The sequence below is a fragment of the Streptomyces coacervatus genome (genome assembly GCF_029223485.1).
GTDB lineage: Bacteria > Actinomycetota > Actinomycetes > Streptomycetales > Streptomycetaceae > Streptomyces > Streptomyces coacervatus.
Genome location: NZ_JARHTP010000002.1, coordinates 1 through 854669, shown reverse-complemented (window position 1 = coordinate 854669; position 854669 = coordinate 1). Strand labels below are relative to the sequence as shown.

Annotated in this window: 716 protein-coding genes, 22 pseudogenes and 2 riboswitches; of the genes and pseudogenes, 401 read left to right on the top strand and 337 right to left on the bottom strand. The window is 71.0% G+C overall.

The window, feature by feature from the left end:
• Positions 1 to 128: 128 nt before the first annotated feature.
• The 6 genes from P2Q00_RS07495 to P2Q00_RS07470 form a co-directional block, all read right to left on the bottom strand.
• Positions 129 to 2405, bottom strand: a complete 2277-nt coding sequence (locus P2Q00_RS07495; RefSeq protein ID WP_275770716.1) for a glycosyl hydrolase family 95 catalytic domain-containing protein — start codon at positions 2403 to 2405, stop codon at positions 129 to 131.
• A 48-nt stretch (positions 2406 to 2453) separates the two neighbouring features.
• The gene (locus P2Q00_RS50730) at positions 2454 to 2774 is read right to left on the bottom strand and encodes a class I SAM-dependent methyltransferase (RefSeq protein WP_338059299.1); all 321 of its coding nucleotides are present in this window, start codon (positions 2772 to 2774) and stop codon (positions 2454 to 2456) included.
• A gap of 126 nt (positions 2775 to 2900) precedes the next feature.
• Positions 2901 to 5282 carry an ATP-binding cassette domain-containing protein gene (locus P2Q00_RS07485; RefSeq protein ID WP_275770715.1) on the bottom strand — a complete coding sequence of 794 codons (2382 nt, stop codon included), beginning with the start codon at positions 5280 to 5282 and terminating at the stop codon, positions 2901 to 2903.
• Between the two features lie 175 nt (positions 5283 to 5457).
• The gene (locus P2Q00_RS07480; RefSeq protein ID WP_275770756.1) at positions 5458 to 6741 is read right to left on the bottom strand and encodes an MFS transporter; all 1284 of its coding nucleotides are present in this window, start codon (positions 6739 to 6741) and stop codon (positions 5458 to 5460) included.
• A 150-nt stretch (positions 6742 to 6891) separates the two neighbouring features.
• Entirely contained in the window at positions 6892 to 7650 is a 759-nt protein-coding gene (locus P2Q00_RS07475; protein ID WP_275770714.1) for a YqjF family protein, read from the bottom strand.
• Between the two features lie 79 nt (positions 7651 to 7729).
• The gene (locus P2Q00_RS07470; RefSeq protein WP_275770713.1) at positions 7730 to 8785 is read right to left on the bottom strand and encodes a LacI family DNA-binding transcriptional regulator; all 1056 of its coding nucleotides are present in this window, start codon (positions 8783 to 8785) and stop codon (positions 7730 to 7732) included.
• Positions 8786 to 8977: 192 nt separating this feature from the next.
• Between P2Q00_RS07470 and P2Q00_RS07465 the strand changes: the two genes are divergently transcribed.
• Entirely contained in the window at positions 8978 to 10030 is a 1053-nt protein-coding gene (locus tag P2Q00_RS07465; protein WP_275770712.1) for a glycoside hydrolase family 5 protein, read from the top strand.
• A gap of 77 nt (positions 10031 to 10107) precedes the next feature.
• Here the strand turns inward: P2Q00_RS07465 and P2Q00_RS07460 are convergent, their stop codons facing one another.
• From P2Q00_RS07460 to P2Q00_RS07450, 3 genes are read right to left on the bottom strand one after another with little or no spacing between them, the layout of a single operon-like run.
• Positions 10108 to 10926, bottom strand: a complete 819-nt coding sequence (locus P2Q00_RS07460; protein WP_275770710.1) for an SAM-dependent methyltransferase — start codon at positions 10924 to 10926, stop codon at positions 10108 to 10110.
• Positions 10927 to 10968: 42 nt separating this feature from the next.
• Positions 10969 to 11229, bottom strand: coding sequence for a DUF397 domain-containing protein (locus P2Q00_RS07455; RefSeq protein ID WP_275770709.1), 261 nt, complete (start codon positions 11227 to 11229; stop codon positions 10969 to 10971).
• The gene (locus P2Q00_RS07450) at positions 11226 to 12104 is read right to left on the bottom strand and encodes a Sco1979 family transcriptional regulator (protein ID WP_275770708.1); all 879 of its coding nucleotides are present in this window, start codon (positions 12102 to 12104) and stop codon (positions 11226 to 11228) included. Before P2Q00_RS07450 ends, P2Q00_RS07455 begins: the two co-directional genes overlap by 4 nt.
• A gap of 188 nt (positions 12105 to 12292) precedes the next feature.
• Here P2Q00_RS07450 and P2Q00_RS07445 point away from each other — a divergent pair, with 188 nt between their 5' ends.
• Positions 12293 to 12733, top strand: a complete 441-nt coding sequence (locus P2Q00_RS07445) for an ATP-binding protein (protein ID WP_275770706.1) — start codon at positions 12293 to 12295, stop codon at positions 12731 to 12733.
• A 23-nt stretch (positions 12734 to 12756) separates the two neighbouring features.
• On the opposite strand, the gene P2Q00_RS07440 is transcribed toward P2Q00_RS07445, so the two are convergent.
• Positions 12757 to 13998 carry a PP2C family protein-serine/threonine phosphatase gene (locus tag P2Q00_RS07440; protein ID WP_275770704.1) on the bottom strand — a complete coding sequence of 414 codons (1242 nt, stop codon included), beginning with the start codon at positions 13996 to 13998 and terminating at the stop codon, positions 12757 to 12759.
• 243 nt (positions 13999 to 14241) lie between these two features.
• Here P2Q00_RS07440 and P2Q00_RS07435 point away from each other — a divergent pair, with 243 nt between their 5' ends.
• Both P2Q00_RS07435 and P2Q00_RS07430 read left to right on the top strand, forming a co-directional pair.
• Positions 14242 to 15054: an SAM-dependent methyltransferase gene (locus P2Q00_RS07435; protein ID WP_275770703.1), complete on the top strand. Its 813-nt coding sequence runs from the start codon at positions 14242 to 14244 to the stop codon at positions 15052 to 15054.
• Between the two features lie 239 nt (positions 15055 to 15293).
• A complete protein-coding gene (locus tag P2Q00_RS07430; protein ID WP_275770701.1) occupies positions 15294 to 16142 on the top strand; it encodes an SMP-30/gluconolactonase/LRE family protein in 849 nt (282 codons plus the stop codon).
• A 27-nt stretch (positions 16143 to 16169) separates the two neighbouring features.
• Here the strand turns inward: P2Q00_RS07430 and P2Q00_RS07425 are convergent, their stop codons facing one another.
• Positions 16170 to 17342, bottom strand: coding sequence for an acyl-CoA dehydrogenase family protein (locus P2Q00_RS07425; protein ID WP_275770700.1), 1173 nt, complete (start codon positions 17340 to 17342; stop codon positions 16170 to 16172).
• Between the two features lie 105 nt (positions 17343 to 17447).
• The gene (locus P2Q00_RS07420; protein ID WP_275770699.1) at positions 17448 to 18626 is read right to left on the bottom strand and encodes a CdaR family transcriptional regulator; all 1179 of its coding nucleotides are present in this window, start codon (positions 18624 to 18626) and stop codon (positions 17448 to 17450) included.
• A gap of 213 nt (positions 18627 to 18839) precedes the next feature.
• Between P2Q00_RS07420 and P2Q00_RS07415 the strand changes: the two genes are divergently transcribed.
• The 6 genes from P2Q00_RS07415 to P2Q00_RS07390 are packed head-to-tail and all read left to right on the top strand — an operon-like array spanning position 18840 to position 23537.
• Entirely contained in the window at positions 18840 to 19778 is a 939-nt protein-coding gene (locus P2Q00_RS07415) for a substrate-binding periplasmic protein (RefSeq protein WP_275770697.1), read from the top strand.
• 13 nt (positions 19779 to 19791) lie between these two features.
• Entirely contained in the window at positions 19792 to 20547 is a 756-nt protein-coding gene (locus P2Q00_RS07410) for an amino acid ABC transporter permease (protein ID WP_275770695.1), read from the top strand.
• The gene (locus tag P2Q00_RS07405; protein ID WP_275770693.1) at positions 20544 to 21341 is read left to right on the top strand and encodes an amino acid ABC transporter ATP-binding protein; all 798 of its coding nucleotides are present in this window, start codon (positions 20544 to 20546) and stop codon (positions 21339 to 21341) included. Before P2Q00_RS07410 ends, P2Q00_RS07405 begins: the two co-directional genes overlap by 4 nt.
• The gene (locus P2Q00_RS07400; RefSeq protein ID WP_275770692.1) at positions 21338 to 22603 is read left to right on the top strand and encodes an NAD(P)/FAD-dependent oxidoreductase; all 1266 of its coding nucleotides are present in this window, start codon (positions 21338 to 21340) and stop codon (positions 22601 to 22603) included. Before P2Q00_RS07405 ends, P2Q00_RS07400 begins: the two co-directional genes overlap by 4 nt.
• A gap of 57 nt (positions 22604 to 22660) precedes the next feature.
• Positions 22661 to 23236 (top strand): GNAT family N-acetyltransferase, encoded by a 576-nt coding sequence (locus P2Q00_RS07395; protein ID WP_275770690.1) that lies wholly within the window; start codon positions 22661 to 22663, stop codon positions 23234 to 23236.
• Positions 23187 to 23537 (top strand): hypothetical protein, encoded by a 351-nt coding sequence (locus P2Q00_RS07390; protein WP_275770688.1) that lies wholly within the window; start codon positions 23187 to 23189, stop codon positions 23535 to 23537. Before P2Q00_RS07395 ends, P2Q00_RS07390 begins: the two co-directional genes overlap by 50 nt.
• A 9-nt stretch (positions 23538 to 23546) precedes the next feature.
• Here P2Q00_RS07390 and P2Q00_RS07385 read toward each other — a convergent pair whose 3' ends face one another.
• Positions 23547 to 24926 (bottom strand): Tat pathway signal sequence domain protein, encoded by a 1380-nt coding sequence (locus tag P2Q00_RS07385; RefSeq protein WP_275770685.1) that lies wholly within the window; start codon positions 24924 to 24926, stop codon positions 23547 to 23549.
• Between the two features lie 322 nt (positions 24927 to 25248).
• Here P2Q00_RS07385 and P2Q00_RS07380 point away from each other — a divergent pair.
• Both P2Q00_RS07380 and P2Q00_RS07375 read left to right on the top strand, forming a co-directional pair.
• Positions 25249 to 26202, top strand: a pseudogene (locus P2Q00_RS07380) (glycoside hydrolase family 16 protein); the annotation flags it as partial.
• Between the two features lie 75 nt (positions 26203 to 26277).
• Positions 26278 to 26828, top strand: a pseudogene (locus P2Q00_RS07375) (HAD-IA family hydrolase).
• Positions 26829 to 26885: 57 nt separating this feature from the next.
• Here the strand turns inward: P2Q00_RS07375 and P2Q00_RS07370 are convergent.
• From P2Q00_RS07370 to P2Q00_RS07350, 5 genes are all read right to left on the bottom strand, one after another.
• A complete protein-coding gene (locus P2Q00_RS07370; protein WP_275770683.1) occupies positions 26886 to 27458 on the bottom strand; it encodes a MarR family winged helix-turn-helix transcriptional regulator in 573 nt (190 codons plus the stop codon).
• Positions 27459 to 27524: 66 nt separating this feature from the next.
• Positions 27525 to 29222: an amidohydrolase gene (locus P2Q00_RS07365; protein ID WP_275770681.1), complete on the bottom strand. Its 1698-nt coding sequence runs from the start codon at positions 29220 to 29222 to the stop codon at positions 27525 to 27527.
• Positions 29223 to 29269: 47 nt separating this feature from the next.
• Positions 29270 to 30268, bottom strand: coding sequence for an ABC transporter permease (locus tag P2Q00_RS07360; protein WP_275770679.1), 999 nt, complete (start codon positions 30266 to 30268; stop codon positions 29270 to 29272).
• A complete protein-coding gene (locus tag P2Q00_RS07355; protein WP_275770677.1) occupies positions 30265 to 31836 on the bottom strand; it encodes a sugar ABC transporter ATP-binding protein in 1572 nt (523 codons plus the stop codon). Before P2Q00_RS07355 ends, P2Q00_RS07360 begins: the two co-directional genes overlap by 4 nt.
• A 9-nt stretch (positions 31837 to 31845) precedes the next feature.
• Positions 31846 to 32895, bottom strand: coding sequence for a sugar ABC transporter substrate-binding protein (locus tag P2Q00_RS07350; RefSeq protein ID WP_275770676.1), 1050 nt, complete (start codon positions 32893 to 32895; stop codon positions 31846 to 31848).
• Between the two features lie 232 nt (positions 32896 to 33127).
• On the opposite strand from P2Q00_RS07350, the gene P2Q00_RS07345 reads away from it, so the two are divergent.
• Genes P2Q00_RS07345 through P2Q00_RS07335 form a run of 3 tightly spaced genes read left to right on the top strand, consistent with a single transcriptional unit; the run spans position 33128 to position 36122 of the window.
• Entirely contained in the window at positions 33128 to 34180 is a 1053-nt protein-coding gene (locus P2Q00_RS07345) for a helix-turn-helix transcriptional regulator (protein WP_275770675.1), read from the top strand.
• The gene (locus P2Q00_RS07340; RefSeq protein ID WP_275770673.1) at positions 34177 to 35118 is read left to right on the top strand and encodes an LLM class flavin-dependent oxidoreductase; all 942 of its coding nucleotides are present in this window, start codon (positions 34177 to 34179) and stop codon (positions 35116 to 35118) included. Before P2Q00_RS07345 ends, P2Q00_RS07340 begins: the two co-directional genes overlap by 4 nt.
• Before the next feature lie 44 nt (positions 35119 to 35162).
• The gene (locus P2Q00_RS07335; RefSeq protein WP_275770671.1) at positions 35163 to 36122 is read left to right on the top strand and encodes a nitronate monooxygenase; all 960 of its coding nucleotides are present in this window, start codon (positions 35163 to 35165) and stop codon (positions 36120 to 36122) included.
• Positions 36123 to 36385: 263 nt separating this feature from the next.
• On the opposite strand, the gene P2Q00_RS07325 is transcribed toward P2Q00_RS07335, so the two are convergent.
• From P2Q00_RS07325 to P2Q00_RS07295, 7 genes are all read right to left on the bottom strand, one after another.
• On the bottom strand, positions 36386 to 36817 hold the full coding sequence (locus P2Q00_RS07325) for an SHOCT-like domain-containing protein (RefSeq protein WP_275770669.1): 432 nt from the start codon (positions 36815 to 36817) through the stop codon (positions 36386 to 36388).
• Positions 36818 to 36839: 22 nt separating this feature from the next.
• A complete protein-coding gene (locus tag P2Q00_RS07320; protein ID WP_275770667.1) occupies positions 36840 to 37100 on the bottom strand; it encodes a hypothetical protein in 261 nt (86 codons plus the stop codon).
• Positions 37097 to 37417: a DUF2089 domain-containing protein gene (locus tag P2Q00_RS07315; protein ID WP_275770665.1), complete on the bottom strand. Its 321-nt coding sequence runs from the start codon at positions 37415 to 37417 to the stop codon at positions 37097 to 37099. Before P2Q00_RS07315 ends, P2Q00_RS07320 begins: the two co-directional genes overlap by 4 nt.
• Before the next feature lie 70 nt (positions 37418 to 37487).
• A complete protein-coding gene (locus P2Q00_RS07310) occupies positions 37488 to 38720 on the bottom strand; it encodes a cytochrome P450 (RefSeq protein WP_275770663.1) in 1233 nt (410 codons plus the stop codon).
• A 186-nt stretch (positions 38721 to 38906) separates the two neighbouring features.
• Positions 38907 to 40052, bottom strand: coding sequence for an RNA polymerase sigma factor (locus tag P2Q00_RS07305; RefSeq protein WP_275770661.1), 1146 nt, complete (start codon positions 40050 to 40052; stop codon positions 38907 to 38909).
• Positions 40045 to 40467, bottom strand: coding sequence for a YciI family protein (locus P2Q00_RS07300; RefSeq protein ID WP_275770659.1), 423 nt, complete (start codon positions 40465 to 40467; stop codon positions 40045 to 40047). The genes P2Q00_RS07305 and P2Q00_RS07300 overlap by 8 nt, the downstream gene beginning before the upstream one ends.
• Positions 40468 to 40595: 128 nt before the next feature.
• Entirely contained in the window at positions 40596 to 41267 is a 672-nt protein-coding gene (locus tag P2Q00_RS07295) for a TetR/AcrR family transcriptional regulator (RefSeq protein ID WP_275770658.1), read from the bottom strand.
• A gap of 112 nt (positions 41268 to 41379) precedes the next feature.
• Here P2Q00_RS07295 and P2Q00_RS07290 point away from each other — a divergent pair, with 112 nt between their 5' ends.
• From P2Q00_RS07290 to P2Q00_RS07280, 3 genes are all read left to right on the top strand, one after another.
• Positions 41380 to 42591: a cytochrome P450 gene (locus P2Q00_RS07290; RefSeq protein ID WP_275770656.1), complete on the top strand. Its 1212-nt coding sequence runs from the start codon at positions 41380 to 41382 to the stop codon at positions 42589 to 42591.
• A gap of 100 nt (positions 42592 to 42691) precedes the next feature.
• On the top strand, positions 42692 to 43486 hold the full coding sequence (locus tag P2Q00_RS07285; protein ID WP_275770655.1) for a transglutaminase domain-containing protein: 795 nt from the start codon (positions 42692 to 42694) through the stop codon (positions 43484 to 43486).
• 50 nt (positions 43487 to 43536) lie between these two features.
• Positions 43537 to 44652, top strand: coding sequence for an acyl-CoA dehydrogenase family protein (locus P2Q00_RS07280; protein ID WP_275770653.1), 1116 nt, complete (start codon positions 43537 to 43539; stop codon positions 44650 to 44652).
• Positions 44653 to 44697: 45 nt separating this feature from the next.
• Here the strand turns inward: P2Q00_RS07280 and P2Q00_RS07275 are convergent, their stop codons facing one another.
• Positions 44698 to 45801, bottom strand: a complete 1104-nt coding sequence (locus tag P2Q00_RS07275) for a polymorphic toxin type 44 domain-containing protein (RefSeq protein WP_275770652.1) — start codon at positions 45799 to 45801, stop codon at positions 44698 to 44700.
• 510 nt (positions 45802 to 46311) lie between these two features.
• Between P2Q00_RS07275 and P2Q00_RS07270 the strand changes: the two are divergent.
• The 4 genes and pseudogenes from P2Q00_RS07270 to P2Q00_RS07255 all read left to right on the top strand — a co-directional run.
• Positions 46312 to 46998, top strand: a pseudogene (locus P2Q00_RS07270) (M24 family metallopeptidase); the annotation flags it as partial.
• Positions 46999 to 47026: 28 nt separating this feature from the next.
• Complete coding sequence (locus P2Q00_RS07265) at positions 47027 to 47959, top strand: LysR family transcriptional regulator (protein ID WP_275770650.1); 933 nt, start codon at positions 47027 to 47029, stop codon at positions 47957 to 47959.
• A 105-nt stretch (positions 47960 to 48064) separates the two neighbouring features.
• Positions 48065 to 49225 carry an NAD-dependent formate dehydrogenase gene (locus tag P2Q00_RS07260; RefSeq protein WP_275770649.1) on the top strand — a complete coding sequence of 387 codons (1161 nt, stop codon included), beginning with the start codon at positions 48065 to 48067 and terminating at the stop codon, positions 49223 to 49225.
• Positions 49226 to 49364: 139 nt separating this feature from the next.
• On the top strand, positions 49365 to 50090 hold the full coding sequence (locus tag P2Q00_RS07255; RefSeq protein ID WP_275770646.1) for a VOC family protein: 726 nt from the start codon (positions 49365 to 49367) through the stop codon (positions 50088 to 50090).
• 50 nt (positions 50091 to 50140) lie between these two features.
• Here the strand turns inward: P2Q00_RS07255 and P2Q00_RS07250 are convergent.
• Together P2Q00_RS07250 and P2Q00_RS07245 are read right to left on the bottom strand one after the other, a co-directional pair.
• Positions 50141 to 50281, bottom strand: a pseudogene (locus P2Q00_RS07250) (helix-turn-helix domain-containing protein); the annotation flags it as partial.
• Between the two features lie 230 nt (positions 50282 to 50511).
• Positions 50512 to 50805, bottom strand: a pseudogene (locus tag P2Q00_RS07245) (AraC family ligand binding domain-containing protein); the annotation flags it as partial.
• Between the two features lie 124 nt (positions 50806 to 50929).
• On the opposite strand from P2Q00_RS07245, the gene merB reads away from it, so the two are divergent.
• The gene (merB, locus tag P2Q00_RS07240; RefSeq protein ID WP_275770645.1) at positions 50930 to 51535 is read left to right on the top strand and encodes an organomercurial lyase; all 606 of its coding nucleotides are present in this window, start codon (positions 50930 to 50932) and stop codon (positions 51533 to 51535) included.
• A 101-nt stretch (positions 51536 to 51636) separates the two neighbouring features.
• Here the strand turns inward: merB and P2Q00_RS07235 are convergent, their stop codons facing one another.
• From P2Q00_RS07235 to P2Q00_RS07210, 6 genes are all read right to left on the bottom strand, one after another.
• Entirely contained in the window at positions 51637 to 53265 is a 1629-nt protein-coding gene (locus P2Q00_RS07235) for a S53 family peptidase (RefSeq protein WP_275770643.1), read from the bottom strand.
• Positions 53266 to 53451: 186 nt separating this feature from the next.
• Entirely contained in the window at positions 53452 to 56349 is a 2898-nt protein-coding gene (locus P2Q00_RS07230) for an AAA family ATPase (RefSeq protein ID WP_275770642.1), read from the bottom strand.
• Positions 56350 to 56490: 141 nt separating this feature from the next.
• Positions 56491 to 57936, bottom strand: a complete 1446-nt coding sequence (locus P2Q00_RS07225) for a DUF2079 domain-containing protein (protein ID WP_439145898.1) — start codon at positions 57934 to 57936, stop codon at positions 56491 to 56493.
• A gap of 14 nt (positions 57937 to 57950) precedes the next feature.
• Positions 57951 to 58478 carry a hypothetical protein gene (locus tag P2Q00_RS07220; RefSeq protein WP_275770639.1) on the bottom strand — a complete coding sequence of 176 codons (528 nt, stop codon included), beginning with the start codon at positions 58476 to 58478 and terminating at the stop codon, positions 57951 to 57953.
• Positions 58471 to 58974 (bottom strand): SigE family RNA polymerase sigma factor, encoded by a 504-nt coding sequence (locus P2Q00_RS07215; RefSeq protein ID WP_275770637.1) that lies wholly within the window; start codon positions 58972 to 58974, stop codon positions 58471 to 58473. The genes P2Q00_RS07220 and P2Q00_RS07215 overlap by 8 nt, the downstream gene beginning before the upstream one ends.
• A 551-nt stretch (positions 58975 to 59525) precedes the next feature.
• On the bottom strand, positions 59526 to 60593 hold the full coding sequence (locus tag P2Q00_RS07210; RefSeq protein ID WP_275770635.1) for a glycerophosphodiester phosphodiesterase family protein: 1068 nt from the start codon (positions 60591 to 60593) through the stop codon (positions 59526 to 59528).
• Positions 60594 to 61048: 455 nt separating this feature from the next.
• Between P2Q00_RS07210 and P2Q00_RS07205 the strand changes: the two genes are divergently transcribed.
• The 3 genes and pseudogenes from P2Q00_RS07205 to P2Q00_RS07195 form a co-directional block, all read left to right on the top strand.
• The gene (locus P2Q00_RS07205) at positions 61049 to 62164 is read left to right on the top strand and encodes a GNAT family N-acetyltransferase (protein WP_275770633.1); all 1116 of its coding nucleotides are present in this window, start codon (positions 61049 to 61051) and stop codon (positions 62162 to 62164) included.
• 135 nt (positions 62165 to 62299) lie between these two features.
• Positions 62300 to 63283 carry a S1C family serine protease gene (locus P2Q00_RS07200; RefSeq protein WP_275770632.1) on the top strand — a complete coding sequence of 328 codons (984 nt, stop codon included), beginning with the start codon at positions 62300 to 62302 and terminating at the stop codon, positions 63281 to 63283.
• A 324-nt stretch (positions 63284 to 63607) separates the two neighbouring features.
• Positions 63608 to 63806, top strand: a pseudogene (locus tag P2Q00_RS07195) (alpha/beta hydrolase); the annotation flags it as partial.
• A gap of 33 nt (positions 63807 to 63839) precedes the next feature.
• On the opposite strand, the gene P2Q00_RS07190 reads toward P2Q00_RS07195, so the two are convergent.
• The 5 genes from P2Q00_RS07190 to P2Q00_RS07170 form a co-directional block, all read right to left on the bottom strand.
• Entirely contained in the window at positions 63840 to 64436 is a 597-nt protein-coding gene (locus tag P2Q00_RS07190) for an AMIN-like domain-containing (lipo)protein (protein ID WP_439145897.1), read from the bottom strand.
• A gap of 115 nt (positions 64437 to 64551) precedes the next feature.
• Positions 64552 to 66066, bottom strand: a complete 1515-nt coding sequence (locus P2Q00_RS07185; RefSeq protein ID WP_275770629.1) for an amidohydrolase — start codon at positions 66064 to 66066, stop codon at positions 64552 to 64554.
• A gap of 82 nt (positions 66067 to 66148) precedes the next feature.
• Positions 66149 to 66802 (bottom strand): hypothetical protein, encoded by a 654-nt coding sequence (locus P2Q00_RS07180; protein WP_275770628.1) that lies wholly within the window; start codon positions 66800 to 66802, stop codon positions 66149 to 66151.
• A gap of 142 nt (positions 66803 to 66944) precedes the next feature.
• Complete coding sequence (locus P2Q00_RS07175; protein ID WP_275770627.1) at positions 66945 to 68786, bottom strand: glycoside hydrolase family 15 protein; 1842 nt, start codon at positions 68784 to 68786, stop codon at positions 66945 to 66947.
• Between the two features lie 100 nt (positions 68787 to 68886).
• Positions 68887 to 69666 (bottom strand): DeoR/GlpR family DNA-binding transcription regulator, encoded by a 780-nt coding sequence (locus tag P2Q00_RS07170; protein ID WP_275770625.1) that lies wholly within the window; start codon positions 69664 to 69666, stop codon positions 68887 to 68889.
• Between the two features lie 152 nt (positions 69667 to 69818).
• On the opposite strand from P2Q00_RS07170, the gene P2Q00_RS07165 reads away from it, so the two are divergent.
• On the top strand, positions 69819 to 70700 hold the full coding sequence (locus P2Q00_RS07165; RefSeq protein WP_275770623.1) for an SIS domain-containing protein: 882 nt from the start codon (positions 69819 to 69821) through the stop codon (positions 70698 to 70700).
• Positions 70701 to 70741: 41 nt separating this feature from the next.
• Entirely contained in the window at positions 70742 to 71602 is an 861-nt protein-coding gene (locus tag P2Q00_RS07160) for a class II fructose-bisphosphate aldolase (protein WP_275770621.1), read from the top strand.
• Here P2Q00_RS07160 and P2Q00_RS07155 read toward each other — a convergent pair whose 3' ends face one another.
• Positions 71603 to 72736 carry a methyltransferase gene (locus P2Q00_RS07155; RefSeq protein ID WP_439145899.1) on the bottom strand — a complete coding sequence of 378 codons (1134 nt, stop codon included), beginning with the start codon at positions 72734 to 72736 and terminating at the stop codon, positions 71603 to 71605.
• Positions 72737 to 72817: 81 nt separating this feature from the next.
• Between P2Q00_RS07155 and P2Q00_RS07150 the strand changes: the two genes are divergently transcribed.
• The 6 genes from P2Q00_RS07150 to P2Q00_RS07125 all read left to right on the top strand — a co-directional run bounded on the left by P2Q00_RS07150 (position 72818) and on the right by P2Q00_RS07125 (position 78307).
• Positions 72818 to 73465 carry an alpha-ketoglutarate-dependent dioxygenase AlkB family protein gene (locus P2Q00_RS07150; protein WP_275770617.1) on the top strand — a complete coding sequence of 216 codons (648 nt, stop codon included), beginning with the start codon at positions 72818 to 72820 and terminating at the stop codon, positions 73463 to 73465.
• Between the two features lie 36 nt (positions 73466 to 73501).
• A complete protein-coding gene (locus P2Q00_RS07145; protein WP_275770616.1) occupies positions 73502 to 74743 on the top strand; it encodes an ROK family protein in 1242 nt (413 codons plus the stop codon).
• A gap of 65 nt (positions 74744 to 74808) precedes the next feature.
• The gene (locus P2Q00_RS07140) at positions 74809 to 75264 is read left to right on the top strand and encodes an RpiB/LacA/LacB family sugar-phosphate isomerase (RefSeq protein ID WP_275770614.1); all 456 of its coding nucleotides are present in this window, start codon (positions 74809 to 74811) and stop codon (positions 75262 to 75264) included.
• A 41-nt stretch (positions 75265 to 75305) separates the two neighbouring features.
• The gene (locus tag P2Q00_RS07135; RefSeq protein WP_275770612.1) at positions 75306 to 76493 is read left to right on the top strand and encodes a carbohydrate kinase; all 1188 of its coding nucleotides are present in this window, start codon (positions 75306 to 75308) and stop codon (positions 76491 to 76493) included.
• A gap of 75 nt (positions 76494 to 76568) precedes the next feature.
• A complete protein-coding gene (locus P2Q00_RS07130; protein WP_275770610.1) occupies positions 76569 to 77525 on the top strand; it encodes a pseudouridine-5'-phosphate glycosidase in 957 nt (318 codons plus the stop codon).
• Positions 77526 to 77779: 254 nt separating this feature from the next.
• The gene (locus P2Q00_RS07125; RefSeq protein WP_275770608.1) at positions 77780 to 78307 is read left to right on the top strand and encodes an SMI1/KNR4 family protein; all 528 of its coding nucleotides are present in this window, start codon (positions 77780 to 77782) and stop codon (positions 78305 to 78307) included.
• A gap of 9 nt (positions 78308 to 78316) precedes the next feature.
• On the opposite strand, the gene P2Q00_RS07120 is transcribed toward P2Q00_RS07125, so the two are convergent.
• From P2Q00_RS07120 to P2Q00_RS07100, 5 genes are read right to left on the bottom strand one after another with little or no spacing between them, the layout of a single operon-like run.
• Entirely contained in the window at positions 78317 to 78712 is a 396-nt protein-coding gene (locus P2Q00_RS07120) for a tautomerase family protein (protein WP_275770606.1), read from the bottom strand.
• A 22-nt stretch (positions 78713 to 78734) separates the two neighbouring features.
• Positions 78735 to 79646, bottom strand: a complete 912-nt coding sequence (locus P2Q00_RS07115; RefSeq protein WP_275770605.1) for a phosphotriesterase family protein — start codon at positions 79644 to 79646, stop codon at positions 78735 to 78737.
• Positions 79640 to 80224, bottom strand: a complete 585-nt coding sequence (locus tag P2Q00_RS07110) for a DUF4865 family protein (RefSeq protein ID WP_275770603.1) — start codon at positions 80222 to 80224, stop codon at positions 79640 to 79642. The genes P2Q00_RS07115 and P2Q00_RS07110 overlap by 7 nt, the downstream gene beginning before the upstream one ends.
• A gap of 11 nt (positions 80225 to 80235) precedes the next feature.
• Positions 80236 to 80655, bottom strand: coding sequence for a (R)-mandelonitrile lyase (locus tag P2Q00_RS07105; protein WP_275770602.1), 420 nt, complete (start codon positions 80653 to 80655; stop codon positions 80236 to 80238).
• A gap of 12 nt (positions 80656 to 80667) precedes the next feature.
• Positions 80668 to 81252, bottom strand: a complete 585-nt coding sequence (locus tag P2Q00_RS07100) for a TetR/AcrR family transcriptional regulator (RefSeq protein WP_275770600.1) — start codon at positions 81250 to 81252, stop codon at positions 80668 to 80670.
• Positions 81253 to 81435: 183 nt separating this feature from the next.
• On the opposite strand from P2Q00_RS07100, the gene P2Q00_RS07095 reads away from it, so the two are divergent.
• Genes P2Q00_RS07095 through P2Q00_RS07085 form a run of 3 tightly spaced genes read left to right on the top strand, consistent with a single transcriptional unit; the run spans position 81436 to position 85027 of the window.
• Complete coding sequence (locus P2Q00_RS07095) at positions 81436 to 81723, top strand: SHOCT domain-containing protein (protein ID WP_275770599.1); 288 nt, start codon at positions 81436 to 81438, stop codon at positions 81721 to 81723.
• Entirely contained in the window at positions 81720 to 82469 is a 750-nt protein-coding gene (locus P2Q00_RS07090) for an ABC transporter ATP-binding protein (RefSeq protein WP_275770597.1), read from the top strand. Before P2Q00_RS07095 ends, P2Q00_RS07090 begins: the two co-directional genes overlap by 4 nt.
• A complete protein-coding gene (locus P2Q00_RS07085; protein ID WP_275770595.1) occupies positions 82466 to 85027 on the top strand; it encodes an ABC transporter permease in 2562 nt (853 codons plus the stop codon). Before P2Q00_RS07090 ends, P2Q00_RS07085 begins: the two co-directional genes overlap by 4 nt.
• A gap of 249 nt (positions 85028 to 85276) precedes the next feature.
• Here P2Q00_RS07085 and P2Q00_RS07080 read toward each other — a convergent pair whose 3' ends face one another.
• Together P2Q00_RS07080 and P2Q00_RS07075 are read right to left on the bottom strand one after the other, a co-directional pair.
• Complete coding sequence (locus tag P2Q00_RS07080) at positions 85277 to 85807, bottom strand: ATP-binding protein (RefSeq protein WP_275770593.1); 531 nt, start codon at positions 85805 to 85807, stop codon at positions 85277 to 85279.
• Positions 85808 to 86041: 234 nt separating this feature from the next.
• On the bottom strand, positions 86042 to 86365 hold the full coding sequence (locus tag P2Q00_RS07075; protein ID WP_266963703.1) for a hypothetical protein: 324 nt from the start codon (positions 86363 to 86365) through the stop codon (positions 86042 to 86044).
• Positions 86366 to 86711: 346 nt separating this feature from the next.
• On the opposite strand from P2Q00_RS07075, the gene P2Q00_RS07070 reads away from it, so the two are divergent.
• Positions 86712 to 87836, top strand: coding sequence for a PLP-dependent cysteine synthase family protein (locus tag P2Q00_RS07070; protein ID WP_275770591.1), 1125 nt, complete (start codon positions 86712 to 86714; stop codon positions 87834 to 87836).
• Positions 87837 to 87971: 135 nt separating this feature from the next.
• Here P2Q00_RS07070 and P2Q00_RS07065 read toward each other — a convergent pair whose 3' ends face one another.
• Positions 87972 to 88442, bottom strand: a complete 471-nt coding sequence (locus tag P2Q00_RS07065) for an SRPBCC family protein (protein ID WP_275770590.1) — start codon at positions 88440 to 88442, stop codon at positions 87972 to 87974.
• 93 nt (positions 88443 to 88535) lie between these two features.
• Positions 88536 to 89354 carry a DeoR/GlpR family DNA-binding transcription regulator gene (locus P2Q00_RS07060; protein ID WP_275770588.1) on the bottom strand — a complete coding sequence of 273 codons (819 nt, stop codon included), beginning with the start codon at positions 89352 to 89354 and terminating at the stop codon, positions 88536 to 88538.
• Between the two features lie 324 nt (positions 89355 to 89678).
• Between P2Q00_RS07060 and P2Q00_RS07055 the strand changes: the two genes are divergently transcribed.
• On the top strand, positions 89679 to 92042 hold the full coding sequence (locus P2Q00_RS07055) for a hypothetical protein (protein WP_275770586.1): 2364 nt from the start codon (positions 89679 to 89681) through the stop codon (positions 92040 to 92042).
• On the opposite strand, the gene P2Q00_RS07050 is transcribed toward P2Q00_RS07055, so the two are convergent.
• The 4 genes from P2Q00_RS07050 to P2Q00_RS07035 form a co-directional block, all read right to left on the bottom strand.
• Positions 92012 to 94456: a right-handed parallel beta-helix repeat-containing protein gene (locus P2Q00_RS07050; protein ID WP_275770584.1), complete on the bottom strand. Its 2445-nt coding sequence runs from the start codon at positions 94454 to 94456 to the stop codon at positions 92012 to 92014. The genes P2Q00_RS07055 and P2Q00_RS07050 overlap by 31 nt on opposite strands.
• Before the next feature lie 108 nt (positions 94457 to 94564).
• Positions 94565 to 95170, bottom strand: coding sequence for an Rv1733c family protein (locus P2Q00_RS07045; RefSeq protein ID WP_275770582.1), 606 nt, complete (start codon positions 95168 to 95170; stop codon positions 94565 to 94567).
• Positions 95171 to 95408: 238 nt separating this feature from the next.
• Positions 95409 to 96236 carry an MOSC domain-containing protein gene (locus P2Q00_RS07040; protein WP_275770580.1) on the bottom strand — a complete coding sequence of 276 codons (828 nt, stop codon included), beginning with the start codon at positions 96234 to 96236 and terminating at the stop codon, positions 95409 to 95411.
• 43 nt (positions 96237 to 96279) lie between these two features.
• Positions 96280 to 96714: a DUF6643 family protein gene (locus tag P2Q00_RS07035; RefSeq protein WP_275770579.1), complete on the bottom strand. Its 435-nt coding sequence runs from the start codon at positions 96712 to 96714 to the stop codon at positions 96280 to 96282.
• A gap of 297 nt (positions 96715 to 97011) precedes the next feature.
• Here P2Q00_RS07035 and P2Q00_RS07030 point away from each other — a divergent pair, with 297 nt between their 5' ends.
• Positions 97012 to 98337 carry a TerD family protein gene (locus P2Q00_RS07030; RefSeq protein ID WP_275770754.1) on the top strand — a complete coding sequence of 442 codons (1326 nt, stop codon included), beginning with the start codon at positions 97012 to 97014 and terminating at the stop codon, positions 98335 to 98337.
• 5 nt (positions 98338 to 98342) lie between these two features.
• Here P2Q00_RS07030 and P2Q00_RS07025 read toward each other — a convergent pair whose 3' ends face one another.
• Entirely contained in the window at positions 98343 to 99542 is a 1200-nt protein-coding gene (locus P2Q00_RS07025) for a glycosyltransferase (RefSeq protein WP_275770577.1), read from the bottom strand.
• A gap of 39 nt (positions 99543 to 99581) precedes the next feature.
• Between P2Q00_RS07025 and P2Q00_RS07020 the strand changes: the two genes are divergently transcribed.
• The gene (locus P2Q00_RS07020; RefSeq protein WP_275770575.1) at positions 99582 to 100367 is read left to right on the top strand and encodes a glutamate racemase; all 786 of its coding nucleotides are present in this window, start codon (positions 99582 to 99584) and stop codon (positions 100365 to 100367) included.
• A 106-nt stretch (positions 100368 to 100473) separates the two neighbouring features.
• Positions 100474 to 101019, top strand: a complete 546-nt coding sequence (locus P2Q00_RS07015) for a hypothetical protein (protein ID WP_275770572.1) — start codon at positions 100474 to 100476, stop codon at positions 101017 to 101019.
• 9 nt (positions 101020 to 101028) lie between these two features.
• Here P2Q00_RS07015 and P2Q00_RS07010 read toward each other — a convergent pair whose 3' ends face one another.
• Positions 101029 to 102096 (bottom strand): O-antigen ligase family protein, encoded by a 1068-nt coding sequence (locus P2Q00_RS07010; protein WP_439145896.1) that lies wholly within the window; start codon positions 102094 to 102096, stop codon positions 101029 to 101031.
• Positions 102097 to 102342: 246 nt separating this feature from the next.
• Between P2Q00_RS07010 and lnt the strand changes: the two genes are divergently transcribed.
• The 4 genes from lnt (at position 102343) to P2Q00_RS06990 (ending at position 107385) form a co-directional block, all read left to right on the top strand.
• Positions 102343 to 103953, top strand: a complete 1611-nt coding sequence (lnt, locus tag P2Q00_RS07005) for an apolipoprotein N-acyltransferase (RefSeq protein ID WP_275770570.1) — start codon at positions 102343 to 102345, stop codon at positions 103951 to 103953.
• Positions 103954 to 104021: 68 nt separating this feature from the next.
• Positions 104022 to 104501: an NUDIX hydrolase gene (locus P2Q00_RS07000; RefSeq protein WP_275770569.1), complete on the top strand. Its 480-nt coding sequence runs from the start codon at positions 104022 to 104024 to the stop codon at positions 104499 to 104501.
• A 54-nt stretch (positions 104502 to 104555) separates the two neighbouring features.
• A complete protein-coding gene (locus P2Q00_RS06995) occupies positions 104556 to 105356 on the top strand; it encodes a 3-hydroxybutyrate dehydrogenase (RefSeq protein WP_275770566.1) in 801 nt (266 codons plus the stop codon).
• A gap of 76 nt (positions 105357 to 105432) precedes the next feature.
• Positions 105433 to 107385 (top strand): helix-turn-helix domain-containing protein, encoded by a 1953-nt coding sequence (locus P2Q00_RS06990; protein WP_275770564.1) that lies wholly within the window; start codon positions 105433 to 105435, stop codon positions 107383 to 107385.
• 40 nt (positions 107386 to 107425) lie between these two features.
• On the opposite strand, the gene P2Q00_RS06985 is transcribed toward P2Q00_RS06990, so the two are convergent.
• Positions 107426 to 108811 carry an MFS transporter gene (locus P2Q00_RS06985; RefSeq protein WP_275770563.1) on the bottom strand — a complete coding sequence of 462 codons (1386 nt, stop codon included), beginning with the start codon at positions 108809 to 108811 and terminating at the stop codon, positions 107426 to 107428.
• A 176-nt stretch (positions 108812 to 108987) separates the two neighbouring features.
• On the opposite strand from P2Q00_RS06985, the gene lpdA reads away from it, so the two are divergent.
• Positions 108988 to 110400 carry a dihydrolipoyl dehydrogenase gene (lpdA, locus tag P2Q00_RS06980; RefSeq protein ID WP_275770560.1) on the top strand — a complete coding sequence of 471 codons (1413 nt, stop codon included), beginning with the start codon at positions 108988 to 108990 and terminating at the stop codon, positions 110398 to 110400.
• A 51-nt stretch (positions 110401 to 110451) separates the two neighbouring features.
• Entirely contained in the window at positions 110452 to 112341 is a 1890-nt protein-coding gene (locus tag P2Q00_RS06975; protein ID WP_275770558.1) for an AMP-binding protein, read from the top strand.
• On the opposite strand, the gene P2Q00_RS06970 is transcribed toward P2Q00_RS06975, so the two are convergent.
• The 3 genes from P2Q00_RS06970 to P2Q00_RS06960 form a co-directional block, all read right to left on the bottom strand.
• On the bottom strand, positions 112292 to 112810 hold the full coding sequence (locus tag P2Q00_RS06970) for an EVE domain-containing protein (RefSeq protein ID WP_275770556.1): 519 nt from the start codon (positions 112808 to 112810) through the stop codon (positions 112292 to 112294). The genes P2Q00_RS06975 and P2Q00_RS06970 overlap by 50 nt on opposite strands.
• Positions 112811 to 113006: 196 nt before the next feature.
• Entirely contained in the window at positions 113007 to 114065 is a 1059-nt protein-coding gene (locus P2Q00_RS06965; protein ID WP_275770750.1) for an endonuclease/exonuclease/phosphatase family protein, read from the bottom strand.
• A gap of 23 nt (positions 114066 to 114088) precedes the next feature.
• The gene (locus P2Q00_RS06960) at positions 114089 to 114694 is read right to left on the bottom strand and encodes a M15 family metallopeptidase (RefSeq protein ID WP_275770554.1); all 606 of its coding nucleotides are present in this window, start codon (positions 114692 to 114694) and stop codon (positions 114089 to 114091) included.
• Positions 114695 to 114780: 86 nt separating this feature from the next.
• On the opposite strand from P2Q00_RS06960, the gene P2Q00_RS06955 reads away from it, so the two are divergent.
• From P2Q00_RS06955 to P2Q00_RS50725, 3 genes are all read left to right on the top strand, one after another.
• Positions 114781 to 115476 (top strand): response regulator transcription factor, encoded by a 696-nt coding sequence (locus P2Q00_RS06955; RefSeq protein WP_275770552.1) that lies wholly within the window; start codon positions 114781 to 114783, stop codon positions 115474 to 115476.
• The gene (locus P2Q00_RS06950; protein ID WP_275770761.1) at positions 115469 to 115660 is read left to right on the top strand and encodes a hypothetical protein; all 192 of its coding nucleotides are present in this window, start codon (positions 115469 to 115471) and stop codon (positions 115658 to 115660) included. The genes P2Q00_RS06955 and P2Q00_RS06950 overlap by 8 nt, the downstream gene beginning before the upstream one ends.
• Positions 115661 to 115733: 73 nt before the next feature.
• A complete protein-coding gene (locus P2Q00_RS50725; protein WP_338059301.1) occupies positions 115734 to 116591 on the top strand; it encodes a WD40 repeat domain-containing protein in 858 nt (285 codons plus the stop codon).
• Positions 116592 to 116789: 198 nt separating this feature from the next.
• Here P2Q00_RS50725 and P2Q00_RS06940 read toward each other — a convergent pair whose 3' ends face one another.
• Both P2Q00_RS06940 and P2Q00_RS06935 read right to left on the bottom strand, forming a co-directional pair.
• Complete coding sequence (locus P2Q00_RS06940) at positions 116790 to 117770, bottom strand: NADPH:quinone reductase (RefSeq protein WP_275770550.1); 981 nt, start codon at positions 117768 to 117770, stop codon at positions 116790 to 116792.
• 20 nt (positions 117771 to 117790) lie between these two features.
• A complete protein-coding gene (locus P2Q00_RS06935; RefSeq protein WP_275770548.1) occupies positions 117791 to 118321 on the bottom strand; it encodes a PadR family transcriptional regulator in 531 nt (176 codons plus the stop codon).
• A gap of 135 nt (positions 118322 to 118456) precedes the next feature.
• Here P2Q00_RS06935 and P2Q00_RS06930 point away from each other — a divergent pair, with 135 nt between their 5' ends.
• From P2Q00_RS06930 to P2Q00_RS06825, 22 genes are all read left to right on the top strand, one after another.
• Positions 118457 to 119977 (top strand): carboxylesterase/lipase family protein, encoded by a 1521-nt coding sequence (locus P2Q00_RS06930; RefSeq protein ID WP_275770546.1) that lies wholly within the window; start codon positions 118457 to 118459, stop codon positions 119975 to 119977.
• 1023 nt (positions 119978 to 121000) lie between these two features.
• Positions 121001 to 122479 (top strand): sugar transferase, encoded by a 1479-nt coding sequence (locus P2Q00_RS06925; protein WP_275770544.1) that lies wholly within the window; start codon positions 121001 to 121003, stop codon positions 122477 to 122479.
• Positions 122480 to 122549: 70 nt separating this feature from the next.
• Complete coding sequence (locus P2Q00_RS06920) at positions 122550 to 123875, top strand: nucleotide sugar dehydrogenase (protein WP_275770541.1); 1326 nt, start codon at positions 122550 to 122552, stop codon at positions 123873 to 123875.
• Positions 123865 to 125130, top strand: a complete 1266-nt coding sequence (locus tag P2Q00_RS06915) for a glycosyltransferase family 4 protein (RefSeq protein ID WP_275770538.1) — start codon at positions 123865 to 123867, stop codon at positions 125128 to 125130. Before P2Q00_RS06920 ends, P2Q00_RS06915 begins: the two co-directional genes overlap by 11 nt.
• On the top strand, positions 125127 to 126524 hold the full coding sequence (locus P2Q00_RS06910; RefSeq protein WP_275770535.1) for a Wzz/FepE/Etk N-terminal domain-containing protein: 1398 nt from the start codon (positions 125127 to 125129) through the stop codon (positions 126522 to 126524). Before P2Q00_RS06915 ends, P2Q00_RS06910 begins: the two co-directional genes overlap by 4 nt.
• Complete coding sequence (locus P2Q00_RS06905) at positions 126521 to 128041, top strand: Wzz/FepE/Etk N-terminal domain-containing protein (RefSeq protein WP_275770533.1); 1521 nt, start codon at positions 126521 to 126523, stop codon at positions 128039 to 128041. Before P2Q00_RS06910 ends, P2Q00_RS06905 begins: the two co-directional genes overlap by 4 nt.
• Positions 128042 to 128044: 3 nt before the next feature.
• Positions 128045 to 129979, top strand: coding sequence for an asparagine synthase (glutamine-hydrolyzing) (gene asnB, locus P2Q00_RS06900; RefSeq protein ID WP_275770531.1), 1935 nt, complete (start codon positions 128045 to 128047; stop codon positions 129977 to 129979).
• A gap of 28 nt (positions 129980 to 130007) precedes the next feature.
• Entirely contained in the window at positions 130008 to 132188 is a 2181-nt protein-coding gene (locus P2Q00_RS06895) for a bi-domain-containing oxidoreductase (RefSeq protein WP_275770530.1), read from the top strand.
• Positions 132185 to 134143 carry a heparinase II/III family protein gene (locus P2Q00_RS06890; RefSeq protein WP_275770528.1) on the top strand — a complete coding sequence of 653 codons (1959 nt, stop codon included), beginning with the start codon at positions 132185 to 132187 and terminating at the stop codon, positions 134141 to 134143. Before P2Q00_RS06895 ends, P2Q00_RS06890 begins: the two co-directional genes overlap by 4 nt.
• Before the next feature lie 8 nt (positions 134144 to 134151).
• A complete protein-coding gene (locus tag P2Q00_RS06885; protein ID WP_275770526.1) occupies positions 134152 to 135690 on the top strand; it encodes a right-handed parallel beta-helix repeat-containing protein in 1539 nt (512 codons plus the stop codon).
• 1 nt (position 135691) lies between these two features.
• Positions 135692 to 136996, top strand: coding sequence for an O-antigen ligase domain-containing protein (locus P2Q00_RS06880; RefSeq protein ID WP_275770524.1), 1305 nt, complete (start codon positions 135692 to 135694; stop codon positions 136994 to 136996).
• A gap of 2 nt (positions 136997 to 136998) precedes the next feature.
• Complete coding sequence (locus P2Q00_RS06875; protein WP_275770522.1) at positions 136999 to 138240, top strand: glycosyltransferase; 1242 nt, start codon at positions 136999 to 137001, stop codon at positions 138238 to 138240.
• Positions 138237 to 139472, top strand: coding sequence for a class I SAM-dependent methyltransferase (locus P2Q00_RS06870; protein ID WP_275770520.1), 1236 nt, complete (start codon positions 138237 to 138239; stop codon positions 139470 to 139472). The genes P2Q00_RS06875 and P2Q00_RS06870 overlap by 4 nt, the downstream gene beginning before the upstream one ends.
• Entirely contained in the window at positions 139469 to 140269 is an 801-nt protein-coding gene (locus P2Q00_RS06865; RefSeq protein ID WP_275770518.1) for a sugar phosphate nucleotidyltransferase, read from the top strand. The genes P2Q00_RS06870 and P2Q00_RS06865 overlap by 4 nt, the downstream gene beginning before the upstream one ends.
• Positions 140266 to 140913, top strand: coding sequence for a PIG-L deacetylase family protein (locus P2Q00_RS06860; protein ID WP_275770516.1), 648 nt, complete (start codon positions 140266 to 140268; stop codon positions 140911 to 140913). The genes P2Q00_RS06865 and P2Q00_RS06860 overlap by 4 nt, the downstream gene beginning before the upstream one ends.
• Positions 140914 to 140916: 3 nt before the next feature.
• On the top strand, positions 140917 to 141942 hold the full coding sequence (locus P2Q00_RS06855; protein ID WP_275770514.1) for an NAD-dependent epimerase/dehydratase family protein: 1026 nt from the start codon (positions 140917 to 140919) through the stop codon (positions 141940 to 141942).
• Positions 141939 to 143213, top strand: coding sequence for a DUF4910 domain-containing protein (locus P2Q00_RS06850; protein WP_439145895.1), 1275 nt, complete (start codon positions 141939 to 141941; stop codon positions 143211 to 143213). Before P2Q00_RS06855 ends, P2Q00_RS06850 begins: the two co-directional genes overlap by 4 nt.
• Positions 143210 to 144508, top strand: a complete 1299-nt coding sequence (locus tag P2Q00_RS06845) for an MATE family efflux transporter (protein WP_439145894.1) — start codon at positions 143210 to 143212, stop codon at positions 144506 to 144508. Before P2Q00_RS06850 ends, P2Q00_RS06845 begins: the two co-directional genes overlap by 4 nt.
• Positions 144505 to 145452 carry a glycosyltransferase family 2 protein gene (locus tag P2Q00_RS06840; protein ID WP_275770508.1) on the top strand — a complete coding sequence of 316 codons (948 nt, stop codon included), beginning with the start codon at positions 144505 to 144507 and terminating at the stop codon, positions 145450 to 145452. Before P2Q00_RS06845 ends, P2Q00_RS06840 begins: the two co-directional genes overlap by 4 nt.
• Entirely contained in the window at positions 145449 to 146681 is a 1233-nt protein-coding gene (locus P2Q00_RS06835) for a polysaccharide pyruvyl transferase family protein (protein WP_275770506.1), read from the top strand. Before P2Q00_RS06840 ends, P2Q00_RS06835 begins: the two co-directional genes overlap by 4 nt.
• The gene (rfbC, locus tag P2Q00_RS06830; RefSeq protein WP_275770504.1) at positions 146678 to 147229 is read left to right on the top strand and encodes a dTDP-4-dehydrorhamnose 3,5-epimerase; all 552 of its coding nucleotides are present in this window, start codon (positions 146678 to 146680) and stop codon (positions 147227 to 147229) included. The genes P2Q00_RS06835 and rfbC overlap by 4 nt, the downstream gene beginning before the upstream one ends.
• Positions 147230 to 147236: 7 nt before the next feature.
• Entirely contained in the window at positions 147237 to 148562 is a 1326-nt protein-coding gene (locus P2Q00_RS06825) for a glutamate-1-semialdehyde 2,1-aminomutase (RefSeq protein WP_275770502.1), read from the top strand.
• A 7-nt stretch (positions 148563 to 148569) separates the two neighbouring features.
• On the opposite strand, the gene P2Q00_RS06820 is transcribed toward P2Q00_RS06825, so the two are convergent.
• Entirely contained in the window at positions 148570 to 149256 is a 687-nt protein-coding gene (locus P2Q00_RS06820) for a phosphatase PAP2 family protein (protein ID WP_275770501.1), read from the bottom strand.
• The gene (locus tag P2Q00_RS06815) at positions 149253 to 149438 is read right to left on the bottom strand and encodes a hypothetical protein (protein ID WP_275770499.1); all 186 of its coding nucleotides are present in this window, start codon (positions 149436 to 149438) and stop codon (positions 149253 to 149255) included. Before P2Q00_RS06815 ends, P2Q00_RS06820 begins: the two co-directional genes overlap by 4 nt.
• Positions 149439 to 149702: 264 nt before the next feature.
• On the opposite strand from P2Q00_RS06815, the gene P2Q00_RS06810 reads away from it, so the two are divergent.
• From P2Q00_RS06810 to P2Q00_RS06795, 4 genes are all read left to right on the top strand, one after another.
• On the top strand, positions 149703 to 150647 hold the full coding sequence (locus P2Q00_RS06810; protein ID WP_275770497.1) for a heavy metal-binding domain-containing protein: 945 nt from the start codon (positions 149703 to 149705) through the stop codon (positions 150645 to 150647).
• Between the two features lie 13 nt (positions 150648 to 150660).
• Entirely contained in the window at positions 150661 to 151521 is an 861-nt protein-coding gene (locus P2Q00_RS06805) for a heavy metal-binding domain-containing protein (protein ID WP_275770496.1), read from the top strand.
• A 51-nt stretch (positions 151522 to 151572) separates the two neighbouring features.
• Positions 151573 to 152010 (top strand): hypothetical protein, encoded by a 438-nt coding sequence (locus tag P2Q00_RS06800; RefSeq protein WP_275770495.1) that lies wholly within the window; start codon positions 151573 to 151575, stop codon positions 152008 to 152010.
• 111 nt (positions 152011 to 152121) lie between these two features.
• Positions 152122 to 153135: a GNAT family N-acetyltransferase gene (locus P2Q00_RS06795; protein WP_275770493.1), complete on the top strand. Its 1014-nt coding sequence runs from the start codon at positions 152122 to 152124 to the stop codon at positions 153133 to 153135.
• A 365-nt stretch (positions 153136 to 153500) separates the two neighbouring features.
• Here P2Q00_RS06795 and P2Q00_RS06790 read toward each other — a convergent pair.
• From P2Q00_RS06790 to P2Q00_RS06755, 8 genes and pseudogenes are all read right to left on the bottom strand, one after another.
• Positions 153501 to 153982, bottom strand: a pseudogene (locus tag P2Q00_RS06790) (helix-turn-helix domain-containing protein); the annotation flags it as partial.
• Between the two features lie 320 nt (positions 153983 to 154302).
• Entirely contained in the window at positions 154303 to 155430 is a 1128-nt protein-coding gene (locus P2Q00_RS06785) for an SDR family oxidoreductase (RefSeq protein WP_275770491.1), read from the bottom strand.
• Between the two features lie 115 nt (positions 155431 to 155545).
• A complete protein-coding gene (locus tag P2Q00_RS06780; protein WP_275770489.1) occupies positions 155546 to 156772 on the bottom strand; it encodes a beta-ketoacyl-[acyl-carrier-protein] synthase family protein in 1227 nt (408 codons plus the stop codon).
• Positions 156769 to 157008: an acyl carrier protein gene (locus tag P2Q00_RS06775; RefSeq protein ID WP_275770487.1), complete on the bottom strand. Its 240-nt coding sequence runs from the start codon at positions 157006 to 157008 to the stop codon at positions 156769 to 156771. Before P2Q00_RS06775 ends, P2Q00_RS06780 begins: the two co-directional genes overlap by 4 nt.
• Entirely contained in the window at positions 156944 to 158059 is a 1116-nt protein-coding gene (locus P2Q00_RS06770) for a beta-ketoacyl-ACP synthase III (RefSeq protein WP_275770485.1), read from the bottom strand. Before P2Q00_RS06770 ends, P2Q00_RS06775 begins: the two co-directional genes overlap by 65 nt.
• A 361-nt stretch (positions 158060 to 158420) precedes the next feature.
• Positions 158421 to 159788 (bottom strand): NsdA family TPR-like regulatory protein, encoded by a 1368-nt coding sequence (locus P2Q00_RS06765; RefSeq protein ID WP_275770484.1) that lies wholly within the window; start codon positions 159786 to 159788, stop codon positions 158421 to 158423.
• A 106-nt stretch (positions 159789 to 159894) separates the two neighbouring features.
• On the bottom strand, positions 159895 to 160263 hold the full coding sequence (locus P2Q00_RS06760) for a hypothetical protein (RefSeq protein ID WP_275770483.1): 369 nt from the start codon (positions 160261 to 160263) through the stop codon (positions 159895 to 159897).
• 469 nt (positions 160264 to 160732) lie between these two features.
• Positions 160733 to 161413, bottom strand: a complete 681-nt coding sequence (locus tag P2Q00_RS06755; RefSeq protein ID WP_275770481.1) for a TetR/AcrR family transcriptional regulator — start codon at positions 161411 to 161413, stop codon at positions 160733 to 160735.
• 91 nt (positions 161414 to 161504) lie between these two features.
• Between P2Q00_RS06755 and P2Q00_RS06750 the strand changes: the two genes are divergently transcribed.
• The 6 genes from P2Q00_RS06750 to P2Q00_RS06725 all read left to right on the top strand — a co-directional run bounded on the left by P2Q00_RS06750 (position 161505) and on the right by P2Q00_RS06725 (position 169172).
• The gene (locus P2Q00_RS06750) at positions 161505 to 162566 is read left to right on the top strand and encodes an oxygenase MpaB family protein (protein ID WP_275770479.1); all 1062 of its coding nucleotides are present in this window, start codon (positions 161505 to 161507) and stop codon (positions 162564 to 162566) included.
• A gap of 165 nt (positions 162567 to 162731) precedes the next feature.
• Positions 162732 to 165098: a hypothetical protein gene (locus P2Q00_RS06745; protein ID WP_275770476.1), complete on the top strand. Its 2367-nt coding sequence runs from the start codon at positions 162732 to 162734 to the stop codon at positions 165096 to 165098.
• Positions 165095 to 166357 carry a CHAT domain-containing protein gene (locus P2Q00_RS06740; RefSeq protein ID WP_275770475.1) on the top strand — a complete coding sequence of 421 codons (1263 nt, stop codon included), beginning with the start codon at positions 165095 to 165097 and terminating at the stop codon, positions 166355 to 166357. The genes P2Q00_RS06745 and P2Q00_RS06740 overlap by 4 nt, the downstream gene beginning before the upstream one ends.
• Positions 166338 to 166688, top strand: a complete 351-nt coding sequence (locus P2Q00_RS06735; protein WP_275770474.1) for a Pepco domain-containing protein — start codon at positions 166338 to 166340, stop codon at positions 166686 to 166688. Before P2Q00_RS06740 ends, P2Q00_RS06735 begins: the two co-directional genes overlap by 20 nt.
• Positions 166689 to 166881: 193 nt before the next feature.
• On the top strand, positions 166882 to 167412 hold the full coding sequence (locus P2Q00_RS06730; protein ID WP_275770472.1) for a GNAT family N-acetyltransferase: 531 nt from the start codon (positions 166882 to 166884) through the stop codon (positions 167410 to 167412).
• 104 nt (positions 167413 to 167516) lie between these two features.
• A complete protein-coding gene (locus tag P2Q00_RS06725; RefSeq protein ID WP_275770470.1) occupies positions 167517 to 169172 on the top strand; it encodes a sigma-70 family RNA polymerase sigma factor in 1656 nt (551 codons plus the stop codon).
• A 29-nt stretch (positions 169173 to 169201) separates the two neighbouring features.
• On the opposite strand, the gene P2Q00_RS06720 is transcribed toward P2Q00_RS06725, so the two are convergent.
• Positions 169202 to 169984 (bottom strand): polysaccharide deacetylase family protein, encoded by a 783-nt coding sequence (locus P2Q00_RS06720; RefSeq protein ID WP_275770468.1) that lies wholly within the window; start codon positions 169982 to 169984, stop codon positions 169202 to 169204.
• 400 nt (positions 169985 to 170384) lie between these two features.
• On the opposite strand from P2Q00_RS06720, the gene P2Q00_RS06715 reads away from it, so the two are divergent.
• Positions 170385 to 172043 carry a DUF8823 domain-containing protein gene (locus P2Q00_RS06715; RefSeq protein ID WP_275770465.1) on the top strand — a complete coding sequence of 553 codons (1659 nt, stop codon included), beginning with the start codon at positions 170385 to 170387 and terminating at the stop codon, positions 172041 to 172043.
• A gap of 70 nt (positions 172044 to 172113) precedes the next feature.
• On the opposite strand, the gene P2Q00_RS06710 is transcribed toward P2Q00_RS06715, so the two are convergent.
• The 12 genes and pseudogenes from P2Q00_RS06710 to P2Q00_RS06655 form a co-directional block, all read right to left on the bottom strand.
• The gene (locus P2Q00_RS06710) at positions 172114 to 173112 is read right to left on the bottom strand and encodes a sugar phosphate isomerase/epimerase family protein (protein ID WP_275770464.1); all 999 of its coding nucleotides are present in this window, start codon (positions 173110 to 173112) and stop codon (positions 172114 to 172116) included.
• Positions 173113 to 173170: 58 nt separating this feature from the next.
• Complete coding sequence (locus tag P2Q00_RS06705) at positions 173171 to 174367, bottom strand: Gfo/Idh/MocA family protein (protein WP_275770461.1); 1197 nt, start codon at positions 174365 to 174367, stop codon at positions 173171 to 173173.
• A 28-nt stretch (positions 174368 to 174395) separates the two neighbouring features.
• Positions 174396 to 175563 (bottom strand): annotated as a pseudogene (locus tag P2Q00_RS06700) (MFS transporter).
• A gap of 34 nt (positions 175564 to 175597) precedes the next feature.
• On the bottom strand, positions 175598 to 177094 hold the full coding sequence (locus P2Q00_RS06695; protein WP_275770460.1) for a CoA-acylating methylmalonate-semialdehyde dehydrogenase: 1497 nt from the start codon (positions 177092 to 177094) through the stop codon (positions 175598 to 175600).
• Between the two features lie 30 nt (positions 177095 to 177124).
• On the bottom strand, positions 177125 to 179008 hold the full coding sequence (gene iolD / locus P2Q00_RS06690; RefSeq protein ID WP_275770458.1) for a 3D-(3,5/4)-trihydroxycyclohexane-1,2-dione acylhydrolase (decyclizing): 1884 nt from the start codon (positions 179006 to 179008) through the stop codon (positions 177125 to 177127).
• Positions 179008 to 179889 carry a 5-deoxy-glucuronate isomerase gene (gene iolB, locus P2Q00_RS06685; RefSeq protein WP_275770456.1) on the bottom strand — a complete coding sequence of 294 codons (882 nt, stop codon included), beginning with the start codon at positions 179887 to 179889 and terminating at the stop codon, positions 179008 to 179010. Before iolB ends, iolD begins: the two co-directional genes overlap by 1 nt.
• Positions 179886 to 180758 carry a Cgl0159 family (beta/alpha)8-fold protein gene (locus tag P2Q00_RS06680; RefSeq protein WP_275770454.1) on the bottom strand — a complete coding sequence of 291 codons (873 nt, stop codon included), beginning with the start codon at positions 180756 to 180758 and terminating at the stop codon, positions 179886 to 179888. Before P2Q00_RS06680 ends, iolB begins: the two co-directional genes overlap by 4 nt.
• A 4-nt stretch (positions 180759 to 180762) precedes the next feature.
• Positions 180763 to 181734, bottom strand: coding sequence for a 5-dehydro-2-deoxygluconokinase (gene iolC, locus P2Q00_RS06675; RefSeq protein WP_275770453.1), 972 nt, complete (start codon positions 181732 to 181734; stop codon positions 180763 to 180765).
• Between the two features lie 230 nt (positions 181735 to 181964).
• Positions 181965 to 182822: a sugar phosphate isomerase/epimerase family protein gene (locus tag P2Q00_RS06670; protein ID WP_275770452.1), complete on the bottom strand. Its 858-nt coding sequence runs from the start codon at positions 182820 to 182822 to the stop codon at positions 181965 to 181967.
• 60 nt (positions 182823 to 182882) lie between these two features.
• A complete protein-coding gene (locus P2Q00_RS06665; RefSeq protein ID WP_275770450.1) occupies positions 182883 to 183794 on the bottom strand; it encodes an ATP-binding cassette domain-containing protein in 912 nt (303 codons plus the stop codon).
• A 5-nt stretch (positions 183795 to 183799) separates the two neighbouring features.
• Complete coding sequence (locus P2Q00_RS06660) at positions 183800 to 184876, bottom strand: ABC transporter permease (protein ID WP_275770449.1); 1077 nt, start codon at positions 184874 to 184876, stop codon at positions 183800 to 183802.
• Positions 184876 to 185895 (bottom strand): sugar ABC transporter substrate-binding protein, encoded by a 1020-nt coding sequence (locus tag P2Q00_RS06655; protein WP_275770447.1) that lies wholly within the window; start codon positions 185893 to 185895, stop codon positions 184876 to 184878. Before P2Q00_RS06655 ends, P2Q00_RS06660 begins: the two co-directional genes overlap by 1 nt.
• 287 nt (positions 185896 to 186182) lie before the next feature.
• Between P2Q00_RS06655 and P2Q00_RS06650 the strand changes: the two genes are divergently transcribed.
• On the top strand, positions 186183 to 187214 hold the full coding sequence (locus tag P2Q00_RS06650) for a LacI family DNA-binding transcriptional regulator (protein ID WP_275770446.1): 1032 nt from the start codon (positions 186183 to 186185) through the stop codon (positions 187212 to 187214).
• Positions 187215 to 187262: 48 nt separating this feature from the next.
• On the opposite strand, the gene P2Q00_RS06645 is transcribed toward P2Q00_RS06650, so the two are convergent.
• Positions 187263 to 187961: a LuxR C-terminal-related transcriptional regulator gene (locus tag P2Q00_RS06645; protein WP_275770445.1), complete on the bottom strand. Its 699-nt coding sequence runs from the start codon at positions 187959 to 187961 to the stop codon at positions 187263 to 187265.
• Positions 187962 to 188194: 233 nt separating this feature from the next.
• Between P2Q00_RS06645 and P2Q00_RS06640 the strand changes: the two genes are divergently transcribed.
• Positions 188195 to 189925: a hypothetical protein gene (locus tag P2Q00_RS06640; protein WP_275770444.1), complete on the top strand. Its 1731-nt coding sequence runs from the start codon at positions 188195 to 188197 to the stop codon at positions 189923 to 189925.
• Positions 189926 to 189990: 65 nt separating this feature from the next.
• On the opposite strand, the gene P2Q00_RS06635 is transcribed toward P2Q00_RS06640, so the two are convergent.
• The 8 genes from P2Q00_RS06635 to P2Q00_RS06600 all read right to left on the bottom strand — a co-directional run bounded on the left by P2Q00_RS06635 (position 189991) and on the right by P2Q00_RS06600 (position 203600).
• Entirely contained in the window at positions 189991 to 190635 is a 645-nt protein-coding gene (locus tag P2Q00_RS06635) for a cutinase family protein (protein ID WP_275770443.1), read from the bottom strand.
• Positions 190636 to 190740: 105 nt separating this feature from the next.
• Entirely contained in the window at positions 190741 to 192027 is a 1287-nt protein-coding gene (locus P2Q00_RS06630) for a PucR family transcriptional regulator (RefSeq protein WP_275770442.1), read from the bottom strand.
• A 122-nt stretch (positions 192028 to 192149) separates the two neighbouring features.
• Positions 192150 to 193094 carry an alpha/beta hydrolase gene (locus P2Q00_RS06625; RefSeq protein ID WP_275770441.1) on the bottom strand — a complete coding sequence of 315 codons (945 nt, stop codon included), beginning with the start codon at positions 193092 to 193094 and terminating at the stop codon, positions 192150 to 192152.
• A gap of 20 nt (positions 193095 to 193114) precedes the next feature.
• Positions 193115 to 197086, bottom strand: coding sequence for an acyltransferase domain-containing protein (locus P2Q00_RS06620; RefSeq protein WP_275770440.1), 3972 nt, complete (start codon positions 197084 to 197086; stop codon positions 193115 to 193117).
• Positions 197083 to 198822 carry a fatty acyl-AMP ligase gene (locus P2Q00_RS06615; RefSeq protein WP_275770439.1) on the bottom strand — a complete coding sequence of 580 codons (1740 nt, stop codon included), beginning with the start codon at positions 198820 to 198822 and terminating at the stop codon, positions 197083 to 197085. The genes P2Q00_RS06620 and P2Q00_RS06615 overlap by 4 nt, the downstream gene beginning before the upstream one ends.
• A gap of 64 nt (positions 198823 to 198886) precedes the next feature.
• A complete protein-coding gene (locus P2Q00_RS06610) occupies positions 198887 to 200458 on the bottom strand; it encodes an acyl-CoA carboxylase subunit beta (RefSeq protein ID WP_275770438.1) in 1572 nt (523 codons plus the stop codon).
• Positions 200459 to 200600: 142 nt separating this feature from the next.
• Entirely contained in the window at positions 200601 to 202052 is a 1452-nt protein-coding gene (locus P2Q00_RS06605) for a purine-cytosine permease family protein (RefSeq protein WP_275770437.1), read from the bottom strand.
• A gap of 102 nt (positions 202053 to 202154) precedes the next feature.
• Complete coding sequence (locus P2Q00_RS06600) at positions 202155 to 203600, bottom strand: glyceraldehyde-3-phosphate dehydrogenase (RefSeq protein ID WP_275770436.1); 1446 nt, start codon at positions 203598 to 203600, stop codon at positions 202155 to 202157.
• Positions 203601 to 203785: 185 nt separating this feature from the next.
• Between P2Q00_RS06600 and gnd the strand changes: the two genes are divergently transcribed.
• A complete protein-coding gene (gene gnd, locus P2Q00_RS06595) occupies positions 203786 to 205225 on the top strand; it encodes an NADP-dependent phosphogluconate dehydrogenase (RefSeq protein ID WP_275770434.1) in 1440 nt (479 codons plus the stop codon).
• A gap of 17 nt (positions 205226 to 205242) precedes the next feature.
• Here gnd and P2Q00_RS06590 read toward each other — a convergent pair whose 3' ends face one another.
• Positions 205243 to 205437 (bottom strand): hypothetical protein, encoded by a 195-nt coding sequence (locus P2Q00_RS06590; protein ID WP_275770433.1) that lies wholly within the window; start codon positions 205435 to 205437, stop codon positions 205243 to 205245.
• 211 nt (positions 205438 to 205648) lie between these two features.
• Between P2Q00_RS06590 and P2Q00_RS06585 the strand changes: the two genes are divergently transcribed.
• From P2Q00_RS06585 to P2Q00_RS06545, 9 genes and pseudogenes are all read left to right on the top strand, one after another.
• Positions 205649 to 207148: a purine-cytosine permease family protein gene (locus P2Q00_RS06585; protein ID WP_275770432.1), complete on the top strand. Its 1500-nt coding sequence runs from the start codon at positions 205649 to 205651 to the stop codon at positions 207146 to 207148.
• Positions 207145 to 207693 (top strand): cysteine hydrolase family protein, encoded by a 549-nt coding sequence (locus P2Q00_RS06580; RefSeq protein ID WP_275770431.1) that lies wholly within the window; start codon positions 207145 to 207147, stop codon positions 207691 to 207693. Before P2Q00_RS06585 ends, P2Q00_RS06580 begins: the two co-directional genes overlap by 4 nt.
• A gap of 14 nt (positions 207694 to 207707) precedes the next feature.
• Positions 207708 to 208079, top strand: a pseudogene (locus P2Q00_RS06575) (Type 1 glutamine amidotransferase-like domain-containing protein); the annotation flags it as partial.
• 209 nt (positions 208080 to 208288) lie between these two features.
• Positions 208289 to 209530, top strand: a complete 1242-nt coding sequence (locus tag P2Q00_RS06570; RefSeq protein WP_275770429.1) for an acyl-CoA dehydrogenase family protein — start codon at positions 208289 to 208291, stop codon at positions 209528 to 209530.
• Positions 209531 to 209676: 146 nt separating this feature from the next.
• A complete protein-coding gene (locus tag P2Q00_RS06565; protein WP_275770428.1) occupies positions 209677 to 210078 on the top strand; it encodes an SseB family protein in 402 nt (133 codons plus the stop codon).
• Positions 210079 to 210284: 206 nt separating this feature from the next.
• Entirely contained in the window at positions 210285 to 210602 is a 318-nt protein-coding gene (locus P2Q00_RS06560; RefSeq protein WP_275770759.1) for a hypothetical protein, read from the top strand.
• 26 nt (positions 210603 to 210628) lie between these two features.
• Positions 210629 to 210790: pseudogene (locus tag P2Q00_RS06555) on the top strand (VOC family protein); the annotation flags it as partial.
• Positions 210791 to 210877: 87 nt separating this feature from the next.
• Positions 210878 to 211162, top strand: coding sequence for a hypothetical protein (locus P2Q00_RS06550; RefSeq protein WP_275770758.1), 285 nt, complete (start codon positions 210878 to 210880; stop codon positions 211160 to 211162).
• Between the two features lie 73 nt (positions 211163 to 211235).
• Positions 211236 to 212357, top strand: coding sequence for a hypothetical protein (locus tag P2Q00_RS06545; protein ID WP_275770427.1), 1122 nt, complete (start codon positions 211236 to 211238; stop codon positions 212355 to 212357).
• 93 nt (positions 212358 to 212450) lie between these two features.
• Here P2Q00_RS06545 and P2Q00_RS06540 read toward each other — a convergent pair whose 3' ends face one another.
• Positions 212451 to 213368, bottom strand: coding sequence for an oxidoreductase (locus tag P2Q00_RS06540; RefSeq protein ID WP_275770426.1), 918 nt, complete (start codon positions 213366 to 213368; stop codon positions 212451 to 212453).
• Between the two features lie 100 nt (positions 213369 to 213468).
• On the opposite strand from P2Q00_RS06540, the gene P2Q00_RS06535 reads away from it, so the two are divergent.
• On the top strand, positions 213469 to 214065 hold the full coding sequence (locus tag P2Q00_RS06535) for a TetR/AcrR family transcriptional regulator (RefSeq protein WP_275770424.1): 597 nt from the start codon (positions 213469 to 213471) through the stop codon (positions 214063 to 214065).
• Between the two features lie 35 nt (positions 214066 to 214100).
• Here the strand turns inward: P2Q00_RS06535 and P2Q00_RS06530 are convergent, their stop codons facing one another.
• The 8 genes from P2Q00_RS06530 to P2Q00_RS06495 all read right to left on the bottom strand — a co-directional run bounded on the left by P2Q00_RS06530 (position 214101) and on the right by P2Q00_RS06495 (position 220588).
• Positions 214101 to 214805: a haloacid dehalogenase type II gene (locus P2Q00_RS06530; protein ID WP_275770423.1), complete on the bottom strand. Its 705-nt coding sequence runs from the start codon at positions 214803 to 214805 to the stop codon at positions 214101 to 214103.
• Positions 214806 to 214899: 94 nt separating this feature from the next.
• Entirely contained in the window at positions 214900 to 215325 is a 426-nt protein-coding gene (locus P2Q00_RS06525; RefSeq protein WP_275770422.1) for a hypothetical protein, read from the bottom strand.
• A gap of 51 nt (positions 215326 to 215376) precedes the next feature.
• Positions 215377 to 215796, bottom strand: a complete 420-nt coding sequence (locus P2Q00_RS06520) for a MarR family winged helix-turn-helix transcriptional regulator (RefSeq protein ID WP_275770421.1) — start codon at positions 215794 to 215796, stop codon at positions 215377 to 215379.
• Positions 215797 to 215869: 73 nt separating this feature from the next.
• Positions 215870 to 216220, bottom strand: coding sequence for a VOC family protein (locus tag P2Q00_RS06515; RefSeq protein ID WP_275770420.1), 351 nt, complete (start codon positions 216218 to 216220; stop codon positions 215870 to 215872).
• 198 nt (positions 216221 to 216418) lie between these two features.
• Positions 216419 to 217450 (bottom strand): LacI family DNA-binding transcriptional regulator, encoded by a 1032-nt coding sequence (locus P2Q00_RS06510; protein WP_275770419.1) that lies wholly within the window; start codon positions 217448 to 217450, stop codon positions 216419 to 216421.
• The gene (locus P2Q00_RS06505; RefSeq protein ID WP_275770418.1) at positions 217447 to 218352 is read right to left on the bottom strand and encodes a carbohydrate ABC transporter permease; all 906 of its coding nucleotides are present in this window, start codon (positions 218350 to 218352) and stop codon (positions 217447 to 217449) included. The genes P2Q00_RS06510 and P2Q00_RS06505 overlap by 4 nt, the downstream gene beginning before the upstream one ends.
• Positions 218349 to 219272 (bottom strand): carbohydrate ABC transporter permease, encoded by a 924-nt coding sequence (locus P2Q00_RS06500; RefSeq protein WP_275770417.1) that lies wholly within the window; start codon positions 219270 to 219272, stop codon positions 218349 to 218351. Before P2Q00_RS06500 ends, P2Q00_RS06505 begins: the two co-directional genes overlap by 4 nt.
• Positions 219269 to 220588: an ABC transporter substrate-binding protein gene (locus P2Q00_RS06495; RefSeq protein WP_275770416.1), complete on the bottom strand. Its 1320-nt coding sequence runs from the start codon at positions 220586 to 220588 to the stop codon at positions 219269 to 219271. The genes P2Q00_RS06500 and P2Q00_RS06495 overlap by 4 nt, the downstream gene beginning before the upstream one ends.
• Before the next feature lie 229 nt (positions 220589 to 220817).
• On the opposite strand from P2Q00_RS06495, the gene P2Q00_RS06490 reads away from it, so the two are divergent.
• Positions 220818 to 222839: a beta-galactosidase gene (locus tag P2Q00_RS06490; protein WP_275770414.1), complete on the top strand. Its 2022-nt coding sequence runs from the start codon at positions 220818 to 220820 to the stop codon at positions 222837 to 222839.
• A 132-nt stretch (positions 222840 to 222971) separates the two neighbouring features.
• A complete protein-coding gene (locus P2Q00_RS06485) occupies positions 222972 to 224540 on the top strand; it encodes a glycosyl hydrolase 53 family protein (RefSeq protein WP_275770413.1) in 1569 nt (522 codons plus the stop codon).
• Here the strand turns inward: P2Q00_RS06485 and P2Q00_RS06480 are convergent.
• Genes P2Q00_RS06480 through P2Q00_RS06470 form a run of 3 tightly spaced genes read right to left on the bottom strand, consistent with a single transcriptional unit; the run spans position 224527 to position 229109 of the window.
• Positions 224527 to 225777: a lipase family protein gene (locus tag P2Q00_RS06480; protein ID WP_275770410.1), complete on the bottom strand. Its 1251-nt coding sequence runs from the start codon at positions 225775 to 225777 to the stop codon at positions 224527 to 224529. The genes P2Q00_RS06485 and P2Q00_RS06480 overlap by 14 nt on opposite strands.
• Positions 225774 to 228203, bottom strand: coding sequence for an SCO5717 family growth-regulating ATPase (locus P2Q00_RS06475; RefSeq protein WP_275770409.1), 2430 nt, complete (start codon positions 228201 to 228203; stop codon positions 225774 to 225776). Before P2Q00_RS06475 ends, P2Q00_RS06480 begins: the two co-directional genes overlap by 4 nt.
• Before the next feature lie 54 nt (positions 228204 to 228257).
• Positions 228258 to 229109, bottom strand: coding sequence for a ribonuclease BN (locus P2Q00_RS06470; RefSeq protein ID WP_275770408.1), 852 nt, complete (start codon positions 229107 to 229109; stop codon positions 228258 to 228260).
• 162 nt (positions 229110 to 229271) lie between these two features.
• Between P2Q00_RS06470 and P2Q00_RS06465 the strand changes: the two genes are divergently transcribed.
• The 13 genes from P2Q00_RS06465 to P2Q00_RS06405 all read left to right on the top strand — a co-directional run bounded on the left by P2Q00_RS06465 (position 229272) and on the right by P2Q00_RS06405 (position 242730).
• Positions 229272 to 230234, top strand: a complete 963-nt coding sequence (locus tag P2Q00_RS06465; RefSeq protein WP_275770746.1) for an SMP-30/gluconolactonase/LRE family protein — start codon at positions 229272 to 229274, stop codon at positions 230232 to 230234.
• A 170-nt stretch (positions 230235 to 230404) separates the two neighbouring features.
• Positions 230405 to 230866 carry a fluoride efflux transporter CrcB gene (gene crcB, locus P2Q00_RS06460; RefSeq protein ID WP_275770406.1) on the top strand — a complete coding sequence of 154 codons (462 nt, stop codon included), beginning with the start codon at positions 230405 to 230407 and terminating at the stop codon, positions 230864 to 230866.
• On the top strand, positions 230863 to 231258 hold the full coding sequence (locus P2Q00_RS06455) for a DUF190 domain-containing protein (protein ID WP_275770404.1): 396 nt from the start codon (positions 230863 to 230865) through the stop codon (positions 231256 to 231258). Before crcB (P2Q00_RS06460) ends, P2Q00_RS06455 begins: the two co-directional genes overlap by 4 nt.
• Positions 231255 to 231629: a fluoride efflux transporter CrcB gene (gene crcB / locus P2Q00_RS06450; protein WP_275770402.1), complete on the top strand. Its 375-nt coding sequence runs from the start codon at positions 231255 to 231257 to the stop codon at positions 231627 to 231629. Before P2Q00_RS06455 ends, crcB (P2Q00_RS06450) begins: the two co-directional genes overlap by 4 nt.
• 73 nt (positions 231630 to 231702) lie before the next feature.
• Complete coding sequence (locus P2Q00_RS06445) at positions 231703 to 232539, top strand: undecaprenyl-diphosphate phosphatase (RefSeq protein ID WP_275770401.1); 837 nt, start codon at positions 231703 to 231705, stop codon at positions 232537 to 232539.
• Positions 232540 to 233253: 714 nt separating this feature from the next.
• Positions 233254 to 233910 carry an ATP-dependent endonuclease gene (locus P2Q00_RS06440; RefSeq protein ID WP_275770398.1) on the top strand — a complete coding sequence of 219 codons (657 nt, stop codon included), beginning with the start codon at positions 233254 to 233256 and terminating at the stop codon, positions 233908 to 233910.
• Between the two features lie 186 nt (positions 233911 to 234096).
• Positions 234097 to 234774, top strand: a complete 678-nt coding sequence (locus P2Q00_RS06435) for a FadR/GntR family transcriptional regulator (RefSeq protein WP_275770744.1) — start codon at positions 234097 to 234099, stop codon at positions 234772 to 234774.
• Entirely contained in the window at positions 234771 to 236225 is a 1455-nt protein-coding gene (locus tag P2Q00_RS06430; protein ID WP_275770397.1) for an amino acid permease, read from the top strand. The genes P2Q00_RS06435 and P2Q00_RS06430 overlap by 4 nt, the downstream gene beginning before the upstream one ends.
• Before the next feature lie 31 nt (positions 236226 to 236256).
• Positions 236257 to 237273, top strand: coding sequence for an asparaginase (locus P2Q00_RS06425; RefSeq protein WP_275770395.1), 1017 nt, complete (start codon positions 236257 to 236259; stop codon positions 237271 to 237273).
• Positions 237274 to 237393: 120 nt separating this feature from the next.
• Positions 237394 to 238806 (top strand): aspartate ammonia-lyase, encoded by a 1413-nt coding sequence (gene aspA, locus P2Q00_RS06420; RefSeq protein ID WP_275770392.1) that lies wholly within the window; start codon positions 237394 to 237396, stop codon positions 238804 to 238806.
• Positions 238807 to 238842: 36 nt separating this feature from the next.
• Positions 238843 to 239781, top strand: coding sequence for a glutaminase (locus P2Q00_RS06415; protein WP_275770391.1), 939 nt, complete (start codon positions 238843 to 238845; stop codon positions 239779 to 239781).
• A 211-nt stretch (positions 239782 to 239992) separates the two neighbouring features.
• On the top strand, positions 239993 to 241387 hold the full coding sequence (mptB, locus tag P2Q00_RS06410; RefSeq protein WP_275770389.1) for a polyprenol phosphomannose-dependent alpha 1,6 mannosyltransferase MptB: 1395 nt from the start codon (positions 239993 to 239995) through the stop codon (positions 241385 to 241387).
• A complete protein-coding gene (locus P2Q00_RS06405; protein ID WP_338059298.1) occupies positions 241384 to 242730 on the top strand; it encodes a glycosyltransferase 87 family protein in 1347 nt (448 codons plus the stop codon). The genes mptB and P2Q00_RS06405 overlap by 4 nt, the downstream gene beginning before the upstream one ends.
• 83 nt (positions 242731 to 242813) lie before the next feature.
• Here P2Q00_RS06405 and P2Q00_RS06400 read toward each other — a convergent pair.
• Both P2Q00_RS06400 and P2Q00_RS06395 read right to left on the bottom strand, forming a co-directional pair.
• A pseudogene (locus P2Q00_RS06400) lies at positions 242814 to 243644 on the bottom strand (D-alanyl-D-alanine carboxypeptidase family protein); the annotation flags it as partial.
• A 366-nt stretch (positions 243645 to 244010) separates the two neighbouring features.
• Positions 244011 to 244745: a flavodoxin family protein gene (locus P2Q00_RS06395; RefSeq protein ID WP_275770386.1), complete on the bottom strand. Its 735-nt coding sequence runs from the start codon at positions 244743 to 244745 to the stop codon at positions 244011 to 244013.
• Between the two features lie 144 nt (positions 244746 to 244889).
• Here P2Q00_RS06395 and P2Q00_RS06390 point away from each other — a divergent pair, with 144 nt between their 5' ends.
• Positions 244890 to 245786 (top strand): LysR family transcriptional regulator, encoded by an 897-nt coding sequence (locus P2Q00_RS06390; RefSeq protein ID WP_275770743.1) that lies wholly within the window; start codon positions 244890 to 244892, stop codon positions 245784 to 245786.
• Positions 245787 to 245996: 210 nt separating this feature from the next.
• Here the strand turns inward: P2Q00_RS06390 and metE are convergent, their stop codons facing one another.
• On the bottom strand, positions 245997 to 248309 hold the full coding sequence (metE, locus tag P2Q00_RS06385) for a 5-methyltetrahydropteroyltriglutamate--homocysteine S-methyltransferase (RefSeq protein ID WP_275770383.1): 2313 nt from the start codon (positions 248307 to 248309) through the stop codon (positions 245997 to 245999).
• 154 nt (positions 248310 to 248463) lie between these two features.
• Positions 248464 to 248687, bottom strand: a riboswitch (cobalamin riboswitch).
• 184 nt (positions 248688 to 248871) lie between these two features.
• Here metE and P2Q00_RS06380 point away from each other — a divergent pair.
• From P2Q00_RS06380 to P2Q00_RS06320, 13 genes are all read left to right on the top strand, one after another.
• Positions 248872 to 249297 (top strand): polysaccharide deacetylase family protein, encoded by a 426-nt coding sequence (locus tag P2Q00_RS06380; RefSeq protein ID WP_275770382.1) that lies wholly within the window; start codon positions 248872 to 248874, stop codon positions 249295 to 249297.
• Positions 249298 to 249851: 554 nt separating this feature from the next.
• Positions 249852 to 250067: an MbtH family protein gene (locus tag P2Q00_RS06375; protein WP_275770380.1), complete on the top strand. Its 216-nt coding sequence runs from the start codon at positions 249852 to 249854 to the stop codon at positions 250065 to 250067.
• Positions 250068 to 250115: 48 nt separating this feature from the next.
• Positions 250116 to 251699, top strand: coding sequence for a tryptophan halogenase family protein (locus P2Q00_RS06370; protein WP_275770742.1), 1584 nt, complete (start codon positions 250116 to 250118; stop codon positions 251697 to 251699).
• Positions 251689 to 252186 (top strand): flavin reductase family protein, encoded by a 498-nt coding sequence (locus P2Q00_RS06365; protein ID WP_338059297.1) that lies wholly within the window; start codon positions 251689 to 251691, stop codon positions 252184 to 252186. Before P2Q00_RS06370 ends, P2Q00_RS06365 begins: the two co-directional genes overlap by 11 nt.
• 81 nt (positions 252187 to 252267) lie before the next feature.
• Positions 252268 to 253350: a prephenate dehydrogenase gene (locus P2Q00_RS06360; protein ID WP_275770379.1), complete on the top strand. Its 1083-nt coding sequence runs from the start codon at positions 252268 to 252270 to the stop codon at positions 253348 to 253350.
• Positions 253351 to 253395: 45 nt separating this feature from the next.
• Positions 253396 to 253806, top strand: coding sequence for a cold-shock protein (locus tag P2Q00_RS06355; protein WP_275770738.1), 411 nt, complete (start codon positions 253396 to 253398; stop codon positions 253804 to 253806).
• 413 nt (positions 253807 to 254219) lie between these two features.
• The gene (locus P2Q00_RS06350; protein ID WP_275770378.1) at positions 254220 to 255242 is read left to right on the top strand and encodes a ParB/RepB/Spo0J family partition protein; all 1023 of its coding nucleotides are present in this window, start codon (positions 254220 to 254222) and stop codon (positions 255240 to 255242) included.
• Between the two features lie 102 nt (positions 255243 to 255344).
• Positions 255345 to 256373 carry a 4-hydroxyphenylpyruvate dioxygenase gene (gene hppD / locus P2Q00_RS06345; protein WP_275770376.1) on the top strand — a complete coding sequence of 343 codons (1029 nt, stop codon included), beginning with the start codon at positions 255345 to 255347 and terminating at the stop codon, positions 256371 to 256373.
• Positions 256370 to 258805, top strand: a complete 2436-nt coding sequence (locus P2Q00_RS06340; protein WP_275770374.1) for an aminotransferase class I/II-fold pyridoxal phosphate-dependent enzyme — start codon at positions 256370 to 256372, stop codon at positions 258803 to 258805. The genes hppD and P2Q00_RS06340 overlap by 4 nt, the downstream gene beginning before the upstream one ends.
• An 86-nt stretch (positions 258806 to 258891) precedes the next feature.
• Positions 258892 to 260052, top strand: coding sequence for a 3,5-dihydroxyphenylacetyl-CoA synthase DpgA (dpgA, locus tag P2Q00_RS06335; protein WP_425579488.1), 1161 nt, complete (start codon positions 258892 to 258894; stop codon positions 260050 to 260052).
• An 11-nt stretch (positions 260053 to 260063) separates the two neighbouring features.
• Positions 260064 to 260729 carry an enoyl-CoA-hydratase DpgB gene (gene dpgB / locus P2Q00_RS06330; protein WP_275770372.1) on the top strand — a complete coding sequence of 222 codons (666 nt, stop codon included), beginning with the start codon at positions 260064 to 260066 and terminating at the stop codon, positions 260727 to 260729.
• On the top strand, positions 260726 to 261982 hold the full coding sequence (dpgC, locus tag P2Q00_RS06325) for a (3,5-dihydroxyphenyl)acetyl-CoA 1,2-dioxygenase DpgC (RefSeq protein WP_275770370.1): 1257 nt from the start codon (positions 260726 to 260728) through the stop codon (positions 261980 to 261982). Before dpgB ends, dpgC begins: the two co-directional genes overlap by 4 nt.
• 33 nt (positions 261983 to 262015) lie before the next feature.
• Entirely contained in the window at positions 262016 to 263365 is a 1350-nt protein-coding gene (locus tag P2Q00_RS06320) for a cation:proton antiporter (RefSeq protein ID WP_275770368.1), read from the top strand.
• Here P2Q00_RS06320 and P2Q00_RS06315 read toward each other — a convergent pair.
• The 4 genes from P2Q00_RS06315 to P2Q00_RS06300 are packed head-to-tail and all read right to left on the bottom strand — an operon-like array spanning position 263359 to position 268248.
• Complete coding sequence (locus P2Q00_RS06315; RefSeq protein WP_439145893.1) at positions 263359 to 265260, bottom strand: ABC transporter ATP-binding protein; 1902 nt, start codon at positions 265258 to 265260, stop codon at positions 263359 to 263361. The genes P2Q00_RS06320 and P2Q00_RS06315 overlap by 7 nt on opposite strands.
• 53 nt (positions 265261 to 265313) lie before the next feature.
• Positions 265314 to 266867 (bottom strand): amino acid adenylation domain-containing protein, encoded by a 1554-nt coding sequence (locus tag P2Q00_RS06310; RefSeq protein WP_275770366.1) that lies wholly within the window; start codon positions 266865 to 266867, stop codon positions 265314 to 265316.
• Positions 266867 to 267124: a phosphopantetheine-binding protein gene (locus tag P2Q00_RS06305; protein WP_275770365.1), complete on the bottom strand. Its 258-nt coding sequence runs from the start codon at positions 267122 to 267124 to the stop codon at positions 266867 to 266869. Before P2Q00_RS06305 ends, P2Q00_RS06310 begins: the two co-directional genes overlap by 1 nt.
• Positions 267124 to 268248, bottom strand: coding sequence for an acyl-CoA dehydrogenase family protein (locus tag P2Q00_RS06300; protein ID WP_275770364.1), 1125 nt, complete (start codon positions 268246 to 268248; stop codon positions 267124 to 267126). Before P2Q00_RS06300 ends, P2Q00_RS06305 begins: the two co-directional genes overlap by 1 nt.
• A gap of 445 nt (positions 268249 to 268693) precedes the next feature.
• On the opposite strand from P2Q00_RS06300, the gene P2Q00_RS06295 reads away from it, so the two are divergent.
• The 5 genes and pseudogenes from P2Q00_RS06295 to P2Q00_RS06275 all read left to right on the top strand — a co-directional run bounded on the left by P2Q00_RS06295 (position 268694) and on the right by P2Q00_RS06275 (position 319824).
• The gene (locus tag P2Q00_RS06295) at positions 268694 to 278230 is read left to right on the top strand and encodes a non-ribosomal peptide synthetase (protein WP_275770362.1); all 9537 of its coding nucleotides are present in this window, start codon (positions 268694 to 268696) and stop codon (positions 278228 to 278230) included.
• Positions 278227 to 287934, top strand: a pseudogene (locus P2Q00_RS06290) (non-ribosomal peptide synthetase); the annotation flags it as partial. The gene P2Q00_RS06295 and the pseudogene P2Q00_RS06290, both read left to right, overlap by 4 nt.
• Complete coding sequence (locus P2Q00_RS06285; RefSeq protein WP_275770359.1) at positions 287931 to 297587, top strand: non-ribosomal peptide synthetase; 9657 nt, start codon at positions 287931 to 287933, stop codon at positions 297585 to 297587. The pseudogene P2Q00_RS06290 and the gene P2Q00_RS06285, both read left to right, overlap by 4 nt.
• Positions 297587 to 299914 (top strand): non-ribosomal peptide synthetase, encoded by a 2328-nt coding sequence (locus P2Q00_RS06280; protein ID WP_275770358.1) that lies wholly within the window; start codon positions 297587 to 297589, stop codon positions 299912 to 299914. Before P2Q00_RS06285 ends, P2Q00_RS06280 begins: the two co-directional genes overlap by 1 nt.
• Complete coding sequence (locus P2Q00_RS06275) at positions 299911 to 319824, top strand: non-ribosomal peptide synthase/polyketide synthase (protein WP_275770356.1); 19914 nt, start codon at positions 299911 to 299913, stop codon at positions 319822 to 319824. The genes P2Q00_RS06280 and P2Q00_RS06275 overlap by 4 nt, the downstream gene beginning before the upstream one ends.
• Before the next feature lie 100 nt (positions 319825 to 319924).
• Here P2Q00_RS06275 and P2Q00_RS06270 read toward each other — a convergent pair whose 3' ends face one another.
• On the bottom strand, positions 319925 to 320605 hold the full coding sequence (locus tag P2Q00_RS06270) for a response regulator (RefSeq protein ID WP_275770354.1): 681 nt from the start codon (positions 320603 to 320605) through the stop codon (positions 319925 to 319927).
• A complete protein-coding gene (locus P2Q00_RS06265; protein ID WP_275770352.1) occupies positions 320602 to 321912 on the bottom strand; it encodes a sensor histidine kinase in 1311 nt (436 codons plus the stop codon). The genes P2Q00_RS06270 and P2Q00_RS06265 overlap by 4 nt, the downstream gene beginning before the upstream one ends.
• A gap of 209 nt (positions 321913 to 322121) precedes the next feature.
• Between P2Q00_RS06265 and P2Q00_RS06260 the strand changes: the two genes are divergently transcribed.
• From P2Q00_RS06260 to P2Q00_RS06250, 3 genes are read left to right on the top strand one after another with little or no spacing between them, the layout of a single operon-like run.
• Positions 322122 to 322811 carry an ABC transporter ATP-binding protein gene (locus P2Q00_RS06260; protein WP_275770350.1) on the top strand — a complete coding sequence of 230 codons (690 nt, stop codon included), beginning with the start codon at positions 322122 to 322124 and terminating at the stop codon, positions 322809 to 322811.
• Positions 322808 to 325180: an ABC transporter permease gene (locus tag P2Q00_RS06255; protein WP_275770349.1), complete on the top strand. Its 2373-nt coding sequence runs from the start codon at positions 322808 to 322810 to the stop codon at positions 325178 to 325180. Before P2Q00_RS06260 ends, P2Q00_RS06255 begins: the two co-directional genes overlap by 4 nt.
• A 33-nt stretch (positions 325181 to 325213) precedes the next feature.
• The gene (locus P2Q00_RS06250; RefSeq protein WP_275770348.1) at positions 325214 to 325516 is read left to right on the top strand and encodes a transposase; all 303 of its coding nucleotides are present in this window, start codon (positions 325214 to 325216) and stop codon (positions 325514 to 325516) included.
• 141 nt (positions 325517 to 325657) lie between these two features.
• Here P2Q00_RS06250 and P2Q00_RS06245 read toward each other — a convergent pair whose 3' ends face one another.
• Positions 325658 to 327529 (bottom strand): ABC transporter ATP-binding protein, encoded by a 1872-nt coding sequence (locus tag P2Q00_RS06245; RefSeq protein WP_338059296.1) that lies wholly within the window; start codon positions 327527 to 327529, stop codon positions 325658 to 325660.
• A 444-nt stretch (positions 327530 to 327973) separates the two neighbouring features.
• Here P2Q00_RS06245 and P2Q00_RS06240 point away from each other — a divergent pair, with 444 nt between their 5' ends.
• Both P2Q00_RS06240 and P2Q00_RS06235 read left to right on the top strand, forming a co-directional pair.
• Complete coding sequence (locus P2Q00_RS06240; protein ID WP_275770345.1) at positions 327974 to 329557, top strand: MBL fold metallo-hydrolase; 1584 nt, start codon at positions 327974 to 327976, stop codon at positions 329555 to 329557.
• A gap of 241 nt (positions 329558 to 329798) precedes the next feature.
• Entirely contained in the window at positions 329799 to 330533 is a 735-nt protein-coding gene (locus P2Q00_RS06235) for an alpha/beta fold hydrolase (protein ID WP_338059295.1), read from the top strand.
• A 199-nt stretch (positions 330534 to 330732) separates the two neighbouring features.
• Here the strand turns inward: P2Q00_RS06235 and P2Q00_RS06230 are convergent, their stop codons facing one another.
• Positions 330733 to 331059 (bottom strand): carboxymuconolactone decarboxylase family protein, encoded by a 327-nt coding sequence (locus P2Q00_RS06230; RefSeq protein WP_275770341.1) that lies wholly within the window; start codon positions 331057 to 331059, stop codon positions 330733 to 330735.
• A 141-nt stretch (positions 331060 to 331200) separates the two neighbouring features.
• On the opposite strand from P2Q00_RS06230, the gene P2Q00_RS06225 reads away from it, so the two are divergent.
• The gene (locus P2Q00_RS06225; protein ID WP_275770736.1) at positions 331201 to 331536 is read left to right on the top strand and encodes an amphi-Trp domain-containing protein; all 336 of its coding nucleotides are present in this window, start codon (positions 331201 to 331203) and stop codon (positions 331534 to 331536) included.
• Positions 331537 to 331686: 150 nt separating this feature from the next.
• On the opposite strand, the gene P2Q00_RS06220 is transcribed toward P2Q00_RS06225, so the two are convergent.
• Positions 331687 to 332028, bottom strand: a complete 342-nt coding sequence (locus P2Q00_RS06220; RefSeq protein WP_275770757.1) for a hypothetical protein — start codon at positions 332026 to 332028, stop codon at positions 331687 to 331689.
• On the opposite strand from P2Q00_RS06220, the pseudogene P2Q00_RS06215 reads away from it, so the two are divergent.
• A pseudogene (locus P2Q00_RS06215) lies at positions 331964 to 332191 on the top strand (hypothetical protein); the annotation flags it as partial. The gene P2Q00_RS06220 and the pseudogene P2Q00_RS06215 sit on opposite strands and share 65 nt — an antisense overlap.
• Before the next feature lie 17 nt (positions 332192 to 332208).
• Here P2Q00_RS06215 and P2Q00_RS06210 read toward each other — a convergent pair.
• Positions 332209 to 333114, bottom strand: coding sequence for an aminoglycoside phosphotransferase family protein (locus P2Q00_RS06210; protein WP_275770339.1), 906 nt, complete (start codon positions 333112 to 333114; stop codon positions 332209 to 332211).
• 142 nt (positions 333115 to 333256) lie between these two features.
• Positions 333257 to 333976 (bottom strand): SDR family NAD(P)-dependent oxidoreductase, encoded by a 720-nt coding sequence (locus P2Q00_RS06205; protein WP_275770337.1) that lies wholly within the window; start codon positions 333974 to 333976, stop codon positions 333257 to 333259.
• 109 nt (positions 333977 to 334085) lie between these two features.
• On the opposite strand from P2Q00_RS06205, the gene P2Q00_RS06200 reads away from it, so the two are divergent.
• The gene (locus tag P2Q00_RS06200) at positions 334086 to 334784 is read left to right on the top strand and encodes a TetR/AcrR family transcriptional regulator (protein ID WP_275770335.1); all 699 of its coding nucleotides are present in this window, start codon (positions 334086 to 334088) and stop codon (positions 334782 to 334784) included.
• A gap of 162 nt (positions 334785 to 334946) precedes the next feature.
• On the opposite strand, the gene P2Q00_RS06195 is transcribed toward P2Q00_RS06200, so the two are convergent.
• The gene (locus P2Q00_RS06195; RefSeq protein ID WP_275770333.1) at positions 334947 to 335525 is read right to left on the bottom strand and encodes a YceI family protein; all 579 of its coding nucleotides are present in this window, start codon (positions 335523 to 335525) and stop codon (positions 334947 to 334949) included.
• Positions 335526 to 335626: 101 nt separating this feature from the next.
• Between P2Q00_RS06195 and P2Q00_RS06190 the strand changes: the two genes are divergently transcribed.
• From P2Q00_RS06190 to P2Q00_RS06165, 6 genes are all read left to right on the top strand, one after another.
• On the top strand, positions 335627 to 336484 hold the full coding sequence (locus P2Q00_RS06190; RefSeq protein WP_275770331.1) for a helix-turn-helix domain-containing protein: 858 nt from the start codon (positions 335627 to 335629) through the stop codon (positions 336482 to 336484).
• Positions 336485 to 336784: 300 nt separating this feature from the next.
• Entirely contained in the window at positions 336785 to 339388 is a 2604-nt protein-coding gene (rph, locus tag P2Q00_RS06185) for a rifamycin-inactivating phosphotransferase (protein WP_275770329.1), read from the top strand.
• Positions 339389 to 339612: 224 nt separating this feature from the next.
• Positions 339613 to 340551, top strand: a complete 939-nt coding sequence (locus tag P2Q00_RS06180) for an ABC transporter ATP-binding protein (RefSeq protein WP_275770327.1) — start codon at positions 339613 to 339615, stop codon at positions 340549 to 340551.
• Positions 340548 to 341387 (top strand): ABC transporter permease, encoded by an 840-nt coding sequence (locus P2Q00_RS06175; RefSeq protein WP_275770325.1) that lies wholly within the window; start codon positions 340548 to 340550, stop codon positions 341385 to 341387. Before P2Q00_RS06180 ends, P2Q00_RS06175 begins: the two co-directional genes overlap by 4 nt.
• A 52-nt stretch (positions 341388 to 341439) precedes the next feature.
• Positions 341440 to 342693: a sensor histidine kinase gene (locus P2Q00_RS06170; protein ID WP_425579495.1), complete on the top strand. Its 1254-nt coding sequence runs from the start codon at positions 341440 to 341442 to the stop codon at positions 342691 to 342693.
• Positions 342690 to 343358, top strand: coding sequence for a response regulator (locus tag P2Q00_RS06165; protein ID WP_275770321.1), 669 nt, complete (start codon positions 342690 to 342692; stop codon positions 343356 to 343358). Before P2Q00_RS06170 ends, P2Q00_RS06165 begins: the two co-directional genes overlap by 4 nt.
• Positions 343359 to 343463: 105 nt before the next feature.
• Here P2Q00_RS06165 and P2Q00_RS06160 read toward each other — a convergent pair whose 3' ends face one another.
• The 4 genes from P2Q00_RS06160 to P2Q00_RS06145 all read right to left on the bottom strand — a co-directional run bounded on the left by P2Q00_RS06160 (position 343464) and on the right by P2Q00_RS06145 (position 347091).
• Positions 343464 to 343889 carry a hypothetical protein gene (locus tag P2Q00_RS06160; protein WP_275770319.1) on the bottom strand — a complete coding sequence of 142 codons (426 nt, stop codon included), beginning with the start codon at positions 343887 to 343889 and terminating at the stop codon, positions 343464 to 343466.
• Between the two features lie 309 nt (positions 343890 to 344198).
• The gene (locus tag P2Q00_RS06155) at positions 344199 to 345290 is read right to left on the bottom strand and encodes an ABC transporter substrate-binding protein (RefSeq protein WP_275770317.1); all 1092 of its coding nucleotides are present in this window, start codon (positions 345288 to 345290) and stop codon (positions 344199 to 344201) included.
• Between the two features lie 65 nt (positions 345291 to 345355).
• The gene (locus P2Q00_RS06150) at positions 345356 to 346234 is read right to left on the bottom strand and encodes an ABC transporter permease (RefSeq protein ID WP_275770315.1); all 879 of its coding nucleotides are present in this window, start codon (positions 346232 to 346234) and stop codon (positions 345356 to 345358) included.
• Positions 346231 to 347091, bottom strand: coding sequence for an ABC transporter ATP-binding protein (locus P2Q00_RS06145; RefSeq protein WP_275770313.1), 861 nt, complete (start codon positions 347089 to 347091; stop codon positions 346231 to 346233). The genes P2Q00_RS06150 and P2Q00_RS06145 overlap by 4 nt, the downstream gene beginning before the upstream one ends.
• A 234-nt stretch (positions 347092 to 347325) precedes the next feature.
• Between P2Q00_RS06145 and P2Q00_RS06140 the strand changes: the two genes are divergently transcribed.
• Positions 347326 to 348990 carry an ATP-binding protein gene (locus P2Q00_RS06140; protein WP_275770311.1) on the top strand — a complete coding sequence of 555 codons (1665 nt, stop codon included), beginning with the start codon at positions 347326 to 347328 and terminating at the stop codon, positions 348988 to 348990.
• Complete coding sequence (locus P2Q00_RS06135; RefSeq protein ID WP_275770310.1) at positions 348987 to 349676, top strand: response regulator; 690 nt, start codon at positions 348987 to 348989, stop codon at positions 349674 to 349676. Before P2Q00_RS06140 ends, P2Q00_RS06135 begins: the two co-directional genes overlap by 4 nt.
• A 21-nt stretch (positions 349677 to 349697) precedes the next feature.
• Here the strand turns inward: P2Q00_RS06135 and P2Q00_RS06130 are convergent.
• Positions 349698 to 350219: pseudogene (locus P2Q00_RS06130) on the bottom strand (thioesterase family protein); the annotation flags it as partial.
• Between P2Q00_RS06130 and P2Q00_RS06125 the strand changes: the two are divergent.
• The gene (locus P2Q00_RS06125) at positions 350116 to 350400 is read left to right on the top strand and encodes an Lrp/AsnC ligand binding domain-containing protein (RefSeq protein ID WP_275770735.1); all 285 of its coding nucleotides are present in this window, start codon (positions 350116 to 350118) and stop codon (positions 350398 to 350400) included. The pseudogene P2Q00_RS06130 and the gene P2Q00_RS06125 sit on opposite strands and share 104 nt — an antisense overlap.
• Before the next feature lie 50 nt (positions 350401 to 350450).
• Here P2Q00_RS06125 and P2Q00_RS06120 read toward each other — a convergent pair whose 3' ends face one another.
• Positions 350451 to 350930 (bottom strand): nuclear transport factor 2 family protein, encoded by a 480-nt coding sequence (locus tag P2Q00_RS06120; protein WP_275770308.1) that lies wholly within the window; start codon positions 350928 to 350930, stop codon positions 350451 to 350453.
• 702 nt (positions 350931 to 351632) lie between these two features.
• Between P2Q00_RS06120 and P2Q00_RS06115 the strand changes: the two genes are divergently transcribed.
• The 3 genes from P2Q00_RS06115 to P2Q00_RS06105 are packed head-to-tail and all read left to right on the top strand — an operon-like array spanning position 351633 to position 355198.
• A complete protein-coding gene (locus tag P2Q00_RS06115) occupies positions 351633 to 351947 on the top strand; it encodes a hypothetical protein (RefSeq protein WP_275770306.1) in 315 nt (104 codons plus the stop codon).
• 2 nt (positions 351948 to 351949) lie between these two features.
• Positions 351950 to 354271, top strand: a complete 2322-nt coding sequence (locus P2Q00_RS06110) for a caspase, EACC1-associated type (protein WP_275770305.1) — start codon at positions 351950 to 351952, stop codon at positions 354269 to 354271.
• A 27-nt stretch (positions 354272 to 354298) separates the two neighbouring features.
• A complete protein-coding gene (locus P2Q00_RS06105) occupies positions 354299 to 355198 on the top strand; it encodes a phosphotransferase (protein ID WP_338059294.1) in 900 nt (299 codons plus the stop codon).
• A gap of 56 nt (positions 355199 to 355254) precedes the next feature.
• On the opposite strand, the gene P2Q00_RS06100 is transcribed toward P2Q00_RS06105, so the two are convergent.
• Both P2Q00_RS06100 and P2Q00_RS06095 read right to left on the bottom strand, forming a co-directional pair.
• Positions 355255 to 356121, bottom strand: a complete 867-nt coding sequence (locus P2Q00_RS06100; protein WP_275770304.1) for an NAD(P)H-binding protein — start codon at positions 356119 to 356121, stop codon at positions 355255 to 355257.
• Positions 356118 to 356564, bottom strand: a complete 447-nt coding sequence (locus P2Q00_RS06095; RefSeq protein ID WP_275770733.1) for a nuclear transport factor 2 family protein — start codon at positions 356562 to 356564, stop codon at positions 356118 to 356120. The genes P2Q00_RS06100 and P2Q00_RS06095 overlap by 4 nt, the downstream gene beginning before the upstream one ends.
• Positions 356565 to 356659: 95 nt before the next feature.
• Between P2Q00_RS06095 and P2Q00_RS06090 the strand changes: the two genes are divergently transcribed.
• Positions 356660 to 357268, top strand: a complete 609-nt coding sequence (locus P2Q00_RS06090; RefSeq protein ID WP_275770303.1) for a TetR/AcrR family transcriptional regulator — start codon at positions 356660 to 356662, stop codon at positions 357266 to 357268.
• A 37-nt stretch (positions 357269 to 357305) separates the two neighbouring features.
• Here P2Q00_RS06090 and P2Q00_RS06085 read toward each other — a convergent pair whose 3' ends face one another.
• Positions 357306 to 358205 carry an MBL fold metallo-hydrolase gene (locus P2Q00_RS06085; RefSeq protein ID WP_275770302.1) on the bottom strand — a complete coding sequence of 300 codons (900 nt, stop codon included), beginning with the start codon at positions 358203 to 358205 and terminating at the stop codon, positions 357306 to 357308.
• An 82-nt stretch (positions 358206 to 358287) separates the two neighbouring features.
• Between P2Q00_RS06085 and P2Q00_RS06080 the strand changes: the two genes are divergently transcribed.
• A complete protein-coding gene (locus P2Q00_RS06080; protein ID WP_275770301.1) occupies positions 358288 to 359139 on the top strand; it encodes a LysR family transcriptional regulator in 852 nt (283 codons plus the stop codon).
• A 15-nt stretch (positions 359140 to 359154) separates the two neighbouring features.
• Here the strand turns inward: P2Q00_RS06080 and P2Q00_RS06075 are convergent, their stop codons facing one another.
• Positions 359155 to 360135 (bottom strand): helix-turn-helix domain-containing protein, encoded by a 981-nt coding sequence (locus P2Q00_RS06075; RefSeq protein ID WP_275770300.1) that lies wholly within the window; start codon positions 360133 to 360135, stop codon positions 359155 to 359157.
• A 142-nt stretch (positions 360136 to 360277) separates the two neighbouring features.
• On the opposite strand from P2Q00_RS06075, the gene budC reads away from it, so the two are divergent.
• The 10 genes from budC (at position 360278) to P2Q00_RS06025 (ending at position 366874) form a co-directional block, all read left to right on the top strand.
• Entirely contained in the window at positions 360278 to 361048 is a 771-nt protein-coding gene (gene budC, locus P2Q00_RS06070; RefSeq protein ID WP_275770299.1) for a meso-2,3-butanediol dehydrogenase, read from the top strand.
• A 67-nt stretch (positions 361049 to 361115) separates the two neighbouring features.
• Positions 361116 to 361931, top strand: a complete 816-nt coding sequence (locus P2Q00_RS06065; protein ID WP_275770298.1) for an SDR family NAD(P)-dependent oxidoreductase — start codon at positions 361116 to 361118, stop codon at positions 361929 to 361931.
• Between the two features lie 141 nt (positions 361932 to 362072).
• Positions 362073 to 362390 (top strand): hypothetical protein, encoded by a 318-nt coding sequence (locus P2Q00_RS06060; protein WP_275770297.1) that lies wholly within the window; start codon positions 362073 to 362075, stop codon positions 362388 to 362390.
• 59 nt (positions 362391 to 362449) lie between these two features.
• A complete protein-coding gene (locus P2Q00_RS06055; RefSeq protein ID WP_275770295.1) occupies positions 362450 to 362809 on the top strand; it encodes a zinc ribbon domain-containing protein YjdM in 360 nt (119 codons plus the stop codon).
• A gap of 170 nt (positions 362810 to 362979) precedes the next feature.
• Positions 362980 to 363321 (top strand): ArsR/SmtB family transcription factor, encoded by a 342-nt coding sequence (locus P2Q00_RS06050; RefSeq protein WP_275770293.1) that lies wholly within the window; start codon positions 362980 to 362982, stop codon positions 363319 to 363321.
• Positions 363318 to 365042 (top strand): SulP family inorganic anion transporter, encoded by a 1725-nt coding sequence (locus P2Q00_RS06045; RefSeq protein WP_275770291.1) that lies wholly within the window; start codon positions 363318 to 363320, stop codon positions 365040 to 365042. The genes P2Q00_RS06050 and P2Q00_RS06045 overlap by 4 nt, the downstream gene beginning before the upstream one ends.
• The gene (locus tag P2Q00_RS06040; RefSeq protein WP_275770289.1) at positions 365039 to 365446 is read left to right on the top strand and encodes a pyridoxamine 5'-phosphate oxidase family protein; all 408 of its coding nucleotides are present in this window, start codon (positions 365039 to 365041) and stop codon (positions 365444 to 365446) included. Before P2Q00_RS06045 ends, P2Q00_RS06040 begins: the two co-directional genes overlap by 4 nt.
• Positions 365446 to 365871: an ATP-binding protein gene (locus P2Q00_RS06035; protein WP_275770287.1), complete on the top strand. Its 426-nt coding sequence runs from the start codon at positions 365446 to 365448 to the stop codon at positions 365869 to 365871. Before P2Q00_RS06040 ends, P2Q00_RS06035 begins: the two co-directional genes overlap by 1 nt.
• A 57-nt stretch (positions 365872 to 365928) precedes the next feature.
• Positions 365929 to 366303, top strand: a complete 375-nt coding sequence (locus P2Q00_RS06030) for an STAS domain-containing protein (RefSeq protein ID WP_275770286.1) — start codon at positions 365929 to 365931, stop codon at positions 366301 to 366303.
• A 220-nt stretch (positions 366304 to 366523) separates the two neighbouring features.
• Positions 366524 to 366874, top strand: coding sequence for an ArsR/SmtB family transcription factor (locus P2Q00_RS06025; RefSeq protein ID WP_275770284.1), 351 nt, complete (start codon positions 366524 to 366526; stop codon positions 366872 to 366874).
• Positions 366875 to 367075: 201 nt separating this feature from the next.
• On the opposite strand, the gene P2Q00_RS06020 is transcribed toward P2Q00_RS06025, so the two are convergent.
• From P2Q00_RS06020 to P2Q00_RS05980, 9 genes and pseudogenes are all read right to left on the bottom strand, one after another.
• On the bottom strand, positions 367076 to 367513 hold the full coding sequence (locus P2Q00_RS06020) for a pyridoxamine 5'-phosphate oxidase family protein (RefSeq protein WP_275770282.1): 438 nt from the start codon (positions 367511 to 367513) through the stop codon (positions 367076 to 367078).
• On the bottom strand, positions 367510 to 368007 hold the full coding sequence (locus P2Q00_RS06015) for a hypothetical protein (protein ID WP_275770280.1): 498 nt from the start codon (positions 368005 to 368007) through the stop codon (positions 367510 to 367512). The genes P2Q00_RS06020 and P2Q00_RS06015 overlap by 4 nt, the downstream gene beginning before the upstream one ends.
• 220 nt (positions 368008 to 368227) lie before the next feature.
• Entirely contained in the window at positions 368228 to 368419 is a 192-nt protein-coding gene (locus tag P2Q00_RS06010; protein WP_275770278.1) for a DUF6126 family protein, read from the bottom strand.
• 220 nt (positions 368420 to 368639) lie between these two features.
• Entirely contained in the window at positions 368640 to 368978 is a 339-nt protein-coding gene (locus tag P2Q00_RS06005) for an ArsR/SmtB family transcription factor (RefSeq protein WP_275770277.1), read from the bottom strand.
• Positions 368979 to 368983: 5 nt separating this feature from the next.
• A complete protein-coding gene (locus tag P2Q00_RS06000; RefSeq protein WP_275770276.1) occupies positions 368984 to 369166 on the bottom strand; it encodes a hypothetical protein in 183 nt (60 codons plus the stop codon).
• Between the two features lie 40 nt (positions 369167 to 369206).
• Positions 369207 to 369891 (bottom strand): annotated as a pseudogene (locus tag P2Q00_RS05995) (HNH endonuclease).
• Between the two features lie 26 nt (positions 369892 to 369917).
• The gene (locus tag P2Q00_RS05990; protein WP_275770275.1) at positions 369918 to 370895 is read right to left on the bottom strand and encodes an NAD-dependent epimerase/dehydratase family protein; all 978 of its coding nucleotides are present in this window, start codon (positions 370893 to 370895) and stop codon (positions 369918 to 369920) included.
• On the bottom strand, positions 370892 to 372523 hold the full coding sequence (locus P2Q00_RS05985) for a fatty acid CoA ligase family protein (RefSeq protein ID WP_275770273.1): 1632 nt from the start codon (positions 372521 to 372523) through the stop codon (positions 370892 to 370894). The genes P2Q00_RS05990 and P2Q00_RS05985 overlap by 4 nt, the downstream gene beginning before the upstream one ends.
• A gap of 24 nt (positions 372524 to 372547) precedes the next feature.
• The gene (locus P2Q00_RS05980) at positions 372548 to 373474 is read right to left on the bottom strand and encodes an alpha/beta fold hydrolase (protein WP_275770271.1); all 927 of its coding nucleotides are present in this window, start codon (positions 373472 to 373474) and stop codon (positions 372548 to 372550) included.
• A gap of 206 nt (positions 373475 to 373680) precedes the next feature.
• Between P2Q00_RS05980 and P2Q00_RS05975 the strand changes: the two genes are divergently transcribed.
• From P2Q00_RS05975 to P2Q00_RS05945, 7 genes are all read left to right on the top strand, one after another.
• Positions 373681 to 374700 carry a 3-oxoacyl-ACP synthase III family protein gene (locus tag P2Q00_RS05975; protein ID WP_275770270.1) on the top strand — a complete coding sequence of 340 codons (1020 nt, stop codon included), beginning with the start codon at positions 373681 to 373683 and terminating at the stop codon, positions 374698 to 374700.
• A gap of 47 nt (positions 374701 to 374747) precedes the next feature.
• Positions 374748 to 375005: an acyl carrier protein gene (locus P2Q00_RS05970; RefSeq protein WP_275770268.1), complete on the top strand. Its 258-nt coding sequence runs from the start codon at positions 374748 to 374750 to the stop codon at positions 375003 to 375005.
• Positions 375002 to 376234 (top strand): beta-ketoacyl-[acyl-carrier-protein] synthase family protein, encoded by a 1233-nt coding sequence (locus P2Q00_RS05965; protein WP_275770267.1) that lies wholly within the window; start codon positions 375002 to 375004, stop codon positions 376232 to 376234. Before P2Q00_RS05970 ends, P2Q00_RS05965 begins: the two co-directional genes overlap by 4 nt.
• 76 nt (positions 376235 to 376310) lie before the next feature.
• Positions 376311 to 377921: a TIGR02677 family protein gene (locus tag P2Q00_RS05960; RefSeq protein WP_275770265.1), complete on the top strand. Its 1611-nt coding sequence runs from the start codon at positions 376311 to 376313 to the stop codon at positions 377919 to 377921.
• The gene (locus P2Q00_RS05955; protein ID WP_275770263.1) at positions 377921 to 379273 is read left to right on the top strand and encodes a TIGR02678 family protein; all 1353 of its coding nucleotides are present in this window, start codon (positions 377921 to 377923) and stop codon (positions 379271 to 379273) included. The genes P2Q00_RS05960 and P2Q00_RS05955 overlap by 1 nt, the downstream gene beginning before the upstream one ends.
• Positions 379270 to 383436 carry a TIGR02680 family protein gene (locus tag P2Q00_RS05950; RefSeq protein ID WP_275770261.1) on the top strand — a complete coding sequence of 1389 codons (4167 nt, stop codon included), beginning with the start codon at positions 379270 to 379272 and terminating at the stop codon, positions 383434 to 383436. The genes P2Q00_RS05955 and P2Q00_RS05950 overlap by 4 nt, the downstream gene beginning before the upstream one ends.
• Positions 383433 to 384734: a TIGR02679 family protein gene (locus tag P2Q00_RS05945; RefSeq protein WP_275770260.1), complete on the top strand. Its 1302-nt coding sequence runs from the start codon at positions 383433 to 383435 to the stop codon at positions 384732 to 384734. The genes P2Q00_RS05950 and P2Q00_RS05945 overlap by 4 nt, the downstream gene beginning before the upstream one ends.
• 40 nt (positions 384735 to 384774) lie before the next feature.
• Here P2Q00_RS05945 and P2Q00_RS05940 read toward each other — a convergent pair whose 3' ends face one another.
• On the bottom strand, positions 384775 to 384996 hold the full coding sequence (locus P2Q00_RS05940) for a hypothetical protein (protein ID WP_275770259.1): 222 nt from the start codon (positions 384994 to 384996) through the stop codon (positions 384775 to 384777).
• 325 nt (positions 384997 to 385321) lie between these two features.
• Positions 385322 to 385978 (bottom strand): DUF2218 domain-containing protein, encoded by a 657-nt coding sequence (locus P2Q00_RS05935; RefSeq protein ID WP_275770258.1) that lies wholly within the window; start codon positions 385976 to 385978, stop codon positions 385322 to 385324.
• Between the two features lie 107 nt (positions 385979 to 386085).
• Here P2Q00_RS05935 and P2Q00_RS05930 point away from each other — a divergent pair, with 107 nt between their 5' ends.
• The gene (locus P2Q00_RS05930) at positions 386086 to 386664 is read left to right on the top strand and encodes a TetR/AcrR family transcriptional regulator (protein WP_275770257.1); all 579 of its coding nucleotides are present in this window, start codon (positions 386086 to 386088) and stop codon (positions 386662 to 386664) included.
• 5 nt (positions 386665 to 386669) lie between these two features.
• On the opposite strand, the gene P2Q00_RS05925 is transcribed toward P2Q00_RS05930, so the two are convergent.
• Together P2Q00_RS05925 and P2Q00_RS05920 are read right to left on the bottom strand one after the other, a co-directional pair.
• The gene (locus tag P2Q00_RS05925) at positions 386670 to 387353 is read right to left on the bottom strand and encodes a DUF305 domain-containing protein (protein WP_275770256.1); all 684 of its coding nucleotides are present in this window, start codon (positions 387351 to 387353) and stop codon (positions 386670 to 386672) included.
• Between the two features lie 82 nt (positions 387354 to 387435).
• A complete protein-coding gene (locus P2Q00_RS05920) occupies positions 387436 to 387828 on the bottom strand; it encodes a DUF6153 family protein (protein ID WP_275770255.1) in 393 nt (130 codons plus the stop codon).
• Between the two features lie 258 nt (positions 387829 to 388086).
• Between P2Q00_RS05920 and P2Q00_RS05915 the strand changes: the two genes are divergently transcribed.
• The 5 genes from P2Q00_RS05915 (at position 388087) to P2Q00_RS05895 (ending at position 392452) form a co-directional block, all read left to right on the top strand.
• A complete protein-coding gene (locus tag P2Q00_RS05915; protein WP_275770732.1) occupies positions 388087 to 388377 on the top strand; it encodes an SHOCT domain-containing protein in 291 nt (96 codons plus the stop codon).
• Between the two features lie 177 nt (positions 388378 to 388554).
• Positions 388555 to 388983, top strand: a complete 429-nt coding sequence (locus P2Q00_RS05910; protein WP_275770254.1) for a hypothetical protein — start codon at positions 388555 to 388557, stop codon at positions 388981 to 388983.
• Positions 388984 to 389112: 129 nt separating this feature from the next.
• On the top strand, positions 389113 to 390249 hold the full coding sequence (locus P2Q00_RS05905) for a PLP-dependent cysteine synthase family protein (protein ID WP_275770253.1): 1137 nt from the start codon (positions 389113 to 389115) through the stop codon (positions 390247 to 390249).
• Positions 390246 to 391487, top strand: a complete 1242-nt coding sequence (locus P2Q00_RS05900) for an MFS transporter (RefSeq protein WP_275770251.1) — start codon at positions 390246 to 390248, stop codon at positions 391485 to 391487. The genes P2Q00_RS05905 and P2Q00_RS05900 overlap by 4 nt, the downstream gene beginning before the upstream one ends.
• A 344-nt stretch (positions 391488 to 391831) precedes the next feature.
• Complete coding sequence (locus P2Q00_RS05895; RefSeq protein ID WP_275770249.1) at positions 391832 to 392452, top strand: cytochrome P450; 621 nt, start codon at positions 391832 to 391834, stop codon at positions 392450 to 392452.
• 33 nt (positions 392453 to 392485) lie between these two features.
• Here the strand turns inward: P2Q00_RS05895 and P2Q00_RS05890 are convergent, their stop codons facing one another.
• Together P2Q00_RS05890 and P2Q00_RS05885 are read right to left on the bottom strand one after the other, a co-directional pair.
• Positions 392486 to 393256, bottom strand: coding sequence for a class II aldolase/adducin family protein (locus P2Q00_RS05890; RefSeq protein ID WP_275770247.1), 771 nt, complete (start codon positions 393254 to 393256; stop codon positions 392486 to 392488).
• 62 nt (positions 393257 to 393318) lie between these two features.
• The gene (locus tag P2Q00_RS05885; RefSeq protein ID WP_275770245.1) at positions 393319 to 394779 is read right to left on the bottom strand and encodes a sodium:solute symporter family protein; all 1461 of its coding nucleotides are present in this window, start codon (positions 394777 to 394779) and stop codon (positions 393319 to 393321) included.
• Positions 394780 to 394893: 114 nt separating this feature from the next.
• Here P2Q00_RS05885 and P2Q00_RS05880 point away from each other — a divergent pair, with 114 nt between their 5' ends.
• From P2Q00_RS05880 to P2Q00_RS05865, 4 genes and pseudogenes are all read left to right on the top strand, one after another.
• Positions 394894 to 396555: a PucR family transcriptional regulator ligand-binding domain-containing protein gene (locus tag P2Q00_RS05880; protein ID WP_275770243.1), complete on the top strand. Its 1662-nt coding sequence runs from the start codon at positions 394894 to 394896 to the stop codon at positions 396553 to 396555.
• A 23-nt stretch (positions 396556 to 396578) separates the two neighbouring features.
• Positions 396579 to 396818, top strand: a complete 240-nt coding sequence (locus tag P2Q00_RS51080; RefSeq protein ID WP_275770241.1) for a sensor histidine kinase — start codon at positions 396579 to 396581, stop codon at positions 396816 to 396818.
• Positions 396815 to 397470: pseudogene (locus tag P2Q00_RS05870) on the top strand (response regulator). The gene P2Q00_RS51080 and the pseudogene P2Q00_RS05870 overlap by 4 nt, the downstream one beginning before the upstream one ends.
• Before the next feature lie 216 nt (positions 397471 to 397686).
• Complete coding sequence (locus P2Q00_RS05865) at positions 397687 to 398127, top strand: VOC family protein (RefSeq protein ID WP_275770240.1); 441 nt, start codon at positions 397687 to 397689, stop codon at positions 398125 to 398127.
• Between the two features lie 25 nt (positions 398128 to 398152).
• Here P2Q00_RS05865 and P2Q00_RS05860 read toward each other — a convergent pair.
• The 7 genes and pseudogenes from P2Q00_RS05860 to rho form a co-directional block, all read right to left on the bottom strand.
• Positions 398153 to 398278 (bottom strand): annotated as a pseudogene (locus tag P2Q00_RS05860) (oxidoreductase); the annotation flags it as partial.
• Between the two features lie 40 nt (positions 398279 to 398318).
• Complete coding sequence (locus P2Q00_RS05855) at positions 398319 to 399308, bottom strand: zinc-dependent alcohol dehydrogenase family protein (RefSeq protein ID WP_275770238.1); 990 nt, start codon at positions 399306 to 399308, stop codon at positions 398319 to 398321.
• Positions 399305 to 400117: a carbohydrate ABC transporter permease gene (locus P2Q00_RS05850; RefSeq protein WP_275770237.1), complete on the bottom strand. Its 813-nt coding sequence runs from the start codon at positions 400115 to 400117 to the stop codon at positions 399305 to 399307. The genes P2Q00_RS05855 and P2Q00_RS05850 overlap by 4 nt, the downstream gene beginning before the upstream one ends.
• Positions 400114 to 401073 carry a carbohydrate ABC transporter permease gene (locus P2Q00_RS05845; RefSeq protein WP_275770236.1) on the bottom strand — a complete coding sequence of 320 codons (960 nt, stop codon included), beginning with the start codon at positions 401071 to 401073 and terminating at the stop codon, positions 400114 to 400116. Before P2Q00_RS05845 ends, P2Q00_RS05850 begins: the two co-directional genes overlap by 4 nt.
• 77 nt (positions 401074 to 401150) lie before the next feature.
• On the bottom strand, positions 401151 to 402509 hold the full coding sequence (locus P2Q00_RS05840) for an ABC transporter substrate-binding protein (RefSeq protein ID WP_275770235.1): 1359 nt from the start codon (positions 402507 to 402509) through the stop codon (positions 401151 to 401153).
• Between the two features lie 82 nt (positions 402510 to 402591).
• On the bottom strand, positions 402592 to 403353 hold the full coding sequence (locus P2Q00_RS05835; protein ID WP_275770234.1) for a DeoR/GlpR family DNA-binding transcription regulator: 762 nt from the start codon (positions 403351 to 403353) through the stop codon (positions 402592 to 402594).
• A 294-nt stretch (positions 403354 to 403647) separates the two neighbouring features.
• Positions 403648 to 404790 (bottom strand): transcription termination factor Rho, encoded by a 1143-nt coding sequence (rho, locus tag P2Q00_RS05830; RefSeq protein WP_275770232.1) that lies wholly within the window; start codon positions 404788 to 404790, stop codon positions 403648 to 403650.
• 503 nt (positions 404791 to 405293) lie between these two features.
• Between rho and P2Q00_RS05825 the strand changes: the two genes are divergently transcribed.
• From P2Q00_RS05825 to P2Q00_RS05770, 12 genes are all read left to right on the top strand, one after another.
• Positions 405294 to 406217, top strand: coding sequence for a zinc-binding dehydrogenase (locus P2Q00_RS05825; RefSeq protein ID WP_275770231.1), 924 nt, complete (start codon positions 405294 to 405296; stop codon positions 406215 to 406217).
• Positions 406218 to 406354: 137 nt separating this feature from the next.
• Entirely contained in the window at positions 406355 to 407125 is a 771-nt protein-coding gene (locus tag P2Q00_RS05820) for an SDR family NAD(P)-dependent oxidoreductase (RefSeq protein ID WP_275770229.1), read from the top strand.
• Between the two features lie 6 nt (positions 407126 to 407131).
• Complete coding sequence (locus P2Q00_RS05815; RefSeq protein WP_275770227.1) at positions 407132 to 407545, top strand: VOC family protein; 414 nt, start codon at positions 407132 to 407134, stop codon at positions 407543 to 407545.
• An 11-nt stretch (positions 407546 to 407556) separates the two neighbouring features.
• Complete coding sequence (locus tag P2Q00_RS05810) at positions 407557 to 409089, top strand: MFS transporter (RefSeq protein WP_275770225.1); 1533 nt, start codon at positions 407557 to 407559, stop codon at positions 409087 to 409089.
• Positions 409090 to 409212: 123 nt separating this feature from the next.
• Complete coding sequence (locus P2Q00_RS05805; protein WP_275770223.1) at positions 409213 to 409713, top strand: winged helix-turn-helix transcriptional regulator; 501 nt, start codon at positions 409213 to 409215, stop codon at positions 409711 to 409713.
• 96 nt (positions 409714 to 409809) lie between these two features.
• Complete coding sequence (locus tag P2Q00_RS05800) at positions 409810 to 410319, top strand: SRPBCC family protein (RefSeq protein ID WP_275770221.1); 510 nt, start codon at positions 409810 to 409812, stop codon at positions 410317 to 410319.
• A complete protein-coding gene (locus P2Q00_RS05795; RefSeq protein WP_275770220.1) occupies positions 410319 to 411377 on the top strand; it encodes an LLM class flavin-dependent oxidoreductase in 1059 nt (352 codons plus the stop codon). Before P2Q00_RS05800 ends, P2Q00_RS05795 begins: the two co-directional genes overlap by 1 nt.
• A 93-nt stretch (positions 411378 to 411470) precedes the next feature.
• The gene (locus P2Q00_RS05790) at positions 411471 to 412190 is read left to right on the top strand and encodes a YciI family protein (protein ID WP_275770219.1); all 720 of its coding nucleotides are present in this window, start codon (positions 411471 to 411473) and stop codon (positions 412188 to 412190) included.
• Positions 412190 to 412528 (top strand): YciI family protein, encoded by a 339-nt coding sequence (locus P2Q00_RS05785; protein ID WP_275770217.1) that lies wholly within the window; start codon positions 412190 to 412192, stop codon positions 412526 to 412528. Before P2Q00_RS05790 ends, P2Q00_RS05785 begins: the two co-directional genes overlap by 1 nt.
• The gene (locus P2Q00_RS05780) at positions 412525 to 413781 is read left to right on the top strand and encodes an RNA polymerase sigma factor (protein WP_275770215.1); all 1257 of its coding nucleotides are present in this window, start codon (positions 412525 to 412527) and stop codon (positions 413779 to 413781) included. The genes P2Q00_RS05785 and P2Q00_RS05780 overlap by 4 nt, the downstream gene beginning before the upstream one ends.
• A 45-nt stretch (positions 413782 to 413826) precedes the next feature.
• Positions 413827 to 415281, top strand: coding sequence for an MFS transporter (locus P2Q00_RS05775; protein WP_275770214.1), 1455 nt, complete (start codon positions 413827 to 413829; stop codon positions 415279 to 415281).
• 31 nt (positions 415282 to 415312) lie between these two features.
• A complete protein-coding gene (locus P2Q00_RS05770) occupies positions 415313 to 415996 on the top strand; it encodes a ribonuclease FAU-1 family protein (RefSeq protein ID WP_275770213.1) in 684 nt (227 codons plus the stop codon).
• A gap of 84 nt (positions 415997 to 416080) precedes the next feature.
• On the opposite strand, the gene P2Q00_RS05765 is transcribed toward P2Q00_RS05770, so the two are convergent.
• The 8 genes from P2Q00_RS05765 to P2Q00_RS05730 form a co-directional block, all read right to left on the bottom strand.
• Positions 416081 to 416848, bottom strand: a complete 768-nt coding sequence (locus P2Q00_RS05765) for an SDR family NAD(P)-dependent oxidoreductase (protein ID WP_275770211.1) — start codon at positions 416846 to 416848, stop codon at positions 416081 to 416083.
• A 39-nt stretch (positions 416849 to 416887) separates the two neighbouring features.
• Positions 416888 to 417877, bottom strand: a complete 990-nt coding sequence (locus P2Q00_RS05760) for a LysR family transcriptional regulator (protein WP_275770208.1) — start codon at positions 417875 to 417877, stop codon at positions 416888 to 416890.
• Between the two features lie 152 nt (positions 417878 to 418029).
• Entirely contained in the window at positions 418030 to 418986 is a 957-nt protein-coding gene (locus P2Q00_RS05755; protein WP_275770206.1) for a fumarylacetoacetate hydrolase family protein, read from the bottom strand.
• Between the two features lie 3 nt (positions 418987 to 418989).
• Positions 418990 to 420360, bottom strand: a complete 1371-nt coding sequence (locus P2Q00_RS05750) for an FAD-binding oxidoreductase (RefSeq protein WP_275770204.1) — start codon at positions 420358 to 420360, stop codon at positions 418990 to 418992.
• 8 nt (positions 420361 to 420368) lie between these two features.
• Positions 420369 to 421346, bottom strand: a complete 978-nt coding sequence (locus P2Q00_RS05745; RefSeq protein ID WP_275770202.1) for a cyclase family protein — start codon at positions 421344 to 421346, stop codon at positions 420369 to 420371.
• Positions 421343 to 422347 carry an amidohydrolase family protein gene (locus P2Q00_RS05740; protein ID WP_275770199.1) on the bottom strand — a complete coding sequence of 335 codons (1005 nt, stop codon included), beginning with the start codon at positions 422345 to 422347 and terminating at the stop codon, positions 421343 to 421345. Before P2Q00_RS05740 ends, P2Q00_RS05745 begins: the two co-directional genes overlap by 4 nt.
• Complete coding sequence (locus tag P2Q00_RS05735) at positions 422344 to 423468, bottom strand: FAD-dependent monooxygenase (protein WP_275770197.1); 1125 nt, start codon at positions 423466 to 423468, stop codon at positions 422344 to 422346. The genes P2Q00_RS05740 and P2Q00_RS05735 overlap by 4 nt, the downstream gene beginning before the upstream one ends.
• A gap of 30 nt (positions 423469 to 423498) precedes the next feature.
• Positions 423499 to 423804 carry an antibiotic biosynthesis monooxygenase family protein gene (locus tag P2Q00_RS05730; protein ID WP_275770195.1) on the bottom strand — a complete coding sequence of 102 codons (306 nt, stop codon included), beginning with the start codon at positions 423802 to 423804 and terminating at the stop codon, positions 423499 to 423501.
• Positions 423805 to 424049: 245 nt separating this feature from the next.
• Between P2Q00_RS05730 and P2Q00_RS05725 the strand changes: the two genes are divergently transcribed.
• The 5 genes from P2Q00_RS05725 (at position 424050) to P2Q00_RS05705 (ending at position 430257) form a co-directional block, all read left to right on the top strand.
• Complete coding sequence (locus P2Q00_RS05725) at positions 424050 to 425015, top strand: fumarylacetoacetate hydrolase family protein (protein WP_275770193.1); 966 nt, start codon at positions 424050 to 424052, stop codon at positions 425013 to 425015.
• On the top strand, positions 425012 to 425947 hold the full coding sequence (locus tag P2Q00_RS05720) for a VOC family protein (RefSeq protein WP_275770191.1): 936 nt from the start codon (positions 425012 to 425014) through the stop codon (positions 425945 to 425947). The genes P2Q00_RS05725 and P2Q00_RS05720 overlap by 4 nt, the downstream gene beginning before the upstream one ends.
• Positions 425948 to 425974: 27 nt before the next feature.
• On the top strand, positions 425975 to 427276 hold the full coding sequence (gene hisD / locus P2Q00_RS05715) for a histidinol dehydrogenase (protein WP_275770189.1): 1302 nt from the start codon (positions 425975 to 425977) through the stop codon (positions 427274 to 427276).
• Complete coding sequence (locus P2Q00_RS05710) at positions 427273 to 428043, top strand: SDR family NAD(P)-dependent oxidoreductase (RefSeq protein WP_275770188.1); 771 nt, start codon at positions 427273 to 427275, stop codon at positions 428041 to 428043. The genes hisD and P2Q00_RS05710 overlap by 4 nt, the downstream gene beginning before the upstream one ends.
• Before the next feature lie 312 nt (positions 428044 to 428355).
• A complete protein-coding gene (locus P2Q00_RS05705; RefSeq protein WP_275770187.1) occupies positions 428356 to 430257 on the top strand; it encodes a hypothetical protein in 1902 nt (633 codons plus the stop codon).
• A 2-nt stretch (positions 430258 to 430259) separates the two neighbouring features.
• Here the strand turns inward: P2Q00_RS05705 and P2Q00_RS05700 are convergent, their stop codons facing one another.
• Positions 430260 to 430667 (bottom strand): nuclear transport factor 2 family protein, encoded by a 408-nt coding sequence (locus tag P2Q00_RS05700; protein ID WP_275770185.1) that lies wholly within the window; start codon positions 430665 to 430667, stop codon positions 430260 to 430262.
• A gap of 104 nt (positions 430668 to 430771) precedes the next feature.
• Between P2Q00_RS05700 and P2Q00_RS05695 the strand changes: the two genes are divergently transcribed.
• Positions 430772 to 431497: a class I SAM-dependent methyltransferase gene (locus P2Q00_RS05695; protein ID WP_275770183.1), complete on the top strand. Its 726-nt coding sequence runs from the start codon at positions 430772 to 430774 to the stop codon at positions 431495 to 431497.
• A 17-nt stretch (positions 431498 to 431514) separates the two neighbouring features.
• On the opposite strand, the gene P2Q00_RS05690 is transcribed toward P2Q00_RS05695, so the two are convergent.
• Positions 431515 to 433590: an ATP-binding protein gene (locus P2Q00_RS05690; protein ID WP_275770181.1), complete on the bottom strand. Its 2076-nt coding sequence runs from the start codon at positions 433588 to 433590 to the stop codon at positions 431515 to 431517.
• A 103-nt stretch (positions 433591 to 433693) separates the two neighbouring features.
• Here P2Q00_RS05690 and P2Q00_RS05685 point away from each other — a divergent pair, with 103 nt between their 5' ends.
• Both P2Q00_RS05685 and P2Q00_RS05680 read left to right on the top strand, forming a co-directional pair.
• Complete coding sequence (locus P2Q00_RS05685; protein ID WP_275770179.1) at positions 433694 to 434587, top strand: MEDS domain-containing protein; 894 nt, start codon at positions 433694 to 433696, stop codon at positions 434585 to 434587.
• Complete coding sequence (locus P2Q00_RS05680) at positions 434584 to 434874, top strand: MEDS domain-containing protein (RefSeq protein WP_275770177.1); 291 nt, start codon at positions 434584 to 434586, stop codon at positions 434872 to 434874. The genes P2Q00_RS05685 and P2Q00_RS05680 overlap by 4 nt, the downstream gene beginning before the upstream one ends.
• On the opposite strand, the gene P2Q00_RS05675 is transcribed toward P2Q00_RS05680, so the two are convergent.
• From P2Q00_RS05675 to P2Q00_RS05660, 4 genes are all read right to left on the bottom strand, one after another.
• Complete coding sequence (locus P2Q00_RS05675) at positions 434844 to 435587, bottom strand: GntR family transcriptional regulator (protein ID WP_275770175.1); 744 nt, start codon at positions 435585 to 435587, stop codon at positions 434844 to 434846. The genes P2Q00_RS05680 and P2Q00_RS05675 overlap by 31 nt on opposite strands.
• 132 nt (positions 435588 to 435719) lie before the next feature.
• Positions 435720 to 436889: a serine hydrolase domain-containing protein gene (locus P2Q00_RS05670; protein ID WP_275770173.1), complete on the bottom strand. Its 1170-nt coding sequence runs from the start codon at positions 436887 to 436889 to the stop codon at positions 435720 to 435722.
• Between the two features lie 208 nt (positions 436890 to 437097).
• Positions 437098 to 437289: a hypothetical protein gene (locus tag P2Q00_RS05665; protein WP_338059293.1), complete on the bottom strand. Its 192-nt coding sequence runs from the start codon at positions 437287 to 437289 to the stop codon at positions 437098 to 437100.
• A 12-nt stretch (positions 437290 to 437301) separates the two neighbouring features.
• The gene (locus tag P2Q00_RS05660) at positions 437302 to 438270 is read right to left on the bottom strand and encodes an acetylxylan esterase (RefSeq protein WP_275770172.1); all 969 of its coding nucleotides are present in this window, start codon (positions 438268 to 438270) and stop codon (positions 437302 to 437304) included.
• 127 nt (positions 438271 to 438397) lie between these two features.
• Between P2Q00_RS05660 and P2Q00_RS05655 the strand changes: the two genes are divergently transcribed.
• The 4 genes from P2Q00_RS05655 to P2Q00_RS05640 all read left to right on the top strand — a co-directional run bounded on the left by P2Q00_RS05655 (position 438398) and on the right by P2Q00_RS05640 (position 442008).
• Entirely contained in the window at positions 438398 to 439756 is a 1359-nt protein-coding gene (locus P2Q00_RS05655) for an 8-oxoguanine deaminase (RefSeq protein WP_275770170.1), read from the top strand.
• Between the two features lie 142 nt (positions 439757 to 439898).
• The gene (locus P2Q00_RS05650; RefSeq protein ID WP_275770169.1) at positions 439899 to 440384 is read left to right on the top strand and encodes a MarR family winged helix-turn-helix transcriptional regulator; all 486 of its coding nucleotides are present in this window, start codon (positions 439899 to 439901) and stop codon (positions 440382 to 440384) included.
• 124 nt (positions 440385 to 440508) lie between these two features.
• On the top strand, positions 440509 to 441177 hold the full coding sequence (locus P2Q00_RS05645; RefSeq protein WP_275770167.1) for a nitroreductase: 669 nt from the start codon (positions 440509 to 440511) through the stop codon (positions 441175 to 441177).
• Between the two features lie 99 nt (positions 441178 to 441276).
• Positions 441277 to 442008, top strand: coding sequence for an SDR family oxidoreductase (locus P2Q00_RS05640; RefSeq protein ID WP_275770166.1), 732 nt, complete (start codon positions 441277 to 441279; stop codon positions 442006 to 442008).
• Between the two features lie 34 nt (positions 442009 to 442042).
• On the opposite strand, the gene P2Q00_RS05635 is transcribed toward P2Q00_RS05640, so the two are convergent.
• The gene (locus P2Q00_RS05635; RefSeq protein WP_275770165.1) at positions 442043 to 442627 is read right to left on the bottom strand and encodes an Rv1733c family protein; all 585 of its coding nucleotides are present in this window, start codon (positions 442625 to 442627) and stop codon (positions 442043 to 442045) included.
• Between the two features lie 121 nt (positions 442628 to 442748).
• On the opposite strand from P2Q00_RS05635, the gene P2Q00_RS05630 reads away from it, so the two are divergent.
• The gene (locus tag P2Q00_RS05630) at positions 442749 to 443024 is read left to right on the top strand and encodes a hypothetical protein (RefSeq protein WP_275770164.1); all 276 of its coding nucleotides are present in this window, start codon (positions 442749 to 442751) and stop codon (positions 443022 to 443024) included.
• A 200-nt stretch (positions 443025 to 443224) separates the two neighbouring features.
• On the opposite strand, the gene P2Q00_RS05625 is transcribed toward P2Q00_RS05630, so the two are convergent.
• A complete protein-coding gene (locus tag P2Q00_RS05625; protein WP_275770163.1) occupies positions 443225 to 443803 on the bottom strand; it encodes a TetR/AcrR family transcriptional regulator in 579 nt (192 codons plus the stop codon).
• Positions 443804 to 443894: 91 nt separating this feature from the next.
• Here P2Q00_RS05625 and P2Q00_RS05620 point away from each other — a divergent pair, with 91 nt between their 5' ends.
• The 3 genes from P2Q00_RS05620 to P2Q00_RS05610 all read left to right on the top strand — a co-directional run bounded on the left by P2Q00_RS05620 (position 443895) and on the right by P2Q00_RS05610 (position 445562).
• Positions 443895 to 444341 carry an anthrone oxygenase family protein gene (locus tag P2Q00_RS05620; protein WP_275770161.1) on the top strand — a complete coding sequence of 149 codons (447 nt, stop codon included), beginning with the start codon at positions 443895 to 443897 and terminating at the stop codon, positions 444339 to 444341.
• A 256-nt stretch (positions 444342 to 444597) separates the two neighbouring features.
• Positions 444598 to 444984, top strand: a complete 387-nt coding sequence (locus tag P2Q00_RS05615) for a VOC family protein (protein ID WP_275770159.1) — start codon at positions 444598 to 444600, stop codon at positions 444982 to 444984.
• Positions 444985 to 445136: 152 nt separating this feature from the next.
• On the top strand, positions 445137 to 445562 hold the full coding sequence (locus P2Q00_RS05610; protein ID WP_275770157.1) for a DUF4267 domain-containing protein: 426 nt from the start codon (positions 445137 to 445139) through the stop codon (positions 445560 to 445562).
• 220 nt (positions 445563 to 445782) lie between these two features.
• Here the strand turns inward: P2Q00_RS05610 and P2Q00_RS05605 are convergent, their stop codons facing one another.
• The gene (locus P2Q00_RS05605; protein WP_275770156.1) at positions 445783 to 446505 is read right to left on the bottom strand and encodes a TetR/AcrR family transcriptional regulator; all 723 of its coding nucleotides are present in this window, start codon (positions 446503 to 446505) and stop codon (positions 445783 to 445785) included.
• A gap of 50 nt (positions 446506 to 446555) precedes the next feature.
• On the opposite strand from P2Q00_RS05605, the gene P2Q00_RS05600 reads away from it, so the two are divergent.
• Complete coding sequence (locus P2Q00_RS05600; protein ID WP_275770154.1) at positions 446556 to 448136, top strand: FAD-dependent oxidoreductase; 1581 nt, start codon at positions 446556 to 446558, stop codon at positions 448134 to 448136.
• A gap of 146 nt (positions 448137 to 448282) precedes the next feature.
• Here P2Q00_RS05600 and P2Q00_RS05595 read toward each other — a convergent pair whose 3' ends face one another.
• Entirely contained in the window at positions 448283 to 449065 is a 783-nt protein-coding gene (locus P2Q00_RS05595; protein WP_275770152.1) for a ferredoxin reductase, read from the bottom strand.
• Positions 449058 to 449663: a sulfite oxidase-like oxidoreductase gene (locus P2Q00_RS05590; RefSeq protein WP_275770150.1), complete on the bottom strand. Its 606-nt coding sequence runs from the start codon at positions 449661 to 449663 to the stop codon at positions 449058 to 449060. Before P2Q00_RS05590 ends, P2Q00_RS05595 begins: the two co-directional genes overlap by 8 nt.
• 214 nt (positions 449664 to 449877) lie before the next feature.
• Here P2Q00_RS05590 and P2Q00_RS05585 point away from each other — a divergent pair, with 214 nt between their 5' ends.
• Together P2Q00_RS05585 and P2Q00_RS05580 are read left to right on the top strand one after the other, a co-directional pair.
• Complete coding sequence (locus P2Q00_RS05585) at positions 449878 to 450792, top strand: NADP-dependent oxidoreductase (RefSeq protein ID WP_275770149.1); 915 nt, start codon at positions 449878 to 449880, stop codon at positions 450790 to 450792.
• Positions 450789 to 451499 (top strand): GNAT family N-acetyltransferase, encoded by a 711-nt coding sequence (locus P2Q00_RS05580; protein ID WP_275770148.1) that lies wholly within the window; start codon positions 450789 to 450791, stop codon positions 451497 to 451499. The genes P2Q00_RS05585 and P2Q00_RS05580 overlap by 4 nt, the downstream gene beginning before the upstream one ends.
• Here the strand turns inward: P2Q00_RS05580 and P2Q00_RS05575 are convergent.
• Positions 451496 to 451948, bottom strand: a complete 453-nt coding sequence (locus P2Q00_RS05575) for a MarR family winged helix-turn-helix transcriptional regulator (RefSeq protein ID WP_275770147.1) — start codon at positions 451946 to 451948, stop codon at positions 451496 to 451498. The two genes, P2Q00_RS05580 and P2Q00_RS05575, sit on opposite strands and share 4 nt — an antisense overlap.
• A gap of 104 nt (positions 451949 to 452052) precedes the next feature.
• On the opposite strand from P2Q00_RS05575, the gene P2Q00_RS05570 reads away from it, so the two are divergent.
• Positions 452053 to 453114, top strand: a complete 1062-nt coding sequence (locus tag P2Q00_RS05570) for a hypothetical protein (RefSeq protein WP_275770146.1) — start codon at positions 452053 to 452055, stop codon at positions 453112 to 453114.
• Between the two features lie 176 nt (positions 453115 to 453290).
• The gene (locus P2Q00_RS05565; RefSeq protein ID WP_275770145.1) at positions 453291 to 454094 is read left to right on the top strand and encodes a putative protein N(5)-glutamine methyltransferase; all 804 of its coding nucleotides are present in this window, start codon (positions 453291 to 453293) and stop codon (positions 454092 to 454094) included.
• 196 nt (positions 454095 to 454290) lie between these two features.
• Here P2Q00_RS05565 and P2Q00_RS05560 read toward each other — a convergent pair whose 3' ends face one another.
• Positions 454291 to 455019, bottom strand: coding sequence for a hypothetical protein (locus P2Q00_RS05560; RefSeq protein ID WP_275770144.1), 729 nt, complete (start codon positions 455017 to 455019; stop codon positions 454291 to 454293).
• 126 nt (positions 455020 to 455145) lie between these two features.
• On the bottom strand, positions 455146 to 457212 hold the full coding sequence (locus tag P2Q00_RS05555) for a SpoIIE family protein phosphatase (RefSeq protein WP_275770130.1): 2067 nt from the start codon (positions 457210 to 457212) through the stop codon (positions 455146 to 455148).
• 275 nt (positions 457213 to 457487) lie between these two features.
• Here P2Q00_RS05555 and P2Q00_RS05550 point away from each other — a divergent pair, with 275 nt between their 5' ends.
• Complete coding sequence (locus P2Q00_RS05550; RefSeq protein ID WP_275770128.1) at positions 457488 to 458363, top strand: hypothetical protein; 876 nt, start codon at positions 457488 to 457490, stop codon at positions 458361 to 458363.
• 104 nt (positions 458364 to 458467) lie between these two features.
• Positions 458468 to 458836, top strand: a complete 369-nt coding sequence (locus tag P2Q00_RS05545; protein WP_275770127.1) for a hypothetical protein — start codon at positions 458468 to 458470, stop codon at positions 458834 to 458836.
• 51 nt (positions 458837 to 458887) lie between these two features.
• Here the strand turns inward: P2Q00_RS05545 and P2Q00_RS05540 are convergent, their stop codons facing one another.
• Positions 458888 to 460063, bottom strand: coding sequence for a M20 family metallopeptidase (locus P2Q00_RS05540; RefSeq protein ID WP_275770125.1), 1176 nt, complete (start codon positions 460061 to 460063; stop codon positions 458888 to 458890).
• A 116-nt stretch (positions 460064 to 460179) separates the two neighbouring features.
• On the opposite strand from P2Q00_RS05540, the gene P2Q00_RS05535 reads away from it, so the two are divergent.
• Entirely contained in the window at positions 460180 to 462195 is a 2016-nt protein-coding gene (locus P2Q00_RS05535; RefSeq protein ID WP_275770124.1) for an NADPH-dependent 2,4-dienoyl-CoA reductase, read from the top strand.
• Positions 462196 to 462226: 31 nt separating this feature from the next.
• Positions 462227 to 462778, top strand: coding sequence for a PadR family transcriptional regulator (locus tag P2Q00_RS05530; RefSeq protein ID WP_275770122.1), 552 nt, complete (start codon positions 462227 to 462229; stop codon positions 462776 to 462778).
• A gap of 12 nt (positions 462779 to 462790) precedes the next feature.
• On the opposite strand, the gene P2Q00_RS05525 is transcribed toward P2Q00_RS05530, so the two are convergent.
• Together P2Q00_RS05525 and P2Q00_RS05520 are read right to left on the bottom strand one after the other, a co-directional pair.
• Positions 462791 to 463351, bottom strand: coding sequence for a hypothetical protein (locus P2Q00_RS05525; RefSeq protein WP_275770120.1), 561 nt, complete (start codon positions 463349 to 463351; stop codon positions 462791 to 462793).
• Positions 463352 to 463520: 169 nt separating this feature from the next.
• Entirely contained in the window at positions 463521 to 464516 is a 996-nt protein-coding gene (locus P2Q00_RS05520; RefSeq protein WP_275770118.1) for a fibronectin type III domain-containing protein, read from the bottom strand.
• A 408-nt stretch (positions 464517 to 464924) separates the two neighbouring features.
• On the opposite strand from P2Q00_RS05520, the gene P2Q00_RS05515 reads away from it, so the two are divergent.
• Positions 464925 to 465620, top strand: a complete 696-nt coding sequence (locus tag P2Q00_RS05515) for a glycoside hydrolase family 75 protein (RefSeq protein ID WP_275770116.1) — start codon at positions 464925 to 464927, stop codon at positions 465618 to 465620.
• Between the two features lie 106 nt (positions 465621 to 465726).
• Here the strand turns inward: P2Q00_RS05515 and P2Q00_RS05510 are convergent, their stop codons facing one another.
• Complete coding sequence (locus P2Q00_RS05510) at positions 465727 to 466488, bottom strand: SDR family NAD(P)-dependent oxidoreductase (RefSeq protein ID WP_275770114.1); 762 nt, start codon at positions 466486 to 466488, stop codon at positions 465727 to 465729.
• A gap of 119 nt (positions 466489 to 466607) precedes the next feature.
• Between P2Q00_RS05510 and P2Q00_RS05505 the strand changes: the two genes are divergently transcribed.
• The gene (locus P2Q00_RS05505) at positions 466608 to 467246 is read left to right on the top strand and encodes a TetR/AcrR family transcriptional regulator (RefSeq protein WP_275770112.1); all 639 of its coding nucleotides are present in this window, start codon (positions 466608 to 466610) and stop codon (positions 467244 to 467246) included.
• 14 nt (positions 467247 to 467260) lie between these two features.
• Here the strand turns inward: P2Q00_RS05505 and P2Q00_RS05500 are convergent, their stop codons facing one another.
• The 4 genes from P2Q00_RS05500 to P2Q00_RS05485 all read right to left on the bottom strand — a co-directional run bounded on the left by P2Q00_RS05500 (position 467261) and on the right by P2Q00_RS05485 (position 470100).
• On the bottom strand, positions 467261 to 467671 hold the full coding sequence (locus tag P2Q00_RS05500; protein WP_275770110.1) for a PTS-dependent dihydroxyacetone kinase phosphotransferase subunit DhaM: 411 nt from the start codon (positions 467669 to 467671) through the stop codon (positions 467261 to 467263).
• A complete protein-coding gene (dhaL, locus tag P2Q00_RS05495) occupies positions 467664 to 468266 on the bottom strand; it encodes a dihydroxyacetone kinase subunit DhaL (RefSeq protein ID WP_275770108.1) in 603 nt (200 codons plus the stop codon). Before dhaL ends, P2Q00_RS05500 begins: the two co-directional genes overlap by 8 nt.
• A gap of 46 nt (positions 468267 to 468312) precedes the next feature.
• Positions 468313 to 469305: a dihydroxyacetone kinase subunit DhaK gene (gene dhaK, locus P2Q00_RS05490; protein ID WP_275770106.1), complete on the bottom strand. Its 993-nt coding sequence runs from the start codon at positions 469303 to 469305 to the stop codon at positions 468313 to 468315.
• Between the two features lie 225 nt (positions 469306 to 469530).
• Positions 469531 to 470100, bottom strand: coding sequence for an Rv1733c family protein (locus P2Q00_RS05485; RefSeq protein ID WP_275770104.1), 570 nt, complete (start codon positions 470098 to 470100; stop codon positions 469531 to 469533).
• Positions 470101 to 470422: 322 nt separating this feature from the next.
• Here P2Q00_RS05485 and P2Q00_RS05480 point away from each other — a divergent pair, with 322 nt between their 5' ends.
• Positions 470423 to 471424: an Acg family FMN-binding oxidoreductase gene (locus tag P2Q00_RS05480; protein ID WP_275770102.1), complete on the top strand. Its 1002-nt coding sequence runs from the start codon at positions 470423 to 470425 to the stop codon at positions 471422 to 471424.
• Positions 471425 to 471451: 27 nt separating this feature from the next.
• Here P2Q00_RS05480 and P2Q00_RS05475 read toward each other — a convergent pair whose 3' ends face one another.
• Positions 471452 to 472720 carry a diacylglycerol/lipid kinase family protein gene (locus P2Q00_RS05475; protein WP_275770101.1) on the bottom strand — a complete coding sequence of 423 codons (1269 nt, stop codon included), beginning with the start codon at positions 472718 to 472720 and terminating at the stop codon, positions 471452 to 471454.
• 192 nt (positions 472721 to 472912) lie between these two features.
• On the opposite strand from P2Q00_RS05475, the gene P2Q00_RS05470 reads away from it, so the two are divergent.
• The gene (locus P2Q00_RS05470) at positions 472913 to 474325 is read left to right on the top strand and encodes a DUF2252 domain-containing protein (protein ID WP_275770100.1); all 1413 of its coding nucleotides are present in this window, start codon (positions 472913 to 472915) and stop codon (positions 474323 to 474325) included.
• Here P2Q00_RS05470 and P2Q00_RS05465 read toward each other — a convergent pair.
• Complete coding sequence (locus P2Q00_RS05465; RefSeq protein WP_275770099.1) at positions 474315 to 475634, bottom strand: cation:proton antiporter; 1320 nt, start codon at positions 475632 to 475634, stop codon at positions 474315 to 474317. The genes P2Q00_RS05470 and P2Q00_RS05465 overlap by 11 nt on opposite strands.
• Before the next feature lie 135 nt (positions 475635 to 475769).
• Entirely contained in the window at positions 475770 to 478121 is a 2352-nt protein-coding gene (locus P2Q00_RS05460) for an arylsulfatase (protein WP_275770098.1), read from the bottom strand.
• 158 nt (positions 478122 to 478279) lie between these two features.
• On the opposite strand from P2Q00_RS05460, the gene P2Q00_RS05455 reads away from it, so the two are divergent.
• From P2Q00_RS05455 to P2Q00_RS05420, 8 genes are all read left to right on the top strand, one after another.
• Positions 478280 to 478708 (top strand): DUF7144 family membrane protein, encoded by a 429-nt coding sequence (locus P2Q00_RS05455; RefSeq protein ID WP_275770097.1) that lies wholly within the window; start codon positions 478280 to 478282, stop codon positions 478706 to 478708.
• A gap of 64 nt (positions 478709 to 478772) precedes the next feature.
• Entirely contained in the window at positions 478773 to 479384 is a 612-nt protein-coding gene (locus P2Q00_RS05450; RefSeq protein ID WP_275770096.1) for an HdeD family acid-resistance protein, read from the top strand.
• A gap of 147 nt (positions 479385 to 479531) precedes the next feature.
• Positions 479532 to 480791: a hypothetical protein gene (locus P2Q00_RS05445; protein ID WP_275770095.1), complete on the top strand. Its 1260-nt coding sequence runs from the start codon at positions 479532 to 479534 to the stop codon at positions 480789 to 480791.
• A 141-nt stretch (positions 480792 to 480932) separates the two neighbouring features.
• The gene (locus tag P2Q00_RS05440; protein ID WP_275770094.1) at positions 480933 to 481334 is read left to right on the top strand and encodes an SHOCT domain-containing protein; all 402 of its coding nucleotides are present in this window, start codon (positions 480933 to 480935) and stop codon (positions 481332 to 481334) included.
• Positions 481335 to 481418: 84 nt separating this feature from the next.
• Positions 481419 to 482804, top strand: coding sequence for an anaerobic sulfatase maturase (locus P2Q00_RS05435; protein ID WP_275770093.1), 1386 nt, complete (start codon positions 481419 to 481421; stop codon positions 482802 to 482804).
• Positions 482805 to 482875: 71 nt separating this feature from the next.
• Positions 482876 to 483304 (top strand): SHOCT domain-containing protein, encoded by a 429-nt coding sequence (locus P2Q00_RS05430; protein WP_425579494.1) that lies wholly within the window; start codon positions 482876 to 482878, stop codon positions 483302 to 483304.
• A 41-nt stretch (positions 483305 to 483345) separates the two neighbouring features.
• Entirely contained in the window at positions 483346 to 483795 is a 450-nt protein-coding gene (locus tag P2Q00_RS05425) for a DUF6325 family protein (protein WP_275770092.1), read from the top strand.
• A 49-nt stretch (positions 483796 to 483844) separates the two neighbouring features.
• A complete protein-coding gene (locus P2Q00_RS05420; protein ID WP_275770091.1) occupies positions 483845 to 484147 on the top strand; it encodes an SHOCT domain-containing protein in 303 nt (100 codons plus the stop codon).
• Positions 484148 to 484237: 90 nt separating this feature from the next.
• Here the strand turns inward: P2Q00_RS05420 and P2Q00_RS05415 are convergent, their stop codons facing one another.
• The 3 genes from P2Q00_RS05415 to P2Q00_RS05405 all read right to left on the bottom strand — a co-directional run bounded on the left by P2Q00_RS05415 (position 484238) and on the right by P2Q00_RS05405 (position 487775).
• Entirely contained in the window at positions 484238 to 484435 is a 198-nt protein-coding gene (locus P2Q00_RS05415) for a DUF8691 family protein (RefSeq protein WP_275770089.1), read from the bottom strand.
• Positions 484436 to 484571: 136 nt separating this feature from the next.
• A complete protein-coding gene (locus tag P2Q00_RS05410; RefSeq protein ID WP_275770087.1) occupies positions 484572 to 487274 on the bottom strand; it encodes a winged helix-turn-helix domain-containing protein in 2703 nt (900 codons plus the stop codon).
• A gap of 108 nt (positions 487275 to 487382) precedes the next feature.
• Complete coding sequence (locus P2Q00_RS05405) at positions 487383 to 487775, bottom strand: STAS domain-containing protein (protein WP_275770085.1); 393 nt, start codon at positions 487773 to 487775, stop codon at positions 487383 to 487385.
• 204 nt (positions 487776 to 487979) lie between these two features.
• On the opposite strand from P2Q00_RS05405, the gene P2Q00_RS05400 reads away from it, so the two are divergent.
• The 9 genes from P2Q00_RS05400 (at position 487980) to P2Q00_RS05360 (ending at position 495112) form a co-directional block, all read left to right on the top strand.
• Positions 487980 to 488810, top strand: coding sequence for a universal stress protein (locus P2Q00_RS05400; RefSeq protein WP_275770083.1), 831 nt, complete (start codon positions 487980 to 487982; stop codon positions 488808 to 488810).
• 160 nt (positions 488811 to 488970) lie between these two features.
• A complete protein-coding gene (locus P2Q00_RS05395; protein WP_275770081.1) occupies positions 488971 to 489597 on the top strand; it encodes a hypothetical protein in 627 nt (208 codons plus the stop codon).
• 131 nt (positions 489598 to 489728) lie between these two features.
• Positions 489729 to 490970: a type III sulfide quinone reductase, selenoprotein subtype gene (gene sqr / locus P2Q00_RS05390; RefSeq protein ID WP_275770079.1), complete on the top strand. Its 1242-nt coding sequence runs from the start codon at positions 489729 to 489731 to the stop codon at positions 490968 to 490970.
• Between the two features lie 15 nt (positions 490971 to 490985).
• Positions 490986 to 491303, top strand: coding sequence for a TusE/DsrC/DsvC family sulfur relay protein (locus P2Q00_RS05385; protein ID WP_275770077.1), 318 nt, complete (start codon positions 490986 to 490988; stop codon positions 491301 to 491303).
• A gap of 95 nt (positions 491304 to 491398) precedes the next feature.
• Entirely contained in the window at positions 491399 to 491791 is a 393-nt protein-coding gene (locus P2Q00_RS05380) for a DsrE/DsrF/DrsH-like family protein (RefSeq protein ID WP_275770075.1), read from the top strand.
• 147 nt (positions 491792 to 491938) lie between these two features.
• The gene (locus tag P2Q00_RS05375; protein ID WP_275770072.1) at positions 491939 to 492613 is read left to right on the top strand and encodes a helix-turn-helix domain-containing protein; all 675 of its coding nucleotides are present in this window, start codon (positions 491939 to 491941) and stop codon (positions 492611 to 492613) included.
• Positions 492614 to 492728: 115 nt separating this feature from the next.
• On the top strand, positions 492729 to 493169 hold the full coding sequence (locus P2Q00_RS05370) for a pyridoxamine 5'-phosphate oxidase family protein (protein ID WP_275770070.1): 441 nt from the start codon (positions 492729 to 492731) through the stop codon (positions 493167 to 493169).
• A gap of 186 nt (positions 493170 to 493355) precedes the next feature.
• Positions 493356 to 494597, top strand: a complete 1242-nt coding sequence (locus P2Q00_RS05365) for an MFS transporter (RefSeq protein WP_275770069.1) — start codon at positions 493356 to 493358, stop codon at positions 494595 to 494597.
• A gap of 35 nt (positions 494598 to 494632) precedes the next feature.
• Positions 494633 to 495112: a hemerythrin domain-containing protein gene (locus P2Q00_RS05360; protein WP_275770067.1), complete on the top strand. Its 480-nt coding sequence runs from the start codon at positions 494633 to 494635 to the stop codon at positions 495110 to 495112.
• A gap of 75 nt (positions 495113 to 495187) precedes the next feature.
• Here the strand turns inward: P2Q00_RS05360 and P2Q00_RS05355 are convergent, their stop codons facing one another.
• Together P2Q00_RS05355 and P2Q00_RS05350 are read right to left on the bottom strand one after the other, a co-directional pair.
• A complete protein-coding gene (locus P2Q00_RS05355; RefSeq protein ID WP_275770065.1) occupies positions 495188 to 495697 on the bottom strand; it encodes a flavodoxin domain-containing protein in 510 nt (169 codons plus the stop codon).
• A 59-nt stretch (positions 495698 to 495756) separates the two neighbouring features.
• Positions 495757 to 496275: a universal stress protein gene (locus tag P2Q00_RS05350; RefSeq protein WP_275770063.1), complete on the bottom strand. Its 519-nt coding sequence runs from the start codon at positions 496273 to 496275 to the stop codon at positions 495757 to 495759.
• 325 nt (positions 496276 to 496600) lie between these two features.
• On the opposite strand from P2Q00_RS05350, the gene P2Q00_RS05345 reads away from it, so the two are divergent.
• Entirely contained in the window at positions 496601 to 497200 is a 600-nt protein-coding gene (locus P2Q00_RS05345) for an Rv1733c family protein (protein WP_275770061.1), read from the top strand.
• A 37-nt stretch (positions 497201 to 497237) separates the two neighbouring features.
• On the opposite strand, the gene P2Q00_RS05340 is transcribed toward P2Q00_RS05345, so the two are convergent.
• From P2Q00_RS05340 to P2Q00_RS05320, 5 genes are all read right to left on the bottom strand, one after another.
• Positions 497238 to 498809, bottom strand: a complete 1572-nt coding sequence (locus P2Q00_RS05340; protein ID WP_275770059.1) for an oleate hydratase — start codon at positions 498807 to 498809, stop codon at positions 497238 to 497240.
• Between the two features lie 185 nt (positions 498810 to 498994).
• Complete coding sequence (locus P2Q00_RS05335) at positions 498995 to 499372, bottom strand: hypothetical protein (protein ID WP_275770058.1); 378 nt, start codon at positions 499370 to 499372, stop codon at positions 498995 to 498997.
• A gap of 41 nt (positions 499373 to 499413) precedes the next feature.
• Entirely contained in the window at positions 499414 to 500628 is a 1215-nt protein-coding gene (locus P2Q00_RS05330; RefSeq protein WP_275770057.1) for a globin domain-containing protein, read from the bottom strand.
• A 928-nt stretch (positions 500629 to 501556) separates the two neighbouring features.
• Complete coding sequence (locus P2Q00_RS05325; protein WP_275770055.1) at positions 501557 to 502054, bottom strand: TetR/AcrR family transcriptional regulator; 498 nt, start codon at positions 502052 to 502054, stop codon at positions 501557 to 501559.
• Between the two features lie 76 nt (positions 502055 to 502130).
• Positions 502131 to 502604 carry a nuclear transport factor 2 family protein gene (locus tag P2Q00_RS05320; protein ID WP_275770054.1) on the bottom strand — a complete coding sequence of 158 codons (474 nt, stop codon included), beginning with the start codon at positions 502602 to 502604 and terminating at the stop codon, positions 502131 to 502133.
• Positions 502605 to 503351: 747 nt separating this feature from the next.
• Here P2Q00_RS05320 and P2Q00_RS05315 point away from each other — a divergent pair.
• The 4 genes and pseudogenes from P2Q00_RS05315 to P2Q00_RS05300 form a co-directional block, all read left to right on the top strand.
• Positions 503352 to 504017, top strand: a pseudogene (locus tag P2Q00_RS05315) (arginine deiminase family protein); the annotation flags it as partial.
• Positions 504018 to 504040: 23 nt separating this feature from the next.
• On the top strand, positions 504041 to 505042 hold the full coding sequence (gene argF, locus P2Q00_RS05310) for an ornithine carbamoyltransferase (protein ID WP_275770053.1): 1002 nt from the start codon (positions 504041 to 504043) through the stop codon (positions 505040 to 505042).
• A 3-nt stretch (positions 505043 to 505045) separates the two neighbouring features.
• The gene (locus tag P2Q00_RS05305) at positions 505046 to 505969 is read left to right on the top strand and encodes a carbamate kinase (protein WP_275770051.1); all 924 of its coding nucleotides are present in this window, start codon (positions 505046 to 505048) and stop codon (positions 505967 to 505969) included.
• Positions 505970 to 506107: 138 nt separating this feature from the next.
• Positions 506108 to 507022 (top strand): universal stress protein, encoded by a 915-nt coding sequence (locus P2Q00_RS05300; protein ID WP_275770049.1) that lies wholly within the window; start codon positions 506108 to 506110, stop codon positions 507020 to 507022.
• Between the two features lie 49 nt (positions 507023 to 507071).
• Here the strand turns inward: P2Q00_RS05300 and P2Q00_RS05295 are convergent, their stop codons facing one another.
• The 3 genes from P2Q00_RS05295 to P2Q00_RS05285 all read right to left on the bottom strand — a co-directional run bounded on the left by P2Q00_RS05295 (position 507072) and on the right by P2Q00_RS05285 (position 508557).
• Positions 507072 to 507263 (bottom strand): hypothetical protein, encoded by a 192-nt coding sequence (locus P2Q00_RS05295; protein WP_275770048.1) that lies wholly within the window; start codon positions 507261 to 507263, stop codon positions 507072 to 507074.
• Positions 507264 to 507284: 21 nt separating this feature from the next.
• Entirely contained in the window at positions 507285 to 507950 is a 666-nt protein-coding gene (locus P2Q00_RS05290; RefSeq protein WP_275770046.1) for a DUF4389 domain-containing protein, read from the bottom strand.
• A gap of 136 nt (positions 507951 to 508086) precedes the next feature.
• Entirely contained in the window at positions 508087 to 508557 is a 471-nt protein-coding gene (locus P2Q00_RS05285; RefSeq protein ID WP_275770044.1) for a pyridoxamine 5'-phosphate oxidase family protein, read from the bottom strand.
• 305 nt (positions 508558 to 508862) lie between these two features.
• Between P2Q00_RS05285 and P2Q00_RS05280 the strand changes: the two genes are divergently transcribed.
• From P2Q00_RS05280 to P2Q00_RS05235, 10 genes are all read left to right on the top strand, one after another.
• Positions 508863 to 509555 carry a response regulator gene (locus tag P2Q00_RS05280; RefSeq protein ID WP_275770042.1) on the top strand — a complete coding sequence of 231 codons (693 nt, stop codon included), beginning with the start codon at positions 508863 to 508865 and terminating at the stop codon, positions 509553 to 509555.
• Between the two features lie 118 nt (positions 509556 to 509673).
• Positions 509674 to 510702: a type I glyceraldehyde-3-phosphate dehydrogenase gene (gap, locus tag P2Q00_RS05275; protein WP_275770040.1), complete on the top strand. Its 1029-nt coding sequence runs from the start codon at positions 509674 to 509676 to the stop codon at positions 510700 to 510702.
• 121 nt (positions 510703 to 510823) lie between these two features.
• Entirely contained in the window at positions 510824 to 512551 is a 1728-nt protein-coding gene (locus P2Q00_RS05270) for a GAF domain-containing sensor histidine kinase (RefSeq protein ID WP_275770038.1), read from the top strand.
• Positions 512552 to 512695: 144 nt separating this feature from the next.
• Positions 512696 to 513991, top strand: coding sequence for a GAF domain-containing protein (locus tag P2Q00_RS05265; protein WP_275770036.1), 1296 nt, complete (start codon positions 512696 to 512698; stop codon positions 513989 to 513991).
• Between the two features lie 90 nt (positions 513992 to 514081).
• Positions 514082 to 515602, top strand: coding sequence for an aldehyde dehydrogenase family protein (locus tag P2Q00_RS05260; protein ID WP_275770034.1), 1521 nt, complete (start codon positions 514082 to 514084; stop codon positions 515600 to 515602).
• 15 nt (positions 515603 to 515617) lie between these two features.
• Positions 515618 to 515986: a DUF779 domain-containing protein gene (locus P2Q00_RS05255; RefSeq protein ID WP_275770032.1), complete on the top strand. Its 369-nt coding sequence runs from the start codon at positions 515618 to 515620 to the stop codon at positions 515984 to 515986.
• A gap of 11 nt (positions 515987 to 515997) precedes the next feature.
• Entirely contained in the window at positions 515998 to 517011 is a 1014-nt protein-coding gene (locus P2Q00_RS05250) for a zinc-dependent alcohol dehydrogenase (protein WP_275770030.1), read from the top strand.
• 42 nt (positions 517012 to 517053) lie between these two features.
• Positions 517054 to 518169 carry an NAD(P) transhydrogenase subunit alpha gene (locus tag P2Q00_RS05245; protein ID WP_275770028.1) on the top strand — a complete coding sequence of 372 codons (1116 nt, stop codon included), beginning with the start codon at positions 517054 to 517056 and terminating at the stop codon, positions 518167 to 518169.
• Entirely contained in the window at positions 518166 to 518498 is a 333-nt protein-coding gene (locus P2Q00_RS05240; RefSeq protein ID WP_275770026.1) for an NAD(P) transhydrogenase subunit alpha part 2, read from the top strand. Before P2Q00_RS05245 ends, P2Q00_RS05240 begins: the two co-directional genes overlap by 4 nt.
• A 5-nt stretch (positions 518499 to 518503) precedes the next feature.
• Positions 518504 to 519916 carry an NAD(P)(+) transhydrogenase (Re/Si-specific) subunit beta gene (locus tag P2Q00_RS05235; protein ID WP_275770024.1) on the top strand — a complete coding sequence of 471 codons (1413 nt, stop codon included), beginning with the start codon at positions 518504 to 518506 and terminating at the stop codon, positions 519914 to 519916.
• Positions 519917 to 519962: 46 nt separating this feature from the next.
• Here the strand turns inward: P2Q00_RS05235 and P2Q00_RS05230 are convergent, their stop codons facing one another.
• Complete coding sequence (locus P2Q00_RS05230) at positions 519963 to 520940, bottom strand: LLM class flavin-dependent oxidoreductase (RefSeq protein WP_275770022.1); 978 nt, start codon at positions 520938 to 520940, stop codon at positions 519963 to 519965.
• Between the two features lie 85 nt (positions 520941 to 521025).
• Between P2Q00_RS05230 and P2Q00_RS05225 the strand changes: the two genes are divergently transcribed.
• Positions 521026 to 521799: a helix-turn-helix domain-containing protein gene (locus P2Q00_RS05225; RefSeq protein WP_275770020.1), complete on the top strand. Its 774-nt coding sequence runs from the start codon at positions 521026 to 521028 to the stop codon at positions 521797 to 521799.
• Here the strand turns inward: P2Q00_RS05225 and P2Q00_RS05220 are convergent.
• The 6 genes from P2Q00_RS05220 to P2Q00_RS05195 form a co-directional block, all read right to left on the bottom strand.
• Complete coding sequence (locus P2Q00_RS05220) at positions 521778 to 522200, bottom strand: hypothetical protein (protein ID WP_275770018.1); 423 nt, start codon at positions 522198 to 522200, stop codon at positions 521778 to 521780. The two genes, P2Q00_RS05225 and P2Q00_RS05220, sit on opposite strands and share 22 nt — an antisense overlap.
• 95 nt (positions 522201 to 522295) lie before the next feature.
• Positions 522296 to 523921 carry an NAD(P)-binding protein gene (locus P2Q00_RS05215; protein ID WP_275770016.1) on the bottom strand — a complete coding sequence of 542 codons (1626 nt, stop codon included), beginning with the start codon at positions 523919 to 523921 and terminating at the stop codon, positions 522296 to 522298.
• On the bottom strand, positions 523918 to 524928 hold the full coding sequence (locus P2Q00_RS05210; protein ID WP_275770014.1) for a thiamine pyrophosphate-dependent enzyme: 1011 nt from the start codon (positions 524926 to 524928) through the stop codon (positions 523918 to 523920). The genes P2Q00_RS05215 and P2Q00_RS05210 overlap by 4 nt, the downstream gene beginning before the upstream one ends.
• Positions 524925 to 526166, bottom strand: a complete 1242-nt coding sequence (porA, locus tag P2Q00_RS05205) for a pyruvate ferredoxin oxidoreductase (RefSeq protein ID WP_275770012.1) — start codon at positions 526164 to 526166, stop codon at positions 524925 to 524927. Before porA ends, P2Q00_RS05210 begins: the two co-directional genes overlap by 4 nt.
• Positions 526150 to 526728, bottom strand: a complete 579-nt coding sequence (locus tag P2Q00_RS05200) for a 2-oxoacid:acceptor oxidoreductase family protein (protein ID WP_275770011.1) — start codon at positions 526726 to 526728, stop codon at positions 526150 to 526152. Before P2Q00_RS05200 ends, porA begins: the two co-directional genes overlap by 17 nt.
• 43 nt (positions 526729 to 526771) lie before the next feature.
• On the bottom strand, positions 526772 to 527662 hold the full coding sequence (locus P2Q00_RS05195; protein WP_275770009.1) for a universal stress protein: 891 nt from the start codon (positions 527660 to 527662) through the stop codon (positions 526772 to 526774).
• Between the two features lie 205 nt (positions 527663 to 527867).
• Here P2Q00_RS05195 and P2Q00_RS05190 point away from each other — a divergent pair, with 205 nt between their 5' ends.
• The 8 genes from P2Q00_RS05190 (at position 527868) to P2Q00_RS05155 (ending at position 536880) form a co-directional block, all read left to right on the top strand.
• A complete protein-coding gene (locus P2Q00_RS05190) occupies positions 527868 to 528590 on the top strand; it encodes a CBS domain-containing protein (protein WP_275770007.1) in 723 nt (240 codons plus the stop codon).
• A 142-nt stretch (positions 528591 to 528732) separates the two neighbouring features.
• Entirely contained in the window at positions 528733 to 529155 is a 423-nt protein-coding gene (locus P2Q00_RS05185) for an Hsp20/alpha crystallin family protein (protein WP_275770005.1), read from the top strand.
• A 395-nt stretch (positions 529156 to 529550) separates the two neighbouring features.
• The gene (locus tag P2Q00_RS05180; RefSeq protein WP_275770003.1) at positions 529551 to 530621 is read left to right on the top strand and encodes a zinc-dependent alcohol dehydrogenase family protein; all 1071 of its coding nucleotides are present in this window, start codon (positions 529551 to 529553) and stop codon (positions 530619 to 530621) included.
• 152 nt (positions 530622 to 530773) lie between these two features.
• On the top strand, positions 530774 to 531649 hold the full coding sequence (locus P2Q00_RS05175) for a universal stress protein (protein ID WP_275770000.1): 876 nt from the start codon (positions 530774 to 530776) through the stop codon (positions 531647 to 531649).
• A 2-nt stretch (positions 531650 to 531651) separates the two neighbouring features.
• Positions 531652 to 532425: an HAD family hydrolase gene (locus tag P2Q00_RS05170; protein WP_275769998.1), complete on the top strand. Its 774-nt coding sequence runs from the start codon at positions 531652 to 531654 to the stop codon at positions 532423 to 532425.
• Positions 532422 to 534791: a glycoside hydrolase family 65 protein gene (locus tag P2Q00_RS05165; protein ID WP_275769996.1), complete on the top strand. Its 2370-nt coding sequence runs from the start codon at positions 532422 to 532424 to the stop codon at positions 534789 to 534791. Before P2Q00_RS05170 ends, P2Q00_RS05165 begins: the two co-directional genes overlap by 4 nt.
• Before the next feature lie 149 nt (positions 534792 to 534940).
• Positions 534941 to 535930, top strand: coding sequence for an Acg family FMN-binding oxidoreductase (locus tag P2Q00_RS05160; protein ID WP_275769995.1), 990 nt, complete (start codon positions 534941 to 534943; stop codon positions 535928 to 535930).
• A 158-nt stretch (positions 535931 to 536088) separates the two neighbouring features.
• Complete coding sequence (locus P2Q00_RS05155) at positions 536089 to 536880, top strand: universal stress protein (protein ID WP_275769994.1); 792 nt, start codon at positions 536089 to 536091, stop codon at positions 536878 to 536880.
• On the opposite strand, the gene P2Q00_RS05150 is transcribed toward P2Q00_RS05155, so the two are convergent.
• Positions 536881 to 537582, bottom strand: a complete 702-nt coding sequence (locus P2Q00_RS05150) for a response regulator (protein ID WP_275769993.1) — start codon at positions 537580 to 537582, stop codon at positions 536881 to 536883. It lies immediately after the preceding gene.
• A gap of 228 nt (positions 537583 to 537810) precedes the next feature.
• On the opposite strand from P2Q00_RS05150, the gene P2Q00_RS05145 reads away from it, so the two are divergent.
• A complete protein-coding gene (locus P2Q00_RS05145) occupies positions 537811 to 538407 on the top strand; it encodes an Rv1733c family protein (RefSeq protein ID WP_275769992.1) in 597 nt (198 codons plus the stop codon).
• A gap of 53 nt (positions 538408 to 538460) precedes the next feature.
• On the opposite strand, the gene P2Q00_RS05140 is transcribed toward P2Q00_RS05145, so the two are convergent.
• Together P2Q00_RS05140 and P2Q00_RS05135 are read right to left on the bottom strand one after the other, a co-directional pair.
• Positions 538461 to 539174, bottom strand: coding sequence for a CBS domain-containing protein (locus P2Q00_RS05140; protein ID WP_275769990.1), 714 nt, complete (start codon positions 539172 to 539174; stop codon positions 538461 to 538463).
• A 23-nt stretch (positions 539175 to 539197) separates the two neighbouring features.
• Positions 539198 to 539662 carry a cyclic nucleotide-binding domain-containing protein gene (locus tag P2Q00_RS05135; RefSeq protein WP_275769988.1) on the bottom strand — a complete coding sequence of 155 codons (465 nt, stop codon included), beginning with the start codon at positions 539660 to 539662 and terminating at the stop codon, positions 539198 to 539200.
• 207 nt (positions 539663 to 539869) lie between these two features.
• On the opposite strand from P2Q00_RS05135, the gene P2Q00_RS05130 reads away from it, so the two are divergent.
• The 4 genes from P2Q00_RS05130 to P2Q00_RS05115 all read left to right on the top strand — a co-directional run bounded on the left by P2Q00_RS05130 (position 539870) and on the right by P2Q00_RS05115 (position 542233).
• Entirely contained in the window at positions 539870 to 540088 is a 219-nt protein-coding gene (locus tag P2Q00_RS05130) for a hypothetical protein (RefSeq protein ID WP_275769986.1), read from the top strand.
• 57 nt (positions 540089 to 540145) lie between these two features.
• Positions 540146 to 540787 (top strand): MOSC N-terminal beta barrel domain-containing protein, encoded by a 642-nt coding sequence (locus tag P2Q00_RS05125; protein ID WP_275769984.1) that lies wholly within the window; start codon positions 540146 to 540148, stop codon positions 540785 to 540787.
• 70 nt (positions 540788 to 540857) lie between these two features.
• Positions 540858 to 541823, top strand: a complete 966-nt coding sequence (locus P2Q00_RS05120; RefSeq protein WP_275769982.1) for an NADP-dependent oxidoreductase — start codon at positions 540858 to 540860, stop codon at positions 541821 to 541823.
• Positions 541820 to 542233: a carboxymuconolactone decarboxylase family protein gene (locus P2Q00_RS05115; protein ID WP_275769980.1), complete on the top strand. Its 414-nt coding sequence runs from the start codon at positions 541820 to 541822 to the stop codon at positions 542231 to 542233. The genes P2Q00_RS05120 and P2Q00_RS05115 overlap by 4 nt, the downstream gene beginning before the upstream one ends.
• A 34-nt stretch (positions 542234 to 542267) precedes the next feature.
• On the opposite strand, the gene P2Q00_RS05110 is transcribed toward P2Q00_RS05115, so the two are convergent.
• On the bottom strand, positions 542268 to 544016 hold the full coding sequence (locus P2Q00_RS05110) for a SulP family inorganic anion transporter (RefSeq protein WP_275769978.1): 1749 nt from the start codon (positions 544014 to 544016) through the stop codon (positions 542268 to 542270).
• A 169-nt stretch (positions 544017 to 544185) separates the two neighbouring features.
• On the opposite strand from P2Q00_RS05110, the gene P2Q00_RS05105 reads away from it, so the two are divergent.
• The 3 genes and pseudogenes from P2Q00_RS05105 to P2Q00_RS05095 form a co-directional block, all read left to right on the top strand.
• The gene (locus P2Q00_RS05105) at positions 544186 to 545091 is read left to right on the top strand and encodes a universal stress protein (protein ID WP_275770730.1); all 906 of its coding nucleotides are present in this window, start codon (positions 544186 to 544188) and stop codon (positions 545089 to 545091) included.
• Positions 545092 to 545125: 34 nt separating this feature from the next.
• Entirely contained in the window at positions 545126 to 546148 is a 1023-nt protein-coding gene (adhP, locus tag P2Q00_RS05100; protein WP_275769976.1) for an alcohol dehydrogenase AdhP, read from the top strand.
• A 5-nt stretch (positions 546149 to 546153) separates the two neighbouring features.
• A pseudogene (locus P2Q00_RS05095) lies at positions 546154 to 546864 on the top strand (universal stress protein); the annotation flags it as partial.
• 2 nt (positions 546865 to 546866) lie between these two features.
• Here the strand turns inward: P2Q00_RS05095 and P2Q00_RS05090 are convergent.
• A pseudogene (locus P2Q00_RS05090) lies at positions 546867 to 547031 on the bottom strand (polyphosphate kinase 2); the annotation flags it as partial.
• 50 nt (positions 547032 to 547081) lie between these two features.
• Between P2Q00_RS05090 and P2Q00_RS05085 the strand changes: the two are divergent.
• The 3 genes from P2Q00_RS05085 to P2Q00_RS05075 all read left to right on the top strand — a co-directional run bounded on the left by P2Q00_RS05085 (position 547082) and on the right by P2Q00_RS05075 (position 550744).
• Positions 547082 to 549466 (top strand): phosphoketolase family protein, encoded by a 2385-nt coding sequence (locus P2Q00_RS05085; RefSeq protein WP_275769974.1) that lies wholly within the window; start codon positions 547082 to 547084, stop codon positions 549464 to 549466.
• Between the two features lie 204 nt (positions 549467 to 549670).
• Positions 549671 to 550135, top strand: a complete 465-nt coding sequence (locus P2Q00_RS05080; protein WP_275769973.1) for a cyclic nucleotide-binding domain-containing protein — start codon at positions 549671 to 549673, stop codon at positions 550133 to 550135.
• A 15-nt stretch (positions 550136 to 550150) separates the two neighbouring features.
• A complete protein-coding gene (locus P2Q00_RS05075; RefSeq protein WP_275769971.1) occupies positions 550151 to 550744 on the top strand; it encodes an Rv1733c family protein in 594 nt (197 codons plus the stop codon).
• A gap of 22 nt (positions 550745 to 550766) precedes the next feature.
• On the opposite strand, the gene P2Q00_RS05070 is transcribed toward P2Q00_RS05075, so the two are convergent.
• The 3 genes from P2Q00_RS05070 to P2Q00_RS05060 all read right to left on the bottom strand — a co-directional run bounded on the left by P2Q00_RS05070 (position 550767) and on the right by P2Q00_RS05060 (position 554437).
• Positions 550767 to 552110 (bottom strand): phosphoribosyltransferase, encoded by a 1344-nt coding sequence (locus P2Q00_RS05070; protein ID WP_275769969.1) that lies wholly within the window; start codon positions 552108 to 552110, stop codon positions 550767 to 550769.
• A gap of 145 nt (positions 552111 to 552255) precedes the next feature.
• On the bottom strand, positions 552256 to 553881 hold the full coding sequence (locus tag P2Q00_RS05065) for a multicopper oxidase family protein (RefSeq protein ID WP_275769967.1): 1626 nt from the start codon (positions 553879 to 553881) through the stop codon (positions 552256 to 552258).
• A 91-nt stretch (positions 553882 to 553972) separates the two neighbouring features.
• Complete coding sequence (locus P2Q00_RS05060) at positions 553973 to 554437, bottom strand: hypothetical protein (RefSeq protein WP_275769965.1); 465 nt, start codon at positions 554435 to 554437, stop codon at positions 553973 to 553975.
• A gap of 198 nt (positions 554438 to 554635) precedes the next feature.
• Here P2Q00_RS05060 and P2Q00_RS05055 point away from each other — a divergent pair, with 198 nt between their 5' ends.
• Entirely contained in the window at positions 554636 to 555526 is an 891-nt protein-coding gene (locus P2Q00_RS05055) for a universal stress protein (protein WP_275769963.1), read from the top strand.
• Between the two features lie 12 nt (positions 555527 to 555538).
• On the opposite strand, the gene P2Q00_RS05050 is transcribed toward P2Q00_RS05055, so the two are convergent.
• The 6 genes from P2Q00_RS05050 to P2Q00_RS05025 form a co-directional block, all read right to left on the bottom strand.
• A complete protein-coding gene (locus tag P2Q00_RS05050; protein ID WP_275770729.1) occupies positions 555539 to 556564 on the bottom strand; it encodes a 6-phosphofructokinase in 1026 nt (341 codons plus the stop codon).
• Positions 556565 to 557133: 569 nt separating this feature from the next.
• A complete protein-coding gene (gene narI / locus P2Q00_RS05045; RefSeq protein ID WP_275769961.1) occupies positions 557134 to 557859 on the bottom strand; it encodes a respiratory nitrate reductase subunit gamma in 726 nt (241 codons plus the stop codon).
• Entirely contained in the window at positions 557856 to 558635 is a 780-nt protein-coding gene (gene narJ / locus P2Q00_RS05040) for a nitrate reductase molybdenum cofactor assembly chaperone (protein ID WP_275769960.1), read from the bottom strand. The genes narI and narJ overlap by 4 nt, the downstream gene beginning before the upstream one ends.
• The gene (narH, locus tag P2Q00_RS05035) at positions 558632 to 560200 is read right to left on the bottom strand and encodes a nitrate reductase subunit beta (protein WP_275769959.1); all 1569 of its coding nucleotides are present in this window, start codon (positions 560198 to 560200) and stop codon (positions 558632 to 558634) included. The genes narJ and narH overlap by 4 nt, the downstream gene beginning before the upstream one ends.
• 1 nt (position 560201) lies before the next feature.
• Positions 560202 to 563906: a nitrate reductase subunit alpha gene (locus tag P2Q00_RS05030; RefSeq protein ID WP_275769958.1), complete on the bottom strand. Its 3705-nt coding sequence runs from the start codon at positions 563904 to 563906 to the stop codon at positions 560202 to 560204.
• Between the two features lie 142 nt (positions 563907 to 564048).
• Positions 564049 to 564468: a hypothetical protein gene (locus P2Q00_RS05025; RefSeq protein ID WP_275769957.1), complete on the bottom strand. Its 420-nt coding sequence runs from the start codon at positions 564466 to 564468 to the stop codon at positions 564049 to 564051.
• A 545-nt stretch (positions 564469 to 565013) separates the two neighbouring features.
• Here P2Q00_RS05025 and P2Q00_RS05020 point away from each other — a divergent pair.
• The 5 genes from P2Q00_RS05020 to P2Q00_RS05000 all read left to right on the top strand — a co-directional run bounded on the left by P2Q00_RS05020 (position 565014) and on the right by P2Q00_RS05000 (position 571893).
• Entirely contained in the window at positions 565014 to 567704 is a 2691-nt protein-coding gene (locus P2Q00_RS05020; RefSeq protein ID WP_275769956.1) for a bifunctional acetate--CoA ligase family protein/GNAT family N-acetyltransferase, read from the top strand.
• Between the two features lie 12 nt (positions 567705 to 567716).
• Positions 567717 to 568448, top strand: coding sequence for a CBS domain-containing protein (locus tag P2Q00_RS05015; RefSeq protein WP_275769955.1), 732 nt, complete (start codon positions 567717 to 567719; stop codon positions 568446 to 568448).
• A gap of 21 nt (positions 568449 to 568469) precedes the next feature.
• A complete protein-coding gene (locus P2Q00_RS05010; RefSeq protein ID WP_275769954.1) occupies positions 568470 to 568979 on the top strand; it encodes a flavodoxin domain-containing protein in 510 nt (169 codons plus the stop codon).
• A 217-nt stretch (positions 568980 to 569196) separates the two neighbouring features.
• Positions 569197 to 571257, top strand: coding sequence for a galactose-binding domain-containing protein (locus P2Q00_RS05005; protein WP_275769952.1), 2061 nt, complete (start codon positions 569197 to 569199; stop codon positions 571255 to 571257).
• Between the two features lie 27 nt (positions 571258 to 571284).
• On the top strand, positions 571285 to 571893 hold the full coding sequence (locus P2Q00_RS05000; RefSeq protein WP_275769950.1) for a TetR/AcrR family transcriptional regulator: 609 nt from the start codon (positions 571285 to 571287) through the stop codon (positions 571891 to 571893).
• Position 571894: 1 nt separating this feature from the next.
• Here P2Q00_RS05000 and hypE read toward each other — a convergent pair whose 3' ends face one another.
• From hypE to P2Q00_RS04935, 13 genes are all read right to left on the bottom strand, one after another.
• The gene (gene hypE / locus P2Q00_RS04995; protein WP_275769948.1) at positions 571895 to 572929 is read right to left on the bottom strand and encodes a hydrogenase expression/formation protein HypE; all 1035 of its coding nucleotides are present in this window, start codon (positions 572927 to 572929) and stop codon (positions 571895 to 571897) included.
• The gene (gene hypD / locus P2Q00_RS04990) at positions 572926 to 574029 is read right to left on the bottom strand and encodes a hydrogenase formation protein HypD (RefSeq protein WP_275769946.1); all 1104 of its coding nucleotides are present in this window, start codon (positions 574027 to 574029) and stop codon (positions 572926 to 572928) included. Before hypD ends, hypE begins: the two co-directional genes overlap by 4 nt.
• A gap of 16 nt (positions 574030 to 574045) precedes the next feature.
• A complete protein-coding gene (locus tag P2Q00_RS04985) occupies positions 574046 to 574666 on the bottom strand; it encodes a CBS domain-containing protein (protein WP_275769944.1) in 621 nt (206 codons plus the stop codon).
• Positions 574659 to 576032: a Ni/Fe hydrogenase subunit alpha gene (locus tag P2Q00_RS04980; RefSeq protein WP_275769942.1), complete on the bottom strand. Its 1374-nt coding sequence runs from the start codon at positions 576030 to 576032 to the stop codon at positions 574659 to 574661. The genes P2Q00_RS04985 and P2Q00_RS04980 overlap by 8 nt, the downstream gene beginning before the upstream one ends.
• The gene (locus P2Q00_RS04975) at positions 576029 to 576796 is read right to left on the bottom strand and encodes an NADH-quinone oxidoreductase subunit B family protein (RefSeq protein ID WP_275769940.1); all 768 of its coding nucleotides are present in this window, start codon (positions 576794 to 576796) and stop codon (positions 576029 to 576031) included. Before P2Q00_RS04975 ends, P2Q00_RS04980 begins: the two co-directional genes overlap by 4 nt.
• A gap of 1 nt (position 576797) precedes the next feature.
• Complete coding sequence (locus tag P2Q00_RS04970; protein WP_275769938.1) at positions 576798 to 577604, bottom strand: FAD/NAD(P)-binding protein; 807 nt, start codon at positions 577602 to 577604, stop codon at positions 576798 to 576800.
• Positions 577601 to 578065 carry a Crp/Fnr family transcriptional regulator gene (locus P2Q00_RS04965; RefSeq protein ID WP_275769936.1) on the bottom strand — a complete coding sequence of 155 codons (465 nt, stop codon included), beginning with the start codon at positions 578063 to 578065 and terminating at the stop codon, positions 577601 to 577603. Before P2Q00_RS04965 ends, P2Q00_RS04970 begins: the two co-directional genes overlap by 4 nt.
• Complete coding sequence (locus tag P2Q00_RS04960; protein WP_275769934.1) at positions 578065 to 579195, bottom strand: 4Fe-4S dicluster domain-containing protein; 1131 nt, start codon at positions 579193 to 579195, stop codon at positions 578065 to 578067. Before P2Q00_RS04960 ends, P2Q00_RS04965 begins: the two co-directional genes overlap by 1 nt.
• A 206-nt stretch (positions 579196 to 579401) precedes the next feature.
• Entirely contained in the window at positions 579402 to 579659 is a 258-nt protein-coding gene (locus P2Q00_RS04955) for a HypC/HybG/HupF family hydrogenase formation chaperone (protein WP_275769932.1), read from the bottom strand.
• A 6-nt stretch (positions 579660 to 579665) separates the two neighbouring features.
• Positions 579666 to 581954 (bottom strand): carbamoyltransferase HypF, encoded by a 2289-nt coding sequence (hypF, locus tag P2Q00_RS04950; protein ID WP_275769930.1) that lies wholly within the window; start codon positions 581952 to 581954, stop codon positions 579666 to 579668.
• The gene (locus tag P2Q00_RS04945; RefSeq protein ID WP_275769928.1) at positions 581951 to 582118 is read right to left on the bottom strand and encodes a hypothetical protein; all 168 of its coding nucleotides are present in this window, start codon (positions 582116 to 582118) and stop codon (positions 581951 to 581953) included. The genes hypF and P2Q00_RS04945 overlap by 4 nt, the downstream gene beginning before the upstream one ends.
• Positions 582115 to 582621, bottom strand: a complete 507-nt coding sequence (locus P2Q00_RS04940; RefSeq protein WP_275769926.1) for a hydrogenase maturation protease — start codon at positions 582619 to 582621, stop codon at positions 582115 to 582117. Before P2Q00_RS04940 ends, P2Q00_RS04945 begins: the two co-directional genes overlap by 4 nt.
• 220 nt (positions 582622 to 582841) lie before the next feature.
• On the bottom strand, positions 582842 to 583672 hold the full coding sequence (locus P2Q00_RS04935; protein WP_275769925.1) for a universal stress protein: 831 nt from the start codon (positions 583670 to 583672) through the stop codon (positions 582842 to 582844).
• Positions 583673 to 583835: 163 nt separating this feature from the next.
• Between P2Q00_RS04935 and P2Q00_RS04930 the strand changes: the two genes are divergently transcribed.
• The 3 genes from P2Q00_RS04930 (at position 583836) to P2Q00_RS04920 (ending at position 587906) form a co-directional block, all read left to right on the top strand.
• Positions 583836 to 584738 carry a universal stress protein gene (locus tag P2Q00_RS04930; protein ID WP_275769924.1) on the top strand — a complete coding sequence of 301 codons (903 nt, stop codon included), beginning with the start codon at positions 583836 to 583838 and terminating at the stop codon, positions 584736 to 584738.
• 24 nt (positions 584739 to 584762) lie between these two features.
• Complete coding sequence (gene ppdK / locus P2Q00_RS04925) at positions 584763 to 587435, top strand: pyruvate, phosphate dikinase (RefSeq protein WP_275769922.1); 2673 nt, start codon at positions 584763 to 584765, stop codon at positions 587433 to 587435.
• Positions 587436 to 587534: 99 nt separating this feature from the next.
• Positions 587535 to 587906: a four-helix bundle copper-binding protein gene (locus P2Q00_RS04920; RefSeq protein ID WP_275769921.1), complete on the top strand. Its 372-nt coding sequence runs from the start codon at positions 587535 to 587537 to the stop codon at positions 587904 to 587906.
• A 3-nt stretch (positions 587907 to 587909) separates the two neighbouring features.
• On the opposite strand, the gene P2Q00_RS04915 is transcribed toward P2Q00_RS04920, so the two are convergent.
• Entirely contained in the window at positions 587910 to 588485 is a 576-nt protein-coding gene (locus P2Q00_RS04915; protein WP_275769919.1) for a histidine phosphatase family protein, read from the bottom strand.
• A gap of 95 nt (positions 588486 to 588580) precedes the next feature.
• A riboswitch (cobalamin riboswitch) is annotated at positions 588581 to 588733 on the top strand.
• Between the two features lie 38 nt (positions 588734 to 588771).
• On the opposite strand from P2Q00_RS04915, the gene P2Q00_RS04910 reads away from it, so the two are divergent.
• The 8 genes from P2Q00_RS04910 to P2Q00_RS04875 all read left to right on the top strand — a co-directional run bounded on the left by P2Q00_RS04910 (position 588772) and on the right by P2Q00_RS04875 (position 598057).
• Positions 588772 to 588993, top strand: coding sequence for a CbtB domain-containing protein (locus tag P2Q00_RS04910; protein ID WP_275769918.1), 222 nt, complete (start codon positions 588772 to 588774; stop codon positions 588991 to 588993).
• 22 nt (positions 588994 to 589015) lie between these two features.
• Positions 589016 to 589780: a CbtA family protein gene (locus P2Q00_RS04905; RefSeq protein ID WP_275769916.1), complete on the top strand. Its 765-nt coding sequence runs from the start codon at positions 589016 to 589018 to the stop codon at positions 589778 to 589780.
• Positions 589781 to 589908: 128 nt separating this feature from the next.
• Positions 589909 to 591087, top strand: coding sequence for an acyl-CoA dehydrogenase family protein (locus P2Q00_RS04900; RefSeq protein ID WP_275769914.1), 1179 nt, complete (start codon positions 589909 to 589911; stop codon positions 591085 to 591087).
• A gap of 69 nt (positions 591088 to 591156) precedes the next feature.
• On the top strand, positions 591157 to 591954 hold the full coding sequence (locus P2Q00_RS04895) for an oxygenase MpaB family protein (protein WP_275770728.1): 798 nt from the start codon (positions 591157 to 591159) through the stop codon (positions 591952 to 591954).
• 62 nt (positions 591955 to 592016) lie between these two features.
• Positions 592017 to 594257: a serine/threonine-protein kinase gene (locus tag P2Q00_RS04890; RefSeq protein ID WP_275769912.1), complete on the top strand. Its 2241-nt coding sequence runs from the start codon at positions 592017 to 592019 to the stop codon at positions 594255 to 594257.
• A 54-nt stretch (positions 594258 to 594311) separates the two neighbouring features.
• Positions 594312 to 595880, top strand: coding sequence for a phytoene desaturase family protein (locus P2Q00_RS04885; RefSeq protein ID WP_275769911.1), 1569 nt, complete (start codon positions 594312 to 594314; stop codon positions 595878 to 595880).
• Complete coding sequence (locus P2Q00_RS04880) at positions 595877 to 596644, top strand: class I SAM-dependent methyltransferase (RefSeq protein WP_275769909.1); 768 nt, start codon at positions 595877 to 595879, stop codon at positions 596642 to 596644. The genes P2Q00_RS04885 and P2Q00_RS04880 overlap by 4 nt, the downstream gene beginning before the upstream one ends.
• Positions 596645 to 596935: 291 nt before the next feature.
• The gene (locus tag P2Q00_RS04875; RefSeq protein ID WP_275769907.1) at positions 596936 to 598057 is read left to right on the top strand and encodes a glycoside hydrolase family 16 protein; all 1122 of its coding nucleotides are present in this window, start codon (positions 596936 to 596938) and stop codon (positions 598055 to 598057) included.
• Here the strand turns inward: P2Q00_RS04875 and P2Q00_RS04870 are convergent, their stop codons facing one another.
• Together P2Q00_RS04870 and P2Q00_RS04865 are read right to left on the bottom strand one after the other, a co-directional pair.
• A complete protein-coding gene (locus tag P2Q00_RS04870) occupies positions 598058 to 598519 on the bottom strand; it encodes a hypothetical protein (protein ID WP_275769905.1) in 462 nt (153 codons plus the stop codon).
• Between the two features lie 75 nt (positions 598520 to 598594).
• Positions 598595 to 600376 (bottom strand): serine hydrolase domain-containing protein, encoded by a 1782-nt coding sequence (locus tag P2Q00_RS04865; RefSeq protein ID WP_275769903.1) that lies wholly within the window; start codon positions 600374 to 600376, stop codon positions 598595 to 598597.
• Positions 600377 to 600492: 116 nt separating this feature from the next.
• On the opposite strand from P2Q00_RS04865, the gene P2Q00_RS04860 reads away from it, so the two are divergent.
• The 3 genes from P2Q00_RS04860 to P2Q00_RS04850 all read left to right on the top strand — a co-directional run bounded on the left by P2Q00_RS04860 (position 600493) and on the right by P2Q00_RS04850 (position 604758).
• The gene (locus tag P2Q00_RS04860; protein ID WP_275769901.1) at positions 600493 to 601602 is read left to right on the top strand and encodes an NAD(P)H-dependent flavin oxidoreductase; all 1110 of its coding nucleotides are present in this window, start codon (positions 600493 to 600495) and stop codon (positions 601600 to 601602) included.
• On the top strand, positions 601599 to 603152 hold the full coding sequence (locus P2Q00_RS04855) for an acyl-CoA synthetase (protein WP_275769899.1): 1554 nt from the start codon (positions 601599 to 601601) through the stop codon (positions 603150 to 603152). The genes P2Q00_RS04860 and P2Q00_RS04855 overlap by 4 nt, the downstream gene beginning before the upstream one ends.
• 109 nt (positions 603153 to 603261) lie before the next feature.
• A complete protein-coding gene (locus P2Q00_RS04850) occupies positions 603262 to 604758 on the top strand; it encodes an acyl-CoA synthetase (RefSeq protein WP_275769898.1) in 1497 nt (498 codons plus the stop codon).
• Here P2Q00_RS04850 and paaK read toward each other — a convergent pair whose 3' ends face one another.
• The 3 genes from paaK to P2Q00_RS04835 form a co-directional block, all read right to left on the bottom strand.
• Positions 604759 to 606054: a phenylacetate--CoA ligase PaaK gene (gene paaK, locus P2Q00_RS04845; RefSeq protein ID WP_275769896.1), complete on the bottom strand. Its 1296-nt coding sequence runs from the start codon at positions 606052 to 606054 to the stop codon at positions 604759 to 604761. It lies immediately after the preceding gene.
• A gap of 780 nt (positions 606055 to 606834) precedes the next feature.
• Positions 606835 to 608730 (bottom strand): alkaline phosphatase family protein, encoded by a 1896-nt coding sequence (locus P2Q00_RS04840; protein ID WP_275769894.1) that lies wholly within the window; start codon positions 608728 to 608730, stop codon positions 606835 to 606837.
• Between the two features lie 177 nt (positions 608731 to 608907).
• Positions 608908 to 610518, bottom strand: a complete 1611-nt coding sequence (locus P2Q00_RS04835; protein WP_275769892.1) for an acyl-CoA synthetase — start codon at positions 610516 to 610518, stop codon at positions 608908 to 608910.
• 197 nt (positions 610519 to 610715) lie between these two features.
• On the opposite strand from P2Q00_RS04835, the gene P2Q00_RS04830 reads away from it, so the two are divergent.
• From P2Q00_RS04830 to P2Q00_RS04805, 6 genes are all read left to right on the top strand, one after another.
• The gene (locus tag P2Q00_RS04830; protein ID WP_275769890.1) at positions 610716 to 611516 is read left to right on the top strand and encodes a crotonase/enoyl-CoA hydratase family protein; all 801 of its coding nucleotides are present in this window, start codon (positions 610716 to 610718) and stop codon (positions 611514 to 611516) included.
• Between the two features lie 55 nt (positions 611517 to 611571).
• Entirely contained in the window at positions 611572 to 612513 is a 942-nt protein-coding gene (locus P2Q00_RS04825) for a Zn-ribbon domain-containing OB-fold protein (protein WP_275769889.1), read from the top strand.
• Positions 612510 to 613559 (top strand): thiolase family protein, encoded by a 1050-nt coding sequence (locus P2Q00_RS04820; protein ID WP_275769886.1) that lies wholly within the window; start codon positions 612510 to 612512, stop codon positions 613557 to 613559. Before P2Q00_RS04825 ends, P2Q00_RS04820 begins: the two co-directional genes overlap by 4 nt.
• A complete protein-coding gene (locus P2Q00_RS04815; RefSeq protein WP_275769884.1) occupies positions 613556 to 614719 on the top strand; it encodes a thiolase family protein in 1164 nt (387 codons plus the stop codon). Before P2Q00_RS04820 ends, P2Q00_RS04815 begins: the two co-directional genes overlap by 4 nt.
• 96 nt (positions 614720 to 614815) lie before the next feature.
• A complete protein-coding gene (locus tag P2Q00_RS04810; RefSeq protein WP_037740657.1) occupies positions 614816 to 615058 on the top strand; it encodes a DUF397 domain-containing protein in 243 nt (80 codons plus the stop codon).
• 257 nt (positions 615059 to 615315) lie between these two features.
• Positions 615316 to 615921 carry a CGNR zinc finger domain-containing protein gene (locus tag P2Q00_RS04805; RefSeq protein ID WP_275769879.1) on the top strand — a complete coding sequence of 202 codons (606 nt, stop codon included), beginning with the start codon at positions 615316 to 615318 and terminating at the stop codon, positions 615919 to 615921.
• Positions 615922 to 615925: 4 nt separating this feature from the next.
• Here P2Q00_RS04805 and P2Q00_RS04800 read toward each other — a convergent pair whose 3' ends face one another.
• Positions 615926 to 616363, bottom strand: a complete 438-nt coding sequence (locus P2Q00_RS04800) for a plastocyanin/azurin family copper-binding protein (protein ID WP_275769877.1) — start codon at positions 616361 to 616363, stop codon at positions 615926 to 615928.
• Positions 616364 to 616629: 266 nt separating this feature from the next.
• On the opposite strand from P2Q00_RS04800, the gene P2Q00_RS04795 reads away from it, so the two are divergent.
• A complete protein-coding gene (locus P2Q00_RS04795; RefSeq protein ID WP_275769876.1) occupies positions 616630 to 619512 on the top strand; it encodes a helix-turn-helix transcriptional regulator in 2883 nt (960 codons plus the stop codon).
• A 151-nt stretch (positions 619513 to 619663) separates the two neighbouring features.
• Entirely contained in the window at positions 619664 to 620161 is a 498-nt protein-coding gene (locus tag P2Q00_RS04790) for a hypothetical protein (protein ID WP_275769875.1), read from the top strand.
• Positions 620162 to 620167: 6 nt separating this feature from the next.
• Here P2Q00_RS04790 and P2Q00_RS04785 read toward each other — a convergent pair whose 3' ends face one another.
• Together P2Q00_RS04785 and P2Q00_RS04780 are read right to left on the bottom strand one after the other, a co-directional pair.
• Positions 620168 to 622138 carry an N-acetylmuramoyl-L-alanine amidase gene (locus P2Q00_RS04785; RefSeq protein WP_275769874.1) on the bottom strand — a complete coding sequence of 657 codons (1971 nt, stop codon included), beginning with the start codon at positions 622136 to 622138 and terminating at the stop codon, positions 620168 to 620170.
• A 289-nt stretch (positions 622139 to 622427) separates the two neighbouring features.
• Positions 622428 to 623570 carry an aminoglycoside phosphotransferase family protein gene (locus P2Q00_RS04780; RefSeq protein ID WP_275769872.1) on the bottom strand — a complete coding sequence of 381 codons (1143 nt, stop codon included), beginning with the start codon at positions 623568 to 623570 and terminating at the stop codon, positions 622428 to 622430.
• A gap of 233 nt (positions 623571 to 623803) precedes the next feature.
• Between P2Q00_RS04780 and P2Q00_RS04775 the strand changes: the two genes are divergently transcribed.
• Positions 623804 to 625294, top strand: coding sequence for a DNA-binding protein NsdB (locus P2Q00_RS04775; RefSeq protein WP_275769871.1), 1491 nt, complete (start codon positions 623804 to 623806; stop codon positions 625292 to 625294).
• Between the two features lie 39 nt (positions 625295 to 625333).
• Here P2Q00_RS04775 and P2Q00_RS04770 read toward each other — a convergent pair whose 3' ends face one another.
• The gene (locus P2Q00_RS04770) at positions 625334 to 626761 is read right to left on the bottom strand and encodes a PP2C family protein-serine/threonine phosphatase (protein ID WP_275769870.1); all 1428 of its coding nucleotides are present in this window, start codon (positions 626759 to 626761) and stop codon (positions 625334 to 625336) included.
• A 397-nt stretch (positions 626762 to 627158) separates the two neighbouring features.
• Here P2Q00_RS04770 and P2Q00_RS04765 point away from each other — a divergent pair, with 397 nt between their 5' ends.
• The gene (locus tag P2Q00_RS04765; RefSeq protein WP_275769868.1) at positions 627159 to 627572 is read left to right on the top strand and encodes an SsgA family sporulation/cell division regulator; all 414 of its coding nucleotides are present in this window, start codon (positions 627159 to 627161) and stop codon (positions 627570 to 627572) included.
• A 16-nt stretch (positions 627573 to 627588) separates the two neighbouring features.
• Here the strand turns inward: P2Q00_RS04765 and P2Q00_RS04760 are convergent, their stop codons facing one another.
• From P2Q00_RS04760 to P2Q00_RS04750, 3 genes are all read right to left on the bottom strand, one after another.
• Complete coding sequence (locus P2Q00_RS04760) at positions 627589 to 628197, bottom strand: DJ-1/PfpI family protein (protein ID WP_275769867.1); 609 nt, start codon at positions 628195 to 628197, stop codon at positions 627589 to 627591.
• A 104-nt stretch (positions 628198 to 628301) separates the two neighbouring features.
• Positions 628302 to 629399, bottom strand: a complete 1098-nt coding sequence (locus P2Q00_RS04755; protein WP_275769865.1) for a baeRF3 domain-containing protein — start codon at positions 629397 to 629399, stop codon at positions 628302 to 628304.
• Between the two features lie 116 nt (positions 629400 to 629515).
• A complete protein-coding gene (locus tag P2Q00_RS04750) occupies positions 629516 to 629938 on the bottom strand; it encodes a PaaI family thioesterase (protein WP_275770727.1) in 423 nt (140 codons plus the stop codon).
• 79 nt (positions 629939 to 630017) lie between these two features.
• Here P2Q00_RS04750 and P2Q00_RS04745 point away from each other — a divergent pair, with 79 nt between their 5' ends.
• The gene (locus P2Q00_RS04745; RefSeq protein ID WP_275769863.1) at positions 630018 to 630443 is read left to right on the top strand and encodes a MarR family winged helix-turn-helix transcriptional regulator; all 426 of its coding nucleotides are present in this window, start codon (positions 630018 to 630020) and stop codon (positions 630441 to 630443) included.
• Positions 630444 to 630447: 4 nt separating this feature from the next.
• Here the strand turns inward: P2Q00_RS04745 and P2Q00_RS04740 are convergent, their stop codons facing one another.
• Complete coding sequence (locus P2Q00_RS04740; protein WP_275769861.1) at positions 630448 to 632034, bottom strand: alpha/beta hydrolase; 1587 nt, start codon at positions 632032 to 632034, stop codon at positions 630448 to 630450.
• Between the two features lie 297 nt (positions 632035 to 632331).
• On the opposite strand from P2Q00_RS04740, the gene P2Q00_RS04735 reads away from it, so the two are divergent.
• Together P2Q00_RS04735 and P2Q00_RS04730 are read left to right on the top strand one after the other, a co-directional pair.
• Positions 632332 to 632982 (top strand): chaplin, encoded by a 651-nt coding sequence (locus P2Q00_RS04735; protein WP_275769859.1) that lies wholly within the window; start codon positions 632332 to 632334, stop codon positions 632980 to 632982.
• 122 nt (positions 632983 to 633104) lie between these two features.
• Entirely contained in the window at positions 633105 to 633959 is an 855-nt protein-coding gene (locus P2Q00_RS04730) for a GNAT family N-acetyltransferase (protein ID WP_275769857.1), read from the top strand.
• On the opposite strand, the gene P2Q00_RS04725 is transcribed toward P2Q00_RS04730, so the two are convergent.
• Together P2Q00_RS04725 and P2Q00_RS04720 are read right to left on the bottom strand one after the other, a co-directional pair.
• On the bottom strand, positions 633956 to 634684 hold the full coding sequence (locus tag P2Q00_RS04725) for a class I SAM-dependent methyltransferase (RefSeq protein WP_275769855.1): 729 nt from the start codon (positions 634682 to 634684) through the stop codon (positions 633956 to 633958). The two genes, P2Q00_RS04730 and P2Q00_RS04725, sit on opposite strands and share 4 nt — an antisense overlap.
• A gap of 7 nt (positions 634685 to 634691) precedes the next feature.
• Entirely contained in the window at positions 634692 to 638987 is a 4296-nt protein-coding gene (locus tag P2Q00_RS04720) for an aminotransferase class I/II-fold pyridoxal phosphate-dependent enzyme (protein WP_275770726.1), read from the bottom strand.
• A 276-nt stretch (positions 638988 to 639263) separates the two neighbouring features.
• On the opposite strand from P2Q00_RS04720, the gene P2Q00_RS04715 reads away from it, so the two are divergent.
• Positions 639264 to 640040: a GNAT family N-acetyltransferase gene (locus P2Q00_RS04715; RefSeq protein WP_275769853.1), complete on the top strand. Its 777-nt coding sequence runs from the start codon at positions 639264 to 639266 to the stop codon at positions 640038 to 640040.
• 65 nt (positions 640041 to 640105) lie between these two features.
• Positions 640106 to 641026, top strand: coding sequence for an NAD-dependent epimerase/dehydratase family protein (locus P2Q00_RS04710; protein WP_275769852.1), 921 nt, complete (start codon positions 640106 to 640108; stop codon positions 641024 to 641026).
• A gap of 366 nt (positions 641027 to 641392) precedes the next feature.
• On the opposite strand, the gene P2Q00_RS04705 is transcribed toward P2Q00_RS04710, so the two are convergent.
• Positions 641393 to 641656: a GlsB/YeaQ/YmgE family stress response membrane protein gene (locus P2Q00_RS04705; RefSeq protein ID WP_275769850.1), complete on the bottom strand. Its 264-nt coding sequence runs from the start codon at positions 641654 to 641656 to the stop codon at positions 641393 to 641395.
• A gap of 284 nt (positions 641657 to 641940) precedes the next feature.
• Here P2Q00_RS04705 and P2Q00_RS04700 point away from each other — a divergent pair, with 284 nt between their 5' ends.
• Positions 641941 to 643389 (top strand): hydrolase, encoded by a 1449-nt coding sequence (locus tag P2Q00_RS04700; protein ID WP_275769848.1) that lies wholly within the window; start codon positions 641941 to 641943, stop codon positions 643387 to 643389.
• Positions 643390 to 643428: 39 nt separating this feature from the next.
• Here the strand turns inward: P2Q00_RS04700 and P2Q00_RS04695 are convergent, their stop codons facing one another.
• Positions 643429 to 646131: a glycoside hydrolase family 2 protein gene (locus P2Q00_RS04695; RefSeq protein ID WP_275769847.1), complete on the bottom strand. Its 2703-nt coding sequence runs from the start codon at positions 646129 to 646131 to the stop codon at positions 643429 to 643431.
• Between the two features lie 103 nt (positions 646132 to 646234).
• Positions 646235 to 647419: an ROK family transcriptional regulator gene (locus P2Q00_RS04690; protein ID WP_275769846.1), complete on the bottom strand. Its 1185-nt coding sequence runs from the start codon at positions 647417 to 647419 to the stop codon at positions 646235 to 646237.
• Between the two features lie 157 nt (positions 647420 to 647576).
• Between P2Q00_RS04690 and P2Q00_RS04685 the strand changes: the two genes are divergently transcribed.
• The gene (locus tag P2Q00_RS04685; protein ID WP_275769845.1) at positions 647577 to 649031 is read left to right on the top strand and encodes an APC family permease; all 1455 of its coding nucleotides are present in this window, start codon (positions 647577 to 647579) and stop codon (positions 649029 to 649031) included.
• Positions 649032 to 649132: 101 nt separating this feature from the next.
• Here the strand turns inward: P2Q00_RS04685 and P2Q00_RS04680 are convergent, their stop codons facing one another.
• From P2Q00_RS04680 to P2Q00_RS04675, 3 genes and pseudogenes are all read right to left on the bottom strand, one after another.
• A complete protein-coding gene (locus tag P2Q00_RS04680; protein ID WP_275769844.1) occupies positions 649133 to 650017 on the bottom strand; it encodes a terpene synthase family protein in 885 nt (294 codons plus the stop codon).
• A 110-nt stretch (positions 650018 to 650127) separates the two neighbouring features.
• Positions 650128 to 650238 (bottom strand): annotated as a pseudogene (locus P2Q00_RS50920) (undecaprenyl diphosphate synthase family protein); the annotation flags it as partial.
• Positions 650239 to 650961 carry a hypothetical protein gene (locus tag P2Q00_RS04675; protein WP_275769843.1) on the bottom strand — a complete coding sequence of 241 codons (723 nt, stop codon included), beginning with the start codon at positions 650959 to 650961 and terminating at the stop codon, positions 650239 to 650241.
• 234 nt (positions 650962 to 651195) lie between these two features.
• Between P2Q00_RS04675 and P2Q00_RS04670 the strand changes: the two genes are divergently transcribed.
• A complete protein-coding gene (locus tag P2Q00_RS04670) occupies positions 651196 to 651966 on the top strand; it encodes an ArsR/SmtB family transcription factor (protein WP_275769841.1) in 771 nt (256 codons plus the stop codon).
• Positions 651967 to 652053: 87 nt separating this feature from the next.
• On the opposite strand, the gene P2Q00_RS04665 is transcribed toward P2Q00_RS04670, so the two are convergent.
• The gene (locus tag P2Q00_RS04665; RefSeq protein WP_275769838.1) at positions 652054 to 652497 is read right to left on the bottom strand and encodes an SPW repeat protein; all 444 of its coding nucleotides are present in this window, start codon (positions 652495 to 652497) and stop codon (positions 652054 to 652056) included.
• 236 nt (positions 652498 to 652733) lie between these two features.
• Between P2Q00_RS04665 and P2Q00_RS04660 the strand changes: the two genes are divergently transcribed.
• The gene (locus P2Q00_RS04660) at positions 652734 to 652898 is read left to right on the top strand and encodes a DUF8839 family protein (RefSeq protein ID WP_500691999.1); all 165 of its coding nucleotides are present in this window, start codon (positions 652734 to 652736) and stop codon (positions 652896 to 652898) included.
• Positions 652899 to 652910: 12 nt separating this feature from the next.
• On the opposite strand, the gene P2Q00_RS04655 is transcribed toward P2Q00_RS04660, so the two are convergent.
• Positions 652911 to 653822 (bottom strand): LysR family transcriptional regulator, encoded by a 912-nt coding sequence (locus P2Q00_RS04655; RefSeq protein ID WP_275769834.1) that lies wholly within the window; start codon positions 653820 to 653822, stop codon positions 652911 to 652913.
• Between the two features lie 138 nt (positions 653823 to 653960).
• On the opposite strand from P2Q00_RS04655, the gene P2Q00_RS50915 reads away from it, so the two are divergent.
• The 6 genes from P2Q00_RS50915 to P2Q00_RS04630 all read left to right on the top strand — a co-directional run bounded on the left by P2Q00_RS50915 (position 653961) and on the right by P2Q00_RS04630 (position 659528).
• The gene (locus P2Q00_RS50915) at positions 653961 to 654044 is read left to right on the top strand and encodes a putative leader peptide (protein ID WP_356352894.1); all 84 of its coding nucleotides are present in this window, start codon (positions 653961 to 653963) and stop codon (positions 654042 to 654044) included.
• Positions 654045 to 654153: 109 nt separating this feature from the next.
• Positions 654154 to 655281: a dimethylsulfone monooxygenase SfnG gene (gene sfnG, locus P2Q00_RS04650; protein WP_275769832.1), complete on the top strand. Its 1128-nt coding sequence runs from the start codon at positions 654154 to 654156 to the stop codon at positions 655279 to 655281.
• A gap of 30 nt (positions 655282 to 655311) precedes the next feature.
• Complete coding sequence (locus P2Q00_RS04645) at positions 655312 to 656529, top strand: acyl-CoA dehydrogenase family protein (RefSeq protein WP_275769830.1); 1218 nt, start codon at positions 655312 to 655314, stop codon at positions 656527 to 656529.
• Between the two features lie 74 nt (positions 656530 to 656603).
• Positions 656604 to 657158, top strand: a complete 555-nt coding sequence (gene ssuE / locus P2Q00_RS04640; protein ID WP_275769829.1) for an NADPH-dependent FMN reductase — start codon at positions 656604 to 656606, stop codon at positions 657156 to 657158.
• Positions 657159 to 657163: 5 nt separating this feature from the next.
• Positions 657164 to 658348: an SfnB family sulfur acquisition oxidoreductase gene (locus tag P2Q00_RS04635; protein WP_275769828.1), complete on the top strand. Its 1185-nt coding sequence runs from the start codon at positions 657164 to 657166 to the stop codon at positions 658346 to 658348.
• 34 nt (positions 658349 to 658382) lie between these two features.
• Positions 658383 to 659528, top strand: coding sequence for an LLM class flavin-dependent oxidoreductase (locus tag P2Q00_RS04630; RefSeq protein WP_275769827.1), 1146 nt, complete (start codon positions 658383 to 658385; stop codon positions 659526 to 659528).
• Here P2Q00_RS04630 and P2Q00_RS04625 read toward each other — a convergent pair.
• Positions 659525 to 660568 carry an acyl-CoA dehydrogenase family protein gene (locus P2Q00_RS04625; protein ID WP_275769826.1) on the bottom strand — a complete coding sequence of 348 codons (1044 nt, stop codon included), beginning with the start codon at positions 660566 to 660568 and terminating at the stop codon, positions 659525 to 659527. The two genes, P2Q00_RS04630 and P2Q00_RS04625, sit on opposite strands and share 4 nt — an antisense overlap.
• 98 nt (positions 660569 to 660666) lie before the next feature.
• On the opposite strand from P2Q00_RS04625, the gene P2Q00_RS04620 reads away from it, so the two are divergent.
• The 5 genes from P2Q00_RS04620 to P2Q00_RS04600 all read left to right on the top strand — a co-directional run bounded on the left by P2Q00_RS04620 (position 660667) and on the right by P2Q00_RS04600 (position 665612).
• Complete coding sequence (locus tag P2Q00_RS04620) at positions 660667 to 661023, top strand: YciI family protein (RefSeq protein ID WP_275770724.1); 357 nt, start codon at positions 660667 to 660669, stop codon at positions 661021 to 661023.
• Positions 661023 to 662219 (top strand): RNA polymerase sigma factor, encoded by a 1197-nt coding sequence (locus tag P2Q00_RS04615; RefSeq protein ID WP_275769825.1) that lies wholly within the window; start codon positions 661023 to 661025, stop codon positions 662217 to 662219. Before P2Q00_RS04620 ends, P2Q00_RS04615 begins: the two co-directional genes overlap by 1 nt.
• A gap of 121 nt (positions 662220 to 662340) precedes the next feature.
• Positions 662341 to 663663: an aldehyde dehydrogenase family protein gene (locus P2Q00_RS04610; RefSeq protein ID WP_275769822.1), complete on the top strand. Its 1323-nt coding sequence runs from the start codon at positions 662341 to 662343 to the stop codon at positions 663661 to 663663.
• 240 nt (positions 663664 to 663903) lie between these two features.
• The gene (locus P2Q00_RS04605) at positions 663904 to 664614 is read left to right on the top strand and encodes a chitinase (RefSeq protein WP_425579493.1); all 711 of its coding nucleotides are present in this window, start codon (positions 663904 to 663906) and stop codon (positions 664612 to 664614) included.
• Between the two features lie 92 nt (positions 664615 to 664706).
• The gene (locus P2Q00_RS04600) at positions 664707 to 665612 is read left to right on the top strand and encodes an aldo/keto reductase (protein WP_275769818.1); all 906 of its coding nucleotides are present in this window, start codon (positions 664707 to 664709) and stop codon (positions 665610 to 665612) included.
• A gap of 46 nt (positions 665613 to 665658) precedes the next feature.
• Here the strand turns inward: P2Q00_RS04600 and P2Q00_RS04595 are convergent, their stop codons facing one another.
• Positions 665659 to 666117, bottom strand: coding sequence for a pyridoxamine 5'-phosphate oxidase family protein (locus P2Q00_RS04595; RefSeq protein ID WP_275769816.1), 459 nt, complete (start codon positions 666115 to 666117; stop codon positions 665659 to 665661).
• Positions 666118 to 666165: 48 nt separating this feature from the next.
• On the bottom strand, positions 666166 to 667281 hold the full coding sequence (locus P2Q00_RS04590) for a bile acid:sodium symporter family protein (RefSeq protein ID WP_275769815.1): 1116 nt from the start codon (positions 667279 to 667281) through the stop codon (positions 666166 to 666168).
• Between the two features lie 289 nt (positions 667282 to 667570).
• Between P2Q00_RS04590 and P2Q00_RS04585 the strand changes: the two genes are divergently transcribed.
• Positions 667571 to 667963 carry a VOC family protein gene (locus tag P2Q00_RS04585; RefSeq protein WP_275769813.1) on the top strand — a complete coding sequence of 131 codons (393 nt, stop codon included), beginning with the start codon at positions 667571 to 667573 and terminating at the stop codon, positions 667961 to 667963.
• 62 nt (positions 667964 to 668025) lie between these two features.
• A complete protein-coding gene (locus tag P2Q00_RS04580; RefSeq protein WP_275769811.1) occupies positions 668026 to 669096 on the top strand; it encodes an adenosine deaminase in 1071 nt (356 codons plus the stop codon).
• Here P2Q00_RS04580 and P2Q00_RS04575 read toward each other — a convergent pair.
• Positions 669078 to 669593 carry a mycothiol transferase gene (locus tag P2Q00_RS04575; protein WP_275769808.1) on the bottom strand — a complete coding sequence of 172 codons (516 nt, stop codon included), beginning with the start codon at positions 669591 to 669593 and terminating at the stop codon, positions 669078 to 669080. The two genes, P2Q00_RS04580 and P2Q00_RS04575, sit on opposite strands and share 19 nt — an antisense overlap.
• Positions 669594 to 669610: 17 nt before the next feature.
• A complete protein-coding gene (locus tag P2Q00_RS04570; protein WP_275769806.1) occupies positions 669611 to 670504 on the bottom strand; it encodes a LysR family transcriptional regulator in 894 nt (297 codons plus the stop codon).
• A 135-nt stretch (positions 670505 to 670639) separates the two neighbouring features.
• On the opposite strand from P2Q00_RS04570, the gene mgrA reads away from it, so the two are divergent.
• Positions 670640 to 671632, top strand: coding sequence for an L-glyceraldehyde 3-phosphate reductase (gene mgrA, locus P2Q00_RS04565; protein WP_275769805.1), 993 nt, complete (start codon positions 670640 to 670642; stop codon positions 671630 to 671632).
• Positions 671633 to 671766: 134 nt separating this feature from the next.
• On the opposite strand, the gene P2Q00_RS04560 is transcribed toward mgrA, so the two are convergent.
• Together P2Q00_RS04560 and P2Q00_RS04555 are read right to left on the bottom strand one after the other, a co-directional pair.
• On the bottom strand, positions 671767 to 672054 hold the full coding sequence (locus tag P2Q00_RS04560) for a DUF1905 domain-containing protein (RefSeq protein ID WP_275769802.1): 288 nt from the start codon (positions 672052 to 672054) through the stop codon (positions 671767 to 671769).
• Between the two features lie 71 nt (positions 672055 to 672125).
• Positions 672126 to 672509, bottom strand: a complete 384-nt coding sequence (locus tag P2Q00_RS04555; RefSeq protein ID WP_275769800.1) for a nuclear transport factor 2 family protein — start codon at positions 672507 to 672509, stop codon at positions 672126 to 672128.
• A 324-nt stretch (positions 672510 to 672833) separates the two neighbouring features.
• Here P2Q00_RS04555 and P2Q00_RS04550 point away from each other — a divergent pair, with 324 nt between their 5' ends.
• From P2Q00_RS04550 to P2Q00_RS04535, 4 genes are read left to right on the top strand one after another with little or no spacing between them, the layout of a single operon-like run.
• Positions 672834 to 673244 (top strand): hypothetical protein, encoded by a 411-nt coding sequence (locus tag P2Q00_RS04550; protein ID WP_275769797.1) that lies wholly within the window; start codon positions 672834 to 672836, stop codon positions 673242 to 673244.
• Positions 673245 to 673303: 59 nt separating this feature from the next.
• Positions 673304 to 675646 carry an FHA domain-containing protein gene (locus P2Q00_RS04545; protein WP_275769795.1) on the top strand — a complete coding sequence of 781 codons (2343 nt, stop codon included), beginning with the start codon at positions 673304 to 673306 and terminating at the stop codon, positions 675644 to 675646.
• Positions 675646 to 676191, top strand: coding sequence for a hypothetical protein (locus P2Q00_RS04540; RefSeq protein ID WP_275769793.1), 546 nt, complete (start codon positions 675646 to 675648; stop codon positions 676189 to 676191). The genes P2Q00_RS04545 and P2Q00_RS04540 overlap by 1 nt, the downstream gene beginning before the upstream one ends.
• Positions 676181 to 677176, top strand: coding sequence for a serine/threonine-protein kinase (locus P2Q00_RS04535; RefSeq protein ID WP_275769791.1), 996 nt, complete (start codon positions 676181 to 676183; stop codon positions 677174 to 677176). The genes P2Q00_RS04540 and P2Q00_RS04535 overlap by 11 nt, the downstream gene beginning before the upstream one ends.
• Positions 677177 to 677415: 239 nt before the next feature.
• On the opposite strand, the gene P2Q00_RS04530 is transcribed toward P2Q00_RS04535, so the two are convergent.
• On the bottom strand, positions 677416 to 678681 hold the full coding sequence (locus P2Q00_RS04530) for a streptophobe family protein (RefSeq protein ID WP_275769789.1): 1266 nt from the start codon (positions 678679 to 678681) through the stop codon (positions 677416 to 677418).
• Between the two features lie 159 nt (positions 678682 to 678840).
• Here P2Q00_RS04530 and P2Q00_RS04525 point away from each other — a divergent pair, with 159 nt between their 5' ends.
• Positions 678841 to 680055 carry a DUF6777 domain-containing protein gene (locus P2Q00_RS04525; RefSeq protein ID WP_275769787.1) on the top strand — a complete coding sequence of 405 codons (1215 nt, stop codon included), beginning with the start codon at positions 678841 to 678843 and terminating at the stop codon, positions 680053 to 680055.
• A gap of 117 nt (positions 680056 to 680172) precedes the next feature.
• On the top strand, positions 680173 to 680628 hold the full coding sequence (locus P2Q00_RS04520) for an ATP-binding protein (RefSeq protein WP_275769785.1): 456 nt from the start codon (positions 680173 to 680175) through the stop codon (positions 680626 to 680628).
• 57 nt (positions 680629 to 680685) lie between these two features.
• Here the strand turns inward: P2Q00_RS04520 and P2Q00_RS04515 are convergent, their stop codons facing one another.
• A complete protein-coding gene (locus tag P2Q00_RS04515) occupies positions 680686 to 681573 on the bottom strand; it encodes an RNA polymerase sigma factor SigF (protein WP_275769783.1) in 888 nt (295 codons plus the stop codon).
• A 105-nt stretch (positions 681574 to 681678) separates the two neighbouring features.
• The gene (locus P2Q00_RS04510) at positions 681679 to 682458 is read right to left on the bottom strand and encodes a class I SAM-dependent methyltransferase (protein WP_275770722.1); all 780 of its coding nucleotides are present in this window, start codon (positions 682456 to 682458) and stop codon (positions 681679 to 681681) included.
• Positions 682459 to 682545: 87 nt separating this feature from the next.
• Here P2Q00_RS04510 and P2Q00_RS04505 point away from each other — a divergent pair, with 87 nt between their 5' ends.
• Positions 682546 to 682938: a helix-turn-helix domain-containing protein gene (locus P2Q00_RS04505; protein ID WP_275769780.1), complete on the top strand. Its 393-nt coding sequence runs from the start codon at positions 682546 to 682548 to the stop codon at positions 682936 to 682938.
• A 21-nt stretch (positions 682939 to 682959) separates the two neighbouring features.
• Here P2Q00_RS04505 and P2Q00_RS04500 read toward each other — a convergent pair whose 3' ends face one another.
• The 3 genes from P2Q00_RS04500 to P2Q00_RS04490 all read right to left on the bottom strand — a co-directional run bounded on the left by P2Q00_RS04500 (position 682960) and on the right by P2Q00_RS04490 (position 685516).
• Positions 682960 to 683562: a ClpP family protease gene (locus P2Q00_RS04500; RefSeq protein WP_275769779.1), complete on the bottom strand. Its 603-nt coding sequence runs from the start codon at positions 683560 to 683562 to the stop codon at positions 682960 to 682962.
• Between the two features lies 1 nt (position 683563).
• Positions 683564 to 684202: a ClpP family protease gene (locus P2Q00_RS04495; protein ID WP_275769778.1), complete on the bottom strand. Its 639-nt coding sequence runs from the start codon at positions 684200 to 684202 to the stop codon at positions 683564 to 683566.
• A gap of 108 nt (positions 684203 to 684310) precedes the next feature.
• Positions 684311 to 685516: an epoxide hydrolase family protein gene (locus tag P2Q00_RS04490; RefSeq protein WP_275769777.1), complete on the bottom strand. Its 1206-nt coding sequence runs from the start codon at positions 685514 to 685516 to the stop codon at positions 684311 to 684313.
• A 123-nt stretch (positions 685517 to 685639) separates the two neighbouring features.
• Here P2Q00_RS04490 and P2Q00_RS04485 point away from each other — a divergent pair, with 123 nt between their 5' ends.
• Positions 685640 to 686122 (top strand): VOC family protein, encoded by a 483-nt coding sequence (locus tag P2Q00_RS04485; RefSeq protein ID WP_275769776.1) that lies wholly within the window; start codon positions 685640 to 685642, stop codon positions 686120 to 686122.
• A gap of 69 nt (positions 686123 to 686191) precedes the next feature.
• Here P2Q00_RS04485 and P2Q00_RS04480 read toward each other — a convergent pair whose 3' ends face one another.
• The gene (locus P2Q00_RS04480) at positions 686192 to 688720 is read right to left on the bottom strand and encodes a glycoside hydrolase family 127 protein (RefSeq protein ID WP_275769775.1); all 2529 of its coding nucleotides are present in this window, start codon (positions 688718 to 688720) and stop codon (positions 686192 to 686194) included.
• Positions 688721 to 688887: 167 nt separating this feature from the next.
• Positions 688888 to 689352 (bottom strand): ATP-binding cassette domain-containing protein, encoded by a 465-nt coding sequence (locus P2Q00_RS04475; protein WP_425579492.1) that lies wholly within the window; start codon positions 689350 to 689352, stop codon positions 688888 to 688890.
• Between P2Q00_RS04475 and P2Q00_RS04470 the strand changes: the two genes are divergently transcribed.
• Entirely contained in the window at positions 689301 to 689891 is a 591-nt protein-coding gene (locus tag P2Q00_RS04470) for an ABC transporter permease (RefSeq protein ID WP_275769773.1), read from the top strand. The genes P2Q00_RS04475 and P2Q00_RS04470 overlap by 52 nt on opposite strands.
• Positions 689892 to 689965: 74 nt before the next feature.
• Positions 689966 to 690262, top strand: a pseudogene (locus P2Q00_RS04465) (TetR family transcriptional regulator C-terminal domain-containing protein); the annotation flags it as partial.
• A 92-nt stretch (positions 690263 to 690354) separates the two neighbouring features.
• Here P2Q00_RS04465 and P2Q00_RS04460 read toward each other — a convergent pair.
• The 7 genes from P2Q00_RS04460 to P2Q00_RS04430 all read right to left on the bottom strand — a co-directional run bounded on the left by P2Q00_RS04460 (position 690355) and on the right by P2Q00_RS04430 (position 698649).
• Entirely contained in the window at positions 690355 to 691269 is a 915-nt protein-coding gene (locus P2Q00_RS04460) for an SGNH/GDSL hydrolase family protein (RefSeq protein WP_275769771.1), read from the bottom strand.
• Between the two features lie 82 nt (positions 691270 to 691351).
• Positions 691352 to 693022 (bottom strand): hybrid sensor histidine kinase/response regulator, encoded by a 1671-nt coding sequence (locus tag P2Q00_RS04455; RefSeq protein ID WP_275769769.1) that lies wholly within the window; start codon positions 693020 to 693022, stop codon positions 691352 to 691354.
• A gap of 29 nt (positions 693023 to 693051) precedes the next feature.
• On the bottom strand, positions 693052 to 693726 hold the full coding sequence (locus P2Q00_RS04450; RefSeq protein WP_275769766.1) for a response regulator transcription factor: 675 nt from the start codon (positions 693724 to 693726) through the stop codon (positions 693052 to 693054).
• A 233-nt stretch (positions 693727 to 693959) separates the two neighbouring features.
• Positions 693960 to 694838: a geranyl diphosphate 2-C-methyltransferase gene (locus P2Q00_RS04445; RefSeq protein WP_275769764.1), complete on the bottom strand. Its 879-nt coding sequence runs from the start codon at positions 694836 to 694838 to the stop codon at positions 693960 to 693962.
• 47 nt (positions 694839 to 694885) lie between these two features.
• Positions 694886 to 695935 carry a family 2 encapsulin nanocompartment cargo protein terpene cyclase gene (locus tag P2Q00_RS04440; protein ID WP_275769762.1) on the bottom strand — a complete coding sequence of 350 codons (1050 nt, stop codon included), beginning with the start codon at positions 695933 to 695935 and terminating at the stop codon, positions 694886 to 694888.
• A 14-nt stretch (positions 695936 to 695949) separates the two neighbouring features.
• On the bottom strand, positions 695950 to 697392 hold the full coding sequence (locus P2Q00_RS04435) for a family 2B encapsulin nanocompartment shell protein (protein ID WP_275769758.1): 1443 nt from the start codon (positions 697390 to 697392) through the stop codon (positions 695950 to 695952).
• 252 nt (positions 697393 to 697644) lie between these two features.
• Entirely contained in the window at positions 697645 to 698649 is a 1005-nt protein-coding gene (locus P2Q00_RS04430; protein WP_275770721.1) for a zinc-binding alcohol dehydrogenase family protein, read from the bottom strand.
• Between the two features lie 152 nt (positions 698650 to 698801).
• On the opposite strand from P2Q00_RS04430, the gene P2Q00_RS04425 reads away from it, so the two are divergent.
• Positions 698802 to 699596, top strand: a complete 795-nt coding sequence (locus tag P2Q00_RS04425; RefSeq protein WP_275769755.1) for a VOC family protein — start codon at positions 698802 to 698804, stop codon at positions 699594 to 699596.
• A 44-nt stretch (positions 699597 to 699640) separates the two neighbouring features.
• Positions 699641 to 700339, top strand: coding sequence for a ribonuclease H family protein (locus tag P2Q00_RS04420; RefSeq protein WP_275769754.1), 699 nt, complete (start codon positions 699641 to 699643; stop codon positions 700337 to 700339).
• A 10-nt stretch (positions 700340 to 700349) separates the two neighbouring features.
• On the opposite strand, the gene melC2 is transcribed toward P2Q00_RS04420, so the two are convergent.
• A complete protein-coding gene (gene melC2, locus P2Q00_RS04415) occupies positions 700350 to 701174 on the bottom strand; it encodes a tyrosinase MelC2 (protein WP_275769752.1) in 825 nt (274 codons plus the stop codon).
• A gap of 34 nt (positions 701175 to 701208) precedes the next feature.
• Complete coding sequence (melC1, locus tag P2Q00_RS04410; protein ID WP_275769749.1) at positions 701209 to 701580, bottom strand: apotyrosinase chaperone MelC1; 372 nt, start codon at positions 701578 to 701580, stop codon at positions 701209 to 701211.
• A gap of 404 nt (positions 701581 to 701984) precedes the next feature.
• Here melC1 and P2Q00_RS04405 point away from each other — a divergent pair, with 404 nt between their 5' ends.
• On the top strand, positions 701985 to 703466 hold the full coding sequence (locus P2Q00_RS04405) for an MFS transporter (protein WP_275769747.1): 1482 nt from the start codon (positions 701985 to 701987) through the stop codon (positions 703464 to 703466).
• Positions 703463 to 704068, top strand: a complete 606-nt coding sequence (locus P2Q00_RS04400) for a TetR/AcrR family transcriptional regulator (protein WP_275769745.1) — start codon at positions 703463 to 703465, stop codon at positions 704066 to 704068. Before P2Q00_RS04405 ends, P2Q00_RS04400 begins: the two co-directional genes overlap by 4 nt.
• Before the next feature lie 360 nt (positions 704069 to 704428).
• On the opposite strand, the gene P2Q00_RS04390 is transcribed toward P2Q00_RS04400, so the two are convergent.
• A complete protein-coding gene (locus P2Q00_RS04390; RefSeq protein WP_275769744.1) occupies positions 704429 to 706162 on the bottom strand; it encodes a cholesterol oxidase substrate-binding domain-containing protein in 1734 nt (577 codons plus the stop codon).
• Between the two features lie 136 nt (positions 706163 to 706298).
• On the opposite strand from P2Q00_RS04390, the gene P2Q00_RS04385 reads away from it, so the two are divergent.
• Positions 706299 to 707282, top strand: coding sequence for an aldo/keto reductase (locus tag P2Q00_RS04385; protein ID WP_275769742.1), 984 nt, complete (start codon positions 706299 to 706301; stop codon positions 707280 to 707282).
• 135 nt (positions 707283 to 707417) lie between these two features.
• Here P2Q00_RS04385 and P2Q00_RS04380 read toward each other — a convergent pair whose 3' ends face one another.
• Positions 707418 to 708128: a DUF2238 domain-containing protein gene (locus P2Q00_RS04380; RefSeq protein ID WP_275769740.1), complete on the bottom strand. Its 711-nt coding sequence runs from the start codon at positions 708126 to 708128 to the stop codon at positions 707418 to 707420.
• Positions 708129 to 708218: 90 nt separating this feature from the next.
• Positions 708219 to 709235 carry a hypothetical protein gene (locus tag P2Q00_RS04375; protein ID WP_275769737.1) on the bottom strand — a complete coding sequence of 339 codons (1017 nt, stop codon included), beginning with the start codon at positions 709233 to 709235 and terminating at the stop codon, positions 708219 to 708221.
• A 113-nt stretch (positions 709236 to 709348) separates the two neighbouring features.
• On the opposite strand from P2Q00_RS04375, the gene P2Q00_RS04370 reads away from it, so the two are divergent.
• On the top strand, positions 709349 to 710794 hold the full coding sequence (locus P2Q00_RS04370; protein WP_275769735.1) for a serine hydrolase domain-containing protein: 1446 nt from the start codon (positions 709349 to 709351) through the stop codon (positions 710792 to 710794).
• Here P2Q00_RS04370 and P2Q00_RS04365 read toward each other — a convergent pair.
• The 7 genes from P2Q00_RS04365 to P2Q00_RS04335 form a co-directional block, all read right to left on the bottom strand.
• Complete coding sequence (locus P2Q00_RS04365; RefSeq protein ID WP_275769733.1) at positions 710786 to 712417, bottom strand: serine/threonine protein kinase; 1632 nt, start codon at positions 712415 to 712417, stop codon at positions 710786 to 710788. The two genes, P2Q00_RS04370 and P2Q00_RS04365, sit on opposite strands and share 9 nt — an antisense overlap.
• Before the next feature lie 185 nt (positions 712418 to 712602).
• A complete protein-coding gene (locus tag P2Q00_RS04360) occupies positions 712603 to 713562 on the bottom strand; it encodes a threonine/serine dehydratase family protein (RefSeq protein ID WP_275769730.1) in 960 nt (319 codons plus the stop codon).
• A gap of 89 nt (positions 713563 to 713651) precedes the next feature.
• On the bottom strand, positions 713652 to 714689 hold the full coding sequence (locus P2Q00_RS04355) for a polyprenyl synthetase family protein (protein ID WP_275769729.1): 1038 nt from the start codon (positions 714687 to 714689) through the stop codon (positions 713652 to 713654).
• Entirely contained in the window at positions 714686 to 715726 is a 1041-nt protein-coding gene (locus tag P2Q00_RS04350) for a tetratricopeptide repeat protein (RefSeq protein WP_275769728.1), read from the bottom strand. The genes P2Q00_RS04355 and P2Q00_RS04350 overlap by 4 nt, the downstream gene beginning before the upstream one ends.
• Positions 715727 to 715920: 194 nt before the next feature.
• Positions 715921 to 716598 (bottom strand): AIM24 family protein, encoded by a 678-nt coding sequence (locus P2Q00_RS04345; protein WP_275769727.1) that lies wholly within the window; start codon positions 716596 to 716598, stop codon positions 715921 to 715923.
• 64 nt (positions 716599 to 716662) lie between these two features.
• On the bottom strand, positions 716663 to 718195 hold the full coding sequence (locus P2Q00_RS04340) for a CAP domain-containing protein (protein ID WP_275769724.1): 1533 nt from the start codon (positions 718193 to 718195) through the stop codon (positions 716663 to 716665).
• An 82-nt stretch (positions 718196 to 718277) separates the two neighbouring features.
• Positions 718278 to 719480, bottom strand: coding sequence for a serine hydrolase domain-containing protein (locus tag P2Q00_RS04335; protein ID WP_425579491.1), 1203 nt, complete (start codon positions 719478 to 719480; stop codon positions 718278 to 718280).
• A 256-nt stretch (positions 719481 to 719736) separates the two neighbouring features.
• Between P2Q00_RS04335 and P2Q00_RS04330 the strand changes: the two genes are divergently transcribed.
• From P2Q00_RS04330 to P2Q00_RS04310, 5 genes are all read left to right on the top strand, one after another.
• On the top strand, positions 719737 to 721527 hold the full coding sequence (locus P2Q00_RS04330) for a M4 family metallopeptidase (RefSeq protein ID WP_275769721.1): 1791 nt from the start codon (positions 719737 to 719739) through the stop codon (positions 721525 to 721527).
• Between the two features lie 472 nt (positions 721528 to 721999).
• Positions 722000 to 723187, top strand: coding sequence for an ROK family transcriptional regulator (locus P2Q00_RS04325; RefSeq protein WP_275769719.1), 1188 nt, complete (start codon positions 722000 to 722002; stop codon positions 723185 to 723187).
• A gap of 26 nt (positions 723188 to 723213) precedes the next feature.
• Positions 723214 to 725028, top strand: coding sequence for an alpha-galactosidase D (locus P2Q00_RS04320; protein WP_275769717.1), 1815 nt, complete (start codon positions 723214 to 723216; stop codon positions 725026 to 725028).
• Between the two features lie 20 nt (positions 725029 to 725048).
• Positions 725049 to 727415, top strand: coding sequence for a glycosyl hydrolase family 95 catalytic domain-containing protein (locus P2Q00_RS04315; protein WP_275769715.1), 2367 nt, complete (start codon positions 725049 to 725051; stop codon positions 727413 to 727415).
• Positions 727412 to 728659, top strand: coding sequence for an SGNH/GDSL hydrolase family protein (locus P2Q00_RS04310; RefSeq protein WP_275769713.1), 1248 nt, complete (start codon positions 727412 to 727414; stop codon positions 728657 to 728659). Before P2Q00_RS04315 ends, P2Q00_RS04310 begins: the two co-directional genes overlap by 4 nt.
• Positions 728660 to 728661: 2 nt before the next feature.
• Here P2Q00_RS04310 and P2Q00_RS04305 read toward each other — a convergent pair whose 3' ends face one another.
• From P2Q00_RS04305 to P2Q00_RS04285, 5 genes are all read right to left on the bottom strand, one after another.
• Positions 728662 to 731628, bottom strand: coding sequence for a helix-turn-helix transcriptional regulator (locus tag P2Q00_RS04305; protein WP_275769711.1), 2967 nt, complete (start codon positions 731626 to 731628; stop codon positions 728662 to 728664).
• 143 nt (positions 731629 to 731771) lie between these two features.
• Positions 731772 to 732125, bottom strand: coding sequence for a UBP-type zinc finger domain-containing protein (locus P2Q00_RS04300; protein WP_275769710.1), 354 nt, complete (start codon positions 732123 to 732125; stop codon positions 731772 to 731774).
• Entirely contained in the window at positions 732122 to 733579 is a 1458-nt protein-coding gene (locus P2Q00_RS04295) for an ATP-binding protein (RefSeq protein WP_275769708.1), read from the bottom strand. The genes P2Q00_RS04300 and P2Q00_RS04295 overlap by 4 nt, the downstream gene beginning before the upstream one ends.
• A complete protein-coding gene (locus P2Q00_RS04290) occupies positions 733576 to 735252 on the bottom strand; it encodes an NAD(P)/FAD-dependent oxidoreductase (protein ID WP_275769707.1) in 1677 nt (558 codons plus the stop codon). The genes P2Q00_RS04295 and P2Q00_RS04290 overlap by 4 nt, the downstream gene beginning before the upstream one ends.
• Positions 735253 to 735380: 128 nt before the next feature.
• Positions 735381 to 735734 carry a VOC family protein gene (locus P2Q00_RS04285; protein ID WP_275769705.1) on the bottom strand — a complete coding sequence of 118 codons (354 nt, stop codon included), beginning with the start codon at positions 735732 to 735734 and terminating at the stop codon, positions 735381 to 735383.
• 61 nt (positions 735735 to 735795) lie between these two features.
• Here P2Q00_RS04285 and P2Q00_RS04280 point away from each other — a divergent pair, with 61 nt between their 5' ends.
• Complete coding sequence (locus P2Q00_RS04280) at positions 735796 to 736668, top strand: universal stress protein (protein ID WP_275769703.1); 873 nt, start codon at positions 735796 to 735798, stop codon at positions 736666 to 736668.
• 1 nt (position 736669) lies between these two features.
• Here the strand turns inward: P2Q00_RS04280 and P2Q00_RS04275 are convergent, their stop codons facing one another.
• The 3 genes from P2Q00_RS04275 to P2Q00_RS04265 form a co-directional block, all read right to left on the bottom strand.
• Positions 736670 to 737905 carry a DUF4032 domain-containing protein gene (locus P2Q00_RS04275; RefSeq protein ID WP_275769701.1) on the bottom strand — a complete coding sequence of 412 codons (1236 nt, stop codon included), beginning with the start codon at positions 737903 to 737905 and terminating at the stop codon, positions 736670 to 736672.
• A 41-nt stretch (positions 737906 to 737946) separates the two neighbouring features.
• Positions 737947 to 738690, bottom strand: a complete 744-nt coding sequence (locus P2Q00_RS04270) for an MBL fold metallo-hydrolase (protein WP_275769699.1) — start codon at positions 738688 to 738690, stop codon at positions 737947 to 737949.
• Between the two features lie 221 nt (positions 738691 to 738911).
• Entirely contained in the window at positions 738912 to 739538 is a 627-nt protein-coding gene (locus tag P2Q00_RS04265; RefSeq protein ID WP_275769698.1) for an alpha-ketoglutarate-dependent dioxygenase AlkB, read from the bottom strand.
• A 131-nt stretch (positions 739539 to 739669) separates the two neighbouring features.
• Here P2Q00_RS04265 and P2Q00_RS04260 point away from each other — a divergent pair, with 131 nt between their 5' ends.
• From P2Q00_RS04260 to P2Q00_RS04235, 6 genes are all read left to right on the top strand, one after another.
• Positions 739670 to 740131, top strand: coding sequence for a PaaI family thioesterase (locus P2Q00_RS04260; RefSeq protein ID WP_275769697.1), 462 nt, complete (start codon positions 739670 to 739672; stop codon positions 740129 to 740131).
• Between the two features lie 257 nt (positions 740132 to 740388).
• Positions 740389 to 741027, top strand: coding sequence for a TetR/AcrR family transcriptional regulator (locus P2Q00_RS04255; RefSeq protein ID WP_275769696.1), 639 nt, complete (start codon positions 740389 to 740391; stop codon positions 741025 to 741027).
• Positions 741028 to 741053: 26 nt separating this feature from the next.
• Complete coding sequence (locus P2Q00_RS04250) at positions 741054 to 742727, top strand: FAD-binding dehydrogenase (protein WP_275769694.1); 1674 nt, start codon at positions 741054 to 741056, stop codon at positions 742725 to 742727.
• Positions 742728 to 742895: 168 nt separating this feature from the next.
• Positions 742896 to 743582, top strand: a complete 687-nt coding sequence (locus P2Q00_RS04245; protein WP_275769692.1) for a FadR/GntR family transcriptional regulator — start codon at positions 742896 to 742898, stop codon at positions 743580 to 743582.
• Positions 743579 to 744961: a tocopherol cyclase family protein gene (locus P2Q00_RS04240; protein WP_275769690.1), complete on the top strand. Its 1383-nt coding sequence runs from the start codon at positions 743579 to 743581 to the stop codon at positions 744959 to 744961. Before P2Q00_RS04245 ends, P2Q00_RS04240 begins: the two co-directional genes overlap by 4 nt.
• A complete protein-coding gene (locus P2Q00_RS04235) occupies positions 744958 to 746814 on the top strand; it encodes a GMC family oxidoreductase (protein WP_275769689.1) in 1857 nt (618 codons plus the stop codon). Before P2Q00_RS04240 ends, P2Q00_RS04235 begins: the two co-directional genes overlap by 4 nt.
• Here the strand turns inward: P2Q00_RS04235 and P2Q00_RS04230 are convergent.
• Positions 746769 to 747128 carry a DUF488 domain-containing protein gene (locus tag P2Q00_RS04230; protein WP_275769687.1) on the bottom strand — a complete coding sequence of 120 codons (360 nt, stop codon included), beginning with the start codon at positions 747126 to 747128 and terminating at the stop codon, positions 746769 to 746771. The two genes, P2Q00_RS04235 and P2Q00_RS04230, sit on opposite strands and share 46 nt — an antisense overlap.
• Before the next feature lie 151 nt (positions 747129 to 747279).
• Between P2Q00_RS04230 and P2Q00_RS04225 the strand changes: the two genes are divergently transcribed.
• The 4 genes from P2Q00_RS04225 to P2Q00_RS04210 are packed head-to-tail and all read left to right on the top strand — an operon-like array spanning position 747280 to position 752044.
• Entirely contained in the window at positions 747280 to 748704 is a 1425-nt protein-coding gene (locus tag P2Q00_RS04225; protein ID WP_275769686.1) for a M1 family metallopeptidase, read from the top strand.
• A gap of 41 nt (positions 748705 to 748745) precedes the next feature.
• Positions 748746 to 749513 (top strand): L,D-transpeptidase family protein, encoded by a 768-nt coding sequence (locus tag P2Q00_RS04220; RefSeq protein WP_275769683.1) that lies wholly within the window; start codon positions 748746 to 748748, stop codon positions 749511 to 749513.
• Between the two features lie 18 nt (positions 749514 to 749531).
• The gene (locus P2Q00_RS04215) at positions 749532 to 750230 is read left to right on the top strand and encodes a response regulator transcription factor (protein WP_275769682.1); all 699 of its coding nucleotides are present in this window, start codon (positions 749532 to 749534) and stop codon (positions 750228 to 750230) included.
• Positions 750227 to 752044, top strand: a complete 1818-nt coding sequence (locus tag P2Q00_RS04210) for a sensor histidine kinase (protein ID WP_275769680.1) — start codon at positions 750227 to 750229, stop codon at positions 752042 to 752044. The genes P2Q00_RS04215 and P2Q00_RS04210 overlap by 4 nt, the downstream gene beginning before the upstream one ends.
• Positions 752045 to 752110: 66 nt before the next feature.
• On the opposite strand, the gene P2Q00_RS04205 is transcribed toward P2Q00_RS04210, so the two are convergent.
• Together P2Q00_RS04205 and P2Q00_RS04200 are read right to left on the bottom strand one after the other, a co-directional pair.
• A complete protein-coding gene (locus P2Q00_RS04205; protein WP_275769678.1) occupies positions 752111 to 752362 on the bottom strand; it encodes a WhiB family transcriptional regulator in 252 nt (83 codons plus the stop codon).
• Between the two features lie 107 nt (positions 752363 to 752469).
• Positions 752470 to 753684, bottom strand: a complete 1215-nt coding sequence (locus P2Q00_RS04200) for a saccharopine dehydrogenase family protein (RefSeq protein WP_275769676.1) — start codon at positions 753682 to 753684, stop codon at positions 752470 to 752472.
• 109 nt (positions 753685 to 753793) lie between these two features.
• On the opposite strand from P2Q00_RS04200, the gene P2Q00_RS04195 reads away from it, so the two are divergent.
• From P2Q00_RS04195 to P2Q00_RS04185, 3 genes are all read left to right on the top strand, one after another.
• Positions 753794 to 754501: a TetR/AcrR family transcriptional regulator gene (locus P2Q00_RS04195; RefSeq protein ID WP_275769674.1), complete on the top strand. Its 708-nt coding sequence runs from the start codon at positions 753794 to 753796 to the stop codon at positions 754499 to 754501.
• 99 nt (positions 754502 to 754600) lie between these two features.
• Positions 754601 to 756016, top strand: coding sequence for an MFS transporter (locus P2Q00_RS04190; protein WP_275769672.1), 1416 nt, complete (start codon positions 754601 to 754603; stop codon positions 756014 to 756016).
• Positions 756017 to 756035: 19 nt separating this feature from the next.
• The gene (locus P2Q00_RS04185; protein ID WP_275769670.1) at positions 756036 to 757715 is read left to right on the top strand and encodes an MBL fold metallo-hydrolase; all 1680 of its coding nucleotides are present in this window, start codon (positions 756036 to 756038) and stop codon (positions 757713 to 757715) included.
• On the opposite strand, the gene P2Q00_RS04180 is transcribed toward P2Q00_RS04185, so the two are convergent.
• Together P2Q00_RS04180 and P2Q00_RS04175 are read right to left on the bottom strand one after the other, a co-directional pair.
• Positions 757673 to 758158, bottom strand: coding sequence for a winged helix-turn-helix transcriptional regulator (locus P2Q00_RS04180; protein WP_275769668.1), 486 nt, complete (start codon positions 758156 to 758158; stop codon positions 757673 to 757675). The two genes, P2Q00_RS04185 and P2Q00_RS04180, sit on opposite strands and share 43 nt — an antisense overlap.
• 32 nt (positions 758159 to 758190) lie before the next feature.
• On the bottom strand, positions 758191 to 759117 hold the full coding sequence (locus P2Q00_RS04175; RefSeq protein ID WP_275769666.1) for a LysR family transcriptional regulator ArgP: 927 nt from the start codon (positions 759115 to 759117) through the stop codon (positions 758191 to 758193).
• Between the two features lie 66 nt (positions 759118 to 759183).
• Between P2Q00_RS04175 and P2Q00_RS04170 the strand changes: the two genes are divergently transcribed.
• Positions 759184 to 759798 carry a LysE/ArgO family amino acid transporter gene (locus P2Q00_RS04170; RefSeq protein WP_275769664.1) on the top strand — a complete coding sequence of 205 codons (615 nt, stop codon included), beginning with the start codon at positions 759184 to 759186 and terminating at the stop codon, positions 759796 to 759798.
• Positions 759799 to 759918: 120 nt separating this feature from the next.
• Positions 759919 to 761226, top strand: a complete 1308-nt coding sequence (locus P2Q00_RS04165; protein WP_275769661.1) for an MFS transporter — start codon at positions 759919 to 759921, stop codon at positions 761224 to 761226.
• Between the two features lie 159 nt (positions 761227 to 761385).
• Here P2Q00_RS04165 and P2Q00_RS04160 read toward each other — a convergent pair whose 3' ends face one another.
• Together P2Q00_RS04160 and P2Q00_RS04155 are read right to left on the bottom strand one after the other, a co-directional pair.
• Complete coding sequence (locus P2Q00_RS04160; protein ID WP_275769660.1) at positions 761386 to 761841, bottom strand: cyclic nucleotide-binding domain-containing protein; 456 nt, start codon at positions 761839 to 761841, stop codon at positions 761386 to 761388.
• Between the two features lie 254 nt (positions 761842 to 762095).
• Positions 762096 to 762338, bottom strand: coding sequence for a hypothetical protein (locus P2Q00_RS04155; protein ID WP_275769658.1), 243 nt, complete (start codon positions 762336 to 762338; stop codon positions 762096 to 762098).
• A gap of 232 nt (positions 762339 to 762570) precedes the next feature.
• On the opposite strand from P2Q00_RS04155, the gene P2Q00_RS04150 reads away from it, so the two are divergent.
• Positions 762571 to 763014 carry an ATP-binding protein gene (locus P2Q00_RS04150; RefSeq protein WP_275769657.1) on the top strand — a complete coding sequence of 148 codons (444 nt, stop codon included), beginning with the start codon at positions 762571 to 762573 and terminating at the stop codon, positions 763012 to 763014.
• Between the two features lie 93 nt (positions 763015 to 763107).
• On the top strand, positions 763108 to 763539 hold the full coding sequence (locus tag P2Q00_RS04145; RefSeq protein ID WP_275769655.1) for a hypothetical protein: 432 nt from the start codon (positions 763108 to 763110) through the stop codon (positions 763537 to 763539).
• A 6-nt stretch (positions 763540 to 763545) separates the two neighbouring features.
• Here the strand turns inward: P2Q00_RS04145 and P2Q00_RS04140 are convergent, their stop codons facing one another.
• The 8 genes from P2Q00_RS04140 to P2Q00_RS04105 all read right to left on the bottom strand — a co-directional run bounded on the left by P2Q00_RS04140 (position 763546) and on the right by P2Q00_RS04105 (position 777244).
• Complete coding sequence (locus tag P2Q00_RS04140) at positions 763546 to 765786, bottom strand: FUSC family protein (protein ID WP_275769654.1); 2241 nt, start codon at positions 765784 to 765786, stop codon at positions 763546 to 763548.
• Between the two features lie 78 nt (positions 765787 to 765864).
• Positions 765865 to 767241: an NAD(P)/FAD-dependent oxidoreductase gene (locus tag P2Q00_RS04135; RefSeq protein ID WP_275769652.1), complete on the bottom strand. Its 1377-nt coding sequence runs from the start codon at positions 767239 to 767241 to the stop codon at positions 765865 to 765867.
• 232 nt (positions 767242 to 767473) lie between these two features.
• Positions 767474 to 769381: an AMP-dependent synthetase/ligase gene (locus P2Q00_RS04130; protein ID WP_275769650.1), complete on the bottom strand. Its 1908-nt coding sequence runs from the start codon at positions 769379 to 769381 to the stop codon at positions 767474 to 767476.
• A 158-nt stretch (positions 769382 to 769539) separates the two neighbouring features.
• On the bottom strand, positions 769540 to 771750 hold the full coding sequence (gene glgB / locus P2Q00_RS04125; RefSeq protein ID WP_275769648.1) for a 1,4-alpha-glucan branching enzyme: 2211 nt from the start codon (positions 771748 to 771750) through the stop codon (positions 769540 to 769542).
• Between the two features lie 4 nt (positions 771751 to 771754).
• Positions 771755 to 773116 (bottom strand): maltokinase N-terminal cap-like domain-containing protein, encoded by a 1362-nt coding sequence (locus P2Q00_RS04120; RefSeq protein WP_275769647.1) that lies wholly within the window; start codon positions 773114 to 773116, stop codon positions 771755 to 771757.
• Positions 773117 to 773144: 28 nt separating this feature from the next.
• Entirely contained in the window at positions 773145 to 774863 is a 1719-nt protein-coding gene (treS, locus tag P2Q00_RS04115) for a maltose alpha-D-glucosyltransferase (protein ID WP_275769646.1), read from the bottom strand.
• A gap of 25 nt (positions 774864 to 774888) precedes the next feature.
• A complete protein-coding gene (locus P2Q00_RS04110; RefSeq protein WP_275769644.1) occupies positions 774889 to 776856 on the bottom strand; it encodes an alpha-1,4-glucan--maltose-1-phosphate maltosyltransferase in 1968 nt (655 codons plus the stop codon).
• 88 nt (positions 776857 to 776944) lie between these two features.
• A complete protein-coding gene (locus P2Q00_RS04105) occupies positions 776945 to 777244 on the bottom strand; it encodes a DUF5133 domain-containing protein (RefSeq protein ID WP_275769641.1) in 300 nt (99 codons plus the stop codon).
• A 320-nt stretch (positions 777245 to 777564) separates the two neighbouring features.
• On the opposite strand from P2Q00_RS04105, the gene P2Q00_RS04100 reads away from it, so the two are divergent.
• Complete coding sequence (locus P2Q00_RS04100) at positions 777565 to 778077, top strand: pep a2 (protein ID WP_275769639.1); 513 nt, start codon at positions 777565 to 777567, stop codon at positions 778075 to 778077.
• Positions 778074 to 780299 carry a glycogen debranching protein GlgX gene (glgX, locus tag P2Q00_RS04095; RefSeq protein WP_275769637.1) on the top strand — a complete coding sequence of 742 codons (2226 nt, stop codon included), beginning with the start codon at positions 778074 to 778076 and terminating at the stop codon, positions 780297 to 780299. Before P2Q00_RS04100 ends, glgX begins: the two co-directional genes overlap by 4 nt.
• Positions 780300 to 780311: 12 nt before the next feature.
• Here glgX and P2Q00_RS04090 read toward each other — a convergent pair whose 3' ends face one another.
• On the bottom strand, positions 780312 to 781118 hold the full coding sequence (locus P2Q00_RS04090) for a VOC family protein (protein ID WP_275769635.1): 807 nt from the start codon (positions 781116 to 781118) through the stop codon (positions 780312 to 780314).
• 167 nt (positions 781119 to 781285) lie between these two features.
• Here P2Q00_RS04090 and P2Q00_RS04085 point away from each other — a divergent pair, with 167 nt between their 5' ends.
• Positions 781286 to 781621, top strand: a complete 336-nt coding sequence (locus tag P2Q00_RS04085; RefSeq protein ID WP_275769634.1) for an ANTAR domain-containing protein — start codon at positions 781286 to 781288, stop codon at positions 781619 to 781621.
• A gap of 37 nt (positions 781622 to 781658) precedes the next feature.
• Here the strand turns inward: P2Q00_RS04085 and P2Q00_RS04080 are convergent, their stop codons facing one another.
• Positions 781659 to 782453, bottom strand: a complete 795-nt coding sequence (locus tag P2Q00_RS04080; protein ID WP_275769633.1) for a SigB/SigF/SigG family RNA polymerase sigma factor — start codon at positions 782451 to 782453, stop codon at positions 781659 to 781661.
• Between the two features lie 238 nt (positions 782454 to 782691).
• Between P2Q00_RS04080 and P2Q00_RS04075 the strand changes: the two genes are divergently transcribed.
• The 4 genes from P2Q00_RS04075 (at position 782692) to P2Q00_RS04060 (ending at position 785537) form a co-directional block, all read left to right on the top strand.
• Positions 782692 to 783144: a MarR family winged helix-turn-helix transcriptional regulator gene (locus tag P2Q00_RS04075; RefSeq protein WP_275769632.1), complete on the top strand. Its 453-nt coding sequence runs from the start codon at positions 782692 to 782694 to the stop codon at positions 783142 to 783144.
• Positions 783141 to 784001 (top strand): ABC transporter ATP-binding protein, encoded by an 861-nt coding sequence (locus tag P2Q00_RS04070; RefSeq protein WP_275769631.1) that lies wholly within the window; start codon positions 783141 to 783143, stop codon positions 783999 to 784001. Before P2Q00_RS04075 ends, P2Q00_RS04070 begins: the two co-directional genes overlap by 4 nt.
• Positions 783961 to 784821, top strand: coding sequence for an ABC transporter permease (locus P2Q00_RS04065; RefSeq protein WP_275769630.1), 861 nt, complete (start codon positions 783961 to 783963; stop codon positions 784819 to 784821). The genes P2Q00_RS04070 and P2Q00_RS04065 overlap by 41 nt, the downstream gene beginning before the upstream one ends.
• A 191-nt stretch (positions 784822 to 785012) precedes the next feature.
• Positions 785013 to 785537: a hypothetical protein gene (locus tag P2Q00_RS04060; protein WP_275770720.1), complete on the top strand. Its 525-nt coding sequence runs from the start codon at positions 785013 to 785015 to the stop codon at positions 785535 to 785537.
• Positions 785538 to 785549: 12 nt separating this feature from the next.
• Here P2Q00_RS04060 and hemC read toward each other — a convergent pair whose 3' ends face one another.
• The 3 genes from hemC to P2Q00_RS04045 form a co-directional block, all read right to left on the bottom strand.
• Complete coding sequence (gene hemC / locus P2Q00_RS04055) at positions 785550 to 786485, bottom strand: hydroxymethylbilane synthase (protein ID WP_275769628.1); 936 nt, start codon at positions 786483 to 786485, stop codon at positions 785550 to 785552.
• 62 nt (positions 786486 to 786547) lie between these two features.
• A complete protein-coding gene (locus tag P2Q00_RS04050; protein ID WP_275769627.1) occupies positions 786548 to 787414 on the bottom strand; it encodes a hypothetical protein in 867 nt (288 codons plus the stop codon).
• 41 nt (positions 787415 to 787455) lie between these two features.
• On the bottom strand, positions 787456 to 788640 hold the full coding sequence (locus tag P2Q00_RS04045) for an MFS transporter (protein WP_275769626.1): 1185 nt from the start codon (positions 788638 to 788640) through the stop codon (positions 787456 to 787458).
• Between the two features lie 120 nt (positions 788641 to 788760).
• Between P2Q00_RS04045 and P2Q00_RS04040 the strand changes: the two genes are divergently transcribed.
• Positions 788761 to 789750, top strand: coding sequence for an ArsR/SmtB family transcription factor (locus tag P2Q00_RS04040; protein ID WP_275769624.1), 990 nt, complete (start codon positions 788761 to 788763; stop codon positions 789748 to 789750).
• 379 nt (positions 789751 to 790129) lie between these two features.
• Here the strand turns inward: P2Q00_RS04040 and ligD are convergent, their stop codons facing one another.
• The 3 genes from ligD to P2Q00_RS04025 all read right to left on the bottom strand — a co-directional run bounded on the left by ligD (position 790130) and on the right by P2Q00_RS04025 (position 792897).
• Complete coding sequence (gene ligD / locus P2Q00_RS04035) at positions 790130 to 791110, bottom strand: non-homologous end-joining DNA ligase (RefSeq protein ID WP_275769622.1); 981 nt, start codon at positions 791108 to 791110, stop codon at positions 790130 to 790132.
• 70 nt (positions 791111 to 791180) lie between these two features.
• Positions 791181 to 792083, bottom strand: coding sequence for an SDR family NAD(P)-dependent oxidoreductase (locus P2Q00_RS04030; RefSeq protein ID WP_275769619.1), 903 nt, complete (start codon positions 792081 to 792083; stop codon positions 791181 to 791183).
• Positions 792084 to 792147: 64 nt separating this feature from the next.
• Entirely contained in the window at positions 792148 to 792897 is a 750-nt protein-coding gene (locus P2Q00_RS04025) for an SDR family oxidoreductase (RefSeq protein ID WP_275769617.1), read from the bottom strand.
• A 119-nt stretch (positions 792898 to 793016) separates the two neighbouring features.
• On the opposite strand from P2Q00_RS04025, the gene P2Q00_RS04020 reads away from it, so the two are divergent.
• Complete coding sequence (locus tag P2Q00_RS04020; protein ID WP_275769616.1) at positions 793017 to 793709, top strand: TetR/AcrR family transcriptional regulator; 693 nt, start codon at positions 793017 to 793019, stop codon at positions 793707 to 793709.
• 26 nt (positions 793710 to 793735) lie between these two features.
• On the opposite strand, the gene P2Q00_RS04015 is transcribed toward P2Q00_RS04020, so the two are convergent.
• Entirely contained in the window at positions 793736 to 794419 is a 684-nt protein-coding gene (locus tag P2Q00_RS04015) for a response regulator transcription factor (protein ID WP_275769614.1), read from the bottom strand.
• Between the two features lie 57 nt (positions 794420 to 794476).
• Positions 794477 to 795568 carry a sensor histidine kinase gene (locus P2Q00_RS04010; protein ID WP_275769612.1) on the bottom strand — a complete coding sequence of 364 codons (1092 nt, stop codon included), beginning with the start codon at positions 795566 to 795568 and terminating at the stop codon, positions 794477 to 794479.
• Between the two features lie 379 nt (positions 795569 to 795947).
• Between P2Q00_RS04010 and P2Q00_RS04005 the strand changes: the two genes are divergently transcribed.
• From P2Q00_RS04005 to P2Q00_RS03990, 4 genes are all read left to right on the top strand, one after another.
• Positions 795948 to 796688 (top strand): response regulator transcription factor, encoded by a 741-nt coding sequence (locus P2Q00_RS04005; RefSeq protein WP_275769609.1) that lies wholly within the window; start codon positions 795948 to 795950, stop codon positions 796686 to 796688.
• Positions 796689 to 797042: 354 nt separating this feature from the next.
• Positions 797043 to 798275 (top strand): cytochrome P450, encoded by a 1233-nt coding sequence (locus P2Q00_RS04000; protein ID WP_275769606.1) that lies wholly within the window; start codon positions 797043 to 797045, stop codon positions 798273 to 798275.
• 76 nt (positions 798276 to 798351) lie between these two features.
• Complete coding sequence (locus tag P2Q00_RS03995; protein ID WP_275770719.1) at positions 798352 to 798546, top strand: ferredoxin; 195 nt, start codon at positions 798352 to 798354, stop codon at positions 798544 to 798546.
• Entirely contained in the window at positions 798543 to 799727 is a 1185-nt protein-coding gene (locus P2Q00_RS03990; RefSeq protein WP_275769603.1) for an NAD(P)/FAD-dependent oxidoreductase, read from the top strand. Before P2Q00_RS03995 ends, P2Q00_RS03990 begins: the two co-directional genes overlap by 4 nt.
• Before the next feature lie 3 nt (positions 799728 to 799730).
• Here P2Q00_RS03990 and P2Q00_RS03985 read toward each other — a convergent pair whose 3' ends face one another.
• A complete protein-coding gene (locus P2Q00_RS03985) occupies positions 799731 to 800585 on the bottom strand; it encodes a DUF3152 domain-containing protein (RefSeq protein ID WP_275769601.1) in 855 nt (284 codons plus the stop codon).
• Between the two features lie 140 nt (positions 800586 to 800725).
• Here P2Q00_RS03985 and P2Q00_RS03980 point away from each other — a divergent pair, with 140 nt between their 5' ends.
• The 7 genes from P2Q00_RS03980 (at position 800726) to P2Q00_RS03945 (ending at position 807827) form a co-directional block, all read left to right on the top strand.
• Entirely contained in the window at positions 800726 to 801406 is a 681-nt protein-coding gene (locus tag P2Q00_RS03980) for a response regulator transcription factor (RefSeq protein WP_275769599.1), read from the top strand.
• Positions 801407 to 801435: 29 nt separating this feature from the next.
• Entirely contained in the window at positions 801436 to 802947 is a 1512-nt protein-coding gene (locus P2Q00_RS03975) for a sensor histidine kinase (protein ID WP_275770718.1), read from the top strand.
• The gene (locus P2Q00_RS03970; protein ID WP_275769597.1) at positions 802944 to 803510 is read left to right on the top strand and encodes a hypothetical protein; all 567 of its coding nucleotides are present in this window, start codon (positions 802944 to 802946) and stop codon (positions 803508 to 803510) included. The genes P2Q00_RS03975 and P2Q00_RS03970 overlap by 4 nt, the downstream gene beginning before the upstream one ends.
• A 39-nt stretch (positions 803511 to 803549) precedes the next feature.
• On the top strand, positions 803550 to 804080 hold the full coding sequence (locus P2Q00_RS03965; RefSeq protein ID WP_275769595.1) for a MarR family winged helix-turn-helix transcriptional regulator: 531 nt from the start codon (positions 803550 to 803552) through the stop codon (positions 804078 to 804080).
• Between the two features lie 482 nt (positions 804081 to 804562).
• The gene (locus P2Q00_RS03955; RefSeq protein WP_275770717.1) at positions 804563 to 804940 is read left to right on the top strand and encodes a DoxX family protein; all 378 of its coding nucleotides are present in this window, start codon (positions 804563 to 804565) and stop codon (positions 804938 to 804940) included.
• Positions 804941 to 805408 carry a peroxiredoxin gene (locus P2Q00_RS03950; protein ID WP_275769592.1) on the top strand — a complete coding sequence of 156 codons (468 nt, stop codon included), beginning with the start codon at positions 804941 to 804943 and terminating at the stop codon, positions 805406 to 805408. It abuts the gene before it with no gap.
• A 76-nt stretch (positions 805409 to 805484) separates the two neighbouring features.
• A complete protein-coding gene (locus P2Q00_RS03945; RefSeq protein WP_275769590.1) occupies positions 805485 to 807827 on the top strand; it encodes an ATP-binding SpoIIE family protein phosphatase in 2343 nt (780 codons plus the stop codon).
• Here P2Q00_RS03945 and P2Q00_RS03940 read toward each other — a convergent pair whose 3' ends face one another.
• Both P2Q00_RS03940 and P2Q00_RS03935 read right to left on the bottom strand, forming a co-directional pair.
• Entirely contained in the window at positions 807828 to 808262 is a 435-nt protein-coding gene (locus tag P2Q00_RS03940) for a cupin domain-containing protein (RefSeq protein ID WP_275769588.1), read from the bottom strand.
• Between the two features lie 166 nt (positions 808263 to 808428).
• Positions 808429 to 809259: an aldo/keto reductase gene (locus P2Q00_RS03935; RefSeq protein ID WP_275769586.1), complete on the bottom strand. Its 831-nt coding sequence runs from the start codon at positions 809257 to 809259 to the stop codon at positions 808429 to 808431.
• Between the two features lie 137 nt (positions 809260 to 809396).
• Here P2Q00_RS03935 and P2Q00_RS03930 point away from each other — a divergent pair, with 137 nt between their 5' ends.
• Positions 809397 to 810371: a TauD/TfdA dioxygenase family protein gene (locus P2Q00_RS03930; protein ID WP_275769583.1), complete on the top strand. Its 975-nt coding sequence runs from the start codon at positions 809397 to 809399 to the stop codon at positions 810369 to 810371.
• A gap of 2 nt (positions 810372 to 810373) precedes the next feature.
• On the opposite strand, the gene P2Q00_RS03925 is transcribed toward P2Q00_RS03930, so the two are convergent.
• Both P2Q00_RS03925 and P2Q00_RS03920 read right to left on the bottom strand, forming a co-directional pair.
• On the bottom strand, positions 810374 to 811408 hold the full coding sequence (locus tag P2Q00_RS03925) for an LLM class flavin-dependent oxidoreductase (RefSeq protein ID WP_275769581.1): 1035 nt from the start codon (positions 811406 to 811408) through the stop codon (positions 810374 to 810376).
• 74 nt (positions 811409 to 811482) lie between these two features.
• The gene (locus P2Q00_RS03920; RefSeq protein ID WP_275769578.1) at positions 811483 to 812988 is read right to left on the bottom strand and encodes a metallophosphoesterase family protein; all 1506 of its coding nucleotides are present in this window, start codon (positions 812986 to 812988) and stop codon (positions 811483 to 811485) included.
• A 139-nt stretch (positions 812989 to 813127) separates the two neighbouring features.
• Between P2Q00_RS03920 and P2Q00_RS03915 the strand changes: the two genes are divergently transcribed.
• A complete protein-coding gene (locus P2Q00_RS03915; protein WP_275769575.1) occupies positions 813128 to 815434 on the top strand; it encodes a zinc-dependent metalloprotease in 2307 nt (768 codons plus the stop codon).
• Positions 815435 to 815503: 69 nt separating this feature from the next.
• Here P2Q00_RS03915 and P2Q00_RS03910 read toward each other — a convergent pair whose 3' ends face one another.
• Positions 815504 to 816418 (bottom strand): MHYT domain-containing protein, encoded by a 915-nt coding sequence (locus tag P2Q00_RS03910; RefSeq protein ID WP_275769573.1) that lies wholly within the window; start codon positions 816416 to 816418, stop codon positions 815504 to 815506.
• Between the two features lie 177 nt (positions 816419 to 816595).
• Here P2Q00_RS03910 and P2Q00_RS03905 point away from each other — a divergent pair, with 177 nt between their 5' ends.
• The 4 genes from P2Q00_RS03905 (at position 816596) to P2Q00_RS03890 (ending at position 822632) form a co-directional block, all read left to right on the top strand.
• A complete protein-coding gene (locus tag P2Q00_RS03905) occupies positions 816596 to 817123 on the top strand; it encodes an AAA family ATPase (RefSeq protein ID WP_275769570.1) in 528 nt (175 codons plus the stop codon).
• Between the two features lie 78 nt (positions 817124 to 817201).
• Positions 817202 to 819256 carry a S9 family peptidase gene (locus P2Q00_RS03900; RefSeq protein ID WP_275769568.1) on the top strand — a complete coding sequence of 685 codons (2055 nt, stop codon included), beginning with the start codon at positions 817202 to 817204 and terminating at the stop codon, positions 819254 to 819256.
• Positions 819257 to 819447: 191 nt separating this feature from the next.
• Positions 819448 to 819972: a hypothetical protein gene (locus P2Q00_RS03895; RefSeq protein WP_275769565.1), complete on the top strand. Its 525-nt coding sequence runs from the start codon at positions 819448 to 819450 to the stop codon at positions 819970 to 819972.
• 266 nt (positions 819973 to 820238) lie between these two features.
• The gene (locus tag P2Q00_RS03890) at positions 820239 to 822632 is read left to right on the top strand and encodes a M4 family metallopeptidase (RefSeq protein WP_275769562.1); all 2394 of its coding nucleotides are present in this window, start codon (positions 820239 to 820241) and stop codon (positions 822630 to 822632) included.
• Between the two features lie 51 nt (positions 822633 to 822683).
• Here the strand turns inward: P2Q00_RS03890 and P2Q00_RS03885 are convergent, their stop codons facing one another.
• From P2Q00_RS03885 to P2Q00_RS03870, 4 genes are all read right to left on the bottom strand, one after another.
• Complete coding sequence (locus P2Q00_RS03885) at positions 822684 to 823883, bottom strand: glycoside hydrolase family 64 protein (RefSeq protein ID WP_275769559.1); 1200 nt, start codon at positions 823881 to 823883, stop codon at positions 822684 to 822686.
• Between the two features lie 164 nt (positions 823884 to 824047).
• Complete coding sequence (locus P2Q00_RS03880; protein ID WP_275769556.1) at positions 824048 to 824803, bottom strand: dienelactone hydrolase family protein; 756 nt, start codon at positions 824801 to 824803, stop codon at positions 824048 to 824050.
• Between the two features lie 127 nt (positions 824804 to 824930).
• Positions 824931 to 825551, bottom strand: coding sequence for an L-threonylcarbamoyladenylate synthase (locus P2Q00_RS03875; protein ID WP_275769553.1), 621 nt, complete (start codon positions 825549 to 825551; stop codon positions 824931 to 824933).
• A gap of 9 nt (positions 825552 to 825560) precedes the next feature.
• On the bottom strand, positions 825561 to 826058 hold the full coding sequence (locus P2Q00_RS03870) for an FBP domain-containing protein (RefSeq protein WP_275769551.1): 498 nt from the start codon (positions 826056 to 826058) through the stop codon (positions 825561 to 825563).
• A 93-nt stretch (positions 826059 to 826151) separates the two neighbouring features.
• Between P2Q00_RS03870 and P2Q00_RS03865 the strand changes: the two genes are divergently transcribed.
• The 3 genes from P2Q00_RS03865 to P2Q00_RS03855 all read left to right on the top strand — a co-directional run bounded on the left by P2Q00_RS03865 (position 826152) and on the right by P2Q00_RS03855 (position 829586).
• Positions 826152 to 826730 carry a TetR/AcrR family transcriptional regulator gene (locus P2Q00_RS03865; RefSeq protein ID WP_275769548.1) on the top strand — a complete coding sequence of 193 codons (579 nt, stop codon included), beginning with the start codon at positions 826152 to 826154 and terminating at the stop codon, positions 826728 to 826730.
• Between the two features lie 16 nt (positions 826731 to 826746).
• Positions 826747 to 827931: a GDSL-type esterase/lipase family protein gene (locus P2Q00_RS03860; protein ID WP_275769545.1), complete on the top strand. Its 1185-nt coding sequence runs from the start codon at positions 826747 to 826749 to the stop codon at positions 827929 to 827931.
• 122 nt (positions 827932 to 828053) lie between these two features.
• Positions 828054 to 829586, top strand: a complete 1533-nt coding sequence (locus P2Q00_RS03855; protein WP_275769544.1) for a helix-turn-helix domain-containing protein — start codon at positions 828054 to 828056, stop codon at positions 829584 to 829586.
• Positions 829587 to 829701: 115 nt separating this feature from the next.
• Here P2Q00_RS03855 and P2Q00_RS03850 read toward each other — a convergent pair whose 3' ends face one another.
• Entirely contained in the window at positions 829702 to 830934 is a 1233-nt protein-coding gene (locus P2Q00_RS03850) for a cytochrome P450 family protein (protein ID WP_275769543.1), read from the bottom strand.
• Positions 830935 to 831273: 339 nt separating this feature from the next.
• Between P2Q00_RS03850 and P2Q00_RS03845 the strand changes: the two genes are divergently transcribed.
• From P2Q00_RS03845 to P2Q00_RS03820, 6 genes are all read left to right on the top strand, one after another.
• Positions 831274 to 831492 (top strand): hypothetical protein, encoded by a 219-nt coding sequence (locus P2Q00_RS03845; RefSeq protein WP_275769541.1) that lies wholly within the window; start codon positions 831274 to 831276, stop codon positions 831490 to 831492.
• Between the two features lie 347 nt (positions 831493 to 831839).
• Positions 831840 to 833570 (top strand): fatty acyl-AMP ligase, encoded by a 1731-nt coding sequence (locus P2Q00_RS03840; protein WP_275769540.1) that lies wholly within the window; start codon positions 831840 to 831842, stop codon positions 833568 to 833570.
• A 157-nt stretch (positions 833571 to 833727) separates the two neighbouring features.
• Entirely contained in the window at positions 833728 to 847908 is a 14181-nt protein-coding gene (locus P2Q00_RS03835; protein WP_275769537.1) for a type I polyketide synthase, read from the top strand.
• A gap of 39 nt (positions 847909 to 847947) precedes the next feature.
• Positions 847948 to 850338 carry a thioester reductase domain-containing protein gene (locus tag P2Q00_RS03830; protein ID WP_275769535.1) on the top strand — a complete coding sequence of 797 codons (2391 nt, stop codon included), beginning with the start codon at positions 847948 to 847950 and terminating at the stop codon, positions 850336 to 850338.
• Entirely contained in the window at positions 850335 to 851474 is a 1140-nt protein-coding gene (locus P2Q00_RS03825; protein ID WP_275769533.1) for an alpha/beta hydrolase, read from the top strand. Before P2Q00_RS03830 ends, P2Q00_RS03825 begins: the two co-directional genes overlap by 4 nt.
• 62 nt (positions 851475 to 851536) lie before the next feature.
• Positions 851537 to 852319: an alpha/beta fold hydrolase gene (locus tag P2Q00_RS03820; protein WP_275769531.1), complete on the top strand. Its 783-nt coding sequence runs from the start codon at positions 851537 to 851539 to the stop codon at positions 852317 to 852319.
• A gap of 3 nt (positions 852320 to 852322) precedes the next feature.
• On the opposite strand, the gene P2Q00_RS03815 is transcribed toward P2Q00_RS03820, so the two are convergent.
• Together P2Q00_RS03815 and P2Q00_RS03810 are read right to left on the bottom strand one after the other, a co-directional pair.
• Positions 852323 to 852544, bottom strand: coding sequence for a hypothetical protein (locus P2Q00_RS03815; RefSeq protein ID WP_275769528.1), 222 nt, complete (start codon positions 852542 to 852544; stop codon positions 852323 to 852325).
• A gap of 192 nt (positions 852545 to 852736) precedes the next feature.
• A complete protein-coding gene (locus P2Q00_RS03810) occupies positions 852737 to 853624 on the bottom strand; it encodes an SDR family NAD(P)-dependent oxidoreductase (RefSeq protein WP_275769525.1) in 888 nt (295 codons plus the stop codon).
• Positions 853625 to 853695: 71 nt separating this feature from the next.
• Here P2Q00_RS03810 and P2Q00_RS03805 point away from each other — a divergent pair, with 71 nt between their 5' ends.
• Positions 853696 to 854634, top strand: coding sequence for a LysR family transcriptional regulator (locus P2Q00_RS03805; protein WP_275769523.1), 939 nt, complete (start codon positions 853696 to 853698; stop codon positions 854632 to 854634).
• The last annotated feature ends 35 nt before the right edge of the window (positions 854635 to 854669 follow it).

The following is an 854669-nucleotide window of genomic DNA, read 5'->3' as shown; positions in this document are numbered from 1 at the left end:
CGGTGGGGCAAGAGGGCCTCTCTGGTCGCCGGTGCAGATGTCGCAATCCACACCAGGCCAGAAGGCCCTCACTCAATTCAAGATCCCTCAGCCGAGACCTGTGTCACCAACCTCCGTGGACAGAACACCTAGGGCAGCCCCCACGCCTCGCCCGGCTCGCTCACGCCCACCGGAGCGATGACGAGGTCGGGCCGTTCGCCGGTGTACAGCAGGACCTCGCGGCCCTTGGGGAGGTCGATGGCGAGGGTGCCCTCGGAGGTGGTGCGGGTGTGCGCCGGGAGGCCGTCGTCGAGGACGGCGGTCAGCCGGCCGGCGGGCAGACCGTGGCGCACTTCGAGCGGCTCGCCCGCCAGGCTGCGTACGCGCACGAAGCGGGTGACCCCCTCGGCGCGGACCGCGCTGACCAGGAAGGCGCCCTGGGTGCGGAAGTCGTGGAGGGTGACGTCCGACCAGGAGGACGGGACGGCGGGGAAGACCCGGACCACACCGCCCCAGCTCTGGCACAGCATGTCGTGCAGGGACTGCGATGCCGACAGCGGAGTCTCGATGACCGGGCCGGCCTCGGTGTAGTGGGTGTTGGCCCGGCACGGGTAGCGCGTGGTGGGGTCGAAGAACTTCTTCAGATACGTCAGCGCCGTGTCACCGCGGCCCATCATCGCGTACATGGACGCGGCGCCCGTGTAGCTGTAGCCGCGGTGCGCACCGGTCAGCGCATGCCAGCGCACGACCGTCTTCTCGATCAGCTCCCGCTGCTCGGGCTGGTCCCAGTTCACGAGGTAGAGCGGATAGACCATCAGCAGATGCGAGTAGTGGCGGTGGGACTGGGCGTACGGAGTCTGCGCGCCGATCATGAAGCCGTTCTCGTCGACCGGATACGGCGTGAGTCTGGCCAGGACTTCCTGCCAGCACTGCTTCAGCGGGTCGTCGACTCCGAGGCGCTGGGTGACGTCCAGGAGCGTGGTGCAGCCCCAACGGATCAGCGCCAGGTCGTAGTTGGTGTCCTGCGGGGGGATCACCGGATACTCCGGCGAGAGGGTCGAGGGCAGGTGCAACCTGCCGTCGTCGCCGGGCTGGAGGAAGTGCCAGTAGTAGTTGATCGTGCGGCGCAGCAGCGGGTACACCGTGTCGCGCAGCAGGGCCTCGTCCATGGTGTGCCGGTAGCTCAGCCACGCGTTGTGCAACGCCCAGGTCAGGTCGCCGACTTCGGCGCCGGTGCCGGGCGTGCCGACGGTGCGGTCGGCGAACATGTCGGAGCTGCGGCCGATTCCGGCGCTGTCCGGGCGGTATGCGGAGGGAACGTTGGCGACCAGCTGTTCCTGACTCTGCCTCAACGTGCTGACCAGCGAGTCGAGTTCGGGGTGGTTGGAGCCGTGGGTGAGCCAGTACTCGAGCTGGACGTTGAGGTTCCACCACACGGCGGGCCAGGGCGTCGGTTCCAGCCACGGCCCGGAGGTGGCCATCACGGGGCCGCCCGCACGGCTCGCCGACGCGACCTTGTACAGCTGGATCCAGTGGAAGCTCTGCAGCCGCTCGTCGGGGATGGAGACGAAGCTCTTGCGGTAGAAGGCGTGCCACCAACGGGTGTGCCGGGAGCGGAGGCTGCCGTAGGAACCGGCGCGCTGGACCTTCTTGAGCGAGACCTCCCCGGCCCGGGTGTCGGAGGGGTGACTGTGGGCCACGCCGAGCAGGAGGGTGTCGCCCAAGTGGCGGCGGGCCGTCGCGGTCTGGCCGCCGCCGACGAGCGGCTGCAGGACCTGTTCGACGTCGCCGGTGGTCTGTGTGGTCCAGGGCGGGTTGGCGACGTAGCCGGCCGGTGGCGCCTCCTGGATCTTGCGGGGGCTGATGGCCTCCTCGGGGTGGAAGGTCCAGCGGACCTGCTCCTCGCCGTCGGCCGTCGTGCGTGCGGCGAGGATCCCGTCGTGGATGAGGGCGGAGAGCGTCAAAGTGCCCCTGTCCGTGGTGACCGTGCCGGTGAGCTCGGCATTCCACAGGCTCAGGCGCCAGTCGACGGAGGTGATGGTGCCGACCGGGTCGAGGGTCAGATGTCCCACGGGCAGCCGGGCGGTGCCCCATCCGCTGCCGAACTCGGGCCGGTGGTCCTGCACTTCGCCGTGCTGCACGGTGAAGCGGATGCTGTTCGAGTCCGGCTCCCGGTACACCATGCTGCCCAGGCGCCCGTCGCCCAGGAACGGGCCCTCGTACCAGACCGTGGGCAGCCGATGCCACACCAGATCCTGCCCGCGCAGGAAGTCGGCCCACGCGCCGTCGGAGTCCATACGGTTGCGCAGCTGCCAGCGAGTGTCGGGCGCGGCGTCTTTGGGGGTAGCGGCAAGGGCTGTGTGAGGTAAGGCGGCGGCGGTCGTACCGCCGAGCACTGAGCCGAGCACGGCTCGTCTAGAGGTCATTGCGGGGTGCCTCCACGATGCGACGACAGTTCCTGCGATTCATCGGATCTATCTGCTCGCGCAGCGTAGGAGCGGCCTCCAGAATGCGTCAACGGTCTCAACATGCCGAAGATTGATCCGATGAACCTGCGTCACGTCTGACCGTCGGCGGTTCTGCGATGCCGACGAAGTTCCCGGCCGCCGGCCGGATCCGCGTCTGGGCTGCTGCCACGCGAACAGGTCGGCCTCGACGAACTCGACGCAGGCGGCCGCGGTACGCGCGCGTGCGAGCGCCGGCATTTCGGCTGCCGCATCGACGGCCGTCACCGATTCGGCGCACGCGGCGAGCAGCCTGGTCCACTGGCCCGTACCGCAGGCCGGCTCCAGCACTTGCCGGCCGCCCCCGCCCGGTAGTACGGCAACTGCTCGGCAAGAAGAGCGTCGTCATCCATGCGGACACGGTCGGCCTTGACCTTCGGGCAGGGTCAAGACCGACCGGGGCACGGGCCGCAGAGGTCAGGCGCCGACGTACGCCGCGAGATGTTCGCCGGTGAGGGTCGAGCGGGCGGCGACCAGGTCGGCCGGTGTGCCCTCGAAGACGATCCGGCCGCCGTCGTGACCGGCGCCGGGGCCGAGGTCGATGATCCAGTCGGCGTGGGCCATCACCGCCTGGTGGTGCTCGATGACGATCACGGACTTGCCGGAGTCGACCAACCGGTCCAGCAGGCCGAGGAGTTGCTCGACATCGGCGAGGTGGAGGCCGGTGGTCGGCTCGTCGAGGACGTAGACACCGCCCTTGTCCGCCATGTGCGTGGCGAGCTTCAGGCGCTGCCGCTCGCCGCCGGAGAGCGTGGTGAGCGGTTGGCCGAGGGTGAGATAGCCGAGCCCGACGTCCGCGAGACGCTCCAGGACCTTGTGCGCGGCCGGGGTGCGCGCCTCCCCCTCGGCGAAGAACTCCAGGGCCTCCGACACCGGCATCGCGAGCACCTCGGAGATGTCCCGGCCGCCGAGGCGGTATTCGAGGACCGACGCGTCGAACCGCTTGCCCTCGCAGTCCTCGCAGGTGCTGGCGACCCCGGCCATCATGCCCAGGTCGGTGTAGATGACGCCGGCGCCGTTGCAGGTGGGGCAGGCGCCCTCGGAGTTGGCGCTGAACAGGGCGGGCTTGACGCCGTTGGCCTTGGCGAACGCCTTGCGGATCGGTTCGAGCAGACCGGTGTACGTCGCCGGGTTGCTGCGCCGCGAACCCCGGATCGGGCTCTGGTCGACCGAGATCACCCCGAGCTCCTCGGGGATCGACCCGTGCACGAGCGAGCTCTTGCCGGAGCCCGCCACGCCGGTGATCACGGTGAGCACGCCGAGCGGGACGTCCACGTCGACGTCCTGCAGGTTGTTCGCCGTGGCGCCGCGGATCTCCAGGGTGCTGGTGGACTCGCGCACCTCGTCCTTGAGCGACGCCCGGTCGTCGAGGTGGCGTCCGGTGACGGTGTCGCTGCCGCGCAGCCCGGCGACGGTGCCCTCGAAGCAGACCGTGCCGCCCGCCGTGCCGGCGCCGGGGCCGAGGTCGACGACATGGTCGCCTATCTCGATGACCTCCGGCTTGTGCTCCACGACGAGCACCGTGTTGCCCTTGTCCCGCAGCCGCAGGAGCAGGTCGTTCATCCGCTGGATGTCATGCGGGTGCAGCCCCGCGGTCGGCTCGTCGAAGACGTACGTGACGTCGGTGAGCGAGGAGCCGAGGTGGCGGATCATCTTGACGCGCTGCGCCTCGCCGCCGGAAAGCGTGCCCGCGGACCGGTCGAGCGAGAGATAGCCGAGGCCGATCTCGACGAACGAGTCGAGGGTCTGCTGCAGCGCGGTGAGCAGCGGCGCCACCGACGGCTCGGCGAGTGCGCGCACCCAGTCGGCCAGGTCCCTGATCTCCATCGTGCAGGCGTCCGCGATCGAGATCTTCTTGATCTTCGAGGAGCGGGCGTGCTCGGCGAGCCGGGTGCCCTCGCACTCCGGGCAGGTGGTGAAGGTGACCGCGCGCTCCACGAAGGCCCGGATGTGCGGCTGCATCGCCTCCTTGTCCTTGGCCAGCAGCGACTTCTGGATCCGCGGGACCAGACCTTCGTAGGTCATGTTGATGCCCGCGATCTTCATCCGGGTCGGCTCTCGGTGCAGCAGGTCGTGCAGTTCCTTCTTGGTGAACTTCCGGATCGGTTTGTCCGGGTCGAAGAAGCCGGACTCCGCGTACAGCCGGGAGTTCCAGCCGCCGCCGGTGTAGCCGGGGATGGTGAAGGCGCCCTCGTTGATCGACTTGGTGTCGTCGTAGAGCTGGGTCAGGTCCAGGTCGGAGACCGATCCCCGGCCCTCGCACTGCGGGCACATGCCGCCGACCCTGTTGAAGGTGACCTTCTCCCTGGCGCCGGTTCCCACCTTGATCGCGCCGGACGCCGAGACCGAGGGCACGTTGAAGGCGAAGGCTCCGGGCGGCCCGACGTAGGGCTTGCCCAGTCGGCTGAACAGGATCCGCAGCATCGCGTTGGCGTCGGTGGCGGTACCGACCGTGGAGCGCGGGTCGGCGCCCATCCGCTGCTGGTCGACGCTGATCGCCGTGGTCAGACCGTCGAGGACGTCGACCTCGGGCCGCGACAGGTTCGGCATGAAGCCCTGCACGAAGGCGCTGTAGGTCTCGTTGATCAGACGCTGCGACTCGGCGGCGATCGTGTCGAACACCAGCGAGCTCTTGCCCGAACCGGAGACGCCGGTGAACACCGTCAGCCGGCGCTTCGGGATCTCGATGCTGACGTCCTTGAGGTTGTTCTCGCGCGCGCCGTGCACGCGGATCAGATCGTGGCTGTCGGCGGCATGCAGGGCGGGCGACTGCGAGTGCGTCCTCTTGGCCGTCGTCATCGTCTCTCCATCTGTCGGGCAGGGCGGGCGCGGGAGGTGGTCGGTACGCGGCGGTCCGTGGGACTCAGCATCCGGCAGCACGGCCTCGATGCCGGACACGTGCCAGTACGTGACCGGCGGGGTGGGTGGATGTGCCGGTCATGGTCACTCCCGAGGTCGTGGTTCTGCGGTCACGTTAGCTCCGGCTCGCGGACCGGCGCTTCTTCATTCCTGACGGGTTCCCCGACCCCTCCTGCCACCGGTTCCTGCGCCGGGCCGACAGCAGGACGCAGGCCAGGGCGCCGAGTGCCACGGTGGCCAGTCCCGAGCCGCCGAGCGTCGCCCGCGGCCCCAGCGCCGTGGTGAGCGGTCCGCCGAGCGCCGTGCCGAGCGGCGACGCGGTGAGCAGCACCGCGCTGCGGGCCGCGAACATCGCGGCCAGGTGCTGCGGGGGCGACTTCGCCTGCATGAGCGTGACCGAGAGCGCCACGAACGGTCCGTAGATCGCGCCGCCGAGCGTGAAGCACGCGACGGTGACAGCCGTCGGCGCACCCGCCCCGAACGGCAGCAGCGCAAGCCCCCAGACGACCACGATGCCGACCGTCACCGGCCACAGCGGCAGCTGCCGCAGCGCGCCGACCGCCAGCGAGCCGAGCACCGCGCCGACGCCGAACATCATCCAGTACAGGCCGAGCAGCGTGCCCGGTGCGTGCAGCTCCTCGGTCACATGCAGCGGCAGGGCGACCTCGACCGGGCCGTACAGAAAATTGAAGAACCAGGTGAGCGTCAGCAGCCCGAGCAGCTCGGGACGGGACCGCAGCAACGCGAGCCCGCCGCGGGCGGCCGCCCCGTCGACCGGGGAGACATGCCCGGACTCCGGCAGCCGGGTACGCACGACGAGCACGGCGAGGAACACGTAGGTCAGCGCGTCCAGGCCGAGCACGAGCGCGGAACTCGCGTAGGTCACCAGCACACCGGCGACGGCGGGCCCGGCGATCGTGGCAGCGAAGTCGAGTGAGCCGACGAGGGTGTTCCCGGCGAGCCGCTGATCCTCCGGCAGCAGTTCGGCGAGCAGCGTGTACTTGCCCGCGCTGCCCCAGGCGTGCAGCAGTGACGACACCGCCAGCAGCACGACGTACAGCGGCGGTGAGAGCAGCCCCGCGAGCCAGGCCAGCGGTACGGCGCCGATGAACACACCGCGCACCACGTTGTCGGCGATCAGCAGCCGCCGGGCCGGTACTCGGCGCAGCCGGCGCCCGAACACCAGCGCGCCGACCACACCGGGCAGGGTGTACGCGGCGACCGCGCCGCCGACCCACAGCCCCGCACTCTGCTGCGGGGCGAGCTCGATGGCGAGCCACGCCACCGCGACGAAGCTCATGCCGTCGCCCAGACAGGAGACGGCGAAGCCGAGGATCAGCCGCCGGAACAGCCGGTCGGCGAGGACCGGCCGGTACGCGGAGGGAAGGAGGCGTCGCATCACCGAGGTCACGCTAGGCGGGGCCGGCGGGCCGGCGCTTCTCGATTCCTGATCGTTGCGGATACGGCGGCCGGTGAACAGCCGTCGGTGTCCACTCTTGGCCCTGCGGTACGCCCGTCCGGGGCGAGGCGAGTTCGTCGTGACGTCGGCTCAGACCCGGCCCTGCGGCAGCCGCCGCACGGTGGACGGCATCCCGAACCGGACGGAAACACCAGGGGAGTAGAGCACGCTGACCGGCGGCGCGTCCGTCATGTGCGGCAGCCCGGCCGCCGTGACCAAGTCGTCGTCCAGATCGAGCAGTTCGGCCCGGTGCAGCGGCCAGGGTGCGTGCTCGTTCGGCAGGTGCACCGTGCGGCCGTGCCAGGCGAAGTGCATGCCCCAGCGGGCGCTGAGGAACAGCTCCAGCGGCGTCGGCTGCGCTATGGGAGCGCCGGGACGCACCACGACCCGGCTGGTGCGTCCGCGGCCTGCGGACCGTCGGCGGCGGCAGGTGTAGGTGATCACACCGTTCTCGCGGTGCAGACGCATCGCCGACCACACATAGGGCAGCCGTACGCCGAGCCGCCCCGCCAGCACGGGCAGCAGACGGGTCGCGTCCAGGGACCGGAACACGACACCGCGGCGGCCCTGCTCGTCCACCGAGTACAGCCGTACGTTCGTCTCGCAGAACGTCCCGAGATACGGCAGCCCGGGCCCCGGGCCGAGGCCCACGTCGCGCATCAGGAACGGCACCAGACCGACGTAGGTGACCCCGTCGAGAGTGTCGGGCCGGGTTCCGGCGGGCAGCAGCCCGGCCACCCGCTCCGGCTCCACCGGCCAGTGCAGGAAGGTCAGTTGATGCCAGCCCTGCACCAGCGTCGGCCTGCGCACGGGCCGCGGGGTGGACGGGGTGACCGGTTCGATCTCCATGCCCTGCCTTGTAGCACGCGAGCAGCGGCCGTCTGTTCGAACGGGCCGGGGTTTCCCGGCGGTGTGCGCAACAGCACACTCACATACGTCGCCCGGCCGGTGCCGCGGTGCTGTGTCTGACCACCAGGCTGGTCGGGACGAGATCGGTGCCGGGCTGCGAGCCGCCGCGGGTGCGGATCTGCTGCAGGGCGCCCCGGACGCAGCGGCGGCCGACCTCGGCGAAGTCCTGGTGGACGGTGGTGAGGGGCGGGACGAAGAAGGCGGCGTCGGGGATGTCGTCGAAGCCGACGACGCTGATGTCCTCGGGCACGGTCAGGCCTCGTTCGTGGAAGGCGCGCAGCAGGCCCAGCGCCATCTGGTCGTTGGAGGCGAACACCGCCGTGCAGTCGGGCTGTTCGGCGAGTGCGAGGCCGGCCGCATAGCCGGACTCGGCCGACCAGTCGCCGTGCAGCGGCGGCGGCACCGGGCGGCCCGCCTCCTCAAGCACCGTGCGCCAGGCCTGAGTTCGGCGCTGGCCGGCGAAGGATGTCTCCGGGCCGGTCACATGCCATACGGTGCGGTGGCCCAGGTCGAGCAGGTGGCTGACGGCCTTGCGGGCGCCGTCGGCCTGGTCGGTGTCGACCACGCTGTAGCGGTCGCCGGCGTCGGAGTCCACGACGACGACGTGCACACCGGGCGGCAGCTGGACCGTGCCGGTGTCGAGCAGATGGATCTCCATGATGACGATCACGGCGTCGACGGCCAGCTCGCCCATGCGTGTGAAGGCCCCCAGGACGTTGTCCTGGGTCGGGACGTCGATGGGGATCAGGGTGATCGCGTACCCCTCGGCCGCGGCATGCGTGGCGATCGCCTCCACGGTGCGGCTGTTGCCCGTCGAGGACAGGCTGAAGAGGATCACGCCGATGGTGTTGAACTGCCCGTAGCGCAGGGCGCGCGCCGCGCTGTTGGGCCGATAACCCAGTTCCCGCATCGCCGCGAGCACCTGCTCCCGGGTCGAACTGATCACCCCGGGATAGCCGTTGGAGACCCGCGAGACCGTCTGGGACGAGACGCCCGCGCGCTGGGCGACATCGGCCATGGAGACCCGCTGCTTGCGGCGCCCGCCCGGAACGCCGGAGCTGCCCCGTTCCACCACTCGTGCCTCCCTCGGTACCCCGACCTGTTGCGCAACGCACCGGATGTTACGCGTGAGGAGCCTTGACGGCCGCTGGGGCGGATGCCACGATTCCGGCGCCGCCGAGTTTACGTAAACATCCCTTGCCACGACAGTGCATGTTTACGTAAACATGCGAGGCGCCGAGCCGCCACCTCCCGAAAGGCCACGCCGATGCGCAAGACCCCCGCCACCAACCGCCTCGCCCCCCGGCTGCGTGCCGCCTGTGCGGCGGTCGCCATCGCCGCGGTCGGCGGCGCGACCCTCACCGGCAGCCCCGCCGCCGCGGCGCCGGCCGGCACCACCCAGTTCAAGGGCGTCAACTGGGCCGACCCCCGCGACAACTACGCCAACGACCCCGTCGTCCTGTCCGGCCTGTCGCTCTCCGACACCTACGCCCAGACCTACACCAAGGCCAGTCGCGTCATCTCGGCCTTCCGCGCCAACCTCGGTGCCAACACCGTCCGGCTGCCCATCAACCCGTACACGGTCAACGGCTCCTACTGGAAGTCGTATCGCGGCGTCATCGACGCGGCGACGGACAAGGGCTTCAAGGTGATCCTGTCCTACTGGGAGGGCACGGGCGCCCAGAAGGACGGCTTCATCGACGACGAGGCCACCTACTGGCCGATGTGGAACACCGTCGTCAAGGCCTACCAGGGCAACTCGAAGGTCTACTTCGAGCCGATGAACGAGCCGCACGGCTACACCGACACCCAGTGGGCCGACATCGCCGCCAAGTGGCTCGCGACCTACCCGTCCGTCCCCCGCGACCGCGTCTTCGTCAGCGGCGCCGGCTACAACGACCACGTCACCTCGGTCTGCGCCGACCCGCGGCTCAAGGGCACCTATCTCTCCCTGCACCACTACGGCTTCTGGAAGGACTACGCCACCTACGACCAGTGGGTGTCCGACCTCAAGGAGCGCATCGGCGACTGCGCGAGCCGCACCGTCGCCGACGAGTTCGGCGCCCCGATGACCACGGGCCTGGACTACGACAAGCCGGACGCCACCAACAATTCGATCAACTTCATCCAGGCCGACACGGACACCTTCCGCAAGCTCGGGATGGGATCCGTCTACTGGCCCGGCCTGCGCACCGACGACACGTACTCGATCCAGAAGCTGACCGGCGACGCCGCCCGGCCCTGGCTGGCCACCACCAACCAGTCCGGCGCCGACCGCCTCGCCTGGGCCTGGGGACACGGCAGGCCCGTCCAGCCCTGACCGGCGCACGCCGCAACCGCCGGACGGCCCCGGACCCGCTCGGGCCCGGGGCCGTCCGGCCCCCCATCACCCCCCGGCTATGGCTTGATGCCCACCCCGGTCCAGAGGCTGACCTCGGTGTCGGTGGGCTCCGTCGCCCCCTCCTGCCGCGGCTCGGGACGCCAGCGGTGACCCACCTCGATGCCAGGCTCCAGCAGGTCGAGCCCCTCGAAGAAGCGGCCGACCTCGTCGCGGGAACGGACCTGGGCGGGCGTCCCGGCGGCGACGTAGATGCCGACCAGCGTCTGCCACGTCACCGGGTCGAAGTCGGGTGTGCAGTGGCTGATGGCGAGCGCGCTGCCCGAGGGCAGCGCCTCCATGAGGCGGGCCACGATGCCGTACGGGTCGAGGTCGTCCGGCACGAAGTGCAGCAGCGCGTTCAGGGACAGCGCCACCGGCTGCGTCAGGTCGAGTGCCTCGTGCAGTTCGGGGGCGGCAAGAATCGCCTCCGGGTCGGTGAAGTCGGCCTGGATGTACGTCGTGCGGCCCTCGGCGGTGGAGCGCATCAGGCGTTCGGCGTACTTGAGGACGAGCGGGTCGTTGTCGGCGTACACCACCCGGGCATCGGGCACCGCGGACTGCGCCACCTGGTGCAGGTTCGGCTCGGTGGGGATGCCGGTGCCGATGTCCAGCCACTGACGGATGCCGTGCTCCCGGGCCAGCACACGGGTGGCGCGGTGCATGAACGCGCGGTTCTCCCCGGCGCAGACGAAGATGGCCGGGAACACGCCCGCGACCTTCTCCGCGGCCTGCTTGTCGACCTCGAAGTGGTCCTTGCCGCCGAGGTAGTAGTCGTACAGCCGGGCGGAGTGGGGCCTGCTGGTGTCGATGTCCCGCGCGGCGTGCGAGTTGGTCATGCCGTCCCTTTCGGTGGTGTGCGTGGGGGTGTGCCGGAAAGGTCAGCCGGCCGTCAGATGGTCGGCGAGGCCCCGTTTGACCCCCGCGACGAACGCGGTGATCTCCTCCGGGGTGTAGATCAGCGCGGGACCGGCGGGATCGGTCGACTGCCGCAGGGCCACGCGGCCGTCGGCGAGCTGCTTCGTCTGCACGCACTGGCCCCCGTTGGGACCGCTCCACGGAGACTCCCAGCCCTGTTCACCGAGGTCCGACGCCGGCATTCCGTTGTAGACGTCGCGGACAGTGCCGTCGACGCTGGTCATGAGTACTCCTTTCGCAAGCGGTTCAGGAGCGCCCTGCTGTCCGCGTCCGAGGTCAGCAGGGACATGCGGTTGTGCGCCTCCAGATGGGCCGCGACGTCCGAGCGCTGGTCCAGGTACATGGCACCGGAGAGGATCTCGCTGTAGACGATGTCGGGCAGCTCCGGCTCCTTGAACCGGAAGTAGGTGAAGGGGGCGCACGCGCCGACGTGGGCGCCCGCGGTGAACGGGACGACGTCGACGCTGACGTGCTTCAGCTCCGAGACCTCCAGAAGCCGGTCGATCTGCTCCCGCATCACTTCGGGACCGCCCACCACCCGGTGCAGCACCGCCTCTTCGAGCACCACCCACAGCGTGGGCGCGTCGGGTCTCTCCAGCAGGCCCTGGCGGCGCAGCCGCAGATCCACCCGCCGCTCCAGGTCCTCCTCGCTGCCGTTCGGGAAGCCACCGCGCAGGACCGCGCGCGCATACGGCCGGGTCTGCAGCAGCCCCGTCACATAGTGCGGCTCATAGGTGCGCAGCGTCGTGGCCCCGGTCTCCAGGCTCACATAGCCGCTGAACCAGCTCGGCAGCACATCGCGGTACACATGCCACCAGCCGGGCTCGTTGGCCCGCTCGGCGAGGTCTACGAACTCGTCGATCTCCTGCCGGTCGGCCCCGTACGTCTCCAGCAGCTTGTCCACGTAGACGGGCTTGAGACCGACCTCCGCCTTCTCCAGGCGGCGGATGGTCAGCGACGTCACCCGCAGGGCCTTGGCCGCGTCGTCCAGCGTCAGGCCCGCATCCTGGCGCCGCTCCTGCAGCCGCCGGCCGAGGATCATGCGCAGCACGGTGGGTGCACTGGGGCTGCTGCCGGCGCCCGACCGACCTTCGTTCACGCCCAACCTCCTGAGTGACCGTCACCGGACCGGAACCGGCGGCGACTTGACGAAGTCTCCAGACCGATACCGACCCCATGAAATTATCAGGCAGCTGGTTGCAGCTTGAACCGCCCTGTGAGCATAGTTACTTGTGTGAATCGTTTCGGCGATTCACTGCGCGCCCGCTCCCCACGGAAGGCAACTGCGTGTCCCCCCACACGACTTCCTCCCCGCAGCTGTTAGACGCCCCGAACCCGGAACGCACCCACTGGCTCGAACTGCCGCCGCACCGCTCCAGCATCCGGGTCGCCCGCCGCTCCATCGGCGCCCGCCTCGGCGCATGGCGCCTGCCGGGCGAGCTGTGCGCGGACGCCGTCCTGCTCGTGTCCGAACTGGCCACCAACGCCGTACGGCACACACTCAGCGCCCGGATCCTGTGCGGCATCGGGCTCATCACCGACGGGTGCCTGCGCCTGGAGGTGCACGACCACGACCGCACGGACCGCGGCCTGCCCCGCTGTGAGCCGTCCCCCGACGACGAGAGCGGCCGCGGACTGCTCATCGTGGAGCAGATCGCGGACAGCTGGGGAGTCGACCGGTCCAGACTCACCGGCGGCAATGCCGTGTGGGCGCACCTGACGGCCTGAACACCCTCGCAGGGGAAGGGTGTTCAGCTTTTCCCTGGCGTCAGCTCGGCGAGCAGCAGGGTGCGGTCGTCGGCGGCGGCCGTGGCGGAAGGGGTGTGCAGCAGCCGCCGGCACATGGACTGCAGCCGGTCCTGTTCGCCGGCGGCCGCGGACTCGACGGCCGCCTCATCCAGGGCGCGGGCGAGGCGGATGATCTCCTGGTCGATGTCGGCGTCCCGGGACTCGACCAGACCGTCGCTGTAGAGCCCGAGCAGGGCCGGTTCGTCCACGGTCAGTACGGTCGCCTCGTAGCTGCCCGTGCCCAGCCCCAGGGGCAGGCCCGGGCCGGCCAGCGTGACCGGTGCGGTCCGGCCGTCGGGGCCGCGCAGCAGTGGCGGCGGGTGGCCCGCTCCCACGAGGGTGCAGGTGCGCTGCCGGGGGTCCCACTCGGCGTAGATGCAGGTCGCGAAGGAGGCGCCCGGGGTGTCGCTGGCGAGTGCGTCCAGGCGTCGTATGAGATCGGCCGGAGGGATGTCGAGGGTGGCCAGGGTGCGGACGGCGGTGCGCAGCTGGATCATTGCGACGGCCGACTCGGGGCCGTGCCCCATGGCGTCCCCGACGACAAGACTGACCCGGTCACCCGGCCGTTTCAGCACGTCGAACCAGTCACCGCCGATGATGTTGCCCTGCCCGGCGGGCAGGCAGCCGTGGGCGATGCGGCAGCCCTCGACCTCCTGTGCCGTGCCGGGCAGCAGGCTGCCCCGGATGGCCAGGGCGGTGCGCCGCTCACGCGCGTAGCGGCGCGCGTTGTCCAGGGCGATGGCGGCCCGTGCGGCCAGGGACTCCGCGGCCGCGATGTCTCCCGGCCGGAAGGTGCCCAGGGCCTTGCCGCGCGAGCAGACGACGAAACCGACCGCGGTGCCCCGCAGTTGAAGCGGGACGACGAGGAAGGACGCCACCCGCAGGAGGTCCTGGATCCGTGCGTCGCCGCCCCCGGAGGCGATCAGCCGCTCGGACGTGTGCGGGTCGACCGAGTCGAGCAGCTGCGCGTGCCCGTCGGCGAGAGCACGTGCGTACGGTGTCTCGCGCGGGAGGACGATCACCTCGCCGACCGGCAGCACACCCTCCCAGTCCTCCAGGGCGTCCCTGCCGACGCGCAGGGCCAGGCGGCGCGCCTCGATCTGGGGCGGGTCGGTGACGGCGTATGCGTGTTCGTCGCGCAGCCAGCGCTCCAGCAGGTAGACCGATGCGGCGTCGCAGAATCCGGGGGTCAGCGCGTGTACCACATGGCTGCCGGTCAGCCACAGGTCGAGTTCCGAGCCGATGGCGTCCGCGGCGGGAGAGAAGGCCGACCGACGGGGTGAGGGCAGGGCAGCAGGCGTCGCGTCGGTGCGGCTGCGCGGGTTGTTGCGCAGGGTCGTGCCTTTCCGGGTGGGGGTCCGGCGATACGGCGGGACGGGCGGCTCGCCGTGCGCCGTCGGTAACTATATGATGACGTGTCAAGGCCCCTGGTGAAAGAGGGAGTTGCGGTGCCCGACAGTGAAGGTGTCCCGCCGGGGAGCGATCCGGACAAGGCGAGCGTCGCCCGGGTGTACGACGCCCTGCTGGGCGGGGAGCACCATTTCGCCATCGACCGGGAGGCGGTGGCGGCCATCACGGCCATCGAGCCCCAGGCGCGCATCCTGGCCCGGGCCAACCGCGCCTTCCTGGGACGGGCCGTGCGCTTCCTGACCGGGTCCGGGGTGCGGCAGTTCATCGACCTCGGCTCCGGCATCCCGACCCAGGGCAACGTCCACGAGGTGGCGCAGGCGGCCAGCCCCGGAGCCCGGGTGGTCTACGTCGACAACGACCCCGTGGCCGTGGCCCACAGCACCTCCCTGCTCGCCGACAACCCCGACGCGGACATCGTCGACGCCGATATCCGCCGGCCCGCCGACATCCTCTCCTCCCCGCAGGTGCGCAAGCTGATCGACTTCGACCAGCCGGTCGCCCTCCTGATGAACGCGATCCTGCACTTCGTCACGCCGGAGGAGGACCCCGTCGGCCTGGTGGCCGCCTTCCGGGACGTCCTGCCGGAGGGCAGCTTCCTGGCCATGTCCCACGGCACGAACCAGGACCGCCCGGACAAGGCCGCCGCGGTGAGCAAGCTGTACCGGTCCAGGGCCACCTCGCCGGTCACCACCCGCTCCCACGACGAGATCCTCGAACTCTTCACCGGCTTCGACCTCGTGGAACCAGGCCTGGTCCACCTCCCCCTGTGGCGCCCGGACCCCGACGACCGGATCCCGGACAACCCGAAGGAGTACTGGGTGTACGGGGGAGTCGGCCGCAAGGGTCCGTAGCCGGGCGCCGCGGGCCTCCGGTGTCCAGGTACCAGCCGTTGACGTAGCCGCTCGCGCAGTTGCCGAACTGGGCCACCGCCACGGTACCGGGGCACGGGCGCGGATTGGCGTGCGCGGGTGCGGCCGTGCTGCGTCCGGGCCGTGGAGCCGTCCTGGCACTCGTGTCTGTCGAATCGGCGCACCGCTCTTCGTGTAGAGGGTGAGAGGCCGGCACCGGGCCGGCGGAGCGAAGGGCTGTGATGACGATGACCCAGGTGTCCACGCTGCTCACCGGCCGAGGCCTGGTCGAGTCACCCCGCTGGCACGGCGGCCGGCTGTATTTCTCCGACTGGACGGCCGGCGAGGTCGTCGCCGTCGCCCCGGACGGCCGCAGTGAGGTCGTCGCACGGGTGCCGTCGCTGCCCCTGTGCACCGCGTGGCTTCCCGACGGCCGACTGCTGGTCGTCTCGTCCGCGCAGGGGCGGCTGCTGCGCCGCGAGGGCGACGGCAGCCTGGTCGAGTACGCGGATCTCGGCATCCCGGGCTGGAACGACATCGTGGTGGACGGCCGCGGCAACGCCTATGTCAACCGTGCCCACTTCGACCCGATGGCGGGAGAGGACGTCACACCCGGTTCCGTCCATCTGGCCGCCCCCGACGGCTCGGTGCGCGAGGTGGCCGACGACATCGCCTTCCCCAACGGCATGGCGGTGACCGCCGACGACGCCACCCTGATCGTCGCGGACTCCTACCGCCACCAGCTGCTCGGCTTCGACATCGAGGCCGGCGGCACCCTGACCCGGCGACGCGTCTGGGCCGACCTGGGCGAGGGCACCCCGGACGGCATCTGTACCGACGCGGAGAACGCCGTCTGGTACGCGGATGTGCCGAACCGTCGCTGCGTGCGCGTCGCGGAAGGTGGCACCGTCCTGCAGACCGTGGCGCTGGACCGCGGAGCCTTCGCCTGCGTGCTCGGCGGTCCCGACCGCAGGACCCTGTTCATCACCGCGGCACGCTGGCAGGGCATGACGGAGACCGAGATGGTGGCGCCCGGAAGCGGTCAGGTGCTCGCCGTTCAGGTCGAGGTGCCGGGAGCAGGCCGGCCGTAGGACAGTGCCTCGCCGTAGGACTCGGCCTCACAGGAACGGGGTGCCCGCATCGAGCCCCGACAGGACCCGGCCGTAAAGCTCCAGATTGGTCGCGGGATTGACGAAGGAGTGCAGATTCAGGGCCTGCACATCGCGCACGGCCCGCTGAATGGGCACCTCCCGGTGCAGCGAGGACGCCCCGGAGGCGGAGGCGATCAGGTCGACGGCCTCCTTGCACAGGCGTGCCACATAGCCGCTCTGCGCCCGGATCCTGGCGCGCTCCTGAAGCGTGTACGGCTCGCCTGCCTCGATACGGGCGACGAAGTCGCCGGTCAGCAGCTCGGCGCAGGAGATCTTCATGGCCGCCTCGGCCGCCTGGAGATGGGTGACGGTCGCCTCGTTCTGCCGCTGGTGGAACGTGTAGGTGATGCTCCGCCGATGGATCCGCTCGGTGAACTCCTCCAGCGCGCCCCGCGCCAGCCCGAGCGCGTTCGGTGCCGTCCAGGCGCAGAACAGCAGCAGGACGGGCATCCGGTAGAAGGGGTCGTCGGCGTTGGTCTTGGAGGGGAACTCGCCGTTCAGGAGGGGTCCGACGGGCAGTACCCGGTGCGCGGGCACGAAGACGTCACGGGCGACGACGCTGTTGCTGCCGCTGCCCGCAAGGCCGGAGACATGCCAGTCGTCGAGGATCTCCAACTCGGCCATGGGTACGGCGGTCCACAGCACCTCGGACGGACCGTCACCGGACTCGACGCGGGCCGTCAGCAGATGCCAGTCGGCGTGCCGGCAGCCGGTGGCGAAGCCCGAGGTGCCGTTCACGACGTAGCCGTCGGCCGTGGCGACCGCGGTGGCGTCCGGGATGAGGGTGCCGCCGACCCGTACGTCGGGACTGGTGAAGATCTCGTCCTGCGCCTCGTCGGGGAAGAGCGCCGCGATGAACGCGCAGCCGGCCTGGATCAGGGCCGTGAAGGCGGTCGAACCGCACGCCGCGGCGATCTCGGTCAGCGCCTCGACCTGGACGCTCGGCCGGGTCTGGTAACCGCCGTACCGCCGGGGGACGTTCATCCGGTAGATCCCCGCGTCCGTCAGCGCCGCGACGACCTCGCGCGGCACGCTGCGCTCCTGCTCGGTACGGAGTGCGTGCTCGCGGACGAACGGACGGATCGCCGCTGCGCGTTCGACGATGCCGGCGTCGGAAGGCGGCGCTGACGACGGAGCCATGGATGACCTCCGGGCACGACGGGCACGACGAGCCCTCACCGTGACGCGGATCGCACTCAGTGTCAACGTCCCGTACAACGGCGGGAGTTGAAACAGAAGAGCTCGTCAGCCACTGCCCATCCGATCCGCCAGACAGGCGAGGTAGAGAGCCATGGTGGTGCGGTGTTCACGCAGCGGCCGGCCGGTGATCTGCTCGATCTTGTTCATGCGGTAGACGACGGTGTTGCGGTGGATGTGCAGGGCGGCGGAGGCCCGTACGAGGTTGAATCCGCTCTCGCACCAGGCGGTGATCGTGTCGCGCAGCGTCGGCCAGTCCGGCTGGGCGCGCAGATCGGCGGTGGTGAGGTCGAGCAGACGGTTGCGGGCGGACTGGTTGACCGCGGCCAGGACCTGGTGGACCCGCAGATCGGCGATCAGCCGGACGGGGGAGTCCCCTGCCGAACGCCCGCCCAGGCGCAGCGCGTCGCATGCGTCCTGGTACGACTCGTGCAGACCGCCGACGGAGGCGGCAGGCTCGCCGATGCCCACGCGGGCGGTGAGACCGTCCTGTGCGGCGATGACGTCGACGACCCGCCGGCAGTCGGCGACCGGCGACTCCGTCCGGCGCCGGGCCGGAAGGCGGTGCAGCACACCGATCCGTCCCGGCGCCGTACCCGCGACGATGTCCTGAGGGTCGGCGAAGACCTCGCGGACGGTGCGCAGCAGCTCCGTGCGGACCAGCGCGACGTCCTGGGCGGGAGCGCCCCGGCGTCGCGCCGCCCCCTCTGGCACGGTCACCTCGATGGCCACCGCGACCCGTGGCAGCCGCAGGTCGAAGCCGAGTTCGGCGGCCCGGAACACGACGAAGTCGCCCTCGACGACCTGGGGATCGTACGCAGCGATGTCGGCGAGCAGCTTCTCGGCCGCCCGCTCCGAGAGCAGCCGGGAGCGCAGCATCACGGACTCTCTCAGCAGGATCTCCGTCTGCCGCTTCACCAGCAGTCCGAAGCGGCGCACCTGGGCGGGCGTGCCGGTGATCCCGACGGTGCCGACCGCCTGCCCGCCCGCGACCAACGGCAGGGTGACGCCGGGTCGCACCCCGCGCAGCTGCTGGGCCTGCGAGGCGTTGTGCGTGGCCGGTTCCTTTGTACGGATGACCTCGACCGAGGCCTCGTGGAAGGAGCCGACCCGGCTGCTGTCACCGCTGCCGATGACCATGCCCTCCGCATCGGTGATCAGCACGTTGAAGCCGATGACGGCGGAGGTGTCCCCGGCGATCTCCTGCGCGAGTGACGGGCTGAGCACGGCTGTTCCTCCCATACCAGGGGAGCGGTCCGAGGTTGGACGCACCGTACAGGGAGCCGCATGATTCCGGCCACAAGTTCATACGAAGTGAACGGTGACGTCCGGTCGGGCCGATCTCTACCGTATGGGCCCAATCAACCTCCCCGCCGAGGGCACAGCGCGGTGAACGGCGGGCTCCTTCAGTGCAGATACCAGTGCCGATACGGAAGGCCCATGCCGATGATCCGTGTGCGCTCGCTCGCCGTCGCCCTGTCCGCGATGCTGATGACGTCCACGCTCGCCGCCTGCAGTTCGGGCGGCGACGACTCCCCGAAGAACGTGTCCGCCAAGACCGCCGCCCTGGGCACGCTCACGCCCGGCGTCATCAAGGTCGCCGTCCAGCCGTACGCGCCCTACACCACCGTCCAGGGCGGCAAGATCGTCGGCCTGGACGGCGACATTCTCGCCCACGTGGCCAAGAAGCTCGGTCTCCAAGTCAAGCCTCAGGTGACCGACTTCGCCGGCATGCTCGCCGGAGTGCAGTCCCGTCGGGTGGACATCACCATCGGTGGTGTCGCCTGGTCCGCCGACCGCCAGAAACAGGGGCTGTTCACCGACCCGCCGTACTACTCGCCCCCGGCGATGGCCGTCCGCAGCGGCAAGACGTACAAGACCGTCGACGACCTCAAGGGCCTCAACCTCGGCACGGTCGAGGGCTACGTCTGGGTCAAGTCCATCCAGTCCGTGCCCGGCGCCAAGCTGCACGCCTACCCGGACGCCACCGGCGTCTTCGACGACCTCGGCGCGGGCCGCGTCGACGTCGGCTTCCTCGACCCGCTGATCATCATCGCGGCGCATAAGCAGCGACCCGAGCTGAAGATCAGGACGGAGTACCTGACCCCGCCGACCGCCGCCGAGGTCAAGGCCAAGCCCGCCTACCAGTACTTCCAGCCGTACCAGACCGGCTTCTATCTCCCCAAGCAGGCAACCAAGTTGGAGAAGGCGATCTCCGCACAGATCGACGCCATGTACACCGACGGCGAGATGGCGAACCTCGTGAAGAATTACGGCGGCGACCCCGAGCAGTTCCTCAAGCCCGCCGCCGACGTCGCCACCGCACGCCGAGGCGTGGACCGCCCGCAGTCCTGGACGCCGCCGTCCATCGGACAGTGAGGGGAGCGCGAACATGTCCGGCCTCTTTCAAGTCCCCTGGTCCGACTACCGGTCCGACCTCCTCGACGCGCTCTGGCGCACCGTCTCCTACACACTGGCCGGCTTCGTCGGCGCGGTGCTGCTCGGCCTGGCCGTGGCGCTGCTGCGGCTGAGCAGGGCGTGGCTCGCACGGGCCGTCGCCGCCGTCTACACCGAGGTGTTCAAGAACGTCCCGCTGCTGGCCATCATCTTCCTGACCTACTTCGGCCTGGCCTCGGCCGGCATCCGGCTCGACGTGTTCACCGCCGGCTGCCTCAGCCTGATCGTCTTCTACGCCGCCTACCTGTCCGAGATCTTCCGCGCCGCGATCAGCGGAGTGCACACCGGACAGACCGAGGCGGGCGAGGCGCTGGGCCTCGGCAGGGCGGGCATCTTCACCCACATCGTGCTGCCGCAGGCCGTACGGCAGGCCCTGCCCGGCACCAACACCATGCTGGTCGACCTGCTCAAGTCCACCTCGCTGCTGGTCACCGTCTCCGCCGCCGAGCTGATGTCGGAGGGCCGGCTCATCACCTCCGCCACGTTCCGGGCGCTGGAGGTGTACCTGGTCATCTCGGCCATCTACTTCGCCCTCTGCTACCCGCTCTCCCAGCTCCTTCTGCTGTTGGAGCGGAAGGTACGCGCCGGTGTCCCGCTGTCGCCCTGGCGACGCCGCCGCGTGCGGGCCGCTCGTGCGCTGCTCGCCGCCGACCTCGGCGTGGCGGCCGACCTGAAGGAGACGACCGTATGACCGAGCCCGTGACCACGGCGAAGACCGCCGGTCCAGCGGACCGTACCGAGGCGGTCGTACGGATCGAGGGCCTGAGCAAGTCCTTCGAGGGCCGACTGGTGCTCGACGACGTGAACCTGGAGGTCGACCGCGGCCGAATCGTCAGCGTCATCGGACAGAGCGGCGGCGGCAAGACGACCCTGATGCGCTGCGTCAACCTCCTCGAACGCCCCGACCGGGGAACGGTGGAGGTGGCCGGCGAGGTGGTGCACCGCGGCGGGCGCACGGTCTGCCGGGACCTGCCACGGCTGCGCCGTACCGTCGGCATGGTCTTCCAGCGCTTCAACCTCTTCCCGCACTTGACCGCCGTGGAAAATGTGGTCCTGGCACAGCGCAGGGCGGGAGTCCCGGAGGCGGAGGCGCTGGAGCGTGCCGTCACTCTGCTCCGCCGGGTCGGCGTGGCCCACCGCGGCCTCGCCCAGCCGGAACAGCTCTCCGGCGGAGAACAGCAACGCGTCGCCATCGCCCGGGCGTTGGCGCTCCGCCCCGAGGTGCTGCTCTTCGACGAGCCCACCTCCTCCCTCGACCCGGAGGCCACCCGCGAGGTGCTCGGTGTGATGCGCGAACTGGCCACCGACGGCATGACGATGCTGCTGGTCACCCACGAACTGCCCTTCGCCCGCGAGGTGTCCGACCATGTCGTCTTCGTCGACGGCGGCCGCATCGTGGAGGAGGGCGCACCGCGGGACGTCCTCGACCGCCCGGCCCACGCCCGCACCCGCGAATTCCTCGCCGCCTACGAGTCGGCGTCATGACCGCCCCCGTGGTGGTTCTCGGCGGCGGCGTGGTGGGACTGTGCACCGCGTACTACCTGGCCGAGGCGGGCCTCGACGTGGAGGTCGTCGAACGGCGCGGCCTGGGCTCCGGAGTCTCCCGGGGCAACGCGGGCTGGATCTGCCTCAGCCACTCAACACCCGTACCGGCACCGGGGGTTGTCCGGTACGCACTGCGCTCGCTCGGCCGACCGGACTCGCCCCTGTACCTACGCCCGCTGCCCGACCCGGCGTTCGTCCGTTGGCTGTGGCGCTTCTGGCGCAGCAGCACACCGGCCGTCTTCCGGCGCGGCTACGCGGCGATCGCCGAGCTCAACCGCACCACCTTCGACCTCTTCGACGGCCTGCGCGAGGCCGGTGTCGACACCACGCTGACCCGCCCCGGCATGGTCCACGCGTTCCTCTCCCCGGCCGAGGCCCGCCACCACCTCGCCGTGCAGCGCGAGATGGCGGACGGCCGCTACCCGCTGCCCGACGACGTCACCACCGGGGCGGAGGCGCGGCTGCTGGACGATGCCCTGTCGCCCGGGGTGCGCGCGGCGTATCTCGTGGAGGGAGAGGGCGTGGTCGACCCGGAGGCGTTCGCCCACGGGCTCGGGCAGGCGCTGGCCGCGGCCGGGGTGAAGGTCCACGAGAACACGGAGGCGGTGGGCTTCCGGAATGCGGGCGGCCAAGTCACCGCGATACGAACGGACTTGGGCGAGATTCCCTGCTCGTCCGTGGTGATCGCGGCCGGCATGCGCTCCATGCGCCTGCTGGGCGCGCTGGGCCACCCGCTGCCGCTCCAGGCCGGCAAGGGCTACAGCTTCTCGGTGGACCTGGACCCCGCCCCCCGGCACACCCTGTACTTCGGCGAACGCCGGGCCGTCGCCTCGCCGATCGGCGGCACGACACGGATCGGCGGCACGATGGAGCTGAGCGGCAACAACAACCGTCTCGACTGGCGCCGAGTCGTCGCCGTCGCCCTCGCCAGCCGCCACTACCTGGGCCGCTGGTTCGACGACCCGGACGACCTGGTCGGCCTGATCCGCGACCCCTGGGTCGGCGGCCGCCCCTTCCTCCCCGACGGCCTCCCGGTCATCGACCGCGTCCCCGGCCACACCAACGCCTACGTGGCCACCGGTCACGGCATGCTCGGCGTCACCCTGGGCCCGGTCACCGGCCACCGGCTCACCGAGTACGTCGTGACGGGCCGCCGCCCCGCCACTCTGGAGCCGTTCCGCTTCGACCGACTGCGCCGATGAAGTCCGGTGCGCGGGAATGCAGTTGTACGCCGGCCGCGCCTGCGATATCCATGCCGAGTGCTGCGAGGCGACAGAGCCGGGCTGCGGGCCCGGCAAGAGGACGACGTTCCGGTGCTCCACCGCGAACTCTACGAGGACGTGGCCACCCGCTCCCGCGCGGACTCGCGAGCCTGGCGGCCCATCCCGGAGGGCTCGCCGGAGTCCCCCTACGGGGTGAAGGCGTCGTCCGACACGCTCGCCTGTTTCTCGGTGGTCGAACTGGAGTCGCAGGAGCTGGCAGGCGAGGCCCTCCTCTGGAACATCGACGCCCACAACCGCAACGCCCACCTGGGCATCTCCCTGCGCCCCTCCTTCCGCGGACGCGGACTCGGGCGAGACGTGGTCCAACTCCTCTGCCACTACGGCTTCGTCGTACGCGGCCTGCAACGCCTGCAGGTCGAGACGCTCGCCGACAACACCGCGATGATCGCGGCGGCGACCGGCGCGGGCTTCACGGTCGAGGGCACACTGCGCTCGGCCGCCTGGGTGTACGGCACGTTCGCGGACGAGGTCGTGCTCGGGCTGCTGGCCCGAGAATGGAGGCGTGACGAATCCTCTGACTCCGGACGAACGCTTCGACGACCTGGTGACTGAGCTGCTCGGCCTCCCGGGAGTCACACCCCCCGGCGGCTCCGGCTTCGGCAGGAGCGCACTGCGGGTGCACAACAAGATCTTCGCGATGCTCGTGCGCGGGCGGCTGGTGGTGAAGCTGCCCGCAGCGCGGGTGGACGCGCTGGTCGATGCTGAGGAGGGGGACCACTTCGACGCGAACAAGGGCACGCCCATGAAGGAGTGGTTCAGTCTGTCTCCGGAGTCGGCCCTCGACTGGTCACCCCTCGCTCGGGAGGCTCTGGCTTTCGTCGGCGGACAGCACAAGGGCTCCGGCGGCGGTTGAGGAGGCGGCTCAGCGCCCGCGCAGCGGATTGGCGCGGGCTGCCGCGAGCAGGTACCAGGCCGTCGCGCCGGTGTGCCGGTACGGGTAGTAGCCGAACCCGAACCCGGTGTCCAGCGGACTGCTGGCCGACACCACACCCGAGCGCTCGGGAAGGGCCTTGTTCCCCACGGTCTGACCCGCGCCGAGCCGGTCCTGGGCTCGCTCGATGGAGGCGATGAGACGGGCAGCACGCCGTTCGTCGCCGGACGCGCCGCGATCGCGCAGGGCCAGGGCGAGATGGGCGGTGCCCTCGAACCACACGCCGCTGCGGTCGGGTTTGGGCTGCGAGGGCGCGATGGGCGAGTCCTCGTCCGCCACGAGGGAGGCCGAACTGAAGGTGACACCTTCGTAGGACTGCCCGGCAGGAACCGTGCTGTTGGGCCGGTCCACGGTGTCCACCACCGACAGGTTGCCCGCCGCCCAGTCCACCGACCGGGCACGGCTGCGGTCGTGGAGCGACAGATGGCTCCAGGTCTGGGTGTCCTCGGGAATCGGCGAGGTGTTGACGGTGACGCCGTCGTTGGTGCCGGTGTAGAAGAACCCGTCGGCGTCGTTCCACATCTTGTCGAGGAACGCCTCGGCCCGGGCGCGCCGCTCCAGCCAGACGGCCTCTCCGGTGAGCCGGGCGAGGCGCCCGAACAGGCACGTCAGATCGATGTTGTGCTCGGTGGAGGTGAAGGGGAGTTTCTTGTCGGCGCCGTCGACACCGAACTTGTAGCCACCGAGCGGCTCCTCGGTCCGGGCGTGCGCCTCCACCCATTCACCGATCCGTACGGCACCTGCGAGGAAGCGGCCGGCTCTCGTACGGCCGGCCAGCGCAGCCAGCGCGATGCCCGCCCAGGCCATGTCGCCGACTGCCGTACCGGTGAAGCCGAATTGGGTGCCGACGTTCACGGTGCTGTCAGGGCGGACAAAGCCGTCCGGCTGCGCTGAACCGTCGTAGAAGACGTACGGCCCCACGTTGTAGGCCTGCCGAAGCCTGCCGTCCGTGTACTGGGGGTCGTGGGCCTGTGCGTACAGCAGCGCATCGCCGAGAGCAACGGCTCTGGACCACGAGTCGGGGGCGGGGTGGGCGAGGTGGGCCAGAATCGCCAGCGCGTTGTCGTACGTGAACGCCGTGCTGAAGAGGCCCGCCTGATCGCTGTAGCTCTGGGCCAGACGGATACTGCCGTGCTCCGGGTAACCGTCCATGGCCGCGGCGAGGAAGGCGTAGCCGCGGGTCCGGGCATCTCCCGTCCCGGAGGCGGGAGTCGAGACGTCTGCTGCACGAGCCGCGCCACTGCCGAAGGCTGTCAGGGCGGCAGCGGCGGTACCAGCCCCGAGGAGCGTCCGACGGGCGATCTCGGGCATGACTGCTCTCCTTGGGTCGGTGACGCTGCTCCGTCTGATGTCTGAGAGCGCTCTCAAGTGGCCATATTCTGCTGGCGTGGACGGGGGCGGTCAAGGCGATGCGCGGGGGAGGAGGTGTCCGAGTGCCGAATGTGGCGGCGGATCGCCTCACGCACCAACTCCCGTTGCTCCGCCCGGCCTTCACCGACTGGTCACTTTCGTGTAGGTGAGAGCGCTCTCAGTGATATCCATTGACGGCCCTCACGGTGAGCACCACAGTGACGGACGCGGTTTCTGTTGAAGCCGCTACCTCCTGCTCCCCCCACCTCGTGGAGGTCATCCCGTGTTGCGCAACAAGCATGCAAGGAAGACGCGTCGGCCGCTGCGGGCGGCGATCGGCGTGCTGGGCGGGCTCGCCCTGCTCGGCGGCGGCCTGTACGGCCTCGCCAGTGCCGACGTTCCGCCGACCCCGGGCGGCTGGAGCCTGGTCTGGAGCGACGACTTCACCGGCTCTGCGGGCGCCCAGCCCTCCAGCGACAACTGGATCACCGACACCGGGACCAGTTACCCGGGCGGTGCCGCGCACTGGGGCACCGGCGAGGTGCAGACCTACACCTCGGACCCGGCCAACCTGCAGCAGGACGGCGCCGGGCATCTGAAGATCACCCCGATCAAGGACGCGGCCGGCAACTGGACCTCCGCCCGGATCGAGACCCGGCGCAGCGACTTCGAACCGCCGGCCGGAGGCAGGCTGCGCATCGAAAGCCGCATCCAGGTCCCCGACGTCACCGGCGACGCGGCCGACGGCTACTGGCCCGCCTTCTGGACCCTGGGCGCGCCGTTCCGCGGCAACTACCAGAACTGGCCCGCCATCGGCGAGTTCGACATCATGGAGAACGCCAACGGCACCAACAAGGTCTTCGGCACCCTCCATTGCGGCACCGACCCCGGCGGCCCCTGCAACGAGACCAACGGTCTGGGCGCCAACCGGGCCTGCCCCGACACCGCCTGCCCCGGCAACTTCCACACCTACGCCTTCGAGTGGGACCGCAGCGTCTCCCCGCAGCAACTGCGCTGGTACGTCGACGGCGTCCAGTACCACTCCGTGAACGCCTCCCAGATGGATGCGTCCACCTGGAACGCCGCCACGGGCCACGCCCACTTCATCCTGCTGAACCTGGCCATGGGCGGCGCCTTCCCCGACCCGCTGGCCGGTCACGCCACACCCAGCGCGGCCACTCGGTCCGGCGTTCCGATGCTTGTGGACTACGTGGCCGTCTACAGCTCGGCGGGCGGTTGATACTCCCAGCACGGTGGCGAGGTTGTACCCGCGCTCCCTGCGCCGGGCGTCGGCCGGTCCCGGCTCGGTCATGTGGTCGTGCTGGACGCGGCCGAGGTCCATCAGGTGGCGCTGCGGATGCGGCCGATGGAGACCTTCGCGGAGGTGGCTCCGGACCAGGATCCGAGGGAGTGCCTGGCGGCGCTGCACGAGCCGGAGGACGACGACGTCCGGTCCGGCGTCCATGCGGCCTTCGACGGAGCGTCGGAGCTGCTGGGAGCTCTGCCGTCGGGGGCGTGGGCGCTGGTGACTTCCCACTACGAGCACCGGGTGCGCGGGCGCTTTGCCCGGACGGGCCTGCCGGTCCCGCGCGTCATTGCGGACGCCGCCGCAGTGGCCGAAGGCAAACCCTCTCCCGTGCCCTGCCTGCCGGCTGCCGAGCAGCTGGGTGCCCGGCCCGAGGACTGTCTGGTCGTCGAGGACGCCCCGTCCGGAGTCGAGGCAGGGCTGCGGGCCGGAACGACGGTGTGGGGGTCAACTCCGCTGCCGTGGCCGGCGTGCACCGTCACTTTGCGAGCCTGCGCGCAGCGGTTCCCGAGATCCTCGCATTTGCCGCAGACGGGGGCTGCAGCGGAAGAGGGTGACGTTGGACCGGGCCCGGTCGGCAATGCTCCGAGCCCGCACGGCGCGCCCTCCCGACCTCAGCCCTTCGCCCGCCGCCCGCTCCGCCGCGGCGCCGGCTCCGCCCCGTTGAGCAGGGACTGCCGGCGTTCCTCGCCGTTCTCCTCCACCTGGAGGACCACGCGGCGCAGACCCTCCGCCAGGGTCCGGCACTCCTCGTCCGTCAACTGGCCGGTGACGAAGGCCTCTTCCTCGTTGAACGCCGGGAACAGGCGCTGCATCAGCTGCTCGCCCTCCTCGGTGAGGCTGAGCAGGACCAGTCGGCCGTCCGACGGGTGGCCGGCCCGCCGGATGAGGCCGCGGGACTCCAGGGTGCGCGACACGCCGGTGAGCGTCCCCTTGGAGATGCCCGCCTCCTCGGCCACGTGCCGGGTCTCCGACTCGCCCCACACCCATACGACCCACAGCACGACGAACGCCGTCCACGTCAGGTCGGAGCCGCGCAGCACCGAGTTCTCCACGTGCTGGCGCACCGCGGAGGCGGCCCGGTAGATGTTGGCCACGGCCGCCATCTGGTCCCGGCGGATCGGGAAGCCGCCGAGTTTCGCCGCGGCGAGCTTCTCGGCTTCGGTGATGGAACGCTGGCCGGGCACGGGTGCTCCCTCGCTCTTCTTTGAACGTCTTCTTTGACCGTTCGGGATCAAATTGTACGAGGCGAGCTAGCGCTCGTGGACGATGCGTCCGTCGAAGACCGTCAGGTCCACCTCCGCGTCCGTGATCTCGTGCGGGTCCAGATCCAGCAGCGGACGGTCCAGTACGCACAGGTCCGCGACCTTCCCGGTCTCGATCGACCCCTTCCACTCCTCCGCGAAGTCCTGCCGGGCCGCATTGATCGTGTACGCCCGCAGGGCCTCGGCCAGGCCCACACACTGCTCCGGACCGCTCCTGCGGCCGCTCGCCTTGGACTCCCGCAGCATCATCGCGGCCACGCCCTGCCGCCAGTCGGGCTCGGTGATCGGTGCGTCGGAACTGGCGCACACCGCGACCCCGGCCTCGACGGCGGACCGCACGGGCCACTGGTACGCGGAGCGCTCGGGCCCCACGACCTCGTCCATCAGGTCGGAGATGGTCCACTTGATGGCGGGGTTCATGTTGATGCCGTATCCGTGCGCGGCGAGCTTGGCGAGGCTGCCGGCGCCGACGAAGTCGCCGTGGATGACGTAGTGCCGGGCGTCGGGCCGCGGGGCGGCCTCGTTCGCGGCGACGAAGGCGTTCACGACGGTGTCGATGGCGCGGTCGCCGGTGACGTGCACGCCGAGCTGGAAGCCCGCCTCGTGGGCGGTGCGGATCATCTCGCGCACCTCCTCGACCTGGAGCGCCGGGGTGTCGCCGTGCACGCACAGCGCGCCGCGGCCGCCGTCGGCGTACGGCTCGTTCATCCAGGCCGTGCGGTTCGGCGGTACCCCGTCGGCGAAGATCTTGACACCTATGGCGCGCAGCAGGCGCGGTTCGGCGGACTGCGGGCGGCGCAGCTCGGCCAGCCCCTTGCGCAGGTCGTCGGCGGAGCCGCCCATGGGCGCCGGCAGCAGCAGGACGCTGACCCGGGCCTGCAGTTCGCCGGTGGCGGCGAGGTCGGCGTAGGCGGTCCAGTTGTCGGTGCTCAGGCCGCCGAAGAGGGTGGTGGTGCCGCCGGGGCCGAGACCGGGCTCCGTATAGCTGGTGATGCCGCGGGAGTGGAGCTCGGCGATGACGTTCTGGATGGCGTGGCGGCGCTGGGCGACCGTGGGGGAGGGGAGTGCCGCCTGGACCAGGCCCTGGGCGGCCTCGCGCAGGATGCCGGTCGGCTCGCCGTCCGGGCCCAGATCGATGACGCCGCCCGCCGGGGGCGCGCTCGCCGCGTCGATGCCGCACTGGCGCAGCGCCGCGCCGTTGACCCACACCATGTGCGAGGAGAAGTCGGTCAGACAGACCGGGTTGTGCGGCGCGACGGCGTCCAGGTCGCGGCGGTGCGGAAAGCGGCGCGGATCGGCGAGACACTCCGCGAGGTAACCGGGATCCCAGCCCAGCCCCACGATCCACTCGCCGGGCCGGGAGGCCGTCACCGCACGCTCCACGGCGGCCGCGACGTCGGCGATCGAACCCACCGCCGGGTATCCGACGGCGATGGCGAAAGGCGGCTTCGTCATGCCGTACGCCGCCCCGTGCAGATGGGAGTCGTTGATGCCGGGCAGGACGGTCCGGCCGTTCAGTTCGACGACGCGTGTGCCGGGCCCGGCCAGGGCGCGGATTTCGGCGTCGCTGCCGACGGCGACGATGTTACGGCCGCGCACGGCCACGCCCTCGGCCACGGTGAAGCCGTCGTCGACGGTCAGGACCTGGCCGCCGGTCAGGATGAGGGTGGGGGTGCTGTCGCTCACGCGATGCCTCTCTGCTCTGATCTGAGAAACGTAGGTCGAGGGACGGGTCACCGCGTCAGCCGCGGACCGAAGTAGGCGAGGGCCGCACCGGCCACGAGGGCGACCCCCTGGGCCATCTGCTGCCAGAAGGCGGGCACGTTCAGCAGGGTGAGTCCGTTCTGCAGGCAACCGAGGAAGAGCACGCCGAGCAGCACCCCGAAGACCGAGCCCGAGCCGCCGGTCAGCGCGACTCCGCCGAGCAACACGGCGGTGAGCACGGTCAGTTCGAACCCGGCCCCCGAGGTTCCGGCGACGACACTGTCCAGCACCGACGCCTTGATGGCCCCGGCCAGAGCTGCCGCGACGCCCGTGACGACGAACAGTGCGAAGGGCGTACGGCGCACGCCGATGCCGGAGAGGTAGGCGGCCTCCCGGTTGACGCCGATGGCGAAGACATGCCGCCCGGCCGGGGTCAGCGCCAGAAACAGGGCGCCCGTCACAAGAACCAGTGCGGCGATGACGACCGGCGCGTCGATCCCGGCCATACGCGCCCCGCCGAGCCAGGCGAACCCCGACCCGAAGCTGCTCAGCGGCAGCGGAAAGAGCTGCTGTGCCAGCCCGCGCACGGCGGTCAGCATGCCCAGCGTCACGATGAAGGCGGACAGCCCGAGGCAACAGCACAGGATGCCGTTCACGACGCCGACCGCCGCGCCGACGACGAGCGCGCCGAGCACCGCGACGACCGGCGACTGGTGCTGCTGCCCGGCGAGCCAGCCGGCCACCAGCCCGCCCAGTGCGAGTGTGGAGCCGACCGACAGGTCCAGGTAGCCGCTGATGACCAGCAGCGCGAGCGGCACGGCAACGATGGTGAGTGTGGCCGCGTCGGTGGCGATCCCGCGCAGATTCCCCGAGTCGAGGAAGCTCCCGGTCGTCAGCTGGAACACCAGCACCATCAGGGCGAGCACGACGAGCAGCGGATGCCGCCGCACGGCGGTCAGCCCACCGCCGGCCAGAGCGCGCGGCCCCGGAACGAGACGGTCGGCGGATGAGGTGGTCGCGGTGGTCATACCGCTCCTTCCGAGGTCGCGAGCTTGTCCGGGTTGTGCATGTCCACGTCTGCGTCGTGTACGGCCGACAGCAGCGCCGCCTCGGTGAGTTCGGCCCCGCTCAGCTCGCCCACGATCCGTCCCGCGGCGACGATCAGGCAGCGGTCGGCCAGCGCGACGACTTCCTCCGGGTCGCTGGAAGCGAACAGCACGGCCGTGCCCCGCTGTTCGGCGAGTGCGGAGACGACCTGGTAGATCTCTTGCCGGGCACCCACGTCGACGCCCTGCGTGGGCTCGTCCAGCAGCAGGACGTCCACGCTGCGGGCTTCGTTGATCCAGCGTCCCAGGACGAGCTTCTGCTGGTTCCCGCCGGAGAAGGCGGCGGCCGGCAGCCGCGGTCGGGCGGGGCGCAGCCCGACCGTCTCGGACAGTGCGTCGAAGATCCGCCGCTCGCGGGCCAGCCGCCGCACGCCCCGCCGTGCGAGCGGACGGATCGACGGCAGCAGCGCGTTGTCCTGCGCGCTCAGCCCCGGGAACAGCCCCTGCTGGCGCCGGTCCGCCGGAACGAGTGCGATCCCCGCGGCCAGCGCCTCGGCCGGGCGAGTGGCCGCGACGGCACGGTCACCGACGCACACCGTTCCGCCGGACGCGCGGCGCCTGCCGTACAGCGTCTCCAGAATGCGCGTACGGCCGGAGCCGATGAGCCCGTGCAGGCCGACGATCTCACCGTCGGCGACCCGGAGGTCGACGGGCCCGAATCCGGGGCCGCGCAGCCCTTCCACCGTGAGCCGGGCCGGACGCATGGCCTCCGCGGGGCGCGCCCGCCCCCTGCCGGCGGGCACGGCACCGCTGCCGGCCGCCGGACCGGCGATCGCGGCGACCAACTCCCGCCGCGTCCACCCCGACACGTCCGACTGATGGGTCACCCGCCCGTCCCGCAACACGGTCACGGCGTCCGCGAGCCGCTCCACCTCGGCCAGCAGATGGGTGACGTACACGATGGCCAGTCCCTGGCCGCGCAGATCCTCCACCCGCTCGGCCAGGGCGTCGCTCTCGGCCCCCGACAGCGCGGCGGTCGGCTCGTCCAGGACCAGCACCGAGGCGCTGCGGCTGAGCGCCTTGGCGATCTCCACCAACTGCCGCTGCCCTGTGGGGAGTTCGCCCACCCGGTCGCGCGGCGAGCAGTGCGCCGCGACACGCTCCAGCAGCCCGGCGGCCACCTCCTCCTGGGCGCGCCGGTCGATCCGCCCGTAGCGGGTCCACTCCTGGCCGAGGAAGATGTTCTCGGCGACCGTCAGGGAGTCGACGACGCTGAGCGTCTGGAAGATGATCGCGACGCCCGCGGCGATCGACTCGCGCGGACTCAGCCGTGTGCAACTGCTCCCGCCCACCTCGATGGTGCCCGCGTCCGGCGGGAAGGCCCCGCCGAGGCACTTGATCAGGGTGGACTTGCCGGCGCCGTTGTGCCCGAGCAGGGCGTGCACCTGGCCCCCGGGGACGCTGAGATCCACGCCGTCCAACGCCCGTACGCCGCCGAAGGACTTGCTCAGCCCACGCACACGAAGGTTCGGCAGTTTCGGTTCGGACATGACCGGCGCCTACGAGTTCTGGGCGAGCAGCGCGTCGATCCGCGCGGTGTCGCCGTGCCGGACGAGCGTGATCGGCACCTGCACGCCGGGGTTCTTCTTCCCGGCGGCGACCGCGAGCGGCACATCGACGACGGCGGAGGCGATGTCCTGCGGCGCCAGGGCGGCCGAGGCCCGGTAGAACGTGCCCTGCTTGACGGCGAGCAGCGAGGGAGCGGCACCGTCCTGCCCGCCGACGAAGGTCTTGGCGTCGTCTTTAGCCCGCCCCGTCTGCTGCAGCGCCTTGAAGCCTCCGTAGGCCGCGGCGTCCGTGACCCCGAGGATGATGTTCAGGTCGGGATGCTTGGCCAGGATGGCCCGGGACTTCGACAGTCCCGTGTCCGGATCGATCGCCTGCTCCTTCGCCACGACGTCGACACCGGGCGCGTGCTTGGTGAATGCGTCGACCATGCCCTTGGTCCGCTCGCGGCCCAGCTGGATCGTGCTGTCCGTGAGGAAGGCGACCTTGCCCTTGCCGCCGAGCTGCTCGTGGGCCCACTTCGCGGCGGCCTCCCCGAGCAGCGTGCCGCCCTTGAGGAAGCTGAACTGGATGTCCGCGCTCTGGTGCTCCAGCGTTCCGCCGTACGTCACCCAGATCAGCCCGGCGTCCAGCGCCCGTTTCGCGATGGCCTCGGTGGCCTCGAAGACCATCGGGAACGACACGACGGCCGGGACCTTCTGCGCGACCCAGGCACCCAGGTTGGTGGCCTGTGTGTCGGCGTTGCTCGCGTCGCTCGTGGTCAGCAGGGAGACGTGGTGCTTCTTCGCGGCGGCGGTGGAGAGCTTCACCAGCGTTGCGTAGAGCGGGAGTTGGGTGAACGGATAGTCCAGGCCGATCCTGCCGAGAGCCTTCGCGCCCGACGACGATCCGGCCGCCGCGTTCGCGGCCTTCGCCGAGCCCGCGCCGTCGTCCGGCGCCGAACAGCCCGCCGCGGCCAGTGCGGTGGCCGCCGCCACACCACTCGACCACGCGAGGAACTGCCGGCGTGAGGCCGGGGGAACGGCCTGCGGGAATCTGGTCATGGCGGTGCTCTCCCAGGGAAACGGGCCCGTCACGGCGGGCGTCCGGCTGTGCCGAACAGAAAAGCCCCGGGCCTGCTGCCTCGCCATCCGTACAAATACCGACTCTTCGAGCCACCGGCGTCGACCAGGAGGAACCCCTCACTGGAGTGGCGAACGGCTTGCCCGGCGCCAAGGACGCCCCTATCGTTAGGGCCCAAACAATCGGCAGCCACGGGTTCCTCGGGAGGCTCGCATGCTCAGCCACCAGCAGCTCGCCGCCGCGACCCGCATCGGCATGCTCACCCGCGAACGCGACACCGCCACGGCCTGCGGCCAGGCCCTGCAGGAGCTCGGCCGGGCCCTGCCGTTCGACGCCGTGACCCTGCTCGGCATCGACCCCGTCTCCGGCACGCATGTGCAGATCGCCGGGGTCGGCTACACCGCCGCGACCTCCCAGGCCCTGGCCGCCGAGTTCGTCTCGACCCCCTGGTACGCCAACGTCGTACGACAGGAGCTGCCGCGCTCCATCTCCGAGGATGCCGACGATCCCGGGCCCCGCTTCCGGCACGGCTGGTTCTACGCAGAGCGGGTCCGCCCGGCCGGCTTCCGTGACGGGCTGACCGGGGCGCTGCGCCACGACGGCCGCCTGGTCGGCCTGGTCCACCTGTCCACCGAAGGGGCGGACACCTACGACACCGAGGCGCGGCAGCTGCTCGCCTCGATCCTCCCGGCGCTGGGTGTCCTCACCGACCCCACGGCCCATGCCGAACGCCTCGACGATCTGCCGCCCGGGGCGGGCGCGAACCTCGTCACCGCCGAGGGCGTCGTCCGCGTGCCGGGCCGGGCGCCCGCCGGGGCCTTGCAGGACGAGGACTTCGCCCGGCTCGTCGAGGTGTTCGCCCACTGCGGTGGCCTGCGCCTGCGGGCCCTGTGGCCGGTCGGATCCGAGTGGCACCGTGTGGTGCTGCGCCGCTGCGCGCTCGGGCCGGGGGTGGGACGGACGGCGGTGCTGGTGCACCAGGAGCGCGCCGAGCTGCCGTACGGACTGAGTCCGCGGGAGCTGGAGGTGCTCACGCGGGCGGCCAGGGGGCAGACCAACCGGGCCATCGCGCAGGCGCTGTTCCTGTCGCCGCGGACCGTGCACAGCCATATCGAGCACCTGCTCCGCAAGACCGGCTGCGCCTCGCGCGCCGAGGCCACCGCGCTCGCCGTACGGGACGGCGTACTGCGGCCCGGACCGGAAGACCTCGACCACTTCGTGGAACGGGCGCCCGCCGCCCGGGAACAAGGAGCACGCCGACGATGACCCGCACACCCCGCATGCTGCTCGTCCTCAGCGAGAACTGGACCCTCACCGGCGGCCGCGCCGATCTGCCCGCGGCCGTACGGTGGGCCCGCGAGGAGGAGGACGCCGGCTTCGACTCGGTCATGGTCAGCGAACACATCGTGCTCGGCCCCGACGCGGGCGCCGACGGCATCATGGGCAACCCCCGCGACTACGCCCTCCCGGGCAACCAGGATCCGTACACCCCCTGGCCCAACTCGCTGCTCCTGCTCGCCTCGATCGCCTCCGTCACCGAGCGGCTGCGCCTTGCCGCCGCGGCCGTCCTCGCCCCGCTGCGCCATCCGCTGCTCATGGCAAGGGAGTTGGGCACCCTCGACCTGCTCAGCGAGGGCCGGCTGCTGGTGCAGCCCACGGTCAGCTGGAGCCGGGACGAGTACGACGCCCTCGGTGTGCCCTTCGGCAAGCGGGGCCGTCTGCTCGACGAACACCTGGAGGTGTGGGCGAAGGCCTGGGCCCCGTCCCCGATCTCGCACGAGAGCGAGCACTACCCCTTCCGGGACGTCTACTTCGAGCCCAAGGCCCACCGCCCCGAAGGCCCCCGGCTGTGGTTCGGGGGCCAGCGCCTGCACGGCCCCGTCCTGCGCCGACTCGTCCGATACGGCCACGGGTTCCATCCGCTGGGCAGGCCCGCACCGCAGGACCTCCAGCTGCTCAAGGACGCCATGGCCGCCGCCGGCCGGGACGTCACCGACCTGGAGATGATCGGCGGCACCCAGGCCGTCTTCCCCGACGACCACTCGCCCGCGGACCTCGGCGCGGCCCTCGCGTCGATTCCGGAACAGCTGGAACAGGGCTTCACGACGTTCTGTATCAAGCCGAACCAGTTCATCGACGACCCGGACGGGGTCGGGGCGTTCTGCCGCGAAGTGATGCGCCGGGTCGAGGCGTTGACCGCGTAGGGGCGGCGGCCCGACGCCCCGATCGCGGTGTGATGATGGCCGTCATGGCGTTGTCTACGGCGTTCACGAAGATGTTCGGAGTACGGCACCCGATCGCGCTGGCCCCGATGGGCGGTTCGGCCGGTGGCGCGCTGGCCGCGGCCGTCTCACGCGGCGGCGGACTCGGGTTCCTGGGGGCCGGGGGAGGGGACCGGGAGTGGCTGGCCCGTGAGGTGCCGATCGTGGCAGGTGCCGAACTGCCCTGGGGCGTAGGGTTCTTGACCTGGGGGGTCGACATCGGCGCCGTCGAAGCGGCACTGGAGCACGGGCCCGAGGCGGTGATGCTGTCCTTCGGCGATCCGAGCCCGTTCGTCGAACGTGTCCGCGCGGCCGGGGCGAAGCTGATCATCCAGGTCACCGATCTGGAGGAGGCCCGGCAGGCGGTCGATCTCGGCGCCGACGTGATCGTGGCGCAGGGCAGCGAGAGCGGCGGGCACGGTGCCCGGCACGGGCGGTCCACGCTGCCGTTCGTACCGGTCGTGGTCGATCTCGTGGCACCGGTGCCGGTGCTGGCGGCCGGAGGGATCGCCGACGGCCGGGGCGTGGCCGCCGCCCTGGTGCTGGGAGCGGCCGGGGCGCTCGTCGGCACCCGCTTCCAGGCCACGGCCGAGGCGCTGGTCGACCCTTCCATCGCCAAGGCGATCGTCGAGGGGAGCGGGGAGGACACGGAGCGCAACCGTGCCCTGGACATCGCCCGCGGGTCCGACTGGCCGTCGCGGTACACGGCGCGCACGCTCGGCCATCCGTATCTCGACCAGTGGCGGGGCCGGGAGGCGGAACTCGCCGCCAACCCGCAGGTGCAGCAGGCGTATTGGGCCGACGTGGAGCGAGGCGAGATACCACCGTTGCCGGTATGGGCGAGCGAGGCCATCGACCTCATCACCGACCTGCCGCCCGCGGCCGACCTCGTCGCCGCTCTGGCGGCGCAGGCCGAGGAGGCCCTGGGCCGGGCGGGCAGACGCTGACGCCGGACAGGAGGGTGCGAGATGCTTTGACGTGTACTCGGCATAGTGCCCCCGCCTCCTACACCTCCACCTTTCCCGCCGGCGGCTCGGTCACCGTGGGCTTCATCGCCGGTAAGGGGAGCACGAATACCGCCCCGACGGCCTTCACGCTCAACGGCACTGTGTGCAGCGCGAGTTGAGCTCCGCGTGGATCTGCAGTGGGCGCGCCCGGGCCGCAGGTGTCGGTCCGGGCGCATCTGCGTCTGCGTCCGGCGGAAGACGTGTCACTCGCAGAACACCTGCATTTTGGTGTCGGGGTCGTCCATGTCGATGTTCACTTCGTCGAGCTGCTCGATGAGGTCCTCCAGGTGCTGCGGCCTGAGCTCGGCGAGGTCGATCGGCACCCCTGACTTGTCCAGCTGCTGGTTGATCTTGGTGAGCGCCTGAGGGGGGATCAGGCTCGTGAGCCGGACCCCGGCGCGCAGCAGTTGCAGGGGGATCCGGACGTTGATCCGGGTGGGTCCGTCACCGCCGGAGGTCTCGGCCGAGTTCAGCACCACGCGCAGGTACTTGGGCCGGGATTTCGTAGGGGAGGTGACTCCTGGCGGCGACCCGGGCCGGTCCCGTTCGAGGGCGTCGATCAGCCGCTCGGCCTCGTCCGCGGTGATCTTTCCTTCGGCCAGCATCTCCAGGATCTGGCGGCGCTGCTCGTTCATTGCTGCTCCTCGCTGCTCTCGCTCATCGGACGCTGACCTGTACCGCCGTGCGGTCGTACTCGAGCTCGAACCGGGTGCCGGGCAGCGCCCACAGCAGCTGCCCGGCACCGCGAAGCGCGCCCACGGGGCTCACCCCGGTGACGAGGCAGGCGACGACTCCGCCCAGCACGGCGAGCAGCAGCAGTGGTGACAGCACCAGCAGTACCAGCAGGACCGGGATGTACAGCCGCCACCGGCGCCCGTCGGGACGTCGACAGCCCACCGTCACCAGGTACGGGATCATCCGGACTCCTCCAGCTCGGCCAGCGCCTCCTGGGCGCTGATCTCCCCCCGCCGCAGGCGGTCGACTACGTCGGCCGCGCCGGTGGGGGCCGGGTCGGTGTCGACGAAGTCGAGTAGCTCGGCGATCCGGTTCAGCCGGGACTTGACCGTCGGGTAGCTCACCCCGAAGGTCCGCTCCATCTCCTTGATCGAACCGTGCGACCGTACGAACGCGGCCACGAACACCTGGTCGTCGATGCTGAGCTGTGCCAGCTGCGGCGGCTCGAACTGCCCCTCGATCGCGATGCCGCTGCCGGTGAGGCGGACCCGCTCGACCACGAACGGCTGTCCTTGCGTCAGGTCCGTCAGCTCCTGCCGGTCCGCCCTCGGCTCGCTGGCTCTGATGCTGCTACCAGCTCACCGGCAGCTCGTAGACGCCGTAGACGACGCCGTCGTCCTTGAACGGGATCTTCTCCAGGTCGGTGGCCCGGCGCAGGGTGGGGACGCGGCGGAACAACGTGCCGTAGACGACCTGGAGTTCGAGGCGGGCGAGCGGCTGGCCCAGGCACTGGTGGATGCCGAAGCCGAAGGCCATGTGGCGGCGGGCGTCGCGCCGGAGGTCGAGGCGTTCGGGGTCGGGGAAGCGGTCGGGCTCCCAGTTGCCGGTGGCGCCCGGGATGATGACGCCCTCCCCGGCGCGGATGAGCCGTCCGCCGATCTCGATGTCGTCCAGGGCGACGCGGCGCTGGCCGTTGTGGACGACGGTGAGGTAGCGCAGCATCTCCTCCACCGCGCCCGCGAGGACCTTCGGGTCGTCCGTGTCGCGGACGACGGCGAGCTGGTCGGGGTGCTCCAGCAGGGCGAGCACGCCCAGGGCGATCATGTTGGCGGTCGTCTCGTGCCCGGCGCCGAGCAGCAACAGGCCCAGCATCGCGGCCTCTTGGCGGGTGAGGTCGCCGGCCTGCATCCGGGCGGCCAGGTCCGAGAGCAGGTCGTCGGCGGGGTCGGCGAGTTTGGCCCGTAGCTGCTCGTCCAGGTACGCGAGGAGCGCGCCGGAGGCGGCCCGTGAATCGTCGAGCGAGGCGTCCCGACGGACCCCCACCTTGCTCTTGCTCTGGAAGAACTCGTGGTCGTCGTACGGGACTCCGAGCAGTTCGCAGATCACCAGTGACGGCAGCGGCAGGGCGAGAGCCTCCACCAGGTCGACGGGTTTGGGGCCGTCCAGCATGGCGTCGATGAAGTCGTCGGTCATCCGCTGGACCGCCGGACGCATGGCCTCGATGCGCTTGATGGTGAACGGAGCCGTGACCATCCGGCGGATACGGGCGTGGTCCGGGTCGTCCATGTTGAGAAAGGACGGCGGCATCTGGGAGTAGGCCTGCTGGAAGGCCGCGCTGAAGTGGGGGAAACCGGCCCGCCTCGGATCGACGCTGAGCCGGTTGTCGCCGTACAGCGCCCGCTGGTCGTCGTAGCGGGTGATGAGCCAGGGCGTGGTGCCGTCCCACAACCGCACCTGGGAGACGGGCCGTTCGGCATGCAGTCGCATCAGCTCCGGGGGCGGGGTGAACGGGCAGCCGGCGGCCCGGGGCATCGGGAACCCGGGGATCGTCTCGTCCGCGGTGTCGGCAGGGGCGTGGGTCATGTCACTCCTTCATGGTGGGGGGACCGCCTTCACGATGAGGGACCTTCAAGGTGGGGGACCTTCGAGGCCGGGTGAAGGGAGCCGTCGCCATGCAAGCCCACGAACCTGACAACTTCCGGTCAGCGGGCTGACAGGAGATCGATCTGGCCGGATCTCGGCTGCCTGGCGGGTGGTCCGCCGGTGCCGTCAGCGGCGTCGAAGGGCGTTGAGCCGGGCGGCCCGGCGGGTCAGGTGGTCGCGCTCGGCGAGGTTGGGCGCCTTCTGGGCCGCCTCGGCGTACAGCCGTGCCGCCGTCGCCAGGTCGCCGTCGCGCTCGTGGAGGTAGGCCGCCACCGCGGTGCGGCGGGGCAGCGAGTCGTCCAGTGCGGCGAGCGCGGCCAGGCCGGCGCGTGGTCCGTCGGCCTCGCCTACGGCGACTGCGCGGTTGAGCCGGACGACGGGGCTGTCGGTCAGACGCGCGAGCTCGTCGTACCACTCGACGATCTGCACCCAGTCGGTCTCCTCGGCGGTGGGCGCATCCGCGTGGAGGGCCGCGACGGCGGCCTGGGCCTGGAACTCGCCGAGTCGGTCGCGGGCGAGAGCCCCCTGAAGGAACTCGACACCCTCGGCGATCGAGGCGGTGTCCCACCGGCCGCGGTCCTGCTCGGCGAGCGGTACCAGGCTGCCGTCGGGCGCGGTCCGGGCGGCGCGCCGCGCGTGGTGCAGCAGCATCAGCGCGAGCAGCCCGGCCACCTCGGGGTGGTCGATCGCGGCCGCGAGCTGCCGGGTGAGCCGGATGGCCTCGGCGGCGAGGTCGACATCGCCGGAGTAGCCCTCGTTGAAGACCAGGTAGAGCACACGCAGCACGGTGGCGACATCGCCGGGCTGGTCGAACCGCACGCCGGACACGGTGCGCTTGGCCCGGCTGATCCGCTGCGCCATGGTCGCCTCGGGCACCAGGTAGGCCTGGGCGATCTGCCGGGTGGTGAGCCCGCCGACGGCGCGCAGCGTGAGCGCGACCGCGGACGACGGCGTCAGCGACGGGTGGGCGCACAGGAAGTAGAGCTGGAGCGTGTCGTCCACGGGGGATGCGGGACCGGGTGCCGGCTCCTCCTCCACGAGGTCCTCACGTCGGCGGCGCGCGGCGTCCGACCGGGTCGCGTCGAGGAACTTGCGCCAGGCCACGGTGACCAGCCAGCCCTTCGCATCCCGCGGCGGGTCGGCGGGCCACACGCGAACCGCCTCGATGAGTGCATCCTGTACGGCGTCCTCGGCCGCCGCGAAGTCGGCTCCGCGGCGGACGAGGACGGCGAGCACGCTCGGTGTGAGGCTCCTGAGGAGTGCCTCATCCATGGATGAGGCACTCCGTGACGGTGGGCGTCGCGTGCAGGAACGGGCGCAGCTCCAGCCACTCGTGGATCGGCTTCCCACCCGCCCCGGGGGCGGCCGACAGCTCCCCGGCCAGCTCGACGGCGCGCTCGTAGCTGTCGACGTCGATGATCATCCAGCCGGCGATGACGTCCTTGGTCTCGGCGAACGGGCCGTCGGTGACCGGCGGGCGCCCCTCGCCGTCGTACCGGACGAACGTCCCCTCGGGAGCGAGCGCCTGACTGTCGACGAACTCGCCGGTCTTCTCCAGCCGTGCCGCGAAGTCGTTCATGTACTGCACATGCGCCGAGATCTCCTCCGGCGTCCACTGGGCCATGGGTACGTCGTTGACCGCAGCCGGGGCGCCGCGGTAATGCTTGAGCAGCAGGTACTTGGCCATCGTCGTTCTCCTCGGTGTTCGTGCGACCCATTGTGGTCGCCTTCATCTCGGGGACGGAGCCGGGCGCACGTTCTCGACATCGCCGTCCGAAATTCTTTTGGCGAGATGCAGCGCGGCTTTTCAACGGGTCAGTCGCCCCATCTGTTGTCCGAGAGCCCCCGGGTGACGAGGCTGAGCGCGCCCGCGAGTTGTTCGCGGTGCCGGCGCAGGGTTTCGGGGGTGATGCCGGTTGCGGCGGTGTCGTCGGCGAAGTGGTCGGCCGCCACTTTGAGTACGGCGTTCATGGCGGCGGCCTGTGCGCGGACCTCGAACGCGTCGGCCGGCATGCCCATGCGTGCGGCGAGCACCTCGGCGAAGGTGTCCTCCGCGCGCTCCCGGAGCATGAGGTAGGCGGCACGCAGCGCGGGCTCGTCACGGGTCAGCCGGACCACGGTGTGCACCGCCTCGATGTCCGTGCCGGACGAGGATTCGAGGACGGGCCGGTAGGCGGCTCGCAGGTGCTCTGTGAGGTCTGTGTCGGCCGGCCGGGCGTGCAGGACCGCCCGGAAGGCGTCGATCGTCTTCGTGAGCAGTGGCTCCACGCAGCTTTCCTTGGTGCGGAAATGGCGCCACAGCGTGCGCTCGGAGACTCCCGCCGCCCCTGCGATCTGCTCGCCCGAGGTGGCGGCCACGCCCTGTTCTGCGAAGAGCCGGACCGCGTGGCGGGAGATGAAGAGGCGCTGCCGCTCGCGTTGCTCGTCGCTCACCGGCGGCCGCCCCCGGCGTGGTACACGGCCCGCGCTCACTCTGAAGTCCTCCATCGGCCGATCCTAGGCACCTCTGTCGGGGCGGCCGATTGGCGCAAACATTATTGGCGGCGACTGACAATAAAGCGCTACGGTCGAACCACCGGAAGATCACCGGAGGAGAGCCATGAGCGTTGCCGCCCAGCGTCCGCAGCTGCCCTTCACCCGTCCCAACGTCCTCGATCTCGCGCCGCTGTACGAGGTGCTGCGCCGGGAGGCCCCGGTCACGCCGGTCACCACACCGGCCGGGGATCCGGCCTGGCTGGTCACCCGCTTCGACGAGGTCCGCGACCTGCTCGGCGACAAGCGGCTCGGCCGCTCCCACCCCGAGCCGGAACGGGCGTCACGCATCACCTCCGCCGCGGTACTCGAGGGGCCCTCGGGCAACTACGACACCGAGGAGGCCGACCACACCCGGATGCGCCGGCTGCTGACCCCGGCGTTCTCGGCCAAGCGGATGCAGATGCTCTCCGACCATGTGCAGCAGCTGGTCGACGACTGCATCGACCAGCTGCTCACCGAGCATGCCGCCGCCCCCGACGGAGTCGTCGACCTGCATGCCGGGCTGGCCTTCCCGCTGCCCGTCGCGGTCATCTGCCGGCTGCTCGGGGTGGCCCAGGACGACCACGAGTACTTCGCCTCACTGTCGGAACGCATGGCCAACTACGCCATCGGTGACGCGGCCCACCGGGCACGGGACGAGTTCAGCGCCTACATGACCGGCCTCGCCGAGACCAAGCGCGCGCAGCCCGGCGAGGACGTGATCTCCGACATCGTCCGCGCCCAGAGCGCCGACCCGGACTACGACTACGACGAGATGATCCGCCTCTGTGTCGGGCTGCTGTTCGCCGGGCACGAGACCACGGTCAACCGCATCGGCCTGGGCACGCTCCTCCTGCTCACCCACCGCGACCAGTGGCAGGCGCTGACCGCCGACCCCGCCGGCCGGGTCAACGCCACCGTCGAGGAGATCATGCGCATGGGCGCGCCCGGTGACCTGGGTCTGCTCCGGTACGCCCACACCGACCTCGATGTCGCCGGTGTCACCATCCGGCGCGGTGACGCCGTGATCCTTTCGGTCAACTCCGCCAACCGCGACGCGTCCGTCTACGCGGACGCCGAGACCTTCGACCCCGACCGCCCGGAACGCGGCCACCTCGGCTTCGGCCACGGCGTGCACTTCTGCATCGGAGCAAGCCTGGCCCGCGTCGAACTCCGGGTCGTCTTCGCCACCCTGGCCCGCCGCCTGCCCGCTCTCCGGCTCGCCAAGGCCCTCGACGAGCTGGAGGTGCGCACCACCCTCACCGGTGGGGTGACCGGGCTTCCCGTGACCTGGTGAACACTCCCTGAACGTCACCGAACGTCACAGTTGAACGTGTTCAATTTCTCCGGCATGATGCCTCTGGTTGCCTGGGGCGCTGGACGAGAGGGACACGGTCATGACGAGTTCGCTGCTCGCACCACGAGGCCGTCCCCGCGTCGGCGCGACCGGCGGGGGAACAGCGGCGGGGAGCACGGCCCCGACGCCGATCCTCGACTGGCGGCATCCGCTTGTTGCCTCATTGCATCGGCAGATCGGCATGGCAGCGGGCCCGGGAGCCGGACCGGAACCCGCCGACCGGACAGCGGCCCTGCGCCGCGCCCATCGACGGATCGCCGCAGCCGTGCGGCCGGTGTATTCGGTGCAGGACGAGCGGCCGGTGTCCGAGGTGCTGCGCCGTGGTCGCGGCTCGTGCAGCCAGCGGCTGGCCGTGCTGGAGGCGGTGGCGCGGGCGTCAGGGGTGGCCACGCGGGTGCGCGGGCTGCTGGTGGACGGGAGTTTCTGGTATCCGCGATTTCCCCGGTTGCATCGGCTCGTCCCGGATCAGGTGCTGCTGGCGTGGCCGGAATTCCGGATCGAGGGACTGTCGCCGACCGCCCACCCCGGCGCGCCCTGGCTGGCGGTCTCGGAACTCTTCGGCAGCCTGGGCGAGTTGAGCGACGGTCACGGTGGCGGCTTCACCAATGCCGACGCGGAGACCCTCTTCGAGGCCTTGTCCAGAACGGCGATCGACTGGGACGGTGCGACGACCCTCTGCCCGGCCGCGGGCCCCGCATGCGATCTCTCGGCCTACGTCCTGGCCGACCTCGGCCGCTTCGACTCACGCGACGAACTCTTCGCCCGGCACGGCCAGACCCTGTGCCGGACCGCGAGGATGCTGGCCGAGCCCGTGCTTGGCCGTCGCGGCCCGTAGGGTGAGCAAATAATCGAAAAGCGCCCGGCACACGCCAGAGGACAACTCTCATGACCCAGGCGGCATTTGAGCATGTATTGGCCCTGGTGGCCGCCCGACGGGATGAATTCGACGAGAAGCGGCATGTGCCGCGTGATGTCGTCGCCGAATTCAAGAAGGCGGGTCTCTACCGTGCCAGTGCGCCGCGACGCTTCGGCGGCGAGCCGCTGGCGCCGGCCGAATTCCTGCGGCGGATCGAGCGGATATCCGAGATCGACGGCTCCGCGGGCTGGGTCGCCAGCTTCGGCTCCTCCCTGATCTACCTGGCCGCACTGCCGCTCGAAACGCAGGCCCAGTTGTATGCGGACGGCCCCGATGTCGCCTTCGCCGGGGGCCTGTTCCCCGTCCAGCCCGCCGAGCGGGTCGGTAACGGCTACCGGGTCCACGGCCGCTGGAAGTTCGCCAGCGGCTGCAAGGGAGCGGACCTCCTCGGCGTCGGCATCAAGGCCGGCGAGGACCGGGCAGGCCGGCCGCTGACCGCCGTACTGCGGCCCGAGCAGGTCGAGATCGTCGAGAACTGGGACGTCATCGGACTGCGCGGCACCGGCAGCCACGACCTCGCCGTCGACGGCATCGTCGTACCGCAGGAGTGGACCTTCGTCCGTGGCGGCGCGCCCACCGTCGACGAGCCGCTGTACCGCTACCCGGCCGTCGCCTACGCCGCACAGGTGCTGGCCGTCGTCGGCCTCGGAGTCGCCCGCGCCGCACTCGACCACGTCATCGCCGAGGGCGGGCGCTCCGGCTTCACCGGCGCGCCCAGGCCTGCCGACCGTCCGACGTTCCGCATCGGCGTGGGCCGGGCAGAGGCCCAACTCCGTTCCGCGCGCGCCTTCTTCTACGAGGCGACGCAGGAGGTCTGGGACACGGTGGAGCGCGGCGACCCGGCCACCGCACACCAGGCCAGCCTGCTGCGACTGGCCTCCGTCCACCTCGCCCAGACCTCCTTCGACGTCGTCCGGTCCGCGTACCAGCTCGCCGGCATCCCGGCCATCGCGGAGGCCGGCCCCCTGCAGCGTTACCTGCGGGATGCCTCCGTGGTCCCGCAGCACGCCTTCCTCCAGGAGGGCATCTACGACGGCGCGGGCGCCGTCCTCACCGGCGTGCAGCCCTTCCCCGGCTACCCGTAGACGGACTATCGAACCGGGTCACCGGGTCACCGGGTCATCTGGGGGTCACTTGATCGTCCTTGCGAGGACCTCCGGGGAGTAGTGCCACACTCGCAGCTGCGTGACCTTCGTCCCCTGGTCCTGGAGCCGCTGGAACGTGTCGACCAGGCCCAGTACCCCGGCGTGGAGTTCGTCGAAAGGCAGCGCCTCGCCGAACCTGTTCCACAGTTGCACGCCGACGTCGACCGAGGCGACGTCGGCCTCGTCGTTGGTGCCCGCGCCCGGGGCCGCGGCGGCGCCGAACTGCAGCCAACCGCGGGTGAAACCCCAGGCCCGGCCCACGTATCCGTAGTGGATGTTGGACCAGATGTCGTAGTAGACCTCCCGGCCCCGCGCGTCGCTCGGGACCTTGAAGTAGAAGTCGACGCTGCTGTCCAGCCCGACCTCGTTCTCGATCTTCGGTTTGTGGTCCCACGGCCCGCCCGACTTGACGTTCTCGTACCAGGCCGCGAGCACCACGCCGATCTCCGTCAGGTCGCCCGAGGCCAGGATCTCCCTGGCCTTGTCGGCGTTCGGAGTGTGGATGTTGCGCTGCATCTCCCCGAAGATGTACCGCTCGGCGGCCGGGAACCGTTCCTCGCTCTTGGCGGCCTCGGCCTCCTTGAGCGTGGCGACCTGCGGCCAGTCGTAGCCCGGGGGTTCGCGCTTCACGTCCCGGCCGATCACCCGGGCCGCGTTCTCGTCGGCCTCCCGCACGAGATCGCACGCCTTGTTGATCTCGTCCTGGAACACCACCCTCTGCACGCCGGCGGTCACCGGTTCCAGGATGCCGCCCAGGGCCGGGGGGTTGATGATGCCCGTTGCGGGGTCGATGGTCAGGCCGGCTCCGGGGATGTCGACCACCGTGGTGTAGTGCGCCCGTTGCTGCCCCTGCCGGAACAGCGCCAGCGCCTCCGCCAACGCGTCGCGGATGGCGGTGGATTCGCGTACGGCCATGGCGAACTGGTTGGCGGCCGCCCCGACGGCGACGGCCTCCGGGGTGTCGACCAGCCCCTGGTCCAGCTTGAACTTGGCGTGCGACAGGCCGGTGGCGGCCTCGCCGGTGGCGGGCAGGGCGTTGCGGCCGACCACGTCGAACTGCCGGGCGATGTCACCGACCGCGCGGGCCACCTCCCGCAGCACCTCCGCCGACGCCGGCGGCGTCTGCGGGGGCCCGGGGGCGGGGCGGGCTGCTGCGGCGGACCCGGGGGCGTACGTACGGCGTCCTCGGTCTGCTTCAGCAGCGTCGCGGCCGCCCCCTCACGCTGGTCGTAGCGGTCCGGGAAGGCCGACACCTGGACCCGCTGGGCGAGCTGGCCTGCGGTCAGCGTCGGCTCCTCCCGGTCGATCGGGACGGCCTTCTCGAAGAACTTGTGCGCGGCGTAGTTGACGTTCATCCGTTGTACGGCCGGCCCCCAGCTCGCGCGCTGCTGGAAGACTCCCAGCGAGTCCCGGTCGCCGTAATTGAGGTTCTGCATTCCGGACTCGACCAGCCCCGCCTCGAACGCGGTGAGCAGGACCTTGTCCGAGGCGCCGAGCTCTCTGCCGACGAGCAGGACCACCTCGAATAGCCCTGGCAGGGGCGGCGGTGCCGCGGGAATCCCGTTGTCGCAGACGATCAGGCTGGCTAGGTTCGGCCCCATGACGGATGACGAACCCACGCGCGCCGCGCGACTGCTGGATGCCCAGGCCAAGGCCGAACGGCTCTTCACGGAGATCGAAGCACGTGGGCTCGTCGCACCCGGCCAGGGGGAGCGGGCGGTCAGCGACCGCGTACGGGACCTGGCGAACGAGCTGTTCGGCACCACCCGGCACTGGCACAAGCGGATCGTCCGGTCGGGACCGAACACGCTGATGCCCTACCGGGAGAACCCGCCGGACCGGATCATCGGCGCGGACGACATCGTGTTCGCCGACTTCGGACCCGTCTTCGAGGAGTACGAGGCCGACTTCGGCCGGACCTTCGTCCTGGGCGACGACCCGGTCAAGCATCGGCTGCGGGACGACCTGCCGAAGGTCTTCGCCGCCGGCAAGCGGTACTTCGAGAGCGATCCGGACATCACCGGGAAGCGGCTGTACGCCGAGGTGGAGCGGCTGGCCGCCGACGCCGGCTGGGAGCTGGGCGGCTGGCACGCCGGGCACCTGGTCGGCGAGTTCCCGCACGAGTGGATCGACGGGGCCGACGTGGAGTCGTACATCACCCCGGCCAACGACACACCACTGCGCCGCACCGACAAGGCCGGGCGCGGCTGTCACTGGATCCTGGAGATCCATCTTGTCGACCGGGAGCGGGAGTTCGGCGGTTTCCACGAGGAGCTGCTCACCCTCGGCACACCGAAACCCCAGGGGGCCGTGCATGCTGCTGCGTCAGCTGGAATACCTGGTCGCACTCGCCCGTGAGCGGCACTTCGTCCGCGCGGCGGCCGCCTGCTATGTCTCCCAGCCGTCGCTGTCCGCCGCGATACGGCGGCTCGAACACGAGCTGGGTGTGCCGATCGTGCGGCGCGGCAGAAGGTACGAGGGGCTGACTCCGGAGGGCGAGGTGGTCCTGGCGTGGGCGCACCGCATCCTCGCCGAACGCGACGGGCTGCGGCAGGAGTTGTCGACGTTGGGCGATGGGCTGACCGGCACCCTCCGCCTCGGGGTGGTTCCCACCGCGCTGCCCATTGCGTCCTTGCTGACGAACCCGTTCTGCGAGCGCCACCCCCGGGCCCGGGTGAGCATCGAGTCACTGTCCTCCACCGAGATCACGCGCGGGCTGACCGAGTTCGAGCTGGACGCGGCGCTGACGTACCTCGACGACGAAGCACTGGCCGGCCTGGGCCGGCTGCCCCTGTACGAGGAGCGGTACGTCCTCCTCACCCCGGTCGGCGGCCCGCTTGCCGGGGCGTCGACGGTCCGCTGGGCACAGGCCGCCGCGCTCCCGCTCTGTCTGCTGGGCCCGCGGATGCGCAACCGCCGCATCATCGACGAGTGTTTCGCCGCGGACGGCGCCAAGGCGATCCCCGCGATCGAGTCGGACACTGTCGCCGGGCTCTACGCGCACCTGCCCGGCGGGCGCTGGTCCAGCGTGATCTCGCACGCGTGGCTGCACATGTTCGGAGTGCCGGAGGGGATGCGGGTGGTGCCACTGGACGGTCCCGCGCACGGTCCCCGGGTGGGACTGGTGGTCGGCCCCGACGACCCGCCGTCCGTCCTCGCCGGCGCGCTGCTGACCGTGGCCAGGGAGGCGAACGTACGACAGGCCCTCGACGAACTCCTGCGCACCCACCTCGACGGACGCGGGTGATAGCCGCCGCCTATACGGACATAGCAAGGATCGCTTTGACCAGGGCGAACAGCGGCGAGGATCGTGAACTGCACCTTCCCGCAACGCCAGTTGAGGAGCCGCGACATGGCCAAGGTGCTCTGCGTTCTGTACGACGACCCCACCGACGGATACCCGACCACGTACGCCCGTGACGACCTCCCCGCCATCGGCCGCTACCCCGGCGGCCAGACCGCCCCGACCCCCGAGGCGATCGACTTCACCCCGGGCCACCTGCTGGGCAGCGTCTCCGGCGAACTCGGCCTGCGTTCCTTCCTGGAGAAGGCCGGGCACACCCTGGTCGTCACCTCCGACAAGGACGGCGACGGCTCGGTCTTCGACCGTGAGCTGCCCGATGCGGACGTCGTGATCTCGCAGCCGTTCTGGCCGGCGTACCTGACCGCGGAGCGGATCGCCGCCGCCGGGAACCTCAAGCTCGCCGTCACGGCGGGCATCGGCTCCGACCACGTCGACCTCGACGCGGCGATCGCGCATGGGGTGACGGTCGCCGCGGTGACGTACTGCAACAGCATCAGCGTCGCCGAGCACGTGGTGATGATGACGCTGTCCCTGGTGCGCAACTACCTGCCCTCCCACCAGGTCGTCCTGGACGGCGGCTGGAACATCGGGGACTGCGTGGCCCGTTCGTACGACCTGGAGGGCATGCACGTCGGCACGGTCGCCGCCGGGCGCATCGGCCTCGCCGTACTGCGTCGGCTCGCGCCCTTCGACGTGAAGCTGCACTACACCGACCGCCACCGGCTGCCCGAGGCGGTCGAGCGCGAGCTGGGGCTGGTCTTCCACGCCTCGGCCGCCGAGATGGTCCCGCACTGCGACGTCGTCACCGTCAACGCGCCCCTCCACCCGGAGACCGAGGGCCTGTTCGGCGACGAACTCCTCGCCACGATGAAGCGGGGCGCCTACCTCATCAACACCGCCCGGGCGAAGATCGTCGACGGGGATGCCGTCGAACGTGCCCTGTGCAGCGGGCAGTTGGCGGGGTACGCGGGTGACGTCTGGTACCCACAGCCGGCCCCCGCCGACCACCCCTGGCGCACCATGCCGCACCACGGCATGACCCCGCACATTTCCGGCTCCTGCCTCTCCGCGCAGGCCCGCTATGCGGCCGGCACCCGGGAGATCCTGGAGGCATGGCTGGCCGGGCGGCCGATCCGGGACGAGTACCTGATCGTCGACGGCGGCGCGCTGGCCGGCACCGGCGCCCACTCCTACTCGGTCACCAAGTGAAGCATCCTGCAGGGTTCCGGCGGCCGTCGAACAACTCGGGTGCGGATGGGCCGACTTGCCCCTATGGTTCCGTGCGAAGGACGGCTGTGGCGCCCTGCCGACAGCGGTCAACGGCGGACGGATCGGAGATGCGCGGGGAATGGCTTGTCGACTGTTCGCGCTCTGCTTCGATGCGAATCACCCGCTGCGTCTTGGGGAGTTCTGGTCCGGGCTCCTGGGGTGGGAGACGGCCGACGATCCGCACGACGGCGTCGCGCTTCTGCCCGGTGACGACACCGGGTTCCGCATCCGTTTCGCTCCGACCCAGCAGCAGAAGGCCGGCCAGAATCGGATGCATTTCGATCTGACGAGCACATCCCTGGAAGGCCAGCGGCAGACGGTGGCCAGGGCGCTGGAACTCGGCGGACGGCACATCGACGTCGGCCAGCGCCCGGAGGAAAGTCATGTGGTGCTGGCCGACCCCGAGGGCAACGAGTTCTGCGTCATCGAGCCGGGTAACACATTCCTCGCCGACTGTGGCTTCATCGGGGCGCTGGCCTGCGACGGTTCGCAGCAAGTCGGCTATTTCTGGAACGAAGCGCTGGGGTTTCCGTTGGTCTGGGACCAGGACCAGGAGACCGCGATCCGTTCACCGCACGGCGGTCCGAAGATCACCTGGGGTGGTCCGCCGGTGGCGCCGAAGACCGGGAGGAACCGGCTGCGTTTCGACCTCGCCCCACCTGCCGACGGCGATCAGAAAACGGAGGTCGACCGTCTCGTCTCCCTCGGGGCGACCCTCGTCGACACCGGTCCGGACGAGGCCGGTCGGGTGGAGATGGCCGATCCCGACGGCAACGAGTTCTGTGTGTTGACGCCCGCGCGATAGGCGGCCGGGGTGACGCCGTAGGTGCGGGTGAACCATCGGGTGAGATGGGCCTGGTCCGCGAAGCCTGCCTCGGCGGCCGTCGTCGACGGTGCCGAGCCCCCGGCCAGGAGCGCACGGGCTCGGCGCAACCGCAGATCGCGTTGGTAGTCACTGGGCGCGAAGCCGTACGCCGCACGGAATCCCCGGTACAGCGCGAAGCGACTGCAGCCGGCCGCCCGGGCCAGATCGTCGGCGGTGATGTTCTCGGCGAATCGCTGCCGCAGCAGACCGCGCGCCCGCCCATGGCGGCCAGGTCCACCCGGCCCTGCGGGTCCGGCAGACGAGCCGGACGGGTGGCGGCGCTGCGCGACAGGGCCAGTAGGGCGGCGGTGAGGCGTTCCTCGACGGCCAGGCGGGGCGCGTTCGCGACGGCCGCGGTGTGGAGGCGTGCCACGGCTCGGGCCAGGGCCGGGTCGTCCACCACCGGGGTGTCGAAGAGCGGCAGCCCGGCGCTGCGGGGAGCCGCGTCGTCCAGGACATCCCGGACCAGATCCTCGCCGAGGTGCAGCATCCGGTAGCGGTATCCGTGGTGGACGGCCGAGCGTCCGTCGTGCGGCTCGTCCGGATTGAACGCCATGACCAGGCCGGCCGCGCTGACGTGCCGCTCTCCTCGGCACACGAACGACTGGGCGCCGTCGTCGGTGACTCCGAAGGAGTACGTGTCGTGGGCGTGCATCGGATAGGCGTAGTGCTCGAAGCGGGCGTGTGCCCCGACGAGCCTGCACGGAACGCAGAACGGGACGGAGCGGGTCCGCCGGGCCGTCTACCGCGGATTCGCCCGCAGCGGTCGCGCACCGGGCGTGCCGGAACTCGCCGCCCTCACCGCACTCGCCCCGGACCAGGTACGTCAGGAGCTGCGCACCCTTCACGCAAGCCATGACGTGGTCCTGGACCCGCAGGACAACGACCACGTCGTGATGGCCCACCCCTTCACGTCCGTGCCGCTCGGCTTCTCCGTCATGGGGACGCACACGCTGTGGTGGGGCGGCTGCGGCTGGGACTCGTTCGCCATCCCCTACCTGCTCCACGCCGAGCCCGACGTCCTGGTCGCCACCCGCTGTCCGGCCTGCGACACCCCGCACGCCTGGGTGGTCGGCCGGGACGCACCCCCGCCCGGCGACCAGGTGGCCCATTTCCTCACCCCCATGCACCGGGCCTGGGACGATGTCGTGCACACATACGGCAACCAGCGCCTGTTCTGCTCCACCGGCTGCGTCGACACCTGGCTGCAGCGGACGGGCCAGCAGCGCGGCTACGTCATGGACCTGCCCACCCTGTGGTGCCTCGCCCGCGACTGGTACACCGGACGCCTGGAACCCGGCTACACCCACCGCGACCCGGTCGCCGCCGGCGCCTATTTCGCCGAGGTCGGGCTGCACGGATCATTCTGGGGACTGCCCGACTGAAGTCCCGGACCGTCCGTCCCGGCCAGGAACCGGCACACCGAAGCGCGGGCCGGAAGTGATCCCGGCCCGCGCCTTGTTCGTCAGTTTTCAGCGACCGACGGTCAGCCGAGCAGCTTGCTCGCCAGGGTCGCCGCGTTGTACGAGCCCCAGCCCGTGGTGAAGTCCCAGCCGGTGGCCGCGGAGTAGGCGCCGTTGCTGCCGCTGGTGATGTCGTGGAAGCCGGTGCCGCTCGCCGTGTAGAGGGCGGGGTTGGCGAAGCCGAGGTTGGCCTTGCCGGCCGCCGCGGCCTGCTGGTTGTACAGGGCCGCGAACGCCGCCCACTCGGGCGCCGCCGCGCTGGTGCCGCCCACCGAGGACCAGGAGCCCTGCGAGTAGATCGAGACGCCGGGGCTGGGGTTGGCGTGCGCCGAGACGTCCGGGACCTGGCGGAAGCCGCCGCCCGCGCTCTTCTGGACGGCCGTCTGCCAGCTCGGGATCTTGAAGACGGAGGACTTGCCGCCACCGCCGCCGGACCAGGCCACCTCCTTGCTGAAGGCGTTGGACGAGGTGACCGTCAGCTTGGTGCCGCCGACACCGGTGACGTACGGGTCGCTGGCCGGGTAGTCGACGGAGGTGCCGCCGTCGCCCGCGTCGTCGGAGCCGTCGTCGCCGGAGGCCGCGTAGAAGCCGAGGCCCTCGGCGGCGCCCGCCTTGAAGACCGCGTCCACGGCGTTGATGCCGGAGGTGGTGCGGGCGCTCTCGGCGGCGCCCCAGCTGATCGAGGTGGTCGGGATGCCGCTGTCGACGATGGCCTGGTAGGTGTCGACCTCGCCCGCGTCGGAGTTGGGGCCCTCGAAGACGGTGACGTTCGCCGTGGGGGCGATCGCGTGCAGGACCTCGATGTCCAGCTCGACCTCGACCTGTCCGTCACCGAGCGCGCCGGAGCCGCCGTCGACCTTGGACACGGTCGGGGTGGGGGAGCCCAGGCTGTAGTTGTTGTCGTATGTCGTGATGTTGGACTGCTGGAAGCCGTCGAACTCCAGCAGCGCGATCTTCTGGCCGCTGCCGGTGTACGTGCCGGAGACGTTGTAGCCGCCCTTGAGCTGGGCCGGGGTGTAGCCGCCGCCAGGGCCGTTGTGCGGGTTGACGGTGGAGGGCGCCTGGTGGTGCAGGGTGAGGCGGTTGTTGAGGCCGGCCACGTCGCTGACGAGGGAGGCGACGGAGGCCGGCAGGGTCGGCGCGGCCTCGTTGGCGTAGAACGAGCGGCCCGACGCCGTGTCCTTGAAGGTCGACAGCTTGGTGCCGAACGCCTTCTGCAGCTGGGCGGCGGTGCCGCTGGCGTCGACCAGCAGGTTGCCCGAGTGGACCTTGCCGATGGTGAGCCCCTGCGCCCGCAGGTAGTCCTTGAGCTGCTTGACCTCTGCGTCGGTCCGGCCGAAGCGGGCCGCGAACTGGCGCTTCGTCAGATAGTGGCCGTAGGAACTCGACCGCGGGTTGCTGACCTTGGCGACGAAGGTGTCGAGTGCCTTGTCGTCTCTCGGAGTCAGGCTGATCGCCACCGATATCCGCTTCCCGGCGGCGACGGTGCCGGTGCGGGTCGCGTTCTTGTTCAGGCCCTTGAGGACATCTCCGGTGATGGCGGCGCGAGTTGCGTGCGGCTGGGCGGTGCCGGCGGCGTACGCGGCGGGAACGGCGGCGGCGAGCAGGGCCGGCACGGTGACCAGACCGAGCAGTTTCAGGCGTGACTTCACTGAGGTCCTCCGGAGGAGTGGGGGGTGGTGTCCCGGAAGCGGAACCGAACGGAACGGAACGGCTTCAACGTAGGAACATCAGCCCCACCCGCATAAGCGGGGGAACCCTTGCTTCACGTGTTAACAACTGATGTCACGTGAACGGCGGATGTCGCGTCAGCGGTCACGTCAGCGGCACGTGATACGTCAGCGACGCGTGTCGAGCGTGCGGGCAGTCCGGACCCGGCTGGGCTGACTGACCGTCACTGCCTGTGCTGTGGGCCTGACTTGGTCGTCGTCGCCGGGATTTACGGCCGCCGCCCCGGATGCGATGACGGCGACCGCCATCGCATGGGCGAGCGCGGTGCGCGAGCGGACACCGACCTTGCGGTAGACGCGTGACAGGGCACCCTCCACCGTTTTGACGCTGATGAAGAGCTCCGCTGCGACTTCCCGGTTGGTGGCCCCGCCGCCGACCAGTTCGGCGATCCTGGCTTCCGTGGGGGTGAGTTCGGGTCTGCCGGCGCCCGCCTCACCGCTGCGGTCCCCGGCTTCGAGCCGCGCCAGCTCGTCCCCGGCCCGCGCCGCCAGCGGTGCGGCGCCGATCCGTGTCGCGGTCTGCAGCGCCTCGCCGAGGGCCGCTCGTGCCGCGGTCCTGCGGCGTGAGCGGCGCTCGACCGCGCCGAGGGCGATCAGGGTGCGGATCAGCTCCACGGGCAAGGGGAGTTGGCGCAGGCGGTCCACCGCGGCACGCAGCCGTACCGCCCCTTCCTTCGCCCGGCCGAGCCCCGCCTCACGCAACCCCTCGGCCCTATCCAGAGCCGCCAGTACGCTCCCGGGCGTATCGCCCGACAGCCGGGTGCGGGCCTCGCCGAGCACCGCCCCGGCGGCATCCGTCTCGCCCAGGATCACCAGGGCTTCGGCCAGGTCGCCGTACCAGTGCAGCAATGGCGGATCGGCGGCGCACATCGCCTCGCCGAGCTCCTTGACGCGGTGCAGCGCCTCGACCGCGGCCGCCGCTCCCCGCGGGTCGCCGCCGAGCAGCTCGGCCTGCCCGAGCACCGCCAGCGCGCGCAGCAGGAACAACCGGTCGCCGTCCGCCTCCGAGGCCCTTACCGCCTGCCCGGCCAGCCGCCGGGCCTCGTCGGCGGTGCCACCCGCGGTCGCCGCGAGCGCCGCCGCATACAGCGCCGGAGCCGCCTGTACGCCCGTCTCGGCCAGGGCGCGCGAGCAGCGGGCCGCGGTGCGCAGCGCTTCCCGGCAGTCCCCGGCGCGCACCTGGATACGGGTCAGTGCCACCAAGGTCGCCATGACCTCCTCGACCCCGGCGAACTCGCCGATGTCCGCGAGGAGTTCGCCGACCTGCTGCCCGGCCTCGGTGACCTGGTCGGAGTCCAGGGCGAGGATGGCCCGCATCCGGATCAGCCCCCAGCTCTCCGGGCCCGCGCCGGCGCCGCCGACCAGCGCGAGCGCCTCGTCGAGCGCGGCGCCGGCGGCGACCGGTTCCCCGGTGAGGGACCGCACCCGGGCGAGAGTGGCGAGCGCCCCGATCCGGGTGTCCGTATCGCCCGCCCGCTCCGCCTGTCGCGCAGCGTGCCGGGCGTGCCGGGCCGCGTCGGCCAACTCCCCGCACAGCAGGCCGCGTACGGCCGCCCAGTGGTGCAGCCAGGCCTCGGCCTCCGGGTCACCGTCCGCGTCGCGCAGGCCTTCCTCGATCAGGTCACGGGCTGCGCCCAGTGCCTGCCCGGCGTTGCGCAGCAGGATCAGCCGGGCCCGCACCCGCTGCCGTGCCGAGCCCGCCCCGGCGAGGACGGTCTCGGCCGCCTGCCCCGCCTCCTCCAACTGCCCAGCGTCGCAGGCGTATTCGGCCGCGGCCAGCAGCCGGTCGGCGCGGTCCGCGGGGCGGCCGCCGGGAGTGCGCCGGGCGGCGAGCCCGGCCAGTTCGAAGGCGGCCTCGGGTGCGCCGTCGCGGCGGGCGGACTCCGCGGCGGACAGCAGCGTGCGAGCGGTGGCCTCGTCCTCGTACGGGTGCGCGAGGGCCAGGTGGCGGGCCTGCTCCACGGGCTCGGTGACCGCGCGGGCCAGCAGGGCGTGCGCCTGCCGGCGGCTGTACTCGGCGGCGTCGGCACAGACGGCGGCCCGGATCAGCGGATGAGCGAAATGTACGGTTCCGTCGGCGTCGGTGGTCGCGACACCGAGCCGCTCGGCCTCCGCCAGGTCCGCGGCGGGGTCGGGGAGCCCGGCGGCACGCAGCACGGTGAGACTGGGGCGGGCGGCGGTGCCGGCGACGAGGAGGGTGTGCCGCGCTGCGTCCGGCAGCGCACGCACCTGGCCCAGCAGCAGAGTGCGCAGTCTCGGGGGTACGGGTAGGGCCAGGCCGAAGCCGACGGACCCTGCCTCGCGCGGGGCCGCCCGCCCCAACTCCAGTGCGTACGACGGGTTTCCGGCGGCGGTTTGCTGGATCGCCCGCAGTACCGCCGGAGGCGGATCGGCACCGATGGCCGTGCGCACGAGGTGGGCCACCTCGCCGTCCGCCATGGGCGGCACCGCGAGCTCGACGGTGCCCGGCGGGCAGCAGCGCAGCCGTCCGGGCTGCTCGCCCTCGGCCACCCGCTCGGCGGCCACCACCCGGATGTCGAGGCCCCCGACCCGTCGTACGGCGAAGGCGAGTACCTCGGCGCTCGGCTCGTCGAGCCACTGCAGGTCGTCGACGGCCAGCAGGACGGGGCCGGTGGCGGCGAGGATGTGCAGCGCTTCGAGAACGGCGACGCGCACCGCGAGACGGGCCTGGCCGCCGACCGGTTCCGGACCGCGCAGCAACGCCGCCCTCAGCGCCGCCCGCGGCTGGGGCGCCAGGGCCTCAAGGCAGCTCTCCGGCACCCGCGCGAACAGGTCGACGAGCCCGGCGAACGGGAGCCGGGCGTCCTCCTGCGCGGGCGAGCAGTGCAACACCGTGCCGCCCGGCCGGTCTTGCCCGGCCGACGACGCCAACAGGGCAGCCAGGAGTGTGGACTTGCCGATCCCCGCAGGACCGTGCAAGAGCACTCCGGGACGGACCGCCAACTCGGCCCGGGCGGCGTCGAGCAGCGCGCGGCGCCCGGTCAATGACGGTTTCCGCACGGCAGCCGCACGCCTTCTGCCCCGGCGGCAGCAGCGGTCTTCGTCCCAAGGCATCGCAGCATGTGCACATGACAACCTTCGCGGATCACGGTTGTCAATGCGCTCCGGCGGTCCCGCGCCTGCCGGTCACGAGGTGCGTCTGAGGACGACGTAGCCGTAGGCGGCGCCGTCGATCGTGTAACGGGCGTTCGGGTGGAGCTGGCTGGCGTACGCCTGGGCGTCGCCGACGAACTTGCTGGAGTTGTTCAGGGCGATGTAGTCGGGGGTGACACCCCGGGTGCTGCCGAGCCAGAAGACGCGGCAGCGGGAGGTGAGGCGGCTGATGGGGCCTATGTTGGCCTCGACGGTCGCGTCGTCCGGGATGCGGTCCAGGGCGCGTTCGATGCGGGGGACACCCTCGGGCGTGTCGTAGGTGACGGACTCCGCCAGTGCGGACAGCGGGAGCGTGGTCGTGAGCGCCAGCGCGGCCCCCGCGACGGCCGCGGGCACGTGCTGGGCGTACGAACGCAGGCAGGGCCGGGAGCTCACACGCGACCGGGCGAGCGCATCGACGAGAGCCAGTGCGACGACCGGCATCAGGACCGCGCTGTAGTGCCAGTCGGTGCCCCAGTAGTGGTCGTCGGCGGACAGGAAGCGCCAGCCCAGGGTGGGCAGGGCCACGGCGAGCAGCGGTGAACGCAGGGCGAGCAGACCGCTGGTCGGCAGCAACAGCCAGGCCAGCGTGCGGAGTTTGGTGCCCGTGCCGTCGAAGAGGGAGAAGCCGGTGTCGACCTTGGTCCAGTAGGCGTAGCCGCCGCCCGCGTTGAAGGCGGGTATGACGACGGTGAGGGTGACGAGGGTGGCGGTGATGCCCAGGACCGCCACGGCGAGGGCGTACAGAAGGGTGCGCGGGGAGGAGCGGTGCGAGCGCAGGGCGACGACCAGCGCGATGGCCGCCACCGTCAGGCCCAGGTCCTCCTTGACCAGCACCAGCGGCAGCGCCCACAGCAGCGCGGGCCACCAGCGGCGGAACACAACCGCCTCCAGGCTGAAGGCGATCAGCGGTACGGCGAAGCAGATCTCGTGGAAGTCGAAGTCGACGGCCCGCTGCAGGCCCCAGGACAGTCCGTACGCGATCCCGAGGACGAGCCCGCGCGGTCGCCCCAGCAGCCCGGCGGCCGCGCGGGTCACCGGCACGGCCGACAGCGCGAACAGGGCGGCCTGGGCCACGAGCAGCGTGAGCGGGGAGGGGAAGAGCCGGTAGACGGGGGCGAGGAGGGCCAGGACCGGGCTGAAGTGGTCGCCCAGGATGTTGAATCCCGGCCCCTTCAGATCGGCGACCGGAGCCTGCAGATGGGCGTACGCGCGGACCACCTGCTCGAATATGCCCAGGTCCCAGGAGCGGGTCGCCAGATGCTGGTACCGGCTGATCGACAGGATCGCGTACGCGGCGAACAGGACGGCCGCCAGGAGCCAGGGGTCGCGTCGGTGAGGCGGACGGGGGCGCCGGTCACGCGGTGGAGGCGTGACCGGCGCCGGTATCCGGGGCCCTGGGAGAAGTGAAGTGGGGGCGTCCTGCTGGGTGTTGGGCACAGTGGGGGGTGTCCTTAGGAGCCGGGATTCGGTACGACCACGGCGGCGGACTGGTCCGCGGAGCCGGTGGGGGTGGTGGTGACGTCGGGGGCGGAGCTGTCGCTGCCGTGTGCGGACGGCGTGCCCGTCGCCCGCCCCGAGGGCCGTGTCGCGGTGGCCGAGGTGCTGCTCGCTGCCGGGCGCGTGGGGGTCGAGCTGATCGTGGGAGCGGAGGCGGCGGGCGACTGCACCGCGGAGGAGGCCGAGGCGGGAACGGACGGCGAGGACGTCAGGCTGGGCGTCGGCGTGGGCGGGACCACCGGCGCGGCGGGCCGCGGATCCGGCCTGAGGTGCACGGCGGCCAGGGCGCCGGCCCCGCCCAGCACGCACACCGCGCACGCGGCGGCGGTGGCCAGGACCCGGCGCCTGCGACGGCTGCCCAGGGCCTCGATACGGGCCACCGGCACGGGCACCAGCCGGCCGTGCACATCGGCGGCCCGCTTGAGGGCGGAGGCCAGCGCGACGTCCTGTCCCCGTTCGCGGGGCTCGGTGGGCTCAGACACCGTGGTCCTCCTTGAACGCGGCATCGGACAGCTGGGGGGCGAGCGCGGCACGGGCCCGGGAGAGATGGGTCTTGACCGTGCCGGTGGCGATGCCCGTCTCGGCGGCGACCTGCTCGACGGTGAGGTCGCAGACGTAGTGCAGGACGGCGATACGGCGCTGTCGTTCGGACAGCTGCCGCAGCGCCGCCACCAGGGCGACCGTGCCGGGATCGGGGCCCGCGGCAGTGCCCGTCCCACCGCCCGCATGGCGCCGCCAGGCCTCCAGGGAGCGGCCCCGCCTGCGCCACCTGCTCACGGCGAGCCGCCAGGCGACGGTCCGGATCCACGCCTCGGGCCCGGCGTCCCGCTCGAGCCGCCCCCGCCTGGTCCAGGCCCGCACGAACGCCTCCTGCACCACGTCCTGCGCCTCATGGAGGTCACCGGTCATCAGGTAGAGCTGACCGACCAGGGACTGCCGGGAGTGCGCGTAGAACTCCTCGAACTCCTCGACGGTCATGGGGCTCCCCGATGGTGATCACCTTGCACGGTCTGTACGCCTGGGGGCGGGGACCCGGTTGACAGCGCACCGGAATTTTTTTCCGCATCACGCGATACGGCCCAGGAGTCGCGGCACGGCCCGGGAAGCGCAGGTGACGGCAGAAGCACGGCGATCACCAGTCGGCGCGGCTCGGATCGCACAGCGCCAGGCCGTGAGCGTGCGGGCACCGTACCAGGAGCCGAAGAGACAGGCACAGCGGAGGACGGCCGAGAGGGAGGACGATCACGCTGAAACCGTAAACGATCAACGGTGGCCGACTCCGTCCGCCCACGGCGGCGACCGCGGCCATGACCAGGCCGAGGACGAGCACGGCGGTGCCGACGGCAACCCGGCCGTCGGCCCGCACCGGGGCGCAGCCGAGGAGATCGGCGGACGACCGTCCGAAGTCCCCGTGCGCGCCCCGCCCCGCGATCAGGCCCGCATCGGCATCCGCAGACCCCGCTCGGCGGCCCGGGACCTCCGCCGCCTCCGCCAGGTCCGCGAAGGGATTCGCGGTGGTGCCCCGATCGTCAGCGGGGCTCGTACGGCTTGGGCAGGGGCATGCCCCGGTCGGCCATGATCTGCCGCACGTGGTTGGGGTAGTTGGTGATGATGCCGTCGACGCCCATGTCCATCAGCGCCTCCACCGTCGCCGGATCGTCGCAGGTCCACGGGATGACCTTCAGGCCCCTGGCGTGTGCCTCCTCGACCATCGTCCGGTCGGAGTAGAAGCGGAAGTCCGGGTCGCCGACCTTGCCGCTCTGCGGGAAGCCGTAGTTGGGGGACAGGGCCCTGACGCCGGGGATGGTGGCGGCCGCCTTCACGAAGTCGCCGCCGTAGTCGTCGGCGTCGATCCCGCCGAGCCACGGCGAGGCGCCGGGTTGGCCGACCTGGAGGAAGTCGTAGTTCGTGAGCGCGACGAGGGGCCACTTCGGGGCCAGTTCGTGCATCGCCTTCAGCGCGCCCCAGTCGAAGGACTCGATGGTGACCTGGCGCTCGATGCCCGAGCGGTGGATCTCCTCGTAGACCCGGCGCACGAACAGCGCGCGCGGCGCCGTCTGTTCGGGGGCGCCCGCCTCGACCTTGGTCTCGATGTTCAGCTTGAGCTGCCTGGCGTGGTAGCTCTTGACCAGGTTCAGGACATCCTTCAGCTCGGCCATCCGGAAACCCTTGACCACCTCCTGCTCGGGGAATCCGGGCAGCTGCTGGTAACCGCAGTCCATGGTCTTGATCTGGGCCAGCGTCAGGTCCTTGATGTACTTCCCGACGTACGGGTACATCGGGTCGCCCGGCGTGACGGGCGCCGTGTCGCGGCACTTCACCGAGCTGATCTGCCGGTCGTGGTTGACGACCACCTTCTCGTCCTTGGTGATCTGGGTGTCCAGTTCCAGGGTGGACACACCGAGGCGCATTGCCTTGCCGAATCCTTCGAGGGACTCCTCGGTCGTCATGCCGATGCCGCCGCGGTGGGCCTGCAGGTCGAAGTGCGTCTTTTGGGGCGGCACGCGGGAGCCGTCGTACGCCGTCGCATGGGCCGCTGCCGGGAAGGCGAGCACCGGAGCCAGCGCCAGAGCGGCGAGGGTGTGTCTTGCGGACATCGAAACCTCACTCGGGTCGGTTCGGGCCACGGAAAGACGCTAGTCGGACCCCGGCCCGGCTCAACGGCCCGCACATGAGGACGGCGTGAAATGTGCGTGCGGCCGCGGCCATGACTGGCGGTTCGGCGGGCGGCCGGCGGCCTGGAGTCCGGGTCCGGCATCTCGCGGTCTTTTGTTGCGGCTGGCACTCTTGACAACATGCGTACTGTTTCGCGACGTTTGATCCTCGGCGGACACTTCGGAACCTGAGGATCAACCGCGGAACGACCGTGTACACGGCGTGGAATCGGCTGATACTCAAAGAAGTGGTAGGACGCGGACAGTGCGCCGCGGGGGGACGTCACGGGGGGAGCGGTCGCCGATGCGATCAATGAACTGGGGTCCACACGCTCTACCGGCCTGTGCCGCGGTCGGGTCGTCCCTCGCGGAGCCCGTTGAAGGGCGGTTGATCTGACGTGGACGTCACGATCCACAGAGTCGACGAACTGAGCGCCCCGCTGCGTGCGGCGTGGCACGGGGCGATGGACGAGTCCCCCGAATACGCCAACCCCTTCCTGGCCCCGGAGTTCGCGCTCGGCATCGGCAGATACCGCACCGGCACAAGAGTCGCCGTCCTGCGTGAGGGCGGGGCACCGGTCGGCTTCTTCCCCTACGAGCGCAACGCCTTCGGCGTGGGTCGGGCCATCGGTCTGGGCCTCTCCGACTGCCAGGCGCTGGTGCACCGCCCCGGAGTCACCTGGGACGCCCAGGACCTGCTGAAGGCCTGCGGGCTGTCCATCTTCGAGTTCGACCATCTCGTGGCGGAACAGAAGCCGTTCGGTCGGCACGTCACGGGGATGTTCGCCTCCCCGGTCGTCGATCTGAAACCCGACGAGAGCGGCTATGCGCCGTGGCTGCGCGGCGCGTACCCCGGGCTGGCCAAGACGACGCTGAAGAAGGAACGCCGTCTCGGGCGCGACGCGGGCGAGGTGCGGTTCGAGTTCGACGAGCGCGATCCGCAGATGCTGCGCCGGCTCATGCAGTGGAAGTCCGCCCAGTACCGCAGGACCGGACGGATGGACCGCTTCGCGCGGCCGTGGATAGTGGACCTGGTGGACCATCTCTTCCAGGTCCGCGAGGAGCACTTCACCGGTGTGCTGTCCGTGCTGTACGCCGGCGACCGGCCGGTGGCGGCGCACTTCGGACCCAGGTCGCGCACCGTGCTGGCCGCCTGGTTCACCGCGTACGACCCCGACCTGCACTACTACTCGCCCGGGCTGATGATGCATCTGCGCACCGCCGAGGCGGCCGCCCGGCACGGGGTGACGCTCATGGACCTGGGGCGCGGCGACAAGGAGTACAAGGACTGGCTCAAGACCCGCGAGCTGCGCGTGGCGGAAGGGTTCGCCAGCCGCCCCCACCCGGTCGCGGCGGCCCACCGGCTGTGGCGCAGACCCGTGCGGGGCCTGCGGAACACGGTCAACGCCCATCCCGAGCTGCGCGCACCTGCCGACCGTCTGCTGAAGACGGTCGGCACCCTGCGCACATCCAGACGGATGGACTCCGGCACCGCGAGGCCCCGCACCCGCTGAACAGACCGCGGCGGGGACCTTCCGGCGCCGGGCCGGTCAGCCCTGGCGTCAGCCCGCAGCGAAGTCCGGTCCGCCTGCCGAAGCAAGGGTGTAAGCATGTAATGCACGCCCTTGGGCCAGCGGAAAGGTCGACTCGTGGCCGAGACACTTTCCGAGCCCGACCGCTCCCGTGAGGAGCAGGCCGCGCTCGACTCCTACTCGCAGATCATCACCTCCGTCGCCGCCGAACTCACACCGAAGGTGGCGGCACTGAACGTCGCGCACCGCCGCCCCAGAGGCCGATTCGTCATGGGGACCGGCTCCGCGGTGGTCTTCACCGACGACGGCTTCCTGCTCACCAACGCCCATGTCGTCGGGCGCTCCGACGCCGGTACGGCCTCCTTCGCCGACGGCACGACCACCCCCTTCCACGTCATCGGAGCCGACCCGCTCTCCGATCTCGCAGTGGTACGCGCCGACGGACCGACCCCGCCCCCGGCCAGGCTCGGCGAGGCCGACGCACTGCGGGTGGGGCAGCTGGTCGTGGCGGTCGGCAACCCGCTCGGGCTGACCGGCAGCGTCACCGCCGGAGTGGTCAGCGCGCTGGGCCGGTCGCTGCCGGCGAGCGCGGGCCGGGCGACCCGCGTCATCGACGACGTCGTCCAGACCGACGCCACCCTCCACCCCGGCAGCTCGGGCGGGGCACTCGCCACGGCCGACGGCGCCGTCGTCGGCATCAACACCGCCATCGCCGACGTCGGCCTGGGCCTGGCCATCCCGGTGAACGGCACCAGCCGGCAGATCATCGCGACCCTGCTCTCCGTGGGCAGAGTCCGCCGCGCCTATCTCGGCCTCGCCGGCATCCCCGCTCCGCTGCCGCCACCGCTGCGGGCCCGCACCGGCCGGCCCACCGGTCTGCGGATCGTCGAGGTCGTACCCGCTTCCCCCGCCGCCCGGGCCGGTCTGCGGGACGGCGACCTGCTCCTCACCGCCCACGGCGAACCGGTGACCAGCGCCCAGACACTGCAGCGCCTGATGCTCGAGGACGCCATAGGCCGGCCCCTCGCCCTGACCGCCCTGCGCGGCGATGCCCTCGTGGACGTCATCGCCACACCGGTGGAGCTGGTCGCGGACGACTGAGCGACGGCCTCCGCGCCCCGGCCGGACGCCTGCCGGCTGGGACGCGGGTCTGTCGTCGGGCGCGCCGGCTTGCTGTGGGGCGCGCGGGCTCGCCGTCCGGCACGCGCCCGCCACCCGGCGCCCGCCCTCGGCGCGTGGCAGCGAGCTTGTCGTCAGATGCCTGGCCTCACGGCCTGGCAGGGGCCAGGCACCCGGTGCCCGAGGCGCCCGGGCTCGTGGCCCGGCAATGCGCCCGCCGTCCCGCACCGACCCGCCGCCCCGCGCCCCCGCTCAGGACGGGGCGTGCGAGCTTGCGGCCCGGCGCCCGGGCTTGCCGTCCAACACGTCTACGCCGGGGAGTTCGAACGGACCGGCCTGATCGGTGCCCTCAACCGCTACCGGAACATGGACACTGCCTGGGAGCACCTGGCAGCCCACCACGGAGCCCCCACTGGGCAACCTTCACTGTTTCCTGGGCGGCTCCCTCGACGCGTCCGCCATCTGGCCGGCGGACGCGATCAAGGCGTACTCCATCACCCTTCCCTGTCCGGCCTCCTCTCTCGACGTCCGATGCGCGTCAGGGTGTGCCGTTCCAGCTGTGGGCAACGTCCACGATCACGTGGCCGTCCAGCCGCAGCACGCGGAACGGCAGCCGGGCCCGGACGCCGAGTCCGAGCTGGGTGTCGCCCTCGAAACTGCCGCCGAACCGGGTGTCCCTGAAGGAGCGGTACCCGGTGAGGTCGACGCCCGGCAGCGGACGGCCCGCCCGGGCGGGATAGGTGAGTGCCCCGGTGTTGGGGTCATAGCTGGGCGCATGCACCCGTACCTCCAGGACGGCGCCGCCGCCGACGGGTATGAGTCGACCCGATCCGTCCTGGTAGAGGTGGCTGACGTACCTGACGGAGTAGCCGAGGCTGCTCCGGCCCGCGCCGGGGATGTCGATGACCATCCGGTCGTAGCAGGTGTGGCGGCCGGTCCGGACATTCCTCACCGGCGTCGTCGTGGATGCTGCGCGTGTCTTGGCGAGGCTGCCCCAGCCGGTGGGGCAGGTGACGGTCTGGGCGGTGGTGGCCGGCGCGGCGTCGGCCGGGATCGCGGTCGCTCCCATTGCGGTGCCCAGGAGCACGAGCGCTGCCCATGCGGTTCTGTTGCGTGTTGATCTGCTTCGTCTCATCACGTCCCCCGAAGCATGTTTCGTACTGGTATTTGATGAGACATACAGGATGGCTGAAAGGTTGCGGTTCCTGGCTGGTTATCTTCGAGGGTCTGCTGATGAGGCCCGTCTGCCGTCAGCGGGGGCCGTACGTCCAGCGCCCGCCCAGCATGGTGGCGTGCACCGGCATCTCCCGCAGCGTGCGCGCGTCCGCCTCCAGCGGATCCACGTCGACGACCACCAGATCGGCCGCGTCACCCACCCGGAGCCGCGTACGTCCCTGCGCCGACGCGGCGAGTGCCACCGCCACCGGGACCCGCTGCTCCGGATGCCAGGCGGGCCGCCCGTCGTCCGTCCGGTGCACGGCCGCCGCGATGCCCAGCCATGGGTCGAGCGGTGAGACGGGGGCGTCGGAGCCGAACTCCAGCCGGGCGCCGGACGCCAGCAGGTCGGCATAGGCGAAGGCGCGCCCGGTGCGCCCGGCCCAGTGCCGGTCCGCGACATCACGGTCGTCGGTGGCATGCGCGGGCTGCACCCCCGCGGTGACGCCCAGCTCCGCGAACCGCGGCACATCGGCGGCCGTCAGTAGCTGGGCGTGCTCGATGCGCCCCGGGCAGCCGACGGCCGCGAACGCGTCGAGCGCGAGGGTGTTGGCCCGGTCACCGATCGCGTGCACGGCGGGCAGGACGCCATGACCGACGGCATGCCGCATCAGGCGCACCAGCTCCTCGTACGGTGTCTCCTCGATGCCGTACGCCTCCTGTGTGCCTTCGAGCCCGGGGTAGGGGTCGCAGCACAGCGCGGTGCGCGTGTTGAGGGAGCCGTCCGTGAACAGTTTGAGCGGGCCGACCTGGACCAGGCCCCCGGTGCCGGGCAGTACGTCACCCGTTCTGAGCCCGCGCTCGACTGCTGCGTCCAGGTGCCGGGGATAGATGGCCGCCTGTACCCGCACGGCGAGCGGCGAACTCGCCGCCCGTCGGCTCCAGTCGGCGAGGTTGTCGGAGAAGTGGAAGTCGATGACGCCCGTCACGCCCCGCGCGGCCGCATCCCGGCAGGCATCCGCCACCCACTGGTCGAGGACCTCGGCAGACACCTCGGGCAGCGCCTGCATCGCCTCGAAGCACTCGTGCTCGCGCAGCAGGCCCGTCGGGTGATCACCCCGGCCGACCGACGCCAGACAGGCCGAGTTCAGCCACGCGGTATGCAGATCGGCGCTGATCAACGCGACCGGCCGGTCCGGGCACACCGCGTCGAGCAACGCCTTGTGGGGCACGTCCGGCCACAATCCGTCCCGGAAGCCCTGCCCCATCAGCACCTCGCTCCCGGACCGGCCGGCCGAGTGCAGTCGCACGGCTTCGGCGACCTCCCGCGCGGAGTGCAGGCCGGAGAGATCCACCCGGTGACGGTTGCCGGCCCACTGTGCGGCATGCACATGGGCGTCCCACAGGCCCGGCAGTACGGTCCGCCCGTCCATGTCGAGCACCGGGCCCGGGTGGTCGTCCGCCTCCCTCGCGACGGCGCCGACCTTGCCATCGGCGATGTGCACGCTGCCCAGCGGCCCGCCCGCACCCAATCGCACCCGGGCGAGCGTCAGCGCAGGTGTGCCGAGTTCGTCCGGCGAAGGGGCGGGTATGCCGTCGAGGCTCGTCATCAGGGCTCCAGTCACGAGGTCACATACGGCAGGGCGGGACAGCTGGTCGCTGTCCCGCCCCCTTGGTGAGCTGCTCCCCAGGCTACGCGGCGATCGAACTGCGCAGGCGTGTGGAGCTTCGGTAGGTGGAGATGCCCACGGCCAGCAGCCAGTAGCTGAGAATCGCCCCCATCAGCGCGGTCGTGCCCCAGCCGTTCGCCGCGTAGAAGTGCGCGGGTGTGTTGCCGAAGAACAGGGACGGCACGAAGGCCAGGTTGATTGCGGCGAGGAGGTAGGCGGAGCGGCCGATCCAGCGCGGCAGCAGTTCGGTGCGTGCGACGGTGTAGCCGACCGCGGTGAGGAAGAGGCCGAGCATCAGCCGGGAGATCGACCCGTAGAGGATGTACGTGCCGTTGACCGTGATGGTCGGATCGATCGGATGGTCGGTGGCGATGACCGCGCCTGCCTCCAGTCCCATGGAGACCAGGGTGACGGTCGCGTAGACCAGCCCGGTGGCGAAGGCCATCGAGCCCGCCCACTCGTAGTCGGGACGCGTGTGCTTGACCAGTTCACGGAACGCTGTCACGAACACGACCAGGCACGCGAGGGCGACGATCCCGAGGAGCAGCCTGGTGAGCACGTTCGCGTCCGGCGGCGAGCCCGAGTAGACGAAGTACAGGGGCACTTCGACGATGAGCGCGGCCGCGGCGGCGATGCCGGCTCCGCCGGTCAGACGCCTGGCGAAGGTTTCGTTCATGGGAGTTCCCCCGAGTCCGTGAGGTGGATTCCGAGTCGGTCCGTTTGTCCGACGTCATGAATCCTTCCGGCCGCGGGGCCTCTCGTCCCTGGGCCTGAGTGGCGGATGCGGGGTGGTGCTGCCGACACCTCCCGTCGGGGCCTCAGCCCAGCGCCCGGTCCAGGTTGAACGCCGCGCTGATGAGCGCGAGATGGGTGAACGCCTGCGGGAAGTTGCCCTGTTGCTCGCCGGTGTGGCTGATCTCCTCGGCGTACAGCCCCAGATGGTTGGCGTAGGTGAGCATCTTCTCGAAGGCAAGACGTGCCTCGTCGATGCGCCCTGCGTGGACCATGGCCTCGACGTACCAGAACGAGCAGATGGAGAAGGTGCCTTCGTCGCCGCGCAGTCCGTCGGGGCTGGCCATCGGGTCGTAGCGGTAGACGAGGGAGTCGGACACCAGGTCGTGGGTGAGGGCGTCGAGGGTGGACAGCCACTTGGGGTCGGTGGGGGCGATGAACTTCGTCAGCGGCATCATCAGGACGGCCGCGTCGAGTACGTCGTCGCCGTCCTCGTGCTGGACGAACGCCTGCCGGGTCTCGGACCAGCCCCGCTTCATGATCCGCCGGTAGATCGTGTCGCGGCACTCGCGCCAGCGCGGCAGATCGGCGGGCAGGCCGCGCCGGTTGGCCATGCGGATGGCCCGCTCGATCGCCACCCAGCACATCAGGCGGGAGTAGAGGAAGTTCTTGCGGCCACCGCGGGTCTCCCAGATCCCCTCGTCGGGCTGGTCCCAGTGCTCGCACACCCAGTCCACCAGTGCGCACACGTCGTCCCACTGGGCGCTGGAGATGGGCTTGGCCCACTTGTCGTAGAGATAGATCGAGTCGATGAGGGCGCCGTAGATGTCCAGCTGGAGCTGGTCGGCGGCCGCATTGCCGATCCGTACCGGTGCGGAGCCCCGATGTCCTTCCAGATGGTCGAGTTCGAACTCGGTGAGGTCGGTGCGGCCGTCGATGCCGTACATGATCTGCAGGGGCGCGGACTGCCCGTCGGCGCTCGGACTGACGTGCCGGGTGAGGAACTTCATGAACGCCTCGGCCTCTTCGGTGAAGCCGAGCCTCAGCAGCGCGTACACGGCGAAGGCGGCGTCGCGGACCCACACGTACCGGTAGTCCCAGTTGCGTTCGCCGCCCAGCTGCTCGGGCAGGCTCGTGGTCGGCGCGGCCACGATCGCGCCGGTGGGCGCGTAGGTGAGTAGCTTCAGGGTGAGGGCGGAGCGGTGCACCATCTCCCGCCAGCGGCCACGGTACTTGGAGGCGGACAGCCAGCGCCGCCAGTACGCCACCGTCGTGCCGAACTGCTCCTCCGCCTCCAGCTTCGCGCAGCGGCGCGGCTCCACTTCGCCGCCGACCTGGTCCAGCGCGAAGACGGCCGTCTCGCCCTCGGAGAGCTTGAAGTCGGCGCGCGCGTCCTGCCCGTCGGCCTCCAGCGGCACGGTCGCCGTCAGCGCCAGCGACAACCCCTCGGACTCGAACACCGCAACCTCGCCGGCCAGGCGCACGGTGTGCGGCCGGGCGCCGTAGTCGAAGCGCGGGGCGACCCGGGTACGGAACGGGATGGAGCCGCGCACGCACACCACCCGCCGGATCAGCCGGTGCCGCTCGGTCTCGACGGCGCCGCCGTTGAGCGGCATGAAGTCCTGCACCTCTCCGACGCCGTCCTCGGTGAAGAACCGGGTGATCAGGACGTTGGTGTCGGGGAAGTAGAACTGCTTCGTCTTCGCCGGGACGGACGCGGCCAGTTCGAAGGATCCGCCGCGGTCCGCGTCCAGGATCGCCGCGAAGACGCTCGGCGCGTCGAAGGCCGGGCAGCAGTACCAGTCGATGGTGCCGTCGGTGCCCACGAGGGCCACGCTGCGCAGGTCGCCGATCAGACCGTGCTCGGCGATCGGCAGATACCGGGGAGCGTCCCCCCGGACGTCCCGGTCGATCGCTTCTGAGCCCATCGCAGCCTCCCTGCCCCGACACGCATCCCGCGCTCCCAGCCTAGGCGGAATCAGCCACCCGGGCGTGTGGATCGCGGCGGCCGAGCCGCACTGTCGTGAGTCAGACCGCCACGACCGCGATCCCCGCCTCCTCGAAGCCGCGCACCGTCTCCGCGCTCGCCGCCGCGTCCGTGACCAGGGTGTCCACCGACTCGGCCGAGCAGATCCGCGCGAACGCCCGCCGGCCCAGCTTGCTGGAGTCCGCGGCGACGATCACCCGCTCGGCCCGCTCGCACAGCAGCCGGTTGATCGCGGCCTCCGCCTCGTCGTGCGCGGCGGCGCCGTGCGTGACGTCGAACGCGACGACACCGAGCACGGCCACATCGAGGGTGATCTGCCCGAGCACACCGTCCGCGAGCGGCCCGATGAGCTCGTACGACTGCGGGCGCGCCACCCCGCCGGTCACCACGATCTTGAACTGGGGGCGCACGGCAAGCTCGTTGGCGATGTTGAGCGCGTTCGTGACGATGGTGAGCGCGGGGGAACCGGAGGCGAGATCACTGCGCACGGCCAGGGCGCGCGCCACCTCGGTGGTGGTGGTGCCGCCGGTCAGCCCCACTGCCTCGCCGGGCGCGACGAGGTCGGCCACCGCCTTCGCGATCCGCTGCTTCTCGGAGGCGTGCCGGGCCGTCTTGTAGCGCAGCGGCAGCTCGTACGACACCCCGTGCACGACGGCGCCGCCCCGGGTGCGCACGAGCATCTGCTGCTCGGCGAGCTGGTCGAAGTCGCGCCGGATCGTCGCGGCCGAGACCTCCAGCTCGGCGGCCGCCTCCTCGACGTCCAGCCGGCCGCGCTCGACGAGCAGCTCCAGTAGCGCCTTCCAGCGGGCGTCCCGCGACATGACCCACCCTCCGTTCCTCGATCTCCCGGCGACCCTAGCGCACCCCCTCTGCGCTCGAATGCTTGATTCTGCTCGAAAGCGCGCTGTATCTTGCAGGAACAATCAAACGGCGCGCAGTAGGCCAGGGGATCACACCAGGGGAGGGGTCCGGCATGACCCATGTCGAGGACGAGCTGACCAGCCAGCCCGAGTGCTGGATACGGGCCGCATCGCAGGCGGACCGGTACCGCGGGGTGCTCCCGGCGCCGGGCGAGCGGGTCGCCATCGTCGGGTGCGGCACCTCGTACTTCATGGCGCAGGCGGCGGCCGCACTGCGCGAGGGCGCCGGGCAGGGCGAGACGGACGCCTTCGCCGCCTCCGAGTTCCCGTACGGCCGCCCGTACGACCGTGTCGTGGCCCTGACCCGCTCCGGCACCACCACCGAAGTCCTCGGCCTGCTCGGCAAGTTGAGGGGACATACGCGGACGACGGCGATCACCGCCGACCCGGACACGCCGGTCATGGCGGCCGCCGACGATGTCGTCGTGCTCGACTACGCGGACGAACGGTCCGTCGTGCAGACGCGGTTCGCCACGACCGCGCTGACCCTGCTCCGTGCCCATCTGGGCCTGCACACCGACACTGTCGTCACCGACGCCCGCACCGCCCTGGCGACCCCGCTGCCCGAAGGTCTCGTCGCCTGCACGCAGTTCACCTTCCTGGGCCGGGGCTGGACGGTGGGCCTGGCCAACGAGGCCGGGCTGAAGATGCGCGAGGCCTCACTCGCCTGGACCGAGGCCTACCCGGCGATGGAGTACCGGCACGGCCCGATCAGCATCACCACCCACGGCACGGCGGCCTGGATGCTCGGCGACGCCCCCGAGGGCCTGGCCGAACAGGTGCGCGCCACCGGCGGGTTGTGGATCGCGGGCACGCTCGACCCGCTCGCCGAACTGGTCCGCGCCCAGCGCCTCGCGGTCGCCGTCGCCGCGGCCCGCGGATTCGACCCGGACCAGCCCCGTCACCTCACCCGCTCGGTGATCCTCGCGCCCTGACCGTTCGGTAGGAAGCCTTGACCCTTCGGTAAGGAGAAGCCGTGCCCCTCGTCACCACCGGCCACCTCGTCACCCGGGCCGCCGCCGAGCACTCAGCCGTCGCCGCCTTCAACATCATCACCCTGGAACATGTCGAGGCCGTCGTCGCCGGCGCCGAGGTCGCGCAGGCCCCCGTAGTCCTCCAAGTCAGCGAGAACGCGGTCAAGTTCCGCTATGGACGGCTGCTCCCGCTCGCCCGCGCGGCCGTCGCCGCCGCCGAACGCGCCTCCGTTCCCGTCGCGTTGCACCTCGACCACGTCCAGAGCGACGACCTGCTGCGCCAGGCCGCGGACGCCGGATTCAGCTCCGTGATGTACGACGCGGCTCGTCTTCCCTACGAGCAGAACCTCGCCGCGACCCGGGCCGCCGTCGACTGGGCGCACGCCCAAGGGCTGTGGATCGAGGCCGAGTTGGGGCAGGTCGCGGGCAAGGCGGGCGAGCCGCCGCTGGACGCCCACGCGCCCGGCGCCCGCACCGATCCCGCCGAGGCGCGCACGTTCGTCGCCGACTCCGGCGTGGACGCCCTTGCCGTCGCCATCGGCAGCACACACGCCATGACCACCCGCACCGCCACGCTCGACCACGAGCTCCTCAAACGGCTCTCCGCCGCCCTGGACGTGCCCCTCGTCCTGCACGGCTCCTCGGGCCTACCGGACGACGAGCTCACCGCGGCGGTCGCGGGCGGCATCGCCAAGGTGAACGTCGGCACCGCCCTCAACATCGCCATGACGGGCGCCATCCGTGACTTCCTGGCCGCCCACCCCGAGGCGGTCGACTCGCGCAAGTACCTGAGTGTGGGAAGGGAGGCGATGGTGCGGGCGGTGACCGGAATTATTCGCACTGTCGGCCGACGCGCCGCCTGATCACTTCTTGACCGCCTTCAGCACCACGAACTTCGGGTCTCCGGCGACCAGTTGACTGTTGCCGAACACCTTGCGCAACTTCACGTGGTACCCCAGATGCCGGTTGCCGACCACCCACATCTCGCCGCCGGGACGCAGCACACGCCGCGCCCCGGTGAACATCCGCCACGCCGTCATGTCGGTCGTCGCCTGGTGCGAGTGGAACGGCGGATTGCTCAGCACGAGGTCGACACTCCCGTCCGGCACCCCCGCCAGCCCGTCCCCGACCCGGAACTCCGCGTGCCCCGGCACCCCGTTCGCCTTGTACGTCGCCTCCGCCGAGGCCACGGCCTGGAACGACTCGTCCACGAACAGCACCTCGGCCGCCGGATCGGCCACCGCCACCGCCGTACCGACCACCCCGTTGCCGCAGCCCAGGTCCACCACCCGCCGGGCGCCGAGCGCGGTGGGCAGATGCTGCAGGAAGAAGCGGGTGCCGATGTCGAGGCGGTCGGCGCAGAACACGCCCGCGTGGTTGACCACGGTGCGCCCCGAGACCGAGCCGATGCCGTCGGGCAGCGCATAGCTGTACGGCCACGGGTTCGCGGCTCGCCCCGGCGACGCATCGGGCGTGCAGAAGATCAGCCGGGCCTTCCGCTCGGCCAGGGAGGTCCTGGTCGGCCCCAGGATCCGCTCGAACAGCTGCAGCGTCGAGGTGTGGATCTCCTTGACCATCCCGGTGCCGACGACGACCGTCCCCTCGTGCACCGCGGGCGCCAGCCGGAGCAGCTGGTCCTCCAGCAGCGCAAGACTCTTCGGCACCCTGACCAGCAGGACGTCGACGCGCTCGGGCGGCGGATCCTGGGTGGTGAGCAGCCGTACGGCACCGGTCTCGACGCCGGCCCGGTCCAGGTTCGCCCGGGTCGCCTCCTGCGCGAGGAACGAGTCGGTGATCTGCACGGGCCCGTGCGCCGCGAGCGCGGTGACCAGGGCGCCCCAGCGGTCGCCGAGAACCACGACCGTGCCGGACAGCGGGACCTTCTCGGCCGCGAGGTGCCTCAGCAGGTACTCGTCGGAGGCGTCCCAGGCACGCAGCCTCTCGCGCGGGTCCTCGGGGAAACGGGCCAGCGCGAGCTCGCCCCACGGCGTCGTCATACGGTCGTTCATCGTGCGTCAAGGCTAGCCGAGCCGCAGCTCAGACCCGGTCGGCCGGGCGCTTCGGGCAGGATGGAGACCATGGAAGCCGAGCTGTTTCCCCGAGCGCGTACGGAGGTCGCGCCGGGCGCGGTGCATGTGCCGGACTGGCTGGACACGGTGCAGCAACGGGAACTGCTGGAGGCCTGCCGCGCCTGGGCCCGACCTCCGGCCGGGCTGCGCACGGTCCGCACACCCGGCGGCGGCACGATGACCGCCCGGCAGGTCTGCCTGGGCCGGCACTGGTATCCGTACGGCTACGCCCGCACGGTCGTCGACGGTGACGGTGCTCCGGTGAAGCCGTTTCCCGGGTGGCTCGACGAGCTGGGGCGACAGGCGGTCACCGATGCCCTGGGGACGCCGACGCACTCGTACTCGTACGACATCGCACTGATCAACTTCTACGACGCGGACGCCCGCATGGGCATGCACCGCGACAGCGACGAGAAGGCGGACGCGCCAGTGGTGTCGCTGAGCCTCGGCGACACCTGCGTCTTCCGCTTCGGGAACACCGGGACCCGGGCCAAGCCGTACACGGACGTCGAGCTGCGCAGCGGCGATCTCTTCGTGTTCGGCGGGCCGTCGCGGCTCGCCTACCACGGGGTGCCGCGCGTCTACGCGGGCACCGCGCCCCCGGAGTTGGGGCTGTCCGGACGTCTGAACATCACGCTTCGGGTCAGCGGCCTGTAGCTCGACGTAACTGCGGATCATGGGAGACTCGCCCTCATGAGCGGCAACGCGGACCCCCGGCCGACGGGGGAAGGGACCACCTCGAGAACGCGGTTGGACCGGGGGCGCGGTGCGCTCGGGCCCGCGTTGGAGCTCGTGCACACCGGACGCGCACCCACCCGGGCCGTGCTCACCGCCGAACTCGGCGTCACGCGGGCCACGGCCGGTGCGGTCGCCGCCGAACTGGAGGCGCTCGGGCTGATCCGCGTCGATGCGCGGCCCGGCGCGGCGGCCGGCTCGCAGGGCCGGCCCTCGCACCGGCTCGCGGTCGCCGACGACGGCCCGGTCGTCCTCGCGGCGCAGGTGCACGCCGACGGGTTCCGGGCCGCGCTGGTCGGACTGGGCGGCCGGATCGTCGCCACCGCGCCCGGCTGCGAGACCGTCGACGCCGACCCGGCGAAGGTCCTCGGCTCGGTCGTGGAAGCGGGCGCCGAACTGCTGCGCTCGACGGGACGGCGCTGCGTCGGCGCCGGACTCGCCGTACCGTCCGCGGTCGCCGAACCGGACGGGCTCGCCCTCAACCCCCTGCACCTGGCCTGGCCCGCGGGCGCGCCGGTCCGGCGGATCTTCGCGGAATGCGTGCGCGAGGCCGGCCTCACCGGACCCGCCTTCGCAGGCAACGACGTCAACCTCGCCGCCCTCGCCGAGCACCGGCACGGCGCGGGCCGCGGCTCCCGGGACCTGCTGTGCGTGGCCACCGGCCACCGGGGCGTGGGCGGCGCCCTGGTGCTCGACGGCCGCCTCCACACGGGCAGTTCGGGCCTGGCCCTGGAGGTCGGCCACCTCACCGTCAACCCCGAGGGCCGCCCCTGCCACTGCGGCAGCCGCGGCTGCCTCGACGTCGAGGCCGACCCGCTGGCCCTGCTCACGGCGGCCGGCCGCGACCCCGGCCCCGAGGTCTCCCTCCTCCAGCAGGCCATCGACCTGATCAGCAATCACTACGACGACCCGTCCATCCGCACCGCCACCGAGGCCCTCATCGACCGCCTCGGCCTCGGCCTCGCGGGCCTGGTCAACATCCTCAACCCCGACCGCATCATCCTCGGCGGCCTGCACCGCACCCTCCTCGACGCCGACCCCGAGCGCCTGCGCGCGGTCGTCGCCGACCGCAGCCTGTGGGGGCAGAGCGGCGGCGTCCCCATCCTGGCCTGCACCCTCGACCACAACAGCCTGGTCGGAGCTGCCGAGTTGGCGTGGCAGCCGGTGCTGGACGATCCGCTCGGGGCGCTGGCGCCGTAGCCCTCACTCAGACCTGCTCACCCGTGCACTGGGGGCGTGAGCCCCGCGGCGTTAGGCTCCGGGACATGCGGATCTCCGTCTCCTCCGACATGGACGAACCCGTGGCGCGCTCCCTCGTCGCGGAACTGGGCAGGCGCGGCCACGAGGTCGTGCCCCACGGGGCGCTGAGCTCCGGGGACGACCCTCAGTGGGCCGCGTGCTCGGAGGCCGCGGCGCGCGACGTCGCCGCGGGGAGCGCGGACCAGGCGGTCGTGTGCTGCTGGACCGGCACGGGCGCATCCATCGCCGCGAACAAGGTGCCCGGCGTACGGGCGGCCCTGTGCACCGACGCGTACACGGCGGACGGCGCCCGCCGCTGGAACGACGCCAATGTGCTGGCGCTCAGCCTGCGACTGACCTCCGAGCCGCTGCTCAAGGAGATCCTCGACGCCTGGTTCGCCGCCGAAGCCAGCGAGGACGCCGAGGACCGGGCGAACGTCGAGCGGGTGGGACGGCTCGACGCCGGCAGAAGCACCGGCTGACCCCTTGCTTACATCGATAAAGGCGCTTTAGCTTGGTCAGTATGATGTTGACCCAGCGGGAGCGCGAGATCATCGCGCTGCTGCGCCGCGACCCCCTTGCAGGGCCGCAGGCGATCGCCGACGCCCTCGGCAGCACCCGGGCAGCGGTGAACGTGCACCTGTCCAACCTGGGCAAGAAAGGCGCCATCCTCGGCCGCGGCTACATCCTCCGCGAGGAGAACGCGGTCGTCGTCGTCGGCGGCGCCAACGTCGACGTGAAGGTGCGCAGCCTCGCGCCCGTACGGCAGCGGACCAGCAATCCGGGGCGGGCCGGGACCACCGCGGGCGGCGTGGGCCGCAACATCGCGGAGAACCTGGCGCGGCTGGGCACCCCGACACACCTGATCGCCGCCGTCGGCCGCGACCCGGCGGGCGAGCGGCTCCTCGCGGAGACCGCGGCGGCCGGGGTGCGCCTCGACCACGTGCACCGCAGCGCACACCCGACGGGGACGTACACGGCGGTCCTCGACGCCGACGGGGACCTGGTCGTGGCGGTCGCCGACATGGCGGCCACCGAAGCACTGGCGCCCGAAGACCTGCACCCCGCCCGCGAGCTGATCGCCCACGCCGACATGCTGGTCCTGGACGGCAATCTGCCGGCGTCGGTGCTGGCCCACGCGATGGACGTCGCGCAGCCCGCCGCCGTACCGGTGGTGATCGACCCGGTCAGCGCCCCCAAGGCGGCCCTGCTCGCGCCGCTGCTCACCGCCCGCCGCCCGGTCTTCGCACTGACCCCGAACCTCGACGAACTGTGCGCCCTCCTCGGCCACCACATCGGCGACAGCGAGTCCGCGGTGACGGCCGCCGCCGGCACGCTGCACGCCCGCGGAGTGCGCCACGTCTGGGTACGGCTCGGCGCGCGCGGCAGCGTGCTGAGCACCTCGGACGAGGACGCGACATTCCTGGCCGCGCCGTCCGCCGAGGTCGCCGACGTCACCGGCGCCGGGGACGCCATGCTCGCCGCGTTCGTCCACGCCCTGCTGGCCGGCGGCGACCCGGTGGACGCCGCCCGCTACGGGCACGCGGCCGCGGCCCTGACGGTCGAGAGCCCGGCGACGGTGCGCCCCGACCTGACCCCGCGTCTGGTCGAGGACGTGCTGAGCGGCCCGAACGGCCGGACGGAACGGATCGGCCCGAACGACGTAGACGAACAGGACGACGTGAGCGCCCCGAACGACGCACTGGCCTGACCGACCGACCCCCGGCCGACAGAACCCCGACCCCTGAACGCCTGAACGCCTGAACAACCCGATCCGGAGCCAGAGATGACCACGCCCACCCCCGCCCCGACCCCCGCGACCCCCGTCCCGCATCCGAGCCTCGTGCTGACCGACGAGGTCCGTGAGGCGCTGCGCGACGGGCGTCCCGTCGTGGCGCTGGAGTCGACGATCATCAGCCACGGCATGCCGTACCCGCAGAACGTGGAGATGGCCGTGGAGGTCGAGCAGATCATCCGCGACGGCGGTGCCGTCCCCGCGACGATCGCCGTTCTGCACGGCAAACCCTGCATCGGCCTGACGCCCGCGGACCTGGAGCTCCTCGCGACCGCCCCGGACGTCACCAAGGCCAGCGTCCGCGACCTCGCATACGTCGTCGCGCGCGGCGCCCACGGCGCGACGACCGTCGCGGCGACCATGCGGCTGGCCGCGCTGGCCGGCATCCGTACCTTCGTCACCGGCGGCATCGGCGGCGTGCACCGCGGCGCGCCCACGACGTTCGACATCAGCGCCGACCTCACCGAACTGGCCGCGACCGGCGTCGCGGTGATCAGCGCGGGCGTCAAGAGCATCCTCGACATCGGCCTGACCCTGGAGACCCTGGAGACCCTCGGCGTGCCGGTCCTGACCTACGGCACCGACGAGTTCCCGGCGTTCTACTCCCGCCGCAGCGGCTTCACCTCGCCCATGCGCGTGGACTCGCCGGCCGAGATCGCCGCCGTGATGCACGCCCGCTGGGACCTCGGCATCCCCGGCGGCCTCAGCATCGCCAACCCCGTGCCGGAGGCCGAGGAGGTCCCGGCCGAGCGCATGGACGGCGTCATCGCCCAGGCCCTCGCCGAGATGGACAAGGCCGGCATCACCGGCAAGGACACCACCCCATACCTCCTCGGCCGGATCGTCGAGCTCACCGGCGGCGAGAGCCTGCGCACCAACATCGCGCTGGTGAAGAACAACGCCCGACTCGGAGCACGGATCGCCGTCGAGTACGCCAAGCTCGCCTGAGACCACTCCCGCGGAGTCTCACAGGCTCCACAGCGCCGCCACCAGCGGCCGCCGCAGATCCGCTGACATGACAGTCGAGGCTCGTCCGCCCGAAGTTCAGCGTCGAGCAGATCGCCTACCCGTCCGCCGAACACCCGGCGGACCCGGCCCTGTTGACGGCCTTCGACACCCACCCCGTGCACGAGGCCCTGGCCACGGCGGCGAAACTGCGGACGGCCAGGGCCGTTGTCAGTGGCGGCGGCTAGCCTGCGGGCATGATCGAGACGACCGGCGAGGACCGCCGCTTTCCGCCCGCCCTGGCCGACCTGGCCCGGGTGGAGTTCGACTACGACGAGGACGGGGGCGTCGACTTCGAGCCGTACGACGCCTTCGACTCCGCCGAGGAGACCACGGACTGGATCCGCCACTGGACGGGCAACCACGAGCTCGACGGCGGCGTCTACCGGGTCTTCGGGCAGGACGGCACCGGCGGTCTGGCCGCCTTCTGGTGCGTGCGGCCGGGTCTGCCTCTCGCCGAGCAGCCCGTGGTGTTCCTGGGCTCGGAGGGCGAGCGCGGTGTGGTGGCGGCGAACCTGTCGGACTTCCTGTGGGTCCTGGCGGACGGCGTGGGGCCGCTGGAGATCGTGGAGTTCGGGCGGTACGAGGGACGCCCGAACCCGGCCCTGACCGAGATCGCCGAGCAGTACGCGAGCACTCCGCGCCGAGCCGCCCGGGAGATCGTCACCGGCGCGCAGGCCGAGTTCCCCGCCTTCTCCCAGGACTTGGACGAGCTCTGTCGCTGACGCGGCCGGTCAGGTGCCGGACGCGTCGAGGTACTGCGCCACCCCGTGACCCAGCGACCAGTCGGCCGACTCGTTCTCGGTCACGGTGACGAACACATTGCGCGGCTCTGTCCCCGCGTACGCGTGGGCGAGTTCGGCGATGCGCCGGTACAGCGCCTGCTTCTGTACGGATGTGCGTCCGGACCGCATCGTGATCGCCACGTAGACGATGCCGTCGTCCCGGCGCACGCCGAGGTAACTGCCGTACCGCAGTGTGCTGTTGGTGCCGTCGTGCCCGACCAGGATCTGGAAGTGGTCGTCGGCGGGGATGCCGAGTGCCTCCACCAAAGCCTCGTGCACGGCTCTGCCGAGCGCGTCGAGGCGCGAGGGGCCGGCTCCCAGTGCGTCGATACGGACCAAGGGCATCGGAGGTGGTCCTCCCTTCCGCTCAGCGCCACTCGACGGCGAACGCCCGGCCGGGGTTCTCCGTGAGGATGCGGTTCGTCAGTTCTTCGCCCAGCTCCCACGCGAGCCGTGGCCGGACCCTGCGCAGCAGATACGGCATCCCGGGCCCGCCGTCGACCGACCGTGCCCCGGCGACCACGGTGTCCCCGCCGAGCAGCAGCCGATGCCCGAAACCCGCCTCGGCGAGGGCCCGTACGGCGTCCGGCATGCGCCAGTCGGTGGCGTGGTGGGCGCGGGACGGGCCGTCGAAGGCCAGCCAGCAGCCCGCTTCCGCGGCCTGGCGCTGGACCACGAAGTCGGGGCAGCGGTTGAGGTGGCCGAGAATCACGCCCTGCGGCGGGACACCCAACTCGCCGCACAGCAGGTCCAGTACATCGAGTGCGCCCGTGCCCATCTCGAGGTGCACGGCGATCGGGGCGCCCGTCGCGCGGTGGGCCTCGGCCGCGGCCGTCATGGTCCAGCGGGCATGCGCGTCGAGAGCGTGGAAGCCGCCCGCCACCTTGACGAGCCCGGCGCGGACACCCGACGTGCCGATGCCTTCGGTGAGTTCGGAGACGAACACCTCGGCGAGCCTGCCGCGCAGCTCGGCCAGCAACTCCGGTGCGTAGTGGGCCGCTTGGTGCAGCCCGGTCGCGCAGACCACGTGCACACCGGCTGCCCGGGACAGCAAGGGCAGGTCCGCGGCCCGCCGCCCCATCCCCCAAGGCGTCCACTGGACCACGCTCGCCCCGCCCGCCGCACGGAACGCCTCCAACTCGGCGCGCGCACCGGCGGCGTCGCTCAACTCCTGGCCGGGCAGTTGCGGGCTGCGGATGAAGAGGTGGTCGTGCGCGTCGCACACACCCAGGTCCTCGGGCCGCAGATCGCCCAGCACCGTACGGACGCTGCTCACCACTGCCGCCCGCGCGGCAGCCTGTCCCGCCCGGGCGCCGACATGTGCAGCACCTCGAAGACGTCGCCGTCGGCCTTCGGCGTGTCGTGCTCCCACAGCGAGAAGTGGACCAGCTCCCAGCAGCTGGAGTCCACGGCCGCCGCCGCGAGCACCGCACCGTCCTCGCCGGCCAGCCGTTCGGTCTCCCGCGCCGCATCCGCCATGACTGCGGCCAACTCCACACCCTCCGGGACCGGTTGGCGCCGTCGTACGGCGTACCGCGCGGGTGAGCCTCCGGCGCCGCCCTCCTCGTACGCCAGCCCCGTCCACTGTCGGACCGACGGTCGCCCGAAGTCGTTGCTGAGCCCCTGGAAGGCGCCGCCCCACAGGAACGCGTTCATGCCCTCCATGGTGTTCCACAGGTAGAACGGCGCGTACTGGTTGACGGGCGAGCCGTTCACCCCGCGCTCGCGCAGGAGGTACGTCTTGAGGCCGAGGCCCTCCCAGTCGTCCAGCAGATGCCCGATGCGGGCGACGCGGCCACGGATGATGCCCGTGTCGTAGTCGGCGGGCAGCGTCAACTCGTACTGCATGGCGTGCATCGGATGCCTCCTCAGGCAGTGGTGTCCCGCGAATCGCCGATGGGGTAGTCCTCGGGGCCGACGTGCACGTCCCACTCCGTGGTGGTGCCGTCCTCGGCGGCCTCGACGACCGCGAGATGCGTCATGAAGGTGCGCGGCCCGGCGCCGTGCCAGTGCCACTCGTCCGGCTCGATCCACACGGTGTCGCCCGCGCCGATCGACTCCGGCGCACCGCCCTTGCGCTGCACCAGCCCCTCGCCCTCCAGGACGTGCAGCACCTGACCATGCGGATGGCGGTGCCAGGCGGTATGGGCGCCGGGCGCGAAGTGGACGTTGAACATCCGCAGTCGGGACGGGGCCGCGGGCGCGGCTATCTCGTCGAGCCACACCGGGCCCGTGAAGTTCTCCGCCGGGCCCTGCCGGGTGTCGGGACGCTTCCTGGTGATGTGCACAGACCTGAACTCCTAACGCGGGGCGAGAAGGGAGAGCAGCCCCCGGACACCGGCGTCGAAGGCGGTGGGGGAGCCGGAGGCGCGGGCGAGGACATAACCGCCCTGGACGGTCGCAAGGACGGTCGCGGCGATCTCCTCGCCGTCCAGTGAGGGCGCGAACTGCCCCTGCTCCTTGCCCTCTTCGACAATTCCGGCGATCAGCTCGCGGATCGCGTCGAGCGTCTCGTCGACCGGTGCACGCAGCTCGTCGCTGGCGATGACGTCCGGATCCATCGTCAGCCGCCCGACGGGGCAGCCGCGCAACACGTCACGCTCGCGCAGCAGATACGCCTCGATGCGCTCGTACGGCGTCCCCGGCCCGCCGAGTACTCCCTCGGCGGTAGCCCTCAACTCCTCGGCCGTCCGCCGGATCGCCGCCAGTGCGAGATCGGGCTTGCCCTTGAAGTGGTGGTACATGCTGCCCTGCCCGGCGCCCGAGCGCTCCAGGATCGCCTTGGGGCTGGTGCCCACGTAACCGCGCTCCCACAGCAGCTCACGGGTGGACTCGATCAGCCGGTCCGAGGTGCTCTCCGAGGTGCTCATACCGTCACTGTACATACTAGTAGTTACAGAAGTCGAGCCCTCAAGGGAGCCGCCAGGAGCAGCGGAGACGATCCGGCGTACTCCCCGGGAGGTACGCGCAGTGCCGCTGGCCGTACGACGACCCGAGCCCCTCCCCGGCGGGAGTCTCGAGGCATCACCACCGGACACACACCGGACCCACTCAGGAGATGACTCGAGATGCAGACCCTCGCAGACTGGAACGGCGGCCCCGGCCCGTGGATCCTCTTCTTCCCGCTGATCTGGGCGGCCGTCGTGATCGGCGTCGTGAACGTCCTGCGCCGCACCGCGTGGCGCGGCCGCGGCGGCCCGTGGCGGGCCATGGGGGACCCCCGTCCCTCCGGCGACTCGCCCCTTGCAGTGCTCGGCCGCCGCTTCGCCTCCGGCGAGATCGACGAGGACGAGTACTGGCGCCGACTGTCCGTGCTGGACGAGCAGTTCGGCCGTACCAAGGGCGGTGCGGCGTGACGGCCACCACCGCGATCCGCACGGCGGCCCGGGTCGTCGACGCCGTGAAGGTGTACGGCCGTGGCGACACCGAGGTGAGGGCCCTGGACGGGGTGAGCGTCGACTTCCCGGTCGGCCGCTTCACCGCGATCATGGGGCCCTCGGGCTCCGGCAAGTCCACCCTGATGCACTGCGCGGCCGGCCTCGACACGCTCACCTCGGGCACCGCATACATCGGCGACACCCACCTCGGCGGCCTCGACGACCGCCGCCTGACCCTGCTGCGCCGCGACCGCGTCGGCTTCGTCTTCCAGGCGTTCAACCTGGTGCCGACGCTGAGCGTCGCCGAGAACATCACGCTGCCGCTGGACCTCGCCGGCGGCCAGGGGGACACGGAGTGGATCGACGCGCTGATCGACGTCGTCGGCCTGCGCGACCGCCTCCACCACCGGCCGTCCGAGCTCTCCGGCGGCCAGCAGCAACGCGTCGCCGTGGCAAGGGCGTTCGCCGGGCAGCCGGACGTCGTCTTCGCCGACGAGCCGACCGGAAACCTCGACTCGCGCTCCGGCGATGAGGTGCTCGGCCTGCTCGGCCGCGCCGTGCGCCAGACCTCCCGCACCGTCGTCATGGTCACCCACGACCCGGTCGCCGCCGCCCACGCCGACGAGGTCGTCTTCCTCGCCGACGGACGCCTGGTCGACCGCATGGAATCCCCGACCGCCGACAAGGTCCTGGACCGTATGAAAGCCTTCGAGGTGTCCTCATGAGCGCCGCCGTACGTCTGAGCGCGTCCTCCCTGCGCGCCCACAAACGGCGCTTCACCGGCACCTTTCTCGCCGTGTTCCTGGGCGTCGCCTTCCTGGCCGGCACCCTTGTCATGGGCGACACGCTGCGCGCCGGCTTCGACTCGATGTTCGGCAACGCGACCAGCGGCACGGACGCCGTCGTCCGCAGCGCCGACGCCATCACCACCCCCGGCGAGAGTCAGGGTGTGCGCGAGCCCGTCGGCACGGCCCTGGTGCACACCATCGAGCAGGTGCCTGGGGTCGCGGCCGCCGCACCCGACATCGAGGGCGCCGGCCAACTCGTCGGCAAGAACGGCAAGCCCATCGGCGGCAAGGGCCCGCCCACCCTCGCCGGTAACTGGATCACCGACTCCCGGCTCAACCCCTACCAGCTCGCCGAGGGCCGCGCCCCGCAGAAGCCCGGAGAGGTCGTCATCAACCGTGGCACCGCAAAGAAGGGCGACCTGAAGATCGGCGATACGACCACCCTCCGCACCCCGGACCCGGTCAAGGTCACGATCGTCGGTCTCGCGACGTTCGGCGGCGAGGACGGCATGGCACAGGTCACCTTCACCGGCATGACCCGCGCCGACGCAGAGAAGTACCTCACCGCCCGCCCCGGCGAGGCGGCGAGCATCAAGGTGCGAGCGGGCCCCGGCGTCAGCGAGAAGGAACTCGTCGACCGGCTGACTCCCGTACTCCCCAAGGGAGTTGAGGCGATCACCGGTCAGGCGTCGGCCCAGGAGAACACCGACATGATCTCCAGCCAGTTCCTGACCGTCTTCACCACCTTCCTCCTCGTCTTCTCCGGCATCGCCCTGCTGGTCGCGACCTTCTCCATCCACAACACCTTCGCGATCGTCGTCGCCCAACGCACCCGCGAGAACGCCCTGTTGCGTGCCCTCGGCGCCTCCCGCCGCCAGGTCACCGCCACGACCCTCATCGAGGCCACCACCGTCGCCGTGACCGCCTCGGCGGCCGGCCTCGCGGGCGGCATCGGAGTCGCAGCCGGCCTCCAGGCGCTGTTCCCGGCGATCGGATTCCCCTTCCCCGACGGCAACCTGGTCATCAGCGCCCTGTCCATGGCGCTGCCGCTCGCGGTCGGCATTCTGGTCTGCCTGGGCTCCGCACTCCTGCCTGCCGCACGCGCCGGTCGCACCGCCCCGCTGGCCGCCCTGCGGGAGACGGCCGTCGACACCTCCGGCGCCTCCCGTACGCGTGCCGTCACCGGCATGGGCCTCGCCGCCCTCGCCGTCGCCACCACGCTCAGCGGTGTCCTGGTGTCACCGTCCATCTGGATGGCGGGACTTGGCGCCGTACTCGCCCTGGTCGCGTTCGTGGTGCTCGGCCCGGTCGCCTCGACGACAGCCGTACGCATCCTCGGCGGCCCCCTCGGCAAGCTCCGCGGCGTCACCGGCGGCCTCGCCCGGCGCAACGCCCTGCGCAGCCCCAAGCGGACGGCCGCCACCGCGAGCGCGCTGATGATCGGCGTGGCCGTAGTCTCTCTCTTCACCGTGTTCGGCGCCTCGCTGAAGGCGACCATGGACCAGACCGTGTCCCGTTCCTTCGCCGGCGACGTCGCCGTCAGCACACCGTCCTTCGGCGCAGGCGGCAGCGGTCTGAGCCCCCGGCTCGCCGGGGCGATCCAGCAGCTGCCCGAGGTCGACACGGCCGTGGGCCTGGGCCGCGGAGTCGCGAAAGTCGACGGCAAGGGACGGGCGTTGACGGTCACCGACCCCGTCGCCCTGGAGCGCACCTTCGACCTCGGCAAGGTGAACGGCTCCCTGCGCGACCTCGGCACCGACGGCCTGGCCATCACCAGGGCGGAGGCCGACAAGCAGCACCTCACCACGGGTGACAAGGCCCAACTCACCTTCACCGACGGCAAGAAGCAGACCTTCACCGTCCGCGCGGTCTACGGCCGGTCCGAACTCGCCGGCGACTACGTCATCACCCGCGCCGCCTGGGCCCCGCACCGCACCCAGGACTCCGACACCCTCGTCGCCGTCTCCTTCAAGGACGGCGTGAGCACGGCCGCGGGCAAGACGGCCGTGCGGCAGGTCGCCGACCGGTACGGCAACCCCGAGGTGCAGACCCGCGACGAATACGCCCAGTCCTCGGCCGGCGGCATCGACATGATGTTGACCCTCGTCTACGCCCTGCTCGCCCTCGCGGTCCTCATCGCGCTGCTGGGCATCGCCAACACCCTGACGCTGGCGATCCACGAACGCACCCGCGAACTGGGCCTGCTCAGGGCCGTCGGCCAGACCCGTGCCCAACTGCGGGCCATGGTCCGCTGGGAGTCGGTGCTCGTCGCCGCCTTCGGCACGGTCGGCGGGCTCGGCCTCGGCGCCTTCCTCGGCTGGGTGCTGGTCGAGGCCTCGGACGGCGCCGGCGACAGCGCCTTCGCCTTCGCGATCCCGCCGGTGCAACTCGCCGTCGTGGCCCTGGTGGGTCTCGCGGCAGGCGCCCTCGCGGGCCTGCGCCCGGCCCGGCGGGCGGCACGCCTGGACGTCCTGCGCGCCATCGCCACCGAGTGACCACGCCCAGCAACGAGGCCGTCAAGCCGCCATGCCCAACGGCACCCCGACGGCCAACCAGCCCAACGGGACGGGCCCTCCAACGCTCACTGCACCACCGGACACCGGCCGGGAGGGAGCCGTAGGGGGCGCGTCGGTGTCGAGACGGCGAACGCGCGGAGGCGCGAAGCGCTGAGCACGATCGCCGTCTCGACACCGACTGAGGCGCCCCCGAAGGCGACCGACCCATCCAATGCAATCACCGCCCGGTCAGCCGGCAACGGCGGACCGGGCGGGAGCGTGCGTGGACCGGCAGCCGTCGACCGCGTGCTCGACCTCCACGAGTCGGCGGGCCGGCGTGTCGGCCGTACGGCGCGGAGGGCGGGCCGGCGCCGCCACCGGAGCCGGCGTGGTGGGCAGCGCGAACCAGACGACCTTGCCCGACTCGCCGTCCGGGCGCGCCCCCCAGCTCTCGCTCACCGCGGCCACCATGGCCAGCCCGCGCCCGGTGGTGGCGCAGGGTTCCACGTCCCGCACCTCGGGCAGGCGGGGGTCGTGGTCGCGCACGGAGACCATGAGCCGGTCCAGCACCAGCTCTATCTCCACGGTGCACAGTTTGTCGGGCTGGGCGTGCAGGTGGACGTTGGTCAAAAGCTCCGTCACACCGAGCGCGGCCCGGTCGATGAGAGGGTCCAGATGCCAGTAGCGCAACTGCGCAGAGACGATTCTGCGGACCTGGCCGATCCGCGACGGCAGGGCTTGCAGCTCTACCGTGCAGTGCCTGCTTGGGTGACTGATCACGGCTGCGACTCCCCGACTTAAGAGGTCCGGAAGAACACGGAGTACGGATCCAGCAGGTGCCTTGAGGGAAATGGCCACCTGCCGTCGTGCCCGGCGGGCTGGTTCGCAGCGTTATCGCCGGTAAACCCAGAGTGACGTGAGAACAGCGTGACCCAGGGGGCGCGGTACCGCAACTCGCGATCGGTTCCGCCGACCGCGAGGGTGCAGCCCGTCGCCGTCGTCCCGTGGGGTCCTTCAGCCGCCGCGCCCCGCCGCTTTCCGTACGGCCTCGATGAACCGGCGAGCCGCGGGCGGTCCCGGCTCGCCCGGTGCCGGGTCGTGATCGCCCAGGGTCAGCAGATACCGCTTGCCGTTGAGGTCCGCGAGCGCCCGGTCCTCAGCGGCGAACCAGGGCTTGGAGGCGCGCACCGCCTGCACCGGTGCGCTGTCGATCTCGGTGCCGTAACTGGTGAGCAACGCCAGCCTGCCGTCGCTGATCCGGACCTGCCCGGCCCGGGTGAGCGAACGCAGCCGTTTCCCGATCCGCACGCCCGTCGCCGTGAACTCCGGCTCCGCCATGCCGCCCGCCCCCTTGTGCGCGTCCGGTGCGCTGGACCGTGATCCCGCGTGGGCAGTGATCCAGCTCGTGTCGTGATCCAGTTCGTGTCGTGATCCAGTGTGCGCCCCCGTTCGGTGCAGTCTGCCCGCACCCGGCGTCGAGCACCAGTACGCACGGCACCTCGGGCCGAACGCCCGGAGCACTCGTACGAATGCGCCCCCACCCTTGCCCGCCCCCTGGCCCCAGGGTGTTCTTTGGGGCGCTCAAAGGTGCGTTTATGCAGGTGAGAAGCGTGCGGAAGGTGTTTATGATCGGTGCGTCGGCCGCGCGACGCGCCGCTGGCGCAGAGCCTAAGGAGCACCCGCCGTGAGCACCCCCCAGCAGACCCGGACCGGCAAGACCCTCGACGTCGACCACAGCGACGCCGCCTACCGCGACTGGCTGAAAGAAGCCGTCCGCAAGGTCCAGGCCGATGCCAACCGCTCGGCCGACACGCATCTGCTCCGCTTCCCGCTGCCCGAGAAGTGGGGCATCGACCTGTACCTCAAGGACGAGTCGACCCACCCGACCGGCAGCCTCAAGCACCGGCTCGCCCGCTCGCTCTTCCTCTACGGGCTGTGCAACGGCTGGATCCGGCCGGGCCGCCCGGTGATCGAGGCATCCAGCGGCTCGACGGCCGTGTCCGAGGCGTACTTCGCGAAGCTGATCGGAGTGCCCTTCATCGCCGTCATGCCGCGCACGACGAGCGCGGAGAAGTGCCGCCTCATCGAGTTCCACGGCGGGCAGTGCCATTTCGTGGACGACTCGCGCAAAATGTACGAGGAGTCGGCCGGTCTTGCGGTGGAGACCGGCGGCCACTACATGGACCAGTTCACCTACGCCGAACGGGCCACGGACTGGCGCGGCAACAACAACATCGCCGAATCCATCTTCCGCCAGCTGGAGTTGGAGCGGTTCCCGGAGCCCGCCTGGATCGTGGCGACGGCCGGCACCGGCGGCACCTCGGCGACCCTTGCGCGCTACGTCCACTACACCCAGCGCGACACCCGCATCTGTGTGGCCGATCCGGACAACTCCTGTTTCTTCGAGGGCTGGACCACCGGCGATCCGGATGTCACCAGCGACAGCGGCTCCCGCATCGAGGGCATCGGCCGCCCCCGCATGGAACCGAGCTTCGTGCCCGGCGCCATCGACCGGATGATGAAGGTTCCCGACGCGGCCAGCGTCGCCGCCGTACGGGCGCTGGAGCGGGCCATCGGCCGCAAGGCGGGCGGTTCTACGGGCACCGGACTGTGGAGCGCGCTGAAGATCGTCGCCGAGATGGTGGCAGAGGGGCGGAAGGGCAGCGTGGTGACGCTCCTGTGCGACCCGGGCGACCGCTACCTCGACAAGTACTACTCGAACGCATGGCTCGCCGAGCAGGGCCTGGACATCGAGCCGTACACGGCAGCGATCGACGCGCTGCTGGAGACTGGCGTCTGGCCCTGCTGAGTGCCTGTCCCCAAGCGGCCTCGCCGAAGTACTGCGGGTGGGTCAGCGCCCTAAAGGGGCGCGGGGAACTGCGCGACAAGCCACAGCGATGCCGCAGACGAAAGACGACCCATCCCCGCCCATCCCGCGGAGCGGTCAGCGCGCGAGCCGCCGGTCCAGCGACATCACCGCATCGCGGAAGGCCCGCCCCAGCCCCGCCCGTGCCGCCTTCACCACCAGCCGGAACGGCGCCGTCCCGTCCGCGGCGAAGGTCCACTGCACGCGTGTGCCGGTCCCGGCCGGTACCAGCCGCCACTCCTCGGCCAGGGCACGGGCGCCCGGCGCGTTGGTGACGTCGACCCGGTAGGCGTACACCTCCGCCTCCTTCGCCGCGATGACCGTCTCCCGGAAGCGCCCGCCGCCCCTGAGCCGGATGTCGCGCCCGGCACCCTCGTCGAGCGACCGTGCGTGCGTCACGGCCGCGAACCACTCCGCCCACCCCGGCACATCGTCGTTGAGGGCGTGGAAGACCGACTCGGGTGCCGCGGAGATCTCCTGCGCGAAGACCAGACGTACGGGCGCGGTGTCGACGAAGTCGAGCCCGACGGGACGCAGACGGTGGGCCATGGACGCGAACCCCCTTGGCGGAGAAGGGAAGTTGACCGGGGCAACGTCACGATAACTGGCGATCCGTCAGATGTCTGCACCGCCCCGAGGGGATCAGCTCTCCGGCTCGCCCACCACGACCAGCCGGCGCAGATGCTCGGAGATCTCCTCGCGCGCCTCGCCCGCGAGGCCCGCGTCCGTCACCAGCGTGTCGACCTGCTCCAGCGCCGCGAACGAACTCAGGCCCACCACGCCCCACTTGGTGTGGTCGGCAACCACCACGACCCGCCGCGCCGACTGCACCAGGCGCCGGTTCGTCTCGGCCTCCGCGAGGTTCGGCGTCGACAGTCCGGCCTCGACCGATATGCCGTGCACACCGAGGAACAGCACGTCGAAGTGGAGCGCCGCGATCGCCTGGTCGGCCACCGGCCCCACCAGCGAGTCGGAGGGCGTGCGCACCCCGCCGGTCAGCACCACCGTGGCCGCACCCTGCCGGGGGCCGGAGGTGCGCTGCGCGGCATGGAAGACGTCGGCCACCCGCACCGAGTTCGTCACGACGGTCAGGTCCGGCACGTCGAGGAGATGGTGGGCCAGCGCATACGTCGTCGTACCGCCCGACAGCGCGATCGCGGTACCCGGCGCCACCAGCTCGGCCGCCGAACGCGCGATGTCCTCCTTGGCCGTCAGCTCCAGGCCCGACTTGGCCTCGAAGCCCGGCTCGTGCGTGCTCGCCTCCACGACCGGCACCGCGCCGCCGTGCACCTTCTCCAGCACGCCCTGGCGGGCCAGCGCGTCCAGATCGCGGCGCACCGTCATGTCCGACACGCCGAGCTTGCGGGTCAGCTCGTTCACCCGGACCCCGCCCCGGCGCCGGACCTCGTCCAGGATCAGGGCCCGCCGCTGCTCCGCGAGGAGGTTCTGATTCTCACTCACGTACGCTCCGGTCCTTTCGCCTCAAGCCGTCCGACATGCCCCGCGCACCTTCCCCCAAGCTCTCGACTTCGCTCGAGCCCGGGGAGACCCCCATCGACCAGGACATTCTCCCCTGTCCGGGTGCGCGGACGTCCCATACTCGCACGGGTCGCCACCCACGGTGCCACCGGCCCGACGCGCACATGTCACCAACGCCCCATCTGTTCCCCGCATGTCACCCGGATCGGGGAGATTCCGTGTTCGCGGGTGTACGCCCCGGCCCGAGAGGAGATCCTTGTGCCCGCACGGACAAGCCGACGGCGCGTCACGGGGGAAGTGCGAACAGTGGAACGTGCGCAGGAACGTGTCTCGACAGGCGGTCCCGTCGCGGGGCCCGAGGGATCTGCAACCGCCCTGGAACTGCTGGTCCACGGCGTGGGCGGCACCACGCCCCAGGAGATGCTCAATGATCCACGCACGGTGCGGATCACCGGCGACGACACGGCGGCCGTCTTCCGGCGCGCCGAGGACGTCGACGCGGAGAGCAGACCCGAGGACTATCGCGGCAGGCCGGTGCCGGAGGCGTACGTCTGGTGCAATCTCACCTCCGGCAACAGCGCGCGGGCCCTGTGGCTGCTGCTCCTGCCGTTCATGGTGGCCAACCTCGCCCACTGGATGCGGCCCGCCGCACGCGGCCACCAGCGGGCGGTACGGCTGTACGGGCTGCTGGTGCGGCTGGCGGGCCTGACCTTGACGGTGCTGCTGGTCGCGGCCGCCTGCGAGGTCGCCCTGGACCTGGCGGCCTGGCAGTGCGCGGGCACGCGCGCGTGTGCCGAGCGGCATTCCTGGCTCGGCTTCCTGTCGCCCGGCGTGTCGCACGACGGCTGGTGGAGCAGGCCCGGCCGGCGGCTCGCCGTGGCGGCCCTGGTGCCCGCCGCGCTCACCGGTCTGCTGTGGTACCTCTCCCACCGCACCTGGAGCGCGTACGAGTCCGCCCAGCCGATCGACCGCCGGCCCGAACCCGACGAGGACACCGACCGCACCGGCCTGGGCCGGCCCGGCTTCTGGTACGGCCGCCGGCTGGTCGCCCGGCTGCGCGCCGCCCACACCGCGGCGGGCCTGCTGACAGTCGTGGCGGCGGTCACGGCCTCCGCGGCACGCTTCGACCGGGGGCCCGGCGGCCCCGCGGCGCTCGACATCGCGGGCCGGCTCCTGGACGTGGCACTCCTCGCGACCGCCGCCGTCGTCGTGTGGGTGGTCTGCCGCCGGGGACGCAGCGAGAACCGCCTCGACCAGGAACTCGACGAGCACCTCGTACGACGCCTCCCGCTCACCGCCCTCGTCCTGCTGCTGCTTTCCGCGGTGTACGCCGGCTGGGAGCGCCCGGGGTGGCGGTCGTCCGGCCTGCTGCCCGGCGGCGGCACCACATTCGGCGCCATCGCCCTGGTCCAGGGCTTACTGGTGATCGCCCTCGCGGTCGTCGCCCACCTGCTCTACGGCAGCCACCCCGACTCGCGGGCCGTGCTGCGCGGCATGGGCGGACCCGCCGTCGCGATGCTGGCCTGCGCCCTGGGCGGGGTGATGTCCGGCGGCGTCTCCCAGCGAGTGTCCGACTGGCTGGACGGCACCGGCACCTCCATCGACGGCCCGCCGGTCCTGCTGACCTGGCAGGCGTCCGTGATCCCCGTACTGCTCCTCGTCCTGCTCGTGTTCTGCGGCGGGCTCGGCCGGCGGGCCTGGCTGCTGCGCCGCACCGAACTGGGCACCGTCGAGCTCGACTACCCGGGCGAGCGCAAGGACACCGCACGCACCCGCCGCATCGCCATGACGCGGGCGCTGGCCACGCTCACCGACCGCGCCCCTCTCGTCGTCGCCGTCACCGCCGTCACCACGCTGATCCTGGGTGCCGGGGCCCTCGCCGGCGCAAAGTTCACCGAAGAAGCGCCCGACGAGGCCGCACAGCACGCCTACGCCTTCGTGCACGGCGCCGCACAGACCGCCCAGGCCATGGGCTCCTGGCTGATCGGCCTGGGCTTCATACTGTTCGTCACCTGGGGCAGGCGCGCCTACAAGGACGCCTCCGCCCGGCGCACCATCGGCATCCTGTGGGACGTCGGCACCTTCTGGCCCCGCGCCGCCCACCCCTTCGCCCCGCCCTGCTACGCCGAGCGCGCGGTGCCCGACCTCACCTGGCGGATGGCCACCTGGACGCGCGCCACCGGCGGCCGCCTCGTCATCTCCGGGCACTCCCAGGGCAGCGTCCTCGCGGCCGCCGCGGCCTGGCAGCTGAAGCCGTCCGTCCGCAGACGGGTCGCCCTGCTGACCTACGGCTCCCCGCTCGAGCGCCTCTACGGCCGCTGGTTCCCGGCCCACTTCGGCCCCGCCGCGCTCAGCTCCCTGCACCACGACGTCGACTGCTGGCGCAACCTCTACCGGCTCACCGACCCCATCGGCGGCCCGGTCCGCCTGTCCGGCGACTGCGGCCCCGAGGTGGACCGTGCCCCGCTGAAGGACCCCCTTGCGTACGGCCGCACCGCCCAGCACCCGCTGCCCGCCCCGATCCTGGGCCACGGCGACTACCAGGCCGACCCGGCCTTCGCCGAGGAGCGGGAACGGCTGCTGACCCGTCTGCGCACGGAGGTGCCTGCCCCACGACCGGAGCGACCGGAGGAAGGACCTCAGGGCGACTCGGGCAGATCCTCGGCATAGAGCAGGGTCAGATCGTCCGTGCTCGGCTCCTCGAACTGGGCTACCCGGCCCGCATGCCGCTCCACCATCGCCTCGAAGGTCTGGCGGGCGGTCCGGCCGTTGCCGAATGCCGGGCCCTTGGGGATGGCCGTGAAGTACTTCAGCAGGGCCTCCGCGGTGCCCGGAGCCAGCCGGTACTCGTGCTCGTCGGCCTGCTGCTCGACGATCCGCAGCAGTTCGTCGGGTTCGTAGTCGCTGAAGGTGATGGTCCGTGAGAAGCGGGACGCCACACCGGGGTTGACCGAAAGGAACCGTTCCATCTCGGCCGTGTAGCCCGCGACGATCACCACCACCGCGTCGCGGTGGTCCTCCATCAGCTTCACCAGCGTGTCGATGGCCTCCTTGCCGAAGTCCCGGCCCGAGTCCTCCGGCGACAGCGCGTACGCCTCGTCGATGAACAGCACACCCCCGCGCGCCCTGTCGAAGGCCTCCTGGGTGCGGATCGCCGTCGAGCCGATGTGCTCGCCGACCAGGTCGACCCGGGACACCTCGACGAGATGCCCCTTCTCCAGCACGCCGAGCGAGGCGAGGATCTCCCCGTAGAGCCGGGCCACGGTCGTCTTGCCGGTGCCGGGGGAGCCGGTGAAGACCAGATGCCGCTTGACCGAGGCCGCCTTGAGTCCGGCCTGCTGCCGGCGCCGGCCCACCTCGATCATGTCGGTCAGCGCCCGCACCTCGCGCTTGACGCTCTCCAGGCCCACCAGCGCGTCGAGTTCACCCAGCACGGCCTTCGACGTCCGCGCCGACGGCTCGGGCTGCTGGGGCTGCGCGGCCGCGAGCAGCGGCTCCTGCTCGGTGGTGCGCTGCCCGGGGATCGCGCCCAGCAGACCCGGTGACTGACCGGCCGGCTGTACGGCGGTCTCCCGAGCCGCGGGCGGCCTGAGGCCCGCGCTCTCGTCGCTGGTGCAGTCCTCGACGACGGGGCCCGTGCCGGGGACCGCGTCGCCGCCCTCCGCGAACTCGTACCCACCGCGCGCGCAGCGCTCCGTGCGGCACTTCTTGAGCGTCGTACGGCTGCCGTCGATCACATGGAAGCCGTAGCCGCCGCTGCCCGTCACCCGGCAGCCCAGGAAGTTGCCGCGGCCGCCCGCCGACACATAGAAGCCCGCCTCGGCGGGGGAGTCGACCGTGCAGCGCTCGATGGTGGGGTCGGCGCCCTTGGTGACGATCACGCCGGTCTGGGTGGCGTCGATGGTGCAGTTGCTCAGGGTGCCGCCGCTGCCGTGGTCGCGGAACCAGGCGCCCGTCGCGGCATCCCGGATGCGGCAGTCGTCGAGCTGCGCGGTCGCGCCGTCGCTCACCGACACGGCCGTGTTGCGCACCTGGGACAGGTCGCTGTCGACGACGTCCGCGCGCGAGCCGCGGTCCAGGACGAACAGGGCGTCCGGTACGTCGTGCACCCGGCAGGAGTCGAGCACCGCCGTGGCGCCGTCGCTGACCCACACCGCCGGGTAGTCGCCGGTGCTGTCGAAGATCTCGCACTGGTTGGCGTCCACGCGGGTGCCCGGATCCCACACCGACAGGCCGTTGCGCCCGAACTGACGCACCGTCGTCCGAGTCAGGGTGAGCACCGAGCGCGAGCGCAGGTCGACCGCGTTCTCCGGGATGTCGTGGATACGGCAGTCGGCCAGGGTGAGCACCGCGTCCGTGTCGAGCGTGACACCGTCCGCGGTGGTGCGGTGCACATCGCAGTCGGTGAGGTGAGCCGTGGCCCGGCCGGTGACCTGGACCCCGCTGCCCCGGACCTCGTACACCTCGCAACCCACCGCTTCCAGCGCGGAGTTCTCACCGGTCGCCGACAGACCCGCCCCCGAGGCGTGATGGACCCGGCACCGCTCCAGGCGCGGGTGCGCACCGCCGCGGACCGCGACCCCCGACTGACCGGCGGCCACGACCTCGCACTCCTCGAACACCCCGCCCCCGCCGTCGAGTACGGCGATACCGATGCCGGCCGGATTGTCGACGGTGCATCGCCGCACCGTCGGACGCGCGCCCCCGCGCACCTCGATGCCGGCCGCGGACCGGGTGATGATGCGCACGTCCAGCAGCTCCGGCGTGCCCTCCTCGACCAGCAGGGCGGGCGCCGCCGCGTCCTGCCCCTCCACATGCAGGTCCTGGACCACCGCCGAGGCACGCACGGTCAGCGGCACCCCGTCCACGGGCGCGATCCGCACCGAACCGGGGGAACCCTCCGGCCCGCGCAGGGTCACCGACCGCTGCACGACGAGGTTTTCCCGGTAGGTGCCGGGCGCGACGGTGAGGACGTCACCGTCGGCGGCGGCCTCCAGGGCGGCGGCGAGCGATGCGTACTCACCCGTGCGGCGTCGCCACCGCGATGTGCCGGTGTGCGTCACCTGGACCGTGCCCTGTGCCATGACGTTTTTCTGCCCCCACCTCGTGGTACGCGGGTTGATGCCGATTGCGTTCGGCCGGTCCACCGTAGCGTGCGCGCGGGCGGTGGGTTGACCAGAGCCGGAAGGCCGTCAACTGCCGGTGCCGGTCCTGCCCCAGTCCGGGCCCGCCCGGTCCCAGGCCTGGTCCCAACGGGCGTACCGGCGACGGACCATGCGCCAGACGATCAGCCGCCGGCCGCCCTCGACGGCACCCGCGGCGAGCAGGGCGGCACCGAACCCGGCGAGCACCGCGTGCGTCGTCGCCGTCGTGGCGTCCAGCGGCCGGGCCACTATCTGGCCGTGCAGGTCCGTCCATATCTTGAAGTGGTCGCCGTGGCGCGGGGACTTGAGGTCCGCCAGGGCCGCGCCGTGGTGGCCGGAGCCGTCCGGCGCGGTCCAGTCGGCGAGGACGCGGCTGCGCAGGTCCCGCGACCCTGACGTCTCGGGGTCGGTGTCCAGCGGGGAGCGGTCCAGTTTGCGCACCACGGTGGCGGTCACCTGGTGGCGGGCCGCGCGCTGGTCCCGGACGGACTGCTGCAGGGCGCCCTGGGCGAGGCCGCCGACGAGGGAGCCGATCACGGGGGCCACGGCCAGGATCAGCAGCAGCGCCACCAGCGCCACCCAGGCCTCGACCAGATCGCTCGCGCGCCGCAGCGGATTGTGCCTCCAGCGCCAGAGTCCGCCGATTGCTCGCACCGTCCGCACCCCCTTCCCGCTCCGTGATAACCCCCGCTGGAGCCGTTCACCCGCGGGCCCGGTCAAAGAGAGATCGAAATCACCTGCTCCCGGGGCCTCTCATGAACTTCTCACGAGGACTCAACGCGCAGGCCCCCGGCCCCGGTTCCCGCGCACCGGACGTTGTCCGGATCTTTCTTCGCGGGCCGCCGCGCCGCGTATTTCAGAGCCGCCGGAGGGCCGTCCAGCTGAGAGCCGTCTAAGCGAGGACCGTCACCGGATCGCCGACGCGGATCGTGCCGGGGGAGAGGGGCACCAGGTTCTGGCCGAACGCCAGCCTGCCGTCGATGCGGCGGTGGCGTCCCAGCGTGGCCAGGGGTTCCTTGCCCCGCGCGGCGGTGCCCTGGTCGGTGGTGGTCACCACGCACCGCCCGCACATCTTGGCAACGCGGAAGGTGACCTCGCCGATCGCGATGCGGGACCAGCCGTCCTCGGCCCAGGCGGCGGTGCCGGCCACGACCACGTTCGGCCGGAAGCGGTTCATCGGAAGCGGGCCCTCGGCCGGGTGAGCGCCTTGGGCGATCAGGGAGTTGAGGGCGCCGAGAGAGGCGACTGTGGTGAGCAGCAGCGGGAAGCCGTCGGCGAAGCTGACCGTCTCGCCCGGCCGTGCGTACTCCGGGTCGACGGGCCGGCGCGTGGCCGGATCATCCATGTGCACGAGGCGCACCCGGGTGCCGAGATAGTCGCTGCACCAGGTGTGCGCGGCCGCGTCCTCGGCGAGGACCCCCTCGACCTTGTCGCCGAAGATCTCCACCGGCACCGTGCCGACCGGCCGGGGCACCGGCGCGGTCAGCGGGTCCATGCCCGGTGCGGACAGACGAACGCCGCCGCCGGGCACGAGCTCGGCGGCGGCCAGCGCAAGGCGCGGCTGCTGACGTTGTGTGACGACCTTTCCCCCGTCGTCGATCAGCACCCAGCGCCGGTCTCCGGCCAGCCCCCAGGGCTCCACGACGGCTTCCCGGGGCGCAAGGCCCCGGAGCGCCTTCACCGGATGGACGTGAATCGACTGCAGCAGCGCGTTCCCCATCAGGCCATCGTGCCAGGCGGCGGCGACAACCAGGGAGGACCGCTCAGTAGCCGCGGTACTGCTGCTGGTTGTTGTACGGGTCCTGATAGGGAGCCGGAGCGGGTCGGGCGGCTGCGGGGCGCATCGCCTCGTAGCCCGTGCCGGTCGCCATCGGCCGTTGTGGCTGTGGCTGCTGCGGACCGGGATAACCACGCGGCGCCATGGCCTGCTGAGGGATGTAGGCCGCCGGCGCCTGCTGCAGCGGAGCCGGCTGCTGCGCCTGCGGATAGCCGTAGGAGGGCTGGGAGGGACCCGCCGGAAGGGCGGGCAGAGCCGACGGCAGGGCCGGCAGATAGCTGCCCGGCGCGTCGTACGCAGCGGGCACCCGGATCGGAGCGATTTGCGGGGTGCCCCGCTCGGCGACGAGCCTGTCGTAGATGGGGGTGTCCGGGAAGGCGGAGTAGTAGCCGCCGCCAAAGGTGGAGCGGGGGGAGGTCATGGCACATAAGTTAAGCCCTCGATGTGCTAGTTGGGGAGACCGATAAGAGGGTTGTTTTCAGTGTCGGCAGTGACGCGGGATCCCCAATGCGAGCGAACTTGGCAAAAAAGGGCGTCGAACGAGGTACAGGTCCTGTAAAGGCCGAGTTCCGGGCGGGTTACCTGCGGTTGGCCATCGGACTTCCAGCGCTCCTCGTGGGAGTTCGCCGTCCCGGGGAATAGGTTGGGCGGGTAGAGAACGGAAGAGCCGCCGGGACACGGACTGGCGCGGTGACACGTGATGGGGGCGGACATGTCAATGCCGAAAGGATCGAATACGCCGGTGCCGACGACGGCACTGCGGGTGGAATTGGGCTGGCGTTCCGGACCCGGTGTGCCGGACGCGGACGCCTCGGCACTTCTGCTCGTGGGCGGCAAGGTCCGCTCCGACGGCGACTTCGTCTTCTACAACCAGCCCGGGCACTCCTCCGGTGCGGTCCGGCACGAGGGCAAGAGGGACGGCGGCGGCCGTATCGTCGACACCCTCCTTGTCGACCTCGCGCGCGTGGAGCCCGCGATCGAGACGGTCGTCCTTGCCGCCTCCGCGGACGGCGGCACGTTCGGACAGGTCCCCGACCTCTACATCGAGGTCCGCGACGCCGCCCAGGGCGGTGTGGTGGCACGCTTCGACAGCACGGGCGCGAGCGTGGAAACCGCTTTCGTACTAGGTGAGTTCTACCGTCGCCAGGGCGCCTGGAAATTCCGCGCCGTCGGCCAGGGCTACAGCAGCGGACTCGAGGGCCTGGCTACCGACTTCGGGATCACGGTGGACGAACCGCAGCATGCCGCTCCCGTCCCGCCGCCTTCGGTGACCATGCCCCCGCCCGTCGCGCCGCCGGTGACCATGCCGCCCCCCGCCGCACCGCCCGTCCATCACATGCCCCCGCCGGTCGCACCCCCGGCCGCCGTGCAGCCGCCCCCGCCGCCGGCACCGCCCACTCAGCCGGTCCGCCTGAGCAAGGTGACGCTCACCAAGGCGGCCCCCGCGGTCTCGCTGGCCAAGCAGGGCGGCACCTCGGGTGCCATGCGTGTGAACCTCAACTGGCAGGTGCACAAGCAGTTCTCCGGATGGGGCAGCAAACGCGGCCGCGCCGTCGCCATGCATGCGGACCTCGACCTCGACCTGTGCGCCCTGTACGAACTCACCGACGGCAGCAAGGGTGTCGTACAGGCCCTCGGCAATGCCTTCGGGGCCCTGCAGCGGCCGCCGTACATCCACCTCGACGGCGACGACCGCACCGGCGCCGTGGCGAGCGGCGAGAACCTCACCATCAACCTCGACCACAAGCAGTCCTTCAGGCGGATCCTCGTCTTCGTCACCATCTACGAGGGCGCGCGGTCCTTCGCCGACCTGCACGCCACGGTCACCCTCCAGCCGCAGTTCGGCGCCGCGATCGACTTCTCGCTCGACGAGTGCACGGTCCCCTCGACGGTGTGCGCCCTCGCCCTGATCACCAACACGGGCGGTGACCTGATGGTCCAGCGCGAGGCCCGCTACCTGGTGCCCGAGCGCGGGGTGAGCCCCCAGCGGACCGTCGACTACGCCTACGGGTGGGGCATGAACTGGACTCCTGGCAGGAAGTGAGCGCTCTAGAGAGGGCGCTCGTCCGCGACGGCGTCCGGGCGCGCATAGGTGCGGCCCTTCCAGGCCGCACCGCGTCCCCGGTAGTGCTGCACCGCGGAATCGACCGTCATGAGGAGATAGAGGAAGGCGGTGAACGGCAGCAGCGGAGCGGGCCACAGCGGCTGGCGGTAGTAGCGGAGCATCGGGATGTACGTCCCTGTCATCACCAGCCAGGCGAGACCGCCGACCAGAGCCGCCGCCGTGTCGCCGGTACCCAGACCTGCGACCAGGGCCACGGGCGGCACCAAGTAGACCAGGGCCAGCCCGAGGACCGTCCCGAGCAGCAGCAGCGGATTGTGCCGCAGCTGCGCGTACGCGCTGCGTGACACCATCCGCCAGAGGTCGTGCAGCCGCGGATAGGGCCGCACGCTGTCCACCCGGTCGGCCAGCCCGAGCCAGATGCGGCCGCCGCTGCCCTTGACCGCGCGCGCCAGCGCCACGTCGTCGATCACGGCGTGTCGGATGGCGTCCGGGATCCGCGCCCGCTCGGCGGCGTCGGTGCGCAGCAGCACGCAGCCGCCCGCGGCGGCCGCCGTCCGCGTTCCCCTTCTCCCGATGCGGCGGAACGGGTACAGCTGCGCGAAGAAATAGACGAAGGCCGGTACCACGAGCCGCTCCCAGCGGCTCTCCACCCGCAGCCGGGCCATCTGTGAGACGACGTCGAAGCCGCCGCTGCGCGCGGCGGCCACCAGTTCCCGCAGGCTGTCCGGCGCGTGCGCGATGTCCGCGTCCGTCAGCAGCAGATATTCGGGCTCACGCGCGCGTGCCAGGCCGATGCCGTGCCGCACGGCCCACAGCTTGCCGGTCCAGCCGGCCGGCGGTTCGCCGGGGGAGGCGACGGTCAGGGGCAGTCTGTTGTGTGCGTCCGCCAGTTCGCGGGCCAGTGCTCCGGTGCCGTCCGAGCTGCCGTCGTCGACGAGGAAGATCTCCGCCCGGCCCGGATACTCCTGGGCCAGCAGCGACGGCAGACTCGCGGGCAGCACAGCGGCCTCGTCGCGCGCCGGGACGACGACGCACACCGACGGCCACTCGTCGGGATCCTGGCGGGGCGGCAGTCTGACGTCCGTGCGCCAGAAGAAGCCCTGACAGAGCAGCAACCACAGCCAGGCGGCGAGTGATACGGCGGCGATCCACACGATGGCGCTCACTTGCGCAGTCTGCCCCACCCGACCGGTCCGCAAGGGCCCATCGACTATCGTGGCCGGGTGAAGATCGCGCTCATGGACTCCGGAATCGGTCTGCTTCCCGCCGCCGCCGTGGCGCGCCGTCTGCGGCCCGACGCGGATCTCGTCCTGTCCTGGGACCCCGACGGGATGCCCTGGGGACCGCGCACACCGGAAGACATCACGCGGCGCGCCCTGGATGTCGCCGGCGCTGCCGCGGCGCACAAGCCCGACGTTCTGATCGTCGCCTGCAACACCGCGTCCGTGCACTCCCTTCCGGCGCTGCGCGCCCGTTTCGAGCCGGAGCTGCCGATCATCGGCACCGTGCCCGCGATCAAGCCCGCCGCCGCGGGTGGCGGCCCCGTCGCGATCTGGGCGACCCCCGCCACCACGGGCAGCCCCTACCAGCGCGGTCTCATCGCCGAGTTCGCCGCGGGTGTGGACGTCGCCGAAGTGCCCTGTCCCGGGCTTGCGGACGCCGTGCACCACGCCGACGAGGCGGCGGTCGAGGCCGCCATCGCCGCGGCCGCCGCACGCACCCCCGACGACATCACGACCCTCGTCCTGGGCTGCACCAACTACGAACTGGTCGCCGAGCGCATTCGAGCCGCCGTGCAGCAGCCCGGCCGGCCGCCGCTGATCCTGCACGGCACCGCCGGCGCGGTCGTCGCCCAGGGCCTGCGCAGGATCGGGGAGCAGCCCGCCCCCGAGGCGCCCGCCGACGGCACTCTCACGGTGCTGCTCAGCGGCCGTGAGGCCGAGCTGCCCGAGACCGCGCTGACCTATGAAGAGGGACGTTTCCTCAAGGCGGTCAGCCCCGCACGGTGACCGAAAGCCACGAAACGGACGCCCGCGGTCCGCGGTCGGCCCGGTCCACGCGCTCACCCTCCGCGACTCGGTGCCCGCGCAGGGAAACCTGAGTAACCTCATAACCATGAGGGACCACCCCCACGGCGAGAACGCCAAGCTCCCCGACGTCTGGACCGGACGTGCCACCAAGCGCGTCCAGTGGCTGCCGGCGCTGGCCGGTGCGGCCGTCATGGCGCTGGGCATCGAGCTGGCCGTCGACTCCGCCTGGACGTCGGGCATCGCCCCGCTCGTCATGGCCGTGGTCGGCTGCATCGCCGCCGGGCTGCTGGTCCTCTTCGGAACGCTGGCCTTCCTGCACGTCGATCTCAAGCTCGACAAGGAGTGCCTCGAGGTGCGCTGCGGCCACATCGGTGTGCCGCGCCGCCGCATTCCCCTCTCGCATGTCGCCGGTGCCGAGTTCGACGCACACGTCAACCCGCGCCAGTGGGGCGGGTGGGGCTACCGCTGGCGGCCAGAGAAGGGCACCGCCGTCGTCGTGCGGCGTGGCGAGGGCGTTGTCCTGCGGCTGTGGGACGGCCACACGTTCACGGTCACCGTGGACAACGCCGAGGCTGCGGTACGGGTCATCAGGGACCGCCTGCGGCCGGGCACGACCGGCTCGCTGCACTGATCAGCCACGTCACGGCGTCAGCCGGTCACCGCGAGGGCGTGCGTCCACCTCCGGCTGCGGTGACTCGTCGGCGAGCGGCCGGGCCGTGGCCAGGCCCGCAAGGAGGCCCGCGCCGACCGACACCGCGGTGAAGCTCAGCGCATTGCCGACCGCGGCGATTGCCGCGATCGCCGTCAGCGCCGCCCCCGCGGTGAGCACCACCGGCGTGGGGCGCGGAGAACGCCACAGTGCATGCAGCACCCAGCAGAAGGACGCCCCCAGCAGGCCCACGCCGACGACGCCCTGTTCCGCCGCCTGCTGCAGCAGCGCCGAATGCGGCTTGCCGTCCGAGAGCAGGGTCCGGGCGGCCGTCGTGCTCAGTTCACCGAAACGCTCCGGCCCCACGCCCAGGGCGGCGTTGCGGTGCGCCAGGTGCAGGGCGTCCTGCCACAGCTGGATCCGGTGCGGGGTGAGCTGACCTTCCAGGGACGCGGTGAGCCCCTCGGGCAGCGCGTTTCCGGCGACGGCCCAGGTCAGACAGGTCACCAGGGCCGCGGTCAGGGCGAGGCCGGCGATGCCCGCGCCGCGGCTGCGCATGCGGCCGGCGGCCAGGGAGCACAGCACGACAACCGTACAGGTGAAGAAACCGCTGGTCGAGCCCAGGACGGCCGCTGCCACGGTGATGCCGGCCGCCAGCGCGCCCATGGCGAACCGTCCCGCCGAGGACTCGGCCGCCCAGGCCGCGCAGCACGCCGCGCCCGCGCACAGGGTCAGCAGTGCGGCAGTGGCGCCGGCGTGTCCGAGCGGTGCGACGATCTGGGGCCCCGGGGCGAGGTGCGGCACGGCCACCGCAAGGCCCAGCCCGGCCAGCGCCCCGGCACACGGCGCGGCCACCGGCAGCAACGCCCCGCAGATCCGCCCCACGGCATAACCGGCGGCCACCGCCAGCACCGCGAGCAGCACGCCCTCCGGGCGGCCCTCATGCACGGTCGCCGTGATCAGCGACCAGGTGGCACACGCCCCGAGCACCACAACGCCCACCGCGTCAGAAACGTTTCGTCTCTCGCCGACCTCCCCAGGACCGGCCTCAGACGTCATCCCTGTGGAACCCACCCCGCCCCCCGAACCGGAACCGAAGCCCCCCGACCTCGCACGACCCAGGCCGCCGAGGCCGTGACCGGCCAGGCGACTGTGGCTGGGCACACCGTAACGGCTGAGGGACGTTTTGTGGATGAGTTGGGCCGAGTTACGCAGGAACGATGCGGCCCCTGCGCCGCGCAGCGACCCGTGCTGCCATACGGACCGCGCTGTCCGTGTCAAGGTCACCCGCCGTACACTCCCGGAGTGACCGTCACCGCTACCTCCGTGGACGAGTCGGAACAGTTGCAGCCGCAGGGCGCACCCGCATCGCGCGCGGCGAGCCTCGTACGCTTCGTTCCGGCCCTCGCCGCCGCGCTCTCCGGAGTGCTGCTCTACGTCAGTTTCCCGCCGCGCACCGTGTGGTGGCTGGCCGTTCCGGCCTTCGCCGTCTTCGGCTGGGTGCTGCGCGGGCGCAGCTGGAAGGCGGGCCTCGGCCTCGGCTACCTCTTCGGCCTCGGCTTCCTGCTGCCGCTGCTGGTGTGGACCGGGGTGGAGGTCGGCTCCGTGCCCTGGCTGGCACTGGTGGCGATCGAGGCGATCTTCGTCGCGCTGGTCGGTGCGGGAGTCGCCGTCGTGTCGAAGCTGCCCGCGTGGCCCATCTGGGCGGCCGCGGTGTGGATAGCGGGCGAGGCGGCACGCGCGCGCGTGCCGTTCAACGGCTTCCCCTGGGGCAAGATCGCATTCGGTCAGGCCGACGGCGTCTTCCTGCCGCTGGCCGCGCTCGGCGGCACGCCAGTGCTCGGCTTCGCGGTCGTCCTGTGCGGCTTCGGCCTCTACGAGCTCGTACGCCTGGCCCTGGATGCGCGGCGCATCCGAGCCGTCCAGCGGTCGGCCGCGGCGGTCGCCCTTCTCAGTGTGGCCGTCCCGGTGGCCGGCGCGGTGGCCGCCCGCTCGCTGGTCAGCGACAAGGCCGAGAACGGCTATGCGACCGTGGCACTCATCCAGGGCAATGTGCCCCGCTCCGGGCTGGAGTTCAACGCCCAGCGGCGTGCCGTGCTCGACTACCACGCGCGCGAGACGAAGCGCCTGGCCGCCGAGGTCAAGGCCGGCAAGACGCCCAAGCCCGACCTCGTGCTGTGGCCGGAGAACTCCTCCGACGTCGACCCGTTCGCCAATGCCGACGCGTACGCGGTCATCGACAGCGCGGCCAAGGCGATCGGTGTGCCCGTCTCGGTCGGCGGCGTGGTCGAGCGGGACGGCAAGCTGTGGAACGAGCAGATCCTGTGGGACCCCAAGAAGGGCCCCGTCGACAGCTACGACAAGCGGCAGATCCAGCCGTTCGGCGAATATCTGCCGCTGCGCTCCCTCATCGGCGCGATCAACAGCAACTGGACGTCGATGGTCCGCCAGGACTTCAGCCGGGGCACCAAGCCGGGAGTGTTCACCATGGCCGACGCCAAGGTCGGCCTGGTCACCTGCTACGAGGCCGCCTTCGACTGGGCCGTACGCTCCGAGGTCACCGACGGCGCGCAGCTGATCTCCGTGCCGAGCAACAACGCGACCTTCGACCGCAGCGAGATGACCTACCAGCAGCTCGCCATGTCCCGCGTCCGTGCCGTCGAGCACAGCCGGACCGTGACGGTGCCGGTCACCAGCGGCGTCAGCGCGATCATCATGCCGGACGGGAAGATCACCCAGAAGACCGGCATGTTCGTGCCCGCCCACCTGGTGCAGAAGGTGCCGCTGCGGTCGTCCGAGACACCTGCCACCCGGGTGGGCATCCTGCCGGAGATCGCCCTGGTGCTGGTCGCCGCGGGCGGACTCGGCTGGGCGATCGGCGCCGGGGTGCGCGGGCGGCGCGCCCGGGACGTGTAGCCGTACGCCCGGCGCACGCCCCGTGAAGTGCGCCGGGACCGTGACACCGGCCCCTTAGGGTCGGTGTCATGCCAACTCCTGAGTTCATTCGCGAGATCCGGGCCTCCGCGGGCCACCAGTTGCTCTGGCTTCCCGGCGTGAGCGCCGTCGTCTTCGACGGTGAGGGCAGAGTCCTGCTCGGGCAGCGTGCGGACAACCACCGGTGGGCGCTGATCTCCGGCATCCCGGACCCCGGTGAGCAGCCCGCCGCCGCCGTCGTGCGCGAGGTGCGGGAGGAGACGGGCGTCCGGGTCGCCGTCGAGCGGCTGATCGCAGTGCGGTCCGGACGGGAGGTCACCTACCCCAACGGCGACACCTGCCAGTTCATGGATCTGTGCTTCCGCTGCCGCGTCATCGACGGCGAGGCCCGGGTGAACGACGACGAGTCCTTGGCGGTCGGCTGGTTCGCGCTGGATGAGCTGCCCGAGATGACCGACTTCCATCACTTCCGGATCAAGCAGGCGCTGATCGACGAACCCACATGGTTCGAGCCCACGAGTTCCGAGTGAAGTATGGGTGGTGAGCACATGTGGGGTGGCGGGAGTGCTGCCTAGGGTCGACACATGACCCCGCCCAGCGCCCTCCCGGCCCCCCACGCCCCCTCCCTCGACCTCGGCGGCCGCACCGCCCTCGTCACCGGCGCCGCCGGCGGCATCGGCCGCGCCTGTGCGCTGCGCCTGGCGGCCGCCGGGGCCAAGGTGAGGGCGGTCGACCGGGACGCCACGGGCCTGGAGTCCCTTGCAGAGCAGTCCCAGGGCCTCGCGGGCACCATCGAACCGCACGTCCTCGACCTCACCGACCTCGACGCTGCCGAACTCGCCGCCGCGGGCACCGACGTCCTGGTCAACAACGCCGGGCTGCAGCTGGTGCGCCCCATCGAGGAGTTCCCGCCCGAGGTCTTCCACACCGTGCTCACCGTGATGCTGGAGGCTCCTTTCCGCCTCATCCGTGGAGCGCTGCCCCACATGTACGGCCAGGGGTGGGGCCGCATCGTCAATGTGTCCTCCGTCCACGGGCTGCGCGCCTCGGCCTACAAGTCGGCCTATGTGGCCGCCAAACACGGCCTGGAGGGCCTGTCCAAGACCGCCGCCCTCGAAGGCGCCCCCCACGGCGTCACCTCGAACTGTGTGAACCCCGCCTATGTGCGCACCCCTCTGGTCGAGAAGCAGCTCGCCGACCAGGCCCAGGCGCACGGCATCCCCGCAGAGCGCGTCCTGGCGGAGGTGCTGCTGCAGGACAGCGCCGTCAAACGGCTCATCGAACCGGAGGAGGTCGCCGAGGCCGTGGCCTATCTCTGCAGCCCGCAGGCCTCCTTCGTGACCGGCACCTCGCTCGTCCTCGACGGCGGCTGGACGGCGCACTGACCAGGCCCGCGCCCGGGCAGGTACGAGTTGTCCACAGGGCTGACGGGGCGACGGTGCGATGAGGAATCCTGTGAGCATGTCCCGCGATCACGTGCAGTCCGCCGAGCGCACCGATGCCGAATCGGCCGGAGCGGCGCTCGGCGACGCCGAGGCGCCGTTCCTTGAGCTGCTGGCCAGGGGTGCGTCCGCCGACGCCTATGAGCAGCCGGTGCTGCTGGCCCGCGCCGAGGCACAGCCCGCCGAGGCGATAGCCGCGCTCGAGCGCGCCAAGCTGCTCGCGCTGCGCGTGCGCGCGGAACTGGAGGGGCGTCGCCGCCGGGAGGCCGAGCTGTCCGCGCTCTTCGAGACCGCCCACGACCTGGCGGGCCTGCGCGACCTGGACGCCGTACTGCAGGCGATCGTGCAGCGCGCCCGCTCACTGCTCGGCACGGACGTCGCCTACCTCAGCCTGAACGACCCGGACCGCGGCGACACCTATATGCGGGTCACCGAGGGCTCGGTCGCCGCCCGCTTCCAGCAGCTGCGGCTCGGCATGGGGGAGGGCCTCGGCGGCCTCGTGGCCCAGACGGCCCGCCCGTATGTCACCGACGACTACTTCAAGGACGACCGCTTCCAGCACACCAACGCCATCGACACCGGCGTACGGGACGAGGGCCTGGTCGCCATCCTCGGCGTGCCACTGATGCTGGGGCACCACGTCATCGGCGTCCTGTTCGCGGCCGACCGGCGCGCCCGGGTCTTCGAACGGGAGCAGATCGCGCTGCTCGGCTCGTTCGCCGCCCTGGCCGCGGCCGCCATCGACAGCGCGAATCTCCTCGCCGAGACCCGCTCGGCCCTCGCCGGCCTGGAGCGCGCCAACGAGATCATCCGGGATCGCAGCGCCGTCATCGAGCGTGCTTCCGACGTCCACGACCGGCTCGCGGAGCTCGTGCTGCGCGGCGGCGGGGTCCACGACGTGGCCGCGGCGGTCTCCCAAGTCCTCGACGGCACGGTCGAGTTCACCGAGGCCGTCGACGCACCGACGGCACCCCTGGAGGCCTCCCGGGCCGAAGGACACGCCGTACGCCACGACGACGACTGGGTCGCCGCCGTGGCCGCCGGCGGCGAACTGCTCGGCGCGCTGGTCCTGCACGGCCACCCCGGCCTCGACCCCGTGGACCAGCTCACCCTGGAACGCGCCGCGATGGTCACCTCGCTGCTGCTGCTCGCCAGACGCTCGGCCGCCGAGGCCGAACAGCGCGTCCGCGGCGAGCTGTTGGACGATCTCCTCGACGCCCGCGACCGCGACCCGCGCCTGCTGCGCGAGCGCGCGTCCCGGCTCCATGCCGACCTCGACGCCACCCATGTGGTGCTCGCCGCCCGACTCGACGGCGCCGCCCCCGACGCCGACCAGGAGGCGGCCGCCCGCCGGCGCCTGTGGTCCGCCGCCTCGCACCTCGCCGCGACCCGGCACGGCCTGGCCGCCGCGCGCGACGGCGGCACCGTCCTGCTGCTGCCGCTGGCCGCCGGCGACACCGCCACCGACCTGGCCCGCCGTACCGCCCACCAGCTGGGCACGGCGGTCCACGAGGCGGTCACCGTCGGCGCCTCCGCCCCCGTCCAGGACCTCGCCGCCCACCCCGACACCGCGGCCGCCGCCTACGCGGAGGGCCGACGCTGCCTGGACGCCCTGCGGCTGCTCGGCCGCCCCGGCGACGGAGCCGCAGCCGAGGACTTCGGCTTCCTCGGCCTGCTGCTAGCCGGGGACCGGGACATCGCCGGCTTCGTCGACCGCACGATCGGACACGTCGTCGCCTACGACGAACGACGCGGCACCGACCTCGTACGCACCCTCGACGCCTACTTCACCTGCGGCATGAGCCCGGCCCGCACCAAGGACGAACTCCACGTCCACGTCAACACAGTTGCGCAGCGCCTGGAGCGCGTCGCCCGCCTCCTGGGTGACGACTGGCAGGACCCCGCCCGCACCCTGGAGATCCAACTCGCCCTGCGCCTGCACCGGTTGTCGGCCCGCGCAGCAACGCACTGACCCCCGTACGCGAGGCGTACGGGGGTCGGGCTCCCGGAGGTCACACGGTGCGCGCGTCCGCCGCCGTGGCCCTCGCCTGCTCCTCGCCCACGGACGGTTCGACCGCGGCCAGGTCCCGGTGCCGGGTCTCCTTGGCCGCGCCCACGGCGACGACGGTCACGAGCGCCGCGGCGATGACATACAGGGCGATCGGGGTGGAGCTGTCGTAGTCGGCCAGCAGCGCGGTGGCGATGAGCGGCGCCGGCGCGCCCGCGGCGACGGAGGCGAACTGGGCGCCGATGGAGGCACCGGAGTAGCGCATCCGGGTCGCGAACATCTCGGAGAAGAAGGCGGCTTGAGGCGCGTACATCGCACCGTGCAGCACCAGGCCCACCGTGACCGCGAGGACCAGGTTGCCGAAGCCGCCGGTGTCGATGAGGGAGAAGAAGGGGAACATCCACAGCCCGACGCCGACCGCGCCCAGCAGATACACCGGACGGCGTCCGACCCGGTCCGACAAGGCGCCCCAGGCCGGGATGACCGCGAAGTGCACCGCCGACGCGATCAGCACCGCGTTGAGCGCGGTCTGCTTGGAGACACCCGCCGACGTGGTGGCGTAGACGAGGATGAAGGCGGTGATGACGTAGTAGCTGATGTTCTCCGCCATACGTGCGCCCATGGCCACCAGCACGTCCCGCCAGTGGTGGCGCAGCACTGACACGAGCGGCAGCTTCTCCGCCTCCGCGGTCCGGTCGGCCTTGCGGGCCTCGGCCTGCGCCAACGCCTGCTGGAACACGGGCGATTCATCGACAGAAAGACGAATCCACAAACCGACGATCACCAGTACGCCGGAGAGCAGGAACGGGATCCGCCAGCCCCACGACGCGAAGGCGTCGTCCGACAGCGCGGCCGTCAGCAGGGACAGCACCCCCGTCGCGAGCAACTGCCCGGCGGGCGCACCGGTCTGCGGCCACGACGCCCAGAAGCCGCGCCGTCGGGCATCCCCGTGCTCGGACACCAGCAACACGGCCCCGCCCCACTCGCCGCCCAGCGCGAAGCCCTGGATCAGGCGCAGGGCGGTCAGCAGCACGGGCGCGGCGGCGCCGACCGTCGCATGCGTCGGCAGCAACCCGATCGCGAACGTCGCCCCGCCCATCAGCAGCAGACTCAGCACCAGCAGCTTCTTGCGGCCGATCCGGTCGCCGTAGTGCCCGAAGACCAGTGCGCCCAGCGGACGGGCGGCGAATCCGACGGCGTACGTCAGGAAGGAGAGGAGGGTGCCGACCAGGGGATCCGAGTCCGGGAAGAACAGCTTGTTGAAGACGAGCGCCGCGGCGGAACCGTAGAGGAAGAAGTCGTACCACTCGATGGTCGTGCCGATGAGGCTGGCGGCGACGATGCGACGGAGGTTCGCGGGTGGTGGGGGAGCGGTGGTTCCGGAGGCCATGTGCGCCACTTCCTCGTGTGCAGTGGGGACGGGTTCGTGTCGGAACACCGTAGGAATCCGCAGGTCAGGCGCACATGTGGTGGGACAACATAGTTCGGGGCCGGAGTGTAAGTGCGGCCTCTACGTCTGCCTTGGATGATGGTCAGGGTCTCCCGGTCCCGCAGAGAGGAAGCGTCATGGACGAGCAGGGCGAGTACTTCGATGTCGTCGTCCTCGGAGCCGGCCCCGGCGGCTATGTCGCCGCCGTCCGCGCCGCCCAGCTGGGCAGACGCGTGGCTGTCGTCGAGGAGAAGTACTGGGGCGGTGTCTGTCTGAACGTGGGGTGCATCCCCAGCAAGGCCCTGCTGCGCAACGCGGAGCTGGCGCACATCTTCACGCGCGAGGCGAAGACCTTCGGCATCAAGGTGGAGGGTCAGGTCACCTTCGACTACGGGGAGGCGTTCCGCCGTAGCCGCAAGGTGGCGGACGGCCGGGTCAAGGGCGTGCACTACCTGATGAAGAAGAACAAGATCACGGAATTCGACGGCCGTGGCACCTTCCTCGACCCGCACACCCTGCAGGTGGCCGGCTATGACGGCGAGACCCGCACCATCGGCTTCGAGCACTGCATCATCGCCACCGGCGCCACGCCGAAGCTGCTGCCGGGCACCAAGCGCAGCGCGCGCGTGGTGACGTTCGAGGAGCAGATCCTCGCCGAGGACCTCCCGCAGTCGATCGTCATCGCGGGTGCCGGAGCGATCGGTGTGGAGTTCGCCTATGTGCTGCACAACTACGGCGTGAAGGTGACGATCGTCGAGTTCCTGGACCGCGTCGCTCCGCTGGAGGACGCCGAGGTCTCCGCCGAGCTCGCCAAGCAGTACCGCAGGCTCGGCGTCGACGTGCTCACCTCCACCCGGGTCGACGCCATCGACGAGTCCGGCCCCCAGGTCCGGGTCACCGTCACCGCCCAGGACGGCTCGCAGCAGGTGCTGGAGGCGGACAAGGTCCTCCAGGCGATCGGCTTCCAGCCCAACGTCACCGGCTACGGCCTGGAGAACACCGGCGTGCAGGTCAACGGGCGCGGGGCGATCGAGGTCGACGGTCGGTGCCGTACCTCAGTGCCTCACCTCTACGCGATCGGCGACGTGACCGCCAAGCTGATGCTCGCGCACGCCGCGGAGGCGATGGGCATCATCGCCGCCGAGACCCTCGCGGACGCGGAGACCATGGAGCTCGACTACGTGATGATCCCGCGAGCCACCTACTGCCAGCCTCAGATCGCCAGTTTCGGCTACACCGAGGCTCAGGCCCGTGACCTGGGGTACGACGTCAAGGTGGCGAAGTTCCCCTTCACCGCCAACGGCAAGTCGCACGGCCTGGGCGATGTCACCGGTTTCGTGAAGCTGATCAGCGATGCGACGCACGGAGAGCTCATCGGCGGCCACCTGATCGGCCCCGACGTCACGGAGCTGCTGCCCGAGCTGACCTTGGCCCAGCAGTGGGACCTGACCGTCCACGAGGTCGCCCGCAATGTGCATGCACACCCCACCCTGGGCGAGGCGGTCAAGGAGGCCGTACACGGCTTGGCCGGTCATATGATCAACATGTGAGATGGGGGCGGGAGCAGGCAGGCCACCACAACTCTGGTCAAGGAGAGCGCGATGGGAATGTACGAGGACGTCTTCCGGGCCAGCCTCGAAGACCCGGAGGGCTTCTGGCTGGGGGCGGCGGAAGGCGTCGACTGGGAGGTGGCGCCGTCCCGTGCCCTGGACTCCTCGGGCGCACCCTTCTACCGCTGGTTTCCGGACGGCCGGCTCAACGTCTGCTTCAACGCACTGGACCGGCATGTCGAAGCCGGCCGGGGCGAACAGCCCGCGCTCATCCACGACTCCCCGGTGACCGGCACCCGGCGCACCTACACCTACGCCGAGTTGAGGGACGAGGTGGCGGCCTTCGCCGGGGCCCTCGCCGGGCTCGGTGTGGGGCACGGCGACCGGGTGGTCATCTATATGCCGATGGTCCCCGAGGCCGCCATCGCGATGCTGGCCTGCGCACGCATCGGCGCCGTCCACTCAGTGGTCTTCGGCGGGTTCGCCCCACCCGAACTCGCCGTCCGCATCGACGACGCCACCCCCAAGGTGGTCGTCTCCGCCTCCTGCGGCATCGAGGGCAAGCGCGTCATCCCCTACAAGCCGCTGCTGGACCGCGCGATCGAACTCGCCGCGCACAAGCCACAGAAGCGGGTGATCCTGCAACGGCCCCAGGAGCAGGCCGAGTTGGGGCCGGACGACCTCGACTGGGCCGACCTGGTCGCCGCCGCGCCGCCCGCCGCCTGTCTTCCCGTGGCGGCGACCGACCCCCTCTACATCCTCTACACGTCCGGAACGACCGGGAAACCCAAGGGAGTTGTCCGCGACTGCGGCGGTTGTGCCGTGGCTCTGCACTGGTCGATGGGTGCCGTGTACGACATCGGTCCGGGCGAGACGATGTTCACCGGGTCCGATGTCGGCTGGGTCGTCGGGCACTCGTACATCGTCTACGGGCCGCTGCTGGCCGGTGCCACGACCGTGCTGTACGAGGGCAAGCCGGTCGGCACCCCGGATGCGGGCCAGTTCTGGCGGGTCGCCGCCGAGCACGGCGTCAAGACCATGTTCACGGCGCCCACCGCCTTCCGCGCCATCAGGAAGGAGGACCCGAAGGGCGTCCTCACCGCGGACTACGACCTCTCCCGGCTGCGCTACCTCTTCCTCGCCGGTGAACGCCTCGACCCCGAGACCTACCACTGGGCGAGCGCCCTCCTGGACATCCCGGTGATCGACCACTGGTGGCAGACGGAGACCGGCTGGCCGATCGTCGCCAACCCGGTCGGCATCGAGGCCGCCCCCGTCAAACCCGGCTCGCCCACCCGTCCACTGCCGGGCTGGGACGTGCGCGTCCTCGACCCCTCGGGGCGGCCCGTGCCGGCCGGGGTCGACGGCGCGATCGTCGTGAAGCTGCCCCTGCCGCCCGGTTCGCTGCCCACCCTCTGGAACGACGACGCCCGCTTCGTCGCCTCCTACCTCTCCGCCTACGACGGCTACTACCTCACCGGCGACGGCGGGCACATTGACGAGGACGGCTACGTGTACGTCATGGGCCGCACCGACGACGTCATCAACGTCGCCGGACACCGGCTGTCCACCGGCAGCATGGAAGAAGCCCTGGCCGCTCACCCCGATGTCGCCGAGTGCGCCGTGATCGGCGTCGCGGACGCACTCAAGGGGCAGGTACCACGCGGCTTCGTCGTCCTGAAGGCGGGCACCGCCCGCGACCCGAGGGAGGTCGAGGCCGAACTGGTCCGGCTCGTACGCGAACGCATCGGTGCCGTCGCCTCCCTCAAGGAGGTCGCCGTCGTGGCCGCCCTGCCCAAGACGCGCTCGGGGAAGATCCTGCGCAAGACGATGCGCGGCATCGCCGACGGCCTCGACGAACCCATCCCGTCCACGGTGGACGACCCGACCGTCATCGAGAACCTGCGCCCGCTGCTCCACCGCCCCGATCACACTGTTTGAGCACGCTGCCGTCGGGCCGCCGCCGGGCCGGTGCCGTGGCCATGGCGTCGTGCAGGACCTCGAAGTCCTCCACCGCCAGCGGGATGCAGCCCAGGCGCAGCCGGTATCCCCAGTTGCGGTCCTGCGTCAGGTGCAGTTGGTGGGTGACGTCCCGCAGTTCCACGGGCCGGACGTCGAGGTAGTCGATGCGGCGGCGCCAGGGCCGCAGGATTCCGTGGGAGCCCATGTGGGTGACCTCGTCGGCGAGGTAGGGCTCGTCGTCGGCGATCATGCCGAGCGCGGTGAAGGCGCGCAGTGGGGTCTTGGAGCCGTAGATCTGGGTGGGGGAGTAGTAGACGAAGCCGTCGCCGCGGCGCATGCGGGCCAGGTTGTGCCGCTTGCCGTGGTTGACCTGGATGAATCCGTGGTCGACGGCGTAGCGGACGTGGTCGCCGGACACGACCCCGAGCCAGGTGTTGTGGGAAGCCATGGGCAACATCCTCCGAGCAATACATGACACCTGGCGTCAGGTAATCCGGGGCGATCGCTCGGCACGGGTGGCCGGTCACGCTTTCTCACTCATCCCTGCGGTCCGGTGCCGTGGACCAGCCGATGAGGGCGCCGCGCAGTGCGGCCACTGACCGGGGAGACGGCGAGCAGGCCGAGGAGTACGGGAAGTTCGGTGTTCACCAGCTGATACCGGCCGCCACCGGCAGGTGGTCGCTGCCGGTGGCCGGCAGTACCCATGAGCTCTCCGGCTGCACGCCGCGGACCAGGATCTGGTCGATCCGTGCCACCGGGAACGTCGCCGGCCAGCTGAAGCCGAAGCCGTCCCCGGCCGCGTCCTGGACCGAGTGCAGCTCCGAGGTGAGGCCGGCGAACGCTCGGTCGTCCGTGGTGCCGTTCAGGTCGCCGAGCAGCACCACCCGCTTGTTCTTCTCGGCGGCGACGGCTTTGGCGAGCGCCTGCGCGTTTCTGTCCCGGGTGGCCGTCGAGAAGCCCGCCCTGGGATTCACCCGTACGGATCCCAGGTGGGCCAGGTACACGGCGAGGGGCCCGTGGTCCGTGGCCACCGTGGTGCGCAGGGCCCGGTTGTAGGACAGCTTGGTGTCGGCCGGTTTGGTGGCGGCCAACGGACCGTAGTCGATCTCGGTGTCGACCGGCCGGGTGTCCGACAGCGGCAGCTTGCTCCACAGCCCGACCGTGCCCTGCACCGTGTGGTAGGGGTACGCCTTCGCCAGCCCCTTCTCGTACGTGCCCCGGGCCTGCGCGGTGATCTCCTCCAGCGCCAGCACGTCCGCCCCGGAAGCAGCCAGGTCGCGCGCGGTGCCGGCCGGGTCGGGATTGTCGGCGCTGACGTTGTGACTGGCCACGGTGAGGTCGCCGCCCGCGTGGGACTTGTCGCTGAGCAGCCCGCCGAAGAGGTTCAGCCACACGGCGACCGGCAGTAGCAGCGCGACCACCGCGGAGGCGGAGCGGCGCCACAGCGCCCCGGCAAGGAGCGCCGGGATGAACAGGCCGAACCACGGCAGGAGGTTCTCCACCAGGCTGCCGATGCCCCCGATCCCGTTCGGGATCTTCGCGTGCAGCAGCATGAGCAGGCCGAGCAGCAGTGCCAGTGCGGCGAGTACCGGGCCGCGCTTCCAGGGTTCCGGCCGGGAGGCGCTGCGGATCGCCCGGCGGATGCCCGCGCGCCAGGTTCCTGCGCCGCCCTGTCCGGTCTCCGCCGTGTCGACCTGCGCCATCGTCTCTCCGCGTTCACTGACGGTCACTGCTGCATCCTCGGGTCATGGGTGGGGTCGGCATACATGTGCGGGCAGCCACGAACGGTCGCTTCGGGGCGCAGTTCGTAGTGCCAGGGTTCGTTCCGGTAGATCTGGCACAGCCCGTACTCGGCACTGTGCCCGGACAGCCACGCCGTCGCGTCGGAGCGGCCGAGGTCGACCGCGTCCCCCGACACATGAGGGGACGTCGCCGCGGTGGCCACCCAGCGCTCGGCCTCGGCTTCGGATCCGTACTTGGCGATCGCCTCGCGAAGCAGCTGGTTCTGGTAGGCCGCGGAGCGCCAGCCGCTGTTGACGTAGAAGGTGACCTTGTCGTGCGCGGCGGCCGTCGCGGCCTGGCGGAGGGCCTTGAGCAGGCCTGGATCGAGCTTGGCCACGCCCGGGACGGAGTCGTCGAAGACCGTCACGCCATCCGGGACGGCACCGTCGGCCTCGCCGAGTCCACCATGGTGCCCACTGTGGAGATCATTCAAAGGCGATGCGGTCGAGAAGGACGAGGACTTCGGTAACTCGTAGCAGAGTGCTGCGGTGATCACTGCCAGGACGGCCGTCAGACCGACGACAAGCAGCCACCGCGGGGTTCGCGTCATACCGCCAGTCAAGGCAGCACGGTGTTGCCGGCACGTATGCGGTTTTCGATATGCCGACGATATGCGCCGGCTCGTAGCCTCGGAGCATGCGTGTGCTGATTGTCGAGGACGAGCCCTATCTGGCCGAGGCCATCCGTGATGGCCTGCGCCTGGAAGCCATCGCGGCCGACATCGCAGGTGACGGCGACACCGCTCTGGAACTGCTGAGCATCAACGCCTACGACATCGCCGTCCTCGACCGCGACATCCCCGGACCGTCCGGTGACGAGATCGCGAAACGCATCGTCTCCTCCGGCAGCGGCATGCCGATCCTCATGCTCACCGCGGCCGACCGTCTCGACGACAAGGCCTCCGGGTTCGAACTCGGCGCCGACGACTACCTCACGAAACCCTTCGAACTCCAGGAACTCGCGCTCAGGGTCAGAGCACTCGACCGCAGGCGTGCGCACAACAGGCCGCCCGTGCGAGAGATCGCAGGTCTGCGGCTGGATCCGTTCCGCAGAGAGGTGTACCGGGACGGTCGCTATGTCGCGCTGACCAGGAAGCAGTTCGCGGTGCTCGAAGTCCTCGTCGCTGCCGAAGGCGGTGTCGTCAGCACCGAGGAACTCCTGGAACGCGCGTGGGACGAGAACGCCGACCCGTTCACCAACGCCGTGCGTATCACCGTCTCGGCACTGCGCAAACGGCTCGGCGAACCCTGGATCATCGCCACCGTGCCGGGCGTCGGCTACCGCATCGACACACAACCGGAGGCCGGACGCGAGGGAGGCGAGCGTGGATAGGGCACCCGGGTTGAGCGTTCGCCTCAAACTCACCCTCAGCTATGCCGGATTCCTCATGGTTGCCGGCTTTCTGCTGCTCGCGGCGGTGTGGCTGTTGATCACCGCATGGCGGCCGGTGCGGCGCAGATACTCCTCGTCGAACGCGGCGATCCAGCGGACCGTCTCACCGGGAGTGACCCCGTAGCAGGCGGCCAGGTCCGGCGTGGCCTCGATGTCCAGGACACCGGGCAGGGTCCTGCCGTCGGGCCGGAGGCCGACTGCTGGCGAGCCTCGGCGGTGACGGCGCCACCGTACGGCTGTGGGACGTCTCCGACCCCCGCCGTCCCCGGCCGGTCGGCACGGCCCGTACCGGCGGCACCGGTCAAGGCGATGCGCTGGCCTTCACGCCCGACGGGCACATTCTGGTCACCGGCGGCCCCCGGCACGGCCTGCGGCTGTGGAACGTCACCGACCCCGCACACCCCGCCCGCCTCGGCAGCCTGCTGACCGGCCACATCAGCTTCGTCCACTGGGCGGGCGTCAGCCCCGATGGCCGTACGCTGGCCAGCACCAGCGAGGACGACAAGGTCCGGCTGTGGGACATTCGCGATCCGGTACGGCCCCGGGCCCTGCCGGACATCCGCACGGGCGACACCGGTGGCACCTACTGGGGCGCGTTCAGCCCCGACGGCAGGCTGCTCGCCACCGCCGGTGCCGGCCACGACGTGCGCGTGTGGAACGTCTCCGCCCCCGCGCACGCCTCAGCCCTCGGAAGATCGCTGACCGGTCACACGGGTGTGGTGACCTGGGCGGGGTTCAGCCCCGACGGCCGCACGCTGGCCGCCGCCGGCGACGACCGGACCGTCCTGCTGTGGGACATGACCGATCCGGCCCGGCCGGCCTCGTGGGGCAAGGGGCTGACGGCAGGACACACCGCGGCGATCGAGACAGCCGCGTACCGCCCGGACGGCCGCCTCCTGGCCACGGCGGGAACCGACGGCTCGATCCGGCTCACGCCCCTCGGACTCGACCAGGCGATCCGGCGGATCTGCACCAGCACCGCCGGTCTGCTCACCCCGGCGCAGTGGTCGGACGACATACCGGAACTCGCGTACGCCTCGCCGTGTCACGACTGAGGAGGCCCCCCTCGCCGCACGCCAGTCAGCGAGGAGTCATTTCGCCCAGCGGAACCGCTGCACGCGTGTGTGATCTCGTACGACAGGCCGGGTTCCGCGCCCGCCTCGCGGTCCGGCACACCATCCTGTTCGAATCGTTTCTCATCTACGAGCTGTGCTCCACCATGGGAGACCCGACGGCCTGACGGAGACGGGCCATCAGCGCGGGACGGTCACCAGGACGCGGCCGCGCCCGCCCGTATCGACCCGCTCGTGGGCCTTGGCGATGTCGTCGAGCGGGAAGCGGTCGCCGATGTCGACGGTCAGAGCACCGACGGCGGCCGCCGCTGTGAGGTCCCGCGCGGCTTGTCGTTTGGCCTCGGCGGGGAAGTCGTCGCTGCCGAGCAGGCGCAGGGTGACGTTGTTGAACAGCAGCGGCCAGAAGGGGAGTTCGGTGCGGTCGGCATGGGTGCCGTAGGCGGCGATGACGGCGTCGAGGGCGGCGACGGCGTTGTCGAGGTCGGCGTTGGCCGACAGGGACACCTCGACGATGCGGTGCACACCGTCGGGCGCGTACGCGCGGATCGCGGCCGCCGGGTCGTCGGCGTCCAGGGCGACGGCGTGGGAGACGACGGCCGGGTCGACGCGGTCCAGATCGCGGCTGTGGCGCACGGTGCCGAGGACGGTGGCGCCGCCCCAGCACGCGAGCTGCGCGGCCAGTGAGCCGACGCCGCCGAGCACTCCGTGCACCAGCACGAGCCTTCCGTCGACCGGCCCGTCGGCGAACACGGCCCGGTGCGCGGTGATGCCGGGGATGCCCAGACTCGCGCCCAGTTCGTCGCTGAGGTGGTCGGGCAGCGGAACGGCCTGGTGGTCGGGTACGACGGTGTACTGGGCGGCGGTGCCGAAGGCCCGGTAGGACTGCGCGCCGTACACCCACACCCGCTGCCCGATCCGGTGGGTGTCGACCCCGTCCCCGACGGCGTCGACGACCCCGGCGGCGTCACTGTGCGGGATCACGCGGGGGTAGGGCATCGACGAGCCGAGCCAGCCGCGCCGCTTCTTGGTGTCGCCGGGGTTGACGCCGGAAACGGTCACGCGGACGCGGACCTCGCCGGGGCCGGGCCGGGGGTCGGGCAGTTCACCGACGTGCAACACGTCGGCGGCCGGGCCCTGTTGGTCGTACCAGGACGCGAGCATGGACGTACCTCCGCGGTCTGTCAGGGGTTTTCGGGTGTTTGCTGGTCCAGGATCTCGTGGAGCCAGGCGCGTTCGGCTCCGCTGGTGGCGCGGGCGGTCAGGAGCAGGCCGCGCCGGTAGGGGTCGGCGACCTCCTCGGCGCGCAGGGGCCGGTCACCGTCGTAGAAGAAGCTGGCCGGTGTCTCCAGGAACGTGAGGCGCCGGCGCAGCACCGCGTGCTGTTCGGCGACGTGGGGGAGAAGGGAGAGGAACGACAGGATCGTGGCGAACCGCGTCTGGTCGGTGATCTCGTGGTCGGCGGGCGCGCGCAGGCGTTTCAGCAGTTCGGTGCGTCCGGCCTCGGTGAGGCTGAGGATGTAGCGGGCGGCGCCTGCGCTCGGATCGGCCTGTCGTTGCAGGAGGCCCGCCTTGGAGAGGCGGTTGATGGCGGGGTAGAGGCTGCCGTCGCTGACCGGTCGGATGTAGCCGGTCAGGCGGGAGACACGGCGGCGCAGGTCATGGCCCGCCAGGGGGCCTTCGGCGAGGAACCCGAGGATCGCCAGCTCCAGCATGCCTCCATCGTCACACACTTGCATCGATTCGATGTGTGCATCGAATCGACCTTCGTTCGTATAGTGAAATTGGCTTCACTATTTCCATTTGTGCGGACCGGAGGTCGCCGAGCGGTGGCCGCCTGAGGAGTCATCATGAGCAGTGACGAGTTTCCTGAGGTCACGACGGTGGCGGGCGCGGTGCGCGGCCGCCGTGAGGAGGGCCTGGCGGTCTTCCGCGGTATCCCGTATGGGCAGCCGCCCGTCGGCGAGGCGCGCTTCGCGGCGCCACGACCGGTGCGGCGCTGGGATGGCGTACGAGAGGCGATGACGTTCGGTCCGCCGCCCCCGCAGGAGCCGCTCGGGCCCGCCGCCGAGCCGGTCGGCGGCGCACCGGCCGGTGACGACTGGCTGACGGTCAACGTCTGGACGCCGGACGCGGATCCGGCGGCGCGACGACCGGTGATGGTGTGGATCTACGGCGGCGCCTACAAGTTCGGCTCCGCCGACGACCCGGCCTACGACGGCAGCCGTCTCTCCCGTGACGGCGAGCTGGTCGTGGTGACCCTCAACTACCGTGTAGGCATCGAGGGGTTCGCGCGGATCGAGGGCGCCCCGGCGAACCGGGGACTGCTCGACCAGGTCGCCGCCCTGGAGTGGGTGCGGGAGAACATCACCGCCTTCGGCGGCGACCCCGACCAGGTCACCGTCTTCGGTGAGTCGGCCGGTGCCGGATCCATTGCCGCGCTGATGGCCATGGAGCGGGCCCGGGGCCTGTTCCGGCGGGCCATCGCGCAGAGCGTGCCGGGCACGTTCTTCTCCGACGCGCTGGCCGCGGACATCGCACACGCCATCGCGGGGGAGCTGGGCCTGCGTCCGACGGTGGCCGACCTGTCCGGTGTGGACCCGCGCAAACTGACCGCGGCTGGGGCCGCGTTGAGCGCCCGGATGCGCGAGTACGTGCCCCGATGGGGCCCGGTCGCGCTCACCCCGACCCCGTACTCGCCCGTCGTCGACGGCGAGATCCTGCCCGCCACGCCGTGGGAGGCGCTGGCGAGTGGCGCCGCACGGGACATCGAGCTGATCGCCGGACACAACCGGGACGAGTACCGGCTGTTCCTCCTGCTCGGCGGGCTGCTCGGCCAAGTGGACGACAGCCTCGCGTCGATGGCGCTGGGGCTGTTCGGTCCTGCACCGGACGCCGGGCAGGCCTACCGGGCCGCGTTCCCGGAGGCCTCCGCGGAGTACCTGTTCGAACTCGTCCAGTCCGACTGGCTGTTTCGCATGCCCTCGCTGCACCTCGCTCAGGCACACGCGGCGGGCGGCGGCCGGGCGCACCTGTACGAACTCACCTGGTCCGCGCCGGCGAACGGTGGCGCCCTGGGTGCCTGCCACGGCCTGGACGTGCCCCTGACCTTCGGCGTGTACGGCGGCCTGGGCGCCATGCTGATCGGACCGACGCCCTCACCGGAGACCGAGGCGCTCTCCGCCCGCTTCCGTTCGGCCTGGACCTCCTTCGCCCGGACCGGCGACCCGGGGTGGCCCGCCCACGACACCGGACAGCGCCTCGTCCAACTCCTCGCTGCCGAACCCACGGTGGCCGCCTATCCCGAAGAAGCCTCCCGCCGAATCTGGGAACGGCACACGTTCGCTCCGCTGGCCCTGGCGACCCCGTGAGCACACGGCCCGGGCCGCCTGCGTGAACTGCGCGGGCGGCCCGGGCTCGGAAAGGCCGTGCAAGCCACGGACCGGAGCTGTACGGCTTCCTCAACGCCGCGGGCATCTCCGGCCTGTCTGGCGGGCGAGCGGGCGGCAACGGCCGTCGGCCGGCAGGTGGATCTTCGTGGTCGGTCCGACGTGGGAGCTTCCGAGGGTGTGGTCGTGCGGCTCGCCGGCCGGGGGCCGTCGGGCGGGCCCCGGTGGCGTGCTGGTGAGCGCGCGCGATTGTGGAGTCGACGGTGGCGACCCGGTCGAGGTCGCCCTTGGTGTCTGCCCGCGCGAGCAGAGTCGTGAAGATCCGTTCCTACGTGCCGTCGACCGCCCGCCCCCGCAACCGCCGCCCCGTGCTCACCGATGAAAATCCGCCGAAATAGCCCTGAGTGCGGCCCAGTTGGCGGCGCCGGGACGCCTCCGGATTGTCGGTCCGGCAGCCCGGAGAACTCCCGTCATCACAGGTCACAGGGCGCGCCTCCGTCGCCACGGCACCGGCAGGCGGTCGGCGATCCGTGGCCACATCTTCAAAACGTAGGCACAAATTCCACACATCCCTCTCTCCAGACGGGCCGCGATGGTCTAGATTGACCGTGCTTCACATGGTGGGACACGAGCCGACAAATGGTGTTCTATGGGTCCGCTGCTGCGGACAGCCAGTACTTGCGTCTTCGGGGACAGACGTGGGGGTGATCAATTCTTGGTGCCTGTGAGGGGCTGAGGGTGCGTTGAGCATCCGAGGTTTCGACGGGTTTCCGCGCACCTCAAGAGCCGGACAGGACATGCGAATCTGCTGCTGCCGGGTGAGGTGCTCACACAGCTCTGAAAGAGCCGCATGCACGGGAGGCGGGGGCCTCCCGAGGGGGGAACAGCGGGGCGGGAGGCGGGGGCCTCCCGAGGGGAGGAAGTGCGGGAGGCGGGGGCCTTCCGCAGGGGGCGAATCAGTGTTGGGCGAACACGTCGAACCACTGGGGACCTTGGGGGGTTCTTGTGCGGCAGGGGGGAATAGTCGGCCCTTTTCCGTCGGCGCGCGGGCGTCTGGCGAACGGGGCAATCAGCCAGCCCGCGATCGAGTGGGAGCAGCGGTACCGCCGTACCGTGATCATCAGTGACACCGTGGCCACCGCCTTCGTGGTGGCGGCGATCGGCGACTTCTTCGGGGCCCGGGACGCGGCCAACTGGCACGAGAAGTGGGGAATACTCGCCTTCGGCACCCACCTGCTGGTGCTGGGAGCGCTCGCGGTGAGCCGGTCGTGGTCTCCGGCCGTGCTCGGCCAGGGCGCCGAGGAATTCCGCCGGCTCGGCCGCTCCCTGTTCACGGCGACCGTCGTCCTGGCGCTCGGCGGGATCGCCCTGACCTCGCGCAACATCAAGCTCTGGATATTCGTCGCGGTCCCCGCGATCGCACTCGTCACCATGACCGCGCGGTATCTGCTCCGCCTGTGGCTGCACAAGCAGCGCAAGGAAGGGCGGTGTCTTAGACCGGTGCTTGCTGCCGGGAGCCTGGACACCGTGAGCGACCTGATCACCCGGACCCGTAAGTTCCCGCACATCGGCTGGCGGGTGGAGGCGGTGTGCACGACGGACGGTCGCGGGCTCGACGGTGACGAACTGGACGGAGTGCCGGTCGTCGGCCAGCTGTCGGACGTCGCCAAGCACGTCCGCCACGACGGCTACCGTGTCGTCGCGGTCACACCGGACCCGCACTGGTCACCGGACCGACTGCAGCGGCTGGCCTGGAACCTCGAAGGCAGCGATGCCGAGATGGTCGTGGCCCCCGTGCTGATGGAGGTGGCCGGCCCGCGGCTGCACGTCGACGCGGTGCTCGGGATACCGCTGCTGCGGGTCAGCATGCCGACCTTCACCGGGGGCCGCCGGGCGATCAAAGAGGTCGTCGACCGGGTGGGCGCAGCGGTCCTGCTGGTGGTGTTCGCGCCGCTGATGGTGTTCGTCGCGCTGCTCGTGCTGGTGGACAGCCGGGGCGGGGCGTTCTACCGCCAGCGCAGGGTCGGCAAGGACGGCCGAGAGTTCACCATTCTCAAGTTCCGCACCATGGTCACCGGGGCTCACGGGGCACGTGCCCAGCTGGCCGACCGCAACGAGGGCGCAGGCCTGCTGTTCAAGGTCCGCCGGGATCCGCGGGTGACCCGCGTGGGAACAGTGCTGCGCCGGTACTCGCTCGACGAACTCCCGCAGCTCTTCAACGTGCTCTCCGGATCGATGTCGCTCGTCGGACCACGGCCTCCGCTGCCGGAGGAGTCCGCCGCGTACGGCCCGGACATCCGGCGGCGGCTGCTGGTCAAGCCCGGGCTCACCGGCCTGTGGCAGATAAGCGGACGCAGCGACCTTCCGTGGGAGGAGGCGGTCCGCCTCGACCTGCGGTACGTGGAGGACTGGTCGCTCGCCCTGGACACAGTGATCTTGTGGAAGACGCTGCGTGCAGTGCTCCACGGGCAGGGGGCGTATTGATGCGCGGGGGTCGTCCGACCGGCGCGTGGATCGCAGGCCGCAGGGGCCTGCCTGGGGGGAGAGACGGGGCATGAGAGTCAGCGTTTTCGGGCTCGGCTACGTGGGCTGCGTATCGGCCGCGTGCCTGGCCAGCATGGGACACGAGGTCATCGGGGTGGACGTCAACCAGGTGAAGGTCGACCTGGTCAACGACGGCAAGGCCCCGGTGGTCGAGGAGCGGATCGGCGAGCTCATCGCCGACGTCGTGCGGACCGGGGCGTTGCGCGCCACCGGCGACGTCCGCGAGGCGATCATGGACAGCGAGATATCGCTGGTCTGCGTGGGCACGCCGTCGGAGCCCAACGGCAGTCTGTGCACGACGTACTTGGAGCGGGTCACCGAGGAGATCGGCGCCGTGCTGGCCGAGGGGGCCAAGCAGGGGGGCCGGCACACCGTCGTGTTCCGCAGCACCATGCTCCCGGGCACCTGCCTGAACCTGTTGGTGCCGATCCTGGAGAAGTACGTCGGCGGCACGGCCGGGGTCGACATCGGGGTCGCGGTCAACCCGGAGTTCCTGCGCGAGGGCACAAGCGTGCGGGACTTCTTCGACCCGCCCAAGACCGTCATCGGCGAGCTCGACCCGGCAAGCGGCGACGCGGTGTTGGCGCTGTACGACGGCCTGCCCGGCGAGGTGTTCCGGGTGCCGGTCCCGACCGCCGAGGCGATCAAGTACGCGGACAACGCGTTCCACGGCCTCAAGATCGGCTTCGCGAACGAGCTGGGCGCGGTGTGCCAGGCGCTCGGGGTGGACTCGCACCAGGTGATGGACGTGTTCCTGGCCGACCGCAAGCTGAACATCAGCCCCGCCTATCTGCGGCCCGGCTTCGCCTTCGGCGGCTCCTGCCTGCCCAAGGACCTGCGCAGCCTGGTCCACGCGGCGCAGCGGGCCGACGTCTCGGTGCCCATCCTCTCTCACGTGCTGCCCTCCAACTCCGACCATCTGCAGCGCGCGGTGGACCTGGTCGAGCGCACCGGCAAGCGCCGGGTGGGAATGTTCGGGCTGTCCTTCAAACCCGGCACCGACGACCTCCGCGAGAGCCCGCTCGTAGAGCTGGCGGAGAGGCTTTTCGGCAAGGGCTACGACATCAAGATCTACGACGCCAATGTGAGCCTCTCCCGGCTGCTCGGCGCGAACCGCGAGTACATCGAGAGCCGGCTGCCGCATCTCGCGCAGCTGCTCGCGGACTCCGTCGACGAGGTGCTCGAGCACGCCGAGGTGTGCCTGGTCGGGACCAAGGACCCGGCCGTGGTGTCGTCGCTGCCCCATGCGGACGGCCCGGTGATCGTCGACCTCATCCGCCTTCCCGACGCCGAGGCGCGTCGGGCCGAACCGGGGTACATGGGCCTTGCCTGGTAACGCAACGAGAGGCGACGGGCCGGCCCGTCGCGCGCTGATTCTGGTGGAGAACCTGTCGGTGCCCTTCGACCGGCGGGTGTGGCAGGAGTGCACGACGCTGCGCGACGCGGGCTGGGAGGTCCACGTCATCTGCCCCCGCGGGGAGAAGCGGGACACGGAGGCGGAGGCGGTCATCGACGGGGTGCGGATTCACCGCTACCCGTTGCGCGCGGCCACCGGAGGGCCGGCCGGCTATCTGCGGGAGTACGGATCGGCCTTGTGGCACACCCTCAGGCTGGCCCGCAAGGTCGGCCCGGTCGACGTGGTCCACGCCTGCAACCCGCCCGACCTGCTGTTCCTGCCCGCACTGTGGCTGAAGCGGCGCGGCGCGAGGTTCGTCTTCGACCAGCACGACCTGGTACCCGAGCTGTACCTCTCCCGGTTCGACCGCGGCAAGGACATGCTCTACCGCGCCGTGTGCGCGCTGGAACGGCGGACCTACCGGGCCGCGGACATCGTGCTCGCCACGAACGAGAGCTACCGGGACGTCGCGCTGCTCCGTGGCGGCAAGCGGCCGGAGGACGTGTTCGTGGTGCGCAGCGCTCCCGCGATCGAACGGTTCCAACCGGTGCCGCCCGAGCCGGAGTTGAAGCGCGGCAAGCCTCATCTGCTGTGCTACCTCGGCGTCATGGGCCCTCAGGACGGCGTCGACTATGCCTTGCGGGCCCTTGCGAAGCTGCGCGACGAGTTCGGGCGGACCGACTGGCATGCGGTGTTCGTCGGCTCCGGCGACGCCTTCGACGCGATGGTTGAGCTGTCCGGGCGGCTCGGTCTCGCCGACCACGTGCAGTTCACCGGGCGCATTCCGGACGCCGACCTGGTGCGCTACCTGTCCACCGCGGACGTATGCCTTTCCCCCGACCCGCGCAATCCGCTCAACGACGTGTCGACCATGAACAAGGTCCTGGAATACATGGCGATGGGCCGGCCGATGGTCTCGTTCGACCTCCGGGAGGCGCGCGTCTCCGCCGGTGACGCCGCCGTCTACGCGCCCGCCAACGACGAGGCCGAATTCGCCAAGCTGATCGCGCTGCTCCTCGACGATCCGGAGAAGCGGGCCCGGATGGGCAAGATCGGCCAGGAGCGGATCAGCGGCCCGCTTTCCTGGCAGAACTCGCAAGCGTCGCTGCTCGCCGCCTACGCCGCTGCCTGCCGGGACCATGCTCCGGTGTCGGCGGGTGGGCCGGTCCGTACGGGGAAGAGGCTGCTCCATTGAGTGATGACACGATCCGTCTGGCCATGATCGGACGGATACTCCGTCGGCGGTGGCGGCTTCTCGCCGTACTCGCCGTGGTGGGTGCGCTCTTCGGCTACGGCAGCTCGGTGCTGGTGTTTCCGCCGCGATACACGGCGTCGGCATCCGTACTGCTGCCGGGGCTGTGGGAGGAGCGCGAACTACTGACCCAGGTGGACATCGCCACCAGTTCGGCGGTGGTCGACCGTGCGGCCGACGCCCTCGGGTGGAAGGGCGTCAGCGGCACCGAACTGCAGGATCAGGTGACCGCCAAGGCCGCCGACGGGAACATCATCAAGATCTCGGGCACGGCCGACACCCCGGAGCGCGCGCAGCACCTCTCCGACCAGGTGGCCCAGCAGTTCGTCACCTTCGCCGCGCGGATCGCGGGCGGCAGTGCCGACCCCGCAGTGGCCACGGGGACCGAGGCGCTGCGGAAGAAGGTGGCGGAGACCAACCGCCGCATCACCGACCTGGCCAATGCGGCCAACCCCGGGCAGACCGTGGAGAGCGTGCAGGCCCGCACCGAGCTGGAGAAGCTGCGCACCTCGCTGCAGGACGCCATGAAGCAGCTGGAGCAGGCCGACCCGGCCACCAACAAGGCCAGCATGGTCGTCATGGGGCCGGCGCCCCGGCCGACCGGCGCGGCAGCGCCGACGAGGATGCAGCTCATCGTCGGCGGGGCGCTGCTGTTCTTCCTGTTCGCGGTCATCGGCCATCTCGCCGCCGCACGGGTGAGCCGCCGGCTGCGCACCGAACCGGAGATCGCCGCGGCGCTGGGCTCGGCGCTGCTCGGCACCGTCGACGTGCCCGGTGAACGGGGCGCGGACCGGCCGGAGAACGGTGGCAGCCGGGCCAGGATCCGCCGACTTCTCGGCGTCGACACCCGGTGGGACCTACCGACCCCGCAGAGATCCGGCGACGAGGCCGACCGGCGGATCCGCTACCGGCGGGTGTGTGCTCGCCTCCGGGAGCAACTGCCGGCCCCCCGGCGGCTGCTGGTCGTCGTACCGGAAGGCGACGAGGTCGCCCGCCGGGCCGCCGGGCAGCTCGTGGCCGAGGCCAAGAACGATCTGCTGCTGCGGGTGGTGGAGGTCTCGGTGGACCGGCCGATCGTGCCGGACCGCGGCACGGAATCCGGTGTCCTGGTCGTCCTCAGCGCGGGCAGCTGGACCGCGGAGGAGCTTGTCGGCATCGCCGAGGCGTGTGCGGACGGCAGGCATGAGGTCGTCGGCATCGTCGTCGCCGCCGCGGTCCACGGCGCTCCGACGCGGACCGCCGACCTTCCCTCGGGCGGGCGGACTCCCGACCTTCCTTCGGACGAGGCCACTTTGACGTTTGCGATTCCGGGCCATGCGACGGGAGGTTCAGCGTGACGACAAGCACGACTTCGGAGTCGTCGGCCGCCACTCCGCTCATCGACCTGCAGGCGCTGGTGGTCGCGGTCCGCAGGCGCCGCCGTCTCTGGACCGCCATGGCGCTGCTCGGACTGCTGATCGGCGGGGCGGTGGCGGTCCTGCTGCCACCCGCGCCGGCCGCGGTGACCAAGGTGCTGGTCGCGCATCAGGAGGACCAGCCGAACGACACCGGAACGCTGATCCGCACCGACGTCCAGCTGCTGGGGACCACGCGGATCGCCGACCAGGCCCTGCGGTCCCTCAAGTCCCCGGAAAAACCGGAGGACTTCATGAAGGACTACCGGGGCACCGGACTGTCCAACAACGTGCTCCAGATCGATGTGACCGGTGCCACCGAGGCAGAGGCGGTCGCCCGGGCCAAGGCGCTGGCCGAGGCGTTCGTCGCGGACCATGCGAAGCGGGTACGGGACATCGCGGACGCCGAGGCCAAGGGCCTGATCGCCCAGCGCGACCGCATGCAGGCCGAGCTCGCCGACGTCAACAAGCAGATCGGCGGCCGATCGCCGGACAGCGACCCGAAAGCGTCGGCGAGCACCGAGTCGCTCTTCGCCCGCCGGGCCGAACTCACCTCGCGGATCGCCGATTTCAGTCAGCGCTCCGAGGAGGCGCGCATCGGCACGCCCCAGCTCATCGCCGGCACGCAGATCGTGGACGGCCCTCGTGCGGTGCGGCAGTCCCTGCCCAAGGCCGCGGTCACCAACGCCGTGATCGGATGCGTCCTCGGGCTCTTCCTCGGGCTCGCGCTGGCCGCGGTCGGCGTGGTGGTGGCTGACCGCCCCGTGCTGCGCCGGGACATCGCGGAGAACCTCGGCGCCTCGGTCATCGCGGAGCTGCCCCGCCGGTCGGGCAGGCCGTGGCAGCGCCGACGGATCCGGGTGGCACGCGAACGGCTCACCACGAGCCTCGCCCGCACCGTGCGCGGCTCCGCGGAACCGCTGTCGCTGCTGGAACTGGGCTGTGCACGCAGCACGAGCGTGATCGCCCTGAGCCTTGCCCGGGCAGTGGCGGCGGATGGGCCAGTGGCCGTCATCGACGGTCTGCCCGGCCCGCAGCTGGCCAAGCACCGCCCGAAGCCGGGAGACCCCACCGTGGTCAGCGGCGAGCGTGCCGCGACCCTGTCGCCCGAGGAGCGCCGGATCGGCGTCGGCTCGGTGGCGCCCGGCACGGCGTGGACCGACCTCCAGTACCTCGGCACCCAGACCGTGCTCGTCGTGCGCGCCGGGCACGGCAACGCCGCATGGCTGCACACCGTGGCGCGGCAGCTCGCGGACCAGCGCATTCCGGTGATCGGTGTGGTGCTGATCGACCCCGATCCGCGGGACCGGACCGACGGCACGCTGTGGGACGGGCTGCACACCGCGCTGCGCGGCCGCAGCGAGACACCGGCCCGGCACAACGGGACGAGCGGGCGGCGGATGGAACGGCTGCCGGTGTGGGCCGCACAGGGTCCGGACAACGACCAGGAAGCGCGGTAGGACATGTGTGGCATCGCAGGCACTTACCGATGGCCCGACGGAAAGGTCGTGACCGACCGGCTCACCGACACCCTCGCCCACCGCGGCCCGGACGGCGCGGGGCGCTACGGCCACCCAGTCGGTGACGGCGAAGTCCAGCTCGGGCACCGCCGGCTGGCCATCATCGACCTGTCCGAGACCGGCGCCCAGCCGATGGTCTCGGACGGCCTCGCCCTGACGTACAACGGCGAGCTGTACAACGCGCCCGAGCTACGGGCCGAGCTGGCAGCCGCCGGGGTGCGCTTCCGCGGCACCTCCGACACCGAGGTGCTCCTCGAGGCCTGGCGGCGCTGGGGCACGGACTGCCTGCCCCGGCTGCGCGGCATGTTCGCGTTCGGCATCTTCGACGAGCGAACCGGTGAACTGGTGCTCGCCCGCGACCAGTTGGGCATCAAGCCGCTGTTCCTGCTCCGGCGCGGCGAGGGCCTGGTGTTCGCCTCCGAGCTCAAGGCGCTCGCCGCCGCCACCGGCGGGTCGCTGGAGGTGGACCAGGCGGCGCTGGTGGCTTCCCTCCTCTATTACTGGGTGCCGGACTCGCGTTGCGCGTTCCGCGAGGCGGAGAAGCTGCCGCCGGGGAGCTGGCTGAGGATCCGGCCCGACGGCCGGGTGGAGCGCGGCCAGTACTGGAACCTGAAGGACGTCGCCGCCGAGGGCCGGGAGCGGGCCCGCAGTGGCGAGCAGCCGGACCTGGCCGCCATTGTCGAGGAGTCGACCCGGCGCCACCTGCTCTCCGACGTGCCCGTGGCCACCTTCCTCTCCGGCGGCCTCGACTCCAGCTATCTGACCGCGCTCGCGGCCCGCCACCAACCCGGGATCTCCGCCTACACGATCGGATTCCGCGCCGAGGACGCCAAGTTCGAAGCGATGCCGGACGACCTGCGCTATGCCCGGCAGGTGGCCGAGCAATTCGGCGTCGACCTGCACGAGATCGAGATCGCCCCGAACGTGCTCGACCTGTTGCCGCAGATGACGTACAGCCTGGACGAGCCGATCGGCGACCCCGCCGCGATCAACACCTTCCTGATCTGCTCGGCCGCCCGGGAGGCCGGGGTCAAGGTGATGCTCTCGGGGATGGGCGCCGACGAGCTGTTCGCCGGCTACCGCAAGCACTTGGCCAACCTGCTCGCGCTGCGCTACCAGCGCGTCCCGCGGCCACTGCGCCGCGGGGTGTCCGGGGTGGTGGACCGGCTGCCGGTCGCCACGTCCCGCCGGGGGTACCGGTCGGTGCGCTTCGCCAAGCGGTTCCTCTCCTTCGCCGATCTGCCGGAGGAGACCGCGTTCCGGCGCAGCTACACCATGTACGACCAGGACGAGCTGCTCGCCCTGCTCGATCCGGACCTGGCCGGGACGGTCGAGGACGTGCTGACCGAACATGCGGACGTCTACCAGGACAACGACCTCGACGACTTCGTCAACCGCATGTGCCTGACCGACGCCCGGATGTTCCTGCCGGGCCTGAACCTCACCTACACGGACCGCTCCAGCATGGCTGCGTCGACCGAGGTACGGGTGCCCTATGTGGACGTCGAGGTGGTCAAGGCGGCGTTCGCCGTGCCCGGCAATCGCAAGATCGCCGGACGGCAGGGCAAGGCCGTCCTCAAGGAGGCGGCCACCTCGGTCCTGCCCCGGGAGATCGTGTACCGGCCCAAGGGCCTGTTCAGCGCCCCGCTGCGGGCCTGGATGAGCCGGGACCTGGCACCGCTGGTGCGCGAGGTGGTCAACGACGGCGAGCTGGTGCGCTCCGGGTTCCTGCGCCGCGACGCGCTGGCGCGGATGGTCGCCGAGGACGCCGCCGGGCAGCAGGACTTCTCCAAGCATCTCTGGCATGTGCTGACCCTCGAGTACTGGTACCGCGACGCGACCTCCGGGTCCGGCCAGGGCACTCGCTCGGCGGCGTAGAAGACGGCGTAGAAACAAGGGGACTTCGGTGAAACAGGTTGTTCAGAACTACAAGAGCGGCGAGCTGGCGGTGCTCGACGTGCCGGTGCCGGGGTGCAAGCCGGGCGGTGTGCTGGTCCGCAGCGCCTTCTCGCTGATCTCCACCGGGACCGAGCTCATGAAGGTGTCCGAGGCCGGCATGTCGATGCTGGGCAAGGCCCGTTCCCGGCCGGACCAGGTGGCCAAGGTCATGCAGAGTGTGGCCACCAACGGGCTGCCCGCCACCTACCGCAAGGTGATGGGCAAGCTGGACTCCTACACACCCCTTGGCTACTCGCTGTGCGGGGTGGTCGAGCAGGTCGGCGCCGGGATCGACGACGTGAAGGTCGGCGACCTCGTGGCCTGCGCCGGCAACGAGCACGCGCTGCACGCCGAGCTCAACTGGGTGCCGAAGAACCTCTACGCCCCGGTGCCGGACGGCCTCGCGCCCAGGCACGCGGCCTTCGGCACCGTCGGATCGATCGCGATGCAGGGCGTCCGCCAGGGCGAGCCGCAGCTCGGCGAGGTGGCGCTGGTGATCGGCCTCGGCCTGATCGGGCAGCTGGTGGTGCAGCTCCTCGTCGCCTCGGGAGTCCGCGTCGTCGGGGCCGACCCCGACCCGGTGCGCTGCGAACTCGCCGAGCGGCTGGGCGCCGCGGCCTGCGGCGACCCCGCGTCCGCGGCCGTGGAAGCCGCCGTCGCCGAACTCACCGACGGTCACGGCGTGGACCAGGTGTATCTGGCCGCCGGCGGCGGCAGCAACCAGCCCGTCGAGCTGGCCGCGCGGCTGTGCCGGGATCGCGGCCGGGTCGTCGACATCGGCAAGTGCCGCCTGGACCTGCCGTGGAACGCGTACTACGAGAAGGAACTCGACGTCCGGTTCTCCCGGTCGTACGGCCCCGGGCGCTACGACCCGGAGTACGAGCTCGAGGGCCGCGACTACCCGATCGGCTACGTGCGCTGGACCGAGCGCCGCAATCTGGCGTGCTTCCTCGACCTCGTAGCCCGCGGCGGCGTCGACGTGGAGCCCCTGATCTCCCACGTCGCAGACTTCGACGACGCCGTGGAGACGTACCAGAGCCTGAAAGACGGCGACTTGAAGGCCGTGGCGGTGCTGTTCCGGTACCCCGAACACGCGGGGGAAGCGGCGGAAGCGGCGGCTCCGGCAGTGGCCGTGCCCACGGTGAATGTGAAGCCGAGTCCGGCCCGGGCCGCCAAGACACCGGTGCGCCTCGCGTTCGTCGGCGCGGGAAACTACGCGACGTCGATGCTGCTGCCGCACCTGGCACAGCGCGAGGGTGTCGAGCTGTCGACAGTCGTCACCACGACGGCGCTGTCCGCGGCCAACGCGCAGCGGAAGTTCGGCTTCGCCGAGGCGACCACCGATCTCGACGCCGTGCTCGGCGACAAGTCCATCGACGCGGTGTTCGTGGTCACCCGGCACAGCACGCACGCCGAACTGACCCGCAAGGCCCTGCTGGCCGGCAAGACCGTGTTCGTGGAGAAGCCCCTGGCCCTCACCGAGGAGGAGCTGGCCGGCGTACTCGCGGCGGTGGAGGAGTCCGGCAACGACCGGCTCCAGGTGGGCTTCAACCGCCGGTTCGCACCGCTGCTGCAGGAGGCCAGGAAGCGGTTCGGCGCCCGGACCGGTCCGGCGAGCCTGCGCTACCTGGTCAATGCGGGCCGGCTGCAGCACGGCAGCTGGTATCTCCAACAGGGCACCGAGGGCTCGCGGTTCGCCGGCGAGGGCGGACACTTCATCGACACGGCGAGCTGGCTGCTGGAGGCCGACCCGGTCTCGGTGTACGCGGTCGCTCCGTCCGGCAACGAGGACCTGCAGGTCGTGCTGCGTTACGAGGACGGGTCCACGGCCACCATCAGCTACGTCACGACCGGCGCGCCCGGCTTCCCCAAGGAGACGCTGGACCTGGTCGCGGACGGCAAGGTGCTGCGGCTCGACGACTTCGTCCGGGCCTCGGTGTACGGCCGTAAGAAGTGGGTCAGTTCGCGGCTGCCCAAGGCCCGGGACAAGGGCCAGAACGCCGAGCTGGCCGCGTTCATCAAGGCCGTGCGGACCGGTGGGCCGATGCCGGTGCCGCTGGAGTCGCTGGTCGCCACCACGGCGGCCACCCTCGCCGTGCAGACCGGCCTGGCCGGCGGCGCGCCGGTGACGCTGGAGCGGGCGCGATGACCATGAGCGCGGGCTGGTACCTGCGGCGGCTGTCCCGGATGGGACCGCAGGAGGTCGCGGGCCGGGTGGGTGACACGGTGCGCAGGCGGCGATGGCGGTCGGCACGGCCGGACTGCCCGAACGTCACCGACGCCCGGTTCACCGCGGTCCTGCCCGCCGGCACGATCGCCGCAGTACCTCCGGACGCCGCGAAACGCCTCATCGCCGAGGCGGACCGGCTGATGTACGGACACGCCGAGTTCTTCGGGGTGGTCCGCGACGACATGGACGACCCGGACTGGTGGTGCGACCCGAAGACCGGGCGCCGGGCACCCTGGGGCTACGCCTTCGACGTGCCGTACCGCAACGAGGACGCGGTCGGCGACATCAAGCAGATCTGGGAGCCGTCCCGGCACCAGTACCTCACCGTGCTCGCCGCCGCCTACGCGATCACCGGGGACGAGCGCTACGCCGAGCGCGTGGCCGAGCACCTGCGGTCGTGGTGGGCGGCCAACCCACCGCTGCGGGGTGTGCACTGGATCAGCGGTATCGAGCTGGGCATCCGGCTGCTGTCCTGGGTGTGGATCCGCCGGCTGCTCGACGGCTGGCCGGGCGCGGCCGACCTGTTCGAGGACAACCCGGTGGCGCTGAACCAGATCTGGCACCACCAGCGCTGGCTGGCCGCCTTCCCCAGCCGGGGGTCCTCGGCGAACAACCACATCATCGCCGAGACCGCCGGGCAGTTCGCCGCGGCGTGCGCGTTCGACTGGTTCCCCTCCTCGGCGCGTTGGCGAGCCGACGCGCTGCGGTCGCTGGAGCGGCATCTGCGCAGCAACACCTTCGGCTCCGGGCTCAACCGTGAGCTGGCCTCCGAGTACCACGGTCTGGTGCTGGAGCTCGGTCTGGCCGCGGTGGCCGAGGCGGACGCCGCGGGCGTGCCGGTCCCCGCGACCGTCCGCCTGGTGCTGCTGCGGATGACCGACGCGCTCGCGGCCGTCATGGACAACCGGCTGCGGCCGCCGCGCCAGGGCGACGCGGACGACGGGCACGGTCTGATCCTGGACGGCGCGGGCACCGACCGCTGGGGCTCGCTGCTGGCCACCGGCGACGCCGTGTTCGGCCGGCTCGACTGGTGGCCGGCCGTGACCGGCACCGATGTGCGCACCCCGCTGCTGGCCGCGCTCATCAAGCCGTACTCGAAGAATGGAACCGCACCGGCTGTGACCCGCCCGGCCAGCCGACCGGCCCACTTCGCCGACGCAGGCATGACCATCCTGCGCGGCCCGGAGGAGATCTGGGTCCGCTGCGACGGTGGTCCGCACGGCTTCCTGTCCATCGCCGCGCACGCCCACGCGGACGCGCTGTCCGTGGAGGTCCGGCACGACGGGGTCGACGTGCTCGCCGACCCGGGGACGTACTGCTACCACGGGCAGCCCGAGTGGCGGCAGTACTTCCGGTCGACCCTCGGCCACAACACCCTGCAACTGGACGGCAGTGACCAGTCCGTCTCCGGCGGCCCGTTCCTGTGGACCCGGCATGCCGACACCCGCGTCCTGGCCGCCGACACATCCGGCGAGGAGGTGGCCCGCTGGAGTGCCGAGCACGACGGCTACCAGGGCTCCGTGCACCGCCGCCGGGTGGAACTGACGGCCGAAAGCCAGGAGTTGCGGGTGCTCGACGAGGTGCGCGGCCCGCGCCGGGCCGTGCAGCTGGCGTTCCACCTCGGCCCGGCGATCGCCGCGGACCTCACGGGGAACCGGGCCGAGCTCACCTGGACCCGGGACGGCGAGGGGCGCTCCGCGGTGCTCGACCTGCCCGGGCAGCTGTCCTGGCGGGCGCATCGCGGCGAGACCGACCCGCCGCTGGGCTGGTACTCCGCCGGCTTCGGGCGCAAGGAACCCGCCACCACGCTGGTCGGCACCGGCTTCACCGACGGCACGGAGGGCTTCACCACCGTGCTTGGGTTCCGCGGCTAGGGGGGCGCGTGCAGAGCAAGATGCGACACTGGGCGTTGGCGGCGGCACCGCTGGCGCTGGCCCTGCTGGCGACCGGCTGTGAGAGCGCGTCGGGCGCCGGGGCGGAGCCGAAGGCCACGTCCACCACGTCCGCCACGTCCACGGACCGATCCGTGGCCCGGGTGTGCGCCAAGCCCGCGGCCGGGCCGGCGAAGGCACCGGCGGGCGCGGTGACGGTCGACCCCGCGAAGGTCGGTGACCTGGCGGCGAAGACCAAGAGCAGCCCCCCGAACACCACGTTCTGGCTTCGGCCAGGCAGGCACAGGCTCGACCCGGACCGCTACGCCCAGGTCATCCCCAAGAAGGGGGACCGCTACATCGGTGCGCCCGGCGCGGTGCTCGACGGCCGGAAGAAGAACCAGTACGCGTTCGCCGGTACCGCCGGCGACGTCACCATCGGCTATCTGACCGTGCAGGGTTTCGTCGCGCCGCCGGACGAGGGCGTGGTCAACCATGACTCGGCCGACGGATGGGTGATCGAGCACACGACGATCCAGGACAACTCCGGCGCCGGGCTGATGGCCGGCGCCCGCCAGCAGGTCCGCGCCAACTGCCTGCGCGACAACGGCCAGTACGGCATGAACGCCTACAAGGCCACCGGCCGTATCAGCGGCCTGGTGGTCGAGGGCAACGAGATCGTGGGCAACAACACCGGCGACTGGGAGCGGAAGCGGAAGGGCTGCGGCTGCACCGGAGGCATCAAGTTCTGGGCCGTCAACGGCGCCGATGTACGAGGCAACTGGGTGCACGACAACCGCGGAACCGGGTTGTGGGCGGACACCAACAACAATGACTTCCTCATCGAGAACAACGTGATCGAGGCCAACGACGGTGCCGCGCTGATCTACGAGATCAGCTACAACGCGATCATCCGGAACAACACGATCCGGCGGAACAACTGGGTCGAGGGCCGCAAGGCGGCCAAGAGCGGCGACAGCTTCCCGTTCGCGACCGTCTATCTGTCCGAGTCCGGCGGCGAACCACGGATCCGAGCCCGCACGAACAAGATCGAGATCTACGGGAACGAGCTGCAGAACAACTGGTCAGGGATCACCCTGTGGGAAAACGCCGACCGGTTCTGCAACAGCCCGGCCAACACCTCGTCCGGTGACTGCACTTTGCTGGTGAAGAACACCAAGCGCTGCGCGAAGCCGGCGATCACCAAGGCACCGCTCTACTCCGACTGCCGGTGGAAGACCCAGCGGGTGGACATCCACGACAACCGCTTCGTGCTCGACAAGTCCGTCCTCAAGTGCACGGAGAAGTGCGACCGCATGGCGCTCCTCGCCAACTACGGAACCTATCCGGACTGGTCGCCGTACAAGGGCGAACAGGTAGCCGACGCGATCACCATCAAGCAGCACAACCGTTGGCACAACAACGTCTACGTCGGACCGTGGAAATTCGTGGCCGAGGACACGAGCCGGGTGCTCGACTTCGGACAGTGGCAGACCACGCCGTACCGGCAGGACACGGGCAGCACCCTCGACCTACGGGCCGGTGGTTGAGATGGGCGTGGACCTGACGCGCGGCGGGCTGCCGGGCGGACCGGACACCGCGGCAACGCAGCCCGGCGCCGCCCCGCGCCCCGCCGGCACACCGAGGATCGTCGGGATCGTCTGGGGGCTGCTGATCCTCAACACACTCGGCTCCGCCGGGGCGAAGACCATCGTCCCGCTGCCCCGCTCCCTCATCCAGATGGTCACCATGGGTGCGCTGGTCTCCGCGTTCGCGCTGGCGCTGGCGGTCAATCTCCGACTGCGCATCCGAGCCAGCGCCTACGTGTTCCTGCTCACCCTGCTGCTGGTGGCGAGCGTGATCTCCAGCGCGAACCTGGAGTCCGGGTTCGGCGCGCTGTTCCGCTGCTTCCGGCTGACTCTCTTCGTCGGCACGCTGTGGCTGCTCAGCCGCTGGTGGGACGGCAGCGTGACGTTCGTCCGGCACCACATCCGGATGTACTTCGCGGTGCTCGGATCGGTGGCCGTCGGCCTGGCCGTCTCACCGGGCGCGGCCCTGCCCGACCTCTACGGCGGACGCCTCGTAGGCGCGTTGTGGCCGCTCACCCCGCCGCAGATCGGGCAGTACGCCGCGGTGATCATCGGGCTCACCGTACTGCTCCTACTGGGGCGCCGGACCGACGGGACGAGCGCCGCGGTGGTCATCGTGCCTTCGCTCGTGCTGCTCGCGCTGACCCATACCCGGACGGCCACGCTCGGCCTGCTCCTGGGGCTGGCGTTGGCGATCTGCTCACTCATCCTGACCAGCGCCGCCGCCCGCCGTTTCTTCACCTGGACGGTGCTGTGCGTCGTGGTGGCCGCGGTGGGGTTCGCCTCCGCGCTGCAGTCGTGGTTCCTGCGCGGACAGAGCAAGGAGAACTTCTCCAGTCTCACCGGCCGGGCCAAGGTCTGGGACGCCCTGCTGGCGGCGCCCCGGTCGACCACGGAGCAGCTGTTCGGCGTGGGCCTGGGCGACAAGTCGTACGGCGGGCTGCCGATCGACAACAGCTGGCTGGCCGTCTACAACGAGCAGGGTCTGATCGGCGTCACCCTCGTCGCGTTGATCATCGTCGTGCTGGGCGGCGTCGCGTTGCTGCGGCCACCGTCGCTGCAGAGGGCCTGCGCGATCTTCCTGATCAGCTACTGCGCGATCGCGTCGTACACCGAGGCCGGTCTTGGCGACGCCTCGCCGTATCTGCTGCATCTGGCCCTGGCCGCCTCGCTGTTGGCGGCCCCCGCGGAGGCCGCTCCCCTCTCGACGCCCGACGTCCCTCGACGACACATCCCGCGCTGGGCCCGTAGATCGGAGGTGATCTGAGCATGCACGTCCTCGTGGTGCACAACCGCTACAACTCGGCGCAGCCGAGCGGGGAGAACAAGGTCGTCGACCAGGAGGTGGAGCTGCTGCGCTCGGCCGGCCACCGGGTCGAGGTGTTCGAGCGGCGCAGCGACACCATCGCCGACCGGTCCCTGCCCGGAAAGGTCGCGGTGCCGCTCCTTGTGCCGTGGAACCCGGCGGTCCGCAAGGAGCTCGCCGCCCGGCTGCGCGCCGAGCGGCCGGACGTGGTCCACGTCCACAACGTCTTCCCGCTCCTGTCGCCCGCGGTGCTCGCCGCCTGCGCCGACGCCGGTGTGCCCGCCGTCGCCACGCTGCACAACTACACCCAGGTCTGCCCGCCCGGCACACTGCAGCGGGACGGCCGGCCATGCACCGAGTGCGTCGGCTCTGCACCGCTGCCCGCCGTCCGGCACGGCTGCTACCGGGGCTCCCGCCTGGCGACGGTGCCGCTCGCCGTCAGCCTGTCGGTCAACCGGCGGCGGTGGTGGTCCGGCGTGGAGCGGTTCTTCTGCATCTCCGCGGCGCAGCGCGACGTCCTGGTGCGGTCCGGCATGCCGGCCGAGCGGCTGGCGGTGAAGCACAACTTCGTGCCGGAGCCGGGCAGTTGCCGAGCGGGTGACGGCGAGCATGTGCTCTATCTCGGCCGGCTCGCGGAAGCCAAGGGCGTACGGCTGCTCATGGCGGCGTGGGACGAGATCGCGGCGAGCGGCGGTGTGGGCGTGCCGCTCGTGATCGCCGGCGCGGGGCCGCTGGAGGGCGAGGTGACCGCCTGGGCAGCGGGACGGGACGACGTGCGCTACGTCGGCCTGTACGACACGGCGGAGTGCCAGAAGGCCATCGCGCGATCGGTCGCCGTGGTGGCTCCCTCGACGTGGCTGGAGGCGTTCGGCCTGGTGGTCGTGGAGGCGATGGCGGCCGGGGTGCCGACCGTCGCCGCCGGTCACGGCGCCTTCGTCGAACTCGTCGAGGACGGGGTGACCGGGTTGCTGCACCGGCCGGGCGAGACAGCCTCGCTCGCGTCCTGCATACGCCGGATCACGGCAGATCCGGACCGCAACCAGGAGATGGGCCGGGCGGCCCGGCTCCGTTACGAACAGGGTTTCAGCCCGGCGGTCGGTCTTGACCGCTTGGTTGATGAGTACCGCACCGCGATCGCGGGTCGGTCAGCACTGGCTCGCGGCGGGGACACCCGCGCGAGCAGGGGGGATGGGGACAGCAGATGACACGATGCCGACTTTGCGGCTCGGCGACGCTGGCGAGCGTCGTCGACCTGGGGGCGACGCCACCATGTGAGAGCTTTCTCGCCGCGGACCAACTGGACCAGCCGGAGCCCGCGTACCCGCTGCATCTGCGGGTCTGCACCGACTGCTGGCTGGCGCAGATCCCTCCGCTGATCACGCCGGAGGAGACGTTCAAGGAGTACGCGTACTTCTCCTCGTACTCGACCTCCTGGGTGGAGCACGCGCGCACGTTCGTCGCCGGCGCCGAGGAGCGTCTTGCTCTCGGCCCGGACGCCTTCGTGGTCGAGGTCGCGAGCAACGACGGGTACCTGCTGAGGCACGTGGTGGACCGGGGGATCCGCTGCCTCGGCATCGAGCCCTCGGTGAACGTCGGCGCCGCGGCGCGTGACGCGGGCGTGCCCACGCTCACGGAGTTCCTGAGCCCGGAGACCGGGGCCGCCGTCCGCGAAGAGCACGGGCCGGCCGACCTGGTCGTGGCCAACAACGTGTACGCGCACATCCCCGACGTCGTCGGGTTCACCCAGGGACTGCGCGCCCTGGTCGCCGACGACGGCTGGGTCTCCATCGAGGTGCAGCACCTGCTGACCCTGATCGAGGAGAACCAGTACGACACGATCTACCACGAGCACTTCCAGTACTACACGGTCGCGTCCGCGATCCGAGCCCTGGCGAGCGGCGGACTCACGCTCGTGGACGGCGAGTTGCTGCCCACGCACGGCGGCTCCATCAGGCTGTGGGCCCGGCCGAACGAGGTGGCCGGCGAGCCGACGCAGCGGGTGACCGATGTGCTGGCCCGGGAGAAGGCCGCCGGGCTGCAGGAGCTGTCCGGGTACACCGAGTTCTCCGCCCGGGTGGCCAAGGTGCGCCGGGACCTGCTGCGGTTCCTCATCGAGGCGGCCGAGCGCGGCGAGACGGTTGTCGGCTACGGCGCCCCGGGCAAGGGCAACACCCTGCTCAACCACTGCGGCATCCGGTCCGACCTGCTCGCGTACACGGTCGACCGCAACCCCTACAAGCACGGCAGGTTCACCCCGGGCACCCGCATCCCGATCCTGCCGCCCGAGCAGATAGCCGCCGACAAGCCGGACTACGTCCTCGTCCTCCCGTGGAACCTGCGGGCCGAGCTGGTCGAGCAGCTGTCCTTCGTGCACGACTGGGGCGGCCGCCTTGTCTTTCCCATCCCGGAACTGAGCATTGTCGAGGTCAAGCGATGAAGGTCGTACTGTTCTGCGGCGGTTACGGGATGCGGATGCGCAGCGGCGCCGCAGACGACGTACCCAAGCCGATGGCGATGGTCGGCCCGCGCCCGCTGATCTGGCATGTCATGCGCTACTACGCGCACTTCGGGCACACGGAGTTCATCCTGTGCCTCGGCTACGGGGCGCACCACATCAAGAACTTCTTCCTCAACTACGAGGAGACGACGTCCAACGACTTCGTGCTCCGGGGCGGGAAGACCGAGCTGCTGTCCACCGACATCGCCGACTGGACGATCACGTTCGCGCAGACCGGCATCGAGTCGCCGATCGGGGAGCGGCTGCGCCGGGTGCGGCACCACCTCGACGGCGACGAGATGTTCCTCGCCAACTACGCCGACGTGCTCACCGACGCGCCGCTGCCGGAGATGATCGACCGGTTCGCCCGGCGCGACGCCGGTGCGTCGATGATGGTGGTGCCGCCGCAGTCCTCGTTCCACTGCGTGGAGCTGGGCGAGGACGGCCTGGTGGGGGGCATCACCGCGGTGAGCGAACTGCCGCTGTGGGAGAACGGCGGCTACTTCGTGCTCCGCCAGGAGGTCTTCGACCACATACCCGAGAACGGGGACCTGGTCGCCGACGGATGTGCCCAACTGGCCAAGCAGGGACGGCTGGTGGCCCATCAGCACCGCGGCTTCTGGAAGCCGACCGACACCGTGAAGGAGCGGGCCGCGCTCGACGAGGCCTACGCCCGGGGCGACCGGCCGTGGGCCGTGTGGGAGCGCGACGGCGCGAGTGCCGGAGCGAGAGCGTGATCGGGCTCGGGGCCGGACCCCTGGACCGGATCGTCGCCGTGGGCGCGCACTGCGACGACATCGCCATCGGCGCCGGCGGCACCCTGCTGACGCTGTGCCTCGCGCGACCGGGCATCCGCGTCGACGCGCTGGTGCTCTCCGGCGGCGGCACCGACCGTGAGCAGGAGGAGAAGGCCGCGCTCGCCGCCTTCTGCCCGGGCGCCGACCTGCGGCTGACCGTGCTCAAGCTGCCGGACGGCCGGATGCCCGTGCACTGGGACGAGGCCAAGGCCGCGGTCGAGGAGCTGCGCGGGCAGACCGAGCCGGACCTGATCCTCGCCCCGCGCACCGATGACGCGCACCAGGACCACCGCGGCCTGGCGCAACTGATACCCACCGCGTTCCGCGACCACATGGTCCTCGGCTACGAGATCGTCAAGTGGGACGGCGATCTCGGCCGTCCGGCGGCGTACCAGCCGCTGACGCCGGAGACCGCCGAACAGAAGGTGCAACTGCTGCAGGAGCACTACCCCTCGCAGCGGCACCGGCCCTGGTACGACCGGGAGGCCTTCCTCGGCCTCGCCCGGATCCGCGGCATCGAATGCCACGCCCGCTACGCCGAGGCGTTCGCCGTCACCAAACTCACGCTCAACCTGGGGAACTGAACTATGCGCGTACTACTGACCGGACACCAGGGCTACCTGGGCACGGTGATGGCCCCGGTCCTCACGGCCGCCGGGCACGAGGTCGTCGGCCTCGACGCCGGCCTGTTCGCCGACTGCGTGCTGGGCGAGCCGCCCGCGGACCCGTCCGGGCACCGGGTGGACCTGCGCGACGTCACGGCCGAGCACGTGGCCGGGGTGGACGCCGTGATCCACCTGGCCGCGCTCTCCAACGACCCCCTGGGATCGCTGGCGCCGGAGCTCACCTACGACATCAACCACCACGCGTCCGTACGACTGGCCCGACTGGCCCGCGACGCCGGAGTGCGGCGCTTCCTGTACGCGTCCACCTGCTCGGTCTACGGCGCCGCCGGCGGTGACGAGCTGGTGACCGAGGACGCCCCGCTGCGCCCGGTGACCCCGTACGCCGAGTCCAAGGTGCGCGTGGAGGACGACCTGCACGCGCTGGCCGACGACGACTTCACCCCGGTGTTCATGCGCAACGCCACCGCCTTCGGCTACTCGCCCCGGCTGCGCGCCGACATCGTGCTGAACAACCTGGTGGGCCACGCCCTCCTGTCCGGCGAGGTGCTGGTGCTCTCCGACGGCACCCCCTGGCGCCCGCTGGTGCACGCCGCCGACATCGCACGCGCCTTCGCGGCCGCGCTCGTCGCACCGCAAGAAGCGGTCCACGACCGGGCGTTCAACATCGGCAGCGAGACCAACAACGTCACGGTCGCCGAGATCGCGGAGCAGGTCGCCGAGGCGGTGTCCGGCGCGAAGGTGAGGATCACCGGGGAGAACGGTGCCGATCCGCGGTCGTACCGGGTGGACTTCTCCCGGTTCCGTGCCGCGATCCCCGGCTTCGACTGCGAGTGGTCGGTGAAGCAGGGCGCGCTCGAACTCGCCGACGCCTACCGGAAGTTCGACCTGACCCGGGAGAACTTCGAGCAGCGCTTCACCCGCCTCGCCGTGCTGCGCGCGGCGTCCGACGCCGGCACCGTCGACGACACCCTGCGGTGGCGCCGATGACCGCAGTCGGCGAAGAGATGCACGCCCTGGTGGAGCGGCTCTACCCGCTGTGCCGGAGCATCACCGGCGACGGTGTGCGCGCCACCCTGGACATCGTCGGCGAGTACGTCCCGCTGCAGGTGCACGAGGTGCCGACCGGGACGCAGGTCCTCGACTGGACGGTGCCGCAGGAGTGGAACATCCGCGACGCCTACATCGCCGACACCACCGGCCACCGGGTCGTCGACTTCGCCGCTTCCAGCCTGCACGTGCTCGGCTACAGCGTGCCGGTGTCGGCGACCATGCCGCTGGCCGAGCTGCGCGAGCACCTGCACACGCTGCCGGACCACCCGTCCTGGGTGCCGTACCGCACGAGTTACTACAAGCCGGAATGGGGGTTCTGCCTGGCCCAGGAGACCCTGGACGCGCTGCCGGACGGCGACTACGAGGTACACATCGACTCCACCCTCGCCGATGGCCACCTCACCTACGCCGAGCATGTGGTCCCCGGGCAGGTCCCGGACGAGGTGATCGTCTCCTGCCACGTCTGCCACCCGTCGCTGGCCAACGACAACCTGGCCGGCATCGCGGTGGCGACGTTCCTGGCCCGGGCACTGGCCGAGCAGACGCCGTACTACACCTACCGGTTCATCTACGCGCCCGGCACCATCGGGGCGATCACCTGGCTGGCCCGCAACGCGGAGCGGGTGGAACGGGTCAAGCACGGCCTCGTGCTGGCCTGCGCCGGGGACCGGGGCCAGTTGACGTACAAGCAGAGCAGACGCGGCGACGCGGAGATCGACCGGGTGATGCGGCATGTGCTGACTGCATCCGAACGCCCGCACCACGTCGACGAGTTCACTCCGTACGGCTACGACGAGCGGCAGTACTGCTCGCCCGGGTTCAATCTCGGCGTGGGCTCGCTCAGCCGGACCCCGTACGCCGGGTACCCCGAGTACCACACCTCGGCGGACAACCCGGACTTCGTCTCCCCGGAGGCGATGGCGGACACCCTTGCCGTCTGCCGCGAGGCGTTCGCCGTGCTCGACCGCAACCGCAGGTACCTCAACCTCAGCCCTTACGGCGAACCACAGCTGGGACGGCGCGGGTTGTACGACGCGCTGGGCGGCCGAAGCGACACCAAGCAGGCGCAGATGGCCATGCTCTGGGTGCTCAACCTCTCCGACGGCGAGCACAGTCTGCTGGACGTCGCCGAGCGGTCCGAGCTGCCGTTCGACACCGTCGCCGTCGCGGCCGACGCCCTGCACGGCGCCGGACTGATCAAGGCATGACGCCGATGACCACCCAGGGGGAGAAGACGACGACACCGGCCGGGTCCGCCAAGCGGGCCCTCGTCGGCCGGCTGTCCTGGGGACTGGCCGACCAGGCGGCCTCCAGTATCAGCAACTTCGCGGTGGGCATCTACGTGGCCCGCTCGCTGGGGGTGACCGCGTTCGGCGTGTTCAGCCTCGCCTGGGTGACCTACGGCGTGGTGCTCAACGTCTCGCGCGGCCTTGCCACCGATCCGCTCGTGGTGCGCTTCAGCGGTGTGCCGGACGCGTCCTGGCGCGGGGCGGTGGCTCGGTCGTCGGGTACCGCGCTCGGCGTCGGTGGTGCCCTCGGCGCGGCGTCCGTGGTGGCGGGCCTTGCTCTGGGTGGCCGCGTGGGGCCCGCGTTCGCCTGCCTCGGTGTGATGCTGCCGGGGCTGCTGCTGCAGGACGCCTGGCGGTTCTCGTTCTTCGCCGCCGGCACCGGGCGCAAGGCGTTCGTCAACGACGTCGTGTGGGGCGTCGCGCTCATCCCCGCCATGGCGGTGGCCGCCCGTGTCGGCAGCGTGGCCGCCTTCGTGCTCGCCTGGGGCGCATCCGCCACCGTGGCCGCCGGGTACGGCTACCTCCAGTCCGGCATCCGGCCGCGGATGACCGAGGCGCGCGGGTGGCTGCGCGAGCAGCGCGATCTCGGCTACCGCTACCTGGTCGAGAACGTCAGCCTCAGCGGCGCCAGCCAGTTGCGGGCCTACGGGCTCGGCGCGATCGTCGGGCTCGGCGCGGTGGGCGCGGTGCGCGGCGCCGAACTCCTGATGGGGCCGTTCCTCGCCGTGCTGATGGGCCTGTCGCTGGTCACCGTCCCGGAGGCGGCACGGGTGCTGCGACAGGCCCCGCATCGCCTCGGCAAGTTCTGCCTCCTGCTGGGCGGCGGGCAGGCCGCCGCCGCGCTGCTCTGGGGCGGGTCGCTGCTGCTGATGCCGGACCGGCTCGGCCGGCTGGTGCTCGGCAGCGTCTGGCACTCCGCCTCGCAGCTCATCGCTGCGATCACCCTCGGCGTTGCGGGCGCCGGCCTCGGCACCGGCGCGGCCGCCGGGCTGCGCGCGCTCGGCGCGGCCCGGCGCAGCCTGCGCTGCCAGCTGTTCGCCTCCGCCTGCTACGTCAGCGGCGGGCTCGGTGGCGCGGCGTTGGCCGGCACGGTCGGCTCGGCCTGGGGCGTCGCCACCGCGACCGTCAGTGGCTCGGCCGTGTGGTGGCTGCAGCTGCGGTCCGCCCTGCGCGAGCACCACCACACCACCGTCCCCGAAGTGAGGACCTCATGACCGCCCAACCCAGGCTGAGCATCGGCCTGCCCGTGTACAACGGCGAGGAGTACCTCGCCGAGTCGCTCGACGCCCTCCTCGGCCAGACCTACGAGGATTTCGAGCTGGTCGTCTCCGACAACGCCTCGACCGACGGGACCGAGGACATCTGCCGCAAGTACGCCGCGCAGGACTCGCGCATCCGGTACCTCCGGCTGCCCCGGAACGTCGGCGCCACGCCGAACCACAACTACGTGTTCACCGAGTGCCGCGGCGAGCTGTTCAAGTGGGCCTCGCACGACGACCTCTACGCCCGCGACCTGCTGCAGCGCTGCATTCAGGCGCTGGACGAGCGGCCCGACGTGATCCTCGCCCACGCCGACCAGGCGGTCATCGACGGCGACGGCCAGGTGAAGGTGCCCTACGAGTACACGCTCGCCACCGACTCGCCGCACGCGCCCGAGCGATTCCGCAGCATGCTGTTCGAGCCCGGCGGTGACGACTTCTACGGGGTGATCCGGGCCGACGCGCTGCGCCGGGTGAAGCCGATGGACAGCTACCACCACGCGGACCGCACGTTTGTCGCCGAGATCGCCCTGCACGGGCGCTTCCACCAGGTGCCGGAGCTGCTGTACTTCCGCCGCGACCACCCCAACCGCGCCGAGCGGGCAAACCCGTCCAAGCGCTCCCGGTGCGTCAACCTGGACCCGCGCCGGGCGGGCCTGCTGCACCCGACGCCCCGGCTGCTCGCCGAGTACATCTGGGGCTTCGCCTCGGCGATCCGGCGGGCGCCGTTGTCCCCGGCCGACCGGCGCGCGTGCTACCGCCACCTGGCCGCGTGGATGACCAGCCGGGTCCGGCCGGGCGCCGGCGAGCGGGTCGAGGACCGCGCCCCGGTCGACCCGGCCAAGCTGACCGTCTCCGTCGACGCCCTCGTCGCGGGGCGTGAAGGGAGGCGGGCATGACGTCCGCGGACGAAACTCCGGTGCGCGTCGGGGTGTTCGGCCTGCTCGGCTCCGGCAACCTCGGCAACGACGGGTCGCTCGAGGCCGTCCTCGGATACCTCCGCGCCGAGCACCCGGATGCGGTCGTGGACGCGTTGTGCGGTGGTCCCGAGGCCGTGACGACCCGGTTCGGGATCCCCGCCACGCGGCTGCACTGGAACCGCGCGGAGTACCGGACCGCGTCACGTGCGGGCGCGATCGTGTCCAAGGGTCTGGGCAAACTCGTCGACGTCTTCCGCACCGCAGCCTGGGTGCGCCGGCACGACGTGGTGATCGTGCCGGGCATGGGCGTCCTGGAGGCCACGCTGCCGCTGCGGCCGTGGGGCTTCCCGTACTCGCTGTTCCTGCTCTGCGTGAGCGGCCGGCTGCTGGGCACCCGGGTCGCGCTGGTCAGCGTCGGTGCCGCCGAGATCCGCAACCGCCCGACCCGGGCCCTGGTGCGCTGGTCGGCGCGGCTGGCCGCGTACCGGTCCTACCGGGACGCCCAGTCCCGTGACGCGATGCGGGCGATGGGCGTGGACACCGCGCGCGACGAGGTCTACCCGGACCTCGCCTTCTCCTTGCCCACGCCGCAGGCGAGCGCCCCCTCGGACTCGCCCGGCACGGTCTGCGTCGGCGTCATGGACTTCCACGGCGGCAACGACGACCGCGCCCGGGCCGAGGAGATATACCGGCGCTACCTCGACGGGACGATCCGGTTCGTCCGCACGCTGGTCGAGGAGGGCAGACCGGTCCGGCTGCTCACCGGCGACCAGTGCGACGTGTCGGTGGTCGCCGCGATCCTCGACGCGGTGGACTCACCGCTGGTCACCGCTGCCGAACCGGCCTCGCTGGCCGACCTGATGAAGGAGATGGCGGCCGCCGATACGGTGGTGGCGGTCCGTTACCACAACCTGATCTGCGCGCTGAAGACCGGCACTCCGGTGCTCGCTCTCTGCTACGCGGCCAAGAGCGACGCGCTCATGACGGAGATGGGCCTCGGTGCGTACTGCCACCCGGCGCGCGAGGTCGACGCCGACCGGCTGCTGGAGCAGTTCCGGGCGCTGGAGAAGCAATCGCCCGAGCTGCGGCAGACGCTCATCGAGCGGAACCGGGCCGCCGCCCGGCGACTCGACCACCAGTTCAACTCCTTGACCACGGCCCTGTTCCCTCCGGCGGACCACGCCCCCACCTCGCGGAAGGCTCCATGAAAGCGACCGAAGTCCCGGAGATCGCCGGCGCCCACCTGTTCGAGCCGACGCCGTACGCCGACGAACGCGGCTTCTTCTGCCGCACCTTCGACGCCGACGTGGTCCGCTCGGTGGGCCTCGACCCGAACGCCTTCATCCAGGACAGCGTCTCCCGCTCGGTCCGCGGCGTGCTGCGCGGCCTGCACCTGCGCTCCGGCGCCGGCGAGGCCAAGCTGGTGCGGTGCTCATACGGGAGCATCTTCGACGTCGTCGTGGACCTGCGGCCGGACTCGCCGACGTACCGCAACGTGGCCACCTTCGAGCTGTCCGGCGAGACGCAGGTGACCCTGTACATCCCGGCGGGGTGCGCGCACGGCTTCCAGGCGCTGACCGAGACCGCCGACACCTCGTACCGGATCGACCGCCCGCACGATCCGGCCGAGGACGTGACGATTCGCTTCGACGACCCGGAGCTCGCCATTCCCTGGCCGCTGCCGGTCACATCGATGTCCCAGCGGGACCGGGAGGCGCCGAGCCTCGCCGAGGTCCTGAAGCAGAAGGAGAGCTGAAGTCAGCGTGGACACCGAAGAGTTCCTCCTGCCCCGGTCGCGGACGGCGAACGAGCGGCTGCACGCCATGATCCCCGGGGGCGCGCACACCTACGCCAAGGGCGACGACCAGTACCCCGAGAACCTGGCCCCGGTCATCAGCCACGGCCGCGGTGCCCATGTGTGGGACATCGACGGCAACCGCTACATCGAGTACGGCTCCGGCCTGCGGTCGGTCAGCCTCGGCCACGCCCACCCACGCGTGAACGAGGCGGTGCGGCGGGAGATCGACCGCGGCAGCAACTTCGTACGGCCGTCCATCATGGAGGTCGAGGCCGCGGAACGCTTCCTGGCCACGGTGCCGACCGCCGAGATGGTGAAGTTCGCGAAGAACGGCTCCGACGTCACCACCGCCGCGGTGCGACTCGCCCGCGCCGTCACCGGTCGCCCGCGGGTGGCGATCTGCGGCGACCATCCGTTCTTCTCCGTCGACGACTGGTTCATCGGCACCACGCCGATGTCCGCCGGTATCCCGGAGGCGACCAACGAGCTCACCGTGGCGTTCCCTTACGGGGACCTGGCCGCCACGGAGGAGCTGCTCACCCGGTACCAGGACGAGGTCGCCTGTCTGATCCTCGAACCCGCCACCTACACCGAGCCGCCGCCCGGATACCTTGCCGGCCTGCGCGAACTGGCCGACCGGCACGGCTGTGTACTGATCTTCGACGAGATGATCACCGGATTGCGCTGGTCCGAGGCGGGCGCCCAGGGCCTGTACGGCGTCGTCCCCGACCTCTCCACGTTCGGCAAGGCGCTGGGCAACGGGTTCGCCGTCTCCGCGCTGGCCGGGCGCCGCGCGCTGATGGAGCGGGGCGGGCTGCGTCACTCCGGCGACCGGGTGTTCCTGCTGTCCACCACCCACGGTGCGGAGACGCACTCCCTGGCAGCCGCGATGGCCGTGCAGGCCACCTACGTCGAGGAGGGCATCACGGCGCGGCTGCACGCCCTCGGCGAGAGGCTGGCCGCCGGTGTCCGCGACGCCGCGGCGAGCATGGGCGTCGGCGACCACATCGTCGTCAAGGGCCGGGCCAGCAACCTGGTCTTCGCCACCCTGGACGAGAACGGGCAGCCGTCGCAGGAGTACCGCACCCTGTTCCTGCGCCGACTCCTCGCGGGCGGGGTGCTGGCACCGTCGTTCGTGGTGAGCAGCGCGCTCGACGACGCCGACATCGACCAGACCGTCGACGTGGTGGCCCAGGCATGCGCGGTGTACCGGAAGGCACTGGACGCCGCCGACCCCACCCCCTGGGTGGGCGGGCGACCGGTGAAGCCCGTGTTCCGCCGCTTGGCGTGACGTGACGTCAGCGACGCTCCAGCCGACCGGCATCGGCCATCCCATCGACCAGCCGGTCGGCTGTCCGGTCGACCAGCCATGCGGTCGCCGGAATCACCGCCAGCGCGGTGCACCAGCCGCCGAGGACGTCGGTCGGATAGTGCGCGCCCAGGGCGACCTGCGCCCAGCCCATGGCGGCGCCGGCCACCAGCCCCGCGCCGAGCACGAGTGACGTGCCGGCCGTCCTGCCGAGGCCCAACCGGCCGGTCGCGAGCATCGCCACCATGAGGGCGAGCGCGGTGAGGAAGGCGGTGTGCCCGCTCGGGTAGGACAGGTTGCCGGGGCCGTGGATGGTCCGCCCCACCAGGTGTTTGAGCAGCGTCGCCGTCCCCACGGTCACCACGACGCCGGCAACGACGAGCACCGCCGCGCGAGGACGCCGGAGCAGCAGGCAGCCGCCCACGAGGGCCACGACCAACATCACCGAACCGGCGGGATTCCCCAAGAAGTCCAAGAACAGAGCGACGCGCCGCCACGGAGGCCGCACACTGTCCGCCGTCGGCGAGACGAACCACCTGTCCACCCTGCCGGGCTCGCTGTGGCCTGCGTACAGAACCCCGATCACGACGACCACCAGCGCGGCGAGGGCCGCGATCAGCCCGAGCCACGGGCGCAGCGACGGGGGCAGCACCGCGGGCGCCGGCCGGCGGGTCACACGCCCACCGCGTCCGGTCGACCTGCGGTGGTGACCTTCTTGTCTGCCGTGCGCAGCGTCGGGCGTTGCCGGATCGTGTCGTCCTGTACGGGTTGCGCGGCTGGATCGAGCAAGATGATGAACTCGTCAAACACGAACTGGGCCGGGCCGACTTCCAGGTCCGCTCCTGCCAGACGATCCAACGCGAGCCCCTCCGTCGTGTCCGACCCACCCTCCGGCAACCATAACCGACCTGCGGACACCCGTTCCTGCCCTGCACGGCTCGCGGCAAACCGCCGTCCTCGTCGAGGACTTCATCGCCGGCCACCTCGCCGGGCTGAGTGGGACCAGCAGGTACGACCTCAGCAACCACGACTCCTACGCCGCCGACCGTACGCATAGACTCGAACGGGCTGTGCCCTCGGTCAGGGCGCGAAGGGGGAGTTGGTGTCCATGAGCGGGGATTCATGAGCGGGGAATGGACCGGTTCCGGGCTGCCCCCGGTGGCAGCCGCACGCATCGCCGAGGTGCGGAGCAGCGGGACGTGGTCCTCGGCGCTGTCCACCGGTGAATTCGCGGCACTGCGCGCCGTGGGGTTCGAGCCGGTGGGCCAGGTCATGGGCTCGGCCGTTTACCACGTGGGCCGCAGCGGCCGGTACTGGGGCTATCACGACTGTCTTTACGACGGTTTCGCCCGCTATGCCTTCGGCAGCGCCTACGCCGGCGTCGCGCTCTCCGGAGCCGGCGCCCCGTCCGCCGCGCTCGTCCAGGTGCTCGACCAGGCGCGTCGCTCGGCCCTCGACCGGATGACCGCGGAGTGCTCGGCCCTCGGCGGCGACGGCGTCGTCGCCGCACAGTTGACGGTGGCGCCCTTCGCGGCGCAGCCCAACTGCCTGGAGTTCAAGGTGATCGGAACAGCGGTGCGCGCGGCCGGGACGGTACGGGCGCCGCAGCCGTTCACCTGTCACCTCGACGGCCAGGGGTTCGCGAAGCTGGTGACCGCGGGATGGGTCCCGGTGGAGCTGCTGTACGGGATGTCCATCGGCGTACGCCATGACGATTACGGCACCCGCGCACAGTCGCGCTCGTGGAACAACACCGAGGTCAGCGGTTGGAGCGAGCTCGTGCAGGCGGTGCGCTCCGACGCCCGTGCGCACCTGAGGGCGCAGACCGGGCGGCGGGGCGGCGACGGCGTGATCCTCTCGGCCGGCGGCCTGCGCATCTGGGGCGAGTCCTGCATCCGCAGCGGCAACAACGAGCAGGAGGACCATGTGGCCGAGGCGACGCTGGTGGGCACCACCGTCGCCCACTTCACGGCACGCCGGCAGCCGCCCCGCACACTCACCGTGATGCCGCTCGACCCGCAACGACGTCGGCGGACCATGCACCGTACTGCCACCGATTTGCGATGAGGGGAACCCGTTCATGACCGTCTTCAACCCCGCCGACGGCACTCCTGACGGAGTATCCGCCCAGGGCGTGCCGGCCGATGCGATGCGGCGGCTGGCCGAGCTGCAGCCGGGCAAGCCGGGTTCGATCTTCACCAGCGACCTGTCGGTCAATGAGTTCCTGCTGGTGCGCGAGGCGGGCTTCAGGCCCATCGGCCTCGTACTGGGCAGCTCGATCTACCACGTGGGCATCCAGCTGGGCCGCTGGGGCAAGAACCAGGAGCTGACCACGCTCAGCCAGGCGATGTACCACGCACGCGAGCTGGCGATGACCCGCATGGAGGCGGAGGCGGCCCAGCTGGGCGCGGACGGCATCGTCGGCGTCCGGCTCAGCGTCGAGGCCCGTGAATTCGGCAGCGACATAGCGGAGTTCATCGCCATCGGCACCGCCGTCAAGGCCGACCACCCGGCGCCGGGCGGCAACGGCGGCAGCTGGCGCAACCTCAAGGGCCAGCCGTTCACCTCCGATCTCAACGGCCAGGACTTCTGGACGCTCATCCGCGCCGGCTACGCCCCGCTGGGCATGGTGATGGGCACCTGCGTCTACCACATCGCGCATCAGCGGATGGGACAGGTGTTCTCCAACTTCGGCAAGAACGTGGAGATCGAACAGTTCACGCAGGCGCTGTACGACGCGCGGGAGCTGGCCATGGCGCGGATGCAGCACGAGGCGGAGGAGCTGCACGCGGAGGGCGTCGTCGGCGTGCAGCTCAATGCCCACAACCACCGCTGGGGCGGCCACACCACCGAGTTCTTCGCCATCGGCACAGCCGTGCGGCCGCTGCGCGAGGACCACGTCATCGAGCGCCCGACGATCGTGCTCAGCCTGGACGGCTGAGCGCCCGGCCCAGCAGACTTGGAGCAACCACACACCACGAGAGGCCCCGCGATGACCTCGCCACACGACCCCGTCCCGTTCGAGCCCGGCGGGGAAACAGACTCCATCGACCTGCTGACGGCCGCGCTGCGCAGGGACGCCGCCGACCTGGAAGTCTACGCCCAGGTGCTCACCGGGACACTCTCCGAGGCGTTGCCGGCCGGTTCCGTCGTCGTCGAGCGAAAGCGGGGCATGGCCGACCGGCTCGCGGGGCGCGAGGGCCGCGTGGAGCGGGTCGAGGTCTTCCTCGGCGAGCAGCGTCTCGTGCTCGACCTGGCGGGCGGGCACCCCAAGGGCGAGGTGTGCAAGGAGGTCCGCGGCGTGGTGCTTTCACGGCGGCCGGTGGCGCTCGACGAGTGGGTGCGGGAGCTCGCGGGCGCGATCGCGGCCCGTGCACAATCCGACGCGCGGGCACGGGCGGCTCTGGAGCGGCTGGTGATCGGGGAGTAGGGATTCCGCCGCCTCCCGATGCGCTTCGGGCGTTGTGCCACCGGCCGCTGCGGTCCCCGCCCCCTGGAAACCGGTTCGACGACTTCGTGGGTCCTGGCACAGTGGCGCACCATGGCAGACTCCGGTCTCGTGACCGCTGCGGACGTACAGCTCATGCAGGGCCTGGCACAGCGGGTCACGGCCGTCCGTCCCGACCTGGCGAACAGCGACGCCTCGTTCGGAGAACCGGCCTGGACCTGGGGCAAAGGGCACGCATGCGACGGCGAGAGCCGGCGGCGCCGACTGTGGTTCTCCGGCGACGAGTTGGTGGCGTGGGGCTGGGCCTGTCTGCCGCACCGGGTGAGGCGGAGCGACGGGTCGGTGAAGGACGTCACCAGCGCCTATCTGGCGGATCAGGTGCATCCCGACCACAGCGAGCTGGTGGACGAGGTGATCGACTGGTACGACGGTGTGACCGTCGGCATCGAGCGCACGGTGGTGGCCCAGGCCGCCGATGAGTTCGCCCTGAAGCGATGGGCGGCGCACGGCTACGAGACCGATCCGGCCTCGCTCGGCGACACCGGCTCCTGGATTCAACTCAATGAGCGGGACCTCGACGACGTCGAACGACCGGTGCTGCCGGACGGGTTCCGATTCCGCACCGCCGACGAGGCCGGGCCGCGGGCGGCGGGCCAGGCCCATGTGGACGCCCGGGCTCCGTCAACATATACGGCCGAGGGCTACGAGGGCGTCCGGCGGACACCGCCGTACCGCGGTGACCTGCACGTCCTGGTGGAGGCGCCGGACGGAACGATGGCCGCATCGACGATCATGTGGCTCGACGAGGCGAACAAGACCGCCCAGTTCGAGCCGGTCGGAACGCATCCGGACTACCGACGGCTCGGCCTGGGCCCATCAATGAACGGAACTTGCGGCAGCGGTGATCAGTTACGAACTAGGCATGCCCGAACCAACTGCCGCCCCACACCGCTCGTGTTCCCGCAGGGCACGTCAGGCGGAAGTCCCATCGGCCGGAGTAGGAGCGCCGGAACTCGTGGCGGCCGTCGGTGCAGTCCACGTACACCGGGTATGTGTGACTGTCACAGGTCAGGTAGAAGTTTCGGCTGCCGTCGGTGCGCCCATTGAAGCAAGCCGTCCCCAATTCGCTCTCATCGGGGGACGAGGCGCGCTGGACAAAGTCGAGCAGTGAATCCTCCAGTGGGCCGCTCTCCTGGATGGTCCGCCCGTCGATGTTGGTGGCCTGGGCTTGGGCATCGTCGGATGTGCCTGCTGCACCGGCCGTCGCGGAGGCGCAGGCCAGCGCAGTAGCAACGATCGCCGCGGTGGCTGCAACGTTCCTCATGGACGTCAAGTTCTCCTCCATGCAAGGGGCAATTTGCTACAGATGCAACGGAAGGTAGCGAATTGCGCTCGGCACCTCCAGCGAGACATCCACTTGCGCGACACTCGTCACCGTGTCAATGGAGAAGGACGGTCAGTCAGAAAGCCGGTCAGCCGGTGGACGTCGCCTGCAGGGCGGGGATGAGCTCCAGCCGCGTGCCGGGGGCGCAGAGGGTGTCGCCGAAGAGTTTCTCCAGCTGTCGCGGCCGGTAGCGGACGGTCTGCGGATGTACGTGCAGACGGGCGGCTGTGTCGGGGACGTTGCTCCCGCCGAGCAGCCAGGCCAGCAGGGGGTTCACGGAGCCGGGCGCGCTGCGTCTCCGGCACCGCCTGCAGCGGTCCGAGGGCGCGGGTCTCGAGGTGGGTCAGGAGTGGTTCGTCGCTGTACAGCAGCAGCGTCGCGAGGTGGTCGGCGCACCGCAGCAGCCCCCTGCCGCGGCAGGATGCCGCGTTCCGCGAGGCGAAGGGCGCGCGTCGCCCAGCGCAGCGACTGCGCGGCCTCGGCGAGCGGCACGGTCGGGCCGAGCGCAGCCGGACAGCACATGCCGCGGCGGCGAAGCCCCACGGGTACAGGTACGCGGAGTCGGAGTGGATCCCTCCGGCCAGTACCCCGAGGACGACCCACCCCAGAACACCGGCCGCCCCGCAGGCCAATGGTGCCCAGCGGTGCTTCCAGGCACGGGCCGAGGGAACGGCGAGTGCGAGCGCGGCGCCGAGCAGAAGACCGAAGGCGTGGGTGTCGGTGCCGAAGTAGACCCGTGAGGAGTCCTCACCGGGCTGGTGCATCAGCGCCATCGCGGTGAGGGACGCGATCGCCGCCGCCCGGGCGACGGCCACCCGGACCTTGCTGCGCGGGCGGGAACGGGTCGTCCGCAGCAGGACCATGATCACCAGCGGCCAGGCGAGTGCCGTTCAGCTTTGCAGCAGCGCCTCGTAACAGTGGTCGAGGTGTCGCGCGTGATGTCCGAAGAAGGCGTGCAGCACGGCTGTCTCCATCGGGAAGGCCGCCTGGTGCGGGGCGGTGAGGACGGCGTCGGTGCGGGTGCGGTCGAAGTGCGGGTGGGTGAGCAGGTACGGCGTGTAGAACGCGAGCAGGTCGTCCAGGCGCCGGTCGGCTGCCGACAGATCGGTCGGTTCGGTGGTCAACTGCGGTTCTGGGAGCCGAAGTTCGCCGAACATGGTGCGGAGCATGGCTCCGGCCGTGGGCGGGTTCGGGTTGGTCAGGTGGAAGACGCCGTGAGCGGGCCCGCGCAGGCTGATCTCCACTGCCTGCCGTACGACGTGGTCGACGGGGACGAGGTTGAAGGGGACGTTCTCGGCGGCTCGGAGGCGGATGGGTCCGAGCCGACGGGAGGGGCCGTGGGCGCGCAGTCGGGCGTGGGCGGCGATGCGCTGCTGGATGCCGTATGCACCGGTGTAGTGGATGGGGCAGGCGTGGGTGCGGCTGTGGCCGATGACGACGCTGGGCCGCAGGATGCGGGTCGGGAAGGCGTCTGCGCGCAGTACGGCGCGCTCGGCGGCGATCTTGCTGGCTTCGTAGTGGTTGCGGGGGCTCGGCTCGTGGACGGGGGTCTCCGGGACGAGGCCGGTCGCGCGGCCGGCGACGTAGGCCGTGCTGATGTGGTTGAAGACGTCCGCGTCGGCCCTGCGGGCCAGTTCGAGCAGGCGCCGGGTTCCCGCCGTGTTGGTGGCGAAGATCCGGCGACGGTATGGGTCTCCGTGGGCGAGGAGGGCGGCGGAGTGCCAGAACTCCAGTCGGCCGGCGCGGCGTAGTCGGACGGGATCGGTGCCGCAGCCGTCGACGGTGAGGTCGGCGGGGATCGGTCGGGCGTGGCGCAGGGCGGTTTGCAGCAGGGGCGGCGGGTGGTCGAAGGCGGTCGCGGCTTCGGTGAGTGCCTGGTGCAGACGGTGTTCGGGCCGGGTGCGGCCGGGCCGGACCAGGCAGAGGATCTCGGCGTCGGTGGTGGCGGCGAGTTCGAGGACGAGGGCCGCGGCCAGGAATCCGGTGGCTCCCGTCACGACATGGGTGGTGGTGGGCACTTGGGCCTCCGGCGGGGTGGGACAGGGTGGAAAAGCGGGCGGGGAGTGGACTCGGGCCCGAGCCCGCGGCTCTTGCGGGGCGATCTTCGGGATGCCGGACGGGGGACGCAGCGCGTCACCCGACGGGCCGGAAGGCCAGGACGGCGTTGTGTCCTCCGAAGCCGAAGGAGTTGCTAAGGGCCAGGCCGATCTGCTGCGGTCGTGCCCGGCATCCGGTGACGAAGTCCAGTCCGGGCAGCGGCCGTTGAAGGTTGGCGGTGGGCGGGACCGCGCCCCGCGCCACCGTCAGGGCGGTGAGCGCGGCCTCGACGGCGCCGGCCGCGCCCATCAGATGACCGGTCGTGCCTTTGACGGAGGTCACGCTGGGCCGGTCGCCGAGCACCCGGAGCAGCGTGGCGGCCTCGGCGGAGTCGTTCAAGGGGGTGCCGGTGCCGTGGGCGTTGACGTGGTCGACCTCGTCAGGCCGGGCGTGCGCGGCGGCCAGCGCCCGGCGCAGCGCGAGTTCCGCCCCTGCGCCGTGCGGATCGGGAGCCACCGCCTGATGGGCGTCGGCCGAGGCGCCGTAGCCGGCGAGGACGGCGTGCCCGTGCACGCCCCGGGCGCGGGCGTCGGCCGCTCGCTCCAGCACCAGTACGCCCGCGCCCTCGGCGAGCACGAAGCCGTCGCGGTCGGCGTCGAACGGGCGGGAGGCCGTCTGCGGATCGCAACTGCGCGACAGGGCCCCCATCTTGGCGAACCCGGCGGCGCACAGCCTGGTCACCATGGCGTCCGAGCCGCCCGCCACGGCGATGTCACAGGCGTCCTGGGCCAGCAGCCCGCACGCGGTGCCGATGGCGGTGGCCCCGGACGCACAGGCGGTGCTGGTGTGCAGGTTGGGGCCGCGGGCCCGCAGGTCGATGCCGAGCTGTCCGGCGGCCATGTTGGGCAGGAACATCGGCAGGAACAGCGGGGAGACCATCCCGGGGCCGCGGCTGGTGAGCCTGCCGTGCTGTTCCTCGAATGTGCCGGCCCCGCCCGCGGCCGAACCGAGCACCACCGCAACCCGGTCGCCCTCCCATGACTGGGGGGAGAGCCCCGCGTCGGCCACCGCCTCCCGAGCGGCGACGAGGGCGTACTGGGTGTAGCGGTCGTACTGCCAGGGGCGTCGGCCTCCGACCTGCTCCCGGGCGTCGAACCCGGGCACCCGGCAGGCGAAGTCGACGGGCAGACCCGCCAGTTCAGGGTCACGCGCGGCGGTGGGACGCCCGGCGCAGACGTGTTCCCAGGTGGCCTCCCGGCCGATGCCGGCAGGTGTGACGAGGCCGATTCCGGTGATGACCACGTCGTCCGCCGCGGCATTCACGCCGCCTGCCGTTTGCTGTCGACCAGCTGCGCGGTGTCGAGGACGCTGAGCGTGCCGACGGCCTCGCTCTCGTCGAGCGGGATGTCCCAGTGCTCCTGGAGGGTGACGAACAGCTCCACCACCGCCAGTGAATCCAGGCCCAGTTCGTCGTAGGTGGCTTCGGGTCGCAGCTCATCCGGGGGCACGTCGAACTTCTGGGTGAGCAGTGCCGCCAGATGCTGATACGTCGGGGTCATGGGTTCCTCTTTCGTCGGCGGCCCTGTCGGCCGGTTCGCTGTGTAAGGGGACTGCGTCGGGCCAGGTCAGGGCGACCGAGCCCCAGGTGAGCCCACCGCCGAACGCGGTGAGCAGCGTGCGTGCGCCGGGCCGGACCCGGGAGGCCGCGTCCGCCATGGCGAGGGGAATGGAGGCGGCGGCGGTGTTGCCGACATCGGCGATGTTGCCGAAGCGCCGGCCGGCGCCGATACCGAGCCGGTCGGCCACCGCGTCGAGGATGCGCTGGTTGGCCTGATGGCCCACGAACGCCTCGACCTCGCCGGACGCCCAACCCGCCTGCTCCAGGACCGAGTTCGAGGATGCCGTCATCCGCCGTACCGCCTGCCCGTACACCTCACGGCCTCGCATCCGGAAGTACCGCAGTCGTCGTTCCTGTACGGCAGCGGGATCGGGCAGCCGCGAACCGCCGGCCTCGATCGCGATCAGGTCCGCCCCGGAGCCGTCGCTGTGCAGGTCCACCGCCGTGATCGCCCCCGGCTCGTCCGCACCGCCACGGCGCAGCAGCACTGCCCCCGCGCCGTCACCGAAGATCACCGCCGAGTCCCGGTCCAGCGGGTCGATGATCGTCGAGTACGTCTCCGCGCCGATCAGCAGCGGACGGCGGTACAGCCCGGAGGACACCAGCGCGGCCGTGACCGCGAGCCCGTAGAGGAAGCCGGAGCAGACCGCGCCCAGATCGAAGGCGGGTACGTCGCCGAGTCCGAGACGCGCCGCCACCTCGGGTGCGGTGGCCGGGCAACGCCGGTCGGGCGTGGTGGTCGCCACCAGCACGAGATCGGCGTCCCAGGAGCCTGCCGACCGCATGGCGGCCCGCCCCGCGGCGACGGCGAGGTCGGAGGTACTGGTCCCGGCGGTGACCCAACGGCGACGGGCGATACCCGTACGCGAGCGGATCCACTCGTCGGAGGTGTCGAGCCCGCCCGCCACCAGATCGTCGTTGCTGACGATCCGCGGTGGCAGGCTGACACCCAGCCCGGCCAGGATCACCGGGGCACGGGGGGACACAAGCACGAGGCACGCTCCAAGGTGCCGGAGGCGTGCCGGGTGGCAACACCTGCTGCATCAAGTGAAGTCAGTGCCTGATTGACGGTTCAACCCATGACGGCTTCAACCATGTTGAACATGATGAATTTCGGACGAGGGGACTCCGTCAGTGCCTCTTGGACGCGGTCTGCCGGCTGTCCCGGGCGATGGCTGCGGGCCCGGCCCCGGCCGACGGCCCGGGCTCCGGACAGCTCGCAGGCTCCGGCCAGGAACCGGACATTGCCGCGGCGGAGATCCACGGCACGGCAGTGGGAGATGCGTTGGCAGCGAGCAGCGCAGCCATGAGGAAAGGATCCATCATGCAGCCAAGGCAAGCATTCACCCTGGCTCAGTGCGTTTTTTGATGATCTGTTCGAGTGGAGAACTCGATGGCCCGAGCCAGCAGATCGCCGACGACCGGGCTGCGCCGGAGGGGCTGGAGTTCCTGGCGCATGTGCGCGAGCCGGCTCTGGACCTGCTGCGAGTTGAGTTGTGCGGCTTCGTCCAGGAGGGTGTGCCAGTGAGCGACGGCTGCCTCCAGGTTGCCGCACAGCAGGTGGAGTTCGGCGAGCCGGGCCCTGGTCAGTGCCCGCGAGCGGGAGCGCGTGGGGCCGCGGCTGCGCAGCGAGGTCTGCAGGGCTCTGAGGGCCGGACCGCGCTCGCCCAGGGCGGTGAGTGCCATCGCCTTCTGATACGTGAAGTCGGCCGGCGCGTAAGCACTGAAGGGGCTGTCGTCGTTGCCGTCGCTGTGACCGCACCCGTTCTCGACGTTCCGCTCGGCCTCCGTCAGGGCGGCCACCGCTGCCTTGCGGGCCCCGGTCCGGGCGAGGCACACCGCGGACTGCGCATGCAGATAGGCGCGCAGCGCGGGAGAGGCGTCCGGGGGCGCCGCGTCGATCGCGGACCGGGCGAGGCTCTCGGCCGGCCCGGGATGCCCGGTGCGCAGCGCCTGAGCACTGAGCGCGCGCAGACTCACCGCGTACATGGCCCGGTCGTCGACCTCAGCGGCGAGTTGCATCGCGGTCTGGTGGTACCCCTGCGCCTGTCCTTCCGCCCCCATGTCGGCGGCTGCGAGGGCGAGCAGATGGGTCAGCTGGGCGGCCCCGGCGAAGAGTGCGCGGGGGCCCGCACTGTCCGTGCGCAGCCACTGCGACACGTCCTGGGCCAGGTAGGAGGCGAGTCCGGAGCGGGCATGGCCGCCGCCGAACGCCTCCAGGTGGAAGACGTACAGGCGTCCCATCTCCTGCATCGCCTGCCCCCGCGGGCTCGGGTCCTCGTCGGCCGCCCCTCCGTCGACGGCGGGTGACGTCCACTGGGGCGCGAGTACGGAGGGGCTGTAGTGCAGTGCACGGACTGCGGCGCGGTGTACTGGGTCGCCCTCGGCTCCGGTCAGCGTGGCGAGACGTACCACCGCGTCGTCCTGGGCCGACGCGAACCAGAAGGCGGCCAGGTCGCCGTGGTCCGCGATACCCGTGTCGAGTGAGGTCACGGTCCGTCCGAGCCGGCGCGTGAACGCCTCCCTGATCAGTTCCGGCATCGGAGGGCGGGGGCGGGATCCCGCGAGCCAGTGGGAAACGGAGGTCCGGTCGTAGTGCGTGCGCAGACCCTGCTGTGCCGCGAGGGCGTTGACCGATCGGGCCAGTGCGTCCTGGCTCCATCGGGCCTCGGCGAGGAGGGCGCGCAGGCGGAGGTTGGAGGTGCGCCGCTGCAACGGCATCGTCGGCCTCTCCTGCGGAAGCGGACCTGGGGGACATCCGCAGAACCCATTTTTCTGTAACGGCGAACCGCCTTGCAGGGCTTACGGCCGTCGCACAGGAGCACTCTCAACCGGCCTGCTGCGCGCCGACAGGAAGTTCACGCCGGGGGGCGGCGCCCTCGGTTCGGGTGATGGCGCTGCCGGAGACGAGCGAGTGGAGGGAGCCGGCGTCGGCGTAGGGGTGCAGGCGGGGCACGTCGGCGGATTTGAGGCCGCCCATCGCGACGAGTCGGGCGCCGGTGCCCTGCAGGGCGGGGTGGGCCTGGTCGAGGAGGGCGTCGGGGGTCTTGCCGGCGGCCTGTTCGTTCCATCCGGTGTGGCAGCTGATCAACTCGGCCCCGAGGCGGGAGTGGAAATCCTCGGCGATCGGGACCCCGGCGAGGACGGCGTTGAGGAGGGCGGCCGATCTCGTTGGTCGGGGTCGCTCATCTTTCACTCCATGTGCCGCACGCCGGCCGAGGACACTGGCGTGGTCCCTCGGCCGAACGGGCGCTCATTGGTTGGTGCGGACGGACCGCGGGAGGAGACGACTCTCCATCGGCCGGTCATGGCACCGCTCGCCGGAGAGGCAGGGTCAGCGGTACGTGCGGGCCGCGTCCGGCAGCGGGCCCCGGCCCGGTGTCACGGTGGCCAGGGCAGGAGGAAGAGCACGGAGTCCCCCCACTGGCTCGGCCTGCCCAGTGCGGTCACGGTGCAGGCCGTCACGCGCACCGCGACTCCCAGATCGCGCAGGGCCTCGGCCGGCGTGCCGGCCGCCGGACAGCTGAGGATCCGGCCGTCGGACGTGGATGAACCGTCATCTGAGTGCAACAGATACGGATCACCGGCTACCAGGGCTGACGGTGCTCGGCTTCTTGAACGGGTTGAAGCGTTTCCGCACGGGCTGCCACGGCGCAGCTCATCAGTCAGGCGCAGTCTTCCGACGGTGGCCAGACGGCGCCGAGGATCACCCGCACTTGGCCGATCAGGCGTGGCGGATCGAATCTGCCGGGATCGGTGAGGGCGAGGCGGCCGAAGTGTTCCGCGCAGGCGACGAGTGCGTGGGCGAGCACCTGCGGGTCGAGGTCAGGGTCGCGTTTCGGGCCGCTCCGATTGGCCAGGGCGAGGGAGATCCATGCTTCGACCCGCTGCCGGAACCGCTCTCTGTCCACCTCGATGCGGTCGCGGACGACCGTGGGCATGTTGCCCGGAGGCAGCAGGATCAGCCGCCAGGTGTCCGGGTCCTGGTGGAGCATCCCGGACATCCGGTGCACGGTCTCGGCGGCGAAGGCGGCCGGGTCGTGCGGGCGGTCCGGGTCGTGCGGGTCGGGAATCGTCTGGAGCAGTCGCTCGAAGGCGCGTGCCTGCTGCCGGTCGAGCAGGGCGGTCAGCAGGGCGTCGAGGTTCTCGTAGGCGCCGTAGACCACCGACCGGGCGACATGGGCGCGCTTCGCGATGGCGTCGATGGAGACCCGGTCGTAGCCGTCGTTCACGATCACGGCGAGGGCGGCGTCGAGCAGCTGCTCGCGGCGTTGCTCGATCGGGACGCGGGGGGCGTAGGGGCGCCGCCTGCGTGGCCTGTCTTCCGAAGCTGTGGGCGTCGACACCTTGGCAGTTTACGACAGCCGTGTCTAAATTTAAGACAGCAGTGTCGTAATTGGGTGCGGCGTACGCCGCGCACGCACAAGGAGCGGTTCCATGGCGAAGCTGAAGCGCGACGAGGTCGAACCGCACGAGGACTACGGCTTCTTCGGCCCGGGCTCGGTGGTCTGGAAGGTCTGGAGCTACCCGACGGCGCCGACGGTGGGTTTCCAGCGGGCCGTGGTGGTGGAGGAACTCGACCCGCCGCTGGTGGCCGCCGTCCACGCGACCCAGGGCATCTACCGGCGCTCCCGCACCCGCTACGACCGGACCCTGCGTTACTTCGCGATGGTGGCCTTCGCCGGTTCACGGGAGGTCTGCAAGGCCGCGGACGTCCTGGTCAAGGTCCATTCCAAGGCGATCGGCGAGCTGCCGTACGGCGGCGGGACCTACGACGCCAATGACCCCGCCTCGCAGCTGTGGATCCAGCTCACCGGCTGGCACTCGATCCTTTACGCGTACGAGAAATACGGACCCGGCAAACTCACCGCGCAGGAGGAGAAGGAGTACTGGGAGGCGTGCGCCGTCGCCGCGGAACTGCAGACGTGTTCCCCCGACGACATCCCCCGCGACCGTGACGGCGTCCGGGCATACTTCGAAAGGATGCGCCCGCACCTGTCCGCCAGCCCGATCGCCCGCCAGGCCATGAACCACCTGCTCAGGAGCGAGCTCGTACTGCCGCCGACACCGCGCTGGGCGAAGCCGGCCGGCCTGGCGGTCGCGAGGGCACAGCGGATCGCCACGATCGCCACCATGCCGCGCTGGATGCGCGAGCTGGCCGGGATCCGGCAGTCACGCCTCCTCGACACCCTCATCGTGCCCGTCATGAAGACGGCCTTCGCGCTCGCCCACCTCAACCCCAAGGTCGAACTACGCCTGTTGGGAAGGCTCTCGCCCTCGACGGTCGCGGTGATCGCGCCGGTCAAGCTCGGCATTCCTCCCCGCACGGAGGAAGTACTGACGCCTGAAGAGGCCCGCGCCCGCTACGGCTATGCCAAGCCCGCCGAGGCCCATCTCGAATTCCGGGCCCGTCAGGCCACACGCGTCTTCGGCGACGGGGAAGCCCCCAGCGAGCAGGGGCTCATCGAGTCCCAGGAGATCTTGGGGCCGCTTGCTTGACGGGATGTTAGGGAACACCATGGACATCCGGCACGCTCGACAAAGCCGTGCCCTCGGCAGTTGTGAAAGAGTCGCGCCAGCCTTCTGCATCCTCCCGGTCCGCACCCGAACTGGTCGTACTCTTCAGTGAATTGCGGTAGGCGTTGAACGGCCGACGGGGACGCGATGACAGCGAACACAGGTAGGGCGCGGGGCGGCGCTCTCTTAGCCACCGCTGCCGCGGTCGCGGTCGTGGCGGGGGGCGCGGGGGCCGTGTTGGTTCCCGTGCGCGACGCCGCGCCGGGGGGACTGTGGCTCCTCGTGGGCTGGCTGGCGCTTGCCGGGGTCGCCGGCGGGTGTACCGAACTGGCTCTTGGACGGAGCAGCGCGTCCACCGGCGATACGAAAGACTTCCGGGTGCTGCGGTTGGTCTGGATCGCCGCGTTGGCGACGGCCCTCGTGGCCGAACTGACCCTGATCGGAGCTCGGCTGGCCCGCGATCACGAGTACGCGACGGCCTGGGCGTCCGGTGGCGTACTCCTCGCGCTGGTCGCCGGCGTCTCCTGGCGCATCTCCTCCGTCAGCGACAGCAGCAGTGGCCACACGCCGTCCGACAGCCTCCCCTGCGCCGTCGCCTTCGCCCTGGCCGAGGCGTGCGGCGGCTGGCTCACCGCCCGCTTCGCCGTGGAGGGGCCGCTGTGGGCGGCTTGGCTGCTGGGCTGCGCCATGGTGGTGCTGGCGGCGGGCTTCTGGCTGTCCGACTCCCAGTTCTGGAAGGTCGAGTCGACGTACCTGAAGGTGTTCGGTTCCGCTGCGTTGCTGGGTGTGGCCGGTGTGGTGGCGCGTTCGGCGGTGCGGGGCGAGACGGCGGCCGCTTGGTGGGTGGGCGGAGTCGCGGTGGGGGGCCCGCTGCTCGTCATCATTGCGTGGGCGCTACGGCGACCCTGGGCCGACGATGGTGCGACGGCTCCGCCGGGTGCACAACTGGCCGGGATTCTCGTCCCGTTGGGCAGCCTGGCGTGGGCGATGTGGAGCGGGAAGCCGTGGAGCGGGCCGGACTCGGGCGATCGGCTGCCGGAGGCCGGTTGGCTGGCGGTGGCGGGGGCCGTGCTGCTGATGGCGCAGTACGGAGTGCTGGTCTGGATGAACACGGCGCCGACGGCGGCCTGGGCGTCCCGATTGGCCCGCACGACACGTGAATACAACAGTCGGGCGATGGACGATTTTACCCAGCTCACCGTCCTGCAGCGCTTCATGAGCCCCCTCCAGTCCACCGCCTTGGATGCCCTCCACCGACGTACCGCCACGGTCACCGGACTCGCTGTCGACGACATCTGGCCCCGGATCGAACTGGTCGTGCCCGACGAGGTCAATCGCCGGGTATGGCGCAAGGAACGGGGCGTGCTCGTCTGCCGTATCACCGTCGCGAGCGCTGTGTGCACGACCGGCGTCTGGCTGCTCGTCGCGCTCACCGGCCTCGGCGGCCTCTCCGTCGAGCAGGGGGTGGCCGTACTGCCCGTCCTGGGACCGCTGGCGGCGGCTGCCCTGGCGTTGGTGCAGGCGCGCAAGTTGCTGGTCGAGGCGTACGCGGCCAAGGCGGACGCGGTCGACGTGTACCGGTACGACCTGGCGAAGAGGATGCACCTCTCCGTACCGGAGAATCCCTCGGCCATGGACATGAGGCGGCTGGCCGCCGAGTTGAGCGACGAGCGGGCTCCCGATCCGTACGCGGAACGATGGAGGGCCGAGCCCGGAGCCGCTGATCGCGCCAGGCGCGAGGAGCTCGCTGCCGCCGTCGCGAGCATGGTGAGGCGGGACATCAGGGCCACGGTGCGTGAGGCGATCCGGGACGAGCGCCCGTCTCCGGCAGCGCCGACCACCGTCCGCGTCACCCTCTCGGAAAGCCAACTGACCCTGCTCGCCCAGGAGATGGTCCGCTCGACGACGGGTCCGGTCAGCGCCCGCTTGGAGAGTCGTCTGTCGGATCTCCAACGGAAGTTCCACGAGGACTTGCGGTCGGTGATCCGAACCTCCCTGACGGAGGCCGTGACCGGCCCTGAACTGACGAACTTCGTCGGCTACTTCGCGATCGAAATCGAAGACAGCGACGCACACGACGTACGAGCCGAGGGCGGAACCATCAGGGCACCTGCGGGGCGGCGCCTGCGACTGCTCGTATCCGTCGTGCGCGACGAGCTCATGGTGGGCTTCCCCTCGGTGGCGGCGAGCCGGCCGGGCAGCAACTTCTTCGTCCTGGAGCCGGTCCGTGTGGAGGGCGGCAGGGACGCCGGCAGCGCGTCGTTCGACGTGATGGCCGACAGCTCCACGCTCACTCCGCTGCCCCAACGCAAGAACCTCCACGTCGTGAACAAGCAGCAGACGGCCTTCGTGGTCCAGGTGCCGGAGGAGGGCCATCACGAGATCTGGCTGCAGCTCTATCAGGCCGGTCACCTCGTCCAGGTCGTCGCCCTGAAGATCGAGGCAACAGAGGCAACAGAGGCAACAGAGGCAACAGAGGCAACAGAGGCGACACAGGCGACGGACGACGTATGAACGAGGCACGGCCGCCGGACGTCTCCGTCCGGGCCCTGGCCACCGATGCGGGCACCCAACTGGAGTTCACCGCCCTCCGAAGAGGAGTCGCGCCGCTGCGCGTCACCCTCGTCGGCGGCAACGCGCTGATCCAGGCCCGCGAGGCACTGGACAAGGGGCTGACCCGTCTCAAGGACGAACTCACCGGGTTCGACATCGAGGACGGGGACCTCGACCCGGTCTTCCAGAGTCTGCACCGCCTCGGCCGCACCCTGCTCTTCACCCTGTTCGGCCTGGAACAGTCCGTCCTGCAGGGGCTTCAGACATTCTGGAACAGGGCCCTGCCATACGGCATGAACCCCTCGCTGCCTCCTCCGCTCGTCGAATGCATCGGCGGCCAGGAGGGCTTCCTGCCCCTGGAGTTCCTGCCGCTGTTCCGGATGTTCCCGGGCGAACCCGTCGAGACCCGGGGCGGCTTCACCGCCGCCTGCCGCACCCTCGTCGGCTTCTCCTGCGTGGTGCGCCGCGCCCTGCTCCCCGCCCCTGTGCAGGGCAGGCTTGCCGTGCACACCGGACCGCAGGGCCGTGTCCCCGCCCGTTATCTCTACTACGAGCACCTCCAGGGAGCCGTCGAGGAACTGGCGTGGTTCGCCGACGACGGAAAACACCACATCGAGCTCGAAGGTCCATACCCCGACGGTGCGGATCGCGCACCGGGCCTCGCCGAGCAGATCTTCGACCCCCGGCTCCTCCTCGACGGCACCCGTCGTGAACTCCCGGACCAGATCCAGCACTTCGCGTGCCACTGCTACACCCGCTCCGACGACCCGTTCGCCGCCGAGATCGAACTCAGCGGTGCCGGCCAGCACTCCCGCACCACACTCGGCGACCTCGGAGCGGATCTCCTCGCCCTCGCCGCCGAGCGGGAGCTGCGCACCTTCGAGCTGCCGCTGGTGGTGATGAACGCCTGCGGCTCGGGCCGGATGCGCGCACCAGGGGCGCCGTCGTTCCCGTACGTCTTCCTCAAGAACGGCAACCGCGGGTTCATCGGCACGGAAACCGAGATTCCCGACGACATCGCCGCGGCCTTCTCCACGGCACTCTACGAACGCTTCCTCATCCGTCGAATACCCCTGGGCAGAGCACTCCTCGAGTCGCGCCTGCACCTCCTGCACACACTCCGCAATCCGCTCGGCCTGACCTACGCCGCGTACGCCGACCCCGGCCTGCACGTCTGCCCCACCCCTGAGGAGAGACCCCATGCCCAAGCCCACCTCTGACGCCGACGCGACGATCAGCGTCCTCGGACTGGAGGACACCGACCAGGGCCGCACCGATCGCCTGTCCTTCCGCCGCCTGGAGGAGTGGAGGGCCGCCCGCACGGAGATCCCCGCCGAGGAACTCCGCATCCGCCTCGACGCCTTCGTGAGCACGATGCAGGGCCTGATCGACTCCCTCCCGCAGCGAGCGGGCGAGTTCCACCTCAACGAGGTCACCTTCAGTGCCGAGGTGAGCGCCAAGGGCACGGTGTCGTTGCTCGGCTCCGGGGGCGAACTGGCCGGTCAGGCGGGGATCACCTTCACGTTCACCCGGGCCGGCACTCCCGAGTAGGCAGTCCCGGCCTTCGTAACCGGACTGAGTCCGGTGGCCGTCGTCGCGTACGAGAGCGGCGATGGTGTGGATGTGATCGTCGGCGCGGGGGCACGGACCGGTCTGCGCCGTGATCGTGTGCGCTCAGCCGCTCACGGACCGATCGCGCCATATACCCTTCGCCCTCGCTGCACTACCTGGGTAAGGTCGGGCAATGCCCGAGCTGAAGCGGCTGCAGGCCACCCATGCCCCGGCGGTTCTGGCCTTCGAGCTGGCGAACCGCGCCTACTTCGCTGCCTCGATCTCCGACCGGGGCGATGACTTCTTCGACCAGTTCGCCGACCGGTACAACGCCTTGCTGTCCGAGCAGGAGGCCGGCATCTGCGCCTTCTACCTGCTCGTCGCCGAGGACGGCTCGGTACTCGGCAGGTTCAATCTGGTCGACATCGAGGACCAGACCGCGGAACTCGGCTACCGGGTCGCGCAGCGCGTCGCAGGCCGCGGCGTGGCGACCGCGACCGTCCGGGAGCTGTGTCGGCTGGCGACGGCCCGGCATGGGCTGCGCACACTGCGGGCGGCGGCCACCCACCAGAACGTTGCGTCCCGGAAGGTGCTGGCCAAAGCCGGGTTCGTCCCCGTCGGGCCCGCCGACCCGGCCCACCTCGGCGGTAAGCCAGGCACCTGGTATCAGCGCGACCTGATGCTCCAGCCGCTTGAGAGCGGATGTCCTGTCGCGGTGCTGTGAACGTCTCGTGGAGCGTGTGTCCGAAGAACTGTTATCCGAGACTTGTCGACCGGTCTCCCAGGTATCGGGCACGATCGTTCGACGTCGAGGACGGGAAGCTTTTCATGAGTACACAGCGCACGGTGGAGCCGGTGGCATTGGTGGCCGCTGCCCGAGGGGGCGATCCGGTGGCTCAGGATGCCCTGGTCAGTGCGTACCTTCCGCTGGTCTACAACATCGTGGGGCGGGCGCTGAACGGCTCGGTCGATGTCGACGATGTGGTGCAGGAGACCATGCTCAGGGCCCTGGACGGGCTGGGTGGTCTGCGTACTCCTGAGAGTTTCCGGTCCTGGCTCGTGGCGATCGCGATGAACGAGATCCGCAAGCACTGGCAGGACCGGCAGCTCGCTCCGGGCGCCGTGGAGGAGGCCGAGGAACTCGCGGATCCCGGTGCCGACTTCGTGGACCTGACCCTCGTGCAGCTTCAGCTCTCCGGGCAGCGTCAGGAGACCGCGCGCGCCACTCGTTGGCTGGAGCCGGACGATCGGGGACTGCTGTCGCTGTGGTGGCTGGAGTGCGCCGGTGAGCTGACCCGTGCCGAGGTCGCCGCCGCCCTGGAGCTGTCGCCGCAGCACACCGCGGTACGGGTGCAGCGGATGAAGGCGCAGCTGGAGGCGGCCCGTGTGGTGGTGCGGGCGCTCGACGCGCAGCCGCCCTGCTTCGAACTGCGCGGCATGCTGGGCACCTGGGACGGCCGGCCCTCGGCGCTGTGGCGCAAACGAATAGCCCGGCACGCCCGCGGCTGCGGGCGCTGCTCCGGGCTGTGGAGCGGGCTGATGCCCGTGGAGGGACTGCTGGCCGGGCTGGCGCTGGTTGCCGCGGCGCCTTCACTGCTGGCGGGCGTGCGCGCCGCCTGCGGAGGAATGGTTGAGGCCGGGATGGCCGTGGCCGGCGCGGAGACCCGGGCGTCCGGCGGCTCCGGAGGCCGTACCGGATCAGGTCCGGGCGCCGGACACCGTGCCGCGCGCGGCCGGACGGCCTCCCGGAGCGAGGCGCGCCGACGTCGGCGCAACCGGCGCCGGGCCGTCGGCGGTGCGGTCGTGGCGGCCTGTGTGGCGGGCGGCGGCCTCTGGTACTTCGGCACGGACTCGGGGACCGGCACCGAAGGGACGAGTGCCGAGCGGGCCGCGGGCGCCCCCGTACCGGACCTGTCGGAATCCGGTGTCGTCGAGACCCCTTCGTCGGCCTCCACGTCTCCGTCTCCGTCCGCGTCAGCGACGAAAAAGGCGAGCGCTTCCAAGACACCGCATCCCGCGAAGAAGGCCGCGCCGGCTCCCCGGCCAACCGCTTCCGCGGCCCGGACTCCGACCAGCAGGCCCGAGGCGTCGTCGACGCCGTCGGACGCCGTCACGCAGGTGGTGGCGCTGGTGAACAAGGAGCGGGCGGCCGCCGGTTGCGGTGCGCTCACCGAGGACCCGCAACTGGAGAAGGCCGCGCAGGGCCACTCCGACGACATGGCCGCCCGTAACTTCTTCGACCACACCAACCCGGACGGCGCCGACCCCGGGCAGCGCATCACCGCCGCGGGCTACAAGTGGTCCACGTACGGGGAGAACATCGCCCAGGGGCAGCAGACTCCACAGGCGGTGATGGAGTCCTGGATGAACAGTCCCGGTCATCGCGCCAACATCCTCAACTGCTCGTTCAAGGACATCGGCGTGGGCATCCACAACGGGTCGGGCGGGCCGTGGTGGACGCAGGACTTCGGCGCCAAGCTCTGACGCGCGAGAGGCCGCCGCCTCGCCGGCGCTCAGCGCACCGGGAAGCCGAACGAATACCCCTGCTGCTTCAGCCACGGCAGGATCTCGCGCAGCGCCGCCACGGTCTGGGAACGGTCCCCGCCGGCATCGTGGAAGAGGATCGTCGGGCCATTGGGCACCTCGCCCTTGACGGTGGCGATGATGGCGGCGATGCCGGGGCGCTCGAAGTCCTTGGAGTCCACGTTCCAGCCCAGCGGCCGCATCCCCTGCGAGGCGGCGAGGTGCCTGCTGTACGGCGTGAACGCACCGCCCGGCGCCCGGTAGTACATCGGCCGGACGCCACCGGACGCCTTGGTGATCATGCCGGCGGCGTCCAGGATCTCCTTGGACTGGTAGGAGTCGGGCTTCTTGTCCATGGTGGTGTCGTGCGACACCGTGTGGTCACAGAGCCGGTGCCCGGCCGCCACCACCGCCTTGACCAGGTCCGGGTGCGCCTCGGCCTGAGTGCCGACCATGCAGAAGGTGGCCTTCACGCCGTTGTCCTTCAGCACCTGCAGAACCTGCGGTGTCCAGACTGGGTCCGGCCCGTCATCGATGGTGATGTTGACGCCCCGGGCGCCCTTGTCCGAGGCATGGACGATGCTCACGGCCACCGGGGCCCGGCCGGCACCGGCAGCCGGTGAGGAGGCGTGCGCCGAGGCCCCCGCTCCCGCGTGCCCGCTGAAGGGGCCGGCCTGCGCGGTCCATGCGGAGGTGGCTGCCGCCACCGCCGTCACCCCGACCGCCGCCGCGAATACCCGGCCGTGCCATCCCCGCCCGCCATGCCGCGCCATGTCTGCCCCGCCCTTGTCATCCTGGTGGTTCCTGTGCACCTGTCAGGACGGAGAAGGGGTGCCGCCGGATCCGCCTGTTACTGATCACGGACAATTCCGCGGAGATTCCGAGACGCACGAGCGTCACCCGGCAGCGGAACAGCGGCGGAATAGCGGCGGAACAGGGGCGATGCCTCCGCCGGACAGCCGGTTCTGCAACGCCCCCGGGGCGGTCGACTCGGCCGAACGGCCGATGTGGCGGGCGACGGCCCCGGCCAAGAATTCAGAGATCAGCCGGTGCGGCCAGTGAAGCCCTGACCAGCGCGGATGCATGTTCCGTGGGTCGGTCGGCCCGCCGTGCGTCGAGGCAGGCCCGGAGTCCGGTCGGGCCGGCCCATCCCTGAACGGAGTCGTCGCCCCCATGACCGCTGCTGTCGAACTGGTCGCCGCGCCCGAGGAGGACGTTCCCTCGCAGCGGAACGGAGCACGCCGCCGGGCCCCTGCCCGTTTCCGAAGCTGTCGTGTGCCGCTGCCGGCCACCGTGGCGATGCTCCCGCTGTATCTCGTGTGGGCGTTCTTCCGCGCCAATGGCGGCGGTGACCTCGCGGCCCAGGAGACATGGGCGCGCTTCGCCGCCGAGCACGGCGACTCGGCGTACGGGCTGTTCTGGTTCGGCGGGGTCCACACGGTGAACTACAGCGTGATCTCGCCCTACTTGATGGGCGCCTTCGGGGTCCGTACGGTCGCCGTCGCCTCCGGGCTGGCCGCCGGCTGGCTGGCCGCGGTGCTGCTGGAACGCTCCGGGATCCGGCGCCCGCTGTGGCCCGCGCTGCTGGCCGCGTTCGGGCTGTGGACCAATGTCGCGGCAGGGCGGGTGACGTTCGCGCTCGGTGTCGCCTTCGCCCTCGCGGCCTGTGTGGCGCTGGTGGGCCGGCGCCGTGTGGTGCCGGCGGCAGGGTTCGCGCTGCTCGCGACGGCGGCGAGCCCGGTGGCCGGGCTGTTCCTGGTGGCGGCGGGCGCGGCCTGCTGGCTGGTCCGCGACTGGGCACGGGGCGCCGCGCTGATACTGCCGCCGTTCGCGGTGGTGGGGGCGACCACCTTGCTGTTCCCGTTCCATGGTCAGCAGCCGATGCCGGCGGCGCGGATCTGGTGGCCCGCGCTGCTCGGGGTGGCAGTGGCGGTCCTCGCGCCGCGCCGCCGGCGGGTGGTGCGGTGGAGCGGGGCCGTGTACGCGGCGGGCGTCCTGCTCTGCTACCTGATCCCTTCGCCGATCGGCACCAACGTGGAGCGGCTGGCGCTGCTGTTCGCGCCCGCCGTGCTCCTCGCGGCCTTGCTGGAGACGCCCCGCCGCCCGTGGCCCCGGCGCGGTGCACTCGCCGTGGCGCTCGCCGCATCCCTGCTGTGGCTGGGTTCCGGCACGCCCACCTCCTTCCTGCGCGGCTCGGCGCAGGTCCCGGCGTGGGCCACCGACACACACGGTGTCGTACGAGCCCTGGACCGACTCGGCGCGAACCACGCGCGCGTGGAGGCCGTTCCGGCCCACGATCACCGCGAGGCCGCCGTACTGGCCCCGCACATCAATCTGGCGCGGGGCTGGAACACGCAGGTGGACATGGAGCGCGGCCGCCTCTTCTACGACGGGACGTTCTCGGCGACGACATACCGGGCCTGGCTGGACCGGTGGGCCGTGGGCTTCGTGGTGCTGCCGGACGCCGAGCCCGACCGGTACGGCGAGGCCGAGGCAAGCCTGGTGCGCAGTCGGCCGGCGTGGCTGGAGCCGGTGTGGAGCGATGCGCACTGGAGGGTGTACCGGGTGCGGGACGCGATGCCGCTGGTGTCGGCGCCGGCCACCGTGGTCCGTACCTCGGACGCCGAGCTTGAGATACGGATGCCGAAGCGCGGCTCGGTGAGAGTGAAGGTGGAGTACTCACCATGGCTGCACACCGAGCGCGGCTGCCTGCAAAAGCAGGGCGAGTTCACACGCCTCACCGTCAACGAGCCGGGTGTGTACCGGATTTCCTCCGAATACCTCTCCGCCGCCGACGCTCCATGGTCTGCCCCGCCCCGACCCCGCTGCTGACGGCCGGTATGGCATACAGGCAGTGGCCCCGTGCCCGGCAGGCGGGAACGGGGCCACGTATGGGGAGCCGTCAGAGAGCAGAGGCGGCGCTGTGCAGGTTCTTGGCCGCCAGGGCGAGGCCTTCGGTCTGGGAGTAGGCGGCGTCCTCGTGCTCGATGTTCACGGCCATGTCCGGGTCGATCTCGGCGAGGGCGCGCAGGAACTCGGTCCAGAACGGGACGTCGTTGCCGAGGCCGACGGCGACGAACTTCCACGCCGGGTTCTCCGGCCAGGCATTGCACCAGAAGCCGTAGCCGGTGGGGACCTTGCCCGGCGCGTCGGCGGGCACGCGCGTGAACGAGGTGTCCAGGACACCGCGGATGTCGGCCCCCGGACAGAGCGTCGCGTCCTTCGCGGCGGCGTGGAACACCAGCGGGCCCAGCCACTTGATGGAGGCGATGACGTCCATGCCCTGCCACATCAGATGGGAAGGGTCCATCTCGGCGCCGACGTTCGTCAGGCCACCCTCGTCGACCAGCCGCTTCAGAGTGACCGGGGAGAAGACGAGGTTGTGCGGATGCATCTCGATGGCGACCCGGACGTCGTTCTCCCTGGCCAGCGCATCGATCTCCTTCCAGAACTCGACAGCCACGCCCCACTGGTAGTCCAGGACGTCCATGTAGACGCCGTCCCATGGATTGACCACCCAGGAGGGGTATTTGGCGTCGGGGTCCGAGCCCGGCGTACCGGACATGGTGACCACGTGCTTCACGCCGAGCAGGCCCGCGAGTCGGATCGTACGGCGCAGGTCGTCGGCGTGCTTCGGGCCGACCCCCGGTAGCGGATTGAGCGGGTTGCCGTTGCAGTTGAGGCCGGTCAGCTCCATCCCGCGGTCCGCGAAGACCGCCAGGTACTCCTCGCGCGCGGCGGCCGAGGACAGCAGCAGGTCGACCGGGCAGTGCGGGGAGGGGATGAAGCCGCCGGTGTTGACCTCCACCGAGGTCAGACCGTTCTCCTTCAGGATGTCGAGGGCCTCGGGAAGGGTCCGGTCGTGCAGACAGGCGGTGTAGGCGCCGAGCTTGAGAGCCATGTGTTTTTTCCTTGCCTATGGGTCTGTACGTCTATGGGGCTACGGGTCTACGGAGAGGTCAGGCGACGGGCGGAACCGCGGTGACCGCGCCGCCGTTGCGGGAGGAGTCGACGACCGCCTGGATGATCTCCATGGTCCGCAGTGCGTCGGCGAAGGTGGCGCAGGCCGGCAGCGGCTCGGCGACGCCGGCGACCTGGTCCAGGAAGGCCCGGGCCTGGTAGGTGAAGTTGTCGGCGTTGCTGGCACCCACGCCCGGCGCCTCCATCGGGACCCCGCCCGCGAAGTACGGCAGGTTCGGGCCGGCGATGATCTGCCGGGCACCGCGGGTACGGGCGTCGGGCTGGGCGTCGTCGAAGAGGTACTCGGCAGGCCGGTGCTGGTCGAACGCGGCCCGGCCGCCGACGCCCAGCACGTCGAAGGAGAGCCCGTTGGGCAGGCCGAAGCCGGTACGCGTCACCGAGAAGGTGCCGACGAGGCCGGACTCGAAGCGGGCGGTGAAGGACGCGGTGTCCTCGTTCTCGACCTCGCCGAACTCGTCGGAGACCGGCGCCGCGTTGTGCCCGACGACCGCGCCCAGCGGCAGCGGCCGCTTGGCGATCTGCGTCGACAGCGCGGCACCGGAGACCGAGGCGATGGGACCTGCGACGTACTCGGCGGCGTCGATGACGTGCGAGCCGATGTCCCCGAGCGCACCGGAACCGAGGCCGCCCTTGAACCGCCAGCTCAGCGGACCCTTCGGGTCGGTCGCGTAGTCGCACCAGTAACGCCCGCTGAACAGCGTCAGATCACCCAGCTCGCCCCGCTGGACGTGCTCGCGGATCGCGGAGATGCCGGGGGAGCGGCGGAAGGTGTAGCCGACGGCGGTCACGACCTCGGCACCACGCTCCAACTCGGCCATCGCACGGGCGTCTTCGAGCGACCCGGCCAGCGGCTTCTCGCACAGCACATGCTTGCCCGCGGCGACCAGGGCCTGAGCGATCGGGCGGTGCAGCGCATTGCCCACGACGATGCTGACGGCGTCGATCGTCGGGTCCTCGACAACGGCCTCCCAGCTCGGGAGCGCCTTCTCGTAGCCGTAGCGGCGGGCGGCGTCCTCGCCGAGCTCGACATTGGCGTCGGCGATCGCGGCCAGCCTGACCGGCGGCAGACCGGCCCCGAAGACCGTGTTGACATTGCGGTATCCGGCAGCGTGGCTGCGGCCGGCCATACCGGCTCCGATCACCGCGACGGAGAGGGGTTTGGCGGACGTGGTCATGGCGGTGCCTTTCAGAAAGAAGGAGTGATCAAGCGGCGAACTGCCGGCGGAAGTGGGACTCGATGTCTTCCATCGAGCGGCCCCGGGTCTCGGGAACAGTGCGGACGTAGAACACGAACGTCGCGACATTGACCGCGGCGAAGAGCAGGAACGTGGTCCCGCCGACGGCGTCGATCAGCGGCGGGAAGACCAGCGTGACCAGGAAGTTGGCCATCCAGGTGCCGAAGACGGCCGTGCCCATGGCGAAGCCGCGCAGGCGGAGCGGGAAGATCTCCGCGAGCATCAGCCAGAACACGGTCGCAATGCAGCCCTGCATGAACAGCAGGAAGATCAGCATGGACGCGAGTACGAGATAGCTGCGGGCGGCCGATGCGCCGCACCCACGGCGTGCCCAGATCCCGCCAACCCGCCCCCGGCTCAAGGGCATCCGCGGTCACACGCTGCTTGATCTCGGCGAACTCGGCCTCGACGTCCCGTGCACCCCGGATCCTGCCCAGGGTGCTGAGGGCCTCGTCGAACCGGCCGCGGGAAGCCAGCCAGCGCGGCGACTCGGGCACGAACAGCATCCCGAACCACAGCAGCACGGCGGGGACCGTGGCGATCGCGAGCATCCAGCGCCACACACCCCCCTCGCCCACGGTGCGGGCGATGACCGCGTTCGAGGTGTACGCCAGCAACTGGCCCGTCACGATCATGAGTTCGTTCTGGGTCACCAGCCGGCCACGGCGCCCGGCGGGAGCCAGCTCGGCGATGAACACCGGCACTGTCGCGGAAGCACCACCCACGGCGAGACCCAGCAGCACACGGAACAGCACCATCACCCAGAGATCCGGGGCGAGCGAGGTGCCCAGCGCGCTGGCGAGGAACAGCAGAGCGAGCCCGAGGATGGTCCGCCTGCGCCCGTGCCGGTCGCACAGCCGGCCACCCAGCAGAGCCCCGAACGCCGCACCCAGCACGAGCGACGAGGCGACGATCCCCTCGGTGAGAGGGGTGAGCCCCAGTCCGCCGTCCTTGGGCGAAAGAGACATGAAGGGCAGAGCACCGGAGATGACACCGGTGTCGTAGCCGAAGAGAAGTCCGCCGAACGTGGCGATGACGGTGATGACCCGCAGCCGTCGGTAGACCTTGGAAGACCCATCGCCCGCGGCGGCCGTGCTCGGTGCGGGAGCCTGGGAAGCGTCGTCCCTGACGTTCATGGCCACCTCCTAGCGGTTGGCGTATGGGCGGATCTCAGCTGGAGGTGGGGAAGTTGAAGCCCGCGGTGATGTTGTGGGTCTGCTGGGGCCAGCGGGTGGTGACGACTTTGGGGCGGGTGTAGAAGCGGATGCCTTCGGGGCCGTGGATGGGGTTGTCGCCGATGAGGGAGTCCTTCCAGCCGCCGAAGGAGTAGTACGACATGGGGACGGGGACGGGGACGTTGATGCCGATCATGCCGACGTGGATGTTGCGCTGGAAGCGGCGGGCGGCTTCGCCGGAGGCGGTGAAGAGGGCGGTGCCGTTGCCGTAGGGGTTGGCGTTGATGAGGTCGATGGCCTGGTCGAGGGTGTCGGTGCGGATGATGGCGAGGACGGGGCCGAACAGTTCCTCCTTGTAGGCGTCCATGGCGGTGGTGACGTGGTCGAGGAGGGAGGGGCCGGTGAAGAAGCCTTCTTCGTGGCCGTCGATCTTCAGTCCGCGGCCGTCGACGACGATGGTGGCGCCCTGGGTGGCGGCGACACCGACGGCGTTCTCGATGCGTTCCTGGGCGGTCTTGGTGACGAGGGGGCCCATGTCGGTGCCGGGCTGGTTGCCGGGGCCGACCTTGACCTCGCGGGCCTTGCGCTCCAGGACCTTGACGAGGGCGTCGGCCGCCGAACCGACGGCCACTGCCACGGAGACGGCCATGCAGCGTTCGCCGGCGGAGCCGTAGGCGCCGGCGGTGATGTGGTTGGCGGCGAATTCGAGGTCGGCGTCGGGGAGGACGACGGCGTGGTTCTTGGCGCCGCCGAGGGCCTGGACGCGCTTGCCGTGTGAAGTGGCCTGCTCGTGGACGTATTTGGCGATGGGGGTGGAGCCGACGAAGGAGACGGCCTGGATGCCGGGGTGGGTGAGGATGGCGTCGACGGCGTTCTTGCCGCCGTGGACGACGTTGAAGACGCCGTCGGGGAGGCCGGCCTGGCGGTAGAGGTCGGCGACGAAGTTGGCGGCGGAGGGGTCGCGTTCGGACGGTTTGAGGATGAAGGTGTTGCCGGTGGCGATGGCGATGGGGTGCATCCACAGGGGCACCATGGCGGGGAAGTTGAAGGGGGTGATGCCGGCGACGACGCCGAGGGGCTGGCGGAAGTTGTGCACGTCGACGCCGCGGGAGACCTGGTCGGAGAAGGAGCCCTTGAGGACGTCGCCGAGGCCGCAGGCGTATTCGACGACCTCGCGGCCGCGGGTGATTTCGCCGCGGGCGTCGTCGACGGTCTTGCCGTGTTCGGCGGAGATGATCCGGCCGAGTTCCTCCTCGTGCTCCACGAGCAGCTGGCGGAAGTTGAACATGACCTGGGTGCGCTGGGTCAGGGAGGACTCCGACCAGGTCTCGAACGCGGCGGAGGCGGCTGCGACGGCGGCGTCCACGTCGGTGGCTCCGCCCAGGACGACCTGGGCCTGCTCGGCACCGGTGGCCGGGTTGAACACCGGCTGGCTGTCGGCGGCGGAGCCCGGGGTGGGGCTGCCGTTGATCCAGTGCTGGATGGTCTTCACGGTGCGGGTTTCCTTTGCGGGGACGGGGTTTTACAGGTAGTGCCGCTGGTTGCGCTTGTTCGCGGCGTACGTCTCGTACGCGGCCTGGGTGGTCTCCAGGGCGGAGGCCTCACTGACGGGGACGTCCCACCAGCCGTGGCCGGGCGGGTTGGGCCCGTAGAGGTCGGTCTCCACGTGCACGACGGTGGTGCGGGTGGCGGCCCTGGCCTTCTCCATCGCCGAGCGGAACTCCTCGACACTGGTGGCGTGCAGGACGTCCGCGCCCAGGCTTGACGCGTTCGCTGCGAGGTCGACGGGCAGGACGTCGCCGTCGAGCTGGCCGGAATTTCCGTCCCGGTAGCGGTACTTGGTGCCGAAGCGCTGCGAGCCGAGGGACTCGGACAGAGCGCCGATGGAGGCGAAGCCGTGGTTCTGGACCAGGACGATGATGACCTTCAGTCCCTCGGAGACCATGGTCACGATCTCCTGCGCCATCATCAGGTACGAGCCGTCGCCGACCAGGACGATGACCTCCCGCGACGGGTCCGCCATCTTGGTGCCGACGCCTGCGGCGACCTCGTAGCCCATACAGGAGTACGCGTATTCCACGTGGTAGGCCTTGGGATCCCGGGCTCGCCATAGTTGCTGCAGGTCGCCCGGCATGGAACCGGCCGCGTTGATGACCACGTCCCGGTCACCGAGGACGTCGTTGAGAGCGCCGAGGATCTGCGTCTGCGCGGGCAGGGTGCCGGTGCTGCGGCCGTCGGCGAAGCACTTGTCCTCGATCTCCCTTGTGCGGGCGATGAGTTGGCGTGTGCGGTCCCGGTACGCCGGTGAGACCTCCCAGTCCGTCAGCGCCCCGGCCAGGGCCTGGATGCCCAGGCGGGCGTCGGCGACGAGAGGTTCGGCGGAGTGTTTGACGGCGTCGAGGCGGGCGACGTTGAGGTTGACGAAGGTGATGTCGGGGTTAGCGAAGACGGTGTGGCTGGCGGTGGTGAAGTCCGAGTAGCGGGTGCCGATACCGAGCACGACGTCGGCCTCACGCGCGAGTTCGTTGGCCGCGTAGGAGCCGGTGGAGCCGATGCCTCCCACCGCATACGGGTGGTCCCAGGGGACGGCGCCCTTGCCGGCGTGGGTGTCGGCGACCGGGATTCCGGTGGCCTCGGCGAAGGCGCGCAGCGCGGTCTCGGCACCCGAGTACACGGCACCGCCCCCGGCGACGATGAGCGGCTTCCGCGCTCCGCGCAGCAGGCGCGCGGCCCGCTCCACCGCGGCCGGTTCGGGCACCGGGCGGCCCACGTGCCAGACCCGGCGGCGGAAGAAGGAGACGGGCCAGTCGTAGGCCTCGGCCTGGACGTCCTGCGGCAGTGCCAGGGTGACGGCGCCGGTCTCCACCGGGTCGGTGAGCACCCGCATCGCGGCCAGTGCGGCGGGGATGAGCTGCTCGGGGCGCGAGATCCGGTCGAAGTACTTCGACACCGCCCGGAAGGCGTCGTTGACGGTGACGTCGCCGCCGCGGGTGTCCTCCAGTTGTTGGAGTACCGGGTCGGCGGCGCGGGTGGCGAACATGTCGGAGGGCAGCAGCAGGACCGGCAGCCGGTTCGTGGTCGCCAGCGCCGCACCCGTGATCATGTTGGTCGAGCCCGGGCCGGTCGACGCCGTACAGGCGAAGGTGGCCAGCCGGTCCCGCATCTTCGCGTACGCCACCGACGCATGGACCATGCCCTGCTCGTTGCGCGCCAAGTAGTAAGGCAGATCGGCCTCTTGAGTCACTGCGGCCTGGAGGAGGGCCTGGCCGATGCCGGCCACATTGCCGTGCCCGAAGATTCCCCACACTCCCGGGATCAGCCGCTGCTCCTGGCCGTCGCGCTCGCTGTACTGGTTGGCCAGGAACCGCACCAAGGCCTGAGCGGTGGTGAGCCTGATCGTTTCCATTAGTCGTTCTCCTCGGCCCCGAACGGCAGCCGGTCGTCGATGTCTTGCGAGTCCCACGTCGTACGCACCCAGCCGTGGGCGGCGTCGTCGCAGATCAGCCAGGCGCGGTCCTGGCCGGGACCGGCCATGACGTTGAGGTAGTACAGGTCGTAGCCGGGGGCGGCGATCGAGGGGCCGTGCCAGCCGTGCGGGATCAGTACTGCGTCCCCGGAACGCACCTCGGCCAGCACGTCGATCGGCCGATCCGGAGTGCCGTAGACCCGCTGGTAGCCGAAGCCGTTGCCGTCGCCGGAGATTTCGAAGTAGTAGATCTCCTCCAGCTCGGATTCGATCCCCGGGCGGGCCTCGTCGTGCTTGTGCGGCGGGTACGAGGACCAGTTGCCGCCGGGGGTGAGGACCTCGCACACCAGCAGCTGTTCGGCGTCGAACGTGCCCGGCAGGCAGTAGTTGTTGACCTGCCGCGAGCATGCCCCCGCGCCCCGCAGCTCCACGGGCACGTTCTCCTTGGACCCGTACCGGGCGGAGAGTGAGCTCCGCCCGGTACGGGCGCTGGGCAGTGCGAACCGGCCACCGGCCGCACTGCTGATCAGAGCCTCCGACTCGCGGGGGAGGTATGCGAAGTCGGTGGCCGAGGCGAACACGCCTGTCCGGCCGGTGAGTTCGAAGGCCGTGCCGTCCGTGGTGACGGTGCAGGAGCCCGTCAGCGGCAGGACCAGGAACTCGGACTCCCCGGTGGACAGGGCGTGTGCCTCGCCCGGCTTCAGGGTCAGGATCCTGAGGCCGGAGTATCCCCAGCCCGCCGACTCGGGCGTGACCAGGAGGTCGTAGTCGCCGCTGGCCGAACTGCCCTTCGGCAGGTAGTACTTGCTCGTCTCGGTCACAGCAGGCTCACCGCCTTGTCGACGGCGCCGGCGACGTCGCCGCCTGCGGGGTAGAGGAGGGAGCGGCCGACGACCAGGCCCTGTGCGGTGGGCTGCTTGAGGGCCTTGCCCCAGGAGGCGAAGGCGGCCTGGGGGTCTGTGACTTCGCCGCCGAGCAGGAGCGCGGGGAGGGTGGAGGCGGCCAGGACACGTTCCATGTCGGGGACGACGGGGAGCTTGAGCCAGGTGTAGGCGGTGCGGCGGCCGAGTCCCGAGGCGATGGTGATGGACTTGACGACGGCGTCGGTGGAGAGGTCGTTGCGGATTTTGCCGTCCTGCCATACCGAGAGGAACGGCTCGACCATGGCGATGAGTTGACGGTCGTTGAGCTCGTCGATCGCGCGGGCGGTGTTTTCCAGCGCCGACGGCGTGGCGGGGTCGCCCAGGGCGATGCGGGTGAGCATTTTGCCGCCGTCGAAGCCCGTGGCGGCGATGGTTTCGGCGTCGTAGCCGGTGAACCGGTCGTCGATCTCGAAGACGGAGCCTGCCAGGCCGGCGCGGTTCATGGAGCCGAAGACGCTCTTGCCGTCCAGGACGCCGAGCAGGAGCAGGTCTTCCAGGATGTCGGCGGTGGCCAGTACACCGGTGACGCCCGGCCGTTCCAGGGCGGTGCACAGGCGGTCGAGCAATCGGGCGCGGTCGGCCATGGCAGTTGGGTCGCCGCCGACGGCGTTGGCGCCGCGTGCCGGATGGTCGGCGGCGATGATCATCGCCTTGCCGTGTTCGCCGAGCAGCGAGGCGGCCTTGACGCGGCGGGCGGCGGCGGCCGTGATGGCGCCGGGGTCGCCCACCCGGGCGGCCACGATCCGGCTGAGGTTGTCGGACGGCACGTCGTCACGCCTTTCGTTCGGTGGGGGCGAGGGAGGCCTCGCGGAGCTTGGTGTCGACCTCGGCCTCGGTGGGCATGGCGTCGGAGCAGGACAGTCGGCCGGCGACGATGGCCCCGGCGGCGTTGGCGAAGGACACGGTCCGGCGGGTGTCCCAGCCCGACAGCAGGCCGTGGCACAGCGCACCGCCGAAGGCGTCACCCGCGCCCAGCCCGTTGACCACGTCCACCGGCACCGGCGGGATCTCGGCGACCGTCCCGTCCCGGCCCATCGCCAGCACGCCCTCGGGGCCCTGCTTCACCACCGCCAGCTCCACGCCGGCGGCCAGCAGCGCCTTCGCCGCCGCAGACGGCTCACGCTCGCCGGTGGCCACCTCGCACTCGTCGAGGTTGCCCACCGCCACCGTCGTATGGCGCAGGGCCTCGGCGTAGTACGCGCGTGCCTCGTCCGGGCCGGCACTCCAGAACATCGGCCGCCAGTCCAGGTCGAAGACCGTCGTGCCCGCCTTGGCCCGGTGGGCGAGGGCGGCCAGGGTGGCCGAGCGGCTCGGCTCCTCGCTCAGCCCGGTGCCCGTGAACCAGAAGATCCCGGCCGCCCGCACCGCGTCCAAATCCAGCTCGCCCGCGCTGATGTCCAGGTCGGGGGCCTTGGGCAGCCGGTAGAAGTACAGCGGGAAGTCGTCCGGCGGAAAGATCTCGCAGAACGTCACCGGCGTCGGCGCGATCTGCGACGTACCCACGAAACCGGCATCGACGCCATACCCCTCCAGCGCGGCGCGCACGAAGTCACCGAACGGATCCCGGCCCGTCTTCGTGATCACAGCCGACGACCGGCCGTAACGGGCCGCGGCCACCGCCACATTCGTCGGGCTGCCGCCCAGGTACTTGCCGAACGAGGTGACCTCCGCCAGCCCCACACCCGTCTGGAGCGGATACACATCCACTCCCACGCGGCCCATGGTCAGCACTTCGAACGGCATAACGCTGGTTTCCCTTCGCCCCGGATTCCCGGGGAGTGATGGCGATGGAGTGGAGACTTAAAGCGCTTTAAAAGCGCCTTGAGAAGTACGATGCCCCGCAGGTATATGTCATGTCAATAGGTTGTTAGTGCAACATCTCGCGAGCTGGTCGGAACCACCCCCGAAGAGCGGTTGTCGGGGGCCTCGGGTCCCGTCGGCGGCGCGCTCGCCGCCGACGGGACCACGGTCCGTCACTGCCAGGCAGCCAGGTACTCGTTGATCTTGTCGCGCATGAACAACGACGACTCCTTGGCCCGTTCCTCCCACGCGAACACGCACGCGGTCAGCGTGCCGTCGAAGCCGTTCGCCCGCAGTTCACGGAAGAGCTCGTCGAAGTCGACCTCGCCCTGACCCATGTCCAGATGCTGGTGGATGCGCGCCGGAGTGCCGGGCGGATTGAGGATGTAGCGGTTGCCGGACGAGGCGGTGTGGTCGAGGGCGTCCGCCAGGTGAACATGGGTGAGCAGGTCGCCTGCGTACTTGATGATGCCGGGGGCGTCGTTGCCGATGTGGAAGGTGTGCGGAGCGCAGTACAGGAACGTGACGCCCGGGTGGTTGATGCCCCGGATCAGGTTGATCGCGTCGTAGCCGTTCTCGATGAAGTCGTCCGGGTGCGGCTCCAGCGCGAGCTTGATGCCCTCCCGTTCGAACACCGGCAGCAGTTCGTCCAGCGACTTCCAGAACTGCGCCTCGCTGCGGTCGGAATCCTCCGGCCGGCCGTTGAACTCGGAGATCATGCTGTCCACGCCGAGGTCCGAGGCGATCTGGATGGACCGCTTCCAGTACCGTACGGCGGCCTGCCGGGCGTCCTCGTCCGGGCCGGACCAGCGGAACAGCGGCAGGAGCGAGGAGATGCCGACACCGGCCGAGTCCAGCGCCTTGCGGAACCTGCGGACCGTTGCGTCGTCCACGCGCGGGTGCCGGAAGAACGGGATGAAATCCTCCCGGGGGGAGAGCTCGATCCACTCGTAGCCCAACTCGGCGACCACGGCGGGGAGTTCGAGCAACGGGACATTGCGGATCATGTACGGGTCGAGGGCGATCTTCATGAGGGAGTGCCTTCTGGTCAGTGTGAGACGGTGCAGCGTGGGGTCAGGACGGAGTCGCCGTCAGGGGGTTCCTTCCGGGGCCGCAGCGACGGGTGCGGTGAGGTCCTCCTGCTCGGGAAGCTCCTCGACGTCGACGCCGCTGACCTGCGCCAACTCGTGCTTGAGCGCGGCGAGTTCGGCGCCACCGGCCATATGGTTGGTCAGTTCTTCGAGGCTGACCTGGTCGCGGGAGGCGGTCAGTTCCATGGTGCCCAGGCGGAGCACGCTGAAGTGGTCGCCGACCATGTAGGCGTGGTGCGGGTTGTGGGTGATGAAGATGACGCCCAGGCCGCGGTCGCGGGCGGCGGCGATGTATTTGAGCACCACGCCGGACTGCTTGACACCGAGGGCGGCGGTGGGCTCGTCCAGGATCAGCACGCGGGCGCCGAAGTAGACGGCGCGGGCGATGGCGACGCACTGGCGCTGGCCGCCGGAGAGGGTGCCGATGGGCTGTTCCAGGTTGTCCAGGATGATGCCCATGTTGCGGAGTTCCTCGTCCGCGGTCTTCTTCATCTTCTCGATGTCGAGACGGCGGACGGGCCAGGGGCCCTTGGTCATCTCGGAGCCGAGGAAGAAGTTGCGCCATACCGGCATCAGCGGGACCGTCGCCAGGTCCTGGTAGACGGTGGCGATGCCCTTGTCGAGGGCGTCACGCGGGGTGGAGAAGCGCACCGGAGCGCCGTCGACGAGGAATTCGCCCTCGGTGTGCTGGTGCAGCCCGGAGATGATTTTGATCAGGGTGGACTTGCCGGCGCCGTTGTCGCCCAGCACGCAGGTGACCTGGCTGGGGCGGACCTGCAGGCTGACGCCGTGCAGGGCGCGGATGTTGCCGTACGCCTTGCCCGCGTTGCGCAGTTCGACGATCACGCCGTCCTTCTCCGGTGCGGCGTCCTGGAGGATGGCTCCGTGAGTTCCGCTGTTCTTGTCTGTCATCGGATTCACCTCCGGGTCATGGTGCGCTGGACCCACAGATTGATCAGGACGGCGCCGAGGAGCATGACGCCGAGGAAGGCCTTGAACCAGTCGGGGTTCCAGCCGGCGTAGACGATGCCCTGCTGCACCATGCCGAACATGAAGGCGCCGAAGACCGGGCCGATCGCCGAGCCGTAGCCGCCGGTCAGCAGGCAGCCGCCGATCACCGCTCCGGAGATGTAGATCAGCTCGATGCCGACGCCCTCGCCGGACTGCACCGTGTTGAAGGAGAACAGCTGGTGCATGCCGACGAACCAGGCGCCGAAGCCGACCAGCATGAACAGCGAGATCTTCGTGAAGGCGACGGGCACGCCGACGGCGCGGGCGCTGTCCTTGTTGCCGCCGACCGCGAAGGTCCAGTTGCCGTACTTGGTGCGCAGCAGCACCCAGGTGGCGATCGCCGCGAACAGCAGCCACCAGAACACGGTGATCTTCACCTGCACGCCGCCGATGTCGAACGACGACGCGAAGACCTTCTTGGCCTGGTTGAAGCCGTCCATGTTGCTGATGTCGTCGGTGGCGACGTTGCCGGTGACCAGCTTGGTCACCGCGAGGTTGACGCCCTGGAGGATCAGGAAGGTGCCGAGCGTGACCAGGAAGCTGGGCAGGCCGGTCTTGACCACCATCCAGCCGTTGAAGAAGCCGATCCCCAGCGACACCAGGAGTGCGACGAACACTCCCACCCACACGTTCATGCTCAGCTGGTAGGCGATCATGCTGGCGGTGAGCGCCGAGGTGATCACCCCGACACCGGCGGACAGGTCGAACTCGCCGCCGATCATCAGCAGGGCGACCGGGATGGTCACAATGCCGAGGGTCGAGGACTGGTAGAGGATGTTCGCCATCGAACCGGCGTCGCGCACCGGCGGAGCGGCGATCAGGAAGAACACGTACACCGCTACCGCACCGAGGAAGACACCCACCTCGGGACGGGCCAACAGCCTGACCACCAGCGGCCGTTCGGCTGTGCGCCCGTCGGTCTGCTTGGGGCCGGAGGCCGGCGGTGAGGTCACCGCCGGATCGGCATGCTGGGTCACGCTCATCACCGAGTGCCCTTCGCGGCGAACTTGGAGACGGCTTCGACGTTGCTCTTGTCGACGAAGGCAGGACCGGTCAGCACCGGCTGCTCACCGCCTCCGCTGAAGTTGCCGTTGGTCTTGTACAGCCAGAGGGAGTCGACCGCCAGGTAGCCCTGCAGATAGGGCTGCTGGTCGACGGCGAACTGGATGGAGCCCTTCTGGATGGCGGAGACGAGATCCTTGTTGAGGTCGAAGGTGGCGATCTTCGCCTTGCTGCCGCCCTCGGACACGGCCTGCACCGCGGTCAGTGCGATCGGGGCGCCGAGGGTGACCACCTGGTCGATGGAGGAGTCCTGCTTGAGCTTCGCGGTGATCGTCGACTTCACCGAGGGCATGTCGGTGCCGTTGACGTAGAGGATGTCCGTCTTGCCGCTGAAGGTCTTCTTCACGCCGGCGCAGCGCTCTTCGAGGTTGACGTCGCCCTGGGCCTGGATGACACAGAGGGCGTGCTTGGCGCCGGTGCCGTTGAGCTTGCTGCCGAGGGCCTGGCCGGAGACGGCCTCGTCCTGTCCGAAGAACGACAGCAGGCCCTGCTGCTTCCAGACGCTCAGGCCCGCGTTGAGGCCGACGACGGGGATGCCCGCCTTCTCGGCCTTGGCGACCACCGACTTCAGGGCGTCCGGCTTGGCCAGGGTGATCGCGATGCCGTCGACCTTCTGATCGATCGCGTTCTGCACCAGGTTGGCCTGGTTGCCCGCGTTCTCGTCGTTGGAGTAGATGAGCTTGATGTTGTCCTTGGCCGCGGCGGCCTCGGCGCCCTTGCGGATGGTGTCCCAGAAGGTGTCGCCGGAGGGCGCGTGGGTGACCATCGCGATCGTCAAGCGGGGCGTGTTGGCCTTGCCGGCGGAGACATTGCCGGCGTCCTCTTCGGCCTTCTTGCCCCCGGAGCTGCTGGAACAGCCCGCCAGTGTCAGGGCGGCTGCTGCCGCGACGGCGACGACGGGGGTGATTCTGCGGAGGCCGGGTGTGGATGTGCGGTTCATGGGGCGTGCACCTCGCTGTGCGACTCGTTGGAGGAAGAGGAGGAAATCGGAGGTGGAAGAGGAAGAAAGGGGGCGGTGACCGCTGGGTGGGGCGGGTGGTCCTCGAGTGCGACCTGCACGGCCGTGTCGCGGGCGAGCGCCTTGTGGGCCTCGTCGACGGCGACGGTGCAGATGACTTCGTTGGAACATCAGGACAATTTAAAGCGCTTTAAGTGCTGGTACTATCGGCCTTGTTTCGCGAGCGTGTCAAGGGTGTTGCACGAGGAGATTTGCCCGGGGAGGCACAGGTGGAGGATGTCGGTTCCGCAGGTCACCGGAACGGCACGCACAAGCGCCCCCGACTGGAGGACGTCGCCGCGCGGGTGGGTCTGTCCACGGCGTCGGTGTCCCTGGTGCTGCGCGGTGCGCCGGGCCCCAGTGAGCGGACCCGTCAGCGTGTTCTCAAGGCGGCGGCCGATCTCGGCTACCAGGTCGACCGCACCGCCAGCACCCTCGCCAGCAGGCGCAGCCGGCTGCTCGGCGTCATGGTCGACATCCACAGCCCGTTCCACGCGGAGCTGGTCGAGCATCTGCACACGGCCGCCGAGGAGGTCGGCTACGACCTGGTCCTGAGCACTCTGACCCGCACGCGCGACGAGAACACCGCCGTGGACACGCTGCTCGCCTTCCGTAGCGAGGCGCTGATCCTGCTCGGCCCCACGGCCCCGGCCGACATGCTGGCCGCCCTCGACAACAAGGCCCCCGTCATCGCGGTCGGCCGTCGGATCACCGACGCCGGCCTGGACGTCGTACGCAGCGCGGACGACGACGGCGTCGGGCAGGTCATCGACCACTTGGTCGGACTCGGCCATCGCGAGATCGTGCACGTCGACGGCGGCAAGGGTGTCATCGCCACCGACCGGCGTCGCGGTTACCGTTCCGCCATGCGCCGCCACGGCCTGGGCGACCACATCCGGGTCCTGACCGGCGACCACACCGAAGCGGCCGGCGAACGCGCCGCGCGCCACCTCCTCGACGGCGACGCACTGCCCACCGCGGTCGTCACCTACAACGACCAGTCCGCCATCGGTGTCCTGGCCGCCCTGGCCCGGGCCGGCGTCTCCGTCCCGGGCGAGATCTCCGTGGCCGGCTACGACGACGACACGCTCTCCCGACTGAGCTGCTTCAACCTGACCACCGTCAGCCAGAACGCCGAGGAGCAGGCCCGGTACGCGGTGAGCGCCGCCGTCGAGCGCCTCGACCAGGGCCGCACCGAGCCCCGAGAGGTCGTCCTCACCCCGCACCTGGTCGTCCGAGGCACCACCGCCGAACCCGCCTGAGGAGCAGCGCGTGCGGGACGCGTCGGCCGCCCGCGCGGTCTTCGGGCGTCAGGCTGCCGGCCGTATCAGCCCGGACTCGTAGGCGAAGGCCACCGCCTGGACGCGGGCCCGGACGCCGATCTTGGCGAGGATGTGGCTGACGTGCGACTTGACGGTGGTCGGGGCGATGGACAGCCGGACGGCGATCTCGGTGTTGGACCAGCCGGAGGCCACGGCCGTCAGGACGTCGCGTTCACGTTCGGTGAGGGTGGCCAGTCCGGCTTCCCGCTCGACGGGCCGGACGGCCGGCTGTGCGCGGACGGCGTCGATGAGTGCGCGGGTCAGGGCCGGGGTGATCACCGCGTCCCCGGCGGCCACGACCCGGATGGCTGCGGTCAGTTCCTCCGGAGCGGCGTTGGTGAGCAGGAAGCCGCCTGCTCCGGCGCGCAGGGCGGCGTGCGCGTGCCGGTCGTCGCTGCTCGATGTCAGCACCAGTACGCGAGGAGGGGTTCCGGCGGCCATGGCGGACTCGGCGGCCGGGAGGAAGCGCGGGGGCCGTGCGATGCGTCGGATGGCATCGATGTCGTCGGCCTGGGCCAGGCGGCTGTCCATCAGGACGACGTCCGGACGGAGCGTGGCGCAGAGGCCGACCGCCTCGCCCCCGCTCGCCGCTTCGCCGATCACGGTCAGGTCGGGCTCGGCGGCCAGGAGCATGCGCAGGCCGACGCGTTGCAGGGACTGGTCGTTGACGATGAGTACGGAGACCATGTCCGTCCTCCCTCATCCTCTAAACGAAACTGTTTCGTTCACTTGATGCTCAGAATAGCCCTCGCCGCAATCGAAACGGCACCGTTTTCATCGTGGTCTGGGTCACATCTCGGATCAGTCGGATTGCGGCGCGGAACGGGCGCCTCGGCTCCTGGTGACAAAGGCTTCACCAGGAGCTGAGTCTTTGTGAGCACTGCCCGATGGCGTGGTTCCCGCGGCCCTACGGTCCGGCTATGGACACGAGCCGCAGCAGAGGAACAACCGCGAAGACCCTGCGCAGCGCCGCGCTGGCCGTGCTGCTGACCGCCGGGGCGATCACCGTGACCGCCCCCGAGGCCCGAGGGGAGAGTGCGCGGACCGAGACGCCCGTGGCGTCGACGAGCCCGGTCGCCGGAGTGGCCGAGTCGGTGGTGCGGGTGAAGGTCCCGCTGCCGGCGTCCTTCGGCGACCGGCCGGCGGCCTGCGACTGGCTGTCGTATCTGCGCTACCGCTCCACCGACGGGCCTGCGGCCTCGGCCGACGCCGACCGGATCCTCGTCGCCCAGCCGGGCATCCTGGAGGGGGCCGGAGCCTTCGACAGCGTCGCCCGCAACACCGTGGCGCGCGCCGCCGAGCAGGGGCGGCACATCGAGTTCTGGGCGCTGGACCGGCGCTCCAACTGCCTTGAGGATCACGCCGGTATCGCCTCCGGCGACGAGCACACGGCCGTCGACTACTACTACCGGGGCAAGCAGGTCGACGGCCGCACTTTCGCCGGCTATGTCGGCAACGACCGGCTGGGCTGGATGGCGAAGCTCGGCATCGAGCAGACCGTGCGCGACCAGTACGACCTGCTCGCCGCCGAGTTGCCCGACCAGGGGCTGCGCAAGCGCAAGGTGCTGTGCGGCGGACACTCGCTCGGCGGTGTGATCACCGGCTACTTCGCGGCCGCCGACTTCGACGGCGACCCCGCCACCACCACCGACGCCGGATACAACCAGTGCGCCGGCTACTTCGCCCTCGACACGACTGTCTCCACCACGCTGGGCGACCTGAGCGGCAGCATGCCGGGCGACACCAATCTGCCCGACGTGGGCCTTGGTTACGGCGTCGTGCAGGCCGGACTCGACAGCGGAGTGCTGCCGCGCTCGCTGTCCGCGCCGGTCCTGCTCAACCCCGAGACCATGACCCTGCTGGCCATCGCCGGCGTGGGCGCCGTACAGGATCCGGGCGGTGAGGCCGACCTGCCGAGCTATCTGCCCGTCAACACCAACAATGAGGCCACCAACCGCTTCCTGTTCTCCAAGGACACCGCCACCTTCCTCACCGGCTCTCCCGCGGTGAAGGACTTCCGGCTCACCAACGCGGCCGTGCTCGGAGCGCTGCTGGACGACAACTCCGTACCGCTGGCTTTCCTGCAGAGCAGCGTGGGCTTCTTCGACGGAGGGCCGATCACCGACAAGAACTTCCCTGCGGCCAACGGCAGTTCACAGCAGCCGGGGCTGTTCGGCGTCGAGTACAAGGCCATCCCGGCCCAGCCGCACGGACCGCTCTACACATGGCGCAATTACGACCGTGTCGGCGCCGCCGACGACTCCGGCTACAAGTCGGCCGACGGCACGCCCTTCACCAACGCCGGCAAAGAGGTCACCGACATAGGGGAGTTGGCCCGCAGCCTCGCCCAGCAGCCGCTGGACTTCACCGAGCAGTACTTCCCCACCAAACTGGTCACCGACCTCGAACTGGCCACCTCCCCACAGGTCAAGCGGCTGGTCGTGCATCCCGACGGGCTCACCGTCAACCCCACGCTCACGGTGCTCGCGGGCGACGGACTGCTGGCGGGCCGCATCCCGCCCGATCTGCACCCGGTGGTCGCCGACGGCTACCAGCACCTCGACGTGCTGACCGCGGCGCCCGTGCAGAACAACGGGCGGCCCGAGCCCACCTCCACCAACCTCGCGCGATTCGCCGCGGAGCCCAAGTAGCCCTACCCGCACAGCCGTTGGGCCCGGGAGATCCTCCCGGGCCCAACGATCGTGACCTGCCGCGCTCAGACCTTGCCCGCGGCGAAGGCGGCCGCCGTGTCGGCGTTCGCGGTGTAGCCGAGGTGCGCGAGGACGTCGCCGCCGCCGTTCTCGCAGATGGGGTCGCCCTTGGCGCAGAAGTCGATGGTGCGGCTCTGGTAGGTGCCGGTGACGCTCTTGCCGAGGGCCCGGATCGGGTTGCCGAACAGCAGTACCGCGGTGACCCGCGGTTCGAGTGCGGTGGGAATGGTCGCCACGATGGGGCTGCCGACCACCGCGCCGTCGCTGCTGATTCCGATGGAGTTGTCGACGACGTTCGCGCCCTGCGAATAGCCGACGAGAATGAAACGCTGATTCGGACACGCGGCCGCCTGGCTGTTGACGTGGTTCACCAGATCGGCGTTTCCCTGTGCGGCGGAGGTCAGGGAAAGGTCCGCGGGGTAGTCCACCTTGTAGCTGGTGAGGTTTTTGCCCGTCAGTTTCTTCTGCAGGGCCGAATACACCGGGTCGCCGACGAGCGCGCCGAGGGTGCCCGGCTCGAAGGTGCCACGGGCCGCGACGACGTCGATGTCCGAGCAGGTGGCGGCCGATGCCGCGGGTGTCGAGACGGTGGCCAGTCCGGCCGCCCCGCCGGCCAACGAGAGCGCGGCGAGGCACAAGCGAATACGCATGGGGATCCTTTGAGGGTGGGGCGCTTTGCGCGCGCCTGCGGAAAAGGACGTCCCGAACGTATTCGCTCTGTCTGACGGGGTGTTATGTACGGGAATTCAGAAGTTCTACGATTTCTTGAGCTGAGGTGAGCCGGGGGAAATCCCTTGCGCGGAAGGCGTTTCCTGGTCCGCACGCACTTGATCCGCCCGCAGTTCCTCGGCGCGCAGGGCCAGGATGAGGTCCAGGCGGGTGCCGGGGTCGTGCAGGGCGTCGCCGAAGAGCTTCTCCAGCTGGCGCAGGCGGTAGCGGACCGTCTGCGGGTGGATGTGCAGGCGGGCGGCGACGTCGGGCACATTGCTGCCGCCGAGCAGCCAGGCCAGCAACGTCTCGGCGAGCCGGGCCCGTTGCCCCTCGGAGGCCGTGTCCAACGGAGCCAGTACGCGCGTCTCCAACTGGGCGAGCAGCGGCTCGTCGCCGTGCAGCAGCAGGGTCGACAGATGGTCGGCGCAGCGCACGACGCCCTGCCGGGGCAGGATCCCGCGGCCCATCAGCCCCAGCGCCCGGGCGGCCCAGCGCAGCGACTGCACGGCTTCGGCCAGCGGCACCGTCGGGCCGATCGCCGCCGGCCGGCCGCGCAACGCGAGGGTGAACGCCCGCCCGCCGAAGCGGCCCGAGCCGTCCGGATCAGGCACCAGCATCCGCGGCGGCCGGGACTCCATGTCCACCAGGGCCCCGGCGGCCACCAGCGGCCGCTCCTCCTCGGGCTGGTCCGGGCAGATTGCGAGCGCGATCACCGCGACCTGCCGCGGCACCGACCACCGTGCACCGTGTGCCAGATCCTGCACCGCTTCCAATGGCACCGGCCCCTCGCTCAGCAGCAGTTCGAGCAGACGTCTGCGCCGCCGCTCCAACTCGTCCGTGCTGCGCAGCCGGCCCTCCGCATAGCCTGCCGCGGCTGCCTCGGCCACCTCGTGCACGGTCCGGAACGCGAGCTCGCCCAGCGCGGCCACCACCGCGGAGTCCAGCCCCAGCTCCTCTGCCGTACGGCCCATCAGCCGCCAGGCATGCATCCCGCCGATCCGCAGCGCGGACTGCAGCGCGTCCAGGCTGCGGTCCTCCAGGGCCACGCCGCGCCCGAGTTCGTAGTACGTCGAGGCGATCGCGTCGCCCCGGCCGCGCGGGTCGGCGATGTGGTCGACGAACAGGGTCAGCGCCTGCACCACCCCGGCCCGCAGGTTCCTGGCGTACATCCCGTCCGCAGGGCCCGCGTACTCGGGCACCTGGCTGCGGACCTCGTCCTCGACCTCGTTGGCGACCGCCTCCAGCTGGGCACGGAGCAACTCGGCGAGGTCGGGCGGCATAGAGGGGGATGCCGGACCGGCCGGCCCGCCGTGCGGGGTGGGGACGGCCATCGCGGACACTCCTTTCAACCGGAGCAGGCTCACCCGCGGGCTGCTTCCCGTGGGACGAGGGACAAGTCCAGTGTTGGACGAACGTCCCCTGCGCTCCGTTCCGTGCCCCGACGGCACCGACATCACTCCGGCAGTCCCAGTGCACCGGCGAGCATCGGCCAGGACGCGGCGAACTCCGGCTTCCAGTACTCCCAGCTGTGTCCTCCTCCGCTGTAGAAGTGGGTGGTGACCGTGATGCCCAGCCGGTTCAGGGCGCTGGTGAAGCTGTGCGCGGAGGGCCACAGCGCGCTCTCCAGCGCCTCGGGGAGCCAGTCGCCGGTCCCGCCGACCACGCCGCTGCCGCTGGAGACGTACAGCGGCGTGCCGCGCAGCCCCTCGGCGCGGGCCCGCGGATTGAAGTTCCGCCAGGTCAGGAGGTTCAGCACCGGGTTGCCCCACAGCGACAGGGGCGACAGGTTCTCGCGGGCCACGATGGCGTCGACGAGGGTGGGCACGCCGAGCGCGGTGGTGTCGAGGATGCCGCTGTAGGAGGCCGCCGCGGTGAACGCGCCCGGATGGCGGGCCGTGTGCGCCATCGCGCCGTAACCGCCGGTCGAGACTCCGGCGACCGCCCGCACCCCCGAGGCCCGGTAGTCGCGCGCGAGCATCGCCGGGACCTCGGTGAGCTGGAAGGTCTCGTAGTCGGGGCCGCTGAGCCAGGTGGTGGGAATGCCGGTGGGGCCCCCGTCCGGCATCGCCACGATCAGGTCCCGGCCCTCGGTGAAGGCCTCGATGTCGGTCTCCCGGGTCCAGGAGGTGTAGTCGTCATGGGCGCCGTGCAGCAGATACAGCACCGGGTAGGTCCGGCCGGTCTGCGTGGCGAAGCCGGACGGCAGGATCAGCCGCACCGGGGCGCTGCGGCCCAGTGCGGCGGAGCCCACGGACACGTCGAAGGTGCGCGGCCCGATCCGGGTCGCGGCCTGCGCGGTACCGGCGGCGGCGCCGAACAGGGCGGCCAGACCGGCGACCGCCGTGGCCTTGGTGACGGTACGTCGGGACGGGGCGGTGGTGCGGTGGCGGTGGGGCATGGCGGCTCCTCGGGGTGGGTTCAGCGGGTCTGCGCGGCGAGCTCCCGCCGCAGATGGGCGGCGATCTCCTCGACGTACGGCGGGTCGAGAAGCGACAGGTGGTGACCGCCGACCCGCACGACCGTGAGGCGCGGGCACACCTCGTCCCAGCCGAGCGCCTCGTCGTCCCGCTCGTACGCCGGGTCGCGCACGGTGTGCGGAGCGGCCTCGGAGGCCCGGTACAGCACCACGGGCCCGTCATGACGGCCCGGCCGGTGCGCCTCGCCGATCCTCAGGTCCAGGTAGGAGGAACGCTGATGCTCCAGGACGGCGGCAGGCACGTCGGCGGCCTCGCGCAGCGTCCGCAGCACGGTGTCGATGCGCTCGCCGTCGTCCTCCATCGCCACGAGTTCGTCGTACGGCAATTCCAGCCGCACCCCGTAGGTGTCGGCGACGTGCCGGGCAAAGCCCGTGAAGTGCGCTCGGACCCGGTCCTCCGGTGTCTGCCCGGACAGGGGGAGGGGCCGTACGGAGTCGATGAGCGCGACCAGCTGCACCTCCCGCCCGGCGGCGGTGAGTTGCCGCGCGGTCTCCTGCGCGATGAAGCCTCCGAAGGACCAACCACCCAGCAGACAGGGCCCGTTGGGGTGGGCTGCCTGAACCGCCTCGGTGTACCGGCGTGCCTTCTCGGTCACCGTGTCCGCCTCCTCGATCCGCTCCAGCCCGTACACCGGCCGGTCGTCCCCGAGCCGGTCCGCCAGCGCCCGGTAGACGTCGGTCGTCCCGCCGGCGGCATGGATCAGGAAGAGCGGCGGGCGGGAGCCGTTGGCGCGCAGGGTGCGCAGCGGCGAGCCACCGTCGGCCGGGAGCGTCGCCTGCCCGATGCGCTCGGCGAGTTGCTCGACCGTGGGGGTGCCGAGCAGCTCGCGCAGGTGCAGTTCGATGCCGAACTCGCGCTCCAGGGCGGTGCGGATGCGCACGGCCATCAGGGAGTCCAGGCCGAGGTCGGCCAGGGCGGTGGCGGGGGTGATCCGGCTCGGGGAGTGGCCGGTGACGGCGGCGATGTGGTGGGACAGACGGGCGGTGACGGAGGTGTCCTGCGGCGCGGCGACCGGTTGCGCCGGTACGACGGTGGTCGTCGTACGCCCGTCCGTCCACCAGTGCCGTACGTGCCGCCAGCGCGGTGCGGGCAGGTCGATGACGAGACCGGACGGCAACGGCAGCCGCAGCCCCGCCGTGTACAGGGCCCCCAACTCGCCGAGGAACGCGGCCAGGTCGTCGCCGTCGCGACGCAGCGTGCCGACGGTGAGGGCACCCGGGGCGGTGTCGGCGACGGCCCGCAGCAGCACCGGGTGGGGCGAGATCTCGACGAACGCGGTGTGGCCGTCGGCCGCGGCGGCCGCGACGGCTCGCTCCAGCTGCACCGGCCGCCGCAGGTTCGCGGCCCAGTGGGCGGCGTCGAAGGAGGAGTCACCGCGAGGGTCGTCCAGGACGGTGGAGTAGACGGGGACGCGAGGCCGACCGCCTTCGACATCGGCCAAGGCCTCGGTCAACTCCGGTATGAGTGCGTCGACTTGGGGTGAGTGTCCGGCACCGACGACCCGCATGGCGCGGGCGGTCCGCCCTTCCTCCTCCAGCCGTCGCACCAGCCGTGCCACCGCGGCCTCCTCGCCGGTGACCACCTTCTGGCCGGGGGAGGAGTGGACGGCTACATGAACATGGGGGAAGTCCCTTTCCAGCGCGGCGAGTTCGGCGTCGTCGACGTCGACGACCGCCATGGCGCCACCCCGCAGCCCGGCGAGCAGCCGGGCCCGTACGGCGACGACCCGCGCCGCGTCCGCCACCCCCAGTGCTCCCGCGCACACCGTGGCGGCGACCTCGCCCATCGAGTGGCCGATGACCGCGGCGGGTTCGACGCCGTAGGAGCGCCACAGCTCGGCGAGCGCGACCTGCAGTCCGAACAGGACGGGCTGGGCCACCTCCAGCCGGTCGAGGTCGTCGCCGGAGGCCAGGTGGTCGTACAGGGACAGCCCGCACTCCGGGGCGAGTTGGGCGTCGAGCTTTTCGACGGCGGAGGCGAAGGCGGGCTCCTCGGCCAGCAGCCGGCGGCCCATGCCCGTCCACTGGCTGCCGTATCCGGAGAACACCCACACCGGGCCGCGCCCGACGAGATCACGCTCCCCGGTCAGGACCCGGACGTGCGGTCGGCCCTGCGCCAACGCGCCCAGCCCGTCGGCGAGTTCGGCACAGTCGCGCGCGGCGACGGCGGCCCGGACCGACCCGCGGCCGCCACGCCCCGCGAGCGTGCGGGCCACCTCGGCGGGACGCGCGGCACCACCCTCGGGTGTGCGCAGCCAGTCCGCGAGCCGGGCCGCGGTGTCCCGCAGGCGTTCGCCGTCGACGTCGGAGAGCAGATGCAGGCGGGCGACCGGTTCCGCGGCGGGCGGCGGCGACAGGACGGCGGTCCGCCATTCCTCCAGCACCGCATGGGCGTTGGTGCCGCCGAAGCCGAACCCGGAGACCCCGGCGGTGGCCGTGCCGCCGTACCGCGGCCAGGGCTCGGGCTCGCTCACCACCCGCAGCCGTACGTCGTCAAGGGCGCTGCCCTCCGCGCAGTGCAGGGACGGCGGAACGACGTCGTGGTGCAGCGCCAGCACCGTCTTCACCAGCCCTGCGATACCCGCGGCCGACTCCAGATGGCCCAGATTCCCCTTCACCGAGCCCAGCAGCAGCGGCTGATCGGGATCCCGGCCCGCACCGAGGACCGCGCCGAGCGCGCCCGCCTCGATCGGATCGCCGAGCGGAGTACCGGTGCCGTGCGCCTCGACGTAGTCGATGCCGGCCGGGTCGAGTCCGGCCCGTGCGTAGGCGGTCGTCAACAGGGCTTGCTGACTTGCGGGGTTGGGTGCCAGGAGACCGTTGGAGCGGCCGTCGGAGTTGACCGCGGTGGCGCGGATGACGGCCAGGATCCGGTCGCCGTCCCGTTCGGCGTCGGACAGCCGTTTCAGGAGTACGGCCGCGCAGCCCTCGCCGCGCCCGATGCCGTCGGCCACCGCCGAGAACGGCTTGCACCGCCCGTCCGGCGCGAGCGCCCCCGCCCGCCCGAACGCCACCCCGATCGTGGGGGAGAGCAGCACGTTGACGCCCGCGGCGATCCCCAGTTCGCTCTCGCCCGTGCGCAGGCTGACGCACGCGTGGTGCACCGCGACCAGCGAGGAGGAACACGCGGTGTCCACGGCCATGCTCGGCCCACGGGTGTCCAGCACATACGCCACCCGGCCCGCGGCGACACTCAGCGCGGCACCCGCCGGGGCCCAGGGGTCGACAACGCCCGCATCGGCACCGGTGAGTTGGCCGTACTCGGGGGCCGAGACACCGACGAACACACCGGTGGTGCTGCCGGCCAGCGAGGCGGCCGGCACGGCGGCATGGCCGAGCGCCTCGTGGACGACCTCCAGAAGGATCCGCTGCTGCGGGTCCATCACCGCGGCCTCGCGCGGGGTGATGCGGAAGAACTCCGCGTCGAACCCGGCGATGTCGTCGAGATAGCCGCCGTGCGTAGGCGCGTCGGCGGGCGGAAAGGCGGTGAAGTCCCGCCACCGGTCCTCGGGGACCCGCCGGATCGCGTCGACGCCCTCGCTCAGCATCCGCCAGTAGTCGCCCGGGCCGTGCACACCACCGGGCAACCGGCAGCCGACCCCGATGACGGCGACGGGCTCGCCGAAGTCCGCAGGGGCAGGGCCCGGGAGCGTGGTCGTTGTGGGCTCCGCCCCGCCGCGGCACAGGCGCGCCACCAGCGCATCGCCGGTCGGAGCCTCCCACAGCAGCGTCGCCGGCAGCTCATGCCCCGTCAGCACGGACAGCTCCCCGGCCAGGATCACCGCGTCCCGCGAGGACATGCCCAGGTCGGCCAGCGGCCGGTCCATCGGGACCGTCTCGGCCGCGGACCCGCTCCACGCGGCAACCCGCTCCGCGATCAGCCCGCGTATCGCACCCTCGTCGACCGCTCTCACCGCGCATCCTCCGCCGCGTACGCGCCCTGCAGATACCGCTCCCGGGTCAGGGACCGCGACACCTTGCCGCTGGACGTACGGGCGACGACGCCCGGCGCGACCAGGACGACCTCGGCCAGCCGCAGCCCGTGCCGTCCGGAAACGGCGGCACGCACGGCCCGTATGACGGCCGGCACGTCGATATCGGCCAGGCTCATGGTCCGCAGGTGCTCGGCCACGACGACCACCCGCTCGCCCGCGCCGCCCGGCACACCGAAGGCGGCCAGCCGGTCGCGACGCACCGCCGGGTGCGCGTCCTGGGCCGTGGCCTCCACGTCCTGCGGATAGTGATTGCGTCCGTCGACGACGATGAGGTCCTTCAGCCGGCCGGTGACGATCAACTGCCCCTCCAGCACGGTCCCCAGATCACCGGTACGCAGCCAGCCGCCCGGACCGGCGTCCGTCTCGGCGCCGAAGACGAGCCGGGTCTGACGCTCCCGCCCCCAGTAGCCGCGGCCGATGTTGGGCCCCTGTACCCGGATCTCCCCGACCTCGCCCTCCGGCAGGGCGGCCCCGGACACCGGATCGACGATGCGCACCCGCTGGCCCACCGGAGTGCCGCAGCCCGCCAGCAGCACGGCCCGGGGATCGTCCGGCCGCGCGGGCAGGGCCTTCCCGGTGGCGAGGGCGTCACGGTCGAGGGCGAACCGGCGCAGCGGCTGCCCCGGCCGGGTCGCGCTGACGAAGACGGTGGCCTCGGCCAGCCCGTACGACGGACAGTGCACCTCCGGCGACAACCCCTGCGCGGCGAACGCGGCGTGGAAGCCGTCGACCGTGCCGGGACGGACCGGTTCGCTGCCGTTGATCAGCGCGGCGATCCGGTCGAGCCGCAGATCCGCCTTCTGCGCGTCGGTGACGGCCGAAGTGCAGAAGTCGTACGCGAAGTTGGGCGCGGCCGTCAGCGCGCGCGGATGCGCCGCGAGCAGCCGCAGCCAGCGCACGGGCTCGTGCAGGAATGCGACAGGATCCATCAGCACCGACAGCAGACCGCGCACCACCGGGGCGGCGACGCTCAGCACCAGCCCCATGTCGTGGTAGAGCGGCAACCAGCCCACACAGGTCACCGGATGGGCATCGGCACCATAGGCGGTCAGCGCCTGACGGGCGTTGGCGACCACGTTCGCGTGCGTGATCTCCACACCCGCCGGGGTGCGGGTGGAGCCCGAGGTGTACTGCAGATACGCGATCGCTCCGGGGTCCGGCGCGGCGGGCTGCCACTCCCCGGCGGCGGAGTCCGGCACCTGGTCGGCGGCGACGATCCGCACCGATGTGCCGCCGCAGAAGTCCCGCACCTCCTCCAGCGCGCGGCTCGTCGTCACCACGGCCGTCGGACCCGCGTCGGCGAACACCGCCGAGAGCCGGTCACCTTGCCCGGGCAGACCGGGCGGATACAGGGGTACGGCGACCAGGCCGGCGGCGAGCGTCGCCAGGAACGCGGTGACGTACTCCGTCCCCTGCGGGCACAGCAGCGCCACCCGCGCCCCGGGCTCGGCCTCCTCCGCGAGCCGCGCGGCCAGCGCCCGCACCCGCAGTTCCAGGCGCCGCCACGTCAGGGTGCGGTGGACCCCGCGCGAACCCGGCGCGGGATGGTCGACGAAGGTGAACGCCCGGCGGTCGGGGGTGACTTGGGCCCAGTGCCGCACATACTCCGGCAGTGTGGGGTGGGCGGGCGCGATCGGGGGACGGCGGCTGTCCATCGGGCAGGGCTCCTCAGGTCACGTAATCGGCTTGCGGGGCACGGCAGTTGGAGCGGCGGGCAGGTCAGAGCGGGATGTTTCCGTGCCTGCGCTCCGGCATCGGGGCACGCTTGCCGCGCAGCGCGCGCAGGGCACGGCAGACCTGGGCGCGGGTGTCGCGCGGGGCGATGACGTCGTCGACGTAGCCGCGCTCGGCGGCAAGATAGGGCGTGCCGTGGGTGCGCTCGTACGCGGCGACCAGGTCGGCGCGCAGCGCCTCCGGGTCGGCGGCGGCCGCGAGTTCACGCCGGTGCAGCACGCCCACCGCGCCCTCGGCGCCCATCACGGCGATGCGGGCGGTCGGCCAGGCGAGGTTGATGTCGGCACCGAGATGCTTGGAGCCCATCACCGCGTACCCGCCGCCGTACGCCTTGCGCACCACCACCGTCACCTTCGGCACGGTCGCCTCCGCGTAGGCGTACAGCAGTTTGGCGCCGCGGCGGATGATCCCGGCCTGCTCCTGACGGACCCCCGAGAGATACCCCGGCACGTCGGCGAAGGTCAGCAGCGGGATGCCGAACGCGTCGCAGAACCGCACGAACCGCGCCGCCTTCTCCGAGGCGTCGATGTCGAGGACACCGGCGAAGTGCAGCGGCTGGTTGGCGACGACACCGACCGACCGGCCCTCGACCCGGGCCAGCGCACAGATGATGTTGGGTGCGAACAGCTCCTGGACGTCGAGGAGTTCACCGTCGTCGACGACCGCACGCAGGATGTCGCGCATGTCGTAGGCCTGCCCCAGCCGGTCCGGCACGACCTCGTCCAGCCACGCCCCGCCGGGCACGTCCCCCGGCGCGTACTCCGGCGGCCGCTCCAGGTTGTTGGCGGGTAAGTACGACAGCAGATCTCGTACGGTGTCGAAGGCGTCCTGCTCGTCGGTGGCGAGGAAGTGCGCGTTGCCGTTGACGGTGTTGCTGGTGCGGGCGCCGCCCAGGTCCTCGGCGCTGGTGCGCTCGCCGGTGACCGCCTCGATGACGTCGGGTCCGGTGACGAACATGTGCGAGGCGCCGTCCACCATGACCGTGAAGTCGGTGATGGCGGGGGAGTAGGCGGCCCCGCCGGCGCACGGCCCGAGGACGACGGAGATCTGGGGGATCACCCCGGACGCCTGTACGTTGCGGCGCACCAGCTCGGCGTAGAGGGCCAGCGAGGCGACGCCCTCCTGGATACGGGCGCCGCCCCCGTCATTGAGACCGATGACCGGACGGCCGGTCTTCAGGGCGAGGTCCATCAGCGCGACGGTCTTCTCACCGAAAGCCTCGCCCATGCTGCCGCCGAAGACCGTGGAGTCCTGCGCGAACACGCAGACGTCGCGGCCGTCCACCGTGCCGAGCCCGGTCACCACCCCGTCGCCGTACGGGCGTTGTGCACCGTCGCCGGTGGTCCGTGCCCGGACGAACAGGCCGGTCTCGGTGAAGGAGCCCGCGTCCAGCAGCCGTTCGATCCGCTCCCGCGCCCCGAACTCCCCACGCCTCCTCGGCCCGTCCGACGCCGCCTGTGCCCGACGGCCCGCCAGCTCGGCGATGCGCACGACGGTGCGGTCGGGAACACACGTCGCCGTCTCCCCGACACGGGATGTTGTCGCCTCACGCGTCACAGCCACCTCCGAAGTGGCTTTCGAATATGGCAGCGACACGGAGGCGAAATAGGGGAATCACTGTTCTATTTGCGGGAGATGAGTCCGCCGGGCCCGCTGTTAGTCCTGGCGTGACAACGGCTCGGTGAAGATGACGGAACCCTCAGGGTTCCCGGTGCTCGTGCGCCGCCTGTTCCAGCGCCTCGGCCTCGGCCTCGGCGATCCGCTGCTCGGCGGCCACGTCGATCGAGCGGGTCAGCAGCCAGTACAGCGCCGCGGCGACCGGCAGCCCGATGAACAGGGAGATGTCGGCTCCGTCGAGTGCGTGGGCGACGGGGCCGACGTAGAGGGTGCCGACGGAGAAGAAGGGGATCATGACGGCGAAGCCCACCAGGTAGGCGATGATGCCGTGCCAGCCCCAACGGCCGTAGATTCCACGGGGGTTGAAGATCTCGGCGATGGCGTAGTGGCCGCGGCGCACGACGTAGTAGTCCATCAGGTTGACCGCGGTCCACGGGATGAACAGGTAGAGCACCAGCAGCAGGAAGTTGTTGAAGTTCTCAAGGAAGTTGGAGGTCGCGGCCAGCGCGCCGATGAGGGAGAGCGCCGCGGTCAGGCCGATGGTCACCAGCCGTACGCCGAGCGTCGGCGTCACCCGCCTGATCGAGTCGATGGCGCTGATGAGCGTCAGCGAGCCGCCGTACATGTTCAGCGCGGTGACGGAGACCAGGCCCAGCACGGCGAAGAGCAGCACGATCGCGCCGAACCCGCTGAACACCTTGTCGCCGGCCGCATTGATCGACTTGATCGTCTCGAAGTCCTTGCCCGCCCACGCGGCGAGCAGCGCGCCGAGGACCATCAGCCAGATGCCGCCGAGCGCCGAGCCGAAGTAGGTCCAGTAGAAGGTCTTGCGGACGGTCACGCCCGGCGGGAGGTAGCGCGAGTAGTCGGAGACGTAGATGGCCCAGCTGATCTGGTAGCCGGCGACCACGCCGAACTGGGCGAGGAACGGCGTGGCCTTGAACGCGCCGAGGTCGAAGGAGCCCGCCGGGTAGTGCAGCGTGACCAGGACACCCACGGTGAAGATCCCGAAGACGACCAGGAAGGAGTACGTCAGGAACTGCTCGGCCTTGTGGATGACGTCGTAGCCCACCAGCGCGATGACGAGGGCGACCACGGTGACCACGACCACCCACAGCTTCACGCCCCCGTGCACCGTGGTGTGCATCGCCTCGCCGGCGAGGATGGTGTTGAAGACGTTGAAGCCCGCGTACTGGACGTAGGCGAACAGCCACACCAACAGGGCGCCGACGTAGCCGAACTGGGGCCGGGACTGGATCATCTGGGGCAGCCCGAGCTGTGGGCCCTGGGCCGAGTGGAAGGCCATGAAGAAGGTGCCGAGGACGGTGCCAGCCACGATCGCGATCAGCGACCAGATGAGGTTGCCGCCCTCGGTGATGCTGATCAGGCCCACCGCGAGGGTGGCGATCTGTGCGTTCGACATGAACCACAGCGGGCCCAGGTGCCACAGCTTGCCGTGGCGCTCGTCCAGCGGGACGTAGTCGATGGAGCGGATCTCCAGGCCCGACACTCGTGGCTCTGATGACGTGGTCATGGCACCTCCGGAGTGATGATCCGCCCTTGTGGCCGAATTCATTCCCTCCGGGCGCCCGGTCAAGCGGTCATTGCCGACCCTTGACCGGGCGATGCGCCGCCGTCAGACCGCCGGGCTCGGGAAGGTCGGGTACTCCACCCCGGAGACGTGCTGGACGACGCGGATGACCTGGCAGGAGTAGCCGAACTCGTTGTCGTACCAGAGGTAGAGGATGGCGTTGTCGCCGTCCACCTTGGTGGCGCCCGCATCGACGATCGAGGAGTGGCGCGAGCCGATGAAGTCGCTGGAGACCGCGTCGGGGGCGGTGGTGAAGTCGATCTGGCGCTTGAGCGGCGAGGTCAGCGACACATTGCGGAGGTAGTCGAGGACCTCCTCGCGGTCGGTCTCGCGGCCGAGCCGCAGGCTGAGGATCGCGATCGAGACATCCGGCACCGGGACGCGGATCGAGCTGCCGGTGATGGGCGCCTTGAGGTCCGGCAGCGCCTTGGCGACGGCGGAGGCGGCGCCGGTCTCGGTGATGACCATGTTCAGCGGCGCGGAACGGCCGCGGCGGTCGGCCTTGTGGTAGTTGTCCAGCAGGTTCTGGTCGTTGGTGAACGAGTGGACGGTCTCCACATGGCCGCGCAGCACGCCGTACTCGTCCGCCATCGCCTTCAGCGGCGGCACGATCGCGTTGGTGGTGCAGGAGGCGCAGGACAGGATCTGCTCGTCCGGCTTGATCGTGTCGTGGTTGACGCCGTGCACGATGTTGGGGACGTCGCCCTTGCCCGGCGCGGTCAGCACGACCTTGTCGATGCCGGGGCGCAGATGCTGCGAAAGACCCTCGCGGTCACGCCACTTGCCGGTGTTGTCGATGAGGATGGCGTTGCTGATGCCGTACGCGGTGTAGTCGACCTCGGACGGGTCGTTAGCGTAGATCACCTTGATCGCGTTGCCGTTGGCGAAGATCGTGCTGCTCGCCTCGTCCACCGTGATCGTGCCCTGGAACTGGCCGTGGATGGAGTCCCGGCGCAGCAGCGAGGCCCGCTTCACGATGTCCTGCTCACCGCCGCCGCGCACCACGATCGCGCGCAGCCTGAGGCCGTTGCCGGAGCCGGCCTTCTCGATCAGCAGCCGGGCCACCAGGCGGCCGATGCGGCCGAAACCGTAGAGGACGACGTCGCGGCCCTCGCCGCGCTCGATCTTGTTCGCGCCCGTGGCGCCCGCGACCGCCTCCGCGGTGAACGCCTCCACCGACAGACCGCGGTCGTCGCTCCGGTACGTCGCGGCGAGCATGCCGATGTCGATCTGCGAGGGACCGAGGTCGAGCGCGGTGAGCGCCTGCAGGAACGGCAGGGTCTCGGTCACCGAGAGCTCCTCGCCGGCGATCTGCCGGGCGAAGCGGTGCGTCTTGAGGATGCTGACCACCGACTTGTTCACCAAGGAGCGGCTGTGCAGCAGGACCGTCACGTCCCGCTCGCGGTGCAGCTTCCCGATGATCGGGATCATCGACTCCGCGATCTCCTCGCGGGTCTTCCAGTTGGTGAACGAGTCGTCGTTGACAGTCACAGATCCATCTTTCGAGCTAGGCAGCGCTCAGATGATAAACCCCAGGTGTTTCGTTTGATCGATCGGGGGTGACGGAGTGGTGAACGCCACCTCGATCGAGACGATCCGGCCGCCCGTCCGTACCTGACGGGCATGGGGCACGCCCGCCCCGCGACCGTCACCGGATCGACCGAGGGACGTACACCATGAACGCAACCGCAGCCATCGGCGTGACCGGCCTGGGCGTGATGGGCCGCAACCTGGCGCGGAACTTCGCCCGCAACGGCTGCACCGTCGCCGTCCACAACCGCACGGCGGGCCGCACGCGCGCGCTCATCGAGGTGTACGGCGACGAGGGCACGTTCGTCCCCGCCGAGTCGCCCGAGGAGTTCGTGGCCGCTCTCGAACGCCCCCGCCGCCTGATGATCATGGTGCAGGCGGGGGAGGCCACCGACGCGGTCATCGACGAGTTCGCCCCGCTCCTCGAACCCGGCGACATCATCATCGACGGGGGCAACGCCCACTTCGCCGACACCCGCCGCCGCGAGGCCGCCCTGCGCGAACGCGGCATCCACTTCGTCGGCACCGGCGTCTCCGGCGGCGAGGAGGGCGCCCTCGAAGGCCCGTCGATCATGGTCGGCGGCTCGGCGGAGGCCTACGACGTCCTCGGCCCGATGTTCGAGACCATCAGCGCCAAGGTCGGCGGCGAGCCGTGCGCCGCCCACATCGGCAGCGACGGCGCCGGGCACTTCGTCAAGATGGTCCACAACGGCATCGAGTACGCCGACATGCAACTCATCGCCGAGGCCTACGACCTGCTGCGCCAGGTCGCCGGCTACACCCCGGCCGAGATCGCCGACGTCTTCCGCCGCTGGAACGAGGGCCGGCTCGGCTCCTATCTGATCGAGATCACCGCCGAGGTGCTGGCCCACACCGACCCTGAAACCGGCGGCCCGTTCGTCGACATCGTCGCGGACGCCGCGGGTCAGAAGGGCACCGGCCGCTGGACCGTGCAGACCGCACTGGACCTGGCCTCCCCGGTCACCGCCATCGCCCAGGCCACCTTCGCCCGCGCCGCCTCCGGCCAGCGCGACCTGCGCGCCGCCTACGCGGGCCTGCCCGGCGGCACCCGGCCCCCGCTCAGCCGCACCGAGGCCGAGCGCTTCACCTCCCAGGTCGAGCACGCCCTGTACGCGTCGAAGGTCATCGCCTACGACCAGGGCTGGAAGATGATCCAGGACGCGGCCGCCGAGTACGGCTGGAAGATCGACCTCGGCACCGTCGCCCGGATCTGGCGCGGCGGCTGCATCATCCGCGCCTCCTTCCTCGACCGTATCCGCGCCGCCTACGCCTTCGACCGCGACCTGGTCAGCCTGCTCGGCGAGATGGAGTTCGCCATGGAGATCACCGACGCGCAGGTCCCCTGGCGGGAGATCATCGCCTCCGCCGCCCGCCGCGGCATCCCCGTCCCCGCCTTCTCCGCCGCCCTCGCCCACTACGACACCCTGCGCGCCGACCGCCTGCCCGCCGCCCTCCTCCAGGGCCAGCGCGACTACTTCGGCGCCCACACGTACCAGCGTGTCGACCGGCCCGGCACCTTCCACACCGTCTGGACGGCACCGGGGCGTCCCGAAACGACGACCTGACCGGCGTGGTCCGTTCCTTACCGGGCGGGCCCCTTGCCCAGGTTGCGCCAGGCGATGCCGCCCAGTACCGGGGCCATCCACATCAGCAGCAGCCAGACCGGCTTGGGCAGGTGGCGGACCCGTGCGGCCGGCGTCCTGACGCAGTCCACGAAGGCGTGCAGGCACAGCACGACCACCAGGGCGTACAAGGCGAAGGCGAGATAGGCGGTCATGGATCCGGTTCCTTCCTGAGGGTCCCGGTGCCCGAACGGGCGCCGGGATCTTGCCTGTTCGCCCCTTCATCGGACGAGGCCGCCCCTGCGGTTCACGGAATCGCGCCCTTCTGCGCAGCCGCGTCCGGCGCGCCCGTCCTGTGCAGCCTTGACGCCCCGACCTGCGCCGACAAGGCTTCGGGCAACACCCGCCCGGACAGGTAGGACGACGATGGCAGACCCCCAGGACACTCCCGACAACAGAGCCGCGGCCCGGCAGCTCCAGGTGGAGACGCACGGCCTCGACGTCATCGCCGACGCCGAGCGCAAAGGCACCCCGCGGACCCTGTTCTGGCCCTGGTTCGGTGCCAACGTGTCCATTCTCGGGCTGAGTTACGGCGCCTTCGCGCTCGGCTTCAAGATCTCGTTCTGGCAGGCGCTGATCTCCGGCGTCATCGGAATCGTCTTCTCGTTCCTCCTGTGCGGCTTCATCGCGGTCGCCGGAAAGCGCGGCTCCGCCCCGACGATGGTCCTCAGCCGCGCCGCGTACGGCGTGCGCGGCAACCGCCTGCCCTCGGTGATCTCCTGGGTGCTCACCGTCGGCTGGGAGACCGTGCTGTGCGCGCTCGCCACCATGGCCACCGCGACGGTGTTCGGACGGCTCGGCTGGGGTGGCGGCACCGGGACCAAGGTGGTCGCGCTCGTCCTGGTCGGCGCGCTGACCGTCGTCGGCGGCGTGATGGGTTTCGACCTGATCATGCGGCTGCAGACCGTGATCACCGTCGTCACGGGCGTCCTGACCGTCGTCTACGTCGCCCTCGTCGCCGACCACGTCCACTGGAGCACCGTCAGCGCGATCCCGTCGGGCTCCGCCCAGCAGTTCATCGGCGCGCTGGTGTTCATGATGACCGGATTCGGCCTCGGCTGGGTGAACGCCGCCGCCGACTACTCCCGCTATCTGCCGCGCAGTTCGTCCAGTCGCGGGGTGATCGGCTGGACGGCCTTCGGTGCCTCGGTGGCCCCGCTGCTCCTGCTGGTCTTCGGCCTGCTGCTGGCCGGCTCCTCCACAGACCTCGCCGTGGGCGTGGCCGCCGACCCCATCGGCGCCCTCGCCGTCATCCTGCCCACCTGGTTCCTGGTCCCGTTCGCCGTCGTCGCCGTGCTGGGCCTGGTCGGCGGCGCCGTCCTCGACATCTACTCCTCCGGCCTCGCCCTGCTGTCGGCGGGCATCCGCATCCCGCGCTATGCGGCCGCCTTCGTCGACGGCGTCCTGATGATCGCCGGCTCCATCTACATCGTCTTCTTCGCCGACGACTTCCTCGGCCAGTTCATGGGCTTCCTCACCACCCTGGGCGTCCCCATCGCCGCCTGGTGCGGCATCATGCTCGCCGACCTCCTCCTGCGCCGCCGCGACTACGACGAAGGCGACCTCTACCGCCCCACCGGCCGCTACGGCGACGTGCCCCTCGTCCCCGTCCTGCTCACCCTCGCGGCCACCGCCCTCGGCTGGGGCCTGGTCACCAACTCGGCCGCCGGCTGGCTCACTTGGCAGGGCTACCTCCTCGCCCCCTTCGGCCTCGGCGGCAAGTCCGGCGCCTGGGCCTACGCCAACCTCGGCGTCCTCGCCGCCCTCGCCCTCGCCTTCCTCGGCACCCTGGCCCTGGGGCGCGCCCGCGTCCGCGCACAGGAGGTCCAGGCGCCGAGCCCGACGGACGCGGGAGCGGTCGTATGACCTCCGGCCTGCTCGCCGTCATCGACATGCAGCGCGTCTTCGCCGAACCCGACAGCCCCTGGGCCGCCCCCCGCTTCGCCGAGGCCGCGGCAGGAGTACGACGCCTGCTGCCGGCCTACGGCGAGCGGGTCGCCTTCACCCGCTTCCTGGCGCCCGCAAAGCCGGACGGCGCCTGGCAGGCCTACTACGAGCAGTGGCCCTTCGCCCTCCAGCCGTCGGACGCCGAACTCTGGGAGCTGGCCGACGAGTTCACCCCCCACACAGACCAGGTCGTCGACGCCACGACCTTCGGCAAGTGGACCCCGGAGCTCGCCCGGCACCTCGGCCCCGAAGGCCGCCTCATCCTGGCCGGCGTCAGCACCGACTGCTGCGTCCTGTCCACCGCGCTCGCCGCCGCCGACGCCGGCGTGGAGGTACTGGTCGCCGCCGACGCCTGCGCGGGCGCCGACGACGACTCGCACGCCAAGGCGCTGCACATCATGGACCTGTACCGCCCACTGATCCACGTGACCACCGTCGCCGAACTGCTCGGGGAGACGGGGTGACAGGAGGCGCTTCCGTGGCTGCCCCACCCGAGCGACAACGCCGACTGGCCCTCCTCGGCGGAGGCTTCAGTCTCGACGACGACGGTGTGCTGGACGACTGGGTGCTCAGCCATGCGCGCACCTCACGCCCGCGCGTCTGCTTCCTGCCCACCGCCAGCGGAGACGCCGTCGCCCATGTCGAGAGATTCTTCGCCGCGTTCCGGTCGCGCGGGGACTGCGAGGCTGCTGTACTGCCCTTGTTCCAAAGGGAGTTGGACGACGAAGGCCTGCGCTCGTTCCTGCTGGCGCAGGACGTCGTGTACGTGGGCGGCGGCAACACGGCGAACATGCCGGCCATATGGCGCGTGCACGGTGTGGACCGGCTGCTGGAAGAGACGGTGAGCAGAGTGCCGGGGGCCAGGGTGTACCGGGTGGAGCCGGACGGGCGGGGCGGAGTCGACGAGCGGCCGCTGCCGTGCCGCTCGATCGAGTGAGAGGCGCCGTGGCTCGGGGCGGCGGACCTTGGCCTTATCCGGTCGGTACCGCAAGGCACTTGCCGTGTTCAATCACTCGTATCGCGTCACGAAACCGACGGCCCCACCCGTCAGGAGGCACCGTGCTCGCCGCTCCCGAACCCGACCTCACCGAACACGACATCATCGAGCGCGCCGCCGCGCTCCGGCCCGCACTGCTCGAACGCCAGCCGGAGACCGAGCGGTTGACGCACTATCCCAAGGACACCCACGACGACTTCCTCAGGTCCGGCTTCTACCGGATCCTCCAGCCGCGGCGCTACGGCGGCTACGAGTTCGGCCTGCCGGTCTTCTACCGCGTGGTCACCGAGATCGCACGCGGCTGCCCCTCCACCGGGTGGGCGTTCTCGCTCACCGCCGCCCATGTGCTCCAGGTCGCCACACTCTTCGACGAGCAGGCACAGGACGACATCTTCGGCGCCGACGGCGACTTCCGAGCCGCGTCCACCGTCGTACCCGTCGGCGTCGCACAACCCGATGGAAACGGCCACATCGTCCTCGACGGAACTTGGCCGTACTCCTCGGGCGCCCCCTACTCCACGCACTACGTCGGCCAGACACTGCGCGCCCCGGCCACACCGGGCGACCCGCCCGGACCGCCCGTGCTGTTCGTCGCGCCGCGCTCGGTGTGGACCGTGCTCGACGACTGGCACGGCGTCCTCGGCCTGCGCGGCAGCGGCTCCAACAGCATCCACATGGAGCACGCCCGGATTCCCGAGCACTTCACGCGCGAGGCGTTCCTGCTCGACCTCCCCGTCGAGGGCGGCAGCGTCGGCTCGAAGCTGCACGGCAACGCGATGTACGCGGGGCGGGCACCGAGCTTCTTCCACGGCGAGCTGGCCGCCATCATGATCGGCACCGCGTACGCCGCCGCCGACGAGTACGCCCGGATCGTCGCCGCCCGCCCCCTCACCCTGGAACCCGACCGCACCCGGGCCGACCTGCACGACTACCAGCGCCACCTCGGCGAGGCGCTCGGCATCATCGACATGGTCGAGGCGGCGCTGCGGCAGACCGCGCAGGACTGGATGGAGACCTGCCGGCGCAACGTCGCCGGAGAGGCCCCCTTCACCGTCGTCGAGGACAACCGGCTCGCGCTGATGTTCCTGAACGCCGGGCGCGCGGCCTGGGACGTGCTGCAGGGCATCCTCTTCCGCACCGCCGGCTCCCGGCACGCCCGCGACGGCGAGCGGATGCAGCGCTACTTCCGGGACGCGGCCACGTACTGGACCCATGTGGGAGCGAGCATGGCGGAACCGTTGACCCGCCGGGTGGGCTGCGACCGCCTGGGACTGCCCTCGCAGGACATACCGCTGATTCCCTGAGGCGACTACGTGAGGCGACCACCTGAGGTGAATTCCTCGGGAACGGATGAATGGGCTCGTCCGGATCGGGTACGCGAGCAGGACCGTGCCCGGGGCCGATCTTGTCCCGGACGGGCCGTACGACCGCCGCTACCAGGGGATCTGCCATGGAGATACCTGCCAACGACCACACCGCCACACCGGCCCGGCAGGCGCTGGACGCGCTGGCCGTGAACACCGAGGACACGGCGGCGCTGGACACGCTCGCCGGCAGCGAGGTGCTCGTTCCCGTGCCCGACGACGCAAGCCAGGAGGACGCCGGAGACCCGGGCGCGGTGGCCCTGCCGGTTCTGGAGCAGCCGGGCGGCGACCCGGTGGTGCCCGTGTTCACCTCGGAAGGGGAGATGGCCGGGCTGCTGCCGTTCGTCTCCCACTACCGTCTGGTGCCCCTCGGCGCGCTCGCCTCGCAGTGGCCCGCCGACGATCTGTCGCTCACCATCGACGCCGGTTCCGAGCATCCGCTGACGCTCACCTCCGAGGGCGTACGCACCCTGCTGGCCCGGCCCTGACGGACACCGACCGACGCGGGGGAGGCGCCGGGCCCGGGAGATGAACGGCGCCGACCCCGTTCATGCCCGGGCGCCCGCGGTCGCCGTGGCAGACGATACGACTGCCGCGGTCGCCGCGTCGCTCCCTGGCACGTGGCGGCCACCCGCAGAAGACGGCGGATTGTGGCATTTCAGCGAGTGCCCGTTTCATGGAGAGCCGGAGGCTCTTGCCCGGGTTGAACACGTCCTTCAGCCGCCGCTGCAACGCATGGGTCGACCGCTCCGCCCGCCTCGTCGAGGCCGTGGAGCGCGGCAGCGTCGACGTCGCGGTGTATGTCACCGAGGCGGCCGCCACCGAGGGCACCCGCGTCGGCGGCCTCCCGCTGACCTGGCACGCCGTCCCCGGCTGGGAGCGCCCGGTCGCCCCCGGTCCGATCCCCATGAGCGCCCTGGCTCGCCCCAGCGCCGACCCGGCAACCCGAGGCCGCCTTCGCCGCCGTACGGGATCTGCTGCGTCAGGAGTGAGACCTGTGCTGCCGCAGTAACGCTGGGAGTCTCCGATCTCGCCCGCGCCCGGGACTGCGCCCTTGAGCCCGCACCTGCAAGGGGTTTCGGCGGGATCGCCCTCGCGCACCACGTCCGGTCCGAGGCGGACGGCCACGCCTGGGAGATCGCCTGCAACCCCGGCTTTCCGCCGGCCGAGGACGGGTCGGTCACGCTTCCCGATTTCGGCGGCGCACAGGGCCTGCTGAACGGCGCGTACACGGTGCAGGATCCAAGGTGCGGCAGGGGAATCCGACGATCGGACGATCAATCGGGAGTGGACACCGATGAAGGACCGCGCCTACCTCAAACCGCCCTGGATGCAACGGCACGTCGGGAACCGCCTGGCGCCCTGAACCTGCGCGCCTCACCCGACTGCCGGCTGGCCGTCCGCGGCTGCACCGACGAGCGCACCACGGAGGAGGTGCCCGAGGCCGAGCGTCCGCCCCTGCCGGCGGCCTACCGCGAGAAGTACGGCAGCATGCCCACGGTCTCCGTGGTCCTGACCGCGCTGCCCGACCCTGCCGACCACCCGGTCTTCCGCCTCCGCGAGCGACCCTGACCGTCGTACCCCGTCGCTGCTCCTGATCGCCGTATCCGATCGCCGTGCCTGGAGGCGGTCCACAATGGGCCGCATGGAATGGATCTCCGGCGTGGCCGGCGGGCTGCTGCTGGCGGTCCTGTTCGCCAACGTCCTGCGCACCCTCGTGGTGCCGCGCGGCCTCTACTCGGCGCTGGTGTTCCGGCTGTGGTGGCTGCTGCGCCGTGTGCTGCGGCTCGGCGCACCCCGCGGCGGTTACGAGGCCATCGACCGTGTGCAGACCTGGCTCGCCCCGCTGATTCTGATCGGCATGCTGGCGACCTGGCTCGGCGGAGCCCTGTGCGGCTACGGTCTGCTGCTGCACGCCGTGTCCGGGCTGACCTGGGGCAACTCCTTCCGGGAAGCGGGCTCCAGTCTGCTCACCCTCGGCTTCGCCAGCGGCGACCGGCTGCGCCTGTCCGCGCTCGACTTCGTCGCCGCGGCCACCGGGCCGGTCCTCATCGCCCTGCAGATCGCCTACCTGCCCACGCTGTACGCCGCCTACAACCGCCGCGAACTGGAGGTGACCCTGCTGCAGTCACGGGCCGGCGAACCCGCCTGGGGCCCGGAGATCCTGGCCCGGCAGTGGCTGGTCGACACCGAGACCGCACTGCCCGAGCTGTACCGGTCCTGGGAACGGCTGGCCTCCGACATGGGGGAGAGCCATTCCACGTACCCGGTCCTGATGGCGTTCCGCTCGCCCCGCCCCTACCGCCACTGGCTGGTCGGCCTGGTCGCCGTCATGGACGCGGCGGCCATACAGCTCGCACTCACCCCGGGCACCGCCCCGCCGGAGGCACGCCTGGTGCTGCGGGCCGGCTTCACTGCCCTGCGCGACATCGCCCGCGCGCTGCGCCTTCCCTACGACCCCGACCCCACCCCGGACACATCCATCCAGCTCACCTACGTCGAGTTCGACGCGGCGGTCGCCATGCTGGAGGCGGCCGGCTTCAACGCCGAACGCACCACCGCTCAGGCATGGCCGCACCTCCACGGCTGGCGGGTCAACTACGAGGCGATCGCCTACGAGTTGTGCCGCCGCTGCGACGCGGTACCCGCCCTGTGGACCGGGCCGCGCGACTTCGCCTCGACCCCGGTTCCACCACGGCGGCCGGCGGACCGCAGACCGGGCGAAGGCCGGCCGGAACTGCCGCCGCCGTCGGGGCAGACCGGCTGATCCCGTTGCCGGTCACGGCTCAGCCCGGTGCGACCGCGGCGACCAGGCAGACAACGGCGACAGCAAGCACCGCGGCGATGAGGAGACCCACGGTCACGCCCCGGTGAGCGCTGAGGACTGCGAGAAGGTGACGCCGGTCAGTTCCTCGGAGACGGTCCACAGACGGCGGGCGGTGGCCGGGTCGCTGGCCGCAGCCGAGCGGCCGACCAGAGTCGGGGCGCCGCGCATCTCGCCGAGGCCGTCCGGGCCGACGTAACTCGCGCCGGGCAGGTCCTGGACGGCGGCGTACAGCGTCGGCAGCGCGCCTGCCTTGCTGTCCTGGGCCATGAAGCGGTTCCCCGCCCACATGAAGGCGCGCCGCAGCGCACTTGCGTCATGGCTCTGCAGGTTCGTGGCGGCGTAACCGGGGTGGGCGGCGAGGGCACGTACGGACGAGCCCGACTCGGCCAGCCGGCGCTGCAGTTCGAGGGTGAAGAGCAGGTTGGCCAGCTTGGACTGGCTGTACGCCGTGACGGGTGCGTACTCGCCGGTGAGGTTGAGGTTGTCGAAGTGGATGCGCGGGCTGCCCGGCGTCTTGTGCATGCCGGACGACACGGTCACCACCCGGTCGGTGATGTGCGGCAGCAGCAGGTTCGTCAGAGCGAAGTGCCCCAGGTGATTGGTGCCGAACTGCATCTCGAAGCCGTCCTTGGTGCTGGACTCCGGGACGTTCATGACACCCGCGTTGTTGACGAGCAGATCCAGGCCGCCGCGCCAGCCGGCGGCGAACTCGCGCACGGAGGCGAGATCGGCGAGGTCGAGCCGGCGCACCTCCACGCTCCCGTGTACACCCGCGGCGGCGGCCTCGCCGCGCTTCACGTCCCGCACGGCGAGCACCACATGCGCACCCGCCCCGGCCAGTGCCTCGACGGTGGCGATGCCGAGCCCGCTGTTGGCGCCGGTCACGACGGCGGTGCGGCCGCTCTGGTCGGGGATGTCGGTCACGTTCCACTTGCTGCGTTCAGTAGTCATGCCCGCCAATGTAGGCGGTGCCAACAATGCTGTCAATGACAACAATAGTGACGCTGTCAACAATGTAGGCGGCGAAAACATGACCGGTACACTGACACCCATGCACACCCGCCATCGCCGCTATCACCACGGAGACCTCCGCGCCGCCCTGCTGAGCCGCGCCGAGGAGACGCTCCGGGAGAAGGGGCCCGCCGCGCTGTCGCTGCGCGAACTCGCCCGCGACCTCGGCGTCAGCCATGCCGCACCGAGCCGCCACTTCAAGGACAAGCAGGCGCTGCTGGACGCCATGGCGCTGACCGGCTTCGAGCGCCTGACCGGCGTCCTTGCGGCGTCACAGGACGGCGCCGGAGAGACGTTCTCGAAGCGGGTCGACGCGATGGTCCGTGCGTATGTGGGTTTCGCCCGGGACAACGCCGAACTGCTCGACCTGATGTACTCGATCAAGCACGACCCGGGGGCGTCCGACGCGCTGCTCGAGGCCACCCAGCACTGGTCGGACCTGGTCGTCCGGCTGATCGGCGAGGGCCAGGCCCGAGGCGACGTGCGGGAGGGGCCGATGGAGCGCGTCGGCCTCCCGGTCTTCGCAACCCTGCACGGCTACGCCGACCTCGCGGTGACCGGCATGCTGCCCCCGGAGGCGGACGAGCACGGGCTGGACGATGTGATCGCGTTCATTCTGCGGGGGTGTGCGCCCTAGGTTTGCTGCTCGACCCGCCCCGCCGCAACGCATGTTCAGCCGAACAGACCTTGCGTCCTGTCCAGTTGATCGGCCAGGTCGGCCAGGTCCTCGGCGTGCAGGTCGAACCGGTCCGAGGGGGTGGGCGGGTCGCCGACGGGGCGGGCGACGTAGGCGGTGCGCAGGCCGAGGCCCTGCGCTCCGCGCAGGTCCCAGGCGTGGGCGGCGACCATCAGCAGCCGCTGCGGCGGTCGCCCGGACACGGTGACGGCCAGCCGGTAGACCGCAGGGTCCGGCTTGTAGGTGCGGGCGTCCTCGGCGGACAGCGCCTGGTGCCAGCGCAGTCCGGCGTGGGCGTTGAGTCCCAGCAGCGCCGTCCGGCTCGCATTGGAGAGTCCGATGAGCGGGAACCGCTCGGCGAGTCGGGCGAGCCCTGCCACGGTGTCGGCCCACGGCGGCAGCCGGCGGCCCGACAGAGCCAGCGCCTCCACGGCCGCCGGGTCGTCGACTCCGGCGGCGTCGGCGACCATCCGGGCGGCCTCCCGGTCGAGGGTGTCGCTGGTGACGTAGGGCCGGACGCCGTCGAGGATGCGTCGCTGCTCGCGGTCGATGTGCTGCTGCCACCGCGAGAAGAGCCGCGCGATGTGGGGTTCGTCGAGCGAGGGGTCGAGTGCACGAATGCCGGCGCGGATACCGGCGGGTTCGTCGACGAGAGTGCCGAGCACGTCGAGGACGACGGCATCGATCTCTGGTACGGCCATGGGGCAGGTCTCCTGGACGAAGCAGGGGCGCAAGGACGGCTGTTGGTCGAACGCGGTCAGAAGCCGCCGTCATTCCCGGCCCGTAACCCGCCCCCTATAGATCTCCAGAGGGCAGCAGGTGCGAGGCGCGGATGCGGAGGATGCCGAAGACTTCGTTCTTCGCAGGGCCCCGTAGCTCCGTCATGAAGGCGGGGTCCACCCGGCCGGTGGCGGCCCAGATCGCACCGAGGGACTCCGCACAGTGCTGGGCCAGTACGCTGCTGAAATCCTCGGCGCGAACGATCCGGATCAGGCACGTTTCGACGAGCGGGCCGGAGAAGAACTCCAGCTCCGTCGCCGCGTCGTACTTCTCGTCCTCGCGCGCCGTGGGGGCATCGAGGATCCCGACGAGCAGGGCCGCGCGCTCCTCGGGCGAGATCTCCGCACCGCTCTCCACCGCATCCTTGGGCGAGGTCTCATCCGCGATGCGCGGCCGTCCCTTTCCGAACAGCCCCTCCAGCCAGGTTTTCATCCTCGCCACCGACGCCGGACACCCTCCCGCATCCGTGAACCTCGGACACGGACGACGCGGCTATCCCTCGGACGAACCGCGGGCCGCACCCCGCCCACCCAGCAGCCGAGCCAGCACCTCACGCTGCAGCGGCAGCACCTCGGTGTGCAGGCCTCGGCCCTTGCCGGTCAGGGCGACGTACACACCGCGCCGGTCCTCCGCACAGACCGATCGCTCCACCAGACCGTCCTTCTCCAGCCGGCCGATGAGCCGGGACAGTGCGCTCTGGCTGAGATGGACCCGTCCCGCCAGGTTCTGCACCCGGCACTGGTCGCCCTCGCCGGGCGCCTCGGACGCGAGGATGTCCAGCACCTCGAAGTCGCTTGCGCCCAGGCCGTGCGGGTGCAGGACCCGGTCGATCTCGCACATCGTGCGCGCATGCACGGAGAGGATGTCCCGCCACTTCTCCTCGAGCCGGGCGTCGGCCGTGTTCACTGCCATACCCGCACGGTAACACCGAATCAGCCATTCGTTGACTGTGCAATGAATGCGGGTGCATGCAGCTTGGCGGTCCTCAGGCGGGCGGGTCCTGCAGCAGCCCGACCAGATTGCCGTCGGCGTCCTTGAGCGAGGCGATCAGTCGGCCATTTCCGACGTCCTGGACGTCCTGCACCACCTCCGCACCCGCTTCCACCAGCGCGGCGAGCCGCCCCCGGATGTCGTCGACGTGCCAGTACGGCACCGGACCGGTCAGGCCCTTCGCGTGTCCGTTGGGGTCGAGGCCGACGTCCTGCCCGGCGTCCTTGAAGCCGACGTAGTACGGCGCGTCCGCATACGGCTCCACCTCCAGCAGCGCGCTGAACAGGGACTTCGCCCGGGCGAGATCCTTGACGGGGTAGATGATCGTCTTGAGACCGGCGGTCATGGCGTGCTCCTCCGCAGTGGGTGGGCCGACGGATTTCGTCGGTGCTTTCACGCTAGAGCGGGGGAGGGGGAATCGGCTTCTCCGATCCTGACCGGCTGCACGGCGGCGGTGCAGCGACAGGCCGGGCCAAGACCGAGGGCGCGCCGACGGCCGGATCGCCGATCAGCGCGCCCTCGACGGGGTGCCTGCGAAGGGCCCTTACGTCGACTCCCGCTGCACCAGCTCCGTCGGCAGAATCACCGCCGCCGGGTCCTCGCCCCCTATCTGCGCCAGCAGCACCCGTACCATCTCGGAGCTGATGCGGTCGTAGGGCTGGCGGATCGTGGTGAGGGCGGGGGTGGCCTCCGTCGCCGCGATGGAGTCGTCGAAGCCGCCCACGGACACGTCCTCGGGGACCCGGCGGCCCGCCCGGCGCAGCGCCGTCAGGGCGCCCTGCGCCATCAGGTCGGAGGCGACGAAGACGGCGTCCATGTCCGGGGCCTGGGCCAGCAGCCGCTCGCAGCCCGCCTCGCCGCTGGCCCGGCTGTAGTCGCCGGAGACGACGAGCCGCTCGTCGATCTCGATGCCCGCTTCCGTGAGCACTTCCTTGTAGCCGGCGAGGCGGTCGACACCGCCCGGGGTGTCCAGTGGGCCGCTCACCATGCCGATCCGGCGGCGGCCCCGCGACAGCAGATGGCGCACCATGTCACGGGCGCCGTCCCGGTCGTCCGCGGCCACATAGCTCACCTTGGAGCCGAGCCCCATGGGCTTGCCGCACTGGACGAGGGGCACCCCCGCCTCGCGTAGTTGCTCCGCGACCGGGTCCCCGGAGTGGCTGGAGACCAGCAGCACCCCGTCGACATGCCCGGCCGTGATGTACCGCGTTATCCGCCGCCGTTCGTCCTCGGTGCCCGCCAGCATCAGCAGCAGCGGGATGTCGTGCGCGGCCAGCGCCTGGGTGCAGGCGCTCAGCAGGACGTTGAAGTTGGGGTCCTCGAAGAACCGCTCCTGAGGCTCCGTCAGCAGGAAGCCGACGGAATCCGAACGCCCGGTGATCAGCGAACGGGCGTGTCGGTTCACGACGTAACCCGTCCTGCGGATGGCGGCGTTCACCGCCTCCTGGGCGGCCGGGCTGACGTAGTGCCCGCCGTTGAGCACCCGCGAGACGGTGCCCCGTGAGACACCCGCCTCGCGGGCCACGTCGTGGATCGTCGGCGGTCTGCGTCGGCCCCCCGTGTTGCTCATGGTCATGACTTTACGGCCCCGGACAGCAGATCGAGGCTCCAGAAGCGCTGGATGACCAGGAACAGAGCGATCAGCGGGATCACCGCGAGGAACGCACCTGTGATCACCAGGGTGTACAGCGCCGGCGTGTTGGCGCCCTGTTCCAGGAGCGTGTACAGACCCAGCGTGATCGGGAACTTCTCGTCGTCGCTGAGCATGATGTACGGCAGCAGGAAGTTGTTCCACACGGCCACGAACTGGAACAGGAAGACGGTCACCAGTCCGGGGATCATCATCGGCAACGCGACCCGGGTGAAGATCCGCCACTCGCTCGCCCCGTCCATCCGCCCGGCCTCCACCACGTCGGCGGGTACGGCCGCGGACGCGTAGATCCGCGCGAGGTAGACGCCGTACGGCGAGAGGATCTGCGGCAGCAGCACGGACAGATAGGAGTCCGTGAGGTCCGCCTTCGCCAGCAGCAGGTACTGCGGGACGGCGAGGATGATCGGGGGCATCAGGACGCCCGCGAGCAGGATGTTGAACATCGCCTCGCGGCCTCGGAAGCGGTACATCGCGAGCGCGTAGCCGCTGAACGCCGATACACATGTCGACAGCAGGGCGCCGAGACCCGCGTAGAGGGCGGAATTGCCCATCCACTTCCAGTACACGCCGTCGCGGTAGGCGTTGAGGTCCTTGAGGTTGTCGGCGAAGCCGGTGCCGGGCAGGAACGTGAACGTGGAGAACAGCTCGTGCCCGGACTTGGTGGACGCGATGACCACCCACGCCACCGGCAGCAGTGTGTAGATCGCGCCGATCACCAATGTCAGCGTCGGGACGAGTGCGATACGGCGGCGCAGTGGGGGCCGGCCCTGGGCGGCACCGGTCGTGCCGGCCGCCGACGGGGCCTTCTGGACGGCAAGAGAACTCATCGTGCTGCCTCCTGCTTCTGGCGACGGTTCGCGGCCCGCAGGAACCCGAAGGACAGGACCAGCGTGGCCACGGCGATGATCACGGCCTCGGCGGCCGCCTGGTAGATGTCCCCCTTGCGGAACGCGTCCTGGTACACGTTCATCAGCGGACTCCACGTCAGCGGCAGGGAGTTGGTGAGCGGCTTGAGCGTCATCGGCTCGTTGAACACCTGGAGCGTTGCGATGATCGAGAAGAAGAACGTCAGCACCAGCGAGGGCGCCACCATCGGGATCTTGATCTTCAGGGCGATCTGCAGCGGGGTGGCCCCGTCCAGCTTCGCCGCTTCGTACACCTCGGCCGGGATCGACCGCAGCGAGGTGTAGATGACGATCATGTTGAAGCCGGTGCCGCCCCAGACCGCGATGTTCGACATCGCGAGATAGAGCGGACCGCCGTCGAGAAGGTCGGGCTGCGGCATGTGCAGCTTTTCGAGCACGTAATAGAAGGGGCTGACATCGGGGAGGTACAGGAAGCCCCACATCAGCGCCGCCACCACACCCGGGATGGCGTACGGCAGGAAGATCGCGAGCCGGGTGAAGGGGGTGAAGCGGACCTTGTCGGAGTCGAGCATCAGCGCGAACAGCAGGGCGAGGCCGAGCATCACCGGGACGACGATGCAGCCGTAGCCGAGGACGCGCAGCGCCCCGTGGGCCAGTTCGCTGTCGGTGAGTGCGCCGGTGTAGTTCTCCAGACCGGCCCAGACCTCCTTGCGGGCGCCGGAGCCCAGGCCGAGGCCGGAGACGTGCACCTTGCGGAAGCTGAGATAGACGGCGTAGCCGATGGGCAGCGCGAAGAACAGGGCGAAGAGGATCGTTGCGGGGAGAAGGAAGGCGTACGGGGCCCCCTTGACCCCGTACGACCTCCGGCGTGCAGTGGTCACTGGGAGACCCCGAAGCCCTGCTTCTTGAGGTCGGCCACCGTGTCCGCCTGCATCTTGTCCAGGGCGGCGGCGAAGTCCGACTTGTTCTTCGCGGCGGCCCCGAAGGCGTCGTTGAAGGTCGCGTAGGCGACGTTCACGTTCGGGCCCCAGGCCGAGGGCGCGGTGGTCTTCGCGATCGCGGCGGCCTTGGTGTAGAAGTCCGACTGGTTGGAGAAGTAGGCCGGAGGCTGGGTGAAGGCGCCGCTGGTCTGGGCGTTGGTGGCGGCCGGGTAGATGCCGCTGTCCTTGGCCAGCGCCTGCAGCGCTCCGCCGTCGGTGTTCAGCCAGGCGGCGAACTTGGCGGCGGCGGCCTGGTGCGCGGAGTCGGTGGTGACGGCGGTGGAGGAGCCGCCCCAACTGCCGGTGACGCTCTGGCCCGCGGACCACTGGGGGAGCGGGGCCATGGCCCACTTGCCCTTGGTGTCGGGTGCGGCCGTGGTGAGCGTGCCCGGCGCCCAGACGGCGGAGACCCAGGCGATCTGCTTGCCGGTGTTGAGCGCCTTGTTCCAGGACGGGGTGTACATCGGCTGGTTGTCGATGGCGCCCTCCTTGACCAGGCCGCCCCAGAAGTCGGCGACCTTCTTGGTGGCCGCGTCGTTGATGCCGACCTTCCACTTGTCGCCGGAGGTCGTCCACCACTTGGCGCCGGCCTGCTGGGCGAGGCCCGCGAAGAGGCCGGAGTCGTTGGCGGAGAAGGTGGTCAGGTCCTTGTCCGGGGCCTTCTTCTTCAGCGCGCGGGCGGTCTGGGCGAACTGCTCCCAGGTCGTGGGGACCGTCAGGCCGTACTTCTTGAAGAGATCCTGGCGGTAGTAGAACATCATCGGGCCGATGTCCTGCGGCACCGCGTAGACCGCGTCCGTGCCCAGCGTCGTCTGCTGCCACACGCCCTCGGCGAACTTGCTCTTGGCGTCGCCGACGTCCTTCGCTATGTCGGCCAGCGCGTCATTGCTGACCAGCGTCGGCAGCGCCTGGTACTCGGCCTGCACCAGGTCCGGCGCCTTCTTCGCCTTGTGCGCGGTGAGGATCTTGGTGACCAGCGTGTCGCCGGACGCCTGCTTCTTCACCGTGACCGTGATCTGGTCCTTCTTGCCCGGACCCTTGTTCCACAGGTCCACGACCTTGTCCATGCCGGGCGTCCAGGTCCAGTACGTCAGCGAGACCGGACCGGACTCGGTCTTGCTGTCGCTGTCGGACGAGCCGCAGGCGGCGAGGGCGGTGGCGCCGAGGGCGACGGCGATGGTGGATGCCACGAGGCGGGTGCGCTTCGTGTTGGGCATGGATCTCTCCCCTGACCTGGGTTCCCGCCTGGTGCGGAAACCTGCCATGCGAATCACAGGAGCCGGATCCCCGCCCGTCGCGAGGACCTGTGACGCTCTCTGTGAGCGTTCACAGTAGAGAAACATCCTGGACACTTGTCAATGGTTGTTGCTGTGCGGTTATGTTGGGCTCGCACCGCCGCCGCCGTGTGTGCACGTTCCCAAATGATCGATAAAACGGGAGAGATCCATGCCGGAGACCAACCCCAGGGGCCTCACCAGGCTCGCCTTCGGTGGGGACTACAACCCCGAGCAGTGGCCGGAAAGCGTCTGGCAGGAGGACGTCCGGCTGATGCGGGAGGCCGGCGTCACGATGGTGAGTGTCGGAATCTTCTCCTGGGCGCTGCTGGAGCCCTTTCCCGGGGTGTACGACTTCGGCTGGCTGGACCGCCTGCTCGACCTGCTGCACGAGAACGGCATACGCGCCGACCTGGGCACCCCCACCGTGTGCCCGCCGATCTGGTTCTACCGGGCCCACCCCGAGGCCCTCCCCGTGACCCCCGAGGGCGTGCGCCACGAGTTCGGCTCCCGCGCCGCCATCTGTCACAGCAACGCCGACTACCGCGCGGCCGCCGCCGGCATCACCACCCGCCTCGCCGAGCGCTACGGCAACCACCCGGCCCTCGCGTTGTGGCATGTGCACAACGAGTACGGCGTCCCCGTCTCGGCCTGCTACTGCGACTCCTGCGCCGCCCACTTCCGCCGCTGGCTGCAGACGGCGTACGAGACGATCGAAGGCGTCAACGAGGCCTGGGGCACGGCCTTCTGGGGCCAGCGCTACACGGACTTCGAGCAGATCAACCCGCCGCGCGCCACCCCGACGGCCGTCAACCCGGCCCAGGCACTGGACTACAAGCGCTTCGCCGACGCCACCATGCGCGAGAACTTCATGGCGGAGCGGGACATTCTGCACCGCCTCTCGCCGGGCATCCCGGTCACGACGAACTTCATGACCGCCCTCAGCCAGTGCGACTCCGTCGACTACTGGGCCTGGGGCCGCGAGGTCGACCTCGTCACCAACGACCACTACCTGATCACCGACGGCCGCCGCACCCACGTCAACCTGGCGATGGCCGCCGACCTCACCCGCTCTGTCGCCGGCGGCGCCCCTTGGCTGCTTCTCGAACACTCCACCTCGGGCGTCAACTGGCAGCCCCGCAACCCCGCCAAGGCCCCCGGCCAGATGGCCCGCAACTCCCTCGCCCATGTGGCCCGCGGCTCCGACGGCGCCATGTTCTTCCAGTGGCGCCAGTCCCGGCGCGGCGCCGAGAAGTTCCACTCGGCGATGCTCCCGCACGGCGGCACTCAGACCCGGGTGTGGCGCGAGGTAGTCGAACTGGGCGCCGCCCTCGACTCGTTGAGCCAGATCCGCGGCACCCGCACCGAGGCAGACGTGGCCGTCCTGTGGGACTGGCACTCCTGGTGGGCGCAGAACCTTCAATGGCGCCCCAGCGAGGACCACGACCCGCGTGAGCGCGCCGACGCCTTCTACGAAGCCCTCTACGACCGCCACCTCACGGTCGACTTCGCCCACCCGGAAGCCGACTTGTCGGCCTATCCCCTTGTCGTCGTGCCCGCCCTGTATCTGATGACGGAGGCGGCCGGCAACAACCTCAGGGAGTACGTCGAGGGCGGCGGCACCCTCGTCGTGTCGTACTTCTCCGGCATCGTCGACGAGCACGACGCCGTCCACGAGGGCGCCTACCCGGGCGCGCTCAGGGACGTGCTCGGCCTGACCGTCGAGGAGTTCTCGCCGCTGCTGCAGGGCCAGTCGGTGCGCATCAGCGGCCCGGACGGCTCCGAACTGAGCGGCGACGTGTGGACGGAGTTCGTCGTCCCGCGCGGCGCCGAGACCGTGTGGACGTACGCCGACGGACTGACCGCCGACCGGCCCGCCGTCACCCGCCACCGCCTCGGCGAGGGCACCGCCTGGTACGTCTCCACCCGCCTAGGCGCCGAGGGCCTCGACGCCCTGCTGGGCTGGGCGATCGAGGATGCGCGCGTCGCTCCGCGCGCCGATCTGCCCCGGGATGTCGAAGTGGTGCGCCGCACGGGGGAGTCGGGCAGCTACCTGTTCGCGATCAACCACACCGCGTCGGACGCCAAGGTGCCGCTGGAGCTGCACGGCACCGAGCTGCTGACCGGCGAACGCGCCGCGGGCCGCCTCGAGGTCCCCGCGGGAGCCGTCCGGGTCGTACGACTCGACGGCTGAGCCGACTCCCCTCCGCCCGCGTGTGCCACGAGAGCCGCGGGCGGAGGGGCTCTCCCTCCGGCGCCACCGGAGGGACACCCCCATCAAAGGGGATCCCCCATCCCCATCACGTCGAAGGGACGACGGACGACGATGTTCCATCCCAGACGCACCCTCAGGGCCCTGCTGCTGCCGCTGGTGGCCGGGCTCGCCCTGATCGCCCTGCCCGCATCCAGCGCGCAGGCGGCAAGCACGCTCACCAACGGCGGATTCGAGTCCGACGGCACCGGCACCGCGACGCCGGCCGGCTGGTCGACATACTCGGCTGCCGGCCAGAACTCCGCCTCGTTCACCGAGTCCGGTGGCCACAGCGGCAGTTACCGCCTGACCCACTATTCCGCCTCCGCCTACAAGGTGGAGACGTACCAGTACCTGTCGGGGCTGACCAACGGCAACTACACGCTCACCGCCTGGGTCCGCTCCAGCGGTGGGCAGAACTCCGCCTACATATCCCTGAAGAACTGCGGCAGTTCGGACCAGAAGACCGACCTTCCGGTGTCCACCAGCAGCTGGGTCCGCATCGTCACGTCGATCAATGTGACCGGCAACCAGTGCACCATCAGCATCAACAGTGACGCGAACGCCGGCAACTGGATCAATGTTGACGACCTGACCTTCGCATCCGGATCAACCGGCTTGTCCATCAAGGGTGCCGACATCTCCTCACTCGCCAAGAGCGAGGCCCTCGGCGGCGTCTACAGGACCAGCTCCGGCACCACCGGCGACGCGGTCACCATCCTGAAGAACGCCGGCATGAACTATGCGCGCCTGAAGGTCTGGGTGAACCCCGCCGACGGCTACAACAACAAGACGCGCGTGCTGGCCATGGCCAAGCGCATCAAGGCGGCCGGCATGAAGCTGCTGGTCGACTTCCACTACTCGGACAAGTGGGCCGACCCCGGTGCCCAGAGCAAGCCCGCCGCCTGGTCCGGCCACACCTACAGCCAGCTGAAGACCGACGTCTACAACCACACCTACGACGTCCTCAACGCGCTGAAGTCCCAGGGCACCACCGCCGACATGGTCCAGGTCGGCAACGAGATCAACGCCGGAATGCTGTGGAACGAGGGCTCCACGGACAACTGGTCGCAGCTCGCGGGCCTGCTCAACTCCGGCTACAGCGCGGTCAAGGCGGTCTCCTCCGGCACCCAGGTCGCCCTGCACCTGGCCAACGCCGGTGACGACGCCGCCGTCCGCACGTGGTTCGACAACGCCAAGACCAACGGCGTCAACTACGACGTCATCGGCCTGTCCTACTACGGCTACTGGCACGGCTCACTGGCCGCCGCGCAGACCACCCTGGACGACGTGGTCTCCCGCTACGGCAAGCCGGTGTTCGTCGCCGAGACGGCCTACCCGTTCCGGCTGGACAGCAAGGACTCGCTCACCAACCAGATCGACACCACCGGCGAACTGGTCGCCGGCTACCCGGCCACCCAGGCGGGCCAGCTGGCCTGGATGAACGCCGTCGCGAACATCGTGGAGGCCGTCCCGGGCAACAAGGGCCTCGGCGTCTTCTACTGGGAGGCCACCTGGACCGCGGTCACCGGCAACGGCTGGGACCCGACCGATTCCACCTCCGGCAACGGCTGGGAGAACCAGGCCCTGTTCGACTACGACAACAAGGCCACCTCGGCCACGAGCTGGTTCAGCCACCGCTGAACCTGTGTGGCGAGGGCCCGGTCGCAGGGGAGCGGCCGGGCCCTCGCCCATGTTCTTGCTGATCCCGGCCCATGACGTCGCCGATGACCGAGGCAACAGCAGGAAGGTTCCAGTACGCCGAGTGGGTCCACATGCCGGTGCCGGGCTGATGGTCGACGAGGACGTCAACCGGCGCGGTTCCGTCATGAAGCCGGAACACCTTGGCGGCCGCGAAGGCCAGCACGTCCAGCGGCTCCCAGAGGTTGGTCCAGCGATTCAGGGAGGCCGGCAGCTCCACGGGCAGGCTGCCCCCGTACGGAGTCAGTTGTCCTCCTCTGGGATCGCACACATGGAAAAAGGCCGCCTGCGAGCCGAACGTGACCAGGGACTCGGTCCACAGCGGCACGGTGGCGGTCGCCATGTCGACGGCGATGACACCGCCCAGGCTGTGGGCGACGATGCGCACCGGACGGGCGGGGGTGCGGCCGAGACCGGGGTCCACTTCGTCGATGATCTCGCGCACGCGCGCGTGGACGGCATCCCGGTGGCGCTGGTAGACGAGCACGTCGCCCAGGAAGCGCGTGGTACCGGGCCCGAACCGGCTGCGCACGGCGTGGTTCAGCCGCGCGCCCATGGCCTGGACGGCTGCGCCCGCGACCCGGTCGAGGTCGTCCAGCCGCCGCCGCACAAGAGAACGGAGCCGGCTGTCACTGTCGGCTTCCCCGCCGCGCAGTCCGCCGTACGGGTCGTCCGAGCCCGGAGTGGTTTCGTCCAGGAGTGCATGGGCCAGCGCACGCCCGGCCTCACGCAGCAGCTGCGCGTCGGCGGTGCGGGAAAGCCACTCGGTGTCGGCCCACGCCTCCCGTACGAACTCGACAACGAGATCGGGATCGAGCCCCTGGCCGGCACCGTCCCTCAGCCCCTCGTCCTCTGCGTCGTTCGCTGCGGCCAGCTGCGCCCGCAGAGCCGCATCGACCTGCGACAACTGCCGGCCCTCGTCGATCGTTTCGCCGAGCAGGGCCGCGGTGAAGGGTCCGGCCGGGAGGGGCTGTGGCGCCTCGCCGTCCCGCAGGCCGTCCGGGCCGGTTTGGTGGACGGGCAGCGCGGCGTCGATGAACCGGTCCTGTGCACCCAGGTCGCCCCAGTGGACCGGCACCATGTCCACTCCGGCCGCCGCGGCGAGCACCGACACGGCTGCGGTGAACTCTTCGCGGTCACGGTTGGCGACGCCGTGGACGACGAAGACCGGATCCTTCACGCACTGACTCCCTCGTATGCGGTGGTGTGCGCAGTGGCGGCGGGGCTGCCGTACACCGCGTAGGCCAGCCAGGTCGGATCGCCGCCGTGCAGGTCGCGGACGGTCTGCCGGGCTGCGAGCGAAGCCTGGCCCAGCGGCTGCCTGTGGGTGATCAACCGGTCGTAGAAGGCCTCGGCGAACTGCAGGGCGGAACGTGACCGCACAGGCCACAGTGTGCCGACGAACGCGCCCGCGCCTGCGTTGAGGAACTGAGGGGCCCATCCGAGGCTCTCGCCGAACCAGTCGATCTCACCGGCGCTTCGGCAGGCGTTGAAGAACACCAGAGGGCGATGCGGGCGCAGGGTGCGCAGCTGTGCCGCCGAGGCCAGGTCGATGGGGTCGAAGGGGCCGTCGGCCATGGTCACGCACGAGCCGCTGCCGGTGAAGGCGTTGTGGCAGGCGAAGTGGAGCAGGCCCGCATGTCCGCCCTCGATCAGCGCGGTCAGCGCCACCCGCTCGGTCAGTACGCCGGCGTCGGCCACCGTCGCGCCCAGCCGGGCCCGCAGAGACGTCACTTCCTCGCCGGCGTCGGCGGGGGAGCCGGGCGGCACCACGAACGCCGCGCCCGGCAGACCGATACTGCGGACTCTGTCCTGCCCGAAGACCCGGCGCACCACGGGCAGCCACTCGGCCAGAAAACCCCGGTCCTGGCGCCCTTCGTTCAACGGATAAAGCAGTTCCCAGGGGACGATGTCGTGCTCCCCGAGGACGGTGAAGGCCGTCACCTGGTCGACCTCGTGCCAGAACTGGCTCTGCACGGCCTGCGGAACCGCGGCGGTCCACAGCTGGACGCCGTGATTGCGCAGGCGTCCGCGCAAACGCTCCGCGTCCGCGTCGCCGCCGCGGGTCGCGTCCTTCGCGGCTCTGCGCAGCTCGGCGTAGAGCTGCTCGGTGGCCAGGCGGGGATCGCCGCCCCGGAAACGAAAGATCTCCGGTGCATAGAACCTCTCGCTGATCAGCTGAAAGCTGTAGGTGCCGGCCGCCTCGTCCTTCAGCACCTGGAGCGTGACCTCCCCGGGATCGAACGCCATGGAGGGCAATGACGCCTGGCGCCGGGGACCGTCTCTCGTGATACCGCCGGGCTCCACCGACATCTGGCACCTGACCTCCCCGAGGAAGGTGCCTCCCCGGAAGGCCCGCACGGTCACCTGGTGCAGGCCGGGTGCGGCGGCCCGCAACCGGAAGAGGAGCACGTCCGAGTCCCGGCCGGGCTTGACGTGCAGTTCCTGCTGCAGCTCATCGACGGCCACCAGACCAGGGGCATGGATGGTGATCAGGACGTGGGCACCCTTGCGCGGGACGAAGAAGGAGGCCAGCTGCACACCCCGCCCGCCGCCCCGGACGATCTGCACATGCAGCGGCACCTCGCGGCCGGGCGAGGTCTGCTCGGCCAGCTCCGCAACCAGCCGCCGCGGCTCCGTCGAACCGCCTTCGGCGTCGGGGCCGACGCCCGGACCGGCAGCGGGGGCCTCGGGTCGCCACCTCGCCGACTTCGGCTTCGTGGTCCTCAACAGCCGGTCCGGCGAAAGTTCCACCGCGGCGGTGTAACCGAGCGGCCCGGCATACGGGTCGGCCTGCTGCTGGTCGTGCAGGTCGCCTTGCGCAGGCTGGGGCCAGGTGGGGGCGTTCGGTGGGGACGGGGGGAAGCCGTAGCCGCCCTGTTGCGGGGGTGGTGGGGCCGCGGGTTCGGGGGCGGAATCGCTGCCGGGCCAGGGGTAGCCGTAGCCGGCCGGGGGCTGCTGGTTTTGCTGGGGTGGAACCGGAGGCTGGGGCGCCTGGGCGGCATACGGCTGCTCAGGCGCGGGGCTGACCGGCTGCGGCTGCGCGGGCCCCGCTGCCGGGTCGGGAGCCTGGGGGAAGGACGGCGGCAGCGGTGGGAGGCCGCTCTGCGGGATCGGCCGAGGCGCCGGCGCGGCGGGCTCAGCGAGCGCACTGCCCTCCGCGCTCTCGCGAGCCCAAGGGGACGAGAACCGCGTGGTCGCGCCGCTCTCGAGGTCGCCGTTGCCGCCGTCGCGCTCTTCCTCGTCCTCGTCCAGAGGCACGGGGGGAGTGGTCGGCTCCGCGCTCAGCGTGTACCAGGCGGGCGGCGCGTAGTTGATGGTGAAGTCGCCCGTGAGGTCTGTGGCAGACGCGTCCGGCGGTGGGCCGCTCTCGATGACAAGCAACCGAAGCGCCGCGGCGAACGACATGTCCCGTTCCAGGAGACGGAGCAGATCGGCGACCAACTCGTGTTCGTACGGCTCGTACAGCCGTAACTGGCTGGCCAGCGGTCCGCCCCCGGGGATGGACTCGAGAAGGCTCAGGATCCTGGCCCTGTCGCCTTCCGTCGGCGCCTGTAACAGGATCCGTGCGGCCCAGACCGCCAATCTCTCCAGCTCCGCGTCCATCAGTTCCCCCTGGTCACCCGACTCCAGGGGACAACGGTACTCAGGGCCGGCTCACTAGGAACGCAGGGCCGACGGTCCCTGCCCGCTGTCCGTCGGTTGCCGGGCCGGGCGGTCCGGAGGAGGCGGCGGAGGCGGCGGCTCGTCGAGGTGTCCGAGCCACTCGCATATGAGCCGGCCCAGCAGCGCACCGCCGTAGACGACGAATCCCACGCCGACGAGCCAGGACTCCACCACCAGGACGGTGCCGACCGGGCCGTAGCTGATCGCGTTGGTGACCAGGAGCGGGGTGAACACCAGATACGAGAAGGCGCGCAGGCCCACCAGGCCCGCCATCGTGGCCAGCGCACCGGGCAGCAGATACCGCCAGGGCACCTGGCGGCTGAGCAGGAAGTGCGGCCCCCACCAGAAGAACAGCACGCCGACCCCCATGCTGAGCAGGATCCGGGGCGGACCCTCCAGCACGCTCCGGGTCTGCACCTGGGCGTACAGGTATCCCATGAGCATGACCAGCCAGACCGCGTGCCGCCAGATCCGGTGCCATGGGGCGGCGGCCGTCTTCCAGATCCGTTCGTAGCCGTTCTGCACGCTCGATGCGAAGGACATGCCGAACAGTGCGAGCAGTGCCACGCTCAGCGCGCTGGTGGTGCTGATCACCTTGCGGGTCGGGCCGAAGACATGCGCGAGTGCGTCGGCGGACCGGCCGTTCAGGGCCATGCCGTCCACCAGCCACAGTGCGAAGCCTTCGTGCCCCAGCGGATCTGCCGCGGCCACCAGGATCAGCAGCGGCGCCAGCGTGACCAGGGCCAGTGTCGCGAACCCCATGGCGCGGTGCATCAACTCCAGCTCCGTGCCGCGCCGGTGCAACTCGGCGAGCCCCAGCCGGTGCCAGGCGGCCAGCCGTGACATGGGGACCACCCCTTCCTCCGGCCCGGAGCTACCGGTGGTGGTGTCCTGAGTGGCCAGGAACGCGTCCCGGTAAACCTGATCGGGTGACGCGGCACCCGGCGGGCATCCAGCATCCCTACACATGCCAGCATGAACTGTCCCGACCTCGACGAGGAGGTTTTCATGGACCGTCCCAGTGAACTCGTCCCGCTCCGGTACGTCGCCATCGGCGGCCGCGGCCCCGAGGACGTCGTCGCCGACGCCCGCGGCCGAGTGCTGACCGGAGTGGAGGACGGCCGCATCCTGCGCATCGACGGACTGACGGAGCCCGCGGCCCCCCGCGTGGAGGTGCTCGCCGAAACCGGCGGCCGCCCGCTCGGCCTCGAACTCCTCCCGGACGACGCCCTGTTGGTGTGCGACGCCGAGCTCGGACTGCTGCGCGTCGACCTCGGCGAGGGCATCGTGCGCATCCTCGCGGACTCGGTGGCCGGGGAGCGGCTGCGGTTCTGCAGCAATGCGGTCGCCCTGTCCGACGGCAGCGTCTGCTTCACCGTCTCCAGCCGCCGCTACCCCCTGGACCAGTGGATCGGCGACCTCGTCGAACACACCGGAACCGGCCGCCTGCTGCGCCTCGCCCCCGGCAGCGAGAGTCCCGAAGTGCTGCTGGAGGGGCTCCAGTTCGCCAACGGGCTGGCGCTGAGCGCTGATGAATCGTTCCTGGTCGTCGCCGAGACCGGCGCCCGCCGGCTGACCCGCTACTGGCTCACCGGCAGCCGGGCCGGACACGGCGAACCCTTCGCTGAAAACCTCCCCGGCATGCCCGACAACCTCTGGCGCGGCACACCCGACGGCCCGATCTGGGTGTCTTTGGCCGGCCCTCGCGTCCCCCCGCTCGACCTGCTGCACCGCACCGCCCCCGCCGTCCGCGGCGCCGCGGCTCGCATCGCCGTCCGCGCCCCCTTCCGCCCCACCGGCACCATCGGCGCCCTCGCCGTCGACGACCAGGGGACGATCGTCCACCACCTGGCCCGCCGGCACTCCGGCTACCGCATGGTGACCAGCGTCTGCGAGGCTGCCGGCCACCTGGTGCTGGGCAGCCTGTGGGAGCGGGGCATCGCGGTGTGCGAGCGACCGGCCCCGAAATGACCCGGGTCCCGGCCGGGCGCTACCCTGTTGCCCGGCCGCGACCACACTTCGCGGCGCGGCGGTGGGGCCCGCCGTACCCGAACCGCGGCAGTGCCGCCGCCAACGGTCCCTACTTGCGAAGGAGCGGCGCCCGCATGCCCGGGGCCCCGGCGAGTAGGAGACGTACGACCATGACAGCCCCGGAAGCCGAGAGCGTCCGCGCCCGTCCCCGCATCCCGCGACGGCCCGCCTGGCGCACCCAGGCCCCCGTCGTCGCCGTGGTCGCGCTCGGCGGAGCCGTCGGCGCCACCGCCCGCTACGCGGTCTCCCTGTGGTGGCCCACCCAGGCCGGCGGATTTCCCTGGGCGACCTTCTGGACCAACGTCGTCGGCTGCGCCGTCATCGGCGTGTTCATGGTCGTCATCACCGACGTATGGGCAGCTCACCGCCTGGTACGCCCCTTCTTCGGCACCGGCGTGCTCGGCGGCTTCACCACCTTCTCGACCTACGCCGTCGACATCCAGAAGCTGGTCGACGCCGGCCACCCCCGCACCGGGCTGGCCTACCTCGCCGCGACCCTGCTCGCGGCGCTCACAGCGGTGTGGCTCGCGGTGACCGTGGCCCGCCGTGTCCTGAAGTGGAGGCAGCCATGACGAGGCTGACCGGCAGCGCGCTGCGCGTGACCGTCTTCATCGGCGAGAACGACACCTGGCACCACAAACCGCTCTACTCGGAGATCGTGCACCGCGCCCATGCGGCGGGCCTCGCCGGTGCCAGCGTCTTCCGCGGCATCGAGGGCTTCGGCGCCTCCTCCCTGATCCACACCTCGCGACTGCTGTCGCTGAGCGAGGACCTGCCGGTCGCGATCGTCGTCGTCGACACCGAGGAACGCGTCCGCGCCTTTCTGCCGCAGCTCGACGAACTCGTCGGCGAGGGCCTCGTCATCCTCGACGACTGCGAGGTCATCCGGTACGTGGGCCGCGAGGACAACCCGGGCAAAGGTAAATCCGACAAAACGGATATGAAGGGTAAGAGGTCGTTGTGAACTGGCTGCTGGTCGTCGCGGGCGCCACGGTCGGCGCCCCGTTGCGTTACCTCACCGACCGCGCAGTGCAGTCCCGGCACGACTCGGTCTTCCCCTGGGGCACCTTTGCCGTGAACGTCACCGGCTGCCTGATCCTGGGCGTGCTGACCGGTGCGGTGGCCGAGGGGGCCGCCGGTTCGCATCTGCAGCTGCTCCTCGGTACCGGCCTGTGCGGGGCCCTGACGACGTACTCGACCTTCTCCTACGAGACCCTTCGGCTGACCGAGACCGGGGCGGGGCTCTACGCTGCCGCCAACGTCGTCGGAAGTGTGGCGGCGGGCCTCGGTGCGGCATTCGTCGGGGTGTCGATCGCCCAGGCCCTGTGGGGGTAGGCGACCGGCCTCCCTCCCGCGCGTAGTAAGACTGTCTACAGCATTGTCGACCAACTCCTCAGAACTGGATCCCATGAGCGTCATCAACGTCGGTCAGGCCGCCGTCCTCGGAGTCGTGGAAGGGGTGACCGAGTTCCTTCCCGTCTCCTCCACCGGGCATCTGAAGATCACCGAAGGGCTCATGGGCATCCCGGTCGACGACAACGCCGTTGTCGGGTTCTCGGCCGTCATCCAGGTCGGCGCGATCGCCGCCGTGCTCCTGTACTTCTTCAAGGACATCGTGCGGATCGTCTCCGCCTGGGGACGTGGCGTGGTCAACAAGGAGGAGCGGTACCACCACGACTACAAGTTCGCCTGGTGGGTGATCTACGCGACCATCCCGATCGTGGTTGTGGGCCTGGCCGCCAAGAAGCTCGTCGAGGGGCCGCTGGGCTCGCTGTGGGTGGTCGCCGCCTCGCTGATCGTCGGCAGTGGTGTGATGTGGGCGGCGGACCAGATGGGCCGGCACAAGCGCGGTGAGGACGACACCACCTTCAAGGACGCGATGCTGGTCGGCAGCTCGCAGATCCTCGCCCTGCTCTTCCCTGGCTTCTCCCGCTCCGGCGCCACCATGTCCACGGCCCTGATCCTCGACCTGGACCGCGTCGCCGCCACCCGCCTCTCCTTCTTCCTCGGCATTCCCGCCCTGACCGGCGCCGGCCTGTACGAGCTCAAGGACGCCCTGGGCACCGGGGTGGGCGCCGCCCCGCTGGCCGTCGGCACGATCGTCTCCTTCGTCGTCGCCTACGCCTCCATCGCCTGGCTGCTGAAGTACGTCGCCAAGCACTCCTTCAACGCCTTCGTCGTCTACCGGATCATCGTCGGCGTGCTGCTGCTGGGGCTGCTCAGCATGGGCGCCCTCAGCAGCTGACGGCGGCCGCGGAGACGGGCGCCTCTCGGGGGAAGGCGCCACGGGCCGCGGCGCCCCATGGGGTCTGAGTCCCCGCAGGACGGAAAGCGGCGCTTCCCGCCCGCCAGCGACGACGCCAGGGCACGCCCCGCCCCGGCAACGCTCAAGTCGGCCTGCAGGTCGCCGCGACGGCAGGGTCGGAGAAGAAGGCCCCCGACGCCTCAGGCAGGCCAGGCAGGATGCCGAGGAAGCCGAGCGCGATCTCAAGGCCCGGCAGGAGGAGGCCGCAGCCGCCGAGCGGCAGGCGGACGAAGCGCAAGCACGGGCGAAGGCGCTCGAGCGGCACATCAGCGAGCTGACCGACGAACTGCAGCGCCTCCAGGATGACCGGCGCCAGGCCCGGACGGCCGCGCGGAAGGCGTTCGAGCAGTCCCGCGGCGCCGAGCGGCGCTTGCGGCAGGCCCAGCGTCGCGCCGAGACTGCCGTGGTCCAGGTCGGACGGCTGAGCGCGTAGCAGTGTCGACGTGTTCGAGCGGTGTTCTTGGTGGGCCTCGGCCAGGCGGTCCGGCGTGAGAGGCGGCCGCCGTAGGGGCCGACGACGGCGGTGGAGCCTCCGCGTGCGGAGATGCCGAGAAGGCGCCCTCTCCTCCGATTTCTTGAGGCATTGACCCCGGGAAAACGCGCGTGCGTGCGGGATCTCTGCCGTGCCACGATGGCGTCGGGAAGCGAGGTCTCGTGGACGAGATGGGGCGATTCCGGCAGGCGCTGGTCACCTGGGTGGCCGGCGGGGCGGGGGCGAGTGCGGCCGCCGGGGAGGCGCGGGAGCTGACCGGCGGCGGTGTGCGGACGGTCGTGCTCGTCGAGGGGAGCAGTGACCAGGTCGCGCTCGAAGCGCTGGCCACGCGCCACGGCCGCGACCTTGGTGCGCAGGGCGTCGCGGTGGTGCCGCTCGGGGGAGCGACGAACATCGGGCGTTTCCTGGACGTGTGCGGTCCTGCGGGGCTCGGCCTCCCGCTGGCAGGTCTCTGCGACATCGGCGAGGAGCGGCATTTCCGGCGGCATCTGGAGCGGGTCGGGCTCGGTTCCGGTCTCACATGCGCCGGACTGGAGACACTCGGGTTCCATCTGTGCGTCGCCGACCTGGAGGACGAGCTGATCCGCGCGCTCGGGGCCGAGGGTGTGCAGCAGGTGATCGAGGCCCAGGGCGAGATGCGACCCTTCCGTACCTTTCAGGGCCAGCCGGCACAGCGGGACCGGCCCGTGGAGCACCAGCTGCGGCGCTTCCTGGGCACGCACAGCGGCCGCAAGGCGCTCTACGCGCAAGCCCTGGTCGAGCACCTGGACCTGGAGCGTGTCCCGCGGCCCCTGGAGCGCCTCCTCGACCACGTATGAGGCGGCCGGCCCGTGCCGCAGTGCCGGTGGACAACGGGGGCGAGGTGAAGTCTGCATGCAGGGTTCACACCCCATGAATTTCACTTTTCGCATCCCTTGACAGCTCCCACCCGTCACCCGCAGGATCACACCGTGAACCTGTCAGACAGCCAGACAGCCAGTCAGGGCCCGCGGCGCGTCAGCGCCATGGAAGCGGTGCTCGGGCATCTGCGTGCCGCCATCGAGCGCGGCGAGTACGCGGTGGGGGACAAGCTTCCCTCCGAGGCGGAACTCTGCCGCACCCTCGAGGTCAGCCGCCCCGTGCTGCGCGAGGCCCTCAGGGCCCTGCAGACTATGGGCCTGACCGTCTCCAAGACCGGCAAGGGCACCTTCGTCGTCGCCAGCACCGTCGAGGACCCCACCTTCGGCGACTACGCGGCCAGCGATCTGCTGGAGGTGCGCCGGCACGTCGAGATCCCGGTGGCGGGCTACGCGGCCGTGCGCCGCACCCCCGAGGACCTCGACCATCTGACGCACCTGCTGGAGCGCATGGAGCGGGAGACCGACACCACCTCGTGGGTCGCCCTCGACACGCTGTTCCACCTGGCCGTCGCCCAGGCCGCCCAGAACCCGGTCTTCCGCCGGGTCATCGAGGAGATCCGGGACGCACTGGCGCGTCAGTCGGCCTTCCTCAACGAACTGGGCGGCCGCCGCGAGCAGTCCAACCGCGAGCACCGGGCCATCGTCGAGGCGCTGATGGACGGTTCCGAACTCGACGCGGTGGACGCCATGGCGCACCACCTCGACCGCGTCGAGACGACCCTCACCGACATCGTGCGCCCCGCGCGCACGGACATCCCCACGGAAGGCGGACCCGAGGCGTGAGCGAGCACCTCAAAGAAGAGACGCGCACACCGGCCGCACATGTCGACGCAGGCGACGCGGGCTACAGCAAGTCCCTGAAGTCCCGGCACGTCAACATGATCGCCATCGGCGGCGCGATCGGCACCGGTCTCTTCCTCGGCGCGGGCGGCCGTCTCGCCGACGCCGGCCCGTCCCTGTTCATCGCCTACGCGGTCTGTGGCATCTTCGCCTTCCTGGTCGTGCGCGCCCTCGGTGAACTCGTCCTGTACCGGCCCTCGTCCGGCGCCTTCGTGTCGTACGCCCGTGAATTCCTGGGCGAGAAGGGCGCGTACACCGCGGGCTGGATGTACTTCCTCAACTGGGCCACCACCGGCATCGCCGACATCACCGCGGTGGCCACCTACACGCACTACTGGGGCATGTTCTCCGACATCCCTCAATGGTTGATCGCATTGATCGCCCTGGCCGTCGTCCTGACAGTCAACCTGATCTCGGTCAAGATCTTCGGCGAGCTGGAGTTCTGGTTCGCCATCGTCAAGGTCAGCGCGCTGGTGATCTTCATGTGCATCGGCATCTTCCTGCTGGTCACCCAGCACCCCGTCGACGGCGCCCACCCCGGCCCGGCCCTGATCACCGACAACGGCGGCGTCTTCCCCAACGGCCTGCTGCCCATGCTGCTGATCATCCAGGGCGTCGTCTTCGCCTACGCCTCTGTCGAACTGGTCGGCGTCGCAGCGGGCGAGACCCAGAACCCCGAGAAGATCATGCCGAAGGCGATCAACTCGATCATGTGGCGCGTCGGCCTCTTCTACGTCGGCTCGGTCGTCCTGCTGTCGATGCTGCTGCCCTGGAACAAGTACAGCGCCGCCGAGAGCCCCTTCGTGACCGTGCTGTCCCACGTCGGCATCCCGGCGGCCGGCGGTGTGATGAACCTTGTCGTCCTCACCGCGGCCATGTCCTCGCTCAACTCCGGCCTGTACTCCACCGGCCGCATCCTGCGGTCCATGGCGATGTCCGGCTCCGCCCCCAGGTTCACCGGCGTGATGAGCCGCAGCCAGGTCCCCTACGGCGGCATCCTGCTCACCAGCGGCATCTGCGTCCTCGGCGTCGGCCTCAACTTCGTGGTCCCCGCCGACGCGTTCGAGATCGTGCTGAACTTCGCCGCGATCGGCATCCTGTCCACCTGGGGCATGATCATGATCTGTCACCTGCTCTTCTGGCAGAAGACCCAGAAGGGCGAGCTGACCCGCCCCGGCTACCAACTCCCGGGCTCCCCCTGGACCGAACTCGTGACGCTGGCCTTCCTCGCCTCCGTCCTGGTCCTCATGTACGCCGACGGAGGCGCCGGCCGCACCACCGTGCTGTGCCTGCCGCTGATCGTCGGGGCCCTGGTCGGCGGATGGTTCGGCATCCGCCGACGGGTCGCACGCAAGTCCAACCGGACACAACCCACCACCGGCGCCGACGCGTAACCCACGCGCCGCTCCACGACAAGAGGCAGTGATGTACAGCAGTTCCGTCGCGGACCCACCCCTGATCCGCGAGCCCCTCCACGCCCCCGTCGCCCACCTGATACGCGGCGGGGTCGTGGAGGGCATCCACTACGGCTCCGTCGTCGTCCTCGGCGCCGACGGGCAGGTCCAGCTCCAGCTCGGAGACATCGAGGCCGCCTTCTACCCGCGCTCGGCGCTCAAGCCCGTCCAGGCGGTCGCCCTGGTGCGGGCCGGGCTCCCGCTCGACGGCGAGCTCCTCTCGCTCACCGCGGCCAGCCACTCCGGCGAGGAACGCCACCTCGCCGGCACCCGGACCATCCTGGAGCTCGCCGGGCTCACCGAGGACCATCTGCGCAATGTGACGGACATGCCTTTCGACCCGGTCGTCCGGGACGAGTGGATCCGCACGGGCCGGCTGCCCTCCCGGCTCGCCCAGAACTGCTCCGGCAAGCACGCGGCCATGCTCTACACCTGCAAGCTCAACGGCTGGTCGCTGGAGGACTACCTCGACCCCGGCCACCCCCTCCAGCAGGCGATCGCGGAGATCGTCGAGGACCTCACCGGGCAGCGCATCGCCCGGACGACCGTCGACGGCTGCGGCGCCCCGCTGTTCTCCGTGTCCCTGCACGGCCTCGCCCGCGCCGCCGCCCGTATCACCTCGGCGGTCCAGGGCACGCCCGAAGCGCGCGTCGCCGACGCGATGCGCGAGCACGCCGAGATGGCCTCCGGCTCCGGCCGGGATGTGGCCGCACTGATGCGGGCCGTGCCCGGGCTGCTCGCCAAGGACGGCTTCGAGGGTGTCCAGGTCGCCGCGCTCCCGGACGGCCGGGCCGTCGCCGTGAAGATCGCCGACGGGGCGAACCGGGCGCGTGTGCCCGTCGCTGCGGCTGGACTTGCCCGGGCGGGCGTGGATCCTGCGCTGCTTGCCGAGTTTGCGGGGGAGGCGCTGCTCGGGGGCGGGGAGCCGGTCGGTTGCGTCCGGCCCGTGCGCGCTCTGGATCCGGTCCCGCTGACTGCTTGTGCGTAGCACTTCGCCGGATCGGTTGTTCTTGATCTGCGGGCCGGTTGTGGCTGGTCGCGCAGTTCCCCGCGCCCCCAAAAGCAGGGGCGCTCACCCTGACCTTGTTGAAAGAGGATCCGCACCCTCATGACGACCGCCGCCACCCGCAGTGAACACGATCTGCTCGGAGACCGCGACGTTCCCGCCGACGCGTACTGGGGCGTGCACACGCTGCGCGCCACGGAGAACTTCCCCATCACGGGCACCCCGATCTCCGCCTACCCGCACCTGATCGACGCCCTCGCCGCCGTCAAGGAGGCCGCCGCCCTCGCCAACGAGGAACTCGGTCTGCTGGAGCCGAGGAAGGCCGCCGCCATCGTCGAGGCCTGCCGCGAGATCCGCGACGGCAAGCTGCACGACCAGTTCGTCGTCGACGTCATCCAGGGCGGCGCCGGCACCTCGACCAACATGAACGCCAACGAGGTCGTCGCCAACCGGGCGCTGGAGCTGCTGGGGTTCGAGAAGGGCCAGTACCAGCACCTGCACCCCAACGAGGACGTCAACCTCGGCCAGTCGACCAATGACGTCTACCCGACCGCAGTCAAGATAGCGACGGTCTTCGCGGTCCGTGGACTGCTCAAGGCGATGTCCGTACTGCAGGACGCCTTCGCCCGCAAGGCCGTCGAGTTCCGCAATGTGCTCAAGATGGGCCGTACACAGTTGCAGGACGCGGTGCCGATGACGCTCGGTCAAGAGTTCTCTGCATACGCCGTCATGATTGACGAGGACCGCAACCGTCTTGACGAGGCTGTCCAGTTGATCCATGAGATCAACCTGGGCGCCACGGCCATCGGCACCGCACTCAACGCCCCCGCCGGATACGCCGAGTCGGCCCGCCGCCACCTCTCCGACATCACCGGGCTGCCCCTGGTCACCGCCGCCAACCTGGTCGAGGCCACCCAGGACTGCGGCGCGTTCGTGCAGATGTCCGGCGTGCTCAAGCGGATCGCCGTAAAGCTCTCCAAGAGCTGCAACGACCTGCGGCTGCTGTCTTCTGGGCCGCGCGCGGGCCTCGGCGAGATCAACCTGCCGCCGGTACAGGCCGGTTCGAGCATCATGCCCGGCAAGGTCAACCCGGTGATCCCCGAGGTCGTCAACCAGGTCGCCTTCGAGGTGATCGGCAACGACGTCACCATCACCATGGCCGCCGAGGCCGGACAGCTCCAGCTCAACGCCTTCGAGCCGATCATCCTGCACTCCCTGTCGGAGTCCATCACGCATCTGCAGAGCGCCTGTCTGACGCTCGCCGAGCGGTGCGTCGACGGCATCACCGCCAACACCGAGGCCCTGCGCAGAAGCGTGGAGAACTCCATCGGCCTGGTGACCGCCCTCAACCCGCACATCGGGTACACGGCCGCCACCGACATCGCCAAGGAGGCCCTCGCCACCGGCCGAGGCGTTGCCGAACTCGTCCTGGAGAAGGGCCTGTTGCCCGCCGAGCGGCTCGCCGACCTGCTGCGGCCCGAGGTCGTCGCGGGCAGCGGCTCCGCCATCGCCTGAGCCACGGCCGCGCGCCAGGACCGACCCGGAGGCACAATGGTGATCATGACAACGACGTCGTCCTTCGCCTTCCAACCGGTCCTGGAGCGCATCGCCGAGGAGATCGAGCGCACCCCCGGCCGCGGCCGCCCCGCCGACTACATCCCGGCACTCGCCGCCTGCGACCCCCGCCGCTTCGGCATGGCGGTCGCGGAACTGGACGGCACGGTGTACGGCGTGGGGGACTGGCGCCGGCCGTTCTCCACGCAGTCCCTCACCAAGGTCTTCACCCTCGCCCTCGACCTGGCCCGCGAGGGCGACGAGCTGTGGGAGCACGTGGGCCGCGAACCCTCCGGCAACCCGTTCAACTCCCTGATCCAGCTGGAGTACGAGAACGGCATCCCGCGCAACCCGTTCATCAACGCGGGCGCCCTCGTCGTCACCGACCGCCTGCAGACCCGTACCTCAGACGCGGCGGGCGAACTGCTGACCTTCCTGCGCACCGAGAGCGGCAACCCGGCCCTGGACTTCGACAAGGACGTCGCCGCCTCCGAGTCCGCCCACGGCGACCGCAATGCCGCGCTCGCCCATTTCATGGCGTCCTACGGCAACATCGACAACCCGATCCCGGTACTCCTCGACCAGTACTTCCGCCAGTGCTCCCTCACCGCGTCCTGCGCCGACCTCGCCCTCGCCACCGGCTTCCTGGCCCGCCACGGCATCCGCGCCGACGGCAGCCGGCTGCTCACCCAGAGCCAGGCCAAGCAGGTCAACGCGGTGATGCTGACCTGCGGGACGTATGACGCGGCGGGCGAGTTCGCCTACCGCGTCGGCCTGCCCGGCAAGAGCGGCGTCGGCGGCGGCATCATCGCGGTCGTCCCCGGCCGCTGCACGCTGTGCGTGTGGAGCCCGGGGCTCGACGAGCGCGGCAACTCGGTGGCGGGCGTCGCGGCGCTGGACCGCTTCACGACCCTGACCGGCCTGTCGGTGTTCTGAACCGGGGGCTCGGTGCGGGGCCTGGGCGGGCCGCGACGGAGCCGTGGACTTCGTAGGACATCGCCCAGTACATCTCCATGCTGTGGACCCTGGCGAGGAAATCACCGCTGCGGCCGTGCGATCACGCGCCGGTCACATGAGGGCCCCCGCCCGTAAGGCGGCGCGTCAATTTCCGGCCACCCGGCGTTGACACGCTTCCCGAGTGTTGGCCATGGCTTTCCCCGTCGATCTCCGCCGCTGTCAGGCCCTCGGCCTGGCCGGCACCGCCTTCCTCGCGCTGGGAGGTGAGACGGCCGGTGCCCTGCCCGTACGGGATCTTCTGGCCCCGGCAGGCGCCCGCGCGGCCCTGGGTCTGGTCGGCGTGTACTTCGGCGTCGTACTGCTGATAGCCGCCTGGGTGCTGCTCGGGCGGCTGGTGCGCAGCGCCGATGCGCCGACCCCGCGCGAGCTGCTGCTGGTGCTCGCCGTCTGGGCGGCCCCCCTGCTCCTGGCCCCGCCGCTGTTCAGCCGGGACGTCTACAGCTACCTCGCCCAGGGCGCCATGGTCGACGCCCACATGGACGTCTACGCACACGGGCCGGACCAGCTCGGCGGCCCCCTTGCAGACGAGGTCGCCCCGCTGTGGCAGCACACCGGCGCCCCGTACGGGCCGGTGTTCCTCGCCGTGGCCTCCGCGCTGTCCGGCCTGACTCGCGGCGAACTCCCCGCCGGACTGGTCGGGATGCGGCTGGTCGCGCTGCTCGGCGTGGCGCTGATGGCGGCCGCGCTGCCCCGGCTCGCCCGGCACAGTGGCGCCGACCCGGCCGCCGCGCTCTGGCTCGGTGCCCTCAACCCGCTCGTCCTGCTCCACCTGGTCGCCGGCGCCCACAACGACGCCATCATGCTCGGCCTGCTCGGTGTCGGCCTGGTGGCGGCGCTGGGCCGGTGGCCGGTCCTGGGCGCCGTACTGGTCACACTCGCCGCGCTGGTCAAGGCGCCCGCCGTGCTCGGGCTCGCCGCGGTCGTCGTCCTCCAGGTACGCGCCGGGCGCCGTCCGGCGAAGGCCGTACTGTCCACCGCCGCGGCCGCCGCGGCCACCACCGTCGCCGCAACGGCCCTCGCCGGCACCGGATACGGCTGGATCGGCGCCCTCGACACCCCCGTCTCGCCGCACAACTGGGCGCTGACCAGCCTCCTCGGCCGCGCCACCGGAGCCATGCTGGAACACATCGGCAGCGACCTCGCGCCTTTCGCTCTCCCCGCGTGGCACCTGCTCGGCCTTGCGATCACAGCGCTCGTCATAGCGGCCATATGGTGGCGGCTGCGCCCCCGCCCGGTCTACGCACTGGGCCTGAGCCTCGCCGCCGTGGCCGCCTTCGGCCCGGCGATCCGCCCCTGGTACGCCCTGTGGGGCCTGTTCCTCATCGCCGCCGCGGCACCCACCACCTCGGTACGCCACCGGGTGGCCGCCGTGACAGGAGTGCTCGCGCTCGCCACGCTGCCGAGCGGCGGCCCCGTCGACAGCGGGCAGTTGATGCTGGCCGTCTCCGGCGGCGCACTGGCCGTGGTCGTCCTGTGGCAGGTCCACCAGGCGGCCCACGCACCCGCGCTGGGAGAAACCGCATGACCCTGCCCCGCACCGACCGCGGCCGACTGCTCCTGGTCCTCGCCCTCGCCGCAGCCGTCACCGCCTTCACTGCGACCGTGCCGCTGCTGCGCGACTGGTTCGACCTGCGCGTCTACTACGGCGCCGTCAACAGCTGGATCCACCACGGCGGACGGATCTACGACTACCAGGTGCCTGGCACGGCCTACGGCTTCACCTACCCGCCGTTCGCCGCCGTCAGCATGCTGCCCATGGCCCTCGTCGGCCTGCGCACCGCGATCGCCGGCTCCCTGCTGCTCAACCTGGCGGCCCTGGCGTGGATCCTGCACATCCTGACCGAGGGCGCATGGCGCCGCTACGGCTGGTTCGGCTGCGCCCTGGGTGCGTGCCTGCTCGCCCTGTTCGAACCGCTCCGCGACACCTTCAGCTTCGGCCAGGTCAACCTCCTGCTGCTGGCGCTCGTGCTCACCGACGCACGGCTGCTGACCACCGGACGGGAGCGCCGGGCGGGCGTCGGCATCGGCCTGGCCGCCGCGATCAAACTGACCCCGGCGGTCTTTATCGGCCTGCTCCTGCTCGCCCGCCGATGGCGCGCCGCCGCCGTCGCGACGGCGGTCACCGCCGGGGCGACTGCGTTCGCCGCCTGGGTGGACCCGGGCGCCTCACGCTTCTACTGGACCGAGGCCCTGTGGGACACGAGCCGGGTGGGCCGCCTCGACTACGTCTCCAACCAGTCGCTGCAGGGCATCCTGGCCAGGCTCGGCGACTCCGACCGTAAAGTCTGGGCCTTGGCGGTTCTGGTGGTCCTCGGCATCTGGACGTGGCGGACCCTCCAGGCGGTCGCGGCGGCGGACTGGCCGGCCGCCTTCGCCCTCACCGGCCTGACCGCCTGCCTCGTCAGCCCCATCACCTGGGTGCACCACCTGGTATGGCTGCTGCCGTCCTTCGCCGTACTGATCCGCGCCGGGCACCCGCGCGTGGCGGGTGCCCTCTACACGGTGCTGTGCACCAGCGTGGTGTGGCTCTGGTTCCACGACGCGTCCGGCGTGGACGGCTTCCTTGGCAGCAACATCTACACCTGGATCACCCTGGGGCTGCTGCTGTGGCTGCCGGTGGGTCAACTCCGCGCCGACAGCCCTCCCTTGCCGCGCAGCACCAGTGCCACCGCCCCCACGCCGAGCACGACGGCACCCGAGATGACGCCCGCCGTCGGCCACCCCGACCCGCCGTCCGGCGCGACGGCCACGGGCGTGGCGTGCGGCCCCGGCCGCGGCCCGGCCCGCAGCCCGTCCAGCGAGCCCACCGGCTCGACCCGCCCGGCGGCCTCGAACCCCCAGTCGAGCAGTTCGCGCGCCTCCTCGTAGACGGCGAATCCACCGCCCGCCTGAGGGTTCATCACCGTGACCACCAGCGTGCGCCCGCCCCGCCGGGCGGCGGCGACGAGCGTGTTGCCGGCGTTGCTGGTGTAGCCGTTCTTGACACCGATCAGCCCCGGGTACGGCTCCACACCGTCCGCCCCCGTCAGCAGCCGATTGGTGTTCCGGATGCCGTACGACCAGCCGCCCCCGCCCGGGAACCTCGCCACGGCCGTACCGCAGTACCGCGCGAAATCCGGGTTGCGCAGCCCCGCCCGGCCGAACACCGCCAGGTCGTACGCCGAGGACACCTGGCCCGGCGTGTCGTACCCATCGGGCGACCGCACCTGCGTGTCGAGGGCGCCGAGCGAGCGGGCCCTGGCCTGCATCTGCTCGGCCGTCGCCTGCCAGCCGCCGTTCAGCGAGGCCAGCACATGCACGGCGTCGTTGCCGGAGTTGAGGAAGACCCCGCGCCACAGATCGGCAATCCGGTACGTCCTGCCCTCGGCGACCCCGACCAGGCTGCTGCCGTCGGCGACGTCCGCCAACTCCTCCTCCGTCACCGTGTGCCGGATGCCCGCCGGCAGGGCGGGCAGCACGGTCAGCGCGAACAGCGTCTTGAGCGTGCTGGCGGGCGGCAGCCGGCGATGCGCGTCGTGCGCGGCCAGCACATCGCCGCTCCGGGCGTCGGCCACCAGCCAGGACAACGCGGACAGGTCCGGAACCCGGGGCACCCCGCGACGGTCCCGCACCTGAGTCCCCTCGCGATACAGAAACGACGGCTCCGGCACCACCGCCCGCGGCACACCGGGCGGGGTGGGCTCCGCGTCGGCGGCGACGGCGATCGGCGTGAACGCCAGGACGCCGGCCGCACAGAGCGCGCAGGTGGTGACGACTGTCCGGAATGAGAAGTGGGTGATCATACGATCAACGTAGGAATCGACCTGGCGTACGGGACGGTGACCGGGCCGGAGACGGGGCGGTAGCACCCGGATGCCGCAGTGCCGGGGGGACTGATCCCGCAGGACAGTCGTTTGTGGCGGTGGCGGCCTGGGTGTACACACGGAGCGTCGCTCACGATCTTCTCCCCGCGGAGACGAACGGAGCTCTGAATGGTGCGGCCGGGATGAAACGGGTGGCACGACCGTCCGAACTCGGCCCGGTTTCACCGGCAGTCCGGGGCCGGCCTTGGAGGAACGCGACCAGTCGGTACTCTCCTTCGTGCTTCGTACGGACCTCACGGCTTGCCTGGCCGGGCAGCTGACGCCGGTGCCGGGCGATCTGCGAGGTCAGGCGCCGGTCAGGGCCGGCGGTGCGTCGTCCGTCTTCCTGAGGGAGGCCGACAGGGCGCGGGCCTCGTGTTCGGTCATCCGGGAGGTGCCGTACGGCACGGCGTTGACCCAGCGCTGAGTCAGCCGGGCGATCCGTTCGCCGTACCGCTCCGCGGTGATCCGGTCGCCGTGCGATCCGGCGTGCTCCGGCCCCTGGTCGGCGTGGCTCTGGCTCATGAGGCCCAGCCACGAGCCCAGTCGGTTCACATCGTCGCGGGCGCCGCCGCTCCAGTTGTTGCCCGGCATGTCGCCCACGCCGATCCACTGCATGCCCATCTGCGCGGCGAAGACCGCCAGCTGCTCCAGGACCGCCAGCTTGTCGCCGCTCTGCGAGGCGGACATGGTGAATCCGCCGGCCAGTTTGTCCTTCCATGCCTGTGTAGTGAACGGCGTGAACGCCGCCTCCATGAACGCCTTGAACACCGCCGAAACGCTGCCCATCAGCGTCGGGCAGCCGAGGACGATCGCATCGGAGCGCTCGAGCAGCGCCAGCACCTCCGCCTCGTGCCAGCGGCCCGCGGTGACGTCCTCGGGTCGGATCTCGACGAGATGCACCTGGGCGCCCGGCACCAGCCGCGCCCCGTCGGCGAGGTGCTCGGCCAGGATCCGGGTGTGCCCGTGCACCGAGTGGTAGACCACCGTCACCGTGACCGTCGGTGCATCGTGCTCACGTTCAACTTCAATGACATTCATGCGTACTTCACTGCTTCCCGTCGTGGGGTGATCCCTGCTTGCCCAGCCATCACAACCTGCGTACGGCACGGCATCAACGCCGAACTTCGGCACGCAGCGATCGGTCACGCCGATCGATCGCGTTAGCCTGGCCCGGTGGACAGGATGGAACTGGAAGCATTCGTCGCGGTCGCGGAAGAGCTTCACTTCGGCCGCGCCGCCGCGCGCCTGCACCGGGGACAGCCCACCGTCAGTGACGCCGTCAGACGGCTGGAGAACACCCTGGGCGGGCGGCTTTTCCACCGCACCAGCCGCAAGGTGTCACTCACCGAGCTCGGCGAAGCGCTGCTGCCCGACGCCCGCGCCACCCTGGCCCAGCTGCGCCGCTTCCAGCAGCGCGGACGCTCCCTGGCCGCCGGCGACCAGGCCCGCACCACCCTCGTCGTCGCCCATGCCGAATACACCGGCCACCAGCTGCTGTTGCGCTGCCTGCCGCAACTGCGCGAGCGTTTCCCCGACGTGACGATCGTGCCGGAGGCCATGCCGACCACAGCCCAGCTCCCCGCCCTGCGGGCGGAGACGATCGGGCTGGGCATCGGCTGGGCGACCGACGGCATCAGCGGTGTGACGGCGCGGGTGCTGTCCACCGAGCGGTTCATGGCGCTGGTCCCCGAGGCCCACCCTCTCGCCGGTCACGCCGAGCTGACCGCCTCCGAACTGTCCACGACCGCCCTGCTCACCTGGCCCCACCAGATCAACAGCGGTCTCTGCGACCGGCTCCTGGCCGCCTTCCACATCGGCGGAGCCGATCTGCGCATCATCAGAACCGCCGACAGCGTGCACGCCATCGCCGCTCATGTCGCTGCGGGAACGGGGATCGGCATCACCGTCGAATCCGCACTCGACCATCAGCCGCCCGGTCTGCGCATCATCCCCCTCACCGGCCCTTCCACCACCGCCGACCAGGTCGTCCTCACCCCCACCGAGCCGTCGGACACTGCCACGGCACTGCGCGACCTGCTGCTGAACGCCTCGGCAGAGCTGCTCTCCACCGATCACTGAGCGGTGTGCATCGTGAAGTGGTCGAACTCGGCCTGTCATGGCCGGCGACGGAGACGCGGAGACCGGGCGCCGGGCAGGCCGTGACCGATCCGCAACAACATGATCCTCAGCGTCAACCGCCCTGTCCCGGCAGGAGCATGTGGTGATGCTCGATGCCAGGCCGGGGGAGGACGGCAAGGTGCTTCCTCCCCCGGCCGACGGGGCCTGCCGTCAGGACGTGGAGAGTTCCTCACGGATCGTGCGGGCGGCGGCTACCAGATTCTCCACAGAGGCGCGGGTCTCGGGCCAGCCGCGGGTCTTCAGCCCGCAGTCGGGGTTGACCCACAGCCGCTCGGCGGGGATGGCCTTGAGGCCGGTACGGAGCAGGTCGGCGGCCTCCTCTGTGCTCGGCACACGCGGGGAGTGGATGTCGTACACGCCCGGTCCCGCCTCGCGGGGGTAGCCGTGGGACGCGAGTTCGCGGGCGACCTGCATGTGGGAGCGGGCTGCCTCCAGGCTGATGACGTCCGCGTCGAGGTCGTCGATCGCCTGAACGATGTCGCCGAACTCGGCGTAGCACATGTGCGTGTGGATCTGGGTGTCCGGTCGTACGGCGGACGTGGTGAGCCGGAACGCCTCGGTGGCCCAGGCCAGGTACGTGGACCGGTCGGCGTCGCGCAGCGGCAGTGTCTCGCGCAGCGCGGGTTCATCGACCTGGATGACCGAAGCCCCCGTCGCCTCCAGGTCGTCGACCTCGTCCCGCAGGGCGAGGGCGACCTGCCGGGCGGTGTCCGCGAGCGGCTGGTCGTTGCGGACGAAGGACCAGGCGAGCATGGTGACCGGCCCTGTGAGCATGCCCTTGACCGGGCGTGGAGTGAGGGACTGGGCGTATGTCGTCCAGCGCACCGTCATCGGTTCGGGCCGGGAGATGTCGCCGGCCAGGATCGGCGGGCGGACGTAACGGGTGCCGTAGGACTGCACCCAGCCGTGCCGCGTGGCCAGGTAGCCCGTCAGCTGCTCGGCGAAGTACTGCACCATGTCGCTGCGTTCGGCCTCGCCGTGCACCAGGACATCCAGTCCGGCCTTCTCCTGGAAGGCGATCACTTCCTGGATCTCGGCCCTGATGCGCTCCTCGTAGCGGGCTGTGTCGATGCGTCCCGCCCTCAAGTCGGCGCGGGCGGTGCGCAGTTCGCCGGTCTGCGGGAAGGATCCGATGGTGGTGGTCGGCAGCAACGGCAGCTGCAGATGGGCGCGTTGGGCGGTGGCCCGTTCGGCGTACGGCTGCGAGCGGCAGGCATCGGCCTGTGTCACGGCGGCGGCGCGGGCGCGCACGGCGCGGTCGTGCGTGATCGGAGAGCTCGCGCGGGAAGCCAGGTCGGCGCGGTTGGCGGAGAGTTCGGCACTGATGGTGTCGGTGCCCTGGGCCAGTCCCTTGGCGAGGGTGACGATCTCGGCCGTCTTCTGCCGGGCGAAGGCGAGCCAGCGCAGGATCTGCGGTTCGATGTCGCGCTCGGCGGTGGAGTCGAGGGGCACATGGAGCAGGGAGCAGGAGGCGGCCACGTCGACGCGGTCGGCCAGTCCCAGCAGGGTGCCGAGCGTTGCGAGGGAGGCCGACAGGTCGTTCACCCAGATATTGCGGCCGTTGACCACGCCCGCGACCAGGCGTTTGCCGGGCAGTCCGCCCACGGCGGCGAGCGCGTCCAGGTTGGCGGCCGCTGCCTCCGTGAAGTCCAGGGCGAGACCGTCGACGGGGGCCTTGGCCAGCACCGGCAGCGCGTCGCCGAGCCGGCCGAAATACGAGGCGATCAATAGCTTCGGCCGGTCGGCGAGGGCGCCGAGGCCGCGGTAGGCACGTGCGGTCGCACTGAGCTCGGCCGGGGTCCGGTCCTGGACCAGAGCGGGCTCGTCCAGCTGCACCCATTCCGCGCCCGCCGCGCTCAGGTCGGCGAGGACCTCGGCGTACACCGGCAGCAGCCGGTCGAGGAGGGTGAGCGGGTCGAAGTCGTCGGGCACGCCCAGGGCGGGCTTGGCGAGCAGGAGGTAGGTGACCGGGCCGACGAGGACGGGGCGTGCGGTCAGGCCCAGGGCGAGCGCCTCCTTCAGCTCGGCTACCTGCTTGGTCGAGTCGGCCGTGAAGACGATGTCCGGGCCCAACTCGGGTACGAGGTAGTGGTAGTTGGTGTCGAACCACTTGGTCATCTCCAGCGGCGCCACGTCCTGCGTACCGCGCGCCATGGCGAAGTAGCCGTCCAGGGCGTCCGCTTCGACTGCGTCACGGTGGCGCGCGGGGATCGCGCCGACCATGACGGTGGTGTCGAGGACATGGTCGTAGAACGAGAAGTCGCCGCTGGGCACTTCGTGGATGCCGGCCTCGGCGAGCTGCTTCCAGTTGGCGTGGCGCAGTTCGGCGGCGGTGGTGCGGAGGGCGGCGGCGCTGACGCGGCCCTTCCAGTAGGCCTCGATCGCCTTCTTCAGATCACGGTTCGGGCCCTGGCGCGGGTAGCCGTACACGGTCGCCCGTGCTGCCGCGGTCCTGGTGGTCACGGAGATCTCCTTCGCGAGATGAATCCCTGAGATCCCGGGACGGGACGAGAGCGCGAAGGGTGACGGATCGGACGGGAGAGGTCGTACGCGACCACCCGTCCGATGTGTACGCCGACCCGCCCTCGAGGTCACCGGGATGTCCGCGCACGAGTCGTCCGCACGCGGGCAGTTGGCAGGTCTTCGGACTCGCGGGCACACCCTCCTGACCGGAGGACACCTACTGGCCGTCGCTTCCCGGACCCTGATCGTCGGGTCCAGTGCGTATGACGGCGGTCGTTCCCGCTCACCGCTGCGGGGCAGTCCCGGATTTCCACCGGGTTCCCTCTTGCGACGCATCCCGCCTGGCGGACGGGGCGAACCAGCTGCACCGGTCAGCTTATGGGAACAGGCGGCAGGGCGCGGGGTTCCGCGTGATATTCGGACGTTGTGGGCCACGGGCCACGCTGCCGTGTGAGGCGCTGGCAGGCGACCGGCAAGCCACCACCGATGCCAGCACCCATGGCACGCACCGAGCGTCTTGTGGGGCGTCTCACAGCTGGGCCGGATTGTCGGGACCTACCTGGTGACCCTCGCCAAGAAGACGGTCGGCCTGTGGCTGTCCGCGTTCGGCAAGCGCGTCCAGCAGCAGACCGTGACGCCCGGCGGCTCGCTCGACCTGGGCGCGACGCAGATCCCCACGCCGGTCGTCCCCACCCACACCGCCTCCGGCGACGACGACACCGACTGTAAACGGGTGCGGTGCATCGCGCTGACCTTCGACGACGGACCGGCCGCGCCGGCCCGCACCACCGCCGCAATCAAGGCCGCCACCGGCGAGGCGCCCACCCTTTTCGCCCAGACCGTCATCGACAAGGCGAAGCGCAACGACGTCGTCCTCATGCACGACATCCACCCGACCTCGGTCGCGGCCGTCCCGCAGATCCCGCGCACGCTGACCGCCCGCGGATTCCACTTCGTCACCGTCAGCCATCTGCGCGCCACTCTCTGACCGGCCGCCACGCCGACCGACACCCCCAACAGCGAAGCCCGGCAGGGATCTTTGCTGAGGACATGGCCGCTCCAGCATCTGGTGCACCGGCCGGTTGACCGCAATGTCGGCGGCCCGCGAAACTGTCGGGGGCGTTTGCCGGCAGAGGCTGTGGTTGAGAGCCGCGCGTTCCTTCTCGGAGTGGCAGGTGACCGGGGTCGCGTCGATTTCCAGGAGCACGCCTGGCAGTTCGTGTCCGCATGCCCGGGGAGCCGGTATCCGGCGCGACTGACCACCCCCCAACCGTCGGCCGATACGACGGCCTTGCGACGCAACAACTGCCGTCCTGCCGTTCAACTGCTGCGCTGCGCCGGTTGAACGGCACCGGCCCGCAGAGGTGCGCTCTGTCTTGAGAGTGCCGGCCGGCACATCGGATCCGAACCCGAAGCGAATGCGTTAACGGCCCTCCCTGCTCGACGATTTATCGCGAAGAGCGGCCTTGTTGGACAGTTCCAGTGAGAAGTTGCGATGCTTCGGCAGGTCTGGGTGCTCAATCCTGGAAAGGACTACAGGCCATGAACCCGTTCGAAGATCCCGACAGCAACTATCTGGTCCTTGTCAATGATGAGGGTCAGCACTCGCTCTGGCCGGTCTTCGCCGATGTGCCCGAGGGATGGGAAACCGTATTCGGCGAGGCAGGGCGCCAGGAATGCCTCGACTACATCGAGACGAACTGGACCGACCTGCGGCCGAAGAGCCTGATTCGTGCCATGGAGCAGAATCGGACCTGAGTGCGCCCCGACCTGCCGGTGTCTGTGGATTGGAGTGGGGAAGCGATGATGTCTGCTTCAAGTGGGCAGGGTGGCACAACCGCAGTGGAGAATATCGTCATCGTCGGTGGTGGTACGGCGGGTTGGATGACGGCTGCGTACCTGACCGCCGCTTTCGGTGACCGGGTGAAGATCACGTTGGTGGAATCCGCAGACGTCGGCACGATCGGCGTGGGAGAAGCCACGTTCAGCGATATCAGGCATTTCTTCGAGTTCCTCGGCCTGGCCGAACGCGACTGGATGCCTGCGTGCAACGCCACGTACAAGCTGGCCGTCCGATTCGAGAACTGGCGCGAGCCGGGTCACCATTTCTACCACCCGTTCGAGCAGCTGCAGTCGGTCAAGGGATTTCCCCTCACCGACTGGTGGCTGCGCTATCCCACAACCAGTCGCTTCGACGTCGACTGCTTCGTCATGGCCTCGCTGTGCGACGCCGGGCGCAGCCCGCGGTATCTCAACGGCGGGCTGCTGGAGCAGGAATTCGTGGAGCAGGAGGAAAACCCGTCCACGATCGCCGAGTATCAAGGCGCGCAGTTTCCGTACGCGTACCACTTCGAGGCGCACCTGCTGGCCAAGTATCTGACGAAGTACGCCACGCTCCGCGGTGTCAGGCACGTGGTCGACAATGTGCTGGACGTCGGGCTCGACGAACGTGGCTGGGTGTCGCACGTCGAGACCGCCGAGCACGGCCGGCTCGGCGGCGACCTCTTCATCGACTGCACCGGGTTCCGGGCGCTGCTGCTCAACAAGGCGCTGGGCGAGCCGTTCGAGTCCTACCAGGACACCCTGCCCAACGACAGCGCGGTCGCGCTGCAAGTACCGCTCGACATGGACAAGGAACCGATCCGGCCCTGCACCACGGCCACGGCCCAGGACGCCGGATGGATCTGGACCATTCCGCTGATCAGCCGAATAGGCACCGGGTACGTCTACTCAAGCGAGTACCTCGAGCCGGAAGACGCCGAGCGCACTCTCCGTGAGTTTGTGGGCCCCGCAGCGGACGACGCGACCGCCAACCACATCAGGATGCGGATCGGACGCAGCCGACGGTCCTGGGTGAACAACTGCGTGGCCATCGGACTCTCCAGCGGCTTCGTCGAACCGCTCGAGTCGACCGGAATCTTCTTCATCCACTACGCGATCGAGCAGCTCGTCAAGTACTACCCCGCGGCGGACTGGGACTCCTCGCTGCGCGAGCAGTACAACAACGCGGTCATGAACGTCATGGACGGGGTGCGGGAGTTCCTCGTCCTGCACTACCGCGGGGCGAAGCGGCAGGACAACCAGTACTGGCGGGACACCAACACCAGGGTCGTCCCCGACACGCTGGCCGAACGCCTCGAACTGTGGGAGAGCAAGGTTCCGGACAGCGGCACGGTGTACCCGCGCTATCACGGTCTGCCGCCCTACTCGTACAACTGCATCCTGCTCGGCACGGGCGGAATCAAGGTCAAGCCCTCGCCTGCTCTCGACCTGGTCGACGAGAAGGCTGCGCTGGCCGAATTCCAGTCGATCCGGGACAAGGCTCGCACGCTGGTGCAGAAACTGCCGACGCAAAACGAGTACTTCAAGAAGATGAGAGATGGACAGTGACTTTCGCGACATGATGTCGTCGTTCCCGACGGGTGTATCAGTGGTCACGGCCCAGGAACGCGGTATGTCGCCCTGTGGCATGACGTGTTCCGCACTCTGCAGCCTCAGCGTGAATCCGCCGTCCCTGCTCATCTGCCTTCGTACCGAGAGCCCGACTCTGCGGGCGGTCGTCGACAGCGGTGCATTCGCGGTGAATCTGCTGCACGGTGAGGCGGAGTGGGTGGCCGCGCTGTTCGCCTCGGGGGCGCCGGACCGGTTCGACCGGGTGACGTGGCGGCCGTCCCGCCACACACGCAGTCCGGCCCTCGTCGACGCGGCACACGCCATCGCGGAGTGCACCGTCGACCGTGCCCATCCTGCCGGGGACCATGTGATCGTCGTCGGGGCGGTGCGCTCCGTCGAGCGCTTCCGGCGGGAAAGTGCCCTGCTGTACGGCTTCCGGCGCTACAACGAGTGGTCGCAGACGGCGCCGGCAGCACGTCGATGACCGAACGCCGGGTGCCTGCTCGTCCCTGGTGTGCCTCTGCACCGTCCGCCAGGCGCCCTCACGGAATGGATGTCGCCCGTTATGCACACGGCCGTTGTGATCGGCACAGGGCTGATCGGCACATCTGTGGCGCTGGCGCTCAGCGCGCGAGACGTGGAGGTGTACCTCCGGGACAGCGACCCGGCCGCTGTGCGCACCGCGGCGGCCCTGGGCGCCGGAACCATGGCGCAGCCGGCGGGCACGGTGGATCTGGCGATCGTGGCCGTCCCGCCGGGGTTGGTCGGACCCGTGCTGGCCGATGCCCAGAAAGAGGGGACGGCGCGGCACTACACCGACGTCGCCAGCGTGAAAGGAGGGCCGCTGCACGACATCATCGCCCTCGACTGCGACACCCGGCGTTACATCGGCGGCCATCCGATGGCCGGAGCGGAACGCGCGGGCCCGCTGGCAGCGCGGGCGGATCTTTTCGAAGGACGTGTCTGGGCGCTCACCCCGACCGCTGACACGGACACGGACACGCTCAACATGGCGCTCGAACTCGTCGCGTTGTGCAATGCCGTGCCGACCGTGATCGAGGCCGGCGTGCACGACAGGGCGGTGGGGCTCGTGTCGCACATGCCCCATCTCGTGGCGAGCCTGGTGGCGATGCGGTTGGAGCACGCCGACGAACGGGCCGTCCGGCTGGCCGGGCCGGGCATCCGTGACGTCACACGGATCGCAGCCGCCGAGACACAGCTGTGGGTGGACATTCTGAGCGCCAACGCCGCAGTGGTGGCGGACCTGCTCGACGAACTGGCGGCGGACCTCGACCACGCGGTCGCGGGCCTGCGCGCGATGGCCGCGACGGACGAGCACAAGCGCAGCGGCGGCGCACGCACCGTCGAGAGCCTGCTGCGGAGAGGGAGGACGGGACGTGCCCGTATCCCTGGTAAACACGGGTCCCGCCCGACGAGGTACGAAGAGGTCGGGGTACTGATCGGTGATCAACCCGGAGAACTGGCCAAGCTGTTCATGGATGCCAGTCGCGCCGGCGTGAACATAGAGGACGTACATCTGGAGCATTCGACCGGCCAGCCGACAGGTGTGGTGAGAGTGAGTGTGTCCCAGGGCGGTTCCGCCGCTCTGGGGGAGACGCTCCGGGGGCGGGGCTGGCGGTTACAGTGACGGTCGATTGTTGGTGTTGATGGTTCGACGATGCTGGGGGTTGGTGTGGCTGTCGGTCGTGTGGTGAGGTTCGACGGAGTTCGGGGTTATGGGTTCATCGCCCCTGAATCCGGTGGGGAAGACGTTTTTCTGCATGTGAACGACCTTTTGATTCCTGAGTCATATGTGCGTGCAGGGCTCGGGGTCGAATTCGACGTCGAGGAAGGAGACCGGGGCCTCAAGGCGTCGGGTGTCCGGCTGGCTCCCGGAGTGGAGGCGCCCCCGGTGGTGCCGGCCCAGCCGCGTCCGGCTGAGGGGGGCGACGGCATGTGCGATGTGCTCAGCGCGGAGGAGTACTCCAGGGAGATGACAGAAGTTCTCCTGGAGTCCGTGCAGTCCCTGACGGCACAGCAGATCCTCCAAGTCCGCAGTGCCCTGGTCCAGTTCGGAAAGAGCCACGGCTGGGTCGAAGGCTGAGCCCGCGCTCCTCTTGGCCGGAACGCCATCGCCGGAGGATTGCGCCGACACGGCCGCGGTGTGGCCTGATCAGCAATGTCTTATCGGGGCTCGCGTGATCATCTCAGGTGAATCGCTTGAGCGGCGGAGTTCCGCTTTCGCCTGGTCAGAGATCCAGGACGCGGTCCGGGTCATATCCTCGCAATGAACTTCTTGGGGCGGCCTTTACCGGCGGCACAACGACAGTTCGAACGCGAGCGACAAGAATAGGACACCTGGTGCTGGTGAGAACGCTGGCAGCGGGGTGTTCGTGGTGTCGCACGCGAGGTAACTGAGCAGTAACTGCGGATGGAACGAAGATCTTGGAACCGCTGGCTCGAGTCGCGTGCCGGCGGTTCCAAATCCAGTACGAATCCAATCCGGCGGGGGATGGAATGAGTCTGCTGTACGCCGAATCGCGCGAGCATGAAAACAACGGCAAGGTCGCGGATGTTGTGGCAGTTCCGATTGCATTGTTGCTGCCCGGTGAATCTCCGCGCTTAGAAGGGCAGGACAGAGAGCACGTCGCACGGTTGGCCGAGATTGAGACGCCGTTACCGGCTGTCCTGGTCAATCGGGGCACCATGCAGGTCATCGATGGAATGCACCGTATTCTTGCCGCCCTGTCGAGGGGGCAGGAGACGATCGACGTCCAGTTCTTCGACGGCACCGCGGAGGACGCGTTCCTTCGGGCGGTCGAAGCCAATGTGACGCACGGACTACCGCTGTCGCTGGTCGAGCGACGAGCCGCGGCCGCGAGGATCATCCAGTCGCACCCGCACATGTCCGACCGGGCGATCGCGCGGGCCGCAGGACTGGGAGCCAAGGCGGTGGCGGCCGTGCGTCGCCGTTCAAGTGACGCGACGCCGCAGTTGAACGCCCGCATCGGCAGGGACGGCAAAGTCCGGCCGCTGAACAGCGTCGAAGGCCGACGCCGGGCAGCCGACGTGCTGGCGGAGCGACCGCAGGCGTCACTGCGCGAGGTGGCACGCCTCGCGGGGATATCGCCGGCGACGGTCAGTGACGTCCGTAGGCGGCTGGTGTCCGGCGAGTCGCCGCTGCCGGCGGCGCTCAGCGCGGCCGAGGACAGCGAGGACGCCGGGCCGTCGCCCGAACACGCCCGCGCCCGCGGCGCCGTCCAGGTGCGGCTGGGCCAACCGAACCCCGATTCGGTCCTCGAAAAACTGCTGCGAGATCCGTCCCTGCGGCACAAGCAGGACGGCCGGCAGCTCCTGCGCCTTCTGCAACAGAATGCGATCGGTATGCGGGCGTGCTCTGAATTGGCTGCGGTGGTTCCGCCGCATTGCGGAGAACTGGTCGTGCATCTCGCCCGGCAATATGCCGAGACATGGCGGGGATTCGCGCAGGAACTGGATGAACGTGTGCAGTCCGCAACTCGTGGACCAGTGAGCGGCTGAACGTCCGCTGCTGGAGCGTGCAACGCAGAATCTTGTTGGACTGCAGGGCGCCGCGGCATAGTGAATTACATATCCGCTGGCCGTTCTGCAGGAGGTATCTCCATGGCTGTGCGAGAAATCGAGTACGTCGAGTTGTATGCACGGGACAAGCAGGCCATGGCCGACTATTTCGTGTCCTCTCTGGGATTCGCGCGGGTAGCGGATTCCGTGGGCGCGGACAGGAGTTCCGTTCTGCTGCGTCAGGGCGATGTGCAGCTTCTTGTCACCTCGGGTCCAGGCACATGGAAATTTCTGGACCAGCACGGGGACGGGGTCGCTGACATCGCCCTGACTTGTGACGACGTCACCAAGACATGCAATGCCGTGGAGGCGGCGGGTGGCCGGCTGGCAGGGACGATTCAGGGAAATCCGATCGTGCAGGGATTCGGCGGTGTCTCCCATACGCTGCTGCCCGACGGCGGTGGCGACGGTCCGGGGGCGAGGCTGCCGGGCGGCCGTACCTGGGCCGCCCTCCCGGGAGCGTCGACCCGGCCGGCCGGCCGGATCCGCCTGCTCGACCACGTCGCCGTCTGTCTGGAGGGCGGCAGTCTGTCGGAGTATGCGGACTACTACGGCGACGCCTTCGGGCTCTCCCGCTACTCGTCCGAATATGTCGACACCGGCGAGCAGGGCATGGATTCGATCGTCGTCCGCAGCGCATCCGGGCGCATCACCTTCACCCTGGTTGCTCCGGACCCCGCGAAGAGCCCGGGCCAACTCGACGCCTTCCTCGACAGGAACGGCGGTCCGGGCGTACAGCACCTGGCGTTCCTGGTCGACGACATCATCCCGGCAGTGAGCGAACTCCGGGGCCGCGGTGTGGAGTTCCTGAGCACCCCCTCGACGTACTACGACATGCTCGCCGAGAGGTTCGCCGACATGCGGGAGGAGATCACGGGGCTGCGGGCGGCGCACGTGCTCGCCGATCGCGACGAATGGGGTTACCTTCTGCAGCTGTTCAGCCGGTCCCCGTACGAGCGCAACACGCTCTTCTACGAGCTCATCCAGCGCCAGGGCTCCCGAGGATTCGGCAGCGCGAACATCAGGGCGCTGTACGAAGCGGTGGAGCGCGACCGGCTGGCCGCCACGTGAGCGGCGGCGGCTCTCGCGCCGCGCGGGCCGCACTCACCCTTGCCGACTACGCATCCCTGGCGCGCGCCGGTATGGCGGCCGACATCTGGGACTTCCTGGCCGGGGGTGCGGGTGAGGAGCGGACGCTCCAGGCGAACCTGGCGGCCTTCGACCGGGCCTGGCTGCGGCCGCGCGTTCTCGCCGGTGCCGTCCGGCCGTCCACCGACACCTCGATCCTCGGCCGCACCTGGGCGGCGCCGGTGGCCGTCGCGCCGATGGCCTACCACGGCCTGGCCCACCCGGACGGCGAGGTCGCCACAGCACGGGGCGCGGGGTCGGCCGGTGTCCCGCTCGTGGTGAGCACCTTCGCCGGGCGGGCCTTCGAGGACATCGCCGCGGCCGCCTCTTCGCCGCTGTGGCTTCAGGTGTACTGCTTCCGGGACCGGTCGGTGACCCGGGATCTGATCGCCCGCGCGGAGTCGGCCGGCTTCGAGGCACTGGTACTGACGGTGGACGCCCCCGTCCTGGGTCGCCGACTGCGCGATCTGCGCAACGACTTCCGGTTGCCCCCGGGGATCAGCCCCGCCAACCTCCCCTTCGCCGACTTCTCCTCTCCCGGCGCTCACGCCCGGGCGGAGTTCGATCCCGCCCTCGACTGGTCGGTGGTCGAGTGGCTGCGCTCGGTCAGCTCCCTGCCGATCCTGCTCAAGGGAGTCCTGACCGGCACGGACGCCGAAAGGGCCGTCGAGTCGGGGGTGGACGGGCTCGTCGTGTCCAACCACGGCGGCCGGCAGCTGGACGGCGCGACGGCCAGCCTGGAGGCCCTGCCGGAGATCGCGGCGGCAGTTGCGGGCGCCTGCCCGGTGCTCCTCGACGGAGGGATCCGCCGTGGGCGGGACGTGCTGGCCTCGCTGGCCCTGGGTGCCGACGCCGTCCTCGTGGGGCGTCCGGTGCTGCACGGGCTGGCCGTGGAGGGGACGGAGGGTGTGGCCCGCGTACTGGGCATCCTCATCGGCGAGTTGGCGGACGCCATGACGCTCAGCGGCACCCGCTCGGCCGCGGACACGGGACCCGATCTGGTGCATACGGGCGAACGGCCTCCGGCGCCTTCGGAACGCCCCGCGACGGCCGCGATCCCCGCAGCCGCAGGCCCCTGCGAGGTGCGGAAGGAGGAACTGCACGGCAGTGTCTCCGATCCCGTACTCGACACGATGACCTTCCTCAACGAGATCACCCACCGCTACCCGAAGGCGATCTCCTTCGCTCCGGGCCGCCCCTACGACGGCTTCTTCGAAACCGAGCAGATCTTCACCCACATACGCCGCTACCTCGATCACCTGGCCGAGTCGGGAAGCACGCCCGAGCAGATCCGCGACGCGCTCTTCCAGTACGGACCGACCAGCGGCCGGATCCGGGAGCTGATCGCCGACTCGCTGCGCAAGGACGAGGACATCCAAGTGCCGCCGGAAGCCATCGTGGTCACCGTCGGCTGCCAGGAGGCGATGTTCCTGGCGCTCCGGGCGCTGATCCCCGGACCCGACGACGTCCTGCTCGTCTCCAGCCCCTGCTATGTGGGCATCACGGGTGCCGCCAGGCTGCTCGACATCGAACCGACCGCGGTCGAGGAGCGGGAAGACGGGTTCGACTGCGCCGATCTCGAGGCGGCGATCCGGGCGGAACGGCTGCGGGGGCGCCGCCCCCGTGTGTTCTACACGGTGCCCGACCATGCGAACCCCTCGGGGGCGACCATGCCCCTCCAGGCACGCCACGCGCTGCTCGAACTGGCGGCCCGTGAGGACATCCTGATCCTGGAGGACAGCCCCTACCGGCTGGTCAGCCCCGGACGGCAGCTGCCGACGCTCAAGTCCCTCGACACCCGGCGTCGCGTCGTTCACCTCGGCTCCTTCTCCAAGTCCCTCTTCCCCGGCGCCCGCGTCGGCTTCGCCGTCGCGGACCAGCAGGTCGTCGACGGGACGGGTGCCACCGGCCTGCTGGCCGACGAACTCACCAAGATCAAGAGCATGGTGACGGTGAACACCTCACCCCTGAGCCAGGCCGCCGTGGCCGGCATGCTGCTCGCGTCCGGGGGACACACCTCCGAACTCAACAAAGAGACGGCGGCGTACTACGGGCGGGCGATGCAGGCCACCCTCGAGCAACTCGAGAAGTGCTTCCCGCCCGAGGACCCGACGGCCGCATCTGTTCGCTGGAACAAGCCCACCGGCGGCTTCTTCCTGACCCTGAACGTTCCCTTCCGCGCGGACAACGCGGCGCTCACACGCTCGGCGGAGGAGTTCGGCGTCATCTGGACGCCGATGTCCTACTTCTATCCGCAGGGCGGCGGAGAGCACACGCTCCGGCTGTCCGTCAGTTATCTGACCCAGGACGAGATCGCGGAGGGAATCGCGCGGCTCGCGCAGTTCGTCATCTCCGAGTCAGGGCCCCGGCACTGACCACTACGCACCGGAAGGTGGATCGGCATGCTCACAGCAGTGCCCCTTGTCCGCAGTAAGTGCCGTATGTGGGGGTGGACTTTCCGATGACCGTCAGTCTGAGCCCGGTACGCCCCCTGCTGATCGAACCGCCGGTGTCCCAGCGCAGGGACACCCCGAACGTCCCCAGGATCATGGGCGTCGGCACGGCCGTCACCGAGCATTCGTACACCCAGCGAGAACTGCTCGACACCTTCCGGATCACCGACCACAGGGTCCGGTCGCTCTTCCTCAACAGCGCGATAGAGCGGCGCTTCCTCTCGCTGCCCCCTCGGGACGAGGACGGCACCCGCGTCCAGGAGACGCAGGGAGAACTGCTCGCCAAACACAAGAAGGTCGCCCTCGACATGGGCGCGCGGGCGGTACGCAGCTGCCTGCGGAACGCCGGGATCGAACTCGCCGACATCGCCTATCTGTGCTGCGTGACCACCACCGGATTCCTCACCCCCGGCCTGAGTGCGCTGCTCATCCGGGAGATGGGCATCGACCCCGGCTGCAGCCGCGTGGACGTCGTGGGCATGGGCTGCAACGCGGGCCTCAACGCCCTCAATCCGGTCGCCGGCTGGGCCGCGGCACACCCGGGACAGGTCGCGGTCATGCTGTGCGCGGAGGCCTGCTCGGCGGCGTACGTCATGGACGCGTCGATGCGCACCGCGGTGGTGAACAGTCTCTTCGGCGACGGTGCCGCCGCCGTCGCGCTGGTGGCCGAAGCACCCGCCGCCACCGACGGGCCGTACGGCCGCGACGGCAGGCCGGCCGTGGCGAGCGGCCCGCGCGTGCTGTCGTTCGCCAGCCACCTCATCACCGACGCGGTGGGCGCCATGCGTTACGACTGGGACGACGCGCAGGGCAAGTTCAGCTTCTACCTCGATCCGGACATCCCCTACGTGGTCGGGGCGCACGCGGAGTCGGTCGTCGGCCGCCTGCTGGCCGCCACGGGCCTGCGGCGCAGCGACATCAGGCACTGGCTGGTGCATTCCGGCGGCAAGAAGGTCATCGACGCGGTCCGGGTGAACCTGGGCCTCACCAGGCACGATGTGCGCCACACCAGCGGGGTGCTGCGCGACTTCGGCAACCTGTCCAGCGGCTCGTTCCTGTTCTCCTACGAGCGGCTGCTGCAGGAACGGGTCGCCGTCCCCGGCGACTACGGCGTTCTGATGACGATGGGACCCGGCTCGACCATCGAGACGGCGCTGGTCCAATGGTGACGGGGGAGCGGATGAACGACGAGCTGGTCCTGCGGATAGACGGAACCCGCCCCCTGTCGGCCGAGACCGTCGCGGCGGTCGTCGCCGTCTGCGACACGGCCGAGGACCTGGGCGGGCACGGCAGGGTGATCGTGCACGTGTCCGGTGCCCCCCAGGCGCCGGGCGCCGGCGGGCTGACCGTGTCTCTGGTCAGTAAGTGGGAAAGGGCGCTGCGCCGGCTGGAACGCCTTCCGTCGAGCACGGTCGCCGTCGCCGAGGGCGATTGCGGAGGCGTCGCCCTGGAGGCGCTGCTGACCACGGACTACCGGATCGCGACCGCCTCGGTACGCCTCATGGTGCCGCTGGCGGCAGGTGCCACCTGGCCGGGCATGGCGCTGTACCGGCTGGCCCGCCAGGCGGCGCGCGCCGCCGCGGTACGCCGGGCGGCGCTCTTCGGCACCCCGATCGAGGCGCAGGAGGCGCTGCAGCTGCACCTCGTCGACGAGTTGACGGACGACACGGCCAAAGCGCTGACCGCGGCAGCCGAACGGGGCGGCGCGCTGGACGGTCCGGAGCTGGCCATCCGACGGCAGCTGCTGATCGAGGCGCACACCACGAGCTTCGAGGAGGCCCTGGGCGTGCATCTGGCGGCCTGCGACCGGGTGTTGCGCCACACGTCGGCCGGTACGGCGTCATGACCGTACGCATGCCGGTGGAGCTGGCGCAGGCCCGGCTGACGCTCGCCGAGGTCGCCCGGCACGGCGGCGGCGTGGCGGCCACCGAAGACGCACGGGCGCTGCGCTCGGCCTTCATGGCGGCCCACACGGATGCCGTCTACGACGAACTCACCGCAGGCCGTTCCCGTGGCCTGCGGCTGGCAGAGCTGGCGCAAGCTGCCGCCACGGCGTTTCCCGGGCTCGTACCCACCCGCGAGCAACTCGCCCGCGAACGGGCCCTGCCACAGGCGGACAAGGACGGCCACGAGATCGACCAGGGCATCTTCTTCCGCCACGTGCTGCGGTCACCGTCGGCGGGACCTCATCTGCTCGATGCGATGCTGCGGCCGACTCCGAGGGCCCTGAGCCTGCTGCCCGACTTCCTCGCGACCGGAGACGTCGACCTCGGTTCCGTGCGGCTGGAGCGGCGCGGCGGTGCGGCGCGGCTCACCATGTGCCGCGACGACTGCCTGAACGCCGAGGACGACCGGCAGGTGGACGACATGGAGACCGCGGTCGACCTGGCACTCCTCGACCCGGGCGTGGAGGTCGGACTGCTGCGCGGGGGTGTGATGACCCATCCCCGGTACCGGGGAAAACGGGTGTTCAGCGCAGGCATCAATCTCAAGGCCCTGCACGCCGGCGGCATCTCCCTGGTCGACTTCCTGCTGCGCCGCGAACTCGGCTACATCCACAAGCTCCAGCGGGGAGTGCTCGTCGAGGACGGCGCGAGCTGGCGCACCCCTACGCTCGCAAAACCCTGGGTGGCCGCCGTGGACACGTTCGCCATCGGCGGCGGCGCCCAGCTGCTGCTCGTCTTCGACCATGTGCTGGCCGCCTCCGACGCCTACTTCAGCCTCCCGGCCGCAGCGGAGGGAATCGTTCCCGGCGCCGCCAACCTCCGGCTCACCCGGCACGCCGGGCCCCGCCTCGCCCGGCAGATCATCCTCGGGGGCCGCCGGATCCGGGCGGACGAGCCGGCCGCCGCGCTGCTGGTCGACGAGGTCCACGAGCCGGACCGGCTGGACCGTGCCGTCGAGCGGAGCCTGGAGCGCATGCGGGGGCCGGCGGTGACCGCCAACCGGCACATGCTGAACCTGGCCGAGGAGTCCCCGGACGAGTTCCGCCGCTACCTGGCCGAATTCGCGCTGCAACAGGCACTGAGGATGTACAGCACGGATGTGCTCGACAAGGTCGGCCGTTTCTCAGCCGAGAAGCGGGTCCAGCCGCGCTGAACGCGGCGAGAAGAAACCCAAGGAGCCCAGGTGTTGACTGCTGCCCCGGTACCGCCGATACCCGCCCACCAGCTACTGGTCTTCCTGCTCCAGGTCGGCCTGCTGCTGCTCCTGGCCATCCTGCTGGGCCGGGCGGCAACGAGGGTCGGACTGCCCGCCATCGTCGGCGAACTGAGCGCGGGCGTCCTCCTCGGCCCGTCACTGTTCGGCTGGCTGGCGCCGAGCGTCACCGGGTGGCTGCTGCCGTCCCGGCCCGACCAGATGCATCTGCTCGACGCGGTCGGCCAGCTCGGCGTACTGCTGCTGGTGGGACTCACCGGCATCGAGATGGACCTGCGCATGCTGCGCCGCCGCCGCGCCACCGCGGTGCGGATCAGTCTCGCGGGACTGATCATCCCCTTCCTCGCCGGGGTCGGCCTCGGCTATCCGCTGACCAGGCTGCTGCACACCGGCACAGCCGACGGTGCCGTGTTCGCACTGTTCATGGGCGTCGCGATGTGCGTCAGCGCCATCCCCGTCATCGCCAAGACCCTGATCGACATGAACCTGATCCACCGCAACATCGGTCAGTTGACCCTGGCCGCGGGCACCTTCGATGACGCCATCGGGTGGTTCCTGCTGTCGGTCGTCTCAGCGATGGCCGTCGGCGGACTGACCGCCCACAAGGTCGTGGTGTCGATCGGCGCCCTGCTGCTCGTCGTCCTGGCCGCGGTGGTGGTGGGCCGTCCCCTGGTGCGGCAGGCGCTGCGGCTGAGCGGGGGGTCCGCGATCCACACGGTCGCCGCCGCGGTCGCGATGATCCTCCTCGCCGCCGCCGGCACCCAGGCACTCGGTCTCGAGGCGGTCTTCGGCGCCTTCGTCTGCGGTGCCCTCATCGGGTCCAGCGGAGAGTTCGAGCGCTCGCGCACCGCCTCCCTGCGCACGGTCGTGGTGGCCTTCCTCGCCCCGGTCTTCTTCGCCACCGCCGGGCTGCGGATCGATCTGCGGGCACTGGCGGAGCCGGCGGTCCTCGCGGCGGCCCTGATCGTCCTCACCGTAGCGATCCTGGGCAAGTTCGCCGGCGCCTACCTCGGCGCCCGGCTGAGCCGGCTCAGCCGGTGGGAAGCTCTGGCCCTGGGGGCCGGAATGAACGCCCGGGGCGTCATCGAGGTCATCGTGGCCTCGGTCGGCCTGCGGGTGGGGGTCCTGGACACCGACACGTACACCATCGTCGTCCTGGTCGCCGTGGTGACCTCGGTGATGGCGCCGCCGCTGCTGCGGCTCGCCATGAAGCGGGTCGAGTGCACCGCCGAGGAGGAACTGCGGCTGACCGCGGGCCTAGAGGCCGGCGCGCGGCACGACGAGGAGCCGCAGCCACGGGCGGGCGAGGCCTCCCGCTACTGAGGGACCTGGGTGACGGGCTCCGCGCCGGAGGCCTGCCGCGCGAACTGGGTGCGGTACAGCTCGGCGTAGAGCCCCTGCCCGGCCAGCAGCTCTTCGTGGGTTCCGCGCTCGGTGATCCGGCCCGCGTCCACCACCAGGATCTGGTCGGCCTCGCGGATGGTGGAGAGCCGATGCGCGATCACCAGCGACGTCCGGTCGGCCAGAGCCGTCTTGAGGGCACGTTGGACGGCAGCCTCCGACTCGGAGTCGAGATGCGCCGTGGCCTCGTCCAGCACGACGACGGCCGGAGCCTTCAACAGCAGCCTGGCCAGGGCGATCCGCTGCCTTTCACCGCCCGAGAGGCGGTACCCGCGATCTCCTACGACGGTGTCGAGACCGTCGGGCAGGCCGGCGAGCGCATCCCAGATCTGCGCGCCCCTGCAGGCCTCCTCCAGGTCGCGCTCACTCGCGTCGGGGCGTGCGTAGAGGAGGTTCGCCCGGATCGTGTCGTGGAAGAGGTGCGCGTCCTGGGTGACGACGCCGACGGTCGTCCGCAGCGACTCCAGGGTGACGTCGCGCAGGTCCTGCCCCGCGATGCGCACCTCACCGGAGTTCGGGTCGTAGAGCCGCGACACCAGCTGGGAGATCGTCGTCTTGCCGGCGCCCGAGGGTCCGACCAGAGCGGTGAGCGTGCCCGCGGGAACGGTGAAACTCAGGGACTGCAGCGTCCACGCCTCCTGGGCCCGCTCGGGCATACGGCGCGCGATCGACTCGAGGGAGCCGAGGGAGACCTCCTCGGCGGCGGGGTAGCGGAAGCAGACCCGGTCGAACTCGATGGCCGGCGTGGGGTCGTCCGCCGAACCCGGACGAGGCAGCGCGGTCGCTCCCGGGCGTTCGGTGATGAGCGGCTCGAGGTCGAGGATCTCGAACACCCTGCTGAAGCTGACCAGTGCCTTGGTGACGTTCACCGACAGGCTCGACAGCTGGTTGACCGGGCCGTACAGGCGCAGCAGGAGGGTGACCATCGCCACCAGGGTGCCGATCTCCAGGGAGCCGTCGATGGCGAGATGGCCGCCCAGGCCGTAGACCGCGGCCGTGGTCAGCGTGGTGAGCAGGGTGGCGATGATGAAGAGCAGCCGTCCGTGGACGGCGGTGGTGACCGAGACGTCCCGCACCTGGCCGGCCCGGGCGGCGAACGCGTCCGCCTCGGTGTCGGGTTGTCCGTAGAGCTTGGTGAGCATGGCCCCGGAGGCGTTGAACCGTTCGTTCATCATGGAGCTCATCTCCGCGTTGAGCTGCATGACCTCCCTGGTGAGCTGCTTCAGCCTGCGGCCGACGAACCTCGCCGGAACCACGATGAACAGCGGGATCGTCACCACCGAGACGACGGCGATCTGCCAGGACAGCAGGAACATCGAGGTCAGGACGAAGGTCACGGTCAGGACAGTGGTGAAGGTCTGGGTCAGCACGGTGGTGAGCGCCTGCTGAGCGCCGACGATGTCGGAGTTGAGGCGGCTTATCAGCGCACCGGTCTGGGCACGGGCGAAGAAGGCCAGCGGCTGCTGCTGGACATGGCCGTAGACCTTGGTGCGCAGGTCGTAGACGAGTCCCTCGCCTATCCGGCCGGAGAACCAGGTCTGGACGTAGACGACCAGTGTGTCGACGAGCGCCAGTGCCGCGATGACCAGGGAGAGCGTCACCACGACGGACAGCCGCCGGGGCACGATGCCCTCGTCGATCACCGACTTGAGGATCATCGGGCTCGCCGCTGCGATGGCGGCGTCCACCGCGGTGGTGAGCAGCATCAGGGCCATGGGCCCGCGATATCGGCGGGCGTAGGGGAGGATGCGCCTCAGCGTTCCGCGTTCAACGCGCGGGCGGGTCGGTTTCGGTGCCGTGCGCCCAGTCATCGCCATGCTCGTGTCCCTGTCCCTGCCTAGTGGTGTCCCGGTCCGTGCCGTGCCGCCTGTTAGCCCTGGCCCTCGGACGACGAGGCCAGCACCTCCGCTTCCGCGGTCAGGGCGATCCGGTCGACCTTGCCGTTGGTGAGCCGGGGGAGAGGCCGCCCGGTCACGAAGATGCGATCGGGGACCATGTAGCCGGGCAGCAGGCGGCGCAGCGCCATGCGCAGGCCCGCTTCGTCCGTGCCGCCGTCCTCGCTCACGGCGAACGCGAGGATCCGCCGGCCGGCCGCGCCGTCGGGAATCGCCACGACGGCGCACTCCGCGACAGCGGGCAGGGACCCCAACGCGTGGTCGATCTCGACCAGTTCGATCCGGTAGCCCCGGGATTTGATCTGCGTGTCGTTCCTGCCGAGGTAGTCCAGGCAACCTCCGGACCCGGAACGAACCTGGTCCCCGGTCGCGTACCACTCCTTGCCGTCAGGTGTGGTGACGAAGGGGAGCAGCTTCTCGGCGGAGCCCTTCCAGTAGCCGGTCATCAAGGTGCTGCCGCGTACCAGCAGTTCTCCGGTCCGACCCTCGCCGACGGGCTGGAGCCGGTCGTCGACCACGGTGATCTCCACACCGGGCAGCGGCCGCCCGATCGGGATCGCCTGGTGGGCGGGCGGCCGTTCGACGATCTCGTGGTAGGTGCAGACGTTGGTCTCCGTCGGGCCGTAGAGATTGAAGACACGGGCCGCCGGATGGGCGTCCATCAGCTTCCCGACGTCGTCCGGGCGCAGGACCTCGCCGGCGAGGGCCGCGATCCGCAACGACGTGAAGGTCCGCAGCAGCGAGTCCCCCCGCTGGACCAGGCGGGAGAGGGCAGATGGCACCGTGTACCAGACGCTGCCGCCGACGCGGGCCACGAAGTCCGCGTAACTCGCCGGGAAACGGGAGTCCTCGCGGCTCATGACCGCGACCGCGGCGCCGGTGAACGCGGCGCCGAACAGGTCGAGCGTGGACAGATCGAAGTGCAAGGGCGCCGTGTTGACCAGGACATCGGCCTCGGTGAGGGCCAACTCCTCCGCGGCCCAGCAGACGAAGGCGGCGGCGCTGCGGTGCGTGTGGACGACTCCCTTGGGCGAGCCGCTGCTGCCGGATGTGTGCAGGACGTACGAGACGCCGGGATGGCCGCTGGGCCGGGACCCGCTCAACGCGGCGAGCCAGAGCTCATCCACCGTGCCCGCGAAAGGCTTGAGCGGCTCCCAGCAAAGGCCCAGACCCGCCGCTTCCCACTGGCGGCGGGTGGCGGTGTCGGTCAGGACGGCGCTCGGCCGACCGTTGGCGACGATCCGGTGATTGCGCGCGAACGGGGCCTCCGGATCCAGCGGAACATACGCCGCGCCCGCCTCGAGAATGCCGTGAACGGCGGTGACGGCCGCCGCGTTCTTCCGGCCGTGCCAGGCGACGCAGTCGCCGGACCGGACCCCCGCCGACAACAGCTGATCCGCCACGTCCCGCGCCGCGGCCGCCAGTTGGGCGTACGTCAGCTCGACGGCGTCGTCGATGACCGCCCGGCGGCCGCCCCAGCGATCGGCCGCTGTCCGGAGATGGTCGCGCAGCAGCAACTCCTCGGCCATCAGCGACCTTTCCCGGCCAGCAGGGCGTGGATCGAGCGGATGCTCCCGAAATTCCGCGCCACGAGCTCCGAATCGTCGACCCAGATGCCGAGTCGTGCATTCACCGCGGCCACCATCTCCATCAAGGAGAGCGAGTCGACGATGCCCAGCTCGATGATGTCGTCGTCATCGCCGAGATCATCGGGAGGCGTTGCGGAAGCGCAGTCGGTGACGATGGCACGGATCTCACGCAGCAGCTTTTCGTCCAACGCAGTCATCACAGTCCCAATCCCTGGGCGACGATCTTCCTGTTCATGTCGGAGGTGCCGGAATAGAAGCGGCTTGCCACCGCGTCGTCCAGCAGCAGGCCGGCGCCGGTCTCCGGCAGGAGGGCGTAACCGCCGTAGACATCGACCAGGTTGTTGCAGAACTCGTTGAAGCAGCGGCTGACATGAACCTTCGTCAGGGCCGATCTGGCATGGTCGAGACGGCCGGAATCCGCTTGGCGCGCCGTTGCCTGCAGCATTTCCCGGGCACTCACCAGATTGATCTTCATGGTGACCAGGCGGTCCCGGACGGAGTCGAAGTCCGCCAGCCGCTGCCCGAACTGCCTGCGCATTCGGGCGTGTTCGACGGCCGATTGAAGAGCACGCTCCATCAGCCCCAGCGTCGGCGCCAGAATCAAAGCGCGTTCAATTCGCATCGTGTGTGTCAGCACCGCGTAGCCGGCGCCCGCCCCGCCGAGACAGGCGCTGTCCGGGAGTTCGCACTCGTCGAGTCGCAGCGTGGCCAGTGAGGACCCTTGCAGCCCGGCCTTCTCGATGGGCGGCCCGACGCTCAGACCGGGGGTCCCGCGCGGAACGAGAAAGGAGGTCAGGCCTGCCAGCGGACTTCCCGGCGCGGTCCTGGCCAATACCAGGAAGACGTCGGCGATCGGCCCGTTGGTCACAAAGGTCTTGCTGCCGTTCAGCGTCCAGGCGCCCTCCGCGGCACGCGTGGCGGCGGTGCGGACGGACAGCACGTCGGAACCGGCCTCGTACTCCGTGCTGGCATGCGCGCCGATCACGTCGCCGGTCATCATGCCCGGAAGGAACCGCTGTTGCTGCTCGCTGTCGCCGAATGCGACAAGGGGCTCCTGACAGGCCAGCAGATGTGCGCAGACCGCGAACCACAGCCCCCCGGGCCCACAGCCGGCGGCAGCCGTCTCCAGCGCGGTCGACACCGCTTCGAAGCCGACACCGGCACCGCCGAGATGTTCCGGAACGGTCAGCGAGAGCAGCCCGGTTCCGGCGACATCCCGCCATTCGACAGTGCCGTCCCGATGTTTTCGAGCCCAGTCGGCCAAAGTGCCCAGCCATTGGGAGAAACCCTCGGCGATTTCCGCCCTCGGGAGCCCATTCACAGGATCTCCTATCGTGCGTGCGAGTAATTGCCGCATATCCTGGCCGAGGGGCGCTGCTGAGAACAGCCGGGAACACTATGACGCAGAACTCGGCGGCCCATCAACACACGCCGGTCTGCCGGCGGTGGAGTGTTCAACCGTGTCCCGTCATCAGGTGAACCACCAGGTGTGTGCCGAACTGTCGCCTCTCCACTGGTCAGGCCGTTCACACGTGTTCAACTGCCGCGGCGCACCGGTTGAACGGCCTCTGAACCCGGGGCGTTCGTTGATCGGCCGCCCGCTGCTGGGGCATAGTGCGGCAGAGGATCGTCACTCCCCGGCGTATGTGAAATTGAATTCCGGCGCATGTGAGATACGGCGGACAAGCGCCAACTACCAGTCACAGCTTCAGTCACGATTGGAGTGGGCGCATATGCCCGCAGGCGAGGGTGGACTTCAGGACCTGATGGCAGCACAGCTGGGCGTCTGGCATGCCCAGCAAATGGCCCCGGAGAATCCGGCCTTCAACGCCGCCGAGTACCTTGAAATCCACGGCGATCTGGACGTGGAACTCTTCGTTGCGGTGCTGCGTCATTCCCTCGACGAGGCGGACTCCTATCGTCTGCGCTTTCACATGGACGGCGAGACACCTCGGCAGTGTGTGACCGAATCCCGCGACTACCCGATCCACGTCCTCGACGTCAGCGGTGATCCGGAACCGCGCGCAGCGGCCGAGGACTGGATGCGCGCGGACCTGGCCGGACCGGTCGACCTCATGGACGGGCCGCTGTTCGCCTTCGCCGTGTTCACGCTCGGAGCCGGCCACTTCATCTGGTACCACCGCGTCCACCACATCGCGGCGGACGGCCACAGCCTCTCGGTGATGGCCGCCCGCGTCGCCCGGATCTACACCGCGCTACGGGCGGGACAGGCCCCCGCGGACACCGCCATGGAACCGCTGTCCACCCTGATCGAGGCCGACCGCGCCTACCGGACCTCACCGTCCTTCGAACGCGACCGCACATTCTGGCTCGACACACTCTCGGGGCTCTCGGACGGCGAAGGAGCCCGGGCAGGCGCGAGCCGTCGGCCGCTTCGCGTACCGCAGCGAACCGCGGCGGACATCGGCCCTGAAGCGACCGCCGACCTGCGAGCGGACGTCCGGCGACTGGGGACAAGTCTGGCCGTCCTCTCGATCGCCGCCGGTGCGCTCCACCACCACCGCGCAACCGGTGAGCGGGAGGTCGTCGTCGGGGTCCCGGTGCGCGCCAGGGCCGGGGAGCACGAGCTCGCGACACCCGGCATGATGAGCAACAACGTGCCCGTACGGCTCGGTCTCGCCCCCGGGACGAGCGTCGCGGAACTCCTACGGCAGACCTCGGCAGCCGTCCGTGAGGCGCTGCGCCACCAGCGCTACCGCTACGAGGACATCCTCCGGGATCTGAAGCTCCTCGACCGCGGACCGCTCTGCGATCTGTTCGTCAATCTCATGAGCTTCGACTACTCGATGCCGTTCGGCGACTGCGTGGCCACCGCCCACAACCTCGCCAACGGTCCGGCCGACGGTGTGCGCATCGACATCTTCGACCGCTCGGCCGACACCGGCCTTCGGATCGACGTGGTGACGAACCCGCCGGAGCCGACCGACACCACGACCGGTGTCACACCGGGAGCCGAGATCTCCCGGCGCTTTCTGCGGACGCTCAACTGGCTGGCGACGGCCGCCCCGACAGACACGATCGGCCGGGCCGACCTCCTCGACGACGCGGAGCGCCGCCGGGTCCTGGTCGAGTGGAACGACACCGGGCTCGAGGTGGCACCCGCCACCGTGCCCGGACTCTTCGAGGCGCAGGCGGCCCGCACACCCGACGCGGTCGCGGTGGCCGGCGACGACATCGAGATGTCGTACGCCCAACTCGACGCCCGCGCCGACCGGTTGGCGCGGCTGCTCGTGCGCCGCGGCGTGGGACCCGAGTCGGTGGTCGGCGTACTGATGGAGCGGGGCGTCGATCTGGTGGTGGCGCTGCTCGCGGTGTGGAAGGCGGGGGCGGCATATCTGCCCATCGACCCGGACTATCTCGCCGAACGGGTGGCCTTCACGCTCCAGGACGCGGATGCGGTCTGCGTGGTGACGTCGATGGCCTGCGCCTCGCGAGTGCCCGTCAGTGGTGCGGTGCTGATCGTCGACGAGCCTTCCGTGGTGGCCGAGTCGGCGGCTGCGGATGTCGGCACACCGGAGGGAGAGCAGGGCAGGAACGCTGCGCTGCCGGAGCACGCGGCGTACGTGATCTACACCTCGGGGTCCACCGGGACACCCAAGGGCGTGGTGGTCTCGCACGCGGCCGCGGTGAACCTGGTGGCCGCGCAGAGGGAGCGCCTCGGGGTGGCCGAAGACAGCCGGATGCTGCAGTTCTCGTCGATCGGATTCGACGCGGCGACTTTCGAGCTGCTGGTGCTGTGCTCGGGCGGACGCCTGGTGGTGGCGCCCGCGGCGCGGCTGCTGCCGGGCGCGGGGCTGGCGGAGGTCGTGGCCCGCCATGGAGTGACGCACGCGACGCTGCCGCCGGCCGTCCTGGAGGTGCTGGGACCGGAGGATCTCGCCCCGGTGACGACGCTGGTGTCCGTGGGCGAGGCCATGGGCGCGGAGCTGGTGGCCCGGTGGGCGCCGGGACGGCGCTTCATCAACGGCTACGGGCCGACCGAGAACACCGTCGCCTCCACGGCGACCCGTCCGCTGCAGCCCGGCGACGAGCCGCACATCGGCCGTCCCATGGTCAACGTGCGCGCCTATGTGCTCGATGACGCCTTGTTGCCGGTGGCGCCAGGCGTGGTGGGCGAGTTGTACGTCGCGGGCGCGGGGCTGGCCCGCGGATACCTCGGCCGCCCGGGGCTGAGCGCGCGGCGGTTCGTGGCGGACCCGTTCGCCGCAGACGGGTCGCGGATGTACCAGACCGGCGACCGTGCCAGGTGGACCGAGGACGGTCAGCTGGCCTATGTCGGCCGTGCGGACGAGCAGGTCAAGGTGCGCGGCTTCCGCATCGAACCGGGCGAGATACGGGCGGCACTCCTGGCCCACCCGCAGGTGGCGCAGACCGCGGTGGTCGTACGGGAGGACACGCCCCGTGACCGGCGTCTGGTCGCCTACGCGGTCCCGGTCGCCGGCAGCGAACCGCTCACGCAGGTCAGGGAGTTCCTCGCGGAACGTCTCCCCGCGTACATGGTCCCGACCGCCGTGGTGGTCCTGGATGCGCTGCCGCTCACGGTCAACGGAAAACTGGACCGCGAGGCGCTGCCCGCGCCGCACTACGAGTCGGGCGCGGGCATGGGCCGCGCCCCCGCGACGGCACAGGAGGAGATCCTGCGGGCCGCCTTCGCCGAAGTCCTGGGAGTACCGGGCCTCGGCGTCGAGGACGACTTCTTCGCCCTGGGCGGACACTCGCTGCTGGCGACGCGCCTGGTGAGCCGGATACGCACCTTGCTGGGCCTGGAGATCCAGATCGCGGACGTCTTCGAGGCACCGACCGTGGCCGGCCTCGCGGCCCGGCTGACCGACGCGGGCGCCGCCAAGGCGGCGCTGGTGGTCGGGGAACGGCCCGAACGGGTGCCGTTGTCGTTTGCACAGCAGCGGTTGTGGTTCCTGGGCCAGCTCGAGGGTCCGAGCGCCACCTACAACGCCCCCTTCGTCCTCCGGCTGTCTGGTGATCTTGACCGGGCGGCGCTGTTGGCTGCGTTGCGGGATGTGGTGGTGCGGCATGAGGCGCTGCGGACGGTGTTTCCGGTGGTGGGTGGTGAGCCCTATCAGCGGGTGGTGGGTGCGGATGAGTTGGTGTGGGACTTGGTGGTGGTGGAGGTGGAGCCTGAGGGGTTGTCGGGTGCTGTGGCTGGGGCGGCGGGGTGTGGGTTCGATCTGTCGGTGGAGGTGCCGGTTCGGGCGACGTTGTTCGTGGTGGGGCCGGGCGAATGTGTGCTGGTGCTGGTGGTGCATCACATTGCGGGGGACGGCTGGTCGATGGGGCCGTTGGCCAGGGATGTCTCTGCGGCCTATGTGGCGAGGTCGCAGGGGTCTGTGCCTGTCTGGGGGCCGTTGCCGGTGCAGTACGCGGATTATGCGTTGTGGCAGCGGGAGTTGTTGGGGGATGCGGGTGATCCGTCGAGTGTGATGGCTCGTCAGGTGGCTTATTGGCGGGGTGAGTTGGCGGGTGTGCCGGTGGAGTTGGGGTTGCCGTTCGATCGGGTGCGGCCGGCGGTGGCGAGTCATCGTGGGCATGGGGTGCCGTTTGAGGTGTCGGCGGGGGTGCATGCGCGGCTTGTGGAGTTGGCGCGGGCCGAGGGTGTGACGGTGTTCATGGTGTTGCAGGCGGGGTTGGCGGTGGTGTTGTCGCGGTTGGGGGCGGGGGAGGACGTTCCGATCGGGTCTGCGGTGGCGGGGCGTGTGGATGAGGCGCTCAACGATCTCATCGGGTGCTTTGTGAACACGTTGGTGGTGCGTACGGATCTGTCGGGGGATCCGTCGTTTGTTGAGGTGTTGGGGCGGGTGCGGGAGCGGTCGTTGGGGGCGTTCGCGCATCAGGATGTGCCGTTCGAGCGGTTGGTGGAGGAGCTGGCGCCGACGCGATCGCTGGCCCGCCACCCCCTGTTCCAGGTCGTACTGACCATGGACGACACCACCGACACCGTGCCGGAGCTGCCCGGGCTGGCGGTCGAGCGGCTGGAGACGGTCCGACCTGCGGCGAAGTTCGACGTGGATGTGCTGGTGGGTGAGGTGTTTGACGGTGGGGGTGGGGCTGGTGGTTTGCGTGGTGTGGTGACGGTTGCTGCGGATTTGTTTGATGTGGGGTCGGCGTCGCGGTTTGCGGGTTGTCTGGTGCGGGTGTTGGAGGTGGTGGCGGGGGATCCGGGTGTGCGGGTGCGTGGTGTGGATGTGCTCGGTGCGGGTGAGCGTGGGCGGGTGGTGGAGGAGTGGAACGACACCGCCGCTGATCTGCCGGGGGTGATGGTGCCGGGGTTGTTCGAGGCGCAGGTGGCGCGGACTCCGGATGCGGTTGCTGTGGTGGCGGGTGAAGAGCGGGTGTTGTACGCGCAGTTGGATGCGCGGGCGAACCAGCTGGCGCGCTTCCTGGTGGGGCAGGGCGTGGGCGCGGAATCCGTCGTGGCGCTGTGCTTGCCGCGCGGGGTGGAGACGGTCGCGGCGATTTTGGGGGTGTGGAAGGCGGGGGCTGCGTATCTGCCGGTCGATCCGGGGCAGCCGGTCGAGCGGATCGCGTTCATGCTGCGGGACAGCCGGGCGGTGTTGACGCTGACGACGGGTGAGCTGGTGGGGGAGTTGCCGGCGGGCCGGTCGCGGCTGGTGGCACTGGACGACGCGCTGGCGGCAGGCGAGTCGGGGATGCCGGTGTGGAGTGCGGTGGAGCCGCATGGGCTGGCGTATGTGATCTATACGTCGGGGTCGTCGGGGCGGCCCAAGGGTGTGGCGGTGACGCATGGCGGGCTGAGCAACTATGTGGCGTGTGCGCCGGGTCGGTTGGGGTGGGGTGTGCCGGGGGGCCGGTATGCGTTGTTGCAGGCGCAGGCGACGGATCTGGGGAACACGGTGGTGTTCGCGAGCCTGGCGACCGGGGGTGAGCTGCACGTCCTGGCCGAAGAGGCCGTGACCGATCCGGCGCTGGTGGCCGGGTATCTGGAGCGGCACGGCATCGATTTTGTGAAGGTGGTGCCGTCGCATCTGGCGGCGTTGGGTGCGGCGGGCGGGCTGGCGCGGCTGGTGCCGTCTCGGTCGCTGGTGGTGGGTGGGGAGGCGGCGTCGCCGGAGCTGGTGGGGGAGTTGTTGGCGGCGGCCGGCGGCCGGGGGGTGTTCAACCATTACGGGCCGACCGAGACGACGGTCGGCGTCGCCTGCGGGCCTTTGACAGCCGATGTGGTCACGGTCGGCCGTCCACTCGCCAACACCCGGCTTTACGTGCTGGATGGGGCGTTGTTGCCGGTGGCGCCGGGTGTGGTGGGCGAGTTGTATGTCGCGGGTGCTCAGTTGGCGCGCGGCTATGTGGGGCGGGCGGGGTTGACCGGGGAGCGGTTTGTGGCGTGCCCGTTCGCCGTGGGTGAGCGGATGTATCGGACCGGGGACCGGGTGCGGTGGACGGCTGACGGCCGGTTGGTGTTCGCGGGGCGTGCGGACGGGCAGGTGAAGATCCGGGGGTTCCGGATCGAGCCGGGTGAGGTGCGCACCGTCATCGCGGCGCATCCCGGTGTGCTGCAGGCGGCCGTGATCGCCCGCGAGGACACCCCGGGTGATCGGCGTCTGGTGGGCTATGTGGTGCCGGTCGACGAGGACGCGGATGCGGCCGGGTTGTCGGCGGCGGTGCGGGCGCATGCGGCGCAGAAGCTGCCGGAGCACATGGTGCCGTCCGCGGTGGTGGTGCTGGAGGCGCTGCCGCTGACCGGCAACGGCAAGCTCGACCGCCACGCCCTGCCCGCCCCCGACCACACCGGCACGGCGGGTGCGAGCCGGGGGCCGGCCACGCCCGCGGAAGAGATCCTCTGCGCGGCGTTCGCCGAGATCCTCGGCCTGCCTGCCGTCGGCGTCCACGACGACTTCTTCGACCTCGGCGGACACTCGCTGCTGGCGACGCGCCTGGTGAGCCGCATTCGCGTAGTGCTGGGCGTGGAGGTCGAGATCCGGGCGTTGTTCGAGACGCCGACCGTGGCCGGTCTCGCGGCCCGGCTGACGGATGCGGACGAAGTGCGTACCGCTCTGGTCCCTCGTCCGCGGCCGGAGCGAGTGCCGTTGTCGTTCGGGCAGCAGCGGTTGTGGTTCCTGGGTCAGCTCGAGGGTCCGAGCGCTACGTACAACAGCCCGATCGTGCTGCGGTTGTCAGGTGATTTGGATCAGGGGGCGCTGGCAGCTGCGCTACGGGATGTGCTGCTGCGGCATGAGGCGCTGCGGACGCTTTTCCCGGTTGCTGAGGGCGAGCCGTACCAGCAGGTGCTGGATGTCGATGAGTTGGTGTGGGACTTGGCGGTGGTGGAGGTGGAGCCTGAGGGGTTGTCGGGTGCTGTGGCTGGGGCGGCGGGGTGTGGGTTCGATCTGTCGGTGGAGGTGCCGGTTCGGGCGACGTTGTTCGTGGTGGGGCCGGGCGAATGTGTGCTGGTGCTGGTGGTGCATCACATTGCGGGGGACGGCTGGTCGATGGGGCCGTTGGCCAGGGATGTCTCTGCGGCCTATGTGGCGAGGTCGCAGGGGTCTGTGCCTGTCTGGGGGCCGTTGCCGGTGCAGTACGCGGATTATGCGTTGTGGCAGCGGGAGTTGTTGGGGGATGCGGGTGATCCGTCGAGTGTGATGGCTCGTCAGGTGGCTTATTGGCGGGGTGAGTTGGCGGGTGTGCCGGTGGAGTTGGGGTTGCCGTTCGATCGGGTGCGGCCGGCGGTGGCGAGTCATCGTGGGCATGGGGTGCCGTTTGAGGTGTCGGCGGGGGTGCATGCGCGGCTTGTGGAGTTGGCGCGGGCCGAGGGTGTGACGGTGTTCATGGTGTTGCAGGCGGGGTTGGCGGTGGTGTTGTCGCGGTTGGGGGCGGGGGAGGACGTTCCGATCGGGTCTGCGGTGGCGGGGCGTGTGGATGAGGCGCTGGATGATCTGGTCGGGTGCTTTGTGAACACGTTGGTGGTGCGTACGGATCTGTCGGGGGATCCGTCGTTTGTTGAGGTGTTGGGGCGGGTGCGGGAGCGGTCGTTGGGGGCGTTCGCGCATCAGGATGTGCCGTTCGAGCGGTTGGTGGAGGAGCTGGCGCCGACGCGATCGCTGGCCCGCCACCCGCTGTTCCAGGTCGTACTGACGATGCTGAACTCCATGTCCGAGTCGTCGGATTCCTTCGGGCTGTCGCTGGAGCTGCCGGGTGTGCGGAGCGAGCCGCTGTTTCTGGGGCGGTCTGCGGCGAAGTTCGACGTGGATGTGCTGGTGGGTGAGGTGTTTGACGGTGGGGGTAGGGCTGGTGGTTTGCGTGGTGTGGTGACGGTTGCTGCGGATTTGTTTGATGTGGGGTCGGCGGCGCGGTTTGCGGGTTGTCTGGTGCGGGTGTTGGAGGTGGTGGCGGGGGATCCGGGTGTGCGGGTGAGCGCGGTGCCGGTGCTCGACGAGGCCGAGCGGCGTCAGGTGCTCGAGACCTGGAATGACACGGCGGTTGATCTGCCGGGGGTGATGGTGCCGGGGTTGTTTGAGGCGCAGGTGGCGCGGACTCCGGATGCGGTTGCTGTGGTGGTGGGTGCGGAGCGGGTGTCGTATGCGGAGTTGGATGCGCGGGCGAACCGGCTGGCGCGGCGGTTGCGTGATCTCGGGGTGGGTCCGGAGAGCGTGGTCGGTCTGTGTCTGCCGCGGGGTGTCGATGTGGTGACGTCGATTCTGGCGGTGTGGAAGGCCGGTGGGGCCTATCTGCCGGTGGATCCGGGGCTGCCGGTGGAGCGGATTGCGTTCATGCTGCGGGACAGCGGGATGGGGCTGCTGGTGGTGTCGGCGGTGGTGCTGGACGATTTGCCGGCGATCCGTATGCGGACGGTCGTGGTGGATGCCCCGGCGGTGGCGGCGGCGATCGCCGCGGAGTCCCCGGACGCCCTGGATGTTGCGGTCGAGCCTGCAACGGCGGCGTATGTGATTTATACGTCGGGGTCGTCGGGGCGGCCGAAGGGTGTGGCGGTGACGCATGGCGGGCTGAGCAACTATGTGGCGTGTGTGCCGGGTCGGTTGGGGTGGGGTGTGCCGGGGGGCCGGTATGCGTTGTTGCAGGCGCAGGCGACGGATCTGGGGAACACGGTGGTGTTCGCGAGCCTGGCGACCGGGGGTGAGCTGCATGTTCTGGATGAGGATGCGGCGATGGATCCGGCGGTGGTGGCGGGGTATCTGGAGCGGCACGGCATCGATTTTGTGAAGGTGGTGCCGTCGCATCTGGCGGCGTTGGGTGCGGTGGGCGGGCTGGCGCGGCTGGTGCCGGGGCGGTCGCTGGTTGTGGGTGGGGAGGCGGCGTCGCCGGAGCTGGTGGGGGAGTTGTTGGCGGCGGCCGGCGGGCGGGGGGTGTTCAACCATTACGGGCCGACCGAGACGACGGTCGGCGTCGCCTGCGGGCCTTTGACAGCTGATGTGGTCACGGTGGGCCGTCCGCTCGCCAACACCCGGCTCTACGTGCTGGATGGGGCGTTGTTGCCGGTGGCGCCGGGTGTGGTGGGCGAGTTGTATGTCGCGGGTGCTCAGCTGGCACGGGGGTATGTGGGCCGTCCGGGGTTGACCGGGGAGCGGTTTGTGGCCTGCCCGTTCGGCGTGGGTGAGCGGATGTATCGGACCGGGGACTGGGTGCGGTGGACGGCTGATGGGCGGTTGGTGTTCGCGGGGCGTGCGGACGGGCAGGTGAAGATCCGGGGGTTCCGGATCGAGCCGGGTGAGGTGCGCACCGTCATCGCGGCGCATCCCGGTGTGCTGCAGGCGGCCGTGATCGCCCGGGAGGACACCCCGGGTGACCGGCGTCTGGTGGGCTATGTGGTGCCGGTCGACGAGGACGCGGATGCGGCCGGGTTGTCGGCGGCGGTGCGGGCGCATGCGGCGCAGAAGCTGCCGGAGCACATGGTGCCGTCCGCGGTGGTGGTGCTGGAGGCGCTGCCGCTGACCGGCAACGGCAAGCTCGACCAGCACGCCCTGCCCGCCCCCGACCACACCACGAGTCTGACAGTGAGCCGGGACCCCGCGAATGACCGGGAGCGGGCCCTCTGCCAGACCTTCGCCGAAACCCTCGGGCTGCCGACGGTCGGCGTCGATGACGACTTTTTCACCCTGGGCGGACATTCCCTGCTGGCGATCCGACTGGTGAACCGCGTGCGGGCCGTCACGGGTGAGGAACTTCCGATCCAGGAAGTGTTCGAGACACCCACGCCGGCCGGGCTAGCGGCCTGGCTCCTGGATCACGTCGGTGATGAACAGACAGTCAGGCCCGTGTTGCGGCCGATGCGTCAGCAGGAGGAGTCCCGATGATTCCCATGTCGTTCGCGCAGCGCCGGCAGTGGTTGCTGTGGCAGATGGAGGGGTCCAGCGCCACCTACAACAGCCCGATGATCGTCCGGCTGACCGGGCAGCTGGATCGTGCCGCGCTCAACGCCGCGCTGCGGGATGTCATAGCGAGGCATGAGGTGCTGCGCACGGTGTTCCCCGCCGTGGAGGGCGTACCGCATCAGCGGATCCTGGACATGGCGGACCTTGACTGGGAGCTCTCGCTGGTACAGGTGCTCCGGCCGGAGGGGCAGCCCGGTCAGCAGCTCCTTGAGATCGGTGAACTGCCCTGGGATCAACCGGTGGTGGACCTGCCGACCATCGAGATGGCCAAGGAACTGCCGGGAGCCGAGGTGGCCGCCGGAGAACTGGCCGCAGCGGTGGCGCGTACGACGGGCTACGAGTTCGACCTGGCCGCCGAGGTACCCGTACGAGCGTGGCTGTTCGCCGTAAACCCGGACGAGCACATCCTGGTGGTGGTCATCCACCACATCGCGGGGGACGGCTGGTCGAACGGCCCGCTGGGACGTGACCTGTCGACGGCGTACGAGGCCAGGTCGCAGGGGCGCGCGCCCACCTGGGAGCCGCTGTCGGTCCAGTACGCGGACTACGCGCTGTGGCAGCGGGAGCTGCTGGGCGACGAGGACGATCCGAAGAGTGTCATGTCCCGCCAGGTGGACTACTGGCGCGAGGCGCTGGCGGATCTGCCGGAGGAACTGTCGCTGCCGGCCGAGCGCCCTCGCCCGGCGGTGGCCAGCCACCGTGGGCACATGGTCGGAGTGAGCGTGCCGGCCGAGGTGCACCGGAGGCTGCTCCATCTGGCCCGCGAGCGCAGGATGACTCTGTTCATGGTCATCCAGGCCGGACTTGCGGTGGCGTTGTCGCGGTTGGGGGCCGGAGACGACGTTCCGATCGGGTCTGCGGTCGCCGGGCGTACGGATGAGGCGCTCAACGATCTCATCGGGTGCTTCGTGAACACGCTGGTGGTGCGCACGGATCTGTCGGGGGATCCGACGTTCTCCGAGGTGTTGGAGCGGGTGCGCGAGCGGTCGCTCGGAGCGTTCGCGCATCAGGATGTGCCGTTCGACCGGCTGGTGGAGGAGCTGGCGCCGAGGCGCGCGCCGTCCCGCCACCCGCTGTTCCAGGTCGTACTGACCATGCAGGACATGGGTTCGCGGATGACGCTGGCCGGTCTGCGCGCTGATGCGCTGTCGATCGGAAGGCCGACTGCGAAGTTCGACCTGGACGTGATGATCGGCGAGGCATTTGACGGCGAGGGCGAGCCTGGTGGTTTGCGTGGTGTGGTGACGGTTGCTGCGGATTTGTTTGATGTGGGGTCGGCGTCGCGGTTTGCGGGTTGTCTGGTGCGGATGTTGGAGGTGGTGGCGGGGGATCCGGGTGTGCGGGTGCGTGGTGTGGATGTGCTTGGTGCGGGTGAGCGTGGGCGGGTGGTGGAGGAGTGGAACGACACCGCCGCTGACCTTCCGAAGGTGATGGTGCCGGGGTTGTTTGAGGCGCAGGTGGCGCGGACTCCGGATGCGGTTGCTGTGGTGGTGGGTGAAGAGCGGGTGTCGTACGCGGAGTTGGATGCGCGGGCGAACCGGCTGGCGCGGCGGTTGCGTGATCTCGGGGTGGGTCCGGAGAGCGTGGTCGGCCTGTGTCTGCCGCGGGGTGTCGATGTGGTGACCTCGATTCTGGCGGTGTGGAAGGCCGGTGGGGCCTATCTGCCGGTGGATCCGGGGCTGCCGGTGGAGCGGATTGCGTTCATGCTGCGGGACAGCGGGATGGGGCTGCTGGTGGTGTCGGCGGGGGTGCTGGATGACCTGCCGGCGATCCGTATGCGCACCCTCGTGGTGGATGCCCCGGCGGTGGTGGCGGCGATCGCCGCGGAGTCCCCGGACGCCCTGGATGTTCCGGTGGAGCCGCATGGGGTGGCGTATGTGATCTATACGTCGGGGTCGTCGGGGCGGCCGAAGGGTGTGGCGGTGACGCATGGGGCGTTGGCGAACTATGTGTCTTCGGTGCCGGGTCGGTTGGGGTGGGGTGTGCCGGGGGGCCGGTATGCGTTGTTGCAGGCGCAGGCGACGGATCTGGGGAACACGGTGGTGTTCGCGAGCCTGGCGACCGGGGGTGAGCTGCACGTCCTGGCCGAAGAGGCCGTGACCGATCCGGCGCTGGTGGCCGGGTATCTGGAGCGGCACGGCATCGACTTTGTGAAGGTGGTGCCGTCGCATCTGGCGGCGTTGGGTGCGGTGGGCGGGCTGGCGCGGCTGGTGCCGGGGCGGTCGCTGGTTGTGGGTGGGGAGGCGGCGTCGCCGGAGCTGGTGGGGGAGTTGTTGGCGGCGGCCGGCGGCCGGGGGGTGTTCAACCATTACGGGCCGACCGAGACGACCATCGGCGTCGCCTGCGGGCCTTTGACAGCCGATGTGGTCACGGTCGGCCGTCCACTCGCCAACACCCGGCTCTACGTGCTGGATGGGGCGTTGTTGCCGGTGGCGCCGGGTGTGGTGGGCGAGTTGTATGTCGCGGGCGCTCAGCTGGCGCGCGGCTATGTGGGGCGGGCGGGGCTGACGGCGGAGCGGTTTGTGGCCTGCCCGTTCGAAATCGGTGAGCGGATGTATCGGACCGGGGACCGGGTGCGGTGGACGGCTGACGGCCGGGTGGTGTTCGCGGGGCGTGCGGACGGGCAGGTGAAGATCCGGGGGTTCCGGATCGAGCCGGGTGAGGTGCGCACCGTCATCGCGGCGCATCCCGGTGTGCTGCAGGCGGCCGTGATCGCCCGCGAGGACACCCCGGGTGACCGGCGTCTGGTGGGCTATGTGGTGCCGGTCGACGAGGACGCGGACGGGTCAGGGTTGTCGGCGGCGGTGCGGGCGCATGCGGCGCAGAAGCTGCCGGAGCACATGGTGCCGTCCGCGGTGGTGGTGCTGGAGGCGCTGCCGCTGACCGGCAACGGCAAGCTCGACCAGCACGCCCTGCCCGCCCCCGACCACACCGGCACGGCGGGTGCGAGCCGGGGGCCGGCCACGCCCGCGGAAGAGATCCTCTGCCAGACCTTCGCCGAGATCCTCGGCCTGGATGCGGTCGGCGTCCACGACGACTTCTTCGACCTCGGCGGACACTCGCTCCTCGCTGTGTCGCTCGTGGAGAAGCTCAGGGCGCGAGGGGTGTCCATCTCCGTACGGGGCCTCTTCGAAAACCCCACCCCGGCGGAACTTGGGCCGGCGGCGGGACCGGAGCAGGTGACGGTGCCGCAGAACCGGATCCCCGCCGATGCGCAGGAGATCACCCCGGAGATGCTGCCGCTGGTCGACCTGGACGCCGCCGGGATCGAGCGGGTCGTGGCCGCGGTGGACGGCGGGGCCGGCAACCTGGCGGACGTCTATCCACTGGCCCCCCTGCAGGAAGGCATCTTCTTCCTCCACCTCATGGCCGACCGGGACCGCGGCGATGTGTACGTACAGCCGCACGTGCTGGAATTTGACTCGCGTGCCCGCCTCGACGGGTTCCTTGCGGCATTCCAGCAGGTCATCGACCGGCATGACATCTACCGCACCGCCATCGCATGGGAAGGGCTGCGCGAGCCGCTGCAGGTCGTCGCGCGCCGGGCGATGCTGCCGGTGGAGCACATTGAGCTCGACCCGGACGGGCCGGACCCCGCTGAGCAGCTCGTGGCCGCCGGCGGTTCCTGGATCGACATGGACCGGCCCCCGCTGCTGCGCGTGCTCACTGCGCAGGACCCGCACAGCGGCAGCTGGCTGGCGCTCCTGCGCATTCACCACATGATCCGGGACCACCGCACGCTGGAGGTGCTGGTCGAGGAGCTTCGTGCGTTCATGTCCGGACAGGGCGAGACGCTCCCGGAGCCGTTGCCGTTCCGCGACTTCGTGGCCCAGGCCCGGCTCGGGACGGCCCGGGAGGATCACGAGCGTTACTTCTCCGGTCTCCTCGGGGACGTCACCGAGCCCACGGCCCCCTTCGGGCTGCTCGACGTGCACGGTGACGGTGTGGACGCGGTCCGCGTCCAGCTGCCGGTGGACGAGGACCTGGCCAGGCGGGTGCGCGGGGTGTCGCAGCGGCTGGGAGTCAGCACCGCGTCGTTGTTCCACCTCGCTTGGGCGCGGGTACTGGCGGCGGTGTCGGGGCGGGACGACGTGGTCTTCGGCACGGTGCTGTTCGGACGCATGGACGTGGGTGCCGGGGCCGACCGGGTACTCGGCCCGTTCATCAACACGCTGCCCGTACGCGTGCATGTCGACGAACGAAGCGTCCTGGTGGCGCTGCAGGAGCTGCGCAGCCAGCTCGCGGACCTGATCGTCCACGAGAGCGCCCCGCTCGCGCTGGCCCAGAAGGCCAGCTCCCTGCCCGGCGGCAGCCCCCTGTTCACCTCGATCTTCAACTACCGGCACAACCAGCGCGCCGCAGAGCGGACCGGCCCCCGTATCGAGGGCGTCACCATACGGCTGTCCCGGGACCGCACCAACTACCCGCTGGACGCGGCCGTAAGCGACACCGGCAGCGGCTTCGTCCTGACGGTGGACGCGCTGGCGCCTGCCGATCCGGCTCAAGTCGGCGACATGCTCCACACCTGCCTCGCGAACATCACCACCGCGCTCGAGGAGGAGCCCGACCGCCCGCTGAGCGCGGTGCCGACCCTCGACGACGCGGAGCGCCGCCGGGTGCTGGTGGAGTGGAACGACACGGCCGTCGACGTTCCTGCCATGACCGTGCCGGAGCTGTTCGCGGCACAGGTGGCGCGTGTTCCCGACGCCCTCGCCCTGGCGTCCGACGAAGTCGAGCTGTCGTACGCGGAGTTGGACGCACGGGCCAACAAACTGGCACGCCGCCTGGTGGCAGCGGGAGTCGGGCCGGAATCGGTTGTCGCGGTGGTGATGGAGCGCTCGCCGGATCTGGTGGTGGCGCTGCTGGGCGTGCTCAAGGCCGGGGGTGCGTATCTGCCCGTCGATCCGGCGTACCCGGTCGGGCGGCTGGTGTTCATGCTCAGCGACGCACGCCCGTCCTGTGTGATCACGACCGAGGCGTACGAGCAGACAGTGCCGGGGCTGGTCGGCGTACCCGTGCTGGTCCTCGACGATCCGTCGATGATCGCGCAACTCGACGGCACCGAAGCGGCGGAACTGACCGACAGCGAGCGCGGCGGTCCGCTGCTGCCCGCCCACCCCGCCTATGTGATCTATACGTCGGGGTCGTCGGGGCGGCCGAAGGGTGTGGTGGTGTCGCATGCGGGTGTGGGGAGTTTGGTTGCGGCGCAGGTGGCGGGGTTTGGGGTGGGGGTGGGTTGTCGGGTGTTGCAGTTTGCGTCGGCGGGTTTTGATGCGGCGACGTGGGAGTTGTTGATGGCGTTGGGTTCGGGTGCGTGTGTGGTGGTGGGGGGTGTGGGGGAGTTGGTGCCGGGGCCGGCGCTGGTGGATTTTGTGGCTCGGCATGGGGTGACGCATGCGACGTTGCCGCCGGCGGTGTTGGGGGTGTTGGAGGCTGGGAGTTTGTCGTCGGTGTCGACGTTGGTGTCGGCGGGTGAGGCGTTGGGGCCGGAGGTGGTGGCCCGGTGGGCGGATGGGCGTCGGTTCGTCAATGCGTACGGTCCGACGGAGACCACGGTGTGCGCGACGATGTCGGCCGCGTTGGGGGTGGGGGAGGAGCCGCATATCGGCGGGCCGATCACCAACACCCGGGTCTACGTGCTTGATGATGTGCTGTCCCCGGTGCCGGTGGGTGTGGTGGGCGAGTTGTACGTCGCGGGGCAGGGGTTGGCTCGGGGGTATGTGGGCCGCCCGGGGCTGACGGGGGAGCGGTTTGTTGCGTGTCCGTTCGCTGTCGGTGAGCGGATGTACCGGACCGGGGACCGGGTGCGGTGGGATGCGCGCGGAAGGCTGCACTATCTGGGTCGTGCGGATGAGCAGGTGAAGATCCGGGGGTTCCGCATCGAGCCGGGCGAGGTACAGGCTGCCGTTGTCGCGCATCCTCAGGTCGCGCAGGCGGCGGTGGTGGTGCGCGAGGACACCCCGGGCGACAAACGCCTGGTCGCCTACGTCGTACCCGACGGTGCCACGAGCGAACTGGCCGCTCAGATACAGGAGTTCACCGCACAGCAGCTACCGGACTACATGGTCCCGGCCGCGGTGGTGGTCCTGGACGAGCTGCCGCTCACCGTCAACGGCAAGCTCGACCGGGCGGCGCTGCCCGCCCCGGACTACGCGACCGACGGCGGACGGGCACCGGCCAATGCCTGGGAGGAGATCGTCTGCGGCGCCTTCGCCGAGATCCTCGGCCTGGACGCGGTCGGAGTGGATGACAACTTCTTCGACCTCGGCGGCCATTCGCTGCTCGCGACCCGCCTGGTCAGCCGACTTCGCGCCGTGCTCGGCGTCGAGGTGGAGCTCGCAGCCCTCTTCGACGCCCCGACTCCGGCCGGAGTGGCCGCAGGACTGGCACAGGCGGCACCCGGCCGCACCGCTCTCGTGGCCGGGGAGCGGCCGCAGCGGCTGCCGTTGTCCTTCGCTCAGCAGCGCCTGTGGTTCGTCGAGCAACTCGAGGGCGCCGGAACGATGTACAACGTTCCGGTCGCTCTGCGGCTGACCGGCCGGATGGACCGTACGGCTCTCGCGGCGGCGCTGCGGGACGTACTGGGCCGGCACGAGGTTCTGCGCACGGTCTTCGGGGTGTCGGAGGGCGAGCCGTACCAGCGCATCCTGCGCCTGGACGACCTGGACTGGGAGCTGGAGATCGTCGAGGTCACTCCCGAGGAAATGCCCGACGCCGTCGCCGCAGCCTCTGGTCACACCTTCGACATCGCCTCGGAAGTGCCGGTCAGGGCTTGGCTGTTCGCCGCCGGTCCCGAGGAGCACGTGCTGCTCATCGTGATCCACCACATCGCCGGCGACGGCTGGTCGACGGCGCCGCTGATGCGGGACTTCTCGGCGGCGTACGCGGCCCGGCGGGAGGGCCGCGCACCGGTCTGGGAGCCGCTGGCGGTGCAGTACGCGGACTATGCGCTGTGGCAGCGTGATCTGCTCGGCGACGGGGACGACCCGGACAGCCTGCTCGCCGAGCAGGTGGTGTACTGGCGGCAGACCCTCGCCGGTGCTCCGGAGGAACTGAACCTGCCCTTCGACCGGCCCCGCCCCGCGGTGGCGAGCCACCGAGCACACCGGCTGCCGCTGCGGATCCCGGCCGAGCTGCACCAACAAGTGCTGGGAGCGGCCCGGGACCAGGGCGTGACCCTGTTCATGGTCGTGCAGGCCGCACTGGCAGTCCTGCTCTCCCGGCTCGGGGCGGGCGACGACATCCCGATCGGCTCGGCCATCGCCGGACGTACCGACGAGGCGCAGGACGACCTGGTCGGCCTCTTCGTCAACACCCTGGTCGTACGCACCGACCTGACCGGCGACCCGACCTTCGCCCAGATCCTCGAGCGGGTACGGGAGACGAGTCTGAACGCGTTCGCCCACCAGGATGTCCCCTTCGAGCGGCTGGTCGAGGAACTGGCCCCCGTCCGCTCCCTGGCACGGCACCCGCTCACCCAGGTGACCCTCACCCTGCAGAACGCCGACCGGGCGGTCCTCGATCTGCCCGGCCTCCAGGTCGCCCCCCTGCCGGGGGGAGATGTGACCACCGACTTCGACCTCCGTGTGATCGTCGGAGAGGTCTTCGACGACGAGGGTGCCCCGGTGGGTATGCGCGGATCACTCACCGTGGCGGCGGACCTGTTCGACCTGAGCACGGCGGAGCGAATCGCCGACCGGCTGGTGCGCGTGCTCGACATAGTGACCGAGCACCTGGACCGCCCGCTGAGCGCGGTGCCGACGCTCGACGACGCGGAGCGCCGCCGGGTGCTGGTGGAGTGGAACGACACCGCGGTCGACGTGCCCCCCATCACGGCGCCGAGCCTGTTCGCGGAGCACGTGGCCAGGACCCCGCAGGCGATGGCGGTCGTCTCCGACGAAGTCGAGGTGTCGTACGCGGAGTTGGATGCCCGTGCGAGCCGGCTGGCGCGGCGACTGCGCGATCTCGGCGTGGGTCCGGAGAGCGTGGTCGGCCTGTGTCTGCCCCGCGGTGTCGATCTGGTGACCTCGATCCTGGCGGTGTGGAAGGCCGGCGGAGCCTATCTGCCAGTGGATCCCCAGTATCCGGCTGAGCGGATCGCGTACATGCTGCGGGACAGCCGGGCCGGTCTGCTGGTGGCGACGGCTGCGGTGCTTGACGACCTGCCGGCGGGCCGTATCCGCACGATCGCGGTGGACGACCCGGCGGTGGCGGCGGCGATCGCCGCGGAGTCTCCGGACGCCCTGGACGTTCCGGTCGAACCTGGAACGGCGGCGTATGTGATCTATACGTCGGGGTCGTCGGGGCGGCCGAAGGGTGTGGTGGTGTCGCATGCGGGTGTGGGGAGTTTGGTTGCGGCGCAGGTGGCGGGGTTTGGGGTGGGGGTGGGTTGTCGGGTGTTGCAGTTTGCGTCGGCGGGTTTTGATGCGGCGACGTGGGAGTTGTTGATGGCGTTGGGTTCGGGTGCGTGTGTGGTGGTGGGGGGTGTGGGGGAGTTGGTGCCGGGGCCGGCGCTGGTGGATTTTGTGGCTCGGCATGGGGTGACGCATGCGACGTTGCCGCCGGCGGTGTTGGGGGTGTTGGAGGCTGGGAGTTTGTCGTCGGTGTCGACGTTGGTGTCGGCGGGTGAGGCGTTGGGGCCGGAGGTGGTGGCCCGGTGGGCGGATGGGCGTCGGTTCGTCAATGCGTACGGTCCGACGGAGACCACGGTGTGCGCGACGATGTCGGCCGCGTTGGGGGTGGGGGAGGAGCCGCATATCGGCGGGCCGATCACCAACACCCGGGTCTACGTGCTTGATGATGTGCTGTCCCCGGTGCCGGTGGGTGTGGTGGGCGAGTTGTACGTCGCGGGGCAGGGGTTGGCTCGGGGGTATGTGGGCCGCCCGGGGCTGACGGGGGAGCGGTTTGTTGCGTGTCCGTTCGCCGTGGGTGAGCGGATGTATCGGACCGGGGACCGGGTGCGGTGGGATGCGCGCGGAAGGCTGCACTATCTGGGTCGTGCGGATGAGCAGGTGAAGATCCGGGGGTTCCGGATCGAGCCGGGCGAGGTGCAGGCCGTGGTGGCCGCGCATCCGGCGCTTGCGCAGGCGGCGGTGGTGGTACGTGAGGACAGCCCGGGTGACAAACGCCTGGTCGCCTACGTCGTACCCGTAGAACCGAACAGCGCAGAGGAACTCACCGCCCAGATACGCCAGTTCGCGGCAAGGCGGCTTCCCGACCATCTGGTGCCCGCGGCGGTCGTGCCGCTGGACGCGCTGCCGATGACGGTGAACGGAAAGCTGGACCGCAAGGCCCTTCCGGCTCCCGACTACGGCGCCGGTGCCGACACGGGCCGGGAGCCGGCCAACGCCCGCGAGAAGAGTCTGTGCGCGGCCTTCGCGGAGGTCCTCGGACTGCCCAAAGTCGGCGTCGACGACGACTTCTTCGCCCGGGGCGGTCACTCCCTGCTGGCGACCAGGCTGGTCAGCAAGGTGCGCACCGTACTCGGCGAGGAAATACCGATCCGGGTGCTGTTCGAGACGCCCACACCCGCCGGGCTCGCCACCTGGCTCGCCGAACACGGCGGCCGCCGTGAGAAGCCCAGGCCCACGTTGCGGCCGATGCGTCAGCAGGAGGAGTCCCGATGATCCCGATGTCGTTCGCACAGCGCCGGCTGTGGTTCATCGCGCAGCTCGAGGGCACGACCGCGATGTACAACATCCCGGTCGGCCTGCGACTGCTGGGTGAGATCGACCGTACGGCTCTCGCGGCGGCGCTGCGGGACGTACTGGGCCGGCACGAGGTTCTGCGCACGGTCTTCGGGGTGTCGGAGGGCGAGCCGTACCAGCGCATCCTGCGCCTGGACGACCTGGACTGGGAGCTGGAGATCGTCGAGGTCACCCCCGACGAGCTGCCCGAGGCCGTCGTGAAAGCCTCCGGACACGTCTTCGACCTCGAGAGCGAAGTGCCGGTCAGGGCTTGGCTGTTCGCGGCCGGTCCCGAGGAGCACGTGCTGCTCATCGTGATGCACCACATCGCCAGCGACGGCTGGTCCACGGCGCCGCTGGGCCGCGACCTCACAGCGGCGTACGCGGCCCGACGGGAGGGCCGCGCACCGGTCTGGGAGCCGCTGGCGGTGCAGTACGCGGACTACGCGCTGTGGCAGCGTGATCTGCTCGGCGACGGGGACGACCCGGACAGCCTGCTCGCCGAGCAGGTGACGTACTGGCGCGAGACCCTCGCCGGTGCTCCGGAGGAACTGAACCTGCCCTTCGACCGGCCCCGCCCGATGGTGGCCAGCCATGAGGGGCACCGGATCGACTTCGCCGTCCCCGCCGAGGCCCATCGCCGGCTGGCGGAGATGGCCAGGGCCGAGGGCGCGACCTTCTTCATGGTCGTGCAGTCCGCCCTGGCGGTCGTCCTGTCGCGGCTGGGGGCCGGGTTCGACATACCCATCGGGTCGGTGATCGCCGGACGTACCGACGAGGCGCTGGACGACCTGATCGGGTTCTTCGTCAACACCCTGGTCGTACGCACCGATCTGACCGGCGACCCCAGCTTCGCGCAGCTGCTGTCACGGGTGCGCGAGTCGAGCCTCAGCGCCTTCGAATACCAGGACATCCCCTTCGAGCGCCTGGTCGAGGAACTGGCACCGGCCCGATCCCTGTCGCGCCATCCGCTGTTCCAGGTCATGCTCACTGTGCAGAACCACGGCCGGGGGTCGCTGATCCTGCCCGGTGCCCGGGTGGAGGGCCTGGCAGGTGCGGCTGCCGCCACAGGTCCCGCCGTGGCGAAGTTCGACATGGACGTACACGTCGGCATCAGGGAGACGTTCGACGAGTCCGGACGGCCGGCCGGACTGCGTGGCGCGCTGACCGTCTCGGCCGACCTCTTCGACCGGGAGTCGGCCGAGGGCATCGCGGGCCGACTGGTCCGTGTCTTCGAGACGGTGGCCGAGAACCCGGCCCTGCGGCTGAGCGCAGTGCCGGTGCTGGACGAGGCCGAGCGGCGGCAGGTGCTCGTGACCTGGAACGACACCACCGCGGACGTCCCCCGAGGGACCGTGCGGGAGCTGTTCGAGGCGCAGGTGGCACGGACACCGGACGCCATCGCCGTGCGGTGCGGCGAGTCCGGACTTTCGTACACCGAACTGGACGCCCGCGCCAACCGGTTGGGGCGGCACCTGATCAGCACGGGCGTAGGACCCGAGTCGGTCGTCGCGATCCTGCTGGACCGCTCCGCGGACCTGGTGGCGGCGATGCTGGGCGTGCTGAAGGCGGGCGCCGCCTATCTGCCTGTTGACCCCGGCCAACCGGCGGAACGTATCGCCTTCATGCTCGCGGACGCCGACGTCGCGAGCGTGATCTCGACGTCCGGACACCTGGCTGCGCTGCCGCCGGACACCGAGGTCGTGGTGCTGGACGAGCCGCCGGTGATCGGGGCACTGGCAGAGCTGGACGACAGCGCCCTGGACGACAAGGAGCGCCGCGGCCCGGTATTCCCCGAACACGCGGCGTATGTCATCTACACCTCCGGATCGACAGGTCGGCCGAAGGGCGTGGCGGTCTCGCACGCCGGTCTCGGGAGCCTGGTGGCGGCGCAGTCGGAGCGGTTCGAGGTCACGGGCGACAGCCGCGTGCTGCAGTTCGCCTCGATCGGCTTCGACGCGGCCGGCGCGGAGATCTGGGTGACGCTGTGCTCGGGTGCGTGTGTGGTGGTGGGGGGTGTGGGGGAGTTGGTGCCGGGGCCGGCACTGGTGGATTTTGTGGCTCGGCATGGGGTGACGCATGCGACGTTGCCGCCGGCGGTGTTGGGGGTGTTGGAGGCTGGGAGTTTGTCGTCGGTGTCGACGTTGGTGTCGGCGGGTGAGGCGTTGGGGCCGGAGGTGGTGGCCCGGTGGGCGGATGGGCGTCGGTTCGTCAATGCGTACGGTCCGACGGAGACGACGGTGTGCGCGACGATGTCGGCCGCGTTGAGGGTAGGAGAGCAGCCGCATATCGGCGGGCCGATCACCAACACCCGGGTGTACGTGCTCGATGATGCGCTGTCCCCGGTGCCGGTGGGTGTGGTGGGCGAACTGTACGTCGCGGGAGCGGGGTTGGCTCGGGGGTATGTGGGCCGGGCCGGGCTGACGGGGGAGCGGTTTGTGGCGTGTCCGTTCGCTGTCGGTGAGCGGATGTACCGGACCGGGGACCGGGTGCGGTGGGATGCGCGCGGAAGGCTGCACTATCTCGGGCGTGCGGATGAGCAGGTGAAGATCCGAGGGTTCCGGATCGAGCCGGGCGAGGTGCAGGCCGTGGTGGCCGCGCATCCGGCGCTTGCGCAGGCGGCAGTGGTGGTACGCGAGGACAGCCCGGGCGACAAACGCCTGGTCGCCTACGTCATACCGAAGGAAGGGGAGGTTGAGGAGGGGCTGTCGGCGCTGGTGCGTCAGTTCGCGGCGGAGCGGCTGCCCGAATATCTGGTGCCCGCAGCGGTCGTGCCGCTGGACGCGCTGCCCATGACGAAGAACGGAAAGCTGGACCGCAGAGCTCTACCGGCACCTGAGTACGGCACGGGCCAGGGGCGCGGGCCGGCCAACGCCCGCGAAGAGATCCTGTGTGCCGCGTTCGCGGAGGTGCTCGGACTGCCGACGGTGAGCGTCGACGACGACTTCTTCGCGCTCGGCGGGCACTCCCTGCTGACGGTGCGTCTGGTGGAGCTGCTGCGGCTGAGGGGCGTCACCGTACCTGTGCGCGCGCTCTTCGAGACGCCGACGGTGGCGGGGCTGGCGGCCGTGGCGGGTGCGGAGCGGGTGGCGGTGCCGGAGAACCGTATCCCTGAGGGTGCGGAGGCGATCACGCCCGAGATGCTGCCGCTGGTGGAGCTGTCGGCAGCGGAGATCGAACGGGTCGTGGCGCGCGTTCCGGGCGGCGCGGGCAACGTCGCGGACATCTATCCACTGGCGCCCCTTCAGGAGGGCATCCTCTTCCACCACCTGATGGCGGGGACGGACGGCGACGACGCGTATGTCATGCCAGTGGTGCTGGAGTTCGCTTCCCGCACCCGGCTCGATGCGTTCACCCAGGCACTGCAGCAGGTGCTGGACCGGCATGACATCTACCGCACCTCCATGGTCTGGGAAGGACTGGCCGCACCCGTCCAGGTCGTTTGGCGCCGCGCGGTACTGCCGGTCCGGGAAGTCGTGCTGGAGTCCGGAACAGACCCGGTGCAGGGCCTGCTCGCGCTCGGCGGAACGTCCATGGACGTAGGCCGTGCGCCGCTGATCAATGCCTTTGTGGCTGCGCATCCGGAGGGCGAGGGCCGCTGGTTGGTGCTGCTGCGGATGCATCACCTGGTGCAGGACCACACCGGGATGGATGTGGTGCTGAACGAGGTGCGGGCGATTCTGGCGGGGCGTGGTGGGGAGTTGGCGGATCCGTTGCCGTTCCGGGACTTCGTGGCGCAGGCGCGGGGTGGGGTGGAGCGGTCGGAGCATGAGCGGTATTTCGCGGGGCTGTTGGGTGATGTGGTGGAGCCGACGGCGCCGTACGGGCTGGTGGATGTGCATGGTGATGGTGCGGGTGTGGTGCGGGCGCAGCTGCCGGTGCGGGCGCCGGTGGTGGCGGCGGTGCGGGGCTTGGCGCGGCGTCTTGGGGTGAGTCCGGCGACGTTGTTCCATGTGGCGTGGGCGCGGGTGTTGGGAGCGGTGTCGGGGCGTGCGGACGTGGTGTTCGGGACGGTGCTGTTCGGGCGCATGAACGCCGGTGCGGGTGCGGACCGCGTGGCGGGGTTGTTCATCAACACTTTGCCGGTGCGGGTGGGGTTGGCGGGGACGGGTGTGGTGGAGGCGGTGTCGGGGATGCGCGGTCAGCTGGCCGCGCTGCTGGAGCACGAGCATGCTCCGTTGACGCTGGCCCAGCAGGTCAGTGGGGTGTCGGCCAATACGCCGCTGTTTACCTCCCTCTTCAACTACCGGCACAGCACCAGCTCGACCCCCGCGGAGAGCGAGTCCCAAGACGGCGCGACCGAGATTCCGGTCGACGACATCAAGGCGCTGTTCATGGAGGAGCGCACCAACTATCCGCTGACGGTGTCGGTCGATGATGTGGGTGAGGGGATCTGGCTGACGGTCGATGCGCTGGCGCCTGCCGATTCGGAGGCGGTGTGCGGGCTGTTGCACACGGCGGTGGAGAGCCTGGCGGCGGCGTTGGGCGAGGCGCTGGACACCGACTCCGACGTACCGCTTCATGACGTCGACGTCATGGGTGACTCCGAGCGGCGGCGGGTGGTGGGGGAGTGGAACGACACGGCAGCCGAGCTGCCGATGGGGACATTGCATGGGTTGTTCGAGGTACAGGTGGCGCGGACCCCGGATGCCGTGGCGGTGGAGTGTGCCGGGGTGGAGCTGACGTATGCGCAGCTCGATGTGCGGGCGAATCGGCTGGCGCATCGCCTGATGGCTGCGGGTGTGGGTGTGGAGTCGGTGGTGGGGGTGTGTCTGGAGCGTTCGGTGGATTTGGTGGTGGCGCTCCTCGCCGTGCTCAAGGCGGGTGGGGCGTATGTGCCGTTGGATCCGGAGTTGCCGGTGGAGCGGCTGGCGGTGATGGTCGCGGATGCCGGGGTCGTGTGCGCGGTCACGGCGGCGGGGCTGGCCAGTGTGCTGCCGGACGGCCTGGTGCAGGTGTGGGTGGATGAGCCGGAGCTGGAGGACTTGCCGGGGATGTCGCCAGGAGTGGAGGTGTCGGTGGAGTCTCCGGCATACCTCATCTTCACCTCCGGGTCGACGGGCCGGCCGAAGGGTGTGGTGACGTCGCATGCCGGAATCGTGAACCGGTTGGGCTGGGGGCAGCAGCGGTTCGGGTTGGCGGTCGGTGAGCGGGTGTTGCACAAGACACCGTTCGGCTTCGACGTGTCGGTGTGGGAGTTGTTCTGGCCGTTGGTGCAGGGCGCGACATTGGTGGTGGCGCGGCCGGGCGGGCATCGGGATCCGGAGTATCTGGCGGAGTTGATCCGGTCACGGGAGGTATCGACGGTGCACTTTGTGCCCTCGATGCTGGAGGCGTTCGTGGCGGAGCCGACTGCGGCGCGGTGTGGGTCGTTGCGGCGGGTGGTGTGTTCGGGCGAAGCACTGGGCCTTGCAGTGCAGGAGCGGTTCTTCGAGGTCTTCGGTCCGGAAGTCGAACTGCACAACCTGTACGGGCCCACGGAGGCCTCCATCGAGGTCACCGGGTGGCGGTGCGTGCCGGGTCAGCCGGGTGGGGTGGTGCCGATCGGTGCGCCGGTGGCCAACACCCGGGTGTACGTCCTCGACGCGCGTCTGCGTCCGGTGCCGGTGGGTGTGGCGGGTGAGCTGTATCTGGCCGGGGTGCAGTTGGCGCGGGGATATGTGGGCCGTCCGGGGTTGACGTCTGAGCGTTTTGTGGCGTCGCCGTTCGAGGTGGGTGGGCGGCTGTATCGCACGGGGGATGTGGCCCGGTGGAGCGCGGCCGGGCAGGTGGAGTATCTGGGGCGGGTGGACGACCAGGTGAAGATCCGGGGGTTCCGGATCGAGCCGGGCGAGGTACAGACCGTGATCGCCGCTCATCCGCAGGTCGGGCAGGCGGCGGTGGTGGTGCGGGAGGACAGCCCGGGCGAGATGTCCTTGGTCGCCTATGTGGTACCGGAGACCGGAGCAGCGGTGCTGGAGGCTGCGGTGCGGCGGTTCGCCGCGGGGCGGTTGCCGGAGTACATGGTGCCGTCGGCGGTGGTGGTGCTGGATGAGCTGCCGGTGACCGTGAACGGGAAGCTCGACCGCAAGGCCTTGCCCGCCCCCCACCTCATCACCGCCGGTCCCGGCCGTGAACCGGCCACGGTGCAGGAGGAGTTGCTCTGCGGAGCCTTCGCCCATGTCCTGGGCGTGGAGGCCTTCGGCGTGGACGACGACTTCTTCTCCCTCGGCGGGCACTCCCTCCTCGCGATGCGGCTGGTCAGCCGTATCCGCACCGTCCTGGGGGTGGAGCTGCCGCTGCGGACGCTGTTCGAGGCGTCGACGCCGGCGGAGTTGGCCCTGCGGCTGACGGAGGCGGGTGGGGCGCGGTCGGCGTTGGTGGTGCGGGAGCGGCCGGAGCGGGTGCCGTTGTCGTATGCGCAGCAACGGCTGTGGTTCGTCGGGCAGTTGGAGGGTCCCAGCGCGACGTACAACAGCTCGATCGTCATGGGTCTCACCGGCGGCGTCGACCGGCCGGCGTTGCGTGCGGCCCTTCGGGATGTGCTGGGCCGGCATGAGGTGCTGCGCACCCTGATCGCGCTGGACGACGGAGAGCCGTACCAGCAGATCGTCGAACTCGGTGAGCTGACATGGCAGATGGAGGTGGTCGAGCTCGCTGGGAGCGAACTGGCGGGTGCAGTCGCCGCGGCGACCGCATGCACCTTCGACCTGGCGACCGAAGTGCCCGTCAAGACGTGGCTGTTCACCACCGGTCCCGAAGAGCATGTGTTGGTGCTGGTGGTGCATCACATCGCCTGGGACGGCTGGTCGGGCGGCCCGTTGGCGCGGGATCTGTCGGTGGCATACGCGGCCCGTAGGACCGGCCATACGCCGGAGTGGGATGCGTTGGCGGTGCAGTACGCGGACTATGCGTTGTGGCAGCGGGAGTTGCTGGGGGATGGGGACGATCCGGGCAGTGTGTTGGCCGGGCAGGTGGGGTATTGGCGGGGGGCGTTGGCGGGGGCGCCGGAGGAGTTGGTGTTGCCGTTTGACCGGCCGCGTCCGGCGGTGGCCGGTCATCGGGGTGTGGGGGTGCCGTTGGAGGTGTCGGCCGGGTTGCATCGGCGGCTGGTGGAGGTGGCGCGGGAGCAGGGCGTCACGTTGTACATGGTGTTGCAGGCGGCGTTGGCGGTGTTGCTGTCACGGCTGGGCGCGGGTACCGACATCCCGATCGGAGTGTCCACGGCGGGGCGGACCGATGAGGCGCTGGACGATCTCGTCGGGTTCTTCATCAACACTCTCGTGATTCGGACCGACCTGTCAGGCGATCCGACCTTCGGAGAGGTGCTGGAACGGGTACGGGAGACGAACCTGGCCGCCTTCGCGCATCAGGACGTGCCGTTCGAGCGACTGGTGGAGGAACTCGCCCCGGCCCGCTCACTCGCGCGCAACCCCCTGCACCAGGTGCTGCTCATCATGCAGAACCCGGGCGGCAGTTCGCTGGACCTACAGGGCGTGCAGGCGGGCGGCGTGCCTGACGGCCTTGCTGAGCGGCAGGTTGCGGCCAAGTTCGATCTCGATGTGTTCATCGGGGAGGTGTTCGACAAGGAAGGTCGTGGGGCCGGGCTGCGTGGGGAGTTGATCGGTGCGGCGGATCTCTTCGATGCCGGGTCGGTGGAGCGGATGGCTGCGGGCTGGGTGCGGGTCCTTGAGGCGCTAGCCGGCGATCCCGATGTGCCGCTTCAGGGCGTTGATGTCATGAGTGACATCGAGCGGTGGCGGGTGGTGGGGGAGTGGAATGACACGGCTGTCGAGCTGCCGGTGGGGACATTGCATGGGTTGTTCGAGGCGCAGGTGGCGCGGACCCCGGATGCGGTGGCGGTGGAGTGTGCCGGGGACGAGCTGACGTATGCGCAGCTCGATGTCCGTGCGAATCGGCTGGCGCGTCGTCTGATGGCTGTGGGTGTGGGTGTGGGTGTGGGTGTGGAGTCGGTGGTGGGGGTGTGTCTGGAGCGTTCGGTGGATTTGGTGGTGGCGCTGCTGGGGGTGCTCAAGGCGGGTGGGGCGTATGTGCCGTTGGATCCGGAGTTGCCGGTGGAGCGGGTGGCGGTGATGGTCGCGGATGCGGGGGCGGTGTGTGCGGTTACGGCGAGTGGGATGGCCGGTGTGCTGCCGGAGGGTCTGGTGCGGGTGTTTGTGGATGATCCGGGGCTGGTGGACGTGCCGGGTGTGTCGCCGGGGGTGGTGGTGGATGCGGGGTCTGCGGCGTATGTGATGTTCACGTCGGGGTCGACGGGGCGGCCGAAGGGTGTGGTGACGTCGCATGCGGGGATTGTGAACCGGTTGGGGTGGATGCAGGAGCGGTTCGGGTTGGCGGCGGGTGAGCGGGTGTTGCACAAGACGCCGTTCGGTTTCGATGTGTCGGTGTGGGAGTTGTTCTGGCCGTTGGTGCGGGGCGCGACGATGGTGGTGGCGCGGCCGGGTGGGCATCGGGATCCGGAGTATCTGGCGGAGTTGATCCGGTCGCGGGAGGTGTCGACGGTGCATTTTGTGCCGTCGATGTTGGAGGTGTTTGTGGCGGAGCCGGCGGCGGGGGGCTGCGGGAGTCTGCGGCGGGTGGTGTGTTCGGGTGAGGCGCTGGGCCTTGCGGTGCAGGAGCGGTTCTTCGGGGTGTTCGGTCCGGGGACGGAGCTGCACAACCTGTACGGGCCGACGGAGGCGTCGGTGGATGTGACGGGGTGGCGGTGTGTGCCCGGCCAGGACAGCGGGCCGGTGCCGATCGGTGTGCCGGTGGCCAACACCCGGGTGTATGTGCTGGATGCGCGTCTGATGCCGGTGCCGGTGGGTGTGGCCGGTGAGCTGTATCTGGCCGGGGTGCAGCTGGCGCGGGGTTATGCGGGCCGTCCGGGGCTGACCGCGGAGCGGTTTGTGGCGTCGCCGTTCGGGGTGGGCGAGCGGCTGTATCGCACCGGGGATGTGGCGCGGTGGAGTGCGGTCGGGCAGGTGGAGTATCTGGGGCGTGCGGATGACCAGGTGAAGATCCGGGGCTTCCGGATCGAGCCGGGCGAGGTGCAGGCAGTCATCGCCACGCATCCGCAGGTCGCGCGGGCCGCGGTCATCGTCCGCGAGGACAGTCCGGGCGAGATGTCCCTGGTCGCCTACGTCGTGCCGCAGCCGGGGGCCGGTGCGGGCACCGGGGCGGGCGAGGACGTGCGGCGGTTCGCGGCCGCCGGGCTGCCGGAGTACATGGTCCCGTCGGCGGTCGTGGTGCTGGATGAGCTGCCGGTGACCGCCAACGGCAAGCTCGACCGCAAAGCCCTCCCCGCCCCCGACCCCACCGCCGGAGCGGCTCCCGCCGGCCGGGAACCGGCCACGGTGCAGGAGGAGTTGCTCTGCGGTGCCTTCGCCCACGTCCTGGGTGTGGAGAGCGTGGGAGTGGATGACGACTTCTTCCGCCTCGGCGGCCACTCCCTCCTCGCGATGCGGCTGGTCAGCCGTATCCGCACCGTCCTGGGCGTCGAACTCCCGCTGCAGACCGTGTACATCACCCCGACACCTGCCGCGCTCGCCGAGCAGGTCGACAGCCAAGCACCCGCCAGGCCCTCGTTGCGGCCGATGCGCAGGGAGTCCTGATGACCCCGTCTTCTGCCGCTTCTGCCGCGCAGCAGCGCCTGTGGTCCTTACGACTGTCGGGCGCGGTGGACCCCGGTGTGCTGGATGAGGCGTTGCGGGATGTGCTGGGCAGACACGTCGATCTGGGTGAGCGCTCCTGGGTGTTGCAGGTCGAGCAGGTGGGCGAGGACGAGCTGGCCGGTGCGATCGGGCGGGCGTCTGGATACGCGTTCGATCTGACCTCCGAGGCGCCCGTGCGGGCCTGGCTCTTCACAACCGGACTCAAGGAGCACGTGCTGATCCTGGTGGTGCATCACACCGTCTGGGACGGCTGGTCGACGGACCTCCTGGCGCAGGAGGTCCCGGCCGCGTACGGAGCCCGATGCACGGGCCCGGACCTGGGCTGGACCGCTCTGCCGCTGGACCATGCGCTGTGGGAGCGACAGCTGCCGGGCCACCCACCGGACTCCGCGCACATCGGGCAACCGGGCGGCCGGCACGAAACGGCGGTGGATGTCGCCCCGGTCTCGGTGGCGGGGTTGTTCGAGGCGCAGGTGGCGCGGACCCCGGATGCGGTCGCGGTGGTGTGTGGGGACGAGGAGGTGTCGTATGCGCAGCTCGACGGCCGGGCGAATCGGTTGGCGCACTTCCTGATCGGGCGGGGTGTGCGGGCAGAGTCGGTGGTGGGGCTGTGTCTGCCGCGCGGGGTGGAGATGGTCGTGGCGATGCTGGGGGTGTGGAAAGCGGGGGCGGCGTATCTGCCGATCGATTCCGAGTATCCGGCGGAGCGGGTCGCGTTCATGCTGGCCGACAGCCGGGCGGCGGTGCTGGTGGGGACGAAGGAACTGCTGGACGAGTTGCCGGTGGGGCGGCTGGTGACGGTCGAGGTCGACGCGTCGGCGACGCGTGCGGCGCTGGCCGTGTTGCCTCAGACGCCGCCGGTGGTCGTGACGGCTGCGGAGCAACTGGCGTACGTCATCTACACATCGGGTTCGACCGGCCGGCCCAAGGGCGTGGCCGTGACCCACCGCGGACTGGCCAACTACGTGACGTGGGCCGTAGGCGCGTACGGCATGGAGTCCGGGGGCGGCGGGGCGCCCCTGCACTCCTCGCCGGCCTTCGACCTGACGGTGACGAGTGTGCTGGTGCCGCTCGTCTCGGGATCCGCAGTGGCGGTCAGCCCGGACGGAGGTGCCGAGGGGCTGGCGGGCCTGATCCGTCGGCATGGGGAATTCGGGCTGGCGAAGGTGGTGCCGGGGCACCTGCCCCTGCTCGACGAGATGCTCTCGGACGGACAGGCGGCAGCGGCGGCACGTCGACTGATCGTGGGCGGCGAGGCGTTGGCGGGATCCGTGGTGAGCGGTTGGCTGCGCCGTGCGCCGGACTGCGTGGTGGTCAACGAGTACGGGCCGACGGAGACCGTGGTCGGATGCTCCGTGTTCGAGGTCAGAGCCGGTGATCCGGTGGACGACGCGGTGCCGATCGGGCGGCCGGTCGCCAACACCCGCCTCTACGTACTCGACGAGCGGCTGCGTCCGGTTCTGCCAGGGGCCCATGGCGAGCTGTACATAGCCGGGGCGCAGTTGGCACGCGGGTACGTGGGCCGCGCCGGCCTGACCGCCGAACGCTTCGTCTCGTGCCCCTTCGAGGCGGGGCAGCGCATGTACCGATCCGGGGACCGGGTGCGGATGCGGGCCGACGGACAGCTGGTGTTCGCGGGGCGGGCGGACGAGCAGGTGAAGATCCGGGGGTTCCGGGTCGAGCCGGGCGAGGTGCAGACGGTTGTCGCCGCGCACCCTGCCGTACGCCAGGCGGCCGTGATCGCCCGCGAGGACACCCCGGGCGACCGGCGCCTGGTCGCCTACGTCGTACCCGAAGCCGCGGAGGCCGACGGATCCGCGCAACTGGGCGGCCTTGTCCGGCAGTTCGCAGAGGAACGGCTGCCCGAGCACATGGTCCCCGCGTCGGTGATCGTGCTCGACGCACTGCCCCTGACCGTCAACGGCAAGCTCGACCGCGAGGCGCTGCCCGCCCCCGATCATGCGAAGACCGCAGGGGCGGGAAGGCCGCCCTCCGACGAGCGGGAGGAATTCCTCTGCGCCGCGTTTGCGCAGGTCCTCGGACTGCCGACGGTGAGCGTCGACGACGACTTCTTCGAACTCGGCGGGAACTCCCTGCTCGCCCATCGGGTCACCAATCGGGTGCGCAGGAGGTTCGGCGTGGAGATGCCGGTCAAGGCGCTGTTCGAGGCGCCCACGGTCGCGCGGCTCGCCCGGCAGGTCGCCCATCAGAAGTCCGCCCGCAGGCCCGCCCTTCGACCCATGCGCAAGCAGGAGGAGTCCCGATGATTCCGTTGTCGTACGCCCAGCAGCGCCTGTGGTTCATCACCCAGCTCGAGGGCCCGCACGCCATGTACAACCTTCCGCTGGCGCTGCGGTTGTCGGGGGACGTCGACCGGGCGGCACTGGCGGCGGCGCTGCGGGACGTCCTGGGCCGGCACGAGGTGCTGCGTACGGTCATCGGCGTGCAGGACGGCGAGCCGTACCAGCGGATCCTCGAACTCGCCGAGCTGAATTGGCAGTTGGAAGTCGTCGAGGTCGCGGAGCAGGAGCTGGCCGCGGCGGTCGGGAAGGCGTCCGGCTGCACCTTCGATCTCGCGGCCGAGGTACCGGTCAAGGCCTGGCTGTTCACGGCCGGTACCGACGAGAATGTTCTGGTACTGGTCGTGCATCACATCGCAAGTGACGGCTGGTCGACCGCACCGCTCGCGCGGGACATCTCCGTCGCCTATGCGGCCCGCCGGGAGGGACAGGAGCCGGGCTGGCAGCCACTGCCCGTGCAGTACGCCGACTACGCGCTGTGGCAGCGGGAGATGCTCGGCGACGAGCAGGACCCGAACAGCGTCATGTCACGCCAGGTCGCCTACTGGCGTGAGGCGCTGGCCGGCGCACCGGAGGAGCTGGAACTCCCCGTCGACCGCGCCTACCCCGCGGTCGCGAGCCATCGCGGGCACCGTGTGCCCCTGCAGCTGCCCGCCGACGTGCACAGGCGGCTCCTGGAACTGGCACGGGCGCACGACGTGACGCCGTTCGTCGTGCTGCAGGCCGGTCTGGCGGTCCTGCTGTCCCGCCTGGGAGCGGGCAGCGACATTCCCGTCGGGGTCGCGGTGGCGGGGCGTACCGACGAGGCGCTGGACGATCTGATCGGCTTCTTCGTCAACACCCTCGTGATACGCACCGACCTCTCCGGGAACCCCACCTTCGGGCGGGTCCTTGAGCGGGTGCACAAGTCGAGCCTGGCCGCCTTCGCGCATCAGGACGTGCCGTTCGAGCGGCTGGTGGAGGAGCTGGCTCCCACGCGTTCGCTGGCCCGGCACCCGCTGTTCCAGGTCATGCTGACCGTGCAGAACAACGCCCGGGCGGCCCTCGACCTGCCCGGTGCGCAGGTCAGGGGCATGTCGGGGAGCGCAGCCGACGGGCCGGCGGATGCGAAGTTCGATCTCGACCTGATGATGGGCGAGGTCTTCGATGCTCAGGGCCGCCCCGCCGGGGTGCGCGGCGAGCTGACCGGGTCGGCGGACCTGTTCGACCGGGCGTCCGTGGAGCGGATCGGCGGCCGGCTGGTGCGCGTACTGGAAACGCTGTGCTCCGGGCCGGATGTCCGGCTCGACGAAGTGGATGTGTTCGACCCGGGAGAGCGCCGGAAGGTGCTGGCGGAGTGGAACGACACTGCGACCGGAGACGCCGGGACGACGCTGCCCGGCCTCTTCGAGACCCGGGCTGTCCGCACCCCGGACGCCACAGCCCTCACCGACGGCGGGACCGAGCTCTCGTATGCGGACCTCGACGCGCGGGCGAACCGGCTGGCGCATCTGCTGCGCCGGTCGGGAGTGGGACCGGAGTGTGTGGTCGCGGTGCTCATGGAGCGTTCCGTCGACCTGGTGGTGGCGCTGCTGGGTGTGCTCAAGGCCGGAGGGGCCTTCCTGCCCGTCGATCCCGGCTATCCCGCCGACCGGATCGCCTTCATGCTCGAGGACTCGGAGGCCGTCTGCGCGGTGACCGTCTCCGGACCGGCCGACGTACTGCCCGAGGGTGTGTCCGCGGTGGTGCTGGACGACCCGGCGGTGGTGGCCGCGCTCGCGCAGGAGACAGCGACCTCTCCCGGTGTGGCGCTGCGTCCGGAGCATGTGGCGTACGTGATGTACACGTCGGGGTCGACGGGCCGGCCGAAGGGTGTGGCGGCCACCCACGGGGACGTGATGGGACTCGTCTCGGACCGCTGCTGGGCCCTGTCCCCCGAGTCCCGGGTGCTCTTTCACGCGCCGCACGTGTTCGATGCCTCGACCTATGAGATCTGGGGACCGCTGTGCGCGGGTGCCCGTGTGGTCGTGGCTCCGGAACGGGAGATGGACGCGGCAGGGCTGCGAGGGCTGATCGCCGCCTTCGGGCTGACGCATGTCCATGTGACCGCCGGGCTGCTGCGGGTGCTGGCCCAGGAGGACCCCGGCTGCTTCGAAGGCGTGCAGGAGGTCCTGACGGGCGGCGATCTCGTGCCCGCTGCGTCGGTGCGGCAGGTGCTGCACGCATGCCCTGATGTGACGGTACGTCACCTGTACGGTCCGACGGAGGTGACGCTCTGCGCGACCCAGCTGGAGACCCGGCAGGTCACCACGGATGTGCTGCCGATCGGGCGGCCGTTGGACAACACGCGGGTGTTCGTTCTGGACGATGCGCTGTCCCCGGTGCCGGTGGGTGTGGTGGGGGAGTTGTACATCGCCGGTGCGGGGTTGGCGCGAGGTTATGTGGGGCGGGCGGGACTGTCGGCGGAGCGGTTTGTGGCGTGTCCGTTTGCCGACGGTGAGCGGATGTACCGGACCGGGGACCGGGTGCGGTGGACGGCTGACGGGCGGTTGGTGTTCGCGGGGCGTGCGGATGAGCAGGTGAAGATCCGGGGGTTCCGGATCGAGCCCGGTGAGGTGGAGGCGGTGGTGGCGTCGCACCCGGGGGTGGAGCAGGCGCTGGTGGTGGCTCGGGAGGACGTGCCGGGGGACAGGCGGCTGGTGGCGTACGTGGTGGTGGGCGGCGGCAGGCCCGGCGGCGAAGTGGCCGGTGCGGTACGCGGGTTGGTGGGCGCACGGCTGCCGGAGTACATGGTGCCGTCGGCAGTGGTGGTGCTGGATGCGTTGCCGTTGACGGCGAACGGGAAGGTGGATCGGCGGGCGTTGCCGGTACCGGAGTACGGCGGTGGTGGGGTGGTCGGCCGGGGGCCGGCCACGGTGCGGGAGGAGCTGGTGTGCGGGGCGTTCGCGCAGGTGCTGGGGCTGGAGGGGGTCGGGGCTGACGAGGACTTCTTCCAGCTGGGTGGCCATTCGCTGTTGGCGGTGCGGTTGGTGAGCCGTATTCGCGCGGTGTTGGGAGTGGAGGTACCGCTGCGGCTGTTGTTCGAGGCGTCGACGCCGGCGGCCTTGGCGGGGCGGCTGACGGAGGCGGGTGGGGCGCGCTCGGCGTTGGTGGTGCGGGAGCGGCCGGAGCGGGTGCCGTTGTCGTATGCGCAGCAACGGCTGTGGTTCATAGGGCAGTTGGAGGGGCCCAGCGCGGTCTACAACCTGCCGGTGGCGTTGCGGTTGTCGGGAGACGTTGATCCTGTTGCGTTGAATGCGGCGCTGCATGATGTGCTGCATCGGCACGAGGTGCTGCGTACGGTGATCGGGGTGGCGGACGGCGAGCCGTACCAACAGATCATCGACGTCCAGGACCTGGCCTGGGACCTGCAGGTGGTCGAGGTCGCAGACGACGAGCTGCAGGCCGCGGTGACGGCGGCGTCCGGGCATGCCTTTGATCTCGCCGACGAAGTGCCCGTCAAGGCATGGCTGTTCACCGCCGGTCCCGAGGCGCACGTGCTGGTTCTGGTCGTGCATCACGTGGCGGGGGACGGCTGGTCGATGGGTCCCCTGGCCCGGGATGTCTCGGCCGCGTACGCCGCGCGTCGAGAGGGCCGTGAGCCGAACTGGGCTGCGCTGCCGGTGCAGTACGCGGATTATGCCTTGTGGCAGCGGGAGTTGCTGGGGGATGCGGGCAATCCTGCCAGTGTCATGGCGCAGCAAGTGGCGTACTGGCGGACGGCGTTGGACGGGGCGCCGGAGGAGCTGGCGTTGCCGTTCGACCGGCCGCGTCCTGCCGTGGCCAGTCATCGGGGGGTGGGGGTGCCGCTGGAGGTGCCGGCCGAGTTGCATCAACGGCTGGCGGAGGTGGCCCGTGAGCGCGGGGTGACGCTGTCGATGCTGTTGCAGGCGGCATTGGCGGTGCTGCTGTCGCGGCTCGGAGCGGGCAGTGACATCCCGATCGGTGGGGCGGTGGCGGGGCGCACCGATGAGGCGATGGACGAGCTGGTCGGGTTCTTCGTGAACACCGTCGTGGTACGCGCAGATCTGTCGGGCGATCCGACGTTCGGGCAGCTGCTGGCGCGGGTGCGGGAGACGGGCGTGGCGGCGCTGTCGCATCAGGACGTGCCGTTCGAGCGACTGGTGGAGGAACTGGCACCGGCCCGGTCACTGGCCCGCCACCCCCTCTTCCAGGTCATGCTGACCCTGCAGAACACCGACCGCGCCACCCTCGACCTCCCCGGAGCCCGCACCCGCAGTCACGCCAACGAGGCCACGAGCGGTGCGACGGTGGCCAGGTTCGACCTGGACCTGACGGTGGACGAGCAGTTCGACGTCCAGGGGCGTCCGGGAGGGCTCCGCGGCGCACTGATCGGTGCGGCGGACCTCTTCGACGCCGAGTCGGTGGAGCACATCGCCAAGCGCTGGACGCGCGTCCTCGAGACACTTGCCGCCGACCCGGACCTGCCCGTCAGCCGCTTCGACGTACTCGACGACGACGAGCGTCACCGAGCGCTGGTGGAGTGGAACGACACGGCGGCGGCGATCCCGGCCGACTCCGTTCCGCAGCTGATCGCCGCCCACGCCGCTCGCACCCCCGAGGCGACGGCCGTGATCTGCGACGGGACCGAGCTCTCGTACGGGATGTTGGTCGCGCAGGCGAATCGCCTGGCCCTTCTGCTGCGACAGTCGGGAGTGGGCCCGGAGTCCGTCGTGGCTCTGAGCCTGCCGCGCGGCGTGGACATGGTGACGGCGATCGTCGGCGTATGGATGGCCGGTGCCGCGTACGTGCCGGTGGATCCCGGGCTGCCGGCCGAGCGGGTCGCCTTCATGCTCGCGGACGCAGGCGCGGTGTGCGCCGTGACGAAGGCGGGATCCGACTCGCTTCCGGCCGACCTGCCGGTCGTCGCCCTGGACGATCCGGCGTCGGTCGCGCAGCCTGCGAGCCCCGTGTCGGTGAAGGAGGCCGCCGGGCAGCTGGCGTACGTCATCTACACCTCGGGGTCGACAGGCCGCCCGAAGGGAGTTGCCGTCAGCCACCGTTCCCTGGCCAATGCCGCAGCGGCGTTCCGGCCGGTCTTCGGGGCGGGCCCGGGCGTCGGAGTGCTGCAGTTCGCTTCGTTCAGCTTCGACGCGTCGGTGCTGGACGTGGCCGTGGCCTTGTCCGCGGGGGCGCGACTCGTGGTGGCGGGTGCGGCGGAGCGCGCCGAACCGGCGCTGCTGCGCGCGCTGGTCGAGTCGGCCGACGTACAGGTGGCGAGCGTGGTGCCCTCGCTGCTGGGCGTACTGACCCCGGCAGACCTGGCCGGCATACGCACCCTGGTGGTGGGCGCCGAGGCCATCAGCGCACAGGCGGCGGGGACCTGGGCTGCCGGGCGCCGACTGGTGAACACCTACGGGCCGACCGAAGCAACCGTCATGGTCGCGGCCGGCCAGGTGGAACCGCAAAGGGAAGGGCCGGTTCCGTTCGGTGCTCCGGTTGCCAACACACGGCTGTACGTCCTCGACGATGCGCTCTGCCCGGTGCCGGTGGGCGTGGTGGGCGAGTTGTACATCGCGGGTGCGGGGTTGGCGCGCGGGTATGCGGGGCGGGCCGGGTTGACGGCGGAGCGGTTTGTGGCTTGCCCGTTTGCCGGCGGTGAGCGGATGTATCGCACCGGGGACCGGGTGCGGTGGACGGCTGATGGGCAGCTGGTGTTCGCGGGGCGGGCGGACGCGCAGGTGAAGATCCGGGGGTTCCGGATCGAGCCGGGCGAGGTGCAGGCCGCTGTCGCGGCGTATCCGGCGCTTGCGCAGGCGGCGGTCGTGGTGCGTGAGGACACCCCGGGCGACAAACGCCTGGTCGCCTACGTCGTCCCCGAGGAAGGGGAGGTCGAGGAGGGCCTGTCGGCGCTGCTGCGTCAGTTCGTGGGCGAGCTGCTGCCCGAATACATGGTGCCGTCGGCGGTGGTGGTGCTGGACGCTCTCCCGCTGACCATCAACGGAAAGCTGGACCGCAAAGCCCTCCCGGCACCGGAGTACGCGGCCGGAGTGGGCCGGGAACCGTCAACACCCCGCGAAAGCCTGCTGTGCACGGCGTTCGCCGAAGTCCTGGGCCTGGACAGCGTCGGCATGGACGACGACTTCTTCGCGCTCGGCGGGCACTCCCTGCTCGCAGTACGCCTGGTGGAGCTGCTGCGCGGGCGCGGTGTTTCCCTGCCCGTGCGGGCTCTGTTCGAGACGCCGACGGTGGCGGGGCTGGCGGGTGCGGCGGGTGCGGAGCGGGTGGTGGTGCCGGAGAACCGTATCCCGGCGGGTACGGAGGTGATCACTCCGGAGATGCTGCCGCTGGTGGAGCTGGACGAGGACGAGATCGACACGGTCGTCGCAGCGGTCGAGGGCGGGGCGGGCAATGTCGCGGACATCTATCCGCTGGCGCCCCTGCAGGAGGGCATCCTCTTCCACCATCTGATGGCGGGGACGGGCGGCGATGACGCCTATGTCATGCCGGCGGTGCTGGAGTTGGACTCGCGTGCCCGGGTGGGCGGGTTTGCCGCTGCGTTGCAGCAGGTGGTGGACCGGCATGACATCTACCGCACGGCGGTGGTGTGGGAGGGGTTGCGGGAGCCGGTGCAGGTGGTGGCGCGTGCGGCGGTGCTGTCGGTGCGGGAGGTGGCGCTGGAGTCGGGACCGGATCCGGTACGGCAGTTGTTGCGGGCGGCCGGGGCGACGATGGACGTGACCCGGGCACCCCTGATGGACCTCCACATCGCCGCGCATCCGGAGGGCGACGGCCGCTGGTTGGTGCTGCTGCGGATGCATCACCTGGTGCAGGACCACACCGGGATGGATGTGGTGCTGAACGAGGCACGCATGATCTTGGCGGGGCGTGGTGGGGAGTTGGCGGATCCGTTGCCGTTCCGGGACTTCGTGGCGCAGGCGCGGGGTGGGGTGGAGCGGTCGGAGCATGAGCGGTATTTCGCGGGGCTGTTGGGCGATGTGGTGGAGCCGACGGCTCCGTACGGGCTGGTGGATGTGCATGGTGATGGTGTGGGTGCGGTGCGGGCGCAGCTGCCGGTGCGGGCGCCGGTGGTGGCCGCGGTACGGGGCTTGGCACGACGCCTTGGGGTGAGTCCGGCGACGCTGTTCCATGTGGCGTGGGCGCGGGTGTTGGGAGCGGTGTCGGGGCGTTCGGATGTGGTGTTCGGGACGGTGTTGTTCGGGCGGATGAATGCGGGTGCGGGTGCGGACCGGGTGGCGGGGTTGTTCATCAACACTTTGCCGGTGCGGGTGGGGTTGGCGGGGACGGGTGTGGTGGAGGCGGTGTCGGGGATGCGTGGTCAGCTGGCCGCGCTGCTGGAGCATGAGCATGCTCCGTTGACGCTGGCCCAGCAGGTCAGTGGGGTGCCGGCCAACACACCGCTGTTCACCTCCCTCTTCAACTACCGGCACAACGCCGCCCAGGAAACCGACGAGAAGCGGGTCGAAGGGATCAGGACCCGCTACAAGCAGGAGCGCACCAACTACCCGCTGAGCGTCGCGATCGACGACGACGGAACGGGACTCTGGCTGACGGTCGATGCGCTGGCCCCAGCCGACTCGAAGGCCGTGTGCGAACTGCTGCACACCGCGGTGGAGAACCTGACGACCGCGCTGGGCGAGGCACTGGACACCGACACCGACCTGCCGCTTCATGACGTCGACGTCATGGACGACACCGAGCGTCGCAGGGTGCTGGAACAGTGGAACGACACGGCCGTCGCGCTGCCCCGCAACCTGGTGCCGGAGCTGTTCGAGGCGCAGGCGGCGCGGACCCCGGATGCGGTGGCAGTCGAGTGCGACGGGGGCGAGCTGACGTATGGGGAGTTGGAGGCGCGGGCGAATCGGCTGGCCCATCGCCTGATGGCCGCGGGGGTCGGGCCGGAGTCGATCGTTCCTGTGCTGTTGGGACGTTCGGCCGACCTGGTGGTCGCACTCCTGGGCGTGTGGAAGGCGGGGGCGGCCTATCTTCCGGTGGACCCCGGGTATCCGGCGGAGCGCGTGGCGTTCGTACTGGCGGATGCCGGTGTCGAGTACGCGGTGACCACGTCGGGACTGGCCGCTGCGCTGCCCGACGGTGTGTCCGCGGTGGTGCTCGACGATCCGGAGACGGTGGCTGCGCTCGCGGAGGAGTCGGCGAGCTCTCCCGGTGTGGCACTGCGTCATGAACATGCGGCGTACGTCATCTACACCTCGGGCTCGACGGGCCGGCCGAAGGGCGTGGTGGTGTCGCACGGAAGTCTGCTGAACTTCCTGAACGACATGGGCGTGCGCTTTCCGCTCACCGAGCAGGACGTGTGGGTCGGGGTCACCACCGTGTCGTTCGACATCGCCGCCCTTGAGCTGTACCTGCCGCTGATCAGCGGCGCGCGGCTGGTGCCGGCACCGCGGGACGTGGTCGTCGACCCGGTGGAACTGGTCGCTCTGCTGCGCAGGAGCGGCGCGACGATCATGCAGGCGACTCCGTCACTCTGGCGGGCCGTGCTCGCTGAGCTGTCGGAGGCCGACACCGGGCTGCCGGAGATGCGGCTGCTCGTCGGTGGCGAGGCGCTCCCTGCGCCGCTGGCGGAAACGATGAGCGCGCTGGGCGAGACGACGAACCTGTACGGGCCGACGGAGACCACGATCTGGTCGACGGCGGCACGGGTGGACGGGTCGGCGGGCGCTGATGACACAGACCCGCCGATCGGGCGGCCGTTGGACAACACGCGGGTGTTCGTTCTGGACGATGCGCTGTCCCCGGTGCCGGTGGGTGTGGCGGGTGAGTTGTACGTCGCTGGTGCGGGGTTGGCGCGGGGTTATGCGGGGCGGGCGGGACTGTCGGCCGAGCGGTTTGTGGCATGTCCGTTCGGGACGGGTGAGCGGATGTACCGCACCGGGGACCGTGTGCGGTGGGGTGGCGACGGCCGGCTGGTGTTCGTGGGGCGTGCGGACGAGCAGGTGAAGATCCGGGGGTTCCGGATCGAGCCGGGTGAGGTGCAGACGGTCGTCGCCTTGCATCCGGGGGTGGACCAAGTGGCGGTGGTGGCGCGGGAGGACGTGCCGGCGGACATACGGCTGGTGGCCTATGTGGTGGCGAAGGAGGCGCAAAGCACGGCCGCGGGACTGTCGGAGCCGGTACGGCAATTCGTGGCCGAGCGGTTGCCGGAGTACATGGTGCCGTCGGCGGTGGTGGTACTGGACGCGCTGCCGTTGACCGCGAACGGAAAGGTCGATCGCCAGGCGTTGCCGATGCCCGCCCACGGTCAGGAGTCCGGCACGGGTCGAGGCCCGGCCACGGTACAGGAGGAGCTGCTCTGCGGCGCCTTCGCACAGGTGCTGGGGCTGGCGGGGTTCGGCGTCGATGACGACTTCTTCCGGTCGGGCGGACACTCGCTGCTGGCGGTGCGGCTGGTGAGCCGGATACGAAGCGTGTTGGGGGTGGAACTTCCCCTCCGGGTGTTGTTCGAGGCCTCGACGCCGGCGGCGTTGGCGGGGCGGTTGACGGAGGCGGGGAGTGCGCGGTCGGCGTTGGTGGTGCGGGAGCGGCCGGAGCGGGTGCCGTTGTCGTATGCGCAGCAACGACTGTGGTTCGTCGGGCAGTTGGAGGGCCCGAGTCCGGTCTACAACCTGCCCGTCGCGTTGCGGTTGTCGGGGGCGGTGGACGCGGGCGCGTTGAACGCGGCGCTGCGGGATGTGGTGGGTCGCCACGAGGTGCTGCGCACGGTGATCGGGGTGGCCGACGGCGAGCCGTACCAGCAGATCGTGGAGCTCCCGGAGCTCCAGTGGGACCTGGAGACGGTCCAGGTCGCGGAGGAGGAACTGGCCGCCGCCATCGGGCGAGCGGCGGCATGCACCTTTGACCTTGCGACCGAAGTGCCCATCAAGGCATGGCTGTTCACCACCGGTCCTGAGGCGCACGTGCTGGTACTGGTGGTGCATCACGTGGCAGGGGACGGCTGGTCCATGGGACCGCTGGCGCGGGACATCTCGACGGCATACGCGGCCCGTAGGACCGGCCATACGCCGGCGTGGGATGCGTTGGCGGTGCAGTACGCGGACTATGCGTTGTGGCAGCGGGAGTTGCTGGGGGATGGGGACGATCCGGGCAGTGTGTTGGCCGGGCAGGTGGGGTATTGGCGGGGGGCGTTGGAGGGGGCGCCGGAGGAGTTGGTGTTGCCGTTCGACCGGCCGCGTCCGGCGGTGGCCAGTCATCGGGGTGTGGGGGTGCCGTTGGAGGTGTCGGCCGGGTTGCATCGGCGGCTGGTGGAGGTGGCGCGGGAGCAGGGCGTCACGTTGTACATGGTGTTGCAGGCGGCGTTGGCGGTGTTGCTGTCACGGCTGGGCGCGGGCACCGACATCCCGATCGGGTCCGCCACCGCCGGACGCACCGACGAGGCACTGGATGAGCTGGTCGGGTTCTTCGTGAACACCGTCGTGGTCCGCGCCGACCTGACGGGTGACCCCACCTTCACGCAGCTGCTGGCGCGAGTGCGGGAGACGAGCGTGGCGGCGCTCTCGCATCAGGACGTGCCGTTCGAGCGGCTGGTGGAGGAACTGTCACCGGTCCGCTCGCTGGCCCGCCACCCCCTGTTCCAGGTCATGCTGACGCTTCAGAACACCGACCGCGCCACCCTCGACCTGCCAGGAGCTCACACCGACGGCCTGGCCAACGGCACTCCGATGGCACGGTTCGACCTCGATCTGACCATCGCCGAGGTCGTCGATGCTCAGGGGAGTCCCGCCGGGCTCCGCGGTGCACTGATCGGTGCGGCGGATCTCTTCGATGCCGGGTCGGTGGAGCGGATGGCTGCGGGCTGGGTGCGGGTTCTTGAGGCGCTAGCCGGCGATCCCGATGTGCCGCTTCATGGCGTTGATGTCATGGGTGACATCGAGCGGTGGCGGGTGGTGGGGGAGTGGAATGACACGGTGGTCGAGCTGCCGGTGGGGACATTGCATGGGTTGTTCGAGGTGCAGGTGGGGCGGAGTCCGGGTGCGGTGGCGGTGGTGTGTGACGGGGTGGAGTTGACGTATGCGCAGCTCGATGTGCGGGCGAATCGGCTGGCGCGTCGTCTGATGGCTGGGGGTGTGGGTGTGGAGTCGGTGGTGGGGGTGTGTCTGGAGCGTTCGGTGGATTTGGTGGTGGCGCTGCTCGCGGTGCTCAAGGCGGGTGGGGCGTATGTGCCGTTGGATCCGGAGCTGCCGGTGGAGCGGCTGGCGGTGATGGTCGCGGATGCCGGTGCGGTGTGTGCGGTTACGGCGAGTGGGCTGGCCGGTGTGCTGCCGGAGGGTCTGGTGCGGGTGTTTGTGGATGACCCGGGTCTGGAGGACGTGCCGGGGACATCGCCGGGGGTGGTGGTGGATGCCGGGTCTGCTGCGTACCTCATCTTCACCTCCGGGTCGACGGGTCGGCCGAAGGGTGTGGTGACGTCGCATGCGGGGATTGTGAACCGGTTGGGGTGGATGCAGGAGCGGTTCGGTCTGGCGGCGGGTGAGCGGGTGTTGCACAAGACGCCGTTCGGTTTCGATGTGTCGGTGTGGGAGTTGTTCTGGCCGTTGGTGCAGGGCGCGACCATGGTGGTGGCGCGGCCGGGCGGGCATCGGGATCCGCAGTATCTGGCGGAACTGATGGAGGTGCAGCGGGTGTCGACGGTGCATTTTGTGCCGTCGATGCTGGAGGTGTTTGTGGCGGAGCCGGCGGCGGGGGGCTGCGGGAGTCTGCGGCGGGTGGTGTGTTCGGGCGAGGCGCTGGGCCTTGCGGTGCAGGAGCGCTTCTTCGAGGTGTTCGGTCCGGGGACGGAGCTGCACAACCTGTACGGGCCGACGGAGGCGTCGGTGGATGTGACGGCGTGGCGGTGTGTGCCCGGCCAGGACAGCGGGCCGGTGCCGATCGGTGTGCCGGTGGCCAACACCCGCGTCTACGTCCTGGATGCGCGTCTGATGCCGGTGCCGGTGGGTGTGGCCGGTGAGCTGTATCTGGCCGGGGTGCAGCTGGCGCGGGGTTATGCGGGCCGTCCGGGGCTGACCGCGGAGCGGTTTGTGGCGTCGCCGTTCGGGGTGGGCGAACGGCTGTATCGCACCGGCGATGTGGCTCGGTGGAGTGCGGCCGGGCAGGTGGAGTATCTGGGGCGTGCGGATGACCAGGTGAAGATCCGGGGCTTCCGGATCGAGCCGGGCGAGGTACAGGCAGTCATCGCCATGCATCCGCAGGTCGGGCAGGCGACGGTGATCGTGCGTGAGGATGTTCCGGGTGACCAGCGGCTGGTCGCTTACGTCGTGCCGGTGACAGGTGCGAGTGCCGGACTGGGCGAGACGGTACGGCAGTTCGCAGCCGCCGGGCTGCCGGAGTACATGGTCCCGTCGGCTGTCATGGTGCTCGACGCGCTGCCGGTCACCGCCAACGGCAAGCTCGACCGCAGGGCTCTGCCCGCCCCAGACCCGGCCGTTGGCACGAACCGGGAACCGGCCACGGTGCAGGAGGAGTTGCTCTGCGGCGCCTTCGCCCATGTCCTGGGCGTGGAGGCCTTCGGGGTGGATGACGACTTCTTCCGCCTCGGCGGCCACTCCCTCCTCGCGATGCGGCTGGTCAGCCGTATCCGCACCGTCCTGGGCGTCGAACTTCCCCTCCGGCTGTTGTTCGAGGCGTCGACGCCGGCGGCCTTGGCGGGGCGGCTGACGGAAGCGGGTGGGGCGCGGTCGGCGTTGGTGGTGCGGGAGCGGCCGGAGCAGGTGCCGTTGTCGTATGCGCAGCAACGGCTCTGGTTCATAGGGCAGTTGGAGGGGCCCAGTGCGGTCTACAACCTGCCGGTGGCGTTGCGGTTGTCGGGAGACGTTGATCCGGTGGCGTTGAATGCGGCGCTGCGGGATGTGCTGGGCCGGCACGAGGTGTTGCGTACCCGGTTCGGGGTTTTGGACGGAGAGCCTTACCAACAGATCATCGAGGTCCAGGACTTGGTGTGGGACCTGCAGGTGGTGGAGGTCGCGGAGGACGAGTTGGCGGCCGCCATCGGGCGGGCGTCGGGGTACGAGTTCGATCTGGCGGCCGAGACGCCGGTGCGGGCGTGGCTCTTCGCCACCGGGCCTGAGCAGCATGTGCTGGTGTTCGTGGTGCATCACATCGCTTGGGACGGCTGGTCGATGGGGCCCCTGGCCCGGGATGTCTCGGCCGCGTACGCCGCGCGTCAGGAGGGTCGTGAGCCGCACTGGTCGGCGTTGCCGGTGCAGTACGCGGACTACGCGTTGTGGCAGCGGGAGTTGCTGGGCGACCAGGATGACCCCGACAGCGTCATGGCGCAGCAAGTGGCCTACTGGCGGGCGGCGTTGGACGGGGCGCCGGAGGAGCTGGCGTTGCCGTTCGACCGGCCACGTCCGGCCGTGGCCAGCCACCGCGGTACGGCGGTGTCCCTTCAGATCCCCGGTGAGCTGCATCAGCGGCTGGTGGAGAGGGCGCGGGAGCAGGGCGTGACCCTGTACATGGTGTTGCAGGCGGGTCTGGCCGTACTGCTGTCGAGGCTGGGCGCCGGCGACGACATCCCGGTCGGGTCGGCCATCGCCGGGCGGACCGACGAGGCCTTGGACGATCTCGTCGGATGCTTCGTGAACACCCTGGTCGTACGGACCGACCTGTCCGGCGATCCCACGCTCGGGCAGGTGCTGGAGCGGGTGCGGGAGACGAGCCTGGCCGCCTTCGCGCATCAGGACGTGCCGTTCGAGCGGCTGGTGGAGGAACTGGCACCGGCCCGCTCGCTGGCCCGGCACCCGTTGTTCCAGGTCGTGCTCACCTTCCAGAACACCGGCGGCATCGACCTGCCGAGCGTGCAGATCAAGGGCATGGCGGCGGGCTCGCCGTTGGCGAAGTTCGACCTCGATCTGCTGATCGGGGAGGTCTTCGACAGCGAAGGTCGGCCCGCAGGCCTCCTGGGTTCGCTCACGGGAGCGGCCGACGTATTCGACGCCGAGTCGGTCGAGCGGATCGCGGAGCGTTGGACACGAGTCCTTGAGGCGCTGGCGGATGATCTCGCTACCCGGGTGAGCACGGTGCCCGTACTCGAGCCGAGCGAGCGCAGGCGGGTGTTGAGCGAGTGGAACGACACGGGTGTGGATGTCGCGCCGGTATCGGTGGCGGGGTTGTTCGAGGCGCAGGTGGCGCGGACGCCGGATGCGGCCGCGGTCGTGTGCGAGGGCAACAAGCTGACGTATGCCGAGCTGGATGCGCGGGCGAATCAGCTGGCGCATGCGCTGATCGGTCGCGGTGTGGGGGCGGAGTCGGTGGTGGGACTGTGTCTGCCGCGCGGGGTGGACATGATTGTGGCGATCTTGGGGGTGTGGAAGGCGGGGGCGGCGTATGTGCCGGTCGATCCGGAGTATCCGGCGGAGCGGATCGCGTTCATGCTGGCCGACAGCCGGGCGGCGGTGCTGGTGGGCACGGAGGAACTGCTGGAGGAGCTGCCGGTGGGGCGGCTGGTGACGGTGGAGGTGGATGCCACGGCGACGCGCGCGGCGCTGGCGATGCTGCCGACCACGCCGCCGGCGGTCCCGGTGGCGCCGGAGCAATTGGCGTACGTCATCTACACGTCGGGTTCGACGGGCCGGCCCAAGGGCGTGGCGGTGACCCACCGCGGACTGACCAACTACGTGGCATGTGTGCCGGGCGAGCTGGGTCTCGGCCGGCCGGGCGCCCGGTATGCGGTCCTGCAGGGGCAGGCGACGGACCTGGGTAACACCGTCGTGTTCGGCTGCCTGACCACAGGCGGCGAGTTGCATGTACTGCCCGCCGAGGCGGCGGTGGATGCGACGGCGGTGGCCGAGTACCTGGCGGCGCATGGCATCGACCACCTGAAGGCCGTGCCCTCGCATCTGGCGGCACTCGGCGCGGTCGGCGGGCTGGAAAGGGTGCTTCCGCAGCGCGCGCTGGTCCTGGGCGGGGAGGCGGCGTCTCCTGCCTGGACGGAGGGGTTGCTGGCGGCCGCGGGTGAGCGGGCGGTGTTCAACCACTACGGCCCGACCGAGACCACGATCGGAGTGGCCACCGGCCGGCTGACGGCCGAGGTGGTGGCCGACGGGGTGGTGCCGCTGGGAAGGCCGGTGGGCAATACGCGGGCCTATGCGCTGGATGAACGACTGCGGCCGGTGGCGCCGGGCACGAATGGCGAGTTGTACGTCGCCGGGGCACAGCTGGCCCGTGGCTATGTGGGCAGGGCGGGGCTGTCCGCGGAGCGCTTTGTGGCCTGCCCGTTCGCCATCGGCGAGCGGATGTATCGCACCGGGGACCGGGTGCGATGGACGGCGGACGGGCAGCTGGTGTTCGCGGGTCGTGCGGATGAGCAGGTGAAGATCCGCGGCTTCCGGATCGAGCCGGGCGAGGTACAGACGGTTGTCGCCGCGCACCCTGCCGTACGCCAGGCGGCCGTGATCGCCCGCGAGGACACCCCGGGCGACCGGCGCCTGGTCGCCTACGTCGTCCCCGAGGACCAGGACGGTGGCGAAGGCCTGCCGGCGCTGGTGCGCCGGTACGCGGGCGAGCGCCTGCCCGAGCACATGGTGCCGTCGGCGGTGGTGGTACTCGATGCAGTGCCCCTGACCGGCAACGGCAAGCTGGATCGCAAGGCGCTGCCGGCACCGGACCACGCGGGCACGGTCACCATCGGCGGCCGCGGTCCGAGCACGGCGCAGGAGGAGATCCTGTGCGCCGCGTTCGCGGAGGTTCTAGGAGTGCCGACGGTGAGTGTCGACGACGACTTCTTCGAACTCGGAGGGCATTCTCTGCTTGCCGTACGCCTTGTGGAGTTGCTGCGGCCGCGTGGAGTCTCGCTCTCCGTACGGACGCTCTTCGAGACGCCGACCGTGGCCAGCCTGGCGGCTGCGGCGGGTGCGGAGCAGGTGGTGGTGCCGGAAAACCGTATCCCGGTGGGTACGGAGGTGATCACTCCGGAGATGCTGCCGCTGGTGGAGCTGGACGAGGACGAGATCGACACCGTGGTGGCCACGGTCGAGGGTGGGGCGGGCAATGTCGCGGACATCTATCCGCTGGCGCCCCTGCAGGAGGGCATCCTCTTCCACCACCTGATGACAGACGCAGGCGCACGAGATGTGTATGTCATGCCGGTGGTCCTGGAGTTCGACTCGCGTGCCCGGGTGGGCGGGTTTGCCGCTGCGTTGCAGCAGGTGGTGGACCGGCATGACATCTACCGCACGGCGGTGGTGTGGGAGGGATTGCGGGAGCCGGTGCAGGTGGTGGCGCGTGCGGCGGTGCTGCCGGTGCGCGAGGTGGCGCTGGAGTCGGGACCGGATCCGGTGCAGCAGCTGTTGCGGGCGGCCGGGTCGACGATGGATGTGACCCGGGCACCCCTGTTGGACCTGCACATCGCCGCACATCCAGAAGGCGACGGCCGCTGGCTGGCGTCTCTCCGTATCCACCAGATGGTTCGCGACCACACGGCCATGGACGTGCTGCTGGGAGAAGTGCGGGCGATTCTGGCGGGGCGTGGTGGGGAGTTGGCCCGGCCGTTGCCGTTCCGGGATTTCGTGGCGCAGGCGCGTGGTGGGGTGGAGCGGGCGGAGCACGAGCGGTATTTCGCGGGGCTGTTGGGCGATGTGGAGGAGCCGACGGCGCCGTACGGGCTGGTGGATGTGCATGGTGATGGTGCGGGTGCGGTGCGGGCGCAACTGCCGGTGCGGGCGCCGGTGGTGGCCGCGGTACGGGGCTTGGCACGGCGTCTTGGGGTGAGTCCGGCGACGCTGTTCCATGTGGCGTGGGCGCGGGTGTTGGGAGCGGTGTCGGGGCGTTCGGACGTGGTGTTCGGGACGGTGCTGTTCGGGCGCATGAACGCCGGCGCCGGCGCGGACCGAGTCGTCGGCCCCTTCATCAACACGTTGCCGGTGCGGGTGGAGTTGGCCCAGACAGGTGTGGTGGAGGCGGTGTCGGGGATGCGTGGTCAGCTGGCCGCGCTGCTCGAACACGAGCACGCTCCGCTGGCACTGGCGCAGAAGGCCAGTGGGGTGCCGGCCAACACGCCTCTGTTCACCTCCCTCTTCAACTACCGGCACAACGCCGACCAGCGCGCGACCCCGAACAGTCAGGAGGCCACCAAGGAGCGGGTCGAGGGCATCAGGACGGTGCTCATGGAGGAGCGCACCAACTATCCGCTGACGGTGTCGGTCGATGATGTGGGTGAGGGGATCTGGCTGACGGTTGATGCGCTGGCGCCTGCCGATTCGGAGGCGGTGTGCGGGCTGTTGCACACGGCGGTGGAGAGCCTGGCGGCGGCGTTGGGTGAGGCGCTGGACACCGACTCCGATGTGCCGCTTCATGGCGTTGATGTCATGGGTGACATCGAGCGGCGGCGGGTGGTGGGGGAGTGGAATGACACGGTGGTCGAGCTGCCGGTGGGGACATTGCATGGGTTGTTCGAGGTGCAGGTGGGGCGGACTCCGGGTGCGGTGGCGGTGGTGTGTGACGGGGTGGAGTTGACGTATGGGGAGTTGGAGGTGCGGGCGAATCGGCTGGCGCATCGCCTGATGGCTGCGGGTGTGGGTGCGGAGTCGGTGGTGGGGGTGTGTCTGGAGCGTTCGGTGGATTTGGTGGTGGCGCTGCTGGGGGTGCTCAAGGCGGGTGGGGCGTATGTGCCGTTGGATCCGGAGTTGCCGGTGGAGCGGGTGGCGGTGATGGTCGCGGATGCGGGGGCGGTGTGTGCGGTTACGGCGAGTGGGATGGCCGGTGTGCTGCCGGAGGGTCTGGTGCGGGTGTTTGTGGATGATCCGGGGCTGGTGGACGTGCCGGGTGTGTCGCCGGGGGTGGTGGTGGATGCGGGGTCTGCGGCGTATGTGATGTTCACGTCGGGGTCGACGGGGCGGCCGAAGGGTGTGGTGACGTCGCATGCGGGGATTGTGAACCGGTTGGGGTGGATGCAGGAGCGGTTCGGGTTGGCGGCGGGTGAGCGGGTGTTGCACAAGACGCCGTTCGGTTTCGATGTGTCGGTGTGGGAGTTGTTCTGGCCGTTGGTGCGGGGCGCGACGATGGTGGTGGCGCGGCCGGGTGGGCATCGGGATCCGGAGTATCTGGCGGAACTGATGGAGGTGCAGCGGGTGTCGACGGTGCATTTTGTGCCGTCGATGTTGGAGGTGTTTGTGGCGGAGCCGGCGGCGGCGCGGTGTGGGTCGCTGCGGCGGGTGGTGTGTTCGGGCGAGGCGCTGGGCCTTGCGGTGCAGGAGCGGTTCTTCGGGGTGTTCGGTCCGGGAGTCGAGCTGCACAACCTGTACGGGCCGACGGAGGCGTCGGTGGATGTGACGGGGTGGCGGTGTGTGCCCGGCCAGGACAGCGGGCCGGTGCCGATCGGTGTGCCGGTGGCCAACACCCGGGTGTATGTGCTGGATGCGGGTCTGATGCCGGTGCCGGTGGGTGTGGCCGGTGAGCTGTATCTGGCCGGGGTGCAGCTGGCGCGGGGTTATGCGGGCCGTCCGGGCCTGACGGCGGAGCGGTTTGTGGCGTCGCCGTTCGGGGTGGGCGAACGGCTGTATCGGACGGGGGATGTGGCGCGGTGGAGTGCGGCCGGGCAGGTGGAGTACCTGGGGCGTGCGGATGACCAGGTGAAGATCCGGGGCTTCCGGATCGAGCCCGGCGAGGTACAGGCAGTCATCGCCGCGCACCCCGCCGTACGCCAAGCGGCGGTCATCGTACGAGAAGACACTCCAGGTGAGATGTCCTTGGCCGCCTATGTCGTGCCAGTGGCGGACGCAGGCACCGAACTGGCAGAGACGGTACGGCAGTTCGCGGCCGCCGGGCTGCCGGAGTACATGGTGCCGTCGGCGGTCGTGGTGCTGGATGAGCTGCCGGTGACCGCCAACGGCAAGCTCGACCGCAAAGCCCTCCCCGCCCCCGACCCCACCGCCGGAGTGGCCGGAGCGGCTGTCACCGGACGTGGGCCGATCACCGCGCTTCAGCGGTTGATGTGCGACGCGTTCGCCGAGGTCCTGGGCGTGGAGAGCGTCGGGGTGGACGACGACTTCTTCCGTCTGGGCGGGCACTCACTCCTCGCGGTGCGGCTGGTGACGCGACTGAAGGCTCGCGGAGTGACGGTCCCGGTCAGGAGCCTGCTTACGGCACCGTCGGTGAGCGGGCTCCTGAAGCGGATGAATCTCTCTTCCCTGCACGACGCGCTCGACGTCCTGCTGCCGATCCGTACACAGGGCAGCCAACCGCCCCTCTTCTTCGTCCACCCCGCCGGCGGACTCAGCTGGTCGTACATGCCACTGGCCCGATTCGTTCCCGAGGACATTCCGCTGTACGGGCTGCAGGCCCGAGGGCTCGATGGAAGGAGTGCGCTGTCGGGCTCGGTCAGGGAGATGGCGGCCGACTACATCGAGCAGATCCGCACGGTGCAGAAGACCGGCCCCTATCACCTCCTCGGCTGGTCCTTCGGAGGGTTCCCGGCGCACGAGATCGCCGTCCAGTTGCAGGCGGCGGGCGAGGAGGTCGCGGCGCTGGTCATCATGGACACGTATCCGAACCCGCCGGGAACAGAGGTCGGGGCACCGGAGCTCGATGTGGTGCCCGAGCATCTGCTGAACCGGGTGCGGGAGGAAGCGGGCGAGGTACTCGGAGCGATCACGGACGACGAACTGATCTCTCTCGGACGGGCCTTCCTGAACAACGGCGCACTCAAGGGCCGTCACAACCTCGGGCGGTTCACCGGGGACGCGCTGGTCGTGGTCGCGACCGAGGGCAGGGCGCAGGACGAGCCCACCGCGGAGCTCTGGAGGCCGCACATCTCCGGAGACATCTCGGAAGTCCGCCTGCCGTACGGGCATTCGGAGTTGGTGCGCCCCCAGGTGCTGGGCGAGGTGTGGGACGCCGTGTCGGCCTGGCTGGCGCGGGAGGACTGAGAGGTCGCCCGGCGTGGGCGGACTGCCTGTTCTGGCAGGTGCTCCGCCGGGCCGGCCCCTGGCCGACGTCGTGTCCAACGCGGCGAACCGTCCACTCGCTTCATGTGCCGGCGCCGGTGGCCCCGGGTGAGATCAGTCCGGACTCGTACGCGACGACGACCGCCTGAGCTCGGGAACGCAGGTTCAACTTGGCCAGGATCCGGCGGACATGGGTCTTCACCGTCGTCTCGCTCAGCTCCATTTGTGCGGCGAGTTCGAGGTTGCTCAGTCCCTTCGCGAGGAGTTGCAGCACATCGAGTTCGCGGGGGCTGAGTACGGCGAGATCGCGATGCAGCGCCGCACTGGGGGTGTCGACGGGGGCGAAGCGCTGGATGAGGCGGCGAGTGATGCTCGGAGCGAGCAGCGCGTCGCCTGTACGCACCAGGCGTACGGCAGCGACCAGTTGCTCGGGAGTGACGTCCTTGAGGAGGAAACCGCTGGCGCCCGCGCTCAGCGCCGTGTACACGAACCGGTCGCTGTCGAAGGTGGTCAGGATGATGATCCGGGGCGGCTCGTCGGCCTCGGCCAGGATCCTCCGCGTGGCCTCGAGCCCGTCCATCTCCGGCATCCGGATGTCCATGAGTACGACGTCGGGGCTGGTGGCACGGACCAGCTCGATGGCTTCCGCGCCGTTCGCAGCCTCGCCGACGACATCGATCCCGTCGGCGGTGAGAATCATCGTGAAGCCGGTCCTGAGCAGGTCCTGATCGTCGGCGACCACCAGGCGCAGGGGTTCGGTCACAGCTTCTCCCACGGGATCACGGCGCGAACCCGGTAGCCGCCGGAAGGGCTGTGTCCGGCCTCGAAGGTGCCGCCGTAGACGGCGATCCGCTCCTGCAGACCGATCAGGCCGCGGCCGGTGCCCGTGTGGGACGAGGACGACGCCGAGCCGCCTGTGTCGTTCACCTCCACCTGCAGGACGGTGGGGCCGTAGTCGATGGTGATCTCCACATGGGAGCCGGCCGCGTGCTTCATCGTGTTGGTCAGCGTCTCCTGGACCAGGCGGTAGACCGCGAGATCCATGCCGGGGGAGAGGGGAATCGGCCTGCCGGTGATGTGCAGTTGGACCGGAATGCCGGCGTCCTGTACCCGGGAGACCAGTGCGTCCAGTTGGTCCATGCCCGGTGTCCGGGCGAGGTCGTCCTCGACCGAGAGGTCGGGGGAGTCGCTGTTGAGGGTGAGCAGGCCCATGGTGTGCCGCAGTTCGGTCATCGCGGCCCGCCCGCCGGACTCGACCGCCAGGAGCGCGTTGTGGGCCTTCTCCGGGGCGGCCTGCATCACCTTGCGTGCCGCGCCCGCCTGGACCACCATCACGCTGATGTTGTGGGAGACCACGTCGTGCAGTTCCCGCGCTATACGGGAGCGTTCCTCGTTCACGGCCAGTCGTGCGGCGGACTCCTTCTCGGTCTCCGCGGTCCGCACCCGCAGCTTCCAGGTGTAGATCGTGTTGGCCACCAGGGCGACCGGGATCAGGATCAGGAAGAGGAAGGTCTCCGGGCCCGAACCCATGGTGGGCACGTTCTGCTTGTGGGTCGCCACCAGCAGCAGGATGCCTGCCAGGGCGCTGGTGATCGCGGCCCTCTCGGAGGTGCTGTACATCGTCACGCTGTAGGCCGCGATCAGACAGGCGGCGAAGGTGAAGGTGGGGTTGAACCCCGCACTGAGGTGGTACAGCTCACTCGCGCCGATCAGGATCCAGAACACGGTCAGGGGAAATCGTCTGCGCGCGACGAGCGGGAGCGTGGCCAGCACGGCCAGCAGCACCTGCCAGGGATGCGCCGCCCCGTAGTAGTGAGTGATCTGCCCGACCGGGGGCGTGGGTGCGGACGGAGTACCGGCGGGTGTGTGCGGCTGGCTCGGCGTGGTCAGCGAGTCGGTGACGCTGCCTTGCCGGTTCAGGGCGCCGCCGACGGCACCGACGGTCAGAGCGAGGGCGAGGACCGCATCGGTTGTCCAGACCCAGCGGGACAGAATGGGCGGTGGGAGCGTCGGCCTCTTCAGCGCGATGACCCCGACACGCCAACCGGCCCTGATCACTGATGTGTTCACCGGGTCATTGTGGCAAGCCGTCTGCTGCTGCCGCATCGTTCGCGGCGGCTAGCGGCGGTCGTCATTTCGACTCCTCCTCAAGGATGACCCGGGGTGCCGGTCGTCCATGCGGACGAACGGGTTTCGTAGCAGCAGGCGATGTGACGCGGGGGGCGCCGTACCTAGCGTGAGGACACTGCCCAAGCCATCCGTTCCCGTGGAGGAATGCCGTGACGGAGCCGCTCATCCAGATCCGCGACGTGAGCAAGACATACGAAGCAGAACGACCAGCGCTGGCCGACCTGAACCTCGACGTGCAGGCCGGAGAGGCGGTAGCGGTGCTCGGCAAGTCCGGCAGCGGCAAGTCCACTCTGCTCAACATGATCGCCGGCCTGGACAAGCCGACTCGGGGAACGGTCGCCGTGGCCGGCCTCCGCGTCGACGAGATGTCCGAGACCGCGTCGGCGAAGTACCGGCGGGAACGGATCGGCATGGTCTTCCAGTTCTTCAACCTCCTGGACGACCTGACCGCCGAGGACAACGTCCTGCTGCCGGCCCAGCTGGCCGGAATGTCCCACGGCAAGGCCCGCAAGCGGGCGGCCGAACTGCTGGAGTCCCTCGGTGTCGCCCGGCATGCCCGCGCCTTCCCGGGCCGGCTGTCCGGCGGTGAGCGGCAGCGCGTCGCGGTCGCCCGGGCACTGATGAACCGCCCCTCGCTGCTGCTGGCCGACGAGCCGACCGGCGCCCTCGACAGCGCCTCCGCGGACGACGTCAGGACCCTGCTGGCGGAGCTCAACCGATCCGGCCAGACCATCCTGCTGGTGACCCACGACGTCGCGCTCGCCGAGGCGTGCGCGACCAGGACGATCGAGCTGCTCGACGGCAGGGTTCTCCGTGACGAGCGGATGGCGGTCCGATGAGCGCGCTGAGCAAGGTCGTACGCGCCGGTGTGGGGCGGCGCCGGGTCCAGACCGTGGTCATGATCCTCACCACGATGATGGCGGTGACCGCCTCGGTGCTGGCGGCCGGACTCCTGGTGGCGACGCAGGCGTCCTTCGACCAGAGTTTCGACGGGCAGCGCGGCGCCCACCTGACGGTGCAGTACGACCGGAGCAAGGCCACCGCGGCGCAGATCGCGGCCACCGCACATGTCTCCGGCGTCACGGCCAGCGCCGGTCCGTATCCGGTGCTGTCCCTGCAGCCGCATGTCGGCGCGAACAACGACGGCATGCCGGTCGGCGACAAGCTGGCGCCGATGGTGATCGTCGGCCGCGCCAGTACCGGAGGGCCGGTCGACAGGCTCAGGATCACCGACGGGCGGTGGGCCTCCAAGCCCGGCGAGGTCGTACTGACCGCCACCAACGCTCCCTTCGGTGTCGGTGGCCATATGACCTTCCCCGACCTTCCGGGCAAACCCACCCTCACGGTCGTGGGCCTGGCCAGGTCCGCGGGCGGCAGCTCCGAGGCATGGGTCTCACCCGCTCAGCTCGCGGCGCTGACCCCGGCCGGTACGACGCCCGACGAGCAGATGCTCTACCGGTTCCGCAGTGCGGACACGGACGCCGAGATCACCGCGGACCGGGTCGCGCTCGCCGCTGCCGTACCGAACGGATCGATGACCCAGGCGGCGTCCTATCTGAAGATCAAGATGTCCGCGGACAAGACCTCCGCGACCTTCGTGCCGTTCGTGGTCTCCTTCGGCGTGCTCGGCCTGTGCATGTCGATCCTGATCATCGGCATCGTCGTCAGCGGCGCAGTGGCCGCCGCGACCCGGCGTATCGGCATCCTGAAGTCGCTGGGCTTCACCCCGGAACAGGTGGTGCGTGCCTACGTCGGGCAGGCCCTGATCCCGGCCGGGATCGGCACGGGACTGGGCGTCGTCCTCGGTAACCTGCTCGCCATTCCGGTCCTCAACGATGCGGGCGGCGCGCTGGGCGTCGGAGCGGTGACCATCGCCCCGTGGATCGACATCGCGATTCCCGCGCTCGCCCTGGGCGCGGTGGTGGCCACGGCCCTGCCGCCGGCCCTGCGCGCCGGACGGCTGCGGACCATCGAGGCGATCGCGGTGGGACGAACCCCGCAGGCCGGGCGGGGACGGGTGATCCGCCGCCTTCTCGGGCGGCTGCCGCTGCCGCGTTCGCTCAGCCTTGGTCTCGCCAACCCCTTCAACCGGCCCTCGCGGTCGATGACCATGGCGGCGGCCGTGGTGCTCGGGACCATCGGGGTCACCTTCGGCGTCGGCCTCGCCATCTCGCTCAGCGCCATCCAGAGCGACCTGAACCGCAGGTCACCCGGAGCCGCCGTGGTCCAGCTCTTCGGGCCGCCGGCACCTCCCGCCCCCGGCGGGGGGACCGGCCAGCCGGTCAAGAAGGCCGATGCCACCTCGATCGCTGCGCTGATCCGCAATCAGTCGGGCACCCGCAGGTACTTCAGCACGGGCCAGACCCGGGTCGGTGTGGCCGGGCTGGCCGGCACGACGAACGTGATCGCCTACGACGGGGAGTCGTCCTGGGGTTCGTACCGGATGCTCGCCGGAAGGTGGTTCCACGGTACGGGCGAGGCGGTCGCCCCCTCCGGTTTCCTCACCGCCACCGGAAAGCACATCGGTGACACCATCCAGCTGACCGACAACGGCCGCAGTGCGCCGGTGCGCATCGTCGGCGAGGTCTTCGCCATGCAGCAGGTGCTGCTCACCGACAAGAGCTCGCTCGCGGGACTGAACGCGTACATCCTGCCGCAGTCGGTGCAGTTCAACATCGACCTCACCCGGGGAACCTCGCAGCAGAGCTACCTGGACTCGCTCAACACCGCCCTGGGGCCCTACAACCTCACCGCACAGCCCAACAATGCGCAGGTGGGGAGCATGCTCATCGCCATGGACTCGCTGGCCGCGATGCTCACTCTGATGCTCGTCGCCGTGGCCGGCCTCGGGGTGCTCAACACGGTCGTGCTCGACACCCGCGAACGCGTCCACGACTTCGGTGTGTTCAAGGCCCTGGGCATGACGCCGAAACAGACCATCGTCATGGTCATCACCTCGGTCGCCGGCATCGGTCTGCTCGCCGGCGTGATCGGAGTCCCCATCGGCATCGCCCTGCACGATTCCGTGGTGCCGGTGATGGGCCGTGCCGCCGGCACCAGCATCCCCGTCGACGACATCGCGATCTATCACCTGCCCGTGCTCCTTCCGCTGATCCTGGGCGGACTGGTGATCGCCACCGTGGGGGCGCTGCTCCCGGCCGGATGGGCCGCCAGGACCGGCACCGCCACCGCGCTGCGTACGGAATAGCCGCCGTCAGGGACAGACACCGGAGGAAGAGACGTGCCCGGGAAACGTCGCAGGTACGACCCTGAATTCAAAGCGAAAGGCGTCCGGATCGTGAACGAGTCGCAGTTGCCGCTCGCCGAGGTGGCACGGGAGTTGGGCGTCAGCAAGGCAACTCTCGGCCGCTGGGTCGAGCGGGACCGGCAGCGGCACGCGACCGCCCCCGCACACGAGTTGACGGAGCCGGAGCGCGCCGAACTGCTCCGGCTCCGCTGGGAGAACACCAAGCTGACGGTCGAGCGGGACATGCTCGAACGATCGGTGATCCTCTGGATGCTGCGGAGCATGGGAGAGCCGTGAGAGTCCGTGTCCTGTGCCCGGCGGGGCGCGCTGAGCGCTCCGCCAGCTGTGCCGCGATGTGCTGTCGGTCGTGGCTGGTCGCGCCCGCGCGGCGGAGCCGCTTATGGATGCAGCCCCGCGCCCCTTCAGGGCGCGGCGCCGTCAGCTCGTGCCGGGTGCCGGCCGGGCGGGGTGGGCCGGTCGGTCGGCCGCGCCGTTCTGCCCGGCGAACTGGGTGCGATACAGCTTCGCGTAGAGCCCGTCCTCGGCCAGCAGTTCGTCGTGGGTGCCGCACTCCCGGACCCGGCCCGCCTCCATCACCAGGATCTGGTCGGCCTCGATGACGGTGGAGAGGCGATGGGCGATCACCAGTGAGGTCCGCCCGGACAGCGCGGTCCTGAGGGCGCGTTGGATCGCCGCCTCCGATTCGGAGTCCAGGTGTGCGGTGGCCTCGTCCAGGACCACGACCGGCGGGGACTTGAGCAACAGCCGGGCCAGAGCCACCCGTTGTCGTTCTCCCCCCGACAGGCGGTGGCCGCGCTCGCCGACGACGGTGTCGAGCCCGTCGGGCAGCGCGGAGATCGTGTCCCAGATACGGGCGGCCCTGCAGGCTTCGACGAGGTCGTGGTCGGTGGCGTCGGAGCGGGCGTAGGCCACATTGGCCCGGATCGTGTCATGGAACATGTGCGCGTCCTGAGAGACGACGCCCACCGCGCCGCGCACCGACTGCAGCGTCAGGTCGCGGATGTCGTGGCCGCCGATCCGCACGGATCCCGAAGTGGCGTCGTAGAGCCGCGACACCAGGTGCGCGACCGTCGTCTTTCCGGCTCCGGAGAGTCCGACCAGTGCCGTGAGGCGGCCCGCGGGAGCGCGGAAACTCAGCTCGTGAAGGACCTGGTCGTCGTCGGTGTGTTCCTTCGCCGGCCGGGGAGCCGCTTCCAGTGAGGCGAGCGAGACCTGGGCGGCCGAGGGGTAGCGGAAGGAGACCCGGTCGAACTCGACGGAGGGCGCGATCCCGTTCTCGTACGCCGCCTCCGGCAAGTGGCGGGCGCCGGGCCGGTCGGTGATGAGCGGCTGAAGATCCAGCACCTCGAAGACCCGGTCGAAGCTGATCAGTGCCGTCATGACGTTGATCTGCACCCCGGAGAGCTGGTTGACCGGGCCGTACAGCCGGAGCAGCAGGGTGACCATGGCGACCAGCGTGCCGACCTTGAACGCGCCGCCGATGACGAGACTGCCGCCGAGGCCGTACACCAGCGCGGTGGTCAGAGCGGTGAGCAGAGCGGCGATGATGCCGAAAGTCCGTGCATAGACCACGGAGATCACGCCGATGGCGCGCACCCGGCCCGCGGGCTTCGCGAACGCCTGCGCCTCGTCCTCCGGCCGGCCGTAGAGCTTCGACAGCATGGCCCCCGACACGTTGAACCGCTCGCTCATCAACGAGCTCATCTCGGCGTCCAGCTGCATCATCTGCCGGGTGAGCCGCTGCAGTCGGCGTCCGATCAGTTTCGCCGGAACGAGGAAGAGCGGGATCATCACCAACGACACCAGAGCTATCTGCCAGGAGAGATAGAACATCGAGGCGAGCACCAGGATCACGGTCAGCACGGTGGACGTCGTCTGGGCCAGCAGAGTCGTCACCGCCTGCTGCGCCCCTACGACATCGGTGTTGAGCCTGCTGACCAGGGAGCCGGTCTGGGTGCGGGTGAAGAAGGCGAGCGGCTGCCGCTGCACATGCCGGAACACCTTGGTACGGAGGTCGTAGATGAGCCCTTCGCCGATGCGGCCCGAGAGCCGGGTCTGGACGTAGATGGCCAGTGCGTCCGCCACCGCCAGCGCGGCGATGGCCGAGGACAGCCAGACCACGACCGACAGCCGGCGGGGCAGGATCCCGTCGTCGATGACCATCTTGAGGATCAGCGGGCTCGCCGCTGTGATGACCGAGTCCAGGATCGTGACCAGCATCAGTACGGCCAGCTGCCGCCGGTATCGAGCGGCATAGGGGAGGATCCGCCGTACAGTGCCGGGAGTCACCTTCTGATCGGTGATGGAATCGTCCAGGCGCAGACCTACCGGGCCCATCCTCGGGCTGCCCATCATCGCCAAGGGGATCTGCCTCGCTCTCGTGTGGGTCCGCGATCATTCGGCGGCTCGGGAGGCCGATACACGTGGCTGCGGGCGAGTGCGGAATTCACGACACACCGCTTTCGCCCGGCCCTTAACCTCTCGCGCACAGGCACGTGTCGTGAACGGCGGGCCTCAAGTTAACTCCGCCCGGCTGACTGTGACGACTGTTCAACTGCCGCGTGCGCACGGTTGAACAGGGCCATCGGTGTTCAACGCCCGTGTGCAGACGCAGAACATTGATCGCTGTTGCATTCGTGGGCATCCTGATTCCGACGAGTGCTCCTGTGCGCGGCCATTCCAGTGTCTATTCCCCGGAGCCTGAATTGGATTCTCCTGAAGAGAGGGGCGGAGATGACTGACGATCAGTTGTTTCTGCGGTCGAAGGTCATAATCGAGCCGCTGGTGGACAGGTTCTTCGCCTGGCCCTATACGCTGGCGCCGGTACAGGCGGCGATGAATCTGGCGAACCTGCAGGTTCCGCTTCTCGAGTCCTATTTGCAGTCACCGCAGGTGCATGTCGCTGCCAGCAACAATCCGGATCTGCGCGGCGGATACTTCATCAACATCGCCGAGGAGCGCGCCGACGAGGTGCGCGATCTGCTGGCCGCGATCAAGCGGGACCGGGCCGACATGCTGAGGTTCGCCGAGGCGATCGCCGCCGGTCAGGAACTGCTGCGGGCGAACGCCACCGGCTTCGACCTGACGCCGCTGTATCCCAAACTGCCGCCGGAGCTGGGGGGTCTGGTCGAGCTCGCGTACGACACCGACAACCAGGCGCAGATACGGTTCCTGGAACCCTTGGTCTACAAGAGCGGCGTCTACCAGGAGTCCCGCCAGTCCGTTCAGCTGTCCCTGGAGACCGGGATCGAGCGGCCGTTCATCCTGAGTACGCCGCGGCTGCCCTCCCCGGACGTCCTGGAACTGGGCCTTCCGTTCCGTCACACGGGGCTGGAAGAGCTGTTCAAGTCCCGGGTGCGGCCCACCACCCTGGGCCATCTGCGCGAGGCGCTCGAACTGGACGACACTCAGGCCAAGCAGCTGTCCGGACTGCTGACCGACCGCTCCAGCCAGGCCGAGGACCGGCACATCGAGGCCGGCGGCCGGATCCGGTACTTCGGGCATGCCTGCCTCGTGCTGCAGACGCCCGAAGCAGCGGTCGTGACCGACCCGTTCATCAGCGCGGACAGCAGCGTGGGCGACCGGTACACCCTGGACGATCTGCCCGACCGCATCGACCTGGTCCTGATCACCCACGGCCACCAGGACCACATCGTCCTGGAAACCCTGATGCAACTGCGTGGCCGGGTCGGGGCGTTCGTGCTGCCCCGTTCCTCGCGCGGCAATCTGGCCGACCCGTCGATGGCCCTCATGCTCAAGGCCCAGGGCTTCCCGGTGATCGAGGTCGACGACTTCGACGAGGTGGAGTTCCCCGGCGGCAGGATCACCGCCACCCCGTTCCTCGGTGAGCACTGCGATCTGGACATCCGCGCCAAGTCGACCTACTGGGCCGAGCTGGCAGGGAAGAAGATCTTCATCGGGGCGGACTCCTCGGGCATCGAGCCTCAGCTCTACCGCTACATCAAGGAGCACCTGGGCACCGCCGACCTCGCCTTCCTGGGCATGGAGTGCGACGGGGCGCCGCTGACCTGGCTCTATCAGGCACTGCTGACCATTCCGGTCACCAAGAAGATGAGCAGCTCGCGCAAGCTGTCGGGATCGAACGCCGATCAGGCCGCTGCGATCATGACGGAGCTGGGTGCCAAGGAGGCGTATGTCTACGCCATGGGGGAGGAGCCCTGGCTGGGCCACGTCATGGCCACCACGTATACCGAGGACACGTATCAGATCAAGCAGATCGAGGAATTCCTGACCTGGTGCAAGGGCCGCGGCATCAGGGCCGGGCACCTGTACGGGCAGCAGGAGTGGCGCTGGTAGCAGCGTGCTCTCGCATGCCACGGCCTGCGTCCTCCCGGGAAGGACACAGGCCGCGGCAGTGCTCAACTGGGCCGCTGCGGCAGCCGGATGCCTCCGGACAGGCTGTCGCGAAGCTGCGTTGATCAGCGAGCCGTGCAGCGCAATATCGGGGAGACAACAGCGTGAATTGGGGTACGGCATGCCCTTCGTGAGGAGCAACGGAATCCGGCTCGCATTTCAGCGCTCGGGCAGAGGGGAGCCCGTGCTCCTCATCATGGGGTCCGGGGCTGCGGGGCATGTCTGGACCCTGCACCAGACGCCGGCGTTGAATCAGGCGGGATACGAGACGGTCGTATTCGACAATCGGGGTATCGCCCCGTCGGACGTGCCCCCCGGGAAATACTCTCTGGCGGACATGGTCGCCGATACCAAAGGGCTGATCGAGGCGCTCGATCTGGGACCATGCCGAATCGTCGGAACGTCGATGGGCGCGATCATCGCGCAGGAGCTTGCGATCGGCTGGCCGCACCTGGTGCGCTCCGCCGTCCTGATCGCCACCAGGGCGCGGTCCGACAAGGCGCGCCTTGCGATGACGGCCGCGGACAGAGCGCTGGAGGAGAGCGGCGTCCGACTCCCCCCGAAGTACGAAGCGGTACGGACCGTGCTCGAGATGCTGTCCCCGTCGACATTGAACGACGACGACGTCAGCTCCTCCTGGCTGGAGATATTCGAGGTGTCCCGTGGCGGCGCCGCCGGAGGCCAGGCATGGGTCGACACCGTCACGGACAGGCGCGCGGCACTGCGGATGATCACCGTGCCGTGCCGTGCCATCGCCTTCACCGACGATCTGATCTGCCCGCCGCACCTCGTCGCGGACGTCGCGGAGGCCATACCCGACTGTGACTACGTGGAGATCCCCGATTGCGGCCACCTGGGAAATCTGGAGCGGCCGGAGGCCGTCAATGCCGCGATCATCGAATTCCTCGACAAGTACTGACGGCACGGAAGCCTGATCACTCGTCGGCGCCGACCACCCGGGCGCCGTCGAACCGGCCCTTGTTGTCGATCAGCACGCGCTTGCCTTCGGCCGGCACCGCGTCGTTCGCACGCAGCTACGCTTCCACCGCCGGCACCACTGCCTCTACACCCGGTCGCCGGCGCAACCCTGCCCGTCGATGCCGGGCGGACGGCTGCCCTCAGCCCTGACCCTCGATCTCGGTGTCGGCGACGGCGATGGCGATGCCGAGTGCGGTGGCGATGTTGCCTGCTGCCGTCATGACGCGGGCGGTGCCCACGATGGGCGCGATGGCGACCAGGACGTCCTGCAGCTGGTCCGGGGTCAGGCCTGCTTGCACGGCGGGGTCGATATGCGCCACGTAGGAGATGGGCGGGGCGTCCGAGGCGGCGAGCGCCGCGATACGCGTGAGGATGAGCATGTCTGGGGGCAGCCCGCACCGCTCGATCGAGTCGACCGTCATGGCGGCGAGGGTGTCCAGTACAGGGGTTTCCGACGCAGTGGACATGTCGCATGCCCTCCTGGTGAGTTCTGGGCCCGAGGGGGCGGGGATGAGAGGGAAGGAACCGAGTTCCGCGAATGTGGGGCTTCCTCTCGACTCAACCGTAAAGCCCATCCGGGCCTCGCGCATGGGGACGCTCATGGTCCACTGCGCTATGCGTCGGGCGGAAAGCGCCATGAGGCACTCGCAGCTGCGCTGAGGGAAGGCGGGGATGCCGAATGGGAAGTCGGCCCCGGGACGCTGAGCCTGCGGATCCCCGACGACCTGCGCAGCGAGATGGAGGTCGAGGTCAGTGACGGGGAGATCGAGCTGGAGATCGAGTTCAAGTGGTCGACCGCATCCACCGGGACAGAGCCATCGCGAGCGGTCGCGAGCACAGAGGAGGCCGCGAGGCGGAAAAGCGCGCCCGCCGAGCCCAGCCGTAGGAGCACGGGCGCCGGCAGGAGGAAGACCGCGAAGAGGTCCGCCACGAAAACGCCCTGAGCCGTGCCGTGGTTCTCGGGCCGACCACCGCGCCCTGTCCGGTGCGCTGCCGGACTCGTAGCGGGCCGGTCAGCCCGGTGGCTCAGGGCCTATGAGGTTCTGCCCGCCTCTCCAGGTCTCCCAGCGGCCGTTCGAGACGCGTCGGGCCGTCTAGGCTCCCGTCCTGGCGGGTGATCGTTGGCCGAGCTGTTGTGGCCGCGTGACCGTGGCTGAGGGGATGGCTGACACGGCTACGGCGTCATTGGCCAGCAGGGTGTCGAGCTCGGCGTCGAGTACGAGTGCCGGGCAGGTGATGCGGTCGGCGACAGCCGCCAGGGTGAACGCCTCGGTTGCCTTGACCAGTTCATCGAAGTCGGACACGCCGAAGGTCCACCGGCCGTTGCGCACCACCCATCGCACAAAGGTGTTCTGCGCCATCAGCGCCTCCATGCCGCCGGGCGTCGCAGCGGCGCGGCCGGCGGTGGCCGGGGCCGTCGAACACGTATGCCGCATGCTCAGGCTGCCCACCATCCGGGCTCAGTTCCCCGAACTGGCCGAAGCGGCCGCCCGGGACCAGATGTCCTGCCGCGGGTCCCTCGCCGAACTGCTGATGGCCGAGTGCGATGACCGGGCCCGCTGGCGCTTCGAACGGCGCATCAAGGCGGCGTACCCGCGACCGGCAGCTGCTTCAAGTCACGCGAGCGACTTGTCCGCCAGGATGCGTTCCAAGGTTCGTTGACCCGTCCGGCTCATGGCCGGGTTGCTTTTGACGTAGTACCAGACCAACCCCATCGCTTGAACGAAAGCCCACGCCTTGCCTCGCTGCCATTCAAGGTCGTCGCTACCCAGGTGATCACGGAGCACCTGCCGCGGCGCAGCCTCAAGCAAATGCCACGCACCCACAAGATCCAGCGAAGGGTCAGCCGGCCCGAAGCCGCCGACGTCGACAATCCCCGCAAGCCGACCGGCGGACACGAGCACGTTGCCAGGAATCAGATCGCAATGGGCCATGGCGTCCTCAGCTGCACCTCGCGGCAGATCACGCAAAATTGCCCAGATACGGCGCAGCCGAGGGACATCCAGGAGTTGCTCACTGTGTCTGAAACAGGTCTCCATCCACGCGTCATGGGACTGCAGGTCGCCTCCTCGACCCGTGTCGGCGAACGTGCGGCCACGCGTGTCGATCGCGCGCAGGTCGCCGATGAGATCGGCCAAGTCACGAGCAAACGCTGACGATTCGCCCGGGTCCTCGTTGGCGGCCACGACGCCGGGCAGCCACGTCTGCACCGACCACGGAAGCGGGTAACCTGCCCCAGGCTCACCAAGGGCGACCGGCTCGGGCGTGGGGAAACGCGTGCGACCTGCCAGCTCGCGAGCCGCTTCCGCTTCGGACTCCAGCCAGTGCCGCGTCGGCTCGACGTCTGCGGATTCAAGAGGGAATCGGGCTGCGAACCGATCGCCAATTCGGAAGATGGCGTTGACCGTACCCTGCGACGCGATGCTCCTGACGGGCAGGCTCCGCCATTCAGGAAACTGCTGCTCCACCAGCATGCGCACCGTCTCAGGTGACACCGTCAGCTGGTTGGCGTGCATCTTCATGGTGGGAGCATCCGCGTCACGATCTTCAACTGCAACCCATTTCTGGCGCGCAACGCCGCCTGCCGGAAGTCCGGCACGTGATGCGGTGCCCCTGAATGCCATGGCGGGTCATGCGATGGCATTCAGGGGCACCGAGACTGTCTCAGCCGCTGAAGACGAGTTCGGCCTGGTCGCGCTTGGTGGTGTGCAGCTCCCAGTAGACGGGGGAGATGTCCTCGGGCTGGATCACCGGCCGGCCGGGGATGAGGGAGACGGCGATCGACACGTCGATGCCGACGTGAGCGGCCTGAATGCCGGTTCCGTCCAGTTCCTTGTGGAGGTTGACCGCCCAGTTGCGCAGCGCCGCTGCGGCGGCGTTGACGTTGCCGACCACCGGCACGGGGTCGAGGGAGCCGGCGCCGGTGGTGTAGAGCAGGGTGCCCGCGCCGGCCTCGCGCATCGCCGGCAGCACCGCCTTGGTGGCGGCGATCGCTCCGTAGAGCTGGAACTCGATCTCGTGCTGCACATCGGACGGGTCGCTCTCGGCCGGAGTGGTCAGCACGACCGAGCCGAACGTTCCCAACGGGGAGTACTCCAGGACGTCGATCCCGCCGAACCGTGCGGCGGCGTCCTTGAGCGCCTGGGTGAGTGCGCCGCGGTCGAGTACGTCGGCGGGGAACGCGGCGGCATTGATGCCCTCCGCGGTGAGCGTGCGGACGAGTCCGTCGAGCTTGTCGCGGTTGCGGGAGATCAGGGCGACGTCGAGCCCCCGGGAGCCGAAGGTACGGGCGATGGCCAGGCCCAGCTGGGGGCCGGCTCCGACAATGGCGATGCTGGTCGCAGCGATCCTTTCGTAAAAACCTGAGTCGGCGGTAACACGCACATCTGGATAGGTCTATCCGATTCGACATCCGGATAGGTCTATCCGGTTTGGCTGGCACCACGCTACCATCACAAGTGGATAGGGCAATCCGATTGATAGGCTGGCCCGTATGACTCCTGGCGCCCAGCACCCCGACGACACCGCCGCGCAGCCCCTGCGCAGCGATGCCGAGCGCAACCGGGGGCGGATCATCGCCGCCGCCCGCACGGTGTTCGCGCGGGACGGGCTGGGGGCGTCGATGGCGTCCGTGGCCCGGGAGGCAGGCGTGGGGATCGCCACCATGTTCCGCCGCTTCCCCACCAAGGAGGAGTTGGTCGCCGCCGTCTTCGCCGACCGCATGGACGCCTACGCCGACGTGGTCGCCGTCGCCCTGGACGACCCCGACCCCTGGCACGGCTTCGTCGGCTACATCGAGACCGCCTGCGCGATGCAGGCCGCCGACCAAGGCTTCGCCGACGTCCTGACCACGACCTTCCCCACCGCCAAGGCCATGGAACAACGCCGCAACGAGGCGTACGAGGGCATGGTGCGGCTCATCGACCGCGCCAAGGCGACCGGCCGTCTGCGCGAGGACTTCGACCCCTCGGACCTGGTGCTGATCCACATGGCCAACGCCGGCGTCGTGGGTGCCACCGGCGACGCCGCCCCTGACGCCTGGCGCCGCGTCGTCGCCCTGTTCATCCAGTCCTTCGAGGCCCCGGCCCGCGGCCCCCTGCCTCCCTCACCCGAGCATGAGGCCCTCTACCGGGCGATGCTCCGCGTCGGCCCGACGGGCCTCAATGCACCCGCCCCGGGCAAGACCGACTGACCCCAGGAGCCGAACCACTGCGCCGAGGTGAAACAGTGCGGTGCCCCGCGGCGAATCCCGATGCTGCAGGCGAAAACTCAGCGTCGATGCCGGCTCCCGACGGACAGCACGAAGCCCCGCCCTCCGGTGCGATCGGAGAGCGGGGCTTCGCGGTGTTCTCGATCAGCCACCCTGACCCTGCGGTCCCACGAACTGCATGTCCAGATGAATCCTGACGACATCACCGAGGAGCCCGGCCCCGAAGTCCAGCCCGAAGTCGCTGCGCCGGATCTCACCCGTCGCCTCGAACCCTGCGTGCTTCCTCTGGTCCAGAGGGTGGTCCACCACCCCGCCGAACTCGACGGCGAACGTGACCGGGCGGGTCACGTCCCCGATGGTCAGGTCCCCCGCCATCGTCCAGTCCTCGCCCGCTCCGGACACCCGCGTCGAGCGGAACGTCATCGTCGGCCGCTTCGCCACGTCGAGCAGCTCGGCCGAGCGGGTGTGCGCGTCGCGGTCGGAGTTCCCGGTGTCGATGGAGGCGAGAGCGATCTCGGCGCTCACCCGCACGTCGGCAGGGGTCTCACCGACGTACAGCCCGGTGCTGAACTCGGTGAAGCGGCCGCGCACCTTGGCGATCCCGAGGTGGCGGATGGTGAAGTTGACCGCCGAGTGAAGAGGGTCGAGTTCCCAGTCGCCGGGGGAGAGGGGCAGCGCGGCGACGGAAGTGGCAGTGGTGGTCGGGGAGTTGTCATTGCTCATGGCGTCATCGTGCAGGCTCCGTGGCGGGGGAGGGAGGCCGGGCGAAGAGTGGTAGTGGCAGGGCCATCCTCCAGGGCGGCACGCGTTGTACGGTTCGACAGGTGAACGACAACGAGCTGGGCACCTTCCTGCGCACCCGCCGTGAAGCTGTCACCCCCGCCGAGGTGGGCCTGCCCACGGGCCCCCGCCGCCGCACGCCGGGGCTGCGCCGGGCCGAGCTGGCCACCCTCGCCGGCATCAGCGTCGAGTACCTCACCCGGCTCGAACAGGGCCGCGACCGCAATCCCTCGCCCAAGGTCCTCGCCGCAATCGGCGACGCCCTTCACCTGCCGACGGCCGACCGTCTCCTGTTGCACCGCCTGGCCAAGGAGCACGGCGCGGACAAGGAGCTGTGCCAGTCGGTCAGCGCACCGCCGGTGCGCACGGTGCGGCCGACCCTCCGGGCGCTGCTCGACCGCCTGGAGCCTTCGCCGGCCGTCCTGCTCAACTGGATCGGCGACATCGTGGCCTGCACACAGGGCTACGAGCGGTACGCCCGCCCGCTCGGCCTGCTCGACGGCGACCCGCCGAACATGGTGCGGTATCTGTTCACCGATGCCCGGGCCCGCGCGGTGTACCCCGGATGGGACCGGCTGGCGGACGAGCAGGTCGCCCATCTGCGCCACGAGTCCTCGCTGCACGAGCCTCATGTGACCGCGCTGGCCGAGGAGTTGACGGCGGCGGTGGGGACGCCCTTCAGTGACCGGCTCGCCGCTGTACCGGTCACGCCCGCCCGCTTCGGGACCGAACTCGTCGACCACCCTCAGGCGGGCCGCCTGCGCCTGTCGTACGAGACACTCGCGCTCCCGGACGAAGGTCAGCGCCTGGTGGTGCACCTCCCGGTCGACGAGGCCACGGCCACCGCGCTCGACCGTCTCAACGGCCGCAGGCCGGGAGCGCTGCGCGCGGTGAGCGGCTGACCTTGCGGTGCGGTCGACAGCTCATTGGACGGCGAAAGGCCCAGTGGACAACAAAGGGCAAGGAGAGCTCTCTCCTCGCCCTTTCAACGTATAGCGCGCTGGGGGGCTTGCCGCAAGCCCCGGTGTATGGCGCAGAATCGTCGGCCGAGGCTACAACCTGCGGAAACGGGGGCATGACGTGCGTGTGTTGTCGACGTATGGGGGACGCGGTGACGTCGAACAAGGGACAGAGGTGGAGGCGCCGGTGAGTCGATCGGCCGCCGCGGTACAGCGGCGCACGGCTGCCTCGGAGGTATCGCAGTGACTGTGCGGTACGTGCTGGATCTTCAAGAGGTCGACGAGACGCAGGTCGCGGTCGTCGGCGGCAAGGGCGCGCACCTGGCCGGGCTGTCGCGGATCGAAGGCATCCGCGTGCCGGGGGGCTTCTGCGTGACGACGGACGCCTTCCGGCGGATCATGGCGGAAGCGCCGTCGATCGACGATCAGCTCGATCGGTTGTCGCGCCTTGACCCGGACGACCGGGAAGCGATCCGCACGCTCAGCGCGGAGATTCGTCGGACCATCGAGAGGACTGCCGTCCCGGGCGATCTCGCGGCGGCGATCACCCGCGCGCTCGCCCGGCTCGGCGAGCAGGCCGCCTGCGCCGTCCGCTCCAGCGCGACGGCAGAGGACCTGCCGACGGCCTCCTTTGCCGGCCAGCAGGACACGTACCTGAACGTGGTGGGGGCGACGGCGATCCTCCAGCACGTCAGCCGGTGCTGGGCCTCGCTGTTCACCGAACGGGCCGTGATCTACCGCCGGCGCAACGGCATCGATCACCGTACGGTCCACATGGCCGTGGTCGTCCAGCAGATGGTCTTCCCGCATGCGTCCGGCATCCTGTTCACGGCCGACCCCGTCACCGGCAACCGTACGGTCGCCACCGTGGACGCCGGCTTCGGCCTCGGCGAGGCCCTGGTCTCCGGCCTGGTGAACCCGGATGTCTTCAAGGTGCGACACGGCGAAGTCGTCGCCAAGACGATCGCCGCCAAACAGCGGGCCGTGCACGCCCTGCCGGCCGGCGGCACGCAGGAAGTGGCGATCGACTCGCAGCGGCAGGAGCAACCGGCGCTGACGGATGCGCAGGTGGTGCGCCTCGTGCAGCTCGGGCGGCGGATCGAAGCGCACTTCGGCCGCCCGCAGGACATCGAATGGTGCCTGGTCGACGACGGCTTCCAGATCGTTCAGAGTCGGCCCATCACGACGCTGTTCCCCATCCCCGAGGCCGGTGACCAGGAGAACCACGTCTACGTCTCCACCGGCCATCAGCAGATGATGACCGACCCCATGAAGCCCCTGGGGCTCTCCGTCTGGCAGCTGACGGCCATGGTGCCGATGCACACCGCCGGCGGGAGACTCTTCGTCGACGTCACCCGGCGCCTGGCCTCGCCCGCGAGCCGCGCCGCCCTCCTGGACCTCGTGGGGAGAGGCGATCCGCTGGTCAGGGACGCTCTGGAGACCGTCCTCGACCATGACGATTTCGTCCCCTCGCTCCCGGACGCCGATCCCGGCGGGATGCCGGCCGGCGGTGCGTCCGCGCCGACCGAGCCCGATCCGTCCATCGTCACCGAGCTGATCGAGCGCAGCCAGGCGTCCATCGCCGCCCTGGAGCGCGACATCCGGACGAAGACCGGACCGGCACTGTTCGACTTCCTGCTGGAAGCCTTCGAGGAGCACAAGCGAAACCTCGGTGATCCGCTGAACATGCAGGCGATCATGGCGGGAATGGAGGCCACGTGGTGGCTCAACGACAAGCTGCAGGAATGGCTGGGCGAGAAGAACGCGGCTGACACGCTCACGCTGTCCGCCCCCGACAACGTCACGTCGGAGATGGGACTGGCGCTGCTCGACGTCGCGGACGTGATCCGCACGCAGCCGCAGGTGGTGGCGTTCCTCCAGGGTGTCGGCGTCGAGGACGAGGGCTTCCTGGACGAGCTGGCGAAGCTCGCGGGCGGGACCGAAGCGCGCGACGCCATCGAGGCCTACCTCGACCGGTACGGCATGCGCTGCGTCGGCGAGATCGACATCACGAGGCCACGGTGGCGGGAGCGCCCCACCACGCTCGTGCCCGTGCTCCTCGACAACGTCAGGAACTTCGCCCCGGGCGCCGCCGAGCGGCGCTTCGAGGAAGGCCGGCAGAAGGCGCGGAAGAAGGAACAGGACGTGCTGTCACGCCTGCGGGCCCTGCCGGACGGGGATCGGAAAGCCGACGAGACCAAGCGGATGATCGACCGGGTCCGGACCTTCATCGGGTATCGGGAGTACCCGAAGTACGGCATCGTCAGCCGCTACTTCGTCTACAAACAGGCCCTGTTGGAGGAGGCCGAGCGCCTCGTGCAGGCCGACGTGCTTCCTTGGAAGGAGGACATCTTCTACCTCACGTTCCAGGAACTCCACGAGGTCGTGCGTTCCCACCACGTGGATGGCCGGCTCATCCAGCAGCGCAAGGACGCCTTCCGGTCGTACCACGCGCTCACCCCGCCCCGGGTGCTCACCTCGGATGGTGAGGCCGTCACCGGGGCGTACCGGCGCGACGACGTGCCGGACGGCGCCCTGATCGGCCTCCCGGTCTCCGGCGGGACCATCGAGGGAAGGGCCCGCGTCATCCTCGACATGGCGGAGGCCGATCTCGAAGCGGGCGACATCCTGGTCACCGCCTTCACGGACCCCAGCTGGTCGCCGCTGTTCGTCGCAGTCGCAGGCCTGGTGACGGAGGTGGGCGGCCTGATGACCCATGGCGCGGTGATCGCCCGCGAGTACGGCCTGCCGGCCGTCGTGGGCGTGGAGCGGGCCACCCGGCTGATCCGGGACGGACAGCGGATCCGCGTCCACGGAACCGACGGGTACGTCGAGATCCTGTCCTGACCGACCTCGCGCCGGCGGCAGCCCCAGTCCCGCTCCGCCCGCTCCGTTGCCGATGACGTAGACCCGTGCGCGAAAGACACCGCAGGTAGCCGGGTGGTACCGCGGTACTACGCGCACGGCGCGGTTCAGCCTTTCGGTACCACGGGAGCGGGCGAATCGGCGCCTAGCGTTGCCGGTGCGGCGTCGGAAACGTGTGGCGCCGGAGGCCGACAGGAAGAACGCGCATGATCGACGCACGGCAGTTGACCAAGAGGTACGGCGAGAAGACGGCCGTCGACGGGCTGGACTTCGACGTGAAGCCGGGTACGGTGACCGGCTTTCTGGGGCCCAACGGTGCGGGAAAGTCCACGACGATGCGCATGATCGTCGGGCTCGACGCCCCGACCAGCGGCTCCGTCACCGTCAACGGCCACCGCTACGCCCGCCACGCGGCACCGCTCCAGGAGGTCGGTGCCCTCCTGGAAGCGAAGTCGGTCCACCCGGGCCGCTCGGCGTACAACCACCTCAGGGCCCTCGCGCTGACCCACGGCATTCCGCGCCGCCGGGTCGACGAGGTCATCGACCTCGCCGGGCTGGGCAGTGTGGCGAAGAAGCGGGCCGGTGCCTTCTCCCTCGGGATGGGCCAGCGGCTGGGCATCGCGGCGGCTCTGCTGGGCGATCCGCAGACGGTGATGCTGGACGAGCCGGTCAACGGGCTGGACCCGGAGGGCGTGCTCTGGATCCGCAATCTGCTCAAGGCGCTCGCCGACGAGGGCCGGACCGTGTTCGTGTCCTCGCACCTGATGAGCGAGATGGCCCTGGTGGCGGACCATCTGATCATCGTGGGGCGTGGGCGGCTGCTGGCCGACACGACCGTGGGGGACCTGATCCGCGAGGCGGGCGGCGACACGGTGACGGTCGCGACCCAGGACCCGGCGCGGCTTCGGGACGTACTGGCGGGGCCGGGCGTCGACATCACGGGACGCGTCGGCTCCGAGGAACTGCAGGTGACCGGGCTGACCGCCCGCCAGATCGGACTGACGGCGGCCGAGCACCAGATCCCGCTGTTCGAGCTGAGCGCGCGGACGGTGTCGCTGGAGGAGGCGTTCATGGACCTGACCAGGGAGGCCGTGGAGTACCACGGATCCACGACCGGGATCGAGACCCTCGGGAGGCCGGCATGAGCACCCTCACCGCAACCGCCGAGGAACCCCGCACCGCCCCCGCCCGCCCCGTCTACCGGGTGACCGGACGGCGCGTGCTGTCCTCGGAGTGGGCCAAGCTGTGGTCCCTGCGTTCCACCTGGATCACCCTGGGGCTGGGGCTGCTGTTCCTGGTGGCTTTCGGTCTGATCGCCGCGAGCCGCTACAAGTCGGGGATCAACTCCGGCCACATGGACCGGGACTTCGCCTCGTCCACGGCCGTGAGCCTGTCCCTCTTCGGTACGAACTTCGCCCAGCTGGCCCTCGGTGTGCTCGGTGTGCTGGTCACGGCGGGGGAGTACTCGACCGGCATGATCCGCTCGACGCTCGCGGCGGTGCCCCGCCGGCTGCCCGTGCTGTGGTCCAAGGCGGCGGTGTTCGGGCTGGTCGCGCTGGCGGTGGGAACGCTGGGCGCGTTCGTCGCCTTCCTGTTCGGCAGCGGGATCGTCTCGGGCACGCCCGCGGCCATGGGCCTTTCGCACGCCGGTGTGCTGCGCAGTCTGCTGGGCGCCGGACTGTATCTCGGCCTGGTCGGCGTGATCGGCGTCGCCCTGGGCGCGCTGCTGCGGTCGGTGGCCGGCGGGATCTCGGTCCTGGTGGCCGCGCTGATGCTGATCCCGGGACTGATCTCGCTGCTGCCGAGCTCCTGGCAGGACAACATCAGCCCCTACCTGCCGTCCAACGCGGGGGAGTCGATGTTCGCCCTGACCCATGACTCGACGACCCTGTCGCCCGGCGCCGGGCTGCTGGTCTTCCTGTGCTGGACGGCGCTGGCGCTGGGCGGCGCGGCGTACCGGCTCGCGCGCAGCGACGTCTGACGCCCGGCACCATGGACAGGTGACGTCCGTGACCACCGAAGACATCAGCGGGATGGGACCGCTGGTCGCCCGTCTTTCCCGGGGCGGCCAGCGGTTGCGGCAGGCCGACCGGACACATCCATGGGTGCTGGACACCGCGGTCGTGGTCGTGGTCTTCCTGATGTTCTGCCTGCCCGACCTGCTGCATGGCGGTGCCGGCGACGGCGACGGGCCGCGCCGCTTCCGGCTTGCCTTCACCCAGCTGTCCGTCGCGGGAATGCTCGCTCTGCAGGCCGGACTGGTACTGCCCCTGCTGTGGCGGCGGCGCAGGCCCCTGGCCGCCTTCGGTGCCATCGCCGCGGTGTTCGTCCTGCAGTGGTCGATCGGCGCGGCGCTGCGCGCGGACGTCGCCCTCTTCATCGCCCTGTACAGCCTGGCCCTGCACGGTCGGCTGCGGCAGCTGCCGTGGGCCTGCGCAGCCATGGCGGGCGCCATGGTGCTGGTCGCCGTACGGGTGTCCGCGGCCGTGTCCGTCTGGGACGCTCTGTTCTTCCTGCTGAGCACGACGACCGCGGCCCTCGCGGTCGGCCTGATGATCCGCATCCGCCGGGCCCAGCTCGCGGGGCTTCGGGAGCGGGCCGCCCGGCTGGAGATCGAGCGCGACCAGCGCAGCAGGCTGGCCGCGGCCACCGAACGCACCCGCGTCGCCCGGGAGATGCACGACATCGTCGGCCACAACCTGTCCGTCATCATCACGCTCGCCGACGCCGGCGCCTACGCCACCGACATCGCACCCGAACGCGGCAAGGAGGCCCTCCAGCTCATCGGGGACACCGGCCGGCAGGCCCTCGGCGAGCTGCGGCGCGTACTGGGTGTGCTGCGCGAGGCGGCAGACGGTCCCCAGGGCGGGCCCGAACTCAGCCCGCAGCCCGGCATCTCGGACATCGATGCACTGTGCGCCAAGGTGCGCGCCGCCGGACTGGAGGTCGTCTACCGCACCTCCGGCGACATGGACGCCCTGGACAGCGGGGTGCAGCTGACGGCGTACCGCATCGTCCAGGAAGCGCTCACCAACACCTTGAAGCACGCCGACACCGACACCCGGGTGCACCTGGCGATCATCGAGACGGACACCCGGCTGACCATCCGGGTCCAGGACACCGGCCCGGCCGCACCGCCGGGACCGCACGAGGAAGGACACGGCCTGGTGGGTATGCGGGAACGGGCGGCCCTCTACGGCGGAACCGTCAGCGCGGGACCGGCGGGCGGCGGAGGGTGGAGCGTCGAAGCCGTCCTCGACCTCACGCCCCAAGGCGGTGTCCGGTGACCACCGTGCTCATCGTGGACGACCAGCCGCTGCAGCGCTACGGCTTCCGCATGCTCCTGGACTCCGTCCCCGAGACCGAGGTCGTCGGTGAGGCCGCCCACGGCGCCGAGGCCGTCCGCAAGGCCGCCGAACTGCGCCCGGACGTCGTCCTGATGGACATCCGGATGCCCGGCATGGACGGCATCGAGGCCACCCGCCGCATCGTCGCCGCCGGCGACCGTTCGCGCGTCCTCGTGCTCACCACCTTCGACCTCGACGAGTACGTCCACGCCGCCCTGCGCGCCGGTGCCAGCGGCTTCCTCCTCAAGGACGCGCGCGCGGAGGAACTCCTCGCCGGCATCCGGGCCGTCGCCGTGGGCGACGCGGTCATCGCGCCCGCCCTCACCCGCCGCCTCCTGGACGAGTTCGCACGCTACGTCCCCGCCCACCGCGCAGATGCCGCCGAGGACCCGAGGCTGAGCTCCCTCACCGACCGCGAGCGCGAGATCCTCGTGGCCGTCGGCCAGGGCTGGACCAACGGCGAGATCGCCACCCGGTTCGTCCTGTCCGAGTCCACCGTCAAGACCCACGTGGGCCGCGTCCTGGCCAAGATCGGAGCCCGGGACCGCATCCAGGCCGTGATCTTCGCCTACGACCTCGGGCTCGCCCGGCCCAATGCGGACTGAGTCGGTGCGCGGGGCCGGGCGACCCGGGCGCTCCGCCTGCCTTGTTTCTCCTGACACTGATGCCCCGCCGGAGAGTCCGGCGGGGCATCAGTACAGTCGATCTACTTAGAAGTACAGGTACGCGGTGGGAGTGCTGTGGGTGCCATTGATGCCGTATCCAACGACTTCCAGCACCTTGGAGTACTGGCTGGGCAGAAGCTTGTAGACCGCGTTCGCGGTTTCAGTCGCACCGCCGTACGAGTAGACCTTCTTGTACTGCTCATTTCCGCTCTTGTCGATCCAGACGACCTCGACGTACGCCTCGGAGCAGTAGATGGAATTTGCCGACGAGTCCCCGATGAACACATAGCCCCCGTACGTCGAGCTGTACGAAGAGTGCCCGCTGACGGTGACCGTGCAGTTCCCGTACGACACGTTCTTGCTCTGCGAAGGGTAATTCACGCCGGACGCGAACGCGCTGGTCGCCGCCAGAGTAACGGCTGCACTGGACACACCGACGACCGTCAAAGCGCGCTTGATGCTTTTCAGCATTCCTTGTTCCTTTCTCTGGGCAGGCGAGAAAGAACGCCCCCCGTTGGATTTCCGCTCGGATACTTCCGAACATGATTATTCTGTGGCATTCTCATGCCTCTTTGCAAGAGGTATGGGGACTTGGGTATAGAGGCTTTACGCTTGCTTGATCACTCATGCCGAGGGTAATGCTGACGCATTATTACTCTCGCAATTTCCCGAACAACACGAAGGTCTGCACGAGAATCCACGACTCCAAATGCGACGGCGCGCTCGCGGGGCCGTTCAGGTTTCGGTCACACCTGCACGGCCCCATGAGCGCGGTCCGACTCAGCCGTTCTGGCCCGCCGGGGTCGTGGTGGTCTTGAAGCCCTCGGTCTTGTTGGCCTTCAGGGCGAACTCATTGGTGAACGTCGTGCCGAGGTTCACCGACGAGGTCGCGTGGCCGACGAGTTCCTCGCTCGCCAGAACGGTCTTCGGGCCGCCGGCCGGCATGATGCCGTCCGGAAGGAACTGTCCCTTGTCCTGGTCCAGGGCCTTGATGTAGTCGGCCTTGGTCACCAGCTGGTTCGACACGTACGACTGCGGCAGCTTGTTCGCGATGTCGGCCGCGCTGTGCGTGTTGATCCAGTGCATGGTGGCGACGAGCGCGTCGACGACCTTCTGCGCCGCGTCCTTGTGCGAGTTGACCCAGCTGGTCTGGGCGAGGACGGTCGCGGCCGGCCAGGTGCCGCCGAGTGCCTCCTTGGCGCCCGCGGTGGTGGCCAGGTCGATGGCGGAGGCGCCGATGCCCTTCTTCTCGATCGCGGCCACCGTCGGCTGCGTCGTCATGACGCAGGCGGTCTTGCCGTTAAGCAGCGCGGCGATGGCCGTGGCGCCCTGGCTCACGCCGATCCGGCTGAACTGGTTGGCCTTGACGCCCTTCTGCGCGCCCATGAACTGGGTGAGCATGTCGGTGCCCGACCCGATGTCGGTGACGCCGAGCGTCTTCCCCTTGAAGTCCGCGCCGGAGTGGACGCCGCTCTTCGGGACACACATCTCCCGCTCGCCCGGCGCGCCGGACAGCTGAACGATGCCCTCCACCGCCTTGCCCTTCACCTGGAAGTCGATGGTGTGGACGTACCAGGCGCCCGCCATGTCCACCTGCCCGGAGGCCAGGGCGTCCTCAGCGCCGAGACCGCCCTGCTGCTCGGTGCTCAGCGAGACGTTGACGCCGTACTTCTTGTAGAAGCCGAGGTTCTGGGCGAGCTCGTAGGGGAGGTAGATCTGCTTGTCGATGCCGCCGACCATGAGCTTGACGGTCGGGACGGAGCCGGAGCCGCTCTCCTCGGAGGTGCTGGAGTTGCTGGAACAGGCGCTGACGGCGCCCAGGGCGAGAACGGTGAGGAGAGACGCGGCGACGGCGACGGGTCGTCTGGACATGGCTGGCCACATTCCTTTGCTGAGGTGTTACTGGGGGGACGAGGTATTGCTGGGGAGGGGCTGCGTCAGAGGCTGTTGGCCTCGGACGAGGCCGGCGGACGCCAGGCGAGCAGCCGGTGTTCGAGCTTGCCGATCAGCCACTCGGCGCCGAGTACGATCACCGCGATGACGACCATGGTCGCGAACACGCCATCGGGGTCGAAGTTGTCCTGCGCGGTCTTGATGACCAGGCCGAGGCCCTTTTGCGCGCCGAGCACCTCGCCGACCAGTGCGCCGACGATGGCGAAGCCGAAGGCGCTGTGCAGGCTGGCGATGATCCAGGTGAGCGCGGAGGGCACGATGACGTGCCGGATGATCTGCAGCTGGGAGGCGCCCAGCACCTTGGCGTTGGCGAGGATGTTGCGGTCGACCTCACGGACGCCCTGGAAGGCGTTGAAGAAGACGATGAAGAACACCAGGACCGCGGCGAGCAGGACCTTCGGGAGCGTGCCGATGCCGAACGCGATCATGAAGATCGAGCCCAGGACGATACGCGGGATCGCGTTCACCACCTTGATGTAGGGACCGAGCACTTCGGAGAGGTAGCGGCTCTGGCCCAACGCGATGCCGAAGACCACTCCGGAGACGGTCCCGAGGGCGAAGCCGATGAGCGCCTCCTGGACGGTGGTCCAGATGTCCGCGTAGTAGGACCCGTTCTCGGTGCCGTGCTGGAAGAGGTCGACCAGCCGCTTGGCTATGCCGGTCGGCTGCCCGAAGAAGAACTTGTCGACGATCCCCCAGGTGGTGAACGCCTGCCAGCCGCCGATGACGATGGCCGCGAGGACGAGGCGGCCCGCCCACGTCAGCGCGACGCGCCTGCGGACCTTGCGCTTGGCGCCTGCCGCGGCCGACACCGGTGTGCCGTCCTTGACCGGGGCGGCGGAAGCGGTGGATGTCGTACTCATGCCGTACCTCCTGCGGTGCGTGCGTAGGCGCGCTCCACCTCCTCGCGCAGCGAGTCCCAGATCTGGTGCTGAAGTTCGATGAAGCGGGGCTGGAAGCGGATCTCCTGGACCGAACCGCGCGGGCGCGGCAGGTCGATGTCGAAGATCGCCTTGACCGAGCCCGGGCTTGACGTCATGACGACGACCCGGTCGGCGAGCGCCACGGCCTCGTCGAGGTCGTGGGTGATGAAGATGACCGACGGACGGATCTGCTCCCACAGGCCGAGCAGTTCGGTGGACATGATCGCCTTGGTCTGCACGTCCAGTGCGCCGAACGGCTCGTCCATGATCAGGATCTTGGGTTCGTTGATCAGCGCCGCGGCCATCGCCACGCGCTTGCGCATGCCGCCGGAGAGCTGATGCGGGTAACGGTCCTCGAACCCCGTCAGACCCACCCGGCGCAGCCAGTCGCGCGCCGAGGCCTGCGCCTTCTGCTTGGGGACGCCGCGGAAGACCGGGCCCATCAGGACGTTGCCGAGGACGGTCTTCCAAGGCAGCAGCGCGTCGCTCTGGAACATGAAGCTGACGCCGTCGGTGACCCCGTCCACCTCACGGCCGCCGACCTTGACCGACCCCTCGCTGGGCCGGTCGAGCCCGGACACCATGCTCAGCGTCGTGGACTTGCCGCAGCCCGTCGGGCCGACCACCGCGCAGAACTGGCCCGGCTCCACGGTGAACGAAACGTCCTGCAGTGCCGTGAACACCTCACCCGCAGGGGTCAGAAAACGTTTGGTGAGCCCTGAAATCTCGACTCGCGCACTGTCCGGGCCGATCTTCTCGGCAACGGAGCCAGTCGCGGCATCGTTTCGCGAAGCCATCTGAGGCCGTCTCCTTCCTAACCTCGGAGGTCGAGGAAGGCAGACGCTAAAAGGCCACCTGGGGTTACGTCGCTGTTTCAGACGTATCTCGCGTTAGCCGTATTCGCGGGGGTTCTGCTCGTTCTGCTCAGCGAGATGGGGGTGGGCAGAGAGTCCTCGGTGGGACACAATCGCGCCACCACGGGTACGGCGAAGGGGCCGGGCCCGGCAGCACGACAAGGGCGAAAGCTTGTGATGCCCATCCGTATCCGCATCGGCCGTGGCCGAAAGGGGAGGCTCTCGGCGCGGATCCTGGCCAACCAGCTGGTCATCCTGACCCTCACCGGAGCCATCGGCTTCGTCCTCTTCGCGTTCGCCCAGCGGGCCGAGATCGACCGCGCCTACGAGGGGCGGGCACTGGACATCGCCCAGACCACGGCCGCCGACCCGCAGATCCGGCAGGCCATGGCGCACGGGGGCGGCGACGGCATCGTGCAGACCGTCGCCGAACGGATCCGCAAGGCGTCGGGGGCGTCCTACGTCGTCGTGCTCGACCTGCACGGCGTCCGCCACTCGCACCCCGACCCGGCCCTGATCGGCGAACCGACCGGCGATCAGATCGTGGTCCTCGACGGCAAGTCGCACGTCGGCACCGACCAGGGCGCGACGGGCCGCTCCGCCAACGGCAAGGCCCCGCTGAAGGCGCCCGACGGCACCCTGGTCGGGGAGGTGTCCGCGGGCATCCCCGAGCACTACGTCCTGGGCGAGCTCTGGCGCGAGCTGCCCACCTTCGGCCTGTACTCCGCAATCGCCGTCGCGCTCGGCTCGGCCGCCGCGTTCCTGCTGGCCAGGCGCTTGAAGCGGACGACGTTCGGCCTGGAGCTGGAGGAGATCGCCGGGCTGCTGCAGGACCGCGAGGCGATGCTGCACGGCATCCGCGAGGGCGTCATCGCCTTCGACCCCGACGGCCGGATCACCGTCGTCAACGACGAGGCCCGCAACCTGCTCGGCCTCGGCACCGCGCTCGGCAGCACGCTCGACGAGCTGCTGCCCGACGGGCGGCTGCGCCGCGCCCTGGACGGCACCCTCACCGGCACCGACCTCAACGTGCTGACCGACGACCACTGCCTGGTGGTCAACCGGATGCCGGTGACGCTGCACGGCCGGGAACTGGGCGCGGTGGTCACCGTCCGCGACCGCACCGAGCTGATCGGCCTCCTGCGCGAACTGGACTCCGTACGCGGGCTGACCGACGCCCTGCGCGCCCAGCAGCACGAGTTCACCAACCGTATGCACACCGTGGCCGGGCTGCTGGACATCGGCGACCACGACGCCGCCTACGAATACGCCGTCGAGTCGGCCGGCGCCGACCAGGCGCTGACCGAGTCCGTACGCGAACGGATCGGCCACCCCCTGCTCGTCGGACTGATCGTCGCCAAGACCACGGTGGCCGCGGAACGCGGGGTACGGATGGTGCTCAGCGACGACTCCGCGCTCGGCGAGGACCCGCCGCATCTGCGCCGGCTGCTGACCATCGTCGGCAACCTGCTGGACAACGCGATCGACGCGGCGGCCGGCGGACCGCCCCCGGCGGGCGGCCGCGAGGTGCAGCTGTCGCTGGTCGAGGCCGTCGACCAGGTGATGGTGAGCGTCGCGGACAGCGGCCCGGGGATTCCGCCGGGCGCCGCCGAGTCGATCTTCGAGGACGGCTGGTCCACCCGGCCCGACCGGGGCACCGCCCGGCGCGGGCTGGGCCTGGCCCTGGTCCACCGGCTGGCACAACGGCACGGCGGGACGATCACCGTCAGCGAGGGACCGGGCGCGGTCTTCACCGTCGTACTCCCACTGGCCGACGCCACCCCCGTACCCCGAGACGCACAGCTGACGTCGGCCTCGCCGACAGGAGGTGACCGCGGATGATCAGGATTCTGGTGGTGGACGACGACTTCCGCGTCAGCCACATCCACTGCGACTACGCGTCCCGCGTCGCGGACTTCGAGGTGGTCGGCCGGGCGTCGACCGTCGCCGAGACGCTGGACGCGGTGCGCACCCTCCACCCCGACCTGCTGCTGCTCGACATCTTCCTGCCGGACGGCAGCGGACTCGACGTGCTGCGGCAGCTCAGCTCGGACGAGGGCGGCGCCCGACCCGACGCAATCATGATCACCGCCGACCGGGACATCACCTCGGTACGGACCGCCATGAAGCTCGGCGCCGTGGGCTACCTGGTCAAGCCGTTCGGCGCCGGCGACCTGGCCGAGCGGCTCACCGCCTACCGCGAACTCCAGCACCGCGTGGACGCCCTGGGTCTGGCCCCCCGAACCGACCAGGCCGACGTGGACGCCCTCTTCAGCGCCGCCCGCCCGCCGGCCGTACCCCGGGTTCCGGCCAAGGGTCACTCCGCGCCGACCCTGGCCCTGCTGCACCAGGTCCTGCGCACCGCCTCGGAAGCCTTGTCCGCGGCCCAGGCCGCCGAACTCACCGGCGTCTCCCGCGCCACGGCCCAGCGCTATCTCTCCTACCTCGTACGGGAGGGCATGGTCCGGCTCGAACTCCGCTACGGAACCACCGGCCGCCCCGAACACCGCTACCGCATCGTCCACTGAGCCGGGCGCCGGGCCCCGCCCTCATGCCCCGGACAGCGGCCTCACCGTGAGGATCTGCTGGGCGTGTCCGACCGGGCCGTCGACGTCGCGCAGGACCGTGCTGGTCAGGCCCTGTCCGGACGGGCCGAAGGCGACCGTGGTGTCCAGTCCGGTCCAGTCGCCGCGCGGTTGGCGGTGCAGGTGGACGGTCAGGTCGACATTGGGGAACATCCACGCGGTCGGCGGCTGCAGGACGGCGATGCCGTTGGCGGTGTCGACCAGGGCGAGATACGAGGCGAGCGGGCTCACCGGAACGCCGGCGACCAGATCGAGCGGCGTGGAGATCCAGGCAGCCGTACGCCCCGGCCGGGGCGGCGCGACGGGGCGGACGTCCACGGAGGCGATGTAGCCGCCGGGCCAGACGTCCGACATGGGCCACGAGCCGAGTGACTGGGGCGGGGTGAGGCGCTCGCCCGGACCACCCGCGACCGCGGTGGTGTCGAGTTCGGCCAGAAACCAGGCGCGGGCGCGAACGACCGGGCGGCCCGCGATCTGTACGCTGGCGCAGGCGGAGGAAGTACTGGAGCTGCGGAGGCTGTTCGGCAGCCCCGACTATTTCGTCCGCGTGGCCGTCACCGATCTGCCCGCCTATGAGGCATTCCTCAGCCGGCGGGTCATGACCATCCCCCGGATCAAGAACGTCACCTCGCACTTCACGATGAAGACCGTCAAGCCGGGCCCGTAGGGGAGGACGGGACCGGCTCGAAGGCGGTGACGGAGTTGGGCGGCGCCGACCTAGGCCGCCGGAACCGGGGCCATCTCGTCCGTCAGCCGCGGAGGGGGTCCCTGGGTCCACACCACCCGCAGTGTCGAGGCGGAGATCCGCCAGCCGTCGGCCGTCCTGGCCAGTTCGGTGTCGGCATGGCCGGCGGAGATGAAGACGCTTCCCGAGCCGTCTGCCAGAACGTGGGTGCTCAGCTGGGCGCCACGGGCAGTGGCCCGGGCCCCGTCGATCTCGATGATGGCGTTGGTGCCCAGATGCACGGTTCGGTCGAACAGTGCCATTCCCTGCCGGACGCGGGCCAGCAGGGCGTCGCGGCCGCGGACGGTGCCGATGGGCATCTCCGCGGTGACGTCTTCGGTGTGGAACGTGCGGGCCCATTCCTCGTCGAAAACCCCGTCGTCCAGGGAACGCAGATAGCGGTCCATCAGATCGGTGATCTCAGCGCGGTCGGTCAGGGCCTGCAACTGTCGCTGCATCTCTTCGGTGTCCATGGCTGCAGACTCGTCCCTCAAGCGCAGTTGAGGTCAACGCGTCTCCAACCCCGGGGTCGGCCAGGCCCGTCAAGTAGCGTGTGAGCATGGGGGAGTTCGAGGCCGTTCAGGTCAATCTGTGGTGCGACGGCGTGGAACGCTGCGCGGCGTTCTTCCGTCGCCTCGGGATGCCCGAGCGTTTCCGCTTCCCTCCCGACGGCGAGCCGCACCAGGTCGAGGTGGAGAGTGCAAGGCGTGCGGATCGGGTTCAGTTCGGCCCGCGTGGGCGACGAACTCTTCGGCATCGCCACAAGGCCCGGGGGGAACACCGAGGTTGTGTTGTGGTGCGACGACGTCGACGGTCTGCATCGGATGGCGCTCGACGCAGGAGGCGAGCCACTGACGAGTCCGAGCGACTCGCCGGACGGCCGTCTTCGGTATGCCCTGGCTGCGCGATCCTGAGGGTCACCGCGTGAAGCTCGTGCAGAAGCGCGACTGAGCCCGAGCCATCTCGCGCTCGGGGGACGTAGCCGCCCATACGGCTGTCGCCGCGCCTTGCTCCGCGCCGAGGCTGTCGAGGGCAGGGCGCCTCCGGCCGGCCACCCCGCCCCTCGCGCCAGGCCGCGAGCGGACTCGGCAAGTAGTCACGACCGGCTGCGGTGTGTGGCCGGAGGGCGTCACACTGTGCGGGAGGGGGCGCGGGGACTCACCATCGGGGGACCTATGGGTAACGACGCTGCGGCGAGAGTCGGCCGTACGGGCCGACGGCCGGACGGTGTGGTGGACGTGCTGGTGGCGGTCGCGCCCGATCCCGAGCTGGATGCGGAAGCGGGGGAGCGGACAGCGCGTCAACTCCGCGCCGATATCGCCGAGTTGGACATCGAATCGGTCCGTGTGGTTGCCGCCGGTCCGGCGCCCGACGGGGCGAAGGGCGCCGACGCAGTGGCCGTGGGGGCCATCGTGGTCGCGTTGAGTGCGTCAGGTGGCGTGTTCACCGCGCTTGTCGAGGCGTACGTCCGTCGGCACACCGGCGGTTAGCGATGGGACGCCGGCTGGCGCTGCTGATCGCCACGTACGACTACCAGGACAACGGACTGCGGCAGTTGACGGCTCCGGCGCACGACGCGGAGGCGTTCGCCACAGTGCTGCGGGACCCGGACATCGCAGGGTTCGAGGTCACCGCCCTGATCAACCAGCCGCACCATCTCGTCGGCGAAGCCATCGGCGACTTCTACCGCGACCGGCGCCGTGGCGATCTCACCCTGCTGTACTTCACGGGCCACGGCCTCAAGGACGACGGCGGGCGCCTGTATCTGGCGATGACCAACACCCGCCGCGACAGCCTCCTGTTCACCGCGCTGTCCGCCGAGCACATCGACCAGGCCATGGAGGGCTGCGTATCTCGGCAGAAGGTACTCATCCTCGACTGCTGCTACAGCGGGGCCTTCCCGGCCGGCCGGATCTCCAAGGGCGACCCGGCGGTCCATGCACTGGAGCGTTTCCAGGGCCGGGGCCGGACCGTGCTGACCGCGTCGGACGCGACCCAGTACTCGTTCGAGGGCGACCAGGCGCACGGTCAGGCATCGCAGTCCGTGTTCACCCGCCACCTCGTGGCCGGCCTTCGCGACGGCAGCGCCGATCTCGACGGCGACGGCGACATCACCCTCGACGAGCTGTACGGCTACGCCCACGACCGCGTCGTCGACGAAATGCCGCAGCAGCGGCCGAAGAAGCTCGACAGCGTCGAGGGCCGCATCGTCATCGCCCGCAACGTCAACTGGACCCTTCCCGCCCACCTGCGCAACTCCATCGGCAGCCCCATCGCCGCCGACCGGCTCGCCGCCCTCGACGGACTCGCCCACCTCCACCGCATCGGCAACGACGTCGTACGCGGCTGCGCCCTCGAGGAGATCCGCCGGCTCGCCAACGACGACAGCAAACTCGTGTCCACCGCTGCTGCAGCGCGCCTGCGGTCCATTTCTCCGCAGGCCTCCGAACCACCGCCGGAGCCACTGCCCGCACCATCAGCACCAGAGGCCCCGGCCCAGTCCCCTGCGGTATTCCCTCCCGAGCCTCCTCCCGTGCCATCGAGCGATCGAACGTCCCCGATGCCCGAGCAGGCTGCCGAGCCACCGCCCGGCCCTCATCCCGACGCCCCTGCCCCCGGCGCCGCCCGCAGAAGATCTCGCCTGCTCCCCCGCACCCGCCGGGCCAAGGTGCTCACCGCCGGGGTCACCGCCCTCGCAGTGGCGGCGGCCGTCGGCGGGGCCCTCCTCACCTCCAGGGAGACGGGGAACGAACGCCACTGCCCCAGCACCCTCCCGCCCCCCGACGTCCTCCGCGGCGCCGGACAATGGCTGGTGTTCAGCCCGGACAAGAAGACCATCGCCACGTTCACGGAGGCCACAGACGTCGACTCCGTACGGCTGTGGGACCTGCGCACCCACAAGACCACCGCCACCATCCGGCGGCAAACTCTCCCGAACAACGGTGAGGTGTTCAGCCCCGACGGGCGCTTCCTCGTCACCCAGGACCAGATCGACCCCGACCGGACGGATCCGGTCACAGTTCAGCTGCGCAACGTATCCACCGGCAGGACGACCGCCATCCACACCGGCCAGAAGGGGGTCGTCAGTGTGGCCGTCAGCCCCGACGGGAAAACCGTCGCCACCGCCAGCGCCCACCATCCTGACGAGAAGTTCGACAACCCGGTGCGGCTGTGGGACGTCGAATCCGGCAAGAGGACCGCGACCCTCCCCGGCCACACCAACGGAATTGCGTACATGGCGTTCAGCCGCGACGGGGAAACCCTCGCCACCGGCAGCAAGGACAAGACGGTGCGGCTGTGGAACGTGCGCACCCGCGAGACAACCGCCACCATCACCAATGCCTACGGCGGCATGTTCAGCCCTGACGGCAAGACCATTGCGGTGGAGGACGGCGCCAACCCCGTGCGGCTGTGGAACGTGAGCACCGGCAAGGCCATCAGCACCTTCGCCGACACCCCCTATGGGTGGTTCAGCCTCGACGGCAAGACCTTTGTCGGTACGAGCAAGGACTCGGCGGTACGGCTCTGGGACGTCAACACCGGCAAGAGCATCGCCATCGTCAACCCCGGTGGAACACCAGTGGGGTTCAGCCCCAGCGGGAACGCCCTCGCCATCGTAGGCAAGGACGAGAAGGTGCGGCTGTGGGATGTGGCAACCCGCAAGCCGGTCACCACCATCACCGGCGTCAGCTCCATCGACAGCGGCCCGGCGCTCAGCCCCGACCACCCGGCGTTCAGCCCCGACGGCAAGATCTTCGCCGGTGCGAGCAAGGACAGGACGGTGCGGCTCTGGGACGTCGCCAATTGCTTGTGATCCCATTCCGAGCACGCCACACACACGATGACAGGGACAATCGACCCGGTGAGTTCTTCTCCGCAAGAGTGGGCGCGTGCCGAACGGCTCGATGCCGCACGGATGGTGGACGCCCTTCACGAGCAGGCCGGTGTCCGCTTGAGTCTCGAAGGCGCCTGCCCGGGCGGGCAGGTCGGTGCTGCCTATGTGCGCTGGACGGACGGTCACCGGTCCGTTCTGAAGTGGCGGCCTCATAGCCGGGCCGACGAGATGGAGGCGGGACCACTCGCTGTGACCGAGGCGCTGCGGCTGGCCGGCTATCCGGCTCCGGCCACCGAGCTGATTGCCCAGGTCGGCCACGCGGTGGTCATGGTGCAGGAACTTCTGCCGGGCAGGAAGCCCGACCGGCTCGACCACCGCGTCCTGGACCAGGTGCTGCAACTCAACCAGTTGCAGGCCGACCAGCTTTCCGACCGCCCTGACATCCCCGCAGTGGACCTGCACTTGCGCGACGACGGCCCCGGCTACTGCCTGCACGGGCCACTGCGTCAGCACAACCGCCGCAGTGCGGCGCTGGAACGTTGGATCGCCGCCGTCGGCGCCGACAGCCGGCCTCGGCTGTCCGGGGCGGACGCGGTGCACATGGACTTCCATCCGGGCAACTTGCTGGCGAGCGGCGGGGCGATCACCGGAGTCGTGGACTGGGACGGAGCCGCCCGTGGGGACCGTCGATTCGATCTGGTCACCCTGCGCTTCGGCATCCACGGGCAGGAAATCGACCGAGGGGTGACAGAGCGTCTGGACGCCGTCCTCGATTCGCTGCCCGCGGACATCCTGCGCCCCACCTGGGCTCACATGAGCCTTCGCATGGTCGACTGGGCCATCAGGCACTTCACCCCGCTCGACGTGGAGCACTGGCTGGACCTGGCCGAACAACGCGTGAGCTGACGTCCCGGCCAAGGTGGCGACACCGTGCAGAGTGGGGGTGGCCGGGCGTGGGGCACCTACCGGATGGCGCTGGTGTCCCGCACCGCCCGAAGCTCCCGTTCGGCCACGGTCCGGAAGCTGTGGGGCCGGCGGCCGGTGAGGCGCTGGACGGTGTCGGTGGTCCGGTCCTCGGCCCCCTCGGCGATGGCGCGGTCCATGTCGGCCAGCATGGCGGCGAACTCCGGCGGAACGATCGCGGCCAGGCGGTCACGCAGCTGTGCATACGTCAGGCTGCGGTGGACCACGGGGCGGCCGGTGACCTCCGTGACGATTGCGGCGATGTCGTCGTGGCTGAGTGCCTCCGGGCCGGTGAGGACCAGGTCGGTGTCGGGCGCGCGGTCGGCGGTCAGGGCCCGTACTGCAACAGCGGCGATGTCGTCGGCGTCGACGAATCCGACCCGCCCGGTCCCGGCCGCGGTCAGTATGGCGCCGTCTTCACGGATGCTGCGGGCGTGTGCGTGCGTGCCGGTGAAGTTCTGCATGAACCAGGAGGGCCGCAGTACCGCCCACTCGCCGAACAGGCCGGGCAGGGCCCGATGGATCTCTCCCACCGCCGGGCCCCCTTCGGGGACGGCCGAGGAACTGAGGAGTACGGCGCGGTGTATGCCCGCGGTGCGGGCCAGGCGCAGGAACGGCAGCATGACCGCGGCCGGGTCCGGATCGCCGACCGGTGGGACGAGGTAGACGCGTTCGGCTCCGGCGAGGGCATCGCCGAAGGTGGCGGGGTCGTACCAGTCGAACCGGACCGGCTGAGTGCCCGGGAGCCGGGTGGCACTTCGGCTCGCGGCCCTGACGTGGTGACCGGCGGCGATCAGCCCGGCGGCGGTGCGGCTGCCGGTGGTGCCGGTGGCCCCGATGACCAAGGTGGTGCCGGTGACGGTCATCGGGCATCGCTCCCCGCGAAGTCCAGGCCCGGCGCTTGGACGGCGAGCGGGTTCCAGTAGTCCCGGTAGGAGGTGAAGCGCCCCTCCTCGACGTTCACGACGGCGATGTAGGTCATGTCAAAGGCGGCCCCCGTCTTGACCAGTCGGCCCACGCCGCGCATCTCGACAACGATGGTCTCAGGGGCGGCGGTCCGGTGGATCCGCAGGTCGGGGAAGTCGTGCAGGTCGATGTGGTCGGGATAGTCGCGCATATAGGCGGCGACGGCCTCCCGGCCCTCCAGCCGCTCGGGCCAACCCGGGGGCGCGAAGGGGAACTCCATGACACCGTCCTCGGCCCACAGGCCGACCCAGGCGGGAATGTCCTTGTCGAGGAGCAGGCGCAGGCTGTGGCGGTAGAGCTCCTCCGGCTCCCTCGGGTTGCTCGGTGAGGTGGGCGTGGGCATGGGCATGAGGTCCTCCGTCCCGTACGATACGGACCCTGGGTCCGTTTCGTTGGATGATATGGACCGCCGGTCCGCTTTGCAAGGAGAGGAATCACGTGACCGAGCGCAGACCGCGCAAGGACGCAACTCGTAACCGGGCGGCCGTCTTCGCGGCCGCCGACGCGCTGTTCGCTCAGGGCCAGAGTCCCGAGAGCGTCACCATGGCCGACATCGCGGCTGCGGCAGGCGTCGGCAAGGCCACCCTCTTCCGCGCCTTCGGTGATCGCACCGGGCTGATCCGCGCGCTGTACGAGGCACGGCTCGAACCGATCAGGAACGCGGTCGAAGAGGGCCCGCCGCCCCTGGGGCCCGCCACCCCGCCGCTGGTGCGCGTGCCGGCCCTGCTCGACGCCGTCCTCTGCTTCAAGCTCGACAACCGCCACCTCGCACTGGCCCTGGAGCAGACCGGCGCGGACAGCCCCTACCGCACCGAACACTACGAGCGCTGGCACACCCTGCTCCGGGACCTGCTGGGCCAGATCCCCGGACTGGCGGGCACCGACTTCATCGACTTCACCGCCCATGCACTGCTCGCCGCCACCCGCGCCGACCTCGTCGCATACCTGGCCGGCGAGAAGGGCGCGCCCCGCGAGGAACTGCGGGACCAGCTGGCGCACTTCACCGCTTCGGTCCTCGGCACCCGTACCGGCCGAGGAGCGGCCTGAGGACGAGCCATACGGGAGCCGACCAGTCAATCGGGAGTCATACGGCGTGTTCGGCGCACAGGCACCCGACGCCCCGCTCGATCCACTCCTGGCCGACCCACTCGGGATGCCGCTCGATCAGCAACGCCCGGACCTCGGCGACGATCTCGTCCTCGCTCATCGCGGAATCACGCCTGACCCAGGTCTCGTCGCGCAGTTCGCGCAGATAGTCACGGACGTCGGCGAGCACCTGAGGCCCGCCGAGGTCGCCGTGACCCGGCACCACCACCCGGGGTGCGCCGGCGGCCAGCCGGTCCATCACCGTCAGCCAGCGCACACCGGAGACATCCGTGTCGTACGGCGGGAACCACGGGAAGATGGCGAACTGCCCCGTCTCGGCCAGGTCACCGGTGAACAGGACGCCCGCGTCCGGCACTTCGACCACCTGGTCGCCCTTCGTGTGCCCCCGGCCGGTGGGCCGCAGCCGTACGGTCCGGCCGCCGAGGTCGAGGTCGTACCCGCTGCCGTCGTCGTAGACCACGTCGGGGGCCGGCACCGGGACGCCTTCGAGACGGCGGGCGATCGGCCCGCCGAAGCTGCGGAACATCTCCAGGTAGCCGGGCCCCTTCGTCTTCAGGTCGTCCGCCTGTGCACGGTTGGCCAGGTACGTGGCCCGGTCGGCGAAGACGTGCGCACCGAAGGCGTGCTCGGGGTGGAAGTGGGTCGTGGTCAGGTACAGCCGGCGGCCCTTCGCCACCTCGGAGGCGAAGGCGAGGACCTGCTCGGCGTTGGCGGTGCCGATGCCTGTCTCGACGACGAGTACGGCCTGCGTACCGGCGATGATGCCGATATTGGGCACCAGTTGGACCCGGTGGTTCGGGATCACCAGCAGGTCCGGCGCGATCTCCTGGGCATGGGCAACCTGCACTGCGGGGTCGGGAAGCTGTTCGTCCGTCATGTTCCGATTCCACTGCCCCCGGACCCCGGCCGTCCAAGACCGACCAGGTGGGCCCGATACCGTACGGGTATTGTCGCCGGTCATGGAGCTACGCACGCTGCGCTATTTCGTGGCCGTCGCCGAGGAACTCCACTTCGGCCGCGCCGCCGCCCGGCTGCACATGAGCCAGCCACCGCTGAGCCGGGCCGTGAAGCAGCTGGAGACCGACGTCGGAGCCGCCCTGCTGTACCGCTCCGCCGCAGGCGTCACGCTCACCCCGGCCGGGGCGGCACTCCTCGATGAGGCGCGCACCCTGCTCGACCAGGCCGAGCGGGTACGCGTGCGCGTGGCTGTGGCGGCCGGTGCCGCCAGCCTGACCGTCGGCATCCTGGGCGACGGCAATGACCGGGGTGCCGCGCGGCTGGCTGCCGCGTACCGTCGGCGGCACCCGGGCGTCGAGGTCCGCATCCGCGAGACCGACCTGACCGATCCGACCTGCGGGCTGCGCGCCGGACTGGTCGACATCGCCCTGACCCGGGGGCCGTTCGACGAGACCGGCCTGACGGTACGGGAGTTGCGCGCCGACCCGGTGGGTGCGGTGCTGCGCGCCGACGACCCGCTGGCCCGCCACGACCACCTCGAACTGGCCGACCTGGCGAACCGGCGCTGGTTCCGCTTCCCGGACAGCACCGACCCGCTCTGGCGGACGTACTGGAACGGCGGCGAGCCGCGCGAGGGTCCGGTGGTGCGTGCCGTCCAGGAGTGCGTGCAGGCCGTGCTCTGGAACGGAACGGTCGGAATGGCCCCGCTCGGGCACGACCTGCCCGCGGAACTGGCCGTGGTACCGCTGACCGACATGGCGCCGAGCCGCGTGGTGGTGGCGTCGAACGAGGGCGATGCCAACCCGTTGCTCCGGTCGTTCGTCCAGATCGCGACGGCCGCGTACCGCGAGTAGGCGTCTCCGCGCCGGTTAGCCGGTCCCCGGCTCCGCGCCGCCGGATGTACGCGCGAACTCGGCGGGTGTCAGGCCGTACTGGCTCTTGAAGGCCCGGATGAAGTGGCTGCTGTCGGCGAACTGCCAGTGCGCGGCGAGTTCGGAGATGCCCGGCCGGCCCGCCGGCGCGAGGAGTTCCAGCCGGGCCCGTTCGAGCCTGCTGCGCCGGATGTGTCCGGAGACGGTCTCCTCGGCTGCCGCGAACGCCCGGTGCAACGTCCGTACGGAGACGCTGAGTTCACGGGCCAGAACCGACGGCGAGAGCCCCGGATCGGTGAGTCGGCTGTCCGCGAGGTCCTTCGCCGCCCGGACCAGTGCGTGGCCGAGGCGCTGCTCGGTACCGTCGGCCTGCTGCCTCAGCACCCCCTTGACCAGCTCGATCAGGGCGTGCTGGGCGGCCTGCGCACCGGCCGGGGTGAGGTCCTGCACGGTCTCGCCGACCAGGTTCACGTGGGCGAGCAGCAGCCGCATTTCGGCCGAGGCGGCCGATCCGGTGATCAGACGCTCCGCTGTCAGCGGTCCGAGTGCCGACGCGGGCAGGATCAGCACCTTCGCCGAGGTGTGCCGTGCCACCTCGAACGTCGGCGGTCCGCTGCGCTGAAGCATGAAGTGCCCAGCCGCTACGGTGAGTTCGCCGTCGCGCCGTCGGGTGAAACTCCAGGCGTGCCGACGTACGACATGCATCAGCACCTGGTCGTCGCGCTGGGGGGACACGCCCTCGTTGGTGCCGATGAGCGACTCGCTGTGGACATCGGCGATCACCGATTCGTGCGCCTTGACCGCGCGGGCACTGATCCGGAAGTCCCCTGTGCTGCCCGGAGCGAACGCGGGTGCGGGATACGCCTCGCCGACCTGTGCCTCCCAGCCGCTCCGGAAGACGTCGAAGCCGTGCCTGGGGTTGCCCGGCGCGGTGACATCCACGGCGAACGTCCGACCGGGCCCCGGCCCGTTCGTCACCGTCAAGGCCGCCTCGCTTCCGTCGTGGCGCGGATGTTCTGCCGGTGTGGCACTGCGGTTCAAGCGTATGCGGTGCCGGTCTTCCTAACGTGGGCGCAGCCGGACGTACCAGCGTCGGCGCACCACCCGAGAGGACCGAGCAGTGAGTCATGTTGCCGATCGAGTCGTTGTGGTCACCGGAGGCGGGTCGGGCATCGGCGCCGCGGTCGCGCACCGGTTCGCCGCCGACGGCGCTGCCGTCGTGATCGTCGGGCGGACGCGGGAGAAGCTCGACAAGACCGCCGCGGCGGCCCCCGCCGGAGCGACCGTCCTCGCGCGCACCGCAGACCTCACCGTGCCGGACGAGGCCGATGCACTGATCGCCTCCGTCGTTGCGGATCTGGGGCGTCTCGATGTCCTGGTCAACAATGCGGGAGTGCCGTCGTTCGGCACGGTGGAGGCCGTCAGCCCCGATCAGTGGCGAGCGGCGATGGCGATCAACCTCGACGCCGTGTACCACACGAGCAGGGCGTCGATCCGGCATCTGCGCGTCACCCACGGCTCCATCGTCAATGTCGGATCATCGGGAGGTCTGGGCGGCGACTACGGCATGGTCGCCTACAACGCAGCCAAGGGCGCTGTCGTCAACCTCACCCGCGCCATGGCGCTGGATCACGCCCCCGAGGTCCGCGTGAACGCCGTCCACCCCGGATTCACGCTCAACACCGGGATCACCGCGGGCGCCACCCCCGACACGCCGGTCGTGAAGTCCTTCGCGGAGCGCATCCCCTTCGGCCGCGTCGCCGAACCCGAGGAGATCGCGGGAGTCGTCGCCTTCCTCGCCGGTCCCGACGCGCGCTACATGACCGGCGCTCAGATACCTGTGGACGGCGGCCTCAGCGCCACGAACGGCCAACCGCGCATCGAGCTGTGAACCGCCCGAACGCCTCTGCGTAAGATCACACAGCCAGGTTTCCGGCAGACAAGGAGCCCCAACAACCATGGCTGACAAGCGTGTTGTGGTGGTCACCGGTGGCGGCACCGGCATCGGCGCCGCCACCACCCGGCTGCTTCGTGCCGACGGACACCACGTCGTCATCGGCGGACGACGGCCCGAGCCGCTGCAGCAGATCGCCGAGGAAACCGGCGCTCTTCCTCACCCTGCTGATCTCACGGATGCCGCTGCCGTACGTGAGCTCGTCGAGGCCACGGTCTCGCGCTACGGCAGGCTCGACGGGCTGGTCCTCAACGCGGGCGTCGGACGCGGCGGTGCAGTGGGTGAACTCTCCGACGAGACATGGGAGTTGGTGATGCGCACCAACCTGACGGGCCCCTTCCTGCTCCTGCGCGCCGCACTCCCGCACCTGCTGAAGACCCGCGGCTCGGTCGTCGCCGTCGCCTCCGTCTCGGCGCTGCGCAACGGGCCGGGCAACGCCGCCTACGCAACCTCCAAGGCCGCGCTGCTTCAGCTGTGCCGCTCCTTGGCCGTCGACTACGGCAGCCGGGGGCTGCGGGCCAACACCGTGTGCCCCAGCTGGGTGCGCACCGAGATGGCCGACCGCCGCATGGCCCGCTTCGCCGAGGAATCGGGACTGGGCAGCGGCATCGAGGAGGCTTACGCAGAGGCCACGAAACTGGTGCCCGCAGGGCGCCCCGGCGACCCTTCCGAGGTGGCCGAGGCGATTGTCTGGCTGCTCTCGCCTGCCGCGTCGTTCGTCAACGGCGCGGTGCTCACGGTGGACGGCGGCGTCACCGCACTCGATCCGGGAACGGTGGCGTTCGACTTCAGCCTCGGGCGCCGCGACGGTGGTCGATGACCGGAGGAAGCCGCGGTGTCACCCGCCCCGCGGACGGGGTCCCGTAGATTTCCGGCGAGGGGACTGCCCAAGGTCCTCCGGCGTGGGGGGCGCTGCGGCCGCGAGGGCGTGCTGCCGGCCGCGGCGGTCAGGAACGGCGAGGTGACGGCAGGCTGCTGGTTCGATGCCGATCGGCTGGTCCTGGCGACGGGGACGGAAGAGTGGGACGAGGAGGAGAGGGCAGCGCTTCCCCCGGGCCATCTCGGTGTGTGGTCGGTGTCCGGGGCGCGATGGCTCCACCGCAGCCGTGTCGCCGCTGCCGAGCCGGGTGTCCTGCTCCTGCCCCGCGGCGATCAAGTGGTCTCGCTCGTCGGCCACCCGCGATTGCTCGACACGGCCACCGGGCGCATTCCCGCGGAATGGCCCGAGGCCGGCGTACCCGCCAAAGGCACATGCCTCGCCCTCATCACGATGCCGTGAGCCGGCCGGCCGCGCGGACGGTGATCATTTGCGTACCGAATCCCGGATAGCCTGACGGGATGAATGAGAATCCTCCGCCCTGTCCGAAGTGCTCCTGCGAGTACACCTACGAGATGAACGCCCTGGTGGTGTGCCCCGAGTGCGGCCACGAATGGGTTCCCGCCGAGGCCGGTGCCGAGGGCGGTGAGGCCGCCGGGGAGCGTGTCGTCAGGGACGCCGTGGGCAATGTGCTGCAGGACGGCGACTCCGTGGTGGTCGTGAAGGCGCTCAAGGTGAAGGGCAGCCCGTCGGGGATCAAGGCCGGCACCAAGGTGCGCGGCATCCGGCTGGTCGACGGGGTCGATGGTCACGACATCGACTGCAAGGTCGACGGTTTCGGGGCGATGCAGCTCAAGTCGAGCGTCGTCAAAAAGGCCTGATCCCACGATCGACGGCCCCTCCGTACGGGGTCACCAAGGCTGTGGCCGGATGCTGAATTGCAAAATTTCGCAATTGGTTAGATGCTGTGTTGGCTGCGCTCGCAGATAGCAGTGGGCGCAGCTTTCGCGTCTGGCCCCGCGGTGGGGTCTTCAGGGGAAGCCGAGGGGTCGTGTCCGTTCCGCTGTACCAGGCCAAGGCCGAGTTCTTCCGGATGCTGGGCCATCCCGTACGGATACGGGTGCTGGAGCTGCTGCAGGACGGCCCGATGCCGGTGCGGGACCTGCTGGCCGCCATAGAGGTGGAGCCCTCCAGCCTGTCGCAACAGCTGGCCGTGCTGCGCCGCTCGGGGATCGTCGCCTCCACCCGCGAGGGTTCGACCGTCGTCTACGAGCTGGCCGGCGGCGACGTCGCCGACCTGATGAAGGCGGCGCGGCGGATCCTGACCGAGATGCTGGCCGGGAGGAACGAGCTGCTGGCCGAGCTGCAAGAAGTCGAGGTCGTCGCGCGATGACCACCGCATTCAGCCGGGCATGGGCCCGGATCGTGGTGTTGCTGCCCAATCGCGCCGACCTCGCGGAGATGCGGCGTGACCCGCGCAGGGACCTGCTCGCCGGGCTGACCGTGGCGATCGTCGCGCTGCCGCTCGCCCTCGGCTTCGGTGTCTCCTCCGGGCTCGGCGCCGAGGCGGGCCTGGCGACGGCCGTGGTCGCGGGCGCGCTCGCCGCGGTGTTCGGCGGGTCCAACCTGCAGGTGTCCGGGCCGACCGGCGCCATGACGGTGGTCCTGGTGCCGATCGTCGGTCGGTACGGGCCTACGGGGGTGCTCACCGTCGGGCTCATGGCGGGTGTCATGCTCGTCGGCCTGGCGGTGCTGCGGGCCGGAAAGTACATGCAGTACGTGCCCGCCCCGGTCGTCGAGGGCTTCACCCTCGGCATCGCCTGCGTGATCGGCCTGCAGCAGATCCCGAACGCGCTCGGCGTGCCCAAGCCGGAAGGCGACCGGGTGCTGGTGGTGACCTGGCGCGCGGCGGAGGAGTTCGCAAAACATCCGAACTGGACGGCGGTCGGTCTCGCGGTCGCGGTGGCCGCGGTAATGCTGCTCGGGGCCCGGTGGCGGCCGACCGTGCCGTTCTCGATCGTCGCCGTGATCGCGGCGACGACCGTGGCACAACTGGCTCACCTGGACGCGGCCGAGCCGATCGGCGACCTGCCGTCCGGGCTGCCCGTACCGTCGCTGTCCTTCCTCGATCTCGGCTCGCTCGGCACCCTGCTCGCTCCCGCCGTGGCGGTCGCGGCGCTCGCCGCCCTGGAGTCCTTGCTGTCCGCGTCGGTCGCCGACGGCATGACGGTCGGTCAGCAGCACGACCCGGACCGGGAGTTGCTCGGGCAGGGGCTTGCGAACATCGCCGCGCCTCTCTTCGGCGGGGTCCCGGCGACGGGCGCGATAGCCCGCACCGCGGTCAACGTCCGCACCGGCGCGAGCTCCCGACTCGCCGCCCTCACCCACGCCGCCGTCCTCGCCCTGATCGTCTTCGCGGCGGCGCCCCTCGTCTCCAGGATTCCGCTGGCCGCCCTCGCCGGCGTCCTGCTGGCCACCGCGATCCGCATGGTCGAGGTCGGCTCGCTGAAGGCCATGGCGACGGCAACCCGCTCGGACGCCCTGATACTCGTCCTCACGGCCGTGGCGACGCTGGCTCTGGACCTCGTGTACGCCGTGATCATCGGCCTCGTCGTCGCGGGTGCCCTCGCCCTGCGCGCCGTCGCCAAACAGGCCCGCTTCGACCAGGTGCCGCTCGACCGGGGCGACCACAGCGCCGAGGAGCACGCCCTGCTGGCCGAGCACATCGTCGCCTACCGCATCGACGGGCCGCTGTTCTTCGCCGCCGCGCACCGCTTCCTGCTGGAACTGACCGAGGTCGCCGACGTAAGGGCGGTGATCCTGCGGATGTCGCGGGTGTCGACCATGGACGCCACCGGCGCCCTCGTCCTCAAGGACGCGGTGGAGAAGCTGCAGCGCCGTGGCATCGCCGTCTTCGCCTCCGGGATACGCCCCGGCCAACGCCAGGTCCTGGACTCCGTCGGCGCGCTGGAACTGCTGCGGCACGAGGGCCGGGAGTACGCCGGCACCCCCGACGCGATCCGGGCCGCGCGCGACCACTTGGAGACGGCCGGAGTCCTGCCCGCCCCTCTCGTCCACAAGCCCCGAACCGCCGGCGAGGAAGCCCTGCGATGAGCACACCCCCCGCCCTCCTGCGCATGGTCGAGGTCTCCGGCGCGGAGGCCCTCTGGCTGCTGGAAGGCAGCAACCTGGGCCGGCTGGTGTACACGCAGCGGGACCTGACCGTGATCCGGCCCGCCCGGCACGTGTGGGAGTACGGCCGCCTGATCGCGCGTACCCCGGCCCCGGCCGCGGCGGTGCCCGCGACGGCGACGTACCACGTGGACGAGGTCCGGGCCGGGCCCGGCGTCGGCTGGACGGTCACCGTCTGCGGACCGGCCGAGGTGATCACAGACCCCGACGAGGCATCCCACTACCGGCGCGCCCTGACCGGCTGGACCCACGGCCCGCACGACACCCTGCTGCGGCTGCACCCCAAGACCGTCACCGGTTTCCGCCTCGCCCGCGCGGAGGCGTGATGTCCACGGAGACCGGGACCCTGCCCTACCGGCACGTGCTCACGCTGCCCACCGAACCGTCCGCCGTCCGGATGGCCCGCGAGACGGCCGAACAGGCACTGGTCGAGTGGGGGATCGGCTTACGCCACCCCACCGTGGACCCGGCCCTGCTGATCCTGAGCGAACTGGTCACCAACAGCGTCCGGCACGCCGCCGTCCTCTCCCCGACGGTGACCGTGGTCTACGCGGCGGGGCCGGACTGCCTGGCCTTCGCCGTCCATGACCGCCACCCGTACGAGCCCCCGCTGCACGCGGCGGTCGGCGACACCGGCGGCAGGGGCCTGGCCACCGTCATGGAGCTCGTCCTCGCTCTGGGCGGCACGGCGGTGGTCCGCGCGGATGCCGACAGCCGGGGCAAGAGCATCTGGATCACCCTCCCCCTCTGACCCTCTGACGGATCGGCACGCCTCCGACCGACCACCCGCACCAGGAAGTACACCCTCATGACCATCGACTGGCGCTACACCGTCGAGGAGAACCTCGGCGTCCTCTCCGTCGCCGGATACCTGGGCCCGGACGCGGTCCACCGCTTCACCGGCGCGGTCGGCTGGGCGCTGGCGCGCGGCACCGGACCGGTGATCGTCGACCTGACCGAGCTGCGCGGCTGGTCGGCCGAAGGGCAAGGGGCGATCACCGAAGCCGCAGACCGGCTGGCCGAGGCGGGCCGCAGCCTTGAGCTGGCCGCCATCCCCGCCGACGGCTCCCTCGTCCCGGCTGCAGACGGTCCGCCGATCCCGGTGCACACCGACCTGGCCGCAGCGCTCGCCGCGCACGGCAGGGGACGCACGGAACACGCGGAGGGCCGCCACGAGTGGTGATCCTCACGCAATCCTCCTCACACGACCTCAGTGATTACCAATGTTGGCAATTGCTGAGGTCATCACCGCTGGATTCGGCGGCTGGGTTCCTCGACGCGGTTTCGGTGCTGCCGGTGCCGCACGCGAGGATGGGCCGCATGTTCTTGATGAGTGGGTGGATGCAATGCGCCGAGACCCGGCCGGTGGGGCCGTGCCGCTGTACCTGGGAGGGGACGGCCAGGTGAGTACGCCGCTGTACCAGCTGAAGGCAGAGTTCTTCAAAACCCTCGGTCACCCCGCGCGTATCCGCGTCCTGGAACTGCTGAGCGAGCGCGAGCATGCAGTGGCGGAGATGCTGCCCGAGGTGGGCATCGAGCCTGCGCACCTCTCGCAGCAGCTGGCCGTGCTGCGGCGGGCGAACCTGGTCAAGACCCGCAAGGAGGGCTCGACCGTGTACTACTCGCTGACCAGCCCGCACGTCGCCGAGCTGCTGCGGGTGGCCCGCACGATCCTGTCGGGCGTGCTGGCCGGGCAGGCCGAGCTCCTCGCCGACCTGCAGGCCGCGCAGGTGGAAGGAAAGCCGCCGTCGTGACGACGGCCCTCGCACGGCGGTCGTCTCCCGAGAGCTGGACAGCGCTCGGCAACACCGGGAGATGGCCCCTCCCAGCCGGTGCGGGTTCGCCGCAGAGGCAGAGCAGTACCGGAAAAACGTCGCAACTCCGCTCGCGGGAAGTCCTCATACGTCTCCCTCCACCAGGGCACGAGCCGAACCCTGTACCCGGGCCCGCCTGCGTCAGGAAGGCGCACCTCGCACCAGGCGGTAGCCGCTGACGATCTCCGCACGGATCCGTACCACCTGCCCCATCTCGGGGTCGACCCACGGCATGAGCAGACCCCGATACCGGGCGAGCGCCCCGGGATCCATGACCCGGGTCGCCGTGCCGGTGACCACGACGCTCCAGCCGGTCCGTGTCGCCGCGTCGATCTCGTCGGCCTCGTACGCCACCACTTCGGACTGCAGCGCACGCCCCAGCAGGGCGGAGCCGCCGTGCGTGCGCACGATGATGTCGCCGTCGTGCAGGAGGTGGTTGACGGGGCGGATCGCCGGCAGTGCCTGATCGGTGAAGGCGACCCGCCCCAACTGCACGGTGCCCAGAAGCCTCAGGGCCTCGTCACGGCTGAGCTCGACCATGCGCGCGGACGAGGCGCGTTCGTAGGGGGCCGGGCTCATGAAGTCTCCTCACACGGCGCCTTCCGACCGGCTCCCTCGGGCCACAGAATCTGGACGTCCATCCCGCTGCCGCGGGCGAAGGCCACGAGATGCGCTGTCGCGTCCCGGCTGTCGGACGGGGAGCCGTCCCACACCGCCAGCAGCCGCGCGCACGAGCGCAGCAGGCTCTCGTCCGCCCCCACACAGGCACCATGGTCGGACGGGTCGAACTCCAGCAGCCGTACCTGCTCCGAGAGCAGCAACAGTTCCCCGGCCGCCCGGCGATCGCACGACTGCAGGATGTCGGGTACGCCGTTCCTGGAGGGCAGGACGGTCACCAGCGCCAACCCCGCGGCGCGAGCGGCCCTGCCGAAGGTGACCGGGAGCCCTTGCCCGGCGCGCACCAGCCCTGCCTTGCCCGCCCGTGCGAACTCGGCCAGCCGCCAGTACAGCTCCTCCTCCAGCATGGCCAGCGTGGGTGCGGTGAGGTCGGGGTGTCCCACAACAGCGATCACTTCAGGCGGCCCTTTCTCCACGCCGGATCCCTCGCGGCGCGCTCTCGCGGGCCCTGGCCGATCGAGTTTCCGTCGGTGATGGCAGCCGCCGAATTGATGAAGTCTTCCAGGGACAGTTGATCTTCCTTGGCCGGAAGAGAACGGGCCATGGGCCGGGCGGGGTCGGCATCAGGGCCGGTCGGCCCCTGTCGCCGGCACGAGCGCCCTCGCGCAAACCGGGTCACTTGTGCGCGTGCTCGCCCAGGTAGAAGAGCAGCCACACGAACCCGGCGAACAGATGCGTGCCGAAGATGTAAAAGCCGGCCCGGATCGCTACACCGCGCTCGATCTGCCACTCCCGGTCTTTGGCCTTCGGCTTCCGCTGCTTGTCCGCAGACCGATCGGATGCCTGCTCGGATGCCTGGTCGGTCACCGTGTCGTCTCCCTGCTGTCCTGTGATGTCCGCTGCTGTCCCCGTCGTAGTGGGCGGCCGGCTCGGCCCCCGCCCGCAGTCCCGCGCCCAAGCCTTCGTCGCACAGATCCGGCAGCCCCGGCTCGACGTCCGCAGGGAGGTGCTCCGCCGCTGCTTCCCGGGCTCGCTCGATGGCCGCAGCGTGCCTGCCGCGCCGCCATGGCACCCCGGAAGCCGCCGGTCAAGGCGTCGCCTCCGTCGCACGCAGCTCGTCCAGCAGGTCCTGCCGACCGGTCAGCAGGGTGGCCAGGATCCGCCGCGCGGCGGCGAGCAGCTCGGCCACATCGCCGCCGGCCAGCTCATACACGACCGTCGAACCGGCACGCGTCGCGGTCACGATGCCCGAGCGGCGCAGTACGGCGAGCTGCTGGGACAGGTTCGACGGCTCGACCTCGATCTCGGCGAGCAGCTCGCGCACCGGCTTCGGGCCGTCCTGCAACAGCTCAAGCACCCGGATGCGGACCGGGTGGCCGAGCATCCGGAAGAACTCGGCCTTCGCCTCATACAGCGGAACCGGCATCCCGATCACCCCTCGTCCGACATCGTCGCCTCGACGTCCAGCCCGTGCCGCCGCGCCAGCCGCACGGCGTCGTCCAGCTCGTCCTGGGCCACGGCGACGTCGTACGCGTCCCCGGCATCCACGGCAGCCGCCAGCCCTGCCCGCGCCGCGCGTACCCGTGCCAGCAGCGCCTCGGCGACTTCGTTCACTCCGACCTCCGGACGGTGGATCACCTAGGGACCACGGCAACTAACCAATTGAAGAACTCTTCAATTGGATTGTAGGGGGAGGTTGTGCGGGACAGACCCAGCGGCGAACGATGTCAGGTGCGGTGACGTGCTCGCGGGCAACGCGGCTGCGGCCGACGAAGTGCTGTGAGACCAGGATGCGGTGGCCGTCGCCTATGCCGAGGACGCCCTTGTCGAAGAGCTTGTGGTGCAGCGAGCACAGGCACAGCCCGTTGTCGACGTCGTCCGGGCCGTCGCACGCCCACCAGCGCACATGCGCGGCCTCCAGCCCGACGGGCACCGTGCCGATCATGCCGTCCTAGCCGCAGAAGGCGCACTGGTACTCGTAGGCGGTCAGCACGATCTCCCGCATCCCACGGTCCCGCCGGCGCCGCTCGGCCGCGGCTGCAGCGCCGGTCTCCGCCGGGTCCAGTTCCAGTCCCACCGACGCCCTGAACGGTCCGTACCTCCCACACCCCGTCGCCGACCAGATGGTGGAAGGGGTAGGCGGGCGTGGTCCCGCGCGCCGGACCGTACTCGGCCGGCAGTTGTTTGAGATCCGCCTCCACCGCGCTGTACGGCAACTCGCCCTCGGCGTCCGCCTGTAACCGGCCCAGCGCGTACAGCAGCAGCAATGGCTTGTGCGGCGCCCGCACGCCATCCCGACTCCACGGCCTCAGCTTCGCGGCGCGCTCCAGCCAATCCATGACCATGGTCGTAGTGATGTCGGCCGTCACCGGAGCGGCGCTGACGGCTCCAGCGTCTGCCACGAATGGTCGGTGGGGGCGTAGCCGAGGTCACGGCGTGCTGCGGTGATGTCGAACCAGTGGGCGCGGGTCAGTTCGGCCACGAGGAAGCGTGTCAGCAGCGGACGGTGTCGCCTTCGTGCCGCCTTCGCCGTGACTTCCAGCAGCGCCGCGGCCGCCTGTGCGGCGGAAGCGGGGACTGTCCGGATTTCCACGGCGCTGCCATCGTGTGCCAGCAGGCCCCGGACGGTGGTGGCGAGGGTGCAGGGACGGCCCTGGGTGATGAAGTAACTGGCGCCTGCCAACGGGGAGTCGGCCGCCAGTTTCTCCACGGCCAGCACATGCGCCTCCGCGGCGTCGGCGACGTGGACGGTGTCCACGAGGTTGGTGCCTGCTCCGGGCAGCAGCAGCTTTCCCCGTCGGACCGCGGCGCGCAGGCCGGGCAGCAGATGGGGGTCGCCGTCGCCCCAGATCAGGTGGGGGCGCAGTGAAACGGTGGTCAGACGGGGGCTGTTGGCGGCCAGGACCAGCTGCTCCGCCCTGGCCTTGGACCAGGGATAGGGCGCAAGGAACCGCTTGGGACAGGGCGCCGACTCGTCCACGCCTTCCAGGTCCCGTCCGGCGAAGACCACACTGGCACTTGAGCAGTTGACCAACCGGGTCACTCCATGGTGTCGGCAGGCGTCCAGGACGGCCGCCGTTCCCGCGATGTTGATGGACGCGAAGTCGCGTCGCGGCCCCCACACGTCGGCCAGCGCGGCCGTGTGCACGACGGCGTCACACCCGTGTACGGCGGCCGCGACCGCCGCGGCGTCGCGGATGTCGCCCGACACGGCCTCGGTCCCGTCGGGCGGGAGTGCCCGGTGGCCGCGTTGCAGGGAACGTACCTGGTGACCGCGGGCCGTGAGACGCCGGCAGATCTCCGCGCCGAGGAATCCGCTGCCGCCGGTGACGAGGATCTTCATACGCGTTCCCCCGTGAGACGGCGCCGTGCCCACTGGCCGAGTGCGCCTCGTTCGATCTTCGAGTTGTGCCGGACGTCGACGGGGAACCCGGGGTGGAAGAAGATCGCGCGGACCTGGGCACCGTTGTCCAGTGCGGCGAGGGTGCGGCGCAGGTCGGCGACGATCCGGCGCCGCTCGGCACCGCGCCGCGGGCCTTCGGTTTCCACGCACAGTGCGGGCAGGGCCTGTTGGTCGCTGCCGGCGTCGACCAGCGCGGTGCGTCGGACTCCGTCGACCGCGTTGCACGCCGGCTCGATGCATTCGGTGTACAGGGGGCCGTCGGGGCCGTGGACCGCGTGCGCCTTGCGTCCGCAGTACCAGAGGTTGCCTTCGTCGTCTCTGCGGCCCAGGTCGCCCGTGCGGTGCCAGACGGACGGCCCGTCGAGGATCTTCGCCTCGGTGTCGGCGTGCGGGCGGCCGTAGTAGGTGCGGCTGACCAGGGGGCCGTACACCGCGATCTCGCCGATGGCCTGTGCGGGCAGCGGCTCGACCTCGGACCAGTGAGCGATCGGTCCGGCGTCCGGCGGGATGATTTGCACGGACATGGCCGGCACGGTCCGGCCCACGCACCGTCCGGCGCCTCGTTCGGATGCGGCGCGCGCGGAGCGCAGGTCCCGGCCGTCGATCGCACTCACCGGGAGGCTCTCGGTGGCGCCGTACACGCTGCGGATCACGGACCGGTCCGGCAGGGTGGCGGTGAGGCGGTCCAGGAGGTCGTACTCCAGCGGGGCGCCGAAGGTGGCGACCGCCCGCGCGGAGGCCAGGGCCGGTTCCCTGCGCCCGTCTCCGGCGAGAACGCTCATCAGGGCCGGGGAGCCCAGCAGGCAGGTCGCGCCGGTCTGCGTCACTGCTTGCAGCAGGTCGGCCCGGCGAGCCCGGCCCGGCCTGCGGAAGTCCATCCGGGGGATGACGACGGTGACGCCGAGGGCCGGGCCGCCCAGGGCGAAGGGCAGAAACCCGACGAGCAGCACGGTTCCCGGGCGCGCCCCGAGAATGCCTCCCGTGGCCCCGCATTGGCGTACCAGCTGCTCGTTGGTGTAGACGACGCCCTTCGGTGTGCCCGTGGAGCCCGAGGTGTACGCGATCAGCGCCGTGCTGTCGCCCGCGGCATCCAGCGGGACGCGCGGTGCCGTGCGGGCGAGCGCGGCGATGGACGGCCAGGGCTCGGGACCACGGCCGGTGGAGATCACCGTGCGCACGCTGGGCGGCGCCCAGCCGCGCAGCGTGCGTGCCACCTGCGCCAGCGGTTCTCCCACGAATGCGTGAGGGGCGGCCTCCTGCAGACACCGGCGCAGTGCGGCACGGGGCAGGCCGGGGTCGATCAGCACGGCGCAGGCTCCGAGCGCGGACAGCGCGTACACCGTGGCGAGCAGGTCCGCCGGGCGGCGGGTCATCACCACCGCACGAGTGCCCCGGCCGATGCCCGCGGCGGCCAACGCGTCGGCGGTGCGCAGGCATCGGACGTACAGGTCGGCGTACGTGATTCGTTCCCTGCGCCGGCCGCCGAAGGTGTCGAGGGCGACCTGGTCGGGCCGGCACTGCTGCCAGTGCGCCAGCCGTCCCAGCAGCCCGACCTGCGTGCCGGGCACGGTAGTTGGGGAGGTGGCCACGGCTCAGCTCTGCCTTTCCGGGTGGCGGCCGAGGAAATCCCGTACCGAGGCGATGACTTCCTCGCGGGCGTCCTCCTGGACGAGGTGGCCGGCGCGTGGAAACAGCCGTACCTCGGCGGAGGGGAAGCGGCGTCGCCACTCGGCGAGGAAGCGGTGGTCGAAGACCGGGTCCCGGCCGCCCCAGCACAGCAGCATGGGCAGTGACGTCATCTCCGGTGGTTCGTCCGGGCCCACGTCGATCAGCGGCCACGCCGGGTCGGCGGAGGTCACAGGAATGTCCTGGACGAACCGCAGCACCGCCAGCCGCCGGTGCTCGCGGCGATAGGGGGCCAGGTAGGCACGGCGTACCGGGGCGGGCAGCGGGGACGTCACGCCGAGACGAGATGCGGCCACGGCGAAGGCGTTGGTGCGGTGCACGAACCAGGCCGGCGGGCGGCCCCCGGAGCGGATCAGGCGCAGGAACCACGGCAGGCGGTAGCCGGCCGGCATCGTGAAGGCGGCGGAGTTGAGCATGACGATGCGGGAGACCCATCCGGGTCGGCGGCGTGCAAGGGCCATGCCGATGATTCCGCCCCAGTCGTGCCCGATCAGAGTCCAGCCCCGGGCCGGCAGGCCACGCTCGGCCTGCAGGTGCTGCACCAGACGCTCCAGATCCGCCAGGCGACTGGAGGCGGTGTAGGCGTAGTCGGACTCACTGGGGCGCTCGGACGGGCCCATACCGATGTGGTCGGGGACGATGCACCGGTGGTCGGAGCGCAGGTCCCGCACCAGGTGCCGCCACATGTAGCTCCACGTCGGGTTGCCGTGCAGCATGAGCAGCGGCGCGCCCGTGCCCTCGTCGAGATAGTGCTGGCGCACACCGCCGTTCGCGAACCAGTTCGGGGCGAAGTCATAATCGGGACACCGGAGTTCGGCCTCGGTCAGCGACATCGGAGCATTGTCGGCCCCGCAGGATCCTCCCCGTGCCGTGCGTAACTCCCAGGCATGAAGCCTCCGTTCATGATCACTCCACTGGCGGTATCCGGGCCGGCATCCGTTTGCCGTGCGCCGCGTCTTCTCACTTCACTTGCCCGGGCCGCCGCCGGGCGGCACTCGACGACGACTGCGGCCCGGGCCGCGGAGACGGCAGGACTTTCATGACCAGGCCCTGCCACAGCACGATCCGCCGGGTCGCCGTCCATGCGCCCGCGGAACGTCAGACCGGCACGGAGATCGAGGACGAGGTCCGCTCCCGACACCCCGGCCTCCGTCTGCTGCCCGGCCTCCTGCGGCAGATGTACGGCTTCGAGGAGCGCCGCGTGGCACCCGCCGACGCCCGGCCCTCCGACCTCGCAGCCGCAGCGGCCCGGAGCCTTCTCGACGAGTGCGGCCTCGGCCCCGACGCCGTGGACCTGCTCGTCTTCGCCTCCGCCGGCAAGGACCTGGAGGAGCCCGCCACCGCGCACGTCGTGGCCGACCGACTCGGCGTCACGGCACCGGCCTTCGACGTCCAGAACGCCTGCAACGGCGTCCTCAACGCCCTGGAGATCGCCGACGCAATGATCCGGGCGGGACGCTGCCGCCGCGTACTCATCGCCACCGGAGAACGCGGCAGCATGCTCTCCCGTCTCCCGGCGCGCAACCGCGACGAACTTGCCCTGTTGCTGCCCGCCCTCACACTCGGCGACCTGGGGGCCGCGCTCCTGGTGGAGGCGAGCGAGCGCCCCGGGCTGATCGGTGTCCACTTCGTCGCCAACTCGGCCGGCTGGCGGGCGGCCACGGTCACCAACCCGTACTTCACGCCGGGTGCCCCGGCGATGTCCCTGCGCTTCGACTCCCAGGCGCTGGCCGCCTCTTTCACGGGGATGGAGAAGCAGGCCATGGGCGCACTGCGCGAGTGGGGCCGCAAACCCGACGATCTCGATGTCGTCTGCGTCCACCAGCCGTCCCGGGCCTTCACGCGCGCCATCCTCGATGCGACCGGCATCGACCCGGGCAGGGCCGTGACCACCTTCCCCCGCTACGGCAACGTCGCCACCGCGAGCCTGCCCCTGCAGCTCGTGGAGGCCGCCCGGGAAGGCAGGCTGCGCCCCGGCGCCCTGGTGGCCCTCCTCGGTCTCGCCAGCGGAGCCTCCGCCGGAATCGCCGTCATGGAGTGGTACCCCGACCCCGCTTGACGATCGCAGCCGCCTTCAGGACCCGCCCCCTACGCAAGGAACGCCCCATGCACGCCACCGACACCTACGGCGTCGTCTGCGCCGCCCTCACCTCCACCTTCCGTATCCCCGAGGACGAGCTGTCACCGGACGTCACCCTGGAACAGCTCGAACTGGACTCCCTCGCGCTGGCCGAGTTCGTCCTGGTTCTCGAGGAGCGCCTCGGGGTGCGGGCCGACAGCGGGGCCGCCACCCGGTCCACGACGCTCGCCGAGGTGACCGCCCACCTCGACGTGCTGCGCGCGGCCGGGGCGGCGGCCCGATGACCCCGGCCAAGCAGCCGGTCGCCGTCACCGGCCTCGGCCTGATCACCCCCGGAGGCCAAGGCGTGGAGGCAACCTGGGAAGCGGTCTGTGCCGGACGCTCCCTGGCCGCACACGACCCGGCCCTGGAGGGCCTGCCCGTGGACTTCTCCTGCCGTCTCCCGCTCCGGGAGGAGGACATCGACCGGTGCGTCGGCCGCAAGTCCTGGCGCCTGGGGCGGTTCGCCAAGCTCGGTGTCCTCGCCGCCCGGGAAGCGGTGCGCGACGCGGGCCTGGATCCGGCGAGTTGGCACGGAGCCCGCGTGGCCACGGTCATCGGCTGCGGCATGGGCGGCACCGAGAAGTGGGAGGAGCAGCACCTGCGGCTCGAACGCCGCGGCCCCGACCTGGTCTCGCCCCTGGCCATCCCCATGATCATTCCGAACCTGGTGGCCGGCGAGGTCTCCATCGACCTGCACGCCCACGGCGTCAGCCTGGCACCGGCCACCGCCTGCGCCTCCGGAGCCACCGCCATCGCCCTGTCCCGCGATCTGCTCGCCGCCGGCCTGTGCGACGTGGCGGTGGCAGGCGGCGTCGAGGCCGCCGTCAGCCGCCTGACCACGACCGGCTTCTGGCGCATGGGCGCCCTGTCCGAGCGGACCCACGCGGTCACCGAGGCCTCCCGCCCCTTCGCCGCCGACCGGGACGGCTTCGTGATGGCCGAGGGCGCCGGCGTCCTGGTCCTGGAACGCGCCGCGGACGCCGCAGCCCGAGGCGCGCGCCCCCATGCGCTGCTCGCCGGATGCGGCAGCACCTCCGACGCGCACCACCCCACCGCTCCGCCGGAGGGCGCCGAGGGCGCGGAGGCGGCACTGCGCACAGCCCTCGCCGAAGCAGACCTCGCCCCCATCGACATCGACCACGTCAACGCCCACGGCACGTCCACCCCGCTCAACGACGCCACCGAGGCCACGCTGATCGCCCGCGCCCTGCCGCACCGCCCCAGTGTCACCGCCGCCAAAGGCGTGCTGGGCCATACCCTCGGCGCCGCCGGCGCGATCGAGGCGGCCCTGACGGTCCTGACCATCCAGCACCGCCGCGTACCGCCGATCGCCAACCTCCAGGCCCCTGCACCCGAGTTCGACATCGACTGCGTCACCAAACAGCCCCGCCGCCAGGAGGTGCGCACGGCCGTCAGCCACTCCTTCGGCTTCGGCGGCCACAACGTGGTCCTGGCTTTCACCGAGGCATGACTCGCCCGGCGTGACGTGCCGGCCGATTTTCCCGACTTCCTCCGGACTGTCAGTGGCGGTCCGTACGCTCGACAGCATGATGGAGGGGGACGAACTGCACGAGGGACTGCGTGGCGAGCGGGCCGGTGAGGGGAGCGACGGTGAGGTCTGGCAGCGGCTGAGTGCGTACGCCTATCTCAGCGCGCCCGAGCGCCTGGAGTACGTCGCGGTGATGCGGGTGTTCTGCGGCACCCTGCTCGCCGACCTGGCCGTACCCGATGTGCTCGGCAAGCTGGCGCAGGCGGGCGGCCCGGGGGCGGCGCTCGGTGCGGAGACGCTGACCGCCCGGCTTGAACAGCTGGTGCGTTGGGGGAATCTGCTGCGCAGCACGCACACGGTCACGGCGACCAGCATCGCCGAGTACCAGCGCTCACGGTCTCGGTACCAGCTGTCCAAGCTCGGGGAGCGCGTGCAGCGCGACGCGGACGAGGTGCTGGCCGGAGCGGACGCCGCGCGTGAGGTCAGCAGCGAGCTGCTCACGCTCGTCGACCGGGGCCTCGGCGAGATCGCCGCGCTCGCTGCCGCGCCCGGTGGCGCGGACCCGCAGCAGGCACTGGAGAAGATCAGCACCCTCTTCGCACAGTTCGCCGAGTTCGCCGAGTCGGTGCGGGACTTCTACGCCTACCTGGGCCAGGTGCTCGCCCGCTACGACCTCGACGGTGCCGAGTACCAGGGGTTCAAGGAGCTGCTGCTCGACTATGTGGAGGCGATCACCGAGGACGTGTCCTTCCGCGCCCCGCGCATTGCCGCGCACCTGCGGGCGATCTGGCCGCACCTGCCCCCGCTGCTGAGCCGGATCGACGCCCACGCGGCAGGCCTGGGCGCGCTCTCCGATGCGTTGCCCGAGACGCGGGTGCAGCGCAGCCGGGGCCGGGAGCCGGCCGACTGGGAGGGGCTGCGCAACTGGTTCGCCGACAGCGACGGTCAGGGCAGCCAGGTGGACCAACTCCGGGATGCCACCCTGCGTGCCCTGCAGTCGTTGCTCGCCAACGCCAAGCGGATGCTGCGTTCGGCATCGGGGGAGATGTCCCGGCGCAGGGACCTGCTCAGGCTCGCGGCCTGGTTCGATGCCGCGGATCCGGAGGAGGCCCACGACATCGCGGTGGCCGCCTTCGGGCTGTACGGGGCACGTCATCTGGGCGTGGCGCCGGATCCCGATGCGTCGGTGCCGGCGTATGTGAGCTGGTGGACCGGGCCCGTTGTCGATGTACCGGTGGCGTTGCGCGAGCGCGGCAGCCGGGCCCCGCGCGGGCGGGCCGCAGCGGTGGAGGACCACGCCGAGCAGAAGCGACGCCTCGTGGAGCAGGCACGTGAGCAGGTCGCCGCGCGGCAGGCCGCTGCCGCCGAACTGCGCAGCGCCTCGGGGCGGTTCGACCAGGTCAGGCTGGGCTCCGCCGCAATGCGGCTGCTGCTGGAGCTGCTCAGCACTGCCCTCGGCAATGCCCAACTGCACAAGGAAGCCGCCGAGTTCCTGCTCGACAGCGCGCAGGCCGCCGACGAGGACCTCGGCATCAGACTCACCGCCTGGCGCACTCCGGGCCGGCCCACCGTGCTGCGATCCGTGGACGGCGATCTGACGGCGGACGACCTCACCCTGGCCGTCGACAGCAGCGTCCCGGCGCCCGCCGCCCGGGAGGCGAGCGCCTGATGACCCTGCCCTCCGCCCATGACGTGGCGCTGGCCGCGGAACGTCGCACCGCCGCCCGGCTGCTGCTGGCCCACCCCCTGCTCACCAGCGACGGCCCGCACAGCGACTCCTTCCCGCTGATCCGGCGCCACGCCGACTGGCTCGCCCAGCGCTTCCAGCAGGTGTTCGGCTACCGGCTGCTCGTCGAGGCGTCGTACGCCCGCCTGTTCAAGGCCGGCCTCGGCCCCGGGTCCGGTCACCGGCTGCAACGGCCGTCCACCGGCACGGCGTTCACCCCACGGACGTACACCTACCTGGCGCTCGCCCTGTCCGTCCTCGTCACCGCCCCCGAACAACTCCTCCTCTCCCAACTCGTCGGCGACCTGAGGGCCGCGGCCGTCGACGCAGGGATCGAGATCGACGACACCGGGCGGCAGGCCGAGCGGCGCACGCTCGCCGCCGCGCTGCGGCAACTCGTCGACTGGGGCGTCCTCAAGGAGACCGAGGGGCATGTCCTGGCCGTCGCCGAGGAACAGGGTGGGGAGGCGCTGCTCACCGTGGACCGTGAGATCGCCCGTGCGGTCGTCGCCGGGCCGCTCGGCCCGAGCCGCGACGGGGCGGATCTGGTGCGCCGCGCGGCCGACCCCGGCTTCGGCGGGCCGCGTACCTATGTCCGCAGACGGCTCGTCGAGACGCCCGTCGTGTACCTCGACGACCTCACCGGCGCGGAGCGCGAATGGCTACGCACCCGGCAGCGGCGCGAGTCCCAGGCCTTCTCCGAACTGCTGGGCCTGGAGGCCGAGATCCGCGCCGAAGGCATCGCCCTCGTCGATCCGGACGACGAGTTCACCGACCTGCACCTGCCCGGAACCGGCACGGTCGCCCAGGCGGCATTGCTGCTCGTGGAGCGGCTGGTGGACCGACTGCGTCCCGCCGACCCCGGCCATCCGGCGGTCGGCGGCCGGCTCCTCATCGGCGTACCCGTCCCGGACGGGCTGTTGCCGGAGCTGCTCGACGAACTGGTCGAGGAGTACGGCCGGCGCAGCAACTGGCAGCGTGGCCTCCTGGACGACCGGGACGCGCTGCTCGCCGCCGTCCTCGACCTCCTGCTCCGCATGCGTCTGATGGCACCTGCCGGTCCGGTGCGCGCGGACGGCCATGGTCTGCCCGAGGGATACGAGGACGCCGCGCCGGACGGCCGCCCCGTCACCGACGTGTCGCAGGCCCGCGCGGCGGGCAGCGGTGGCTGGGTGCTGCTCGCCACGGCCGCCCGGTTCGCCACCAGAGTGGCCGTGCAGCCCCGCACGGAACAGCCCGTGGCGGACAGCGCCCCCGTACCTGCCGATTCCGCCGCTCAGGAGCAGCCCTGGTGAACCGCCCGCCGTCCCCGCACCGCTACCGCCTGCACCGCGCCGGCATCCGCAACGTCTGGCAGTACGACGAGCAGGAGTTCTCCTTCGGTGACGGCCGCCTGCTGCTGCGCGGCAAGAACGGCGCGGGCAAGTCCAAGGCTCTGGAGATGCTGCTGCCGTATCTCCTCGACGGAGACGCCCGCGCCCTGGACGCCACCGGAACGGGCCGCACGACCCTGCAGTGGCTGATGCTGGACGGCTTCGAGCAGACCAACCGGCTGGGCTATCTGTGGGTGGAGTTCGCGCGGACCGATGCCGAAGGGGAGCAGCGTCATCTCACCCTCGGTGCGGCCATCAGGGCCTCCCAGTCGACCAGGACGGCCCGGCCCTTCTTCTTCGTCACCCCGCTGCGGGTGGGCGAGGACCTGCACCTGGCCTCCGCGGGACAGCCGCTCCCGCTCGACCAGCTCAAGTCGTGCATCGGCGCGGAGAACGTCACCGACCGCGCCGTGGAGCACCGGGCACGGGTCGCCCGCGAACTGTTCGGCCTCACCGATCCGGCGCGCTACCGCAACCTGCTCCATCTGCTGCACCGCCTGCGCCGCCCCACCATCGGTGACCGCATCGACTCGGGCGGCCTGGTCGGCGTCCTCGCCGAGACGCTGCCCGCGCTCGACGACGAGGTCGTGGAGAAGGTGGCCCGCAACCTCGACGACCTGGACGCCGTACGAGGCGACCTCGGGCGCCTGGAGCGGACCGACGAGGCGCTGCGGACCTTCCTCACCGGCTACCGCGGCTATCTGCACGGCGCGCTGCGCCGCCGGGCCGGCCAGGTGGGCGAGGAACTGGAACGACTGGCGGAGCACCGGCGCGCGGCGAGCGACGCGGCGCGGAAGGCCACCGAACTGCGTACGGACGAGGAAGAGATCACCGTCCGCCTCGACACCCTGGTGGCGCAGTCGGAGGCAGCCGAGACGGAGCTCGATGCCCTGCACGCCAGTGCCGCCTACCGCAGTCTGCAGGAGCTCGGGGAGAAGCGCGCCACGGTGACCGCGTTGCACAGCGCGGCGACGACCGCCTTCAAAGCGCTGCGCCAGGCCCACAGCGGGCAGGAAGAGGCAGGGCGACGGCTCACCGACGATGCCGCAAGGCTCGGCACGGAGCTGGCCGAACTCGCCACCGCCCATGGCGAGTTGCTGCGGGAAGCGGAGCGCTCAGGGCTCGATCCCGTACACCTCGGAGAGCCCCCGCAGGCTCCTCTCACGCCGGTCGCCGCCGCCGCGGCGGCCCAGCTGACGGCACCGGACGGCGACTTCCATCTCGTGCGACACGGCGAAGTACTGGCCGTCGACACGCACACCTGCGCCGACGCCCTGCACACCTGGGACACCCAACTGGACGCCGCAGGTTCGGTGATCAGGAACCGCGCCCGGGCCGTCACCGAGCTGATCGCGCTCCTGGAGCAGGCGCGCCTGGCCCGGCGGGCGGCACAGGAGGCCGACGCGGCCCGGGAACGCCTGGAGGAGCAGGCGGAGCAGGCCCGTGCCCGGGCGGGCCGCCGCCGGGAGGGGACGGCCCGCGAGGGCGAGGCCTATGCCGACGCCGTGCGGGTGTGGACGGAGCGGCTGGAGAGCCTCACCGGTGTGCCGCTCGACGCCGTGCGCGCGCCGACCGTTCACGACCCGGCACAGGATCCCCTGCCCGCACATGCCCCCGACGAGGTGGCCGACACGGCGCGCTCGGTCCTCGACGAGTGGCTGACCGCACTGGGCGAACAGCGCGACAGCCACGCCGTGGCGGTTCGTGAACTGACCGCCGAACAGGGCCGCGTGCGCCGCGACCGGGACGACTGGGAACGCCGCACCGACCCCGCGCCCGCACCCCCGCCGCACCGCTCGGCACCTCGCACACCCGGCACCGGCGCACCCCTGTACCGGCTCGTGGACTTCGCGGACGGCACCAGTGCGGCCGCACGCCCGGGGCTGGAGGCGGCACTCGAAGCGAGCGGCCTGCTCGACGCCTGGGTGCTGGCCGACGGCACCGTCCTGGACCCGAACGCGCTGGACGCCCTCCTCGTCCCCGGAACCTCCGCCGTCGGCCGCACCCTCGCCGAGGTGCTGCGTCCGGTCGCGGCGCCGGACAGCGGTGTGACGGCGGAGCGGGTCGAGAGCGTGCTGCGGGCAGTGGCCTGGGTGGCCGAGGGAGCCACGGAGGCGGCCGGGGAGTCCGTGATCGGCACGGACGGCTCCTGGAAGCTGGGGGTCGCCTGCGGCCGGCACATCAAGCAGACCGCCGAATACGTCGGCGCGGAGGTGCGTGCCGAGACCCGCCGCCGCGTCCTGGCCGAACTCGACCGGCAACTCGCCGAGCTGCAGGAGCAGTTGACCGAGCAGGAGCGGAGCCTGTGCCTGCTGACGGAGCACCGCACACAGGTGGCCCACGCCCTGAGCCACCCACCCCCGGCACGCGGGCTGACCGACGCCTGGGCCCGCGCCGCCGAGGCCGGGCGCACCGCCCAGGTCCTGGCGGGACAGGCCTCCGCGGCTGCCCGCGAGGCGGAGCAGGCGCGCGCCCGCGCGGTCGCCGCCCGCCGCGAGACCGAAGCCACGGCAGGCGCACACGACCTCCCCGCCGACCCGGTCGCCCTGGACTCCGTACGACTCGCCCTCGACCGTCTCACCACCGGTACGCAGCGGCTGCGCGGACGGCTGCAGACCGTCGCCGCATCCGCCGACGGCCACCACCAGAGCCGCGAGGACTTCGAACGCGCCCTGACCTCCTGCGCAGAGGCACAGTCCGACTACGCCGAACCCCTCGCCCGCCTCGATGCGGCGCGGCGCACGGTACAAGCCCTGGAAGACGCCCTGGGCGCGTCGGAGCAGGAGATCCTCGCGCGCGAGGACGAAGCCAAGCGCCGCCTGGAGGCGGTACGGCGCCAACTGCCCGGTGTGCAGCGGGACATGGGCGACACCCACGACGCCCGGGTGCGCGCCGAGGAGGACGAGCGGGTACGGCGCGAGGCGCTGGCCGCGCAGGAGGGCGAGGCGATCGCGAGCGGACGACGACTGCGCACCGCGTTGTCCCTGCCGGGCGTGAGCAGAGGAGCCGGCCTCGACCTTTCCCCCGAGGACGAGGCAGCGGCCGCGGAGGACGACGCACGCGACCGTACGAGGGCGCTGCGCCAGCTGGTGGAGAGCGTCCGCAGCCGCCTGGACGCCGAGCGACGAGACATCTCCGACACCACCCTCCTCAACCGTCACACAGAGCTGCGCGACCAGCTCTCCGGGGGCTACGACGCCACCCTTGAAGAACACGACGGCATCAAGGTCTGCCGCCTCGTCGACGACCACGGCGCACACGACATCGCCGTGGTGGGCGAACGCATCGCCGCCCAGGCCGCCGACGCACGCGAGCGGCTGACGGACCGCGAACGCGAGGTGTTCCAGCGGTTCCTGACGGGAGAGCTGGGCGACCACCTGTCGGCCCAGGTCTTGGCCGCCGGGGCCTTGGTGGCCGCCCTGAACACCACCCTGTCCACGGTCCGCACCTCGCACGGACTGGGTGTCACCCTCGACTGGAAACTGGCCGACGCGGTGGAGGCCGACGTCAGGGCGGCAGTCGAGCTCCTGCGCAGCCCCTCCGGACTGCGCACACGCGAGCAGTCCGAACAACTCCGCGACGTCCTGCAGCGCCGTATCGAGGACGCCCGCCGCGCCGACCCGGCCGCAGGCTACGCGGCCCATCTGCGCACCGCCCTCGACTACCGCGACTGGTTCACCTTCACGCCCTGGGTCGTGAACGACGCGGCACCCGCGAGCCGCCGCAGACTCTCCGGCCGCACCGGCCTCAGCCAGGGCGAACAACGCGTCCTGTCCTACCTCGTCCTGTTCGCCGCCGCAGCCGCACACTTCACCAGCCTGGCCGAAGCGGTCCCGCACGCACCCCGCCTGATCCTGCTCGACGACGCCTTCGCCAAGGTCGACGAGCCCACCCATGCCCGCCTCGGCCGCATCCTGGTCGACCTGGACCTCGACTTCGTCCTCACCAGCGAACGCCTCATCGGGAACTGGCCCGACGTGCCGTCCCTGCACATCTACGAGTGCCTGCGCGACCCGCACGTACGCGGCGTGGCCACCCTGCACTACACCTGGAACGGACGGCAGCGGCGGCTGGTGTCGGTATGACGAGCCGGGACGCACCCGGCCGGCCCCGGGACGCCGAGGCCCTCGCCTTCCTCACCCGTCCGGGCCTCACCCGCCTGTGGACCGCCGTACGCACCCGCCTGGAACGCAACGGCCTGCAGCCGACCGGCACGGTCAGGCTCCACGAGCTGGACGCCGAGGAGCGCGAGGCACTGTCCCTCCTGCTGGCACGACCGCTCACCGCCGCCACTGTCACGATCCGTCTGCCGGACCTCGACACCCGCCTGCGCACCAGCGCGCTCGCCCGAGGCCTGACCGCGACACTGCAAGAGTTGGGCCCGCCCCTGACGGACCGCCGCGCTGCCCGCGATGCTGCGGCGGCGCAGCGCGCCGGGCTGTGGTCCGCGGCGCAGGCGGCCCTCGCCGCGACCTCTCTGTCCGCCCAGCCGTGGGCGGCCCGTTGGCTGGAGGAGACCCGACGTGCCGGCACGGCCACCCGCCAGGACCCACAGATCGCGACCACCGTCCTCACCCAGGCGATCCGGACCTTGGCGACGCTCTTCCCCGCTACGGACGCGGAGCCCACTCCCGTCGTCTGGGGCCGCGGCGAACTGGCCACCCGCACGACCGGTTCGGCGCACGGACTGGACGACGGCACGCTCCTCGCCCGTCTGGTCCTGCGCGGCATCGCCCTGGCCACGGGTGCCGACGTCCCCGCCGACGCACCTGGACGCCGCGCCCTGTGGCGCCTGGCCTCGGTCACTCCGGACGAGGTGTCCAGCACCGTGCTCACCTACGGCCTGCGGCCGACGGGGGGAACCTGGGGCGAGCAGGTTCTGGGCCAGCGGGCGGAGCACCACCTGGAGACCCATCTGACCCTGCGTGAACTGCACGGCCTGCAGCTGAAGATGCCTGCCCGCACCCGCATCCACGTCTGTGAGAACCCACGCGTGGTCGAGGCCGCGGCCGACGCCGGCTGCACCGCGCCCCTGATCTGCACCTCCGGCAACGCGACGACAGTCGTCCTGACTCTGCTTGACGCGCTCGCCGCCACCGGGTGCGCCTTCGCCTACCACGGTGACTTCGACTGGCCGGGCATTGCCCTGGCCAACCGTGTCATGGACCGATACGGCGCGCAGCCCTGGCGGATGAAAGCGGAGGACTACGAATACCTCGCGACGCGCACCCAACTGCACGGCACACCACAGCTCCTCCTGTCCGGACCGACAGTGGAGGCGACGTGGGATCCGGAACTGGCCCCCACGATGGGCGCGTTGGGCATCGCCCTGCATGAGGAGGCGGCCCTCGATCTGCTGCTGGAAGACCTCTACCTCTCATGAACGGGTGCTGTGACAGCCCACGACGGTGAACCGGCGGTTGTCAGCTCATCGCGACGAAGGTGCCGTGCCAGCTGTGGTACCAGACCTGGCCGGTGGACGCGTTGACCGACACCATGCCGGTGATCCTGCCGTGGTCGAGGGTGTGCAGCGCCCACGCGCAGAACGAGCCCGCTGGCGAAGTCCTGGCCCGGGCTCGGGCTGCCGCGAGGGAGGTCACCCGCTGCCCGTCACCGCTCAGCCCGCAGGGGCTGCCACCCATCATGGCCGGGCCCGTTCAGGTGGCACCGCCGGTGCCGTGGTCGCCCATCATTCCCCAGTCCGACGGCCGCCGTTCTGCGTTGCGGCCCACACGCCGGTGCCCACGCCGGCCACCGCGATGGCGGCCGCCGCCGCTGCCAACCGCAGCGCGCCTTCGGTTCTTGGGCATCGTTCCCGCCGCCGTCCGGTGTGCGGCCCCTATGGCCGCCGGTCGTCGTCCCTTCCCACGACCGTGACGCCGCGTCGGGCGGACCGGGCACGGGCTGGTCGGCCCTCAGCGTGGCCGATCGGCCCAGCGGGGAGAGGGCCCCTCGACTGGGGGTGCCCGGTCAGGCACGTCGTCGGCTCCGTCGGTGCAAGCGGCGGCCCACGACCAGGACGGCCGCGAGTTTGACCACGATCACTGCCAGGACGGCGCCGACGGCCCAGGACGTCCAGTCCGAGGTGGACAGCAATGCGTCGGCCAGCCCCAGGTGCACGGCGACGACGAGGAGGATGAGCGCCGCGAGCCCTGCCCACTTGAGGTGGTCGAGGCGGGCCCGTGGCGGTCGTACGGACCCGGAATCGCTCTGTTCGGCGGGCGGTGACGGGGCGGCGGTTGCCGCGGCAGGCTCCTGCCACTCCACTTGCAGCTGATCCCGCCTGCCGAATCGGCCGAGGTGCATGGCGAGGAGGTCCTGCAGCCTGCGCAGGTCCTCTTCGGTGTCGGCTTCGACCCGCAGGACGAGGTCGCCTTCCGCGGCCCGGAGGTCGCAGGTGCCCCAGGGCAGGGTGACCGTGCCGTGGGTGTCGGACCACTCGACGGAGATCTGCGACGGGTCGATGTCCGGTGCTGTGTGGCGTCGGGCGGTGTCGGGCCCGTCGCCGCCCCCGTGGTTGCGCGGGCGGTGGCTCAGATGGCTTCCCTTGTTGCTGAAGTGCTTGCACAGCTGGACGAGGTAGCGGCTCGGGCGGTCGGTCGGGACGTGCGCTTCGGCGGTCGGCATGTGGGCTCCTCGGGTCACGTTCCTCCTGACCCCGTCAGATTTATCGATACACAGTGTCTACGTCAAGTCATGGTGTATCCAGTAGGGGCACCTCGTACACTGCATCCGTGCCCAAGCTCTGGAACGAGACGATCGAGGAGCACCGCCGCGCGGTGCGGGACACGGTGCTGGAGGTCACCGCGGCGCTGGTGGCCGAGCACGGCCTGCGCGGGGTGACGATGTCGCGGATCGCGGAGGGCACCGGGATCGGCCGGGCCACGCTCTACAAGTACTTTCCGGACGTAGAGTCGATCATGACGGCGTGGCACGAGCGTCAGATCTCCGGCCACCTCCAGGAGCTCGCCGCCCTGCGCGACCGCCCCGGCAGCCCCGGCGAGCGGCTCACCGCCGTACTGGAGGCCTACGCCCGCATCCAGCACCGGCGCCGCGGCCACGACGCGGAGATCGGTGCCCTGCTGCACCGCGGGGAGCACATTGCTCACGCCGAGCAGCATCTGCGCGGGTTCGTCGGCGGTCTGATCGCCGAGGGTGTGGCGGCCGGCGAGGTGCGAGACGACGTATCGCCGCACGAGCTCGCCGCCTACTGTCTGCACGCCCTCGGCGCGGCGGGCGGGCTGGAGTCGGGGGCGGCCGTGCGCAGGCTCGTCCAGGTCACGCTGGACGGCCTGCGACCGGCCCCGGCGTAAGCCGGTCAGCTCTTGCCGAGCAGCTTGTTCATCTCGGTGATCTCGGCGGTCTGGGACGTGACGATGCTGCCGGCCATGGAGGTGGCGGCGGCATACTTGCCTTTGTTCTTCTCCGTGGTGGCCATCGTGACGGCGCCCTTGTGGTGCTCGACCATCATGGTGAGGAACATGGTGTCGAACTCCTTGCCGGACATCGTCTTCAGCTCGTCCATGTGCTTCGAGTTCATCATGCCCGGCATGCCGCTCTGCCCCATGCCGGGCATGGAGGACTTGGAGGACTTGGAGGGCATGGAGGACATGGAGGACATGGAGCTGTCGGACGTGGGGACGTCCTCGCCCCAGGACTTCAGCCAGCCGGTCATGGCGGTGATCTCCGGGTCCTGCGCCTTCTCGATGCGTGCGGCGAGGTCCTTGACCTGGGCGGAGGAGGCCCGGTCGGCGGCGAGCTCCGCCATCTGAACGGCCTGCTGGTGGTGCGGGATCATGCCCTGGGCGAAGGCGATGTCCTGGGCGTCGTGCGCGCCGGCCGCGCTGTCGGCGCCCGTGGAGGACGCTGCGGATGTCTGGCCGGACGCGCCGCTGCCGCTGTCGTCGTTGCCGCCACCGCACGCGCTGAGGACGAGTGCGGCGGTCGTGGTGGCCGCGATCAGCACGGCGCGGCGGGTGAGAGTACGGGGAATGGCGGACATGCTGGAACTCCTGTGGGTGAAAGACGGAACGCGGGCGTGTCTGCGCACCGCGCCGGTTCATGGCGCGGCACCTGAACTGCCTCTAGATCCGCAGGAGTTGGAGTTCCGACAAAGAAGGTGATGCGCGGGTTCCGGCCGGAGCCGCGGCCAGGTGGGAGAACGCCGCGTCGGCGGGCGCGGCCACGGCTGCCGGATCAGGTGTGGGCGCGGTGAGTTCAGGCCCGCCGCCGACGGCTCTCGACACGCACGTCGAGTCGGCGTGCTGGACGATGCATCCACCGCAATGGCCGTCGGCGCAGTCACCGTCGCCCAGAGCCACGACGGTTGCCGTGGGACGGCCGTGGGTGCGATCCGGGGCGAGGCCGCCGGGGGCAAGGGCGTGCATGCCCAGCAGCCCCGCGAGCAACCCCAGCACGAGCAGCCCGCGCCACCGCCGCATGCGCGGCCGCGCGACGTGCGGCTCGGGACCGGTCATCGGATCGTCCTCGGTGGGTGGAAACGGTTCGTGATGCATACGGGGGAGGTGTTGCCCGCGTTCAACGTGTGACGTCACGGTGCGCCCCCGGTTGCCGATCGGGCGCCCTTGCCAGGTGGGGCTGAACGGCTCGCCGGTTCTGGACCATTCGGCCCCTGACCGGCACGCCGGGCAGCGTCACGATACCGGTAGAGGCCAGGAGCCCCCCGGGAGCCTGCGCGCCCCCGGTTGCCGACAAGCCGAGGCAGGTGAGTGACGATGATGTTCTGGTACGGCCACGACGTCAGCGGCTGGGGTTGGTTCGCCATGTCGGCCGGCATGATCCTCTTCTGGGCGTTGATCATCACCCTCGGTGCCCTGCTCTACCGTGCCCTGGCCCGGCCGGGCGGTTCGGAACCGCTCGTGAGCTCCCCGCCCACCGGCCCCGCGCCCACTCCCGAGCAGCTGCTCGCCGAGCGGTTCGCCCGTGGCGAGATCGACGAGGACGAATACCGGCGTCGGCTGAACGTGCTGCGCGGGGGCTACGGTCCCCAACTCACCAAGAACTGAGCGACACATCACGGGCACGCCTTCAAGGAGGCCCGTGATGAACACCGGCCAACGCAACTTTGGCCGCCATGTCGTCGCCGTGACCATCGCCGTGGTCGGTGCCCCGCCCCTGCCGGTGGCTCGTGTGCCATCGCGTCGGACCCCGATCGTGAGTAACTGTTCCGTTACCCTGTGTGCGTGATCCGTGTGATGGTCGGTGGCCGCGTCCAGCGTCGCTCCGTGCCATCCGCACTGCTCATCGGACTGATCCTGCTGGTTGCGCCCCATCTGTTGGGTGCCCTGCACGGGCCGGGCTTCCTCGGTCCTCAGCAGCCGCTCATCAACGCGAGCGCGGCGCAGTCGGTTGCCACGGCCGAGGAAGCGGCGAGCGGATCGGACCACGATCACGGGGATGGTCACGAGTCGGTCGAGGACTTCGTGCCGCATCCGGTGGACCGCGTCCGGGACTCCGCCGATCATCCGGTCCCCGCCCCGCAGCTCGCCGGGCTCGTCATCAGCCGGCCCGTGACGAGGGCATCCGTCGACCGCGTCGGGCCAAGGGACGGTGTTCCCTGGCCGCCGGGCGGCCGATCCGCATGCGCACGGCATTGCCTCTGGCGGCAGTAGGCACACCCCGCACGCCCAGACCTGGGCCTCGCTGCGACGGCGGCGGCCCACGGTCCGGCGTGCCCGCGCGCCCCTGCACCGCCAGCACCGCGCCCACCTGACCGGTGGGCGTGAAGGAGCCGTACGTTCATGGATCCCTTCCTGCTCGAATCCCTCGCCCCTGTGGGGGCCGACGCTCCCGTCTCCCCGATCGCCCGCCGTCCGGCCCACCTGGTGGGCAACACCCCGATCCTGTGGATCGACGAGCCGTTCGCCCCGCCGGGCCGGGGCTTCCACGCGAAGCTGGAAGGCGCCAACCCCGGCGGCATCAAGGACCGCCCCGGCCTGCACATGATCCGCGAGGCGCGGCGCCGCGGCGACCTCGCGCCGGGTGCGCCGATCGTCGAGTCCTCCAGCGGCACCCTCGGCCTCGGACTCGCCCTGGCCGGGCTGACGTACGGCCATCCGGTCACCGTCGTCACCGACCAAGGCATGGAGGTGTCGATGTTCCGGCTGCTCACCGCACTTGGCGCACACGTGGACCAGGTGGCCGCACCGCATCCCGACGGCGGCTGGCAGCAGGCCCGTCGCGAGCGGGTCGCCGAACTGCTGGGCGGCGCCCCGGGCGCGTACTGCCCGGACCAGTACCACAACCCCGACAACACGGCCGCCTACCGGCCGCTGGCCGCCGAGCTCCTCGCCCAACTCGGCCGTATCGACGTCCTGGTCGCGGCCGTGGGTACGGGCGGGCACTCGGCCGGCATCGCGGCAGGACTGCGCGAGCGCTGCCCCGGGCTGAGGCTGATCGGGGTGGACGCGGTCGGCTCGACCATCTTCGGCCAACCCGCCGGGCCACGCCTCATGCGGGGTCTCGGCTCGAGCATCCACCCTTCCAACGTCGACTACCAAGCCTTCACCGAGGTGCACTGGGTGGCCCCGGCAGAGGCGGTCTGGGCCTGCCGGCAACTGGCCCGTCGTCACTACGCGTCCGGCGGCTGGAGCGTCGGGGCGGTGGCGCTGGTGGCCGGTTGGGCGGCCCGGACCTATCCCGCCGGAACCCGGATCGCCGCCGTCTTCCCGGACGGGCCGCACCGCTACCTGGAGACCATCTACAACGACGCCTGGTGCCGCGAACACGGCCTGCTCGGCTCTGAACCTCCGCCGCAGCCCGACGAGATCGCCGAGCCGGACGAATGCGTGGTGACCGGTTGGACGCGGTGCAGCCGGGTCCGGGATCCGCTGGGCCGCGAGACAGCAACGAAGTCGGCGAAGGCGGGCACGCGATGAGAACGCTGCGGGCCCGGACGGCCTCCTTCGAGCGCCCTGCCCGGCTGTTGATGGTGAACCAGTTCGCCATCAACCTGGGCTTCTACATGCTGATGCCCTATCTGGCCGATCACCTGGCCCACGGCCTCGGACTCGCGGCCTGGGCCGTCGGGCTGGTGCTCGGGGTCCGCAATCTCTCCCAGCAGGGCATGTTCCTCGTCGGCGGCACTCTCGCCGACCGCTACGGCTGCAAGCCGATGATCCTGGCCGGATGCGCCCTGCGGACGGTCGCCTTCGGGCTGCTCGCGGTGGCCGGAAGCCTGCCGGTCCTGATCGCGGCCTCGGCGCTGACGGGGCTGGCCGGGGCGCTGTTCAACCCGGCCGTGCGTGCGTACCTTGCGGCGGAGGCCGGTGAAGAGCGGCGCGTCGAAGCCTTCGCCGCCTTCAACGTCTTCTACCAGGCGGGCATCCTCGTCGGCCCACTCGCCGGACTCGCCCTGCTGGCCTGGGACTTCAGCGCGGTGTGCGCGGTCGCCGCGCTGATCTTCGGCGCCCTGGCCGTGCTCCAGTTTGGTGCGCTGCCTGCCCGACCACCGGCCGGCCGCAGCGCGGAACCGGCCTGGCGGGCGGTCGCTGCCGACTGGCGCACCATCGCCGCCAACCGGCCCTTCCTCCTCTTCGCCGCCGCCATGTCGGGCTCGTACGTCCTGGCCTTCCAGGTCTACCTCGCCCTTCCCCTCCGCGCCCGCGAACTCTTCGGTGAGCGGACCGGGGTGGTGACGGGCGGGGTCTTCGCCGTCTCGGCCCTGGCCGCGCTGTCGGGGCAGCTGAAACTGACGGCGTGGGCGAAGCAGCACCTGCCGGGGCCGCGGGCCATCGTGTACGGCCTGGTGGTGATGGGCGCGGCCTTCCTGCCCCTGCTGCCCACGTCGTACGGCGCCGTGGCCGGGGTGACCGCGCTGACGCTCTGTGCGGCGCTGCTGGCGTGGGGCGGGGCGCTGCTCTACCCCTTCGAGATGGACACCGTCGTACGGCTTTCCGGTGACCGGCTGGTCGCGACGTACTACGGCGCCTACAACACCGCCTCCGGCATCGCGATCTCGCTCGGGAACCTGGCCGTCGGGACCCTGTTCGACATGGGCGTGCACTGGCTGCCGTGGGCGGCGCTGGCCGCCACCGGATTCGTCTGCGCGGGGCTGGTGGCGCGGCTGCACCGTGCCGGATACCTGGCACCGCGGCCGGTTCCGGTACCCGGATGAGGTGACGTGCAGGGCGGCACCGAGGAGGAAGCGAAGCCCCCAGGCTTGCCGTCGACCGACAGGTTTCCTTAGCGTTTCACGTGTGAGTAGCGCGACTGTACGAGGAGGCAATCTCCCGGCGACCTTCACCACGTTCGTGGGCAGGCGGCGGGAGCTGGCGGAGATCCGCCGTCGCCTCGGCGCGGCCGGACGATGAGGGCGGTCGTGGTCGGCGGCTCCCTCGCCGGGGTGACCGCCGTGGACGAGCTGCGACGTCAGGGCTGGGACGGAGAGATCACCCTCGTCGGCGAGGAGCCGCGGCCTGCCCGCGCACGGCAGCCTCGGTCCCCAAGGTCGAGGCCCTGATGGGCTACCTCGCCGAGATCGTGGCCAAGGACGACCTCGTCCCGGGCGGATTCGGCTCGACCCTGCTGGAGGCCCACAAGGCGGGCCGGATCCCCGTCGAGAGAGCGATCGGCCTGCTCGCGGGCTATGTGGTGGCCGCCTTCGACACCACCATCAGCGCGATCTCCAGCGGTATGTGGCTGTTCGCCCGCCACCCCGACCAGTGGGAACTCCTGCGCGCCGACCCGTCGTTGGTGCCCTCCGCGTTCCACGAGATCGTCCGCATCGAAAGCCCCATCCAGGTCTTCTCCCGCGTCACGACCCACGAGGCGGACCTAGGCGAGGGCGTCGTGATCCCGCCCGGCGCCCGCGTCCTGCACAGCTACGGTGCCGCCAACCGCGACGAGCGCCACTTCCCCGACCCGGACCGCTTCGACGTCCGCCGCAACCCCGTCGACCATCTCGGCTTCGGCCACGGCAACCACGCCTGCGCGGGCCAGGGCCTCGCCCGTCTCGAAGTGCACGCCGTGCTCAGGGCCCTGGCCGCCCGTGTACGACGCATCGAACCGACCGGCGAGCCGTTCCGCGCCCTCAACAACATCACCCGCGGCTTTCGGAGCCTGCCGCTGACCGTCAGCTGATGGGGTGCATGCCTCCCGAGGTCACCTCAGCCCTCATTCCTTGTAGTCAGGGGCGACGCGTTCCACGAGTCGCAGCAGCGCCGACCAGGCCAGGTCGTACGCCTTGTCGTCCTGAAGGTCGGAGCCGTGGGCCTCGCCGGCCAGCTGGTGTGCGGTGAGCTCGCAGACCTCGGGGGAGGGGAGGACGAGCTTCGCGCCGCCGGCGGTGGCCGTCGTCTGGATCTCGCAGGCCTTGTCCAGGTAGTACATGCGCAGGAACGCCTGGGCGGGGGTCTCGCCCACCGTCAGGAGGCCGTGGTTGCGCAGGAGCAGCGCCGGGTGGTCGCCGAGGTCCGCGACGAGCCGCTGCTGCTCGGCGAGATTGAGGGCGACGCCCTCGTAGGCGTGGTGGCCGAGCCTGCCGTAGAACTCCATGGAGATCTGGTTGAGCGGGAGCAGAGCTTCTTCCTGGGCCGCGACCGCGCAGCCCGCCCGGGTGTGGGTGTGCAGGACGCAGTGCGCGTCGGGGCGGGCGGCGTGGATCGCGCTGTGGATGACGAAGCCCGCGGGGTTGACGGGGTGCGGAGTCTCCTCGACGGGGTTGCCGCCGAGGTCGATCTTGACCAGGTTGGAGGCGGTGATCTCCTCGAAGAGCAGGCCGTAGGGGTTGATCAGGAAGTGGTGCTCCGGGCCGGGGAGCCGGACCGAGATATGCGTGAAGATCAGGTCGGTCATCCGGAAGTGCGCCACGAGGCGGTAGACCGCGGCGAGTTCGCGGCGCAGCCGCAGTTCCTCTGCGGGGCCGGTCGGGGTGGGGGCGGGCATCGGGGTCCTTCCCGGGAGTACGGGCACGTGCGGGTGCGGGTGGGTGGAGAACGGGGCGTGGGTCAGGCCGCGCTGAGTTCGGGGGCCGTGGCCGTCGATGCCGGTGCCGGCTCGCCCGCGAGTCGGCGCCGCCAGGCCTCGACGACCGAATCCTCCGTCGGCCGGGTCAGAAGGCTGACGGTCACATAGGCGACGAGGCCGGCGAGCAGTCCGTAGTAGATCGGCTCATTGGCGAGCAGGCCGTCGGTCACCATCAGGACGATCACCGTCGTACCGCCCGCGATCATCGAGGACAGCGCGCCGGGCAGGTTTCCGCGCCGCCAGACCAGACCGCCGAGGATCGGCACCAGCAGACCGCCGACGAGGAGGTTGTAGGCGACGGTGAGCGCCTCGATGACGTCCCCGAGGACGCAGGCGATCACCATGGAGGCCAGGCCGAGGACCGCGATGGCAAGGCGGTTGGAGCCGATCTCGTCGTGGTCCTGCGCCGGCGTACGGCGGCGCAGCCGGGCCCAGATGTCGTTGTTCGCCACGGTCGCGGAGGCGATCAGGGCGCCGCTGGCGGTGGACATCATCGCGGACAGGGCGGCGGCCAGGACCAGTCCTCGGACGCCGGTCGGCAGGGCGTGCTTGACGATGGTGGCGAACGCCTGGTCGGCGGCGGCCAGGTTCGGGTAGAGGGACTTCGTCGCCATGCCGATGAACGCGCCGGCCAGGGCGTAGACCAGGCAGTAGAGGCCGGCGACCGTGCCGCCCCAGGAGGCGACCCTGTCGCTGCGGGCGGTGAAGACGCGCTGCCAGATGTCCTGTCCGATGAGCATGCCGAAGGTGTAGATCAGCACGAAGGTGAAGATGGTCTGCCCGCCGATGGAGGTGGGGGAGAGGTAGCCGTGCGGCAGCCGGTCGGCCATGGCGGCGAAGCCGCCCGCCTTGACCACCGCGATCGGCAGCAGCAGGACGAGCACGCCGATGCTCTTCACGACGAACTGCACCATGTCGGTGAGCGTGATGGACCACATGCCGCCGAGCGCCGAGTAGCCGACGACGATCGTGCCGCCGACGACCACGGCTACCCAGCGCGGCACGTCGAAGAGGACGTCGAAGACGCTGGCATACGCGATCGTCGAGGTCACCGCCAGCATCAGGGTGTAGATCCACATGACGACGCCGGAGATCACGCTGGCCGCGTCGCCGTAGCGCAGGGAGAGCATCTCGGCGACCGTGTAGACGCGCAGCCGGGCGATCCGGGCGGAGAAGAAGACGCTCAGCGCCAGCAGGCCGAGGCCGATGGCGCCGACCATGGCGGCACCCGAGACGCCGTAGGTGTAGCCGAGGCGCACACCGCCGATCGTGGAGGCGCCGCCGAGGACGACGGCGGCCATCGTGCCGGTGTACATGAGGGGGCCGAGACGGCGGCCGGCGACCAGGAAGTCGCTCTTGGAGGCGGCACGCCGCTTGCCCCACCAGCCGACGCCGATGATGCCGAGCAGGTATGCGGCCATGACGAGGTAGTCGACGGTCATGGAGTCCTCCGGGAAGGGGGGAGGGAGCGGAAAGGGGGGAGGGGGGTGACATGACCGTAGCCACGGGGTGTACTGGTGCTGAAGTGCCGCTTCTGTCCAATATGGAGATGCCCGTTGGATGAATCCGACAGCGGAGAGCTGCCGTCCGTGCCGCTCGCAGTGTTGCTCGCCGCGCCGGGCCTCGGCCTCACCCAGGTCGCGGGCCCCCAGGCGGGAGACCGTCCGGTCAGCACGGTGGGCACCACGGAGATCGAGGACCCCACGCCCTATCTCGCAGGCGGCGAACTGCTCCTGACCGCGGGGGTACGGCTCCCCGAAGACGCGGCAGGCGTCGACACCTACGTACGGCGAGTCGCCGCCGCCGGGGTCGCCGCGCTCGGCTTCGGTGTCGCCCCCGTGCACCCCGAGGTGCCGCCCGAGCTCGTGCGCGCCTGCGACCGCCACGGCCTGCCGCTCCTGCGCCTGCCGCCGGCCACGCCCTTCGTCGCCGTGGGACAGGCCACCTACGCGGCGATCGCCGAGACCCGCAACCGTGAGCTGCGGGAGATCTCCCGGGCGCAGTCCACACTCGCCTCGGCGGCCGCCCGCCCTGACGCCCTCCGGGCCGTTCTGGGCCAGCTCGCCGCCCACACCGGGGCCTGGTCGGTCCTGTACGACGCCCAGGGCACCGAACTCTTCTCCGCAGGTCCCCGTCCGGCGTCTCCCGCCGCCCCGGGGCTCCTCCGGGCTCTGACCGTACGAACGCTGCTGCGCGGCAGGCGTCCGACGGCGGCAGCCGCTCACCACCCGGCAAGTGCCCACCCGGATCAGGGGTGCGATCCCGGCCACGATCTCCACCTGACCGTCCACACCCTCCCCGGTGCGGACGGCGCCACCACCGCGCTGGCCCTCGGGCAGGCCGCCGCCACGGCCCCCACCGTCGTGCACCGCCAGGTGACCGGCACGGCGACGGTCCTGCTGGCCCTGCTCACCAGCCCGCGGCACGCCCTGAGCGCCGACACCGACAGCATCGGCGCGCTGGTACGGCTCATGCTGGGGGCCACGCCCGCCGAGGTCGCGCCCGCCCTCGTGCCCGCCGGCGGGACGAGGGGCCGGCACTGGACCGTGGTGCACGGCCGACACCTGCCCACACGGTCCGCGCCGGCGCCGCAGACCGGCGGTGACCCTGCTCAACTCGCCGCGCTGGGCACCCTGTTGGGCACCCCGTACGTGCACATGGACGGCCCTCACCTGAAGGCACTGGTTCCCAGCGCCCCCGACGCCCGGCCGAGCGTCCCTGCCCAGGCGGCCGACCTCGGCTGGGTACTCGGCTTCAGCGCACCCGCGGCCGCGGCCGACCTGCCGCATGCCGACACACAGGCCGAACGCGCCCTGCAGCGCGCGATCGCCGCCGGGGCACCCGCCGTCGTCCACACGCCCGAGGCCCTCACCGTCCACGGGCTCGTCTCACCGGCCGACGCCCGCGAACTCGCCCGCACCCGCTTCGCCCCCCTGGACCGGGCGGGGGCACCAGGGGCCCCGGTCCTCCTCGACACCCTGCGAACCTGGCTGACCCTCCACGGCAGTTGGGACCGCACCGCAGCAACCTTGCAGGTGCACCGCAACACCGTCCGCCACCGCCTGGCACGGGTCACCGACCTCCTCGACGCCGACCTCCAGGACCCCGGCGTCCGCATGGAACTCTGGTTCGCCCTGCAGTGGCTGCCGGGGGAGCCGGCGGACGCCGAGCGCACGCGCCGGCATTCCGATCCCCCTACCCAAGGGTCCCCCCACTAGACAGGAAGCCCATCAGTCAGGCCTTGTTGCAGGTCACGCACGAGGCGGTTCGCGTCGCCGTCGAGGACACCGGCCCGTCCCACGACGAGACGGCACACCGCGGCACGAGCGGCGGGGGCCAGGGTCTGGTCGGCATGCGTGAGCGCGCGGCACTCTACGGCGGCCACCTCGACGCCGGCCCCAACACCCGCGGCGGCTGGACCGTCCGCGCTCTCCTCATCGCCACCCCGCCGCACACGACCACGGAGCAGCGCCCGGAATGACCACCGTCCTCATCGTCGACGACCAGACCCTTCAGCGCCTCCGCTTCGGCATGATCCTGGAACAGCACTCCGACATGACCGAGGTGGGCGAAGCAGCCGATGGCGCCGAAGCGGTCCGCAGACCGCCGAACTACAGCCGGACGTCGTCCTGATGGACGTCCGCATGCCCGGCATGGACGGCATCGAGGCCACCCGTCGCATCGCGCAGTCCGGCACTCGCTCCCGCGTCCTGGTCCTGACCACCTTCGACCTGGACGAGCATGCCTACGACGCGCTGCGCGCCGGAGCCAGCGGCTTCCTCCTCAAGCATGTCCAGCCCGCCGAACTGGTCGTCGGCATCCGCGCGGTGGCGGCCGGAGACGCGGTGATCTCACCGGGCCTGACCCGCAAGCTCATCGACACCTTCTCCGACCGCCTGCGCGGCCACACACCTGCCGAGGAAGGCCGCCTGGCCGCCCTCACCGAGCGCGAACGCGAGGTCCTCACCGCGATCGCCTCCGGACTGAGCAACGCCGAGATCGCCGCCCGACTCTTCGTCGCCGAAACGACCGTCAAGTCGCACGTCAGCAGGATCCTCACCAAAATCGGCGTCCGGGACCGCGTCCAAGCGGTGATCTTCGTGTACGACACCGGACTGGTCCGGCCGGTCTGACAGTGCGGGCTCGCGCGAGGGACTCCGGCGACGGCACCGAGATCGGCAATCGGCCGACATCATTGGGCGCACACTCGGCCGGCACATCGACCATGTCGAACTCTCGGTCGACGACCGGTCCCGCCGAGGACGATGTCGAGAACGGCCTGGCGGCTGCGTCTCAGTTGCGGATGCGGCCACCGTGGCCGCACCGCACCCTGCCAAGGAGGCTGACCAATGTCGATTCAGCGGATGGACAACGTCCTCATCGTTGTCGACGACCTTGACGCCGTTATTTCGTTCTTCGTCGAACTCGGCATGGAACTGGAGGGCAAGGCGCCGATCGAGGGACGTTGGGTGGAGCGTGTCATCGGGCTCAGCGACGTCCGACAGGACGTCGCAATGCTGCGGACCCCGGACGGCCACGGCCGAATCGAGCTGGCGAAGTTCCACGAGCCGAAGGCGATCAGCGTCGAGCCGAAGGACGCACCGACGAACACGCTGGGCATTCGGCGCATCATGTTCGCCGTCGACGACATCGAGGACGTCGTCGCCCGGCTGCGTACGCACGGCGCCGAACTCGTCGGCGAGCTGGCGCAGTACGAGAACAGCTACCGACTCTGCTACGTCCGCGGCCCCGAGGGCATCGTCGTCGGACTGGCCGAGCAGCTCGGCTGAATGCCCGCCCCGAACTCGAGTCGGGTCAGTTCTGGGCGGTGGGTGGGACGACGATCTCGCTGACGTCGACGGTTGCAGGCTGCTCGATGGCGAACGCGATGGCCCGGGCGATCGCCTCCGGCGGGATCGCGATCCGGTCCCGCGTCGCGGTGAATTGGGTGCGGCGGGCGGAGGCCGCACCCGGCGAAGGGTCAGGGCAGCACGACGATCTTCCTCCCCTGGCCGGCTGCGAACTGGTCCAGTGCCTGCGGGTATTGAGTCAGCGGCAGGCGGTGGCTGATGAAGACCTGGGGATCGAGCACTCCGACGGCGAAGAGTTCGGCCGCGCGCTCGTAGCTGTGCAGGACGGCCATGGAGCCGGTGATGGTGATCTCCTGGTTGTAGATGCGGTACGGCGAGATGGTGGCCGTCGTCGCGTAGTCGGAGACTCCGAACTGCAGGAAGGTGCCGGCCTTGGCGACCCGGTCCAGGCCGTCCTGGATGGCGGCGGCGTTGCCGGTGGCGTCGACGACCACGTCCCAGCCGACCGGCCGCCCCAACTCGTCCGCCGAGGGCGCCGCTTGGGAACAGCCCAGCTTCTCGGCGGTGGCCAGCCGCTCGGGGTTGATGTCGACGACGTCCACCGAGGCGGCGCCGGTGCGCTTGGCGAGCTCCAGCATCATCAGGCCCATGGTGCCGCTGCCGTAGATCAGCACGTGGGAGCCGAGCCTGCTGTTGAGCACGTCGTAGCCGCGCACGGCGCAGGACAGCGGCTCGATCAGGGCCGCGTCCTGGACGTCCACGTGATCGGGCAGCCGTACGCAGTTGGCGACGGGTGCCACGGCGTATTCGGCGGCGCCGCCGGCGCGGGTCACGCCGATCGCCTGCCAGCGGTCGCAGAGGTTGTTGCGTCCGGCTCGGCAGTAGCGGCACTCGTTGCAGTACAGCGAGGGGTCGACGGCGACCCGGTCACCGAGGGCGAGTTCGGTGACCTCGCTGCCGAGGCCCACGACCTCGCCGGCGAACTCGTGGCCCGGTACGACCGGCAGAGTTGGTGCGAACTCGCCCTGGAGGATGTGCAGATCGGTCCCGCACAGTCCGCAGGCCGCCACGTCGACGACGACCTCGCGCGGCCCGGGGGTGGGGTCGGGCACCGTGGTCACGGTGACCTTGCCGGGGGCTTCGATGACGGCGGCTTTCACTTGACTGCTCCTAGGGACAGGCCGCGGACGAGTTTGTCCTGGGCGGCGAAGCCGGCGATGAGCACCGGTAGGGAGACGAGGGTGGCGGCGGCGCAGAGCCGGGCGAGGAAGAGGCCTTCGCTGGTGATGAAGCCGACGAGGAAGACGGGTGCGGTGGAGGCGTTGGTGGCGGTGAGGTTGACGGCGAACATGAATTCGTTCCAGCTGAAGATGAAGCAGATCAGGGAGGTGGCGGCGAGGCCGGGCATGGCGACCGGGGCGACGATGCGCAGCAGCACGGTGGGCAGTCCGGCGCCGTCGACCTCGGCGGCTTCGAGGATTTCCCTGGGGACCTCGGCGAGGAAGGAGCGCATCATCCAGACCGCGATGGGGAGGTTCATGGCGGTGTAGAGGACGATCAGGGTCCAGACGTTGTCCAGCATCCCGGCGTCCTTGACGATCAGGTAGACCGGCAGCAGGGCCGCGATGGCGGGCAGGAATTTGGTGGACAGGAAGAAGAACATCACGTCGGTCCACTTCGTGACCGGCTTGATGGACAGCGCGTAGGCCGCCGGGACCGCCAGGGCGAGCACCAGCAGCGTCGAAATGATGCTGGCCATGGCCGAGTTGAGGAGGTAGGGGGTGATGTCGCGGCTGAAGAGCAGCTTGTACTGGTCGAGGGTGACGGGGGCCAGCAGGCTGGGTGGGTTGGTGGCGGCGTCGGCCTCCTGGTGGAAGGAGGTGAGGACCATCCAGGCGACCGGGGCGAAGAAGGCCAGGGTGGCCAGCCAGGCCACGAAGGTCCACAGCGGGGTCAGGCGGGCGGTCATCGGGCCACCTCCTCGCGGAAGAGGGAGGCGATGGTGCGCAGGGCGAAGGTCGCGATGACGATGGCGCCGAGCACGACGACGACTCCGGCGGCGGCTGCCTGGCCGTATTCGTATTTGCGGAACATGGTCAGGTAGATCTCGTAGGGCAGGTTGGTGGTCTGGGAGCCGGGGCCGCCCTGGGTGATGGTGTAGACGGCGTCGAAGGTCTGCACGACGTAGATGGTGCCGAGCAGGACGCCCAGTTCGATGTACTGGCGCAGGTGCGGCAGCGTGATGTGGCGGAAGGTGGCCATGGCCGACGCCCCGTCCATCTTGGCCGCCTCTAGGACGTCCCCGGGCTGGGCCTGTAGGCCGGCCAGCAGGATCAGCATCATGAACGGGGTCCACTGCCACACCAGCGAGAGCACGACGGCGGGCATGGGGTAGGTGGAAACCCAGTCGACGGTGGGGCCGTTGGCGGCGCCGAACAGTCGCCATACGGCGTTCAGGGTGCCGTTGAGCAGGCCGTAGTCGGGGTTGTAGATCGCGTGCTTCCACAGCAGGGCGGCGGCGACCGGCATGACCAGGAACGGCGCGATGAGCATCGTCCGCGCCAGGCCGCGGCCGGCGAACCGCCGGTCCAGCAGCATCGCCAGGCCGAGGCCGAGGACCACGCTGACGACGACCACGGATGCGGTGAGGACGGCGGTGTTGAGCACCGCGGTGCGCAGGCGTTCGTCGGTGAAGACGAACGTGAAGTTGGACAGGCCGACGAAGTGCCTCTCGCCCGGCTTGAGGATGTTCCACTGCAGGGTGGAGATCACGATCGTGGCCACGAACGGCAGTTGGGTGACGATGATCGTGAAGATCAGTGCCGGCAGCAGCGGAATGCGGCGCTTCCACTTGTCGGCGCCGGTGGAAGTGCGCAGGCGACTGGGTGGTGATGCTGTTTTGGGCGGTGCGGTGAGTGTGGTCATGGATGGTTCCTCTGCCGGGACGGCCGGGGTGGGGAAGTGGTGCCCGGCCGGAGGGAGGGCCGGCCGGGCGGTGACGGTCACTTCTGGTAGTTCTTGGCGACCTGTTCGGCGAGCTTCTGGCCGTCGTTGAGGGCCTTGTCGACGCTGGTCTTGCCGGCGATGGCGGCGGAGATCTCCTGGGTGACCTTGGTGCCCAGGTCCTGGAACTCGGGGATGGCCACGTACTGGACGCCCACGGTCGGCCGCGGCTGGAGGCCGGGGTTGGCCGGGTCGGCGCCCTGGATCGACTTCAGCGTGAGGTCACCGAACGACCGGGCGGCCTTCCGGTATTGCGGGATGGCGTAGGTGCTGGCTCGCTTGCCGGCCGGGACGCGCGCCCAACCGAGCTTCGCGCCGACGAGGTTCTCGTACTTCTTGCTGGAGGCCCACAGCATGAACTTAGAGGCGGCGTCGGCGTTCTTGGTGGTCTTGGGCATGGCCCAGGCCCAAGACCACAGCCAGCCGCTGCTCTTGGTGGCGACGGTGGGAGCGTAGGCGTAGCCGACATGCCCGGCGATCTTGCTGGAGGCGGGGTCTTCCAGGGATCCGGCGGCGCTGGTGGCGTCGTACCACATGGCGACCTTCTTCTGGCTCATCGCGTTGAGGCACTCGGTGAAGCCGGACTGGGCGGCCCCGGCCTCGCCGTGCTTGCGCACGAGGTCGACGTAGAAGTTGGTGGCCTTGGTGAAGGCGGGGCTGTCGACCTGGGCCTTCCAGTCCTTGGTGAACCAGGTCCCGCCGAAGGTGTTCACCACCGACGTGAGCGGCGCGCCGAGTTCGCCCCAGCCGGCAAGTCCCCGCAGGCAGATGCCGCGCATGCCGGGTTCGGCGCCGTCGACCTTGGCGGCGATGTCGGCGATCTGCTGCCAGGTGGGGTGCTCGGGCACGGTGATGCCCTTCGCCTGCATGACGTCCTTGTTGTACATGAGGAAGGACGACTCGCCGTAGAAGGGCAGGGCGTAGAGCTTGCCGTCGGTGCCGGACAGCGAGGTGACGATGGGCTTGAGCAGGTCGGCCTTGTCGAAGCTGGTGTCTTTGTCGGCGTAGGAGCCGAGTTCGTGCAGCCAGCCGTTCTTGGTCCAGATGGGGACCTCGTAGGCGCCGATGGTGGCGACGTCGTACTGGCCGGCCTGGGTGGCGATGTCCTGGGTGACCTTGTCGCGCAGCTCGTTCTCGGGCAGCACCGTGAAGTTGACCTTGATGCCGGTGTCCTTGGTGAAGGTGCTCTTGGTCAGCTTCTGGATGTCCTCCATCTGCGGGTTGCCGACCATCAGCACGTTGATGGACTTGCCGCCGCCACCGGAGCTCGAGGAACCCCCCGCCCCGCTGCAGGCGACCAGCAGCGAGCCCGCCGCCGTGGCCGTGGCGAGGACGTGGATCATTCTCCGTGTACGCATGACTGACTCCAGGAGTGTTCGAGGGCATGGGAAACCAGGCCCCGGCCTTGCGGGATGGGATCTATGGGGGGCGGACTGCGGCTCAGGCCTGGATGACCTGGGGACCCAGCAGTGCGTAGCGGCGGGCCTCGGAACTGTGCAGTCCCGTGTCGGTGACGATGGCCTCGAAGTCCGTGACCTGCGCGAAGCGGCAGAAGCTCACGGCACCGAATTTCGTGTGGACGCCGGAGAACACCCGGCGTTTGGCGACTCGCACGGCCTCGGCCTTCAGCGCGCTGACCGTGGGATCGGGGGTGGTGAGGCCGTACTCGCGGGAGATGCCGTTCGCGCCGACGTACGCCAGGTCGATGGCGAAGCCGGCCAGCATGCGGGTGGCCCAGTGGTCGACGGTGGCCAGCGTCCCGCCGCGCACCCGGCCACCGAGCAGCAGCACGTGGAAGTTCTCGGCGGATGCCAGGGCGCCCGCGGTCGACAGGGAGGACGTGACCACGGTCAGTGGCCGGTCGCGGGGGAGGGCGGCGGCGATGAGCTGGGGGGTGTAGCCCTCGTCGATGTAGACGGTTTCGGCGTCCCCGAGGAGTTCGGCCGCGGCGGCCGCGATCCGGGACTTCTCGGGGACGTGCATGGTGGTCCGGACGGCCAGCGTGGTCTCGAAGCCCGCGCTCTCCACGGGATGGGCACCACCGTGCGTGCGCCGGACCAGCCCGTGCCTCTCCAACAGGTTCAGATCTCGCCGCACGGTCTCCTTGGAGACCTCGAGTTCGGCGGCGAGCTGTCCGACGTCCACGGTTCCGTCACGGCGTGCCGTATCCAGGATTCCGCGTCTTCGTTCCTCGGCGTCCACGGCGACACCTCCGTTTCACGGCTCCGCAATTTGTGCCCGAGTGGGCGGCATTCCGGAGCCCGGCCCGTTCGGGCTCTGGTGGCCAAATTTGTACAAGCGGATTGCCGTTACTGACCAGGCTCGTCGTAGCGAAGTTCGTGACCGAATATGCCCGCTTTTACGGTGCTGGTCCCCTGGTCGGTGCGGTGGAGCGCCCCAGGAGTGGGCAAGGGGGTGCCTGCTTGCCGACCGAAATGTGCCCGGTCGATGCCCGTTTGGTCCCGCGGGTGATCCCTGGGAGGCGCTCGGACCGTGTCACTCGGCAGGCAGCGTCGGCTGGATGCGGCGCAGGAACGTCGCGTTGTCGGGGGTGTCCCGCATGCGTTCCAGCAGGGTTTCCAGGCCGGCCTGGCCGTCCCGGGTCTGCAGGGCGCGGCGCAGGCCGCGTACGGCGGTCAACTCGGCCGGGGGCAGGAGGAGTTCCTCGCGGCGGGTGCCGGACGGGTTGATGTCGACGGCCGGGAAGACGCGGCGGGCAGCGAGATCGCGGCTGAGGCGGAGCTCCATGTTGCCGGTGCTCTTGAGCTCCTCGAAGAAGTAGTCGTCGGCGCGGGAGCCGGTCTCGACCAGCGCGGTGGCGAGGATCGTGAGCGAGCCGCCCTCCTCGGCGAGCCGGGCGGCGCCGAAGAACCGCTTGGGTCCCAGCAGCGCGGTCGCGTCGACGCCGCCGCTCAGCGTGCGGCCACCGGCGGCGGCCGCGTTGTTGTGCGCGCGGCACAGCCGGGTCAGCGAGTCGAGCAGGATGACGACGTCCTCGCCGGCCTCGACGAGCCGCTTGGCCCGTTCGATGACGAGCTCGGCGAGCGCGATGTGCTGCTTGGCGGCCTTGTCGAAGGTCGAGGCGTACACCTCGCCGCGCACGGAGCGCCGCATGTCGGTGACTTCCTCGGGGCGTTCGTCGAGCAGCACCACCATCAGGCGGCACTCGGGGTGGTTGCCGGCGACGGCGGCCGCGATCTGCTGCAGCAGCACGGTCTTGCCGGTCTTGGGCGGGGCCACGAGCAGGCCTCGCTGGCCCTTGCCGACGGGGGCGATCAGGTCGGCGACGCGCCCGGTCAGCCCAGCCGCCGGGTGTTCCAGGCGGAGCCGGTCACGCGGGTGCAGCGGCGTGAGGTCGCGGAAGTGACGGCGGCCGCGAAGTTCGTCGGGCGTGCGCCCGTCGACCCGTACGACCTCGGTCAGGGCGCGCCGGCCGTCGCGTACGCCTTCGACGAGGTCGCCCTTGCGCAGGCCGTGACGGCGGATCAGCGCGGGGGAGACCGAGAGGTCGGAGGGCGAGGGCAGCAGGCTCTCGGCGCGCAAATGCCCCTTCCCGCTCGCGTCGATGTCGAGGACACCGGTGGCGACCTGGGTCGTGGGCTCTTGCTTGGCAGGGGGGTGTTCGAGAGTGGTGGTCATGGTGGTCGGTCCTTTCGAGGACGGATGGCATGAGACATGCGGAAGGAAGGGGTGGGACGCCGCGGACGGAAGGCGGACAGAGCGCCTTCGGCGGCGGGAACAGCACCTCGGGGTACGGCACAGCCGTGACGGTCACGAGGCGGTGCTGGAAAGCCGGTGCGCCGACCGGGAAACGGTGGCGATGCGGCGTACTGACTGATGAGGAACTGGCACCGGCGCCCTCAACACGGGCGTACACAAGTGCTGGCAGGACCGTACCACAGGGGATACGGCGCCAAACCGCTCAGCGGGCGGCGAGGAAACCGTGCAGAGGCGGGAATCGCCGCTTCCGCGGGCTTCGGATGGTCGGTCCTGCAGGCAGCAACGCGTTGATGGCCTCCCTTATTCCGTGCGTCCGGTGGAACTCGACGAGATACCACCGGCTGCCCGGGCTCAGGCGGGAAGAACTCCGCATCGGTCACAGTTGGCGTGGGACGAGTGTCCGACGATGAGAAGGGCAAGTCATGCGCGCACTGATCGTGGACCCCGAGGCACCCGGACGGCTGCGCCTGGGGGAGGCCCCTGATCCGCGGCCCGAACCGGGCCAGGTCCTTGTCGAGGTCCGGCACACCTCGCTGAACGCGGCCGAGCTGTGGTTCGCGCAGCAGGCCGCGCTGGGTGAGGTGATCGGCTTCGATGCGGCCGGCGTCGTCGTGGATGCCGCGGCGGACGGCACCGGGCCGGCGGTGGGCAGCCGGGTCGTGGGATTCGGTGAGGGCGGTGGGTTCGGCGCGCTGCGCGCCATGGACGTGGCCGATGTCGCCGTGGTCCCGGACGGTGTCGACCTCGGCGAGGCGGCCGCGCTGCCGGTCGCCGCGGGCACCGCGCTGCGGGCGCTCGACCAGGCGGGGGCGCTGCTCGGCCGCCGGGTGCTGGTGACCGGTGCGTCCGGCGGGGTGGGCGGGTTCGCCGTGCAGCTCGCGGGGCTCGGCGGGGCGCATGTCATCGCGGTGGCCGGTTCCGAGGACGGGCGGCGGTGGGTTTCCGAGCTCGGGGCGGACGCGGTGGTGGGAGGGGTCGATGAGGTGACGGCGGGGGCGGTCGACGTGGTCATCGACACCGTGGGAGGCGACCAACTGGCCGCCGCCTACGGCCTGTTGGCTTCCGGCGGCAGTCTGCAGAGCATCGGTTGGGCCTCCGGGCGGGAGGCCGTGCTGCCCGTCGGGTCCACGCTGGGCAGCACGGCGCCCAAGGCGATCGTGTCGGTCTACAACGGCGGCGGACTCACCGACCGGCAGGCCCAGCTGGGGCGGCTGCTCGCCCTGGTGGCCGCCGGGAAGCTGCGCGTCCCGGTCGGCTGGCGCGGCCCCTGGGACAAGATCGCGGACGCGGTGGAGGCACTGAGCAGCCGCAGGCTGCGGGGCAAGGCAGTCCTCGACGTGAACTGAGTTCCGTCCGCCCCGCATACCAGCCATACGAACCCCCGATGGCCCTTCATCGACCTGTTTCTTGTTCCGGCCGGGGCCCCTACCTACGCTGCCACCACCGCACTTCGGCGGGCATGGGACAAGGGACTTGGGCAATCATGGGTCGACTGGCCGGGAAAATCGCTTTCATCAGTGGAACGGGGGCCGGAATAGGCCGGGCCGCGGCCCTGGTATTCGCTGCCGAAGGCGCCACCGTATTCGGCTGTGACATCGACGAGGACAGCGCCGCCGAAACCGTGGAAATGGTCGAGAAGGCCGGCGGAGTGATGAGCTCGCTCGCGCCCGTCGACCTGTCCACGGAGGCGGGCGCGCAGCGGTGGATCGACGCCGGGATCGAGGCCTTCGGCGGGATCGACATCCTCTACAACAACGCCTCCGCGCTGCGGAACGGCCCGTTCGAGACGATGCCGGCCGACGACTGGTACTTCACCATCAGGAACGAGCTGGACATCCCGTACTTCTGCTCCCGGGCCGCCTGGTCCCATCTGATCGCGCGCGGCGGCGGTGCCGTCCTCAACGTCGCGTCCGTGGCCGCCGTACGCGGAGCGCCGTTCATGCCGATGGTGCCGCACGGCGCCGCCAAGGGCGGGGTGCTGGCCATGAGCAAGCACCTGTGCGCAGCCGGCGCCCCGCACCGCATCCGCGTCAACACCATCGCCCCCGGCATGACCCGCACCTCGGCGACCGCGCCCTTCCTCGACGACCCGGACGGGCCAAGGGCCCGGCTGGAGGCGCGGATCCCGGTGGGACGGGTCGGTGAACCGGAGGACATCGCACGCGCCGCGGCCTTCCTGTGCTCCGACGAGGCCGCGTTCGTCAACGGCGCCAACCTCATGGTCGACGGCGGCGACAGCGCGATGGCGGGCTGAGCGGCCGTGCGCACACGACTGGACCACGTGGGCGTCAACGTACGCGACCTGGCCGCCCAAACCGCCTGGTACACAAAGGCGTTCGGGCTGACGTCCGTCTTCGAGTTCCACCTCGAAGGCCCCGGCCTGAGCGGCATCGTCCTGGCACACCCGCACGGCTGGCGCATCGAACTGCTCGCCAGACCCGGCTCCGCGCCCGGCCTCCGGGCGCCCGACCCGCTGACCGCCGCCCTCACCGAGGGATACGGGCACTTCGCGGTCACCACCCCCGAACTCGCCCCCGTCTACCAGGCCCTGGTGGCCCACGGAGCGGGCGAGGCCGTGCCGCCGGGGCCGTCCCCCGAGCCCGGTATCCGTATGGCCTGGGTCACCGACCCCGAGGGAAATCTCATCGAACTGATAGAGAAGAACGCAGAGTGAGGGCACGCACAATGACGGAATCGATCTCCTTGAAAAGGCTGGACCGTGGAACGCTCATAGCGTGCTGCCTCGCGGTCGCGGCGGCACAGTTGTGCATTACGGTGCCTTCCCCGATCAACGGCAATATTCAGGCCGCATTCGGGGCTTCCGGTTCCCAGGTGGCCTGGGTTACCTCCGCCTTCATTCTCCCCACCGCCATTCTCGAGCTGAATTTCGGCGTGGTCGGCGATCTGTTCGGGCGTAAGCGCCTGCTGGTGTTCGGCGGATTCGTTCTCGCGCTCGGCGAACTCCTCAACGCCACCTCCCAGAACGTCACCATGCTGTGGATCGGCCAGGCGCTGGCCGGTGTCGGCGCCGCCGCGCTCTTCCCCAGTTCCCTCGCGGTGATCGCGGCCGCCACCCCCGGGGAGAAGGACCGCGCGAAAGCCGTCTCGACCTGGGCGCTGAGTATCTCCCTCGCCTCGGCCGCGGGCCCCTTGTCCTCGGGCATCCTGGCCACCGTCGCCGACTTCCGCTGGGCGTTCGTACCGCCGGTCGTCCTCGGTCTCGCCGTCGGCGTCACCTGCTGGATCCTGGTCACCGACTCCAAGGCGCCCGAGGGTCGCACCCTGGACTGGCCGGGCCAGATCACCATCGCCGTCGGCCTCACCGCCCTGCTGTGGGGCATCATCGAGGGCGGCGACCGCGGCTGGAGCAGCCCCGCGATCGTCGGTTCGCTCTCCCTTGCCGCCGTCGCCCTGATCGGCTTCTTCCTCGCGGAGAAGCGGTCTGCGTCCCCGATGTTCAACCTGGACCTGCTGAAGATCCCGTCGTTCGCCGCCGCGGCCGTCGTCGCCCTGGCCGGGATGTTCGGGTTCATCGGCACCGCATACTGCGTCTCCATCCGTCTCGGTGCGGTGATGCACCTGAGCGCGCTGCGGGCGGGCATGCCGTTCGTGATCCTGCAGCTGATCCCGCTGCTGCTGGCGCCCGTGCTCAGCAAGATGCTCACCCGGGTGGAGCCGCGCCGGCTGCTGATGGGCGGGCTGCTGCCCATGGCCGCGGGCCAGTTCTGGATCGCCGCGCTGCCCATCACCACCACCTCGCTGGCCGCCTTCATCGGCCCGGTGCTGCTGCTGGGTGTCGGCTTCATCTGCGTCGTCTCCTCGCTGACCTCGGCCGCCGTCAACGCCGTACCGATCAGCATGACCGGCATGGCCAGCGGCGCCACCAGCCTGGTCCGCGAGTTCGGGCAGGCCCTCGGCCCGGCCGTGATCAGTACCGTCGCGATGAGCGCCGCGTCCTCGGTCCTGGTCGGCAAGCTCAGCGGCGCGGACGCCGGCATGGAGGCCGCCGCGGGCCCCCTCGCCGTCGTCAACGCCGGCAGCAACAGCGCCAAGGCCGCCGCCCAGACCGCCCTCGGCCACGGCATGGCCGTCGGCGTGGTGATCTGCGGCTGCGCCTCCCTGCTGGGCGCCCTGGTCACCCTGCTGCTGGTCCGCAAGAACACCGCACGCTCTGCGGTGGGCGCGGGCGAACCGACGGTACAGACAGCGTCGGCGTAGCAGCGGCAGGGACGGGGGAGAGGCCGGGGTCCAGGACCCTGGCCTCTCTTCATATGCGGGAGCCCTACGCGTCAGGTCGGCTGAAACCCTGGGTCTCATGATGAGACTGGCTATCGTGACGGCATGAAACGGACGTCGTTCTCGAACTGGCCGTGCTCCATCGCAAGAACCATGGACCTGCTGGGCGACGCATGGACGCCCCTCGTGCTGCGCGAGGCCTTCTACGGCATCCGCCGCTTCGACGAGTTCCGGCAGGAACTGGGCATCGCACGCAACACCCTGGCCGACCGCCTGCGCCTCCTGGTCGGCGAAGGCCTCCTGGAGAAGCGGCCCTACCAGGACGAACCCCTGCGCCACGACTACCTGTTGACCGAGAAGGGGCGGGACTTCTTCGGCGTGCTCGCCGCGATGTCCCGGTGGGGCGACCGGTGGCTGGCGGGGGAGGAGGGCGCCCCGATCGTCTTCCACCATCACGGTTGTGGTCACGATACCGAGGCCCAGGTGGTGTGCGCCGAGTGCCGGGAGCCGCTGCGGGCCGAGGACACCTCCATGCGGATGGGGCCCGGCTACCCGCAGAGGCTGAGGCAACGGCCGGACGTGCAGCGGCGGTTCGGTGCGGCCTGAAACCCCCGGATGCAGTGGAGCGGGGTCCTTGACACGGCGAGTCTCATAAAGCAACTCTGATGGTCAGACCCCTTAATGGCGAGGAGGCCGACCGGCGTGAGGTGGACGGGCGCGCACTACACCGACAAACCCACCGTCGAGGTGCGGACCTGGATCGACGCCCCGCCCGAGCGGGTGTGGGCGCTCGTGTCGGACGTCGGGCTGATGCCGGACCTGAGCGACGAACTCCAGTCGGTCGAATGGCTCGACGGCGCCACCGGGCCCGCGGTCGGCGCACGGTTCCTCGGGCGGAGCAGGCACGAGGCCCTCGGCGAGTGGAGTACCACCTCGTACGTCATCGAGTACGAGCCGGGCCATGTCTTCGCCTGGGCGGTGCAGGATCCCGCCGACCCCTCGGCGATCTGGCGCTTCCGCCTCCATGCCGCAGACGGCGGCACCGACCTGTCGGAGTGGATGCAGATGGGCCCCGGCCGTTCCGGACTGTGTGCGGCGATCGACCGGATGCCGGAGAAGGAACAGAAGATCGTGTTCGTACGGATGCGGGAGTTCGAGCACAACATGACCGCCACCCTGAAGCACATCAAGAAGCTGGCGGAGGCCGGGTGATGCGTACCGCGACCACGATCGAGGCCTCCGGCGGTGAACACTGGTCGGAACAGGCCGACTTCGTCGTGGAGGCCGAGAAGCTCGGACTGGACGTCTGCTGGGTCGCCGAGGCCTGGGGCTCCGACGCGCCCTCGGCCCTCGGCTATTACGCGGCGCTCACCGACCGGATGCTGCTGGGCTCCGGTGTCATCCAGGTCGGCACCCGCACCCCGGTGGCCGTCGCCCAGACCGCGATCACGCTGTCCAATCTCTCCGGCGGACGGTTCCTGCTCGGCCTCGGCGCCTCCGGTCCGCAGGTGATGGAGGGGCTGCACGGTGTCCCGTTCGCCCGGCCGCTGACCCGTGTGCGGGAGACTGTGGAGATCGTGCGCCGGGTGCTCGACGGAGGCAAACTCGCTTACTCCGGAAGGGAGTTCACCATTCCGCTGCCCGGCGGCGACGCGGTCCCGATGCGGCTGTCGATGCGGGCCGAGCACGACATCCCCGTCTACCTCGCCGCACTGTCACCGGCCATGCTCCGGCTGACCGGCGAGCTCGCAGACGGCTGGCTCGGCACCAGCTTCGTACCCGAGGGAGCGGCGGAAGCGTACTTCGCCCACCTCGACGAAGGCCTCGCCCTGCGCGGGCGCAGCCGCGCCGACCTGGACGTCTGCCAGGGCGCCGAGGTCGCCTTCGCCCCCGACGAGGAGGCACTCGGCGCGATGATCGCAGGCCGCAGGAAGGAACTGGCCTTCAGCCTCGGCGGCATGGGCTCCGCGTCGACCAACTTCTACAACAACGCCTACAGTCGCCAGGGCTGGGCCGACGTGGCCGCCGAGGTGCGCGAACGCTGGCAGGCGGGCGACCGCGACGGTGCGGCGGGCCTGGTCACCGACGAGATGGTGCTCGCTACGACGCTGATCGGCACGGAACCGATGGTGCGGCAGCGCCTGCGGGTGTGGCGCGACGCCGGCGTGAACACCGTACGTCTCTATCCGGCCGGGCAGACCCTGGACGACCGGCTCGCCACCCTGGGCCGGGCGATCGAGCTCGTACGGGAGGCCGACGTTCCCGAGTGAGCCCGTCCAGGGAACGGCTCGCCCGGGGTGTCGATTGCGGCGGTCCCCGTTCGTCGGTGGGGTGTAGGAAGCTCATGACGACCGGGAGGACCCATGAAGTACATGCTGCTCGTCTGCGGCGACGACACCAACGACGCCTCGGGCATGGCACCCGTCGAACCCTGGGTGGAGGAGCTCGGCGACCGCAACGTACGGCTGCACGGCCACCGCCTCGCCCTGCCCTCCGAAGCGGTCACCGTGCGGGTGCGCGGCGGCGAGGTGCTGCGCACCGACGGCCCCTTCGCGGAGACCAAGGAGTACGTCGCCGGATACGACATCCTGGAGTGCGACAGCCTGGAGGAGGCCGTCGAGGCCGCCGCCAGGCACCCCGTGGCGACCATCGGGGCCATGGAGGTACGGCCCTTCTGGCCCATGTGGGAGGCGGAGGACCCCGAGACGGCGATCCGCGACCTCGACGCCGAACTGACCGAAGCGCTCCGGGAACGGGACCTCGACCGCGTACTGGCCTGTTACGCACCCGACGCGGAGGTCTTCCACCTGGCCGACGGCCACGAACGCCAGGGCCTGGACGCGCACCGCAAGGCCTTGCAGGACCTGCTCACGGCCGGCCCCGTCGTCCGCGAGGTGCTGGACCTGCGGGTGCACGTCGACGAGAGCATCGGATTCGCCCATGCGCTCGTCCGCCTGACGGACACCCGGCTCACCCGGACACTGCGCGTCACCACCGGCTACCGCGACATCGGTCTGCGCCGGCTGATCACCCACGAGCACGCCGTGTCCCTGAAGGACCTCAGGGACATGAAGGAGGCGTGATGAAGTACGCCCTGCTGTTCTGCTCCCCGGTCGGAGGCGAGGAGCAGAGCCCGGCGGAGCACGCCGCCGACCCACGTTTCGCCGCGTACTTCGAAGAGGTACGAGCGGGCCGGGTCACCGGCGGCGCACGCCTGCGGCCCTCCGCCGACGCCACCACCGTGCGGGTCCGCGGCGACGAAGTCCTGCTCAGCGACGGCCCGTTCGCGGAGACCAAGGAGTATCTCGCCGGGATCGCCTTCATCGACGTCGCCGACCTCGACGAGGCCATCGCGCTCGCCGCCAGGCATCCGGCCGCAGCCGACGGCGGATCGGTCGAGGTGCGGCCGGTCTGGGAGTGAACGTGCCCGATGTCGAGGAGGCCGTCGCGGCCGCGTTCCGTGAGGAGTGGGGCCAGGTCGTGGCCACCCTGATCCGGGTGACCGGTGACTGGGACCTCGCCGAGGAGTGTGCGCAGGACGCCTTCGCCCAGGCCCTGGACCGCTGGCGGCGCGACGGTGTGCCGCGCCGCCCCGGGGCCTGGCTGACCACGACCGCCCGCAACCGCGCCCTCGACGTGCTGCGCCGGGAGGCGGTGGGGGCGGCGAAACTGCGGGAGGCGGCAGTGCTGGCGCGGGACGAGGGACCGTACGACCCGGAGTACGACGGCGACGACAGCGGCGTCCAGGACGACCGGCTGCGGCTGATCTTCACCTGCTGCCATCCCGCGCTGCCCATCGAGGCGAGGGTCGCCCTGACCCTGCGCACCCTCGCGGGACTGGCCACACCGGAGATCGCCCGCGCCTTCCTCGTGCCCGAGGCGACCATGGCGCAGCGTCTGGTGCGGGCCAAGAAGAAGATCCGCAACGCCGGCATCCCGTACCGGGTACCGCCCGCGCACCTCCTGCCCGAACGCACCACCGGCGTACTCGGCGTGCTCTACCTTCTGTTCAATGAGGGGTACGCCGCCACGTCCGGCGCCGACCTCGTGCGCACCGACCTGTGCGCGGAGGCGATCCGGCTGGCCCGTCTCCTGGCCCGGCTCATGCCCGACGAGCCCGAGGCGCTCGGCCTGCTCGCCCTCCTGCTGCTGCACGACGCCCGCAGGCACACGCGCGTGGACGCGGCCGGAGATCTGGTGACCCTGGAGGACCAGGACCGCGGCGCCTGGGACCGCACCGAGATCGACGAGGGCGCCGAACTGCTGGAGACCGCGCTGCGCCGCGGCAGCCCCGGCCCGTACCAGATCCAGGCCGCCATCGCCGCCTGCCACACCACGGCCGCCACCGCCGAGGACACCGACTGGGCCGACATCGCCGCGCTGTACGGCGAGTTGGCGCGGTTCGTGCCCTCCGCCGTGGTCCGCCTCAACCGCGCGGTCGCCGTCGGCATGTCCGAGAGCCCCGACGCAGGACTCGCCCTGGTCGCGGAACTGGAGGCCGAAGGCGACCTGGACGGCTACCACCTGCTGCCGGCGACCCGCGCAGACCTGCTGCGCCGCAGCGGCCGTACGAACGAGGCGGCCGCGGCGTACGAGCGGGCGCTGCAGCTGGTGGAGAACGACGCCGAGCGGAGGTTTCTGCAGAAGCGGCTCGCGGAGTGTCGATCCGCGTAAGGGCCGTTCGTCGGTGGGGTGACACAACCCCCTGGGAGGCCGACCATGATCGCCGACAACGCCCGCCGCCGGTACGCCCTCGCGCTGCTCTGCGTCGCCGGATTCATGGTGATCCTCGACGCGCAGATCGTCCTGCTCGCCCTGCCGTCGATCACCCGCGGCCTCGGCCTGTCCGCGGACGGCGCGCAATGGGTGATGAGCGCCTATCTGCTCAGCTTCGGCGGGCTGCTGCTTCTCGGCGGCCGGACGGCCGACCTGCTGGGCCGCCTCCGCGTCTTCATGTCCGGAACGCTGCTGTTCGGACTGTCCTCCCTGGTGTGCGGATGCGCCTGGAGCCCCGGAGTGCTCATTGCGGCACGCGCCGTCCAGGGCCTGTCGGCCGCCGTCATGGCGCCCAGCGCCCTCTCCCTCCTGGTGAACACCTTCGAGGAGGGCCACGAACGCAACAAGGCCCTCGCCGTCTGGTCCGGCAGCGGCGGCTTCGGCGCCACCGCCGCCCTCCTGATCGGCGGACCGCTCACCGACATCCTCGGCTGGCAGTGGGTCTTCTTCCTCAACGTCCCCGTCGCCCTGCTCCTGCTGGCCCTGAGCCCCCTGCTGCTGCACGAGAGCCGCACCGAGGCACGCTCCCGCGCCTACGACCCGGCCGGCGCACTCACCGTCACCGCCGCGCTCGTCGTCTGCGTGTACGCCGTCGTCGAGGCGCCCCGCGCCGGATGGCTGTCGGCGCGCACGACCGGCCTGTTGGCCGCGGCCGTACTGCTCGCCCTGGTCTTCATCCGCATCGAGGCCCGGTCCGGGGCACCCCTCGTACCGCTGCGCCTGCTGCGGGCGCGGACGGTGAGCGGCGCCAACCTGGTCGTGTTCCTGCTCGGGGCCTGCGCCTTCGGGATGTCGTACACCCTGTCCCAGTACGGGCAGGGCGTCCTCGGCTACTCGCCGCTGCGGTTCGGCCTCGCCAATGTGGTGATGCCGGTCGGCGCCGTCGTCGGCTCCTACGCGGGGCAGGCCCTGGTCACCCGCATCGGCGCCCGTCCGGTCGCGGTCGGTGGGCTCGCCCTGGTCGGCACGGGCAGTCTGCTGCTGTCCGGTGTGCCGGTGGACGGCGGCTTCGTCGGCGACCTGCTGCCCGGACTGCTGCTCTTCGGACCGGGCCTCGGCGCCTGCGCGGTGGCCGGCTCCATCGCCGCGCTGACCGGCGTGGGGGAGCGGGAGTCCGGGGTGGCCTCCGGGATCAACACCGCGGCCTTCCAGATCGGCGGCGCCTTCGGGGTTGCCGTCGTCACCTCCGTCGCCCTCTCCCACAGCGGCGGCCCGGAACGCCTCGCGGCCTTGACCGCGGGTTACCGGGCCGCGTTCACGGCATGTGTCGTGCTCGCGGCGGCCGGGCTGGCCTGCGCCCTGGCGCTGCTCCGACGGCCACGGCCACTGCTGCCGCGGGGTCGGACCATTGAGCAGGCGCGTGCCGATGCATCGGTGGCCGGGGAACCCCGGCGGTGACGCGGGACGTTATTGCGCCCGGAGGTGCTGCATGCGGAGGTTCCGGCAGGGCGAGACCGCGGTGCGACGCGATCTGTTCCGCGACAGGGTATGGAGTGCTCATGCACTCCGGGTCGTCGCGGACGGCCCGGAAGCGCTCGTCCTCGGCTGCTGGCCGGGCACGCAGATGTTCGCTCCGACGACCTGGATCGACTGGCTGCAGACGGGCGACGAGACCGCGAGATCCCGGGCGATACCACAACTGGCTTGCGGACACTGGCAGTTGGGCAGCTGGTCGTGGCGGAGCACGGCCCATCTGCAGTGGGTCCCACCGGAGGCCTGGTTCAGCGTGCATGCTTTCTACGAGCCGACCGACGGTCACCGACTCACCCACTGGTACGTCAACTTCCAGCAGCCGATGCGCCGCACCGCCATCGGCTTCGACACCTTCGACCTCCTCCTGGACCTGGTGATCGAACCGGACCTGTCCCGGTGGACCTGGAAGGACGAGGACGAGTACGCCCACGGCCGCCGGCTGGGTGTTGTGAGCGAGGCCGATCACCGGGCGGTCCAGATGGCCCGCGAGGAAGCGACGGCGATGATCGTAGAGGGGACGGGGCCCTTCGCCTCTGACGCGGGCTGGCGGAACTGGCGCTCAGAGCCCCACTGGCCGTCCCCTTCGCTGCCCACCGACACCTTGACGCTCGGGCTTCCCAGACCGAGCGGGTCGGGCTGACTACCCTGCGGTTGGGGAGCGCACTGAAGGGGCGCGGGGAACTGCGCGACAAGCCCCCACCGGCCCGCAGGCGGATCCGGTGCCTCAGGCGTCAAGTGCGTTCGTGATCGCCTTCACCCCGCCGTGCGCCGCATACCCCCCGTCTACGGTGATCTCCGCGCCGTTGACGTACGACGCCTCGTCGGACAGCAGATAGACCACCAGCGGAGCCACCTCGTCGACGGTGCCGCCGCGGCCCTGGGGCGTCATCGAGACGTGCGCCCGGACGAACACCGGGTTCGCGGAGGCCATCAGCGAGGTCTCGATGTAACCGGGGTGGATCACATTCGTGCGGATGCCGCGCGGCGCCAACTCCAGCGCCGCCACCTTCGACAGACCCCGCAGCGCCCACTTGCTCGCCGTGTACGCCACCGCGTGATGGGCCGTAAGGCCCGCCACCGAACCGACGTTGACGATGGCGGAGCCGGCCGGCATCAGCGGCGCCAGGGCCTGGATGCCCAGCAGGGCGCCGGTCGTGTTCACCGCGAACGCCCGGTTCCAGTCGGCGAGTTCGACCTCGCCCAGGCGCGCCCGCATCGGAATGCCCGCGTTGTTGACCAACCCGTGCACGACCTCAAGATCCCCGGCCAGTGACACCCAGTCGTCCGGCGACGACACATCCAGGTGCCGGTAGGTGACGTCGAGGCCGTCGGCGCGCAGGGATGCGGCCAGCTTCTCGCCCGTCTCGTCCACGACGTCGGTCGCGATCACCGTCGCGCCCTCCTGGGCGGCGGCCGTCGCCTCCGCGGCTCCCTGGCCCTGTGCGGCCCCGGTGACGACGACGGTGCGGCCCGCCAGACGCGTACGGCTCACGGCTCCTCCAAGCTGGGTGCGGGAAGTCTCCCGTCCACGCTAGGAAGCCGCGGTCAGCTCCGGAAACGCGTGTTCGTCATGGCAGGCATCCGCGGCCGCGATCTCGTCGGTGGTGGCCGACGGCGCGTCCAGCGAGGCCCCGACCCTGCGCACCGTCTCGCGCAGCCACCGGTGGGCGGGGTCGGAGTGCCGGTTGTGGTGCCAGTACATGGCCTCCACCAGCGGTACGTCCGGGAACGGCGTCGGTACGACGGCACAGTGCGCGAAGCCCTCGTAGCGCCGTGCGAGCCGTTCGGGCACCATGGCCACCAGGTCCGTGCCGCTGACCAGAAACGGAAGCACCGTGAAGCCGGGGGTGCTGACCTGCACCTTCGGCGTGATGCCGAGGGTTTCGAGCTGGCGCTCGGCGGGCGTGTGGCTCTTGCCGAGGGCACAGGAGGCGTGCGGCATCTCGGCCAGGTCGCGCAGGCCGAGCCGCCCGTCCAGCAGGCGCGGGTTGTCCCGGTCGACCAGACACACGAACCGGTCGTGCATCACGGCCTCGCTGACCCCCGGCAGTTGGTAGCCGAGCGGCACGATCATCAGGTCGTGGCAGCGCAGGTGCGTCTCGTTCTCCAGCTGCCCGTCCACGATCGGGTGGAAGTCGATACGGACCCCCGGCGCCTCCTCCGCGATCACCCGCAGCAGCGGTTCCACGAGCATCGTCATCACGTAGTCGGACATGACCACGGAGAAGCGCTGCCGGCTGCGGTGCGGGTCGAAGTGCCGGGTCAGCGACAGTGCCTCCTCCGCCTTGTGCAGCGAGGCCTGCACGACCGGAAGCAGCCGCTCCGCCAGCGGTGTCAGCTCGTACTCCCGGCCGACCCGCACCAGCAGCTCGTCGTTGAAGTGCCGGCGCAGCCGGGCCAGCGAGCCGCTCATCGCGGACTGGCTGGTGGACAGCCGTACGCCCGCATGCGTGACGTTCTTCTCCTCCAGGAGGGCTTCCAACGCCACCAGAAGATTCAGGTCGATGGCTCCGAGACCCATGTGTGTTCCCTTCCGGCTGCATCCTTGAAGCTCGGTGAGTTCGGAGCGTAACCATGGGTCTGTCGCCGAGGAAGAGCCTCGGGGACAACTCACAGGGATCCGATAGCAGCCATCGGATCCCTGGATGTGTGCAGGTCAGGAGGGCGGTTCCGCTACGGCCGCGGAGTGCGCCCCCGTTTGCGTGCCCGCGGAAGGTAGACGTCCGTGCGTCCGGGCACGACCCGGTTGGACAGGCTGCCGAGGCCCTCCACGCTGAGCGTGACCTCGTCGCCCGGTGACAGCGGAGGCGGCGTACGCTCCCCGAGCCGGCCCCAGAACTCCGCCAGTGCCCCCCAGCCGCAGGTGCCCGAGCCGAGGATGTCCCCGGGTCGCACCCAGGTGTCCCGGGCCGCGTAGGCGACCATCTCCTCGAAGGTCCACGAGCAGTTCGCAAGGGTGTCGCGGCCGATGAGTTCGCCGTTGAGGGTGACCGTCATCTCCAGGTCGAGGAAGCCGTCCGCGTCCCGCCGGTCCGCCACCTCGTCCGCGGTGACCAGGTAGGGGCCGAGGGTGTTGGCGAAGTCCTTGCCCTTGGAGAAGCCGAGCCCGAGGTTCTTCTCCGGCTTCTGCAGGTCGCGCGCCGACCAGTCGTTGAAGACCAGGTAGCCGACGATGTGCTCGCGTGCCTGCCCGGGCGTGAGGTCCCGGCCGGCGCGCCCGATCACGGCACCCACCTCCAGCTCGAAGTCGAGCACCGAGCAGCCCGCCGGGACGGGGACATCGTCGTGGGCGCCGTAGGCCGCGTGGGGGTTGGTGAAGTAGAAGTTGGGCGCCCGGTACCACTCCTCGGGCACGTGCTCCAGCCCGTCCAGGGACTTGGACACCCCCTCGATGTGGGCCTCGAAGCCGACGAAGTCACGGATGGAGGGCGGCTTCAGCGGCGGCAGCAGCCGTACCTGATCCACCGTCAGATCGCTGGGGTGCTGGAGTGCTTCGACGCCGGCGGCGTACAGGACATCCCGCTCGATCAGCGCCAGGACGGTGACCCCCTCGGGCAGCGGATGGATCACCCCGTCCCGCACCACCCCGGCGCGCTCCTCGCCCTCGTACTCGTATGTCGCGAAACGCATGCCTCACTGCTCCCAGTGGTTGGTGTTGGTCACGGCCCCCGCGCTCAGATGGCCCGCGAACAGGCCCTTGGGGTCGCGGGCGGCGCGGATCTCCTGCAGCCGCCGCCACTGCTCCTCGCCCATGAACCTCAGCTGCCGCACGCTGAAGTCGGAGTCCCCGAGGTACTGCCCGGCGGTCACGGGCTGCATCGCCGCCATCGCGTCGTCCAGCCAGACCCGCAGCTCCGCGTCGCGCCCGGGCTCGTCGTGGACGACGTAGATGGCGGAGTAGATCTCCGACTGCAACGAGAAGGCCATGTCGGGCAGTTCGCGCAGCGGCGCCATGGAGAACCAGATGGTGAAGGTCTGCCGGGTGGGGTGCTCGGTGAACGCCTTGCGGATGGCCGGCACCACCTCCGACGCCGGCCCGGTCAGCCAGGCGTTGTCGACGAGATAACGGTGGCCCTCGGGGTTGGCGGTGCGCTGGCCCGCCAACTGCTCGGCGAGCGTGGTGGGTTGGGCCTCGATACGGAAGAGGGCCCGGTCCGCGTACGGGTTGGCGTGCAGCGGGGCCAGCGCCTCGGCGGCCTGCTCCGGGGTGTCGGTCATCGAGACGCCCGTGACCAGCACCACCGGTTCGTCGAGGCCGGGCGGTGTCTGTGTGAGGGCGACGATCTCCACCAGGTCGGAGACCGTGTGGTGCATGCCGTGCAGCCAGGTCATGACCTCGTCGAAGAGGTCGAGCGGGTAGGCGTGCACCGTGTGCCCCAGATGCCGGGGCAGCGGACGGGTGCGCAGATGGAAGCGGGTGACGATGCCGAAGAAGCCGGGGCCCGCGCCGCGCGCCGCCCAGAACAGGTCGCTGTGCTGCGTCTCGTCCGCCCGCACCAGCTCGCCCTCGGCGGTGACCACGTCGATCGCCACGATGTTCTCCGCCGCCCAGCCCCAGCCGCGCGCATTCCAGCCCTGCCCGCCCTGGAGCAGGAACCCGCCGATCCCGACGGACGGGCAGTGCCCGCCGTTGAAGAAGCGGCCGAACTCGCCCAGATACGGGTTGAGTTCGTCGCCGCCCTTGACGCTGGGCGTCGCGCTCACAAGCCCGGTCGCCGGGTCGTACGCCATCTCGCGGAAGTCCCCGAGGTCGATCAGCAGCGCATTGGCGCGCACCGACCAGGCGGCCCAGCTGTGCCCGCCGGAGCGGACGGCGACCTGCCAGCCGCGCTCCAGGGCCAGCCGTACGCCTTCGACGACGTCGTGTTCCGTCCGCACTTTGAGTACGGCGGCCGGTGAACGGTCCGACGGGCGGCGGGCGTTGAAGACGCGCCCGAAGCAGGCGTCCTCGAAGTCCTCGTCGCCGGGGAGGTGGAGGGTGCCGGAGAAACGGTTGGTATTCAAGGGCGTACTCACTTGATCGCGATCGGATTGACAGGGGCGCCCACCGCGCCGGTGACCGGCAGGGGCGCCGCCACCAGCAGGAACTCATACACGCCGTCGGCCGCGCAGTCCTCCGCCAGTGCCTCCAGGTCCCACATCTCGCCCAGCGGGAGACCCATGTTGGGGATGGCGATCTGGTGCAGCGGGGACATCGCGGGCTCGGCGAACTCGTACGGACGTACTTCCAGGCCCCAGGTGTCGGAGGCGATCGCCCCGATCTCTGTACGGTGCAGCCAGCCCAGCGAGGTGAAGGACAGCCCCGGCGCGTCACCGGCCGCATACGTGCCCCATGCGCCCAGCCGCCGCACCCGGCCGATCTGTCCGGTCCGCACCAGGACGAGGTCGCCGCGCCGGACGCTCGATGTCGCCCCCTGCGCCTCGACGGTGGCGCGCAGATGCTCCTCCAGGATGGGGAATCCGTCCGGGAGTTCACCGAATTCGTCGCCGACCGCCCGGCCGATGTCGAGGAGCACACCCCGCCCGGTGAAGGCGTCCCGCATGTGCTCGATGCCGGTGACCGAGTCGCCGTCGCCGTTCACGATGGTGCACGGACGGCCGTTCCAGGCCTGCTTGTTGTCGTAGATGTGGCCCAGGCCGTCCCACTGGGTGGAGGCCTGCAGCGGCATCACGATGTGGTCGTCCGCGCCGCCGAAGCCGTGCGGGAAGCCCTGGGTGCCCGCGGCCGCGTCGGAGCCGGTGTCCTTCATGTAGTGGACCGGATTGATCCGGCCGCGGAACCCGCGCTGCGGGCCGTCCTCGTTGAACTCCAGTGAGAGGGAGAAGGACCGGCCCCGCCGGACCAGTCCGGCCGCGTGGGCGCGTATCGCGTCGTCGATGAAGTTGAGCGTGCCCAGCACGTCGTCCTCACCCCAGCGGCCCCAATTCCGGTACGCGGCACGGGCTTTGGCGAGCTCTTCCTCGATCGGGCCGAGGGGTGCGGAGGTCATCGGGTACGTCCTTTCAGCAGCAGGTCCAGGGCGTTGCCCCCGGCGACGGCGGCACGGTGGGCCGGGGCGAGCCCGGCGGCGTCCAGCCGGGCCAGCGGGTCGTCGACGCCCATGTCGAAGGGGTGGTCCGTGCCGAGCACGACCCGGTCGGCGCCCACCTCCTCGACCAGATGGCGCAGCGCGCGCGGGGTGTACACGAGCGCGTCGAACCACATGCGCCGCAGATAGCTGCTGGGCGGCTCGGCGCAGCCGCGGGCGTCCTCGCGCACCCGCCAGGCATGGTCGGAGCGCCCGATATAGGTCGGCAGATAGCCGCCGCCGTGCGCGGCCACCAGCTTCAGGCGCGGATAGCGGTCGAGCACCCCGGTGAAGATCAGATGGGAGAGCGCGACGGTCGTCTCGACCGGCTGCCCGACCGTGTTGCCGAGGTAGTGGGTCGCCAGCCGCTCGCCGAGCGAGCAGCCCCACGGGTGGACGAAGACGACCGCGCCCAACTCCTCGGCCTGCTGCCACACTTCGTCGTGCGCCGGGTCGGCCAGCTCCCGCCCGTCGACGGTCGTCGACACGCTGATCCCGTACAGGCCGTACTCGGTGACGGCCTTGTCCAGCAGGGCCACCGCAAGGTCGGGATGCTGGAGCGGGACCGTGCCCAGTCCGTACAGCCGCTCGGGTGCGCGGGCGCAGTGCGCGGCCACCGCCTGGTTGACGGTGCGGGCGAGGCGGACGGCGAGGTCCGGGTCTGCCCAGTAGTGGTGCATCGGCATCGGACCGACCACCTGGACGTCGACCCCCATCGCGTCGAGGGCGGCGAGGCGCTCGGTGACGTCGGTCAACTTCCCTTCGAGCCCTTGGAGTTGGGCCCGGTTGGCGGCCAGCGACGCGGGGGAGTGGGCGCGCTGTTCGGCCGCCAGCTCGGCGGCGAGGCCCGGCGCGCCGGCCACCAGGGCGTCGGCGGCGGGGATGGCCAGATGGCCGTGGAAGTCGACGACCGGCGTGCTCATGCCGCCGCCGTCAGCGACTGAAGCGTCTCCGACATGATGCGGGCCGGGTCGGCGCCGGGCGTGCCCGGGTTGATCTCCCACGCGGCCAGCTGCAGCGAGTTCGCCAGCACCATCCGCACCCGCGGCAGCCGCCGGGACATGAAGTGGTCGAGGGCCTTTTCCAACGGCTCGTCGCCGGTGACCAGTTCGGCCAACAGCACCGCGTCCTCCATGCACATGGCGGCGCCCTGCGCGATCAGCGGCGGACAGGCGTGCGCCGCGTCGCCGATGACCATCGTGCGGCCGCGGTGCCAGTCCTCGTCGACCAGGACCGCCTCGATCCACCGGTAGTCGACCGCCGTGTCGTCCGGCAGCGAAGCGATGACCTTCCCCCAGGTGCCGCCGTAACCGGCGCCCCGCTCGCGCATCAGCGCCAGCGGGGCGCGCGGGCCGATCAGCGAGGCGTCGAGGTTCTCGTCGAGGAGGTAGGCGTAGCACTGGCTGGCGGAGATGGGGCTGTAGCCGGCCTTGAAGCGGGGGCCGCCGTAGTAGACCTCCGCACAGTCCATCTCGGCGGGACGCTCCGCGACCACCCGGAAGATCGACATGCCGACCGGTCGCGGCCGCTGAGTGATGCCGATGAGCCCTCGCATCGCCGAGTTGATGCCGTCGGCGCCGACCACGAGGTCGTAGCGGCCGGTCGAACCATCGGTGAACGTCACGTCCACCTGCTCGGAGGACTGGTCGAGCCGCTCGACGGTCAGCCCGAGCCGGACCTGCACCCCGTGCGCGTACACCGCGTCGCACAGCGCGTTCTGCAGGTCCGAGCGCAGCGCGCCCGCCGTGGACGGCAGGTCCGGCCCGCCGGTGTGCGGGGTGGACAACTCCGTGATCAGACCGCCGTCGGCCCTGCGCAGCCGCATGACGTCGAACGGCACCGCCCTGGCCAGCACCCGCTCCAGCACGCCCACCGAGCGCAGCGCCTTGAGCGCGTTGCCCTGGACGGTGATGCCGTGGCCCACACCGAACCACTGGGGGGAGATCTCGACGAGGTCGACGTCGGTGCCGCGCTGGGCGAGCGCGAGGGACAGCACGCTTCCGGTGATGCCGCCGCCGACGACGAGCACCTTGTGTACGGGCATGGGCGATCCTTGCGAACGTAGAAGTGGGGGTCAGCGAGAGAAGCGCGCACCGAGCTCGTGATAGTGCTCGACGGCCGGCGGCTCGGCGAAGAACGGGCCGACCAGGGCCCGCCAGCGCCCGAAGCGCTCCGACTCGCGGAAGCCGACCGTGTACGCCTCGACCGACTCCCAGCCGACCAGCAGCAGGAAGGTCCGCGGCCGCTCCGCGCAGCGCAGCAGTTCGGCCCAGCGGAATCCGTCGGCCTCGGCGAGCACCTCCCGCGCCTTGCCGAAGACCTCCTGGAACTCCGCTTCCCGGCCGGCCTCGACGGTCAGCTCGGCATGCTCGACGACCACGTGTTTCTCCTTGGGACGGTAGTGCTCCGAGCCTGCGTGGGCGGTCGATGCAGGGTCAACGGATCGAGGCATCGGCAAGGGGGACGTCATCCATCCCGTACGGCGATGGAGGGCCGGCTCAGGGGTTAGGCCGGCCGGTGATGGCAGGCATCGCGAACGGCCATTTCCGCTGTCCCGCGCGGCTGCCTAGCGTCAGAGGCGAGCCCCGCATCCGTACTCCTTACTCCGTACGAGGAGAGCCGCCCGTGCCCGATCCACTGCCGACCCATGCCGGACCCTTCGCTCTCGGCACCTTCAGCGCCGACGCAGGCGCCTTTCCCGGCCTGGTCACCGGCGCCCGCGTGCGCGACCTGTCCGATCTGGCGCCCTCCGTGCGCGCGATCGTCGAGGACTGGGACGCCTTCTTCCCCCGTCTCGTCGAGCTGGCCCAGGACGCCGACGGCGGATGGCACGACCTGGCCGGCCTGCGCATCCTGGCCCCGATCGAGCCGGGCCAGATCCTGCAGAGCGGTGCCAACTACCGCAAGCACGTGGTCGATCTCGTCGCCGCCGAGAAGGAGAGCGTGCACGGCGCCACCCCCGAGGAGGCCCGCGCCGACGCCGAGCAGATGATGGATGAGCGGATACGGAACGGGGTGCCGTACGTCTTCCTCGGCTCGCCGCGCGCGATGTGCGGCCCCTACGACGACATCGAGCTCCCGGCGCTCGGCGAGCAGCACGACTGGGAGCTCGAACTCGCCCTGGTCATCGGCAGGTCGGGCAAGCACATCCCTGTCGAGGAAGCTCTCGACCATGTGGCGGCGTACACGATCTGCAACGACCTCACCACCCGCGACCGCCTCTACCGGCCCGACCTGAAGGCCATCGGCACCGACTGGTTCACCGCCAAGAACGCGGACACCTTCCTGCCGACCGGGCCCTTCCTCGTCCCGGCGGCCTTCGTCGGCGACCCGAACGACCTGCGGATCACCCTCCGCCACAACAGCGTCGTCCGCCAGGACGAGTCCACCAAGGACATGATCTTCGACATTCCGCGGCTCATCGCGTACGTCTCCACGACCACCACCCTGCACCCCGGCGACCTGCTGCTCACCGGCTCCCCGGCCGGCAACGGCGCGCACTGGGGCGTCTTCCTCAAGCCCGGGGACGTCGTGGAGTCGGAGATCACCGGCCTGGGCCACCAGCGCAACACCGTCAGGAGCCATGTATGAGCTTCCAGCCCATCACCCATCTGCGCCATGTCGACCTGGCCGTACCGGACTTCGACACCCAGCGCGCCTTCTACGGCAGCACCTGGGGCCTGACCGAGGTCGCAAGCGACAGCGGCATCGCGTTCTTCGCCGCCGAGGGCAGTCCCGAGCAGTACATCGTGCGGATCCGAAAAGACGAGCGGAAGCGGATGGACCTGGTGGCCTTCGGGGCCGTCTCACCGGCCTCGGTGGACGAGCTGGCGGTGCGGCTGGGCCGGGCGGGTGTCCAACTCGTCCATGAACCAAGGGTGTTGGACACTCCGGGCGGCGGATACGGACTGCGGTTCTTCGACCCGGAGGGGCGGGTCGTCGAGGTGTCGGCCGACGTGGCAACCCGCACCCACCGCAAGATCGAGAAGCGCGAGGCCATCCCCGTACGGCTCTCGCACTGCGTGGTCAACTCCCAGGACCCGGAGAGCCTGCGGGACTTCTACATCGAGCACCTCGGCTTCCGGCTCACCGACACCCTGTACTCCACGCACATGGGCGACCTCATGTACTTCCTGCGGTGCAGCCCCCTGCACCACTCCTTCGCCATCGCGCGCGGACCCCATGTCTCCCTGCACCACGCCTCGTTCGAGATGCGCGGCGTCGAGGAGTACATGCGCGGCACCGGGCGGGCGCTGCGGGCCGGGACCCGGCTCACCTGGGGGCCGGGACGCCACCTCGCGGGCGACAACACCTTCTCCTACTTCCACGACCCGCACGGCAACACCGTCGAGTACACCACCGAACTCGCCGTCCTCGAAGAGGACTTGTGGCACCCGGGCCGCCATGACGTCGACGACCCGATCACCCAGGACCAGTGGGGCACCGCCGACCCGATGAGCGAGTCGGTCGCCAAAGAGCAGTTCAACGACCCCGATGTGCTCTTCGAAGCGCCGCCCGTCTGAGCAACCACCCGCAGAAAGGCCGCAGTTGTGGCAGAGATCCTGAAACACGCCGTACCCAAGGCCGACGTCACCGCCGCCCTCGGCCAGGTCCGGGAGACCGTCGCCGGAGTCATCGCGGACATCCGCGAGCGCGGTGACGTGGCCGTGCGCACATACTCCGAGAAGTTCGACAAGTGGAGCCCCGACTCCTTCCGGCTGTCCGAGGAGGAGGTCGAGAAGATCGTCGCCTCGGTTCCGCAGCAGGTCATCGACGACATCCGTTTCGTGCAGGAGCAGGTGCGGACCTTCGCCCGCCATCAGCTGGACTCCCTGCGGGAGTTCGAGGTGGAGACGCTGCCGGGGGTGCGGCTCGGGCAGAAGCACATTCCGGTACAGGCCGCGGGCGCCTACATTCCCGGCGGCCGCTACCCGCTCACCGCCTCCGCCCACATGACCATCGTCACCGCCAAGGTCGCGGGCGTGCCGCGCGTGGTCGCCTCTACCCCGCCCATCCACGGCGAGATCCCCGCCGCCACCGTCGCCGCCATGCATCTGGCGGGCGCGGACGAGATCTGGCTGCTCGGCGGGGTCCAGGCGGTCGCCGCGATGGCCGTCGGCACGGACTCCATGCAGCCGGTGAACCTGATCGCCGGGCCCGGCAACGCCTACGTCGCCGAGGCCAAGCGGCAGCTCTTCGGCGAGATCGGCATCGACCTGTTCGCCGGCCCGACCGAGATCCTCGTGCTCGCCGACGAGCACGCCGACCCCTTCGTCTGCGCCGTCGACCTGCTTTCCCAGGCCGAGCACGGCCCGGACTCCCCGGCGGTCCTGATCACCACCTCCCGCGAGATCGCCGAGCAGACCATCGCCGAGGTCGAGCGGATCCTGCCCGGCATGCCCACCCGCGACTACGCGGGGCCTGCCTGGCGCGACCACGGCCAGGTGCACGTCGTCGATTCGATCGACGAACTGTACGAGCTGGCCGACGAGTTCGCCTTTGAACACGTGGAGGTGCTGACCGCGCAGCCGCGCCTGGCGCTGGAGCGCATGACCCAGTACGGCGCCCTGTTCCTGGGCGAGGGCACCTGCGTGTCGTTCGGCGACAAGGTCATCGGGACGAACCATGTGCTGCCCACCCGAGGTGCCGCGCGCTACACCGGCGGCCTGTGGGTGGGGAAGTACCTCAAGACGGTGACCTACCAGGAGGTCACCGACACCGACTCGCAGGCCATGCTCGGCCGGCTGTGCGGGCGCGCCTCCCGCGTCGAACTGTTCGAGGGCCACGCGCGCTCCGGCGACGTACGGGCCGCGAAGGCCGCCGGTGACGAGCTGCCGTGGAACACCGCATGACCCTGGACGGGCGTACGGCGCTCGTCACCGGCGGGGGAGGACCGCTGGGGCGGGCGTTCGCCCTGGCCCTGGCCGACGTGGGCGCCCGGGTGATCCTCGTCGGCCGCGGCGAACAGGCCCTCGCGGACGCATCGGCCCGGGTGGTCAAGGAGGGCGGCGAGGCCCGTACGGCGGTGTGCGACGTCTCCGACCCCGACTCCGTCGCGCGGCTGGCGGCCGAGCTGGCCGACGAGGAAGTGTCGTTGCTCGTCAACAACGCGGGCGTGGCGGGCCCGGTGCGCCCCCTCGTCGACGTCGAACCGGACGAGTGGGACGACGTGTTCGCCGTCAATGTCCGCGGCGTCTACCTGATGTGCCGTGCCTTTCTGCCGCCGATGATCGAGGCCGGCCGGGGCGACGTCGTCAACGTCGCCTCGGTCAGCGGCAAGCGCCCGCTGCTCAACCGCACCCCCTACACCGCCTCCAAGATGGCGCTGCTGGGGCTGACCCGGACGCTGGCCGGGGAGGTCGGCCCGCGGGGCGTCGCGGTCAACTCCCTTTCCCCGGGCCCGGTCCGGGGCCCGCGCATGGCCCGCAACTTCCGCCTGACCGCCGAACTGACCGGCTGCACGGTCGAGGAGGCCGAACGCGACTTCGCCTCTCGGGCCGCCCTCGGTCGGCTCGTCGAGGAGGACGAAGTGGCTCAGGCACTGGTGGCGATGCTCGCGATGCCGGGCCTGTGCGGGGCGGACATCGACCTGTCGGCAGGGATGATCGCACCGGCGTAGACGGACAGAGGACTGCGAACGGCGAGGTGGACGGCGGGACAGCCGCCCGCCTCGCCGTCCTGCATGCCGTGTCCTGCATGTCCGCAATCAAGGCCTGTGACCACTCTGTGTCATCGCCATGAACCAGGCCGCCCGATCCGAGGCATCGGGTTCCGGAATGCGTGTGTGAACCTCCTATTCCCTGTTCCCCAGGGCTGCTTCACTCCCTCGTGTGCACCTCAGGTGCCTTGGCCCGAGCCGTCGCCGCCGCGCATCGGACGGCCGGCTCGTCACACTCCGCAACGGCTCACCCTCTCCGTGGGAAGGCAAGCAATGACGCTGATCACCCGACGCTCCCTACTGATCGCCGGTACGGCGACCGCGGGAGCCCTGCTCGTCCCGGTCGGCTCCGCGACCGCCGCTCCGACCGCGTCCGGTACGCAGATCACCGTCGGCTCCGGTGAGACGTACACGCTCTCCGCGACCACCCGGGTGAGCCGGCTGACCATCGCGGACGGCGGCAAGATCGTCGCCCCGGACGGCTACAGCCTCTCCCTGACTGTCGACGGCGTGGAGACCGGCCAGCTGCTGACCGCGACCGGCGGCACCGCGACCCTCATCCAGGCGGGCACCTACCAGGGCGACGTCGTCCTCACGGTCGCCGCGGCGAACGAGGTGACGTACGAGACCCTCACCTTCCCCTTCCGGCAGGCGCTGTACGTCGACGGCGACGGAGTGGTGCGCGACAAGTCCGTCCTCGCGGCCGTGCTCGGCGGGAAGCTCACCGACAGCCTCGCCAGAAACGTGTCGATCACTTCGACCGGGGAGTGCTTCGACGGCGTGTACGTGAAGGACGCCACGTACACCCTCGACCGGCCCACCATCTCCCTGACGGGGAACGGCCGTTGCGACTTCGCCGGGTACGGCGCCGCGGTGGTCGGCGACGGCTCCTCCGCCAAGCTGGTCGTCGACGGCGCCCGCATCAGCAACAAGGGCGTGGTCCGCACGGGCGTCATCTCCAACGACGGCGCGAGCGTCGTCGTGAAGAACTCCCACGTCCGCTGCCGCAACGGTGTCCTGCCCTCCGACTACCAGGCCACCGTCGAGACCCCGTACATGGAGTCGGTGCCCTGGATGCTCGGCCTCGACGGCAATGTCCGCGCCACCAACCTCATCGGCAAGAACAGCACGTCCACGTACATCAACTCGACCGTGTTCTCGGAGACTTGGGGCGCCCTGTCGGTCGAGGGCGGCAGCGGCCTCAAACTGACCGCGATCAACAGCCACGTCGGCAACACCGGGGAGTACGGCTACGGCACCTATGCCATCGGCGACGCCACCGTCCGCATCCTCGGCTCCCGCTTCGACGTCGGCAGCTACGCCACCATCATCGCCGGCCCGGCCGCGGTCGTGCACTACGGCGACAGTACGAAGGACGCCGTCGCCGCACTCAACACCGAACTGGAACTCGGCCTGACCCAGGCCGAGTTGGCGTTGCTCCCCGCCCGCAACACGGTCGTGAACTCCGGCCACTTCGGCTATATGTTCTTCGGCGCCGGCACGCTCACTCTCGACGGCGGCACCGTCATCAACTCCGAGCGCGCGACCTTCCTCAACAAGGGCCAGCAGACCACGATCACCGTCGACGGCTCGAAAGGCGCCCGCCTCAACCCGCGCGACGGGATCATCCTGCAGATGATCGAGCTGGACGACCCGGGCCCGGTCAACGTCAACGGCAAGATGATGAACATCGGCGTCTACACCGAGCCGACCGGCGACCCCACGAAGGACTCCACCTTCGACACCACCGCCGTCCACACCGCCGACTCAGCCGCCACCTTCACCTCGATCGCGCTGCGGGGCGACTTCTACAACGGCATGCGCAAGGGCAAGAACATGGTCCTGGCCTTCGAGGACTCGACGGTGGAGGGCGTGATCTCGGCGACGAAGGCCAAGCACCGGGTCTCCAGCATCGACTCGTCGACCTTCTACGAGCTGGGCATCGTCACCAACACCGCCCAGGCCGCCGTCAACAACGGCGCCATGGTCAAGCTGAACAGCGGCTCGAAGTGGACGGTCACCGGCACCTCGTACGTGACCGCCCTCACCCTCGCCTCCGACGCCGCCGTGCGGGCGCCGCTCGGCAAGTCGGTGACGATGACCGTCGACGGTGCGACGACGGCCATCACTCCTGGCAAGAGCTACACGGGCGCCATCACCCTCACCGTCGCGTGACCTCAGGAGGCGGAGGCAGACCGTGCCTCCGCCTCCTTGGCGATGTCCTCGAACCGCGCCCCCATCGCCGCCGCCAGCGCCTGCGCACCCGACAACGGCCGCACCATGACCGTCAGTTCGTCGATCAGGCCGTCCTCGTCGACATGGATGAAGTCGCAGCCGCTCAGCTCGCGGTCGCCCACCCGTGCCGTGAACACCAGCGCGTGGTCACGGCCGTCGGCCCCGGCGAGCTCGCGCTCGTACCGGAAGTCCTCGAAGACCTGCGACACCGCGCGCAGGATCGCCGCGGTGATCGCCTTGCCGGGGTAGGGCTTGAACACCACCGGGCTGGTGAAGACGACGTCCTCCGCCAGCAGCGCCTCGACGGCGTCGAGATCACCGGCCTCGACCGCCTCGCGGAACGCGCGCATCGGATCACCTCATCGTGAGCTAGTGAACTAGTGGAATAGGTGCCGATGAGAATAATCAGGCTTGGAGGGCGTGTCCAGCGTCGCGTTCCCCTAAGCTGACGCTGATGTTCAGCCCCGAAGGTCCCAGTCTCCGCGAGCTCGCCGTCCAGGCGCTGTCGTCCGTCGAGCACGGCTACGACCTGCTCGCCCCGAAGTTCGACCACACCCCCTTCCGGACGCCCGGCCCGCTGCTCGACGCCGTCGCCTCGGCACTGGCGCGGACAGGTCCCTTCGACGCCGGACTCGACCTGTGCTGCGGCACCGGTGCGGGAGTCGACGTGCTGGCGCGGGTGTGCCGGCAGAGCGTCACCGGGGTCGACTTCAGCGCGGGCATGCTTGCCGTGGCCCAGCAGGGTGTACGGCCGGCGGGGCCGACGGTGTCCTGGGTCCAGGGAGACGCCCGCGCCCTCCCGTTCGCTTCCGGCGCCTTCGACCTGGTGGTGAGCTTCGGGGCGTTCGGGCACTTCCTGCCCGGGGAACTGCCGGGGCTGTTCGCCCAGGTCCACTCCGTGCTGCGGCCGGGCGGCCGCTTCGTCTTCCCGATCCTGGCCCCGCCCCGGCCCTCGTCCCCCGCCTTCTGGATGCTGCTCGGCTTCGACGCGGTCATGCGGGTGCGCAACGCCCTGTGGCGGCCGCCGTTCGTCATGTACTACCGGGCCTTCCGGCTCGGGGATGTGCGACGGGAGCTGGAGTGGGCCGGGTTCCGCGTGGGCCTTGAGGAGCTGCCGGAGTTCGGGCGGCGCAGCGACGGCAGCCCGCGCGTACGGATGGTTGTGGCCGTCCGCTCCTGACGAGGGCGAGGGACCGGTCACGGCCCGGACACGTCGGACACGCCGCCCAGCGCCAGCGCGATCGCCGCGTCCGGCCCCAACTCCCACCCCTCTCGCACGACTTCGGCGAAACGGGCGTCCCCCAGCGAGGCGCGCAGCCGGCGCTCGTACTCGCGGTGGAAGACCGTCCGGTCGGGTCTGCCGAGCTGCGGCAGGCCCGCCGCGTGCCACAGGCGTCGGCTGATGCCCAGGAGGCGCGCGGCGAGCTCCTCCTCGCCGCGCGCGGCCTGCGCTGCGACCAGCAGGTCGGCGACCGCGGCGGCGCCGAGCCGGTCGTGCACCCGCCACTTGGCGGTCAGCGCCTCGCGCGCCGAGAGCAGCGCCTCGTCCGAGTGGCCGAGACCGATCCCGGCGAGCGAGACGAAGAAGTCGCCCCAGCCCCGCATCCACAGCTCCCCGCGCTTGGCGCACTCGGTGCGCAGCCGCTCCGCGACCGCCGCGCACCGCTCGAACGCGGCCTGGCTGGCCAGCAGATACGCCTGCAGGGCGAGTGTGAGCAGCTGGAAGAACTCGGCGCCGCCGTCGGCCGCGGGCGCCTGTCCGACCCTCCCGTACAGCACCGCGGACCGTGCCGACTCGCCCCGCACGGCAAGGCTCGCGCCCGTCAACGGCAAAGCAGGCACGGGCAGTTGACGCTCATCGGCCAGCCACACATAGGCGGCGCTGACCGACTCGGCGGCATCCAGATCCTCCGGGACGACCGTGACCAGCCGATGGGCCCAGACCGCAAGGGTGTGCTCGGGCCCCGAGCCGTCGGGTGCGCGGCGCAGCGCCCGCTCCAGATAGCCACGGCCCTCCTCGGTGAAACCGCAGGCGAACCAGAAGAACCAGAGCGAGCCGGTGAGTTCGAGCGCTGTCTCGGGTTCCGGCGCCGCAAGACACTCCTCGATCGCCAGGCGCAGGTTGGCGCGTTCCGCGGTCAGCCGCTCGGCCCACATCCGCTGCCCGGGGCCGAGCCACTCCGCCTCGCCCTGGCGGGCGATCCAGCGGAAGTAGTCCCGGTGGCGGCGGCGGACCGCCTCCACCTCGCCGAGGCCGGCCAGCCACTCGGCACCGAACGAGCGGACCGTGTCGAGCATCCGATAGCGCACCGCCGCCCCGTCGCCGTCGCGGGTGACGATGGACTTCTCGGTGAGCGACGCGAGCAGGGCGAGGATCTCCTCCGCGTCCAAGGGGCCGCCATGGCACACGAATTCGGCCGCTTCCACATCCCAGCCGCCCGCGAACACCGAGAGCCGGGCCCACAGCAGCCGCTCCAGCGGGGTGCACAGCTCATGGCTCCAGCCGATCGCGGTGCGCAGCGTCTGATGCCGGGCAAGACGCGGCCGGGCGGGCGAGACAAGCAGGTCGAAGCGGGAGTCGAGGCCCTCCAGGAGCCGGTGCAGCGGGAAACCGCGCAGCCGTACGGCGGCCAGCTCCAGGGCCAGCGGGATCCCGTCGAGACGGGCGCAGACCGCAGCCACATCGGCCCGGTTGGCATCGGTCAGCGCGAACGACGGCACCGCGGCCGCCGCCCGGGCCGTGAACAGCGACACCGCGTCGTCGCGTTCCCCCAGCGGCAGCGGCGCCACCGTCAGCAGATGCTCGCCCGGCACGCCCAGCGGCTGCCGGCTGGTGGCCAGAACCCGTAACTCCGGCACGTTCGCAAGGAGTTCCTGCACGACCCGCGCACACTCGTCCAGGACGTGCTCGCAGGTGTCCAGCACGAGCAGCACGGGCGCCCCCGCGAGATGCTCGCAGACCGCCTGCAGCAGGGGCTGCAGCGTCTGCTCGGTCAGCCGGGTCGCCTGCGCCACCGTGTTCGTCAGCAGATCCGGGTCCCGGAGCTCCGACAGCTCCACCAGCCACGCCCCGCCCGGCAGCCCGGCCTTCGCGGCATGTGCGGCCCGCAGTGCCAGCCGGGACTTGCCCACACCCCCGGGCCCCGTCAGCGTCACCAGTCGCTCGGTCCCCAACAGCCCCGCGATCTCGGCGAGTTCGAGCTGTCGGCCGACGAACGCGTTCGCCTCGGCGGGAAGGTTGCCGATCCTCCCGCCCTGCACAGAGGCCGCCATCGTTCCCCCTCAACGGAATCGATGGCGGACACCTTAACCCCTCACGGCGGGGCTGCTTCCGGCGTAGCGTGGAAGCGCTCCGTCCACCGAAGGAGGTTCGGGGATGGCCGTCACACCCACCCTGAAAACTGTGGGACAGATGCGCCAGGGAGACCACTTGCTCCTCGGCTACGACACGGACGAGGAGCGCGAGACCGTCCTTGCCGCGTTCCTGCTGGACGGTCTGGCCAGCGGGCATCGAGGGTTCCTGCTGCCACCCGCAGACATCCCGGCAGGGGTCGCCTTCTCCTTCCTGGAGGAGCACGGCTGCCGGGTCGACGAGGAGATCGCCGCGGGCCGGCTGTGCGTCGACCCGCATGTCGCCGCCCCGGAGGGGCTGTGGGATTTGGACGAGGTGATCCGCCGAGAGACGCGCCGCGCGGTCGGTGACGGCTACCTCGGCCTGCGGGTGTGCACGGAGATACTGCGCGCCCAGGCCGGAAAGGGCCTGAAGACGCTGCACGACAGCGAGCTTCTGCTCGAATCCGTGTTCGCCTCGCTGCCGGTGCTCGGGATCTGCCAGTACGACCGCCGGGTCTTCGACGAGAGCGAGCTGACCCCGCTCACCGGACTGCACCACGGCCGGGTCGCCGCCGACGAGGTGTGGCGCGACGATCTCCTCGCCATCACCCGCACCTTCGCACCCCCGGGCCTCGCCCTCTCCGGGGAGGTCGACGACAGCAACGTCACCGCCGTCGCCCGCGCACTGCACGCCGAGACGGCCCGCGCCCGCGCCCGCACCGCGAACGGCGCCTGTACCCATGTCGACCTCCACGACCTGCACTTCATCGATGTCGGCGCGATGCGGCTGCTGATGTTCACGGCGCTCGCCCTGTACGCGGCCGACGGCACCCTCGAGCTGTCCGGGGTGGCTCCGCACGTCCAGCGGGTGATGCGGGTGACCGGCTGGGACCGCGTCCCGGGCCTGCGCATCGAGCCTCAAGGAGAAGGGATATGACCGGTTTCGTCCACCAGGCGTTGCGCTACGGCTCGGACGACGGCTTCCTTGCCGCGAGCACCGGTTTTGTGCGGGACGGGCTGGACGCGGGTGACGCCGTCCTTGCAGTGGTGAGTGCTCGCAACATCACTCTGCTCGGTGACGCACTCGGCGACCGGTCCCGCGAGGCCGAACTCGTCGACGCACGCGACTGGTACGACTACCCGTGCCGCACCCTGGGCCGCTACCGGCTGTACTTCCGGCTCCCGGCCGGCGGTCAGCCCGCCGCGGGCAGCGTGAACTCGTAGACCAGGGCGCCCTGTTGGGCGTCCACCACCAGGTCGGTGATCTCCAACGGCCGTGCGTACTGGTCGTGCACGCGCCGGGTGACCAGCACCGAGGGCGCGTCCGCGAGCGGCGTGATGGAGTCCCGGTGGTGCAGGGTCAGGCCCGCCTGGCGCATCCAGTCGTAGGCGCGGCGCAGCTGGGCCGAGGCCGCGCCGTCGGCGCGGTCGCGGTAGCGGGCCAGCTCCTCGACCTCGGAGAGCGCCACGGCGGAGAAGGACGTCACGGCCGTGCGGCGGCCGCGGCCGTCGGCGTCGGCCGACTCGTAGCGGTGCACGAGGGTCGGGCGGTGCGGGGCCAGCCCGAGGGCCTCGGCGTGCTCCGGTGGGGGAGTCTCCCAGGTGACCCTGGCCCGGTCCACCGCGCCCGGGTCCGCCGGCCGGGCGCCGACCGGGAAGGCCAGCGAGGAGGGGGCCTCCACCGGCAGGCCGGGCAGCGTGGCGTGGCTGCCCCGCCGGTCGGTGGCGACCAGGCCGTCCCGGCGCAGCACCTCCAGCGCCTGCCGGACGGTCTCCCGGCTGACGCCGTAGTGTCCGGCCAGCTGCCGTTCGCTCGGCAGCCGTTCACCGGGCGGGACGGTGCCGTCGCGCAGCTCGCCGAGCAGCTGCAACGCGACCCGCCAGTACAGCGGATCCCCATCGGTGCGAGGGGGGTCGTGCGGGGTGGTGCGGGCCATGCCGCGCCTCCTGTTTTGGTGACATGCCGTAGCCGTGCGGGCTGATTGCGTCACCAGATCTAGCATTGGTCTAAACCACGAGGGAAGACCGGCCTGCCGGTTCGGCCGAAACCGGCCCGCCCGGACCGCCGCTCACAGTGCGCTGTACAGGGCGTCGATCAGGGCCGTCTTCCGCGGGTCGTCGGCGATATGAGGCCCCATCCGGTTCATCACATAGCCCAGGGACACCCCCGCCTCCGGGTCGGCAAGACCGCAGGAGCCGCCGAAGCCGTCGTGTCCGAAAGCCCGCGGGTTGGGCCCGTACGAGCCGTTCGGGCCGCTCAGCCACAGGCCGAGCCCGAGCTCCGTGTCGTGCTGCAACCCCGAGCCGAGCACCAGGTCCCGGCAGCTCCCCTGCCCCTCACGCACCCGCTCGGCCGCCTCGGCTGACAGGATCCGGTGGCCGCCATACGTCCCCCGGCCCGCGAAGATCCCGTACAGCGCGGCGACCGCCCGTGCGGTGCCGTGCCCGTTCGCGGCCGGGATCTCGGCGGCCCGCCACTCGGGCGTGTTGGCCTCGTCCGCGCCCGCCGGTGGATTGGCCAGCGCGGCAAGGGCCTCCGGCTTCAACTGGCCGAAGATCGCGGCCTGTTCACCGCTCGAAGCGGCCGGCGGATGCACGAGCTCGGCCGCCCGCCCGGCCTCCTTCTCGGGCAGCCCGACGGTGAAGTCGATCCCCAGCGGCCCGGTCGCCTCCCGCTCCAGAAAGGCCCCCGGCAGCAGCCCCGAGACGCGTCGCACGACCTCACCGACGAGGAAGCCGTAGGTGAGCGCGTGATACCCGGACCGCGTCCCCGGCTCCCACCAGGGCTCCATCGCCGCGAGCCGCTGCGTGGTCAGCTCCCAGTCGTAGAGCTGCTCCAGCGAATGCGGCTCGCGCAGCCCGGACAGTCCCGCCCGGTGCGACAGCAGATGCCGTACGAGGATCTTGTCCTTGCCGGCCGCGGCGAACTCCGGCCAGTACGCGGCCACCGGCGCGTCGAAGTCGAGCAGCCCCCGGTCGGCGAGGATGTGCGCGCACAGCGCGACGGGGCCCTTCGTCGTCGACCACACATTGACCAGCGTGTCGCGCTCCCAGGGCCGCATGCGGGCCGCATCGGCCCAGCCGCCCCACAGATCCACGACCGTCGTGCCGTCGACGGTGACGGCGACCGCGGCACCGAGCTCACCGCGGTCCCGGAAGTTCTCCTCGAACGCCGTCCGCACCGCCGCGAACCGCTCGTCGCAGTGACCGTGCACCTCTGGCTGCTCGCGCTCCGACATGGGCCCTCCGTCGTCCGCCGGAAGCCCGGGCCGCCACGCTGCGGCCCGGGCTCCCTGAACGTACCGACTGGTCGGACTGGAGGGAAGGTCGGGGGAGGAAGAGCTTCCCGGCGGGCTCCTGGTGACGGTGGCCGTTCTCCTCGGCCACGCGGATCCGGCGGACTCCCGTGCGGTACCGCGCCCTGAAGGGGCGCGGGGAACTGCGCGATCAGCCACAGACGGCCCGCAGTCGAATAGCGGTCCTTTCGGCGGTCAGCGGTGCGCCCGGCACCGGGAACTCGGCCACGGCGAAGCCGTCCTGGCCGACAACCGGCGCCGAGAACCACGCATCCACGTCGTGCACCGCCCACGCCCGCTCCCGGACCCGGACGAAGCGTTCGGCGGCCTCACGCGTCTCCATACCGCTCGCTCCTCACACGTACGAACTCAGCCACTTCACCTTGGCCGCCTCCTGGTAAGGCCCGCCGCCCTCATGGTCGTTGAAGTCGTACACCTCGATCGCCTTGTCGTCGTGCCCCCAGGCGTTGAAGGCGGCGAAGACGGTGGACGGCGGGCAGGTCTGGTCCTCCAGGGCCGCCGAGAACAGGGCGGCGGCGCGCCCGCGGGAGGCGAAGTGCACGCCGTCGAAGTACGAGAGCGTGCGAAGGGCGTCCGCGGTGCGGCCGCGGTGGGTCTTGAGGAACAGGCCGATCTCGCGGTACGGGTGCCGGTCCGTCAGCGTCGCGGCGCGCGGATAGTCGCACAGGAACGGCACGTCCGGTGCGATCGCGGTCAGATCCGGGACCAGGCCGCCCACCGCGATGGTGATGCCGCCGCCCTGGCTGGAACCGAGGGCGACCGTGCGCGAGGCGTCGGTCAGCGGATGCGAGCGGGCCGCCTCGACGGCACGCACCGCATCCGTGAACACCCGGCGGTAGTAGTAGTTCTCGGGTGCGTCGATGCCGCGGGTCATGAAACCGGGGAAGGCCGGGGCACCGCCCACCGGGTCCGGGGTGCCGCCGCCCCCACCCCACGCGCTGCCCTGCCCGCGTGTGTCCATGACGAAGTGCGCCCGTCCGGTGGACGCCCACAGCAGGTGCTCGTGCGGCAGGCCGCGCCCGCCGCCGTATCCGATGAACTCCACGACCAGCGGTATCGGTTCCTCTGCCGCGGCGGGCAGCGTCAGCCAGCCCTTCACCGGGTGTCCGCCGAACCCCGCGAACGTCACGTCGTACACGTCGACCGTCGTAAGGCCCGTGTCGACCGGTTCGAAACGGGCGTCCAGGTCGTGCTCGCGGGCCTCCTGCAGGGTCTTGGACCAGAACACGTCGAAGTCCTCGGGCTCGACGGACGCGCTGCGGTACTCGTGGAGTTCGTCGAGGGGGAGGTCGAACAGGGCCATGTAGGACCGCCTTTGCATAGGGACGGTGACGAAGAGGACGAAGAGACAGTGCGGATGATCACACCGTACGTGGGTGGTCGGACGACTCGCCAGGTCTTTCCAGCCGTACCTGTCTACGATGGGCGCCATGTCGTCAGCCGTGGATCTGCTGGTCAAGGACGCCGGGCTGCTGGTCGTCGACGGGGACCGGGAGATCCCCGGCGGCTGGGTGGCGGTCACGAATGGTCGGGTCACCGCCGTGGGTCCTGCCGGGGCCGAGCCCGAGGCCCGTACGACCGTCTCGGCGGCCGGACGGCTGGTCACCCCGGGCCTGATCAACACGCATCACCACATCTACCAGAACCTCACCCGCTCCTACGCCCCCGCCGTGAACGGCACCCTCTTCGACTGGCTGACCACCCTCTATCCCCTGTGGTCCGTCCTCGACGAGGAGGCCGCCTACGTCTCGGCGTACGTCGGCATGGCCGAGCTGCTGATGGGCGGCTGCACCACCTCCTCGGACCACCTTTACGTCCACCCCCGCCCGTACCTCGTCGACGCCGAGATCCGCGCCGCCCGCGACATCGGCTTCCGTTTCCACGCGACCCGCGGCTCCATGACCCGCTCCGTCGAGGACGGTGGTCTGCCGCCCAGGAGCGTCACCCAGACCACGGACGAGGTGCTCGCCGACAGCGAGCGGCTGATCAAGGCCCACCACGACCCGAAGCCGGGCGCACTGATCCGCGTCGCACTCGCGCCCTGCTCGCCGTTCTCGGTGACCAAGGAGGTCATGACGGCGAGTGCCGAGCTCGCCGAGCGCTACGACGTGCGCCTGCACACGCACCTCGCGGAGGACCGCGACGAGGACACCTACTGCCTGGAGACATATGGCTGCCGGCCCGTCGAGTACTTCGAGGACTGCGGCTGGATGAGCGACCGCACCTGGGTCGCCCACTGCATCTATCCGAACGACGACGAACTGCGCCGCCTCGGGGCCGCCGGCGTCGGTGTCGCCCATTGCCCCAGCTCCAACATGCTCATCGGTGGCGGCACCGCGCGCGTGCAGGAGATGCGCGAGCTGGGCCTGCCGGTCGGCCTCGGCTGCGACGGCTCCGCCTCCACCGACCACGCCTCGCTCTGGATGGAGACGCGGAACGCCCTGCTGCTGGGCCGCTACCGCGGCGGACCGGGCGCCATGACCGCCCGCGACGCCCTCGACCTCGCGACCCGCGGCTCGGCCCGCTGCCTCGGCCGCGCCGACGAACTGGGGCAGCTGCGCCCGGGCGCCTGCGCCGACCTGGTCGTCTGGGACCTCCACGAGGTCGCCCTCGCGGGCGCGTTGAGCGATCCCGTCGAGGCGTGGCTGCGCTGCGGGCCGGCTCGCGCCTGGACGACGGTGGTCGGGGGCCGGGTGCTCATCGACCGGGGCGAGTCGGAGCTGCCGGAGCTGGCGGAGGCGCTTCGGGATCACGGACGGATCGCGCGGAGGATGCAGCAGAAGGCATAGCCGGACAGTCCTGCGAGCGCTGTGCATCCGCATATCGGCAGGTCTGCCATCCACATGTCCGCCATCAACATATCCGCTGTCTGTCCGCATTTGGTTTCAGGTGAGACGGTTTCGAGTGAGTGGATGGCGGTAATCTGCCCCCATGAGCGCCGACGTTCCTCCCGCAACCACTGCCTCGCGTGCGACCGACCGCCCCGGGGATCCATCGCCCTTTGCTCTCGGCCTGCTGCTGCGCCGGGCGCACTGGCACGCGGCCGCGGTGATGACGGAGGCGCTCCGGCCGCTCGGCATCGAGCTGCGGCATTTCGCCGTACTGATCGTGCTGGTCAACCAAGGGCCCACCGTGCAACGGGACTTGGCGGCCGCGACGGGGTCCGACAAGGCGGGAATCATGCGGGTCGTGGACGACCTGGAGCGCAAGGGGCTGGCCGTACGCAAAGCTGTTCCGGGGGACCGGCGGGCGCGGGCCGTCGAGATCACGCCTCAGGGGCTTGAACTCTTCGATGCGGCTCATGCGGCAGCGGAGTCGCCGGCCGAGCGTCTGATCGCCGAACTGGGGCCCGGCGAGCCCGAGTTGCTCACGGATCTGCTGACCCGGTTCACCCATCCCGGGGGCGGCGAGGCGTAAGCGCGCCCGCGCCATGGTCGTCTGCGAACTCTCAGTAAACTCGATCGAGATTGTATTGAGTGATACTATCTCGATCGTACGTAATGGGGCGACGGGCGCATTGTGCAGAGGGAGGCGGACGGTCATGGATGTCTACGAGGCGGTCACGAGCCGGCGGGCGGTGCGCGGATTCACCGACCGGCCGGTCCCGAGGGAGACGCTGGAGCGTGTCCTGTCCGCCGCGGCCTGGTCACCGTCCGGATCGAACATCCAGCCCTGGCACGCCTACGTGCTGACCGGCGACCCGCTGGCCGAGGTCAAGAAGCGGGCCGGCGAGCGGCTGGCCGCCGGCCACCCGTGGGACGAGGCGGAGTACGAGCAGTACCCGCCCGCGCTGAAGTCCCCGTACGGTGAGCGCCGGTCCGCCTTCGGTGCGCAGCGCTACGGCGCGCTCGGCATCGCACGCAAGGACCTGGAGGCGCACCGGCGGGCCGCCTCCGCGAACTGGGACTGCTTCGGTGCGCCCGCCGCCCTGTTCTGCTACATCGACCGTGACATGGGCTCGCCGCAGTGGTCCGATGTCGGTATGTACCTGCAGACCGTCATGCTGCTGCTCCGTGCCGAAGGTCTGCACAGCTGCCCGCAGATGGCCTGGGCGAAGTTTCACCGGAGCGTCGCGGAAGTCCTGTCGCCCCCGGACGAGTTGATGCTCTTCTGCGGGATGTCGATCGGATTCGAGGACCGCACGGCGGATCGCGTCCATACGGGCCGGGCTCCGCTCGACGAGACCGTCACGTTCGTCGACGGTTACTGACAGCGCCCACCCTCGGCAGATCCGGGCGCCGTTGTTTGCCGCACCCACACAGTTGGCCATATGTCATATTCCGCACAAAACGCCAAAGAAAGGCATGCCATGAAGATCGCAGTCATCGGCGGCACCGGGCTGATCGGGTCGCAGGTCGTCAAGATCCTGAACGCCGCCGGGCACGAGGCGGTACCGCACTCGCAGTCCACCGGAGTCGACATCATCAGCGGCCAGGGACTGGACGAGGCGGTGGCGGGCGCCGACGTCGTCGTCAACCTCACGAACTCCCCGACCTTCGACGAAGCCTCCCCGGCCTTCTTCCAGACCTCGATGGACAACCTTCTGGCCGCGGCCCACAAGGGCGGCGTCGGCCACTTCGTCATCCTCTCGATCGTCGGCACGGACCAGGTGCCGGAGCTGGACTACTACCGGGCCAAGACGCTCCAGGAGAACATCCTCGCGGCCGGGCCGATCCCCTATTCGATCGTCCGCGCAACGCAGTTCATGGAGTTCATGGACGCCGCTCTGTCCTGGACCGCCGACGGCGACACCGTCCGGCTGCCCACCACACCGATCCAGCCGATCGCCGCCAAGGACGTGGCCGCTGCGGTGGCGGAGGTCGCGGCGGGCGCCCCGCTGAACGGCATTCGCAGTATCGCCGGCCCCGAGATCTTCGCCCTGGACGAGCTGGGCCGCATCACCCTGTCCCGCAAGGGCGACAACCGCACCGTCGTCACCGACCCCACCGCGGGCATGTTCGCCGTGGTCAAGGGCGACGTCCTCACCGACAAGGACGCCCACCTCGCGCCCACCCGCTACACCGACTGGCTCGCCGCCTGATACAGGCCACGGGTGGAGCGGGTCCGCGGCCGCGTCACGCCCGACGCCGCGTCCACTCCGGCTCGGTCCGTGCCCACTCCCGCTCCCACTCCACCAGACGGTGCCCGGTGGACACGCGGCGTACGACCGCGTTCGCGAGCAGCACCACGGCGACCGCGCCCCCCGTGGCACAGGTGCCGATGGTCAGGGTGCGCTGCCAGATCTGGGTCTCGCTCAGCGGCGGGGGTACGGTCCTGCCCTTGCCGTCGAACCACACGTCGACGATGTCGCCGTGCCGGGTGTTCGCCCCGACGCGCGCCTTGATGGTGTGCGGGCCGGTGGCGGGATCCGTCCAGCGCACGTCCACGCGGTACGAGTGCTCCCGGCCGCCCTGCACCGAGGGCGGCATGCCGGGGGTCTTGCCGACGACCTCGGCCCGCACGCGGTGACGCTCGGCGCGTTCTGCCGCCGCCACGGCCCGCTCCTGGTCATGGGCCCACCAGCCCGCAAGCGCCCCCGCCAGCGGAGCGCCCACCAGCAACAGAACGGCGACGACCAGCGCCGTCCACGCCTCGACCACGTCCGACCGGCGCCGCAGCGGACTGCGCCGCCAGCGCCAGCCGCGCACCCGGGTTCGCATGTCGACCTCCTCGCCGTCACCGGAGCCGGAGGGGCCGTACCGTGTCCGGTCCGTATTGTCCCTCCGCACCGCGTATGTGCGCGAGTGCCGGGAAAAGCGAGTACCCAGCGCACGGGAGACCGTGCATTGCCGACCTGCGCCCGAACCGCACGGGCCGGCGGACGCCGAGCGGAGCAATGCGCTCATGGGCCTGGGCGACCAGGGGGTCTGGCGGGCGGAGATGCCCGGATTGGAGACCGGGGACTACGGGTCCCGGGTCTCCCCGCTGAAGCACGCCAACCTCAGCTGCCTGGGCCCCTACAGCTTCGCCACCCGCCCGCCACGCAAGGGCCTGCGCCCACTGCGTGACCCGGCGACCGGTCACCTCGACGAGGACGAGGGGGGCACCGGCGAATGACGTGGCGTCAGGGCGCGTATCGGGTCGTGCTCAATGAGCATCCCAGCTTCCGGGGGAGGGCGCCCGTCCCGGGTACGGGGCCCGGCGATCTGCAGCGCCGCGTGGACGCGAGTGACCGGAAGCCTTGCCGCAGGCAGGCAGGCAGGCAGGCAGCGGCGGGCCGCGAAGGCCCCGGCCGCGTGCCGCGCCGGGGTGGCGTGTCAGAGCACGACGAGCCGGTCCACCAGCAGCTCCACCCTCGGCTCGGCGTCCTCGGGCAGCAGACGGCGCGCGCGGGTCAGGGTCGCCAGGCCGTGCAAGGACGCCCAGAACACCTCGGTGAACAGCCCCGGTTCGATGCCGTCCCCGGCGACCTCGGCGAGGCACTCCAGCAGGGCGGCGAAGGCGTCCTTCAACGGCTCCGGGGTGTCCTCCTGGGCATACGCCAGGCCCCCGTCGAGCTGGAACAAGGCGTCGTAGACCGCCGGGTTGCCTGCGGCGAAGTCGAGGTAGGCGCGGGCCAGGGCGGCGACCCGGTCGCGCGGGCTGTCCGCGGCGGAGGTCGCGGCCCGCACCGCCACGGCCAGCTCGGTGGCCCCCTGCAGGGCGACGGCGCCGATGATCTCCCGCTTGCCGCTGAAGTGGCTGTAGAGGACGGGCTGGCTGTATTCGATGCGCTCGGCGAGCCGGCGGGTGGTGACTGCGTCCCAGCCCTGCTGCTCGGCGAGTTCGCGGGCTGTTGCCACGATGAGGCGCTCGCGCTCCGCCCGTTCGCGCTGCTTGCGTTCCTGTACCGACATGATTCGATCCTAGCACCGCTAGACAATCGAGCGGCAGCAGTACTAGCGTTGCCTCATCGCCTAGCAACGCTAGATGCCGGAAGGGGTCATCATGCTCAACGCACTCGAGGTGTTCACCACCGTGATCGTCGGCGTGATGGTGGGGGTGGAGTTCTCCGTCGCCTTCGTCATCAACCCGATCCTCAACGCACTCCCCGAGGACAGCGGCCAACTCGGCCATGCCCACGGGGGCCGGATGCTCGGCGCCGTGATGCCGGTCTGGTACATCGGCTCGCTCGTCCTCGTCGCGGTCTGGGCCATCGCCGGATGGCACCACCACGGCACCGGCCTCGTCGTCACCGCCGGTGCGCTGCTGATCCTCAGCGTGGTCATGTCGATTCTGCTGCTCGTCCCGATCAACAACCGGAACAAGATGTGGACCCCTGACAACCGACCCGCCGACTGGAAGGAGCAGTTGAACCGCTGGGGCCGCTTCCACTACGTCCGCGTCGCCGTCATCATCGCCGCCTTCGCCCTGCTGGTCACCGCTCTCACCTGAGCCCGCGGGCTCACCCGCCCGGTCGTCGGCCGCAACCGCTGGTATCCCCAGGACGCGGGCGCCGGCGACACCCACCCGAGGCTCTTGCCACGGCGTTCGGCAGCCCGGAGTTCCAGCGCATGGCAGCCGAGTTCCCTGACGACATCGTGCCGTACCAGCACATCTTCCAGCGGATCGACGTATGACACGGCCATGCACCATGCCGGGTCGCCGAGGCCGCCACCACGCGCAGCCCCGTCCCTGAAGAGGAGTCACTATGACCGTGGAACTGAATCACACCATCGTCCCCGCCCGTGACCCGCAGGCCTCGGCGCAGTTCCTGGCCGAAATCCTCGGTCTGAGTGTCGATCCGCCGGTGGCGCACTTCACGCCGGTCACGCTGGCCAACCAGGTCAGCCTGGACTACGACCAGCTGGACGACTTCGAGCCGCACCACTACGCGTTCATGGTGAGTGAGCGGGAGCTCGACGCCGCCCTCGCCCGCATCCAGCACGGCGGAATCACCCACTACGGCGATCCCGCATGCCAAGAAATTGGGCAGATCTATCACAGCAAGCACGCTGAAGGCCGCAGGGGCACCTACTTCCGCGACCCCGACGGACATCTCATGGAACTCCTCACCCCGGGCGGCACCGGGTCGTGAGGCCCAGCGTGCAGCTCTTCTGTCCCGTCCACGACGGGGCTTCGGATTGCTGACCCTGCGGGCCGACGCCGCGCCGGTGGCGCACAATCCCCACTCCCCGGGCGGCAGTTGGCCACCCAAATCCCGACATCCGACTCGCAAGGAGAAGAACAATGTCGCTGAAGAAGATCAACACCGTCCTGGTCGCTGCCTTCATCCTCTTCATCCTCTGGTTCGGGTCGGAGTTCATCCTGAGCCCGAAGACGACGGCGCCGACCTTCGGTCTGCCGAGCTGGCCGTCCGGCGACGGTGGCGGCTTCCTGGTCATCAAGGGAATCCGCGACGTCGTCCTGGCCCTGGTCCTGGGCATCCTGCTGGTGACGGGCCACCGCCGGGCGCTGGGCTGGGTGCTGCTGGTGGAGGCCCTCGCAGCGTACGGCGACATGGCCACCGTGCTGGCCCACCACGGCTCCGTGGCCACCGCGCTCGGCGTCCACGGCCTGACCGCGACACTGATGGTGGTCAACGGCCTGCTGGTAATGCACGAGACCCGCAAGGTCGCGGCCGCTCCTGCAATGCCCGTCCCGCAGCCTGCCTGATGCCACCTTGGCGCAGGTCGGTACTAGAAGGGGGCGTTCCCCGAAGCTGTCGCGCCGGCCCGTGCCGACTTCGCCGGCCTTCAGGACGTCGACGACATCCCCCGCCCCCGCCGAGTCCGCATCCGGAGGCCGTCGCACAAAGGGGGTTCGGGCCGTCCGACGCGGATTCCGACCGACGCCCGGCTCAACTGACCAATGGAGATGGGAGGGTGGCGGCGGGCTAGCGGTGTGCGAGGCCGTCGATCATCAGGGCGAGGGTGAAGTCGAACCGGTCGTGGCCCTCCCCGGCGGTGAGCTCGGCGGCGTGGCGGGTGGTGTGGGGGAAGGTCTCGGCAGGCAGGGCGGTGAAGCGGCGCACCAGTTCGTCGCGGTCGACGACCCAGGCGGCGTCATCGTGTGCCGATCGCTGGCGCACGATGGATGTCTCCAGGCAGTAGGCGGCCACGTACAGCAGGAGGGCGTCGATGGCCCAGGCGGCGGCCTGCGGGGCGACGTTGCCGGCGAGCAGGATCGCCAGCATTCCTTCAGTGACGCGCAAGGTCTCCAGGTCGGTGGGGGCCATCGCGAGCGCGGCGCGGGAGATTCCGGGGTATTTCAGGTACTGGTCGCGGATCTGGGCGCATACGCCGCGGATCTGCTCCCGCCAGGCCGCGGGGTCGGGCGCGGGCAGTACGAGCTCGGCGCACAGCCGCCCGATGAGCAGCTCGTCGAGGTCGGCCTTGTTGACCACGTGGGCGTAGAGCGAGGCGGGCCCGGTGTCGAGGGCGCCGGCCAGCCGGCGCATGGTCAGCGATTCGTAGCCCTCGGTGGCGATGACGCCGAGCGCGGTGTCGATGACCTGCTCCACGGTGATCGGGGCCTTGCGGCGCCGCGGCCTGGGGTCGGCCTCGGTCTCGGGGTTCGGCGGCTGGTGGCGCGCCGCGCGTCGCTCTCTCGGGTTCACACGGCCACTATAACTTGACACGAACGTTGTTCGTGTCTAGAACACTGTTCGTGAATATCTATGTGAACCAGGATGTGGACGTGACCGTGGTCGGAGCCGGGCCGGTGGGCCTCGTGCTCGCCGCGGAGCTGGCGCTCTCCGGGGTGACGGTGCAGGTGCTCGAACGACGGGCCGAGCCGGACAAGGCGATGAAGGCGGGGTCGATCAACGTGCCGACGGCGGGGGCACTCGACCGCCGCGGTCTGCTGTCTGCCGCCGAACAGGTGCAGCGAGAACTGCTTGAGCGGATGGGGTCGTTCGCCCGCATGGCCGACGACCGGCAGCCCGATGGCGGCCGCCGGGCGCCCGAGTCGCGCTTCACCGGGCACTTCGCGGGAATGATCCTCGACGCCGATCTCGTGGACTGGTCCGACGCCGACCTCGCCGCGCATGCCGCCGTCGCCGCGGCGAGGATGGTGCCGCAGCGTGAGCTGGAGGAGCTGCTGGCCGCCCATGTCGCCCGACTCGGCGTACCGGTGCATCGCGGAGTGGAGGTCACCGCGCTCGAAGACACCGGCGACGGCGTGCTGGTCGGCACCACTGCAGGCCCGGTGCGCACCTGGTGGCTGGTCGGGTGCGACGGCGGGCACAGCACCGTGCGCCGCCTCGCCGGCATCGACTTCCCCGGCACCGACCCCGAACTCACCGGACACCTGGCGGTCGCCGACATCGCCGACCCGGAGAAGCTCGCGAACGGATGGGCGTGGTCGACCCGGGGGGCGTATCGCTACGGGCCGCAGCCTGGACGGGTGGTCACCGTGGAGTTCGACCACGCTCCCGCCGACCGCAATACGCCAGTCACCCTCGAGGACGTGCAGGCCAGTCTGCGCCGGGTCTCCGGTACCGACGTCACGCTGACTGCGCTGCGCGGCGGCGCGACCCGCTGGAGTGACAACGCCCGCCAGGCCGCGGCGTACCGGTCGGGGCGGGTGCTGCTGGCCGGCGACGCCGCGCACGTGCATTCGCCGTTCGGCGGGCAGGGGCTCAATCTCGGGGTCGGCGATGCGATGAACCTCGGCTGGAAGCTCGGAGCCGTGGTCGCCGAGTGGGCACCCGAAGGGCTGCTCGACACCTACGACGCCGAGCGCCGTCCCGTCGGCGCCTGGGTGCTGGACTGGACGCGGGCCCAGGCCGGGGTGATGCGCGGGGACGCCAAGTCGGCCGCGCTGCGGGCGGTTCTCGGCGATCTGCTGAGCACCGGCGACGGCACGACCTACGCGGTCAAGAAGATCTCCGGCGTCACGCAGCGCATCGAGCTGCCCGGCGACCATCCGCTCGTGGGGCGATACGTCCCCGACCTGTGGCTGAAGGACGGCTCCCGTCTGGCCGACCACGGCCACGGCGGCGGGTTCCTGCTGCTCGACCGCACTCCGGACGGCGCGTTCGCCCGCCTCGCCGCGGCCTGGGCCGGGCGAGTGACCAGCATGACCGACGACCAAGCGACGCCGACCGGGGTCCTGGTACGCCCGGACGGGGTGGTCGCCTGGGCCTCCGACACCACCGACACCACTGCCGCCACCGGCCTCGAAGCCGCCCTGCACCGATGGGCCGGAGCGCCGTCGTCCTCACCCGAGCACAAGCCGGTGGACTGACCTGCCGCCGGCGCCAACCTCAGCCGATGCACGCAGGGGTCGGTGTCGGTGTCCGTGTCGGTGTCGTCGGCGGCGAGGAATAGGCCGCCGCCCTTCGACCAATCAACTCCACCGGCACCGCGAAGCCGCTGCGCCCCGACGGCCCGTCAGCCGAAGCGTTCGATCCGGATCCGGTGCACGGGCTGCCCGGCCTCGACGAGCAGCCGCGAGGCGTGCTCGGCGAAGGCGTTCGAGCCGCACACATAGGCCTCCCACCCACCAGGAGGCTGCTCGGTCAGGAGCGGCGCCACATGTGCGGCCGCCATACGTCCCACGGGCACACCCTCCGGTGCGCGCCGTGTGAACACGGGTGTCGTCTCCGCGCCGAACTCCCGCGCGTAGATGAGCTCTTCGGGACTTCGCGCCGACACCAGCAGCCGCAGCGGCACATCCAGGCGGCGCGCCCGGTGGTGCCGCACCATCGACATCAGCGGTACGACCCCGGACCCCGCCCCGACCAGCAGCGCGGGCCGGTCACCCGGCCAGGCGAAGAAGCCGCTCAGCGGGCCGCGCACCTCGACCCGGTCGCCGGGCTCGGCCACCGTGTGGAACCAGCCCGAGACCTCGCCGCCCGGCACCTGGTCCAGGGTCAGCTCGATGTGCCCCGGGTCGTCGGGCGCGGACGCGATCGAATAGTGGCGCTGGGCCACATATCCGTCCTGCGCGGTCAGCCGCAGCATCAGGTGCTGGCCGGGCAGATGCCCCGCCCAGGCGGGCACCGCGAAACGGAAGGTGGCCGCGTGCGGGGTCTCGCGGCGGATCTCGGTGAGGGTGGCGGTCTGCCACACCGCGGCGGCCCGGTTGCTCACCGCGATCCGGCCGGGCACCGCGAAGCGCGTCGGGGGAGTGACGCCGGGGGAAGGGGCGGGCTGTGTCACTTGCTCAGTCACCGGAGTACCGCTGCTCCTGCCAGGGGTTGCCGCGCGCGTGGTAGCCGTTCTGCTCCCAGAAACCCGGCTCGTCGTGGTCCAGGAGCGTGAGGCCGGCGATCCACTTGGCGCTCTTCCAGAAGTACAGGTGCGGCACCAGCAGCCGGGCGGGCCCGCCGTGTTCGGGTGCAAGGGGCTGCCCGTCGTACTCCCAGGCGATCCAGGCGCGCCCGCCGGTCAGGTCCGCCAGGGGGAGGTTGGTGGTGTAGCCGGTGTGCGAGTAGGCGACAGCATGGGTGGCCGACACATGTGGCCGCACCATATTGAGAAAGGCGTCCAGGGACACGCCCCCGAACCGCACCCCGAACTTCGACCAGCTCGTCACGCAGTGGATGTCACCCTCGTACGCCGATGCCGGCAGCGCATGCGCCTGCTCCCAGTCCCAGGTGTGCGGCCGCTCCACCAGCCCGTCGATGCGGAAGGTCCAGTCGGCGGGCGCCAGTTCGGGCGTGACCTCCGCGGACAGGACGGGCCAGTCGTCGCCCGCGTCGTACTGGCCGGGCGGCAGGCCCGCATTGTCGACGCGGGCGCGCCCGGTGAAGCCTCGGGTGACGTTCATGTGGATCCAGCGGGACGGAAGTGATTGCTTACGCATTCAACCGTACGTGGTCGTCAGCCATGCCTCTGCCCTGGGCAGGCCCGCGATCATTAAGGCCGTATGAAGACTCCGGCGGCCCGGGAATAGCCGGGCCCCGATCCTCCTTGGCGACTGGTGCCGGAACCGGTGCCCCGTACAACCGGTGACCAGCGGCAGCGAAGGAGAGTGGGAGCAGATGCCCAAGGCGTACGTCTTCACACGCTACGGCGGACCGGAGGCCGAGGCCTTCGTCGACGTGGACCGGCCCAGTCCCGGCGCCGGTCAGGTGCTCGTCGCGGTGCGTGCCGCGGGTGTGAACCCCGTCGACTGGAAGCAGCGCACGGGCTACCGCCGTCCCGGCGAGAGCGGCGGGCGCGACTTCCCCGCCTACTTCGGCAACGAGGTCTCCGGCGTGATCGTGGAGGCCGGTGAGGGGGTCGAGGGGTTCGCCGTCGGCGACCCGGTGTTCGGCCCGCCCGTCGTCGGCGGGTACTCCGAGTACGCGCTGCTGTCGGTCGACCTGATCGCGCACAAGCCCGCCGCGCTGTCCTTCACCGACGCCGCGACCCTGCCCGTCGCGGGCGCGACGGCGTACGACGGAATTCGCCAGCTCGACCTGCCGGCGGGCGCGACCGTCCTGGTCACCGGCGCAGGCGGCGGGGTCGGGGTCGCCGCCGTACAGATCGCCCGCGCGCTCGGCCTGCGCGCCGTGGGCGTCGCGAGCGCGGCCAAGAAGGACTTCGTCGAGTCGCTGGGCGCGCAGCACGTGGCGTCCGGCCCGGGCTGGACCGTGCGCGTGCCGGGCCGCGTCGACGGCGTGTACGACCTGGTGGGCGGCGATGTCCTGGAGGCGGCGGCGACGCTGCTGACCGACCGGACGAAGCTCATCACGGCCGGGGCCCCGGCCGAGGTCGTGGAGAAGCTGGGCGGCGCCCGTGTCGCGCGGGTGCGCACCTCCGACCGGCTCGCGGCGGTGGCCGACCTCGTGGTCAGCGGCGACCTGGACCCGCATGTGACGCGGACCTTCCCGCTGGAGCGGGCCGGCGAGGCGCTGCGCACCGTCGAGGAGGGCCACGCCCGCGGCAAGATCGTGATCGAGGTCGCCGGATGAGCCACGTACTGGACAACCCCGCCCTCGCCTCGCTGACCGGCCCGCACGCGCACTTCGCCGAGCGGCGCGGCCGGGTGCTGCGCTACCCGGTCGACGTGTCGCCGTGGCTGGCCCTGCCCGACGAGCTCGACGTCGAGGACTGGGCCGATCTCGCCGCCCTCGCGGGCCCCGGGGGTGAAGTACCGCTGCTCGGCTTCCGCGGCGAGATTCCCGACGGCTGGGAGTTCACCTTCCAGGTCGAGGGCGTGCAGTTCGTCGACGACGGCCTGGTCGCCGCGCCGGAGCCGGAGGCGGTCCGCCTCGGCCCCGCCGATGTGCCGGAGATGCTCGACCTGGTCCGGCGGACACAGCCCGGCCCGTTCCTGCCCCGCACCATCGAAATGGGCACCTACCTGGGCATCCGGCGGGAGGGCGCGCTGATAGCGATGGCGGGGGAGCGACTGCACCCGCCGGGCTGGACCGAGATCAGCGCCGTGTGCACCGACCCCGCCTTCCGCGGCGAGGGCCTGGCGACCCGGCTGATCCTGGCCGTCGCCCACGGCATCCGCGAGCGCGGCGAGACCCCGTTCCTGCACACCGGCGCGGGCAACACCAACGCCATCCGCCTTTATGAGTCCCTCGGCTTCCGCCTGCGCCGCAGCACCGTCTTCGGCGCGGCCCGCGCACCCGAACACCTCACGGACGAAAGGGAGTTGGCCGTTTCCTAGGGCCTGTCTTCCTGGCCCTCGCCCTCCGGCGGCACCCATGCGTTGTAGCGCACGAGACAGTCGGCGAACCGCTCCAGATCCTCCTTCGGCCAGCCCGCCAGCCGCTCCCGGAACGCCGCCCGACGGCTGTCGGTGACCTGGGCGAGGATCTGGCGGCCGGCCTCGGTCAGGTGCAGGACCTGGACGCGGTGGTCGTCCGGGTCCAGGCGCCGCTCGACGAGGTGGGCCCGCTCCAGGGCGGCCACCTGGCGGCTGACCGTGGACTTGTCCAGGGCGTAGTGCGCCGCCAGGTCGGTGGCCCGGCAGCCGCCGCTCTCCTCCAGATGCCCGAGCAGCGTGTACGAGACCAGCGACAGCTCGGGGTGCATACGGCCCGCCGAGGCACGGGCGCGGCGCGCGAAGACCGTCATCTCGCGCTGGATCGTCTCCACGGCTTCGTCTGCTTCCATCAGACCTCCCTCACTCACCAGGGAATGCCACCCCGTCCTGTTTGGTTGTATAGTACAACTTGAAGTGAGAGTTGTATAAGCCAACCATCTGGAGGTTGTGAGCAATGAGGACGCCGGCCCTGCGTCATGTGATCACGCACCTGATCACCCCGCTGCTGATGTGCATCGGCATGGGACTCGCGTACATGGGGGCGTTCGTCACCCCGGAGCCCCACCACCTGCCGGTCGCCGTCGTCGGCTCCGGTCCGCAGGCGAAGGTGTTCGCGCAGACCGTCAAGGACAAGGCGGGGGACAAGCTCGACGTCCGCACCGTCGCCACCCGCTCCGAGGCCGTCGCCCTGCTCAACTCCCGTGACATCACAGGTGCCTTCGTGCCCAGCGCGAAGACGCCGGAGCTCGTGGTCGCCTCCGCCGCCTCCGACATGGACGCGACGGCGGTCGAGAAGGTCTTCACCCCGGTCGCCGCCGAGCAGGGCGTCCCGTTGAAGGTCACCGATGTGGCGGCGCCGGTCGACGACGACCCCACCGGGCAGGGCCTGTTCTTCCTGCTGATCGCGCTGAGCATCGGCTCCTACGCCTCCGTCGCCGCGCTCGGCGCCGCCGGCTCCACCCTGCCCATGCGGCTGCGTGCTCTGCTGGCGCTGGGCGTCTCCGCCGTCGTCAGCGGCATCGGCGCGCTGCTCGCCGGGCCCGTCTTCCACCTCGCCCACCACGACCTCGCAAGCCTGTGGGGCATGGCCTGGCTCTACTCCGCGGGCATCCTGTTCGTCGGCGTGGGCCTGCACACCTTCCTCAAGCGCTGGACCACCCTCGCCATGATGGTGCTGTTCGTCATGCTCAACTTCACCAGCTCCGGCGGTCTGTTCCGCCCCGACCTGCAGAACGGCTTCTTCGGCACCCTGCACGCCTTCTGGAACGGCGCCGGATTCGTCGAGGGCGCCCGCAGCCTCCTGTACTTCCACAGCGACGGCCTGTCCCGCAACGTATGGACGCTCACTGCATGGCTGCTGCTCGGCCTCGCCGTCACGGCGATCGCCGCCGCGTACGAGCGGGCGCGGGCCACGGCCGTGGCGCCCGCGGCAACCGCCGCGCCCGTCCGGGAAGTCGAGGAAGAGGCCGAGGAACAGGAGGCCGAGGAGGAGGTCGAGGAGACCGTCGGCGTCTGACGCGTTGCGGTAGTGTTGCCGTCCGGCCGTGGAATGTCCCGGCCGCCGAGGACCGAGGAGGTGAGACCCATTACCGCAGTGTCAGGTCGGGTGCTCACACCTCGAGTCGACGCGGGTCGCAAGCAGTAGGTGACCGCGAGAGCGCCCTTCGACTTACCGAAAGGCTCTCGGCTTTCATGCCTCCACTTTCTCCCTCCTCCCCGTCGTCACCCGTCACCCCTGACTCCGTCGTCGCCGCACTGCGCGCCGCAGGCTGTGTCTTCGCCGAGGACGAGGCGCAGTTGATCCTGGGCGCCGCCCGCACACCGCAGGAGCTGGCCGCCCTGGTCGAGCGCCGGGTCACCGGGCTGCCACTCGAACTCGTCGTCGGCTGGGCCGAGTTCCGCGGTCTGCGCATCGCCGTGGAACCCGGCGTGTTCGTACCCCGCCGCCGTACCGAGTTCCTCGTCGAACAGGCCCTCGCCCGGGCCCCAGACGCGTCCGTCGTGGTGGACCTGTGCTGCGGCTCGGGCGCTGTGGGCGCGGCCCTGGCCACCGGCCTCGGCCAGGTCGAGCTGCATGCCGCCGACATCGACCCGGCCGCGGTGCGGTGCGCCCGCCGCAACATCGGCGCCGTCGGCGGTCACGTCCACGAGGGCGACCTGTTCACGGCGCTGCCGGTCGATCTGCGCGGCCGTATCGACATCCTCGCGGCCAATGTGCCCTACGTCCCCACCGGGCAGGTGGGCCTGCTGCCCGCGGAGGCCCGTGACCACGAACCGCTGGTCGCGCTCGACGGCGGCGCGGACGGACTCGACGTCCTGCGCCGGGTCGCCGCCGAGGCGCCCGATTGGCTCGCCCCTGGCGGCTGCCTCCTCGCCGAGACAAGTGAACGGCAGGCCGCGGCGGCCCTCGACGCCTTCACCGTCAGCGGTCTGACGGCGCGTCTGGCGGTGAGTGAGGAGCTGTTCGCCAACGTCGTGATCGGCGTCCGGCCGTAGGAGCCTGTGTCACGTCCCCGGCCGGGCGCGCCCAACCTGGCATGCACCGCCCCGTCCGCGGGCACTCCGGCGCCTGGCGGTCACGCGCTTCCTCAGCCCTCGGCTTCGCTCGAACCGGGGCTGATGACGGTGCGCGCCGATCCGGCCGGAGACGTGACACAGGCGCTGAGGCCGGTCGTCGGAGCCGGCCTCGGTGTCAGGTCGTCGCGCCGCTGCCCGACGGGCTCGGCGAGGGTGCGTGATCGCGCCAGTCCCGGTGGCCCGGGCCCGGGAACCTGTCGTGGCGGTCACCGGGACCCCGGTCGTCGAAGGTGCCCGAGACCGCGCGGGTCGCGGTCCTGGTGCCGTCGTCGGAGCGGGTGCCGGCGAGGAGGGCCGACTCGCCCTTCTTGAGGTCGCCGGCCCCGGACCCCTTCGTGCCGTCCCGGAACACGGTGGTGTCCGAGTTCACGGTCCACGTCCACTCGGCGCCGTCATCGCTCTTGAGCGTCACCTGGTCGCCTTCGACCTTCTCGACGGTGCCGCGCTGCCAGATCCGGGTGACCCACTTGCCCGTGTCCTGGTCCTTGACCGTGGCCTCGCCGTGCACCCCCAAGCCGCCGAAGCCGAAACCGAACCAGGGGCCGACCCCGTGCCGGCCGCCGGGGCCGCCCGGCGACGGCGAGGCGGACCCGGACGCGGAGGGCGTGGCGCCCTGGCCGGAGCCGCCCGAGGTGGCGGCGTAGGCGACCGTGCCGCCGAGGGCCAGGACGACGACCGTGGCCGCCACGGTGACGGCACGGGCCCGGCGGGACCGGCGCCGCCACATCCCCGGCGCCCGGTCCGGGCCGCCCGGACCCGTCATCACTTCCATGTCCGGTGCGGTCTCGAAGCGCCGCTCGGGCGGCTCGCCTCCGGCGCTGGGTTCCTCGTTCGGCTCGTGCATCACGGCTCGCTCCCATCGGCCACGGCACCCGGCAGCTGCCTGCCATGCCTTGCTGTGATTGTCGAATGCGGGCGATAAGGAAGCCGTAATCAGTAGCTGTGAGAGTTCGGCGCTCGCCCCGGACGGTCAGTCGGGCTTCTGCACGCGCGCGATGAGAAGTGCCACGTCATCCGAGTTGTCCGGCTGGTGCAGGGTGCGCAGCAGGAGGTCGCAGACCTCCTCCAGGGGGCGGTCGGGGCCTTCGAGGAGGGACAGCAGGGCGTCCAGGCGCTCGTCGAGGGGATGCTGCCGGGTCTCCACCAGGCCGTCGGTGTAGAACACGAGGCGGTCGCCGGGCTCCAGGTCGATCGTGGTGGTGGAGAACGCGACCCCGCCCACGCCCAGCGGTACCCCGGTGGGCAGTTCCAGCAGCTCCGGGGGATGCCCGGCCCGCAGCCGGACCGGCGGCAGATGCCCCGCGTTGGCGATCCTGCACTGGCGCAGCTGCGGGTCGTGGACGGCGTAGACGCAGGTGGCGATGGAGTGGTCCAGGCCGTCGGTGATCTTGTCGAGGTGTTCCAGGAGCCGGGCCGGATCGAGGTCGAGGGAGGCGAGGGTGTTGGTCGCGGTGCGCAGCCGGCCCATGGTCGCGGCGGCGTTGATGCCGCTGCCCATCACATCGCCCACCACCAGCGCCGTCTTGCCGCCCTCCAGCGGGATCACGTCGAACCAGTCGCCGCCGACCTCACTGGTGGCGCCCGCGGGCTGGTAGCGGGAGGCGACCTCCAGGCCGCCCGTCACCGGCGGGTGGCTGGGCAGCAGGCTGCGCTGGAGGGTGAGGGCGGTGTCACGGGCGTTCTGGTACCAGCGGGCGTTGTCGATCTGCACGGCCGCGCGGGACGCCAGCTCACGGGCGAGCAGCAGGTCGTCCTCGCTGAACGGCTCCGGGTTGTGCGTGCGCTTGAGGTCGAGGGCGCCGAGCACCTCGCCGCGCGCGATCAACGGCACGGCCAGATACGAGTGGACGCCCGCCTCGGCCAGCAGCTCGGCCGCCTCGGGGGAGCGGGCTATCCGCGGCAGGTCCGCCGGCTCGACCTCCGCCACCATCACCGGCCGGCCGGTGCGCACACACTCGGTGACCAGCCGGTCGGGACCGTACCGGGTCACCTGCCCGGGCGGGTCGGCCGCCCGCAGCGCCTCCGGGGCGCCGTCCGCCTGCACGGCGAGAGCCCGGATCACCGCAGGCTCCGTGGGGCCCAGGCTGCTGCGCCTGCCCGCCACCACCGCCTCGAGCAGGTCCACGGCGGCGATGTCGGCGAGCTCCGGCACGGCGACATCGGCCAGTTCACGGGCGGTGCGGTCCAGCTCCAGGGTGGTGCCGATACGGGCGGAGGCGTCCGCGATCACCTGCAGCCGCCGGCGGGCGGCCTCCGCCTCGAGGCTCGCCCGGTGCTGCTCGGTGACGTCCATGACCGAACCGGCCAGGCCCAGCACGGTGCCGACCGCGTCCTCCAGCCGGTACAGCGAGAGCGACCAGGCGCGGTCCTCGTCCGGATCGGCGGGCGTCCGTCCGGTCGTCTGCTGGTCGACGAGCGGACGGCCGGTCTCCAGCACCTGGCGCGCCGCCGCCTCGATGGCGGCGACGTCGAGGTGCGGCAGGACCTCGCCGATCGACCGGCCGATGTGCTGCTCGGCAGCGATCCCGTTGAGCCGCTCCAGGGCCGGATTGACCGACACATAGCGCAGATCGGTGTCCAGGACGGCCAGGCCGATGGGGGACTGCGCGATCATCCGGGTGGACAGCGCCACGTCCCGCTCCAGTCGCCGTACGGTCGACCGGTCGGCGCACAGTCCCAGCGCGAAGACGTCGCCCCGGTCGTCCAGCAGCCGCATGTTGCGGAACTCCACGAGGCGCGTGCTGCCGTCCTTGCGCCGAATGGGGAAGGCCCCGGCCCAGCTCTGACCGGTGACCATGACATCGGCGAAGAGTTTGACCACCAGGTCGAGATGCTGTTCGTGCACCATGATCCGGGCCGCGTACTGTCCGAGAGCCTCCTGCGCCGGATAGCCGAACAGCTCCTCGGCCTGCGGGCTCCACAGCACGATGCGTCCCTCGGTATCCAGGACCACCGAGGCCACGCCCAGCACGTCGAGCAGCCCGCTCGGCCGCACCGACCCCTCGCCCTCGGCCACCGGAAACCCAGGTGCACTCATTCCACGCACCGCCTTCGCCCGTTCACGCGGCACGCCGTCCCCCGTGCCGACTCCCCAAGTTCTACCGCGCTCAACCGTCCCTGTGACTGCTCCGTCGCCCACCTCCACCATCCCTCAACACGGTCGGGGCCGTCCCGCCGGAGCCGTGACGACAGTACCCGGTACGGACTGTCATCGAGCCGAAAGCCCCCGTTACCGAATTGGTCTGTACATGGCTACGCGGCGCGGGCCAGACTGTCCGCCGAGCACCCCCCACCCCCCACGGAGGAGCCCCCATGCCCCTGCGCGCCCGGCAACGTTGTCACATGGCCCTGACCGCGGCCGTCGCCCTCGCGAGTGCCGCCGTCCTGTCCGCCGCCCCGAACGCTTCGGCGGCCGACACCTGGACCGAGGTGGGCTCGGACCGTGCCGATCCGCTGACCGAGAGCCAGGGCCTGACCTCCGTCGAGGTCCCGGCCGGCAGCGCCAACCACTACACCGGCATCGGCACCATCCCCTCCGACGTCTCCAGCCGCGGCTGGAACCACGTCGGCGACCCCGACGCCTCGTACAACGGCTACTACGTCGAGCCGTACCAGGCCGACTCGGGCAGCGCGAAGATGTACCGGGTGCAGGCGCCGGGCGGGGCGTGGTCGGAGTACGTCCACCAGCTGAGCTCCGGGGAGGCGCTGAACAACTCCTGGGTGGCGATCTCGCCCGACGGCCAGTGGATGCTCTCCGGTGAGTACGGCACCATGAGCCGCTTCCTCGTCTTCCCGACCCCGGGCGCCAACGCGAGCACCTCGCCCTCGGCGAACCTTCCGCAGGTGGCCACCGTCAAGCTCGACCACGCCGTCCGCGACGTGCAGGGCTGCGACTTCGTGAACGCCACCCAGCTGCTGTGCTCCTCCGACGACCCGGCGGGCACGCTGTTCGGCATCACCAAGCCGCTCCTGCAGGTGGACCTGTCCGCCGCGGCGAACGGCGCGTCCGATGTGTCCGGCCACGTCACCGCCCTGCGGCAGCTGCCCCTGAAGAGCTCCTGCTCGGGCACGTTCGAGGTAGAGGGCATCGACTACGACCGCCGGGACGGCACCCTGCGTGTGATCGTCGTGTCGCCGGGCTTCTGCGTGCTGACGGACAGCAAGACGTATCGCTTCAAGCGGAGCTGATTCCCTCGCTGGTCCGGTGCGGCCAGTGGTGCTTTTCTGGGGATGTGGCGCGGTTCATGGGGAACCCGCGGTACCGCGCCACAGCCACGAGAGGAGCGATCACGATGGATCGTCAGCGCTCGCACGAGGAGCCGGTCTCCCTCGAGATCAGCGGATGCAGCAAGGAGGACGCCCGGATCGTGTTCGACACGCTGTGTGCGTGCTTCGAGTCCGACCGGGGCCCGGACGAGGTGCCGCAGCAGCTTCACGAGACCCGTCCGATGGTGTGGCTCGGCACGTTCGAGGTCACCGACGCGCACGAGTGCCCGGCGCCGGGCCGGTTGTCGTCCTCCGTCGAGGTCGATGCGCAGGGGGGTTACTGGGCGATTGAACGGCTGCGCAGCACGTTGGATCCGCTGTTCGCGGTGCGTGACCTTTCCTCGGCTTCGGGTGACCAGGAGCGGGAGTTGCACGTCATTCTTGAGAGTCGGTGAGGTTTTCGTCTGCGGCGCCGTTGTGGCTGTTCGCGCAGTTCCCCGCGCCCCTTAGGGGGGTGCCGAGCTGTCGGTCAGGAGGTGCAGCACGGCCTGCTCGTAGACGGCGTGGACCTTGGGCAGGTCTGCCAGGCAGGCGCGTTCGTCTCTGCCGTGCAGGCCCTCGTAGCGCACGCCGAAGCCTGCGGTGGCCGGGATGCCCTCGGCTGCCAGCAGGTTGCCGATGTTTGAAGGGCCCGCGGTTTTCGCCCGTACCGTCAGTCCCTCGCGGGCGGCGGCTTCCAGCAGTGCGGCGGCAGGTTGCTGGTCCTCGGTCAGACGGTAGGGCGGCCAGGAGGCCATCGGGGTGATCGCGGTCGGCCTCGGGGCGGGAAGCAGCGCGTCCAGTTCGGCGACCGCTCTGCGGATCAGAGCATCGGCCGCGTCGGCGTCGAAGGCCGGGGTGGTGCGGATGTCGATGCCCAGTTCGCACAGGTCGGGAACGACCGAGAAGCCGTCGCCGCCGTGGCAGGAGGTCACCGTGAGTTTCGGGGGCAGGGGGAACTCGCCCTCGGGGCCCGGGAGTTCGGCCTTGTCCAGGAACTGCACCAGCCGCGCCGCACGGGAGACGGCGCCGACCGCCCTGCGGCTCGATCCGGAGTGGCCGGAGGTCGCGTGCACCGCGATTGTGGCCCGCCACAGGCCCCGTCCGCCGACCACCACCTCGTCCGGGCCGGGATAGCCGATCATCACCCCGGCCGGACGCACCGCGGCCGTGTCCGCGAGATAGGCCCGGGCCCCGCCGAACCCGCCCGTGTGCTCGTCCACGTCCAGCAGTACCGCGAGCCCGCCGCGCAGGTCCCCGGCCCGGGCGTGCAGCTGTGCCGCGATCCGGCAGAACATCGCCGCCGCCAGCTTGGAATCGGCCGCTCCCCGCCCCCGCAGCCAGCCGTCCACTACATCGCCGCAGTCCGGCGGGAAGGACCAGGCGCCCTCGTCGCCGTACGGGGCGGTGTCCACGCAGGCATCCAGCGCCCACCACGGCCCCGGCCGGCCGCCCGCGACCTCCACCAGCAGGGCGACCGGTAGGCCCTCGTCGTCGTAGAGGCGGCGATACGGCAGGTCGCGGGCGCCGAGCCAGTCCTCGAGGGCGGCGAGGACGGGCCCGTAGTCGTCGATCCCGGCCCGGCTCGGGCGGCGGATCAGCGCCTGCGCGAGTTCGATCACCTCGGTGTATTCGGGGCTCATGGGGCCACTGTGCCCGCGGGTGGTCCGTGTCACCCCTTCCCGCTTATGCAACTAGTTGCAAAAGGTGGGCCGGGTCCTCTACAACAGAGGCACCACACCGTGCACGGAGGGCCCCGATGAGCCGTTACCCGCATCTGCTGAACCCGCTCGACCTGGGCTTCACCACGCTGCCCAACCGCGTCCTCATGGGCTCCATGCACGTGGGCCTGGAGGAGGCCGAGCGCGGCTTCGAGCGCATGGCGGAGTTCTACGCCGCCCGGGCGCGCGGGGGAGTGGGTCTGATCGTCACGGGCGGCATCGCCCCCAACGACGAGGGGCGCCCGTACGAGGGCGGCGCCAAGCTCACCAGCGACGCGGAGGCCGAGCAGCACCGGCAGATCACCGACGCCGTGCACCGCGAGGGCGGCCGGATCGCGATGCAGATCCTGCACTTCGGCCGGTACGCGTATCACCAGGACCTGGTCGCCCCGAGCCCCCTACAGGCACCGATCAGCCCCTTCCCGCCCCGTGAACTCACCGACGCCGACGTCGAGCAGACCATCGACGACTACGCCCGCGCCGCCCGCCTCGCCAAGCAGGCCGGCTACGACGGCGTCGAGATCATGGGCTCCGAGGGCTACCTGATCAACGAGTTCATCGCCACGCAGACCAATCAGCGCACCGACCGCTGGGGCGGCTCGTACGAGAACCGCATGCGCTTCCCCGTCGAGATCGTCCGGCGGGTGCGCGAGGCCGTCGGCGAGGACTTCATCATCGTCTACCGGCTGTCCATGCTGGATCTGGTCCCGGGCGGTTCGACGTTCGACGAGGTGATCACGCTCGCCAAGGCCGTCGAGGCCGCCGGGGCGACGATCATCAACACCGGCATCGGCTGGCACGAGGCCCGCATCCCCACCATCGCGACCTCCGTGCCGCGCGGCGCCTACGCCTGGGTCACCAAGAAGCTCATGGGCGAGGTGTCGGTCCCGCTGGTGACCACCAACCGCATCAACACCCCGGAACTGGCCGAGGAGTTGCTCGCCGACGGGTATGCGGACATGGTCTCCATGGCCCGCCCGATGCTCGCCGACCCCGACTTCGTCGCCAAGGCCGCGGACGGAAAGCCGGAGGCCATCAACACCTGCATCGGCTGCAACCAGGCCTGTCTCGACCACACCTTCAGCCTCAAGATCACCTCCTGCCTGGTCAACCCGCGCGCCTGCCACGAGACCGAACTGGTCCTCTCCCCGACCCGGCTGCGCAAGCGCGTCGCCGTGGTGGGCGCGGGACCGGCCGGACTCGCCTGCGCCGTGACGGCGGCCGAGCGCGGCCACCAGGTCACGCTGTACGACGCCGCGAGCGAGGTCGGCGGCCAGCTCAACGTCGCCCGCAAGGTGCCCGGCAAGCAGGAGTTCGACGAGACCCTGCGCTACTTCCGCCACCAGCTCGACGCGCACGGCGTGGACGTACGCCTCAACACCCCTGTCGAGGCAGCTGACTTGGAGGGATACGACGAGGTCGTCGTCGCCACCGGCGTCACCCCGCGCACCCCCGACATCCCGGGCGTCGACCACCCGAGCGTCGTCGGCTACCTCGACGTCCTGCGCGACAACGTCCCCGTCGGCGACCGCGTCGCGATCCTCGGCGCGGGCGGCATCGGCTTCGACGTCGCCGAGTTCCTCACCGACGGCGGGGACAAGGCGAGCGAGGACCCGGAGACCTACTTCCGTCAGTGGGGCGTCGACATGGACTACCGCGCCCCCGGCGGTCTCGCCGCCCCCGAGCGCCCGGCCCCGCCGCGCACCGTCCACCTGCTGCAGCGCAAGTCGACCAAGGTCGGCGCCGGCCTGGGCAAGACCACCGGCTGGATCCACCGCGCCGAGCTCAAGCACCGCGGCGTCACCATGGTCCCCGGTGTCCGCTACGACCGCATCGACGACGCCGGACTGCACGTCACCGTCGGCGAGGAGAGCACCGTCCTGCCCGTGGACACCATCGTGCTGTGCACCGGTCAGGAGCCGCGCCGCGGTCTGTACGAGGAGCTGGTCGCCGCCGGCTTCAGCGCGCACCTGATCGGCGGTGCCGACGTGGCCGCCGAACTGGACGCCAAACGGGCCATCAAGCAGGGCACCGAGGTCGCGGCCGACCTGTAGTCGCCCTGGTCGCCGTCCCTAGGATGACCTCATGTCCCTCCCGCACGCGATCCTCACCGCCCTGCTCGAAAAGCCGTCCTCGGGGCTGGAGCTGACCCGCCGGTTCGACAAGTCGATCGGCTACTTCTGGTCGGCGACGCATCAGCAGATCTATCGCGAGCTGGGAAGACTGGAGGCCGAGGGGCAGATCCGGGCCCTGCCGTCCGAGCAGCCGGCCCGCGGGCAGAAGAAGAGCTACGAGGTCCTGCCCGCGGGCCGTGCCGAACTGGCCCGCTGGACCGCCGCGTCCCAGGACCCCAAGCCGCACCGCGATGTGATGCTGCTGCGGTTGCGCGCGGCGGCCGTGGTGGGCACCGCCGGCCTCGAGGCCGACCTGCGCCGCCATCTCGACCTGCACCGGCTGCAGTTGGCCGAGTACCAGGAGATCGAGAAGCGCGACTTCCCGCCCGGCAGGGACGCTCCCCAGGACCGGCTGCGGCACCTGGTGCTGCGGGCCGGCATCGACCTGGAGACGTTCTGGACGCAGTGGCTCACGCACGCCCTGGAGGAGTTCGCCGAACTGCCCGGTTCCGAGCCTGCGTGAGCCCGGCCGCCCTCAGAGCCGGTTCGGCCTGGCGCGCCGGCGCAGGTACCAGCCCGTCGCGATGACGCCCGTGCCCACCAGGGCGGCACCCACCCCCACCGTGAGCGGGCCGTAGTCCTGGACGGTCCCGCCGAGACCGCCCCTGACGCCGAGTGAGGCCGAGGACCTGGGCGTGGGCTTGGCGGTGGCCGAGATGGTCGGGGAGGAGGCGGGGGAGACGGCGACGGTCTGGGTGCCCGCGGTGGTGTTGTTGGAGCAGATGACGATCACGGTGTAGGTGCCGGGGCTCACGTTCGACCAGGCCGCCGACTGCAGGGCGGTGGTCCCCGACAGCGACACCTGACGTCCCTGGGCGAAGCTCGACTGGCTGCTGTTGAGCAGCGAGGCCGTGCCCCAGCTTCCGCTGCTGCCGGTCTGGGAGCACGCGCTCGTCGTCACCGAGACCGTGGACCCGCTGGTGCTCACGGAGATCCCCGACGCCGCCGCGGCCGGCACGGCGGCCAGGGCGAGCGGAAACGCGGCTGCGGCTGCCGCGGTCAGGGCGGAGCGGAGGAATGGCTGAGAGTTGCGCATTGGACTGCCCTCCGACGGCACGGTTGGCGGTACATCCCTTGCGCCGCCGAGGGTCGGGAAACGTCCGTGCTGCCTCAGGGGCAGCCAATGTCCTCGCGGCCCGCCCCGCATGCGGACTGCCCCCGGGCAGGTGACGGATTCGTTCGTCCGGCCCATGCCGCGGGCACCGTCAGGGCCGTCGGCCGCCCGCCCCGGTCGTGACCGTCCGCTCCGCCGAGAGGCCGCCCCAGGTGCCGTCGGGCAGCCTGGCCCGGATCCGCACGCGGTGGGTTACGCCGGCGTCCCGGCCGACGTAGAAGGAGTACGACGCCCGGTCGCGCGGCGCGTCCCCGCCGTACACCAGGGAGGTGGCCGCCCGGCCGTCCAGGCGGATCTGATACTCCGTGACCACGTCGTCGGTGCGCGGCGGGATCCAGCGCAGATCGAGGTAGTAGGCCCCGCCGATGCGGTGGCTCGTGGCGCGGAAGGCCGTGGGAGCCGTGTCCCGGCCGTCGTCGGAGCCCGGGGTGGTGAGGCGGACGGTGGTGCCGGGAGGCGAGAGGTTGTCGGCCGCGTCGCGGGCCCGCACGGTGAAGACGTAACGGGTGCCCGGCCGCAGCCCGGTGACCACGGTCGCCGTCTGCGCTCCGCCCACACTGTGGATCTTCGAGCTGCTCTGGTAGATGTCGTACGACAGCACGGCCCGGTCATCCGTCGACGCGGACCAGGACAGCTCGACGGCCCTGCTGCCGACCGCCCGGCCGCGCGTACTCCCCGGGCGGGTCGGGGCCGTGTCGTCCGCCGCCACGGCCGCCGCGGTCGTTGCCCGCACCTCCCGGCCGGGCGGCCCGAGACGGCCCTCGCTGTCCCGTGCCCGCACCGTGAACACGTACGAGGTGGACGGCCTGAGCCTTACGACGTCCACCATGTGCTCGGAACCGGGCACCTCCTCGACCTTCGTGGTGCCGCGATACACCTCGTAGACGCGGACGCGGGGGTTCGCCGACACCGCGTTCCACATCACGTGCACGCTGGTCGAGCTGCCCGCCGCCGCTGTCACGCCCACGGGCGCCGCCGGCAGCCGGCCCTCGTCGTCCCTGGTGCCGCTCCGGCCGCAGGACCCGACCAGGGCCAGGGCCGCACAGAGCGCGAGGGATCGGTGCACGAGCACGGTGTCGCGACGCACGGCGTTGCCTCCCCGGACGGCACTGCGGCAATGGTCCGGACCAATATGGCGCGACTGTTGCGGTCATATCAAGAGGCTGTGGTGCGGTTGCGGGGCGTTGCTGACCGCCTGCCGGAGTTACGTATGCTGAAGCTCCTCACGGCTGAACTCTCCCTGAGAGACGGCGAGTTCATGCCGGTGGCGCGGACCGCTGTCGTCGCTGTTCCCGCGCCGGACGCGGGTGGCCGGGCCGCCGGAGCCGATACGGGCTCAGGCGCCCGGCCCCTGCCGGACGTTCGAAGACGCGCCACGCCGTGACCTGCCTGGAGCTCTGCGCCGTCCGGCCCGCCTACCGTGGCCCAGTGATCGCTACGGCACCGGACCGGGCTGAATGCCCGTCAGTGCCCCTTAGGGAAAGGGCCCCTTATTGTGCGTGTCCAGTCGCTGACCCTGGCCGTGGCCGGTGCCGCCCTGCTTGCCCCGCCGATGCTGTCCGACGCCGCGGCCCGCGGCCGGGCGGAGCCGGCGGCCTGGCGGGAAGACGACGTCCGTGCCGCCGACCTGCTGGCCAGGGTGCGTGACTGCACCCAGATCTCCCACGGCCGCTTCCGCAGCGACGCCGGCAGACCGGCCGCCATTGCGGTGTGCGGCACCCGGCGCGCCGTCCACTGGAAGGCCGACATGGACATCGACTGCGACGGACAGCCCGGTCCGCGCTGCAACAGCCGCACCGATCCGTCGTTCTCCCAGGCCACCGCCTACCAGCAGTCCGACGGGCGGTACTTGAGCGCCGAGCGCCTCCCGTACATCGTCGTGCCCGGCGCGGGCCCCCTCTGGGACCCCGGGGAGGACGGCGTCCGCGGCGGATCGGTAGCCGCCGTCGTCTACCGAAACCGCGTGCAGTACGCGGTCGTGGGCGACATCGGCCCGGACGGCATCATCGGCGAGGCCTCCTACGCCACCGCCAAGGCCCTCGGCATCCCCCCGGGCCCGAGCGGCGGCGGCACGCCCTCCGGCGTCACCTACATCGTCTTCAAGTACTCGCAGGTCAAGCCGATCGAGAGCCATACCGCCGCCGTCGAGGTGGGGCGGCGGCTGGCGCGGCAGTTCGTGCGAGGCCACTGAGCGCTCCGCTGGAAGTGCGGTGATGAGGCTGCGGGCCGGTGGGGGCTGTATCGGAATTCGGCAAGGCCGCTCAGGGCGTGGGGCGCCCTGGAGCCCTGGGCGGTCGTCAGACGGCCGCCCACCCGTTGTCGACCGGCAGGATCACGCCGTTGACGTTGCTCGCCGCGTCCGAGGCGAGGAACACGATCGCGGCCGCCTGCTCCTCCGGCTGGGACACGCGTCCCACATTGCCCATGTACGGGCCGAGAGCCGCCGGTCCGTGGGCGCTCCGGTCGATGTCGGGGATCATCCCCGTGGCCGTGCCGCCCGGGGCGATGGCATTGGCGCGGATGCCCTGGTTGCGGTACATCACCGCGAGGGACTTGGTCAGGCCGACGATTCCGTGCTTCGAGGCCGTGTAGGCGGCGCCCGCCGCGCTGCCCCTGATGCCCGCCTCGGAGGCGGTGTTCACGATCGCGCCCCTGCCCGCCTGCAGCATGTGCGGCAGCACCGCCCGCGTGAGCAGGAACGGGGCGGTGAGATTGACCCGTATGACCCGCTCCCACTCGGCGTCGTCCACGTCCGCCAGCGCCGACATGCGGTCCATGATCCCGGCGTTGTTCACCAGGACGTCCACGCCGCCGAAGCTCTCCACGGCCGTCCCGGCCACCCGGTCGACGACGGCCTGCTGGCTCAGGTCGCCCACGACCGCGATCGCCGTGCCGCCCGCCTGCTCGATCTCCTTGACGACCTTGTCCGCGCCCTCCGCGTTCAGGTCCGCGATCACGACCCGGGCCCCCTGGGCGGCGAAGGCCAGGGCGGCCGCGCGCCCGATGCCCGAGCCCGCTCCGGTGACGATGACACTGCGTCCGTCGAATCCGCCGGCCATGTGGTGCTCCTGTTCCCGTGGTTCCTGGTGGGCACCACCATACGACTTAATGTCTTTGAGTGACATAAAGTTGTGGGGGAGAATTCCGGGAGAGTGATCACCGGAATCCGGAGGACTGCATGGCCGCCGCCCGCGGACGCACTGGACGACCGCCCCTGACCGACGAGCGCAAGGCCGAGATCCGGCACGAGATCGCCCGGGCCGCGGTGGACCTGTTCGTCACCCAGGGCGTCACGGCGACCACCGGCGAGCAGATCGGGCAGGCGGTCGGCGTCTCGGCGCGCACCGTGTGGCGCTACTTCCCGAGCAAGGAGGCCTGCGTGCGGCCCCTGTTCACGGCTGGCATCGACATGATCGCCGCCCGGCTGCGGCAATGGACGCCCGGACAGCCCCTCCAGGACATCTTCGCGCCGGAGCTGACCGCGGACCTGGGCGTCGTCGCCGGCCCCGACCGGGCAACCGTCGGCGCGCTGGTCCGGCTGACCCGCACCGAGCCGGGCCTGCGCGCCATCTGGCTCCAGACCTACGACGAGGCGGAACCGGCGTTCGCCCGCGCCCTCGCCGAGCGCTCCGGGCTGCCGCCGGACGATCTGCGGCCCGCGATCCAGGCGGCGATGTTCAATGCGGCCCTGCGCGCGGCCGTCGAGCACTACGCCTGGCGCACCCACGGCGCCGAGCCCGACCGCGCGGCGGCGGAGGCCGAGCTGACGGCAACCATGCGCTCGGCCCTCACCGTCGCCGCGGAGGGACTCGGGTAGGAGGTGTCGGGGTGTCAGACCTTCCGGTAGGTGTACGCCTCCGCGGCCGCCGCCTCCACCGCTGCGAGGTCGGCGCCCGTCGCCGCCGTGACCACCGCGGCCACCGCCCCCTCCACGAAGGGGGCGTCCACCAGCCGTGTGTTGTCGGGGAGTTCGTCGCCCTCGGCCAGCAGCGCCTTCACCGTGAGCACGGCACTGCCGAGATCGGTGAGCACGGCGACCCCGGCGCCCCGGTCCACCGCCGCGGCCGCAGCGGCGATCAGCTCCGAGCTGGTGCCGAGCCCGCCGCCCTCGGTGCCGCCCGCCGCGGCGACCGGCACCGAAACCTCGCCGCCCGCCAGCCCCTTGGCCAACTCGGCCACGGAGGCGGCCACTTCGGCGCTGTGCGACACCAGCACGATCCCGACCTGCTTCCCGTCACTCACCGTCGGCCTCCGCGAGGGCGGCGACGAGCAGTGCCGACGAGGTGGCGCCGGGATCCTGGTGGCCGATGCTGCGCTCCCCGAGATAGCTGGCCCGGCCCTTGCGGGCCTGCAAGGGCGTCGTCGCGAGGGCGCCCTCCTCGGCGGCCGTGCGGGCCGCGGTGAAACCGCCCTCGTCGAGCGCGTCCACCGCCGGCACCAGCGCGTCGATCATGGTCTTGTCGCCCGGCGCGGCGCCGCCGAGCGTCATGACCGCGTCCACCCCGGCCCGCAGCGCCTGGGCGAACTCCGCCTCGCTGACCGCACCGGCGTCCCCGAGCGCCTTGCCCGTACGGCGCAGCAGCGTGCCGTACAAGGGCCCCGACGCGCCGCCGACGGTCGAGATCAGCTGCCGCCCGGCCAGCGTCAGGACCGCACCGGGCGTGTCCGGCGCCTCCTTCTCCAGCGTCGCGGCCACGGCCCTGAACCCGCGCTGCAGATTGCTGCCGTGGTCGGCGTCCCCGATGGGCGAGTCGAGGGCGGTGAGCCGTTCCGCCTCGCGGTCCACGGACGCGGCGGTCGCGGTCATCCAACGGCGGAAGAAGTCGGCGTCGAGCACTGGATCTCCTTGCGTGGTAGGTACGTTGACACCTCGGCCCGCCGGTCTACACGCCCCAGCGCAGCCCCGGCGTCCTCACCGGTGCGTCCCACAGCCGCAGCAGCTCCTCGTCGATCTGGCACAGGGTGACCGAGGCGCCGGCCATGTCGAGCGAGGTGACGTAGTTGCCCACCAGCGTCCGGGCGACGGCGACACCGCGCTGGGTGAGCACCCGCTGCACCTCGGCGTTGAACCCGTACAGCTCCAGCAGCGGCGTCGCGCCCATGCCGTTGACCAGGACGAGCACCGGGTTGCGCGGCGGCAGGTCCTCCAGGATCGCGTTCACCGCGAACTCCGCGATCTCGCCCGAGGTCATCATCGCCCGCCGCTCCCGGCCGGGCTCGCCGTGGATGCCGATGCCCAGCTCCAGCTCGCCGGGCGGCAGATCGAAGGTGGGGCTGCCCTTGGCCGGCGTGGTGCAGGCGCTCAGGGCGACGCCGAAGCTGCGGGAGTTCTCGTTGACCTGTCGGCCGATCGCCTCCACCTGCTCCAGCGGCTGCCCCTCGTCCGCCGCCGCGCCCGCGATCTTCTCCACGAACAGGGTGCCGCCGACGCCGCGGCGCCCGGCCGTGTAGAGGCTGTCGGTGACCGCGACGTCATCGTTGACCAGCACCTTGGCGACCTGGATGCCCTCGTCCTCGGCGAGCTCGGCCGCCATGTCGAAGTTGAGCACGTCACCCGTGTAGTTCTTCACGATGAACAGCACGCCCGCCCCGCTGTCCACGGCCGCCGCGGCGCGCGCCATCTGATCGGGCACCGGCGAGGTGAACACCTCGCCCGGGCAGGCCGCCGACAGCATGCCGGGGCCCACGAATCCGCCGTGCAGCGGCTCGTGCCCCGAGCCGCCCCCGGAGATCAGGGCGACCTTTCCGGCCACCGGGGCATCCCGCCGTACGATCACCCGGTTCTCCACGTCGACGGTCAGCTCGGGATGGGCGGCCGCCATGCCCCGCAGGGCGTCCGCGACCACGCTCTCCGCGACATTGATCAACATCTTCATGGGTTCCTCCTGGTCAGACGCGTGAGGTCCTGATCCCATACCGGCGCCGGTCGCTCGCCGCCGTCATCGGCAGGTCGTCGGTTCCACTCGGCGAACAGATCGGCAGCCACTGTCCGCAGTATCCGTGCTGGGGCGGCGCAGGTCACGTTGTGCGGCGGATCCCGGCGTGCTCCAGCCGGGGCCGCTCGGGCCCGTCCGGCAGATCGGCTCGGCGTCGCGGGGCCGTCAGCCCGTCTTGTGCCCCCACCGCGGGCCGACCAGGTCCCATTCCCTGCCCCACCCGTCGATGCGCCGCCGGTCGAGCCACCAGCGTGCGGCGCCCGTGGCCCCGAACGCGATGCCGGTGACGGCGAGCGCCGAGGCGGCTCCCAGGAGGACCGCTTCGGCTGCCGCATCGGTAGGGCTCGGCGGTCGGGTGGTGAGATTCCCCCGGGTGTCCGTCCAGAGCTCCGTAGTGGATCCGGCCCTGAGCCCGCCGTCCACCAGGGTCTTGCCGGTATGGGCGGATCCGTCCGCTCCGGTCCAGCGGACCTGGGCAAACGCCCGGTAGCTCTTCGCCTCCGCGCGTGGGGTGCTCGTGAGGAGTACGGCCGTCACCGGGATGCGCTCGGCGCGCTGCTGCATGAAGACGTCGTCGGCGGTCCGGGCCGTCAGCACGCCGGCGAGCGTTCCGCCCACCGTGAAGAGTGCCCAGAGGGCCAGCACGAGCCACGCCTCGATGACGTCGTCGCGCCTGCGCAGCGGGTTGGCCCGCCACCGCCACAGCCACCTCTTCGTTCGCCTGCCGGTCCGCATCGGTCCGCACCTCCTGGTCGTCACTTCGAGCAAGGTGACAGCCCGGGGTGCGTCATGGCATGGGCCGGGCAGAGGGAGCCATGGGGCCGACCGGGACCAAGTCCGCGACACGGATGGGCCGTTCAGCCCTGCCGCAGCCGCCCGCCGGGACGCTGCAGCCGTCTGCCCGTGGGCCTGTGCGCTCCGCCCTCGCCACCGTCGTCATCGGTGGCCTGACCGGCCACCTGCCAGGGACCATCGGCCCCTCACCCGGACGCCGCCGGGCGCCCACCCTCGAAAGGACATCCCTACCGGTTCCGAACCCGTGCGGGAGGAGGGCGCCATGTCATCCGTGCCTCTCGACGCCGAGACCCTGGAAGCCTGTGTGGCGGCCGCCGTGGCCGCGCCGTCGTTCTTCAACACGCAGCCCTGGCGCTTCAAGCTGGACCCCGACACCGTCGCCTTCGAGGTGCGCGCCGACCCGGAGCGCAGCCTGCGTCATGCCGATCCGGCCGGCCGCGCACTGCATCTCTCGGTGGGTGCGTCCGTCTTCAACCTCCGCGTCGCGGTGTCCCACTTCGGCTGGTCGCCCGTCGTGCGGCTGCTGCCCCGCCCGGACGACCCCGGCCTGCTCGCCGTCGTCCGGCCCACCGGATCGAGCGGCCGGCACGGCACCGAACACCGCGGCGACCTCTACCCGGCGATCTGGCGCAGGCACAGCAGCCGCTTCCCGTTCTCCGCCAGGCCCCTGCCGCCGCAGGCACGCACTGAACTCGCCGAGGCCGCCCACGCGGAAGGCGCCACACTGACCTTCCCCGAGGCCGCCGAGACGGTACGTCTGCTGCGGGTGACCGCGGAGGCCGAGCAGCGCAACCGCACCGACGCCGACCGCGGCACGGAGAGCCGCCGCTGGGTGCACCGGGACGCGGGCAGCCCGTTCGACGCCGGCGTCCCGCAGACGGCACTCGGCCCACAGGACGCCCGCGAACGCATCCCCATGCGGGACTTCACCGCCGCACGCCACCCCGCGCGGCTGCCCGCCCAGGACTTCGAGACCGCCCCGGCCATCGCCCTGCTCAGGACCGAGCACGACCGGCGCACTGACTGGCTGCGCGCAGGAGAGGCACTCGAACACGTCCTGCTGGTTGCCACCGCCCTGGGACTGCGTGCGTCCCTGCTGCACCAGCCGATGGAATGGCCCGACCTGCGCAGCTTCCTCAGCCCTGACCCCCACCACACCGGTCATGCACAGATGCTGATCCGGCTCGGCTACGGCCCGGAGGGCCCCGCCACCCCGCGTCGTGCCCCGCATGCGGTGCTGGACGCGCAGGTGCCGAACCGATAGCCGGTTCCCGCAGGCGAGCGGCCGCGGTCAGCCCGCCCCGGCCCCGGTACGGCGCGCGAAGGCCAGTCGGCGCAGGGCCCGCCAGTCCCTCGGCGGTTTCGCCCGGGGCACTCCCGGTCGGCCGCGGGGTACGCGTACGCGCAGTGAGCCCGGTGCGATGCGGCAGGTGACGGGGGTGCGCAGCATGAGGGCCTCGCCGTCCACGCCGACCGGGATTTCGGGGGCGTCGGCGTCGACGACCACCTCGTCCGCGGTCAGCGCGGTGAGTCCGCGGGCGTGCCGGCCGCGCAGCAGGTCGACCGCCTGGGCCGCGCTGTCGACGTTGACACCGAGGACGCCGAGGGCGCCGGAGTCCAGCTGCGCGCGGCGGCCGAGGCCGACGGCATCCCCCGCCTGGTAGGGGTTGTTGCTGACCAGCACCGCCTGGGGCGCGTCGACGAGCACATGGGCGGCGCGGACGGTCAGTCGCGGGCCCGACTGATGGGTCAGCAGCTCCGGGAGCTCCTGGAGGATCGTGCGCGCCTTGTCGTCACGGTAGGCGGGGCTCTGCACGACCTGTGCGTACACACCGAAGGACGCGTTGTTGACGAAGACGCGGTCGGAGACGAACCCGAGGTCGATGTGGAGTTCGACTCCGTCAGTGAGGGCGTCCAGGCACGTCGAGGGGTCGCTACGGTCCAGGCCGAGGTCCATGGCGAAGTGGTTGCGGGTGCCCGCCGAGATCACCATGAACGGTACGTCGTGCTCTGCGGCCACCCCTGCGACCAGCGCCTGGGTGCCGTCCCCGCCGGCGACTCCCAACAGGTCCGCGCCCTCGGCCACGGCCCGGCGGGCCAGCTCGGCGACGTCCTGCGGGTGAGCGGGGTCCAGCACGGCAACCTCGGCGCCGAGTGCCCGGGCCCGCTCCGCGAGGTGGAATCTGCCGACCTTTCCGCCGCCCGAGCGGGGGTTCATGATGAGGAACGGCGATTCCGGCGGTGGCGTGCGGTGGTCTCGTGGCACCTCGGGAGGCACGTCCGTGCTGAGGGCGGCTCGTGCTGTCACCATCGCCACGGCCCACAGAGCGAGGGCCGACAGGGCCGCCCACAGCAGGTCCACTGCGGCGTAGTACAGCAGCACCGCGAGCGGCACCACCGCGGCCAGGACGGCGGCAAGCACACGGAGCAGGCCGTGATGGGTGAGCGCCCACCACACGGCGGCCGCCGTGACGGCAAGTCCGGCCAGTCCGACGAGCAGCAGGGCAACGCTCTTGGCACCGGCAGCCGCGAGCAGCAGCGCGATCGCGGCGGTGGCCACCAGCAACGCCAGACGAGCCGTCCACCTCTGAACCGCCCCAGGGCGACGATCGCTCGTACCGGCCGTCCGAGCCGGGCTCTCGGCACTGCACACAGGGGCATCACAGCGCCCGGGCCCCGGCTGCACATCACCTGCCGGGGGTGATCCCACGCGGGCAGCGAGCCGCGACCATGCGAGAAAGGAGGGACGGTCATGGTCACGATGAACGAGAGTCCTTCGTCCGCTTCCGAGCGTGCTGCGCTGGGCAAGGCAACGCGGGCCACCCTGCCGCGCTCCGCTCACGCCGGTTTCGAGCCGGACGCCAAGCGGCCCGATCCCGTCGACATCATCGAGCGGCAGTCCGCCGCCCGCGTCCCGGAACTGGTCCCCATCCGGTACGGCCGGATGCTCGAATCGCCGTTCCGCTTCTACCGTGGCGCAGCGGCGATCATGGCGTCCGATCTGGGCGCGTTCCCGCACACCGGGCTCACGGTGCAACTGTGCGGTGACGCCCATCTGCTGAACTTCCGGCTGCTCGCCTCCCCCGAGCGGCATCTGGTCTTCGACATCAACGACTTCGACGAGACCCTGCCGGGCCCCTTCGAGTGGGACGTCAAACGGCTCGCCGCCAGCCTGGTGATCGCCGGCCGCGCCAACTCGTTCCCGGCGGAGGACTCCGCCACCATCGTGCGCGAGAGCGTCCGGTCCTACCGCGAGCGGATGCGGGAACTCGCGGGGATGCACACCCTCGACGTCTGGTACGCCCGCGACGACGCCGCCCAGGTCGAGGCGATCCTCTCCGAGCGGCTGAGCCGCAGCGAGCGTCGGCGGGTCGACACCGCATCGGCCAAGGCCCGTTCGCGGACCGGCCTGCAGGCCTTCGGGAAGCTGACCCGGTTGGTCGACGGTGCGCCCCGGATCATCTCCGACCCTCCGCTGATCACTCCGCTCCACGAGCTCCTGACCGGAACCGAACGCGACGAACTGGAGCGGACCCTGTACGCCCTGGTCGCGGACTACGCGACCACCCTGTCGTCGGAGCGGCAGCACCTCCTCGGCCGGTTCCATGTGGTCGACATGGCGCGCAAGGTGGTGGGCGTCGGCAGTGTCGGCACCCGCTGCTGGATCATTCTGCTGCTGGGCCGTGACGACGAGGATCCGCTGCTGCTGCAGGCCAAGGAGGCAGGCAACTCGGTCCTCGCTGCGTACAGCGGCGCGAGCGCGTACGAGAACCAGGGCGAGCGGGTGGTGGCCGGGCAGCGGCTGATGCAGGCCGCCAGCGACATCTTCCTCGGCTGGGAACGCGTCATCGGGATCGACGGCCGCGAACGCGACTTCTACGTACGGCAGTTGCGGGACTGGAAGGGCATCGCCCGGCCCGAGACCATGGATCCCGCGGCCCTGGCGCTCTTCGGCCGGCTGTGCGGCGCCTCACTGGCGCGCGCCCATGCCCGGTCCGGCGATCCGATCGCCATCGGCGCCTATCTCGGTCGCGGCGACACCTTCGACCGGGCGCTGGCGGAGTTCGCGGACGACTACGCCGATCAGAACGAGCGCGATCACCAGGCGCTGGCCGATGCCGTGGCCGCAGGACATGTGACGGCGAGGACCGACCTCACCGCGTAACGCCGGGCCCGGCGGACGGAGCCGGGCTCTCCGGCACCGCAGTGCCCTCCCGCAGCTCACGCCCGGCGGCGGTCGCGCGCCGGAACCAGGCGCCGTACCGCCCGGCGAGCGCCACGGCCGACACACCGTGCAGCAGGATGCTGAGCGCAACGGTCGCGGCGACCACCCGGCCCATCGCCTCCGTCCCCGGCACATGCTCCTCCACCACGAGCAGGGCCAGTACGACAGAGGCGAGACCGCGCGGACCGAACCATCCGACGTACGCGACCGTGGGCAGGCGCAGCCCGCTGCCGGTCAACGAGACGGCCACGGGAAGCATTCTCACAACGGTCAGGCTGAGCACGGCATAGAGCACGATCTTCCAGGTCAGATGCTGCAGCGCCGGTCCCAGCAGTACCGCGCCGAAGACCATCAGGCTGAGCGACGCCAGCAGGCTCCCGAGATTCTCGGCGAACTCGGACGTGCGGTCCCCGCTCTCCGGCTCCGCCGGCTCGCTGCCGGTGGTGGCGGGGAAGCGCCGAAGGGCGTATCCGAAGGCGAATCCGGCGACCCAGGCGGCGATGAAGCCGCTGCCGTCGGTGAGCACAGCCAGGTCGTACGAGGCCGCGGCGACGGCGAGGACAAGGACCTGTCGCCACTCCCCGTCGACCCAGCCATGGGCCCGGGCCACCTGCAGCAGCCACCCGCCGCAACCGCCGACCAGCAGGCCCAGGGCGCTGCTGAGCAGCAGGGCACGCCAGAAGGTGCCCGCCACGCCTTCGTGTGCGTAGGACGTGCCGGGGATGGCCGCGAGGAAGACGACGAAGAACGGCAGCACCATGCCGTCGTTGAGGCCGCTCTCCACATTGAGGCCCTCGCGGACCAGCGCCGGCACCCGGGGATCGGACATGGCGCTCTTGCCCAGAGCGGCGTCGGTGGGGGCGAGGATCGCGCCCACCAGGGCCAGCTCCCATACGGTCAGCCCCGGCACCAGCGGCCAGGCCAGCAGCCAGCCCGCGGCGATGCTCAGCGGGAGACCGATGCCCAGCAGCCGACCGGGCAGGAAGCCGCCCAAGGCCAGGTCGCGTCGCCGGACGGTCATGGCGTCGGTGAACAGCACCAGGGTCAGGGCGGCTTCCAGCAGCGCTGTGAGGGGCGCGGCGGCATGCTCGATGTCGACGACGTCCAGGACGGCGGGACCGATGAGGATGCCGCATCCCGTGAACACGATCGCCGAGGAGACGGGCGTGGTCGACAGCCGCCGCGAACCGAGGGCGTACGCGGCGGTGACACCCGCCACGGCCACCACGGTCCAGGCACCACTGCTCACCGTGCCGCCCTCCTTCCGGCAGCCCTTCCGCGCCCCGTAAGGGGCGCGGGGCTGTATCGATATGCGGCTCCGCCGCGCGGGCGCGACCAGCCACGACGGCGCCGCAGAGGACCGACGGCACGGCCAGGGGAGCGCTCAGTCGCGCATGAACGCTCCGCTGGCCTGCTTCTCCAGGTCGGCGAAGGGCTGGCCGCTGACGTCGACCACCACGCGGCGGATGGTGCCGCCCAGGAAGTGGAAGGGCGGGTCGTAGTCCGCGGAGACGGCCTGGCCGCTGTCGCGGCCCACGCACAGACCCTCGCCGTCGGCGGAGAACATCCCGGGCTGGGTCCTGACGCGGATGGTCCCCACCTCGCGGTCGTCGACGCGCAGGGTCAGGGTCCCGACCGTGAGGCCGTCGTCCTTGCGGTCGTCGGCGCGGAAGGCGGCGGACAGAATGTGGTCGCCGATCGGCACCCGGTCGGGCGAGTGGACCTTCTGTTCCATCCGGCCGAGCCAGTTGTAGACGTAGTGCAGCCGTCCGTCGAGGAGATAGAGGCTGTGTCCGCCGAACCGGCCGCCCTGCGCGAACAGGACGCCGCGGGCCTCCGGGGTGTCGAGACGGACGTCGGCGGCGAGGGTGTAGGACCGGCCGCGGATGTTGACCGCCACCGACTCGGGCACATCGGCGCAGTCGGGGTAGTACACGTACTGGTCGCGGGCCCCGGAGAGCTGAGGCCGTGGCGTGCTGAAGATCTCGATCGCCGTACGGTCGTCGAGCGGCAGCCCGTTGTAGCGCTCGGCCTCCTGCGCCCACAGCCGCTTGAGCTCCTCGAGTCGACGCGGGTGCTCGGCGGCCAGATCGCGGGCCTCGGCGCGGTCCTCCCGCAGGTGGTACAGCTCCCATGTGTCGTCGTCGAAGCTGCTCCAGCCGGACGGCGCCGGCGGATGCAGGGCCGAGGCGTGCCAGCCGTCGTGCCAGATGCCGCGGGTGCCGAGCATGACGTAGAACTGCGTGTCGCGGGGGTCGGGCGCCGCGGGGTCCGCCAGGACGCCGCGCAGACTCGCGCCGTGCAGCGGGCTCTGCCGGTAGCCCTTGACCGTCTCGGGCGGGTCGACACCGAGCAGGTCGTACAGGGTCGGCACGAGGTCGATGGCATGCGCGTACTGGTGCCGTATCCCGCCCGCGGCGCGGATGCCGGCCGGCCAGGACAGGAACATCGGGTCTGCGACGCCGCCCTCGTAGGAGGCCCACCGCTTCCAGTACTTGAAGGGCGTGTCGAAGGCCCAGGCCCACCCCGTCGGGTAGTGGTTGTACGTCTTGGGGCTGCCCAGGTCGTCCAGGTGTCGCAGGTTGTCCGCCATGTCGTCGGGCACGCCGTTGAAGAAGTTGTTCTCGTTGAGGGAGCCGTTCGGGCCGCCCTCACCGCTTGCCCCGTTGTCGGACACCACCACCGTGATGGTGTTGTCCAGCTGCCCCGACTCGGTCAAGTAGTCGAGAACACGGCCGAGTTGGGCGTCGGTGTAGGAGACGAACCCGGCGAAGACCTCCGCCATGCGGGCGAACAGGCGCTTCTCGCCGTCGTTCAGGGTCTCCCAGGGGCGGACGAACTCACCGGCCGGCCAGGGCGTCCCGCCGGGGCCGAGCGCATACGGCTCGCCGTGCGGATTGACGGGGGTGAGCTCGGTGCCCTCGGGCATGATCCCCAGCTCGATCTCACGCCGCAGGGTCAGCTCGCGGTACACCTCGTAGCCGTCGTCGAACACGCCCCGGTACTGGTCGGCCCACTCGCGCGGTACGTGATGCGGGGCGTGTCCGGCGCCGGGGCACAGATAGGTGAACCACGGTTTGTCCGGCGCGATGACCTTGGCGTCGCGGATGAACTCGATCGCCCGGTCGGCCAGGTCCTTCGACAGGTGGTAGCCCTGCTCCGGAGTCTGCTTCACCTCGTGCGGGTGGTTGTCGTACACCAGGTCCGGGTAGTACTGGTCGGTCTCGCCGCCGAGGAAGCCGTAGAACCGCTCGAAGCCGCGGGAGAGCGGCCAGTGGCGCTTGGCGGAGGCCATGTTGGCCTCCTCCGACGGGCACAGATGCCACTTGCCGACGCAGTAGGTGTTCCAGCCGCGCTCGACCAGCACCTCGGCGATGTTGGCGTGCTCCATCGGGATGCGGCCGTTGCTGTTGGGGAACCCGTTGGTGATCTCGGTGACGCACGCCATGCCGTTGCTGGTGGCGTTCCGGCCGGTCATCAGGCAGGACCGGGTCGGCGAGCACAGGGCGGTGGTGTGGAAGTTGGTGAAGCGCACCCCGGCGTCCGCGATGCGGCGCATCGCCGGGGCTCTGACCAGGCCGCCGAAGAAGTCGAAGGTCCCGAAGCCCACGTCGTCCCAGACGATGTACAGGACGTTGGGTGCCCCGTCCGGTGCCTGTGGCTCCCGGTACGGCTCCCAGTCGGGCACCGAGTCGCGGATGTCCTGCGCGATCCTCCCCCGGAACTCATGCGCCATCTCGGCCTCCTCGGGCTTGTGGGGGGTGCACGCCCAGCACAGCAGGGAGGAACCGGCGCGGCCTCACCCTCCCCGGGTGATCACGGAACGGTCCGCCGGGTGCAGGCTCGATGGTGAAAGGCTGCGAGCAGCAGCCCCCGTGAGGAATGGAGGCGGCCATGGCCACCACCGCTACTCATCAGCGCTCGCCCGGCACGCTGGCCGCCGCTGCCGGTCTTACGGTGTTCGCCGCGGTGATGCTGTTCATCTCCGGCTTCCTCGACATCTTCCGCGGCATCATGGCGATCGCCAACGACGACGTCTTCGTCAACACCCCCAACTACGTCTTCAAGTTCGACCTGACCAGCTGGGGCTGGATCCACCTCGCCCTCGGGGCGGTCGCGGTGATAGTGAGCCTCGGCCTGTTCACGACGGCCACCTGGGCAAGGGTCGCGGGTGTGGGCATAGCCTCGCTGCTGATCGTCGCCAACTTCCTGTCCGTCCCCTACTACCCGTTCTGGTCGCTGACGCTGATCGCGATGTTCGGGTTCATCATCTGGGCGCTGTGCGTGGTGCGGCGCGACGACGTCACGGATCAGCGGATGTGAGGACCGCACCGCCACGAGGAGTCGGTCCGGGGGCCGTCCCGCACTCGACGTCGGAGGCGACACCATGACCTCGACACCCACGGCCTCACCGGCCGACGCCCAGGACGTCCTCGCGGACATCGGGGACGCCTGGCTGTGGGCGCTCGGCTGGGCCCTGGCGACCCTGATCCCGGGCGTCATCGTGCTCGTCTGGCCGCAGGAGACCCTGCATGTGCTGGCCGTCGTGATCGGTCTGCACTTCCTGCTCGGCGGCGTTTTCGCGTTCGTCTCCGCCTTCTCCCGTTCCAACCGGGACGGCGGCAGCCGGCTGATGCGGGTCCTGCTGGCCTTCGGGTCCGTGCTGGTGGGGGTGGTGTGCCTGCGCCACCCCCTGCAGACCATCGCCGCGCTGTCCCTGGTCGTAGGGGTGTTCTGGCTGCTGTCGGGGATGGTGACGGTGTACATCGCGATCGCGGACCGTGACCGGGCACACCGTGGCCTCATGTTCGGCACGGGCGTCCTCGGTGTCGTCGCCGGCATCGTCGTACTGGGCTACCCGGCCGAGTCGGCCGTCGCGCTCGCCCGTCTGCTGGGCCTGTGGCTGGTGCTGCTCGGTGTCGCGGAGGTCGCCGTGGCGCTGGCGTTGCGATCGGCCGGCCGGCGCGCCGCTCACGCTGCGGACAGGTCGCCGCCGTGATCGGCGCCCACGCCCTGGTCCGGAGGCGGACTGCCTGCACCACCGGCCCGGATCCTCACTCGTACGGGCCCGCCTGACGTGCGCTTTCCGGGGTGCGCGGCGGCAATGGAGAGGAAGGAGAACGCCGCCGGAGAAGCTGGAGTCCGCATGAGCCCCCCGCCGGGGAGGATCGTCCGCGCGACGGCCTCCGCAGTACTGATCGTGCTGACCTGCATCCTCGTCCCCGTCGCGCTCCTCACGGTGTGGGTCAGCGACATCGTGCTCGACACCGACCGGTACGTGGCCACGGTCTCCCCGCTGGCCACCGACCCGGCGATCCAGGACGCGGCCGTCAACCGGATCTCCAAGGCGGCGGACGTACGTGTCGACGGCGCCCGGGCCGCCGGGGAACTCGCCGACTGGCTGCACTCCCAGGGCCTGCCGCCACGGGCCACCGCCGCCGTACGAGGGCTGGGACCGCAGATCGACACCGCCACCGACAACGCGGTGACGAAGGTCGCCACCCGGGTGGTGCACAGCGACGCCTTCGCCAAGGTGTGGACGAACGCCAACCGAAGCGCCCACAACGCCGTGGTGCACGCGCTCACCGGGGAGGGCCGCGGCGCGGTGGGCGTCAGCGACGGCACGGTCACCCTGGACGTCGGAACCGTAGTCGACCAGGTGAAACAGCAGTTGGTCTCCGCGGGTCTGTCTCCGGCGGCGAAGATCCCCGACGTCAACAAGCAGATGGTGCTGTTCCACTCCGACCAGCTCGGCAAGATCCGCAAGGGCGCACATGCGCTGGACGTGATCGGTAACTGGTTCCCCGTTCTCGTCGTCCTGATCGGCGCCGCCGGGGTGTTCCTGGCCCGCCGCAGGCGGCGCGCCCTCGCCCGAACCGCACTCGGCGCGGCCTTCGCCTGTCTGCTGGTGGCCATCGTCCTGGTCGTCGTGCGCCACTACTACCTGGACCATCTCCCGGCCCAGGTGCAGTCGGAGGCGGCCGCGGCAGCCGTCTTCGACACCCTGCTGCACTTCCTGCGGCTCAGTCTGCGCACGGCGATCGTGCTCGGGATCGTGATCGCGCTCGGCGCCTACCTGATCGGTCCCGGACGGCTCCCGGTGGCGATCCGCAGCGCCTCGGAACGTACCGCGGACTCCGCCGCCACCTGGGCATACGCGCACGAGGTCCGCACCGGAAAGGCCGGCGTCTGGGCGGAGACCCACCGCCGGTGGATCGCGCTGGCCGCCCTGCTGATCGTGGCTCTGGTCTTCGCGCTGTGGAACCACCCCACCGCGCTCACGATCCTGCTGCTCTGCCTCGTCCTGCTCGCCGTCCTGGCACTCCTGGCCCTGCTCGCGGCCGGCGGCCGTGCCGCGCTGGACGCGGAGCGGCCGGCCCCACCGCAACCGCACGACGCCTCCTGAGACTTGGCCGTGCCGCGCCGGGACCCATGGCCCACCCGTACGGGGTGATGCAGTCAGGGAGAGGCCCGGCGCACCGTATGAGGCGCAGGCCCTCACCGGTCGCGCAGCCCTTGTCGCGGCCACCGGCGTGCGGAGGCAACCATGGACTACCCCCTGCTCGACGTGTTCCTGACCATGCTCTGGTTCTTCCTGTGGATCATGTGGTTCATGCTGCTGTTCCGCGTGTTCGGAGACGTCTTCCGCGACGACACGCTCAGCGGCTGGGCCAAGGCAGGCTGGACGCTCTTCGTCTGCGTGCTGCCGTTCCTCGGCATCTTCGTCTACCTGATCGCCCGTGGGCGCGGTATGGGCGAGCGCGAGATGCGCCGGGCCCAGGCCCAGGAACGGGCGTTCCGCTCCTACGTGCAGGAAGCCGCCGTCCCCGCGCCGAAGGCCCAGGGCACCAAGGCGGACCAGTTGGGCACGCTGGCGGCACTGCACGACAAGGGCGCCATCACCGACGCAGAGTACGAACAGGCCAAGAACAAGGTCCTCACGGCCTGAGCGCCGGTGAACAGGGGCTCCGAGCCGCAACATCACCCGCCACGGGTGACCCTGCTGCCGCGCTGCGGCCCGAGCCTGGGGGCCATGAGCACCGTGTGGCTGCCCGAACCCACCGTCCGGCGCCCGGACCCCGCGCTCCGGCGCCGGCCGTTTCATCTGCTGGCCAAGCCGGCCGGGGCCATCTGCAATCTGGACTGCACGTACTGCTTCTTCCTCTCCAAGGAGCTGCTGTACGAGGGCAGCAGGTTCCGGATGGCCGACGAACTGCTGCAGGAGTACATCCGCCAGCTGATCGAGGCGCACGGCCCGGCACCGGAGGTCACGGTCGCCTGGCAGGGCGGCGAACCCACGCTCATGGGCCTGGACTTCTTCCGCCGCTCACTGGCGTATGAACGCCGCTACGCCCGCCCCGGCCAGCGGATCGTCAACACCGTCCAGACCAACGGCACGCTGATCGACGCCGAATGGGCGCGCTTCTTCCGCGACCACGGCTTCCTCGTCGGGCTGTCGGTCGACGGGCCGCGCGCGCTGCACGACGCCTACCGGGTCGACAAGGGCGGCAAACCCACCTTCGACCGCGTCATGCGCGGCCTGGCCCAGCTGCGCGAGGCGGGCGTGCAGTGGAACGCGCTCACCACACTCCACGACGCCAACGCCGGCCACGGTCGCGAGGTGTACGCATTTCTGCGCGACGACTGCGGCGCCCGGCACATGCAGTTCATCCCGATCGTGGAACGCACCACCGTGCAGCACCTCCCGGCCGCCGACGCCGGCTGGGGAGCACGGGCGAAGGACCGGCCGCTGTACCGGCAGGAGGGCGACAAGGTCACCCGGCGCTCGGTCACCGGGGAGCAGTACGGCCGTTTCCTCATCGACGTCTTCGAGGACTGGGTGCGGCGCGACATCGGCACCGTCTACGTCCAGATGTTCGACGTGGCCCTGGCCAACTGGTACGGGGCGCCACCGTCGTTGTGCGTGCACTCCGAGACCTGCGGCCGTGCGCTCGCCCTGGAGCACAATGGGGACGTCTACTCCTGCGACCACTTCGTCGAACCGCGGTATCTGCTGGGCAACATCGGGCAACGGCACCTGCTGGAGCTGGTCGACTCGCCGCAGCAGCGGGAGTTCGGGCGGCACAAGCGGGACGGTCTGCCGCGCTTCTGCCGTGAGTGCGACGTACGGTTCGCCTGCCATGGCGGCTGCCCCAAGGACCGCTTCGACGTGACGCCGGACGGGGAGCCGGGCCTCAACCATCTGTGCCCCGGCTTCAAGGAGTTCTTCCACCACGTCGACCTGCCGATGCGCACCATGGCCGCGCTCCTGCGCCGGAACCTGCCACCCGCGCTGATCATGCGGCAGTACGCGGCCGCCGACGCCCGGCGGCCCCACAACGCCCCCTGCCCCTGCGGAGGCGGGCGCAAGTGGGCGCGCTGCCACGGGCGCGGGCCGTACCCCACCCGCGCCGGGTGATGTGGCGCCCGGCCGGCGGGCGCAGCGTGGAGCAGGTAGGACCCTGGCACCGCCGCCCGGGCGGCCGACATGTGGAGGCAACCGTGGAAGCAAGCGTGGACTATCCCCTCCTCAACGCGTTCATGACCATGCTCTGGTTCTTCCTGTGGGTCATGTGGTTCGTCCTGCTCTTCCGGGTCATCGGGGACATCTTCCGGGACGACGGCATGAGCGGGTGGGCCAAGGCGGGCTGGACGATCTCGGTCTGCGTGCTGCCGTTCCTCGGCGTCTTCGTCTACCTGATCGCGCGCGGGCGCGGCATGGGCGAACGCGACAGGCGCCAGATGCAGAGGCAGGACCAGGCCTTCCGCTCCTACGTCCAGGAAGCCGCCGCCGAGACCCCCGCGGCCGAGCGGACCAGTGCGGACGAACTGGCCAAGCTCGCCGGACTGCACGACCACGGCGACATCACGGACACCGAGTACGCGCAGGCCAAGGCGAAGATCCTCGCGTCGCACTGAGCGCGCACGCACCCGGCCCGAGGAAGAAACGGAGCCCCGGCATGAGCACTCTCGGACCGATCGACCTGATCATTCTTTCGTTCCCGGCCGGTCAGCCTCCCGACTCCTTCCTGGCGGCCGTGGAGCAGGTCGAACGCCGCAAGGACGTCCGCATCCTCGATGCGCTGGTGGTGACGAAGAGCCCGGACGGGCACATCGGCAGGACGGAGCTGTCGGACATCGCGAACCTGGGCGATGTGGCTGCCGACATCGCCGCGCGCCGCACGCTCGGGATGGTCGGCGTCGACGACGTCAACGAGATCGCCATGGTGATGGATCCGGACACCTCCGTCCTCGCCCTGCTGGTGGAGAACGTATGGGCCCGCGAGGCCGCCCAGGAGGTCCGTCGTCACAACGGCCGCTTGCTGGCCACGGTGCGCATCCCCCATGAGCAGATCGCCGAGGTGGAGGCCGAACTGAGCGGCGCGGCCCCGGCGCAGACACCGACCTGACGGATCCCTTCCGGCTCAGGCACAACCGCCGAACAGAAAGGACAGGACGATGCCTCTCGGACGACGTCGCCCCTTGCTGCGCGGCGCTCTGGTCGGCGGCACCGCATACGCCGCCGGACGCCGCGCGGCGCAGACCCAGCAGCACGAAGCGGACCAGCAGGCAGCCATCGACCAGCTCCAGGCGCAGCAGGCTGCCCCACCCGCCGCACCGCCCCCGCCCCCTGCCGCCGCCCAGCCCTCCGCCGGCAGTGCCCTGCTCGACGAGCTCAAGCGGCTCGGCGAGCTGCGCGACCAAGGAGTGCTGACGGACGAGGAGTTCGCCGCTGCCAAGGCGCGGCTGCTCGGCACGTGACGGCCAAAAGGGCCGGCCCCTCTGCAAGGTCCTCGGGGCGAGGAGTTTGCAGAGGGGCCGGCTCAGCCGTGCGTACGGGTGCCCTGCTGCTCACTGCGGAAGCTGGCGCATCTCCACCACGTGCAGTCCGAGCGACAGGAACCGCGCCAACAGACCGTACAGATGGGCCTCGTCGGTGACGTCGCCGTACAGCACGGTCTGGCGGGTTGCGACGAAGCAGTCCAACTCGGGGAACGCCGCAGTCAGCGTGTCCGACATCTGGCCGTCGACGCGGATCTCATAGCGCATGAGCAGGCTTCTCTCGACGTCGTCCGGTCCTGCTTGTCTCTATGCCCCCATGCTCCGGCAGCGGGCGAGGGGGGACATCACCCCGGGAAGGTGAACGAGCCGTGTCCGTTCACCGCCTGCTCGTCCGGCTCCGGTGTCACAGCAGACCCAGCTCCCGGGCCCGGCGGGCCGCCTCGCCACGCCGGCTCACGGCAAGCTTGCGGTAGATGCTCTTCAGGTGCGTCTTGACCGTGTTGGCCGACAGATGCAGGTCAGCGGCGATCTCCTCGGTGGACATCAGCAGCGCCACCCGCTCCAGCACATCCCGCTCCCGCTCGCTGAGGGGTTCCGGGGAAGGGAGCACGGACCCCTGGCTCGTACGCGGGGCAAGGGAGCGCCCCTCCGGTGCGGCGACCAGCCAGTCATGTCCCTGCGCGAGCGCGGGCCGGCGGCTCAGCAGCCGTCCGAGCCACGCTCCGGCTTCCAGGAAAGGCCGCCTCAGTTGATGCGGGCGGGAGACCGTGAGCGCCCGCAGGACCAGGCTCTCCGCGGCGGCGGTATCGCCCAGCGCGTCGACGGCCTGTGCTCGGGCCAGCAGAGCCCAGGCCGCGACGGCCGGTCCGCGGCCGGGGTCGTCGGAGAGTTCGTCGAGGATGCCCAGCGCCTGTTCGCCCGCACCGTCAGCCAGGTGTGCCCTGGCCTCGGCCACCAGGCCCTCTGGGGTGTGCGGCGGCTCGTCCTCGAAGACCTTCACCGCGGACTGGGGATCGTCCTCGGCCAGCCTTACGGCAGCCCGGGCCATCGCAATGCGGTCGTTCACCCACGGGGAAGGGGCCGCCGAGGCCAACGGCTTCTGCGAAATCGCGTCGAGGTACTGGAGCGCCCCCTGGGGATCCCCCTTCGCAAGCTGCATCCGGGAACGCAGCAGCGCGAGTTCGACGGCCACGATGGGGTCGCGGGACGCGGCGGACGAGGCGGCGCCCTGGTCGAGGTGGTCGCGCGCCGCCACGAGGTCGTTGCGGTCGATGGCGACGGCGGCCAGTACGAGCTGGGCCACCCCCGTTCGCACGGATGCCGGCAGACCGGAGTGCTCCGCCTCGGAGATCGCCGCCCTGGCGTGCGACTCGGCGTGGCCGGGCCAGCCGCGCACATAGTCGATCAGTGCCAGCCGGCTGAGGGCTTCATGCCGGGGGAAGGCCGTCGACGGCCCCTCGGCGGCCTGGACGGCAGCGGACAGCGTCGCACGAGCGGCATCGAAGCGGCCGGCCCACAGCTGGGCCGATCCGAGGTCGGTGAGCATGAGGACCGTCAGCTCCGGGCGCTGCTCGAGCCGGTCGGCAGGCAGGGCACGCGCGGCTTCCGCCGCCGTCTCGGCCGCCGTCTCGGCCATGTCCGCCGAGCCCGCCACCCGGGCGGCGAGCACCCGCAACACGGCACAGCTCAACTGCGCGGCCGCGGCCTCGCGCGGGTCGTCGGGCAGCTTCTCCTCCGCATCGCGCAGGTACGCGACACCTCGGTCGACGTCGTGGCGGGTCAGTTCGCGCGCCGCCCGCACCAGATCGGTGGCGGGCCCGGAGGCCTCCGGGGTCATCGGGGCGAAGAGACCGTCCAGGCGCTCGGCATCCAGGCCGGTGAGCATCCGGCCGATCGCCAGATCGTCGATGAACTCGGCGGCGGCCAGGTCCCAGTCGCCCGCGTCCGCCGCATGCGGCAGGGCCTCGCTGAGCAGGCCCGCCCCGCTCAGCCACTTGGCGGCCGTACGGTGCAGCTCCGGCTCCAGGCCGGGGTGGCGGACCCGCAGATGGGCCCGCAGGATCTCGGCGAAGAGCGGGTGCAGCCGGTACCAGGAGTGCCCGATGGGCTCGACGAACGCGTTCGCGCGCTGCAGCTCCGCCAGAATGGGTTCCGCGTCGTTCCGCCCGGTGAGGGCATTGGCCAGGTCCGGATGAGTCTCCTCGACGATGCTGGTGCGCAGCAGCAGGTCCTGGGTCTCCGGCGGGTGGGCGCGGAGCACTTCGGCCAGCAGGAAGTCGGCGAGTGTGCTCTGACCGGCCTCGAAGTCCTTCAGAAAGCCTTCCGGATCATCGGCACGCTCGGCCGCCAGAGCACACAGCCGCAGCCCGGCCGCCCAGCCGCCCATGCGCTCGGTCAGCACCCGCGCGACCTCCGCCGACAGCGGCAGCCCGTGGCGATCGGCCAGGTCCGCCGTCTCCTCGGAACGGAACGCCAGATCGGCGCTGCGGATGTCGACGAGTTCACCGGCGGCCCGATAGCGGTGCAGCGGCAGCAGCGGCTCCGCACGGCAGACGATCACCAGGCGCAGGCCGTCGCCCGCGTGGCGGAGCACGAACTGCAGCTCATCGGCGACCTCGGCGGAACCGGACGCCCCGTCGAAGTCGTCCAGGACGAGGATCACCGGCACCTCGCGCCCGTCCAGCCAGGCCGCGAGGCGGGTCAGCAGCGAGTGGTCCACCCTGCCGGGGCGGGCCGGGCTGCCGACGTGGTCGGGCAGGGCGATCCCATGGTGCCGGAAGGCCTGCAGCACATAGGTCCAGAAGACGCCGGGACCGCTGTCCTCGGGCTCCACCGTCAGCCAGGCGGCGGGCCCCGGCAGGCCCCCCGTCGTGACCCAGTCGGCGACCAGCAGGGTCTTGCCCGCTCCGGCAGGCCCGGCGACCATGGTCAGCGGCCCCTGGACTCCCGCATCCAGCCGCTCGGCGAGCCGGGGTCTGTGCACGAACGTCTGAGGGACCACCGGCACACTGAACCGTGCGGCAAGCACCGGGTCGCCGGTGGGGGTCAGCGCCCCCACGGTGGGATCCGTGCGGCCGCCTTCACCGGAGTGCGATGTGGGGCCCATCACTGCCTTAGTGCTGCCGGAGCGGGAAAACACCCACTCCGATGGTCGCCCCGGGCGACAGCGCCTGCAAGCGAGGGCGCCGCACCCCCCGTCGGCAGGCGGCCGCGGTCAGCCCGCCACGGCGGAGACGGCGTCCGGCTCGGGAGCATCCGAGAGCGCCGTGTGCAGGTCGGGGAGGATCTCGAAGACGCCCCCCAGCAGGGCAGCCTGCAGGACATGCAGGAGGCGACCGCTGTCGGCCACCAGCCGTAGCCTGCCCTGCCGGGCCAGCACCCGGTTCCTCGCCCGGCACAGCAGGCGCAGGCCGCTGACGTCGAGGAAGGTCACGGGGCGCAGGTCGAGAACCAGGTCGGGGCACGGGCCGCCGGTCAGGGTGTCGAGGCGTGCCGAAAGCGGCGTCGCCGTGAGGATGTCGATCTCGCCGCGCACCTCCACCACGGTCGAGCCGCCGACGACGCGTTCCGTGTGGCAGGGCACGGGCCCGGTGTGCGTTTCGGCCATGGTCACAGCCAAGCGGGATGTCAGGCCCGGCGGTAGGGCCGGTCGGCCCCGTACGGCCGCGGATGGTGGGTCGAGGGTCGCTCTCCGGCAGGGGCGGGACCGATGGCCCCCTTTCCTGCCCGACCGTCCGCCGGAGCATGAGAGGTGGGCCCTGTTACGCCCGTCCGGCTGCGGCCGCACGGAAGCACAGAAGGGAACAGCGACATGACTGCCCAGTACGTCGTCGTCGGAGTCGACGGCACACTGACCGCCGTACGGGCGCTGGACTGGGCGGCGCAGGAGGCGGAACGCCGCCGCGCCGCCCTGCGCATCGTCCATGCCGTCCCCGACCGGGACGAGGCCGGACCGGTCCTCGCATCGGCCGCCGCACGGATCCGCGCCCACCACCCCGACCTGCAGGTCGTGACCGCGGCACCCCAGGGCGGCGCGGCGGAGGTCCTGCTGCGGGAGAGCGACGACGCGGCCCTCACCGTCGTGGGCAACCGCGGGCTGGGCGGATTCACCGGACTGCTCTTCGGCTCGGTGAGCCTGCGCCTGGCCGCGCACGCCCGGCGTCCGCTGCTGGTCGTACGCGGTGACCACCGGTGCGACGACGGTCGCGAGGTGCTCCTCGGCCTGGCGAGCGATGCCGACGCGGACGCGGCGGCCTACGCCTTCCAGGAGGCGGAGCGGCGAGGCGCCCGGCTACGCGTCCTGCACTCCTGGTCCCACCGGCACATCACCCCCGAAATGCCCTCGCCGGTCCCCGCAACCAGTCCGGGACAGCGGGACCTCGCCCAACGCGATGCCACGGAGGCGGCAGTGCCCCGCTTCACCCTCGCCGAGCTGCGGGAGCAACACCCCGAGGTCGGCGTCGAGGCACACACCGTCCCCGCCGGGCCGGCCCATGCGCTGCTGGAAGCCACCCGCGAAGCCGGTGTCGTCGTCATCGGCGTCCACAACCGACCGGGCGGGCACGGCCCCCGCCTCGGCCCGGTCGTACTCACCCTGCTGCACCGTTCGCACTGCCCGGTGGCTCTCGTGCCCACCGAATGACCGGGCCGTGGCAGGGCGCTGAACAGGCCTTCACGGCAGGGACGTTCGGCCCTGCACCGCGGGCCGCGCAGCCCCTGCGACGCCGGCTGCCGAAGCGGGACATTCAAAGCACAACGAGAGTCGTCAACCCGCGCGTCACCCCCAGAGAGGGATGAGCACCATGGCAGTCCACGATCAACCGCACCGGCACGTGCGGTTCCACCTCCCGTCCGTGCGCAGGCCCGCGACGGCTCAGCGGCCCGCCGCCGAGACCGGCGCCATCACACTCACGGCGACCAGCACACACGTCCTCGCCGGGCTTCGCGTGCTGACCGGGTTCGTCTTCCTGTGGGCCTTCCTCGACAAGACCTTCGGCTTCGGCTACGCCACCCCGTCCGGCAAGGGCTGGATCGACGGCGGCTCACCGACCAAGGGGTTCCTCGGCTCGGTCGCCGCCGGACCGATGGAGTCCACCTTCCACGACTGGGCCGGCGCCGGCTGGGCGGACTGGCTGTTCATGCTCGGCCTGCTCGGCATCGGCCTCGCCCTGATCGCGGGCATCGGCCTACGGCTCGCAGCCGTGGCCGGGACCGCGCTGATGGCGCTGATGTGGATCGCGGAATGGCCGCCCGCCAAGCACCTGTCCGACGGCTCCCTGAGCATGTCGACCAACCCGTTCGCCGACTACCACCTCATCTACGCCGTCGTCCTCATCGCCCTTGCGGCCGCGGGCGCCGGCGCCACCTGGGGGCTGGGCAAGGCCTGGGCGCGCCTGCCCTTCGTCAGCCGCAACCGCTGGCTGCTGTGAGAGCAGCGTCCCGGACCGGGGCACCGCCGCAACGATGCGGCGGTGCCCCACCTCATGTATACCCCGGTGGGTACCTGGATGGGGACCAATGACCCCTGACTGTGCTTCATCTCCCGCATGAGAGTGGGGTCATGAGCAAACACATCGTGATTCTCGGAAGCGGCACCGCCGGCACCCTGACGGCGAACCGCCTCCGCCGGACCCATGGTGAGGCCGAGTGCCGGATCACGGTCGTCGACCAGGACGACGATCACGTCTACCAGCCCGGGCTGCTGTTCGTGCCCTTCGGGCTGGCTCAACCGCATGCACTGGTCCGGCCCCGGCCGCGCCAGCTGCACGACGGGATCGACTACCGACGCGCGCGGATCGACCGGGTGGACCTGGACGGGCGGATCGTGCACTTCGCCGTCGGCGGCCGGCTCGCGTACGACGTCCTCGTCGTGGCCACCGGAGCCAGGCTCCTGCCGGAGGAGACCGATGGGCTCACCGGCCCCGGCTGGGGCGAGAAGGTCTTCACCTTCTACGACCTGCCCGGCGCCGTCGGCCTGCACCACGCGCTGGAGCGCTTCGACGGCGGCCGCGTCGTGATCGACGTGGCGGACCTGCCGCTCAAGTGCCCCGTGGCGCCACTGGAGTTCGCCTTCCTGGCGGACTGGTACTTCCAGCGGTGCGGCATCCGTGACCGGGTCGAGCTGACTTACGTCACCCCGCTGGACGCGGCCTTCACCAAGCCGGTCGCCGCCCAGGCTCTCGGTGGCCTGTTGGAGGAGAAGGGCATCGAGCTGGTCACCGAGTTCACCCTCGGTGAGGTCGATGGTGCGGGCGGCCGGCTGATCTCGTACGACGAGCGCGAGGCGCTCTTCGACCTGGCGGTCGTCGTGCCCTTGCACGGCGGCGCCGAGTACGTGGGCCGCTCCGAGGGGCTGGGCGACGAACTCGGGTTCATCCCCGTCGATCAGCGCACGCTCCAACTTCCCGGCCGTCCCGAGGTGTTCGCGATCGGCGATGCGGCGGGCCTGCCGGCGTCCAAGGCGGGCTCGGTCGCCCACTTCGAGGGCGAGGTGCTGGTGCACAACATCGGCCGTTTCCTCGCCGGGCAGCCGCTGGACGCCTCCTTCGACGGGCACACCAACTGCTTCGTGGAGACCGGTTTCCACAAGGCCCTGCTGATCGACTTCAACTACGACACCGAGCCGCTGCCGGGCCACTTCCCGACCTCGCTCGGCCTGCCGTTGCTGAAGGAGTCGCACGCCAACCATCTCGGCAAGCTCGCCTTCGAGTGGCTGTACTGGCACAGCCTGCTCCCCGGCCGGGAACTGCCCGGCATCGGCTCGGCGATGCCCGAGCGCGGCAAGAACCACGCCACGGTCTGAGTGAGGAGAACCGTCATGCCCACCGTCACCTACGACTCCGTCGCCGTCCCCGTCGACGACGAGGGCTTCTTCACCGACCCCGGCCGGTGGACCGAGCCGATGGCTGAGCAGATCGCCCGCGAGACGGGCATCGAGACGCTCACCGACCGGCACTGGACGGTCATCCACTTCATGCGCACCCAGTACGCCGCCAAGGGCACCGGCCCCACCGTCCGCGTCCTCGGCAAGACCTCCGGCGTCGGCGTCAAGGAGCTCTACCAGCTCTTCCCCAAGGGACCGGCGAAGACCGCCGCGAAGATCGCCGGGATCCCCAAGCCCCGCGGCTGCATCTGAGGAGGGTGCGTCGTCATGGCCGACACCGCCACGATCGACAAGGTCTCGATCATCGTCTCCAAGGGGTCCCTGGAAGGGATCTACCGGCCCTGATCATGGCCAACGGCGCCCGCGCCGAAGGGATCGAGGCCGACCTGTTCTTCACCTTCTTCGGCCTGGACGCCATCACGAAGAAGCGCTGGGAGCACATCAAGCTGGCCACCGTCGGCAACCCGGGCCTGCACCTGCCGACGCTGCTGGGCGGGATGCCCGGTGTACCGGGCCTGGTCACCCACTTCATGGAACGCAAGATGGACAAGATCGACATCCCGCCCGTCCCCGAGTTCATCGAGATGATCGCCGACACCGGTGCGGGCATCTACGCATGCAAGGCCTCGGTCGACCTCTTCGAGCTCGACAAGGACGACCTCGTGGACCAGGTCCAGGGCATCATCACCGTCGGCGAGTTCTATGAGCACGCGGCCGGCGGCCAGATCATCTACACCTGACCGGCTCGGCATGAAAGCGGTCCCGTCCGGCCTGACAGTCGGGGCCGACCGGCCCAAGTCCGCCGCGCCGGATCCGCACATGCTGGATCTGATGGGGCAATCCGGGCGTCGAGTACGGCCCGGCCGGGCGAGAGGGAGTGAGCGGCCATGGCGGACAAGGCACCGGCTCGGACGGCCGAGGGACACGCGCTGGGCGACCTCGGGCGCCGTCTTGCCGCACGGCGCGCGGTTCTCGGACTGAGCCGGAGGGAGACGGCCACCCGCGCCGACATGGCGCCGGGCTACCTCCAGTACCTCGAGGAGCACCCCGGGGCCGCACCCGGCCGGGGAACCCTGCTCCGGCTGGCCGAGGTCCTTGAGACCACCGTGCGGGAACTCACCGGCGGCGACACCGATCTGCCGCGCGGTCTGGGACAGGCCTCCCGCAGCCCCGAGTTCACCTCGCTGAGCGTCCCGGAGTGCCGGGCTCTGCTCTCCACGCACGGCGTGGGGCGGATCGCGGTGCCCACGGCCTCCGGGCCCGTCGTCGTACCCGTGAACTACAGCGTCGTCGACGGCGCGATCGCCTTCCGCACCGAACCCGGCAGCACCCCCTCGCAGGCGTCCGGCTGCCAGGTCGCCTTCGAGGTCGACCGCATCGACGACGCGTTCAGCAGCGGCTGGAGCGTGCTGGTGCGGGGCCGTGCCCGGACCGTGACGGACCCCGACGAGGTACGTCGGCTCGCCGAGGGTGCCCGCAGCGAACCCTGGGCCGGCGGACACCGCGACCAGTGGGTGCGCATCGATCCCCTCGTCATCACCGGGCGACGTATCACGGTGTGACGCGGGACGTTCTGCGGCCCGACCGGGACCGATGGACCCTCACCCCCGGCTCCGGCCCGACGGACGATGGACGGGACGCTCCAGCGTCGTACCCAGGTGAGAGACAGGCTGGCCCATGTATCCCAACGACGGTTTCCGCGAACTCGAGCTACAGGAGTGCCTGCGCCTGCTGGCGAAGGTGCCCGTCGGCCGGATCGTCCACACCCGGCAGGCGCTGCCCGCGGTGCTGCCCGTCAACTTCTCCCTCGACGGTGACGGCGCGGTGCTGCTGTGCACCTCGGCGGCCTCGGAACTGGTCCGCGCCGTCGACGGCGCGGTGGTCGCCTTCGAGGTCGACGAGGTCGATGCGGTGGCGCACTCCGGTTGGAGCGTCGTCGTCACCGGAGCGGCCGCGGTGGTGCGGGACCCCCACGAACACGAGCGGCTGACCCGGACCGGGCCACGTTCCTGGGCGCCCTCGCCCCAGGAGGTCTTCGTCCGCATCGAGCCAGAACTGGTCACCGGCCGTGAACTCGTGGGCGGACGCAGCCTGTACGGGGTGGATCTGTCGCCCTGAGCGGACGCTGCCCTCCGTGGACAAGGACTCACGGACCCGGCGATGAGGACTGTTGGCCCACGTCTTCGGGGCGCCCCGCGGCAGATAGTGACAGCGGGCCACCGGCACGCGTCGTGCGGTCGGAGGGCCCGCGGCCCCGAGGTGATCATCGGGGCCGCACCACTGCGAGCGGAAGGAACGGGCGGCATGCTCCAGCCATCGAGGAAGCACGACGACGCACCGCCGAGCGATACGGCCGTCACCCGCCGGGCGTGGTTGATGCTGGCGCTCGCCACCACGGGCTTCGCCGTCAACTTCTGGGCATGGGCGCTGCTCAGCCCGCTCGGCCCCCGGCTCAAGGACGGCCTGGGACTGACCTCCTTCCAGCAGTCGCTGCTGGTGGCGGTGCCGGTCGTGGTCGGTTCGCTGGGCCGCATCCCGGTCGGCGCGCTGACCGACCGGTTCGGCGGGCGGGTGATGTTCCCGCTGGTGACGGCCGCCACCATCGTCCCCGTGCTCTACCTCGGCCTGGTCGGACACAACTCACTCGGCGCCCTCGTGGCCGGTGGCTTCTTCCTCGGCATCGGTGGCACCGCGTTCGCCGTCGGTGTGCCGTTCGTCAGCGCCTGGTTCCCGCCCGAGCGACGCGGACTGGCCATCGGGATCTTCGGAGCCGGCATGGGCGGCACCGCGATCAGCGCGCTCACCACGGTGAAGCTGGTCGATGCGCACGGCATGTCCGACCCGTTCCTGATCACGGCAGGGGTGCTCGCGGCCTACGCCGTGCTGGCCGCGCTGCTACTGCGCGACGCACCCGGCCGCACCGTGCCCACCGAGCCGCTGCCCACGCGCCTGGCCGCCACCCTGAAACTCGGCATCACCTGGCAGGCATCCGCCCTGTACGCCGTGGCCTTCGGCGGCTATGTCGCCTTCTCCGTCTACCTGCCCACCTATCTCAAGACCGGCTACGGCCTCACCCAGGCCGACGCGGCGAACCGCATGGCCGGATTCGTCCTGTTCGCGGTGGCGATGCGCCCGATCGGCGGCTGGCTGTCGGACCGCCTCGGCCCCGTACGGGTGCTGGCCGCCGCGCTGGCCGTGGTGCTCCTCGGAGCCTGCACCCAGTCGTTCACGCCGTCCCTGGCACCGGTGGGCACGATCGCGTTCCTGGCCATGGCCGCCGCGCTCGGCGCGGGCAGCGGCGCCGTCTTCGCCCTAGTCGCGCTGCTGGCCCCGGCGAACAAGGTCGGCTCCGTCACCGGCGTCGTCGGCGCCGCAGGCGGCCTGGGCGGCTTTGTCCCGCCACTGCTGATGGGCTCGCTGTACGGCGCGTACGGCTCCTATGCGGCCGGCCTCATCCTGCTCGCCCTGGTCGCAGCCGCGGCGCTGACCTTCACCGGGACCGGAGTGCGCCACACCGTCTCCCGCCGCCCCGCACAGCAGCACTGAGACCCCCGCATCACCGCGGAGAGAGGGGAACCGCCATGTGCGAGTACTGCGGCTGCCAGGCGCTCGAAACCATCGACGAGCTGACCCAGGAGCACGAGAGGGTCGTGGCTCTCATCAGCCGGGTGCGCGACGCCCACCGCGACGGCAGGATCGCATGCATGGCGGAGCTCGCCCGCGAGATCTCCGCCGTGCTCGGCCCGCACACCCACGTCGAGGAGCACGGACTGTTCCCCGCCCTGGCCGCCGACTTCCCCGAGAAGATCGCCGCACTGGAGGACGAGCACCGACGTATCGAGGCAGTGCTGGCCGAAGCGAACGGACCGTACCTGGCCGACCGTACCTGGCCCGACCGCCTGATCGAGACCCTGGACCTGCTGCGCGAGCACATCCTCAAGGAACAGGACGGGGTCTTCCCCGCCGCCCTGGCCCTGCTGGACACCGGGCAGTGGGAGACGGTCGAAGCGGAACGAGCGCGGGTGGGCACGGCCATGTCGGAGCCGCTGCCCCTGACCTGACCGGCTGCCGGGCGGCCGCGCGGTCCTGTCACGGCCGCGCTGCTCACCGCGCATCCGTACGTTGCTGAGTTCCCGTCATCCCCGCGCAAGCTCGTCGGCGATGCCGGATCCCCAGCTGTCGATGGCGGCCCAGTCGCGGTAGTCGCCGAACCGGCCGCCGACCAGGTGGAACCGGATACGGGCGCCGCGCGGCAGTTGCTCTCGCGTGATGACGCCCGAGAAGAGCCGGTGGTCCCGGTACGACAGGCCACCGGGCAGACTCTCGACGATCACCGGGATCTCCTTGGCCGCCACGCGCCGCCACGGTCCGCGCAGCGCGCCCGGCATACCGACACTGAAGATCCACACAGGCCGGGGGCCGAGCACGTCGAGGTTGTCCCGCACGAACTCCTTGGCCGGATCGAGCCAGGTCTGCCCGTGCACGGCACTGCCCAGGACGAACGCCCGGTACCCGTCGGCATCGTCCACCGTCTCCATGGCCCGCGCCTCGGCCTTCAGCCCCGCCTCGCCCAGCCCGGCGGCCAGCCGCTCGGCGATTTCACGCGTCGAGCCGTGAGCGGTCGCGTATCCCACCAGAATGTCCATCACGTCACCTCGACGTTCCTCGATCTCTTCGGGCGGCCTTGACCCGGAACGCCCGGCCGTCACTGCGTGGCCGAACCTCCGACACAGAATTCCCCGATGTCTGCCGCCTGTTGTGCGGCCGGCCTTCCGGCCGTGAAGGGCACCGTGACCACGGGAACCGTCGCATGCCGCAGACACGCGCGTGCCACCGCGCCTGTCGTGGGCTGGTCGTGCGGTCCGTGCGGGGTACGCCCGAGCGCGATCAGCTGGGCACCGCGCGAATGCCGCAGCAGCACCCGTGCCGGCGGCCCCTCCACCACGACCGCGCGTACGGAACTGTCGATCCGCGGCCCGAAGACCTTGCGGAGTGTCGAGGCGAGCAGACACGCGGCCCGGTCCCGCTGCTCGGCGGCCGTCGGACGCGTCGAGGCCGGGGCGTAGGGCGCGAAGCGTGGCCCGGTCGGCTCCCAGGCATGCACGGCGACAACATGCGCGTGCAGGGCGTGAGCCTGCCGTGCCGCCCAGCGCAGTGCCTCCATGGACGCCTCGGACCCGTCGACGCCCACCACAATGCTGTTGCCGACGGCGAGTTCGGTCATGGCAAACCTCCCCGGATCGCCTCCTGCACCCACCGTGCCCCGGACCGGGCGGGCGAGGCGTGGGCCGAGTGGCTCCGAGCAGGCGCCGAACGGGCCGCTGCTGCGCCGGACAGGACGGGACGGGACGTACGGCTTCATCGCCCGGGTGAACCCGCCGCGCCCGCGGCGGCTCACGACCAGGAGCGGAGTGGACGGTGTCATGACGCAGGCCGGTCGGCCCTGCTGGCTGCCTGGTCGGCCCCTCCCATTCGCCCGCGCTGACGTGGGACGTTCCAAGTGGAGGCGGTGAGTGGCGACGCCGGTACGTACAGAGGGGTGTCGACCGATGACGAAGACGCACTGCGCGAAGGCGAAGAGGGTCGGGTTCTGGCGGTGGCGGCGCAGTCCCCTCCGGCGCCGCAGCGACCGGCTGGAAGCCTGGATCGTGCTCGTCGCCTGGACACTCGCCCTGCTCGGCGGGCTGCTCGCCGCACTGGTGACCCGAGGGGCGGTGGAGGACGACCTCGCCGCACGGCGCGCGCAGGTGCACTCCGTCTCGGCGGTGCTGACCGAGGAGGCGCCACGGACCGCGCCGGTCCCGACGTACGGATTCAGCGACGACAAGGTGTGGGCGAAGGTGCGCTGGGCCGGTGCCGACGGTTCGACGCACACCGGCACCCTGAGAGTCGAGCCCGGCACCGCCGCGGGCGCGCGGGTCACCGGGTGGACCGACCACACGGGCAGGCTGGTCCTGGAGCCCGCGAGCCCCACCGAGGCATGGCTGCAGACGGTGCTGTTCAGCGTCGCGGCCGCCACGGGAGCCGGTGCCGTGGTGCTGGTCGGCGGACGGCTCGCGCGCGGATGTCTGGACCGGCGGCGCCTGGCGGAGTGGGACGCAGAGTGGGCGCGGGTCGGCCCCCAGTGGAGGAAGCGGATGCTCGGCTGACAGCGCGGGCCGACCGGATCCCACCCGGAGCCGAGGTTCACCGGCGGTGCATCGTCTCCAGGGCCGCGGCCAGGACACGGGGATCGTGGTGCCCCTTGTAGACCGCGGGAGGCTGCCGGTCGAGGTCCAGGAGCCGGGCCACCGCCGTCCACGCGGTGCGCACCGAGTACTCGACGGTGAAGACGACGTCGTCGGGCACCTCCGCGAACTGCCCGATGAAGGCGAGGTTCACCGACCCCGCGGGCACGACCTGGGGCCGGTCCTCGCGGCGACGGACCAGGAACTGGCTGGTGATGTACGGCATCACGCAGGGCACGACGGTGGAGGTCTCCAGGACCCGGGCCGCCAGTGGCGCATCGAAGTGCAGATGGTGCAGCACCTCTTCGAGGATCTCCCGGCCGGAGCACATCGTCATCGGCTTGGGTGTGTGGTTGCCCGCGCGGCCGGGGAACAGGCCGTAGCCCCACCACACGGAGACACCCTCGGGCTGGTCGCGGTAGACCGGCTGGCGGTTGGCGACGATGGTCAGCAGCCAGTTGGAGGCGGTGAAGGTCATCAGCCCACCCCTGCCGGTCTCGCGGCCGCTGAACTCGGCCAGGGCGTCCAGGAAGACGGGATCCTTTGCGGTGACCGTGAACGACTCCCAGCGGGACTCCTTCACGTGCTTGTCGAAGGCGGCCGGGTTGCCGAACTCCTCGCGTCCGCGCGAGATGCGGTGCCACAGCAGCCACGCCTGCGAGCGGTGGGCGGGCACGGACGGCGCCGCGGTGTGCGAGCCGAGGCCGGTGGCGTCGGTCATGGAGCCGTTGGTGACCAGGACCAGGTCCTCGGGTGCCACGGCGATCTTCTCGTCGCGGCCGCCCCGGGACACGTGGAGGGTGTCGACCGTGATGTCGCCGTGCCCCGGTGCGAAACCGAGGTCGGTGATCCGGCTCCCGGTGTGCACGGTGACGCCGCGCTCCCGCAGCCAGGCCGTCAGGGGACGCACGATCGAGTCGTACTGGTTGTAGCGAGTCCGGTGGATGCCGGACATCGATGCGAACTCCGGGAACAGATGGATGAACCGCCTGAGGTAGCGGCGGAACTCGATCGCGCTGTGCCAGGGCTGGAAGGCGAAGGTCGTGCACCACATGAACCAGAAGTTCGTGGTGAAGAAGTGCTCGCCGAAGCAGTCGGTGATGCGCTTGCCGTCCAGGTGCCCCTCGGGGCCCGCCAGGCATCGGACCAGTTCCAGCCGGTCGCGCTCGGAGAACCCCATCGAGGCGGTGTCGACGATCTTTCCGTCCCCGTCGACCAGCCGTGCGACGTCGTCCCAGGCGAACTCCTCGTGCCCGGCCAGGATCTCCTCGGTCACGGACACCGCGGGGTCATCGAGCGTGGGGATGGCGGACAGCAGGTCGTACGTGCAGCGGAACTCGGACTCGAACATCCGCCCGCCGCGCATGCTGTAGCCGGCGTCCACACTGCCGCCCGCGTCCAGACTGCCGCCGATGGTGCGCTGTTCCTCGAAGAGGTGGATGTCCGCCCCGTCGAATCCGCCGTCGCGGATCAGGAACGTGGCCGCGGCGAGCGCCGCGATCCCGCTGCCCACCAGATAAGCCTTCGCCATCACACAACTCCTCGTCCTCGCACGTCGATCGGGAACCGCGCCTCCCACGGTTTCCTGCGCAACCGGGGCCGGTCAGTGGGCCGTTGGTCACCTGCGGGGACCGGTCGGCCCGGGTCGGAGTGCGGGGGCGCACGACAGCGGCCCGGTCGGCGGATGCCACCGACCGGGCCCGTGCTCACCGGGACTTACGCCGGCTGCTGATCGCCGCCCCGCCATGGCGGCGCCGTCGTCCGGTGGCCGTCGTCCCAGGCGTGGGCGGCCTTGTCGGTCTGGCGGCGCAGCCGGTTCTGGAGCAGGTCCACGACCTCCCGCCCGGTGGCCTCCTCGGCAACGACGACCACCTTCCGGCCGCCGACGTGCAGATCGGCCGTGGCCAGCCAGGGCCGGTCCGCATGGCGGATGGCCGCCCGCACGATCCGCACCTCACCGGTGACGGCGGGCAGGCCGGAGCGGCCGAAGACGGCGTCGATCTTCGTACGGGCGTAGGCGAGGGTCTCCTGGTCCACCGGGCCGTCGAAACGCAGCCGCACCGCGGGCGCGGCCTGCGGAGTGTCGCTCGTCATCGTGGTTCCTTTCCTCGAAGCTCTGGAAGGTGCAGCGCCGTTCAGGCCGCACCGCCGGGCAGCCACAGGTCGGGTCCGAACACCTCGTAGCGGATGCGTCGTGCCGGAACTCCGGCGCCGAGCAGCTGGGCGCGCACCTCGCGCATGAAGGGCAGCGGGCCGCACAGGAACACCATCGCGCCGTCGGGGAGTTCGACCCCGGAGAGGTCCATCAGGCCTTCGTGGGCGCCGGGTTCTTCCGCTCCGGGACGCTCGTACCAGAAGACGGCGCGGGCGCCCGGCAGTTGCTCGACGAGCTCGTGCGTCTCGGTGCGCAGCGCGTGGTCGGCGGGGGAGCGGTCGGCGTGCAGGACCAGCACCGGGCGGGGCGAGGCATTGGCTTCGAGGTGGGCCAGGATGCCCGTCATGGGGGTGCAGCCGATGCCCGCCGAGACCAGCACGAGCGGACCTGCGGCGTCCGCCCGCTCGTCGAGGAAGACGTCACCGAAAGGTGCCGAGAGGGTCAGTCGGTCTCCTTCGCGGACCTGGGCGTGCAGCAGGTTCGAGACCTCGCCGTCCGGGTCACCGGCGGTGCCGGCGACCCGCTTGACGGTGATGCGCCGCAGCTCCCTGCCCGGGTCCGAGGACAGGCTGTACTGGCGCAACTGGTGCACCCCGTCGGCCATGCGCACCCGCACGCTCACGTACTGGCCCGCCCGCGTCCGCTGCGCCGGACGGCCGTCCGCCGGGCGGAGCAGGAAGGACACGACCTCCGGGGTTTCGGTGCGGCGCTCGACGACCGTCCACTGCCGCCAGATCCGGCCGGGCTCGACGCCCGCGTCCTGGTAGAGGCGCGCCTCCCGGCCGATCAGGGCACCGGCCATCAGCCAGTACACCTCGTCCCAGGCGGCCGCCACCTCCGGGGTGACGGCGTCGCCGAGGGTCTCGGCTATGGCACCGAAGAGGTACTTGTGCACGATCGTGTACTGGTCGTCGGTGACCCCGACGGCCGCGTGCTTGTGCGCGATCCGGGCCAGCAGGGCGTCGGGCCGGGCATCCGGGTCCGCCAGCAGCGCGGTCGCGAACCCGGCGATCGAGCCGGCCAGTGCGCGCCGCTGGTCTCCGCTGGCCTGGTTGCCGCGGTTGAACATTCCGTCGAGCAGTTCCGGCCGGTCCCGGAACATCGCCCCGTAGAAGCGCGTCGTGATCTCGTCCAGTGCTCCGGCCACGGCGGGCAGAGTGGCACGTACCACGGCGGCGGATTCTGCGGACAGCATGGAGCCTCCCGGGCGGGGGGAATGGGATGCGAAGGGCACCGCGTCGAATGCGCGGCGACCCTCTGTGTAGCAGTCGGCCTCCCGTGTTTCGGTGCTGTTTCCGGGCGTTGGGCCGAAGAGGGGCCGCATGGCCCCATAGGTTCGGGAACTCCGGCCCCATGGCCCGTCCGGACCGTGGGCCGTACGGCGCCGTGGAGACGTCCCTCCGGCCCTGTCCGCCGCCGCGGGGTACGCGGCTGACGACCCACGTGCGACCACGGCCCTTCGCAGGGCCGTCCCCTTGGCGCGGACGCCGTTTCCGGTGGGGACGAGGGAACCCCTTGCGGATGCCGTGCCCGGCGTCAGCGCCCAACTCAATGATCACTCCGTGGCCATGGGTGGAAGAGGGGCGACCGGATCTGTCCGAGGGACGTTCGGATCGTTGCTGCGCAGGGACCTCGGGGGAGGCTGGCAAGGGTGCGAGGCGCAGGGGGTAGGAGGGTGACCGCTCCGCGGCGAGGGGCGGCGCCAGGTGTCACTGCGCGCGTGACGAGGCGCCGCCTGCCCGGTGTCGTATGACAGGGTCGGCCCTTGCCGCCGTCTTCCGGAATCAGCCGCAGCGCCCTGCCCGAGGACGTCGCCCGTCCGCGAGGGACCGCATGCTCTCCCGGTGTACGGCCGCGTCGATCGGCCGTGCAGCCGCTGCTCCACCGGTACTCAACTCCGGTGGTTTAGGCCGGACTCCGCGTCATGAGGGAGCCTTGCGCCGGTGGCACGCGCACGATGAGGATCCTGGTCGTGCCGGGCAAGTCCGCCGGTTCGGGATCACCCCGGTCATCGCCCGGCGCGGCACCGAGCACGCCTCGGTGTTCACCGCTGGGTGGTGGAGGGCACGCTCGCGCCGCTGCACTGGTTTCGCCGCTGCGCAGTCATCTGCCCCGGTGTCGGGTTATCGAGCCGTGAGGACATGCGCCCACGGCTCATCGATCTCGGCCAGACCCAGCACGGCGACCACGTTGTCGAGCATTCCGGCGCCGAACCAGTGCCGCACGGCGTCGTCGTCGCCGAGCAGCTGCCGAACGGCGTCCACCTGCTTGGCGTAGCACCGACGCACGGCCTGCCCTACCAGCGGCTCGCCGGCGGCACAGTTCGCGTGCATGAGGAAACGCAGGATGTTCCGGTCCGCGACGAGCGCGGCGTAGGCGCCGCGCGCCGCGTCCAACGCCTCCTCGGGCGTCGGCCCGGCCCCGCCCGGCGCCGGCGAGTGAGCGACCAGCGTGTCGGTCATCACGACCGACACATGGTCGACCACCGCCGCGAACAGCGCTTCCTTGTTCGGGTACAGGCGATACAGATACGGCTGAGAGATGCCGACCCACTCGGCGATCTCGTGTGTCGTCGTACCGTAGAAACCTTTTTGCGCGAAGCAGTCGACCGCGGCGGCCATGATGGTCCGACGTCGTTCGTCGCTCTTCGTGCTCGTACCGGCGGCAGGCATGGGCGTCAGTCAAACACGGCTCCCCTCAGCCGCCAAAAGTCACGCTGAGGTCAGCGTCGGACGGCACGTCGTGGGGTGTGAGTGCCTCGATCGCCACCAGCGGGTTCCAGTAGTCCAGGTAGTGGGTGATGAGCCCGTCGTCATCGGTCCGCAGGACGGAGATGCACGTCTGCTCGTACGGCTTGCCGGTCGGCAGCGCAGTGCCCGTGGAGCGGAATTCGGCGATCACCAGACTCGGATCGACCGTCTCGTGGAAAACCAGGTCGACGAACTCCACGTCGAAGGTCTCGGGAAAGTTGCTCATGTGCGCGAACAGTGCGTCTCGTCCTGTTACCCGGCTGGGCACACCGGCCGGCGCATACGGGAACTCGAGCACCGCGTCCGGGGCGAACAGTGCCACCCATTCCTCGACGAGCCCGGCGGCGGTCAGGCGCAGGTGCTCGGCCAGGGCGTGCTGGGCAGGGGTGCGGCGGTTGGCGCCGTCTTCCTTGGCTGTCATCTTCACTCCTACGTTAGTGGTCGACCTATAACGTACCACGCGCGGCCCGGTACCAGGAGGAAGCAGTGGGGAGACGGGGTATTCGCCGGAGTTCCGGCCCACCTCCTGCCCGAAGGGCGTCAGTGAGGGCTGACGCCACTGCTGCTGATTTCGCCAGGACCGCTCAGGTCGGCGGTCCTACGGGTCTCCTCCCGGCCGGAATGCCGCCAAGGACGGGCAACTCGACGTACTCGGGGTGCGGACCACATGCCTGAGTACGGTGCCGAACAGCCACGGCATGCCGCGGACGCGCTCGTCGACCGGAACGATCCTCGGGGCGCCCAGCTCGAGCCGTTCGCCGCCCAGCCGCATCCGGCAGCGCCCTGCGGCCCGGATGTTCTTCCGACGACCGGACCTTTCCGGGCAGTTCGGTCGGGCGGACAAGGCCTCTCGTGAGGAGCGGCGCGCTCCCCTCAGGCGCTCGCTGCGCATCCATCGACAGGGGCCGAATGGGGATCCGGCCAGGGGACCAACGGGTCCGTGCCGGGACCACTGGCCGCTCACCACGGGCCCGGTGGCGCAGAAGGATCGATCACGGAGAGACCGAACCACAGCCACCCGCACAAGGAGCACACCCATGTCCACCACCAGACGGAGCGGGGCAGGGTCCGCTCCCCGCGCGGCTGGGACTGCCCGCCGCGTCCGCCCTCGTGATCGGCAGCATCAGGGTGCCGTAGACGGTGGCGTCGCGCGGGACGGTTGCGGCCCTGTGCCGAACTGGACAGCCAGATCCTCGCCGGCTCCCTCATCCGTGGACTGCTCAAGAGCGATCTGCCGCTCGCCACCCCGCACAGCCTGGTCTGGAGCGCGCTGGACGCCGGGGCCATCTACCGGTTCCACCCGATGTTCGCCGCCGTGGCGCCCGTACCGATTCTCGACGGACCGGTCGGCACCCTCGAAGGCGGCGACATCCACGTTCTGGGCAACGGCGCCGTGATGGTCGGCATGGGGGAGCGGACCACCGCCCAGGCCGTGGAGAACCTGGCAGCCCGACTCTTCGCCGGCGGCAGCGCGAACCGGCTGATCGCGGTCCAACTCCCCGCCACCCGCGCCTACATGCACCTCGACACCGTACTGACGATGGTCGACCGCGACGCCTTCGTCATCTCCCCGGGCCTCGCCGACTCCCTGCGCTCCTGGACCCTCACGCCCAGCCAGGCGCACCCGTCCGGCTTCGACGTGGCGCCGAACCCGGACCTGGCGACCGCCCTGGCCCCCGGAGTGATCGTCGGCTACGAGCGCAACGTCACCACCAACACCTACCTGCGCAAGCAGGGCATCGAGATCGTCACCATCGCCGGCGCCGAACCCGGCCGCGGCCGGGGCGGACCCCGCTGCATGGGCTGCCCCGTCGAACGCGACCCGGTCGCCTGAGCCCACCCACGCGAGGAACCGCCATGACCATCGACCTCCGAGGACGCTCCTACCTCAGCGAACTCGACTTCACCGCACGCGAGATCCAGCACCTCCTCGACCTCGCCGCCGACCTCAAGACGGCCCGCCGCGCCGGCACCGAACGGCCCAGGCTGACCGGAAAGCACCTCGCGCTGATCTTCGAGAAGACCTCCACCCGCACCCGCTGCGCCTTCGAGGTCGCCGCCGCCGACCAGGGCGCCGCCACCACCTGCCTCGGCCCCGGCGACACCCACGTCGGCACCAAGGAGTCCATCGCCGACACCGCCCGCGTCCTCGGTCGAATGTTCGACGGCATCGAGTACCGAGGCTCCGCGCAGTCCCTCGTCACCGAACTCGCCGCCCACTCCGGCGTCCCCGTCTACAACGGCCTGACCGACACCGCGCACCCCACCCAGAGCCTGTGCGACGTCTTCACCATGCACGAGCACAGCCCCAAGCCCCTGCCCGACATCAGCTACTGCTACCTCGGCGACGCCCGCAACAACATGGGCAACTCCCTGCTGTCGATGGGCGCCCTGCTCGGCATGGACGTACGGATAGCCGCGCCCCGATCCTTGTGGCCCGAGGCGGCGCTCGTCACCGCCTGCCGTGCCCTCGCCGAGAGCAGCGGAGCACGCATCACCCTCACCGAGGACGTCGAGACCGCCGTACGCGGCGCCGACTTCCTGCACACCGATGTCTGGGTCTCCATGGGCGAGCCCGCCGCGGCCTGGCGTGAGCGCATCGAGCTGCTGATGCCCTACCAGGTCACCGACAAGACCCTGGCCGCGACCGGCAACCCGGACGTGAAGTTCATGCACTGCCTGCCGTCCCTGCACGACGACCGGACCGCGCTCGGCCGCTCCCTGCTCGACCTCTACGGCCTGAGCGCGCTCGAAGTCACCGACGACGTCTTCTCCTCACCCGCCTCCCTCGTCTTCGACCAGGCGGAGAACCGGCTGCACACCATCAAGGCCGTCCTCGTGGCCACCCTGGAGGACTGAACCATGCGCATCGTCATCGCCCTCGGCGGCAACGCCCTGCTGCACCGCGGCGAACGCCCCGACGCCGACGTCCAGTTGGCGAACATCGACCGGGTCACCACCGCGATGGCCGCACTCGCCCACGAACACGAAGTCGTCCTCACCCACGGCAACGGCCCGCAGATCGGACTGCTCGCCCTGGAGAGCGCCTCCGACCCCGCCCTGAGCGCCCCCTACCCGCTCGACCTGCTCGGCGCCCAGACCCAGGGCATGATCGGCTCCCTGCTGGTGCGCTCCCTGCACGACACACTGCCCGGACGCCCGATCGCCGCGCTCGTCACCCACACACTCGTACGGGCCGACGATCCCGCCTTCCGGCACCCGACGAAGTACGTCGGCCAGGTCTACCCCCTGGACGTGGCCCGCTCGCTCGCGTGTCAGCGCGGCTGGCGCATCGCGCAGGACACCACCGGGTGGCGGCGCGTCGTCGCCTCCCCGGTACCCGAGCGCATCGTGGAGACCGACACGATCCACGAACTCCTCAGCAGTGGCACGCTGGTGATCTGCGCCGGCGGCGGAGGCATCCCCGTCACCGCCGACCAGAACACCGGCGCTCTCAGCGGTGTCGAGGCCGTCGTCGACAAGGACCTGACGGCCGCCCTGCTCGCCGAGGACCTCAAGGCAGACTTCCTGCTCATCCTCACCGATGTGCCGAACGTCTACGCCGAATTCGGCACCCCCGGGCAGCGGCCCGTCCTCGACGCCACCCCCGCCGAGCTGCGCCGGGTCGGCCTGCCCGCCGGTTCGATGGGGCCCAAGGCCGAGGCGGCCGCCCGGTTCGTCGAGCGCACCGGGGGCCTGGCCGCGATCGGTGCCCTGGATGCGGCGTACGAGATCGTGCACGGCCGGTCGGGCACGCTCGTCCGGCCCGCCCTGCCCGCAGCCTGAGCAGCGCCCGAGGCCCTGAACCGGTGTCAGGCACCCGCGGTGCGTGGGCCGATCGGTCCCCGGCAGGGACTTGAGGCCCCTCCTGACTCACCCGCGCCGCCCGGAAACTGGCAGGGCATCCCCGAAGGAGGTCCGCACATGCCCACCATCACCGTCGGCCTCGACGGCTCACCGCAGAGTGTCGCCGCCGCCGACTGGGCCGCCCGCGAGGCAGAGCAGCGCGAGGCAGCCCTGTGTCTGCTGCACGCCTGGGAACCGCCGCCTCACGTGACCGCGCCGCTCGCCGGTGTTCCCGCGCCGGGCGAGATCGACAGGGAGCAGGCATGGGCCCAGACCCTGCTGCACGAGACGCAGTCCCGGCTCGCACACCGCCACCCCGGTCTGCCCATCGGCACCCGGCAGACGGGGGACCGGCCCGCTTCGGCCCTGCTGGCCGCCGCCGACGAGTCCGATCTGCTGGTCCTCGGATCCCGGGGCCTGGGCACGGTCGCCGGGTTCCTGGTCGGCTCCGTCTGCCGCGCCGTCGTGGCCCGGTCCACGCGGCCCGTCGTTCTCGTCCGGGCCGGCGAGCGCGCCCAGGACGAGCATCTGCCGGACGCCTCGGGCGGTACGTCCACCACCACCCCGTACCGCGATGTGCTGCTGGGACTGGACCTGGACAACCCCGGCGACGCGGTCATCGGCTTCGCGTTCGACGCGGCCCGGCGTCGTGCAAGCGGCCTGCGGGTGGTCCACGGCTGGAGCCTGCCGGCCTCCTACGGCTACGGCGCCGCCATGGACGTCGGGCTCAATGAGGAACTGGCCGAGCAGGTGCGGCACGCGCTGACCGACGTACTGCGGCCGTGGCGGGACAAGTTCCCCGGCGTCGAGGTGCGTGCGCAGGCCGTGATCGGCGGCGCCGGGCGTCATCTCGTGCACGCCTCACGCGATGCGTCACTGGTCGTCGTCGGCCGCAGTGAACGCCACACACCGGTCGGCGGCCACATCGGTCCCGTGGCCCACGCGGTGCTGCAGCGTGCCGCCGCGCCGGTCGCGGTGGTGCCGCACGACTGATCCCCCGCCGTTCGCCGGGGGATCGCCGCAGACCTGCTCTCGGCAGACCTCAGTAGAGGGAGGCGGGCCACGAGCAGGCCACAGCGGTGATCACGCCCACGTCCAGGAGGACACCGACGCTCCGCCACGGGTCGAACCAGGCGGCCTTGAGTACCAGGCCGCTCGACGCGGCGACGAGGGCGGCCATGGGCCACCAACCGGTGCCCGCCAGCACTCCGGCGCCGGCGACGGCGTACACCACAGCCCCCCACCAGCAGGGTGATCAGGACAGTTCCTCGGGCGTGTCGGGCTCGGTTCCGCCCATGTCGAGCCGGAAGGGCGGATAGGCGTCTGTCATCAGGGCGGCATAGGCGGCCACCCGCAGCACCCAACGGTTCAGCCCGAGGATCAGGTCGAACAGGGCCCGGGGGTACTTCTCGGTGAAGGCCAGGGTCACGGCGGCGATCACCGCCAGCACGGCGACCAGTCCGCCGTCCCACCAGCCGAAGCGGTAGCCGCCGAGGAAGAACCCGATGACGATGTAGTGCGGAATGGCCAGCAGCCACCACTTCACCAGCACCAGCCCCCGGGAGAGCCGCTCGGGGTAGGCGATGTCCAGCCGCGCGGGGTAGCCGGGCTCCTCGCCCAGGCTGAACGGCGGATACCGGTCCGTGCCCAGGGCACCGTACGAGTAGTACCCCACCCGCCAACTCCAGCGCAGCACGCCCAGATTGAAGTCGAACAGGGACCGTGGATAGCGCTCGGTGAACAGGATGCCGAAGAACGCGATCACGCTCACCACGGTGAAGGCGATCCAGAGGAAGAACAGCACCACGTAGTGCGGAATCACCAGGATCCACTTCACCAGCCACAGCCACCGGGACAGCGGCGTGTCGAGCACCGCGTTCACCCGCACAGGACGGTCAGGTGTTCCCGCCAGGGTCGTCATGGCGATCAGCTCCTTCGGCCCGTGGCGCCGTCGCGGCGACCTGGGCCCAAGTCCAGCGTGGTCGCGAAACCCCGGAGCCTGCGAGGGCCGTTGGGGTCGACCCGGGGGGCCGTCCGTCCCGGTCTCCGCGCCCGCCTCAACCGTCGGCCGGCCCGGCCTCCTCGGTGTCCGTGAGACGGATGCCGGTGACCAGGTCGGGCCGGATACGCACCGCGTAGTCCATGGTCTGCTCTACCCAGGGATGCAGCAGCTGCCGATAGCGGGCCAGCTCCTGCGGGTCGGTCACCAGCTGGGCGTAGCCGGTGGCCACCACGCTCCAGCCGAGGTGCGTGGCCGGGTCTATGGTGTCGGCCTCGTAGGCCACGACCACGCCCGCGGGCGCGGACTCGCGCGCGCGGGAGGTCAGGGCCGCGCCCTCATGGGTGCGGATGACGATGTCACCGTGGTCCAGGATGTGGTTGACCGGGCGGATGGTCGGCAGCGCGTGCCGGGTGAACACGATCCTCCCCACGGACACGCTGCCCAGCAGCCGCAGGGCCTCGCCGCTGTCGAGCTCGATGCTCCGGCGCGGCCCGACGGCGACCGGCTGGCTGTTGTCGAGGCGCATGGCGGGTTTCCGAACGGGTTGGCGGCTCATTGCTGACCGTCATTGGAACCGCACTGCCACACCAGCGGTAAGGGCCGTTCGGCCCTCTTCCGCGTCCGGTCGGCCCTGAGAGCGGAGCGTCGCACGCATCACCGCAGAGGCGGGCGGACAGAAGAGAAGCGACGGTGGGCCGAACCGGTACCGGAGCAAGGAGGAAGGCACCGGGATCGGGGCCGACCGGCCCTGGTCCCTCGGGCGGTGAGGGGCGACCATCTCGAAAACCGGCGCCGGCAATCCGGCGCGGAGCGCAGGACAAGGAGCATCCGATGGCGGACGGCGAGCGGCCCGGCCCCGACGGCCCGATCCGGGTCTTCCTGCTGGACGACCACGAGGTGGTGCGCCGCGGGGTGCGCGACCTCCTCGACGACGAACCGGACATCAGCGTGGTCGGTGAGGCCTCCACCGCCGAGCAGGCCATGGTCCGTGTACCGGCACTGCGCCCGCAGGTGGCGGTGCTCGATGTGCGGCTGCCCGACGGCGACGGCGTGACGGTCTGCCGGGAGCTGCGCTCGCTCCTGCCCGACCTGGCCTGCCTCATGCTGACCTCGTTCGACGACGAGGAGGCCCTGCTGGACTCGATCATGGCAGGCGCGTCCGGGTACGTCCTCAAGCAGATCCAGGGCACGGACCTGGTGTCCGCCGTGCGCACGGTCGCCGCGGGCCAGTCCCTGCTCGATCCGAGCGCCACGACCAGGCTGATGGCCCGTCTGCGCGGCGCGCAGCAGCAGGAGGAGAAACCGGACCCGCTGCCGGGCCTGACCGACCGGGAGCGGGAGATCCTCGCCCTCATCGGCGAAGGCCTCACCAACCGACAGATCGGCGGGCGGCTGTTCCTCGCCGAGAAGACGGTGAAGAACCACATCTCCCGCCTGCTGGCCAAGCTCGGCGTGGAACGGCGCATCCAGGCCGCCGTCATCGCCACCCAGGCTCAGGACCGGCTGCGGCAGGAAGGCCACTGACCCAGGGCCGAACGTCCCCGGCTCGCCCCCGTCCAGCCCAAGCCCCGCCCGGCCCGCCGTCAGCAGGCTGGCGGCAGACCCCGGACAGAGCCGGGCATCGATCGGGAGGGCGACGGACATGAGCGTACGCGTGGGCATCAACGGCTTCGGCCGCATCGGCCGCAACTACCTGCGCTGTGTGCTGGAGCGGGCCGAGAGCGGCACCGGCACACCCGTCGAGGTCGTGGCGGTCAACGACATCACCTCGCCGGCGGCGCTGGCCCATCTGCTGGAGTACGACTCCACGTACGGCCGGCTGCACCGCACCGTCGAACACGACGACGGCTCCCTGACGGTCGACGGCCACCGCGTCGCCGTGACCGCCGAACGCGACCCGGCCGCCCTCGCCTGGCAAGAGCACGGCGTGGACGTCGTCATCGAGTCCACCGGCCGCTTCCGCACCCGCGAGCAGGCCGGAGCGCACCTGAAGGCGGGCGCCCGCAAGGTGCTGCTGTCCGTGCCGGGCAAGGACGTCGACGCCACCCTCGTGATGGGCGTCAACGAAGGCAGCTACGACCCGGACAACGACCACGTCGTCTCCAACGCCTCCTGCACCACCAACTGCGTGGCCCCCATGGTGAAGGTGCTCGACGAGCACTTCGGCATCGTCAAGGGACTGATGACCACCATCCACGGCTACACCAACGACCAGGTGGTCCTGGACGGCCCGCACAAGGACCTGCGCCGCGGCCGCAGCGCCGCCGTCAACATCATCCCCACCAGCACCGGAGCCGCACGGGCCGTCGGCCTCGTCCTGCCGGAGCTGGCCGGCACCCTCGACGGCATCGCCGTACGCGTGCCCGTGGAGGACGGCTCGCTGACCGACCTGAGCGTGCTCCTCGAACGGGAGGCGACCGCGGACCAGATCAACGCCGCATACCGGGAGGCCGCCGACGGGCCGCTGAAGGGCATCCTGCGGGTCTCGGACGCACCGATCGTCTCCCGCGACGTCGTCGGCGACCCCGCATCCTGCGTCCTGGACGCCCCGCTGACCCAGGCCAACGGGGAACTGGTCAAGGTCTTCGGCTGGTACGACAACGAATGGGGCTACACCAACCGCCTCCTCGACCTGAGCGAGTACGTCGCCGCCCGCCTGCCCCACGCCTGACCGGCGACGGAGCTCCGCAAGCTCGGCCGATCCCGTACCGCCCCCTGCCCTGCACCGTTACCGTGGCACATGACCAGTGCTGGCGGCCGTCGGTATGGCAAGGGGAGCTGGAGGATCACCGGTGGGAAGCCCTGAGGAGTCCCGGGCGGCGCGCGTACGGCTGCCGCAGCTGAGGCTGGACGAGCTCCTGGAGGAGCTGCAGGCCCGCCTGGACGCGGCGCGCGGGACACGTGACCGGGTGCACAGCCTCCTGGAGGCCGTGCTCTCGGTGGGCCGGGAGCTCGACCTGGAGCAGGCACTGCGCAGCATCGTGGAGGCCGCGGCGACGCTGGTCGACGCGGAGTTCGCCGCCCTCGGCGTGATCGGACCGGACGGCAAGCGACTGTCGGCCTTCCACACAGTCGGGGTCACCGAGGAGCAGATCGCCAGGATCGGCCCGTTCCCCGAGGGCCACGGCATCCTCGGGGAGCTCATCCGCCACCCCGAGCCGCTGCGGCTGGCCAAGATCTCCCAGCATCCCGCGTCGTACGGCTTCCCGGCCCACCATCCGCCGATGAACACCTTCCTCGGGGTTCCCATCCGGGTGCGCGACCAGGTCTTCGGCAATCTCTACCTGACCGAGAAACGCGGCGGGGTGCAGTTCGACGAGGAAGACGAGTCGGTCCTGGCGACGCTGGCCGTGGCGGCCGGTGTCGCCATCGACAACGCCCGCTTGTACGAGGAGTCCCGGCTGCGCGAGCGCTGGCTGCAGGCGAACGCGGAGATCGCCCACAACCTGATGTCCGGCCGTGCGCGCACCGATGTCCTCCGCCTCATCGCCGAGCGGGCCTCGGAGATCACCGGATCGGCGCTGGCAGCGGTCGCGCTGCCCATGGAGGACACCGCCTCGCTCGCCGTGGAGATCGCCGTCGGGATGGACGCCGAGGCGCATCGGGGCCTGGTGCTGCCCCTGGACCGGAGCCTGATGGGGCTGGCGTTCTCCGAGGCCGCCGTGGTCACCAGCGCGGATGCCGCTCACGACGAACGGATCTCGCCGGAGCCTGTTCGCTTCGAGGGACTCGGCCCCGCCGTGGCGGCGCCGATCGGCACGGGCGATGCGGGGGCGCGGGGCGTGGTCCTGCTGGCCCGCAAAGCCGGTCACCCGCTGTTCACGGAGACGGAGACCGTGCCCCTGCTGGCCTTCGCCGCGCAGGCCGCCGTCGCGATGGAACTGGCCGAACGCCGCCAGGACGCCGAGCAGATCGCGGTCCTCAAGGACCGGGACCGGATCGCCCGGGATCTGCACGACCTGGCGATCCAACGGCTGTTCGCCACCGGTATGACGCTGCAGAGCGCGGGCCGCTTCATCGAGCACCAGGAGGCCGCCGAACGCGTGGTGCGGGCCGTCGACGACCTGGACGAGACCATCAAGATCATCAGGTCGACGATCTTCGGCCTGCGGGCGCGCGAGGGCGGCGCCGGAACCGGGCTGCGGGCACGCGTGGTGTGCGTGGTCGGCGAGGCGGCCCCGGTGCTGGGCTTCGCACCCAGCGTGCGGATGGAAGGCCTGCTGGACACCGATGTGCCGCAGGATGTCGCCGACCATGTCGAAGCCGTCCTCTCCGAGGCCCTGACCAACATCGCCCGGCACGCCGGGGCCGACCGCACGGACGTCGTCCTGGAGACGGACGGCCGTGAAGTCCGGCTGACGGTGACGGACAACGGCGTGGGAATTCCGCCCGGGGGCCGCCGCAGCGGTCTGCGCAACATGGCCGAACGGGCCGAGCAGCTGGGCGGAGCGCTGGAGTTCGGCAGTGGGCCCGCGGGCGGCACCGTGCTGGTGTGGCACGTACCGCTGCCCCGGGGATAGCCGCCCGCATCTCCTCGTGCCGACCGCCTCCTGACGTCAGCCCACCAGGCCCTGCCACAGGGGCCCTTCGGCCTCTGCTCCCCTCCCCGCCGCGCGGGTGAGGCTGGTGGGGCCGGACCGGGAGGACGGCACACAGGAGGTGACATGGACGCTTCCACCGCGGCCTCGGCCACCGCGCTGCGCGCCGCGCACGAGCGATTCGTGACCGCGCCCGAAGCACCGCCGGGCGTGCGCAGCCTGGTGGCCGACTCATGGCGGCGCTGTGCCGCCTCCGCCGTACGAGCCGACGGCGGCCGGCTGCCGTCCCTGCGCACCACATCCGAGGAACTGGCCGCCTACCGCCGTACCCACCCGCTGGCCCGCGTACTGCCCCTGTTCCGGGAGCTGTTGGGGACCGGCGCCGCCGACGACGGGCACGTCTTCGCGGCGGGGGACGTGGACGGGACCCTGCTGTGGGTCGAGGGGGATTCCGCGGCCATGGCGCGCGCCGAGGCCATGCACTTCGCCGAGGGCGCCATGTGGTCCGAGGCGCAGGCGGGCACGAACGCCCCAGGCACCGCACTGGAGTTGGCGCACCCCGTCCAGATCGTGACCGGCGAACACTACAGCTGCGCCGTGCACGCCTGGTCCTGTGCCGCCGCCCCGGTCCGCGACCCCGCCACCGGCCGCATCCTCGGCGTCGTCGACCTCTCCGGCGGCACCACCATCGCCACACCGCCCGCCCTGGCCGCGGTGCGGGCGGCGGCCCTGGCGGCCGAGGCGGAACTCGCCCGCACCCTGCCCGCCCCCGACGCACCCCCTCCCGGAGGCGTCCTGCGGCTGGCCGCGCTGGGCCGGGACAGTGCCCAACTCACCTATGGCGGGCTCGTCCACCGGCTCAGTCCACGGCACAGCGACATCGTGGTGGCGCTCGCCCTGGAGGGGCATGGCGTGCACGGAGACCGGCTCGCCGTCGACCTGTCGGAGCGGGAGGTGCCCGCCTCGACGCTGCGCGCCGAGATGACCCGGCTGCGCGCCGCGCTCGGCCCCGGCCTGCTCGGCTCACGGCCGTACGCGCTGCTGCGCCCGGTGCGCACCGACTTCGGCGACGTAGCGTCCCTGCTCGCCGAGGGACGGGTGAACCAGGCACTGGCCCGCTACCCCGGCCCGCTGCTGCCGCGCTCCGACGCGCCGGTCGTGGTGGAGCAACGGCAGTCCCTGGAACAGCAGTTGCGCGGCGCCGTCCTCGCCGGACCGGACGCCGGGCCGCTGCGCCGCTGGGTGGACGCCGCCTGGGGGTCCGAGGACGCCGACGCATGGCTGGCGCTCGCCCACCGCCTGCCCGGCGGTTCGGCGCAGCGCGCGGCAGCGGCCGCCCGGGCGCATGCCCTGGACGCCGCGATGGTGATTCCACCGCAGGTCGGACGGCATGCAGCGGTGTTGCAGCGTTCCCGTTCCTAGCGTGCTGAGCATCAAAGCGATCGCCGTGATCGCACCGAATCCGCATCCGATCGCCATCGACCGGATCGTCATCGATGGAAGGGGAAGGTCATGAAGTACGAGTCGCCGGGCAGGCCCGGCAGTCCGGTCGACGTGGCACCCCGCTACGAGAACTTCATCGGCGGCAAGTGGCAGGCCCCCACCACGGGTGAGTACACGCCCAACCTGTGCCCCGCCACCGCCAAGCCCATCTGCGAGGTCCCGAAGTCCGGGGCCGAGGACATCGAACTTGCCCTCGACGCCGCCCACGCCGCCAAGGACAAGTGGGCCGAGGCATCCACCGCCCAGCGCGCCGCGGTGCTGGGCAAGGTCGCGGATGCCATCGAAGCCCACCGCGAGGAACTCGCGGTCGCGGAGAGCTGGGACAACGGCAAGCCGGTGCGCGAGACCCTCGCCGCCGACATCCCCCTTGCAGCCGACCACTTCCGCTACTTCGCGGCGGCGATCCGCGCCGAGGAGAGCTCGATCACCGAGATCGACAAGGACCTGATCGCCTACCACTTCCACGAGCCGCTGGGCGTGGTCGGCCAGATCATCCCGTTCAACTTCCCGCTGCTGATGGCCGCGTGGAAGCTGGCCCCCGCGCTCGCCGCCGGCAACGCCACGGTGATCAAGCCGGCCTCCCCGACCCCGTGGTCGATCCTGAAGCTGATGGAGGTCGTCGGCGACCTGCTGCCGCCCGGCGTCCTCAACGTCGTCAACGGCCCCGGCGCCGACATCGGCAAGGCCCTCGCCACCAACAAGCGCATCGCCAAGGTCGCCTTCACCGGCGAGACCACCACCGGCCGCCTGATCATGCAGTACGCGGCCCAGAACATCATCCCGGTCACCCTGGAACTGGGCGGCAAGTCGCCGAACATCTTCTTCGACGACGTGGCCGCGAAGGACGACGACTTCCTCAACAAGGCCGTCGAGGGACTCGTCCTGTACGCGTTCAACAAGGGTGAGGTCTGCACCTGCCCCTCGCGCGCACTGATCCAGGAGGACATCTACGAGGAGTTCATGGGCCGCTGCCTGGAGCGGATCCGCGCCATCAAGCAGGGCGACCCGCTGGACACCGCCACCATGATCGGCCCGCAGGTCTCCAGGCAGCAGGTCGAGAAGATCGCGTCGTACGTCGAGATCGGTCTGAAGGAGGGCGCCGAACTCCTGGTCGGCGGCCACCGGCCCACGCTCGACGGGGAGTTCAAGGACGGCTACTTCTACGAGCCGACCGTCCTCAAGGGCCACAACAAGATGCGGGTCTTCCAGGAGGAGATCTTCGGACCCGTCCTCGCGGTCACCACGTTCAAGGACGAGGCGGAAGCACTGCAGATCGCCAACGACACGCTGTACGGCCTCGGCGCCGGCGTGTGGAGCCGCGACACCGGCCGCACCTACCGGATGGGCCGCGCGATCAAGGCCGGCCGCGTCTGGACGAACTGCTACCACCAGTACCCCGCGGGTGCCGCGTTCGGTGGCTACAAGGTCTCCGGTATCGGCCGCGAGACGCACAAGATGATGCTCGAGCACTACAGCCAGACCAAGAACCTCCTGGTCAGCTACAGCGACAAGCCGCTCGGGCTGTTCTAGGAGGAATGCGACGACATGCCCGAGAAGGCCGAGAACCACGCCGCCGCGGGCGTCACCGCCACGCAGGCGGCGCGCAAGGCCATCGCGGCCCTGTGCGCCGCCCGGGGCGGGCCGGTGATGTTCGTCCAGTCGGGCGGCTGCTGCGACGGCAGCGACCCGATGTGCTTCCCCGGCGGCGAATTCGCCCTGGGAGACGGCGACCTGCTCGTCGGAGTGGTGGAGGGCTGCACCTTCCACACGGACGCCGCCCAGTACGAGGCGCTCGGCCGCCCCTGCTACGTCCTGGACGTCGAAGAGGGCACACCGGGCGGATTCTCCCTCGCAGCCGGGAACGGGCTGCACTTCGTGACCCGGGTCAACGCGCCCGGCAACAAGACCAGTTGAGGAGCAGATCGATGAAGGCAGCAGTCGTCACCGACTTCGGCAAGCCCCTGGAGATCCAGGACCTGCCGACACCCCAGCCCGGCCCCGGCCAGGTGCTCGTGAAGATGGAGGCCTCCGGGCTCTGCCACACCGACATCCACGCCGCCCACGGCGACTGGCCCGTCAAGCCGCAGCCGCCGTTCATCCCCGGCCACGAGGGCATCGGCCCCGTGACGGCCGTCGGCCCCGGAGTCTCCGCCGACCTGGTCGGCAAGCGGGTCGCCGTCCCGTGGCTCGGCTCGTCCTGCGGCACCTGCCGCTACTGCGTCTCCGGCTGGGAGACCCTGTGCGAGAGCCAGGTCAACTCCGGCTACTCCGTGGACGGTTGCTACGCCGAGTACGCCGTCGCCGACGCGGGCGCGGTCGTCCAGGTGCCCGACGGCGTGTCGTCCTTCGACGCGGCACCCCTGACCTGCGCGGGCGTCACCACGTACAAGGCGATCAAGGTCGCGAAGGTGGTCCCGGCCGAGCGGGTCGCGGTCTTCGGCATCGGCGGCCTCGGGCACCTCGCGCTGCAGTACGCGCGCCTCGTCGGCGGCCTGGTCACCGCTGTCGACCTGGAACCCGACAAGCTGGGCCTGGCCCACCGGCTCGGCGCGGACCAGACCGTCAACGCCCGCACCCACGACCCGGTGAAGGAGATCAAGAAGGCCGGCGGGGCGGACGTCGCCGTCGTGCTCGCCGCCGCACCCCAGGCGTTCGAGCAGGCCTACAGGTCGCTCAACCGCGGCGGACGGCTCGTCATGGTCGCCCTGCCCGCCGACAACGCCGCGATCAATGTGCCGATCTTCGAGACCGTCCTCGGCGGCATCTCCGTCATCGGCTCCATCGTCGGCACCCGGCAGGACCTCTCCGAGGTGTTCGCGCTGCACGCGGCCGGACGCACCCAGGTCATCGCCGAAACGCGCCGCCTGGACCAGGTCAACGACTCCTTCGACGAGGTCCTCGGCGGACGGGCCGAAGCCCGGCTCGTCTTCGAGTTCTGAGGCACGGGAGATCCCCGCGGCCCCAGGGAGAGGCAGCAGATCATGGGAACCGTCACCGTAGGTGCCGTACAGGAGCGGGCGCCCGGCGAACGCCGTGTCGCCCTCGTCCCCGAGGCCGTCACCCTGCTCACCCGCGCCGGCATCGACGTCCTCGTCGAGACCGGAGCCGGCTCGGGCGCCTGGTTCGCCGACGCCGACTACACCGCGGCGGGCGCCACCGTCGTACCCCCGGACGAACTGTACGCACGCGCGGACGCCGTGCTGTGCGTGGGCCCGCCGGACGCGGAGGCCGCCGAGTCGCTGCGCTCCGGGCAGCTCCTGATCGGCCTGCTCGAACCGCTGCGCCACCCAGGCCTGGTCAAGGAACTGACCGAGCGCGGGATCCGAACGGTGAGCCTCGATCTGCTGCCGCGCACCCTCAGCCGCGCCCAGTCCATGGACGCGCTGACCTCCCAGGCCAACGTCGCCGGCTACAAGGCGGCCGTGCTCGCGGCCGACTCGTACGACCGGTTCTTCCCGATGCTGACCACCGCGGCGGGCACCATGCGCCCCGCGCAGGTCCTCGTCCTCGGCGCCGGAGTGGCCGGACTGCAGGCGATCGCCACAGCCCGCCGCCTCGGCGCCGTCGTCACCGCTTACGACGTACGCCCAGAATCACGAGAGGAGGTGGAATCGCTCGGCGCCCGATTCCTCGACATCCACCAACCGCCAGGCACCGGATCGGGCGCCGGACAGGGCGGCTACGCACGGGAGTTGACCGAGGCCGAGCAGCAGGCCCAGCGAGCTGCGCTGGATGCGCACATCGCCCGCACCGACATCGTGATCACCACGGCCCAAGTGCCGGGCCGCACACCGCCGTTGCTGGTCACCGCCGCCGCCGTCGAGGCCATGAAGCCCGGCTCGGTGGTCGTCGACCTCGCCGCGAGCGAACTCGGCGGAAACGTCGAGGGATCCGAACCCGACAAGACACAAGTCCTGGACAACGGCGTCACCGTCATCGGCGCCGGACGCCTGCCGTCCGCGATGGCGACCGCCGCGTCCACGGCCTACGCCCGCAACCTCGTCGCGCTCCTGCACCACCTCGTGCGCGACGGCGAACTCGTTCTCGACCCGGCCGACGAGATCACGGCCGCCCTCACGGGAGGAGCGTCATCATGAACAACCTCGATCTCCTCACCGCGATCACTGTCTTCGTGCTGAGCGTCCTGGTCGGCGTCGAGGTCATCAGCAAGGTCCCCGCGACCCTGCACACACCCCTGATGTCCGGCTCGAACTCCGTGCACGGCATCGTCGTCATCGGCGCGATGCTGATCGCGGCCGAGTCGCACACCTGGCTCGGCTACGTCCTCGCCTTCGCAGCCATGGTGTTCGGCGCCATGAACGTCGTCGGCGGATACGTCGTCACCGACCGGATGCTGGAGATGTTCAAGGCCAGGCCGGCCACCGGGAAGAGCACCTCCGACGCGCGCGAGAAGGCGGAGGTGTGAGTGCCATGGACAACGTCTCCAACGCCGTCCACTACATCTTCCTGACCACGGCCGCCTGCTTCGTCATCGGCCTGCACCTGATGAACCACCCGCGCACGGCCCGCCGCGGCAACACCGTGTCCGCCGGGGCGATGGCCGTCGCGATCGCCGCCACGGTGTGGCTGGTGGCCCACGAAGGCACGATCAGCACGACCGGCTGGCTGGTGCTCGCCTCGGGCGGCCTGATCGGCGCCGCGCTCGGGCTGTACGCCGCGCGCGAGGTCAAGATGACCGCCATGCCTCAACTGGTCAGCCTCTTCAATGCAGTTGGTGGCGGGGCGGCCGCCCTGATCGCGGTCAACGACCTGCTCCAGGCGGACCATCCGGCCGCCCTCGGCGCACGGGTCTCGCTCCCGGGTGCCCTGGACATCGTCATCGGCGCGGTCACCTTCTCCGGATCGCTGATCGCGGCCGGGAAGCTCCAGGGCGTCGTCTCGGGCGCGCCGGTGGCGTTCCCGGGAGCGCGTCTGCTGAACGTGCTGCTGCCCGCCTCCTTCGCCGCCGGCACGGTCTGGCTGGTGCTGGCCCCGGACTCGCTCGTCGCCCTGTACGGGCTCGTCGCCGTCGCCCTGCTCTTCGGCGTGACGATGGTGCTGCCCATCGGCGGCGCGGACATGCCGGTCGTCATCGCCCTGCTGAACGCCTTCACCGGATCCGCCGTCGCGATGGCCGGCTTCGTCCTCGACGAGACCGCGCTGATCATCGCGGGCATGCTGGTCAGCTCCTCGGGCGGCATCCTCACCAAACTGATGGCCGACGCCATGAACCGGTCGATCGCGAACATCGTGGTCGGCGGCTTCGGCACCGGGGACAGCGCTCCGGCCGCCGAAGAGGGAGCCCCCGCCCAGGTGAGGTCGGTCTCCGCGGACGACGTGGCGATCCAGCTGGCGTACGCGAGCAAGGTCATCTTCGTTCCCGGCTACGGCCTCGCCGCGGCCCAGGCACAGCACGAACTCGGCGACCTGGCCAAGATGCTGACCGACCACGGTGTCGACGTCAGTTACGCCGTCCACCCGGTCGCGGGCCGCATGCCCGGACACATGAACGTGCTCCTGGCCGAGGCCAACGTCCCCTACACCCGGCTGAAGGAGATGGACGAGGTCAACCCCGAGTTCCCGCAGGCGGACGTCGCCCTCGTCATCGGCGCCAACGACGTGACCAATCCGATCGCCCGCCGTCCCGGCAACGCGATCTCGGGCATGCCGATTCTCGACGTCGACAGGGCCAAGAGCGTCGTCGTCATCAAGCGCTCGATGGGCCACGGCTACGCCGGCATCGACAACGAGCTCTACACCGACCCGAAGACCGGCATGTTCTTCACCGACGCCAAGAAGGGACTGGCCGAACTCAAGGCAGCCGTGGGTGAGTTCGTCGGCTGACCCGCGGCCGGACGCACCGGGGCCGCCCTGCGGGGCGGCCCCGGCGTCATGCCCTGAGCGTGGGGATCAGGTCCGCGATCCGCTCCATCTGGTCGCGCAGGGAGCGCAGGCCCATGGCGGCCGGACGGCAGACCAGATGCCGGGCGCCTGCGGCCGTGTACCGCGCCAGGCCGTCGCGCACCTGGTCGGCCGTGCCGGTGACCACGGCCTGGATCTTCTCCAACTCCTCCAGCGGCATGCCGTAGTTGGCCCGCGCGTACTCGTCCAGGGCCCGGCGGCCGCGCTCGACGTCCTCGTCGACCCGTACGGTGACGAACAGCGCCGCGGTCACGTCCTCGGCGGCGCGGCCCGCATCCGCCGCAGCCTTGCGCACGTCCAGGATGCCGGCGGCGTAGTCGGCGGGATCGGGCGGGTAGGGCAGCCAGCCGTCGTACATCCGGCCGGTGCGGGCCAGCGCCGAGGGGGTCGCCCCGCCCAGCCAGACCGGTGGCCCGCCGGGGCGGTACGGCCTGGTCGCGGGCGGGATGTCGGCGTAGCGCAGGATCTCGCCGTGGAAGGATCCGGCGCCGCCCCACAGGGCCCGCCACAGGGCGACCGTCTCGTCCAGCCGGTCGAAGCGGCGCTCCCACGGCACCTCTGACAGCGTGTAGAAGGGCCGCCCGAAACGGCCGGGGAAGCCCGCGCCTACGGTCACCGTCAGCCGGCCGCCGGACAGCAGATCGAGCGAGGCCAGGGACTGCGCGGCCTGGATCGGGCGGCGCAGGAACGGCAGCAGGGCGGCGGTGCCCAGGGCCACCGTGTCGGTGACCGGGGCGAGCGCGGCCAGCATCGTCAGGGCCTCGATGCGCGGGCTGATCAGGGAGTCGTTGACGAAGAGCGAGGAGAACCCCGAGCGTTCCGCCCGACGCCCGAAGTCGATCAGCTCGCGGGGGTCGTCGGCCGCGTCCCACTGGGCGCTTCCGGTCGGAAGAAGAATGCCGATGTCCAAGCCGTTGTCCAGGCCGTTGTCCATGCCGATTTCCATGCCGTGATCCTCGCCACGGGTGCGAGCGGCGACAATTCCCCACAGGGAATGGCCGCAACGCCCCCGCGGCCGTTACAACAGGCCCGTGGACTTCCCCAGCGCGCTGCGCGAACGCCGTACCCGCCGCCGACTCAGCCAGCTCGAGCTGGCCCTGCGGGCGGGCACCACCCAACGGCACCTCAGCTTCATCGAATCCGGCAGATCCGCACCCGGCCGCTCCATGGTCGTGCGCCTGGCCGAGTCGCTCGAACTGCCGCTGCGCGAGCGCAACGAACTGCTGCTGGCCGCCGGGTACGCGCCCGTCTACCCCGAGAGCTCCCTCGACGACCCGGCGCTGGCCCCCGTGCGCACCGCGATCGACCACATCCTGCGCGGCCACCTGCCCTATCCGGCGCTGGTCGTGGACCGGGGCGGTGACCTGATCGCCGCGAACACCGCCTTCGGTCTCATCACCGAAGGCGCCGCCCCCGAACTGGTCGGCCCGGGCAGGAACGTCTACCGTCTCGCGCTGCACCCCGACGGTCTGGCTCCCCGTATCCGCAACCTCGCCGAATGGGCCCGGCACATCCTGGCCCGCCTCGGCCACCTGCCCGAGCTGCGCGCCGAACTCACCGGCTACGTCCCCGACCTGGAACCGTCGGACGCGCAACTAGGCTTCGCGGTCCCGCTCCGCCTCGCGTCCTCGTACGGGGAACTGCACCTGATGACGACCGTGACGACCTTCGCCACCGCCGTCGACGTGACCCTTGCGGAGCTGAAGCTGGAGGCCTTCCTCCCGGCCGACCCGGCGACGGCCGAGGCACTCTCGGCGGCCGCCGGGCAGACGATCCCCGCAGGTCACGTCCCCGGGAACATGTAGTCCGTCCTGATCCGACCCTCGTCGTCGAGGACGAGGATCTCCGAACCGCCCCCGACCACCTCCCCGGACTCGGCCGACACCGCCTCCCAGCCGAACCTGACCAGGCCCTGCAGACGCATGGCATCGGGACGGGCCCGGAAGGTGATTCCCTGCTTCGCCACGAACCGCTCATAGCTGCTCGCCACGCGGATCTCGATGGCGTCGTGGCCCTGCGCCTCCAGCGTCGGGTGCCGGAAGCCGAGGCCCGCGGCGCTCTCCCGTATCTCCACGGGCGGTTGGAGGACATGGGTGCCGTCCGCGGCCCAGAGCCGCTCGACGGCCGCACGGCGCTCGGCGGCGTCCGGCTCGGTCCACTGGGCCATGTAGCGGTCGGCCAGGTCCTGCGGGTCGATCTCGATCACTTACGTCTCCTCGCCGGAAAGGGTCGCTGGGCGCCCCGATCCTCCGGCCGAGAGGGAGGACGGACAATTCCCCTCAGGGAATGGGGACTTCTGGTTCACTCCTCCGGCACCATGTCGATCGCCCCGCACGGGCACTCGGCCGCGCACAGCCCGCACCCCTTGCAGTAGTCGAGGTCGACGGTGAACCCCTTGCCGGGACCCAGCTTGATGATCGCGTTGTCCGGGCAGACGCCGTAGCAGTTGTCGCACTCGAAACAGTTGCCGCAGGACATGCAGCGCCTGGCCTCGAACAGTGCCGTGGACTCGTCGAGGCCCTGCACCACCTCGTCGAACGTCGAGACGCGGCGGGCCAGTTCGAGACGGGGCCGGACCGAGGCGGGTGCGTCGGAGTAGTACCAGGTGTTGAGCCGTTCGAAGCCGGCCGGAGCGTGCTTGGTGCCCGCGTCGTACGAAGTGCCGCGCAGATACGCGTCGATGTGCCGGGCCGCCTTCTTCCCGTGTCCGACGGCCACCGTGACGGTGCGCTCGGCGGGCACCATGTCGCCTCCGGCGAATATGCCCTGATGGCTCGTCATCAGCCCCCCGGCGACCTGCACCATCCCGTGGTCCAGCGACAGATCGGGCACACCCTGCAACAGGGACAGGTCCGAGTCCTGGCCCAGCGCGAGGACCACACTGTCGGCCTCCAGCTCCTCGAACTCGCCCGTGGGCTGCGGGAATCCGGTCTCGTCGAGCTCCATCCGCTCGATCGTCAGACGCCCTTCGTCGACGTGCTTGATGGTGGAGAGCCACCTCATCCGCACGCCCTCCTCCAGGGCCTCCTCGACCTCGATGTCGTGCGCGGGCATACGGTCCCGGGTGCGCCGGTAGACCACCACGGCGTCGGTCGCGCCGAGCCTGCGGGCGGTGCGGGCCGCGTCCATGGCCGTGTTGCCGCCGCCGTAGACGGCGACTCTGCGGCCCAGCAGCGGCACGCCCTCGCCCTCCATGCTGCCCAGCAGCGTCACCGCGTCGAGGATGCGGGCGCTGTCGCCGGCCGGAATGTAGGCACGCTTGCCGATGCCCGCCCCGACGGCCAGGAACACGGCGTCGAAGCCGCCGTCCCGCTGCGCGGCGAGCACGTCGTCGACCTTGGTGTCGAGCTCCAGCATGATGCCCATGGCCATGATCCGGTCGATCTCGGCGTCCAGTACCTCGCGCGGCAGCCGGTAGCGCGGGATGCCGTAGCGCATCATGCCGCCGGGCCGCTCCTGCGCCTCACGGATCGTCACCGCATGGCCGAGCAGGCGGAGATGGTACGCGGCCGACAACCCGGCCGGACCGGAGCCGACCACCAGGACGCTCCTGCCGCTCGACACCGACGGAGCCTCGACGCTCCAGCCCCGCCTGATCGCCTCGTCGCCCAGGAACCGCTCGATCGAGTTGATGCCGACCGCGTTGTCCACCTGGACGCGGTTGCAGGCGGTCTCGCACGGGTGGTAGCAGACCCGGCCCATCACGGCGGGCAGCGGATTGTCCCGCATCAGCTGCCGCCACGCGGACTCGTAGTCGCCGCTCTCCGCGTGGAACAGCCACTGCTGGATGTTCTCACCGGCTGGGCACGCCTGGTTGCAGGGCGGCATCCGGTCGACGTACTGCGGACGTTCGGTGCGCCAGGCGCCGGTGTGGTTCGCCAGGCTGGAACCGACGTCCAGAGTGATCGCGAACGGTTTCTCCTTCACGACGCCGCCTCCTCGTGTGGCAGCAGCCCGAACCGGGCGATGTTGCGGTCGGCGGTGCGCTGCAGGCGGGCGATGACGTCCGTGCGCAGCTCCGGCTGGAAGAGGTGCGCGTATCGCTTCTGCGGGCGCAGATACTCCTCGACCGGCAGCCGCCGCCGGATCGGTGTCACATCGGTGACCTCGCCGTCCTTGGCCTCGAACACCGGGAAGAGCCCGGTCTGTTCGGCCAGCCGCGCAATGCGCACCGTGTCGTGCGACGGCGTGCCCCAGCCCAACGGGCACGGCACCAGCACATGCAGATAGCGGGCACCGCGCATCCCCATCGCCCGGTGCACCTTGGCCTCCAGGTCGCGGAGCCCCGCGACGGTGGCCGTGGCGACGTACGGGATCTCGTGCGCCATCGCGATCAACGGCAGGTTCTTGCCCTGCCCGAAGGGGGCGCCGGGCTCATCGCCGACCGCCTGGGTGGTGGCGGTGCGCGCGGTCGGGGGAGTGGCGCCGGAACGCTGCACGCCGGTGTTCATGTACGCCTCGTTGTCGTAACAGACGTACAGGACGTCCTCGTTGCGCTCGAACATGCCCGAAAGGCAGCCGAGCCCGATGTCGACCGTGCCGCCGTCGCCGCCCTGCCCGACCACACGGATGTCGGTGCGGCCCTTGGCGCGCAGCGCGGCGGCGACGCCCGCGGCGACCGCGGGCGCGTTGCCGAACAGCGAATGCAGCCAGGGCAGTTGCCACGACGTCTCCGGATACGGTGTCGAGAACACCTCCAGGCAGCCCGTCGCGTTCACCGCGATCACCTTGCCGCCGGCCGCCCGCTGGGCCGCGTCCAGGATGTAACGGGCGCCCAGCGCCTCGCCGCAGCCCTGGCAGGCGCGATGGCCGCAGGTCAGCGCGTTGGCGCGGCCCGCATCGGCCTGGTCGGACTGCTGCTCGGGCCCCAGCAGCCGGTTCCCGGCCGCGAAGCTGCCCACCTGGTAGAACTTCACCTGCGGCGCGGCACTCATCGGTTGCTCCCCACATCACGCAGGATGTTCTCCGCCGAAGGACCGGACCGCCTGGTCCGCGCCATCCGCGCCAACTCCCGCTCCACCAGCTCGGTGTTGAGGTCCAGGAAGGTCAACTGCCCCAGCCGCCCGGCGATCGCATCGTCGAACAGCCGGTGCAGGGACTCCTTGGTGATCGCGCGCCCGCCGAGACCGGCGACCACGGTGTGCCCGTCGAGCAGAATCCCGGACAACGCGGTGCGCACGTTCGCCGAGACGATCCCGCCGATGCCGACCGCCAACGCCCGCTCCAGCACGACCACTTGGCGCGCCCTGCCGAGCACGGTCCGCACCGCGTTGAGCGGGAAGGGCCGGAACGACGTGATCGCCAGCGCCCCGATGCGCACCCCGCACTCACGCATCTCGTCGACGACGTCGCACACCGTGCCGAACACCGAGCCCAGCGCCACGACGATCGTCTCGGCGTCCTCGCAGGCATACGAGTGGACCAGGCCGCCGCTGGCCCGCCCGAAGACCTGCCGGAACTCGTCGGCCACCCGCGGGATCGCGTCCAGCGCCTGCATCTGCTTGGCATGCGCCAGATAGCGCACCTCGGTGAAGGCGTCCGGACCGACCATCGCGCCGATCGACACGGGCTCGTCCGGGTCGAGGACCTGGCGGGGCTCGTACGGCGGCAGGAACGCGTCGACCTGCGCCTGCTCCGGCACCTCGATCCGCTCCCAGGCGTGGGTGAGCACGAAGCCGTCCATGCACACCATCACCGGCAGCGACAACTCCTCCGCCAGCCGGAACGCCTGCGGATGCAGGTCGGCGGCCTCCTGGTTGTCGCGCGCGTACAGCTGGATCCAGCCCGAGTCGCGCTGCGACATGGTGTCGCTGTGGTCGTTCCAGATGTTGATGGGTGCGCCGATGGCCCGGTTGGCGACCGTCATCACGATCGGCAGACCGAGCCCGGAGGCGTTGTAGAGCGCCTCCACCATGTACAGCAGGCCCTGGCTCGCGGTCGCCGTGTAGGTACGGGCACCCGCGGCCGAGGCCCCGATGCACATCGACATCGCGGCGAACTCCGACTCGACGTTGACGTACTCGCACGGCTTCAGCGTCCCGGACTTCACCAGACGGCTGAGCTCCTCCACGATGTGGGTCTGCGGCGAGATCGGATACGCGGCGATCACTTCCGGACGGCAGTACGCGACGGTCTCCGCGACCGCACGCGACCCCTCAGTCTGCTTGAGCATGCGCCTGTTCCTCCCGCTGGGCTTTCTGTACGTGGTCGTACGCCTCCTGGGCCGCTGCCGCGTTGGCGGTCCCGAGCTCGCCGGGGAAGCGTTCCCGGACGGCGGCCGTGAGCGAGTCGATCGTTACGCAGCCGGTGAGCGCGGCGAGCCCGCCGAGCAGTACGGCGTTCGGCACGGGCCGGCCGAAGTGGCGCACGGCGAGCGCGGTGGCCGGGACGGTGAGGGCAGGGCCGGTGAGGTCATCGAGGCCCAACTCGCCTGCGTTCCGAGGCGAGTTGATCAGCACCCATCCGCCGGGCCGCAGCCCTTCGAAGACGTTCACCTGGTGCAGCAGCGTGGCGTCCTGGACCACCAGCGCATCGGGCCGGGTGACGGGCTCGCGGACCCGGATCGGCCGGTCGTCGATCCGGCAGAACGCCACGACCGGTGCCCCCGTCCGCTCCGATCCGAAGCTGGGGAAAGCCTGCGCATGGCGGTCCTCCATGAACGCCGCCACCGACAGCAACTCAGCGGCCGTGACGGCGCCCTGGCCGCCACGGCCGTGGATACGAACCTGGAACACGGCACCTTCCCTTCCTGAGGCGTAGTTGGTGTCTTCGGACGAGTCAGTCGTGCGGGACGATCACGACCGGGCAGCGGACGTGGTGCATCACCGCGTGCGCGACCGGCCCGGTGTGCGCGCCCAGCCTGGCCGGACGGTTCCGGCGGCCGACGACCAGCAGCCCGGCGTCCTGCGCGGCATGCAACAGCTGCTGCGCCGGACGTCCGCTCTCCACCAGCGTGCGGACCTTCACCGTCGGGTACTTCTCCCGCCACGGCTGGAGCGCGGCGTCCAGCGCCGCTTCGGCGGTCCGCTGTGCGGCGGCGCTCATCGTGGCCGCAGCCGAGGGCGGGCCGTACGGAACGTGCCAGGCGTGGACCACCTGCAGCTGTGCGGAACGCAGCGCCGCGCTCTCGAAGGCGAACGCGAGCAGTTCCTCGCACGGATGCGCGACGTCCACACCGACCACGACATCGCGGTACGCAGTGTGCGGCGACGGCCGGCCCTCCGGGTCCGGCAGATGCTCGTCCTCGGCGGTCCGGCCGGCGCGGACCAGCACGACGGGCCGCGTCACGCGGGCCACCGTCGCGAGTGCCACCGAACCGGCCATGAAACCGCCGAACCCGCTGAACGCCCGGCTCCCCAGGACCAGCAGCTCGGCCTCGGCGCCCGTCTCGACGAGCGCGTCCGCCGCGGGGCGGGCGATCTGCTCGGCACTGAGATAGACCTGCGGGTGCCGTTCGTTGAGCTGGTCCATGGCCCCGCGCAGGATCCGCCGCGCCCAGTGACGCGGCGCTTCGAGCTCGGGCAAGTGCGATGTATCGGACTGCAGGCCCTCCCACGCGTGCACAAGGCACAGGGGCAATCCGCGCCGCAACGCCTCCCCGGCCGCCCAGTCTGCGGCCGCGAGGCTCTCACGTGAACCGTCCAGGCCTACGACAACGGGGCGAAGCACGGCCACCACCTCCCCGGATCGACGACCGCCCGGCTCGGCGGCCCTCTGCACCACCAGCGTCTGGGGGAAGCCACTCGCCCGGGCAGGGGCTGCGTGGCCTGCGGAACGGGCCGAACGGCCCTTTGGCGCCACGGGCGCGTGCCCGACGCTGAAGGTGTCGTGCGGCACGAGCACGTCGCGCGGCGCGAGACCAAGGGAGGACGCCATGCACGGCACTCCGCACATCGTGAGCGATGTGATGACCCGTACCGTCGTCGCCCTCGGCCGCGGAGCGACGTTCAAGGAGATCGTCAAGACCATGCAGCAGTGGAAGGTCAGCGCCATGCCCGTGGTGGAGGGCGAGGGCCGGGTCGTCGGTGTCGTCTCCGAGGCCGATCTGCTGCCCAAGGAGGAGTTCCGCGACGGCGACCCGGACCGGTACACCCAACTGCGCCGACTGGCCGACCTGGTCAAGGCCGGCGCCGTCACCGCCGAGGAACTGATGAGCGCCCCGGCCGTCACCGTCCAGGCACACGCCTCGCTCGCCCAGGCCGCCCGGATCATGGCGCTCCAGAAGGTGAAACGGCTGCCGGTGGTCGACGACGAGGACATGCTGCGCGGCATCGTCAGCAGGTCCGACCTGCTGAAGGTCTTCCTGCGCAAGGACGAGGACATCGCCAGGGAGGTCCGGCGCGACGTCGTCGCCCACCTGTTCCCCGCGGAGGCCGAATCGATCCGGGTCGAGGTACGCGAAGGCGTCGTGAAGCTCACCGGAAGGATCACCGACACCGCCCTCGTGCCCATCGCCGCACGGCTGGTGAGGGCCGTCGAGGGCGTCGTGGACGTGGACTGCGCGCTGATGGGGCCGCGCCGGCGCCCGGACCTGGACCCCGACCTGCCGGACGGCAGGACGACCGCGCCGCCTTCGGGAGTCGGCGGCGGGGCTTGAGACGGCGCGCCAACCGGCAGGCGCCGGGGAGACGTTGGGGCGCCGGGGCCGGTCGGGCCCGGTACGGGTCCGGTCGGCCCACGCGCGTCCCGCCCCCGCGCGGGACGCTGGAAGTGACGAAGAGGAAAAGGAGGAGGGACACATGACCGGCATGATCGAGCGACTGCCGGGCTGGCCGACCCTGCCCGACCTGTTCGGCTGGGTCGAGACCGGCTTCCCCGGGGCGCACGCCGTCCCCGGACTGCACGGCATCCGTATCGAAGAGCACCTGGCGGACGAGAAGTACGTGCTGCGGGCGGAGCTCCCGGGCATCGACCCCGCCAGGGATGTCGAAATCACCGTCACGGAAGGCGTTCTGACCCTGCGGGCGGAACGCAGTGAGGAGACGACACAGAAGCACCGCACGGAGTTCCGCTACGGCACCTTCGCCCGCTCCGTCCGGCTGCCCGCCGGCGCCAAGGGCGACGAGGCCACCGCCGAGTACAAGGACGGAGTCCTGACCGTCACGATCCCGGTGCCCGAGACCAAGACGGGCACGAAGACCATCCCGGTACGGCAAGGCTGAGTGCGGGCGGGCGCTCGCCCGCACCCGCAGTGCGCGGCCGGTACGCCGGCCGCGCACACGTCTGCCCAGGCACGGGGCATGGAAGGCGGGGTGGCCATGACAGGTCCGGCCGGTCAGGCAGGACGGGAAGGGCCCCATCCGCTTCTCGCGGATCCTGATTGCGCGGTGCACGGCCGCCGGCCGCTTCCCCGCGTCTGTGCCGGGTCCTTCCCGTCAGCTTCAGCACAACACGTGGACGCCGGACCCGCCAGTGCCACTCGGCCCCGAATCCCGGCACACCCCGGCCCCCAGGGCCGACCGGCCCATGCGGATCCCATGGGTTTTGGCCAAGCTGGACCTACGGGAGTGTTTCCGGCGATTCCAGGATCCTGTACATCAAGAGGGTGAGGTCGGGCATGAAAGGCTATGTGTTCCACGGCCCAGGACAGGCAGCCTGGGAAGAGGTCGCAGATCCGGGCATCGAGGAGGCCACCGACGCGATCGTGCGGGTCGACGCCGTCACCATCTGCGGCACGGACCTGCACATCCTCAAGGGCGATGTACCCGAGGTACCCCCGGGCACGGTGCTGGGGCACGAGGCGGTCGGTGAGATCGTCGAGGTCGGCAGCGACGTGCGGACCGTACGGCCCGGAGACCGGGTCCTCATCTCCTGCATCACCGCCTGCGGACGCTGCAGCTACTGCCGCGAGGCCATGTACGGCCAGTGCCGGGGCGGCGGAGGCTGGATCCTCGGCCACCTGATCAACGGCACCCAGGCCGAGTACGTCCGGGTCCCCTACGCCGACCTCTCCGTGCATCCGCTGCCGGGCGCGGTGGACAACGAGGACGCCGTGCTGCTGGCCGACATCTTCCCGACGGCCTACGAGGTGGGCGTGCTCAACGGGCACGTACGTCCCGGAGACACCGTCGCCGTGGTCGGGGCGGGGCCCATCGGCCTGGCCGCGATCGCCACGGCCCGGCTGTTCTCCCCGGAGCGCATCCTCGCCGTGGACGTCGCCGCGTCCCGCCTGGAGGCGGCCAGGAAGCTGGGTGCCGAAGCGGTGGCCGACGCGAGCGAGGCGCCCGAGCAGCTGATCGCCGACCTGACCGACGGGCTCGGCGCCGATGTGGTCATCGAGGCGGTCGGCGTGCCCGAGAGCTTCGAGCTGTGCACGCGCATGGTGCGCCCCGGCGGGCACGTGGCCAACGTCGGTGTGCACGGCAAGCCCGCCACCCTGCATCTGGAAGACCTGTGGATCAAGAACGTGACGATCACCACGGGTCTGGTCGACACCCGCTCCACCCCCACGTTGCTGCGGATGGCGGCAGCCGGACGGCTGCCGACCTCGCAGCTGGTCACGCACGTCTTCCCACTCGACCGCATGGAGGAGGCCTACGAGGTCTTCGCCCGCGCCGCCGAGACCGGCGCACTCAAGGTCGTACTCGGCGGGCCGCAGCGCGAGATCGTCCCCGTGCCTGCGCCATGACGGGAACCCCGGGCACGCGCCTGGGCCGAGCGGCCCCGGGGCGAGGGCCGAAACACCCCTGCTGAGCCCGGGTCGCCGGTGCCACGGTGGGAGTGGAGCCCGGTGCTGAGCTCCCACGCAGACCGACGAAAGGCGGAAAGGCGGTGGGGAAGATGGAGCTGCCCCTGGTCGTGGGCGTCGACGGATCGGACGGGAGCCTCGCGGCCGTCGACTGGGCCGTGGACGAAGCGGCCCGGCACGGCCTGCCGTTGCGGCTGGTGTACGCCTCGCTGTGGGAGCGCTACGAGGGCGCAGTGCCCTCCGACAGTCCCGACCGCCCGTCCGAGCAGGTCATGGCGGAGCAGACCGTCGCTCTTGCCGCGGAGCGTGCCGGGCGACGCAACCCCGAGGTGAAGGTCAGCACTGAGGTGCTCCCCGAGGAAGCGGTCTCGGCACTCCTGCGCGAAGGCAACAACGCCTCCGTACTCGTCACCGGCTCGCGCGGCCGCGGCGAACTGGCGGGCCTGCTGCTCGGCTCGGTCGGACTGGCCGTGGCGGCCCGCGCCCACGGTCCGGTGATCGTGGTCCGCGGCGACAAGGCCGGTCTGCAGGGCACCCATGAGCGGATCCTGCTCGGTGCGGGCGAACCGGCGACGGGCGGCGAGGCCGTGCGGTTCGCCTTCCGCGAGGCCGAGGCGCGCGGATGCACCCTCGACGTCGTGCGCACCTGGCGCTGCCCCGCACACGAGAGCGCCGACCACCCCCGGCCGGCTCAGGACCCCGCGCACCGCCACGAGGAACAGGCGGCCGCACTGCTCGACGCCCTGCTCGCAGAGGCGATCGCGGATCACCCGAAGGTCCGGGTACACCGTGTCACGGTCGAAGGGCCGGCCCGCAAGGTACTGCTCCACCGCTCGGCCGGCGCGGACCTCCTGATCGTCGGAGCCCAGCGCCGCAAGGGCCACGCAGGCCTCCAACTCGGCCGAGTGGCACACACGTTGCTGCACCACTCCGACTGCCCGGTGGCGATCGTGCCGCAACAGGTGTGACCATGCGCCGCCCCCTTGCCCCGGTGACGTCCCGCGACACGCTCGCTCCCGTGTTCCGGGACGTACGGGCCGTCGTGTTCGACACCGACGGAGTCATCACCGACTCGGCCCGGGTGCACGCCGCGGCCTGGAAGACGGCCTTCGACGCCCACCTGCGCGCCCACCCGCCCCGGGATCCGCGGCTGCGCCGCCCCTTCGACGTACGCGACGACTACCTGCGCCACGTGGACGGCAAGTCCCGCCTGGACGGCGCCGCGGCCTTCCTCCGCGCACGCGGCCTCGACACGCCCGAGGAGACGGTGCGTGCCGTCGCCGCGGACAAGGAGCGCCTGTTCACCGAACGGCTGCGCGCGCACGGCGTGGACGCGTACCCGGGAACGGTACGGCTGGTGCGTACCCTGCGCCGCGCCGGGATCCCCCGGGCCGCGGCCTCCGCGTCCCGCCACGCCGGTGAGCTGCTCGCCCGGGCCGGGGTGCTCGACCTGTTCGACGTGCTCGTGGACGGCGGCGAGGCGGCCCGGCTGGGGCTGCCGGGCAAACCGCGGCCCGACCTCTTCCTGGAGGCGGCGCGCCGGCTCGGCGTCCCCGCGCCACGCGCCGCGGTCGTGGAGGACGCCCTGGCGGGCGTGGAGGCGGGCCGCCGGGGCGGATTCGCCCTGGTGATCGGCGTGGACCGCACCGGCGTCCCGGACACCCGGCAGCGGCTGCTGCGGCACGGCGCCGACATCGTCGTATGCGACCTCGGAGAACTGGTCGTACGAGGAGAGCCGAAGTGACGGGCTGGACCTGGGAGTACGAGGGGTACGAACCGGCCGACGAGCGCCTGCGGGAGGCGCTGTGCACGCTGGGCAACGGCTACTTCGCCACGCGGGGGGCGCTGCCCGAGTGCGCAGGGGACGAGGTGCACTACCCGGGCACGTATGTGGCGGGCTGCTACAACCGGCTCACCTCCAATGTGGCAGGCCGCCAGGTCGAGAACGAGGACATGGTCAACGTGCCGAACTGGCTGCCGTTGCGCTTCCGCCTGACCGGCGGGCGGTGGCTCACACCCGACACCGCGACCGTGCCGGAGCACCGCCAGACCCTGCATCTGTCCTCGGGGCTGCTGGAGCGACGGACGCGCTACGACCTCGGCGAGGGACGGGTGCTTACAGTGCGTCAGCAGCGGCTGGTGCACATGGCCGATCCCCATCTCGCCGCGCTGCGCACCGAGTTCACGGCGGAAGGCTTCTCCGGCCGGCTCGACGTCGAGGCGGCCCTCGACGGCGGAATCACCAACTCCGGAGTCGAGCGCTACCGCGACCTCGACGGCCGCCACCTCGCCCATGTGCACACCGGAACCGCCGCCCCGGACACCGTGTGGCTGCGCTGCCGCACCCGGACGTCGGACATCCGCATCGCCATGGCGGCCCGCCTCGGCGCCGATGCAACCGTCACCGTCCGGCACGAAGTCCCTTGCGTGGCACAGGAGTTGAACCTGGAACTGGAGTCCGACCGTACCGTCACCGTCGACAAGACCGTCGCCCTGCACACCTCGCGCGACCCGGCGATCAGCGACCCGCTGTTCGCCGCCGTCGACCGGGTGACCCGCGCGCCCGGCTTCGACGAACTCCTCGAATCGCACCTGACGGCCTGGGACCAGCTCTGGCGCCGCGCGGACCTCGACGTCGACGGGGAGGCGGGCCGCATCCTGCGCCTCCACCTCTTCCACGTCCTGCAGACGCTCTCCCCGCACACCGCCGACCTCGACGTCGGCGTACCCGCCCGCGGACTGCACGGCGAGGCCTACCGCGGACATGTCTTCTGGGACGAGCTGTTCGTCCTGCCCTACCTCAATCTGCACTTCCCCGAGGTCTCCCGCGCCCTGCTCCGCCACCGCCACCGCCGCCTCGAACAGGCCTGCACCGCCGCGCGGGCGGCGGGCCGCCGCGGTGCCCTGTACCCCTGGCAGAGCGGCAGCGACGGTCGCGAGGAGACCCAGCAGCTGCACCTCAACCCGCGCTCGGGACGCTGGCTGCCCGACCACTCCCGGCTCCAGCACCACGTCGGCTCGGCCATCGCGTACAACGTGTGGCAGTACTGCGAGGCCAGCGGCGACGCCGAGTTCCGGCACACCAAGGGCGCCGAGATGATGCTGCAGATCGCCCGCTTCTGGGCCGACTCGGCCGTCTACGACGAGCGGCTCGGGCGCCACCGCATCAAGGGCGTGGTCGGCCCCGACGAGTACCACGACGCCTACCCCGGCGCCGCGGAGCCGGGCCTGGACGACAACGCGTACACGAACGTCACGGCCGCCTGGGTGCTCACCCGCACCCTCGAACTGCTGCGGACACTCCCGGAACCGCGGCGCCGCGAACTCGTCGAGCGCACCGGGCTGGACGGTGGCGAACTCGAACAGTGGGAGGACGTCTCCCGCACCCTCCACGTGCCCTTCCACGACGGTGTCATCAGCCAGTTCGAGGGCTACGGCGACCTCGCCGAACTCGACTGGGACGGCTACCGCCGGCGCTACGGCGACATCCGGCGCCTCGACCGGATCCTGGAGGCGGAGGGCGACACCGTCAACCGCTACCGGGCCTCCAAGCAGGCCGACGTCCTGATGCTCGGCTACCTCTTCGCACCGGCCGAACTGCAGGGCCTGTTCCGCCGGTTGGGGCTGCGGCTCGACGAGGACGGCTGGCGGCGCACCGTCGACCACTACCTGCAGCGCACCAGCCACGGCTCCACACTCAGCGGCCTGGTCCACGGCTGGGTCCTGGCGCGGGCCCGGCGCGCGGAGGCGTGGAAGTTCTGTCTGGAAGCCCTCCGGGGCGACGTCGCCGACGTCCAGGGCGGCACCACCGGCGAGGGGATCCACCTCGGCGCCATGGCCGGCACCCTCGACCTCGTCCAGCGCGGACTGACCGGCCTGGAGACGAGGGACGGGGCGCTGTGGCTCGATCCGGTGCCGCTGCCGGAGCTGTCCTCCTACGGGTTCGCGCTGCGCTACCACGAGCACTGGGGTGTACGGCTGAGGCTGGAGCGCGGGCTGCTGGAGATCGCGGTGCCGTCGTCCGACGGCACACCCATCGACGTACGGCTGCCGGACCGGGCCGTCTGTCTGCAGCCGGGGGAGACCGGCCGACTGGTGCTCGGGGACTGACGGCGGACCGGGCCGGGGCTTGGGCCGGATGGTCCCGGATCGACACCGGGCGGCCCATTCCCGCTGGTCGTACACGGGGGTGAAGGTGGCTGTGAGCAGCAGTCCGAGACCGTACAACCGCCCCGCCCGTCCGAGGGGAGGTGCGCCCCATGTCGGCGCAACCACTCGAAACGATGAACGTCATGGCCCTGGTGGCCGCCGCCACGGCCGCGCCCTCTCTGCACAACGCGCAGCCGTGGCGATTCCGCCACCACCCCGCGGACGCCACCCTCGAAGTGCGTGCCGACTTCGAGCGGGCCATGCCGCACACCGACCCCGACAACCGCGCCCTGTACCTCGGCTGCGGCGCGGCACTGTTCAACCTCCGGGTCGCCGCGGCCGACAGCGGTCTGCACACCGGCACACGGCTGCTGCCCGATCCGGCCGACCGCGAGCTGCTCGCCGTCGTACAGCTCGACGACAGCGAGCGGCCCGACCGCGAGCTGGCGACGCTGTTCCCGGGGATCGCCCGCCGGCACACCAGCCGCCACCCGTTCCAGGAAAAGCCGGTTCCGGCCGCCGTCCAGGACGCCCTGTGCGATGCCGCCCTCAGGGAGGGCGCACAGCTGGCCTTCCCCGAGGCATGGCATGTGGAGTCGCTGCTGGAGCACGTCCGCGACGTCGAGGGGCGCGACAGCCTGCACCCCGAGGGGCGCGAGGACATCGAACGGTGGACCCGCACAGGCGCGGAGAGCGCCGGCACGGCCGTGGACGGGATTCCCGAGGATGCCTTCGGGCCCCGCAAGCAGCGCGGCCGCGCTCCGGTCCGTGACTTCGCCGGCCGCCGCGCCGTGCCCGGCCGTCCGGCAGCCGTCTTCGAAACCGTCCCGCACTTGGCACTGCTGGGCACGCGCAACGACCACCCCGCCGATTGGCTGCGCGCAGGACAGGCCCTGGAGCGGGTCCTCCTGCTGGCCACGCTCGACGGCCTGGCCACGTCCCTCACCTCCCACGCACTGGAACAGGCGGACCTGCGGGAGCTGGCCCGCGACCCACGGTCGGCCATGGGCTTCGTCCACATGGTGCTGCGCCTCGGCTACGGGCCCGCGGGGACGGGGACACCTCGCCGCCCCGTGCACGACGTACTCGAGATCGACTGAGCTTCCGGGCCGTTGCCAGGGCCGGTCGGCGCGGAGGGCGGGCCCGTCGGCCCCGTGCGGCCAAGGACCGGCAGGCGAAGGCTGAGAAGCGTCAACACCGTGCACGAGGGAGGGCGGCGGCCGCGCACCGGCGACCGCCCGGAGAGGGGAGGGCCGCCATGAACGGACCGGTCGTGGTGGGAGTGGACGGTACGCCGTCCGGCCTGGCCGCCGTGGAAGCCGCGGCATGGGAGGCCGACCGGCGCGGAGTGGGCCTTGAGCTGGCGCACGCCCTGATGTGGTCCGCGGGGCACATACCGCCCGGTGTGGCGCCCTGGGATCCGGACGGCGGCGGGCTGCGGGACCGCGTGAACGAGGCGCTGACCGATGCCGAGCGGCGGGCCCGCCGTGTGGCACCCGATGTGGCGATCACCCGTGAAGTCCTCGTCGGCGAGCCTGTGACGGTCCTGCGGTCCGAGTCGCGCGCCGCCTCGCTCACTGTGGTGGGAGGCAGTTCCGCGTACGGGATGCGCGGTCGCCTGCACGGCTCGGTCGCCGGCCGGCTGACGGCCCATGCGGGCTGCCCGGTACTGGTGGTGTGCGGCAGGCAGCGCCGGACCGGTCCCGTGGTCCTGGCCCAGGACGAGTCACGAGAGGCCCGCGAAGCCGCCGAGTTCGCCTTCGCGGAGGCCTCGGAGCGCGGTGCGGACCTGGTGATCCTGCACACGACACCGGCCGCACGCGCCCTGTCCGGGCTGCGTGAGAAGTATCCGGACCTCACCGTGCGCACCCGCCCGGTCCGGGGCCGCAATCACCGCGCCCTGGCCGAGGCGAGCGCCGACGCGCAGCTCGTCGTGGTCGGTGTACGGCGGCGCAACGGCAGCGCGGCCGCGCTGTCCGGCCCGGACGGCCGGGCGATCCTGCGGCACGCACACTACCCCGTCGCCCTGGTCCCGTCCGGAAAGGCGTGATCACCGCGTGGGACGGTCGCCCGTCTCCGGGGGGTCCAGGTGAGTGGCGAGGACCGCGGCCTGCACACGGCGCTGCACGCCGAGCTTGGCCAGCAGCCGGGAGATGTGGTTCTTGACGGTCTTCTCCGACAGATAGAGCTGCTTGCCGATCTCACGGTTGGTGAGTCCTTCCCCGATCAGCGCGAGAATCTCCCGCTCGCGCGGGGACAGACCTGCCAACTCGGGTGCCACGGCGGGGGTTTCGGCGGGTTCGGTGCGCAGGGAGCGCATCAGCCGGGCCGTGGTGGCCGGGTCGAGCATGGACTGGCCGGAGGCGACGGTACGGACCGCCGAGACCAGGTCGGAGCCCTTGATCTGCTTGAGGACATAGCCGGAGGCACCGGCCATGATGGCGTCGAGGAGGGCGTCCTCGTCGTCGAACGAGGTGAGCATCAGCACCGCGAGTTCGGGCATCCGGCTGCGCAGGTCCCGGCAGACGGAGATGCCGTCGCCGTCGGGCAGGCGCACGTCCAGGACGGCGACGTGAGGGCGCACGGCAGGCGCGCGGACAAGGGCGTGTTCCACGTTCTCGGCATCGCCGACGACGGAGATGTCGGGTTCGGCATCGAGCAGGTCGGCCAGCCCGCGCCGGACGACCTCGTGGTCGTCGAGCAGGAAGACGCGGATCGGGTCCTGCGCCGTGAAGGTACGTGCCTCGCTCATGTCGACCCCTCGTTCCCCGGATGTAAGACGCACGGACTGCGGGACGTACGTCAGAACGATCATCACGCGCGGGAACCGGACGCACTAGGGCCGACCGGCCCCACTCCTCGCCACGTCCCCCGGCCGGCTCCACCGGGCGAAGGGCCGGTTGCCCCTCCCGCCGACGGCGATCTGGTGAGACCTTTTAGGTGTGTCCGTCCTCATTGCGCCCGTAAGGGGGTGTGACCGATGCGGAAGGTCAGACGCGCGAAGGTCCTGGGGTGGCGCTGGCGGAGCAATCCGCTGCGGCGGCACAGCGATGTGGTGGAGGCGTGGATCGTGCTGGCCGCCTGGACAGCCGCGACGGCCGGAGGGGTTGCCGTCGGGGTGGTCGGCGCGCAGGCCGCGGAGCACGCGGTGAACCAGGACCGGGCGGAACGCCGGCCGGTGTCCGCGGTCCTCGTGAAGACTCTGCCGGGAAGCGGGCGGGACGTCGTCACCGGTGTGCGCTACGACCGGGTGCTGGCGACGGTGCGCTGGACCGACCCGAGCGACGGGAAACGAACGGTCCGTACGGGCACGGCGGACGTGAAGAGCACGGCGAAACCGGGCAGTGAGGTGCAGGCGTGGACGGACGGGCACGGCCGGCTGGTGTCGGCGCCCGTGAGTCCGACCGAGGCGGCGACGCGCGTGGTACTGGCCGGTGCCGGGATCGGGATGGCCACGGGCCTGACGGTCCTCGGCGGCGGGCGGCTGGTGCGGCTGCGCGTGCAGCGGCGGGCCACCGAGCGCTGGGGTGCCGAATGGGAGCGGGTCGGAAAGCAGTGGGGGCACACGACAGGCTGAGCCGCCCGGCTGACACCGCCGGCCGGCCACCGGGGCGGGGACGGTGCCGCGGATCAGATCGCCGGCCGATCGTGTCCCTCATGCCCCTCGTTCCCGTCGTGTCCCTCGTGTCCGCCGTGTCCGCCGTGTCCGTCGAGCGCGAACTCCACATCCACGACCCCCTCGACCGCCCGGACGAGGCGCGCGGCCACCGGCACGAGAGAGGTGTCGCGGACCCGGCCGCCGAGCGTGACGACCCCGTCCCGGACCTCGACGCGTACCGCCGAGGCCGGTGCGGGGAAGAGGTACGCGACGACCTCCCGCCGCACCTCCTCGGCGATCTCCTCGTCGTCCCGCAGGAACACCTTGAGCAGGTCCGCCCGGCTGACGATGCCCTCCAGACGCCCGGTGTCGTCGACGACCGGCAGCCGCTTGACCCGCGCCCGGGCCATCTCCCGCGCGGCCTGCGCGAGCGTGGCGCCCGCCTTGACGGTGAGGGCGGGTGAGGTCATCAGCTCGTCGGCGGTCACCGAGCCGGCCTTCGCGAGGTCGGACAGCCGCCGCAGCTGCGTGTACCGGTCGGGGTCGCTGTCGCGGAACTCCTCCTTGGGCAGCAGATCGGCCTCGGACACGACCCCCACGACCCGCCTCCCGCCGTCCACCACAGGCACCGCACTGACCTTGCGGTCCTGCATGGTCCGCACGATGTCCTTGAAGGCGGCCTTGCGGCCGACGGCGGCGACGGTGCGGGTCATCACGTCGCTCACGATGTGCGGGGATGTGTGCACGACGCCTCCTTGATCGCTTGGGTTCACCGCCGGGTGTCGCTGCCGTACGGGGCGTACAGGTCCAGCAGGCGCACCCGGGCCGCCTGCAGCCGGTGGGCCACGACCTCGCCGACCCACCGGGCGATGGTCCGTCCGAACGCGGGATCCTCCTCGCAGATCGTCCGCACGGTCGTGGCGTCGAACTCGTACGCCCGCAGCGGCGAAGCCGCCTGGGCGCCGAGGTGCCAGGTGTACGGGGCGAACAGCCAGGACCAGCCGACGAGTTCGTTGTGCCCGAGGGACTCGATGACGGCGGCCCGGCGGCCGGGCACGCGCATGTCGAGATCGACCGTGCCGGTGCGGATGATCCAGAACCGGTCGGCGTGACCGCCCTCCTCGAAGAGCCGGGTGCCCTCGGGGAACGACACCTCCCGGGCGATCTGCATCAGCCGCTGCCGGTACTCGGCAGGCAGCGCCCGCGGCATGCTCGTGGTTGCGGGAGCGTTCATGGCGTGCCTCCACTCAGGCGTACGGAGCTACCACTGCCAGCGTGTGCGCGCGGCCGGGAACGGAACAGGGGCCACCCGGCCCCACGCCCGGGCCGACCGGCGGCCCGCTCCACCCCTGCGGCACCCTGTGCCACCCGCCTGCCCGCAGTTCGATGGTGGTGAGAGAGCAACTCGACCGAGCGGCGAGACCGGAAAGGGGGGAACACCATGGGTACGACCCTGACTCCGGAGTTCTGGCGGCAGTCCGCCGTTCTCCTGGCGATCGCCATGGCCGTCACCTTCGTACTCACCGCGGCACTCGACGCGCTGGCCCTGCGGGCGCAGCAACGCCGCGCCGCGCGGCGGCCGTCGGGCCCAGGGACGACCGGGACGACGACGCTCCGACGTCCGGAGCGGACTGTCGTGCGCACGCCCGTGAAGAGCTGACCCGACCCGGGGTTGACCCACCCCCGGAATCAGGGAGCGGAAGCGCGGAACGGGAACGTGACCGAACGGCAAATCCTCGGCGGGCCGCCGCAGGCACATAGTGAGTTGTCGTACTACCCCGTCAAGGGGTGTGCCGGGGTGTCGGCCTGCGAGACGCTCCTGACGCCCGCAGGTCTCGCGCACGACCGCAGTTTCATGGTCGTCAGCGAAGAGGGCGTCTTCCGTTCCCAGCGCCGGGACCCCGCGCCGCACACCGAGCCGCTGGAGCTGCCCGTGGACGCCTCGGGTGCCCGCCGTCAGGTGGACCTGTTCGGAACCGCGTACCAGGGCATCGACCAGGGCGACACGGCCGCCGCCTGGCTCTCCGACGTGCTCCGCGCACGCAGCCGTCCGGTGCGGGTGCCGCGGGAGCACGACCGGGTGACCGACGGCAGGACACCGGGGACCTCCGGCTACGCCGACAACTGCGCCGTCACCCTCGTAGACCAGGACTCGGGGCAGCGGGCCGGCCCGGAACCACTGCGCACCCTCGCGGGCTACCGGCGCTCCGCACAGGGCGGAGTCGCCTTCGGCACCAAGCTCTCCGTGCTCCGCACCGGCAAGATCGCCGTCGGCGACGCGGTGACCGTCACCTCGTGGGGCGAGTCCGAACTGCCCGCCCCCCACGGATCTCTGCGGGCTCGCGTCGGCGACCATTGAGAATTCCCCACGTACGACGACGGGTGCCCTCCCAAGACTTGTCCGAACCAGGAAGAGCGGTGATCACGCGATGAAGGCGGTGCGGTTCCACGAGTACGGCGGGATCGATGTGCTGCGGGTGGAGGAGGTGGAGCGGCCCGCTCCCGGCCCCGGGCAGGTGCTGGTCGAGGTCCGCGCGGCCGGGATCCAGCCCGGCGAGGTGATGATCCGCGAGGGCGCGCGGCACAAGCGCTGGCCGGCGACGTTCCCCTCCGGGCAGGGCAGCGATCTGGCCGGCGTGGTGGTGGAGCTCGGCGCGGAGGTGCGCGGGTTCGCGGTGGGCGACGAGATCTTGGGCTTCACTCATCGCAGGGCGAGCCATGCGGAGTTCGTCGTGGTCGACGACGTGAATCTGACCTTGCGTCCGCAGGGACTGTCCTGGGACGTGGCCGGGTCGTTGTACGTGGCCGGCACGACCGCTTACGCCGGCGTGTTCGCGGTGGACCCCGGGCCGGCCGACACGGTCGTCGTGTCCGGTGCGGCAGGCGGCGTCGGCTCTCTCGCCGTGCAGCTCGCGCGACGGCGCGGCGCCACGGTGATCGGGCTGGCGAGCGAGGGGAACCACGCCTGGTTGAAGGATCACGGTGTCGTCCCGGTCGAGTACGGGGAGGGCGTGGCCGAACGGATCCGGCAGGCTTCCGGCGGGCACGTCGACGCGTTCATCGACACGTTCGGTGACGGGTACGTGGACCTGGCCGTGGAGTTGGGCGTGCGGCCCGAGCGGATCAACACGATCCGCGACTGGCAGGCCGCGGCCAGGGTCGGCGCGCGAACCTACGGAGAAGGCGCGGCGGCGTGCGCGGTCGTGCTCGGCGAGCTGGCCCGGCTTGCCGCGCGCGGGGAGCTGGAACTGCCGATCGCCCGCACCTACCCGCTGGAGCAGGTGCGAGACGCGTTCCGCGAGCTGGAACAGCGGCACGCCCACGGCAAGATCGTGCTCCGACCCCAGGAGTTGACGAACTCTCACTCGGGGGCACCGCGCAGAATGGCGAAATGACGGAACACAACGCCGACTACACACGCGCTCTGAACAACGCCGAGAAGATCCTTGGTTTCAGCCTGGCGCCGTATGTCGATCCAAGACCGACGGAACCCGCCAACGCCTACGACTTCACACGGATCGCGACCGAACACGCCTTCAACGACGCATGGACCCGCAGCGAGCACCTCGACCTCCGCACCCGCGCCCTCATCTCGGTCACCATCACGGCGAGCCTGGGCATCCTCGAGCCGCTCCGGGGCCAGCTGCGTATCGCTCTGCACAACGGCGTGACCAAAGAGGAGATCGTCGAAGCCTTCATCCAGATGGCCGTCTACGCGGGTGTGGCTCGCGCGTTTGACAGCTACGCCGTGGCACGCGAGGTCTTCGCCGAACACGACGAAGCGGACTCGCCACAGGAGAACTGAGAACACGCGGCGCCCCCCACTTCTGTTGCGTGCCCTAGCCCTTGCGGCCCCACTTCCGATAAGCCGCCACGGCGGTCGGCAGGGTCGGAAAGATCAGGTCCCGGCCCACCGCCTTGGCGAGTCCGTACGCCTCCAGGTCGTCCAGGAGATCCTGCTTGACCCGGGCGAGGGCGAACACGATGCCGCGGTGGGTGAGTTCGCGGCGCAGTTCGTCGACCGCGTCCAGGGCGGTGATGTCCACCTCCACGTTCGCCTCGGTGTTGAGGACGAACCAGCGCACCGGGGTGGTCTGTTCGTCGACCGCGGCCAGGGCCCGGTGGTGGAAGTCCTGGGCGTTGGCGAAGAAGAGCGGTGAGTCGTAGCGGTAGACGAGCAGGCCCGGGATGGTCCGGGCCTGCGGGTAGTCGTCCACGTCGTGCATGCCGGCCACGCCCGGCACCAGCCCCTCGACGGCATCGTGCGGGCGCGCCACCCGGGTCAGCAGCTCCGCCACGGACAGGCCGACGGCGACGATCACGCCGTAGAGGATGTCCAGGGTCAGCACCCCGGCCAGGCAGCCGAGCGCCAGCAGCAGTTCGCGCCGGCGGAAGGAGGCCAGCCGCCGGAAGCCCGCGAGGTCGATCATGCGGACGGCGGCGTACACGACGAGCGCGCCCAGGACGGCCGACGGGGTGCGGGCCAGCAGCGGGCTGAGGAACAGCAGGACGGCGATCACCGCTGCGCCCGCGACCAGGGAGTACACCTGGCTGCGGGCGCCGGTCGAGGAGGCGAGGGCGGTGCGGCTGGCGCTGCTGCTCACCGGGAAGCCGTGCAGACATCCCGCTCCCAGATTGGCCCCGCCCAGCGCCAGGAACTCCTGGTTGGGATCGAGCGCGGGGCCCTCGTCGTCGCGGACGGTGAAGGCCCGGGCGGTGAGGATGAAGTCCGTGTAGGCGACGAGCAGGACCCCGAGGGCGGGCAGCACCAGATGCGGAAGCTCGGTGAGGTCCGGCAGCGCGAGCGAGGGCAGCCCGGCCGGGACCTCGCCGATCACCTTGATCCCGTACCGGTCGTCGAGGTCGAGGACGGCGACGGCCGCCGTGCCCAGAACCACCGCCAGCAGCGGGCCCGGCACCGCGGGCACCACCCGCGCCACTGTGAACAGGAAGGCGAGGGTGACGGCGGCGAACACCACCGTGGCCGCGTGCACCTGCCCCAAGTGCTGTATGAAGGACCACAGTTGAGGGAAGAAGGCCGACCCCGTCGTGGACACGCCGGTCAGCTTCGGCAGCTGGTCCACGATCATGATCAGTGCCACGCCCGCCAGATAGCCGATCAGTACGGGGCGGGAGAGCAGGTCGGCGACGAAGCCCAGGCGCAGTGCCCAGGCCGCCAGGCACAGCAGTCCGACCGTGACGGCGAGGGCAGCGGCCAACGAGGCGTAGCGGCCGGGGTCCGAGCCCGCGAGCGGGCCCACCACGGCCGCCGTCATCAGCGCCGTGGTCGACTCGGGGCCGACCGACAGCAGACGCGAGGAGCCCAGAAGGGCGTAGAGAGCGAGAGCGGGCAGGATCGCCCACAGTCCGGCCACCGGCGGCAGACCGGCCACGCCCGCATACGCCATCACCTGCGGCACCAGATACGCGGCCACCGTCACGCCCGCCAGCAGGTCGCCGCGCAGCCATGCCCGCCGGTAGCCGAGCAGCGAGGCGAGCCCGGGCAGCACCCGGCGCCAGGCCCGTGGGTGATCGAGGAGCGTGCCGATCCCGGGCACCGCCCGCCACCCTGCGGATCTTCGGACCATGGCCCGCCTTTCGCCGTCTGACCTCAGGATCCACCAGCCGGACACACCGCGGCAGCCCCCTCCCCGGGATGGGGCCGGTCGGCCCCGGCTCAGGACCAGCGGCCCCTGCACCCCGCCCCCTCTCGGGGCCGACGCTGGAAGCGAATCCGACCGGGAGGTGGAGATCATGATGCCCCGTACCGTCACTGTGGGTCTCGACGGTTCCCCCGAGAGCCGGGCCGCCGCCGAATGGGCGGCCCGGGAGGCGAGTCTGCGTGGCCTCGCACTGAAGCTGGTGCATGTCTGGGAGGCCGTGCCGGACCCCATCGCGCAGGCGCCGCTGCTCGGCGCCGAGACGTTCCAGCACTGGACCGAGCGGGTTCCCCGTGAGGCCGCCGAAGGGCTGCGGCTGCGTCACCCCGGTGTCGAGGTGAGCACCGAGCAGTTCGCCGGACGGCCCGCCGAGGTCCTGGCCCGCGAGGCGAAGGAAGCCGAACTGCTCGTCCTCGGTTCCCGGGCCATGAGCGGGATCGGCGGTTTCCTGGTCGGCTCGGTCGGCTACGAGGTCGTGGCGCACGCGGACCGTCCGGTGGTCCTGCTGCGCGCCGGGGAACAGGCCCCGGACGAGCACACGAAGGACCCTGCAGGGGTCCCCTCCACCGCTGCCCCCTACCTGCCCGTGGTGCTGGGCCTGGACACCGACTCGCCCAACGAGGAGCTGATCGACTTCGCCCTCGACGCCGCTGTACGCCGGTCCACGTCCCTGCGGGTCGTGCACGGCTGGAACCCGTCGCCCTACCTCTCCTACGGCGTCCCCGCGGACCTCGAGCTCCACCGGGAGCTGGCCAGGCAGCAGGCCGCCGCTCTCACGGAGGTCATGCGCCCGTGGCGGCAGAAGTTCCCGGACCTCCCCATCACCGAGGAGTCCCGCTACGGCAGCCCCGCCGGCTATCTGGTCGACGCCTCCGCCGACGCCTCCCTGGTCGTCGTCGGCCGGCGCCACCAGCGCGCGCCGCTCCGTCCGCACATCGGCCCCATCACGCACGCCGTCCTGCACCACGCCACGGCCCCCGTCGCCGTCGTGGCCCACGACTGACACCCCCGAACACCCTGATAGGAGCTGAACAACCATGAAGGCAGCGGTCGTACACGCCTTCGGCGCGCCCCTGGTCATCGAGGACCGGCCCGACCCCGAGCCGGGCCCCGGCCAGGTCAGGGTCCGCGTCGAGGCGTCCGGGCTGTGCCACACCGACATCCATGCCGCGCACGGCGACTGGCCGGTCAGGCCGAACCCGCCGTTCGTGCCCGGACACGAGGGCGTCGGCCTCGTCGAGAAGCTGGGCGAGGGCGTCACCCACCTGTCCGTCGGGCAGCGCGTCGCGGTGCCGTGGCTGGGCCGGGCGTGCGGGCGGTGCGAGCACTGCCTGTCCGGCTGGGAGACGCTGTGCGAGCAGCAGGTCAACACCGGCTACGGCTGCGACGGCGGGTACGCCGAGAAGATGCTCGCCTGGGCCGACTTCGCCCAGCCGGTCCCGGACGGCGTCAGCCCCTTCGAGGCGGCCCCGCTGACCTGCGCCGGCGTCACCACGTACAAGGCACTCAAGGTGGCCGGTGTCCGGCCCGCCCAGCTGGTGGCGATCTCCGGCATCGGCGGGCTCGGCCACCTGGCCCTCCAGTACGCGAAGATCGCCGGCGCCCAGGTGGCCGCGATCGACGTCACCGACGAGAAGCTGGAACTGGCCGCCGAACTCGGCGCCGACCTGCTGATCGACGCCCGCAAGGACGACGTGGGCAAGGTGCTCAAGGCGCACGGGGGAGCGCACGCGGCGATCGCGCTTGCCGTGAACCCGGCCGCGTTCGAGGCCGTCAACTCCGGCCTCAGGCGCGGCGGGAAGCTCGTCATGGTGGCGCTGCCCGCGCACGGCACCATCCAGGTCCCGATCTTCGACACCGTGCTGAACGGCACCTCCGTGATCGGCTCCATCGTGGGTACCCGGCAGGACCTCGCCGAGGTCTTCCAGCTGCACGCGGCGGGCCGCACGAAGGTCGAGTACGAGACCCGGCCGCTGGCCTCCGTCAACGACTCGATCGACGAGGTGCTGCGCGGCCAGGTCAAGGCGAGGATCGTGTTCGACCTCGGCACGGGAAGGTGAGGACCATGGAACTCCCGCTGGTCGTGGGCGTCGACGGCTCCGAGCCCAGCCTGCGTGCCGTCGACTGGGCGGCCGACGAGGCCGTGCTGCGCGGGGTGGAGCTGCGGGTGGTGTACGCCTCGCTGTGGGAGCGCTACGAGGGCAGTGCGCTCGCGGCGGACCTCGGCAAGCCCTCCGAGGCGGTGCTCGCCGAGGACGTCGTCGACAGCGCGGCCCGGCGGGCGCACACCCGCCATCCGGACCTGAAGGTGACACCGGCGGTACTGGCGGAGGAGCCCGAGTACGCCCTCGTGCACGAGGGGCGCCAGGCCTCCGCGCTGGTGGTGGGCAGCCGTGGCCGCAGCGGCATCGCGGAGCTGCTGCTCGGTTCCGTCAGCCTGTCCGTGGCCGCGCACGCCGACTGCCCGGTGATCGTGCTGCGCGGCAGCCACGACAAGCAGGCGGTGCCAGGCACCCACGGGCGTGTCCTCCTGGGCGTCGGGGAGGACGGCGCGGACTCACCGGCCGTGCGCTTCGCCGTCGACGAGGCGCGTCGCCGCGGGGTGCCTCTGGAGGCCGTACGGGCCTGGCGGTGCCCGGCGCACGAGAGCACCGACCACCCGCTGATGGCCGGGGAACCCGCCCGGCTGCACGAGGAGCGGGCCGTGGCGGCGCTGGAGGGAGCGCTGCACGACGTGCCGGCGGACGCCGGTGTGCACCGCCGCACCGTCGAGGGGTTGATGGTGCCGCCCTTGCCCGCCGCGTCCCGCCCCTCGAAGACGACAACAAGCCGGGCGCCCTCGGCGCGCACCCACTCCTGCAGCTTCACCAACTCCGTCTGCAGGCGCAGGAGTTCCTTTTCATACGTCCCGCGCGGCAGCCTCGCCGCGTTCTTGCCGGCCATGCCGCCTCCACCGCCCCGTTGACGCACGTCGATGACTTCCGGAGTCCCTGATGCCCAAGGTCGAACACCAGAACAGCAGCACCGTACTGACCGACGACGAACTGCGCACCCTCGACGCGCACTGGCGTGCCGCCAACTACCTGGCCGCCGGACAGATCTACCTCATGGCCAACCCGCTGCTGCGCGAACCCCTGAAGCCGGACCACATCAAGCCGCGACTGCTCGGCCACTGGGGCACCTCGCCCGGTCTGAACCTCGTCTACACCCACCTCAACCGCGTCATCAAGGCCCGTGGCCTGGACGCACTGTGCGTGTGGGGGCCCGGCCACGGCGGACCGTCCGTGCTGGCCAACTCCTGGCTGGAGGGCACCTACGGCGAGACGTATCCGGATGTCGCCCGGGACGGGGCCGGCATGGAGCGCCTCTTCCGCCAGTTCTCCTTCCCCGGCGGCGTGCCGAGCCATGTGGCGCCCGAGACCCCCGGCTCCATCCATGAGGGCGGTGAACTGGGCTACTCGCTCTCGCACGCCTACGGGGCGGCCCTGGACAACCCGAACCTGCTGGTCGCCTGCGTGATCGGCGACGGCGAGGCGGAGACCGGACCTCTGGCCGCCTCCTGGCACTCCAACAAGTTCCTCGACCCGGTCCACGACGGCGCCGTGCTGCCGATCCTCCACCTCAACGGCTACAAGATCGCCAACCCGGCGGTGCTCGCCCGGCTGCCCGAGCACGAGCTCGACGAGCTGCTGCGCGGCTACGGCCACTCGCCGATCCACGTCAGCGGCGACGACCCGGCCGCCGTCCACCGCGCGATGGCGCACGCCATGGACACCGCCCTGGACCGCATCGCCCTGCTGCAGCAGTCGGCCCGCGAGGACGGCGTGGCGGAGCGCTCGCACTGGCCCGTCATCGTGCTGCGCACCCCCAAGGGCTGGACCGGCCCCGCCGAGGTCGACGGAGTGCCGGTCGAGGGCACCTGGCGCGCCCACCAGGTCCCCCTGTCCGGCGTGCGCGAGAACCCGGAGCACCTGCGGCAGCTGGAGGCGTGGCTGCGCTCCTACCGTCCGGAGGAACTGTTCGACGCCGACGGCCGGCCGGTCGCCGACGCCCTCGCCTGCATCCCCGAGGGCACCCGGCGCCTGGGCGCCACCCCGCACGCCAACGGCGGCCTGCTCGTACGCGACCTGCCGATCCCCTCCCTCGACCGTTTCGCCGTGCCCGTCGACAAGCCGGGCACCACCCTCCACGAGCCCACCCGGATCCTCGGCGACCTCCTCGAACAGGTCATGCACGACACCTCCGACCGCCGAGACTTCCGGGTCGTGGGTCCCGACGAGACCGCCTCCAACCGGCTGCAGGCCGTCTTCGACGCCAGCGGAAAGGCCTGGCAGGCCCAGCACCTCCCGGTCGACGAACACCTCGACCGGCACGGACGCGTGATGGAGATTCTCTCCGAACACACCTGCCAGGGCTGGCTGGAGGGCTATCTACTCACCGGCAGGCACGGGCTGTTCTCCTGCTACGAGGCCTTCGTGCACATCGTCGACTCGATGGTCAACCAGCACATCAAGTGGCTCAGGACATCGAGGCAGTTGCCGTGGCGCGCACCGGTCGCCTCCCTCAACTACCTGCTCACCTCGCATGTGTGGCGCCAGGACCACAACGGCTTCTCCCACCAGGACCCCGGCTTCGTCGACCACGTCCTCAACAAGAGCCCCGAGGTCGTCCGCGTGTACCTGCCGCCGGACGCCAACACGCTGCTGTCCGTCGCCGACCACGCGCTGCACAGCCGCGACTACGTGAACGTGATCGTGGCCGGCAAGCAGCCCTGCTTCGACTGGCTGTCGATGGACCAGGCCCGCGCCCATTGCGCACGCGGCGCCGGCATCTGGGACTGGGCCGGCACGGAGAACGGCGGCGAACCGGACGTCGTCCTCGCCTGCGCCGGAGACGTACCCACCCAGGAAGTGCTGGCCGCAGCCCAGCTGCTCCGCCGCCATCTGCCCGAACTCGCGGTCCGCGTGGTCAACGTCGTCGACATGACCCGGCTGATGCCGCGCGAGGAACACCCGCACGGCATGAGCGACTTCGAGTACGACGGCCTGTTCACCAAGGACAAGCCGGTGATCTTCGCCTACCACGGCTACCCGTGGCTGATCCACCGGCTCGCCTACCGGCGCACCGGCCACAAGAACCTGCATGTGCGCGGCTACAAGGAGTCCGGGACCACCACCACGCCGTTCGACATGGTCGTCCGCAACGACCTGGACCGCTACCGGCTGGTCATGGACGTCATCGACCGGGTGCCCGGGCTGGCGGTGCGTGCGGCCTCCGTACGCCAGCGCATGGAGGACGCACGCCAGCGCCACCACGACTGGATCCGCGTGCACGGCACCGACCTGCCGGAGGTCGCGGACTGGACCTGGAACGGCTGAGCCCGGGATGACCGAGGAAGCGGTGGTCCGGACCGTGACAGCGCGCACGAGGTGAACACCGGGCTGTCACGCATGCCCCGGTGGCCTCGTCGACGGGGACCGATCGGCCCATGCGTTTCCGGCCGGAGTGACCGAGCCTGAAGATAGGCGAAGTCACTCCGGTGACCTCCGCCGCGTCGGCCCGACGCACGAGGAGGCGCAGCCATGACCACCGTGACCACACCACGCTCGACCAGGAAACTCCCCGCCGAATACCGGGGCAGACTGATGAGCATGGCGCACGACGTGCGTTACTCGCCGGACACCCGCCTGTTCGACGAGGGCGGACGGGCGGACCACTTCTGGATCGTCGAATCGGGCACCGTCGCCCTCGACCTGAGGGTGCCCGGACGCCGTGCAACCGTGATCGACACTCTGGGAGCAGGTGAACTCCTCGGCTGGTCCTGGCTGTACCAGCCCCCGGTGTGGCGGTTCGGCGCCCGGACGGTGGGCCCGGTGCGCGCCCACGAGTTCGACGCAGACGCCGTCCGGAGGATGTGCCAGGCCGATCCCGAGATGGGGCGGTCGATCGCGCTGTGGGTCGGCGAAGCCGTCGTCCGCAGGCTGAACGCGGCACGCACCCGACTGCTCGACCTGTACGCGCCCTATGGCAGCGGGGCCCGGGGCTGAAGGGGGTGTCGAGCCATGGCGCGGACACATCCCACGCAGGTGAAGAAGGTGCGGTGGTGGCGGTGGCGGCACAATCCCCTGCGGCGCCACAGCGACTCCGTGGAGGCCTGGATCGTCCTGGCCACCTGGATCGTCGCCCTGGTGGGCGGTCTGCTCGCGGGCCTGGCGGCTGATGGGGCCATGCAGGACAGCCTCGCCGCACGACGCGCGGCCGTGCACTCCGTGCCGGCCCAGCTCACCGAGAACGCGGACAGGACCGCGACCGTGTCGACGGACAGTGGCGGCGACACGGTGTGGGCAAAGGTGCGCTGGACGGCCGCCGGGTCCACGCACACCGGCTTGGCGCGGGTCGACCCGAGCAGTACCGCGGGCACCCCGGTCACCGTGTGGATCGACAGCCGGGGCGAGTTGGCCACCCGGCCTCCCACCGAGACGGAGGCGCGTCTGCAGTCGGCACTGACGGGTGTGCTGGTCTCGGCGGCTGCCGGCGCCGCGGCCCTGGGCTGCGGACGATTGACTCGGATCCGGCTGGACCGGCGGCGGATGCGAGCCTGGGAGGCCGAGTGGGAGCGTGTCGGCCCCCAGTGGCGGAAGAAGATGAGCGGATGACAGACGGGGCCCTTCGGCCTCCTCACGCAGACCGGCCCAGAGGTGTGCCGGCGGGTGGGAGGGCGAGATGGGCGGTGAACCAGTCGCGGGCCAGCTCAGCGGCCGTGGACAGGGTGCCGGGCTCCTCGAAGAGGTGGGTGGCGCCGGGGACGACGGCGATGCGGTGGTCGTTGTGCATCCGGTCGGCGGCCAGCCGGTTCAGGCTCAGGACCCGGGTGTCCAGCGAGCCCACGACGAACAGGGTGGGGGCCCGCACCCCCGCCAGCGCGGCGGGTGTGGCCAGGTCGGGGCGACCGCCGCGGGAGACGACCGCGCGGATGTCGAAGTCCTCCGCGGCGGCCTCCAGGGCGGCGGCCGCACCGGTGCTGGCTCCGAAGTAGGACACGGGCAGGCCGGTTTCGCGGCGCAGCCACACGGCGGCGGCGCGCAGCCGCCCGGTGAGCAGGACGATGTCGAAGACGTTGCGCCGGTCGCTCTCCTCGTCCTCACCGAGCAGATCCAGCAGCAGTGTGCCCAGTCCTGCCCGGTTCAGGACATCGGCGACATACCGGTTGCGGGGGCTGTGGCGGCTGCTGCCGCTGCCGTGCGCGAACGCCACGACGGCCGGTGCCCGGTCGGGCAGCACGAACCGTGCGGCCAGCCGAACGCGCCCCGCGGGCACCTCGATCTCCCGGTTCGCCGGCGGGGGACCGGCGGAGGACGCAGAGGGAGAAGGCGGAGAGGAGGGTGCGGGGCGGACGGCCCGGGCCAGCAGGTCGGTCACCTCCGCGTCGCCGACCTGCGCGAAGTCGTGGTACCAGGCGCCGACCGAGCCGAAGAGACGCGGCGACTGCAGACAGACCACCCGGTCGGCCACCCGCTGCAGACGGAGCAGGGTCCGCTCCGGCCCGACCGGCACGGCGAGCACGATCCGGGCCGCGCCCTGACCACGGACGACCCGGCACGCGGCCTCGGCGGTGGCGCCGGTGGCCAGCCCGTCGTCCACCACCACGACCGTCCGCCCGGCCACCGGGACAGCGGCACGGTTGCGCCGGTAGCGGACCACCCGCCGTTCCAGTTCGGCCCGCTCGGCCTGCTCCACGGTCCGCTGATCGGCCGGGCTCAGCCGGATCTGCTCGATCACGTCGTCGTTGAGGACGCGCACCCCGTTCTCCCCGACGGCACCGAAGGCCAGCTCCGGCTGCCAGGGCACGCCCAGCTTGCGCACCACCAGGACGTCCAGCGGAGCGTCCAGTTCCCGCGCCACCTCGAAGGCCACGGGCACCCCGCCCCGCGGCAGCCCCAGCACCACGACGTCCTGGCCGTGCAGGTACTCCAGCCGCCGGGCCAGCCGGCGCCCCGCATCCGTACGGTCCTCGAAACGCATGGGCCACCTCCTCATGCGCACACCCCGCCGACGCGGTGGTGAGACCGCCTGTCCTCGTCCCTCCCCTCCCATCGTCCCCCGGATCGGACAGACGGACCACGGACGTCACACCCGGAACCCCGCTTGCTCGGCAGGGCCGGGTCGATCAGCCCTGGTAGCCCACCAGCGCCATCATCCCGGCCTCGCCGTGGTAGGCGTTGTGGCAGTGCAGCATCCACTGCCCCGGGTTGTCCGCGTCGAAGAACACCGACAGCGTCTTCTTCGGCAGCACGATCGCGGTGTCCTTGCGCGGGCCGCTGCCGCCGAGCTGGTAGGTGTGGCCGTGCAGGTGTATGGGGTGCCACATGGTGGTGGAGTTGACGAAGTCCAGCCGGACCCGCTGGCCCTGCTCGACCTTGATCGGGTTCGCGGTCGGGTGGTTCATGTCGAACCGCTTGCCATTGACGGCCCAGTTGTACGTCATCATGCCGCCGGTCAACTCGACGCGGTGGACCCGGTCCGCCTTCCTGGACGTCAGCCGGACGTCGTCCGCCGCGCGCAGCTGCGACGCGGTCATGATCATTCCGTTCAGTTCCTTAGGGCGGACGGCCTGAGCGGGCGCGCTGCCCGTTCCTGTGCGGACCAGGGCCAGGCCCGTGGCGTTCTTGCCTTCCGCCAGGGCGACGAGGGGGAAGACGCCGTCGTCCAGGGTGACGAGGACGTCGTAGCGCTCGCCCATGCCGATCAGCACGGCGTCGACCTGCTGGTGCCGGACGGGGAAGCCGTCGGTGTGGGTGATGGTCAGCCGGTGGCCGCCGAGGGCGACGCGGTACGCAGTGTCGCTGCCGGCGTTGATCAGACGCAGCCGTACCCGCTTGCCGGGCTTGCTACGGAAGACCTCCGGGTCGGCCGGGACACGGCCGTTGACCAGGTGGTACGGGTACTTGACGTCTCCGGCGTCGCCGCCGAGCAGCACACTCCTGGAGTCCGTGAGCATGAACTTCATCGACATGCCGCCGGAGGAGGACGAGGGGGAGGAGGACGGCGAAGCGCTCATGCCGTCCATGCTTCCGCCGCTCATGTCCATCCCGCCCATGTCCCCCGAGTCGTCGGAGGACGAGCCGCCGCCGGAGCCGGAGCCCATGTTCATTCCGCTCATGCCCTGCTTCAGCTCGGCGAAGGCCTCGTCCGGGGTGCCGGTGACGCCGTCGAGCCAGTCGTCGAGGACGATGACCCACTCCTCGTCGTACGACAGCGGCTCCTTCGGGTCCTCCACGATCAACGGCGCGTACAGGCCCCGGTCGAGCTGGACTCCGATGTGCGGGTGGAAGAAATAGGTGCCGGGCGTGTCCGCGGTGAACCGGTAGGTGAAGTTGCGTCCTGCCCGGACGGCGGTCTGGGTGGCCGGCGGTACGCCGTCCATGTCGTTGCGCAGGGCGATGCCGTGCCAGTGGACGGAGGTGGTGGCCCGGTCCGGCAGTTGGTTGGACAGCGTGGCGGCCAGCGTGTCGCCGGCCGTGACGCGGAGCTCCTGGCCGGGGGTCCGTCCGCTGAAGGCCCAGGTGCGGGCGGTGATGCCGGCGCCCAGTTCCACCGTGGCCCGGGCTGCGGTCAGGGTCACTTTGTGCGTCCTGCCGCTCCTGGTGCGCTTCTTGTCGGCGGCGGCGACGGCCGTCCCGGAGGGGCTGACCAGGGCGGGCGTGCTTCCGGAGCTGCTACAGGCGGCGAGCGCGCCCGCGCCCGCGACGCCGAGCCCGGCCAGCAGGACGGAGCGGCGGTTCATGCTGTTCACAGGGGGTGTCCTTGTCTCGATATCGCTTCTGTTCGGTCGCGTGCGGGAACGGCTGGGCACACGCGTGAACGCGCGCAGCCGTGGGCGCGGCCTACAGCAGGAATCGAGAGAGGACGGAAAGGTCGGGTGGGGAGCGGCCCGTCGTCCCCGGGACGTCCCGGCCGACGGCCGCGCCGGGACTGAGGACCGGAGCGCAGCCGATGGAGGGCTGGTGGGGAGGCGCGAGCTTCATGGTGTCGACGCCGGCGGCGGAGCAATGCTGCATCTGCGTGCCGGAGCACGCCCCGTTGTCGTCGGACGCGACCGGTGCTGCGACGCCGGGCGGCGTGGTGTGCCCGCTCGCGTGCACGGGCACGGCCGGTGCCGACGAGTGGTGCATGCTCGCGACGCTGCTCGTTTCGGCGGCCCTCATGGCAGGCACATGGGTGGTGAGGGCCGCGGCTGTTTCGTGGTGGACGAGAACGGCGAGCACCGCCAGCAACGTGATGACGGCACCGCGCGTCCACCGGAGTGCGGCGCCGCGAGCGGTGCCCTCTCGGTGATCGGCTGTCGCCATGGCTTCCGTCCGTGCTTGAGCTGAAAACGGCCCGTCGCCGTCAATATACCCCACGGGGGTACTGGGGTGGCCGGCCCCGGGCGGCGCCCGGAATGACCTGCGTGGGACGCCGTGGAACAGTGGAAGAACAGTGGAAAAGCGGTCGAAGGGGGTGCGGGATCAGCCTGCTGACGTGCCCGGCGGGTCAAGGAGGACGCGATGAGTCACCCTGTGCTGGCGGGCATCGACGGGTCCGAACGCAGCCTGGCTGCGGCCGACTGGGCCGCCCGGGAAGCAGTGTTGCGCGGCGTTCCCCTGCGGCTGGTGCACGCCTCTCCACCGCTTCCGGGCGATCCCGTCCCGGTCATGGCCGTGGAAACGCTGCAGCACATCGGTGAGCGCATGCTCCAGCGGGCCATCGCCGACCTCGGCGCCCGCCACCCGGACGTCCAGGTGCGGGGCGAGCAGAGCGCCGACGCCCCGGCCGTGGCGCTCCTTGCCGCCTCGCGCGGCGCCGCTCTCCTGGTGGTCGGTGCGCGAGGCTCGGGGGGCTTCGACGGGCTCGCGGTCGGCTCCGTGGCCCTTCGGGTGGCGGCAGCAGCCGCTTGCCCCGTCGTGCTGATGCCGGCCCACCTCGCAACGGGCTTCGGAGACGGGACACGGGTGGCAGGTGAAGCTGGCCAGGTGGTGGTGGGGTTCGACGCGCACCGTCCGGTCGGCGAGGTGGCGGACTTCGCGTTCGCAGCCGCCGAGGCGCGCGGGGCGCCTCTGCAGGCGGTACAGGCGTGGGCCCTTCCCGCCGAGGCCGTGTCACCGCGGACGCTGTTCGTGACCGGGGAGGACCGCGCCACCTGGGAGGACCAGGAGGTTCTGCGGCTCTCCGACGCCCTGCGCGGATGGCACGACAAGTACCCGCAGGTGACAGCCCGCAGCGAGGTGGTCCTGCTGCATCCCGCCGAAGCACTCCTGAACGCCTCCGGGGGAGCGGACCTGCTGGTCGTGGGCCGCCGCACCGACCCGCGGGCCGCCGAGGGCCGACTGGGGCCGGTTGCCCATGCCGTGCTGCACCACTGCCGCTGCCCGGTGGCGGTCGTCCCGCACGCCGGCTGACTCCGCGGAGGCTCAGCCGAAGAACACCTGGAACTCGTCGTACAGCGACGGGTCCACCAGCTTGGTGTGCGCGGTGGCGTCGGCGAGGGGAACGCGGACGATCTCGGTGCCGCGCAGGGCCACCATCATGCCGAAGTCACCGTCGTTGACAGCGTCGACGGCGTGCAGTCCGAAGCGCGTGGCCAGCCAGCGGTCGAAGGCGCTCGGGGTGCCGCCGCGCTGGATGTGACCGAGGACCGTGGTGCGGGCATCCGTGCCCGTGCGCTCCTCGATCTCCTGGGCCAGCCACTCGCCGATGCCCGACAGCCGCACATGGCCGAACTCGTCCAGCGTCCGGTCCTTGAGGATCATCTGGCCCTCTTTGGGGACGGCACCCTCGGCTGCCACCACGATCGGCGCGTAGTTGATCCTGAATCGGCTCTTCACCCACGCACAGACCTGGTCGATGTCGAACGGCCGCTCCGGGACGAGGATCACATTGGCGCCGCCCGCGACACCGGCCTGCAGTGCGATCCACCCCGAGTGCCGCCCCATCACCTCCACCACCAGGGTGCGCATGTGCGACTCGGCAGTGGTGTGCAGACGGTCGATCGCCTCCGTCGCGATGCCGACGGCCGTGTCGAAGCCGAAGGTGTAGTCGGTACCGGACACGTCGTTGTCGATGGTCTTCGGCACGCCGACCAGACTGATCCCCTGACGGCTCAGCTGGGTGGCCACGCCGAGTGTGTCCTCGCCGCCGATCACGACGAGCGCGTCCACCTCGTGCGCGGTCAGGGTGTCCTGGATGCGCCGCACCCCGTCCTCGTGCTTGAACGGGTTCGTACGGGAGGAGCCGAGGATGGTTCCGCCGCGGGGCAGGATCCCCCGCACCTCGGGGATGCCCAGCGGCACGACGGTGCCCCGGAGCGCACCGAGCCAGCCGTCCCGCAGACCGACGAACTCGAAGCCGTACTCCTGGATGCCCTTGCGGACGACGCTGCGGATCACGGCATTGAGTCCGGGACAGTCACCGCCACCGGTCAGCACTCCCACCTTCATGGCTGCCTCCGCGCCGTTCGACTCCCTTTCCATCATGAGCGACGGTGCTCCGCCGGGCGACCTTGCACCGGCACTCGGGACCACCGGGCCCTCGCGCTCGACGGCGGACGGCGGGAGACTATTTGTTCACTTTCGTGCTCTGGCCGTTCCGTCCTTCCGGTCGTGATTCAGGGGGCACCATGACGTGGAGCGTTCCGCATTCCTTCCGTCCGCCGGTGGCACTCTCGTCCCGTCGGCGGCACGTGATGCCGTACCGGCTGCGGGCGGGCCGAGCGGCTGATCGGGGCCGGGGGCCCTCGCCGCTCGTCGTCCATTGCCACGCCGACTGCGTGGTGATCGAGGTGCATGCGGAGATCGGCCCGGCCGCCGAACCTCACCTGGGCCGACTGCTGCACGGCGCGATCCGCCCCGGCCGCACCGCCGTCCTGGTCGACCTGCGACACACCGCCGATCTGGGTGCCAGCGGCCTCAGCGTGCTGCGGCTGGCGCATGCCCTTGCGGACCGGCACGGGCTGACGTTCGGACTTGTGGGCGTTGCCCCGAGTGGGCCGGCCCCTCCCGTACACCGCTCACCCGGTGACTGCGCGCCGTCGGTAGACGAGGTATGGGCGGGCGAGGTAGCCGACCGGCGCGCTCCACACGTGGACGAGGCGGGTGAACGGCCAGGCGGCGAACAGGAGGCAGGCGGTGAGGGCGTGCAGTTGGAACAGCAGCGGCGCGTCCGCGATCGCCTCGGGCCGGGGCCGGAGGGTGAAGAGGGCGCGGAACCAGACGGAGACGGTCTCGCGGTAGTCGTAGCCGCCGCCGAAGACGTTGTGCGCGGCCGTGGCCGAGATGCCCAGCAGGACCGTGGCGGACAGCAGGGGGAAGAGCAGCTTGTCGCTGCGGTCGGTGCCGAGCCGGATCCGGTGGGTCAGGAGCCGCCGGGTGCTGAGCATGCCGAGCCCCGCGACCATGGCCAGGCCCGCCACGGAGCCCAGCCAGACGGCCGTGGTGTGGTACGTCTGCTCGCCGATGCCGGCCGCCTCGGTCCAGGAGGCGGGCACGGCGAGCCCCACGACATGCTCGGCGATCACCAGGAAGGCGCCCAGGTGGAACAGCGGGCTGCCCCAGCGCAGCCAGCGGTGTTCGAGGAGCTGGCTGGTGCGGGAGGTCCAGCCGAACTGGTCCTGCCGGTAGCGCCACACATGCCCGACCACGAACACGGCGAGACAGATGTACGGGAAGGCGACCCACAGCAGCAGATCGACGCCGCTCGCGGAGGCGGCGGCCAGTGAGGGGAGCGCGGCGTTCATCGACGGTCCCCGGTGGGGCTTGTGGAGGTGGACGGCGCGGCGGACAGGGGCGGCACGAACGTCTCCGGCGGGGCGAACTCCCCGTCCCCGTAGGTGCCGTAGGCATCGAGCCCCACCTGCTCGTCGGGCGGTCCCTGGGCGGCGAGCTCGGCCACGGCCGCGAGATCCGCCTCCGTCGGCGGCGGCAGGAGAGTGAGCAGCGCGGCGAGCACGTGCCGGTACGGGGAGTCCGCATCGGTCAGCGCCCGGTGGATCAGTTCCAGCCCGCGCCGGTGCAGTCGCAGCGGTGCTTCGCCCGAGCGGGGGCCGGTGAGTGCGGCGAACTCCAGGACGACCGGCAGGTGGTCGGGCAGTTCGCCGCCGTCCGAGTCCCAGCCGGCGGCCCGGTAGCGCTGGGCGAGGGTGAGCAGCGCCATGCCCCGGCGGCGGGTGTCGCCGTGCAGGTAGTACGTGAGGTAGAGGCTGCTCCTGCGGCGCAGGTCGAACATCTCGACGTAGTGCCGGGCCAGTGCGTCGGGCTCCTGACCGGCGAACCAGCCGAGGAACGCGGTCAGTTCGGTGGCGGCCGGGGACGGCGGCAGCGCGGTCACGGCGGACGTCAACGCGGGCCGTGCGTCAGAGAGTTCGGAGTCCGGGTACTGCAGGAGCAGCGACAGCAGGCGCAGCAGCAGGGCCCGGCGGTCCGCCTCCTCGGACGTCATCGCCGAGCGGCGCCGAACGGCCGCGCGGATGCGGGCGCGGGCGATGGCCGGGACGGTGGCGGGGAGCGGGCTCATGAGCGTCCTTCCGGGGACGAACGGCGCACGGTCGGGGACGAACGGCGCAGGGTGGGCAGGCCGAGCATGACCCGGCGTCCGGACGGCTCCCCGCCGGACTCCACCGGGCAGCGGTTCTCCATCGCGGTCAACGCGGCCGCGTCCTCCTTGTGGGCGGCCGGGACGACATAACGGTCGGCGTACTTGGCGACGGCCAGCAGCCGGTGCAGATCCTCGGCCTCACGGGCGGTCAGTCCGACGGCCTTCAACGCGGCCTCGTCGCCGTCCTCGCCCAGCGTGCGCAGACGCATGAACGAGCGCAGGGCCGTGAGCTTCATCAGCACCCCGGCGACCACGTCCGTGTCGCCCGCGGTGAACAGGCTCGCCAGGTAGTCCAGCGGGATGCGCAGCCGGGTGACCGCGGCGAAGACATGATCGGGATCGTCCTGGTTGCCGCCCGCCTCGCCGACGGCGTCGAGGACGGGGGAGAGGGGCGGGACGTACCAGACCATCGGCATCGTCCGGTACTCCGGGTGCAGCGGCAGGGCGACCTTGTACCGCATGACCAGGTCGTACACCGGGGAGCGGCGGGCGGCCGCCAGCCAGTCCTCCGGGATACCCGACTCCCGCGCCGCCGCGATCACTTCGGGATCGGACGGGTCGAGGAAGACACCGCGCTGCGCGTCCAGCAGGTCCTGCTCGTCCTCAGTCGCCGCGGCCTCGCCGACGCGGTCGGCGTCGTACAGCAGCAGTCCGAGGTAGCGCAGCCGGCCCACACAGGTCTCCGAGCAGACCGTCGGCTGCCCGGCCTCGATGCGCGGGAAGCAGAAGGTGCACTTCTCGGCCTTCCCGGTCGCGTGGTTGACGTACACCTTCTTGTACGGGCATGCCGTCACGCACATCCGCCAGCCCCGGCAGCGGTTCTGGTCGACCAGCACGATGCCGTCCTCGACCCGCTTGTACAGGGCGCCCGACGGACAGGCCGCCACACAGGCCGGGTTGAGGCAGTGCTCGCACAGCCGGGGCAGGTGGAAGAGGAAGGTCTGCTCGAACTCGAACTTCACCTTCTCCGCCCAGGCCCCGGTGAGGTTGGGGTCGGCTCCCGCGTGCTCGGGGGCACCGCCGAGGCCGTCCTCCCAGTTGGCGCCCCAGGTGACGGCGGTGGGTCTGCCGGTCAGGACGGAGCGGGGCCGGGCGACGGGGATGTCCTGGCCGGCCGGGGCGCTGACGAGGTTGTCGTAGTCGTAGGTGACCGGCTCGTAGTAGTCCTCGATGGCGGGCAGGTCCGGGTTGGAGAACAGCGACAGCAGGCGCTTGACGCGGCCGCCCGAGCGCAGGACCAGCCGGCCTCGCCTGTCGAGCATCCAGCCGCCCTTCCACTGCTGCTGGTCCTCGTAGCGGCGCGGGTAGCCGACGCCGGGCTTGGTCTCGACGTTGTTGAACCAGGCGTACTCGACACCGGGGCGGTTGGTCCATGTCTGCTTGCAGGTGACCGAGCAGGTGTGGCAGCCGATGCACTTGTCGAGGTTCATGACCATCGCCACCTGTGCCATCACGCGTCCGATAGTGGCTTCGCCACGGGGCATGTCAGTACTCCACGTCCTGCGAGCGACGGCGGATGACGGTGACCTCGTCGCGCTGGTTGCCGGTCGGGCCGTAGTAGTTGAAGGCGTAGGTGAACTGCGCGTAGCCGCCCGCGAGATGGGTGGGCTTGAGCAGCAGTCGGGTCAGTGAGTTGTGGATGCCGCCGCGCCGGCCGCTGACCTCGGTCTTCGGCACGTTCACCGTGCGGTCCTTGGCGTGGTACATGTACACCGTGCCCTGGGGCATACGGTGGCTGACCACGGCGCGGGCGGCGACGACGCCGTTGCGGTTGTAGGCCTCGATCCACTCGTTGTCCTTGACGCCGATCTTCTCGGCGTCGGCGGTGGACATCCAGATCACCGGGCCGCCGCGGGACAGCGCCAGCATGAAGGCGTTGTCCTGGTACTCGGAGTGGATGGACCACTTGGAGTGCGGGGTGAGGTAACGCACCGTCACCTCGGCGCGCCCGTCGTGCAGTTCCTCGTCGCCGTAGTGGCGACGGGCGTCCAACGGGGGCCGGTAGACCGGGAGTTGTTCGCCGAGCTCGGCCATCCAGTCGTGGTCGACGAAGAAGTGCTGGCGGCCGGTGAGGGTGTGCCAGGGCTTCTTGTGCTCGGTGTTGATGACGAAGGGGGAGTAGCGGCGCCCGCCGGTCTCGCTGCCCGACCACTCGTACGAGGTGATGACCGCGCGGGGCTGGATGCGGGTGTCGGCGAAGGTGATCCGCTCGGCCTCGCGTTCGGCCGAGAGTTCCACCAGCCCCTTGGTACCCGTCTGCCGCTCCAGGGCGCGGAAGCCCTCCGTGGCCAGGCGCCCGTTGGTGGTGCCGGACAGGGCGAGGATGGCCTCGCACATGTCGGAGGCGGTGGCCAGGGACGGACGGCCTTCGGCCACTCCCTCGCGTACCGTGCCGCAGCGGCGGCGCAGTTCGGCCAGTTCCTGGTCCGGCTTGACGGTGACACCCTTCGTTGTCGTGCCCAGCGTGTCCAGCAGCGGGCCCACGGCGCGCATCTTCTGGGCGACGGCTGCGTAGTCACGCTCGATGGTGACCACCTTCGGCATGGTGCGACCGGGGACCGGCTCGCACTCGCCCCTTTTCCAGTCCTGGACGACCCCGCCGGGCTGGGCGAGTTCGTCAGGGGTGTCGTGCTGCAGTGGCACGGCCAGGACGTCGGTACGGGTGCCCAGGTGCTCGGCGGCCAGCTCGCTGAACCGGTCGGCGATCGTCAAGAAGGTGTCGTAGTCCGTGCGGGCCTGCCAGGGCGGGGCGATGGCCGGGGTGAAGGCATGCACGAAGGGGTGCATGTCCGTGCTGGACAGGTCGTCCTTCTCGTACCAGGTCGCGGCCGGCAGGACGACATCGGCGAGCAGGCCGGTGGACGTCATACGGAAGTCCATGGCGACCAGCAGGTCGAGCTTGCCCTCGGGCGCCTCGTCGTGCCACACCACGTCCCGCGGCCGGGCCCCGGGCGGGGCCTCCTGACTGCGCACCGCGCTGTCCGTGCCGAGCAGATGGCGCAGGAAGTACTCGTTGCCCTTGCCGGAGGATCCGAGCAGGTTGGCCCGCCAGACGGTGAGCACGCGGGGAAAGTTGGCCGGGTCGTCGGGGTCCTCGGCCGCGAACCGCAGCTTCCCTGACCTGAGTTCGTGCACGATGTGGTCCGCGACCGTACGACCGGCCGCCGCGGCCTCGTCCGCGAGGTCGAGCGGGTTGCGGTCGAAGCCGGGGTGGCCGGGCGTCCAGCCGAGGCGGACCGCCTGCGCCAGACAGTCGGCGAACGCCTGCCCGGCGAAGCGGCCCTCACCCAGCGGCGAGGCCAACTCCTCCGGTCCGAAGGCCTCGTAGCGCCACTGGTCGGTGTTGAGGTACCAGTACGAGGTGCCCGCCATGTGCCGGGTGGGCCGCTGCCAGTCGAAGGCGAACGCCAGGTGCTGCAGACCGGTGACCGGGCGGACCTTCTCCTGGCCGACGTAGTGGGCCCAGCCGCCGCCGTTGACGCCCTGGCAGCCGGTCATCGTGGTCAGCGCCAGGAAGGCGCGGTAGATGGTGTCGGAGTGGAACCAGTGGTTGGTGCCCGCCCCCATCGCGATCATCGAACGGCCGCGGGTGCGCTCGGCGTTGCGCGCGAACTCCCGGGCGATCCTGGCCGCCTGCCCGGCCGGCACGGAGGTGATCGTCTCCTGCCAGGCGGGCGTGTACGGCTGTGCGGCGTCCTCGTACGAGGTGGGCCAGTCGCCCGGCAGTCCGGGGCGCCCGACCCCGTACTGGGCGAGCATCAGGTCGAACACGGTGGTGACGAGCCGTCCGCCGATCCTGCGCACGGGCACACCGCGCACCATGACCGAACCGCCCTCGGTGCTGCCCTCGTCGAACCGCGGCAGGGCGATCTCGACCGTCTCCTCGGCACGCTCCAGCAGGCTCAACTCGGGGACCACATCGCCCAGGTCGAGATTCCAGCGGCCTCGCCCGCCTTCCCCCCACCGGAAGCCGAGCGAGCCGCCCGGGACCACCGGTTCGCCTGTGACCCGGTCCAGAAGGACCGTCTTGAACGCCGCGTTCTCTTCGGTCTCCTCGTCACCGCCGAGATCCTTGGCGGTCAGGAACCCGTCCGGGACGAGTCCCTGCTCGTGTTCGCGCAGGGTCACCAGGAACGGCGCGTCGGTGAAGGTCCTCAAGTAGTCCTGGAAGTACGGCACTTCGCGGTCGACGAGGAACTCCCGCAGGATCACGTGCCCCATGGCCATCGCCAGTGCCCCGTCCGTGCCCGGATGCGGGGCCAGCCACTCGTCGGCGTGCTTCACGTTGTCCGCGTAGTCGGGGCTGACCGCGACGACCTTCGTGCCGTTGTAGCGCGTCTCGGTGAGGAAGTGTGCGTCGGGCGTGCGGGTGACGGGGATGTTGGAGCCCCACATCACCAGGTAGCCGGCGTTCCACCAGTCGGCCGCCTCCGGTACGTCCGTCTGGTCGCCGAAGACCTGCGGAGAGGCGATCGGCAGGTCGGCGTACCAGTCGTAGAAGGACAGCAGGGTGCCGCCGATCAGCGACATGAACCGGGCGCCTGCGGCGAAGGACGCCATCGACATCGCCGGGATGGGCGAGAAACCGGCGACACGGTCGGGGCCGTACTGCTTGACGGTGTGCACATGGGCGGCGGCGACCAGCTCGCTCACCTCGTCCCAGCCGGCGCGGACCAGGCCGCCCTTGCCGCGGGCCCGCTTGTACGCCCGCGCCTTCGCCGGGTCGGAGGTGATCTCGGCCCAGGCCGCCACCGGGTCGCCCAGGCGCCGGCGCGCCTCGCGCCACAGCTTCAGCAACTCGCCGCGCACATACGGGTAGCGGACCCGGCTGGGCGAGTAGGTGTACCAGGAGAAGGACGCCCCGCGCGGGCAGCCGCGCGGCTCGTACTCGGGGCAGTCCGCGCCGATGGACGGGTAGTCGGTGGCCTGGTGCTCCCAGGTGATGATGCCGTCCTTGACGTAGACCATCCACGAGCAGGAACCGGTGCAGTTCACGCCGTGCGTGGAGCGCACCACCCTGTCGTGGGCCCAGCGGTCCCGGTAGAAGCCCTCCCACTTGCCGTCGTTCACGCCGAACACGGCACGCCCGTCCGCCGACACCTCACGACGGGTCAGCAACCGCCGGGCGGCCAGCGGCCAGCCCTCTCCGGCACGACCATGGGCAGGGCGCGCGGTCTCGTCGTTCTCCATGGACCCGGACGCTAGGCGGGGCGTCCCTTGCCACGCCTTGGGCCGACGGCCTCTGCCAAGGGGCCTTTCGGCCCAGTTCTGTGCCGGGGAACAGAGCCGATGGTCCTGGTGTACGGACGGTCCGGACACCCGACCCGACCGGTCAGGCGCGGGAGCGGCGGGAGAACTCGCACCACCGGTTGTCGTCGGGGTCGCCGAGCACGGTGCGGAGGGCGATCGAGTCCCCCTTGCGGACGTAGTCCAGGTCGTAGAACTCCTCGCCGATCTTCAGGTCGAAGGTCTGCGGGGTGACCCCCTTGACCCCCGCGAAGAGATACCAGGTCCCGTGTCCGGCCTTCATGCGCTGCACGGCTCCGGAGACCAGCGCGTAGTCCACCGGGAAGTCCCGGACGGTGAAGGTGCGGTCCGGTTCGACCGTGAGCGTCGATCCGCAGTCGCTCGTCCAATGACCCAGGACGTCCGCCGCCGTCACCTGCGGCAGCGCCTTCGGAGCACCACCGCAGGCGCCGGCCAGCAGGGCGACTGCCGCGACGCACAGGGCGCTCGCCGTTCGGCCTCTCACCACATCCCACTTCCTGTGCCGGACGTGGCTGTCCAGGGCACGACCACTGGTGTTGACGGCGACCATGCCTTGTCGCGACTACCGCACCCTACCCGGGCTGCCAAGTGCCACGGATGTCGACGTAGGCGCCGTGGAAATCGGAGACCCGGTCGACTGCGGAACGCGGGCTGCCCTTGCGGGCCGGCAGTGCAAACCTGTTGCTCAACTTCGGTACACCGACGGTCAGTTGCCGCCTTCGCGGGCCGGTCGGTCACACCCCGGCGCCATCCTCACCCTGCTGGGAGCTTCACTGGCCGTTCTGCCCGCCCGCTGACGACGGCCCGCTGTCCTGCTCGTGCAGATCGCCGCCGTCCACGTGCGCTGAGGCACGCACCGTCGTCGGGACCATGCCGCCGAGTCGGGCGGGCGCTCGGCTCCGGCTGGTGGGCGGCGGCCGGGCCGTACCGAGGGCCGACCGGCCCCCGTATCACCTCCGGTCAGCCCATGTGACCTCGCCCCGTTCCGCTGGACGCTCGAGGTGGAGAGAAAACCTGGAGGAGACCGCGATGACGGACCACACGACCGCGCCCCCGGTCCACGCCCTGCTCGCGGACGGCACCACGGTGTGCATTCGTCCCGTGGCGGCAGCCGACCACGAGCAGTTGCAGGGGCTGTACGAGGAGATGTCCCCGGAGAACCTGCGGCTGAGGTTCTTCGGTGCCAGTCGGCGTTCCGCCGAGATGGCCGCCGACCGCGCCTGTGCCGCACCCCACCCGGGATACCGCGCGCTGCTGGCCGAGCGGACGGGCCAGGCGATCGGTCTCGCCGAGTACGACTCCGGCGGCGCGGGCGCCGAGGCCGAGATCTCCATCGCGGTCGCCGAGGGGCTGCACCACCGGGGCGTGGGCACCCTCCTGGTCGAGCACCTCGTCTCCGCCGCACGCGCGGAGGGCATCACGTCCTTCACGGCCGACGCGCTCAGTGAGAACCGCGAGGTGCTCCGGCTCTTCGCCGACCTCGGGCTGCGCATCGGCCGTCGCTTCGAGGGCCCCGAGGTGCGCTGCACCATCGCGCTCGACGAGGACGACACCTACCTCTCGGCGGTCGAGGAGCGCGGCCGGGCCGCCGACATCCTCAGCCTGAGCCCCCTGCTGCGGCCGCAGGCAGTCGCCGTCATAGGGGCCGGGCGCAAACCGGGCTCCGTGGGCCGGGCGGTTCTGCACCACCTCAAGGCCGGCGGCTACACCCGCCGTCTGTTCGCGGTGAACCCCGCCGCGACCTCCCTCCTCGGCGTGCCCTGCCACCCCTCGGTCAGTGCCCTGCCCCGGACCCCGGATCTCGCTGTCGTCGCCGTGCCCGCCGCCGCGGTCCCCGCCACCGCCGAGGAGTGCGGCAAGGCAGGCGTACGGGCTCTGCTCGTGGTCACCGCCGGGCTCGACGCCGACCAGGCGGGGGCCCTCATGGCGGCCTGCCGCACCTACGGCATGCGGCTGGTCGGGCCGAACTGCCTGGGCCTGTCCAACACCGACCCGCAGCTGAGCCTGGACGCGACCTTCGCCGCGAACCACCCGCGCCCCGGCACGGCCGGCGTCGCCGTGCAGTCCGGCGGGGTGGGCATCGCGCTCCTGGACGGGCTGTCCCGGCTGGGGATCGGCGTGTCGTCCTTCGCGTCGCTCGGCGACAAGTACGACGTCAGCGGCAACGACATGCTCCAGTGGTGGGAGAGCGACGGCCGCACCCGCCTGGCGCTGCTGCATCTGGAGTCGTTCGGCAACCCACGAGCCTTTTCCCGCACCGCCCGCCGCGTCGCACGCCGTATGCCCGTGCTCACCGTCGACGCGGGCCGCACCGACGCGGGCCGGCGCGCCGCCGCCTCGCACACCGCCGCGGCCGCCACCCGCACCATGACCCGCGCGGCGCTCTTCACCCAGGCCGGCATCACCGCCACCCGCTCGGTCGGCGAGCTCCTCGACACCGCGGCCCTGCTGCACTCCCAGCCGCTGCCCGCGGGACCCCGGATCGCGATCGTCACCAACGCGGGCGGCGCCGGAGTCCTCGCCGCCGACGCCTGCGCCGAGGCCGGACTGACTCTGCCCGCGCCCACCCCACAGCTGGTCGACGACCTGCTCGCCCTGCTGCCCGACGGCGCCGCCGCCGGCAACCCCGTGGACGCCACCGCGGCCGTCACGGAGGACCAGCTCGCGCAGTGCATCGACCGCCTCGTGCGGCACGGCGACGCCGACGCCGTCCTGGTCGCCCTGGTGCCCACCGCAGTGGCGGCGGCCACCGGCGACGACCTCGTACGGGCCGTGACCCGGGTGTCCGGACCCCGCCCGAAGCCGGTCGTCGCCGTACGCCTCGAACAGGCGCTGCCCGTGGAACTGCTGCCCGCAACCGACGGCGGCACCGTCCCGTCGTACGCCGAACCCCAGGCGGCGGCCCGCGCCCTGGCCCACGCCGTGCACCGCGCGGAATGGCTCGCACGCCCCGCCGGGACCGTCCCCGACCTCGACGGCGTCGACACGGCGCGCGCCCGTTCCGTCGTCGAGAGCTTCCTCGACGCCCACCCGGACGGCGGCTGGCTCGGTCCGCGGGAGTGCGCCGCGCTCCTCGACTGCTACGGCACACCCCAGTCGCCGTGGGCCTGGGCCGAGACCGAGGACGACGCCGTCCTCGCGGCCGACCGGCTGCGCGGCGCCGACGGCCGGGTGGTCATGAAGGGCCACTGGCCCGGCCTGCTGCACAAGACCGCCGAACACGCCGTCCACCTCGACCTGCGCGGCGACTCCCAAGTGCGCGCCGCCTTCCGGGACTTGGAGACCCGCTTCGCCGGCCTGCTGACGGGCGTGGTGCTGCAGCCGCTCGCCGACCGCGGCACCGAACTGTTCGCGGGCGTCGTCCAGGACGAGGTCTTCGGCCCGCTCGTGCTGTTCGGCCTCGGCGGCACCGCCACCGAGGTCCTCGCCGACCACGCCGCGCGCCTCGCCCCGCTCACCGACCACGACGTGCACGACCTGATCACGGCCCCGCGCTGTGCCCCGCTGCTGTTCGGCGCGGACGGCGCGCGCCCCGTCGACCTCGAAGGCCTGGAACAACTGCTGCTGAGGCTGTCCCGGATGGCGAGCGATCTGCCGCAGCTGGCCGAGGCCGACTTCAACCCCGTACTCGCGACACCGGGCGGAGTGACCGTGCTCGATGCGCGGGTGCGCCTGCTGCCGCGCACGCCCCACGACCCGTATCTGCGCCGGCTCCGCTGAGGAGGAAACGTCATGAAGCACAACAAGGTCGGCTCCGTGATGACCACGGACGTCGTCCGCGCCGAGTACGGCACCCCGTTCAAGGAGGTGGCACGGCTGCTCGGCGAGCACCGCATCAGCGGACTGCCGGTGGTCGACGAGGACGAGAAGGTCATCGGTGTCATCTCCGAGACGGATCTCATGGTCCGGCAGGCAGAGACGGCGGACCCGTTCGAGCCGAAGAAGCGCCACTGGCCCGCCTCGGTGACCCGTGTGGCCCGGCAGCGGGCCGCGAAGGCCACGGCCCGCACCGCCGGCCAGCTGATGACCGAGCCGCCCGTCACGGTGGACGCCGACAACACCATCGTCGAGGCGGCCCGCACCATGGCGCAGCACCGCATCGAGCGGCTGCCGGTCCTCGACGAGGAGCACCGGCTCGTCGGCATCGTCACCCGCCGCGACCTGCTCCAGGTCTTCCTGCGGCCCGACGCGGAGATCCGCGCGGAGATCGTCGACGAGGTGCTGGTGCGCGCGCTGTGGCTGCCGCCGCGCAGCATCGACGTCCACGTGGTGGAGGGCGTGGTCACGCTCTCCGGGCACATGGAACGCAAGAGCGAGACGGAGATCGCCGTCTCCATGACCCGTCAGATCGACGGTGTGGTCGCGGTCGTCGACAAGCTCTCCTACCGGCTGGACGACGCGCACCTCAAGGCCGACGAGCAGGCCCTCCACGGGATCGCCGACGACTGGCTGCGCAAACTGTGAGGTGAAAGGAGGCGGACCGCCATGCTGAGCGGCGTGCTGGTCGCCTACGGGACGACGAACGGATCGACCGCGCAGATCGCCGAGGCCGTGGCCGAGGTCCTGCGCAAGGAGGGACTCACGGCCGCGGCGCTTCCGGCCGGGGCCGTCGTGGACCTGACGGGGTACGACGCCGTGGTGGTCGGCGGCGGGCTGTACGCCGGACGCTGGCACAAGGACGCCCGCCGGTTCGTGCGCCGGCACCGCCGCGCACTGGCCGAACGCCCCCTGTGGTTCTTCAGCAGCGGCCCGCTGGATGCCTCGGCGTCGGAGCGGGACATCCCGCCCGTGCCGGGTGTGCGCCGCGCGATGACCCGGCTGGACGCCAGGGGACACATCACCTTCGGAGGCTGTCTGCAGGAGGGTGCCAAGGGCCGTATCGCCAAGATGATCGTGCGCAACGGAAAGGGCGGGGACTTCCGCAACTTCCCCGAGATCGAGTCATGGGCGGCGCGTGTCGCCGGCGAACTGGTGGCGGAACGGGCGAAGAACTGAACAACGCGAGCAGCGCGGATCGCGGTGCGGGCAGCTGAGGGGCCACAGCCTCGTGGCGCGCGGCCAGCGGGAGCCGCCGCGCGCCATCAGGTCAAGCGTCCCGGACTCTTGACTCGGAAGGTGCCCGCGCCGATCCTCGTCCCATGTCTTGCGCTGGTCATGACAACCCCAGTGGGTTGATCGACCGCGCCATCCCGCCGACCGAGGGACGTGGGCCGTGACGCCGACTCGACGCCCGTACCGCAGCCGCAAGCACGTCACCGTGGTGTCTCTGCTTCTCTTTCTCCTGGCCCTGGTCCTCGGCCCCACGCCGAGCTCGGCGGCCGGAAGCGACTGGTGGATCCCGACCTCGCCCCCGGCCCCGGACGCCCAGATCGACGTCACCGGAGAGCCGTTCACCGGCACCGACTCGGCCGGCGAGGTGCGCGGGTTCGTCGACGCGCACAACCACCTGTTCTCGAACGAGGCCTTCGGGGGCCGACTGATCTGCGGCAAGGTCTTCTCCGAGGCAGGGGTCGCCGACGCGCTCAAGGACTGTCCCGAGCACTACCCCGACGGCAGCCTCGCGATCTTCGACTACATCACCCACGGCGGCGACGGCAGGCACGATCCCGTCGGCTGGCCGACGTTCAAGGACTGGCCCGCATACAACTCGATGACCCATCAGGCGAACTACTACGCCTGGCTGGAGCGGGCCTGGCGCGGCGGACAGCGGGTTCTCGTCAACGACCTCGTCACCAACGGCATGATCTGCTCGGTCTACCCCTTCAAGGACCGCAGCTGCGACGAGATGACCTCCATCCGGCTGCAGGCCAAGCTGACGTACCAACTGCAGGACTACATCGACAAGATGTACGGCGGCCCCGGCAAGGGCTGGTTCCGCATCGTCACCGACAGCGCACAGGCCCGAGAGGTGATCAAGCAGGGCAAGCTGGCCGTCGTCCTGGGCGTGGAGACCTCCGAGCCGTTCGGCTGCAAGCAGGTCCTCGACATCCCGCAGTGCAGCAAGGCCGACATCGACAAGGGGCTGGACGAGCTCTACGCCCTCGGTGTGCGCTCCATGTTCCTGTGCCACAAGTTCGACAACGCGCTGTGCGGCGTCCGCTTCGACTCGGGCACCCTCGGCACCGCCATCGACGTCGGCCAGTTCCTCTCCACCGGCACCTTCTGGCAGACCGAGAAGTGCACCGGCCCGGAGCACGACAACCCCATCGGTACCGCCTCGTCCGCGGCGGAGAAGGACCTGCCGGCGGGCGTGCACCTCCCCTCGTACGACTCGGACGCCCAGTGCAACAAACGCGGCCTCACCGACCTCGGTGCATACGCCGTGCGCGGCATGATGAAACGCAAGATGATGCTGGAGATCGACCACATGGGCGTCAAGGCCGTCGGCCAGGCCCTGGACATCCTGGAATCCGAGTCCTACCCCGGCGTGATCTCCTCGCACAGCTGGATGGACCTGAACTGGACTGAACGGGTCTACTCCCTCGGCGGCTTCGTCGCCCAGTACATGCACGGCTCCCAGGGGTTCGTCGCGGAGGCCGACCGCACCAAGGCGCTGCGCGACAAGTACCACGTGGGCTACGGCTACGGCACCGACTTCAACGGCATCGGCGACCACCCCGCCCCGCGCGGCGCGGACGCCCCCAACAAGGTCACTTACCCCTTCAAGAGCGCCGACGGCGGCTCCGTCATCGACAGACAGACCACCGGTCAGCGCACCTTCGACTTCAACACGGACGGCGCCGCCCACGTCGGCATGATCCCCGACTGGATCGAGGACATCCGGCTCGTCGGAGGCCAGGGCGTGGTGAACGACCTGATGCGGGGCGCCGAGTCCTACCTCCACACCTGGGGGGCGACCGAGCAGCACCAGGCATCGGTCGACCTCGCCAAGGGCGCGACGGCCACGGCCAGTTCGTCCGAGTGGAACCCGTTCACCAGCTACCAGCCGGGCCGGGCCGTCGACGGTGACGACGGCACGCGTTGGGCCAGCAACTGGAGCGACGACCAGTGGTGGCAGGTGGACCTGGGCGCAACCCACCTCGTCAGCCGGGTCACGCTGAACTGGGAGCGCGCGTACGGCAAGGCGTACCGCATCGAACTCTCCACCGACGGGAGCAACTGGCAGACCGTCTGGTCCACCACGTCCGGCGACGGCGGCCTGGACACCGCCCGTTTCACCGGCACACCGGCCCGCTACGTCCGTATCCACGGCCTCGGCCGCGGCACCGACTGGGGATACTCGCTCTACGAAGTGGGCGTCCACAGCGCCTGAGGCCCGTCACCACACCCGAGGACGCACATGGCACGCATGCCGTCGGCCGAGCGGCGCAGACAGCTGACGGAAGCGGCGATCAGGGCGATGGCCCGGGATGGCGTCGCCAAAACGACGACCCGGTCCATCGCCGCCGAGGCCGGCGTCTCCCTGAGCGTCTTCCACTACTGCTTCGACTCCAAGCAGGCCCTGGTCGAGGCCGTCATCACCGCCCTCACCGATCACTCGGTCACCGTGGTGAAGGAGGCCCTGCTGCCCAAGTCGACACTCGTGGAGACCGTCCGGGCCGGTTTCCAGGCGTACTGGGACCACGTCCGCACCCACCCCGACGAGCACATGCTCAGCTACGAACTCACCCAATACGCCCTGCGCGAGCCGGGTTTCGAGCACCTGGCCCGACGGCAGTACGAGCTGTACGGCGCCGCCTACATCGAGCTCATCGACGGGTTGCGCAGGACCATGGACCTTCAACTCGCCGTTCCCGAAACGGTGTTGGCCCGCTACCTCGCGGCCATGACCGACGGGCTGACCCTCAACTACCTCGTCCTCGGCGACGAATCGGCCTGGACCGACATCCTCGACACGGTCACCACCCACATCGCAGGCCTGGTCCACGACGACGGCCACCGGGCCTGACTCAGCAGATCCGGGGCAGCTGCTCGCCCAGCGGCATTTCCACGATGCGCCGGGCGCCGACCAGCGTGCGCACGGTGACCCGGCCCCGCGGCCCCTGCGGCAGCACCTCGCCGATCCGCACCGCCTGCGCCCCCTCCGGCAGCGACCGCAGGGCGGCCAGCGCCCCCTCTGCTACGCCGCCGTCGACGAAGGCGACCAGGCAGCCCTCGTTGGCGACGACCAGCGGGTCCAGGCCGAGCAGGTCGCAGGCGGAAGCCACCGTCCCGGGCACGGGCACGGCGCTCTCCTCGATCTCCACGGCGACGGACGAGTCCCGGGCGATCTCGTTGAGGGCGGCGGCCAGCCCGCCCCGGGTCGGGTCCCGCAGGACATGGACCGCGGCGCCCAGCGGCGCCAGGGTGCGCACCAGCCGGTGGAGCGGCCGGGTGTCCGAGGCGATGTCGCTCTCGAAGCCGAGCCGCTCGCGGGTGCTGAGCACGGTCGTGCCGTGCAGTCCGATGGGCCCGGACAGCAGCACCGCATCGCCCGGGCGGGCCAACGCCGCCGACGGGCACAGCAGTTCGTGCCGCTGCCCGACGCCGGTGGTGTTGATGAAGAGACGGTCGGCCGCACCACGGCCCACGACCTTGGTGTCCCCGGTGACCACGGGCACCCCGACGTCCTGCGCCGCCTTGCCCAACGAGGCCATCACGGACCGCAGTTCGGCCAGCGGCAGCCCCTCCTCGACGATGAGGGACACGGACAGCGCGAGCGGCCATGCGCCGCGCATCGCCAGGTCGTTGACCGTGCCGTGCACGGCGAGGGATCCGATGTCCCCGCCGGGGAAGAACAGCGGGCTCACCACGAAACTGTCGGTGCTCATCACCAGACCGGGATGGCCCGGCAGCAGCGCGGCATCCTCCAGCGGGCCCGTCCCGCCGCCCACGGCGGGCAGCACCAGCAGGTCCAGCAGCTCCGCGGTGAGGCGTCCGCCGGCGCCGTGGCCCAGCAGGACGACCTCGTCCTCGTGGTTGGGGGTGGGACATTGGATGCTCATGCCGTGCTCCTCGCAGGAGTGCGTCCCGCCGCGTGGAAGGCGGCGCAGGTGCCCTCGGACGACACCATCGGCGCGCCCAGGGGGTGGCGGGGTGTGCAACGGGTGCCGTACGCGGCGCAGTCGGTGGGCAGCTTCGCCCCGGTGAGGATGGCGCCCGCGATGCACTCAGCGTCCTCGACGGGACACAGCCCGCCCACGTCGAAGCGGCGGGCGGCATCGAACTGCCGGTACTCCTCGGCCAGTTCGAGCCCGCTGTCGGGCAGCGCCCCGATACCGCGCCAGGCCCGGTCGGTGACCCGGAAGGCCGTACGGACGGCGTCCTGCGCGTCGGTGTTGCCGGAGCGGCGCACGGCCCGTACGTACTGGTTCTCCACCTCGGCCCGGCCGTCCTCCAGCTGCCGTACGGCCATCAGGATGCCCTCCAGCAGGTCCAGCGGCTCGAAGCCGGTGACCACGATGGGCACCTTGTAGCGGGCGGCGATCGGCTCGTACTCGGTCCAGCCCATCACCGCGCACACATGCCCGGCCGCGAGGAAGGCCTGCACCTCGCAGTCGGGGTCGTCGAGCAGTGCCGTCATGGCGGGAGGCACCAGGACATGGCTGACCAGCATCGAGAAGTTCGTCAGGCCGAGACGGGCCGCGTGCAGCACCGCCATCGCATTGGCGGGCGCGGTCGTCTCGAAGCCGACCGCGAGGAAGACCACCTCCCGGTCGGGGTGGTCGGCGGCCAGGCGCACGGCGTCCATCGGGGCGTACACCACGCGCACGTCCGCGCCCCGCGCCCGCAGCGACAGCAGGTCGGTGTCCGTGCCGGGCACGCGCAGCATGTCGCCGAAGCTGGTGAGGATCACGCCGGGCCGGGCGGCGATCGCCATGGCCCGGTCCAGGGTCTCCAGCGGGGTCACGCAGACCGGGCAGCCGGGGCCGTGGATCATCCGCATTCCGGCGGGCAGCAGCTCGTCGATGCCCTGACGGACCAGGGTGTGGGTCTGCCCGCCGCACACCTCCATGATCCGCCAGGGTCGGGTGGCGGTCTGCCGCAGCTCGTCCAGCAGCCGCCGGGCGAGGACGGGATCGCGGTATTCGTCGAGGTATTTCATCGGCCCTCCGTGCGCGTCATCGATGCGTGAGATCGAGCCGGATGTCCACGACCCCCTCCACTGCCCGCACCGCCCTCGCCACCACGGGCACGAGCATCCGGTCGGGCAGGGAACCGCCCAGCGTGACCACTCCCTCGGTCACACTCACGGTCAGGGGAGTGGTGACCGGGAGCTGACCCAGCACGCTGCGCCGGATCTCCTGTTCGATCTCCTCGTCGTCTCGGAGGAAGACCTTCAGCAGATCGCTGCGGCTGACCACGCCCTGCAGCAGCCCGACCCCGTCCACGACCGGCAGCCGCTTGACATGCCGTCGGGCCATGATCCGGGCGGCCTCGGCCAGCGAGGAGTCGGCGTGCACGGTCACGGCCGGGGCGCTCATCAGCTCGCCCGCGGTCACCGCGCCGGCCTTCTTCCGGGCGGCCGGATCCCCCTCCTCGGTGTCCCTGAACTCCTCCTTGGCCATCAGATCCGCCTCGGAGACCACCCCCACGACCCGGCCCTCGCCCGCCAGCACCGGCAGCGCGCTGACCTTCCACTGGTCGAGCAGTTCGACGATCTCCTTGAAGGGCGCCTCACTGCCGACGGCGACGACGGTGTGCGTCATCACATCGCTCACGGTGTACGGAGATTCAGGCATCGCAGCCTCCCGAAATGTCTTCCATGGTGTCTGACGAGGTACGGACGACCGTCAGGTCGAGGAAGTGGGTGGAGCACGAGATGCACGGGTCGTGATTGCGGATCGCCCGCTCGCACAGAGCCGTCAACTCGGCGTCGTCCGGGTCGCGTTCGCCGATCGCCCGCTGGGCCAGCCGGCGCAGGTCGTCCTCGATCGCACCCTGGTTCTGTGCCGTCGGCGGCACCAGCAGGGCACTGGTCACGAGACCGTCGGCGTCGAGTTCGTAGCGGTGGTAGAGCAGCCCGCGGGGCGCCTCGGTGGCACCGTGGCCGACGCCCGCGAGTGCGGGCACGTCTGTGTACGGGCGTGCGGGCGGCTCGTAGGCGTCGATGATCCGCAGCGCCTCCGCGACCGCGTACACGCTCTCCACCGCCCGCACCAGGATCGACCGGAACGGATTGCGGCACACGGCGCCCTCGCGCGGATCGCCCAGCCCCGCCTCCACGGCCGCCTCCAGCGCGACCGGCGACAGCCGTGCCCCGCCGATCGCGAACCGGGCGAGGGAGCCGGTGAGATGCAGCCGCCCGTCGAGCCGCGAGTGCAGCGCGGTGGAGTGCTCCACATGGGTCTCGGTGACGTGCTCGGTGAACTCCCGCACCGGGAAGGAGGCGGTGCTGCCGTCCGCGCGCAGCACCGTCGGCGTACCGCCCTCGATGGCGTACGTGTCCGGGTCGGCCAGAGCCAGCAGATCGGCTTCCACGTGGCCGTCCGGGAACTCGAAGCCGGCCACCCAGCGCACGGTCTCCCACGCGTCGTCCAGGGCCTGCTTCAACTGCTCCCGCAGGGGCCGAAGTTCGGCACGTGTCGGCACCCGGTGAAAGCCGCCCAGCCGTACGTTGACGGGGTGTACGGCCCGTCCGCCCAGCAGCTCCATCAGGGAGTTGCCGGCCTTCTTCAGCCGCAGTCCCCGCTCGATCTCGGCGCGATGGGTGCGGGCCAGTTCGATCGCGCTCGCGCGGCCCAGGAAGTCCGGGGCGTGCAGCAGATAGATGTGCAGGACCTGGCTCTCGATCCACTCCCCGCAGTACAGCAGCCGGCGCAGATCCCGGATGACCGGGTCGACCGTCACCCCGCACGCGTCCTCGATCGCCGCGCACGCGCTCATCTGATACGCCACCGGGCATATCCCGCACACCCGCGCCGTGATGTCCGGCGGCTCGGTGTACGAACGCCCGCGCAGGAACGCCTCGAAGAAACGCGGCGGTTCGTAGATCTCCAGCCGTGCGTCGGTGACCGTCCCGTTGTGCACCTGCAGACGCAGGGCGCCCTCGCCCTCGACCCGGGACAGCGAGCCGACGTGCAGGACACGGGATCCGCGATGCGTCACTTGCTCAACTCCTCATCGAAAGCTGCGGTGTTCAAGGTGTGCAGGAAGCGTCCGACGGCGTCCTCGTCGAGGCCGTCGCGGCGCAGCAGCGGGATCAGCGCGGGCAGGTTCACCGACCCGGACGGGCCGAAGCAGCCGAAGCACCCGCGGTGGTAGGCAGGGCACAGGGCCCCGCATCCGGCGTGTGTGACCGGGCCGAGGCACGGCGTCCCGTGGGCGACCGTGACGCAGACCGTGCCGCGCCGCTTGCACTCGAAGCACACGCTGTGGTTCGGCACGTCCGGCTTGCGGCCGGCGAGGAACGCGGTGATCACCTCGATCAGCTGCCGGCGGTCGATCGGGCAGCCGCGCAGCTCGAAGTCGACGTCCACATGGGCCGATACGGGGGTGGAGGTGGCGAGCGTGGAGATGTACTCGGGGTGCGCGTAGACCGTGCGCCGGAACTCGTCCACGTCCGCGAAGTTCCTGAGCGCCTGGATGCCGCCTGCCGTGGCGCACGCCCCGATGGTCACCAGATGGCGCGAGGCGGCACGGATGGCCCGGATCCGCTCGGCGTCCGCGGCCGTGGTTACCGAGCCCTCCACCAGGGACAGGTCGTACGGGCCGGATGCCACCGCGCTGGAGGCCTCCAGGAAGTGCGAGATGTCCACCTCGCCCGCCAGCGCCAGGAGTTCGTCCTCGCAGTCCAGCAGGGTGAGCTGGCAGCCGTCGCAGGAGGCCAGCTTGAACACCGCCAGCGTGGGGGTGGTCTTCGTGGGGGCCATCTCACAACTCCCTTACGGAGAGCAGGGGTTCGGCGCATTCCCAGTCCACGACGGGGCCCGTCCGGCACAGCAGCAGCGGGCCGAGCTGGCAGTGCCCGCAGTGCCCGGTCGCGCAGCGCATGTTGCGCTCCAACGAGACACGGATACAGTCACGGCGCACACCGCGGTGGGCGAGTTCGCGTGCGGCCGCCCGGATCATCGGCTCGGGGCCGCAGACGAACGCCCAGGTGTCCTCCGGATCGAAGTGCGCCCGCCCCAGGAGCTGGGTGACCACGCCGACGTCTCCACGCCAGTCCGCATCGGGCTGGTCCACCGTCACGCCGGTGTACGCCGTGGCCCAGCTCTCCACCTCCTTGCGGGCGATCAGGTCGCCCGGGGTGCGTGCCCCGATCAGGACGTTGACGCGGCGGTACGCCGCCGGCTCGGCCAGCGCGCCCAGGATCAGCGGCCGCAGCGGGGCGTAGCCGATGCCGCCCGCCACGATCACCACGTCCCGGCCCCGTGCCCGCTCCAGTTCCCAACCGGTCCCGTAGGGCCCGCGAATGCCGAGGACGTCGCCGACCCGGGCCGCACACAGTCCGTCGGAGACCGCGCCCACCGAGCGGACGGTGTGCGCGAGGCCGCCGGTGGCCTGCACGGAACTCACGGAGACGGGGATCTCGCCGCGGCCGAAGGAGTGCACCATCGCGAACTGCCCCGGCCTGAAGTCGGGCAGCGCGGGACCGACCGGCTCGAAGCGGAGCGTCACCGTGTCCGCGGTCTCCGCCCGGCGGGCGACCACTCGGTGGGGCACCGGCACGGCGGTCATCGCTCGTCCTTCGTCTCGTAGATCCCGTACAGGTCGACCAGCCGGGCGCGGGCCGCGTTGAGCCGGTGGGCCAGCACCCGGCCGACCCAGTGCTCCACGGCACGCCCGAACTCAGGGTCGTCGAGGCACATCAGCCGGACGGCGACAGCATCGAACTCGTAGGCCTGCAAGGGGGTCACGGCCCCCGCGCCGAGCTGCCACACGAACGGCTCGTACAGCCAGGACCAGCCGAGCAGGTCGCCGATGCCGAGCGTTTCGACGACCGGCGGGCGGCGGCCGGGGACGTGCATGTCGAGGGCGGCCGTTCCGCTGCGGATGATCCAGAACCGGTCCGCGTGCCCGCCCTCCTCGAAGAGGCGGCTGCCCTGCGGGAAGGCGGCCTCGCGGCCGACGCGCAGCAGTCGCTCACGGTGCTCGGCGGGCAGGGCGTGGTTCATGCGCAGGGCCATCGAGGGGGGCATCAGGGCGACTCCGTTCCGCGTTCGGCGTCCAGTGCGGCCACTTCCTCCGTGATGTCGATGCCGGCCGGGCACCAGGCGATGCAGCGCCCGCAGCCGACACATCCGGACGTGCCGAACTGGTCGTGCCAGGTGGAGAGTTTGTGGGTGAGCCACTGCCGGTAGCGGCTGCGTGCCGAGGCGCGGACCGGGCCGCCGTGCAGATACGAGAAGTCCAGGTCGAAGCAGGAGTCCCAGCGCTGCCACCGCTCGGTGTGGTCACCGGTCAGGTCGGTGACCTCCTCGGTGGTGGTGCAGAAGCAGGTCGGGCAGACCATGGTGCAGTTGCCGCAGGTCAGACAGCGCGCGGCCACATCGTCCCAGCGCTTTGCGGCCAGGCTCGCGCCCATCAGCGCGCGCAGGTCGACCGGGGGCAGCGCGCGGCCCATCCGGTCGCGGGCCGCGTCCACCGAGGCACGGGCGGTGGCCTCCGTGACCAAATCGGCGCCGTGGTGCGGCACTTGCTCCAGCAGCCGGGCACCCTCGTCGCTGCCCACCCGCACCAGGAACCGGTGCCCGTCCTCGTCCACCACCTCGGTGAGCGCGAGATCGTAGCCGGGATCGGCCGCGGGCCCGCCACCGGTGGAGACACACAAGCAGGTCGCGCCCGGCTCGGTGCACTCGGCGGCGATCAGCAGCGCACTCCGGCGCCGCTTCCCGTAGCCGCCGTCCTCGTACCGCCCACCGGTCAGCACCCGGTCCTGGATGGCGATGGCCCGCAGGTCACAGGGCCGGACACCGAGAAAGGCGTACGACGGCACCTCGGGCTCGTGCGCGGTGAACGTCAGCTCCCCCTCCGCCGTCCGGTCGGCACTCCACAGCCGCTCCCGGGACGGATGCAGGAAGTTCTTCCAGGACTGAGGCCCCGCGCTGTGCGCGAAGGCGGCACCGTCCTCGCGGGCCACCAGCCGGTACCGCCCGGCTTCCAGCTCCACACCCCAGCCGTAAGGCAGCGCCTCCGCCGAGGCCAGCTCAGCCAGCACGATCGCTCCGTCACGGACGGTCGGCCCGACGACGGTCCGTCCCTCCGCCACCAGCACCGCGACCAGGGCACCGAGCCCGTCCCGATCGAGGACGCCCGGGGCTGCGCTCATGTCGCTCCTCCTCGTCACTCGCTCCACTTCCAGCTTCCGACCGAGCTGACCACCGGAGGCATGGGCCAACTGGCCCGCTGAACAAGCCGACCGGACCTGCAACGCCCCTGAAAGGGGCGCGGGGCTGTGTCGATATGCGGCTCCGCCGCGTGGGCGCGACCAACCCCCTGCGACCCGCGGATTCGACACGACCCGGACCACCCCGATTACGGAAGGGATTCGCCCAGTTCCCCTTCCACGGCTCCAGCCATGGCCCGCAGCACATCAAGCGTCCGCCCCGCCTCAACCTCATCGACCAAGGTGATCGCAAACCCGACATGCACGATCACGTACGACCCCACATCCGCCTCCGGCGTACAGCTGAGACAGACCTCGCGCCGAACCCCGCCAAAATCCACCGTCGCCATCCGCAGCCCCGCATCGTCGTGGATCTCCACAACCCGCCCCGGGATGCCCAGACACATACGCGTTCACCCCTCCCGGGCCAGCCGCGCCGCAGCGACCGCCGCCTGCCCGTAACTGATGCCGCCGTCCCCGACCGGAACCTGACCACCGACCAGCACCCGCAGCCCCTGCGCGTGCAGCCGCCGCTTCACCTCCGTCAGCAGCCGCCGGTTGACGAAGCAGCCGCCGCCGAGACACACCGTCCGCGGCGCACCCTCGGCCACGGCTCGGGCGACGAGCTCCGCGGTGACGATCGCGAGCGTCAGATGGAAGGCCGCGGCCAGCCGGGCCACCCGCTCCCCGTCCAGCTGCCGCCGCAGCAGATCGGCCAGCGTCGGTGCGGGGTCGTACACCCACAGGCCCTGCGCCCGGACCACCCGGTGGGCCAGCGCCGCGGCGTGCTCGGCGCCCGCCGCCGCTTCCAGCAGGACGGCCGCCTCGCCCTCGTAACCGGCCCGATCGCACAGCCCCACAAGCGCGGCGACCGTGTCGAAGAGCCGACCGGCACTCGACGCGCGCGGACAGTTCACGCCTCGCGCGACCATCGTGCGCACGGCGGCGACCTCGGCCGGATCGAGCCGCTCCGTGAAGGACCGGGTGAGCCACGGATACGGGCGCGGGGAGCCCAGCGTCTCGGCGCCGAACAGATGGCCAAGGGCCGTACGGGAGGGATGGCGTACCGCCGCGTCGCCGCCGGGCAGGGGCGCGGTCGCGAACCTGCCCACGCGACGGTAGCCGCTCAGATCGGCGACGAGGATCTCGCCGCCCCACAGGGTGCCGTCGTCGCCCAGCCCCAGACCGTCGTAGGCGACACCGAGGAAGCGCCCCTGCACCCCGTGCTCGGCCGCGCAGGCGGCCACGTGCGCGTGATGGTGTTGCACCGCGATCCGGCGCAGCGGCTGCGCCTCGGCCCACTGCGTGGACAGGTAGCCGGGGTGCAGGTCGTGGGCGAGGACGGCCGGTTCGATGCCGGTGAGCCGCTTGAGGTGCTCGTACGACGCCAGGAACGCGTCGTGCGCCGCCGGGTCGGCCAGGTCTCCCGTGTGCGGGCCGAGGTGGGCCCGCCCGTCGGCGGCCAGCGTGAAGGTGTGCTTGAGCTGGGCACCGGCCCCGGCGACCGGCTCGCGGACGGACAGCGGCAAGGGGGCGGGGGCGAGCCCGCGGGCCCGGCGCACCGTGATCCGGGTCCGGCCGGCGAACTGCACCACCGAGTCGTCGTAGCGGGACCGGATCGGCCGATCGTGGGTGAGGAAGCCGTCCGCGACACCGGTCAGCGCGCGCCGGGCCTCGGCGTCGTCGACGGCGATCGGCTCGTCGCTGAGGTTGCCGCTGGTGACCACGAGCGGGCGGGCCAGCTCGTCGAGGAGGAGATGGTGCAGGCCGGTGGTGGGCAGGAACAGGCCGACGCGGGTGAGGCCGGGGTACACCTCGTGGGCCAGCGGGTCGGAGCCGTGCCACCGGCGCCGGGCGAGCAGCACCACAGGCCGCTCCTGGGAGGTCAGGGCCTGCCGCTCCGTGGCGCCGATCCGCGCCAGCCGGACGGCCGTGTCGAGGTCGCGGACCATCACGGCGAACGGTTTCGCCGGACGGTGCTTGCGGCGCCGCAGCTCCGACACGGCCGCCGGATCGCCCGCGTCGCACACGAGCTGGTAGCCGCCGAGACCCTTCAGTGCGACGATCCCGCCCGCTTCGACGGCCTTGACAGCCGCCCGCAGCGCCTCCTCGCCGCGCAGCTCCTCCCAGGCCAACTGCGGCCCGCAGGCCGGGCAGGCGACGGGTTCGGCGTGGAAGCGCCGGTCGGCCGGATCGGCGTACTCGCGGGCGCACCGGCCGCACAGCGGGAAGCGGCGCATGGTGGTGCGGATCCGGTCGTAGGGAAGGTCCTCGATGATCGTGGCGCGTGGCCCGCAGTCCGTGCAGTTGATGAACGGGTAGCGGTGGCGGCGGTTGCGGGGGTCGTGCAGCTCGGCCAGGCAGGCGTCGCAGATCGCCGCGTCGGGCGGGATCTCGCGCGGCGCCGTGTCCACACCGGCGGGCGAGCTGTGCCGCACCTGGAAACCAGGGCCGTACGCCGGCCGGGGTGCGCCGCCGGTCAGCCGGACGCGGCGCACCCGGGCGAGAGCCGGTGCGTCCGTGCGCAGCCGGGCGGCGAACTCGTCGATCGTGCGGGGCGGCCCGGTGACCTCGCCCTCCACATGCCCGTTGACATTGGCCACCCAGCCGTCCAGACCGAGCGCGGACGCGGTGCGGTACACGAACGGGCGGAAGCCGACGCCCTGGACGATCCCCTCCACATGGAAGCGCCGCACGGTCATACCGGCCTCCCTGCGGTGGTCTGGGGGTGCTGGGCGATCTCGGACTCGACGGCTCGGACGAGTGGTTGCACGGTTGCTTCGACGGTGGGGGAGAGGCCGGTGCCGAGCGTGCTCTCGGCGCCCTCCACGGCGTACACGACGGGGTCGTCGGGCCATACGGTCATGCTGGCCTCCCTGCGGTGGTCTGCGGGTGCCGGGCGATCTCGGACTCGACGGCTCGGACGAGTGGTTGCACGGCTGCTTCGACGGTGGGGGAGAGGCAGGTGCCGAGCGTGCTCTCGGCGCCCTCCACGGCGTACACCACGAGGTGGTCGGGCAACACGCCCAGTGCCCGGGCGAGTTCGACGGCCTCGCCCAGGCCGAGGCCGTGCGAGCTGGTCGTCGGCGGCTGCGCCAGGTGCCCGGCGTCCAGTTCGAGACGGTGCACCCGGCCGGGGGTGCCAGGGTGCGCGTGGGCGGCGTCCACGACCACCGCGAGGCCCGCGCCCTCCCACAGCCCGATCAGCCGCCCGGGGTCGCCGTCGCAGGTGGCGAGCACGGTGCCCGGCGGCAGCGGCCGCCGCGCGGCGCGCTCGCGCAGCCTGGCGAGCACGGCCCAGCCCACGCCGTCGTCGCGCCGGAACTCGTTGCCGACGCCGATGACGGCGATCCGTGTCCGCGTCCTCATGGTCCTCACGGTGCGCCAACGTCACCCGGCCCCACAGGGGCCGAACGACCCAACCGCCGGGGCCGACCCTCCCCGGATCACGAGGGAACGACGGCGACGGGCACCGGCAGTGCTCGAGTAGCTCCCGGAGCGTGGACCCGGGCACGGAATGCCCTCCGATCAGGCCCGGTTCGGCGTCTTCCGAGGCAACGGCCCAGCCGTCGGGCCGATCCTCCCGGGATCACGCCGGGACGACGGCGACCGGGCACCGGCAGTGTTCCAGCAGCTCCCGGAGCGTGGCACCCGGCGCGGAACGCCGTCCGACCACCACCAGTTCGGCGCCTTCCGAGGCGTGGACGAGGGCTTCTACCGGGGTGAACAGCACGACGTCCTCCAGGACGTCGACGTCCGGGTACTTCCTGCGCCACGGCCGCAGCGCGTCGGACAGCAGCTGCACCTCCTGGTCCTCCCAGGTGGCCCGGTCCTCCTCCAGGACGGCGAAGGGCGCAGCGGCGGCGGATGCGGGCAGCTTCCAGGCGTACACGGCATGCAGCCGTGCACCGCGCAGCCGGGCCGCCTCGAAGGCGAAGTCGAGCGCGCCGCCGACCGGGGCCCGGACGTCGACGCCCACGGTCACACCGGCGGACGGCCGCGGGGGACCCTGGCCGGCGAGCGGGCCGGGGACCAGCACCACCGGCCCCGCGGACCCCTCGGCCAGAGCCGCGGCGGTGGAGCCCACCGCGATCCTCGCGCTGCCGCCCTCGCCGCGCAGGCCGAGCACGAGCAGCTCCGCCTGCCCGCCCATGGCACGCAGGACCGGGGCCGGCATCCCGGTGTGGCTCTCGCCCTGCGCCCGCAACGCCGGGTGTCGCTCGACGAGTTCGGCCACCACATGGTCCGCCACGGCCGCCGGACGGTACGGCCACTGCTCCACCGGGTCCAAGGGGGCGGGCGGTACTACGTGCACCACCCGCAGCGGCAGTCCGCGCAGCAGCGCCTCGCGGGTGGCCCAGTCGGCCGCGGCCCGGCTGCGTGCCGACCGGTCGACCCCGGCGATGATCACTCGTTGCATGGCGTGCCGCCTTCCGGACCGTGTCCCTCCACGTTGGCCGCCCGCCCCCGGCGTGCGCAGGGGCCGAACGGACCCAGTCGGAGCCCTGGCGGCCCATACCCGCCGGTAGGCCCCGGGACGAAGCTGGTGGCGAGGAGCAGACCGAGCGCAGGAGGTGCGCACCATGCTTCCGCCCGTCATCGCCGGAGTCGACGGTTCCGCCGAGAGTCTCGCCGCCGCCGAGTGGGCCGCCCGCGAGGCCGTACGTCGCGACCGCCCGCTGCGGCTCGTGCACGCCTGGAACTGGCACCCCCGTCAGGAGCACGGCGAGATCGCCACAGCCGCCCAGCGGCACCTTGCACAGCGGTCCCTGCGTCAGGCGGAGGACCGCATCCGCCGTACCTGCCCTGCCGTCAAGCTCGACTACGAGCAGGTCGAGGGTCCCGCGACCACCGCCCTGCTGAAGGCGGCCGAGCAGGCCGACCTGTTGGTGCTCGGCTCGCGCGGGCTCAGCGGCTTCACGGGGTTCCTGGTCGGTTCGGTCGCGCTGGGCGTGGTGGCGCGGGCGGCCCGGCCGGTCGTCCTCGTCCGGGCCGGCGAGGAGGCCGCCGACGAGCATCTGCCGGACCGCGACGGCGGCGCCTCCACCCGCACCGGCTACCGGGACGTCGTCCTCGGCATCGACCTCGCCGACCCCTGCGACGAGGTGATCGAGTTCGCCTTCGAGGAGGCCCGGCTGCGCCGCGCCCGCCTGAAGGTCGTGCACGCCTGGCAGCAGCCCTCACCGATCGGGCTCGGCGCCGGGGACATCGGCCTGGTGGACCGTCCGGACCGGGCCCGGGAATGGCTCGGCTTCCTGACCGCCGTCCTTCAGGTGTGGCGCGAGAAGTACCCCGAGGTCGAGGTCGCCGAGACCGTGACCGAGGGCCGCCCGCCGTCCGTGCTGGTGCGGGCCGCCTCCGGGGCGAGCCTGCTCGTCGTCGGCCGCCGCCTGACCGAGCGGCCCACCGTCCCGCGCACCGGCCCCGTCGCCCACGCCGCCATCCACCACGTCGGCTGCCCCGTGGCCGTCGTACCCCACGACTGACATCCCCACGACTGAGAGGCCGCCATGAGTCAGCCGACGAAGTACGTGTACGGATTCGCCGAGGGCGGCCGCGACATGGCCGCCCTGCTCGGCGGCAAGGGCGCCGGACTCGCCGAGATGACGCGGCTCGGCCTGCCGGTCCCGCCGGGATTCACCGTCACCACCGACGCCTGCAAGGCCTACCTGGCCACGGGCGAGGAGCCGCCCGAACTCGGCGTCGAGGCGGCCCGGGCCCTGGCCGGCCTGGAGCAGGCCATGGGACGCACCCTCGGCGCGCCCGACGACCCTCTGCTGGTGTCCGCGCGCTCCGGCGCCCGCTTCTCCATGCCCGGCATGATGGACACCATCCTCGACATCGGGCTCAACGACCAGTCCGTCACCGGGCTGGCCAAGGCGTCCGGGCAGGAGCGGTTCGCCTGGGACTCCTACCGCAGGCTCATCCAGATGTTCGGGCACACCGTGATGGGCGTCGACGGCGACCTGTTCGAGCAGGCCATCGCCGCGCACACGACCGACGACCACGACCTCGACACCGCCGAACTCGCGCGGCTCACCGAGGAGTTCAAGGCGATCATCCGCAAGGAGACCGGCGAGGATTTCCCGCAGGACCCCGCCGACCAGCTCGCCCGCGCCGTCCGCGCGGTCTTCGACTCCTGGAACACCGAGCGCGCCCGCGTCTACCGCCACCGCGAACACATCCCCGAGGACCTCGGCACCGCCGTCAACGTGCAGGCCATGGTCTTCGGCAACCTCGGCAACGACTCCGGCACCGGCGTCGCCTTCACCCGCGACCCCGCAACCGGCGAACGCGGCCTGTACGGCGACTACTTGCCCGACGCCCAGGGCGAGGACGTCGTCGCCGGGGTGCGCGACGCCCTGCCCCTGAGCGAGCTCAAGACGCTCGACCCCCGCGCCTACGTCGAGCTCGGCGACCACCTGCGCACCCTGGAGAACCACTACCGCGACCTGTGCGACGTCGAGTTCACCGTCGAACGCGGCAAGCTGTGGATCCTGCAGACCCGGGTCGGCAAGCGCACCGCCGAGGCCGCCTTCCGCATCGCCCACGACCTGCGCGAGGAACAGACCATCACCGCCGACGAGGCGCTGGTCCGCGTGGACGGCGCCGAGCTGACCCGGCTGATGTTCCCCCGCTTCGACGTAAAGGCCACCGCCCTGCCCCTCGCGCACGGCGTGCCCGCCTCGCCGGGCGCCGCGGTGGGCGCCGTCGTCTTCGACTCCGCCGAGGCGGTACGCCGTGCCGCGGCCGGCGAGAAGGTCGTCCTGGTGCGCCGGGAGACCACCCCCGACGACCTGCCCGGCATGATCGCCGCACAGGCCGTCCTGACCAGCCGGGGCGGCAAGACCAGCCATGCCGCGGTCGTCGCCCGCGGCATGGGCAAGGTGTGCGTGTGCGGCGCGGAATCCCTCGGCGTCGACCTGGTCGCGCGCGCGTTCACCACCGACTCGGGTGTGGTCGTCCACGAGGGCGAGACCGTCTCCGTCGACGGCACCGCGGGCACCGTCCACCTCGGCGAACTCCCGCTCACCGCCTCCGACGTCGGCCGGGCCCTGGAGACCGGCACCGCGGCGGACCCCCTCACCGAAGCGGTGCTCGGCGCGCTCGCCCACGCCGACTCCGTACGCCGCATGGAGGTGCGGGCCAACGCCGACACCCCCGAGGACGCCGCCCGCGCCCGCAGCCTCGGCGCGCAGGGCATCGGCCTGTGCCGCACCGAGCACATGTTCCTCGGTGAGCGCAGGGCCCTGGTCGAGGCGATGATCCTGGCCCGTGACGACACCGCACGCGAACAGGCCCTGGCGGCCCTGCTGCCGCTGCAGCGCGCGGACTTCACCGGAATTCTCGAAGCGATGGACGGACTCCCGGTGACCATCCGGCTGCTGGACCCGCCGCTGCACGAGTTCCTGCCCGACCGCACGGAACTCGCCGTCCGCCTGGCCGAGGCCGCCGAACCGGACCCGCGCGAGCGCGAACTCCTCGCCGCCGTCGAGCGCATGCACGAGCAGAACCCGATGCTCGGCCTGCGCGGTGTCCGCCTCGGCCTCGCCGTGCCCGGCCTGATGGCCATGCAGGTACGCGCCGTCGCCGAAGCCGTCACCGCCCGTCTGCGCGCCGGGGGCCGTCCGCGCGCGGAGATCATGATTCCGCTCGTCGGCACGGTCGAGGAACTGCGCCTGGCCCGGACCGAGACGGAACACGTCCTCGCCGACGTCGCGGCCGAGACCGGCACCGCACCGGACTGCCCGATCGGCACGATGATCGAGCTGCCGCGCGCCGCGCTCACCGCCGGTCGCATCGCCGAGTCCGCCGACTTCTTCTCCTTCGGCACCAACGACCTCACCCAGACGACCTGGGGCCTGTCCCGCGACGACGCGGAAGCCTCCTTCTTCCCCCTGTACCTGGAGAAGGGCGTCTTCGCCGTCTCGCCGTTCGACTCGATCGACCAGGAGGGCGTCGGGCGGCTCGTGGAGCTGGCCGTCGAGGCCGGCCGCGCGGTCAACCCCCGCCTGGAGACGGGCGTGTGCGGCGAGCACGGCGGCGACCCGGACTCCATCCACTTCTTCCACCGGACGGGCCTGGACTACGTCTCCTGCTCGCCGTTCCGCATCCCCGCCGCCCGCTTGGAGGCCGGACGCGCCGCCCTCGAAGAGAGCACAGGCACCAGCGACAGCAGGTGAAGCGCCCCGGCGCGAACCGAACCCGACCCGTCCCGGCTGGGGCGGGCCGGAACTCGGTTCCCGGTGTTTGAGGCCATCGAGGACGGCAACCCGCGAGGTGTGACTTCGCAGACCCAGCAGGAGCTCTTCCGGTTCCTGGAGGACCGCTTCGCCTGCGCGCAGGCGTGCACGGAGTGCGCACGCGTGTGTGCGCTGCGCGCGAGCCTCGTGGATCCGGACGGGACGCAGCAGCAGGAACTCGTACGGCGCAAGGGCATCATGTGCGCGGAGGTGTGCGACGCGACGTGTCGTGTGCTGTCCGAGCAGAACAGCCTGGACGAGGCCGGCATCCGCATCCAGGTGGAGTGGTGCCGCACCGTCTGCCTGGAGTGCGCGCACGTCTTCGACGGACAGCCGGGCGCCGAGGACGGCGCCCAGGCCGGCCGGGACTGCGCACGGGCGTGCACGGACTTCCTCGCCACGCTGAACTGATGCTCACGGCGCGGCGAGAAGCGGCCGGCCGAGCTGTACGTTCCAGCGCCCCGACCTGCCGCTGAGCTCGACGGCCGCCAGTGGCGGGACGTCGGCACGCCAGAACGCCGACTCCGGCGCCCCGAGGGCCCGTACCACCGCGGCTCGTACGGCCTCGGGCTCGACCACGGCGAGGGTCCGGCCCGGCGTCTGCGCCGCGGCCTCCAGCCAGCTCGCCACCCGGTCGCACAGCGCCGCCACCGACTCCCCGCCGTGCGGTGCGGCCGCGGGGTCCGACAGCCAGCGGGCCAGCGCCTCAGGTTCCCGCTCGCTGACCTCCGCCAGCGTCGCACCGCGCCAGCGGCCCGCGTCCAGTCCCGCCAACTCCGGTGCGTCCTCGGCGTCGAGGCCGAGTGCGCCGGCCGTCTCACGGCAGCGCACGGTGGGGGAGACCCGGACCCGTTCCGCCGCCGGGAGCGTGCCGGCGGCCGCCTGCGCCTGCCGCAGCCCCGAGGCGTCCAGCGGGCAGCCGTCGTCGAAGCGGGCCTCCCTGAGGGCCGCGGTGATCGCAGGTGAGATCAAGATCACTCGGCTCGTCATAAGTCCATTCCCGCCCTCGACACTCCTTCAAATCCCTTGATCCGACGGCGAAAACGGCTCACCAGGGGCGCTCGCCGCCGCCCCGTGCGCTCTTGGCCCCACCTCTGCTTCGCGGTACCTTCTCGTGGATATTGACGACGGCACAGCGGAAGCCGGTGGAAGTCCGGCACGGTCGCGCCACTGTAAGTCCGGTACGCACCCTGGGTGCGCACCGGGTGAGTCAGACCCGCCCCGTCGTCGCGTGCACCACCGAGACGGGACGCGAGTTCCCCCAGGAGGGCCTGCCATGGCGCAGTCTGTCGCTCAGCCGACCACCACCCCCACCGCCGTACCCGCAAAGCTGCCGATCAGCGCGATCGTCCCCTGGGCGGTCTTCTTCGGCATCCTGATGCTGGTTCTGCTCTACTTCGTCGGCGCCGAGCAGGGCGCCACCTCCGTGATGAGCGGATCGGACGTGCACGAGTGGGTGCACGACGCCCGCCACCTGCTCGGTTTCCCCTGCCACTGACGCCGGGAGAACGTACGAGCCCATGAACTCCGCAACAGTCCGCAACCTCCTGGTGCGCGGCATGCTCGCGGGACTCGCCGCGGGCCTGCTCGCCCTCGTCGTCGCCTACTTCCTGGGTGAACCGCGCGTCGACGCGGCCATCTCCTACGAGGATGCGCACTCGCACGAGCACGGCATGGAAGTCGTCAGCCGCACGATGCAGTCCACCGCGGGCCTGGCCACCGGTGTCCTCGTCTACGGCATCGCGTTCGGCGGCATCGCCGCCCTCGCGTACTGCTTCGCCCTGGGCCGGATCGGCCGCTTCGGGCCGCGCGCGAGCGCGCTGCTCCTGGCGGCCGCCGGCCTGATCGCCGTGTACGTCGTGCCGTTCCTGAAGTACCCGGCCAACCCGCCCTCCATCGGCGACCCCGGCACCATCGGCAAACGCACCACGCTGTACTTCCTGATGGTGGCGCTGAGCGTGCTGCTGGCCGTCGCCACCGTCATCCTGGGCAAGCGCCTCGCACCGCGTCTGGGCAACTGGAACGCGACGCTCGCCGCGGGCGCGTTCTTCCTCCTCGTCGTCGGGCTCGCGTACGCGTTCCTGCCGGCCGTCAACGAAGTCCCGAAGGACTTCTCGGCCACCCTGCTCTGGCAGTTCCGCCTGGCGGCCCTGGCCGTCCAGGCCACCCTGTGGACCTCCTTCGGGCTGGTCTTCGGACTGCTGGCGGAGCGGGTGCTGACTCCGAAAGGGGCGGAGTCCTCGGTGACCCGGGCCGACGCCCGGGCAACTCCAGTGGCGCACTGAGCACATCAGCGGAAAGGGCCCCCGAATATCGACCGGGGGCCCTTTCCGTATGCCTCGCCATTCCCAATTTCTGAAACACGTTCTACGGTGTGCGCCGTCAGGACCGGCCTGGGAAGCCTGGAGGCGCCGTGCACCTCGAATACACGCCCGAGCAGCAGCGGCTGCGTACCGAACTGCGCTCGTACTTCGCCGAGTTGGTGCCGGACAACGCCTACGCCCGGCACGGCGACCCGGCCGCCCAGAAACGCTTCTACCGGGAGACCGTCCGGCGCCTGGGCACGGACGGCTGGCTCGGCGTGGGCTGGCCGAAGGAGTACGGGGGGCGCGGGCTGACCGCGATGGAGCAGTTCATCTTCTTCGACGAGGCCGCCCAGGCCGGCGTACCGCTGCCGCTGATGGCACTCAACACGGTCGGGCCGACGATCATGCAGTTCGGCACGGACGAGCAGAAGGCGTACTTCCTGCCGAAGATCCTCTCCGGCGAGATCGACTTCGCGATCGGCTACAGCGAGCCCGACGCAGGGACGGATCTCGCGTCCCTGAAGACGCGGGCTGTACGGGACGGCGACGAATACGTCGTCAACGGCCAGAAGATCTGGACCACCAACGGCGACACCGCCGACTGGGTGTGGCTGGCCACCCGCACCGACCCGGACGCCCCGCCCCACAAGGGCATCACCATGCTCCTGGTCCCCACCACCGACCCCGGCTACTCCTGCACCCTCATCAACACCCTCGCCTCGCACGACACCACGGCCAGCTACTACGAGAACATCCGCGTCCCCGTCTCCCGTCGCGTCGGCGCCGAGAACCAGGGCTGGCGGCTGATCACCAACCAGCTCAACCACGAGCGCGTCACCCTCGCCGCGCACGGCACCATGGCCATCCGCGCCCTGCAGGACGTCCAGCGCTGGGCGACGGAGACCAAGCTCGCCGACGGCCGCCGCGTGATCGACCTGCCCTGGGTACGCCGTCGCCTCGCCCAGACCCACACCAAGCTGGACGCGATGAAGCTCCTCAACTGGCGGATGGTGCACGCCGTCCAGAACGGCACCCTCACCCCGCAGGACGCCTCCGCGGTCAAGGTCTACGGCTCCGAGGCGCGCCGGGACGCCTACGCCTGGCTGATGGAGATCGTCGGCGCGGCAGGCGCGCTGAAGGAGGGCTCGGCGGGCGCGGTGCTCCACGGCGAGCTGGAGCGCGGCTACCGTTCCGCCGTGATCTTCACCTTCGGGGGCGGCAACAACGAGATCCAGCGGGAGATCATCTCGTGGATCGGTCTGGGGATGCCGCGGGTACGGCGTTAGCCTCGAGAGGTGGCGGCCTTCCAGGCAGGTGACCCCGGGTTGTTCGGACCGTCCTCGGTGACCTGGCAGATGCACGGCGACCCGATGATGTGGGTCGCCGGCGTCCGCGCGCTCTACCTCCAGGCACTGCACCCGCGGGCCGTGCGCGGCGTCATGCAGAACTCCGACTTCCGGCGCGACGCCTGGGGGCGCCTCATGCGCACCGCCAACTTCGTCGGCACCATCACCTACGGCACCACCGAAGCCGCCGAGCGGGCCGGCGCCCGCGTCCGGAAGATCCACAGCATGCTGTCGGCGACCGACCCCGCCACGGGGGAGCGGTACGGCGTCGACGAACCGGAGTTGCTGCTGTGGGTGCACTGCGCCGAGATCGACTCCTACCTCCAGGTCGCGCGCCGCTCCGGCTTCCGCCTCACCGACGCCCAGGCCGACCGCTACATCGGCGAACAGCGCGTCAGCGCCCGTCTGGTGGGCCTCGACCCCGACGCCGTACCCGCCGACCAGGAGGAGTTGGCCGCCTACTTCGAGAAGGTGCGACCCGAACTCGCCGTCGGACCCGAGGCACGCGAAGTGGACGACTTCCTGCTCCGCCCGCCGACGCACCCCCTCCTGGTCCCGGCGCGGGAGGTGCTGTGGCGGCGCGTGGCACAGCTGGCGTACGCCGCCCTGCCGCCGTACGCCCACGAGCTGTACGGCAGACCCGCCCCGAAACCCGACACCGTCACCCTGCAACTGCGTGCCACAGGCAACCTGCTTCGCTGCATTCCCGCACGTCTGCGCTGGCAACTCCCGCCCAAACACATCCTGCGCGCCATGTCACGGCTCGGCCCCGGCTCCCGTCCGGCACCGTACAAACTCGGACTATAGGTCGCCATACTGGACGAGCCAGGGGTGGGCGGGGCTGACCGTTACGGGGGCGATCGCAGCAGATGGGGGACAGCAGGCTGATCCAAGGCCGGTACCGGCTGCTCGACCTGATCGGGCGGGGCGGCATGGGCGAGGTGTGGCGTGCGCGCGACGAATCGCTCGGCCGGCATGTCGCCGTGAAGTGCCTCAAGCCCCTGGGCCCGCACCACGACCAGTCCTTCACCCGGGTCCTCAGGGAGCGCTTTCGCCGCGAGGCCCGCGTGGCCGCCGCCCTCCAGCACCGCGGGATCACCGTCGTCCACGACTTCGGCGAGACCGACGGCATCCTCTACCTGGTCATGGAGCTCCTGGAGGGCCGCAATCTCAGCCAGCTCCTGGAGGACAACAAGCACCACCCGCTGCCGGTCGGCGACGTCGTCGAGATCGCCGACCAGGTCGCCTCCGCCCTCGCCTACACGCATCAACAGGGCATCGTGCACCGCGACCTGAAGCCCGCCAACATCATGCGGCTCGCCGACGGCACGGTGAAGATCTGCGACTTCGGCATCGCCCGCCTCGGCCACGACATCGGCTTCACCTCCCGGCTGACCGGCACCGGCATCGCCATGGGCACCCCGCACTACATGTCCCCGGAACAGATCGGCGGCAGTGAGGTCGACCAGCGCAGCGACCTGTACTCACTGGGGTGTGTGCTCTACGAGATCGCCACCGGGGCACCGCCGTTCGACCTGGACGACGCCTGGGCGATCCTCGTCGGCCACCGCGACACCCCGCCCCGTCCGCCGCGGAGTCAGCGGGCCGAACTGCCCGAGTACCTCGAGAAGATCATCCTGGACCTGCTGGCCAAACTCCCCGAGCAACGCCCGCACGACGCCCGGGAGTTGGGCCGCAGAATCAGCCTGGGGCGTACGACACCGACGTACGTACCGACCGTGGTGACCCCGCAGCCCGCGCTCCGCCCACCCGGGCAGGCCCCCTCCCGCGAGGCCCGCCTGCCCTCCTGGACCCGTGGCATGACCACCGGCCACAAGGCCACCGGAGCCGGCCTCAGCACCACACCCCCGGACGCCGGGGCCGGCCTCACCGGCGAATGGATCCCGCGGCCCGCGAACGGGCGGGCCGAGGAACCCGTGCCCGACCAGCCGCCCGCCCCGTCCACGCAGATGATCACCGCCCTCGCCGGGCGGCACAACGCCGGGCTCAGCCTCGGCCGCCTGGGCCGCTGGGCGGAGGCCGGCGAGGTGCACCGCGCGGTCGCCGCCGAACGCGCCCATCTGCTCGGCCCCGACCACCCCGACACCCTCGCCAGCCGCTACGAGGTCGCCTTCACCCTCAGTCGCACCGGCCGCGCCGCCGACGCTCTGCAGGAGTACAAGTTCGTGGCCGCCGCGAGAACCCGCGCCCTGGGCGCCGACCACCCCGACACGCTCGCCGCCCGCCAGGAAATGGCGTACGTGCTGGGCCAGTTGGGCCGTCACTTCGACGCCCACCAGGTGTACACGTCCGTACTCGTCGCACGGGAGCGCGGCATGGGCGCCGACCACCCGGACACCCTGCGCTGCCGCCACAACCTCGCCTTCAACCTCAGCAGGCTGGGCCGCCTGGAGGATTCGTACCGTATGGCCTGCGACGTGGCCGCCGCCCGCGCCCGCGTCCTGGGCCCCGAGCACCCCGACACCCTGGTCACCCGCTACGAAGTCGCCTACGCCCTCGGCCAGTTGGGTCGCTGGCCCGAGGCCCTGCAGACCTACCACGAGGTCGCCGAGGCCCGCGCCCAGGCCCTCGGCCCCGACCACGCCGACACCCTCGCCGCCCGCTACGAGGTCGGCATCAGCCTCGGCCGGCTCGGCCGCAGCGCGGAGGCGCTCACCCTCTACCGCGACCTGATCGACGACCGCACCCGCGTCCAGGGCCCCACCCACCCCGAGACCCTCCGTGCCCGCCACGGCCTCGGCGTCAACCTCGGCCGGCTGGGCCGCTGGGAGGAAGCCCTCGCCGAGTCCCGCGACGTCTGCGCCATCCGCGAACGGGTCCTCGGCCCCGAGCACCCCGACACCCTGGTCAGCCGCCGCGAGGTCGCCGTCGGCCTCGGCTGGCTGGGCCGCTGGCCCGACGCCCTCACCGAGTACCGCCGAGTGGCCGCCGCCCGCGAGCGCGTCCTGGGCCCCGACCACCCCGACACCCTCGCCAGCCGCAACGACGAGGCCCACTGCCTGGAGCAGCTCGGCCGCGGCGCCGAGGCCGTCGAGCTGTACCGCCGGGTGGCGGTACTGCGCCAGCAGCGCGCGTCGGGCGGGCGCTGACCCCGTCGCCGTACACCCCTGGTCGTTCTGGATCATCGCGTGCTACCAAGAACCATGGCTGCACACGAGGGACACGGGACATACGACGCTGTGATCGTCGGCGGAGGCCACAACGGACTGGTCGCCGCCGCCTACCTGGCCCGGGCCGGACGCTCCGTACTGGTCCTGGAGCGGCTGGACCACACCGGGGGCGCCGCCGTCTCCACCCGGCCGTTCGCGGGTGTGGACGCACGCCTGTCGCGCTACTCCTACCTGGTCAGCCTGCTGCCGAAGAAGATCGTGCGGGATCTCGGGCTCGACTTCCGCATCCGCGCCCGCACCGTCTCGTCGTACACCCCGGTGGAGCGGGACGGCCGACCGACGGGACTCCTGGTGGGCGGCGGCGACCGGCGCACCCGGGAGGCCTTCGCCGAGCTCACCGGCTCCGACCGCGAGTACGAGGCCTGGCAGCGCTTCTACGGCATGACCGGCCGCGTCGCCGAGCGGGTCTTCCCGACCCTCACCGAGCCGCTGCCCACCCGCGACGAACTGCGCCGCCGCATCGACGACGAGGACGCCTGGCGGATCCTGTTCGAGGAGCCCGTCGGCGCCGCGATCGAGGACCGCTTCGCCGACGACCTGGTCCGCGGAGTCGTCCTCACCGACGCCCTCATCGGCACCTTCGCCGACGCCCACGACGCCTCACTGCGCCAGAACCGCTGCTTCCTCTACCACGTGATCGGCGGCGGCACCGGCGCCTGGGACGTCCCGGTCGGCGGCATGGGCGCCCTGACCGACGCCCTGGCCGCCGCGGCCCGGGACGCCGGCGCCGTCCTCGCCACCGGACACGAGGCCGTACGCATCGACACCGACGGCAAGACCGCCGAGATCACCTACCGCACGGCGGACGGGGAAGGCGTCGCAGCCGCCCGGCACGTCCTCGTGGGCGCCTCCCCGCAGGCCCTCGCCGAGCTGACCGGCGACGAACCCCCGACCCCCGCCGAGGGCGCCCAGCTCAAGGTGAACATGCTGCTCAAGCGGCTCCCGCAACTGCGCGACCGCTCCGTCGACCCACGCGAGGCGTTCTCCGGCACCTTCCACATCGCCGAGGGCTACCAGCAGCTCGCCGCCGCCCACGCCCAGGCCGCCGCCGGCGAACTCCCCGCAGCGCCACCCTCCGAGATCTACTGCCACTCCCTCACCGACCCGACGATCCTCGCCCCGGACCTGGTCGAACAGGGCTACCAGACACTGACGTTGTTCGGCCTGCACACCCCGGCGCGGCTCTTCGAGCGGGACAACGACGCCGTACGGGAGGAGCTGTTGAAGGCGACGCTCGCCCAGCTCGACGCCCACCTGGCCGAGCCGATCGCGGATTGCCTGGCCGTCGACGCCGAAGGCCGACCCTGCATCGAAGCCAAGACCCCGCTCGACCTGGAGCGCGACCTGCGCCTGCCCGGCGGCAACATCTTCCACCGCGATCTCGCCTGGCCGTACGCCCAGGAGGACACCGGCCGCTGGGGCGTCGAGACGCGGCACGCGAATGTGCTGCTGTGCGGGGCGGGCGCGGTGCGCGGCGGGGGAGTCAGCGGGGTGCCGGGGCACAACGCGGCCATGGCCGTGCTGGAAGCGACGGGCGAGTGACCGGCTCGGCGCGGGACTTCTACGACTCGCTCGCCGCCGACTACCACCGCATCTTCCCCGACTGGGAAGCGAGCATGGCCCGCCAGGCCGCTGCACTGGACGGCCTCGTCCGACGCGAACTCGGCGCCGGGGCACACAAGTTGCTCGACTGCGCCTGCGGAATCGGCACCCAGGCGATCGGTCTCGCCCGCGCCGGACACCGGGTCGTCGGCAGCGACCTGAGCCCCGTGGCCGCCACCCGGGCCGCCGCCGAAGCCGCAGCCCGCGGGATCGGCCTGCCGGCTTTGGCGGCGGACATGCGCCGACTCCCGTTCCGGGCAGGTGCCTTCGACGCTGTCGTATGCGCCGACAACTCGCTCGCGCACCTGCTGACCGCACAGGACCTGGCGGCGGCCCTGCGCGAGATGCGGCGGGTGCTGAGGCCGGGCGGCCTGCTGCTGCTCACCCTCCGGGACTACGACGACATCCGCCGGGCCCGCCCCGTGTCGTCACCTCCCCAGGTGTCGCACGGCGCCGACGGCCGGTCGATCACCTTCCAGCTGTGGCACTGGCACGACGACGGCGAACGCTACGACCAGGAGTACTTCCAGCTCGTGCCCGACGGAGCGGGGTGGCAGGTGCGGGTGCGTCGTGCGACGTCCTGGGCGCTGACCCGGAGCGAGGTGAGCGCCGCCGCGGCCGCAGTCGGCTTCACCGACCTGACCTGGCACAGTCCGGACGCCAGCGGCTACTACCAGCCTGTGCTGGCGGCGAGAGCGAGCTGAGCGCTCCGCCGGCTATACGGCGATGTGCCGTCTTTCGTCTGCGGCATCGTCGTGGCTTGTCGCGCAGTTCCCCGCGCCCCTTCAGGGCGCCTCGCCCCCCGGCGCACCGTCCATCATCCGGTGTGAGTGAGATCTCGTTGTCCGGGAACGGCCGATCTGCCTAGCCTGCGGGTCCGTCCCGGGCGGCTTTCGCCGCCGGAGTGCCAAGACCTGCGAGAACCGGCCAGTGGTCCGGACCGGACAGCGCCGCTCGCAGACGCCGTCGAGGAAGCCCCCACCATGCACCTTTCCATGTCTCCTGCCCGCCTGGGCGTGGCCGGAGCGGCAGCCGGACTGCTGCTCCTGCCGCTCGCCGGCCAGGCCGTCGCCGCCCCCTCCGTGACCCAGGACAGCGTGAGCCCGACCACGATGACCGCGGGCGTGGCCGCCTCGGCGAAGCTGACCGTGCACTCGTCGAGCTGCTTCACGGCCAAGACTCTCGGCGTCGGCGTCCGGGACGCGGCCGGCAAGAACCTGGACTTCCCCGGCAACGCCTCGAATGTCCGAATATGCCCGAGCGGTGTGAAGTTCACCAGCGGCTCACGCACGCTGCCGGCCGGCGCGTACACCGTCTTCGGCTTCTGGCAGGAATCCGGCGGAGCCTGGCACAACCTGCCGTCGCACAAGCTGACCGTCAACACGGCCACGTCCACCACGACGTCGACGTCGTCGACCAGCGGCTCGCCGATATCCGGCCAGTCCGTGGCCTGGTCCGACGACTTCTCGGGCAGCATCGCCTGGGGCTCGAAGTGGGTCGGCGACACGAGCTCGTCCTACGCCTACGGCAACCACAACCCGGACGACAACAAGCTCGACTGGCTGGACCAGAGCAAGGTCACGACCTCGAACGGTGTCGCGACCTTCACCGCCCAGCCCTCCTCTCACACCCTGGAGAACGGCAAGCAGGCCTGGTCCACCGGCCTGCTCACCACCGAGGGCTCCAGCGGGGGCTTCCAGGTGAAGACCGGCGACTACGCCGAGACCCGGGTCAAGCTGCCCTCCGGCTCCGGCGCCTGGCCGGCCCTGTGGACCTGGAAGGACGGCAACGGCGAGATCGACTCCTTCGAGTACCACCCGGACAACCCGAACCTGCTGGAGCTGACCAACCACGTCACCTCCGGCTCGAAGTACTACACCGACTCCGCCGCGGTCGCGCCCGGCCAGTGGGTCACCATCGGCACCCACTACGGCGCGAGCTCGGTGGACTGGTACGTCAACGGCAAGAAGGTCTACTCCGACGGCCATGGCGTGGGCAGCAATTTCTCCGCGTACCTGATCCTCAACCTGTCGGTCTGCGCCGGCGAGTACCACCCCGCGCCCAGCGGTTCGACTCCGCTCACCATGCAGGCGGACTACGTGAAGGTGTACCGCTGATCAGCTGCTGACCGACAGCGTGAACGGCGTGCGGTCGTTTCCCGGATCGCAGTCGTCGTCGCTGACCACCTGGACGTGCCCCTCGGCCTTCGTGCCGGGGGGCACGTCTGCGTCCGCCTGGACCGGAATCAGCGCGGTGGCCGTCCGCAAGGGCGCCAGTCCGGCCCCGAACGTGCAGCGCACCACGCGGCGCAACGCACCGGCCCGGCAGTTCTCGGGGAAGTACGGTGCCTCGGCGGCGAAGCCCCGCGGCAGATCCACGACCACGGTGAACGGCGAGGCGGTCCGGTCCGGCCCGCGGTTGGCCGCGAAGGCGTGCACCACCGTACGGCCGCCGGGCGGCGCGGCGGCCGGGTCGAGCCGGACCACCTCCAGATCCGAGTCCGAGGGCGCGGCCGCCAGACCGGTCGCACACATCACCGCCACGCCCGCCGCGAGCGCGGTCGTCAGTCTTCCGGCCATCCGGCGTCTCCCGTCCTGCGCACACTGATCGCTACTCACGGTAGCCGCACGGTGTCGGATTGCAGGTGAGCGCGCCTAGTCGGCCGACGCGGCCCACCCAGCCGCCACGATCCGCGCCGAGTCCCCCGGGCGCGCCTCGTCGAACAGGACCCTGCTCCCGGCCTCGATGCGGATCCCTTCGACGTACGCGCCCCGGCCCACGTACAGCTGGTCGGTCGTGTACCGCCAGCGCAGGGCCAGTCCGGCGTGGGCCGGCAGGTCGGCCGCCAGGTGGTGCCAGACACGGCCCGACCAGCCGGTGACCGAGCCCGACGGGTGCTCCTGCGGCTCCTCGCCGTGGCGCCGCGTCGCGAAGGGGAGCGGCTGCCAGGTGGTGCCGCCGTCCGTCGTGGCCTCCAGGACGAGGTCGTCCGATGCGGGTTCGGTGTCCCACCACAGGGCGCAGACCACCCGCGCCGCACCGTCCGTCGTGTCGAGCGCGGGCAGCTTGAGCGTGGCGGTGGTGGCGCTCGCCATGCCCGAGAACCAGGCCGTACGTCCGTGTGCCGGGCGCACCGGCACCGCGCGTGCCAGGTGGTTGCCGGCGGCGACCCGGGGAGCGGAGCCGGAGCGCCAACTGCGCACCGGATGGACCGAGTTGCCGAGCACGACGAGGAAGGAGTCGGTCGTCGGATCGAGCACCAGCGAGGTGCCGGTGAAACCGGTGTGCCCGGCTGTGCGCGGGGTGGCCATCGCGCCCATGTACCAGTGCTGGTACAGCTCGAAACCGAGGCCGTGCTCGTGACCGGGGAAGGCGGTGTTGAAGTCGGTGAACATCAGCTCCACGGACTCCGGCCGCAGAATGCGCGCCCGGCCGTAGCAGCCGCCGTTGAGCAGCGTCCGCCCGAGCACGGCCAGGTCCCACGCGCACGAGAACACCCCGGCATGTCCGGCGACCCCGCCGAGGGTGTAGGCGTTCTCGTCGTGCACCTCGCCCCACACCAGCCCCCGCTGCAGACCGGACCAGGGCGCCCGCTCGTCCTCCGTGGCCGCGATCTCCGGCTTCCAGGACGAGGGCGGGTTGTAACGGGTGCGGTCGAGGCCGAGCGGCTCTGTGATCTCGTCGCGCAGGAGGGTGTCGAGCGTGCGGCCCGTGATCCTCTCCAGGACCAGCTGGAGCGAGATCAGATTCAGGTCGGAGTAGAGGTACTTGGTACCGGGCGGGTTGAGGGGCGCCTCGTCGAAGACGAGCTGGATCTTCTCCTCGTACGTCGACGCCTTGTACAGCGGGATCCAGTCCCTGAACCCCGAGGTGTGGGTGAGGAGTTGACGGATCGTGATGTCCTGCTTGCCCGCCGCGCCGAACTCCGGCAGGTACGAGACGACCGTCGCCTCCAGCTCCAGCGCGCCCCGTTCCAGCTGCTGCACGGCCAGCAGCGAGGTGAACAGCTTGGACACCGAGGCCAGGTCGAAGACGGTGTCCTCGGCCATGGGGATCTGCTGGTCGGCGGGGAACTCCACGCCGGTGTCGGTCTTCTCGTCGTACGCCCGGTAGCGCACCGCCATGCCGATGGGCCAGTGCAGCGCGACGGTGCCGCCGCGTCCGGCGAGCAGTACGGCGCCCGCGTACCACGGATGCCTGGGGGAGGGGCCGAGGAACCCTTCGGCGTCCGTGACCAGTTGGCGCAGATGGGCGGGGAGCAGTCCGGCGCGCTCGGGGGAGCCGTGGCGCAAGGTGGGGTGCCCGGAGCCGGTCGCTGCTTGAGCCGCCGGTCCGGCCGGGAAGGGGGCGATGGCCAGGGCACCGCCCAGGGCGAGGGCTCTTCGGGCCAGTTGGCGGCGGGAGAGTCCGCGCCCGTCTGCTGCGTCGTCGGTCACCCGAGAAACACTTGTGTCGGCTGTGGGTCATGTCAACGAGACATCCCGCCCAATAAATCTGACGGTGTATCAGAAAACCCCTTCCGTCGGCCGGAGGACTGCGGCATTCTGCGCCCATGCAGACGGAGCTGAGCAAGAGACTGGGAGTCGAGCACGCCATTTTCGGCTTCACGCCGTTCCCCGCCGTCGCCGCGGCCATCAGCCGGGCCGGCGGCTTCGGGGTGCTCGGCGCGGTCCGCTACACCGCCCCCGACGACCTCAAGCGCGACCTCGACTGGGTCGAGGCGCATGTCGACGGAAAGCCGTACGGCCTTGATGTCGTCATGCCTGCCAAGAAGGTGGAGGGCGTCAGCGAGGCCGACGTCGAGGCAATGATCCCGGACGGGCACCGGCAGTTCGTCCAGGACACCCTCGCCAAGTACGGCGTGCCCGAACTGGCGGAGGGCGAGGCGTCCGGCTGGCGCATCACCGGCTGGATGGAGCAGGTCGCCCGGGGCCAGCTCGACGTCGCCTTCGACTATCCGATCAAGCTGCTCGCCAACGCCCTCGGCTCCCCGCCCGCCGACGTGGTGGCCCGCGCGCATGAGCAGAACGCGCTCGTCGCCGCGCTCGCGGGCAGCGCCCGGCACGCCGTCAAACACAAGGAGGGCGGCATCGACATCGTCGTCGCCCAGGGATACGAGGCCGGCGGCCACACCGGTGAGATCGCCTCCATGGTGCTCACCCCGGAGGTCGTCGACGCCGTCGACCCGCTGCCCGTCCTGGCCGCGGGCGGCATCGGCAGCGGACAGCAGGCGGCCGCCGCGCTCGCCCTCGGCGCCCAGGGTGTGTGGCTGGGCTCGCTATGGCTGACCTGCACGGAAGCCGACGTATCCTCGCCCGCGGTGACCAGGAAACTGCTCGCCGCCGGCTCCGGCGACACCGTCCGCTCCCGCGCCCTGACCGGGAAACCCGCACGCCAGCTCCGTACCGAATGGACCGACGCCTGGGACGACCCGGCCGGACCCGGGACCCTCCCCATGCCCCTGCAGGGTCTGCTGGTCGCCGAGGCTCTCACCCGCATCCAGAAGTACGAGGTCGAGCCGCTGCTCGGCACCCCCGTCGGCCAGATCGTCGGCCGCATGACCAGCGAACGCAGCGTCCAGGCCGTCTTCGACGACCTCACCCGCGGCTTCGAGGAGGCCGTCGACCGCATCAACCGCATCGCCGGAAGGAGCGGCACATGACGAGTACGCCCCCCGCCGGATTCTGGGCCCAGGCGGCCGCCGACCCCGACCGCACGGTCCTCATCGCACCGGACGGCGAGCAGTGGACCGCCGGGCGCCTGCACGCCGCCGCCAACCGCCTGGTCCACGGCCTGCGCGCCGCCGGACTGGAACGCGGCGACGCGTTCGCGGTCGTCCTGCCCAACGGCATCGAGTTCTTCACCGCCTTTTTGGCCGCCAGCCAGGCCGGCTTCTATCTCGTCCCCGTCAATCACCACTTCGTCGGCCCGGAGATCGGCTGGATCGTCGCCGACTCCGGCGCCAAGGTGCTCATCTCCCACGAACGGTTCGCCGGACCCGCCCACCACGCCGCCGACGAGGCCGGCCTCCCCGCCACCCACCGGTACGCGGTCGGCGAGGTCGAGGGCTTCCGCCCGTACCCGGAACTCCTCGACGGACAACCGGAGTCGGCACCCCCCGGCCGTGAACTCGGCTGGGTCATGAACTACACCTCGGGCACCACCGGCCGCCCGCGCGGCATCCGCCGTCCGCTGCCCGGCAAGACCCCAGAAGAGGCCTACCTCGGCGGCTTCCTCGGCTTCTTCGGCATCAAGCCGTTCGACGACAACGCCCACCTGGTCTGCTCGCCGCTCTACCACACCGCCGTACTCCAGTTCGCGGGCGCGTCCCTGCACATCGGCCACCGCCTCGTCCTGATGGACAAGTGGACGCCCGAGGAGATGCTCCGCCTCATCGACCGTGAGAAGTGCACCCACACCCACATGGTCCCGACCCAGTTCCACCGCCTGCTCGCGCTGCCGGAACCGGTCCGGCGGTCGTACGACGTCTCGTCCATGCGGCACGCCATCCACGGCGCCGCCCCCTGCCCCGACCATGTGAAACGGGCGATGATCGACTGGTGGGGCGACAGTGTCGAGGAGTACTACGCGGCCAGTGAGGGCGGCGGCGCCTTCGCCACCGCCGAGGACTGGCTGAAGAAACCCGGCACCGTCGGCAAGGCCTGGCCCATCAGCGAACTCGCGGTCTTCGACGACGAGGGCAACCGGCTGCCGCCCGGTGAACTCGGCACCGTCTACATGAAGATGAACACCGGCGGCTTCGCCTACCACAAGGACGAGGCCAAGACGAAGAAGAACCGCATCGGCGACTTCTTCACCGTCGGCGACCTCGGCTTCCTCGACGAGGACGGCTATCTCTTCCTCCGCGACCGCAAGATCGACATGATCATCTCGGGCGGGGTCAACATCTACCCTGCGGAGATCGAGTCCGCCCTGCTCGCCCACCCTGCGGTCGCCGACGCCGCCGTCTTCGGCATCCCGCACGACGACTGGGGCGAGGAGGTCAAGGCGGTCGTCGAACCGGCCCCCGGCCACGAGCCCGGCCCCGCCCTCGCCACCGCGATCCTCGACCACTGCGACGGGCAACTCGCCGACTACAAACGGCCCAAGAGCGTCGACTTCATCGCCGAGATGCCCCGCGATCCCAACGGCAAGCTGTACAAGCGGCGGCTGCGCGACCCGTACTGGGAGGGCCGCACCCGGCCCGTGTGAGCCGCCGGACTCGTGTGCCGGTCATGCCCTGCCCCTCCCATGACCGGCACGACCCCGGCCGTGGCGCGATGCTTGACCTGACCCGATGACAGCCCGAGGATCATCACTCATGACGCAGGGACAGGGCAGCACGGTTGACGGGGTGCTGCGGCGCAGCGCCCGACGCACCCCCGCGCGCGTCGCGGTCGAGTACCGCGACCGCTCCTGGACGTACGAGGAACTCGACGAGGCCGTCTCGCGCGCGGCGAGCGTGCTGCTCGCCGAGGGCCTCGAACCCGGCGACCGGGTCGGCGCCTACGGCCACAACTCGGACGCCTATCTGATCGGCTTCCTCGCCTGCGCCCGCGCGGGACTCGTCCACGTACCGGTCAACCAGAACCTGACCGGCGACGACCTCGCCTACATCGTCGGCCAGTCCGGCAGCTCGCTGGTCCTCACCGACCCCGACCTGGCCGGTCGACTCGCCGACGACGTACGGACGTTGCCCCTGCGGGACGCCGACGACTCGCTGCCGGCCCGCCTGGCTGCGGCCCCCGAGTACGACGGGCCCGAGCCGCGCACCGAGGACCTGGTGCAACTGCTGTACACCTCCGGCACCACGGCCCTGCCCAAGGGCGCGATGATGACGCACCGCGCCCTGGTCCACGAATACCTCAGCGCGATCACCGCCCTCGACCTCAGCGCCGGCGACCGCCCCGTGCACTCCCTCCCGCTCTACCACTCCGCGCAGATGCATGTGTTCCTGCTGCCCTACCTCGCGGTCGGCGCCACGAACATCATCCTCGACGCCCCCGACGGCGACCGCCTCTTCGACCTCGTCGAAAGCGGCCGCGCGGACAGCCTGTTCGCCCCGCCCACGGTGTGGATCGGCCTGTCCAACCGCCCCGACTTCACCACCCGCGACCTCGGCGGCCTGCGCAAGGCGTACTACGGCGCCTCGATCATGCCGGTGCCGGTCCTGGAGCGGCTGCGCGAGCGCCTCCCCAAGCTCGCCTTCTACAACTGCTTCGGCCAGAGCGAGATCGGTCCCCTGGCCACGGTCCTGGCACCCGACGAGCACAAGGGCCGCATGGACTCCTGCGGCCGCCCCGTCCTCTTCGTCGACGCCCGCGTGGTCGACGAGGACGGCAAGGACGTCCCCGACGGCACACCCGGCGAAATCGTCTACAAGTCCCCGCAGTTGTGCGAGGGCTACTGGGACAAGCCCGAGGAGACGGCCGACGCCTTCCGCGACGGCTGGTTCCACTCCGGCGACCTCGCGGTGCGCGACGCGCACGGCTACTACACGATCGTCGACCGCGTGAAGGACGTCATCAACTCCGGTGGCGTACTGGTCGCTTCACGCCAGGTCGAGGACGCCCTGTACACCCACGAGGCCGTCGCCGAGGTCGCCGTGATCGGCCTGCCCGACGAGCGCTGGATCGAGGCGGTCACCGCGGTCGTCGTCCCGCGCGGCGAGGTGACCGAGCAGGAACTCATCGCCCACGCCCGCGAGAAGCTGCCCCACTTCAAGGCGCCGAAACGGGTCCAATTCGTGGACGAACTGCCGCGGAACGCCAGCGGGAAGATTCTCAAGCGGGAGCTCAGGAACCGGTTCAGTGAGTGACTAGCGCGACCGCAGGTCCACGATCCGCCGGAGCTTGCCCACCGACCGCTCCAGCGACTCCGGTTCGACGATCTCCACCGTGACCGACACCCCGATGCCGTCCTTCACGGCCGCCGCGATCGTCTGCGCGGCCGCGTCCCGCACCTCGGGGCCGGCATCGGGCCGGGCCTCCGCCCGCACGGTGAGCGCGTCGAGACGGCCCTCCCGGGTCAGGCGCAGCTGGAAGTGCGGTGCGACACCGGGCGTGCGCAACACGATCTCCTCGATCTGCGTGGGGAAGAGGTTCACCCCGCGCAGGATCACCATGTCGTCGCTGCGCCCGGTGACCTTCTCCATCCGCCGGAAGACCCGTGCCGTGCCCGGCAGCAGACGGGTCAGGTCGCGCGTGCGGTAACGGACGACCGGCATCGCCTCCTTGGTGAGCGAGGTGAACACCAGCTCGCCCTCCTCGCCGTCCGGCAGCACCTCGCCGGTGATCGGATCGACGACCTCCGGGAAGAAGTGGTCCTCCCAGATGTGCAGCCCGTCCTTCGTCTCCACGCACTCCTGGGCCACACCCGGGCCGATCACCTCCGACAGCCCGTATATGTCGACCGCGTCGATCGCGAACCGCTCCTCGATCTCCCGCCGCATCTGCTCGGTCCACGGCTCGGCACCGAAGATGCCCACGCGCAGGGAGGTGCCGCGCGGATCGACACCCTGCCGCTCGAACTCGTCGAGGAGCGTGAGCATGTACGACGGCGTCACCATGATGATCTGCGGCTCCAGGTCCTGGATCAGCTGGACCTGGCGGGCCGTCATCCCGCCCGACGCGGGGATGACCGTGCAGCCGAGCCGTTCGGCACCGTAGTGCGCGCCCAGGCCGCCGGTGAACAGGCCGTAGCCGTACGCCACATGCACCTTGTCGCCGGGGCGGCCGCCCGCCGCGCGGATCGAGCGGGCCACCATGTCGGCCCACAGGGAAAGGTCGTTGTCGGTGTAGCCGACGATCGTCGGGCGTCCGGTGGTGCCGCTGGAGGCGTGGATGCGGCGGATGCGCTCCTGCGGCACGGCGAACATGCCGTACGGATAGTTCTCGCGCAGGTCCGCCTTCGTGGTGAACGGGAAACGCGCCAGGTCGGCCAGGGACCGGCAGTCGCCCGGGCGGACCCCTGCCTTGTCGAAGGACGCCCGGTAGAAGGGCACGTGCTCGTACGCGTGCCGCAGCGAGGCCCGCAGCCGCTCCAGCTGCAGCGCCCTCAGCGCACCGGCGTCGAGCCGTTCCCCCGGGTCCAGCAGCTCCGTCGCATCCGCCATCGGGACGTCTCCCTCGCCAACCGCATCAATACGGGCGACCGATCATTCGGTCGTGGTGTTCGGGATCAGTAATTCAGGCCACGTCGGGGCAGGCAAGAGGCCGGGCGCATTTTCTGGCCGCGGCCCGCGAGCTCTTCTTCCATTCCTACGGCCGTCTACGGCTCCGCCGGCGCCCACGACCCGCCCGCCACCAGCGCCGCACTCGCCCAGGTGGCGCATTCGTGTGGGTGGACGGCCGGGGGTGGTTGGCAGGCCGGGTCGCCGGGTTTCCGGTCCGGGACGGGGGTCTTTTGCCGTCGGCGGGAGCAGGAGCCCCGACCACGTATGCATGCGTTCAGGTTGCGGGATGCGCCCGCTGCCGGGAGATTGTGAAGCGGAGTGAAGAGTGTGTGGGGCCCTGTCCTCCCCCGAGAGGACAGGGCCCCACGCGCGACCGCTTCGATCAGCGGTGCGTGCTCGCGGCGGCCGGAGCGCCGGCCGCCGCCGCCCCGTTGGCAGGCGGCACGGCCCACACTCTGATCTGCTGGGACGCCGTGTCCCCTGACAGAACCGTGGGACGGCGACTGCGCGTGCGTACGGGATGGCCTGCGGCGGCGAGGAGAGGTCAGGACGGTGGCCGGGCGCACCGCCGCCGACGGACGCAGGGCGCAGCTGCGCGGCATGCCACGCCGTCTGGGCCCGCGCCACCCATCTCCGCCTCGGCGACCGGGTCGAAATCACCTGCCCGATCCCGGCCGACGGCCGGTGTGTGCTTCACCGGTCGGCCGTCGGCCCGTCACCTCACCCGGACTGCGGCCCGTACGCCGTCATGAAGCGGTCCCGGAACTTGTTCATGGTCCACTCGGGAGCGTTGTCCGCGGGCTTGATCCCATCCGTCCAGCCCCAGCCGGCGACGCGGTCCAGCACCTTCGGATCGCGGGCGACGATCGAGACCGGCACGTCCCTGTTGGCGCTGCCCCCGGTGACGGTCGGGACGGGCTGGTGGTCGCCGAGGAAGACGAGGACGGTGTTCTTGTCGCCGTAGCGCTGCATCCACTGGGTGAGGCTGTCCAGGGAGTACTGGATGGCCTTGCGGTACTCGGTGCGTACGCGCTTCGCGCTCTTCCAGACCTCCGTGGGGTTCGTGCCCTCCTTCTTGATCTTGTAGAAGACCTTGCCGTCCCCGAGATCCTTCCAGTCGATCATGTGGGCGATGGGGGACCAGGGGTTGTGGCTGGAGGCCAGGATGATCTCCGCCATGATCGGGTCGCGGTTCTTCTTGCTGTGCTCCAGCTTCTGGAAGGCCTCCAGGCTGAACTGGTCCGGCACCGGCGTCCAGCTGAAGTACGGACCCTGGTAGCCGAGGTGCGTGGAGTCGTAGATGTGGTCGAGGCCGAAGTACTTGCCCTCGGGCCAGGCCTTGCGCACGCCCGGGACGATACCGACCGTGCGCCAGGCGCCGGTCTTCTGGAAGTAGCTGGTGAGGGTCGCGCGGTCGCTGGTGGTCAGGGTCCGGTACCGCTGCTGGTTCTTGATCCACAGGCCGGACAGGAACGTCGAGTGCGCGAGCCAGCTGCCGGCGCCCGTCACGGGCGACCTCAGCCAGCCGCTGCGCGCCGCGAAACCGGCCGACTTGAGCCGGGCGTTGCCCGCCTTGAGCGTCGCGTCGATCTCCGGTGCCATCGATGGATCGTCGATCGCCACCCGGCCGTAGCTCTCGATGAAGGTGAACATCACGTCCTTGCCGCGCAGCCCGGTCAGCAGCTGGTCGGACGGGGTTTTCGCGAAGGCGTCGACGGTCATCTGCTTCTTGAAGACGTCGGCGTCGCCGAGGCCGTCGCGGACGTACTGCACACGGTTGGCGAGGTACTGGGCGTAGCCCTTGGTGGCGACGGTGACACCGCCGAACTGCACGCCCATGGTGAAGCAGACGATCCACGCGGTGCCGAGCACCAGCGTGCTGCGCACGGCCACGGTGCGGTGCCCGGCCATCACGTTCGCCAGCCGCACCGTTGCCAGGGCGCTGAGCACAAGCACGAGGATGACCAGGACGATCACCCCGATGATCGCGAGCACCTCACCGGAGCGCCCGAACGAGTCCTTCACCCAGTCCGCCCCGTCGCTCAGCAGCACCCAGTCGAAGACCAGGTCGAAGGGCCGGGCCAGGGTCTGGCGGAAGCCCATGTCGAGGCACTTCAGGATGGTGGACAGCCCGAGGAAGACCCCCAGGACGACGGCCGTGATCCGCCGTGCCTTGGAAGGGAGTACGAGCAGGACCGCCGCGAGGAAGATCCCCTCGACGGGGAGGCGGAAGAACGCCTCGAGATTGATCCGGTCGAGGCGGTTGGGCACGAGGAGCACGATGAACACCAGCACACCGGCCAGCACACTCGTGCCGACCCGAACGGCACGTGCGGCGCGGGGGTAACGACGGCGCCAGCCGAACCAGCCGGGGCGGGTTGCGACAGCGGGTTCGGGGTCAGGTACGGATGCGGCCTCGGCGCTCGGGGCCGCCGGCTCTTCGGAGACCTCGGAGTCGCCGCTCGGCTCCGTGGCCTCCTCGACCTCCGCAGCCTCCGCAGTCTCCGGAGCTTCCGCATCCGCAGACTCGGCCGCCCTGTCGTCGATCACCGACTCATCAGGGTCGACGTCCGTGTCGGCGTCCGGCAGTTGACGAGGGGGCGTGAGGTGCGACACCCGGGGGTCCTTCCGTGCGAAACCGCTGATGGCACGGCGGACCGGGCCCGCAGGTCCAGGGCCGCCAACCTCGCGTACGGCCCTACGTCACCCTCCGTTCAAACGCCCGGGTCAACCGCGCGCAAAGAGTACGCCCGCCGCCCCCGGCAGGCCCACCCGCGGGCCCTGGCCTCCCGCCTACCGGTCCGCCGAGACCGCCACCTCCCGAGCCCACCGGTAGTCCGCCTTGCCGCTGGGCGACCGCCGTATCGTCTCGGTGATCACCAGCTGCCGCGGGATCTTGTAACCGGCGAGATGCGTACGGCAGTAGGACTGGACGTCCTCAAGCGAAGGCCGTGGCGCGCCCTCCCGCAGCTGCACGACCGCCGCCACATGGTTGCCCCACTTGGCGTCCGGCACTCCGGCCACCAGCGCGTCGTACACGTCCGGATGGGACTTCAGCGCCTGCTCGACCTCCTCCGGATACACCTTCTCGCCCCCGGTGTTGATGCACTGCGAGCCCCGGCCGAGGACGGTGACGATGCCCTCCTCGTCCACGGTCGCCATGTCACCGAGCAGCACCCATCGCCTGCCGTCCTTCTCGAAGAACGTCTCCGCGGTCTTCACCGGGTCGTTGTAGTAGCCCAGCGGGACATGGCCGCACTGGGCGACCCGGCCCACCTCGCCCGGCGCGACCGGCTCGTTGGTGGCCGGATCGACCACCTGGGTACGGGAGTTGACCCGGATGCGGAAGCTCTGCCCCGCCCCGGAGTCGGCCGTCGCCGTGCCGTTGAAGCCGGACTCGGACGAGCCGTAGTTGTTGAGCAGCATCACATTCGGCAGCAGTTCCTGGAACTGCCGGCGCACCGTCTCCGACATGACCGCCCCGGACGAGGACACGCTGAACATCGAAGAGCAGTCCGTGCCCTTCATCGGCCCGCTCAGCGCATCGATCAGGGGCCGGAGCATCGCGTCGCCGACCAGCGACATGCTGGTGACCTTCTCCTTCTCGACGGTCCGCAGCACCTCCTCGGGCACGAACTTGCGGTGGATCACCACCCGTTGCCCGAAGTTGAAGCCGATGAAGGAGGTGAGGGTCGAGGTGCCGTGCATCAGCGGGGGAGTGGGGAAGAAGGTGATTCCGCTGCCGCCGGCCGCGACCCGCTCGGCCAGTTCCTCCGGCTTCTGCACCGGCTCACCGGTCGGCGCGCCCCCGCCCAGCCCCGAGAAGAACAGGTCCTCCTGGCGCCACATCACACCCTTGGGCATCCCGGTCGTGCCGCCGGTGTAGATGATGAACTGGTCGTCCCCCGACCGCGCGGGGAACCCGCGTCCGGGCGAGCCGCCCGCCTCGGCCTCCGTGAAGGATACGACCGGCATCCTGGCTTCCGCGGCGCCCACCCTGACGAGGTGCCGCAGCTGCGGGCACTGCGGCAGCGCGGCGGCCAAGCGGTCGGTGAACTCCTCGTCGAAGACCAGGGCCACCAGGTCGGCGTCCCGGTAGAGGTACACCAACTCCTCTTCCACATAACGGTAGTTGACGTTCACCGGAACGATCCGCGCCTTCAGGCAGCCGAAGACCGTCTGCAGGTACTCGATGCCGTTGTAGAGGTGCAGCCCGAGGTGCTCGCCGGGGCGTATCCCGGCGTCGATCAGATGGTGGCCGATACGGTTCGCCGCCGCGTCCAGCTCCGCGTACGTCAGCCGGCGCTCCGCGCCCGTGCCCGGGTGGTCGACGTAGACCAGGGCCTCGCGCTCCGGCACCACGTCGACGACCGACTCGAACAGGTCGGCAAGGTTGTACTCCACCGTTCCTCCTGACCCCGGCAGCCATGACGAAGAAGGACGAAGAAAGGCGCGTCCGTCGGTTCGCCCGTCATCAGAGCAAAGGGCCCGGCAACTGTGAAGGGCCCGCGCGAAGAAATCTGACTGTCTGTCAGAAAACCCTTGAAGTGCCCCCTCGCCTACTGCAACCTGTTCTCGTTCCAGAAGAGGGGAGATGGGCAATGGGTGGGACCGAACACCTCACCGTGCGGCGCGAAGGCGCCACACTGGTGCTCACGCTCAACAGGCCCGACGCCAAGAACGCGCTCTCGCTGTCCATGCTCGTCGGCCTGTACGACGGCTGGATCGAGGCCGACGAGGACGACACCGTCCGCTCGATCGTGCTGACCGGCGCCGACGGCGTGTTCTGTGCAGGGATGGACCTCAAGGCCCTCGCCGGGAGGGGCATGGAGGGCGAGCACCACCGCGACCGCCTCAAGGCCGACCCCGACCTGCACTGGAAGGCGATGCTGCGCCACCACCGCCCGCGCAAACCGGTGATCGCCGCCGTCGAGGGGTACTGCGTGGCGGGCGGCACGGAGATCCTCCAGGGCACGGACATCCGGGTCGCGGGCGAGTCGGCGACCTTCGGGCTGTTCGAGGTCAAGCGCGGCCTGTTCCCGATCGGCGGCTCCACGGTCCGGCTGCAACGCCAGATCCCACGCACGCATGCCCTGGAGATGCTGCTCACCGGGCGGCCCTACAGCGCCCGCGAGGCCGCGGACATCGGCCTGATCGGGCATGTCGTCCCGGACGGCACCGCCCTCGCCGAGGCCCTGGAGATCGCCGAACAGATCAACGCCTGCGGCCCGTTGGCCGTCGAGGCCGTCAAGGCGTCCGTCTACGAGACCGCCGAGATGACGGAGACGGACGGCCTTGCCTCCGAACTCAAGCGCGGCTGGCCGATCTTCGACACCGCCGACGCCAAGGAGGGCGCCCGCGCCTTCACGGAGAAGCGACCGCCCGTCTACAAGCGCTCCTGAGCCCCACAGGACCCACAGGTCTCACAGGTCTCACAGGCCCCAAAAGGAGATCGGCATGCCCGAAGTCCTCAAAGCCCCCCTCGCCGTCGAATTCCCCTTCACCCGCTCCGTCGGCCCGGTCCAGAGCGCCTTCCTGACCGGCCTGCGCGAGCGCGTCGTCCTCGGCGTGAAGACCGTCGACGGCCGCGTCCTCGTCCCGCCCGTCGAGTACGACCCCGTCACCGCCGAGGAGATACACGACCTCGTCGAGGTCGCCCCCACCGGCACGGTCACCACCTGGGCCTGGAACGATGAACCCCGCCGCGGCCAGCCCCTCGACACCCCCTTCGCCTGGGTCCTGGTCCGCCTCGACGGCGCCGACACCGCCCTCCTGCACGCCCTCGACGCCCCAGGACCCGACGCCGTACACACCGGCATGCGCGTCCGCGTCCGCTGGGCCGAAGCGTGCGAGGGTGCCATCACCGACATCGCCTGCTTCGAACCGTACGACGGCGAACCGGCCCAACCGGCCGGCCACAGCGGCCAGTTCACCGACGCGATCAGCGGCATCGTCGCCCCCGCCCGCCTCGACTACACCTACTCGCCGGGCCGCGCCCAGACCGCCTACATCCGCGCACTCTCCGAGAGGCGGACGGTGGGCGAACGCTGCCCCTCCTGCCGCAAGGTGTACGTCCCGCCGAGGGGCGCCTGCCCCACCTGCGGCGTCGCCACATCGGAACAGGTCGAGGTGGGGCCGCGCGGCACCGTCACCACGTACTGCATCGTCAACATCAAGGCGAAGAACCTCGACATCGAAGTCCCGTACGTCTACGCCCACATCGCCCTCGACGGAGCCGGCCTCGCACTGCACGGCCGCATCGGCGGCATCCCCTACGACCAGGTGCGGATGGGGCTGCGGGTGGAGCCGGCATGGACGGAAGGGGCCCGCTATCCCGACCACTACCGGCCGACCGGTGAGCCCGACGCGGAGTACGACACGTACAAGGAGCTGCTGTGACATGTGACATAGCACTGGTCGCCTTCGCCCAGACCGACCACCGGCGCACCAGCGAGGACCTCTCCGAGGTCGAGATGCTCATGCCGGTCCTGCACGACGTCCTCGCCCAGACCGGCCTCAAGACCGCCGACGTCGGCTTCACCTGCTCCGGCTCCAGCGACTACCTGGCCGGCCGTGCCTTCTCCTTCACCCTCGCCCTCGACGGCGTCGGCGCCTGGCCGCCGATCTCCGAGTCGCACGTCGAGATGGACGGCGCCTGGGCCCTGTACGAGGCGTGGACGAAACTCCTCACCGGCGAGGCGGACACCGCGCTCGTCTACGCATACGGCAAGTCCTCACCCGGCTCCGTACGCGACGTCCTGACCCGCCAGCTCGACCCGTACTACGTGGCACCCCTGTGGCCCGACTCCGTCGCCCTGGCCGCGCTGCAGGCGCAGGCCCTCATCGACGCGGGCGACACGGACGAGCCCGCCCTTGCGGCGGTGGCATCCCGCAGCCGCACCGACGCCACCTCCAACTCCCATGCCCAGCTGAGGGGTTCGGTACCCCAAGGGGACTATCTCGTACGGCCCCTCCGTACCGGTGACTGCCCGCCCATCGGCGACGGAGCGGCCGCCGTCGTCCTCGCGGCGGGGGAACGGGCCAGGGAACTGTGCGCGCGGCCCGCCTGGATCCGCGGCATCGACCACCGCATCGAGGCGCACGGCCTCGGCGTCCGCGACCTGACCGACTCTCCCTCCACCCGCCTGGCCGCCGAGAAGGCCGGCGCCTTCGAACGACCCGTGGACACCGCCGAGTTGCACGCCCCCTTCACCTCGCAGGAGGTCGTGCTGCGCAAGGCCCTGCGGCTCGACGACAGCGTGCGCGTCAACCCGTCCGGCGGGGCCCTCGCCGCCAACCCGATCATGGCTGCCGGGCTGATCCGCATGGGGGAGGCGGCCGCCCGCATCCACCGGGGCGACTCCGACCGGGCGCTCGCCCACGCCACCTCCGGCCCTTGTCTGCAACAGAACCTGGTTGCCGTACTCGAAGGGGATCCGCGATGAGCAAGGAGCCCGTGGCCGTCGTAGGCATCGGCCAGACGAAGCACGTCGCAGCCCGGCGCGATGTGTCGATCGCGGGACTTGTCCGGGAGGCGGCCGGGCGTGCGCTCGGCGACGCCGAGTTGACGTGGGCCGACATCGACGCCGTCGTCATCGGCAAGGCGCCCGACTTCTTCGAGGGCGTGATGATGCCCGAGCTGTATCTTGCCGATGCGCTCGGAGCGGTGGGCAAGCCGATGCTGCGCGTGCACACGGCCGGTTCGGTCGGCGGCTCGACCGCGCTCGTCGCCGCGAATCTGGTCGCGGCCCGCGTCCACGGGACCGTGCTGACGGTGGCCTTCGAGAAGCAGTCCGAGTCCAACGCCATGTGGGGCCTGTCCCTGCCGATCCCCTTCCAGCAGCCCCTGCTCGCCGGGGCGGGCGGCTTCTTCGCCCCGCACGTGCGCGCGTACATGCGACGCACCGGCGCGCCCGACACGGTCGGCTCGCTGGTGGCGTACAAGGACCGGCGCAATGCGCTCAAGAACCCGTACGCCCACCTGCACGAACACGACATCACCCTGGAGAAGGTCCAGGCCTCGCCCATGCTGTGGGACCCGATCCGGTACTCCGAGACCTGCCCGTCCTCCGACGGTGCCTGCGCCATGGTGCTGACGGACCGGTCGGGTGCGGCACGGGCACCGCGGCCGCCGGCCTGGATGCTGGGCGGGGCCATGCGCAGCGAGCCCACCCTCTTCGCAGGCAAGGACGCCGTGTCGCCGCAGGCCGGCAAGGACTGCGCCGCCGATGTGTACCGGCAGGCCGGGATCGCCGATCCGCGCCGCGACATCGACGCCGTCGAGATGTACGTGCCGTTCTCCTGGTACGAGCCCATGTGGCTGGAGAACCTGGGCTTCGCCGCCGAGGGCGAGGGCTGGAAACTCACCGAGTCCGGGGTCACCGAGCTGGACGGGGACCTGCCCGTCAACATGTCGGGCGGCGTCCTGTCGACCAATCCCATCGGCGCCTCCGGCATGATCCGCTTTGCGGAGGCGGCGCTCCAGGTGCGCGGACAGGCCGGAGAACACCAGGTGGAAGGGGCCCGGCGGGTCCTTGGGCACGCCTACGGCGGCGGATCGCAGTTCTTCTCCATGTGGCTCGTGGGGAGCGAACCTCCGGACTAGTAAAAGACTCCGGAAAGGTCCTCCTCACGTGGCCTGTTGGCAACAGAAACCGATCGCTAGGCTGGCCGCGGACGACGAATCGGGAGGAGCACGGACGTGGCCGAGAGCACCATCCAGCAGCACCCGCTTGCGGGCTGGGACAAGCCTGAGCTGGACCTCAGTGACGCCGACTGGCACTCGAGCAGCCGTGGCCTGGGGGATGTCCAGATCGCCTTTGTCGAGGGATTCATCGCGATGCGCAACAGCGGCCGCCCGGAAAGCCCTTCCTTGATCTTCACGCCCGCGGAATGGGGCGCGTTCGTGTCGGGGGCGCGGGAGGGAGAGTTCGACCTGACGTGACCCGGCGGCCGTGCCGCTGTCCCGGGGCCGGTGCTTGAGCCAGGCCGGCCCCCGGAGGGGAAGGTCGTCTTCCGGAAGCAGCCCGACCTTCTGGCCGCCGGGCGGCCGGCCGGGGCGGCGATTCCTTCACGGCTGCGCTGCGCTCGGCGAGCGGCTGTGACCGGCGGCTCGCCGCGGCGATTCCTCGGACCCGGTCCTGCCCTACCTGCTGCGCAGCCACTCGGCTAATGGATGCCGTCGCACCTACCATTAACCCTATGCAGGAATCGCTCACCAGGGACGCCCGCCTCACTCTCGACCTCACCCTCACCATCCGTCACGACGGGCACGGCGGGGTTGCCGATGACCTGACGGACCCCCCAGGGCTCGCCGCCTGGGTCCGTGCCCACCCCGACGCCGTGCCGGACGCCGCCGCCTTCCTCGCCGACGATGCGACCCTCACCGCCGTCCGCGACCTGCGCGCGGCCGTCCGCACCCTCTTCGCCCGCGCCGTACGCCCCGCCGAACCCAGCCCCGCCGACGCCACCCGCCTCCTGTCCGTCTCCGAGGCCGTCGCCCGCCTCAACGCCGCGGCCGCCCGCACGCCGACCGTGCCCGTGCTGCACTGGCCCGAGGACGCCGAACCCGCCGTACGCAGGAAGGCGGCTGACGACGCGCACGAGCTCACCGCCACCCTCGCGCACGCCGCGATCGCCTTCCTCGCCGGCCCCGACCGGCAGCGGCTGCGCGCCTGCCACGCGCCGCGCTGCGTGCGCTACTTCCTCAAGGAGCACCCGCGCCAGGAGTGGTGCAAGCCCTCGTGCGGCAACCGCGCACGCGTCGCCCGGCACCACGACCGGCACCGCAAGACCCAGCAGGCGTGACGGCTCAGCCGACCTGGATTTCCTTGTTCATCCCCAGCTGCTTGTGACCGGGAATCGGGCAGTACAAGTCGTACTTGCCCTTCTTGAAGGTCACCGTGACCGTCGCCTGCTGGCCGCTCTGGATGTTCTTGGTCTTGGCGTCCTCCACGCCGGGGCCGTCGACGGACAGGGCATGCGTGATCTTGCCCGCGTTGTCGGCGACGAAGGTGTACGTGCCCGGCGTGAACGACGACTGGGACAGCTTCAGCCCGTATTCCGTTTCGGTGACCGTCACCCGGGTCCCCGAGCCGGCCTTGCTCGTGCTGCTCGCGCTCGAGGAGGCCGAGCCGCCTCCTCCGCCCCCGCTGGAACAGGCGGCCAGGACGAGAGCGGCGGAGAAGACCGACGCCGTCAGGCGGAGCGCCGTGCCCGTCGTACGGGCCTTTCGTGCCGTGAGTGCCATATGGCTCATCCCTTTCGGGGCCTGCCCGCGACCCGCCGGGCTTGTCCGCGTCTGGCGCGGGAGACCCTCTATGGGGGATACGGACCCAGATGCCCCGCTGTTCAGGGTAGCCACCACAGAGGCGGTGAAACGTCCCCTGAAGCAGCTCGGCCAGTACCGCACAGGCCGCCTCGCGCGACCCCCGCCAGGCGTACGCTGAGGTGCCTGTAGGTCACGGTGCGCGCCCACTCCCCGCGCGGGCGTACCACCGTGGCAGGGGGTACGCCATGGGGCAGCGCATCGTACGGAGCAGCCGGACCATCTTCGAGCGCGAGAGTGAACTCGCCGCAGCCGACGAGGCGTTGGGCGAGCTCACCGGGCTGCGCAGGGACGGCGCCGACCCCTCCGACCGCCCCCGCGGCGCCCTCCTGGCCTTCGCCGGGCGCGCCGGCATCGGCAAGACCACCCTCCTCGCCGAGGTCCGCCGGCGCGCCGCCATCCGGGGCTGCACCGTTCTGTCCGCCCGCGGCGGCGACCAGGAGCAGCGCGTCGCCTTCCATGTCGCCCGCCAGCTGCTGCAGCCCCAGCTGGCCGGTTCCGCGGAGGGCGATCTGCGGGCCTCGCTGGGCAGTTGGTACGACATCGTCGGCCCCGCCCTCGGCCTGTGCGCCCCGACCGACGGCGCCCCGCCCGACCAACAGGGCCTGCGCGACGGCCTGGACTGGGTCCTCACCCATCTCGCCGTGCTGCGCGCCCCGATGGTCCTCGTCCTCGACGATGCCCACTGGGCCGACCCCGAATCCCTGGGCTGGCTCGCCGCGTTCGCGCCCCGCGCCGAACAACTCCCGCTGCTGGTCGTGGTCGCCTACCGACCCGACGAACTCCCGGACCACGCCGAGTCGTTCAAGGGATTACCGGGGCGTGCGGGCGGCCGCCCCCTCGACCTGGAACCGTTGAGCGCCGCCGCCGTCGCCCGCCTCGTGCGGGAGACGCTCGGTGCGCATGCCGACGATGCGTTCTGCCGTGAGTGCTGGGCCGTCACCGCCGGCAGCCCCTTCGAGACGGTCGAGCTGATCGCCAAGGTCCGCGACCGCGGCCTCACCCCCACCGAGACGGGCGCCCACCTGCTGCGCGACCTCGCCGCCGCCGTCAAGGGCAGCGGCCTCGTAGCCCGCCTCGAACGCCTCGGCACCTCCACCGTGCGCTTCGCCTGGGCCTGCGCCGTTCTCGGCACCGAGATCCATCCGCAGCTCGCCGCCGCCGTCGCCGGACTCGGCCGCGAGGAGGCCGCCGACGCCGCCGACGCGCTGCGCGGCGCCCGCATCCTCACCGGTGCCGAGACCCTGGAGTTCGTCCACCCCCTGATCGCCACCGCCGTCTACCGCGCCATCCCGCCCGGCGTCCGGGTCGCCCTGCACGGCCAGGCCGCCTGGTGCGTGATCAACGACGGACTGGGCCCCTCCGCGGCCGCCCGCCACCTCCTGGAGACCCACCCCGACGGCGACAACTGGGTCGTCCAGCAACTGCGCGCCGCAGCCGAGGAGACCCTCCGGGCCGGCGCCCCCGACGCCGCCCGCAGCTACCTCGCCCGCGCCCTGCGCGAACCCCCGCCCTACGAGGACCGCGCCGCCGTCCTGTACGAACTGGGCTCCGCCTCCCTGCTCACCGAACCCGCCACCACCGTCAACCATCTGCGCGCCGCCCTCGAGGAACCCATCGCCGACGCCCGGCTGCGCCAGCACATCGTCTACCGGCTCTCCCAGGTCCTCGCCCACAGCGACCACCTCGCCGAGGCCTCCGACACCCTCGCCCGCGAGATCCGCGTCACCGACGACGCCCGCGTCAAGCTGCGTATGGTCGCCGAACAGTTCATGTGGGACGCCTTCCGCGCCGACGAACCCGACCACCCCTCCCGCTCCCGCCGCCTCACCAGACTCGCCGACCGCCTCAGTGGCCGCGACCTCACCGAGCGCTACATCATCGGCCTGCGCACCTGGGACGCGATCCTGCGCGGCGAACCCGCCCATGTCGCCCTCCACCACGCCGAACGCGCCCTGACCGGCGGCCTCGGCTGGGCCGAACCCGACCGCGGCTTCGAGGTGCCCGTCCTGGTCGCGCTCGCCTTCATGTACGCCGACCGGCCGGGACGGACGGAAGAGCTGTTCGCGACCGGTATCGCCGACTTCGAGCGCCAGGGCTGGCGCGGCGCCCACCTCTCCTTCGCCTACACGCTTCTCGCCTACGTGCGCTACCGCCGCGGCCGGCTCTCCGAGGCCCAGGACTTCGTCATGGCGGGACTCCGGCTCGCCGAGCGCGTCGGCCCCGGCACCCCCGCCCACTGGTATGCGGTGGGCACCCTCATCGAGGTCCTCCTCGCCCGCGGTCGCATCACCGAGGCCGCGCAGGTCGCCGAGGAGTACTCCTTCGGGCCGCCCTTCCCGGCCGCCGTCGTCTTCCCCGACGCCCAGACCGTGCACGGCGAACTGCTGCTCGCCCGCGGCCTGACCAAGGAGGCGGCGGAAGAACTCGCCGCCGCGGGCCGCCGCCTGGAACCGCGCGGCATGCGCAACCCCGCCTGGTGCCCCTGGCAGCTCCACCTCGCCCGCGCCGAGAGCCACGACACCCCCGAACGCGCCGTCGCCACCGCCCTCGAAGCGGTCGCCCGGGCCCGCCAGTTCGGCACCCCGTCCGCCATCGGCCAGGCCCTGCGGACCGCCGCCGAGGTCTCCTCCGGATCGGCCCGCATCAATTGCCTGAAGGAGTCCGTCGCCCACCTGGAGCGCTCCCCGGCCGCCTACGAACTCGCCTGCGCACTCGTAGCCCTGGGCACCGAACTCCGCCGCACCGGCCGACCCTCAGACGCCGCCGAACACCTCTACCGCGGCCTCGACGCCGCCGCACAGTGCGGCGCCGACGGCCTCGTCGAAACCGCCCGCGACGAACTCGCCGCGGCCGGCCTGCGCCCCCGCCGCCTGCACAGCACCGAAACGGACACCCTGACCTCCCGGGAACGCACCGCCGCCAACCTGGCGGCCGAGGGCTGCACAGAGGCAGAGATCGCAAAGGAACTGCACCTGGACGAGCCGACGGTCGTGCGCCTCCTCTCTGCGGTCTGCAGGAAGATGGGCACGGAGATCACGGGATTGGCGGCCACGTTGAAGCCGACGTGAGACCAGCCACCTCAGGGGCGCGGGGCTGTATCGATTTGCGGCTCCGCCGCGTGGGCGCGACCAGCCACCCACAACCCGCACCCGCACGACGGCCTCGAAACCCCCGTGACCTCCCGCACATCGCCGAACGGCACCACGTACCATGGGCGACATGTCGTTCCTCCGCCGCCGCAGCGCCACCCCCGCCGGGCCCGACTTCGACGTACTGGCCATGGACCCGGGTGACTGGCCCGGCAATCTGGGCGCCGGACTGCTGCCCGCCCCCGACGGCACCTGTCAGGGCGTCTTCCTTCGCTACGACCTGTTCGGCGGCCGCGGCCCCGCGATGATCATCGGCAATCTGCCCGAGGGTTCCCCGGCCCGCGAGATCGCCGAGGACGAGATCCCCTTCGAGGTGGCCCAGCTGCTGCTCGCGCTGGAGAACGAGGAGGAGGTGAGCGTCGTAGGAGTCGAGGACATGCCGGTCATGCAGGGCGACAATCTCCTGATCGTGCGCCGCCTCAAGCTCTCCGAGAGCCGCATCTCCTGTGTGCAGTTCGACCGCAGCGACAACGTCCTGGTGACCATCGCCGCCTGGGACCGCCCCATCACCGACGACCTGTACGCCCTGCTGAAGCCGCTCCCGGCGGAGCTTTTCCAGCAGGGCTGACACCCGCTACGGGCGGGACGGCACCACCGTCACGTCCGCGGCGCGTACGAACTCCACCCGGTGTCCGTACTGGATCTCGTAGTAGAGGTCCTTGCCGACCACGACCCGATGCGAGTCGGTGCTGAAGGTGACCGCGTAGTAGTACTCGCCGGGCACCTTGTCGCCGACCACGTACTTCTGCCCCTTTGGCAGCGTGTACGGCAGCGGGGACACCGCCTGCGCGGGCACATCCGCCGGGTAGGCCGCGGCCTCCGGGTAGGCGCGCCCGTACACCGGGATGCTGTCCAGGCCCGGCTTGGGGGTCACCACGAAGCCGGACGCGTTCACCGCGGTCGGGTGCTTCTTCGGGTTCTTGAACCATGCCTTCTGGCCCAGGTACCAGATCGCCGTCCAGTCGCCGTAGTGTCCGGCCACCGCGTACTGCTGGCCGGTGGACGCCCGGGAGCCCACGTCGTTGACGTCGATCGTCGAGTCGGCGCCCTTGTGCAGACCGACGTCCTTGATCAGGGCCGACTTCTCGTCGTGATCGGAGTGCAGCCGCACCTCGCTGGAGCCGTGCGCCGCGCACGGCTCGTCCTTGGTGACGCAGCCGGTGTACTCCGGCCGGTTGGCCACGTAGTCGGGCCGGATCGTCACCAGCCCGCCGCTCTTGCCGGCGGTCCGCTTGAAGGGGTGGCCCAGCAGGTCGAAGTAGTGCCGCCAGTCCCAGTACGGCCCGGGGTCGGTGTGCATGCCCGGGATGGTCGACGTCGTCGGGCCCGGCACATTGTCATGGCCGAGGATGTGCTGCCGGTCCAGCGGAATGCGGTATTTCGCGGCAAGGTACCTGACCAGCCGCGCCGACGAGCGGTACATCGCCTCCGTGTACCAGGCGTCGGGCGAGGCGAGGAAGCCCTCGTGCTCCAGGCCGACCGACTTGGCGTTGATGTACCAGTTGCCGGCGTGCCAGGCCACGTCCTTCGCCTTGACGTGCTGGGCGATGAGCCCGTCCGTGGAGCGCAGGGTGTAGTTCCACGACACATAGGTGGGGTCCTGGACCAGTTTCAAGGACGTGTCCCAGGTGCCCTCCGTGTCATGGATGACGATGTACTTGATGCTCTGCGAGGCCGGGCGGTCGCCCAGGTCGTGGTTGCCGTAGTCGTTGTTCCCGAACTGTGCGTACGGTGCCGGGACCCACTGGCAGGACACCGACTTCGGGCATTCCGTGCCGTCCGCGGAGACGGTGCGCAGGCCGGCCTTCCTCAGCTGCGCGGTGTCCGGGGCGAGATTCGGCTGGGCGGCCAGGGCGACGTGCTCCCCGGCGTCCGTGGTGCGCTCCTCGCCGGTGCGCATCACGTCGTACACGTCGTTGGCGTAGACCGCCGCCGTCGCGGTGTCGTCCGCGCCCGAGAAACGGGCCACCGCCCCGTACCAGTCCGCCGGGTCGGCGCTCAGCGGCTCGCCCAGATCCTTCTGCTCGGCCGCCAGCAGCGCGGCGCCCCCTGCCACATTGGCGGTGGGGTCCGTACGGAGCTGCTCGGCGCTCAGCCCGGTCAGTCCGGCGGCCTTCGGCAACGTTTTGAGCCGGGCCGGGAGTTCCGCGTTCTCCGGCATTTTCGGTTCCGGATGCAGAGCGGCGCGGGCCGTGTCCCCGCGGGCGTCCCCCGTGCCGTCGCTGTAGTGCGAGGTCCGGGCGAGCGCGGTGCGGGCGTCGGTGAGATGCATCGGGCCGTAACCGCCGGACACGCTCGGCGCGCTCCCGTGCATGTCCCAGCGGGACTGCAGATAGGAGACGCCCAGCAGCACGCTCTGCGGCACGTGGTACTCGGCGGATGCCGAGGCGAACGCCTGTTGGAGCCGGTCCCCGGAGGACCCGGCGTCGGACGGGGCCGCGCCGAGCAGCGGCAGCAGCAGGGCCGCCGCGGCGAGGGCGCCGGCGGTTCTGCGGGCGCGTCTGTGGCCGGGTGCGGACGTGGGGTCGGTGGCAGATCCTCGCAATGCAGCCTCCTGGGACGGACGAGCGTGGCGGGGCGTGCAGGGCCGAGCGGTGGGTCAGTGGTACCCGCTGGCCGACGATCCGTCAATCATGCCCAGAGGCAGGAGATTTCCCATGTCAACACGAGCGTGGAGGAGTTTCCGGGCGGCGGTGTGCGGGCCTGCGGGGCGTCAGTGGCTTACACCAATGGCTCAACGAGAAGGTCTTTCCAGGAGGGCTTCGCGCAGGTCCGGACATACGAAGGTCCGCGGTACGCCGCTGTCCTGGGCGCACCGCGGACCTTCGTCCCCGTCAGCGAGTGCCGACCGCCGCGCGTACGGCCCGTCGGGCCAGCTGGCAGTCGTCGTGCAGCCGCCTGAGCAGCAGCCGCTGTTCCTCGCCGGACGGCGCAGCACCCGGGTGGGCCATGCCCGGTGCCGCCGGGGTCGTGTCGTGCATCGAGCGCTGCACGGCAGTTTCGTAGGTACGGATCTCACGGGTCAGTACCAGCATCAGGTTCACCAGGAACGCATCCCGCGAGGCGGGGCCCGCCGACTGGGCGATCTGGCTGATCTGGCGGCGGGCCACCGGGGCGTCGCCGAGCACCGACCACAGCGTCGCCAGGTCGTAGCCCGGCAGATACCAGCCCGCGTGCTCCCAGTCCACCAGCACTGGACCGGCCGGTGACAGCAGGATGTTCGAGAGCAATGCGTCGCCGTGGCAGAACTGGCCCATGCCCTGCCGACCCGCCGAGTGGGCGATGCCGTGGAGCAGCTTCTGCAGGTCACCCATGTCGCGGTCGGTGAGCAGACCCAGCTCGTGGTAGCGGGAGATACGGGCCGCATAGTCGAGCGGCGCGTCGAAGGTGCCGGCCGGCGGCCGCCATGCGTTCAGCCGGCAGACGGCGCCGAGTGCCGCCCTGATGTCGGCGCGCGGCGGGGCCTCGGCCGGGTGCCGCTGCAGCGCCGCCACGCGTCCCGGCATCCGCTCGATGACCAGTGTGCAGTTGTCAGGGTCCGCCGCGATCAGCCTCGGCACCCGCACCGGCGGGCGGTGCCGGACGAACGAGCGGTATGCCGCTATTTCATGGCGGATCCGCTCGGCCCATGCGGGGGAGTGGTCCAGTAAACACTTGGCGACGGCCGTGCTGCGTCCGGTCGTACCGACCAGGAGCACGGATCGTCCACTGCGGCGCAGCACCTGGACCGGAGCGAACTCCGGACAGATCCGGTGCACCGACGCGATGGCCGTACGCAGCTGGGCGCCCTGGGGGCCGGACAAGTCGAGTCTCCCGCTGAGCGGTTGGGTGCCGGGACCCGGCACGCGCCGGGTCCGGGCCGCGCCGAGCGCGGGGGCCGCCGGACGCGCGGCGGGATCGAGGTAGGGGCCGCTGCCCGCCGGGCGGGGGTACAGCGACCGGGGCGGGGCGGACACGGAGGACGATGCTGCGTACATGGGCGAAACAGATCCCTTCGTGTGCCTGCGACGACAATGCGCTACCCGGCCCGGCACCTCGGGTGCACCCTGGGGAATGTCCCTCGGCGACCGGGTCGGGGTGGCGCATTCCTACCTGACACCCGATGCACAGTGGCACACCATCTGGCGCACCCTGGCGAACCCTGGCGAATAGTCGCCCGGCATCTTTCACGGGGCTACTGTCAACTCAGCCGAGAACCTGGGGGCTTGACGTGAGCGGACAACCCAACACCCGCCTATCGGATCTGTTCGGCCTGGCCGGCTGGTCCAAGGGTGAACTCGCGAGGCTGGTCAACCGGCAGGCGGCGGCCATGGGCCACCCCCAGCTGTCGACCGACACCTCCCGGGTGCGGCGTTGGATCGACATGGGAGAGATCCCGCGCGATCCGGTGCCGCGGGTGCTGGAGGCCCTGTTCACCGAGCGTCTCGGCCGTGTCGTGACCATCGAGGACCTCGGTCTGGTCCGGCACGGGCGTACGGGAAAACGGCAGGACGCCGGGAGTGTGGAACATCCCGACGGTGTGCCCTGGGCGCCCGAGCGGACCGCGGCGGTCCTCACCGAATTCACGGGAATGGACCTCATGCTCAACCGACGCGGCTTGGTGGGTGCGGGTGTCGCGCTCACCGCAGGATCCGCACTCAGCAGCGCCATGTACGACTGGCTGCACACCGATCCGACCCTGAGGGCCGACGCCCCACGACTCGACGATCCCCTGCACGCCGACCCCGCCGGGTTCGACCGCTACGAGGCCGCCCCCATCGGGTCGCAGGAGATCGAGGAACTGGAGCGCTCGGTCGAGGTGTTCCGGGCCTGGGACGCTGCCCGCGGCGGCGGGCTCCAGCGCAAGGCAGTCGTGGGCCAGCTCAACGAGGTGGGCGGCATGCTCGCCTACCGTCACCCCGACCATCTCCAGCGGCGCCTGTGGGGCGTCGCCGCCAACCTGGCCGTCCTCGCAGGCTGGATGTCGCACGACGTCGGCCTGGAGCCCACGGCCCAGAAGTATTTCGTCATCGCCGCCCACGCGGCCCGTGAGGGCGGCGACCGGCCTCGCGCCGGGGAGGCGCTCTCCCGAGCGGCTCGCCAGATGGTGCACCTCGGCCGGCCCGACGACGCACTCGACCTGATGAAGCTCGCCCAGTCCGGCTCCGGCGACGAGGTGCTGCCGCGCACCCGGGCGATGCTCTACACCATCGAAGCCTGGGCCCAGGCCTCCATGGGCAAGGGGCAGGCGATGCGCCGCACCCTCGGCCGGGCGGAGGACCTCTTCGTCTCCGACCGGGGTGACGTACCGCCGCCGAGCTGGATGCAGATGTTCAAGGAGGAGGACCTGTACGGCATGCAGGCCCTGGCCTACCGCACGCTGGCTGAGCACGACCCGGGAGCGGCCGCGCACGCCCAGCACTATGCGGAGAAGGCCCTGGCCCTGCGGGTCGACGGGCGGCAGCGATCGAAGATCTTCGACTTCCTGTCCATGGCGTCGGCCTGCTTCATCGCCGACGACCCCGAACAGGCGGACCGGTACGCGCGGTTGGCCCTGATGTCGATGGGATCCAACTCCTCCCACCGCACCTGGGACCGGCTGCGCCAGATGTACCGGCTCACCGCCGAGTACTCCAGCTACCCGAAGATCCACGAGCTGCGGGAGGAGATCAAACTGGCCTTGCCGAGGACGGCGAAGAGCGGCAACAGCGCACGGGCATAGGGGGTCTGTGCAGCTGTAGCTGTTTCACGCGTCGCCGCTTCACATCACCTTGGCGACGAGCACACACGCGTCGTCCTCGCGGCCGTCCTCGCCGAACTCCTCCACGACCATCCGCACGCAGTCCTGCGCGGTTCGTACCTCCTCGAAGCGGGGGGCCAGGTCGAGGAGCTGCTCCACCGTCTCCGCACTCCTGTGCCCGGGCACCAGCCCGTCGGTGTGCAGCAGGAGCAGGTCGCCCGGCTCAAGGGTCTCGTCCGCCTGTTGGTAGCAGGCGCCCGAGGTCGCGCCGAGCAGGACGCCATTGGGTGCGTGCAGCCTGCGCCCCGTCCCGTTGCGGAACAGCAGCGGGGCGGGGTGTGCTGCTTGTGCCCAGGTCAGCGTGCGGGTCTCGGGGCTGTAGCGGCAGCAGACGGCGCTGCCGAGGGCGGGCAGCACGGTGGCGTCGAGTAACTGATTGAGCCAGGACATCAGTTGCCCGGGCTCGGTGCCGGCCATCGCCATGCCGCGCACGGCGCCCAGCAGTGTCGCCATGCCCGAGGCGACGGCCACGCCGTGTCCGGTGAGGTCGCCGACGCTCAGCAGCGTCCGGCCGTCGGGCAGTTCGAGAGCGTCGTACCAGTCGCCGCCGATCAGCGTGCCGGTCGACGACGGCAGATGGCGCGCCGCCAGATCCAGCGTCTCGGGCCCCTGGTGCGGGAGCCGCAGGGAGCCACGCCACGGCGGCAGCACGGCCTCCTGCAGCTCGACCGCGAGCCGGTGCTCGGTCTGCGCGCGGTGCTGGTGGTGCTGCAGCGAGTCACGGGTCTCGCTCACCACCTTCTGGCTGCGGCGCAGTTCGCTGACGTCCCGCAGTACGGCCCACATCGAGGCGGTGCTGCCGTCAGTGTCGAGCACGGGCTCGCCCATCATGTGGACCGTGCGCACCTCGTTGTCCGGGCGCACGATGCGGAACTCGCCGTCGATGGGCTTGGCGTCGACGAGGCAGTCCGTGACCATCGCCGTCAGCTTCGTGCGGTCCTCGTCCAGCACCAGGGACGGCAGTTCGTCGAGGGTGAGGGCGGGAGCGGCGGGGTCGCGGCCCAGGATCTGGTAGAGCTCGCCGGACCAGCTCGCCTCGTCCGTCAGCAGGTTCCACTCGGCGCTGCCGACCCGGCTGAGCAGCGAGCCGCGCCCGGGAGCGGAGGACACGGCCCGGGCGAGGTGCGGGGCCTCCACGGCCGGGGGTACGGGCGGCGGGCCGTCCCGCAGCTGCCCCAAGTGGGTGTCGAGATCGGTGAGTTGGTGCAGCGCCAGATCGCACAGCGCGCGCTGCCACCGCTCCTGCGGGTCCGAACCGTCGCCGTGCGCGTCCCGCCGTACGGCATCCACGTCGCCCTTGAGCCGCCGTGTCTGCGATATCAACGCCTCGACCGAGCCGCGTCCTGGCGGCTGGGCGGTTGAGTGATCCGCAGAGAGATGGGACGGCATGAAGCACTCCGATGCGGGGACGGTACGACCGGGGCTGGCGGCTTGAAGGACCGTTACGACTGTTGCACAGCCCGACACGCCCTGTAAGGGATTTGGCAACACACGATACGGTGGTGCACCTGGCATATGCCACAGTCTTCACGGAGCGGTCGCCCGGTGCGAATGGTGTACGTCGCAGGCCAGGTCAAGTCGTAGGCAGCGTACGCGATTTGAAGGGTTGTTGAGAATTTCCGGTGCGCGTTCAGCCGCCCGTTCGACGGCTTCTTGTTCGAGGTGTCGCCGGGTGACGCAGGTCACACAAAGTCGCAAGCGCTTCCACGTAATGCGAACGGCATCTGCGAGGTCGTACAAGCACACCGGAAATCCGGCCGACCTCCGACCGTAGTGGAGACCGACCATGGACATCACCCTCGAGCAACCCGCCCGCGGCCGTCTCATCACCGCCGACGAGCGGGAACTCCCGGTTCCCGCCACGTTGCGCTACGCCGCCACGGACCCGCTGGCCGTGCACCTCGACTTCCCGCCCGAGGTCTCCCTGGACGGCACGGGGGTCACCTGGACCTTCGGCCGCGCCCTGCTGCAGGAGGGGCTGCGCCGCCCCGCCGGCGGCGGTGACGTGCAGATCTGGCCGTGCGGACCGGCCCTTACCGTCCTTGAGCTCCACTCGCCCTACGGCATGGCCCTGCTCCGGTTCGACACCGCTGCCCTGCGCCGGTTCCTGCTGCGCACGTATGCGGTGGTGGCGGCCGGGCAGGAGGACCTCGGCGCGGCCGTCGAGGAGGGGCTGAACTCGCTGTTCGGCAATGTCTGAGGGCCGTCGCAGGGCCTCAGTGCAGCGCGGCCTCGCCCGAGCGGACGGCACGCAGGGCGCGCTCGGCGGTCTCCTGGTTCTCGCCGACCGGGGCCACGTAGTCGAGCACGCCGTGCGCGGCGTCCTCGCCGAGCGTTCGAATGATCACCCACGTGGCGAGATACTGCGAGGCCAGGCAGCCGCCTGCCGTGGCGATGTTCCCCTCGGCATGGAACGGCGCGTCCAGCACGGTGACGCCGCGGGCTTCGACAAAGGGCCGGCTCTTCCGGTCCGTGCAGGCGGGCATGGAGTCCAGCAGCCCGAGCCGGGCGAGCACCAGCGCGCCCGAACACTGCGCGCCGATCAGCTGCCGTGCAGGGTCGAGCGGCAGCCGGGAGATCAGCCGGTCGTCGGCGACCACGTCCCGTGTCTTCACCCCGCTGCCGATCAGCACGACGTCGGCCTCGGACACGAACTCCATCGGGCGCTGCCCCGTCACCTCGACGCCGTTCATGGAGGTGACCACCGGCGTCGGAGTCGTGATGAAGGCCTCCAGGCCGTCCTTGCGGCACCGGTTGATCAGCGCAGCGGCGATGAAACTGTCGAGCTCGTTGAATCCGTCAAACGTGACCACGGCGACCTGCATGGCATCTCCTCGAGGCACGGCACCAGGGCCGAAGTCTCGCAGCGGTGCCGTGCCCGGGTCGCGGGCCAATCGGCGAGCGGTGGCCCGCACTGACGCGGGTGTGGTCAGTAGCGCAGGATTCCCGCGATCCCGTGGGCGTCGCCCAGCATCCCGTCCGGTACGAAGCGGACGTCCGCGCCCGTCTCCAGGCACTGTTCGACGATCTCGTCCACGATGTCCTCGCGGGAGTCGAGGTCGCCGCTCGCGGCCGGGACCAGATGGTCGCCGAGGACGTCGCGCACCGTCACGCGGTAGTTCTCCTCGACGGCGAGCAGGCGTACGCGGCCTTCGCGGGCGCTGTGCCAGACCTCGTCGACACCGGCCGCGAACGCCCTGCGGCCACGGGCGGTTTCGAGCTCCCGGGCAACGGCGTCGGTGCTTCTGCGGGCCTCGGCGGCGACCATCGGCCGTACCGCCTGCCACACGGCGTCGTGAGTGCCGTGTGCGAGGCCGCCGTGCGGCACGTGCACCGCCTCCTTGGTGACGCTGCCGACCTCGTCCAGCGTGGACAGCGCCGCCTGCTCACCGGTGATGTACAACGGCCGCGGCTGCTCGCGCAGGATCATGCCCATCGCGGCGTCGGCCTCCCGCAGGAAGTGACGGGTGCCCTCGTCGCGGAAGGTGCTCGGCATGTCGCCGATCCGCTCCTGCCGCTCGGCGTCGAAGTTCTCCAGGCGCCTGGTCAGGGGGAATCCGCCGGTGCCGTCCTCCATGACGCGATCCGTGCCGCCGCTCCAGAGGGTGGCCCGGTCGGGGGAGACCGACAGCACCCAGAACGGCCGTTCGGCGGCGTGTGCGGAGACGAGGTTGCGGGTGAGGAAGGTGTCCGAGAGCACCACGCGCTCCGGCACCGTACGGCCGAGCGACCACACCTGGTGCTCACCCGGCGCTGCGAAGATCACCAGACCGTCCTCGGCATGCGCCAGATCCACCTCCGCAAGGGCCTGGTCGAGCTGGCGGACCACGTCGGAGCGCCGTTCCCGGGTCACCGCGGGATCGGACTCCAGCTGCTTTTTGGCCTCGGCCACCACATTGCGCAGCCGGACCGGATCCTGGGCGTTTTCGGGCTCCCGGCGGTGTGTCGGCGTCAGCACGGACACGGCCGGATAGGCGCGCGGGCGCCGGAGCTCGGACAGGGTTGAGGGACTCAGGTCGTGCTCCATAACAAGCACGATAGGGCCGTTTCGCCGAGAGGGCATTAGGGGCAGCCGGTCCGGGCAATCCGGGCAATTCGATGCCGGCCCTGCTGTGGCCGCCGTCAACTGTGGCCGCCGCCGACCTAACGCTGTTCGCCGTTCGGCTCGATCACCGCGATGTTGCCCTGCGCCACGGCGCACAGCGTCTGCACCCCGGCCGCGTCGATCGTGATCAGGTCGCAGCGGGTGACGACCCGGGTGCGGCCGGCCCGTACCACCTGGGCGTGCGCGCGCAGGATCTCACCCGTGGCCGGGCGCAGGTAGTCGATGGTGAACCCGGACGTGATCAGCCCCGCCCCGACGACGGTCCCCGCGGCGAGCGTCAGCGTGTTGTCGGCCGCGTAGGAGAGCACCCCGCCGTGCACGAAGCCGTACTGCTGGAGCAGGTCCTCGCGGATGTCCAGCTCAAGGGTGGCCTCGCCGTGCCCGAACGCCGTTATCCGGGCGCCCAGCAGCCTGCTGAAGGGCTGCTCCGCGAGGACCTTACGGGCCAGGTCCAGATCCATCGTGCCGCTCACCTCTTCAGGTCACTTCACTGGTGAAGTGAGGGTGGCGCGCACCGGTGCCGTCTGTCAAGATCGGCCCATGGCCGAGCCCGATCAGCGTCTTTACTTCCTGCTGCAGCGGGCGGCGCACCAGCTGCGCACCACGGTCGACCGCCGCTGCCTGGCTGTTGCCGGCGTCACCACCGCCCAGCTCGGCGCGTTGTTCGCTGTACAGGACCAGCCCGGGCTCACCCAGCAGGAGCTGGCCCGCATCCTCGGCCTGCGGGAATCCGCCGTCACCGCACTCGTCGGGCGCCTCACCGCGGCGGGCCTCCTGCTGAAGCAGGCGCACCCCCGTGAACACCGGGCCGTGGTGCTGGAGTTGACCGAGGACGGGGCCGCCGCCCTGCGTGCCGGACAGCCGGAGATCGACCGCCTCAACGCGGAACTGCGGACGCTGCTCGGGGACGACGGGTTCGTACGGACGGCGGGGGCCCTGCACCGGCTTGCCCACTGGGAGACCTGACACGTCAGGGCGCCTGGGCGTCGTCCTCCTCCGGCCCGCACGAGCTGCCGGTCGGCGGCAGGCTGCCGTACAGCAGGAAGTCGTCGACCTTGCCGTGGACGCACTTGGAGGATGCGTAACCGGTGTGGCCCTCGCCCTTGTTGTCGAGCACCACGGCCGAGGAGCCCAGCCGTTTCGCCGTCTCCACGGTCCAGCGGTACGGCGTCGCCGGGTCGCCGCGGGTGCCCACGAGGAGCATCTTCGGGGTGTGGACGTCGCGCACCTGGTCGCGGATGAAGTCGGTGCCCTTGGGGCGGCCGTAGCACATCAGCAGCTCGGTGAGGCGGTAGCGGCCGAAGACCGGGGAGGCCTGCTCGTACTCGGCGCGCAGCCGGCCCAGGTCCTTGATGATCCGGTCGGCGCCGGGGCGATCGGGATCGTCCGCGCAGTTGATCGCCATCAGCGCCGCCGGAAGATTGTCGAGCGGGACGTCGTTCTCGTCGACCAGACCGCCGCCGGCGCGCTGCCCGAAGGGAAGTGCGGCCCCGCCGGAGGCGAAGCCCATCACTCCGCGTGCGTCGCCGTCCTGGACCAGTTCGGTGATCGCGCGCTCCAGCGACGGCCACAACTGCCGGCTGTAGAGGGCCTGGCCGATCGCGCCCACGAGATCCTGGCCCGAGAACTGCCGGCCGAAGTCCGTCGGCAACGGGTCCTTGTCGAGGGAGCCGACGAGCTGGACGACCTGCTGCCGGGCATCACGCGGATCCTGTCCGAACGGGCAGGCGATGTCCTTGGTGCACCAGGTGATGAAGTCGTCCAGTGCAGTCTGCTGTCCCTCGGCGCCCGCCACTCCCTGCTCGGACATGGGCTCGGTCAGCGTGTCCACTCCGTCGAGGACCAACCGGCCGACCTTCTTGGGGAATTGGGCCGCGTACACGGCGCCGAGCCGGGTTCCGTAGGAGAAGCCGAGGTAGTTGAGCTTCTTGTCGCCGAGCGCCTGACGCATCACGTCCAGGTCGCGCGAGGCGTTCACCGTGCCGATGTGGGGGAGCACCGGGCCCGAGTGCTTCGCGCACTGGGCGGCCGCCTTCGTCAACTGCCGCAGCACGGCGCGCGGATCGTTCGTGTCCGTGATCTCGTCGGCCGCCGCCGAGGCCTCGTCGGAGCCGTCTCCGCAGCTGACGGGTGAGGATCTGCCGACACCGCGCGGGTCGAAGGTCACCACGTCGTAGCCGTTCGTGAGACCCATGAAGTCGTTGCCGCCGGAGGCGAGTTCACTGATGCCCCCGGCGCCGGGGCCGCCGAAGTTCAGCAGCACCGAGCCGCGCTTCTTGCCCGTCGCCCGGTAGCGGGCGAGCGCCAGATCGAGTGTGCCGCCCTTGGGTCTGGCGTAGTCGAGGGGGACGGTGACCTTTGCGCACTGAAGGTCCTTGGGCATGTCGTCGCCCTTGCATCCGGACCAGGTGATCTTCTGCCGGTAGAACCGTGACAGGTCGGGCCCGGTGCCGTTCGAGGCCACCGAGGGCAGCCCTGCGGCCAGCAGGGCCAGACCTGCCGCTCCGGTGGTGGCGCAGCGTCGTATGGTGGGCCGCGTTGACAGCTTGAGCAGCATCAATGCCTCCCAGGGCGCCCGCCGGGGACCGGGAGAACGGCGCCCTCGATCACGATAAGCGGATGCCACAGGGCCCGCCTCCGGGCGAGCGGGACCGCGCGGAGTGCCCTAGCCTGCGCGCCCTCCGGGCGGACACGGCGGCTTTGCCGGCCGTTCGACAACCGTGCCGCTCGATGGAGTGAAAGGCCGATAAGCCATAACTCGGATGGTTCCTCCGCGTTTTATCCGATGCGGGCCAGTGCCCGCTTCTCCGGCGCGGGAATGTGCCCGCGACCATGTCTGGAAGGCAGGGAACCTATGAGAAGGGTTACCCGAAATGGTGTGATCGCCGTCGCCGCTGCCTCGGGAGCGATGGCCTTGACGGTTCCGGCGTACGCCGCAGCCGCCGCGCAGGGGGCCGGCGCCGACTCGCCCGGCGTGCTCTCCGGCAACACCGTCCAGCTCCCGGTCCACGTCCCGGTGAACGTGTGCGGGAACACCGTGAACGTGGTGGGGCTCCTCAACCCGGCCGTGGGCAACAGCTGCAGCAACAAGAGCGCGGGCGGCGGGCATACGGCGGGCGGCGGCAGCGCGGCCCACGGCAGCGGAAAGGATTCACCGGGTGTGATCTCCGGCAACACCGTCCAGCTTCCGGTCCACGCCCCGGTGAACGTCAGCGGGAACACGGCGAACGTGATCGGTGCCGGCAACGCGGCCGTCGGCAACGAGTCCACGAACCACTCGGGCGGCCACGCCCGCCACTGCGGCAAGCCGGCGCCGAAGCCGTCCGCCCCCGCCAGGGCGCATCCGCAGCCTGCGGCCGCCCAGTACGCCGCTCCACGGCAGGCCGCGGCCTCCCTCGCCCACACCGGTACCGATCAGACGCTGCCCGCCGCCCTGGCGAGCGCCGCGCTGGTGCTGGGCGGAGCCGCCGTCCACCGGCGCTTCCGTCCACGGCCGATGCGCTGACCCCGCCCGGGCAACGGCTCAATCCCACCGTGACGCGCCCCGCAAGATCCGCAAGGATGCTGCGGGGCGCGGTCGATCATCGCGCCCCTGACCGACGTACCAGCACGGAATGGAGCGCACGCATGACCTCCGCGGCCCTCGAAGACCTTGTCGTCACCCAGGCCGGACCCGAGGACTGGCCGGTGATCAGCGGATGGGCCGCGGACGAGGGTTGGAACCCGGGGGCGGCCGACGAAGCAGCCTTCTTCGCGCAGGACCCCGACGGCTTCTTCCTCGGCCGGATCGACGGCGAACCGGTGTCGGCGATCTCCCTCGTCAACTACGGTCCCGACTACGCCTTCCTGGGCTGCTACCTCGTCCGGCCCGACCTGCGCGGCCGCGGCCACGGCCTCACCACCTGGAAGACCGCCCTGGCCCACGCGGGCAGCCGCACCATCGGCCTCGACGGAGTGGTGGCCCAGCAGGACAACTACCGCCGCTCCGGCTTCGAACTCGCCCACCGCACCGTCCGGTTCACCGGAACCGCACTCGCGGCCGAGGCCCCGGCCGACGTGCACGCCGTGCAGGAGGCCGACCTCGCGGAGCTCACCGCGTACGACAGCGCCTGCTGGCCGGCCGACCGCCCCCGCTTCCTGGCCCACTGGCTCACCGGCACCGGACACCGCGCTCTCGTCCGCCGCACCGGTGACCGCGTCACCGGCTACGGGGTGATCCGCCCCGGCCACGACTCACTGCGCATCGGCCCGCTCTTCGCCGACACCCCCGAGGACGCGCAGGCCCTGTTCACCGCCCTGACCGCCGAGGCGGCCGGCAGCGAGGTCGCCGTGGACGTGCCCGAGACGAACGCGCCGGGCATCGCCCTGGCCGAACGGGCCGGTTTCACCCCCTCCTTCGAGACGGCACGCATGTACACGGGGCCCGTACGCCGCTATGCGCAGGACCGCGTCTTCGGCGTCACGACGTTGGAACTCGGCTAACGGGCCACCGCCGTGAGCAGCACCATCCCCGTGTCCCCGTAGTCCGGCAGGGTCGGGTCGCTGTCGATGTGGCTGACGGACAGATCGCGGGTCATGGGGGCGAACACCCTGGTGACGATCTCCGGGTCCACCGGGCAGCCCGGCCAGCGGGACACCGGCCCGATGCGGTACGTGGGCATGTTCTCCATGAAGGCGGCCACCAGATGCCCGCCGGGGACCACACAGCGGACGAAGGCCCGGCAGAAGTCGGTGAACTCCGCGTAGTCCTCGGTGGCGCCCTCGGCGACGAAGTGCATGGACGCCAACTCGTACCCGGCGGGCTCCAGTTCCCTGACGTCGGCCTGGACGACACTGACGTGGGCCAGCGCCCCGGCCAGCGTGGCCGGCAGGTCCGGGTTCAGGCGTCGGGACAGCGCGTGGAACGGCAGCCAGCTGGCGTCCGGGCCGCACAGGAGCTGGCGCTCCAGGTAGGCGACGTTGCCCGTACCCGCCTCGACGGCCTCGATCCGGCGGCTTGCGGCGGCCGCGAGGATCAGGGGATACAGGTTGGGTCCGGCCCCGAACTCCACCGAGCGGCCGACAGAGTCGGGCGCGAGACGCCGGTAGAACGCCGAGTGGTGGGTGATGACCGCGGCGTCGGACGGGTGCAGGTCGCGGTAGTTCTCCGCGAGGTAGTCCGCGACCGGCCAACTGTCCCAGTCGACATCGTCGTTGTGCTTCGTCATGGCCGTCTCAGACCTTCGCCCTCAGCGGGAAACGCGCGGACAGCCGCGTCAAGGTGCCGTTCAGCCGCTCGATGTCGTCGTCCGAGTTCAGTGCCGTGATCTGGATCCGGAAGCCCACCCGGTCCCGCGGTACCAGCGGATAGGCGGCCAGCGTCACATAGATGCCCTCCTCCCACAGGAACGCCCCGACCGCGTCGAGGTCGTCCGCGTTCGCCAGCGGGATCTCGATGATCGGCAGCCGGTCCGTGTTCAGTGTGGTGACGTCCAGCCCGTCGAGGTGATCCAGCACCCGGACGGTCCTGCGGTACAGGTCAGCGCGCAGGGCGTCGCCGCGGCGGTCGTTGACCTCCAGCCCGGTCAGTGCCGTGGCCAGGGAGGCCGTCGGGGAGGGACCCGAGTACAGGTAGGGCCCCGCGGCCGTCTTCAGCCGGTTCTTCAGCTCGGTGGGCAGGGCCAGGAAGGCGAGCAGCGACGAGTACGCCTTCGAGAACCCGGAGACCAGCACGATCCCGTCGTACGACTCGCCGGTGTGCCGCACCACGCCGTTGCCGCGCGAGCCGTACGGACACAGCTCCTCGGGTCCGCGCTGTCCGATCACCCCGAATCCGTGCGCGTCGTCGACGTAGAGCGTGGCGCCCGCGGCGCGGCAGACCGAGGCCAGTGCGGGCAGGTCGGGGACGTTGCCGCTCATGCTGTTGACGCCGTCCAGGCACACGAGCCGTGGCAGGCCCGCGGGCACCGAGGCCAGCAGGGTCTCCAGTTCGTCGGGGCGTCCGGCGTGGAAGCGGTGCAGGGTGGCGCCCTGGCCGCGGGCCACCACACAGCCGTCGTACACCGTCTTGTGCGTCGTCGCCTCCACGAACACATGGCCCCCCTCGGCCAGCACCGGGATCGCCGAGCCGTGGATCAGGGTCAGCGTGGGCAGCAGCAGCGTGTCCGGCGCGCCCAGCAGCTCCGCCAGCCGTGCCTCGATCTCCGGGTACAGGCGGGGGCTGCCCAGCAGCCGCGACCAGCTGGGGTGTGTCCCCCAGCGCCGCAGGACGGGCTCCACGGATTCGATGATCTCCGGGTCCCAGTCGAAGCCGAGGTAGTTGCAGGACGCGAAGTCGATCAGCCAGTGGCCGCGGCTGCGGATGTGCCGGCCGCGCACCTCGTCCAGCACCGCGTCGCTCATCGGGCTGGTGCGCCGCAGGTGTTCGAGGTCCGGCGACAGCGCCGCCCGCCGCGCCCGGGACGCGGGCCGCGCCGCCGGTATGGCCACCGCCTTGGCGGTGCCGTTGCCGGGTGCGTAGCAGCGTCCCTCGCTCTCCCGCAGCACGCGCTCGCTCTGCTCCACCGTCATCGGCTTGGCGAACAGATAGCCCTGCCCGAAGCGGCACCCCATGCCGGCCAGCACGTCGCGCTGCGCCACTTCCTCGATCCCCTCGGCGATCACCTGCAGGCCCAGGGTGTCGGCGATCCGCACGATGCCCTCGACGAGCGCGACCTGCTGGGCGTCGCGCGTGATGTCGTCGATGAACGTCTTGTCGATCTTCAGTGTGTCGATGGGGAAGTCCCGCAGATAGCGCAGCGAGGAGAAGCCGGTCCCGAAGTCGTCGACGGCGATGTGCACGCCCAGCTCCTTCAGGGAGCGCAGCACCGACTGGATCTGGGTGTCGCGCCGCAACAGCACCGTCTCGGTGAGCTCCAGCTGCAGCGAACCGGGGGCGAGTCCGGGCGTCCGCAGCGCCTGGCCGACCTGGTCCAGGAACCCGACGTCACGGAACTGGCGGGCGGACACGTTCACGCTGACGTACGGCGGACTGACGGGGCCGGGCAGCCGCTGCAGTCCCACAATGTCGCTGACCGCGTTCTCCAGGACCCATGCCCCCAGCACCGCGATGTGCCCGGTCTCCTCGGCCAGCGCGATGAACTGCTCCGGTGTGACGGGCCGGTGCGGTGCCTTCGGCCAGCGGATCAGCGCCTCGAAGCCGACGACCTCGCCCGCGGCGATGTCCACGACCGGCTGGTAGCGCAGGGCGAACTCCTTGCCGGCGACCGCCTCGGCGAGCCGGCTCTGCAGGTCGTGCCGCTCGACCATGCGGGTGTGCAGCAGCGGCTGGAAGCGGCGCCACTGCCGCTTGCCGGCCGACTTCGCCGCATACAGTGCGAGGTCGGCGTGGCTGAGCAGTTCCTCCGCGTCCGTGCTGTCGCGGGCCGTGGCCACACCCACACTGGCGGAGACGGTCACCGACTCCTCCGCGAGGGCGAACGGCCTGGTCAGCGTCTGGATCACCTGGGCCGCCAGCAGCTCCGCGTCCAGGGGTTCGCGGGCGTCCTCCATGAGGACGGCGAACTCGTCGCCGCCGAGCCGGGCCGCGGTGTCGGTGCGCCGCAGTGTCTTGGAGAGACGGTCGCCGACGGCGATCAGCAGATGGTCGCCGGCCGAGTGCCCGAGCGTGTCGTTGACCAGCTTGAAGTCGTCGAGGTCGATGAAGAGCAGACAGGTCATGGACGACTCGCGCCGGCCGCGCAGCAGGGCGCGTTCGACCCGCTCCAGCAGCAGGGTGCGGTTGGGCAGACCGGTCAGCGAGTCGTGGAAGGCCCGCTGGGTCAGCTCGTGCGCCAGCCGGCGCTGCTCCGTCACATCGCGCAGCGTGACGACCAGTCCGGCCACGGTCCGCTCGTCCCGGAAGTCGCTGCACCGCACCTCCACCTCGACGCGGCCCGCCCGGTGCCGCACCCACCAGTGGTCGTAGGTGGCCCGCGGCCCGGTGTCCCGCACGGCCGTCAACTCCCGCGCCGCACGGCGGCGGTCCCGCGGGTCGACCAGATCCGGCAGCAGTGCGCCGACCACGTCGGCGGTACCGAAGACGGCCGCCGCCGAGGGGCTGGCGTACCGGATGGTGTTGTCGTCCTCGACGATCAGGATGACGTCGGAGGTGTTGCGCACCAGCGTGCGGAAGTACGCCTCGCTCTCCCGGCGGATGATCTCCTGGCGCAGGGCGATGCGCTCCATGGCAAGGCCCGCGTGCGAGGCCAGGATCTCCAGGGAACCCCGCGTCTCGGTGAGCGGCCCCGCCGGTCCGGCGACCAGGAGGACGCCCGCGACATCACCGTACGGGCGGTCGGGTGGGGTCATCAGACACACCAGGACGGTTGCCGCGTCGTCCAGCTGGGCGCTGTTGTCGGCACCCAGATCGCGGGCGTGCACGATCTGCGCGTGATACCGCGCCAGATCCGGCGCCCGCTCGGCGGGCAGGAGCAGGGTCCGGTGGCCGACCACGGTGCCCAGGAGCCGGTCGACGGCGCCCTCGCAGGAGCGTGCGACCTCCTGCTGCCGGACCGCCGAGACCAGCGAGGCGGCCGCCCGGCGCAGTGCCAGCTCCCGTGTCACCGCCTTGCGGTGGGCCACCACCATCCCCGACAGCCGCAGGATCACCAGGAGGAACAGCACACCGGAGAACGCGGCGATCACGGCCGCGTCGTGCGCCGAGCGCGTCAGCCCCTCGTACAGCAGGATCCCCGGCGCGATGAGCGTGGCCACGGCCAGCAGCACCAGCCGGCGCGGCGGCGGCAGCAGGGACCCCTGCTGGGGCACGGCAGCGGTCAGCTCCACCATGTCCGGGTGCAGTGCGGCCTGGCCCCAGGCCGTGTAGAAGACGATCCAGCCGGCGTCCAGCGCCGTGCCCGCCTGCCAGGTCTCGTTGAGCTGCAGGATCCCGTAGGCGATGTCGAAGCCGAGCAGCGTCACGGTGCCTACGACCAGATACTGCACCGACCGGTTGTGCCCGTCGACCGGATTCGGGGCCAGCAGCCGCGCCAGCAGGGCCAGCACCAGGACGTCGCCGAGGGGGTAGGCGATGCTGATGGCACGCTGCTGCCAGGTCAGTCCCTGCACCTTGGTGAGCGGCTGGACGAGGTACACCCAGACCGGCAGCGCCAGACCCGCGGTGATGATCATCGCGTCGAGCAGACTCGGCAGGTCGTGGCCCGCCCAGCGGTATCTGACCAGGCCGGACAGCCCGATGGCGAAGAGCGGATACGTCGTGAGGTAGGAGGCGTCCGCGGGGGAGGGGAACGGGTTGGAGGCGTGGAAGTACTCCTCCACGACGTTGTAGTAGGTGTCGCCCGCGATGAAGGTGAGCAACGCGGCGGCGAGCACCCACCAGGGCCAGCGGTGGGCGGGCCGGTTGACCTGGCTGCCGATCACCACGGCGGCGGTGCCGGACAGGCCGATGACGGCCCACACGGGGGCCCGTGCGGCGGGCACCGTCAGGTAGACGGCCGTGGCAGCGGCGACCAGCGCGACGTGAGCGGCCATCAGCCGCTTTGCCGACAGCAAGGGCAAGCGCCTCCCCCCGTTCGAGGGGACCGGGCCGTCCACCTGGTCTGGTCGTCCTGGATTCCTAGATCGTAGGCACCGCGGCCGGACGACTGCATCTCGGGAGGGCGGGGGCCGGGAGCGTCGGGCGCGGCCTCGGAGCCCCCGGAACCACAGCAGCGGAGCAGGTCAGCAGGGGTTTGCGGTGCCGACGTCGTGAGGCGGAGCCGAGTAAATGCCCTTGCCCCGGCCACCCCGGGGTGCTGGAGTGGGCACATGGATCATGCCGGGGTGCTCGCCCTCTTCGACCGTGACATGCGCGAAGGCGCCCAGCCCGACGGCCCCGACGCGCGCATCGAGCGGGTCGCCGGCGTGGTCCGCCAGGTCGCCTCGGCCCGCGGCTGGAACGGCGTCGTCTGGTCCGACCTGGACGAGACGCGCGCGGACGCGGCGATCGCCGCGCAGATCGCGTACTTCTCCGGGCTGGGCCGCGAGTTCGAGTGGAAGCTGTACGGGCACGACCGGCCGGTGGATCTGGGACAGCGGCTCAGGGCCGCGAGATTCGAGCCTGAGCCCGAGGAGACGCTGATGATCGCGGAGGTGGCCGGCCTCGACCTCGACGCCGAGCCGCCCGAGGGCATCCGTCTGCTGCCCGTCACGGACGCGGCGGGCGTCGACCTGGTGGCGGACGTGCACGAGAAGGCCTTCGGCACCGACGGCTCCCGCATGCGCCACCAGTTGCTCGCCCGGCTCACCGGGGAGCCGGACACGGTCGTCGCCACCGTCGCCCTCGCCGGCGACGTGCCGGTCAGCGCGGCCCGCATGGAGCTCGTGCCCGGCACCCGGTTCGCCGGTCTGTGGGGTGGGGGCACCGTCGAGGCCTGGCGCGGCCGCGGCGTCTACCGCGCCCTGGTCGCCCACCGGGCCCGAGCCGCCGTGCAGCGCGGCTACCGCTACCTCCAGGTCGACGCCTCCAGCCAGAGCCGCCCCATCCTCGAACGACTGGGCTTCGAGCCGCTGACCACGACGACGCCCTACACCTACGTGCCGTAGCGGAACCCGGTCGGTCACTCCCACCGCGATGTCACATCCGCGGCTCCCCGATCCGTCGCACGGTCATGACGACGAACCAGAAGAACCAGAGCATCCTCCTCGCCGGAGCGAGCGGCATCCTCGGCGGTCACATCACCCGCGCCCTGACCGAGGCCGGCCACAAGGTCACCGGCCTCGGCCGGGGGCCGGCGCACGGCGTCCGGGCCGACCTCATGGATCGCGACGCGCTGCTGCGCGCCGTCGACGGACAGCACTTCGACACCGTCATCCACGCCGCCACCGCCCTGCGCAAGGCGCCCATGCGCCACCGCGACATGCACGCCACCGACGCCCTGCGCATCGCCGGCACCGCCCACCTGGTGGAGGCCGCGCAGGCCACCGGCGCCACCCGCTTCGTGAGCGAGTCGATGGTCTTCGGCTACGGCTACGGGGACTTCGGCGGCCATGTGATCACCGAGGACGATCCGTTCGGCCCGCGCGGCACCACGCCCGAACTGGAACGGCACGTCGAGGGCATGCGCATCAAGGAACAACTCACCTTCGAGGCAACCGGGTTGGCGGGCATCTCGCTGCGCTTCGGCCTGTTCTACGGCCCCGGCGGCACCGACGCCATCCTGCCCATGCTGCGCAAGCGGCAGCTGCCCGCCCCCGACGACCACGGCCGGGTCCTGCCGTGGACCGAACTCACCGACGCGGCACGGGCGGTGGCCGCCGCCGTCGAACACGGCCGCCCCGGCCAGGCGTACAACATCACGGACCGCACCCCGCTCGGCTTCCGGGCCCATGTCCTGTGCGTGGCCGAGCAGTTCGCACTGCCCAGGCCGATGACCGTGCCCCTGTGGATGACCAGGCCGATGCCGTACGCGCACACGATGATGTCGGCGAACATGCGCGTGTCCTCGGCGAAGGCGGAGCGGGAACTGGGCTGGACACCGGTGTACCCGTCCAGCCGCGACGGGCTCGCCGCGCTGGCGGCCCGACGTTGAATTCCGGACTGGGGCCGTTCGGACCGCGGTAGAGGGCCGAACGGCCCCACGTCACGGCCCGTCCCGGCTGGCACCCTCGGGGGAGGAATCAGCCGCCACCCCGGGGGACAGCCTCCCGAAGCGCCCGACTCTCCCGCTCAGGGTGCTCGGTCGAGGCGGCAGGCCCGCCGATTGCCGAGGGGAGCCGCGTCGGCGGGCCTGACTCCTCCCGCTGGCCGGCACGTTAGTGGGCCGGGACCGGATGCGGAACGCGGAATTCGGCTACTCTCCGCCAGCCGCCGAGCAGCACCGCCCGCACCCGGGCGAGGCACCAAGCGTCCCCGCCCAGGCTGGAAACGGCTGTTGTTCCGAAGCCGCGACCCCCGGTCAGCGGCGCGCCCTCGTCCGGTCCAGGGCGGCGACGCCGAGCGCGGCGAGGCCGATCTGGATGAGCCACTCGATCCAGTCGATGCCCTTGGTGTCGGCCACGCCGAAGGCGTGGGCGATCGTCGAGCCGATCAGCGCGGCCACGATGCCGACGAGGATCGTCAGCACGACGCCGATGTGCTGCCGCCCGCGGACGACCAGCCGGCCCAGCACACCGATGACGATGCCGACCACGATGGCACTGATGATGCCTGAGATCTCCATCTCCGCCCCTCTTCGTCAAGGCCCCCGTACTGTCCGGATGCCCCCTGCCGAGGGGGACAGTCCGTTCCGCTTCAACCACGGGTCAACGCCGGGTCAATCTCCGGTGGGGCGTACCGGATGACGCCTGTTCAGCTTCTGTTCTGCCATGTACCGTTCAACCGTTCGGTCGCACGGCTATCGTCCGACCGGATGTCTACGCGCGCAGATGCGCTTTTTCTACGCGTGTAGGTCCGGCCCTGCACCCCGCACAGCCCCGTCCCCAACCCCACACGGAGGTACGCCGGATGCTCACTCGTTCCAGACCCCGCCACAGACTCACCACGGCCCTCGCCGCGTTCGGTCTGCTCGCCACGGGCGCCGCCCTCCAGACCACGGTCAGCGCCACCACGGCCCACGCGGCCACCACGCACCGCATCCTGTTCGACGACGGCCACGCCGAGGAGGCCGGCAACGCCGACTGGATCATCTCCACCAGCAAGCCCGACCCCCTCGCCCAGGACTCGTCCCCGTCCTCCGAGACCGACTGGACCGGCGCGCTGTCCTCGTGGGGCGTCGCCCTGCAGAAGACCGGCAGTTACAGCCTCAAGACCGCCACCAGCGCCCTCACCTACGGTGGCTCCTCGACGACCGACCTGTCGAACTTCGACACCCTGGTCCTGCCGGAGCCCAACACTCTCTTCACCACCGCCGAGAAGACGGCGATCATGAACTTCGTCAAGAACGGCGGCGGACTGTTCATGATCTCCGACCACACCGGAGCGGACCGCAACAACGACGGTGAGGACGCGGTCGAGATCCTCAACGACCTGATGACCAACAACAGCGTCGACTCGACCGACCCGTTCGGCTTCTCCATCGACTCGCTGAGCATCAGCTCCGACCACCCGGCCGCCATCAGCGACAGCACCGACCCGGTGCTGCACGGCTCCTTCGGCACTGTCACCAAGAGCCTGATCGCCAGCGGCACGACCGCCACGCTGAAGCCCTCGGACAACTCCAGCGTCAAGGGCCTGCTGTACCGCACCGGTTACTCCGGCAACACCGGCGCCTTCTTCGCCACCAGCACCTTCGGCAGCGGCCGCGTGGCCTTCTGGGGCGACAGCTCGCCGATCGACGACGGCACCGGCCAGTCCGGCAACACCCTCTACGACGGCTGGAACGACTCGAGCGCCACCAATGCCGCGCTCGCCCTCAACGCCACCGCCTGGCTCGCCGGGGACGGCAGCAGTTCAGGCGGCGGGGGCGGCGGCTCCGGCACCTGCACCGCCGCCCAGCTGCTGGGCAACAATGGCTTCGAGTCGGGCAACAGCACCTGGAGCGCCTCCAGCGGCGTCATCACCAACTCCAGCAGCGAGTCGGCCCGTACGGGCTCGTACTACGCCTGGCTGGACGGCTACGGCACCGCCACCACCGACACGCTCTCCCAGTCGGTGACCATCCCGTCGGACTGCACCACCGCCGCCCTGAGCTTCTACCTGCACGTCGACACGGCGGAGACCAGCACCAGCACGGCGTACGACACGCTGAAGGTCCAGGTGCTCAACAGCTCCGGAACCGTGCTGGGCACCCTGGCGACGTACTCCAACCTGAACGCCGCCAGCGGCTACACCCAGCGCAGCTTCAGCCTGGCGAGCTACGCCGGCCAGACCGTCACCCTCAAGTTCACCGGCACCGAGGGCTCCACCCTGCAGACGTCGTTCGTCATCGACGACACGGCGCTCAACGTCAGCTGACGTTCGTGGGGCCCGGCTCCTGTGCCGGGCCCCACGCGGTCATCCCGCCGGGACCGTGCGCTCCGGCGTGTTCCAGCCGGAGACCCTGAGACGCGGTGCGGAACCACGTAGATCAGCCGTCCGGTAGGTCACGGTCAGCGTCGCCGACTCGCCCGGCCACAGAGTGACCCCGTTGTCCGACCACCGCACCGGCAGCACCGGATCCCCCTTCGCATCGACGAGATGTACGTCGGTCAGCAGCGACGGCGTCCTTCCGCTGCCCGCGTGGCGCAGGGTCACCGTCGTGGTGGAGGTGCCGTCCGTCGACTCGGTCGAGGCCGTCGCCGTGAGCGGCACCTGCGCCATGGAGCTCAGGCCCTTGAGGTCGGCGTAGCTCGTCGTCGGCGTGTAATACCAGTCGGTGTTGGCCCAGTCGAGCGTGTCGGGTTTTGAGGAGAGCCAGTAGACGTTTCGGCTGATCTCCTTGCCGGAGGCGTCGGTCAGGGTCAGACGCGCCAGATACGTCGTCGCCAGGCCGCTCACCGAGGCCGGCAGCGTGAGCGCGGTGCTGTGCGCGCCGTCGCCGCTCACCTTCACGCCGCTGACGGTCCGGTCGTACTTCTGCGTGCCGTCGGGGTTGAACAGCGTTGCCCGGACCGTGAGTTGGGAGGCTGCGGTGTTCCTGTTGTCGACGACGACCACCGAGCGGTCGTCGTAGGAGTACTGGACGTGCAGCGGCTCGTTCGCCTTCTTGGCCCCGAAGTAGGCGCCGCCCTGGTCGAGATAACGGTCCGTCAGTTGCCAGTGCAGTGAGGTCCAGCCGCTGTTGAACATCCAGTACACGACGCCGGTCGAGGGCTTCGAGGAGTCGGTGGCGCCCCGCTCGTACGCCTCGAACTGGGCGCGGACGTTCTCGTATTGCGCGAGCTGCGCCTTGCGGACGTAGTCGGCCAGGCTCGTCGGGGTGCCGTAGCGGCCGGCGAGGGCGTTGTCGTAGAGCTTCAGGGTGTTGAAGGTCGACGACGGCGAGCGGTGGTACTGCTTCGCGTTCGGGTTCTGCCAGAGCGTGTCGAGTTCGGCCGGGGTCATCATGCGGCGCAGGGTGTCGAGCGTGGGGATGTCCGGGCCGGCGCTGGTCTCGGAGTTGAAGCCGGTGGCGCCGCCCTCGCGTTTGGCGTACCAGTAGTCGGGTGGGATCCAGTCGTAGGGGCCCGTCATCTTCATGCCCGAACTGCCCAGCTGGGGCGAGGAGTTGGCGGAGGCGGCGGCTACCACCGGGTTCGGCCAGTCGGCCGCCTTCAGGGCGTCGAGGTAGTTCTTCTCGATGGTCGCGTCGGGTGCGAAGTCGCTGCCGATGAGGAAGGAGACCACGCTGGGGTGGTCGCGCAGCCGGGCGGCCTCGGCGGCCATCGACGCCTTGGCGACCGGGTAGTCCGCGGCGGTCCACTTGTCGCCGGACTCGCTGCCGTTGACCTGGCCCTCCCACTTGTCGCAGCACTCCCAGCCCGGCAGGGTCAGGATGCCGTAGCGGTCGGCGAGGTCGAAGAACTCGTCCGGTTCCAGGTGGCCTTCGAGGCGGATGGTGTTGAGGCCGAGGTCGAGGGCGTACTTCAGCCGGTCCTCTACGTAGGTGCGGTCCCAGCGCAGGAACTCGTCCGGCGACCAACCGCCGCCCTTGATCAGCAGCCTGCGGCCGTTGATGCGGTACTGGCGGGCGCCGTCGGAGTTCAGCGGCGCCCGGACGTCGCGGATGCCGAAGGTCTCGTGTGTGGTGTCCGAGACGGTGCCGGCGACGGACGCGGTGAGCTTCAGGTCGTACAGGGGCTGTCCGCCCATGCCGGCGGGCCACCACACCTTCGGCGAGGTCAGGTGGAGGCCGGGGACGTCGGAGGGGGTGAAGCTGACGGTCTTCGTCTCGTGCGCGGACAGCGTGAGGGTCTTCTCGAACATCGTCCTGCCGATGCTGCCGGAGACCGTGGTGCTCGCCGGTGCGCCGGAGTCGTTGCGGGCCTGCGCCTTCACCGTCAGGTCGGCCGAGGCCAGCGAGGGCACGTCCAGCCTGGTGACGACGTGCGCGTCGCGCAGTGCGATGGCCCCGCCGCGGCGGACGAGGACGTCGCGGACGATGCCCATGTTCTCGTCGGGCGGCGGCTGGAGCCAGTCGATCCAGCCCATGGTCAGGTTCTTGTTCGGGTCGTTGGGCTGGATGCGGAAGGCGACGGTGTTCGTGCCGGAGCGGACGAGCGAGGTGACGTCCAGCTCGTGGTGGGTGTAGGCGCCGGTGACGTCCTTCGTCGTGGCGACCTGGTGGCCGTTGACGTAGACGTCGGCCGCCGAGATCACACCGCTGAAGTCGAGGTAGGTGCGCTCGGAGGTGTCGGCGACCGTGAAGTCCGAGCGGTACCACCAAGGGACCTGGAAGTCGGCCTTGGGGATGTTCTGCTGGTCGGTCGAGTGGAAGGGGTCGGCGTAGACGCCGTTCCCGAGCAGGGCGGCGAGGACGGTGGAGCGGGAGCCCGTCGGGTACCAGCCGGTCGCCGGGTAGCCGGGGGAGGAGATGTCGGACGCCGGGTCGGCGACTTTGGCGGTCGACTGGATCGCGTAGCCCGTCAGCGCGGTCGTGCTGCCCGGCGCGGAGGAGACTCGGGTGAGCCGGCCCGGTGGGGCGGCCCGCTGGGCAGGGGATCCGGCCCAGGCGCTGGTCGTCAGGGAACCCAACAGACCCAGGATCACGGTGGCCGTGGCGAGACGGTGTCTGTTCACGGAGTCTCCAGCCCCTTCGTAAAGTTAGGAAACTTTACTAACTGCGGTCACGCTAGGGCGCCGAGTGGACCGTGTCAATCACCGTGACCCGTAGGCGAGTTGGTCAGGGCGCGGCCGACCGGCGCTCGAACACCACGTCCCGCGCGGTCCCGAGCGCCGTGGCCACCGCGCCCAGCAGTACCGCGTCCTCGCCGAGCCGGCTGGGCACGACCCTCGGCCGCAGCGGAGTCAGCGTCCGGAGGTTGTCGCGGACCGGCTTCAGCAGCAGGTCCACGCTGTGGCCCACCCCGCCGCCCAGGACGACGAGATCCGGATCGAGCACGGCCGCGGCCGCCGCCACCGTGTGCGCGATCCGCTCGCCCTCCAGCTGAACCGCCTTGACCGCCGCGTCGTTTCCCTGCCGGGCCGCGTCGAACACGGCCTTCGCGGTGAGCTGCCCGCTCATGCCGAACCGGCGCGCCGCCTCGACGACGGCCACCCCCGACACGGCGTCCTCCAGCCGCTCCGGCTTCTGCTGCCCCGGCCACGGCAGGAACCCGATCTCCCCGGCCAGCCCGTGCGCCCCCGTGAACAGCCGCCCGTCACTGACCACGCCCATCCCGAGACCGGTGCCGATCAGGATGTACGCGAACAGCCGGCTGCCCTCGCCGACGCCGTACGTGTACTCGCCGAGCGCCGCCAGATTGGCGTCGTTGTGCACCTCCAGCGGGACGCCCAGCTCCTCGCGCATCCGGTCGAAAAGCCCCGCGCGCCCCCAGCCCGGCAGATGCATCGCATAGCGCACCCGGCGCTGCTTCTCGTCGTACACGCCCGGCGTGCCCACCACCGCGTGCACCACCTCGTCCGCGGCCACGCCCGAACCGCCGACCACCTGACGGGCCGTCGCCACCACCAGGTCCGCCATCGCGCCCGAGCTGCGGGCCCGGTTGCGCACGTCGGAGCGGGCGACGACGGTGCCGTCCAGGTCGGCGACGGCGACCCGCAGCCAGCTGCGGCCGACGTCGATGCCCAGGGCGTAACCGGCCGCCGGGTCCGGCGCGTACAGAACCGCGGTGCGGCCACGCTCCGGTGCGAGGGTGCCCACCTCGTGGACCAGCCCGGCCGACTCCAGGGCGGCGAGTGCGCTGGAGACCGTCGGCTTGGACAGGCCGGTCTCCCGGGCCAGTTGGGCACGCGACGCGGCTCCGCCGCTGCGCAGCCGGTCGAGCAGCAACCGCTCGTTGGTGGCGCGCAGCCGCCGGCGGTTCCAGGGCTGTCCCTGCTGGTCTACGGCGTCACTGGCGGGCATCGCACCATTCTCACGTATCCGAGGGGGCCGTCCGATGGGGCCTCTTGACGCATCAAGTAAGGCTCCTTAACTTTATCGGCCAACAGCCTCGCCGGGCGAGCCGAGCCGGCCGAGGTCGGCCATGGGCAGCCCAGCGCCCGGTGCTTCAGGAGTCCTCATGTCCGGTAGTCCGCCACCCAACGGTGGTTTCGTCCGTCGCGTCGGCCTGTTCCAGGCCACCGCCATCAACATGAGCCAGATGTGCGGCATCGGCCCATTCGTCACGATCCCGCTCATGGTCGCCGCGTTCGGCGGCCCGCAGGCGGTGATCGGCTTCATCGCCGGCGCGCTGCTCGCGCTCGCCGACGGACTGGTGTGGGCCGAACTGGGTGCGGCGATGCCCGGCTCCGGCGGCAGTTACGTCTATCTGCGCCAGGCCTTCCAGTACCGCACGGGCCGTCTCATGCCGTTCCTGTTCGTCTGGACGGCGATGCTGTTCATCCCGCTGATCATGTCGACCGGCGTGGTCGGCTTCGTCCAGTACCTCGGCTATCTCGCCCCCGACCTCGGCCGGACGTCCGGCGACCTGATCGGCCTCGGCGTCATCGCCCTGGTCGTGCTGCTGCTGTGGCGGGGCATCGAGCACATCGCCCGGATCACCGCCGTGATGTGGGCGGTCATGATCGTCTCGGTCGTGCTGGTCATCCTCGCCGCGGCGACGGACTTCAGCACGCACCTCGCCTTCACCTACCCGGCGCACGCCTTCGACCTGGGCAGCAACCACTTCTGGCTCGGCTTCGCCGGCGGCCTGACCATCGGCATCTACGACTACCTCGGCTACAACACCACGGCCTACATGGGTGCCGAGATCAAGGACCCCGGCCGCACCCTGCCGCGCTCGATCATCTTCTCCATCCTCGGCATCATGGCGATCTACCTGCTGCTGCAGATCGGCACGCTCGGCGTGATCGACTGGCATCGCATGACGAACGCGCACGACATCGCGTCCACGTCCGTGGCCTCCGCGGTACTGGAGAAGACCTGGGGCAAGGGCGCAGCCGACACGGTCACCGTCCTCATCCTGATCACAGCCTTCGCCTCTGTCTTCACCGGCCTGTTGGGCGGCTCGCGAGTGCCCTACGACGCGGCCCGCGAGCGCGTCTTCTTCCGCCCCTACGCCAAACTGCATCCCAAACACCGCTTCCCGATGCTGGGCCTGGCGACCATGGGCGTGATCACGGCCGTGGGCTTCCTGATCGGCCGCCACACGGACCTGGCGACACTGATCCAGCTGCTGACGACGGTGATGGTGATCGTCCAGGCGCTGGCCCAGATCCTCGCGCTGACAGTGCTGCGCAGGCGCCAGCCGACGCTGCGGCGCCCTTACCGCATGTGGCTCTACCCGGTGCCGAGCATCGTCGCCTTCGCCGGCTGGTGCGTGATCTACGGCTACGCGGACAAGAACTCGCCGGGTCGCCATCCCATCGAATGGTCGCTCGCCTGGCTGGCCCTCGGCTGTGTGGCATACGTGCTCTGGGCGCGCTTCGAGAAGGTGTGGCCGTTCGGTCCGAAGGAGATCGCGGAGGAGTACCTGGACCCGGCGGCAGCGCACCCGGAGCCTGCGGGAGCGTGAAACGGCCGTGGCAACTGCCGTATCTGCGCTGAGCGCTCCGATGCAGGGCGGTGACGAAACCTCGGGTCGGTGGGGGCTGGACGCGCAGTTCCCCGCGCCCCTTAGGGGGCGCTGTCAGCGAGCTGTGCTGTCTTCTGGTTGTGTCCGTAGCGGGCGACGGTGAGGTACCAGGCGTAGCAGGCGTCGATCGAGCGGCTGATGGAATGCGCGTCTGTGGGGATCCGGTGTTCGGCGACAAGGACGTCGCAGAAGTTCAGCGTGCCGTCGCGCCCGTCTTTGGCGACGTTGAGGACATCGTTCTTGAGTCGTGCAATACGGGTGACGATACGGGCCAGATGCGCCAGGTCGCTCGGTAGCGGAGCGGCCAGGGGGAGCAACTGTTTGTCGGCCAGGCGTTGGAAGGGGACGACGGGCAGGATGTGCGGGGTGCCGAGGGCATGGGCCATGTATTCGGCCACGGTGGGTATTCGACCCGACCTATGCCATTCCCATTCCCGGACCGCGCCGGCCAGGGCGTACTCGACCTGGTCGGCGAATTCGGGCAGGGCAGCGTCCTCGTGTGCGGCCAGGACGGCGTCGCGTATGTCGCGGAAGGCGTGGTGGAATCGGTCGGGTTCGGGCGGGAGTCGGCCGTCTCGCAGCAGTGCGGGAATCGTGTCCCGATACGGTTTGGGTGAGCGGTGTGCCTCGACCACCTGGTCGTCGAAGGCGATGACGGCGGTCCAGTACATCGCCACCGCCGAGACGAGTGCTCTTGGGCCGTTGGCGAGTATTTCGGCTGCCAGCGGAGTGCACGGCGCCTGCAGAGGTGCGGTGTTGTTCGACGTGTCGTAGAGGTCTCGGGCCAGGGCACATTCCCGTATCCGGGCCTCGAGTTGCTCCGCGGCCGGGTCCGGGGTGAGTACCCATTCGCGGACGGCCGGTCCGCGGAAGCCTGTCGTGGCCTGCGCCGTCCGGTGCAGTCGCCGAGCGGTATCCGTCGGCAACAACTCCGTGCGACCGATGAGTTGGATGCGCCATCGCCCCCTGGACCGCAAGGTCTTCCAGGGTGGTGGCAACGGCATCCAGAATAGGAAGCAGTTCTTCCTGGGCGGTTGAGGTTGTCCAAGGACAAGGCCCACAGGGTCACGACGTGAATTCCGGCAGCGTCGCACCAGCCCAGGAGTTCCTGGACCTTTCTGCCTCCGACGAGATACCCGGAGAGCACCTACGCCGTGGCCGGCTGCGTGCTGTCGTACGGTGCCACCGCGGTGGGGGTGGCCGGGGTCGGCGTGTCCGTCTGGTCGGGCTTCGGGGTCGGGGTCGGGGTCGCAGTAGGGTCCGGGGCCCGGTCGACCCACGACGACAGCTGTCCGTCCGGCTGGAGGACGACGTGCAGGCCGTTGAGCTGGCCGTAGGCCGCGCGCCCGTTGGCGACGAGGGTGTCGAACCTGGTGCCGTCCGCGTAGATGTCGGCCTCGTAGTGATTGGCCGTCACCTTGTAGATCCTCGCCGTCGACGTGCCGTCCGCGAGCGGTGCGGAGGTGACCAGGACGCGCTTGACGACCGGCTTGGGCTTCGGCTTGGCCCGTTCGACCCAGGAGGTGACCTTGCCGTTCGGCTGGAGGGCGATGTGCAGGCCGTTGTGCTCGGCGTGCGCGGTCCTGCCCTTGGCGGCCATGGTGCCGTACTTGAGACCCTTGCCCCAGATCTCGGCCTCGTAGCGGTGCTTGCCGGTCTTGAAGACCTTCGCCTTGGACACCTTGTCGGCGAGCTCCACCGTCTTCACGTAGACCCGCTCGGTCTTGCAGTGACCGCTCGCGTGCGTCGCGGACGCGGCGGTCCCGGTCGCGGGCGCGGCATGGGCGAAGGCGCCGGTGGCCGAGACGCCCAGGGCGGCCGTGACGCCGGCGGCGACGAGGGCGGTACGCAGTGTGCGGGGAGCACGCATCAGAAGCTGTCCTTCGGTGGTGGTTCGTGACTACGCATTCGAAGTTACGGACCGTTCATGAAGGGGTTCCATATGTCATGTAACAGCTATCCGGCGCATATTGCTCGAAAGGGTAGATAATTTCCCGCTCAACCGCCTCTGATGCGCAAGAAGTGCGGTCCACCTTCCGACAGCATTGACATGCAGGTGATTGCCTGCATAACGTTGAGTGTGCGATCAGAGAGCGACTCTGGGATGGACAAGGTCTTCAAGGCGCTGGCCGACGAGACCCGCAGACGGCTGCTGGACCGGCTGCACGAGCAGAACGGTCAGACGCTGGGTGAGCTGTGCGAGCGCATCGCCATGACACGCCAGTCGGTGACCCAGCATCTGGGTGTCCTGGAGGACGCCAACCTGGTCAGCACGGTGCGGCGGGGGAGGGAGAAGCTGCACTACCTCAACCCGGTCCCGCTCCACGAGATCCAGGAGCGGTGGATCGACAAGTTCGAGCGCCCGCGCCTGAGCGCGCTGAGCGCCGTGAAACGACAAGCCGAGGAAGCCACCATGAGCGACAAGCCCACATTCGTCTACGTCACCTACATCCGCAGCACGCCCGAGAAGGTCTGGGAGGCACTCACCGACGCGGACCTGACCGCCGCCTACTGGGGCCACCGCAACGAATCGGACTGGCGGCAGGGTTCACGCTGGGAACACGTCCGCACCGACGGGTCCCGCGTCGCCGACGTCGTCGGCACCGTCGTGGAGAGCGAACACCCGACCCGCCTGGTCACCACCTGGGTCGACCCCGAGAACGAGGGGCAGGAGGACAAGTACTCCCGGGTGACCTTCGACATCACGCCGCACGAGGACATCGTCCGCCTCACGGTCACCCATGAGGACCTCTGGGACGAGGGCGCGCTGTCCGACGTCTCCGGCGGCTGGCCGATGGTGCTGTCGAACCTCAAGTCGCTGCTGGAGACGGGCAGTCCACTGCCGCAGGAGCCGTGGTCGGTCCCCAGTCACTGAGGAGCGGTGGAACGCGGGACGGCCGGTTCGCGCAGAGTGCGAACCGGCCGCCATGCCGTCCTTTCGCCGTTTTCTCCCGAAGTGTTCCTACGGCTTGGGGGCGCTCCTCGCCGCCGTACCGGCGCACATCAGTCCCAGGATCACGGCAAGCGCGCCGACGATGATGTTGTTGAGGGCCACACCGGCGTCCGGGCTGCTGCCGACGACCCAGGGCGCAATGATCATCCAGATGCCCACCGCGCAGAACGCCCAGCTCAGGCCGTACATGCGCTCGGGAGCCCGGGTGAACCCGAGGGCCAGCAGACCGATCGCGATGCCGACGACAAGGTTGTGCGTCACCAGCGGGGGCTGGCTCGTCGTGTAGTGGAGTATCCACGGGGATACGGCGCAGTACAGACCGAGCAGGAACACCGGTCCGTCCACAAGCGCCACATCGCGACCGCCGAGCATGCGGGCGTACCGATCCCGCATTTCGGAAACATCAGGGTGAGTGGTTATGTCCCCCCTGCTGGTGGGCGAGACGTTGGCCATGACTCGTCTCCTTTGACTCGCAGGCCTGACCGCGTCTGGTGCGGTATGCGGTAAGCGCCGCGTACGTACATTCTGCGCTTATTTCATCTTTATGTGTAGTGGTCGGCGGGTTGCTCGGGGCCGGTGAGCGCCTCTGGGGCACGGTTCCGGCTCCCCGCACATGACTGCGCCGATCGCGGGCATGCGGACCATGGAGAGGTCGTAACCGCATGTCGCAGGTGGAGGTGGCTGCCGCTATGGGCGCGAAGGTGTTGGAGCGGTTTCCTGCGGGAGCTCCGCGCGGATCGTGGCCTGCGGAGGAGTACGCGGCGCGATGCCGCGCCGAGGGCCGGCCCGCGACGGTGATCATGGATCTGAAGTCGGATGCGTTCCTCGTGGTGGTCCCGGCCGACGACGACTGACCGGACCCGGCGTCACGTCAGTGTGCCGTCCAACTCGCGCGCCTTGCGCACGAACACCTCGTAGAGGTCCTGCGCCGCCCGTGGCACCGACTCCGCCCTGCGGCGCTGCAGCATCAGCAGCACCCGGGTCGTGTCGCCGGTGATCGGCCGGAAGGTGATCGTGCCCTGCCGTTCGAGCGGGTCCCCGATGACGCTGAAATCCGGCAGAACTGTCGCCCCGAGGCCCTCGGCCACCATCAGCTTGCCCATCTCGGCGCCGTCGGTCGAGTACGAGAAGGACGGGCCGCGGCCGTGCAGCAGCCGGTGCACATAGCGGTGCATGACGTAACCGGAGCGCATCGCGATCAGCGGCTGGGCGAGCAGGTCGTCCACCGTCACGGCGGCGAGCAAGGCGAGCGGGCTGTCGGGGCGCACACACACCACCGGCCGCCCGTGCAGCAGTTCCGTGGACTCGAAACCGGCGGGCACGTCGTCACCCTCCAGATGGTTGACCAGACCGAGGTCGAAACCGCCCTCCGACAGGGCCCGGTGGATCTCCGTCTGCTGGGCGGCGACCACCTCGACCTGCGTGAGCGTATGCGCGGCCCGGAACTCCCGGATCACGGGGATCAGCAGGGGCACCGTCGCCGCGTTCACCGTTCCGACGCGCACCATACGGCTGATGCGGTGCTGCTCGCCCGCGGCCGACCGCAACCGGTCCACCGCATCCAGCACATTGATGATGTGCGGCAGCAGTTCCCGGCCCTCCGCGCTCATCGTCGCCCCGGACCGCTTGCGTTCCAGGAGGTCGACTCCCAGTTCGCGTTCCAGATTCCGTACCGTCTCGCTCAACGCGGGCTGGGAGAGGCGCAGTTCGTCCGCGGCCCGGCGCAGCGAACCGAGCCGGGTCACGGCCGCGATGTATTCCAGTTGTTCCGTCCGCACGCCCAGCAGAATGCGGCCCGTTTCACGGCGTGTTCAAGGGTTTCCCTGTCACACGTTCGTGAAATTCAATGGTCCGGGATGCGAGACCGGTCGGGTTTTCCTTGACGGCCCGCGGCGCCGACTGCCACGATCGACGGCATGAAGATGCGACTGGACCTCACGCGGCGACGCCATGTCGACCTCGCGCGCGTCTCCAGCGCTTCCTGTTGCCCCGCGGCCTGATCAACTCTAGGTGATCCGCCGCGTTTTCTTTCTTCTCACGCTGAATTCTCCGCTCCTGCGCATCTCTTGAATTCGGCGTGCCCGAAAACTTCCGCAACAGGAGTTTCGCATGCCCGCAGAGCCCGTGAAATTCGCCTACTGGGTCCCCAACGTCAGCGGGGGACTGGTCACCAGCAGGATCGAGCAGCGCACCGACTGGGGATACGAGTACAACCGCGAACTCGCCGTCCTCGCCGAGAACAACGGCTTCGACTACGCCCTCAGCCAGGTCCGCTACATGGCCAGCTACGGCGCCGAGTACCAGCACGAGTCCACCAGCTTCAGCCTCGCCCTGCTCCTGGCCACCCAGCGCCTGAAGGTCATCGCCGCCGTCCACCCAGGCCTGTGGCACCCCGGCGTCCTCGCCAAACTCGGCGCCACCGCCGACCACCTCTCCAGCGGCCGCTTCGCCGTCAACGTCGTATCGGGCTGGTTCAAGGGCGAGTTCACCGCGCTCGGCGAGCCCTGGCTGGAGCACGACGAGCGCTATCGCCGCTCCGAGGAGTTCATCCGCGCCCTGCGCCAGATCTGGACCGAGGACCACACCCAACTCGCTGGAGACTTCTACCGGTTGCGCGACTTCTCCCTCAAGCCCAAGCCCCTCAACACCCCCGAGCGCCCCCACCCGGAGATCTTCCAGGGCGGCAACTCCACCGCCGCCCGCGCGATGGCCGGCCGGGTCTCGGACTGGTACTTCTCCAACGGCAAGGACTTCGACGGAGTCGTCGAGCAGATCGCCGACGTGCGGGCATCGGCGGCCCAAGTCGGCCGCAGCGCACCGAAGTTCGGCCTCAACGGCTTCCTGATCGCCCGTGACACCGAGGCCGAGGCGCGCGAGACCCTCCGGGAGATCGTCGCCAAGGCCGACACCGAGGCCGTCGAGGGCTTCGGTGCCGCGGTGAAGCAGGCGGGGCAGTCCACGGCCGACAAGAAGGGCATGTGGCAGGACTCCTCCTTCGAGGACCTGGTCCAGTACAACGACGGCTTCCGTACGGGGCTCATCGGCACCCCCGAGCAGATCGCGGAGCGCATCGTCGCCTACAAGAAGCTCGGCGTCGACCTCCTGCTCCTCGGCTTCCTGCACTACCACGAGGAGGTCGAGTACTTCGGCAGGCGGGTGCTGCCGCTCGTGCGTGAACTGGAGGCCCAACTCCAGGACACGGAAGCCGAGTCCGCGTCCGTCCCCGTCCACGCCTGAGCGCCCGCACCGCGAAGGAGGTCGTACGACATGAGCACCGCCACGCCCACCGACTGGACCACCCGCCCCGCCCCGCAGACCACCCGGGACTGGATCGCCCGCGCCTCCGAGGTCGCCGCCGTCCTCGCCGCCGACGCCGCCGAGCGCGATCGCGCCGGAGCCACCCCGTACGCCGAGATCCAGCTACTCAAGGACGCCGGCCTCGTCACCCTGCTCGGCCCCACGGAGCACGGCGGCGCAGGCCAGGACTGGCCCACCGCCTACCGCGTCGTCCGCGAGGTCGCCAAGGCCGACGGCTCCATCGGCCAACTGCTCGGCTACCACTACCTCTGGTTCTGGGCCGCCCGCCTGGTCGGCACCCGCGAACAGTGGGAGCAGGTGGAGGCCGAGGCTGCCCGGGGCCGCTGGTTCTTCGGAGGAGCCGTCAACCCCCGCGACAAGGACGTCGTCGTCACCGAGGACGGCGACGACCTGCTCTTCACCGGCCGCAAGTCCTTCTCCACCGGCAGCAAGGTCTCCGACGTCACGGTCCTCGAAGGCGTCCTGGAGGGCACCGACCAGCACGTCTTCGCGATCGTGCCCTCCGACAGCGAGGGCCTGACCTTCCACGACGACTGGGACAACATCGGCCAGCGGCTCACCGAGAGCGGCGGCGTCACCCTCGACCGTGTGCGCACGCCGTGGTCGTCGGCGGCCGGTTACGTCGACAAGCAGTTCCAGCCGCGCGTCTACAACACACTCAACGTTCCCACCATCCAACTCGTCTTCGTCAACTTCTACTTGGGCATCGCGGGCGGCGCCCTGGAGACGGCGGCCACCTACACCCGCACCAAGTCCCGGTCCTGGCTGCACGGCGGGCACGAGCGGGCGGCCGACGAGCCCTACGTCATCGACACCTACGGCGATCTCACCGCGAAGCTCTGGGCGGCCGAGGCGCTCGCCGATGCCGTCGCCGCCGAGGGGCAGAAGCTGCACGACGACCCGGACGGGGTCACCCCCGAGACCCGCGGCGCCTTCGAGGTCCGGGTCGCGGCGATCAAGGCGCGCGCCACCGACGTCGCCCTGGAGATCGCGAACCGCATCTTCGAGGTCACCGGTGCCCGCTCCACCGCCGCCGGCGAGGGCCTCGATCGGTTCTGGCGCAACGTCCGCACCCACACCTTGCACGACCCCGTCGCCTACAAGCGACGCGAGGTCGGCCGCTGGGTCCTCGACGGCGAACTGCCCGAACCCACCTGGTACTCCTGACCGCTCCCCGGGGCGCCCGCAGTGCGCGGGCGCCCCTCCCCCTCGAAAGAGGACGCATCCCCGAAAGAGGACCCATGGCCACCGTCCTGTCCGTCTCCGGCAGCCCCTCCGCCTCCTCCCGCACCAACCGTCTGCTGCGCCACCTGGACAAGCGGCTGATCGCACAGGGGCATGACGTGATCCCGCTCGACGTCCGCACCATTCCGGCAGTGGCGTTGCTCGGCGCGGACTTCAAGCACCCCGCGATCGTCGAGGCCACCAAGTTGTTCGCGCAAGCCGACGGCGTCGTGGTCGGCACCCCCGTCTACAAGGCGTCCTACTCCGGGGTCCTCAAGGCACTGCTCGACCTGCTCCCGCAGTACGCGCTGGCCGGCAAGACCGTGCTGCCGCTGGCCACCGGAGGCTCCACCGCCCACGTCCTGGCCATCGACTACGCGCTGCGCCCGGTCCTCAGCTCCATGGGCGCCGGCCACATCGTGCAGGGCTGGTTCACCCTCGACAAGGACATCACGGTGCACGAGGACGGCTCGCTGACCGTCGCGCCGGCCGCCACCGAGGCCCTCGCCCAGGTGGTCGACCAGTTCTCCACGGCATTGGGCTCCACCCCGCTGCTGGCCGCGGCGAGCTGAGCGCCGTGTCCGCACATGTCATCGCCGACGACACCGAGGCCCTCGCCGTCGCGGCCGCCCTGGCCGAGGAGTTCCGCGTCGGCGCCTCCGCCCGGGACGCCGAACGCAGGCTCCCGCGGGAGGAGTTGGACCGGCTGTCCGCGTCCGGGCTGCTCGCGGTCACCGTCCCCGCCGAGTACGGCGGCGCGGACGTCACCGCATTGACCCTCGCCGAGATCTTCCGGCTGCTCGCCACAGCCGACGGCAGCCTCGCCCAGATCCCCCAGAGCCACTTCGCCTACGTCAACGTGATCCGCCGTCAGGGAACCGAGGAGCAGCGGAAGTTCTTCTTCGCCGAGCTGCTCGCGGGCCGCCGTTTCGGCAACGCCCAGTCCGAGGCGGGCACCAAGCACGTCCAGGACATCCGCACCCGCCTGGAGCCGCAGCCGGACGGCTCCTATCTCCTGACCGGGGTCAAGCACTATTCGACCGGCGCCCTCTTCGCCGACTGGATCCCGGTGCTGGCCCGCGCCGAGGACGACAAACTGCATGTCGCCTACGTCCCCGCAGACGCCCCAGGCCTCACCGTGATCGACGACTGGGACGGCCTGGGCCAGCGGACGACCGCCAGCGGCACCGTCCGGCTCGACTGCGTCCCGGTACCGGGCGACCGCGTCCTGCCGCATCACCTGACCTTCAAGGGGCCGCAACTCCACGGCGCCGTAGCCCAGTTGCTGCATGCGGCGATCGACACGGGCATCGCCGCGGCCGCGCTCGCCGAGGCCGCCGAGTTCGTACGGACGAAGAGCCGGCCGTGGTTCGAGAGCGGTGAGGAGACTGCCGCCGAGGACCCGCTGCTCATCCAGCGCTTCGGTGAACTCGCCCTCCAGGTACGGGCGTCGGAGGCGCTCCTGCGCGAGGCCGCCCGCGCGGTCGACGCGGCCCGCACCGACCTCACCGACGACACGGCGGCCGAGGCGTCCATCGCGGTCGCAGCGGCGAAAGTGCAGGCCGCACAGGCGGCGGTCGAGGTGGCGAGCGCCCTGTTCGAGGTGTCCGGCACCCGCGCCGCCCTCAACTCCCTCAACCTGCACCGGCATTGGCGCGACGCCCGCACCCACACCCTGCACGACCCGACCCGCTGGAAGATCCAGCACATCGGCCGGTACGTCCTCAACGGCACCCGGCCGCCCCGCCACGGCCTCCTCTAGCGCCCCCCGCGACACCTCTGAACGGAGACCCCACGTGTCCCTCACCTTCCACTGGTTCCTGCCCACCAACGGCGACAGCCGGCACGTCGTCGGCGGCGGTCACGGCACCCCGGCCACTGTCTCGGGGCGGGACCGGCCGCCGACGGTGGCCTACCTGAGCCAGATCGCCAGGGCCGCCGAGGACCTCGGCTTCGTCGGAGCGCTCACCCCGACCGGCGCCTGGTGCGAGGACGCGTGGCTGACCACCGCCATGGTCAGCCAGAACACCGAACGCCTGAAGTTCCTGGTCGCCTTCCGCCCCGGCTTCGTCTCGCCGACGCTCGCCGCCCAGATGGCGTCCACCTTCCAGCGGCAGAGCGGCGGACGGCTCCTCCTCAACGTCGTCACCGGCGGCGAGAGCCACGAGCAGCGGGCCTACGGCGACTTCCTCGACAAGGACGCCCGTTACCGCCGTACTGGCGAATTCCTGCAGATCGTACGGGAGTTGTGGGAGGGCAAGACCGTGGACCTGCACGGTGAACACCTCCACGTCGAGGACGCCAAGCTGGCCCGGGTCCCCGACCCGGTCCCCGAGGTGTACTTCGGCGGGTCCTCGCCCGTCGCCGGCGAGGTCGCCGCCAAGTACGTCGACAGCTACCTCACCTGGGGCGAGCCGCCCGCCCAGGTCGCCGAGAAGATCGCCTGGATCCGGGGGCTCGCCGCCGAGCAGGGGCGCACCCTGCGCTTCGGCATCCGGCTGCACGTCATCACCCGCGACACCTCCGAGCAGGCGTGGGCGGAGGCGAACCGGCTCCTCGACGGCTTCGACCCGGAGACCGTGAGGTCCGTGCAGGCCGGACTCGCCCGCAGCGAGTCCGAGGGACAGCAGCGGATGCTCGCCCTGCACGGCGGCGGAAGCCGCGACGGCCTGGAGATCCACCCCAACCTCTGGGCCGGCATCGGCCTGGTGCGCGGCGGCGCGGGTACCGCCCTGGTCGGCAGCCACGACGAGGTCGCCGAACGGATCAAGGAGTACCACGCCCTCGGCATCGACGAGTTCGTGCTCTCCGGCTACCCGCACCTGGAGGAGGCGTACTGGTTCGGCGAGGGCGTGCTCCCGCGCCTCGCCGCGCAGGGCCTGTGGCAGCACCCCTTCGGCAAGCAGGCCGCCGCCTCGACGCAGGTGCCGTTCGCAGGCTAGGAACCCAGCGCGTCGAGGTGCCCCCGCCGCACCACCGACGTCTGCCCCTGCACCAGCAGGAACATCCCCTCACGGAACAGCCGTTGAGCAGGATGGCGTACGTCCATGGTGCGGCCGCCCCCGGCCACGACCGCCGCGGTCGTGGCCGCCCGCATCAGGTCGTACGACTGTGTCTTGAGCGCCAGCCGTTCCTCGACGTGCTCATGCGGGACCGGGTGGTCGGCCAGCTCGTACGCCTGCCGCCGCACCTCGTCGAGGCGGCCGCGCAGCCCTCGGGCCGTCTCCGCCTCTCCGGCGTCCGCCAGCACACGGAGCGCGGCGTACGCCACCCCGAACACGGCCGGGGACGTGTTCGTGCTGCGGGGCAGGTCGACCAGGGCGAACTTCTCCTGCGGGGTGCGCAGCACCACACTCTCCTCGGGCAGCCACAGGCCGTCCAGCTCCAGGGAGACCGTACGGGCGGCGGTGAGTGCCGCCAGCCGCATCGGCACCGAGGCGTGCAGTCCCGGCTGTTCGCGGGCGTCGGCGAACGCGAACACGATCTCGTCCGAGTCGGTGACGCCCGCGAGCAGCATCACGTCGTTGAGGCCCCAGCCGGTGTACCAGGGCACGGTGCCGTCGAACCGCCAGCCGTCCCGCTCCGCCGTGGCCCGCACGGGGACGCGGGGGAAGGCACGGACATGGGCGTACGCGATGCCGGCCAGCAGCTCACCTGACGCCAGCGGGCCGAGCAGCCGTTCCCGTACGGGGAGTTCGGACTTCGCCAGCAGGCGCACCGGCGTGTGGTGCTGGGTCTGAACGAACCACGTCGAGCAGCACGCGCCGGCCAGGATCTCCTGGACCTCCCGCGCCACCGGGTCGGGGGCGCCCGCCCCGCCGTACTCCCGCGGCGCGCTCACCCCCAGCAGCCCCGACCGCCGGATCGCCTCGACATGGCTCACGGGCACCTCCTCCTGGTCGACGCGCGCCGCGTTCGGGGCGAGGAGGCCGTCGGCGAGGGAGCGCGCGGCGGAGACGAGAGGGTGCGATGCGGCGGTCATGGAGACGATTCTCCCGATGTCGTCGTGCGCGGTGTCGATCCGGGGGTGTGCCGTTCGTGTAGGAGGTGAGAGAAGGACACGACACCATGGAGGACGTCATGCAGTACTACCTGCTCAGTGTGATCACGCCGACCGACGGAACGCCGCCCGGGCCCGAGGCCATGGCGGAGATCGTCCGTAACCTCGACACCTTCCACGCGGAACTTCGAGAGGCGGGTGCCTGGGTCTTCGCCGGCGGGCTGCACGGCCCCGAGACGGCCACCGTGCTGCGGCCCAGGGACGGCGACGTGCTGATCACCGACGGGCCGTACGCCGAGGGCAAGGAGTACCTGGGCGGCATCTGCCTGATCAAGGCCCCAGACCTGGACGCGGCTCTGGAATGGGGCAAGAAGGCGACCTGGGCCACCACCCTGCCCATCGAGGTGCGCCCGTTCATGCACCAGGCCGAGGAGTGATGGCTCGTCCCGTCGACGTCGAGGCCGTCTTCCGTGCGGAGTACGGCCGCGCCGTCGCTGTCCTCGTCCGCTTCCTCGGCGACATCGACCTCGCCGAGGAAGCGGTGCAGGACGCCTTCACCACGGCCGTGCAGCGCTGGCCGGAGACCGGTCTGCCGCCCAGCCCGGCCGGCTGGATCATCACCACCGCACGCAACCGGGCGATCGACCGGCTGCGCCGCGAGTCCTCCCGCGAGGCCCGCCACACCGAGGCGGCCCTGCTGCACACCCCTGACGCACCGGCCGAGGAGGGCCCCGTGCGCGACGACCGGCTCCGCCTGATCTTCACCTGCTGCCACCCGGCGCTCGCCCCGCAGGCGCAGGTCGCGCTGACCCTCCGCCTCCTCGGTGGCCTCACCACACCTCAGATCGCCCGCGCCTTCCTCGTGCCCGAGCCGACGCTGGCCCAGCGCATCGTCCGCGCCAAGGCGAAGATCCGCGACGCCCGCATCCCGTACCGCGTACCCCGCGACGCCGACCTCCCGGACCGGCTGAAGGGCGTCCTCGCCGTCATCTACCTGATCTTCAACCAGGGATACGGCGGCACACCCGAACTGACGGCGGAGGCCGTACGCCTCGGCCGCCTGCTGTCCGAGCTGATGCCGGACGAGCCCGAGGTCACCGGCCTGCTCGCGCTGATGCTCCTCGTCGACTCCCGCCGCCCCGCACGGTCGGACGAGCACGGTGAACTGGTACCGCTGCCGGAGCAGGACCGCGGCCGCTGGGACCGCGAGCTGATCGCCGAGGGGCAGTCGCTGGTCCGCCGCTGTCTGCGCCGGGGCCGGCCGGGGCCGTACCAGATCCAGGCCGCCATCCAGGCCGTCCACAGCGATGCGCCCACCGCGGAAGCCACCGACTGGCGGCAGATCCGGCAGCTGTACGACCAGCTCGTGGCTCTCGCGCCGAGCCCCGTCGTGGCCCTGAACCGGGCGGTCGCCGTGGCCGAGACCGAGGGTCCCCGACCCGCCCTCGACCTCGTCGACGCCCTGGACCTCGACGGCTACCACGTCTTCCATGCCGTCCGCGCCGATCTGCTGCGCCGCCTCGGCCGTCACAGCGAGGCGGTACAGGCGTACGAGGCCGCCATCGCGCGTACGGAGAGCGCGGCGGAGCGGGCTTTTCTGGAGCGGCGGCGGCAGGAACTCGTGCGCACGTGACGGGCTCGTCGACGGGTGACGTGTTCGCTGCGGAAAGTAGCCTCCCGGCGTCGGAATTTATTTTGGTGTATGAAAGGTTGCCATATACACCTGACTCTGACCGTTCCAGCAGCGAGGCATCGTGAACCACTCCACCCCCGAGCAGCCCGCCGACGTCGTCGCCCGGCTGCGCGCCACCTTCCGCACCGGCCGCACCAAGCCCGTCGAGTGGCGCACCGCCCAGCTGCGACGCCTGCGCGAGATGCTCACGGAGAACGGCCCCGACCTGGCCGCCGCCCTCCACGCCGACCTCGGCAAGAGCTCCACCGAGGCCCACCGCACCGAGATCGACTTCACGATCCGCGAGATCGACCACACCCTCGACCACCTCGCCGACTGGCTGCGCACCGAACCCGCCCCGGTCCCGGCCCACCTCGGCGCGGACGCGAGCGCCTGGACGCAGTACGACCCGCTCGGCGTCGTCCTTGTCATCGCCCCCTGGAACTACCCCGCCCAGCTTCTGCTCGCCCCACTGGTCGGCGCACTCGCCGCGGGCAATGCGGTGGTCGCCAAGCCCAGCGAACTGGCGCCCGCCACCTCCGCCGCGCTCGCCCGTCTGCTGCCCGCCTACCTCGACACCGAGGCGGTCGCCGTCGTCGAGGGCGGCATCCCCGAGACCACAGCCCTGCTCGCCGAGCGCTTCGACCACATCTTCTACACCGGCAACGGCGCCGTCGGCCGCATCGTGATGCGCGCCGCCGCCGAGCATCTCACCCCGGTCACCCTCGAACTCGGCGGCAAGTCCCCGGCGTTCGTCGACCGCGACGCCGACCTCGACGTCGTCGCGGACCGGCTGGCGCGCGGCAAGTTCCTCAACGCCGGCCAGACCTGTGTCGCCCCCGACTACGTCCTCACCGACCCGGCCACCGCGGCCGCCCTGGAGTCGGCGTTCATCCGCGCGGTCGAGGCGCTGTACGGTGCCGACCCGTCGGCCTCCGGCGAGTACGGCCGGATCGTCAACGAACGGCACTTCGACCGGCTCACCGGCCTGCTCGACTCGGGCCGCGTCGTCGTCGGCGGCGGCAGCGACCGTACGACCAAGTACATCGCGCCGACCGTCCTGGCCGACGTCGACCCCAAGTCGCCCGTCATGCAGGAGGAGATCTTCGGCCCGATCCTGCCCATCGTCACCGTGCCCGGCCTGGACGAGGCGATCGACTTCATCAACGACCGAGACAAGCCCCTCGCCCTGTACGTCTTCTCCGAGTCCGACGAGACGCGCGGCCGGATCGCCGCCGAGACCTCCTCCGGCGGTCTCGGCCACGGGCTGCCGCTGGCCCATCTCACCGTCTCCGACCTGCCGTTCGGCGGAGTGGGGGAGAGCGGCATGGGCAGCTATCACGGCCCCTACTCGATCGAGACGTTCAGCCACCGCAAGGCGGTGCTGCAGAAGCCGCTCGGCTGACATCCGTGGTTCCCGGGCCCGGCCGCGCTGCGCGGCCGGGCCCGACTTCTGTGTGCTCCGGTCCGGTTGACTGGTCTACACCCTTGACTGGTACAGACCAAAGCGGTTGAGTGTGGCACCACAACCCCCCACCGCGGCCGCCCCCACGCCGTGGCCGGTCAGACCGGCGCGTGCGCTCAAGGCCGGGCGCCAGCCTGCCCTTGTCCGGGAGCGGCCGTGCTCCGCAAAGGAGTTGATCCCTTGTCGAGGCGCCGCATCACCGCACTCCTGTCCTCGCTCGCCCTCGGAGGCGCCGTCCTGGCGCTCCAGCCGGCCCCCACCGCCTCTGCCGCCGGATTCGTCGTGAGCGAGTCGCAGTTCAACCAGATGTTCCCGAACCGGAATTCGTTCTACACCTACAGCGGCCTGACCGCCGCGCTCAGCGCCTATCCCGGCTTCGCCACCACCGGCAGCGACACCGTCCAGAAGCAGGAAGCCGCCGCCTTCCTGGCCAACGTCAGCCACGAGACCGGCGGCCTGGTCTACGTCGTCGAACAGAACACCGCCAACTACCCCACCTACTGCGACGCGAGCCAGCCCTACGGCTGCCCGGCCGGCCAGGCCGCCTACTACGGCCGCGGCCCCCTCCAGCTGTCCTGGAACTTCAACTACAAGGCGGCCGGCGACGCGCTCGGCATCGACCTGCTCAACAACCCCTGGCAGGTGGAGAACGACGCGTCCGTGGCCTGGAAGACCGGCCTGTGGTACTGGAACACCCAGAGCGGCCCCGGCACCATGACCCCGCACAACGCCATCGTCAACAACGCCGGCTTCGGCCAGACCATCCGCTCCATCAACGGCTCGCTGGAATGCGACGGCAAGAACCCCGCGCAGGTCCAGAGCCGCGTGGACGCATACCAGCGCATCACCGCCATCCTCGGCGTCAGCCCCGGCGACAACCTCTACTGCTGACCGGGGTCCTCAACTGGCCCTGGTCCTCACCTCGTACACGTATCCGTAAAGTCCCCGAGGCGGGGCGCTCGGCGTGTGCGAGACTCCGCCGAATGACCTCCGACACGATCACCGCGGACGCCGCGGGAACCTGGAAACTCGGCGACCTGACCGTCAACCGCATCGGCTTCGGAGCGATGCGGTTGACGGGCAGCGCCGCCTTCCACCACGGGACACCGAGTGACCGCGGGCGGTCGATCGCCGTGCTGCACAAGGCGATCGAGCTAGGCGTGAACCACATCGACACGGCCGCCTTCTACTTCTCCCGGCTGCGGTCCGCCAACGAAATCATCAACAGTGCGCTGGCCCCGTACCCGGACGAACTCGTCATCACCACGAAGGTCGGCCCCTACCGCGACTACGACGGCGAGTGGGGCATCCCGGCCCGCCCCGACCAGCTGCGCGGCCACGTCGAGGAGAACCTGCGGCAACTCGGCCGCGACCACCTGGATGTCGTCAACCTGCGCCGCATGGAGCAGGACTCGATCGCTGAGCACTTCGGGGCGCTGGCCGAGCTGCGGGAGGCGGGCCTGATCCGGCACCTCGGACTTTCCGACGTCGAGTCCCGGCACCTGGCCGAGGCGCAGGCCATCGCGCCCGTCGTGTGCGTGCAGAACCGGTACGGCTTGGGGCAGCATGCCCCGGTCACGGACGAAGTCCTGCGCATCTGCGGCGAACAGGGCGTCGCTTTCGTGCCGTTCTTCGCCGTCGCGGGCCAGGGCGGTGCGAGAGGCGCGAGCACCGCCCACGACGAGGAAGTGCTCGCCGTCGCCCGCGCCCACGACGCGAGCCCCGCGCAGGTCCGCATCGCCTGGACGCTGCACCAGGGCCCGCACGTCCTCGCCATCCCCGGGACCGGCAACCCCGACCACCTCGCCGAGAACGTCGCATCCGGTGCGCTCCGCCTCACGGCCGACGAGCTGGAGCGACTCAACGCGCTGCACGGCAAGGCGAATTGAGGCCGAGGGGCCCGGCCCGGGCCCCCAGCTGCCGCGCCGGGCCATGTCAGACCGCCCACACGCCGTCCCGCATCACCTGCCGCCCGGGCAGCTCGTGCTCCCCGCGCCACGCCTGCACACCGCGGGGCCGCACCCGGAAGAACGCGTACGACGCGCTGTCCTGGCGGGGATCCCACCTCGTCTTCGCCAGGAACGCGCCGACGGCCGCGGGCGGCACGTCCTGCCCGGTGAACGCCTCCACGTCTCCGTCGACGAGTACCACGTCCTGCGTATCGCCGAACGCCAGCCGGGCGCGCCCGCCGTCGCGCAGATTGCGGCCCGTGGGATTGGTCACCCGGGTGGACATCCAGATCGACTCCCCGTGCCAGACGAACCACAGCGCCACCAGACACGGCAGCCCGCTCCCGTCGGCGGTGGCGACCCAGATGTCCAACTCCCTTGCAAATCGGGCCAGTACGTCATGCTTGCGCTGCTCGGGACTGCGGGGCGGCTCGGTGATCTTCATGTCCGGGACGCTACCGGTCCGCTCGGGATCGCACCTCGGGCCGCGGTCCTAGACCTCCCGGCCTCCTCCCTCCCGGCCTCCTCCTTCCCAGCCCGCTCCCTTCCGGGCGCCGAACCCACGCACCACCCGCCCCGCCGCCACCTTCTGCAGCAGCCCGTACGCCAGTACAGGCAGCAGGATCTGAGGCCGGTCGGGCAGCGTCGTCGTGATGAGTACCGCGCTCGCGCTGCTGTTGTTCATCCCGCAGGCCAGCGTCACGGACGCCCCGGCTCTCGCGTCCAGCCGCAAGGCATGGGCGGCGAGGCGCCCCAGAGTGAAGGAGAGCCCGCAGACGGTCGCCGCGACGGCCAGCGCGGCGGCCAGCAGAACCGGGCGCGGGTGGCGGATGAAGGGGCCGAGGACGCCGCTGGCATTGACATACGTCAGCAGGAGCGAGGCCGGGAGAGCCACGGCGACGGCGGTCTCGGCGAGCCGCCCCGACATACGGCGTGGCAGCAGAAGACGGCACAGCATGCCCGCGCCGCAGGGCAGTACCACCGACGTGAGGGCGAAGGCATGCCCGGCCGTCTGGGCGGCGTCCGCCAGCCGCCCCGCATAGTCGCCGCGCAGCAGCGGACACAGCGCCGCCAGGGTGAGCGGCACGGTGATCGGGCTGACCAGAGTGGAGGCGAGGACCAGTCCGACAGCCGTCGGCTGGTCGCCGTCCCCCTTTGCGGTCCATACCGTCGCCCCCGCCGCCACCGGCATCGCAACGATCAGGATCATCGCTGCGACCATGCCGCTGCCGCCGTCCCGGTCGGGGGACTGACGCAGCGCGAAGGCCACCCCCGGGACGATCAGCAGCGGTGCCACGACGTGCAGCACCAGTCCGGCGACCAGGGCGGCCGGGCGGCGCAGCAGCAGCCGCAGCTCTCGCAGCGGCACCTGGAGCCCGGCGCTGAACAGGACGAGCGCCAGCAGTAACTGCGGTGTCCTCAGGGACAGTTCAGCAAGGCCGGGGATGCCGACGAGGTGCGGACGGCGCAGCCAGAGGCCCGGAACCGGCAGCAGGGCGGCGGCCGCGTAGGCCAGTGCGATCACGACTCCGAGGCGGCGCCGGAGCAGGTCGTACGGGCGGAACCGCCTTGCGGGCTGCGGCTGTTGGCGGTCGGTGGTGCACTTCATGGGCTGGGGACACATCGCGGGACTCTTCCGTCGTGGGACATGGGCGTAGACGGAAGGCCGGTATCGCGAAGGGGCTCGGGTGGGTGTCGGGTGCTGTGGTCATCGTCGGGCCCCTTTCGGCGTGTATGTGCGGGCGCGGACGCAGGCGACGGCGTGCGGAGTGCACGTCCGACTACACGGATGTAGACGGTCTACTGAACTGTAGACGACGCCGCCGACAGAGCGGACTGGCGTTGGCTTAGTTTTACGTATAACCTCACCCGTCAATCGCCCTCTCCGAAAGGCCACGATGAGACGCATTGCCCTGGTCACCCTCGTCGTCGACGACTATGACGAGGCGATCCGCTTCTACACCGAGACCCTCGGATTCGAGCTCGTCGAGGACACCCCCCGCCCGGACGGCTCCCGCTGGGTCGTCGTCCGGCCGGGCGCCGAGTCGCAGGGCACCGCTCTGCTGCTCGCCCGCGCCAAGGGTGAGGCGCAGCGCGGCCGGGTCGGGGACCAGACCGGTGGACGCGTCGGCTTCTTCCTGCACACCGACGACTTCGCCCGCGACCACGCCAGTATGCTCGCCGCGGGCGTGACCTTCCTGGAGGAGCCGCGTCACGAGCCGTACGGCTCGGTCGCCGTCTTCCAGGACCTGTACGGAAACCGCTGGGACCTCCTGCAGCCCGCCGACTGAGCCTCCTCCCGCCACACGCTCCCACCGCCTCTTTGAAACGCCCGCTCAAGGAAAGACCCGCCATGACTGCTACGCGCGTAGACGCCGAAGTGATCCGCCGCCTGCCCAAGGCCGTCCTGCACGACCACCTCGACGGCGGCCTCCGCCCCGCCACCGTCGTGGAACTCGCGGACGCGGTCGGCCACACCCTGCCCACCACCGACCCGGATGAGCTCGCCGCCTGGTACTTCGAGGCCGCCAACTCCGGTGACCTGGTGCGCTACATAGCCACCTTCGAGCACACTCTCGCCGTGATGCAGACCCGCGAGGGCCTGCTGCGCACCGCCGAGGAGTACGTGCTCGACCTGGCCGCCGACGGTGTCGTGTACGGCGAAGTGCGCTACGCCCCCGAGCTGAACACCAACGGCGGCCTGATGCTCGCCGAGGTCGTCGAGACCGTCCAGGAGGGCCTTGCGGCGGGCATGGTCAAGGCGGCGGCCGCGGGCACCCCGGTCCGTGTCGGCACCCTGCTGTGCGGCATGCGGATGTTCGACCGGGTCCGCGAGGCCGCCGACCTGGCGGTCGCCTTCCGGGACGCGGGCGTCGTCGGCTTCGACATCGCCGGCGCCGAGGACGGCTTCCCGCCCGCCGACCACCTGGACGCCTTCGAGCACCTGCGCCGCGAGAGCGTGCCCTTCACCATCCACGCCGGTGAGGCGCACGGCCTGCCCAGCATCCACCAGGCCCTTCAGGTGTGCGGCGCCCAGCGCATCGGGCACGGCGTGCGCCTCACCGAGGACATCGTGGACGGCAAGCTCGGCCGTCTCGCGGGCTGGGTCCGGGACCGCCGTATCGCCCTGGAGATGTGCCCGACCTCCAACCTGCAGACGGGCGCAGCGACTTCCATCGCGGAGCACCCGATCACCGCCCTGAAGGACCTGGGCTTCCGCGTCACCCTCAACACCGACAACCGCCTGGTCTCCGGCACCACCATGACCCGCGAGATGTCGTTGCTGGTGGACCAGGCGGACTGGACGGTCGAGGACCTGCGCACGGTCACGGTGAACGCCCTCAAGAGCGCGTTCATCCCGTTCGACGAGCGGGGGGCCCTGATCGAGGATGTCGTCCTGCCGGGCTACGAAGCCGCGCTCTGAAGCAGCCCACGCACATAGGCGGCCTGTCCGACGTGCTCCAGATCGTCGGACAGGACGCTCACCAGCCGCACGCCCAGGCTCACCGGCGGATCCCAGCGTTCGTCGACGATGCGCTCCAGGTCCCCCGCGGCCAGTTCACGCAGAGCGCCGAGGCTCTGTGCGTGCACGGCGTCGTAGTAGCCGGTCAGCAGGTCGCCGGAGTCGACCCGTACCTTGGCGACCTTGGCGGAGCTGTGTCCGTAACCGGTGTCGCGGCGCGGCAGATCCAGTCCGAAGCGCTTCTCCCAGTCCTGCGTGAGCCACACCTGGTCGAGCCCGAAGGCGTCGGCGATGTGGTCGTCCTGGACGCGGGTGAGGTGCCAGACCAGCCAGGCGATGGAGTTGGCGTCGGCGGTGGGACGGGCGCTGAGGGCGTCCGGGCCGAGGCCGTCGACGGTGGCGTGGACTTCTTCCTGGATGCGGTTGAATCCGTCGATGAGGATGTCCTTGGCATGCATGCATCCACCATCGCGCATTACGGCCCGTCGTGCGTCCCCTGTTCCAGAAGCGCCATCAGCGCCCGGGCCGCCGGACTGGTCGCCTGCTGCGGCGGCAGCAGGGCCACGGTCTCGTAGACCGTCTCGCCGGTGCCCTTCACCGGCAGCGCGGTGAGCGCCTCGCGCTTGTGCCGGAAGTGGCGGGGCACGACGGCGACGCCGAGGTTCTCGTCCACCAGGTCCAGCAGGCTGTGCACGTCGTTCACCTCCAGCGCGACGGTGCGCCGTACGCCCGCCGCCGCGAAGGCCGCGTCGGTGGTGCGGCGCGGCCCCCAGTCCGGGTGGAAGTCGACGAACACCTCGCCGCCGAGGTCCTCCGGCGTGACCGCCGCGCCGCCCGTCGCCAGGCGGTGGGTGGGGTGACACAGCACCGTCATCGGCTCGCCGGTCAGCGACACCGAGCGCAGCTGGTCGGTGTCCGCCTGCGTCCGGTAGGCGAACGCCAGATCCAGGCGCCCGGCGGCGACCTCCTCCGCCAGCGCGCCCGAGCCCGCCTGCCGCAGCCGTATCTCCACATCCGGATGACGCCGCCGGAACGCGGCGAGCAGCCCCGCCACATGCACCCCCGCGATGCACTGCTCCGTGCCCAGCGCGAGCGTGCCGCGCAGCACGCCCTGCACGGCGGCGACCGCCTCGTGCGCGGACCGCACCTGCGCCAGGATCCGCTCCGCCTCGCCCAGCAGCGCCCGCCCGGCCTCCGTGAGGGTGACCCGGCGGGTGGTCCGCACGAACAGCGGGGTCTGCAACTCCCGCTCCAGCGCCCGGATCGAGGCCGACAGGCCCGACTGGGACACCATCAGCCGTTCCGCCGCCCGGGTGAAATGCTGGTCCTCGGCGACCGCGACAAAATGCTGGAGATGGCGCAGTTCCATGATTGAGAAGCCTATCCGCTGAGTTCCATCGGATTCTCCTGTTGGACCACTGCCCGCAGGTCGCGAAAGATGGGATGCCGGTTCCTTGAAGTTCCGGGGACCGGACATTCGTGTGCCAACCCCTCTGGAGTCGCGTTGTACACCGCACACCCCGACCGCTACGCGGACATGCCCTACCGACGCACCGGACGCAGCGGCCTCAAACTCCCCGCGCTCTCGCTCGGCCTGTGGCACAACTTCGGTCCCGACCGCCCGGTCGAGACCCAGCGGGCCATCCTGCGCCGCGCCTTCGACCTCGGCGTCAACCACTTCGACCTGGCCAACAACTACGGCCCGCCGCCCGGCGCCGCCGAGTCCGCGCTCGGGGAGTTCCTGAAGACGGACTTCGCGCCGTACCGCGACGAGCTGGTGATCTCCACCAAGGCCGGCTATCTGATGTGGCCCGGTCCGTACGGCGAATGGGGCTCACGCAAGTACCTGCTGTCCTCGCTCGACCAGAGCCTTACGCGGATGGGCCTGGACTACGTCGACATCTTCTACTCGCACCGCCCCGACCCGGAGACTCCCCTGGAGGAGACGATGGGTGCCCTGCACTCGGCGGTCCAGCAGGGCAAGGCGCTCTACGTCGGCATCTCCAACTACTCGGCGGAGCAGACCCGGGAGGCCGCCCGCATCCTGGGCGAGCTCGGCACCCCGCTGCTGATCCACCAGCCGCGCTACTCGATGCTCGACCGCCGTCCCGAGGACGAGGGTCTGCTGGACGCCCTCGACGAGCTGCAGGTCGGCTCCATCGTCTTCTCCCCGCTGGAGCAAGGCGTGCTGAGCAGCCGCTACCTCGACGGCATCCCGGAGGACTCCAGGGCGGCGAGCGACAGCCCCTTCCTGAACTCGGACCGGCTCACCGAGGAGCTGGTGGGCAAGCTGCGCGCCCTCGACGAGATCGCCAAGTCCCGCGGCCAGTCCCTGGCCCAGCTGGCCCTGGCCTGGGTGCTGCGCGGCGGCCGGGTGACCTCCGCGCTGGTCGGGGCGAGCAGCCCGCAGCAGATCGAGGACAGCGTCGCGGCCACCGGCAACCTGCACTTCGACGCCGAGGAGCTGGCCCGCATCGACGCGATCGTCAAGCCGTAAGGCCCTCGCTGACGTCCCAGAGGCGGGCCGCCGCCTCTGGGGGCCAGGGCGTACGGCAGGACACCCGACGCCGGTGCCCCTGCGCAACCTGGGGTGCCGCTCGCCTGGCAGAGCGCCCTGGCAGCCGGAGGCGCTCAGGGGCTGAGCCGCTCCTCCAGGTGCACCGTCACCGTGTCGCCCTCACCCTTCCCGACGGCCTTGCGGATGTCGGCCTTCACCGGGAGTTTGTGCGTGCCGTCGCCCAAGGCCATGAACGAGCTGCGGAAGGGGTGTCCGTCGATCGTGCCGCGGACCTTGACGAGCCCGCGGGTGCCGAAGAACTCGACGCTCTTCGGCCAGACGAGATAGGTCCAGCCGCCGTCGCTCGGGCTCTTGCGCAGGACGGCGGTGAACTTTTCATCCAGCTTCGTTGTCGTGGTCATGGCCGGTTCCTCCGCTCGCGGTGGTCATGTACTCAAGAGACCACCGCGAGCGCGGAAACTCATCGCGCAGCTCACGCCCCGGCGGGCACCCGGTCCAGGAAACCGAGCACGGAACGGATGCGGCCGTCCGCGTCCAGCGTGATCACGTCGAAGCCGGCCACGGGCGCCGAGCCGTCGGCCTCGCTCACCAGCTCCCAGGAGAAGCGCACCGTGTCGTGGTGGCCGTCCACGGCGCCGCTCAGCCGGAAGGCGAAACCCGGGAACTGCTCGTGGGCCGCCGTGATCAGAGCGGCGATCCCGTCGTGGCCGCCGATGTCGGCCAGCGGGTCGGTGTAAGTGCCGTCCGTCGCCCAGGCGGCGGCGACCGCCTTCGCCAGCGCCTCCGGCTCGCCCGCGTTCCAGGCCTCGAAGTAGCGGGCGACGGCGTTCTCGTGACGGTCGGTGTTCGCGGACATGGGAAATCAGCCTCCATCGAGGTCGTAGCTGCTGGTCAGGACCCAGATTCGCGGTTGCGGCGACCCGGTACGGAAACCATGCCCGGTCCGTGAGAAACCGTCGATTACCCCTCGGGTAATGGCGGCACTCGAAGGGTTTCGGCCAACTGCCCCTGTGAATATGCCAGGAGACTGGCCGGAAAGTCGTGGTGACAGTGTTTCAGTAGTGAACATACTCAACAGACAAGGGACTTCACGGCGAGCGAAGACGCCATCACGCACAGCACATGAGCCGCACCGAAAGCGAGGCCAGCCGACAGGCGAGCGAGCAACGGGGGAGCGAACGTGCACGACGAGTTCTTATGCCACGTCACGGCCTACGGCACCTGCGCGGGCGAGCGCATCGGTGTGCCCCTCGGCAGCTACCGAGCTCCCACGCTCGCCCTCGCCCTGTGGTGGCTGCGTGACCGCGCCAACTGGATCGCCGACCGTCTCGACCCCCAGCCGGAGGCGGAGCACTTCCCGCCGAGCTCGCTCGTCCCCGTCGCCGACACCGTGCCCGACGTCCCGGCCGTACTGCGTTCGTGGTGCGGCAACGTCGCCCAACAGGAGCTGGTCGCCGACGAGTTGGCCGCAGGCCATCTGGTGCGGATCGCCACCAGGGACGAGACCACCGAATACGAGCTGCTGGCCGAGTCCGTCGACGCCCTGCGCATGCAGCGCACCATCCCGGCGCTCGTCCTGCCCGTCGGCTGAGCGTCGGAGGCGCCCGCCACGTCGGGCGCACATGTGGACGAATCGGTAGAATTCTCGTCATGGCAGAGCGGCCCGCAGCGCCGGCTGCGCCCGAACTCGTCCTGGAGACCGAGGCGGGCTCCACGGTGATGAGTCCGGGCCGCGACTACCACGTCGGACGCGACCCGCTCAGCGACATCGTCATCGACGATGCACGGGTCTCGTGGCACCACGCGGTGCTGCGCCCGGAGGCCGGCCGCTGGACCATCGAGGACGAGAACAGCACCAACGGCACCTTCGCCGACGGCCGCCGCATCCACGAGCGGGGCGTGGGCCCCGGCAGCGTCATCCGCTTCGGCAACCCGTCCGACGGCCCGTGCGCCACCCTCGTCAGCCCTCCGGCACCGGTCCCCGAGCGCCCCTCCGCGGTGTCGATGCCCGGCCTGACCGGCACCTTCCGGCGGCCCACCACCGTACGCCCGCTGCCCGCCCGCACCGTCCGCATCGGCCGCGCCGCCGACAACGACCTGGTCATCGACGACCTCGTCGTCTCCCGGCTCCATGCCGAACTGCGCGCCCTGCCCGACGGGACGTACGAGATCGCCGACCTGGGCAGCCACAACGGCACCTTCCTCAACGGCTCGCCCGTCACCGTCGCCCCGATCGGCCCGGGCGACATCGTCGGCATCGGCCACTCCGCGCTCTGCCTCGTCGGCGACCAGCTGCAGGAGTTCGTCGACACCGGCGAGGTCTCCCTGGACGTACAGGAGCTCACCGTCGCCGTCGACCGCGGCCGCAAGACCCTGCTCGACCATGTGTCGTTCCCGGTGGGGGAGAAGTGCCTGCTCGCGGTCGTCGGCCCGAGCGGCGCCGGCAAGTCCACCCTCCTGAACGCCCTCACCGGCCAGCGACCGGCCGACCACGGCACTGTGCTCTACGACGGCCGAGACCTCTACCGCGACTACGCCGAGCTGCGCCAGCGCATCGGCCTGGTCCCCCAGGACGACATCCTGCACTCCCAGCTCACCGTCCGCAGCGCCCTGACCTACGCCGCCGAGCTGCGCTTCCCCGAGGACACCGTGAAGGCCGAGCGCCGCGCCCGGGTCGACGAGGTCATCCGCGAACTGGGCCTTGAGCAGCGCGCCGGCCAGCCGGTGCACAGCCTGTCCGGCGGGCAGCGCAAGCGGGTCAGCGTGGCCCTGGAGCTGCTGACCAAGCCGTCGCTGCTCTTCCTCGACGAACCGACCTCCGGCCTGGACCCCGGCATGGACCGCTCGGTGATGCACATGCTGCGCGGCCTCGCCGACGACGGCCGCACCGTCGTCGTCGTCACCCACAGCGTGCTCAGCCTCGACGTGTGCGACCGGCTCCTCGTGCTCGCGCCCGGCGGCCGGATCGCCTACTACGGCCAGCCCGAGGACGCCCTCGCCTTCTTCGGCTTCGAGCAGTGGCCGGAGGCCTTCGAAGCCTTCGAACACGACCACGACCGCGACTGGGCCGGCGACTACCGCTTCTCGCCCTTCCACCGGCACTACGTCAGCGAAGCCACCGCCCAGCCCCGCGTGCCCCGCTCGGGTCCGGTCGTGATCACCCCGGCGGCCCGGCCCCGCAGCCGGGGCGCCCAGCTCGGCACGCTGGTGCGCCGCTACACCGCCGCGCTCGGCGCCGACCGCACCTTCCTCGCCATCATGATCGCCCTGCCGTTCGTGATGGGAGCCATGGCCCGCGCCCTGGCCGGCAGCCGACTGACGCAGGAGACCGCGATGAACGCGCTGCTCATCCTGTGCGTCGGCGGAGTCCTCACCGGCGCGGCCAACGCCGTGCGCGAGCTCGTGAAGGAACGCACCATCTACCAGCGCGAACGGGCCGTGGGCCTGTCCAGATCGGCGTACCTGATGTCGAAGGTCGTCGTACTGGGCGCGATCACCGTGCTGCAGGCGGTGGTGCTGACCCTGGTGGCCCTCGCGGGCGTCGACCTCAACGCACCTGGCGGCGAGGGCGTGTTGATGCCGCCCCTTGTCGAAATCACCGTCGCTGTCGCCCTGCTGGCGTTCACGGCAATGACGCTCGGCCTGCTGGTGTCCGCGCTGGTGCGCAAGGAGGAGGTGACGATGCCGCTGCTGGTGCTGCTCGCCATCGTCCAAGTCGTCTTCTGCGGCGCCCTGCTGAAGCTGCACGGAGTGCCCGGCCTGGAGCAGCTGTCCTGGCTGGTGCCCTCCCGCTGGGCGCTCGGCGCGATGGCCGGCACCGTCGGCCTGGCGCGGATCGTGCCCGGCGACCTGACCGGCGATCCGCTGTTCAAGCACTCGGCCGGGGTGTGGCTGCTGAACATCGCCATGCTGGTCGTGCTCTCGGCGGTCTTCTGCTTCGCCGTGTCCCGGCTGCTGCGCCGGCACGAACCCGCCGTGATGCGGAAGTCGTGATGGCGACCCCCGGCTTCCGGCCCACCCACGTCGTCCCCCAGCACGGCATGCCCGCCTGGGAGAGTCCTGACCCCGCTCGCCCCACCGTGCCCCTCGACCCGCTGCTGCCGGTCCAGCTCGTCGAACGGCGCGGCGACTGGGGGCACGTGGTGTGCGCCAACGGCTGGTCCGCCTGGGTCGACGGCCGCTTCCTGATCGCCGTACCCCAGGACCCGCCGGCCACCGGCGGTCCCGAGGCCCGCACCGCCGACCCGCGCCCCCTGCTCGCCCGCACCGAACAGACCCTGGCCCGCTACCGCACCGCGGTCGAGGAACTGGCCCGCGGCGGCCTCGACGGGGAGTCGTTCCGCGGCCGGACGCAGGGACTGCGCATCGGGGTCGTCGTCGACGGCGAGTCGATGTGGCTGTACGACACCGAGCAGGCGCGGTGGGTGTACGGCGACGGGACACGGCTGAGCACGTACGCCACTGACGACGAACCCCGCGCCGCACCGGCGGACCCCGGCCACGCCCCCACCCAGGTCGTGACCCCCGATGGCCCGTGACGCGAGCCTCTTCTCGGGCCGGCCCTCCGAACTGATCGGCAGGCAGGTCGCGGGCTACCGCATCGAGCGCGAGATAGGCCGCGGCGGCATGGCAGTCGTCTACCGCGCCCGCGACCTGCGCCTGGACCGGACCGTCGCCCTCAAGCTGCTCGCCCCCGAACTCGCCCGCAACGACACCTTCCGCCTCCGCTTCACCCACGAGTCCCGGGCGGCCGCCGCGATCGACCACCCCCACATCGTGCCGGTCTACGAGGCGGGCGAGACGGACGGCGTCCTCTACATCGCCATGCGCTACGTCGAGGGCAGCGACCTGCGTCATCTCCTCGACCGGCGGGGCCCACTCGCGCCCGCGGCCGCGCTGCGCATCGCCGCGCAGATCGCCTCCGCGCTGGATGCGGCCCATGAGCACGGACTGGTCCACCGGGACGTGAAACCCGGCAACATCCTGGTCGCCCGCGGCACCGACAGCGACCACCCCGAGCACGCCTACCTCACCGACTTCGGCCTGACGAAGAAGTCGCTGTCCCTGACCGGTTTCACCACCGTCGGCCAGTTCGTCGGCACCCTCGACTACGTCGCCCCGGAGCAGATCTCGGGCCGGCCCGTCGACGGACGCTGCGATGTCTACGGGTTCGCCTGCGTCGTGTTCGAGTGCCTGGCGGGCCGCCCGCCGTTCCGGCGCGACGACGACATGGCCCTGCTGTGGGCCCACCAGTACGACCAGCCGCCCGCGCTGACGGAGTCCCGTCCCGACCTCGCCCCCCAGGCCGACGCCGTGTTCGCCCAGGCCATGGCCAAGAGCCCGGACGACCGCCACGACTCCTGCCTCGCGTTCGTCGCCGCCCTGCGCACAGCCCTGACCGGCGCCGCCCCGGGGACCGACCACCCGCCGACGGAGGTGGACCTGCGCGCCGCGCGCCCGGCCCGGGACCGCCCCGAGCCGCCACCGCGCTGGGCGGAGCCGGTCTTCCGGGGCCGGAGCTGAGCGTTCCGCTGGATGTGCGGTGAGCCGTCTGCGGGTGCGTCGTGGCTGGTCGCGCCCCGCGGCGGAGCCGCATATGGGCACGGCCCTGCGCCCCTTGGGGCGTGGACGAACCGCAGCACATTTCCCCAAGGCTGCTCAGTCCTCCCGGCCGAACCTGCCGAGCGGCACACGGCGCGCCACGGCCTTGCGCCGGCAGATGCGCCGGCCCGCGTCGACGCGCACCACGACGTCCTCGTACGTCACGGACTCGCCTCGCCCCGCCGCCGCACCGGCCTCGCCAGCAGCGCGCCGAGGAAGCCGGTCACCAGCCCCCACAGCACGGCGAACCCCAGCGCGGTCCACACCTTCGGCTTCAGGAACAGGTCGCCGGACAGATCCCCGCCCAGGTCTCCGATGCCGAGCAGCGACAGCCCGTAATGCGCGGAGATCCGGCCCACCAGGCAGATCATGAGCACCGTCAGCGCGAGGGCGGCGGCCATGTGCAGGGCGTGCTGCCAGGCCCGCATCCGGGCCGGGGAGCGGGCCGCCATCACGAACGCGGCCGCCAGCAGCAGCACGGCGTCGACGGCCACCAGCCACCACACCCGGCCGTCGTAGTCGGCGAGCGTGCCGAGGTTGAGCGTGGAGACCTCCTTGGTACGCAGCACCTCGTCGAGCACATGCGGCATCGGCAGCCCGAACGGCCCCTGCACCCGCCCCGTCCAGGTGGCCCCCAGACCGAGCGTGAACGCCAGCCAGACCAGGTTCGGCAGACCCAGCAGGACCACCGCCAGAGTCTCCGCCGGGTGGCCGCGGGTCACCGCGACCACCAGGGCGACGACGACGCCCAGGGCCACCAGCGCGAGCAGCAGTACGACCATGGCGTATGCGGCAGGCCGCACCGATTCCTGGAAGCGCAGCAGCCGCCCCGGCAGCGGGGCTCCGCGCGAGACCAGCAGCGCCAGCGCCAGCACACCCGCCAGCCACAGCACACCGAAGAACAGGGTCGGCGGCACGTCCGCCTTGAAGCCGACCTTCGGCGAGACGCCGAACAGGTCACCAATGTCGCCGATGGTCCCGTTGCCGAGGTCGACCGAGAAGGTCTGGCGGGCGCCGAGGGCCAGGCCGAGCAGCCCGAGCAGCCACAGGACGGCAATCCGGGCGGCCCATCCGGCCAACTCCCGGGCGCCGGCGACCGCCCGGTGCCGCAGCGGACGCAGGAAACCCGCGGCGAGCACGAGCGCCCCGGCCAGCGTCACCGACAGCGGGATCACGGTCATTCCGGCCCCGGACTCGGCCAGCGCACCGGCGTTCCCCGACAGCTCGATCGTGCCGCCGACGGCTGTCACGACCGTCGCCGCGACGACCCGGGGGAACGCGCCGTCCGGAAGATCTGCCGCCCCGGCCGCCCACAACCCCAGTGCGGCGACCACGCCCATGACGATCAGCGCTGCCACCACCGCGACCAGGGCCTGCACCCAGCCGTGGCGGGCGACCGCCAGGTCGGAGGGGGTTCGCGAGCTCACCCTCGCCACGCTAAGCAGCGCCCGCGCGCCCCGCCCGCCGGGAGGGCCGTCCGCGTCGGCTTGCGGGCGGCATGGGACCGGAGCACACAATGGGGGCGAAGGAAGAAAGCGGTACAACTCGGGGTAGTCCGCTGGAAACCGCGTCGGGAAGAAGAGCTCGTGAGCGTCGAACCTCCGTCCTCCGGCCGCCCCACAGGCCCCCCTTCCGGCCCGCTCTCGGGCCCCTCCCAGCCTCCCTCGGGCCCACCCTCGCAACCACCGGGCAGCAGCGGCGGCGGCACACCCTCGCCGCCACCCCACCGACCCTGGTGGAGGTCCGCGCCCCGCGTCGCCGTGCTCACCACCGCGGTGGTCGCCGCCGTGGTCCTGGCCGTGGTGTTCACCCGCTCCGGCGGCGGCTCGGGCAAGGGCGGCGAGGTCTTCCTGCAGGCCGCGGGAAAGACCGGCCCCGACCCGTTCACCGAGTCGACGGCGAAGCACAGCTCCGCCCCGCCCGTCTCCGCCACCCCGGCCACCGAATCGGCGCCGGCGAACGCGGTACGGGGCGTCGACGGCGGCGCGCCCGGACTGTACGGCGGCACCCGCAACATCTCCAGCTGTGATGTGGAGCAGCAGATCAGGGCCCTCCATGCGGCCCCGGCGAAGAACAAGGCGTTCGCCTCGGTCGCCGGCGTCGGCCCCGCCCAGGTCCCCGCCTACCTCCGCTCGCTCACCCCCGTGCAGCTGCGCATGGACACCCGCGTCACCAACCACGGCTACCGCGACGGCGCCGCCACCGGCTACCAGGCCGTCCTGCAGGCGGGCACGGCCGTCCTCGTCGACGGCCACGGCCTGCCCCGGGTGCGCTGCGCCTGCGGCAACCCGCTGACGCCGCCCGTCGCCCAGCAGACCACCCCGAAGCGGACCGGCGACACCTGGCCGTCGTACCGCTCCTCGAACGTCGTCGTGGTCACCCCCGCACCGCAGATCATCAACATCTTCGTCATCTACGACCCCGACCACGACGAATGGATCGCCCGGCACCGGGGCGACACGGGCCACCACGACCACCGCACCGAGCCGCCGGTCAAACCCTCCCCGTCGGTGAGCGTGTCCACGCCGACGGCACCGTCCTCGCCGTCGTCCCCGTGCGCCTCCTCGCCCGGTGCGAGCACGGGCACACCCACCCCCTCCAAGACCTCCTGTCCGCCGACGTCGACCGCCCCGTCCTCCCCGACGCCGAGCTCCGAATCACCCTCCACCGAGCCCGGGACGACCCAGCCGGAATCACCCGGACCCTCCTCTCTTCAGCCGCCCTCCGCCTCCGATACGACGACCCAGGCGTCGGCCGGGACCACCGCCCCGTACAGTGCTGCCGAGTCGACCACCCCATGACCGGCGTTCCGCGTGGAAGCGGACACATCGGCCCGGACGGGGACTGCCGGGCGCGACTCGGGGTAGCAGGACTGATGCAGCAGCGTCCGGCCAGGCCGGCTTCCGAGAGAGAAATGCATGATCGAGCACGTGGGCGGGGCAGTGATACCGACTGGTTTCGACGTGCCCGTGGAACCGCTACGGCGGGCGGCGCACTACACCGGCGAAGCGGGATGCATCGCCGAGGCACGGTCCTTCGCCGCGCACTTCGTTGGCCGGCTGCGCACCGAGTGGTGCGCCGAGATCGACGACCGCGCCGAGGACGAGGTGCTGCTGGTCGTGAGCGAACTGGTCACCAACGCGGACCGGCACAGCAACGGGCCGTACATCCTGGAGCTCGAAGGCACGGACACCTCGGTGACGGTGTGCGTCTACGACAGCAGTGCAGCCCTGCCGCGCCGCTTCCCGCGGGACCCCGAGCGCGTCGGCCGGCACGGCCTGGAGATCGTCCATGTGCTGGCGACGCGGGTCACCGTGGAGCGGGTACCGGTCGGCAAGCGGGTGTCCGCCGTGGTGGGTCTGAACGGCACGTGACCGCGGGGGTCGCCTGTGTCGGCGACCGCCGCGGTCACGGGAGCGAGTGGCTGTCCTTCACGCGCAGCCGAGTTCGCCCAGCATTCCCTCGCGCAGCTGTGCGATGATCCGTTTGATCAGGCGGGACACATGCATCTGCGAGCAGCCGAGCCGTGCGCCGATCTCCGCCTGGGTGGCCTCCTCCACGAACCTCATGTGGATGATCTGCCGGTCGCGCTCGCCGAGTTCCGCCATGAGCGGGGCCAGCGACTGGCAGTCCTCGACGAGCCGCAGCCCGTCCTCCTCCACGCCGATGAAGTCGGCGAGTACCGCCTCGCCGCCCTCCGCCCCCTCGCCGGTGAGCGCGGCGTCCAGGGACGAGGAGTTGTAGCCGTTGGACGCTATCTGCGCCTCGATCACCTCGTCCTCGGGGATGTTCATCAAGGTGGCGAGCTCGGGCACCGTCGGCTCCCGGTCCAGCCGGCTGGCGAGTTCCTCGCGCGCCTTGGCCAGCTCGACACGCAGCTCCTGCAGCCGGCGCGGCACATGCACCGCCCAGGTGGTGTCACGGAAGAAACGCTTGATCTCGCCGACGATGTACGGCAGAGCGAACGACGTGAACTCGACCTCGCGGGACACCTCGAACCGGTCGATCGCCTTGATCAGGCCGATCATTCCGGTCTGGACGATGTCCTCCATGTCGTCGCCGCGTCCCCGGAACCGCCCGGCCGCGAACCGCACCAGTGAGATGTTCATCTCGATGAGCGTGTTGCGCGCGTACTGGAATTCGTACGTGCCCTCCTCGAGTTCCGAGAGGCGCTGGAAGAACTGACGGGAAAGCTCCCGTGCATCACGCGGAGCCACGGTCCGCGGCTCCGCGATCCCCGGCAGTGGTCCATCACCCGTGCAGGTCCCGGCGGTCTTCTCGACGACCTCTGCCTCCGACCGTTCCACGGCGGTGTCCATGTCCTCTCCCACGAAGTCACGGTTCGACGTCTGTCTGCGGCGTGCCCTTCTGGATGCGACTACCCGGTCTGCGCCGGTACATGCCCGCAGCCGGGAGAGGACACCTCACTCCGTGGCCCGGGTGCCCATGATCAGTTCATGGAGGTAGCGCTTGGTGACGGTTCCGCCGTACTGCGAGTCGATCAGTTGCCGCAGGCACGTCAGCAGGCCGTGCCGTGCCGTCGCGTTCAGCGCGCGGAGGCCCGAGTAGGTGAGCAGGACGTCGATGTACTGGTCGGTGGTGTAGGTGATGTCCTGGGTGCGACGCGCCATGGTGATCTGCTCGAAGTGCGCGAAGTCGTCCAACTCGCCCGTGTACATGGTGACGTCGGACGCCGGCTGCAGGCGCAGACCGGGCGGTGTGTCCGGATCCCAGCGCTCGTAGCAGTCCTGGGCTCGGGCGAAGAACTCCACGGTGCCGCCGGCCACGTGCTCCGTGGTGACGAGGGCGAGCCGCCCGCCGGCGCGCAGCGCCTGCGCCGCCTTGACCACCCGCACCGCCGGGTCGATCCAGTGGAACGCGGTGGCGCACACCACCAGGTCGAACGGATCGGAGGGCAGCTCCCAGCGCTCGAACTCCGCCACCTGCACCTCCACCCGCGGGAACGCGCTGAGCCGCTGCCGGGCCACGCCCGCCATCGCGTCACCCAGCTCCACCGCGGTGATACGGCAGCCGAACTGCGCCAGCGCAAGGGTGAGTTGGCCGGTGCCCGGGCCGATCTCCAGGACCCGGCTGTCCGGGCCGAGGCCACTCGCGCGGGCCAGTTCGTCGACCAGGGCGCGGGGGTACCGCGGCCGAGCCCGGTCGTACAACTCGGCAGCCTCGTTGAACGTCTCCCGCAACACCGTCATCGCACCCTTCGCCGCTGAGATTCCACCCAGGGCAGAATGCCGATCTCTTCCCATCGGGGCGAGGGAATTTAGTCTGAACTGGTGAGCAGCCGAGCGCCGAACGAAGCCCATGTCATTCCGCTGCGCCGCCCGCAGGGCGAGCGCCCCGCCGCATCTCCCGCGCCGCCCAGGGAACCCCTGTGGCGCGACCTCGTCGGCGACGTCCTGCGGCGCGAACGCCTCGCTCAGGAGCGCACCCTGAAGGACGTGGCCGACGCGGCCCGGATCTCCATGCCGTATCTCTCCGAGGTGGAGCGCGGCCGCAAGGAGGCCTCCTCGGAGGTCCTCGCGGCCGCCGCCCACGCCCTGGGACTCGGCCTCGGCGACCTGCTGTCGCGGGCGCAGGGAGAGCTCGTCCGGGTCACCAGCCGGCAGTCCGGCAGGAGCCGGAGCACGTCCACTTCGCCGTACAACGGGATGTGCCTGGCCGCTTGACGGCGCTCCCCGGCCGGCGCCTCAGACCGTGACGAGGCGCCGGCTCAGCACCTGGTCGGCCAGGCCGTAGGCCACCGCCTCCTCGGCGGTGAACACCTTGTCGCGGTCCATGTCCGCGCGCAGCGTCGCGATGTCGTGCCCGGTGTGCCGGGCCAGGACCTCCTCGACCTGGGAGCGGATCCGGACCATCTCCTTGGCCTGCAGCGCGAGATCGGAGATCGTGCCCCGGCTGCCCCCGGCGGCCGGCTGCCCGAGCAGCACCCGCGCGTGCTCCAGCACGATCCGCCGCCCGGGGTCCCCGCCGGCCAACAGGACGGCTGCCGTGGAGGCCGCCTGCCCGACGCAGACCGTCGAGATCGGTGTCTGCACATAGGTCATCGCGTCGTAGATCGCCATGAGTGAAGTGAACGATCCGCCGGGCGAGTTGAGGTAGATCGCGATTTCGCTGTCCGGTGCCGACGACTCCAGATGGAGCAGTTGCGCGATGACGACGTTGGCGACGCCGTCGTCGATCTCGGTGCCGAGGAAGATGATCCGCTCGGACAGCAGCCGGCTGAACACGTCGGAGGAGCGCTCGCCGTGCGCGGTGCGCTCGACGACGTACGGAATCGTGTAGTTGCCCATGTCACAGCCCCATCCGTCGCTTCGAGGCGGCCGGGCGGACGTCCGCGAGGGACTCCAGGACCCGGTCCACCATGCCGTACTCCCTGGCCTCCTCGGCCGTGAACCAGCGGTCGCGGTCGCCGTCCCGGGCGATGGTCTGGGGGGTCTGGCCCGTGTTCTCGGCGATGAGCCGTTCCATGGTCCGCTTGGTGTGCTCCAGGTTCTCCGCCTGGATCTCGATGTCGGCGGTGGTGCCGCCGATGCCCGCCGACCCCTGGTGCATCATGATCCGCGCGTTCGGCAGGGCGTACCGCTTGCCGGGCGTGCCGCCGCAGAGCAGGAACTGGCCCATGCTGGCCGCGAAGCCCATGGCGAGCGTCGAGACGTCGTTCGGGATCAGCCGCATCGTGTCGTAGATCGCCAGACCCGCGTGCACCGATCCGCCCGGGCTGTTGATGTACAGGCTGATGTCGGTGCGCGGATCCTCCGCGGACAGCAGGAGCAGCTGGGCGCAGACCCGGTTCGCGGAGACCTCGTCGACCTGGGTGCCGAGGAACACGATCCGCTGGCCGAGGAGTTGGGCTGCGAGATGGTCGTCGTGCCGGCTGGGCGGCGTGTCGCCCTCCTCGGCGCGGGGCGAGAGCGTGGTCAGTGGAGTCATGGTTTCTCCCGTCGAGCGGTGATGCCGTCGACTCCACTCTTGGCCCCGCCTCGGCCTGCTGTCCGGTTTCTCTGCCCGTGGCAGATTCGCCACGGGCAGAGCCTGCTCTCAGCCCTTCTCGCGCAGCTGCCGGAAGAACGCCCGCACGTCGTCCACCAGCAGGTCCGGCTCCTCCATCGCAGCGAAGTGCCCGCCCCGGTCGAGCTCCGTCCAGCGCACGATGTTCTCCGTGCGCTCCGCCTTGTGGCGCAGCGGGATCTGGGGGTCGCCGGGGAAGGACGCCACCGCGGTCGGGGCGGTCGAGGGCTCGTGCGGGGCGGCGATGCGCTCGCCCTTGGCGTGGCCGCGCTCGTAGTAGATGCGGGCGGACGAACCCGCCGTGCCCGTCAGCCAGTAGAGCATCACGTTGGTGAGCATCTGGTCCCGGTCGACGGCCTCCTCGGGCAGTTTGCCGGAGTCCGTCCACTCCTGGAACTTCTCGACGATCCAGGCGAGTTGGCCGACCGGAGAGTCCGTGAGCGCGTACGAGAGGGTTTGCGGCCGGGTGGCCTGGAGCTGGGCGTAGCCGGCTCCCTCCCGGAACCAGGCGTCCCACTTGCGCCACGACAGCAGGGTCCGTTCCCGCTCCTCGGGGCCGAGCGCCCGCAACTCCTCCTCGGTCGGTTCGGTCGCAGCCTGGGCGCCGGGCAGCAGATTGAGGTGGACGCCGATCACCCGCTGCGGGTGGACACGGCCCAGCGCACGGGAGATCGCGGCGCCCCAGTCGCCGCCCTGTGCGCCGAATCGCTCGTAGCCGAGGCGCGTCATGAGTTCGGCCCATGCGTCGGCGATCCGGCGCGCCTCCCAGCCGGTCTGACGGGTGGGTCCGGAGAACCCGAAGCCCGGAATGCTCGGCAGCACCACGTGGAAGGCGTCGGCCCGGTCGCCGCCGTGCGCGACCGGGTCCGTCAGGGGACCGACGATCTCCAGGAACTCGACGATCGACCCCGGCCAGCCGTGCGTGACGATCAGCGGGGTGGCGTCGGGCTCGGGGGAGCGGATGTGCGCGAAGTGCACCTGCGCTCCGTCGATCTCGGTCGTGAACTGCGGCCACTCGTTCAGCCGCGCCTCGGCCGCCCGCCAGTCGTACTCGTGCCGCCAGTACCCGGCCAGTTCCCGCAGATAGTCCGAGGGCACCCCATACGCCCATCCGACCCCGGGCAGCTCGTCGGGCCAGCGGGTGCGGTCGAGGCGGTCGTGGAGGTCGTCGAGGTCGTGCTGCGGGATGTCGATGCGGAAGGGACGGAGGCCGCTGCCGGCGGACGGAGTCGTCATGACCGCGATGCTAGTTCCGAACCGTGTAGCCGCCATCTGGATTAACCGGTCGCCCGACCGATGAGTTCCGGCGCGAGGATCAGTCGACACAGGTGACCGCGTTCCACGCCCCAGGAGGTGCTCATGACCACCGACGGATTCACCACGTGTCTCTGGTACGACGGCCAGGCCGAGGAGGCCGCCCACTTCTACGTGTCGATCTTCAAGAACTCCAGCATCGGTCGCGTCGGCCGCAACGTCGAGGGAGGAGCGGGCCCCGCCGGCTCGGTGCTGGCGGTGGAGTTCACGGCCAACGGCCAGAAGTTCGTCGCGCTGAACGGCGGCCCGCAGTTCAAGTTCAACGAGTCGGTCTCCTTCCAGATCTTCTGCGCGGACCAGGAGGAGATCGACTACTACTGGACCAAGCTGACCGAGGGCGGCGGCGAGCCCGGCCCCTGTGGCTGGCTCAAGGACAGGTACGGCCTGTCCTGGCAGGTCGTGCCCGACAAGCTCATCGACATGATCAGCGATGCGGACCAGGAGAAGGCGTCCCGCACGACCAAGGCGTTCATGGCGATGAGCAAGTTCGACATCGCCGCCCTGGAGAGGGCCTACGCGGGGGAGTGACACCCACTGAGCAGCGGCCGGTCCGCCCTCCACGGGGGAGGGGGCGGACCGGCCGCACCTGCGCCTCCACTACGCGGAGGAGGCCTGAGCCAGCGCCGCCACCTCGGCGGCGCTCAGTGCTTTGCCGTAGACCCGGAAGTCGTCGACGGCGCCCTTCAGATACGGATCGGCGTACTGCGACCGGCCGAGGTACCCGGCGCGGATGTGGTTGCCGAAGTGGCGCGGCTCCACGGTGACGCTCGCGTTCCGGCCGGCTTCGGCGCCGTCGACGTACAGGACGGCACTCCCGCCGCCGTAGGCCACCGCCACGTGCACCCAGCGGCCGGCGGGCAGTGGATCGGCGTCGATGCGCTGCTCGCCGCCCGCACCGCCGGCGGTGATCGCGAACCGCAGGGTGCCGTCGCCGCTGAGCGGGGTGAGGAACAGGTTGGCGGTGACGCCGGTGCCGATGTCGAAGATCCGGCTCCAGGCGCCCGGCTGCCCGTCCAGCCGTACCCAGGCGGCGAGGGAGTACGCGGAGGCGCCCGCCAACAGGTCATCGGCCAGGGCGACATGGCCGTCCCCTCCGTCCAGCGCCACGGCCCCGCCGATCCGCCCGGACGCCGACCATGAGGCACCGCCCACCAGTTGGGCCGCCTTGCCGTTGCCGGTCGCGTCGGCCGCGGTGGTGCCCGACGTCTCGTCGAAACGGTGCCAGGCGGCGAACTGCGGGGGCGGGGGCGGGGGTTCGCCGGTCAGCCAGTACACCGAGTAGTGCTGGTGATGGACGCGGGCGATGGGCAGCAGGGTCACGTCCTCGCCGTCGGCGCGGGCGGTGAAGCGCAGCGGGTTCGACGACGTCTGCCGTACGGAGCCGACGTCGAGGCGGGGCAGCCAGGAGTTCGCCCGGTCGCCGTAGGCTCCCGCCAGGACCACCGGGCCGTGCAGCACCGCCTGGACGTCGGGGTCGTCGGGGGTCGCCTCGACGGCCGTGCGCATCGGCAGGGACACCTCGACCCGGTCGCCGGTGCGCCAGGCGCGCTCCACGGTGAGCCAGCTGCCGGGCTTCGGGCGGTCGGGCAGCGCACTGCCGTTGAGGGTGGCCTGGGCGCCCGAGGCCCAGGACGGGATACGGACCTGCAGCCGGTGCGTGGCGCCCCCGGCGGTCACCGTCAAGGCGGTCGTGGAGCTGTCGGGGAAGCCGGTGGTCTGCCGCCAGGTGATGCCCTGCTCACGCCAGACGACCTGCGACGGGATGAACAGGTTGACCAGCAGGCCCCGGTCGTCGTGCGTGTAGATCGTGTCGGCGAGCTTGGCCTGCGTCTCCATGCCCGTGCCGTGGTCGCAGGAGAAGTTGTCGTAGTCGGTGGAGTAGGCGTTCGGGTCGGTGCCCATGAAGGACGGCTGACGTTTGAACGAACCGGGTGCCAGACCGGTGTAGTAGATGTTGAAGCCGTGCGCGGAGTTAGGGTCCTGCTCGCCCAGCATCTGGTTGAACAGGGTGCGCTCGTAGTAGTCGAGCAGGTCGGTGCGGTCCGGTGTGTGGCAGTGCAGCAGCCGGGTCAGCTTCAGCATGTTGTAGCTGTTGCAGTTCTCGCAGGTGTTGTCGGACAACTGCCCGGCGACGACATCCGGTTCGTGGAAGGCCTCGCCGTTGCTGTTGCCGCCGATGACGTACGAGTGATGGTCGGTGACGATCTGCCAGAAGTTCGCGGCGACCGTGCGGTAGCGCTCGGGCCGGCCCTCCTCCCACAGCCGCAGGGCGCCGACCATCTTCGGGATCTGCGTGTTGGCGTGCAGACCGGCGAGCCGGTCCTCGTTCCGGGCCAGCGGGTCGAAGACACGGGCGTGGGTGAAGCGCTCGGCGACGTCGAGCCACTTGCCGTCTCCGGTGAGGGCGTGCAGATCGGCGAGCACGTCGTTCATCCCGCCGAACTCGGTCTCCAGCACCCGCTGCATCTGCTCGTACGACAGCTTTGCGGTGCGCGCATCGACCCACCGCGCCTGCTGGAGCACCACGTCCAGGGCCTGCTCGTTCCCGGCCAGCCGGTACTGCTCGACCAGTCCCGCCATGATTTTGTGGATCGTGTAGTACGGCGCCCACACCCCGCTCCCGGCCTCCAGCCGGTCGAAGAAGCTCTCCGGGAACGCGGACAGATAGCCCTTGCCGAACCCGGCGGCGGGCGAGGCGGCCTGGCACTTGGCGAGTTCGGCGACGAGGGTGCGGCCCTTGTCCCGTAACGCCGTCTCCCCGGTGTTCGCGTAGGCGAGGGCGAGCCCGGACAGCAGATGGCCGGTGGAGTGGCCGCGCAGCTCCACGCTCGGCTCCTCCCAGCCTCCGCAGGGCTGTGCGGTGCTGGGCAGGCCGACGTTGGTTCGGAAGGTGTGCAGCAGCCGGTCGAGGCCGACGAAGCGCAGATAGGCCGAGTTGCGGCGCTGATTGTCCCGGAAGGGGCTGTCGAGCAGGGCCACCGCGGTGAGGGGGAAGGGCCGCACCGGGGTCGCGGCGGCCGGGGCGGCTCCGGCGGCGTGCGCGGTCCCTGTGCCTGCGAGGGCGAGAGCCGCCGAGGCGGTACCGGTGGCGGCGAGGAACTGACGTCTGCCGAGGGGTGGGGTCATCACCGATGTCCTTTGCATGTCGAGGAGCCGGGGTGACGGTGTCCCTCCATCCCCCACTCCGGTTCGAAATACCGAATGTTGTGCGACATGCTGTGCGGTGGACACGTTATGCGTCTGCTGTGTGATGTCAACAGCGCTTGCTGGGGCGGAAGTTGCGCGCGGTGGGTTCAGGACTCGTTGCGCCCGCTGTGCTCGCTGTCCAGCAGGAGCACGTGCAACTCGGCAGCGCGGCGGGCCAGTTGCTCCGCCTGGTCGGCCTCGGTACGGGTGCGGGGCCGGGGAAGCGTGATGTCGAGGACCGTATGGATCCGGCCGGGGCGGGGAGTGAGGACGACCACCCGGTCGGCGAGCAGGACCGCCTCGTCCACGGAGTGGGTGACGAGGACGACGGTGGTCGGATGCTCTTGGTGCGTACGCTGCAACTCGGCGCACAACTCGTCCAGGGTGAGCGCGTCGAGCGCGGAGAAGGGCTCGTCCATCAGCAGGACCCGGGGGCGCTGCATGAGCGAGCGGCACAGCCCCACCCGCTGCTGCATCCCGCCGGACAGCTCGTGCGGAAGCCGCCGCTGAAAGCCGTCGAGTGCTCCGCCAGACCTGGCAGACGTTCGCCGAGACGGCGGTCGGCTTCGCACTGGCCGTGGCAGCGGGCCTTGCCACGGCCGTGCTGCTCACAGCCTCCCGCACCGTGGAACGCGCGGTGATGCCGCTCCTGGTGGCCGTCAACGCGGTCCCCAAGATCGCGGTCGCACCGCTCCTCGTGGTCTGGCTGGGCTTCGGCACCGCCCCCAAGGTGTTCATGGTCGCCCTGCTCGCCTGGTTCCCCGTCGTGGTGGCGACGATGGCCGGGCCGACCCCGGTACCCCTGGAACTGACCGAACTGGCGCGCTCGCTCACCGCCTCCCGCTGGCAGACCTACCGCAAACTACGCATTCCCCGGGCGCTGCCCCAGGTCTTCACCGGGCTGCGACTCGGCGTCACCCTGGCCGTCGTCGGCGAGTTCGCGGGCGGCGACCAAGGCCTCGGCTACGTCATCGTGGCCTCCGGCGGCAACGCCGACACCCCCCGCGCCTTCGCCGCGATGGCCTTGCTCAGCGTTATGAGCGTGCTGCTCTTCTACCTCGTCGTGCTGCTGGAGCGGCTGCTGCCGTGGGCCCGAGAGGTCAGCGGCTGAGCGCGGCCGCCGGGGTGTCCGTGGGCACCGTCACCTACCACTTCGGCAGCGTGCAGGAGATCCTCTCCGAGGCCATGGTGCTGCGCATCGAGCGGTACTACGCCGAGCTCAGCGAGGCCGCCGAGCAGGCGACCACGGGGGCCGAGGCGCTTCGGCTGCTCGTCGACGCGCTGTTCACCGAGGACACCTACCGGGCCTGGCGGATGTGGTTCGACTACTGGAACGCGGGCGAGCAGGGCACGGACGAGGCCTTCGCGCGCGGCCAGGCCGAACGCTACGAGGCCTGGCACCTGCAGATCCGCGAACTGGCCGAACGAGGCGTCGCCGACGGCGAGTTCGACTCCGACGACCTCGACGGCTGCACCATCCGCCTTGCCGCCCTCGCCGACGGCCTCGCCCTGCAAAGGCTGCGCCAGCCACCCCCCGTTGAGCACCCAGGAGGCCCGGCGGCACCTCAACCGGCTCATCGAGAACGAACTCGTTCCCCGATCACGCGCGTGATCTCGCGGGTGATCCGCAGGATGCCCGGGGAGCGCACCGGGCATGGCTTCGGCGTGGAAGTGGTGGGCGCCAGACAGAAGTGCAGATAGTCCTTGTCGAGGTGGAGAGCGGTCCGGTCGCGGTTCGACTGGGTGCAGTAGTCCGGGTGTTCGTGCTCGTAGGAGGTGCACGGCAGATACTGGGCCCAGGTGTAGCGGGCCCTTGTGGGACTCACCGTGGCGCCCCCGTCGGCGACCATGTCGCCCGAGGCGGCGGCCTGCTTCTCGTACATCTCGTTCACGCGCCGCACCCGGTCGGGGGTGATCGGGTCCGGGCCCTGCAGCACCCACACGATCTTCGGACGCTTGCTGCCGCCCGCCGCGGCGATCTGCTCGGTGAGGCGGCTCAGGTCGGCCTTGTAGCGCGTGAAGTACTTCTGCTGCGAGGCGTTGTACGTGATGCCGTCCATGCACCACGTGTAGCCCCACGCGTTGCCCCAGAACTGCATGACCACATAGTCCGGATGCTGCGCACGGACCAGCGCGGCCGCCTTGTCCGCGTCCGGCACCAGCGACTTCGCCCCGGTGCCCTCCAGATAGTCGCACAACGTGGTGCCCGAGTACGGCGCGCTCGTGTACTTCGCCTTCAGGTCCCTGCGCAGCTCCTGCCCGAGCACGTTCTGGGCCTCCATCGCGAGCGAGTCCCCGAGGTACAGCACGCGCGGCGCCACGGCGGGCACGTCGGGGGAGGCGGGCGCCCTTTGGTGGGTCGTCGCGGCGGACGCTCCCGGTACGGCGGGGGAGGGCGGCGTCTGTTCCGGCCCTGACGACGGGTCGCCGCACGCGCCGAGCAGCAGCACTCCGCTCAGCAGCATCCCCACGAACCACGGCTTCCGCATACGGCAACTCCTGCCCCGGCAGGCGAAAACGGCTCCTCAGGCAAGCACAAGCGGGCCCAACGCGGAAGACACGCGGGTGAGTTCAGGCGCGGTCCTGCCGCTCCAGCCGCTGAAGGACATCCAGCAGATCGGTCAGCGGCAGCGGTTTGGCCAGGTGGGCGTCGAACCCGGCCGCCCGGGACAGCGCGCGGTCGGTGCCCTGGCTGAACCCGGACACCGCGATGAGGCGCAGCCTGTCGCCGTCCGGCCGCGCGCGCAGGGCGCGTGCGACCGCGTAGCCGTCGATGTCCGGCAGGCCCAGGTCGCACAGGACGACGTCGAAGGCGCCGGCCTCGGCGGCGGCGAGGGCGTCCCGGCCCGTGTGCACCACCGTGACCTGGTGGCCCTGGCGTTCCAGCAGGGTGCGGTAGGTCGCGGCCAGGTCCACGTTGTCCTCGACGATCAGGAGGGACAGCCGGCGAGTGGCGCTCCGGACGGCCGCAGGCCGACCCTGCCGCGGAGCCGTGGCGTCGGTCGTCGGCAGGAGCACCGCGAAGGACGCGCCCTTGCCCGGGCCGTCGCTGTGCGCGGTGATGCGTCCGCCGTGCAGCTCCACCACGGTCCGCGCCACCGCGAGCCCCAGCCCCAGGCCCTCGGGGGTGTCCGGGCCGGCCGGTGCCGCCCGCATGAACACCCCGAACAGCTCCTCGGCCCGGTCGGGGTCGAAGCCGATGCCGTCGTCCCGCACGGTCAGCCGGGCCTGCCCGCCGGCGGCCGTCAGGCCGACCTCGGTGTGTCCGCCCGGCCGGGTGTACTTGAGCGAGTTGGACAGGAGGTTCGTCAGCACCTGGGCCAGCCGCAGGCGGTCGCCGTCCACCATCACCGGCTCGGCCGGCAGGACGACGCCCAGCGTGCGGCCCTCGTGTCCGAACAGGCCCCGGATATCGGCGCACGCACCGTGCACGACGGACCGCACATCGACCGGGTCGCACACCAGCTCAAGGTGTCCGGTCACCGCCCGCGTGCCGTCCAGCAGGTCGTTGCTCATCCGCGCGAGGGTGCCCAGCTGCCGCTCCAGGACCGACAGCGCCGGATGGCCGTCCGGCATGTCGAGGGCCAGCAGTTCGGTGGCCGCGGTGGCGGCGGCGAGGGGGTTGCGCAGCTCGTGCGAGAGCGTGGCGATGAACCGGTCCTTGGCCCGCTGCTCCTCCCGCAGCCTGCGGCCCGCCGCGTCCAGGTCGTGATTGGCCCGGCTCAGCTGCTCGTTCACCTCGCGGATCTCCCGCGCCCGCACGAACAGGTCGATCTCCATGCCCTCGGCCCGCATCTGCGCATCGGCCACCGCCCGCTGCTGCTCCCGCCCCACCTTGCGCAGATGCACGAACTCCGTGACGTCCTCGACCCGGTGGATGATGTACCGCACGCGCCCGTCGTCGCCGAGCACCGGCGTGTTGACCGGACTCCAGTACCGCTCCGTGAAGGCGCCCTCCTCGCCGTCCGGGATGTCGTAGCGCTGCAGCGCCATCGTGTCCGTGCGGCCGCTCGCCGCCACCGTCTCCAGGGAACGGCGCAGGTTGGTGACGCCGTCCGCGGACGGGTCGGCCGGGTTGTCGGGAAACACGTCGAAGATCGGGTGCCCGACGATGCTCCGCTCCGTGCGGGTCGCCGTGAGATAGGCCCGGTTGACCTCGACGATCGTGAAGTCGGGGCTGAGGATGAGCAGCGGGGAGAGCGTCGCGTCGAACAGGCTCCGGAAGTCCGGCACATCGGGCATGGTCGGACCTCCGCGGCCGAAGCGGTGACTCAGGGATCGAGGCGGTAGCCGTAGCCTCGTACGGTGGTGATCCGCGGGGCCGGTGCGGGCAGGCCCGCGAGCTTGCCGCGCAGTCGGTACACGTGCTCCACCACGGTCGCGGCCTGCTGCCAGGAGGTGCCCCAGATCCGCTCCAGCAGCTGCTCCGCAGAGAACACCCGGCCCGGCGCCGCGGCCAGCATCTCCAGCAGTGCGTACTCCTTGGGGCGCAGCATCAGCAGGACACCGTCGACGGACGCCTGGCGGGCCGCCGAGTCGACGCGCAGCGCGCCCACCTGGAGCACGGTCGGCAGCTCGGGCGGCTGCGAGCGGCGCAGTACGGCGTGAATACGGGCCACCAGTTCCCGCTGCGAGAACGGCTTGACCAGGTAGTCGTCCGCGCCGATCTCCAGGCCCGCCACCCGGTCGGCCTCCGCGCCCCGCCCGGTGACGACGATGACCGGCAGCCGGCTCGTGGACCGCAGCGCCCGCAGCAGTTCCAGACCGCTGCCGTCCGGCAGCCCCAGGTCGAGGACGGCGAGATCGACGCCGCCCTCGTACAGGACGGCCTTTCCGGCGCGCGCGTCCATGGCCCAGGTGACGGTGAAGCCCGCGCGCTCCAGATAGGAACGGCACATCAGTGCGAAGTCGGGATCGTCCTCGATCAGAGCGAGGTGCGGTCGCATTCCGCATCACCCGGACCGTCTGCCGTCCGCTCGTTGTGCCGCTGATGAGCGGGCGTTGATGCCCCGACCATGTTGCGAAGGTAGAACAGTAAATGCCCACGGTTCAAGGGGGGAGCCGCCCGGGGGAACTCCGGCGCGGGCTCGTGCGATGCGGGGATACGGCATTCACCGCACGGGCCCGCGCCGGAGCGTGCGCCCCGGCGCGGGAAGTACCCACGGCGTGCGAGCGGGGATCAGACCCGGTCGGCCGCGATCAGCAGGTACTGGAAGCTGCCGTTCCGGTACGCGTTCAGAAACGTGTCCTCGATGCCCGTGACCAGGTGCTCGGCCTGTCGGCGCAACTCCCAGTAGGGGATGGCGTCGGCCGTGAGGTCCTGTACGTGGACGGGGACGAGACGGTGGCGGGCCATCGCCCGGAAGTACTCCGAGCGCGGGTGGATGTCGCAGATGTAGTGGGCGTTGATCTGGGACACCTCGCGGGACGCCCGCCCGTAGGTGTCGTTGTAGCAGCCGGTGACCACCACATAGCGCCCGCCGCGGCGCAGCAGCCGGGCGTGCTCGGCGAACAGCAGCTCCAGCTCGACGTACATGGTCGACTCGTTGTTCCAGGACGCCGCGTACCCACCGGTCGCGAAGCCGGTGTCGAGCATGTTGCGGTGGTGGTAGCGCACCCGGTCGTCGATGTCGCGCTTGCGGGCCTGCTCGTTGGCGAAGGCGGCCTGCTTCGCGGAGATCGTCACGCCGTCCGCGTGGCAGCCGTAGCGCAGATGCGCCACGACACTGCCGCCGCCGCGCCCGCAGCCGGCGTCGAAGACGCGGTCGGCGGGGGAGAGGGGGCCGAGGTGGCCGGCGAGGAGTTCGGCCTGGGCGTGTTCCAGGCGGTGCAGTTCGGTGGTGATCCGCTCCCGGCGCAGGTCGGGGTCGGACTCGTCGAGCACGGACCAGTCGGCCGCGCCGATGCCGTAGTGGTGGTGATAGAGGTCGTCGATCTTGCCGAGTTCGAGATTGACCGGGTTCTCCTCGGCGTTCCAGTAGTCCGCGACGCGGGTCTGGTACGTGGACTGGGTCGGCACCGGTGCCGGCGTGGTGTCGGCGTGGGGGGCGATGGTCAACTATGGCTCCTCGTGATGTGTCTGACAGAACGTCAGCAGAGCGGTGGTTACCAGTAGTTGGGCAGGTGGTAGCGGTGGGTGTTGGTGGCGTGCCACTCGTGGTTGCCGGCCACCCAGTCGGACAGGCCCCGGGCATAGCGCTCCACCAGGGGTGAGGTGGCGGACAGGAGGGCGGACTCGTCCTCGAAGGCCGTCATGATGTCGTTGTGGATCTCGACGGCCTTGAGATAGGCCGCTTTCAGCCCGCACCGCTCGTTGGCGGCGACGACCTGCGGCAGGTTGAGGTGGGTGGGGTCGCTCGCCAGCTCCTTGGTGAAGGAGTACAGGTCGTTGACGATGGTGGTCGCATTGCAGGCGAGTGCCGTGATGCGCTGGATCTCCGGGCGGGCGTAGACCGCTTCGGGCAGTTCGTAGCCGTCCACGGCGTCGACGATCGACAGACAGGGGCGGAAGTTGTTGAACTGCCGCATCACCAGGTACTCCCACACCTGCGGCACGTACCGGATCTCCGACCAGGCGGCCTCGGCGAGATAGCCGAGGTGCAGCCGGGCGATGTCGTGCACGAACCGGTCGGTCTGGCTCGGGGTGGCTACGACGGCATAGTCCTTCAGCGCCCAGTGGTACGAGCGCAGTGGTCCGTCGGCCTGTACACCGTGCATGGCCTGTTCCTGCAGGCCGGGGGTGCCGTGATACGGATCGAGGGCCGACTGGGCCAGGATCAGCCGGCCGCCGAGGCCGCGCGACGAGCCTCCTTTGCCCTCGTCCTCCTCGCAGTAGAGGTTGTCGACGAGGTTCTCCGCCAGCAGCAGCTTGCCCGCGACGGTCAGGCGTTCCAGGTCGGCCGCCGCCGGATGCTGGAGCACCACCGCCCGGCCGAACTGGAAGCCCGAGAAGTCCCCCGACCAAGCCTTGGGGAACAGGTCGAGGCCGTGGGCCCAGGCTTCCAGCCTGCGGTCGACCTCCTCGGCCTTCTCCGGGTCGGTGGGGGCGACCTGCCGGTACTTGAGCCCGGGGATCGCCCCGCTGCGCCGGGTGCGCAGGGTGCGGGCCAGGTCGGGCGGTCCCGGCAGCGAGGACGAGGAAGCGGGCGCGCTCATTCCGTACTCCACCCTCAGTCGGCCGTCCGGCCGATCTGGACGTTCTCCAGGATCCCGGCCGCGTCCGGGACCAGGATGGCCAGCGAGTAGTAGGCGGTCACCAGGTAGCGGATGATCGCGGCCGTGTCGATGCCCATGAACCGTACGTTCAGGCCCGGTTGGAACTCTTCGGGGATGCCGGTCTGGTAGAGCCCGATCACCCCCTGGTCGGACTCCCCGGTGCGCAACGCGATGATGCTGCTGGTGTGATCGCGGCTGACCGGGATCTTGTTGCACGGGAAGATCGGGACACCGCGCCAGGCCGGGATCTCATGCCCCTCGACGGTCGCAGTGCCCGGCACCAGGCCGCGCCGGTTGCACTGCCGGAAGAAGGCCGCGATCGCCTTCGGATGGGCGAGGAACACCTTGGTCTTGCGGCGCATGGAGAGCAGTTCGTCCATGTCGTCCGGGGTCGGCGGCCCGGTGAAGGTGCTGACGCGCTGGCCGTAGTCGACGTTGTGCAGCAGCCCGAACTCCCGGTTGTTGACCAGCTCCCACTCCTGGCGCTCGCGGATCTCCTCGATCGTCAGGCGCAGTTGCTGCTCGGTCTGGTTCATCGGGTTGTTGTAGAGGTCGGCGACCCGGGTGTGGACCCGCAGCACGGTCTGGGTGAGCGACAGCTCGTACTCGCGCGGTGCCAGGTCGTAGTTGACGAAGCCGCCGTTCAGCGTGGGCTCGCCGACATGGCCGGCCTGCACGGGGACGTCGGCCTCGCCCTTGCGGTTCATCGGCAGCCGCTGCTGCGTGGCGTACGCCTCCAGGTGTGCGGCGAGGGACGGCACCCGGTCGGTGAGCTCCGTGACCACGTCCCAGGGCAGCACCAGCAGCACCCCGGCCGTCTCCGCCCGCACCGAACTCAGCCACAGCGGGTCGGACTGTCCGATGGCCTCGTCGCCCATCTGGTCGCCGTCGGCGACGACCCCGGTGATCTCCTCCTCGCCGTACTTGCCTGCGGTGTAGCGGGTGAACTTGCCGTGCACCACGAGATAGGCCTCGGTGACCGGCTGCCCGGCCTCGAACAGCACCTGCCCGGCCCGCACTTCCCGGACCCGGAAGCGGGTGGCGACCTCCCTGAGGACGTCGGTGTCGGGGTAGCCGCGCAGCACCGGCAGTTCGGTGAGCGTCTCGGGGATGACCTTGATGTCGTCGGCGCCGTTCTGCTCGAACTGCACCCGCCCGCGCCCGATCCGCAGTTGCAGACGCCGGTTGACCCGGTAGGTGCCGCCCTTGACGTCGACCCACGGCAGCGTCCGCAGCAGCCAGCGCGAGCTGATGGCCTGCATCTGCGGTTCGGACTTGGTCGTCGTGGCGAGCTGGCGCGCCGCCCGGGTGCTGAGACTGGTCAGCTGCCCCTCACCGTCGGGATCGGGGGCGGGTTCGTCGGTGGCGGGTCCGGAGGCGCTTTCGGGGGCGGACACATTCCCTCCCTGGGGATGCACACGGCGATGTACAGGAGTGAGCGGAGTGGTCGGAGATGAAGGCGACGTCGTGGCGGACGACAGTCCCGCGCCGCCTGTACAAGGCAAACAGCCGCGGTGATCTCCCGGTACGGCGCGAAGGGGGCGGTTTCACCGTCCGGTAACGCAAACCGCGCAAACGAGGCAGTGCGCCGGGGCCGCCGCACTCCCACGCCTGGTGCCCCACCACGCGCGCCCCCTCCGCACCCCTCGCTACAGGTCGTTCACCAGCACCGCCGCCCCGTCGAAGCGCCCCGCCTTGAGGTCCCGCAGTGCCTCGTCGGCCCGCGACAGGGGATAGGGGTGCGTGGTGGCGTGGACGCCGTGCCGGGCTGCGAGGGCCAGGAAGGCGCGGCCGTCCTCGCGGGTGTTGGAGGTGACGCTGCGGATCTGTTTCTCGTAGAACAGATCGGTCTCGTAGTGCAGGGGCGGTGTGTCGCTCAGGTGGATGCCGGCGATCGACAGCGTGCCGCCGCGGTCGAGGGCCCGCAGCGCGACCGGGACCAGGTCGCCGACCGGTGCGAACAGGATCGCGCTGTCCAGCGGTTCCGGCGGCGCGGCGTATGCGTCCTGCGCCGAGGCGGCGCCCAGGTCGAGTGCCAGTTGCCGGGCTGCCGCCCCGCGCGTCAGGACGTGCACGGTGGCGCCCTCGGCCAGTGCCACCTGCGCACACAGGTGGGCGCTGCCCCCGAACCCGTACAGACCGAGCCGTCCGCCCGGCGGCAGCGCCGCACGCCGCAGCGCGCGGTAGCCGATGATCCCGGCGCACAGCAGCGGCGCGAGAGCCATGTCGTCGATGGCGTCCGGCAGCTGGTAGGCGAACGCGGCAGGCACGGTCGTGTACTCGGCGTAACCGCCGTCGGCGTCCCAGCCGGTGTACCGCGAGGACGGGCACAGGTTCTCGGCCCCGCGCGCGCAGTACACGCAAGTGCCGTCCGTGTGCCGCAGCCACGCCACCCCCACCCGGTCCCCGGCCGCGAAGCCGTCGGCCCCCGCCCCGAGCCCGGCCACCACGCCCACGACCTCGTGCCCGGGCGTCACCCCGGCCCGGTGCACCGCCAGATCCCCCTCGGCGACGTGCAGGTCGGTGCGGCACACCCCGCACGCCCGTACCCGCACGAGGAGCTCGCCGTCCCCTGGCACCGGCACCGGCTTCGAGACGAGACTCGGGCCCCTCTCCTCGACCGGCCCCGGCGTCACCACCGACCACGCGCGCATCGTCCCGTCCGCCATCCCGCACCCCGTCCGCAGCGTCGAAACCCCATCCCTTCCAGTCTGAAACGGACCCGGACGTTCGGCGCGCGCTTCGACGGACGGATGACTAGCGTGAGGAATCGGACCATCCACCGATTCGGGAGAGGGCCACAGTCATGGCCGTACAACCTGAGGGAACCCCCTGTTGGGCCGATGCGATGTTCGGCGACGTCGAGGGAGCGAAGAGCTTCTTCGGCGACGTCCTCGGCTGGACCTTCGGCGAGGCGTCGTCGGAGTACGGCAACTACACCCAGGCCTACGTGGACGGCAAGGCGGTCGCCGCCGTCGTACCGCCGATGCCGGGCCAGGAGGCCCAGTCGCAGTGGTGCCTCTACTTCGCGTCGCCGGACGCCGCCGCCACCGCCGCCAAGATCCGTCAGAACGGCGGCGAGGTGCTGATGGACCCCATGCAGGTCGGCGAGTTCGGCACCATGTGCATCGCCCGCGAGCCCAGCGGCGCCGTCTTCGGTGTGTGGCAGGGCGGCACCCACGAGGGCTTCGAGGCGACCGCAGTGCCGGGCGCCTACGGCTGGGCCGAGGTCTTCACCCGTGAACCCGAGAAGGCCGACGCGTTCTTCAGCGCCGTCTTCCCCTACACGGCCCAGCAGATCGTCGACGACAATGTCGACTTCCGCATGTTCAACCTCGGCGACACCACGGTCCTCGGCCGGATGAAGATGGGCGACGAGTTCCCGCCCGAGGTGCCGTCCTACGTCAACCTCTACTTCGTCGTCCCTGACTGCGACGACGCGGTCGCCAAGGCAACCAAGCTCGGCGGTGTCCTGCGCTTCGGGCCGATGGACAGCCCCTACGGCCGTTTCGCGGCGCTGAGCGACCCGCAGGGCGCGAGCTTCTCGGTGATCGACATCTCGAGGACCGAGGGAGAGCTGCCGAAGACGAAGGACGTCTGAGGCCGCCTTCCGGACGGTGGTCGAGCGCCCCGGCCGCCCGTGGCATGATCGAGCCCATGCGTGAACGTGTGGTGGCCGCGTGCGACGGGGCTTCGAAGGGAAATCCGGGACCGGCGGGCTGGGCATGGGTGGTCTCCGACGACTCCGAGACCCCGGCCCGCTGGGAGGCGGGGCCGCTCGGCAAGGCAACCAACAACGTCGCCGAACTCACCGCCCTGGAACGCCTGTTGGCGGCGACCGACCCTGGCGTCCCGCTCGAGGTCCGCATGGACTCGCAGTACGCCATGAAGGCCGTCACCACCTGGCTGCCCGGCTGGAAGCGCAACGGCTGGAAGACCTCCGCCGGCAAGCCGGTCGCCAACCAGGAACTGGTCGTACGCATCGACGAACTGCTCGACGGCCGCTCCGTCGACTTCCGCTACGTACCCGCCCACCAGGTCGACGGCGACCCCCTGAACGACTTCGCCGACCGCGCCGCAAGCCAGGCGGCAAAGGTCCAGGAGCCCGCGGGCAGCGCGCTCGGATCGGCGGCGCCGCCGCCCTCCCCGGACACCCCGAAGTCGAGCGCACCGCGCCGCAAGCCGGCGGCGTCGGGGCAGCGCGGGGGCTCGTCCTCCCGGACCATCAAGGCGAAGTTCCCCGGCCGCTGCCTCTGCGGCCGTTCCTACGCGGCCGGCGAGCCCATCACCAAGAACGCGCAGGGCTGGGGGCACCCGGAGTGCCGTACGGCGGAGGCCGGTTAGGGCCGCGCCGTCAGTCGGTGTCGAAGGTGTAGTGGGCGGTGTGGTCCAGCATGTCGGCCGGCCGCACGTCGTTCCACGGCTTCATCGTCTCGCCGAGGTCGACCACGTCAGGAGTCCCGCCCGTCGGCAGATAGCCGGAGCCGGGATGGCGCCGCTGCCACTCGGCCCACAGCTTGTCTATGTAGGCGTGGTGGAGCCAGAACACCGGGTCGTTGGGGGAGACCCCCGTGGCCATCTGGCCGCCGACCCACACATGGACGCGGTTGTGCAGGTTCACTCCGCGCCAGCCCTCCAGGTGGTTGCGGAAACCGTCCGAGCCGCTGTTCCACGGTGCCATGTCATACACCACTTCGGACAGCACCGACTCGACCTCGGCCGGGGTCGGCAACTCCCGTACATTCGCACCCAGTTGACGACGCAGGAACGTACGCCCGTCGACCCGCACATTGATCGGCCAGTTTCCGGCCGACGCGGCGAATGCGCCGTCCGTCACCTGCCCGTCACGGGCGCGTCCGGTACCCCCGAGGAAGTCCGGCGCCCACAGCGACGAACGCGCCGAGCGGTCGGTGCTCCAGTCCCAGTACGGCAGCGCGACCGACGAGTCCACCGACTGCAGCGCGCCCTCGAACTCCACCAGGAATCTGCGGTGCCAGGGCAGGAAGGACGGCGAACGGTGGCCGGTGCGTTCGCCGTTGTCGGTGTCGCCGAGGATGAAGGCGTTGTGGGTAGTGACGAAGGCGTCGTAGCGGCCGTTTCGCTTGAGTTCGAGGACGGCGGCGACGAAGCGCCGCTTCTCGTCGGCGGTCAGGGCGGACTGGTTCTTGCGGACGGTCATGGTGCGGGTGCTCCCAAGGTGCTTGCGGGACGGGTCAGTTGGCGGGGAAGGGGACGAGCCGGGCGCCCTGCAGCTCGTCGACGGCGGCCCGTGCGGCCGCGCGCGGCGTGGGCACCGGGGCGTAGTGGCTGACCACGCTGATCCAGGTGCCGTCGGCGTTCTGCATGACGTGCAGCTCGACCCCGTCGACGAGGACGGCGTAACCCATGCCGTGGTGGTGGCCGCCCATGGAGCCCGGCCGGCCCTGTATCCGGCGGCCCTTGTAGACCTCGTCGAAGGGCTCGGGGGAGCCGTGGTGCTGGTGGTCGGCGGCGGATGCGGCAGGGGCGACGGCGGTGTGGGCGGCGGCAGCCGCGGTGAGGGCGGCCGCCGCGGTGAGCGCGCGGCGTCGGGTGAGGGCCGGCATGAGGGATCTCCAGGGTTCGTTCGGTTGACGACCCCGAATGCCTATCGGCCCTGCCGAGAGCGGGAGAAATCCGTCGAGAGCGGTTGGCTGCGATCAGGACAATTGCCGACATGTTGTACAAGGGTGAACGAAGATGATCTTGCCGTGGGAGGGGCCTCGCGATCCCCGGAAGGAGGAATTCCTTCTCGTCGCCCGGCCGTTCCGGGTGGTCCTTGGCGGGCGTGTGCGCAGCCAGTGGCCTGGCTCACCTCACGAAACTGACGCGATCCTGTGGCTCGCCGGCCGCACCCCCAGCAAGGGCACCTGACGTCGCGGCAACCTCGCCTTCTTGGGTGAATGGCAATTCACCGGCTATGGTGAATTGCCATTCACCCCCTTTTCACCGGACCGTCGCTGGAGTGCCGATGGATCAGCCAGGCCCGATACCCCGGACCTCCACAGCCGGGGCTCTGCGCGGCCGGCTCACCGTTCCGGTGCTGGCGTTCGGCGGCATCCTCATGGCCGTCATGCAGACCGTCGTCGTACCGCTGCTGCCCGACCTGCCGCGGCTGACGGGTGCCTCCGCGGGCACGGTCTCCTGGATGGTCACGGCGACTCTGCTGTCCGGCGCCGTGCTCACCCCGGTGCTCGGCCGGGCCGGCGACATGTACGGCAAGCGCAGGGTGCTGACGGCGGCCCTCGCCCTGATGACCGTCGGCTCGGTGATCTGCGCCCTGTCGTCCGACATCGTCGTCCTCATCGCGGCCCGCGCCCTGCAGGGCGCCGCCGCCTCCGTGGTGCCCCTCTCGATCAGCATCCTGCGGGACGAACTGCCGCCGGAGCGCCGGGGCTCAGCGGTGGCGCTGATGAGTTCCACCGTCGGCATCGGCGCCGCCCTGGGCCTGCCGCTGGCCGCACTGGTCGTGCAGTACGCCGACTGGCACACCATGTTCTGGCTGACCGGCGCCCTCGGCGCACTCGGCGTCACGGCGGTGTGGTGGGCGGTCAGGGAATCGCCCGTACGGCAGCCCGGCCGCTTCGACGTGCTCGGCGCACTGGGGCTGGCCGCCGGACTGGTGTGCCTCCTGCTGGGGGTCTCGCAGGGCGGGCAGTGGGGGTGGGGCAGCGCGCGCGTCGTCGGCCTGTTCCTAGGCGCCGTCGTGGTCCTGGCCCTGTGGTGGTGGCAGCAACTGCGTACCGAAGGCCCGCTGGTCGACCTGCGGCTGGTCTCACGGCCACGCGTGGGCCTGTCCCACGTGGCGGCGCTGCTCACCGGATTCGCCTTCTACGCCAATTCGCTGGTCACCGCCCAGCTGGTGCAGGCACCCGAGGCCACCGGGTACGGGCTCGGACTGTCGATCGTGGAGACCGGCCTGTGCCTGCTGCCCGGCGGCGTCACCATGCTGGTGTTCTCACCCCTCTCGGCCCGGATCTCCGCGGCCCGCGGCCCCCGCATCACCCTGGCACTCGGGGCCGCGGTCATCGCCTGCGGCTACGCGGTGCGCATCGCCGACAGCCGCGACCTCTGGATGATCATCCTGGGGGCGACGGTCGTGGCCACCGGCACCACCCTCGCCTACTCGGCCCTGCCCACCCTGATCCTGCGCGCCGTCCCCGCCGAACAGACCGCCTCCGCCAACGGCGTCAACGTCCTGATGCGCACGATCGGCCAGGCCACCTCCAGCGCCGCCGTCGCCGCGGTGCTCGTCCACCACACCAGCCCGGTCGGCGGGGCCCCCGTGCCCACCCTGCACGGCTATCTGCTCGCCTTCGGGATGGCCGGCGCGGTCGCCCTGGCGGCCAGTGCCGCGGCCCTGACCATCCCCGGCGACCCCGCGACGGGCGGGACACGCCGGGCCCGCGGACGCACCCGGGACCCCCGCGACGAGGCCCTGGAGGGAGCATGAGTGCTGTGAGCACTCCCCCCACCACGTCCGCGCCCGCCCGCCGGGACGCCGAGGCGACCAAGGCGGCCATCCTCAAGGCGGCCCGCTACCTGCTGGCCCGGCACGCACACGCCGACATCACCCTCAAAGCGGTCGCCGAACGAGCCGGTGTCAGCCCGCCGTTGATCCTGAAGTATTTCGGCAACAAGGACACCCTCTTCGCCCGCGTCATGTCCTTCGAGACCGACGCCGACGCCCTGCTCGACGCCCCACTGGACGAGCTCGGCCGGCACATGGTCCGACATGTGCTGGTCAGCCAGTCGCAGCAGGGCGCCGACCCGCTCCTGCGGATCGTTTTCGCTCCCCTGCACGGCGCGCAGGGCGACATCCTGCGCGCCAACTTCCGCACCCAGGTCACCGAACGCCTCACCGAACGACTGCCCGGCCCCGACGCGGGCCTGCGCGCCGAGCTGGCCGTCGCGAACCTGCTGGGCCTCGGGGTGATGTACGGCATCGCGCGCGGCGCCCGGGTGCGGGGAGCCGCACTGGAGGAGATCGTCGACCGGTACGCGCCCGCGGTACAGGCGCACCTCACACCCGGCGCAGGAAACCCGCAGCCGTAGCCACGAACCGCTCGGGGCCGTCGAGCCAGGCTGATGGCCTGCAGGGCCGCGAATGCCATCGGGAACCACGGCTCGTCGCGGCGCAGCAGCGCGGTCTCGTGCCGCACCTCCCCGGGGACGTCGATCCCGACAGCCAGGACGCCCGGCGTGATCAGCGCCGGCCTGCCCACCCGCTCCGGGTGCCGGGCCGCGTACAGCACGGCGGGATTCGTGCCGGCCGAATGCCCGAGCAGATCCATGCCGACGGATCACCGGCGGCCGTCCTCCCCGAAAGCTTGGTAAGCGAGCCTGGTCCCGTCGTACGCGGAGAAGGTTGGCGCGAAGCCGGCCCGGTCAGCGGCCCCCGGCACCGGCAACCGGCTAACGCAGCAACCGGTCGAGGAACCCGTTGCCGAAGACACGGTGCGGGTCGAGCCGGTCCAGGATCCCGGCCGCCTGTCCCCACGCCGCCTCGCCCAGCGACACGGGAATCGCCGTGCCCAGTACCTCCTCGTCGCTCCAGGCGGCCTCGTCCGTGTAGGCCCAGCCCTTGGACCACTCGACCCGGGTGAGCGCATGCTCCCCGTCGAACGTGCGCAGCAGGAACCGTTCCAGCTCACGGAGGAAGGCCTCCGCGTACGGCGTGCCCGGCAGCGTCAGGACGTCCAGCCACACCGCCGTGTCCCACTCCGGGTGCGTGTCGCTCGGCCGCAGCGCCGACAGCAACGGGGCGCGGGCACCGTCCAGTTCGGCATCGGCCGGGTCGTCGAGGCCGGTCACCCGGATCTCCACCGAACCGTTCACCGGGAACCGCCCCAGCGCCGCGTACGCGGCGACCCGCTCCCGGTAGAAGGACGTGAACTCGGCGACCACGCGCTGCACTTGGGCCCGGCCGGTGAGCACGGCGTAGCCGTTCGCGTTGATCCGCAGCGTGGTCGGCCGGAGATAGAGCAGGGTGTTCTTGGAGGGTCCCCAGATGTCGGCGGACAACGTCGTCACCAGCCCGAGCGCGGCCACGTCGTACTGTGCGTTGCCCAGCACCGGGGCCAGATACCAAGCCGCGTCCGAGGTCATGCGCCCGACCAGGTCAGCCACCACGGTCGGGACGTTGTCGGAGAACGGGTAGTTGTACGGCGATGTCACCTGCCGCGAGGTGAGCGGCCGGGTCGGCGCCACACTCCACACCTTGAACCACGGGTACTCGGTGAACGCGAACCAGATCGCCTCCACCCGCCCCGACTGCTCCAAGTAGCCGGCAAGAGTGCGCCCTTCGCTGCCCGGCGCCGCAAAGAGTTCGGCGGCCGGAATGTCCGTACGGCTCACGCACCGCAGATTGACGTTCGAGCCCACCCGCAGCACGACCTCCGTCACCAGCGAACGCCCGAGATGGGTGAGCAGGGCGGCACAGTCCGCCTCGTCGCGGTCGAAGGTCCGTAAGACGTATGCGCCCGAGGCCTCGTCCCAGACCACCGCCGTCAGCGACAGCACCAGATTGCTGAGCGAGCCGTACGTGTGCCCCGGCAGCCGCTCCTCGCCCTGCGCCGGTACGGCGGTGCCGTGCGCGTCGATGGCCAGCGCGCCGCCCAGGGTGAGATCGCCGGGAGCGGGGGCGGCGGTGACCCCCAGGCCGTGCTCCTCCAGATAGGTGAGCAGGGCCTCCAGTGTGACGCCCGTGCCGGCCCGCACCGCGGCCGTCGAGTCGAGCGACAGGCCGGTGAGATGAGGCGCGGTGTCCACGAGGAGGACGGGGGCGTCCGACGCGGTGCCCTCGGTGATCGTGAGCGGCGACCAGCCGTGCGCGGAACCCCGGGCCCGCACCCTCCAGCCGTGCCGGCAGGCCCAGTTGACGACCTCGACCACCTCATCCGCGCCGGTCGGAGCACAGGCCCACAGCCCGACGGCGGTGATCTCGCCGACCCAGTTGCGGTACGCCGAGCGGTACAGGGCGACATCCGCCGGGAAGTCCGGCAGTTCCTGCGCGGCGACCGCCGGATCGGCCGCGATCAGGACGGGCACGGCGGCCAGCGCCGCCGCGCCCAGCAGAAAGCCGCGGCGGCCCAAGGGCCCGTTCGCCGACGGCCCGGACGGGAAGTTGCTCACTGAACGATCAGTCACGGGTTCACGCTAGAGGGACCTTGACAGGTACAGGATTCCTGTCGAATCAGATCACTCGTGTGAGTGAATGATTCACAGGTGACGCTCCGGAGCGGCCGGTTCCGTACCCAGGCATGACGGATGACAGACTGACGCCATGGACGAGCGCACATTCGGTAGGTCGGGTCAGCACGCATCCGTCGTCGGTCTCGGGACGTGGCAGCTGGGCGCCGACTGGGGAGACGTCGACGACAAGGAAGCCCTGGCAGTGTTGGAGGCGGCGGCCGAGTCGGGGGTGACCTTCTTCGACACTGCCGACGTGTACGGCGACGGGCGCAGCGAGCAGACCGTCGCCGCGTTCCTCAGCGGCCGGCCTGACCTGCATGTGATGGTCGCCACGAAGATGGGCCGCCGCGTCGAGCAGATCCCCCAGAACTACGTCCTCGACAACTTCCGCGCCTGGAACGACCGTTCGCGGCGCAACCTCGGCGTCGACCGCATCGACCTCGTACAACTGCACTGCCCGCCCACGCCCGTCTACTCCACGGACGAGGTGTTCGACGCCCTGGACACCCTGGTCGAGGAGGAGCGCATCGCGGCGTACGGCGTCAGCGTGGAGACCTGCGCGGAGGCGCTGACCGCGATCGCCCGCCCGGGTGTGGCGAGCGTCCAGATCATCCTCAACGCCTTCCGCATGAAGCCGCTGCGCGAGGTCCTCCCGGCCGCCCAGGAGGCCGGCGTGGGCATCATCGCCCGCGTCCCGCTCGCCTCCGGCCTGCTGTCGGGCAAGTACACCAAGGACACCGTCTTCCCCGACAACGACCACCGCACCTACAACCGGCACGGCGAGTCCTTCGACGTGGGCGAGACCTTCTCCGGCGTCGACTACACCACGGGCGTCGAGGCCGCCGCCGAGTTCGCCTCCCTCGCCCCCGAGGGGTACACCCCGGCCCAGCTCGCCCTGCGCTGGATCGTCCAGCAGCCCGGCGTCACCACCGTGATCCCCGGCGCCCGCTCACCCGAGCAGGCCCGCGCCAACGCGGCCGCCGCCAGGCTCCCGCAGCTCACGGACGAGACACTCACCGCGATCCGCGACCTCTACGACCGGCGGATCAAGGACCAGGTGGAAGCCCGCTGGTAGACCGCGCCGAGCCCGGCACGGTCGGCGTCACCGCCCGGTGATCGCCCGAGCAGCCGCCGACCGTGCACGGCCCGGGCCTGGCGCTCCTGCTGATCCTGTGGGTTGCGACCCACAACGCGGCCGTGCCCTGGATCGTCACGGGAGTGGCCGCGTGGTACGCGCTGTGCTGGTACGCGGTGCCGCTGTGGGCCTGGCGCCGCCATTCGACGCGGTGAGCTCCAGCGTGTCGAGCTGCCGGTTGTGCGGGCGGGAGAGGACCAGCACCGAGACGGTGGCGCCGATCAGCGCGCAGAACATGTCCCACTGCGTGTCCCACACGTCGCCCTGCGTGGCCAGGAACGCATCCGCGGAATGCCCGCCGGTCACCGCGGCCAGCCACTCCAGCATCTCGAAGACGGCACTGAAGGCGAGGCACGCGCACACCGTCAGCGGGGCCAGCCAGCGGCTGCCGCGCAGCGGCGAGGTACGGCTGAGCAACTCCCGTACCAGAACCGCCGGTACGAAGCCCTGCATGAGGTGGCCGAAGCGGTCGTACGGGTTGCGGTCCAGGCCGAAGGTGTCCCGCACCCAGTCGCCTACGGGCACCTGCGCGTAGGTGTAGTGGCCGCCCACCGCCAGGACCAGCGCGTGCACGGCCAGCAGGCAGCACAGCAGGTTGGTCAACGGGAAGCGCCGCCAGGTCAGCACCACCAGCGGCAGCCCGACCAGTGCCCACACCGTCTCCAGGAACCAGGTGGTGCGATCCCGCGCGCCCCAGGCCGACACGGCGAGCCCGACCACCACGACGACGGCCAGCAGGGCGGGCAGCTGCCTCCGCGGGACGGCGGAGTGCAGGACAGCAGTCATGGGGGCTCCTTGTCCGGGAGCCCCCATGCTGGCCGAGCGGGTGGACGGCGGCATGAGTACGGCTACTCAGCCCCGCCCGGGCCGGGATCCTCAGCCCTTGTCGCCGCGCAGCGCGCTCAGACACATGACGATGGCCTGCTGGAGCTCCTCCAGGCGCTGGACCATGTCGTCCTCGACGAAGTCCTGCACATCGTCGAAGGTCAGCTCCTCGAACGCCTTCGTCGCCTTCTGCAGGCTGCTGTAGAACTTCGTCCGCCGCTCCTGCACGCGCAGTTCGGGATCGGCCTCCACGGCCTCGGCGACGAGGGACTTCATGGTGTCGTAGGCCTCGGAGGCCCAGTCGCCGGTGTCCTCGTCGTCCTCGAGTTCGTCGATGAGCGACAGATGCCGCTCGGCCTCCTGGCGCAGGTCGACCGGCGCGTCGATGGTCTGTCCCGCCGGGGTCTTGACCTGGCCCGACTCGGCGATCTGACGGACGTAGCCGATCCGGTCGGCCGACCGGCTCTCCGTGGCGACGGCCTTCTTGAGGTCGTCGGTGCGTACGACGTCGCGCGCCAACTCGGCCTGCAGCTCCGGGTCTTCACGGACGCGGTCGAGGAGCGCCTGGCGTGCCGCCCGGGCGGTGGAGGGGTCGGCGAGGATCGCGGCGCGCAGGGCGGTGGGGTTCTCGGCGACCTCCAGCGCCTTCGTCGGCCGGATGCCCTCGGCCTCGGCGGCCTCCGCGATGGCGGTGCCGCGCTCGGAGGTCGCGCTGTTGCGGGAGACGTAGTAGCTCAGCCATACGTCGGCGTCCGGCAGCTCCACCTCCTGGCCCGGTGCGAGCGCCTCGAAATGCGGGACCATGCCGTCGTCGGCGGCCCGGTCCCAGGCCTTGTAGTAGCGCATGACGCGCTCGGGGGAGCACCCGGCCAGCTCCGCGAACTCCTTCGCGGACACCTTGGGCGTCTCCTCCGCGCCCTGACCGCCGGGCCGTACGCTGCGCGCCACCATCAGGCCGAAGGCCCATCCTCCGGTCCGCGCATAGACCCCGAACTCGCGCGCGTCCCGCGCGACGAGGTCGGACAGCGGGGCGGGGGACGTCTCGGACGGGACGATCGCTAGGGTCACGGATGACTCTCCTGTGCAAAGCTGTTCGGGCTGCAGAAGTGCAGACCGGCAGCCTATCCGGACTCACACGTCGCCCCCTGGGCGACGCTTCCCTCACCGGGGAGGATGCCTCCATGAGTGCTCGCCCGCTGCCCGCCGCCACCCCCGCCGCCCAGGGCGTCGACGCCGTCGGCGTGCACGCCTTCCTCGACGCCCTCGACACCGCCTCCGGCATCGAGCCGCACAGCCTGATGATCATGCGGCACGGTTGCCTGGTGGCTTCCGGCTGGTGGGCGCCGTACGCCCCCGAACGCCCGCACCTGCTGTACTCCCTGAGCAAGAGCTTCACGGCGACGGCCGCCGCGATCGCCGCCGCCGAGGGGCTGCTTCGCTTCGACGACCCGGTGATCTCGTACTTCCCGGAGTTCGACGCCGACATCACCGACCTGCGCAGCCGCGCGATGCTGGTGCGGCATGTGGCGTCGATGGCGAGCGGGCACGAGGCGGAGACCCTCGACCGGGCGCGCGCCACCGACCGGACAGAACTCGTGCGCGGCTTCCTGCTGGTCCCGCCCGAGCGGGACCCGGGGACCGTCTTCGCCTACAACCAGCCCGCGACGTACACCCTCGCCGCGATCGTGCAGCGCGTCACGGGTCGACCGCTGACCGAATACCTCCGCCCGCGCCTGCTGGACCCGCTCGGCATCGGTGACGCGGCCTGGCTGCGCGACCGGGCCGGACGCGAACTGGGCTTCAGCGGGCTGCATGCCACCACCGACGCCGTCGCCCGGCTCGGGCAGCTGTATCTGCAGGACGGGGTGTGGGAGGGCGAGCGGCTGCTGCCCGAGGGCTGGGTGGCCGAGGCCACCCGCCCGCACATCGACAACGGCGACGGCACGGCCGCGGGAGCGCTGTCGGACTGGCAGCAGGGCTACGGCTTCCAGTTCTGGACCTCCCGGCACGGCTACCGCGGCGACGGCGCGTACGGGCAGTTCTGCCTGGTGCTGCCCGAGCACGACGCGGTGATCGCGACGACGGCGGCGACCGAGCAGATGCAGCAGCTGCTCGATCTGGTCTGGCAGCACCTCCTGCCGGCCTTCGGCCCCGAACCGCTGCCGGGCCGGGAGCACGAGGACGCGGCCCTGCGGGAACGGCTGGCGCGACTCGCGCTGCCCCCGGCCGCCGGGAAGCCGATACCGCCGGAGTGGGCGCAGGGCTGGTCGGGCGCCGAGTTCACACCGTACGGCGGTGTCTGCGCGGACCGGCCGAAGCTGACGGCGGTCCGGGTGACACCAGGCACGGACGGCTGGGAGCTCAGGCTCACCGAGGACGGCCACCCGCTGGATCTGCGGTTCGGCGCACCCGGATGGACCGTCGCCGACGAGCCGCTCCCCACCGCGGTGAGCGGCGGATGGGCCGATGCGGACACCCTCGCTGTGGACGTCGTGCTCCTTGAGACCCCGCACCGGCTGACCGTGACATGCTCGCTGCCGGACCGGACCTTCACGGCACGGTGGCACACCACTCCGCTGCACGGCCCCCCGCTGCGCGCGATGCGCGCGCCACGCCCCTCAGCCTGACGACACCCGGAAGGTCCGCAGGAAGGTGTCCAGCGCCTGCCGGTTCGCGGAGTCGTTCCAGTCGGCGGCCGGAGTCGTCCAGCGCAGCGAGAAGCTGCGGCCGCTCCCGAGCAGGAAGCCGCGCCCGAAGGTGCGCACTCGTGTGCCGTCGACATCGGAGAGCCACTCCATGTCGGCGCCCTTGTAGCCCTGGTACGTCGTCGCCTTGATCTCGCCGATCCGCTGGAAGCCGTCCTCCTTCTCCAACTGGGGCTCGACGTCGTCACGCCAGACGGCGACAGGGTCGGGGCCCGCGACGGTGCTGTAGGTGACCGCGAGAGCGCGGGGATCGCCGTCCGCGCCGAACGTCACTCGGTACGACAGGTCGCCGACGCGTGAGGTGTGCACCCGTTTCCAGTCCTTGGGGAGGGCGACGGAGAAGCCCTCGGGTGCGGTGTAGCGGGTAAAGCCCTGCGGAAGTGCGGTGGCCGGCGGGGAGGACGAGGGCGACGGGGCGGAGGTCGTCGGTGACGTCGTGGGCGTGGGCGACGCGGACGGGCCGGCGTTCCTGCCGTCGGTGCGGCTGTCCGGCGGGGTGGCGGACGCGGTCGCGGACACCGACGGCTGCGGCGCTGTGTCGGTGGCGGACGTGCCGGTACCGGGCAGCTGATCGGTCACGGCCAGCACAGCGGCCGTCACCGTGACGACGGCCAGCGCGGTCCCGACGGCCATGGTGCGTCTGCTCCACCCGGGCGTCGCATGCCAGGCGGCGGTGTAGACACCGCGCAGCCGGGGCCGCGCCACGCTGCCCGCCGGCATGTCGGGATCCTCGGTCAGGAGACGGGTGAGCGCCTCGCGGACCACCGGACGGGTCAGCCGCTCCCTGGAGTTCTTGCGCAGCAGCCCCTGCACGGTCGGGGCGAGCGGCCCGGCGTGCACCGGAGTGCGCAGCGGAAGCCGGTCCACGCCCTTCAAGGTGGCCTCGGGCCGGTCCCGGTCCCGGAACGGCGGGCGTCCCTCGACCATCGTGTAGAGGATCGCGCCCAGCGCCCACAGGTCGGCCGCCGGTCCGATGCGCTCGTCGCGGGCCTGTTCCGGGGAGGCGTACGACGGCGCGGTGAGTCGCGGTGCGAGGGTCGCCCCGGCCAGGCCGAAGCCGTTCACCACGACGGAACCCCGGTCCTGCACATGGATCTGGCCCGGGCTGAGTTCGCCGTGGGTGATGCCCTCGCCGTGTGCCGCCTCCAGCACGTCGAGCAGCTCCAGCCCGATACGGGCCGCCCGCACATAGTTGAACATGCCCTGCTGGGCGACGAGTTCACCCAGGGGCGTCCCGTCGATCCATTCGGTGACGGTCCACAGCGTGCCGTCCTGTTCGACGGCGTCGACGACCGTCGCCACCGCGCCGGGGCACATCAGCCCCATGGTCTCGGACATGCGGATGATGCGGGCGGTCGCCCGGGGCGCGGCATCGCCGTCCGGGTCGTCCGGGAGGACGATCTGGGTGAGGAGATACGCTCGCCCGACGTTGACGTCCTTGCCGTACCAGCAGATGCGGTTCGTCTCCTGGTGGACGACATCGACGAGCCGGTACCTTCCGGCGACCAACTCGTGCGTGAAGACATGCGCCTTGACCATGGCCATCCCTCGTCGAACCCCTGGGTCACACCTTTCACAGAGGTACGAGGAGTGCGACGGGGTGCGTTCAAAGGATCCGCAAATCATCGGTGCCCGCGGGCATTTGTTCATGTGCCGTTGCGGGAATTCATGGAAGTCCCGTTATCCTGACCGGAATTCAAGGACAGCATTCAGAGGGCAACGACCGAAACTCAGCGCAGTCCGAAGCGTGTCGCCCACTGCATGACATCGCCGGTCGTCGCGTTGCCCCCGCACACGACCAGCCCGAGCCGGGCGCCCTCACCGACCCGCTCCAGGACCTGCCGGGCCGCGGGCAGGAGACAGCCGGCCGCGGGTTCCGCCCATACCTTGGCGTGGTCGGCGAGGTCCAGCGTGCCCTGCACCGCCTCCCGGTCCGGCACCACGAGCACCTCGTGGACCAGCGCGGACACATGGTCGTAGGTCAGCTGCGAGACGGACGGTGCGCTGAGCGTGGTCACGATGGACGACAGGGCGACCGGCACCGGGCCGCCCGCCGCCAGCGCCTGGGACATGGCCTGGGCGCCCTCGGTCTCCACGCCCCAGATCCGCACGTCCGGCCGCCGGTCCCGCAGGGCCGCCGCGACGCCGGAGATCAGTCCGCCGCCTCCGATGCTGACGAGCACGTCGGTGACGTCACCCGCGTCGGCGGCGAACTCCAGTCCGACGGTGCCCTGCCCGGCGACGACCACCGGATCGTCGAACGGATGGACCAGCGTCAGCCCTTCCTCCTGCAGCGGCTTCATCAGCGCGAACGCCTCACCCATGTCGGCGGCCAGCCGCACCGACGCCCCGGCGGCCTCCGCGATCTCGACGGAACGGGCGGGCGCCGACCGCGGCATGACCACCGTGGCCTTCACATCGAGGGCGGCCGCCATGACCGCGAGGGCGATCCCGTGGTTGCCGCCGCTGACCGCCACGACTCCGGCGGCCCGCTCGCCGGCACTCAGCGAGAGCAGCTTCGCCGTCGCCCCGCGCGCCTTGAACGACCCGGTGCGCTGCAGCAGTTCGAGCTTGACTGTGACCGGGACGCCGAGCAGGTCGGCCAGTCCCGGGCTCGGCAGCGTCGGCGTACGCACGACGTGCCCGGCGATGTGCTCGGCCGCGGCTTCGACCTCGGAGATCCCGATCAACACGGCAACCCTTTCCGGCACGGGGGCGACGGCCCGCGCCGCTTCGCACCCTGACGCGAGAGACGGCGCAGGTCAAACCATTTGGGGTTTCAGAGATCCCGCCGCACCAGATACTCCAGCAGCGATCGCAGCTCGTGCACCGGACGTGCCTCCAGGGCCACGTCGGCGAGAGCCGTCTCCACCGCGGCGATGTGACCCTCTGCTTCGGCCAGCGCGACCGACCGGCCGTCCAGCGTCTCGATCAGCGCGGCCGCCTCCTCCGGGTCCCCGCCCGCATCCAGAAGTGCGGCGAGACGTTGGGCCCCGGGGGCATCGGAGTCGAGTGCGGCAAGCACCGGGAACGTCTTCTTCCGCTCCCGTAGATCGCCGTGCACGGGCTTCCCGGTGACCGTGGGATCGCCCCAGATGCCCAGGACGTCGTCGATGACCTGGAAGGCGATCCCGAGGTGGCGCCCGGCCCGGTCGAGGGCGTCGACCACCGAGGGCGCCGCACCGCCGAGCAACGCGCCGAGTGCGGCGCCGCAGCCGAGCAGTGCGCCCGTCTTGTGCTCGGCCATCGCCCGGTACTCCTCCGGCCGCACCCGCTGCGGCCCCGTCCACGGGCGTGCGGCGAACAGCAGGTCGTCCGCCTGGCCGCGCACCAGGTCACCCAGCGCCGCCGAAAGCACCCGCACGGCGTGTGGCCCGCCCGGTGCGGCGGCGAGGGTCTCGACGGCCAGCGCGAACAGCGCATCCCCCGCCAGGACGGCGGGTCCGGTGCCGTACGCCTTCCAGACGGTGGGGCGGCGGCGCCGGGCCGCGTCGCCGTCCATGATGTCGTCGTGGAGGAGGGAGAAGGTGTGCACCAGCTCCACGGCGACCGCCGCGGGCACTCCGGCCCGCCCGGGTGCGCCCGCCGCCTCGGCCCCGAGCACGGCCAGCGCCTGCCGTAGGCCCTTCCCGCCGGACGCGACGGCCGGCGCACCGCCCACCTCGCACCAGCCGAAGGAGTACGCGGCCATCTCACCCACCCAAGGATGCATCCGCCCGACGGCCTCCACCAGCGCGGGTCGCACCAACTCACGGCAGCGGTCAAGGACTTCGGGAGCGTCGGCCGGCGCCGTCAACGCCGCGGGAAGCGCCGTCACCGTACGGCCTCCGCCCCGACACCGAACTCCTCCTGCGCCCGCGCCACCATCTCCCGCGCGTGCCGCAACCCGATTCGCCCCAGCTCATCTGCCAGTTCGGCGAGTTCGGCCGCCGTCTCGGCCCGGTCACGGCCCAGTCGGGCCAGCGACTTGGCCAGCCCGAGCCGCGCCAGCGCCTCCCCGCGCGGCTCGCTCATCGCACGGAACTCCGCCAGCGCCTGCTCGTACAGATCACGGGCCTCGTCGTAACGCGCCGCCCGGTACAGCACGTTGCCGCGCATCTTGTGGTTGTAGGCCAGTGCGCTGGACAGCTTCATCGCACGGCAGGTCGTCTCCGCCTCGGACAGCAGCCCGAGCGCCCGCTCGACGTCCCCGTCCCGCACGGACACGATGTCGGCGAGCCCGCGCAGCGCCCACGCGTGACCGCGCCGGTCCTCGGCGCGCGCGGCTATGCCGGCCGCCTCCTCGAACAGGGCGTACGCCGTGTCGTACTCACCCGTGTTGCGGTGGATCTGCGCGATGCCCTCCAGCGCCCACACCGTGTGCCGCGCCTCGCCACGCCGCCGCGCCTCGGCCAGCAGCTGCTCGTGCAGCCTGCGGACGGCCTCGTAGTCGCCCTGGATGCGGCCGGTCTCGGCGAGTCCCGCAAGGGAGTAGCCGCGTACGACGACGTCGCCGCCCGCCTCGCCGAGTTCGGCGGCGAGCCCCAGCAGCCGCCAGGCCAGCGGGAAGGCACCCCGCTGCCGGGCCAGGGTGCCGCCGCTCCACAGCGCCCACGCCATCGCCGCCGTGTCCCCGGCCGCCCGGGCGGCACGGTAACTCGCCTTCCACGCCCGGTCGGCGTCCCCGACCTGCCCCAGCCGGCGGTGCGCCTCGGCGACCGCGAGCCCGGAGCGGGCCACCTCACCGTGGAGCCCGGCCCGCTCGGCCGCTCTCAACTCCCGTGTACCGGCGGCCAGTACGTCGGTGAGTGAGGAGTTCACGGAGAGGGTGGTGAGGGCGCCCTGGTACTCCGGGGCGAATGCCTTGCCGTACATGGATCCCTTTCGGTCCGTATGCACCCCACGTATACATGCCGTCTATACATGAAATGTATACATGGAGTGTATAGCACGTCGAAAATTGGCCCTGGCCCGCAGGGCCAGGGCATCACCTGCTGTGGATCAAGACGCCGTCGCCGCCGGAGAGGTTGCTCCTGAGGCGCAGATCACTTCACGGGGCGCGATGGGCCTCAGTGCTGCTGGGCCTTCTGAGGCGTCGCCTCGCTCGGCCGTACGACGACGTACCCGTCGCCCTGCAGCATCAACTGCACGGCCTCCCCGCTGCCCCCGCGCAGCATCGATCCGATGGACTGCGAACGGTGCAGCGAGGTGCCCAGACCGGCCGTCCAGCCGACGACCGCGTCCGTGTCCACGTACACCGGGAACTGCGGCGAGACCGGGATCACCAGCGGATTGCCCTCGCAGACCAGGCCCAGCCTGCCCTGCCCCGTGAAGACACTGTTGAACAGGCCGCCGCCGGCGATGCCCGCGCCCTTCACCGTCGCGATCCGGTACGACAACGAGGCGTCGAAACACAGGACGTTGCGGCCGTTGACGGTGAACTCGTCGCCGGGGTCGACCTCGACGATGAAACAGTTCTGTGCCTCGTGCGCGAACCAGGCCTCGCCCTGTCCGCGCACCGCCATGAGCGGCAGTCCCTCCCCGGTGACCGCGCGCTTGAGCATGCCGCCCACGCCCTGGCCCTTGCGCTCGAACTGGAGGTTGCCGCGGTAGGCGACCATGGCGCCCTGGCGGGCGAGCATCTCGCCGTTCACCGCGTATTTGATGCACTTGGCGTTCTCGATCGTCATGCCGGGCGCGGCGGCCGGCTGGACCATGTACTCGCTGGAAAAGAGGGAACCCTTCATGCGGGCATCCTGTCCCGGAGGATTCCATTCCGCCAAGATCGCGGGGAGGAGCGGTTTCCAGTGGTCAGGCGCCGAACAGCTGCGTCCAGTACATGCCGGCCGGGCCGCCGCCGGCGAAGCCGATCCCGATGTGGGTGAAAGCGGGCTTGAGGATGTTGGCGCGGTGGCCGGGGCTGTTCATCCAGCCGTCCACGACCTCGGCGGGGGAGCGCTGGCCGCAGGCGATGTTCTCGCCGATCGAGCGCCGGCGTGCACCCGCGGCGGCGGCCCGGTCCCAGGGCTGACCGCCTTCCGGCGATGTGTGCGAGTAGAAGGCGCGGGCCACCATGTCCGCGCTGTGCGCCTGCGCCGCGGTGGCGAGCAGGGGGTCCACGGCCAGCGGAGGCAGACCGGCCCTGGCGCGCTCCCGGTTGGTGAGGTCGACGACCTCGGCCGCCGTCCGCGCCAGGTCGCCCGGCGTGAGAGGTCTGGCCCACAGCGCGGTCCAGTACGTGTCGCCCGAGCGGCCGTCGCCGACGTACGCCAGGCCTGCGTGGGTGAAAGCCGGGTCGCGCAGGGTGCGGCCGGGCTGCTCGTCGCTCAGGCAGTACCGGACGAACTCGGCGGGCGTACGCGGGCCGGAGACCAGATGCTCGCCGACGGTGAGATATGCGTATCCGGCGGCCGTGACGCGCTGGTAGACGGAGACACCGTCCCGGCCCTCGACACCGAGGCACCCCGCCGCGGCCATGGCACCGGCATGGGCGCGGGCCGCGGACGTCAGACGGGCGTCGAGAACGACGGGCGGTGAACCGGCCGCGGCGCGAGCGGAGTTGACCAGACCGAGAAAGCCGTCGGGGTCGGCCGGGGTGGGGGAGTTGGAGCGGGCCCTGGGGATCGGTGGCGTCGGGGACGGCGGGCGGGCTCCGACGCGCGCTGGGGTCGGGGGTGTGGACCGGGGTGGCGAAGTCGGCGGTGTCGGAGGCGTGGGGTGGGACGGCCAGTTCGGTCGCGTCGGCGATGTGGGCCGGGACGGAGGCGGCGGTGGCGTCGGGGACGTGACCCGGGCCCCGGGTGTCCGTCGCGTCGCAGAGCTGGACTGCAGCCCGTGTGTCCTCGGCGGCACCGCCGAGGTCGCATCGTCGAGGACGTCCACGCCGAAGTCCCTCGCGAGACCGGCGAGCCCGTCGGCATACCCCTGCCCCAGGGCGCGCAGCTTCCAGCCGCCGCCCCGCCGGTAGAACTCCGCGAGCAGCAGCACCGTCTCCTGCGCCGGGCGTGGCGGGGTGAAGCTGGCCAGGCGGCGGCCGCCCGGATCCGAGACGTGGAGCGTGGGGGCCGGCAGGCGGCCCAGGGGAGTGCCGGGCTCGGCCGGGCTGACGACCACGGTGACCCTGGTGGCTCCCGGGCGCAGCCGCGGCGGGTCTACGGTGAGCGTGTCGCCGGTCAGCCGGGCGCCCGGGGCGGAGGGCTGGTTGTAGAACACGAAGTCGCCGTCGCCCCGGACCTTGCCCCCGTCGTCCGTGATCAGCGCCGACACGTCGAAGGGGCCTGGCACCCGGACCGTCACGGCACCAGCCGGAAGGGGCATGTTGCCCCCGGGGACCAACTCGCTCATTGCGCCGCCCTGGTGTCGTCGGTCGTGCCTGCAGTGGGCTCGACCGGACAACGTCCACCAGGGCGGGCGGGTTCCCGCCGGGTCAGCCGCGGGCAACCCCGGGAGCGATGTCCTCGTACCGCTCGACGGGCGCTGCCGCACGCCGTGTCTTCGTCTGCTTGCCGCAGAACGCGGACTCCAGCGTGCCCATCATCGTGTTGAGCACCGCAACGTTGTTGGAGGTGGTGGCCACCGCCGTGAGGCTGCGCCTGCCGTCCTTCGTGGCGAACGCGTACGTGTAGTAGCCCTGGACGGCGCCCGTGTGCCCGTACACCGAGATCCCGCACGACAGCTGACGGCGCCGCAGCCCCAGCCCGTAGGCCTGGGTGCTGTCGACCGGCACCATGCGCTCCATCTGCTGAAGCTGCGCGTGCGACGTCAGCCGGCCGCCGAGCAGGGCGGAGAAGAAGGTGTTCAGATCCCGCGTGCTGGAGATGACCGCACCCGCGCTCTGCGCCCAGGACATCGTCTGCTCGGTGGCGTCGATCATCGGCGCGCCCGCCCGGTCCGGGGCGAGATACCCCCTGGCGTGGCGGCCGGGGATCTTCGTGCCGGGGACGACGTAGAAGGTGTCGCGCAGTTTCAGCGGCTTGAAGATGCGGTTCTCGTACTCCGTCCGTACGGAGTGCCCGGTCAGCTTCTCGACGAGCATGCCGGCGACCACGAAGTTCGTGTTGGAGTACGAGTACGTGACGCCCGGGGCGCCGGTGCGCCCGTGCCACAGCGAGCGGTTCAGGAGCTGACGGTAGGTGAAGACCTTGGTGCGGACCGCCTCGAAGCCGGGCACCGACTTCGAGAACATCGCGTTCGTGTAGTCGTACAGGCCGCTGCGGTGGCCCAGGAGCTCGCGCACTGTGATCGTGCGGTCCGGCAGCAGCCCCGGCAGATAGCGCTCGACGGGGGCGTCGAGTCGCAGCTTGCCCTCGTCGGCCAGTTGCATCAGCACGACGGTCGTGAAGGTCTTGGTGACGCTGCCGATGCGGAACCGGTCGGCATTGCTGATCGGCCGTCGGCTCCTGCGGTCCGCGAAGCCCATGGCGGCCCACTGGATCCTGCCGTGGTCGTCGATCCGGGCGACCGCGCCCGGCGCGCCCTGCCGGTACGCGGTGGCGAGAACCCTCTGAAGGCCCGTCAGGTCGGGCTTCGGCAGCGTCCCGGTGGGGGTGCCGTGTGCGGGGACCGTGAGGAGGGAGAGCACGACCGTTCCCAGGACCGTGCCCTTGGATGCGAGATGGGTCACATTCACGTGAGGCAACTTTCTTCCGTGTCGTCACATCTCCACAGTCGACGCACAGTTCGTCACCCGCTGATCACTGAGCGATGTGGATTTGCAAAGTATTGCCATATATCGCACGGAAAGCGATATTTTAGTCTTTACATGGACATGACTCGTCCGAAAGGGTTACTTCCCGGGGCCCGACCAGCCCCCATGGCACCCAACGGAGCCATGCGTCAAGGCGGTTGGTGATCCCGGCCGCCTTGCAAGGAAGGAACCCTCATCAGTGCGTAGACCGCACATACGCAGCGTGGCGGTCGCCGTCGCTGTGACGACGGCCGCCACGGGTCTGGCCGGCACAGCCTTCGGCACCACCACCGAGACGGGGCACGCCACCGCCGCCACCACGGCCGCGTCCGTGGTGTCCGCCGCCCGCGCCGCCGCCTTCGCCCACGCCTCTGCGACCGGCGTCTCCCAGGGCGACGAACTGCAGGCCCAGGACGTCATGATCGACCCGGAGGGTGCCCGGCACGTCCGGTTCACCCGGGCGCATCAGGGCATGACGGTCCTCGGTGGCGACCTCGTCGTTCACCTCACCAAGCAGTTGGCGTACGCGGGTGTCACCCGGGCCGCCGGGCACACCGTCAAGCCCGCCGCCACCACCGCCAAGCTGTCGGCCGCCGAGGCCCAGCAGAAGGCGGCCGCGGCCGCCAAGGGCGACGCCGGGACCGCCGAACTCGTCGTGGACGCCCGTGACGGCGCCTCCGCCCTCGCCTACCAGGTGTCGGTCACCGACAGTGGCACCGCCGAGGGCACCGGCTCCCGGACGGTCGTCGTCGACGCCCTCACCGGCAAGGTGCGCAGCAACACGCCCGACAGCGACGAGTTCCTCTCGCCCGGGCTGCTCGACACCCTGCGCGAGCGCGGCGAGAAGCTCGACCCCGCCACGGGCGTCGGCTCCCAGGTCGCCGGACTCACGGCGGCTTCGTCTGCGGTTGGCGCCACCCGCTACCCGTCGACGGCCCACGGCACCGGCAAGTCCCTCTTCGTCGGCGTCGTCCCGCTCACCACCACCCGCACGGCCCGTACCACCTACCTGCTCAAGGACCCCACCCGCTGGGGCACCGAGACCCGGGACGCCAAGGGCCAGGAGCTGGAGAGCTTCGCGCGCGGCAAGAAGATCACCACCACCAACGATGTCTTCGGCAACGGCGCCGTCTCCAGCCGGAACAGCGCCGCCGCCGACGCCCAGTACGGCGTCACCAAGACCCTGGACTTCTACAAGAAGACCTTCGGTCGCAAGGGCATCGAGAACAACGGCAAGGGCGCCCACGCCATGGTCCACTTCGGCAACAAGGTGGCCAACGCGTTCTGGGACTCGACCTGTGACTGCATGCTCTACGGCGACGGCGACGGCGACATGTTCAAGAAGCCGCTGGTCGCCCTGGACGTCACCGGCCACGAGCTGACCCACGGCGTGGTCGACGCCACCGCCAAGCTGGAGCCCACCCGCGTCGACGCGGAGGGCAACCAGTACGGCGAGCCGGGCGCGCTGAACGAGTCCCTCGCGGACATCTTCGGCTCGAACGTCGAGTTCTTCGCCAACAACCCGAAGGACACGCCGGACTACCTCATCGGCGAGAAGATGGGACTGGCCCAGAAGTTCCTGCGCCGCCTCGACCACCCGTCGCTCGACCGGCTCGAGGGCACGATCGACTACTGGTCGCCCGAGGCGTACGACGCCGAGGTGCACGCCGGTTCCGGCGTCTCCTCGCACGCCTACTACCTGCTCGCCGAGGGCAGCGGCCAGAAGACGATCGGCACCGTCAAGTACGACTCGCCGACGTACGACGGCTCGACGGTCAAGGGCATCGGCCGCACCAAGGCCACGGCCATCTTCTACCGGGCCCTGACCCGCTACATGGTCTCCACGACCGACTTCCACAACGCGCGCGTCGCGACGCTGAAGGCGGCCAAGGACCTCTACGGCGCGGACAGCACGGAGTACAAGACGGTGGACCAGGCCTGGTCCGCGGTCAATGTCACCGAGGCCAACACCCCGGCCGCGCACCGCTGACCGCGGAGCGAGGACACCGGTCCGGGCGCCCCGCACAACGGGGCGCCCGGGTCGGATCCACTGCTTCTCCACCTCCTGCGCCACAAGGAACACAGTGCCGCAGGAGGGACAGCGCCCCTCGCCGAAGACGTACGTCAGAGCCCGGGCGGCCTCCGCCTGTCCTGCTGCGGTCGCCTCGCCGCGCAGCCGCGCCTGCCCGTCCGTCCCGCCCACGTAGTCCTCGGCCGACACAAACGTCCGGACCACACCGCGTCGTCCTCGGCGCCGCCGATCCGTAGGCGTGGGTCAGCTCGCGCCAGTCGATCGTCGTCATACGGGCGATTGTGCCCTCCGGCACTGACATAGCCGGATCAGCTGCCAACACCTGCACCTCACCCGTCATTTGAAGGCCACCGGAACCTCACAGTCACCCTTCAGGCGATTCCTGTTTCTTTTATTGACAGCGGAAAATAACGGCCCTAGGTTCCCGGCCATGCGCTCGACCCCGACTGCCGAGACGTTCCCCGCCCATACGCCTGCCGCTTCGCAGATCTTCACCACGGTCCTGTCCCAAGGGCCCCTGACCCGCCTGGAGGTGGCCCGCCGGGCCGGGTTGTCTGCGGCCGCCGTCACCAAGGCCGTCCGTCCGCTGCTTGCAGACGGCTATCTGGTGGAGACCGCCGACGAGGAGGCGCGCCCGGCCCTCGGACGGCCCGCGACCCTGGTACGGGTCGACGGCGGACGGGCGCTGTTCATCGGCGTCAAGGCCACCGGCGACGAGCTCATCGGCGTGCTGACCGACCTGTGCTGCCGTATCCGGCTCGCCCGGCGTGTACCACTGACGGACAGGGCGACCAAGGCCGTGCTGGCCGCGATGACTGACCTGGTGCACGAACTGCTCGCCGAGGCCGAGGACTTCGGCACGCCCGTCCTCGGCCTCGGCGTCGCGGTCTCCGGCGACGTCGACCGCACCGAAGGGGTCGTCCGCTATTCGCCCTTCCTGGACTGGCGGGATGTGTCCCTCGCCGAACTCGCCGCCGAGGCAACAGGGCTGCCGGTCACCGTCGAGAACGACGTACGTGCCCTGACCGTCGCCGAGCAGTGGTTCGGGGCCGGAGTGGGGCTGTCCGACTTCGCCGTGGTGACGGTCGGCGCCGGTATCGGCTGCGGCCTCGTGGTGCACGGCCGGGTGATCGCCGGTGCGCACGGCGTCGCCGGCGAGATCGGTCATGTGACCGTCGACCCGGCGGGACCGCCCTGCCGCTGCGGCAACCGCGGCTGTGTGGAGGCGATCGCGGGGGACGCCGCGATCGTCCGCCGGATCCGCGAGACCACGGGCGTCGAGGTCGCCGACACCGCCGAGGCCGTGACCCTGGCCCACCAGGGGGTCGCCGGAGCCCGCGAGGCGTACGCCAGGGCGGGCGAGGCGATCGGCCGCGGCATCGCCACCGTCGCCAATCTTCTCGGCCCCGAACGCGTGATCATCTCCGGCGAGGGCCTCGCCGCCTACGACCTGTTCGCCGAGCAGATCCGCGACACGTTCGCCGCGGCCGCCTTCGGCTCCGCCGCCGACTGCGACGTACAGACCCGCCCGCTCCCCTTCGAGGAGTGGGCCCGCGGGGCCGCGGCCACCGCGATCCAGTCCTTCATCACCCCCGACGAACCACGCCCGAGCCGCTGAACCAACTCCCCCTGGAGGTACGACCCATGCGGTCATCCTCGTACTCCGTCATGCCCGCACGCACCCTGAGAGCCGTGGTGGTCCTCGCACTCGCCGCCGCTGCCGTCACCGTCGCCCCCGCGGTCCGGGCCGAGACCACCGCACCCGCCGCGAGCACGGCACCCGCCCTCGCGGCCAAGCCCTATATGGGCTGGTCGAGTTGGAGCATGCAGTCGTCCAAATACCCCGGCCTCAACCCGGACGGCGACTACAGCTATCTCACTGAGGCGAACGTCTCCAAGCAGACCGATGCCCTCGCCGCCAAGCTGAAGAAGTACGGCTACGAATACGTCAACATCGACGCAGGCTGGTGGCGCGACAACGCCTGGAAGCCCGAATACGACCAGTACGGCCGCCAGCAGGCCGACCCGAAGCGCTTCCCCAGCGGAATGAAGGCCGTCGCCGACCGCATCCACGCCAAGGGCCTCAAGGCCGGCATCTACCTGCCCGCCGGTCTGGAGAAGGAGGCGTACGGCGACGGCAGAACACCCGTCTGGAACGCCGACGGCTGCACCACTGCCGACATCGTCCACAGCGATCTGCGCACCACCAACGGCTGGGACAGCTCCTACCAACTCGACTTCTCCCGCCCCTGCACCCAGAAGTACATAGATTCGCAGGCCGAGTTGATCGCCGGCTGGGGCTACGACTTCCTCAAGCTCGACGGCGTCGGCCCCGGCTCCGGAAAGAGCGGCGACCAGTACGACAACGTTGCCGACGTGGCCGCCTGGAACAAGGCCATCGCCGCCACCGGCCGCCCGATCCACCTCGAACTGTCCTGGTCCCTGGACATCGGACACGCCGCCGACTGGAAGAAGTACTCGCAGGGCTGGCGCATCGACACCGACGTCGAGTGCTACTGCAACACCCTGGTCAGCTGGGAGAACTCCGTCGACGACCGCTGGGACGACACCCCCGGCTGGACGCGGCATGCGGGCCCCGGCGGCTGGAACGACCTCGACTCGCTGGACGTCGGCAACGGCGGGATGGACGGCCTGACCAAGGCCGAGCGGCAGAGCTACGCCACCCTGTGGGCCATCGCCAAGTCACCGCTCTTCACCGGCGACGACCTCACCCGCCTCGACTCCTACGGCCTCTCCCTGCTGACCAACAAGGAGGTGATCGCGCTCAATCAGGGCAACACCCCGCCCGCACGTCCGATCACCCCGTCCGACCCGCAGCAGGTGTGGGCCGCGAAGAACCCCGACGGCACCTACACCGTCGCCCTGTTCAACCTTGCCGACCGTCCCGCCGCAGTCTCCGCCTCCTGGGCCTCCCTCGGCTTCACCGGCACGGCCGCCGTGCGCGACCTGTGGAACCACGAGAACCTCGGCACCCACAAGGACAAGGTCACCGAGGCCCTGCCCGCCCACGGCTCCCGCCTGTTCACCGTCACCCCGCACGGCAGCACGCTCGCCTACACCGGCTACGAGGCCGAGTCGCCCGCGAACACCCTCACCGGCAACGCCTCCGTCGCCGACTGCTCCGCCTGCTCGGGCGGCCACAAGGTCGGCAACCTCTACCTCGGCGGAAAGCTCACCTTCAACGACATCGTCGTCCCCAAGGCCGGCACCTACCAGGTGAAGATCGACTACGTCAGCGGCGACGCCCGTTCGGTCGCCGTCTCCACGAACGGCGGCGGCGCGGCGAACCACAAGTTCCCGTCCACCGGCGACTGGTCGACGGCCGAAACGGTCAGTGTGCCGTTGACCCTCAAGGCCGGCTCCAACACGATCACCTTCGACAGCGGCAACAGCTACGCGCCGGACATCGACCGGATCGACGTACCGAAGTCGTCCTGAACGACCCACCAGGAGCCGCCATGACCACCGACCCGTCCCGCCTGCTGCCCAGACGCAGCCTCATCGCCCTCGCCGCGACCACTGGAGCCGCCCTGGCCGCCCTCCCCGCCTTCACCGCCTCCGCGGCACCGAAACGGCCCGTGAACTCGGCCCCGTACGACGGCAGTTCACCCGACACGCTCTGGTGGGAGGCCCCCGCCGACGACAACTCCATGATCGAACAGGGACTGCCCGTCGGCAACGGCCGCCTCGGCGCCCTCGCGAGCAACGACCCCGGCCGCGAACTCCTCCTCCTCACCGACGCCACCCTGTGGACCGGCGGCCTCAACGACCAGCTGGACGCGGACGGCCAATTCCCCTACGACCGAGACAACTTCGGCTCCTTCACCCTGCTCGGGCGGCTCACCGTCGACATCCCCGACCACGACCTCGGCGCCGTCACCGGCTACCGCCGCACCCTCGATCTCGCCCAGGGCGTGGTGACCACGTCGTACACCCGCTCACGTGTGACCTATGAGCGGCAGATCTTCGCCAGCCGTCCCGACGACGTGATCGTCCTCCACTTCACCCAGAGCGGAGGCGGCCGCTACACCGGCACCGTCAGGCTGGAGGGTACACACGGCGAGGGTGCGTCGGTCGCGTTCGGTGCTGCGTTTCCAGGCGGCCTGAAGTACGGAGCCGCCGTCACCGCATACGGCACCGGAGGTCGCGTCACGGTCAGCGGCTCGCAGATCGCCTTCGTCGGCTGCAAGGACCTCACTGTGGTGGTCAGCGGTGGTACCAACTACGCGCCGGACGCGGTCAAGGGCTTCCGCGACCCTTCCCTCGACCCCGAGCGCCTGGCACGCACCAAGGTCCGCGACGCCGCCGCCCACTCGGCCGACACTCTGCTGCGCACCCATGTCGCCGATCACCGCGCCCTGTTCGGGAAGTTCGACATCTCGCTGGGAACGTCGTCCGCCGAGCAGCGCTCCCTGGACACCTGGGAGCGGATCAAAGCGCGGACGGGCAGCGGCGACCCCGACCCCGAACTCGAAGCCGCCTATGTGCAGTTCGGCCGCTACCTGATGATCTCCGGGTCGCGCGGCAGCCTGCCGCTGGGCCTCCAGGGGCTGTGGCTCGACGGCAATGACCCGGCCTGGATGGGGGACTACCACACCGACATCAACATCCAGATGAACTACTGGATGGCCGACCGGGCCGGCCTTTCCGCCTGTTTCGACGCGTTCACCGACTACTGCGTCGCCCAGGCCCCCGCCTGGACCGATCTGACCCGCCGTCTGTTCAACGACTCCCGCAACCGCTACCGCAACTCCAGTGGCAGGAATGCCGGTTGGACGGTCGCCATCTCCACCAACCCCTTCGGCGGGGGCGGCTGGTGGTGGCACCCCGCGGGCAACGCCTGGCTGTGCAACACACTCTGGGACCACTACGAGTTCACGCGCTCGCGGTCCCATCTGGAGAAGATCTACCCGCTCCTCAAGGGCGCCTGCGAGTTCTGGGAGGCACGGCTGCTCACCACCACCCTCCCGGGCACCTCGCGCGAGGTGCTGATCGCCGACAGCGACTGGTCGCCGGAGCACGGTCCGCTCGACGCCAAAGGGATCACCTACGCCCAGGAACTGGTGTGGGCGCTGTTCGGTCATTACTGCACTGCGGCGGCCGAACTCAAGTGCGACAATGCATACGCGGCCACCGTTTCCGGCCTCCGCAAACGGCTGTATCTCCCGCAGGTGAGCCCGAAGACCGGCTGGCTGGAGGAGTGGATGTCCCCCGACAACCTCGGCGAAACCACCCACCGGCACCTGTCGCCGCTCATCGGGCTGTTCCCGGGCGACCGCATCCGCCCCGACGGCTCCATCCCGGCCGACATCGTGGCCGGTGCCACCGCCCTGCTCACCGCCCGCGGCATGGAGAGCTTCGGCTGGGCCAACGCCTGGCGCAGCCTGTGCTGGGCCCGCCTCAAGAACGCCGAGAGCGCCTACCGGCTGATCGTCAACAACCTCCGCCCCTCGACCAACGGCAGCAACGGCACCGCCGCCAATCTCTTCGACATCTACGAACTGGGCCCGGGCAACGGCGTCTTCCAGATCGACGCCAACCTCGGCACACCGGCCGCCGTCATCGAGATGCTCCTCTACTCCCGCCCGGGCCACCTGGAACTCCTGCCCGCGCTCCCCGACGCCTGGGCGAAGTCGGGCTCGGTGAAGGGCATCGGGGCCCGTGGCGGCTTCGTCGTCGACCTGCGCTGGCAGAACGGGAAGCCGACCGAGGCACTCATCCGCAGCGTGGGCGGCCGCACCACGACGGTGGCCTACGGCGACACGTCCCGGTCCGTGAGCCTCGAACCCGGCGGCTCCGTCACGCTGAAGGACTTCGCCCGGTGAGGGCCCGCTTCGCCCGAGCCGGCCGCCTGGGAGCCCTCCTGCTGCTGGCCGGTGCCATCCAGGCCACCCCGGTGCACGCATCCGGTGACCAGCCCGGATTCGTCGTAGTGGGAGCGCCCGTCGACCGCCGTGACGTCGTCACCTGGGGTGCGAGCGCCGACCGCATGGGCGACTCGGCCGCCGACCGCGGCTACCGCCTTGTGGTCCACACCAGCGTGGCCGGGAGCGACCTGCGGATCCGGCTCTCCAACGCCTTCGGGGACCGGCCGGTGACCTTCGACAGCGTCTACGCCGGCCGCCGGCAGGAGGGCGCCGCACTGGTCCCCGGCAGCAACCACCGGCTGACCTTTCGCGGCGCCCGCTCCGTCACCGTCCCCGCGGGCGCCGCCGCGCTGAGCGACCCCCTGCCCGGCAGACTCCCGGCCGCGACCGACCTGGTGGTCAGCATCCACTCACCGGACGCGGCAGGCCCCGCGACCGGCCACGGGATGGCCATGCAGACGTCCTACACGAGCCAGGGCGACCACACCGCCGAGGACAGCGCCACCCACTGGACCCAGACCATCGGCTCCTGGTCCTACCTGGACACCCTCTCCGTACGCCCGACCGCCGGCACCGCGGCAGTCGTGGCCCTCGGCGACTCCATCACCGACGGCTGGCAGTCGACCGCCGACCTCAACCGCCGCTGGCCCGACTACCTCGCCCGCCGGCTGCGATCCGCCGGCACCCACGTCAAAGGCGTGGCGGACGAGGGAATCTCCGGCAACCAGGTACTCGCCGACGGCGGCGGCCAGAGCGCCCTGAAGCGTCTGCAGCGCGACGTCCTCTCCCAGCCGGGCGTCCGCACCGTCTTCCTCTTCGAGGGCGTCAACGACCTCAAGGCGCACACGGGAGTCACCGCCCAGGACCTGATCGCCGGCTACCGCGAGATCGTCGAGCGGGTCCATGCGGCCGGCAAGTGCGTCGTCGGCGCGACCGTCGCCCCGTTCAAGGGCTGGCCGGAATGGGACCCGGCCGACGAGAAGGTACGCGGGGAAGTGAACCAATTCATCCGCAACAGCGGCGAGTTCGACGCCGTCACCGACTTCGATCACACCCTCCGCAGCCCCTACGACCCCGAGCGCATCCTTCCCGTCTTCGACGGCGGCGACCATCTGCACCCCAACGACAAGGGCATGCAGGCCATGGCGGACGCCGTCGACCTGACCAGTCTCGACTGCGCCGCCTCGCACCCCCGCGACTGAGGTCAGCCCGATGTCGTCGGCTCCGGTGCGATCAGCCCCTGCCGGTACGCGATCGCCACTGCCTCCGTACGGCTCGAAGCGCCCAGCTTGGCCAGGATGTTGGAGACGTGGACACTCGCCGTCTTGCCGGTGATGAACAGTTCCTCGCCGATCTGCCGGTTGCTGCGGCCGCGGGCGAGCAGCCGCAGCACGTCCTGCTCGCGGGCGGTCAGCGGCGAGAGGCGCTCGCCGTCCGACGCGGCATCGGCGAGGCGACCCCGGCGTATCAGATCGTCGATCCGCTCCAGCAGGGGCGCCGCGCCGAGCCGTCCGGCCACCGCTCTCGCCTCGCGCGCCTGCACGGCCGCCTCCTCGCGCCGCTCGGCCGTCAACAGGGCCTCGGCGAACCGCACTTGGCAGCGCAGGCGCTCATACACATCGCCGAAGCCGAACGCGGTCACCGCCTCCTCCCAGGCCGCCGCGTCCGGTCCGGACAGCGCCCGTACCCACTCCGCCTCGGCGCGGGCCAGCCAGGCCAGCCCTTCCGGGCCCTGGGCGGTGCCGTCCTCGCCGTGCAGGGCCGACTGCCGGGCGAGCTCGACCAGTTCGTCCGCGGTGTCCTTCCAGCGGTGCCAGTCGCCGCCGGACGAGCGCAGTTCCACCGCGGCGTCGGCGACCGCCGACAGGGCGAGCGCCGCCAGCCGGACCGAGGCGTAGGGGCGGTTGCCCACGTCGTCGGTCAGCGCGCCGACCGTGGCCCGCGTCCGCTCCACGGCAGCCTCCGGCTCACCCCGCAGCACCGCAGCCTCGGTCAGCGCGATGCCCGCGACCAGCGTCGCCATCCAGTCGAAGGGCCCCTCCAGCAGCACCCGGGCCCGCTCGACGGCACCCAGGTCGCCGCGGGCCAGCGCCACATACAAGGCAGGCCCCATGGCATACCCGCCCGCCGAGGGCAGCACGGCCGTGTCGGCTGCCGCGGCCCGCACGCACTCGTCCCAGCGACCCAGCGTGTACAGCACCAGCAGATGCAGATACCGCATCTCCAGCGGATACGGCGACGACAGCAGCCCGGCCCGGCGGGCGCGGTCCAGGCCCTCGGTCACCCACGGCAGACAGCCCTCCAGGTCGCCCGACTCGAAGCAGCCGACGGCGAGATTGAACAGGGCGCGCATCTCCACCGGCGCGTTCCCCGCCCGCCGGGCCAGCTCCCGGGCCTGCTCCAGCCGCGCACGGCCCTCGGCGGTGCGCCGGCCGCCGCCCTCCAGGACGGCCAGGGAGATGAGGAGGTCGGCCTGCGCGTCCGTGACCCGCAGCTGCTCGGCGACGCGCAGGGCCTCGCGGGCGACCCGCAGCGCCGTCTCGTTCTCTCCCATGTGGCGGGCCGTCATGACATGCGTGGCCGCCGCCCACACCCAGGTCCGGGTCGGCGGCTCGGCGGGGATCATGGCGAGCGCCTCGCTGCTGTAGGCGAACGCCGCCGTCAGACTGTCGACGCTCATCAGATTCCCGGCCAGCGTGTACCTGACCCGGGCGGCGAGTTCGGAGTCCGTGTCCTGGCCGATGCTCGCCAGCGCGGCCCGGGTGAGGGACACCGCCCGGTGCGACTCACCGGCATGCGCGGCCGCCGCCGAGGCGCGCAGCGTCAGCGTCACCCGGTCGACGCCGTCGCCCGAGGGGCGGGCCGCCGGGTCCACCGACTCCCAGAGATCCAGGGCCGTCTCCAGGTGCCGTAGCTCCTCGGCGGGTGCGCCCACCCGGTCGGCGTGCCCGGCCGCCTCCAGGGAGGCGGCGAGCGCCTCGGCCAGATCATGGCTCTCGCGGTAGTGGTGGGCGCGCTCGGCCGCGCTCTCGGCCCGGTGCCCGCGCCCCGTGAGGAGCCGGGCGAAGGAGCCGTGCAGCCGGGACCGCTCGCCCGGCAGCAGATCCGCGTACACCGCCTCCCGGGCCAGGGCGTGCCGGAAGGCGTATGTGTCCGCGTCGCCCGGCATCAGGAGCTGGCGGCCGATCGCCTCGCGCAGCGCCGCCTCCAGTGCGTCCTCGGGCAGCCCGACCGCGTCGCGCAGCAGGTCGTGCTCCACCCGCCGCCCGGCGACGGCAGCGGTGCGCAGCACCTGCTGGGCGGTGTCGGACAGCTGCTCGATACGGATGAGGAGGACGTCGGCCAGCCCGCTGGGCACGCCGCCCGCCTCCGTGTCCGTGGCCGCGAGCAGCTCCTCCGCGTAGAAGGCGTTGCCCTCGGCGCGCTCGACGATCCCGCGGACCGTGGCCTCCGGCAGCGGACGGTCCTGCAGCGCGCGCACCAGCCGGGTCACCTCGGCGTCGGCCATGGGCCGCAGCTCGAGCCGCTCGACGGCAGGCAGCCGCACCAGCTCGGCGAGGAGAGGGCGCAGGGGGTGGCGGCGGTGCAGGTCGTCCGCGCGGTACGAGGCGAACACCGCGAGCCGGTGCGTGGGCGCACCGCCCGCGGGCCGCTGCAGGATTCCCCGGCTGAGCAGGAACCGCAGCAGGTCCCGGGAGGACTGGTCGGCCCAGTGCAGGTCCTCCAGGACCAGCAGCAGGGGAGCGATCTCCGACAGATCGGCCAGCAGCCCCGCCATGCCCTCGAACAGCCGCAGCCGTCCTCCCACATCCCGCACGGCGTCCGTCCCCGCACCCAGCAGCCGGTCCACCACCGGATGCGCGGCCAGCGCCTCCGCGAACCGCTCGTCGGCCGACAGCACGCCCAGCACCTCGGTGAACGGCAGATACGGCAGCCCGACGTCACCGAGGTCCACGCAATGACCGGTGAGGACCGTCATCCCGGCCCGGGCGGCCCGCCCCGCGACCTCGTCCAGCACCCGGGTCTTGCCCACCCCGGCGTCCCCGGCGAGCAGCACGGCCCGGGCCTCCCCGCCGCGGGCCCGCTCCAGCATCCCGGCCAGCCGGGCGATCTCGTCGTCCCGGCCGATGAACGGCGGGGTGAATGGCGTGGTGAATACGGTCTGCGGCACGGATCCATCCTGGCACGCAGCACTGACAGTGCTTCTGAAACTGGGGGTGCTGCAACGGCCCTCCAGGGGCGCGGGGAACTGCGCGACTTGCCACAGACAGCCCGCACCCGCCGCAACACGGTCCGTCCCAACCCCTTAGGCGATCAGGACCGCAGCTCCCGAGCCCAATCCTCCGGCACCCGCCCGGCAGGGCCCGGCGCCGGCTGGTCCGCGGGATGGCTCACCGGGGGAGCCAGGTCGGGTCCGGACTCGTACAGCTCGTTGGTGTCGAAGTTCCAGAACCAGCCCTCGCCCGGCTCGAAACTGCGGATCACCGGGTGGCCGGTGTCCCGGTAGTGGGCGCTGGCGTGCTTGGCGGGGGAGTCGTCGCAGCAGCCGATGTGCCCGCACTGCGCGCAGCGCCGCAGATGGAACCACCAGCCGCCGACCGCGTCGCACTCGACGCACCCGCTGCCGCTCGGCGGGATGCCGGTGTCGATTCCGTTGGCGCTGGTCATGCGGGCTCCTCCGGTGTGTCGTCGTCCGCCGCGGTCAGGGGCAGGAGGACCTGGAAACGGGTGTCGCCGGGCTCGGACTCCACCTGGAGGGTGCCGTGGTGCTTGTTGACGACGATCCGCCAGGAGATGTCCAGACCCAGCCCGGTGCCCTCACCCACCGGCTTGGTGGTGAAGAAGGGGTCGAAGATGCGGCCGCGGATCTCCGGCGGCACGCCGGGCCCGGTGTCGCGGAACTCCACCAGCAGCCGGTCGTGGTCGAGAGCCGTCCGCACGGTCAAGGTGCCCTCTCCGCCGGTGCTGTTGATGGCGTGCACCGCGTTGTCGATCAGGTTGGTCCATACCTGGTTGAGCTCCGCCGGGTAGGCGGGGATCTTCGGGAGGGTGCGGTCGTAGTCCTTGACGACCTCGATCCGTGAGCCGATCTTGCCCGACAGCATCAGCAGGGTGCTGTCGAGGAGTTCGTGGACGTCGGCGTTCTGGTACGGGGCGCGGTCGAGCTGCGAGTACTGCTTGGCCGCGTCGACCAGGTGCGAGATACGGGTCGTGGAGTCCTCGATCTCGTCCATCAACAGCTCGGTCTCGACCGTGTAGTTGAGCCAGCCGATAGCCCCGGGCAGGATCTCCGGATCCACGTCCGCCGCGACCTGGTCCAGCCAGTCGATGTCCAGACCGGCCTGCACAAACGTGGGCGCAACCCGCCAGCCGTCCGGGATGCCGTGGTCGTCGAGCCAGTCGGTGAGTTGGTCCTCCCGGTCCGAAGCCTCCAGCGGGCTCAACGTCGGCGCCTTGGCGACGAGTTCGGCGGTGCGCTCCTGGACCTCGATGAGGTTCGCCAGGGCCTCGCGCGGATACGGGCCCGCGGAGATGACGCCCAGTTTGTGCCGCATCTTCGCGACCCGCTCGCGCAGCGTCGCGGTGGCCCGCACGGCGGCCGCCGCCGGGTTGTTGAGCTCGTGGGTGAGCCCGGCGGACAACGAGCCCAGCGCCAGCAGCCGTTCCCGCTGCCCGATGGCCCGCTGGGTGCTCTTCGAACCGAAGAACAGCCCCTCCAGCAGATGCACCGCCATCGGGAACCACTCCTGCATGATGGCCGCGAACGTGTCGGCGGGCAGCACGAAGAACCGCGTCGTCTCCGTGACGCGCATCGAGTTGTTGTAGACCTGCCGGACCCGGTCCTTGATGTACGCCTGCATGGCCCCGGCGTACACCCCGGGCTGCGAGGCACGCGTGACCTCCACGTCGTCACCGCCGACCCGCCGGGACAGCACGACCGTGCCTTCGATCATCACGAAGAAGCAGGTGGCGGGCTCGCCCTCGGTGTACACGGGCCCCGCCTCGAACCGCTCCACCCGCCCCTCGCTGCACAGCCGCCCCAGCTGCTCGGGGGTGAGCTTCTCGAACAGGAACAGCGCACCTATCTCCTGCGGGCTGCAGGGCATCACCTGCCCGCTCACGACTGCTCCAGATACCGGTGGACGAGCATCACGGCCATGGCTCCCTCTCCGACGGCGGACGCGACGCGTTTGGCGGACTCGGCGCGTGCGTCGCCCGCCACGAACACGCCGGGAATATTGGTCTCCAGGTGGTACGGCGGACGGTCCAGCTCCCAGTCCGCCGGAGGCCGCCCGTCGGGTGTCAGGTCGGGTCCGGCCAGGATGAACCCGTGCTCGTCCCGCAGCACCGTGCCGTCGAGCCAGTCGGTCAGCGGGGCCGCGCCGATGAACACGAACATCCACTGCGCGTCGACGAGTTCGGTCTCGCCGGTGTCCACGTCGCGCAGGGTGAGCTGCTCCAGGTGGTCGCTTCCGTGCGCAGTCTCGACGACGGTACGCGCGCGTACCGAGATGTTCGGCGCCTCGTTGATCTGCTGGATCAGGTAGTACGACATCGACGCCGACAGGTCCGCCCCGCGCACCAGCAGGGTCACCGACTTGGCGCCCCTGGACAGGTACATGGCCGCCTGCCCGGCGGAGTTGGCGCCGCCGACGATGTACACGTCGTGCCCCTGGCAGGAGGCCGCCTCGGTCAGCGCCGAGCCGTAGAACACCCCGCAGCCGGTCAGGTCGTGGCAGCCCGGCGCCTCCAGCTGCCGGTACGACACGCCGGTCGCGAGGATCACGCTGTGCGCGGCGACCGCCGAGCCGTCGGAGAACCGCACGGTCCGCGCGGACCCGTTGACCTCCAGTCCCGTGACCTGGCGCGCGGTGAGGATCTCCGCGCCGAACTTCGCCGCCTGCCGCCGGGCCCGGTCGGTCAGCTGGGCGCCCGACACGCCGTCCGGGAAGCCCAGGTAGTTCTCGATCCGCGAGCTCTGGCCGGCCTGCCCGCCGGTCGCCGACCGCTCCACGAGGACGGTCCGCAACCCCTCCGACGCCCCGTACACCGCGGCACCGAGCCCGGCGGGCCCGCCGCCGATGACGACGAGGTCGTAGAAGTCCGCCGCCGGCGTCGTCGCCAGCCCCACCTGCGCGGCCAGCTCGGGCGCCTCCGGCTCGACCAGGGGCGTCCCGTCCGGGGTGATCACGAGCGGCAGCCGCTGCCCGTCCTGCCCGGCCGCCGCCAGCAGCCGCTTCCCCTCGGGCTCGTCCGCCGAGTACCAGCGGTACGGCACCTGGTTGCGGGCCAGGAACTCCCGTACGTCCGAGGAACGCGCCGACCAGCGGTGCCCGACCACCTTGGTGCTGGGCACCGGCCGGAAGTCGCTGCAGCGCCAGGCCTCCAGCAGGTCGTCCAGGACGGGGTAGAGCTTCTCCTCGGGCGGGTCCCAGGGCTTGAGCAGGTAGTGGTCGAGGTCGACGACGTTGATCGCGTCGATGGCCGCGTTGGTGTCGGCGTACGCGGTCAGCAGCACCCGCCGGGCGCCCGGATACACGTCGAGGGCCTGTTCCAGGAACTCGATGCCGTTCATCTGCGGCATGCGGTAGTCGGCCAGGACGACGGCCACGAGATCACCGCGCAGCTTCAGCTCCCGCAGTGCCTCCAGCGCCGACTCGCCGGACTCCGCGCGGACGATCCGGTACGACTCGCCGTAGCGGCGCCGCAGGTCGCGGGCGACGGCTCGGGACACTCCCGGGTCGTCGTCCACGGTCATGATGACGGTCCGCGCTGCGTCGGACGCCTGTGCCATACGTCTCCCACCCCGAGTGGTCGGACCGACGGCACGGCGAGCCCTGTCGCAAAGACGGACGCCGCGCCGGCTCCCGCCCATCGTATGTTCGATCGTCCCGCTTCGCTCCGGTATGCAGCAGGCGGCCGTCAGCCGCGGCGCGAGGAGAGCACGCAGAACTCGTTGTCCTCGGGGTCCGCCAGCGTCACCCAGGTCTGCTCGCCCTGCCCGATGTCCGCGTGCCGCGCCCCCAGCGCCAGCAGACGGGCGACCTCCGCGTCCCGGTCGTCGGGACGGAAGTCCAGGTGGAGGCGGTTCTTGACGGTCTTGCCCTCGGGTACGGGCACGAAGAGCAGCCCCGGCAGCCGGTCCTTCTCCGGCCGGATCTCGTACTCGTCGGCCGCGTCGTTGACCACGACCCAGCCCAGCGCCTCGGTCCACCACCGTCCCAGGGCGACGGGGTCGGCGGCGTCCACGACAACTTGCTCCCATTCCAAGGCCATGGGACGAGCGTAGTGAAGACTGGGTGAGAGGGACATGATCACGACACCGAGAGGCAGCCCCATGACGCGCCCGATCACCGTAGGGGTCGACGGAACCGAGGAGAGCGTCGCCGCTCTGGACTGGGCGGCCCGGGAGGCGGTCCGCCGGGGGCTGGGGTTGCGGGTGGTGCAGGCGTGGCACTTCCAGCCGTACGAGGCGATCGACGCGGCGGAACCGGACACACAGGCCGGGTGGGTGCAGGATGCGCTGGCCGAGGCTGTCCGGGGCGTCACCGCGCGGCACCCGGACCTCGACGTCGCCAGCGATGTCGTGGCGGGGGAGACGGTCGACACGCTGCTCGCCGCGGCCGCGGAAGCCGAGATGCTGGTCCTCGGCTCGCGCGGGCACGGGCCCGTCGTCGGCTTCCTGCTCGGCTCCGTCGGTCAGCAGGTGATCGCCGGGGCCGCGCGGCCGGTGGTGCTCGTGCGCGCCGGTGATCAGCCGACGGCCGAGGCTGCCGGACGTGAGGTCGTCGTCGGCCAGCAGGGCGAGCCGGACGACAGCGCCGAGACGCTGCGGTTCGCGTTCGAGACGGCGGCCGCCCGCGGCGCCACCGTGCGTGCGGTGCGAGCCTGGACGCTGCCGCCGGTGTTCGCGTACAGCCCGGGCTCGATGCACCTCCTCGACGAGGCCGGAGGCCTGGAACCGTTCGAGACGAAGGCACTCTCCGCCGCGCTGCAGCCGTTGCGGGAGCGCTTCCCCGACGTGCCTGTCATCGAACATGTGGAGATCGGCAGCGCGGGACAGGTGCTGCTGTCGGTGGCCGCGCGGGCCCAGCTGATGGTCGTCGGCCGGCGCGCGCACCGTACGGCCGTGGGCGCGCGCATCGGGTCGGTGGCGCACGGGGTGCTGCACCACGCGAACTGCCCGGTGGCCGTGGTCCCGCACGCCTGAGTCACTCAGGGGTGACGGCCTCCAGGGTGTCCCGCGCCTTCGGCAGCACGTTCTCGATGTAGTCCTCGACCGCCGTGTCCAGCCCTATGTCGTGCTGCGCCCCCTCGGACAGGTACCAGCGGTGCTCCAGCAGCTCGTGGTAGATCTCCGCCGGGTCCATCGCGCCACGCAGTTCGAGGGGCACGGCGCGCACGGTGGGCCGGAAGACATCCCGCACCCACCGGTGGGCCAGCACCTCGGGGCGGGCCGCGAGGGGGTCGCCGGGCGCGTAGTCGTCCTGGGTGGCCATCCAGCTCTCCAGGTCGTTGAGCAGTCGCCGCGCCTGGTTCTCCTCGGCGTCCAGGCCGGTCAGGCGCAGCAGTTGGCGCTGGTGGTGGCCGGCGTCGACGACTTTGGGGACGAAGGTGACGGTGTCCCCGTTGGAGGAGTGCTGGATCTGCATCTCGGCCACGTCGAAACCGAGCTCGTTGAGGCGGCGGATCCGGCGCTCGATGTAGTGGTACTTGCCCGCCGGGTACACGGAGGTGCGGGTGAGCTCCTGCCACAGGTCCCCGTAGCGCGCACAGATCTCCATGCCGAACTCGACCGGGTCCACGGAGGGGTGCAGCGCCCCGGACGCCTCCAGGTCGAGGAGTTCACCGCTGATGTTCACGCGGGCGAGGTCGAGGTCGTAGTCGCGCTGCCCGCTGCTGAGTCGGGGATGCAGGTCGCCGGTCTCGGCGTCCACGAGGTAGGCGGCGTAGGCTCCCGCGTCGCGCCGGAAGAGGGTGTTGGACAGTGAGCAGTCGCCCCACGCGAACCCGGCGAGGTGCAGACGGACCAGCAGCACGGCCAGCGCGTCCATGAGGCGGTGCATGGTGGCCGGGCGCATCGTCGTCTCGAACATCGAGCGGTACGGCTGCGAGCCGCGCAGATGCCGGGTGATCAGCACCGGTTCCAGCGGGTCGCCCGCCTCGTCGGCGCGCCCGGTGACCACTGCTAGCGGGTCCACCGCGGGGATGCCGAGCCGGTCCAGGTCGCGCAGCAGCTCGTACTCGCGCAGGGCGGGCCGTTCGGCGAGCTCCTTGACGGCGATCACCTCGTCGCCGGCGCGGGCGTAGCGCACCACATGCCGGGATATGCCGCGCGGCAGCGGCACCAGGTACTCGTCGGGCCACTCCTCCAGGGGCAGGTGCCAGGGCAGGGCCAGCAGGAGCGCGGGATGCTCCGGGTTGGTCGCGCTGATCTGCAGTGCCATGGCTCGCGTGTCCTTGCCTCGCGGGTGATCGTCACCTCACCTTAGAGGGCGCGCTCCTTGGCCTGAAGTGCCGCTTCACGGACCGGACCGCGGTGCGCCGGGCCGTGCCCCGGCAGCAGCAGATCGCCGTCCAGCGCGGCCAGGACGTCCAGCGAGGCCACGGCGCGGGCGCGCTCGTGGTGGAACATGTCGGGCAGCAGCTGCGGCCCCGTCAGCCGCGAGGTGGGGTGACCGGTGACCAGGGCGTCGCCCGAGATCAGCACCCCGGCGTCCGGCAGGTGGAAGGCCGCGTGTCCATCGGTGTGGCCGGGCGTGTGCACCGGCACGGGCCGCCCCGGCAGGTCCAGCGGGCCCGCCGCCGGGAACGGCTCCGGGGCGGCGACCGGCACATGGGCCGTGCCGCCGGAGCGCAGGGCGTGCACCGACCAGGGCAGCACACCGGGCCGCCAGCTGTTCCTCAGAACCTGCCCGACGGTCACCTGGTGCAGGAACTCCCGGCGCGCGTGCGGCACTTCGGCCTCGTGGAGGTACACGGGCGTGCCGTAGGTGCTGCGCAGATACTCGGTGCAGCCCAGATGGTCGTTGTGGGCGTGCGTGATCAGCACCGCCGCGACCGCCTCCGGTGCGCCCACCGCCGTCAGGGACGCGAGCACCTGCTCCCGGTCCCCGGGGTAGCCGGTGTCGACCAGCGTGATCTCGTCGCCCTCGGTGAGGATCACCCAGTTGGTGTTGCTGCCGTGTACCAAGTGAATGCCGTCGGCGACTTGCCGCACGTCTGCCTGCATGTTTGCCCCGCGTGGTGAGGTCCCTGCCCGACAGCACCAGCAAAGCAGACCCGGCCCGCGCCGGAAGCGACGGGTCCGCGCCAATCTGTGAGCTCAGGGGCGCATTCGAAGCGGCGGGGCTGCGAGGGCCGGGTATCCGCGGAAGCGGCGGAAGGGCTGCCTCCGGCACCGTCCGCCGGAGGCAGCCCCCTGCGTGCAGCAGTAGCGGCCGCCTCTCCGCCTCACTGCACGCCGTGCGGGCGGAACTGGATGCTGATGCGCGGTCCCGCGGCGCGGGTGGACTTCGGAACGGAGTGCTCCCAGGTCCGCTGGCAGGAGCCGCCCATGACGATGAGGTCGCCGTGCCCGAGCGGGCGCCGCACGCTGTCGCCGCCCCGCATCGGACGCAGCAGCAGATCGCGCGGCGCGCCCACGGAGAGGATGGCCACCATCGTGTCCTCGCGGGCACCCCGCCCGATCCGGTCGCCGTGCCAGGCCACACTGTCCCGCCCGTCGCGGTAGTAGCAGAGCCCGGCCGTGGTGAACGGCTCGCCCAACTCGTCGGCGTAGTAAGCGGACAGGGCGCCGCGCGCCTCGTGCAGCACGGGATGCGGGAGGGTGTCGTCCGCTCCGTAGAACGCGAGCAGCCGGGGTACATCGACGACCTGGTCGTACATCTTGCGTCGTTCCGCACGCCACGGGACCTCCGCGGCCAGCTGTCCGAACAGTGTGTCCGAGCCGCCGAGCCATCCGGGCAGGACGTCGATCCAGGCGCCGAGGCCGAGCCGTGTCCTACGGATCCCGTCGAGGGGGCCGAGGCGCAGCTGGTCGGTCTGGTCGAAGAGCGAGCCCTGGAGGTGCGTGGTCACAGATTCAGCGTACCCCTATATTCGAAAATCTGTTCCTATCTTGTCTCGGTGGGATGGGACAGGGTCCGCATGGCCCAAGGCGTTGCCCCTGAAGTCACCCGGTCGTAAGCGGGCCGTGCAACGGTGCGGCGATGGACATGACGGCACTGGCCCGCACCCTCCTGGAGCCGATACCGGCGCATCGCACGGCCGGAATCGAGGTGCTCCGGGCCGCCGACGGCGCGGCCGAGGTCGCGTTGGAGACACCGCGGGAGCTGGCGAACGTGATCGGTTCACTGCATTCCAGCGGGCTCATCGCCCTGATCGACGCGGCCGGCCTGGGAGCGATCATCGCCTCGGGCACCCGCACCGGTGACCTCGACGGGATCGTGCCCCTGGGGACGGCCGCCGAGATCGAATTCCTCGCCCCGGCACGCGGGAGGCTGGTCGCCACGTGCCGCCTCGCCGACGAGGCAAGACGCGCCCTGCAACCGCTGCTGTCGGGCGAAAGCCCGAAGGCCCGGCTCTCCACGCAGGCCGAGGTGACCGACGCGACGGGAACGCCGGTGTGCCGGGGCAGCTTCGACTGGAGCGTGCGGCGGATTCGAGAATGAGGCTGCGGGCGCCCTTGGAATGGGGCGTGCCGCGCAGGCTGACGCCGGCACTTCGAGCGTCCGCTGCTGCAGCGGACCGTCCGTCATGTCTCCCGCCGACGCGATCGCCTCCGTGCCGAATGCCCCGCCGCCGAGCGACTCTGGCGTCAGCAGGGCGGGTCCGGCGCCCGGCGCGACCCTTGATACGACGACGGCCCCTCCCGCCTTCCGATACATCGACGTATCAGATACATTCCTGTATCGAACGGAGGCCGGAGATGAGCTCGGAGACGACGACGGAGGGTACGGCTCCACGCGTGACCAAGCGCCGGGTCCGCACCCGCGCCAACCTCCTCGACGCCGCCTTCGCCGTGTTCGCCGCCAAGGGCTTCGGGCGGGTCTCCATCGAGGAGGTCTGCGAGGCCGCCGGCTACAGCAGGGGCGCCTTCTACTCCAACTTCGCCAGCCTGGACGAGCTGTTCTTCGCCCTCTACCGGCAACGCGCCGACCTGATCGCGGACCAGGTCTCCGGCGCCCTCGCGCTCGACGGTCCGGACCTCGACGTGCCCGCCGCAGTGGACCGCGTCACCGAGGTGCTGCTCCTCGATCTGGACTGGCTCCTGGTGAAGACGGACTTCCTGGTGCACGCCGCCCGCGATCCGCAGGTGGCCGAGACCCTGCTGGAACACCGGGCACGGCTCCGGCGGGCGATCGCCGACCGGCTCGCACGCGCGCGTGGCTTCGCCCGACCGCCCGCGGTGCTCGGCGACATCGACGGCGCGGCCCACGCCGTGGTCGCCGCGTACGACGGTGTCACCACCCAACTGCTGCTGGACAAGGACGTCGACGGCGCCCGTGTCTGGCTCAAACAACTGCTCACCGCGCTGCTGACCGACGGCAGCGGCAACCCCCAATGAGCCCATTGAGAAAGGGAAACGTCGCCATGGATGCGGACGTCATCGTCGTCGGAGCGGGCCTCGCGGGCCTGGTCGCCGCGCATGAACTCACCAGCAGGGGAAGGCGAGTTGCCCTGGTCGACCAGGAGAACGCAGCCAACCTCGGCGGCCAGGCGTTCTGGTCCTTCGGCGGGCTCTTCCTCGTCGACTCCCCGGAGCAGCGGCGCCTGGGCATCAAGGACTCCTTCGACCTCGCCTGGAACGACTGGCAGGGCAGCGCCCGATTCGACCGGGTCGACGACGAGGACTCCTGGGCGGTGCGCTGGGCGCGCGCGTACGTCGACTGGGCGGCGGGGGAGAAGCGGTCCTGGCTGGACGGGCACGGCATCAAACTGCTTCCGACGGTGGGCTGGGCCGAGCGGGGCGACCTGCGGGCGGACGGCCACGGCAACTCCGTGCCCCGCTTCCATGTCACCTGGGGGACCGGCACCGGCGTCGTGGAGCCGTTCGTCGACCACGCCAAGCAGGCCGCGCGCGACGGGCTGCTCACCTTCTACCACCGCCACCAGGTCGACGAGCTGGTGATCGACGAGGGCGCCGCCCGCGGGGTGCGCGGCACGGTGCTCGCCGAAGACCGCTCGCCCCGGGGCGTCGCCTCCAACCGCGACCGCGTCGGCGACTTCGAACTGACCGCCCAGGCCGTCGTCGTCACCACCGGCGGCATCGGCGCCAACCACGACATCGTCCGCCGCTACTGGCCCGAGCGCCTCGGCACCCCGCCCGCCGAAATGGTCACCGGCGTCCCCGCGTACGTCGACGGCCGCATGCTCGACATCAGCGCCGAGGCGGGCGTCCGCCTGGTCAACCGCGACCGTATGTGGCACTACACCGAGGGCCTGCAGAACTGGGACCCGATCTGGCCGGGCCACGGCATCCGCATCCTGCCCGGCCCGTCCTCCCTCTGGTTCGACGCCCTCGGCCGCCGTCTGCCCGACCCCTGCCTGCCCGGCTACGACACCCTCAACACGCTGAAACACCTGCGTACGACCGAGGACATCGCTGGCTACGACCACTCCTGGTTCATCCTCACCCAGAAGATCATCGAGAAGGAGTTCGCGCTGTCGGGCTCCGAGCAGAACCCCGACATCACCGCCAAGGACAAGGGCGCGGTGCTGCGCGACCGCCTGCTCGGCAAGGGCGCTCCCGGCCCGGTGGACGCGTTCCTGCGCAAGGGCGCCGACTTCGTGACCGCGCCCACCCTGGAGCAACTCGTCACGAAGATGAACGAGTTGACGGACAAGCCGCTGCTCGACTCGGACGAACTGCGCCGCCAGATCGAGGCCCGCGACCTGCAGATCGCCAACCCCTACAGCAAGGACTCCCAGATCCAGGGCATCCGCAACGCCCGCCGCTACATCGGCGACCGCCTCGGCCGCGTCGCTACCCCGCACCGCATCCTCGACCCGGCGGCCGGCCCGCTCATCGGCGTCAAGCTGCACATCCTCACCCGCAAGACCCTCGGCGGCATCCAGACCGACCTCGACTCCCGCGCCCTGGGCGCCGACGGCAACACGATCGACGGGCTCTACGCGGCGGGCGAGGTCGCCGGCTTCGGCGGCGGAGGCGTCCACGGCTACAACGCCCTGGAGGGCACCTTCCTCGGCGGCTGCCTCTTCTCCGGGCGAGCGGCCGGCCGGGCGGCGGCAAAGCAGACCGCCTGACCGAGCGATCGACGCACGCGCCGCAGGGGCGGTCGGGGAACGAACCCGACCGCCCCTGCGGCGCTGCCGCGTGAACAACCCGCAGCCGCAAGGGGATTGACCCGCGCAGGCGTCCACTGGTTCAGTGGCTCAGCCACTCATCCACTCTGTCCGTACGAGGAGGCATCCGTGGAGGCACTGCCCCGCGAGACGATCGTGGACGTCCTGGAGGCCCGGCTGCGCGAGGACATCCTGGACGGCCGACATCCGGCGGGCAGCTATCTGCCCCCGGAGCGCCGACTGGCCGACGGATACGGCGTCACCCGCACCACCCTCAAACACGCCTTCGGCCGCCTGGTCCAGGCGGGCCTCCTGGAGACCCGGCACGGCGTCGGCACCAAGGTCCGCGACTACGCCCGGCTGGGCGGCGCCGACCTCCTGCCGATGCTCGTGCGCCACGACGCGAAATGGGTGCACGAGATCTTCGAAGTACGGCGGTCCGTGGGCGCGTTGATCGCCGAGCGGGCCGCGGCGCGGGCCACCCGGGCACACCACGCCGAACTGCGCCGCCTCCTGGAGGCCGTACGGGAAGCGGACGGCGCGGACGCCGTCCAGCTGGCCGACGTGGAGGTGCACCGTGCTCTCGCCCGCGCGACCGGCAACCGGGTCTACGCCCTGCTGACCAACACCCTCTTCAACGCCTACCTCCCCGTCCGCGCCGCCCTGCGCGGGCCGTTCACCGATCCCGAGAGCGCCCACCGGCGACTCGCCCCCGTGGTGGAGGCGGTGACGTCCGGCGACAGCCGCCGCGCCCACACCGCCGCCGACGCCTACCTGCGCGACACCGAACGCATCATGCTGGAGGGCCTGGCGTGAGGGGCACCTCGTTCACGGAGACCATGCTCGGCACGGTCCGGCTCGACACCGCGGACCCCGTCCGCCGTATCCGCCTCGACCTGCGGGCCGAGGCCGACGCGGTCCTGCGCCCGCACCGCACCACCCGGGCCCGGATCGGCGGCCATATACGCATCACCGGACTGGCCGACGACCCGGATGCCACGGGCGAGTTGGAGATCTCGCCCGTCGCCCGCCGCCGCATCCGGTACCGGCTGACATTCACCGCCGACGGCCGCTCTCTCACCCTCGACGGATGGAAGTCGGTGAGCCCGCGTCACCCGGTGAAGTCGATGACGGTCCTGCCGTTCACGCTGTACGAGGACGGAGCGCGGATCGGAGGGGGCACCCTCCGCTTCCCCGTCACCACCGGCCTGGCGCCCTTCCTCCTGAGCTTCCGCTTTCCCCGGCGGGAGGACCCGGCCCAGTACCTCGCACCGCGCTGGGACGGCAGTCCCGGCCGCACCGAGGTCTGGTACACCACCCTGACCGACCCCACCACCGGCACCGGCATCTGGCTCCACCACGAACTGGTAGCGCCCACCGACGGATCCGCACCGCACGCCCACGGCTGGGCGGCCGCCTTCCCGCCCGAGGGAGAGGTCCGCCACGTCCGCTTCGGGCCCGTTCCCTGGAGCAGTCCCGCGCACGGATTCACAGCCGACGGTGTCCTGGCCGCTCCGGGGCAACTGAGCGGAAGCGTCGGCGACTTCCAGTGGGATCTCGCCGAACAGCCCGTGTCCGAGCCCCTGTTCACCTTTCCCCGCTGGTCCTGGCGGCACCCCGTGCTCCCCGCCGCCCAGATGCTTCCGGCGGCCCGGGCCACGTACGACGGAACGTTCAGCGACGGGAAGCGGACGCTGACCCTGCGCGGCGCCCCCGGCGCCTCCGCCCGTATCCACGGCCAGGGCAACGCCCGCCGCTGGGCCTGGCTCCACGCGGATCTGGGCGGCGGCGACGTACTGGAGGTGATCGCCGCGGTGTCGATGCGGCCCGTACTGCGGCGGCTGCCACCGCTGGTCTTCCTGCGTCTGCGGCACCAGGGCCGGACCTGGCCGCGCCGAGCCGAGCGCTCCGCGGTGGGCCTGTTCGGCGTCGGACGGTTCCGCGCCCGCATCGGACTGCCCGACTGGACGGTGACCGGCCGCACGCTGCTGCGCCGCATCCGCATCGAGGTCACCCAGCCGGCCGAGCGCACCCTCGCCCTGGACTACCGCGATCCGGACGGCGCCCCGGCGGTGTGCCGCAACAGCGAGAGCGCCGACGCGAAGATCCTCCTGGAGCGCTGGTGGGGCCACTGGCGCACCGAAGCCACATGGACGCTGCAGGGCACCGCGCACGCCGAGGTGGGGGACCGGTGACCGCGCGAGGCCTGGTCGCCGCCCTGCTCGCCGACACCGGAGACGAGGAGTGGCTCGCGCGAGTGCCCGGCAGGCTCGACACATTCCTGTCCGCGCTGCCGGGGCCCGTACGGGCCGGGGTGCATGCCGCCGCCACCGCCGTGGACGCATACGCCGTCCTGCACAGCGGGCGTCGCCTGGCCGCCCTCACACCCGACGAGCGCGAGACGGTGCTCAACTCCCTTGCCGCGCGCCCCGGACTCCTGCCGGCGCTCGACCTCCTCAAGGTCCCGGTGCTGCTCGCCGCGGCCACCGAGCGAACTCCCGCCCCGCGGGCGCCCGTTGCCCCCGACGACCCGCCCCTGGACTGCATCCCGGCCGCGGAGTGGCCCGCCCGCGCCACCGCGGACGCCGTCGTGGTGGGCTCCGGCGCCGGCGGCGCAGTGGCCGCCCGCACCCTCGCGCGCGCCGGACTGGCCGTCGTCGTGCTGGAGGAGGGCGAGCACCACACCACGGCCTCCTTCGGCCGCCGCGCACCGCTGGACCGCTTCACCGACCTGTACCGCGACGGCGGAGCGACCGCGACCCTGGGCAACCCGCCCCTCCTGCTGCCGGTCGGACGGGCCGTCGGCGGCACCACCGTCGTCAACTCCGGCACCTGCTACCGCACTCCGGACCAGGTGCTCGCCCGCTGGAGCAGCCGCCACGGCTTCCACCTCGCCGACGGATTCCCGGCACGGCTGGACGAGATCGAAAGCACCCTGCGCGTCGCCACGCAGCCGCTCGACGTCCTCGGCACCAACGGCCTGCTCGCTCTCGCCGGAGCCGAACGACTCGGCTGGCGGGCCGGCCCGCTGCGCCGCAACGCACCGGGCTGCAAAGGCTCCTGCCAGTGCGTGGTGGGCTGTCCCACCGGCGCCAAGCAGAGCGTGCAGCTGTCCGTCCTGCCCGACGCCTGCGCCCACGGGGCGCGCATCGTCACCGGCGCACGCGTGCAGCGGATCCTGCTCGACCACGACCACCCGGGCCCGCCACGGGCCGCGGGCATCCTGGCGCGCCGGGCGGACGGCAGCGAACTGGAGATCCTCAGCCCCCTCGTCGTCACGGCCGCGGGCGCCCTGCAGACCCCACCGCTACTGCGCCGCTCAGGCCTCGGCGGACATCCCCGCCTGGGCCGCAACCTCAGCGTGCACCCGGCCACCAGCGTCGCCGGCCGCTTCACCGAACCGGTCACCTCCTGGGCAGGCGTCCTGCAGAGCACCGGCGTCGAGGAACTGCACGACCGCGGCATCCTGATCGAGGCGACCGCAAGCCCGCCCGGCATGAGCAGCTTCGTCCTCCCCGGCGTCGGCCGCTCCCTCCGCCGCGAACTGGAGGGAGCCGACCGCCTCGCGATCCTCGGCGCCATGATCGCCGACCGGCCCGCGGGCCGTGTCCTCGGTCGCGACCGCACCCTCGTCCGCTACCGCCTGGACCCCCGCGACGGTGCCCGGCTGATGACGGCCGTACGAGCCATGGGCCGCATCCTCTTCGCCGCCGGGGCCCATGAGGTGCTCACCGGCGTCCCACGGGCACCGCGCGCCCGCACCCTCGCCGAACTCGACGCACTGCTCACCCGGATCACCCCGCGCGAGCTGCACCTGTCCGCGTTCCATCCGACCGGCACGGTCGCCGCCGGCAGCGACCCGCAGCGGGCACCGGCCGACGCCGAGGGCCGGCTGCGAGGAGTCGACGGCGTCCTCGTCACCGACGCCTCCGTCCTGCCGGGCTGCCCGGGGGTGAACCCCCAACTGAGCATCATGGCGGCTGCCCTGGCCGTCACCGAGAACTACCTCGAAGGCGCATCCAGCAACCGGACCAGCACGGCGGCGTGACTCTGCCCGGGATCCTTGGCGGCGGTCAGCAGCGTCACGGACCCCTTGGCCGCCAACTCCCGGACGCGGCCAAGGAGTTCGGCCGCCTCGGGGGCGTCCAGCTCCGCCTCGTAACGGTCGGCGAACTCCTCGTACGACCCCTCACCCGCGTGATACCAGCGGCGCAGCTCGGTCGACGGGGTCAGGGCCTTGGGCCACTCGTCCACGCGAGCCGCGTCCTTGGACAGGCCGCGCGGCCACAGCCGGTCGACCAGGATGCGTACGCCGTCGTCCGGCTCGGGCGGTTCGTAGACGCGACGCACGCGAACGCTCACGATCGGGCCTTTCTGCGGTGGCAGGTGTTCGTCGAGCGTAGTGCCGAGGCATCGGTGACGCTGTGTGACTTGACCCGAATGAGGAGGCAACTGGGGCGGGCGGCCCATAGCCTGGGGACGATTGTTCACCGGCCACCCCCCAGGAGCGCATGTGAGGCAATCCCGCAGACAGACCGTCAGACCCACCACCGTCCTGCGCCGCGAGGCCCTGACCGTGACCGTCCCCGTCGCCCTCGCGGCCCTGCTCGCCGCCGCCGGACCGGCATCGGCGGGCACGGGTGGCGCATCCGGGGCCGGGGATCCGTACTTCCCGCTCGCGGGCAACGGCGGCTATCACGTCGACCACTACGACCTGACCCTCCGTTACGAGCCGACGAGCGGTCACCTCGACGGCACCGCCGTCCTCACCGCCCGCGCCACCCAGGACCTGAGCCGCTTCGACCTCGACTTCAAGGGGCTGAAGGTCACCGGCCTGACCGTCGACCACGCCCCGGCGGAACACCGCCGCGACGGCCAGGAACTCGTCGTCACCCCGCCCCGTCCCCTGTTCAGGGGCGAGGAGTTCCGCGTCGCCGTCACCTACAGCGGAACCCCAAAGCCGGTCACCGACCCCGACGGCTCGCTGGACGGCTGGATACCGACCGACGACGGCGCCTTCGTCGCCGGGGAGCCGCAGGGCGCCATGACGTGGTTCCCGGCGAACAACCACCCCAAGGACAAGTCGTCGTACGACATCACGGTCACCGTCCCCGAGAACCGCACCGCCGTGGCCAACGGCGTCCTGGTCGGGCAGCGGACCGCGCACGGGCTCACCACGTTCCACTGGCGCCAGCGCGAGCCCATGGCCGCCTACCTCGCCACCGCGACGGTCGGGAAGTTCAAGGTCGAGCAGTACACCACCCGCGACGGTATCCGCGTCTACAACGCCGTCGACCCGCGCGAGGCCTCCGAGTCGGCACCCGTACTGAAGAAACTGCCGTCGGTCCTGGAATGGGAGAGCAAGCTCTTCGGGCCCTACCCGTTCCGGGGCGCCGGGTCGATCGTGGACCGCGCACCGGACGTCGGGTACGCGCTGGAGACCCAGTCGCGTCCCCTGTACGACTCGGCGCCGGACCTGAGCACCCTCGTCCACGAGAACGCCCACCAGTGGTTCGGCGACTCCGTGTCGCTGACCTCCTGGAAGGACATCTGGCTCAACGAGGGCTTCGCCACCTACGCCGAATGGCTCTACCGCGAGCAGCACAGCGGTGACACCGCCCAGGAGACCTTCGACGACCTGTACGCCCGCCCCGCGAGCGACGGCCTGTGGGCGTTCCCGCCCGGCGACCCCGGCAGCGGCGAGAACATCTTCGGCACGCCGGTCTACGCCCGCGGCGCCATGGCCCTGCACGAACTGCGCAAGGCCGTCGGCGACCGGACCTTCTTCCGTATCCTGCGGGCCTGGGCCACCGAACACCGAGGCGGACACGGCACGACGGCGCATTTCGTGAATCTCGCCGAACGAACGTCGGGCAAGGATCTGAACAGCCTCTTCCAAACGTGGCTCTATCAGGACGGCAAGCCGAACACGCCCTAGATCCTGACCAGTTCCTTACAAGTCTGCGTCAGGATGCGTTCATGATCACGCGCAGACCACGTGCCGCCCTGCTCGCCGCGTCCCTGCTGTTCCTGACGGGATGCGGCGGCGGGGCGGTGGCGTCGCCGGGCCGCCCCTCCGGCGGCGACGCGGCAGCAGCGAGCACCCTCGCGGCCGTACCGATCCCCACGCCGACGGCCCGGGCGAGAGCCGAGTCCGCCCCGCTGCAAATGCCCGGCCTGGGACCGAGGACGCTGGCCGAGATTCCCGCCGGCGCCCGCCAGGCCGTCGTCGTCACCGGCAAGGACAAGAACTCCCCGCAGTCCACGCTCGTCCTGTACGAGCGCACCGCCACCGGCTGGCGGCCCGGCGCGAGCTGGCCCGCGCACAACGCCCTCAAGGGCTGGACGGGCCACCACATGGCCGGAGACCTACGCTCGCCCATCGGCGTCTACGGCCTCACCGACGCCGGCGGGCTGCTGACCGACCCCGGCGCCAAACTGCCGTACCACCACTCCTACGGCTTCACCTCGCCCGGCACCGGCTTCGAAGGGGAGCCGCTCGCCGGCGCCTTCGACTACGTCGTTGCCATCAACTACAACCGCAAGCCGGGAACTTCACCCCTCGACTGGACCCGCCCGCTCGGGGCGAAGCGCGGCGGCGGCGTCTGGATCCACGTGGACCACGGCGGCCCCACCCACGGCTGCGTCAGCATCGCGGAGAAACACATGAAGGAGTTGCTCCGCGCGCTCGACCCGGATCTGCACCCCGTCATCGTCATGGGTGACGCCGTGTCCCTCGCCCGCTGACCGCTTAGGATCCGCCGAGTGTGCGCACATGTGCTGGTCGCCGAGGACGACGAGATGCAGGCCGAACTCATACGCCGGTCCCTGCTGGCCGAGGGCCACACGGCCACCGTCGTCCATGACGGGGCGGCCGCCCTGGCCGCCGCCCGCGCCCTCGGACCCGACCTCGTCGTCCTCGACCTGATGCTCCCCGTGGTCGACGGCTTCGGGGTGTGCCGGGTCCTGCGCGGCGCCGACCCGGAGATCCCGGTGCTGATGCTGACCGCGCGCTCCGAGGAGGACGACGTCCTGCTCGGCCTGGAGCTGGGCGCCGACGACTACATGACCAAGCCGTACAGCCCGCGGGAGTTGATGGCCCGCATCCGTACGGTGCTGCGGCGCAGCGGGCGCACCGTCGGCGTCCGCGAGGACCCCGCGGTGCGGGCGGCGGGGCTGGCCGTCGATCCGCAGCGGCACGAGGTGCGGTGCGACGGCGAACCCGTGGAGTGCACGCCGGCCGAGTTCCAGATCCTGCTCGCCATGGCGGCCGAACCGGAACGGGTCTTCACGCGGCGGCAGTTGCTGCAAGTGACCCACGGGCTCGACCGGGCCTCCACCGAGCGGGCCGTCGACGTCCACATCATGAACCTGCGCAAGAAGATCGAGGCCGATCCGCGCCGACCGGTCCGGCTGCTGACCGTGTTCGGGGTCGGCTACAAGCTCAGCGGCAGCCGTCCGTGAAGCGCCGCATCCCGCTGCGCAAGCGGCTGCTGGTCCGCCTGCTGTCCGCCTCCGCGCTCATCGCGGTGTGCTCCGTCGCGGCGACCACCTGGCTGGCGGTGGAGACCACCACCCGCGCCCTGCGCGAGGAACAGGGCCAGGACCTCGCCGACGACATGCGGATCCTGGCGGAGCTCAGCGGCTACGCGGCAACCCACCCACGGTGGGACGGCGTCCAGCCCCTCATCCGCACCCTGGCCGCCGGCACCGGCCGCCGTATCGCCCTGACCACCCCGGACCGCACCCTCGTCGCCGACTCGGCCCGCAAGGGCACCGCCCTGCCCCTCGGCGCCGCCGCCACGGTCGACCCCCTGCACACCGACACGTACACCGAGGCCGGTGCCCAGCTCGACGGCATCGACCCGCGCGCGGTGGGCCCGTACCGGCTCACCGCGAAGGAGCGTGCCGAACTGACAGCGGTCGCCGAGAAGGAGCGGACCTGCTACGCACGCTTCGGCATCGACACCAGGATCTCGACTAGCCCCGGCGGCCGGCCGGTCATTCTCAACCAGGACGGCACGCCGGCCACCGCCCCGCTGCCCGAGGAGTGCGGCTACAGCCCACTCGACATCCCCACCCGCACCGAGGAGAAAGCCCTCGGCACCCTCACCGCGGCAGCCCGCGACTGTCTGAAGCAGCACGACCAGAGCCTCGACGCGCCCCTGTACCTCCGGCTCAACCCGAGTGGCAGGAACCCGCTGAGCAGGTATGTCATCGCCAAGTACGCCGTGGACAAGGACGCGCCCCTGAAGACGGCCCAGACCTGCGCCGACGACGCGCTGCGCGCCCAACTCGACCCGTACGTCGCCCCGGTGGCCGACCTGTTCCTCGGCGGCGACGACACCACCCCGCCCCGGTTCGACATGTCCCCGGCCAACAAGGCCAAGATCGTCGGCGTGGTCGGACTGGTCCTCGCCGTCACGGTCGCGGTCACCGCCGTGGTCGCCACCCGGCTCGTACGCCCGCTGCGCGCACTCACCGCGGCGGCTCAACAGCCCCCCGAACTACACGTCCGGGTCCCGGTCACGACCCGCGACGAGACGGGCATCCTGGCCGAGGCGTTCAACGACCTCACCGAGCGCCGCGAACGCCTGGAGGCCCAGCGCAAGGCCATGGTCAGCGACATCGCGCACGAACTGCGCAGCCCGCTGACCAACATCCGAGGCTGGCTGGAGGTCACCCGGGACGGCGTCGTCGACCCCGACCCCGCCCTCCTCTCCTCCCTGCACGAGGAGGCCCTGGTGCTCCAGCGCGTCATCGACGACCTCCAGGACCTTGCGGCCGCCGACGCGGGCACCCTCCGCCTGCACCGCGAACCGGTCCGCGCGGACGAACTCCTGGACCAGGTCGCCGCCGCCCACCGCGTCGCCGCCGACGCGGCCGGCGTCACCGTACGCACCGAGAACGACGGCGCTCCGTGGCTCGACGCCGACCCGGTACGCATGCGGCAGGCGCTCGGCAACCTCGTCTCCAACGCGCTCCGGCACACACCCGCAGACGGCACCGTCACCCTGGCGGCCCGCCGCGACGGCGACCAGGTCGTCTTCACCGTCACGGACACGGGCACCGGCATCGCCCCGGAGGACCTGCCCCACGTCTTCGACCGCTTCTGGCGAGCCGAAAAATCCCGCAGCCGCCGCACAGGAGGCAGCGGCCTGGGCCTGCCGATAGTCCGTCACCTGATCGCCGCACACGGCGGAACAGCGGAAGCGACGAGCGAACCCGGTACCGGAAGCGCCTTCACCTTGCGCCTGCCGGGTAGCACAACCCCCTGAAGGGGCGCGGGGAACTGCGCGACAAGCCACGACGGCGCAGCAGACGCCACACAGGCGATCCCACCGCTACCCGCGCCGCGAGGCAGCCTGCTCCCGCCGCCGCAAGGCACGCCGCTCCGCCTCACTCGTACCGCCCCACACACCCAGGCACTCCTCGGTGTCCAGCGCCCAGCGCAGACACCGCTCCCGCACAAGGCAACGCCCGCACACCGCCTTGGCCTGTTCCGCCTGCATCAGCGAAGCGCCCGTGGTGCCGATGGGGAAGAAGAGGTCGGGGTCCTCGTGTCGGCACGCGGCCTGGTCTCGCCAGTCGTCCATCAAAGTCACCTGCGATCGAAATCGTATGTGCCCTCGCGGATGGCTTACTCGATTACGGGTCACCTGTCGATGCGTGAGTGAAACCGCGGAGTGCTGAGATCCGAGGTTCACTGCTCGCGCATGCCCCACGGGGAGCCGTACGCGGTCAGCAGATCCAGGAACGGGCGGGCCGGGAACGCCTCCGGGCCGAGCACGCCCGAGCCGGACCAGGCGCCGGTGGCGAGGAGTTCGAGGGCGGCGACCGGATTGACGGCGGTCTGCCACACCACTGCCTGGCTGCCGTACTCCGCCATGGACCACTGGTTGTCGACCACGTGGTACAGGTACACCTCGCGCGGCGCACCGTCCTTGGTGCCGCGCACCCAGGTGCCCGCACAGGTCTTGCCGTGCATCCGCTCGCCCAGCGTCGCCGGGTCCGGCAGACACGCGGCGACCACGTCCCGGGGCGAGACCGCGACCGGTCCGGCGGCGCTCGGCACCGTCACCGGCGTGGTGCTGTCCAGGCCGAGCAGATGCAGCGTCCTGAGCGTGTCGATGAACTCCCGGCCCAGGCCGTATTTGAAGGTCACCCGGCGCGCGTCCACCCAGCGCGGCACGAGCAGCACCTCCTCGTGCTCCACGTTCACGCACTCGACGGGACCGATGCCCTCCGGGAAGTCGAACACCTCCGGCTCGCTGAACGGCTCGGTGGTGAACCAGCCACGGCCGGCCTCGTACACGACCGGCGGATTGAGGCACTCCTCGATGGTGGTCCAGATGCTGAAGGACGGAGCGAAGTCGTAGCCGTCGACGGTGAGGTTCGCGCCGTCTCGGACGCCGATCTCCTCGATCTCGTCGAAGAGTTCGTCGGCGGCGTACCGGGCGAAGACATCCGACAGACCGGGCTCCACGCCCATGCCGACCAGCGCCAGCGCGCCCGCCTTCTGCCACTCCTCGGTCTGCGCGAACTGGTCGTCGCCGAGCTTGACCCCGCACTCCTGGTACGGCCGCTCGGGGTGCGGGTGCGACAGCGACATCGCCATGTCGACATAGGTGGCGCCCGCGGCGCGCGCCGCCCGGAACAGCGGCATCACGAAGCGCGGGTCGGTGGCGTTGAGGAGCACGTCGCAGCCGTGCCGGCGCAGCAGCTCCGCCACGGCGGCCTCGTCGCTCGCGTCGACGCGCTCGGCGCTGAAGCGGCCGTCGTCGAGGGCGGCGACCGCCGACTCGGCCCGCTCCGGGTCGTAGTCGGCCACCACCATCGCCTCGAAGAACGGACGCCGGGCGGCGATCCGGGTGATGGCGGTGCCGACACCGCCGGCGCCCACGAGCAGTACACGCATGACAGATCTCCCTGTCCGGAGGGTTGATGACGAGGGGCCCCGCCGGAGATACAACGCCGTCGGTCCGCGTAAGGTCAATGGCGTTGGCATAAGTGTTCGGGAGGTCGCCATGCCCAAACCGGTGGTGCCCGAGGAGAGGCGCCGCAGACGCCGTCCCACCAAGAGCGGCACGGTGCTGTCCGAGCGGCTGATCGTCGAGACCGCGCTGCGGATGCTGCGCGAGCACGGCAGCGCGGGGCTCACCGCCCGCCGCCTCGGCCTGGCCCTGGACGCCGACCCGAGCACGCTCTACCGCTATTTCCGGGGCATGGACGAGCTCACCCTCGCCATCGGCGACGCACTCATCGGCCAGGCCCTGGACGGCTGGCGCCCGACGGGGGAGTGGCGGGCGGACCTGCGCGCCGTCGGGCTGCGCATCCACGCCGCCTACGTCGCCCACCCGCAGGCGGCGGTGCTGACCACGAGCCGGGTCACCGGCCGTGCCAACGAACTGGCCGCCGACGAGGCCGTGTTGGACGTCCTGCGCACCGCCGGCTTCCCGCTCCCGGACACGGTGCGCATCTACCACGCCTTCATCGACCAGACCCTGGCCTTCGCCGCCCTCGACGCCGCCTCCCTCGCACTGCCCAGCGCCGCCCTGCGCGCCGACGAGGACATGTGGCGCTCCACGTACGCCCGGCTGCCCCGCACCACCCACCCGCGCATCGCCGAGGCGGCACCCCTGCTGGCGGCCCGCATGGCCGACAGCGCCTATCCGACGGCACTGGAGATGCTGCTGGACAGCGCCGCGGCGCAGCTGGCGGCAATGGGTTCCTGACGGCATCGGCGTACTCGATTGCTTGATGCAAGTCACGTCTCTATAGTCGATTGAGTCGATTGCATCAAGCAATCCACCGCCCGGTGCCGGAGGCGGAACATGGAGCGTCGCTGGAAGGTCCTCGTCGTCACCTCGGCCGTGGTCTTCATGGCCCTGCTGGACGTCACCATCGTGAACATCGCGTTCACCGACCTCGGACGGTCGTTTCCGGGCGACTCCCTTGCAGACCTGTCGTGGGTGCTGAACGGGTACAGCGTGATGTTCGCCGCGGCCCTCGTACCGGCGGGCCGCCTGGCCGACCGGTACGGACGCCGACGACTCTTCCTCGCGGGCCTGCTGCTGTTCATTGCCGCGTCCGTGGCGAGCGGCCTGGCCCCTTCGGTGCCGGTCCTCGTCGCGGCACGCCTCGTGCAGGCACTGGGCGCCGCGACCGTGCTGCCGACCTCGCTGAGCCTGACCCTGCCGGAGTTCCCGCCCGAGCGGCGCGGCACCGCGATCGCGCTCTCGACGGCCGCGGGTGCGGTCGCCGCCGGCGTAGGGCCGTCGCTCGGCGGACTGCTGGTGGACTGGCAGGGCTGGCGCGCGGTGTTCTTCGTCAACCTGGTCATCGGCCTGCCCGCACTGGCCGTGGCCTCGCGGCTGCTGCGCGAGAGCCGGGACGAGCGGGCGAAGGGCATTCCCGACGCCCTCGGCGCGCTGCTGCTGGCCGGCGCCGTCGGCGGCCTCGCGCTGGGGATCGTCAAGGGCGCGGACTGGGGCTGGAGTTCGGGCCGAGTGCTCGCCGCGTTCGGGACCGCCGCCGTGCTGCTGCCCCTGTTCGTCGTACGGTCCGTCGCGCACCCGGCACCGGTGGCCGACCTCGGCCTGTTCCGCCTCCGCTCCTTCACCGTGGCCACCATCGGCACGTTCGTCTTCGGCGCCGGATTCTTCGCGTCGCTGCTGTGCAATGTGCTGTTCCTGACCACGGTGTGGGACTGGTCGGTCCTGCGCGCCGGAGCCGCGGTCACACCGGGACCAGTGATGGCCGCCGTCTTGGCCCCGGCGGCCGGCCGGCTCACGGACCGGTACGGGCCGCGGGTCGCCGCCGTGCCCGGCACCCTTCTCTTCGGCACCGGCCCGCTCCTCCTGGCCCTGACCGCCACGACCGAACCGCACTACTGGCCGGTCCTGTTCCCGGCGGCGACGCTCACCGGCGCCGGAGTCGGCCTCTCCCTGCCTGCGCTCGGCAGCGCGGCAGTCCTGGAACTGCCGCCGCAGCGCCTGGCCACCGGCATCGGCATGACATCCGCCCTGCGCCAACTGGGCGCCGTCGTCGGCGTCGCAGCCCTGGTGGCCCTCCTCGGCACACCCGGACCCCAGGCCCTCGGCGGCTTCCGCCACGCCTGGCTGATGGTCACCGGCGCCGGCTGGCTCGCCGCCGTCGTCTCGCTCGCCCTGGGCCGCATCCGTGCACCGCGTCCGGAACCCGAGAAGGCCGCCCGGCCGCGGCCCACACCACTGAAGGAAGCCCCATGACGCCACTGAAGGAGACACCATGAAGGAGACCGACGCCCTGCGCCGTGCCGTGCGCTGGCCCGGCATCCCCGACCGGGTGACCACCGTGCTCGCCCAGCAGATGCTCGCGACCCGCCAATTCCGCGAAGGCCACGACTACTTCACCGCCCTCAGCGCCGAACGCCCCGAATCGGCCCTGGCCGAAAGCCTGGCGGGCGTCTTCCAGGCCCGCCTGGACGGGCCGGACGACAAGGCGTTCGCCCGGCTCGACGCGGCGGCGGCACGCGATCTCGGGCTGCCGCAGTACTTCCGGGGAACCGTCCTCGCGGGCTTCCCGGACTGCTCCGGCCGGGCCGACACGGTGATCGCCGACCTGGAGTTCGTGCTCGCCGTGCGGGACCAGTTCCCGGCGGGGTTCCTGCACTCCGTGCACGCCGCCCTGGCCCGTGCCTACGCATGCCAGGGCCGTACGGAGGAAGCCCGCGCCGCGCGCGACCGCCTCGGACACGCACCCGACCTGTCACTCGTCACGGACTACCTCGTCAGCGCCGAGGACGGCCTGCGCATGACCGCGCCCCGGCTCGTGGAAATGGCCCCCGGCGTGCATGTCGCCCAGGGCTACGACTTCGCCGACTTCGCATTCGTCGTCACCGACGACGGCATCGTGGCGATCGACGCGGCGAGCCACCCCCGGCATGTCGAGGCGGCCCTGCGCGACCTGCGGGCCGTCACCCGGGCACCGATCACCCAGGTGATCCTCACCCACGGCCACTTCGACCACATCGGCGGCCTGGAGGCACTGGTCGGCCCCGGAACCCGAGTCGTCGCCCAGGCCGCCTTCCCCGACGAACTCGCGCTGCAGGCCGCGAGCCCACCGCCCTTCCCCGCCCTGCTGCCGGACGGCCAGGACCGTCGCCCGCACATCGTGCCGGACCGGCTCGTCGAGCAGCCCGAGACCCTGACCGTCGGCGGGCGGAGGTTCACGCTCATCCCGATTGCCGGAGGCGAGACCCGCGACGGTCTTCTCGTCCAACTGCCGGACGAGGGCGTGGTGTTCACCGGCGACATGTGTATGCCGTACCTCGGTGCGCCGTTCTTCGCCGAAGGTTCGGCCGAGGGCCTGTTCGACGCACTGCGGACGGTCCAGGACCTACGACCCCGGCTGCTGATCCACGGCCACCCGCCGCTGACCGAGAACTTCACCGTCGAGGCGTTCCCCGGCCTGCTCGCCGCCCTGCGTGATCTGCACGCCGTCGTCGCGGACGACATCGTCGCGGGCCGCTCACTGACCGACATCCTGGACCGCGACCACCTTCCCGAGGTCCTGCGTGGGCATCCGGCCGCGATCCTCCCGTACCTGGTCATGCGCGAGGGCTTCGTCCAGCGCGTCCACGACCAGAGGACCGGCTACTGGAAGGCGGACGGGGACGGTGTGGACCCCATCGGCCGGGCGCAGTGGGCCGCGGCGCTGGACCTGCTGGCCGGCGGCCGGGCGGAGGCGTTCGGTTCGGCGGGTGAGGAACTGCTGGCGCGCGGGGAACCGGCCGTGGCGCTCAGGATCGTCGACTGCGCCCTGCTGAGTCACCCGGGCGACGCATCGCTGGCCGAGCTGCGCGGGCGGATCCTGCACGCTCTCGTCGAACGGAATCAGCTCTTCAGCCCGTTCAGGTTCGCCTACTACGCGGGGCTCGCGGGCCTGACCGTGTCACCCGCCGGCTGAGCACCGGGCCCGGACTCCATGTCGCAGTCCAGCGGTCCCAGCGGCCTGCCGCAGCCGGAGCAGGTGAGCCCGGGCTGCAGCCGGCCGCCGCAGCCGCGGTGCAGGACCACCAGCGGCGGTCCCTCCGGAGCCCGGTGCCGGTCCCCCCACAGCAGCATGGACATGATCACCGGCCACAGGTCCAGGCCCGCCGGGGTCACCAGGTACTCGTACCGCTCCGGCCGGGTCTGATAGAGGCGCCGCTCCAGGATGCCCGCCTCGACCAGCTTGCCCAGCCGGTCGGACAGCACGTTGTGCGCGATGCCGAGGTTGCCGCGGAAGTCCTCGAACCTCCGGGTGCCGCGCAGGGCATCACGCACGATGAGCAACGTCCAGCGCTCACCCACCACTTCGAGCGACCGGGCGATCGAGCAGATCTGACCTTCGTACGTACGAGGAAGCACTCCCCCATCGTACGTCGATTGCATCACGCAAGTCAGTGGCGCAGGGTGACCGCTCCGCGCAGCGCCACGGCGGCCGCTTCCGCCACCGCCTCGGCCACCGCGGCGAGCGCCGGGGAGTCCAACTTCCACTGCTGCCAGTACAGCGGGACGTCGAGGGCCTCGTCCGGCGCGAGGTGGACCAGACGGCCGGCCTGCAGGAGCGGTTCGGCCTGTACCTCGGGCACCAGACCCCAGCCCAGGCCCGCCGCGACAGCCTCGGCAAACCCCTCCGAGGTGGGCACGAAATGCCGTACCGGACCGGCGCCGCCCTTGCCGCGCCGCAGTCGGCGTACAAACGCGTCCTGCAGGTCGTCGCTACGGTCGAAGGCCACCGTGGGCGCCGCCACGAGCGCCTCCCGCAGCGGTCCGCCGAAGTGCTCCCGGGCGAAGTCCGGATTGGCCACCGGGAGATAACGCATCCGTCCCAGCGCGCGCACGCTGCAGCCCGTGACAGGCTCGGCGGACGACGTCACCGCCGCCATCACCTGACCCTCCCGCAGCAGCGACGCCGTACGGGTCTCGTCCTCGCGGCGCAGCTCGAAACAGAGCCGGGGCTCGTGCCGCACCCGCGTGAGCGCCGGGAGGAGCCAGGTGGCCAGCGAGTCGGCGTTCACCGCGATCGACACCCGGGTCGGCTCCCCGGCCCCGCTCATACCGAGCTCGGCACGCGCATCACGCTCCAGTCGCGCCAACTGACGGGCGAACCGCACGACGACCTCGCCCGACTCCGTCGGCCGAACCGGCTTCGTGCGCATCAGCAGCACCCGGCCCGTGCGCTGCTCCAGCGCCTTCACCCGCTGACTGACCGCCGACGGTGTCACATGCAGTGCCGCGGCGGCAGCGTCGAACGTGCCCTCGTCCACCACCGCCAGCAGCGTCCGCACCTGATCGAGGGGCAGCTCCGTCAGCTCTGTCTTCACAAGCGCTAATGATACGTAAGAATCTTTAGCTGTACGTGCAGTGATCGTCTCCGTAGCGTCGATGCCATGACCAATGCTCTGACCGCCGCGGCCGCAGGCTTCGGCACCGGCCTCTCGCTCATCGTCGCCATCGGCGCCCAGAACGCCTTCGTCCTGCGCCAGGGAATCCGCCGCGACGCGGTCCTCGCCGTCGTCGGCATCTGCGCCCTGTCCGACGCCGTCCTGATCGCGCTCGGCGTCGGCGGGGTCGGCGCGGTGGTGGTGGCATGGCCGGGGGCGCTGACCGCGGTCGGCTGGATCGGCGGCGCCTTCCTGCTCTGCTACGGCGCCCTCGCCGCCCGCCGGGTACTGCGGCCCGGCGGCGCCCTGCCGACCGAGGGGGAGACGACGGTCTCGCGCAGACGGGCCGTGCTGACCTGCCTCGCGCTGACGTGGCTCAACCCGCATGTCTACCTCGACACCGTGTTCCTCCTCGGCTCGATCGCCGCCCACCGCGGCCCACTGCGGTGGACCTTCGGCCTCGGTGCCGCCCTCGCCAGTCTCTGCTGGTTCGCCGCGCTCGGGTTCGGCGGACGGGCACTGGGCCGCTTCCTGGCCAGGCCGGCCGCCTGGCGGGTGCTGGACGGACTGGTCGCCGCGACGATGATCGCCCTCGGCGGCATGCTCGTCGCCAGGGCATGAAGGGCCTGTGAAGTCCACACCCCGAAGTCCACAAGCTGAGATCGCGCGTCCCGAACTCCCGCACGGGGCTGGGATAGTGAACCCTGGCCCCGAAAGATGTACCGAGCAACCAGGACGCCCGTGGACACCAGCGAGAGCAGTACCGAACCGCAGACGCCAAAGCCCCCGGACCCGGTCGCGGTCGAACCGCCCCGGCGCGGCTGGCGCCGTTGGGCGATGGACACCCGCCCCCTGCGCATCCCGGCCTACCGCCGACTGTGGTCCTCGACGATCGTCACAGCGGTCGGCAGCCAGCTCACGGCGGTCGCCGTGCCCAAGCAGATCTACGACATCACCGGTTCCTCGGCGTGGGTCGGCGCGGCGAGCCTCGCCGGTCTGCTGCCGCTGATCGTGTTCGCGCTGTGGGGCGGTGCGGTCGCCGACAGCATGGACCGCCGCAAGCTGCTCCTGATCACGAACACCGGCATAGCCGTCACCTCGCTGCTGTTCTGGCTCCAGGCCTTCACCGGGCTGGAGTCCGTGGCCGCGCTGATGGTCCTGCTCGCGATGCAGCAGGCGTTCTGGGGCCTGAACGCCCCCGCCCGCAACGCCTCCATAGCCCGCCTGGTCCCCGAGGGCCAACTGCCCGCAGCCAATGCCCTCGGTTCGACCGTCATGCAGACCGGGCAGGTGGTCGGACCGCTGCTCGCCGGTGCGCTGATCCCCGTCATCGGCCTGCCCGAGCTGTACCTGATCGACGCCCTCGCGCTCTGCGTGACGGTGTGGGCGGTCTACCAGCTGCCTTCCCTGCCGCCCCTCGCGGGCACGGCCGCGCGGCGCGCCGGAGTACGCGAGATCGCGGAGGGCTTCCGCTACATCTCCCTGCACAAGGTGCTGCTGCTGTCCTTCCTCGCCGACATCATCGCGATGGTCTTCGGCATGCCCCGCGCCCTGTTCCCGCAGCTGGCCCACCAGACCTTCGGCTCCTACGGCGAAGGGCTCGCGCTCGGCCTGCTGTTCGCGGCGATCCCGATCGGCGCCGTGCTGGGCGGCCTGTTCTCCGGCACGTTCTCCCGGGCCCGCCGACACGGCTGGATGGTGATCGGCGCGGTCGTCGCCTGGGGCGCCGCGATCGCCGGGTTCGGGCTGAGCGGCAACCTGTGGATCGCGGCCGGGTTCCTGGCCCTGGCCGGGGTCGCCGACATGGTCTCCATGGTCTTCCGCGGGGCGATCCTGCTGTCCGCCGCCACCGACGAGATGCGCGGCCGTATGCAGGGCGTCTTCACCGTCGTCGTCGCGGGCGGCCCGCGCCTCGCCGACGTCCTGCACGGAACCGCGGGCTCGGCCTTCGGCCCGCGCACGGCGGTCGCGGGCGGCGGCCTGCTCGTCGTCGCCGTAATGCTGACCCTGGCCGCCGCGGTCCCGGCACTGCGCCGCTACCGCATCTGACTCCAGGGCCTGGGCGGGTCCGGCGAAGTCCGCTGCGGTACGGCAGCTGCCTGAAGGGGCGCGGGGAACTGCGCGACCAGCCACGACGGCGCTGCAGACGGCCGACGGCACATCACCGCCCCGCGGCGGAGCCACACATCAGCACTGCCAGCAGAGCGTTCAGAGCAGGCTGCGCCCGCGGCCCGCGTGCTGCTCCATGAGCTTGCCCCGCGTCATCTCCAGCCGGTGCGCGAGGATCTCCGCGACGCTGCGCACCAGCGCAAGCCCGAGCTCCGTGTCCTCCTCGCACAGTCGCAGCACCGCTGCCGCGTCGAACTCGTAGGCGCGCACGGGGCTGAAGGCCTCCGCGCCGAAGTCCCACTCGTGCGGCGGGAACAGCCAGGACCAGCCGAGCAGATCGCCCGCGCCGAGGCTTGCCACGGTCACCCGCTGCAGCGAGTTGACCCGCTGGTCGAGCGAGACCGCCCCGGAGCGGATGACCCAGAATCGGTCGGCCCTGCCTCCCGCCTCGAAGATCCGGGTGTCCTCCGGGAAGGAGACCTCCTGCGCGAGCGTCATCAGGCTCTGCCGCTGGGGCGGGGGAAGGGCGGTCAGCAGTTTTATCGCTTTGGTCATGACGCGGGGCTCCTCGCCGAGGATCGGTTCCGGTGCTTTCCCTACGCCCATTTCAGCCGCTGCGGCCGCCCCGAGCACCTCGGCGGACGGCAGTTCCCGCCGAGAACCCCGAAGACATGAAAAAGCCCTGGCTGGACGGGGGAGGCCAGCCAGGGCCGTAAGCGGTGGCGTCGGAGGACGGTACGGTCCACTCCGTCACCACGTATGGATGAACCGTAAACCATCTGCGGGTGTTTTGGTCACCCGAAACCCGGTCAAGTGACCGGTTTCACTCTGTGGCCCGGTTCGGGGTGCCGGCCGGGGGTCAGGATCTCGTCCAGCACCCTGAGGACGGCCTCGTAGGCCAGCGTGCGTACTGCGGCCTCGCGCGCCGCCTCCGGATCGCTCGCCCGCAGGCCGTCGCCCCGTGCCCGCCACGTCCGCTCCTCCTGCTGAGCGAAGGCACGCGCACGCCGGATGCGCCGCAGCAGCTCGTCTGAGTCCACGACATCGGTCATGACATCCGCGTACCCCCATTGCGCGCCCCGATGGCCGGTGCACGGACTTTCGACGGGGAGGTTTGGCAGCGCCCGCGCAGGTGATCCGAGGAGGGGAGATCTGCGGTGCTCGCGCAGCGGCAGGCGGATTCGCTGCGAACGGGCCGGGGACAGCCGTGTCCGGGAGTCGCCTGCCCGGATCGCGGCGGCCGCGTACTTCATCTCATGTCAGGACCTATCAGGGAGCCAGGCGATGTGCGAGGAGCACAGGACCGAATCCGTCCTCGGGCGGCCGGGCGCGCAGCGGACCGGGCCGCCGCGGTCGTGCAGACCGGCCGAGGCGCGAAGGGCGGTCGAGCGAGCGGTCGCCGAGCGCTGCCGGGCCACCCACACACAGTGCGACACGGAGGCCCTGGGGGATGCCCTGCTCGTCGCCACCGAGCTGACGACCAACGCCATCCTGCACGGCGGCGGCGTCACGGACTTCCGTGTCGACGTCCTCGCAACGGGCGTGCGCGTCTCGGTGAGCGACCGCAGCGACCGACGGCCCGTGACCAGGCAGCCCGCCGACCCGCGACGACGAGGGGGCGTGGGCGGCCACGGCTGGCCCATCGTCTGCCGGCTGGCTCGCGATGTGCGCGTGTCCGCACTGCCCGCCGGCGGCAAGTGCATCACCGCCGTGGTCGCCTTCCGCTGAACGCCCGCCACGAGGCGGCGTCTGCTCTCGCGAGGCCGGCAGGTGTTCGCCGCCGCGGCGTCTGACGCGCGGATCTCGGGGAACACGGACCGGATGAGCGAATCCGAGTTTCCACCGGAGCACCGGCCCGTCGACCTCTACCTCGGTTTCCTGCGCACCTCGATGGACACGGAGAACTACCGGCAGCTGCTCGGCGTGGTCGAACCGGTCCTGCGGGCCCTCGACGAACAGCGCCTGCCCGCGCTGGACTTCGCGCTCGACGGGGACCACGGGGACGGGCTGTCCCAGGAGGTCCGTGACGAGGCCGCCCTGGTCATCGCCGCCGCCGTCACCGGCCGGCTGGACAACGAGGTCGTCGAGATCGACCTCGAGGAGACCGGCCCGATCAGAGTGATCACCGACGCGGACACCGCGTCCGACCCGGCGCGGCTGGGCGAGATCGCCGACTACATCCTGGAACGGCACCGGCAGAACGAGGAGCTGCGCGGCATCGCGGAGGTCAGCGATCTGCCCACCGACTTCTGAGGACGGTCACCGCTTCGGCGCCGCCACCGGCACCTTCAGCGGCCGGGCCAGGCCCACCACCGCCTCGTCGAGGCGCTGCAGATGCCGTAGTACCCGGTCGGTGATGCGGCCGTAGCGCGAGCCGCCGGGCAGGTCGGCCTCCAGGAGGGACGCGATGCTCGCCCCCGTCTCGACCTCGGCCAGGGCCCGCTCGTCCGCGACGCGCGCGGAGATCACCCCGATGTTGCCGAGGATGCGCTTCCCGGCCCGCCGTAGCCGGGGATCCGCGGCGATCGAGGGATGCGTGGGCAGCAGCTCGGCCATCGCGGCCAGCGAACGCGCGTGGTACGCGCAGGTCTCCAGCAGTGCGACGACGTAGCGGGCGGTGTTGCGCCGCGTCCGCATCGGGGTGACCGGGTGGGTGAGCGGCTGGGTGGCGGTGCGCAGGTCGGCCAGCGCCTGGTCCAGGTCGCGCGCCTTGTCGAGGAGTTCGGCCGGGTCCCCGCCGCTGAGCTGGTCGACGGCGGCCTCGGTGACGTCTGCGAGCCGATCCAGCACGGTGACGAGAAGGTCGTTGGTACGGCGGTCCGTGTGCACCGGCAGGACGAACGCCGCCGCGATGATCCCGCAGGCCGCCCCGAGCGCCGTCTCCTCCACCCGCACCACCAGCACCGACAGGCTGTAGGTGTGCAGCAGGGTGTACAGCACGCCCAGCGCGGCGGTGACGAAGAAGGACATCAGCGTGTACGACAGCGGGGCCGTGTAGAACATCGCGAACACGCACAGCAGCACCAGCGCGAACGCCGTCCAGGTGTGGTGCCCGACCAGGCCCGCGAGCAGCAGACCGGCGACGACCCCAAGCACGGTGCCCACCAGCCGCCGATAGCCCTTGACGAGGATCTCGCCCGTCGAGGCGGTGTTGATGAACACGATCCAGCAGGTCAGCACGGCCCAGTACCAGCGCTGGCTGGAGAGGAACTCACCGCCGACGATGGCCAGCGCCGACCCCACCGCGACCTGCACGGCAGCGCGCGTGGTGGGCCGCTCCAGCCCCGCCGCCGTCTCCTCGGCCTCCTCGCCCGCGTCGATCGCCGCGTCCTCGGCGTCCAATTCCTCCCGTGAGCGGGCCGTCGACGGGGTGTCGTCCGCGTCGTCCTGCGGCCCGCCGAGCGCGATCCGCAGCCCGAGCACCGCACGGGCGGCCTCGCCGATGCCCCGGAACACGTCCTGCACCCCAGGGGACGCCTTCGGCAGGTTCTCCTCGTCCCGGTAGCCGAGGAGCCGGTTGCGCAGATGGGCCAGGCCGGTTCCCAGGTCCTCGGAGACGGGCCGCAGGACCAGCAGGCGCAGCGCCTCCAGATCTCGGCGCAGCATTGCCGTCGACTCGTCCTGTACGGGCAGCGGGCCGCCCGGCGGGACGGGCGCGCCCGGCAGATGCAGGGTCAGCGTGTCCGCCCGCTCGGCGCTGCGCGCGGTCAGCAGCAGCAGTCCGAGGCGCTCGGCGGCGATCTCGGCGTCCGCGATGCGGCGCTGCACGAGCCGTGCCACGGCCTCGTCGGCGGTGCCCTCCTCCAGCCGCCCCTGGATCATCATGGCCGTCTCGTGCAGGCGCGCGGTGCCGTCCCGTACGTCCTCAACCGCCTTGTCGATCTCCTCCGGCCCGGCGTCGAGGAGAGCGAGCTGTGCGGTCACGAGCTGCGCCAGCCGGGCGCGGAAGGCCTCGCGCAGCCGCTGCAGGATCCCCGCGGGCGTCTCGGGTACCAGCGCGAAGCGCACCACGGCGCTGGACGCGACGGCGACGGCGACGACGCCCCACAGCTGCGGCAGCCCCGACACGGTGGCGCCGACGAACAGGGACATGAAGTAGACCTGGAAGCCGATCAGCCCGAGCGCGGTGCCGCGGTCGCCGAAGCGGCGGGCGTAGACGGCGCAGAAGATCAGGGCGACGAAGAAGAGGTCACCGCCCACCACCCGGGAGTGCAGGACCGCGCCCAGCGACACGGAGGCCAGCGCCACCGGCAGGCCCAGCGCCAGCGTGACGGCCTGTTGGCCCCGCTGCTTCTCCCGGATGGCGAAGGTGGAGACCATCGCCGCGATGGCCCCCGCCACCAGATGGCGCACGTCGGCGCCCAGCAGGGAAAGCACGGCCAGCGTGAGGGCGATGGCGCCCACCGTTCTCAGGCCCGCGGCCAGGCGCAGCAGTCCGGGATCGGAGGCCGCGACGAGATCGCGCAGCCGTGCCCGGACCGACCCTCCCACTGCCCTCACGCCGCCGTACTCACTCCCGCTTCACGTCATGATCCGTCTCTCAGCATGGCACGACGTGACCGCAGCGTGCGCACCGGCTCATGTCTCCTTCCCGTCCGTCCCCTCGACATGGGCCCGCACCTGTTCCGGCGTCAGGTAGGCGTCGGTGTACTCGAAATCCTTGAGCTTGGCGGGCTTGCGGGCCTGGAAGCCGGTGCGGACGAAATCGTCTCCGGCGACGGCGTTGAGCGTCCAGTTCGTCGCCACCCGGACCTTGGCGACATTGGTGCGCAGCGCCCACCAGTGATAGCCACGGGCGGCGAACTGGGCGGGCAGGCCGTGCAGTTCGATGCCGAGCGGCTTGGAGACGGCGTCCGTGCCGCCGAGGTCGACGACGAGACCGAGGTCCTTGTGGACGTACGGGGTCAGCGGCTGGTTGCGCAGCGTCGCCACGACATTGTCCGCGACGACCCTGCCCTGCCGCATCGCATGCTGGGCCGTGGGCGGGCAGACGGCGTCCTCCTGGCCCTTGGCCTTGTCGGGCACGGCCGCGGAGTCGCCCAGCGCGAAGACCCCGTCGTTGCCGGGCAGGTTCATCTCGGCGTTCACCGCGAGCCGGCCGCGGACCGTCTCCGCGCCGAGGGTGGCGATGAGGGGGCTGGCGACGACGCCGGCGGTCCAGATCAGGGTGCGGGTGGGCACCACCCGGCCGTCGGTGAAGGTGACCTCCTCGGGGCCCGCCTTCTCGATGGAGACGCCCAGCGACACGTCGATGCCGCGCCGCTTCAGGATCTCCTGCGCGCTGCGGCCGAGCTTGTCGCCCAGCTCCGGCATCAGCTTCGGGGCGATGTCGATGAGATGCCACTTGATCAGCGCCGGGTCGATGCGCGGATAGCGCTTGACCGCGGCATGCGTCAGCTTCTGCAGACAGGCGGCGGTCTCGGTGCCGGCATACCCGCCGCCGACCACCACGAACTGCAGGCGCGAGGCGCGCTCCGCCGGGTCGTCGCTGGCGTCGGCCAGGTCCAGCTGGGAGATGACGTGGTCGCGGATGTAGGCGGCCTCGGCAAGGGTCTTCATGCCGTACGCGTGCTCGGTGAGCCCCGGGATGTCGAAGGTGCGGGTGATGCTGCCGGGGGCCAGCACGATGTAGTCGTACGGCTCGTTCACGATCTGGTCGGTGATGGTGCGGATGACGCAGACCTTGGACTTCAGGTCGACGCCGATGGCTCCGCCCGGAATGATCCGGGTGCGGTACTTCTTGCTGCGCCGCAGCGAGACCGCGATCGACTGGGGCGTCAGCACGCCGGAGGCGACCTGGGGCAGCAGCGGCAGATAGAGCTGGTAGGCGAACGGCGTCACCAGGGTGACGTCCGCTTCGTCGGGCGCAAGTTTCCGCTCCAGCCGGCGTACGCACTCCACGCCGGCGAAACCTGCGCCAACCACCAGGATCCTGGGTCGTGTCACGGTGTTCATCCCTCTCTGCGGCTCCAGGCGGTCTGCATCCAACGCCCTTCGCATGCCCTGGATCGCTGCTTGCACCACATCGATCCCACCGTGCCCTCAGCCGTTCCGCCAGCTGGGTGCGGCAGGCAGACGAACGCGTCGAGCACCACGATGCCCGTCCGCGTGCCGAAACGCACCGGTCAGGAGTGAACGTTTTGGATCACGTACTGCACAGGAAGTGGCGACTATGTGTTCAGGGCGTTCAGCGGAACACGTTGTCCGCCTCGTCCCAGCTCGACAGCTCGTCCGGCACGGTCTGCCGCGGAGCACGCGTGCGTGCCTGGTACATCGCGTCGATCTCGAACGCGTAGTGCCGCACGATCTCGTCCCGGCGCAGCTTCATGGACGGCGTCATGAGCCCGTTGGACATGTCGAACTGCTCCGACAGCACCCTGAAGACCCGGATCGACTCCGAGCGCGACACGGCACTGTTGGCCGCGGCCACGGCACGCCCGATCTCCTCCCGCAGCGCATTCTCCTCACGGGCCTCCCGGCTCGGCATGTCGCTCTGCAGCGACAGGGAGCCGCGCCAGTACGCCAGGAACTTCGGATCCAGGGTGATCAGCGCCCCCACACAGGGGCGGTTGTCGCCGACGACGACCGCCTGGTGGATCAGCGGATGCATCCTGAGCCGCTGCTCCAGGGCGGCCGGGGCGACATTCTTGCCGCTGCTGGTGACGATGATGTCCTTCTTGCGGCCGGTGATCGTCAGATAGCCCTGCGAGTCGATCCGTCCGAGATCCCCGGTGGCCAGCCAGCCGCCGCGCAGGACGGCCCGCGTCGCCGCCTCGGCGTTGATGTAGCCATGGAACACCGAGGGCCCGCGGACCAGGATCTCCCCGTCGTCGGCCACCATGAGGTCGTTGCCGGGCAGCGCCTGCCCGACGGTTCCCGACATCTCCCGGCCCAGCGGCTGCGCGGTGACGCCGCCGGCGGCCTCGGTGAGGCCGTACCCGTCGTTGACGTAGATTCCGATGCCCTCGTAGAAGAGGGAGAGTTCGCGGCTGAGGGACGAGCCGCCGGACGTCGCCCGGAGCACCCTGCCGCCGATCGCCGCGCGCAGTTTGCGGTACACCGTCCGCTCGAACAGGGCGTGTTGCAGCCGCAGATCGAAACCGGGACCCGAACCGCCGCCGAGCCGTTGCCGCTCCAGCGCCGCGGCGAAGTCCCGCGCCGTGTCCGCGGCCCGCTCGAACAGTGCCCCGCGGCCCGCCTCCTGGGCGGTGCGCAGGAAGTTCTTGTAGATCTTCTCCAGGAGCGAGGGAACCGCGCAGAGATAGGTGGGGCGGAAGGAACACAGGGATGCCGAGAGCGCTTCCTCGCTCATGTCGGGCTCGTGTGCCATCACCATGCCGCCGCGAATGCACAGGGTCTGGACCAGAAGGCCGTAGACATGCGAGAAGGGCAGGAAGGCGAGCACCGACGCCTGCTGCTCGCCCGGGGGGATCACGGTGTGGCCCCAGCCCTCCAGCAGCGTGTCGCAGGCGCTCGCCAGGTTGCGGTGGCTGAGCGCACAGCCCAGCGCCCGGCCCGTGGTGCCGGAGGTGTAGCTGATGGCGGCCGTGGAGTCCGGCAGCACGATGCGGCGCAGCGAGTCGACGGTGGCGAGCGGGATGAACCGCCCGCGCTCCATCAGGTCGTTGAGTGCTCCCGCGTCCAACTGCCAGACGTGGCGCAGCAGCGGCAGCGACCCGCACACGGAGCCGACCGTCATCACCGCCTGCTCGTCCTCCACCACCACGGCCACGCAGCCGGCGTCCCTCAGGACCCACTCCACCTGCTCGCGCGAGGAGGTGGGATAGAGCGGTACGACTTCGGCACCGACCGCCCACAGGGCGTGGCTGAGCACCGTCCACTCGTACCGCGTGCGCGCCATGATCGCGACGCGGTGGCCCGGCGAAATCCCGGACGCGACCAGCCCCTTGGCCAGATCCACCACCTCGTCCCGCACCTCTACGGCAGTCATCTCCTCCCAGGTGGTGGCGGAGGGGGTGGGGCGGCGCGCGAGCATCGGCCGGGTGGGATCGAGGGCTGCCGTGTCGAAGATGCTGTCGGCCAGCCCGCCGGTCAGTGGCGAGACGGTGGGGGGAGCGAGGGCGAAGTCGCGCATGCGCTGCTCCTGAGCTGTACGGAGGGTGACCATGCCGACGAGTTCCGTTGTCGACGGTGGTCGAATCTAGCCCAGGTGAGTGCGGATGGTGACCGGATCCTGCGAAGTTGCGGTTCTGTGATGATCAACCCTGTATACGGCTGTACCGCGTTGACAGTTCACAGCAGCGGAGTCAGCCAGACCGTGGCGAGCGGCGGCAGGGTGAGAGTGATCCTTCCCTCCTCCACCTTGAGGTCGTCCGGGTTGGCGACACCGCCGCCGCCGTAGCGCACGGCGTCGGTGTTGAGGACCTCCCGCCAGGCGGGGACCTCGTCGGGCGCCCAGAGGCGGTAGTCGTGGCGGACGACGGGGGAGAAGTGGGAGACCGCGAGCAGCGGGCTGCCGTCGGCGGCGAACCGCAGAAACGCAAAGACGTTGTCCTCGGCGGCGTCCCCCATGACCCACTGGAAGCCGCACGGCCGGGTGTCCTGCTGCCACAGCGCGGGCGTCGAGCGGTACACCGCGTTGAGGTCGCGCACCAGGTCCCTGACCCCGCGGTGATCGGGCTCGGCGCCGTAACCGGGATCGACCAGCCACCAGTCCGGGCCGTGGGCCTGGGACCATTCGGAACCCTGGGCGAACTCCTGACCCATGAACAGCAGCTGCTTGCCCGGGTGGGCCCACATGAACCCCAGATACGCCCGGTGGTCGGCGCGCTGCTGCCACCAGTCGCCCGGCATCTTCGACACCAGCGCCTGCTTGCCGTGCACCACTTCGTCGTGCGAGATGGGCAGAATGTAGTTCTCGCTGTAGGCGTACACCATCGAGAACGTCATCTCGTTGTGGTGGTACTTGCGGTGCACCGGCTCGTGCTCCATATAGCCGAGCGAGTCGTGCATCCACCCCATGTTCCACTTCAGGCCGAAGCCCAGACCGCCGCTGTCGGTGGGGCGCGTGACCCCGTCCCACGCCGTCGACTCCTCGGCGATGGTCACCACACCGGGCGCCCGCCGGTACACGGTCGCGTTCATCTCCTGCAGGAACGCCATCGCGTCCAGGTCCTCGCGCCCGCCGTGCACATTCGGCGTCCACTGGCCCGAGTCGCGCGAGTAGTCCAGGTAGAGCATGGAGGCCACGGCATCCACCCGCAGGCCGTCGATGTGAAACTCTTCGCACCAGTAAACGGCGTTCGCCACAAGGAAGTTGCGCACCTCGATGCGCCCGAAGTCGAACTCGTAGGTCCCCCAGTCCGGATGCTCGGCCCGCCGGGAGTCCCCGGGTTCGTACAGCGGATCCCCGTCGAACCGCGCCAGCGCCCAGTCGTCCTTGGGAAAGTGGGCCGGCACCCAGTCCATGATCACGCCGATGCCCGCCTGGTGCAGGGCGTCGACCAGGTACTTGAAGTCGTCGGGTGTACCCAGCCGTGACATCGGCGCGTAGAAGCCGGTGACCTGATACCCCCAGGAACCGGCGAACGGGTGCTGGGTGACCGGCATGAGCTCGACATGGGTGAATCCCAGGCCATTGACGTACGACGGCAGTTCCTCAGCAAGTTGACGGTACGTCAGTCCTGGTCGCCAGGAGGGGAGATGGACCTCGTAGACCGAGAAGGGCGCCTCGTGAACGGGAACGTCACCCCGGTGCGCCATCCACTCGGCGTCTGTCCACTCGTAGTGCGAGGCGTGCACGATCGACGCCGTGTCCGGCGGGACCTCCGCGTACCGCGCCATCGGGTCGGCCTTGAGGAAACGGCCGCCGTACCGGGACGTGATCTCGAACTTGTAGCGGGCGCCCTCGCCGATGCCTGGCACGAACAGCTCCCACACCCCGGAGGACCCCAGGGACCGCATCGGCAGCGCCGTCCCGTCCCAGCAGGTGAACTCCCCGGCGACCCGGACCCCTTGGGCGTTCGGCGCCCACACGGTGAACCGGGTCCCGGTCACACCCTCGTGCGTCATCGGCTCGGCACCGAGCGCCTTCCACAGCTGCTCGTGCCGGCCCTCATGGATCAGGTGGAGATCGAGCTCACCGAGAGCGGGCAGAAAACGGTACGGGTCCGCCGTCTCGTGCTCACCGTCCGCGTACCGCACCAGCAGCGTGTACTCGGGGATCGCGCCGAGGGGCAGCACACCGGAGAACAGGCCGTCGCCCTCCGAGGCCAGCGGGCGCCGCTCCCCGTCGACGACGACGCTCACCGCGCGGGCGTACGGGCGCAGCGCCCGGAACACGATGCCGCCCGCCACCGGGTGGGCGCCCAGCAGCGCGTGCGGGTCGTGATGGCGACCGGAGAGCAGGCGTTCGCGTTCGCCGGGATCAAGGGCGGGTGCGGTCGCACATCCGGGGGTGAGCGGGCCGGACGGCTCGGGGAGCGAGGTGTCACGCAGGGCCACGGGTTCAGCCTCCTCTTACGGCGAGACGTTCGATCGCCGCCATCGGTACGGGGAGCCAGTCCGGCCGGTGCCGGGCTTCGTACAGGACCTCGTACACGGCTCGATCGGTCTCATAGGCGCGCAGCAGTCCGTGCTTCTTGCGCGGGTCCCAGCCGGCCCGCTCCGCGTAGCCCGCGCAGTAGGCCTCGCGGCAGCGGCGCGCCCACTCCGGGCGCCAGGGGCGGCGCTGCCGGGCGGCATAGTCGAAGGAGCGCAGCATGCCCGCGATGTCCCGCACCGGGGACTGGGTGCTGCGCCGCTCGGCGAGCGGGCGGGACGGCTCGCCCTCGAAGTCGATGACGAACCAGTCCCGGCCGGCCCGCAGCACCTGACCCAGGTGCAGGTCGCCGTGGATGCGCTGGGCGGGCGGCCCGGGGTCGCAGGCGACGAGCGCGCCGAAGGCGGTGCGCAGCCCTGGCACATACGGGCGCAGCGCCGGTACGCAGTGCGCCGCGGCGTCCAGACGGTCGGTCATCGCCGCCGCCGTCCGCCCGCTCTCGTCATGGGCTCCGGCCGGGAAGGCGGCGGCCAGCGCGAGGTGCACCTCCGCGGTGGCCCGGCCCAACTCGCGGGCCTGTACGGTGAAGTCGTCGCCGGCGGCGAGCGCCTGCAGGGCCAGCGCCCAGCCGTCGGAGGCATCGGGCAGGAACGGCTGCAGCACACCGAGCGTCGCCTCCTGAGGATGCGTCGTACGGAACCACGCCACGGGCGCCGGCACCCGGCCGCAGCCCTGCCCCGCCAGCGCACCCGGCACCTCGAGGTCGGGGTTGACACCGGGCTGCACGCGCCGGAAGACCTTCAGGATGAACTCGTCGCCGTACACCAGCGAGGAGTTGGACTGCTCGGCCTCCAGCACCCGCGGCACCAGCCCGGCGGGCACGTGCACGGACGGGTCCGCCTCGAAGCGCAGCGGGCCCGCCGCACCGGGGTGCCGCAGCCGCTCCAGGAGCAGCTGCGCCGAACGGGGGTCCTGCAGCGCGTCGTACACCGTCAGACCGGCCAGCGGACCCTCCTCCGCCCTGCCGATCAGCGCCCGTCCGAGCCTCGGCGACAGATGTCGCTGCACACCGAGCAGCAGCTGGTAGCAGTCACCGGCCGGCGCGGCGCCGCTGGGCGCGGGCACCCCGCTCTGACCGGCGTGGACCAGCAGATGCAGACAGCCCGGGAACAGCTCCGTCATGGACAGCAGTGCAAGGTCCGTGACGGGCCGGTCCTTGCCCGCGAACCAGCGCTGGCGCGGCAGCCACTCGCGCAGCAGCCCGGCGAGCGAGGCCATGGGCCCGGCGGCGACGCCGGGTCTGGGGCGGAGCGATGCGGTCTTCTGCATGGTGACGCGTCCTTTCCTCGCCTCACGCTCAAGGTCGGTGGCCGATGCGGGATGCGACTCGGGTGAGCCGGAACCAGTAGAAGCCGTGGCCGGCGAGGGTCAGCAGGTACGGCAGTTCACCGATGGCCGGGAAGCGCACCCCGCCGATGAGTTCCACGGGGTGGCGTCCGTCGTAGGCCCGCAGGTCGAGCTCGGTGGGCTGGGCGAAGCGGGAGAAGTTGTTCACGCACAGCACCAGGTCGTCCCCGTACTCGCGCAGGAAGGCCAGGACCGCGGGGTTGGAGGACTGGAGCTCCGTGAAGGAGCCCAGCCCGAAGGCCGGGTTCTGCTTGCGGATCTCGATCATCCGGCGGGTCCAGTGCAGCAGCGAGGACGGGTCGGACATCGAGGCCTCGACGTTCGTCACCTGGTAGCCGTAGACGGGGTCCATGATGGTCGGCAGGAACAGCCGCCCCGGATCGCAGGACGAGAAGCCGGAATTCCGGTCGGGTGTCCACTGCATAGGGGTGCGTACGGCGTCCCGGTCGCCGAGCCAGATGTTGTCGCCCATGCCGATCTCGTCGCCGTAGTAGAGGATCGGCGAGCCCGGGAGCGACAGGAGCAGGGCGGTGAACAGCTCGATCTGGTTCTCGTCGTTGTCGAGCAAAGGCGCAAGCCGCCGCCTGATCCCGATGTTGGCGCGCATACGCGGGTCTTTCGCGTATTCGGCCCACATGTAGTCGCGTTCCTCGTCGGTGACCATTTCGAGGGTCAGCTCGTCGTGGTTGCGCAGGAAGATGCCCCACTGGCAGTTCGAGGGGATGGCGGGGGTCTTGGCGAGGATTTCCGAGACCGGGTAGCGGGATTCCCGTCGTACGGCCATGAAGATCCGTGGCATGACGGGGAAGTGGAATGCCATGTGGCATTCGTCGCCGCCGCTCTGGTAGTCGCCGAAGTAGTCGACGACGTCCTCCGGCCACTGGTTGGCCTCGGCCAGCAGCACCGTGTCCGGATACATCGCGTCGATCTCGCGGCGGACGCGCCTGAGGAACGCGTGAGCGGCGGGCAGGTTCTCGCAATTGGTGCCCTCGGCCGCGTACAGATAGGGCACGGCGTCGAGACGGAAGCCGTCGATGCCCAGGTCCAGCCAGAAGCGGAGGGCCGCCAGGATTTCCTCCTGCACCGCCGGGTTCTCGTAGTTGAGGTCTGGCTGGTGGGAGAAGAAGCGGTGGAAGAAGTACTGTCCCCGGACGGGATCGAAGGTCCAGTTGGAGACTTCGGTGTCGACGAAGATGATCCGTGCGTCGGCATATTGTTTGTCGTCGTCGGCCCACATGTAGTAGTCGCCGTAGGGGCCGTCGGGGTTTTTCCTCGATTCCTGGAACCACGGGTGCTGGTCGCTGGTGTGGTTCATGACGAAGTCGATGATGACGCGCATGCCGCGCTGGTGGGCGGCGTCGACGAATTCGACGAAGTCGGCGAGGTCGCCGAATTCGGGCAGGACCGAGGTGTAGTCGGAGACGTCGTAACCGCCGTCCCTGAGCGGCGACTTGAAGAAGGGCGGCAGCCACAGGCAGTCGACGCCCAGCCATTGCAGATAGTCGAGTTTGGCGGTGATGCCCTTGAGGTCGCCGATGCCGTCGCCGTTGCTGTCCTGGAAGGAGCGGACGAGGACCTCGTAGAAGACCGCGCGCTTGAACCACTCCGGGTCCCGGTCCTTGGCGGGAGTGTCCTCGAAGGTGTCCGGGACGGGCTGGTTGACAGTCATGACGCTGTGACTCTCCGATCGGTGGCTACGCGGACGACTGCTGGACGTGGAGCACGTGTGCCGGGGCCCGCCCGGGATCCAGGCGCACATAGTTGTTTCTGCCCCAGTGATAGGTCTCACCCGTCAGTTCGTCGTGCGCGGACATGAATGCGTGCCACTCCAGACCGAGTTGCGGCATGTCCAACGAGACCGTGGCCTCCTGGGTGTGGTGCGGGTCGAGGTTGGCGACGACAAGGACCGTGTCCCGGCCCGCGGTCTTGCTGTACGCGATGACCATGTCGTTGTCGGTGTGGTGGAAGCGGAGATTCCTGAGCCGATGAAGGGCCGGATGGCGCCGCCGGATGGTGTTGAGCTTGGTGATGAGGGGGGTGATGGTGCGGCCCTCGCGTTCGGCCGTCTCCCAGTCGCGGCGCTTGAGTTGGTACTTCTCCGAGTCCAGATACTCCTCGCTGCCGTCCCGCAGCGGAACGTTCTCGCACAGTTCGTAGCCGGAGTAGACGCCCCAGGTGGGGGAGAGGGTGGCGGCCAGGACGGCGCGGAGTGCGAAGGCGGGGCGGCCGCCGCGCTGGAGGAACTCGTGCAGGATGTCGGGGGTGTTGACGAAGAAGTTGGGCCGCATGTAGGCGGCGGCCTCGCCGGACAGTTCGGTGAGGTACTCGGTCAGCTCGGCCTTGGTGTTGCGCCAGGTGTAGTAGGTGTAGGACTGCTGGAAGCCGGTCTGGGCGAGGGTGTGCATCATGGCCGGGCGGGTGAACGCCTCGGCCAGGAAGATCACGTCGGGGTCGGTGGCGTTGATGTCGGCGATCACCCGCTGCCAGAACAGGACGGGTTTGGTGTGCGGGTTGTCCACGCGGAAGATCCGCACGCCGTGGCCCATCCACAGCCGCAGGACGCGCAGGGTCTCGGCGATCAGTCCGTCCAGGTCGGCGTCGAAGGCGATCGGGTAGATGTCCTGGTACTTCTTCGGCGGGTTCTCGGCATACGCGATGGTGCCGTCGGGGCGGTGGTGGAACCACTCGGGGTGCTTCTGTACCCAGGGGTGGTCGGGGGAGCACTGCAGGGCGAAGTCGAGGGCGATCTCCAGGCCGTTGTCGCGCGCCTCCTGCACGAACCAGGCGAAGTCCTCGATGGTGCCCAGCTGCGGGTGCACCGCGTCGTGGCCGCCCTCGGGGGAGCCGATCGCCCAGGGCACGCCGACATCGGTGGGGCCGGCGGAGAGGCTGTTGTTGCGGCCCTTGCGGAAGGTGGTGCCGATGGGGTGGATGGGCGGCAGGTAGAGGACGTCGAAGCCCATGGCGGCGATGGCCGGGAGGCGGCGGGCGGCGGTGCGGAAGGTGCCGTGCGGCTGGTCCTGGGTGCCCTCGGAGCGGGGGAAGAACTCGTACCAGGCGCCGTACAGGGCGCGTTCGCGCTCCACCAGCAGCGGCAGCGTCTGCGAGGCGGTGACGAACTCCCGCAGCGGATGCCGCGCCAGCACCGCGTCCACCTCCGGCGTCAACGCCGCTGCCAATCGGGTGGCGACCGGCAGCGAGTCGTCACGCAACGTCTCCGCCGCCGCCAGCACCGCGGCGCGCCCCGGGCCCTCGGGCACCCCGGCGGCCACCCGCTCATGGAGGTCGCCGCCCTCCTCCAGCACCAGGCCGGTGTCGATGCCGGCCGGGACCTTGATGCGGGCGTGGTGCCGCCAGGTGGCCACCGGGTCGCTCCAGGCCTCCACCCGATACGTCCAGTGGCCCGTGGAGGTGGGCGTGACCTCGGCGCCCCAGCGGTCGGAACCGGGGGCCAGTTCCCGCATCGGCGTCCACGGGCCGTGCTGGCCCTCCGGATCGGTCAGGACGACGTTGGCCGCGACCGCGTCATGGCCCTCGCGGAACACGGTCGCGGTGACCTCGAACGTCTCCCCTGCGACCGCCTTGGCCGGGCGCCTTCCGCACTCCACCGCCGGGTGGACGTCCCTCACCGGGATGCGGCCGATGGCCGGAATCGAACTCATGGGTCTCACCTCCGCCGTGCTGCAGACCGGGCCGCCCGCCCGGTCGAGGGATAGAAGCTGCGCGATACGCGCTGTGCCGCAGGGGGGTCTACCTCCCTGCGGCGAAATGCTGTTGTGCCTTCGGCGGTCCGCGCCGGTCGGCCGCACCCGTTCGGGGCCGCTCGTTCTGCTCCCGGAGATAGGCGCCCAGCGTGGACCGCAGATAGCGCTCCGCGGCGTCCGCGGCCTCGCGGGCACACCGCTTGCCCATCAGCACGCACAAGGTGTACCCCGAGTCCTCGAAGGTGGCGCGCACCGCGCGGTCGGCGGGAGACGCGAGCATGACGCGTTCCCAGGCCCGATACCGCCGCAGTTGCCGGGCCACTTCGGCTTTGGCCGGTAGCAGCATGAGGCTCTTCACTTTCCGGGGCTCGATCGCACGTCTCCCGACCGTCGGGCGGCGGCCGTGCGTGGGCACGCACGGATCCGTTACGGGTATCGAGGTCTTCACACATGGTGCACGCGCGACGACCCAGCGTCTTGTTGGATCTTCAACCATGCCCGAATGGGCCTTCGGTCACCCCAGGTGTGCGCTCGTGTTGCACGAATGGTCTAGTTCACCCACTCTTGAGGTGACTCAGAAGCGATCAACGCTCACGCTTCGCGTTCGGGGCTCGTCCCGCAGGGGCGAGAAGGAGCGGGAGCTTCGCGGGTGAGGAGCCAACGAAGATGAAGACCGCAGTGCCCTGCTACTACCACCTCGACGTGGAAGTCAGCTCCGAACGGGTCGGACAGGTACGGCGCATCCTGGCCGCACACCTCCGGCTCTGGGATCTCGAGACGCTGGTCGAGCCCGTCTGCAGTGGCGCCGAACTGCTGCTGACGGCCATCGACGAGCACGCGACGGACAAGAACACGTCGATCGAGATGTGGTGGAACGGACAGCATCTGATCACCGCCGTGGGGGAGAACGACTGCGACCTGCGCCCGGACCACGACATGCGGGCCTGTCTGCAGCGGATCGCCGCGATGAGCGACGGCTGGGGCTGCTGTGCCACAAACACCGGCAGCAAGGTCATCTGGTTCTCGCAGCGGGCCAGGGCCGGCGGGCGGGTGCCCCTGGTGCCCGTGGCTCCCGCGCCGAGCCTGCGCGAGGTGCTCCAGGTGCCCCGCGAGATGCCGGCCGTCGCGCTGGTCGGCCAGGTGCGCGAGCCGGACGGCGTCCTGCAGGATGCCCGGTGACGGCGAAACGCCGCCGCAAGCCAGGGGTGCCCGTCTGGAGCGGGCACCCCTACCCATTGGGCGCCTCCTTCGACGGGAAGGGCACCAACTTCGCCCTCTTCAGCGAGGTCGCCCAACGCGTCGAACTCGTCCTCGTCGACGACGCCGGCGAGCGCCGCGTCCCGGTGACCGAGGTCGACGGCTTCGTCTGGCACTGCTACCTGCCGGACATCGGACCGGGACAGCGCTACGGCTACCGGGTGCACGGGCCCTGGCACCCGCAACTGGGCCACCGCTGCAACCCGGCGAAGCTGCTCCTGGACCCGTACACCAGGGCGGTGGACGGGCAGGTGGACAACCACGCCTCCCTCTTCGAGCGCTCACCGGGCGGCCGGTCCCGCTCCGACAGCGCCGGACACACCATGCTCGGCGTGGTCACCGACCCGGCCTTCGACTGGGGCGACGACCGGCCGCCGCGGCAGCCGTACGCCGACAGTGTCATCTACGAGGCCCATGTACGGGGCCTGACCCGCACCCACCCCGACGTCCCGCCCGAACTCCGCGGCACCTACGCCGGACTCGCGCACCCCGCGGTCGTCGGGCATCTGACGAAGCTGGGCGTGACCGCGGTGGAGCTGATGCCGGTGCACCAGTACGTCCAGGACGGTGTACTGCAGGGCCGTGGCCTGTCCAACTACTGGGGCTACAACACGATCGGCTTCTTCGCCCCGCACAACGCCTATGCCGCCCACGGCACCCGCGGCCGGCAGGTCACCGAGTTCAAGTCGATGGTGAAGGCGCTGCACGCGGCCGGCCTCGAAGTCATCCTCGACGTCGTGTACAACCACACCGCCGAGGGCAACGAAAAGGGTCCCACGCTCTCCTTGCGGGGCATCGACAACGCCTCGTACTACCGCCTGGTGGAGGGCGACTGGGGCCATTACTACGACACCACCGGCACCGGCAACAGCCTGCTGATGCGGCACCCCTACGTACTGCAGCTGATCATGGACTCGCTGCGCTACTGGGTCACCGACATGCACGTGGACGGCTTCCGCTTCGACCTCGCGGCCACGCTGGCACGGCAGTTCCACGAGGTGGACCGGCTGTCGGCGTTCTTCGACCTGATCCAGCAGGACCCGGTGATCAGCAGGGTCAAGCTGATCGCGGAACCGTGGGACGTGGGGGAGGGCGGCTACCAGGTGGGCAACTTCCCGCCGCTGTGGTCGGAGTGGAACGGCAGATACCGAGACGCCGTACGGGACTTCTGGCGCGGCGGCGAGCACACGCTGGGCGAGTTCGCCTCCCGCTTGACCGGTTCCGCCGACCTGTACCAGCACAGCCGGCGACGCCCCCGGGCCAGCGTCAACTTCGTCACCGCGCACGACGGATTCACCCTGCGCGACCTGGTCTCGTACAACGACAAGCACAACGAGGCCAACGGCGAGGGCAACCGCGACGGCGAGAGCGTCAACCGGTCCTGGAACTGCGGCGTCGAGGGCAACACCGACGAGCCGGGCGTGCTGGAGCTGCGCGCCCGCCAGCAGCGCAACTTCCTGGCCACCCTGCTGCTTTCACAGGGCATCCCGATGCTGAGCCACGGCGACGAACTGGGCCGCACCCAGCGCGGCAACAACAACGCCTACTGCCAGGACAACGAAGTCTCCTGGATCGACTGGGAGTTGACCGAGGAGCAGCGGGACCTCGCCGAGTTCACGCGGTATGTCATCGGGCTGCGCGCCGCCCACCCGGTCCTGCGCCGGCGCCGGTTCTTCCGTGGCGAGACCGCGACCCACCCGCGCCAGCCGCTGCCCGACCTGGTGTGGCTGGCGCCGGACGCGCTGGAGATGACGGGGGAGGACTGGCAGCGCTCCGACGCGCACTCCGTCGGCGTCTTCCTGAACGGCGACGCCATCGCCGAACCCGACCCCTGCGGCCGCCGCGTCGTGGACGACTCGTTCCTGCTCCTGCTCAACAGCTACTGGGAGCCGATGGAGTTCCGCCTGCCGGACATCACATACGGCGAACGCTGGACCACCGTGATCGACACCGCCGAACCACACGGCCCCCCGGACGAGTCGGAGTACAAGGCGGCCACCACCATCCTGGTCGAACGCCGCAGCCTCCTACTCCTGTCGAGACCCCCCTGCGCCCCAAAGGGGCGCCCCAAGGGGCGCGAGGAACTGCGCGACCAGCCCCAACGACGCCGCACACGACCACAGACCGTCGCGGCACATCCCTAGTCGCCTGGGCCCCTACCGTTCACTGTGACGCGAGGTCACAGTGAACTGCGCACCGTCCGCATCGCGCAGCACCGCCTCGTCGCTCCCCTTCGACAGAACGCTGCCGCCGTGCACCTCGGCGGCCCGTACACAGGCCGCCACGTCCTCGACGGCGAAGTGGATCTGCCAGTGGGGCCGGATGGTGGGGTCGGGCTCCGCCCCCAGGGCCCCGGACTCGATGCGCGCCACGATGTCGCCCTGGCTGCGCAGCACCACCTCGCCGCCCTCGTAACGGACCTCGCAGCAGCCGGACCGCTCGGAGGCCCAGTCCAGCACCTCGCCGTAGAAGATCGCGGCGTCGAAGGCGTCGCGGGTGTGCAGCCTGATGAAGGTCGGGGCCGCTTGCCGCCACTTCTCCCAGTCGACGACCAGCGCCCCTTCCCAGATCCCGAAGGTCGCCCCGTCCCGGTCGGCCAGCAGCGCCGCCCGTCCCGGTGGGAAGGAGATCGGGCCGACCGCGGCCGTCCCGCCCCGCTCCTGGGCCCGCGCCACGGCCTCGTCCGCGCTGGGCACGGCGAAGTACGGCGTCCAGGCCACCGCCATCTGCCACATGTCGGCGACGGCGGCGATCCCGGCCACGGGAATCCCGTCCACCAGAGCCATCCGGAAGCGGTCGCCGAGCTTGGCGGAGCGCCACTCCCAGCCCAGCACGGCCCGGTAGAAGTCCTCGGTGGCGTCGACATCGCGGCTGGTCAGGCTCACCCAGCACGGGGCCCCGAACACGGAGTGCGAGGTGACGATGTGCGTCACGCCGCGGGGGCGTGAGGTGTCGTGATTCATGGCAGTCGCGTCCTGGTCTCGTCCACCGGCAGCCACCGGTCTCGTACCAGTGTCCAACCGGAACCGCACGATGCGCCTGCCGAGTACCCCCCGGGTGGGGCCGAAACGGGTGCTGTGGCCGTCTGCCGCCCGGTGGCAGCGGGCAGAGTGAGTGCCACTATGGATGAGTGGCACAGGTACCGCACGAACCTGCCGACGAGACGGAACGCATCTTCGCACTGCAGGAAGAAGTCGATCAGCTGAAGGAAGCCGTCGTCTCGCACGCCGTCGTGGACCAGGCGATCGGGATGATGGTCGCGCTGGGCCGGGTGACGCCGGACGAGGGGTGGGCGGTGCTGAAGGACGTCTCCCAGCACACGAACATCAAGCTCCGCAATGTTGCCGAACTCATCCTCATCTGGGGGCGCAACGGGGAGCTGCCCCCGGAGATCAGGTGCGAGCTGGAGGACGCCCTGGACCGCTACGGCCCCACACAGATCCCCGAGGCCCCACCGGAGCGGTGAGACGACCGGACCCTGTACGGCCGGACGGTGCCACCGCTCAGCCGGTCTCCGCGAGTAGCTCCGCGCGGAGCTGGTCGAAGCACCCGCTGAGCAGCCGGGAGACATGCATCTGCGAGATGCCGAGCTGCTGGGCGATACGGCTTTGCGTCATGCCCCCGAAGAAGCGCAGATACAGGATGGTGCGCTCGCGCTCCGGGAGTGCCTGCAGACAGGGCCCCACCGCCACCCGGTCGACGACCACGTCATAGGCCGGATCGGGGCCGCCGATCGCGTCCGCCAGGGCGTAACCGTCGGTGCCGGGCATCTCGGCGTCCAGGGACAGCGCGGTGAAGCACTCCAGGGCTTCCATCCCGGTGCGCACCTCGCCCTCGCTCAGGTGCGCCTGCCGGGCGATCTCGGCGACGGTGGGTCCCCGCCCCGGGATGGTCTGGGACAGCTCCTTCGCGGCCTGCCGCACCCGGTTGCGCAGGTCCTGCACCCGGCGCGGGACATGCAGCGTCCACATGTGGTCGCGGAAGTGCCGCTTGATCTCCCCGGTGACGGTCGGCACCGCGTACGCCTCGAAGGCGTGGCCGCGGGCCGGGTCGTAGTGGTCGACCGCTTTGACCAGGCCCAGGGCTGCGACCTGGTACAGGTCCTCCAGGGATTCTCCGCGCCCCTTGAAGCGGACGGCGATCCGCTCGGCCATGGGCAGCCAGGCCTGGACCAGCTGGTCCCGCAGCTGTCTGCGCTGCGGCCCTTCGGACAGCCGCGCGAGCCGTGCGAACGCCTCGCCGGTGTCGGGGGCGTCGTCGTGCGGGTGGGGTTTCGTGCCGGCGCTGGCGACACTCATGGTGCGCACCTCCCTGAGGCGGTGCCGAGGGGACGGGCGCCATGGGAGATGCGGACACGGACCTGCGGAGACATCCGGGGCCCGACCGGCTCCCACGGACGTGCCTCCTGTCCGAAGCACTTCAAGGCTCATGCCCGGAATCCGTATATCACAAACAAAACGGTGCATTAAGGAAGGCCGCTGGGTGCTTGACCGTCCGTTGGGTTCATTACCTCTGCTACAGAGATAATCTGCTGATGTGGAACCGGAAGCCTTCCCGGACGAGCTGATCGACGCCCTCATCGGCGTCCAGCGGCTCCTCCGGCGCCGCCTGCGCCCGCAGATCGCCCCCCAGCTGCGCGGCGCCGAGGTCGAACTGCTGCGCCTGGTCGTGACCCGGCCGGGCATCGGCATTTCCGACGCCGCCAAGGATCTGTACCTGGCCGGCAATTCGGTGTCGACGCTGGTCAACCAGTTGTCCCGGCAGGGCTATCTGGTGCGTGAGACCGATCCCGCCGACCGACGCGCCGCCCGGCTGATGCCGACACCCGCGGCCGAGGCCCGACTCGCCGAGTGGCGCAAACGGCGCGCCGAGCTCGTACGCGGCGGGCTGTCCCGTCTCGACGAGACGGACCGGGAGACCCTGCGTGACGCGATCCCGGCCCTGCGCAAGCTGGCCGACACCCTGCACGAGGAGGCCGAGGAGACATGACGCGGAACGCCGGCACCGGGCAGGGCGAGGCCGTCGCCTGCACCGGACTCGCCTACGCCTTCGGCGAGACCAACGCGGTGGACGGACTGGAACTGTCGGTGGCCGAGGGCGAGGTCTTCGGCCTGCTCGGACCCAACGGCGCCGGAAAGACGACCGCGATCCGCTGCATCACCACGCTGCTGCCGGTCCCCGCCGGGATGGTCAGCGTCTTCGGCCACGACGCGGCCAGGGACCGGATGGCCGTACGGCGCCTGCTCGGCTACGTGCCGCAGCAGCTGTCCGCCGACTCCGGACTCACCGGCCGCGAGAACATCGCCCTGTTCGCCCGCGTCTTCGACGTCCCCCGCCGCGAACGCGCCGACCGCGTCGGCCAGGCCCTGACCGCCGTCGGCCTCACCGACGCCGCCGACCGACTGGCCGGCACCTACTCCGGCGGCATGGTCCGCCGCCTCGAACTCGCGCAGGCCCTGGTCAGCGCACCCCGGCTGCTGATCCTCGACGAGCCCACCATCGGCCTCGACCCGATCGCCCGCACCGGAGTGTGGCAGCACATCAACGCCGTACGCGCCGCCACCGGCATGACCGTGCTGGTGACCACCCACTACATGGACGAGGCCGACCAGTACTGCGACCGGGTCGCCCTGATGCACCGCGGCCGCATCCGGGCCCTCGGCACCCCGGACGAGCTCAGGGAGGGGCTCGGCGAGCGCCGGCGCGCCGCGGGCGCGGCGGCCACCGACCCGCTGCCCACGCTGGAGGACGTCTTCCGCGACGTCGCGGGCAGCGGCCTCGACGACCAGGCAGGAGATTTCCGCGATGTCCGAAGCACCCGCCGCACCGCGCACCGCGTCGGCTGACCCCACCCGCGCAGCCGGCATCGACCTGCTCCTACGGCCGCCCCGGCCCCGCCCCGGCTGGCAGCTGCTGCCCGCCCGCGTGTTCGCGATGTGTGCCGTCGAACTGCAGAAACTGCGCCACGACCGCACCGAGCTCTACACCCGCGCCGTGCAGCCCGCCCTGTGGCTGCTGATCTTCGGCCAGACCTTCACCCGGATCAAGGCGATCCCCACCGGCGGCATCCCCTACGTCGACTACCTGGCGCCCGGCATCATCGCCCAGTCCGCGATGTTCATCGCCATCTTCTACGGCATCCAGATCATCTGGGAGCGCGACGCCGGCATCCTCAACAAGCTGCTGGTCACGCCCACCCCGCGCTCGGCCCTGATCACCGGCAAGGCGTTCGCGGCCGGCGTGAAATCCCTGATCCAGGCCGTCGTCGTCCTCATCATCGCGGCACTGCTCGGGGTCGCGATGACCTGGAACCCGCTGAAGCTGCTCGGCGTCGCCGCGATCGTGGTCCTCGGCTCCGCCTTCTTCTCCTGCCTGTCGATGACCATCGCCGGTATCGTCCTCAACCGCGATCGCCTCATGGGCTTCGGACAGGCCATCACGATGCCGCTGTTCTTCGGCTCGAACGCCCTGTACCCCGTGTCCGTCATGCCGGGCTGGCTCCAGGCCATCAGCAAGGGCAACCCGCTGAGCTACCAGGTGGACGCCCTGCGCGGCCTCCTCCTCGGCACGCACGCGCACGTGGCCCTCGACTTCGGAGTGCTGCTCGTGGCCGCCGCGCTCGGCATCACCGCGGCCTCCTCGCTCCTCGGCCGGCTGGCCCGCTGATCATGTACCGGAACGTGATGTGCGGCACGCGCGCGTGAACATCCGTACCGCCCGTCCGCCCATCCTTCCTGCGCACGGCTTGATCGCCGATCAAAGGGGGTGAATTCGCTGGCCACAGCGCATTCTGCTCATTTGACAGTGCACTGAGCGCACAGATAGGAAGCAGCTCTCTGAAGTCGATGAGGTGGACTGTGTACGAGCCGAACGTGGTCGGGGACTGGCAGGAGTACGACGAGCATGCCGGCCTGCGTGTCCGCGTCCACCGTCTGGAAGCCGCCGAGCCCCCGCGCGGACGGGACGAGGCGGCCGCCGGGCTGACCTACTTCAGCCTCCGGGTCACCGTCGAGAACCGCGGCAGCCGGCACTCCACCATCCACCTCGAGGACGGCCAGATCGATGTGCGTCTCGGCCCCGACGGCGAGGCCGCGTTCATCGACTGGCGCAACTCGCAGTTCATCGAGGGCTTCGACGTCTACCCGCTGCGCCGGGCCACCGTCGTGCTGTACGCGGCCGGTCCGGAGGCCGGCCTGAGCCAGATCGACGTACAGATCCAGCTGCGGGCCGACGAGGAGTGGGCCGATCGCCGGCTGTGGGTCGGCGGCATCGGACTCCACGAGGAGCCCGTCGGCGCCCACGCCTGCCCCGGGCGGGACGGCGGCCTGGCCCACCAGGTGAGCAACTTCCTGCGCGACCAGGCGGAAGAGGGCACCGCCTGACCCGCGCCCGCCTCAGTGCGGGATGCCGTCGATGATCTCCCGGGCACCCTGACGCAGCAGCGCCACCGCCACCGACGTGCCCAGCGTGGCGGGGTCCAGCCGGCCGGCCCACTCGTGGGCGTTCAGGCGGGTCTTGCCGTCCGGCGTGAACACGCAGGCCCGCAGGGACAGTTCGCCGCCGTGGTCCACGCGCGCGTACCCGGCGATCGGGCTGTTGCAGTGCCCCTGGAGCACATGCAGGAACATGCGCTCCGCGGTGGCCTCCCGATGCGTGTCCGGATCCCCCAGCCCGCTCACCGCGTCGATGAGGTCGCTGTCGCCCTCCCGGCACTGCAGGGCGAGGATGCCCGCGCCGATCGGCGGCATCATCGTCTCGGGGGAGAGGACCTCGCTGATCACGTCCTCGCGGCCGATACGCTCCAGCCCCGACACCGCCAGCAGCAGCGCGTCCGCCTCACCGGCCGCCAGCTTCGCCAGCCGCCGATTCGCGTTTCCACGGAACGGCACACACTCCAGGTGCGGGTGGGTGGCGGCCAGTTGGGCGACCCGGCGCACCGAGGAGGTGCCGATCCGGGTTCCGTCCGGCAGATCGTCCAGGGTGAGACCGCCCGGATGGACGAGGGCATCGCGGATGTCGTCCCGCTTCAGGAACGCGGCGAACGTCGTCCCCGCCGGAAGCGGCCGGTCGGCGGGCACATCCTTGACGCAGTGCACCGCGAGATCGGCCTCGCCCGCGAGGAGCGCGGCATCCACCTCCTTGGTGAACGCCCCCTTGCCCTCCACCTTGGACAGATCACCCATCCACTTGTCACCGGTCGTCTTCACCGGCACGACCTCGGTGCGCACACCGGGATGCAGGACCGCCAACTCGGCGCGCACACGCTCCACTTGGGCCAGCGCCATGGGGGAGTCGCGAGAGACGATGCGGATCATTTCGGGGACGGACATGCGGACACGATAGACCCCCGCGAGGGGCGGCTCGTGCGGTACCACCCCATTCGGGACCCGAATCACGCCGTGGGTATGCGCAGGTGTCCGCGGAACGGGTACAGGTCCTCCTGCCAGCGAGGCGTCGCCGCGAGCAGGGCCACATGCACCGGCCTGCGCAGCAGGCAGCGGTGACGCAGAAGTTCACGCCGTTCCCGCGGCGTCAGGGAGGCGTCGGTGAAACCCTCGGTGTCGTCGATGTCGCCGCCCCCGAAGACATTGAGCTCGTATCCGTCCGCGGTACGCAGGTCCACCCGGAAGCCGGTGCGCCACTGAGAGTTGCTGCCCCAGCCCATGGACTCGTCGACCGTGGGGCGGTGCCGGCGCCGGTAGGTCCAATACAGCGGGGCCCGGTCGGCCACCCCGCGCTCGGCGTGCCGGACGCCCGCACGCACCCGCACCCCCGCCCGGCCGAACAGCAGATGCCCGAACCACAGCCCGGGCCAGACGACTTCGGTCACACGGATCGGCTCGTCCGGATCCTCCGCCTGCTCGACCTCCACGATCTCGTGCAGGAAGGGATCGAAGACCGGCGACTCCTCGAACGGCGTCATGCCCAGGCGCGTGAACAGCTCCAGGTACTGAGCCATCGTGACGGTCGCCGCCCAGGGCTCGTCCTCGTCGGTGCGGGGCTGGAAGGCCAGCAGGAGCACGTCACTGACACGGCTGAGCGCGTACAGCTCCCACAGCAGCTCCACGCACTGCTCGTCCGATCCGGCGACGGCGTACTCGCCCAACCGTCCGACGCCCTCGACGAGCTCCTGGCGATACCCGCCCGCGGCCCGGCCGAGCCACGGCTCCACCACGGTCGCGAACACGTCCGGCCCGGTGTGGTCGCGCAGCGCCTCGAACAGCTCCCGTGCGTCGACCTGCGCCTTCTCCCCGTTCATGCGCGCACAGTAGCCACGTCGGACACCCGCGTGCCAGGCGATTACCGCGGCCTTACCGGCGCCACCGACATCCTCGGTTCCGGCCAGGCCAACACCGCGAGCGCCCCCACCGTGAGCAGGCCGCCGACCAGGAACAGTCCGCGCACCCCGACGGCATGCAGCAGACCGCCGCCGATGAGCGCTCCGAGGGCCACTCCCACGTTGAAGGCGGCCGAGTTGGCGGCGAGCGCCGACTCGGTGCGTCCCGGCGCCACCCGCAGCACCTGGCTCTGCGTCGCCGTGAAGACGGGCGCGACCGAGGCGCCGAGCAGCATGAACAGCGCGACCGCCGCCACCTGACTGCTCCCGGCCGCATACAGGCCCAGCAGCGCCGCCGCCTGTGTCGCCACCGGCACGGCGAGCGTGGCCCGCGGGAAACGGTCGAGGAGCGGGCCGGTGAGCGCGACACCGGCCAGCGCGGCCGCCCCGAACGCGAACAGGACGGCGCTCACCGCGTCCTTGCCGAACCCGCCGACGTCGTCGAGAAAGGCGACGACATATGTGAACCCCGCGAACACCCCGGTCACCGACAGTGCGGTGGTCGCGACGACGACGAGAAACCGGCGCCGGTCCGGATCGGCACCGTACGCCGCGTGACTCTCCTGGGGGCGGGAGGTCGGCAGCAGGGCGGCGATGACGACGAGGGAGACAAGAGCGAGCCCACCGAGCACCACGAACGGCGCCTGCCAGCCGCCGCGTCCGCCCAGCCAGATCCCGGCCGGCACCCCGAGCACCGTGGCCAGCGAACCGCCGACCGACAGCAACCCCATGACGCGGCCACGCCGTTCGGGCGGGAACAGCCCGACCGCGACCGGCCCCATCAGCACCCAGAACGTCGCCTGCGCCAGCGCGGTGACCACCCGCGCCGCCAACAGCAGACCGTAGGAGACGGACTGCAGCGCCGACACCCAGCTGGCCGCCGCCAGCAGCCCGAGCAGGCCCGCGAGCAGATGCCGGCGGGGCACGGACCGCGTGAGACGGGCGACGGGCAGTGACACCACGGCCACCGTCAGGCCGTACCCGGTGACCAGCGCCCCCACGGCCGGGAGGGACACCCCCAGATCGGCCGCCATGAGCGACAGCAGGCCCACGGGAAGGTTCTCGGCGGTGTTGAACGTGAACGCCGCCAGCATCAGCGCCGCGACGACGGCGACCCTGCGCCCTGCGGCCGTACGTACGCTGCCCATCCAGGTGCCCTCCGGGGTGTCGAGAATCGGCCGGGCCAGCGTGCCGGGGCCGGCAGAGGGCTTCTACTCTTTCGATCCAGACCGAATCGGATCCGACGGGAACCGCTCACGGAGGCCGCCTTGCCGCTGACCCTGCACCTGGGCGCCGACGACCTGACGCGCTGTCGGTTCGCGATCTCGCCGCTGTGCCAGACCCACGAGGCCCTGCGCATGCTGCGCCGCCCGGCCCGTCACGGCTACCACCGCGCCTGGCTGCGCCGCCTCGGCCGTACCCTCGCCGGCCTCGACCTCTCGCCCCTGTGGCTGTTCGTCCCGCGCGCCCGCGGCTACACCCCGGACTTCCTCGGGGCGCCGCCCGACGAGCCGTACCCCTCCATCGACGAAGAACTGGCCTGGATGCGCGCCACGGACCCCGCCCTGGCCCGTGCGGAGATGGCCCGTTCGCTCGCGTGCACCCCCGGTCTCACCGAGTCGCCCCCGGGCCGCGCAGCACTCGACGACCCCGCCGCAACCGTACGACGCCTCGCCGACCTCACCGAACTTGCCTGGCACGCCCTGCTCGCCCCGGACTGGCCGCGCCACCGCGCCGTCCTGGAGGCCGACATCGCCCATCGCTCCCGCCGGGCGGCCGACGGTGGCCTCGACGCGCTGCTCACCGAACTGCACCCCGGTATCGACTGGGCCGGCCACCGGCTCACGCTGCGCATGTACGACGACCTCGCGGACGCCCAAGGGGCCGACGGGCGCGGCATCCTGCTCATGCCCAGCGTGTTCGTGTGGCCGGACGTCGTCAGCGGCTTCGCCCGCCCCTGGCAGCCGACGGTCATCTACCCGGCCCGCGGAATGGGCCGCCTCCACACCGCCCCGGCACCGCGCCCGCCCGACGCCCTCGCCCGCCTCCTCGGCCACCAGCGTGCCACCGTCCTTGCCGGCCTCTCCGCCCCTGCCTCCACCACGGAACTGGCCCACCGGCACGGCCTGGCACCGTCCACCGTGTCGTCCCACCTGACGGCCCTGCGCGAGGCAGGCCTGCTCGACTCACGACGGCAGGGCTACTACGTGTTGTACGGGCGGACAGGTCTGGGTGACGCCCTGGTCAGCGGCAACTAGCCCGGAGCGACGCCGAGTTCGACCGCCGCTGCGCGGCCGCGAGGGCCTGCTCCGCAACCTCCGGCCACGCGCTCAGCTTGTCGCGGAGTCCGGCGGGGTAGCAGTGCGTTCTGATGCCGTACGTGAACTCGGCGGCCGCCGCATGCGCGGTCAGCGCCTGCGGCAGGGCGGCCAAAGCCGGTCAGCCATCTCCTGCGATTCGCCGTGAACTTCTGTGACGACACTGCGTCCTTCTTCGGTCCGGATGCAGCCCAACGTGCTGTGGGTGGTAAGGAAGCTCAGCATCTTGGCTTGTCACTCCCCGGCCAGGATGCGGCAGCCGTGCCGGTGGTGGAGTGCAGCCCACTGTCCGGACGGTGATGGTGTGTCAGGCGGCCGCTCATGTCGGGTCGTTGGGCATATCGGCCGACGCGTCCTCGGGTGCCAGATCGGCCCTGAGCCGCAGCCAGGACGGCTGGCGCAGCAGTCCGGCCCGGGTGCGGGTGCTGTAGCGGACCTCGCCGACCAGCCGGGGCACGACCCAGTGCGCCCCGGTGACCGGCGGTACGGGGTCGAAGGGACACACATCGGTCGCGGCGGCCCGCAGCAGCTCCGCGAGCTGCGACCGCTCGGACTCGCTCCAGCCGGTGCCCACATTCCCGACGTACCGCAGGCGTCCCGCGGCCCGCTGCCCGACCAGGACGGCGCCGGGCAGTCCCGACAGCCGTCCCTTGCCGGGCAGCCAGCCGCCCACGACGACGTCCTCGCTGTGCATGTTGCGGATCTTGATCCAGGCCCGGGAGCGCACGCCGGGCTCGTACACCGAGTCCAGCCGCTTGCAGACCAGACCCTCCAGACCGTGCTCACGGGTGGCCTGCAAGGCCTGTTCGCCGTGCCCGATGAGGGCGGCCGGGGTGGACCAGAACGGGCCGTCGAGGCCGAGCCGCTCCAACTGCTCGCGCCGCAGGGCATAGGAGAGAGCGGTGACGTCGTGGCCGCCCAGGTGCATCACATCGAACAGGACAAGGTGCACGGGCACCTTCGCCGCCTGCCGCGCCGCCTTGCCGGGGGCGTGCGCCAGCCCCATGCGGGACTGCAGCAACTGGAAGTCGGCGCCGCCCTGTTCGTCCAGCGCCAGCACCTCCCCGTCCAGCACGGCCGGGGTCGCGCCGAGCGCCTCGCCCAGCGGCCGCAGCTCGGGATACGCGCCGGTGATCTCCTCCCCGGACCGTGCGCGCAGCAGGATGCTGCCGTCCCCTTCGAGGTAGGCCACCACGCGCTGGCCGTCCTGCTTGGTCTCGTAGGCCCAGCGGGCGTCCTGCGCGGCGGGCGGCAGGGAGCCCGGTGTGGCGAGCATGGGCGGGATCAGGGGGAGCGTCACGGGGTGAGGTGTCGACGGCGCGGCTCGCCGCCATTCGCCCCGCCCGCCGGTTTCCCCTGAACGGCGCTGCTTACAGGCTGCTGGCCGGCGTCAGCAGGTCGTCGAGCCCCACACGGCGGAAGAACTCGGCGCGGATACGGTCGGCCACGGCCGACACGACCTCGCTGCCGTCGCGGCTCGGGTCCACGTGGATCCGGAACGGCCGCCTGCCGGGCGGCAGTTCGACACTCCGTACGACGGCCTCCGCCACGTCCGTGACATCGGCATCGGGTGGTATCAGCCCGGCCAGCCGCGCGTTCACGTCGTCCATCAGCGCCTTGTACCGGGCGTCGTAGGCGGCGGCCCGGTCGGCGTCGGCCGGTGCTCCGGCGTGGGCGAAGTGGTTCGTTCCCGAGGTGAAGGCACCCGGCACGACGATCGAGGTGTCGATCCCGAACCGTATGAGCTCGGCGGCATAGCTCACCGCGAGGGCGTCCATGGCGGCCTTCGCCGCGAAGTACGGAGCGAGGAAGGGTGGGCAGCCGCCGCGCGTGCTGGAGGAACCGATCCACACGAGGTGCCCCTGTCCCTGCGCGCGCAGCTGGGGGAGGGCCGCCCGGTTGACGCGCTGGGTGCCGAGCACATTGGTGTCGTAGACGTCCGCCAGCTGTTCGGGGGTGAAGGCCTCGGCCGGGCCCAGCACCATGTGCCCGGCGTTGTGCACCAGGACGTCGATGCGCCCCTGTTCGTCGACGATGCGGCCGACGGCCTCGTCCGCGCTGTCCTGCCGTGTCACGTCGAGTTCCACGGCGCGCAGGTCGACTCGGTGCTCGGCTGCATGGGCGGCCAGGTCCGCTGCGGCTCGGGCGTTGCGTGTGCCGAGGGCGCGCATGCCCGCGTAGACCGTGTGCTCGCGCTCGGCGAGGGCGCGGACGGTGAGGGCGCCGAAACCGCTGGAGGCGCCGGTGACAAGGATGATCTTGCTGTCGCTCATGGCGATGTCCTCTCGATCTCTGGATCTCTCGATCACTTGGCTTCTCGAAGGACGGCGCGTGCCGTCAGATGATGCCGCCGTTGGCCCGCAGCACCTGGCCGTTGATCCAGCGGCCGTCGGGGCCGGTGAGGAAGGACACGACGCCTGCTATGTCATTCGGCGTGCCCAGGCGCTCCAGCGGCGGCTGTGCGGCCAGGCGGGCGACGGTCTCCTCGTCCTTGCCGTCGAGGAAGAGCTCGGTGGCGGTGGGGCCGGGCGCCACGGCGTTCACGGTCACGTCACGGCCGCGCATCTCCCGGGCGAGGATCAGCGTCAGCGCCTCGACCGCCCCCTTGCTCGCGGCGTAGGCGCCGTAGCCGGGGAAGGCGAGACCCACCACCGACGTGGAGAAGTTGACGAGTGCTCCGCCCGGGCGCAGCCGGCGGGCGGCCTGCTGGTCGACGACGAACGTGCCGCGGATGTTGGTGCGGTACAGGGCGTCGAGCTCACCGAGGTCGAGCTCGACGAAGGGGGAGAGGGCCATCCGTCCGGCCGCGTGCACGACCACGTCGATGCCGCCGTATGTGGCCTCCGCCAGGTCGAACAGGGCGGCGACCTCGCTCTCGTCACCGACGTCCGCGCGGGCCGCGTACGACGTGCCGCCGGTGTCCTCGATGGTGCGCACGACGTCGTCGGCCGCGTCCTTGTTGCCTGCGTACCCGACGACGACCGCGAACCCGTCGGCGGCGAGCCGCTGGGCGACCTGCTGTCCGATGCCGCGCGATCCGCCCGTCACGATCGCGACGCGCCGGTCCGTGTGGGGCTGAGTGGTCATGGCTGCACCCTTCGCTCTGTTAGCGCTGATACGGTTTGCTCGTATCGACGATAACAGAGTTTCGTAGCGACGGTACTGTCAATTTCGTATCGGCGCTACGAATGGCGTACCGTGGGCTCATGGATGCGAGGGAGAAGATCCTGGAAGCGGCCACGGACCTGCTGGCCAAGGCGCCGGTCGCCGATGTCTCGACGCGCGCGGTGTGCGAGGCGGCCGGGGTGGGGGCGCCGATGCTCTACCGGCTGTTCGGCGACAAGGCCGGGCTGCTGGCCGCCGTCGTCGACCGGGGTTTCGCGGAGTACCTCGCCTCCAAGCGGGCGGCCCGGCCCAGCGACGACCCCGTCGCCGACCTCAGGAGCGGCTGGGACAACCACATGCGCTTCGCGCTGGAACACCCCAACCATTACCGCCTGATGTACTCGCCCGAGCTGACCGCCCCGCCCGCGGCGGCCCAGGAGGCGCACGCCCTGCTGCACGGGATCCTCGAACGCTGCGCCGCCGCCGGCCGGCTCACCGTCCCGCCCGCCCTCGCCACACAGATGATCATGTCCGCCAATGTCGGGGCGGCCCTGTCGATGCTGACCAGACCCGAGCAGTACCCGGACGCGCAGTTCTCCGAGCGGCTGCGCGACACCGTGCTCGACTCGCTGACCCGCCCGGCCGACACGGCTGAGCCGCGCGAACGGGACGGCGCGGTCCCGGTCGCCGCAGCAACCCTCGCGGCGCGCCTACGGGCCGAACAGTCCCCCGTGTTCACGCCCGCGGAGTCCGCTCTGCTGGAGCAGTGGCTGGACAAACTCTCCGCAGGCTGAGCCCGCAGCCCCTCAGCGCTCAGTCTTCAGCGCTCCGCGGGCGGTGACGCCTGCACGAGCCCCGATTGGTAGGCGATGACGACGAGCTGGGCGCGGTCGCGGGCGCCCAGCTTCGTCATCGCGCGGTGCACGTGGGTGCGTACCGTGAGCGGGCTGACGAAGAGCTTCTCGCCGATCTCCTCGTTGGAGTGGCCCTCCGCCACCCAGGCCATCACCTCGCGCTCGCGGGCGGTGAGCGCACTGAGGCCCTCGGACGCCGCCGGCCGCGCACCCTGCGCGGGGGCGGACAGAAAGCGCGTGATCAGCACGCGCGTGGCGAGCGGGGAGAGCAGCGACTCGCCCACGACCACGGTCCGGATGCCGTCCAGCAGCACGTCGGCGGTCACGTCCTTGCCGAGGAACCCGCTCGCGCCGGCCCGCAGCGCCTGTGCGACGTACTCGTCGATCTCGAACGTGGTGAGGATCAGCACTCGCGTGTCCGACAGCTCTGGGTCGGCGCAGATGGTGGAGGTGGCCGCCAGGCCGTCGGTGCCGGGCATACGGATGTCCATCAGGACGAGGTCGGGGTGGTGCACGCGCGCGAGGGCGACGGCCTCGGCGCCGTCGGTGGCCTCGGCGACCACCTCCATGTCGTCGCAGGAGTCGATCAGGATCCGGAACGTGGCCCGCAGGAGGGCCTGGTCGTCGGCGAGGAGCACGCGGATGGTCATGGTGTCCGTTCTTGTCGTCTCACGGTTCGCGGTTCATGCGTCACGGGGTTCGGCGCGTCAAGGAGCGAGGTGGGGCGTCAGGGAGCCGTGGGGTACAGGGGCGGGGGCCGCGGCGGCGGTGGAGGTGCCGTCGTCGGTGACGGTGAGCGTCAGCTGGTCGTCGCCGTAGTACAGGTGTACGTGCGCGGCCGGGGCCGCGGTGTGCTCGGCGACGTTGGTCGGTGCCTCCTGGACGACGCCGTACGCCGCCAGGTCCAGCCCCGGTGTCAGCGGCCGCGGCGCGCCCTCCGTGGTCATCGGGACGGTCAGGCCCGTGGACTTGGAGGCGTCCGCCAGCTGGTCTAGTCGGCCGAGCCTCGGGCTCGGGGCCAGGGGAGCGTCTGGGTCGTCCTGCTGGCGCAGCACGCCCACGGTGGCCTTCGTCTCGCTCAGCGCCGAGGACGTCGTACCGGCGAGGTCGGTGAGGATCCTCCGGACCTGCTCGGGATGTGTGCGGGCGAGATGCGCCGCCGTGCCGGGCTGGGCGTTGGCCAGGGCCGGGTGATGGGCGACGGCATCGTGCACTTCGCGGGCGATGCGTATGTGCTCCTCCGCGACCCGGTGCCGTGCCTCCTCCCGGCTGCGCTCGGCGTACCCGGCGCGAGCCCGGACGGCATCCAGATGGACCCCGCACATCCGGACCGCGTCGCCCCTGGCCACCGGCAGTAGGAGCCAGGCACCGGGGCCGAGCGTCTTGAGCGGCCAGGGATGATCACTCGGATCGGCGGCGAAGGCCGTGGTCACCACCGGCGCGAGGGTGGCGAGGAAGAACATCCGAGTGGTCCCGCGGCCGGTGGCGACGGCCGGCCGGAACAGCGCGACGATGACCGGCGCCGGCAGCAGCGGCGTGAGCAGACGACCCAGCGAGCCGGCGCCTGCCGCCCCGAGCACGGTCACCGTGACCACGGTGCGGGGATGGGTGCGCTGCCGGAACAGGGCCCCGCAGAAGAGTGCCGCAAGGGCGACGGCGGGGCCTCCGGCGTCCGGCCGGTGCGTGCCGGGCCCGCGGATCTCGCTGCCGAGGAGGAACGCGGCGAACAGGGACGCGGCCGTCATCGTGTCGACGGCGCGCGCGGGTTCGTCCGAGTATCGCTGCCAAGGGATGCTCATCGCGTCTCTCCGGTCGGGTCCTGGAAGCCATGGTGGGCGATGCCCGCCGGGAACGACGAACGAGGGCCGGCCGTGTCCTGGGCACGGGCGACCCCCTCGGGGGGAAGGGGGCGAGGCCAGACGCGGGCGGACTCCCGTGCGACCGGCTCGGCCGCGGGCGGATCGTGCGGGCCCTTGCGGGTGAGCGCCTACCTCTCCACGCCGGCGACGGGCAGCAGCCGGGTCGGCCACCGCGGCACCGCGGTCATGAGGCGCCGGCCGAAGTCGACGGGGGTGCAATACGGGTTGCTTGCGTTAGGCAAGCATAGATAGATTACTTGAGTCAAGCAATGGAAGAGATTTACTTGAGTTAGGCAAGCAGAACGGTAGGGTGAGTGCCATGCCTCCCTCGTCCCCCGACGGCACCGTCAGCGAGAGGCCGGCGCTCGCTCGCGGGGCCGGACAGCATGTCCTGGTCGTCGCGGGCGAACCGGATCTCGCCGAACTGCTGTCGACCACCCTGGAGTTGGCGGGCTACCGGATCAGCCTGGCGGGCACCGGGGCCGAGGCGCTGGCGCGGGCCATGGAGCACCGCTTCGACCTCGTGGTCCTCGACGCTGCACTGCCGGACCTCGCGGGCCTCGGCCGGGAGCGCCGCCCGCCGGCCGCCCACCGCCCGCCGGTCCTGTTCCTGACCGCGTACGACTCCCTGGACCGCCTGCTGCCCGAACTGGGCCTGGGAGAGAAGGACTACGTCACCAAACCGTTCCGGGTGGCCGAGGTCCTGGCCAGGATGCGGGTCCTGCTGCGCGGCCCGCATCGCGGCCAGCGCCGGGACGGCGCGCTCGCCTACCGTGACCTCGTCCTGGACGACGCCCGATGTCAGGCCCGGCGCGGGACGCGGGCGCTCGACCTCACGCCCGCCGAGTACCGGCTGCTGCGCCACCTCCTCGTCAATGCGCACCGGGTGCTGTCCAAGGAGCAGATCGGCCGCTACGTCTGGGGCGACTTCCGCGGCGGCAACGCGATCGAGCAGCTTGTCTCCCGTCTGCGCCGCAAGGTGGACCGGGAGGCGCCGGTGCTGATCCATACGCGCAGGGGGTTCGGCTATTGGCTGGGGGTGGCTGACGGGGAGGAGTGACGGAGGGGCCGGCCGGGCGGGGAGCAAAGGGTCGGAGGGGTCTGACCGTTCTCTCATGGGGGCGGTGCTATGTGACATGGCACCGCCCTCGCGACGTACCCGCAACTGTTCTCCGAAGCGTCACTCCGCCGCATCAACTCACACTGTTCTCAAGTGAGTTGTAATGATCAGGCCTGCGCCGCCCCGCCTCCACCAGCCCCTCAACTCGCGATGTGATCCGGGCCACGTCAGCTTTCTGTCAGGGAACTGACCGGAAGGCGTCAGCCCCCTCTGTTTGCATGTGCTCATCGAGGCCTCGACCACTTCACCCCGGCGCTCCGCCCCGATCGGAGCCCCCCACCACCGAGGAGAGCCATGGCCGACACACTGGCCGGACCCGCGCCCGAAGTGCCGGACGCCGTCCCGGAGTTCCCGATGCCCCGGGCGGGCCGATGCCCCTTCGACCCGCCGCCCGCCCTCAAGGGCCTGCAGGGAGAAGCACCGCTCACGAAGGTACGGCTGTGGGACGGCAGCGAGCCCTGGCTCGTGACCCGTTACGCCGAGCAGCGGGCCGTGCTCGGCGACCCCCGGGTCAGCGCCGACACCGACCGGCCGGGCTACCCGACCAAGGCCTCGCCCGGGGCCGGGGACGGCAAGCTCAGCTTCATCATGATGGACGACCCCGAACACGCCCGGCTGCGCCGGATGGTGACGGCGCCGTTCGCCATCAAGAAGGTGGAGGCCCTGCGGCCCGCCGTGCAGCGAATCGTGGACGGTCTGATCGACGACATGCTGGCCGGTCCGCAGCCGGTGGACCTCGTCGAGGCGTTCGCCCTCCCGATCCCCTCGCTGGTGATCTGCGAACTGCTCGGCGTGCCCTACGACGACCACGCCTTCTTCCAGGACAACACCAAGACCATGGTCCACCGCGACGCCACCCCCGAGCAGCGCGGACGGGCGAGCCGGGAGGTGGCCGGGTATCTGGCCGGCCTCATCGGCCGGCGCCTCGCCGAACCGAAGGACGACCTGTTGTCGAGCATCGCCGCACGCATCACGGCGGGTGAGATCGACCACCAGCAGGCGACGGAAATGGCGCTCCTCCTGCTGATCGCGGGCCACGAGACCACCGCCAACATGATCGCGCTGGGCACCCTCGCCCTCCTGGAGAACCCCGGCCAACTCGCCCTGCTCCGCAAGACCGACGATCCACAACTCGTCGCCTCCACCGTCGAGGAACTGCTGCGCTACCTGAACATCACCCACCTGGGGCGGCGCCGCGCGGTCACCGAGGACATCGAGATCGCCGGGCAGGTCATCAAGGCCGGCGAGGGCGTCATCATGGTCAACGAGATCGCCAACCGTGACCCCGAGGTCTTCCCCGACCCCGACCGGCTCGACATCACCCGCGACGCCCGCCGGCATGTCGCCTTCGGTTTCGGCGTCCACCAGTGCCTGGGCCAGCCGCTGGCCCGGATGGAACTCCAGGTCGTCTACGGCACCCTCTACAGGCGCATCCCGACGCTCAAGCTCGCCTGCGACCTCCAGGACGTCAAGTTCAAGCACGACGCATTCATCTACGGCGTGCACGAACTGCCCGTCGCCTGGTGACGGTTCCCGCCTCGAACACTCCCGCAAACGAACAAGAACCACACACCACGAACCACACATGATGAAGGGGATCGACATGAAGGTGGAACTCGAAGCCGACAAGTGCGTCGCCTCGGGGCAGTGCGTGCTCGCCGCGATGGACGTCTTCGACCAGGACGACGACGGCATCGCGATCCTGCTGGACGACCAGCCCGCGCCCGAACTCCTCGACGACGTCAAGGAAGCCATCGCGGTCTGCCCGGCCGCTGCGATCCGTCTGGTCGAGAAGTGAAGCGGATCGCAGTGGTGGGCGCCTCGGCCGCCGGACTCGCGGCGGCCGAGACGCTCCGCCGAGAGGGCTACGACGGCACCCTCACCCTTGTGGGCGACGAGCCCCAGGCCCCGTACGACCGCCCGCCGCTCTCCAAGCAGGTGCTGGCCGCGGAATGGCAGCCCGAGCGGCTGGCTCTGCGCCCGCCCGCCGACCTGGCCGCACTCGACCTGGACCTGCGCCTCGGAGTGGCGGCCACCGGCCTCCAACTCGCCGAGCACACAGTGCAGTTGGCCGACGGCACCGAAGTGCCGTACGACGGGCTGATCGTGGCCACCGGCGTACGTCCGCGCCGGCTGCCCGGTGAGGGCGCGCACGTGCTGCGCACCCTCGACGACGCACTCATGCTGCGGGACCGGCTCGGGCCGGGGCTGCGCCTGGTCGTGGTGGGCGCCGGTTTCCTCGGGGCCGAGGCCGCCGCCGTGGCCTGGCGGCTCGGCGCCAAGGTCACCCTCCTCGAACCGGCGCCCGTGCCGCTGGCCCACGCCGTCGGCGCCGAGGTCGGCGCGCTGCTCACCCGCGCCCATGTCGAGCGGGGCGTGGACCTGCGCTGCGGGGTCACCGTGAGCGAGGTGACGGAGGACGGGGTGCGGCTCGCGGACGGCGAACTCGTCGAGGGCGACGAGGTGTTGGTCGCCGTCGGCTCTCAGCCCAACACCGAGTGGCTGGAGGGCAGTGGGCTGGCCGTCGGCGACGGCGTGGTCTGCGACGAGTACTGCGAGGCGGCCCGCAACGTGTACGCGGCCGGCGACGTCGCCCGCTGGCACAACCCCCTGTTCGGCACCTCGATGCGGATCGAGCACCGCACCAACGCCGCCGAACAGGGCATGGCCGCCGCCCGCAACCTGCTGCGCCCCGACGCCCGCAAGCCGTTCGCCCCGGTGCCGTACTTCTGGTCCGACCAGTACGACATGAAGGTCCAGGCCTACGGCTATCTCCGCGGGCACGACGAAGTCGCCGTCGTCGACGGGGACTTGGCCGAGGGCAGGTTCGTGGCCGCGTACCGCACCGGCGAGCGGGTGAGCGGCGCGCTTGCGGTGGGCATGCCGCCCAAGGCCATCCGGCTGTGGCGGCAGGCGATAGCGGCCCGGGCCGCCTGGGGCCAGGCCGTGCTCACCGAGGTGACCGCGACACGGGGCTGAAGCTCAAGGGGCGGCGGGGCCGGTGATGTACCGGCCCCGCTCGTCGTACGGCCATACGTTGGGCACGCAGCCGTGCATGCCCTTGATCTGCTGCATCATCGCGGGGGCCGGCCGTCCCGGGCCCGGGCAGCCGACATGGCCGTGGCCGAGGAAGTGACCGACCTCGTGGTTGATGATCAGCGCGTGGTAGGCGGTCACGTCCTTGGCGTAGACGGGGGTGGCGAGCAGCCAGCGTTCGAGGTTGGCCATGACTTTGTGGCCGACGCTGCAGTTGTACCTGCCCTCGGTGTCCAGACCCCCCTCGGCGCACGTCCTGTCCACGGTCCCCGGGGTCGCGACCCGTACGACGAAGTCGGTGGGCCCGCTGGAGACCCGCTGGAACGCCGAGTGGCCGTCGGCCGTCCAGCCTCGCGGGTCGGCAAGTATGCGCTCCACCTCCTTGGCAACGGAGGCGGTGGACAGGTCGATGCCGTCCTCGACCTCGACCCGATAGCGCAGTGCCGTGCCGGTCCCGACCTTGCCGCTTCCGCCGGGCGCGGTGGTGTATGTGCCCGGTCCCGTGGCCGGGATCTTCGGGGCGGGCGGGGTGGAGGCGCTGCGGGACGGGCTGGGCGCGGGCGTCGTGTTGCGGGATGGACGCATGGGCCCCGAGCTCTCCTTCGCGTGCTCGTCGGGCCGGGCCTGGGCGCCGTGCCCGTCGGCGGAGGCCCAGCCGACGGCCGCGAATCCGGTGACGCTCAGGATGGTCAGCGCAACCAGACCTCCCCACAGTTTCGTCCTCGGCCGACGGGCGACGGCATGGGTGGCACCACCTCGACGACGGCGACTGGGCGAGCGAGTTGCTTTGTGCGCGGTCATGGTTGTTCAGGTTGTGATCGCGATGTGATGGGATCTGGCCCGAACGATCACGAAAAGATAACGCCCTGGCGGTTCTCGGCCCATGTGATCATCCGGTAACAGAGCCCCGGCCGGCCCCGGGTCGTGCCGATACTGAGCCCATGCCACGAGTACTGCTGATCGAGGACGACCGCGCCGTGCGGGAGGGCGTCGCCCTGGCCCTGCGCCGCCAGAAGCACGAGGTCGTCACCGCCGTGACGGGGGAGGAGGGGCTGGCGCGGGTGACTTCCTTCCGGCCGGACGTCGCGGTGCTGGACCTGATGCTGCCCGGCATGCCGGGCCTGGACGTGTGCCGCGCGCTGCGCGGCCTCGACCAGACGCTGCCGATCATCATGGCCACCGCGCGGGGCGACGACGAGGACATCGTCGTAGGGCTGGAGGCCGGAGCAGACGACTACGTGGTCAAGCCCGTGCAGGCCCGGGTGCTGGAGGCACGCATCCGTGCCGTGCTGCGCCGGGCCGCCGCGACACCCGCCGACGGCGGCATACCGAAACTCGACACCTACGGGGACCTGACCGTCGACCGGGCCGGCTTCTCGGTCACCCTGCGGGGCATGCCCGTCGCGCTCGCCGCCTCCGAACTGCGGCTTCTGCTGACCCTGTCCGCCTCGCCCGGCCAGGTGTTCAGCCGGCAGCAACTCCTGGAGGCGGTCTGGGAACACAGCTATCACGCGGACGCACGCCTGGTGGACGCCTGCGTCAAACGGCTGCGCGCCAAGATGGGCGAGTCCCGCTACATCGAGACCGTGCGCGGCTTCGGCTACCGGTTCGCCTCCTTGTGACACCCGCACCGAAGGCCCGGGCGCGAGAGCTGCTCGCACAGCGCGTCAGGGTCCCCCAACTGCGCGGCCTGCGCACCCGGTTGGTCGTGGCCTTCGCGCTCGTGGCCGCGCTCACCGCGACGACCACCGGCGCCCTGAGCTTCCGCGAGGCACGCACGGCCGTGCTCCAGCAGAGCCAGGACACGGTGATCACGCAGCTGCGCGCCCAGGCGAACCGGCTCGCCCCCGGCCTCCTCGCGCCGCCGGACGAGGCCGAACTGCGGCGGTTCGCGGCCGACATGGCCGCAGCCGACCCGTCCGGGACCTGGCGCGTCATGGCCACCTACGGCGACCTGAGCGCGACGTCCGTACCCGGCGACCGCTTCGAGGAACTCACGCAAGCCCTGCGCAAGGCGGTGGACACCAGGCTGGCCACCGTCTTCCAGCGGGTGAACAGCGGCGACCACACCGCGCTCGTCGTCGGCATGTCGGTCACCTTCGTCTCAGGCGTGGGCGACTCGGGCCTGCAGGCCTTCCTGATCGTGCCGCAGACGAAGGAACGGTCGTACGTCGACGCCCTGGTCCGCGCCGTCGAGCGGGCCACCGTGCCCGCTCTGGTGCTGGCCGTGCTGCTGGCCCTGCTCGCCGCGCGCGGGGTGCTGCGGCCGGTGCGGGCGCTGCGCACTGCCACCCGCAGCATCGCCGAGGGACGGCTGGACACCCGGCTCGCCGTCAACGGCTCCGACGAACTCGCCGATCTGTCCCACACGTTCAACGAGACGGCCGCCGCCCTGGAGGAGTCGGTGGCCGAACTGCGCGGCATGGAGGCCCGGGCCCGCCGGTTCGCCGCGGACGTCTCGCACGAACTGCGCACCCCGCTGGCCGCCATGTCGGCCGTCACCGACGTCCTCGACGAGGACGCCGCCCGTCTCGACCCGGACACCGCCACCGCGGTCCGGCTGATCAGTCAGGAGACCGTGAAGCTGGCTCGCCTGGTGGACGACCTGATGGAGATCTCCCGCTTCGACGCGGGCGCGGCAGTGCTGCACCTGGATGAGATCGACCTCGCCGAATCGCTGCGGCGCACGCTCGCCGCCCGCGCCTGGACCGACGTGGTCGACACCGAGTTGCCGCCACCCGATGCACTGCGCGGGCGGGTCGACCCCCGACGCCTCGACGTCGTCGTGGCGAACCTGGTCGGCAACGCCCTCCGGCACGGCGCCCGCCCGGTCCTCCTCCGCCTCACCGGGACAGGACGGTCCGGACCGGAGCGCCTGGCGGTCATCGAAGTGCTGGACAGCGGGCCCGGAATCCCCGACAGCGTGCTGCCCCATGTCTTCGAGCGCTTCTACAAGTCGGACGCCGCCCGCACCCGGACCGAGGGCAGCGGCCTGGGGCTGGCGATCACCGCGGAGAACGTCCGCGTGCACGGCGGCACCGTGCGCGCCGCGAACCGGCCGGAGGGCGGTGCCGTCTTCACCGTCGAACTTCCGCTGCACAACGAGCAGTTGTCGCAGCCGGCGGCCGACGGCGGCGCATCGGCACGAGAGGGCAGATCATGAGAACCGGACGCCGATGTGCCTGGCTGACCTGGCTTCCCGCACTGGGTGCGCTCGCCTCCTGCGGCATTCCCACGACCGGCGTGGTGGAGGCGGGCGGACCGGCGAGCGGGGTCGTGCCGACGATACGGGTGTACTTCGTGGCCGACGGTGCCCTGCGCGGCGTGGATCGCCGGATTGCCGGGCCGGTCGATCTCGAGTCGGCCGTACGGGTACTGCTCAAGGGGCCGACCCCGGCGGAACAGGCCGAGGGCCTGAGCACACTGATGCCGCCGGTGGCGTTCGTGCCGGCCACGTCCCTCTTTCCCACGGACACCCCCACCCAGGAGCATCCGGAGGCCGCCCGCTCCTCGGACCCGGTGAAGGCGACGTCCCGCGACGGCCGAGTGACCATCCGGCTCTCCGTCAATCCGGGGAACCCGGCCGACCTCGCCGCGGCGCAGCTCATCTGCACGGCCGTCGCAGCACAGCGTGTCCTTGCTCCCGGGACCGCCCCGCTGCCGGTGACCGTGACCGGCCCGAGCGGTCTCGACACCCGGGGGTCCGGAAGACGATGCCCGCGGTAGATTACTTGAGTTACGCAACAAGATGGTAAAGTGGATCGCATGTCCACTCCACCGCTCCCCGAAATCCCCGACACCCCGGCCTCGGACGAAGTGATCGAGATCGAGCGGGCGCTCACCCGCATCACCTACCTGAGCACGCGTGCCCGGCAGCACGACCGGCTGATGGCCCTGGCCGGTGTGCCGCTGGACCGCGCGGCCGTGGCGCTGCTGCGTCAGGTCGCCGATTCGGAGCCGCTGCGCCCGGGGGAGCTGGCCAACCGGCTGGGAGTAGAGGCGTCCCACGTCACGCGCACGGTGCAGCAGCTGCAGAAGTCCGGCTATGTCACCCGCGTCCCCGACCCCGACGACCGCCGTGCCCAGCGCATCCAGCTCACCGAGGCCGGGCAGCAGGCCATCGCCCGCATCCGTGACGCCGGTTCGCGGGGCATGCAGGTGGCCCTGTCCGACTGGGAGCCGGAGGAGCTGCGGCAGCTGGCCACCCTCTTCCACCGGATGGTCGACGACTTCCTCGCCGCCGCCATCGAGGTGGAGGCGCAGGAGCAGACGATCGCCCCGGCGGGCACCGCCTGACCCCACGCCTCCCTTGGGCCGACGTCGCGCGGGGGCGCACGCGCACGCCCGTCGGCTGCACCGCCGCAGCGGGCTCCGGCAGACCGCACAGCAGGAGCGGGCCCAGGGCGGGAAGCACGATCAGGGGGACCGGCGCGGTCCGCAGCGACGTGGGGCCGGTCGGCGCCCCAAGGACGGAGGGACGGTCACGCCGTACGACCGGGGCACCACCTTCAGTCGCCCGCCCGCATTGGCGCACCCACTACCGCCTCTGACACGCCCGGCGCATGTCGGCCGACGGCACACCCGTCACGATCGCCGCTCACCACTGCGGCTGGTCCTCCGCGAGTGCCTTCGTCGACCTCTTCCGCCGCTCGTTCGGGTGCCCACCGGCGGCCCACAACTGCCGCACCCGGGGCCCGGCTTCCGGATCGGACCGGCCGCCGCAAGAACCCCCTCTACCCTCGGGTAACATCCGACGGCAGGTCATCAGAGGAGGAACCGTGCCACGGTCCGAACGCTCGCCCCTGCTGCTCGCCGGCCTACTGGCCACCGCGGGTGTCGCCCACTTCGCCTCGCCCCACAAGTTCGACGAGACCATCCCGGGGGCCCTGCCGGGCAAGCCCAGGACATGGACGTACGCCAGCGGCGCCGCCGAACTGGCCCTTGCCGCGGGCATCGCGCTGCCCCGCACCCGCAAGCCCGCGGCCCTCGCCGCCGCCGCGTTCTTCGTCGGCGTGTTCCCCGCCAACGTGAAGATGGCCATCGACTGGCGACACCGCCCCACCCCGCAGAAGGCTGCGGCCATCGGACGGCTACCGCTGCAGCTGCCCCTGGTGCTGTGGGCCCGCAGCGTCGCGAAGAACGGGGAGGGCCGGTAGATGACCGAGCGTGTGAACGTCGGCGACAAGATCGACGACTTCGAGCTGCCGGACGAGACCGGCACCAGCCGCACCCTGTCCGAGCTGCTCGCCGACGGACCGATCGTGCTCTTCTTCTATCCCGCCGCCCTCACCGCGGGCTGCACCGCGGAGGCCTGCCACTTCCGTGACCTGGCCGCCGAGTTCGCGGCCGTCGGCGCCCGGCCCGTGGGCATCAGCGGCGACTCCGTCGACAAGCAGCAGGAGTTCACCGGCCGCCACAACCTCGGCATGCCGCTCCTGTCCGACGCGGACGGCACGATCCGCGAGCGGTTCGGCGTGAAGCGCGGCTTCACCCTGGCCCCCACCAAACGGGTCACCTTCGTCATAGCCCAGGACCGCACCGTCCTCGAGATCGTCCGCAGCGAACTGAGGATGAACACCCACGCCGACCGGGCCCTCACCGCCCTGCGTGCACACAAGAAGTGACATCCGCGAGACGGAGGGCCCGAGCGGCCCTCCGTTTCGGTTGAAGCAGTGGGACAAAAGCACCATCCTGAACCCTATGGAGCAGGCCACTGCTGCGGCGATCGTGGATGCCCGCGGCATCGTGACGGGATGGAGCGAGGGCGCCCGGCAGCTGACGGGCTACCCGGCCGAGGAGGCCGTGGGCCGCGCGGCACGGGACCTGCTGGCCGAGGACCCGCCGTCCGAAGCGGTGACGGCGCTGACCGGCACCGTCGTGCTGCGCCACCGCGACGGCTCCGCCGTTCCGCTCGCGATGCGGGCATGGGCGGTCCTGGCCGGGGGCGGCGCGCCCGGCGGCTACATGATCACGGCTGAACCCTCCGGCGACCACCGCCGCTCCACCCTGGCCGGCCAGGCCTTCCAGCAGGCGTCGATGTCGATGTCGGTCTTCGACACCCGCCAGCACTACCTGCGCCTCAATGACGTGGCCTGCCGGGTCATGGGGGTGCCGGAGGAGATGCTGCTGGGGCGGTTCTTCTCGGACACCGTGGAGGACGCCGTGCACAGCCGCGGCTTCCTGGCCCATCTGCGCCAGGTCGCCGAGACGGGCAGACCGGCCCGGTACGAGAGCTATACGGGAGCCCCTGCCCTGAACCGGGAGCACGCCTGGACCACCGACATGTGGCCTTTGCGGGACGCCTCCGGCGAAATCCACGCGGTCGCCCTGGCGGCGTTCGACAGCACCGAGCAGTACTGGGCCCGCGAGCGGCTGGCGCTGCTGAACGAGGCGGCGGCCTCCATCGGCACCACCCTGGACGTGGTGCGCACCGCCGAGGAACTCGTCGAACTCCTGGTGCCCCGCTACGCAGACTTCGCCAGCGTGGACCTGCTCGACTGGGCTCTTGGGGCGGAGGAACAGCCCGCCCTGCCGGAGTTCGACGTCGTTCTGCGCCGCGTCGCCCATGTCTCCGTCACCGAGGGCACACCCGAGGCCGCCGTGCACGTGGGCGACACCGACGTCTACCCACCGTTCTCGCCGCCCGCGAAGGCCCTGCACAGCGGGCGGGCCGTCCTCGGCCAGGCGGGCGAGCCCGACTTCATGCGGTGGGTCGCCGAACGCAACGCCCGGGCCCCCGCCGGCCGCCGCCACCGCAAGGGCGTCCACTCGATGCTCGCCGTGCCGCTGCGCGCCCGCGGCACCACCCTGGGCGTCGCGGTCGCCGTCCGCATCGCCAATCCCGACGACTACGGCGGTGACGACGCCGTCCTCGCCGAGGAACTCGCCAGCCGCGCCGCCGTCTGCATCGACAATGCCCGCCGCTTCGCTCGCGAACGCACCACCGCACTGGCCCTGCAGCACAGCCTGCTGCCCAGAGGGCTGCCTGGACAGGCCGTGGTCGAGGTGGCCCACCGCTATCTGCCCTCCGGATCGCCGGCCGGCCTCGGCGGCGACTGGTTCGACGTGATCCCGCTGTCCGGCAGCCGCGTCGCCCTCGTCGTCGGCGACGTGGTCGGCCACGGCATCCCCTCCTCGGCGACCATGGGCCGCCTCTGCACCGCCGTACGCACCCTCGCGGACGTGGACCTGCCGCCGGACGAACTCCTCACCCACCTCGACGACCTGGTCACCCACCTGGCGTCGGACGACACCGACGACGAGGCCGCCGAGCTCGGCGCCACCTGCCTCTACGCCGTCTACGACCCCGTCTCGCGCCGCCTCGACCTCGCCGCAGCCGGCCATCCACCGCCCGCCGTCGTATGGCCCGACGGCACCGCGAGCCTTGTCCCCATGACGGCTGGGCCCCCGCTCGGCGTCGGCGGTCTGCCCTTCGAGGCGACGGAACTGGAACTGCCCGAGGGCTCCGTCGTCGCCCTCTACACGGACGGCCTGATCGAGGACCGCGACCGCGACGTCGACCACGCCACCGCCGAGCTGTGCCGCGCACTGACCGCCCCCGCAGAGACCCTCGATACCCTCTGCGACACGGTCCTCAAGGCCGTGCTGCCCGAGGAGCCCAGTGACGACGTGGCCCTGCTGCTGGCCCGCACCCGGGCACTGGGCGAGGACCGGGTCGCCACCTGGGACATCACCCCGGACCCGGAGCACGTGGCCGCGGCCCGGCAGGCCGCCACCGCCCAACTGACGGCCTGGGGCCTGGACGAGGCCGCCTTCGTCACCGAACTGGTCGTCAGCGAACTGGTCACCAACGCGATCCGGTACGGCGCACCCCCCGTGCAGCTGCGGCTGATCCGCGACCGCAGCCTCATCTGCGAGGTCTCCGACGGCAGTTCCACCTCACCGCATCTGCGCCGGGCCCACGCCTTCGACGAGGGCGGCCGCGGACTGCTGCTGGTCGCCCAGCTCACCCAGCGCTGGGGCAGTCGGCAGACGGGCCGGGGCAAGACCATCTGGGCCGAACAGACGCTCCCACCCGTGTGATCACTGGAAGTCGCAGCCCGGGTTGGGCGCGTCCTCCGAGAACGGCGCGCCGTGCGGCAGGACGTACAGCACGTCGAGGACGAGCGGGGTGTCGCCCTCGTTGCGCCCGAGGTGGACCTCACTCGGCCCGGCCGGCTCGCGGAGCGTGCTGCCCTTCGGATACAGGCCGTCCTCGGCGCAGTCCGAGTGGTAGTGGCTGAGGGTGCCCTGCTGGACGTAGCCGTAGAGCGGGCCGTCGTGGTAGTGCCATCCGGTGCTCTGGCCGGGCGGAACGGTGATCTCCCGCAGTACGTAGTCGGTGTCCCCGACCGTGGTCTTGCTGATCAGCTTGGCGGTCACCCCCGGACCCGGAGGCGTGGCACCTGCGGAACCGCAGGTCAGGACGGTGCCGGTGACGACCGCGCCGACGACGGCGGTACGGAGCGCGTTGCGCATACGGAAAGGCCTCCCGGGACGAGGGACGAGGGATGAGGGACAAGGGATGAGGGACAAGTGGCGAAGATCGAGTACCGCCGTGAACATAGAGGCCCGGGAGGCCTGTTGGGGCCGGAACGAGTCAATCCGCCTCGGAACGCCGTGAGTCGGCCATCCCGTGGGCGGCTCAGAACTCCTCGTGCATCTCAGGGTCTCCGCCGAGGCGCCGATGGACCCGGTCGCTGATCGCGTCGAGCTGGGCGGGGCCGAGTTCGAAGCCGAAGATGTCGAGGTTCGCCCGCTGCCGCTCGGGGTTCGACGACTTCGGGATGGGCACCGTGCCCAGCTGGGTGTGCCAGCGCAGGACGACCTGGCCGGGCGTCACGCCGAAGGCCTCGGCCACCGCGATAACCGCGGGATCGTCCAGCAGGCCCTTGCTCCGGCCCAGCGGGGTCCAGCTCTCGGTGAGGATGCCCCTGGCGGTGTGGAAGGCGCGCAGCTCGTCCTGCGGAAAGAACGGATGCAGCTCGATCTGGTTGACGGACGGCAGCACCCCGGTCTCCTTCTCCAGCCGCTCGATGTGCTCGGCGGTGAAATTGGAGACGCCGATGGAGCGGACCAGGCCGTCCTCCCGGAGCTTGATCATGGCGCGCCACGAGTCGACGTATCTGTCGATGCGGGGGAGGGGCCAGTGGATCAGGTACAGGTCGACGTACTCCAGGCCGAGCCGGCGGCGGGAGTCCTCGAATGAGGCGAGCGTCTCCTCATAGCCGTGGTGGCGGCCCGGGAGCTTCGTCGTGACCACGACCTCCTCGCGGGGGACGCCACTGCGGGTGATGCCGAAGCCGACTCCGGACTCATTGCTGTAGTTGGTGGCCGTGTCGACCAGGCGGTAGCCCAGGCCCAGAGCCTCGGACACCGACCGTTCAGCCTCCGTGTCACTCATCGGATAGGTGCCGAGGCCGATGGCGGGGAGCTTCATGCCGTCATTGAGCGTGTGCGTGGGGATGCTGACCACGGTGGGACCTTTCCCTCGACGGTGCCGTACATCCAGCGTCACGGAGGAGCGAGCTGTGATCAACCGGACGGGTCCCTGCGAAGATCGGATACGGGACCGGCCGAGCGGAGCCGGTCCGGGCGACCATCGGAGCGCGCATGACGACCGAACGGGACACGGTGACCGGCGTTGAACAGAGCGCGGGGATCGAGGTGAAACCGGTCGCCGGGCACATCGGAGCCGAGATCACGGGCGTCGATCTGGCCGACGGGCTGGAGGACGCCGTAGTCGCCGCGATCCGCGCGGCGGTGCTGCGCTGGAAGGTGGTGTTCTTCCGCGGGCAGCAGCTGGACCACGCCGGGCACGTGGCGTTCGCGCGCCTGTTCGGCGAGCCCGTCCTGCTCGGCAGGCGGGGCAGCGCCTCGCCGCCGGACTTCCCCGAGGTGGAGACGACCGCCGACCGGCTGGAGCTGGGCGGGCGGTTCGGCATGGAGCACGACGAGTGGCTGCAACGCCGGCGGCACACGCTGCTGCGCGGCTGGCACTGCGACCACGGCGCCCGCATCGACCCGCCGGCCGCGACGATCCTGCGCGCCGAGACCGTCCCGCCGTACGGAGGCGACACGACCTGGTCGAACCTGGCGGCCGCTTACGCCGGACTGTCCGCTCCCGTAAGGGAGTTCGTCGACGGGCTGCGCGCCGAGCACCGGCTCGGCGTCGGCTACCAGCCGCGGCCCGGCGACGACGCCTATCTGCGGCACCTGCTGGACCATCAGGTCGCCTCGGTGCACCCGCTGGTGCGGGTGCATCCGGAGACGGGGGAGCGGGTGCTGTTCGTCAACGGCTACTACCTGGAACAGATCGCCGGCGTCTCCCGCCCGGAGAGCCAGGCCCTCCTCGACATGCTGCTGGAGCAGGCGGTGCGGCCCGAGTACACGGTGCGGTTCCGCTGGGAGCCGGGCAGCGTGGCCTTCTGGGACAACCGGGCCACCATCCACCTCGCTCCCGGCGACAACGCCCACCTCGACTTCCCCCGGATCATGCACCGCGTGATGCTCACGGGCGACGTGCCGGTCGGGGTGGACGGCAAGCCGTCGGAGCCGATCACGGGGACCGAGCCCGGGCGCTGGTGACCTCAGGCGGCGGGCTGCCAGCCCAGCGCCGGGCCGAGTTCGGTCGCCATGTCGGTGAGGATCTGCACGTAGTCCTCGTGCTCGAAGGTGAACGGCAGCGCGAACGCCACCTCGTCCACCTCGCGGAACGCGGCATGGGCGTGGAGCTGTTCGGCGATCTCCTCGGAGGTGCCGACGATGTCCGGGGCGAACAGCAGCCGGGCCGGGCCCTGCGGAGAGGCCGTCCTTGGGGTGCGCCTGGCCACGAACTCCTCGTACTTCGCCCGCTGCTGGGGAGTGGCGGAGTCGGTGGGGATGACGACCAGGCCATGCGAGACGCGGGCAGCGTCGCCGTCCGGGTGGGCGGCGCGGAAGGCGCGGATGAGGGACAGCTGGATCTCGGCGAAGTCGAAGTCCGTCTCCCGGTACGCTCCCTCCGCCTTGACGACGCTGCTGGTCAGGAAGTTCATGCCGTTCTCGCCGGCCCAGCGCGCCGAACCGAGGCTGCCGCCGCCGTACCACATCCGGCGGCCCAGACCGGGGGACTGCGGCTGCACCCGGTCGGAGAACACCTCGAAGCCCTCGATGCCGCTGAAGTCCGTCGCGCTCTTGCCGCGCACGAAGTCCAGCAGCCGCCGCACCCGCTCGTAGGAGAAGTCCTCGGCGTCGGCCGTGTCCGGGTACAGCGCCTCCTTGACCTGGTCGTAGTGCATCGGCGGGCCGACGCTGACACCCGGGTTGATGCGGCCCCCGGACAGGATGTCGACCGTCGCCAGGTCCTCGGCCAGCCGCAGCGGGTTCTCCCAGCCCAGCGGGATGACCGCGGTGCCGAGCTCGATACGGCGGGTGCGCTGCGAAGCCGCCGCCATGACGGCGACGGGGGACGAGATGCCGTACTGGAGATGACGGTGGCGCAGCCATGCGCTGTCGAAGCCGAGCCGCTCGCCCAGCTCGATGATCTCCAGCGTGGACTCGTGGCCCCGGCGCGGATCGGCCTCGTCGAACAGGCCGATGGTGAGGAAACCCAGCTTGCGCAGCGGGCGTGAGGTCGGCGGCATGAACCCCTCCGTCATTGAAGTTTCAATCGCATACGCCACTGCCAACTCCGTCGCGCCCTGCGGTGTTCCCGTGATCAGGCCAAGGGGATCGTCACCTCGTCCTCGACCGGCGGGTCGATCTCCTGAGCGCGGTTGCCGGTGGCCGCGTGGCAGCGCAGTCGGATCGCCTCCGGGGTGACGTCCAGGCGCAGGAAGCACTTGAAGAAGGGCGGGCTGTACGTCGCCGAACCCGGCGAGAACCACTGCGTGTAGATCTTGCGGACGGGGAGGCGGAAGCGCGAGGTGCGGTCGGGGCGGCCGCCGGCCCCGAGCAGAGCGGCCACGATGCGGGTACGGCGGGTGACGCGCACCGGGCCGCCCGGTGTGCGGGTCGGCGGGATGCCGAGCCGCTCGGCGATCACGGCCATCGCCTCGTCCTCGGTGAGGGTGAACAGGCGGCCCAGGCGCAGCCGGCGCCCGTAGAGCCTGCTGTAGAACGCGAGGGAATCGCCGCGCAGCGGATAGCAGCGGAAGTCCTTCTCGGTGACGTCCGCGATGTCGATACGAGGGATGGTGTGGGTGGCGTGCATGAACGCCCCGCCGCCGCCCGAGACGACGTACTGGATGGTGCGGCCGTCCACCTGGACCGGATAGCGCTGGTAGTTGTGGATGTCGCCGCCGATCGCCGCCACGTAGTGGTGGTCGGGGTCGCGGACGATGTCGTCGACGGTGCCGTTGCCGCCCTCGATGGTGCAGGGGTGGTGCTCACCGTCGACATACAGGGGCGAGCCCGTGATGAGGACCTTGGGGCGGGGGCCCTTGGACACCTCGCGCAGCCAGGCGCCCTGTTCGGCGTCGATGGTGCCGAGCAGACCGGTGTCTATGCCGATCAGCCGTACGGGGCCGGCGTCGATGGCCCAGTACGGGCCCGGCTGGACGGCCTGCTGGGCGGGCGCGGACCGCAACTTCCGTGCATCGTCGAGGTGTTGGCCGTCCATCGCGCGTGGACGATGCCACAGGAGGGAGCGGAACCAGGCCCCGGTCAGGGGGCGCGCCTTGGGCTCGGGGGCGAGGGGCGGGGCGTCCGCGCAGAAGACGCGCATGAAGGCGCCGAGGTCCTCGTACCAGTCGTGGTTGCCGGGTATCGCGTAGATCGGCGCCTGGTAGTCCTGGTACGGGCGGAAGAACTTCGTGGCGTAGTCGTCCGCGCTGCCGACCGGGTAGATCACGTCGCTGGCGATGACCGCGAAGCTCGTGTCCTGACTGATCTTCAGAAAGCCCGGCACGACGGCGTACTGGGGATCGTCGCCCTCCCCGGTGTCGCCGATGACCATGAAGGAGAACCGGTCCGGCTCCGCGCGCCGGATCACCTTGTCCGCGGGCGCGCCGGCCGCCTCCCGCTGTGCCACCCATCTGCTGCGGGTGCGGCCCGTGGGGTCCCCGAACCAGGAGGCCACCACGCCGTTGCGGGCGGACCACAACGTCTTCGGGTTGAGCCACGAGAGCTTCTCGACGTGCTGCGGCATCAGCTGCTTGTAGTCGCCGCGCTCTGCGGCGCCCCAGCCGGCGCCTTCGGCGGTATCGCGTGAGGAGTCAGACACCGGTGCACCGTAACAACGATCAACCGGAGGACAGGAAGGGGGTGCACGCGCTCGGCGCGGCGGACCGGCCGTGCCCGCAAGGACCGTGGCCGTCCCTGAGAGGATCACGGGGGAGCACCACCCGTCCGAAAGGCTCCGCATGCCCGCCGATTTCATCGACCTCGTCCCCGACCCCGAACACCCCCGCGACCGGCTCCTGTTGGGCATCCGCCACTTCGAAGAGCCCTTCCTCCTCACCGTCTCCCTCTCCCAGGGCCTGGGTTCGAGCGAGTTGTGGCTGGACCGGGGGAGAGCGGGCAAGGCCCGGCTCGCGGAGTTCCAGCGGGTCGGCGACCGGGTCCTGTTCGTCGTACGGAACAAGCACTTCCGCACCTCCGGCGACCCGGCCGCCGTACGCGCGGGGCAGGAGTCCTTCGCGCTGTCCGTGATGTGGAGCGGGCCGGTGCTGCGGGAGGAGAACGGCGCAGCGGTCGTGGACGCGACCGGGCTCGTCCTCGCCGACCACGACCGTGTCGCCGACCACCTGGCGGAGAAGGAACAGGGCGAGTACACCGTCGACGAGACACGCAGCCTCCCTCTCGTCGCGGACAGCCGCACCGGTCCGGCCGGCACCCGGTTGCCCGCACTCCTCACCTTCCGCGGCCCGGGCCGGGGCGCGGCCGTCCGCTCGGTCGCCGCCGACCCGCGCGCCCTGACCCTGGTCCAGCAGCTGAACCTCGTCCGGCTGCCCGCCGATCCGATGCCCGCACGCCGTTTCCACCCGGGCTCGGGCGGCTACGGCATCGGTTACGCCGACCACGGCCACATCGGTGTGCGCGACACTCAGGTCAAGGTGCAGCCCCGCTTCCGCGTCGGCCCGGACAGCGCCCCGATCGTGTTCCGGGTCGACCCGGCCATCCCCGAACCCTTCCGCTCGGCGGTGATCGAGGGCGGCAACTGGTGGCAGGAGGCCTTCGCCGCGACCGGACTGCCGGGCGCCTACCGCGTCGAGGCCGGCGGCGACGACTTCGACCCGTACGAATCCGGCGTCAACGGCGTGGTGTGGGTGCACAGGGCGGGCCGCGGCTGGTCCCTGGGGCAGGGGCTGACCGACCCGCGCACCGGCGAGATCCTGCACGCCCGGGTCCGGCTCGGCTCCCAGCGTGTCGAGCAGGTGCGCGCGCTCGGCGAAGCCCTGCTCGCCCCCTACGGCCGCCCCGACGAGACCGAACGGCTCGCCGCCGTTGAGGAGTTGGTCCTCGCCCGGCTGCGCCACCTGGCGGCGCACGAGATCGGCCATGCGCTCGGCTTCATGCACAACTTCGCCAGTACGACGCACTCGAAGCCGTCCGTCATGGACTACCCGCACGCACGCCTCCGCATCACCGACGACGGCGGCATCGACCTCTCCGCCGCGTACAGCAGCGGACTCGGCCCCTGGGACCACTTCCTCGTCGCCCACACCTACGGGCAGTTCGCGGACGAGCCGACGGCCCTTGCGCAGCTGCGGGACGAAGCCGCCCGCGCGGGCCTGCACTTCATCTCCGACGAGGACGCCCAGGGCGCGCACGCGGCCCACGCGGACGCCGTGCCCTGGGTGACCGGCGGACATGCCCTCCAGGCACTGGAGACGATGATGCGGGCCCGGCGCCTCGCGCTGGACGGCTTCTCCCGCGGGGTGCTCCCGCCCGACCGGCAGACCGGCGAACTGGAGGAGCGCGCCGCCCTGTTGCACCTCCTGCACCGGCACGAGGTGACCGCCGTGGCCCGGCTGGTCGGCGGAGTCCGCTACGCGTACGGCCTCGCGGGCGACAACGGCACCGGCGCAGAAGCAGCCGACGCGTCCACCCAGCGCAGGGCCCTGGCCCGGCTGGCGGAACTCCTGCGCGCCGAGCAACTCGCCCTGCCCGAAGCGGTGTTGAGTGCCCTCACCCCACCCGCCATCCGCTACGGGCGAACCGACCAGTACCTGGACACCGAGGCCGGCCGGATCTTCGACCCGTTCAGCGCGGTCCGGGCCGGCGTCACCCTGGTCACCGAGCACCTGCTGGAGCCGGCCCGGCTCAACCGCGTCGCCTGGCAGCATGCCGCGGATCCCGAGGTGCCGGGCGTGGGAGATGTCGTCGGCGCGCTCCTGGCCGCCACCTGGCGCCGCCCCGACCCGGTTCCGGCCGACGTGCCGGGTGGTACGGCAGTGCAGCACACCGCCGATTGGACGCTTCTCAACCATCTGCTGACCGTGCTGAACGACAACACTCTGCACGCCCAGGTTCGCATGGAATTGCGCAGTTCCTTGCGTCAACTCGCTGCAGAACTACGGCAGTTGGGTGCGTCGCATGAGTCGGGCAGGCCGGACGACGAGGAGATGAGGCGCGAAGCGGCCGAGCTGATCAGCGGGTTCCTGGCCGATCCTCGCTCGGTGCGGCTCGACCCGCTGCCGCGGGTGCCGCCTGGAGCGCCGAACTGAGGGCGGAGCGTGGGGCGCGGCTTCCCGCGCGGCGCGTCCGCCAACGGCGCCTTGGTGCAGAACTGCAGATCACCACTCGCCGCCGGGCGGCGGTGCCCAGTGCGGTGCGGCGGCTTTGTGCTGGTCCTGCCGGGGTCGGGCGGGGCCGACCGGTTCGCCGAAGACGGGGCTGGTGTGCTGCGGCGCGGGCTCTTTTGCCGCCCTGGCCGCGGAATTCCGCGGGGACACGGCCGACTTGCTCCACTCGCCGTCGCCCAGCACCAGCAGCGGGTCGAACATGACCACCACACCGGCCAGCAGCAGGAAGACGGCCGGCCCCAGCAGCATGGGGAGCAGCAGTGAGGTGGGCGAGTCGCCCGCCCAGGCGGCGCTGCCGTTACCGTGCACATGGACGCTCACGGCGGCCATCGCCGTGTAGTGCATTCCGGACACCGCCACACCCATGACCAGACTGGCCCCGAGACTCGCCATGAAGCCCCGGATGGTGACGGCCGCCCACAGCGCGGCGGTCGCGGCGACGACGGCGATGGCGACGGACAGGCCGACGGTCAACGTGTCGTACCGGATGTCCCCGTTCACCTCCACCGCGGCCATGCCGATGTAATGCATCACGGCGACACCGATTCCGGTCGCCACGCCCGCGACGCCCAGCGCGCCCTTGCCGGCGCCCAGGTAGCCGACAATGAACACGCCGATGCCGACCACGGCGATCGCCACGGCCAGGCTCAGCAGGGTGAGACCCGTGTCGTAGCGGATCCCGGTCTCGTCGACCTGGAAACCGAGCATGGCGATGAAGTGCATCGTCCAGATGCCGCAACCGATGGACGCGGCGCCGAGCGCAAGCCAACCGGGCTTCCAGGACTCTTCGTCGATCAGGGACCGGACGATGCAGCGCAGTCCCAGCGCCCCTCCTAAACAGGCCATCAGATAGGCCGCCACCGGGGTCACCGCACCATAGCGGAACCCGTCAACCGTGCCTTGCATGTGCCAACTCCCCCCAGAGCCATGGCAATTCGTGGAGCCAGGTCTACGGGTGAGGGCCGCGTAAATACAAGGGCTTACCATTGGTAACTGAATAATTCTCAACTATCAGCGGTTGACTCCGGTCACGGAGGGGCGACATCCGGCCATCCGTGAACCAGGGCGCTAGCGTTGGGTTCCATGATCGTATGGCTCAATGGCACGCACGGCGCAGGCAAGACGACGACCAGTGGACTCGTGCAGCAACTGATCCCGGATTCACGGGTGTTCGACGCCGAGAAGGTCGGCGAGACGCTGATGGACATCAAGCCGGGGCTGCCCGGGCCCGGGGCGGACAACTTCCAGCACTGGCCGCCGTGGCGGCCGCTCGTCGTCGAGACCGCCCGCCGCGTGCTCGACTACGCCGGCGGCACTCTGGTGGTGCCCATGACGGTCCTGGTCGAGCAGTACTGGCGCGAGATCAGCGCGGGCCTGGCCCAACACGCCATTCCCGTACGGCACTTCGTCCTCCACGCCGACCAGGACACCCTCCGCGGACGCATCGCGGGCGACATTCTCGGTCCCAACTCCCCGTTCCGTCTGCAATACCTCGAGCCCTACGCCGAGGCGGCCCGCACGTGGCTGCACGCCGAGGCCGAGGTCGTCGACACCACGCACCTCACGCCCGCCGAGGCCGCCCTGCAGATCGCGGAGGCCGTCAAGGGTTGAGGTCCGGTGAGGGGTGTATCCGGCACGCGGTGTTCGAACATATGTTTAAATACCCCGCCCGGCGGGAGCGTCCGATACATGGCGACACCGTCCCTGCCCGAACAGTTCGTCCGCACAGGGCGCTTCACCCGAGGCGTCCCCGACCGCTTCACGGTCACACCCGACGGGGCAACCGTTCTGTTCCTCCGGGCCCGCACCGGCGATGATCCGGCCCCGTGTCTCTGGGCGTTGGACCTGGAGTCGGGGACGGAGTGGGTCCTGGCGGACCCGGTACGGCTGCTCGGGCATCGCCGGGTCGGCATCGAGTCGTACACCACCGACCGGTCCGTCGACCTGATCGCCTTCGTCCTGGACGGGGGACTGTGGGCGGTGCGCCGGGGCCGTGGCCGGCCATGGCGGATCGCCGTGCACGGCCCGGTGTCCGACCCGCGTCCCGACCCCTCCGGCCGTCGCATCGCCTACGTCTCCCGCGGTGCCCTGCGCGTCACGGCTGTCGACGGCACAGGTGATCGCGCGCTCGCCGAACCGGACGGCCCGCACGTCGAGTTCGCAGCCGCCGAGCACACCGCCTGCACTTCCCTCGACGGCCCGCGCGGCCACTGGTGGTCCCCGGACGGCACCAGGACGCTGATCGCCAGGACCGACTCCGCGTCGGTGCCGCCCTGGCCCGCGATCGCGGGTGAAGGTCCCAAGCCGCGGTATCCGGCGGCCGGTTGCGTCGGCCCCGACGTCACCCTCTGGGTCAGTGATCTCAACGGACCGCTCACCGTGGTGCGTTGGGACCGGAAGGCCTTCGAGTACGTCGTGGGTGCCGGCTGGGACCCCCACGGCCCTTACGCCGTCGTGCAGTCCCGCGACCAGTGCACGGTTCGCTTCCTCGCCATCGATCCGGACCACGGCCGGACGACGGTCCTCGACGAGCAACTCGACGACCGCTGGGTGCACCTCGTCCCCGGCCTTCCCGCCCGCACCGCCTCGGGTGGCCTCCTCGCCCACACCGACCTGCGCGGCACCCGCCACCTCACCGTCGACGGTGCTCCCGTCACGCCACCCGGACTCCAACTCCGGGCCGTGCTCGGCACCGACGGCGACCAGGTGCTGTTCACCGCGTCCGACGAACCCACCGAGACACACCTGTGGCGCTACCGCCCGGCGGACGGCGCCCGGCGGCTCACCGTGGATCCGGGTGTGCACTTCGGCGTATGCCGCGGCGGGACCCTGGTCCGGGTCGGCCGCGGTGCGGACGGGCCGGGCGGCCGGGCCGAGGTGGTACGGGACGGGAAACCGGCCGCCGCCGTCACCTCGTTCGCCGAACGGCCGGTGCTGGGCCTGCACATGACCCGGCTCGTCCTCGGGCCGCGCGGGCTGCGTGCCCGGCTGCACTTCCCCTCGTGGCACCGCCCGGGCAGCGGGCCGCTGCCGGTCCTGGCCGACCCGTACGGCGGCGCCGGGGGCCAACGGGTCACCGCGGAAGTGGACTGGAAGGTCCTCGTGTCGCAGTGGTTCGCCGAGCAGGGCTTCGCGGTGCCGGCGGCCGATGGGCGCGGCACCCCCGGGCGTGGACCGGACTGGGAGCGGGAGATTCACGGCGACCTCTTCGGGCCGGCCCTCGACGACCAGGTGACGGCGCTGCACGAGGCGGCCCGGCTTCACCCCGACCTCGACCTCGGGCGGGTCGGCATCCGCGGCTGGTCCTTCGGTGCCGGCCTGGCGACCGCCGCAGTCCTGCGCCGCCCGGACGTCTTCCACGTCGCGGTGGCAGGAGCCGGAGTCACGGATCAGCGGCTGTACGACGCGCACTGGCGCGAGCGGTTCCTCGGCCACCCCGACCGGTACCCGCACCGGTACGAGGCCTGCTCCCTGATCCGGGAGGCGCCGAACCTGGCCCGCCCCCTGCTGCTGATCCACGGTCTCGCCGACCTCAAGGTGCCGCCCGCCAACACTGTGCGCCTGTCGGACGCCTTGCATGCCGCCTGCCGGCCGCACGAGGTGCTCCTCCTGCCGGGCATCGGTCACCAGCCGATGGGCACCGCGATCAGCGAAGAACTGATGGACCGTCAGATGGGCTTCCTGTGGCGCCACCTGGGGCCAAGGCGTGCCATCGCCGCCGCATCAGGCGTAGGGGACGGCTGAACTCCAAGTTACCGGCGTGTTATCGAACACCCAAGCGCATCCCAGGCGTTGGGCAGTCGCCCGCCAAGGGCTGGCAAGGATTCGGTGAGGTCGTCGAATCTTCACCTTCTATTTCTACCCGCATAGACCCGGTGGTGCTGTCATGCACACACCCGCCCGGAACCCCCGGGCCTCATTGCGGGAGAACCCCCATGCGTGCCACGCACCGCCTCACCGCCACCACGGCATCCCTCGCCCTCTCCGTCGCCTGCATCGTCATCGGCACGGGCTCGGCCGCGCACGCGGCCAGCTGCTCGCAGTCCTATCTGCCGCTGCCCGACCCGTCCTGCCAGCCCGGCGCCTACAACCCGGACGTCACCCAGTCCACGATCGACACGACGATCTGTGTGTCCGGCTGGACCGCCACCGTGCGCCCCTCCACCTCGTACACCAACGCCCTGAAGATCAAGCAGATAGCCGAGTACGGTTACTCGGACACCAGCACCGCCGACTACGAGGAGGACCACCTCGTCCCGCTCGAGCTCGGCGGCGCCCCCAAGGACGCGGAGAACCTGTGGCCGGAGCCGCGCTACGGCGACGAGACCGCCTACAGCAAGGACTCGGTGGAGAACAAGCTCAAGAAGGCCGTCTGCAACGGCACGGTCACCCTCGACGACGCGCGCAGCGCCATCGCCAGTGACTGGACCACCGCCCTGTCCTCCCTCGGCCTCAGCTGACCCCTTCGGCGACACCACCCGGCGGTCTGCCCGTATCCCCAGCGGGCAGGCCGCCTTGTCGTACAGAGGGATAACCCTCGATTGACCGGAACCGTGCTGACATGACCTGGTCAATGCTGTCATCCTCCTCCCCAACTGCCGCACCCACCCCCCACGTTCTCATCACGCAGTGACGGTCCCGCACAGCTCGGCTCGTCCCGGTCAGTACACCCGTCTGCCCGGTCTGTCACCGGCCGCCCCACGCGGCCGCAGCAGTAGGAGAACGAGTGAGACGCATCCCCCGCAAGCGGACCGCGGTCGGAGCCCTGGTCTCCACCGCCGCCTTCCTCGCCGTCGGCATCCAGTCGGTCCCGGCGAACGCGAAGCCCGCCGCCCCCCATCCCAGCCCCCTCCGCGCCGGGGGACTGGAGGCCCACCTGACCCCGGCGCAGCACAGCGCGCTCCTCAAGAGCGCGAAGCAGCGGACGACCGCGACCGCCCGCACCATCGGCCTCGGCCCCAAGGAGAAGCTGGTCGTCAAGGACGTCGTCAAGGACAACGACGGCACCCTGCACACCCGCTACGAGCGGACCTACGCCGGCCTCCCCGTCCTCGGCGGCGATCTCGTCGTGCACACCCCGCCCGCCTCCCTGGCCGCCGGCACGGTGAGCACGACCTTCAACAACAAGCACACCATCAAGGTCGCCTCCACCACCGCGACCTTCACCAAGGCCGCCGCGCAGACCAAGGCCCTCAGGGCCGCCAGGTCCCTGCACGCCGAGCAGCCCACCGCCGAAAGCGCCCGCAAGGTCATCTGGGCGGGCAGCGGCACCCCCAGGCTCGCCTGGGAGACGGTGGTCGGCGGTCTGCAGGACGACGGCACGCCCAGCCGGCTGCACGTCATCACCGACGCCGGCACCGGCAAGGAGCTCCACCGCTACCAGGGCATCGAGACGGGCACCGGCAACACCCAGTACAGCGGCACGGTCACCCTCAACACCACGCTGTCCGGGTCGACCTACCAGCTGTACGACACCACCCGCGGCGGCCACAAGACGTACAGCCTCAACAACGGCACCTCGGGCACCGGCACCCTGATGACGGACTCCGACGACGTCTGGGGGACCGGATCCGGCTCCAACACGCAGACCGCGGGCGCGGACGCGGCCTACGGCGCGCAGGAGACCTGGGACTTCTACAAGAACACCTTCGGCCGCAGCGGCATCAAGAACGACGGCGTCGCGGCCTACTCCCGGGTCCACTACAGCACGGCGTACGTCAACGCCTTCTGGGACGACAGCTGCTTCTGCATGACCTACGGCGACGGCTCCGGCGGCACCCACGCGCTGACCTCGCTGGACGTGGCCGGCCACGAGATGAGTCACGGCGTCACCTCCAACACGGCGGGCCTGGACTACAGCGGTGAGTCCGGCGGCCTGAACGAGGCGACCTCCGACATCTTCGGCACCGGCGTCGAGTTCTACGCAAACAACTCGTCCGACGTCGGCGACTACCTCATCGGCGAGAAGATCGACATCAACGGCGACGGCACGCCGCTGCGTTACATGGACAAGCCGAGCAAGGACGGCAACTCCGCGGACAGTTGGTACTCCGGCGTCGGCAACCTCGACGTGCACTACTCCTCGGGCCCGGCGAACCACATGTTCTACCTGCTCTCCGAGGGCAGCGGCACCAAGACCATCAACGGCGTCACCTACGACAGCCCGACCTCCGACGGAGTGGCCGTCGCCGGCATCGGCCGGGCCGCGGCCCTGCAGATCTGGTACAAGGCGCTGACCACGTACATGACGTCCAGCACCGACTACGCCGCAGCCCGCACTGCCGCCCTCAACGCCGCCGCAGCGCTGTACGGCACCGGCTCCACCCAGTACGCCGGGGTCGGCAACGCCTTCGCCGGCATCAATGTCGGCAGCCACATCACCCCGCCGACCAGCGGTGTCACGGTCACCAACCCGGGCAGCCAGTCCTCCACCGTCGGCACCGCGGTGAGCCTGCAGGTCTCGGCCAGCTCGACCAACAGCGGCTCCCTGACGTACGCCGCGACCGGACTGCCCACCGGCCTGTCGATCAACAGCTCCACCGGCGTCATCTCCGGTACGCCGACGACGGCCGGCACCTACAGCACCACCGTCACGGTGACCGACAGCACCGGCGCGACCGGCACCGCCTCCTTCACCTGGACGGTCAACTCCAGCGGAGGCGGCGGCTGCACCTCGGCCCAACTCCTCGGCAACCAGGGCTTCGAGTCGGGCAACACCACCTGGACCGCGACCAGCGGCGTCATCGTCAACGACAGCGGTGAGTCGGCGCACGGCGGTTCGTACTACGCCTGGCTGGACGGCTACGGCTCCACCCACACCGACACGCTGTCCCAGTCGGTGACCATCCCGAGCGGCTGCAAGGCGACGCTCACCTTCTACCTGCACATCGACACGTCGGAGACCACCACCAGCACTCAGTACGACAAGCTGACGGTCACCGCCGGATCGACCACCCTGGCGACGTACTCGAACCTCAACGCCGCCTCGGGCTACACCCAGAAGTCCTTCGACCTGTCGTCGCTGGCAGGCTCGACCGTCACCCTCAAGTTCAGCGGTGTCGAGGACTCCTCCCTGCAGACCAGCTTCGTCGTCGACGACACCGCCCTGACGACCGGCTGACCACCCCGCACACAAAGGGCCTCACCCCGTGGAGGGTGAGGCCCTTCGGCGTCAGTCGAACGGGTCGAGGGTCAGATCCGCCTGCTGCGGGTTGCCGTCATGGACGAGCGACTCGTGGTTGCCGACGTCGTCGAAGGCGAACGCGTAGGCCTTGCCGTCGGCCATCTGCGCGTGGATCGCGCGGGCGTACTGGTTGGTCACGGCATCCTGGTAGAAGTTCGCCGAGGAGGTGTCCGGCTGGTCGGGGTCGACCAGCAGGGTGGTGCGGTTGAAGCCGGCACACAGGGTCCGTGAAATCGGGCCGCGCACCTGGTCGTTGGGTGCGTCGAGCAGCTTGTGGCAGCCGAAGACGCTGTCCGCGTCCGGCTTCTGGAAGCTGGTGACGACCGCGCCAGAACTGTTCGTGAAGTTCATGACGCCGCCCGAGACCCGGCCGAAGTACTTGGTGTCCGGCTGGTCGCCGAACGGCGTCACGGTCAGCGTCGCCGACGCGTACTTCTGCCAGACGCGGTTGATGTAGTCGTCCATCACGGACGCAGGCAACGCGCCCGACTCCAGCCCGTGCCCCGGCGCCAGTGCCCGCAGCACCGTCCCGTCGGAGCGGGTCTGGATCAGCCCGGCCCACCCGCCGGACCGGCCGCGCAGATCGTTCAGCACGCCGTTGTAGCCGCCCGACTTGAGATGCCCGGTGGTGGCCGTGCTCCCGCCCGCTCCCTGCACACCCACCGCGTAGGGCGCCGAGAACATGTCGACCTGTGTGCTGTTGAGCCACAGACCGGAGTCGTTGAGCGTGTACTCGGACCAGTTGAAGAGGATGTCGTGGTTGGGGTCGCTGGGGTTCTGCACGGCGGGCTGCACCAGACCGCCGGTGGTCAGTTTGAACACCAGCTTCTGCCCGTACGAGAAGTAGATCCGCCCGGAGAACTTGGGGATGCGGATCGTCGTCGACTGCCCGGCCGCGGGCCCGGCGATGGATGCGTCCGGTGCGGGAGTCGGCGGATTGCCGCCGGCCGGCCACGCATGGAAGGTGCCGTTCGCGTCCGCCCAGCCCTGCTGTCCCGTCGAGAGCAGGGTGCCGATCGTGTAGACGTAGACCGCGTCGCCGCGGCCGGAGTTGTTGGTGAGCTTCAGCGGGATCGTGTCGGGCACCGCCGCGTTTGCGGACGACGGTGCCTGGATCGCGATCGCCGCGGCGATCAGTGCGGCTGCGGCTGTGGGGGCCAGCAGCCGTCGAGGGAGCTTGTGGCGCACGCTCCACCTCCGTGTGTGGGGTCACTCGAGGGGGTTGGTCCGTACCTGTCTTTGAGAGCGCTCTCAAACTGGCACCGGTGCTGCGTGCATGTCAATAAGCGTGACGCGAGGGAAAGACAAAAGGCGCCCGCGGGCCACAACCCGCGGGCGCCTGCGGCGACTTGTCAGAAGGTCCGCTTCAGGAGGTCGAGCAGCGCCGTCCAGTGCCGCTCGGCGCCCTCCTTCTGGTACGAGGAGGTGTCCGCCTGCGTGTACCCGTGGTGCGCGCCCGGGTAGACCTCGCAGCGGTGCCGTACGCCCGCCGCGGTCAGCGCGTCCTCCAGGCGCTGGATCTGCTCGGGCGGCAGCGACGGGTCCTGGTCGGCGTGGCCGAAGTACAGCTCGGCGGTGATGTGTTCGGCCACCAGGTGCGGGCTGTCCGGCGCGTCCGTCGCCAGCTGCCCGCCGTGGAAGCCGGCCGCGGCCGCGACCCGGTCCGGGTAGGTGCCGGCGGTCAGCAGGGACAGCCGGGCGCCCATGCAGTAACCGGTCAGCGCGACCGGGCCGTCCGCGACGAGGGGGGAGTCGGCCAGCCACTGCAGATACGCGGCCGCGTCCCGCATGGCCAGGTCGGGCGTCAGAGACATGATCAGCGGGCCGACCTTGCCCCAGATCTCCGGACGCGCCTCCGGGTCGATGAACTCGGGCAACTCCACGACCGGCGTGCGCCCGTGGCGGTAGAACGTGTTGGGCACCAGCACCGTGTAACCGGCCTCGGCGATACGGTCGGCCATCCCCGTCAGGTGGGGACGGATCCCGAACGCATCCATGTAGAGCAGAACACCGGGTCGAGGGCTGCCGTCGGCAGCGTGCGCCACATAGGCGTCGGCGACACCGTCCTCGGTGGTGATGTCGACGGCTGTTCCCTGAACGGAGGTCATGGGGGGTACTACCTCTCTGCGCGCTCGGCGACGGCCAACTCCGCGGCCCGACGGGCCGGATACGGTCATCGTTGCACGCGCCACCCATGTCGCCCGGGGCGCCCCCGGCCTCGTACGACCTGCGAGTTCACTCGAACCTTGTGGTGTCCCCGGCGCCCCGCCGCACGATCTCCGCCTCGCCGCCCGAGAAGTCGATGACCGTCGTCGGCTCGGTCCCGCAGTCCCCGGAGTCGACCACCGCGTCGAGCACGTGGTCCAGGCGGTCCTTGATCTCCCAGCCCTGGGTCATCGGCTCGTCCTCGTCGGGCAGGAGCAGTGTGCTGGACAGCAGCGGCTCGCCGAGCTCGGTGAGCAGGGCCTGGGTGACGACGTGGTCGGGGATGCGCACGCCGACCGTCTTCTTCTTGGGGTGCTGCAGCATGCGCGGCACCTCCTTCGTCGCCGGCAGGATGAAGGTGTAACTGCCGGGAGTCGACGCCTTGATCGCACGGAACACGTCGTTGTCGACCCGCACGAACTGGCCGAGCTGCGAGAAGTCCTGGCAGACGAGAGTGAAGTGGTGCCGGTCGTCCAGCTTGCGGATGGTCCGGATCCGGTCGATGCCGTCACGGCTGCCCAGCCGGCAGCCCAGCGCGTAGCAGGAGTCCGTCGGGTACGCGATGAGCGCGTCCGAGCGGATGCTGTCGGCGATCTGGGAGATGGTGCGCGGCTGCGGGTTGTCGGGGTGCACGTCGAAGTACTTCGCCATCCGCCGAGCTTATGCCGTGCTGACCTTGGCGACGAACGCGGCGACGTTCGCCACGGTCCGCCGGATCTTCTCCTCCAGAGTGATCGTCTCGTGCAGCCGAGCCCCGATGCCCGCGTCCCGCTTGCCCCGCACATACAGGGAGCAGGCGAGGTCGCTGCAGATGTAGGCGCCCACCGAGTTGCCCTGCTGTCCGGCCTTCCCCGCCTTGGGCGCGACCATCAAGGAGACGCCGCCGGAGTGCGTGGTCAGGCACATCGTGCACATGCTGCGCCGCGTCTGCCCGAAAGCGGGGGCGGAGCTGCGCAGGGCGACGGCCCTCGGCCGGCCGTCGCGCCACTCGGTGACGAGGTAGGCACGGTCGGGGGCCTGAGGATCGCGCCAGCCGAGGTAGTCCAGGTCGTCCCAGGGCCGGTCGGCCAGGTCGCGCGGGACGGACAGGCGCTTCGCCTCGCCCTTGGTGCAGTTCACGAAGGCGGCACGGATCTCTTGCTCGGTCAGCGGTTCCATAAGCTCACGCTAATTTGCCTAAATGATTTAGGCAAATGCATAATCAATTCTGGCGAGGGACGAGAGAACCAGGGACGAGAGAAGGGGACGGCCATGGTGCGCGCAGGGCTGACCACGGAACGTGTGGTCCATGCAGGTGCGGAGCTGGCGGACGAGGTCGGCTTCGACCAGGTGACGGTCTCCGAGCTCGCCCGCCGGTTCGACGTCAAGGTCGCGAGCCTGTACTCGCATGTGAAGAGCTCCCAGGACCTCAGGACACGGATCGCCCTGTACGCCCTGGAGGAGCTCGCCGACCGGGCCGCCGACGCCCTCGCCGGCCGCGCCGGCAAGGACGCCCTGATCGCCTTCGCCAACGCCTACCGCGACTACGGCCGGGAACACCCCGGCCGTGCGGCCGCGGCCCGGCTGAGGCTGGACCCCGAGACCGCGGCCGCCAGCGCGGGCGTCCGGCACGCCCAGATGACCCGCGCCATCCTGCGCGGCTACGACCTGACGGAGCCGGACGAGACACATGCCGTACGGCTGCTGGGCAGCGTCTTTCACGGCTACTCGAGCCTGGAGACGGCGGGCGGCTTCAGCCACAGCGCCCCAGACTCGCAGGAGAGCTGGACGCGGATCCTGGACGCCCTCGACGCCCTGCTGCGCAACTGGCCCGCGCAGCCCACCACTTGATCGACAGGCTGAGGACATGCCCACCGAGCACGACTGGATCACCACCCCCGTCACCGCCGACCTGCTGCGCGGCGCCCTCGACGTGGAGCACACCGAGCGCGGCGTCCTGCCGCACCGGCTGCCCGCCCGGGCCCGCGCCCAGTGCACCGACCCGCAGCTGGCAAGCGCCGAGTCCCAGCCCTCGGGCGTACGGCTGGCCTTCCGTACCCGCGCGACGGCCGTCGAACTCGACACCCTGCCCACCAAGCGCGTCTACGTCGGCGCCCCGCCCCGTCCCGACGGCGTGTACGACCTCCTCGTCGACGGCCGCCCGGCCGGCCGGGGGAGCGTCACGGGCGGCAACACCGTCACCATCGACATGATCGCCGGCACGGCCGCACTCCGGCCCGGCCCCGCGGGCACACTCCGCTTCACCGACCTGCCCGACGGGGCCAAGGACGTCGAGATCTGGCTCCCGCACAACGAGACCACCGAGCTGCTCGCCCTGCGCACCGACGCCCCCGTGGCGCCCACCCCGCCCAGCGGCCGCAAGGTGTGGCTGCACCACGGCAGTTCGATCAGTCACGGCTCCGACGCGGCAAGCCCGACCACCACCTGGCCCGCACGCGCCGCCTCCCTGGCCGGCGTCGACCTCATCAACCTGGGCCTCGGCGGCAGCGCCCTGCTCGACCCGTTCACCGCCCGCACCCTGCGCGACGCCCCCGCCGACCTGATCAGCGTCAAGATCGGCATCAACCTGGTCAACACCGACCTGATGCGCCTGCGCGCCTTCACCCCCGCCGTCCACGGCTTCCTCGACACCGTCCGCGAAGGCCACCCCACGACCCCGCTGCTGGTCGTCTCACCCATCCTGTGCCCCATGCACGAGGACACGCCCGGACCCAGCGCCCTGGACGTCACCTCGCTGAGCGGCGGTCAGCTGCAGTTCCACGCCATGGGCGATCCCGCGGAACGCGCAAGCGGGAAACTCACCCTCGGCGTCATCCGCGACGAGCTGGCCCGCATCGTGGCCCAGCGGGCCGCCGACGACCCGAACCTCAACTACCTTGACGGCCGCGAACTTTACGGCGAATCCGACGTCGCCGAACTGCCGCTGCCCGACCGGCTCCACCCGGACGCCGCCACCCACCTCCGCATCGGCGAACGCTTCGCCGCCCTGGCCCTCACCCCGGGCGGCGTCCTCACCGGCCGCACCGCCTGAAACGTCCGCTCCCACCGCACTGAACCCGTAGGTACGCAGCCACCGGGCACACGTGAGGTAACGTCCCCGACCGAAATGCCGAGGTCGATGCGATGTACGAGGAGAAGGAGGAGAAGGCCGACATGGCTGGCCGAAAGGACGGGGCCCGCCCTGCACAGGTGAAGGGCGACGACGGCTCGACGTGGGCGCAGGAGCTCCTCGACCACCTGCGGCCGACGGGACGGGACATCCGCCGGGTCGTCGCCTGGCTCGCGGACGCCGTGCAGGGGACGGCCTGTCTGCAGGACAGCACCGGCCGGCTCCTCGCCGGAACACCGACACCGCTGGACGCGCACCTCGTCACGGACATCGTCTCCGGCCGGATCGCCTCCGCGGCCTGGGACGACACCGGACGCCATCTGCGGCTCGTCAGGGTGGAGCAGCCGCGGCCCGCCCCGGCCGGCGTACTGGCGGTGTCCCGCCCGACCCCCTTCGACCGGCGGACCTCCGAGATCGTGACCCACACCGCCCAGGTGGTCGAACTCCTGATCAGGGCACGCGAGTCGACCACCGCCGGACGCCGTCTGCAACAGGCGACCTCCGACCTGAGTCTGGCGATCCTGCAGCTGCTCATGGTCGAGGACACCGTCTCCGCCCGCCGCGTGGCCGCAGGACTGTGGCCCGGCCTGCTCGACACCGACACCGCCTGCGTCTACGTGCTCGAAGGCTGCGCCGAGGACCGCGACCGCCTCGCCGAGGAGTGCCTGAGCGCGACAAAGGAGCAGGTGCTGGTCGTGCGCTGTCCCGCAGTCGACGCCCACGTCATCGTCGTCGCTCCCCGCGACGCCGCCGCCGAGGAACTGCGGTCCCTGAACGGCCGACGGCCGGGCACCTTCCTCGGCGGCAGCGCCCCGCAGAGCCTCGCCCGCACCGCCACCGCCTACGGGCAGGCCGTGAGCGCCCTCGCCGTCGCCCGCTTCCGGCCCGACCAGCAGGCCGTGTACGCCGAGCGCACCCACCCCGAACGCCTCATGGACCCGGCCGCGCTGCACGGCTGGACGACCCAGGTGCTGCGCCCGCTCGACACCCTGGCCCACCACACCCGCGCCGAACTCCTCGCCACCACCCGGCTGGGCCTGGAGTTCACCGCGGTGAACGCCGCCAAGGTGCTCGGCGTCAGCCGCAACACCGTCCGCGCCCGCATGGAACGCGTCGAGGCTTTGCTGCACGCGGACTTCACCGATCTCACCGCCCGCGCCGTCGTCCACCTCGCGCTCAACACCTGGATCGGCCTGTCGGCAAAGCCGCACGAGGCCGACCCCGCCGAGACGGCCCACCCCCGCCTCGGCGAGCTGCTGGCCGGCCCCGCCCTGCGCACCTGGGCGACCGACCTGCTCGCCCGCCTCGACGCCGACGCCCGAGACCTGCGCCGCACCCTGCGCACCTGGATCGCCGCGGGAGGCAATGCCGAACGCGCCGCGCAGCTCCTGGGCGTGCACGCGCAGACGGTGCGTGAGCACGTGCGCAGCGCGGAACCCGTCCTCGAACGCCAGCTGCTCGCCGCCGGCAGCGATCTCTACGAGGTCGTCCTCGCCCACCTAGCCCTCGGCGACCTCGACCAGCCCGACCTCCACCGGGCGAACCGGGACCATCCGGACGCACCTGTGCACGGGTGAGCCCTGCGGACACCGCAGCGGGCACGGACGCGGTTCACAACCGATCCACCCGACACGTAAGTTCGACGGATCGCGGGGGCACGACCGGAACGGGGGACCGGTCGCGCCCCCGGTTCTACGCGCGCAGCCGCACCGGCACCTCCTGCCAGCCGAACGCGATGAACGACGGCACCTGCCGCAACTCGTCCTCGCCGACGGCCAGCCGTATCTCGGGGAAGCGCTCGAAAAGGGCGGGCAGCGCGGTCAGCGCCTCCACCCGGGCGAGCGGAGCACCGATGCACCGGTGCACACCGATCCCGAACGCCAGATGGTCGTCGGCCCCGCGCGCCGCGTCGAAGACGTCCGCGTCCGCCCCGTAGCGCGCAGGATCCAGCCCCGCGGCGGCATACGTCGTGATGATGGCATCGCCCGCGGGGATCGTGACGTCGCCGACCACAATGTCGCTGACGGCGAACCGCAGCGGCAGCGAGGCGATCGACGGGTGCACCCGCAGCGTCTCGTCGACAACCGCATCCCAGCCGATCTTCCCGGCCCGTACGGCGGCCAGCTGCTCGGGGTGCCGGAGCAGGGCGACGACCGCATTGCCGATGAGATTGACGGTCGTCTCGAACCCGGCGCCGATCACCAGCAGCAGCGTGTACAGCAGTTCCTCGTCGCTGAGCCGGTCGCCGTCCTCGTCCCGGACCCGGATCAGCTCGGTGGTCAGATCGTCCCCGGGGTGCTCGCTGCGATGGGCGATCAGCGCCGGCAGCACCGTCCCGATCTGCTGCTGCACGAACGCGGCGTGTTCCGGGCTCGGGTCGGAGGTGTCCATGATGGCCGCGATCAGCCGGCGCGTGTCGTCCACCAACTCGTCCGGAACACCGAACAGTTCACAGATGATCCGCATGGGCAGGGGCTGTGCGAACGCCGCCTTGACGTCCACCACCCGGCCGTCGGGACCGGCCGCCGCCAGGGAGTGGAGCAGCTCCGCGGTGATCGCCTCCACCCGCGCCCGCATCGCCTCGGTACGCCGGTGCGTGAAGCTCGGCGCCACCAGCTTGCGCAGCCGCGCGTGGTCGCCGCCGTAGGTGGAGAGCATGTTGACCACACCCACCCAGCCCAGAATCCAGCCCCAGGAGGGGTGTTCGCCGATCTCGGGCCACAACTTCCAATGCAGCCGGGGGTCCCTGCTGACCTGCGGATCGAGGATCAGGTCCTTGAGGGTGTCGTAACGAGTCGGCGCCCAGGCGGGGATGGAGCCCGGCAGCTCGACGGGCACCACCCGGCCGAGGGCGCGCAACCGGGCACTCTCACCGGGGATGTCGGCGCCGAACGGGTCGATGACGAAGCGGTCGGTGACGGTCACGACGGATCCCCCAGAAGTGAAGCCGGGCAGGGCAGAGTCCGCGGCCCCGGGGGCCGGCACTCGCAGCACAGTACACACCGTCACCGATCACTCTCGTACGGTTGAGCGAATCTCCGCCATGAAATCCCCGGCCACTGATTCCCTCTGCGCCAGGTGTCCGAATGTCCGCACAGGGAGGGTGAGTTGATGCGCACCGTCGGCGTGGCGCCCTCCGATGAGGCCGACCCCTCGGGATGGTTGTCGGATGAGCGGCTGGCCCATTCGGGGGGTGTTCTCACCCTGCCGGGTGCATGCCTGCCGCCACACGTACCAACGCCGCCGCCCCCACGTTGGCCCGGCATGAACCGATCCGCGCTGGAGCCGTGCCGCTCACTCGCAGGCAAACCCGATTTCGCCCCTTACGTCGCACCGGCCCATGGCGCCGGTTCCGGTTCCCTGCCGCCGATCTACGCCCAACTCGTCGCCGAGTGGCGGGCGAGGGGCCGGGAGGTGCCGGACCGGCCAGAGGTGCAGTGGGCCTCCTTCGCCGTCCTCCCGGACGACGGCCGACGAGGCTGAGGCGCTGCGAGTACGTCGGCTTCTGGAGCCCCTCGTTCCGTTCCCCTGCGGCCCGGTCCCCGTGCACGCCACGGTGACCGGGCCTTCCGCATGCCCCAACTCCCGTTTGATACCCAGCGTTTACAGGGGGCGGATCGACAGGCCGAGGGGAGTTGCTACAGTGCTACTCACCGGTAGCAAGCTGTACGGGGCAGGGGGAGCCGGCGTACCGCTACTCCCCGGAGGACCGGTTGATTCGAACGATCCGGCAAGGGAGCCGGAGCGGCCGCGGCTGCAGCGCGTACATGCCGCGTGGCACTCGAACTCCAGTTCCCTGCCCATCGATTCAGACAAGTGAGACTCTTCCCATGGCTCGATCCCTGGTCGACTTACTGACCGAGCACGCCACGCAACAGCCCGACCGGACCGCCTACCGCTACCTCGTCACCGGCGACTGCGACGGAGAAATCCAAGAGATCAGCTACGCACGGCTCCTGCGCCGTTCCCGTGCCGTCGCCGCCTGGCTGCAGGAGCGCGGGCTGGCCGGCTCCCGCGCCATGCTGCTGCACCCGCCCGGCCTGGAGTTCATCAGCGGCTACCTGGGCTGCCTCTGTGCCGGTGTCATCGCCGTACCCGGCGTGCCCCCGCAGGGCCGGGCGCACAACCACCGCGCCCTGACCCGCATGAAGCGCCTGCTGGCCGACGCGGACGCCAAGGTGATCCTCGCCGGCCGCGAAGTGATCGCCGCCCTGGGCGGCATGGCGGAGCACCTGCCCGAACTGGCCGACATCACCTGCATCGCCACCGAGGACATTCCCGAAGAGGCCGCCGACGCCTGGCGCGCCCCCGACCTCACCCCCGACTCGGTCGCCTTCCTCCAGTACACGTCCGGCTCCACCTCCGCCCCCAAGGGCGTGGCCGTCACCCACGGCAACCTGCTCGACAACGAGCGGATCATCACCGAACGGATGGGCCACACCCCGGAGGTGATCGAGGAGTACGACCGCGAACTGCTCGTCAGCTGGCTGCCCGTGTACCACGACATGGGACTCATCGGCCCGGTCCTGAACACCGTCTACCTCGGCCTCACCACCACCCTCTTCTCCCCGCTGCATTTCCTGCAGAAGCCCGACCGATGGCTGAAAGCCATCAGCCGCTACCGCCCGCACACCAGCGGCGGCCCCAACTTCGCCTACGAACTGAGCCTGAAGCACGCCACCCCGGAACTCCTCGACGGCCTCGACCTGAGTTCGTGGAAGGTCGCCTTCAACGGTGCCGAACCGATACGCGCCGCAACCCTGCGCCGCTTCACCGAGGCCTTCGCCCCGGCCGGCTTCCGCCGCGAGGCCCACTACCCCTGCTACGGCCTCGCCGAGGCGACCGTGATGGTCACCGGTGCCTCCGTGGCCGCCCCGCCAACGCTCCTCGCCGCCACGGACCTCGGCCCGCACGCAGGCGAGGCGGACGCGGCCGCGGTCGGCTGCGGCCGCCCCGGCCCAGGCCTCACGGTGACGATCGCGGACCCGGAACAAGGCGTGGAACTCCCCGAGGGCCAGGTCGGCGAGATCTGGGTGAGCGGCGCGAGCGTCGCCAAGGGCTACTGGCGCAACACCCTCGCCACCCGCGAAACCTTCCGCGCCACCCTGACCGGCCGCGAAGGCCGCTTCCTGCGCACGGGCGACCTCGGATTCCTGCGCGACGGCGAACTCTTCGTCACCGGCCGCCTCAAGGACCTCATCGTCATCGACGGGCGCAACCACTACCCGCAGGACCTGGAACTGTCCGCCGAGATGTGCCACCCGGCCCTGCGCCCCGGCTGCACCGCCGCCTTCTCCGTCTCCGTCGACGATGGAATCGAAGGGGAGCAGATCGTCCTGGTCGCAGAGGTGTCCCCGGACGCCGCGGACGAGTCCGAGAAGATCACCGACCTGATCCGCAGCGCGCTCGGTGAGGCCCACGGCCTGTCCGTACGTGACGTCGTCCTGGTCCACCCGGGCACGATCCCCAAGACGTCCAGCGGAAAGATCCAGCGCCGTGCGACCCGTACGGCCCACCTGGCCGGTGCCCTCTCGGTGCTCACCGCACCCGTCGCGCGCTGACACCTCCCGCCGCTGCCCGTGCCGTCCGGCGGCACACCTGCCGTACACCGCCCGTCCGTCGGTCCGTACGCCGGTCATTTCGTCGTGCGCCGAACACGTCGGCCTGATCGGTCGTACGGAACACACCGAGCCCGAGTTCACGAGGACACCTGCCCAGATGCCTGCGAACGAGTCCCCGAAGCAGCCCGCCGAGCCGTCGTCCCTGACCTCGCCGGAAGAAGTGCGAGCGTGGCTGATCTCCTCGGTCGCCGAGGCGGCCGGGCTCGACCCGCTGACCGTCGACCCGCACCGGCCGATCGCCGAATTCGGCCTGGGATCACGCCAGTTGGTGACGCTGGCGGCGCAGCTGTCCGACCGGATCGGCCGGACGCTGAGCCCGTCGCTGGTCTTCGACCACCCGACCGTCGCGGCGCTGGCCGAGGCGGTGCTCGGAGACCCGCCCGCGGTGACAGGGGTGGCCGGCCCGGTGCGTTCCGAGCTGTCCGCGCGGGCGGACGACGACATCGCGATCATCTCCATGGCCTGCCGCTTCCCGGGCGGCGCCGACGACCCCGAGGCGCTGTGGCGGCTGCTGGTCTCAGCTGAGGACGTCATCACCGAGGTGCCGCCGGGCCGTTGGAACAGGCAGGGACTGTACGACCCCGACCCGGAGACCGTCGGCACGGCGTATTCGCTGCGCGGCGGCTACCTGGCCGGAATCGACCGTTTCGACGCGGCCTTCTTCGGGATCTCCCCGCGCGAGGCCGCGGCCATGGACCCGCAGCAGCGGCTGCTGCTGCAGACCGCCTGGGAGGTGATAGAGCGGGCCGGGATCGTGCCGGGGACGCTGAACGGCAGCTCGACCGGGGTCTACGTCGGCCTGTACGACAGCGGCTACCTCGCCTCGGCCTCGCTGGGGCAGCTCGACGGCCACGTCGGCACGGGCTCGGCGTCCAGCGTGGCCTCGGGACGCATCGCCTACTCCCTCGGCCTGCAGGGCCCGGCGGTCACTGTCGACACCGCCTGCTCGTCCTCGCTCGTCTCGCTGCATCTGGCGGCGCGGGCACTGGCGGGAGGCGAGTGCGACCTGGCGCTGGCAGGCGGTGCATCGCTGCTGGTGACGCCGCGCGCCCATGTCGAGTTCAGCAGGCTGCGCGGGCTGTCGCCATCCGGGCGGTGCAGTCCGTTCTCCGCCGAGGCGGACGGGGTGGTGTGGGCCGAGGGCTGCGGTCTGGTGCTGCTCAAGCGGCTCGCGGACGCGCGCCGGGACGGCGACCGCATCCTCGCCGTGATCAAGGGGACCGCGATCAACCAGGACGGGCGCAGCCAGGGGCTGAGCGCCCCCAACGGCCCGGCACAGGAACGCGTGCTGCGCGCAGCCCTGGACGCGGCCGGGCTGGCACCCGGCGACCTGGACCACGTCGAGACCCACGGCACCGGCACACCCCTCGGCGACCCCATCGAACTCCGCGCGCTGGCCGCCGTCTTCGGGCCGGACCGCGCCGCGGACCGGCCGCTCGACATCGGCTCGCTCAAGTCCAACATCGGTCACGCACAAGCGGCAGCGGGCATCGGCGGCATCATCAAGACCGTGCTGGCACTCCAGCACGGCGAGCTCCCCGCGTCACTGCACGCCGCCACCCCGACCGAACACGTCGACTGGGCGGACAGCGGCCTGCGCGTGCTCACTGCTCCCCGCGCGTGGCTCCGGGACGGGGAGCGGGTGCGGCGGGCCGGCGTGAGTGCGTTCGGGATCAGCGGAACGAACGCGCACGTGGTCCTGGAGGAGGCACCGCAGGACTCGGCGCAGCCCGGCGCCGAAGCACCCACGGGGCAGACCCTCTTCCCGCTCTCCGCCCGCAGCCCCGAAGCCCTGCGCGGGCAGGCGGAACGCCTCCGACAGGCGCTCGCCCGGCAACCGCACGTGCCGCTGTCCGCCGTGGCGTCGACACTCACCCACCACCGCACGCACTTCGAACACCGGGCCGTCGTCCAGGCGGGCCGCCACGACGAACTCCTCGACGCCCTGCGGGCACTTGCGGCGGCGGAACCGGACCCGGACCTGACGGCCGGCCCCCAACAGGCAGCCCCGACAGGGAAGTTGGCCTTCGTCTTCCCCGGACAGGGCGCCCAGTGGGCGGGCATGGCCCGCGATCTGCTCGACAGCGACCCGGTGTTCGCCGACGAGCTCGACCGCTGCGACGCGGCCCTGCGCCCGTTCACCACCTGGTCGGTCACATCGGTCCTGCGGGGCGATGACGGCGCCCCGTCCCTGGAGCGGGTGGACGTCGTCCAGCCGGCGCTCTTCGCCGTGATGGTGTCCCTGGCCGCCGTGTGGCGGGCGCGCGGCATACGCCCGGACGCGGTGATCGGACACAGCCAGGGCGAGGTCGCCGCAGCCTGCGTCGCCGGGGCACTCAGCCTCAATGACGCCGCCGCCGTGGTCGCCCTGCGCAGCCAGGCCCTGACCGAGGTGTCCGGCACCGGAACCATGGCGGTCGTCGCCCTCCCGCACACCCAGGTCGAACCCCTCCTCGCCGAATTCGACGGCCGAGTATCGGTCGCCGCCGTGAACAGCGGCCGCTCCACGGTGATCGCAGGCGACGTAGAACCGCTTGAGAGCCTCCTCGCCGAACTCGACCGGCGCCAGGTCTTCGCCCGCCGCCTCGACGTCGACTACGCCTCCCACAGCTCCCACGTGGACCCCGTGCGCGCGACGATCCTCGACGAACTCGACGGCGTCACCACCTATCCGACGTCCGTCGTCTGGTACTCGACGGTCACCGGCGAACCGGTCACCGAACAGCTGGAGGCCGACTACTGGTACACCAACCTGCGCGAACCGGTCCGCTTCGGGCCGACCGTGCAGCGCATGGCGGCCGACGGCTACCGCTGCTTCGTCGAACTGAGTCCCCACCCCGCCCTGCTCACCGCCGTCACCACCGCAGGCGAGGAACACGGCCACGACCTGGTCGCCGTCGGATCGCTCCGCCGCGACGAACCCGGACCCGCCTGCCTGGACCGTGCGGCCGCCGAACTCCATGTCCAGGGCCGCCCGGTCGACTGGCGACGCCTGGTCCCCGACACCGCGGCCGCCGACCTGCCGACGTACGCCTGGGACGCTGAGCGCCACTGGACCGAACCCGACACCACCGCAGCGGGCCCCGCCCTCTTCGACCGCGCCGCCCATCCGTTGCTCGGCGTCCAGCTGCAGTCGGCCGACGCCTCCCGCTGGACCTTCCGCAACGAATGGTCCCCGGCCACCGCCGCCTGGCTGCCGGACCACACCGTGTTCGGGCAGACGGTAGTGTCGGGCACCACCCTGCTGGAGCTGTGCCGCGCGGCGCTCGCCGTCGCCCGCCCCGATGCTCCCGACGACCTGGCCGACCTGCTGCTCCTCGCGCCCCTGACCCTGCCCGCCACCGGCACGGTCGAGGTGTCCGTCGAGGTGGACGCCTCCGCCCCCGTGCCGGAGATCACCGTGCACAGCCGCCCGCGCGGCCAGGAGGCGGCGGGCTGGACCCTGCACGCCACCGCGTCGGCGGCCGAAGCGGGCCCGGAAGCGAACGCGTCACCACCGGTGTGGCCGGACGCGGCGGAGGAGGCCTGGCGCGAGGAGACATACGACCGGCTCGAGGCGCTCGGGCTTGGCTACGGCCCGGCCTTCCGGGGTGTGCGGTCGGTGGCCGCGACCGGCGACGGTGAGCTGCTGGCGCGGCTCGCGCTGCCACGTGTGACCGGGGAGGCGGGAGAGGCATATCCGGTTCATCCGGCGCTGCTGGACGCCGCGTTGCAGGTGGCCGCCGTGTTCGACGCGTCCGCCGGACAGGTGCTGTTGCCGGTGGCGATGGGCCGCTGTGTGCTCCCGCCGGGCGGCGCGAGCGAGCTGACCGCGCTTGTGCGGCGCACCGGTGGCTCCGGGACGGACCTCGTCCTGGACGTCTCGCTGTGGGACGCGGACGGCATCCCGGCGGGCCGCCTGGAAGGCGTACGGCTGCGGGCCGCCGACCCGGCGGACCTGCGCGCGGGCTCGGAGCACGCCCGGCACCTGTACGAAGTGGCATGGACGGCACTGCCCGAAGCACCGGCCGCAGGCGGGCGGACGGCCTGGACCGTGATCGGTGACCGCTCGGACCCGCAGGTCGCGGCGATCGTACGCGGCCTCACGGCGGCGGGGGTCGAGCTGTGCGAGTCGGGCGCCGACGTCGTCGTACGGCTCTGGCCGAGCCCGGCGGCGGACGCCGAACCGGCCGCTGTGGCAGGCGAGTTGGCGGCGGCGGCCCTCACGGAGGTGCAGGAGCTCATCGCCCTGGCGCCCCACGGGGCGCCCGCGCGGACCGTCTGGGTGACCCGCGGCGCGGTCGCGGCCGGCGACGCCGACACCGTGCCCGGCCTGGCCCAGTCGGTCCTGTGGGGCCTCGCCCGCAGCACCCGCAGCGAGCACCCGGACCTCGGATTTACCCTGCTCGACCTCGACGACGGCGACGATGCCGCGACCGCCATGGTGGCCGCCGTCGCGCACGCCGACGAGCCCGAACTATCCCTGCGGCAGGGCACGTTGCTCGTCCCGCGGCTGGTGCGCGCCCGCCCGGTCGACGTGCTGCGGATCCCGGCCGGGGACTGCTACCGGCTGACCGGCCTCCCGGCCGACGTGCAGCTCCACGCGGCGGCGCGTCCGGCGCTCGGGTCCGCCCAGGTGCGGATCGAGGTGCACGCCGTCGGCCTGCATCCCACGCACACCCCTTGCGCCGGTGTGCTCACCGAGGTCGGCCCCGAGGTCGACGGTCTTGCGTGCGGCACGCGGGTCGTCGTCCTTGCCGCCGCCGAGCCCGGGTCCGAGCTGGTCGCGGACGCGCGGCTGGTCGCCGTGCTCCCGGACGACCTGCCGTTGACGACCGCGGCCGCCGCGTCCCTCGCGCACGCGGCCGACGGCGAACAGGCGGCCGAGGCTCTGCGCGCCGCCGTCGACGCGCCGGTGCATCCGCAGGTCTTCCCGGTCACCGCCGCGCGCGAGGCGGTACGCCGCGGCAGGGCGTCCGGCAGCCCCGTCGTCCTCGACCTCGCCGGCCGCCCCGCCCCGGTGCCCACCGACGGCACCGTACTGATCACCGGCGGCCTGGGCGCGGTCGGCCGGCAGATCGCCCGCCTGCTGGCCGAACAGGGCGCACCCCGGCTGCTGTTGACATCCCGTCAGGGAAGCGCCGACCCGAGGGCTGCCGAGGTCACCGCGGAGCTGGCCGCACTCGGTGCCGAGGCCGAAGTGGCCGCCTGCGACGTAGCGGACCCGACCGCCCTGGCCGGCGTACTCGCCGACGTCGGCGACGCGTTGCCGCTGCGCGGTGTCGTCCACTGCGCCGGAGTCCTGGCCGACCGTGTGATCGCCGAGCTGACTCCCGAACGTCTCGCGGAGGTGCTGCGACCCAAGGTCGACGGCGCCGCCCACCTGCACCGGCTGACCGCCGAGCTGCCGCTGGAGCTGTTCCTGCTGATCTCCTCGGCCGCCGGCGTCGTCGGCAACGCGGGCCAGGCCAACTACGCAGCCGCCAACGTGTACCTCGACCAACTGGCCCACCACCGCAGGGCACTGGGCCTGCCCGCGACCTCCATCTCCTTCGGCGCATGGGCCGGTGAGGGACTTGCCGCCGAACATGCCGACCTGGAGCGGATGGCCCGCCTGGGCCACCGCGCCCTCACCCCGGAGCAGGGCCGCGCCCTCGTGGAACTCGCCGTGCGCCGCGGCACACCGCACCTGCTCGCCTGGCATCTGGACCTGCCCCGCCTGCGCGACAACGCGGCGGCCACCGGCGCACTGTGGACCTCCCTGCTGTCCTCGCCCGGCCCCGGCAGGCCGGCCGGCCGCGGACTGGCGGACCGGCTGGCCCGGCTGCCGGAGACCGAACGCGCCGCCCGGGTCCTGGAGTTGGTGTGCGAGGAGGCCTCCCACGCCCTGGGCCTGCCCTCGGCCCGGTCTGTCCGCCCCGATCAGCCGCTGCGCGACCTGGGCATGGACTCGGTGACTGCCGTCGACCTGCGCAACCGCCTCGGCACCCGCATCGGCGCCCGGCTTCCCGCCACCCTGCTCTTCGACCACCCCACCCCCGCCCGCCTCGCCGACCACCTGCTGGCCACCGCGCTCGCACCGGACGGCGGCAAGCTCCGCCACACCGGGCCGGACGCGCAGCAGGCCCGCACGACGGCGCTCGCGTCCGACGAGCCCGTGGCCGTCATCGCCACGGCCTGCCGCCTGCCGGGCGCGGTCGACTCCCCGCAGGACCTGTGGCGGCTGGTCGCGGACGGCCGCGATGCGGTGGGCCCGTTCCCGGCCGGGCGCTGGGACGTGGAGTCGCTCTACGACCCCGACCCGGAGGCACCGGGCAAGTCGTACGCCCGCGAAGGCGGCTTCCTCGACGACATCGACTCCTTCGACGCGGCGTTCTTCGGCATCACACCGACCGAGGCCGCGGCCATGGACCCGCAGCAGCGGCTGCTGCTGGAGACGGCCTGGGAGTCCGTGGAACGCGCCGGGATCGTGCCCGCCGAACTCGCGGGCAGCACCACCGGCGTGTACGTCGGCATGTTCGCCGGCGACTATCTGGCCGGCGCGAGGCTCGACCAGCTGGACGGCTACGTCGGCACCGGCTCGGCCCTGAGCGTCGCCTCGGGCCGGCTCGCCTACACCCTCGGCCTGAACGGCCCGGCCCTGACGGTGGACACGGCCTGCTCCTCCTCCCTGGTGGCGGTGCACCTGGCGGCGCAGGCGCTGCGCGCCGGCGAGTGCGACCTGGCCCTGGCGGGCGGGGCGACCCTCATGGTCACCCCGCAGACCTTCGTCGAGTTCAGCCGGCTGCGCGGCCTGTCCCCGACCGGCCGGTGCCGCTCCTTCTCGGATGCCGCCGACGGCGCGGTGTGGGCCGAGGGCGCGGGCATGGTCGTACTGAAGCGGCTCAGCGATGCCCGCCGCGACGGGGACGAGGTGCTGGCCGTGCTGCGCGGCACCGCGGTGAACCAGGACGGCCGCAGCCAAGGGCTGTCCGCGCCGAACGGCCCGGCACAGGAACAGGTGATCCGGCGGGCGTTGCAGCTGTCCGGACTCGGCCCGGCCGACATCGACTACGTGGAGGCACACGGCACGGGCACGACACTCGGCGACCCGATCGAGGCGAACGCCCTCGCGGAGGTCTTCGGGGACTCGCGCCCCGCCGGCCGGCCGCTGTACCTGGGCTCGCTCAAGTCCAACATCGGCCATGCGCAGGCGGCTTCGGGCGTGGCCGGGCTGATCAAGGTGATCCAGTCGCTGCGGCACGGCATGCTGCCCCGCACGCTGCACGCCGACACCCCCAGCCGCCATGTGGACTGGGCCGACAGCGGGCTGCACGTGCTCCGGGAAGCGGTGGCCTGGCCGGCCGGCAAGCGGCTCCGGCGTGCCGGAGTGAGCGCCTTCGGCATCAGCGGAACCAACGCACACGTGATCGTGGAAGAGGCCCCGCAGGCCGACACGCCGGCCTCGCAGGACGAACCCGCCCCGCTCCAGCGGCTGTTCGTGCTGTCCGCGCGCACCGAGGACGCGGTACGCGGACAGGCCGCACGGCTCGCCGAGCACCTGAGGGGCGATACGGCACTGGCGGACGTGGCCCACACCCTGGCGCTCCACCGCAGCCACTTCGAGCGGCGTACGGCGCTGGTCGCGGGTGATCGGAACGAACTGCTGGCAGAGCTCGCCGAGTTGGCCGCCGGACGAAGCCCCTTGGCGCCGCCTCGCGAGGAGCTGTCGGGCAAGGTGGCCTTCGTGTTCGCCGGCCACGGCGGCCAATGGCCCGGCATGGGCGTGCAGTTGATGGCGGGCTCGGACGCCTTCCGCCAGGAGCTGACCCGCGTGGACGAGGCGGTCCGCCGGCACACGGGCTGGTCGGTCCTCGACGTCCTGCGCGCGCCGGAGGACATCGCCCCGCTGGGCCGGACCGAGTACCTGCAGCCGACCCTGTTCGCCGTCAACGCGGCGCTGGCCGCCGCCTGGCGCGCACTCGGCGTCGTACCGGACGCCGTGGTCGGCCACAGCCTCGGCGAGATCGCCGCCGCGTACAGCGCGGGCGCCCTGACGCTTCAGGACGCCGTGGCGGTGGTGTGCGGCCGCGCTCAGGCGGTCGTACCCCTGGTCGGCAAGGGCGGCATGCTCGCCCTGGAGCTCTCGCGCACCCAGGTGGAGAAGCTGCTCGAACCCTATGCGGGGCGGCTGTTCGTCGCGGCGGTCAACAGTGCGCAGTCGACGGCCGTTTCCGGCGACGCTGACGCGCTGACCGACCTGCTCGGTCACTGCCAGGAGCAGCAGATCCCGGCACGGCGGCTGTCCACCCCGTTCGCCTCGCACACCCCCTTCATGGCACCGCTGCGCGACGAACTGCTCGACCGCATCAGCACCGTCCGGGGCGTGGAGGCCCTGACGCCGCTGTACTCGACCGTGCTGGCGGAACCTGTGCCGGGAGAGCGGCTGGACGCCGGTTACTGGTACCGCAACCTCGGTGAGCCGGTCCGCTTCGCCGACACGATCCGGCGGATGCTGGACGACGGATACCGCTACTTCGTGGAACTGAGTCCGCATCCCTCGCTCGGTTCGTCGATCGAGGCGGTCGCTGCCGAAGCCGGCATCGACGCCGTGAGCATCGCCTCGCTCCGCCGCGAAGAAGGCGGCCTCGACGACCTGCTGCGCCGGGCGGGGGAGTTGTACACGGCCGGGCACACCCCCGACTGGCCGGCCCTCTTCCCGGCCGGCCGCCGCGTCGACCTGCCCACCTACGCCTTCGCCCGCGAACGCCACTGGCGCACACCGGCCTCCCCGACGGGCGGCAGCTCACCGCTGCTGGGCACACACATCGAGGCCAGCGACGAGGCGGACCGCCACCTCTTCCAGACCGAGATCGACCTGCGCGACAGCCGCTTCGCCTATCTCACCGACCACCGCGTCACCGGCGAGGTCTGGCTGCCCGGCGCCGCCTTCCTGGACCTGGCGATCGAGGCCGCATCCGCCGTGCAGGGCGGCGGCGAAGTGGCCCTGGCCGACATCCGGTTCGACCGGCCGCTGCGGCTGGACACGCAGCGGCCGGTACGGCTGCAACTGGTCCTGCGGCCCGCCGAGGACGGATCGCGCCACTTCACCATCGCCTCGGCCGCGGCCTCCGCGCGCTGGGAGCGGCATGTCACCGGGCGTGTCACCCCCGCCGGTGAACCCGCCCCGGATGCGGGCGAATCGCCCACTGCGCTGCGCGAACAGTGCAGCCAGGAGGCCGACATGTCCGCCGTATACACGCAACTCGCCGCCCTGGGCATCGAATACGGCCCGGCCTTCCGCGGCCTGGAGCAGGGCCGTTTCGCGGCCTCGAACGCGTGGGGAAGGCTGGCGCCCAGGCCCGCCGCCGGTCATCTGCTGCACCCGGCCCTCCTCGACGCCGCCTTCCACACAGCCGCCCTGCCGCACGACGCGCCCGCGGGCCGGGCCTTCGTACCCGCAGGAGCCGGACGGCTGCACTTCACCGGACGCGGCACGACTCCCGTATGGACGACATGCCGGCTGCACTCCGTGGACGGCGACAGGGCGACCCTCGACCTGCGGCTGTACGACGAGCACGAGCAACTCGTCCTCGCCGTGGACGAGTTCGAGCTCGCCGCGCTTTCCCCACTGGACGGCGCACTGTTCGAGACCCGCTGGCAGCCGCGCCCGCCCGCCAAGCAGGCGGCTACGCAGGGCAGTTGGCTGATCCTGGCGGACGAGACGGGAGTCGCCGCCGAACTCGCCGACCGGCTCGGGGCCGCTTCCGTACCTCATGTGATCGCCCGCAGGGGCGAGGCATACGACGTCCAGGGCCCCGGCCGGTACGTGCTGAACCCGGCGGATCCGCAGCACCTGACCCGCCTGTTCGACGACGCCTTCGCGGACGGGGCGCTCGAGCGCATCGTGCAGCTGTCCGCGCTCGACGCTCCGCCGATCGGCGATCCCCGCACCGCCCGGGAAGCGGCCCGGCTGTGCTGCCTGAGCACCCTGCACCTGGTACGGGCGCTCACCGACCGGGCGCACGGCCGATCTCCCCGCCTGTTCACGGTCGTCCGCGGCAGCCAGGCCGCCGGTGACAGCGCACAGGTGACCCGCCCCGAACAGGCCCTGGCGTGGGGCTTCGGACTCGCCCTCGCCCAGGAGCACCCGGAGCTGAGGACCACGCTGATCGACCTGCCGCCCGCGGACGGCGTCGACTCCCTGTGGACGCAATTGCGGTACGCCGACGACGAACGGCTCGTCGCACTGCGCGGAGCGGGCCGCATGGTGCCGCGCCTGGCCCGCACCCGCCCGGACGACGGCGCCCGCGACGACGCCACCGTGGACGGCGTTCACCTGATCACCGGCGGTCTGGGCGGTCTCGGCCGCGTCGTCGCCGAGCGGCTGATACAGCGCGGCGCCCGGCAGCTGGCCCTGCTGGGCCGCAGCGCGCCGACCCCGCAAGCAGCCGCCTGGATCAAGGACCTGGAAGAACGCGGCGTCACCGTGCACCTCGCCCGCGCCGACGTCGCCGACCGAGACAGCCTGACGGCCGCCCTGGACGCCGTACGACAAAAGGCCGGCCCGATCGCCACCGTCGTCCACACCGCCGGCGTCCTCGACGACGCCACCGTGGCGAACCTGACCGACGAACGCGTCCTGAACGTCCTGGCCCCCAAGGTCATGGGCACCACCCTGCTCACCGAACTCGTCCCGGAGGCCCACAACCTCATCCTCTTCGCCTCCGCGGCCGGCCTGCTCGGCTCGCCCGGACAGAGCCCCTACTCGGCTGCGAACGCCTTCCTCGACGCCTGGGCCCACCACCTCAGCCTCGCCGGACGGCGGGCGCTGAGCCTGGACTGGGGCGCCTGGGCAGGCGTCGGCATGGTCGCCGGCGACACCACCCGGGCCGCCGAAACCACCCGGTCGGGCCTTGTCGCGTTCACCCCCGCCGAGGGCGGCGAACTCTTCGACCGCGTCCTGGCCACCGAGCGCCGCCAACTCGCCCCCCTCGCCCTCGACTGGGAACTGCTCGCCCTCGACCCCGATGCCGCCCGCACCCGCCCCCTCCTGGCCGACCTGGCCACCGTCCCGACGGGCCCGGCGGGCTCGGACGACCTGGTCAAGCAGGTGTTCACGGCGACGACGGACGAGCAGCGCACCGAACGGCTGGAGGCATACGTGCGCGCCCGTGTCGGCCAGGTCTCCGGTGGCGCCGTCGACGCCTCCGCCACCACGGCCCTGAAGGAACTGGGCCTGGACTCCCTCATGCTCGTACGGCTGCGCAACGCCTTCACCCGCGAACTGGGCGCCGAACTCCCGTCCGCCGCAATCTTCTCGGCCACCGACATCCGGGGCCTCGCACGGGCCCTCGCCACAGCCCTGCCCGAACGCACCACCGCCGCTCCAGAGCCCGAAGCGGCCACCGAGGTGCCCGAGAGCGCACAGCACCCGGCAACCCGCGACGTCGTGCGCCTGCTGCGCAGCGCCCGCCCGGACATGCCGGCCGCGGCCCACGCCGTCGGCCTCGCCGTACGGCTCACCACCCGGACCACTCGCGCCACGCTCACCGGCATCCTCAACCGCCTGGCCGCCCGGCACGCGGCACTGCGCACCGCAATCGTCGCCGGCAACGAGGGGGGCAGGCAGCTGCGGGTGGAGCGCGAGCTTGCACAGCCGCTGCTGCGCTGGACGCCGGTACCCCCAGCCGAAGAACTCGACGCCGCCGACCGGCTGCGCCACCTGCTCGAACCGCCCTTCGACCTCGCGCAGCCCCCGCTGTGGCGATTCGAACTCCTCGACGACGGTGAGCGCGGCCAGATCCTGCTCTACGGCGCCCACCACGCGGTCAGCGACCTGCAGTCCCTGCTGCTGGTGGCCGCCGAGATCGACACCGAACTGTCCGGCACCCCCCTCCCCGCCACGGTCACCAACCGCGACCTGGACCTGCTGATCGAGGCCCAGCAGCCAGGGGAGGGACCCGGGACCGGCGCGACCGAATGGCGCGAGGCCTTCCACGGCAGCGAACGCCTCGACCTGACGCTCGCTCACCCCCGTCCGGCCGCACGCTCATACCGTGCCGGCAGCGTGAGCGTGGCGATCCCCGACGGGCTCATGGAACGGGTGTCGGCGGCCGCGAGCAGGCTCGCCGTCACACCCGCCGCGTTCTGCCTGGGCACCCTGACCGTGCTGCTGGCCAGGCTGCGGGAACGGGAACGCTTCGTCCTCGCCGTGCCGGTCGACACCCGCATCCACGCCGACGCCTACGACGCGGTGGGCTTCTTCGGCATACCCGTGCCGTTCCCGGCCGAGGCAGGGGCGCACGAGCGGACCGAGGAGGTGCTGCGCCGCACCGACAGCCGCCTGGAGAAGATCCTCACCAAGGGCGCGATGTTCTCGGACGTCCTGCCGGTACTGGCCAAGCAGGGCCTGTACCGGGCCGACGCGCCGCTGGTGGAGGTGTACTTCAACTACGTCCGCGCCGCGGGAGCCCTCACCGCCCTGGACGTACTGCCGGTGGGCACGGGCTACTCCGACCTCGACCTCATGATCACCGTGACCCCGGACGCGGGCCGCATCCGGCTCGACCACAACCTCGACATCCTGGACACGGCCGCGGCAACCGGGTTGGGGGAGGAGCTGCTGCGGCTGCTCGCAGAGACGGCCGAGGACGCCTCTCAACCGGTGCGTACGACGCCTGCCGCCGAACTGCCCGGCCCTGGCGAAGCGGCCGCCACGGCTGCCGACCCGCGCCGCGCACTCGCCCTCGCCGCCACCTTCGCCCTCGGCAACCTGCCCCTGATGTGCGAGGCGGCCCTCAACGACGGGGCACCGGACGGCACCGCGACGACCATTGCGGAAGCCCCGTACCACCACGTGCTCGCAAGCCTGCGCGACCCGTCCGGCGTCTTCGCCGACCCCGCCACGGAAGTGGGCGTGGTGCTGCTGCGCGCGGCGGACCTGGAGCGCTTCGGGCCGGTGGACGACGCGCTGCTCGCCGAACTGCGCACCGCCTACCCCGCCGCACTGCGCGCCCTGGCCGAACGCACCCGCAAACCGCTGGTCGTCGGCCTCCTGCCCGCCGCACACACCCCGGACCGCCTCAGGCACTGGGAGCACGAACTCGCCGCCGAACTCGCCGAGTTGCCCGCAACAGCCGTACTCGGACCCGACGACTGGACCGGTCAACACCCCGTCGAAGAACGCTTCGACGAGCGCACCGAGCGCCTCGCCCACCTCCCCTTCACCCCCCACTTCCAGGCGGCCATCGCCCTGCGCCTCGCCGAGGTCGTGCAGGCCGTGCGCCGTCCCGCGCCGAAGGTGATCGCCGTCGACGGCGACGAGACACTGTGGGGCGGGGTGGCCGGGGAGAGCGGCCCCGGAGCGGTGGACCTGACCGGCCCCCGGGCGCTGCTGGCACGCAGGCTGCTCGAATGGCGTGCGGCCGGCGCGCTGCTGGTACTGGTCAGCAACAATGACGAGGACACGGTGCGAGCGGTCCTGGACCGCCCGGACAGCCTGCTCAAGCCGGAACACTTCAGCGTGCTCTCCGCCGCGTGGGGTCCCAAGCCGGGCCGTCTGGCCGAAGCGGCGCGCACGCTCAACCTCGGCCTGGACAGCTTCCTGTTCCTCGACGACAACCCCGCCGAGATAGCCAAGGTCCGCTCGGCCCTGCCGCAGGTGCTCTCGGTCACCTGCCCGCCGACGCCCGAACTCCAGGCGTTCCTGGGCCGGTTGTGGCCTCTGGTGCCTGCCGCGGCGACGTCGGAGGACGCGCTGCGGGCCCGGTTCTACGAGCAGGAACGGGAACGGGACACCGCCCGCGAGCAGGCCGGCTTCGAGGAGTTCCTCGACGGGCTGGAGCTGGAGGTCGACATCCGGCCCCTGTCCGCCCCCGACGTCCCGCGGGCCGAGCAACTGGTGCGCCGCACCAACCAGTTCACCCTCCACCCGCGCTCCGACGACGGCCTCGACGTCACCCGCTGGCGCGAACACGGCGAAGTGTGGACGGCTGCGGCCCGGGACCGCTTCGGCGACTACGGCCAGATCGCCGTCCTCGCCCTGAGCGCCGACGGCGGCCAACTGGACGTACCGGCCTGGCTGATGAGCTGCCGCGCACTCGGCCGCGGCGTCGAGGAACGCCTGCTGCAGTGGCTCGCCGACCGCGCCGAGGAACTGGGCTGCACCAAGATCCGGCTGACCGCACAGCGCACCGACCGCAACGCGCCGGCCCGCCGACTGCTGGCCGCCCTGGGCGGGGGAGAGCAGGACGACGAGCGGCTGGAATGCGTGGTCACGCCGGAACACCTGCGGGCGTTCCGCTCCTGGCAGCAGTGAGGAAGAGAAAAGAGATCGTGGACATGGTGAAGGGCACTCATGCGTGAGATGAACGAGGACGCGTCGGCGTACGCCGGTCAGCGGGCCACGGCGGAGTCGATCGAGCGCGGCGGCGGACTCAGCGTGAGCGACCTGTTGGCGAAGGTCGTGCCGGCCGATATGCCTGCGCCCTCCGCCACAGCCGCGGACGGGCCGCCCGACACGGCTCCGTCCCCGTCGCCGGACGTCGACGTGCTGGCCGCCGTCATCGCCGCAGCGGCCGGCCGCCATCTGCCCGAGGGACACCTGTCGCCCGACGCCGACTTCTTCGACGCCGGCGGCAGTTCCGTGAACGCGGTGGAACTCGTCGCGGAGCTGGAGGAGGAACTGGGCATCGAGGTCGATCTGGACGAGGTGTTCGCCGACGCCCGCCCGAGCAGCCTCGCCCGCAGCTGGGCACGTATCCCCGGGATCAGGGCCGCCTCCCCGACGGCCACCGCGGTCGCACACCCGGCGGCCGGGCCGACCGCGACCACTCCCGCCCTGCCCGTCCCATCCCCTCGCACGTCACCGTCCCCGGCCGCACCGCTGCCCGAGCGCACGCACCCGCCGCACACCACCGCCCGCCGCGAAGACCTCGACCAGATCCTGGCCGACCTCGCCCTCGCCGACCACCTCCCCTTCATCGCAGCGCCCGAGCCCCTGCCGCCCCGCCGGATCCTGCTCACCGGCGCGACCGGCTTCCTCGGCAGCCATATGCTCCTGGACCTGCTGCGCCACAGCGACGCCCATGTGTACTGCCTGGTCCGCGCCGCCGACGAGAAGGCGGCCGAGACCCGGCTCGGCGAGGCCCTGCGTAGCTACCGGCTGCCCTGGTCGTCGGAGGTCCGCCGCCGTATCACCGTGCTGCGCGGCGACATCCGCAGCCCGCGCCTGGGCCTGGGCGAGGAACTGTGGAGCCGGCTCGCCCGCGAACTGGACAGCATCGTCGGCGTGGCCGCGGCCGTGGACTTCCTGCGCGGCTACCAGTCACTGCGCGCGAGCAACGTCCTCGGCTCCCTCGCCCTGGCCGAACTGGCCGCGGCAGGACGCCCCAAACCCCTGCACCACATCTCCTCCATCGCCGTCTTCAACGAGGTCGGCATCACCTCCATGGGCGAGGACGACCCCCTGGCACACGCCGACCGCCTCATCGCGGGCTACGACCAGACGAAATGGGCCGCGGAGGTCGCCCTGCGTCGCGCCCGCGACCACGGCCTGATCGTCACCGCCCTGCGCCCGGGCGGCATCGGCGGCCACACCAAGACCGGCGCCTACAACCCCCAGGACCTCTCCAGCGGCCTGGTCTCGGCCTTCGGCCGCTTCCGCACCGTTCCCGCCTTCCGGTACCTCAACTCCGCCCCGGTGGACTGGGTGAGCCGGGTCGCGGTCGGCGTCATCTGCGAACCCGACGCGTGGGGCTACGACTACAACCTGACCGGCGTACCCAACACCCTCGACGACGTCGTGTCGGACATGGCCCTGGGCGGCATGCACGTGCGCGTCAAGGACTGGGACGACTGGCGCACCGACACCCTGGCCCGCCTGCAGGCCGAACCGATACCCGAACTGACCTTCCTGTCCCGGGTGTTGCAGAGTCCCACCGCGCTGAAGCTGTGCGAGGCGACCCTCAAGGGACCGGCGGCCACGGGGGATCGCACCGCCCACCTGGTCGAGGCCCTCGGCCTGCCACCCGCCGGCCGCTACGACGCCCGCGCACAGCTGAAGACCTTCGAACGGCTGGCGGACGACGGCCTGGCCCGGCTGCCGCACAAGGACGACCAGCCCTACCTCTGGTTCACCGAGACCACCGAGGGCCATGTGGGCCCGGTCGCAGCCCCCGCCGACACCCCCTGCTCGATGAACCTCACCCTCTCCATCGCGAGCATGCACCAACTGGTCACCGAGCGCCGCATCGACGTACGCGGACAACTCACCTGCCCGGCCGCGCACCCCGACCCGCTCACCGTGGAACGCGGCGACGTGTGGATCCGCCCCGAGGAGGGCATCCCCGAGCACCATGGCCTGACCCACCAACTCCTGCGCTACCGGCTGCTGTTGCGCGACACGGAGGGCGGGAACTGGTGGCTGGAGGGCCGCAAACACGCTCGCGCCCGCCGCGACGTCTGGCGCCAGACCCGCGCCCTGACCGCCGAGATCGGACGCGAAGGCGAACCCGCCCTCCTGACCGGCGAGTTGGTCGTCCCCGCGGACAGCTACGTACGCGACCAGATCGACGGCATCAAGGTCGACCCCCGTCTGACCGGCCGGGAGAAGCGAGCCGCCAAGCTGACCTGGCTCGCCTGGTTCGGCCTCGAGATGGGCCGCGGCCTGCTCGGCCCCTTCACCCGGGCCGCCGCGGACCTCCTCGACCTGCGCCGGACCCAGAACCCCACGGAGCACAACCGATGATCTTCAAGGCGACGAACCGCACCACCAGGCCGGCCCTCCGCAAGGTGCGAACCACCACGACCCTGCGCCCCCTCCAGCACCGCCTCGACCCGCAGACCGTCGAGGAGATCCCCTTCCATGCGCGGGACGGTGTCCGGCTCGGCCTGACCCGCATCGACACCGGCGAGCCCGACCGCCCCGCCGTGCTCCTGCTCCACGGACACACGGCCTCCGCCGACATGTTCCTGGTGCCCGAGATCCGCAACCTCGTCGACGTGCTGCTCGACGACGGCTACGAGCCGTGGCTGCTCGACTGGCGCGGCAGCTGCCGGCTGCCGTACAACGCCACCGGCCAGAAGTACACCTACGACGACGTCGCCCTGTACGACATCCCCGCAGCCGTCTCCCACATCCGCTCCCGCATCGGCGACGACCGCCCGCTGTTCGCCGTGGCCCACTGCATCGGCGCCCTCACCCTGTCCCTGAGCATGACGGCGGGGCTGGTGCCGGGCCTGGCGGGCGTGGTGGCACAGGGCGTGTTCCTGACGCCGAAACTCGCGGGCCGCACCTCGCTGCGCATGTCGCTGGCCGGGGAGCTGCTGAAGTCCCGTATCGACCACATTCCCGTCGACTTCCGCACGGTGGGCCTGTGGTCCAAGTACACGCCGCTGTTCGCCCTCGCCTCCCGCAAGGCGAGCTGCCCGGACCCCACCTGCCAGATCCTCCACCACTCCGCGTGGGGCACCGGCGCCTCGCTCTTCGTGCACGAGCACCTGACCGAGACCACCCACAACCGGCTGGCCGACCTCCTCGGCCCCGCACCGCTGTGGATCCTGCCCCACCTGCGCCGCATCGAACTGGCCCGCACCGTGGTCCGCTGGCACGACACCGACCACCGCTACGCGGCCCTGCCCCCCAACGCCCTGGACGCGGCAGGCCGCATCGACACCCCCCTCCTGCTCCTGTCGGGCAGCGACAACGGCCTCTGGCTGGACTCCCAACAGCTCTGCCACGACGTCCTCGCCCGCCGCCACCCCCACCTGGACGTGACCTACACCGAGATCCCCGGCTACGGCCACCTGGACACGTTCCTCGGCCGGGGCGCCGCCCTGGACGTCTTCGGACACATCCTCGACTTCCTCGGCGAACGCCGGTGACGAGGAGGCTCGGCGAGCGCTACCGTACTCGCCAGTAACCGGTTCGCATCCAGGAGGCACCCATGCCGCAGCTCGAAGTCGACGGCGCAGCGCTGACGTACGACGACGAGGGCCCCCGCGACGGCGACGGCGTGCCCCTGGTGTTCATTCACGGCTGGACGGCGAACCGGCACCGCTGGGATCACCAGATGGCCCATTTCGCCAAGACGCGGCGGGTGATCCGCCTCGACCTGCGCGGCCACGGCGAGAGCAGCGGCGCGGGCGTGCGCACCATCGCGGAGCTGGCCGCGGACGTCCTCGCCCTCCTCGACCACCTCGAGGTCGAACGGGCCGTCCTGGTGGGCCACTCGATGGGCGGCATGATCGCGCAGACCATCACCCTCGACCACCCCGGACGTGTCGAGCGCCTCGTCCTGGTCGACTCGATCGCCCGCATGACCTACAGCCGCGGCCGGGGCCTGCTGATGGCGGCCTCCACGCACGTCCCCTACAAGCTGTTCGTCGCCACCAACATCCAGCGCGCCTTCGCCCCCGGCTACCCCCGCGAGGAGGTCCGCAAGTACATCAAGTCCTCGGCCGACACCCCACGCGAGGTCGTCATGACGCTCTACGGCGCCATGCGCGCCTTCGACGTCCTGGACCGCGTCGGCGAGATCCACGTACCCACCCTCATGATCCACGGCTACCACGACATCCAGCTGCCGCTGCAGCAGATGCTGCGCATGGCGAAGGCCTACCCGGACGCCGAGGTCCGCATCATCGACGCCGGCCACGAACTGCCGGTGGAGAAACCGGCGGAACTGACCACAGCCCTCGACCGGTTCGTGAGCCCCGTCGGCGGGTGAGGATCAGACCGGCTTGGCCCTGACGCTGCCGCTCGCGGCGGCGGGCCGAGCCGGGGCACGCCCGGAGCGGCGTACCGGATGAGCGTGGCGCAGCAGATCATGTGCGGCATGACAGGCGGGCAACGCCGCCGAGGCCGTCGAGCCGCTCGTCCCCGGCGCGCAGCGAACCCCGTAGGCCCGTTCGGGCGCCAGGACGTTCATGCGGTCGGCCTCGGCCGCTGTCAACTACCCCGCCAGGTTCGGTAGTTGGAGCCAGCGGGCAAGCGGACGACGGGGGAGCCGTAACTGCGAAATCCCGGGACGCCGCCATCGCGACCAGGCGGATTCCGCATCCGTCGGCGCCGGATGCACATCGCGCTCCGGAGCCGCCACGTCATGACCGTCCGCGGCGAGCGGCAGGGCCGCCCCGCGCACCCCTCAGGGCGTGAGCAGCCGGTCCTGCTCCACCAGGGGCGTGCCTGCGTGCCAGGGCAGGGCCTCGCCGAAGCGGATCAACTCGCCGTAGAGGGCCGGATCGACATGCTCGGCGAAGACCAGGTCGAGCACGGCGTGAGCGGCCTGCGCGGGCGACTGGGCGTGGCTGTAGTCGCCGAACCAGGGGCGGGAGGTGGCCGTGTCGACCATGCCGGGGCACACGGAGGCGACCAGGGTGCCGGTGGCGAGGTCCTGCTCACGGCGCTCCCCGGCGACCGCGCGGACGGCGGCGACCTGGGCCACCTTCGAGGGCACGTTCAGCCAGCGGGGCCAGCCCGCCTCTTCGGCGGTCTTGTGGTGGATCCGGCTGCGCCAGGACTCGACGGCGTACTCGACCTGGTCGAGGCTCGCGCCGTCGAACAGCCGGTGCAACCGCGGGTCGAGGTGCCCCAGCGTGCCCAGGCTGCTGGCCACGACGAGCAGACGGCCGCCTGGGCGCAGGACGGGCCCGAAGGAGCGCAGGATCGCGTGGGTGGCGGTGTTGGAGACGTCGATGAACTCGTCGGCCCGCGCGGCCTGGGACTCCTCGGGCAGCACCCGGGCGACCGCGTTGGAGATCACGACGTCGACCCCGCCGTGCCGGGTCCGCAGTTCATCGGCGAGCCGTGCGACGGCGTCGGTGTCGGTGACGTCCAGGACCCGGCCCTCCATGCGGGCGCGGGTGTCGGACAGTTGGGTCACCTCTCGGGCGGCGTCCATGACGCGCCGGTCGTTGCGGCCGGTGAGCAGGATCAGGTCGTCCGGGTTCATACGGGCGGCCAGTCCTTCGACGAGGGCGCGACCGAGTCCTTGGTTGGCGCCCGTGACGAGGGCGATACGCGAAGCATTCATGCCTGCCACGCTAAGAACGCCCACCCCATGAGTCCAACGAAAGTTGGGCACAGCTGGTATGCGTAATCGTCATGGACTTCACGGATGTGTCGCTGACCGCGCTGCGCGTGCTGCGCGCGGTTGCCGAACAAGGGACCTTCACCGCGGCCGCCGCCTCGCTGGGCTACACCCAGTCGGCGGTGTCCCGGCAGATCGCCGCGATCGAACGGGTGGCAGGCGCGGAGCTGCTGGAACGGCGGCGCGACGGAGTACGCCTGACCGCGGCCGGCCGCGTCGTGATGCGCCGCGCGACAACCGTGCTCGACGAAATCGACGCGACCGCGCGCGAACTGTCCGGCCTGCCCGAGCAATCCGGCACGGTCCGTCTGGGCTGGTTCCCCAGCGCCGGAGCCGTCCTGCTGCCCGCCGCCCTGGCCGCGCTGCACCGCACCGACCCCGGCCTCCATGTCGTCAGCCGGGAAGGCACCACCCCGACGCTGGTACGCGCCCTACGGGCAGGCACCCTCGACCTCGCGCTCCTGGCCTCGACGCCACCGTTCCGCCCACCGGACACCGAGTCACCACCGTTGGCCCTGCAGACGCTCACCGAGCGTGCGCTTCGTCTGGCGGTACCCGCCACCCATCCCCTCGCCCGAGGCGACTTCGTCGATGTCGCCGATCTGCGCGGGCAGCGCTGGATCGCGAGCACGGGCTCCGGTGAGGACCGCCTGATGGGGGTGTGGCCCGGCCTCGACGAGCGACCCGAGATCGCCCACACCGCCCGCGACTGGCTGGCCAAACTCCACCTCGTCGCCTCCGGCTGCGGCCTCACCACCGTGCCTGCCACACTCGCCCCTGCTGTGCCACCGGGCGTACGCATCCTCCCGGTCCGCGGCGGCCCCCAAGAACAACGCCGCCTGCTCCTCGCCCGCCTCCCACACCCACCCACCGAACCGGTCAGGCGCGTGGCAGCCGCCCTGCGCGCCGCGGCCCTCAACGTCCCTGACACGGACGCCGAGTCAGGCGCTTGATGCTCACAGCTGACACAGCGTCGGGGGGGGGGGGG

Coding starts and splice junctions, on each gene's coding strand:
- P2Q00_RS07495 (WP_275770716.1), bottom strand. CDS start 2,405: ATGACCTCTAGACGAGCCGTGCTCGGCTCAGTGCTCGGCGGTACGACC.
- P2Q00_RS07485 (WP_275770715.1), bottom strand. CDS start 5,282: ATGACGACGGCCAAGAGGACGCACTCGCAGTCGCCCGCCCTGCATGCC.
- P2Q00_RS07480 (WP_275770756.1), bottom strand. CDS start 6,741: ATGCGACGCCTCCTTCCCTCCGCGTACCGGCCGGTCCTCGCCGACCGG.
- P2Q00_RS07475 (WP_275770714.1), bottom strand. CDS start 7,650: ATGGAGATCGAACCGGTCACCCCGTCCACCCCGCGGCCCGTGCGCAGG.
- P2Q00_RS07465 (WP_275770712.1), top strand. CDS start 8,978: ATGCGCAAGACCCCCGCCACCAACCGCCTCGCCCCCCGGCTGCGTGCC.
- P2Q00_RS07460 (WP_275770710.1), bottom strand. CDS start 10,926: ATGACCAACTCGCACGCCGCGCGGGACATCGACACCAGCAGGCCCCAC.
- P2Q00_RS07455 (WP_275770709.1), bottom strand. CDS start 11,229: ATGACCAGCGTCGACGGCACTGTCCGCGACGTCTACAACGGAATGCCG.
- P2Q00_RS07430 (WP_275770701.1), top strand. CDS start 15,294: ATGACGATGACCCAGGTGTCCACGCTGCTCACCGGCCGAGGCCTGGTC.
- P2Q00_RS07425 (WP_275770700.1), bottom strand. CDS start 17,342: ATGGCTCCGTCGTCAGCGCCGCCTTCCGACGCCGGCATCGTCGAACGC.
- P2Q00_RS07415 (WP_275770697.1), top strand. CDS start 18,840: ATGCCGATGATCCGTGTGCGCTCGCTCGCCGTCGCCCTGTCCGCGATG.
- P2Q00_RS07410 (WP_275770695.1), top strand. CDS start 19,792: ATGTCCGGCCTCTTTCAAGTCCCCTGGTCCGACTACCGGTCCGACCTC.
- P2Q00_RS07405 (WP_275770693.1), top strand. CDS start 20,544: ATGACCGAGCCCGTGACCACGGCGAAGACCGCCGGTCCAGCGGACCGT.
- P2Q00_RS07400 (WP_275770692.1), top strand. CDS start 21,338: ATGACCGCCCCCGTGGTGGTTCTCGGCGGCGGCGTGGTGGGACTGTGC.
- P2Q00_RS07385 (WP_275770685.1), bottom strand. CDS start 24,926: ATGCCCGAGATCGCCCGTCGGACGCTCCTCGGGGCTGGTACCGCCGCT.
- P2Q00_RS07360 (WP_275770679.1), bottom strand. CDS start 30,268: ATGACCACCGCGACCACCTCATCCGCCGACCGTCTCGTTCCGGGGCCG.
- P2Q00_RS07355 (WP_275770677.1), bottom strand. CDS start 31,836: ATGTCCGAACCGAAACTGCCGAACCTTCGTGTGCGTGGGCTGAGCAAG.
- P2Q00_RS07350 (WP_275770676.1), bottom strand. CDS start 32,895: ATGACCAGATTCCCGCAGGCCGTTCCCCCGGCCTCACGCCGGCAGTTC.
- P2Q00_RS07345 (WP_275770675.1), top strand. CDS start 33,128: ATGCTCAGCCACCAGCAGCTCGCCGCCGCGACCCGCATCGGCATGCTC.
- P2Q00_RS07340 (WP_275770673.1), top strand. CDS start 34,177: ATGACCCGCACACCCCGCATGCTGCTCGTCCTCAGCGAGAACTGGACC.
- P2Q00_RS07335 (WP_275770671.1), top strand. CDS start 35,163: ATGGCGTTGTCTACGGCGTTCACGAAGATGTTCGGAGTACGGCACCCG.
- P2Q00_RS07325 (WP_275770669.1), bottom strand. CDS start 36,817: ATGAACGAGCAGCGCCGCCAGATCCTGGAGATGCTGGCCGAAGGAAAG.
- P2Q00_RS07320 (WP_275770667.1), bottom strand. CDS start 37,100: ATGATCCCGTACCTGGTGACGGTGGGCTGTCGACGTCCCGACGGGCGC.
- P2Q00_RS07310 (WP_275770663.1), bottom strand. CDS start 38,720: ATGACCCACGCCCCTGCCGACACCGCGGACGAGACGATCCCCGGGTTC.
- P2Q00_RS07305 (WP_275770661.1), bottom strand. CDS start 40,052: ATGGATGAGGCACTCCTCAGGAGCCTCACACCGAGCGTGCTCGCCGTC.
- P2Q00_RS07300 (WP_275770659.1), bottom strand. CDS start 40,467: ATGGCCAAGTACCTGCTGCTCAAGCATTACCGCGGCGCCCCGGCTGCG.
- P2Q00_RS07295 (WP_275770658.1), bottom strand. CDS start 41,267: ATGGAGGACTTCAGAGTGAGCGCGGGCCGTGTACCACGCCGGGGGCGG.
- P2Q00_RS07290 (WP_275770656.1), top strand. CDS start 41,380: ATGAGCGTTGCCGCCCAGCGTCCGCAGCTGCCCTTCACCCGTCCCAAC.
- P2Q00_RS07285 (WP_275770655.1), top strand. CDS start 42,692: ATGACGAGTTCGCTGCTCGCACCACGAGGCCGTCCCCGCGTCGGCGCG.
- P2Q00_RS07280 (WP_275770653.1), top strand. CDS start 43,537: ATGACCCAGGCGGCATTTGAGCATGTATTGGCCCTGGTGGCCGCCCGA.
- P2Q00_RS07265 (WP_275770650.1), top strand. CDS start 47,027: ATGCTGCTGCGTCAGCTGGAATACCTGGTCGCACTCGCCCGTGAGCGG.
- P2Q00_RS07260 (WP_275770649.1), top strand. CDS start 48,065: ATGGCCAAGGTGCTCTGCGTTCTGTACGACGACCCCACCGACGGATAC.
- P2Q00_RS07255 (WP_275770646.1), top strand. CDS start 49,365: ATGGCTTGTCGACTGTTCGCGCTCTGCTTCGATGCGAATCACCCGCTG.
- P2Q00_RS07215 (WP_275770637.1), bottom strand. CDS start 58,974: ATGACCGTCGAGGAGTTCGAGGAGTTCTACGCGCACTCCCGGCAGTCC.
- P2Q00_RS07210 (WP_275770635.1), bottom strand. CDS start 60,593: ATGTCCGCAAGACACACCCTCGCCGCTCTGGCGCTGGCTCCGGTGCTC.
- P2Q00_RS07190 (WP_439145897.1), bottom strand. CDS start 64,436: ATGAGACGAAGCAGATCAACACGCAACAGAACCGCATGGGCAGCGCTC.
- P2Q00_RS07185 (WP_275770629.1), bottom strand. CDS start 66,066: ATGACGAGCCTCGACGGCATACCCGCCCCTTCGCCGGACGAACTCGGC.
- P2Q00_RS07180 (WP_275770628.1), bottom strand. CDS start 66,802: ATGAACGAAACCTTCGCCAGGCGTCTGACCGGCGGAGCCGGCATCGCC.
- P2Q00_RS07175 (WP_275770627.1), bottom strand. CDS start 68,786: ATGGGCTCAGAAGCGATCGACCGGGACGTCCGGGGGGACGCTCCCCGG.
- P2Q00_RS07170 (WP_275770625.1), bottom strand. CDS start 69,666: ATGTCGCGGGACGCCCGCTGGAAGGCGCTACTGGAGCTGCTCGTCGAG.
- P2Q00_RS07165 (WP_275770623.1), top strand. CDS start 69,819: ATGACCCATGTCGAGGACGAGCTGACCAGCCAGCCCGAGTGCTGGATA.
- P2Q00_RS07155 (WP_439145899.1), bottom strand. CDS start 72,736: ATGACGACGCCGTGGGGCGAGCTCGCGCTGGCCCGTTTCCCCGAGGAC.
- P2Q00_RS07150 (WP_275770617.1), top strand. CDS start 72,818: ATGGAAGCCGAGCTGTTTCCCCGAGCGCGTACGGAGGTCGCGCCGGGC.
- P2Q00_RS07145 (WP_275770616.1), top strand. CDS start 73,502: ATGAGCGGCAACGCGGACCCCCGGCCGACGGGGGAAGGGACCACCTCG.
- P2Q00_RS07140 (WP_275770614.1), top strand. CDS start 74,809: ATGCGGATCTCCGTCTCCTCCGACATGGACGAACCCGTGGCGCGCTCC.
- P2Q00_RS07135 (WP_275770612.1), top strand. CDS start 75,306: ATGATGTTGACCCAGCGGGAGCGCGAGATCATCGCGCTGCTGCGCCGC.
- P2Q00_RS07130 (WP_275770610.1), top strand. CDS start 76,569: ATGACCACGCCCACCCCCGCCCCGACCCCCGCGACCCCCGTCCCGCAT.
- P2Q00_RS07125 (WP_275770608.1), top strand. CDS start 77,780: ATGATCGAGACGACCGGCGAGGACCGCCGCTTTCCGCCCGCCCTGGCC.
- P2Q00_RS07120 (WP_275770606.1), bottom strand. CDS start 78,712: ATGCCCTTGGTCCGTATCGACGCACTGGGAGCCGGCCCCTCGCGCCTC.
- P2Q00_RS07110 (WP_275770603.1), bottom strand. CDS start 80,224: ATGCACGCCATGCAGTACGAGTTGACGCTGCCCGCCGACTACGACACG.
- P2Q00_RS07100 (WP_275770600.1), bottom strand. CDS start 81,252: ATGTACAGTGACGGTATGAGCACCTCGGAGAGCACCTCGGACCGGCTG.
- P2Q00_RS07095 (WP_275770599.1), top strand. CDS start 81,436: ATGCAGACCCTCGCAGACTGGAACGGCGGCCCCGGCCCGTGGATCCTC.
- P2Q00_RS07085 (WP_275770595.1), top strand. CDS start 82,466: ATGAGCGCCGCCGTACGTCTGAGCGCGTCCTCCCTGCGCGCCCACAAA.
- P2Q00_RS07075 (WP_266963703.1), bottom strand. CDS start 86,365: ATGGCGGAGCCGGAGTTCACGGCGACGGGCGTGCGGATCGGGAAACGG.
- P2Q00_RS07065 (WP_275770590.1), bottom strand. CDS start 88,442: ATGGCCCACCGTCTGCGTCCCGTCGGGCTCGACTTCGTCGACACCGCG.
- P2Q00_RS07050 (WP_275770584.1), bottom strand. CDS start 94,456: ATGGCACAGGGCACGGTCCAGGTGACGCACACCGGCACATCGCGGTGG.
- P2Q00_RS07040 (WP_275770580.1), bottom strand. CDS start 96,236: ATGGGGAACGCGCTGCTGCAGTCGATTCACGTCCATCCGGTGAAGGCG.
- P2Q00_RS07035 (WP_275770579.1), bottom strand. CDS start 96,714: ATGACCTCCCCCCGCTCCACCTTTGGCGGCGGCTACTACTCCGCCTTC.
- P2Q00_RS07030 (WP_275770754.1), top strand. CDS start 97,012: ATGCCGAAAGGATCGAATACGCCGGTGCCGACGACGGCACTGCGGGTG.
- P2Q00_RS07015 (WP_275770572.1), top strand. CDS start 100,474: ATGAGGGACCACCCCCACGGCGAGAACGCCAAGCTCCCCGACGTCTGG.
- P2Q00_RS07010 (WP_439145896.1), bottom strand. CDS start 102,096: ATGACGTCTGAGGCCGGTCCTGGGGAGGTCGGCGAGAGACGAAACGTT.
- P2Q00_RS07000 (WP_275770569.1), top strand. CDS start 104,022: ATGCCAACTCCTGAGTTCATTCGCGAGATCCGGGCCTCCGCGGGCCAC.
- P2Q00_RS06995 (WP_275770566.1), top strand. CDS start 104,556: ATGACCCCGCCCAGCGCCCTCCCGGCCCCCCACGCCCCCTCCCTCGAC.
- P2Q00_RS06990 (WP_275770564.1), top strand. CDS start 105,433: ATGTCCCGCGATCACGTGCAGTCCGCCGAGCGCACCGATGCCGAATCG.
- P2Q00_RS06985 (WP_275770563.1), bottom strand. CDS start 108,811: ATGGCCTCCGGAACCACCGCTCCCCCACCACCCGCGAACCTCCGTCGC.
- lpdA (WP_275770560.1), top strand. CDS start 108,988: ATGGACGAGCAGGGCGAGTACTTCGATGTCGTCGTCCTCGGAGCCGGC.
- P2Q00_RS06975 (WP_275770558.1), top strand. CDS start 110,452: ATGGGAATGTACGAGGACGTCTTCCGGGCCAGCCTCGAAGACCCGGAG.
- P2Q00_RS06970 (WP_275770556.1), bottom strand. CDS start 112,810: ATGGCTTCCCACAACACCTGGCTCGGGGTCGTGTCCGGCGACCACGTC.
- P2Q00_RS06965 (WP_275770750.1), bottom strand. CDS start 114,065: ATGGCGCAGGTCGACACGGCGGAGACCGGACAGGGCGGCGCAGGAACC.
- P2Q00_RS06960 (WP_275770554.1), bottom strand. CDS start 114,694: ATGACGCGAACCCCGCGGTGGCTGCTTGTCGTCGGTCTGACGGCCGTC.
- P2Q00_RS06955 (WP_275770552.1), top strand. CDS start 114,781: ATGCGTGTGCTGATTGTCGAGGACGAGCCCTATCTGGCCGAGGCCATC.
- P2Q00_RS06940 (WP_275770550.1), bottom strand. CDS start 117,770: ATGCTCGCGTCCTGGTACGACCAACAGGGCCCGGCCGCCGACGTGTTG.
- P2Q00_RS06935 (WP_275770548.1), bottom strand. CDS start 118,321: ATGCTGGAGCTGGCGATCCTCGGGTTCCTCGCCGAAGGCCCCCTGGCG.
- P2Q00_RS06930 (WP_275770546.1), top strand. CDS start 118,457: ATGAGCAGTGACGAGTTTCCTGAGGTCACGACGGTGGCGGGCGCGGTG.
- P2Q00_RS06920 (WP_275770541.1), top strand. CDS start 122,550: ATGAGAGTCAGCGTTTTCGGGCTCGGCTACGTGGGCTGCGTATCGGCC.
- asnB (WP_275770531.1), top strand. CDS start 128,045: ATGTGTGGCATCGCAGGCACTTACCGATGGCCCGACGGAAAGGTCGTG.
- P2Q00_RS06890 (WP_275770528.1), top strand. CDS start 132,185: ATGACCATGAGCGCGGGCTGGTACCTGCGGCGGCTGTCCCGGATGGGA.
- P2Q00_RS06880 (WP_275770524.1), top strand. CDS start 135,692: ATGGGCGTGGACCTGACGCGCGGCGGGCTGCCGGGCGGACCGGACACC.
- P2Q00_RS06875 (WP_275770522.1), top strand. CDS start 136,999: ATGCACGTCCTCGTGGTGCACAACCGCTACAACTCGGCGCAGCCGAGC.
- P2Q00_RS06870 (WP_275770520.1), top strand. CDS start 138,237: ATGACACGATGCCGACTTTGCGGCTCGGCGACGCTGGCGAGCGTCGTC.
- P2Q00_RS06865 (WP_275770518.1), top strand. CDS start 139,469: ATGAAGGTCGTACTGTTCTGCGGCGGTTACGGGATGCGGATGCGCAGC.
- P2Q00_RS06855 (WP_275770514.1), top strand. CDS start 140,917: ATGCGCGTACTACTGACCGGACACCAGGGCTACCTGGGCACGGTGATG.
- P2Q00_RS06850 (WP_439145895.1), top strand. CDS start 141,939: ATGACCGCAGTCGGCGAAGAGATGCACGCCCTGGTGGAGCGGCTCTAC.
- P2Q00_RS06845 (WP_439145894.1), top strand. CDS start 143,210: ATGACGCCGATGACCACCCAGGGGGAGAAGACGACGACACCGGCCGGG.
- P2Q00_RS06840 (WP_275770508.1), top strand. CDS start 144,505: ATGACCGCCCAACCCAGGCTGAGCATCGGCCTGCCCGTGTACAACGGC.
- P2Q00_RS06835 (WP_275770506.1), top strand. CDS start 145,449: ATGACGTCCGCGGACGAAACTCCGGTGCGCGTCGGGGTGTTCGGCCTG.
- rfbC (WP_275770504.1), top strand. CDS start 146,678: ATGAAAGCGACCGAAGTCCCGGAGATCGCCGGCGCCCACCTGTTCGAG.
- P2Q00_RS06810 (WP_275770497.1), top strand. CDS start 149,703: ATGAGCGGGGAATGGACCGGTTCCGGGCTGCCCCCGGTGGCAGCCGCA.
- P2Q00_RS06805 (WP_275770496.1), top strand. CDS start 150,661: ATGACCGTCTTCAACCCCGCCGACGGCACTCCTGACGGAGTATCCGCC.
- P2Q00_RS06800 (WP_275770495.1), top strand. CDS start 151,573: ATGACCTCGCCACACGACCCCGTCCCGTTCGAGCCCGGCGGGGAAACA.
- P2Q00_RS06795 (WP_275770493.1), top strand. CDS start 152,122: ATGGCAGACTCCGGTCTCGTGACCGCTGCGGACGTACAGCTCATGCAG.
- P2Q00_RS06775 (WP_275770487.1), bottom strand. CDS start 157,008: ATGACCCCGACGTATCAGCATCTGGCGGCACTGCTCACCCAGAAGTTC.
- P2Q00_RS06765 (WP_275770484.1), bottom strand. CDS start 159,788: ATGCCGTTGCAGCGGCGCACCTCCAACCTCCGCCTGCGCGCCCTCCTC.
- P2Q00_RS06750 (WP_275770479.1), top strand. CDS start 161,505: ATGGCGAAGCTGAAGCGCGACGAGGTCGAACCGCACGAGGACTACGGC.
- P2Q00_RS06745 (WP_275770476.1), top strand. CDS start 162,732: ATGACAGCGAACACAGGTAGGGCGCGGGGCGGCGCTCTCTTAGCCACC.
- P2Q00_RS06740 (WP_275770475.1), top strand. CDS start 165,095: ATGAACGAGGCACGGCCGCCGGACGTCTCCGTCCGGGCCCTGGCCACC.
- P2Q00_RS06735 (WP_275770474.1), top strand. CDS start 166,338: ATGCCCAAGCCCACCTCTGACGCCGACGCGACGATCAGCGTCCTCGGA.
- P2Q00_RS06730 (WP_275770472.1), top strand. CDS start 166,882: ATGCCCGAGCTGAAGCGGCTGCAGGCCACCCATGCCCCGGCGGTTCTG.
- P2Q00_RS06725 (WP_275770470.1), top strand. CDS start 167,517: ATGAGTACACAGCGCACGGTGGAGCCGGTGGCATTGGTGGCCGCTGCC.
- P2Q00_RS06720 (WP_275770468.1), bottom strand. CDS start 169,984: ATGGCGCGGCATGGCGGGCGGGGATGGCACGGCCGGGTATTCGCGGCG.
- P2Q00_RS06715 (WP_275770465.1), top strand. CDS start 170,385: ATGACCGCTGCTGTCGAACTGGTCGCCGCGCCCGAGGAGGACGTTCCC.
- P2Q00_RS06710 (WP_275770464.1), bottom strand. CDS start 173,112: ATGGCTCTCAAGCTCGGCGCCTACACCGCCTGTCTGCACGACCGGACC.
- P2Q00_RS06705 (WP_275770461.1), bottom strand. CDS start 174,367: ATGACCACGTCCGCCAAACCCCTCTCCGTCGCGGTGATCGGAGCCGGT.
- iolD (WP_275770458.1), bottom strand. CDS start 179,008: ATGGAAACGATCAGGCTCACCACCGCTCAGGCCTTGGTGCGGTTCCTG.
- iolC (WP_275770453.1), bottom strand. CDS start 181,734: ATGCCGTTCGAAGTGCTGACCATGGGCCGCGTGGGAGTGGATGTGTAT.
- P2Q00_RS06670 (WP_275770452.1), bottom strand. CDS start 182,822: ATGAAGATCGCCCTCGACCCGTACATGATCCGCAATGTCCCGTTGCTC.
- P2Q00_RS06665 (WP_275770450.1), bottom strand. CDS start 183,794: ATGACAGACAAGAACAGCGGAACTCACGGAGCCATCCTCCAGGACGCC.
- P2Q00_RS06660 (WP_275770449.1), bottom strand. CDS start 184,876: ATGAGCGTGACCCAGCATGCCGATCCGGCGGTGACCTCACCGCCGGCC.
- P2Q00_RS06655 (WP_275770447.1), bottom strand. CDS start 185,895: ATGAACCGCACATCCACACCCGGCCTCCGCAGAATCACCCCCGTCGTC.
- P2Q00_RS06645 (WP_275770445.1), bottom strand. CDS start 187,961: ATGGTCTCCGTACTCATCGTCAACGACCAGTCCCTGCAACGCGTCGGC.
- P2Q00_RS06640 (WP_275770444.1), top strand. CDS start 188,195: ATGGACACGAGCCGCAGCAGAGGAACAACCGCGAAGACCCTGCGCAGC.
- P2Q00_RS06635 (WP_275770443.1), bottom strand. CDS start 190,635: ATGCGTATTCGCTTGTGCCTCGCCGCGCTCTCGTTGGCCGGCGGGGCG.
- P2Q00_RS06630 (WP_275770442.1), bottom strand. CDS start 192,027: ATGGCCGTCCCCACCCCGCACGGCGGGCCGGCCGGTCCGGCATCCCCC.
- P2Q00_RS06625 (WP_275770441.1), bottom strand. CDS start 193,094: ATGCCCCACCGCCACCGCACCACCGCCCCGTCCCGACGTACCGTCACC.
- P2Q00_RS06615 (WP_275770439.1), bottom strand. CDS start 198,822: ATGGACAGCCGCCGTCCCCCGATCGCGCCCGCCCACCCCACACTGCCG.
- P2Q00_RS06605 (WP_275770437.1), bottom strand. CDS start 202,052: ATGACCACGTCATCAGAGCCACGAGTGTCGGGCCTGGAGATCCGCTCC.
- gnd (WP_275770434.1), top strand. CDS start 203,786: ATGAACGCAACCGCAGCCATCGGCGTGACCGGCCTGGGCGTGATGGGC.
- P2Q00_RS06590 (WP_275770433.1), bottom strand. CDS start 205,437: ATGACCGCCTATCTCGCCTTCGCCTTGTACGCCCTGGTGGTCGTGCTG.
- P2Q00_RS06585 (WP_275770432.1), top strand. CDS start 205,649: ATGGCAGACCCCCAGGACACTCCCGACAACAGAGCCGCGGCCCGGCAG.
- P2Q00_RS06580 (WP_275770431.1), top strand. CDS start 207,145: ATGACCTCCGGCCTGCTCGCCGTCATCGACATGCAGCGCGTCTTCGCC.
- P2Q00_RS06565 (WP_275770428.1), top strand. CDS start 209,677: ATGGAGATACCTGCCAACGACCACACCGCCACACCGGCCCGGCAGGCG.
- P2Q00_RS06545 (WP_275770427.1), top strand. CDS start 211,236: ATGGAATGGATCTCCGGCGTGGCCGGCGGGCTGCTGCTGGCGGTCCTG.
- P2Q00_RS06540 (WP_275770426.1), bottom strand. CDS start 213,368: ATGACTACTGAACGCAGCAAGTGGAACGTGACCGACATCCCCGACCAG.
- P2Q00_RS06535 (WP_275770424.1), top strand. CDS start 213,469: ATGCACACCCGCCATCGCCGCTATCACCACGGAGACCTCCGCGCCGCC.
- P2Q00_RS06530 (WP_275770423.1), bottom strand. CDS start 214,805: ATGGCCGTACCAGAGATCGATGCCGTCGTCCTCGACGTGCTCGGCACT.
- P2Q00_RS06520 (WP_275770421.1), bottom strand. CDS start 215,796: ATGGCAGTGAACACGGCCGACGCCCGGCTCGAGGAGAAGTGGCGGGAC.
- P2Q00_RS06515 (WP_275770420.1), bottom strand. CDS start 216,220: ATGACCGCCGGTCTCAAGACGATCATCTACCCCGTCAAGGATCTCGCC.
- P2Q00_RS06510 (WP_275770419.1), bottom strand. CDS start 217,450: ATGACCATGAGCAACACGGGGGGCCGACGCAGACCGCCGACGATCCAC.
- P2Q00_RS06505 (WP_275770418.1), bottom strand. CDS start 218,352: ATGAGTTCTCTTGCCGTCCAGAAGGCCCCGTCGGCGGCCGGCACGACC.
- P2Q00_RS06495 (WP_275770416.1), bottom strand. CDS start 220,588: ATGCCCAACACGAAGCGCACCCGCCTCGTGGCATCCACCATCGCCGTC.
- P2Q00_RS06490 (WP_275770414.1), top strand. CDS start 220,818: ATGCCGGAGACCAACCCCAGGGGCCTCACCAGGCTCGCCTTCGGTGGG.
- P2Q00_RS06485 (WP_275770413.1), top strand. CDS start 222,972: ATGTTCCATCCCAGACGCACCCTCAGGGCCCTGCTGCTGCCGCTGGTG.
- P2Q00_RS06475 (WP_275770409.1), bottom strand. CDS start 228,203: ATGGACGCGGAGCTGGAGAGATTGGCGGTCTGGGCCGCACGGATCCTG.
- P2Q00_RS06470 (WP_275770408.1), bottom strand. CDS start 229,109: ATGTCACGGCTGGCCGCCTGGCACCGGCTGGGGCTCGCCGAGTTGCAC.
- P2Q00_RS06465 (WP_275770746.1), top strand. CDS start 229,272: ATGGACCGTCCCAGTGAACTCGTCCCGCTCCGGTACGTCGCCATCGGC.
- crcB (WP_275770406.1), top strand. CDS start 230,405: ATGACAGCCCCGGAAGCCGAGAGCGTCCGCGCCCGTCCCCGCATCCCG.
- P2Q00_RS06455 (WP_275770404.1), top strand. CDS start 230,863: ATGACGAGGCTGACCGGCAGCGCGCTGCGCGTGACCGTCTTCATCGGC.
- P2Q00_RS06445 (WP_275770401.1), top strand. CDS start 231,703: ATGAGCGTCATCAACGTCGGTCAGGCCGCCGTCCTCGGAGTCGTGGAA.
- P2Q00_RS06435 (WP_275770744.1), top strand. CDS start 234,097: ATGGAAGCGGTGCTCGGGCATCTGCGTGCCGCCATCGAGCGCGGCGAG.
- P2Q00_RS06425 (WP_275770395.1), top strand. CDS start 236,257: ATGTACAGCAGTTCCGTCGCGGACCCACCCCTGATCCGCGAGCCCCTC.
- aspA (WP_275770392.1), top strand. CDS start 237,394: ATGACGACCGCCGCCACCCGCAGTGAACACGATCTGCTCGGAGACCGC.
- P2Q00_RS06415 (WP_275770391.1), top strand. CDS start 238,843: ATGGTGATCATGACAACGACGTCGTCCTTCGCCTTCCAACCGGTCCTG.
- mptB (WP_275770389.1), top strand. CDS start 239,993: ATGGCTTTCCCCGTCGATCTCCGCCGCTGTCAGGCCCTCGGCCTGGCC.
- P2Q00_RS06405 (WP_338059298.1), top strand. CDS start 241,384: ATGACCCTGCCCCGCACCGACCGCGGCCGACTGCTCCTGGTCCTCGCC.
- P2Q00_RS06395 (WP_275770386.1), bottom strand. CDS start 244,745: ATGAATGTCATTGAAGTTGAACGTGAGCACGATGCACCGACGGTCACG.
- P2Q00_RS06390 (WP_275770743.1), top strand. CDS start 244,890: ATGGAACTGGAAGCATTCGTCGCGGTCGCGGAAGAGCTTCACTTCGGC.
- P2Q00_RS06375 (WP_275770380.1), top strand. CDS start 249,852: ATGAACCCGTTCGAAGATCCCGACAGCAACTATCTGGTCCTTGTCAAT.
- P2Q00_RS06370 (WP_275770742.1), top strand. CDS start 250,116: ATGTCTGCTTCAAGTGGGCAGGGTGGCACAACCGCAGTGGAGAATATC.
- P2Q00_RS06365 (WP_338059297.1), top strand. CDS start 251,689: ATGGACAGTGACTTTCGCGACATGATGTCGTCGTTCCCGACGGGTGTA.
- P2Q00_RS06360 (WP_275770379.1), top strand. CDS start 252,268: ATGCACACGGCCGTTGTGATCGGCACAGGGCTGATCGGCACATCTGTG.
- P2Q00_RS06350 (WP_275770378.1), top strand. CDS start 254,220: ATGAGTCTGCTGTACGCCGAATCGCGCGAGCATGAAAACAACGGCAAG.
- hppD (WP_275770376.1), top strand. CDS start 255,345: ATGGCTGTGCGAGAAATCGAGTACGTCGAGTTGTATGCACGGGACAAG.
- dpgA (WP_425579488.1), top strand. CDS start 258,892: ATGACCGTCAGTCTGAGCCCGGTACGCCCCCTGCTGATCGAACCGCCG.
- dpgB (WP_275770372.1), top strand. CDS start 260,064: ATGAACGACGAGCTGGTCCTGCGGATAGACGGAACCCGCCCCCTGTCG.
- dpgC (WP_275770370.1), top strand. CDS start 260,726: ATGACCGTACGCATGCCGGTGGAGCTGGCGCAGGCCCGGCTGACGCTC.
- P2Q00_RS06315 (WP_439145893.1), bottom strand. CDS start 265,260: ATGGCGATGACTGGGCGCACGGCACCGAAACCGACCCGCCCGCGCGTT.
- P2Q00_RS06310 (WP_275770366.1), bottom strand. CDS start 266,867: ATGGCCGAGGAGTTGCTGCTGCGCGACCATCTCCGGACAGCGGCCGAT.
- P2Q00_RS06305 (WP_275770365.1), bottom strand. CDS start 267,124: ATGACTGCGTTGGACGAAAAGCTGCTGCGTGAGATCCGTGCCATCGTC.
- P2Q00_RS06295 (WP_275770362.1), top strand. CDS start 268,694: ATGGCAGCACAGCTGGGCGTCTGGCATGCCCAGCAAATGGCCCCGGAG.
- P2Q00_RS06285 (WP_275770359.1), top strand. CDS start 287,931: ATGATCCCGATGTCGTTCGCACAGCGCCGGCTGTGGTTCATCGCGCAG.
- P2Q00_RS06280 (WP_275770358.1), top strand. CDS start 297,587: ATGACCCCGTCTTCTGCCGCTTCTGCCGCGCAGCAGCGCCTGTGGTCC.
- P2Q00_RS06275 (WP_275770356.1), top strand. CDS start 299,911: ATGATTCCGTTGTCGTACGCCCAGCAGCGCCTGTGGTTCATCACCCAG.
- P2Q00_RS06255 (WP_275770349.1), top strand. CDS start 322,808: ATGAGCGCGCTGAGCAAGGTCGTACGCGCCGGTGTGGGGCGGCGCCGG.
- P2Q00_RS06240 (WP_275770345.1), top strand. CDS start 327,974: ATGACTGACGATCAGTTGTTTCTGCGGTCGAAGGTCATAATCGAGCCG.
- P2Q00_RS06230 (WP_275770341.1), bottom strand. CDS start 331,059: ATGTCCACTGCGTCGGAAACCCCTGTACTGGACACCCTCGCCGCCATG.
- P2Q00_RS06220 (WP_275770757.1), bottom strand. CDS start 332,028: ATGCGGCATACGTGTTCGACGGCCCCGGCCACCGCCGGCCGCGCCGCT.
- P2Q00_RS06210 (WP_275770339.1), bottom strand. CDS start 333,114: ATGAAGATGCACGCCAACCAGCTGACGGTGTCACCTGAGACGGTGCGC.
- P2Q00_RS06200 (WP_275770335.1), top strand. CDS start 334,086: ATGACTCCTGGCGCCCAGCACCCCGACGACACCGCCGCGCAGCCCCTG.
- P2Q00_RS06195 (WP_275770333.1), bottom strand. CDS start 335,525: ATGAGCAATGACAACTCCCCGACCACCACTGCCACTTCCGTCGCCGCG.
- P2Q00_RS06180 (WP_275770327.1), top strand. CDS start 339,613: ATGATCGACGCACGGCAGTTGACCAAGAGGTACGGCGAGAAGACGGCC.
- P2Q00_RS06175 (WP_275770325.1), top strand. CDS start 340,548: ATGAGCACCCTCACCGCAACCGCCGAGGAACCCCGCACCGCCCCCGCC.
- P2Q00_RS06170 (WP_425579495.1), top strand. CDS start 341,440: ATGGGACCGCTGGTCGCCCGTCTTTCCCGGGGCGGCCAGCGGTTGCGG.
- P2Q00_RS06160 (WP_275770319.1), bottom strand. CDS start 343,889: ATGCTGAAAAGCATCAAGCGCGCTTTGACGGTCGTCGGTGTGTCCAGT.
- P2Q00_RS06155 (WP_275770317.1), bottom strand. CDS start 345,290: ATGTCCAGACGACCCGTCGCCGTCGCCGCGTCTCTCCTCACCGTTCTC.
- P2Q00_RS06150 (WP_275770315.1), bottom strand. CDS start 346,234: ATGAGTACGACATCCACCGCTTCCGCCGCCCCGGTCAAGGACGGCACA.
- P2Q00_RS06145 (WP_275770313.1), bottom strand. CDS start 347,091: ATGGCTTCGCGAAACGATGCCGCGACTGGCTCCGTTGCCGAGAAGATC.
- P2Q00_RS06140 (WP_275770311.1), top strand. CDS start 347,326: ATGCCCATCCGTATCCGCATCGGCCGTGGCCGAAAGGGGAGGCTCTCG.
- P2Q00_RS06135 (WP_275770310.1), top strand. CDS start 348,987: ATGATCAGGATTCTGGTGGTGGACGACGACTTCCGCGTCAGCCACATC.
- P2Q00_RS06120 (WP_275770308.1), bottom strand. CDS start 350,930: ATGGACACCGAAGAGATGCAGCGACAGTTGCAGGCCCTGACCGACCGC.
- P2Q00_RS06115 (WP_275770306.1), top strand. CDS start 351,633: ATGGGTAACGACGCTGCGGCGAGAGTCGGCCGTACGGGCCGACGGCCG.
- P2Q00_RS06110 (WP_275770305.1), top strand. CDS start 351,950: ATGGGACGCCGGCTGGCGCTGCTGATCGCCACGTACGACTACCAGGAC.
- P2Q00_RS06105 (WP_338059294.1), top strand. CDS start 354,299: ATGACAGGGACAATCGACCCGGTGAGTTCTTCTCCGCAAGAGTGGGCG.
- P2Q00_RS06100 (WP_275770304.1), bottom strand. CDS start 356,121: ATGACCGTCACCGGCACCACCTTGGTCATCGGGGCCACCGGCACCACC.
- P2Q00_RS06095 (WP_275770733.1), bottom strand. CDS start 356,564: ATGCCCACGCCCACCTCACCGAGCAACCCGAGGGAGCCGGAGGAGCTC.
- P2Q00_RS06085 (WP_275770302.1), bottom strand. CDS start 358,205: ATGACGGACGAACAGCTTCCCGACCCCGCAGTGCAGGTTGCCCATGCC.
- P2Q00_RS06080 (WP_275770301.1), top strand. CDS start 358,288: ATGGAGCTACGCACGCTGCGCTATTTCGTGGCCGTCGCCGAGGAACTC.
- P2Q00_RS06065 (WP_275770298.1), top strand. CDS start 361,116: ATGGCTGACAAGCGTGTTGTGGTGGTCACCGGTGGCGGCACCGGCATC.
- P2Q00_RS06055 (WP_275770295.1), top strand. CDS start 362,450: ATGAATGAGAATCCTCCGCCCTGTCCGAAGTGCTCCTGCGAGTACACC.
- P2Q00_RS06045 (WP_275770291.1), top strand. CDS start 363,318: ATGACCACCGCATTCAGCCGGGCATGGGCCCGGATCGTGGTGTTGCTG.
- P2Q00_RS06040 (WP_275770289.1), top strand. CDS start 365,039: ATGAGCACACCCCCCGCCCTCCTGCGCATGGTCGAGGTCTCCGGCGCG.
- P2Q00_RS06035 (WP_275770287.1), top strand. CDS start 365,446: ATGTCCACGGAGACCGGGACCCTGCCCTACCGGCACGTGCTCACGCTG.
- P2Q00_RS06030 (WP_275770286.1), top strand. CDS start 365,929: ATGACCATCGACTGGCGCTACACCGTCGAGGAGAACCTCGGCGTCCTC.
- P2Q00_RS06020 (WP_275770282.1), bottom strand. CDS start 367,513: ATGAGCCCGGCCCCCTACGAACGCGCCTCGTCCGCGCGCATGGTCGAG.
- P2Q00_RS06005 (WP_275770277.1), bottom strand. CDS start 368,978: ATGCCGGTTCCGCTGTATGAGGCGAAGGCCGAGTTCTTCCGGATGCTC.
- P2Q00_RS05990 (WP_275770275.1), bottom strand. CDS start 370,895: ATGAAGATCCTCGTCACCGGCGGCAGCGGATTCCTCGGCGCGGAGATC.
- P2Q00_RS05980 (WP_275770271.1), bottom strand. CDS start 373,474: ATGTCGCTGACCGAGGCCGAACTCCGGTGTCCCGATTATGACTTCGCC.
- P2Q00_RS05975 (WP_275770270.1), top strand. CDS start 373,681: ATGACCAGGCCCTGCCACAGCACGATCCGCCGGGTCGCCGTCCATGCG.
- P2Q00_RS05970 (WP_275770268.1), top strand. CDS start 374,748: ATGCACGCCACCGACACCTACGGCGTCGTCTGCGCCGCCCTCACCTCC.
- P2Q00_RS05965 (WP_275770267.1), top strand. CDS start 375,002: ATGACCCCGGCCAAGCAGCCGGTCGCCGTCACCGGCCTCGGCCTGATC.
- P2Q00_RS05960 (WP_275770265.1), top strand. CDS start 376,311: ATGATGGAGGGGGACGAACTGCACGAGGGACTGCGTGGCGAGCGGGCC.
- P2Q00_RS05955 (WP_275770263.1), top strand. CDS start 377,921: ATGACCCTGCCCTCCGCCCATGACGTGGCGCTGGCCGCGGAACGTCGC.
- P2Q00_RS05945 (WP_275770260.1), top strand. CDS start 383,433: ATGACGAGCCGGGACGCACCCGGCCGGCCCCGGGACGCCGAGGCCCTC.
- P2Q00_RS05940 (WP_275770259.1), bottom strand. CDS start 384,996: ATGATGGGTGGCAGCCCCTGCGGGCTGAGCGGTGACGGGCAGCGGGTG.
- P2Q00_RS05935 (WP_275770258.1), bottom strand. CDS start 385,978: ATGCCGACCGCCGAAGCGCACGTCCCGACCGACCGCCCGAGCCGCTAC.
- P2Q00_RS05925 (WP_275770256.1), bottom strand. CDS start 387,353: ATGTCCGCCATTCCCCGTACTCTCACCCGCCGCGCCGTGCTGATCGCG.
- P2Q00_RS05920 (WP_275770255.1), bottom strand. CDS start 387,828: ATGACCGGTCCCGAGCCGCACGTCGCGCGGCCGCGCATGCGGCGGTGG.
- P2Q00_RS05915 (WP_275770732.1), top strand. CDS start 388,087: ATGATGTTCTGGTACGGCCACGACGTCAGCGGCTGGGGTTGGTTCGCC.
- P2Q00_RS05905 (WP_275770253.1), top strand. CDS start 389,113: ATGGATCCCTTCCTGCTCGAATCCCTCGCCCCTGTGGGGGCCGACGCT.
- P2Q00_RS05900 (WP_275770251.1), top strand. CDS start 390,246: ATGAGAACGCTGCGGGCCCGGACGGCCTCCTTCGAGCGCCCTGCCCGG.
- P2Q00_RS05895 (WP_275770249.1), top strand. CDS start 391,832: ATGGGCTACCTCGCCGAGATCGTGGCCAAGGACGACCTCGTCCCGGGC.
- P2Q00_RS05890 (WP_275770247.1), bottom strand. CDS start 393,256: ATGCCCGCCCCCACCCCGACCGGCCCCGCAGAGGAACTGCGGCTGCGC.
- P2Q00_RS05885 (WP_275770245.1), bottom strand. CDS start 394,779: ATGACCGTCGACTACCTCGTCATGGCCGCATACCTGCTCGGCATCATC.
- P2Q00_RS05865 (WP_275770240.1), top strand. CDS start 397,687: ATGTCGATTCAGCGGATGGACAACGTCCTCATCGTTGTCGACGACCTT.
- P2Q00_RS05850 (WP_275770237.1), bottom strand. CDS start 400,117: ATGACCGCCCGCCTGACCCCGCTGTGGACCTTCGTGGCCTGGCTGGCC.
- P2Q00_RS05845 (WP_275770236.1), bottom strand. CDS start 401,073: ATGACCACACTCACCGCACCGCCCAAAACAGCATCACCACCCAGTCGC.
- P2Q00_RS05840 (WP_275770235.1), bottom strand. CDS start 402,509: ATGCGTACACGGAGAATGATCCACGTCCTCGCCACGGCCACGGCGGCG.
- rho (WP_275770232.1), bottom strand. CDS start 404,790: ATGACCACCACTCTCGAACACCCCCCTGCCAAGCAAGAGCCCACGACC.
- P2Q00_RS05825 (WP_275770231.1), top strand. CDS start 405,294: ATGCGCGCACTGATCGTGGACCCCGAGGCACCCGGACGGCTGCGCCTG.
- P2Q00_RS05820 (WP_275770229.1), top strand. CDS start 406,355: ATGGGTCGACTGGCCGGGAAAATCGCTTTCATCAGTGGAACGGGGGCC.
- P2Q00_RS05810 (WP_275770225.1), top strand. CDS start 407,557: ATGACGGAATCGATCTCCTTGAAAAGGCTGGACCGTGGAACGCTCATA.
- P2Q00_RS05805 (WP_275770223.1), top strand. CDS start 409,213: ATGAAACGGACGTCGTTCTCGAACTGGCCGTGCTCCATCGCAAGAACC.
- P2Q00_RS05795 (WP_275770220.1), top strand. CDS start 410,319: ATGCGTACCGCGACCACGATCGAGGCCTCCGGCGGTGAACACTGGTCG.
- P2Q00_RS05790 (WP_275770219.1), top strand. CDS start 411,471: ATGAAGTACATGCTGCTCGTCTGCGGCGACGACACCAACGACGCCTCG.
- P2Q00_RS05785 (WP_275770217.1), top strand. CDS start 412,190: ATGAAGTACGCCCTGCTGTTCTGCTCCCCGGTCGGAGGCGAGGAGCAG.
- P2Q00_RS05775 (WP_275770214.1), top strand. CDS start 413,827: ATGATCGCCGACAACGCCCGCCGCCGGTACGCCCTCGCGCTGCTCTGC.
- P2Q00_RS05770 (WP_275770213.1), top strand. CDS start 415,313: ATGCGGAGGTTCCGGCAGGGCGAGACCGCGGTGCGACGCGATCTGTTC.
- P2Q00_RS05760 (WP_275770208.1), bottom strand. CDS start 417,877: ATGGGTCTCGGAGCCATCGACCTGAATCTTCTGGTGGCGTTGGAAGCC.
- P2Q00_RS05755 (WP_275770206.1), bottom strand. CDS start 418,986: ATGCGTTTCGCGACATACGAGTACGAGGGCGAGGAGCGCGCCGGGGTG.
- P2Q00_RS05745 (WP_275770202.1), bottom strand. CDS start 421,346: ATGACCTCCGCACCCCTCGGCCCGATCGAGGAAGAGCTCGCCAAAGCC.
- P2Q00_RS05740 (WP_275770199.1), bottom strand. CDS start 422,347: ATGAGCACGCCGGTCGTCGACTTCCACGGCCATCTGGCCATCCCCGCC.
- P2Q00_RS05735 (WP_275770197.1), bottom strand. CDS start 423,468: ATGCCCGTACACAAGGTGCTCGTCGTCGGCGGCGGCATCACCGGAAGC.
- P2Q00_RS05720 (WP_275770191.1), top strand. CDS start 425,012: ATGAGCTTCCAGCCCATCACCCATCTGCGCCATGTCGACCTGGCCGTA.
- P2Q00_RS05710 (WP_275770188.1), top strand. CDS start 427,273: ATGACCCTGGACGGGCGTACGGCGCTCGTCACCGGCGGGGGAGGACCG.
- P2Q00_RS05705 (WP_275770187.1), top strand. CDS start 428,356: ATGACGCTGATCACCCGACGCTCCCTACTGATCGCCGGTACGGCGACC.
- P2Q00_RS05700 (WP_275770185.1), bottom strand. CDS start 430,667: ATGCGCGCGTTCCGCGAGGCGGTCGAGGCCGGTGATCTCGACGCCGTC.
- P2Q00_RS05695 (WP_275770183.1), top strand. CDS start 430,772: ATGTTCAGCCCCGAAGGTCCCAGTCTCCGCGAGCTCGCCGTCCAGGCG.
- P2Q00_RS05690 (WP_275770181.1), bottom strand. CDS start 433,590: ATGGCGGCCTCTGTGCAGGGCGGGAGGATCGGCAACCTTCCCGCCGAG.
- P2Q00_RS05685 (WP_275770179.1), top strand. CDS start 433,694: ATGGCCGTCACACCCACCCTGAAAACTGTGGGACAGATGCGCCAGGGA.
- P2Q00_RS05680 (WP_275770177.1), top strand. CDS start 434,584: ATGACCGGTTTCGTCCACCAGGCGTTGCGCTACGGCTCGGACGACGGC.
- P2Q00_RS05675 (WP_275770175.1), bottom strand. CDS start 435,587: ATGGCCCGCACCACCCCGCACGACCCCCCTCGCACCGATGGGGATCCG.
- P2Q00_RS05670 (WP_275770173.1), bottom strand. CDS start 436,889: ATGTCGGAGCGCGAGCAGCCAGAGGTGCACGGTCACTGCGACGAGCGG.
- P2Q00_RS05665 (WP_338059293.1), bottom strand. CDS start 437,289: ATGGAGACGCGTGAGGCCGCCGAACGCTTCGTCCGGGTCCGGGAGCGG.
- P2Q00_RS05660 (WP_275770172.1), bottom strand. CDS start 438,270: ATGGCCCTGTTCGACCTCCCCCTCGACGAACTCCACGAGTACCGCAGC.
- P2Q00_RS05655 (WP_275770170.1), top strand. CDS start 438,398: ATGTCGTCAGCCGTGGATCTGCTGGTCAAGGACGCCGGGCTGCTGGTC.
- P2Q00_RS05650 (WP_275770169.1), top strand. CDS start 439,899: ATGAGCGCCGACGTTCCTCCCGCAACCACTGCCTCGCGTGCGACCGAC.
- P2Q00_RS05645 (WP_275770167.1), top strand. CDS start 440,509: ATGGATGTCTACGAGGCGGTCACGAGCCGGCGGGCGGTGCGCGGATTC.
- P2Q00_RS05640 (WP_275770166.1), top strand. CDS start 441,277: ATGAAGATCGCAGTCATCGGCGGCACCGGGCTGATCGGGTCGCAGGTC.
- P2Q00_RS05635 (WP_275770165.1), bottom strand. CDS start 442,627: ATGCGAACCCGGGTGCGCGGCTGGCGCTGGCGGCGCAGTCCGCTGCGG.
- P2Q00_RS05625 (WP_275770163.1), bottom strand. CDS start 443,803: ATGTCGGTACAGGAACGCAAGCAGCGCGAACGGGCGGAGCGCGAGCGC.
- P2Q00_RS05620 (WP_275770161.1), top strand. CDS start 443,895: ATGCTCAACGCACTCGAGGTGTTCACCACCGTGATCGTCGGCGTGATG.
- P2Q00_RS05615 (WP_275770159.1), top strand. CDS start 444,598: ATGACCGTGGAACTGAATCACACCATCGTCCCCGCCCGTGACCCGCAG.
- P2Q00_RS05610 (WP_275770157.1), top strand. CDS start 445,137: ATGTCGCTGAAGAAGATCAACACCGTCCTGGTCGCTGCCTTCATCCTC.
- P2Q00_RS05590 (WP_275770150.1), bottom strand. CDS start 449,663: ATGAACGTCACCCGAGGCTTCACCGGGCGCGCCCGCGTCGACAATGCG.
- P2Q00_RS05585 (WP_275770149.1), top strand. CDS start 449,878: ATGCCCAAGGCGTACGTCTTCACACGCTACGGCGGACCGGAGGCCGAG.
- P2Q00_RS05580 (WP_275770148.1), top strand. CDS start 450,789: ATGAGCCACGTACTGGACAACCCCGCCCTCGCCTCGCTGACCGGCCCG.
- P2Q00_RS05575 (WP_275770147.1), bottom strand. CDS start 451,948: ATGGAAGCAGACGAAGCCGTGGAGACGATCCAGCGCGAGATGACGGTC.
- P2Q00_RS05570 (WP_275770146.1), top strand. CDS start 452,053: ATGAGGACGCCGGCCCTGCGTCATGTGATCACGCACCTGATCACCCCG.
- P2Q00_RS05565 (WP_275770145.1), top strand. CDS start 453,291: ATGCCTCCACTTTCTCCCTCCTCCCCGTCGTCACCCGTCACCCCTGAC.
- P2Q00_RS05560 (WP_275770144.1), bottom strand. CDS start 455,019: ATGCACGAGCCGAACGAGGAACCCAGCGCCGGAGGCGAGCCGCCCGAG.
- P2Q00_RS05555 (WP_275770130.1), bottom strand. CDS start 457,212: ATGAGTGCACCTGGGTTTCCGGTGGCCGAGGGCGAGGGGTCGGTGCGG.
- P2Q00_RS05550 (WP_275770128.1), top strand. CDS start 457,488: ATGCCCCTGCGCGCCCGGCAACGTTGTCACATGGCCCTGACCGCGGCC.
- P2Q00_RS05545 (WP_275770127.1), top strand. CDS start 458,468: ATGGATCGTCAGCGCTCGCACGAGGAGCCGGTCTCCCTCGAGATCAGC.
- P2Q00_RS05540 (WP_275770125.1), bottom strand. CDS start 460,063: ATGAGCCCCGAATACACCGAGGTGATCGAACTCGCGCAGGCGCTGATC.
- P2Q00_RS05535 (WP_275770124.1), top strand. CDS start 460,180: ATGAGCCGTTACCCGCATCTGCTGAACCCGCTCGACCTGGGCTTCACC.
- P2Q00_RS05530 (WP_275770122.1), top strand. CDS start 462,227: ATGTCCCTCCCGCACGCGATCCTCACCGCCCTGCTCGAAAAGCCGTCC.
- P2Q00_RS05525 (WP_275770120.1), bottom strand. CDS start 463,351: ATGCGCAACTCTCAGCCATTCCTCCGCTCCGCCCTGACCGCGGCAGCC.
- P2Q00_RS05510 (WP_275770114.1), bottom strand. CDS start 466,488: ATGGCCGGCGGATTCGACGGACGCAGTGTCATCGTCACCGGAGCGGGC.
- P2Q00_RS05505 (WP_275770112.1), top strand. CDS start 466,608: ATGGCCGCCGCCCGCGGACGCACTGGACGACCGCCCCTGACCGACGAG.
- dhaK (WP_275770106.1), bottom strand. CDS start 469,305: ATGAAGATGTTGATCAATGTCGCGGAGAGCGTGGTCGCGGACGCCCTG.
- P2Q00_RS05485 (WP_275770104.1), bottom strand. CDS start 470,100: ATGCGGACCGGCAGGCGAACGAAGAGGTGGCTGTGGCGGTGGCGGGCC.
- P2Q00_RS05480 (WP_275770102.1), top strand. CDS start 470,423: ATGTCATCCGTGCCTCTCGACGCCGAGACCCTGGAAGCCTGTGTGGCG.
- P2Q00_RS05470 (WP_275770100.1), top strand. CDS start 472,913: ATGGTCACGATGAACGAGAGTCCTTCGTCCGCTTCCGAGCGTGCTGCG.
- P2Q00_RS05460 (WP_275770098.1), bottom strand. CDS start 478,121: ATGGCGCATGAGTTCCGGGGGAGGATCGCGCAGGACATCCGCGACTCG.
- P2Q00_RS05455 (WP_275770097.1), top strand. CDS start 478,280: ATGGCCACCACCGCTACTCATCAGCGCTCGCCCGGCACGCTGGCCGCC.
- P2Q00_RS05450 (WP_275770096.1), top strand. CDS start 478,773: ATGACCTCGACACCCACGGCCTCACCGGCCGACGCCCAGGACGTCCTC.
- P2Q00_RS05445 (WP_275770095.1), top strand. CDS start 479,532: ATGAGCCCCCCGCCGGGGAGGATCGTCCGCGCGACGGCCTCCGCAGTA.
- P2Q00_RS05440 (WP_275770094.1), top strand. CDS start 480,933: ATGGACTACCCCCTGCTCGACGTGTTCCTGACCATGCTCTGGTTCTTC.
- P2Q00_RS05435 (WP_275770093.1), top strand. CDS start 481,419: ATGAGCACCGTGTGGCTGCCCGAACCCACCGTCCGGCGCCCGGACCCC.
- P2Q00_RS05425 (WP_275770092.1), top strand. CDS start 483,346: ATGAGCACTCTCGGACCGATCGACCTGATCATTCTTTCGTTCCCGGCC.
- P2Q00_RS05420 (WP_275770091.1), top strand. CDS start 483,845: ATGCCTCTCGGACGACGTCGCCCCTTGCTGCGCGGCGCTCTGGTCGGC.
- P2Q00_RS05415 (WP_275770089.1), bottom strand. CDS start 484,435: ATGCGCTATGAGATCCGCGTCGACGGCCAGATGTCGGACACGCTGACT.
- P2Q00_RS05410 (WP_275770087.1), bottom strand. CDS start 487,274: ATGGGCCCCACATCGCACTCCGGTGAAGGCGGCCGCACGGATCCCACC.
- P2Q00_RS05405 (WP_275770085.1), bottom strand. CDS start 487,775: ATGGCCGAAACGCACACCGGGCCCGTGCCCTGCCACACGGAACGCGTC.
- P2Q00_RS05400 (WP_275770083.1), top strand. CDS start 487,980: ATGACTGCCCAGTACGTCGTCGTCGGAGTCGACGGCACACTGACCGCC.
- P2Q00_RS05395 (WP_275770081.1), top strand. CDS start 488,971: ATGGCAGTCCACGATCAACCGCACCGGCACGTGCGGTTCCACCTCCCG.
- sqr (WP_275770079.1), top strand. CDS start 489,729: ATGAGCAAACACATCGTGATTCTCGGAAGCGGCACCGCCGGCACCCTG.
- P2Q00_RS05385 (WP_275770077.1), top strand. CDS start 490,986: ATGCCCACCGTCACCTACGACTCCGTCGCCGTCCCCGTCGACGACGAG.
- P2Q00_RS05380 (WP_275770075.1), top strand. CDS start 491,399: ATGGCCAACGGCGCCCGCGCCGAAGGGATCGAGGCCGACCTGTTCTTC.
- P2Q00_RS05375 (WP_275770072.1), top strand. CDS start 491,939: ATGGCGGACAAGGCACCGGCTCGGACGGCCGAGGGACACGCGCTGGGC.
- P2Q00_RS05370 (WP_275770070.1), top strand. CDS start 492,729: ATGTATCCCAACGACGGTTTCCGCGAACTCGAGCTACAGGAGTGCCTG.
- P2Q00_RS05365 (WP_275770069.1), top strand. CDS start 493,356: ATGCTCCAGCCATCGAGGAAGCACGACGACGCACCGCCGAGCGATACG.
- P2Q00_RS05360 (WP_275770067.1), top strand. CDS start 494,633: ATGTGCGAGTACTGCGGCTGCCAGGCGCTCGAAACCATCGACGAGCTG.
- P2Q00_RS05355 (WP_275770065.1), bottom strand. CDS start 495,697: ATGGACATTCTGGTGGGATACGCGACCGCTCACGGCTCGACGCGTGAA.
- P2Q00_RS05350 (WP_275770063.1), bottom strand. CDS start 496,275: ATGACCGAACTCGCCGTCGGCAACAGCATTGTGGTGGGCGTCGACGGG.
- P2Q00_RS05345 (WP_275770061.1), top strand. CDS start 496,601: ATGACGAAGACGCACTGCGCGAAGGCGAAGAGGGTCGGGTTCTGGCGG.
- P2Q00_RS05340 (WP_275770059.1), bottom strand. CDS start 498,809: ATGGCGAAGGCTTATCTGGTGGGCAGCGGGATCGCGGCGCTCGCCGCG.
- P2Q00_RS05335 (WP_275770058.1), bottom strand. CDS start 499,372: ATGACGAGCGACACTCCGCAGGCCGCGCCCGCGGTGCGGCTGCGTTTC.
- P2Q00_RS05330 (WP_275770057.1), bottom strand. CDS start 500,628: ATGCTGTCCGCAGAATCCGCCGCCGTGGTACGTGCCACTCTGCCCGCC.
- P2Q00_RS05325 (WP_275770055.1), bottom strand. CDS start 502,054: ATGGCCGCCGCGGTCGACTGCTTCGCGCAAAAAGGTTTCTACGGTACG.
- P2Q00_RS05320 (WP_275770054.1), bottom strand. CDS start 502,604: ATGACAGCCAAGGAAGACGGCGCCAACCGCCGCACCCCTGCCCAGCAC.
- argF (WP_275770053.1), top strand. CDS start 504,041: ATGACCATCGACCTCCGAGGACGCTCCTACCTCAGCGAACTCGACTTC.
- P2Q00_RS05305 (WP_275770051.1), top strand. CDS start 505,046: ATGCGCATCGTCATCGCCCTCGGCGGCAACGCCCTGCTGCACCGCGGC.
- P2Q00_RS05300 (WP_275770049.1), top strand. CDS start 506,108: ATGCCCACCATCACCGTCGGCCTCGACGGCTCACCGCAGAGTGTCGCC.
- P2Q00_RS05290 (WP_275770046.1), bottom strand. CDS start 507,950: ATGACGACCCTGGCGGGAACACCTGACCGTCCTGTGCGGGTGAACGCG.
- P2Q00_RS05285 (WP_275770044.1), bottom strand. CDS start 508,557: ATGCGCCTCGACAACAGCCAGCCGGTCGCCGTCGGGCCGCGCCGGAGC.
- P2Q00_RS05280 (WP_275770042.1), top strand. CDS start 508,863: ATGGCGGACGGCGAGCGGCCCGGCCCCGACGGCCCGATCCGGGTCTTC.
- gap (WP_275770040.1), top strand. CDS start 509,674: ATGAGCGTACGCGTGGGCATCAACGGCTTCGGCCGCATCGGCCGCAAC.
- P2Q00_RS05265 (WP_275770036.1), top strand. CDS start 512,696: ATGGACGCTTCCACCGCGGCCTCGGCCACCGCGCTGCGCGCCGCGCAC.
- P2Q00_RS05260 (WP_275770034.1), top strand. CDS start 514,082: ATGAAGTACGAGTCGCCGGGCAGGCCCGGCAGTCCGGTCGACGTGGCA.
- P2Q00_RS05255 (WP_275770032.1), top strand. CDS start 515,618: ATGCCCGAGAAGGCCGAGAACCACGCCGCCGCGGGCGTCACCGCCACG.
- P2Q00_RS05250 (WP_275770030.1), top strand. CDS start 515,998: ATGAAGGCAGCAGTCGTCACCGACTTCGGCAAGCCCCTGGAGATCCAG.
- P2Q00_RS05245 (WP_275770028.1), top strand. CDS start 517,054: ATGGGAACCGTCACCGTAGGTGCCGTACAGGAGCGGGCGCCCGGCGAA.
- P2Q00_RS05240 (WP_275770026.1), top strand. CDS start 518,166: ATGAACAACCTCGATCTCCTCACCGCGATCACTGTCTTCGTGCTGAGC.
- P2Q00_RS05235 (WP_275770024.1), top strand. CDS start 518,504: ATGGACAACGTCTCCAACGCCGTCCACTACATCTTCCTGACCACGGCC.
- P2Q00_RS05230 (WP_275770022.1), bottom strand. CDS start 520,940: ATGGAAATCGGCATGGACAACGGCCTGGACAACGGCTTGGACATCGGC.
- P2Q00_RS05210 (WP_275770014.1), bottom strand. CDS start 524,928: ATGAGTGCCGCGCCGCAGGTGAAGTTCTACCAGGTGGGCAGCTTCGCG.
- porA (WP_275770012.1), bottom strand. CDS start 526,166: ATGCTCAAGCAGACTGAGGGGTCGCGTGCGGTCGCGGAGACCGTCGCG.
- P2Q00_RS05190 (WP_275770007.1), top strand. CDS start 527,868: ATGCACGGCACTCCGCACATCGTGAGCGATGTGATGACCCGTACCGTC.
- P2Q00_RS05185 (WP_275770005.1), top strand. CDS start 528,733: ATGACCGGCATGATCGAGCGACTGCCGGGCTGGCCGACCCTGCCCGAC.
- P2Q00_RS05180 (WP_275770003.1), top strand. CDS start 529,551: ATGAAAGGCTATGTGTTCCACGGCCCAGGACAGGCAGCCTGGGAAGAG.
- P2Q00_RS05175 (WP_275770000.1), top strand. CDS start 530,774: ATGGAGCTGCCCCTGGTCGTGGGCGTCGACGGATCGGACGGGAGCCTC.
- P2Q00_RS05170 (WP_275769998.1), top strand. CDS start 531,652: ATGCGCCGCCCCCTTGCCCCGGTGACGTCCCGCGACACGCTCGCTCCC.
- P2Q00_RS05160 (WP_275769995.1), top strand. CDS start 534,941: ATGTCGGCGCAACCACTCGAAACGATGAACGTCATGGCCCTGGTGGCC.
- P2Q00_RS05155 (WP_275769994.1), top strand. CDS start 536,089: ATGAACGGACCGGTCGTGGTGGGAGTGGACGGTACGCCGTCCGGCCTG.
- P2Q00_RS05150 (WP_275769993.1), bottom strand. CDS start 537,582: ATGAGCGAGGCACGTACCTTCACGGCGCAGGACCCGATCCGCGTCTTC.
- P2Q00_RS05145 (WP_275769992.1), top strand. CDS start 537,811: ATGCGGAAGGTCAGACGCGCGAAGGTCCTGGGGTGGCGCTGGCGGAGC.
- P2Q00_RS05135 (WP_275769988.1), bottom strand. CDS start 539,662: ATGAACGCTCCCGCAACCACGAGCATGCCGCGGGCGCTGCCTGCCGAG.
- P2Q00_RS05130 (WP_275769986.1), top strand. CDS start 539,870: ATGGGTACGACCCTGACTCCGGAGTTCTGGCGGCAGTCCGCCGTTCTC.
- P2Q00_RS05120 (WP_275769982.1), top strand. CDS start 540,858: ATGAAGGCGGTGCGGTTCCACGAGTACGGCGGGATCGATGTGCTGCGG.
- P2Q00_RS05115 (WP_275769980.1), top strand. CDS start 541,820: ATGACGGAACACAACGCCGACTACACACGCGCTCTGAACAACGCCGAG.
- P2Q00_RS05110 (WP_275769978.1), bottom strand. CDS start 544,016: ATGGTCCGAAGATCCGCAGGGTGGCGGGCGGTGCCCGGGATCGGCACG.
- P2Q00_RS05105 (WP_275770730.1), top strand. CDS start 544,186: ATGCCCCGTACCGTCACTGTGGGTCTCGACGGTTCCCCCGAGAGCCGG.
- adhP (WP_275769976.1), top strand. CDS start 545,126: ATGAAGGCAGCGGTCGTACACGCCTTCGGCGCGCCCCTGGTCATCGAG.
- P2Q00_RS05085 (WP_275769974.1), top strand. CDS start 547,082: ATGCCCAAGGTCGAACACCAGAACAGCAGCACCGTACTGACCGACGAC.
- P2Q00_RS05080 (WP_275769973.1), top strand. CDS start 549,671: ATGACCACCGTGACCACACCACGCTCGACCAGGAAACTCCCCGCCGAA.
- P2Q00_RS05075 (WP_275769971.1), top strand. CDS start 550,151: ATGGCGCGGACACATCCCACGCAGGTGAAGAAGGTGCGGTGGTGGCGG.
- P2Q00_RS05070 (WP_275769969.1), bottom strand. CDS start 552,110: ATGCGTTTCGAGGACCGTACGGATGCGGGGCGCCGGCTGGCCCGGCGG.
- P2Q00_RS05060 (WP_275769965.1), bottom strand. CDS start 554,437: ATGGCGACAGCCGATCACCGAGAGGGCACCGCTCGCGGCGCCGCACTC.
- P2Q00_RS05055 (WP_275769963.1), top strand. CDS start 554,636: ATGAGTCACCCTGTGCTGGCGGGCATCGACGGGTCCGAACGCAGCCTG.
- P2Q00_RS05050 (WP_275770729.1), bottom strand. CDS start 556,564: ATGAAGGTGGGAGTGCTGACCGGTGGCGGTGACTGTCCCGGACTCAAT.
- narI (WP_275769961.1), bottom strand. CDS start 557,859: ATGAACGCCGCGCTCCCCTCACTGGCCGCCGCCTCCGCGAGCGGCGTC.
- narJ (WP_275769960.1), bottom strand. CDS start 558,635: ATGAGCCCGCTCCCCGCCACCGTCCCGGCCATCGCCCGCGCCCGCATC.
- narH (WP_275769959.1), bottom strand. CDS start 560,200: ATGCCCCGTGGCGAAGCCACTATCGGACGCGTGATGGCACAGGTGGCG.
- P2Q00_RS05030 (WP_275769958.1), bottom strand. CDS start 563,906: ATGGAGAACGACGAGACCGCGCGCCCTGCCCATGGTCGTGCCGGAGAG.
- P2Q00_RS05020 (WP_275769956.1), top strand. CDS start 565,014: ATGACGGACCACACGACCGCGCCCCCGGTCCACGCCCTGCTCGCGGAC.
- P2Q00_RS05015 (WP_275769955.1), top strand. CDS start 567,717: ATGAAGCACAACAAGGTCGGCTCCGTGATGACCACGGACGTCGTCCGC.
- P2Q00_RS05010 (WP_275769954.1), top strand. CDS start 568,470: ATGCTGAGCGGCGTGCTGGTCGCCTACGGGACGACGAACGGATCGACC.
- P2Q00_RS05000 (WP_275769950.1), top strand. CDS start 571,285: ATGGCACGCATGCCGTCGGCCGAGCGGCGCAGACAGCTGACGGAAGCG.
- hypE (WP_275769948.1), bottom strand. CDS start 572,929: ATGAGCATCCAATGTCCCACCCCCAACCACGAGGACGAGGTCGTCCTG.
- hypD (WP_275769946.1), bottom strand. CDS start 574,029: ATGAAATACCTCGACGAATACCGCGATCCCGTCCTCGCCCGGCGGCTG.
- P2Q00_RS04985 (WP_275769944.1), bottom strand. CDS start 574,666: ATGCCTGAATCTCCGTACACCGTGAGCGATGTGATGACGCACACCGTC.
- P2Q00_RS04975 (WP_275769940.1), bottom strand. CDS start 576,796: ATGGCCCCCACGAAGACCACCCCCACGCTGGCGGTGTTCAAGCTGGCC.
- P2Q00_RS04970 (WP_275769938.1), bottom strand. CDS start 577,604: ATGACCGCCGTGCCGGTGCCCCACCGAGTGGTCGCCCGCCGGGCGGAG.
- P2Q00_RS04965 (WP_275769936.1), bottom strand. CDS start 578,065: ATGCCCCCCTCGATGGCCCTGCGCATGAACCACGCCCTGCCCGCCGAG.
- P2Q00_RS04960 (WP_275769934.1), bottom strand. CDS start 579,195: ATGAGCGCAGCCCCGGGCGTCCTCGATCGGGACGGGCTCGGTGCCCTG.
- P2Q00_RS04955 (WP_275769932.1), bottom strand. CDS start 579,659: ATGTGTCTGGGCATCCCGGGGCGGGTTGTGGAGATCCACGACGATGCG.
- hypF (WP_275769930.1), bottom strand. CDS start 581,954: ATGACCGTGCGGCGCTTCCATGTGGAGGGGATCGTCCAGGGCGTCGGC.
- P2Q00_RS04945 (WP_275769928.1), bottom strand. CDS start 582,118: ATGACCGTATGGCCCGACGACCCCGTCGTGTACGCCGTGGAGGGCGCC.
- P2Q00_RS04940 (WP_275769926.1), bottom strand. CDS start 582,621: ATGAGGACGCGGACACGGATCGCCGTCATCGGCGTCGGCAACGAGTTC.
- P2Q00_RS04935 (WP_275769925.1), bottom strand. CDS start 583,672: ATGCAACGAGTGATCATCGCCGGGGTCGACCGGTCGGCACGCAGCCGG.
- P2Q00_RS04930 (WP_275769924.1), top strand. CDS start 583,836: ATGCTTCCGCCCGTCATCGCCGGAGTCGACGGTTCCGCCGAGAGTCTC.
- ppdK (WP_275769922.1), top strand. CDS start 584,763: ATGAGTCAGCCGACGAAGTACGTGTACGGATTCGCCGAGGGCGGCCGC.
- P2Q00_RS04915 (WP_275769919.1), bottom strand. CDS start 588,485: ATGACGAGCCGAGTGATCTTGATCTCACCTGCGATCACCGCGGCCCTC.
- P2Q00_RS04910 (WP_275769918.1), top strand. CDS start 588,772: ATGGCGCAGTCTGTCGCTCAGCCGACCACCACCCCCACCGCCGTACCC.
- P2Q00_RS04905 (WP_275769916.1), top strand. CDS start 589,016: ATGAACTCCGCAACAGTCCGCAACCTCCTGGTGCGCGGCATGCTCGCG.
- P2Q00_RS04895 (WP_275770728.1), top strand. CDS start 591,157: ATGCACGGCGACCCGATGATGTGGGTCGCCGGCGTCCGCGCGCTCTAC.
- P2Q00_RS04890 (WP_275769912.1), top strand. CDS start 592,017: ATGGGGGACAGCAGGCTGATCCAAGGCCGGTACCGGCTGCTCGACCTG.
- P2Q00_RS04885 (WP_275769911.1), top strand. CDS start 594,312: ATGGCTGCACACGAGGGACACGGGACATACGACGCTGTGATCGTCGGC.
- P2Q00_RS04875 (WP_275769907.1), top strand. CDS start 596,936: ATGTCTCCTGCCCGCCTGGGCGTGGCCGGAGCGGCAGCCGGACTGCTG.
- P2Q00_RS04870 (WP_275769905.1), bottom strand. CDS start 598,519: ATGGCCGGAAGACTGACGACCGCGCTCGCGGCGGGCGTGGCGGTGATG.
- P2Q00_RS04860 (WP_275769901.1), top strand. CDS start 600,493: ATGCAGACGGAGCTGAGCAAGAGACTGGGAGTCGAGCACGCCATTTTC.
- P2Q00_RS04855 (WP_275769899.1), top strand. CDS start 601,599: ATGACGAGTACGCCCCCCGCCGGATTCTGGGCCCAGGCGGCCGCCGAC.
- P2Q00_RS04850 (WP_275769898.1), top strand. CDS start 603,262: ATGACGCAGGGACAGGGCAGCACGGTTGACGGGGTGCTGCGGCGCAGC.
- paaK (WP_275769896.1), bottom strand. CDS start 606,054: ATGGCGGATGCGACGGAGCTGCTGGACCCGGGGGAACGGCTCGACGCC.
- P2Q00_RS04830 (WP_275769890.1), top strand. CDS start 610,716: ATGGGTGGGACCGAACACCTCACCGTGCGGCGCGAAGGCGCCACACTG.
- P2Q00_RS04825 (WP_275769889.1), top strand. CDS start 611,572: ATGCCCGAAGTCCTCAAAGCCCCCCTCGCCGTCGAATTCCCCTTCACC.
- P2Q00_RS04815 (WP_275769884.1), top strand. CDS start 613,556: ATGAGCAAGGAGCCCGTGGCCGTCGTAGGCATCGGCCAGACGAAGCAC.
- P2Q00_RS04805 (WP_275769879.1), top strand. CDS start 615,316: ATGCAGGAATCGCTCACCAGGGACGCCCGCCTCACTCTCGACCTCACC.
- P2Q00_RS04800 (WP_275769877.1), bottom strand. CDS start 616,363: ATGGCACTCACGGCACGAAAGGCCCGTACGACGGGCACGGCGCTCCGC.
- P2Q00_RS04795 (WP_275769876.1), top strand. CDS start 616,630: ATGGGGCAGCGCATCGTACGGAGCAGCCGGACCATCTTCGAGCGCGAG.
- P2Q00_RS04790 (WP_275769875.1), top strand. CDS start 619,664: ATGTCGTTCCTCCGCCGCCGCAGCGCCACCCCCGCCGGGCCCGACTTC.
- P2Q00_RS04780 (WP_275769872.1), bottom strand. CDS start 623,570: ATGTACGCAGCATCGTCCTCCGTGTCCGCCCCGCCCCGGTCGCTGTAC.
- P2Q00_RS04770 (WP_275769870.1), bottom strand. CDS start 626,761: ATGCCGTCCCATCTCTCTGCGGATCACTCAACCGCCCAGCCGCCAGGA.
- P2Q00_RS04765 (WP_275769868.1), top strand. CDS start 627,159: ATGGACATCACCCTCGAGCAACCCGCCCGCGGCCGTCTCATCACCGCC.
- P2Q00_RS04760 (WP_275769867.1), bottom strand. CDS start 628,197: ATGCAGGTCGCCGTGGTCACGTTTGACGGATTCAACGAGCTCGACAGT.
- P2Q00_RS04755 (WP_275769865.1), bottom strand. CDS start 629,399: ATGGAGCACGACCTGAGTCCCTCAACCCTGTCCGAGCTCCGGCGCCCG.
- P2Q00_RS04750 (WP_275770727.1), bottom strand. CDS start 629,938: ATGGATCTGGACCTGGCCCGTAAGGTCCTCGCGGAGCAGCCCTTCAGC.
- P2Q00_RS04745 (WP_275769863.1), top strand. CDS start 630,018: ATGGCCGAGCCCGATCAGCGTCTTTACTTCCTGCTGCAGCGGGCGGCG.
- P2Q00_RS04740 (WP_275769861.1), bottom strand. CDS start 632,034: ATGCTGCTCAAGCTGTCAACGCGGCCCACCATACGACGCTGCGCCACC.
- P2Q00_RS04735 (WP_275769859.1), top strand. CDS start 632,332: ATGAGAAGGGTTACCCGAAATGGTGTGATCGCCGTCGCCGCTGCCTCG.
- P2Q00_RS04730 (WP_275769857.1), top strand. CDS start 633,105: ATGACCTCCGCGGCCCTCGAAGACCTTGTCGTCACCCAGGCCGGACCC.
- P2Q00_RS04725 (WP_275769855.1), bottom strand. CDS start 634,684: ATGACGAAGCACAACGACGATGTCGACTGGGACAGTTGGCCGGTCGCG.
- P2Q00_RS04720 (WP_275770726.1), bottom strand. CDS start 638,987: ATGGCCGCTCACGTCGCGCTGGTCGCCGCTGCCACGGCCGTCTACCTG.
- P2Q00_RS04715 (WP_275769853.1), top strand. CDS start 639,264: ATGGATCATGCCGGGGTGCTCGCCCTCTTCGACCGTGACATGCGCGAA.
- P2Q00_RS04710 (WP_275769852.1), top strand. CDS start 640,106: ATGACGACGAACCAGAAGAACCAGAGCATCCTCCTCGCCGGAGCGAGC.
- P2Q00_RS04705 (WP_275769850.1), bottom strand. CDS start 641,656: ATGGAGATCTCAGGCATCATCAGTGCCATCGTGGTCGGCATCGTCATC.
- P2Q00_RS04700 (WP_275769848.1), top strand. CDS start 641,941: ATGCTCACTCGTTCCAGACCCCGCCACAGACTCACCACGGCCCTCGCC.
- P2Q00_RS04690 (WP_275769846.1), bottom strand. CDS start 647,419: ATGCCCGCCAGTGACGCCGTAGACCAGCAGGGACAGCCCTGGAACCGC.
- P2Q00_RS04685 (WP_275769845.1), top strand. CDS start 647,577: ATGTCCGGTAGTCCGCCACCCAACGGTGGTTTCGTCCGTCGCGTCGGC.
- P2Q00_RS04675 (WP_275769843.1), bottom strand. CDS start 650,961: ATGCGTGCTCCCCGCACACTGCGTACCGCCCTCGTCGCCGCCGGCGTC.
- P2Q00_RS04670 (WP_275769841.1), top strand. CDS start 651,196: ATGGACAAGGTCTTCAAGGCGCTGGCCGACGAGACCCGCAGACGGCTG.
- P2Q00_RS04665 (WP_275769838.1), bottom strand. CDS start 652,497: ATGGCCAACGTCTCGCCCACCAGCAGGGGGGACATAACCACTCACCCT.
- P2Q00_RS04660 (WP_500691999.1), top strand. CDS start 652,734: ATGGGCGCGAAGGTGTTGGAGCGGTTTCCTGCGGGAGCTCCGCGCGGA.
- P2Q00_RS50915 (WP_356352894.1), top strand. CDS start 653,961: ATGAAGATGCGACTGGACCTCACGCGGCGACGCCATGTCGACCTCGCG.
- sfnG (WP_275769832.1), top strand. CDS start 654,154: ATGCCCGCAGAGCCCGTGAAATTCGCCTACTGGGTCCCCAACGTCAGC.
- P2Q00_RS04645 (WP_275769830.1), top strand. CDS start 655,312: ATGAGCACCGCCACGCCCACCGACTGGACCACCCGCCCCGCCCCGCAG.
- ssuE (WP_275769829.1), top strand. CDS start 656,604: ATGGCCACCGTCCTGTCCGTCTCCGGCAGCCCCTCCGCCTCCTCCCGC.
- P2Q00_RS04625 (WP_275769826.1), bottom strand. CDS start 660,568: ATGACCGCCGCATCGCACCCTCTCGTCTCCGCCGCGCGCTCCCTCGCC.
- P2Q00_RS04620 (WP_275770724.1), top strand. CDS start 660,667: ATGCAGTACTACCTGCTCAGTGTGATCACGCCGACCGACGGAACGCCG.
- P2Q00_RS04615 (WP_275769825.1), top strand. CDS start 661,023: ATGGCTCGTCCCGTCGACGTCGAGGCCGTCTTCCGTGCGGAGTACGGC.
- P2Q00_RS04600 (WP_275769818.1), top strand. CDS start 664,707: ATGACCTCCGACACGATCACCGCGGACGCCGCGGGAACCTGGAAACTC.
- P2Q00_RS04595 (WP_275769816.1), bottom strand. CDS start 666,117: ATGAAGATCACCGAGCCGCCCCGCAGTCCCGAGCAGCGCAAGCATGAC.
- P2Q00_RS04590 (WP_275769815.1), bottom strand. CDS start 667,281: ATGAAGTGCACCACCGACCGCCAACAGCCGCAGCCCGCAAGGCGGTTC.
- P2Q00_RS04585 (WP_275769813.1), top strand. CDS start 667,571: ATGAGACGCATTGCCCTGGTCACCCTCGTCGTCGACGACTATGACGAG.
- P2Q00_RS04580 (WP_275769811.1), top strand. CDS start 668,026: ATGACTGCTACGCGCGTAGACGCCGAAGTGATCCGCCGCCTGCCCAAG.
- P2Q00_RS04575 (WP_275769808.1), bottom strand. CDS start 669,593: ATGCATGCCAAGGACATCCTCATCGACGGATTCAACCGCATCCAGGAA.
- P2Q00_RS04570 (WP_275769806.1), bottom strand. CDS start 670,504: ATGGAACTGCGCCATCTCCAGCATTTTGTCGCGGTCGCCGAGGACCAG.
- P2Q00_RS04560 (WP_275769802.1), bottom strand. CDS start 672,054: ATGACCACGACAACGAAGCTGGATGAAAAGTTCACCGCCGTCCTGCGC.
- P2Q00_RS04555 (WP_275769800.1), bottom strand. CDS start 672,509: ATGTCCGCGAACACCGACCGTCACGAGAACGCCGTCGCCCGCTACTTC.
- P2Q00_RS04545 (WP_275769795.1), top strand. CDS start 673,304: ATGGCAGAGCGGCCCGCAGCGCCGGCTGCGCCCGAACTCGTCCTGGAG.
- P2Q00_RS04540 (WP_275769793.1), top strand. CDS start 675,646: ATGGCGACCCCCGGCTTCCGGCCCACCCACGTCGTCCCCCAGCACGGC.
- P2Q00_RS04535 (WP_275769791.1), top strand. CDS start 676,181: ATGGCCCGTGACGCGAGCCTCTTCTCGGGCCGGCCCTCCGAACTGATC.
- P2Q00_RS04520 (WP_275769785.1), top strand. CDS start 680,173: ATGATCGAGCACGTGGGCGGGGCAGTGATACCGACTGGTTTCGACGTG.
- P2Q00_RS04515 (WP_275769783.1), bottom strand. CDS start 681,573: ATGGACACCGCCGTGGAACGGTCGGAGGCAGAGGTCGTCGAGAAGACC.
- P2Q00_RS04500 (WP_275769779.1), bottom strand. CDS start 683,562: ATGGGCAACTACACGATTCCGTACGTCGTCGAGCGCACCGCGCACGGC.
- P2Q00_RS04495 (WP_275769778.1), bottom strand. CDS start 684,202: ATGACTCCACTGACCACGCTCTCGCCCCGCGCCGAGGAGGGCGACACG.
- P2Q00_RS04490 (WP_275769777.1), bottom strand. CDS start 685,516: ATGACGACTCCGTCCGCCGGCAGCGGCCTCCGTCCCTTCCGCATCGAC.
- P2Q00_RS04485 (WP_275769776.1), top strand. CDS start 685,640: ATGACCACCGACGGATTCACCACGTGTCTCTGGTACGACGGCCAGGCC.
- P2Q00_RS04480 (WP_275769775.1), bottom strand. CDS start 688,720: ATGACCCCACCCCTCGGCAGACGTCAGTTCCTCGCCGCCACCGGTACC.
- P2Q00_RS04460 (WP_275769771.1), bottom strand. CDS start 691,269: ATGCGGAAGCCGTGGTTCGTGGGGATGCTGCTGAGCGGAGTGCTGCTG.
- P2Q00_RS04455 (WP_275769769.1), bottom strand. CDS start 693,022: ATGCCCGATGTGCCGGACTTCCGGAGCCTGTTCGACGCGACGCTCTCC.
- P2Q00_RS04450 (WP_275769766.1), bottom strand. CDS start 693,726: ATGCGACCGCACCTCGCTCTGATCGAGGACGATCCCGACTTCGCACTG.
- P2Q00_RS04440 (WP_275769762.1), bottom strand. CDS start 695,935: ATGAGCGCGCCCGCTTCCTCGTCCTCGCTGCCGGGACCGCCCGACCTG.
- P2Q00_RS04430 (WP_275770721.1), bottom strand. CDS start 698,649: ATGCGCGCGTGGTCGGTGGTGACGCCGGGGCCGGTCGAGGAGAGGGGC.
- P2Q00_RS04425 (WP_275769755.1), top strand. CDS start 698,802: ATGGCCGTACAACCTGAGGGAACCCCCTGTTGGGCCGATGCGATGTTC.
- P2Q00_RS04420 (WP_275769754.1), top strand. CDS start 699,641: ATGATCGAGCCCATGCGTGAACGTGTGGTGGCCGCGTGCGACGGGGCT.
- melC2 (WP_275769752.1), bottom strand. CDS start 701,174: ATGACCGTCCGCAAGAACCAGTCCGCCCTGACCGCCGACGAGAAGCGG.
- melC1 (WP_275769749.1), bottom strand. CDS start 701,580: ATGCCGGCCCTCACCCGACGCCGCGCGCTCACCGCGGCGGCCGCCCTC.
- P2Q00_RS04405 (WP_275769747.1), top strand. CDS start 701,985: ATGGATCAGCCAGGCCCGATACCCCGGACCTCCACAGCCGGGGCTCTG.
- P2Q00_RS04400 (WP_275769745.1), top strand. CDS start 703,463: ATGAGTGCTGTGAGCACTCCCCCCACCACGTCCGCGCCCGCCCGCCGG.
- P2Q00_RS04385 (WP_275769742.1), top strand. CDS start 706,299: ATGGACGAGCGCACATTCGGTAGGTCGGGTCAGCACGCATCCGTCGTC.
- P2Q00_RS04380 (WP_275769740.1), bottom strand. CDS start 708,128: ATGACTGCTGTCCTGCACTCCGCCGTCCCGCGGAGGCAGCTGCCCGCC.
- P2Q00_RS04370 (WP_275769735.1), top strand. CDS start 709,349: ATGAGTGCTCGCCCGCTGCCCGCCGCCACCCCCGCCGCCCAGGGCGTC.
- P2Q00_RS04365 (WP_275769733.1), bottom strand. CDS start 712,417: ATGGCCATGGTCAAGGCGCATGTCTTCACGCACGAGTTGGTCGCCGGA.
- P2Q00_RS04350 (WP_275769728.1), bottom strand. CDS start 715,726: ATGTACGGCAAGGCATTCGCCCCGGAGTACCAGGGCGCCCTCACCACC.
- P2Q00_RS04345 (WP_275769727.1), bottom strand. CDS start 716,598: ATGAAGGGTTCCCTCTTTTCCAGCGAGTACATGGTCCAGCCGGCCGCC.
- P2Q00_RS04340 (WP_275769724.1), bottom strand. CDS start 718,195: ATGAGCGAGTTGGTCCCCGGGGGCAACATGCCCCTTCCGGCTGGTGCC.
- P2Q00_RS04325 (WP_275769719.1), top strand. CDS start 722,000: ATGCGCTCGACCCCGACTGCCGAGACGTTCCCCGCCCATACGCCTGCC.
- P2Q00_RS04320 (WP_275769717.1), top strand. CDS start 723,214: ATGCGGTCATCCTCGTACTCCGTCATGCCCGCACGCACCCTGAGAGCC.
- P2Q00_RS04315 (WP_275769715.1), top strand. CDS start 725,049: ATGACCACCGACCCGTCCCGCCTGCTGCCCAGACGCAGCCTCATCGCC.
- P2Q00_RS04300 (WP_275769710.1), bottom strand. CDS start 732,125: ATGACCAGCGCCAACGGAATCGACACCGGCATCCCGCCGAGCGGCAGC.
- P2Q00_RS04290 (WP_275769707.1), bottom strand. CDS start 735,252: ATGGCACAGGCGTCCGACGCAGCGCGGACCGTCATCATGACCGTGGAC.
- P2Q00_RS04285 (WP_275769705.1), bottom strand. CDS start 735,734: ATGGCCTTGGAATGGGAGCAAGTTGTCGTGGACGCCGCCGACCCCGTC.
- P2Q00_RS04280 (WP_275769703.1), top strand. CDS start 735,796: ATGACGCGCCCGATCACCGTAGGGGTCGACGGAACCGAGGAGAGCGTC.
- P2Q00_RS04275 (WP_275769701.1), bottom strand. CDS start 737,905: ATGGCACTGCAGATCAGCGCGACCAACCCGGAGCATCCCGCGCTCCTG.
- P2Q00_RS04270 (WP_275769699.1), bottom strand. CDS start 738,690: ATGCAGGCAGACGTGCGGCAAGTCGCCGACGGCATTCACTTGGTACAC.
- P2Q00_RS04260 (WP_275769697.1), top strand. CDS start 739,670: ATGGACATGACGGCACTGGCCCGCACCCTCCTGGAGCCGATACCGGCG.
- P2Q00_RS04255 (WP_275769696.1), top strand. CDS start 740,389: ATGAGCTCGGAGACGACGACGGAGGGTACGGCTCCACGCGTGACCAAG.
- P2Q00_RS04250 (WP_275769694.1), top strand. CDS start 741,054: ATGGATGCGGACGTCATCGTCGTCGGAGCGGGCCTCGCGGGCCTGGTC.
- P2Q00_RS04220 (WP_275769683.1), top strand. CDS start 748,746: ATGATCACGCGCAGACCACGTGCCGCCCTGCTCGCCGCGTCCCTGCTG.
- P2Q00_RS04205 (WP_275769678.1), bottom strand. CDS start 752,362: ATGGACGACTGGCGAGACCAGGCCGCGTGCCGACACGAGGACCCCGAC.
- P2Q00_RS04200 (WP_275769676.1), bottom strand. CDS start 753,684: ATGCGTGTACTGCTCGTGGGCGCCGGCGGTGTCGGCACCGCCATCACC.
- P2Q00_RS04195 (WP_275769674.1), top strand. CDS start 753,794: ATGCCCAAACCGGTGGTGCCCGAGGAGAGGCGCCGCAGACGCCGTCCC.
- P2Q00_RS04190 (WP_275769672.1), top strand. CDS start 754,601: ATGGAGCGTCGCTGGAAGGTCCTCGTCGTCACCTCGGCCGTGGTCTTC.
- P2Q00_RS04185 (WP_275769670.1), top strand. CDS start 756,036: ATGAAGGAGACCGACGCCCTGCGCCGTGCCGTGCGCTGGCCCGGCATC.
- P2Q00_RS04170 (WP_275769664.1), top strand. CDS start 759,184: ATGACCAATGCTCTGACCGCCGCGGCCGCAGGCTTCGGCACCGGCCTC.
- P2Q00_RS04160 (WP_275769660.1), bottom strand. CDS start 761,841: ATGACCAAAGCGATAAAACTGCTGACCGCCCTTCCCCCGCCCCAGCGG.
- P2Q00_RS04155 (WP_275769658.1), bottom strand. CDS start 762,338: ATGACCGATGTCGTGGACTCAGACGAGCTGCTGCGGCGCATCCGGCGT.
- P2Q00_RS04150 (WP_275769657.1), top strand. CDS start 762,571: ATGTGCGAGGAGCACAGGACCGAATCCGTCCTCGGGCGGCCGGGCGCG.
- P2Q00_RS04145 (WP_275769655.1), top strand. CDS start 763,108: ATGAGCGAATCCGAGTTTCCACCGGAGCACCGGCCCGTCGACCTCTAC.
- P2Q00_RS04135 (WP_275769652.1), bottom strand. CDS start 767,241: ATGAACACCGTGACACGACCCAGGATCCTGGTGGTTGGCGCAGGTTTC.
- P2Q00_RS04130 (WP_275769650.1), bottom strand. CDS start 769,381: ATGCGCGACTTCGCCCTCGCTCCCCCCACCGTCTCGCCACTGACCGGC.
- P2Q00_RS04120 (WP_275769647.1), bottom strand. CDS start 773,116: ATGCAGAAGACCGCATCGCTCCGCCCCAGACCCGGCGTCGCCGCCGGG.
- treS (WP_275769646.1), bottom strand. CDS start 774,863: ATGACTGTCAACCAGCCCGTCCCGGACACCTTCGAGGACACTCCCGCC.
- P2Q00_RS04110 (WP_275769644.1), bottom strand. CDS start 776,856: ATGAGTTCGATTCCGGCCATCGGCCGCATCCCGGTGAGGGACGTCCAC.
- P2Q00_RS04105 (WP_275769641.1), bottom strand. CDS start 777,244: ATGCTGCTACCGGCCAAAGCCGAAGTGGCCCGGCAACTGCGGCGGTAT.
- P2Q00_RS04100 (WP_275769639.1), top strand. CDS start 777,565: ATGAAGACCGCAGTGCCCTGCTACTACCACCTCGACGTGGAAGTCAGC.
- P2Q00_RS04090 (WP_275769635.1), bottom strand. CDS start 781,118: ATGAATCACGACACCTCACGCCCCCGCGGCGTGACGCACATCGTCACC.
- P2Q00_RS04080 (WP_275769633.1), bottom strand. CDS start 782,453: ATGAGTGTCGCCAGCGCCGGCACGAAACCCCACCCGCACGACGACGCC.
- P2Q00_RS04070 (WP_275769631.1), top strand. CDS start 783,141: ATGACGCGGAACGCCGGCACCGGGCAGGGCGAGGCCGTCGCCTGCACC.
- P2Q00_RS04065 (WP_275769630.1), top strand. CDS start 783,961: ATGTCCGAAGCACCCGCCGCACCGCGCACCGCGTCGGCTGACCCCACC.
- hemC (WP_275769628.1), bottom strand. CDS start 786,485: ATGTCCGTCCCCGAAATGATCCGCATCGTCTCTCGCGACTCCCCCATG.
- P2Q00_RS04050 (WP_275769627.1), bottom strand. CDS start 787,414: ATGAACGGGGAGAAGGCGCAGGTCGACGCACGGGAGCTGTTCGAGGCG.
- P2Q00_RS04045 (WP_275769626.1), bottom strand. CDS start 788,640: ATGGGCAGCGTACGTACGGCCGCAGGGCGCAGGGTCGCCGTCGTCGCG.
- P2Q00_RS04030 (WP_275769619.1), bottom strand. CDS start 792,083: ATGAGCGACAGCAAGATCATCCTTGTCACCGGCGCCTCCAGCGGTTTC.
- P2Q00_RS04025 (WP_275769617.1), bottom strand. CDS start 792,897: ATGACCACTCAGCCCCACACGGACCGGCGCGTCGCGATCGTGACGGGC.
- P2Q00_RS04020 (WP_275769616.1), top strand. CDS start 793,017: ATGGATGCGAGGGAGAAGATCCTGGAAGCGGCCACGGACCTGCTGGCC.
- P2Q00_RS04015 (WP_275769614.1), bottom strand. CDS start 794,419: ATGACCATCCGCGTGCTCCTCGCCGACGACCAGGCCCTCCTGCGGGCC.
- P2Q00_RS04010 (WP_275769612.1), bottom strand. CDS start 795,568: ATGAGCATCCCTTGGCAGCGATACTCGGACGAACCCGCGCGCGCCGTC.
- P2Q00_RS04005 (WP_275769609.1), top strand. CDS start 795,948: ATGCCTCCCTCGTCCCCCGACGGCACCGTCAGCGAGAGGCCGGCGCTC.
- P2Q00_RS04000 (WP_275769606.1), top strand. CDS start 797,043: ATGGCCGACACACTGGCCGGACCCGCGCCCGAAGTGCCGGACGCCGTC.
- P2Q00_RS03995 (WP_275770719.1), top strand. CDS start 798,352: ATGAAGGTGGAACTCGAAGCCGACAAGTGCGTCGCCTCGGGGCAGTGC.
- P2Q00_RS03985 (WP_275769601.1), bottom strand. CDS start 800,585: ATGACCGCGCACAAAGCAACTCGCTCGCCCAGTCGCCGTCGTCGAGGT.
- P2Q00_RS03980 (WP_275769599.1), top strand. CDS start 800,726: ATGCCACGAGTACTGCTGATCGAGGACGACCGCGCCGTGCGGGAGGGC.
- P2Q00_RS03970 (WP_275769597.1), top strand. CDS start 802,944: ATGAGAACCGGACGCCGATGTGCCTGGCTGACCTGGCTTCCCGCACTG.
- P2Q00_RS03965 (WP_275769595.1), top strand. CDS start 803,550: ATGTCCACTCCACCGCTCCCCGAAATCCCCGACACCCCGGCCTCGGAC.
- P2Q00_RS03950 (WP_275769592.1), top strand. CDS start 804,941: ATGACCGAGCGTGTGAACGTCGGCGACAAGATCGACGACTTCGAGCTG.
- P2Q00_RS03945 (WP_275769590.1), top strand. CDS start 805,485: ATGGAGCAGGCCACTGCTGCGGCGATCGTGGATGCCCGCGGCATCGTG.
- P2Q00_RS03940 (WP_275769588.1), bottom strand. CDS start 808,262: ATGCGCAACGCGCTCCGTACCGCCGTCGTCGGCGCGGTCGTCACCGGC.
- P2Q00_RS03930 (WP_275769583.1), top strand. CDS start 809,397: ATGACGACCGAACGGGACACGGTGACCGGCGTTGAACAGAGCGCGGGG.
- P2Q00_RS03925 (WP_275769581.1), bottom strand. CDS start 811,408: ATGCCGCCGACCTCACGCCCGCTGCGCAAGCTGGGTTTCCTCACCATC.
- P2Q00_RS03915 (WP_275769575.1), top strand. CDS start 813,128: ATGCCCGCCGATTTCATCGACCTCGTCCCCGACCCCGAACACCCCCGC.
- P2Q00_RS03910 (WP_275769573.1), bottom strand. CDS start 816,418: ATGCAAGGCACGGTTGACGGGTTCCGCTATGGTGCGGTGACCCCGGTG.
- P2Q00_RS03905 (WP_275769570.1), top strand. CDS start 816,596: ATGATCGTATGGCTCAATGGCACGCACGGCGCAGGCAAGACGACGACC.
- P2Q00_RS03900 (WP_275769568.1), top strand. CDS start 817,202: ATGGCGACACCGTCCCTGCCCGAACAGTTCGTCCGCACAGGGCGCTTC.
- P2Q00_RS03895 (WP_275769565.1), top strand. CDS start 819,448: ATGCGTGCCACGCACCGCCTCACCGCCACCACGGCATCCCTCGCCCTC.
- P2Q00_RS03880 (WP_275769556.1), bottom strand. CDS start 824,803: ATGACCTCCGTTCAGGGAACAGCCGTCGACATCACCACCGAGGACGGT.
- P2Q00_RS03875 (WP_275769553.1), bottom strand. CDS start 825,551: ATGGCGAAGTACTTCGACGTGCACCCCGACAACCCGCAGCCGCGCACC.
- P2Q00_RS03870 (WP_275769551.1), bottom strand. CDS start 826,058: ATGGAACCGCTGACCGAGCAAGAGATCCGTGCCGCCTTCGTGAACTGC.
- P2Q00_RS03865 (WP_275769548.1), top strand. CDS start 826,152: ATGGTGCGCGCAGGGCTGACCACGGAACGTGTGGTCCATGCAGGTGCG.
- P2Q00_RS03860 (WP_275769545.1), top strand. CDS start 826,747: ATGCCCACCGAGCACGACTGGATCACCACCCCCGTCACCGCCGACCTG.
- P2Q00_RS03855 (WP_275769544.1), top strand. CDS start 828,054: ATGGCTGGCCGAAAGGACGGGGCCCGCCCTGCACAGGTGAAGGGCGAC.
- P2Q00_RS03845 (WP_275769541.1), top strand. CDS start 831,274: ATGAACCGATCCGCGCTGGAGCCGTGCCGCTCACTCGCAGGCAAACCC.
- P2Q00_RS03840 (WP_275769540.1), top strand. CDS start 831,840: ATGGCTCGATCCCTGGTCGACTTACTGACCGAGCACGCCACGCAACAG.
- P2Q00_RS03835 (WP_275769537.1), top strand. CDS start 833,728: ATGCCTGCGAACGAGTCCCCGAAGCAGCCCGCCGAGCCGTCGTCCCTG.
- P2Q00_RS03830 (WP_275769535.1), top strand. CDS start 847,948: ATGCGTGAGATGAACGAGGACGCGTCGGCGTACGCCGGTCAGCGGGCC.
- P2Q00_RS03825 (WP_275769533.1), top strand. CDS start 850,335: ATGATCTTCAAGGCGACGAACCGCACCACCAGGCCGGCCCTCCGCAAG.
- P2Q00_RS03820 (WP_275769531.1), top strand. CDS start 851,537: ATGCCGCAGCTCGAAGTCGACGGCGCAGCGCTGACGTACGACGACGAG.
- P2Q00_RS03810 (WP_275769525.1), bottom strand. CDS start 853,624: ATGAATGCTTCGCGTATCGCCCTCGTCACGGGCGCCAACCAAGGACTC.
- P2Q00_RS03805 (WP_275769523.1), top strand. CDS start 853,696: ATGGACTTCACGGATGTGTCGCTGACCGCGCTGCGCGTGCTGCGCGCG.